Origin of the sequence: Vibrio sp. MACH09 (assembly GCF_033238805.1) — a bacterium.
Taxonomy (GTDB): domain Bacteria; phylum Pseudomonadota; class Gammaproteobacteria; order Enterobacterales; family Vibrionaceae; genus Vibrio.
The window spans coordinates 1,152,394-2,075,139 of the sequence record NZ_BSFZ01000001.1; the positions used below are offsets into that span (position 1 = coordinate 1,152,394).

Sequence of the window (922,746 nt, forward strand, 5' to 3'; positions counted from 1 at the left end):
ATGCCGTCGAGCTTGGAACCTAGCCACAGCCTAACGATGTGGGACTCAACGTCTAGTGAGTTAACATTGCAGATTATGACAGGTGTTGCGGCGATCTTTGTGCCCATCATTTTGTCTTATACTGCTTGGTCTTATTACAAAATGTATGGTCGTCTTGACGAGCAATACATTGAAGATAACAAAAATTCACTTTACTAAGGAGCTGAAAATATGTGGTATTTCGCATGGATTTTAGGTGTATTACTGGCATGTGCATTTGGTATTGTGAATGCGTTGTGGTTAGAACACAGTGAGATGATGGATAAAGACAGTGAGTAAGCTGATTGACCAAGTTGTCAAAGCGCATCAACCTATTGAGAATAGTGCGCTGTTGCGCGCACTAATCTTTGTATTGGCGATTGGCCATGCAGGGCTTGTTATGTGGGAGCCAACGCTCTACGCACAAGCAATTGGTGGTTTTAATGCAGTGATTGCGCCTTTGTTGATTTGGTCGGTTTGTACTGGTGTGATTGTTGGCATCGGTTTTGTGCCTAGGGCATGGTTTTGGAAACTGTTTTTTAGTCCTTACCTTTCCTTTGCAGTGCTCTGCTACCTTACTATCCGTTATGTATGGGTATAAATAACCTGAACAAAATGTGTTGTTAAACAATCAATAGACCCTAGTAGCAACTTTCTGTTGGGTTAAAAAAACAGCAAACAGAAGCAAAGTTTTTGGCTTTGCTTCTGTTTTTTATCATTTCTAGAAAAAAAACTTTCTCAGTAGCGTACTAATCCCCTTTGATAAGGTATAGTTATCCATTATTTTTATTTTCGCTTTGGTACGAATAGTGCAGGGAATAACAACATCCGATTTTCAATGGCCTGTAACGGTATATTATGAAGATACTGATGCTGGTGGTGTCGTTTATCATTCAAACTATTTGAAATTTTTTGAACGGGCAAGAACGGAACTGTTACGCTCAGTTGGTGTCTCTCAACAAGGACTACTTGAACAAGAAGTTGGATTTGTTGTTCGTCATATGGACATTGATTTTATACAGGGTGCTAAATTGGATGATCAGCTAACTGTGGTCACTAATATCTCCGAATTGAAGCGAGCATCGCTGGTTTTTTGTCAGCAAATTGTCAATCTTGAAGGACGCACGTTGTGCAAAGCCTCGGTTAAGGTAGCATGCGTCAATAGTCAAAAAATGAAACCTCAAGCCATTCCAAACTCAATAATTGCGGAGCTAATAGCAGAGTGAACGCTGAAATATCAATTCTAGACCTATTTTTGCAAGCCAGCATGTTGGTCAAATGTGTCATGCTTATTTTGCTAGGCATGTCAGTGGCATCTTGGGCCATGATTATTCAACGCAGCAAGGTGTTGTCTACAGCAATAAAAGAAGCAAATGAATTTGAAGATAAGTTCTGGTCTACACAAGACTTGTCTAAGCTTTATCAAAATGTAAAAGAGCGAAAAAATGACATTTCCGGTACGGAAGAGATTTTCTACTCCGGCTTTACTGAATTTGCTCGACTAAGAAGAACATCCGGCTCATCGGGTGACTCGGTTATGGATGGGACGGGTCGTGCTATGAGAGTGAGTGTCTCAAGAGAAGTCGACTCACTAGAAACCAATTTGCCTTTCCTTGCGACTGTAGGGTCCATAAGCCCATACATTGGTCTATTCGGTACAGTTTGGGGCATCATGCACGCCTTTATCGCCTTGGGCGAAGTGAAGCAGGCGACATTAGCCATGGTTGCACCGGGTATCGCTGAAGCGCTAGTTGCCACTGCGATGGGGCTATTCGCTGCGATCCCTGCGGTAATGGCATATAACAACCTGAGTAACCGAGTCAGTAAGTTGGAACATACTTACGCCACATTCTCTGAAGAGTTTCATAGTATCCTTCACCGTCAAGCGATGAGCGATAAGGACTAAGCATGGCGGGTTATCAACCAAAGAAACGAAAGTTAACCGCGGAAATTAATGTTGTTCCCTATATCGACGTTATGTTGGTACTACTCATTATCTTCATGGTTACCTCCCCATTTGTTACCCAAGGGGTAGATGTTGAGCTACCCGCTACAGCATCCGCGAAACCCGCGTCAGAATTGGCAGGTGATGATAATGCCAGCTTTATTATTGTTGAAATAGACCAAGACGGTAATCTTGGTTTGAGTGTCAACAATGAAGATGTTCAGCGAGGACTATCATTGCAAGAGCTTATTGTCAGAGTGAAAGCGGAACGCTCAATATCAGCGACGTCACCTGTTGCGGTCGGAGGCGATGCCGCCACACCATATTCAGAAATAGTATTGGTGCTAGATGAGCTTAATCAGGCTGGAATTGAAAAAGTTGGCTTGCTAACGGATATCAAGGAATAAGTTAAGCGGCAGATGAAAAATAATAAAAATTTCACATCGGCAATCGTTATTTCAGTGACACTGCACCTTCTGCTTGTTGCTGCTTTGCTGTGGGGAACCGACTTTAATATGTCGAAGCCTGAACCGACAGGAAGCTTGGTGCAAGCGGTAGTCATCGACCCTAATATGGTGAGACAGCAGGCAAATGAGATTCGCAAGAAAAGAGAATCAGCAGCCAAAGTTGAACAAGATCGTTTAGATAAGTTGCGGAAACAGGCAGAGCAGTTAGAGAAGAACAGAAAAGCGGAAGAAGCCAGAATTCGTAAATTACAAGAAGATAAGTCTAAAGCCGATAAAGCGGCAAGAGAAGCAGAAAAGCAGCGCAAGGCTGAACAAGAAAAATTACGTCAAGAAAAAGAGAAACTGCGTAAAGAGAAAGATCAACTCGCAAAAGCAGAAGCTGAGCGGAAGAAAAAAGAAGCCGCAGTTAAAAAAGCGGAACAAGAGCGTGTAGCCAAGCAGAAAGCGGTAGCGAAAGCTGAAAAAGAACGTGTTGAAAAAGAGAAAGCGGTTAAGCAAGCTCAGGAAAAAGCGCGCATCGAAAAAGAGAAAGCCGCCAAAGCTGAAGCCGATCGCATAGCGAAAGAGAAAGAACGCGCCATTGCGGAAGAAAAAGTACGCAAGGAGCAAGAGAAACTCAAGCAGCTAGAAAAAGAGCGTAAAGAGCAAGAAGCTGCGTTAGGGGATATCTTTGCCGGTCTTGAACAAGAAGCGTCGCAAAACTCTAGCGCGAAGCAAAAATTTGTCGCTTCTGAAGTGGACAGGTATGGGGCGATTTATGCTCAGCTCATTCAAAGTAAATTATTAACGGAAGAGTCATTTCGAGGCAAATCATGCCGAGTTAATTTGCGACTGCTTCCAACGGGTAGAGACGCCATTCTTAGTGATGTAAAAGTGCTGGGTGGTGATAATAACGTGTGTAAAGCAACGAAACGGGCCGTTGCTAACGTAACCAGTTTTCCGCTGCCAGAAGATAAAGATGTGGTGGCGAAATTGAGAGATATAAATCTAACTGTTGCACCAGAGTAACAGGGAAGAGGGAACAGTAGTGATAAAGAAAATAATTGCAGGATTACTAATTGTTGTTGCTGGCTATGCCAACGCAGCTTTAGAACTGGTGATCACTGAAGGGGTTAACTCAGCAAGGCCTATCGCCATTGTGCCATTTCAGTGGCAAGGCAATAAACCGTTACCACAAAATATTTCGTCGATCATATCTTCCGATTTGCAGCGTAGTGGTAAATTTAGCCCGGTGGCGGTGAACAAAATGCCGCAAACGCCTTACACAGATAGTGAAATCAAATTCTCTTCTTGGATCTCTCTTGGCGTGGATGCTCTGCTGACGGGCACCGTTAGCCAAAATGCAGACGGCAAGTACGTTATTGATTATCAACTAGTTGATGTGGTTCGTGGCCAATTAACCAATGGGCAGAGTAAAGGGCTGGATGAAAACGGCAATTTGGTTTTGTCTAAAGACCATATTTTATTCCACAAAAAATCAATCCCATTAACTGCAAAGCAGTTGCGTAAATACTCGCACAAGATATCGAACTTTGTTTATGAGCAACTGACCGGTGAGCGTGGCGCGTTTTTAACTCGTATTGCCTACGTGGTTGCAAATGATGATGACAAGTACAAGTTTCAGCTACGAGTTGCAGATTACGATGGTTATGACGAAAGGTTAGTACTTCGTTCTAAGCAACCGTTAATGTCTCCGGCATGGTCGCCAGACGGTCGTCAGTTGGCTTATGTTAGTTTCCAAAATGGCCAAGCAGAAATATTCATTATGGATATTTATACCGGCAAACGAGAAAAACTGACCTCATTTCCTCGCCACAACGGCGCACCGAGATTTTCACCTGATGGCAAATCCTTGGCCATTGTGCTGTCAAAGACAGGCAGCCTTCAGGTTTACACACTCGACTTAAAAACCCGCAAACTGAAACAAATAACGCGCGGTAGATCAAATAATACAGAACCATTTTGGTATCCAGATGGTCGATCTCTTATATTTACCTCTGATCGGGGTGGTAAACCTCAGATTTATCGAGTAAATTTACAGGACGGTTCAACGAATCGTTTAACTTGGCAAGGTAGCCAGAATTTGGGTGGTCAAATAACACCCGATGGTCGTTTCATGATAATGGTGAATCGCTCATCAACAGGGTTTAATTTGGCGAAACAAGATCTGGAGACTGGGGCCGTTCAAGTACTCACTAAAACATTACTGGACGAATCTCCAAGCATTGCCCCTAATGGTGGAATGGTCATATACAGTTCGATCTATAGAAAGAAAAACATACTTTCTCTAGTATCGATAGATGGTCGTTTTAAGGCTAGATTACCGGCAACAAATGGGCGTGTTAGAGCTCCCGCCTGGTCACCGTTTTTGTAGCAACTAAGTTTTGATAAATAAGGAAGAAATAAAATGCAACTTAACAAGGTTCTTAAAGGGCTACTAATTGCGCTACCAATCCTAGCAGTTACAGCTTGTAGCTCAAACAATGAAGCAACAGGTTCTTCATCTTCGAGCACAAATAAAGATGGCAGTACAGTAGTAACGCCAGTAGGGCAAGACTCTCAACTTTCTGAGAAAGAACTAAAAGAGCAAGCTCTTCGTGAAAACCAAACAGTATTCTTTGCATTTGATAATGCAACTGTTGCGGGCAACTACGAAGACATGCTAGCTGCACATGCTGCATTCCTAAGCAAAGACCCATCTATCAAAGTAACAGTAGAAGGTCATGCTGATGAGCGTGGTACTCCAGAGTACAACATCGTACTTGGCGAGCGTCGTGCAGAAGCTGTATCTAAGTACCTACAAGCACTAGGTGTTCAGGCTGACCAAATCGCTATTACTAGCTATGGCGAAGAGAAGCCACTAGTTCTTGGCCAGAGTGAAGAAGCTTATGCGAAAAACCGTCGTGCGGTTATCGTATACTAATCAAGATTGAGGATAGACCTCATGAGCAGTAACTTAAAGCGAACTGTTTCGCTTACGTTACTGGTAAGTGCGGCGAATATTGCATTCGCCGCACCTGCTCCAGTATCAGAATTAAGCAGTACTACTTCTACCTCCTCGGTAACCAATCAAGCGACTTCCCCTGAAACTGATGTAGAGCGTTTAGAGCGCTTACTTCGTAATCGCGCTACTGTGCAACTTCAATTGCAACAGCAAATAGACGATATGACGGCGGAACTTGATGAATTAAGAGGCACGGTAGAACGAAATAGCTATGACATGAAGCAGATGCTTGAACGTCAAAGAGAGCTATTTATCGAATTCGATAAACTTCGTAATGAAGTTAAAACGCCAACCACTGCGGCTCCAGTTGATGCTGCAAAAGTAGAAGAAGGCACAACGGGCACATTTACTTCAGATGTCGATGAAGAAACGGCGTATAAAAATGCGGTTGATTTGATTTTGAAGAAGAAAGATTATACGGGTGCGATCGAAGCCTTTACGGCTTTCCAAGCAAATTTCCCTAACTCTAACTTTACGCCCAACTCTCACTACTGGTTAGGCCAACTCTACTTTGCTAAAAAGATGGACAAAGAAGCAGCTAAGAGCTTTGCTCAAGTTGTGACGTATGAGAAGTCGACCAAACGCGCAGATTCTTTGGTTAAGCTTGGTGATCTTGCTAAACGAAACAACCAGCCTGATCAGGCTAAACAGTATTATCAGCAAGTGATTAAAGAGCACGCGAATAGCGCATCAGCAAAAGCGGCACAAGATAAACTAAAGTAGTGTATACACTTAAGCTCCTTAAGGTTGCTTGAGTATCGTGGTGTCATTGATCACCAATTAAAAATAGGGCCAGTAGCAGCAGTCGTTGCTCTGACCCTATCTCATACTTAAATCTAGTTAAGTTTTGTTTAAATTGGGTATACAATGCTCGGATTATAGGAAGTTGCATAGAGCAAGAGCAATGAGTCACATACTTGATTTGATTGAAACACCCGTATATCCCTTTCCTGCAAAACCGATCCCTCTTACAGATGAGCAAAAGAGTGCTCACGTTGAAAACATCTCTCGTTTACTCAAAGAGAAAGATGCGGTACTGATTGCCCACTATTACACTGATCCTGAAATACAGGCATTAGCTGAAAGTACAGGAGGCTTTGTTGGTGATTCTTTGGAGATGGCTAAATTTGGTAACCGTCACCCCGCCAGCACTCTGATTATTGCAGGTGTGCGTTTTATGGGAGAGTCGGCCAAAATTTTAACGCCTGAAAAAACCATTCTAATGCCGAACCTTGAAGCGGAATGCTCACTAGATTTGGGTTGCCCAGCGGACAAGTTTACCGAGTTTTGTGATGCTCACCCTGATCATACCGTAGTGGTGTACGCCAATACGTCTGCTGCAGTAAAAGCGAGAGCCGACTGGGTCGTCACCTCAAGTATCGCCTTAGAAATTGTTGACCATCTTGATGCAGAAGATAGCAAAATAATCTGGGGTCCCGATCGTCACCTAGGCTCCTATATTGCCAATAAAACCGGTGCAGAAATGCTGCTGTGGCAAGGGGAGTGTGTTGTTCATGATGAGTTTTCTGCGAAAGCATTGAAAGATATGAAGGCCCAGCATCCAGACGCGGCGATTCTTGTTCACCCTGAATCACCAGCCTCAGTTGTTGAGCTGGCAGATGCGGTGGGATCAACCAGCCAACTGATTAAATCGGCGAAAGAGTTACCGCACAAAAAGCTTATTGTTGCGACAGATAAAGGTATCTTCTTCAAGATGCAGCAGTTGGTTCCGGAGAAAGAGTTAATGGAAGCTCCTACTGCTGGCGCAGGAGCCACATGTAGAAGTTGTGCTCATTGTCCTTGGATGGCAATGAACGGATTAGCAGCAATAGAAAATGCCTTAACGGAAGGGGCAAGCGAACACGAAATTTTTGTCGATGAAGAGATAAGAGTGAAATCGCTCATTCCACTTAATAGAATGCTGGACTTTGCCGAACAGTTGCAATTGCAAGTAAAAGGTAACGCATAGCCGCGTCACTTTTTTCAATTAGACATTTAGCCGAATGAGAAAAAGGTTAAATGAAGTTAAATTAAAAAATGGCCACACTGATTCAGTGTGGCCATTTTATTTAACTGCGTTTTATTGTTCGTATTATGCTAAAACAAGTGAAAACTATTGCTGCTCTGCTAACGTAACTCCACGCTGAGTTAAACCACACAACATGGTTGGAATCGCGTTGTAAATCTCTTCAAACTGCTCCAATCCTTCCATACCGTGCTCTTTTAATGTCATTAATGATGTTTCAGGATCAAACAACATGCTTAATGAAAGAATCACACCGCCAAGTAAGGCATTATCTTCACTATTTTCTGGCATCAATGTTTCCCAGTCATCTCTCGCCAACTGCCAGCCTTGTAATGCCCCTTCAGTAAACTCTTTTGTTGCTGAAGAGACAATCTCTTCTTCATCGAGCGTGCACCCTTCTGGCCACTGCCAAGTGCCTTCAAGTAGGGCAGGGCGAGCTTTATTCCACATCGCAATAATGCAATCTGCGTAATCTTCTAATTGTGCCGGTTCTTGGAAAGGGGCGATCTCTTCACCTCCCCATAAAAACGGTAGCCATTCAGTCGGATCCAATACATTTGGCGCTGCTGCCATCGCAGTAACAAAACCATAGGTTTGTGCTTCGCTCAGTAATTTGTCTTGCAGTTCTGGTTGCTCAAGTAGTTGTTGTAAGGTCAAAGTGTTAATCCATGAGTGAATATTAATTCGATTCTAGCATAAGCATGAGCCACTCTTCATTCGGCGTAAGAGAAAAAACCATTCTTAGCACAAATTTTTGACGGTATATCTAACTGTAATCGATCAGTCAAAGTAGTGAATCTATCTGGTTCTCAATTCAAATATAGTGAAAAATTCAAAACAAATGTTGAAAAATGGAATTTAAAACTGCTATAAATCTGTTTTAATAGCGCATGTGACTGGGTAGTAATCACAAACCCAGTTAAATGTTTTGGCTATTTGCATATTATGCAGTTAAATATATCGGTGGTGAGTGAAGAATGAAAGCGCGCAGTCCTTTTAGCGTTAGAAATGTCGCAGCAGACATGTTTGCAATGGTGGTTTTCTGCTTTGTGACAGGAATGATTACTGAAGTGGTTATCTCAGGAATAAGTTTTGAAACCTCATTAGCATCACGCACACTCGCCATACCCGTTAATATTTTGATCGCGTTACCGTATGGGATATTTCGAGATAAGATAATGAAATTGGCGGCAAAACTATCGACAACTCGATTAATGAAAAATGGCGCAGACCTTTTTGCATTTGTTGCGTTTCAGTCTCCTGTTTATATCGCTATTTTGATGGTAGTTGGAGCGAGTGAGGAGCAGATTATTGCTGCAGTAACGAGTAGCATCGCTATGTTTAGCGTACTGGGTGTACTTTACGGTTACTTTCTTGATGTGTGTCGTCGCTGGTTTCGCGTACCGGGATATTATCAGCAAGTATAGCTGCTTGAGTATATTGTGGAATTAATTGGCATTGAAATAGACACAGGTGTACTATTTCTTAGTTAACTAAAAATTTCATAATGAAGGAACAGTAGTGAAAGCAGAACAGCGACACAATGAGATTGTACGTCTTGTTGAACTAAATGGAGAGGTTAATACCGACGAACTAGTTGAGTTGTTTAATGTTAGCCCTCAAACAATTCGTCGTGATCTAAATGAGTTGGCTGAAGAGAATAAACTTCGCCGTACCCATGGGGGGGCAACTAACTCATCCAGCTCCGAAAACTCAAGTTATAACAACCGAAAAGTGATGCACCCGAAGCAGAAAGAACAAATAGGTGCTACCTTAGCGAGACATATTCCAAATGGGTCAACGCTGTTTATTGATATTGGAACTACTCCCGAAGCCGTTGCTCGTGCATTAACGGTTAGCCATTGTGATTTAAGGGTGGTAACCAACAACATCAATGTCGCCACCATATTGATGGAGCGCAGTGATTTTAAAGTCATACTCGCCGGTGGAGAAGTTAGAAATATTGATGGTGGTGTAACGGGTGAAGCGACGCTAGATTTCGTTTCTCAGTTTAGACTAGACTTTGGTGTTTTAGGCATCAGTGGTATCGATTTTGATGGCTCGTTACTGGATTTTGATTACCATGAAGTAAGAGTGAAAAAGGCCATCATCGAGAATAGCCGCCAAACCATTCTTGGTGTCGATCATTCGAAATTTGGTCGTAATGCTATGGTAAAACTGGGTAACCTAAAGGAAATTAACTTAGTGATTACTGATCAAGCTCCGCCAGAGCCGTTGGCGTCCATTCTGGAAGAGAGTGATACCATCATTGAAATAGTGAACTTATAGCCTGAGTTCGCTCTGATTTAACGTAAAACGCGTTAATGGGAAACTGAATTAGAAGACTAAGCTCTGGCAATGATCAGGGCTTTTTTATGTCCTTTCGTAAACCGCTAGTCATATAATCAAGTGACCTCAAGGTGCTTGTTCAGCGAGAATGTATTGGCTGCTGATCAAGGCACTGATTTGAAGGCATAGTCATTCTACGGCAAGAATCAGTATAGCTGCCCCCAATAAATAGCCTCACTGTTTTTCGGCCCTGAAAAAGAAAAAGCTACTATAGCGAATATAGTAGCTTTTGATTATGTAGGGAGAAGTGAGATTATGCTGAAGCGTTTGCTTCTTCTAATCTTTCTTGCTCTTCTTTTTCTTTATGGAATTTTTTCTCACCGAAGTATGCGTAAGCAAGACATAGGATAGAGATACCACAAGACGCTGTTAGAAGGATGAAACCGCCGTCCCAACCAAAGTGGTCAACGGTGTAACCTAGCACGGCGTTAGCCGCAACCGCACCACCTAGGTAACCAAATAGACCAGTTAGACCCGCCGCAGTACCTGCTGCTTTTTTCGGTGCTAGCTCTAGAGCGTACAAACCGATAAGCATTACAGGACCATAGATTAAGAAACCGATAGCAACCAATGCCGCCATATCGATACCAGGGTTACCCGCAGGGTTAAACCAGTATACAAGTACCGCAATTGTTACTAGTACCATAAATAGGATACCAGCTGGAGCACGACGACCTTTAAACCATTTATCTGAAATCCAACCACACAGTAGTGTTCCTGGAATACCAGCCCACTCGTACAAGAAGTAAGCCCAAGAAGATTTATCTACACTGAAATCTTTTGCTTCAGAAAGATAAGTTGGAGCCCAATCCAGTACACCGTAGCGAATCATGTATACAAATGCGTTAGCAATAGCGATAGACCAAAGCAACTTATTGTTGAAGACATACTTAAAGAAAATTTCTTTCGCTGTCATCTCTATTTCGTTGGATTCACTGTAGTTATCAGGGTAGTCATTTTTGTACTCTTCGATTGCAGGAAGACCACAAGATTGAGGTGTATCACGTAAAGTGAACCAGATAAAAATAGCAACCAGAGTGGCAAAGAATGCAGGAACATAAAATGCCGTGTGCCAATCATCATTAAATAGCCATAGGCCCAAGATGAACATAGGACCAATTAAACCACCACCAATGTTATGTGCAACGTTCCAAACAGAAACTAAGCCACCACGCTCTTTACGTGACCACCAGTGCACCATGGTTCTACCACACGCAGGCCAGCCCATGCCTTGGAACCAACCATTCAGGAATAGCAAAACGAACATCGCGGTCACACTGCCAGTTGCCCAAGGCATAAAGCCAAAGCAGAACATTACAGCGGCGGACATTAATAGACCAAAGCTTAAGAAGTAACGAGGATTAGAGCGATCAGAAACACTACCCATTAAGAACTTAGATAAACCATAAGCAATAGATACAGCAGAAAGAGCTACACCTAATTGACCACGAGTAAATCCTTGCTCAATAAGAAACGGCATTGCGAGGCTAAAGTTTTTTCTTACAAGATAGTACCCAGCGTAACCGAAGAAGATTCCCATAAATAGCTGCCATCTGAGGCGCGTATAGCTAGAGTCAATTTGACCCTCAGGTAGGCGCTCAATATGAGCTTTAGGCTTAAATATACCAAACATTATGAATGACCTATATTAGAGTTATTGGATGTAAACGAACTGTATATGTTCGAACGAGCAAATTATGCCTTACTGAAAAATAAAATTTGCGAGCTAGATTCACTTTATTTATTTCACGGCTAAAAATATTAAATGACTAGTAAACATGTAACTTAATAGTATTAATGGCTAATTTTTGTATGTTAAAATTTATTAAATTCGTTACAGAAATATGACAATAATAAACGTTGCAATGTTCGTTCATCTTTTACTAGAATATAAACGAAAGCGAAAATGTTCGTTTAGAAGAGTAATTAACCATATTTGAGCGCGTTATGAATACACATACTCGATTTGAGACAGAAGTTGTTATTATTGGTGGAGGCGCGACGGGTACCGGAATTATGCGCGACTGTGCGTTAAGAGGTATCAACTGCATCTTATTAGAGCAGGGAGATATAGCCTCAGGTACCACCGGACGGAATCATGGGCTGCTTCACTCAGGGGCGCGATATGCCGTGACGGATCCTCACTCCGCAAAAGAGTGTATTCAGGAAAACCGTATTTTAAAAAACATTGCTCGTCATTGTGTTGAAGATACCAGTGGCCTCTTTATTACTCTTCCGGAAGACGACATTAGCTTTCAGCAGCAATTTATTACTGCTTGTAGTGCCGCAGGTATCGAGACACAACAGCTAACCACTAAAGAAGCTCTGAAGGTTGAGCCTAACGCAAATCCAGACATGTTAGGTGCAATAAAAGTACCTGACGGAACGCTTGACCCATTTCGCTTATGCGCATCAAACGTGTTAGATGCAAAAGAACACGGCGCTCGATTGTTCACACATACCACGGTGACGTCTCTTATTCGAGAAGGTGACACCATTGTTGGTGTTCGGTGTTTCAATCGACAGTCTCACCATGCGTATGAGATATATGCCAGAGAAGTGATCAATGCGGCAGGCATTTGGGGACAAAACATTTGTGAGTATGCCGATCTCAGTATCAAGATGTTCCCGGCCAAAGGGTCGTTGTTAATTTTAGATTATCGCATCAACAATTTAGTGATTAACCGCTGCAGAAAACCTTCTGATGCCGATATTCTCGTTCCCGGTGATACGATTTCTCTCATTGGTACCACCTCTGAGCAGATAGAGTATGACCAGATCAATAACCTAGAGATTAAACCAAGTGAGATTGATAGCCTGCTCGAAGAAGGCGCCAAACTCGCTCCGATCATGCAAAATACCCGAGTACTAAGAGCCTATGCAGGGGTTCGTCCATTGATCGCCGTCGATGGCGATGAATCGGGACGAAATATAAGCCGCGGCATTGTATTGCTCGACCACGCAGAAAAAGATGGCCTTAACGGTTTAACCACCATCACTGGTGGCAAACTGATGACTTATCGGTTAATGGCAGAGCAAGCTACCGACATTGTGGCGAATAAACTGGGTAACAATACGCCTTGTACAACCGCTTCTCGCCCGTTACCAGGGTCTAACGAACAGCAAAAGCCACCTAAGCGTAATGCCAGTATTGCCAAGCCAGTGTACGAGTCTGCGGTATATCGTCATGGTGAAAGAGCTCTTTCATTTTTGAAAGATGACAAAAAAAGCCAGTCGATCATCTGCGAGTGCGAGATGGTGACCGCAGGAGAAGTTGAGTACGCCGTTAAACAACTGGATGTGAAAAACATAGAAGATCTTCGTCGTCGTACTCGTTTGGGTATGGGGCCTTGCCAAGGTGAGCTCTGTACCTATAGAGCGGCGGGTCTGTTTAATGAATTCGGTGATATGAATGGCACCGAATGCAGCCAGTTACTGGTGGACTTTATGGAAGAGAGGTGGAAAGGAACCAAACCTGTTCTTTGGGGTGATGCATTGCGCGAAGCAGAGTTTAGCTACTGGATTTATGAAGGGCTGTTAGGTGCATCCAATACCACAGCGAGCAAAGCGCCTGTTGAAACAGGAGAGAAAAAATGAAATATGATGTGATTGTTATTGGTGGCGGTATGGCGGGATATACTTCTGCTATTCGCTGTTTAGAAAAAGGCTATAAAACTGCAATCATCAATAACGGTAGAAGTGCGCTGCATTTCTCATCAGGCTCTGTTGAACTGCTTTCGGTGACGCCTTCAGGCACGCCAGTTAGAGCCCCTTTTCAAGCGATCAGTCGATTTGCTAACGAATATCCTGAACATCCATTTGCCAAAGTGGGAGGAGAGTGTGTCTCTAACGCTATCAACTGGTTTACCGAAATGATGAGCGGTGCTGGACTGGCGTTAAAACAACGAGAAGATAACGAAAACCATCAACGCATCACCACACTAGGCACGCTAAAAAGTACCTTTTTGTCTCAGCCCTTTGTTGAACAGATTGGCTACAACGCCACTCAGCATCAGTTTGAAAGGGTTGTTATCCTATCCATAGAGGGTTTCCGTGATTTCCAAAGTAATGTGGTGGCAGATAACTTAACCGCCAACCCTCTATTTAAAAACACACCCATGGTTAGTGCGACTATTTCATTGGAAAATAAGCAAAACCAAACGCAGCATACCAATAACTATCGTTCTACCGATTTCGCTAAGTTGCTCAGCAATGATCAAGATTTCTTCAACTTTGCTAACCAAATTGGCAGTTGTGCGACGGCGAAAGATCTGGTGATCATCCCTGCAATTCTGGGAACTAATGATGGGTTAGAGACGTTGCAAAGGCTAAAGATATACACAGGATTAAACTTCCATGAAGTGCCCACCATGCCTCCGTCTCTGATGGGGATTCGCTTAGAAGAGACGTTAGAGAAACAGTTTATAAAATTGGGTGGCGTGTTGCTAAAAGGCGATTGCGTAACAGAAGGTGAGTTTTCGCAGACAGAGCACGGCTTGAAGCTGACATCAATTTGGACCAAGAATTTACGTGACTATGCATTAACGGCGGACGCCTTTGTGCTGGCCAGTGGTAGCTTCTTCAGTAATGGCTTGAAAGCGCGACATAATGAAATTATCGAGCCGGTATTTGGTTTGGATATTTGCGCGACGGGCTCACGTAACGATTGGCATGATGAACAATTTTTCTCGCCTAATTCTCACGCGTTTATCTCTTTTGGTGTTGAAACAAATGCTCATTTTCAACCTCGATTAAAGGGAAAAACCGTTGATAATCTATATTGCTGTGGTTCCATATTAGCCCACTACAATCCTGTCTCGGAAGGCTCTGGTGGTGGTGTCGCCATCTCCACAGCTTATTTTGTTTCAGACAAAATCACACAAAACGACAATAACAAAGTGATGCTGGAGATTGGCCAATGTTAGACGTAGCGAACGATACCAGTTTTGACCAGTGCATAAAATGCACAGTTTGCACCGTCTACTGTCCGGTAGCAAAAGCAAATCCTGACTTTCCGGGCCCCAAACAGTGTGGGCCAGATGGGGAGCGTTTAAGAATTAAAGACCCACAGTATTTTGAAGATGTTCTAAAGTACTGCACCAACTGCAAGCGCTGCGAAACAGCTTGTCCGTCTAATGTCAGAATTGGCGATATTATAGCGGTAGCCAGAGGTAAGTACGGTAAGTTAGAAGCAAACCCAAAAACAGTGCGTGACTTTGTTCTTAGCCATACAGACTTATTTGGTTCACTGGCGACACCCGTTGCTCCTCTGGTTAACGCAGCGACGAGCATGCCGATTGTTAAAAAAATCATGCATAAAACAGTGGGAGTTCATGACCATAAAGCACTGCCGAAATATTCCCATGGTACATTTCGTCGATGGTATAAAAAACACTGCCCTGATCAGTCGGGCTTTAAACGCTCAGTGAGTTTTTTTCATGGCTGTTATGTTAACTATAACCACCCACAATTAGGTAAAGATCTTATTCGGGTGCTCAATGGGATGAATATAGGTTTACACCTGTTAGAGAGTGAAAAATGTTGTGGTGTTCCGTTAATCGCAAATGGTTTTCATAAAAAAGCGCAGCAGAATGCCAAATTTAACGTCAAGCAATTGGAGCAGTCAGTAGAAACCTATCAGCGTGATATTGTTTCAACCTCATCGACTTGCGCATTTACGTTACAAAATGAGTACCCACACGTGCTTGGCGTCAATAATGAGCGTGTTGCTGATCGAATACAGTTTATCACTCGTTATCTGTTAAAAGAGTTTATGAACGGCAATACGCCGAAAATGAAACCAATTAATAAAAAAGTGGTTTATCACACACCGTGTCACTTAGAGAGAAGTGGCAATACCATGTTTACCATTGAATTACTTAAAGCGATTCCTGGCATACAACTGGTGGTATTAAATAGTGAGTGCTGTGGATCTGCGGGAACGTATGGATTTAAAGAAGAGAATTATGACGCATCCATGTCCATTGGTAGCGGCCTGTTCCGTCAAATTGCCTCTGAAAAAGCGGATTTAGCCATTACCGATTGCGAAACCTGTAAATGGCAAATTGAAGAGAATACAGATTTAGAGTGTATTCACCCTGTCTCTCTTCTGGCAGAAGCCATTGATATTGAATAATAAATATCGTTGGAAAACGTAAAAAACCCTCCCTTAAGATATCTTGCCGGTCCTATGACCGGCTTTTTTTGATTTGAAACTCTCTGGTTTAGATTATTTATCTGTGAATTGAAAACAGTTAAACAGAGGGCCATAAACCCACATCAAGCTCTATTAACATCCACTTGTGTCTATGGCGACATGTGCCGCCGATGTTTTGGTGGCTTGATAATAATAGACAAAACATTTGGTCTGTTCAGGACTTTTTACTGAGTTCGGATCGCCCACAAGAGCACCGGAGGCGATGGAGATAGTATTACGACTTTCACCGTCATAGGTGCGCCCTAACAGATGGGTTACCCAGTCATGTTCACTGTTTTTGTTTTGACTTCCGTATCCGGCAACGTCGCCTAAATGGTTAACGTCAACTATACCGGTAAAAGCTTCAGGATAGCCGTACACCATCTTTATGCTTTTTCCATCAAGTGTAATGGTAGACGTTGGCTGGCTGTCATTACCATCAACAACAGACTTTGAATGAGCAAGTTGCGCTGAGCTTTGAAAAGAGGCAAACAAACCACGAATTGCAGCGGTATTTGCTTCCGATGACATATTAAGAAAGCGAGGTGCAGCAGTAACCGCTAAAATTCCAAGAATAACGATCACAACGACAAGTTCAATCAGGGTAAAGCCACGCGGTTTCTTCATATTGATGTTATCTCTGACGATTATTTTGTATAGCAAACAAGATGCAATAAGAGGGGAGAGCTCTCATTACTTATTATTAACCCAATGGTTTTATAGGATAAATACTCTAAAACATATTCAACAATGATACCAGATAGCCATTTATTAATGTGATAGCTGTTTGATAATCAATAAGATAACGAATGTTTCTATAGCGATTACTCAGCCGTACTTAGAGAGCGAATCCAGCCATTTGAGTTGCATGAACGTTTCAGTCTTTTAAGTTCAGCTTTCGCGTTGTCGTAGGATAAAGGCGCAGAGATGACATAATATTTGTTGCCGAGAAAAACAAGGGAAGCGTTAGTCGTCTTGCAGGTTATTTTATCCATATTCGGGCGGTTGTTGCCGGCATAAAATTGGATAAGGTGTGTTCCTTGCAGTTTCTTCTCTGGCGCAGTTGGAGGAGGAGTAATCGCCGCTTTGTTGACAGGTTGGCTTGAGACAACTGGTGCGTTGACCGTTGCCGAGGAATGGCGAGATGTCGGCTCTGTTGAAGATGCTACTTTGCTTGTTTCTGCTTCCGTGGTGATATTGAGAGCAGAGTATATTTTGCGACAGTTAGCTTCATTGATGGTGTATGAGCGAGAAGAGTGACCATTGGTTATGGTGACATTTGCCGCCTTATTCATTGTGCAGTAATCAAGTAAGACAAGAGTAACAAAGTTATGAAATGAGCAGTCATTTCCAACGGTATAAATTACATCGTTGGCTTTTTTCTCAATGTTCGCCTTGCAGTTTTTAGTGCGAAAAGCTGCCTTAGCAGGGGGCTTTTTATCTACAGCAACATCACTGTTTTTCTCCATCGCTATTACGGCTGGAGAAAGGAGAAAACTAAAGTAAAACAGTGTAGTAGCTATAAAAATCTTCATTGGTTCATCAGTTAACGTTTTTTGTGAGTTTACTACGTTGTAGGGTGATTAAAAGTAAAATGGAACTATTTTTCGATATAACTCATGATCTACAGAGCCACTGATAATGCAGGGCTTTTATCGTGGCGCTTCAGTGATACGACTTCTTGTTTACCTTAATGCCCATTTACTAATTAACAATAGGTAATTAACAATAGGTCAATAACAACAGGCTCATCCTTGAGCCGGTTACTTGGGTCGGTTGTCGCAGCGCTATTCTTTGCTAAATACCCGTTGCTAAAAAACCATTACTAAACACCAGCCGCTAACTATCAGCCCCTAAATAGTGTTTTCAAGGAGACTTCGTTGGTTCGGCTCAGTCTTAGACTCAAGCCAAGGGCGATGGCACCGCACAGGTAATAGAGAGTCAAGTGAACAACCCCCGCATTGATAAAGCCACTAAAAGGGTGGCTCGAAAATACCGACATAGGTAACGAGGCGATGGCATCAAAAAACTGGCTAAAACCATAAAAGCCAACAAGGTAAATAGATAACCATTTAATGGCATAACTGGCGACAATCATCACCAATATAGGGGAACCAACCAATTGAGAAACCATTAACGCAATACAAGCTAGCGGAAGTATTGCCAGCGCAACCAATAGCATCCTGAACAGATAATCTAGCCAGTTTAAAACAATGTCGACAACCGAGCCGAGTTCAAACATGTGCGCGAGAGGAATGTCCATCATGGCGCTCATTGTCCATAGCATTATGTTGGCAGCCAATACCAATAACGAACAGATCAACGGAATAACAATTAAACCAAAGGCCAGTTTAACGCCATGAGTCATTTGGAATGAGACAGGCATGCTACGCCAAAACATAGCGCTGCCTTCTTGGCGTTCTTTACGTAATGTTTTGGGAATATAAAGGGCAGTAAGCAGCAGCGACAGAAGGCCGCTGGCAGAAGCAATAAGCAAACTGACATCCACAGACAGAGATTGGCTAATATCTCCGCTAAATTGCATTTGATAACTAACGTTCTCGCCGGACTGGAATGCGAAGCTGGCAAATACCAGTAACAAACAGGCAAATACAAAAGCGGGTACGCGAGTGACAAGCTTGTGCTCTATCAGCTCTTTTTCCAACATATATAAACTGGCGTGCATTATTCACCCTCTCTTTGCAGTGCAATAAACAGATCCGCAAGGCTCGCTTGCTGTATTTCCCCAAGCCCTTCAACTTGGTCACGATATTCAGCGGATAATAGCCACTTGGTTGTGCCAAGCCCCGCTTGACTAGAAAGAGGCTGAAATGCAGAAATAGCGGCATTGTGGCCATTGGCAGCATCCAGAATAAAGTAGTTTTGTTGAATGTTCTCCATGCTCTCTTGTAATACCGTTTTGCCCTGTTTCAAGATCAACACATCGGTAAGCAGGTGCTCGATCTCAGCAACTTCATGGCTGGTGATAATAAGAGCCCGCTCACCATCATGAAACCATTGCAGAAGATGGCGATAAAAAGTATCCCGATAGAGAAGATCAAGCCCTAGCGTAGGTTCATCAAGGATCAATACATTAGTATCGGTAGAGATGACCACCGCTAAATGAAGCTGAACCTTCATCCCTTTAGATAGGCTACCAATCTTACTGGACAGCTTAATATCGGTATTGGCTAAGGTCTGCTTCGCTTTCTCAATATCAAAACTTGGATGCACACCAGAGGTGTACTTCAGCAGCTGAGCCACACTCATCCACGAAGGTAGAACATTGACATCCGAGATATAAGCCAGCTGTTCCATCAATTGAGCATGATGTTTAATGGGGTGGAAACCATTAATATCAATGTCACCTTGGTAATGATGGGCACCAAGCAGGGCATTAATTAAGGTCGATTTCCCTGCACCATTGTGGCCAAGTAAGCCTAGGACTTGCCCTGCATGCAGCGTAAAGTTGGTACTGTGTAGCGCGTTCTTCTGAGCGTAGCTTTTTGAAACATTGTTAACACTAACGAGTGGTTTCATTGTTCACCTGATATCTGTTTTTCTAATTGCTGTATAAAATCGCCTAGTGACATATCGAGCTGTTTAAGGGTTGTAGCAATCATTGGAATTTGATGCTGTAAAAAATCGTTCTTTTGTTTCTGTTTTAAAGTGATGAGTGCCCCTTGAGCAACAAACATACCTTGACCGCGTCGTTTCTCTATCAAGCCTTCATCAACCAGTAGCTGGTAACCTTTCATCACCGTGAGGTGATTGATTTTTAAGTCAGCCGCGATGGTTCTTACTGAGGGTAGAGCCTGACCTTCTCGCCAAACCCCTTGCAAAATTTGATCGGTTATCTGCTCACTCAACTGACGAAAAATGGGCTGATTATTGTGCCAGTCCGTCATAGTGTCCTCTTAAATTGCGTGAATAGAATGTTTGGTGTTATATAATAGTATAACACTATACCAGTGGTGAAAATTTGCAACCGTTATTTTTGTCGGTAACAGAAATGATGAGAGGCGGGGAGAGAAAAAAGGCGGTTACCAATGTAAGGTAACCGCCATTTGGACTATTAATTATGCTTTGGTAACAACGACTAAGCCGAAGCTGGTAGCAAGAAGATACCGGTTGGGTTAATGGTTAAGTAAGCGTGATCGGAAATCTCTGGATCAAACTGTGACGAGTTAAGTTGCAACAACAACTCCTGCCCATGCCAGTTAACCGCCACTTCATACATCGAGCCCATATACACAATGCCTTTTACTTGGCACTGTTGGCACGCTTCGCCTTCTCCTGCTAACAGAATGGCTTCTGGACGAACGCCAATCTGGTAGTCACCTTCAGGGAAGCCTTCAACAACCGCAGAATCCGCTGGGATCGGGTACCCATTAATGGTCAGCGTTTCATTACGGTAGTCCCCTGTGAAGATGTTGGCATCACCCATGAAGTTCGCCATAAACATAGAAGCAGGGGAGCGATAAAGCTCATCTGGCGAGCCTTCTTGCATTATCTCACCATCTTTCATGACGATAACGGTATCAGATACCGCAAACGCCTCTGCCTGATCGTGAGTCACGTAAAGTGAGGTAATATTGAAGCGCTGTTGTAGATCACGAATGGTTTCGCGCATGCTACGACGCAGGTTGGCATCCAAGTTACTTAGTGGCTCATCAAACAGTAGCACTTTTGGCTTTAATACCAATGCACGTGCCAATGCCACACGTTGCTGTTGACCACCAGAAATCTGGTCAACAAAACGGTCACCCATGTTGCTTAAGTCCACCAGATCCAACGCTTCTTCAACGCGCTGTTTGATCTCGTTAGCAGGCAGCCTGATCATCTTGAGGCCATAAGCCACGTTTTCATATAACGACATATGAGGAAACAGAGCATAAGACTGGAATACCATACAAATATCACGATGTTGAATCGAGGTATTTGTCACGTCTTCACCATCAATAAATATCTGTCCGCTGGTGGGTTTTTCTAACCCGGCAACCAGACGTAACACCGTGGTTTTACCACAACCTGAAGGGCCTAATAGTGTCACCAAACTGCCTTTTTCGATCTCCAGATCAAGGTTGCCAATGACCGTATTGTCTCCAAAGCGCTTGCATACATTTTTTAGCACTACAAAACTGTTATCTTTCATTTTCTTTTTCTCCAATACTTATTCTTGGTTCTTGGCTTTTGAACGAGAAATTCGGGCTTCGCCGACAAAATAGTCGAAGGTTAAAATAATGGCTAACATGACGAAAATCAGCAGAGAGCCATACGCGATAGCAATACCATACTCACCATCTTCTACTCGGTTTAGAATGTATGAGGTTGCCACTCGTGTTTCAGGTGTGACCAAGAAAATAATGGCACTTACCGTCGTCATTGCGCGCACAAAGCTATAAATCAACGAGGATAAAATAGCAGGACGAAGCAGTGGAATAAGAATAAACATAATGGTCTTAAACGAGTTGGCGCGTAAGCTGAGCGACGCTTCGTCTAAGGATTTATCTAATTGACCTAGGCCAGCAACTCCGGCACGTATACCAACCGGAACGTTTCTCATCACCATAGAGATAACCACAATCGCAGCGGTACCCGTTAGGTAAATAGGCGCATCATTAAAGGCCAAGATATACGAAACACCCGCTACTGTACCCGGTACGGCAAAGCAGAGCATGGTGACAAATTCCACCACTTTTTTGCCGTGGAACTGCTGGCGAACAACGATATACGCAATCAGTAAACCAAAGGTGGCAGTGATTGGCGCCGCGATACCTGCGTAGGTCATGGTACTAATCAATGAAGGCCATGCACCTTCGCCAAAGCCCATACCAAATAGGTTGATGTAGTTGGCTAATGTTAGTGAATAATCCACACCCCAGTTAACAGTGAAGCTACCGTATACAATGCTGCCGTAAAGTAGAATGTTAAACGCCATCCAACCATATAGAGTTACGGAAACAAATGTACGTAAGCTGTTTGGTAACGGCTGCACATCACCGCGGTAAGATTTACCAGAAATGGTCACGTAAGAGCGTTTGCCTATCCACATATATTGGATAACAAAAATAGCCAAAGAGAACAGCAGCAATACGGCACCAAGGGTACTTGCTGACGCATAATCTAGCTGAGCACCTGCGATGTAAAAGTAGATCTGTGTGGCGAGAACATCAAAGCTACCACCGAGAACTAACGGGTTACTGAAGTCCGCAAGTGACTGAACAAAGATAATTAGGAAGGAGTTAGCCAGTGCCGGTTTAAGCAGAGGCATCACCACACCAAAGAAGGTTTGATAGCGGTTAGCACGCAAAGTATATGATGCTTCTTCTAACGATGGATGCAGTGATTTCATCGCACCATCCAAGATCATGAAGGACATAGGTGCAAATGCCAGTACCTGAGCCATCCAGATACCAGTAAAACCGTATAACCAGTTTGTCTGTTGTAGACCAAACCACTCCGCCATAAATTCAGTAATGTACCCTGAACGGCCGAGCATTAAGGTCACACCCAAACCAACCACAAAAGGAGGGGTAACTATCGGTAGAATTGAGAATATACGGGCGATAAAAGCCGACTTCTCTGCAATACGAGTTGAGTAGATAGCAAAAATAAGCCCAAAGAACGTTGCAGTCACCCCAACGGATGAACCCAATAGAATGGAGTTACCGATAATTTGGATAATTTGCGCTTGAGATAAAATCTCAATAAATTGCCAAGCGACAAAGTTGCCCATATCGTCCTGAAACATCGGGATAAAAATGGCGATACTTGGGTAAAGAATAAAGGCCGAAATTAAGCCAATAATGGTAACTAAAGAGCCGATGACAAACGAGTCACCGCCTAAGTACTCTAAACGAGCCAATGCAAGTGTTAGCACTATGCCGAGCGCGGCAAAAAGGAAAATAGTGGAGTAACCCAGACCATGTCCCGTTATCGCAGATGAGGCAATAATAAATAGGATACAAAACAGGGAATAGCCGATATCAAACTTATGTCGAGATTTATGGTACTTGTCCAAAGCGTACTTAGGACGAACAAGAAGAACCAGAGGTAGCCCAAACCAAAGCCACGCAATGTTGGTGCTGCTCCATGCCATTGCTTGCAAAAATTCATCAGACGTTGAGTCGAGTAACCCATAATCAAGTGAGAAAGTCGGTAACAGGATGAAAGCGGCGACAATCGACATTATCCAATAGAAGATATGGTCACGATGTGGCTTATCTTCAAGGCGTTTTTTCAAGTCTGACTCTGCTGCTAATTGAGACATGATATTCACCAATCAAAATTTAGTGTAAAGAAACCTAAGAGCTAACATAATTAGCCCTCAAAAAAAATTTAAGGTGGAGATTGAGCAGCGCCGAAGCGCCGCTCGATTCATACTCAGGCTAGTGTGATAAGAAGATTGGAGCCTTCATACATAGCCTGAATATTGAATGGCTTAGTTGCCCATTTTAACAACGTTTACCCACTTCTTGATGAGACGTTTACGAGTGTCTGATGCACCGTAAGTGCTCATATCGTAGTCGATAAGATCAAGTTTTTTAGGGTCTAGAGCATAAGGAGACTGCTCAGCATCAACGTTTGTTAAGATTTGGAAAGACTTACCTTTTTGCCAAGCAAGTTGTTGACCTTCTTTAGACAGTACCCAATCAATAAACAGTTTGGCATTCTCTTCGTTACGTGCGCCTTTAATCATACTCACGCCACCGATTTCATAACCAGTACCTTCACAAGGAGAGATAAGCTCTAAAGGAGCGCCTTGAGATTGCTCTAGAGAGTAATCATGCAAGAAGCCGATACCGATAGCGATTTCGCCACGAGCTGAGTTACGAGATGGAGTCACACCTGATTTAGTGTACTGAGAAATGTTTTTGTCTAGACGTTTAAAGTATTCAAACGCTTTTTCTTCACCCCAAAGTTGGATAAAGGTTGCTAGAGCGGTATAAGCGGTACCAGAACTTTGTGGATCCGCAATTTGAATTTCGTCTTTGTATTCTGGTTTCGTCAGATCTTCCCAGCAGCGAGGAATCGCCAAGCCTTTCTCTGCCAAACGTTCTGTGTTTACACCGTAACCTAAAATGCCCATATAAACCGCAGAAGAGTAGTTACCTTTACGTTTTGCAGGATCTTTAAACTCAGGAATAATGTTGTCTAGCTGTGCAGATTTATATGGAGTAAGAAGATCCATTTCGCCAGCTTGAGATTGAGGGTCTAAAGTACCGCCATACCATACATCAGCACGTGGGTTTTTGCGTTCCGCTTGGATTTTTGCCAGCGTACTACCAGAACCGTTACGTACGAAAGATGTTTTAACATCGTATTTTTCAGAGAATGCTTTTGTTTCTGCTTCACACATTGCGTTTGTTGCGCTGCAGTAAACAACCAAACGACCTTCAGCCATAACTTGTGGCGCTGCAAAAGCAGTAGAGCCTAAGATACATGCGGCGAGTAGATGGCGTTTAATATTACCTTTCATCTTTTGTTTCCTCTTTATTGGTATTAACTCAATAGTCGAAGTAAAACATTCATATATTGAGTCGGCGTCACTTCTTTGTGACCCATTTTTATAGTTAAGTCTTTTTACCAATATCTGGTTACTAACCAACATCCAGATAATGAAACGACTCAGTAGAGTATTCTCATCGGTGATGGCCAATTAAATGGCACACAGATGCTGTTGGGTAGAGTGCATAATAAGAAAACAGAACGGGAATAGAGTGAGACAGGTTTTTAGCCAACTAGGAAAAATTCCTAGTTTTCAGTACCTTTGGTTACGATTGGGAGAATGCTCACAAAAGTACTGTTAAATGAATCATTAAAGGCGACACAACATTGCGGAGTTGGTCACCTTTTTCAGTTAGTCTCCTTTTGCCATTGGGGAACAACTGTGTGAGAAGGCGTTAGCTTAAACGGGGTTCACTGTTTCGCTGCTGTGCTTTAAGAAAAGGAATCAGCAGCATACCAACGGCCGCTGCGGCGAGTGTTATCGCAGTAAAGAAGCCTTCCCACTGAAACTGTTCGATAATGATTGAGAGTGGGTAGCCAGCCAGCGCTGCGCCTAAATAGCCGAACAAGCCAACAAAGCCAGTTGCGGTGCCCGCCAGATCTTTATGCGAACATTCGGCCGCGGCCATGCCAATCATCATCTGTGGGCCAAATATAAAAAAGCCAATAGAGAACAGACAACCGGATAAGACAAAAATATTGTTTAAAGGCATAAGCCAAAGTGCCGCAACGGAAATAAAAATACCCAGTGCAAATATTAAGTTCATCGGTGCTCGGTTACCGTGGAAGAATTTATCCGATCCCCAGCCACCCAATAAAGAACCTAAGAATCCCCCCACCTCAAACATAGAGACCGCAGTGTTGGCCGTAAGCAAATTGACATTATGGCGCTCGACCAGATACAAACTGCCCCAATCGTTTACACCAATTCTTACCACATAAACCAATAAATAAGAGCTGCATAATAGCCAGATGTATTTATTGCCCAACACGTAGCGTTTTAAAATCTGTTTAAAGGGGAGGTCTTTTCCTTCGCTCTCTTGCTGTTTTTCCAGCGGATCATTTCGCCAGTCCCCAACAGTCGGTAAGCCAATGGTATTGGGCTTATCTTGCATGCGGAAGGTCAGAATTATCCCCACCACAATGGCGATACTGCCGGGAACAATAAAGCCAAAACGCCAGCCCCATGTAATGGCTATATAGCCAATTAAAATAGGCAGCAAAGCACCACTGACGTTAATACAGGTGTTCCATATGGACCACCAAAACCCCCGTTCCGAACGCGAGTACCAGCTAGTAAGCAGCTTTGCGCATGCGGGCCAGCCCCAGCTTTGGAAAAAAGCGTTCAGCATCCATAAGACAATCATCATCGAAAGGGAAGAGCTAAAACCGAATAGGACGTTGACGATTCCGGTTGCGATTAAACCAAACCCCATAAAAAATTTGGGGTTTGAGTTATCACTGATCATGCCGGAGATAAACTTGGAGGTACCGTAAGTCACATAATAAACGGTGGCAATAACGCCGATATCGGACGGTTCCCAACCGAGATCCGTCAGCATGACCGGCATGCTAAAGTTGAGGCTTTTACGCGTAAAATAAAACACCCCATAGCCGACATACATAGAAAGCATCAAATGCAGACGCCAATACTTATAAGTCGCGTCTATGCTCTCTTTATCGGTGATTTTTTCTGTTGGCTGCTTTTGAGAAATAAAACCAAGCATACTGCCTGTCCTCTATAAATACGCTCTATAAACTTGTCTGGGAATAGACCTAACAATCAATTTAACTTCAGCGTTACTCTTCGCTGTTGGACTTTTCGTTGTCGACTCTTTCGTTGTCAACTTTAGTAGGAAGCGTCACAACAATGCGTGTTCCCTTAGTGCCATCAATGGTGATATTGCCACCCAAGGCGGTTACTCGTTCTTCTAGCCCTTTTAAACCGGTGCCTTTTGTTCGCCAATGGTTAGGCAAGCCAATACCATTATCGCGATACTCCATACTAAAGATCGCACCGGGCAAAAGGGTAAGGTGAACTTCGTTGGCGTCAGAGTGTTTGGTGGCGTTGTTTAACAGCTCCTGCACGATTCGGTATAAAGTTACCGAAGTGACCTCGTCTAACAGCTCCGTGTTAAAACCAATATTGAGCTGAAAATCAACATGGCGTTCTGCAAACTTCATCTCATTTGCCAGTTGTTTTAAGGCACTTTCTAGCCCGAGTTCATCTAAAATATGGGGACGTAACTGGGTTAATAGCTGCCTTGTCGCGCTATGAATTTGAAAGGCAAGGTCGTTGATGGCATTAGCGATGTTCTTGGTTTGGTCTTCGTTGGCAATACGGTTGGCTAATGTTGCTTGGATTTGTATGGCGGTAATGTTTTGACCAATCTCATCATGCAGCTCGCGAGCGACGGACTTGCGAATGTCTTCTTCAACATGCACCAACTGTCGAGTGAGGTTTTGCTTGCTGTTTAGCTCATAAGCTAACTCGGTATTGACCCGTTTTAGTTTCTCTGACAGTAAGTGTTGGCGGCTGATGGCGATCCCCAAACCTAGACCAACAATCGCCTGTGTGATTAAGAACAGCTGCATCTCTTCGTAAGTGGTAAAAGATCCCATCACTTTTTTGGCTAAAGTAAGCAGTATGCTGTTCATCACCGCAGCCAACACTCCACCTTGCCAGCCGTAGCGATAAGCCATAAAAATATTAGGTAGCAACACCACAATCAGCAGCAATGACGCCATCTGCTGTTTAAAACTCAGCTCGGCGATTAAGCCAATACAGAAGAACAACATCATCCACAAAAATGCTGAGGGTCGAAGAGTCACTTCTTTATGGATAAGAGTTGGCGATAAAGGCACCCAGACTTTGCGGTTTAAGTAGTCGTGCAGCAGGTAAAAAAACGGAGCAAGGATAATACCGCCAGTAATGGTTGCCACTGTGCAGCTATAAATTATCGTGATCGAGAGAGCAAGCGGTTTACTCAATAAGAATATGGCGGCCGCCTGCAAAAGACCATTGAGAACCACAAAACCAAGCAGCGCCAATAGCTGCTGCCAATAGGTTTCTAGCTGTTTCCACCAAGATTGAAGAGGACGAATTAACGCATAAGAGATAAACGGAGCCAGTATCAACAAAAAGTCTATTGGATTAAACACCATAGAGTTAATGATACTGATGGCAATACAGACCTCACTCAGCAGCACCACCCACCAGTGGCGTATTGGCATAATCAGCAGCACCGCTAAGCGTAAACCAACCGGCAAAAATAGCCCTGCTACATGGATATCGGACACCAGATAGCCACTTATTCCCCATAAGCAGAACCAAGTGATAGCATAAATAACGAAGGTAAACAGGCTGACAAACACTCGATTGGCAACCATTTCCGTTTGGCTGTTCATTCTGGTAATAATTTGTTTTTAATGGCAAAGCGAATAAGATCAACATTGTTCGACAGTGCTAGTTTACTAAGCACGTTGGCACGATGAACATGAACCGTTTTATGGCTTAGCGACAGTTCAAAGGCCACTTCTTTTACATCTTTGCCCTGAATTAGATAATCGAAGATCTCTCTTTCTCTTTTCGTTAAGTCGTTCAGTACCGCTGGTGGCGTTCCGGCATTACTCAGATTAAATAGAGCGTCTGCGCAGAGGTAACGATCACCATTGGCGACAGTGCGGATGGCCGTAACTAACTCCCCCGGACCACATCGTTTAGATAAATAACCTAGTGCGCCCGCATCAATCGCTTTACTCACAAAGGAAGCGGAGTCGTAAATGCTTAATACAATGGCTTTTAACTCGGGTTTAATGTGTTTTAAACGGGCAAGTAAGGAGAGGCCGCTTTCGTCTGGCATAGAGATATCAATAACGGCGACATCTAAATTTGGCACAGAGGCTAGAGCGCTAAACGCTTCTTTAGCGGAGCTGTATTCACCTATTACCTCTATATCAGATTCCACACTTAACAACTGGGCAAAGCCAGAGCGAACCATAACGTGATCGTCAATTAGGGCAACAGATATCATTGGTTATTTCCTTGTTGATTACTACAGTCAACTACTACCCAGATACAATACAACTTCACTGATAAGAGGCAGAATAGTCCACCTATTTCATAGTGTTAGAAAGAGAGCCATTAACCGCGTTAGCAAAAGCGGATAGCATTGATGCAGTTGTAATATTGACAGTTAGGAGTTAGTTGAGGAGGCCAATAGTCGCAGAAGAAATAGCTTTTATCAAAAAAGCCGTTGTGAGGTGTGACAATTGTCGACATTCCTTTTGAGCCGTCAGCAAACGCCATTGACGCGTCAATTAACGGTAAAGAGGCACAAGAGCGAGCAAATAAGTTATTTTATAAGCAGTTGAACGCAAAAGTTGCGCTTTTACTACTTTTCTCCTTGACCAAGGCACTAAGAATCATTAAATTAGCGCCTCGTTGCTTACCCAAGCAGCATCAAAATACGGTGAGTTGTCCGAGTGGCTGAAGGAGCACGCCTGGAAAGCGTGTATACGGCAACGTATCGAGAGTTCGAATCTCTCACTCACCGCCACATTCTTGAAAAAAGACGTCTTAGGACGTCTTTTTTTGTGCCTGTAATATAGTTAAATCAATAGCTTATCATCTCATTTGGTCTCAGCCTGTCTCATAAAACCCTGATTGGGAGATATACACTAAATCGGTTTTAAATGTCATACACTTGGTCATATTGCCTTTAAGTCAAGGACTACAGCCCACGGCATGCGCTCTCTGGCAAGCACTCCGTTAAATGAGAAAGGATTTGATTCGACATTATTGAAGCTGCTTTAGCTCACCAGAAGCGCAACACTATTTGCTCAGCTTATAACCGTACAGAACATCTGGAACGTTGACGTAAAATGATAGAGTGGCAGAGTAACTATAGCGATGAGACTGTGGGGTGATTTTGTATCCCACCATTACATAGCAACAGGTAAATTAATAGCCATGTCGTTTTACATGGCTGTCTAATTTTTTGGGTGAGCTAAGCATTTTTACGTTGATCTTTTATGTAAATATGAACTGCTCCTGTGCCTGTATCTCTGCGATCAATCTCAAAAAGTTCAGTTGCTTCTATAAGTTGGCTTAACGTGTTAAAGCCATAGTTTTTAGAATTGAAGTCTGGGTATTGCCTTTTTATTAAACTACCGCAATGACCTAAGAATGACCACCCATCTTCATCTTGGTATTCGCTAACAGCACCACGCAGGATATTCAAAAGTTTAGTATCTTGGCGAAGTTTATTGCGCACGCTACGAGAGTCTAATAGCTTTGGCTTTTCAGAAGATATTGAAGCAGCTTCATCTTTAATTGCATATCGCTCCTTGAGTATTTCAGTGTACATAAAGTCATCACAAGCATTTCTGAAAGCGACTGGTGTTTTCTTTTCGCCAACACCAAAAACGTATATTTCTGACTCTTTAAGCCGAGATGCTAGCTTGGTGAAGTCGCTATCACTACTTATTAGCGCAAACGCATCAAATTTATCCGAATATAGTAAATCCATAGCATCAATTATCATCGCAGCATCTGATGAGTTTTTCCCCTGAGTATATGAGAACTGCTGTATAGGGTTAATTGCTAGTTCATTTAACGTTTGTTTCCAATTCTTTAAATGCTCTGAACTCCAGTCGCCGTAGGCTTTTTTTGCAAGAATATGTCCATATTTGGAAAGTTCTTTTAAAACAGAATCTAATACAGAGTACTGTGCATTTTCGGCATCGATTAATACCGCTATCTTTTTCTCGGAACTTATATCAATCAAAATTGATACCTCACAATACTATAGAGGGGGAAGGGTTTGTTTTTTCAACAAATTTAAAGCCAGCTAACATGGGCTCATATTGGAAAGTATTGCCATCTAATGTTGTATACCCATACCCATACAGTTCAGCAGCATAGATGCCACCACTTAAATCGCGAAAAAGTGTCGCATCAAATACTTGATAGTTTTCTAATAATAACCAGCAGTGAACCTTTTGAGTTTCGGGAGATATACCTTTATCTAGCTGTTTTTTTAGATCTTCTAAGTTGCATTTCATGTGAGCTTCAGCGTTGACAATAACATCACCAAATATAAGCTCAGAAGCATAGCCATAATTAGCTAACGCCTTCTTTAAATAGCTGTGAACGAAAATACATGCTCCAGCCATATGATCGTAATTCAGCATAGGTTGAACTGCGTCTACTATAGCGAAGATTTTATCAAAGTCTTGCTTGCTCAGATGTCTATATTTTAGAATGTCGGGTGACAGATCTAACGCATCGGATTGTTTATATGCTTTTTCTAGCTGTTCTGAATATTTTTTATGTTTTTCTTTTATTTCTTCGAACATGGATAATTTACCTATAACGTTGTTATTTTATCTAGAGTTGAAAGTAATTTGCTATTTTTAACATTTGATACGAACCCTTTATCGCTTCTTCTGTATCTTCAAAGCCTCTATGCCAACGAATCTTAATATTCTTATGGCAAGCCCAAGTCACTGCTTTTTTAAATTCCACCCATTTGTCGTTTTTTGCACATGACTCGGCATACTGGTTTACAAGCAAATAGGTGTCTCTGCCAATGCTATGTTTTGCCAAGTCAAAAGCGTTCTTATAATGGGTATATGCACTCTTGTGCTTTTTGTTCCTATAGCAATAAGTAGCGTACATCCATTCAACCAACCACTTTAAGCTTTGACTGTGACCAGCTTCGTGAATTTTACTTTGAAAGTTAGCAATTTCTTCGCGGCTTGCGTGTTTTCTTAGCTTGCACCCCTGAAAGTAGAGTTCCATATATTCTTTCTTATCATCATTAAGCGTTCTTTTGAGCGGCCTCAATGCAATTGCCAGAAAGAATGGTTCAAATTGTTGCCTAAGTTCCTTGAGTTCGGTCAGCGTAAAAGTCTCATTACCTTTTCTATTTAATATTTTTTGAAATGCTAAAGCACTTGTATGCCACACATCAGCATGCATACGCCAGTACAAATCAACTTCTGAGTGCCAGAATCGATAAACGTCTATTTTGTCAAATATTCCTTCGCATATCTGTCTGGCTGTTAACTCTCGTTTTATTTGCTGATGAAAAAGCCATAGTCTACGGTTTTGAGCTTTCATCTGAAATATGAGTTGCTTTGTAAAATCTATGCCGAAGGCATTATCTATACGTTTGAATATGTCAGTAGACATACGGGCTAAGAAGAGTATTACTCTGAAGCTCTGAATATCCCTTTCAGCAAATTCACGATGATACGTTGGTTCCGAACAAGACTTTAGTTCTGATAACGAGAAATCTAAATTTTCCTGAAGTTCTCCCCATTTTGGTAGTCTATCTCTGTTTAACCATCTCGAGGCATTTTCAGCATTTTGACTAGCTCGACCTGAAGCATTGTTGCTCGGATTATGGAAACGGGCTTGTGGAATGTCTGCTGAGTTATAAATCCACCGTAGCGCTGTTTCTATAGGCCAGATAACCTTACCTTCAGAAATTTTCGGTAACCACCAGTTTGGCGTAGGTGGTGTTGAAAGTTCGCTTGTAGCTAGGGAATGCATTAGAGTGTACTTCTGAATTGACTTGATAGCTAAGTCAGACAATTGGTATTCGATTAGCCACTTGACGGTATCTTTTTTGGAGAGGTAAGTCCCTTCGTCCTTCATTGTTTCCCTGAAGGAGTCATATAAATCCCTGAACATGTCCATTAAAGCTTGTGAAACTCTAATGTCTTGGGTAGCTTCTGTTAGTAACCCCATCAGATACAGTGCTAGTTCATCAACAGTTGCATCAAGATCGCCTTCTTCTTTCGCCAACCTTCTTAACTTTGTCTGAAGTGATTTTTTCTCCGATTCAGATTTTAAAATGTTCGATTGATGATTTTTTTGTGCAAGCAAACCAGTACTGTCAAATATTATCTTTGCGGCTTCTCCCAGAGTTGGAAAGGTGTAATTAGTCATCGTCTTCTTCTTTTGTTTCTTGTTCTCGCTGACAATCGTAACAAAGTTCGCCAGTGATACCCCATGTTTCATCTTCTTCAGTGAAGTACAGAGCGCAAAAGCACTCTGTACATTGAACTTGTTTATAGCTCAATTTGGTCTGCTCTTTTTCTATTTTTTTCCTTTCGCATTTCCTCTACCACCACCAGACTTTTTCCCAGTAGTTGATGGCCAATTTCCTCCAGGACCTGGGTGTGTGGAAGTCCCTCTGCCATTTGATTTTCCTGAGCTTTTAGTCATTTTGATCTCCTTACTTAAAGTCAACACGTTTGGTTAGTATCAAGCTATATGCATAGCTGACAACCACTTAACTGTAACGAGAGAAGGGAAAAAACTCATTGGGCTTTTTGGCGACAACTTTTTAAAATGGCTTACCCAGTATGAAATAGTTGAATAGAAAAAGTTTCTCTCCCATAAAATGTTATTTGTAAAATCTGTTTTTTCTAAAGTGTCAGGAGTCTCTCTTTCCATAGATATTTTTGACGTAAATAAAATTACAAGTATTAGGTATGATATCGTTATCAGAAACGGAGTTTCTATAGATGTTAATAAAGCTTCAATGAATGTAAATGATTTTGAAAACTGTATTGTGGAGATTCTGAATTTTGTTAGCACACTGTAATAAGAGATAAATGAATCAACTTAACTATTACGCGTCCAAACTTGTAAAGAAAGCTGTTTGAATAGAGCTTATTGTCCACTAGAGTAATATATTTCCTCGTTTAATTTCTCTCATGCAAGATCACACAATTGCATACCAATTAATCAAGTAGCCACGTTGTGTAGTTTTTGTCATTGTTCATTCCCCAATTTTCCCATATTCTCTCACATTCAGTTTTAATGAAATTAACCAATATGAGATAACACTCTGAATGGTAGACCAAATTTTAACCTTGAAAGAGGTGGCTGCTTACTTAAAGTTGGCCGAAAAAACAGCTTATAGATTAGCAAGTGAAGGAAAGCTTCCTGGTTTCAAAGTCGGCGGTTCTTGGCGCTTCAAACGTGAAGACCTTGAAGCGTGGATAGAAGAGAATAAGAGCAAGCAATGACATTAATAAATCTCAAAGACTTAGAAGCGCACCTTTGGCATGCAGCCCATATAATCACTGGCCCAATCGACGCTTCAGATTACAAAACCTACATCTTCCCAATCCTATTCTTTAAGCGTATCTGTGATGTTTACGATGAAGAATTCGAAGAGGCGATGGAGCAAGTGGGTGATGAAGAGCTCGCGAAAGGCGATATGTTTCACCGCATCCAAATACCAGCTAACTGTCATTGGAAAGATGTGTTTGCAGAAACCAAGGATATCGGCCAAGCCCTAAAAGATTCATTCCGTGGTATTGAGCTAGAAAACCCACAGTTACATGGCATTTTTGGTGACGCGAGCTGGACCAACAAAGAGCGCCTATCAGACGAACTGCTATCGACATTACTCAATCACTTCAACAAGGTTAACCTTGGCGTATCGAGTGTACGTAATGATGATATGGGCCGCGCTTACGAATACCTCATCAAGCGTTTTGCTGATAAAGCAAACAAGAAAGCAGGTGAGTTCTATACACCGCGTACCATTGTTCGTCTAATGGTCAATATTCTAGATCCACAAGCCAATGAGAGTGTATATGATCCGGCTTGTGGTACAGGCGGTATGCTGCTTGAAACCATCCACCATGTTAAAGAAAACGGTGGTGATCCACGTCTTCTTAAAATCAAAGGTCAAGAGAAGAACCTGACCACCGAAGCCATTGCCCGCATGAACTTGTTCCTACATGGACAAGAAGATTTTGAAATCGTTCGTGGTGATACACTTCGTGATCCTAAGTTCCTGAAAAATGACCAACTAGAAAACTTTGACTGCGTAATCGCAAACCCACCATTTAGTTTAAAAGAGTGGGGTTATGACTATTGGACAAGTGATCCATATGGCCGTGCAAGCTTTGGTTTAGCACCAAAAACCAACGGGGATTTTGCTTGGGTTCAGCATATGTTTGCTTCATTGAATGATAAAGGGCGCATGGCGGTAGTGCTGCCACATGGTGTGCTTTTCCGTGGTGGTGCCGAAGGTAAAATTAGAACCAAACTATTGAAAGAGAACCGCATCGTGGCGGTAATTGGCGTGGCTTCTAACCTGTTCTACGGTACAGGCATCCCTGCTTGTATTCTCGTATTGCGTAAAGCAAGACCAGAAGAGCATAAAGAACATGTGCTGATTGTGAATGCGCAAGAGATCTTCACCAAAGGTCGCGCGCAAAACACTTTGTCAGAGCTTCAAGCTGATGAGATTTACGACATCTATCAGAAGATGCGTACCAAAGGCCCTAAAGCAGACGACATTGAAGGCGTCGCACGTTGGGTACCACATAGCGAGATTGAAGAGAACGATTTCAACTTGAACATCGCTCGTTATGTACAAAAACCGCTAGAAGAAGAAACCATTACCGTAGAAGAAGCGTTGAAAGATTTCCAGCAAAAATTAGCAGCCTTAGAGGTCGCTGAACAAGAGTTAGAAGCCTCGTTAATCAAAGAGGGCTTTGAGCTATGAATAAAAACAAATTAGAAGACCTACTGTGGGGCGCAGCAGAGTTCCTGCGTGGCCAAATTGATGCGTCTGATTACAAGCAGTACGTATTTCCATTGCTGTTCTTTAAGCGTCTATCGGATGTATATCTAGAAGAGTATAACGAAGCACTCGAGCTGCACGAAGGTGATGCCGAATACGCTGCTATGTCGATGTATCACCGTTTCGATATTCCAGAGGAAGCAAGCTGGGAGAAAGTTCGCAACACGAGCAAAGACATTGGTGAAGCGATTCAAAATGCATTGCGTTTGATTGAGGCAAAGAATGAACGACTACATGGTGTATTTGGTGATGCCCAGTGGACCAACAAAGAGCGCTTGCCAGATCACTTGCTATCAGACCTTATTCAGCATTTCAGTAAAATCCCGTTAGGCATTAAGTCTGTTGCTCAAGATGACTTGGGTGAGGCTTACGAGTATCTGATTAAAAAATTTGCGGATGACTCAGGTCATACGGCTGCTGAGTTCTATACCAACCGTACCGTAGTCCATTTGATGACCCGTATTATGAAGCTCAAACCAGGTGAGAGTGCGTACGACCCAACTTGTGGCACGGGCGGAATGCTGCTTAATGCGGTGATGGATCTGCGTTCTCAAGGTGAAGAGTGGCGCGGTGTTCATTTGTACGGTCAAGAAGTAAACCTGCTAACCTCTGCAATTGCGCGTATGAACATGTTCTTGCATGACATTGAGGAGTTCGATGTTATGCGTGGTGATACCTTAGGCGACCCTAAGTTTATTGAGAATGATCAGCTTAAACAGTTTGATGTTATTTTCGCTAACCCACCGTATTCCATTAAAAAATGGAACCGTGAAAAGTTCGCTGCTGACCCGTATGGGCGCAATATGTACGGCGTACCACCACAAGGTTGTGCAGATTACGGTTTCTATACCCATATCATCAAGAGTTTAAAACCCGATACTGGCCGTGCGGCGATGCTTTGGCCTCATGGTGTGTTGTTCCGTGATTCAGAGCAAGCGATCCGTAAACAGGTGATTGAATCTGACATCATTGAAGCGGTGATAGGGCTAGGACCAAATCTTTTCTACAACTCGCCGATGGAATCCTGCGTCATAATACTTAGTACCAATAAATCTCCAAACATGAAGGATAAAGTACTATTTATTAATGCAAATCAGTATTACAACACAGAAAATGGTCAAACATATTTAAGTGAGAAAGATATTTTTAATATCATTAACTTATATCGTATTGAACATGATGAAGGTAGCGTTGCAAGGTGTGTCAATATAGAAGAGATAATAGGGAATGACTACAATATGTCAATTCCCTTATATATTAAATCATCCGCATCACAAAATAGGGCCTCGTCTATTTTTACCACCATAGAGAATTGGCATGGCACAAGAACAAAACTTCACAATATAAATAAAGAAATCTTTGAGTTTCTAATATGAGCATAGAGAAAAAGAAATACTCTTTGGGTGACCTGGCTTTTGAAGTAAAAAGAAAGCTCCCAGATTTTATGGATAGTCATATTCAATGGTGTATCCGAGGGGAAGACTTTGACAGTGAGTCTTTAAGGTTTTGTCGTAAAGGAGCGGTAGAAGATGCAGGGCCAACATTTTTTAGGCACTTCCTTCCTGGTGATTTTTTGTATATGACAAGAAACCCAAGACTTAAAAAAGGAGCTGTAGCTAATTTTGAAGGAGTTGCAGCAAATACGACATTGATACTAAATCAGAAAAAAGAGAGTGATTTATTTTCTGATGATCTTCTTCCCTATTTGATGCAATCAGAATTATTTCATGATTACGCGAAGTCTGTCGCTGTCGGTTCAACGAATTTGTTTACGAAATGGGTTGATTTAAAACGGTTTGAGTTTGAGCTTCCGCCTGTTGAGGAACAGAACCGTGTAATTGAAATGTTAAGTAAAGTTTTGACGGCTATACATAGCACGGAAGATCTTATCCATACTTACCCTGCTATTAAAGCTTCGTTGATTAACGAGGTAGTATCTAGATGTAACGGTGAATTTGTTTCTATAAACCATTTTGAGAATAACGATTTGAAGAATGGGTATTCACCAAAGGAAGATGCAAAGAATACTAACTATGGTAGCTTTTCAATATCTGCAGTAAGAAATGGTGTTTTAAATATAAAACCAGAGCACAGAAAAAGTGTGTTTGTACCTGTAGAGATTCAGGATAAGTACCAGATTAGGAAAGATGACGTATTTATTGTTAGAGGAAATGGTAATCCAAATATCGTTGGGGTTTGTGGTAGGGCGGTAAGTGATACTAGTGGCTATATCTACCCAGATATTTTAATTAAGGTTGAGGTGGATAAAAAAATATTCATCCCAGGCTTTTTTGTTGAGTTATGGAACTCAACAGTTGTAAGAAGGCAAATTAATGCAGTATCTCAAACCACGAATGGAACATATAAGGTCAATCAGAAGAGCTTGTTAGGAGTAAAGCTTCCCGCGATACCGTTGTCTATTCAGGAAGAGTATATCTGTAAAATTAGAATGATTGAGGAAGCAGAAGAAGTATTAGTTGAAAAACGTAAACATCTTAAGTTGATGTTTCAGAACTTAATAAACAATCTCATAGCGTAGTGGTAGATTATGTTTAACGAACAAACTGTAACAGAAAATGGAATTATTGACCGTTTAAAAGGCTTAAACGGAGTTCAGTGGCACTATTGCCATGGTGAGAGCTTGCCGAAGCAAACTCACGATATCTTCGTCGATACTTGGCTGAAAGATGCGCTTTGTTCGTTAAACCCTGATATTGGTAAAAATCCTGATTATGCAGATGAGGTCATCTACAAACTTCGTGGCTTGATGTTGGAAGCGAAACACACAGGTTTAGTCAAAGCCAATGAGAATTTTCATGAATGGTTAATGGCAGAAAAAAGCCTACCGTTTGGTGAGAACGGCGACCATATCACCGTTAAGCTAATTGACTTTGATACTCCCGAAAACAACCATTTTGTTGTGGCGAAGCAGGTTCACTTTATTGCCGCGACAGAGGTGTTTTTCGATATCGTTCTGTATGTGAACGGCATCCCGTTGGTGGTGGGGGAAGTCAAATCCGCCACTCGTCCAAGTGTGACTTGGCAAGATGGCGCTGCTGATTTTATGGGTGGTCAAAAGCACTATTGGAAAAATGTAGAGCCTTTCTTTGTACCAAACCTTTTGTGTTTTGCATCTGAAGGTCGCACCTTTGCCTATGGTGCAATTAATGCCCGAGTCAAAGACTGGGGACCTTGGCATAAAACTGACCAGCGAGATGAAATTCCAGCTAGCTTAGCTACGGTACTTGATAGCTGTGAAGGATTGTTGAATCCTGAAACCTTACTGCAAATGTTAGAGTCTTTTGCACTCTTTTCGACAGTCAAAACAGGTAAAGACACACCACCTAAACGCATTAAAATTCTGCCTCGTTATCCGCAATTTGAAGCCGCAAAGCAAATTGTAGAACGTGTAAAAAATGGCTATCCGAAAAAAGGACTTATCTGGCACTTCCAAGGTTCGGGTAAGTCTCTGCTTATGCTCTATGCCGCTCGCATGCTTCGTGCTGATAACAAGTTAAAAAATCCTACAGTACTGATTGTGGTAGACCGTCGAGATCTCGATAGTCAAATCAATGAAACCTTCGGTGGGGCCGATGTTAAGAACCTAATCAAAGTACAAAGCTGCAAAAAACTTGGCGAACATATAGAACAAGATAGTCGCGGCATTTTGATCACCACCGTCTTCAAGTTTAAAGATGTCGAAATTGAAGAGAGCAATGAAAACGGTCTGAACAGTCGTGACAATATTATCGTGCTGGTGGATGAGGCGCACCGAACTCAAGAGGGCTCCCTCGGCGATAAAATGCGCTGGGCGCTACCTCATGCTCACTTTTATGGCTTAACAGGTACGCCGATTTCTGGTATCGACCGTAACACCTTCAAACTCTTTGGTGCCGAAGAGGATGAAGGACGTTACATGAACCGCTACAGCTATAAGCAATCCATACGAGATAAAGCAACCAATGCAGTGAAGTTTGAGCCTCGTTTGGCTGAGCTTCGAGTGGATCGTGCAGCGATTGATGAAGCCTTTGAACAAATGGTCAAAGATAACGACCTAGACGATGACGAGAAAATGGCATTGTCTAAACGTGCTGGTCGTCTTGCGATTATGTTGAAGGCGCCAAAACGCATGGCGGCGGTAAGTGAAGATATTGCCAATCACTTTGTAAGCCATGTAAAGCCAAAGCAGATGAAAGGCATGGTTGTAGTCTATGACCGAGATGCCTGCGTTCAGATGTATTACTTACTCGGTAAGAAACTAGGCTTTGATGCGGTTGAAGTAGTCATGAATGTCGACCAAGCACCGATCAAAGATGAAGATGCAAGTAAGAAAGGTAAGGTCAATAAAGACTGGCGCAAATGGAAGCAAGATCTTGAGTTGCCTATCAAAGAAGAAGACTTTGAACGTTGGCAAGAGATTGATGGCAATGACCAAAAGCAGAAGAGTTTGATTGAGGATTACAAAGATCCAAAACAACCACTTCAACTGCTGATTGTGACCGCAAAACTGTTGACCGGATTCGATGCGCCTATCTGTTACTGCATGTATCTAGATAAGCCATTACGTGACCATACCTTGTTGCAGGCAATGTGTCGTACTAACCGTTTGTACGAGACAGATAACGTCAGTAAGCAAATGGGCCTGATTATTGATTATCTGGGTGTGTTTGAGAACTTGCGTACCGCACTTGCTTACGATCCTGAAGAGATAGACGGCGTAGTCGAAGGAATCGAAGCCTTTAAAGAGCTACTGCCAGCTCAACTCGATAAGTGTCTAAACTTCTTCCCGAACGTTGACAGAACCATCGACGGCTTTGAAGGTATTATGGCAGCGCAAGCTTGCTTACCGACTAACGAGAAGCGTGATGAGTTTGCTGCCTCTTTTGGTGTGCTGTCTAAGCTTTGGTCTGCAATTAACCCAGATGCTTTTCTTACTCCTTACAGAGCAGACTACAAGTGGCTGATACAAATCTATGAATCAGTCCGCCCTGTAGGGCAAACAGGCTCACTTGTGTGGGCAGCGTTAGGCCCAGAAACTATTAAGATGATCCACGAGCATACTGATATCAATCGCATTCGTGATGATATTGATGAATTGGTTATGGATGAGCATGCTATCTTCACGTTGACTGAGAAAGAACAAGAGAAGCGCGCAAGCCAGCTTGAAATTGATCTAATGGGTCGCCTGCGTGGTAGCGGCAATCCTAAGTTTATCGCTCTCGGTGAGCGTTTAGAAAAACTACGTCAGGATTATGAAGCAGGCGTAATCAAAGCAATAGACTGGTTAAAAGGGCTACTCGATACCGCAAAAGATACTGTACAAGCAGAGCGTGAGACAGGTGATTCACCAGTAACTCAAGAAGATAACAAACAAGCACTAACTAAACTGTTCCTGGAAACTCGCCCTGAAAGCACCCCTAAGCTAATTGGCGATGTGGTAGAGCAGATAGACAAGATTGTAAAAGCAAAACGCTTTAAAGGCTGGCAAAGCTCGAACAGTGGCCCTAGAGAGATTCAAAAGGCACTGCTACTGACGCTTGCTCAGTTTGGATTAGGAAAAGATAAAGAGCTGTTCGCTAAGGCGTATAGCTATATAGAGGAGCATTATTAATGAAAGATAACTTGAACACAGCTTCTGATATTACTGATCGCGAAGTTTTAGAGACTGATGAGGATAATGCTGAAGACTATACAAGCGATGATGGAGGCATATACCCTTACTCAGAGAATGTAGACTTGTCAAAAATAGAAATTAACCTTAGAGAAGAAAAAATTTCTGTTTATGAAATTATGCGCTGGACTAAAAAACAGAAATTTGTACTTGATCCAGATTTCCAAAGAAGCCCTAATGCTTGGAAACCAAACAAAAAATCTATGTTCATAGAATCATTGATTTTAAACTTGCCGCTGCCTCACTTTTATTTTAATCGAGATTCCAGTGGCAGGCATGTTGTCATTGATGGCCTTCAACGATTAACTGCAATATTGGATTTTTTTGATGATAAGTTTCAATTGGAAGGCCTTAAGGCCTTACCTTGGTTGAATGGCTTTAGTAAATCAGATTTAGAAAAAAGATATCCCGAAGTGCTCTCTAAAATAGAAGACAAGAATATCCCTTACTATTCAATTATGCCCTCAGTACCGATGGCAGTTACATATGACATTTTTAGGAGGATAAATACTGGGGGAACCAAGTTAGAACGCCAAGAAATTCGTAATTGTATATTTCTTGGAAAATCAACTAAGTTGTTGAATAGGCTTGCAGAAGATCAAGTTTTTATTGATGTAATTGATGGTGGGATTTCTTCAAAACGAATGAAAGATAGAGAAGCTATTTTAAGGTGTTTAGCATTCTCGAATAAAGAGAGGTTAAAGGAATATAAAGGTGATTTAGACGAGTACCTAGGCTCTACTATGAAATATATAAATAAACTTGATGATATAGAGGTGGAAATAATAGAAAGTCGATTCATTGAAGTCATGAGTGTGATCAAGAATATATTCGATACATCCGCGTTTAGAATAAAGGTGAACTACAATAGAGGCAGAATAAATTTAGCTGTCATGGAAAGCATATATGGTGTTTTTCATAATGCAGATTTAAATAGTCTATCAAAGAAAAAGATGAAAATATTATCATCATATGATGATTTGCTAGCTAACGAAGATTATCTTGACTCTGTAAGAACTTCAACAAACCAAGTCAAGAAACTCTTTACTCGTTTAGACTTGGCTAATAAATATATTGGAGAGCAAAATGTTAACTGAGATAAAAGTTAATAACTTCAAATGCTTCAAAGAAGATGTCGTATTTCCAGTTGGGAAATTAACTCTATTAACGGGAGTCAATGGTAAAGGTAAGTCAACAGTAGTACAGACCTTATTGTTAATTGCTCAGTCATTACATGAGTCGGGTGAGTACTCTACTCTTCACTTAAATTCTTTTCTTGCTGATTTAGGATCATTTGATGATATTCGCTCAACGGGAAGCTCTTCTAGTTCGACAATCAGTTTTCGTTTGCTATTTGAGAAAAACGATAAGTACCTTTATTGGGACACCAAATTTTCAAGAAGCTATTTAGACGAGAAAAGTGGCTCTGTTGAAAATGAAGGGATTTTAAATTTAGATTCTTCACATATAAGTGGTTCAGATATAGAAAACAGCGATATAGGCACATTAAATTTAAAAAAGTATTTGGAAAGAATAGATACTAATCCATTAAAAGAGTATGTATCTAATTTTGAAGAGCTATCCTTTATTTCTGCGGACCGAATGGGGCCCAAAACATTTCATGAGTCTAAGCTAAATAGTTTATTTTCTGTAGGAAAAAATGGAGAAAATACAGCATTAACCATATACAAATATAGAGAGTTGGAAGTAATTGAATCTTTAAGGTTAGACGTTGGTACTACCGTACTCTTAGCTGATCAAGTTTCCGCTTGGGTTAGTTATATATTTAATAGTGGAACAATAAATATAGAATCAATAAGTGAAACATTAAAAAAAATAGAAATTAGCCCTGATGGAAGTATACATAACTATAAACCGGAAAATGTTGGATATGGATTTAGTTACTGCTTGCCAATTATAGTAGCAGGTTTAACCTCAAAACCAGGGGATATTTTAATAGTCGAGAATCCTGAAGCTCACCTTCACCCGAGTGCACAAAATAGGATTACAAAGTTTCTCTGCAGGCTAGCTTCTGCAGGTATAACTACGATTGTCGAAACTCATAGCCCTAGTATTCTTAATGGTGTCAGGTTGAGTATAAAAGATAATATATTAAACTCGAGTGATACTTCAGTACTATTTTTTGGTGAAAATAGTGCTAGCGAAGACCAAGTAGAACGAATTATTATTGAAGATGGTGGAGTAGTAAATCACTGGCCTAAAGGTTTTTTTGACCAAGATGAAATAGATTTGGATAATTTGTATGGCTTATAAATTATCACTATATTTAGATGAACTTAGTATTAGCAAAATAGGTGGTAGTGATGAACTTATTGAATATATATTACTATTTATTCGTTCATTTAAAATTCTTAACACGTTAAATACTACTACAAATGTGCTAAGAAGTAGCCAGTATCAAGATAGTTATACATATTCAAAAATACCACTTCTACAAGCGTTAAGTGAATCAATCCCTAGTGATTTAAGGTTACGATTCAAAAAAATAATTTTCGATAAAAAAAATTCAATCTGGGATTCCAATAGAGTACATAGTTCAGAAGATTATTATGAGTTTTTTGAGGAATGTGTAACTGATGGATCGCTTGCTGAAGCTGGAGAGAGAAAGCTTAATGGCGAAAAGGGTGTGATGATATTTCTATATCCATTCGAAAATTTTGATAATGAAATAAAGGTCACGAAGGAAGAAACTACTGACATATATATTACAAGGCTAAGTCTTTATATAGACATGAACAATTGGTTGGAGAATGAATTTGACATTCGTGAATTCAATTATGATTGCGAGTCAAACATGCCGCCAACAGATCGTCAAACGTACTTAAGAGAGTCAACTAGATATATTAAAACTGAGAAAATTAACCAAGGACGTGTAGTATACCAATGCGCTTTAACAAGAAGGTATCACAGTGTAGATAACCTCCACTCTGGTTTAAAATCCCATGTGGAAGTATGGGATAAACATGGAGTGTACTTAGGAGAATCAGATTTGATAGGTGAACTTAACGTCGACCTTCCTAAGGACAAAAAAAGACGGAAAGACAATCCACCGTGGTTATAAGTAACGGTTTAAAATTGTGATGTGAATCTCAAAAATAACGTGTATGACAGAGTGTATATCCCCGAAAGTCGACTTGCTATAAATCGCTATTTTTCAATGGAATATAGTGTTTTGTCGACTCCCTCACTCACCGCCACATTCTTGAAAAAAGACGTCCTAGGACGTCTTTTTTTGTGCCTGATATTTAACCAACACCAATGGTTATGCTCAGTGAATTTTCACCATCTCCTCAAGAATCGTTTGAATCAGTTTTGGCTAATGCGTTATTAGTGATCGATCCATAATATAGATATTTCTTGAGGTTCACATATTGTGAACCAATATTGATTTGAGCATAGTGTTTACATGTTGTGAACAGCCATACTGAATATGACCGAATTACCAAGCAATACCGAGAGAAGACATTAAAGAGGTGAACTTATGTTAGATATCGCAGCATTAGACAAAGCCGCTAACCAACTAAACCAAGTCATGCCTTGGGTGAGTGGCATCTCTTCACCTGAGCAATACCAAGAGTTGATTGCCACAATGGAAGTTCTTATCGAAGACTACGATGCACATCAACCTGTAATTGACTTGATGTTTCCGGTGATAGAAAAGTATGAAGAAGAAGCGGAGCAGTTTCGCGAGTTTAACCAAGCGATTGATAAACTTGAGCCGGGTATTGCGATGTTAAGAGTGATCATCGATCAGCATCAATTAACGTTAAGTGACTTTAAAGAGGAGATTGGTGCAAAGTCTACGGTATTGATGATTTTAAGTGGCAAACGCTCTTTGACGATAAAACATATAAAAGCACTGTCCACGCGTTTTGGCGTGCCTGCATCGCTATTTATTGGCTAACATGTTTTTACAAAAACTGGCTAAGTTGAAAAGCACTGATTTATCAGTGCTTTTTGTTATTTATCTTTGGCTAAAGAGCAAAAAATAATACTACTCCAACACCTCGCCACTCTGTTGTTCATCAAGAGTAATCAGCTCATTTAAATAAACCATCACTGCGTTGAGTTCGTTTTGGTCGGCATCGGTTGAGGTGGCATGAAGGGAGATTAAATACTCACGCGCCAGTAATGGCATGTTGGCAATATCGGAAGTTTGGGGATTTGAGTTAGGCATAATGGCCTCCGTAGATGACTAATTATGTTCACCACAGAAAGGTCCTAAACAATCGGGTGGTGAACTGAACAGGGTTAGGACTACCGCCATCTACATACGGCCAGCATAAATGCTGCCCCGTCCAGCTCACCATTATTTTTTATAAACGCTTAGTTTTTGTGCATTTATTAAAATCAGGTATAACAAAGCTACGCAGTAATCAGAGTGGAACTCTGCTGCGTGTAGATAGTAATTCGGGGTCCTAAACCCGACACTGGATTTTGCCAGTGCCGGAGTAGAGTATAAAAAGAATGGCTGTGGTGCAATGACGTATTGGTCTTTGATTTGATTCAACATCTTTCAGCTGTGTCACACAATATTGATCTCGACCTCAAGATTTAAATGCTTCGTTTTAGAGCAACCCTCTCATCTATAAGAAACTAGTAACATCTCACTCTACAGCGCTTTAAATAAGCTCTGGGCGCTGCGGCTTACTGGTAGTTTTTCGTTACCAATCCAGACGTGCATTTGGCCGGTTAACCCTTTGTTGACTTTATCTACTGCTGAGACATTGATGACAGTAGAGCGGTGAATTTGCCAGAATTTATCGGGGTTCAACTGCTTACGCAGCTCTTTTAGCGACAGGCGGATGATAAACTCTTCTAGTTTGCCTGCGCTGCTGCGAAACACCGACACATACTTATCTTCCGATTTAAAATAGAGTACCTCTGAGACCGAGATAAGATGCACATCTTCTCCTCGGCATGCCTTTATCCAGCTAAGGTATTCCGGTGCATGTTGTGGCTGAAACTGTTGTAATTGAGTGAGCAACTGGTTGATGTCGCCATTACCGGTTTTTTCTTGCTCTGTAAGTTTCTGTTGCAGTTTTTGACACGTTTTTAGCAACCGATCTTCAGAGAGAGGCTTAAGCAAATAGTCGGCGGCATTCTGCTCGAAGGCTTTCACGGCATACTCATCATAGGCAGTGATAAAAACGATATACGGCATATTATCCAGTCTGTTGAGTTTGCTTGCCACTTGCATACCATCTAACTCTGGCATACGAATATCAAGAAACGCCACATCGGGCTGGTGGCTTTCTATCACCTCAAGGGCGCTTTTACCGTCGGAAACGGACGCGACAATCTCTAGCTCCGGCCACACCTCTGCGAGTAATTTATTCAGGTGGTGGCGTAGCAGTGGTTCATCATCAGCTATTACTGCTGTTGGCGTTAAGCTCATCTCTCTGTTCCTTTAACTGTTTTAGCCCTGCAATCGGCAGTAATAATTGCGCTTCTGTTCCGCCATTCGCGTGCTCTTTCAAGCTGAGGCTCGCTTCACCGTTGAACAGCATGTTTAGTCGGCTGCGGATATTGTCCAGCCCCATCCCGTGTCCGGTGGACGTGTTTGTGGCCGTTAGCCCGACACCAGTATCGGAAACAGTAATGATCATCATCTTGTCATCACACCTTAGTGACAAATTAAGCGTGCCGGGCTGAGCTTTAGGCTCGATACCATGGACAATGGCGTTTTCCACCAAAGGTTGAATAAGCAGTGGGGGGACAGACATTGACTTAATGGAATGATCACAGTTTATCGTATAGTTAAGGCGTTCACCCAGACGGATCTGCTGAATGCCAAGATAGGCGCTTATCATGGCCGTTTCTTGCTCTATGCTGGTCATGCTCTCACGGCCAGCTTTCAATGTGGCGCGCAGTAGGTCAGTCAATTGGCTTAGCATCTGCTGCGCTTTGCTAGAATCTGCCTCGATAAGTGCGCTGATATTGGCTAACGTGTTAAACAAAAAATGGGGTTCAATTTGGCTCTGTAACTGACCAAGCTTGGCCAGCAATAACGCTTTCTCCGCCTCCGATTCCTTGCGTTTTGATTTTTCCAGTTCCGCTTCCGCAAGTAATTTCTGTTCGTGAGCATAAAAATAGGTAAAGCAGCCAACGGTAAATAATAGGCCGAGAATAAACACAGAGATAAGGCTGGTTTTAGCTTGGTAGTCGGTGTAACTGGCAGAGAGTAACAGGTGAGCACTCACGGTACCAATACATATGGCTATTACCAATGAGAATAGGCTATTGATACGACTTGGTATGCTAGGAAACCATCTATGTAGCAAAAGTGAACTTAGTATTGAGCTGTAACCAAAACTTAAGCTAATAGCCACATTTAACAGGTAAGAGCCAGACCAGATAGTCCAAGTTACAACCGCAATTGCTAGGCAGATCAGAGTTGTGGTTACTATGCTACGCTTCCAAGTATTTCCGCTAGAACTCATTTGAGCCGTATCCATTAAAATCTTCCTTTTACATCAAATAAAATCATATGCTTGTTTGGTAGATTGGCATACACAGAGTCGCTTTCCCCGGTGAAAAAACGTGCGGCAAGTCCCAGTTCGATACTGGAATTTCCAGAGTTGTGCAGCTCATAGTTAAGCCACCATGTACCAATAACCCCAGAGTCCTGCGGTGAGTAGAGTAGATCCATGGTTGGTGTGACATCACTAATCCAGTCTGGCGCACTGTTTAGCGTAGACCATGCCGTGGTGTCCAGACTCCAGTGCAACATCAGATTGTGTGCCATTAAGTTGATGTGATTGAACCCGTTGGCGTAAGAGTAGCGTAGTGAATCAAATGCAGGTTGCTGAGCTAGGTTTTCCGTGCGTTGGTGTGCCAGTTGCCAGTCACTACGATGCCAAGAACGACTGTCATACCAGTATTCGCTAATCAGTTGATGGCCGGCGTTGCTCGTCCAAGTGAAGCCAGCCAGTGCTTGCCAAGCATTCCCGCGTTGATCCAAGCTAACAGGTTTGGTGTTTTCATTTGGTAATTGATACGCCAAATGGCGCTGCTGCCAAGTCAGGGAACCGTGCAGTTCCCAAGCGATGTCAGGTACCGTGATAAAGCTCGCTCCCAGCAGGCCATGGCGAACATCATCGTAATAAGCCAGAGCCTGATACTCACTGTTACCGCTTAACAAGTAACGTCGAACTCCAAAGCCTTGTTGTTCGCTTTGCTGTTCAATCTCATTTCCATCTTGACTGTTCCAGCTTGAGTCGCTGTAAAACAGAGTCCACTCTCCGTTCATATCAAAACGAGAAAGAGATAGAAGCCCAGTGCCTTCTTCAACTTGAATACCAACAGGGTTGCGCCGAAAAGGTTTAAGAATATCCAGTGGCCGGTAACCATAGCCTACCCCCCAATCCTGTCGGACTTTACCAAGCTGATATTCCATGTTTTCAGAGCCAATTTGAAACTCACCCTGATAAAACAGTTCACTAATAATAAAAGTGCTGTCGCGGCTGGTGGACTCACTGCTGTAGAGGTTGTCAGCTTTTACGGCAAATAGTCCTGTCCAGCTCTCCTTATTTATTTCAAGATCCAGCAAGGCATTGACCTGTTGAGCTGAGTCCGCTGGTGCTGTGTACAGACTGTCGCGAGGCTGCATTGATTGGCTGCTAAGTGTCCAATCCCAGCGATATTCTGCATCGCTTGCCAGACTGCTATTGATTTGAAAGCTTAGGGAGACAAGGAGCGTACCCAGCCACGCGACTCTTTTCATGCTTAAAGATCCCCGTTTTTATTGCGTGACAAATAGGCAGGGTTGTAGAACTTATCCTCTAAGCGCACTGGTTCGACAGCGAGGTACTTGATCTCGGTCTGTTTAGCGGGCTGGATCTTATCAATCAGCATCATGGAAACAACGGCTGTCTTGTTATCTCGTTCACCTTTGATGTACCAAGCTTCTTTAGCCAGTTTGCCAGAACGGAGGTAGAGATTGGCCTTTACAGGAAAGTTACTGCCTTGTTCTAGCCACAGTTCGATACGGTGGTAGCTGGCCCCTTTGGTGGCAGAGCTCAACTCCAGCATGTTGGTTTGGTAGTGATGTTTTCCGTTGCTCACTGATGCGGTCCGTAGCCATTTTCCTTGGTAGTCGTCGCTCCAGGTGAGGGTAGAGATATCCCCAACCGAGGCTTCTCCCAGCAATTTCTGCATTGGTGTAATGCGGATAGGGCGGCGGCTTTTTGGCATTAGCATCCAGTAATTGTCACCCAGCATCAGCATTTTCTGTCCGGCTTCTGCTTTTGATTTAAACACCACCAGTGACTCGCGATTTTCCCGCAAATAGACATGGTACTCACGGGTACTGTCTAATTCTCCGTCCTTATACAGTGAGACCTGAGAGGCCACCAAAGCTGCATCTTGTTGTAAGCGGTAGTTGTCAGCATCTTGCAACATAGCCGCGACGTCTTGCGTTTGAGCATGAGCTGACGCTGGCAGAATAAGAAGGTAAGTTGCTAATAGTTTTAGATAATTAAACATGAATGAGTGCCTCCGTGATCGGTTTACGTACCCCACGTTGAGCGGAGAAGAATGCGCTGCTTAGGCAGATAACCAGTACTCCCAAAAGAGCATAAAGTGACAGTTCTCCAGAGAAGTAAACATAGAGCGGGTAACCTTCGCTGCTGCCCGGAGGGGGTGGCATTTGAATATCAGCTAGGTTCAGTAATGTGCTGGCCACGGCAGTTAGGGTGATACCGATAACCGTACCGATTATTGCAATAAGGGCAGATTCTCGTAGAAAATCAGCAATGATTTCGCGAGGATAAGCGCCTAATGCTGAGAGAGTACCGATTTCACGGGTACGCTCAGTTACTGACATGGTCATGGTATTAAAGAGAGCCACAAACACCACCAGTGCCATTACTGCACCCATAATGCCGAAGATGCGGTCATACAGATTTTTTACTTTTTCGTAGAAAAAAGCCCGTTCCTGCCAAGGGGTGATCTCTATTGGTTGACTAAGCACTGTTTGACTAAGAACAGGTTGATTAAGAACGGGTTGATTTAGCGCTAAATTGTTCAAGCTGAGCGCCACTTTTTCCTGCATCTCCGCGGTCTGGTCGGTATCAAACAGAAACAGCGAAAGGGTGCTGACTTTATCCGAAACCAATAGCTCCTGAGCCATGCCAATATGAATATAGAGTTGACGTTTATCCAGCTCCGGAACACCAGTGGAGTAAATGCCCTGAACCTTAAAGTCGTAAGCGTTTAGTGCGCCTTCGCTTGTGGTGGCGAGCAGGGTAACCCAATCACCGATAGAAACGCTTAGGTTACGCGCTAGATCTCGTCCCAGCATGACCTGTGGTTCAGCTGGATCATAGCGGCGGCTCTGCATCGAAATTAGGCTGCGGCCACTCTCCATAGAGAGAAACGGCCCTTTCAATTCAAATTCGCGTTCATTCACGCCATTGCCAACAAAGATGGTTGATTTACTACCATTAGAAACCAAGCCGGTAAAATAGATTCGCGGTTGCACAGCACGCACTTTGTCATCGTTTAACAGCTGACGAGTAAGTAGAGCAGTATCAGACAGGCCGTTGCTTAGCGGCATCTCTTCTTCTTTCTCAAAGTAACCCGGAATGCTAAGGGTCAAATGACCAGAATCACGAGCAGCCATCTCTTTGAGAGAGTCATAAGTGTAGAGCCCAAAGCCGCCAGCACTCGTCAGAGCGAACACCGCAATGATGATAATAATGATGGACATGCTACTTCTGCGCTTATTGCGTTGCAGATTAAGCCACGCTAAGCGAAGTGAATCAGGCTGCAATTTTCCAGTAATAAGTATCATGCGGCCTCCCTGTCGGAATGATTTGAAATAGTACCATCCACCAGTTGTATGGTGCGGTCGCAACGTTCTGCCATACGTGGATCATGAGTGGCAACAATAAAGGTGGTGTTCATCTGCTGACCCAGCTCATGCATGATGTCAATAATGCGACGTGCGGTCTGACTATCTAAGGCCGCGGTTGGTTCGTCGGCAATGACTAGCTCCGGCTTATGGACCAAAGCACGGGCAATGGCGACACGCTGCTGCTGACCACCAGAGAGGTTATCTGGCCTGTGATGAATAAAATCACCAAGACCAACTCGCTCCAGCATTTCCGTTGCCATACCGTGTTGTTGCTCACGGCTATAACCGTTCAAAAGCAGCGGATAGGCGACGTTTTCTACCGCTGACATTACCGGTACCAGATTAAATCGTTGAAAAACAAAACCGAATTTGCAACGTCTCAGGCTGGCGGCTTTAAGTGAATCGGTCGGGTAAGGCGTGTCGCCGAGCAGCACTTCTCCTTGGTAATTCATATCCAGTAGGCCAAAAATATTTAGCAGAGTGCTTTTGCCCGAACCAGACGGGCCGCATAAGGCAACTAGTTCTCCTGCATTGATCTGACCGGACACCCCATCAAGCGCTTGCACATGCTGTTGACCCAACTGGTATTGTTTCTGAATTGAGTTAAAACTGATCATAGTATTGTTATTCCGTTATCTGGTTATCCGTTATCAGATAGAAGCTTACGCACTGCCAAGGTATCCGCATGATTTGAGCCAAGCTGTTCCATTTCATTAAACCAAAGCTCAGCTTGCTGACGCTCTCCAGTTTTCAGCGCAGCTTGAATGGCGTAGCGGTAAATCCAGCTTGTGGCTTCGAACGGTAAGAGTTGCAACTGGTTGTCAGCGAATAAATCGAGGTAGATCTCGTAACCTTTATCAAATTGATTAAACATATCTGGCAGTTCGGTAAACACCGTCGCCGCATTGGCTTGCGCCAACACTTGTCCGGGTAATCCCATTACTGTTTCTCGGTTGTTTTCGTTATCAGGATCGGCATCTATCAAAGCTAGCCCTTTATCAATCGAAGCAATACCTTGTTCGACATACTTCATTTTGTTCCAAGGTAAAAAGGCATCACGGCCTTGCAAGGTTTGTGTTGCACCAATGAAAATCATTGATAGCGGTGTCGAGCCTTTCTCTTCAACGTGAGTGGTAAGAGCTTGATAAGCTTTTTCTGTTTCGTCGTCATCACCCTGAGCGGCCTGATAATAAAGGGCGATAGTTTGATCATCTGGGTTTTGCGCCGCGAAAGCCGCAGGTGTCATAAGCAGAAAAAGAGCAAGCATTAGGTTTGTCGGTTTGCAGAACATGGTTGATTTACAGAACATAGTGGGTTCCTTTCATCTGATAGTATGTTGTAAGCATATTCAGATGCAGGCGAGCTTTCTTTTAAATGCGATAAACGGTCGGTATGAGGAGTGAATGGTAAAAATGGGGAGTGAGTGTCCAAAACGTATAACCGAATGACTCTTCTTAAGTTCAATGAAATTCACCAATAGGCAGTTGGTGAACTTACCCCCCGAATATAGTAAAGTACGCCACATATAACCGACAGACTTCACTTCTACATTGTTTGAAAGACATGTACCTCACTTAGCGAAACAGAAAGCGATGGAAAAACAAAATCAAGGCATACAATCAGTTGAGCAGGCTTTTGATATTATAGAATTTTTTGCCAATACCCATGAGCCAATCTCCTTGGGGGAAGCGGCGAAAAAAATGGATATAGCAAAAAGCAGGCTGCACAAGTATCTGGCGAGTTTGTTGCGGACAGGGGTGGTCGTTCAGGATTCTAACGGCAACTACCTGAATGGTTCACGTCTGTTGGAGCTGAGTTCAAAAATTGTCGGCCAGACAGATCTGGTCAAACTTTGTGAACCTATTTTGCACACCTTGCGTTTTGAAACACAGGAAGCCGTGGCATTAGCCGTCTGGTCTTCAAAAGGCCCGTTGTTTATTCGTTGCCTTGAAAGCCCCATACCGATGGCGATGCAGTTTAGAGTCGGGTTTTATGCTCCGGTCACCCAGAGTGCCGCTGGTAGGTGCTTTGCTAGCTATCTTCCGGAATCGGCTTATAGCCACCTAATGGAAGACGAGTTTGTTGAGTACGGTGGTTCAGCAGAGAGCTTCCGTGAGGAGTTAAATGAGGTCAGGGCACAAGGCTATGCCGAGCGGGTAACAATAAACGCCACCATTCCGGGCTCAAAAGCGGCGGCAGCGCCGGTTTTTGACAGTTTAGGTAATATTGTTGCCAGTCTGGTGGTGTTAGGTTTTGATAAATCAGATAAAATCCCTGATAAAGATAAAGCGTTATTAAAAAAGCTTGGTACTTCTCTTTCTGCTCAGTTAGGTTACTCCTCTCAGATATAAGAAATCGGCTAATATCGCGAGTTTAAAAAGCATTCTAAAGCGTTAGTTTTTTATTAATAAAGAGCTAACGCTTTTTTTATAACTATATTTAAAATTGTTCAACAGCTCACTTCCTCCATATCGACTATTTCTCCCCTTATTTATATTAAAAGTAACGGGGTAAGAGTGCGCGTTTCCTGTTTCCTGTCAAACCTATCTCTTTATCTGTTATTACGTTAATCAGAACATGTGATGCAATTGATAATTATTATTGATTACAAGCTGTTAAGTCTGATTTCTTCAATGGAACTGCTTCACAATAAATGCCTCAAAACCGAGTTTTTGCCTGCATTGCCACTTTTATCATCGTGAGCTAATCCACAATTCAAACAATTAGCCATGGAATATGTTAAATGTAATGAAAATTAAAAAATGAATTTAATCAGCGCGTTGCTTTTGTTTTGTTTCTTTGTTGTTAATGATTTGTGTTCATTTTCTGGCTTTGATTATATTTTCAATATGGCAGATCGTTCACTATATGTGTATCATGTTTCCATATTGGAAATGTGGATATAGCAACGAGAGCACAGAACCGAACACAGATTATGCGTTAAGACTCCATCTTTGATGGGGATTTATATGAAAGTGTTGGTGTATGGATAAGGTTGTTTAGTGTGGTTTACCTTTGATGATCTGCTCATCATAGGTGACATAAAAATAAAATCAGCACTTAGGTTATTAAGTTTAAATAAAAGGAATTTGTTCGCGTAAAGATATTTATGTGAAGGGGTTTCTGTATTTATTGAAAGCTTGTTGTGAATTGTTTTTCTGTTCGTCGATATGTTCATTAAACGTATTTAATAAGTAGTATAAAAGGTGATGAAGCAATGGAAGAAATTCTAGAAAGAGAAGTAAAACGGCGAAGTGTGTTAAAAGGGATCAGTATATTAAGCCTGATTCCTTTTGCACCTGAACTGGCAGCAATGCAGTTTAATAATCCGCCTTACAAATATAACTTTAAGTATTCAGATTTTACTAAAGCTAGCTCCAGCTGTGCCATGGAGTGTTTGCACTGCAACTTAACCGCCTACAGCTATAAAGGAAAAGTGATCAAAGTTGAGGCGCGGGAAGGCTTTAATGTGAAAGGCTGTTTCCGTGGTCTTAGCCGTGCTAAATGGGTACACCATAAAGAGCGTTTAACCCATCCTCTGTTGCGTGTGGGTGAAAAAGGTAAAGGTGAATTTAAGAAAATCAGCTGGGACGAAGCACTTGATCTGGTTGAATCAAATATTCGTCAGACCTTAAAAGAACAAGGCAACAAAGGCCTGATGTTTGTCGGTTTTACCGGCAATATGGACTCCATTAAAAACGGTATGGGTCGTGCTTTCTTTGATTACCTTGGCGGTTGTACCCGTCGTTCCGGTTCCATCTGCTGTGGCGCGGCATACGGTACGGTGCCTGATATTACCGGTTATCGCTTTACCGATACACGAGACACAATTGCAGACAGTAAATACCTTTTATGTTGGGGTAATAACCCGGCTGTAACCCTTCACGCTTACTGGAAAGAGTTTAACAAGGCGAAAGAACGCGGTGCCCGTATCGTGGTTATTGATCCCCGTTTTAATGAGACAGCAGCGAAAGCCGATGAATGGGTTCCGATCATTCCGGGAACCGATACTGCATTAGCAATGGGCATGATGAAGGTCATCTTTGATGAAGGTCTGACAGACGAGAAATACCTAAAAGCCCATACCGGTGCAGCATGGCTGGCGGATCAGTCAAAAGAGCTGGTTTTCGAAAACAGTGAAGATAAAGACAGCCATTTGGTTTATGACCTGAAGAGCCAGTCTTATGTTCGTCATGACACAGCAAATATTGAGCCTGCATTGTGGGATTCTCAGTTGCCATCAAACTCTCCGTATACAACGGTTCTGCAAATGGTAAGGGCAGAGTGTGACCCATGGACACTGGAAGCCACGGAAAAAGAGACTTCAGTACCGGCAGGCACTGTACACCGTCTGGCCCGTGATTTCGGCACGATTCACCCTGCAATGATTATCTTCAATATGTCTGGTGCCCAGCGTGTAGAGAACGGGGCTTATGCCGTTGCGACCCAGCATTACATTCCGCTAATTACCGGCAACATCGGTAAAAAAGGCGCCGGTATTCTGGATGCCGGTGGTGTAGGACAGATGCAGAAGTTTGGCCCGTTAATGCCGCCACCGCCAACGCCGAAACAGAAAATCGCCAAGGTTCCAATGGCTGAAATCGGCCGTGCGCTGCTGGAAGAAGATCCACATAAAATCGACTTCTTCTATAGCATGACCTTCTCCCCGCTAACCCAGCTTCCAAACACCAATAAGGTGAAAGAGGGCTTTAAGAACTGCCGCTTTGTGGTGGTCGCCGATAACCTGATGACGGACTCAGCGAAATGGGCGGATCTGGTGCTGCCGGTAACCACCATTTTTGAAGACGTGAGTTTAATGGCCGGGCCAAGAAGCCACTACGTTCAGCTGATGGAAAAAGCGGTAGAACCACCAGGTGAAGCGAAACCGGATTACTGGATTTTCGCCCGCCTTGCGGAGCGTTTCGGCTTTGGTGAAGCCTTTAACCAGCCCATCGAACACTACATAGAAAACAAACTAAGAGGCACAGGCATTACCATCGAGCAACTGAAGAAAGGGCCGGTGAAACCAGCACAGTTCCCATGGGTTCCGTTTGATGGCGGCAAATACTATACCTCTACAGGCAAAGCGAACTTCTATCTGCATAAAGCGAAGCGAAAAGGGTTTAACCCCATTGCTCACCATATGCCGATTAAGGAATCTCCGACCGGTTCGCCAGAGCTGGCTAAGAAATATCCGCTAATGGCCGTGCAGCGCAAACTTCAGCGTAGTGTTCATACCAGCCACAGCATCAATGAGTACGTAGATGAGCTGATGCGTAATGAACCATGGATGATGATCCATCCGGACGATGCAAAAGTCCGCGGCATCGAAGATGGACAGATGGTGATTACCTACAACGATCGCGGTGAACATCCTGCACGGGCTGAGGTGACAACCCATATCATGAAGGGCGTTATCAGTCTTGAAAATGGCTGGATGGAGAGGCACGGCGGCTCTTCAAGTAGCGTCACTAATGACATGCCGGAGCCTATTGGTCATGGCCAGTGTTGTAATAGTACTTTGGTCAATGTGCGCCCGATGAAGGAGGTATAAGTAAATGACTAAGCAATACGGATTTTTAGTAGATTTAGACGCATGTTATGGCTGTAAAACCTGCTCGATGGCATGTAAGACAGAGAATGCGACCCCTTATGGTGTTTCATGGCGAAATGTACGTGAGTTTAAAACGCAGAACCCTAACTCACTGGTCGACATTACCATGTCATGTAATCACTGTGACGACCCTAAATGTATGGAAGTGTGTCCGGCCAACACCTACAGCAAGCGTGCTGACGGTATCGTGGTTCAGGATCATGAAAAATGTGTCGGCTGCCAGATGTGTATCATGGCCTGCCCGTACGATGCTCCCAAATACGATGCGGCAAAAGGGAAAACCAGCAAATGTGATATGTGTGCAACCCGCCTTGATGTTGGCTTGCAGCCTCGTTGTGTGGAGTCTTGTCCTGCCGGTGTTATTAAGTTTGGCCCTATTGATGAGCTAAGGGCACAGTATGGTGACACCAACTGGGTAGAACTTGAAAAGCGTTTTGGTATGCCGGACCACACCATTACCAATCCAAATATCATACTTATGACCAAAAGCGTATAGGAGGAAATGATGGAACAATTTCAATTTTCACTGGTTTTCTTCACCGTACTTTCACAGTGGGGAATAGGTTGCATTGCGGCATTAACCTTCTACAGAATGTTTTTCTCACTGCATGCTAGTCAGCTAACGGCAATAAAGCCGGCTGTGTTGGGTATTTGGGGCATTATTTTGACCGGCTCTCTCTGTTCACTGGCGCACCTGGGAAGTCCTTTCGAAGCCTACTATGCATTGCGGGGGCTGGGCAGTTCATGGCTGAGTTTTGAAGTGGTGGCATTTGGTACCATCAATGGTGTTGTGGCGCTATGGGTGATGACTCATTTTGTTGAATCAAAAAGAAGCCTTCAGCAACCACTCGGTATTCTGGCCTCTGTGTTAGGTTTGTCTGGAGTCGTGATGTCCGGGCAAATCTACTTCAGTGTAGAGCATCAGCCAGAATGGAACACCGTACTCACCCATCTGTCATTTATTGGTACTGCGCTGTTACTGGGAATGGCTTCACTCACCACCTATATACGGCTATCTAATCAGTCTGTTCCTACCATGGTATGCAATGTTTATGCAGCGGCAATTGCTCTGGTATTGATAATCGTGGCGATGTGGAGCCAGATTGCAGGTCTGGAGACCAATGGTGAGCTTATCTGGTATCGCGTTGTCGCGAGCATTATCGGGGGCGTTATCCTAATGATGCTGATAACCCGTAATGAGAGTCGATACAACAAAATACTCTTTGCCTCTACTCTTATTATGGTTACGGGCGAGATTGCAGGTCGTATGTCTTTCTATAGTTCCGTTCTATCGAAGACACCTTGGTAACAACGGCAGTATAACAAGCGATGGAACAATAAGGTTCCATCGCTTTGTATGAAAACCTCTTACAAAGCAACGGAATAAGCAGCAGATATTATGAAACACTTCTATGTTAACGAGGACAAACTGTCGTGCGAGCTATCTGAAAGGTTAAAGAAAGTATATGGATTTGAATTCTCGTACGCTGTCTTTCCTAAAGATTTTGGAATATTTAACTCAACAAGAAATCGCGATGAAGTTAACCTCCTGAAATACCCAATATTTTCTACCAGTAGTAAGGGGGCTTGTGTCGCTTCTCGGTTGATTTATATGTATATGTCCGACAGCCGGAGAAGCACAAAGACTCCTAACCTAGTTAGTTGGTTAGAGAGCAATTTCTTAAATGCTTTGAAAACAGGAGAGCCTCACAACGAGTACAAAGAAGAGTTTTTGCTCAGCAACCAAGTAAGCTCTCTGTTTTCTGTGACGGTATCTGAACATGAAGATGATTTTGCTGGCTTCTTTTTTATGTACTCAAATGCCTTAAAACAACATGACATGGAAAGTAAAATCAAAAACTCCGGACTTAAGCTGCAATTGGATACGCTTCATTTTTATCTGACAAGGCGTTATCCAAGAGTAACTAACCCTAATTTTTATAATGGCTCCATGAAAGAACGCACCGCCGAGATACTGCACCTGACGGCTTCTGGTAAAAGCTGCAACGAAATCATGCAGATTATCCCGCTGTCGGCAAATGGTGTGAATTACCATTTAGATCGTGCGAAATCGCTACTGAATGCAAGAAATAAAGTGGAACTGATATACAACGCAAAACAGAGTTGCTTTATCTGACAAGTTAACCGTTTTACCTGTCTCTTAACGATCACGTCTATTTTCTATTGCCGGGGAATGTTTATTTATTGTCTTTTTTGGTAAGAGTTTACGCTCTTACCTTTTTTTCGTCTGCATAACTATGGTATCCAGATTAATGTTTACTGACGTCCGAAGATGTACACTCATTCTATTCTGTTGTGTTTAAAGCAAAGGGTAAGTTGAAACTATGTATCAAGAATACACGCTGTTTTTGTTATCAACTTTGCCTATCTTGGTGATTACTATCTTGCTAGTCGGCTTGCGTTGGCCGGCAAAAATAGTGATGCCTTTGGCGTTATTGTCCGTCATTATTCCATCCAGTCTCGTCTGGAAAGTTCCGCTAAATATTCTGCTGGCACAAATTATCGACGGTATTTTTACCGCCGGAGGCATTCTGTATATCGTATTTGGTGCGTTGATATTACTCAATACCTTAAAAGAAACCGGCGCACTGACTGTTATCAAAAGAATGTTTACCAATATTTCCACTGACCGAAGAGTTCAGGTCATTATTATTTTATGGTTATTTGGGGCATTTCTTGAGGGTTCAGCGGGGTTCGGCTCGACAGGAGCAATTATAGGGCCATTGCTGTTAGGATTGGGTTTTCCTGCCATGGCCGCAGCGGTATTGTGCATGATCTTTCAGAGTACTGCGGTTTCATTTGGTGCAGTGGGCACTCCTGTTCTGGTTGGATTATCTGTCGGGCTTGGAAGCGGAGAGCTTGAAGGTGTGGGCACCATAGGGCTTTCATGGGACGCGTATATTCATCAGTTAGGCTATTATGTGGCGGCAATTAACGGCGCCGTTGCGGTATTAATGCCGTTAATTTTGGTGTGCATGTTGACCCGCTTTTTCGGTGCGGAGCGATCTTTTTTACCCGGATTACGGGTATGGAAGTTTGCGATATTCGCTGGTGTCTGTTTTTCTGTGCCTTACTATCTGACGGCAAGATATCTCGGACCTGAGTTCCCTGACATTATAGGCTCTCTTGTTGGTTTAGTTCCTGTGGTCATTGCCGCCAAAAAAGGCTGGCTGTTACCTAATGACGCAGGGTGGGATTTTCCGGAAAAATCGCAATGGGCAGATAGCTGGAAAGGGGTGATAACCATTGAGGAAAAAGCGTTCACCTCAAATATGTCGACCTTCAAAGCGGTTCTTCCCTATTTGCTGATGGTCACCATCTTGTTTGCCAGCAGGATGGACGAACTTCCTGTCAAAGCATGGCTTTTGTCATTTACCGTTGAAACTGGTGAGCTATTCGGAAGCCAAATTTCCCCGTCACTGGAGCTTGGTTATTTACCCGGAACCATTTTTATTATTTCTGCTTTGTTTGCTGTGATGATTCACAGAGGTACAGTAGGCACCTTTAGCAATGCAATATCAAGTTCAGCACCGGTAGTGACGAGCGCATTTACGGCATTGATGTTTGCTGTTCCCATGGTGAAAATTTTTATCGGCAGTGGGATGGGGGATAGCGAGTTACTGGACATGCCAAGAATACTCGCACAGTTTTTTGCTGACCGTTTCAGTGATGTCTGGATCATCATGTCGGCAGGTATCGGGGCGATGGGCGCATTCATTGCCGGAAGTAATACACTCTGCAATATGATGTTCAGCTTATTTCAGTACAACGTAGCGGAAATGAGCGGTCTGGATACCACCTGGATTGTTGCTGTTCAGTCTGTCGGGGCAGCTGCTGGAAATATGATTTGTGTTCAGAATGTCGTTATGATCACCGCTGCGGTAGGTCTGAGTGGTTGTGAGGGTGACATCATCAGAAAAACAATACTTCCGGCAATCTACTATGTTCTTGGTGCTGCCGCAGTGGCCTATATCGCCTTGTACGGCATTGGTTTTCACTTCGGAACTTACTATTTACTCACGGTAGTTTTGAACGTGATAACGGGTATTTATAAATCTCGGCATCACCGTGATGAGTGCGGGTGATGCAAGCATCTAGCTAGCTGACCAAGCATCTTGAAGCTCGTTTACTCAGCTTTTACATCAAATCAGTGAAGAGAAGTTTTTACTCAAACAGACGGTAGATTTCTCTTTTTAGTTTGGGTACCTCTAACCAAAAAGAGACAAGCAACATACAATAAGTCAAAATCATGAATAAACACAAAGCTGCGACTCCGATAAACACTCCGTTAAATAAAGCGTCAAGTAGTTCACTAAACAGAAAGAATAGAACATATCCAATGAACAATGTTCCCATCAAATTGGGGCGATAGGTGACCTTAAGTTGATTTGTGGAGCTATTAGAGTCTGAACTGCAAATAGCCACGGGGCGAAATGCGCTGGAGAACCAAGATTTGTATTCTAATTTGAGTAGGCCATACCTATCGAGTCTTCCTTTAAGCTTCGAGTTATCGATTTTTGATTGAATATTTGAGTCGTCTAAATTGTAGGGTACTACTTCTTCAAGATAGGGCAGAAATTTCATATAAGTAGCCAATAAGATTGTTTTGTTTATGCTTTGATGAATTACATTAACAGGATTCTTATGTAATTCAATACATTACAGTGCATTGATAGTAGAGATATTTGTGAATGAGAATGTCGTTATTCGGCAGCGTATGAAGATGGTTTAAAAGCGAAACAATGAAGCTGCTTATTCTCGAATGTTATTACAAAGGAAGGTAGGTTGCATAAACAACCTACCTTGCATAATCAAACTACCTTGTTGTATTGCCATTAATAGTAATATCACTCAGCATTCACCATGCCCTTTAAAGGAAGAGAGTGGCGCATGACGTCAAACACGGTTTCTCTTAGCCAGATGTGAGAAGGGTCGTTTTCGTATTTTGGGTGCCATATTAGCCAGTACTTCTGTTTTGGTGCCTGCAACGGTAGCGGAAAATAGGTGACAGAAAAGTTACGTTGCATGCTAATGGCAATATGCTCTGGGATAACCAGCAGCATATCGGAACGGCTGAGTGCAGTGAGAGCGGCGGAAAAGAAAGGGACGGTAAACTGAATTTGGCGGCTCAAACCTTGCTCTGCTAAGGCGAGATCGATAAAACTGTCTTTATCGCCCCCTCCAATAACGGAGACATGACTGTAGTCGAGAAAGTTGTCTAATGTTAGTTTATCGGACGATGCCAACGGGTGGCCCGTACGCATCACACACACGGGGTGATCCTCTCCCGTCATTATCCCACACAAGCCGTCGGGCACTTCTGGTGCGGTTGTTGAGATTAACTGAATATCCAGCTCACCTAGCAAGTCGAACTTTTTTGGAGACCACGAGTGGTACACAATATTTAGCTTCGGCGCTTCTTGCTGCAAACTGTCTAGCAGATCAGGCATAAAGTATTGCGCCACGTGATCAGACGAGGCGATAGTGACTTTCCCTTGCCAAAGAGAGGGCTGAAACTGTTCGGGTTCAAAAAGGTGATCGCACTCAGTTAACACACTATTTAGCCGCTGTTTTAACAGCTCTGCTCTTGGGGTAGGGACAAGGTGGTTTTTTTCTCTTACCAGAAGAGGATCGTGAAATAGCTCACGCAGTTGAGTAAGCTGGCGACTCACCGCAGACTGGGTAATATGCAAACGCTCAGCTGCATGACTAACATGACACTCTTCAAGCAGTACTTGCAATGTACGTAGTAGGTTAAGGTTATTATTCTTCATAATGTAGACCAATAGTCATTTTACGTTTATAAGTTTTTGTAAACAAAAAATAATCCAGTGAAAAAATTATTTTCTAACAAAAAGAATGATAAAAATTAGAACACATAATTAATGTTACAAGATGGTTAATTATAATTTATTTTTTTATTATACTTAAATATTGTTCGTTTAAAAGAAACTCATATTTAAAATGACGTATCAGCGGTTATATTTCTTTATTAACTATATAGATCACATAATTCTAAATTTTTATTTTTTAAGAAAACGCTGTTTATTGTGACACATCTCAATAAACAAAATGGAATATGGATGGCGATTTTCCCTCAACATCGAGAAATATAAATAGGCTCGTTTTAAGCTGTTCAGAGTTACATATTGCATATTAAATGAGAATGAGAACAGTTGTTGATATTGTGTAACGCATTGTTATTAATGATTTTTGTTTGCCTGTGATACTTTGCTGATTTACCCATGCCAGCGAAATGAGAATAGTTACGCTACAGCCAATTCGCTATTACACGACCATCTGTTATCCAATAACTTTCCGCACTATTACCAAACGTCATAGTGGTAATGAAAATTTGTTATTTCAAACTTTAGCTTTCTCCTTGATAAGTTCTAATCACTCTCGGTCAGGTTATTTTAGGCCAGAATATTAGAAATATTTATTAGGATAAGTTATGAGAAAAATAGTTAATACAGAGCTAGCGCCAAAAGCAATTGGCCCTTATTCACAAGGTTCAGGATTCGAAAATTTAGTATTTACTTCAGGACAATTGCCATTAGATCCAAAAACAATGGCGTTTGTTGAAGGCGGTATTAAAGAGCAGGCGCTTCAGTCTTTGCTAAATCTGAAAGCGGTGCTTGAAGAAGCAGGAGCCTCTCTTGATTCGGTTCTGAAAACCAGCTGTTTTTTGTCTGATATGAATGACTTTGTTGCCTTTAATGAGGTGTACACCGAGATCTTTGGAACAGAAGCGGCGCCGGCGCGTTCATGTGTTGAGGTTGCCCGCCTACCTAAAGATGCTCTTGTTGAAATCGAAGCTATCGCTTTTGTGAAATAACCTGAACTGAGTCAAAAATGAATTTAAACGAAAATATAATACCTAACGTATTAAAAAGTGTTGAAAACAAATCTTATGCGCCGTCTATCAGCAAAGGTTTTGAAGCACTGGACTTGGAAAACGTTCGAAAATTCCATAGTCAACTACCGGGCTACAGCAAAACCCCCCTTCACTCGTTAGATGCACTCGCCGAACAATTAGGCGTTAAAAAAGTGCTATTGAAAGACGAAGATTACCGCTTTGATTTAAATGCTTTTAAAGTTTTGGGTGGTTCTTACGCCATTGCTCGTTTGCTTGGTAATAAATATGGCTTGTCTGCCAGCGAACTTAGCCTAGAAAACTTAAAAGCACAGATCACCGAGCCAATGACCTTCACCTCCGCTACGGATGGAAACCACGGTCGTGGTATTGCTTGGTCGGCTGAAAAACTTGGCCAGAACGCGGTGATTTACATGCCCGTTGGTACCGCAGAAGAGCGCGTCAGAAACATTCAAAAATTGGGTGCAGAAGTCATTGTTACCGACTGCAACTACGACGATACCGTCCGCATTGCGTATGAAACCTCTCAGAAAAATGGTTGGGAGTTTGTCCAAGACACCGCTTGGGAAGGCTACACCGACATCCCACTGTGGATTATGCAAGGTTACGCCACCATTGTAAGTGAAAGCATTGAGCAGCTAGAAGAGATGGGCGAAGTGCCTACCCATATTATTCTTCAGGCAGGGGTTGGCTCCATGGCTGGCGGTATTTTGGGCTCATTTGTTAACCACTACGGCATTGAGCGCTTAGTCAGCCTGATTGTCGAGCCAGAACAAGCGGATTGTATTTATCGCTCTGGCCTGACTGGCGAGATGGTTTTTGTTAATGACGATCTCGATACCATTATGGCAGGCCTTGCCTGCGGTGAGCCTTGTACTATCGGTTGGGACATCCTGAAAGATAACGCATCCGGCTTTTTGTCGTGCAACGACGCCTTAGCGGCCACCGGTATGCGCATACTGGCTAACCCGCTTGCCAATGACCCTAAAGTGGTTTCCGGTGAGTCTGGTGCCATCGGTGTGGGAGCGCTTCACGCACTGGCCACTCACCCAGATGCCAAAAAAGTGATGCAGCAATTTGCCTTTGATGAGAACTCCGTGGTGTACATCCTAAGCACGGAAGGCAATACCGATCCGGTGAACTATCAAAATATTATTTGGCAAGGTGCTTACCCTTCTAAATAGCCTAATCCAATCAAACGATGACGTTGCCTTTGAACGAAAGGCAATGTTGTCAATTTTAAAAAATCTAATAACACAAAAGGAAAAACCAATGGTTAAGATCTCATTGGAACTTGCAAAAGAGATGGCAGAATGGAGACACAAAATTCATGAACATCCTGAATTTATGTTTGACCTGCCAATCACTTCTGCTTTCGTCGCTGAAAAATTAAAAGAGTGGGACATTGAAGTACATGAAGGCATTGGAAAATCAGGTGTCGTCGGTGTACTTCGCAAAGGAGACTGGCAAGGTAAGAAAGCCATTGGCCTTCGCGCAGATATGGATTGTATCGACCTTCAAGAAACTGGTGAGGTTCCTTACAAGTCTTGCGTACCGGGTAAAATGCACGGTTGTGGACACGACGGTCATACCGCTTCTCTATTAGGTGCCGCTAAGTACTTAGCCACAGAAGGCAACTTTAATGGAACGGTACACTTCCTATTCCAGCCAGACGAAGAGCATGGTTTAGGCGCTTTGGCGATGATCAACGATGGCCTGTTTGACAAGTTCCCAACAGACGAAGTGTATGGTTATCATAACGTACCGGGCTTTGAAGCTGGCTCGATTCATATGTGCGCTGGTGGCGTAATGGCAAGTGAAAACCTGTTTACCATTAACCTTATAGGTGAAGGCGGTCACGCTTCTTCTCCTCATATGCTTGCCGACCCAGTGGTGGCACTTTCACAAGTGATTAGTGGCCTTCAATCTATCGTTTCTCGTACCATTAACCCAATGGAAACGGTTGTTTGTTCGGTTACCGAGATTCATACTGACGGCGCAAGAAACGTGGTACCAACTAAAATTACCATTAAAGGTGATTACCGCACATACACGACTAAGAACACGGATCTTGTAGAACAACGTATGAACGAGATTGTGAAAGGTGCTTGTGAAGCATACAACCTTAAAGGTGATGTACACGTTTCTAGAGAGTTTGTTGTTTCTTATAACTCAGAAGCAGAAACCATTGCAGCAGGTAAAGCCGCGATAGCGTTACTGGGTGAAGACAAAGTAAATACCAACGGCGAGAAGAAAAGCTTCTCTGAAGATTTTGGCTTCTTCGCAGAGAAAGTATCAGGCTGCTTTGTGTTCATAGGTAACGGTACAGAAGGCTCAAACGGTTATTTCTTACATAACCCTAATTACGATTACAACGATGACATCTTACCGGTTGCTGCTGGTTTCTTCTGTCAGGTTGTTGAACAACAACTTTCTTAATTGAGTGAGGATACTTTTATGATAATGGATGCTTTGTCATACCTTAACGGTATATTTTGGGGTTATCTGATCCTTACCCTTTTGGTTATCTCCGGTGTTTTCTACACAGTTAAGTGTGGATTCCCTCAAATTCGCTATTTCACCAGTTTATTTACCAACTTTAAAAAAGAGAAATCGGTTTCTGGTGGTATCTCTGGCTTTGCTGCTTTATGTGCTGCATTAGGTGGCCAAGTGGGTACGGGGTCTCTTGTGGGTGTTGCAGCAGCAATATTCTCTGGTGGCCCTGGTGCGGTGTTCTGGATGTGGATGACAGCCGTTTTGGGCATGGTTATCTCATTTGCGGAAGCCGTGTTGGGACAACTGTTCCGCAAAAGTAATGGCGACGGAACCTTCCGTGGTGGTCCGGCTTACTACATGACCTACGGCATGAACAACAAGTTCCTTGCTATGGTGTTCTCGGTGTGCATTATTTTCGGCATTGGTGTTGTTTACCTGATGGTTCAAGGTAACTCTATCGCTCAGGCTGCGGAAAGTGCTTTGGGTGTGGATCCGCTGCATACTGGCATCCTTACTGCGATTTTGGTTGGTGCTGTTATATTTGGTGGTGTTAAACGCCTTGCTGATGTGGCTTCTTACCTAGTTCCTTTTATGGCGGCTATTTACATCGGCTGTACTATGTATGTGCTTGCAACAAACTTTAGCCTAATTGATGACGTATTTACTTTGATCATGACGGAAGCGTTTAAGTTTGACTCAGCGGCAGGTGGTGTAGGTGGTTACACAATCGCAGTGGCGCTACGTTACGGTATTGCTCGTGGCTTGTTCTCTAACGATGCGGGTATTGGTACTGCACCAAGTATGCACGCAACCGCTTTAGTAAAACACCCTGTAAACCAAGGTTTTTCTGCCATGTTAGGTGTGTTCTTTACCACGATTGTTGTGTGTAGCTGTACGGCGTTTACTATCATCGTTACAGGTGCGGTCGACACAGGTGAAACAGGTATTAAGCTGACTCAGGAAGCGTTTAAGTTAGGTTATGGCGACAATGGTAAATACATTGTTCTTGTCTCGATTTCCCTGTTCTGTTTTACCACGCTGCTAGCGGATATTTACTACGGCGAAGTTAACCTTCAGTGGTTTAGCAAGAACAAGAACCTTATTACCGGTTATCGTGTGATTGCGCTGTGTCTGGTTGTGGTGAGTGGCATTGTATCAATGGACTCGCTATGGACGCTGGTTGACTTTGTACTGGCCATCATGGTGCTTGTGAACGTGGGTGCGCTTATGTACTTAAGCAAATACGTATTCTACGCCTTGAGAAACTACGATGAGCAAATTAAAGAAGGCATCGAAACGCCAGTGTGGGATTACACCATTGACGTAACAGAAGCAGATTTAAAACAACCGGCTAACCGAGTGACAGAAGTACGCTTAGAAAGCTAATAAAAAGGGTAAAGTAAGTTAATGACCTGAGAAATCCCTCGCGCAATGTGAGGGATTTTTTTATTGGTTGCTGCTGTTTGTGTAGTTTTTTAGCTCACAGTGAGCGACAGCCGTAAACCGACGGAGCCGAGTTAAACTACTCCAACACCTCATCACTTCTTTGCTCATCAAGAGTAATCAACTCATTTAAATACACCACCACGGCGTTGAGTTCGTGTTGGTTAACGTCGGTGAAACGAGCGTGTAGGGTTTAGGTATTTCCGTAGATAAATATAGCTAAGAAACATCCTGAAATAATTAATTCTTATAAGCGACTTTTATCGTTTGTTAGTAATTGGTAGCTTAACAAATAAATAACATATTATATTTAGGGTGAGCTCATTGATATTTGATACCAAAAAAACTCAGGCGTTTCTCGCAGTTATAGAATCGGGAAGTTTTGAAAGTGCGGCAAAAAAACTAAATCTGACTGCTTCGGCAATATCTCACCGAGTTAAGTCTTTAGAAACCTTGCTGGGAATGCCTCTTGTCATAAGGGAAAAACCATGTATAACGACCGAAGAAGGGAAGAAAGTATACCAACACTTGAGGAAACAATTGCTACTTGACGAAGAGTTTAATAGCCAATTCTTCCTAGGCAAGCAGACAAACCCGAGAATGAGGGTGGCAGTAAATAACGACAGCTTGAACACATGGTTTCTGCCTTCTGTTGTTGACTTCATCGAGAGTAAAAAAATCATTCTGGACATAGTTGCTGATGATCAAGACTTTACACTCGAAAAAGTAATGAGTGGGCACACAGTTGCTGCCATATCTTCAGAATCGATGCCAATAAAAGGATGCAAAGCAATTTTCTTGGGTTATATGAGATATCGGCTACTTTGCAGTAAAGCTTTTTTCGAGCGGTGGTTTGAGAAAGGGGTACACAGAAACTCGTTAACTAAGGCGCCTTTGCTCGTGTTCAATGAGAAAGACCAGTTACAACTGTCATTTATTGATGACAACTTTTCAGTAAGTCAGCAGGCTTGTAATTACCATTCACTTCCATCCACAGAATCCTTTTTTATCGCAATAAAGCAAGGAATTGGCTACGGTATGATCAGTGATTTACAGAGAGAAAATGAGTTAGAATGTAAGCTGATAGATATAGCTCCGGGTCGAACTCTAGATGTTCGACTTTACTGGCATTATTGGGATATCCCATCTTCTTTGTTGCAGTCACTTACTTCCGAACTTGTAGAGAATGCCAAGAGACACCTTAAATATTAATTAACGAACGGTGAAATCCATATTCGCTATACTGTAGGATAGAGACAAAGTAATTAGGCCGATTGTAATGTCAAATAGCCTAACTTGAATTTCCTTCTTTAACCACGCTGACACTTTATTCGCACATAGTCCCGTAAACATGAACCACGAATAGGAAGCTAATCCTGCGCCTATTACAAACGTCACCTTGTCTGCACCATTGTATTTAGAACCTATATTACCTAGCACCAGAAAAGTATCTAAATAAACATGCGGGTTTAAAAGAGAAAATAGCAATGTAGTTATGACCACTTTATTTACAGACGCAACAGGTTTCCCTTGAGACTGAGAGATACTTTTTAAAACATTATCCCAACCTCTAGGGTATTTACGTACTCCGTTAACTAATGCGCTCATACCATAAAATAGTAGAAATAAACTGCCGATCCATTGACTATACGAAAAAACAGCTGGTATAGCATTGGTTAATATATTCATAAAGAGAGTACCCAAAGTGATCAGTACTGTATCACTAGTTGCAGCAATACAAGCTGCTATTAAAGTGTACTTTTTATGGTATTGGAGCCCAAGTTTTATGATGTAAATATTCTGAGAACCAATAGCTATAATCAGACTCAACCCGAGAATATAGGATTGCAAAAATAAAGCTGAGTTCATAGTGTATTATTAATTGTATTTACAGCTATATTAATCAAGTGTTTCTCTTTATCTAATAGTCTGTTTTGATTTTTTATATTGTATGATTTAAGTGATTGCAGTTCATGTTCAATTTTTTTGATGTTTTCTAGTACAGGCTTTTCTCCTGTCGAACCCATGCTAATTTGCTTATTGATTACACTCATTGGGGACACAACATCAATAAGCTCATTTCTAGTTATGTTAATATCTAGTTTAGATAGAAATTTAATTACGGTCTCTGTGTCTTTTAGATTGGAATTTATATTTATTAAGTAACTCGTAAGGTTTCCTGTTATTTTATGTGACTCCCTGAAAGAAATATTATATTTCTTTACCAGATAATTTGCTAGTTCAGTAATGGTGGAAAAATTTTTCCAGCTAAGGTTTTCCGCTCGTTCAGAGCTATATTTCATATTGTTTATGTGGGATATTAATATTCCAGTTGTTGATATTGTAGTGTCGATCGCTTGCCATAACATAGGCTTGTCTTCTTGAAGATCACAGTTATATCCCATAGTTACACCCTTGGTCATCGTAAGTAGCTGTATTAAAGTCCCGTTAACGCGGCCACCTTTACTTTTAATTAACTCAGCTACAACAGCATTTTTTTTCTGTGGCATTATTGAACTACCTGTCGCAAAAGAGTCGCTTATATCTAATAGACCAAACTCAAAACTATTCCAAAGTACAATTTCTTCTGCTATGCGAGAGAAGTTGTTCATCAAGATAGAGAGGGCAGATACGGATTGAATAATGAAATCCCTTGAACTAGTAGCATCTAGAGAGTTTTCTTGAACTGAGTCAAAACCCAACAGATCAGCTGTAAGTTCCCTGTCAATTGGGAACGAGGTACCTGCAAGCGCACATGACCCCAAAGAGCTTCTGTTGGTAATTTTATAAGCGTGACTTAAGCGTTCTATATCTCTAATAAATATGCTTGCGTAGCATGTTAACCAAAAACCATATGTTATTGGTTGAGCTGGTTGCAAATGAGTGTATCCGACGGCAAGAGAGCTAGTTTCTTCTTTTGCTTGGGTTATTAGTGTTTCCACTAAAATAATTAAATTATTTTGTATTTCCAAGAGAGCATTACGCAAATACATTTTTGTATCGGTAACTACCTGATCGTTTCTTGAGCGAGCTGTGTGCATTTTTCCACCGATATCTATCCCTAATTTATCAATGATAATTTGTTCTAAACATAGGTGAACATCTTCATTTTCTTTATTTAATAATACGTTGTCGTCTAATGACTTATTATATATATTTACTAGTTCATTGAGTATGCTTATTGCAGAATGTTCATCTATAATATTTTCTCTCATTAGCATTATATTGTGCGCAATGCTGCATAATATGTCATATTTAATGATTCTCACATCTATGTCAGTTGTGTATGTGTAATCGAGTACACCACTATTAATATCTTTGGTAAATCTTCCACCCCATAATTTACTCGTCATTTTCTTACCTCGTCTTAATGTTTGATTTTGGTATTTCACTCTCTAAATAAAGTCTTTTTCCCCAAATTTCTCCATTTGGTTTTAGCTTGTTGCCTTCAAATATGTTTTGTATGACATCATGAAGTAAGGCTAAACAATAAATAGCAGTACGTTCTCTCAATGATTTTTCTGTGTCACTTTTCTTGATATTAAAAATGACAGTTTTGAGTATGAGTCCGTGGTCAATATGTTTATCCATTATATGGCATGTTGCTCCAAACTGAGCATCTCTATTATTTATAGCGTGGAAATATCCACCGATTCCTCTGTATTTAGGCGTGGAAGGGTGAAAGTTGATTGCTCCTTTTTTTGCAAGCTCAATTTCTTCTTTCGCTAAAACAAGATCAGATTTAAACGATATTATCCAATCCCCAGACCAGTCTTTCTTTATATCTGGTCTCTTATCTTCTTTAGACCATGTTAAAAATGAGACTTTATCAAAGTACAGTTTTACGAAGTTACACGCAATTTCTGACCAAATAGAATGCTCTCCAATAAATAATATTGAAGTTGTTTTATTTTTAATCACTATTCTGCCTGCTCCGTTGTATCTGGAATGTTTATATTAGTAATTCTGGAGTTACTTTCTTTTAATACTCATATTTTTCGCGCATAAGGTTAATATGTTTAATAACCCAGTAGCATCTTCGTGTGACAGATTACCCTCGTTTTCCATCGAGCTGTCAGCGTTATATAAACCAGAAGTGACTCCTTCTGTTGATATATAGATGAGATTTCCCTTGTACATTTCTATAACTATGTCACCAGTCACTAGGTTCGTAAGTTCAACAACGGCGTTGCGTGCCATAATAGAACCGAGATCAACCCAGTAACCTTGATATAATTGTGTTCCTAAATATGTGCTAAGTAGTCTGTATAGCTCAAGAGCTCTCTTATCTAAAATCTGCTGTAATAATTGATTATATGCATACGCTAAAGTAGTCATAGCTGGCGATTCATATACTCCTCTAGACTTAACGCCGATAAAACGATTTTCAATAAGATTTTCAGCTATTCCTATCCCATGTTCTCCAGCAACTATATTTAAAGTCTCAAATAAATCTTGGAGATCTAGATTTTTATTATTAAGCCTAATCGGAACACCTTTTAAGAAAGATAAACGAATCTTTTTGGGAAGTTCCTGTGCTTCTAGTGGCCATTTTCCCATACCAGATTTAACAACGGTCATTGGAGTTTCTAAGTTTTCTATTTCACCTCCTTCGTGAGTTAATCCCAGAAGATTGGCATCGGTAGAGTAAGGCTGATTAGCTGAAGCTTTAATAGGGATGGAATGTTGGGTACAGTACTTTATCATTTCCTTTCGACCTTTAAACTTCTCTAAAAATTTTGGGTCTCGCCACGGGACATAGAAGCTAAGGTCTGGGTTATACATAGCAGCAGTAATTTGAAACCTGAATTGATCATTACCACGGCCAGTAGCTCCATGGCTTAAGATATTTATCTTCTTTTTCTTTAGTATTGGTATAAAGCCTTTTATTATTACTTGTCGCGCAGCTGCAGTAAGGTTCCAGTAGTCACCTTCATATTTAGCACCACACTGGATAACTTCTAAACCTGTTTTTGCCATCTCACTCTTTAGATCAACACTAATAAACTCTTTCGCTCCAGAAGATAGCATTCGTTCTTTAATTTCGTCGAAGTTGTTTTCGTCAGGTTGTCCTAAATCAGCTGTTAAACAGATAACATTCACCCCTTGTTGAGACAACCAATGGGTAATAGTACAACTATCTAACCCTCCTGAAGCAGCAAAAGCGATCGTCTTTCCTTTTAAAGAGTCTATGTTCATCACTATCTTCCTTTTAGCATCAATGTGAGTAATAAAATTTTTGTGCTAACGGATAATATCGAAGTTTAATCTTCTCTGACGTATTCTGAATTTTTTTCAACTTGATTGAATGTTTTTATGGCTTAAATAATTAATCCGCTTTGAATCTAAGGCGATAGACTAGTAATTAGAAAGAGCTCGAATGAGCCCTTTTTTGACCTATAATAAAGCTATTCATTACTACAGAATTAAGAACACCATCTCGATCACTTTCAAAACTTCTTGCTTGAAGTTAATAGTCATAAATTAGCCTAGCAATCTATGTTATAGAGTTGACTAGGCTAAATTATGGTCTAATTAATTTATTCCACTCCCCTTTGCTCATCAAGGGTGATTAACTCATTTAAATACACCACCACGGCGTTGAGTTCGTGTTGGTTAACGTCGGTGAAACGAGCGTGTAGGGTAACTAAGTAGTCACGTGCCAGTAGCGGCATATTGGCAATATCGGTTTGGTTGGAATTTGAGTTAGGCATAATGGCCTCCGTAAGTATTTTATTTACACCACCGAGAGGTACCAATCAAAGGGTGGTGAACTGAACAAGGTTGGTACTACCGCTACTTACGAAACGGCCAGCGAAGCTGCCCCGCTCAGCCCACCATAGTTCGTCCAAACTGCTTGTTTTGTCAGCAATTCGTTGAAATTTAGGTAAGCCAAAGCTACGCATAAACAGAGAATTAACCTCTGATGCGTCGTAAGTAATGAACAAGGCGGGGTACCAAACCCGACACTGGATTTTGCCAGTGCAGGGGTAGGGTATAAAAAGAATCGTTTTGGCGCAATGATCTATTTGTCTTTGATTTTATTCAAATTAGGCAATTAAAAGCGATGGCCGCAGATATGCTTCACAATACTGGCTTTGCTGTAAATAGCTTGTAGAGCTTTAAAAATAAACCGTATATCATTCATATAGGTTCACATGCGGTTTAAGTTATGTCTTCAACTTGTTCTTTTTACGATAAAAATGCTCAAAAGCTGTCTCAGCAATATAACTCAGTGTCATTTGAGAGTGCTCATGCGTCATGGAAAACGCATTGGCCTAAACACTCAGACAAGGTGCTTGATGTTGGTGCGGGATCTGGAAGAGATGCTCTCTGGATGGCCGAACAAGGCGCAGACGTTATCGCATTAGAGCCATCACTTGAGATGATAGAACAAGGAAAAGCCCTAACAAAAGAGAACGTAACTTGGCTTAATGACGAGCTTCCTTCCCTAAATAAAGCACAAAACCTAGCAATGCGTTTTGATCTTATTTTAGTTAGTGCGGTGTGGATGCATATTGCGTCTAGTGAGCGAACTCATGCATTTAACCAGCTCTCTAACCTATTAGCGGATAGCGGAAAAATGGTTGTTACTTTACGTCACGGCGGTTTTGATGATGAGAGAACGGGTTACCCTGTCTCTGTAGAGGAACTGAGTGACTTGGCAAAAGCTAAAGGGATTATTGTTCAAGATGTCTCGGAATCTGATGACTCATTACAACGTAATCAAGTGCATTGGCAATCTGTTGTTTTACAAAAAGTTGCGGCTACAAGCGCAAAGGACTAAATGATGTCTCATCAGTTTTACTTGGATAAACTTCGTAACCTGAACATGAACAGTTCAGCGGGGAAAAAAAGCCCCCACAAAGTGTGCATGCTGCTGGCTGTGATGGATTTAATCCAAGCTGGGAATATTACGTCAAACAGAATTGAGTTTAACCAAACGCTAAAAGAGAGGTTTACCTTTCATTTTGACAGCTTCGCGCAAGGGAACGACAAAAATACCCCTGAGAATCCGTTTTTTCACTTAAGAAAGGATGGGTTTTGGTTCCTTGCTTACAATGACGGTTACGATGCCTCAACAACCAACAGGTACTCTGCCAAAGCAATATCGCACGCCTATTTGGACGATCAGCTGTTTGAAGATATGAAGAGCTATATCGTTTCTAATGAGATAAAAGATGCGCTTGTCTCCAACCTCTCTGACCTTGCGACTTTGTATTTCCAATGGTTGATGGATATTGGTAAGTCGGAAAAGACCGCAACAAATTATTTAGGTGCGATACGCGGCTCAATCTCAAACTGGTTAATGGATGCAGGAGTGATATTGGAACCATTAACGGAGGTTGGATCGTTCGGCCAATTTATTCAATTGGCGGAAAAAGCCAGAAATCTCGATATTTTCAAGCTACGTGATAAGAAAGGAAAAGGCATGTACAGTGCTGCGCTCAATCATTATCACAAATTTTTAGCGGACTTAGCTCAAATAGATGTGAACGCAGACATTAGGCAAGTAATGACTGACAATAAGCTCAACGAAACTGAAAAAGCCATTTTGGTTAATACCAGAATGGGGCAAGGTCATTTTAGAGCTAAGTTGGTTAACATGTGGGGTGGCTGTGCGGTAACGGGTTACCGAAATACTCAAATGCTATTGGCATCTCATATAAAGCCTTGGCGAAGCTCCAATAATAAAGAGCGCTTAGATGAATTTAACGGCTTGTTGTTGCTAGCCAACCTAGACAAAGCGTTTGACCTTGGTTTTATGTCTTTCGATGACCAAGGAAAAGTGTTGATATCCAGCCAATTAGAGCACCCTGAAGTTCTTGGACTACAAGAAAACATGACCTTTAACATCATGCGAGAGCATAAACCTTATCTTGGTTATCATAGGTGTGAGTTGTTTAAGGGGCCTTAAACTTATACTGAACAATTAGATATAAGAAAAACTCATTATTTGAACTCGGATCAACTAAGTTCATATCTCGTTATGTAAAATTCAGTTTCATATGTGTTTATATCTACAATTTTTTACGACTGTATACTTTAATGACGAATCGAATTATCAAATATAATTTTTTAGCTAGAATATTTAAAAAGCAGTTAGCTATTCATATAGATGAAGACGGTATTACTGTATGCAACGGCGACAGCGAGATACTGTATAAATGGGAAATAATAGATAGCTCTCCTCAAGCAATATGGCGTATAACTGGTGGTTGTTTATTGTTTAGGGTAAAGGATGTCGAATATTCATTTTCGATGTTGAGTTATTTATTCCCATATCAATACAAATGTACTTTTTTCCCATATTGGGCTAATAGCAACTCAAATAAGTTACTACCGTTTTTAGACAAGGTACGACAAGAATCCGAGACCAAGTTTCTAAGATCTTCTTCTGTACAATCCTTTCAACAGATTACAAATGAACAGGCAATAAGATGGAAGAACTGGAGGTTAGCTAAAGGGCTTAGTGAACAATCCCTGTATGTCGCTCAGTATCTTGAGGATATTTGCTCATGGAACCAGATGCGTATTGAACAAATGCGACAAAAGTATATCCAAAATGAGCTTATCAGATACGAGTTATTTTTCGATAGTGTAGAGTCTAATCCTTTAACCGAGAAACAGCGAATAGCATGCATTACTGATAATGACAACAATCTACTCTTAGCCGGAGCTGGTACTGGTAAAACAAGCGTAATGGTGGGTAGAACTGGGTATTTGATTAAAAGCGGTCAGGCTACAGCTAATGATATTCTCTTATTGGCCTACGGGCACATCGCTGCAAAGGAAATGGACGAACGAATTCGAGACAAGCTAGGTTTTGATGATGTTCGAGCCAGCACCTTCCATAGCTTAGGGATGAAGATTATTGCTCAAGTGGAAGGAACGAAACCTACGCTATCACCATTTGAAGATGACACTAAAGCGAAATCAAGTTGGATGAACAATACCTTAGAGCAGTTGATGCTTGATGATAGTTATCGCGAGTCGTTGCTAGAGTATTTCAGTTCCTATTATTACGTTGATAGAAATCCTTTTGATTTTAAGGTTGAGGGGGAGTACTTACAGTATCTCACGGACAATGACATTCGTTCGCTTAAGGGTGAGCAGGTAAAGAGTTATGGTGAGGTCGTTATTGCCAACTGGTTATTTAGAAAAGGAATTAACTATGAGTATGAGCCGAGTTATCGGATTGATGTAAGCACTGACGAATATAGACAGTATCATCCAGATTTTTATTTACCGGATTACGATATTTACATCGAATACTATGGTACTGATGAACATGGAAATACGCTGCCATGGATCGATAAGGATCGTTACAACGCATCGATGGAGTGGAAGCGTAAAACTCATGAGCAGTATCAAACTGGCTATGTTGAAGTGTTCTACTATCAGCATAAAGTCGGCCTTTTACTTAGCGCTCTTGAAAGCCAGTTATTGGAAAGAGGGGTGGAGTTTAACCCTAAGCCTCAGCAAGAGCTGCTTGATAATTTGAAGCAATTGGGCCAAGTAACAGAATTAGCCAAACTGTTTAGTGCATTGGTTGATATGTACAAAGCCGCTTGCCTCGATCAAGTAGCGATAGAAAGTATTATTAGTAGTTCAATCGATCCAAAACAGACTGAAAAGGCATTAGAGCTTTTATACCCCTTGTATCAGCGATACGAAGTGTTTCTTTATGAGAAACAATGGATAGACTTCAACGACATGATTGGGAAAGCATTGAAGTATATTCAGACCGGGCAGTTCGTGTCACCTTGGAAGTATATTTTGGTTGATGAGTTCCAAGATATTTCAGAGCCACGGGCAAGGCTTGTCAGAGCCTTAAGAGATTCTCTACCTGGAACGTCACTGTTTTGTGTTGGAGACGATTGGCAAGCTATCTACCGTTTTAGTGGCGCAGATGTAAAGCTAACTACGAGTTTTAGTGATTACTTTGGAGTGACTTCCGAAACCAAGCTAGATTTAACTTTTCGCTTTAACAGCGCGATTGGGAAAGTAGCAACTCAGTTTGTTACGAAGAATCCTGTCCAAATTAAAAAGGACATCCAGTCGTTGGTTAAGGTCAACAAACCTGCGATATCCATTCTACGGCAAGGAAGAAATGAGCAAGGACCCTTACCGTTAAATAAAGCTTTGGATGCGGTAGTAGCCTGCGTGAACAATTCAAGAAAACCAACGCAAAATAAAGTGTACCTTTTAGCAAGATTTTGGCATCAAATGCCGGACTATCACGAGCTTAAAGAAATTAATCGGCATTACCCATCTCTAGACATTGTCAGCCAATCTTTTCATGCATCTAAAGGTAAAGAAGCGGATTACGTGATCATTATGGGATTGACTACAGGTAAACACGGCTTTCCATCCCAGAAAATAACTCCACCGTTAGTGGATGCGCTTTTGCCTAAAGGGGATGACTATGAATTTGCCGAGGAAAGGCGGCTTTTTTATGTCGCCTTGACTAGAGCGAAGCATAGAGCTTACTTATTGGTAGATATGACTGATGTTAGTGACTTTGTCGTAGAGCTCATCAAACAAAAGTATTTTGTGGATACCGATGAATTTGATACCTCATTTGTACAGAAGCTATTTGAACAGATTTCTTGTAGTAGCTGTAAAACCGGAATCTTGAAAGAGCGTGTAAGTCGGTATGGCAAATTTCTATCTTGCTCTTTTTATCCACGTTGCAAACACAAAGAAACCCCTTGTGATCAATGTGGTAGTCCCATGAGTAGTACCAGCAAGCCAGGCTTTCAGGAATGCATTAATGAAGAGTGCGGAGATATAAGGCCATTGTGCAAGCGCTGTGGAAGTGAAATGAAGTTAAGAAACGGCAAGTATGGACAGTTTTGGAGTTGCACTACATATCGAAAAGACGCAGATAAAAATTGCGGATACACACAAAATGTTAATGCGTAATAGTAATTAGTAGCGAATAAGAAAGGAGTGGGATGTATATCACTCCACTCCTTTCTTTTTTATACCACACAATCGTATTTACGAGCTGGAATGGCGGGTACAGGTGAGAGATAGGGCGGCTAAAGGATTTTTTAGTTGATAGAGTTTTTCAACAGTTTAATGTTGAAAAGAAACAAGAGTTTAACGAGATGTGAATCTAGATCACCTTAGCTAATTCTTTTTTATGTAAACTAAAGTTGCATATCGCACTGTTACATACAATTTGGGTTGTGTTTCTAGTGGTAAATTACACCTGAAAACTTATCTTTTGGCTTGTTCTTTTTGGTAATCAATTATAAGTCTAATTTGATGAGAATGGTCTTGTTGTTTACGGGATTTAAAGATAGCGCTGCGACGATTAACTGAGACGATGACTCCAACACATCGTTGAAAGTAGGGATAAAACTAATAGGATATTAAATGGCTGTTTCAAAGAAAGTCCGGAAGGAAAAGCTATCAATCTACCTTGCTCGAGATAGTCGAAAACCGGATGCTGACCTAATCAAAATGGATAATGTTAAGAATCCTATCTCGTTAGATCTTCCAGAAGCAGAATCAGCAAATTTGTACATTAAAATTCAGCCCCCCAAGTCCGCTCCTCCTTGGACTAAGGTATTCACAAATAGCAATCAGGTTGATGCAACTGAGTTTGGTACTTCCTCAAATGTAGGCGCGGTTCTTATTGTAAAAATGTTGGGGTCGACGTTTGTTTTGTCATTTGGAACAGGATTTCACTTGATTAAACAAGAGGCTATCGAAAGAGACTTTGGATTGAAGGTCACACTAAATTCAGTTGACCCCGATAAACTCAGAAGCCTCGATAAAGCAAGCTATGATCACAACCCCCTAAACTCAAGGACTCAGAGTACACGAGATGTTGATATATTTAATCTTCATCTCGACTCAGATAGTGAGATGCTTTATGCAGTCACAGGAACTTCTTTGGTCAAAGTGTTTGGTAGTAACGTGACTGGGCGTGATGCCTTGACATTGGTTGTGGAGGTTGAATTAGCAGGTCTTCCCCAAATTTTAATTGAATCAATACAAAGATATAGGGCCAAATTACCCGAGAAGTTTAGTTGGGTTGAAAATATACACAGAGTGCGAGATCTTGATGAAGTAGAGCTTCTTGATATGGAGCTTGATTGCCATTTTGAACAAGGGAAATATGATGGCTTTTGGTTAGGTGAGCCGGAAGTTGTTGATTGGGAAGCGCAGGTTGGTTATTCCTTCGATATTTATCAAAGAACTCCTCGGCATACAGTTCTTTCTCTTCGTGATTATATTGATTACCTGGGAGGTTCGGTACCAACTGTTGAAGCGATGAAGCACAATGTTGTACATGTTAACAACAGCGAATATCAATCAGTCAAGAGTTGGCCAGTATATCGGTGTATATATGCAGAAATTAGTTATGGCTCTGATCAATATATTTTGAGGAATGGCGTCTGGTACAAGGTAAATCAAGACTTTGCTGCTAGCGTAGATGATTACCTTAAAAGCTTAGATATTCACCCCTACCAGTTTCCTCTTTATACTCATGATCGAGAAGAGGATTACAACCTTCATGTTGCCAATAGTGATAATAGCTTTTGTTTGATGGATAAAAAGAATATCAAAATCGGGGGCCCTTACGACAAATTGGAGCATTGCGATTTGATTCGAAATGGAAATGAGTTTATCCATGTCAAGCTGTACCGAAGTTCCAGTACTCTGAGTCACCTGTTTTCTCAGGGTTTTGTTGCTGCAGAAGCATTTATTAAAGACGAGTGGTACCGTGAAAGATTAAATCCTAAATTACCCCTATCGATAAAACTGCAGGTGCCAAAAGAGAGACCAGATCCCGGTAATTATCGTATCGTCTACGCTATAGCTACGACCAAAAGGATTCCTGAAGAGCTACCGTTTTTTTCAAAGGTCACACTGAAAAACGCACTTAAAACACTAATAGCGCTCAATTATCAAATATCGTTAGCTAAAATCGATGTAGATCCGTTGTTACTGGTGAAGAAAAAGTGCAAGCCAAAGACAAAGTAATTGTACAACGAATCAAATGCATAGGAATTATTATACGAGATAAAATTGATGGATAGGACTAGTTATACGGTAAAAGAGCTACTGCGATTACAAGCATCAATAACCAAAGAGTTGATGGATCGTAAGATAGTTAGAACACATAACAATCCGCTTGGAGATTATACTGAATGGATAGTTGCTAACGCTTTAAATTTGGTTCTTCAGCCCAATTCAAAGGCTGGGTATGACGGTGTAGATAAAGAGGGCGCTAGATTTCAGATAAAAGGAAGGCGTGTTACACCTACTAATCAGTCTCGTCAATTAAGCGCAATTCGAAACTATGATGAGAAAGATTTTGATTACTTAGTAGCTGTTATTTTTGATGAAAATTTTGATGTCATAGAGGCTTTATTAGTACCCCATGAAGTCATCGGAAAGTATGCGACCTTCAGAAAACATGTAAATGCTCATATTTTAGTTCTGAAAGGTCCCATACTGACTGATTCGAGAGTTAAGCACATAGCAGATATCATCCAAAGGATATAGTTTATATATTCGTCCCTACCTACCAATTGTTACTCATGGGGAAACTAACTAGATTTCATAGTCATACTTCCTATTCGCATTTACGACTGCACATCCGATTAAAGCGCCAGCTAGCATACACATTGAAGTGTTTTTTGATTTTGTTCCACAGGCAAATGCGAGTCCGAGAGCTGCACCAACTCCAGCTCCCTTTAGTTGTTCACTGGAAGGTTTGCCTGACTGTATTAGAGAAACAAGATGTTCGCAGTTGAAAGAAATCACTCCGTACTGCTTTGCTCGAAGGAGCATTTGTTCAGCTTTGTTGAGTAGCTTCAATTGCTCTATTGGATCGAGGTCATTTGAGACAACTTTTACAGTTTTTCCGTTTGAATATTCCTGAAGGCTACTGAGCTGTATGTTGCCGTCTGGACTGTTATGTAAAACTTGATCTTCTTGAACTAAAAGCCCGACGTGCTGGACAAAAAGCTTGCTACGGTAAAACGTGTCGCCGATGTTTATATTTTTGTTCATTAGTATTCCTATTTAGGTTAAAGTATGGTTATTAATAAAAAATACCACCAGATGTTATTTATTGCAACATTTTGCGTTAAACGTATTTGGTGTTAATTAATCTACTCTTATACACTTTTATGATCAAGTGTTTTTTTGCTATAGGTGGAAAAAATGCAAAAGAATCTAGTTTCTTATTCCTCAGTTCTTGGTGTTGTTGTCGCCAATAAACGAAAAGAAGTTGGCGTTGAACAAGGTGATATGGCTGAAAGAATGGGGCTATCTCAAGCTAGCTATAGTCGTTTAGAGTCAGGGAAATCTACTTTTTCAGTAGACCAAATGTTTCAGTGTGCCGAAGCCATGAATGTGAAGGTAGAAGAACTATTTCAGCTGGTAGTTAATATGGTAAAGAATTTAGACTCCGATGAAGAAGTTGTTGTACAGGCCCAGCCCAGGGGAAATGCTAGTAAGGCGAAAAGTGGTACAGGCAATGGAACGGCGTTCGTTGCCGGAGCCGCACTCACAGCGTTAATTATTGGATTAGCATCCAAGTCCAAATAAACGTAACGGATATCAATGTAACTGATTGTATATTCGGGTATATTGCCGAAACTAAAAGTCAAAATGGTTAGGGTTTGTAGTGCTTCCAAGTTATCAAGATTTAATGAAGCCAGTATTAGAGGCTACGAAGAGTGCAGAAGTTAAGCTTAGCAACGTCATAGACTTGCTAGCTGAGCAATTCAATCTGTCTGAAGACGAGAGAACGGAGCTTCTTCCTAGCGGACGACAAGCTGCATTCACCAACCGAGTTGGATGGGCCAAAACTTATTTAGCCAAAGCTGGGCTTTTGGATTCCACACGGCGTGGTCATTTCGTAATAACAGATTTGGGGAAAGAAGCTCTAAACAGTGGCGAAGAGATCAATAACCAATATCTTAAACGTTTTGATGACTTCAATGCGTTCACCAAGCAAAAGAACGGTGATTCAGACAAAGTCGAAGAGACAACTTTATCTGATAATGGTGCGACGCCAGATGAAGTGTTAAGAGCCGCATACAAACAAATCAATGATGCTTTAGCGTCAGATATTTTGTCTAGGACTCGTAAAGTATCTCCTGCTTTTTTTGAACAACTGCTTATCGATTTACTGCTTGCTATGGGGTATGGCGGCAGTGGCGAAAGTATGGCCTATACCTTGGGCGGAAGTGGAGATAACGGTGTCGATGGAGTCATTAACCAAGATCCATTAGGCGTTGATCAGGTTTATATTCAAGCAAAACGATACGCTGAGGGAAATAATATAGGTTCGGGTGATATCCGAGACTTCTTTGGTGCGCTTAATCTGAAGAAAGCACAAAAAGGAATCTTTATCACAACATCTGACTTTACATCAAATGCTACCCAAACCGCACGAGACCTTGGTATGCGTATTGTGCTGATAAACGGCAAAGAGTTAGCAAAACTAATGCTTCGCTACAATATTGGTAGTCGAGATGAAAGTGTATTGTATTTGAAAAGAATTGACGAAGAATTTTTTGAGGAATAAATAACAAAATGGTTGAGCAACATAAAAAAGAGCTAGAGAAAAAATTGTGGGACATTGCTAATTCACTACGTGGAAATATGAGTCCTGATGATTTTAGGGACTATATATTAGGTTTTATTTTCTACAAATATCTATCTGAAAAAATGGATAAATATGGAAGTAAACTATTAAGGCAATCCCCCGAAGTTGACACTGATAATTTTGATAAATTGGACGAAGAGTTAATCATCGATGATGACTTAGTTATTGATGATATAAAAGAAGAAGCAATTGCAGAGTTAGGTTATTTCTTAAAGCCTAGCGAGCTGTTTCATGTAATTGCGGAAAGAGGTAAGAATGGTGAGTTTATACTTGAGTCATTAGGCGAGGTACTCAACCATATTGAGCAAAGTACCATGGGGACGGCCAGTGAAGATGATTTTAATGGTTTGTTTGATGATATTGATTTTACATCTAACAAGCTGGGAAAAACTGAAAAGGCAAAAAATGAGCTAATTACGTCGGTGTTAGGGCATTTAGATGAGATTGACTTCTGCCTTGATGATACCGAGATTGATGTATTAGGTGATGCTTACGAATACCTGATTGGTCAGTTTGCCAGTGGCGCGGGTAAAAAAGCGGGTGAGTTCTATACACCTCCAATGGTTTCTAAGTTATTAGCCAAGCTAGTAACTAAAGGCAAAACACAACTGAAATCAGCTTATGATCCTACCTGTGGTTCGGGTTCGTTATTATTGCAAGTAGCAAAAGAGATCCATAGTAAAGGAGGCGAAGTTGCCAACTATTACGGGCAAGAGAAAAACCCAAGTACTTACAACCTTGCGCGTATGAACATGATTTTGCACGGGGTGCATTACCGTAGTTTTGATATTCAGCAGGACGATACGCTAGAAACACCGCACCATATTGAGAAACGCTTTGAAGCAGTAGTGGCTAACCCACCATTTTCAGCTAGCTGGAGTGCTAATGATGGTTTTAAATCCGATGAGCGTTTTGCCGATTACGGTAAGCTAGCACCTAAAAGTAAAGCCGATTTCGCTTTTGTGCAACATATGCTGCATCAGTTAGATGATAACGGCACCATGGCAGTGGTTTTACCGCATGGGGTCTTGTTTCGTGGGGCAGCCGAAGGGCATATACGTAAATACCTAATAGAGCAGAAGAATTGCTTAGATGCGGTGATCGGTTTGCCTGCGAATATTTTTTATGGCACCTCTATTCCTACCTGTATATTAGTGTTGAAAAAACAGCGCAAAGCCTCTGATAACATTTTGTTTATCGATGCCAGTGCCCATTGTGGTAAAGCCACCAATCAAAACTTCCTGCGTGAAGAAGATCTTGAGCGTATCTTAGAAGCGGTTGAAAAACGTGAGTTTGTAGATAAATTTTCTTATGTTGCTACACAGGAAGAAGTTAAAAAGAAAAATGACTTTAACCTTAACATGCCAAGGTATGTTGATACTTTTGAAGAGGAAGAGTTGATTGATTTAGAAAAAGTATCAAGTTTGTTTTCAGAGAATGTTAGCTCCATTCATGTTATTGATAAATCCATCAGTGACTTCTGTCTTGAACTAGGTATTACAGCCCCAATGGAGAGAGAATCATGAAGAGTATTGTCCCTTCAATTAGATTTCAAGAGTTCGATGGGGATTGGGATTATTCTAAATTGTCTGAGCGCATGACTATTTTTCGAGGAGCTAGTCCAAGACCAAAAGGCGATCCGCGTTTCTATGGTGGCAATATTCCGAGGTTGATGATCCAAGATGTTAGTCGAGATGGGAAGTATGCCTACCCTTGTATCGATTTTCTAACAGAGGAAGGAGCGAAGAAAAGCAGGCTATTGAAGGCCGGCAGTTTAGTTTTAAGTTGCTCTGGGACAAGAGTTGCTATACCAGGGATTTTAGGAATAGATGCCTGTATACACGATGGATGGCTTTCATTTAAAGATTATAAAGAAGTTAATACAGAATTCTTATATAACCAATTTGAAAGGCTACATGAAAAGATACAAGGTTCTGCTACTAAAGGTGGTGTTTTCAATAATTTAACGACAGAAATTATAAAGTCGATGAAGATGGGGTTCCCCGCTCCTGAAGAACAACAAAAAATCGCCAACTTCCTATCGAACGTTGATAAAAAAATCGTGCTATTAAAAGAAAAACATAGCTTGTTAGTGCAGTACAATAAAGGCGTGATGCAAAAGCTGTTTTCACAAGAAATTCGTTTTAAAGATGAAGATGGTAATAACTTTCCTGAGTGGGTTAAATATACATTAGGTGATTTATCAAACAAGATTAGCAATAAGAACAAAGATGAATCTGTTACCAATGTGCTAACAAACTCAGCTAAATCAGGCATTGTTAGCCAAACAGATTACTTCAAAAAAGATATAGCTAACCAAAGTAATTTAGGTGGATATTCAATTGTTGAAAAAAATGATTTTGTTTATAACCCTCGAATATCTGAACTTGCACCTGTTGGCCCAATAAAACGAAACCATGTAGGGCAAGGCGTAATGTCGCCTTTGTATACTGTATTTCGTTTTAAAGATGAAAGTGTACTTGATTATTTAGAGTTGTATTTTGAAACAACTCAGTGGCATAGGTACATGAATAGCATCGCTAATTTTGGTGCTCGCCATGACCGAATGAATATCACGATGGGTGACTTCTTCAATTTACCAATTCCAATCCCTTCTGAAAATGAAATGGTTAAAATTGTTGAATTTATTCAATCATTAAATAAAAAAGTAGAGCTTGTTTCTCAACAATTAGAACATACTCAAACCTTCAAAAAAGGTTTATTACAACAGATGTTTGTGTAAAACAGTTTAATAACCGATAGGAATTGATTTTGGCAATACAGGCAGAGCAGGTACTTGAAGATAACTTAGTTTCTCAACTTAAAACATTGGGTTATCAAGTTGCACAGATAACCGATGAAAAGTCACTGTTAGCGAATTTAAAAGCGCAGCTTGAAAAAGTAAATCGTTTAAAAGCGCCACTAACTGACAACGAGTTTAAGCAGGTGCTTAATGCGTTATCAAAAGGCTCTGTGTTTGAAAAGGCCAAAACCCTGCGTGACCGCCTACAAATCAATAAAGACAGTGCGGGTGATGGAAAAAATATTGCGCTGTATATCCAATTTTTAGCGGACAAATGGGACGACAATCAGTTTCAAGTCACCCAACAAGTGACCGTGGAAGGGCGTTATCAAAACCGTTACGACGTAACCATTTTGGTGAATGGTTTACCACTGGTGCAGATTGAACTGAAACGCAGAGGGTTAGAGCTTAAAGAAGCTTTTAATCAAATTAACCGTTATCAGCGTCACTCTTACTGGGCAAGTTACGGTTTGTTCCAATATGTGCAAACCTTTGTGATCAGCAATGGCGTGAATACCAAATATTACGCCAACAACAAAAACCAAAGCTTCAAACAAACCTTCTATTGGGCGGACGAAGAAAACCACCGTTATACCGAGCTGTCGAAGTTTGCAGATACCTTCTTACAACGCGAACAACTTGCTACCTTGATCCAAAAGTACATAGTGCTGAATGAAACTGATCGCATTTTAATGGTGATGCGTCCTTACCAAATTTATGCCACCGAAAACATTGTTGAACGTGTTATTGAGCGTAATGAGATTGCAGCCACAGGGCAACGAACAGAAAACTTTAATGGTTATATTTGGCACACCACTGGCTCAGGTAAAACGCTGACCTCTTTTAAAACCGCGCAAATACTCACGGGGCTTTCAGAGGTTCACAAAGTGGTGTTTGTGGTGGATAGAAAAGACTTAGATTATCAAACCAGTAAAGAATTTAACGGCTTTGCCAAAGGTTGTGTAGATAGCACGGATAATACTAACTTGCTGGTGAATCAGTTCGCCGATGCGCCTGTTGCCGCTAACAAGGTAAACGAACACCGCAATACCAAGCTGATTGTCACTACCATTCAAAAGCTCAATAACGCCATTAGCCATAAGCGTTATACCTCGCGTATGGACCGTTTAAAAGATAAGTCTATCGTGTTTATTTTTGATGAGTGTCACCGCAGCCAGTTTGGTGATACCCATAAACGTATTGTCAGCTTCTTTAATAATCATCAAATGTTTGGTTTCACTGGCACGCCTATCTTTGTTGATAACGCAACCAGCAAGGCATCGCGCAAAACCACCACTAAAGACCTGTTTGATGAGTGTTTGCATAAGTACACCATCGTTGATGCGATTAAAGATGAAAATGTGCTCAAGTTTGGTATTGAGTATGTCGGGCGTTATAAGAAAATTGGTGAAGATGGCAGTAGCAAAAATGAGATGGATATTGATGTTGAAGGCATTGATACCAAAGAGCTATTAGAGTCTGAAACACGATTAAACAAAATCATCGATTACATTATTGCCAACCATAACCGTAAAACACACAGCAAAACCTTCACGGGTATGTTCTGCGTGAGCAGTGTAGAAACGCTGATTAAATATTACGACTTATTTGAAAAGAAAAAACAAGCGGGTGAACATAACTTGCGTATCGCTACCATCTTCTCTTATGCGGCTAATGAGGAAGATCCTGACGCGAATGGCTTCCTAGATGAAGCGGGTGAAGAGTTTGAGCTTGATAAAGTAGCGGAGCCGAAAGCGGCTTATTCGTTGGGTAGTAAGGACTCAGCAGTACACAGCCATAGTCGAGACAAGCTAGAGCAGTTTATTGGCGACTATAACGCCATGTTTGAAACCAGTTACACCACCAAAGACAGTGAATCGTTTTATAACTATTACAACGATATCTCGAAAAAGGTACGTGAGCGTAAAGTAGATATTCTGCTTGTGGTGAATATGTTCCTAACAGGTTTTGACAGTAAACCGCTAAACACCCTGTATGTTGATAAGAACCTCAAACACCATGGATTAATTCAAGCATTTTCGCGCACCAACCGCATTCTAAGCGAGCAAAAGTCGCAGGGTAATATTATTAGCTTCCGTAATCTTAAAAAGGCAACAGACGATGCGTTGACGCTGTTTTCAAATAAGGATGCAAAAGAGACAGTGATCATGCCACCTTACGAAGACTTTGTTGGTTTGTTCAATGAAGCGCTCGATAAAATGAAAACCATCGCACACGATATTGAGAGTGTGGATGACCTGCGTGATGAAGAGCAAGAACTTGAGTTTGTAAAAGCGTTTCGTGAATTGATGCGCCTGAAAAACGTATTAAGCACCTTTGCGGATTTCGACTTTGATGATGTGGCGTTAGACGAGCAAAGTTTTGAAGATTACAAAAGCAAATACCTCGACCTATACGACAAGGTAAAAACTGATAACAGCAAAGAAAAGGTTTCCATCCTTGAAGAGGTCGATTTTGAGCTTGAGCTGATTCAACGCGATGAAATAAATGTACGTTACATTTTGCTGTTATTAGGGCAACTGAAAGGTGCAGATAACGACAAAGAGTACGAGTACCAATACAAAAAAATCATGCAGTTATTGGGGGGCAGCCCAGAGCTACGCTCTAAGAAAGAGCTGATAGAACAGTTTATTGAAGAGAATCTCAACAACCTTGATTCATCAACCGAGGTAATGGATGAATTCGACAGCTTCTGGGAGAAAGAGAAAGTAAAAGCGGTAGATGAGATATGTAGGGAAGAGTCGTTAGTATCAGATAGCTTTAAAGCACTAGTTAATAAGATGATTTATACCAATGAAGAACCATTGCGTGAAGATGTCATTGCCACCATGGAGTATCCCCCAAGTGTGTTAAAACGTAAAAAAATAATACCAAGGTTAACTGAAAAGGCGAAAGCTTTTGTTAGTACGTTTTATGGTGGGATGTAGAATATTACAAGGACTTTGAAGTGGCTTATCGTTTAATTTATCTAAAGATTGCTCGTTTTAAAAATATCATAGATCGAGATGTTAATTTTACACTCGATTATAATATCGTCGAGGATGAGACAAACAAAAAGCTGATTATAGAAGAAACTGACTTTTCTAAGACAGCTCAGCTAGGTAAGAACCCTTTATCCCACTTAGATGCTTTTACTGCTTTAGTTGGTGCCAACGGTTCGGGGAAATCCAATTTAATTGAGCTAATAAGTTATGTCTACACTACAGGCATGTTTCCTAAGGGCCTGACTAGAAAGGGAGATGATAGTTACGCTTTGATTGAACAAAATGTTGAAGGTGTTAAGAGCTTCTTTTGTGTAACGCCCAGCTTAGAGTATCACAATGAAAAACTATCTAGCTCTGAGAACGTGGCATTTTGTTCAGTGTTAACGGGCTACAATGAGTTTGGAAAAACGATCCTTTATCACCCACTTAATGACTTATCAGCTGGAACCTCATCTAATGTGGTTTTTAATAGTGAAAAAATAGCATCAAACCCTTTTAAAAAGTTAACTTCAGGAACGACAGATAGTAAGTTGGCCAAACGGTTCGCGATAAATGCCGATAGCCTGGCAAAATTCGATGTTTTTAAACATATATCTGAAAACAAACATTCTAAGTTAGTGTTGTTATTTAGTGATTTTAGAACTGCGATTGAAAATGACATATCGTTACAAGAACAATTTTCAGTTTTTAGTAAAAGGACTGCACAAGTAAAGCTCTACAATGCGTTTCTTGAACATATTAGGCTAGATAACCATTCCGAAAGTTCATTTGTATTGATTTACACCTTCCTTGTTACGTTTAGCGGAGTACAACACCATAAACGTTATACAGATGTTCCTTATTTAGTGGCTTTGATGGTAGCTTTTAGTATGTTCTCTGAGGAGGTTGATTTTATTCAGCCTTACCACCGCGACTTGATAAAGTATGTAAAAGGTCAGCAGTGGGAAGATTTCAGAGATGAAATATTTGCTCACGTAAATGACTTTAGAGAAAGATTAAGTCTATTTTCAATAGAATATAATGAGCTTAATGGTAGTCATTTATCGGTTTCTCTATCTGATGTCATGGAAGAGAGTGGGATTCTAGATCTAATTTGTTCCAACGATTGGTTTGATTTATCGAATCAGAAGAGGGGGTTTCAAGGTGCAGGAATTCCTTTAAAAATAGACGGACTAAGCTCTGGAGAGATTAGTGCAATCCATTACTTGAATGAGCTTTACGAAAAGATCAGGGAGTATGGTGCAACAGCTCTTGTCATCTTGGATGAGCCTGAGAATTCTTTTCATCCTGAGTGGCAACGACTACTGATTTCAATATTAGACGAGATGTATGAAGAACTAAATGTCAGCCCCCAAACAATTATTTCGTCCCATAGCCCTTTTATTCTTTCAGATACTTTATCTGGAAAAGTTGTATTTCTAGGTGAAAATAGAGGTTTGGAAAATTGCTTTGCAGCAAATATTCATGACCTTTTATCTAATGGTTTTTTCTTGACTCAAACGATTGGTAGTGCTGCTCAAAAGGAAGTATTAAAAGTTGTTAGCTTTATAAATAATCCAGAGGAAGAGTTTGCTGGTGCTACTAGCTTGTCGGAAAAGATTGAGATGGCTAGAGTTGTGATAAATCAAGTAGGGGATAAAGTTCTACAAAAAGAGTTGAAGCGTAAAATTACTAAACTGGAATTGTCTTTATCCCCTATAAGTAAAGAGCTTGCAGAGCTGCTGGCTTTTAGTGAATCAAACCCTAGTTTAAAGCATGAGATAAGGGAGTTAACACAGAAATATACAGTCGCTGGAACCACTAATGTTTAATCTTGATTTTAAGGATTACGATTTCCTTGAGGAAAAACACAACGAATGGTGTGGCTCTCATTCCGCGCTTCCCACACCAAATCCACATCTAGGGAATGTGTTTATTGATTGGCTGTATAGCATTCAATATGATATTTATACTCTAAAACCTGGTGATATGATTGAAGAGTTATCGAATCTCATTCGCATTATTCGGGGGAGTAATACACTTAATTCGATTTTATTTAATGCCTTGTTTGTAAACAACTTTTTGTTTTGGGAGCTGCAGAAGAAGCAGAATGTTTTTTGCTTTGTTTTTAGTTGGCCCCAAGAGGCTGGATTTCAGAGAATAAAGAGTTTACTCGTAAAACGTTCTTCAATAAGGGCTAATTCTGAGCTGGAAAGTGTTCTGCGGGCTGAAGGGTTATTAGATGAATTCACTAATGTTTTATCTAACACTGAAGGTAATAGCTTGTTTCAAAAGGCGAAGAAGTATTTTCACCATGATGGCAATATTAAAATACCTGTGGAAAGTTTTTTAGGAAACAACAACTTTTATGATTTTGTGCAGTTTTGTTCTAGTCATTTCAATTATAAAAAGTTTTCCAGCCAAAGAGAAGGATGGGGACCATATCCTTTAATCGATGAACTGAGAAATACAGTGTGCCCATACTGTAATCGCAGTTATACGCATTCAGTTTTTGAAGATGATATCTTTGGTGGCCGCCCTGAGTTAGACCACTTTTTGTCCAAATCTTTTTTTCCGTTTTTTGCTCTATCCGTATACAATTTGATTCCAGTTTGCCATTCTTGTAACCATGCAAAGCTAGATAAACACGTTATTAAAATAGCTGATGGTAAAGTTGAGTATACTCACCTTCACCCTAATGTAGCCGAAGATAATGTGCTGAATACTAGAATGTTTGAGACTGAACAAGAAGGGGATTTACTTACGTTTCTGATGCAAAACGATTTTTCGTTAAGAGGAAAGATACGTATCACTGGCAATTGCAAAGCAAGAACTAAGGTCAAAAATTCATTGGAACTTTATAAGCTTGCATTTAATGGGGTAGATGAGCGGTTGATTGGCTATTATTCCGATCATTATAAAGATATTGAGAGGACGCTTAATTTAGTTAAGCAATATCCTCAGTCGGCGATAGCGTCTATTGCTGAGCTAGTCAAAGAGGACTCAAAAACCCTACAACGGGTATTTGTTGAGAACCTTGTCTCTGACTCTCCATGGGAAGAGCCTCTTGGCAAATTGAAAAGTGATCTTCTAGATTCAATTGTTAGTAGTCTCGATTTCGAAGCCGAAGAGTCATGAAACTTTGTTTTTAGTGACATTTATCACAAAAAAGTGATTGTATGACAGAGCGTATATTCCCGAAAGTCGACTTCCTCACTCCCGCCACATTCTTAAGAAAAGACGTCCTAGGACGTCTTTTCTGTATCTACTTTTAAAAGCTAAGCTTAAACTCCTCAACACCCCTCTGCTCATCCAAAGTAATCAACTCATTCAAATACACCATCACGGCATTGAGTTCGTTTTGGTCGGCATCGGTTAACGTTGCGTGTAGGGTAACTAAGTAGTCGCGCGCTAATAGCGGCATGTTGGCAATATCGGTTTGGTTGGGATTTGAATTAGGCATAATGGCCTCCATAGGTTTTGAGCATTAACCACCACACAGAAGGTACCAATCAAAAGGTGGTGAACTGAACGAGGTTGGTACTACCGCAACCTATGAAACGGCCAGCAAAGCTGCCTCGCCCAGCTCACCATAATGTTGTTCAAACCGATTGTTTTTTCATCGATTCTCTGAATAACAGATATAGCAAGCCACGTATAATCAGAAGAGTTCTGATACGTCATAGGTTTCGTAGGGGTACCAATCCCGACACTGGATTTTGCCAGTGCTGGAGTAGAGTATAAAAAGAATGGCTGTGGTGCAATGGCGTATTTGTGTTTGATTTTGTTCAACATAACCCATATTGGAGTAAAGCCGCGGTTCTATGTTGTGTTCAATGATGGTAGGGCAAATTATATGGCGCAATAGAGGATATAAAAGAGCGTTACCGTACCTAAATGTTTACGCATGTTTATGTCACAATAAGTGAATGGCAGGGTTAGATTCTGCAAATAAGGAAACAAGAGTTGAAAGTAAAACAAATCAAAGCCGCTTTAATACCGATGGCCTTATTGTTAGAGGCCGACCCATCCGAGTCATGTATTCGCTCTTACCTTGCTGGCTCACTCTGTTTTGCCGCATATGATAATGATGAACTGCTGGGCGCTTGTGTCACCAATGTAAAACAAGCGGGCGTTACCGAGGTTTATAACATCGCCGTATTTCCGGAGCATCAAAACCGAGGTGTCGGCTCAGAACTGTTAAGCTTGGTGATTAAACATCTTACTGATTCTGGCGTTAAGGAAGTGGTGCTAGGAACCGGAACCTTCGGCTATCAGCTTGCGTTTTACCAAAGCCTTGGCTTTCGGGTAGAGGGAGTGATAAAAAACTTCTTTAAAGACCATTATGACGAGCCAATATTCGAGAACGGATTGCAACATATTGATATGCTAAGGTTATCGCTAAAGCTAAATGGCGATGAATCGCAATAACCCAATGCATAATGGCTAGTTTGTAGCAAAAATAGTGTTTTATATTAGGACAACAAGGACGATGACCAGTAAAGAAGCCAACATGAGACAAGTGACCATTCGACGATTGACAATAGCAGATTACGATCAGGTGATTGCGCTTTGGTCAACTACAGAAGCCATGCTGTTAAGAGATGCCGATTCTCGGCAAAGTATCGAGCGTTATCTCAACCATAATCCGGGCTTAAGTTTTGTTGTAGAGCGAGAAGGGCAAATAGTTGCAGCCATATTAGTTGGAACCGATGGCCGCAGAGGTTATGTCCAGCACTTAGCGGTTGCTCAATCGCAACGGGGGGGAGGCATAGGTAAACAACTAATTAGCAGTGCCATTAATGCGTTATCGGCAATTGGCATCTCTAAAACCCACCTATTTGTTGCTAACGACAATATTAACGCCAAGCAGTTTTATGAGTCTTTAGGCTGGTTCCCTCGGGACGAGGTTCGCATGTATTCGTTTAACGCGTCAGACAACCAAAATGTATGAATGGAATGACTGAGACAGACCAATACCAAAAGAAGATAATAGAATTGCTTTTACAAGACGCTTTAAGAAAACAGGCGCTAGATGCGGTGTTCTCTTTAGGTTTACCGCAATGTTACATCGCTGCGGGCTTTGTCAGAAACTTGGTTTGGGATTATTTACATCAAAAACAAAGCCCAACGATTCTAAATGATATTGATGTGATCTATTTTGATGCTTTAGAGGTGCAAGCGGGCAAATATGCTGAATATGAAGCACAGCTTAAAGCCATTATGCCGGAGCTTAACTGGCAAGTACGAAATCAGGCGACGATGCATAAACGAAATGGTGATAAACCATATGTAAGCACATTAGATGCCATGGGATATTGGCCAGAAAAAGAGACTGCGGTAGCCATCTGTAAGTGCAAAGAAGGTAAGTACGAGTGTATCTCGCCTTTTGGATTTGACTCCTTGTTTAATAGGCAAGTGACTCATAATCCGAGAAGAGATCAGGCGCTATTTTATCAGCGTGTCCGCTCTAAGAATTGGTTAACGACATGGCCTAAATTGGTGGTGGTTAGCTAGTCATGTTTATTAACCATGTTTATTTAGTTATGGAAAAGGCCAGCGAGAGAGTTGAATTAGGGGGACGGTTTTGTCGGAAATAATTACAAATAGGCTGATTTTAAAGCCAGTAACCACAGTAGATCTGGATATTTATACTGACCTGTTAACCAGTGTTGAAATCACCAAGTACCTCCCCGGTGGGCAACCGTTCAGTAAGGAGTACATAGCGAACTATCTGCCAAAGAAAACTGAACATTGGGATAAAGGTTACGGTACTTTTATCATCTGTTTAAGAGATAATTCGAACATAAAAATCGGTTATGCTGGAGTAGAAACCATAGTAGAGAACGGCCTTAATGATATCCGCTACGCGTTACTTCCGAAGTTTCAAAACAGAGGTTATGCACTGGAGGCCGCCCAATCAGCGCTAGCGTTTACCTTTGCGAATACTAAGCTGAGTGAAATATATGGTGTTGCAGTCGCAGAGAATTTTCCGTCGGTTAGAGTATTGGAAAAGCTTGGTATGACTTCGACTTCGGTAAGGCTCTATGATAACGATGATCTGATCACTATGTCTTTAAGTCGAGCTAAAAATTCAGGTTTAGCTAATAGTACAAAGGCTTTAGATTAGTCTTGAACTAAACCAAAAAGACGTCCCTAGACGTCTTTTGTGTACTTGCAATAGGTATAATTTATCTACCCAAATAGACAAACCAATATTATTTTATTGATTGGTGCAGCGTTGTTTTTACGCGATCCATTGCAATTATTGTTCTAAACCATTTCACATTTTTATTATTATAAAATAACCCTTTGCTAATCATTTCATATTCAACCATGCTAGAAACGCCAAGGACTAAAATAAAGTCTGCTTCCCCTGTTACGTAATAACACTGCTGTATTGCTGGCCCAGAAAAACTCTCTTTTAATTTCTCAATATCAGAGGTGTGCGACCTTTCAATATGAACTTCTACAATAATTGTAATTAATTGGCCAACTTTTTCTGGGTCTACCACGGCGGTATTTGCACAAATAACGCCATCGTCCTCCATTTTTTTAATTCTTCGTTGTACAGAAGCTGCAGATAAACAAACTTTATCCGCCAGTACTCTCAAAGGGGTTTTATTATCCTCTTGCAGTGTGATTAATATCTCTCTATCGAAATTATCTAACGAATTAGGTGTATTCATTGGGAAATTTTCTCATTTGCATGCTTTATATCGAGGCCCATTATTATGCCAAAAGGGATATTATTTCAAATGTAAACAAACAAAATAATTAAGGAAACAATAATGCATTGGAAAACCAAGCTAGCCCAACCTCAAACGTTGTCGACTCCGGGGTTTAAATCTTTAGTCACCCCAACGTATCGAGGTTCTACTGTATTATTTGATAAACAATCAAACGTTGTTGATGGTTGGGAACAAAAAGAGAATGGCTACAGCTACGGTTTATATGGAACACCCACCACACTAGAACTTACCGAGCGCATTGCTCAACTAGAAAACGCGCATCACACCTTTGCTGTACCGGGTGGGCAAGCGGCCATCGCATTAATTTACTTCGCCAACTGCCCAAGTGGTAGCCATGCATTAGTTCCGCACAGTGCTTATGGCCCAAACAAAGAAATGGCGCAAGGAATGCTGAAGAACTTAGGTATCGAAGTTGAAGCATACGACCCTATGCTAGGTGCCGATATTGCTCATTTAATTCGAGAAAATACGACGCTTATTTGGGTTGAGAGCCCGGGCTCAGTAACGATGGAAGTGCAAGATATTCCAGCCATTTGTGAGGCGGCACATCAAAAAAATGTCGTGGTCGCGTTAGACAATACTTACGCTGCGGGCGTTCATTTTGATGCATTTGCGCATAACGTAGATATCAGTATGCAAGCACTGACTAAATATGTGGGCGGGCATAGTGATTTACTGTTAGGCACGGTTTCTGTTAACTCTGAACAGCTTAAAAAGAAAGTGGGTTCTACATTTAAGCAGTTAGGTTTGGCTGTTTCCCCAGATGATTGCAGCTTGGCGTTAAGAGGTTTACAAACGCTTGCTGTGCGACTCGACCATCTTGAAAAATCTACCCTAGAAGTTGCCAATTGGTTGGCAAAACACCCAAGTGTAGAGCAAGTTCTGCACCCTGCGTTGCCTTCATGCCCAGGTCACGAGTTTTGGAAACGTGATTTTACCGGCTCCAGCAGTGTTTTCTCCTTTATTTTTAAAGACGAGTTTAATGCCACTCAAGTAGAAGAATTTATCGATACTTTAGAGCTATTCAAAATAGGTATGAGCTGGGGTGGGGTGACTAGCTTAGCACTCGTCTATCCAGCAATTGAAAGGCCAAATAAGGATTATGAAGGTCGCTTGGTGAGATTAAATATAGGTTTAGAAAGTACCGACGATTTAATTTCTGATTTACAACAAGCCATACATTCAATTAAAAAATAATAAATTAATTAAATACTCTACAAGTTGCACTTAATAAATCATTAGCTGGATATGTTTAAGTGCAACATAAATTAATCCAGTAATAAACATGAAAACATAATTAATAAATTAATCGAGCAATATTAGTTTGATTATTATCCGCTAATTTGCCCATATTGATTTTTAATTTTATAAAAATCAATTGTTTATTAATTAAGTACTCATCCATATAAAAAGTAAACAAAAGAGGTACACATGAAAAAGCCCAGCCGTGGTTTTACTGTACAAGAGTTTGAAAATAGAACATCTCGCGCGCAAAAAGTCATGCATGACATGCAGCTTGACGCAATGATATTTACCACAGAACCAAACGTGCGTTATTTTACTGGCTTCTTTTCCCAGTTTTGGCACAGCCCAACTCGCCCGTGGTTCGTTGTGGTCCCTGCAGAAGGCAAGCCTATTGCGGTTATTCCCGAAATAGGGGCGAAAGGCATGGCAGAGACATGGATAGACGATATTTTCACTTGGTCTTCCCCTAGACCTGAAGATGACGGCATCAGTCTATTGGCTAACACGCTAAATACGCTTCCTCGTAAACATGGACGAATTGGCGCGACTCTTGGCATTGAGTCTCACTTACGTATGCCGGTAAATAACTACCTGCAACTCACCACCATGGTAAGCAGTGAGTTTGTTGATGTCTCCCTTGCTGTGCATGAGTTACGCCAAATCAAATCCCAAGCAGAGATAGCGAAAACTCGCGAGATATGCCGCATTACAAACGAAGCGTTTGACAAGGTACCGAGCTATGCCCAACCCGGCATGACAGAGCGTGATATCTGTAAGCAGTTTAGTTTGGATCTGAGAATGGAAGGGGCCGATGAAACACCGTTTGTTATTTCGGGTTCTGGGCCAGATGGCTACTACGACATTTTGATGGGGCCAACAGACAGAGTGATCGAACCCGGTGACGTAATGCTGATTGATACTGGTGCAGTTTGGGATGGTTACTTCTCAGATTTCGACCGTAACTGGGCGTTTGGCTACGCCAGTGAAGAAATCAAATCGGCTTACCGTGCGACTTATGAAGCAACCAGTAAAGGGTTTGAAGCTGCTTGTCGTCCTGGCGCAACCACTACCGATATTTATAACGCGATGTGGAAGGTGCTAGAAGAAAACGGCGCACTAGGTAACGACATTGGCAGGGTGGGTCATGGTTTAGGGATGGAGTTAACAGAAAGACCGTCAAATACCTCTACCGATAACACTGTTCTTAAGCCGGGCATGATCATGACATTAGAGCCGGGTATGACGTATGCGCCAAATAAGATGATGTTGCACGAAGAGAACATTGTGATTACTGAAGACGGTGCAGAGTGGCTATCAAGACGAGCTGAACCTGAGCTGATCATTATTGATTAGAGCATGCATAAGTAAGCGAAATAAAAAGGGCGAAAATATGAACAATGAACAATTTTTGAACGTCACTCGGGAAGAAACATACCCAGTAAACGTTGATAACAAGGGGATCTACAATGTCTAACTCTGCAGATACGAACCACAGTGTTCTAGGTAAATGGACACTGTTGGCTATGGGGATCGGTATCACGGTTGGTGCTGGGTTGTTTTCACTTGTCGGTGCGGGCATCGGCTTAACGGGCCATGCATTGTGGTTAGCATTTGGCATCGCCATTGTATTTGGTATTTTTTATAACATTCCAATGCTATTTGCTAGTGGTGCGCTTGTGTTAGATGGCGGGCCTTACGCTCTCATCAGTAGAATACTGGGTAAAAAATATGCAGGGATGTATGTTGTAAGCTTCTTTCTCTATTTCCCTACCGTCGCTATATATGCATTAGCGTTAGGGTTTTACATCAACTCTTTGCTTCCAACGGTTACTCCTTCTGCTGGTGCCATCGCAGGCTTAACGGTGTTCTACATTATTAACTTGTTTGGCTTAGATACACTGTCTCGCTTCCAAAACATGATGACAACCTTGTTAATGGTGGGTATCGCAACCTTTATTTTGATTGGATTTGGTCAAGTCGATTTTGCTGTTCTTACACCACAAACCAATCCTGACTTTGCGTCTCAAGGCAGCATGGGCATCTTTAAAGCGGCTTGTTTGCTCTCTTTTGCTACCTACTGTCAGTACTACTTAATGTATTTCAGTAAATACGCTAAGCGTCCAAAGAAAGACATTCCGTTTGGCATGATCGGTACAACCATCGCGATCATCTTTATTTATCTTGGTGTCTCTGTGGTGGCGAGTGGCGTTCTTCCTATTGATGAAGTGGCTAACCAACCTTTGACACTGGTTGCCCGAGAAGTTCTTTCTTCTCCACTCTTTGTGTTCTTTATGGTTTGTGGTCCATTTATGGCGCTATCCACAACCATCAATAGTGTTTACGCCTCTTACGTACAACCTATTCAGGCGGCAACGCACGATGGATGGTTCCCTAAGAGTTTCGCTGTTGCCAACAGACGAGGCACACCATGGAAAATTCTAACCCTTTGCTGGTTAGCGTCTATGTTACCTATCCTTCTTGGTTGGGACATTAGCACCATTGCCAACACTTATATTCTTACGGATATCTGTATCGGTATTTTCATGATGGTTGCTATTGCAATGCTGCCTAAGAAGTTTCCAGATGCATGGGCAACGCGAGAGTTTGGGAAGCATGTTCCGCTATGGGGGTTCTATGTGATGGTGGGTCTTGCGGGTGTTGTTCAAGGCATCCTTATCTATAACTCAATCACATCAATTAAGTTGTACATCGTTATTGTCACGGCTGTGGCGTTTATTACCGGAATCATTTACGCCATTAAGAAGGACAAGGAGATTAATGTGACCAGTCAGAGTGATGACGTTCACCTTGAACCTGCGACAGAGTCGGCAGTAAACAACTAATTAATGGCTTAAGGCTAAATGCTTAACACTCATCTTTACTGGTTAGGTTTGTGCTGCTGTAGGTAAAGAGTTTCGCAATATCAGGTACGGCACCGATGTGGTGCCTGCCTATTGCTACCACAGACAGCATAGTTACTACAGATATAACAAAGGGTATTAATATGAATTTCGAACAATACAATGAATTTGAAGTTAAACTCCAATTTGAACCAGCCCCACGCCCAGATAAAGTGCATATCGGGTTAGTCCAACTCGCCAATGACCATACGCTCGAAACCGACTGGTCTCACTTACTTGGTGAGCAAGCCGCACTATTTAGCACTCGCATATTTAAAGAAAATGGTATGACACCTGAAGCGCTCGACAATGTGGCGGCGAGCATTGGCCAAGGCGCACTGTTAGTGGCGGACGGGTTGCCAATGGATGTTATGGCGTTTGCTTGTACTTCTGCCTCTATTGTTATCGGCGAAGAGAAAGTCTCTGGATTATTAACGGAAGGGCGCGGTGATATCCCTACCACCAATCCTTGGAGTGCCGCCAAAGCGTCTTTTAAACACCTTAATGCTAAAAAAGTGGCGGTTTTTGCGCCTTATCCAACAGAGGTGAACTTTGCTCTTGTTCAGCAGTTGGAAGATGAAGGCTTTGAAGTGGTTGCCATTACCTCTTTGGGCATCATGGATGACAATATTCTCCATAAAGCGCCATTAAGTAGCTTTGAGGAAGGCCTTGAGATTCTCACCAAAGATACCGGAGCAGAAGTTGTCTTTATGTCTTGCACTAGCCTTCGCGCCGTGGATCACATTCAGTACTTAGAAGATAAGTATGGTGTTCCTGTGGTGTCGAGTAACTCAGCACTATTTTGGCACTCTATGCAGTTGTGTGGAAAAACGGCCGTCTGTTCTGGCTATGGCAAATTACTGAGTGGCAAGTAGCCATTGTCTTTATTGATGAATATATACGGGTAAAAAGGGGGGTGGTTATTCTCTTTTTACCCGAATGAAAGGACGATATTTATGAACTTAGAAGAACAATTAATAGAATGGCGACACTATTTTCATCAACACCCAGAGTTTGGATTTGAAGAAACAGTAACCTCTGAATATGTAGCTAAAACCCTAGAAAGCTTTGGTATTGAAGTTCACCGAAATATTGGTAAAACGGGCTTGGTTGGCATTTTAAAAAAGGGCAACAGCACGAAATCTATCGGCTTGAGAGCTGACTTTGATGCCCTGAAAATACAGGAAGAGAACAAGGTAGATTATTGTTCTAAAACCGAGGGCATGATGCACGGCTGTGGCCATGACGGACACACGGCAATGTTATTAGGTGCGGCGGTTCAGTTAGCTAAAGAGATTGATTTTGATGGCACGGTGTACTTTATTTTTCAGCCCGCTGAAGAGCAAGGTACCGGGGCAAAAGCGATGATAGAAGATGGGCTATTCACTCGTTGGAACATTGACTCTGTCTATGCCATGCATAATTTACCGGGAGAAGAGGTCGGTCACTTCTTAATTAGCCCTAACTCGGTCATGGCAAGTGAGAATCACTTTAAGATTGAAGTGTTCGCAGGTGGCGGCCATGCCGCCATGCCGCATTTAGGCCAAGACCCAATCATTACCGCTTGTAACATTGGCGTGGCGCTGCAAACGATAATCACCAGAGAGTTAGATTCAATTCACCAACCGGCAGTGCTAACGGTTACTAATATTGAAACCAATGGCGGTGCCAATGTTATTCCTACGGTTGTGACTTTGTCGGGGGATACTCGCTGTTTTACTGACGAGACACAGGAAAAGATCAAACACTCAATGGAACGCGTCGTAGCAGGCCAATGCAGTTCTGCCGGTTTGCAATACAACTTTGAGTTTTCAAATTGTGTTTTATCTACGGTTAACAATGAAGAGAAGTCAAAGATTGCAGCGCGAGTAGCAGAAGGCATTGTCGGCAAAGATAAAGTCAATACCAACTGCAAACCTTATTGTATATCGGAAGACTTTTCGTTTATGCAAAGAGAAGTGCCGAGTTGCTATATGCTTGTTGGTAACGGAAAAACAGGTGACAAAGGCGGTGTCGCGCTACACCTTCCAAACTACGACTTTAATGATGAGCTATTAATGACTGGCGCTCAGTTTTGGGTAGAGCTGGTTAGAGATCAATTGGCTGGATAACGTTATAGCGTTCTGCCTTTTGTCATACATCATTTGTTAATTTGTATGTCAGGTGAATGAAAGTCACGGCTATATGCTTATATGGCCGATTTATCATGTACTGCACATTTATTATTATTGAGAAAACCATGAAAGAGATCATTAGTTCAAGTGATGCCCCAGAAGCGATCGGGCCATATTCTCACGCCACAGCTTTTGGTGGCTTAGTCTTTACATCAGGACAACTTCCTATCGATAAAAACATAGGCAAAGTCGTGAGTGGTGGCATTGTTGAGCAGAGCAAGCAATCGCTAAAAAACTTAAAATCTGTTTTAGAGGCGGGTGGCGCATCTACAAATAGCGTATTAAAAACAACCTGTTTTTTGGCCAATATTGAAGATTTTCAGTTGTTTAATGACGTTTATACCGAGATGTTCCCGGATAACTGCCCTGCAAGAAGCTGTTTTGCGGTAAAAGAACTGCCTTTAGGTGTGCTGATTGAAGTAGAAGCCATCGCTTATAAAGAATAAGCACAGCTTGTACTTTATGTTTCAAACTGTATCGAGTTCTATTGAATTCTATAGATAACAGAACCTGCGATGGTTAATAGCAAGCAGTGTGGCTATTTAGCTAGGCAGTGAAATCCTGCCTAGCTAAAATCGTTGTTTTATCTTTTCTACAAGGAATGAAACTCGGAAAACTTTTGAATAAACCAATTTATCTTAGGATCGTTGTGACGCGTTTTATGCCAATAAAGTGTCAACTTGTAGTTTGGCACTTTAAACGGAATGGGAGAAAAGGTTATTGGTAGTTGTTTTTCAACCTGATTCGCGTACTTTTCTGGTAACACTAGTAAGTAAGGTGTGTTTTGTATAAATGAAGGTGCGGCTAAGAGGCTTGCGGTTTTTACTGCAATTTGCCTTTTCTTTTTTAGTTTTGATAATGAAATGTCTACAATTCCTCTAGGTTCATTCCACGGCGTCACGAGTACATGCTTAAAAGAAAGAAACTGGTCCAGTGTGATTTCATCTTGCACGGGATGATTTCGGTTGCGTGTACACACGTATTTGTCCTCAAACCACGTTAAATGCGCGATGCTTTCAGAAGACTCTTTTTGATGTGAAAAACCACAAACTAAATCTAACTCACGCTCTTTCAATGAGTGCTCTGGTATTCGCTCATCTAACTGTACAAACTCTACATCTATTTCTGGGTATGTTTGGTTCAAACTTGAGACAAAAGGTTGCATGCACCAACACGTATAATCTGTCGCTGAGATTTTAAATTGATGATTCTCCGATGGCTCAAAAGGATGTGATGACTCCAATCCTTTATTGATCATAGTTAAGCCGGGTAATAGATGCTCAGCTAGTCTTATCGAGTAGTCAGTGGGTAACATTCGATTTCCCGCTCTGACAAAAAGCTCATCCCCCAGCCGTTCTCTAAGCCTTTGTAATGCATGGCTGCATGCTGACTGACAAAGATTTAATTCGATAGCCGTGGCAGTAACAGAACCTGTTTGATATAGGCTGGCAAACAACTTTAATAAATTTAGATCAATATTAGGTAATGGCAATTATGTTCTCCATTCATTTGGCAGTTGAATAAAATGCATTTCATTAATATGTGATTAAAGAATACACTTTCGTTGTTCACAGTCAATATTGATTAAATGAAGCTCGAATGAGCTAAAATGATCGTTAATTACTCTATTTTTTGGAGCGAGGGCAGTATGCATCATTTCTTTCCGGCCAAGGCAGAAGACATTGTTAGAATCCATGAAATAGAGGCTCTTTGCTTTCCCGAAGCTGAAGCGGCAAGTTTACAATCGTTTAAGCAACGTTTTGCTGCTTTTCCTGAGTGTTTTTTTGTATTTAAAGTAGATGGGAAAATAGTGGGTCATATTAACGGCTGTATTTACGATAAACCTGAATTACCTGATGAACTCTACTCTGATGCATCATTACATTGTCCTGAAGGAAAATACCAAACCATATTTGGATTGGCGGTAGATCCTAGTTATCAAAGGAGAGGATACGCTTCTCTATTAACTAGACACTTTATTGAAGTTAGCCAATCCAGAGGCCACTTAGGAATGGTATTAACGTGTAAACAATATTTGGTTGATTTTTATCAACAGCAAGGCTTTGAGTTTCAAGGTATATCCGCGTCTAATCATGGGGGGGTTAGTTGGAATGATATGTTACTAAGGTTTTAATGCTTTTTCTGTGTAATTAATTCTAGTTGTTAAATTATTTTCATTGCTTTATTGTTTTCTGTATTTGTAATTATTTTACAACTTTTTCTTATGGCTGGATTGTTATTTTTATATATTTTGTTGTGCTCTTGTCTACTCTTTATGGATTTGTTTAAATAACTACTCTTGGTTTTATTCTTCTATTTTGTCTCTTCTTTTATCAATGTAATTAAGTGAGTATAGCAGGGGTGAGTAAAGCGAATTCTTTGTGTTAAATCCTGATTGCCTTGTAACTCATTGTTATTTATTGATGTTTTCTTTCTCCTCTTGCCTGAATTTTGCTCGTTTATTTTCTTCATACGATATTTAACGCTCCTGTTATTGAGCTGTTTTTATCTGTTTAATATAAGTTTATTTCTGTGGTTTCCTTTAATTTCTATCTCTGTGTTACCTATTTGATATATATTTAGGTTTTCTTCGTTTTCGATGTGAGTTCGTTTTGTTTGTTCGGATTTAAAATTCATTTATTGAGACTTTGATCGTCGTTTTTTATTATTTGATGTTGTTTTTTATGGGTGAATTTTATTTATTATATTGAAGTTGATCGTGTTTTATTGATATTTGTGTTGATATTAATCAAGGTGAAAAATATAATTTTTCTTTAGTTGGTTTTTATAGAAAAATTTCCCCTGTTAGTGTGTTGTTATGGCAAAATAAATAATTTTTTTCTCTTTGTTTGAAGGTAGTCTAATTATGAATTAACAATTAACTTCAAGTTTGTATTTGTTTTTAACTTGTGTTGATGATTGTGATATTCGTTGAAATCCAAGTTATTAATATTTTAGTGACATTCCACTAAGTGTCTGTATCGCATGGAAATTATTAATAATAATTTTATCAAATATGATTTTACAAAAGATAAATAATGGCGAAAAAATGAAAAGTAATAAGATTGCAACAAGCGTAATTCATGGGGGCGACCAACATGATAAGGGAAACAATGCTATTTTCCCTCCTATCACTACGGCAAGTTCCTTTATTCAACCTAACTTACACGAAGGTGGTGACTTTTGTTATAGCCGCTGTGCAAATCCAACACGATATGCATATGAGTCTGCTCTGGCAGAACTAGAAGGCGGTGTGTTTGCGACGGCAACCGCTTCAGGAATGGCTGCCACTGCACTGGCGATGGAGTTATTACCGAAAGATTCTCATGTGATTGTGATGTGTGGTGTTTATGGTGGTACGTATCGACTATTTGAGAAACTACGCAAAAACAGTTCTGGAACGCAATTTGAGTATGTTGATCTAAATGATATAGAGCTCGTTAATAGTTGTATAAAAGAAAACACTAGAATGATATGGATTGAAACACCAACGAATCCTCTTTTGGAACTGGTTGATGTCGAATCTGTATGTAAGTTAGCTAAGGAGAGGAAAATTATAACTTGTGTTGATAATACTTTCTCAACCGCATGGAATCAGCGCCCTTTAGATCTGGGTGCAGATATGGTTATGTTATCGACTAGTAAATATATCGGTGGCCATTCAGATCTAATTGGTGGCGCCTTAATTACTAATAATGAAAAACTGGCTGAAATCATTGATTTTAATAAAACAACCGTTGGTGCAATTGCCTCTCCTTTTGATTGTTATTTAGCATTGCGAGGATTAAAAACATTAGATGTAAGAATGCATAGGCAATGTGAAAATGCACAAGTTGTTGCTGAGTACTTAGAGTCGCATCCGAAGGTTATTGATGTGCACTATCCCAAATTGCCCTCACACCCTCAATATGAGCTTTGTTTAAAGCAGATGCGAACTGGTGGTGCAGTGGTAACTGTTCGGCTGGATGGTGATCTTCAAGATCTTAAAAGCTTCATTGGAAAGCTTAACTATTTTGTATTAGCTGAATCATTGGGTGGCGTCGAAAGCATGATAAATCATTCTGCATCAATGTCTCATGGCTCAATGAAAAAAGAGGAACGTGAAGCGATGGGTGTGTATCAAACAACCTTAAGACTTTCTATTGGTCTTGAAGACTCAAATGATCTAATTGACGACTTAAAACAAGCATTAAAAGGATAATCTCATGACTGATTATGGCATTTGGACAATAATTACTCCATTGGTAACAATTGGCTTAGCTATCTATACAAGACAAGTAATCTTGTCACTTCTTGCTGGTATCTTTGTTGGCTTTACAGTCATGAATGGTTTTAATCCATTTACTGGAGTAGCGACAACACTGGACGGCATCATCGGAATCTTCGGATCCGCAGGTAATACGCGAACTATTCTATTCTGCTTTATGGTGGGAGGGTTGATTCGCCTCATTCAAGTGACTGGTGGTACAAAGGCTCTTGTGCGTTACCTGACGGAAAAAGCTAACATCATTAATAACAAAAAAGCGGTTCAGTTGTTAGCGATGTTCATTACCAGCATCATTTTTATTGAGTCTTCTATCTCAATAATGGCGGCAGGAACATCAACTAAAGAACTTGCTAAACGCTACGGCGTTTCCCGTGAAAAGATGGCTTATGTCATTCAAGGGTCTTGCGTATCGGTCTGTTCAAGCGTGATGATAAACGGCTGGGGCGCTGCAATGATGGGAGTTATTGGCGTACAAGTTAGTAAAGGCTTTGTCGATGGAGAACCGTTTGGAATTCTCGCTGGTTCCATGGTGTATAACTTCATGGCATGGCTCACACTGGCGTCTGTGCTCTTCTATATCTTTTCTGGTTTTAAATGGGGCTCGATGGGCGAGTCTGAAGAGCGTGCTGCTGCTGGTCAGGAATTACGTGAAGGTGCGTTCCCAATTACATCAGAAGAAGAAGTGGAAATAGTCGAAACCGCCAATGGCAAAGAGTCTATTCTAAATTTCATTATTCCTCTTGTTCCTACTATCTTTATGGTTCCACTAGGTCTGTTTATTACTGGCGATGGTGATATTGCTAATGGTTCCGGTTCTACTTCGGTTTTTTGGGGAGTAATGTTTGGTACGGCTTGTTCGCTACTTTACTTTGTGGGTAAAAAAATTCTTACTATTGAGTCATTCTTTAAACATTTGTTTAGTGGCTACGCAACAATGATCCCGTTGGGTGCAATTATGACACTAGCCTTCCTAATGGGTAATGTATCTGGTGACTTAAATACAGGTGCGTATATTGTAAGTTCTATTGATGGAGTGATTCCGTCCGGATTCTCCGCTGCATTCGTGTTTTTAATTGCAGTCGTTATGGCTATTTCTACGGGTACTTCTTGGGGAACATTCTCGATAATGATTCCAATCGGTATTCAGATTGGTGCTGCCGTTGGAATTGAGCCACAGCTGATGATTGGCGCGGCAATTTCTGGCGCTATTTTTGGAGACATGACTTCACCAATTAGTGATACCGGCATTGTGTCATCTATGGCGACTGGTAATGACCATATTGACCATATTCGAACTCAGTTCCCATATGCAATTGTTACTGGCGTTATTGCTGCGATGCTTTTCTCAATCGTTGGATTTTCAATGATATAAACGAACCAAGGTTGGGGGCACTTGCTCCCAACGTAAACTGACTTATATTCAACTGTTTGCTTATTTGCGACGATTAAACGTTACGTAATTCTTTGCAAATTTGCTCAGCAGATAAGATGGAAATCAATTTAAATGAACAGATTTGAGCAGATAAAAAGAACGATAATTACTCATGCACCAACGCCGTTAGAGTTTGTACCGAGATTATCGAACAAACTAGGCTGTAATTTATATATTAAACGTGATGACTGCACTGGGTTAGCGGGGGGAGGGAATAAAACTCGTAAGTTAGAGTATCTCATTGCAGATGCGCAGGATAAAGGAGCAGATACATTAGTGACGGTTGGCGGTTTTCAATCAAATCATGCTCGGCAAACGGCTGCTGCAGCCGCAAAATTTGGGTTTAATTGTGAGCTAATTTTGGAAGATGTCGATGGTACTCCAAAAACGGACTATTACAATAATGGTAATGTGTTACTCGATAATTTGCTTGGTGCAAAAGTACATTCATTAAACTCAGAACATAGCTGTGACAGCTATGCCGATTTTTTAATCAGCCAATTAATAGAGCAGGGCCATAGACCTTATTTTATCCCAATGGGGGGGTCTAATGTTCTTGGAAGTTTTGGTTATGTACGTTGCGCTAATGAAATACTACAACAAGTACGCACTGATGATATTCAGATAGATATGATCGTTTTAGCAACAGGAAGTGCGGGTACACAAGCAGGTTTACTCGCAGGTCTTATTGCCGCTAAGTCAGATATCCCCGTACTTGGCATTACCGTCAGTCGATCAGCCGTAGAACAGCAACAATTAGTAGAATCGTTACTAAGAGATACCTTGTCGAAACTTGAATTAGACCCCGAGTTAGCGAAAGGTAGAGTGGTTGCTAATGGAGATTATTATGGTGAAGGATACGGAATAACAACACCAGCTATGATTGATGCAGTACAAAGTTGTGCAAGACTAGAAGGGATATTGCTAGACCCTGTTTATACAGGAAAAGCCATGTCAGGTTTGATCGACCTGTGCGCCAAAGAAGAGCTCAAACCAAATAGTAATGTGTTGTTTTTGCATACTGGTGGCAGTCAAGGGCTTTTTGGATACCGGGAAGCTTTTTAGCATAAGGTTACTCCATCGCATTCAGAGGCGTTCATTAACTGCTGTGATCAATAGATGAATAGGTTTGAAAAGATCTAAGTAGAGAGCCTCAAGAAACAGGACTAATTAGAGTCATAAATTTATTGAGAGCAAAAACCATGGACTACTTTAAGTATTTAGATGACGGGCAAATGTGGGCAGAACAAGTTCCATTGGCCGATCTTGCATTACAGTACCAAACACCTCTTTACGTTTATTCTAGAGCAGCACTAGAACGCCAGTGGAATGCATTTAATAATTCAGTCGGTGATCATCCTCACTTAATTTGTTTTGCGGTTAAGGCAAATGGAAATATTGGAGTCTTGAATATACTGGCAAGGCTAGGTTCAGGGTTTGATATTGTTTCTGGTGGGGAGCTTGAACGCGTGCTTGCAGCAGGAGGTGATGCTAAAAAAGTCGTATTTTCTGGTGTGGGTAAAACCGAAGCGGAAATGACACGTGCTCTAGAAGTGAATATACGTTGTTTTAATATTGAGTCAGTGTCTGAGCTAGTACGCTTGAATAAGGTCGCTGAGCAACTTGGGAAAAAAGCGCCAATCGCACTAAGGGTTAATCCCGGTGTCGATGCTAAAACACATCCATATATCTCTACAGGTCTTCGTGAAAATAAATTTGGTATTGATTTTGATAGAGCTAGAGAAGTCTATAGGTATGCAAGTACATTGGAGAATATTAGCATTCAAGGTATTGACTACCATATAGGTTCTCAGATCACTGAATTAGCTCCATTTATTGATGCAACGGATAGGTTATTGGATCTCATCGACGAACTAATAACGGACGATATTAATATTAAACATCTCGATTTTGGTGGTGGTCTAGGAGTGACTTATAAAGATGAGCAGCCACCACTGCCTTTTGAATACATTTCTGCTTTAAGTGCTAGGATGGCTAACTACCCTGAAATAGAAATGATTTTTGAACCTGGACGAGCGATCGCTGCGAATGCAGGAATGATGGTAACGAAAGTCGAGTATCTAAAGCATGCTGACTATAAAAATTTTGTTATCGTAGATGCTGCAATGAATGATCTTATGCGTCCGGCGCTATATTCTGCCTGGCAGGATATAGTTGCTATTATTCCACGTAATGGTGAACCTCGCGTTTATGACATTGTTGGTCCAGTTTGTGAAACGGCGGATTTTTTAGGGAAAGAAAGGGATTTGATTGTTGAAGAAGGTGATTTATTGGCGGTACGTTCCGTTGGAGCATACTGCTTTTCAATGTCATCAAACTATAATGCTCGTGTTAGATCTGCCGAAGTTATGGTTGATGGAGATAAAGCTTATTTGGTTAGAAAGCGCGAAAACATAGCCGATCTTTGGGCTCTAGAAAGTAAGTTACCAGAGTAACAGTAGAAGCACTTAACCTATGTTGCTAGAAAGACGCCTGATGGCGTCTTTACGATATTACGCAATATCACCTAACTACCTACTTCTAGTTTGAACACACCTCAGCAGCATTTAATGTGATTGCGCAGCTGTTTGGTTGAGGGTTGTTCCAGTAGGGGTTATCGAACTCAGCGTTGCAACCGGCGTCTTCCATTAACGCCACTTCACCGTCGCATATCATCATGACGGCATTGTCACCTTGGAACTGGGAAATGATTCGATAATCAGTAATGTTGCCTTCTTTTGCTAACTCCACAAGTCGAGTTAACTGCTTGGGGTTTGACGAAGTGGCATTTTTGATGATCGCGTCATTGGTTAGGTTGGCGGTATTGCCAAACTTAAGTTCACCATCCACCGCTTGGCTAACATCCTTTAACACGGAAGCTAAATCGTACATGACTTCATCAGAGTATTTTGCCTGAGTCGCGCAGGAAGTTAGCGCCAGTATCAAGGCGATTTGTGTTATTAATCTCATAGGTTCTCCCAAGCGGTAAGATGTCCATCCTCACAGCGTCCAGTATCTAAATCCCAGTTTTTGAAAAACGGATTTGTTTGCTCTGCAAAAACAGCGTTTGCTGTCTGTTCCCAAAACAGTTGAATTGTTTCAACTGCTTTGTCAAAAATCTCATCGTAATGTTTATGACCAATTGGTGTTTCTAAACCTTCGATAAATGTGCTGTTTACATCTTCATGAAGCGGGTATGTGAGCCCCTGTTTAGACGCGACATGCCTTGCCCATGGGAATAAGCGATGAGATTCTTCGGCGTGGTCTACAACCAGTTGGAAGCCTTTGTGCCACACATTAATGTCGGGTTGGCACTGTTGTGCGTATTCGGGGTAGATACGAGAAAGGGCGGCACACCAGATGGTATTGATAACAGGGTCTATCAAACGGTCGTCATTGCTGTCGACGCAACTGCCAATATTCTCTTTTACTCGGTCAGCGAAGCCAATGTCGCCCAGCTGCATTCTTAAAGGCCAGATGTACGCATCTTGATTCATCTCGCAAATTCGATGCTGTTTGGCATTTTCTGCATAGGGGCCAACTTTCATTTCAACAACCGGATGAATGGTGATATCGGCTGCTACGTGTGCAACAAACCCGCAGAGCCACGCGAAGGCTTTATCGAACTGTTCGCTATCCACCGTTTTGACTTGCTGGATGAGGGCATTAATGAGTTTGCCGACGTTGTTGTAATGCATTTCGTCGGCCCATTTGTTTTGTGCCGAGTCCATGATCGCGAGGTAAGGGTAGTCGGGGCTTACACAACCAAGCTCTATGTACCGTTTGTTTTGAGCCAACGCTTTTTTGGCATTGTTAGGCATACTTAATCCCTGTAATGCAGTGTTGGCAGAGGCCACATTAACGGCGGTTATGTGGGCAAAAGCACCAGGCATAATTAACTCCATTTATCATTATGAGGTTGTAAAGCTTACTATGCATCAAGTTTGTTATTTGCGATTAAAATCTTATAACGCATATTTAATCTGTCCCGCTCAAGTCAGAGTGGTAAAAGACTCGGTTGTGAAGCGAACATTGATTGTAAGAAGAATTTTATGACTATTTGGCTTAAATAATTAGTATGCGGTTAGCTCCATGGAGTATGATCGCCAGCAGTTTTAATCGTAATGAGGTAATGATGAAGTTAGACGCAATTCTTTGGGATTATGATGGAACCTTAGTTAATTCTGTTCCCAAAAATATAGACATTACTAAAACAATTTTATCCATTGTTGCTCCTCGTTTAACGGGTGACAATTTACCTAAGTATTTACGTAGTGAAGAGTCCTACCATGAAGCCAATCACGGTGCGAAGAACTGGCAACAGCTTTATGTGGATTACTATGGCTTAACTCATGATGAGATGATTGTCGCTGGTGGCATGTGGGCAGAACATCAAGAAAAAAACACCACAGAGGTTCAATTGTTCGACGGAATTAAACATGTGGTAGAGAAGTATTCTCAGTTGCCCCATGGCATTTGCTCGCAAAACTCGCAGAATAATATTCGTCGCGTGCTCAACAGCAATGGCATCGAAGCACCGTTTAAGGCGATAGTTGGCTATGACGATGTCTCTAATGGAAATCAAAAACCTCACCCTTTTGGTGGCACAAAGTGTGTGGCGTCTATGTTGGGAGAGGCTAACGATAAATTGCTAATGTATATTGGCGATCACGAAGCTGACACTCAGTTCGCCCGCAACTTGCAGACGGCGCTTGGCGGAAATAATAAAGTAGTGTCTGTCGCGGCAGGTTACAGCCGTTCAGAGCCTTCAACTTGGACTGTCAAACCTGATCACATCGCCTACCAAGTCGATGATCTTTTGGAGATTATTGCAAAATATCTTTAGTGCTTAAGTGTCTTAACCGTGTAAGGCCGCTTGTTTAGCGATAGTTTCTAAGTTGGGAAGTGATAAGTCACTTCCCACGCTCAGATAAGTTCTTTTAACTGGTGAAGAGTAACAAGTGATGCAGTAAAAGGTACCGTTTTAAAGGTACAGATTACCTATCCAGTAATATATAGCCTTTAGAACGTATGGTTTTTAACTTGACTGGTTGCTTTGGGTCATCTCCGAGTTTTTTTCTTAGCTGGCTTATCAGGTTATCAACGCTTCGATCTATACCGTCATACTCGTATCCGCGGGTTTTTTTTACGATAGTGTTGCGTGATAGCACTGTGCCAGCATTTTCTGCCAGCAGTACCAACAAGTCATACTCTGCATCGGTTAAGCTGAGCAGCTCAGTGTTTAAAAATGCTTGGCGTAGGGCTAAATCAACGTGAATATCGCCAGCAGTTAATGAGTTTGATTTTTCAGGTAATAGGTTTGAAAGCCGCTCCTGCTTTCGCAAAAATGCTTTGAGCTTAGCTAGCAATATTCTCGGTTTCACTGGTTTGGTTAGGTAGTCGTCTGCACCAATCTCTAGCCCCACCACTTGATCGATCTCTTCATCCTTAGCCGTAAACATGATGATGATGCCATCAAATTTGAGCCTTAGATCTCGACAGATAGATATGCCATCTTTTCCGGGCAACATAACATCAAGTAATACAATATCTGGTTGCCATTCTAAAACCGCCTCTTCAGCATCTGAGCCTTTAGATACTATTTTGGCATTAAATTGCTCTATGGTTAGGTACTCTTTGATGGACTGCGCGAGTGGCGCATCATCTTCTACAATCATCACTTTGGAATTCATTTTTGCCTGCTCAGTTTATTGTGCCGATCTGCTTATGGAGTGTGGTAGGGTTATGCGAAAACTGGCTCCCCCTAACAGCGACCTTTTGACACTGACTTCGCCCTTGTGCCAATCAACAATCAGTTTGACTATTGATAAGCCTAACCCAGAACCACCTTTATCTCTCTCTTTATGGTCGTTGCTACGGTAAAAAGGGGTGAATATATCGTGCCGTTCAATGTAGTTAACACCAACACCATCATCTTCTACCGTAATACGATAATGATGGTTAAACTTTATGGCCGAAATAACCACTTGTTTATTACCATAGCAAATGGCGTTTTTTATTAGATTGTTGATTACTCTGTTCATATAAAAAACATCGATTTGAGCTTCGATAGGTGTGTTTATATTTACTAGAATTTGCATCTCTGGGTTAGCTTCTCGCCATGTCGATGCTTGGTCTTCTAACCATGTAGAAAGGTTGGTATTTGTTAACTTGAGTACAGGCGCTTCTCGGTCAAATCTGGCGTAGGTAAGCATTTCAGAGACGAGCTTATTTAACTCATCTACTGAGTTCTCGATCTGTCCTAATTGTCCTATCGCGTAATCGCTATGGATATGCCCTCTGAGTAACTCAATATTAAATTCAATACGCGCAATTGGAGTGCGTAGTTCATGTGACACTGTATTGGTTAACGTCTTGTGTGAAGAGATTAAGCCTTGAATTCTTTCTGCCATTTCGTTGTATGTTTGTGATAGATGATTGAGTTGGCTAAGGGGAATTAGCTTTGCTCGGGTATTAAATTTTCCTTGGCCAAAGGAGCTGGTGGCAGTTTTAAGCTCCTTCATCGAGAACCATGCTGGCAGTAGCCACAATAAAACTGGAACGAGAATAAACAAGCCAAAGCAGACGTAATAGATGGTTAATAAAAACATCATACGATCTAACACAGTATCGACAAAAGGCCCCATATAAATCACTCTGTCGGACTCTCCAACTTTTTGAACAGCAAGGTCTGCTGGGTAACCAATTCTTTCCGACTCTTCCGTTTTAATGATTACCAGTTCACCCTGATGAAGTCGTTTTATGTTCTGCTCAGAGAGTTCGGTGTCGTCAATATGTTTTAGAGCTATTGGGTGCGCGTAGCGTTGTTGGATAGTGAGAAAGTGTTCATCCCATTGGTTTATAGGCAAGGCGGTTAGCTCATTGTTGATCAAGTACAACGAACCCATAACGTATCGCTCCGCTTTACTCACTAAGTGTTTGGGTAGTTCTTCGAGTGAGATAAAAGCAATGAATTGGTTGTCATCGATGAGGTGATAACTTGATCTGTTGGGTAAATCGACAGCGGTTTCTCCTGCTAGCAAAGTGTCTAATTGCTCGTTTGTAAATGTATGATCGTCTAACGATTGAAGTTGCAAAGTAAAGCCGAACTCAGTGCGGATCTCTTCCAATTTAATCATACGTTGTTGAGGCGTCAGTGATTTAAGGCTTTCAGCTAATAAGGTTATTTGGCCGTCAGTTAGGTAATTTAACTCCCACGTTTCTGAGCTTTCGGTAAATCTTGATTGGAAAGTGGGGAAGATAACAATTTGAATCAAAGCCAGAGAGAGCATCAACAAGGCAGTTAAGATGATTAAAGCCAGTTTCATATACGAGATTTCCACTAAAGCTATAAGAATAAACAGAATGGCGTCTGTATATAGTAGCACTCAGTAGGTCGAACACCGTCTAGTTATGTAGGCTATTGTCAGGAATTGTCCGGCTGACCATAAATTTGTCCCGAACTGTGTGAGTTATTGATTGAGTTTATGCAAAGTTTTTAATCATTCGTCCAATTTTTTATTTTATATCATCAACGCCTTAGTTTAATCGCTGAGTGAACCTCTCATAGATACTTGTTTTATGGCCAGATCTCTTAGCTAGAGCTCTCGACAAACCCCGACAAAGCGACACAGTATTAAATTTAATCTTCCCTATGATAGTAGTGAAGCTGCGTAATGAAAGCGCGATTTACTGTTTAGTGTGGCATTTCAATTGTGATTGCAAGTGCCAAGGAGAAGTGTGTGAAGAGTCTTAAAACGAACGTGTTGTTGCCTTGTTTGGTGATTACGGGCGTGTTTTCTAACAACGTTCAAGCATCTGAGTTTTTTAATGGTCACTTTAGCGGCGAGGTTGGGGTCAACGCTGGAATAATGTCTGTGGAGTCTAATTTAAACGTTGAAAATGACCAAATTCTGGATGCTAATTCTATTGACCAAAAAGGTGATTCTGATGAACTAAACTTGTTATTTCCGCTTGGACGAGTGGAATACAATTTTGGTCGAGAACAGTTATTTGCTGGGGTTTCTCAGGATGATATCGCTTCGGGAAACTTTGTCATGGCCTTTGGTTATAAGAACGCGATCTTTAAAGACACAGTGCTGAGCTTGTCTTACATTCCTAAACTTTCTGCATCTGAAGTTTGGCAAGACCCTTATTTAACAGGAAGCAAAAGAAAAGTCACAGACAGTGAAAGTGAAGGGGTCAGAGTGCAGGTTATGCCTATGTCTGGTTTTGGTTTGTCTGTTGATTTTGGCTATAGCAACAATAAGGTCAAAAATGACGAAGCGGGCAGTCAGTTGGCCGTTGAAGATAGGAAATTGCTAAGACGATCTGGTAATAGCCGCTACTTCAATATCGGTTATCAGGGACAGTTGTCCGCTTCTGCTTTCATTTCACCTTCTGTTACCTATATCGAACACCATGCAGAAGGTGATGCGATGTCATTTGAATCCTATGGTGCAAGCCTAGGCTTAGTTCACCTGTACGATAATCACATATTTTCTTTCAATATTGATTACTCAGTCAGTGATTACAATGCACTTAACCCTCGGTTTGATAAGACGCAGGCCAATAACAGTTATAGCGCATTCATTGCCTATGAGTACGCTTCATTATTTAACATCGACTATTTGTCGTTTGTTTCATTCTCTGCCATTTCTCAAAGTGATTCGAATATCAACTTTTATGACCAGACAATAATTGCACTTTCGTTTGGCCTAAAGCTGAAATTCTAGTCAAACGCTACCATACACATAAAGATGGAAAGAATATGTCATGTTAAATAAATCAAATCTTGTTGGCCTTTGTTCCGTTTTGACTATTGCAGGCTGGATGATTTCTGGAAGCTTTTCGTCAGCCGAAAATGTGTCGCCAGAACAAAATACCATGTCGGCAGAGAGAGAGTTCTCTCTAGAGAATGCAAAAGCAAACAATTCGGGCATTTACACGGTTCGCGTTAAACAGTTTGAAGCGGAGATGGTGCAAAAGAGTATTACCTTAAATGGCAGAACTGAGCCTTATCTTAGTGTTACGGTTGCTTCAGAAATCGAAGGTAAGATTACTGCTGTCTATGCAAAGAGGGGGAGTGTGCTTAAAGCTGGAGATCTGATCGCTAAGATTGATGTAGATAGCTTACAAGATGATCTCGAATATGCACAGGCAGACTTAAAGCAAAAAGAAGCTGAGCAAGTTAGCGCCCAAAAGCTGGCAGTACGTGGCTTCCAAGGAAAGATTCAGCTTGAAAAGCTTCGCACTGAATATAAGCGTGTAAAAGCACAGGTTGCCAAATTAAAACGGTCCATTAATAAATCGACCATACGTTCACCTCAAGACGGAGTGATGAACGAGCGTTTTGTTGAAGTGGGAGACTATGTGTCGGTAGGACAAACTGTTGCAGGGGTAGAAAAAATGCAGCCGCTTATTGTTGCTGCTGAGGTAACAGAAAAAGAGGTCTACATGCTAATGAAAGAGCAACAAGCACTTGTCACTACCGTAAATAATGAAACTATTCGTGGCCATATTAGTTATCTATCTAGTGTATCTAACCGACCAACCAACACCTTTACTGTAGAGATAGAAATCCCCAATCATGATAATAAATTATTTGCTGGCACAAGCGCGAAAGTAGAGCTGCCAACCAGTGTTGAGCGGGCTATTAAAGTCTCTCCGTCAATTTTGGTATTGAGTAAAGAGGGAGGCTTAGGCGTAAAAACGGTAACTCACGGTAAAGTTGATTTTAAGCCCATCGACATTCTCAAAACCGAACATGACGGAGTATGGTTAAAGGGGTTAGAGCAACATGCGGATATTATTATCTTGGGACAGGGTTTTGTCTCTGTAGGAGAGTCTGTAAACATTGTCCGAGTAGAGAGTAATAACCATGAATAGTGTCATCAGTTTCTCTATTGAGAGAAGTCGAACTTTCATTCTACTTCTCATTATTTTGATTTTCGTTGGCGCCGCTAGCTACGCTTTAGCACCAAAAGAATCTGATCCTGATGTGCCACTTCCGTTCATTAGTATTTCAGTGTCTCACGATGGTATTTCACCAGAAGATGCCGAACGGTTGTTACTTCGTCCTATCGAGAAGAAACTCAATGATATTGAAGGCATTAAAGAGATGCTGAGTGATGCTTATGAAGGGGGAGCAAGCATATCGTTGGAGTTTGAGCCAAGCATCAAGAAAGAAGTGGCGCTGGCAAATGTGCGCCAACAAGTAGAGCTGGGAAAAAGTGAATTACCGCCTAGCACTGATGCTCCGATAGTCAAAGAGATTACGCTGGCGGCTTGGGCTCCCGCTCTTACAGTGGTGCTTTCTGGCTCAGTACCAGAAAGTACATTAATCACTTTGTCTAAATCTGTTCGAGATGATATTGAGACGTTTCCTGAGGTGTTAGCCGTTGATATCGGTGGCGAAAGGAAAGAGTCGGTAGAGGTGTTACTGGACCCTATGTTATTGGAAAGTTATCAACTGGATCACGCCTACATTCTCGGTCTTTTATCGCGCAATAACAGATTGATTGCAGCAGGGAATATGGACAACGGTAAAGGTCGACTCGCCATTAAAGTTCCATCTGTATTTGAGAACATATCCGACATTTTGTCCATGCCGATTAAAGTGTCTGGCGATAAAGTGGTTACGTTTGGTGACATTGGAACTATTCGTCGAGTATTGGAAGACCCAATAAGCATTGCTCGTCTTAACGGTGAATACGCCATTACTTTAGATGTTAAAAAACGAGCGGGTGAAAACACTATAGAAACGGTGAGTAAGGTTCGTCAGTTAATTGGCGACTTGTCGCAAAGTTGGCCAAACAGTATTGAAGTGAGTTACGTAGGTGACACCTCTGTTGACGTCAAAAACATGCTCTCTGATCTACAAAATAACGTAGCCAGTGCCGTCATTTTAGTTGTGTTAGTTATTGTTGTTATTTTAGGTTGGCGAAGTGCCGCTTTTGTTGGCGTGGCAATACCCGGTGCGTTTTTAACTGGCATTATCTTATTGGTCGCCTTCGGTATGACAATAAATATTGTGGTGCTATTTGGTCTAATTATGGCCGTGGGTATGCTCGTTGATGGGGCTATTGTGGTCACCGAATATGCCGTAAAAGAGATGGCTTCTGGTGAGGACAAAAAAGTTGCTTACCAAACTGCGGCGAGAAGGATGTCTTGGCCGATCATCGCCTCAACCGCTACCACGCTTGCAGCGTTTTTCCCACTACTGTTTTGGCCGGGAATTATGGGCGACTTTATGAAGTATTTGCCTCTAACTTTGATTTTTACTTTAGTTGCATCTTTATTTATGGCTCTTATTTTTGTACCTACTCTTGGCGCTGTCTTTGCGGGCAACTCCAAGGTTGTTGAGCAATGTCAAAAGGTTGAAGTCAATGCTCCGGTGCAACAGGTGTTACAAGCTCATCTAGATAAATCGTGTGCTGCTGAGACCGCTAATGACAGCTTTGAGGGCAACAATATAGTCTTGCGAGTGTATGGCCGAGCATTAACTGCAGTAGTGAGAAGCCCCTTGGCGACATTGATAGTTGCACTACTGTTTTCGGTGTCCGTTATTATGCTCTATTCAAATTATGGCAAGGGTGTGGTGTTTTTTCCAAAAATCGATACTGGCACGTTTAACCTCACCATTCGTTCACCTGCTGATCTATCTATCTACGAAAAAAGTGACTTAATGAGAGAAGTGGAAATGCGTCTTTTGGACATTGATAGTATCGAATCTTTGTACTCCAGAGTCAGCACCGACAATAAGGTTGGCATGATCAGAGGAAACTTAGTGCCGTGGCAAGAGAGAGAACATCTTGATGTGATTGTCGCAGAAGTCCGTCGCCGTTTAGATGGCATCTCTGGGATTAAAGTGGAAGTTCGCGGCAAAAGCAATGGTCCAAATAATGGTAAAGCATTAATGCTGGAAGTGAGTGCGACGAATCTAAATAAGCTGCAACCAGCGTTAAATCAGCTAAAGCGACAACTTAACTCGATGTCTGAGTTAGTTAATGTGACAGACGACGGTGAGCAGCCGAGTATTGAGTGGAAGATCCTTGTTGATAGAGAAAAAGCATCGTCATTTGGGGCAGATCCAACCATTGTTGGATCGAGTGTACAAATGTTGACGACGGGATTGGTTGTTGGCAGTTACCGACCTGACGACAGCGAAGAAGAGCTGGATATTAGGGTTAGATACCCTAAACAGTTTCGTCATCTCGATAACCTTGAAAATATCAGAGTGAATACTCCGCAAGGAATGGTACCCATCAGCAATTTTGCCGATGTTACTCCTGATAGACGCCAACCTTCGATTCATAAAGTGGATGGCGAACAAGTGCTAACTATTCAGGCAGATCTCGCTGAAGGTGTTCAGTTAGATTCGGTACTTTCTAAAATTAGTTCCGAACTAATAACGAGAGACAGTGACCCTGACGTACAGATCTCTTTTAAAGGTGAAAATGAAGATCAGCAAGAGTCACAAACCTTCTTAGTCAAAGCTTTTCTGGGGGCGTTATTTATGATGGGATTGATACTGGTGACCCAGTTTAACTCATTTTATCAGGCGTTTCTTATTCTAAGTGCCGTGTTGTTCTCGACAGTTGGTGTGTTCTTAGGATTGCTGGTGTCTCAGCAACCTTTTGGTATTGTGATGGGCGGCCTCGGTATCATCTCTTTGGCGGGTATTGTTGTGAACAACAATATTGTATTGATAGATACCTTTAACCAATTTGTGAAAGAGGGTAAGTCAGTACACGACGCGATTGTGACCACTGGCTTACAAAGGTTACGTCCGGTATTGATGACAACTGTCACCACGGTTTTGGGATTGTTACCTATGGTACTGGAGATGAATATTGACTTGTTCAATCGCAGTATTGAATTTGGTGCACCCATTGCCAAGTTTTGGGTGCAATTGGCTTCGACGGTTGCCGGAGGTTTAATCTTTGCGACAGTGCTAACTTTGTTGATCACCCCATCTTTATTGGCGTTGAGATATAACAAAAGAGGAGCGATTAATGGATAACGTTCTCATTAATAACTCACTCCCTAGCTTAGATATGGACGCAATTTGCCTTACCGAAATACCCCAAATTGGCAAAGTGCACGAGTTTATCAGCATGAAAAAAATGCCGATTCCATTGCCGGGAAAAGACGAAGTACTGGTTAAGCTCTCTGCATCTGCTATGCATATTGATGAAATTTATGCCGCACAAGGGTCGGCATTGGGTCGTTTTTACGGCCCAAAAGATATCTCTATTAACTCACCTTGTATCCTTGGTTCATCGGTGTCTGGAATCGTAGTGAAAACGGGTGACACAGTCACCAATATCGCTATTGGCGACGAGGTGGTTGCCATACCGTCAGAGCATGTAGAAAGAGGTTCTTGGGCTAATTATCGAGTGCTAGATAAAAGCATGGTGATACATAAACCAGAAGATTTAAACCATATTGAAGCTGCAGCTTCTACCATGGCGGCATGTGTTGCGTGGGGTGCAATAAAAGTTGCGAGAATCAAACCACGAGACGACTGTGTGGTAGTCGGAGCGTCGGGTGCCATTGGCAGCATGATGGTGCAGTTTCTAAAAAGTCTGGATTGTCACATCACAGCGGTATGTGGACCAACAAATGAAAGCTATGTTCGCAAGTTGGGGGCTCATGAAGTTGTCGATTATACCATCAATGATTTCGCCAGTTTGGCGAGGTACAATTCCGTTCATTATGATGCGGTATTTGATTGTATTGGTGGTAAAGAGATAGAGAAAAGCGCGTTTAAAGTACTCAAAAAAACGGGGGTATTTGCCACCCTTGTTGGTCCTAAGCAGTACATAGGCGAAGAGAAATTGAGTTGGCGTGAGCTGTGTTCGGTGTTGTGGCACATCGGTACACGCATGTTAACGACACGATTTGGAAAAGGGCCAGTCTATAAATTTGCTGCAACCTACCCTAAAGAGATCATAGACGAAGCTTTCCAAGTGCTGGTTGAGAAGGGTATTAAGATGCCCATCGACAGGATTATTCCTTTCCAGTTGGAGAGCGTATCTAATGCTATTCATCACTTAACCACTCACAGAGTCAAAGGGCGAATAGTGATCAGTTTTGATTGTGACGATAATCCATCATTTGTTGAGTCTAATATTAGCTCGTTCCATATAGGCGAAACATAATGCAATTTAACACCGTAAGAGAACGCAGACATGACGTTGACTGGTTAAGAGTGTCCGTTTTTATGTTGCTGATTTTTTATCATATCGGCCAATATTATGTTGCAGATTGGGAGTGGCACGTTAAGAGTGAACACCAGAGCAGTTTTCTCAAAAACCTAATGCTACTCAGTAACCAATGGCGCATGCCTTTGGTGTTTTTAGTCTCAGGTTTATCTTTAGCGCTGGTAGAAGCCAAGCTAAGCAGTTGGCAATTAGTAAAAACGCGTTTTATGCGGTTATATCTGCCTATTGTTATTGGCATGCTTATTATTGTGCCTCCACAGTTGTATTATGAACTTATCCAAAAAGAAGGGTTTAGCGGAACCTATGGTGACTTCTATTCTATCTATTTGAATATAAACACCATTCATTTTGTTGATTATCAAACTCCGATGGGGATATTGACGTGGAATCACTTGTGGTATTTGGCGTATTTATGGCATTACACCTTGCTCTATATTCTGATTAAACCATTGATTAAAGGCGTACCGTGGAATGAGCTACTTCGCCGAGTAAACCCCTGTATTTTGATTTTTGCTCCTTTGGTTTTATGCACTCTTTATGGCGTACTGCTTAAACCATACTATCCACAGACCAATCAACTTTTTGGTGATTGGTACAATCATGCCCTTTATTTGACGACATTTTTTATGGGTTATGTGTTGGCTAAATCACCTAACATTTGGGACAGCATAATTCGCCATCGAAGAATGTGGTTAGTTATGGCGTGTGTATCATTTGTGGTTTTTCTACTGCGTTTTCACGGTTATTTACCACAGTACGATACATCGATTTCTGAGTTTGATAGCACGATTAACACATGGATAAAAGAGACGGTGGTTTATATCAATATGTTTTGTTGGGTTTATGCCGCGATAGGTTATGCAGGTTTACTAAAATCAAAACAACATCCAGTATTGAGCTATATGAATGATGCCATATTACCTTGGTATATTGTCCATCAAACTATCATTATTGTGTTTGCAGCAAATATAGCGAATTACCATCTTGGCCCGGTTGTTGAGCCCATAGTGATGATAATCGCGACACTGTTAGGTTGTTTTCTGTTTTATGAGATTGTCAGGCGGTTCTATTTGTTTAGCGTGATGTTTGGTGTTAAGCGTTAACATTGGGAATGAAACTGAGATGATGCAATTAGGAAACCAGATAGAAACAAGCATTAAGGAGTACAGGCATGAGTCCATCAGACATAGGTAAAGCGTACGATCAAATCACACACATCTGGCAGGATAAAGGGTTTGATCAAACAAACGGTATACAACAACACAAGAAAGCCTTGACCTTTTTTAATGCAAATAAAACGAAAACAAGGCATGAGAAAACAAAAGCACTGGATATCGGTTGCGGTTGTACGGGACGTTTCATCGATTTACTGCAAAGCGAAAGTATAGAGATTACTGGCCTAGATGTATCATCCGAAATGTTAGCCATAGCTAAGCAACGCAACCCTGATGTGGCGTTTTTTCATGCGGATATTTGCGATTACCAACTCTCCGACAAGTACGACTTTATCACCGCATGGGACAGTATTTGGCATATTCCATTGCAGCAGCAGCGGTCAGTGATAACCAAAATAGTTGATAGCTTAAACAAAGGTGGTGTTTTCATTTTCTCTTTTGGTGGCGTAGAAGACGAAGATGAACACAGAGACGATACCATGGGCCCAACGGTGTATTATTCCACTTTGGGAATGAATGGTTTTCTAACTCTGTTTATGAATTTAGGGTGCAAGATAAAACATGTTGAGTTTGATCAACCACCAGAATTACATGCTTATATCATTGTTGAAAAGGTGTAGTGAGATCCTCCCTCAAAACAATAAGCCTCAAAGAAAATTAATCCCAATGTAAACAAATCAAAAACATAAGGAATTTATACATGAGTTGGATAGCGTTTTTATCTGATAAGCAACGAGAATTGATGACAAAAAATCTACTCAAAGCACATGTTAGTTATCTAAAAGAGATTACGAATACAGGTGAGCTAAAGCTATGTGGGCCACTGTTGGATGGTACCGCCATCATGATCTTCAATGTCGATACCGAACAACATGCCAGAAGTTTAGTGGCATCTGACCCATTTTCGAAAGCGAGTTATTATAAAACTGTTCGATTTGCAGAATTTATGGAAGCAAATATGGAGAATGAGTTTTTATTAACCGACGCGTTAACTCAAATGGATTCAAGTGAATATAAAGCGTCACTTCATACTGAATCTGCTAATTCTTAGCCATGGGGTTGCCAGTTATAAGTCGATACATAAATTAACTAGCAGTCGTACTTATTTAAGTGAGCTCTACTAATGAAAGAAAAGATGCCCTAGGGCTAATGCCAGTCAGTTAAGCTGATTGGCATTTTTCTTATTAACTGGATACTTCCTCGGTTTCGACTTTACCCGCCTTGGGTAAGACCTATCTTCTCGCCTGGGGGAAGCTTAAAATAACCCATCTGTTCTAATAATAGTTCATAGTGTTTAGGGATATTTCCCGGGCTCGTTAGGGGAAGTGTGGCAAAAAACTGAGTAATAGCCATCGAGCAACTGGTAAAGCTGAGTTGATTTGGCCATACACTATCAAGCTTTTTCGCTGCTGCGGTCATTCCTAGACGTATCAAGTTGTAACAAAGCAGTACCCCCCATAGTTCCTGCTCTATCATGTCTGGTCTCTTACTTCTCAGCGTATATTCACTGTTTAACAGTGACTGCTTCATTTCCCGATAACCTAGCTCAATCTCCCAGCGATAACGGTAAAGTTCAACTATCTCATCTCCGGGAAAGCGCATTTCATCTATCATAGAAGTGAGTATTCGATATTCTTTTCCGTTAATGATTTTACTTACAAGGCGTGCATCAACATACTCCGGTAACTCATTGAACTTTTTACGAGATTGCGGAGTTGTTTTAAGGCGAACACGGCAGTCATTCTTCCCTGCTCGATGCACGATTTCATAATTTAAATCTTTTCGTGCCGGAATGAGCCAGTGCCGTTCCACTCCGCTTTGATGCCAGCGATTGAGTAGTCCTAATGAGTAGTAACCTTTATCAAATATGGTTAATGAATGCTCTGGCGTAGCTTCAATAAGTTGCTCTGCCAGTACCATTTCATTGGTACGATAACCTGAGAACGCACTGTTGATAAGCTGATGACTGGTGAGTTCCATATGACAGACCATACGGATTTGAGGATAAGTATTCTCGCGATGTTGATTACTTTGAGTTTCGAACACCTTATGATTTTCTGCTGTATCAGCAGTTCGCCATACAACACCGTCAACAGCGAGAAGATTGAGCCCAGCCCACGTTTCGAATGAGTTCGTCTCGTATCCATGCTGAGAAACAGCTTTAAAAACTTCTTTTACAGCGTCAGAGCCTAAGCGCTGTCTTGCCTGAACTAAAGCGCTAGGAGCGACAAGTGGTTTTTTATCTGGCAACATAATATCCATCTGAGTAGCAATATCCCAGACCGATTTCTGTCGGTACAGAGCCATTCCAATAATTGACCACAGAACTGTTTCCAGTGGTAAGCGTCGCTTTCTAATAGTAGCTACTCCAGCCTTCTCAAAACCTTGTTGAATAAGCTCTGGAGATAATAACTCAGCATATTTTTCAAATGTACTGAAGGTATTACAAGACTTAAAAGCTGTTGCTAGTTCGCTCTCAAAACGCATAAAAAAATCCGATATCAATTAACCGATATCGGATTCTTACACACTGACAGGATCGTTCAATTGATCTTGTAATTAATGCCTTAACTGATCGGCATTAGCCCTAGGGCATCTTTTCTTTTGTCTTTTATGTTAGAAGTAACTTACCACGCTGACGTAAAACTTGTCTTTACCTAGCTTAGTATCAAAACCGTGTGCATAACCCATGGTTATTGGTAAGGTAAAGTTGTAGCCAAACTTGGCTTCCACTGTTATTGAAGCTCCCGCACTGGTTAACTGCTTTTTTGATTGTTTCTTGCTCCATGTAGCGCCAGAGTCAATGAAGAGAGAGCCAGAAATATCTCCAATGCCTATTGGGTTTAAGCCCCAGTTTCGTTCTACTCGGCCTAACCATGTGGTTACCGTTGCACGTTGAGTCATGTAACGGTTTCCAACTTGAGCAGATTCATCGTAGCCTCGTAACGCTTGTGTATCGCGGCCAAACAACGCGGTACTTTTACTAAGATCATTGCCACCTAACTTGAAGTGCTTAGCGTCGCTATCGGCATAACCTCCTGCCAAATGCAGTGTCGCGGTTGTTCTGCCAGGCAAATCCCATGTAGATGCCCATTGCCCTTGATATTTTTCACCACTGTAATCACTGTTAAGTAACTCATTTGTTTCTACCACAAAATCCAAATAGTGACCCCAACCAACACCGGGAGTGTTGACGTAGCTTTCACGGTTATCGAAGGTAAGCGCTAGGCCAGTCAGTGTTTGTTCTTTCTCAATATAGCGAGTTGTAGTCCCAAATTTTGGTGCTTTAACTTCGCTGTCTTTATCCCAAACTAATCCCGCATGTAAGCTCAAGTGATCTTCTAGTGCTGTAAAAATATGGTCTCGTTGTAGTCGCACTGTGTCGTCCTGCTCAATACGGTACGTCTCTTTACCTGCATTAGTAAATGTGGTGAACTCATGCTCGCGACTGGCTTGCAATAACCAGCGATTATCGTATTGATATGCGACATTGTAAGCCGCCAAGTCGTTTTTGAAGTCCCATGAACCACTTACTTGGTATTGGTGTCTTGCCAATGCATCAGAACCATTAGTCGTAATGCCTGTAAGGGTTTGCTGGTCATCCATCGTAATGATCGGTAACCAAGAACGTGGGCGTAGACTTGACCACGGGCTGTACTCTTTAGGTGTTGATTTAGCCGCAGGGCGTTCCACCGGATCAGGGTAGTTGAAGTTTGCTTGTGTTGATTTAATATCAAACTCCTTTAACGGTTTGGGTTCTTCAATGTTACGCAACGTATAGTTTTTCTGATCATACGATTGGTATACCAAACCCAGCTTGTCTTGCCACTTTGGCTCAAAGGCGCCACCCACTTCTTGAGTTAATTTTTTCACTTTGCCTGAGTTCAGCTCAAGAGAGTAAATGTTGTAAATACCGCCATAATCGGCGCTGTACATGACTCGATTATCAGACATAAATGTTGGTGAGTTTTCAGTCGCTTTGGAGTGTGTTAGCTGTGTCCAAAGTTTTGCGTTAGCTAGAGGTTTGATTTGCAATGAGGGCTTGGTTTGTGTGGTATTGATATCATCTAAGTTAAGACTTTCTAAATTCCAGCCTTGTTGCGGACGTTTTACGCTGGCAATAAGAGTCTTCCCGTCTGGAGAGACATCAAATGCGCCTAAAACTACATCAACATCCCCTTGCCATAGGCGTTCTGAGCTCTTTTGCATGCTAGTATCAACAAGCCACAACTCGCTTAAGCCATCTTGCTTTTTACTTGCAATAACATAGTGACCATTTTGGGACCAACTAACTTTTCTTAAGCGCTCTTGTTCGGTGAGCCTAGTCCAATTATTGTCTTTAAATAGATAAAGATCTGCGAGAACTCGACCGTTGGCATAAAGATTAAGTCGTGAAACCACTAAACCATTTTTCTCGTCATAATCCATGGCGATAATGTTTTTGGCGTGCTCTTGAGTTACCCAATTACTGTCGTGTTCTTGTTGAGGGGGAGATACCAGTTGCTTTATTGCGTTTCGATCTTCACCATTATTGACGTCAACAAGCAGACCTTGATTGCTTGTCGCGGTCACTTGCAAAAATGGTGTATTCAACAGGGCTTTACCACTGACTGCTTGATCGACCAGTTGTGTTAAATCACCGTCGAATTTGTCATTTAAATAGCTTTGAAAACCAGACCAGAGTTCATCAAAATCTTTGCCGTAGACTTTTTCTGCTGTGCTTTGTAGAACAAAGTAGGGCAGTACTTTTAAGCTGTACTCTTTTAAGAACAGTTGAAGTTTTTCTTCTCCATAGGTTTCGGCTAAGTACTGGGTAAAGTAAGCGCCGTACAAGTAGTTATAACCGTATGGCCATTTGCGTGAGGCTATGGCTGCTTCGTCTAGCTCTTTAAGATCTTTATTGGCCACTTCCATACGCATTTGCATGGCATAATTGCTGCCTTGTAAACGGCCATAACCACGTTCTTTATTGGTTTCTTGGTATACGGCTAGACCCTCAAGCATAAATGAAGGCGTTAAAGCGTGTGGAAACAGTAATGGGTTACGACCTAAGACATTTCTTAAACTTTTCACCAAGCCTTCACCCATTTCCATATGCATAATATGAGTGTATTCGTGGCGAATGAGCATGTGCATCCACTCGTCATTGGCTTCTAAGCTGTTTACATCTTCAGGTGGGCTCATGATCAAGCGAATTTGAGCAAATGGCAGTGGTGTTGCCCAGCCGTTTGAGTAATCGTAGTCGTCTACTAAGACAATTTCTGTTTTGTCAGATGGTGCGTAGCCGAAAAAGGGCTCAAGTTCTAGATGAACTTGCTCAGCGATATCTAATACACGATTGGCTTGCTCTTCATGACCTTGGCGAAAGTTAATGCTAAAGTGCTCTGTTTGTTGAGTGAGCCAAACATCGTCTTTTTGATCCCAAGCAACGGATTGAGAGTTAGCTGATATAGAGAATAATGTACTTAATATAAGTAAAGTATGGGTGATAAAAAATAGAGATAAGCGAACAAAACGATTGTTTGTTCTAATTCTATTTATTTGAGTGTGAATGACAGGCATCGGCGTATAAATGGTTATTTATGGTGTCTTTAATGTACGCTGTTTTATATTTTTGGCTATTAATCTTGTGTAACGAAATGTCGGCCTTTGTATTTGGTGAAAATATAAAACAATGACAAAGTTTTATATGTTAATAAAGCAATGTAAATAAGGCCGACCATTTTACTGTCGTTAATCAACAAATCAATTAACTCGTTTCTGGTTGCTGTGTTATAGGCATAGAGAACTGGAAGCTTGCCCCGCCGAGTTCACTGTGTCCTACCTCTACGCTTGCGTTGTGACAAAGCGCAATTTGTTTAACAATCGCAAGGCCTAAACCGTGTCCGGACTGCTTCTTGTTTCGAGATTCATTAGCACTATAAAAAGCATCAAACAGGAACGGCCAATGCTTTTCATCAACGCCTTCGCCATCATCGTTTACCGTTATCGATATAGAATCATTATCTTTGGATATTACTATTTGAATATGATTTTGTGCGTGTTTATAGGCATTTCTCACCAGATTATCTATGGCTCGTTTTAGCAACTTAATATCGGCTTCAATATATACAGTTTCAGTCGGTGGTGTAATGTCTAAATATGTCGATGTTTCTTTATTCCATCGTAAAACTTGCTTCTCTAACCATTGGTTTATATTAATCGATTGTACATTTAGTTCTGCATCTGGTCGTTCTACTCGGGCGTAATACAGCAGTTCTTCAACCATCTCTTCCATCTCTTCGCTATCTTCAATGATGCTGGCTACATAGCTTTGCTGTTCTGCCGAAAGTGTTGAGCTGTTGAGTATGTCCGCTTGCCATTGGATGCGAAAAATAGGGGTTCTGAGTTCATGAGCCACGGCGTTAGTCAGGGACCTATTACTGGTGATTAAACCAGACACTTTATCTGCCATGTAGTTGAAGCTTTGATTGAGCGTACCAACACGTTTATACCCTTTTACGGAGGCTCTGGCTGTAAAGTCACCACCGGCAAATAGGTAGGTGGTTTTTTCTAAAGCGCGCACTCGATAGCTAATAAGAGTAATGAAAGCAAAGCAGTACAAAGCAAAACCGGAAATGAAAGAGACGAATAATAGCCCCCCATCTAACATAATGCTCTTTCTTAGTGGATCTTCGTTATTCTCGTAAATACTAAAAATACTTGAACTGTCATTGATGTAGAACCAAATACCTCTAATGTCGTCGTCCTCAAAGAGCACTTTTCTGTCCGGCATTGAGAACGCTTCCTTCACGTACTTGGGTGCATCTACAAGCTCATAAACAGCCAATATATGTTTGGTTTTATCTGCGTAATTTTGTAGGTGTTCAACGGCAACCTCTATTCCTTGTGTATCAACAATAGTGTTTACCAAATCTTGTAGTGCTTCTGCTTTATGCTCTTCTAAAATATACTCATTATCGGGGGTTACTTTATTAATCATATAGTCCCAGCAACCAATCGCTAGAACAAAAAATATGATGACCCCGATAAAGGATTCTAAATATATTCGTCGCATTTCAACCCTTAGTTTGTTCAATACTTACCGTTACAACTACAACTACAACTACAAAAACTAGTCCCACGCTTCTGGGATAAACAAATATCCTTTACCTCGCACCGTGACAATTTTTTTCGGTGGTATGGCATCATCGCCAAGTTTTTTCCTTAGGTTGACGATTCTGTTGTCAATTGAACGGTCAATACCATTGTATTCAATGCCTCGCAGGGCTCTTGTTAATACATCTCGAGATAACACTTCTTCATTAGAAGAGGCGAGCAGCCATAAAAGGTCAAACTCGCTATCTGTTATCACTACTTCTTGGCCAATATACTCACAGCGCCGCCTTGATTTATTTAAGATCAAGCTACCAAACTGTAGAATACTAGCATCGCTGTTGCTCACCGAGGCTTCCGATCTACGTAGTAGCATACGGATTCGGGCAAGCAGTACTCTTGGTTTTATCGGCTTTGTCACAAAGTCGTCTGCACCTATTTCTAAAGCGGCAACATGGTCAAAGTCGTCATCGCTTGCTGTTAGCATGAGAATCTTACCTTGATACTGGTTTCTTATCTGTCTGCAAATTGTCAGGCCATCCTGACCTGGCAACATAAGATCGAGTAGCACGATATCCGGATTATTTTCCAAAATTACTTTAGAAGCAGCACTTCCATCACTCACCACAAAGGTATTGAAGTTCTCTTTATCAAAATAAGTTTTTAGCATGAGTTGCAGTTTTGGATCGTCTTCTACAATAATCATTTTTTGCTTTAACATATTGATTTCTCTTTGTTATTTTTGGTAAGCGAACGAGTTGTATGTACTTTAATGTCATGGTATAGATTATGAGAAATAAAGGTAATGATAAAAATAATAGACATTCATATGAATGCATTCGCAAAAAAGTCAGCCATTAATAAATAAATTAGCCAACGAAAATTCAGGTCATTTTTAACAAGTTTACCTACATAATGTGTCATTAAACAAGCATATCCGGACACTCCGTTACATACCAATACACACTAATACATTTAGTGAGGCTATTATTGATGGCTGATTATTTGTCAGATGGATTTCCATTATTAGAGGTAGCAAAATATGAAAAAAAGTTTGTTTACGAGTTTGTTTGTTTTAGCCAGCCTTGCTTCACCAGTGCAAGCTGCAAACTTATATAAGGATTGTGGTCTTGGCCAATGGATAGCGGGAGGTACTTGGAATGGTGGATTGGCTATTACCACCAATGTCACGTGGGATTTAGGAACCACGGCAACCACCTCACATGTATCTAGCCCGGGTAGCTGTTCTGGTCCCTCTTTTGCCGCAGCTAAATTTATCAATGAAAGTTATCCGTCGTTAGAGCAAGAGACAGTTCAAGGAAGTGGAGAGCATTTGGTTGCAGTAATGGATATTTTGGGTTGTGAGCAATCGGTGCAACCTGCTGTGTCAAAGGCTATTCGCAGTGATTTTGCAGAACAAGTATCAAAAGCGAACTACTCGACTCTTGGTAATAGTGCGAAAGCAGAAAGTTATTACAACATTGTGATTAAGCACTCTAGCACCCAGTGTAATATTTCTTAAGCCAGAGTAATAAAAGCAGTAATGAAGACGCCATTTAACCTTTTAAGTTTGTTTATTCGATATTTACCTGTTCGATATTTATCAGCTAGATTTGCTTTTATCATTACTGCTTTACTATTTTGCGCTGTTTCGATGCTGTTTGTTTCAGGTATCGCTTACGCCGAAACGGTAAGTCATCGCCAATATCCAGATTTAAGCTCAGATCCTCAGTGGTTGAAACTGCTGCATTACCGCGGCAATAAAAGTGCTATTGAATCGCAATCGTTTTTCCTTTCCCCCAATGGTAATCACTCTCCTCAAGAGGAGTACCAATCTACGCTATTGGCGTTTTCTCAGGCTCAATCTATATCTTCTTCGGAAGCCAAGTCGAATATTCAGTGTCAATATCCGGCTCGTTATTTATGGCTAACACAGAAGCTAGCGACAGATTTTGGTTTGTCTTTAGAATCGTGTGGCGATTTCAATCGCTGGAAAGAAGAGAATCCAGCAGACAGTATTAGCTTGATATATGTAACCGGATACCTTGGTAATCCCGCCTCGTTTTTTGGCCATTTACTGATGAAGTTCAATCAGAAAAATGACGCGAATAAAGAGGTGGAGTTATTAGATGTGGGGATCAATTTTGGTGCAGATGCGGATCCTGATGATAACCCACTAAAATATGTTACCTATGGTCTGTTTGGTGGTTACAACGCCAGTTTTAGCAATACTAACTATTACCGACACACAAATACTTACGCTGAAAACGAACAACGAGAATTGTGGGAATATGAGTTAGATTTAACCGAGTGGGAAGTGTCGCTTTTACAGGCGCACTTGTGGGAGTTAAGAGACGCGGTATTCGATTACTATTTTTTGACAGAAAACTGTTCAACCGCCATGGCCTATTTTATCGGTATTGTGTTGGATGAATCGCTGCTGATTGAATACCAACCTTGGGATATGCCAATAAACGTCTTTAACCGCCTAACTATGGTGCTGCACCATAATAAGCCACTTGTGAAAGCTATCCATCAACGTCAATCAAAATACACCCGTATCCACCAAAAGTACCTGTTATTGTCAGAGGAAGAGCAGCGCTGGACGCTGGCCATTAATGACGATATCTCTGCGTTAAAGCAGTTCGATGATTCAATGTTATCCATGGAGTCTAGATCCAAAGTGTTGGATATTTTAACTGAGTACTCAGAGCTGATTATTGTTACAGAGAGCGGTGAAGAAGAGGTGAGTGCCGCTAAAGAGAATAAGCGGTTGTTGCTGTTGGCACGGTTAAGCTATGAACACGAACCTGTAGAGTGGTCGTTTGAGGTTGCACAGCCGCCGCATAAAGCGCAAATGCCAATAAATATTGGTACTGGTGTTGGCTATAGCGATGAGCAAGGCAGCTATGTCAGTCTTAGAGGCTACGCGGCTTATTATGATTTTTTGGCACTCGATACCGCAAGGTTCAAAGACTCTTCTATTACTGTGCTGGATACTGAAATTCGCAAAAGTGACGATAATTTGTGGATTAACAAAATTGAACTGTTCAACGTTGCGGCATTAAATACTAATGATGTAGATCTGTTTCCCAACGACCGCGTTGCGTGGCAGGTAAAAGCAACGGTAGAGCAGAAAGATTTGTCCTGTACGCACTGTCTTAGGCCTAAATTGGGTGGTTTTGTCGGCTTCGCAAGTAAGTGGCAAAAGGATCTGTCCGTCTATTTTATGACTGGGGCGGAGTTAGATGCCGCCTATTTTGACGACTCTCAACTGCAAGTTCCTCTGGGTATGCTTTATACCAGCTCATTTGGTTGGAAAACACATTTACAAATTACACCCGTTTGGTCTCACGCTAGTAACCGTGTCGATCTAGACTACCAGTGGAGTAATAGAGTTAGTATTAATAACAACTCGGACATAAGAGTAAACCTCACTCATCAAATTACTACCGAGTTGGCGATGTATTACAATTACTATTTTTAAGTTTTGTTGTAAATCCATGCAATAACCGATTCAATTAAGAAGCTGGTTAGGCAAAAGAGTTCATTATTGTGTATTTGTACAATAATGAATTGCCAAATACTGTCTTTATCTGTTGCTACTTGTTGAGAGATAATCGCATTTGTCATATTGACTTATCTGGATCTCTCTATGCCGGTTTTACCTGCAACACTGTCTTTAATTCTAAATCGTACTTTGCCATTAACTATTGGCGTATTTGCCATTATGTTGGTGCAACTAGTTGATACTATTTTTATAGGGCAATTGGGTGTAGACCAATTGGCAGTGCAAGGGATTACTCTGCCTTTTTATACGGTCATTATCGGTTTTCAGGTCGGAATGGGCGTTGCTGCGACCTGTATTATCTCTCGTGCGATTGGCAACAAAAATCAACAAGAAGCTACCGTAACCGCATTTATTGCTGTGGTGTATGGCATCGCCCTAATCGCGGCAGTTTGTTTGTTGCTATGGTTTTTAAAATCGGTGGTATTTTCGCTATTTATTTCTAGTGAAATAAGCGCGGAACAACTCTCTAACCTACAAAGTACTTATCTTAGTTATTGGCCGATTTGGTTATGCAGCTCTACGTTGGGTGCGTTGCTTTACCTTATTTCTGCGGTCTATCGTGCCAATGATGACACCAAAACTCCCGGCATGATGCTTGTTGTGGCCAGTATGATAAACCTTGTTCTGGATCCTATATTTATATTTGTTATGGGTTGGGGTATTAATGGTGCCGCTTTGGCGACCAGTACCGCATTTTTTATCTGCATAGGGTATTTATTGTCTGAGGCCAGAAGTAAAAACTGGTTTAGTGTGGCGAGGTTCTCTGCAGGCCATCTAGGTTACATTTTTCAATTATTTAAAATGGCTGCGGTGACCACCGTTAATCAGATATTGCCTTCGGTAAGTGCTGTTTTGGGTATGTATTTAATCTCCAGTTTAGGTACCGACGCCATCGCGTTTTGGAGCTTGATGATGCGGATAGAAACCTTTATTTTGGTTCTCTCATTATCGCTAACCATGTCGATTCCACCTATTGTTGCTCGCTATTTAGGGGAAGGAAGTCTTGATCGTATTCCTGAACTGCTGAGTGTAACTGCTAAATTTTTACTGGGTTTTCATCTGGTTATCGCGATTATTATTGCGTCAAGCTCTCATCTGCTTGCACCCCTGCTTAGTGATGTCCCTGAGCTAAACAGCAAGATGGCGTTTGCGTTGTTGGTCATTCCATTTAGCTATGGCCCATTGGGGTTATGTATGGTTGTGGTCTCTGCTTTTAATGCGTTAGGTCTACCAAAAAGAGCGGCAACCATCTCTTTTGTTCGGTTGTTTATTTTTTACATTCCAGCCATCTGGCTAGGCACGCAAGGTGGCAACATAACGTATATAGTTATTGCCGCCATGGGCGCTAACCTTCTTGCAGGGGGAAATGCGTGGTGGATGCTAAGACGACACTTTCGTTTTACCATAGAGAAAGAGCATGTTGTAGGGATCTACCGGTCATCTTGATGACTTATTACGGCTATTAGGTGTTTTGTAATTGGTTGATAATAAAACGGACAGTCTGCTGTTTAATAGACAGCTGTCCGAGGGCGTTGTTACTGATTTAATAGGAAAGAAACGATGTTGTCTCTTCCTTCTTTTTGCGCTTTTTCTAAAGGTGTATTGCCGTCTAAACCTTCAATGGTCGCATCGCCCCCATTGGCAATTAATATTTTTAGAGCGGGCAAATTGTTTGCCCATACAGCATCATGTAAAGGGGTATAACCATTACTTGGGCCTACAGCGTTAACGTCGTATTCATTGTCGATCAGCAACTGCACAATACGCATGTTGTCTTGAAACATAGCCGCATGTAGAGCTGTGCCACCATAAGAGTCACGCTCATCGACATTAGGATTTGTTGCAAGTAGTTCGATAACTTTTTCTTCGTTACCGTGATAAGCCGCTAGGTGAATAGTGTCACTGCATAGTGCGCTAAAAGAGAAACCCAAAACAGAAATAAGCGCAGCTTGTGCAAAGTATTTTTTCATAATAATCCCTTTAATTCTTCATACATGACCTAAGCAAAACCTTCTTACCCCGCAATAAAAAATGGTGGTGTTGTAAGAGTAAAAGCATTGCCGTCGATAGAGTATTCGCGATCTTAAGACTGAGTATCAGCCAGTGTGTATTTCCAGACACAATTTAACTCCAAGTTCGTGGACTTTAAATAACCAAAAAGACACTATAGTTTTGTCTAAAAAGGCAATAATCATAGTGGGTTAGGTGTGAAGTCAGCAGATTGAAGCCAAGAATGCGTTGATTGGCACGAAGGGGGGAGTCGTCACGACATTAGTGGCTGAGTCAGGTGAGGAAAATATTAGAAAAATCTATTCGGCAACCAGCGCCTGCTTTAGCTTTTCGATTAACAGTTTCGTTCCTTTTGTGCTGGCTCGGTGGGGGTAAACCGCATAGACCGAGTTTTCTGGCGGCAGTTGTAAATCTGGCAGCAACTCCACTAAATCTCCGGACTTTAGGTGATCTTCTGCCATATAGTCGGCCACTAAACTATACGCATTTGCTGCCAAAGTAGCATTAAGAATAAGATCCGCGTCGTTGACAATAAAGTAGCCATTTAAGCTTCTCGTTACTAGCTCTTGTTGGTCATTAAAATATTGGATTTTATCGCGAAAATGATTTTTTCTCCGATAAAGTGAAGCGGGCAAGGGGAGTAACTCTTCTATAGAGCTGAATCCTCCATGTATATTTATGAATTCAGGGCTGGCGACCAGTTTAAGTTGTACATCTCTAAGCTTGGTGGCGATTAAGTTTGAGTCTTGAGGCTGCCACTGTCTAATTGCAACGTCATAGCCTTCTTTAATGATGTCACTTTTCCCATCGGTTACTTCCAGTTCAAAGACAACATCAGGGTACTGTTGCTGAATAGTGCGTATAGCTGGCTCAACAAATTTTCGACCAATGAAGGTTGGCGAAGTCACTCGAACCACCCCTTGAACTTTTTGTTGGTACTCATGAGGAATTTCGCTGACGTCATCTAATAGCGTCTTTATTTGACTCGCTTTGGCATAGATTTTCTCTCCAACTTCGGTAAGCGACATGGAGCGGGTTGAACGGTTGAGTAGTACTGCACCTAACTGGTTCTCTAGATTTTTTATTTGCTTTGTTACTCGTCCGGGATCGGTGTTGCGTAGTTTAGCTGCATTAACAAAGCTTCCTTGATCAACCACATCTAAAAAGACTAATAACTGTTTGCTGTCATTCATTGCTTATTCTGCCACTAGACAAGGGGGGCATCTAGCATAGCAAGAAAAGCCTCATAAACCATTATATTATTGCCGAAGATGACAAGAGTGTATTGGTTTTATGATGGTTTTTTTCATGATAACTATTATTTATTATCACCGAATTAACCAATCACGAGGTGTATTCGATGAGTAAGGTAGTAGTAATTTCTGGTCACCCAGATTTAGAGCAGTCTCATACCAATAAAGTCATTTTGCGGGAGTTAGAAAAGAGTATAGATGGTGTTGATATACGTCGACTGGACGATTTATATCCTGATTATCAAATAGATATTGAGAAAGAACAGGCGGCGCTGTTGAAAGCGGACGCGATTGTATTTCAGTTCCCTTATTATTGGTATTCAGTGCCTGCTTTGCTTAAAAAGTGGATTGATGATGTATTTGCGTTTAATTTTGCATTTGGTCCCGAGGGTGACAAGCTTAAAGGCAAGCAGTTTATTCTCTCCTTAACCATTGGTGGCCCAGAAGATTCCTATCGTCCTCTTGGTTATAACCACTTCACTGTTGAACAGACACTTCATCCACTAGAACAACTAGCCTATTTGTCGAACATGAACTATCAGAAGCCTGTTTACACTCATGGCATGGTTTATGTTCCGGGTGTCTATAATAAATTAGAAGATGTACAAGCAAAAGCTCAGGAGCATGCTTCGCGTTTGGTTAAGCAAATTGGTGCTTCGCTTCACTCTGCTGAAAGTCAAATCAATCAATTTGTGCGCAAATGGTTCCAGCAGTTCGATCTACTGCCAGAAGATGACTCGTTTTTTGTTAAGCAGTTAGAGGATGATGTTGTGTTAGACATGATTGAAGGCGAGTTCACTGGTCATGCGGGATTCCGTGATTGGTATGGCGATATCCGTAAGTTGTTTAAGCCAAACTGTGTTCATGACGTGCGGCAAGTGCAAATTAATGATAAAGACAACGGCAAATATGGTATCGATCTACGGATACAGCTAACGGCTGAGACTTTTACTGGTGAAGTTGTCGATATTTTGGTGAACGAAGAGTGGACGGTTAGTCTAGCCAGCAATAGTGATATTTCTATAAAGCAGTATCAAGTTAAATTAGTGAATTCCTAAGCCCTTCTTTTATCGTCTCTATTGTTATTTCGAGCAGATAAAGAGGCGAGAAAGGTAATTAATAAAGGTGTTACCGAGAGATGGGGTGGCACTTTGTTTTTAACAGCCCGAGAGGATAATTTGTTATTTTAATCTATTTAAAAATAACAAATTATACGGCAGGAGGCGTTAGCTTACGTTTTATATTTTTGGGGATTAGATCTGAGTCAGGATCATATAAAAAACAGCTTTTAAGAGAGCTTTTCAAACTCACATCTGAACCAATGTACTCTAATACAATGTCCCTTGTTAACGGTTTACGGCTACTGTTCGCTGCAACTCCAATGATGCTTCCTTCAAGCGTGCTTACTTTTTGTTTAAAACTTGGGTAGAGCACTATTTCGACTACTTCATTATTGGTCAGGCTTTCATAGTCGACCATAAATATTCGTTCATTTAAAAACAGAGCTAATCCTTTGTAATAGCAGTAACTGATCTGTCCACGCTCTTCTTTATCGGCAAGTCTTTCAAATCGTTCATAATAGACTGAATTTCCTACGCTTTTTATACACACTAAGCCTTTTAAAATATGCTCTGGTGAAGACATTGAATAGTAGTATTCGTAATAATAACCAAGGTACTTATTAAGATTAGATGCGCTTTTTTCATTTAGTGTTGTTAATGCAGATTCAACAAGGGAAAACTCATTGCTTGATGTTTTATTATCGAAACTATAATTAGTTTCAAATTCTTTTCGGGGGAGATTTAATTGCGATTCAGTGACATTAAAATAGTCACATATTCGTTTCAGGTTATAACCTCTAGGGTAGTTATCACCCCTTAAATAGCGATTAAACTGTTGACGATTTATTGATAAATCACGACATACGCTAGCGATCGAAGGGTGAAATGAACATAGAAACTTTAAATTGTGACCTAGCCCCATTTCAATTTTACTCGCAAAAAACCATAGAAAACGTAACGTTACATAAGCCCCTTCGTAAAGTGAAGCACTTTGTGATTACGGTTTATTTTATGTGCGTTACTTCGCGAAATTTCTCAAAATTTAATTATGTGATGAACTGTTTAGGACCTTACAACTGCAAGTCAAAATATAAGAGAAATAATATGAATACAAAAGATAAGTTGGAATTTTACGGGGGGCCATGGGTCTCATTTTTGCCAATTATGATATTTGTTGTTGTCGCAATTTACGTTGCTACTAGTATGGCATCTGCAACAATAGAAGGAATGTGGGTAGGTGCAATCATAGGTTTATTAGTTAGCTTTATTGTTGCTAAAGACAAAGCGATATTCGGTAAAACAGTTCTTAAAGGTATGAGAGCGGAAACTGCAATTGCTCCGGTAGCATGTTGGATTTTTGCTGGTATTTTTGCAACAGTTCTTAGAGACTCAGGATTAGTCGATGGGATTCTATGGGCTGCATATCATACTGGAACATCTGGCACGACTTTTATTATTATTACTTTTTTTGCTAGTGCATTATTCGCCACAGCGGCAGGAACTGGATTTGGCACCATCACAGCAGGTATGGGGATGCTATATCCTGCTGGCGTATTGTTAGGCGCCGATCCTCTAGTACTTGCTGGAGCCATTGTTGGCGGTGGTGCGTTTGGTGATAATTTAGCTCCTATCTCCGATACAACAATTTCAGCTGCAACATCTCAAAATACAGATATAGGTGGGGTTGTTAAACACCGAGTTCGATATATAGTCCCAGCAGCTATTATGACAGTAGTAACAATGTTGGTTCTTGCAACATCTAGTGATGCTGTTTCAACACCGGTTCCACAAGAACGTATTGCTGAAATGATGGACCCTCGTGGACTGTGGATGCTTATACCTGCTATCGCAACTATCTATACTGCAATTAAAAAAGGCGATATTGTGTTTGCCACCATTATCGGCATTTTACTGGGCTCGGTCGTTTCTGTGGTGACTGGGTTAAATACAGTTGATAACATCATTTCGGTAGAAAATGGCTTACTTCTTCGTGGTGTTTCTGGTTGGATGGCTGACTTATGTATCTTGGTTGTACTATTGTCTGCTGGTATTCAGATGATGTTAGATGGTGGTGGTAGTCAACGATTACTAGAGACATTTAAGAACATAAAATCTGCACGTGCGTATGAGTTTATTTCAGGAATGTTGGCTCTGATCTTATCAGCATTAATGAGTATTAATGCCCCAGCAATTTTAGCTGTGGGTTTATCGTTTGCTAAGCCAATGGGTGAGAAGTTTGGTGTTCATCCTCATCGACGTGCAAATGTTATTGGCAACCTAGCTTGTACACTTGTTTATTCTCTACCTTGGTCAGCTGCATTGTTGTTAGCCGCAAGTTTGTCACAACAAGCAGCAGCAAGTTTTGAAGGTGTTCCAGGTCTTTCTCCTTTGGAGCTTACACCTTACGTGTTATATGCATGGTTCTTACTATTGGTCATGATGTTCGCGATTATCACCGGTTGGGGATGCGAGTATACAGATAAAGTAACGGACTCTGATAAAGCAGAAGATGAAATAGTATTAGAACGATAATACTTATAATTAGTTTATTGCTCTTTTAATGAAGAGCAATATTAGATTCAAACTATTTTTAGTTGCCTACAGATGATTAAAGAGATTGAAGGCTGAGTAATGAAGAATAATATAAAAAAAGTACAATTGGTTCTCACTGGTGGAACGATCGACTCCTATTATGATACTGAAAAATGCACAACGACCCCCAACTCAAAAAGCGTTCTCGGGGCGTTTTTGGAAAAGTACGCACGAGTAGGAAGTTCAAAAATCGATATTACTGAAGTATGTATGAAAGACAGCCGTGATGTTACGACAGAAGACATAAATGATGTTTATCAAGCAATCATGCAAAGTGAGCTCTCAGGCCACGTTGTCACTCATGGCACATTTACAATGTTTTCTAGTGCGCGACATTTACAAACTTTGTTAGCAGAAGATCATGGCCAAGTTATCGTGTTTACTGGATCAATGCTTCCACTTGAAGGTTTTTCTCCCAACGATGCCGGTTTTAACCTAGGTTCAGCAATAATGGCAGCGCAGTATGTAGAACCGGGGGTATATATTGCATTTGATGGCCAACTCTATGCGCCTGAAGATATGGAAAACTTACATTAAATTATGCGGATCGAGCTCTATTCACTGTTTGTGTTCGATAGAGTTCAATCATTTATACTTATATGGAAAAAACCGCTTGGTTTCTATATTTAGTATTTGAAATTTACCATGCATATATTGTTATAAGAGTATGCAATATATGCATGATGATGCCAGCTAATTTATGTTTATGTTTATGATTACTGGGTATTTGTTATGTTCATTATAGAAAATAAATACTAATAACTATTTTTTGGTTAGTGACTATTTGTTTTTTATGTTTGAAATGTATTTTCTGTATCTTTGTATTGTTTTATTCAGGGCGAATCTAATTATTATACTTCCTGTTATTATCGGGTGGTTTATTTTTTCTGTCGAGTTAGATAAAGGTTTTTGCATTATTAACATAAATTGATCCTTATGGTCGATTTGTGAATTATTACTATCATGGGGTTTAGAATTATGAAAAATGTTCGTGTTGAAGAAGATCTTTTAGGCGAATTAGAAGTTCCTGCTGATGCTTATTATGGTATCCACTCTTTAAGAGCTAAAAATAACTTTAATATTTCGAATGTCACCGTTTCTGATGTGCCTGAATTTGTTCGTGGCATGGTTATGACAAAAAAAGCAGCGGCTTTAGCAAACAGAGATTTGGGTGTTCTCCCGGTAGATGTTTCAAATGCAATCATCAGAGCCTGTGATGATATTTTAATTGAAGGAAAAGGGATGGATAGCTTCATCTCTGACATTTACCAAGGTGGCGCTGGTACGTCAATTAATATGAATACCAATGAAGTGATTGCCAATATTGCTCTTGAGCATATGGGTAAAGAACTCGGTAGCTATGACACTATTAATCCCAATGATCATGTTAATAAAAGCCAGTCTACTAACTGTGCGTATCCGACAGGTTTTCGTATTGCATTGTACAGTTCGCTACAAAAACTATGCGAGAAAATAGCTCAGGTTGCCGATGCGTTTGAGCGCAAATCTTTTCAATACAAAGATGTATTAAAAATGGGTAGAACTCAACTTCAAGACGCAGTACCAATGACCGTTGGCAGTGAGTTTTTAGGTTTTGCGGTTTTATTACGGGAAGAGATTAAGAACATTAACTATAGCGCTGAGCTCTTACTGGAATTGAACCTTGGTGCAACTGCTATTGGTACAGGGCTGAATGCAGTTGAAGGCTACCAAGAAACCGCAGTTAGTTACTTAACAGTGATCAGTGGCTATTCGTGTAAACCAGCGGAGAACTTGATCGAAGCGACAAGTGATTGTGGTGCTTATGTAATGGTTCATAGTACGCTGAAACGTTTAGCAGTTAAGTTATCTAAGGTAAGTAATGATTTAAGGCTGTTGTCGTCTGGTCCTCGTACGGGTTTAAATGAAATCAACTTACCTGAGCTTCAAGCGGGTTCTTCAATAATGCCTGCTAAAGTGAACCCAGTTATTCCTGAAGTTGTAAACCAGGTCTGTTTTAAAGTATTTGGTAATGATACGACGGTTACGTTTGCTGCGGAAGCGGGCCAGTTACAGTTAAATGTGATGGAACCCGTTATTGCTCAAGCTATGTTTGAGTCGATTGAGCTGCTTGGTAACGCCTGTATTGCTCTTGATGAGAAATGTGTATCCGGTATCACTGTGAATAAAAAAGTATGTGAAGATTTTGTACACAATTCGATAGGTATTATCACTTACTTAAACCCATATATCGGCCACCATGAGGGCGACGTAATTGGTAAGATATGCGCAGAGACAGGCAAGAGTGTTAAAGAAGTGGTATTGGAAAGAGGCTTACTGAATAGAGAAGAGCTAGATAATATCTTATCTGTAGAGAATTTGATTTCTCCTAAATATACTGCTGAACGCTTTAAATAGAAGTAATGAAAAGAAAGTAATCTATACTAAATAAGCGATTAGATAAAGTAACTAATACAATTAAATAAGTAATGATGCGTGACAAGGAGTGTCGATTTCTTATTGATAGTATTTAACTTTTAATTGTTCTCTTTGTTAAGATTAGACTCTGTTAAATATCAATTACATTGCTTATCAATTAGATATTATATCAAGTGATAAATATGAATAACAAACAATTGCCGTACTACGTCTCGCAGGCAGGATCTTCCCTGCTTGAAACTCCAGTTCTAAATAAGGGTAGTGCTTTTACCTTACAAGAGAGGAAATCATTTAATTTAAATGGTTTACTTCCTGAAGCGATTGAAACCATAGAAGAGCAAGTCGAGAGAGCATACTTGCAGTATCAAGAGTTTGAAGGTGATATGACAAAACATATCTACCTAAGAACGATTCAAGATACCAATGAAACTCTGTTCTATTCGCTTATCCAAAATCATTTAAGCGAAATGATGCCGATTATATATACCCCAACTGTCGGGGCCGCTTGTGAGAATTTTTCAAGTATATATAGAAGAGCCAGAGGATTAATTGTTTCCTATCCTAATATCGATTGCATAGACGACATATTGAATAATGTAGCCAATAAAGATGTGAGAATTATTGTCGTTACTGATGGTGAGCGTATTTTGGGTTTAGGTGATCAGGGTATTGGCGGCATGGGGATCCCTATTGGCAAACTTTCTCTATACACGGCCTGTGGTGGGATTAATCCATCAAATACGCTTGCTGTAGTGCTCGATGTTGGTACAGACAACCCTAGGTTACTATCTGATCCTATGTATATGGGATGGAGACATCCTCGTATTCGTGGAGAAGAGTACGATATATTTGTTAGTCAGTTTATACAGGGGGTAAAAGGAAGCTGGCCTGATGCCTTGATTCAATTTGAAGATTTTGCACAAAGAAACGCAATGCCGCTATTACAAAAATATCAGAATGAAGTGTGCTGTTTTAACGATGATATTCAGGGTACAGCTGCGGTCACCGTTGGTACTTTGCTCGCTGCCTGTAGCGCCTCCGGTGAGATGCTACGTGATCAGACCATTACCTTTCTTGGTGCAGGATCCGCCGGCTGTGGTATTGCGGAGGCAATTATTGCCCAAATGGTGGCTGAAGGTTTGACGGACCAAGAAGCGAGACAAAGAGTCTTTATGGTTGACCGCTGGGGGTTGCTGACCAATGGCATGCCTAACTTAAGAGATTTTCAAGCAAAACTGGTTCAGCAAAAACAGGACTTGACGGGTTGGGACATCGAGAGCCCATCAATATCACTTTTAGATGTTGTCGTTAATGCAAAACCAACGGTATTGGTAGGAGTGTCTGGGCAACCCGGTCTATTTACCGAAGAGATCATAAAGAAGATGCACCAGAACTGTACTCGTCCAATTGTGTTTCCATTATCAAACCCGACAAGCCGTGTTGAAGCGACCCCAGAAGATATCCTCAACTGGACTAATGGTGAAGCTTTGGTAGCAACAGGTAGTCCATTTGAGCCAGTTAAAGTCGCAGACAAGGTTATTGACATTGCGCAGTGTAACAACAGCTATATATTTCCCGGTATTGGTTTAGGGGTATTGGCTGTAGGAGCTAAGCGTGTTACCAAGGAAATGTTGATGGAATCTAGTCGGGCTTTAGCAGACTGCTCTCCCTTGCTAAAAGATAAGAATGGAGCAGTGCTTCCCCCATTAGAGGAGATTACTCAAGTTTCAAAACATATTGCTTTCGCTGTAGCAAAAAAAGCGATGAAGCAAAAAGTCGCTCCAATGCGAACGGATGAAAGAGTTGCCGAAAAACTTGAAATGCAATTTTGGAAGCCTGTTTATAGAGAGTACAAGCGTTCTGCCTCATAAGAAAAATTATCTAAAGTAAATAATTAAAATATATGGATGTATGTATTTGTTCAATGATGCTCATTATTAATGAACAGGTAACAATACGGTATGCATGACTTAAAAATTCCTCCCTCAAGAAGTTTGTGGATTTTATGAAGTAACGTTATCTAAAGGTTTGGGAGTTAGTTGATAATTAATAATTGTCAGGACGACGAATTCAGCAGTAAATAATGTATTTACTGCTGAAAAGTGACGGATAAATAATAATTAAATTATTTCTGCTCTTTGCCACCAAGAATTAATAAAGTTGGTTTTTCATATAGCTTTGAAGCAATTGTTTGAACTTTGATGATGCCGTCTTCAACAAAGAAAGTATCAGTACCGTAAATCGCTTCTTTCTTTTCTGAAGGTGTAAAGTTCCAAGTAATGTAAATAGTGCGGTCATCAACAATGGCAGGGTCAATTGCGTTTGAACCATTGTCGAATCTGTGGAAGAGATATTCGAATACTTTACGAATTTCTTGTGGGCCTCTGAACATAACATTGTTTACGATCATAAGAGAGTTTTGGTCGTAGTGAACGGCGATTCCATCAAGGTCTCTTGCTACCCAAGCATCAATATGTTCTTGCCATACTTGCCCTGTTGGTGCTGTTTTTGCGGATGCAGAAAAAGCGGTCATACTGAATAGAAGTGCTGCTAACACTGCAAAATGTTTTCTAAATTTCATTGTAGGTTTCCTTTTTAGAGTTATTTTGTTGCTATCTCTTTAGCAGGTTCTATTAGATGTTTTTATCGAAAAGAAATAAACAAAAACAAGCGAAAAACGATATTTGTTTGATAATGTCAAACGAAAAAGTGTTCTATGGGTAATTAATATAATCGCTAAGGTTTATTAATAAAAAAATGGGCTGAAAAAATAAGGAGAGAATAATTGGAGTTAATGCTGATTATTGACGTTTTTATAATATGAACAGTTGATGAAAGGATAGAGGGTATGATTTATTCTCATATCTAGAAGTTTATCTTTAGCATGAAGAAATTATAGTTTGTTACATTCGTTAGACTGTTTTTTAAATATTGTGGCAAAGTGGGAGAGTCTTTCTGTGGTCAGCTCCTGAGTTGGACCGCTCATCCCGGCCGCAGCGACCAGTTTTCCATCTTTATAAAGTGGAATAGACATGCAACTCAAACCTTCTTGCGCTCCACCATGATCAATGGAGTACCCTTGCCCTACAATGGTATCCAATTTTTGCTCAATGGTGGTATCCAATTTTCCCGCTTTGCGCAGGCTTCGTCTTATGTCTTGTTCATCATCTAATGCAACAAATAACTTGCCAATGGCAGACGTGGTTAATCCTTCTCGTTTGCCTCGGGGGCTACGGATCGTTAGGGGGTTATTACCTTCAATCGCATCAATATAAATGTACTCTCGGGTGCCACATAAAACGGCCAAATACGCGGTTTGTCCTGTGGTCATTGCCATATAGCGGATGAGTGTGCTGTATTGAAGGCGCAAGTTATCATAGGTTTTCTCTAAAGAACGAGACAGCTCGCTAAGTCTTAGTCCAAGACGATATCCTTCAGGAGTATTACTGATATATCCCATTGCAGCCATGGTATTCAGCAATCCGTGCAGAGTCGTTTTGTTAATTGCCAGTTCTTCAGAAAGCTGTTGAAGGGGAACCGCACCACCACTGGCCGCCAGAGCTTCTAGGATAAGAAAGCTTCGTTCGACTGATTGTATTTTTTTGGTTTCGTTAATCATCTATCAACCTGATGGTTTGCAGTATTAAAAAGAGTTCTATTAATAATAATATGTCCTGCTATATAACGTTATTTTGACTATCTATTCCAGCATGTTTAGATGGATTTGATAGCTAGATCTAGTTGTTTGATATTGTCGAACTATAGGTTAGATGAGCTCTCAGTATTTTCATAATGAAATGATTGGTTTTTTATTATTTTTGTTTATTATTGAACGTAATTAAATATCAGTACTGAGGTGTACAATGCAATGTAAAGGGTTTTTGTTTGATTTAGATGGAACATTGGTTGATTCGAATGCTGCTGTTGATCGCTCATGGCAGAGTTGGTGTGAACGAAACAATATTGATTTTTTGCTTGCTGCAAAGGTATATCATGGCCGACCTGCGGGCGATACGATTAAGGAACTACTACAAGATGTTAGTGCAGAGAAAATTCAGCAAGAGATTTTATGGCTGCAAAATCAAGAAAGTACCGATGTAGAGGGAGTGGAAGCACTGCCGGGTGCGATCGCTTTTTTACAAAAAGCCAATGAGATGAGTATTCCATGGGCAATTGTTACCTCTGGGACATTACCTGTCGCTAGTGCACGAATCAAAGCTGCCGGTATACCAGCACCCTTGGTATTAATTACCCCTGAACGGGTGAAAAATGGTAAGCCAGATCCAGAACCTTTTATACGTGGGGCAAGTGAGTTGGGTCTAATGGCATCAGATTGCGTAGTATTTGAAGATGCGCCATCAGGTTTGAACGCTGGCAATGCATCGGGGGCAAAAACGGTAGCAGTATTAAGTCAGTTTGAACAAAACGAGTTACCAAGGGCAGATGGATATATTCGATCAATGGCGGAAATAACGGTAAATAAAACTAGTAATGGGGTGTTTGAGTTGAACGTCTAATTGTTCGATATGAGATAAGTAGAAAGAGGCTAGTGATGACCAGCCTCTTTTTAATGTTGTCGTTATTTACAACGGTATTGGAAACAGAGTGTTTTACTCAGCAGATGTTGCTACGCTTTTATTGTTTCTCTTTTTAACGATGTCGTATAACCAGATAATTGCGAAGATTGGCAGGATAACTAGAGGCACAACAGATACCGCTTGGAATGACTCAACTGATGCTACACGAGTCACTTCTTCCATCATTTCAGGTGATAAAGAAGCTAGTTTGTCTGCACCACCAGCTGCTTCTGCGCGGGCGGCATCAAAAATAGACCCCATTTGTGGAAGAACGAACTGAATTGAGAGACCGCCAGCGAAACCGAGTAAACCAAGTGCTAAAGCACCACCGTTAGGGAAACGCTCAGAGATGATTCCCTGCATTGTTGGCCACATGTAACATACACCGATGCCCCAAACCGTTGCAGCAAGGAATGCTGGAAGCGGAGAGTCAGCAAGGCTTAGCATGTAAAGACCACCCGCTGCAAAGACACAACTTATTGTCATCAGGCCAACAGAAGAGATGTGTTTGAATACTACGCCAGCGAAGTTACGCATAACAAACATTAGCGCACTTACGTAAACCAAAAGCAGAATCCCTTGCATACCAACAATGTTAGATAGTGCAACGTTTACCCATTGCCCCGGAGCAAGCTCTGATGCTGCTGTTAGGAACATACAGCCCCAGAATACCCAGAATAGAGGACGACGGATGAGTTCAAGCACCATATCTTTGTAGCTTACACCGTTAGCAACACGTTCCGTTACAGGGAACTCAGTCGCTAGTGTCCATTTGATCATCAACAGTGCCGGAAGGAAAAGTAGAGATAAGTTAAGCTGCCAAGGAAGACCCATGCCACTAAATAGAACACCAGCCAATCCACCTACAACGATACCGGCAGGCCACCATGAATGAAGAACGTTTAGTCTATGTGCTTTTTCTTCTGGGAAAAGCGCTGCAATCATTGGATTCGATGCAGCTTCTACTGCACCCCAACCGAGGCCGGTTAACAATAAACTACACCAAACGATATAAACAGACATATCAGAAACCGGCATTACCGCGGCAGCAAGTAGACCCGCAGTACTGGCAATATAACCAAAAGCAGAGCAAAGTAGCATGCGTTTCATGCCCATCCAGTCAACCATAGCACTACCGAACAGTAGTGTAAGAGCAAAGCCTGTGAAGGTTGCCCCTAATGCTTCACCAACCATTGAAGCCGAGCTTAGAATGTCGATCTTGTCGTAAATATCCGCTTGTAGATCCGGTGCGATGTTAGCTCGAACGGCGAAACCTAAACCTATCATAAAGATAGACAGGTTACCGATTCTAAACAGTAACTTTTTATCAAGTTCTTTAGTCATAATCCATTTCCTAATTAGTAGGGTAATTAATGTTTCTAAGGGTTGCTGTTATTCCCCTGTGTAAGCAGCAACGCCATTAAGTTGTAAAATTCTCAACATCATTGGTCGTTAAAAGTGTTAGCTAAAAGAGCGATATGTAGTTAAGAATTTTTGTTTCGAAAATAACATACACCTAGTTTTTGATTTGAAAAACTAAACTTTTGTGTGTTTGTGTTATCCGTCATGTTTTTTCAATGCAAAAATACTTTTTAGGGTTAAAGCGTGATCTAGAACACTTTATTGCCAGAACAATAAGGTTGTAGCGAGGGTGATGTGATGATTTTTCTGTTGTTCACTAAGCTCTTATGTGTATTTTCCTTTTCTTTTTATTATTAAATACAATTAGTTAAAATTAATTTTTTTGTTGTTATGACCGCGACTAGTGTGTCAGAAGCAATAGTAGCGAACAGGCTTTTATATCGAAATAAATATGAAACTGAATCGATAAAGATACCTTGCGGAACTGAGCGTTTAGCTTGTTTAATTCAGAAAAGAAGGATCGTTATCAAAAATATTTAAAAACTGTATTTTCGAAATGAAATTAAAAAGATACCATCATCACCAAGATAAAAACATAAGGTCATCGTCTTCAATCGTGTGATTTATTGAACGGATACCGGTAAGACGAAAGGCGATAACAAGCTCAGAAGAGGGAATAATGGCAGTTAACTTGATGCAATCAATGACACAGGATCCAGCCTATGATGGTGAACGGGCTAATGTGATCGAACTTAGCAATAGTAGTGGGATGAAAGTGACCTTTATGGATATAGGTGCGACTTGGCTCAGTTGTAGACTACCTATTAACGATAAAGAGCACGAGGTCATACTTGGTGTTTCTAACATGGCCGATTTTGAAAGTCACACGACGTACCTTGGTGCAACGGTCGGTCGTTTTGCCAATAGAATTGCTGGTGGCCGATTTACTATTGGTGAAGAGAGTTACCAAGTATTAATCAATCAGGGTGACAATGTGCTGCACGGTGGCCCTGAAGGATTCAACAAAAGACGCTGGAGTATCGACAAACTAAGTGATGCTAGTGTCTGTTTCTCGTTACTGTCGCCAGATAATGATCAAGGGTTTCCCGGTAATCTAGCAGTCACAGTGACGTATACACTAACGGAATCAAATGAACTTACCATTCGCTATACTGCAAAAACAGATAAAGCGACGCCGGTTAACTTAACAAATCACGCATATTTCAATTTAGAGGATGCAGAACAAGGGAGTGACTGTCGTAATCATAAGTTAGCTATTGCAGCGGATTTCTATTTACCGATAGATGCACAGGGAATACCTTTGGGCCGTTTCGTGTCCGTAGAAGAAACTAGCTTTGATTTTAGAAATCAGAAAGCCGTGTCTCGTGATTTCTTAAGCGATGAACAGCAACGAGCTGCGAAAGGTTATGATCACTGTTATATCTTTACACCTGTGAGAGACCTTAAAGAGCCGGTGGCAGTACTGACAAATAGTGATTGTTCGATCAAAATGAGCGTCTATACTGACAAACCTGCCATGCAGTTTTATACGGGTAATTGGAACGGAGGAACACCGAGACGTTTGGTGGGTGAGTACTGTGATTATTCCGCAATTGCTCTAGAAACGCAGTTGTTACCAGATGCTCCTAACCACCCTGAATGGCCAACTCCTTGTTCGATTCTACAACCTAGCGATTGCTATCAATATCAAACCTCGTATAAATTTGAGTTTTAGTTACTAACTAACAAACTGATAAAAAAAGCTGGCTAACCTTAGGAGGTTGTGCCAGCTTTTGTCGCCTTTAGTGGTCAATGCTTGGCTTGAGCTGTGACTAAATCATAATGAGACTGAAAAATACCCAGCTAGGCCATAATCACTTTATCGACTTCACCAGTCAGGTTTTCGTAATCAAATTTAGATATTTCACTATCAACAACAACGGTATCAATATCTTTTAAATCAGCAAACTTGGCGAAAGAATCTTTATTAAACTTTGTCGAATCCAGCAGCAATACTTTCTTGGTGGCAGAATTTATCATTTCAGCTTTTAGGTGTGCAGTTTCCGTGTGGAACGTGGTTAACCCGTTATCAAAGCTCAGTGATGAAGTGGCAAGAAACAGCTTATCGAACTTATATTTACTTAGTTCAGAGGTCGCTGTGCCGCCATAGCTGTAGTGAAACCCTTTACGGATTTTTCCACCTAATACGTTAACGTCAAATTCACTTTTGCTTTCAAGTAATTTTGCGATTTCGAAATCATTGGTGAAAATTCTCAGTCGTTTAATATCAGAGTTTGTCAGAATACGCGCCAGAGCAGCGGTACTGGTTCCGGTATCGATGAGTATGGAGTCTTCTTCTTCAATTAACTCAACCGCTTTAAATGCGACTTTGATCTTTTTGTCTTCGTTTTCCCTTTCATTAAGGAATTTTTCATGGGCTATATCAGACTTAAGGATCGCGCCACCATGGGTACGGATGACATCTCCCGCTTTTTCAAGCTCGGTTAAATCGGTACGGATCGTCGCAGTTGTAACATCAAAATACTGCGCTAACTCATTCACGCTGACACTTATTTTCTCTTTTATTAAGCCGAGGATTTGCTGTTTACGCTGTTCCCCGTACATCACCTTTTTAGACATGTTGTTCAGACCTCAATTAATTAACTCGTTCTACATCTATTTTTATTTGTTTTCATTATATGAGTGCAACTTGCAGATTACAACCAATTAAAAAATAAGGTTTTAAAACAAAATGAAAAGCATGAATACGAAAAATCAATGTATTTCAACGAGATCAGCAAGTGATACTCAAATGTTGGCTTTATAACGCCTTTTACTGCTCCTATTTCGTTGTCTATTTGCAAATTACAAACGAAAAATATGAAAAAGCATGATATTTATCACAAGCAAATAAAAATATAACTTTTCAAAACGAAAAAATGTGGTTATAGTATTTTCGAAATGAAGATAAAGGCTTGCTTTCGAAATTATATAAAAGCAAGGCTTGTTTAAACAAAAATCGGAGAGAACAATGAGCTTAACAGTTAAAGAGCTAGCAGCACTATTTGACCACACCAACCTTCACGCTTACGCAACGAAAGAAGATTTTCAGAAGTTATGTGATGAAGCAAGTGAATACGGCTTTGCATCCGTTGCTATCAACTCTTACCCAGTAGAAATGTGTCGCGAAATGTTACGTGGTTCCGGTGTTCTTACGGGTGCTGCAATTGGCTTCCCTCTGGGTCAAACGACAATTGAAGCGAAAACATTTGAAGCACAAGATGCAGTAGATAAAGGCGCTGAAGAATTTGATTACTTGCTAAACGTAGGCAAGGTTCGTGAGCATGATTGGGATTACATTAGGCGTGAGATGGAATCTCTGGTATCTGTTGCTCGCAAAGGTGGCATCGTATGTAAAGTGATTTATGAAACATGCTACTTGAGTGAAGAGGAGATTATCGAAGTATCAAAAATCGCTGCAGAGGTTAAGCCTGATTTTGTTAAGACTTCTACTGGTTTTGGTACTGACGGTGCAAAACCAGAGCACATTGCGATCATGAAGCAATACTCTGGTGTTGAAGTTAAAGCATCTGGCGGTGTACGTACACTTGCTGCTGCTCGTGCAATGGTAGAAGCGGGCGCGACACGTATTGGTAGTACTTCTGGTATCAAAATCGTTGAAGAACTAAAAGCTGAACTAGGCGAGTAATCTCGGCTTATAACGACTATTGAATTAACTGCCGATGTCGAAGCCTGTTTATTAACGGTTTGTTTATAACCTATTTGTTTCTAAAGAAATTATTTCTAAAGCAATAGTTTCTAATGAAGTTGTTAACAAAGTAATGGTTATAGACACCAAAATGGTCAATGGACATCGGTTCAACGCAATGAAGGTTGAATGAAAATGAAAGATAAAATTAATGTTTGTCTTATCGGTTGTGGTCGAGCTGGCATGATCCACGCCAGAAGTTACAACGGTAATGTAGCAGGTGCTCAGCTTATCGCGATCTGCGATCCGTTTGAAGAGAACTTGAAAACAGCACAAGCAGAGTTAAACGTTAAATATCAGTACACCGACTATAACGATGTTCTTCTCAATGATGAAGTTGATGCAATTGTTGTTGTAACGCCAACTCAATTTCATAAAGATATTGTTGTTGCTGCTGCTAATGCAGGTAAGCATGTTTTCTGTGAAAAACCGATGGCTGGTAGTGCAGAAGAGTGTGACGCAATGATTGAAGCGTGTAAGGCAAATAACGTTAAGCTTCAGCTTGGCTTTATGCGTCGCTTTGATGAGAGCTTTCAAAAAGGCAAAGAGATCATCGAGAACAAGCAAGTTGGTGAAGTCACAATGATTAAGTCATTGACTCACGGCCCAAGTGAGCCAAAAGCTTGGATGTTCGATATCTCAGACAGTGCTGGTCCTATTGGTGAGGTAAATAGCCACGATCTCGATACCTTACGCTGGTATGCCGGCTCAGAAGTGAAAATGATTCATGCTATTGGCCGCAATTTCCGCTCACCTGAAATCGCGTCTGATTATCCAGATTATTACGATACTTGCGCTGTGTTACTCGAGTTTGAAAACGGTGTATTAGGTATGGTAGATGGTGCTCAATATGTGCAGTACGGCTACGACGCGCGCGCCGAGATTTTAGGTACGCACGGTATTGCTAAAGTAGGTTGCCAAAAGAATAACAATGTGGAGTTAGTAACGAAAGAGAAGTTGTTACACACCGATTCAATGCCGTCTTGGACTAAGCTGTACAAAGACGCTTATATCGCTGAAGCGAAAGCGTTTGTTGAAGCAATTCAAAATGATACAGAAACGGAAGTGACTGGTTACGACGGTAAAATGGCATTAATTCTAGTTCAGGAAGGTTTGAAGTCTCTACTTGAAAAACGTCCTGTTTATATTGGAGAAGAGTAAGATGAGTACTATGAAAGCAGCCCGTCTTAAAGGTAAGTTAGATATTCAAGTAGAAGATGTAGCAGTTCCTGAAATTGCTGAAAATGAGATGCTATTGAAAGTAAAATCATCTTCTTTATGTGGCACCGATGTACGTATGTACATGAATGGTTACAAAGATGTCTCTTCTGAAAATCCATTGACCATTGGTCATGAGTTCGCTGGGATTATCGAGAAAGTTGGTTCACAGGTGAAGGGCTACCATGCTGGTCAAAAGGTCGCGATTGCTCCTAATATCGGTTGTGGAACGTGTGATCTTTGTGTAAGTGGTCAAACTCATCTTTGTGATGACTATGATGCATGGGGCGTAACAATGGATGGCGGTTTCGCTGAATATGTTCGTATACCTTCTTTTGCGATAGAGCAGGGTAATATTGCTCCTTTGGATGACGATATTTCATTTGCTGAAGCATCGTTAGTTGAGCCTCTTAGTTGTGTTTATAACGGTCAGAAGCGTATTAACATTCTTCCTGGTGATGACGTACTGGTTGTTGGTATGGGACCGATTGGTCTTATGCATGTCATGGTATGCAAACTTTTTGGTGCAGCAAAAGTGATTGTTGCTGATCTTAGTGAGGAGCGGTTAGCGAAAGCGAAAGAGCTGTTCCCTGATGTATACACAGTGACGGGCGATTTAACAGAAGGTATTAAAGCCATCACGGGTAAAGGCGTAGACGTCAGTATTATTGCTGCACCAGCCGCGATTGCTCAGTCGCAATCGACCGAGTACATGAATATGAATGGTAAGATTTTGTTCTTTGGTGGATTACCAAAAGATAAAGAGAATATTCTGTTAAATTCGAATACTATCCACTACAAGCAGTTGAGCATTCACGGTTGTACCAAGCAGAGTGTTTATGACTATCGACTTTGCAGCAAACTGGTTAATGACAAGCGTATTCCGCTTCATCTGATTGTTTCAGAAACATACTCGCTTAATGAGTTTGATAAGGCGCTTGATAATGCTGCGGCTGCGAGAGGCCTTAAACATGTGATCACTTTTGATTAAGCGATCGCAATAATAATCCTGCCAGCCTCCTCTTAAAATGGGGAGGTCGAAACAGAAATAATAATGAACACAGAACATCATGTATTACTACAAAGGAGGCAGTCTATGGAGCCGACACTACTTGCAGCGATTGATTTAGGGACAAGTTATATAAAAGTTGGTATCTACGACACGTCTGGACATTGTCTCGCGCTATCAACAAAAGAAATGAAAATCGACAACCCAAGTGCTGGAGTATTCCTGCAAAGTGGTGAGTATATTTTCGACTCTGTATTGACCTGTTTTAAAGGAGCATTAGCCAAAATTGATAAACCAGCGAACGTTAAATCTATTGCCTTTACAGGACAAATGGCTGGCGTTATGGGTGTGGATGAATCGCTAAACGACATCACGTCTTGGTCTTGCTCATTAGATACGCGTTATTATCCATACGCTAAAACTATGCTGAAAAAGCACAGCCGCTTGCTGGTAGAGATTTCAGGTACTAACTCGCCATTAATGGCACCAAAAATTGAGTGGTTCGAAAAAGAATTTCCTGATGATGCCGCCCGCGTTAAAAAATACATGATGATTAGCAGCTACATCATCGCTAAGCTGGCAAAAAGCCGTGTAGAAGACACCACTATTGATAGCTCATTTATTACATGGACTGGCCTTGCTGATATTGCTAACTGTTCATGGAGCAAAAGGTTGTGCGATCTTGTCGGTATTTCTATTGATAAACTTCCACGTATTACAAAATCAAACGAAAAAGTCGCTACATTGGCAACAGAGTATTCTGAAATGCTAGGTTTGGATCCTAACGTGACGTTAGTATCAGGCTCAGGAGATAAAGTTGCCGGAATCGTAGGCGCGAATGTTTCTGAGATCAATGACTTAGTGTTTGAAGCGTCATCATATGGTGCCGTTAGCTGCATGGTTGATAAGTATATCCCCAATTTAAAATCGATGAATTACGATGCACTGTTAAATGCCACGGACAATAATTATATTTTGCATAAATATATTCCAGGATCAGGCATCATTATTAAGTGGTTCAAAGATAATTTTTGTGAAGGTCGTACGTTTGAAGAGATCGATTTGGACGCAAAAGATCTTAAAGCCGGCTCTGATGCTCTAATGTGCATAGGTTTATTAAGTGGTAGTAATATGCCTTTTAACGAGGATATTAAAGGCATGTTCCTTGGTCATACTTTACTGCACAAACCTGCACACTTTTACCGATCTTTGCTGGAGTCTTATGCTTATGAGATTTCACTGACGGTAGACTCTATCCGTGAGCTTTATCCGCATATTAAAATGGATTCAATTAAGATGATTGGAGGAGGAGCGAATTCGTCTGTTTGGCCTCAGATCATTGCTGATGTATGTGGCCTCAAGGTTGATATTATGTCTCGACATGATGAAGCCCTTTGGGGAACTGCACTATTGGCTGGCAATGCGATAGGAGCAATAGATGATATTGCGGCCACCGCAAAAGCGCATATAGAAGTAAAGCGTAGCTATGAACCCATTGCGGATAATAAAGAAAAATATAAGAAGTACCGAAGCTTGTACTGCAAACTGTGTAGCGATATGAATGACTACTATGTTGAGCTGAACAATATTTAGGTAACATTTTACTTGTTGGTCAGCGCTGCAATAGCAAATGACCTTAATAAGTGATCTCCCTCACCTCCGATGAAAGTGGTTGTTACAGGCTTCTGCTTTCATCTTTTTTCTCTTTTCTTTTCTTTGTTTCTTTGTTTTATCGCAAAAACAGTCTCTGCTACCTTTCATAATGAAAATTTATTCTTTTGACTCTTTGTTCTGATTTTTTGTTTTGTTCTGTTATCACATTTCCGTTCGACATTATCGAATCCCTTGCGGCAAGAGAGGGTTTAACTGGTTCTTCTATGACTCTATTTGTTATTTTGGTGTGATAACTTTCGTTTTTATTATGAAAATAAATCCTTTTATCGAAAATAAACAATAAAAATATGAGCTAACACACAAATATTCGAAAATGATATTTTCATAATAAAAATTGAGGGTATAGTGTGCTCATGAAGTGATTTAACAGTCTGTTGGAAGAGCCGAGTTGTTAGCGGATAAAACGTTTCCTATGGCTGTTTTCGAAAAAAGAAGGCGGGAGCAATGAAATTAGATATTAGAGCAAAATTAGTACCTGTTACTTTCAGTGAAACTAATGACCGAGAAAAACTGGAATTTGACGAGCAGATGCTTCGTTTAAAAGAAATGTACGGAAAGGAAGCTGAGTTTCTTGACCCTATTGTAGTGGGTGAAGAGTTACCAAAAGAAGCCGATGCAATTGTGTTCCCTCAATTAATCTTTGCTGCTTTTCGCCATCAAGAAGAGCTAAGCAAATATGACCTGCCAATGGTGGTTTTAACCTCTAAGTTTGGCACTGTTGAAATGTGGGACTGGGAAATTGTTTCCTATCTGCGTGCTCGCGGTATGAATGTGTTTTCTCCATACAACGTAGAGCTGGGTAAAGTAGTTCTTCGTTCAATCGGAGTTAAAACTCACCTACAACAAGGTGCTAAGTTCCTAATGTTTCAGGATGACCCAGGCGAAGGTATGCAGCCGGGAATCTTTAAACGTTTTTACTGGTGGGAGCAAGAATGTACCCAACGCATGGAAGAAGCCACCGGTGTTCAGATAATTTATCGTAGCTGGAAAGCTGTTAATGAACGTGCAGCAGAAATCTCAGATGAAGAGGCAAAAGCCCTTTGGGATTCTTGGGATGTAGAAAATGAAGGTCTTAATCAACATCAACAACTTCTTCCTGCCAAATTGTACATTGCAATTAAAGAAGTTATCGATGAAGTGGGTGATATCGAAGGTATTGGAGCTAACTGTCTGAATGAATCGGCAAGTTGTGCAACAACACCGTGCCTTGTTTGGAACATGCTATTTGAGAAAGAAGACATAATAGGTTGTTGTGAAGGCGATACGCTGACCATGCTTAGTACTTACATCATGTACCGTTCCTTATACGAGCCAATCATGATGACGAACATCTACCCATTCCTTGTTGGTATGGCGGCCATCGCTCACGAGAAAATGGATGCATTCCCTGATGTACCTGAGCCAGACAACTGTGCGCTTGGCGTTCACTGTGGTTACGGTGGCCTTGCAAACCGTAGTTTCTGCTCTAAGTGGAAAATGGTGCCTAAGGTGTTGGGAATCGTTGATGATAATGCCTACATGATTGATTGTGAGCTGCCAACGGGTGAAGTGACTCTTGCGAAAATTCACCAAGATTTCAATGAAATAGCAATCATCCCCGCACAAATTGATGATTACCTTCAGTTCCCAGGAACCGATGCTCGTAACGCATCACTCATTCGCTACAACGATGGTGAAAAAGTGATGGATGAGCTGTCGAGCCACCATCAAATGATCATTACTGGCGATCAGAAAGTGAAGCTACAACAGATGGCTCGCGTATTTAACTGGAATGCCAAAGTTATCGACTAATAACAACTTATAACTGATGCCGGCCTAGTGTAGAGCGAGCTCCCTAGGCCGGCATCAGAACCATAATACTGAATAAGGATGAAACAAATGAAAAAATTTAGAGCTGCCGTTATTGGCACCGGTTTTATCGGACTTGGTCACGTAGAAGCATTACGCCGTTTAGGCAACGTTGAGGTGGTTGCAGTTTGCGACAGCTTTAATGCAAAAGAAAAAGCAGAATTGATGCATGTAGAGAAGTACTACTACGACTATAAAGAGATGTTCGAGAAGGAAGAGTTAGATGTGGTACACGTGTGTACTCCGAATAACACTCACTACCGAATTACTGTTGACGCAATGCACGCTGGCATTAACGTAATGTGTGAAAAACCACTGTGTCTTAACCCTGAAGAAGCGGAAGAGATGGTTAAGGTCAAGAACGAAACGGGTATGGTTGGTGGTATCAATTTCCACAACCGTTTTTACCCAATGCCAACTGAAATGCGTCAACTGGTTAAAGACGGCAAATTGGGTCGTATTTTTAATGTTCATGGTGGCTATGTTCAAGATTGGATGTCTAAGCAGACCGATTACTCTTGGCACGTAGAGCGTGAAAATACAGGTAACTCTCGTTGTGTCGCTGATATTGGTCTGCACTGGGCTGATCTTGCTGAAAACGTAACGGGTTCTCGTATTGTAGAAGTTATGGCTCAGTACGCAACAGTTTGGGAAGAGCGCTTACAACCAGAAGGTGAAGTAGAGACTTTCGCAGAAGCTTCTGACGACATAACTTACACAAAACGTCCTATCAACACTGAAGATCACGGTAACCTGATGATGCGTTTCGACAACGGTGCTATCGGTACAGCGGTTATCTCTCAGGTAATGCCTGGTCGTAAAAATAAGACAGACTTGATTGTATCTGGTACTGAACTTTCAGTTCACTGGGATACAGATTCTATCACTGAGCTTTGGGTTGGGCATCGTGATAAGCACAATGAGATTGCGACTAAGTCTGCAAACGTATCTCCAGAGAGTATGGCTGTTTCTACTTATCCGAATGGTCACGTTGAAGGTTTCCCAGATGCATTCAAACACAACTTCACTAAATTCTATGCTTCTCTAGAGAAAGATTTTGATGGTGAAGTAGAGTACGCAACTTTTGAAGATGGTCTGCACCTGATGAAGGTTCTGGAAGGCTTCTATCAGTCGAGCGTAGAAGGTAAGTGGATTAAGATCCCTGAGTAATTCTTAGCTAAATCGCATTGTTAAGGTATTAAAAGATAGTAAAGGCAGGGTGGCCAGAAGAGCCATCCACCTAATCAAAATCATAAGGTGAAATAAAATGAAAATCGGAATTGATAGTTACTGTTTCCATCGCTTTTTTGGAGAAGTTTATCCGGGGCAACAAGTGCCAGAAAAAAATCTGACGGTCTTTGAATTTATCGACTTTGCAGCAAGTGTTGGTTGTGACGGTGTGTCTCTTGAGTCTTGTTTCTTACCGGGTCGTGATGACGAAACCCTGGCTAGGATCAAAGCAAAACTTGATGAGCATGGCCTTGACCGTGTATACGCTTGGGGTCACCCAGACGGCTTAGAGCGAGGTCAAAACCCTGAAGCGTTTGCAGATATGAAAGAGCAGATTCGTTGTGCGGTTGCGATTGGCGCTGATGTAATGCGTGTATGTGGTTCATCTTTAATGTTCCGTCATGAAGATCATCAACCGCAAATTGAAGCGCTAATCGCTCAGTTCAGAGAAGCGGTGGTTATTGCTGAAGAAGCGGGAGTTAGGTTGGCGATTGAAAACCATATCGATTACACCGCAGATGAGATTCTGCAAATTTTAAATGGTGTTGATTCGACGTTCTTTGGTGTGAACTTTGATACAGGTAACTTCCTACGTTTATTGGATGATCCAATTGAAGGTATGCGCAAGCTGGCACCGTACGTAATGGCGACACATACAAAAGATCTGATGGTTGATACCAATGAGCCGCCTACATCATGGCATTTCTTTGCTGGAGTACCCGTTGGAATGGGCTTAGTGGATAACTTAGAGCTTGCTCGTATCCTTGATAAAGCCGATTTCCAAGGCTTTATGGCGGTTGAAATTGACTTCCCGCACACAGAGTGGACAGGCTTAGAAGAAGAAGCAGTTCGCATCAGTGTTAAGAAGCTTCGCGAAATTTCCAACCAAGTTATTGCTGAACGTAACGCAGCATAACTCAACTAAGGCGGCGCTATTAAGGCGCCGTTTGTTTTTTTATGAGTATAGAAACAATAAAAAATGAGCTGATTGAAGCTCACAATGTCCTTTCAGATTTTCTGCAAGACCAAACTAGCCTAATCAACATTGAACAGGCAGCCAATCTATTTGCTAACACTCTGTCTGAAAACGGCAAAATTCTCTCTTGTGGTAATGGTGGTTCTCACTGTGATGCTATGCATTTTGCAGAAGAGCTTACTGGTCGTTATAGAGAAAATCGTCCGGGATATGCGGCCATTGCCATCTCAGACTCCAGTCATCTTACTTGTGTGGGCAATGATTATGGCTATGACAGTGCGTTTTCAAGATATGTAGAAGCGGTTGGTTGTCGTGGTGATGCGCTATTGGGCATTTCTACTTCAGGCCACTCTGAAACCGTGATTCGTGCTTGTAAAGAAGCGAAATCTAAAGGAATGAAAGTTGTCGCGCTAACGGGCAAAGATGGTGGTGAGCTCAAGGATTATTGTGACGTTGAAATTCGAGTTCCTCATTTGGGTTATGCCGACAGAATCCAAGAAGTTCACATCAAGATTATTCATATCATGATTTTACTTATTGAAGCGAAGCTAAACGGCTAGCGCAAATGCAAACCGTGTATTTGCACGCTAGACGCTAGTTAGAAAGGGTTTACTCATTATCACTGGTTCCCAAGACAAGAGAGGTTGTATGTCTGTTAAAACTCGTATTTGGTTGGTTGTACTCTCCACTATTATCTCGATTTGTACCCTGAGTGCAGTGGCTCTTTATCAAAGCAACAATTTTATGATGTATCTGCTTGAGGATAAAATTCGTTCTTTGACCGAAGTGACCGTGGGGGTTGCGGATGCATTTAACCTGCGAGTGGAATCTGGTGAGTTAACTTTGGATCAAGCAAAGAACCAGTATCGGCAAGTTGTACATAATATGCGCTATGACGATGGGCAAGAGTTCTTTTTTGTGGTCGATTACGATGGCACCTTTATCGCCATGGGTGGTGCGCCTGAACTGGTTGGTGCCAACATCATTAACATGAAAGATCCTGGCACTGGCAAACCGATGACTCGGGATTTGATTGCGTTGGCAAGAAGTGGCGGTGGGTTTTATGACCATAACTGGCCAAAAGCAGGAGAGACAGACCCTGAGCCAAAAGTCGCTTATGTTATGGGTTATGAACCTTGGGGCCTCTATGTAGGAACAGGGCTTTACTTTGACAACATTAACGAATTATTTAAAGAATTCGCTTTCGAATTAGGCATGGTGGTATTGGCGCTGACAGCGCTACTGTCTAGCCTTTTATACTTTGTTGCTAAGGGGATTTTTAACCGAATAAACTGGATAGCCACCGCAATGACGGATGTTGCCAGTGGTGATGCTGATCTGCGAGCCCGTTTAGATGAAAACACTAAGGATGAGTTCTGTCAGGTTGCGAAGTCATTTAACCATTTTATTGCAGAGATACAGACCATTGTTCAATCAGTGCGAACATCATCTGAGCAGGTACAGAAGCATTCACAAGAAGTTGCAGACTTTGCAATGCAAACTGAAGCTACCGTTCAAGAACAACTTCGTGAAACAGAGCTAGCATCCACGGCGATTAATGAAATGTCGGCGACGATTCAAGAAGTGGCTCAAACCGCCAATACCACTTCTCAAAGCACCAGAGACTCGGCTGAGAAAGCTGAGAATGGAAGCGTAGTAGTGGATCGGTCAACTGGCTGTGTTCATCAGCTTGGTGAAGAGATGGGAGTGGCGCTAGAACGAATTACGGAACTGCGTGGTCGCAGCAATGATATTGGCAGTATTTTAGAAGTGATAAAAGGGATTGCTGAGCAGACTAATCTTCTTGCTCTTAATGCTGCAATTGAAGCTGCAAGAGCAGGAGAAATGGGACGTGGCTTTGCCGTTGTAGCTGATGAGGTGAGAAACCTGGCACGGCGTACCCAAGAATCTACAACAGAAATAGAAAATATCATTGGCTATTTGCAAACGGCTTCGGTGACGGCTCACGAGTCTATGCAAAAGAGTGAAGAAAAGATGGCAGAAACCGTTGAGCTCTCAACGCAGTCGGGCTCTGTATTGGCACAGATCCGAGAGACCACATTAGAAATAAATGACATGAATACCCAAGTTGCTACTGCCACTGACGAGCAGGCAGTTGTGGCAGAAGAGGTAAGCAAAAACGTAACGAATATATTATCAAAAAGCCAACTTGTCGCTTCAAATGTCCAGGGCATTAAAAGCCATAGCGAATCATTAAATGAGATGAGTATTGGGCTACGAAAGGAGCTAGAGAAGTTTACAGTATAGTTGGTATATAAAAGAGTATGGTCTTGAAAATGATAAATAACAGTTCAGAGTCTATTAAGTTGGATGCGCTATCGAGGTTGGTGGATCACGGAATGATCAAGCTGTACCTCGATATGGCCTATTCGATTAGGAAGTTAAACTTAGAGCAGAGAAATCGCTGTGTAATACGCTATTTAAAGTCTGCTATTAAAAAGAGCTGTTATAAGCCCGTTAAATCGAGTATTCGTGAGCTTATCCATTATGGCAAAAGACCAAGAGCCAACATGGAGGAGAAACTCAAAGAGGTAGACAAGGTAATCACACTAACACGAGCAACAGCGGATAGTGACTCTGACCTTTGTAGTTTTATGAGTATTCTTAATGAGATAGAGAAGTACTCTCCTGTAGTGGTGGAAGAGTTCTCTTCCGCACATTGTCTCGCTAACTCTACGTATTTACAAAAAGGCTTTTTGGTCGCTCAGTTTAGCGATGAGGGAAACTTGTTAAACAGGATCGCTGTTTATATTCCCAATATTTTTAAAAGTGAGGTTGAAAACATACTACGAACCCATCGCTGGCAATTGACCGAGAGCAAAACGGAGCAGAGTGAATCACATGATAAAGTGTATTTTTCGTTGCTGCTTGGTTGTTAGAAATGCAAAAACCTTTGTCATTATCGGTGGAGTCTTTTTTTGAACACAGTGACAGCAAGGTTGAATATGCTGACAAGAAAAACGGTGAAAGCTGCGATTACTATAGCGGTTTGTAGCGGATAGCTAGTTGATAGTTCGCTGTTTTGTGTTGCTACAACAAGAGCTGTGGAAACCAGTAGTAATTGCATAAGTAATAAAGGATGTTTAATCATAACTTCTCCAGTTCGCTAGAAATACAAGTCGCGCTGCATGCAACATGCAACGCGACTTGTTTGCTATTAACCAAAAATAACGGTGTAGAGGTAACCTGCGCTAATGGCCATACCAAGAATGACAACTAGGAAGGCGGCGATCATTTGATTTTTAAAGATAGACTTAAGCAAGATAACTTCAGTAAGACTCGCTCCAGCACTACCAATAATTAACGCCATTACCGACCCTAACGCCATCCCTTTTGACACCAATGCCGCACTAAGTGGAATCACTGCTTCTGCGCGAATGTATAGAGGAATGCCGATAACCGCTGCAATTGGCACTGCAAACCAGTTGCCGTTGCCCGCGTACTTAGCAACAAGATCCGTTGGCATGAAACCGTAAATTACGGAGCCAAGGGTAATACCTAACATTAAATAAGGCAGAACTTGTTTAAAGTCTTTCCACGTTGCACGCCAAATACGTAACCAACGATTATCAGTCACTGGCGCGATGGCAGCGGTACTGTCACAACAAGACGCTGATGCCATCGCAGGTGTTGGTTCGCTGTTACAGCAAGAGGTCGACGCCATAACTGGTTCTGGTTTAGAGCTACAGCTAGACGCAGTGGCCGGTTTTGCGGTTGAACCACAACTAGACGATGAATCTGATGTTGATGCGCCACAACCTGACGTGGCGTTCGCGACTTCGTACGCTTCAGGTTTTACGTATTTCTCGAAGCCGAGCTTTTCTAACGCATAGCCAGCAGATACCGAGACAATCATCGCCATAGCAAAATAAAATGCCGCGACTTTGATGCCGAAAGTGATGACAAACAAGCCAATAATAACGGGGTTAAGTAAAGGGCTTGAGAACAAAAAGACCATCATTGGACCAAAACCAGCTCTTGCTCTTAGCAAACCTTTAAGGAAAGGTATTGTTGAACATGAACAGAATGGTGTGATGGAGCCTAACAGTGCGGAGATTATATATCCTTTACCATTGCGTGAGCTAAGTATGGATTGAATTTTCTCCGGGGTAATAAACTCTTGCAGCACACCAACAAGGTAGCTGATTGCCAAGAATAGAATGATAAGTTCGGTTGCTAAAAACGCGAACATATCCAGCGTTTCTTTAGCCATTGTGATGAATTCGGGACTCATGTTGTTTTCCTATATCGATATTTCTAAATATGTGGAAATAATAGTCTCTGTAATTTTAAAGTCAATAATTATTTCTATAAAAGTCGAAATATAATTTTTTGTTTTGGCTAGATAGTTTGGTTTTTGAATCGAAAAGGCGTATTAGTGACTTTATAGCGGTTAGATCGATTACTTAAAATATGACTTTAACTTCTCTCTTAACCAGATGCTTGCGGGGCTTTTTTTATCACGGTTATGAACCATTAAACGATGATTAATCGCGGTGGTTGTGAACGGCATAGACAGTACTTGAATTTCCATCTTATCTGCAAACATATCGGCAATGCTTTTGGTCATAGTGCCTATGCAATCACTGGTTGAGACCATCGACATTTGTGAAACCAATGAGGTGCATTCAGCGGCTACGGCTCTCTCTTTTAGGTTTTCAGTTGTAAAGTAGTCCGCGAGATAGACCTGCTCTCGGCGGAGCTTCAGAGTGATGTGTTTTTCTTGATAAAACTGATCTTCAGATAGCGTTCTGCGAATCCTTGGGTGTCCTTTCCTAGCAATAATACACATCTCATCAATAAACAGATCTTCTGTAAAAAAAGAGTTGGAAGAGTAGTTAGAGAACTCAATGGCTAAATCGGCTCGGCGTTGATGGAGATCGTTGATCAATTGTTCTTCGTTCGAGCGGGTTGGGTGCAACTCGATAGTGACTTTTCCTAGCTCGTTATCGGCCTCAATCTTTGGTAATAGCATTAACATAATCGGCTCAGAGGTATACACCCTAAATCGATGTGGATAATCGGTATTAAACCCGTCTAGATTTTCTAACGCGTTGTTAATTTGCTCTAAAGCTGGTTCAACCTGACGGATCAGTTCTTGCGCGTGACGAGTTGGGGCGATGCCTCGGCCAGAGCGAATAAACAGCTGACTCCCCACTTGTTGCTGTAAGCGCTTTAACAATCCACTCACTCCAGGTTGGGTCATCTCCATCTCTTCTGCGGCAAGCGTGATCGATTGGTGACGATAAACCGTTGAGAATACTTTAAGAAGATTTAGATCTATTTTATCTATCATGCTTTAACTCATAACAAAATGTGATGTCTTAAATGTAGTTTCATTTATATATCATTATGTGTCAATTGGCTAAATTAGCGCTATACCAATTGAGATACAAAGAGGCTCAGCATGAAAACGAAATTTGCACCTTCACTACTTTCTTTAGCAGTTGTGATGTCATTTAGCGCAGCGGCGAACGATTACGCGTCAATCGACACTTATGAGGGAAAGCCAGCAACAGCACATACTGCAAAGGCAAATACGCAACTGTCTAAACAACTGCCTTGGCAAGATACCTCCGCATTTAACAGAACAAGCCATGGCTTGATTGCTGAGTTTGGTACTCATGAAGCGGGTGAGCTAAAAAATCGTTTCGAATATATGACCGAGATGTCAGTAGAAGACTTGCCTGCTACGGTTAACCCATCGATCTGGCGCCAAGGCATGCTTAACTACGCCGCTGGTGGTTTGTATCAAGTAACGGATGGGGTGTACCAAATTCGTGGGGCTGACATTTCTAACATGACAATCTATCGCACCGATAATGGCTATGTAATTCATGACCCGCTGTTATCCAAAGAGGCAGCACAAGCTTCGTGGGCGTTTGCCAAAGAGCATTTACCCGCTATCAATGGCGAGCACAAAATTACCGGCATGATTTACTCACACATGCATGCGGATCATTTTGGAGGATCTCGCGGTATTTTTGAGTCGGGAGACTTCGATGCAGAGGCTAAAATTTATGCACCAAAAGACTTTATAAAAGAACTGGCAGATGAGAATGTGATTGCCGGTGCTGCCATGGGACGTCGCGCTAATTACCAGTACGGCACTACGCTTGATAATAATACCAAGGGAATCGTTGATAATGCATTAGGTTTAGGTACCTCTCGCGGCAAGGTTACGTTGGTGGCACCAACAGATGAAATTCAACAGCGTGAAAAAGTGATCACCATTGATGGATTGGATTTCCATGCGATTAACATGCCTGGTGCTGAAGCGCCTGCCGAGATTGTCCTTTATGTACCTGAGTATCGTTCATTGAATACGGCGGAGTTGACCTACGATGGTATGCATAATATCTATACTTTCCGTGGAGCCAAAGTGCGTGACGCATTAGTTTGGACTAAGTACCTCACAGAATTAAAACTGCGCTTTGTTGACAGTGGCTTGGTCGACAATATTCATGCTGCTCATTCGGCTCCAGTTTGGAATGATGCAGAGACTGACGTGAATGAAATCTCGCAGTATATGACGCTACAACGTGATAATTACGGCTTTATCCATAATCAGGCAATGCGTTTAGCGAATCATGGTGTAACGATTAATGATGTAGGAAGAGAGATCGAGAAGATTATCCCTCAGTCTCAGCTAGATACATGGCACACCAACGGTTATCACGGCTCATACAGCCACAATGCCCGTGCGGTAGTTAATTTATACCTTGGATATCATGATATGAATCCGGTAAACACCAACCCACTACAAACCATTGATAAATCATGTGTATACGTCAATGCGGCCGGGGCAGATACGCTGTTTAATGCCGGCCAATCTCACTTTAAACAGGGAGAGTATCAGCAGGCCTCACAGCTATTTAATGATTTAGTGCAGTGTCAGCCAAGCAACATTGAATACCGCTTTGCTTTAGCCGACAGCTTTGAGCAGCAAGGCTACCAGTCAGAGACAATGGCATGGAGAAATAGCTACTTACAAGGTGCGGCGGAGCTCAGAACTGGTGAGATACAGCCGTCAATTAAACTGGCATCAGCGGACGTGATTGCCAACACACCAACGGGGATGTTTTTAGATTTTGTTGCGGTTAGTTTAAATGCGACTAAGGCAGAGCAAGCGGGTCTTAACTTTAGTTTTGCGGTTAACCACCCAGATGTTGAGGAGCTCTATTATGGTGAAGTGTCGAATGCCAATATGGCCAATATCCAAGTTGAACAGCTACCAAGCGTAGACTTTGAACTGATTATCAACAAAACAGACTTCACTAAAGTGGTACTGGGAGAGACGACACTGGAAGCGTTATTTGAGTCAGGGCAAGCAAGTGTAAAAGGTGAGAGTGAGTTACTTGGGCAACTGGCCGCCACATTGGATGAGTTTGATGGTTTATTTGAAATTTTACCGATGCCAAGCAAATAACATAATAAGTTTAACTGTTAATTTATAATTAACTAAACCGCTCTAGATATTCGCTAGAGCGGTTTTTTGTTTAGAACTAGGCCACTTTCTCCACACTCTGTTGTTCATCAACTTCAGTCCTATCTATTTGCGTTTATCTCGCCGAATTTCATCTTACCTGAACAGATACTTTGTAGAGCTGATGCTACTTTCTTAGTCCATTCACATGACCGTTTGACCGTTTGACCGTTCGGTCGCAAAAATGCATAAAAAATGACCAATTTTAACTGTAGAAAGATCATTATCACTAACGGTCATGTATGTTACTGATAATTTAAAGAACAGTTGTAGGAGGCATTTTATGAGAAAAACCAAAGTATTAGAGTTTATTAATGCATCTGAAAAGGTTTCGGTACGTGAACTTGCTGACAAGTTTGATGTTTCGGTGGAAACCATGCGCCGTGATTTGAGAAAACTGGATGAGCAGGGTGAAATAAGAAGAATACATGGCAGTGTCATGAACATCAAAGCGAGTAGTACCGATGTTGGCCGTCCTTTTTCTGAGCGCTCCAAAGATAACTTAAAAGTAAAAGAAAGCTTGGTTAAAAAAGCGCTAGCTCAAATTAAAGAACATATGGTTATTGGTTTAGACGCGAGTTCGTCAAGTTGGTGTTTGTCTCAGCAAATGCCAAACATTAACTGCACAGTAATTACAAACTCGCTAAAAAATATTTTGGCGTTGGAAAGAAAGAGCAATATTCGTGTTATCTGCTCTGGCGGGCGATATTCCGCCAAATATGGCAGCTTTTATGGATCGGTCGCAATTAATTCGCTGTCAAATATGTCCGCAGATGTCAGTTTTATCTCTTGTGTCGGTTTCGATGAAGAGTCAGGTGTGTGGGACTCTAATGAATATAACTATCAAATAAAACAGACGTTAATGGCTATTTCTAAAGAGGTGGTGTTGATTGCTGATAAATCAAAATATGGAAAAAAGAGTTTGTTCAAAGTATGTGGCATTAATTCGTTAACAAACGTGATTACTGACAGATAAAACATACGACCATTATCGATAGCCGCGCCTGCAGATAATTTTGTGGCTGAACATCATAAACACTAACTATTAATTTAATAAGGTATTATTTATGAGAGATATTGCTTATCGTCAAGTTCATCTTGACTTTCATACTAGCCAGCACATCCCCAATGTAGGCGCTGCATTTGATAAACAGCAGTTTGCTAATGTGTTTGTTGATGCGTGTGTCAATTCAGTTACGTGCTTTGCCCGCTGTCATCATGGTTATATGTATTATCCATCAAAGCGCAATTCTGAGCGTATTCATCCTACTTTAACTAATAAAAGCTTATTAGTAGATCAAATTCAGGCCTTGAGGGATAAGGGCATTCGAGTACCTATTTATACCACGGTTCAGTGGGACGAATATATCTCGATACATAATCCAGAATGGCACGTTATCGGTGAGCAAGGAGAAATGACAGAAGGGTTGTATGAGCCTACTTTTCGTCGTGCATTGTGTGTTAACACGCCATATCGAGCATGGCTAAAAGAGCATATTGTTGAGCTATTTGAAACTTTTCCAGTGACAGGGCTTTTTCTCGATATTGTAAAAGTGATTGATTGTTCGTGTCGTTGGTGTCGAGCTGATATGAAAGCGAAAGGATTAAATCCCAGCCAAAAAGATGACCGAATGGTATTTGCCGTTACGATGATGAAAGAGTTTAAACAGGATATGTCCGCTCATATTCGTAGCTTTAATCAAGATTGTGAGATTTTCTATAATCAAGGTCACATCGCTCCTGACATAAGAGAGTCGATTGAACACTACAGCCATCTTGAAGTTGAGTCTTTGCCAACCGGGGAGTGGGGATATGGCCATTTTCCTGCTGTTGTTCGTTATGCAAGAACCTTAGGTCATGATTTTATTGGTATGACGGGCAAGTTCCATACCTCTTGGGGAGACATGCACTCGTTTAAAAACCAAGCCGCGTTGGAGTTTGAAGTATTCCATATGCTGGCAATGAATGGTAAGTGTTCAATAGGTGATCAGCTACACCCTAATGGTCAGCCTTCAAAAGCAACCTATGATCTTATTGGTGAGGTATATCGACAAGTAAAAGACGTTGAGCCATGGTGTGTTGCAGCAAAAGCCAAAACAGATATTGGTGTACTTAATCCTGAAGAATTTACCTTGACCGTTGAGTTTTGGGATCAAGCTAAGGTACTTCATGGCGTGACACGTATATTGGTAGAAGGAGGCCATCAATTTGACATCATCGATAGTAAAGCTGACTTTGAACAGTACAAATTACTGATATTGCCTGATGAGGTGCCGGTAGATGAAACTTTAGATCGACAGCTTCGTCATTTCTGTGAACAAGGGGGCAAGGTTATAGCTACATATAAGTCGGGCTTAAAACCAGAGGAGCAAGCATTTAGTAGTGATTTATTTGGAGTATCTTACATTGGAGATGCGCCATTTAGCCCAGATTATCTGTTACCGAGCGATTCAATAGGCAAGCATCTTCAAAAAACTGAGCATGTTATGTATCAGAAAGGTCTAGAGGTGTCGATGCTACCCACTAGCGAAGTTCTATGTAATGTGATTACGCCCTATTTCAATCGTACATGGCAGCATTTTTGCTCTCATATGCATACGCCTTCCTCTGGTCAGGTAGGTTATCCTGGTGTAGTGAAAAGCGGCAATGTTATCTACTTTTGTCATCCTGTATTTAACCAATTTGTGCAAAACGCGCCCATTTGGGTGAAACACATGGTTTTGGATGCAATTGATAATTTATTGCCAGAACCATTACTACGCCACAACGGTCCTAGTAGCTTGATTGCTGCATTAAATACCCAACAGGACCAACATCGAGATGTATTGCATCTACTTCATTATATTCCTGAACGTAAATCGGATGATACTTTAATCATTGAAGATGTTATTCCGATTTATAACTTGGATATCTCTATTAAATATGATGCTGACATCAAATCAATAAATTTAGTCCCGCAAAATATTGAATTAGAATTTAGGAAAGAAAAAGATAGAGTTATTTTTTCAGTACGAAAATTGACAGGCCATCAAATGGTAGAAATTCAATATTAATTTCTTTTTCATAAAATTAAATTTACATGAAAGGTGATGGTATGAGTACTATTTCATTAAATACAAAGCTGTCCTATGGGATAGGAGCATTCGGTAAAGATATAACCTGTGGCGTTGTTTTATTATACGCTATGTTTTATTTTACGGATATATTGGGAGTGTCCCCCGCATTTGTTGGTACATTATTTTTGATTGCCCGAATATGGGATGCATTTAATGACCCACTGATGGGTATTTTAGTAGACAAAACTAAAAGTCGGTTTGGTCGTATAAAAATATGGCTTTTTACTGGCGCGTTGCTCAACACATTATTGATTATTGCTATGTTTAATGCTCAATGGCTAGAAGGAAGTATGTTATATGTTTATATCACAGTAACCTATATATTATGGGGTATGGCATTTACGGCTATTGAAATTCCTTTCTGGTGTATTTTGCCAAATGTTGCTAAGTCAGACGAAGAGAAGGCGAGTTTAGTTATTTGGCCGCGCAGTATGATTAGTGTCGCGTGGATGGTGATAGGTTCATTCTTTTTTGTGGTAGTCGATTATTTAGGTGATGGTGATCAAGGGCGTGGATTTAGCCTGACTGCTACATTGGCAGCGGTTCTTTTCTTTATTGCTATGATGGTTCTTTTAACTAATTTTAAAGAGAATCAAGAGGCAGAAGATAAACCTCAATACACCTTAAAAGATTTTTGGAATATGTTAAAAAGTAATGATCAGCTAATTATTATCTTTTTAGCCTTATTCTTCTTTTTTAATATTGTTGGAACCATTTTGTACTTTGCTGTTTACTATTTTACCTATGTAGTAGAGAGTCAAGAGTTATTTGGCACTTTTATGCTGGTAGCCGGTATCGCTGAAGTGATAACCCAGCTAACTATTCCTTTTGTGCTTAAGAAAATAAGTCGCGAAGCATTAACTAAGATTGCCTATTTATTGCCTATATTAGGTTGTGCAGTGTTGGCTTATTCAAGCTTTTACGCACTACATAATGTTGTATTAATTGCTATTGGTTCAATACTGGTTCGTGCTGGACATGGTTTTATGTTGGTTTTGATGATTATTATGCTTACTGACTGTATGGACTATGGAGAGCTTAAAACCGGTAAACGCGCTGAAGGAGTAATATTTGCAGCAATGCCAATGCAATTTAAACTGGGTAATGCGGCAACCGGATTTATTATGGGTATAGTGTTGACCGTTAGCGGTTATATCCCTAACGAAACTCAATCACCTGAGACAATAGCAAGTATGCGCTTTCTATTTTTAGCTTTCCCTGTTTTTGTCGCGGCTATTTCATATTACATCTATTCTCGCTTTTATAAATTAAAAGGAGATTATCTAGATGAAGTAAAACAAACCCTAGAGAAAAATAAAACTAACCAGAAAAAAATAGAACTTGAATCTGGAAACCACTCTAAAAATGCGACGGTTTAATTAGAACGTGTATTCAAATAGCCTCAAGATGCTCTGAGCCCTGCATCTTGAGGTCACGCGAATGGCGTCAATGGAAAAGAGGTAAGAAGCATGAAAAAGTTGTTAATTTTGTTATGGGCGTCTGTAGCGACTATTAGCATCAGCTATGCTGGAGTCATTGAACAGACTGGACCAATGCCCATTATTATTGACCATACTAGAGTTAAGGACAATGTCGTTTATTTAATGGCTTCTGCAGCCAGACGACCCAGTTCGACCTCGGTTAAAACCTTTAGCCAGCCTAAGCATGCATGGCTTCAGAGTATTGACTCATCAGAGCCCCTAGAGTGGCAGGTAAAAAGTGATGTTGATAATAGTTATTTCGTGACGACATTATTGAAGCCACTACGAGACAATCAATCTTTTGAGTTAGAAGTGATAGGCACTTCAAGTTCCTTAAAGTACACGATATCAAAGGCAGGTTGGCAGAGACACTCGTCAGGCATAATCACTATTCCTGCTGGTGTTAATACTCTGCGATTTACCCGTACATCAAATTCAGGTGATATTGATTTAAAGTCAATAGAGCTAATCGAAGTAGATAAAAAACAAGCTTATGACCAGCGAGTGGCTCAGTTTAAATCTGATACCAGCGAGTTTAGCCAATATAAATATGGTTTGATGTTTCAGTATGGGGCATGGGGATATCCACAAAACGGTCCAGAAAAATCACTAAATGCTCAGGCAGATGACTTTGATGTAGCTAGGTTTGTTAACATGGTGACTGAAACAGGCGCGCAATATGTTATTTGGTCTGCGACATGGTGGACTTATGAGATTAACGCTCCGATATCAGCTTTGGAGCAACTACTAGGTAACTCAGATCGCACTTCAATGCGTGATCTAATTGGTGATGTTGCCGATGCGCTAGATAGAGAGGGTATTGGTTTCTATCTTTATTATCATACGGGCCAAGACAGTCATTTGGGCTACAACTCAACGGATTGGTGGCAGCTTAATGAGTGGCCATCAGAGTTTATGTATAACGGAACAGGAGATAGGGCGACGTTTTTCGATTATTGGAAGACAGTCATCGGAGAGATGGGCGAACGCTATGGAGAGAGGCTCGATGGTTGGTTTTTTGATGATGGGCTAGTTTACTATCCTGCACCGTTCGAAGCATTGGGGGAGGCAGCCAAAAAGGGCAATCCTAATCGTTTAATTTCTTATAATCCTTGGATTATTGCTCATTATACGGATTTTGAAGATCTTTCCTTTGGTGAAGAGTGTAAAGCGGAGGGAGCACCGATTGGAGGAAGTGGAGTGTATACCACAACTGGTGATCTTGGTCTTCAAGGACATTGTATGCTGAGAATGGAAAATGATTGGGGTATTAGGTTCGCCAACCAAGCTATAGGTACTCCGAGATTTACCGTTGACTCTGCATATTCGACCGTTGTTGATCATTCACAGAGAAAAGTACCAACTTCATTTAATTTAATGATGTATGAAGATGGCACTGTTTCTCCAGATTCATTACGGGTATTAATGGGATTGAAAGCTCGGTTGTTTAATGAGCAAAGTGATGTTGTTTTAAACAATGACAACCAAAGCATTGGCTATACTGGCAACTGGCAAGAATCGAATGATCGTGGGGCAGGAGATTTCGGTGATGATGTACATTACACCGGAGAGAATGGAGCAAATTTTGAGTTTAAATTTGTTGGTAGCGATATCTCTATAATTGGGCCGAAAAGTCACTCTCAAGGGAAAATAGCAGTATCACTAGATGGCGTTTCTCAGGGGGTAGTTAATACATACCAATCCGGATATCATCCCCAAAAAGTAATTTTTGCTCTTAATGGGCTTGAACAAAAAGAGCATACAATAAAATTAACTAAGCTCGATGGTAATTGGATGCAACTGGATGCAATTAAATACACTAATCAACCTGTGCTTCTAAACAATGATAATAATGAATTCTTGTATGCCGGATCTTGGTTTACTTCCAGCAACAGAGGATTATCTGATTACTTGGATGACGTCGCTTATACTCGTGTAAATGGGGATTATTATGAGCTAACGTTTGAAGGTACAGGTATCGAAATTATATCTGAGGTCAACTCTGATCAAGGAAAAATGGACGTAACTTTGGATAATCAAGCCACTGTTAGAGTAGACACATATGCTACTAGCAGGGAGTCTGGCAAAGTTGTTTACTCGGTAAATGAGTTATCAAGAGGCATTCATACGATTCAAGTTAAAAAAGTGGATGGACAGTATATGTTGGTGGACGCATTGAAAATTTATAAATGATCTCATCAGAGCTAGACCCATACTGGGTTAATGATTTTGCCCTAGTTTAAGGAGAGGGTCACTTTAGCAACCTTCTCCTTATTTCAATCAACCGCAGCTAATCAAAGACTGAATTTTTGGTAAATCCTTTCTGTCATCCCCAATAATGATCAATCAGCAGGGCAACAAACAGCAACATTAAGTGATAAATAGAGAATTTAAATGTCTCCATGGCGGTTTTGTCGTTGCTTTGGTACTTCAGTTTCCAGGCGTGGTAAATAAACCCAGCGCTTAATACTACCGCAGAGCTTAAGTAGATCATGCCACTCATGCCAACTAAGGCGGGCAGCATACAGACAATGAACAGCAAAATGGTATAAAGCAAAATACTGGTTTTGGTGTACTCAACGCCATGGGTCACAGGCAGCATTGGAATGTCTGCTTTGGCGTAATCATCTTTACGGTGAATGGCTAAGGCCCAGAAATGGGGCGGCGTCCATGTAAAAATAATCATCACCAGTAACCATGCGTTACCGTGCAATTCTCCAGTTACCGCTGTCCATCCCAGTAGCGGTGGCATTGCCCCAGCAATTCCTGCAATTACAATGTTTTGTGGCGTGGAGCGTTTAAGGAACATGGTGTACACCACTGCATAGCCAAGCAGACTGGCAAACGTAAGCCAAGCGGTAAGGGCGTTTACTCCCCAAAACAGAGTAATAAAACCAACGGCTCCAATGGATGTAGCAAATAAAAATACGTCGGTAGAATTCACCGCACCGGATGGTAGTGGCCGTTTATGAGTACGTGCCATTATGGCATCAATCCTGCGATCAATCAGGTGGTTGAACGCGGCGGCAGAACCCGCCATAAGGGCTATGCCGATCATGCCTAAAAGACTTTGCTGCAACGGTAAACTGCCGGGGAGCGCTAAACACATGCCAACAAGAGCGGTAAGCAACATTAGCGCAACCACTTTGGGTTTGGTCAGCGCCAGATAGACTTTAAATTTAGATTGAGTTAACTCTGCTGAGCCTTCGGCCAATAAGGTTTTACTCATGGCTATCTCCTGTTTCTTTTCGGGCAAATAAGGTGTTGTGTAGTGGGGGCCTTACTGTTGGTGAATGTGCTAAATCGCTGGTGGATAGTGGCTTGGAGAACAATAGATAGTTAATACGCACCGTCGTGGCTAGCAGCAGTGCGCCGCAAACGTTATGTAGTACGGCAATGGTAAGAGGTAAAGTAAACACCACGTTACTAATCCCCAAACTGACTTGAATGATAAGTAGTACAAACAGCTGTTGTGCCGCTTGTTTGTGCGTATTCGATGTGGACTTTGTAAGTTGCCAACAGAGCAAGATCATCACAAGGCTAGTTATCAGTGCGCCTATCCTGTGGCTAACGTGGATGGTCATTCGTCCGGCATAATCGAGCACACCAAATTCGTAGTTGTCGAAACCCGGTTGATAAAGTGAAAATGCGGTTTTGAAATCAAGCTGGCTTGTCCAGTCTCCCTGACAAATGGGTAAGCTGGTACACATTAGCGCCGCGTAGTTAGAAGAGGTCCAGCCCCCTAAACATATCTGTAAAACCACAACAATGAGCGCTAGTACAGATAAAGACTTGAGTAAAGGTGTGGTGCTTGCATTTGATGGCGGTGATTGAATCGGCGGTTGAGGGAGTTGTTGCACCGCGCATTGACGTGTATGGAGTAACACTAACAAACTGAGCAGAGTAAACCCTCCTAAAAGGTGAGCGAGCACAATGACCGGCATTAACTTTAAAGTTACCGTCCACATACCAAGTAGTGCTTGGGCTATCACCAATATGGTTAACGCCAAGGGGAGTATGGTTCCCACCGCTTGTGCAGTATGATCTTGTCGATGAACGGCGGATTTTTTGAGGAACAGTAGGGTAATAGCAAAGACCACTAAGCCCAGTGAACCCGCAAAATAGCGATGTATCATCTCTGCCCATGCTTTACTGGCTTCTACCCCTTGGTTTGGGTATAACTCGTTGGCTTTTTGTAACTCTAACTCGCTTTCAGGAACAGTCAGTTGGCCATAGCATCCCGGCCAGTCTGGACAGCCTAAGCCTGCATCCGATAATCGAGTATATGCGCCTAATGCGATGACCGCGATGGTGAGTAAAATCGCGCCTCTGGTCAGTCTCAATCTAAACCGATCCAACGGGATTAAGTTTGTCTTTTGCTGTTCCTTAGCATTCATTCGTCGTTCTCCTAGCCAACCCGAGAAAGTTTAAGTAGCTTACGCAAGTCCGATAACAGTCCTTTATTTTGGGCGACTAACTCCGTTGCAGAATGTGTGGCTGGGTACTTCATTACTAGCTGGCCTAATGGATCGGTAATAAGGTACTCCATGGAAGAAACCTGCTGCAAAAAAGCGTCATTGATGACGATCGATGTAAAGCCATCCAAGGCAACACTTGTGTCGCTGTTGCTGGCGACAAATACCGTAGGTAGAACTCGTGGCTGGTATTTACCCAGCGCGGTATGGGACTGTTTGAGAAGGTGAAGTTGTTGTTGGCAGTGTTGTTGGCAATCAGAGGGAAGCACATAACCTAAATGCCAACTCGGATCCGCGTCATTAATAATGGCAGGAAGCTGTATATTTAGATCTGCATAGGTGAGCCTAGGTTCAATAAGCTGCCCTTTATTGGTGACGCCCGATTGATACCAATGCTGAGATAAAATGGTTTTTGCCATAATGGCGGGTAGGGCAAAGATAAAAAACAGACCAATAAGCATCCAGCGCCCCTTAGATTGACGCTGCTTTAGGGGGATGCTATCTGACGGCATGGCAGAATGATCACCTGCAAGGGGAGAGGGTTTCATAACGCGCTCCTTTGTTGTTGACGGCGTGTTTTAAACAGCAGAATAAGCATAAGCAGTAGCCAAACGCCTGCCATAGCAAACCACTGGAAGGCATAAGCAAAATGTTTGCTAGATGACATCGGTAACGGTTTCCAAGGTTGAGGAAGTGAACCAATAATAAATTGACCTGCATCTTGTGGTTGTGCGGCGGCTTTATCTGAGGTTTTCGATAGCGGATTAAATGGCTGTAATGCAAATGGATAAAAAACCTTATCCAGTGACTCACTTAGCTGATCAAAATTTAAGTTTTGAATACGTATTTGTGGATGACTCGTCGTCATTTCTTCCTGCATAAGGTCTGAACTAAGAGGATTAAGAGAACGTTGGTACAGACGCCCTTGCTGGACTCCTGAAGGTAACCGTTTTGATATCTCTGGTAATCGTGCACGATTGTTACCTGTTTGAACAAACCCCAACTCCACTAATAGCATGCTATTGTTGGGAGAGTGGTCAAATGCTTGATAAACCAAATATCCCGCTTTTCCTTCAAAGGTTTGGTTATCTAAGTAGATGAGTGGCAGCGAGGTGCTGCTCAGCGACGCGACGACATTAATGCCAACGACATTTTTATTCGCACGCAACAGCATTTGTTGCTTTAATTCCGTTAACGGAATAGCAGGAATCTGTTTTCTTGCAGATAAGTCGTGTTCTATTTTTAGTTTCTCTTCGCCTCGACCCAGTTGCCAAAGTCCAAGGTTGACCAATAGAGCAAATACAACCAAAGTTAACAGAGTGCCAAACACCCACGACGCTGACTTACTCAACGTTCGTAAAGGAGAGCTTATGACTCTGTTACTTAAAATCACTTTGGTGGTGATGCTGTTTTTCATCATTTTTAACCTTGCGCGTGCCCTTTTTCATATGGTGAAAGAGCCCTCTTCGTCGGAGAGGGGAGAAAGGCGTCCAATGAGCCACTTTTTAGGACGTCGATTGATGTTTTCGGCTTTAGTGGTTGTGTTGCTCATTATCGCCTTATCATCAGGGCTAATAGAGCCAAACTCACGCCCGTATTAGCGGTTATTATTAGCTAGTCAGTTACTTAACTTTCTCTTCCGTTTCCTTTTTTGCTCACTACAAAACATAAACAAAGACAAACAGGCAAAGCCATACCACATCTACAAAGTGCCAGTACCAACTGCCAGCTTGAAAAGCGAAATGGTTATCTGGTGTAAAGTGGTTGTAGGCGATTCGTGCCAATAATACTGAAAGAAAAATAGTCCCAAGCAGTACGTGCAAACCGTGAAACCCGGTTAACATGAAGAAGGTGTTACCGTAAATGCCTGACTGCAGGGTTAATCCCATCTCCTGATAAGCGTGAACGTACTCTTCAACTTGATAAAACAAGAACAACACAGCCAGAATAATAGTGATCTCTAACCAAAATACTAAGGCGGTTCGGTGGTTCTTCTCTAAGCTAATGTGTGCAAAATGCAGAGTAATAGAAGAAGTAAGCAAAATAATGGTGTTGGTTAACGGTAAGCCTTGCCATGGCATCGCCTCGGTTGTTACTCCTGAAGGGGTTAACGTGAGGGGCCATATTGCTTCAAAAGCGGGCCACAATACCTCATGAGTCATGGCGTTATTGTCTGCGCCGGCAAGCCATGGCACTGCTATCATTCGGGCGTAGAAAAGCGCACCGAAAAAGGCGGCAAAAAACATGATTTCAGAAAAAATAAACCAACTCATTCCCTGTTTAAATGACCGGTTTATCTGGTCTGAGTAAAGCCCAGCGAGAGACTCGCTAATGACATTTCGAAACCAGCCTGCCAGCATATACAATAAAACGATCACGCCAGTAGAGAGTATCCATTTGCCCACCACACTACTGGCGCCATTACTCCCCATGTTTTGCACTGTTACACCAGCACCGACAGCAATTAAAAATAACGCAATGGCACCTACAATAGGCCAGTTACTCTGGGCTGGTACATAATAACTGGGAAGGTTTGAATGCTCTGAATTTGCGCTCATTGCATGCTCCTTAAAGTAAGTTCGGTTTTCGTCATTGCGATATCATGGTTTGTTGACGGATCGGTTTCTCTCTTTGTCACGACTATGGAACCGTCCTGTGATGATGCTTGTTGGTCGCTGATATCAAATAGGGTATAGGAGAGTGTCAGAGTGTGGACGGAATCTGGAATCGTGGGTTCGATATAAAACATCAGTGCGAGTTCGGCACTTTCGCCGGCTTTTAGCGGTTGTTTGCTAAAACAGAAGCATTCCATTTTGTTAAAGTAACTGGCTGCCAAACCGGGGGAAACCGAGGGCACCGCTTGACCAACTAAATCTCTTTTTGAAAGGTTGGTGGCGTAATAGACCGTTTGAATAACTTGACCGGGGTGAACGGTTAGCACTCTGTTGGCGGGTTTTAGCTGCCAAGGCATATTGGCTGGAATATGCGCCATTAGCTCAACGTCGATGCGACGCGATTTATCAATTTGCATTCCCAATGGTTGGACTGCGGCTACCTCATTGGTTTTACCGTTAATACCTAGCACGTCACACATAACATCATAAAGGGGCACTAACGCGTAGCCAAATCCGAACATGGCTACCGTGGCCACGATGAGCTTAGCCGTCAGTTTTCGGTTTTTTTGCTCCCCTTGCGAGCGTTGACTGACTGGCTTCTGGTCGTCTGGTGGTGATTGATTGTTTGGCATAGTCATAGTCGCTACCTAATCCACTTTAGGTGGTTGTTCAAAGGTGTGATGAGGGGCAGGACTGGGGACGGTCCACTCTAGTCCTTCGGCTCTATCCCATGGTTTGGCGGGCGCTTTTTCGCCACCACGGATGCACTTAATTACTACCCACAAAAACAGCAGTTGAGAAATACCAAAAGCAAAGCCACCAATAGAGACCACCTGATTCACATCGGCAAACTGAATAGCATAGTCGGGGATTCGTCTTGGCATACCGGCAAGACCGAGAAAGTGCATTGGAAAAAACAAAATATTGACCGAGATAACCGAAGTCCAAAAGTGCCATAAGCTTAGGGTTTGGTTATACATGTTTCCTGTCCACTTAGGCAGCCAGTAATACGCTGCTGCCATAATGGAGAAAACCGCACCGGAGACGAGAACATAGTGGAAATGAGCCACCACAAAGTAGGTGTCGTGGTACTGAAAATCCGCCGGAACAATGGCCAGCATTAACCCAGAGAAACCACCAATGGTAAACAGCACAATAAAGGCGATGGCAAATAACATTGGAGTCTCAAAGGTGAGTGCACCTCGCCACATGGTCGCGACCCAGTTAAACACTTTTACTCCGGTAGGGACGGAAATAAGCATGGTGCAGTACATAAAGAACAACTCAGCAAACACCGGCATACCAGTGGTGAACATATGGTGCGCCCATACTAAAAATGACAGTAGTGCAATGCTTACAGTGGCGTACACCATGGAGTGATAACCGAACAGTTTTTTACCCGAGAAGGCGGGAATTATGGCCGACATAATGCCAAAAGAGGGTAAGATCATGATGTACACTTCAGGGTGACCAAAGAACCAGAATATATGCTGAAACATAACGGGGTCGCCCCCTCCGGCAGCATCAAAAAAACTGGTGCCAAAATATTTATCGGTTAACACCATGGTTACCGCACCCGCCAAAACAGGCATTACCGCGATAAGTAAAAATGCAGTGATGAGCCAAGTCCAAACGAACATGGGCATTTTCATCAATGTCATACCCGGTGCGCGCATATTAAATATGGTGACGATAACGTTAATCGCCCCCATGATGGAACTGATGCCCATTATGTGAACAGAGAAGACAAACAGAGCGGTACTGTCTGGTCCATAAGTAGTGGAGAGTGGTGCGTAAAACGTCCAACCAAAATTGGGCCCGCCCCCTTCAGTAAATAGAGAGGCCAGTAAAATAAGAAAGGCGAAAGGCAGTATCCAGAAACTTAGGTTGTTCATTCGCGGCAATGCCATATCTGGAGCACCAATCATCATGGGTATCATCCAGTTAGCAAGGCCGGTAAAGGCAGGCATTACGGCACCAAACACCATGATAAGACCATGAACGGTGGTCATCTGGTTAAAAAACTCCGGATCAACAAGTTGTAATCCCGGCTGAAACAGTTCGGCACGAATGATCATTGCCATTGCACCACCAATAAAGAACATGGCAAGACTGAAAAGCAAATACAGCGTACCGATATCTTTGTGGTTGGTGGAATAGACCCAGCGAGCCCAACCTGTTGGTACGTGATGGTCATGAGAGTCCACTGGCGAATCAGGTATTGTTCCATCAGGCATTGTTCCGCTCACGCTTGATTGAGACTCTACAGGTGACATCTTCTTATGACTCTCGGTTGAAGGTCTCATTGTTTGTCCTCCGAGCTGATTTCTGATTCTTTATCTGGCTCTGTTGCAGCATTTATAAAGTTGTTTATGTCTGAAGCCTGAATCACATCGCCAGTATCATTGCCCCAAGCGTTACGTTGGTAGGTGATGATCGCGGCGAGTTCTTGCTGAGTCATTTGGTTAATAAACGCCTGCATAGCGGTTCCCGGCCGACCATTAACAACGGTGTCGATATGGGTAGAGAGATCTCCCGTTGCGATTTTGCTTCCCTTAATGGCTGGGAAAACGCTAGGAATGCCTAATCCGGTGGTTTGATGACATACTGCGCAGCGTTCTAGGTAAGCTTGTTCTCCAATCGCCATTAATTGTTCCATTGGCATGCTGCTGGACAGGGCTAGTTCAGCTTTGGCTTTTTCTTCGGCCATTTGCTGTTTTTTGTCCACTAACCACTGCTGGTAGTTCTCTTCTGTCATGGCGTGAACCACAATCGGCATGAAGCCATGAGCGCGTCCACATAGTTCTGCGCATTGGCCTCGATAGATGCCGGGTTTATCGATTCTTGTCCATGCTTCGTTAATAAATCCGGGAATAGTGTCTTTTTTCACAGCAAAGTCGGGCACCCACCAAGAGTGGATAACATCATCAGAGGTCAGCAGAAATCGGATTTTTTTATTGATAGGCAGAACCAGAGGATTATTCACTTCTAGCAGGTAGTGTTCGCCTTTCTCTTCGTCCCCTTCAATCTGTTCTACGGCTGTGCTGAGTAAACTTAAAAACTCAATATCTTCGCCAAAATAGTGGTAATGCCATTTCCACTGTGACCCGGTCACTTTTATCGTAATGTCCGATTTACTGGTGTCTTCCATTGCGACCAAGGTTTTGGTCGCAGGGATTGCCATTGCGATAAGAATGATTACGGGGATTACCGTCCAGATGATTTCGACCTTAGTACTTTCATGAAAGTCGGCAGCAACGGCGCCTTTGGATTTTCGGTGATGAATGATGGAGTAGAACATAATGCCAAAGACAACCGCAGCAATGGCGCAACAGATATAAAAAATCAGCATATGGAGGTGATAAACCTCTTCACTGATCCGAGTGACGCCCTGCGTTAAATTGAACTCCGTTGCCGCATTCGCAACAGAGCTTAAATGTAAAAATAGAGCGCAGCTAACCAGTGTTCGTAGAATCGAAAAACGATGCACACGATCTCTCCCTGACATGTTGCAATATAAACCTAAGTGCTTTTTTACCTTTAAGTGCGTATTCCACTTTAAGTTCTACTACATCCTTAAGTACGACCACATAAAGCAAACTGAGTTACGTTGACCAAGTTGTCCTGATGTGTGACGTTGACGCAGTCACACATGGCAGTTAAATGTTATTTATTTGTTAACGAAAGGCTAGTATCAGATCATTGGATGTTCAAGATTTAATAGTTTTATTAACAAAAAAGTGCTTTGGTAGAATAAATTTTGTAAATAGAACTTTGGTATAACGTATTGTATTTTATGGTTTCTGTTTGGATCGGAAGCAGAGTGGTGATGCGTTTATAAAATAGACAGTTTGCAAATGCTATCTAACTGGTCAATAGTTAACAATATGTTAATGCGCGACGTGTAGCTGTGAGTTAAAGATAGTTGGCCGTGAGCCTGCGTATGACTAAATGTGATGCATCGCTTTATGATTGAGTAGTTTTAGGCTGGGCATCGAATTTCAACGCATCAACAACAGGTGCGATTAACGAGAATCGATCAAGGAGGATGTATGCCGCGTACACTGAACCCCTCGGACATGCATGCCAAAAAAAAAGAGGTGCCGAACAGCCAATATGCTCGCACCATTCCATGTAATCAACTAAGTGTCTCTGCTCCTTTTCACTGGTTAGCCTTAGGCTTACACGACTTTATACGAATGCCACTGATTAGCGCATTTTATGGCTTATGCTTTATGGGTGCTGCAATCAGTATTGTGTTGCTGATACAGTGGCAGGGTACGCATTTAGTGGTGATGCCTGCGTTAGTGGTTTATATGCTTATTGGGCCATTCCTTGCTCTCGGCTTATATGACGCAAGCTGGGAGAGAGAGCAGGGCAAAAGTGCCAGTTTATGGCATTCAATGAAAGCCATTGGCAGAAACTCGTCGTCACAATGGGCATTTGCGGTATTGCTCACCGTTGCCATGATATTTTGGATGCGTATCGCAGCGCTATTGCACGCACTTTACCCGTCTGTTCAGGGAGCGCCATTAGCTGAGTTTCTCCCTTTCTTAGTCATCGGATCAATAGTTGGTTTCGTTATCGCGGCGATCATCTTTTCTATTTCTGCTTTTTCTATCCCGCTAATGATGGAAAAAAATGTAGATATGATGAGTGCTGTGTTTACTAGTTTTAATGCGGTTAAGTCTAACATTCCGGCGATGATAGTCTGGGCTGCCACTATATGCGGCGGTATCTTGATTGGCTTTGCAACATTTGGTGTAGGGATGCTCTTTACCATGCCGATATTAGGTTATGGAACATGGCATGCATACCATGCAACGATTAAACGTGAGGATGATATTTAGCCGTATCTATTCATTAGCTTCTAAAGACAAACTAAGAAAGTGGAGATGCCAACGCACTCCACTTTTTTTGTGTTGGCAGAAATGTACACTCAAGCTCTTTAAGGTTACTTGGGTATAGTTAGGTTAAAAAAACGGTTCAGTTTTTCTGAAAGTTGTTGTGGATTCACTCCGGTTTGTGGAGTGATGAAAATGGTGTCATCACCAGAAACTACCCCCATAATACCCAGATTATAACGAACAGAATCGACTAATCGAGCGACCAGCTCTGCTGCAGAAGGCGTTGTTTTGATAATTATAAAGGCATGATTCCAGTCGATATCGTTAACCATTTGTTCGATATTCGTTTTGGTTGAGGGCATATCGAGTTCATGAGGTATTTGATAAAACAGATGATGGTCACTATCGAGTACCCGAACCGCACCTAACTTAGTCAAAATACGTGACATCATAGATTGATGAAGCTTGCCAAAACCCTGTTGCTCAAGCATAGAAATCAATTGAGCTTGTGAGTGGACAGTTTCGTTGAGAATTATCTCTTTTACTGTTTTAGCAATTTCATCAGATTGAGTATTTTTTGACATGAGTTGATAGCTTAATGAGTTGAGTTTCTCTAGTTTAACGCCGAGAAAAAGCGGTTTCAGTGGAATATGGCACAAAAATTTATAAAACTGGGTGTATATGCTGGTTTTCTGGTTAGTTTTTAGTGAATTTCTTTTAGAGCGCGATGGATTTAAAATATCTTCTCTGTCACCTTTCTCAAGGGCTAGAGCAGAATGATATTAATCCTAACCGGTAAAATATAATGTTTATGTAATTTTAACGGTGTTCAGTTTAAAGTTGTAAATATTTAAATTGTTACGTTAATGATCTTTTAATTAACTTGGATTTTCTTTCGTGTATATATTTATTTTTTAATTTTCATATTAATATCTATTGGAGGTAGATAACTATTCAAAACGGGTTGGATGGAAGTGACAAAAAGAAGTGATTTTTTGACGTTGTTATTGTTTTCAGGTAGTTAGATGTTATTTTTGGTGCTTTTCTATATGATTATATTTTTGTGAAGGTAATCAAATTATTATATTTTGTCAGGAGTATATTATCTTTCAGAAAGGGAAGGTTGATTTTTGTCGTTAATCTTTCCAGTGTTTAATATATTAAATTGATAACTTAAAAAGGTTAGGTAATAACTTAACTCTTACTTTTTCTGTGTTCTGAATTCTTTAAAAAATAACTGAAACATCCGATATTGCTCTGGTGCGGAAAGTGCTGGATCAACGAAATGGAGATTAAACAATGACAAGTATAGCTTTACCTCGTTTAAGATTTAAAACGTTTCCGAGTGCCTTTACCATTTTATTTATCATTACTTTATTGGCCGTCGCGTGTACTTGGATGATCCCCGCTGGGGCGTACTCAAAACTTATTTATAGTGCTGAGTCTGGCACCTTGTCGATCGCAACGCCTTCCGGCGCTGTTACGAGTATTGCAGCGAGTCAACAAGAGTTGGACAATCTAGGGGTAAATATTAAGATTGACCAGTTTACCAACGGTATTATTCGTAAACCTATTGCTGTTCCGGGAACCTATGAACGTGTCCCTTCGGTTCATAAGGGGCTTGGAGATATAACCAAGAGTATGGTTGAAGGCACCATAGAAGGAGCTGATGTTATCGTCTTCATACTGGTTCTTGGCGGTATGATTGGCGTGGTAAATGCTACCGGGGCATTTAATTCTGGATTGATCGCATTATCCAAAAAGAGTAAAGGCCGAGAGTTTGGCTTGGTCTTTTCGGTTTGCCTAGTTATGGCATTGGGAGGGACAACATGCGGGCTAGAAGAAGAGGCTGTTGCTTTTTACCCAATCTTGGTTCCTATCTTTCTGTCACTAGGCTACGACTCAATTGTCTGTGTTGGTGCTATTTTTATGGCTGGCTCAATGGGCACAACCTTTTCAACCATTAATCCATTTTCGGTTGTTATAGCGTCAAACGCTGCCGGTATTCCATTTACCGAAGGTATTGAGTTTCGAATTATTGGTTTGATTGTGGGCTTTGCCGTGTTGAGTGCTTATATGTATTGGTATTGCAAAAAGGTCAAGGCAGATCCTAGTTTCTCTTACACTTATGATGACCATGAAGAATTCGAAGCGCGTTATATGAGTGACGTGGATATGAGTCATGAAATTCCATTTACACTTCGACGTAAGATTATTTTGGCAATGTTTATATTGGCCTTTCCATTGATGATTTGGGGGGTATCCGTTGGTGGATGGTGGTTCCCTACGATGGCGGCTTCCTTTTTGGCAATCACTATTCTAATCATGTTTATTTCTGGCCTTTCAGAAAAAACATTGGTTGAATCTTTTACTAAGGGAGCGTCAGAACTGGTTGGAGTCTCTTTGATTATTGGGCTTGCTCGTGGTGTTAACTTAGTACTCGAACAAGGTATGATCTCTGACACTATTCTCTTCGCTGCGTCGGATTTTGTATCCGGAATGGAGGGGGGCGTATTTATTGTGGCACAAATGTTGGTATTTGCTCTGCTTGGTTTTATTGTTCCATCCTCATCAGGCCTTGCTGTGCTATCCATGCCTATTATGGCACCTCTAGCGGATACGGTTGGTATTCCTCGTGAGATTGTTGTATCTGCTTATAATTGGGGTCAGTATGCGATGTTATATTTGACACCAACAGGATTGGTATTGGCAACGTTGCAAATGCTAGGTATGTCTTACAATAAGTGGCTAAAATTTGTCTGGCCAATGGTGGTGTTTGTATTAGGTTTTGGCGCGATAATGTTGGTTATTCAGGTCGCAATGGCTTAAGTATTATTTTTCCACACAAGCTAAGGTTCTTTTGGCTTGTGTGGATTTCTCCTGTAAGCAGATTATTTTCAGCTAAGTTTATCAAGGTCATTAAACAGGCTAGGAGATAATGATTACTTACGATTAGTCACCGACTCTCGTGCGACGAGTTTTCCCATTATTAAAGGTATTTCAGATGCCGGTTTATCATTAATAACTTCATCTAATTGGTTTATAGCGGCTTCAACCAGTTTATCTGATGGATAGCTAATACACGTCAGTGCCGGGGTTAATTGGCTAGCCAGAGGTGAGTTCTCTAGTGACATAATAGAAACTTCTTGTGGAGTGGCTAGATTAAAATCTTTTAACAACTTCATGGCAATCGCCGCCTGACTATCACGCATAACAATAATAGCGGTAAATGGGTGATAGCTGTTTAACAGTGTGAGCATGGCTTGCTCTGCGTCACCATTGGCTTCAACAATCAATTGGCGGTTAATGGGAATGGCCATATTGTGCAGCGAGGTTTTGTAGCCATCTAACGTCTGACTTGAGGCACTTCCTTTGTCGTCCAATACAATGGCGATACTGCTGTGACCTTGACTAGACAAATAGCGGCAAGCACTTTCACAAGCAAAATGGTAGTCGTAGCCAATCGCTCTATGTTGTGAGTTGGCTTTGGTGTCTATGGCGATAACATTGTCATCCATCGCGTTACTATTGATGGAGTCTGGTAGTTCGCCACCTAACACTATAATTGCATCACAGTGACGCCCATTTAGCTCTTCTATCAGTCGTGCTCGTTCTTGAGTGCTGTCGGCAAAATGCACCAACATATGCTTACTTTTCTGTTTTAGCGCCTTTGCTAGTAACGGCAAGTAAGTAGAGACTTGGCCTGCGTCAGTAGAAGAGAGTATGACGCCGATATAATCAGTGCGCTTATTGGCTAAATTTTGAGCGGCAGCATTGGGGCGATAATTTAGCTCCTCTGCCGCTCTAATTACCGCGTCTCGGCTCTCTGTCTTTACCCCACGACTGCCACTCATGACACGAGAGACAGTCGCTTTGGATACATTGGCAAGGCGAGATACGTCTGTAATGGTTACCATCTAAGTACACCTGTATTGGAAAAATTGTTGATGTTATGGGAAAACGGTTCCCAATTTCTCTCCATTTTACAGCGCCATAAAATAACCACAAGCGTATTAATCGCTTATTGGCAACGTTTATGAAGCTCAATAAGTTCTGCAACTAACTCTTTGGCCAACATGGATGTCATTAAGTGATCTTGTGCATGAACCATGACTAATGTCATTTTGGCTTTGCCTTCTCCTTCATCTGCTTCAATGAGTTGAGTTTGCACAAGGTGTGCTTTGTTGGCGTATTCTTGAGCCTCTTTCATTAAGCTTTCTGCTTCACTAAATTGGTTTTTCTTAGCGTGACGCAGTGCTTCATAACACAAACTTCTTGATTGGCCTGCATTAATAATGATCCCCATTACTTGCTCTTCTAAGTCCATCATTCTCTCCCGTAAGTTGTTCAAAATTCCCCAAAGTAGGGAAGTTGAGTCAATTGACTCTAGTTAAAACCGTTGTCTCGTGACACCTGGGCATACCACTCGCCACTTTTTTTCATGCTACGTTGTTGAGTCTCCAAATCGAGGCGATAAAATCCGTATCGATTTTTGTAAGCATTGCTCCATGACCAGTTGTCGATAAAAGTCCATAGATGATAGCCAATGCAATTGGCGCCTTCTTCGATACCTTGATGAAGCCAGCTAAGGTGTCCGCGAATAAAGTCGATGCGATAGTCATCTTGAATTTGACCATTAACTAAAAACTTCTCTTCCCCTTCAACACCCATGCCGTTTTCAGAGATGTAACAAGGTAGGTTGCCGTAGTTGTCACGTAAGTTAGTTAATATGTCATAAACGCCTTTTTCGTAGATCTCCCAGCCGCGGTGTGGATTCATTTTTCTCCCCGGCATTTCGTAATAATCAAAAAAGTGTTCTGGCATAAACGGTGCATCAGGGTTAACGGCATTGTCTCTGGCTTTTACGCGTCTTGGCATGTAGTAGTTCACGCCAAGCAGATCGATTTTTCCTTCTGCAATGAGTTCACAATCTCCAGCCTGAATATCGGGTAGTTGGTCATGCTCTGTAAGTAGATCAACCAGCGCTTGTGGATAGCTTCCCTTTACCGCGGGATCAAGGAAACTACGGTTAAACAATAAGTCACAAATATTGGAAGCTTTTAAATCTGCTTTGTTATCAGAACGAGGATAAGAAGGAGTAAGGTTTAAAATAATACCTATCTGTCCATCAAGACCAAGTTTGCGGTAAGTTTTGACCGCTTTAGCGTGTGCAAGAATAGTGTGATAAGCCACAGTAGCGGCGCGTTTAAAGTCCACAACGTTAGGGTAGTGGAAATCATAAAGGTAGCCACCTTCAACGGGAACAATGGGCTCGTTAAAAGTGAACCAATGCTTGACTCGGTCACCAAACAGTTTGAAGCAGGTTTCAGCATAGTATTGGTATGCGTCTAATACTTCACGGTTTTCAAATCCACCGATCTCTTGCATGACCATCGGCATGTCAAAATGGAACAGGCAGATAAATGGCTCTATGTTGTGCTTGATTAACTCGTTTATGACGCCGTTGTAAAAGTCGACCGCTTCTTGGTTTACTTCTCCTGACCCTGTCGGAATTAATCGAGCCCATGAAATAGAGGTGCGAAAACTATTGTGGCCAATATCCTTCATAAGTTGGATATCGCTTTGATAGTTTTGGTAGAAGGTCGATGCCTCTGTTGCAGAGATGCCGTTGTGGAATCGATTTGGCTGAGCTTTAAACCAATGGTCCCAAATATTCTCACCTTTGCCATTTATAAAAGCCGCCCCTTCGGTTTGAGTAGCAGAGGCGGCACTTCCCCAGTAGAAATTGTTTGGAAATGTATATTTCATGGTTTTTCCTTATTAAAGAGCAGCCAAAGCTGCTCTGTATTACTGATCAGTAAGAGTTATTAGTGATGCGAGTTCGTCATAAACAAACTGGTTATCAATACCATAGCGACAGTTTAAGCGGTGATAGGCTGCGCTTGTGCGTTGGCTTCTTTCTCTTTAGCTGCATCTTGTTCTAGCAGCTGTTTTTCGTAAGCTTTTAAGAATGGTAGGTACATCATTGCTGCCATGACCATACAAAGTAAGCACATAATCACGGGGCTAAAGGCCCAGTTCGCAGCCCAAGAGGCACCGATTGGTCCCGGAGTTGTCCATGGTGTTAATGAAACGACGCGTTCAATAAGACCCCAGTCGGTAGCAAACCATGCCAGTGTGGCGTTGATCATTGGAACAAATATGAATGGTAGGAAGAACACTGGGTTCATGATGATTGGCGCACCAAATAAGATGGGTTCGTTAATGTTAAACAAGCCCGGTACGACCCCCATTTTACCAATGGTTCTCAGGTGTACAGCTTTGCTACGCATAAGCAAGAAAGCCAGCGGCAGTGTTGACCCCACGCCACCAATGAGTAGGTAATGATCCCAAAACCCTTGAACAAAAATATGAGGAATCGCTTCACCTGCGGTCATTGCTGCTTGGTTAACGGATAAGTTCGCCATCCAGAATGGGTTCATGATGCCAGTGACGATTAGCGCGCCATGGATACCGGCAAACCATAAAATTTGACAGACAAGTACCGCTAGAAGAACGGCGGGTAATGAATCAGACGCAGCCACTAATGGTTGAACTAATGACATGATCGCTTGAGGGATGATCATGCCTGTTTGTGTCTCGATGAATAGGTTAAGCGGGTGCAATGTTAAGATAATCGCCAATACCGGAATCAATATTTCAAATGAGCGAGCAACACCAGATGGTACTTCAGGAGGAAGTTTAATCGTGACGTTTTTACGTTTTAAAAATGCATAGACTTCTGTGGAGTAAATAGCAGTAATGATCGCGGTGAATATACCTTGACCTGAGAAGTACTGCATAGAGATTTGTCCACCTTCAAGTGGAGCGGCAACCAGCAAAAAAGACATCATAGAAAGTAGGCCAGTGGTTACCGGGTCAAGATTATGATGGCGCGCTAGGCTAGAGGCGATTCCCACCGAAATAAACAGCGTCATGATCCCCATACTGAGGTTAAATGGCAGCATGAGTTGTTCGCGATAGGTATTAGAAAAATCCAGCCACGCTCTGGCAAATCCCCAGGTGGTGTCTGCCGAGAAAGGAGGGAAAATAAACACCAACATAAACGACCCAACGATCATAAACGGCAGTGCGGCGATAAATCCGTCACGGATTGATGTGACATATTTTTGTTGGCCCAGTTTTCCGGCAATTGGGGTGACCTTTTGCTCGATAACGTCAACCATTCTATTGTATAAAGTACTCATAATTTTTTCCGTTACTTGTGTGAATGTAAATGCCTTAGCCGATAAGTTCTATAGCAAAATCAAGGACTTTATCCCCTCTCTGCATGCCGTAATCCATCATGTCTATCGGCTCTACTTTTATTCCGTGAGCGCTAGCCACCTGCTGCAAGTCTGGTTGCATATATTTGATTTGTGGGCCTAGCAATACCACTTGAAAGTTAGAAAACTGTTCGTTAAATTCTGATGCACCAAAGGCATTAATTTCCGCCGCAATACCTCTCTCGTCAGCCGAGGCCTGCATTTTTTTTACCAGCATGGATGTGGACATTCCTGCTGAGCAGCAAAGCATTATTTTTTTCATTTTGTCTCTCCTGTTTTGTCTTTCACGTTTTGTATCAACGGATGCAACTATGCCTCTTTGGAAATAAAATGGAAACCGGTTTCCATTTTATTTCCGTTTTATTGTGAAAATGATCATTAGATTGAACTGGAAGTGTCATAATTTTGTGATGTTGTTAACGGTTTGCCTTTGATATGGAAACAAACTGTGCTCAAGTCAGCACAATTGATAAACCGGTTTCTGTTTGCTCTGCAAATTGGCTATTCTTCAGGCAGATCAGGTTTTGGATATAGAGATGAACTATTCATTTATCAGGCTGCTTGCCAGTAATGTAGAGCAATATATGACTCCCCTTGCTAGGGTACTCTCTAGGAACTCGCATCTTGGTGCTCTGCGTGACGGCTTTCAACTGGCTATGCCTTTTATTTTTGTTGGTTGTATGTTTGTGCCGTTAATCTTTCCACCGATATCTGACCAGACCTCATTTCTCGCTGTCGCTTGGATTGACCTTTCGAACTATCTTCGTCCGGTGCTATTGCCTACCTACCAGCTGACACTCGGCGTTGTTGGTTTGATTGTTTCGTTTGGAATTGCGGCATCACTCGCTAAGCAGTACGCCTTACATGAAACCTTGGCAGGGTTAACGGGGTGCATGGCATTCTTAATGCTGGCGGGTTTTCATACTGGTGACGAACAAAGCATACGTTATTTAAGTAGCGCGGGATTATTTACTGCGATTCTATCCGCCTTTTATGCCATTGAAGTTATTCGATTATTTATGCGTAAGGGGTGGGTGATCTCTATGCCTGAAGATGTGCCAATGCTCACCATGCAGAGCTTTAAATTTATGCTGCCGATTATGGCGATAATGCTTAGTCTCTCTCTGTTTAATCATTATTTGGTACTGTCCACGGGCTATCTATTTCCTCAACTGATCGAGCAAGCATTTCAGCCTCTTGTGTTGGCGTCGGACAGCTTGGCCGCGGTGTTGATCTCGATATTGGTGTGTCAGTTATTGTGGTTTGTTGGTATTCATGGTGCTTTGATTGTCACGGGAATCATGAATCCGTTTTGGATATCTAATCTGTTAGTTAATCAGCAGACAATGGAGGCTGGACAACAGATGTTACCGCACATTTATCTGCCGGCATTCTGGGACTTCTTTATTCTTATTGGTGGTGTTGGTTCGACGCTTCCATTGGTTTATTTAGCCATCAGAAGTCGTTCAAATCATCTGAAATCGGTAGGGAAAATCAGTGTTATTCCTTCAATATTTAACATTAATGAACCGATTTTATTTGGCTTTCCTATCATTATGAACCCTCTGTTTATTATTCCTTTTATATTGGTGCCGATGATAAATGCCACCATTGCTTGGTATCTCACCTCTGCGGGGCTTTTGGATAGAGTTGTGATGATGATTCCATGGTCAGTACCGGCACCGATTGGTGCGGCATGGGCGTCTAACGGCAGCATGGTTAATGCCCTGATGGTGCTGCTGGCCATGGTAAACGCGTACTTTATCTATCGACCTTTTTTCCTCGCACATGAGAAAGCGATACTGGAGAATGAACTAAAACGCACCGCTGATCGTTCTGGTGCTACCCAGTAGACATGCCCGCTCATTTCTGTATTGCCATCCGTTTGGATTAGTCTGCAAATGTGGCTGTTAAGATAAGAGTACTATGGGCATAAATAGCATCACGAAAGCAAACAAGCCTATCCAGCGAAATAGGGGAGTGATATTTTCCATAAATTGTCCTCACGTTAATGTCAGTGAAATTGTCTATTTTGCTGCTCAATGGCGCTCATCTGCTCTCTCAGTTCATTCATACAGTTTTTGCAAGGGGGACGAACTTTGGCAAATTCAATAAGCTTTGGCAGAGTGATGTTAATTGCTCGAATCGCGATAAGTTCAACCTCTTCATCATGACAGTTGTGGGCCATATAAAGCATGGATTGATGAGGAATAAGCAAACACTTTTGCGCCAATAAATACTGACCACGGAGTTGATAGATTGTAGCAAGCTGGTGATATCCGCTTATCCAAGCTTTGATGGATTCGATACAGGTTGGATTTGCCATCAGTCTTTCCTCTAGGGAGAAGATACTGTCTCTGTAATGGCGTTCTTCACTGGAACTGTGTTGAGAGATAGATAGGTAAGCGTTGTCCATTGCTGGTTGGTGCGATGCCGTCATACGAATGGTTCTCTTTAGTCACAAATGATAATTATTATCGTTATCATTTGTGACTAAGTAAATACCCACATGACAATTTTGTAAATTTTTTGAGCACCTTCAAATATGCCACTCTTTTTTATTGCCTAAGATCGGTGTCTTTTTCAAGTTCGAGCAACTGGCGGATGCTCTGGGTGAGTAATAGGTGGTCTTGGTATTGCGGTAAACCAGAGACGGTAATGCTACCGATCACTCCGACACTACGAACTGAAAGCGGGAAGCTGCCACCAAATGGAGCGTAGTGCTTGCTATCTACAAAGGATGCTTCTTCTATACTTTTACCTTTATTTTTGTAGTAGAGCCCCATATACCAAGAGCTGTGTTGGTAGCGATGTACGACATTTTGCTTCCTTTTTATCCATGCTAGGTTATCAATAGTGCTGCCTTGCATAGCGTAACCAAATAGCTGTTGGCCGTTAACTGTTATGTCTATGGCGATTTTTGCATCCAGTTGTTCAGCATTGTTTTTAATTATGCTTCCGAGTTGCCAAGCGGTTTCGTTGTTAAATTGGCTAAACTGCAGCTGGTGCTCTTCATCTAGTAATTGATTCAATTCGGTATTCATTGGCTGCTCTCAAATTGATTTGCAGTTGATATGGCGATGAGGAAAAAAGGCAGTGTTACTTAATTACCACGCAAGTAAACACTGCCAAAGTCGGGGGTTAACTTAGTTCTAGTTCTTGCTTTAATAATGCTTCTACTTGTTCTGCATCAACCGCTGTCATTAACTGCTCTCTAAAATCCGCATGCATGATTTTTCTGGCGAGTTTTGAAAATATTTTCATGTGTTGATCACCCGCAGCGTGCTTATTTAGGGTGAGCATAATAATAAACTGAGCCTCTTCATCTCCCCATTGAATTGGATTGGCAAGTCGGCATACACTGATTGCAGACTGCTCAATATGTTCGCTCTTGGTGTGTGGAATAGCAAAACCAAACCCTAATCCGGTAGAAAACACATCTTCACGAGCCCATAGATCATCCGCGAGTTTATTGGGATATCGACAACGGCCTGTGAGGTAAAGGTTGTCTGCCAACGCTTTAATCACCTCTTCTTTGCTTCGTAAATCGCGATCTAACGAGATGCACTCTTTGGCAACCATCGGCGCTTCAGTTTGGTTCATGCGAAACTGGGCCAATAGGTGTTCTACTTCTTGAACGGTTCTACACTGCATGGCTTTGTTTAACAGTTGACGACACTCTCTGCTATCGAGCTTTGCAACATGTTCTTTTGTTGCAGCAATGCTAGGTGAGCTCATACTTATTTCGTCTAGGCCAAGTCCAATAAGCAGTGGTAAAACAGAGCCTTTGGCTCCTAACTCGCCACATAAGCCAATCCATTTACCATGGCGGTGAACTTCACGAACCACATGATCTAGGGTGCGCAAAAATGCTGGATTCAAGCTGTTATAATTATTCGCAACTTTGGCATTATCACGGTCAACGGCCATTAGATATTGAGTCAGATCATTAGAGCCAATTGAGAAGAAATCAATCTCTTCACAGCATTGGTCAATAATAAAGGCTACAGATGGTACTTCTAGCATAATACCTAACGGCACTTTTTCTGAGAATGGTATGTTCTCTCTTCGTAATTCTTGGCGAACTTCTGCTAACACATCTTTTACCCATAAAATCTCTTCAAGTGACGAAATCATGGGGATCATGATCTTGATACTTCCATGAGCAGAGGCACGCAAAATGGCTCTTAGTTGAGTTTTGAATAGCTCGATAAACTCAGGATAGATACGAACTGCTCGATAACCAAGAAACGGGTTGTTTTCTGCAGGAATGTTCAAATAGTCAACGGGTTTATCTCCACCGATATCTATGGTGCGAATGATAACGGACTTACCTTCAGCTGCATCACACGCTTGGCAGAAGATATTGTATAACTCATTCTCATCTGGGGCGCTGGTGCGGTCCATGTAGAGCATCTCGGTTCTAAAAAGTCCAATCGCTTCAGCACCATTAGCAAAGGCTTGTTTTGCTTCTACTGAATGAGCAATATTGGCGGCAACTTCAATGGCTTTATCATCTAGAGATTTCGCGGCCATATCGCGAAATGCCGCCTGTCGTTGCTGAACAATCTCTTTTACTTTGTGCTCTTGAGCGTAGTAACGTTCAACAGCAGTAGTGATGTCGTTCACCACTAAACCTAACTGTCCGTCTACTATTACCTGTGTATCTAATTGAGTACTCAATAAGCTAGCGTCTACGCCAACTATGGTTGGAATAGCGAAAGAACGCGCTAGGATAACAGTGTGTGAGGTGCTTCCCCCATGAGAGAGTATCAACCCTTTTAACAAGGATTTATCTAATTCAAGAAACTGGCTAGGTGTAAGGTCATCCGCCAAACATACCGTCGCTTCAGTTAATGTGTTTTGACCAGAAAACGTGTCAGTACCATAAATACTTTGTAGTAGTTGATAACTAACATCACGAATATCTAGCTCACGCTCACGCATATAACTGCTGGATGAGTTTTTCATACGTTCGCCAAAGTGCTTTGCTGTTGCCACAATAGCGTCAGAGCAACTGCGTCCTTCAATGAGGTTGTCATGTAGGGTCTGTTGATACTCTTGATCTCGGGCAATGGATAAGTGCGCTTTGAGTACTTCACTTTCAGTATGTTGTGCGGTCGAAAGCTGAATATTGAGTGATTTAATTACGGCTTCAATGCCGGAAGCTAAATTCTGTTTTTCTTGCTGCTCACTAAGAGCCGTAGGTAGATCGACCAGGTTATCAAAGTTAATGGCTCCCATTGCGGTGAGTCGACCCTGACCAAATCCATCACTTACCGCATGTCCGCGTATGTAGTTAGCATCTAGTTTAGAGAAGTTGCGTGGTAATGGGACCAGTTCACTGTTCTCTTGTTGGTTGGTTTGTAATGGTTCATCACAATGCAAAAATTCGTTGCCAATAAACTGCTTAAGTTGCTCTAGCGCGGCTTCTTCATCTTGACCATCAATAGTTAATAAGCATTCATCTCCAAGCAGAGTATCTGTACCAATAAGAGACAGGACGCTTTTTGCATTACCAACAAGCCCGGTTCTCTGATTTTGCCAATTGATCTCGGAATCAAACTGATTACATAGTGATTCAACGTGGCTTGCGGGTCTTGCATGAACGCCATTTGGCAGTTCACAAGAGAAAGAAAAAGATTTCATTGCGCGTTGTCCTTATACATCAAAACGGCGTGCTCGTGAATGTGTTCGAGCTAGGGTTAATTTGTTGTCGCTATGTCATTCACAATAGCCAAAGCCAGCGATTACTTCTATTGGATAAAAGTTCGAAAGACTGGATTTTTGTTATATTTGTTCTTCCCTGTGACACTCGTCAAATATCCTGCTTTTTTTGTGACGTTGATATTGTTTTGTTCATTGCTGCTTAATGTCTCGGAATAAGTAGGTGATTGAATTATAAGGGTTTAGTGTTATTTGTCTTGCTTGGATATGGTATGGGAAGTAAAAGTGTGCGAGAGATCAATATTTTCATTCTACCTTACAAAATTCCAGTAAAAAGCAGTTTTGTCCTCTAACTGAGTAGTAGATTTGCTCACTATAGTATAGACAAAGCTCAGCTGGCTTGGATTAAACATGAGCGTGAAACGCACTCTATAATTAAAACATTAGAACATTTATCTCAAAGGAGAGATCAATGAAAGATTTAATCTCGATTCTAAAAGGTACTCGACAGCACTTAATGACTGGTGTGTCGCACATGATTCCTTTTGTGGTTGCCGGTGGTATTTTGCTTGCTGCATCAGTGATGTTATACGGTGAAGGAGCGGTTCCTGAAGAAGGAACCTGGTTACATGATCTATTTTTTATTGGTGTTGCTGGATTCCAATTAATGGTGCCAATTTTGGCTGCATACATAGGTTACTCAATTGCCGACCGTTCAGCACTAGCACCATCAGCTATCGCTGCCTTTATTGGCGCTAACATGTATAACACCGGCTTCTTTGGTGCGATTTTCGCAGGTCTACTCGGTGGTATCGTTGTTTTCTATCTTAAGAAAATCAAAGTTCCGGCGTTTGCCCGTTCTATCATGCCCATTTTTGTCATTCCAATTGTTGGTACTTTGATCACCGCAGGTGCCATTGTTTGGGGTATTGGTGAGCCAATTGGTGCTGCAACAGCAGGCCTGACGGACTTTCTTAAAGGCATGCAAGACGAAAGTATCGTTGCTCTAGCCATAATTATGGGCTTGATGATTGCCTTTGATATGGGCGGCCCGGTAAACAAAGTGGCGTATGCATTTGTTATTCTCTGTGTTGGTGAAGGTATCTACAACGTTGCCGGTATCTCTTCAGTTGCCGTGGCTGTTCCGTCTGTTGGTATGGGACTTGCGACCTTCTTAAACAAAAAGCTGTATGACCCAAGTGAGCAAGAAGCAGGTCGAGCATCGATCTTGATGGGGACAATGGGTATTACTGAAGGTGCTATTCCATTTGCTGCTGGGGATCCTTTGCGAGTACTTCCATCCATTATGATTGGTACCGCTGCAGGTTCTGTTACCGCTGCCGTTCTAGGTGTAAAAAGTTATGCAGCATGGGGTGGCCTAATTGTGCTGCCAGTAGTCGAAGGGCGTTTTAGTTTTATTATTGCGTTACTTGTCGGCTCATTAGTTACTGCATTTATGGTTAACTTCTTGAAATCTCGCCGTAAAGTGGTTGATAAAGTAGAGCAGGGTGTAGATGACCTTGACCTAGATATCGACATTGGCTAATCCACAATATTTCTGAGAGTGGGCGGTTATTTTTTCCGGATTTAGCCTTCACTCTCTCCCCCAAAATTTAAATATTTACCTATTTTCGAGGATTTTATTATGACTAGTATCGTAGCCGTAACCGCGTGCCCGTCTGGTGTTGCTCATACTTATATGGCAGCAGAGGCAATTGAGTCAGCTGCTAAAGCGAAAGGTTGGCAGTGCCAAGTAGAGACACAAGGCTCAATTGGTGTGGAAAATGAATTGACCGCGGAGCTTATTGAAACTGCTGATGTGGTTATTTTAACCAAAGATATTGATATCAAGAATTCAGAGCGATTTTCTGGAAAAACCGTTGTAAAAATAGGTGTGAGTGATGCCGTTAAACGAGCGGCTGCAGTGATGGAAAAAATTGAAGCGCACCTTGCTAAAGCAACAGCCTAGCCTTAGTTAGCTTTGTGTAACAAAAGGGGAAATCCCCTTTTGTTAAGCGCTAGCGTACTTAAATGTTTATCAAAGTGACTTTGTCTGCAAATAGCGGAGTAGGTGATTTTGATATACAAAATAACGATAAAACAACTGCTTAACACGTTGCAAAAAAAGAGGCGACTGCTCAACAGTAAACCACCTCTACGCAAACAGATGTTAATTAAACATAGCTAACAAGAGATCGCTAGCTAATTGGCAGTTGATAAAGGAGCCCAAAATGAGTACCCCAAGAATAGAACAGCTAAAGAGCGCATTATTTCAATCTCAGCGCGAAATCTCTCTAGAACGTGCATTACTTTATACCGAAAGCCATAAGCAGACGGAAGGTGAGCCGACTCTCATTCGTCGTGCTAAAGCGACAGCACATGTATTAGACAGAGTGGAGATCGCCATTAGAGAAAATGAGCTGATTGCCGGTAACCGGACTGTTCAACCTCGTGCGGGTATTGTCTCTCCTGAAATGGATCCTTATTGGATAGAGAAAGAGCTGGAGACGTTTGAGTCTCGCCCACAGGATAAGTTTTTTATCTCTGAGGAAGATAAAGAGATTTATCGCAATGAACTGCTCAGTTATTGGTCTACAAGGTCAATGAAAGATTTTATCAACCAACAGATTCCAGCCAACGTGAAAGAGGCTGTTGCGGAAAAGATTTTCAGTGTTAATCAGACGGATAAAGGGCAAGGACATATCATTATTGATTTTGAATGCCTGCTAAAGAATGGGTTGGGTAAGCAGTTGGATGATATGCGCACGCTAAGCCATGCGTCGCCAGAAAACGAATTTTATCAAGCGGTTGTCATTCTACTTGATGCATCTATCAAACATATTGGCCGCTATGCGCAGCTTGCTAAGCAATTATCGGCAGTTGAAGTCGACCCACAGCGACGTCATGAGTTAGATGTCATTGCTGATATCTCAGAGAGAATGTCCACTGAAGCGCCAAAATCATTCTATGAAGCGAGTCAGTTGTTTTGGTATATGAATATTATTTTGCAATATGAATCGAATGCCAGCTCATTATCTCTGGGCCGGTTTGATCAGTATATGATGCCGTTTTATCAATACTCATTAGAGCACGGTGAATCTCCGGCCTTTATTCGTGAACTATTGGAAAGTCTTTGGATAAAAACCAATGATATTGTGTTATTGCGCTCTTCCAGCAGTGCTAAGTTCTTTGCTGGCTTTCCAACAGGTTACACTATTATTCTTGGTGGCCTAGATCATATTGGTCAGAGTGCCGTTAACCCACTGTCGAGCTTGTGCCTTGATGCCTACCAAAGTGTACAACTGCCGCAGCCAAACCTTGGCGTACGGGTTAATGAGTTTATAGATCGTAGTTTTTTAATTAAAACTGCAGAGACCATTCGATTAGGCACTGGCATTCCACAGATATTTAATGACGAGGTGGTGATTCCTGCCTTCTTAAATCGCGGAGTTTCATTAGAAGATGCCCGTGATTATGCAGTAGTGGGTTGTGTCGAACTCTCAATACCGGGTAAGACATATGGGCTTCACGATATTGCTATGTTCAACCTACTGAAAATACTAGAGCTGACCATGCAACGTCATGGTGATAACCCGAACGCCACTTTTGATTTTCTGCTGGAAGAGATTCGTTCAGATATCCGTTACTACGTGAAATTGATGGTAGAAGGATCCAATATTTGTGATGTTGGCCACCGTGATTGGGCGCCTGTTCCTTTGCTTTCATCATTCGTTAGCGATTGCGTTGCCAATGGTAAAGACATTACTTATGGAGGCAGCCGTTATAATTTTTCTGGGGTTCAAGGTATTGGAATTGCTAATTTATCGGATTCGTTGCATGCGTTAAAACGCTATGTGTTTGAAGATCAACGTTGCAGCTTTAAGCAGTTTGTTACCATATTAACCAGCAATTTTGATGTGCCTGATGGTGAGAAAGTTCGTGCTCGCCTAATGAACAAGTACGAAAAGTATGGCAACGATATTGATGAAGTGGATAGCCTTGGTTCTGAGCTACTACGAGTGTTTTGTAAAGAAGTGGAAACCTATCAAAACCCTCGTGGCGGCCAGTTTACTCCTGGATCTTATACGGTGTCGGCTCATGTCCCTCTTGGAGAAGTGGTTGGTGCTACGGCGGATGGTCGCTTAGCGGGTGAGCAGCTTGCGGATGGTGGATTGTCACCTATGCTGGGCAAAGATATGTTAGGTCCAACAGCGGTACTTAAATCGGTGAGTAAATTGGACAATTATCTGCTTTCTAATGGCAGCTTGCTTAACGTTAAGTTTACTCCTGCAACACTAGAGGGACAGCAAGGCATCAATAAGCTGGCGGACTTTATCCGAGCCTTTATGAAGTTAAAACTCCAACACGTACAGTTTAATGTGTTGAATGCTGAGACTTTGAAACTTGCTCAGAAATCTCCAGAAGATTATGCCGGCTTGGTTGTTAGGGTTGCAGGGTACAGTGCCTTTTTTGTTGAATTATCGAAAGAAATTCAAGATGACATTATTCGAAGAACCGCGCATGAACTGTAAATCATCGCCAATCCCAGAGAGTAATGTTGAAACTGGACGAGTGTTTAATATCCAGCGTTACTCTCTGCATGATGGTTCTGGCATACGCACGGTGGTCTTTTTTAAAGGCTGTCCGCTACGTTGTCCGTGGTGTTCTAACCCAGAGTCTCGCTCTCATCGAACAACTTACATTCGTCGGGAGGTGAAGTGTATTGATTGCGATGAATGTGCCATGGATACTGAAGAGTGCCCAACAGGCGCATGGGAGCAGGTTGGCACTGACATGACACTGGATGAAGTACTTAATCAGATAGCAAAAGATGACCTGTTTTTTGAAACCTCAAATGGTGGCGTTACGTTGTCGGGAGGTGAGGTGCTCAGCCAATCTCATTTTGCTATTGAGTTGCTGATTCGACTGAAGTCACTTGGCTATCGCACGGCGGTTGAAACGTCCGGCCATGGTAGTCGTCGTCAACTACTGAAGATTGCACAGCTATGCGATGAAGTGCTGTTTGATTTCAAAATAATGGACCCGATTAAAGCAAAAGAACATATTGGTTTAGATCTACAGAGAGTACTTGAGAGTTTTGCTCTATTGATGGAGAACCACTGTCGAGTTATTCCTCGATTGCCCCTGATTCCCGGTTATACCCTCGACATTATTAATGTAGATAAGGTTCTTGCATTTTTAAAACCGTTTCATCTTGAAGAGATCCATCTTCTGCCATTTCATCAATATGGAGCAAATAAATATCAAACGTTAGGACTGGAGTATCGTCTGCAAGATGTACCAGTACCAAGTGACACTGAAATCGAAGCTATTCGTCACCACATTCAGGCTAGCGGATACCGAGTAATTATTGGAGGTTAAATGTGAAAAAGAGAATACTTATTACTGGCGCAAATGGATTTTTTGGTACTCGATTTATAAACCGATTTTGCACTGAGTTTGATGTGCTGGGTTTGGATGTGGAACAACTCGATATTACGGATGAAACGCGTGTCGAGAGTGCTTTTGCTGAGTTCAAACCAGATTATGTTATTCATGCTGCAGCAATTGCTGTAACCGATTTTTGTAACCAACATCCGGATATTGCACATAAAGTCAATGTGCAAGGTGCCATAAACGTAGCCAAGGCCTGTAAAGCTCAAGGCAGCAAATTGGTGTTTATATCGACTGAGCAACTGTTTAATGGCAATCAAGAAGAGGGGCCATACAACGAGTTGGATACGCCACTACCTGACACTGTATATGGACAGAATAAGTTACAAGCAGAAGCTGAGCTAAAGAGCATTCTCGATGAGATGTGGATTTTACGTTTCACTTGGTTGTTTGGACTACCAGAACGAAATACCAGCATAAACCCTAATGTGGTATGGAACACGCTACAGGCATTCATTAATGGTAATGTGATGGCTGAACGTACCAATGAGTTTCGCGGTTTAACTTATGTCCATGAGTTGATCGAACAGTTCCCTCGCATCTTCACTATTCCTTATGGCACTTACCATACTGGTGCTGTTAATACCGCCAGTCGTTATGACATTGCTAAACATATTTTAACTGAGCTTGGTCAACAGGATCGGCTGGAGAGTTTATTGTCGGTAAATGACGCGCCGAAAACACGGGATGTACGATTGGACACTTCGAAGCTGGCAGAGCAGGGCATTGTGTTTACCGAAAGCAAACAAGCGATTAGCAAGTGTTTAAAAGAGTTTGGCTTTATTCGCTGAGAAGAGATGCTATTGCCTTTGATTATTCAGTTTAATCCAAGGTAATGACTACATTAAAATTTAGGAGTACTTAATGATTTACATGTTAGATACCGCAGATTTAGATGCAATCAAAAACGCGATTGATCTTTATCCGCTCGTTGGTGTGACTACTAACCCATCCATTATCGCCAAGGAAAATCGTCCGTTAAAAGAGATTCTAATGGATATTCGCGAAGTCATTGGCGAAGATCGTATGCTGCATGCGCAGGTCATGGGCAAACAAGCCGAAACCATGTTGGAAGAGGCTAAAGCTCTCCGTAGACTAGATCCAAAAATTATTGTCAAAGTCCCTGTCACTCCTCAGGGCATTAAAGCGATGAAATTGATTGATGCTGAAGGTATCCGGATTACAGCCACCGCAATTTTAACGCCTCAACAAGCATTAATGGCAGCAATGGCAGGAGCAGAGTTTTTAGCACCGTACGTTAACCGATTAGATAATATCTGTTCGGATGGCGCTATGGTTGCAGCTGAGATGGTCCAGTTAATCGAACAATATCAATTGGATGCTAAAGTGCTTGCCGCTTCTTTTAAGAACGTGCAGCAAGTTCATCAGGTGGCACTAGCAGGCGCTCATTCAGTAACGATTGCACCAGAGGTTTTTGAGCAACTATTGCTTCATCCACTGACTGACTCTGGCGTTGCTGGTTTTGTATCTGACTGGGAAAACGTCTATGGTATAGGTAGTAACGTATTGGACGTACTCTAATTAGCTTATATTAAATGGCATTGCTCCAATTATGCTGGTTATATACAGAATGTTAAATGTGAAAGAATGCACAAAAGCTGATTGAGAATATTATTAATAGAACCCGGTGGAGGTAGACTCCATCTGGTTTATTGCTAAGTATGAAATCTATATGGAAATTGTTGGAGTTACAGCGTGTATCAGTGGTGTTGCGCATACCTACATGGCAGCAGAATTGTTGGAGAAATCTAGCAAGAAAGCGGGCTATAAGATCAATGTTGAAACTCAAGGCGCATTGGGCAGTGAGAACCAGTTGACCGAACAACAAATTGAGAACGCATCTGTAGCGGTGATCATCTCTGATATTAATATTGAAGGGATTGAGCGCTTTAATCAGATGCGTATAGTGCGTTGTTCAATTGCCTATTATCTGCGAAACGCTGATGACGTGATGTTGGCTATAGAAAAAGTGCGTTTAGCGCCACCCAATTCTGAGATTGTGCTCTAGCTGTCATATTTCAGTATGAGAACTTATTCTGTATGAGAACTTAAATATTGAGCGCGATACTCAGATGGAGAGCGTTCAGTTTGGTTTCGAAAAATTCGGCAAAAATAGTTGCTGTCCTTAAATCCACAGCGGTGGGCTACCTCTTTTATTTTCATATCGTATTCAATTAATAGATATTTTGCTCGCTCTAATCGAATTTGATTCAGATACTCATTAAATTTGATTTTCCCTTCCTTTTGAAAGAGTTGTGAAAGGTAGTTTGCTGAAACATAGAAATGTTTTGCTACCGACTCTCGGCTTAATGGCTCATGATAATGCTGTTCTAAATAATCTCTTACCGCTTCAAACAGTGCATGGCTTTTTGATGGTGTTTCCAGAGGCTTCTCAATAAGATCGATGATATGGCTAAAAAGTGAGGTAATTAATAGCCGTTTGGTTTCTTGATGCTCGGTTTGTTTTGTTAACTCTTCAATCGCGTTAAGAATGAATGTGCCGACACGAGGCCCGCGACGCAGTACACTCTCTTTTACTGCTGAATCAAATTGTTCTCCATCCCAACTCAACAAACTCATACCAAAGCTCTGTTTTCCTGCCATCACCGTTAGTGTCTGCACCGGTTTGTCCCACTCTGGTTTGTTCCAACTTTCAGCAGGTAAAAATAGGACACCTCCCTGTTTAAGCGTGTATTTTGTATCGACTCCAAGATTGTTACCAACGTCCATGTTTAGCTCACCACTTAACACCATTTCAATGCGAGGGAAATGGACTTGATAAGCCAATGGAGGAGGAGATGGCAAGTTACCCGCGTAAAAAACATCACCTATATTATCGGCAGATTTTGCGTAGCGACGTAATGTGTCTAACAATTGTTTTTTATCCAGCACTTTTAAGATTCTCCCGTTGGTTGAAACTTGTATTTTGATAATGAAATAACATGCCTACTGCTTATATTACCTTGTTTAAGGCTAAACTTTTTTATTGAATGCTAGGATATGGGTTATGGTTCACAATTCCTATTTTAGATAACAAATATCCAGTAAATCGAACAATTTACCTGCATATTTTTTTCTTTTTGTTGAGTAGTTTGAAGTAATAAGGTGTCGGCCTTTTACAACTAAACAGACTAAAACAAGAAAGCTCAAAAGGAAGAATTATGAATAGCGACTCTGGAACATACCTCAATGCTCTTGGTGCCAATATGACGTTGACAGCAAAAATGATAGATGAACTTGATACTCATGGCTTTACAGTTATTCATGATGTTGTGGATAAAGAGTGGTTGGCTGAAATGCGTCGAACCTTTGATACCTTAGTTGAAAAAGAGGGCGATCAATTGGCGATAGAACACCACCAAGAAGAGACAGTGACCCGAATTGCCAATTTGATAAACAAAGGAACGGTATGGGAAAAAGTATGGGCTCATCCTTTGGTTTTGTCTGCCTGTAAACATTTGTTTAACGGTGAATTTAAGATATCAAGTCTCAATGCCCGTGAAGCGCATCATCAAGGTGGCCATCAGCCTTTACATGCTGACTGGAAAAAGCCGCGACCTGATTTTCCTCATGTTCATTTAGTTAATTCAATTTGGGCGATAGATGACTTAACGAAAGAGAACGGAGCACCACGTATCATTCCAGGTACACACCTTAGAGCAGAATTGCCAGAACAGTTGTTGACCGATTTAAATGGACCTCATCCAGATGAAGTGTATTTAGAATGTCCAGCAGGTAGCGTGATGATATTCAATGCTCATACATGGCATGGTGGTACAACCAACAAACTTGGTACTCGCCGTAGAGTGCTGCATGGCCTCTACATTGATAGAGAAGATGACGCACAGCAAGACCAGAAAAAGTGGCTAACGCAATCTACCGCTAGTCGTTTAACACCAGCACAAAAATGGCTGCTAGAGGTAGAGTGAAATCGCTTAACTTTGTGATGTTATAAGCGCTTTATTTTTACGATCTAGCCGCATCGGGTCAGGAGATGAGATATGGGGTTATGGTCTATTCATCTGTCCAGATATCTCGTAACTCAGGCCAACCCCAAGTGTTGATGGAGACGCTTTTTAAAACATCTTCAAAGCGCAAAGTTTGCTTATGGTGAAAGATTGGTATCAATTTGTGAGAAGTAATGAGAGCAGAAGCTACAGACTCTAGTTCTCGCATATAACTGGAAACGGGTTGCTGTTCTCTTAGGTAATATAATTTACTCGCTAGCCACTCTTTATCTTGATAAGACAAGCTTTGCTGTAAGAAAGGATTGGATAACATCCAGCAAAACGCAGATATAGGCCGATTGTCATCTAAGTTCATACTGGTAAGAATAATGTCCTCATTTAGTGATTGGTTTTGGGCTTTTTCATAAAAATCATTAAAAGAGTAGATATTTATAGTGCAATGAACGCCAGCGCTGTTGAGTAGAGTCATCATTGCTTCGGCACATTGTTTTAGGGCGTGGTGTTCAAATATGGCGATAGTTAAGCTATCTGGTAGTGGGTGGGCAACAGGAACTGAAGGTAACAGTGTTAACCAACCTGGAAGCAAGTTATAAGCCGCGACTGCCGCAATGTCGTCATCAGACTGAGTGAGCTGTTTTAGTAGACTTTCGCTACCAATAAGTTGGCTTAAGTATTTTCGCTGAAGCAGTGATAGTTCTGCCTGACTGTTGACCATAGCCAGTAAGCAACCATCTTCAATCCGACTTGTTTGTTCACTGCTGGCGATAAGTTGGCCATTCTCATCACTTGCCCCTTCGACCGAGAGGTAGTTAGAACACATCGATCCTGCCGGTGTCACTCTGGCGGTTTCTAATTTGGTGTCACCAAAGGTACTGTTTTCCTGTTTGGGTAGTTGCCAGATGGTCACGGTATCGGTTAGCGCACGAAAGCCATGGAAGTGATCATAGGCTTGCAGCGTCAGCTTTTGCTCACTGTGCTCCTGAACCTGAAATACTCCACTTCCTGTAACGGAGCGATTATTTGTGGTGATATTTGTTTCTGACAGCTGCTTAGGTGGCTGAATTGCATACTTTACATCGGAAAGTAATGCGGCAAATCCTTCATCGGGTTTGGTTAGTTTGAATTGAATACAGAGCGGATTAAGCTCACATATACTCTCTATATGAGATAACTCATTTTTATATAAAAGCATATGTTTTAGTTGTTTGAATAAATCAGTAATTACGCTGGCGGTGATGTCGCTGCCATCATGAAACTTAAGCTGAGGGCGAAGGTAAAACTTCCAGCTGAGTTCTGATTTGTTGTAGGTCCAGTTGTGAGCGAGCTCTGGTTTGATGTTTCCATTTTCATCGCACTGAACAAGGCAACTGTATACTTGACGAAGAAGAAAACGCTCACTGTTTCTTAGTGGGCAGTGAGGTAACAGTAAAGAGAACGCTCTGTCATAGGTAAGCTGTACATGCAGTCTTCCTTCTCTTCGTTGAGGGCCAGAGGTGTTTTTAAGAAGCTGGGCAAAGAGCTGTTGATCATTGTCTATCAGGTCGAGTGCTTTTTCATACTTCCCTTTAGATATCAGCTGCTGGGCAAGTTGGTTTTTTATATTGTTAACAGTGTAATTGAGATAGAGCTGTGAGCGTTGATTTCGCCCGGACTTTGGCTTCCATTCAATCCAACCTAATTGATTCAACTGGTTTAGCAGGGTCCGGCAGTGCCGATTACTGGTAAACATAATCTCTGCTACTTCAGGAAGAGTAATAAAGATCTCTTTATTGACGCCTAATTCAGCTAGGCGAGAAAAATAGAGAAGTTGTCTGTTGTCACTCAAAATAGGCACTCCTTTTTGATTCTAGTTCCTTGTTTAGTGCTTTGTTGGTCATTTTGGCAGAATTTCTTTAGGTTAGGTCAAAATACGGAACTAAACAACAAAATAATCTCTGTTTTAAATATCCTTATTTCTGTTGATAATCTGACTATCAGATGGAGGTACGCATGCTAACAGTAATTAGACGTTTATTTGTTGCGCTAGGTTCTCGCTCTCTTGCTCGGTATTATCAGTCTCGCCTTGAGAGAAGCAAAACGACGCTAGAGCGGTATACACAATCACTAATGTCATTGTATGAGATGGATGAGTCATCCAGTGAAGAGGAACAGAAATGAAAATTGAGCACGTAGCAATTTGGTGTCAAGACTTAGAGCGGATGAAACATTTTTATGAGAAGTATTTTGCTGCCGTCAGTAACAATAAATATGTTAATCAGAATAAGGGATTCTCTTCCTATTTTTTAACGTTGCCGGAAGGGGCTCGTCTGGAATTGATGAAAATGGATTCCGTAGAAGTACTTTCTGTTGAAGCGTATAAACAGTTTACTGGGCTGGCTCATATTGCTTTTTCTGTTGGTTCTGTAGAAAAAGTGGATGAGATGACCAATCGCTTTATTGCCGATGGTTTTGAGGTTATAGGCGAGCCACGTTGGACGGGAGATGGTTATTATGAAAGTGTGCTGCTGGATCCTGAAGGCAATCACTTAGAGATAGTGGCCTAGAGACAGTAGTTTAGAGACAGTGTCTTAGAAACAATGAGTTAGATGGCTATAAATCTTATATATGAACTAACCCTCGTTTACCCTGAATATGTAAGATTTAGTCGTGAGAAACGAATTAACAATGCCAGAATGGCTGTACATTCTGGTATTGAATCAGCGAGTAGTTCTTTAATGATGTAAAAATGGACTTCTGTAATGTATGTCATCTTGTTTGTTATGACAGAGGATTCGTTGTTAGAGGGACAAAGAGAAAGTAAAAAGGGCGACATTGCTATGCCACCCTGATAATTAAGGAAATAGCAGGTTAATCCATTGTTGGCATCACAAATGAACTGGCATGCTGTTCTAAACGAATACTTGCAGGCCAACGACTTGTTACCGTTTTCATCTTAGTGTAAAAACGAACACCATCGTTACCGTGAACATTTAGTGGACCAAAAACTGAACGTTTCCAGCCGCCAAAACTATGGAATGCCATAGGTACAGGAATTGGAACATTTACCCCCACCATACCAGCTAGAACGTCTTCACTAAATTGTCTGGCGGTTTCGCCGTCTCGTGTAAAGATGGCGGTACCATTGCCGTACTCATGTTTGTTTATTAGCTCTAAACCACTTTGGTAGTCAGGTACACGAACTACGGCTAGTACTGGGCCGAATATCTCTTCTTTGTAGATGGTCATTTCTGGAGAAACATTGTCAAACAGTGTTGGACCCACAAAGTACCCCTGTTCGTGGTCTTGCACTGTCAGTGTACGTCCATCAATGTGTAACGTTGCTCCTTGTTCGACACCTGAAGCGATATAAGAACATATTTTCTCTTTGTGTGGAGCTGAAATGACTGGTCCCATATCATTTTCTGGCCCATCGACAAGGCCGGGACCGACTTTCATTTTGCTAATATGTGCGCTTAATTTATCAATGAGTTGATCTGCGGTTTCATCCCCGACAGCAATAACGACTGATAGTGCCATACAGCGCTCACCAGCGGCGCCATACGCGGCTCCCATAATGGCATTTGCTGCCATGTCGAGATCTGCATCAGGCATTAAAATACAGTGGTTTTTTGCACCACCAAGCGCTTGACATCGTTTGCCATTAGCCGAAGCAGTTGCATATATATATTCCGCAATAGGAGTTGAACCAACAAAACTTACAGCTTGTACGCGTGGATCGGTTAATAGTTGATCGACTGATTCTTTATCACCATTAACAACATTAAACACGCCGTCAGGCAACCCTGCTTCCTTAAGCAAATTAGCGATCATGATTGCAAGTGATGGGTCTTTTTCTGAAGGCTTAAGTATAAAAGTGTTACCTGTTGCTAATGCAATTGGGAACATCCACATAGGAACCATTGCCGGAAAGTTAAATGGAGTGATACCAACACACACACCAAGTGGCTGCATTAATGAATGGCTATCAACACCTGTACCGACATTTGCGGAGTGTTCACCTTTTTGTAGATGAGGGATTCCGCAGGCAAACTCGACAACTTCAAGACCTCGGGTTAGTTCTCCTACCGCATCAGAAAAAACTTTACCATGCTCGTTAGATATCACTTTTGCTAACTGCTCCATATTCTCCTCAAGTAATGATTTGAATTTGAAAAGAATACGAGCACGTTTTAGTGGTGAGGTTTTCGACCAAGTAGAAAATGCTTTTTCTGCTACTACGACTGCTTCTGCTGTTTCTGCTGCGGAACTAAGTACCACTTTGCGGCTTTCTTGGCCTGTTGCAGGATTGTAAATCGATGCAAAACGCTGGCTGTGACTTTCACTAATATGACCGTTAATGAAATTTTGGACTATTTCCATTTTGTTCTCCAAGTTGACTTTTTTAGCTGCTCAGCAATTTAGGTTTCTGTTATACGCTTAAGATTGATGTTGTATCGTCCTAGCCTGCTAAGCATGAACACGTAATTGTTTTAATCATAATGAGCGAAACATATGTTTCTATAAATAAGATAAAATGAAACCAATAGTTTATATTTTTGATGTTAGCATAATTTATTATCGTAATCGCAACCTTTTTTTCGATTTATATTTACTTTTGGCGGTAAGTTGTCGTTTTTATGTAAAATGGATGTTTTGTTGGGTGTTGGTGGTAAAATTTAATTTCTACGTGAGAGAGGGAAGGTGGCGGAAGCCCTTTTAATCATACTTAAAGTGGTTTATTGATTGCGGCTTATTGGTTTTATCCGCTAGAACGAGGTTAATTAATCTCAATACGCATTAATTACAGAAGCGTATTTTATCTATTACTTAGCTTTTTAGGAGGCAGGAAGAGTTGATGCTGTTATTGCATTTTATGGAGCTGCGAGTGGAAAGTAATGAGAGTCAGAAAGTGTTGGTTTGAGGATGGCGTTTAATAAAGAGATATACCAAGGGTTCGATCAAGTCGTACCCTTGGTATTTTATATGTGGATTATATTAGTTACCAATTAATGCTGGGATGCCTGGTAGTTGTCCTACAACGGCTAGTGAGCCCACACAAATAACAAATGCGATTCCCGGAATCAGATACTTGTCTTTTGCTGATAGGGTTTTTGCACGTTCGTGGTCACCAATAAGGCCCATGTTGTCTAGCAGCATGGTCGCCGCCCAGCCAAATACTGGGTTAACAAATGCACAAGCAAAGATACAGATACCAGCACTTAGCGAGTCTTTGTGTTTATGGATCATCTGCATACCGGCTTCAAGTAACGGCAGGAAAACACCTACGATTAGCGCGATACGAAGAACCGGTTCCCACATGGCAAGATCCATTGGGTAACCAATTACAGCGGCTAGAATACACATAATACCAGTCAGCATTGCGCCACCCGGGATAGGGCGTTTAGCAATCGCAGCAGGGATCATATATGTGCCCCAAGATGATGCTAAGTTACCACCACCAAGTAGGGTACCTACACCTTGACGAATAGACGCAACTGTCATGGTGTCATCAACATCCATTAATACGCCTTTCGCTTCTTTAGGGTAGTTGAGCTCTTGGAATACACGGTGACCTAAGTAGTCTGGAGACCACATTGCCACTGCGAGAATGGCAAAAGGCGTTACTGCGATGAAGTGTTCAACGTTAGGCCAACCTAGTTGCCAACCTGTGTCTTCACCCCACCAGTAAAATGGGCTGAAGTGCGGTAGACCGGGTTCTGTTGTAAAGCTAAATTCCGCACCTAACGCAAAGGCAACAACACCCGCGATAAGTGAACATAATGGGATCGCTAACCAGCGTTTATTGACTTTTGCTAGATAAGCGTAAACCAAAACAGTAATACCAATGACGGCAAACGAGATATAGCCTTGGTCAGTGCTTGCTGCCCATGCTTCAGTCTTGTTAATTTGACCAATTAACCCAACCGCGCCTAGGTAAATAAGCAAGCCCCCTCGAACTCCGACCCCGGTGAGAGTCATCAGTTTGGAGCCCCCTTTGGTGTACGCAAGTATCAGACCAAACAGACACACCATCACCCCGAGAGCGAGTGGGTGTCCACCGGCTGAAGCAATCAGTGGTATCAATGGAATCATTGGACCATGCGTACCGGCAAGGTTGGAGTTAGGGTTCAAGATAGCAGAGAATAAGATAACAAAAAGTGCACCGGCAATAAGCAGTTCATAACGAACGTTTTCCGCTACAAATTCTGGTGATAGTCCGAACTGAGCAGCAAATACGGCAACCATTGCGGTTACCATTACTACTTTACCAATTGTTGCAGCAAGTGCAGGTACAAAATCTTCTATTTCAATACTGTAGTCACGTGAAGGAAGGTGGATACCCCAACGTTTGAAGTTCATGATCTTTAGATCATGATTTAGAAACTCCTCTCTACTTCCAAACTCTTGCGCTTTTCGGCGCATATCTCTGTAAAACTTCTTATTTTTGTTAGACATGTAGTCATTCCTATAAGGATTATCGAGATAGACCACACCAATCATGTTCCACTTGCGCGTGATATACTGATCTTCAACCAGTACTAGACGACATCCCAGACGCTACCATGCATCTCTATTACTATAATAAAGAGGGAATATAACGGTTAGTTTTTCTCGATGATGTAAATCAGGAAGAGATCTTCTTCCTGACAGAATTCGATTTACATAATAATTCGATGAGTCTATAAAACTCATTCGCAATGATTATTGATTTAGGTTAATTTTTCAAAAAAAGTTAGGGTGTAATGTGGGTGTTTTGAACAGACTTGTTATTCAGCGCACAAATTTGACTGATTTGTCAATAATCATCATTGATGAGAATAAGAATACATTATGAAAATAACTGAACATGCAACTCGTACCGAACAACTCTTTGGTGTTCGTGCAGAAGATATTCATAAATGGATTGATGGATTTTTTGATCAGAACGGCAATGATCACTCGCTTAGAGTAACGGGAAAGCTGGGCTATGACCCTTATGACCACCGTCGTTTTCGCCATTGTAAGGAAGCGTTAGGGGAAGCCATTAAGGAGTTTGGTGACAAATACACCAGCCAGCAGATCAAAGATGTATTTGAAACCCATGTACGAGATGACTACGACGGTTATCTTCCATCCCGAGCCGATTTTGAAAATGGCACGTTCACAGCCAAATACCACGACTCAACCCATGATGAGGCATTGAGTGAAGTACTCGATGCTAATGAACTGGCAGACTATTTTGATGGTTTGCAGCCGTCACAGCAAGAGAGTAAAAAATCTCTTACAAGTTTTAGTTTTCGCATTGTGCTGCCCACGGTAGCGGCCATCATACTTTTTATTACCAATATCATTTATGTCATTGTTCCTTTGGTGGAAGAGTCGATGTTGGGGCAAAAGCGGCAGATGCTTAAAGAGCTGACCTCAACCGCAGTGAGTATTGTTGATAGTTATGTCGCATTGGAACAAAGAGGAATATTGAGCTTAGAAGAAGCGCAGCGAAGAGCGATGACAGAAGTAAAAGCCATGCGTTACGGTGACGAAAATAAAGACTACTTCTTTATTACGGATATGTTTCCTAAAATGGTGATGCACCCATATAGGAATGATCTAACGGGACAGGATTTAACTCAATATACCGATAGCGAAAACACCACTGGCTTCCCTGTATTTGTTGAGATAACTAAAATGGTTCGAGCCAGCCAGCACGGATTTTTAGAGTATCGCTGGCAATGGAAAGATGACCCAACGATTACCGCGCCAAAAATCACCTATGTTGAAGGGGTAGAAGAGTGGCAGTGGATTATTGGAACAGGGGCGTATTTTGATGATGTTCAGCAAGGCATCGATCGGTTAGAAAGCACTCTATTTCGCGTCTTTTTTGTCATTACTCTTGGGTTGGTGGTGATCATGGGTTACGTGATTATTCAGTCAAAAGTGATCGAAAACCGCAAAAAGCGCGCCGAAATGGCATTGCATGAAGCAAAAGATAGGTATCGCGCTTTGGTAGACTCTTCTAACGAGGGGTATATTCTGGAAGCCGATGGTAAGATTATCTTTTCCAATAGCCGATTGCATCAACTGCTTGGTTATACCGATACGGAGCTAAAATCAAAGTCTATCTGGAAGAAGTTGTTCTCTTCTAGCCCTCAAAATACCGATGTGCTGCACCATCTTTTACAGCTGTTTAATCATGAAAGTGAACCGGGAGAATTTGAGGCGCAGCTGCAAACAAAAGGCGGTAAACAGATCGATATCATTTTAAGTACTTCTAAGATCTTTTTATCGGAAAAGCTGGGACACGTTATTTCATTTCGTCCCATTGTTCGTAAAGTTTACGGCGGCCGTTTTGGTGCTGCGGTTCGAACCTCTAATTACCAGATGATTAGCGCCAATATCGTGACTGAAATAGAGCAAGGTGTTAGCCATGGTCAAGTGGTAGAGTCTCTTAATCAGCTACCAGATCTTATCCGCGAAATGATAGAAACGGGAACTCGGCCAGATTATCTTCGCCGATTAATAGGCAGCACATATGATGCGGCAATATGTCGATTTATTGAGCTGACTATTGATGATATTGGCGAGCCTCCTGTACCTTTTTCGTTTATTTCATTTGGCAGCAATGCTCGCCATGATATGACGCTATTCTCGGACCAAGATAACGCAATTGTGTTTGAGACGCCTGACGATGCAGATCTTAAATCTATCCGCCGTTACTTTTTGCATTTGGCGGAGAAAGTGTGCGCCATGCTCAATCAAGCAGGCTATAGCTATTGTGAAGGCTTAATCATGGCGTCGAATCATCAGTGGTGTCTTAGTCAACAGGAGTGGCAAGATAACTTTTCTACATGGATAGAGCAGGCCTTACCGGACTCTATTTTAGAGCTAAATGTGTTTTTCGATATTCGCTCCACATACGGTGATGGAACCTTGGTCGATGGTATTCAATCTCATATACAGACAGTATTGCAGCAACAGCCAGAGTTTTTGGCGACCTACGCACAAAACTGCTTGTCTCATGAGGTGCCTTTAAATACCAGACAGGAGATTAAAACGGAGTCGTATGATGGTAGACAATCTCTTAATTTAAAAGAGTGCTTAAGGCCGATGGAGATATTTTGTCGTATCTACGCGCTTAAAAATGATATACGAGAAGCCAATACCATGGCGCGATTGAAGTTTTTGTTAGCCCAAGAGGAGATAGACGCAAAAACGTTTCGTGAGATGGTGTACATTTTTGACCATATCTGGCAGCTAAGATTTATTAATCAGATTATTGAGTATACGGATTTACGTAAGGTGAATGACGTTCTGGCTATTAATGATTTAACCTATCTAGAGCAGAAAAACTTAAAAAATGTCGTGAGTCGTATTTCTCTGTTCCACGAAAAAGTCACTGAGGACTTTTTATAATTGCAGCGAAAGAGTGAAGATAAATTAAGAAAATGGCCTGAGTTATTCAGGCCATTTTCTATTTTGCTTATCACAACTTGTTAAACCGGTGTTTTAGAGTGACACATATTATTTTTCAGAGAAAATATCCGCCACTTTTTCTCGTTTTAGCGAGCCCTTTAAGTTGCCTTCTTCATCGACAACTGGCAATGAGTAGTCAGAGGCGATACTGTCAGTAAGAACTTCTTCAATTGGTGACTCTGGAGAGATGGTTGGCACGTCTTCGTATAATTCGGCGTGTATCTCTTCGTGTCTAGTGTCATCAGCGGCGTCTGATAACGCCTCTTCTGTGAGGATCCCTTGGAAGCCATCTTCTGTAATATGGTAACCATAGTCGTGAGATGAACGTTTCATCTGTGCTAACGCTTCATCGATTTTCTCTACAGTAATACGCATAGTTGGCGGTTGCATAACGGTTTCTACTGTCAATGCACGCGCTCGGTTTACATCTTTAACAAAGGCTTCAACATAGTCATCCGCAGGGTTGAGAAGAATGGTTTCTGGTGTGCCTTGCTGCACTAATAAACCATCTTTTAGTATTGCGATTCTATCGCCTAGACGAAGCGCTTCATCAAGGTCGTGGGTGATAAAAATAATGGTTTTATGCAGTTTGTCTTGTAGTTCGATGAGCTGATCTTGCATTTCACTTCTAATCAGTGGATCTAACGCTGAAAATGCTTCATCCATCAGCAGTATTTCAGCATCGGTGCATAAGGCACGAGCTAAACCTACGCGTTGTTGCTGACCACCAGATAGTTGCGAAGGGTACTGATCTTCATATCCTTTTAACCCAACGGTCTCTAACCACTCTTGAGCTTTTTCTAATCGCTTAGATTTGTCTAACTTTTGAATTTCTAAACCATAGGCAACGTTATCAATGACTTTTCTGTGAGGGAGTAGGCCAAAGCGCTGAAACACCATGGACATTTTATGACGACGGAAATTCTGAAGCTCTTCATTATTAAGCTTCATTACGTCGGTTCCCTCGACAATAATTTGCCCTTCAGTCGGGTCGATAAGGCGGTTAAAGTGACGAATCAATGTGGACTTGCCCGAGCCAGATAGCCCCATAATAACGAAGATTTCGCCTTTATTAATCTGTAGATTTATCTCTTTTAAACCCACTGTATGTCCCGTTTGGGACAAAACATCATCTTTGCTTGCCCCAGACTTTACTTGAGACATAACACTTTTAGGGTTTGAACCAAATATCTTATATAGACCGGATACTTCGATGAGTGGCTTAGTCATGCTTTTGATCTCCTAAATGTGCTTGAGTTCGTTTGGCATAAGCTTGTGATGCACGGTCAAACAGAATGGCTAATGCGACAATGGCAAAGCCATTTAATAAGCCTAAAGTAAAGTATTGGTTAGTAATCGATTTTAAAACAGGTTGTCCCAGTCCTTTTACCCCTATCATGGACGCAATAACAACCATGGATAGTGCCATCATAATAGTCTGATTAATCCCAGCCATGATTGTTGGCATAGCAAGGGGTAACTGCACGCCCGTTAAACGTTGCCATGGGCTGGCACCAAATGCGGTTGCGGCTTCCATCACCTCTTTATCAACCAAGCGAATGCCTAAGTTGGTTAAACGGATAACAGGAGGTACGGCATAGATAACCACTGCAATGAGTCCCGGAACTTTACCTATGCCCAGCAGCATGACCACTGGGATCAGATAAACGAACGCTGGCATGGTTTGCATGATATCGAGTATCGGAGTGACGATGGATTGAATGCGATTTGAGCGAGCCATCATAATACCAATTGGCACACCTAAAGCGATGGAGACAAAGGTACAGACGGTAATGATACTAAGGGTGCGCATGGTGTCTTCCCACATCCCAAAGTAACCAATAAGTAAGAGTGAAATAACACAGGCAGCCGCGAGCTTAACTGAGCGGCTCGCTAAGTAGACTATGCCACTGGCGATAACTAGAACAACTAACCATGGAGTGCTTAGAAGAAGCTTTTCAAACCATACTAAAAATGAGAGGAGTGGATCGAAGAGTGATTCGATAGCATCGCCATATTCGCGAGAAAAGTCTTTGTAAGCACCGTCTAGAGTTTTGCGGATTAAACGCAGAGTCGAACGATCCATTTCGGGGAAGCTGCTAAACCAACTGGTGGTAGCCATCTATTTTTTCCTTAAATAATAAAAGAGTAACCAAGTCGTAAGGGGCTGTTGATCTTTCGAAAACAGATTTTTTTCAGATGAACCCTTCGGGCAGCGTTTGTTGGTACTTTCTACTGTGTTATCACCTGATTTGTGTAGATGACTACACTGCACAGGTGCTGCTTTGTATAAAGCCCCAACAAACCCTGTTACTCTTTTGAGTACAACATTAACAAATATAGATACGAATCTGACTGAATTACAGTTTAGAACTCACTTTTTCTACTGTTTCAGCCGGTAACCATGATTTCCAAATAGTTGGATAGTTTTCAAAGAAGTAGAACATGGCGTCTTCCGCACTTGCTTGCTCTTCTTCCATCCATGCGAGTAAGGTATTTAAGTCGCTGTTTGTTAAACTACGATTGTTTAAATATTCCACTAACATTGGGTTGTTTTTATTGAAGTCTGCCGCAACTACCGTTCTCACTGGTGCTTTAGGGAACATAGTCACTTTCGGGTTTTCACAGCCTTCCATAGTGGTACATGTTAGATACTCTTCAGTATCAATCCCTGAACCAAAATCTACCTTGGTCATTTTGTATTTACCAAGAATAGCGGTTGGTGCCCAGTAGTAACCAAACCAACCTTGCTCTCTTTCGTAAGCTTTAGCTATTGAGCCAGAAAGTCCTGCAGCTGAACCTGGGTCTACCAGTTCAAATCCTGCATCTTCCAGTTTTAGTGCTTTATATAGGTTCGCGGAAGAGATCTGACAACCCCAGCCGGCAGGGCAACCATAGATACCTGAAACGTCTGGGTTTTCAGGGTGCTTAAATAATTCTTTATGTTTAATTACCCCTTCAATGGTACTTAGCTCAGGATACTGTTTAACTAGGTATTCTGGTACCCAGAATCCCTCTTCACCACCATCGCTAAGAGAGTAACCAGCATAGGCCAGTCGACCTTCTGCAACGCCGGTTTCAATGGCTTCTTTTACTGCGTTAGTCCAGATTTCAGGTGCGATATCTGGCTGGCCTTTTTCAATCATAGAACTGGTTGTTGGCATGGTATCACCAGGTACCAACTCAGCGTCACAGCCGAAGCCGTTTTCAAGAATAAACTGATCAATATTGGCGAGGAGGCTTGCGGAGTTCCAGTTCATATCCGCGATAGTGACAGAACCACATTCGTTTGCTTGAACACCGACGCTAGCAAGCATAGTGAGAGCTGCGATTTTGTATTTCATAAATATCCCTTTTTATTAAATTTCCTAACTATCGAAGCTACCATACAGATAATTTGATTAGTGTTCAAATGATTAGGGGTAATTGAATGTCGTGATGCTGTATTTGATTGTTTTCCATTTTTGCAGGGAGCCTTAAACCTGAAAATACAAATATCAGTGCTAACCCGTTGATATATAGGGGTGAGTTTTAAACTGTTATGCGTAACAAGTGTTTAGATAACAAAGCAAAATTCATTTAAATATAAATTCATTTGACCTTTAATTATTAATGTACTAAATAAAATTCGAATGAAAAAACAGCCATTAAGGGGTAAGGCTTGGCTGCATTAATGAAACACTATTGTCATATTGCCCTACTAGACTGCGTAACAAGTCATCAATGTTTTAAAGAACTATCGTATGAGCCTTTTAAAAAAGTTTGAGTTATCAACTTCTGTTGTACAAACAATTGTGATTATATTCGCCACTATCTTGTTGCTGGTGACGTTGTTATCGGTGGTCAGTAAGCGAGGTGTTGATGATATTGGCCGAGAGTTTTCTTTGCTATCTGAGCACGCGTTACCGTCTGCACTGACTAATGCAAAACTAACAAAAAATGTATTACAGCAAATTAAAGTGCTTAACGAAGGTTTGCACGTAAGCAGCGCTGAAGGACTAAGCTCTACAGTTCAATCAGTTGAACAACTTTCGGATGAAGTTTTGCGATTGTTAATTGATCTGCAAAGCCTTAATGGTAATAGTATTGAGCCATCATCAATAGAAAATGATGAAGGTTTGCTGGTTGCGGTTAATGACTTAAAGAAACAATCATTAGCTATCCTTGATCAGCAAGAACAAATTGTTTTGCTCAAAGACAAAATTGACGAACTGAATTCTTCATTTCGTTATGGATTAAGTTCTATTGGACCTGAGATGACAAGGATAGCCTCATTTCTTGTACAACAAAATCCAGAAGCATCTGATGCCGCAAATCGTTTTTCAGCGCAAGCGAGTGAAATGGAAAGCGCGTTTTTAATGTTAATGATGCAAACTGAACAGAAGAAGGCAAAAGCACAATTTCGTGAAATGAAAAATCGCTTCGCAGGAATAAGATTAGCATACGAAGATTTTGCAGAGTGGCATCCAGAAATTGTCGATTTCTCTAGCTTATTGACACCTTATGAAATGGTAAAAGAAGGCTTTGCAGAACAGGGAATCTTGACACTTATTATGCATCGTCAGCAAATTAAGCAAAACAGTGTGAATGACTTACAAGCGATAACATTACTCGCAAACCAGACCATTAATCACTTGAACTTAATGTCTGACGCCAGTGTATCTATGTTGAATCAAAGCCGACTGGTGGTTAAAGAAACCATGGATAACGTGAGCTTATTGATCATTATTTGTGCTGCAGTATTGGCTGGTTTTGTTGTGGCTTCAGGGTTTTTATTACGACGCTGGATTAATAAAGGGCTAGTAAATTTATTAAATCAGATGGTGCGAGTGAGTAAGCATGATTTGTCACTCAGTACGGATATCGTTGGTCCTTATGAGATGAAGTTATTGGCGTCGCAGTTGAATCAAGTGATTACAACTACTCATGATTCGGTTGCGCTGGTTAGTGACAATTGCACAACTTTAAATAGCTCTGTGGAAGCTAGCCATCACGCTCTTGAACACAGCAATTCTAGCCTTGATATTCAAAATGATGCTTTAACGGCTATTTCAGCGACTTTAGAGCAACTTCAACAATCGATTACCGACATTAGTAAGACATCACATTTATGTTATCTGCAATCCCAATCAGCAAAAGAGTGCGTTAATAGAGGAAACGACGTCATTAATGATAACCGTTCCAAGTTATCTTCATTAGAAAGTTCTCTTGATCAAAATACGGCGTTAATGAGGGTATTGGATGACAATGTTGATAAAATAAGCCAGATGGTTGAGCTGATTAGTGGTATTGCTGATAGTACTAATTTACTGGCCCTTAATGCTGCTATAGAGGCTGCGCGTGCAGGCGAGCAAGGACGAGGTTTTGCTGTTGTTGCGGATGAAGTTCGCCAATTGGCTCGTAGCACCAGTGATCAAACGGAGAGCATTCGGACGATAATGTCTGATTTGGTGACTGCTGTGAAAACATCGTATAACACAGCAAAAAGTTGTAGAGCAGAAATGGAGCAGGTCAATCGCTCAAATGTCGATATTGATCAGGTGTTTAGCGATATAGACTCAGCAGTGAATCAAATTAAAGATCGATTTGAACATGTGTCGATAGCCACTGAGCAGCAAGAGAAAGCGACACAAGAAGTACATCAGAGCTTAGGACGAATTACGGAACAGAGTATAGAAACCAAATCGCACATTGAAGAAATGGTTCAGCAATCTGAGCAGGTAGCGAATATTGCGAGATATCAGCAAACCATGCTGAGCAAATATACTCTGTAAGAAAAACAGGGCTATCGGTTTCGTATTAAGCCAAACGTTTTTGATAGCTTGTATTTTACTGCTCGCCAATGAGTGGTGGGTCTTTTAGGAATCGAGTTGATTAAATAAACTAGGTCATCTTCATCAAGCTGTATCTCACCCGCATGAGCTAACCATAACGAATCTGGCTGGTAACTCATAACTCGGTCGATGGACTTACGGTAATTATTGGTATAAAACACAGGAAATGGCGGTATATAACGTCCTTTTACTCGTACCATCAGGTCGGCGACGTAGATACGGTTACTAGGGATATGTCGTACTGAGAGATCTCTATCCGTATGTCCTGGTGTCTCAATAATCTGCCACTCCTCAAATCCGGGGACGTTCTCTTCATTGGTTAGTCGGATATCGGGCTTTAACCAAGGCCAGTAATAGAGAAATGCTCGTGGTTTGTTTTGTCTTTTTGCTACCCACTTTGCTAGACAGAGGTCTGTTAGGTACATAAGCCAACCGTCCCAGCCGCTATACCAATGATGTAAATGTTTTGAAGAGACGATGTCACAACCCGTCCGTTTTCTTAATGTGTTGGCTGCGCCAGCATGATCTGGGTGCATGTGCGTGACGATTACAACCTTAAGATCAGTAATGGAGCGATTCAGCTCATCCACAATAAATGAACAAATTACCTCTGCGTCTTCGCGGCATCCCCCATCTAGCAGCAGTAGTTTGTCTGGGTACTCGATAAGATAAAGGGATTGTATGTAACCTTGGATATGATGAACGTTCATTCTACAGTTCTGTTTTATTGACATTGGCTGAGTATAGACACAAATCAACTGGATGGACCAGTTTGTTGATATTAATTCCTATTCAAATTATAAAAGTCACCGATCTTTCATCAACAAGCGTGGGTAAATCGAAAGCAAAAAGGCATGTAAACTTGATTAAGCAATGCTCTATTGGCCTAAAGTTATAGTGACAAATGCGGTCTTTACGGTACTCCGCCTTTGTATATCGGCGTGTGTACGATATATTATGTGCCTTAGTGCTTATTGGGTGAAAGCCTACCATCTTAGTAAACAAGGTCTAATTTGAACGTTATAGCTTTAGGTAAAAGAGTGACACTAATTAAAAATGTGACACGCCTTATCTGTCGTAGAATAGTATTAATCGGTTTATTGTTGGTCGGGGGACCGTACTCTTTTGTTGCAGAAGCTTCTCATCCATCAGAGCAAGACGTTGTCTATGTTCAGCTTCGTTGGCATCATCAATTTCAGTTTGCTGGCTATTACGCAGCATTGGAGAAAGGGTTTTATAAACAAGAAGGAATAGACGTTCAAATTCGCAATGGTGACCCTTTACATCAACCCGTTTCTGAGGTGCTGTCGGAGAGGGCGCAGTATGCGGTGGGAAATAGCGAAGTGCTCTATCAAAGGTTGCAAGGGGAGCCACTGATTGCGCTTGCCTCTATTTTTCAGCACTCTCCATCGGTACTGTTAACGCGAAAAAGCTCCGGAATACGTTCAGTTCATGATCTTATTGGTAAGAAGGTGATGCTGGCGAACAAGCTGGAAGATGCTGACTTCTTAACCATGCTACTTAATGAAGGGGTCGCGTTCTCTCAATTGAATGTTGTTCCTAGTAGTTATGACTTGAATGATCTTATTAATGGAAACGTAGATGCATTTAACTCATATATCACTAATGAACCTTATGTTTTAAAGCAGAAAAATATTGAATATAACGTTATTGACCCCGTCTCATATAGTGTGGACTTTTATAGTGATATCTTTTTTACATCTGAACAGGAAGTTGAACAACATCCAGAAAGAGTGAAAGCCATGTTAAGAGCGACCTTAAAAGGTTGGCTCTATGCAATGGAAAACACCGATGAGATTATCGATATATTAAAAGAGAAGTACCATGTAAAAAAATCTCGAGATCATTTACGTTATGAAGCTGAAGAGATGCGTAAATTGATTCTTCCTAATCTTATACAGATTGGCCATATGAATCCGAAGCGTTGGCAGCATATGGCGGATACCTTTATTAAGGCAGGTCTTATTGACTCGGATGAAAATTTAGAAGGGTTTGTTTATACCGATAATCCCATCCAATTGCCTCGTTGGATTGTTGTTACCCTCATCGCAGCATTAACGCTGTTACTACTCATTAGTTCAATTACATTCTATCTTCACCGTTTTAATCGCCAATTGGCATTAACTCAAAAAACATTACAAGAGAGTGAGCAACGATTCAAAGCAATTAGTGCGGCAACCTATGGTGGGATTGTTATACATGACAATGGTGTTGTACTTGAATGTAATGAAGGCCTATCGGTTATTACCGGATTTAGTTATCAAGAGTTGATTGGTATTAATGGCCTGACTCTTATTGCTCCAGAGGAAGTGAAACAGGTACTCCGCTATATTCATAGCGGCTTTGCCGATGCTTATGAGTCGATTGGAATACGAAAAGATGGAACGCGATACCCACTCTCTATTAAGGGAAAAAATATTACCTATAAAGGTAAAGAAGCGAGAGTTATTGAGATTAATGACATCACTGATCGAAAAAAGACCGAAGAGCAGTTAAGGCTAGCAGCTAGCGTGTTCACTCATGCCCGAGAAGGCATCATGATCACTAATAGTGCAGGGCAGATCGTTGAGGTTAATGAAACCTTTAGTCAGATTACCGGTTACAGCCGAGACGAGGTTATCGGTAAAAATCCACGGCTGTTAAGTTCGGGTAAGCATAATGCTCAGTTTTATAGAGAAATGTGGGGAGCGCTACTGGATGAACGACAGTGGACCGGTGAAATCTGGAACAGCAAGAAAAGTGGAGAGGTTTATGCAGTACTGGCAACAATAAGTGCGGTATCAGATGCCCATGACAATACAAAAAATTATGTCTCGCTATTCATTGATATCACACCGATGAAACAACATCAGCAGCAGCTTGAACATATTGCTCTTTACGATCCTTTAACCAGTTTACCTAACCGCGTTCTGCTAGCAGAACGACTAAGCTGCTCTATGGAGGATAGTCAGCAGCTTGGTTTGTCAGTGGCGGTGGCGTATCTTGATCTGGATGGATTTAAAAAGATTAATGATTGCTATGGTCACGATGTTGGGGACGAGTTACTGATCAAATTGTCTCAGAATATGGATCGTAGTTTGCGAGAAGGGGACACCCTAGCTCGAATAGGTGGCGATGAGTTTGTTGTTGTCATGGGTGAAATCGAGAAAGTAGCCGATTGTGAGCTGGTGTTACAACGGTTACTTCAAGCCGCGATGAGACCTATAAATATTGATGGGCACCGATTGCAAGTTTCAACCAGTATTGGCGTGACATTGTACCCTCAGGATGGAGTTGATGCGGATCTGTTGATGCGTCATGCTGACCAAGCCATGTATGTAGCGAAACAGACGGGCAAAAATCGTTATCATTTCTTTGATATCAATAAAGATAAGTCTAAGAAAACACAACGTAGAGTGATAAAAGAAGTTAAGCAAGCGCTAGAGAGTAATCAGTTTGAACTATATTTTCAGCCAAAAGTTAATATGAGAACTGGTGCGGTGGTCGGAGCGGAAGCCTTGATTCGATGGCATCACCCTGAGCGTGGCTTGGTATACCCAATGGCGTTTTTGCCTTCTATAGAAAACCATTCAATCAGTTTGCAGTTGGGTGAGTGGGTAATTGATAGTGCGTTAGCCCAGATGGCGGAGTGGCAAACAGAAGGGTTGGAGCTTCCTGTTAGTGTCAATATCGATGCATTTCAGTTACAACAAAAAGATTTTGTGGATAGATTAGCCGCTGCGTTGGCAGCTTGGCCAATGGTTAAGCCGGGTTTATTGCGATTAGAAATACTAGAGACCAATGAGCTGGGTGATCTAGAAGATGTATTAAAGACAATGAATGCCTGTATCGATATGGGAGTCAGTTTTGCCCTTGATGATTTTGGTACTGGATTTTCCTCATTAACCTATCTAAAACGTCTACCAGTTAAGGTGCTGAAAATTGATCAAAGTTTTGTTCGAGATATGCTTGAAGACCCTGATGACCGAGAAATTGTTAAGGGAGTTATCAGCTTGGCATCGGCCTTTAACCGTGATGTGACGGCAGAAGGGGTTGAGAGTATAGAACACGGTACTCAGTTGCTCTCTATGGGCTGCGAATATGCTCAAGGTTATGGTATTGCTCGACCAATGCCGGCCAAAAACATGGTTAATTGGGTAGATAATTGGCGGCCCGCTACGCAATGGTTGCAGCAACATGAGTCTTAATGAACACACGTGTGTAAGTAATAACAAGCTGATTTAGTTATATATTTCGTTACAGTTTATCAGTTCGCTAATTTCCAATGTTAGTTTATCTTCGTAAAAATATTTTTATCAATAGGGATACTATTTTTATGAACATGAAACTACTTGTTGCCTCCGTTTTATTTGTTAGCTCAACGTCAGCCTTTGCTGCTTATGATAAACCTGTTGACGACAGTGTGATTGCCGCTCAAAGAGCGGCCTTGGCAAAAAACACTGAAAACAAAGGATTTGGCCCTCAGTCACCTCGAGATATCGACAGTTTGAACGGGAATAACCAACGTCTATTTGGTGCGGCTCCTGCATTTAATCAAATGAATCTATGTAACATTCACTTACATAAGAATGCAGAGCATAAGGGCGGCGAATTTAATACCTATGCGGGAAATGGTGATGGCAAGGGCTACAATAGTGGCTATGTTTATAGCGGTAAACTTAGTAAAGCGGAGCTAACATCATACCAACACAATAAAGGAACCTTGCAGTCTGGTGATACCATTGAAGTGCATTATGTTCATTCATCGGCGAAAGTAGAACCCGGCGCGACATTGGGTGCCTGTCTATCAGACTCATTAGCTAACCCGCAGTTACGTGTTGAGACACAGGTGATGGTATTAGTGAATGATGGAAAAGCGCTCGATTTTGGTCAATTAACTGAATATGGTCAAAAAGGTGGTTTTTACCAAGCTTTAAATATTCCGAGCAATAGCGGAAAACCCGTTCAATATGCCGGTTCCACAACTGGCCCTAGCTACAATGAAAAAGGATCTCCTTTTCAAGTTACCTGGAGTGTTCGCTCCAAAGTCGTGAAAGTTAATATTGCCTCGGTGGTGGAGTGGCTAACGGAGAACGATTTTGATGAAGAGCATGCTCACGGGGTTAGAAACCTTGTTATCAATCCTGATTTGCTCTCATCTGGACAGTAGAGGTTGTTACTATTTGGCGCTTACTGTTATTGATTAAGCAGTAAGCGCCAATATAAATAATGCTATTTATGTTTGCCAAATCGACTATAAATACCGCAAGATTGCTATTAGCCAAATCAACCTGACCTTTAGCACCTCTAGGTTACTTGGCTATGATGTTTACTGAGTTTACTCCACGGGAATATCACATTTAAGCAAAAATTCAGCGGTGGCTTCATCAATAATAAGGCTTGAAACGTATCCGCCAAGAATTGCACCTAATGTCGCTTCAAAGTTACGTTCTCCTCCAGCAACAAAAATACGCTTGTCGATTTGTCTAAGCTGCGCAAGACTGATACCCAAAATGCGAAGGTCCACTTCCGCCACGACAGGATTACCGTACTTATCATAAAATCGACCACAGATAACCCCTACGGCGCCCAATTCTCGGTAGTGTTGCATCTGCTGTTTTGAGATAACACCAACCCGAATTAATGGGTTTTCATCAAATACATTGCCAACGACAAACAGTGCTTTATTGCATTTCGTTAGGGTTTCAAAATTAGAACGAATAATTGGTTCCGCTTGAAGCTCCATTGCTAAACGAGAGCTAGAAACCACAGCAGGAACATGCAAGTTGACGACTTTTCCTGACAGTTTATTGGCGATCTGGGAAGATGACTCAATGGTGGTAAAGTCAGGCTGACAAGGCATTGAGCCTAACATCTGCAAAACGGTCACGTTTTTGCAGTTGCGAGGTGTCATCATATTCCCCATCTGATGAATGGTTCTTCCCCACGCGACACCAAGAACGTCATTGTCTTCAATGGTTTGATTGAGATACATTCCGCCAGCATTGGCTAATCGCTTCCGCATGAGCTGGGAGTTATCCCTTTGAGCCGCATCTTGTCCATCAGCGACAATGATGACGCTATCTAATTGAAACTTTTCTTTTATCGTTAATGAATTTTGTATAGAGGAAAAGGCTTCCAAATCAAGATCAATCTGCACCAATCCTTTTTCTCGCGCAGATTGTAAATATTTCACCACTGTTACTCTAGAAACACCCATCAACTTGGCTACATCTGTCTGGCTTAAGCCTTCTTGATAGTATAACCAGGTCGCATGTAGCATGGGATCGCGGTTAAATGCGCTGATATTATTGAGCACAGAGCTTGGCATTCGCCTTACCTCTTTTCATTATTTAACTTCTGTATGTGGTCTCATTTTTTGCAATTATAGAAAATAACAGACACACATGAAACTAAAATGAGCGTAATATACTTTTGAATTATTGTAAATACAAAGGTAAACATTATGCTTAAGCACATACATACTCTTCTATCGGCAGATTTACTTTATACCCTTCAGTCTATGGGACACGGTGATACGTTGGCCATTGTAGATGCTAATTTTCCTGCTGAATCGACCAGTGAACACCGGCATATTTCTATGCCCGGAGTAGACGTAACTCAAATGTTGGAGGCGGTTATTTATCATATGCCGCTAGACGCTTTCACTTCACATCCTATCTCTATCATGGCACAAGACAACAGTGACCAACCTACTGATGCAGCAAAGGATTTTCTGCATACAATTAATCAATCTGATGAGTCAGAACATACTGAATCTTTAGTCGATAGGATGGATTTTTATAAGCAAGCTCGACAGTGCCAAGTGATCATATCAACCAGCGATTTAAGACCGTATGCCTGTTTAATATTGCAGAAAGGGGTAATATTTGACTGAGTTCATAAAAATCAATCATACAGCACCATAATAATTGTTCAGTTTTTAAACTGTTGGTCACATCACAGTTTTCTTTACATATGATCTATTAGGATTACTTTTGTTAATTCCATTCACGGATAAATGGAGTGGTCCATGTCAGAAGTAGCGAATACTATTGAGATAAGAGCCATAAAAAAGAAGTTTGCAAGCAATACGGTTTTGCATGATGTGAGCTTTAAAATTGAAGGCGGTAAAGTACTGGCATTACTTGGTGCTAACGGTGCGGGTAAATCGACACTCGTGAAAATATTAAGCGGTGTTTATCAAGCCGACGAGGGCAGTGTTTTTATCAATGGTGAGTCTATTGATATCTCTAGCCCTCAAAATGCGCGAGAAGCAGGGATTATTACTGTTCATCAGATTATTAATGATGGGGTAGTACAAGAGCTGACGATTGCTGAAAATCTGCTTTTAGATAAACTTTGTGACGGTCGGTTTGCCACCTTTATTTCAAAGAAAGAACTTCACCAACAAGCTAAGCCTTTGGCGGAAAAAATTGGTCTTGATCTGCCACTAGATACACCTGTTTCAGAGTTATCTCAGGCGGACAAGCAATTGGTGGCCATCGCCCGTGCTATTTCTGACACTCCTAAGTTACTTATTTTAGATGAACCCACTTCTAGCTTATCGGAAACGGAAGCAGTCAAACTATTTGAAGCCGTTAAAGCAATGCGTGAACAGGGTGTGGCGATTGTTTATATCTCCCATCGCATGTCGGATATCCGCCTGCTTTCGGACCAAATAGCCGCACTTCGAGAAGGTAAGATTGTTGGCTGGTTTGAACCCCCTTTAGACTATGATGCCGCGGTAGACTCCATGCTAGGCCATGCAGTTGGTGAGGTAAGACACTCATTTGTTGCGGGACAAAAACCGATGCTAGAGCTAGAGCAGGTTCAGCTAACGGAACACTCAACGCCCTTTGATCTATCGTTTAAAACCGGTGAGATCGTAGTCCTGACAGGATTACTCTCCTCGGGTTGTGCTTCTGTGGTGGAAGGCATCTTCGGTATGAATAAGTTTGTTCATGGTCAACTTAAGCTAGAAGAAAATAGCTGGCAACCAAAGAACCCGCACCACGCCATTGATAGTGGTATTTACATGGTGCAAGAAGACCGTGGTAACAACGCACTTATTCCCGACTTTTCCATTGAACAGAACGTCAGCTTGCCATTTTTAAAAAAGGTCTCCACTTTTGGCTTTATCCATAGAGACGCCGAAAAGAAACAGGTGGAGCAGGCCATTGAAACCACCAAAGTAAAATATACCGATCAGGCTGATCTTATTTTGACGCTATCGGGAGGCAATCAACAAAAAGCCATGGTTGCTCGATGGATGCTTAATGATTGCAACGTGTTGTTACTAAACGAACCTTTCCAAGGTGTAGACATATCATCCAGACGCCAGATTGGAGAATTACTCCGGGCGACAGCACAAAATAGAACCACCATTGCGGTCTGTACCGATGTTGAAGAAGCGTTAGAGATTGCAGACCGAATTATTGTGTTTAACCACGGCAATATGGTTGGAGAGCACTTAATTGACACGATACATATGCCAACGCTTATTAATCAAATAGCGGCCGCTCCTGAAAAATCGATACAGAAAACCATTTCAACAGAGGATGTTAACAATGAAAAATATGCGTGAGTTTGCCATTAAATACGGCTTATTAATTTTGTTAGCTCTGATGCTAACCATTTTCTCCCTGGCAGAACCCGCTTTTCTTAGCACCATTAATATGATGATCATTCTGCAGTCGGTTTCTATCGTTGCCATTCTTGCTTTAGGGGTAACGGCAACCTTGGCTGTTGACGGTTTTGACCTCTCAATTGGTTCCACGGCTGCGTTTTCAATGATGACGGCCAGTTATGTCATGGTGGTGTTTGATGGCGGCACAACAATGGCAATTATTGCGGCTATCACGGTTGGTGTGCTGGTGGGGTTAGTGAATGGCTTTATGACCGTACAGATGAAAGTGCCGGATCTTCTCACCACATTAGGCATGATGTTTCTGTTGTTGGGGTTACAGCTTATTCCGACTCAAGGTCGTTCAATTTCGACCGGTATGAGCTTGGGCAACGGTGAAACAGCGACAGGTACTTTTTCAGATAGCTTCCTTTTCCTAGGACGAGCTCGGGTTTTCGACATTATTCCGGTCCCCGTCATTATCATGCTGATTTTAGCGGTGATTACTTACCTGTTTTTAGAACGTACTCGTCATGGCCGGGTGATGTATGCCATTGGTTCAAATGAGCAGGCTGCGAAACTTGCGGGTGCTCGGGTTAAGTTTTACCGCTATGTCGCCTATGTGATGTCCGGTGTATACGCCTCAATTGGTGGAATACTTCTGGCTGCTCGTATCGGACGCGGAGACGTAAGTTCAGGAAACTCATTGCTAATGGATGGCGTTGCAGGGGCGTTGATCGGTTTTGCTGTACTGGGTGCAGCACGACCAAATGCTCAAGGATCTGCCATTGGAGCACTATTTGTGGGGGTGTTATTAAACGGTTTAACCATGATGAATACTCCCTATTACACGCAAGACTTTATAAAAGGCTTAGTTTTGGTAGCAGCGTTAATGTTTACCTTTGGCCTATCCAATAAACGTGCATAAAGATAAGGAAATTATAATGAAAACCCTACAAAAACTTGCTTTAGGTGCATCTATTATAGGTGCGCTAGCAGCAAATTCAGTCACTGCGGAAACCACTTCTCCATTTGAAGGTAAAGAGATGAAAATAGCGCATGTTCGCTATCTGTCTCAGGGGGACTTCCCAGAACTTTACCTTAAAGGAGTCAAACGTCAGGCTGAAGCACTGGGTCTAAAGTTAGATGTTTATGATGCAAGACAAGATGCAGCACTGCAACGTAACCAACTTGAACAAGCGATTATGAAAGGTTACGACGGTATTGTACTTCAACACGGCTTTACTGATTCCATTAAAGATCTGGCAGATATGGCCGTGCAAAACGGAATTAAAGTGGTGGCATTCGACGTAAATGCCGATAACCCTGCGATTCCTCAGATCAACCAAGATGACCACCTTATTGCTCGTCTCTCTTTAGAGCAGGCAGTGCAAGACAACGGCCAAGATTGGAAAGCCGCGTACGTGTATGTTCCCGGTATTCCGCCATTAGATAGACGTGACGAAGTGTTTACTGAATTTAAAGGCAAATATCCAAATATTACCGAAATTGCTCGTTTTGGAACCATGAACAATCCGATTCCTAATCAGGTAGCGGATCAGGCAGCGGCTGTATTTAGAGCGAACCCAGATATTACCGTGGCATTCTCCCCTTACGATGAGTTTGCTAAAGGGATCAAGATTGCAGTAGATGAAGCTGGGTTATCTAAACAAGTGAAAATCTATAGTGCCGATATCTCTAACTCTGATATTCAAGCCATGAGAGAGAAAAACAGTGCATGGGTCGCTACCGTGGCAACGAACCCTTCTATCATGGGAGAGGTGAGTGTTCGAGCGTTAGCAATGCTGATGAAAGGTGAGTCGGTCGACAAGCAAGTAACAGTACCACCCGTGCTTATTACTCAAGACATGTTGAATGAGCAAGACATTAAAAATATGGATGATCTTGTAAATAAAATCCCATCATTCTCCAAGTCAACCGTATTAGCACCTGCATGGATGCCAATGCCAACAAATTAAAACGAGTCACTTGAAAGTAGGACGAGAGCTCTCTCGTCCTTATATCAAATCATTTAGTTGTAAGGATGGTCGTTATGCCAAATATCGTGCCAGAAGGGTATGTACCTCAAACTTGTGAGTCTCTGCCTTTTTATTTAGAAAAAAAACTTCCTGACAGTATTTGTCTTGGTGGTTCCGCAAGCCAATGGACGGTAAAAGAAGTCGGTGATGGAAACCTCAATCTAGTGTTTATTGTTGAAGGGTTAGAGCGCACCATTATCGTTAAACAAGCATTACCTTATGTGAGAGCGGCAGGCGAGGGGTGGCAACTGTCATTAACAAGAGCCTACTTTGAATACAATGTTCTTGAAGTAGAAGCGCGGGTTGCTGGACATAAATTGGTGCCTCAAGTCTACTTTTACGATCCCACCATGGCGGTGTTTGCCATGGAGTTTTTAACTCCTTACGTCATTTTAAGAAAAGAGCTCATTGCAGGTAAGAGATTTGCAAGTTTATCTGAGGATGTCGGAATATTTTTGGCAAAAACACTGTTCCATACCTCAGATATAGGAATGAATGCTAAAGAGAAAAAAGCCTTAGTGTCGATGTTTGCGGTCAACCATGAGCTATGCAAAATCACCGAAGATCTTATTTTTACAGAGCCTTATTACCAAGCAGAACGTAATAACTGGACAACTCCTCAGCTTGATGAAGACATCAAACGTGTTTGGCAAGATGCTGAGATGATTCAGGTGGCAATGAAGTACAAATATAAGTTTATGACCGAGTCTCAAGCGTTATTACATGGTGATTTGCATTCCGGTTCCATCATGGTGACGGAAACAGAAACCAAAGTAATAGATCCAGAGTTTGGTTTTATGGGACCGATGGCATTTGATATCGGTAATTATATGGGGAATTTATGGTTCTCATATTTTGCCAGACCGGGTTGGGAGCCAGATGAGAAAGCGTGTGCTAATGACCAACAATGGTTGATTGAGCAGATGGAAACAACATGGAGTGTGTTCTCTTCTCACTTTATTCAGTTATGGAACGAGAAAGTCGAAGGAGACGCTTATCCTCTCGAAATATACCAAAACGGCTTGGGCTCACAAGCACTGGAATATGCTCAGCGAGATTTTATGGCGCAGCTATTAGAAGAGACATTAGTGAACGCTGGTTTAGAGATTAACCGCCGAATTATCGGCTTTGCTGGTGTGGCCGATTTTAAAGAGATAGAAGATCAAGATCTGCGAGCCAGTTGCGAACGTAAAGCTCTAAAACTGGCAAGAGAGCTTATTGTTAACGCGAAAGATTACAGCAGTTTTGCTTCAATTCAATCCTATGCGAAGCAGTGTTAAGAGGTCGTTATGAAAATAAAAGGTAAACATTATCGTACTGTCTGGGTGGCGGACGATGGTCGCACAGTGGAAATTCTCGATCAGACCAAATTGCCGTTTGATCTGGAAGTGATTCAATTAACGTCAATGGAACTTGCCGCGACAGCCATTAAAGATATGTGGGTTCGTGGTGCACCGCTTATTGGTGCTGTTGCCGCCTATGGTGTTGCGCTAGGTATGAAAGAAGATCCGAGTGATAAAAATCTGCACAATTGCTACGACGTCTTGGTGGAGACTCGTCCTACCGCCATCAACTTAAAATGGGCATTGGATAGAGTACGCAAACATCTGTTAGATGTGCCTCCCTATCAACGAGAAACCGCGGCTTATATTCTTGCCGCAGAGATAGCCGATGAAGATGTTCAGTTATGTGAACGAATTGGAGAAAACGGTCTAGAAATTATTAAAAAAATTGCCGCCACAAAGCCTGAGGGTTCGGTGGTGAATGTTCTCACTCACTGTAATGCCGGTTGGTTAGCGACGGTTGATTGGGGCACGGCTATTTCTCCTATTTATAAAGCCCATGAAGCGGGTATCAATATCCATGTGTGGGTAGATGAAACCCGACCAAGAAATCAAGGATTGCTAACGGCGTTTGAATTAGGTTCTCATGGCGTTCCTCATACTCTGATCGCCGATAATGCAGGCGGACATTTGATGCAACATGGTGAGGTGGATTTATGCATAGTCGGTACCGATCGTACCACCGCTAATGGTGATGTGTGCAATAAAATAGGGACCTACCTTAAAGCATTGGCTGCTAAGGATAACGGCGTACCATTTTATGTGGCTCTTCCTTCTCCAACCATAGATTTCACGGTATCAGACGGAGTAAAAGAGATCCCTATTGAACAGCGAGCCGGTGAAGAGCAATCTCATGTCTATGGCGTTGATGCCAATGGGCAGCGCAGTTGGGTAAACACCGCCCCAGAGGGAACTCAGTGTGGTAATTATGCATTTGATGTGACGCCGGCACGTTACGTGACGGGCTTAATTACTGAACGTGGGATATGCGAAGCCAGTGAACAGGCTCTCTCTGAACTGTTTGCGGATTTAAAGTGAGATTATAGAGCTGTATAGGGGCGTAAAGCCCCTTTAATTTAGGAGATGTTATGAATCGTGAATCTCTGTCTCAACAGGTGATTGATACCTGCTTAGAGATGAATGCGTTGGGGCTAAATCAAGGTACATCAGGCAATGTCAGTGTCCGCTATAAAGAGGGTATGCTGATCACGCCAAGTGGCATTCCGTACCAGAAGCTTACCCCAGATATGATCGTCTATGTTGATAACACTGGCCATTTTGATAGTGACAAGGTGCCGTCTAGTGAATGGCATTTTCATTTAAGTTGTTTTTTAGCTCGACCTGAACTCAATGCAGTGGTTCACAATCACGCTGTTAACTCAACCGTTGTCTCCATTTTAAATCAGCCTATCCCGGCGATTCATTACATGGTCGCGGTCACCGGACGGGATCATGTGCCCTGCATTCCTTATTCTACGTTCGGTACACAAGCTTTGGCAGATAGTGTGGCGTCAGGGATTAAAACAAGTAAGGCGATAATAATGCAGCATCATGGCATGTTAGCGATGGAAGTGAACCTAGAGAAAGCATTATGGCTGGCCAATGAAGTTGAAACGCTCGCGAAGATGTATTTAAAGGTGTTGTCTGTTCAATCGGAGGTCGCTACCTTGTCGAAAGAGGAGATGGCCATCGTGCTAGAGAAGTTTAAAAGTTATGGCTTGAAAAGTGAGTGAAATCCGTTTGCACCATAGAAATGAGACCGAGTTGTTTCAATGCCCAGAAGGCAAATTTGTGCTAAACAGATAAGATAGAACACACATAGCAGAGCAGTGTGTGTTCTATTAAACAATATACTCAAGCAGCTTGACGTTACTTGAGTATAGGGTGATTTATTGATATTAATTTTATTATTTTTCAATGACTAAAAGATGCTATTCAACAGCGTTACATTGTCACTCCAGATTTAAAAATAGCCAGTTCTCGAATCTCGTTGCACTCATTTTTCGTCTGTTTTCCACTCGCAATGTCAATAACCAACTCAATGAACTGTTGCAGCAACTCTTCCATAGGGATACCATCGATTAATTGTCCAGCGTTGAAATCTATCCAATGCTTTTTCTTGTTGGCCAGTTCAGTATTGGTGGCCAGTTTTACCGTCGGTACAAAACCACCATAAGGTGTCCCTCTACCTGTCGAGAATAGCACCATATGGCAGCCACTTGCGGCTAATGCTGAAGTCGCAACTGCATCATTACCCGGGGCACTGAGCAAGTTTAAACCCGATTGACTCAACCTATCAGCGTAATGGAGTACATCGACGACCTTGCTTGAACCTGCTTTTTGCGTACAACCGATAGACTTGTCTTCTAAGGTGGTAATGCCGCCCTTTTTATTGCCGGGGGATGGATTCTCATAAATAGGCTGATTGTGATCGATAAAGTACTGCTTAAAGTCGTTAACCATGGCAACGGCTTTATCGAATGTCTGCTGGTTTATACAGCGCTCAAATAAAATATGTTCAGCACCGAACATTTCGGGTACTTCAGTTAGTACCGATGTTCCCCCTTTCTCAATCAGGTAGTCAGAGAACAGACCAAGTAATGGGTTTGCCGTGATGCCGGACAAGCCGTCAGAGCCTCCGCACTCTAGGCCAACGTTTAGCTTGCTGATCGGTGTTGTCTGCCTCGTATCTTGTCTTACGGTTTGATAAATCTCATCGAGCAGCTTGTTTGCGGCCTCGATTTCATTGTCTTCTTGCTGAGCAACCATAAACTTAACTCGACGGTCGTCAACTTCGCCTACAAGTTCTTTAAAAGGAGCAATCTGGTTATTTTCACAGCCAAGTCCAATGACTAAAACGCCACCGGCATTTGGATGCTTTACCATATCTGCCAGTATGTTGCGGGTATTTTCATGATCATCACCCAATTGAGAGCAGCCGTAGTTGTGGGGGAATAGGTAGACGCCATCACATTCGAGTTTACTGAACTGAGCGGTAAACTGCTTGATCGCTTGTTTAGCGATGCCGTTTACACAGCCGACGGTGGGAATCACCCATATTTCGTTTCGTATACCTACTTGTCCATCTTCTCTTGGGTAGCCTAAAAATGACCGATCAGCCAAGCCAGTTTCATCTTGTTGAGGAAAGTTGGGTAGGTAACGATAGTCATCGGTTGTGGATAGATTAGTTTTGACATTATGAGTATGAACCAAAGCGCCACAAGGGATAAATTCCGTTGCGTAACCTATGGCGTTACCATATTTAATCACGTTTTGTTTTGCGGCAATCTCTTCAATCGCCATTTTATTGCCACGAGCAATATCTGCTGATGCAGTAATGGTTGTGCCATCAATGTCAAAGCAGTCTCCTTGATAGATGTCTTCAAGGGTAACGACAACATTATCAGTGACATTGATTTTAATTAGCTTTTTCATAGGGTATCTCTTAATAGTTACCCTGTCCGACAGTTGTTAATGCTATGACTAATTTGTATTTTAAGCAATAAAAAACATCTCTCTTCAAAAAAAACCGTAGAAACAGCGCCAATTAGGCGCTTTATTGAATAATAATTGACCTTAAAATGGCTTTTTACTGAATAAAATACCGATAAAATACAGTTAAGGATGATCACAAACACGTTTAAGACTCTTTTTTATAAAAAATGCATTTTAAGCTCATAAACTTCATTTCAGTCGATAACACCTGTCCGACATACAGAGAAAATTATCGTTAAGGATTAAGTAATGATACAAGCGTTAAAAAGAGTCGATTCGGAGCATCACTGTTATCCGGAAAAAATAATTCAGTTTGGTGAAGGAAACTTCCTCAGAGCATTTTTTGATTGGCAGGTTCAGTTATTGAATGAGCAGACTGACTTTAATGCCGGTATTACCGTAGTGAGACCAATAGATGCCGGTCATCCAACGTTAAACAAACAAGATGGTTTGTTTACCGCTTTGATTCGGGGCATTAATGGTGCGGGTGAAGCGGTATCAGAGCCGAAAGTGATCACCAGTGTTAATCGCGAATTAATGGCCTACGGTGAGTTTGAGCAGGTACTAAAAGTCGCTGAGAACCCGATGTTGGAATGGGTGGTGTCTAATACCACTGAAGCAGGCATTGAGTTTCGTGATAGCGACAGCGCCAGTGATTTCCCACCGGCAAGTTTCCCTGCCAAGTTAACTCTATTTCTATTACGTCGTTTTGAGACATTTCACGGTGACAAAGATAAAGGACTGATATTCCTACCTTGTGAGTTGATTGATTACAACGGCGAGATGTTGAAAGAGACTCTCAATCAATATGCTGATTTATGGCAACTTGGTGAGGAGTACAAACAGTGGTTAAACAACTGCAATACATTTTGTTCAACCTTGGTTGACCGTATTGTGACAGGGTATCCAAAAGATGAAGCCGCGCAGCTCGCTGAATCGTTAGGGTATCAGGATGACTTTATTGCGGCAGCTGAGTACTTTTACCTGTTTGTTATTCAAGGGCCTGACTGGCTTAAAGAGAAATTAAAACTGTCTCAATGCGCCCTTAATATCAAGGTAGTGGAAGATATTAAACCTTATAAGCAGCGCAAGGTCGGCATATTAAATGGGGCTCATACGGCTTTAGTTCCGGTTGCCTATTTAATGGGGCTGGATACCGTTGGCGAATCAATGAAAGACGCTGATGTGACCGAGTTTGTTCAATCCATGCTAGATGAAGAGGTAATACCCACGCTATCAATGGATAAAGACGAACTTGAGGCGTTTAAAGAGAGCGTTATTCAGCGTTTTGAAAACCCATACATCAAACACTACTTAATATCGATTGCCTTGAACTCTCTGACGAAATTTAAAACTCGTTTGTTGCCTCAACTCGTTCGTTATATCGAGCTGAATAACCAAGCACCGAACAAGTTAAGTTTTAGCCTTGCCGCACTATTTTGTTTCTATCTTGGTAAGCGAGGAGATGAAGCAATTCCACTTAACGATCAACCAGAATTACTGGATAAATTTACCGACTGGAAGCAAGAAAACAGTGATATCTCTCAATCTGTTTATCAGTTTCTGGCGATGAAAGAGCACTGGGGAATGGACTTAACCACATTGGCTAATCTTAATTCTCAAGTAAACCAACATGTTAGCAATATTCAGAGAATGGGCATGCGAGATGCGCTGAACTCTTTATAATTGCAACATAGAGATAAATATCTACCAAATAATAAAAGGGAAACCTATGACTACCTTACACACCAAAATTAAGAAGCTATCTGCTGTTGTCGGCCTATCTATTGGCGTTAGCTTTGCTGCTCAAGCTGCAACAGAAGTTATGATTGCATATGGAAACCAACCGGGAGAGCCAATTGATCAGGCGATGCACTACTGGGCGGATCAAGTTAAAGAGCGTTCAAATGGTGAGATTATCTTCCAACTGTTCCCATCTAGTCAGTTAGGCAGCGAAACAGAAGTACTGGAGCAAGCCAAGTTTGGTGCCAACATTATTGCCATCGCTTCTTACGGTTACCTAATGGACACTATCCCTGATTTTGGTGTTGTTAATGCGCCTTACATCACTCAATCTTTTGAGAAAAAATCCAAGCTAATGAAAACGGAGTGGTTCAAAGGCTTAACGGATCAGTTAGCTGACAAAGGGCTGCAAATGGTCGTGCCGGATGTTGTGTATGGTACACGTCACCTACTTTCAAATAAGAAAGTAGAAAAACCAAGTGATCTTAAGGGTGTGAAAGTTCGTGTTCAGCATTCTCGTTTAATGGTTGCAACAGTAAAAGCAATGGGTGGTGTACCAACGCCAATGTCACTTTCTGATGTCTACCCTGGATTGTCTCAAGGTGTTATTGACGGCGTAGAAAACCCAGCAGTAGTGCTTTATGGTGGTAAATTCCATGAAGTTGCTCAAAACTTAAGCATGACAGGGCATATTAAAATGCTATCGCCATTTGTTGCAGGCACCACATTCTGGAACAACCTATCTGCAGAAGAGCAGAAAATCATTACTGATAGCAGCCGTGATATGGTCAAATATGGCGCGAACCTGATTAATGAGTTAGAGCAAGACGCATTCGCTAAGTTAAAAGCGGAAGGTGTGCAGATGAACGAAGTTGACGCAGCTGCATTTGCAGAATCCGCTGGCGACGTGGTTCAAGAAGCCTTCCCTGAGTGGTCTCCTAACCTTTACAAAAACATCCAGAGCAAACTAGCAAATATGTAATCTGTTAAGGGGCTCTTTTTGAGCCCCTTAGTTGATTCAGTCGGAGAAAATAATGCATTCACAAACGTCTATAAAAGGCACTGAGAAATCTTTTTTAAAAACCTTTATTCAGTACGTAGATAAATTCAGTCGTTTGGACGAAATTGTCGCCTCAATACTGCTAGCAGTTATTGTTATATTGATGGGCTACGGAGTAGTTACTCGCTATGTTTTCAATGCACCAAGCTCTTGGGTGGAAGAGATCTGCATTGCGCTATTTATATGGATGACCTTTATGGGCGCAAGCGCTCTGATGCGCCATGATGAAGTCGTGAGAATTGACTACTTGATAAGAAAATTACCACAAGGTGCAGCACGGTTTATGGATGGTCTATTAAGGCCTATATTGGTAATGACTGCCATCGCTTTTATGATCTATTGGGGTTTTAAATTGCTGCCTCATTCACAGGTGAGATTTACACCTGCATTAAAAATTCCTTATATCTATATCTATTCTGCGGTGCCGGTGAGTGCTCTGTTTATGAGTTATCACCAGCTTCGTCAAATCTATTTTTTCTTTACCTCTAGCAACGAGGAAGTGTAATTATGTCTGTTCTTATTCCAATTTCTACGCTGCTGATCCTATTTACTATTGGTATACCCGTGGCGTTCTGTATTTTTCTGGCCACTTTAAGTTATTTTTTGATTAACGATCATCTACCCATGATGATATTGATACAGAGACTGGCTGGAGGTCTTGAGTCTGTGACCTTGCTGGCGATTCCATTTTTCGTCATGGCGGGTGTTTTTATGAATCACTCAGGGATCAGTAAGCGTCTGTTGCGCTTTAGTGAGGTACTAACGGGCCATATGAACGGTGGCTTGGCGCAAGTGAATGTGGTGTTAAGTACATTAATGGGTGGGCTTTCAGGATCCAATATCGCGGATGCCGCAATGGGATCAAAACTGTTGGTTCCTCAAATGGTTGCTCGTGGTTACAGTGCATCATTTTCATCAGCGGTAACGGCGGCTTCTGCGTTAATTACGCCAATTATCCCACCCGGCATTGCGTTGATTATCTACGGCTACGTAAATAACGTCTCCATCGGAAAACTGTTTTTGGCTGGTGTGGTACCGGGCGTGATGCTCTGCATGATGATGATGGCGTTGGTCTCCTACATTGCGAAGAAACGCAATTACGCCCCGATTCGTGAAAAACGAGCGTCTGCTAAAGAAGTGATTGTTTCTGCCAAAGATGCGTTTTTAGCGCTGTTATTGCCTGTCATTATTATTGGTGGGATACGTTTTGGTGTATTTACACCGACAGAAGCGGGTGCAGCGGCGGTACTTTATGCATTGGTATTAGGGGTGTTCTTTTACAAGGAGATGAACTCGCGACTTTTGTGGGATGCGACTAAAGAGTCGGTGATGTCGGCTGCAAACGTACTGCTTATTATTTGTGTCGCGGTGGGCTTTTCTAAGTTCCTGACTTGGGAGCGTGTTCCACAAAGTTTGGCTATGTGGCTAACGAATGCGGTGGAAAGTCCGTTCTCATTCTTACTGTTGGTGAATGTTTTCCTCCTTATTGTCGGCATGTTCTTGGAAGGCAATGCGGTAATGATTGTACTGGCGCCATTGCTTGCTCCTGTGGCCAAGTCGTACGGTATCGATCCTGTTCACTTTGGCATTGTGTTTATCTTTAACAGTGCAATAGGCACGGTAACACCACCGTTAGGTACAGTCATGTTTACCACCTGTTCCATTACCAAGGTCGCCATTGAAGACTTTGTAAAAGAGATACTGCCATTTTGGTTGCTGCTTATTGTCGCGCTGTTATTGATCACCTATGTACCGGTTATCTCTATTGGCCTACCAAATCTAGTATTCGGTTAATAAAGGCGGCTTTGTGAAAAAAATAGCAATCATTGGCGAATGCATGATAGAGCTGAACGGAGAGCCGTTTGGCGCTATGACGCAAACATTTGGCGGTGACACACTTAATGCTGCTGTCTACTTGCAACGAGCGGCTAAAGCTCCGTTAAATGTTCATTTTGTCTCTGCTATGGGTAGTGATGCCTTGAGCCAAGAGATGATAAAGCGATGGCAAGATGAAGGTATCTCAACGGAACTGGTGTTAACTGACAATAAACGCTCTCCCGGTCTTTACCTGATTCAGTTAGACGCTCAGGGTGAGCGAACGTTTCTGTATTGGCGAAATCAATCTGCGGCTAAGTATCTTTTTCAACATCCAGACTTTGAACAGGTTGCCCAATCGCTTAGAGAAATGGACATGGTGTTTTTAAGTGGCATCTCTTTAGCCATTCTCGAACCTCAAGACAGAGAAAAGCTGATCGTTCTGTTAGCTGAGTTGGCAGAGCAAGGGGTTGAGATTGCATTTGATAGCAACTATCGACCTGCACTTTGGCCTGATGACGAATGTAAAACCGTACGGCAAGTCTACTCTGCCATATTACCCCTCTGTTCATTAGCCTTGCTGACGTTTGATGATGAACAGCTCATCTGGTCCGATAGCCACTATGGTGACACATTGGCTCGCTTATATGCTGCGGGGACTAAGAAGACGGTGATAAAGCTCGGCAGTCGAGGGTGTGTATACAGTGAACTAGCCACAAATAGTGTTACCGAAGTGACCACCGAAGTGGTTGAACATGTTGTTGATACGACTTCTGCTGGCGATTCATTTAATGGCGGTTTCCTAGCGGCTTATCTTGAAGATGAGGAGATAACCGCTGCCTGCCAAAGAGGAAATGCGTTGGCTGGCGTGGTCATTCAGCATGCTGGGGCCATCGTGCCCAAAGCGATTACCGAGTCACTGTTTTAATATAAAGCTCCAATTTATCAAATAGTTAAAAAATAAAAGGAAAACCGATGAGTACCATTACTGAACAGCTTAAGGCCTATAAAGTTGTCCCTGTTATCGCGATAGAAAATGCCGAAGATATTGTGCCATTGGGCAAAGTTTTAGTGGAAAATGGTTTGCCCGTTGCCGAGATTACATTTCGCTCTGACGCTGCAATTGAGGCTATTAGATTATTACGAGCCGAATATCCGCAGATGTTAATTGGTGCTGGAACGGTATTAAATCGCGATCAGGTTATCGCCGCTAAAGAGGCCGGAGCGACGTTTGTGGTATCTCCGGGTTTTAATCCAAATACAGTAAAGGCGTGCCGTGAATTGGGAATTGATATTATTCCTGGCATTAATAACCCAAGTGGTGTGGAAGCGGCTTTAGAGATGGGATTGACAACCCTTAAGTTTTTTCCGGCGGAAGCGTCTGGTGGTATAAACATGATTAAGTCATTGTTAGCGCCGTACACTGATATTGAAATAATGCCAACTGGCGGCATTAACGCCAACAATATCAATGACTACTTAGCTATCCCGCGAGTGGTTGCTTGCGGTGGTTCTTGGATGGTGGATAAAGGAATGATCGCCCGAGGAGAGTGGCAAGAGATAGGACGACTAACAAAAGAGGCGGTGGCGTTAGTCAATCAATAAGCCTACTTAACGATCACCAAAGCCAGCATTACGCTGGCTCTGTTTTATCGGTAATCAGACTGTGTTCCATATTTCTTCTGGCGGTCTGCAAATGGTGACTTAAAGCACCAATCGCCCCTATGTCATCGCCAATAAGCATCTTGCTTAACACCGCCATATGCTCTTCAATGGCAACCATATTTCGTTTACGCAGATCACTATTGTCCCACTGGTAGTGATAGTGAAATATTACCGACATGATCTCGTAAAACTGTTCCATAAACGGGTTGTTTGCTGCAGATAAGATCAAATAGTGAAATGAACGGTCAAGATCAGAAAACGCTTGGTATTCATTGACGACTTCTTCTCGCAACTCTCGGTGAGATTGCAACAGAATTTTAGCTTCTTTCCAGCGCGCATCATCTTTTGGTAAGTTCATGAACTTATTCAGCGCATGACTTTCAAGCATCTCTCTCAATTCAATAAGGTTGGCCGCATAGCCGTGCTCGAAACGAACCATTCGCCATTTACCACGCGAGATGTTTTCAATCAGGTTAAATCGAGAGAACTTAATTAAGAATTCGCGGACCACACGAGTAGAGCAGTTGGATCGCTTGGACATTTCTAACTCAGTAAACTCGTTACCGGGCATGATATCTCGGTTTTTTACGCACTGATTAAAAAACAGTTCAAATTCTAACGTTTGTAGTTCATCTGTGGATGCAGGTTGCTCAAATGTGTCTGCTTCATCGGGTTGCCGATGCACCACACACTCTCCATCTGAGAGTTGCAATATACCTTTGTCGCACAAATCATTGACCACATGTCGTATGGTGGTTCTGCTTACCCCAAATAACTCCGCTAATGAGGATTGAGAAGGCAAAGGGGATTGAATGTGTCCCATGGATATTGCGTCTAACAATTGATTCGCTGTGCTTTCTCGTAGGTTTTTATTTCTGGCCATATTTCTCCTCCACAGGTATTAAATACCATTTAAAAACACAATAAAGAGTACTTGATCACGAATATGTGGTTAATTTTATAATTAAAAAACAGAGCGAATAAAATTAACTCAACTCCACAAGAAATAGAGATTAATGATGAAATCGTTAGTATGTGAAAAACCATTCGAGATGAAATATATCGAGAAAGAACTACCATCCGTTAAGGATGATGAGGTACTTGTTAAAGTGGCAGCGGTGGGAATATGCGGTACAGATATTCACGCCTTTACCGGTAACCAACCTTTCTTTAGTTATCCTCGTGTTTTAGGTCATGAACTGTGTGGCACCATTACCGAAATGGGTTCCGCTGCCGAAGGTGAGTTTGTGGTTGGGGACAAAGTGGCTCTTATCCCTTATGTGGCTTGCTTTAAATGTGCATCTTGTCAGAGCGGAAAAACCAACTGTTGTGAAAACATCTCTGTGATAGGGGTTCATCAGGACGGTGGTTTTTGTGAGTACCTTGCCGTTCCTAAAGGCAATGTACTTAAAGTCAACGGTGTGGATGACAACACCGCCGCTTTGATTGAACCATTTGCCATCAGTGCTCACTCGGTGTGTCGTGCTCAGATGGTGGAAAACGAACATGTGCTAGTCGTTGGCGCTGGACCTATTGGGTTAGGCGCAGCTGCCATCGCCGCGGCTGATGGTGCTAAAGTGATTGTTGCGGATACACAAGCGGAACGTCGAGCGCATGTTGAAAAAGAGCTGGGTTTATTGGCGATTGATCCTCTTGCTGAAGATTTTGAGTCACAACTGCTGCAACAGTTTGATGGTTCATTGGCGCAAACCATTATTGATGCAACGGGTAATCCACATGCAATGAACAACGCGGTTAATTTAATCAGACACGGAGGCAAAATTGTCTTTGTCGGTTTGTTTAAAGGTAATTTGGAGTTTAGTGATCCAGACTTTCATAAGAAAGAGACCACAATGATGGGCAGCCGTAATGCCACCAAAGAGGATTTTGTTAAAGTACAACGCTTGATGGCAGAAGGCAAACTAACCGCTAACATGATGTTAACTCATCATTTTGACTTTCATACCGTCGGGTTAGATTACCAGAATAGTGTGGTTAATAATCAGCAACTGCTGAAAGGGGTTATCTCTTTTTAAGCAGGTTTGTTATTCGAGCTTGTTGAGCTTTTCGGTCTGCTTTTGTAACAAAAAGCTGTCCAGGGCTCGGTGATGCATTCGTCATGGTCGTCGTTATGATGATTTATGACGGATGCATTTTTTTAACTCTTTTCCGCTGATATCAAGCTCTGTCTTTTATCTCACCAGAGAGAAAATAAGAATCTACTTACAGACGTCTAAGTCTTTACCCATCAAATCATTAGCTAGCGAACCATATAATTTCATTATTTAAATGTAGGGTTAGTTATGACGCTAAAAACGAAAATAATTGTTTTCTTCTCTGCTTTGCTGTTCGCGGCCAGTAGCATCATTTCAGCGGTAAGTTACTGGAATTTTTCTACTTATAGTAGCGATGTATTTATACAGTCGAGTCAGTTTGAAACCAAAATGATCTCAAGTTTACTTGATGAAGAAATAGAACAGATTTTTGATGTTCTTGAAACATACTCTATAGAGTTTGATGACAACAATGAGAATTTAATCGATGACATTGTTGAGGAGATTCAGGTAAGGAAACAAGCCAGTGACGTGTATGATTTATACATTGCTCTACTCGATGGTAGCGTTATTTTAGATAGTGGTATTGAAGAAGGATTCAATGCGTTAACCAGCAAGAGAGAGTGGTTTACCTCGATAGTACAAGACGGTAAGAAGTATGCCATTAGCGATATCTATTTAGATAACACCACCAATTCTCAAATGATTACGCTCAGTATTCCTGTTATCTATAAAGGAGAGATGAAAGCTGTCGCGGCGATTGATGTGATGATTGATGGCGTCAATCGGTTGGTAAACAGTGAAATGCGCGGCAATAGTCAGTATTACCTCATCTCTCAGAGTAACAATACCATCATAGCGAGTCATGATATGAGCCTCATTTCAAAAGATGTCTCAGAAGCGCTGCCCGGTATTGATACTATGTCGGATAGCAAATCACGGCTAGATAGTTATGATCTGGAGGGAGAAAAATTCACCGCGATAGCAAAAGAACTCACCAATATTGATTGGATGTTAGTGTTGTTTGATTATGAAAGTCAGATTAAACAAGAGAGTAACCACAACTTGTATTTTAGTTTGGTCATGCTGGTTGTTTTGGTCTGTTCGTCTGTGTTTGCCATCTTCTACTTCGTTGTTAATAACATCTATAAACCTATTGGAGGGGAGCCGAGCGAAATATCTCAGTTAATGCACAAGATGAGTCAAGGTCATTTAGTTTTGCCTCCTGCAACGGGGAAAGAGACTGGTATTTATCGCTCTATGCTCAAGTTTTCAACGGAGCTGAAAGGTATTGTTTCGAAAACGAGCGCGATTTCGGAAAGTGTCTCTTCTGCCTCTGTCGAGCTTTCTAGTGTTATGTCTGAATCTGCGGTTAATTCACGAACTGAGTTGCAACAGATAGAACAGATAACGACCGCAATTAGCGAGCTATCTAGCACTGCTAATGAGGTTAATAGCAGTGCAGGGAATGCTGAAAGTGCAGTAATGAAAGCGATAGGAAGCCTTAAAGAAGGCTCGCAGGCATTAGCAACATCAAACAGCATTTCAGAACAGATAAATACGTCCATTTTGGATTCCACTGGCATTGTGGCCGAGCTAAGGAGTTATGCGATAGAAATCGGTGGCATTATTGATGTGATTAAAACCATATCTGAGCAGACCAACTTATTGGCGTTGAATGCGGCGATAGAAGCCGCAAGAGCGGGAGAGCAAGGGCGTGGTTTTGCGGTGGTTGCAGATGAAGTTCGTTCTCTAGCGGGTAAAACTCAGCAATCAACCGGCAATATAGAAGCGATCATTTTAAAACTGCAAGAACAGTCTGAAAAAGCAGACGCTTCAATGATGAACAATGTTGAGTTGATTGAAAAGTCCACCGTCATTTCAGCGGATATGCAGCACTGTTTTAGCAATATTACCGAACATGTTACTGATATTTCCGATATGAATTCATTAGTGACTAGTGCGTCAAGTGAGCAGTCGGTAGTGACGGAAGAGGTGGCAAAGAGCATTATGCATACCTTTGATCTAGTAAACCAAAATGTCGCAGGCATTAATCAGAGCAGTGAAGCGAGTGAAGAGCTAGCCCGTCTGTCAGAAGAACAAACGACTATTTTGAGTCTATTTAAGGTGAGCTAAGCAGAGCGACGTTTTGAAAGATTTGCTGCCCGAACCACAAATAATGGGCCATGATATTCAATCTTATTGAGGTTAAAAATAAATGCTTTGAGTTCGCTAGAACCCAAAGCATTTATCGTACATTTCTCTAGCCGAACGAGGCAGGGCTGCCTTCCCTTATAAATCTGTTTTCGTTCAGGAGTTTTTCAATAAACGGGGTAACAAAGTTAATTCTAATTCGGTTATAGCACTGTACCTGACAAATTATAAAACAACACGCAGTGCAAAGCTAAACTTACTTCAAATAAAACCTGACAAAAATCACCTATTACTGCAATTCTAATGCAAAAAATCTCATTTAGTGCTTTTAATCTAATTAGTGATTAATAGCGATTTAATATCACATATATTAATGAATTTGCAGGGTAGACTTAACTGTAGATATGTAATTGATGTCATATTGTTAAAAGTATCAATAACTCTTAGTTTAGTCAGATATGGCGTGTGAATAAAATGGAATTTATAACAAGTAGAATTACGACAATCGCGGCGTTAGTGGGTTGTTTTGCTATGCCAGTGCAAGCTGAAGACTTGATGCAAGTTTATCATCAGGCCTTGGAAAATGATCCTGTTTATCGAGCAGGTATTTATCAGCACGATGCGTCTAAAGAGATTTATGACCAAGCAATGGCTGTATTGCTTCCTACCATTAAGTTTGATGCTAGTAGAACAGAAAATAAGCAGAAAATTGTTAGTTCAGACAACAAGGTCTATAACAAAGGTAGCACCAGATATCCCACCGATGAGCTCAATCTCTCTCTTACACAGTCTCTCTATAGCTATAGCAACTGGGCCTATTTTGCGCAATCAAAAGAAGAAGTTAAACGAGCGGCATATGAGCTAGAAGATGTGCGCCAACAGTTGATAATGCGTGTTGCAGAAGCGTATTTCACCGTACTGAAGAAACGAGATAACTATCTTGGTATTAATGCGGAAGTGACCGCATTGCAAAAACACTTTGAGCTAGTAGAGCTGAAAGTGTCCAATGGTTTGGCTCGTACAACCGATCTTTTAGATTCAGAAGCGCGTTATTTGCAAGCTCAAGCTCGTCAGATAGAAATTAGCAATAATTTGCAAGATTCATTACAAGGCATTCGGGAGATCACCGGAGCTCTGCCTGCGTCATTGCTAACCTTGGGTGAAGAGATGGTATTAGCTCGTCCCGATCCTTATCGCATTGAATCTTGGCTGGAAAACGCGCAACAAAATAATCCTAAGATTTTGCAGAAGCAGAGTGAGTACGCGGCAGCTCGCGAAGAGATTCGTCGTCAACAAGGTGGCCATTATCCAACGTTAGATCTGGTTTTATCACAAAACAAAAATGATACCGACGGTTCACTATTTGGTGGTGGCAGTGAAGTTGATACTCAAAGCGTCATGCTAAAAATGACAGTTCCTATTTATGCCGGTGGTGCCGTCTCATCAAAAGTGAGAGAAACCGAAGCGCTATACAATAAAACCAAAGATGACCTTGAACTCGTCTCTCGGGAAACCGCGAGGGAAACACGATCTGCCTACACTGGGGTGACCAGCACCATTAGCAAAGTGAATGCGTTGGAAAAATCGGTCGATGCCTATGAAATGGCGGTAGAAGTGAAACAGACCTCTTTTGAATCCGGTGTGGCAACAAGTGTCACGGTATTGGATGCAGTAAGAGATCTCTTTATTGCGCGTACTGAATACTCGGCTGCTCGCTACGATTACCTACTTAATAACTTACGACTAAAACGCGCGATTGGTACCTTAAATACGCGTGACATAGAACAGATAAACGCTGCTCTCAATGGCGCCGATGTGTCAACAGACGTTGATGTGATGTTGCAAAATGCTGAGCTAGCGAAATTGGCGCAACGATAGTCGACAAAGACCAATAATGTCGCCATTAAAGAGAGTATATCCATTAGTGATAGAGAAAGATTAGGAGAGCCCTGTGGCCACACAACTATTAATTTACGGACAAGTAGAAGCGGTAAACAAACAACGTCATGCAGACTGGTCGATTAAAGCGAAGAGTGATTATAGCTTCGCTAATTCAGTGAATTCTGTTCCTTTAATGGCGGTGGAGTTTCCCAATGCGTCTGAAGAGTATTCCATCGTATTCGCGGGTAATGGCGATGACATTTTGCCAGTTGCCATTATGGGTATTCGCGAAGATGAAAACTTGTATATTGATACCGCAGGCGGATGGAAAGCGGACTATATTCCAGCTTTTATTCGTCGTTATCCTTTTGTTTTTGCGACAACAGATGAAGGAAAAACGCTGACGCTCTGTTTGGATGAGCAGTATCAAGGCTGTAATCAAGAGGGACGTGGCGAGCGTTTATTTGATTCTGATGGTGAGCAAACTCAGTATCTATCAGGCGTGGTTGATTTTTTACAAGACTACCAGACGCACTATCAGCGTACACAAGCGTTTTGCCAGAAGCTTAATGAGCTCGACCTATTTGAAGAGATGGGTGCCAAATTTACCCTACCGTCTGGTGAAGAAAAAACCTTAACCGGCTTTAAAGTGGTGAGTCGTGAAAAGCTAAAAGCGGTAGAAGCAGAACAGCTTGCCTTACTGATGGCTAATGATGGTTTGGAGTTGATTTATCTGCATCTCCAATCCATGAGAAACCTAACTAAGGTTTTGCAAAAATTGCCACAACACAGAGCTGATGAATCCGTTTCAGAAGAACTCAGTGAAAGCGTTCATTAATTGATTGAACGTAATGGATGTATTGCACTCTAAGCGGTTACTAACCAAAGCCGAAAATGTTGTATGAAGGCGTGGATGTTTGGATGGTAACAAAAATTAAACTAGTGGCTCTTTGGATGATGTAGAGCCACACACGTTTAGGTTAATCCTATGGTTACTAAATTGCATCGACGCGGAAACAACACTCGCGGTAAATTATTTCATTCACGTCGTAGTGGAAGACTGCCTCAGTTACGTCAGTTGGTTAAAGGTATTTCTTCTGTATTAAGCAACAAAAATAGAGACGCAATTAAGGTGCCGATGGATAACTTCCGTCTAGAGCAGCTTGAGCCAAGGTTACTACTTTCAGCAGATCCTATTGCGACCTTTTCCAGTGATAATGACAATGCCCAGTTAACATTAGAGGTGGTCACCAATGAAGCGAATGAGCAGATCATTCAATTGGTGGACACCACGGGCTCTGATAGCAAGGTGATCGGCAGCAAAAAAATCAGTGATATTCCGTCCGACAGCATCATTCAAGTCAATGGTGGTAATGGTAATGATACTTTAACGGTTGACCAGTCGTTTCTAGATCTGGGTGACAGAGATTTTGTGCTGCAGTTTGATGGTGGTGAAGGTAACGACAGAGTTCAAACCGCCGGAAATGTTACGGCAAGCAAGTGGCAAATAGATGGTGAGCATTCTGGCGCCATGGGAAGCAATGGGTTAGTACGCTTTGAAAATATTGAGAAGATCAATGCGACAACGAGTGAAGATTCAGAGCACAGCATAACGACCATCAACCACCGTTTTAATTGGCATATAACAGGCAGTGGTAAAGGGACTCTGTCTCTATTGCAGGACAATTCGGATAGCCTTATTAAAACCCCTGCTTATAAAGGGATTGAATTTTCAGGCATTGACCATATCAATGGCAGCGGTAGCGATTATCTCGATTACTCTCAACATAATCAATCTGTTACCGTCAATCTAGAAGAGGGCAAGGCGACAGGCTTTGATGCTGTGTTTGGTATTAATACCGTCATAGGTTCCAGTAAAGCAGATACCCTTATTGGTGATGACAACAATAATACCTTTGTAGCCGGAGTGGGAGACAAAATAAAGGGTCAAGGCGGTGTAAATAACACGGTTTATAAATTAGATAAGACTGATGGTAAAGATATTAAATTGACCGCTGGAGCGAGCGAGAACCGTTATCTGTATCAGATTGGTCAGTTTGGTTCTGAGGGTGGTTTCACGAGCAACCACACCATCGATATAGAAAATATTCAGCTGCTCTTCACTTATGGTAATGAACAAGATAATAAACTCGATTTTTCTGCAGCTAAGATAGCGGTTCATCTCGATGGCCGTTCCGGTGAGGATACTCTACTGGGAGGCAGCGGTAATGATATTTTGACAGGGGGAGCAGGAAACGATCTCATAAATGGCAATGAAGGCGATGATGAGGTTGTTTCAATACGAACTGCAGACTTTGTCATGAAAGGCAATGCCGTTCTTATTGGGAGTTCTGAGCAGGATACTTTAGAGAATATTAACCGAGTATATTTAAAAGCATTGTCCGCTGAAGGTGATACGACGGGTAAACGTTTGGATGCATCTGAGGCCGGTGACGCCGAAAACTCTTATTCTATTACACTGGTAGGGACAGAGTTAAAAGACACCATCAAAGCGTCAAAATATGGTGATATGTTGATCGGTTTTGGCGGGAGTGATGAGGTAACCGGAGGTGTTGGACACGATATATTTTACGCTAATAACGTCGGTAAAGCAGAGGTAAAAGCGCTTTCGTCACCGGGGTATCAACTGACGCTAACAAAGTTGCAGCCATTATCCGAAGAAAGTTCCGTAATGCACCAAGTCAACCTACACCAATTTGATAGCAAGGATACCCTCTCTCTCTCTGGTAGCGCCTACAACGATGTCATTGATATTTCGGCGTTCTCTGGTCACGGTATTATCCATACCCATGCCGGCAATGACAGCATTACAGGGGCACAAGCAGGTAATGTCATCTCTTCAGGAGAGGGGAACGACACCATTGTTATAAACAGTGCCCGTCAAGATAAAATTGATGCAGGAACCGGCACCGATAAGCTGGTTGTGGACCTTTCTACCGAGGGAGATGGCACGCAAAAAGTCGTATTGACTGGCGATACACTTTCCATAACAGAGGCAGAGTCTACCATTGATGGTGTTGAATTGGCCTCTCTCATTGGTGGTGATGGTGATGATCATCTCGATGCGAGCGCATTTCATGGCGTGACCCGTGAAACAAAACTCGTTGATGTGAAAGGTTGGCAACAAGTCGCGACTAAAACGCTTCATATTCAGCTTGATGATAGCGAGCAAAGCAAAATAGATATTGACGTTAGTGAAGTGGCAACGCTAGCGGATCTTATACAGCTTATCAATGAGTCAGACTCGCGTACGGATGGTAAGTTAACCGCGACCTTTGATCAGAACAAAGGTGGATTAACCTTAACTGGATTGTCTGCGATTGACGCTGAGGCGGGCTCCGAACAGCTATTAACGATTCTTGGCTTGTCAGAGGTGGTCTCTTCTTCAACACTAAACGGAATTGGCCTTAGCTTGTTAGCATCGGCCCAGAGAGTGTCATTTACGGGGAATGGCGGCAAAGACTCTTACTATGGTTCCAGCGGTAATGATCGATTTAACCTTGCTGCGGGTGATCAAACAGTTACCGGTAATAGCGGCAATGACACGATCGTAGCCGCGACAAATGATAGTCATACTTCGCTGATCATCACTGACGATAGCGTAAGCTGGAAAGACAGCGATGGGGCTCTTGTTACCACTCAGCTAATTGGTTCTGAAGCTCAGAAATTTAGTGCACTGTTAAAAGCAAATGACAATGCCATTCTACTTGATGGTAGCGCCAGCTCGATGCAGCAAGTGTTAGATGCTGGTGATAGCAACGCCACATTAAAAGGCGGAAGTGGCGCGGTTGAGTTTCGTGTAGATATTAGCAATAGAACCGATATAGATAAGCAGAAAGTGTCAGCATTACTTAATAATGATGCTGAGAATAGAGTGGTTGCTTATGGGGGGGACTCTGAGCTAAGCAAGTCTGATTTCTCATGGGTGACTATCAATGAAAGTGCGGATTTCACTCTAGTTAAAGAGAATGCCAATGGCATTAACCTGAATACCGATGTGACATTTAAAGGCATCTCCGTTGAACTAAAAGCGACAAACGGCAGTGATATCGTTATAAAAAGTAACATCGACACAGGAAACGAGGCGGGTGGTGCGGGTAACATTCGTTTAATTGCACAAAATATTACCATTTCTGATGGTGTTTCCTTGTTGGCAGTTGGCAGTACAGAACAAAACGGTGGTGATATCTCTCTTTTGGCCACTCACTCAGAGAACAGTCTGGTGGGTGGAGGCTTCTATAACATAGATAAGCTAACAGCGAGTATTACTATTAATAGCGATGTCGCTATTAACGGCAAAAATATTACCTTGCTGGCAAAAGCGGTATCCAATCCTTACTCCAATTTGAGCCATAACCAGAGCAGTTTGAGCAAGCCTCCTGCCAAATTTGCTGATGATGTTGAAAGTGATGAGATTAAAAATGCATTAGATAGTTTGAGCCTGTTTGCAGGGTATTCCCACTCTGACGTTTCTGCCACCATATCAGTGGCAGAAAGTGCCGAGATCAAAGGCAGTCAAGTGACTATTGATGCGTCGACTATTGCCAAAGTTGATGCTAAGCCTCTCTCGGCAGGGGTTAGCGTCGCTCTGGGTAAACTAGATGCTTCTGCAACAGTCAATATGAACGGCAACATCATTGCTAGTGGCGATGTCTCTATCACAACTAGAACCGACAATTATCTCAATGTGGTAGCTAAACCAATAATAGCCACCGGGTTTTCTGAAAGTGTTGCTATTGGTGTTATCGACTCAAAAAGTTCAGCGACGGTATCCAGCTCAGCCAATATCGTGGCGGGCGGTGATCTGACCGTGCAAAGTCGTAACTTTGATTTTAGTTACGTGGCTGCCATTAGCGATGGCGGAAATGAAGGCAAACAAGCAGCCAGTGCCGCGGTTAAACTCACCAACAACGAAACAGTAGCGACCCTTGCGGGGACGGTATTGGTGGCCGGAGACGCAAAAGTTAATGCTGAACATATTCAAGGCAAAGTGAATGGTCATTGGGGAACAAAAGCCAAAGCTGAAATTGACCGTGTTCCAAGCAAAATTGATAAAATTAAAGATGGTCTAAAAGAGAAAGCGGCGAAAAAGGCACCGAAAAGCATGGCTTCTAAGTTGATGCCTGGTAATCGTCTTGCTCCTACCAAATTGACTGCCGGTCTGGCATTTGTTTATGCAAACGAAAGCAACACTGTAAACTCTTACATTGGTCAAGTTGGCCAGAGTAGTGATATCCAAGTTGCTGGTGATCTCTCTCAATCGGCCACAGTAAATGCTCGATTAATTACATCCACGTCATCATCGGCGAGTACTCCTTCTCAATATCAGCAAGTTGCTGGTTCGGCAGGAACGGGCAGTTCATTTAAGCAAGTGCCATTTGGCGGCGCAGTCTCTGTATCTATAGGTGAGTTGAGCAATAGTGCAGAGGCACACATTCAAGGAAACACCCAGCTAGATGTGCTGAAGAGCTTGTCTGTTCAATCAGTAGCAAAAAATCAAACCGGCATTGCAGGAAAAAATAGCGATGATATCGCTCTGCTTAATAATAAACCGAGCGTGGTAAACAAAGACGATATTGGCTCGAACTATGCCGTGAAAAAGGGAGATTTGTTGCAGTTTGTTGATGGCAAAGGGTATGTCTGGCAGCAGAGTACAGATGATAAAAAACCGGCCATTTCTAAGCTTGATGCGATATATAAATTTATTGGTGATGATAGTAACGTTGTTTTAGCAACAGAAGACTTTAGTGATGCCAGCCGATGGCTATTGTTAGGTGATAAAGTTACCTACCTTCCTAATCATTTACTTAACGGTAATAACGACTTCTATCTTGCGGATAACAGTGTTAAAGCCGTTGCCGCTGGAGCTAAAGTGTCGTTGGCTCTAAATTTTGCTCAGCTCGAGAGTAAACAAATTTCTGACTCGCGAGTAAAAGGAAATGTGAAAATAAATCAGCGCTCACAGCTAAGTAATAGCTTTGTTGACGAAGATGGGGCGGCAACAACGCAAGCGGCGAGCAGTGCCAGTAAACTGTTAGAAGCAGTTCCTAACAGCAGTAGTCGTAGTGTTCATTTAACATCGTTCTCACTTAATCAATCGGTCGATACCATTGGCAATACCTCATCAACAAAAACTAAATTATTTGATTCGATGTTGGGATCATCAAGCAGTGAGAACGGAGTAGGGGCGAGTCGTTTTTCTAATAAAGTCGTTACTGTTAGTCAATCAGTCATTGAAAGTGGCGCTAAAGTGGATGCCGATACATTAACGGTTAATGCAGAGAGTAAAGCACTGGTTGTTAACTACGGAAATTCCCACGGTTCAGGACGAGGTTTACTGGGCGTTGCGGGTTTAAGCATGCGTAACACCATTGATAGTACATCTCGTGCTCAGATAGAATCAGGTGTTACTGCCAATATTGGTTCGGATCCTTTGTTATCGTCAGATTCTGCTCAACAGTTACGAGTAGAGGCCAGTAATACGGTTGATGTGTTTGCACTAGGCTTAGGTAAAAGCAAAGCAAATACCCTTGGGTTGGGCACGGCTCATGTTATTAATGATGTAAGTAAAACAACTGACGCCGTAGTGGGTAGTGACGGTGCCAATGTCGGCAATATCACAGTACATGGTGATAGCCATATAGAGGCCGTCAGTGATGGAAGCATTATTGCTACTGCTATGAGCGGCGCGAAAATTGGTCGTAGTGTCGCACCGACACAAACCTCGTCAGGTCAGAGTGAAAGTCGTTTAGGTATTGGAATATCTGGTACTTATATTGCCAATAAACTAACCAGTAATGTCTCTTCATCGCTACGGAATGTCGCCAGTTTTACCAGTGATGATTTAAGTTTGAACGCTAAAGAGCAGAGCAATGTTATCGCTTTCCCTCTCGCTTACTCCAAAGCATCCTCACAGAACTTTTCATTAGCGGCTGCTGGTGTCGGGTTACTAAATACGGTGGATATTACTGTAATCGCCAGCATGGAGAATATAAACAGTGCCAATCTAAACGCGGTTACTGTAAACGCCACGAATGATAGCCAAGTTATCGCTGTCTCAACTGCGGCTGCCTATGCTAAAACCACCAACACTTCCAATGGTTCTAAAGCAAGTGCTGCAATTGCCGGCAATATCTCCCTGAATAAGGTAACCAGCACCATTAATGCTCATGTTAGTGACGTGAACTCTTTAGTCGTTCGTGAGCAGAACGGTCAAGGGTATGGTGTGGACATTGTCGCACTGGATCAATCTAAAGTGTACGCGGGTGCGTTAGGGGTAGCGTATGCGGGCAATGTGGCGGTTGATTTAACCACAGCAGAAAACAGCATTACCAGCGATATTAATGCTCATATTAGTCATAGTGACATAACGTTAGCTCAAGGTAAGGTTAGGGTCGAAGCTGATAACAGCAGCAGTATTCTAGCTGTAGCATTAGGAGCAAGCCTTACTAAGGGGTCATCTCTTGGCTTGTCTGTTGGTGCTGCTCTTAGTTTGAATACCGTTCGTAGTACGACTCGGGCAAAGGTGAACAGAGATAGTGTTATCCGTTTAGCGTCAGCAGATCAAGCGGGGTCAAAAATTAATATTACCGCTAAAAATGATGCAGAGATACAGAGCTATGTCACGGCCGCTTCAGTTAGTGCCCAGCTTGCGGAAGCAAATGATCAAACCTTCAAAATTTCATTGTCTGGTGCGGGTGCTGAAGCAAAAAATAACATATTCAGTGATACTGAAGCATCAGTGGTTGGTTCTACCATTAAAGAGCAGTTGAGCAGTGAAGAAGCGTTAGCAGAGCACATTGGAATTACCATTGAAGCAGAAGACAGCAGCGCGATTTCTTCAGTTGTCTTGGCAGGAAGCGCTGGGTTAGCAAAAACTCAAAACGGAGTGGCTGCATCCTTAGCGTTAGGGGTGAGTTTAGCTGAAAATAATATTGGCGATAGTGATAAGCCTTCGTTAGTGAGAGCTTATGCTAAAGATAGCCATTTCAACACCTCTGGTAGTTTAAATATTTCTGCGAAAAGTACCACCTCCATTGATGCGACAGTCGTTGCGGCGAGTGTCGCTGTAGTAGCAGGTAAAGCAGCGGTTGGTTTGTCGGGTGTGGGAGCTAAGAGCGACAACTCAGTTTATACCAATGTACAGAGTTATGTTGAAGGGGGAGAGATAACTAGCAGAGAGCTCTCGGTAGCAAGTACGAGTAAAGCGAGTATCGATGCGACGGTGGCCACAGCAGTTCTCGTTGCGGCTGTGGGTAAAGATGTAAGTGCTTCTCTGAACATTGCCGCATCAATCGCGAAAAACAGTATTCACAATGACACAATAGCTTATATAGCAGGCGATAGTGCTAGCTCTAAGCTCAAAATAGACAGTGGTGATATCACCGTCAGTTCTGTCGCGGACAACAACATTAATGCTGTTTCTGCCGCCGCATCTCTTGCTGTGGCGGTGAGTTCTAAGTTAAGCGTTGCATTAAGCGGGGCAGGTGCGGTAGCTGAGAACATAATTACGGGTGATACGAAAGCCTATATAACTAATAGCGACATATCCAGTACTACCATAAAGCCTCAAGGAAAAGATAGTGAAGGTAATGACTTACCTGACCTTGTGTTGTTAAACAGTCGAGATATTACTGTTAGTGCTAGCAATATCTCAGATATTGACGCCAGTGTTATAGCGGCATCAGCGTCTGTTGCTGTTGGGGCTAAAGCCGGGATTGGTGTATCAATAGGGGTTGGTAAGGCAAACAACTATATCGGTAATGATGACGACCGTCTTCAGGTATACAGCTACATAGAGAACAGTAATATTAACGTCAAAGGGGATGTGGATGTCGTTGCTACATCTAATCTCACTGTGGATGCAGATGTAACTGTTGCGAGTATGGCAGTCACTGGATCCGGTGGGGGTGGTTTAGCTCTGTCTGCGTCAGGTATTGGAGTCTCTAATGAGGTTTACTCTCTAACAACAAGTTATATCAAGAACAGTAATGAACTTAAGGCAAATAATGTATCGGTTGGGTCTAGTAATACATCTAACATAAAAGTAACAGCCATAGCCGCGTCAGTGGCGGCTAGTTTTGCACCTAAAGGCGCGGCTGTCTCTATCGGAATATCTAAGGTCTCAAACCTAGCGGATATGCGGGTGAGAAGTTATATAGATAGCGCTAAGATAACGAGCAATAATAAGTTTGATCTAGTTTCAGATGCAAAAGCGAACCTAGAAGCAAAAGGCTATGCAGTGTCGATTGCTGGTGGAATAGGCTTCTCCGGAGCGGGTGTCATTGTTAATAGTGATATTAAAGGGTACAGCCGAGCTGACGTTATTAACAGCACATTGAAAGTAGGCAATACAGGCAACATCAAAGCACTATCAGATATGTCTCAGAGCGTACATGGTTATGGTCTCTCCGTTGGGTTTATCGCAGCAGGCATTGTTTTATCTGAAGTAGAGACGAAGCTAGATACCTTGGTTACCTTCGAAAACTCTGATTACTCAGGTAACAACCTTTCAATTAGTGCTTATAGCAATGAAGATCATGATCTTGTCGCTATAGCAGGCAGTGGTGGACTCGTTGCAGGTGCAGGCGTTTCTGCCAGTGTGACGAGTAGCAGTAACACCCAAGTTGATATTACAAAAGGCAGTCGCATTACACTTGAACGCCACGTTAACAATGATGTAGAGGCCGATGGTGCAGAGAAAAACAGCGCAGCCAAATCAGGTCAATTGTCGATAAAAGCTGAGCACGTGACTGCTTTTGATGCAGATGTAAAAGCAGCATCAGGTGGGGTTTTATCTGGCTCTGGAGCTATCGCTGACAACGAAATTTCCGCTAACGTTCATGTCAATTTAGGGGACGATAGCACTAAGGCGGCATCAGATAGCGGAAAGAATGTCGCCATTAAAGCAGAGAATATTACGGTTGATGCGATCAATCGTGTTCGAAAAGATGATGATGGACGCATTTATGCGGTAGCAGCGGGAATATATTCTGCAGCTGGGGCAGACAGTCGCACAGAACTGAATTTAGATACCAAAGTACGCGTTGGCAAATATAACGATATCTATGCCATTAGTGGTGATGATAATAATGGTATTGCACTCAATGCACTCAATGATGTTGTCGTGAAAGACGAAGTAGTGATGAATGCGGTGGGAGCGGCAGCTGGAACCTTTGCTAAAGTAAAAATTAAAGACTCAGCGTTAAATGCAACCGTTGAAATTGCTGAAGGAGCAAGGATTTTCTCATCTGGAGATGTGCAAATTTCTGCACGAGGAAAAGGCGAGTTTGTTGCCAGTGTTGAATCCGATTCAGCTGGTGCGGTATCGGTAACTAAAACCAGTGCAATAGCCGATATTACCCCGACCAATACGGTAGTCGTCGATGAAAAAGCAAAAATCGCAGCCTATGGTGATCTAAATATTTCCGCGGGAACCGATACTTTATTTAATCGCGATCAGTATAAAGTACATGCCAGCGTAGACAGTTTTGCCGCCAGTGTTATTCCCGTTGACATTGTTAAATCGGACGCAAGACTGGTTCAGAGTAATACCATAACTGTGGGTACGGGGGCACATTTACAAACCGCTAAACGGATGAATCTGCATGCAGAGCGATTTGGTTTTGCTGATATGGCATCGCAAACAAAAACCGTCAATTGGGCTTCTAAATTAGGAGGAACCGCAGATCTTGGTGGTGACTTGCACAGTAGTGCTGAAGGCAAGGTTATCAATGCAGGTAAATTGGAAACCGGTATACAGCGACATTTATCGATAGAGTTTAATCAGTTAGATGATAATGGCTTGGTTGATGATGCTCATGTAGTACGAAATGAAAATACCGTATTGGATGGCTTTGGTCTTCAAGATAACGAAATACTCAAAGGTATCACTTATAGCAGTACGGTTGCCGCTCTTAATTCTAGTTTGTTGCATGCATTGGAAGACGCTGAGCGTCAGTTAATTTTGTTTAGAGGTTCAGTTGCAGGAGGTGAGAGTGAAAAACTGGTGGCCTTTTATGAAAAAGAGGTTAAACGACTTCAACAGCAACTAAAAGAGAGAGGCTTGCTGGAAGAGGTTAAACCAAATGTGTTTATTCGTAATGAAGTGCGCACTCCGGTTATTGTGGTTAATGATATTCATGCAGAAGCGGGCCGGGTAGATGTTCGGGCAGATGACTTTGAACAGAAAGTATCAAGTGAGATAGTTGTTCCTGGCGACGCATCAATTAAGATCACCAATCATACCATTGCAGCGTTAGTGGTTAACAATATCACCATACCCCAAGAGAATGGAGGCAGTTACTTAAATGGTGAGGTACTACAAGATGGTGGTACAACCGATCCATCAATCGTTATCACCAATGATGTGGATATTGATCTTGCCAAAAAAGCGCTGGCGGAGAGATTTGCTGATCAATTGCTGGTTAATGACCCTGATGACAATGAGACCTCGTTTCAGCAGAGCTTGGTGGTTCCATCGATTACAGTTGCAGGCAATATTGAGAACCGAACAGGCTCTTTGACACTACGTAGCTTAAAAGGCGTTGATGGACCTAAAGGAACGGGTGATATCACCATCAACGGCAAGATTGACACCAAAGAGAACGAAATTTATACCGGAGGTTCGGCAACCATTGGCTTACCTCCGGGGTCAACTTTCTCGACTTCTGGCGAAGAGTACAATAAATGGAACAGCGTTATTGGTAACTATGGCTTGGACAGAGCTAGCCCAGAAGCGATTGATGATATGATTAACCGTAATGCTAAGAAAGCCAGCATCTACGCGGATAGTATTTCTATTACCGCAGAATTTATCAATATTAACGGAAAAATTCAGAGTGGAACTGAAAGCTTTGAATTAACCATTGATGACAGTATTGAAACTCAAGTTAATAATATAAAACGGTCTGGCGCCTCTGGTTTGGTGCGTTTAAATATCGAAAACAAAGACTTTTCTGTTTATTACGATGTGGGAAATGATCAGATTGTCGTAGGAGATATGCGTGTCTCCGGTGGCTATATTCGCTTAGAAGGCAATATCATGAATACCAACAAAAACTCACAAATTGAGTTGCTTGGTGGGTATGCCGGTATTGAGGTGATAAATAATACTCAGCTAGACGTTAAGATTATGGGTCTAGACGCGTCTCAACGTGGTGAAGGCACGTTAATTATCAAAGATAAGTCTAAGAGTCGAGACGGTGAGATACTCGAGACAATTTATACCAAAAGCAAAGATGGTCTAAACACCATTCAGAGGTACGGTGAAGAGATTGTTTCCTCTGCATCCGGAGATGATGTTGATTTAACTTACACACCTAAACAGGGCTGGCGCTATAAGTGGTCAATGGCAGAAGAAGAATACACGCGTAATAGAACGGTGGAGTCTAAATCGTCTTGGGCGGGTATAGACGCTTTGTCTGCGGATCCTGATGATATCGATTTTGATCCAGAGGATGAAAAAACACTAAGCCCAGCGCAATTGACAGGAAAAGGCGCTTACTTTGAGTTAATCGACCCTAAAAATGATAATGATGCCCCTTATCAGTACTTTTACGAGAAAGTAAAGCTATCGGATCAAACTTTTGTTACCGACAAATGGAAAAAAAGTACTTGGTGGGGCAAAAAAACCTACTATACCGAGTTCACTCGAGAGAGAAAGTACCGCAATGTTGCCACCCATTCCATTAAAGCTGATTATGGCATCGCCATTAATTTCACTGGAGCAGAGCAAGGCTCTGTAACAGTGAAGTCTAATCGTGGTGGCGATGTGATTGTTCAAGGCAATATTAGTAATGAGCACGGCACAACCATTATTGAAGCCGCAGGCTCTGGCATTTACAGCAGTGAAACCGCCAGTGTTGGTGGCAAAATTATTGACCTGACAGCCGATGAAATTGGCTATGCACCTGCTATCAATATCGATAAAAGTATTAATGCTGCGAGAACCGCACTACGCACCAACTTAACCAATGATTCATCAGCAAGTTTGTCCGCAAGAACCTATGGCGGACGCATTAATATTGTCGAAAATGATGGTCCTTTGATGGCTGGTAATATCACTTCTGCTTCCGATTATGAGCGCGATAGTTTAGATAGCGGAGGAAAAATATTCCTTTCTGCAATAGGTGGTATTGAGGCGGCAACGAGCGGTAGCGTAGTACGTGGTGGGGTTATTGACCTCAACACCGAAGCCCATGTTGGCCGCGATACTCTTGCACTAAATATAGATGGAGGCTCGCTCAATAAAGACGCTCTCTCTATCAAAGCGAATAGCAATATATATGTCAGTGAAACGGATGGTGACTTACGTGTTAACTCTATTCAATCAAGTGCCGGTAGTGTCCACATCAATGTTGCACATGGTTCACTTATTGACGCGAACACCAATGTGGTTAGAGATGAACGCAGTTATAGCGAGTTGAGTACCGGACTATGGAAAAACCTCGGACTTATTGATGGTAGCGATGCCGCTGAAATTAAACGCCAACAGATTTTAGATGCAGCAAAAAATGCTAAACAGAGTCAGTACCACCAATATTGGCAGATAATAAACAGTCAGTTTGGTGGCGAATACAGTGCTGGCCAAAAAGCGGTGATCAGCGATAGTGAAAAAAGCTATTTTACTGAGCAATTTACTCAACAAGGTATTGCCGACGGAAAAAGTGGCGCAGAACTTGAGGCATTTGTTACTGACGGTATTGAAACACTGAACAACAAACGAGATGCAGAGTTTCAGCAGTTGCATGATCGGTATGCTGGTACAGGGGCGTATGACGCTGATTACACCGCAGAACTGTCAGAGTCAGAAATCGCTAAATTAACCGGACATATAGTTAAATGGAGTGAAAATGATCTGCTTAACCTAATCAGTGGCAGTCTGCTAAAACCGGTTACCAATACCCAAGCGACCATTGAAGGTGCGAATATTACCGCAGGTAAAGGCGTTCACATTCAAGCGAAAACCGATGTTGGCTCTGCTAATGGTAGTGTCGAAATAGTATTAGGTAATAATTACTCAGAGCAGCAGCGAGTCCAATTGGCTGCGGCAGAACGCAACGATGTTTACTTCCTATTTTCTCAACGAGTAACCAATATTACTGTTGATGTCGTTGACTCGGTGGCAGGGGATCAAATCGTTCGTCAGTCAGGAAGTTGGCGAGAAGATGGTTTTGTCGCAGGTATGCAAATTCGTATTGCGGGAGATAGTGCTAATAGCAATAACGAAGGAACATTCTATGAAATCGCGTCGATATCCAGTGATGGAACTAGGTTAATTTTAACGTCTACAGATCTAACCTCCGAATCTTCAGTAGATTTAGATATTGCCGCAATTAGTAATAGCCCAACATTAACCACGATTGTGAGTAATGATGTTAATGGGTGGGATAATTCAACCTATCAACTCAATGACTATATTGAGACCGAAGGCAACTTCTACCAAATCCAACGTATTTCTGGTCAAGTAATGGATCTCAAGCAAGTTGATGGTGAACAAGCGGCAGGTGCTGTGATTGTCTCGGCTTCTAAATATCATGAAATTGAAGTAGAGAAAGTGCTGATCGACCAGCGTGAAGATATCGATATTTTAGCGGTATCAGATGTAAATGTTTCTGCGAGCCGTAATCTGTATCTTGGCTCTGAAAAGGCGTTGATTATTGCTCATGTCTCTGCCGACAATGTACGAATTAAGAGTAAAGAGTCGTTAATCGATGCAGCCAGTTCTAACGCAGCGGTAACCGCAACATCCAGTTTAGTCTTGGAGGCAGGTTATGGTGCAATTGGTAGTGAGGCACAACGATTCACTATTGATTTAGGGACCGATGGCCTTCTAACGGCAAGAGCAAAAAACAGCATCGTATTAACAGAAGTAAACTCAACGATTAATGTTGGCACCTTGTACTCTGCCAATGGCAAAGTAGATTTGCTGGCGAGCAATGGCTCCATTGTGGATGCTCTTAACCACGATTATGAAAATATCCGTGCCAAAGATATTGAACTCACCGCCCTGCATGGCGCGATTGGTGAGACCGGCGATAGGTTGGATATCCACCTCACTGGAGGAAATATCACCGCCAATAGCCGTGATGATATTAGGCTAAATGAAACAGATATCAGTATGAATATTGATCATATTGAGTCGCTATCTGGTGACGTAGATCTTCACGCACAATATTCCATTATAGATGCCATCGATGATCAAGTTGGTGAGCAAGCCGATATTGTGGGGGCAAGCATCTCTCTTACTGCTCGTACTGGTAGTGTCGGGGCGTTTGGTGAAGATATAGAGATCGACAGCGGTTCAAAAGCCGGTGACAACTTGACTATCGATAGCGAGCTTAGTAGCTATGTGATAGAAACTATGGGTGATTTATACCTAAATAGCATCAAGTCCGGTTTGACTGCAACGGCCTTCATTGCTGTACCGACAGGGCGCATTCTCAATGACAATAAATCGGGGCAAAACTTAGAGTCAGGCAAAGCGTATCTGTTCGCGGCAAGTGATATCGGCGAGTTTGGTCGGGCGATAACCACTCGAGTGGGACATCTGCAAGGGAAGTCCACGTCAGGTAATGCTTATATCGTTAATGACCGTTCATTAAATATCGGTGGTGTCTTGGAGAGTATTCCTGATGGCATTACTGCTGGTGGCAGTGTCTCCATTGTGACGAAAAATAGCTTAACGGTTTCTAAAAATATTGTTGCGGGTAGCGAAGTAAACTTAACCACGATTGATAGAGATAGTGAAAGCGACAATGAATCCATCACCATTAAAGATGGTTTTGTGGTGAAATCTAGATTGAGTGAAATCAATATCAACGCCGGTGATGACGTCATTGTTGAGCAAAATGGTCAACTTTCTGCCAAAACAGATATTAATATTCATGTAGATAAAGGGTTAAACAACAGCGTGGATGACTCGGGCGGTCATGTGGATCTAGCCGGGCACCTTTACGCGGGTGAACGTATTAACATTCATGGTAATACGCAAGACGACAGCGTTGATATTCATGTTCAAAATATTGGTGGTGACGTTTATGTGAATAGCTATCAGGGTGAAGATAGAATCACCATTTCTCAGCTACACAGTCGCAGTGGAAAAATGGTGCTGGATGGTGGAGCAGACACCGACCGTTACACCATAAACCGAACTGGCAATGATGCTGACTATGTTATTGATGTCGTTGATAGTGGCTTAGAGAACCAAGGCGCAGATACCTTAACGATTAATGGTACTGAGCTTAATGATACCTTCTTGTTACGTGCCAACTTTGTTGCTGCTTTACATGGTGATAGCACTGCCGGATACAGTAGCAACGTAGAGCGTATTAACTACAACCGAAATATTAATGCCCGCTTAACGGTTAATGGGTTGCAGGGGGATGATGCTTTCTATAGCGATGACAATAGCAGCATCACGACACTGGATGGGGGTAACGGTAATGATAGTTTCCAAATTGGACAACTATTTGGCTCGGATCGTAAACACCATCTCGGCGTGGTTGCCCAAGGGGATGATATTGAAACCACCGAAACAACTCTTGGCTTCCTCAGTAAAGGTAACAGCTTGCCAATGGTGGTGTACGGTGGTGACGGAGAAGATCAGATAACGGTTTACTCGAACAAGGCCATTACCAAACTATATGGTGAGGATGGGGACGATAACTTTGTTGTGCGTGCTTTCCTTCAAAAAGGCTCCAATAACACCACCAACAGTGTCGATGTCGAGTTATTTGGTGGCGATGGTGCCGATAATATTGAATACAGTATTAATGCTCCGCTGAAAATTGATGGTGGTGCAGGAGTGGATACCGTTGTGGTACTGGGTACTGAAGCGGATGATAACTTTATTATTACCGAAAATGGCATATTTGGTGCCGGACTTAATGTCGGTTATCAAGGAGTAGAAATTGCCGAAGTGGATGGATTAGAAGGGGATGATACCTTCTATGTACTTAGCACCAATGAAGATGTAACGACCACCATCATAGGTGGATTAGGTTCTGATAACTTCCATGTGGCTGGCGATGTAACCAAACCTGTTGTTTCATACTCCGTAGAAGGGCGCAGCAGCTTTATTAATCACAGTGTATTTAGTGATGATCCTGCTTATAACGGTATCTTTGTTAATGGCTTACCTCTTAATGTCGCCAATAAAGATACCGGTGCCGTTACCATCGACACTGAAGGGGATATGACGGTTAGTGAGAACGGCCTAGAAAGCAGTTATAAAGTGTCGTTAGATGTGCCGAAACCAGACGTTGCAACTGTCGCTTATATCACTGTGTCGGCGGCAAGAGTCTCTTCCAGCGATCGAAACAGAGGCAATAGCAGCAATCCAACGGGTGGGGTATTGATCTCTACTGATGGGGTAAATTTCTATGAGTCGCTGGTATTGACTTATGACTCTGAAACTAACTGGGGTGATGACTTTACTATTCATGTAAAAGCGATAGACGATGGTGTTGCGGAAGGTGTTCGTCAGTACGTAGTGAGTCATAGCATCCGCAGTACTAACCCTGAGTTTGATAACTTGAACATCAATAATGTTGAGTTGACCACTTATGACAATGATCAGGCTGGCGTGATTGTTGTGCAAAAAGGTCCTGCTTCCATTGCCGAAGGAAGCAAAGGAACCGAAGTTAATGTGACGCTAACTAAGCAACCCGATGTGGGAGAGGTTGTTACCGTTAAAGTGAGTGAAATTGTTACAGGGGATAATAAAAATCAGCTCTCTTTTGTTGATCAAACTTTGACCTTTACTCATAGCAACTGGAACTTAACTCAAACGGTATTAGCTAATGCCATTGATGATAGTGATACTGAAAACAGTTATCGCGCTACTGTCCAGTTTGAAACCAGTAGCAATATCGCCGATTCAGGGTTCTCCAGTTTGAATACAGCAGAATCTGAGATCAATATTATCGTTGAAGATAATGATAAAGGCGCAGTATTGGTGACTGCTAGCCACGGCTCAACGGTTGTGAATAGTGAGAAGAGTGATAGCTATAGCTTGGTGTTAAGTCGAGCGCCTAAGGCTCCTGTTACAGTGAATCTGTTAAATGATGGTCAGACGCTATTTAGCTGTGATGATAAACGTTTTAATGCTGAAGATAACAGCGTCACCTTTACCGCAGAAAACTGGAATGAAGCGATTACGATTACGTTAAACGTTAATCCAGACTACGATGCGCAATCAACCAGTCAACCGGTTCAGAAACCACCGCTACAACCTCATTTGCTTACTCAAATTCGGGGTAAACTTAACATCCATGGTGGCGTGCCTGAAGGTAAAGAACGTACGTTGACTCAATCGGTAATGCTTCCTTCTGAGAGCGATACGGAACTGCCGATTGTGGATATTCAGATCGATGAGAATAATCAAACCGATACGTTAACCCTGTTTAATGACGGCAGTGTTGAGTCCTCAACGGGTGAGCTTACCGCATCAACCATTACTGGTTTAGGAATGGGGGCTGGCGTTGAGTATCACAATGTGGAAGTTGTTGAGACCCTACTAGGTAGCGGAGAAGACAAGTTTACTGTTTCTGGTACGGCGAAAGGTGCCATTACTCTGGTTCATGGTGGCGGTGGTGTTGATAAACTGACCGTTACCGGCAGTGACAGTGACGGAGCTTTGATTTTATTGGGTGATACGGTACAGGACGGCAGCAGTTACAACGCGACATCGGACCAAAAAACCGACCGTGCCCGAGAATATGATAATGCTGCAGGTGACCATATCGATGCCTCTGGTGCCGGAGGGTCAGTTGTTATTTATGGTGGTAAAGGCGATGACATCATCATAGGTAGTCAATATGGTGATCATATTGCAGGTGGTTCAGGTAATGACACTATAACGGGATTAGCGGGCGATGATCATATATACGGGGATGCAGGATTTAATGTTGATATCTCGACGCGTTTAGACCGTTCAAGCCAAGTGCTTACCGTGGTAAATAGTGGTAGTGATAGCGATAACCCAGAAACGGCGGATACATTAGTAACGGGCCAAGATATTATTTATGGTAATCAAGGCAACGATATTATTATTGGTGATAAAGGGGTAATCAGTTTGACCCCACAAACCAACCGCATTAAAACGACTGGCGACGTTATCAATATTCGCACGGTAGAAATCGACCAAGGAAGTAACGATCAAATTTATGGCAATGAAGGTGATGACTTCATTATTGCCGGTAATGGCAATGACCGAATTGAAGGCAATCAAGGTTCGGACTCTATTATCGCAGATAATGGCTCCATCGACGTGCTGCAAGGCGTTCGTATCTCATTAACGAGCACCGATGTCACTGAAGCGACCGGAGGCAATGACACCATATACCTTGGTACTGGCGATGATCAACTTATCGCTGGTGTTGGCAGTGATACCATTATCAACACTTCTGGTGAGAGTGTAATTCTTGGTGATAACGGTCGTATTGTTAGTAACGCTAGTGGCCGATATGTCTTGGCTAGAACAGGGCAAACCAACTTGGGTGGTAGAGATGTCGTTACTGGTGGTAGCGGACAAGATATTATCTTCGGCGGCGTTGGCAGTGATTATCTGGATGGTCGTGCAGGAAATGATGTTATCGGTGGCGACGGCTCTCAAATCACTCGAAATGATGACACCATCATCTTTGAAGCTGTAGACCTCTTTACTGGAGGGGATGACACCTTGCTAGGTGGAGATGGTTTCGACCGTATGCAAGGGCAGTTCGGTGGTGATCTCTTCTTTGCCAACTTTAATGAGGATGTTCTACTGGGAGACTACGGCCGATTTACCTTTAATGCTCGATCGGATAATGAACAAGCAACGTCGGTCATCTCTTTGGCACAAGGCGGTTTAGACCTGATTCGCCAAACACAGCTAAATCTCTTTACTGGTTATGCTAAGCAGATCTTTGCTGAATCCAATCTGGGTCAGGCTGCTCGAAGTCGTGTGGCAGTAACCACAGTGTTTACTAGTCAGGCGCAAAATGCCTTTGATCAGTTAGATGGCACTTTCCAAAGCTTAGGTTCCGGCGCAAGTGAGGGGGCAGATTTCGTAATTCCTACCGCACCGACTGCTGCTGGTGTCGTCAGTGAGGTTCCTTCGGCTGAAGGTAAAGATAATGTTCAAGTCATTACCGCGGATGACGTCGAGTTGTCGACGGATGCGGCGGCTGAACGGGAGGTTGAACCACAACAGAGTGAACCACAACAGAGCGAGCCTCAGCAGGACGACGTTGAATGTCAAAGCAGTGCCGAAGGTGAACTTTGTGGTGAAGAGGCTGAAAACAAGCCACAAATGACACCAAATAGCGAATCTACCGAAGATGACCATCACCAACAGAATGAAAACCGTGATGCTGATAATGAACAACAGAGTCAACAATCGGGTATCAATCTTAATGTTGCCTTAGCCAGTGTTGGTGGCTGGGTAATGATGACGAATAATCCGCAAGGACAGCAGAAAAAGAGCAAAGAGAAAGAAAAAGTGGCTTAAGCTAATGATAAGTAGGGTTAAGTCTTAATTCTTACTTTGATTACGAACGGAATAGGATAATAAGGTATATGGAATTATGAAAGAGCAGCTCGGTACAACTGAGTCTCAGTTGGCATTTTCCGAACTGACGAGTGAAGCTAAAGATAAGGTAATTGATCACTATTATCAGCAGTGGCTTGAAAAGCACCGCTCTTTTATACCCGGTCTATTATCGGCACAAGTACAGGTCATGCTGGATGACGCCATCGTAGTTACCGCCTCATTAAATGAGGGGGATGATAGCTATGCAGCGTTAGTAAACTTGTCACAACAAGAGTTGCAGAGTGAGCAGCCACAGGTTGCGCAATTAGCCTACAATAAGCAATTTGCACTGCTCTATCCATTACGTGATGAGCAAGGGCAGTTTTTTGCTTTGGTGTCGATGGCGATAGAGGTGGACGATCAGCAAGGGTTACAACAAGCATTATCTCTTGTTCAGTGGAGTGTTGCCGGTTTAGAGGTCATTGAGTACCAACAGCGCCTGCAGAAGATTGATGATGGCCAACAAGATTTGAGTGATCGAGTGGATATTTTGGCTCGGGTATTGGCTGAACCCTCTTATCCGAATGCGGTTATTCGTCTGGTTACTGAGTTGGCTGTGCTGTTTAATTGTGATCGAGTCAGTTTGGGAGAGTATAAGAACAAAGCTTGCCATCTAAAACATCTTTCCCATAGCACTCAGTTTGGCAAAAAAATGAACCTCACTCGTGCAATCGAAAAGACCATGGATGAGTGCCTTGATCAGGGTAAGGTGATGACTTTTCCTGTTAACGATCAATCCGATAGTCAGGCTGCTGGCGCAGACATATTGCTCGCTCATCAGCTGTTGTCAGAAAGTCAGGGAGACAGCTATGTTCTCTCTATTCCCATCTATCTTGCTGGTAGCACTTATGGCGCCATGGTGCTTGAAGCTAACCCCCAAGCCCCCTTAACCCAGCAGCAGATCAATGCATGTCAGGGTATTGTTCACTTAGTTATGCCCGCATTGGAAGATAAAAGAATCAGTGAACGTCCACTGTGGAAAGTGGCGAGTGATTCATTGGCAAAACAGCTGTCTCGCCTTTTAGGTGCTGGATATCTGGGGCGCAAGCTGTTGTTTATTTCCGTGGTCGCGGCGGTCGGATTTTTATCTTCTGCAACAGGAGAGTATCGATTATCCACTGATGCTATGGTAGAGAGTGCTATTCAACGAGCCATTGTTTCTCCTTATGACGGCTACATTCAGTCGGCTAGTGCTCGCGCTGGTGACACCGTTGAACAAGGTCAGATTCTTGTGACCATGGATGATCGAGACCTGCGATTAGAGCGATTAAAGTGGTTAACAGAACAAGCCAAATTGAATCGACAGTATCAAGAGGCACTAGCGCTGCGCGACCGCGCTAAAATCAACATTATTAACGCCCAAGCGGAGCAAGTTAAGGCGCAGATTAACCTGGTTTCCAGCCAACTTGAACGTGGGCAACTTGTGGCGCCATTTGACGGCTTTGTCATAGATGGAGATTTAAGCCAGCGTTTAGGCAGTGCAGTAAGTAAAGGGGATGGTTTGTTGATGGTGGCTCCACAAGATAATTACCGTCTTAAAATGTTGGTGAGAGAGAGCCGTATTGCGGATATTGAACTCGGCCAACAGGGGAACCTATTACTTTCGGCACTACCGGAGCAGAATTACTCATTTTCCATTAGTAAGTTGACGCCTTTAACCATATCGAAAGATGGTCAGAGCTACTTTATTGTTGAAGGAGAGTTTACTGACGACACATTGAACATTGAACCGGGAATGGAAGGGATTGGTAAAATTTATATAGATAACCGAGCTCTTGCCAGTATCTGGTTTAGAGAGGCGACGGAGTGGATGCGCCTAAAAGTATGGTCTTGGTGGGGATAAAAGCTTAAATGTCAGCCTCCTTGTTCAGCTCGTCGTGGTACAAAGTGTCGGATTTGAAAGTGCGCTTAAGAAAACATGCCACTATTCATCGCCATGTGTACCGAGAGACGGTGTGGTACGTTCTTCAAGATCATGTCACAGGGCAGTTTCAACGATTTACTCCCCAAGCATATCAGTTAATCGGATTAATGGATGGGCACAAAACTCTTCAGCAGATTTGGGACATCGCGTGCCATCAGCTTGCGGACGAACTGCCAACCCAAGATGAAGTCATCGCTTTGGTAGGACAGCTAAATAGCGCCAATTTAGTACAAACGGATGCCTTGCCAAATATCGAGGAGCTGCAGAGAAGACAAACCAAGCAGAAACGCAACAAATTGATACAGCAGCTAAAATCTCCTCTTAGTATAAAAATCCCCTTGATAGATCCTGACGCCTTTTTAACCGCTACCATGCCATTTGTTCGCTGGATTTACTCGTGGTTTGGTGGCGCTTTGTGGTTAGTCACCGTGTTGTTTGCACTTGTGTTAGCCACGCTGAATTGGCCATCATTGACTGAAAATGTCAGTGATCGTCTGCTGGCGGTGGATAATCTGTTATTGATGATGTTTGTCTATCCGCCAGTTAAGTTAGCCCATGAACTCGGACATGGTTACGCGGTAAAACGATGGGGTGGTGAAGTCCATGAAATGGGTGTCATGCTGCTGTTATTTATGCCTGTGCCCTATGTGGATGCGTCGTCTGCGTCAGCCTTTAGACATAAGTATCAACGCATGCTAGTTGGTGCTGTTGGCGTTTTAGGCGAACTTTTGATGGCGGCATTAGCCATGATTGTATGGGCATCGGTAGAGCCGGGAATGGTTCGAGCCATTGCGCTCAATGTGATGGTGATTGGCGGTTTCTCAACCTTACTTTTTAATGGCAATCCATTATTGAGGTTTGATGCTTATTATGTTTTGTCTGATTATCTAGAGATCCCCAACCTTGGTAATAGAGGCAACGCGCAGGTGGCTTACTTGCTGAAACGATATTGCTTTGCCATGACTGGCTTGAAATCATCCGCGCAAACCGTATCAGAATCTATCTGGTTAGTGAGCTACGCGGTGGTGGCTTATATTTATCGTCTATTTGTGATGATGGCGATATCTATGTTTATTGCCTTACAGTATTTTTTTGTAGGAGTGCTCTTGGCTACGTGGTCAGTGTGGTCCGGTCTATTTTTACCTGTAATAAAAGTGGTGTCGAAACCTATGACAGATCCGCAGTTGAGGCGTAAGCGTAGCCGAATATATAGCTCGTTGGCATTGCTATTGGTGTCCTGTTTTGTATTGGTATGTCTCGTCCCTTTCCCTTATAAAACCTATTCTCAGGGTGTGCTTTATGTTCCTTCTCAAGCTTATGTAAAGGCAAGTGTGTCCGGATTTGTTACCTCAATTTTGCAAGAGACGGGCAGCCAAGTCGTTAACAAACAACCTCTGGTTGAGATGCAAGATGCCGACATACAGGCAAAAGTAGATGTACTGCGGGCGCAGTTAAACGAGGCTAAGGTTCGTTACCAAGCCAGTGTTGGTGACCGCAGTAGTTCGGACATTTTGTTGCAAGAGATACATTTTATCGAGCAAGATTTGCATCGTTCTACTCAAGAATTAGCGGCATTAACTGTCGAGAGTAAAGCGCAAGGAGAGTGGGTAATTGCCAATCGAGTTGGCTTGGAAGGGCGCTATTTATCTCGTGGCGAAATGATAGGTTATGTGATTGATTACCAGAAATTACCTTTGATGGTGATGATCGCTGAAGATGATATAGATAGGGTCAACCACCAAACATTAGGGATTGAACTGAGATTTGCATCTGATCCTAATCAAGTCTATCTGGCGCAAAAACATAACGATATTTCGGTTTCAACCCAGCAGCTACCTAGCGAAGTGTTAAGTACCAAGGGCGGAGGTGACATTATACTGGACCCTAACGGAGAGCATGGACTGCAAAGTTATCAACGTTACTTTCGTATTGAGCTGGATATAGAGAGTATTCCCAAACAGCGATTCGATGAACGAGTTTATGTTCTGTTTGAGCATCCGCCAGAGCCGTTAATTTGGCGCTGGTATCGAAATGTTCGACGCGTATTTTTAAGAAACTTCGATGTATAAACGTCCGCAAAGAAGGCCAGCGACCACGCTTGACCGCCCACAAAATAATATAGAGCGACAGCTTCTGATGATTCGTTGGTGGCGAGCTATTACCGCTTATGTTAGCCGCCCGGTTCGAGCGTCCAGTTGGTTTTATAGGCCTCTATTATGGCGTATTAAGCGGCGTGGAAAATCATTGCTTAACATCAGTGAACAACAACTGGACGAAGAGATTGTGCTGCTTGGTAAAAAGCTGCGTCAGCAGGGTTTAACCACCTCGCTGGTTGTAGAAAGCTTTGCGATAATAAGAGAAGTTGCAGGAAGAGAGCTATCAATGTGGCACTTCGATAGCCAAATACTGGGTGGGTTAGCGATACTGCATGGCAATATTGGCCAGATGCAGACAGGAGAAGGAAAAACCCTTACGGCTACTTTACCCGTTGCGGCGGCTTCGTTAGCGGGAGTTCCCACTCATTTAGTGACGGTTAACGACTATTTGACCGCTCGGGATGCCGAGTTAATGAAACCGGTATATCAAAGACTAAAATTGAGCGTAGGAGTAATTGTGCAAGGTCTATCTCTACCTCAGCGTCAACAAGAGTATGCCAAAGACATTGTCTATTGCACCAACAATGAATTGGCGTTTGACTATTTAAAAGATGCCATCGTTTTGGATGGGAAAAATCATGCGTTACACCTTTATGGTCTGCAATTACAAGGAGAAGAGCGTATACAGCCGCTTTCTAAGCTGATGCTACGAGGCCTACATTTTGCGGTGGTGGACGAGGCAGATGGCGTGTTACTGGATGAAGCTAATACTCCGTTGATCATTTCAGGTAATGAAGTTCCTCAACAGGCTCAACAACAGGTTTATAAAGAGGCCATGTCTCTGGCGAGCTATATGCAGGAAGGAAAGCACTACCAAATTCTTCGGCAACAGCGGCAAATTGAACTTACGCCTCAAGGAGAAGAGCAAGCGTTAACCATCACAAAAGAGCTGGGACCATTATGGCAAGGCCGGGTAAGGCGATTGGAGTTATTAAGGCAGGCATTAACGGCACAGCACCTATTTCTGCGCGATAAACAGTACTTAGTTGATGATAACAAAGTGGTGATCATTGATGAGCATACGGGTCGTTTGATGCCGGATAGAACATGGCAGCAAGGACTTCATCAACTGATTGAGATTAAAGAAGGGTGCCAACTTAGCGCTCCGAGAGAAACTTTGGCCAGTATTAGTTTTCAAAACTTCTTCCGTCATTATCATCATCTTTCTGGAATGACAGGAACAGCGGAAGAAGTAAAAGCTGAGATGTGGAATGTTTATGCTTTGCCCGTCGTGACGATTCCGACCCATAAGCGCAGTAAGAGGGTATTGCTGCAAAAAGTGGTGACTCGCAGCGACAGTGAAAAATGGCAAGTCGTGACAGAGCGAATTTTGGCAATGCTTAAGCTCAATCGTCCTGTTCTGGTAGGAACACAATCCTTAGCTGCATCGGAACAGCTAAGCTCAATTTTACATGACTCTGCAATTGAACATCAGGTGTTGAATGCCCGGCAAGACAAAATGGAAGCAGACATTGTAGCGAAAGCAGGAGAGGCCGCAAGAGTCACGATTGCTACGAGTATGGCGGGTAGAGGAACCGATATTAAGTTAACCAAACAGGTAGAATTCCTCGGCGGTCTGCATGTCATTATTACTGGATTGCATGACTCATCGCGAATAGATAGACAGTTGCAAGGGCGTTGTGCTCGTCAGGGAGATGCCGGTAGCTATGAGTATATTCTGTCACTGCAAGACAGTATCCTCAGTGATCGATGGTCAAAGATATTGAGTAAAATCATGTTTATCCCTCTTTATCAACCAATTAAAAGCAGGTTACTATTACTCTGTATTCGTTATTGTCAGCGCCGAATTGAGAATGATCATCAGAGAGTTCGCAAAGAGCTATTGAAACGAGATGACAAACAGAACGAACTTCTCTCCTTCACCAATCAAAGGACATAGATTAAATGAAATGGATGTTTACAGTGAGACGGCCCGTCGCGATTAAACAAGTATTGTCTTTTCGGGGATGTAACTTAACAGCTCTGTTCGCCGTTTTGTTTAGTCATATTACCTACGCGGATAGTGTCACTGCCGATACCATGGATATTAACCTTATCAATGATGCACAGCTAAGTTGCCTGTTGGCACCTAGTCGAGAGGTGGAGTTAAGCAGTGCGGTACAAGGTGTGGTGAAATCATTACCTGTTGAGCTTGGAGACCGAGTAAAAAAAGGGCAAGTAGTGATGACCTTAGACTCAACCGTTGAGCAAGCAGCTTTAAATACGGTGAAGGCGAGACTTGAATTTGCTTCTCGGAAAGTAGAGCGAAACGCAGATTTATTTAAAAAGAACCTTATCTCTGACAATGAACAAGATGAAATGTTGACAGAACAGCGCTTAGCGGCCTTTCAACTAACAGAAGTCAGAGTAAGATTGCAGCAGCGCAAAACCATGAGTCCGCTGGACGGGGTTGTGATAGAGAAATTAAAAGAGCCGGGAGAGTTTGTGGATGAGACTCCCTTTTTGCGAATCGTAAGTTTAAACCCAATGCATGCAGAAGTGGTATTGCCTGCCGAGTATTATGGAGAGATTAACCGAGGTAGAGACGTTACCCTAATAACATCTGGAGATAATGCGAGGTTTAAGGGTAAGATAAAAACCGTGGATCCTGTGATAGATGCTGCCAGCAACACCTTTGCTATCATTGTGCAGTTAGACAATAAAAAAGGCCAACTCACGGCTGGCCTTAGGTGTCGAGTAGAGCTCTCTCCGGCGGAATAATCGCAATCCGGTCAAGCATTAGCATCACTAACAGGTAACCCGATCAATGGTTACCACATAAAATGTGTTGCGCAGATTTTATTTCCTGAAGGATCGCGTAGATAGGCTAAATAGAGTTTTCTTTTACCGCTATCTCTTACACCCGGAGGCTCTTCGCATATTGTTCCACCATTTTCTAGTCCTACTTTATGCCAAGTATCAACGAGTTCTTGGCTGCTGGCTTTAAAGCCGATAGTCATACCATTACCTGCCGTTGCTGCTTCACCGTTGAGCGGTGCTGTGATGGAGAAAACACCATGATCACTGAGATAGAAGTAGCGACCTTTATGATCGATGACCCCTTCGGAATACCCCAGAACTTGCAAAATGGCATCATAAAACTTTTTTGATTGCTCGATGTCATTAGCACCTAGCATTACGTGACTGAACATAACTCATCCTTTGTTATAGATTCTTAATAAACAAGTACCTATGGCCTGTTCTCGAAAGATCAACAGACCCTAGAAGCGACTTGAATTCCGTATGTGAAATGCGAACTGCTCTAATGCTTATATGTTGGTAATCAACGCATAAAGAATCGCATAAGTAGTTTTTGCATCCAGCCGCCGTAAGGAGGGTGAATGAATTTACCGCTGTTGAAATTCCCTCTTGTCAGTACAGTTTTTGCGTGACTAAAGGTCAAAAATCCTTCTTTTCCGTGGTAATGCCCCATTCCAGAAGGGCCAATACCGCCAAATGGGGCATCATCTGCCGCCACATGAAATACAGTCTCATTGATACAGACCCCACCTGAATGGGTGTTATTTAATACCTCTTGTTGAACGGCTTCATCAAAGCTCATTAAATATAACGCGAGAGGTCTAGGTCGATCATTGATATGTTGTATCGCTTGCTGGATATCTTTATAACCAATAACGGGAAGCAGCGGGCCAAATATCTCTTGTTGCCGGATTAGCATATCGTCATTGGTGTTTGTGACCAACTGTGTCGGAATCTTGCGTTGCTGATCATTGATTTCATGACCATTAGCGCTGATGACCTCGGCTCCTTTTTCTCGGGCATCATCCAGTAGCTGTTTGATTCGGTCAAACTGACGTTGATTAATAATGCTGCCGTAATCGTCGTTATTGTCAACATCGCCATACATGCGATTAAATTTAGCGCTGTAGGCTTGAATAAATGCCTGCTCTTTGCCTTCTGGCACTAATACATAGTCTGGGGCAACGCAGATCTGCCCTGCATTGAGGCATTTCCCGTAAATCATTCGTTCCACGGCCGTCGTTAGGTCCATATCATCGGCAATAATAACCGGAGATTTACCACCAAGCTCTAAGGTGACAGGCGTCAGGTTGTCCGCCGCGCTCTTCATTACATGTCGTCCAACGGTCGTTGAGCCGGTAAAGAGTAGGTGATCAAACGGCAGTGAGGAGAACTGGGCTGCGATCTCAGCTTCGCCTTCAATACATGCCACATGATCGGGTTCAAATATATCCTTGAGCATCGCCACAATGACGGCATTAGTTTGAGGGGTAAACTCAGATAACTTAATCATTGCTCGGTTACCTGCGGCAAGCGCGGTGATCAAAGGTCCAATAGAGAGCATCACCGGAAAATTCCAGGGCGCAATAATACCGACAACCCCAACGGGTTGATAATGAACCGTCACTTTAGCAGGAGCGAGCAGCAGCCCTGCATGGCGACGACTTGGTTTCATCCATTTCTTTAGCTGTTTGATGGTGTAATTGATGTTATTTATACACGGCAAAATATCGGATATTAAACTGTCATCCACAGAGCGATGACGGTAGTCCTGATTAAGTGCTGTAACCAATTTTTCTTTATTGGCGAGTAGAGCCGACTTTAGCTTGGTAAGTTGTTCAACCCTAACGTGGTAACTTGGATTAGCCTGAGATAGAAAACGTGCTCGTTGTTTGGCAAGTATCTGTTCCATCGATGATTCAAGCTCAATGTTGTTATTTATGTGAGGAGTATTGTCCATATTAACCACGCTAACGGTGCAATTAGTATCATTACTCAAGAGTAATTGTTTCATTACAGCGATTCAATCAATTAAGGCTGGAAGATCGTCGTCTGGCTATTTTTCACAGTAGATAGACTCAAGTGATCTCAAGCTGCTTGTTCAGCGAGAATGTATTGGCTGCTGATTAAGGCACTGATTTGAAGGCATCGTCATTCTACGGCAAGAATTATACAGTCCTTTAAAATGGATTCATTAGATTACGTGAGTATAACTAGAGCTATTATACTTTGGTCACAACGGTATATAGCTCCTACTACCGATGATAAGAGTTGCTATGCTATTTAGGCAGGTTCACTAGTTAGGAGTTGGTGGTGGTATTATCTACAAATCGTAAAGTAACATTGGCGGCTATTTGGGTTACTGCTGCTGTGGTGGCATTTTATTTTTGGGGCTTAGCGGCGGCGGCACTCATTACTATTGTCGTAAGTCTTATCATTGTCGTTTTGTATACTGAAAAGCAGAGTAATAGTGAGATTAAACCTGAAGAGAATAGAGACAACAAACATATAGCCTCATTGATTGCTGATGAGATGAACAGTAGTGCTGTGAGCTCGGCAGAAGTCTCTTTTGCTACGGATCATCTGAAAGAGAGAGTAGGGAATCAGCTGCAATCTGTTGAACATATTAGTGACACCACAAAAGAGATTGCAGATACAGTAACACTGACCTCTTCCTCCGCTTTGCAAACATTGACCGCATCAAAAGATATGCATGAGACAAGCCGGCTAGGTTTGGCTGAACTGCACTCAGCAGTACAGAATATGCAGCAGATAACCACTTACACAACAGCTTCGGTAGAGCAAATAAGCAGCCTTGATGCTCAAGTCACTCGTATTCAAAGTGTGACAAAGGTGATAGAAGATATCGCCTCTCAAACAAATTTATTGGCACTGAATGCTGCTATAGAAGCGGCGAGAGCAGGAGAGTCGGGACGAGGGTTCGCTGTTGTTGCCGATGAGGTGCGAGTATTGGCAAAGCGAACAGCGCAGAGTACCGATGAGGTTACTCAAATTGTCAGTCAGATTTTAGCCGAAACCCATGAGGTAACCGACACAATTCAGACCCTTTCTAATCGAGTTGATCAAGGTGCTAGCAGTGTTGAAAGTGTTGAGAAACGCTTGGGCGTTATCGCTAGTCAAGCTCAGCAAGTTGAACAGCAGGTGTCATCCATCTCTAGCGGCGCATCAGAAAATGAAAAAGGTTTATTAGCCATATCCGGATCGATTATCAATATTCAACAGACGTTGGCGGAAACCGATCATGAGTTGCAGCATCTGCAATCTCAGTCTCGACATTTAATGGAAATGGCGGAGCATAGCAATGCAGTACTGGTCGAACATTATGAGCAAAGTACTCATAGCGAGATCTATAAAATGGCCAGTAATTTAGCATTATCTATCTCTAAGCAGTTTGAAGATGGTATCTCGGCAGGTCAAATAACGGAGAATGAACTGTTTGACCGTCATCATCGTGCAACGAGTACGCCCGGCTCAGGTACTCCAACGAAATATCATACTAAGTACGACAGCTATTGCGACAAAGTACTGCCCGCGATGCAAGAACCGGTTGTTGAGCAACGTAATGAGATTATCTATGCGATTGCGACGGACGATAAAGGGTACGTTCCTACCCATAACAACCAGTTCTGCCAGCCCCTAACAGGGGATGCTGACGTCGATATACTTCAAAATCGGACGAAGCGAATATTTGATGACCGAGTTGGCTTGCGTTGCGGCAAACATACTAAAACCATGTTATTGCAAACTTATAAGCGAGATACTGGGGAGGTGGTACATGACCTTTCGGTGCCAATTTATGTCAATGGACGACATTGGGGCGGCGTAAGAATAGGTTATCACCCTATTCAGGGTGATAACGCATAAAGAGCCGATTAATTAGTTAAAATGCTTACCTAAGTACTCATCAAAAGTAAGCTTTTTATCTTTATTATCATCAAGGTACTGAAAAGACTCATCAACATATTTGTTGGCTTCTGAGTAGTATCCTTGCCAATATTCCATATCTGCTTTGCACTCTACGGGAATATTTTTATCTTGATAACTATCTTCAAGACGTTTTATATAACCGCTTGCTTGATCTTTATATTCTTTCATAGACAGCATATTGTTTTTATCGCTATCGGCTTGTTTAAAAGAGCTCTTCCAGTAGTCGTTGTATACCGTTTCCCCTTTTTTATTAAACTCATCTCTGTTTAGTTTCTTATCTTTATTTTCGTCCATTAATTCAAAGGTTTTTATCAGTTCTGGTTCAACCATTTGCAGAGACTTAGTGGTACAAACAGAAGAAAGTCCAGCAGACCAGCTGTCACCTTCTGAGTCTAAGCCACCATTTTTAAACTCTTGTAGCGAGAGTTGGTTGTCTTTATTACTGTCGAACTCGGTAAACATACTGTCTGTTTGAGCAGACGCAAATACATTGCAGCTGGTAACGGTAGCAATGGTTAATAGATAGGTCTTTAGTTGTCTGTTCATCATTTATCCTGCTTATAGATTGTCTGTTTCTGGCAAGGATTATGAGTGCGGCATGGTTAATTTTACGTTAACTGGTTTGTTTATTTTTTTGAGAGAGAAATGGTGGGTTAAAAATATAACCAAGTAACTTTGTAATTTCTGAGAATGGTGAAAAATATTAATTAATATGATCCATTATAAAAATCTTAACGTATTGCTAGCTGACATTAGGACACTAGGATATAGAGGAACAATTATGTTAAACAAATATATGAAAGCATTTATGTTATTGATTGCTAGCTTCGCTATTGTGGCTTGTTCGAACAACAATCAACACGGTGAGATGAAAAAAGATATCGTAGATATTGCGGTGGAAAATGGCTCATTTACCACGCTAGTCGCGGCGGTTCAGGCCGCTGGGTTGGTCGATACTTTAAAAGGCGATGGGCCGTTTACCGTATTTGCTCCAACGGATGAAGCGTTTGCTAAGTTGCCTTCTGGCACGGTAGAGTCATTATTAAAACCAGAAAACAGAGACCAGCTTGTGGCCATTCTTACCTATCATGTTGTGCCGGGAAAAGTGATGGCATCGGATGTGGTTAAACTCTCTAAAGCAACCACAGCTCAAGGACAGGACGTCAGCATAATGGTTAACAACGGAAGTGTGATGGTAAACCAAGCAAAAGTTTTAGCCACTGATGTAGAAGCGAGTAACGGTGTCATCCATGTCATTGATAGCGTCATTTTGCCAAAATAGAACGACGGTTAAGTCAATTAAGCCAGAGCAAAACAACAATAATCGATAGAGCGCAGTGTGTTTAAGCTGCGCTTTTATTTTATCTGATGAGACAGTTTGCGAATGAGCGATAAGGAGTGGCGATGATAGTAAAAGAGAAGGGGGAGCTGCAGAACCTAGTGGATAAAACAGACCAGACAGTGGCTACGGTTATACCTTCACCTGTTATCCTTTTTCCACAAGGACGGTTACGCTTAACCCTTTACCAACCTGAATACTTGACCTTACTGGCAGATTGTCTGAAGAATGACCAGCCGTTCATTCTCTCTTTTCAAAGTGATGCTCATACGATTAAACTGGGTATATCGGTGAGTCTGGTGAACTTTGATTTGGATAGTAATCAATATCTTACTATTGATGTTCAGGGTGAATATTTGGTTTCACTCTCTAAAATAGAGAAAAACGAGAATGGACTAATGTATGCAGAAGCGCAAGCGTTACCACATTGGACTACTATTAATAGCGATAACCGTGGTAATGGCCATCTTGATAATTCGCTGCCGATACTGGTAAAGAGTTTGCAGAAGCTGTTTGAAAAAAAGATAGAGGTGTCAGCGCTCTATTCACAAAAGCAGTTTCAGAGTATTGAGTGGGTATGCGCAAGGCTTTTAGAACTAACACCAATGCCGTTTCAAGCCAAACGACATTTTCTGGCCGACGATAGTTTTGACGCCGCCATTGAGTGCCTAACCATTATTTTTAATGAAAACTAAAAATAAGTGATCCATTATTACTGTTAACGCGTATTGCCGTAAAACATCCACTAACTGGTGAGCGGTATGCGGCAGAATGTAAGTTCTCAACAGATCCAAAAGGAGCAGATTATCAGCGTTGATTCTCTGGTGCCAATAGAGCTTTCTCACTGGCTAAATCGAGTGGCGGAGCAGAGATGCAAGCAGGCATTTACCCACCTGTTTCAGTTTTTCTCGCCCAAAATTCAGCGTTTTGGCATGCAAAAGTTTAATAACGAAATGCAGGCTAAAGAGTTGGTTCAAGAGACCATGACTTCTATTTGGAAGAAAGCGCATATGTACAGTGACGATAAAGGTGCAGCGACCACTTGGGTCTACACTATAATGCGCAATGCCGCATTTGATATGTTGCGAAAGATGCAACATCGTAATGAGCTCTCGTTGGCTGACGATATCTGGCCTGTGGACTCCATTGTAGAGTCGACGCAGCAAGAGAGTGATGTGTTTAAAGACCATCTAATGTCTAACAAACTTCTTGCGCATGTTGATAGCTTGCCAGATGCTCAGCAAGCGGTGATTAAAGGGGTCTATTTTCAGGAGTTATCTCAAGAGCAGTTAGCGCAACAGCTTGATGTCCCGATAGGAACAGTGAAATCGAGATTGAGGTTGGCATTGGCTAAGCTAAAACAGCATATGGGAGGACAGCACAATGATTAAATATCACCCCACAACAGAAGTATTGCAACGTTTTGCCGCGGGGGAACTGCCCGCATCTGTCTCTATTATAGTTGCTAGCCATGTTGAGACATGCGCCGATTGCCGCGAACAGGTAGAGGCCATTACCGCTGAGATGGCACAACAACTTTTTTCCCAAGAGAGTGCTGCCGAACAAACAAGCTTGGTCGATGTACCCTACAACACAATTTCCAGCCAAGAACATCTGGCGGATCAAATAGCTATAGAAGACCCTATAGCTGATAGTGATGCGTTGGCAATGATCAATAGTATTATTAGTGAGCAGGAGGATAGCACCTCTATTGAACTGCAGTCACAAGATAAATTACCAGAGAGACAGGAAATAGATGTAGCAGGTAAGCGATTAGTCTTGCCTCAGGCGATGCGTTCAATTGCGTTAAAAGAGTGGCAGACGTTGGGTAAGCTATCTCGATCTCGACTGGCACTGGAAGATGACAATTTAAGAATGAGTCTGCTATCTATTGAATCGGGTGGCGGGATCCCTAGCCATAGCCATAACGGTTTTGAAATTACCCTGTTATTGCAAGGTAGCTTTGATGATGAAATGGGGCACTATGCCGCGGGCGATTTTATCTGGCTGGATGGAGAGCATAACCATACACCTGTCACGCAAGAAGGGTGCGTTTGTTTAACGGTATCGAGCGACAGCCTGCACTTTACTAAAGGACTTTCTCAGTTAATTAACCCAATGGGGAAATTTATCTATTAACTGGCAGAGCGTAGAAGGAGAGCATCATGGAAAGGAAACTCACGATAGGCATTAGTGCTTGTGTATCAGGACAAAAGGTTCGCTATGACAGCGGTCATAAACGTTCAGCATTTTGCATGGAACAGCTAGGGGAATTTGCTGATTTTCGTCCTGTTTGCCCAGAGGTTGCTGTGGGACTACCTATTCCTAGGCCCACCATTAGACAGATAAAAACAGATAACATCATTACGGTGTCACGCCCTGACGGCAGTGGTGATGTTACCGACGCCCTTAAAGCTTATGGCAAGCAGATTTCCAGCAATAGCAGCGACTTAGCGGGCTTTATCTTTTGTGCTAAAAGTCCGACTTGTGGCATGGAACGGGTGAAAGTGTACCACCATCACGGCAAAGGATCAGAGTCTAACGGTGTTGGCATCTTTGCCCAGCAAATTATGCAAGGAAACCCCGCACTGCCAGTAGAGGAAAATGGTCGGTTAAATGATCCGGTAATCAGAGAGAACTTCATCACTCGCGTGTTTACTTATCAGAAGTGGTTAGATCTGGTGAATGGTGGACTGACAAAACATAAAGTCCTTCAATTTCACAGTGCTCATAAATATCTGTTGATGAGTCACCATGTTGAAAGTTATCGAACGATTGGGCGTTTTCTCGCTCATTCAGACTTACCACTGCAAGAACTGGCGGAACAGTATATCGAGCAGTTAATGTTGGCGCTAAAACACAAAGCCACTCGAGCCACTCACACTAATACCTTGCAGCATATTCAAGGCTATTTTAAGAAGCAGTTAAATAAAGAGCGCACCAAAGAGTTAACCGATGAGATTGCAGCTTATCGGCACGGGCACACCCCGCTATTGGTGCCGTTAACCTTGATAAAACACTACTTACGTGAATACCCTAATGAATACTTAACTCTTCAGGCTTATCTTTCGCCACATCCAACAGAGTTAAAACTGAGGTATGGATATTGAGTGGCGGTATTTTATGGGTTCGCAATGATGTTCGGCTGCATGATAACCCCGCGTTAGCGGAGTCCCTGAAGCAGGGTGTAACGAAAGCGGTCTTTATTTCTACCCCCCAACAGTGGCATAAGCATAATAGCGCTGGGATTAAAATTGACCTGTTAAAGCGGCATCTAATCCAGCTATATCAAGAACTTGAATTGCTTGGTATTGAGCTGGTTCATTTGCAAGCCGAAGACTATGACCAGCAGGTCGGCGTTTTGGTTGACTATTGTCGGCAACAACAGACCAAGTTGGTATTTGCTAATCGTGAGTTAGAGTTGTACGAAACGAAGCGAGACCAAGCTGTTAGCGAGCAGGGCATCCATTTGCAGCTGTTTGACTGCCAAATGATGGTCTCTGCTGACAGAGTGTTAACGCAGCAAAATAGTCCATTTAAGGTGTTTAGCGCTTATAAGAAAGCGTGGCTAAAACAGGTGCAGTTAACGGGAATAGAGTGCGTTTCCCCTCCTAATATGAGTACCACTCCCAACACTTGCCATGACAAAAGCCTGTTGCAACAGTTTAATGTTGATTATCCGCTAAGTGACTCATCGAAGTGGCCTTTGAGCTCTGTGGTAATGGCGCGTGTTTTGCCCCATTTTTTTGCTGAGAAATTGCCGCAATACGCAGTAGATCGAGATTATCCGGCCATTAAAGGAACCTCTGGCTGTTCTCCTTATCTGGCGATTGGTGCCATGAGTGTCCGTTGGTTGGCAAAAGAGTTGATCGAGCGCGATCCGGATGTTCTCTATGACCAAACACATGAGGCATTTTCCTGGTTAAACGAACTCATTTGGCGTGACTTCTATAAGTACTTACTTGTCCATTTTCCGAGGTTAATTCGCGGAGAATGCTTTGTGACTAAATATCAATCTCTACCGTGGTTAAATCAGCCATCAGAGTTTGAGGCGTGGTGTACAGGTCGAACGGGCTACCCAATAGTTGATGCCGCAATGAGGCAACTGATCAGTACAGGATGGATGCACAACCGACTACGAATGATCGTAGCGAGCTTTTTAACCAAGCATCTATTAATTGATTGGCGCTGGGGAGAGCGCTTTTTTATGTCGCACCTTATTGACGGTGATTACAGCGCCAACAACGGCGGCTGGCAGTGGGCAGCGAGCACGGGGTGCGATGCTCAACCCTATTTTCGAATGTTTAATCCCATCTTGCAGAGCAAAAAATTTGATCCAAATGGCGAGTTCATACGTAGTTATTTACCAGAGCTAGAGGAAGTGCCTGATAAGTACATTCACTTTCCTCATCAGTATTTGCAGAGCGAACAGGTTTTACTGCAGCAGCAAGTGATAGAAGAGAAGCAAAGCTCTGACCGTTATTGGCCCGCGATTGTTGATCATAACTTTGCTCGCAATAGAGCGTTGGCATTTTTTAAGCAGCTTTAGGGATAGCAGTATGGAAAAAGCACTATGGATAGACAAATTTTGCACCGTTTACAGTGAGCTTGGCACTGATAATCTGGATTCGTTGTCTGCTATTTATCACTCCGAGGTGGAGTTTATTGACCCTATGCATAGAGTCTCGGGAAGAGAGTCGTTGTTAGCGTACTTTAAGCAGAGCTACCTTAATGTAATCTCTTGCCAGTTTATTATTACTGATGTGATTGCCGGCAATGATCAAGCGGCGGTGTACTGGACTATGACATTTAGCCACAACAAGCTTAACCGCCAGCAGCCTATCTCAATTGAAGGTCACTCGCGCCTAGAAGAGAAAGATGGTTTGGTGATTTATCACCGGGATTATTTCGATGTGGGGGCGATGGTTTATCAACATGTTCCAGTCGTCGGCACGCTGGTCAAGTTAATCAATAATCGGGTAGGTCAATGATGAGAGTAATGATTACTGGCTGTACATCAGGAATTGGAGAGAAACTGGCGATAGCTTATGACCGTCAAGGTGCTGATGTTATCGCGTGTGGGCGAAACAGGGCAAAGCTGTCAGCTTTGGCTGAGCAAGGGGAGCGTATTACGCCACTCTGTTTTGACTTAACCGAGGTTGATCATTACCCGTCTATTGATCAAGAGATCGACCTGCTTATTTTAAATGCCGGAGACTGTGAATATATTGACTCTCCTTTAGGCTTTGATGCCAAGCTATTTGAACGAGTGATCAACATTAACCTTATCTCCATTGGTTACTGTTTGCAGGCTTGGTTAAATAACCTTAAACAAGGGGGAAGGTTGGTATTAATCAGCTCCAGCGCGGCCATTATTCCATTGCCAAGAGCGGAAGCTTATGGGGCATCGAAAGCGGCTTTAAGTTATTTAGCCAACACCTTATCCATAACCTTAAAACCCCATAATATTGGCGTTACCTTAGTTCAACCGGGCTTTGTAGACACGCCACTTACCGAAAGAAACACCTTTGCTATGCCGATGCTAATGGATAGTCACCAAGCGGCAAACAAAATCATGGCTGGAATAGAAAAGGGAAAAACTGAGATCAATTTCCCACTGCTGTTTGTATTTATCATGAAGCTGTTTCGTTTTTTACCTGCCAAGGTTTGGCAGCACGTTGCGACAAGGATGGCCTAAAAATGAAGAAAATTGCAATCATTGGAAGTGGTATATCTGGGCTGACTTGCGCCTACTTATTGAGCAAAAAACACCATGTAACTGTGTTTGAAAAAAATGACTATGTCGGTGGACATACGGCAACGGTTGATATTGTTCACAACCATAAAGAATACGCCATTGACACCGGTTTTATTGTGTTTAATGACCGAACTTACCCCAATTTCAACCGTTTGTTGCAACAGCTAGGAATAGAACGACAAGCCACAGAGATGAGCTTTAGTGTACACAATCGTGATAGTGGCTTTGAATATAATGGTCATGGCATAAATGCTCTGTTTGCTCAGAGAAGTAACTTGTTTAGTGTGCAATTTTGGCGCTTTATTGTTGAGATCATTCGATTTAACAAACTGTGCAAGCGGCTATACCAACAAGACAGTATTGATGAACAGCAAAAACTGGGACAGTTTTTAAATCAACATGGCTTTTCGGACTTTTTTAGTCAGCACTATATTTTGCCAATGGGAGCGGCGATATGGTCGACAAGTTTAAAAGAGATGGAAACGTTTGAGCTTAAGTTCTTTATTCAGTTTTTTTATAACCATGGATTACTCAATAGTACTGACCGACCTCAATGGTACGTGGTTCCCGGAGGTTCAAGAAGTTATGTCAATAAAATCCTTTCTCATCTTAAGCAACCTGTTCAGCTAAAGAGTGACATTCGTGCGGTAAAACGAACGGAACAAGGGGTGGTAATTGAGATGCAAGAGGGGGAAACGCAGCATTTTGATGAAGTGATTTTTTCTTGTCATTCTGATCAAGCGCTTGCCTTGCTGGCAGACCCAACTGACGAGGAGCAACAAATATTATCGGCGATTCCATTTAGTCGGAATGAGGTGGTATTGCATACGGATATCAATTTATTGCCGAAACGAAAACTGGCTTGGGCAAGCTGGAATTATATGTTGCACCAAGAGAACACGCGTCCCGCTTGCGTCACCTACAATATGAATATTCTTCAAGGGCTCAACGACAGCACTACTTTTTGTGTCACGTTAAATCAGAGTAGTGATATTGAACCAGATAAGGTGATTCGCCGTTTTGTTTATCACCACCCTGTACTTAACAGCCAGAGTGTTGCGGCACAAAAGCAGCGTGAGCAGATCTGTGGCAAAAACCAGACGCATTTTGTTGGCGCTTATTGGTACAACGGTTTTCATGAAGACGGTGTACGTAGCGCATTAGATGTAACTCAAAGGTTTGGAGTATCGTTATGAGCCAACCAGATGCAAGCAATGCAGATGTTACGGAAAGTGACTATAGCGGCATCTACATAGGTGATGTTCGTCATCGTCGCTTTGGCGCCGTTGAGCATAGCTTTAGTTATCCTATTTATATGATGGCGCTCGATCTTGATGAAGTACCAGTGGTGACTAGGCGTAGTGGTCTATTTGGAACCCATTGGTTTAACCCAATACGATTTTGTGAAAAAGATTATTTAAAAAGTGATCCTGGTGAACTGAAACAACGTATTGCCTTAAAAGTACAGTCGTTAGGAGAAGAGTGGCAGAGCTCAAATAGAGTCATCATGCTGGCACAGTGCCGATGCTTTGGTCTCTATTTTAGTCCGGTTAATTTTTACTTCTGCTACGACCAAAATGGTGATTATCAATGCATGCTGGCGGAAGTGAGCAACACGCCATGGAACGAGAGACACTACTACCTTGTCCGCGCTGAGAAAGGCGAAAAGGTGAAAAAGAACTTCCATGTGTCACCGTTTATGCAGATGGATATGACCTATCACTGGCGCATAACATCGCCCAGTGACAAAACCATTATACATATTGAGAACCATAAAAATAACAAGGTGTTTGATGCCACGTTAGCGCTTAAAAAACGAGTCATTAATAGACGGAACTTAGCCAAAACACTGACGTCTCTGCCTTTTATGGCATTGATATTGTTGTGGGGATTTACTGGCAGGCGATGAAGCTGTATTTGAAAAAAGTGCCATTTGTTCCTTACAAAAAAGGCTCCAACAGTGCAGGGAATGGTTAGCTAAGTAACAGACTAGTTTAGAAAACATTAATAAGGATATTGAGGTGTTTATGGGTCACATTGCCAAACGAAATCACGCTATTTCTTCTCAGGACATGTCTGCACAGAAACTCGCTGAGCATGAATTATCTGCACAGGATCTAGCGGCAATCGATATGCCTTCCGCCAATCTCTTCTCTGCAAATGTTGTCCCTTTAAATGCAAAGACGCAGGGTGACGATAATCACGCTTATCAAATGATTAGCAGCAAAAACAGCGCTTATCGCCAAATGATCTTTAGCGTCCTTAAGCAGTTAAAAGACGCCAAATTAGAGGTGATTGAAGGAGATAACCGCACTTTGTTTGGCGACCGGTTGGCGGCCTCATCAAGTGATGAACACTCTTGCTCAACGTTGATGGCAACCATCGTGGTACACGATGATAGCTTCTACAAAGATATTGTTTCTGGGGGAAGCATTGGTGCTGCTGAAGCCTATATTGATGGTAAGTGGTCATCCCCTCAGTTAACTCAGGTTATTCAGATTATGGCGCGTAATCAGTCTCAACTTGATGCACTAGACAGTAAAACTCGTTGGATAAATAAACTCAGTAACTTTTTACTGCAACGACGAAATAGCAACTCCAAGCAAGGATCTAAGCGCAATATATTAGCCCACTACGACATTGGTAATGAACTGTATCAAGGCTTCTTAGATCCTGCGATGCAATACTCCTCGGCCATTTATGCCAATGGCGCGTCAACACTTGAACAGGCCCAGCAACAGAAAATGGCCATTATTTGTCAAAGGTTGCAGTTGAATGAGACCGATCATGTGATTGAAATTGGTACAGGCTGGGGTGGGTTGGCTATTTATATGGCTCAAACCATCGGTTGCAAAGTGACCACGACCACGATTTCTGATAAGCAGCATGACTACACCCAGCAACGGATTAAGCAACTGGGCCTTGAAGATCATATAACGCTGCTGAAACAAGATTATCGTGAGCTAACAGGACAATATGACAAGTTGGTATCAATAGAGATGATTGAGGCCGTGGGTCATGATTACCTTAATAGCTTTTTTACCACCTGCTCAACACTATTAAAGCCAACCGGTAAGATGCTGATCCAGTCCATCACTATTGCAGATGCTCGATACGAGAAGTACCGCAAAAGTACCGATTTTATCCAAAAGTATATTTTTCCCGGCGGATGCTTGCCTTCGATTGCGGTTATTAGCCAGCAGATGGCAGAGAATACCGATATGGTGATAGAGCAGGTTGATGATATTGGTTTGCACTATGCTCGGACGCTACATGACTGGGATCAGCGTTTTATTAAGCATTGGCCGCAGCTAGAACAGCAGCAGAGTGATTCAACCAAGCCGCAATATGATCCTTCGCAGCGCGAATATAACCAAAGCTTTAAACGCTTGTGGCACTTCTATTTTTGTTACTGCGAAGGGGCATTTATAGAAAGAGTGATCAGCACTCATCACATAGTGGCGAGAAAACCTCGATTTGTGGGAGAAGAGCATGAAACGGTTTTGGATTATTAACCTAGTACTGTTTCAAGCAAGCTGGTTCAGTGCGGCATTTTTAACGGTCAATGCCAACATAATACTGGCCGCTTTGCTTGGCGTTCATTTCTTATTGTCGCCCTCGGCTAAAAAAGACTTGGCGGTATTACCACTGGCATTAATTGGTATAGCGGTGGATGTTATCCATTTTAATATTGGCAGCTTCTCTAGCCAGTTAGGTGGCTTTCCTCTCTGGTTGGCACTGCTCTGGTCACTGTTTGTGATCAGTTTCAACCACAGTTTGAGCTGGTTTGTGAACAAGCCTATCTGGTTGCTCATGGCGTTTGGTGCCGTGGGTGGAACAAGTAGCTACTGGGCGGGTATGCAGGCAGGCGCTTTGCAGTCCGGCTTGCAGGATGCCACGCTCATTGCCTCACTTGCTCTTTCTTGGGGACTGCTATTTCCGTTATTGATTGTGAGTTACCGAACGTTCTCAACGTTTTTATCATCAAGAGGCGTTTTGAATACCGAGTACTGCAAAATGAATCATTCCAAAAACAACCACTCTTAATCGAATCACTCTGTGGTAGACAGAGGGAAAACAAACCACGAGGTGAGTTATGAACTGGCAATTTGTATCAATGCGACAAATATCGGCAGAGCCTGTTTTGATAAAGCTCGTTTTGGCAAAGCTTATTCTGGCAAAAGTGTGGCTAATCGTGCTGTTTTTTAGCCATAACCTGTCTGCCTCTTCGGTGGCTTTGCTGGACAAGCAGGGCGAAGGTGAGATGAACTATCTTTTTTGGACGCTGTATAAAGCGGAGTACTTTATCGAGCCGCAACACGCGGTTAATGAACAGACATCCGCACTTCGTATTACCTATTACAAATCAATATCTAAGCAGGCTCTTATTGAAGCAACAGAAGATCAATGGCGAGAGCTTGGCTATAAACCGATGGATATTTTGTTGTGGCTGGAGCCGTTAAAACAAATCTGGCCAGATGTCAGCAAGGGAGATCAGCTTACTTTTGTTCAGCTAGCCAATGGTGCAGGGGAGTTTTACTTTGCTGACCAAGCCATTGGACGTATAGATGACAATGGATTTTCTTCCGCTTTTCTTTCGATTTGGTTGTCTGAGAACACCTCAGAGCCAGAGCTAAGAAGGCAACTATTAGGAGAGCTGCAATGATGAATACCATGAAACAGATAGTCATGACATTGGTGCTGATTACCCTAGTCGGTTGTGGCTCTGCCAGTTTGCAAGAACATAGCCAAATCAAACCCGAGTTAAAGTTGGAACAGTTTTTTGATGGCGAGTTGGTCGCATATGGCATGGTGTTAGACCGCTCAGGCAATTTGCTAAGACGGTTCGACGTGAAGTTGGTCGGTAGCTGGCAGGGCAATAAAGGCGAGTTAAAAGAGTGGTTTGTCTTTGATGATGGTGAAACTTCAACCCGAACGTGGTACTTAGAAAAAACCGCAGAAAATAACTACATTGGTACCGCTAGCGATGTTATTGGCACCGCAAAAGGAGAGACTAGTGGCTCTGCACTTTATTGGCGTTACCAGATGGAGATAGAGGTAGACTCGACCACTTATCAAGTCACCCTTGATGACTGGATGTTCCTGATGGATGAACATCGATTGTTCAATAAAACCGAGATGAGCAAATTCGGCTTTAAAGTGGGGGAGCTTATTTTGTACATCGAGAAACGACACGCTTCCAATGAACACTTGTTTGCCAGTAAATGAGTCTTGGCAACAGTGAGTTATTCACACTGACAGATACTGTGATGCTCACACAACGTTTGCCACACCTGCTCCCCAGCAGGGTGTAACTTTGCTCGTGATCGATAGGCGTAAAGCTCGGTGATTGTGGATGCTTGTTGTTGCTGCAAAATGACAAGCTGTTTGGTTCGTAACTCTTCGGTTATGGCGTAATCAGGCAGCCAGCCAATACCTTCTCCTCGTAAAACTAACGCTTTAACCAAGTCCGTCATTGCGGAAGAGAAAATTGGCCTTAAAGCGTACTGATTGCTTATTTCTCGGGTCAATCGCCCCATATAGCTGCTAGTTGAGTGCATAATCCAAGGAGATAGCTGATTTTTCGATAGCTGGTATTTAGCGGTTCCTTCTTCATTTAGTGCGGAAACACAATAGATTTTAGATTCCCCAATTTTATGAGCGAGATAGGGTTGAGAGTGGAGCTGGTCAATTTTATAGCTAAGTACGATATCACAAGCACTCTGTTGCAAAGTATTTACCGCATCATCAATGTCGATTGCACGTACATCAAGGATGACTTCTTTCTCTTCTGCAAATAGGTTAAATCGAAACTGCGGCAAAATATCCGTTGCAATGGAGTGTCCGGCCACGAGGCTAACCTTTTGATTTCCTAATACTGATAGATCATTTAACCGCTCTAACTCATATTCTAACTGGATCATTAAACTGCGGGCGCTACTTCTAAATTCGCTGCCACTTTGTGTTAGGGCTATTGGGGTTTTATCTCTATCAAACAGTTGGCAGCCTACCGCACCTTCTAATGCTTGAATACGACGACTAAAAGTGGACTGAGTAACGTTTCTCTTTTGTGCGGCTTTAGAGAAGTTTCCGATCTCGGCAAGGGTAAGGAAGTCCTGCAACCATTTGGTCTCAATATTTAACATATAGGCGGCTCTAGTTAGATAAGGCTATGCAATTTATGCATCGTTATGCCAGTTATTTCATTTCTTGGCAACCGATTTTTTTGTTAGATTCTTGACTAACAAAGGAGTCGGTATGAATAAGAAGTTAGGTGTATTAGGGGGCATGGGCCCGATGGCAACAGTGGATTTTGTTAGACGAGTGGTTGAGAAAAGCCCAGCAAGCTCTGACCAAGAACATATGGCTATGATAATTTCGAATAATCCAGTTACACCTGACCGGACCGACTGCATCCTGAATAATGGCGAAGATCCGCTTAATACTATGCTCAATAACCTGATGAGTTTAAAAGAATCTGGCGCAACAAAGGTGGTGATTCCCTGCAATACTGCTCACTACTGGTTAGATAAGCTGGACAATAGCAATGTCTCATTTATCAGCATTATTGAGACGGTACTCAACGAAGCCAGAAGAAGAGAGATGACTCGAATTGGCGTTATGGCAACGGATGCCACTATTAAAACCGGCATATATGCCGATGCTATTGCGGCAAACGCAATGGAAGCAATGATTCCAACAGATAGCGAACAAAAGCGAGTGATGGAAGGAATATACGCGGTTAAAGCGGGAAATATAGCGAAAGGAAAAATGCTGATGGAACCGGTATTTGATCGGTTAATCGCACGGGGAGCACAAGGCGTTATCTTGGGTTGTACTGAAATTCCATTGGCATTTGATGATATGGAAGAGTACAAAAAAGCCATCTCGCTAGATTCTTTAGATCTACTTGCTGATCAATGTGTTAAATATTATTACCATGATAAGTAGCTTGAACTGATTAGATAACATTTAGTTGTATAAAGGGTGAGAACTGCGGTTTTTGCCCTTTTTTATTCTGATCGTAAATAGGCAGTAGTTACAATTTACAGTCTCCTTTTGATTATCAGGCCGAGAATGCGGGAAAAAGGGCGTCGCCAAGTACAATCTGCGGCCATTATCAATTGGCGTATTCATATTCCTTCTACCGTTGCGGATGGATTTCAGTTTAATAATATTGAAAAATCTAAGTATGGTTACATTGAAGAGTTAACAGGAAAGAAAATATTTACTCGTGAACAGGATATTGCCGCATTCAATTTAAGAGATGAAGAAACAGCTGGCCTTTTAAAAGTGGATATCGATCAGGCGATGATTGAGTTGCGCGAAATTGTCTGTTTTGATGATGGCTCGCCATTTGAATACACGATCGCCGTTATCAATAGTGATTTGTTCAATATTCATCAGATTATCAGGCGAGAGTAGTCAGTTCTAATCGGCATTACGTTAGATCATTTTTGACCAAAGGTTTGTTATAGCAATGGAGCTGCTAACAGACTTCTGCCCCTTTTCGGGTTAGAACAAGAGTTCTATGGTTTAGCTGACGAAATTTTTTGGCTTAGCTTTTCTAATGTGTAAGGAGCGAGCGATACATGCCCTGCTGCACTCGGTACATAGCCTTGCTGATAGAGATACTTATAAGACTCTTCCGTACACATTACCTTGCTCTTCTAAATCCCACCCTGTGAGGATTTTTCTCAAAACTCTATAACTAACCCTAAATATATGCTTTACATCATCTTTTTCCGATTTTCATTAAGTTATAGTCATTTAATAAGCATGTAATTTAGTATGGGTAATCTTGTGTACATCGAAAAACTAACTATCAAGAACTTTAAGAAAATCGAATCAGGTGAATACGAGTTTAATGAGAAAGTGAATATACTCGTTGGAGACAACGATTCAGGTAAAACTACAATACTGGAAGCTTTAGAGCTTGTTTCAAGCTCTAACTACAGAGGTAAATCTATAAATTCCTCACTATCTCCACAGTTATTCAATAGTAAGGCGGTTAGAACATACCTTGATGGGGACCTATCCAAAGGCTCTCTGCCTGAAATTCTTATCGAAGCATACTTATTTGACTGCCCTGAATACAGAGGTAAGAACAATTCACAAAATAAAGAGCATGAAGGCTTATTTATCAAAATCTGCTTCGATGATGATTTAACCCCCACATATGAAGAGTTTTGCAAAAACGCTAAAGTCGACAGCATCCCAACAGAGTTCTATAAAGTCGAGTGGTTTAGTTTTGCTTGGGAGCCAATTAAGTTTTTGAGCAGAAAAGTAAAGGGCCTATTTATCGACCCCACTAGACTTCATCCCACTTATGGTAAGACTCAATATTTATCCAACATCATTAACTCGTCCCTAAACAAAGAGCAGCAAGCTTTACTTCATCTAAACTATCGTCAATTGAAAAACTCCTTTGAAGAGCAGCAGCAAATTCAAGAGCTCAACAATGACCTTGACTCTGAGAATCAGGTCACCGAGCAAAACCTCTCGATAATAGCTGACACTAACTCGGGAACTGTCGAAGCTGGGCTCCAGCTAGCGGTAGACGAAATATCGTTTAACCATATAGGTAAAGGGGAGCAAAATAAAATACAGGTTAAGCTAGCTCTCTTAAACAAAGGTGGCAATGTCAACTTTGTTACTGTAGAGGAACCAGAGAATCACCTCTCTCATACAAACCTAAGCAGGTTGGTAAAATTCATTTCAGACAATACCAATAACCAAATATTTATTACCACCCACAGCTCTTATGTTCTTAACAAGCTTAGCCTTAACCATTTATGCTTGATTTCTGATGACTATCTTAGGCTAAAAGAAATTGATTCTGGTACAGCCAAAACCCTTCAAAGATTACCGGGATATGACACATTGAGAATTGTTCTCTCCAAAAAAGTCATTCTAGTTGAAGGGCCTTCTGATGAGTTGATTCTGAAGAAGAAATACTTACAAGATAACAAAAGGTTACCAGAAGAAGATGGCATTGATATCATCGTCGTGAGAGGTATAGGTTTCAAGCACTACCTTCAAATAGCCAAACTCATCGGAACCAAGGTAAACGTGGTAAAAGATAATGATGGTTCATACCAAACCAACATTGTTGATTATGCAAATAACTTCAAGTTCAAAAACATTGAGTTCTTCTCTGAACCAAACGACGAACTAAAATCACTAGAGCCTTCACTAATCGCTGCTAATGGAAAAGATGAAAAAACTTTAGATGAATTCGCAGAAATAGCCTTATCAAAAATCGCCTACAACGAATACAAAGAGATTAAAAGTTTGGACGAGAAGATTAAATACTTCAAGGCTGTCTACGTAGGTGAAAAAGGAGACAAGAACTACGGTTCTAAAAAAGTAGATTCTGCTGTACGCATATTCGATAGCGCAGACGTCATTCAGTATCCAAACTACCTGTTGGAGGCATTGAAGTTTGACTAAGAAACTCTTTATTGCCTGCGCTGGGGCAGGCAAGACAACTCGAATAGTTAAGGAATCAATAGAACTGACTGATGAAGGCAAGAAGGTTTTGGTTATTACTTACACACGTAGTAACCAAAATGAGCTTTACAAGAAATTTGATGAGCTTGGCGGGCAGCGAAGGGACTTGTTCATAGTCAAGGGCTGGTATTCCTTCATATTAGAAGATGTAGTGAGGCCATATCAGAGATGTATTTTCACCACTCGCATTGATGGCATCAACCTCAATAGCAGTAACCCCCACAAGAGAGGGCGAATGAATATTCCGGGCAGGAAAGAAAAGTTAGGAGCGAAATACAATGAAAAGCATTTTCTGACCAGCCAAAATCGTGCCCATACAGAGTTTCTCTCAAAGCTAGGATGCAGGATTGTAAAAGAAGACAACATTGCTATTTCTGAGCGAATCAGCTCGATATATAGCCGTGTTTATCTCGATGAAACTCAAGACTTTGCTGGCTGGGATTTTGACTTAATCAAGCTAATTGCAAAATCTAAAGAGCTTGAGATTCATGCTGTCGGGGACTTTAGACAAACTATATACCACACTTCCTCAAAGCCCAAAGCGCCATCTGATAGCCAACAAAAACTAGAGGCTTACAGGAAAATGGGGTTTGTTTCTAGCGCCCTCAACGAGTGTTGGCGCTCAATACAGCCAATATGTGAATTTGCAGATACAGTTCACAAGGGAGAAGGGTATTCCGAAACAGTATCTAAAGTAGAAGTCCCTGACATAGGCATACATACAGGTATACATTTCGTTTCCAAAAAAGATGTCTCAAAGTATGTCAAACAACATACTCCCCTGATACTCAGGCACTCTGCTAACTCAGGTAAAGAGTTAGATATATATGAAAACTTGATGACCTTTGGTGACTCCAAAGGCCAAACGGTTGACCATGTGCTAATTCATCCGACAGACCGCTTTACAAAGTTTCTGAAAGGACAAAATGGCGCTTTTGCCGATAAGCAAACTAGTCAAAATAAACTGTATGTCGCTATTACTAGAGCCAGGTTCAGCGTCGCTTTCATAGTCAACGACAAGCATTTTGACGATGTTCTCTGGCAACCAGCTAACTAAGATATCTATATACACTAGATAAGCTGATCGGTTCTTAGTCCAGACGTTAATGCTATCAATAGGATTTCAGAGCTACGGGACATGCATATAAAGTTAAATAAAATGTGGAGAGATACCGAGTCTGGGAAAATAATCATGATTGATGATTTCGAAGAACGCGCTTAGCGTCAAGAAGGAAATACGAACATATGTGGCAATTTTGTGGTGATATTGAATATACGTGTGAAAATTGTGGCGACAGTGATCTTATACCGATAAGCGATTTCAACAATGATTGTATCGGTGGCTCTGAAAGAGGCATGGGCGAAGAATGCATATACGAGTTGTCGTATGAATTTGATTGCTGTGAGTGTGTAGTGGTCAAGTAATACTGGCCACTACACTAACACGAAAATGTCCAAAAATGAGTTAAAACTAAAATAAGTAGAAAAATTAATAAGGGAAATGAATCTAGTTTTACTTCAACCGTACAGCTCATTTAGCGCCAAGAACGTCTTATTTTAGTCCCAAAACGAGCTGTACAAATTGATAGTTTAAGCTTTATCTCTACCTCGATGCGGTTGCGCTAGCTCTTCTTTTTTGTAGCTAGAAAGCAGCGTTAAGAGAAATAGGGCGATCTCGGTATTGGTGGCGTGATCCTCTGTTGAGTTATCTGCCACGGCACAAAGAATAAAGTCTTCTACTTGTTGATAAAAATCTGGATGGGTTTGATGGGTCATAGAGATCTCCATATGTAATTCATTAATTACCACAAATTTAGATATGCCAAAGTCACATATAAAAATTGTTATGTATTGTATGTTTTACAAACGGTGTCCTAATCCCGACACTGGATTTTTCCAGTGCTTCGTTAGGGTATAAAAATGCAGAGTAGCGTGCAATAACAGTTTGGTTTGTTTCTTGATTGGCGAGTTAAGGGAATGCAAAGCAGGTCCTTTTTGATGAATCTAGTTTTAAAATTATGTTTATAAAATATCGAGTTGAGACTGTTTGGTATTAAACATCGTAGGCAATACAATGTATGAGTTTTTAGTCGGTCTAGCCGTTTCAAGTAATGATATTTATTCTGACTATAGGGCTGCTACGAAACCTATCTTAACTTCATATGATGGTGGCTTTCTTGCCTATTGTAATAAGTAGTTAGCCACATAACTGGGAGTTATAAATTGCTCAAGTTTCGCACTATTTAGGAATGGTGTTATACTCTGCTCATAACATTGATTTGAGGTTAGAAATGTGGACGAGATTGATGTTTTATTAAGTATGCATGGTGAGCAAGTTCATCGTGATGACGGTTATTGGTGGAAAATAGAGGCATGGACTGTACCACCAACAAAAGAGCGTCCTCATGGCATTCGCTATAATCTTACTCTACATAATAAGTTCAATAAGCGAGTCTTTGGGCACGATAATGCTCATGCCGTCAAGCCACCGAAAAGTAAAAAATTTAGTGGTAACCGTTACGAGTACGATCATTTGCATAAGTCAGCTATTGATCAAGGCACACCTTATGAGTTTTCTGATTGTTATACATTACTTCAGGACTTCTTTGAGGGTGTAGATGAAACTATTGCTGCAATAGAGGGTAAATAATATGAAAGCAAGAATCGGAATTATGTCTGAAAAGCTCATTCGTATGAGGCTATTGGCAATAGCGCAAGGTAAATATAAACCTCAAGAAAGTGAGCCTAAGGTTTGGTATACATCATTCAATGCTATTTCACAGATTCTTCGTCCAGAGAATATTGAGTTACTACGTTTGATGGATTCGGAACGACCTGATAGCTTGACTCAACTGGCAGAACTTACAGGTCGTGCGAAGTCCAATCTTTCAAATACCTTGAAGACACTAAGTGAAAAAGGTTTTGTACGTTTAGAACAAGGTAAGGGTAAGTCGGTAAAACCTGTTGCTCTATTTACTGACTTTGAGATTGTTACAGATTCTGAACTTGAGCATTATTTATTGCAAATATCAATTGGACAATCGGCAGCCTGATTTATACAAACGATTAAGACAGGTCAGCAAAGCTTGGCAATTATATTTTGTATCGGTTTGAGTGTTTACAGCCAATGGTTTTTGTCAGATGGCAGCATCGTTCACGCCTTAATAGGACATTAGCCGTCACGTCGAAAACATCAGTGACGGCATAACAATCAGTTTAATTGTCTACAAACATGTGGTTGGCTTTGGTTACACCTCTGTCATAAGTGCAAAAAGTGTCGGTAGCAGCGTCGGTTTTACTGTGAATCTTAATGTTGGTTATTACTTCTACAGCACCCGCATCGTAACACGCTTGTTGTGCGTCTTTTACGATTTCAAGCAATTGGTTTAACTCACCTTTTAATGTGGTTTCCATTGCACTCACTTGGAATGGAACACCAGATGCTTTAACAACTTGAATCGCCTTATCGACGACTTCAAAATTGTTCCCTTCTTTAACTCTTGGGATAACTTGGAAAGCGAGCATTACTTCATCTAATCGAGGTTTTTGAGCTGACATTAATCGTGTCTCATTGGCTGTTGTTGGTATCGAATAGCGTATAGTAACATCAATTAAAAGCATCGAGGATTGCTCTTGAGAGTATCGGCTAGTAAAAAATTTAATGGAGATTGGCAACGCACTGCAATTTTGCTTTGAATCAGCTTTAGTGATGGCAGCACAATAGGTTAGACTCAGTGGCCGCGTTGCTTATGTATTAACGCGGCATTGGGTGATTGGCATTATATTTCAGTTTGAGGCGGTAAAATGAGTAAGGTTATTGATAAGCTGGCGTGGATTTTGGTTCAAGATGGCAAGTTGTTGGCTGTTCGATCTAAGGGGAAAGATCTTTTCTATCTTCCCGGTGGTAAACGTGAACTCGGTGAAAGTGACAGTGAAGCACTAATACGTGAAATCAGAGAAGAGTTGTCTGTTGAACTGTCTGCAGATAGCATCGAATACATGGAGACTTTCGTTGCTCAAGCTGATGGCAAATCAGAAGGTGTATCTGTCAAACTAACTTGTTATTTTGCCAAGTTCTCAGGAGAGTTAGCGGCTGATGCCGAAATTGAAGAGCTCAGGTTTATTGATTCTAATGATGAAGGTGTCTGTTCTGTTGCGGCATTGGTAGCATTACGTTGGTTAGTGTCGAAGTCGCTGCTAGACGATAAAAACGGCTAACAAGGCATTGTCGGTGAGTTAGGTTGAGATTGGATCTTTTAACTTAAGGCTAGGTTTTGGTATTTAAGCGGCAATAGTTTAGGCTAGATGACCGCGTTGAAAACGACTTACCGCAGCATCTGTTTATGGAGGAGTTGATAGTCTATGGGAAGCTTTTTTGAGAGTGAGTTTATGCTCTCTAACTCTTTACACTTTGTGTTGCTTACCAGTGCTTTGGTGTTAGCATTTCATTTGCCTATTTGGTGTGGATTTAACCTCTGTAAACGTAGATGGAAATACATAGATTATCTTTGGCCTTTGTTAGCTGGTATTGGTATGTTGGGTGCCGTGTCTGAAATTCGCTCCGTTGTAGCCGGAAACTGGGCGGCAACTGAACAAACCCGCGCAGTGACTACTCTTGAATCTATTCATGACTTCTCTGTTCGACAGATCAGAGGTGATATGTGCTCGGGAATCACATCAGTTAGTGGAGAAGACATATATTCAGACCCTTGTGGTTGGTATCTATCCATAGCCAAGCAGATAAAGTCGTTAGATTTTAGTTCATTGCCCCAAGTGAGTCGTCGAAGCTTCCCAACCGATGGTCTTAGTCTGGAATGGATTGAAGATGATGTAGTTTGGGTCAAGGGTATGCTTGAGCAGTACAATCAGCAAAAAAATCAGTATAACAAAACGATTTCAGCGCAAGTAAAGCATCCTATGGAGCAAGTCTTTTGGTATATCAGCCCATACTTGGTCTGTTTTGCCGTAGCGTTACGTTTGGCTAAGGTGACCGGTGAACTCAAACTTGAGAAACAAACATAACTAAGCGTTTACGATAGAAATGTCCTGAGTGGCATTTTAATTATGAGTAGTATGAACCATCTAGCGAGTCGTCAGTATGAAGTTTGCCTGACTCACACTTAGCTGCGGCGATATATCAATAGGAGTTTTTGTGACACCATTTTTCTTATCTCAGATTTTAGTTGCAGTGGCTATTGGGTTTGATTTGATGTCATTCCAATTCAAAGATAGAAAAAAAATTGTAACTTGCCTATTTTTTGCGGGTAGTTTGATTTCCAGCCATTTCATTTTGCTTGAACAATGGACGGCGGCAAGTCTTATGATCATTGCTACAGTCAGGTATTTGGTGAGCATATTCTCTACTTCTCAAAAGTTAAAATATGCCTTTTGTACTGCTTCCGTTATTTCTGCCGTTGTTACTTATTCTGGATTAGTAAGTGTTATTAGTTGCTTCGCATCGGTTTTTCAGACGGTTGCTGCATTTAATAAAGATGACCGTCGTTTAAGAGAGTTAATGATAATCGGTACTGCTCTGTGGTTAATACACAACTATATGGTTGGCTCTCCAACAGCGGTTGTGATGGAGGTGCTTTTTATTACCAGTAATTTGGTCGGTTATTATCGTTATTACTATATACGCAAGCACCTTGATGTCACTTGAGTATAAGAACACAGCCATAGTGTAAATACAGTTAGGTGATTAAGGCTGGTGATAACGCGCCGTAACGCAACTAAGCCTACTCATGTACTTCCAAACGAGCAAAACCACGAATTCTTTCCTGATTATTTTTGCGTATCAGTCTTTATCACTATGTTTGAGAATATTAAACTACATCCCAAGCTTCTTTAGCTTTCGGTAGATGGTATTCCTGCTTACTCCCAATATTTTAGAGGTGCGGCTTATGTTGCCTTGGTTTGCTTGGTAAGTCGCAAGTAACTTGTCTTCAATTGTGGTTTGCAAATTTGTCTCTGCAGTCGTGTTATTGGGTGTGGTGGCGGTTATCTCACGGGCGATGTTATCGGGTATATGTTTAAGGCAGAGAACCGTTTCGTCACTGGCTAAAAGTGATGCCACTTTAATAACATTATCCAATTGGCGAATATTCCCCGGCCATGGATATTGCGTTAATAGCTCGACAAGATCAGGGCTAAGCGTTTGTTCTGTTAATGCGTGTTTCTGGTGTAGTTTGTTGATTAGCGCCACTTTGTCCTTTCGGTTCCTTAACGATGGGATTTCAATTAACAAACCATTAAGTCGGTAGTAGAGATCTTGCCGAAATAAACCAAGTTCTACTTGCTGCTCTAGGTTTTTGTGCGTCGCCGCGATGACCTGAATATCCACATCAATCTTCTTGTTTGAACCAACAGGAACCACCTCCTTGTCTTGTAATACGTGCAGTAATCGGCACTGAGCATCTAAGGGCATGTCGGCGATTTCATCTAAAAAGAGTATGCCTTTGTCTGCCTGACGCACCTTGCCTTGATAGCCTTTACTGTTAGCACCTGTAAACGCGCCGGGAGCGTAACCAAACAGTTCAGATTCAACCAAGTCCTTTGGTAAAGCACCGCAGTTAACCACCACTAACGGTCCTTGTTTGCGGTTGCTCTGTTTATGCAGTGCTTTAACAAATTCGCCTTTGCCGACACCCGTTTCACCTAAAATGAGGAGATTAATCTGTTTATTTATGACCTTGCTTGCTTGTTGCCAGCCGTGCTCAACTCTCTCATCACCGTAGTGGAGAGAACAAGCTTGAGAGTAGGTGGTGGAACTCTGTTTCTTCTGTTCTGAAAGAGGGTGAATTTTAAACACAAAGCTTTGCTGTTCTTGTTGCAGGAGGTGTTCAATCGGCCTGCCTATCATCTGTTCATGTTCAAGCAGTTGTGAGGCGACTTTATTGTGCGCGATGATCTGCCCTTGCTGGTCAGCAATAACAATACCTTGCCAGCCGCTATTTAGAATGGAGTTATCCATGGCAAGATCAACCCGCAATGTGCCTTGTGGCAACTGACATAACAGCTCACTCTCAATGTTTTGTACCATATTTTGAATAAGGTGCTGGGTATTGGCATGGTGAACTTGCTGTTCACTGGTGATATCTAATATCGCTAACATATTGTTATTGTGGTCGAAGATAGGGCTAGCGGTACAGCTGATAAAGCGGTGTTGATGAATAAAGTGTTGGTCACCAATAATGGAGATCGGTTTTTCCTCTACGATAGCGGTGCCAATGGCGTTGGTGCCTTTTAAGTTCTCTCTCCAGCAAACGCCACTTTCCAATGCTATGGTGGTGAGCTTACTTTGAAACTGTTTTTGTCCCCATGATCCAATAATCACGCCATCGGTATCGGTTAAAATGAGCCGACTATTGGTTCTGGCGAACAGCTGATTGAAGAAAGGAAGTGCCAGCTTTTCAACTGCACTAATCAACGTCGCTAACATCGCTCTGCGTTCGTTGAGCTGTGATTTTTTGACTCTCGCTTCCTGAGGTAAACGCCGTTCGTGTAAACCTGCATCACTGCTTCTCATCCATGAGCAATTAAGCCAATCAGTTGTTTCATTTGTAGGGAGCTGCATAACTGTTCCATTTTGTAACAATAAGGGTGTGTCAATTGGTGACACTTGAACACGGCTTGACTGATAACGATCCTTGCCTAGTTAAATTCATACGGCTTGTTAATGAAATGTAATCATAGTGTTACATGTTGTTGTGATCAAGTTTTGTAAAGTTGGCCTGTGACTTGCGTTAGGTGAGGTCATACTCCGGATGTGGAGTGTGTCTAACTCAGCTAAAACAAGGGAATATTTTATGATCTATGCTCAACCAGGAACGGAAGGTTCAGTCGTTAGCTTCAACTCGACTTACAATAATTTTATTGGTGGTGAATGGGTAGCACCGGTAAAAGGAGAATATTTTGATAACCTTTCGCCAGTTAATGGCAAAGCATTTTGTAAAGTGGCTCGCTCTACGGAAGAAGATATCAATTTAGCGCTTGATGCCGCTCATGCAGCGAGAGCATCATGGGGATCTACCAGCGTTGCAGAGCGCTCAAATATCTTATTGAAAATAGCCGATAGAGTAGAGCAGCATTTAGAAGAGCTCGCAGTGGCTGAAACTTGGGAAAACGGTAAGCCAGTTAGAGAAACCCTAGCGGCGGATCTGCCATTGGTGGTGGATCACTTCCGCTACTTTGCTGGATGCATTCGTGCTCAAGAAGGTTCTGCGGCTGAGCTAGATGTTAACACCGCGAGTTACCATTTTCCTGAACCTGTTGGGGTTGTAGGGCAGATTATTCCGTGGAACTTCCCTATGCTTATGGCAGCTTGGAAACTTGCTCCAGCACTTGCTGCGGGGTGTTGTGTGGTGCTGAAACCTGCAGAACAGACGCCGACTTCTATTCTCGTTTTGATTGAAAAAATCGCCGATATATTACCAGCGGGTGTGGTGAACGTGGTTAATGGCTTTGGCCATGAAGCGGGACAAGCGTTGGCAACCAGTGAGCGAGTCGCAAAGCTTGCCTTTACTGGTTCTACGGAAATTGGTCACCATATATTGAAGTGTGCGGCAGAAAGCTTGATTCCGTCTACCGTTGAGCTAGGGGGTAAATCCCCGAATATCTATTTTGCCGATGTGTTTGATCATGAAGATGATTATTTGGATAAATGTGTCGAAGGGATGTTACTAGCGTTCTTTAACCAAGGGGAAGTGTGTACTTGTCCATCGCGTGTTCTTGTGCAGGAGTCCATTTACGATAAGTTTATCGCGAAGGTGGTAGAGCGTGCTAAAACCATCGTACAGGGAGATCCTCTGGATGTATCCACGCAGGTTGGTGCACAAGCGTCTCAAGAGCAATTTGATAAGATTCTTAGCTACTTAGAGATAGGTCGCCAAGAAGGTGCAGAAGTGTTAGTCGGTGGAGAGCCTGCGGTGCAGGAGGGTGACCTTGATTCTGGTTACTATATCCAGCCAACCATGTTAAAAGGTGATAACTCAATGCGCGTGTTCCAAGAAGAGATTTTTGGACCCGTGATTGCAATCACGACCTTTAAAGATGAGCAAGAAGCGTTAGCCATCGCAAATGATACGGAATATGGTTTAGGTGCGGGTGTATGGACACGAGATCAAAACCTAGCTTATCGAATGGGGCGCAATATAGAAGCGGGAAGAATATGGATTAACTGTTACCACGCTTATCCTGCTCATGCCGCGTTTGGTGGCTACAAGAAATCAGGTATTGGTCGCGAGACGCACAAGATGATGCTAGATCATTACCAAAACACCAAAAACTTACTGGTTAGCTATGATGTTAATCCGCTAGGATTCTTTTAGCTGAGAGACACTCTAGGCAAACTTTTGCGAGAGTAATGTTTTGCAAGAGTAATGGAAAAGGCAGCATTAGCTGCCTTTTATTCTTTTAAATAGTATTAAGTTTTATTAAAAAATATGAATAAGGTGTGTGAAAATTACCATTGATATTTCTATATGCTGATATTTATTTAATTAGTCTATTATTACTCAGGTGAGATATCTCACAATAATAATTGTTAATATAAAAATATAGTGTGTCGCTATTGAGCTGCCGAGGTGATTTATTATATCTTTGTTGTTAATCGCCGCGCTCTATTTTTCTTTTTTAAAGGAATGACGGCCTGTTCTTATTAATTACTAGGTAATATATTTGTCAATATGGAAAATATCGTACCCTTTCCCAATGAAGATTTTGTTTTAGATAGTATCGCGGATTTTTGCGAGATCTCTCGAAGCAACATTCAAGTACACTACATGTTTAAGTATCATGTTTTAAGCCTAAATGGTCATGCTTTTGCAATGGTTATCGATGGCCGACTAGCGCTTAAATACGGTAATAGTAAACAGCTTAAAGAGCGACTGTTGCAAGAGAATGGTCAGGTAGTTTGTGACTATTCAACAGTGACCAAAACCATGTCCTATTTATCGATTCATGAAGATTGTTCATTACCAATCTCTAACAGTTGTTTAGAGTTACTAAAGCGAGTGATGTACTACTGGTATAATTTAGGTGAATCACCTCGTGTGGCCTCTATAGAAAACATGACCAATATTACTAAAAGCTTGGCGCTATCTTTACATAATATTGGTATTAAAAGCGTTGATGAATTAAAGCATTTAGGTTCTGCTAATGCTTATCATAAATTAAAAACAGTTTATCCTGATATTCCAAATAGTTACTATAGTCGTATAGAAGGTGCATTAACTAATAAACACTACATGTTTGTTGAAGAGTTTTATATAGACTCTTTACCTTGTTAATGATTGCCATTTATCTGAATATATAAATTAAAATGGGCGCTCGCCCATTTTTTGCTAGTAAAGACGTCCTTTTAGTCCCGTTTGCTGCAATATTCGCGCAGAGATCTCTTCTACCGATAGTGAAGAGGTATTGATATAGGGGATCGCTTCACGACGGAACAGTTGCTCAACGCTGTGTAGCTCTTCGGCACACTGCTTTTCACTGGCGTAGACGCTGTTGGCTAAACGTTCATTTCTAATCTCAGCCAATCTCTCTTTATTGATGGTTAAACCAAACAGTTTATGCCGATAGACTTGAAAAATATCTGCTAACGCTAAAGAGGGTATATCGTCACTAATAAATGGGTAGTTGATAACCCGCAATCCAAAATGAAGTGCCATATATAAACTGGTTGGTGTTTTGCCACTTCTAGAGACACCCAGCAAAATAATGTCCGCTTGCTCAATTCCTTTCAAAGATACGCCGTCATCATGGCTTAACGTGTACTCAATGGCAGAAATTCGGTCATAGTAGGCTTTCTCATCTTTTCCTACGCTACGCGAACGCTGAAGCTTAGGTTTGGCTTCTAGCTGAAGATCTTGCTGAATAGGCTTAGTCAACATGCTCAAAATATCATAAATGTGAGCATCCGCCGTCATGATAATTGCTTTCACTTCTGGAATCACGGTAGAAAGAAACACCACGGGAGAAGTGCCGGTCTTTTCTTTCGCCTGTTTAATATGTTGCAACGCCTGATACGCCATTTCGCTGTTTTCCACAAAGGGAATCGTTTGCTCGTGAATTTTAAATGAAAATTGGCCTAATACAGCGTTTCCTAATGTTTCACATGTGATGGCTGTTCCATCAGAAATATAAAACACGTCACGTCTTTCGATAGTTTTTTGCATATTTTGTTGAATCTTTCAAAAATATTTTATATTTGTATAAGGATAATACTGATAACTCTATCAAGCAATCGGATTAATGGTCACACTTCTCAATATTGGAATAAGAGAAACGTCTCATTTTCGTTGCTTACCCCCTACATCATTTGCTGTTAAGCATAGGAGAAAAACGTGGAAAAGAACGTACTTTGGTTCAACACTCTATCAATGAAGGATGTTGATAAGGTTGGCGGAAAAAATGCGTCACTTGGTGAAATGGTATCTAGTTTGGCAAAGGCCGGAGTGTCTGTCCCAAATGGATTTGCAACAACATCGTATGCGTTTAATCAGTTCTTAGATTTTGAAGGATTGGATGAACGAATTCATAGCATTTTAGATACGCTGGATGTGGATGACGTCGCCGCGCTAAGGCAGGCGGGAGAAACCATCAGAGAGTGGATTCTACAAGCTCCTTTTCCACCTGCGTTAGAGCAGGATATACGCGACTGCTACACGCAGTTGTTGGATGGTGACCAATCGATTTCTGTTGCTGTTCGTTCATCTGCTACCGCGGAAGATTTACCGGACGCCTCTTTTGCCGGTCAGCAAGAAACATTTTTAAATGTTTCAGGCATAGAATCCGTCATTGAAGCGACCAAACACGTTTTTGCTTCACTGTTTAACGATAGGGCAATCTCATATCGCGTTCACCAAGGTTTTGATCATCGCGGTGTTGCGCTCTCTGCAGGGATCCAGCGAATGGTGCGGTCGGACAGAGGAGCATCAGGAGTTATGTTTACTCTTGATACTGAATCTGGTTTTGATCAAGTGGTGTTTATCACCTCATCATGGGGTCTTGGAGAGATGGTGGTTCAGGGGGCGGTCAATCCTGATGAGTTTTATGTACATAAGCCGATGCTTAAAATGGGTAACGACGCCATTTTGAGAAAAACACTCGGTTCGAAGCGAAGTAAGATGATTTATGGCGATAGCAGCGCACTAGGGAAGCAAGTCGCCATTTGTGACACCGACGCTAATGAACAAACTCAATTCTCACTTGATGACCAAGACGTTCTTTCTCTTGCCAAGCAAGCGCTGATTATTGAGCAACATTACGGTTGTGCCATGGATATTGAGTGGGCTAAAGATGGTGTCAGTAACGAGCTGTTTATTGTTCAGGCTCGTCCAGAGACTGTGTGCTCGCAAAATAGTGCCGATGTAATTGAACGTTTCCAACTGAAAGACAAAGCCGAAGTGCTTGTTGAAGGGCGAGCGATAGGCCAGAGAGTTGGAGTTGGCCCAGTAAGGTTAGTGAGTGACCTGAGCGAGATGGAACTGGTGCAAAAAGGGGACGTATTGGTGACAGACATGACGGATCCTGATTGGGAACCGGTCATGAAAAAAGCGTCCGCTATTGTGACAAACCGAGGAGGAAGAACTTGTCATGCGGCGATAATCGCTCGTGAACTTGGCATTCCAGCTATTGTAGGTTGTCATGACGCAACGGAGCAGTTACAAGATCAACAACGGGTGACGGTTTCATGCGCGGAAGGTGAAACAGGCCATGTTTATCAAGGGGAGTTGCAGTTTGATATTCGTCGCTCAGAAGTTGGGAAACTGCCGCAACTGCCCGCCAAGATGATGATGAACGTGGGTAATCCTGACAGAGCATTTGATTTTGCTTGTATTCCGAATGAAGGGGTGGGGTTAGCTCGCTTAGAGTTCATTATCAATAAAATGATAGGTATTCACCCTAAAGCCTTGCTTAACTACCAACAACAGCCTAGTGAAATCAAACAGAAAATTGACCAGATGATTGCCGGCTATGCGGATCCGGTTGAGTTTTATATTGCTAAGCTGACCGAAGGTATCGCTACCATTGCAGGAGCGTTCTGGCCTAAGCGCGTGATAGTGAGAATGTCGGATTTTAAATCTAACGAGTACAGTAACTTGATTGGCGGTAAGCAGTACGAACCGCATGAAGAGAACCCAATGCTCGGTTTTAGGGGCGCATCTCGTTATGTTTCTCCTGAGTTTGAGGACTGTTTTGAACTGGAAACCGCCGCGATTAAGCGAGTTCGTAATGACATGGGATTGAATAATGTCGAGATCATGATCCCATTTGTTCGAACGCCATCAGAAGCTTCATCAGTGATTGATTTGCTGGCTAAATATGGCTTAAAACGCGCTGATAACGGACTGAAGGTCATTATGATGTGTGAGCTACCTTCCAACGCGGTACTGGCGGATGAGTTTCTAAAGTACTTTGATGGTTTTTCTATCGGCTCTAACGACATGACTCAGTTAACTCTTGGTTTGGATAGAGATTCTGGCGACGTCGCCCATCTTTTCGACGAACGTAACTTGGCAGTGAAAGCGATGCTCAAGCTGGCCATCGACGCTGCTAACCGAGCAGGGAAGTATGTTGGCATATGTGGGCAAGGTCCTTCAGACCACCAAGATTTCGCTCAATGGTTGATCAGTGAAGGTATTAACTCCTTATCTCTAAACCCCGATACGGTATTGGATACTTGGGTGGCGCTTGGAGAAGAAGTGTAACGGTCAGAATAAGCCTTAGTCAGTATTAATTAAGCGCCAATGTAAGTTGGCGCTTATGTTTAAGTATACTCAATGTACTTATGACATGAGTTTATTGATATTTTGTTGCAAGTCATCAAGCCAGTCATATCGCTTCTTATACATCGACCGTTTAGTTCTTTTTACTAACTGAAGATCTTTTCGAGTTTCTTCAATAGGCAATTCCATAAAATTTGAATTAAATGCTTTGCCACCTAACTCTTTCCAGTGTTTTTCAAAATCTGCCAGTACTTGTTCGCCTTTGTTGCGTTTTTTATAACGTTTGTTAAACCAAATGTGCTGATTGTTTTTAATGGCAACAACAGTTTTTACGTCCCAGCTTTTAGCAATATAAAGCCCAGTTCTAACAATGAGATCCTTTGGTCTAAGCCCGTATACAGTCTTAGTTAGCTGTTTGATTTTTTGCTTGTTTTCACTGCTACTTTTAGGGCCTTGAAGAGCACCAATCTTCATAGTTCGCTGACCATTGATAGAGCCGATAATAAAATGCAGCATATAGATTTTCTCACCGTCAGGAGCAAGTAATCGTAAAGACATTTCACCCTCTTGTTTACACCAGCCATCACTAACTAATACGACTGAGTAATAGGCATCTTCCACGCATATTTTCATAATATTTAAAGGTGGAGTTTTTGGATTGTAGATATGATCAATTATAGGCTTTGATAAATAGCTCTCTACAAATTGATAGTGGTTTACAATTCGTCGAACATTTGATTTAACCGAGCCTTTTGATACCAAATAAGGATAAAAGGCTTTGACAATAAATGGCTGGTGTTTTTCTGAAACTTGATGAGCTTGTTTTGCGAGCTCTAATGTCTCTGGGGATATCTGCTCTAAGTAATTTTTCATTGCACCATAGTAAAAAAGGAAACGAATTATATATTTCAGCTGGTATTCGATGTCTTTAAATGGTTTTTTGTTTTTCACCGGTGATAGGTTTAGGTGGGATGATAATTCTGCAATATTCGTAACTAATTTAGAGCGGCTCATTATTGTTTTTTATTCAGTTTAGATATGTTTGGTTATGCTATTTTGCCAATTGAAAGGTGAATATGAGGTAAATGCCTTTTGATGTGCTTGCATTGCTAGATAACGAAATCTTAACGATTTGGGGTGTAAGTTGTGCTTCGATATAGAACGAGATTTGGAGACGACCATGAAAATTGCACTGATTAAAGCAAGCCAGCAGAGTGATTTTAAAGAGTATAAAAAGTATGTGGGTGCGCCGCCACAGAGTATCTTTTCTGCCGCTGCTGTGTTGGAAGGTATTGCCGATATCGTAATGTACGATGAGACATCAGCAAAGAAATGCCCTGACAAGCTGTCTGTTGATCTTGCGGTTATTTTTATGTCCACTCCTGATGCGATAAGAGCATATTCTCTTGCGGACAATCTGATGTCGAACGGAGTAAAAGTTATTTTGGCTGGGCTGCACACAACGTTTATGCCACAAGAAGCCTTGTTGCACGCTCACGCTATTATTAAAGGCGAATCTGATGCTTTATGGCCGCAGATTTTATTGGATGTCTCTGCCAATAAAATGCAACCTATTTATCAGTCGTCGTCACCTTACGATCTCGCTCAGCTTAACCCTTACCCAACGCGATACCTATCTGCCGGAGTGTATAAGAATATCTGGTCGGTTATGGTTTCTCGCGGCTGTCGTTTTAAATGTAACTACTGCACCATTCCGCGTTTTTTTGATAGTCAGACTTATCGACCTATCGGACAAGTGGTGGATGAGATTAAGCGTAGTGGTGCACAATATATTGAGCTCAAAGCGGATAATTTATCGTCAGATAGAGAATACTGCTTGGAGTTATTTGAGGCGATGACACCTTTAAATATTCAATGGGTGGCGGAAACTAACCTACGCTTTGCTGACGATGAAGAGTTGTTGGTTGCCGCCAGCAAAAGCGGTCTGAGTTATCTATTAGTGGGATTAGAAACCCCTTCTAAAGGGGCACTTAAAGAAGCGGCGAAAGGCTTTAATAATATCCATAAATCGAAAGAGTATATCGACAAGCTTCATCAACACAACATAGTGGTAGACTCCTGCATGTTGTTTGGTTTTGATGAGCACGAGACGGATATTTTCGATCAAACATGGGACTATATTCACGATGTGGATCTGGATGTTTGTCATCCGGTAATCATGATTCCATTTCCAGGAACACCTCTGTATCAAGATCTTGAACAACAAGGGCGAATTTTGACACGAGACTGGTCTCTGTATGACGGTGTTCATGCTGTTTATCAGCCAAGTAAGATGAGTGTTGAAGAGCTGGAGAGTGGAACGCAGAAGTTCTCTGAACGCTATTATTCTACCTCATCCACGTTGGCAAGAAAGTGGCGACACATAAAGCGTTTTGGTACATCAATGGCCTACATGCTGCCTTAATTCTTTGCTGATTAATAAAAAATTCATCTAGTTATGCGCTTTCATGGTGAACTCGTTGAATATCGAACTATACTAAAAAGGAGCATACAGCAAGGAATGTGATAAGTATGGACAATAGGTTAAGGGTTAGATGTTGTAAAACAGTATATGGCTTTTTAACTTTATGGTTACTGCTTTCACCTGCGGTTTTATTTGCTAAAAGTATGCAAAATATATTGGTTTTGCACTCTTACGATGCATCCTATGGCTGGACGGTAGATTCACAGCATGGCATAGAAGACGCAATTAAAACCGCATCACAACCGATTAAGCTCTCGGTAGAGTATTTGGATACTAAGCGCATTAGCAACCCTGAATATTATAAATACATGAGGGAGTACATTAAGTACAAATACAATAGCTACGAGTTTGATGGTGTAATACTCACAGACGACAATGCCTTGACCTTTTTTAATAGTCTGAAGCTAGATAATTTAAAAGGCTTACCTACGGTTGCTGTGGGTATCAACAATATAGAAGCCAGCCTTTACTCATCAACCAGTAAAGGAACGGTTATCTATGAAAATGATTATATTGTCGAAAATATTCGCTTAATAAAACGACTACGACCCAACCTCAAAACACTCTATTTTCTCTCTGACTATAGTGTTACCTCAAAAATCACTCGTGAAAAAATATTGACTGAACTGGCTAAACATACGGATATCTCTTTGGCTGAAATCCGCAGTGAAAGCTTAGCTCAAGCAGGAAATACGTTATCGAAAATCTCCCCGGATGATGCAGTATTGCTGACGCACTTCAATACCGAATTAGATACGGGTACCTACTATGGATACGAGGAAGTGGCGAGACGGCTTTCTGCAAAAAGTGCGGCACCAATCTTTGTTTTCTGGGAGTTTTATATTCAGGGAGATGTGCTGGGTGGTTATGTAAATCGTTCTTATAAAATGGGGGTACAGGCGGTGGAGTTGTTAGGGGCGAAACTGCCCGAGTCTATTAATGTCACCATGTCGGTAGAAAAAGAACATGCAGCCGTTTTTAACTTCTCTTCAATTGATCGTTACCAAATTCCTATGTCGTTGCTGCCTGAAGAGGCTTATGTAATTGGCAAGCCTAAGTCTTATGTAGAAAAAATATACGGATACTTTCGTTCTTGCTGGTGGTGCTGGTCTTATTGATGATCGTCATCTTGATCTTGTCTATTTCATTAAAGAGAAAACGTAAAATCAACAGGCATAAACAGCAGCTAATCGAAATTCAGGAACAGAATCTGGCAGAACAGAAGAACTTCATTCATCTATTGAGTGATGCGATAGAGGCGCATTCAGGGGGCATTGGTCATCACATTAATAGTGTGGCAGAAATGACGGGGCTACTAGCGCGATATGCTGGTTTAACAAAGCATGAACAGCGTGTGATCGAGAAGCTTAGTCCTATGCACGATATTGGAAAAATCGGTGTACCGCGGGAGATTTTGATGAAAGCGGGGGCACTCACGGATAATGAAAGACTGATTGTTGAAACACATACCGTCATTGGGCATCAATTGCTCTCCAATAGTGAAGGGGAGTTGATGGGGTTAGCGGCTATGATCGCTTTGGATCATCACGAGTACTGGAATGGTAAAGGGTATCCAAATAATAAAGTTGGCAGTAGCATTCATATTTTTGCTCGAATTACGGCGATAGTGGATGTGTTTGATGCGTTACTCAGCCCGCGTTGCTATCGAGAACCATGGAGCATAACCGATGTAATGGACTATTTTGAGGAGCAGAGTGGTGAGCAATTTGATCCTCAACTCACCCGACTGTTACTGGATAATATCGATGAGTTTTTATTGTTAAGAGATCTATAAGTTCAAGTTATCTCTGCATCACTGAGTTTCAATTTACGGCGTTAAACCCCAGCTCTTTAGCTTAGCGGCTTTAGAGCTTTTTATTATCTTTTGACCGCTAGCACAGACACTTGCATCAAGATTATTCAAACTAAACGCAGGTCAACAGACCATTGAGACTTCACTAATTTAGAGAGATAAGTAATGAGAATAGGTATTGATCTGGGCGGGACGAAAATAGAAGTTATTGCACTATCGGATTCCGGTGAAGAGCTGTTTCGTAAAAGAGTGAGTACGCCAAAAGGATCGTATCCAGAGACTCTCAACGCTATAAAAGGTTTGGTAGAAGATGCAGAATCGGCAACGGGTCAAACGGGTACGGTTGGCATCGGAATTCCGGGAACCATCTCGCCATACTCTAAAAAAGTAAAAAATGCTAACTCAGTATGGTTAAACGGCCAGCCATTAGATGTTGATTTGTCTGCTCTGCTTGATAGAGAAGTGAGAGTAGCGAATGATGCCAACTGCATGGCCGTATCTGAAGCAACTGATGGTGCAGGGAAAGGCTACGGTGTTGTGTTAGCGTTAATTTTAGGCACTGGCGCGGGTGCCGGCATTGTTATTAATGGCATCCCGCATCGTGGTGGTAATGGCATTGGTGGGGAGTGGGGACATAACCCTATGCCGTGGCAGGATGATGAAGAACAAGCATTTTCTCGTTCAACCCCTTGTTATTGCGGTAAGAGTGGCTGTGTTGAGCAGTTTGTCTCTGGAACGGGCTTGTGTGCAGATTATCAGCGCCGAACAGGTCAGTTGATTACTGGTAAAGAGATTTCAGATCTTGCAGAACAAGGAGATGCAACGGCGTTGCTCTCATTAGAAGCATTTGAACGACGTTTAGCAAAATCCATTGCTGGCGTTATTAACCTACTTGATCCAGATGTGGTTGTTTTGGCGGGTGGTGCATGCAATATTTCACGTTTATATCAGAATGTGCCTAAGTTGCTTGAAGAGCATACGTTTGGTGGTGAATGTCATACACCAATAAAACCTGCTGTCCATGGTGACTCTAGTGGTGTGCGCGGCGCAGCTTGGCTATGGCCTGCTAAATAGCCTGTAATATCTTAGGGTGAGAATTGGCCCTAAGATATTACAGCAATAGAGTGAGTGATAAATCTGCTCACTTAAGTGGAGCGATGATCACGCCATCACTTTAAGGTCATCGGCAATAATAAGCGTCGCTTCGGTGACGCTTTGTACTTCTTCAACGCTTGTGTCTTCTGCTATCTCAATTAAGGTCATGCCGTTTGCGGTAATCTCGATCACTGCTAACTCTGTGACGATCAAGTTGACTTGCCCCTGCGCGGTGAGAGGCAGTGTACAGTGATTAAGTAGCTTTGGTTTTCCTTTCACTGTGTGTTCCATTGCCACAATAACCTTTTTAGCGCCAACCACTAAGTCCATGGCTCCGCCCATACCCGGAACCATTTTTCCCGGTATGATCCAGTTTGCCAAGTTGCCATGTTGGTCCACTTGTAAGGCGCCTAGTACGGTAGCATCAACATGACCGCCGCGAATAATGGCGAATGACTCAGAGCTGTTGAAGTAAGCGGCACCCTCAATAGCCGTAATTGCTTGGCCGCCAGCGTTAACGAGATCGGGATCAGAGTCAGCTTCAGTGGCCATTCCTTTTATGCCAAGTAAGCCATTCTCCGATTGAAATAATACAGTAACGTCATTGTCGATTTGATCAGCCACCATTGTTGGTAATCCGATGCCCAAATTAACCACATAGCCATCTTTGAGTTCTTTAGCCACTCTTTTGGCGATCCGCTCTCTCGGCTCAATAGTTTTGTTAGTGTTCATTTTTATCGCTCCTCTGAGTGGCGGCTTTGAAGAATGAAATCAACAAAGATAGAAGGCGTGTGTACAGACTCTGGCTGTATTTGGCCGATATCTACTATTGTTTCAGCTTCGGCGATAACAGTGTCGGCTGCGGTTGCCATCAGTGGATTAAAGTTCTGGGTGGTTTTTTTATAAAAAACATTACCAGATGTATCGACAATGGAGCCTCTGATTAATGCAACATCGGCGTGTAGTGGCTTTTCCAATATGTAAGGCTTTCCATCGACTTCAATAATTTCTTTCCCTTCTGCGACGATAGTTCCAAGGCCTGTTGGTGTTAATACACCACCTAGACCTGCTCCAGCGGCTCGAATTCGTTCAGCTAATGTCCCTTGTGGAACAAGTTCAACGTCAAGTTCTCCGCTGTTCATCTGCTGTCCGGTTAACGGGTTTAAGCCGATATGAGAGGCGTAGAGTTTTTTAATTCTTTTATCAGAAATTAACCGACCGGAACCAGACTCAGGCATACCTGTATCGGTACTGATTAAGGTTAATTCACGAATATCACTGTCAAGAATGGCATCGATCAATGTTTCCGGCGCACCGTTGGCCATAAAGCCACCAATCATTACTGTCATTCCGCTTTTAAGGTGTGACGTAACGATGTCAGTATCGGTTATTTTTTTCATCGTTTATCCCAGTTAATTCATGTCGCTATTTTGTACAGTGTATGAGCAAAACTCATATTTAGCATAGGGACACATTCAGGAACAGGCTTTGCATATTTGCAATGTGGACTTGCATCGCTTGTTTGGTAAGCTTTTTATTCAGATTACATTTAATTAACTGATTATTTTGCAAACAGAAATTAGAAAGAATATTCTTGCCTGTATGAACCAGAGGAATAGGTGGGACCATGCTTAAAGGAAGTGAGCTCCCTTCAATCAAGGCGTTGAGAACCTTTATTGCAGTGGCAAATCATATGAGCTTTTCGAAAGCGGCTAATGAGCTATCCGTAACGCAAGGGGCGGTTAGCAAACAAATTGCGGCTCTTGAGCAGCAGTTAGGGCAGCCTTTATTTGAAAGACACATTAACGGAATTGTCCTTTCTAATGCGGGTAAGCGCTATTTGCCAAAAATTTCTCAAGCTTTGGAGATTATTCAGTACTCAACATCCAGCTTGTTACAAACTGAGCAAGTGGAAGAAGTGTTAACCGTGAATGTAACCCCTTCATTTGCGAGTCTTTGGTTGATCCCTGCTATCGAAAGTTTTAATCAGAAACACCCCAATATTCAAGTCAGGGTGAAAACAGGGGATGGCATGGTAAAGAGTATTAACAGTGATAGTGACCTATATATTCGTTGTTTACCTCTCTCTAAACACTATGAAAATGCCTCGCTATTACAGAAAGAGACCTTGTTGCTTATAAGTGCAAATAGCCAAATGAACATCGATCCTGAGGGAGGGAAAACGCCTCTTGATGATATGGTGTTTATTCCTCAGATTACCAGACCACAACTGTGGGAACAGTTTAAAACAGAACAGCAATTACCAAAACTGAATCGCTTTTATGGCGTGGGTTTTGAGCATTTCTATATGTCTTTAGAAGCGGTAAATAACCACGGTGGAGTCGCTCTGCTACCGGATTTTATGGTGGCTAAATCGCTCACAAGTGGCCATCTTATTAATCCATTAAATCTGTCTATTGAGAGTGGGTATGGTTATTACCTAATCGTACCCAACTACCGGCTGGCATCGCGAAAAATATACGAATTTAATCAATGGCTTAATGAGACGCTTATTCCAGCAGCAAAAGCTGCAAAAGGTGATGTATGTTAGATAAAATGGCATTTTTTGTTTATGTGGTTAGGCTCAACTCAATTTCTGCTGCTTCTAAGCAGTTTGATATTTCGGTTTCTGCTGGTAGCCGTTGGCTCAAAGAGCTAGAGCAGCAGATGGGAACACCTCTTTATCGTCGAAATAATCGCTTGCTCACTCCAACGCCAGCGGGGATTAAACTGTTTGAAGAGTACGCGCCTATTGTTGACCGTTCCGAGGTGATTGTTCGTGAAGTACAAGGATTTCAGTCAAGCCAGAAAGGGCATATAGATATTAGCTGTACGCCCGTTTATGCCAATCATTTTTTAATGCCGATTGTGAGTGAGTATCTGCGTGAGCATCCCGGTATTACATTTAACTTAAATATCACTCCATGGGCACTTGATGATGCCACCAACGTTGATTTTGCTGTGAGTGCGATTGCCAATTATCAAGGGTATCGGGAGCGCGACGTGTTGCTTGTACGTCGTGAATTGATTGCTTGTCCGTTTGTTGTGGTTACCTCCAAGGCGTATCTGCAATTACGAGGGGCACCGATGGAGCCAAGCGAACTAAAGGAGCATCTCTGTTTATTTGCTACCAGTTTAACAGGGAGTAATGACTGGGTGTTTACTAAGGAAAATGAATCGCAAATTGTCAAAATTCCCAAATCAATTGAAGTAAACGACAGTGATTTATTGTTACAAGGTGTGTGTAATGGCGCTGGTATTGGTTATCTACCCGACTTTCTTGTCAGAGAGAAAGTTGAAAATGGTGAGCTTGAACAGCTGTTAACGGAGTACCAGACCAGTAGTTGGAGTTTGAATTTATATTATCAACCTCAAGGCAAAGCCTCTTCGGTGGCGGAGCATTTTAAAAATTATTGGTTAAAAAAACAAACCAGCCACTAGGGCTGGTCTAATTATTTTTATAAACAAATACCGTTTGGTTACTTGAGTATAATTACATTAATCCTGCTTCTTTGTAGTACTTAACTGCGCCAGGATGAAGGGGTGCAGAAAGACCATCTTTGATCATCTCTTCTTTCTTCAAGTGAGCAAAAGCAGGGTGCAGTTTTCTAAAGGTATCGAAGTTTTCAAATACTGCTTTAACGATTTGATACACGACATCATCTGGTACTTGAGTAGAAGAAACAAAGGTTGCCCCTACACCAAATGTAGCAGTGTCATCTGGGTTACCATTGTACATGCCACCAGGTACTGTTGCGGTACGGTAAAAGCTCTTATCGTCCACAAGTTTCTTCACTGTGCTGCTGTCAACCGCAACAATCTTACTGTCACATGAAGTGGTTGCTTCTTTGATAGCACCACTTGGGTGACCTACAACGTACACCATTGCATCGATTTTGTTATCACACAAGGCTTTAGACTGCTCAGAAGCTTTTAACTCAGAGACCAGTTTAAAGTCTTTCTCAGTCCAGCCATAGCGCTCCATAAGTACTTCCATGGTGCCGCGTTGGCCTGAACCTGGGTTACCAATGTTGACGCGTTTGCCTTTTAAGTCGTCAAAAGTATTGATGCCTGAGTCGGCGCGAGCAACAACGGTAAACGGTTCTGGGTGGATTGAGAATACAGCACGTAGATCACCAAAAGCGCCTTTATCAGCAAATTTGCTTGTGCCGTTATAGGCGTGATATTGCCAGTCTGATTGTGCGATACCCAGATCTAACTCTCCTGCACGAATGGTATTGATGTTGTAAATTGAACCACCAGTACTTTCAACAGAGCAGCGAATGCCATGCTCTTTTTTCGATTTGTTTACTAAGCGGCAGATTGCGCCACCTGTTGGGTAATACACGCCCGTTACGCCACCAGTACCAATGGTAACAAAACGATCTTGTGCGCTGGCGTACAGTGACGTACCCAACAGAGCGGTTGCTGCGGTGGCGGTTAATAGGGATTTTAAACGTGACATAATAATTCCTTTTACTAAAAATGAACGTGTCCACGATGAATTCTGAATTGCGGATATCATCTATTTGATTAATTCCGCTTTAAAGCTGCTAGCGCTGTGCTGCTCGATATTAAGTAAGGTCATTATTTGCAGTAATTTGCTCACCTGTTCAGCATTGCTTGCTGCTTCTAATCCATGGCAATTCATATGGTTATTTTCAAAGCCTATTCTTACGTCGGCTCCCATTAGCATAGCACTGATTAGGCATTTCTGTTCCATTCGACCAAAGGCGCATACCGCCCAGCGATTTTTTAGTGTATCAAGCGGATGGTTAGCAAAAGGGATGAGATCCATTGGGTTTGCTTGCATTTCTTTGTGATATCGACCTAGAACCAATAGGATATGATGACGGTGATTTGGCAGAATACCAGATTCAATAAGTGAGAAGTAACGCAAGAGATCGTGTTCAGAATAGAGGATATATTGCGGAATAATCGACTTATCTGTTAGCCAATGAAAGAATTTTTCGGCGGTTTGTAGATAAGAATCATCAGGAATGAGTTCACAAAGCGCAAAAGACGCCGCTTCTGGTTGAGTATGAGTAATTAATTCCATCTGTTGTTCTGGCGTATATAAGCCGATAGCTTCAGTGGTGAGTTGAACAATAATCTCGTCTGCTAACTCAGATTTTATCGCGTCAAGTAGCCTTTGGTTGGTATCAATATCTAATGAATGATGCCCATTGCCATCTCTTGCATGCAAGTGCACCATTGCCGCTCCCGCTTGTTGACAAGCAATGACTTCATCTACAATTTCATTAACTGAAATTGGCAGTCGAGGGTGATGTTCTTTGGTTTTTTTCGCACCGTTAGGAGCAACAATAATAGCAATTTTATCTTGGTGATTTGTCATTGTTAAACGTCCCATGTTTTTGCCGACTCAGTGATTGCATGATGGAGCTTGTCTACCAGCTCGGTTATCTGTTCATCAGTAATAATAAAGGGTGGCGCAAGTAACACATGATGCCCCTGTTTTCCATCAATCGTTCCGGCCATTGGGTAGCAAAGTAGGCCAAACGACATGGCCATTTCTTTGATCTGTTTGTGGGCAAGGGTTTTACTCGAGAGTGGAGCTTTGCTGCGTTTATCTTTAACCAGTTCTATTGCCAAAAAGAGTCCTTTTCCTCTTATGTCTCCTATATAAGGTAGCGCGGACAGACGAGCGTTTAATTGCTGTTTAAGACGCTCACCCTGCTTAGTTACAATTGATAGTAAATCATCTTTGATAATGGTTTGTACGGTAGCTAAAGCGGCGCAACACGCGAGAGGATGAGCCATAAATGTATGACCATGTTGAAAAAAACCACTTCCTTGAGCGATGGCGTTATAGATTGTTTTACTCGCTAAAACGGCGCCAATGGGTTGGTATCCGCCGCCCAATCCTTTGGCAACGGTGACGATGTCCGGCACCACTTGTTCCTGTTCAAACGCAAAGAATGTCCCAGTTCTTCCTACACCGCACATCACTTCATCAAGAATGAGCAGCACATTATATTGGTCACAGATTTGCCGGATTCGTTTAAAATAACCCTCTGTTGCCGGCAAGGCTCCTGATGTCGCTCCGACGACAGGCTCTGCGACAAATGCCATCACATTTTCCGCTCCAAGTTCTAAGATCTTTTGTTCAAGCTCATTCGCCACTCGAAGAGAGTATTGTTGTTCTGATTCATTGTCATCTTGATCACGGTAGGCGTAACATGGCGCGATGTGATGCCCGTCAGTTAATAACGGCTTGAATGGCTCTCTTCGCCAAGCATTTCCCCCAACTGATAATGCACCCAGAGTGTTACCGTGATAGCTCTGCCTGCGTGCTATTACCTGTTTTTTTTGCGGTTGTCCTGTCTCCACAAAGTACTGTCTTGCCATTTTTAATGCGGATTCTACTGCCTCAGAACCACCGCTAACAAAATAGACATGATTTAACGAGGAGGGCGCTAATGAGCAAAGTAACTCCGCCAATTTTTCACTGGGTGTGTTGGTAAAAAAACCGGTATGAGCGTAAGGAATATCGTTCAATTGGTTGATGATTGCCTGCTTAATATGCGGGTGGCTATGCCCCAAGTTTGATACGGCTGCGCCTCCGCATCCATCTAAATACTGTTTTCCTTCCTTATCATATAGATAAGCGCCTATTCCTTTTGATATTACCGGCAAGCTTGCATGACAATGCCGATGAAAAACGTGTGTCATTGGGACCATTCCTGTATTGAGCTGAACAAAATTTATACTGTGCTAGAAAAGCGACAGTGGCAATGGAAATGAATTCTGAGGGTATGAGTATTGGTAATAGGGGGAGGAGGCTTGGCTACAATCGTGTAAATAATAATCAAGTGCTTAAAATCTAACCGTACAGGTGGTCGTAAGTGTTTTTTAAGATAGTGATAAAGCTATCAATTTCAAAAAATGGTTATTCTGTAATGTCTCTCAATCCGGAATTTACTGAGAAAGTTAGATATACTTCATTAATCTGAATGTTGTATCGAGTTGTTATTGATGGTTCATATTAATGATAGAAAGTTGCTAAGGTTTATACAGGTTATGCCTGTTGTTATTATTGCCGTGGCGACATTTCTTATTATCGTTGTTATGTTTCGTGATAACCGCCTTGAAGCTAATGAGAACTTAGCGACCCTCCGACAAGACTACCTTTTACAGCAAAAAATACGCATTCAACAAGAAGTTGATAGCGTTTATCGACAAATTTCCTATGAAAAAAAACAGACCGAAGACGCTCTCAAGCTCGATCTTAAAGCGCGAATTTATGAAGCGCATCGGATAGCGACGGCTATCTATGAGAAGAATAAAGAGAAATCAGAGCAAGAGATTACTAAACGGATCACTACAGCATTAAGAGCATTGCACTTTAATGAAGGGAGAGGGTATTACTTCATCTATAAGATGGATGGAACAAATGTAATGCTGCCACCTTTGCCTCATATGGAAGGAACGTCTCGCTGGGATATGCAAGATAGCCGAGGTGCTTATATAACACGAGATGTTATTAATATTGCTAAAAATAAGGGAGAAGGCTACCACAGTTGGTGGTTCTTCAAGCCGGGTAATCAGCAGCGAGATCATGAAAAAGTCGGCTTTATTAAGTATTTTTCACCAATGAAATGGATGATAGGAACCGGTGAATATGTCGATAGCTTTGAGAAAAATATACAGGACAAACTATTAGCTAGGATTTCTGAAATTCGATACGGCAGCAATGGTTATGTTTTTGTTTTAGATGAAAATGGCGTAATAAAGGCTCATCAGGATAAATCGATAATTAATACTAATAGGATGAACTTAAGAGATAAAGAAGGTAACGAGTATATAAAGAACATCATTAACAAGGCCAAGTCTGGCGGTGGATTTATTCGTTATCATAGTTTGTTTAAACCTATGAGCATTGATGATAGTGAAAAGGTAAGTTATGTCCGCTGGTTTGGTGACTGGAACTGGACTATAGGTACAGGCTTCTATATTAAAGACTCAGAAATTTATCTGGCAATTAAAGAGAAAACCATAAAACAGCAAAACAGTGATGAATTACTTAAATTGTTGATATACAGTGCCATATTGGCATTTGTAATGACATTGGTTGCCGCATTATTAAGTCGAAAGGTCGCATCGCGCTTTCAGAGCTTTCAATCTAAGATAAGCCAAGATTTTAGCGAATTAGAAAATGCTAAGAATACGATGCAACGCCTCGCCTTGTATGACTCTCTTACCGACCTACCTAACCGATTACAGTTCACACAGTTACTGCGTCAAGCGATTACAGAGTCAGATAAGACCGGTAATTTACTGGCTGTAATATTGGTTGGTTTAGACGACTTTAAGAAAATTAATGATCTGTACGGACACTTTGTTGGTGACAAATTACTGACCATCTTGTCGAGAGAGTTTGAGGCTATATTGGATCCAGGTGATAGCGTTTGTCGCTTTGGAGGCGATGAATTCATCTTTTGTATTCAGAATTTGCACTCTAAAGATGAAGTTGAAAGGAAAATTGCGGTTATTCAAGGCGTATTTTCTGAGGCACAACTGATAAATAATGTGCAGATAAAGTCGAGCTGTTCTGTTGGTGTTTCTTGCTATCCGGAAGATTCATTTAGCGCAGAGGAAGCGATGAGTAATGCCGATATCTCTTTGTACCGTGCTAAAAGCGATAAAAAGGGGACTGTCATCTTTTTTAATTCCGCCATTGCTAAGCAGTTGGAATATGACTTTAAGTTAGAGAGTGAATTAAAAGGTGCATTAGGTCGAAACGAAATTAGTTTGGTTTATCAACCGCAGATATGTACCTCATCGGGTAAAATGATTGGGGTAGAGGCTCTTTGTCGTTGGAATAATCAAGCTTTGGGTTTTGTTTCTCCGGTGGAGTTTATTGATGTTGCGGAGCGTATTGATCTTATTCACTCTATTGGCCAGTTTGTGGTAGAGAAGGCGTGCAGTGATATTGTCGCTGCGTATCCGAATGGAGAAGATGCGGTTAAGCTTTCGGTTAACATATCTCCCAAGCAACTGAAATTGAAACATTTTGCTGATGATTTTCACAATACAATATTGCGCTCAGGTATCGATATTAGTCGGGTAACCATCGAGATTACCGAAAATGTACTGCTGGAGGATCAAGCTTCAGTTACCCCTATCTTACATGAGCTAAGGGAGTTAGGCTTTAGCATTTCCCTTGATGACTTTGGTACAGGTTTCTCGTCATTAAGTTATTTAAATAATTTACCGATTAATGAGATTAAGATTGATCGCTCATTTATAGATAAGATTTTGATTAGTGATCAAAGTGATACTTTGGTTAAGGCCATTTTGGCTATTGGACAGTCTTGTGGAATGAAGGTTGTTGCCGAAGGTGTTGAAACCATTGAACAGTATCATAAATTGCTAGACTACCAATGTGACCTTGTCCAAGGTTACTATTTTGATAAACCTCTTGAATTAGGCCTGTTAGAAGAGCGAACGGAACAGCACTGGAAAAACAAGTGCTCAAGCTCTAAATAACGATAAAGATCAAAAATTTATAACCTCGTTATTGGTTGCTCCTATACTTGCGAGTAAACCGCTTATCTTGAACTATACTTATAGCCAAGTAACCTTTAGCTGTTAGTTTTAATGCGGCAGCTAGAGGTCATTAGGTAGAATTATACCAATGAGTCGTTACTGCGTATGAGGGATTATGGCAGCGGTTAAGGACAATAAGTTATTTCAGTTAATTCGATATGGGCCAGTTATTTTTTTTGGGGTCTTCGCCCTCGCGATTAATTTTATTGTAATTAAAGAAAATTCGGATAGAGCGGAACACAGTATTGATACATTGCGTTCTGAAGTCGTTCGTCGTCAAAAAGAAATTATCAAACAACATGTTGATCAAATAACTAATGAAATTGGTTATCATCAATCTCGAGCGGAAAATGTGCTTAAGACCCAAGCAAAAAATCGAGTAGAAGAAGCTTACCAAATCGCAATTAATCTACACCAAACTAATCTAGATAAATCCAAACAGCAGATAAGCAAAATTATTTCTGAAGCCTTGCGGCCAATACGCTTTTTTGATGGCCGTGGTTATTTCTTTGTATTTAATATGGACGGAACCAATGTGATGCATGGTTTACGTCCTCATGTGGAAGGAAAAAACCTTATTGACTCTGAAGATGTGCGAGGAACGAAAATTCTCAAAGAGCATATTAACTTAGTGAGTCAAAGTGGCGAGGCGTATTATCGATGGTGGTATCCAAAACCGAATTATCCGGAAACTATGGAGTTTGAAAAGATAGGTTTTGCTAAATTGTTTGAACCCTATAATTGGCTAATTGGTACTGGAGAGTATTTAGCCGATGTTGAACATGATATTCAGAAGCAGGTGTTAGACTGGATAAATAATTATAGCTTCGACAATCGTGGTTACATATTTGTTGTTGATAATAACGGCGTTATTTTGTCGCATCGAGAACCTTCTTATGTCGGTATTAATTTAAAGGATTTTAAAGACCCCGCAGGTTTGCAGATGCGGGGAATGATATTGAACAGCGATGCTGATGGTGGTTTTGTTCGATATGATATTCCTACTGTGCCAGAGAGCGATAAAAAAGAAGAAAAGATAAGCTATATCCAAAAAGTGGAGAAATGGGGCTGGTATATAGGTACTGGTTTTTATCTTAAAGATTTTGAAGTCTACTTCTCGAAACAGCGTGGCTTATTAGAAGAAAAAAATAGAGCTGAACTAACAAAAATCACCATATTAAGTGTGCTACTTACGGGTATATTAATGGCCTTGTCCATGTTGCTTAGTAATAATTTGGCGAGACGTTTTGAGCGCTTTCAATCTAGAATTGATGATGATTTTTGTGAACTGGAAGTGACCCGAGATCGAATGCAACATATGGCGCTACACGATGCATTAACTGGCTTACCGAATCGACTGCTACTGCTGGATAACATCAATCAAGGTATTGATATTAGTAGAAAAAATGGCAGTTATTTAGCGGTTATTTTTGTTGATTTAGATGATTTTAAGAAAGTAAATGATCTTTATGGACATTCATCGGGTGATAAATTGTTAGAAATTATTAGCCGTAAGTTTGAAACCTTGCTTGGTGACAATGATACGGTTTCTCGTTTTGGTGGTGATGAGTTTATATTTTGTTTTCCTATGTTGGATGATATTTCTCAGGCGGAGAAACGAGTCAGTAAAATTAAGGATGTATTTCGAGATCAGTTTGTTATTAATGGCAAAATATTATCCAGTAATTGTAGTGTCGGCATAAGTATGTACCCGAATGACAGTGACGATGCTGAGTCATTGATCCGTAAAGCGGATATCGTGTTATATCGAGCAAAATCGATTCGCAAAGGCGACGTGATGTTCTACGACAACAAAATCAATCAACAAGTGCAGCTTGATTTCTTGCTTGAAGAAGAGCTAAGGCGTGCGTTGAGAAAAGGTGAGTTGTCTGTTCTCTATCAACCTCAGATTAACGTTAAGAAGCAAAAATTGGTCTCTGTCGAGGCATTAGCCCGATGGAATAATGACCGTATGGGTTGTGTATCACCAAGTAAATTTATTGCTATCGCAGAAGATATGGGGCTGATTAATGAAATTGGCTTATTTGTATTTAGAACCGCGTGTGAAGATATTTTGAGCTATTCACCGAACTCCAGTCACGCGATTAAAGTCTCTATTAATATTTCCCCTAAACAGTTAATGAGAGAAACGTTCGCCGAAGAGTTGCTAACCATTACCAATGATGTCGGGATTGATGTAGAGAGAATTAACCTTGAGATCACTGAAAATGTATTAATTAATGATATGGACAAAGTGGCTCCGGTATTGAATATGCTGAGAAATCTTGGTTTTGGTATTTCATTGGATGATTTCGGAACGGGTTATTCGTCATTAAGTTACTTAAATAGTTTACCCATTACTGAAATTAAAATAGATCGCTGTTTTGTGGATAAATTATTGGTTAGTGAGCAGAGTAATACCTTGGTGAAAGCCATTATTGCTATTGGGGAGTCGTGCGGCATGCAAGTTGTCGCGGAAGGGGTGGAAACAAAAAAACAGTATCAGCAATTGATGTCCTACGGCTGTAACCTTGTCCAAGGTTATTATTTTGACCGCCCGCTGCCTATAGATAAGTTAATGTCACGAACTGAAGGGCAGGAGAGTGCGTGATATAGAACTGAACAGCGAGTTTATACGGCTGTCCAGTTCTGATGCTGCTTATCGAGTGCGTTGTCGATTACCCTTCTGATTGCCTTTCCCTTTGCCTCTTTCCGATGGGTTCTTAGCGGATTTACTGTTGGGCTTTTTATTTCCATCAGTACGAATATCAGGTTGCCCTTTGCTGTGTTTGGTGGCAAAACGGTTGGCACCATGCCTGCCGGACTTTCTGCGTTGGGCAGGCGTTTTACTCTCTTTATCTTCAGCAGGTATTAAGCAGCCCCGTTTATCGCCTATTAAATGCGCTTTGCCCATGTCTGTTAGGGCTTCTCGCAGTAATGGCCAGTTCTTCGGATCATGGTAACGTAGCAGTGCTTTATGCAATCTTCTTTGTCTTTCCCCTTTAGCAACGGGAACATCTTCTCGTTTCTTGTACTTCACTCTTTTTAAAGGATTGGTTTCTGAGTAATACATCGCGGTTGCATTACACATAGGCGACGGATAGAAGTTTTGTACTTGGTCACACTCAAAATTGTTGGCTTTTAACCACAAGGCAAGGTTAAGCATATCTTCATTTTCTGCTCCCGGATGAGCAGAAATAAAGTAGGGGATGAGATACTGCTTTTTCCCTGCTTCTGCACTGTACTTCTGGAACATATCTTTGAAAGTGTCATAGCTGCCCATACCCGGTTTCATCATCTTATCCAGAGGTGATTTTTCCGTGTGTTCTGGGGCAATTTTCAGGTAACCCCCTACGTGGTGAGTAACTAACTCTTTAACGTATTCGGGTGACTGAATGGCGAGATCGTATCGGACGCCCGATGCAATCATTATTTTTTTGATGCCTTTTACTTTTCGTGCAGAACGATAAAGGTCGATTAACTGCTGGTGATCGGTATCCAGTTTGTTACATATTCTCGGGAATACACAAGATGGGTGTCGGCAGTTTTTTTCTGCTTTAGGATCAGAGCAACCGAGGCGATACATGTTTGCCGTTGGGCCACCAAGATCGGAAATTGTGCCTGTAAAACCGGGTACTTTGTCGCGAATTTCTTCTAACTCGGTCAGAATAGACTCTTTTGAACGGTTCTGGATTATACGCCCTTCATGTTCAGTGATAGAACAAAATGAACAGCCACCAAAACATCCACGCATGATATTGACTGACGTTTTGATCATGTCGTAGGCAGGGATTTTAGCTTTGCCATACATAGGGTGAGGCACGCGAGCAAAAGGCAAACCAAACACGTAATCCATCTCTTCGGTTGTCAATGGAATAGGCGGTTGGTTAACCCACAACTCTCGATTACCGTGTTTTTGGATTAATGCCCGACCAGAGTATGGGTTAGTCTCTAAATGCATTACGCGGCTGGCATGTGCGTACAATATCCGGTCATTGTTGAGTTTTTCATAAGGTGGCAGACGGACTGCTGTGGTTTTTGCATCGTGTCGTGACGGGCGAACAGTAATTGCAGTCGCTTGTTGCTCTTTTTCTTCTACCTTGTCATCGCAGTTGCTCTCAACCTGATATGGGTTAATCGGTACAAATGCTTTACCCGGTTTTTCGATTCTTGATGAATCAATGATCTTAAACTGCTCCGGCGCTTGCGCAAGGTTAACCGCAGTGCCTCGAATATCCGTTAATGCTGAGATAGGCTCGCCTGCTGCAAGACGGTGCGCGACATCGATAAGTGCGCGTTCAGCGTTTCCAAATAGTAAAATATCGGCTTTTGCATCAAACAGGACAGAACGACGTACTTTGTCAGACCAATAATCATAATGAGCAATTCGTCGTAAACTTGCTTCGATACCACCAAGAACGATAGGAGCTTCTTTAAATGCTTCGCGACAACGTTGTGAATAGACGAGCACGGCTCTGTCTGGGCGTTTGCCCCCTTCGTTGTTTGGTGTGTAAGCGTCATCATGTCTCAGTTTTCTATCTGCTGTATAGCGATTGATCATCGAGTCCATGTTGCCAGCAGTGATGCCAAAAAACAGATTGGGTTTACCTAGCTTAGTAAATGCCTCTTTGTTGCTCCAATCAGGTTGGGCAATGATTCCTACCCGAAAACCTTGAGCTTCCAATAGTCGGCCAATAATCGCCATACCAAAGCTTGGATGATCAACATAGGCATCCCCTGTCACAATTATAATGTCACAGCTATCCCAACCGAGTTGTTTCATTTCTTTCCTACTGGTAGGAAGAAAGGGTGCTGTGCCGAAGCACTCAGCCCAAAATGGCTTGTAATCGAATATGGGAGTAACTTCTTTGTGCAGTATTGCCTTGTGCATTTTTTGACCTCAAATCTAGCAGGCGGGCATCATACCAAATCTTGCTTGGTCGTCTAGCATTTTCCTGCGGTTGCTAGAGTCTAAATTTGCTCTCCGCCTGTAATCGACCACATAGAAGTGGAGATATGCTATCATCGCCGCTGATTTTTTTTAGTTAGCTAATTCTATGACCTATTCAGCACTTATTCTTCTTGCACCAATGTTATTGGGCGCTCAAATAATTATTACCTTAGTTCTTCAGAAAGGGGAAATTTGTCCTGGTCAAAGGGGTAGGGTTCATAAGCTACTACCGGCATTAGGCGTTCTTTGGCTGGCAATTACGTCGGTGGAGCTGCTGGCATTTTTGGTGGCAGGTGCAATATTCTATTTTTACTCAAAGGTAAAAGTGGGTAAAACCAAAGACAAAGGTCCTCTTTGGATGCTCTATTTTGCCAACGGATTAGCTATCGCCTTTGTCGTGAGTCAGCTCTCTCAATTTGATTCTATTGCTGCTTATTGCGGCTGGATTCTCTATGTCTTTTTATTGGGAGCAGTCTTTGCCAACCTGACGTTAACAATCGCTAGAAGTCGATTAGACGCATTTCACCGTTTATTGCCTTTTGTTGGTCTAACGAGTGGTATCGCATTCGCTGCCACACTGTTTGTTCAACTGCTCTCTATTCAAGAAAGTATATTAACCACGTTGCTCTGGCCTCTATCTATCGGCTTACTGCTGCTTATCTCTGGTCTGTTGATCTGGAGTGTTCATCTATTTGCCAGCACTATCGCGGTTACCAAAGCACGGTTAGTTGTTGCTCTGGTTATGCTCTACGCGGCATGTCTAAGTTTTTATCCAATCATGCAACTCTAAATCCGGCATCTGAGTTTACTCTGGGATATCTGGTTTCCAAACTAAGCAGTTAGGTCTACGCTTAATAAAGGATGCGCAGCAAGAGTAAACTCAATGGATTTAAGTAATATTAAACGTTTTGATAGTAGTATTTTGTTAGGTATTGTTAATGAGAAACTGCGTTTAGAGTGTGACAGTTTTGATGAGTTGATTCGTCGATACGAGATGGATGTAGATAGCTTAGTGGATAAACTTGATACGCTGGGTTATCAGTATGACCCGTTAACTAATCAATTTAAGTCACTTTAGTACGGCGAGATTTTGGCAAAGTAACGGTGCCAGAACAGAAAAACGCTACAAAAGTAAAATGGGCTAAACGCCCATTTTAGAATAACCAGAATGATGATTATATCTGGTTTATGTCAGCCATTTACGCTTACTGTTTCCAGTCGGCCAGTTCAAACACCAGAGTGTTGCTCTTGCCTTTTAGTATTAGCTGTTTGTCAGTTAAAGCAATGTCACTCCAGTCCGATATAGACTCGGCGAATAGGCGTTCGGTATTCATCGCATTTCCAACGCACATTTTCATGGTCATTCCCATTTTCTCGATACGAAATTGGTTGTCTTTTAGTTCGCTTTGACCAAAGAAGTTATTGCAGCCAGCATTACCATTTGCCATCAAACCTTCACCGATCTCTAAATTCGGTGCATGCATATTATTTGCGGCTACAAATGGTTCATCATTTACTTTCACTAACGTCCAATTGTGATGCTGAAGATCTTCTGCTGTGATACTACTCTGTTCTGTACTACTTTTAGAACATGCCGCGAGCAGAAGAGGTAAGGTGAGGATTGCTAAAATCTTTTTCATAACTATTCCAATCTGTAAGAAATATAGAGAGTACTTATTTAGTCTAACCCTATGTCAGCAAAAAGTAAGGCTTAGGTTACTATTTGTTTACAAATAGTGAGCAATTGTTGTTTACAAATAGTAAGCAATTGCACTCAAACAACCTTAAAATTACTTTGATATATAATTAAACAAGATAACCAGCAAATTGAGCTTGTATGGAACAATTAGAATTTTTTACTGTTGTTAGCCCTTGCATCGGAGTCTGTACTAGCGATGAGAAAGGGTATTGCAAAGGGTGCATGAGAAAGAGAGAGGAGCGGTTTAATTGGCTCTCTTATACGCCAGCCCAGCAGCTGCATGTTATTAAGCTGTGCCGTCAACGGTATTTGCGTAAAAATAAAAAGATTAAAAAACAGGCTGTGATGGATTCCGAATTGGAGAATATTCAGCAAGGATTGTTTGATCTTGATAACGAATAAAAAGGACTAAGCGACAGTAGCCGTTTAGTCCTTTGTTGTTTACGTAATATTCTTGCTTACGTAATATTGCTGTTTACGTAATATTGCTGTTTACGTAATATTGCTGTTTACGTAATATTGCTGCTTACGTAATATTGCTGTTTACGTAATATTGCTGCTTACGTAATTTTGCTGTTTACGTAATTTTGTTAAAGCGTATTAAACCGCAGGAACCTGCTGAGTAATACAGTGAATGTTACCACCGCCTAACAGTATCTCTCGTGCATTAACACCGGTTACTTTGTAGCCAGGATACAGTTCATTGAGTAGTGCTTCTACGTCTGCATCCAGTTTTTCGTCGAGTAATGGGTAAACAATATGATCATTAGTGATCAAATAGTTAGCATAAGAACCCGCTAGGCGTTCGCCTGGTGTTCTTTCCATTCCTTCAGAAACGTCAACGCCACTTGCTTCGTCGTCAGAGATAAACAGTGGTCCCGGCATTGGTAGTTTATGTACTTTAATTTGTCGACCTTTTGCATCGGTTTGACTCAACAAGCTATCTAATGCCGCTCTAGAGATGGCGTACTGAGGGTCGTTCTCATCTTCACACCAAGTCAGGACGACTTCACCCGGACGAACAATATGGATCAAGTTATCAACGTGTCCATTGGTTTCATCATTGAACAGCCCGTTTGGTATCCAGACGACCTTATCTACAGACAGATAATCACAAAGAACTTGCTCGATTTCTGCTTTGCTTAATTCTGGGTTACGGCTTGGGTGTAACAGGCACTCTTCAGTTGTGTATAAAGTGCCTTCGCCATCAACGTGAATTGAACCGCCTTCTAATACGATAGGAGCGCGGTAGCTGTTATCTTCATGTATTTCACATATTTTTTGTGCTACAGCATCATCTTTATCCCATGGGAAGTACAAGCCATCAACTAGGCCTCCCCAAGCGTTAAAGTGCCAATCTACGCCTCGGCGTTCACCTTTATCATTAATAACGTATGAAGGGCCGATATCACGCATCCATGAATCATCTGTGCTCATCTCTACCAATTTAATGTGTTCAGGGAGTAACGTCCGCGCATTCTCAAACTGCTGAGCGCTCACTGCCATAATCACTGGTGTTGTCATGGCTATCGCTTTTGCAACTTCAACAAATGTTGTTTGAGCTGGCTTACCGCCATAACGCCAGTTATCTGTTCTTTCTGGCCAAGCCATCCAAATTGCTGCTTGGGGCTCATGTTCACCCGGCATTCTAAATCCGTCTTGTCTTGGTGTTGAATTAATTCTTTTGCTCATTTTCAGGCCTCCTACATTAATGGCTATGAGTTAAATTGTCAGATTCTTCAGGTGCAGCGTTGTTCTTTTTATTGACTGCCAGTTTTAGTAAATACTCGCCAATTAAGATGGTGGCGATAACACCGATTAGTACGGGTGCACTGTATACCCAGTCAACACTCATAGTGATTAAGTCAGGGAAGATAAATAATACTACAGCTTGAGCAATGACAATAAAGCAAATAATACTAAGTGCCCATTGAACACCCATTCCACCTGGTACTCGGAAAGGTCTTTCTGTATCCGCATCTGCAATGCGAAGTTTTAGATATGACGGGAACATAAATAGGTATGGCAGTAAGAATACGCAGCTTGAGAATGCGAATACTGACCAGAATAGCTCATCACTGTCTTGAGCAAACAGGGCATACGCTAAGATTACGATAGTAGAGATAATACCTGTGATATTGTTGGCACCTACAGGTGTGTCGTGTTTCTCAGACATTTTGCCTACGATTTCAGGAAGTTCACCTTCGCTGGCCGCTTCAGCTGCTGCACGGCTTGCACCCATAGTCCAAGTCACCATGTTACCGATGAAAGTGAGCAGAGCCATAACACCGATCGCATTCACCATGAATTGACCAAATGCGCTGTCACCAAATAACTTGTGCAGTGTATCGATAATACCGGCAACGAGACCGATATCTTCTACTGGAAGTGCTAATAGGATACCAACAGTACCAAATACGTATAGGAACGCAGTTATACCAGCCGCCAAGAAGATAGACTTAGGCATGTCACGCACATCTTTCATCTCTTTGGTCATGGTTGCAACCAACTCAAAACCCATTAAGTTAAAGACCAATGCTGGAAGGAAAGCAGCACCTGTATCCAGGCTTGGCATCATTGCTTGAATAGTGAATTCGTTTGCAACACCGTTTTTGGCTGCGTAGATAAAGCCACCAAAACCCAATACAGAGATAACAGTGATTTTTAGAATGGCACCAATATTGGTGACCCAAACGCCAACGTCGACAGAAACGTTACATATCCAGATTGTTAACCAAGTGAGTACAACGCAGATAGCAATTTGTGCCATAAGAGAAAGATCAGGGAAGAAAAGTTCTGCAAACATACCTGCAAACATTATGTATACCGCTGGCATCCATAAGCCGACGTTAATCCAATAGAACCAAGTTGTTCTTACTGCCCATTTGTAGCCAAATGCTTTTTTTACCCAGTCATAGATACCACCATCTCCCGGATAAGTCGTTCCTAGTTCAGAAGTGATTAAACCGTAAGGGATAACAAATATAACCAGTGTGACTAACCACCAGCCGATAGAGCTAACCCCAATTGAGGCTGATGCTGTTAATGTATCAACAACAATAACAGCACATAAGCTAAATAGGGCTAGACTACCTACACCCATTTTTCCGCTTGAACTTTGCGTTTCCATATTATTCTCCGTGTTTATTCACACGAGTAAATTATTTACTTAGTGAAATTTAAATTACAATTCGACCTTATAAATATTAATTACTTTGAATCGGTTCTTATGTTATTAGAATCACTTATCGGTGTTCATATATTAATTGTAGGGAAAGACGTGACGCCACCCATAAATAAGCTTGGTTGAATTGTCTCAGTTGAGAAAATTGATTCTGATCAAGTTTTCTTTAAAGTGGCTAGACAACACTTCCAAGATTGGAAAGATCTTTCTATAACAATAAATATGCAATATATTTGGATACCCAGTAAATTGAGAGTTGGCGAATTTATGCAGTTTAGAGTTCTGCATTTTTTGGGCATTTAAAGAGATACTTAATGGCTATAGTTGGTAGATAGCAGTAGGATACGGGGTATTGAGATTAGCTATATCACTGGGTAAGTAATAACAGAAATGCAGGATTGGTCGCTGTTTAAGCTGAAACGTAATAAATTTGTATGAACTGGTAAGCTAAAATACTGGTAAGAATAAGGTAGAAAAATGAAAAAAGAGTCTACAGAACAAAGGCTTGAAAGAATACACAAAGCGGCTATTCAACTAGCTTCACAAAGAAATGTTAACTCAATCTCTATCTATGATGTTGCTAAAGAAGCGGCGATCGCCGCTTCAACGGTTTACCATCATTACCCAAATATAGAGTCATTGATTTGTGAACTGATGAATGATGTTTTTGATGATTTTCTCAGTGTTTTAGATACCGCGGTAGAGTCTGATAAAGTGACACATTGGAGTGATATCAACCGTATGATTGAGCAGAGTTTTGTTGACTATTATATGTCTACTCCGTTGGCTCAGCACACGTTATTAGGCCAGCACACCTACGCGACAGTACGTCATGCCGATGCACAAAATGATCAGCTGTTAGGTCAACGTGTAGAAGCGATTTATCGTCAATTTTACACCTTGCCAGAACTGCCTAAAGATGTGAATATTTTTGCAATCGCTTTACAGGTTGCAGATAAAGTTTACTCGATGAATTATCGTGAAAATGGAGAGATTGCTCCAGAGATGGCAAGAGAAGCGATTGTTTTAACTGAGGCTTATTTAGGGGTTTATTTACCCAAGCATCTACCAAAAATTAATTAATTTGTCTCTGTTATATATAAGGCGCTGTATTATTCAGCGCCTTTTTTTATCGCTATTAAAATCAAATATCGAAAAAATAGAGTAGCGATAAAATTAGTTTGTGAACTCTGTCATGTAAATTTTCAGACTCGTCCCAAATACGCCGATTAGTGATTCTAGTTTTAGAAATGAGATTTGTATTTATGGATACTAAATCCATCGAGATTGGTTGTTGAATTTAATTGACCAGCCAAAGATTAAAACATAGTCAGCATACATTTAAGTGCTAACGACAACACGAATAACGTATACAAGGAACCACAAATATGAAACTGCCATCTTCAAGTGCAACTGATCTAAACAAAGCTAATCTGGAACATATGGTTTCAATGAAAGACTTCTCTGTAAAAGAGATGGACGACATGATGGAGCTGATGACTTATCTTAAAGAAGCAAGAAAAGACAATGCTGTTCCTCAGTTATTTAAAGGCAAGTCTGTCGGTATGATTTTTGAAGCGGGTTCTACTCGTACTCGCGTATCATTTGAAGTTGCTGCAACACTACTGGGCGGCCATGCCCTGTTTTTATCTCCTAAAGATATCCATTTAGGTGGCAAAGAGTCCATTGATGATACTTCTCGCGTATTGTCTCGTATGTGTGATGTGATTATGGCGCGTACCAACAGCCCTGAAACTCTTGATGGCTTGCTAGAAATGTCGACTGTTCCTGTCATTAACGGTCTAGATACCCGATTCCACCCAACTCAGATGCTTGCTGACCTATACACAATCAAAGAGCACATCACTGACGGCCGTACGTTGTCAGATTTAACTTTGGCATTTATGGGTGACGCTACCGATGTTTGTCGTTCTCTTATGCTAACTTGTGCTAAATATGGCATGGGCTTTAAGCAAATTGGTCCTAAGAAGTATCAAATGGAGCAAGAGTGGATCGATATGGCACAATCTTTCTGTGAAGAGTCTGGTGGTCATATTGAAATTACCGATGATGTAGAAAGAATTAGTGACTGTGATGTGGTGTATGGTGACAGCTTCTACTGGGTAACACAAATGGATGAAAAAGAAGAGCGTCTAGCTGCCTTTATGCCAGATTATGTTATTAGTGAAGAGTTGATGGCAAAAGCAAAACCAGGAGCAATGTTACTTCACTGTCTACCTGCAAATGATAAAGAAGAAGTGACGCGTGGAGCATTGGAGAGTGAATATTCCGTTGCGTTCGATGAAGCCGAAAACCGCTTAACTGCGCAAATGGCTATTTTGGTTTACTTTACTCATAAGTCAATTAAAGAGCCAACAGAAGAAAAACTTGCTATGCATAAAGAAAAAATTGAAGGGTTTCTTGCTAAATTGTAAAAATAATCATGCTATAAAGTAGCTAAATTATAATCGCTCCACATAGGCCTGACTGAAAAGTCAGGCCTTTTTTTATTTCTTAAATACTGGTCAATGACATTTAATAATTTAATAGATATTTATATGCCGTGGCATTGTACGTAAGTTTTTTTCAAAATGTGCACCTGTCATTGTTATTTCTAATAAATTAATTTTTTATGAGTGCTTAGCTATGAGAAAGAAAGTGGTATGCGTTGTTGATGATCATGGATTTGTTAACGATTTAGTTAAAACTTGTTTTAGTAGCTTATTTGGTGAAGAGTTTGAATTTAGATATTTTTCAAGTGGTAATCAATTTTCTGAATATTTGGATTTGGATGAAGAAGAACTAGACATCGTATTTCTAGACATGAAGATGGATGATGGCGATGGTGTTAGTGTTCTCAATAAGCTCTCTTCTCTTCATAAGAATGAAGTGCCGCTGTTTATTTTGACAGCATTAGAGGAGAGCTTAGTGAATTATATTGTTGAGTCCCTTTCTGATTCCAAGCTTAATATTGTGCAAGTGGTTTCCAAAAACTCACCGGGAAGCTTATATAAGGAAATAGAGAGATATAAAAAACAGATAATCCATGGTTTTAAGAGTGAATGCGAGTCGTTTGATGGTCCCAAAATACCTCGCTTAATGAGCACTGATTTATCAGATTTTGCACATTATATAGATGAGTGCCTTGTCCCCTTCATTCAGCCCAAAGTGAATATAAAGAATGATTGCGTAAGTGGTTTTGAACTGCTCGCGAGAATAATCGACCCTGAGCACGGTGTTGTCCTTCCTTTTACATTTTTGCCAGAAATAAACAGTATAGAAAAGCAGTACATTTTCAATATTAAGGTGATTGAACGATTTATGTTAGTGATTGAAGAGCTCTTAACGGAGGGCTACCGCTTTAATTACTCCATAAACATCGATCCAATGGCGATCTCTTATCCTAGTTTTATCGAAGATTTAGACAAAATTATAGAAAACAAACCGATGTTGAGTCGTTGGGTTACTTTTGAGCTAACGGAGACATCGGAGTTAATCGGATCAGATTGCAACCTTAAGCTGGCACAACTGAAAATGAAAGGCTTTAAAATCTCAATTGATGACTTTGGAAAAGGCTTTTCTAACTTAAATAGAATCAAATCTCTACCTTATGACGAAGTAAAAATTGATCGAAAACTAATATGCGCTATAGAACACTCTGTTTCAGATAAGCAGTTGGTTTTTACGGTAATCAATTACCTGGTTGATATAGGTAAAAGTGTTGTAGCAGAAGGTGTCGAGCATATATCGACGTTAAATACTTTAAAAACGACGCGGTGTACTGAAGTGCAAGGCTTTTATTATTCTTGTCCTAAACCTTATTTCGACATCGATAGTATCTTGTACAACTTATTTATAACAAGAATAAATGAACTTTTAAAATATATTGATGTGTCTGAACTTTCATCAATGTATAAAGAGCTATTTGATAACACGGTTTCTGATATTGAGGCGTTGTCATCAATAGAAGTTCCTCAACAAAGAAGAGATATCATTCATAAAATAAAAGGGAGTATGGCTACCGGAGGGTTTAATGAGTGTCTTCATTATTTAAATAAATTTCGAGACTGTAATGCTGAGCAACTCAATAGTCACTGTAGACAATTAAAAGAGATGTTGTTTTGTTATAAGAAAATACTGATTAAGTTTAATCTGATATTTTTATAAAAATTCAGAGTTAGTATCAATCGTTGAGAGGATTTGTTGCAATAGTAACTAGGTTGAATGATATGAAAATATTTAAATTTTTTGAGGCTTTAAAGCTCGCACGAAAAGTTCTAGGATTAACTCAAGCACAAGTGGCCGATATTATCTCTAAACCTCGAACGGGTAGTGTTTGTGATACAAGTACTATTAGTCGCTGGGAGGGTGGTGGTGTTGTTCCTCCCCACAAAAAGCAGATAGAAATATTTACTGAATTGAATCTTGATTTTGAATACCTCAAAGGAAGTCGTTTTTTCAATATAGATGGCGAAGCTTTGGAGCGATATTTTAAACAGAGTTTATTTGAAAATTGCCATTGGGATTTTGCTTGTGATGAAGGGGATGACTATTTTATTTCAAATGACACCACGGTAAAGACGTCAGTTAAATCAGATAGACAGAAACTAGAATACTCGATTTATTATGAAGATTCTGGAAACTTGCTAGGTAAACTTGATTACGACCTAAAAGAGAGAGAAGAGCTGTTTAGCCAATCCATATTGACCATTAACAGTATCTACTGCACGAGAAAAAGTATTTTATTAGATATGGTGGCTTTCTTGATCGCCAATTTAACATCGAGAGAAGTGGAAAATATCGTCTATTTCTCCTCAAACAAGTTGTCTCCAATATGCAGATTGTTGAAGAGCATTGGTTTCCAACCCCATAAACACGGCACCGAAGGGTACTGTTTTATGCTTGATTATCACACAATGCTGTACAACCAATCTCTATTTTACTTGTCACTAGTGGATAAAGACAGATTTCAGTAATGGATTACTTCTCGTTCATATACTGACACAGTTGATCATAGGGCAGCGGTTTAGAGAAGTAGTAGCCTTGGAACTGGAAGCAGTCATTATCTATCAGTAACTGTTTCTGAGCTGAGGTTTCTACTCCTTCCGCAATTATGGTCATGCCTAAACGCTGACCAATAGAAATAACATTGGTAATCATGGCCAGCGAGCGAGAATCTTCGTCAATCTTATCAACAAAACTCTTATCGATTTTAAGTTCATCAATAACAAGCTCATTTAACATACTCAATGAAGAGTATCCGGTACCAAAATCATCTAGTGATATCTGTATGCCTTGCTTCTGTAAATAAGCACAAATAGGTTTAATTTTATTGAGATCCTCGATGAATAGGTTTTCTGTGATCTCTAAAGTGATGGTTTCGGGACTGAGTCCAAACGCTTTTATACTGGCGAGTATCCTTTCTGCGAACAGCTCTTCCGTAAATTGACGTACGGAAATATTGATTGAAAGCTTAAGTGGCTTATCAAGGGTTCGGTTTAATTTGGATAGGTCTGTTAAAGATTTGTCGATAATGAGTTGTCCTAGTTTACTCATTAATCCGGTCGATTCTGCAATGGCGATAAACTTCTCAGGGCTGACAAAGCCAAGTGTTTCATCTATCCAACGAACGAGTGCCTCAACGCCATAAATCTCACCGTTTTTGTCAACCTGTGGCTGATAGACCATAAATGGCGTTTCTTGCTCTATGGCGACTCTCAGTTTTTGTTCAAGTTGGACATGTTGATAATGCTCTTCTTGCATCTGACTGGAGAAGAAACAGGTAGAGTTACGTTTCTTTTTCGCACTATGAAGTGCTATGTCAGCAGCACTAAGTAAATCATTTAGTTTTACGCCATTCTCTGGATAGCGAGAGACACCGATGCAACTGCCTAAGAGAATACTGCTATTTTTGACTATGTAAGGTTCGGCTAAACTGGTTGAGATAAGTTTGGTGGTATATTGCAATTGTGCATGTTCGCATGAATAGGTTAAAAAGATAAATTCGTCGCTGGATTCTCGAATTAGTAAGCCATCTGAAGCTAAAATTTGGCTCAATCTTTGTGTTGCTTGGATTAATACTTTGTCTCCAAATTCATGACCATAACTATCATTTACGCTTTTAAAATTGTCTATATCGATATACATCAAGGCGAAAGGTGGGTTATTGCCGGACTCTGAGTTAATCCATTCATTGATACAAGAGCGTAAATACTGCCGATTGGGTAGATTGGTTAAAGAGTCATGTTGAGCTTGATAAACCAACTTACTGTTAGTTTTAATTTCACTGTTGGCAATTGAACGGATAAGAATAAATAGAATAAACATTGAGCTAACAAAGAAGCCCAAGATAACCATAAATCTGGATATAAAAATTTGATTGATATACTGCTGTTTAATGTTTGATACAAAAAACAGTTCAGAATATGGATCGTATTTCACGACTAAGTGTTGGTTTTTATCACCAATAATGTAATTAATAGATTGGATAGATGGCAATTCATTGCTGATTGCTTCAGAGAAGGTAGAGTTAAGTAACGGGAGCAAGTCTTGGTTACTTTTCTGTGAGTAATTTATATCAGAATCAGAAGAGTACTGATTATAGCCATCTTTACGAATAATCTGGATATTGTGATAACTATTTAGCTCATCTCCTACACCAAATAGAGGTGAATTATCAATTCGGATACCAGCCGTCATGACTGCAATAGGTTGAGTTCGGTCTTTACCAGCATAGATTGAACGACGTATTGGCATTGCATAAGTTTTTGTTTTTAAAGCATTGACTAAATAAGTTGGGCCAATGGATATTTTGTCGATACTACGAGCTATTTGAAATGATGGCTTGGTTTGTGGAAGCTCCATAAGGTTTGGCAGCTTATTAAGAGCAAAGTTCGAGCTGGCAACTAAAGGTGTGCCATCATAGGCCACAAGACCAAGTCCTAATAGAGCTGGGTAGTTCACCATGATCTCATCTAATGTCTTATCGTGAACTGGATGAGTAAGAGTTGGGTACTCTGCTACCATTTGTAACCCTAAAATATGCAGCAGAGCATCTTGTGTTCGAAAGAAAGCGTGAACGGAATTAGAAAACAGAGTAATGCTGCTTTTTTGCTCATTGTGAAAGCGTTCTACCGTATTATCGTGCAAATAAACAGTAACAAAGCCAAAAGCCAATAATGAAATGATAAATATGAGTGCAAAAATAGCCCAGATTTTCTGTTTTAACTTAGCCATAAATTTATTATATGTTTTTATTCTTAATCATAATATATAGCAAGTTCTAAGAATGTACCAACTCGAACTGACAAAAATGTCATGTAAAACAGTGAAATAGTATTTATGGAGTATAAAACGTCTTTATTTTCTTTGCTAACTAATGACCAAGTAAGAATTAGGGCATACTGATATATATTAACCTCAGCTCGGGATAATTTAAGCCGCTCAGTACTGCTCTTATAGCGTCTGACTTCGTTAAAATCAACGTGATAGAATAACTATCACTTATAATTTTGCCTTGTCATTCATCTAAAATAGCAGCACTGCGCCTAGTTAAAGCTTAACTTATTATTAAATATGGAATTTTGACTTTCTTATCCCGAGTTGAGGTTATATTAGAAAATTAAAACCTAATTAATTGGAAACAGATAATCTGTTAGATGGTTGCTTCTTTTCTAGTATGGTGCTTGCCACAATGCTGCCAAGACATACTGCAAGTAAAGCTAGTGTCGTCACAACATCCAACCTTTCAGAGAAAACGGCAAAGGCAAGCAACGCAGCTACGATTGGTGTGCTTGCTGCAAACGCCGCACAACGCTCTGCTCCTAGCTGTTTTATCGCATACAGATATGTGAACGATGCCAGTAATCCAGCTCCAATCCCTTGCAGTAATATATGTCCAATTACCTCTTGCCATGGCCAGTGCACAATGTTGCTGCTTATTAACGAACTGTTTAATTGTTGACTGGCGATAGCAGCAAACAAACATAATGTTGATATACAAGCGACCAAACCCGCACAAACCAAAGGGGGTAAGCCTGCTACTCGTGCACTGATGGTAAACAGCGCCCACATAAAACTGGCACCAAGAAACATGAGCTGACCGGTGAACAAGCTATTGTTAGACGTTGCTAAGCTATTGAACAAAAACAGAACAATGCCAAAGCCTATTAGTATCAATCCAACTCGTCTATGTAATCCTGAAGGTTGTTTATAACAGGTAATGGCGATACCAGTAACAAATAGCGGTAAGGTTCCAGGAATTAAGGCGCTTGCATGAGCAACTGGTGCATACTGCATAGCATGACTGGCTACTAATAAGTAGGGGAGGCCACTGCCAATAAAAATACCGATTAAGTATTTTATCGGTACCTTTTTAATTTGATGACGAGCATTAATAACAACTGGTAGTAATAATATTGTTGGCAGTAAGAAGCGCGCTAAAGCAATATCGGCAGAAGTGAGATCCGAGTTTGCCCCACCTTTGAGTGAGATAAAGAAGCCTGACCACAAAATTATGGTAACAAAAATAGCCAAATGACCAAGAATCATAAATGTTAACTTTTTGTTATTAAATAATAAGAGTATTATGCATCGTCTTAGATGGTGGAAATAGGCTAATTATGGTTGTTTTTGCCTAGATATTGGTGGAAATGATAATAAACTAACTTATTAAAGATGAATAAAGCCAATTTTTCATAAGGAAGTGATTTGATGGGTATAAGCATGGATAAATTTGATCAACATTTATTAGAACTATTGCAGCAAGATGGACGGTTAAGCACGGTGGAGCTAGCGGAGCGTGTTGGTCTATCTGCTTCTCCGTGTGCTCGTAGATTGAAAAAGCTGGAACAGCAGGGCGTTATTGAAGGGTACAGTGCGTTATTAAATCGTCAAAAAATAGGTATCGCAATGACGGTTTTTGTTGAGGTGAGTTTAAGTAATCACCAAGCACAAAGCATTGATAAGTTTGAGGCTGAAATAGTAGAAATGAAACAAGTGGTCAGTTGCCATGTTGTGTCTGGAGCGTATGACTATTTATTAGAAGTGGTGAGTCAAGATTTGAACGATTACGAGCTTTTTATTCGCCAACTACAGTGTGTGGACAATGTTAAGGATATTCATACTCATATGGCGATGCGTCAAGTTAAAGGGCGAGCGTCTTTGCCGATACTAAACTGAAGCGTTTTGTGCGCTAGTGTGTCTTTTGTCACTTATATTTAGGTGAAACTGATAGAGGTTTCAAAGTTTAGCGACTTCTAATGCAAACAGAGCGTCTCTCTTACTATAATGAACAAGTGGTATTTAGTTAGTGAATGTATATGGCTCAATTATCCAATATAACCTCTTTTCTGGAGTTCTTAGGTGATGCAGTAATTGTCGTCAACCACTCCTCTGATATCGTCTATGTGAACTCTGCTTGTGCAGAGCTATTTCATTACTCTGAATCTGAGCTTAGTTCGATGAAATTGGATGCGCTAATGCCAGACGTTTATGCCAATACTCACCGTCTAGAAGTGAGCAACTTCATCGAGGCGCGTAAGCCAGCGAAGGTCATGAATAAGCGAAATGCTTTACCTTGTATTGATGCTAATGGTCAGGTCTTTCAGGCAAAAGTCTCCATTGCTTTTGTTGAAATGGACAGTCAGGTTTATGGTTTCGCTATTGTCCAAGATTACTCACAAATCCAACGAGAAATTAATGAGCTACAGAGTGAAGCAAATACAGATCCAATCACAGGGCTAGCAAATCGAAGGCACCTTCATCAATTACTTGAAAATGAGCATTTCTCTAGCAGCCTATCGAGTTCGTTTGGTGTCGCCTATTTTGATCTTGATAAGTTTAAGTCAGTTAACGATCTGTATGGGCATCATGTTGGTGATGTCTTGCTTGCTAAGTTAGGTGAACGTTTGACTAACATGTTACGTGCTGATGATTATGTGTTTAGAGTTGGAGGGGATGAGTTTCTTGTGATATTTCGTATGGCGAACAAGAGTGACTATCAGTATGAGCTAGAATCCATGAGTAACAAAATCCATCGGCTAGTTTCACACCCTATTTATCCAGACAATGGTGATGTGAGTATAACTATTAAGGCAAGCATCGGTATGGGCATTTACCCCCAAGATCATGGTGACTTGTCGACATTAATAACATTGGCTGATGAAGCTATGTATATCTCTAAGTCATTAGGCGTTGATTTTTCAATGGTTGAACAGCTGGCTGAAGGTTGATTAAAGATAGTTTGAATATTTTAGCGTGATCCGCGCTATGTTTGTCTTAAGGAGTCTGAATAGATGTATTCTTATGTTGCAAGACAGCCCATTTTAAACCGACAACTCGATGTGATCGGTTATGAGTTACTGTATAGAGATGGAGAGAAAAACGCGTTTCCAAACATTGACTTATCAATTGCAACCAAAGAGCTGCTTGTCGAGCAGTGCTTAGTTCAGCAAGGTCGAGTTATTGGAGACAAGAAAGGTTTTATCAATTTTGGTTATGACACAATCATCGCGAAAGTGCCATTGGACTTTCCAGTAAAGCAGTATGTGATTGAAGTGTTAGAAACGTGCCGACCAACGGAAGAGTTGTATTCATCATTAACAGAATTAAAGAAGCAAGGTTATTCTATCGCGTTAGATGATTTTGTTGTTTCTGATGAATGGAAACGCTTTTTGCCTCTAGTGGATATCTTAAAATTTGATCTACAAGCGACCTCTTGGCAACAAATTAGCAATTATATGGACGAAACCTCGGGATTAACATTGGAGTATTTGGCGGAGAAAGTTGAGTCATACCAAGAGTATAGCTTTGCAAAGAAACAGGGTTTTCATTACTTCCAAGGCTATTTCTTTAGCAGACCTGAAATCATTAAAAATCGTACTGTCGATTCGTCATTGATGACGAGTATCCAACTGTGCCGGGCGGTAGCGGACAACAGCATTGATTTTAATAATGTAGAAAAAATTATCTCTAGCAATGCGGCGCTGTCATTTAAATTGCTTAACTTTGTTAATGCTTGTGCGGCAATTACTGCACCTATCCACTCTTTTCATCAAGCATTGGTGTATCTAGGGGAAGATAACTTACGTAAATTTGTCTCTTATGTAGCTCTTGCTGAAATGGGGGATAACAAGCCTGATATTCTCTCTATCACTTCTTTGCACCGAGCCAAGTTTATTGAAAGTATGCTCAGTCGAATGGGGCAAGAGAAATTAAAAAGCATCGGTTATCTTTGTGGAATGTTGTCGCTCATTGATGCTGTACTGGACATAGAGATAGAAGACATTTTACAACCGCTAAATATTGAAATAGCGATTAAAGAAGCGTTACTTGAGCATCAAGGTACGCTAGGAGCGTTGCTTAAACTTGTTGAAGCCATTGAAGCGTCGAATTGGCAACAAATAAGTGAGATAGAGAAACAATTAGATGTCGCAAAAGAGACAACCATAAGCTGTGAACTTGATGCCGCATTTTGGGTAGGAGAATTAAGGGGTTAGTTTGGTTTTTTATCCGACTACGATGAACCTACCTGCATTATATAAATACAGTAAACTTGTGTTCTGAATCGGATAAATCTTCCTAAGTGATTAATTACTTTACAATTATGTGTTCCAAGAAGGAGCTATGAATATGTGTAACCTGTTATAAGTTAAAGGTTAATATCTATCAATAAAAAATTATGCGATGCCAGTTATAGTTCATATTGAGCTAAATGAGTATTTGAATCCACAAACCAATATAGTGAGAGTTATCATGGAATGGTATAGCAAATTAGGTTTGAGAAGCGCTTCTATTATTGCCATCGTGTTACTTATGTTTGGCTGTACGACTAGCGAAGATTATCGGCGAGCTGAACAGGCGCGATATGATGCAATGTCTGCTGAAGAACAGTTGAATTACAAGGCTGAAAAGGCTTTTCGATACTGGGATTTTGATGGGTATGTAAGTTATTTAGAAAAGGGGGCTGATGTCATTTGCTCAGGTTTTCTTAACCATCCAACTCAGGTTGAAATGATAAAATCATGGTGTCCAATCACCGAAGGTGAGGAGGCCACTCAAGCTTTGTTAGACGATGCACTTTTCTCTCTCTCACATCTTGGTACAAATGTGTGGAGAAATCGGGGGGAGACTTATGAGATGTATCTTCATAGAGATTCTGATTTAACCGCCGCATTGTTAGCTGCTGGCGCGAATCCCAATAAGCGAATTGAAATGGAGAGGAAGACCAATGGTAGTTGCTCTTATTTAAAGTACCGCGCAACGGCAATGCAATGTGCCAGCTATACACTAGCAGATGTGCATCCAGTGAAATACAAGCGCTTTAAAATGCTTCTACTTGCAGGTGGTAATCCGGCTCTTAAGACTAATTTAAAGAATGAAAGTGGTCAGTTTAACTCAGTAGACATACTGCGAACTCGTGTTGAGGAGTTGGATGTAAATTATAATTCTCGTGATGAAGAGTTGATTGCAAATGCATTTAATTTATTTGACCAAGTTGGCGCATCTCCGAGTAGATCTAACTCGAGCAATAGTAGCTGGTTAGATTTTATCTTTAAAGCAGGTGTGACGGCAACGGTTGGTGTTATCGCTATGGATAGCGGGGCGAGTTCTTCTGACACATCAAGAGTATTGAGTGCAACGCTAGAGGATGTTTGGGGTTCCGGTGAAGGAAATGCACTATCTTCTCTATATCAAAAGCAGCTTAGTCATCAATTATCAGTTCAAGATCCCGCTCTCGCGCAATTAATCTATGCTCAAGAAGATATGAATAGCGCAATCGCACGTAAATCTGAACAAGTGATGGATTTTCCTAAAGTTTCAGGTGAGCCAGACGATTGTACAAAACCTGAGTTTTGCGAGTTAGTAGATAAAAGTTTGTCTGACTACGATTTCACATTTAAGCGAGTAAATAACATTGAGGGTAGTTATTCATTTAATGACGGTTGCTATCTGGCATCGGATAAAGGTCCACTAGCGACGGGTTGCCAAACTGAGGGTATGAAACGGTATCCTAAGAGAACAACGGGAATCCCAGTAGAAAAAACGGGTTATCAGATAAGTTCTTGTAAGAAAACTGAAGGTGCGGATGGAAAACGGACATTTCAACGGACAGTAACGACGTACTGTAAGATCGTACCAACTAAATCGGGTAGTTCTGGGCAAGTCGTATCGCAATGATTGCGGGCGGACTCAGTGCGCTTCTTTGTTATAGTGACCAAATAAAAATGCCGCCACGGTAATAAATTAACGCCTATAAACGGCGAAACCCCAGATGTTGGTAGCATCTGGGGTTTCTAATTTTTAGATTTCTCGGATGGTAAGGCCGATTATCTTCTAAGCAAAAAGTATGGAATTATCGTTGTTAATTCTTGGTAGAGAATTAAACGCGGATAAAGTCCATGTGCTCAACTTTTGGCTTAAATGCGTGACGTTGAACATCTTGTGGCTTAACCTTAACTTCTGCGCCGTCGATCACTAGAGTGATTGCTTCGTAGAATTCTGGCTTATCCATTTGGTTGATCACATCGCTGTGTTTCAACGCGATAGATACTGGTGCTGCTTCACCACCATAAACGATTGCTGGGAATTGGCCAGCGTGACGTAGGCGGCGGCTCGCACCCTTACCTAGTTCAGTACGTACTACTGCTTCAAATTTCATAGTATTTACTCTCAAATTAGTAAAATAGTTAAATATGACTGCCGACATAGCGACCTTGCTGGCAGTGCTCAACGCTTAAGGTAATTGGTTGTTACCGCTAAGCGAGCGCGGATACTATCATTCTACGTTGTTAAGAGCAATAGAATCACCAATAATCTAGATAAAAAACACGCAGCTAGGCTTGTTGTTACTCGCTTTGCGACTATATTGCTCAAGCCTGAAATCGAGCCCTCGCCTTGTAATTATTGTTTAGCAATTGAGCATTTCAACGCTCGGCTGTATTTGGACATAAAAAGACCCCCAATAATTGGTGTCCAACTATTGGGGGGCAGTTCAGTTTTAGCCACTGGCTTTTTTATCTCAGGTTACTTGCTATGACTGGCTATAGTGACCAAATTCATACTTTATCTGACTATCTTTTAGTTCACCTTTAAAAATGCGGTGGGCATTTGCTCTTAGGTAGGTGAATCCCGTTTTAAATACGCCATCTTGATCAAGTCTTCTTGAATCAAAACGGAACGTCATGGGTAGAAAACGAAAACGCCAGGTTTTGCTTGCACGCTTTACATAGTCGCAGTCTTCACATAAATAAATGGACTCATCAAAGCCACCAATTGCTTTATGAATTCGTTTTGACGAGAAAATACATGCACCTACAGCGGTAGGGAAAACGTATTGAGTCGCAAAGAAGCCTAAATTAAACAGTCCGTAGCCAAGTTTATGCAACAATGGCAGACCTTCTGCGTTCATATAAACACCCGCTACCTCTAATCCTGTTTTTTCTAAGTTCTGATCGGCTTTTTCCAAAAAGCTCTCAGATAGACGCACATCAGCATCCAAAAATAGCAGTCGTTGATGTTTAGCAATTAATGCACCTTGATTGCGACCTAAACTGGCGCCTCGCTTGGTCATTTTATGAATAGTCAGCTTGGGTAAACGCTCTTGATACGATTTTGCAATTTCAATAGTGTTATCTTCACTATTTGAATCAACCAGAACCACCTCAAAATGTTGATTTGTTTGTTGGGTTATGTCCTCTAACAAACGACCAATGTTCTTTTCTTCATTCAATGTAATAATAACGATACTAATAGGCTTAATCATGGCAACATCCTTTCAACTTGTAGTGTAGGGATAGATTAAACGGAAAGGACTTAACCAAGCCTGATAGGATTGTTAATCTTCAGTTCATCTACAGTTGCCGTACTGAGTCGCATATAGAAAACTATGCTGCTCTCCTCAAACCTTTTTCCGATTGAATAAAATCTATATTAGAGAGATCCACAGACCCTAGTGTCTTACTCTAAGTTAAGATGAGATCGATGTGATATAAATTGAGTTTGATAGCTAACAAGGCAGAGTTAATATCACTTTTAGGCCACCCAAAGAGGCGTGGTCAAGCTGTATAGAGCCTTGATAGCTCTCAACAATGTCTTGCACAATATTTAAACCAAGGCCACTTCCTGTTACTTTCTCATCCAATCGCGCACCTCGCTGTAAGGCTTGTTTGAACTGTTGTTCGCTAATGCCACAGCCATCATCTTCGATAATCAGTTGTAATCGATGTTCAGAATAGCTTTCGCTATAGATACGAATTGTCGATTTGGCCCATTTGTAGCTATTCTCTAGCAGGTTTCCAAGCATTTCATCCAAGTCATTTGTATCAACATTCACCACTATATCGTCATCAATTTCATTGATCAGCAGTATTTCTCTATGGGCGTAGACTTTATCAAAAGCGATATTGATGGCTTCGATTCTTTCTGCAGGAGACGATTTAACCGAAAGAATAGAACTAGAACCCGCGAGACGAGCTCGGCTGAGGTGATAATCGATGTAATGCTGAATATTATTAACGGGCACAAGCAGAGGTTGTTGCTCTTCTTCTGGGTAATGCTTTATCTGGTTTTTGAGTACAGTGAGAGGGGTTTTAAGGGCGTGAGCCATATTGCCTGTATGGTTTCGTGCTCTTTTTAATAACTCTTGATAATGAAAAAGAAGGTCATTCAAGCTGCTGGCCAATGGCTCGATCTCTTTAGGGTAGTTACCGTCAATTCGGTTAACTTCCCCAAGTTTTAGTTTGATCAGTGCTTGTTGTAATTTCGTCAGAGGCTGTAGCGACCATGTGAGCTGAAAAGCAACCAGAACCAGTACGCCAACAAATAGCAAACCGAGGATAAACCACAGCACTCCAGTTAGTAAAACAACGCTCTCTTCTATTTCGTCGTTATCTAAAGCAACCTTGATTTTCACTTTACCTAAACCATCGATTTTGTACTTATCAGAAACTTGGATAATTTCGTGATATTTATCCTCAAATTTATCGGTTAGGTCTTTATCTCCTAAAGAGGGAGATTTAAAGGTGTTGTCGTCGGTTTCTATCTGCCAAAATCGGCTCTGTTTGTTCTCATACAGTTTGGAGTTAGAGATAATAAAGTGATCGGTAGTTGGTAATTTGTTCTGTTTTAACAGTTTGTATAACTCATCTTGAGTAAATTCGAGTTCACTTTTTGCATTTTGCTCAAGTTGATAATTAATTAGCAAAGGAATAACGATGCCTGCGATAGATACCATCAAGCTTAACCATAATCCTGTTACTAATATAAGTCGATTTCGTATACTAAAATGAGCAAACAGATTGCTGAGATACTGTTTACAGGCGTTCAATTTACTCTGCATTTAATTGGTATCCTAAACCCCGTACCGTTTTAATTCGTTCTGAACCCAGTTTCTTACGTAAACGGCCGATAAAAACCTCAATGGTATTTGAATCTCGATCAAAATCTTGTTTGTAAATGTGTTCTACTAACTCGGTTCGTGATATGACTTTGTCTTTATTGCGGATAAAGTACGAAAGGACCTTGTATTCTAATGCGGTAAGAATAAGAACGGTTCCGTTCAATGATATTTTGGAGCTAACGGTATCAAGAGAGAGAAGACCTGCTCGAATGACGGGAGAAGCGGTTCCTGATTGACGTCGAATTTGTACTTGCAGTCGAGCAATTAGTTCCGGCATTTCAAATGGTTTTATTAAATAATCATCTGCCCCTTCATTGAGACCCTCAATACGTTGAGTTAGTGTGTCTCTGGCACTTAATATAACGATAGGAACCGTTATCCCTTCGTCTCTTATGCCTTTTAAAACCGCAATGCCGTTAAGCTTAGGAAGGCCGAGATCCAACACAATGGCGTCCCAGGATTCTGAGGTAGCACGATAGAGAGCATCAATACCATCCATTGCATTTTCTGTGGTCCAACCCTCTTGTTCAAGAGAGTGACCCAGTTGCTTGGCTAAAGTAATGTCATCTTCAACAATTAGAACTTTCATTTAATTCACATTATTCGTGGTTACACATTTGATTACAATACTACAGAAAACATGAACAAAAGCTGAATGTGGAGGCATAATTTGCTTTGTTGCTCACTGAGATGCGAATTATTGTGACAGCTCATCGGCGAAAACAATATCCCTGAGCTTCCAAAATCGTCCGGATTTTCGTGCTATCACAAATTGTGGCAATCTAAATCGGTGCTGATTTTGCACCACTTTGCTTGGTGAACTGTCATGGAAAGGACGGTGGTGATCCGCTAGGAATGGTCGTACAAACTGAGCAAAAAAGGCTTTTTTCTGCGCTTTGGTGGTGAGAGACCAAAATTGATGCACCTGAACGTGATCATCTCCAATATAGCTGACTTTGAGTTGATTATTCCCAGAAGGGCCTTTGTGAGTCGAGAGTTGCATGTCTCGACATTCAAAAACAAGGGCATCCTTGAGGTTAAGTGCTTCACGCAGTTTTTTATCAGCATCGACAAGGGTGGCATCGCATTCGTGGCATATACGAGCGGCGATATCATTATCTGCACCACAATCGGGACAATACTTGGCTCTAAAGCGATAACCACAATGCGTTCGTTCGCCGTTCTCTTCTTCGAAGTACCCCTGACAGCGACGGCCATAATGTTCAATGAGAAAACCGTTGTTGTCTAACTTACCCCAAAAGTTGTTATTGAAACCACAAGCGGGGCAGGGAATGGTGACAATGTCACTATCGCTGTCTGGTTTAGGGTTGCCAACTTCAGGTTGATAAAGGTCATAGCTATTACCCGCGTAATCTAACACTAAGCACTCTGTTTTTCCTTCTGACAGTCGTAAGCCTCTTCCGACGATTTGTTGGTAAAGGCTAATGGATTCTGTTGGCCTTAAAATGGCGATTAAATCCACATGAGGTGCATCAAATCCGGTGGTTAGAACAGAGACGTTAACGAGATATTTGAGCTGCCGATTCTTAAATCTCTCAATGATGTCTGAACGTTCAGGGCTAGGTGTATCGCCAATGACCAGTGCAGAGTGCGGTTGCGGCAGTAGGGAGAGGATCTCCTGAGCATGACGGACAGTCGCTGCGAAAATCATGATGCCTTGTCGATTTTCTCCATGGGAGATAATCTGCTGCACAATTTGTGGTGTGGCTCGTTTGGAGTTCTCAATCACTAAATCTAAGTCAGACTCTTTATAGCGTCCGGTATTGGCGGGCACAAGCTGAGAGAAATCGTAACTAAGTACCGGGGCATCAATCAGCTTGGCGGGGGTTAAAAACCCTTCATCCAGTAGATAACGAATAGGGAGCTCGAATATGCAATCTCGGAAAAAACGGGCTTCTTCACTGCGAACTTGGCCTCGCGTGTGGTACTGATATATCCAGCCCATTCCTAATCGATATGGCGTCGCGGTTAATCCCAAGATCTTAATTTCTGGGTTCTGTTCAGTTAAATGACTTATGACTCGTTGATAACTGCTTTTTTTATCATCAGGAACACGATGGCATTCATCAATGACTAGCAAAGAAAACTGTTGAGAGAAATGCTCTAGATTACGAACGACCGATTGGACAGAAGCAAACACCACTTGTTGATCGGTCTCTTTTCTACCAAGTCCCGCTGAAAATATCGCGCCTTTTAAACCATACCCTTGGTATTTCTCGTGGTTCTGCTCTACCAATTCTTTGACGTGGGCGAGCACCAAAACTTTGCCTTTAGCCAGACGAGCAAGTTCAGCGATCACTAAGCTTTTACCTGCACCCGTTGGTAAGACGATAACGGCAGGGGTAGATTGCTTACGAAAATAGTGAATAACCGCTTTTACCGAGTCGGCTTGATAAGGACGAAGTGTGTACATAGGCATTAAAAGTGTGAAATAGCTCAACTATTTTTAATAAGACGCTTATAATAAACCACTTAACTGAAAAGAGGTATTCATGCGGTTAGATAAATTTTTGTGTGACGCATTAGGCGCTACGCGCAAAGAAGCGACAAAAATCATTAAAAGTGGTGACATCACGGTCAACGAAAAAGTACAGAAGAGCGGTGCTTTTAAAGTGACAGAAGAGAGTTGTGTGGAGTGGCAAGGTAGAGAGATTAACAGGCACGGGCCGCGATACATTATGCTGTATAAACCACAAGGTTATGTCTGCTCTCATGAAGATGGCTTTAATCATACTGCCTTTGTATTGCTTGATGAAGTGAATATGGACAAACTGCACTTCGCGGGCCGCCTAGATGTAGATACCACGGGCTTAGTGTTGATCACAGACGATGGTAAATGGTCACATAAGATCACATCGCCAAAGCACAAGTGCGAGAAACGATATCGGGTATGGCTTGTGGACGCCGTTGAAGATGACTATGTGCAGCAGTTCCAAGCAGGTATTGAGCTAAGAAATGAGCGTGAAGCGACGTTGCCCGCTCAACTTGAGATTATCGATTCACACCAAGTGTTATTAACCATTACCGAAGGCAAGTATCATCAAGTTAAGCGAATGTTTGCGGCGTTAGGTAATAAGGTTGAAGCACTGCATCGAGAACAAATCGGTAGTATTGAATTGGATCATGAGTTAGAACCTGGAGAGTATCGCTATTTGTCTGAAGATGAAGTTAATTCGATTTGGCGCTGATTCTTTTATGACAAGTGAGTGAAAACATATTAACATATTAAGTAAACCTTATACTTTATATATTTCCAATACCGACTATTCAGGGGGCATATGACTCAGAGTCAATCCACACAGCTTAGCTTGCTAATGTTTATTATTTTAGGCGCTATTGGTGCGTTAACACCACTGGCCATAGACATGTATTTACCGGCAATGCCAAGTATTGCTAAAGAGTTGGGCGTTGAAGCAGGGGCTGTGCAGATCACCCTTACCACATATACTGCCGGTTTTGCCATTGGGCAGCTACTGCATGGACCGCTTTCTGATAGCTATGGTCGTCGGCCAATATTGCTGGCTGGTATATTTTTGTTTGCGATTGGTTCAATCTTATGTGCGGTATCCAGCGATATTGAATCGCTGAAGTATATCCGCGCCGCCCAAGGTTTTTCTGGTGCTGCCGCTGCGGTGATTATTCAAGCTGTCGTTAGAGACATGTTTGATAAAGAAGACTTTGCCAGAACCATGTCTTTTATCACTTTGGTGATGATGGTTGCGCCTCTTATTGCGCCTATGCTGGGAGGACATTTAGCAGAGTGGTTTGGTTGGCGTTCTATCTTTTGGGTGCTCACTTTTGTGTCTGGTGTGGTCATTGCTGCAGTTATGTGGAAGATCCCAGAAACACTTGCCGTAGAGAAGCGACAGCCGCTACGGTTTAAGACTACGATGCAAAACTATATGCGGCTATGTACCAATCCCGTCGCTATGGGATTAATCTTTTCTGGAGCATTCTCTTTTGCGGGGATGTTTGCCTTCTTAACCGCAGGGTCATTTGTCTATATCGATATATATGGAGTTAACCCTTCAGACTTTGGTTACCTTTTTGGGTTAAATATTATCTGCTTAACGTTAATGACCAGCCTTAATGGCCGTATCGTTAAGAAAATGGGGTCGAAATGGATGTTAGCCTTTGGCATTAGTATTCAGCTTATAGCTGGCATCGCCCTGTTTTTTGGTTGGTTGGCAGATATTGGTTTATGGGGCATTGTGCCATTTGTTATGCTGTACATTGGAACTATGTCAACGATTGGTAGTAACTCTATGGCACTGCTGCTTACTAACTATCCTAGTATGGCGGGTACGGCGTCATCTTTGGCAGGAACACTTCGTTTCGGTACAGGATCTATTATTGGTGTTGTGGTTGCGATGCTGCCAAGTGGAAATAGTGCCTGGCCGATGATTTTGGTTATGACTCTGTGTGCGGTTTGTTCCGCGGCTATGTATTGGTTTTTAGGAAAAAAAGCGTAATGACATCTTATTATATTGAAATACAAAATCTGGTTAATACTGCGTTAAAAGATGTTGGTGAACAGCATAGCAAAGGCAAATTGATAAATGCGCCTATTAGTAATACTCATTATATGGTTCGTTGGGTCAGTAAAATGCTCAAAGCACAAACTTTTGACCGTTGTGTGCTTGATGACTTAAAACGTTGGCAAAAGGCAGGACGTAGTAAAGGGACTCAATCTGAGTTGATATTTACTTTTGAAAATATATCGAAATTTTACGCTAAACATATGCCTGTTGATGTCGAGCCGAAACCAATTTTGGATTCGCAAATTGATGCCTTTTTAGAACAGATGTATCAGCTGGGTTGGAGTTACTGCACAGAGGATCCCGTCACCGATAAGTTTCAGGTATTTACCGATGGAGATAACTCTCTCGTCTTGTGTGCCAATCAGTGTGATGACTGTTTTGAAGGAGGCTCTGAATTAGTGAAACCCATGAGTTTCTACGTGAGAGGAAATCATGCAGAGTTTATTGAACAAGCGACTAATGCGGGTTTTCTACTGCATAAGCGAACCAAGTATAAATCGAAAGTAAAATATCATGGTGAGTACCTTGTTTTCCCTAGCAATATGGGCAACCAGTTAGCGGAAATTCCATTGAGTTTTAGTCAATCGAATCGAATGTAACGGAAACAATGTTATTTAAGCATAGTTAACCGTAACAACATTAAATAGCCTTTATTTCATAACATTATACTCAAGTGACCTCAAGGTGCTTGTTCAGCGAGAATTTATTGGCTGCTAATCAAGGCACTGATTTGAACGCATAGTCATTCTACGGCAAGAATCAGTATATAAGTATGTGCAATAAAGGCTATTTGATGAAACTAAGACATTTTACGTTTTAATTTAATGTAAAATGCTGTCGTAGTGCCACTGTTTTTCCGAGTTTAATAGTGTTTGATTTAAATACTATTAGCGAGTGAGTTTATGGGCACATTAGACGATGATAGCAAGACTAAGCTACCTAGTTTTGATGAACTGGTGAATCTAGCAAGGGAAAATCCCGACAGGTTTGATCAGTTAAAACAGTCCCTATGCGATGACCTTATCGCTTCTTCCCATATTGATAATCAACCACGACTTCGCGCCCAACAGAGTCATATCGATCGCCTAATTAGTAAGGGAAAAAATGCAAACCACGTCAATGTTTTACTCTATAAAGAGTTGATGAAACAACTGGGTCGCTTCAAACAGAGTTTGCTTAGTAACAGTGAGACAACCAAGGATAATGTGCTCTCTTTTACCGCGAAAAATAAAACGGATTAAATAGAAACAACGTTATTTTGATCTAGTTATAATCTAGTGTTCTCAAGATGTTGCTCTGAATCCTACATCTTGAGGTCACTTGAGTATAGCATGCTGCTTTTTTTATCAATGGCTTTTACCATGCCTTGAAAAATAAATAGGTGTGCAGGCATCATAGCAAACCAATATAGCAAACCTCTAAACCCTTTCGGGTGCCACCATGCTCGCACATCAAGCTCTCTATAATCACCATGATCGGTGATACTGCACTCCAGCCTACCTAATCCTGGGGCTTTCATGCCAAACAGCAAAGAGACAAAGCGATTCTTCTCGCAACGAATCACTTTCCATGAGTCGATATGGTCTCCAACTTTTAGTTCAGGACCCGCAGGACTTCTTCGCTTAGGAGCGCCGCCGCCGACAAATAGATCCAGCCATTCTCGAGTACGCCACAAACTATTCGCGAAAAAGTACCCCTCTTGCTTACTGCCTATTTTCTCGACAATTTTCCATAGATCTTCAGAACTTTGTTGTGTACGCAATGTTGAACCTGCGTTTTTTGCGTAATAGCCATACCCTGCCTGCCAGCGTTTTAAGGCTGCTGGATCAAATCCCCAAATATTATTGCGGATACATTCACCTTCTGCTTCTACTGCTGCTAATACAGCATCTCGATAACGAACCAGTAGTTGGGGATATTTTTTGCGAATCTCTTGAGAATCTGCAATGTAGTCATGCTCTAATCCTGCCAATAGTGCTCGACCAATATTTGAAGGGACAGAGGTGACCAATCCTAACCAATAAGAGGCCATTTTGGGGGTTAACAGTGAAGTGGACCATAATCGAAGTGGTCGTTTGATGGCTTCACAAATGACCGCAAACTGCTCTCGGTAAGTGAGGACATCAGGACCGCCGACTTCATAGTAAAGGTGACCGTCTGGTGACTCATCTAGCTGTGCTAATAAATAGAAATTTAAATTTTCTAATGCAATAGGGTTGGCTTTGGAATCAACCCACTTGGGGGCAATTAATATGGGCAGGTTATAGGTGAAATCTTTCATAATTTCAAAAGCAGCAGAGCCCGGGCCAATAATAACTCCGGCTCTGAGCTCTGTAACAGGAACCTCTGCTTGGCGAATGATTTCGCCGGTCTTTTTTCGTGCTAACAAATGGTCTGAGTTACCAGTTTGAGGTTGTATAGCACTTAAATAGACTACATGCTTGACTGTACTTTGGATAAGCGCGTCTTTGAAGTTAATGGCAAGAGATAATTCATAATCTAAAAAGTCATGACCGTGAGCCATTCCGTGTACTAGAAAAAATACCAAATCATGGTTTTTAACCACTTCTACGGTCTCATTTTTATCGACGAGATCTAAATAACGGATTTGTAGATTTTGATGAGCTTCGACTCGGGCGGTAAGGTAATCAATATTTCGTGAAGCTGCCGTAACCTGATGGCCGAGTTGAAGTAAAAGAGGTACTAACTGAGAACCAACATAACCAGAAGCACCTAATACTAATATCCGCTTTTTATCCATATTGATAACAAATCCTTTTTATGGTGATTGATGCGTATTGAGAGTAGAATAGCCACTCACTCCGTTGCCACTTTTTGTAAACTTTAACTCATAAAGTTTATATCACGATTTTATCTGCATTGAGGTTTTAATGAACAACACCTTATCACTAGTTCTTAAGTATACAAAAGGTGATTTTTTACGTCGTCTGTTCGCCATTGCCATGCCTATTGCATTGCAGAATATCATGTTTTCCAGCCGTGGTTTGGTGGATGTCTTGATGCTGGGACAGTTAGGAGAAGCTGATATTGCCGCTGTTGGTGTGGCCAGCCGTGCGATGTTCGTGACCACTATTATGCTGGTTGGGGTTAATACCGGAGGCGCGCTGCTCACTGCACAATATTGGGGAGCAGGCAATAAAGAAGGGGTTAGAGAGAGTACCGCGTTAACTTGGATTATTGCTAACGGTTTTGCGTTATTAACCGTGACACTATTTATGCTCTTCCCTAGTCAAGTTATGGGGCTTGCTACAGACTCTGCTGAAGTTAATAGATTGGGTAGCGAATACATAGTGATCACGTCGCTAAGTATGTTTGCGGTTGCTTGTGTGAGTAGTATGGCTGTTGGTTTAAGAGCGATGCACAAACCTGGAGTAAGTACTTTTTTCAGTGGTATTGGCATACTTTCTAACGTCTTTTTGAACTGGGTATTGATATTTGGTCACCTTGGTATGCCAGCAATGGGGATCAAAGGGGCTGCCATCGCAACAGTGTTAAGTGGTGCTATAGAGATACTCTGCTTATATTCTTATCTCTACTCCAAAAACCATCTACTGGCATTTAGAATGTCAGATCTGCTGGCGGCATTACGAGGAAATAATGTTTCAAGATTCTTGCGTTTGTCATTGCCTACCACTTGTAACTTCTTTATGTGGGCGGCAGGTATGTTTGCCTATCATGCCATTATGGGGCAGACAGGGGTGCAGGGACTGGCGGCATTATCAGTTATGACTCCGGTAGACTCGATCGCGCTGAGTTTACTTATCGGTACCTCTACCGCTGCTGCTGTATTAACAGGTAATCAGATCGGTGCTAAAAACTATCAAGCCGTCTATTACCAGTCTGTTGGCTTGTTATTTATTAGTATCGCAATTGGCATATGTGTTGGTGTGGTGCTCTATTTTGTTCAGGTTCCTATTCTTGACTCGTTCAGCGCGTTAACGGAAGAGACTCGTCAACTAGCCGATAAGTTTATATTGGTGTTGTGTGGCGCGATGGTGATTCGTTCTATCCCGCTGACATTGGTCGTCGGGGTTCTGAGAGCCGGAGGTGATGTTAAATTTTGTCTTTACCAAGATATGATTACTCAGTGGTTCATCGGCATTCCAATTGCGGCTTTTTCTGCTATTTATTTAGGTCTTAGCCCGGAGTGGGTTTACGCTATGTTCCTGTTGGAAGAAGTCGTGAAATGTTTTACCGCCACCAAGCGCCTAAAAAGTCGCAAATGGATCAGAAATTTAATCGAACAGTAGCCAGTTGCTAAATGACGGTTTGGCTAGACAACTAAAATTGAAATGGTTGTAAAAATCACTAGTTAAAATAAACAGTTAGAGGTAATTAGCTAAGCCGTCTATTTCTTTCGTTTTGCAAAATAAATTGGTTAAAAAGAGAGCTATGTCAGCTCTCTTTCTGTTTGGCATTTAAATAGTGTGATCTGTTATTCAAAATACTTTCAGATTGTAAGGTTTTAGTGTAGATTCACTATCCCAATTTAGAATTGTAGAGAGTGCGTTAATGCTGAAACTGGAGAACCTGAGTAAAGGCTATGTAGATGGAGGTGAATTCCATCCTGTACTTCAGGGCGCAGAGTTAGTATTAAAGCAAGGTGATCAGTTAGCGTTAATGGGGGAGAGCGGTTCAGGAAAGAGTACGCTACTCAACTTGATATCGGGATTGGATATGGCAGATTCAGGAGAGATAATATTTCCTGATTTTGTAATGACCAATAGCCCAGAGGTTAAAAAAACCGCATATCGTCGCAATAATATTGGTCATGTTTTTCAACAATACAATCTACTTCCCACTTTGAATATTGCCGATAACATTCGGTTTTGTCGCCAGCTTAAAGGCTTACCTGAAGATAAAGGTTTATGGCGGCAGATTGTCTCTTCACTTGATTTAATGGCACTGCTCGGGCGTTACCCTGAAGAGGTTTCCGGAGGGCAGCAGCAACGTGCTGCAATCGCGAGAGCTCTTTATATGGAACCTAAACTACTGTTGGCCGATGAGCCTACAGGGAGTTTAGATGAACGTAATGCTGAAGCGGTTATGCGCTTATTAACGTCCTTAGCAAAGCAACTTAACTGTACACTTTTGTTAGTGACACACAGTGAAAAAGTCGCACAACACATGAACGGTTGTATAAAGCTACAAGGGGGACAGTTGCATGTTATCGCCCGTAGTTAAATCGCTACTGGGGCATTACCGTCGACACCCTCTTCAACTATTGTTAGTACTGTTTGGATTGACTCTTGGTGTATCAATATTTGTTGGTGTTACCGCGATAAATCATCATGCAAAACAGAGTTATTCCAGTGGTGAAAAGCTGTTCGCTACGCCACTACCTTATCGAATTACACCGAAATACAATGCCAATCGAATCCCTCAAGGGTTTTACATTCAGCTTCGTCGTGAAGGATTTAATCAATGTATGCCCATTGATTCGATGCAGCTGGAAAGCAGTCGCGGTGAAGATCTCTCTATTATCGGCATCGACCCTGTTGCTATGCTGGAGCTCAGTTCAGCCGCAGGGATTAAGCACCCCTCCTATTTTCAATTAATGCAAGAAACGCCTCCTGTTATGTTAAGCAGCGAGTTGGCCACTTACTTAGGGAAAGAGGTTGGTGACTACATTGATCTCAATGATGGCAGCAAGCTTGGCCCTATTATATTAGATAGCGAAGGTGGCTTAAATGGCACATTAATAGTGGCTGATATTGCATTAATCCGACAATTAAAGAGAGAGGGCGGTTTTTCATCTATTGCTTGTGCTCCAATGCCGGAGAAAAAGTTAGCCAAATTAAAGCATTTGATCCCAAATGGAATGGCGCTAGCGAAAACCTCCAAAGCCGAACTTGAATCTTTAACTCAAGCATTTCATATGAATCTCTCTGCGATGGGAATGCTGGCATTTGTCGTTGGCTTATTCATTTTTTACCAAGCGATTTCATTGTCCTTTATTCAGCGACAGCCCATGGTGGGTATACTCCGCCAGACTGGGGTGTCGGGCTGGCAGTTGTCCAAAGCGCTTATGCTAGAGCTGTTTTTACTCATCTTGTCTGGTTGGATTTACGGTAATGTTTTTGGCTTAATGTTGGCGAATAAGTTGATGCCTTCAGTCTCAACCACGCTCTCTGATCTATACAATGCAAATGTGGGACTAACCATAGAGTGGGATTGGTTATCCGTGTTTCAAAGCTTGTTAATGGCTGTGCTTGGAACCGTTCTCGCCTGTAGCTGGCCGTTAGTACGATTAATACGCTCTCAGCCTATTCGTTTATCCGCTAGGCTCTCTTTAGTTCGTTTTGCTGGTAGAGAGTTTTCATGGCAGGCATTGGTCGCGTGTCTATTCTGTATTATTGCATTTGCCTTGTATCAGATATCAGACTCAGCGGAGACAGGCTTTATCATAGTGGCGCTACTGCTTATCAGTGTTGCTCTGTTTATGCCTTTTGTTATCTTCGAACTGTTCAGCGTACTCTCATTCTCGCTAAAATGGGTAAAAGTGCGCTGGTTCTTTGCCGATGCTGCCGCAAGTATGAGTTATCGTGGCGTCGCGGTAATGGCCTTTATGCTGGCGATGTCTGCCAATGTTGCAGTTGAAACCCTTGTTGGCAGTTTTAGAGAAACAACCGATAGCTGGCTAAATCAAAAATTGGCGGCTGACGTTTATATTTATCCTACGACTAACTCGGTAGGTCGTATGGGATCTTGGCTGATAAAGCAGCCTGAAGTTGAAGATGTGTGGTGGCGTTGGGAGAAAGAGATCTCGACAGATAGCGGCATTATTGAAGTGGTAAGTACTGGGGATAGCCAATCAGAACGAAATGCGGTAACGGTTAAGCTTGCAATACCTAATTCATGGTATTACTTAAATACTTCTCGTGGCTTAATGGTGAGTGAGTCCATGGCGGTAAAAGATGGTTTACGGCCGGGAGACTATATTGCTTTAGATAGTTCTGCTGCAAGCTGGCAAGTCGTCGGGGTTTACTACGATTATGGCAACCCGTATCGTCAAGTTCTGATGTCGCATAATAATTGGTTAAAACACTATACCGGCCAAGGCAATGTGGGGTTGGGCGTCGTACTGAAACCCGATGCCGACGAATCGTTATTACTTGATCGTCTGCAGATTACACAGCGAATGTCGACAGAACGGATATACAACAATAAAGATATTCACAGTCAGGCTATGCGTGTGTTTGATCGAACATTTGTCATTGCAGATACCTTAGGTAATTTGACATTAATTATTGCTGTGTTTGGGATCTTCTTCGCCACGATTGCGGGGGAAATCTCCAAGCAGAGAAATATCGCTTTGCTACGATGCTTCGGCATGTCAGGAAAAGAACTGGTGTTGTTGAGCTGTTTGCAGCTGTTCGTTTTTGGTGTGATATCTGCAATTGTTGCTATGCCTCTAGGGGTCGGATTGGCACAGATACTGGTGGAAGTAGTATTGAAAGAGTCTTTTGGCTGGACTATGCACTTGTATGTTATTCCATGGGAGTATTTTAATACCTTTATGTGGGCAATGCTGGCTCTTGTCATTGCTGGAGCAATACCGGTCATTGGTATGGTGAAACGGACGCCAATGAAATCGCTACGGGATGCTTTGTAGTATGAAAAGAAAGATCGTATTTCGTTCAGCAATAGTTGCAGTACTTCTGGTAAGTATCGCTGCCGTCGTTTCCTATTTTCAACAACAAAAACCCGTTAAAGTTATTGATGAACTGACTAATGTATACGGTATAAATCCTACGGCTACATTTGAGCCTGTCTTGCCTAATCATCCCGTTGAGCTTCCTAGAGATTTTGCTTTTCATCCAGAATTTCAGAATGAAAAATGGCAGTATTTTGCAACGCTGACGGATAAACAGGGTAACCCTGCCAGTATTCAGTGGACAGTTATCCGAGTATCACGCGATGAGTCGCTTTTAGGCGGCTGGAAAAACTCACAACTATTTGTTGCTCAGGTTGTGGTGAGCTATCAACATCGAGTATGGAAACAACAACGACTTGCTAGAGGTGGTGTCGGTCAGGCGGGGCTAAGAACTCGACCTTTTCGATTGTGGATAGATAACTGGTCATGGAACTCACTCGGGATTGCTCCTCTTCCCGGTATACTAAAGGTCGCCACTGATGATTTTTCTTTCTCCTTAAAATCATTGGCTACCTCGCCATTTTTGTTGGCAATGGAGAATGGTTACCAGCAGGAGCAGAGTTTATTACCCATCGCTTCTTACCAATTTTTTATGCCGCGTATACGTGTTGCAGGTAAGTTACAGATCAACGGTAAGCCGTTTGATGTGGCTGGCAACGCGTCTCTAACCAAAGAGTGGCATAGTGATCCAGCCATTGAGAAGCTACAAGCTCAAACACAGATTGATGTACAACTTGATGATGGGCGTTACTTAAAGATAAAGCACAATAAACTACCGTCACTCCCTGTTTACAGTTATGGAACTATTGTCGATAAAGAGGGTAGAAAATTAGCCCTCAACCACAATGAGATAAAGATGAAACCGACCGTCTATACGAGGTTGGCGAATGGAAAACTTCTCCCGTTAGAGTGGCAGATTAGCATAGCGAAAGAGCGCCTCTCTGTGACCATTAAGGCTTTGAACAATGAAATGTGGCATGATTTCATTCAACCCTATTGGCAGGGGCCTATAACGGTATCCGGCAGCTCATCGGGTAAAGGTTCGTTAAAGCTTTCTGGCTACTAGTTCATTGTTATACTCAACTGACCTCAAGGTGCTTGTTCAGCGAGAATGTATTGGCTGCTGATCAAGGCACTGATTTGAAGGCATAGTCATTCTACGGCAAGAATCTATATTGGTTTTATTACAAACCGATGCTGATACCCCTTAACACTTCTTTTATGGCATACACTCGACAAATAGCCGAGTAACTTCTCGTCGTCAGAGAATGACTCTGCCTCCCGCTAAATCCTTTTATTTGAAATGACTTGGCTACTTCACTCTTGTTTACAAATAATCTTCTCCTCTTCGCCAAAAATCATCTAAGATTTCAACAGGGTATTTCTATAAATTAAATTTATGCACTAAAATGCTTATATTCTATATGAATATGTTTTCCACAGTGGTTGAGTCTGCTTTTTCTGCTCTGTGAATGAGCTGCTAGATTGGAATGTTCGGATAAACCGAAGTTATACTTCTAAACAATCGATTATTCCTGTCTTTGTATGAGTTATACACTGCGCGTTATTGGTTTTTACGAAATATATGCAAAAAATTATAATAATGAGGTAGGGATTATGAATGACGTCATTCGTGATTTTTTTAAGATGGAATCCGCTGGTGGTATTTTATTAGTTATCACCGCAGCGATAGCGATGATCATTGCGAACTCAGCCGCAGGCGAAGCTTACTATGCAGTGTTACATTCGTACTTTCTTGGGATGTCAATTTCACACTGGATAAACGACGGCCTAATGGCGGTGTTCTTCTTATTAATCGGTTTAGAAGTAAAAAGAGAGTTATTGGAAGGGGCGTTGAAATCAAGAGAAACGGCCATTTTCCCCGCGATTGCAGCGGTAGGTGGCATGTTGGCTCCTGCGCTGATTTACGTGATGTTTAATATCAATGATAGTCAGGCTATCCAAGGTTGGGCTATTCCCGCCGCGACTGATATTGCTTTTGCTCTTGGTATTATGGCACTGCTTGGTTCTCGTGTTCCTGTTAGTTTAAAGGTCTTCCTATTGGCCTTAGCCATCATTGATGATTTGGGTGTTGTGGTGATTATTGCTCTGTTTTACAGCAGTGATCTTTCTACATTAGCACTGACGGTTGGTTTCATTATGACGGGAGTTCTGTTTATGATGAATGCCAAACATGTCACTAAATTGACTTGGTATTTATTAGCAGGATTTATTCTTTGGTTTGCAGTACTTAAGTCCGGTGTCCATGCAACGTTAGCAGGTGTTGTACTAGGCTTTGCGATTCCTTTAGAAGGAAATGACAAAGAAGATTCGCCCCTTAAGCATCTAGAGCACGCGTTACACCCTTATGTCGCTTTTGCTATTTTGCCTATCTTTGCCTTTGCAAATGCGGGGATATCATTAGAAGGGGTCTCTCTATCTGGACTAACGTCAATGTTACCTCTAGGGATTGCATTGGGGCTACTGATTGGCAAACCTTTAGGTATTTTCAGCTTTAGCTGGCTAGCGGTTAAATCTGGTGTTGCTAAGTTACCAGAAGGTATTAACTTTAAACATATATTTGCGGTATCTGTGTTGTGTGGTATTGGATTTACTATGTCGATATTTATCTCTTCACTGGCATTCATTGGTGTGAGCGCTGAGTTTGATACCTATGCAAGACTGGGCATTTTGATGGGCTCAACGAGTGCAGCCGTTATCGGATATGTTCTGTTAAGAATGACATTACCAAAATAATAGATGAAAAAAAGCCCAATCCAAAAAGGGATTGGGCTATACAAACATAGGAGTTTTAATAAATAAGAAAAAAGCAGTATGTTGAGTAAAACAGTTAAAAATCAAGTACTACCACTCGGTAACCTTCTCAATGCTCTGTTCACTACAGATATTCTGACCCGCCTTCACTGAAACAGTTCAATTTAATTTCTCTTTTATTTCAAAATTTTTATTTTCTATTAAGCATCATAAATGTGATGTTGCGTACTTGTTAATATCTTGTTGAGGATGTATATTTCAAACAGTTGTTTGATACGGTTGATTGAAATGGCGCAAAAAAATAAAACAAAAGACAAAATTCTTGATGTCGCTGAGGGGCTATTTGCGGAGCAGGGCTTTAATGATACTTCTCTTAGAGCGATTACTAGCAAAGCGAATGTGAATCTAGCGTCGGTTAATTACCATTTTGGAGACAAGAAAACCTTAGTACGTGCAGTGCTTGATCGGTATTTAGAGGCTTTTATGCCAGCGGTAGGGGACGCGTTAGTGGAGCTGAACCAGCGAGATAATTATCATATGGAAGAGGTTTTTGAAACATTAAAAGAGCCACTTCTCCGACTAGATAACGTGAGACCTAATGGTGCGAGTCGATTTATGTTACTGGTTGGCAGAGGTTATACCGATGTACAAGGGCATTTGCGTTGGTTTATTACCACTCGATACATTGAAGTGTTAACTCAATTTAGTAACTCTATTATAAAAGCAGGACCAGATTTAACGCCTGAAACTCTATTTTGGCGTTTGCATTTCACCTTAGGAACATGTGTTTTCACTATGGCTTCTAGCCAAGCATTAGCTGAAATCGCATTTAATGATTATGGTCAAGCGGTTGATTCTACTGTTGTCATCAACCAGTTGATTCCATTTTTAGCGGCGGGTGTTGCTGCTGATTGATTTGGTTTGATTTCTAACCATGTTTAATCGAAAACAATTTTAACTTAATAACTTAAAGCAATAATAAATATCTAATAGAACAAAAGGATCTGAACTATGTGCTCTCTACGTAGAAAGTGGGTCAGCGACCCAGCATTTAAGATGTTTAAAAAAGTATTACCACCGCTATCTGACACTGAAAAAGAGGCAATGGAAGCGGGTAGTGTATGGTGGGATGGAGAGCTATTCTCTGGTTCGCCTGATTGGCAAAAGCTGCATCATTATCCTAAGCCGACATTAACGGCTGAAGAGCAGTCATTTATTGATAATGAAGTAGAAACATTGCTTGAAATGATCGATGACCACAAAATCGTCAAAGAAGATCGTGATTTACCAAAAGAAGTATGGGATTACATTCTTAAAGAACGCTTCTTCTCGCTAATTATTTCTAAAGAGTATGGTGGTAGAGAGTTTTCTTCTCATGCCAACTCAACCATTGTGTCAAAAATTGCAACGCGCAGTAACAGTGTGGCTGTCAGTGTCATGGTTCCAAACTCATTGGGACCAGGTGAGCTAATTACTCACTATGGTACACAGCAACAGAAAGATTACTGGTTGCCTCGCTTAGCAGATGGTACCGATATTCCTTGTTTTGCATTAACGGGCCCTGAAGCGGGTTCAGATGCCGGTGGCATTCCTGATATGGGTGTTGTTTGTAAAGGAATGCATGAAGGCAAAGAAGTCCTTGGTATGCGCATTAGCTGGAATAAGCGTTATATTACTCTAGCGCCTGTTGCAACGGTTCTTGGATTAGCATTTAAACTGCAAGATCCTGATGGACTGTTGGGCGACAAGCTCGACCTTGGTATTACGTGTGCACTTATCCCTTCTGATCACTCAGGCGTAGAGATTGGTGAGCGTCATGACCCACTAGGGCTTGCCTTTATGAACGGACCGACTCGTGGTGAAGATGTCTTTATCCCTATGGAGTGGATCATTGGCGGACAAGACTACGTAGGTAAAGGCTGGCGTATGCTAGTAGAGTGTCTTTCTGCTGGCCGTGGTATCTCATTACCAGCAATGGGGGCAGCGGTTGGGCACTTAACGACTCGTACAACAGGTGCATACGCTTATGTACGTAAACAGTTTGGTTTACCTATTGGTAAGTTTGAAGGTGTAGCAGAAGCTCTAGGGCGAATCGGTGGGCTTTCTTACTTACTGGAAGCGACACGTACACTGACGACCACTTCTCTAGACTTGAAAGAGAAACCAGGGATAGTGACCGCCATTGCCAAGTATCATATGACTGAAATGGCTCGAACGGTGCTTGATGACTCCATGGATATTCATGCAGGTCGTGGTATTCAGCAAGGTCCAATGAACTACTTAGCTAACTTCTATATCGGTGCGCCTGTGGCAATCACGGTAGAAGGTGCCAATATTCTAACGCGAAATCTGATGATATTCGGACAAGGGGCAACTCGTTGTCACCCTTATGTGTTGAAAGAGATGGAAGCGGCGGCCAATCCTGATGTTGAGCAAGGTGCAAAAGAGTTTGATGAACTGCTGTTTAAGCATATTAAACATGGTGCTAAAAATACCTTTGGTTCTCTGTTTGCTGGCTTAACAGGATCTAAATTTATCAAAGCGCATATGAGTGGACCAACTAAGGTTTATTATAAAGATCTGACTCGAGTGAGTCGTGCTTTGGCATTGAGTTCTGATGTTGCCATGGCAACATTAGGTGGCGACTTAAAACGTAAAGAGATGATTTCAGCTCGTTTAGGTGATGCATTGAGCTTCTTATATATGGCATCGGCCGTGTTGAAAAAGTATGAAGATGATGGGCGTCAACAGAGTGATCTAGATTATGTTCATTACGGCGTACAGCACTGTCTATATAGTGCCGCTAAATCGTTGCAAGAAGCGTATGACAACTTCCCGAGTAAAGTTGCCGGTTCTCTATTAAGTGGCTTAGTTTTCCCTCTGGGTAACCGCTTCAAGAAACCATCGGACAATGTGACGGTTCGTATTGCGGAAAGCGTAATGACGCCGGGAGCTCATCGCGACCGTTTAACTCACTTATGCTATATAGGTAAAGATCCTGATGATTCCATTGGTCTAATGGAAACTGCCTTTATCAAAATGTATGAAATCCGTGGTTTAGAGCGTAAGCTAATTCAAGCGGCTAAAGAGGGTAAAGTGGCAAGAAAAGGCCCACTAAAAGAGAGATTGAAGCAAGCATTTGACGCTGGTGTCTTCACTGAGCAAGAAGTGAAACAGATCTTGGAAGCAGAAGCGATTCGCAGTAAAGCGGTACAGGTGGATCACTTTAGTCATGACTTTTCAGAGACGTTAACGCACAGTCAATCAGCACCAAAATTGAACAGTGTTGCCTAGATAACTCGTAGCGTAATAGCAAAAAGCACCTCAAATGAGGTGCTTTTTTACCTTAACAACTCCAACCACTTCAAAATTAACAGCAAATTAAAAGAAAGTAGATGCGATTTGTTGGCTAAACTTTTATCCTAACGGCAATCATAAGGTGATGCTAACAAGCAAACCTCACTTATAAAGGACAGTTGAACATGATCATTAAACCTCGAATTCGTGGATTTATTTGTACTACTACTCACCCTGTAGGTTGTGAAGTTAATGTAAAAGAACAGATTGAATACACAAAAGCACAAGGGCAAATAAAAAATGCGCCTAAGAGAGTGCTTGTTGTTGGTTCTTCAAGTGGCTATGGTCTCTCTTCTCGTATCGCCGCTGCATTTGGTGGTGGCGCGTCAACCATTGGTGTGTTCTTTGAAAAAGCAGGCACAGAGAAAAGAACGGGTACAGCTGGTTTTTACAATGCTGCTGCATTTGATAAGTTGGCGAAAGAAGAAGGCTTATATTCGAAAAGTTTAAATGGTGATGCTTTTTCTAATGAAGCGAAGCAAAAGACGATTGATTTAATTAAGCAAGATCTTGGTCAAATCGACATGATTGTTTACTCGCTGGCGTCCCCAGTTCGTAAAATGCCTGAAACGGGAGAAGTGATCCGTTCAGCTCTAAAACCAATAGGCGAAACCTATACCTCAACCGCGGTTGATACCAATAAAGATGTCATTATTGAAGCGAGCGTTGAGCCAGCAACAGAACAAGAGATTCAAGATACTGTTACGGTAATGGGTGGAGAAGATTGGGAGCTGTGGGTCAATGCGCTTTCAGATGCGGGCGTATTAGCAGAAGGCTGTAAAACGGTAGCGTATAGCTATATTGGTACAGAGCTCACTTGGCCGATCTACTGGGATGGTGCATTAGGTAAAGCAAAAATGGACCTAGACCGTGCGGCGAGTGTATTGAATGATAAACTGTCTGCCACTGGTGGTAGCGCTAATGTTGCAGTATTGAAGTCGGTTGTTACTCAAGCAAGCTCTGCGATTCCTGTTATGCCACTATACATTGCTATGGTCTTTAAGAAGATGCGTGAAGAGAATGTGCATGAAGGCTGTATGGAGCAGATTTATCGCATGTTTAGCCAACGTCTATATAAAGAAGATGGTTCACAAGCTGAAGTTGATGACTGCAACCGCTTGCGATTGGATGATTGGGAATTACGTGACGATATTCAACAGCATTGCCGTGAGTTGTGGCCACAAATTACCACAGAGAACATAAAAGACTTAACGGATTATGTTGAGTACAAAGAAGAGTTTCTAAAACTATTTGGCTTTGGTGTTGAAGGGGTCGATTACGATGCCGATGTCAATCCTGCGGTTGAATTTGACGTGATTGATATTTAAACGAACGCTATGGTTAAGTAAGTCGTTATTGACTGTGTAAAGTTACGACTTACGTATATCAAACGAGTTCGCTGGAAATCGTATTACAAAAAGCCCGCAAATTTTGCGGGCTTAGTTTTATCTGAATTTTGATACTTTTAGTAAAGGTCTAAATTCTCTTTAGCGTACGCTTCAAATTCTGTGCAGCCGCCAATATGATCTTGGTCGACAAATATTTGAGGTACTGTTTCAACGGGTTTACCAACGGTTTTTTCAAGATCAGCTTTGCTGATGCCTTCTGCATGAATATCAACATAGCGATAGTTGAAATCATCGCGTTTCTCTTTTAATGATTCGGCAATATCTTTTGCTCTAACGCAGTATGGGCAACCAGGGCGTCCAAAAATAACAACAAACATTCACTTTCTCCTAAACTTTTTATAAGACGATTCTTTTTACAATAATCATCTTAATAATTATATGGCTGAACTAACTATGCCTTAAGCTACCAAGAAAATAAAGCTTGAATAACCTCTGGATCCAATAGGCAAAACCTATTTAGCTCAAATTGACAGTAATAGAGTGATAATAGACGATATTTTCACTCGGCAGAGCCAATTTAGGAGGCTTTAAATGGCAGGTAAAGATACCGTGTAAGCTAAAACAAGGAGTTTTAATGATGGCCAACATCAACAGTGTGAACGCTAACAAGTTTCTGCAAATTAATTGCAGAGAGTCAATGTGATTTGTACTAAATCAATAACTTATTGAGTAAACAAGCGCAACCTAATTAACAGTAGCTATTATAGGAGTGTGTATGTTTCAGTTTATGACATCAACAAGGATAGTATTTGGTGAAGGGGTGTTGTCTTCATCGTTATCGGTACTAAATCAATATGGTTACAGTGTATTGTTAGTCTCCGGGCGAAATACTCAGCGAGCTAAACCTGTGCTTAATTATTTAAAACAGCAAAAAATGCGCTATCAACATGTCTCTATCAGTGGTGAACCAAACATCACAATGGTTGAAGAAACCGCGGTGATCGGTCGGCGTTTCAAACCTGATATGGTGGTCTCCATTGGTGGTGGTAGCGCCATAGATATGGGAAAAGCATTAGCCGCTATCATTCCCAATCAGGGTGATGTCTATGATTATGTTGAAGTCGTTGGACGTAGCGTACCACTTAAAACAAAACCCCTTCCATTTATTGCCATTCCAACCACCGCAAGTACCGGTTCTGAGGTGACCAATAAAAGCGTGTTGCGCTCAGGGCAGGATAAAGTAAAGGTAAGCTTACGATCGGCCGATATCTTGCCTGATGTCGCTATTGTTGACCCTAGCTTAACGGTCGGAGCCTCAAGTGACATTGCTTATCGAGGCGCAATGGAAACTTTTACCCATTTGATGGAAGCTTATGTGTGCGGTGATCCAAACCCATTAACTGATATGATTTGTGAAGAGGGAATACGAAAGCTATCGGGTGCACTAACGCTATTAACTAGTGACGATGCTGAGTTTCCTTATTCTGACTTAGCGTTTTCTTCAATGCTTGGTGGAATGGCCATCTCTAATGCTAAGTTGGGTGCCGCACATGGGCTTGCTTCTTCTTTAGGTGGAAAAATTACTGTCCCACACAGTGTGATTACTGCTCGTTTAGCGCCATATGTGATGCAAGAAAATATATCAGTGGCAAGAGAAGGGGGCAGAGACGATATCCTGCAACGTTATCGCACGATTGCTAGACTGGTGACGAATAACCAACATGCCAATGAACAGGATGCGGTTGATTGGATCAAAACAACGCTAGAGTGCTTGAAGTTACCCAGCTTAACGGATTTTGGTATTTGCATGACATCATTTAGAACCGTCGCGTTAGACGCTATGCAATCTGCATCGATCAAAGGTAACCCCATTCCTTTAACTGAAGAGCGTTTGATCTTTATTCTTGAGCAAGTATGTACCTGTGAAGAACATGAAGAGGGAAATCAGCAAGAGAAGAGCAACGCGAGTATAGAGATTAATGAGCTAGGCTATACACAAAATGAAACTGAGCCTTTTTGAGTAAAAAAAACGGAGCCTCTAGCTCCGTTTTTTATCATAAATAGCTTAAAAGCTGGTAATTTTGTCGTACCTAGAATCTTTTAACGCGTCTTTAACCCGTTTAAGATTATCGCGGAAACCTGAACCACGTCGTAGGGTAAAGCCTGTTGCTAGGACATCAATAACGGTCATCTGCACAACACGACTTGCCATCGGCATGTATACATCAGTATCTTCTGGTACGTCTAATGTAATCGATAGAGAGGCGGCTTTATCAAGTGGAGAGTCTTTTGCCGTTATCGCAATAACTGTGGCTCCATTTTCTCGACCTAAATTAGCCACTTCTACCATACTTTTTGTTCGGCCAGTATGAGAGATAAGAACGATGACATCATTGTCTGTACAGTTGATACAGCTCATTCGTTGCATCACAATGTCTTCAAAACAGGCAATGGGAATATTAAAACGAATAAACTTATTTTGTGCATCTTTTGCTACAGCCGAAGATGCACCCAAACCAAAAAATGAAATGCGTTTAGCTTGAGTTAAAAGATCGACAGCGCGATTGACTTGCATTGAATCAAGGCTATTTTTAGCCACATCAAGACAAGCCATCGTTGACTCAAATATTTTGTGCGTATACGCATCTGGACCATCATCTTCTTCTACGTTTCGATTAACGTAAGGTGTTCCGTTTGCCAGACTTTGCGCTAAATGAAGCTTAAAGTCCGGAAAACCTTTAGTGTCAAGACGACGACAAAAGCGGTTTACGGTTGGCTCACTAACATCAGCCATCTTGGCTAATGTTGCAATGCTTGAATGAATGGCCGTTTGAGGGGATGCCATTATAACTTCAGCAACTTTACGTTCTGATTTGCTAAAGTTTTCCAAGCTTTTTTGAATTTTCTCTAATGTATTCATAATTATTACTAATAAGTAAGTATATAAAACGGGCGTTCGAACTACTGCAAAATGCCATTTAGTATGGTCTTGTATATATTACGCAATAATAGAACCTACAACTTTGGATTCAGTATAAACCCATCTTTGGATAGGAAAGAAACAAAAGCAGAGTAAAATGGCAATTTAATGGCGATAACATGACAAAGTTCAAACTAAATTTCAGTTTCGAAACTTAATGTAGGATTGAACTGACGCAATTTTGCGCCAATTCAATAATAAATGACTTCTAAATTACAAAAATAAGAAAGAAAATTTCAGTTTTGAAAGCAATGTTAATGAGATCTATTATTAATATGCTGAGTCTGCTGCTCAATTTTCTCTAATAGATAACGATTGCTTAACGCTATCTCTCGCTGCTCGATTAATACCGACTGTAAGATCTCTTTGCTAGTAAGCGGGTTGGCCAAAACCACACGAAAAACAATCGTGTCGTGTTTATTCCACTTAGTCGGATTTAACCGAGTTCGGGAGACAAATGAGCGTCCCGTTTCCCTTTGCGTTTTCTGAACATACTTGGTTAAATCGTTTAGCAGTTGTAGTAATGGTTGTCGCTCTTGTTTGCTCGCGTTTTCTAGTGCTATTTGTGTCGCTTCGGGAACATAACGATAAGTCAGCAAACATAACTCAGGTTCCGAAACCAGCTCGAAGTCGTTCTGTTGTTTAATCAGCGTCGAGAAGTATTTCGCTTTCTCAATACTTTGATCAATAAGTAGCTCGTAACCTGGGCGGCTAATAATATGTAGGCTGGAGTACACCAACATCGCCATACCGGAGCGCGATCCTTCTAATGTATGGCTACCTAAATCTTTTGAACCTTTACGAAGAATATATTCTGCGTGATGTTCTACCGCTCTCATATCGTCGGGGTTTTTAAATAACACCATACCAGCACCCATAGGTATGTATAGCTGCTTGTGAGCATCTATGGTCACCGAGTCCGCAAGTTCGATACCATCAAGAAGGTGACGGTAGTGGTTGGACATTAATGTTGCTCCTCCCCACGCGGCATCTACATGAAAATGGCAGCCTTCACGCTGGCTAATTTCAGCCATCTCTTTTAATGGGTCGACACTGCCAGTTTCGGTTGTTCCTGCGACTCCGACAATTGCGAACGGCTTAATTTTCTGAGACTTTAACTGTGCGATTTTGCTCTCTAAATCTTTTGTGCATACGCGGTTGTTGCCGTCTGTTTTTACCGGAATAAGAGAGTCTTGACCAATGCCCAAAACATTAGCCGCTTTTTTCAGCGAGTAATGACCTCTTTCTGATACAAGTACGGCAAGACCTTCGTATTGATAATGTTTCATGGCCTTGAACAATCCTTCAGCTTGTACGCCTTTGAACTGTTTATCCGCTTTCAAAGCATTATTTCTAGCAACCCACAACGCAGTTATGTTAGCGATGGTTCCACCAGAACAAAACGCGCCTAAAGAGTGGTTGGCACTGTGCATCCATTTAGCATAAAACGACGGTTCTTTACTGTATATCAGCCGGTGTAACATGCCGAGGACTTGACGCTCTAAAGGTGTAAAGGCTTTAGACGTTTCAATCTTTACCAAATTTTGATTGAGAGCAATCATTATTTTGGATAGAGGCATTAAGAAATAGGGCAGTGCTGAAGTCATGTGCCCGATAAAACTAGGGGCAGAAGTATGCACTGAGTGCGATACCAAGGTATCAAGTAGGTGTTGAGTATGATCTGAAACAAATTCAGGCTGTTCTGGTATAACAGCATTTGAAAAGTCTTTTTCTATTTCAAAAAGTGGCTTCTCTTCTGCAACAATATGTTCTCTCAAGAACTCGTTTAAGTTTTGAGATAACTCTACTTCAATTTTAGATAAAGCAGATCCCGGAGCTTCAGGGATAGTGAATATACGCAGTAAGCTTTCAAAGCTTACATCAGCTGTTTTGTTTTCCATAACTAAAAAACTTTTGTTATTTAGGTCTGTAAACCCTAGGGTCTGTTGACCTTTCGCGACTATTTTTGCAGCAGTTTGTTGGTGCTTAATACAAGGCAGCGCCTGTGAAGTGTGGCCATCTACACAAATCAGGTGACTAAGGTCTACAAACTTTGAATGCATCATTTTTGAGGGGAACAATCTAAACGAAAACGGGACCGATGTCCCGTTTTAATTGTGTAATCTGATTTTACCACCAACGATTAAGCTCACTTTTATTGACAGCTGATTTTCTCTACTTCAGAAATAGATTGGTTATATTTGGCCAATGCACTGTCTATTTTTTTAGGGTGGCTTAACAAATCAGCAAAGGCGGAGCGCAGCTCATAATTTTTAGCATGAGGTGTAGATTGGCGATCTGAGAAGGTTTTCTCGGCTATTTTGCCTAGGGTATCGCTACGAGTTGCTAGCTGTTTGATCTCTTTTTGCTCTAACTTTAACCAAGCTTCAATAGGCTTTTCTGTGGCGATTTTACTGGTGTCTTCTTTTAAATAATAGTGTACTGCTGCTCGATTGAGTTCGAAATGGTTCTCCCGGCCTTGGTAAAACCAGTCTCCAACTTCTTTAAGCTCTGGGTATTGTTCCGCGGTTAAATTAGTCAGGTCTTTATACCAAGCAAGAGAGGCATCAATATAAGCATCGTATTTTTGGGATTGACACTGCATGTCAGCAGCGAGTGTTGCTGAGCTGGCACTGCACAGTAACAGCGTGAGGGCTAAACGCTTCATTTATCTTCCTTTTATATCTTTATAATGTTTATTCTAATTGTCGGTAAATGCTAACAAGTTATTAACGGTTTTGCTGAGAGCTATGTAACAGAGTTTTATTCTCAAATAACCTCGAAATGGAATAGCACTCTTCCGTTATCTTTCTTGAACTGAGCCTGTTGATACAGCTCTGAATCCAGCATGCTGAGGTCATCTGGCTGTATATGACTGATTAATGAGTTAACCGCTAATAGAAACGAAAAACAGCATAAATACAGGAACTAACAAGCTGAGAATAAATCCGCTAACAATAGCTATTGGTACACAGCGGACGCCGCCGGTTGTCTGAATGACGGGTAAGGTAAAGTCCATAGCCGTTGCACCTGCGTAGCCTATTGCGCTGCACGGTTTTCGTGTAATCAGCATAGGAATGAGTACCAGAGCGACTAATTCTCTAAGTAGCTCTATCATAAATGAAGCCCCACCAAATACCGGCCCAAACGCATCCCCCATTAAAATGCCTGCTAACGAATACCAGCCAAAGCCAGACGCCATAGCCAAGCCTTTGGTTATAGGGATATCGAGTACCAGTGCCGCGACAATGCCTCCGAACCAAGAAGATATTATAATCACCATAGCGATTAACATACCGTGCTTGTTGAGTAGGATCTGTTTTAGGGTCAAACCACTATTGCGTAATTGGATGCCGATTAGGAACAATAAGAAGAATAAAATCCACTCGCTGGCTGATTCTACCCAACTGAGATCCAGTGGAAAGATAAGGCCTATTGCTAACCCGAGACCCACAACAATAATGAGTTTAACGGATTCCATTGCCATTGCTGAAAGGGGAAGTTTCTGTTTTGTTTGTTCTGTTTGCAGTGGAAAAAAGCGATCTATTAGTGGCAAGGTCGTCAGGTTACATAAACCAATAATGACAAAAAATGTCGCAGTATAAGTGAGTATGGTTTGTAAATTGGTGCCGAGATTATCTAGTGCCGCTAGACTTAATCCCATCAAAGAGAGAATAACGTAGACTAAATACGAGGTGTATTTATTTATAGATTCTAAAATTGATTTATTTGAAATAGAAAACAGATACCCCACTACGAGTGGGGCAAATATAAAGATCATCCCTGAAAACATGTTTAAAGCCTATTGTTCTCGCATCTGTGAGGTAGTTTATAGTCCAGTTGCGGTTATTACGTCATTAATCCGTGACTTAAAGTCATTCTCATTTAAATTACTTAGCTGATACATCGCTTCAGCGCCAGCTAGATTCATCTCCACATGATGGCTATCTATCTTATCATCATCACGCCTAAACATAAGTAGATGATGAGCCATTCTTGCGATATCTAGATAGGTGATGTCATCGCGATCATCGGTCATTTCGATATTCTTAGCAACCTCTATAAAGTCATTGTCGAACTGCCAGTGCTTCAGCACTAATTCACTGGTGGTTGGACATCGAGAAGCAAATATCTGCAGCGCGAGGTCATTGTCGAGGTAATTTCCTCTGTCCAGATAAATGTGGAACTCGTTTACTAAACAGTACAAGCCAATATCTGCTAGCAGTCCAACCAGCAATGCTTTTTCAAGCTCTAAATAGTCGTATTGGTTGTCTGAGTGTTGCAGTATCTCTTGAGTAACCAGTACCATTGTTGCTGCGAACTCTCTTGAGCTTGAGGCGCTCTTCTTAAGCACAGCACTACAATCTTTATCTAAATTCGCGGTGTGTTTTAGTTGCTCTATCGCTTGTGCCGTAACAATATCACGTACTCGCATTATGCCTAGGCGAGATACGGCGTTTTGAATATCAGTACAGGTAATATTACGACGGTTAAAAATGACAGAGTTTGCTACACGGATAACGACTGCCGCAAGACTTGGGTCGTCTATCAGACACTCGGCAATATCTGGTACACCGGTTTCTTCTCGTGTGCAGAGTTGCTGGATTTTGATGACTACATCGGGAATCGGGGGAAGGGTTATTCGGCCCGTAGATATAGATTGTTCAACCAGTTGTGCAAACTCAGACTCAAGGCTTTCTACAAGTTGCTGCTTATTATCAGATAGCCAAAAAAATGATAAGTGATTCATATATATTGTCCTAAATTCTTGAACGCCATAGTACATCTACTTTGCGGATCCTAGCAATTAAAATCATTATAATTAGCCTTCTGATGGAAATTTTTTATCTTATTGATTTGTAACAAAATATTATTCATGAATTCTGTAACTTTATGATATTTATATATTTATTTTTACATGTGATAAAAATATTTGTTAATCAAGCGGATTGATCCTCAAGACACCTTTTAAATTCATTCATGATAAGTATTATCTGCTTATTGCCGAAGAGCAATTTTTAAATGGCAAGATAGCCATATATCTAAAAAAATAGCGTTTAATTTTTAAATCACTTTGTCATTACCACGCGAACGATAAATATCGGTCGCTGTTTTTATGTGTCTTGCTAAGGGTTTAATAATGAGAGACCAAAGATTTTTTGACTATATGACTCGGTTTGGAAACAACAAGAATCGCTCAATGTTTGGAGGCCGAGGACTGTTTTTAGATGGTGCAATGTATGCGCTTATCGCTAAAGGGCGGTTGTTTTTGAGAGGGGGAGGTGATCTCGACTCAAAATTGGAAGCTCTGAACTGTCAGCGTTATTGCCAAATTAAGAAACAGAAAGTAACGACAGTAAATTACTTTGATATTACTTATCTGCTTGATTCTGACTATGAAGAGTTAGACCTATTGGTTCGAGAATCAATTCAATGCGCTTTAAACTTTAAATCCTGCCCCAAGTCACTTGATAGTTTGCGGCTTAGAGACCTACCTAATATGCAATTAAATCTCGAGCGAATGGCCATTCGTTCGGGCATTTCTGATGTTAAAACCTTTATGTCATTAGGTGCGGTTAAATCTTTTATGCTGGTAAAAAAAGAGTACGGTGATGATGTGGATGTCAAATTGCTGTGGAAATTTGCGGGCGCCTTAGAGGGCATTCACTGGACACTGGTTCGTGATAATAAGAGAAATACTCTGTTGTCTGACTGCCATAATGATTAAGTGCACTGTAAATACTCAACTAACTTAAAGATGCCCATTCTTGCGTGAGATAACCTTGAAAGAGGAAGGCCATTTCTTCGATTATCTTTCTTGAACGGAACCTGTTGATGAAACTCTGAATCCAATCCATGGAAGTCACTTGAGTATATCCGCATATTGTTAGATTAACCGTAAATTACCACTTATAAACAGTACCGTAACTCCCTCTCACTTGTTAGGGGCGTTATTGTGCTGTTTTGTGCTTAGAGAGTGCTTGTTAATACGATGGCTTTCACTTAACTGTTTAATTAAAATCATATTTTTACCTCACCAGTATTATCCAATAAATGCTTTTATTGTACGCATTGAGTAATTTATCTATTATTTATAGAGAATGCTGTCCGTTAACTTAAAGTTGTTAACAAAATGATCTATACTGCATTTATAGAATGGAAATAAATGTGGCTAAAATTCATAGTGTTAGGATTTTTCCCATGTCCACACTAGGGTTTGAAGTAGCAAGTAAAACAATATTTGATGGATAGCAAATATACTCAAGTGACCTCAAGGTGCTTGTTCAGCGAGAATTTAATGGCTGCTGATCAAGGCACTGATTTGAAGGCATAGTCATTCTACGGCAAGAATCAGTAACACAGAGCAGGGGCCAATAAAACTCGCCCTTTGGGAGCACATCAACACGCCCATTTCTGCGTCAGATAATCTTGAAAGGGAATGCCATTCCTTCAATTATCTTTCTTGAACTGAACTTGTTGATGTTGCTCTGAATCCAGCATCTTGAGGTCACTTGAGTATAAGATTGGTCACAAACGGAATTGGAGAATTGATTGAGTGCTTGACTACTTTTTACGCAGAGCTGCGTTAGTCATTCCTACATTTATTGGCATCACCATACTGATTTTTGCTATCACTCGGCTGGTACCGGGTGGGCCAGTGGAGAGGATGCTGTCGAGTATGCAGTTTAGCGGCAGTGAGACGGCTGTTGCAATAAGTGATGTCGGTGCCAGTAGTGCTTTATCACAGGATCAAATTGATAAGCTAAATCAGTTCTATGGTTTGGATAAACCAGTCGTCGAGGCATATTGGCAGTGGCTAACCAAACTGCTTGCTTTGGATTTTGGTGAGTCAACTCGTTATTATGAACCAGTAACCGATATGATAGCTGAACGTCTGCCTGTCTCTCTGTTCTATGGTGGAATGACCTTTTTCATCGCTTACTTTATATCCATACCACTTGGTTACTATAAAGCCATTAAGCATGGCTCCTTTTTTGATTCAGCATCCTCCATCGCCATTTTTATTGGTTATGCTCTACCGGGTTATGTTGTGGGTGTATTACTGATCACTTGGTTCTCATATCATCTTGAATGGTTTCCTATGGGAGGATTCACAGGAGATGATTTCGATGACTTATCTTCTCTCTCTGAACAAATTAAAGATATTCTCTGGCATGCCGTTTTGCCGCTAATTTGTTATTTGATTGGTGATTTTGCCACTCTCACCATGACCATGAAAAATAACTTGATGGAAAACTTATCAGCTGATTACATCCGCACGGCTATCGCTAAAGGCTTGCCTTTTCGCAAGGCGGTTCGTAAGCATGCTTTACGAAATAGCTTGATTCCTATCGCAAGCCACTTTGGCAATTCACTGCTGTTTTTTATGACAGGCTCATTTTTAATCGAGGTTATTTTCGATATAGATGGTATTGGCCTGTTAGGTTACGAGTCTATTATTGAGAGGGATTATCCGGTGGTAATGGGTATTGTTGCCATTAACGCCTTGATGTTGTTAATAGGAAACATAGTTTCCGATATCTGTGTTGCCCTTGTGGACCCACGTGTGAAGTTTGGGGGCGCATGATGATAGAACTTGATCCTGTTACCTATAAGAAAATACGTCGATTTAAGCAGATTAAACGAGGGTATTGGTCGTTTATCATCTTATCTTGCATGCTGATTTTGTCTATTTTTGCTGAGCTGCTGATAAATAGCAAAGCCTTGGTTGTTCGTTATCAGGGGGAATACAGTTTTCCCATTGTGAGTAACGTAAAGCTCGGCAGCGATTTTGGTCTTGGTTACAGTGCCGAAGTGAATTACCGGCAGTTAAAGGCTCATTTTCAAAAACAAGATAAAGGTGACTTTGTCCTGCTGCCGATTGTGCCATGGAATCCTTACGAACAAGATTTTTCCGGTGACTACCCTCCAGTAAGCCCAAATTTTGAGTCTAAACACTACTTGGGTACAGACGTCATCGGGAGAGATGTGCTAGCCAGACTGGTTTATGGTTTTCGCATCGCAATGGGGTTTGCATTAATTACCATGCTTATCTCTTATTCCATCGGCACTGCGGTTGGGTGTGCAATGGGTTTTTGGGGAGGGAAGTTTGATCTTATTGTACAAAGATTGATAGAAATTTGGTCTATGGTGCCATTTTTGTATGTGATTATGATATTGGTGTCGATCATTCAACCTACATTTACTCTGTTTGTTTTAATCAATGTACTGTTTGGCTGGATGGGTATGACTTGGTACATGCGAACCATGACCTATAAAGAATCAGCTAGAGAGTATGTGTTGGCCGCTAGGGCTATTGGTGCGACCACATCACGAATACTTTTTAAGCATATATTGCCAAATACCATGGTAATGATTGTTACTTTAGCGCCTTTTACTATTGCCGGTAATATCACAGCATTAACCGCATTAGATTACTTAGGCCTTGGATTGATGCCTCCAACACCAAGCTGGGGGGAGTTGTTGCAACAAGGCAAGTCGAACTTAGATTCTCCATGGATAGTCATATCTGTGGTTGTCGCAATTGTATCAGTATTGGTGATGGTAACCTTTATTGGAGAAGCAGTAAGAGCGGCATTTGATCCGAAAAAATTTACTCGTTATAACTGACGCAAGGATGACGAAATGAAAACAGTTTTTAAACTTATGAGTGTAATTCTGTCTGGTGTTTCAACCATGGCAATGTCAGCGTCTGAACTGCCAGCCAACCTGAAATGGCAAACCAATTTGGATGACCCTGTTTTTGCCTCTGAACAAGCCATATATGGCGGGACCTTTAGAACTTATATTTCAAGCTTTCCACAAACGTTTAGAACCGTAGGCCCGGATGCTAATGGTTCTTTTCGTTCTTGGTTGTTAGACGCACACCCATCGTTGGTAACTAAGCATCCTGATACAGGTAACTGGATCCCTTCAATTGCTACGGATTGGGCATTCTCTGATGACAACAAAACGGTGTATTACAAAATAAACCCCAAGGCTAAATGGTCAGATGGTAAGCCTGTTACAGCAGATGATTTTACGTTTGTACTAACGTTAATGCGTTCTAAAGATATCGTGGCTCCTTGGTATAATACCTTTTATGAGAAGGTTATTACTGATGTTATTAAGTATGACGCCCATACGATATCTGTAACCTTGTCAGAGCCTAAAGATAAGAAAGATCTACTCAACTGGACATCATTAGGCCCAAAACCGAGACATTTTTATCAACCAAGTACTGATAACAATGGCGATGGTATTGATGATAACTTTGTTCGAAAGTACAACTTCAAAATGGAGCCAACTACATGGGCTTATAAAATGGATAAAGTTAAGAAAGGGCGCTCTATTACCTTTAAACATGTCGGTCAAGATTGGTGGGGATACAGTAACCCTTACTATAAAAATCGTTACAACGTAGAAAAAATTCGAATACAAGTGATTCGAGACAATGACATTGCTCGTAAGCATTTTGAAAAAGGCGATCTTGACGCTTTTGGCTTAATTCTTCCCTCGCTATGGCATGAGAAGTCGAATAGTAAACCTTATCAACGAGGTTATATCCATAAGTTCTGGGGCTTTAACCAAGTTCCACAAGGAGCGGGAGGGCTATGGATCAACACAGCAAAAGCCAATTTAAGTAACCTGCAAGTGCGAAAAGGTCTCGCATATGCCAGTGATTTCGATGGCATGATTAAAAATATTCTTCGAAATGATTATGTAAGGAAACCTAACGGGTTAGGGGTTGGCCAAGATGAATTTACCAATACGGAGGTAAAAGCTGCACCATTTGACCCAGAAAAAGCGGCTGAATATTTTAGCCAAGCTGGTTTTAACAACATTGGTCCCGATGGAATAAGAACAAACGATAAAGGCGAGAGATTGTCATTCGCGATTACCTATTCAGCTCGCCATCATACGCCTAGGATGGCCTACCTGAAAGAACAGGCAAAAAAAGCGGGTCTTGAATATACTTTAAATCTGATTGACGGCTCTTCAGCGTTTAAATATGTGAATGAAAAGAAACATGACATTTCGTTTCATGACATGGCTGGAGGCGATGTACCGCAGTACTGGGAGTATTTGCATTCAACAAATGCCAATAAACCACAAACCAATAATTTTACTAATTACAGCTCAGCCAAAATGGACAAGTTGGTCACTGAATATCGTGGTGAATTTAGCCGTGAAAAACGACAAGTTCTTTCTCGTGAGATTCAAAAAATCGTGGCAGATGAGTTTGTGATTGTTCCCGGCTATATGGTTCCTTATACCCGAGAAGCGTATTGGCGCTGGATGCAATTTCCTAAGCAGCCAATGACCAAAAAGAGTGAGGCGCTATTTAGTACGGGTACACCTTCGGACTTAGGCAGTTATTGGATTGATCCTGCAATAAAGAAAGAGACATTAGACGCGATTAAAAAAGGTGAAAGCTTTCAACCGGTCACAACCATTAATGATAAGTACCAGTTTTAATGAGTATTGCAGTGAACAGTGAAGAAGTAATCTTAAGCGTACGCAACTTACATACTGAGTTTGTAACAGATGATGATGTGGTTCGAGTGCTTCATGGTGTCAATTTCGATGTTAAAGCGGGAGAGACGTTAGGGCTTGTTGGTGAGTCAGGGTGTGGCAAAAGCGTTACCTCCATGTCGATATTAGGTTTGTTGCCTAAGCCTTATGGGAATGTCGTTGAGGGAGAGATTCTATATCGAAATGTGGATCTACTCGCTATTCCTCACAATGAGATGCATAAAGTCCGCGGCAATAAGATTTCAGTGATTTTTCAAGACCCGATGACGGCACTAAATCCCGTTCACACTATCGCTAAGCAGCTAGAGGAGGTGTTAATTCTTCATCGACCTGAACTGAATAAAAAAGATAGACAAAGTTATGCGTTAGATATGCTCAACAAGGTAAGAATTCCTCAAGCGGAGAAACGCCTGCGAGAGTATCCGCACAACCTCTCAGGGGGAATGAGACAGAGGGTGATGATAGCGATGGCATTAGCGTGTAAGCCCGATATTCTAATTTGCGATGAACCTACGACTGCGCTGGATGTGACTGTGCAAGCGTCAATTTTGGATCTGATGGTGGATTTGCAACGTGAAACAGGGATGGCGATGATTTTCATCACTCATGATCTCGGTGTAGTGGCGGAAATGTGCGACAGCGTTGCGGTGATGTACCAAGGGAAGATTGTTGAGCAAGGAGATGTTTTTGAGTTATTTGACCATCCGAAGCACCCTTATACACAACATCTATTACAGCTTATGCCAAGTATAGACACGCCCCTTAAAAGCAGGGCTGCAGTGACAACATATAAAGCGGATGGCGATAAGTAACAGTCTCTCGCTGGAATTTCAAACCCGTGTCAGTTAGTAACAGATAATAGGCCAACAGACGACAATGACAGAGATATTACGGATAGAAAATCTTACTCAATACTTTCGTTCCGGAGGTGGAGTATTCCGAAAAGGCTATACGGTAAAAGCAGTTGATGGTGTGTCTCTGTATGTATCAGAAGGAGAGACATTGGGTCTGGTTGGGGAGTCTGGTTGTGGCAAAAGTACCCTAGGTAGAACGATTTTAAAACTCTACCAGCCTACTAGCGGTGACATTTACTTTAAAGGCACCAATATTACTCAACTGTCAGATAAAGAGATGCGCCCGCTAAGGAAAGAGTTGCAGATAATTTTTCAAGATCCTTTAGAGTCTCTAAATCAGCGCCATTCAATAGGGATGATAATTGAGGAGCCTTTTATCATTCATAACATTGGTACTAAGCAAGAGAGGCGTCGCTGGGTTGAGGAACTGCTTGAGAAGGTAGGCTTAGCCAAAGAGAGTATAAATCGTTATCCGCATGAATTTTCTGGTGGTCAGAGACAAAGAGTGGGAATTGCTCGAGCGATAGCACTTAAACCTAAACTACTAATATGTGATGAATCAGTGTCAGCGCTAGACGTTTCAGTTCAGGCACAAATAATTGATCTGTTATTAAAACTGCAGAAAGAGATGAATTTAGCGATGATCTTTATTTCACATGACCTATCTGTCATTCGTCAAATTTCTGACAGAGTAGCAGTAATGTTAAATGGGAAGATAATTGAAGAAGGTAGTGTTAGCGACATTTTTGAAGCAGCAAAAGAAGAGTACAGTAAAACTTTGTTAGCGGCTATTCCAGCGAGCCACCCAAAGAATAGACGCAGAAAATAAAAAAACCGAAGCTATTATGCTTCGGTATTTTTAAATCAAACAGGTTTAGAATTTAAAACGTGTAGTGAACATTAACTGGTCACCATAGAAATCGTTAAATTTGCCTTCTAAGCCCATTGAGAATAATTCTGTTGAATGAAAACGTGCGAAAACTGTAGTCACAAAGTCATCATCGTTGTCGATTTCAACGTAACCAAGGCGGCCACCAACTTCTAACTGAGGCCCTAACCACTGACGTACACCAATGTTTAATTCTAGGCCGATGTCATTGCTATGATTTTTATCATCAACCATACGCATTAGCATTTCGCCTGTAAGGTCTGCCCAATTGTTGATAGGTGCGTGAAATCCAAAACCTGCACCCATGTTGTAATCATTTTTGAATTTAGAGTCTGCACGGATAATGGCATGAGCGTTAGGGTGGATTGACTTGCTATAAGCGCCACCGAATGTGACAGGATCAGCACCAATACGTGCTTCAGCGTAGTCGTAGTTGAAATTGCTCATGCTGATACGCTCAGGATCCTGTGCTGCAAACACTGAGCTAGAAGCAAGCACAAGACCTGCAACAAGAAGAATTTTACGCATAATAAAAGTAAACCTATGTCCTATATTAATCAATGGTGATAGTAAGCCAATTACTACTGTTATCCAACACAGTATATTAACCATTCACAGGCGTTAGTCACCAAAAATTTGTCGCTAATGCGCTGTTAAGCTAAATCTTAAGCAATATAAATGCCAAAAACAAATGATTCAGAATGTAATTATTCACCAAATTGATTTCTTTTGGCAGCAATGGCATTAAATATCTTTTCTGTATCAAGTATTCGTCCCCATGGCATAAGATCCGTTTCATTATCAATCATATATTGAGTAAGTTGTTGAGTTAACGTATTGACCAACTCTTCGCCTTTCCAAGGCTTAGCAATATAAAAATCCAGACTTGCGCTATTGACTGCTTGTACGGTCGCTTCAAGATCGGCTTGTCCGGTTAATAACAATTTTTTCGCACTGCGGGTTTCATCTTGGTTATTTAGCTCAATAAGGAAACTGATCCCAGTTTGCTCCGGCATAATATGATCGCAGAGAATCAGTGCAAGTTTGGTGTTCTCTTCCGCGTACTCTTCTATCACTTCTCTCGCTTCAGATACCGATTCCGCTCCCTCAATAATAAAGTTATCTTCAAAATGAGATAGGTCTTGTACAACGCTGTCTAATACTTCTCGTTCGTCATCTACACAGAGAATAAGATATTTTTTCATCGTATTTCCTTATTGGTGTTTACCACTGCATTAGCGGGTTGAAATGGTAGCCATACAATCATTTTTGTATATTCATTTTGGCTGGATTCGACTTCTATCCAACCACTGTGCTGGGCTAATATTTGTTGGCAGACCGATAGGCCAATACCAAGTCCAAAATTGCCCTCTTTTTTAGTGGTGTAGTTAAGTTCAAAAATCTTGTCTTGTTGCTCTTGAGGGATACCTTCACCATTATCCTCAAAGGTGATCTTTGCATAGTGAGTGTTGTCTTTAATCGCTTGCTCGGTGCTGACGGTAAGTACACCATGCTCGGGAAATGCATCAATGGCATTGGATACAAGGTTGGTCCACACTTGCTGCAATGCGTTTGTTAAGCAGAGTATTTCAGGTAGAGATTGATACTCTTTTATCACCGTATGCCGTTTCAACTTGTTCTCGAAAATGACTAAGGTATCTTCAATGCCTTCATGAAGATCAATGACGTGCATGATCTCATCATCTTGGCGAGCATATCCTTTCAGGCTTTTTACCATATCTGCAATTCTTTTGGCACATACTTGAATAGAGCGTAGAGTTGATCCGGTTACATGATATTTTTCTAGTCCGGTAATGGTGCCAGCCAGATCTTTGGTCTCTTTCGCTAACTGAATGACTTCGTCGAGATCATGGTGCAAGTTAAGTTGAACCACTTTTTTAGCCAGTTGTTTATCGCCAATGGAAGGCAGAATGGATTTCGTCTGCTGACGAATCTCTGATGTAGACATAGGACGAGAGAGAAGAGACTCGTTGAGAATACTTGCACCAAGTTCTTGATGAGACGCAGGGAGAGGCGAGTGTATTAGTTCATCAATTTTTGATGTTAATGTATCAGCTCCTCTCAAAATCGCGGCAACGGGATTATTTAATTCATGTGCCACGCCAGCAACGAGCTGACCCAGTATCGCCATTTTTTCTCGTTCAATGAGTTGCTGATGTGCGGTTTCTAGCGACTCATAAGTTTGCTGTAGTTCAAGTTTGGTATTAATGCTGCGTTGCAATCGTCTATTAAAGTGACGTAATAATAAATTAGTAAACAGAGGTAACAGTTCACTGTCTGAGTGCATGACTTGAGCAAACACGTCTTTATTCAGTTTGATGACTTTGGTTTTGGTTAGCGTTATCGCGGTAGAGAAGGAGAGTTCACCTGTAACAAATGACATTCCTCCAACGATATTGCCTTTCGCATGCCGAACAACTTCACGCTGTATTTGTAGCTCATCGGCTTTATAAAGCGCGACTTCACCTTCCACGATAAACCACAAAAATTGGTTGGGTTCGCCTTCTACTGTTAATAGATGGTCTGGCGAGTAAGTTCGGCACGCTTTTGTTTCATCTTTCTCAGAGAAAAACTCCAGTAGTGAACCGATAAATTGATCAGCTAAGTAAGTGTCACTAAGTTCATGAAAGTTGTGAATGAACCCCGTTCGAAAAGAGTCGAGCTTATTCTCAATATGAGCGCTTAGAATACGAGATTGATCAAGGACGCCGCTGTAATGTAACCAGTTTTCATCTTTGATGCCGAGGATAAACGTTGTGAGTTCTTTTTTGGCGGTATCGAGTAGGGCGTTACGTTTAAGCGGTTTGGTCAAGCAGTGATCGAGGCGTCCTTCATTGACTGCCGCGAGAATGCTATCAATGTCCTCGCCATCACTGAGCAATACTTTACGAGAGTCTTTACTGTGCTCGGTTTTGTCTAAATGGATTAAAAAATCGGCACCGTTAAATGATTGGCTACTAGCCGCAATGGCCATTGCCACTTTTTGCTGCTGTTCTTTGGCATACTCCAAGGTCTGCATTGCTTCCTCTGGAGAGTCAACACAGTAAATATCAAACAAATTTGATAGTGGCGATAGCTCTTTTCTCAATAACTCAGCGGATATTGGATCATCATCTAAATATAATACTAGGTAAGGATTCACAACTACCTCATTTAGGTTTTATTGCTCAATGTAACAACTTTCGATCGTGCGAGTTGAGAGGTGAGTAAAGTTCTTTCACTTATCTGTTGGAAAAGCCTGATATAACTCAAGGTTTTAACTTAAATTCAACTAGGCTAAACTAGGTTTAATTCCTTAGCGATTATAAAGAGAAGTCATGAAAGAGTTGAAAAAAATAGCAGCAATTGGCGGAGCAGTTGTTCTGGTGGCATGTTGGCCGCTTGCTGTCGGACAAATAGCGCAAAATGTGTTAACGGATGGTGCTAACCAACTGAATAATGGTGACTATTCTGTTGAGATAATCAGTTATGATAGGGGGTATTTGTCTGCTCAAGCGGTAACCAGATACTCCGTTAATGATCCACAACTTAAAGAACAGTTGAGCTTGGATGGCCTTCCTACTGAGTTTGAAGTTGAACATGATATAAAGCATGGCTTGTTGCGCATAGCGGCAGAATCTCGATTAGTTGATGTTCCAGACGTTCCTCTCACCCTGACTACAACAACTCAGCTAAATGGAAATACAGAGTTTTCTCTGCTGTTGGATAAGGTAAATTACAGCTTGGATGATGATCAGGGTGCTATCTATATCGGCAAGTCGACGATAGAAGGAAATGCCACTGTTCTTGGTCAGCTTGATTTTAACTACGACTTTCCTTCTATCCAGCTCGCTTTTAGTAATAATGAGCACGTCTCGTTCTCGAATATGACAGGCAGCGTGAGCGGCAAGAAAGTGAATCAGTTTTGGCATGGTGAACAGTCACTGAATATTGAAACCATCTCTATGATGACCGGGCAAGGTGAGACTTTAGCCAGTGCAAAGGATATTCGCTATAAGTTTTCATCAAATACTAATGAGGGTGGAGACAGAATTGAAACTAACCATCTGTTAAGTACCGGCGAAATCACCTCTAGCGATGGCCAGTTGCAGCAGTTACAGGTGGATTTCTCACTTGGTGGCTTAGATTTAAACTCTTTTGAATCCTTGGTTTCAACTTATCAAAATAATCCGGTTATAACTGAGCAAGTGCTCGCAGAGTCTGCGCCACAAATTGATGCCTTATTTGAAAAAGGTTTTTATCTGGCCATGAATAAGATGCAGTTTAATTTGGTTGACGGTCAGTTTGATTCTCAGTGGCGATTAGAGATACCTGAGGGCATGCAAAGTATTACTCAAGACATCAATCAATTGATACCTCAGTTAACGGGCAACTTAGATACCTATATTTCTAATGGCTTAGCTGACGCATACCCATTTGTGCATCAGGGAATTGATGAGTTGCTGGTTATGGAATATATGTTTAAAGCGGATGATGGCTATAGAATGGATGCAGAAATTGCCAATGGAAACTTGCAGTTTGCTAGCGGTGAAAAAATTCCACTTATTGCTCTATTGATGTCCGGAATGGCGAATTAAGTATAGATTTTTTTCTCATTGTTAAAAAAGGGCTCTTTTGAGCCCTTTTTTGTGCTTTTTTATCATGGGAAAACATGTTATTACTTGAGAATATAGAAAAGTAATATCCATTCAATTTAATAACCGCAGGAGCAATGACCGTCATGGGAACGATTTACAATTTCAGTGCAGGACCCGCCGCCTTACCTAAAGCAGTAATGGAAAAGGCGCAGTCTGAATTAGTTAACTGGAATGAGTTAGGCACATCGGTGATGGAGATTAGCCATCGTAGTAAAGAGTTTATTCAAGTGGCTGAGACTGCGGAGCAAGATTTACGAGATCTTCTGGACATTCCTAGTAACTATAAAGTGCTGTTTTGTCAGGGCGGAGCGAGAGCTCAGTTTGCTGCTGTTCCTATGAACCTACTTGGTGATAATGATACTGCAACGTATATTGATGGCGGCTACTGGGCAGAAAGTGCGGTAAAAGAAGCGAGAAAATATTGTCAACCTGATGTGGTGGATGTGAAGAGTGAAAAAGAGGGTAAAGTAGCTATAAAACCGGCGTCTGATTGGACGATAGCTGAAAATGCTGCTTATGTTCATTTTTGCCCTAATGAAACCATTGATGGCATAGAAATAAATGAATTACCCATCACGGATAAACCGATTGTCGCGGATATGTCATCAACTATTTTGTCTCGTAAAATCGACGTCAGCAAATATGGGGTGATTTACGCTGGTGCGCAAAAGAACATTGGTCCTGCTGGCATCTGTATCGCGATAGTGAGAGATGATTTATTAGAGTTGGCAAGAAAAGAGTTGCCAAGCATTCTTAGCTATAAAGTGTTGGCAGAAAAGGATTCAATGTTTAATACGCCGCCAACTTACGCGTGGTACTTGTCTGGCTTGGTGTTTAAATGGTTAAAAGAGCAGGGTGGCGTTGCTGCGATAGAAGAAGTTAACCGAGCAAAAGCCGCGTTACTTTATGACTATATCGATCAATCTGATTTCTACAGCAATAACGTGCATGAGCAAAATCGCTCTTTGATGAATGTTCCTTTTCAGTTAGCCAAACCTGAGCTAGATGGCGAGTTTTTGTCCTTGGCTGACAAAGCTGGACTTAAAGCGCTGAAAGGACACCGTGCGGTGGGAGGAATGCGAGCCTCTATTTATAATGCTATGCCTATTGAAGGGGTAAAAGCGCTAGTAGCGTTTATGCAGCAGTTTGAGAAAGAGAATGCATAAGTCAAACTCGTATCGCATTTAGTATAGTAAAAGCCACTCTATAGAGTGGCTTTTTTAGTTGGTCAGCTTTAATCCGTTATCGCTACAAAGTTTGATGAAGTTGGAAGTAACGACCTTGTTCGTTCATCAACGTTTGGTGACGTCCTTGCTCAATAATTTGGCCATTTTCTATTAAACAAATATTGTCCATCTGCTCTAAATTGACCAAGCGATGAGTGATAAATATTACCGTTTTATTGGCAAAGAATTTGTCAAATAACGACAGTATTTGTTGCTCGGTTTTCTTATCTAATCCTTCGGTTGGTTCATCCAGCAATACGATAGGGGCGTTATGCAAAATAGCACGAGCAATGCCTATTCGACGCCTCTCACCACCAGATAGCTGTCGTCCTCCATCACCTAACCAAGTATCTAACCCTTTCTCTTCTGTAAGTGATGAGAGCTCTACTTGCTGTAGTATGTCGGAGATGGTCTCATCGCTAGCGTTAGGGCTGGCCATTATTAAGTTATCTCTTAGCGAGCCATTAAGAATATCTACTCGTTGACTAACTACTGAGATAGAGTTTCGCAAAGTCGCTTCACTAATCTGCGTCAATGGTGTACCCGCAATGGATATGTTGCCTTTCTCTACATCCCAGTAACGACAGAGTAATTGCAGTAAGGTCGATTTCCCTGAGCCGGTTTGGCCAAGAATAGCCACATGGCTCTGATGTTCTACGTTAAGAGTTAAGCCGTTAATTGCGTTATTTTCTGCATCAGGATAGCGGAAAAATATGTCGTTAAGCTGTATATCAAAGTTTGTTGAGGTCAATTCGCCAGATAATGGGAACTCAACATCTGGTGTTGCAGTAATGATTTCGTTTAGTCGACGAGCGGAGGTTAGTGTTTGACCTAAATACTGAAATGCTCCCGCGATTGGCATCAATAGTTCAAAGCTCGCCATGGTGGCAAATGCGAACATGGCGATCATAGGGTCAGGTGGGTTTCCACCAACACCATCTGCTGCTAACCAAAGAATGGCGATAAGTGCGAGCCCATTGGAAAGCATCAGCAAGCCACTTGCAATTCCGGTTAAGTTAGCGTTAACGGATTGATTTTTTAGAAGTTTAGATTGAGATTCTAAAATGGCATCGTGATAACGTTCTTCGGCACCAAACAGTACCAACTCACTGTGACCCTGTAACCAATCGAGTGAGGTTACTCTTAGTGAAGCTTTGTTATGGGTAAGCTGATGACCGTTCTTTTTCCCTAATTGATAAAACAGTACTGGCCATATGAGTAGAAGCGAAAACAGAATGACACCCAAAACCAGCGCTAAGTCTGCATCAAACCATCCTAAGAAAAAGGTTAGGGAAATACTCGCGAATAGACCAACAACAATAGGGCTGATAAGGCGTAAATAGACGTGATCCATTGCATCGACATCGGCAACAAGTCGGTTTAGCAAATCACCATCGCGTAAATTGGCAACGGTCCCTGGAACAAGAGGGGTTAACTTCTTAAAGAAGAAAATCCGTAATTCAGTTAACAATTTAAACGTCGCGTCATGGCTAACGACTCTTTCTCCCCAGCGTCCGGCTGTCCGTGCTATCGCTAATCCACGAACGCCACCTCCCGGCAACATGTAGTTAAACGTTTGTCTTGCTATCGTTAGCCCGGCGATGCCTGCCGCGGAGATAAACCAACCTGAAAGGGTGAGTAGCCCAATAGATGCGCATAAGGTTAAGAATGCGAGGATCATACCTAGCGATAAACCAAACCAATGCTTTTTGTATAGTTTAAGAAAAGGAATTAACTCACGCATCAAGATCTCCTTTTTCTTCATTTAACTGTGCTGAACGGCTATGTAACATGGTTGAGAATAGCCCTTCGCTGCTACTTAATTGCATATAGTCGCCTGATTCTACCAATTTCCCTGATTCCATAACTAAGATCATATCAACATTTTGCAGCTGAGTGAGCTGATGGGTAATCATTAAGGATGTGCGGTTTTCTGTTTTGTTTTTGATGCCAGTCATAACCAGTTTCTCGCTACGAGCATCCAAACTTGCCGTTGGTTCGTCCAGTAGCCAGAAGTTACCTTTTTGAAGCATGGCTCTTGCTAATGCAAGACGTTGAGCCTGCCCGACTGATAAACCTCCAGAACGGTCACTTATTTGATAATCAAGACCATGCTGATGGACGAACTCCATCGCAAAAGAGTCATCTAAAGCATGGTTAATATCGTTGTTGCTCACGTCAACATTTCCAAGAGTAATGTTCTCTTTTATCGAGCCATGCAGCAGCAGCGGGTTTTGTCCTACCCAGCTAACTTGCTCTCGCCACTGCTTGAGATCACACTGGTTAAGCTCAACCCCATTGACCTGTAAACTGCCTTCATAGGGCAAAAAGCCCAGAATGGCGTTGATCAAGCTGGTTTTTCCTGCCCCGCTTGGGCCAACTAATGCGGTGGTTTTGTTAGCGGCTAGATGGAATGATACTGGACCTAATAGCTGTTTACCTTGTGGGCTTTTAACCACTAGCTCTTTGGCTGTGATGGTTAGGTTTTCAACATCGGTGATAGATTGTGAGCCTTGGCTTAATACCGTAACGTCAGTATCGAGAAATTCTACGATACTCTCTGCTGCGCCAACTGCTTGAGCCTTAGCGTGATAAAAAGTGCCTAAGTCACGAAGCGGCTGATAAAATTCAGGAGCGAGAATAAGTATAAATAAACCGGTAAATAGAGTAATGCCACTGCCATAGTAACCAAAGTCTAATTCGCCAATAAAACTAAAGCCAAAATAAACCGCAGTGATGGCAATGGAGATTGAGGTGAAAAACTCTAATACGGCAGATGAGAGAAAGGCGACTTTTAGTACATCCATTGTTCTGCTACGGAAAACTTCAGACGCACCGCGAAGGGTCTCTGTTTCTGCTTCAGTGCGATTAAATAACCTAATCGTTGTCATGGACTGCAGACGATCATAGAAATGGCCGGATAATCGTTGCAGCGCTTTAAAATTCTTTCTATTTGCGTCAGAGGCTTTTTTTCCTACTAGTGCCATGAAAAAAGGTACCAATGGGGCAGTGATGAGAAAGATCAAACCTGCGGCCCAGTTGGTCGGGAAAACCACAATCAGTATGATTAGTGGTACTAACACCGATAAGGACATTTGGGGAAGGTAGCGGGCAAAAAAGTCTTGCATATCTTCAACTTGCTCTAATAGCAAAGTTGCCCAAGTTCCTGCTGGCTTTCCTTTTATATAAGCGGGTCCAACCTCTCTTAACCTGTCTAAAATAAGTTGGCGAATATATATTCGTATCTGCTCTCCGGCTTTAAATCCTGCGACTTCACGTCCCCAAGTACACGCTGCTCGTCCAATCACAGATACACCTAAGCCGATAAAGTAATTAACTAGCTGATATTTATCGGTTTGTTCAATAATAAGCTGATGAAGAATGGAAGCCAGTAATCCGGCTTGAGCTAGCAAAAATAGACTGGATAAAACACCAAGAGAAATACTGATAACCAGCCAGCGTTTAGCCAGTTTTCCTTGTTGTTTCAACCAATTGTTTAAGTTTCGTTGTTTAGTTTTGTCCATTATTTTATGGCTTTCTTTAATAATAGTTATTAGGAAGTTCACCTAGTAGCCGGCTATCCAAAATCTGTTCGACAACACGATGGGTAAGGCGAATCAAGCTTCTGCTCAATACTTGCTGTAATACAATCGATGGTTTATCGCTTACATGACCGACCAAGTATACAAAAAGAAATCCAGCGGTAATACCGCCGGATTGTCGTGCCTTGATCAGGCACCAATAAAAGTCTGATTAAACCTTCACGGTGATCTTGATTACTGAGCATTGTCTAATGAATCTAGGTAACGCTCAGCATCTAGCGCCGCCATACAGCCTGTACCTGCGGAAGTGATAGCCTGACGATAGTTATGATCCATAACGTCTCCAGCGGCAAATACCCCTTCAATACTGGTTTGTGTCGCATTGCCATTTAACCCTGACTGAACAACAATGTAGTCGTTGTTCATTTCTAGCTGCTGGTTAAAGATCGCGGTGTTTGGTTGATGGCCAATGGCTATAAATACGCCCATTACATCAAGTACTTCTTTAGCATCTGTTAATGTGTCTTGAAGACGAACTGCCGTGACGCCCATTTCATCTCCGAGCACTTCATCCAGCGTGCGGTGAGTATGCAAAACGATGTTACCACTACTGACTTTGTCCATTAGGCGCTTCATTAAGATTTTTTCAGCTCTAAAGCCTTCACGTCTATGAATCAGGTGTACCTCAGCAGCAATATTAGATAAATAAAGAGCTTCTTCCACCGCTGTATTGCCTCCACCGACAACAGCTACTTTTTGATTTCGATAAAAGAATCCATCACATGTTGCACAGGCGGACACTCCACGACCTTTAAAATTCTCTTCTGAAGGTAAGCCCAAATATTTTGCAGAGGCTCCGGTTGAGATTATCAGAGCATCGCAACTGTACTCTCTGCTGTCTCCTTTCAAGCGAAAAGGACGAGAGGAGAGATCAACGTCAGTTATTTGATCGAACACCATTTCAGTTTCAAATTTTTCGGCATGCTCTTTCATGCGGTCCATCAGTGCCGGGCCAGTTAGACCTTCTGCATCTCCAGGCCAGTTTTCTACTTCGGTTGTTGTCGTTAACTGTCCTCCCTGTTGCATACCAGTGATGAGGACTGGATTAAGGTTGGCACGTGCTGCATAAACCGCTGCGGTATATCCGGCTGGTCCTGAACCAAGGATTAATAGTTTGCAGTGTTTTACTTCACTCATTGAGCTGACTCCGAATAATTTTAATTTTTTACGATTGTAAGGAAAATATCTCTGAGGATAAAGGTAAAACAGAGTTCAGATTGGATAATTGATTTTTATACTAGATGGTGAGGCATCAATATAGGCTATAAATCTAAAGGAATTGATAGCAATAATGCAGCTTGATTACGCTGCAATATTGCTAAATGACTCGGTTGCGCGAGGTTTATTGTTAATCAGTTTTACGCTGACTACCAGAAAAAATGAGCAATGATGGACAAGGTAAGAATACAGACTAAATTAAGCACTATCCCTACACGCATCATCTCTTTTTGTTCGATATGACCAGAGGCAAATACCAGTGCATTCGGAGGAGTTGCTACGGGCAGCATAAATGCACATGAAGCTGATATCGCGATGATTACCGACAATATAATAGGAGAGACTCCTAACACCTCAGCAATGCTGGCAAATATAGGGATCAATAGTGCTGCACTGGCGGTATTACTTGCAAACTCAGTAAGAAAAACAACAAAAGCGATAATGGCAAGAAGGGTGATGAACATGTTCATTTGGTTCAGCAGTTGGCTTAACTCTTGCGCGAGAAAAACACTTGTCCCTGTCGCTTTGAGAACGTTACTTAAACAGATACCGCCACCAAATAACAGCAATACCCCCCAATCGACGGTTTTTTCTATATCTTTCCACTCTACAACACGAGTCGCTCCAAGCATCAGTATTGCACCGATAGCCACCAAGGTATCAAACTTAGCATATCCTCCGAGCAGGGCATTGATGGGCTTGCTAAACACCCAAAATGACACGGTAATTAGAAAAATGATTAAGGTAAGTTTGCGTTTATTCGTCCACTCAAGTGGGGTGTGGTGAATATCAAAAGTGTGTTTTAGGTTTGGCTTGGTCATTATGTAGATCACAATGACAGCAATCGGCAGCAAGGTTAATGAAACAGGTAGGCCCATTGCTACCCATTCGGTAAAGCTCAGTCCTAGTTCAGCTGCGGCAATGGCGTTTGGCGGGCTACCGACTAAGGTTGCGATTCCTCCGATCGAAGCGCAATAAGCGATACCAAGTAGGACGAACACATATGTACTTGCGTGCTTTTTCTCATCAATGTTGCTCATGACGCCCAATACTAAAGGCAGCATCATGGCGATTGTTGCGGTGTTGGATATCCACATTGAGAGCATCGCACTCACGGTAAATAGCATCATCACAGCGGTGAACATTTTTCCTTTGGCGGCAATGAGTACTTGATCCGCAATGGCTTTATCTATTTGCTGTTTATGAAGCGCAGCCGCTAATGAAAATCCGCCAAGAAAAATAAAGATAATAGAGTTGGAAAAATGACTTAATGCTGAGGAGGTATCGAAGATATTAAAAATAACAGCCAGCATAGGAACCAGAAGGGCGGTGATACTGACATGAAGCGCTTCGGTTAACCACAAAATGGCGATAAATATGAGTATGCTTAAGCCTTTTACGACGCTCTCATCATAAGGAAGAGTGAAGAGCAATGTGATAAAGAGTGCACTATCGGCAATGAGAATGAGTGCATTTCTATTAAACATTGATAATGGGGAATGAGAAGATGAAGTCAACATAGCACACTCCTGATAGTTGAACGTCGAATGTCTAAGGCCTGTTGAGCTATTGAGTAGATCATCTATTCAATTTGAATGTCGTCAGATATCAAGCAGTAACAAACAGTGCAAAATAGCGGTGATCCGTTAACAGGTCCTAATAAGTAAAAGTTATTGGTGTAAATGTTACTGATTCAACAGACGGTTCAATAATTCTAAATCGTGGCTTCCATGCCTGTTCCATCAATGACAATTAGAGTAAATATCCAAATATTAGTATAGAAGACGGTTTGAAAATCAGGCGGAAAGCAGGTTGATTTATAAACAAAATGGAATGAAAAATTGATCTAGATAAATAAATAGCGTGAATACTACGAGGTTTGGCCATTGAGATTAATAGGCTCTTTGGGACCAAGAAATTTAGGTTGAGTAGCAAATATATAGATATCAAGCAGGGCTTTCACACGAGCGAAAACCTCTCTAATTCGAACCTTAATACCCGAATGCTGTTGTGGACCGGGTACTGCCAGACAGACTGCGTGAATGTTGAAGTGCTGAGCAATAAATAGCGCACGCTCGCAATGAAATTTTTGAGTAATGATAATAAACTCATCGGCATCAAAAATCTCTTTAGAACGAACAATAGAATCAAGTGTTCTAAAGCCTGCATAGTCAAGAAAAATAGCTTGTTCAGGAACACCGGCTTTAAGCAGATCTCTTTTCATCGTCCATGGTTCATTGTATGAACGGTGCGCATTATCACCACTTAACAAAAAAGCTTCCACTTTCTTTTCATTGTAGAGAGAGATGGCGGCATTAATTCTGTTAGCGTAATAATCATTCAATACTTTGCCTAAGTATTTACTGGTGCCCAGAACTAATGCTACATCATAGTTTGGAAGATTTTCAGCTTGAACAAAGATTTTATCCTCAGAACCCCAACTGATTAAACGATCAGCAAATAACAAGCTGCACAAGGTCATGATAACCAGTGTACAGAAAGCTATTTTAATTCGTTTATTGACAGTAAAGTTCAAATTCTTTCCTCAAACATAGCAGCTCTAAACATGACGATTTTTTGTGCCCAAATGCCGATAAGTGAAAATGCAATCAGTATCGTTAAAATGAGTATTTCTGAATCCAATGAACGCAACCAGCTAGCGAGATAAGGGGACGCTTTTACAATGAGCAAGCCATAACCAAATGCGTTAAGCAAGATAAAAGCGACTGTTCTCAGAATAAATGGTTGTCTAATCATCAACTTTCTAACCAGTCGATTTATATCGTTACCTAACATTACCAAGAAACAAGCGATAAAAGCGATGGATATTTCTGGTATATATTGTGCGATATAGCCGCCTAATGGGGCAATAAATTCAAGCATGGATATCTCTTGGCATATGAACTTGCTGAGTGGGTTATAAAAAGAGGTTGTTTATATGGTAGAACCGTTATTCACACAAGCATATTGACGCAGATTCAGTATAATATCTCACTTCCGATTTAATATTGTGCGGTTTATCTCATTTATGTCTTTCCTTCCTATTGATTCGATAAAAGAGCAGTTTAATCAACTGATTAAGCATCATCATATTGTCGTTGAGGCCGAAACGGGGTCAGGGAAGTCCACTCGGTTACCTCTCTGGGCGAGTCAGTTTGGCCGCGTATTGGTTGTTGAACCAAGACGTATTGCTTGTACTTCTCTAGCCAGTTACATCGCCCAACAAGAGGGGAGCAGGTTGGGTGAGTCTATTGGATATGCTATTAAGTTAGATGGTCAGTATAGTGATGACACGCAAGTGTTGTTCGTTACCCCAGGCGTTGCACTACGTTGGTTTTCCGAAAATAGATTGAGTGATTTTGATATAGTCCTGATCGATGAGTATCACGAGCGGCGTTGGGACATGGATCTTTTAGTAGCAATGTTGAAAGAGAACGCTAGCCATCGGCTTGTGATAACGTCTGCCACCATAGAAGGTGAAAAACTAGCAAAGTATGTAAAAGCAAAGCGACTGGTAGCATCAGGTAGATTACATCATGTCGCGGTGAGCTATAGGGCGGCGGATAGCCATTATCTGCCTGACGGGAGAGGGCTAGATAAAAGAGTCGTGGATGTCGTACGTACAGAGCTCGCCACATGTGACGGTGATATCTTGGTTTTTTTGCCCGGCCGTAAAGAGATTAGTATGTGTGCCCAGATGCTCGTCGCCATTGATGGCGTAGATGTCGTGCAATTGCATGCATCTGTATCGGACCGAGAGCGAGAGAGAGCATTAACCCCCTCTGTTCAGCAAAAAATCGTATTGGCCACCAATGTGGCAGAAACTTCATTAACGATCGCCAATATATCATTAGTGATTGACTCCGGTTTGGAGCGAAGAACCAGCCAAAGAAATGGTCGTACGGTGCTAAGTTTAACGGCGATATCTAAAGCGAGTGCGAACCAGAGGGCTGGACGAGCGGGTCGGGTTATGGATGGTCAGTGTATTCGAATGTATGGTCAGCACGCCGCACTTGCAGCAGTGACTCCTCCAGAGTTACTGAGAGGAGAGTTAACCGAAGCGATGTTAGCGAGTGCTTGTTGTGGCTTTCATCTTGATCAGTTGGCCTTTTTGGAATTATTGCCAGAAAAATCAATCCAACAAGCAAAGAAAACATTAACTGTTATGCGAGCGATTGATCGTGAAGGAGTAGCCACAGAGCATGGTGAAATACTCTATCCTTTAGCAATTGACGTACTTTATGCCGACCTATTGACTAGAATGCCAACCAGAGCTCTGCAAGAAGCAATGATCGATCTTGCTGCAGGCTTATCTGTTGCTGGATATCTATACAAATTACCAACGAGTGAAGAGAAATTAAAACATTTGGCAGACTGGTTGCCTGCCAGTTGTGATGTCGAGTTGATCATTCGACTCGTTCGAGGAGAGCAATGTCAGGCGTTAGACGTTGACCACCAAGCGCTATTTGAAGCACAAGCGATGGCACGACAAATACGGAAACTGTTTCATCTACCTGAATTAGAAGTCGCTTCTCGTTTTGATAGAAAATCCTTTTTACCGCAGTGGTGGATACTCACCCTGAGCTGCTCTATGTCCGTCGAGAAAAACGTAGGCAAATGCTGGCCAATGGTTATGTAGAAATATCGCCAGCTCGTAATAGTCTATTTAATGACGAAGCAGAGGCTGCAATCGTCTTTGATCAACACTCAACTCCGGGACGAGGAGTAAAACAGACGTTAAACCTCGGTACGATAATGTTTCCCTGTTCGTTGTCGTATCTGTCGGAGCTTTCTATTGGCGATTGGGTTCAAGGGGAAACAGTTGTAGAAGATGGCGTGTTGTATTCTCAGCTAGCTTTAACTTATGCCGGGAGAATAATTTGCCGCAAGCTGGTTGTTCCAGAAGGTAACTTAGTGCTGAAGCCTATTATAGAAGCCGTTGTTGCTGAAACTTTTCTTAGTGGCTTTGCTCGGCAACGAAGCGAAGAGATCACTCATTGGCGACTTTATGTTGAGCTGGGTTTAGATGCATCCTGTCAACAGCACAATGATCTGAGTTTTGAACAGTGGTTTACTAAACAATTAGTGGATCTGGGCATTTCTGACGCTGACGAGCTAGAGCTGTTTCAAGCAGAGGATTTTCTGTTTGAAGGAATCCCTTATTGGCAGTATGAAGAGTTTGCTTCTACCTATCCGTTGCTATTAAATCTAGGTGACCTGCAACTGACGGTTGAATATCATGCGGCTCAAAAACGGGTCTATGTTATCTATAAAAATGGATTACGAAGAGGCGATCCAAAAAGGTGGGAACTACCAAGGTGGCAAGGGTGGCGAATTCAGTATAAAAAAGGTAGCCGTATTGTTGATGTACGTTAATTGATCACCGAAGTTACTGTTTTTTAATAACCTTTTTAATTACTTCGGTAGTTGAAATATTAAAAACGTTATACATTACTTCGTTAGGCTGTAGGTTGTTTGTTAACAGCTTGGTTTTTATATGCTTTTTGTCTTAATTAACCGATGACAAAAGATTGTTGTTTTATATCGTATTGATGTATGTAAAAAGGTGCGTAATAGTAGCCTTACGCGTTTGTTGTTTACCACTATCCTGTGGAGGAGATAATGGAAAAAAATGAAGCTGTATCTGTGGTTTTTGATTACACGTCATTTTTAGGTGCGTCTAGTAAGAAAAAACTAACATTTATAGAGATACTTTCGTCAATTGCGCCAGTATTTACCACGGTATGGAAGGACAGTGTCAAGGATTTAACTGCGCCCGAAGACAGGTTATGGCAACAAGCAAGCAAATCTTTGTCTACTCGAAGCAGTGATGAAAGAAACTTGATTCGCTTAGTAAGGCTCGCAAAACTAGAAGGCATTGGTGAACTGACTTTGATGATGCCTTATGAACTGGATAGAAACCAAATTGAACTAATAGCTGAAAAAACCAATACAACCATACAGCATACGGCTCAAGATCAGTTTACTATCAACTTGTAGTTCACTGTTAACTCATTGTTTACTAATGACTTATAGTTGATTAATGATATGATCTACCTTCTGATTTCTTCTTTTAAAATTAACCTTTTTAAATCAGAACAGCGGTTTTCTTTCGAAACAATGACAGCCGCTAGTCAGTGACTTATACAAGTCAGATATTGATTATTTGCGATTGTATGAGCCGTTCAATAAGTTAACGAAAATGATGTTACTATGGTTCAAATAAGCGGGCTTAACTTGTGAGTTATCATTAAGAAAAGCTCGCTTTTTTATCGATTTATCCTAGCCTTATAAGGTATCGTTTTTGTATTGTTTAGGTATTCAATAGAACAGAGTGATCAAAGAACTAACTAGAGAAAGTAAATTGGCAAAATTTAAATATTCTCATTGCGCATTGGTGTCCCTACTTGTCAGCGGCTCAATATACGCAGAAAGTCATCAATTAACAGTGAAACAAGAACATATTATTAAGCGTTTGCTTAGTGATGAGTTTTTACACTCCACCTTATCGGAATCTCAGCAAAAAGAAGAGCTTAAGTGGTTTATGGATGCGGCTAAACCTTTTCAAGGGATGACCATCCGTGTGGTATCTGAGAATATTGCAACGCATAGGTATGAATCTAATGTATTGGCGAAGGCATTTACTGAATTAACGGGTATTCATGTGGTTCATGAAATCACCGAAGAAGATGATTTGGTGAAGAAGCTTCAAGTTCAGTTGGATACCGGAATTAGCTTATATGACGCGTACGTTAATGATGCTGACTTTTTAGGTACTCATTACCGTAGTCAAAAAGTGGTCGCTATTTCTGAGATGATAAATGATAAATGGCGCGATATTACGTTACCTACGCTGGCTTTGGATGATTTCATAGGCATCGATTTTGTCACTGGCCCAGATGACATTCTCTATCAGTTGCCTACCCAACAATTCGCTAACTTGTATTGGTATCGGCATGATTGGTTTTCTCGTCCCGATTTACAGAAACAGTTTAAACAGCTGTACGGTTACGCTCTAGGTGTCCCACAAAACTGGGCGGCTTATCAAGACATTGCCGAGTTCTTTACCGAGAAAGTTCAATACATTGATGATAGAAGGGTGTGGGGCCATATGGATTATGGTCATTTTGATCCCTCATTGGGCTGGCGGATATCTGATTCATGGTTGAGCCTTGCCGGAGCAAACCAAACAGATTCATCGGTTGGCGATTGGGGCATTCGTTTGAACGATTGTCACCCGGCGGGCGCTAGTGTTTCAAGAGGGGGCGCTCTTGATAGTCCTGCGGCAATATACGCGGTAAACAAATACGTTCAATGGTTAACGCAGTACGCTCCACCAGAAGCCATTGAACAGGACTTTGTCTCCTCTAGTGAATACTTGGCTAAAGGAAATATTGCTCAACAGATCTTCTGGTATACAGCATTTTTGCCGGATCTTTCTGCTGCTGACTCTTCGGTAATGAATGAGAAAGGGGAACCAGTGTGGCGTGTCGCACCTTCACCGAGAGGAAAGTACTGGAAAGAAGGAATGAAATCGGGATATCAGGATATTGGTGGCTGGACATTTTTGTGGCTTACGCCAGATAAAAGAAGCGCAGCAGCATGGCTGTACGCACAGTTTACAGTATCTAAAACCGTATCCATGCAGAAGTTTTTGAATGGTTTTACTCCCATACGTCAGTCCGACATTCAATCCTCTTATTTACAGGCAAGATCGAAAGAGTGGGGGGGATTATTGGAATTCTACCAAAGTGACGCTCGAAACTATTGGACACCTACCGGTTTTAGCGTGCCCGATTATGCTGAACTTGCAAGTGTCTGGTGGCAGCATATTGGCCCAGCAGTTAAAGGTGATGTCACGGTCGAAGATAGTATGCGTATGCTTGCGGATGAGATGGACTCACGACTTAAAAAAATAGGAAATAGAGCGGATATGCGCTGTGAACCTCGACTAAATGATAAGTCTGATGCGGAGGTTTGGCTCAATAAGGAAGGTGCGCCATGGAAAGAGCTCATCAACGAAAGTACACCTAAAACGTTATCATTTGAAGAGTCATACCAACAATGGAAAAAATAGTATATTTGCCGATACTACTTTTATTACTTCTTTCGTCCAAATTGTTGGCTGAGGATACACTGACGTTATTTACCTACCACAATCCTCCGTTAGTGTCGGTAGAAGATAAGAAGGTTGTTGGCGGCAATTCTTGGCATGTGGTTGAGCAGTTACTTAATAAAACCTCAACCCCTTACAAGGTGGCAATTAAACCTGCAATGAGAGGGATGTACTCAGTAGCGGAAAATCGGAATACCTGTGTATTTCCTATCGATAGAACCCAAGACAGAGAATCTAAGTATAGCTGGGTTGGCCCAATTGCCATTGTCCAATATGCATTATACAGTGCGGCTAATCGAAGCATTCCACTGACAACCTTAAATGATGCTAAGCGCTATAACATAGCAACCTATCTTGGCAGCAGCATAGGTCAATACTTAAGGCGTAAAGGTTTTCATGTTCGTTTGACTGGAGAGATGAAACAAGGGTTGTTGATGCTGCAACATCGCCGTGTCGATTTTTGGGTTGTTGATGTCAATGCTGCAAATAAATTATCACAAGAGATGAATATAGAGTTGGGTGAACCTGAGTTGGTTTTTTTCACCAGTGTTAACTATATGGCTTGCCATCCGGAGATGGCAGGCCAACAGTTAGATAAGTTTGATCAAGCGTTAAATGAAATGTATATCAGTGGTGAGATTCAGCACTTGCTGGAACTGAATCTCTAAATTTATCTAAATGAACAACATTCTCCGTGTTGCGAAAAGCGTGGTTCTATTTTAGTAACTGCTTAAGTGACCCGTTTTCGCTTTTGATATCCATAATCGCCAGAAACGCACCGCAAGACCATACAATACATGCCATAGTAAATAACAATCCACCGTCGTTCCCTATGATTTCACCAGCGCTATTAAACTCGGGCATAACAACACCTAACGGAGTGAATAGATGGAAGAATATAGCACCGGACATGATGCCTACACTCATCACTGCGCCAACACCATGAAAACGAGTAAAGAGTAGTATTGCCGCGATTAGCTCTGCAAAACCAATTAGGTAACCACCGATGTTGCCAAACCAGGTAAAACCAGACCACTCTCCCAATGTGCCAAAAATAAATTCAGTTTCATATGACCCGGTAAATTTAAAAAATAGTGACTGGATAAAAACAAAAGCAATAAATGCTGATGGAATAAATTTTAGTAGTTTAGACTTCATGAGACTTCCTGTTGGGTCATAGTAAATTGTGTATATCTATTCGACCTAGTATTTAGTAAAAATATTTCAGGGAGATGTAAATATTTGATAACAGGATTAGTGGGTGATGGTGGGAATGACGTAAAACAGGGACTTAATTGTCCCTGCTACGTTAGTAAATTGACTCGATCTGCGATTAGGGCTTATTTTACGATAAGGTCATATTCCTTATCTAAGATATCGATGATCTCCTGTTTAGGGTTGGAACTTAGTGGCACTTTCTTCCCCGTGATTTTCTCAGCAATATTTAGATAGGTTGTGGAAATTTGCATAATCGCTTCTTGCGGGAGCAGATTGTTATTGGCTAATGCTTCTCTTTCAACCATTCGGTCTTTGTTGAGTAAAATATCAGAGTCAGGAAAGTAATTTAGCAAGAATTGACGGAAACCTTCTTTAGAGTTTTCGATAATATTGCCGTTTTGGTACTCTTGCTTATCCCAGATTCTAGATGAATCTGGTGTACCCACTTCATCCATGTATATGAGTTTGGACGAGCCTGAACGATCAGTGACATAACCAAACTCAAATTTGGTATCAACAAATAGCTGGCCTACTTCATCAAGGGCATCGTGGATAACATTAAAGCCTTGCTTTAGTAGTTGCTCGTACTGAGGAATATCATCCGCAGAATTGAAATTAAAAGAGGCGTAGTTATCAATAATGTTTTGTTGGGTGATATTGACGTCGTCTGCTTCAGGAACACCGGGTATCCCCTTTAGTATCCCTTTTGTGGATGGCGTAATGAGCAGGTTTGGTAGCTTACTGTCTTTTTCTAGACCTTCGGGTAATTTTATACCGCAGAACTCTCTTTCGCCTTTTTGGTATGCACGCCACATTGAGCCAGTGATGTAGTTTCGGCAAATAGCTTCAATCATAACGGGTTTGGCTTTTTGAACTATCCAAACAAAAGGGTGAGGAATATCTAGAATATGACTGTCTGCTAAACCTTGCTGCTTAAATAGTGAAAACCAGTGATTCGAAATGGCATTGAGTGCAGCACCTTTACCGGGAACGCCTTTAAGTCCATTTTCTCCAGACCATATACAGTCGAACGCAGAAATTCGATCACTGATGACCATAATCGCCAATGGTGCGTCTGGTGAAACGTCATACCCTTTAAGTTTAATTAGTCTCTGACTATCTTGTTTAGTTAACCAATAAACAGAACGAACTTTTCCACTATGCACTGCTTGGTCAGTACGGATAGGAAAATCATCGTTAACAGCAAGGACTTGATCTGCAAGACTCATTCGACATTCCTTAGTTTGTCTAATAATTAATATAGTGCCATCTTAATAGCTAGCATCGGCATCGAAAGAGAATAATACCAGAACTTTTTAAAGCTTCCAGATAAAAAGCAAACGTTTGCTTAATGTTGCGGAATTATAATAGTGAAAAGCCATTAATGCAGGAACATTAATGGCTATGAACTTGATATGTTAAGTTTTAGTTAGTGTAACTGAGCTGTTGATAATGAAGAGGCGGTAGGTTGAGATAAGAAAAAAACTTCGCAACTATAATTGCTGGCAATCCGTTGAATTCGGTTTTTGGCGTCCTGTTGAAGATCACTACTTGCAACAATAGCGCTGGCTGTTCTCGCTTGAATGGCTTTAACGACAATTTGTTCTTCGCTGAACTGTATTGAGGGCTTCATATGGATGACTTTATCGCAACTAACATTATGTCTTGTTAGTTCATGTTGAGTAGGACGAGGACAGTTAGCGGTAAATAAAACCCATTGTTTTTTATTTGATAGCTTAGCTAAGTTTTGGTACACGCTATTTTCTGCAACAGGGAAACTGATTGCGCTAGATGAAATAGGGCTTAATACTGAGTAGGCTTTTTTATTTGCGTTTATTTGAAGCATCATACTGTTCCTATGTACATACTGTATAAAACAACAGTACTTGTAATTTGATCGGAGTGCAACTGTTTTTTTGCCTGTTTAGTAAACAGAGTGTGGAAAAAACAAGCGAGATCGCTTTGCAAAGCCCAGAAATTAAGAAGAAAGCGTTGTTTGCGAGAATTTGTGAGCTTTAGCTAAAGATGCAATTTTGCGCAGCATAGTCATGCTGGGTTAACCGTTAGCAATCAAAAGTTGCGGAAAGTAAGACGTGAACGTATTAACGAATCTAAGTCAGTGTTAGATAACGTTGAGAGAAAATGGCTATTGACTTCGATGATTTTGAACTAAAGAGTTTAATGCTGTTCTCTTTTGCATTTTGATATTTATTGGCGATAACGAAATTCAATCAGATTGTCTAGGCGACTTAAGCTACAACTATTTTTGCATGCTATCGTAGCGGCTTCCATTGAGTGTGAGTTCATCTTTATTGAATAGACGGACGTCTAATGTTGCGATGTCATGGCAACTAGCACACGAGAAATGGTATTTTCCGTCTATATAGTCATGACGGGCTAATAGACTCATTTTACTACACCAATCACATATACCTTGTTTTTTGAACACAACGACTCTCCTTTAGCAGAAATTTCAGAACCTAATATTCGGATAACATAGACGATTATGCCGATTTTCTGATCCCAAACGGGGGATCATTAAGGTAATTCGACCAAGGATTATACATATAAATAGAGAAAATGTTAATTGTTTGTTATCGCGGGTTAGGCTTTGCTGCTTTTAACATGAGAAATCACTATTTTAATCGCGGAATTTAGTCTCTTCATCTCTTCATCGCTGCCATGTGTATCTGGATGGTAGATGCGGCTTAACATTTTGTAACGTAGTTTGATCTGTTTTTCATCAGGAATGCGATTAGGGACATAACCGAGAACGGCACAAGCCGTTACCAGTTTATTGTCATTGGATACGGTTTTTTCTACTTGCTGATTTCGTTTAAGTTGAAGATGGGCTTTGTTCAGGTGCAGTTGAAGTGATCTGATTTTTTTACTTTGCTGTGCAATGGTTTTCTCCAACTTTGATAAATTGCTCTGTTTGTGGCTTCTCATTTTTCGTCGTAGTGCGACAGCAAAAACAACGACAAGTAATATGGATGAAATAATAATGATTTCTGGTTCAACTAAGCGACTTTTCTCAGGTTTTACCGTTGTGCTGCTTTTATTAGAGTCGGTGGTTATGTCTTGATCAATATGTTGATCCAGTAGGGCGATAGATGAGACCTGTTTTGCACGTTGCTGGTTGAAAAGTGCTTCTAATACACGAGAATAGCCATCTTCAGCATCACTGTTTCCCGCATCTATGGCCAGTTGGTACCAGTTTTCAGATACGTTGAGTGGATTTATCGGTTGTTTTTGTTGTTCATACAACTGACCAAGAGATTGCAGCGCTTTGCTATCACCTTGCAGCGCGGCTTTTAGATACCAATAGTGTGCTTGCTTAAACTTATTTTCTGACTGATATTGCTGTGCAACCGCTATTTGTGCTTCGAGTTGATTGTCTTCTGCTTGTTCAATCAGTTCTTTGCTAGGCTGGGCGAGTACAGTAGAGCTAACAAGAAAGAAAAGCCAAACATAGTGAATAAATGCTGTACTGCTTCTCATACTAATGCCGCTCTCCCTGTTAATTTTCAACTGTTCTCTATCATTTAAGCATCTTATGAGCTTTTGCACCATCGACAGGCTTATTTACTGATAGCTTACGCCCTTTTTTAAGCCCGACTTCATAATCGGCGGTGATATTTTTCATTGCTTCTTTTAGTTGCTGTTTAAATGTTTCGCGGTCTATATTTTTGAACTCTCGGTCAATATAGTTGTTTATTTTGTTATTGGAGTCATCATCTGGTGCTATTACTGGTAGCTTTTCTAATGCGCCTTCTACCCAACCTGAAACAAAAGAGTTAACGCGTCTTGTGACTTCTGTATTGCTGGTTCCTGAACCGGCAAAACTATTGCGAAACTGACCGGTTTGTTCGTTCATCTCGCGGTAGATAATATCGAAAGCAAATGCACCAAAAATCGCTCTGTCTGCTTCCCCGATAAATTCAACACGTTTTAATCCTTTGTGATTTAGTAATACGGCTTCAACACCAAATTTTGTATTGATGCCTCTAATTACTCGTAGAATCGTCGAACTAATACTTGCAGGTAGTAGATGGGTAGATTGTGTTTTGCCCATTTTAATAAATTCAATATCGTCTTTATCAAGGCCATACTTAAGCATAAGGCGGTGCGCCATTTTAATTGCTTGAGCAGCTTCGTTAACGTTTGCTGAATTTCCGAGTTCAAGACACTTAGCGATCTTTTTTAGGGCTTTCTTTTTATCCATTGAAATTATTAAAAACAACCAGTTTGAAAAGGCCAGTCGGCCATTTTACCGATTTTTTGTGGGGAATTAAAGTTATCCCCGTAGATAACAGGCAATAAAAAACCGCCTATAAAGCGGTTTTTTGATAAGAGCGAGATAAGGTTTAGATACCTAATTCATCTAACAGGTCATTAGAGATGTCGTTTGCTGCGGTATCATTCTGGCTGTTCTTTGGTTTTTTATTCTGCTCAGCTTCTAGTATTGCGTCAGGTGATTCATCTTCTTCAATATCAAACTCTTCAAGCTGAATAAACTCGGTTTTATCCATCGCCAGTTCAAGGTAGAAAATGTTGTTATTTTCTGTAGTAAAGGTGACGCGTCTCGCCTGTGGACGATCGAGGTTAGTATCAATGGAAATTAATACTTGTTTGTTAATCGCCAGCATCTTAGGTTGGTTTTGAGTGATGTTGGTTTTAAGATCTTTACGAATCTTACTGGTAAAGTCACCAACCAACTGGTTCATTAACTCACCAAGTACATCACCAACTTCATCAGAGGTATGCAAAATGGCCAACTCTTCTTCTGGCATTCCCATATTTCTCATATAGTTTGTGTAAACTTCTAATGCCGCTTGAGAGGTAAAGTTAATTACCACTAAACCTGAGAAACCGCCGTCAAAAAGAACAAAACAGCCAAAGTCGGGTTTTAAACAGGTTTTATTGATTTTTTGCACCATTGCTGAGTATCCAACATTAGAGTTGGTAGCAGAGCTGAGTACGCCAGAAACTGATTGGCACAGTTTTAAAAGGATATCTTCTGTTGTTACTACTTTATTTTTTTTCATTTTGATCCGTTCTGTAGTATCGACACTACTTTGCAATTTTCAATATTGAATAAAAAGATTAGCAGTCTCAGTGGTTTTGTTAATATTTCAAATGTTGTAAAGTGACCGCAATCATAAAAAACACATATACCCGTACTGCAGGAATCAGTGATGTCGGGGCAGGAAGCGATATGTTACCAAGATTACAAAATGAAATTAATGTAGATCCAGTTGTCGTAACGTTTTTATCTAGGCTAAAACAGCGTGGATTTAGCGGCGATATCGAAACCCAATATGCGAGCCGTCTTGCTGTTGCAACTGACAATAGTGTGTATCAACAGCTTCCTCAGGCGGTAGTTCATCCTAAATCAACTGAAGACATTATGCTAATCGGATTTATCTCAAAAGATGCCGATTTTGAAAGGATCACATTTTCTCCTCGTGGGGGAGGGACTGGAACAAATGGTCAGTCACTGACTCAAGGCATTGTTGTTGACCTTTCTCGGCATATGAATCAGGTTCTTGAAATCAATCAAGAGCAAGGATGGGTTCGTGTTCAAACAGGGATAGTTAAAGACCAACTTAATGACGCTGTTCGGCCTTACGGTTATTTCTTCTCCCCGGAGCTCTCCACCAGTAATAGGGCGACTCTTGGAGGCATGATCAATACCGATGCATCAGGGCAAGGTTCTTTAGTTTATGGTAAGACGTCCGATCATGTTTTATCGCTTCAAGCGGTATTTGCAGACGGTTCGGTTTATGAAACTGATGGGTCAAAGGGCTCTGCCGATGAAGGGGAGTATGCGTTTAATGCGCTTTCAGTTTCTGAACATGTGTGTCGTTCAAAACGAAACGAGATCGTTGATAAATTCCCTAAACTTAATCGCTTTCTAACCGGTTACGATTTGAAAAATGCTCTTAATGAACAGGATGAATTTGATTTTACGCGAATTCTCTGTGGTTCAGAGGGGTCGCTAGCCTTTATCACTGAAGCAAAACTGAACTTAACCGCCATTCCTAAATCTCGCGTGTTGGTCAATGTTAAATACGACAGTTTTGATTCCGCTCTGCGAACGGCGCCATTATTAGTGCAAGCAAATGCTCTATCCGTTGAGACTGTGGATTCCAAAGTTCTCGATCTGGCTAAGCAAGATATCGTTTGGAATACGGTTAGTCATCTTTTGCAAGATGTGCCAAACAAAGAGATGTTGGGCATTAATATTGTAGAGTTTGCTGGGCTGGATGAGTTAAAGATACAGCAAGACGTCGATAAGCTAACCGCGGCTCTCGATACGATGATTGAGCAAGAAGTTAATGGCGTGATTGGTTATCAAGTCTGCAATGATTTGGCCAGCATAGGGCGTATCTACAATATGCGTAAGAAAGCGGTTGGTTTATTAGGCGCGACAAAAGGTAAAGCCAAGCCGATAGCATTTGTTGAAGATACTTGTGTACCACCAGAAAACCTTGCTGATTTTATTGTAGAGTTTCGTCAACTACTGGATAAAAAATCGCTACATTACGGTATGTTTGGTCATGTCGATACTGGCGTTCTTCATGTTCGGCCAGCGCTGGATCTTTGTGACCCTCAGCAAGAACAACTCATGTTGGAGATTTCAGAACAAGTTGTCCAACTGGTTGCTAAGTATGGCGGTTTGATGTGGGGTGAACATGGCAAAGGATTCCGATCTGAATATGGACCTGAATTTTTTGGTGATGAGTTGTTCCATGAATTGCGTCGAGTTAAATCTGCTTTTGACCCGCACAATAAAATGAACCCCGGTAAAATCTGTACGCCCTTGGATAGCGCAGCAGAACTGGTCAAAGTCTCTGGAGTAAAACGTGCTGACTATGATCGCCAAATTGACGTTAAAGTGAGAGACAGTTTCCAGCAGGCGATGGAATGCAATGGCAACGGCTTATGTTTTAATTATGACGTCAATTCACCAATGTGCCCTTCAATGAAGGTGATGGCAGATCGACGTCACTCACCTAAAGGTCGGGCAGGTTTGGTCAGAGAGTGGTTACGTCAGCTCACTGAACAGGGTATCGATGTCCTTGATATGGAGAAAAAGACGTTACAGCATAATCCAACCATCAAGATGATGATTGATAGAGTGAGAAATAGTGTTAATAAGCGTCACGAATACGATTTTTCGCATGAAGTTTATGAGGCTATGAATGGTTGCTTAGCCTGTAAAGCTTGTGGAACTCAATGTCCGATTAAGGTAGATGTCCCGAGTTTCAGAGCGCGTTTTTTAAATCTTTATTATTCACGTTACCAACGACCTGCAAAAGATTACTTGGTGGCGAACATCGAAACTATGCTGCCAGTGATGGCGAAAGTACCAAAAGTGATCAATATGGCTCTTTCGCAAAAGTGGATGCAAAGTTTAACGGCTTCAACAATAGGTTATGTGGATGCTCCACTATTATCATCACCAACGCTACATCAATATCTGGTCAATCAACCTGATATCAAATTTGATATGCAGAAGTTGGCGGCACTGTCTAAAGAGCAAAAACTGCAGTATGTGCTTATCGTGCAAGACCCATTTACCTCATATTATGAGGCAGAAGTAGTAGCAGACTTTGTTGCTCTATTAAAGAAAGTCGGTAAACAACCAGTGCTTGTTCCTTTCAAGCCCAACGGTAAAGCTCAGCATATAAAAGGGTTTTTAAAGCAATTTACTGAAACGGCAACCAGTACCGCCTCTTTCCTTAATATGCTTGCTGATCTTGATATCGACATGGTTGGGGTAGATCCTGCCTTAGTGCTCTGTTATCGAGATGAGTATGCCGATATATTGGCGGAAAATAGGGGCGACTTCACCGTGCTTAATGTTCACGAGTATCTGTTTGCCGAACTTGAATCGTTGCAAGTGGGTGAAGCTTCTCAGCAGCCTCCTTGGTATCTATTTGCTCACTGTACCGAGAAAACTCGAATGCCAAATGCAGAAAAAGAGTGGCAAACGATATTCAAGTACTTTGGCGGTGTTCTTGAAACTGTCTCTGTCGGTTGTTGTGGTATGGCGGGAACATTTGGACATGAATCCGATAAATTATCAGTATCTAAAGATATTTATGATTTAAGCTGGAAGCCTAACTTTGCCAAATTAGCCAAAGACCGCTGTTTAGTCTCGGGCTACTCTTGTCGAAGCCAAGTAAAAAGGTTTGAAGAGGAGAAGGTTAGTCATCCGCTTCAGGCTCTACTTCAATTAGTATAAAGGAGTATCCATGCAGCCACTTGAACTTAAGGTACCACCAGTACTGGTTTTTATTCTTGCTGGTGGTTTGAGTTATTTGCTTGCGATGATTGATCTTTTTTCAATAGGGTTTCCACTGACATGGCTGGTTTTTGCAGCCTGTTTTGTTGCCAGTGGTTATTTTGGTTTAAGCGGTATAGCCGAATTTAAAAAGGCTAAAACTACAGTACATCCCGTTGACGTGCACAAAACATCAACCGTAGTTGAAAGTGGCGTGTACAAAAGAACTCGTAACCCGATGTATTTAGGTCTGCTTCTACTTTTGATTGGTTATGGCTATTGGCAGCAAAATTTATTGTGTTTGTTGGTGCCAGTACTTTTTGTTCTTTACATGAATCGCTTTCAAATTGAACCAGAGGAAAGGCACTTACAGCTTAAGTTTGGCCAAGAGTACGGTGAATATAAAGCTCGAGTTCGACGTTGGATATAATAAAAAGGTCTGCAATTAATGTTGCAGACCTTTTTAATGTTCAATTCAGATTTGAGGATAACTTTGCTTGGCTAGGCAGCGATATCAAGCTTTTGCAAAAAAGCCTCTTTACACTCAAAGAAACGGGCAACTAAAGCGTCGACATCTTCTTGCACATAAGGTCGTAAACCACTGGCAACCATACGCTTAACGCCTTTACCAACTATGATGCCATCTTCTTTAAAATCAAAGTTGAGTGTAACAACACCACGTTTACCCTCTACATCAAACGTAGCACCAGAGTAAACCACTTCTGGGTGACTGATATCTAAACGGTCAAATTCAATTTCCATGCTTTCATATATGACCAATGGTCGCTGACAATTTATCATCATCTGCTGCTCTTCCATTAGAGGAACCATTATGTGTGGGAAATTCATACCAGAAAACTGCACATAGTTTTTTACTACATGTTCAATAAAATCTGGGTCGTGATTGACTTCGCCATGATGGCTCATATGAAGATACTCTTTGCCTTTTTCATCCAGCAGTGAGCTCTCTGTGTCTCCCTTATCTTCGATATGTAGAGCAACCCCGTCGCTTACCATGCCAGAGAAGTCGAATCGCATCTTTTGACTAATGCCTTCTTTTTTCAGTAATACAGCAAAAAGAAGGTCACCAGGAACACAAAAACGCTTATTGTCTTCATCGTGAATAGGGTTAAAGTCGCCAGCTACTTTTTTAGCGAAGTGACTTGCTTGCTGACGAGTAAATTGAAACTGCTCGTTGTTTACTGAGAAATAAGGTGATAGAAACATAATATTCTTTTCATAGCCAAAAACAGGCCAATTATATACAAATTTGTGTATTGAATGGTCTATCCAGTGGCGGGGATTTATAAGATAGTGCGACTTTAACAGATTAATGCTGATAACAAATAGTGTTATTCGCGACGGCTAGTGTGACACTATTTGGCGCTAAAGAGAATATCTCTGCAAATTAACGGATGAGATTTGTTATGATGGCAAAACATATAAAAGAATAATAGAGGACCGCTATGTCTACTTCTTACTTAACAGAAATGACGTTTTTTGAACGATTTGTTGCTGATATTTTGTCTGGTAAAAAGGTAATCACCATTCGTGACGAGAGCGAGAACAACTTTTTAGTTGGAAGTACGGTGGAAGTCAGTACTTTTGAAGAGAATAGGTGGTTTTGTCGTTTGAAGATAAATAGTGTCGAACCCATTCAGTTTGAACAACTTACCGATTATCACGCCACACAAGAGAACATGACATTAACGGAACTTAAACAGGTTATTTCAGACATTTATCCTGGAATTACCAAACTTTGGGTTATCTCTTATCAACGAGTCGATTAAGGGATGAGAAATAAAAGTAGATAAACTGAAAGCTTCTCTTTGCAATTCAGCCTTTAACGGGTAAAATTCCGCTCTTGATGAATTTCCGGTATGCGTATTACTGAGTGAGATTCATTAAGAAAATAACTTAAACTTTTGAACTCGCATGTGTTGCTTGGTACGCAACACCACTGTAAGGATATATCATGCCTGTAATTACTCTTCCTGACGGTAGTCAACGTCAATTTGATAACCCTGTGTCAACTCTTGATGTCGCTGCATCTATCGGCCCTGGTCTTGCTAAAGCCACCATTGCTGGTCGTGTAGACGGCAAACGTGTTGATGCTTGTGACTTAATCGAAAGCGATGCAAGTCTAGAAATCATCACCACAAAAGATGATGATGGCCTAGAAATCGCACGTCACTCTTGTGCGCATTTATTGGGTCACGCAATTAAACAGCTTTTTCCTGATGCCAAAATGGCTATTGGTCCAACCATAGACAGTGGCTTCTATTACGATATCGATCTTGAGCATTCTTTAACGCAAGAAGATCTCGATGCGCTAGAGAAGCGTATGAAAGAGCTGGCAAAAACCAAATATCAGGTTATTAAAAAGACGGTAAGCTGGCAGGAAGCGCGCGACGTATTTGAAGCGCGTGGCGAAACATACAAAATGGAAATTCTGGATGAGAACGTTGCAAAAGACGATCGTCCGGGTTTATATCACCACGAAGAATACATTGATATGTGTCGTGGCCCGCATGTTCCTCATATGGGTTTCTGTCAACATTTCACTCTGTTGAATGTTGCCGGCGCTTATTGGCGTGGTAATAGCGACAATAAAATGCTGCAACGTATCTACGGAACAGCTTTTCACGATAAGAAAGCACTTAAAGCTCACTTAACACGTTTGGAAGAAGCTGCGAAGCGCGACCACCGTAAAATTGGTAAGCACCTAGATCTTTTCCATATGCAGCAAGAAGCGCCGGGAATGGTGTTCTGGCATCACAATGGTTGGTCTATCTTCCGTGATCTAGAAGTGTTTATTCGTGCAAAATTGGACGAATACGGCTATCAAGAAGTTAAAGGCCCATTAATGATGGACCGCGTATTGTGGGAACGTTCAGGACACTGGGATAAATACGCTGATGCTATGTTTACCACCAGTTCTGAGAACCGCGAATATGCCATCAAGCCGATGAACTGTCCTGGTCATGTACAAATCTTTAATCAAGGTTTGAAATCATACCGTGATCTACCATTACGTATGGCGGAATTTGGTTCTTGTCATCGTAATGAGCCGTCTGGTGCTCTACACGGGTTAATGCGTGTACGTGGATTCACCCAAGACGATGCACACGTATTTTGTACTGAAGAGCAGATTCAAGACGAAGTAACTGAATGCATCAAGATGGTTTACGATGTCTACAAGACATTTGGTTTTGAAGAGATAGAAGTAAAACTATCTACAAGACCAGAAAAACGTGTTGGTAGTGATGAGATTTGGGATCGCTCAGAAGAAGCACTGAAAGAATCGTTAGAAAATCTTGATATTAAATACGACATTCAAGAAGGTGAAGGGGCATTTTATGGCCCTAAAATTGAATTTACCCTTCATGACTGTTTAGATCGTGCATGGCAATGTGGTACAGTGCAGCTGGATTTCAACTTGCCGGGTCGTTTGGGCGCAACTTACGTTGGTGAAAACAACGAAAGATTGATTCCTGTAATGATTCACCGTGCAATTTTAGGTTCTTTAGAGCGTTTTATCGGAATATTAATTGAAGAGTACGCTGGTTTCTTCCCGACTTGGTTGGCACCAGAGCAAGCTATAATTATGAATATTACCGACAAACAAGCTGATTACGTTAAAGAAGTTGCAAATAAATTGCAAAAATCTGGATTTAGAGTCAAACCGGACTTGAGAAATGAGAAGATAGGCTTTAAAATCCGCGAACACACTTTAAAACGTGTACCGTACTTGTTGGTATGTGGTGACCAAGAAATGGAAGCCGGTGAAATCGCAGTACGTACTCGTAAGGGCAAGGACCTAGGTAAATTTAAGGTAGAGGACTTTATAAGTCACCTTAATGCTGAGGTTTCAAGCCGTAAGCTCAATCTGGAGGAATAAACTATTAAAGGCGGAAGACGTGGCCAACAACCGGCCAAACAAAACCAGCACCGTTTAAACGGTGAAATTCGTGGCGTTCGTGAAGTTCGTTTAACTGGCGCAGATGGTGAACCAGTTGGTGTAGTACCAATTGCTGAAGCATTAGATGCAGCCGTAGAAGCTGGTATGGATCTTGTAGAGATCAGCCCTAACGCCGAGCCACCAGTTTGTCGTGTGATGGACTATGGCAAGTTCCTCTTTGAGAAGAGCAAAGCTGCTAAAGAGCAGAAGAAGAAGCAAAAGCAGGTTCAGATTAAGGAAGTTAAATTCCGTCCTGGAACTGATATTGGAGACTATCAGGTAAAACTACGCAACCTGACCCGTTTCCTAGAAGACGGCAACAAAGTGAAGGTAACAATTCGCTTCCGTGGTCGCGAAATGGCACACCAAGAGATCGGTGTCGATGTTCTTAATCGTTTGAAAGTGGATACAGAAGAATTAGCTGTTGTTGAATCTTTCCCAACGAGAATAGAAGGTCGTCAAATGATCATGGTGCTAGCCCCTAAGAAGAAGTAATTATCGGCCTGCAAGTAATTAAGCCCTGTAGTCTCGTACTACGGGGTTTTATTCGCCCTAATTACTATGTTTATTAACAACTAACAATGCGGAGTTCTTCATCATGCCTAAGATGAAAACCAATCGAGGTGCTGCTAAGCGTTTTAAGAAAACAGCTGGTGGTATAAAGTTTAAGCACGCTACAAAACGTCACATCCTGACTAAGCGTACTACTAAGAACAAGCGTCAACTACGTCCTAACGCAATCCTTCCTAAATGTGAAGTGGCTGCTGTTATTCGTATGTTGCCATACGCTTAATTCTTTTTAGTTTATTTAATAGTTTAGGAGAGACATAATGCCTCGCGTAAAACGTGGTGTACAAGCTCGTGCATCTCATAAGAAAGTTCTAAAGCAAGCTAAAGGTTACTACGGTGCACGTTCACGTGTATATCGTGTAGCTTTCCAAGCAGTTACTAAAGCTGGTCAATATGCATACCGTGACCGTCGCAATAAAAAGCGTCAGTTCCGTCAACTATGGATCGCTCGTATTAACGCTGCTTCTCGTCAAAATGGTCTATCTTACAGCCGTTTCATTAACGGTCTTAAGAAAGCATCTATCGAGATCGATCGTAAGATCCTTGCTGATATCGCTGTATTCGACAAAGCTGCTTTTGCAGTTCTAGTAGAAAAAGCGAAAGCTGCTCTTTAATTAGATGCAGTTATACAGACTTTTAAAAAAGAGACCTTAGGGTCTCTTTTTTTTGTATATAGAAAACCCCCAGCTAGGCTGGGGGTTCCGTTAAGCTTACAGCTATAAGTCAGTTATAAAACCCCTTTCAATTTGTTAAAAACACCTTGTGGTCTGGCAACTACAAGAGTTAAACAAAAATTGAAAGGGGGTCCCAATGGGGGACGAAAAGAGCTTAGCGCACACGCGCTGGAATTGTAAGTATCATGTAGTCTTCGCACCGAAGTATAGAAGACGAGTGTTCTATGGAGAAAAGCGAAGGGTTATAGGAGAGATATTAAGAAAGCTATGTGAATGGAAAAATGTGAACATTATTGAAGCAGAGTGTTGTGCAGATCATATCCATATGCTTTTAGAAATACCGCCCAAAATGAGTGTTTCATCGTTTATGGGATACTTAAAAGGAAAAAGCAGTTTGATGCTATATGAGCGGTTTGGAAACATGAAGTTCCAGTACAGAAACCGAGAATTTTGGTGTCGAGGGTACTATGTAGATACAGCTGGTAAAAACACCCGCAAGATACAAGATTACATAAAGCATCAACTAGAGCAGGATAAAATGGGAGAGCAATTGTCGATCCCGTATTCAGGTAGCCCGTTTACGGGTCGCAAGTAACAGTAATATGCAAATGTCAGATCATTATGCGCCTGTTAGGGCGCTGCCAGTAGGAGAGCCTTATAGGCGCATATGAAAAACCTCCGGCTATGCCGGAGGATGTTTTTTTTGTGTAAAAATTAACTTTTTGCTTATGATTAGTCTGATTGGTATATATTTGTGATTGGAACAAACGTCATGTTGAGTAGTGATAATAAGGATGCAAAACGATGACATACGACGAGTTTAATCAATATTGCCAGTCTTTATCGGCGACGAGTTACGTAATGCAGTGGAATGATTCTCATGTTTGGAAAGTTGGTGGGAAAGTATTTGCCATAGGTGGATTAGGCCCAGATCAACAGCCAGCATTTATTTTTAAAACGTCAGATCTCAATTATCAATTTCTAGCGGATCAATCGGGCTATAAGCCTGCACCTTATTTTGCTTCGAGAGGAATGAAGTGGATCCAACATTATGAAAGTAGCGAAGAGACAGATGAAGAGCTGATATATTATCTAAATGAATCATATCGGTTGGTATCGTTAGGGCTGACAAAAAAGTTGCAGAAAGAGCTGGGATTAAACCAGCCGTCGCAGAATGATTAAGTTAGATTGGCAACGTTGGGCGAATGATGAGACGAGTCATTTGCAATTATTTATCTCAATAGCAGAGTAATATGGTCAATCAAGAGCAAGAAATGGCGCAGTCGCCTTGTATTCGGCACTGCTGCTTAGATCAAAATGACAGATGTGTTGGCTGTTTTCGAACGCTCGACGAAATTACTGCTTGGCGTTCATTTAGCCAGCAACAAAAATTAGCGGTATTGCATGAATGTGATAAGCGAAAGAAACTAGCTGATGCAGGGTTTTAAGTGTTGTTGAGTGCTGGTAGTTAGAATACCAACACTCAATTCACCGATCATTAGCTGAAGGTTAAACGATATTATTTATCATCTCTACTAACTCATTTTCAGTTGTCGGCATCTTTGCCAGCTCAATGGATGGAGAAGCTCCACCTTTTAACATATAAACTGTGGTTGTACAGTGGTCGTGGTGAAACCATTTTCCATTAATACATACATCTGTATAACACTTTGGGTCTTGTTTTAGTTCCATACGACACTCCTTTGCTTTTACCGTTGTGTAACTAGCTGTTAACATATTACGTATTGTTGTAACGACAATATGATCTAGATCAATTCATGTTACAAATTACCTATAAAGGACTAGTGGTTTTTGTCTTTTTGGTGACTTGAGTAGGCACTGATTTGAAAGCATGGTTTTAAAAGGTTAGTAACGTAGAGTAGGGTATAACAATGGATATCGTGCTCTGGATAACTTTAGGAGGATATATTAAATGAAAATGTTATGGTTAAAATTATTGGTAACCGTGCTGCTATTTGCGGCTCTTTTTGCTGCGGTATATTACAAGGTAGCAAGTGGCACAATGTAACGTCAGTAATTGCCTCTACTGACGTTATTGTCCTCAGTGTTAGCGGTTAGCTAATTTTACTCGAATCTTACTTTTTGCCACCTCGGTTAAGTTAAGAGCTGAGATGGCCGCAGTAGCTTCATCTTTCTCTGGCATCTCAACAAAAGCAAATCCTTTTGATTGTCCGGTTTCTTGATCAAGCACTAAAGTGCACTCTTTAACAGAACCGTGAGCGGAGAATAATAGACGAATTTCGTGTTCAGTTGTTGCGCGAGAAAGGTTGCGAACTAAAAGTTTCATATAAAACCATAAGATATTGGGATTCGGGCTAGATTGTCTCAATATATCGGCAGTAAACCAAGCAGAGAATGCAATTAGGTAATATTCTTAACAGTTTCAGAATATGAACTAGGATACATGTCTATTTTCTATGACTAAACTAAAGTGTTATCAGTACGTTGTATTATATACTTAAATGCATAGTAGAGTCATTTCATAGGTAACCTGCATGAAGTCATTTCAATGGGATAAGAGCTTTGAAACAGGAATAGATGAGGTTGATGAACAACATCTCTATCTAGTTGAGTTGCTTAATAAATATGGTGAACTTACCAATGAAAATGACTTTTCGTTGGAGGATGCAAAGCAAGTGTTGGTTGAGTTGTCAGCGTATACATCTTATCACTTTTACCAAGAAGAGATGTTAATGAAGAGAGCTGGAATTTCGCAGCAGCACTTTCAAGAGCATCACGCTACTCACCAGAAATTCATTAGAGACTTAAATGAGTTTGCTGAGGCTGTGTCGGATAACCGAGACAATTTATCTCAATCCTTATGGGATTTCTTAGCACAGTGGTTGGTTTATCATATTTTAGGCAGTGACCAAAATATGGCACGACAGATTGCAGCAATTGAGCAAGGTGTTGATTCTGACTATGCTTATGAAATGGGGGAGCGAGAACATGACGAAGCAGTTGGCCCACTGTTGAAATCACTAAAAGCTATGTTTGAACAAGTGTCAGAACGAAACAAACAGCTCGTCCTGCTTAATCAATCATTAGAAGAGAAGGTGAGGCAGCGCACTGAACAACTTTCTCTCGCAAACGAGAAGCTACAACGACAATCTTTTACCGATGTACTAACCCAATTACCCAATCGACGATTTGCTATGCAAGAGCTGTCTCAGCAGTGGGATTTTGCTCAGGAGAACGATAGCGATTTGGTCTGCATGATTATTGATGCTGATAAATTTAAGCAAGTTAATGATAATTGTGGCCATGATGCGGGAGACTCGGTACTGATTAAACTGGCTAAAGAATTGCAGTCGGGCTTTAGGCAAGTTGATACGGTATGTCGGCTTGGTGGTGATGAGTTTATTGTGGTTTGCCCTAACATAGATCTTAATAACGGCATGAAACTAGCACAGAAAGTGCATCGCCAGATTCAGTTAATTAGAATGGAGTACGATCAGTATTGTTGGCATGGCAGTATTAGTGTTGGGGTGAGTTGTAGAACGGCACAAATGAAAGATCTCAGTGAGCTTATTAAGCTTGCTGATGAGTCTGTATATAAGGCAAAAGATTGTGGTAAAAACTGCGTTCGTTCTGTTCAACTCGCTTAACGGCAAAGACGACACTAAAAACCAAAGGGCCCATGATTGTGGCCCTTTTTTCATTTTCGCTTCTCTACCATTTAACTCATCATCTGGTTATCCAGCACGAGTTATCTAGTTTTGAAATGCAGGAAATTGGCCGATGTTTTTCTGAAGCTTAAGCTATGGAGATCGACTTATAGCAAGGCAAAACCTTTCTAAAGTAGCGTTTTACCCAGAGCTTGTTTAAAAATTGTGGTTTTTTTAAGCAATAACACGCTTAACTACATATTCAGATTGGCAATATCGTTTGGTTTGATTACTATGTACAGCTATTCAAATACTATGTACTAGGCGTGTTGACCTTTCAAAATGAAAGCGCCATTTTGAAAGAGCAAAACGCCTTAATTATGGACACTACCCTTGGGTAGATGAGGAAAAGATGCAACATCTACAAGAAATTATATCTAACGCACAGCTTGCGATTGAGTCTGCTGATTCGTTAGTCGCACTAGACGAAGTGCGAGTTCAATTTCTAGGCAAGAAAGGCGAGCTAACCGCTCAACTTCAAAGCTTAGGTAAACTTCCACCGGAAGAACGTCGTACTGCTGGTCAAGAGATCAACAAAGCGAAAGGTGTCGTTCAACAGGCAATCGCTGCGAGAAAAGAGGCATTGCAACGCGCAGAGCTTGAAGCAAAACTTGCTGCGGAAACGATTGATGTCACTCTGCCAGGTCGTCGTATTGAGAACGGTGGTTTACACCCTGTTACTCGAACCATCGAGCGTATCGAAAGTTTCTTTGGTGAACTAGGATTTACTGTAGAGTCTGGCCCTGAAATTGAAGATGATTTTCATAACTTTGATGCTTTAAATATTGCCGATGACCATCCAGCACGTACTGATCACGATACCTTTTTCTTTAATCCTAAGTTAATGCTTCGTACTCATACTTCTGGTGTTCAAATCAGAACGATGGAAGAGCGTCAGCCACCTTTGCGTTTTATTGCTCCAGGTCGTGTATATCGTAACGATTATGACCAAACGCATACACCAATGTTCCATCAGGTTGAAGGAATGTTAGTGGATGAAAATGTGAATTTTGCCCAGTTGAAGGGTATTCTTAATGACTTCCTTTGTAACTTTTTTGAAGAAGATCTAGAAGTCCGTTTCCGTCCTTCCTACTTCCCATTTACTGAACCATCAGCGGAAGTTGATGTTAAAGGTAAAAATGGCAAATGGTTAGAAGTACTAGGCTGCGGCATGGTACATCCAAATGTATTGCGCTCTGTTGGCATTGATCCTGAAAAATATTCAGGCTTTGCGTTTGGTATGGGTGTAGAGCGCCTAACAATGCTTCGCTACGGCGTTAACGATCTTCGTGCGTTCTTTGAGAACGATCTTCGTTTCCTTAAACAGTTCAAGTAATTCGAGGTAGTCGAACAATGAAATTCAATGAATCATGGCTACGTGAGTGGGTTAATCCTGCGATTACTACAGACGAGCTAACACACCAAATCACAATGGCTGGCCTAGAGGTCGATGACGTATTACCCGTAGCTGGAACGTTTAGCGGCGTAAAAGTCGGTCAAGTGGTGGAGTGTGGTCAACACCCAGATGCAGATAAACTACGAGTGACCAAAGTCGATGTTGGTGAAGAAGAGCTTCTTGACATCGTTTGTGGTGCTCCTAATTGTCGTCAAGGTATTAAAGTTGCCGTTGCTACTGTTGGAGCGGTTTTGCCGGGTGATTTTAAAATCAAGAAAGCTAAATTACGTGGTCAACCATCTCACGGCATGTTGTGTTCTTTTACTGAACTAGGTATTGATGTTGAGTCTGACGGTATCCTTGAGCTGCCAGTCGGCGCCGAGATAGGTACTGACTTCCGCGAGTTCTTAGATCTTAACGATGTAACGATTGATGTCGATTTAACCGCTAACCGTGCTGACTGTTTTAGTCTTCGAGGTTTAGCTCGTGAAGTTGGTGTTCTTAATCGTGAAGAAGTGAAAACGCCAGCTTTTGATGCGGTTTCTTCTTCTATTGATGACACGGTTGCGGTTGAAGTGAAAGCTGCCGATGCCTGCCCTCGTTACTTAGGACGTGTGGTGAAAAACGTGAATGTAGCGGCTGAGACTCCTATTTGGATGCAAGAGAAGCTGCGTCGTTGTGGTATTCGCTCTATTGATCCTGTTGTTGATATCACTAACTACGTTCTGCTTGAACAAGGCCAACCAATGCATGCTTTTGATCTTGATAAGATTGATGGCGGAATTGTGGTACGTCTGGCTGAGCAAGGAGAGAAACTCACCTTGCTAGATGGTAATGAAGCTGAGTTAAACAGCGATACATTGATCATCTGTGACCATAAAAAACCTTTAGCCATTGGTGGTGTATTTGGTGGTGAAGGTTCTGGTGTAACAAGTGCTACCCAAAATGTACTACTGGAGTGTGCGTTCTTTGCGCCTGATGCTATTCGTGGACGTGCTCGCAGCTATGGCTTGCACACAGACGCCTCTATGCGTTTCGAGCGTGGTGTCGATTACTCTCGTCAAACCGAGTGTATGGAGCGTGCGACTCAATTATTGGTTGAGATTTGTGGAGGTGAAGCGGGACCTATTGCTGGTTTCGAATCTCAAGATGACTTGCCAAAACCGAACACAGTTTCACTACGTCGTAGCAAGTTAGATGCACTTCTTGGTCATGAAATTAGCTCTGAAGATGTTGTAGAAATTCTAACTCGTCTTGGTTGCCAAGTATCTGAAACAGAACAAGGCTGGAGTGCGGTATCTCCTGCATGGCGTTTTGATATTGCTATCGAGCAAGATTTAATTGAAGAAGTAGGTCGTATCTATGGATACGATAACATTCCAAACCAAGCACCTGTTGCTGCGTTGAGCATGAACCTACATAAAGAGGTTAATCAACCGCTAAAACGTGTTCGTGATTTGCTTGTAGATCGTGGTTATCACGAAGCGATCACGTATAGCTTTGTAGAACCAGAGCAGCAAAAATTACTTGTGCCGGAAATAGAGCCTTTGATTTTGCCGTTCCCAATCTCTGCCGATATGTCGGCGATGCGTCTAGGTCTTATGCAAGGATTGTTAAATACCGTTGTGCATAACCAAAAGCGCCAACAACCACGTGTTCGTTTGTTTGAATCAGGTTTACGCTTTATTCCTGATGAGCAAGCTGAAAACGGTATGCGACAAGAGCAAATACTTGCAGGGGTTATTGCTGGAACTCAAAGCGAAGAGCATTGGGACATTGCAACTAAGACTGTTGACTTCTTTGACCTGAAAGGGGATTTAGAAGCAGTATTAGAACTCACGGCGAATGAAAACAGTTACTCTTTCAAGACAACAAAACACCCAGCATTACATCCTGGTCAGTCTGCGGCTATTGTCGTTGATGCAGGTCTGGAAACGGAAAGAGAAGTAGGTGTTATTGGTACTGTTCACCCAGAACTAGAGCGTGCATTTGGCCTAAATGGTCGAACTATCATATTCGAAGTTGAATGGGATGCCATTAACCAACGTGTTCTTCCTGAAGCTGAAGCGGTATCTAAATTCCCTGCTAACCGTCGCGATATTGCGTTGGTTGTGGATGATAGCGTGCACTCTGGTGATGTTGTTGCGGCATGTTTGTCAGCCGGTGGTGCATTATTAACGGATGCTAAACTATTTGATGTGTATGTCGGTAAAGGCGTAGAAGAGGGCAAGAAGAGTTTAGCTATTGCTCTTACACTACAGTCGGTAGAACGCACTTTAGAAGAAGCCGATATCGCAGGTTCGGTTGATGCCATTGTTGCATCTGTTGCGGATAAGTTTTCAGCAGCACTACGAGACTAGTCTGATATGAGGTACTCAGTTACCTCATGTTTGTCAGATAATAGAGAGTAAAAAGGGTTCTTTCGAACCCTTTTTTATTACTGTTTATTTACTTAAACATTTCAGAAGTTACCAGAATTACGCCTGTATCGCTTACAGTGTATTTCTTCTTATCCTCTTCAAGGTTTTCGCCGATCACTGTTCCATCCGGAATGTAACAATCTTCTCCAACAATAACTTTGGTTAAGCGACAGTTTCTACCTATATCTGAGTTAGGTAACAAAATACAATCTTTTAATGATGAGTAGCTGTGTACTCGCACATTAGCGGAGACCATACAGTGTTCTAGCTTGGCACCTGAAATAATCGTACCTGCTGACAATACTGAATCTACAGCATATCCGCGGCGGCCATCATCGTTAAAGACAAACTTGGCACCAGGACGTTGATATTGGTTAGTGATTACCGGCCAGCTATGAGAATAAAGATCTAACTCAGGGTCAGGAGAGAGTAGATCCATTGTCGCAGCAAAGTATTCATCCAAGTTACCCACATCGCGCCAGTACGCAGTTTTTCCAGGGTGGCCATCTTCGGTAAAGACGTAACCATAGACATTATGTCTTCCCAGAAGTCCAGGAATGATATTGTGGCCAAAGTCATGATTGTATTCAGGATCTTTTAAAGCATTAACCAGTTCTTCTTCAAGTAGGTCAGTATTGAAGATATAGATACCCATAGAGACGAGCGCTTGAGTAGGGTCGTTAGGGTCTGACATTGGGTTTTCAGGTTTTTCTACAAAGGTTTTAATTTCACCAGTTTCGTTGATGCCCATAACACCAAAAGAAGATGCTTCTTCGATCGGTTTATGAATACACGCTACTGTTACCGCTGCATTGTTCTCAACATGAAAGTTCAACATACGGGAGTAGTCCATTTTATAAATATGGTCTCCCCCAAGAACAAGAACTCGGGTAGAGCCCTGTTTTTTGATTAGATCTAAGTTTTGGTACACTGCATCAGCAGTACCTCTGTACCAGCTATCGCCTGTGCGTTGTTGTGCTGGAACGATATTAACGCCTTCTCCCATTGCTGGAGACAAAATTTGCCAACCCGCTTGTAGGTGGTCGATAAGGTCCTGAGCCATATATTGCGTTAAAACGCCTACTTTTCTGATGCCCGAGTTAATACAATTTGAAAGTGTAAAATCGATTATTCGAAACTTTCCGCCGAATGATACGGCAGGCTTCGCATTGTTACTTGTCAATTCTTTTAGACGTGTTCCTTTGCCTCCTGCCAAAATTAGTGCACTTGTCTCTCTAACAAGTTTGTTGGTATCAGCATGCGAATAGTTGTTACTTGACATAAATTTAAAGCCCTATAAATCGTGTGGAATATTGGTTGTAGTAGTAACTATTAGAAGCTAGCGAATAGTGGCTACTACAGTATATAAACTACTATGAATAGGTAGGTGCAATTGTCGTGTTAGTCACTGATTGAGTAAGAATTTGGTAAACTTTATGTTGTTTATGATGTTCATCACTAAATCGATTTACTATTCTGCACCTAGCTAAGATCACGGTATCTGTTTTACGAGAAAGAGCCAGACTCTGATCAACATTATTTTCTTAAGGCTATTGATGTAACGACATCGTTACTCTGCGAAAAAGTAGCAATAGGGTAAAAGTTAATTATTGTTTTCATATACTCGGTGACCTCAAAGTGCCGGATTCAGAGTGGCATCAACAGGTTCAGTTCAAGAAAGATAATCGAAGGAATGGTATCCCTTTGCAAGGTTATCTGACGTAGAAATGGACATCTTGATGAGCCCCCAAAGAGCGAGTATTTTTAGAGGTATTTACCTGCATAATATTGCATTGTAGATAATTCATATATTTGAATAAACTAAAATACTCCAATAACTTAACATAAAATCATATGCAAGATCATGAATTGATTGAAAAAAATTAATATCTCACTCATATTTACGATAATGGATTTTTATGTCCCAATTTTCCTATTTATAGATAAATATGCTGATTTTACTGATAATCCTGTAAGTAAAACCTTATAATTATTTGCATCAATTAGAAGGTTTAGGAGGATAAGTAAGAAAAATAACAACTTTTGAAATAAAAAAATTGGCGAAAATCATAAGGTTGGCATACACTTCACTTGATATTGCCAATAATCGTTATTGGTTATTAATTTTACGTTTTGGCGTTGCAATTTTGCAGCAATGTTTAACACAGCTTTGAGGGAAGTTTGTATGGCGCTCACAAAGGCCGATTTGGCTGAGAACCTGTTTGAAAAACTTGGATATAGTAAACGGGATGCCAAGGAAACGGTTGAAGTTTTTTTCGAAGAGATTCGCAAGGCTCTCGAAAGTGGCGAACAGGTCAAACTATCGGGATTTGGTAATTTTGATCTAAGAGAAAAAAGCGAAAGACCAGGTCGAAATCCAAAAACTGGTGAAGACATTCCAATTACTGCGCGACGTGTTGTTACTTTTCGCCCTGGGCAGAAATTGAAAGCCAGAGTCGAGAACATAAAAATCGACAAGTAGCCGTTTAAAAAGACCACCATTTGTGGTCTTTTTACTTTTAGGCTAATTGGTTTTGCGGTTTAACTGTTAGGCGGCCACTAGGTGCGTGGTAATGTAGGGCTGCCAAGCTTGTTGATATAGCTCTACAGATTGTCTACGCAGTTGTGCTATTTGGGTGGATTCAAACTGGTTAATGTCACGCTTTTCTGCTTGAGCAGTACGCTCTATCTTCTGAATAACCTCATATAAATCATGCTCTGGTCCACTTTTTACTTTTTCAATTTCAGATAAATGAAGCTGAACTTCCGCAATAATTTTTGATTCAGGTAACTCAACAAGAATATTTAAATCCCGGTATCCAGATGCCGCTGGCGATTTAAAGCGGTTCTTTACCGCCACCACTTTTGTTTGCTTGTTTATATTTTCATAAGCAGTAACTAAACCTGCAACGTCATCTGCAATAATAGTGGCACGTGCCAAATCGGTTATTTTATTTACTTCTCCTGATAGATCGGTGTTGATTTTTTCTTTAGCTCGCTGCTCGGATTTGATACCAGCAAAGACGGCCTGACTTTGAGATAGAAGTGAAGTACTCATACAGATCGTTTCTAGCTCTTGCTGTGCGATAGCTGCGTGGCTATATAGAGCATCAAACTCGTTGTATGGTTGGATAGCATGAGTTTTGAAAGACTCAATTTTATATAAACCGCTCAGGCTATGTTTGAATAGCGTTGGATTTATTTGATCTTGTGTTTGTTTTTGCTGGGATGGGCTTTGAGATACTGGATTATTAGCCGCTAGCGCCGGAGTACGGCTAAGCACTAACATAGTCAGAATAGTTCGTAAAATTACGCTCATTAAAACTCCTTTAGAGTAGATATTTCCTCAGTAAAACGGAGTGTTAAAGGAACTGAGAGGTTATCAATCTAAGCGTTTTATCGCGTACAAAGTAGATATTAGGGCATATATAAAAAATCCAAGAGTCAATTTGCATAAATTTACAATTGGTTTGACATTTGTCACAAAGAAAAATCCTTTATATCACTTGCATTGTGGTCTCTCTTAGGAGAAATTTACATTGTATTGATAATTATTATTAGTTGAGATTTATGGAAGATAGAGAGTTCTGGCACAACAAATGGGCAAGTAATCAAATTGGTTTTCATTTAGAAGATGTTAATCCTCTGCTTATCCAGTTCTGGAGTGAGCTGAAAGCAGAGATAAGTGACAAAGTGCTGTTACCTTTGTGCGGTAAAACAGAAGATCTTGTTTGGCTAGCAACAAAGCATAATAAGGTCATTGGGATTGAGTTGAGTGATATTGCTGTTCGTTCTTTTTTCGCCGAACATTTTTATACGCCAACAGTGACCCAACTGAATGCTGATCAGCAACTTTATCAATTTGATGAACTGTCGGTTTATGTTGGTGACTTTTTTAATATGCCAATAGAACCTGTTGATATTGTTTATGATAGAGCGTCATTAGTGGCTTTACCTAAAGAGATGAGAGAAGAGTACGCTGAGCGAATCAAAAGTATGTTGAGTTCTAATGGGCGAATATTACTTGTTACCCTTGAGTATGTGCAGGAAGAGCTTAGTGGCCCACCTTTTAATGTCTCCACTGAAGAGGTTAAACGTCTGTTTGATGGTTATACCATCACAGAACTAAATCGAGATATTGCCGATGCTTCGCACCCTAAGATAGCCAAAAAAGGCTTGAGTCGTTTTGCAGAAGTTGTATGGCTAATTGAGTCACCAGAACGATAATCGTCAGCGAAAAACTTCTTTAATGCTGTTTAAACGCGATTTATCCAGCGCCACTTATTATTCCGTTGGAGATAAGTGGCGCTCTGCATTTAATACTTGATGGTGACAAGAGAAGCAGATTCGACCGCTAATTTAATTGCATCATCAACGGATGCTGCTTTTGCAAGCGCTACACCCAGTCTTCGCCCGCCATCAATGTTGGGTTTAGCAAATAACCTTATCTGTGTCTCAGGTTGGTAGAGAGCCTTGTCTAAATTGCCAAATTGAATATTTTCAGATTGACCATTGCCCAGTATGACTGCCGACGATGACGGACCATAATGAACAATGTTTCCGACCGGTAATCCTAAGAAGGCTCTGACATGGAGTGCAAACTCTGAAAGTTGCTGAGAAATTAACGTGACTAACCCTGTGTCGTGAGGGCGAGGGGAGACCTCGCTGAAAATGACGTGATCACCTTTAATAAACAGTTCTACTCCAAAAAGCCCATATCCCCCTAACGCATTCACGGTTTTTTCAGCAATCTCTTTGGCGCGTTCTAATGCAAGTGGCGACATTAATTGTGGCTGCCATGATTCGCGATAGTCACCATCTTCTTGTCGGTGTCCTATTGGTTGGCAAAAGTGGACTCCGTCTACTGCACGGACCGTCAGTAAAGTGATTTCGTAGTCAAACTCTATAAACCCTTCAACAATAACTTTACCGGCTCCCGCTCTGCCACCTTGTTGTGCGTGTTGCCAAGCAGTCTCTATCTCTTCAGTACTTCTAATCACGCTCTGTCCTTTACCTGAAGAGCTCATAACAGGTTTAACAACACAAGGTATTGAAACTTGTTCAATGGCTTGAACAAAATCGTTATAGCTGTCGGCAAATTGATAAGGTGAAGTAGGGATGGAAAGAGATTCCGCCGCGAGTCTTCGAATGCCTTCCCTATTCATTGTTAAACGAGTGGCATTGGCATTTGGGACGACTTTCAGTCCCTGTTTTTCTAACTTAACCAAGGTGTCAGTCGCAATTGCTTCTATCTCTGGAACAATATAGTGAGGTGATTCAATGGCGATAATTTCAGTTAAGCGTTGTTCATCTAACATATCAAAAACATAGCTTTTATGCGCGACTTGCATTGCTGGTGCATTCGCATAACGGTCACAGGCAATAACCTCTAATCCTAACCGTTGACACTCTATAGCGACCTCTTTTCCTAGTTCACCAGAGCCGAGGAGTAAAACGCGAGTGGCACTATTACATGTTGCTGATCCAAACATTGTAAACCCTTATATAAAAGACATTCTTCGCGCATGATACGGAAATTAGCCATAAACGCAAACGTTTGCTTTTCGGGTTAAGAAAAAGGCTTTGAGGAGATCAAAGCCTTGGAGTCTCTTATATTAAAGTGCAATATAGCTGACAGGTATGTCAGGATTAATCACATCCAATGTAGATTGTGTGCATGCTAGATGGCTGATCTTTCCTGAAGATAACTCTGCTAATGCAGCACTTCTAATTTTATCGAAAGATTTACCTGCAACCATGATCTGTACTAATGCGACTTGTAGCGGGGGAAGACTAGGGTTGAATGCCGCATTTTCTGCATAAGCACCAGCATAGATACTTCCGTCGTCCAGTTCTAACGCTACACCGCTAAAGTTATTGGTGTACGGAGAATGACTCATGTTCAAGGCATCAATTGCTTTGGCTAATAGTGGTTCACAGCCTTCGGTTGAGTACTCTTGCTGGTTATCTCCCATCAAACGAGCGTCAATATCAAGATCTTTCGGACCAAACGATTCTGGTAAGTATTGTTGTAAAGACATTGAATCTCTTTGCGGTAGTTGCACATTCATCTCACCGGCCGTAGTCAGTTCGTTCATAAACTGGCGACAATGACCACAAGGACTGTAGTTAACGGTAATGTCTTTAACACCTTTCTCGCCTTTCATCCAAGCATGGCTAATACCCGCTTGCTCAGCATGTACGGTTTGACCTAGTTGCGCTCCGGTTAGCTCCATATTCGCGCCGAAGTATAGTCGTCCTGATAATCCACGAACGATGGAACCTACATAAAACTCTGATATTGGAGCGTATGAAAACGCAGCGGCTATTGGCAGCAGTGCAACACGTAATTCATTATCTTCTAAACCAGACAGTTTAAGTAACTCGTTAAATTGTTGCTCAGAAATGGTGGCGTCAAAATCATCCGCGTTAATTATTGTTGATAAATATGATGCGATATTAGCTGGAATATCTTTCAACGCGCTTTCTATTCTTGAGTTCATGGCAAATCCTTAGTTAAGCATTAATTTTATTTTAGAGAGATAACAATCTAAAACTGTGCTTAATGTCACGTATTTTGATGCAATGATAATTCAATTTGCATAAATTGAGTGAGGTCACATTAGCAAAGGTTTGCGCAATTGGCGCTCAACATGTAACTGACGAGTTAAAATGCTGGCTCAACAAAATTTGTCTGCAATAAGATGAAGATTAGGAAACATTCAGTGGGAAAGCCATACAACCAATGCAAAAACAGCAGGAGCTAAAATAGAAGTAATCACGCCACATAAAACCAACGCTAATGAACTAAAGGCGGCATCACGGGGATCTTTTTCAAAGCAGGTGGCTGTACCCAGCGCGTGAGAAACGGTTCCCATCGTTAATCCTTTTGCAATTGGGTGAGTAATACCAATAAGGTTATAGATTGGGTAAGCTAATATGGCACCAAAAACCCCTACCAATAACACCATAATAGCGGCAATAGCGGGTTCTCCTCCTAACTGGCTAGAGACTTCCATGGCGATAGGTGTTGTGACGGATTTTCCTAATATACTGGCAATAAGCGTAATATCGGTACCTAGGGCGACGGCAATAAGTGATGCGGTTAGCATAGACAGTGCGCTTCCTACACCACAAGTAAGAAAAATAATACGCCAGTTTGCTTTAATTTCAGGTAGTTGCTCGTAAAGAGGGTAAGCTAATGCAACGACTGCTGGTTGTAACAGATAAGTCAGCCATTTATTGCCAGCATAATACTCTTGGTACGGGACGTTTAGCGCTACGAGTAACGGAATAATAATGACTATGCTTATAAGTAGTGGGTTAGCGAGTGGGTGATTCAACTTTTGACTAATAAAGCGCGCAACTAAAAACGTAATAAGAGTAACAAATAGCCAGATCATTTTTTCCCTACCAGTATTCTCTCCAGCACATAACTAAGGAACAGTACCATAATAAAAGATGCGCCAATTGTGCTTGCTAGAATTTGCACTGAGTTCTCGATCAGCAAATCAAAATGCTCCATGAGGCCAACACTTATTGGTATAAAAAGTACGATCATATAACGTATAAAAACATGAGCCGTTGGCTTGACCCACTCTGCCGGAATCAGGCCGCTTGCCATAGCAAAAAACAGTAGCAGCATACCGATAATACTTCCCGGAATACTAATACTTAGAAACTGTTGAATTAACGTTCCTAACGCTAAGGAAGCGAGAATGATCACTAATGAAATTGTGTATTTGAGTATTTTTATAGCCATGATCAGGAAACGAGTTTCTCCACATATCGGTAGATCGATTTTAATATCGCCATTTTTTCTTGTTCATTTTCATGTTCATGAGCAAGATTTTCTAGGTTGAGCATATAGTCAGGTAACCTAGACTCAAAATAATCACGGCAATGCGTAGCCCACTGACGTTGTTCTGAATCACTGAGTGTATGCGGATAGTTTCTCGCTCGATATCTAAATAAAAGAGGTTGAATTCGAGGATCAGCATAAGTCAGTTGCAACGCTGGCAAATTCTCCGCAGGTGTTTCTAGGATGATATCCATAGCGGCACGGTCGGCTGGAGTGAAAAAGCCACTATAGAGTTGGCTGTCAACATCGTCACTACCTTTAAAGTCACTATCCATAGCGTATAAGCTAACAAGCTTTTCTCTAATTTCTGGATGCTGTCTAAGTCGTGTTAGGTTTTTAAGACACTGTTCTCTATCTATGCCGATCTTCTCTGCATTTTCCGCTGTTAATGTTTTTGCTGGCGCTAAAATTGGGCACTTGTTTATGTGCACCAGTTTGACCGGAACGGCAAGTTGTCCGTCATCCAACTGATCTCGCTTAGTATAAAGCCGGTCTTTAAGTTGCTCTGCACTTAGTTCGAACAGTGGCGAAGGGTCCATCGCAAGGTTGACCATTATCGCTGCATTTTTATTGCTGGGATGCCAAGCCAGAGGAACCATCCATGTAGTATTTGAACAAGAAAGACCTAACATACCGGAAACGTGTACTAGAGGCGTCATGTTAACAATATCAATAAGGGCATTGAGTTTGTTCTTGTGCCTCATACTGTATAGGTAATCAAAAAGCTTAGGTTGGGCCGCCTTTAATTTCTTAGCCAACTCAATCGTAGCAATAACATCGGCCATCGCATCATGAGCGTTTTCATGTTCTATGCCGTTGGCTTTTGATAGGTGCTCTAACTTAAAGCTGGGCAATCCCTCTTCGTTTGTTGGCCAGTTGATACCTTCAGGTCTAAGTGCGTAACAGGTACGCATGACATCAAGAAGATCCCAGCGAGAGTTGCCATTTTTCCAACTCCAAGCATACGGATCATGAAAGTTTCTGTATAAGGTATAACGGCTTACTTCATCATCAAAGCGAATATTGTTATAGCCAAGATTTGTTGTATTGGGTACAGAAAGTTCATCGTGTATTCGTTTGATGAATTCTGGCTCGGGCAAACCATTCATTATGGTTTTTTGAGGCGTAATTCCGGTGATTAATGCCGCTTCTGGTGAAGGAAGATAGTCACTGGGCGGTAAGCAATAGATAACCAGTGGTTCACCGATGATGTTGAAATCTTTGTCGGTACGAACGCCTGCAAATTGTGATGGTCTATCTGTGGCAGGGTTTACTCCCCAGGTTTCATAATCAAACCAAAAGAATGTTTCTTGTTGCCCATTTAGCATGTGAATACCAGAGTTAAATTCGAGGGATTAGTCACATTAGACCACTGCAGAGCTTGCATATCAATCAACGTGTTACTGTATGTTTTAAATTCGCTCAATAAGAGCGAGTTAATGAGTGTTACTACGATATTTATCGAGAAGTTGGTGCATTTCTTGGCTATTCATTGTGACATAGTTATCTTTAGCGGAGTGTTGTGGCTTAAATGTGCCATACAGCATTGCAGTCGCAACATCGCTGGCATCTATTGGAATCATATTCGCTAGTGGGCCGATTAATAGAGGGCGTAATAGAGCAAGTATTTTAGCTGTCACCAGTTCATCTTTTCGGGCGGGAATTCGATGACCTGCCAGTGGACCCGGACGAACAAAAACAACCCGCTCGAACCCCATGTTTAAAATGGATTTTTCCATTTTACCTTTGCAGCGTAAATAGTGAGACAGAGAATTGATTTTGGCACCATAGCTGGAGACGACTGCGATGCGTTTTACACCAATCATTTTCATGGTTTGAGCGACCTGACATACCAAATCGACATCGATGCTTTCCAGCGCTTTGTTGCTGCCTGCCTGTTTTTTGGTTGTTCCTAAACAGATAAAGCCAAAATCGGCAGTATGTTGCTGATCCCATTGGGTAATACGCAGTTGACTGTCCTGTATTTGATAAAGCTTGTCATGTTCTAAGGGGAGTGGGTTACGAACCAGAGCATAGAGTGAGTGAACGGCTGTAAGGTCGACTAATTGAGTTATGAGTTCATTACCAACGAGACCGCTGGCACCGGCAATAACAACCTTTGCTCCATCTCCAAATAGATCCATGTTATCTCCTTAATGACATGACAACTCGCTAACTAATCATATGCATTACTATGAGTTAGTCAAATGAAGATGAAATAACTGACTAATTTTTATAGCCATTTTATCTAGCGCTGAGTAAACTCTATGGCAAATATAAGAATTACTTAGCGATAAATAGCTTTGGTTTGGAGCCACAATCGCGCTATAGAGTGAGAGTCGTTATGTTAGATCGTCAATATGTTTCCGCTATCGAAGAAAGAATTAATCAGAAAACTAAGCCCCTTGGCGCGTTAGGTCAACTGGAAGAGGTTGCTTCTCAACTGGCGCTGATTCAGAGTCAAGATAAAAGTGACGCTGTCACTAAAGTTGAGTTGACGAATCCGACGATGTTGATTTTTGCGGGAGACCATGGCATCGCTGACGCGGGTGTGAGCATAGCGCCTAGCGCGGTCACTCAGCAGATGGTGCTTAACTTTCTCAATGGTGGCGCGGCAATTAACTGCTTCTGTTCAGTTAACAATATCGAGTTAAAGGTGGTGGATGCAGGTATTTTGCTTCCAGTCGAAAGTAGTGCAGATAACTTTGTTTGTCAGCGCTTAGGCAACAGAACGAATAATTTTGCTGAACAAGCCGCAATGACAGAATCTACGGTTCAAGAAGGTATAGAACTGGGCAAAAAACTTGCGATAGACTGTATCGAAAATGGCAGCAATCTTTTAATGTTTGGTGAGATGGGAATAGGAAATACCAGCTCTGCGGCCGCGATCTTAAGCGCTCTTTCTGGAGAGCCTGCAAAAAACTGTGTTGGTTATGGAACGGGAATTACTGCAGAGCAGTATGAAAAGAAATTGCAGTTAGTATCTAATGGTGTAGCGCGCTGTACTGGCTTAACGCCAACTCAAGTACTGGCAGAAGTAGGTGGATTTGAGATTGTACAGATAGTCGGCGCTATTTTGGCCTCGGCAGAGCGAAAAACAGCGATGCTAATTGATGGGTTTATTGTTTCAAGTGCTGCTTATGTCGCGACTATGATCAATCCAGCGTGTCGAGAGTATATGATTTTTGCTCACAAATCTGATGAGTCTGGTCACAGGTTATTACTTGAAAAGATGAATGCTACGCCTTTACTGGATCTAGGGCTTCGCTTAGGGGAAGGAACTGGAGCTGCATTAGCGTTACCTTTAATAAAAGCGTCGGCAGAGTTTTATAACTCTATGGCCAGTTTTGCGAGCGCAGGTGTGACAGTGTAGTTTAAAAATTAGGCAATCTATTGGATTTATTAATATGTTGCTTAATTTAGTTTCATTTGGAATGCATAATTGAGATGTGGCATACATACTTTGTATAGAGATCTGACTAACATTATCGTTTCAGTAAAATTGAACCAAACCGACATAACAGTGGAGTTCGTCACCCATGGTAAAACCTTTGTTTCGTCACTCTTTTTTATACGACACTTTGGATCTAGAAAATGAAATGCCAGCCAGGCAGTTAGAGTTGGTCAGTGGAGCAAGTGTAAAAGTTGTTAAAAGGGGAGTTATTGAAGTTATCCCTTACTCGCTATCAAATGAGACCAAATCTATTGTGATATCAGCTGGTATCCACGGTGATGAAACTGCACCAATGGAGATGGTTGATCATATCGTAACCAGTGTTTTAGACGGAAGTTTTAAAATTACTGAGCGTTGTCTTTTTATCTTAGGTCATCCACTCGCTACTAACCAACATGTCCGGTTTCTAGATGAAAACCTGAATAGACTGTTTGATGATAAGCAGCACAGTAAATCGGTTGAGAATGATATCGCCGATGAGCTGAAAAGTGTTGTTCGTGAGTTCTTTAAAAACAGCGATGAAGCGCAACGTTGGCACCTAGATTTACACTGTGCTATCAGACGATCCAAACATTATACATTCGCTGTTAGTCCAAAGGTGACAAACCAGAAAACTCGTCGTAAAGATTTAATAGAGTTTATGCAAAAAGCGAAGGTAGAAGCTATTTTGCTTTCAAATTCTCCAGCCAGCACGTTTAGCTGGTTTAGCGCAGAAAACTTTGCAGCTCAAGCGCTAACTCTTGAGCTGGGTAAAGTTGCTCCGTTAGGTGAAAATGATCTTACGGTGATTGAAGACTTTAACCAAGCACTCAAAGGTTTACTTTCTAATTCATTACAGTTTCTGGCTTCATCACAACTAACGCCTTATCGTGTGACACAAACAATCAAGCGATTGCATGAAGATTTTGATTTTAACTTTAACGACGACGTCGAAAACTTTACCCAGTTTGAGCATGGTCAAGTATTAGGTCATGACGGTGATAAATTGCTGTTTGCTAAAGTTGATCATGAAGCGGTGGTGTTCCCGAACAAAAATGTTGCGGTAGGTCAGAGAGCTGCGCTGATGGTGTCACCAGTAGAAACTCGTTATGAAGATGATCAGTTAGTTTATGATTGATCGACAATTTAAAATCAAGTAGAAAGCTTGGTTATAGAGAAAAAGGTCAGGCACGGTTAACGTACCTGACCTTTTTGTTATTCCTCATAAGCCTAGGAACTGTGATTCTATGCGGGAAGAATACTCTTCTACCTGTTGGGGCGAGTTAAATTTATACCAACGGTAATAAATTGGCCGGCCGGTAATAGATTGACTTTAATACCTTTCCTGCTCTTACGGTTTTACCGTCTGAAACAAAATCTTCAGCGCATTTAGCGATAACGTAATCACCTTTTTCTACTGCCATTAACTTAACATTTTGTGCGGCGTAATGATCTGCAGTTTCTTGGTACTCTTGATAATTTCGGCACACTTTACTCATATTGCTGGCGTGTATTTCATCCCAGCAAGGGACAAAATCGATAGCTAAGTTCTCCGCTGCATTGAGTAGGATGTCGATCATGTAGCTAATTGCTAGGTTGTCATCCACACATTTGTGTCCAAGATGTACAAGTCTTCCCATAAGAACATAAACACTATCGACAATGGCGTCGGCTTGCTCGTGTTTACTGTCGGCTTGCGCCAGCTCTGTTAACTCTTCAATAATCAAAGAGGTATGTAAGGTGTCCAAGGTGTCACTCATGGAGGCCAGATCTTCTACTGGTAAATCAAAAGTGGTACGAAACTCATGAATATCTGCGTAGATGTGATCGTAAAGGGGTTGGGTTAGTTTAGTCAGCTTCATTATTTTTCCGGTACTCTCTGTAGTACCTTCCATTATATACCCAACTCATTTGAATATGCTTCTTCTTGTCAATCTTGTTTTGTTGATCTGCTGAGTAAAATTGACTATTTAGCAGGGAGTTAACGGGCTGTAGTATTAATTAACCCTCTCGACTTATGAAAATTGTCTATTATTAAATAGACCATGGTGATCTCAAAGAGCTTGTTAAACGGGAATATATCTGCATTTGAGCAAGCTACTGATTTGACGCCCTTATTCATTGAGGAGCGAACATCATTGGATCTCGTGAGTCTAGTTATATGAAATAAATGAGTAGATGAGTTAAATAATGACCGAGTGTAGTCCAACTGAGCAAATTATTCGTCGTCTTTATCAAGTAACGAGCGACTATCAAAAAGGATTCGATATTCAAATCCTGCAACTTATTATGTTGGGATTGGAAGAATATAAGCTAGATATTGGTATTTTTTCTAAAATTGTTGATAAGCAGTATCAGATTGTACATTGCATCGTACCGGAAGAGATAGAAATGAGCAGTGGTGACAGTTTTGACTATGAGACAACTTACTGCGAGCTAACCTGCCGTTCTCATAAACCGATTGCGGTAGAGAATGCCGGAACTAGTGAGGAGTTTGCTAATCATCCTGCCTATAAAGAGTTTAAACTTGAGTCATACATTGGTGTGCCTATCTACCTTAATGATGACCTTTATGGAACACTCAACTTCTCTAGTGCAGAGGTGAGAAAGAAAAAGTTTACTGCGATTGAAATCGATCTGATTTATTTGATGGGTTCCTGGATTGAATCAGAGTTGCTCCGACATAAGCAACAAACGGAATTGGTTTTGCTGAATGAAAAGTTGGAGTATCAAGCCAATTATGATGCGTTAACAAATATACCTAATCGTCGCTCACTGTTTGAAATATTGTATAAGCAGATGGATAACCTAGCGTATAACGCTGGAGAGGGGTCCATTGTAGTGATTGATATTGATCATTTTAAAATGGTCAATGACAACTTTGGCCACCAAATGGGTGACAAGGTGTTAATAAAAGTCGCTCTCTGCTTAAAAAACTGCCTTGCCGATAAGGGCTTTATTGCTCGGTTTGGTGGTGAAGAGTTTGTGGTGTGGCTGGTGGATATGGATATTCACTCTCGGCGTACCGTCATTAATGGCCTGATGTCTGCCATTGATGAAATCACTATTGAAGGCAAGCGGTTAACTCTGTCTGCCGGTGTTTGTCATTTCTGTTGTGAAACGTGCTCCAATGTAGAGAGCAAACGTATGATTGATACGTTACTTTCATTGGCAGACCAAGCTCTGTATGAGGCGAAAGCCTCTGGGAGAAATAGAGAAGTTAGTTATCAGCATGTTTTCAGTGATGCCAACGTGATAAACGAGTCTGTCAGCAATGGGTAACTAGATTGGCAAGAGTGTAAGTGTCCAATTAGCTGTGGTAGCGGCTACTTTTGCTGATAGATCCGGTCGAAGTTTTTTGTATTCCAACCAATCATAATTTGATCACCAATTTTCAACACAGGTAGTGACCGAGCGCCTATGGCATCAAGTTCTTTTCTTCCTCGCTGCATTTTTGCGTTGGTTAATCGATACTTAATTTTATTAGCATCCAAATAACGTTGAGCATCTTTACAGTGTGGACATTTATCTTTTACGTACAGTACGACTCGTTTCATAATAGCGTGCTCTTTTATACATCAACTCTAGAATCAAGCCAAATTGAAACATACAATGTCTGTTTTAAGCAAATATTGTGAGATAAATAGAGCAAATATGTCGTCGTTACTTTCTACCATTCAAGGTTACCCTGACTCTATAGTGAATCAGGTTGAGTCGTTAATAAAATCGGAACGTTTTGTTGATTGGTTTGATTCTCGCTACCCAGAACGGCACCAGATCAAAAGTGAGAAAGCACTGTTTAATTACGCAACAACTATTAAAAATCAGTATCTTAAGAAGAGTGTTAGTGTACATAAAGTGGTTTATGATGGAAAAATTCATGTTATTAACAATGCGCTAGGACTGCATACCTTTGTTTCTCGAAATCATGGCGGGAAATTGAAGGCCAAAAATGAAATACGGATTGCAAAAGCTTTCAAAGATGCGCCAGAACCACTACTGAGAATGTTGATTGTGCATGAGTTGGCGCATTTAAAAGAAAAAGAGCATAACAAAGGGTTTTATTCACTCTGCTGTCATATGGAAGCAGATTATCACCAGCTTGAGTTTGATGCTCGGCTCTACATGATTTACTTACAGTTGAAAGAGAGAAAATCAGTTTAGTACGTTTATTGAGCCAGTGTTGCATCACCGAGCTCATACTTCGTGATAATGACATGCTACCTTGAACTATAGTGGGACCTATGCAGATAGAAATATATATGCCATGTGAACCGCAATCGGTGTGCGATGTTATTAACATTACTTTTGTACTTATTGCTGTTATTGCCGCGCTGCTTTTTATTCGGGTACTTATACACGAATATAAAAATATTCAGGGTGTTAAGAAAACCAAGCGGCCATCTAAATCTTCTAAGCGAAAACAGGCTAAAAAGAAGTAGATGGCGATATTGCATAGTCGTTTCGCGTATAAAGAAGCAACGAATGACTGCAAGATATACGTGAGGAGTTAATAGAACCTTAACGTTAGAACCAGCAGGTTAATAAGTAATTCTCGCCATTTTTTGCGGTAAAATCTTTATCGTCTGATTTAGCTCTCGGTTGTCCATTCTGGTCGCTTTTCAGTAGGCTAATCCAGTGTCTCATCGTTTCTGATGGCTGCTCCGAGCTACCGTGATTAAAGGTGGCGCAAGTTTCCAGTTGTATGTCTGATATTTCTACGGCTTTGCAGTTACCCTGGTTGCTTCCCTGCTTGAAACTGACTTCAATATGGCTGCCATCTTTGCCTCTTAGCAATATGGAGTCTGGGTAATCTCTGTGACCGGTATAGGCAACAAACTGGCCTGCCTTAGCGAGGCCACAGTGTTTGCCTTTGGCAAAAAAGGCCATTAAGTGGCGACCATTTAAAATGTAGCTTGTTACATTTGAGTGAGAATCCGAATCTAGAGGGAACAAGGTATCAAGAAGTTGCTTCGCTTTGACTTGTTTTTCTTTAGCTTGTTGATCTTTTAATGACTCCACGGCGAAGACCGCTTCAGCAATAAAAGAACCGCGTTGATTGTGACTATTTGTGCTGATGTTTGCTGGCATATTCATGGTGTCGCCCTCTTGATTTAATCCATTAAATGTTTGAACAAGCACTGCATGAAATCTCATATTTAATAACTGGTCAGATTTGTTTGCTTGCTTAGTTTGTAGAGTAACCAATTTTTTACTACAATTTCACAACAAAAATTTTACAATGTGAATTTTACAATATGAGACAAACTCAGAGCTTAGTAAGAAAGTCGCACTTTTTAGGTACAAAAATCAGAAACCTTAGAAAGCGTAACCATCTAACCATGGAGGATTTGTCTGCGCGTTGTGTTCGCATTGACCCTGAAAACTCTCCATCTGTTTCTTATCTTTCTATGATCGAAAGAGGAAAGCGTGTTCCTAGCGCGGATATGCTTGACGTTATTGCTAAGGTGTTTCAAAAGAGCGCTACATGGTTTTTAGACGATGAGCCTGAATCACAAGACATTACACCAAATAAAGGCAGAAAAGGGGGGATTAGTGGTATTCCTTTAGAGCCAAGTTTTCTGTTTTCTAACGAGATGCTACAAATCGCGATTCCTGAGCTGTTATCTCAAACGGGAGTTAATGGCAGACAGTTTGCTCAGCTTCTTATTCGCGCCTATCAAGAACACCATCAAAACCATTTTCCTGATCTAGAACGGGCTGCAGAAGAGATTGGTTTAAAACGTCTGGCTCTTACTGCTGAAGACATGCTCGACTTAGCGAAAGCACAAGGATTGAATGTCTATTGGGTTGATTCGACACCGACAGAGGTGATGGACGAATTGGGTATGGTTAGCCGTCAGCTGGTCACCTCCTACTTTGAACCGCCGGGAAACATTTATCTCAACAACCTTCTAAAACAGTATCCGACACGTCTAAAGTATGACTTAGCCGTTTATATCGGGCACTGCGTTCTACATAACAAAGAAGGATTGAAAAGTGTTCTCACTATTGGAAATCACTCTTGGCGTGCAGATGATAGTGTTTCTCAGGGATCGCCGATTAACCCACAAGATATACTGCATGCATGGCGTGATTTTGAATCGAGCTTTTTTGCCGGAGCTTTGTTGTGTCCTAAAGTACCGTTTAGGCAACTGCTCGATAGACACGGTTACGAAGTGGATGTTCATAAGAGTATAGGGGTTTCCCCATCGGTTGCGATGAGGAGAATGACAGTGGTTTCTCCTTACCCTCACTGGCACTATTTTGATGCCTATGCACCAGGAAAACTTAAAGCGGTTTATCGAGGAAATGGCATACCGCTTCCTTGGGGGAACATGCGACTGGTAGATGACCCGTGCCAACATTGGTCAGTATTTAGAATGTTGTCAGAATCAAGAGACGGTACCTGTGCTCAACTTTCGATATTAGATGTCAATGATGAACCTCGTCTTTACTGTTGTGAATCGGTCAACGTAGTCGACCCAGCTCAAAACAGTCGTGTGTTATGTGCCGGTTTGGATCTTAATCCAGCAATAGAAGCTCAAGGTGGAGATGCTATTTCAATTGCTTCGGAATTGAAGGAGTTGTGTGTGGAAGGGGGAGGAGAAGTTATGATTCCTCGTCATATTAAGAAAGATCTTTCTACTGTTTCACGTATTTTAAATATCAACTGGGTTGAAAGAGGGATTGAATCGCCAGCTCGACTAATATGTTCTCGTGGAGCTGTTTGCCCACGTAAACCAAGCTGTTATGCGAATAATTGCAAAGGATAATTTGACAAGAATTATCGTAATTGACTGTTTGTCTGCCTGAGGTGAGGATATACTAGCGCCAAATTTTATCTGGTAAACAGACATGGCTAAACGTTCTTCAATAATAGAAATGACGTCTTACGGTATTTACTCTACGTGGGACTCAAAATCAAAGCAGCTACCGAAGATACAAGAGTTTACGGTACGTGTTCCTGCTGAAGTTGATATTGAGTTTGGTTTTATTATCAACATTAAGAAAGCAAAAGGGCAAAAAATTCAATACTGTATTTATCATCCCAGTATTACGACAGAAGATGGCGACGTCCTTGAACCATTTGATGGGGAAGAGCATATCAATAGTAATGACTGGGATTTCTATTTAGGGGATACAATTTGGCTGCCAGTTGAAAATAAAATTGGCCCTTGGCGAATGACCGTTGAGTTGAATGGAAAAGTGGTTGCAGAAAAAACCTTTGAGCTCTTTGCACGTGATGAAGGTGAGTTCTGGAAACGTAGAGGGTTTTAACTTAGTTCATTAAATGAGCTAAAAAATAAAACAAACGATTATTTACCATATATATGTCAGTTTAGATCATATTCTACTGGAAATCTTGATGTCACTAAGGAGCCCTGTTGATATCATGGATATCTAAACAGATAAAATAATAAAATCTCCAAATTTATTTCAATCAAGGTTATGCATGTCTGAGCTAAATATAGACTCCACATATGGTGTAATTGTTATTCAAGACATGAATGCAGTGCACGTTGATTACAACTATGCCAGAATTTTTGGTTACCGCTCTCCTGAAGAACTTCTTACTCAAATCGACACATTTTTAGATCTGATTGATCCTTCGCTTCATAGCATTGCGAAACAAAACTATCGAGACATTGTCCATGGAAACAAAGTTCCTCACGGACATACCTTTACCAACATTGATAAGAACGGTAGAGAGTTTACCGTTTTTGCTATTGATCATTTGATTGAGTGGAAGGGGAAACCAGCGCTGCAGGTGACGGTTATGGACCTATCTTTAGTTGAAGAAGCTAATAGACGACTAAGAGAGAATGATCTGAAATATAAGCGTTTAGTGACGCAATCGGGTCAAGGAATTTTGGTCCATCGCAATTTTAAACCGTTGATGCTCAATGATGCATGGGTAAAAATGATGCGAGCAGAGTCAAAAGAATTTGTTTTACGACAAGACTCGGTTTTGAATATTGTTGAGCCTTGCAATCAAGAGATTGCGGTAGAGAGAAATCGGGCAAAAATGCAAGGCTTGATCGTTGAAAATGAAAGTAATATTTTCGCCAATATCTGTTATGACGGAACGAAACGTTATTTTAATGTTTATGATAATTTGATCGAATGGGATGGGGAACTGGCGATTCAAGTAGTGTTAGAAGACGTCACTGACAAAGTCGAAATGGAAAAAGAGCTGGCCTATAGAGCAAGTCACGACCAGTTAACCAACCTGTTAAATCGATTTTCTGTTTTTGAATGGCTCAAAGAGAACCAAACTAGCGCCAATAACATGTGTTGTATGTTGATTGATATTGATGATTTTAAGGTTATCAACGATAAGCATGGGCATTTAGTCGGTGACAACGTTATTGGCACTTTCGCTTCTATTCTAAAATCTATTACTGATGATGTAGGCATTGCAGGTCGATGGGGAGGAGAAGAGTTCATCGTCTTTATTCCAAACAGTACTATAGATCACACTCATCAACTCGCTAACTCTATTTGTCATTCATTCCATAAAATAAAATTTACCGCTGAGCAGAATTATTTTAATGCCACCGTAAGCATTGGCTTGAGTTTTAGCGATAACGTGAAACATATCAGCATAGACCAATTAATACGCCAAGCAGACGATTGCCTTTACCAAGCAAAATCATCAGGCAAAAACTGTGTTCGTTTTTAGCAAATAATATTTTGGCAAATAGTAAATAATTCGGGTACGTCTAGACGTCTAGATTTATTAATTGTCTTGGTTAGGCTATAATTCTACAGAATGAATCAAAGCAACGAATAATCAATAAGTTATTGCTATTTATTGCTTCAAAGAAAAATTAAGGAATTGTATGAATCTTACTGCTAAAACGGTTGTCGTTATCGCTATTGGTGCGGCACTCTATGGTATTGGTGGATTACCTATGTTTGGTATCCCAGTGTTTGCCAATACGACCCTAAAACCTGCTATGGCGGTCCTTGCCCTATTCTCAGTACTTTTTGGGCCTATAGTCGGGTTTCTGGTTGGATTTATAGGTCACTGGGTGACTGACCTGTTTGCGGGTTGGGGTGTGTGGTTTACCTGGGTTCTAGGCTCTGGTGTTGTTGGTTTGGTTATTGGTTTGTTTCCTAAGCTCACAAAAGGTCGTCTTGGCGAAGGGGTGTTTAACTCGAAAGATTACGTTCTTTTTGTTGTTTTAGCTCTGGTTGGTAATGTGGTTGGCTATGGCTGTTCTGCTTTCCTAGATACCGTTTTATACGCAGAACCTTTTACCAAAGTCTTTACTCAGTTAACAATTATTGCAGCAGGTAACACGGTCTTAATTGCTATTGTGGGTTACTTTATTCTTAAATCTGTTGCAAAAAGAAATCAGCAGAGCAGTAACTTAAGCGAAGAATAAATAGAATGACAATCACGTTTACTGATTTTTCGTTTCAGTATCACTCCTTAGACAAACCTACATTAAAAAACATCAATTTAACAATCGAGGCCGGTGAAAAGGTCTTGATTGTTGGAGCGAGTGGTAGTGGAAAGTCTACATTAGGACAATGCTTAAATGGTTTAATTCCTCATGCTATCAAGGGTGAGATCTCTGGAAAGCTACTGATAAATGACAGAGATACTTCTTCGTTTGCTCTTCATCACTACACCGAACAAGTTGGTACTGTACTGCAAGACACGGATAGTCAATTTGTTGGCTTAAGTATTGGTGAAGATATTGCATTTGCATTGGAGAACCAGCTGACCCCAACTATTGAGATGTACCCACTGGTAAAGTCGACAGCTGACCTTGTCGGGTTAAGCACTATGCTTGCTCGTTCTCCACAAGAGCTGTCTGGTGGACAAAAGCAACGGGTCTCTCTTGCCGGGATTTTGGTCGATGACGTTGATATTTTGTTGTTCGATGAGCCTCTTGCTGCGTTAGACCCAAAAACCAGTAAGAAAACCATAGATATTATTGATCAATTACACCAACAACATAATAAAACCGTCATCATTATCGAGCACAGATTAGAAGATGTACTTTATCGCCATGTTGATCGGGTTATTCTTATGGATAATGGAGAAATTGTCGCCGATACAACACCAGACAATTTGCTCGCTTCGCCTCTATTAAGTCAGTATGGAATCAGAGAGCCTTTATATCTTTCTGCCTTGAAGGCGGCAGGTTGTGTTGTCTCTGCTGAACATAATCCATCACGATTATCTACAATGACTTTGGATGGTTACAAGGAAGATGTCCAAGCTTGGTTCCAGTGTTTGGAGAGAAAGAATCCGAAAAATATCAGTGCTCCACTAATGTCCATTCGCCAGTTAAGTTATTCTTATGATGGTGAAAAAAATGCTTTAGACAAGGTTAGCTTTGATATAAACAAAGGTGAATTCCTCTCTATTTTGGGAAAAAATGGTTCAGGGAAATCCACTATTACCAAGTTAATCATGGGGGTCTTACAACCTGATGAGGGGGTGATTGAGCTTCAAGGTGATAATTTGGCAGATCTATCTATTTTTGAGCGCAGTAAAAAGGTTGGCGTTGTTATGCAGAACCCAAATCATATGATTTCCCATCATATGATTTTCGATGAGATTGCATTTGGACTGAGAAATCGAGGCGTAGACGAAAATGTGATTTCAGAGAAAGTGCTCTCTGTTTTAGAACTGTGTGGTTTAAAAAAATACCGAAATTGGCCTATAGAAGCGTTGAGTTATGGTCAAAAAAAACGTGTAACAATAGCCTCTATTCTTGTTATGGAACCGGAGTTATTGATTCTTGATGAACCTACAGCAGGTCAAGACTATCGCAATTATACCTCCATGCTCTCTTTTATTGGTAAGTTGAATAAAACATTAGGCATAACTGTTGTGATTATTTCTCATGATATGCACTTAGTTCTTGAATATACAACGCGTTCGATTGTTTTGTCGGACAGCAAATTGATTCAAGATGCCCCAATGACAGAAGTGTTTAGTGAACCTGCTTTATTGGATAAAGCGAATTTGGCGACAACCAGTCTATATCAGTTGGCGAAAGCATTTGAAATTGATGACACTGATGGATTCATGCAACACTTTATTTCAAACGAAGGGTTGGTCGCATGAAGTCTTCAAAAATAGCGTTTGGAATAAGTTACATCGATACGGGTTCACCGTTACATTCTTTAAATGGTATTACCAAGTTCGTGTTATTTTTGGCTTGGGTAACCGTCGTGCTCACCACATTTGATATTAGATTTATTACGACATTGATATGTCTAGGTTTGTATTTACTACGAATGACGGCTGTGCCTTTTAGAGTGTATAAACCTTTACTTATTGCAACTGGTTCAGTGCTAGTACTTAATGCTCTATTTATGTTTTTGCTTGCTCCTCAACAAGGTGTGGAGTTGATTGGAAGTGAAACCCTACTATTAACTTTGCCCGGGCAATACTCGATTACAGTAGAAACACTCTTTTATCTTTCTACCGTAACGCTAAAATATTTTAGTATGTTTCCTATTGCGTTAGTGTTTGTTTTTACTACCCATCCTACTGAATTTGCAGCAAGTTTGAATCGCTTAGGTATACCTTACAAAATAGCATACGCAGTTAGTTTGACATTGAGGTATTTGCCGGAAATAAAATCAGATTTTGTCAATATAATGCATGCTCAACAGGCAAGAGGTGTTGAGATCTCTAAAGAAACACCGTTATTTACACGAATGAAAAATGTCTCTAAGATTCTTGGCCCTTTAATTTTCTCTAGCTTAGAGAGGGCTGATGAGATCTCAAACGCGATGACTCTTAGAGGATTTGGCCGCCATAGTTCTAGAACTTGGTATAGTGCTAAACCTATCAGCAAGAAGGATCTTGTTTGCCTTAGTGTAATAGCTGTGGTGGTGGTCGCTGCGATTGCTAAAAGAGTGCTGGAGTCGCAATTATTCTGGTATCCATTTTGAAAAACGTAATGGAGCCATCGTCCGTTAAATAGAGATTAAACTTTAATGATCTCAAGGATTAGGATTCAGAGCAGCATCAACAGGTTCAGTTCAAGGAAGATAATCGAAGGAATTCCCTTTTAAGGTTATCTGACGCAGAAATGGGCATGTTGATGAGATCCAGCGCTGTGTTACTGATTCTTGCCGTATCATGACGATGCTATTACCTTCAAATCAGTGCTTAGATCATAAGCCAATAAATTCTCGCTGGATAAACACCTTGAGGTGACTTGAGTATGTGTTTGTGTAGAAATAGCGGGTAGGGCACTGGCTGTTCACTCCACATCTTTTTATGACTCATAACCTTTATTGGTCAACTTGAAAAATAGATTTTAATCAGTCAGATGATGGAAGAGGGGATAGAGCAACTGGTTAGTGAGTGCAGCTACAATATGAATGATAATGACGATGTTTGAAATGCAAAAAGGCCTGCTTAAAAGCAGGCCTTTTCTAAATTTGGTGCTCGCTACTGGACTCGAACCAGTGACACCTTGCATGTCATGCAAGTACTCTAACCAACTGAGCTAAGCGAGCATTTCGTCCTTTTCGATATAAATTTTAAACTAACCTTTGCTGTTGCTATTGTCAGTTCAGTATCGATTTGGAACGAGGTAGATATTATCGATTCACCGTATTCGGTGCAAGTATTTTTCTATGTTTTTGAACTGTTTGACGTAATAATCGTCATTTTGGCGAAAAAGCACTCACTGATGTTTGAGCTCAGTCTCTTGATTACGCAAATAATCTCTTTTTTCCATTAAAACTATTTGGAGTTTGCCGCATCAACGCCATTAAGAGTTTTACCTTAATTACAGCTTATTCTCATAATTGCGCTCATTTAATTGCCTTGAGGTAAAAGATGAGCAGAGTAATAAAACTATCTATGATTGCTATCACTGTCCAGATCGCTTTTGGAGTCATACCTACAGATGCATCAACAAATTTTGAAGCTAAGCTAGCGCAAGCTAATGAATATCAGAATCATCAACATATTGAAGGGTATTGGTTTAGTGAAAAACTTGATGGAATAAGAGCAGTTTGGACCGGAAGTCAGTTGTTGACGCGTAAGGGGAATAAAATTATTGCGCCAGCTTGGTTTACAAATATGCTGCCGAATTATGTTTTAGAGGGTGAACTCTGGGCTGGAAGAGGAGAGTTTCAATTAGTACAAACTACCGTGTTAAAAAGCATTCCAGTGGATGCGGGTTGGAAGCACATTCGTTTCATGTTATTTGATACACCGAACTCTTCTTTGTCTTATCGGCAACGATATGCGTGGTTACAGAAACTGGTGATTGATCTTGCTGTTGCGCATATAGACGTCGTGGAACAGCGTCCCGTGAAGTCAAAGGAGCAAGTTGAAAATGAACTGCTTCAGCTAACGTCAAATCATGCTGAAGGCATCATATTACGTGATCCTAAAGCGAGTTATGCTAAAGGGCGCTCCAACACTTTATTGAAGTTGAAAAAACATCAAGATGCGGAAGCGGTCGTTATCGGTTATAAAGCTGGCAAAGGCAAGTATCTGGGGCAGACAGGAGCATTATTAGTACAAAATGGTGATGGGGTACAGTTTTATATTGGTGCGGGCTTAACGGACAAGCAACGCAAACAACCTCCTGTAGTAGGTGAGATAATTACTTATCAGTTCAATGGTTTTACTCACACGGGTATACCTAGATTTGCGCGATTACTTAGAGTTAAGCAATAGCCAAAGTATGGTGATTTTTAATTAACTTAAGGTGGCAGATAGATTAATGAGTGCCGAACTCAAAGGTTCTGCACTCATTACTGTATAATTATCGGTAGGCGAGCTATTGATAAGCGTTATTTCTGCTCAATAGCCTCAGCTTTTTTCTGCTCTATGCTGACGGGTTTATCTTTATTGTCTGATAGGGCGATAACTTCGTCAGTTGTTACTGTTTCAGATGTCCCTAAGAATATGCCACCTTTTTCGATGGTAAATTCAGAGCAAGTGATATTTCCTTTCAGGTTGCCATTGTTGAGGATATCAATATTCGTTGCGAATATATCTCCTTCAAAATTGCCATTAATCTTAGCGTTATTGGCATATATGGTACCTTTAACATATCCAGTCGGGCTAATTGTTACATCATATTCGGTTCGTATTGTCCCTAAAATAATACCATCTACTTGGATATTACTTGCAAGAGTCAGTTCTCCACCGATACGAGCTCCTTCGGCGATGATAGTTGGAGCGCCATGCTTACTTGTTGTTCCACGCTTTTTATCAAAAAGTCCCATTGTATTCCCTTCTGATTTTCAAATAAGGATTCAAAGTTATCTATATTCCAATCCACAAAGTTGGATGGGTTCATTGAACGACCTACAAATCTGATTTCGTAGTGTAAGTGAGGCCCTGATGTTAATCCGCTGTTTCCAGAATAACCAATCAGATCTCCTTTTTTTACAAACTGTCCGGATTTAACTTTGAACGACTTCATATGTGAGTATGATGAAGTAATTCCAAATGAGTGCGAGATTCTTATAAAATTTCCTGAACCCTTGTCACTTTTTCTTGTTACTTCAATAACGCCATCTGCGGGAGAATATATTGCTGTACCTGTATTTACAGCAAAATCTAACCCTCGATGCATTGTTCTTTTCTTAGTCACAGGGTGTGTTCTCATTCCATATTTAGAGGAGCGCCTTCCTATCTTTACTGGTGCTCCATTAGGAATTTTTTGTAAAAGAGCTAATCTTACCGCGGTATTAATGGCGGCGAGATCTAATCTTGAGTCCATGTCTAGTTCGAGTTTTTCGCCACCTAAATACTCTTCAATCTCTTCAAGTCGGGATGACACAGATAATAATTGGTCTTCTTTGCTAGAAATATCGCTCTCTAACTGCTGTTTAAGATCCTGATACTGTTCTAATTGAGTAGTGAGGTCTGAAGATTGATTTTCAAGCAGAGCTTGCTGCTGCTTCGATACTTGAACCTCATCGACAAGTTTTAGAACCGTAGTTGTTACTACAAATACAGTAACAACAAGTATGAGCATCAATAGTTTGATACGTGTAACGCTTCTGCGGCTGAGTTTAAAGTGGCTGGTTCCTTTTACTCCAGAAACGGTAACAGCTAAACTATTGGGCATGGATATAGACTCTTAAAACAAAACTAGTGTGGGATTTTAGAACGATTCACGCCGCTCGGCTATCCTTGTTGACACTGTAATTAACTTTTTACAGAAAAATCACACAAAGAATGTTTAGTTTTGTGAATAGCTCATGATTTTCGATAATATTCTATTTACAAATATATGTCATTGTTTTTATTGAATAAACCTATAGCTAACGGCTTCCTGTTAAGCTAAGTAAAGGTTTTTTATAAAAATGTGAGTAATATGTAAGAATTTACTTATCGTGAAGCAAACTCCAGTTGGGTTTGGTCATCTTGTCTATGCATCCACCTTAAACGGAATCCAAGCATTACTGCTGCACTGCTTAATCCAACGATAAAACCAACCCAAAAACCATATACACCAATTCGGCTGATAATCCAATCAGTTAAACCTAACGCATAGCCAGTAGGCAAACCTAGAATCCAGTAGGCTATAAATGTACAGAGAAATATTGCCTTCATATCTTTGTAACCGCGCAGTGCTCCGCCTGCGATTACTTGAAATGCGTCTGTAATTTGGTAAATCGCGGCAATAAGTAATAGCTGAACTGAAATTGCGATAACTTCCGGGTTTGATGTATAAAGTTGTGTGATGGGTTCTCTAAATAAGATGGTTGCGATGCCAGTAGTTATTGCAGAGACAATACCGACAATAATAGCAACATGTGACGCAATTTTTGCTCCTTCAATATTCTCTTCACCTAGCTTTTGACCCACTCGAATACTCACCGCTACACCGATGCTCATTGGTAGCATAAACACCATGGATGAGAAATTAATGGCAACCTGATGAGCGGCAACAGTGATGGAGCCTAAAGGCGCTACAAGTAAAGCGACGACTGCAAAAAGGGTTATTTCGAAAAATAGTGCCAAGGCAACGGGGAGGCCTAATTTAAGTAGTCTTATTTGAGACTGGTTACTAGGCCAAAAAAAGCGAGAGAAGATTGCTACTTGCTTAAGCCGAGAAGAGATCAATATATAAATCAGCATTGATACAAACATTAACCAATAAACAATGGCTGTTGCGACACCACAGCCGATAGCACCTAGTGCCGGTGCGCCTAGTTTTCCGTATACAAACATCCAGTTTAATGGCACGTTCGCGACAAGACCTATAAATCCGATGATCATGGCTGGCTTTGTTACCGCCATTCCGTCAGTGAAACTTCTTAGGGTTTGATAGAGCAAAAACGCAGGAACCGACCACATAATGGCGTCCATGTAGCCTGTTGTTTTTCTGCTCAACTCGGGTTCTATTTCCATCCAACCGAGAATGATCTGTGTCTGAAATAGTATCGCTAGAATTGGCAGTGTTAAAAATAGTGATAACCAGAATCCCTGAGATATTTCATAAGGGACTTTTTCTGTTTTTCCGGCTCCATTTAATTGGGCAACAACAGGTACTAACGCCATTAGTAATCCGGCACCAAATAAGATCACTGGGTTCCAAATACTTGCGGCTACCGCCACAGCAGCCATATCTGTGGCACTAACACCTCCAGCCATGATGGTGTCAACAAAGCCCATTCCCGTTTGTGCGACAGAAGCGATTAGAACAGGTGTTGCTAGTTGGATAAGCTGTTTTGCCTCTTTTTGGTAACGATGCACAAACATCTCCTAAAAAATGTGAATAATATCTTGGGTGCATAATAAAGAAATGTCACTATTAGCACCATTAAAATATGAGGATTTTTCAATGTTTACAGGAATCGTTCAAGGAACAGCAAAAGTAGTAAAAATTGTTAAAAAGCAAGATTTTCGTACACACATTATAGAGTTGCCGAAAGAGGCGATTGCTGACTTAAAAGCCGGTGCATCCATTGCTCATAATGGTTGTTGTTTAACCGTAACCGCTATTGATAATTGCTTGGTGTCGTTTGACCTTATGCAGGAGACGCTTAAGGTGACGAACCTTGGGTTACTCAATGAAAATGACAAGGTCAATTATGAAAGAGCGGCACGTTTTGGTGATGAAATTGGCGGGCATAGTATGTCTGGGCATATTTCACTTATGTCTACGATTGAACGAAAAGTGATGACAGATAACAACTGTACTCTTTGGTTTTCCTTACCTAAAGATGTTATTAAATATGTGGTGAAGAAGGGATACATTGGTATTGACGGCTGTTCATTGACTATTGGGGATGTCACCGATAGTGCTTTTTGTGTTCACTTGATCCCTGAAACACTCAATAGAACGCTGTTTGGACAAAGAGCGGTTGGTGACAGTGTGAATATTGAGTTTGACCCTCAAACTCAAGTTATCGTGGATACTGTAGAACGAGTGCTTGCGGCGACTCAATAATAGTTTTCGTCATCGGCATCGACTAAAAGCAGTACGCTATTATGAATGTTATCAACTCGCATATCTAAGTGTATCGCTCGACAACAAGCAGGGCAGTCGTCATAAAAGTCTTGGCTGCCTCTCGAAGAATCTAACGTAATTTCGATAGAGTGACCACAGTGTGGGCAAAGATACTGTTGTTGAGAAAATGCTTTCATTTGTGACGCCCTATTGCTAAATAGTGATATCGCATTCTATTTACAAGCCATTTGCATCTGAACAAGTGGCTGGCTTACTGTTTTGCTAAAAAATTTCTGAAAAATATTGATCAGCTTCGTCAAGGTAATGGCCACCAAACAAATTACAGTGGTTTAATATATGGTAAAGATTGTAGAGTTTTTTCCGGTTTTGATAGCCCTTATCCAGAGTGATTACGCTTTCGTATCCTTTATAAAACTCTGGCTGAAATCCATCAAATAACTCTGTCATGGCTATATCGCACTCTTTATCTCCCCAATAGCTGGCCGGGTCATAGCACAAAGGGCCAAAAGCTGTATTGCCTGCATTACCATGCCATAGATCACCGTGAAGCAGAGACGGGGAGGGGTGATGGTGGAGTAATTGTTGGTTAATGTTTTCAACGATATCTTCTATGGCTCCAAAACTAATGCCTTTCTCTTCTAGAAGTTTTAACTGCCAGCCAATCCGCTGTTCAGAAAAAAATCGAGACCATTTCTTCCGCCACCGATTGGGTTGTAAAGTGGCACCTAAAAAATTATCTTGGTCAAAGCCATACTCTTGCTGTTCGCCAAACAGATGCAAATTGGCTAAATCGACACCCAGTTGAAAGCTTGATTTGTCGTTGCAAAGAGGTTTGGTTGCAATGTAATTGAGAATAAGGAAGGAGTTGCTTTTGCAGTTATCAACTAAAACAACTTCAGGAACATAGAGCGTATTTGTGGCGCGTAGCTTCTTAAGATTATCCGCCTCTGCTTCAAATTTGTTGAGAAACTCTTTGTTGTTGATTTTGACGAAATATCGCTCTTCTCCATCACTTATCATATAGCATTCGCTAATATCGCCACCTTCAATCCGAGAACGATCAAGTATCTGGAAGTCAAACATCAACTCTTCAGATAGTCGCTTAGATATGGCTTGCCACATATACGATTTCCTCACTACATGATTTGATATATTTAGATTTTAGAACAAACTAATGTGTATGGATAAAAATGATCAGAAAAATAACTACTTACTTGAATAAATTGTTTGAAAGTTCGCCTTATGTCACAACTGCGAGTATAGTTAAATTATGACTAAATTTCGTAGCAGTTCTTATTATTAACTAATTCAGTGTTGAATAAGTGGCAACATCTATTTCAATGGATTAGTATAAGTTTAGTTGTTTCGGTGATAATTGTATCAAACGATTTTTTGGAGTTACATAGTGGTAGTAGATACTGATGGGTATTTGTCTCTAATAGAGCATTTGACGTTTAATCTAAACGTATTCACCGCTGAAGGTGGTGATACAGGGATTGAAACTGTTGAAGATGTTGTAACTGACATGATTGCCTCAAATATCATGACTATTTTTAACCAAAATCCAGAATTACATTCCAGTATTCGTTTCAAATTATTGAAAGAGGCGGATCTGGTTTTGGAAGATCTTGGTGAAGTACTTGCTGGCGTTTGGGTAAAAAAAGCCACCAACGAACAAATCATCTTTTTGGATGAGTATATCGCTTTAGTTAAAAACTTATTTGATAGTGCTGTAGCAACTTACGACTAACGTATTCTACGAGCTTGCCAAAATACAGATGCCCAATATGGGTTATTTAGCCGAGATATAATCACGCCTTTTGATGTAGAAGCGTGCATAAATTGCTGGTAACCCAGATATATTCCTACATGTTTATCTTTTTTTGATGTTTTAAAAAATAGTAGATCACCACTTTTGGCGTCTGAAAGGGCTATTTTTTTACCTAATAACAATTGTTTTTCTGTCGTTCTTGGTAGCTGTATTTGCTGTGAAGAATAAAAAACCGACTGCACAAAAGCAGAGCAATCAACGCCATTTAGTCCATTGCCCCCATATTTATAGGGTGTTCCTTGCCACTTCTCAAATTCTATTTTGAAAGAACGATTTTCTTCTCTGTTCAGTGCTGACTGAGCTGATTTCCCTTGTTGCTCATTAGATACCGCAGACTTTTGATTGATTACAGAGCATCCAGTTAAGCTGTAAAATAAAATTATGATTGAAAAATAGTGCCTTGGTGTCATTACGAGTTTGCTTATTTAAATAAAGTTAATATAAATGAGCCAATATCTAAGCTAGTGTGACTTAGTTGGCCTGTACTTGAGCCAATTTTTAATATAGTAGATTGATAGTCACTTAATTAAATATCAGTTTAGAGAATACCTAAAACCTAGTTAACAGACGTTTGTCTGTTGACAAAATTATTACAACCGCTGGCCTGAAAGTAATGATAGGTTAGTTTTAGTATAATAAAAAGCCCAGTATAAACTGGGCTTCAAAGATATATTTACGGAGAGCTATTTTTTTCGCTTCGAAAATATCGTCCACTCATCAAGTATATGATCGTTGTAACCCACAACGGTTGCGGTTACTCTTCGATTCATTGCATGAGATTGTTCGCTCTCTCCACTGTCCTCTAGAGATGTGTCCCCATAACCGACAATAGTCACCCGAGAAGAGTCAACACCTTCATCCACGATGTGTTGTTTTACTTGTTCGGCGCGTTGTTTTGACAACGCCATGTTGTGGGCGGCATCACCTGTTTTGCTGGCATATCCTTGTAACTCGACCGACGTTTGTGGGTATCTTTGTAAAAAGTCGACCATCTTAGTGATTTCATTGGTAAACACTGGGTTGATTTCAGCAGAGTCATTTGCAAACAAGATTTTTAGCTGTAATTGGCTGCTTGTTTTAATATGAGAACCACACCCATCATTGTCTACATGAGCCCCACGTATTGTATCTGTACATTTATCACGTGCGTTGATTACGCCGTCTCGATCATCATCTAGCAAATCTGCTACTTGATCGGGCTCAGGCACGGCGATGTAGGGGAACTCTTCGCTCTTCGCCAGTGAAGAACCACTAAATGAAATCGCCAATATTGATAGTAATAAGCTACTGTTTTTCATCATTAATACCTTAATAATCTACTGCTTGTTTCCATTCAGATGGAACATCGACTAACAGTGAATCAAGCATGATTCCACATGAGTTTAATACGCGATATTTTGCATATTGTTCTTCGTAGCTGACAGTTAAATAAGATTTTCTCGCTTCGAAAAGTTCATTTTCCGAGTTAAGCAAATCTAGCAATGTACGTTTACCGATACGATATTGTTTTTCGTATGCATTAACTGTTTCTGAGGCAGAGTCTACTTGATCCGCGAGAAATTCTTTTTGTTGTAGAGTGAGATCAAGTGCACTCCAAGCCAGTCTTAGACTTTCAGTCAGCGCGCGATATGAATTGTCTCGAAGATCTTTTGCTTTGTTCAATTGATAAGCCATACGATCTTGAGTGGCGGCATCAGAACCACCATTAAAAAGGTTGTACCTCATTCGCAACATGGCTGACATTTCGTCACGTTCACCCGCTATACCAGCAGCATCGTCATACCATGTTTGAGCCGCCTCGATGGTGAATGTTGGAAGATTTGTTCCTTTTGATTGCTTGTATTGATAGTTTGCAGCATCAATGTCTGCGGCAGCAACTTTTAACACCGGATGGTTTTCTTCTGCTGTTGCGGTGGCTTCTTCGAGTGAAAGAGGAATGGTATTTTGATCAACTTTCGGGAAGGTAAGTCCTTGAGGAGCTTGGCCTACAATTTTAGTAAACTGGATATGAGTATCAAATAGGTTGTTTTGTGCAGCCAATAAATTACTTTGTGCGTTAGCAAGACGAGTTTCAACTTGTGATAGATCGGCGGTAGAACCAATTCCAGACTCAGCTCTTCGTTTAATATCACGATAAATGCGTTTGTGAGTCGCCAAATTGCTTTCTGATAATCTTAATGTTTCTGTTGCTTTGAGCGCATCCAAATATACTCTCGAAACATTAAGTGCTTTGTTTTGAGCATCAGAGATTAATTGCAACCTCATTGACTCAGCTTCGGCGGCCGTTCTATCAATATCGTTGAGTGTTGATGAACCATCCCATAACAACTGAGTTAATTTTAGTGTCGCATCTTTTCGGGTATGTTCTGACGTAGCACCAGTTGCCGGGTTGGTTTTTTCATAACCAACACCTGCATCTAGATCCAGAGAAGGCATGTAATTACCAAAAGCGACGTTATTAAGTTCTATAAAACTCATGTATTCGTTATAAGCGCTTTTAATCTCAGGGTTAGATGAAATTGTCGAAGCGATAGCTTGCTCAAGTGTCTGACTTTGCGCGGTAAAACTTAGTGCAACTAGACACGCTAATGTACCTAATCGAGTCCTTTTCAAAATAATTCTCCTCAGTTCAGATTGGCGTATTTTAAGCACGAAATGGTGTCTCATTTGTGAGAAAAAAATCAATATATTGGCCATTGTGACTAACTTCTTGAACTAATACAAATTTTATATGCATAGATATAGTGTTTTTACTCGTTAATGTTATAAGAAATGTAAATGCCTATAGATTGTTGTTGATAAGGTGTTTGGAGCTAAATTCTTTTTTAACAGTAGGTTAGCTGAAACTATTATTGATATGTATGTCAGTATAAATGTTAATGCACTGTTAAATATGCATAAAGAATGCGTAACGACGGTTGTTACATTAGCAAAAGCAAAAATGTGGCCTTGGTTCCACAACAATGGTATTTTATTCACTATATAAATACCAATCTAAAAATTGTCTTAATAAAGAGCTGTTATAAATATCAACCTAAACAGTTTGAGAAGGGATTAGCAAATGAATGCACTTATTGGCGCTATCGCAGCAAGCAGTAATTTAGTCGTTATCGATGTAAACGGTAATATCAGAACGATAAGCGATTACTCAGAATTGTTACCTGGTGAAGTTGTTTTAACCAAGGGTGATGATCCGATGACTACTGAGGCTGTTGTGGATGCCGCTATTGTTGATGCTGAAGGAAATGTGCTGCCGTTAGATACAGATGATGAGATAGCTCAGATCATTGGTCAGTTAGAGGCAGGGCAGGATCCAACTCAACTTGGTGAAGAATTTGCGACCGCTGCCGGCGAGACTCAGGGTTCCGCTGTTGTTCGCGCGCCAATAATCGAACGTGTCGGTGCTGAAAGTTTGGCCGTTACATCATTCAATACAACAGGTTTAGAAGGCCAAGGCCTCACTGAGATTCAGGCTGATACTCTATTAACGACGCTACAACAGTTTATCAATAGTACCCCTTCTGTGTCGTTAACAGGCATTTTGACAGATATCGACGAGAACACCGATACATCGGTAAGAATTAAAATTGCAGACATTACCATTACGGATGATGAGCAAGGCATCAATGATCTTAGCTTGTCTGGTACTGACGCGGATAAATTTGAAATCATTGGCTCTGAATTATATTTGAGAGCGGGTGTGATATTAGATCATGAATCATTTGCTAATTACGATGTAAATGTTGTCGTTACTGACCCTACTTTAGTTGGTGTTACTCCTGAATCCACGTCAGCGACGTTGCTGGTCAATGATGTAAATGAAAACCCAGAGTTCTTAACTAATGGCGAGGTGGACCCATCTTTGTCTAATGAAGATAGTTATGACTTTGGTACGATCCAAGAAAATAAAGCTGGTGCTTCAAAAGGCGACATTGTGGGTACCGTTAATGCAGGAGATGTGGACGACGGAGACACGCGTAAATACAGCTTTGAAGATGGTGCATTAACCAATGGTATTTTTGACATCGATGAAACGACAGGTGTAATAACCTTAAATGCAGATGTTGATGATGCGCATATTGGCGAAGTCTCACTGGATGTGTTCGTTACAGATGCCGGAGGCCTACAAGATAAGGCAACGGTTAAGGTAAATTTAGAAAATACTAATGAAGCCCCAGAGTTTAAGTCAGACGTTGATGGTCAAAATGATGGTCCAGACGTTATTAATGCAGATAGCTATGACTTTGGCACAATTAAAGAAGGTAGTGCTGGCGCCGCTAAAGGAAGTTTAGTTGGTACTGTTGTTGCGGGTGACGTAGATGCTGGTGACACTAGGACGTACAGTTTTAAAGATGGCGCATTGACCAATGGCATCTTTGACATTAATGCAACGACAGGTGCAATAACGTTAAATGCGGATGTTGATGATGCGCATATTGACGAAGTCTCACTGGAGGTGTTCGTTACAGATGCCGGAGGCTTACAAGATAAGGCTACGTTTGAAGTTAAGTTAACCAATTTAAATGAAGCCCCAGAGTTTAAGTCAGACGTTGATGGTCAAAATGATGGTCCAGACGTTATTAATGCAGATAGCTATGACTTTGGCACAATTAAAGAAGGTAGTACTGGCGCCGCTAAAGGCAGTTTAGTTGGTACTGTTATTGCGGGTGACGTAGATGCGGGTGACACTAGGACGTACAGTTTTAAAGATGGTGCATTGACCAATGGCATCTTTGACATTAATGCAACGACAGGTGCAATAACGTTAAATGCGGATGTTGATGATGCGCATATTGGCGAAGTCTCACTGGATGTGTTCGTTACGGATGCCGGAGGCCTACAAGATAAGGCAACGGTTAAGGTAAATTTAGAAAATACTAATGAAGCCCCAGAGTTTAAGTCAGACGTTGATGGTCAAAATGATGGTCCAGACGTTATTAATGCAGATAGCTATGACTTTGGCACAATTAAAGAAGGTAGTACTGGCGCCGCTAAAGGCAGTTTAGTTGGTACTGTTATTGCGGGTGACGTAGATGCTGGTGACACTAGGACGTACAGTTTTAAAGATGGCGCATTGACCAATGGCATCTTTGACATTAATGCAACGACAGGTGCAATAACGTTAAATGCGGATGTTGATGATGCGCATATTGACGAGGTCTCACTGGAGGTGTTCGTTACAGATGCCGGAGGCTTACAAGATAAGGCTACGTTTGAAGTTAAGTTAACTAATTTAAATGAAGCACCAGAGTTTAAGTCAGACGTTGATGGTCAAAATGATGGTCCAGACGTTATTAATGCAGATAGCTATGACTTTGGCACAATTAAAGAAGGTAGTGCTGGCGCCGCTAAAGGCAGTTTAGTTGGTACTGTTGTTGCGGGTGATGTAGATGCTGGTGACACTAGGACGTACAGTTTTAAAGATGGCGCATTGACCAATGGCATCTTTGACATTAATGCAACGACAGGTGCAATAACGTTAAATGCGGATGTTGATGATGCGCATATTGACGAGGTCTCACTGGAGGTGTTCGTTACAGATGCCGGAGGCTTACAAGATAAGGCTACGTTTGAAGTTAAGTTAACCAATTTAAATGAAGCACCAGAGTTTAAGTCAGACGTTGATGGTCAAAATGATGGTCCAGACGTTATTAATGAAGATAGCTATGACTTTGGTACAATTAAAGAAGGGAGTGCTGGCGCCGCTAAAGGCAGTTTAGTTGGTACTGTTATTGCGGGTGACGTAGATGCTGGTGACACTAGGACGTACAGTTTTAAAGATGGCGCATTGACCAATGGCATCTTTGACATTAATGCAACGACAGGTGCAATAACGTTAAATGCGGATGTTGATGATGCGCATATTGACGAGGTCTCACTGGAGGTGTTCGTTACAGATGCCGGAGGCTTACAAGATAAGGCTACGTTTGAAGTTAAGTTAACCAATTTAAATGAAGCACCAGAGTTTAAGTCAGACGTTGATGGTCAAAATGATGGTCCAGACGTTATTAATGAAGATAGCTATGACTTTGGCACAATTAAAGAAGGGAGTGCTGGCGCCGCTAAAGGAAGTTTAGTTGGTACTGTTGTTGCGGGTGACGTAGATGCTGGTGACACTAGGACGTACAGTTTTAAAGATGGCGCATTGACCAATGGCATCTTTGACATCAATGCAACGACAGGTGCAATAACGTTAAATGCGGATGTTGATGATGCGCATATTGACGAGGTCTCACTTGAGGTGTTCGTTACAGATGCCGGAGGTTTACAAGATAAAGCAACGGTTAAGGTAAATTTAGAGAATACTAATGAAGCACCTACAACTGAAAATGAGACTATTTCGGTTAATGAAAATAAAGGCGAAAATAATAACGGTGACGTAGAGAAAAGTGTATTTACATTTTCAGAAAGTAATTTTAGTTTTCAAGATGAAGATACTGGTGACACACTCACTTCAGTAATAGTTGACCCATTAGCGGCCGGTGCTAAAGGTACACTGTATCTTGATGGTGCCGAAGTAACAGCGACAACCACCATTCCAAAAGGTGATATCGGTAAACTAACATTTGAACCTGATGAACATGAAAGTGGCGATAGTTATGCCTCTATTTCGTTCAAAGTTACAGATAAAGAAGGCTTGGCTAGTGAAGCTAAAACCATCACTGTGAATGTAACACCTGTGGCTGATAATGTAGAACTTAGTTTAGATAAGGCCCCATACTTAAAAGAATCTATCGATTTTAATAGTGTCGAGTTACACGGTGGCCGCTGGACTCCAAACGGCAGTGCTCAAGGTTATAACACAGGTGATTCTGTATTATGGGGATCAAATAGCTCGAATAACCGTTTTGAAGCAGGTGAAGCGAGTGTTTATGGTCTAAAAGAAACGGAAGGCCATACGCTAGCTGATCATCAGACGGTTGTTGAACTTGAAGGCGGGCCAAATGATAAAACCTTCACTGCAGAAATCCTAACAGGTGGAGATGGCTATAGGCCAGGTCATGTTTATGAAGTTAACTTTGATATCGCGGCTCGTCGTGTTTCTACAGATACGGACTCTGACGCTGTTGTTAAATTAGTCAATTATAATGATGATGGCTCCATCAAAAGTGAACAATTAATATATGTATTCGATCCTCTGAACAGTGAACGTGGCGAATTTAATTCAGTGACGGCCAAGTTTGAAATCCCTCAAGACGGAGAAGGCACTTATAAACTGGTATTTGAATCTGCCGATCTAAAAGGCAATGATACTTATGGCGCAATAATAGATAATGTTGAAATTACCTCATTAGTTAACACTGGTTATGAAGGTTCTTGGATCAATATTAATCCAATAAATGCCTCTCTGATAGACACCGATGGTTCAGAAAAGCTTCATTTAGAGCTTCATGGTTTACCTGACGATAGTAGAGTGAGAATTGGAGATAAGTATTTTGATGTTGAAAATGGAGTTGTTAAGTTAGAGGCATCTCTGGATCAGAATCAAAACTTGGATCTTGATTTTAGTGAAATTGAAATATTCGTTAAAGACGGCACTGCAAATAACGACCCTTATCAAATCACTGTGAAAGCTTATGCGGAAGAACAAGCATTAACAGGGAGCAATGCAAATGGCGCCGTTTCTGAGGCTAGTTTTAATCTAGTGGTTCTTGACGGCAACACGCCACCTGTTTTCGAGCAAGCTGAGTTTAGCTTTGATTACAAAGAAAATCGAAGCTCAGCAGAAGAAATGGTATTGGGTACGGTTCAAGCGAAAGATACAGATGATGGTTCGGATGTCACTTACACCATTACAGGTGGTAATACTAATAAGTGGTTTGAAATTGACTCTAAAACTGGGGTAATTTCACTTACAGAAGCGGGTAAAAATTCTGAAGCTAATGATTTTGAAGACAACAAAGGTCTTGATCAACATAAGTTAATTATTACTGCAGATGATGGTAAAGGTGGTTTAGCACAAACAACGGTCATCTTAAACGAAACCAACGTCAATGAAGCCCCGACCTCCACTAATGATCAATTTACTATAGACGAAGATACTTCTCATCTATTGAGTGTGAATGACTTCGGCACCTTCGCTGATGTGGATGAAAACCATACAGAGATGTTAGCGGTTCAAATAACCGATTTGCCAGATCCTACGAAAGGAACACTAGAATACAAAGTAAGCGGTGATGGTGATACCGCGGTATGGCAATCCGTAACCGTTGATCAAACCTTTACAAAAGCAGACCTTGATGCGGGTAAACTGAGATACACACCAGCAAGTGATGCAAATGGCAATGCGTACGACACTATTGGTTACAAAGTGGGTGATGGCGAAACATTCAGCGCAGACCCTTACCAATTAACGGTAAATGTTACGCCAGTCAATGATAACCCTGAAGGGGAAGATTTCTCTGTTCAAGTGAACTCTTTAGATCCTGTATCCATTGTTTTTGAATCTAATGATCAAGCGAGTGACCACATCTCAGATATTGAAGACGATCAAGATGGCTCGGTTTCACCAAAAATTGTGATAACTGAGTTACCTGAAAATGGCGTGATTCACTATGACGGAAAAGCACTGAGTGCGGCTGATCTTGTTAAAGATGGTAAGGCGGTTCAATTTGATTCAGACAAGATCACTTATACCGCAAATGATGACACTGCTGGCTTCACGCTAGGCTCAAAAGGGGACAGTGACACTGAAGGTGCACCTTCTACTAGCAACTTTATTAATTGGGGCGTCAGCTCTGAAGGTGTTGATACTAATAGTGTTGAAATCGCCTCTTCAAAACGTATTGTTTATTTAGAGAACGGCAACAAGGTTACAATTGAATCCTCTGAAGGAAACCTTGCTCAATATAATGCTCATGAAGATCATGTCGGACATGGTATTGCTAATGATGATGGCAATGGCATTGAAAAAGGCGAGTTAATTACAGTTGATTTACAAGAGAATCCCGTTCGCTCCGTGAATATTGGTCTGGATGGATTGGGAGGATTGTTTGAGGCTCAAGATGCACCAAATAACTCCGCATTGGTTACGGTTTACTATACAAATGGTCAGTCGGAAGTCATTGAAGTAAATAAATCGGTAAATGATGGTAATAGTAGCCTGACTCAAACAGTAACGATTCCAGAGAGCAGTAACGGACTGATTGAGAAACTAGAATTTAGCACGAAAACGGAAGGCAACTGGGAGCTTAAATATATAGAAGTGAACCCAGTAGAAGACAGCTTTAAATACCAAGTGGTGGATTCTGGCAATCTATTAAGTGAAGAGCACCAAATTACCGTGACGAACTCGGCGATTGTAGAAGAGTCGGAAAACAATTCGCCGGTGTTTTATAATGAGAATAATGAAGAAGTTCAAAGCTACACCTTAGAGTACAGTGAGAATCAGGAAATTGACGATCCTGCTTTTGCGCTTGTTTCTGCAAAAGATTCTGATGGCGATGATGTCACTTATAGCATCGTTTCTGGGAATGATAATGATTGGTTTGTAATCGATGAGGTATCAGGCAAGATAACATTTACTGACGCCGGATTAGCATCTGCTGCCAATAATTTTGAAGATGCTGGTGACCTTGATACTCATCAGTTAATGATTAAAGCAGATGATGGTAAAGGTGGTATTCGTCAGATCTCTGTTGAACTAAAAGAAACCAACGTCAATGAAGCCCCTGAGTCTACTAATGACCAAGTTACAATTGATGAAGATACATCTCTATTGCTTAGCGTGAATGACTTCGGCACCTTCGCTGATGTGGATGAAAACCATACAGAGATGTTAGCGGTTCAAATAACTGATTTGCCAGATCCTACGAAAGGAGCACTAGAATACAAAGTAAGCGGTGATGGTGATACCGCGGTATGGCAATCCGTAACCGTTGATCAAACCTTTACGAAAGCAGATCTCACTTCTGGTAATCTAAGGTACACACCTGCTAAAGACGCTAACGGAGATGTTCACGATACCATTGGTTTTAAAGTGGGTGATGGAGAAACATTTAGCGAGTCATCTTATAACTTAAATGTAACCGTGGATCCTGTAAATGATGCACCAATAGCTAGGCCGGATACATATTCAGTTTTAGAAGACACACCAACCAAGTTGGATGTTCTTAATAATGACACAGACATTGACAGTCCTAAGTCTGCTCTAACCATTGTAAACGTTCATGTCCCACAAGATCAGGGTGTAGCAACTGTTGTCGATGGCAAAATAAACTTCACTCCTGCTAAGAATTTCCATGGCGAAGCCATCATTACTTATCAAGTGAGTGATGGTGATAAGTTAAGTAACAGAACGACGGTAACGGTTGACGTGACTCCGGTTAACGATGCGCCGATATTGGATCTTGATAGCACCGAGTTAGAAGTCACCTTTGAAGGAAGTTGGGCTGGTTTTAACAGCGCTATTGGTATTTACACCATCGGGGCAGATGGAAAACCAACCGACCCAATGATCATTTCAGATGGGGTTAAAGGGCAGCAAATAGGCGATGTGTTGGCTGAGTTAAATCTGGCCGAAGATGAGGTGCATTTCTTTATCGTTGCTAATGGTAATAGCCAATTAGCGGGGGTAGATGATAGCCGATTGACATTTGTTGACTCAGGAAACTATCCAACGCTGGCGATTGATGGTAATGCAGTTAATAAACCTGTCTATTTCGATGATAAAGCTCTAAATAGTGATAAAAAAGATCACTTTATTGAACTGATTGATGAGAGCGGTACATCAACTAAGATTGGTATTGAAGATCTAAGAGGTTTAGGTGATAGAGACTTCCAAGATGTTGTGATACGTGTTGGTGAGAAAGAGCCGAGTTACGATTACGAAACGACTTATACCGAAAACCGAGATGGTGTATCAATCGTAGCGCCAGATGTTTCGATACGAGATGTTGATGACACCAATTTAGAGTCGGCAACCATAACGTTAACCAACGGCAAAGTGGGTGATAGCTTATTTATCTTAGGCGCATTACCTGCTGGAATTACTTTGGCGACGGGAAGCGATGCACTGGCACTAAATGCAGATGGTACCTTCAGTATTACCCTTGAAGGCACAGCATCACTGGATGACTATGAAGCGGCACTGAAACAAATTCAATTCACGTCAAACAGTGATAACCCAGATACAACAGACAGAGCCATCGCCATCACAGTTAATGATGGGGAAGCAACCAGTAATCTAGCAACATCGACAGTCAAAGTCATAGAAGTTAACGATAATCCGACTACATCGAATGTCACACTTGACGCGATCGCTGAAGACAGTAAAGGTCGATTAATTACCAGCGAAGAATTACTTTCAAAAGCGGGTGATCTCGAAGGTGATAACCTTAAAGTGACTGGGTTAGAGGTGGCTTCTGCTAAGGGCACCTTAAATCCAGGAAGTGAACCTGGTACTTGGGTATACATTCCAGCACAAGATGATGATAGTGAAGTTACCTTCACCTATACCATTACTGATGATGGTACGACAGCTGGTAGCTTGGACGCAAAATCTGTTCAAGGTACAGCAAGCTTAGACATCACGCCTATCAATGATGCGCCGATAGCGAACGCGGATACCTACACAACTCCGGAAGATACTCTCGCTTCGATTGATGTTCTTAATAATGACACAGACATTGACAGTCCTAAGTCTGCTCTAACCATTGTAAACGTTCATGTCCCACAAGATCAGGGTGTAGCAACTGTTGTCGATGGCAAAATAAACTTCACTCCTGCTAAGAATTTCCATGGCGAAGCCATCATTACTTATCAAGTGAGTGATGGTGACAAGTTAAGTAACAGAACGACGGTAACGGTTGACGTGACTCCGGTTAACGATGCACCGATATTGGATCTCGATAGCACCGAGTTAGAAGTCACCTTTGAAGGAAGTTGGGCTGGTTTTAATAGCGCTATTGGTATTTACACCATAGGGGCAGATGGAAAACCAACCGACCCAATGATCATCTCAGATGGAGTTAAAGGGCAGCAAATTGGCGATGTGCTGGCTGAGTTAAATCTGGCCGAAGATGAGGTACATTTCTTTATCGTTGCTAATGGTAATAGCCAATTAGCGGGGGTAGATGATAGCCGATTGACTTTTGTCGACTCAGGAAACTATCCAACACTGGCGATTGATGGTAATGCAGTTAATAAACCTGTCTATTTCGATGATAAAGCTCTAAATAGTGATAAAAAAGATCACTTTATTGAACTGATTGATGAGAGCGGTACATCAACTAAGATTGGTATTGAAGATCTAAGAGGTTTAGGTGATAGAGACTTCCAAGATGTTGTGATCCGTGTTGGTGAGAAAGAGCCGAGTTACGATTACGAAACGACTTATACCGAAAACCGAGATGGAGTATCAATCGTAGCGTCAGATGTTTCGATACGAGATGTTGATGACACCAATTTAGAGTCGGCAACCATAACGTTAACCAACGGCAAAGTGGGTGATAGCTTATTTATCTTAGGCACATTACCTGCCGGAATTACTTTGGCGACGGGAAGCGATGCACTGGCACTAAATGCAGATGGTACCTTCAGTATTACCCTTGAAGGCACAGCATCACTGGATGACTATGAAGCGGCACTGAAACAAATTCAATTCACGTCAAACAGTGATAACCCAGATACAACAGACAGAGCCATCGCCATCACAGTTAATGATGGGGAAGCAACCAGTAATCTAGCAACATCGACAATCAAAGTCATAGAAGTTAACGATAATCCGACTACATCGAATGTCACACTTGACGCGATCGCTGAAGACAGTAAAGGTCGATTAATTACCAGCGAAGAATTGCTTTCAAAAGCGGGTGATCTCGAAGGTGATAACCTTAAAGTGACTGGGTTAGAGGTGACTTCTGCTAAGGGCACCTTAAATCCAGGAAGTGAGCCTGGTACTTGGGTATACATTCCAGCACAAGATGATGATAGTGAAGTTACCTTCACCTATACCATTACTGATGATGGTACGACAGCTGGTAGCTTGGACGCAAAATCTGTTCAAGGTACAGCAAGCTTAGACATCACGCCTATCAATGATGCGCCGATAGCGAACGCGGATACCTATACAACTCCGGAAGATACTCTCGCTTCGATTGATGTTCTTCATAATGACACAGACATTGACAGTCCTAAGTCTGCTCTAACCATTGTAAACGTTCATGTCCCACAAGATCAGGGTGTAGCAACTGTTGTCGATGGAAAAATAAACTTCACTCCTGCTAAGAATTTCCATGGCGAAGCCATCATTACTTATCAAGTGAGTGATGGTGACAAGTTAAGTAACAGAACGACGGTAACGGTTGACGTGACTCCGGTTAACGATGCACCGATATTGGATCTCGATAGCACCGAGTTAGAAGTCACCTTTGAAGGAAGTTGGGCTGGTTTTAACAGCGCTATTGGTATTTACACCATCGGTGCAGATGGAAAACCAACCGACCCAATGATCATCTCAGATGGAGTTAAAGGGCAGCAAATTGGCGATGTGCTGGCTGAGTTAAATCTGGCCGAAGATGAGGTACATTTCTTTATCGTTGCTAATGGTAATAGCCAATTAGCGGGGGTAGATGATAGCCGATTGACTTTTGTTGACTCAGGAAACTATCCAACGCTGGCGATTGATGGTAATGCGGTTAATAAACCTGTCTATTTCGATGATAAAGCTCTAAATAGTGATAAAAAAGATCACTTTATTGAACTGATTGATGAGAGCGGTACATCAACTAAGATTGGTATTGAAGATCTAAGAGGTTTAGGTGATAGAGACTTCCAAGATGTTGTGATCCGTGTTGGTGAGAAAGAGCCGAGTTACGATTACGAAACGACTTATACCGAAAACCGAGATGGAGTATCAATCGTAGCGTCAGATGTTTCGATACGAGATGTTGATGACACCAATTTAGAGTCGGCAACCATAACGTTAACCAACGGCAAAGTGGGTGATAGCTTATTTATCTTAGGCGCATTACCTGCCGGAATTACCTTGGCGACGGGAAGCGATGCACTGGCACTAAATGCAGATGGTACCTTCAGTATTACCCTTGAAGGCACAGCAACACTGGATGACTATGAAGCGGCACTGAAGCAAATTCAATTCACGTCAAACAGTGATAACCCAGATACAACAGACAGAGCAATCGCCATCACAGTTAATGATGGGGAAGCAACCAGTAATCTCGCCACCTCTATCGTTAAGGTTTTACAAGTTAACGATAAACCGACGGCTGAAAACTTCACCGTTAATATAGGTGACGATGGTCAAGGGACGTTTGTTCTTGATGGTGCCGGTGACTTAGACCATGTTCAAGATATAGAAGATGATCAGAGTGATATCAACGAACCTACAGCAACCATTGATTCATTGCCTGAATTTGGTCAATTGTTTATTGGAAACTCAAATACACCAATAACAGCAGGGCATCAGGTCTCTGATCTCGAAGCAACGCAAATTCGTTATGAGTTAGATACTGACAAAGCCAGTAATATCAATGAAATATTGAGCTTCCATATCGACAATAAAGCGGAAGGAAACACCATTCTAAATCACTTAAATAGCAATGGTGGTAGTTTGGTTGGATATGATGAAGATGGGGATGGAGTTGCTAATGGCAAGGTAGTGATTAAAGCGTTTAGTGATGCTGAAAACGCTGCTTTAACTAACTCAGGACCGAGTTCAGACTTTGGATTAGGAGTAAATAGCAGTAATAGTGGCTCCAGCGAAGTAGACGTAAAAGGTCGTGAGTTCATTTCTATTGATTACTCTGCATCAGGTGCCGTTGTGAATAGTGCTGAACTAACATTTAGCAGCCTTGGTAACCATTATGATGAATCATTGAATGATCCTAAAGCCAGCAATGACCCTGATGCGCAACTTGTGATAACCGCAGTGCTAGTGGACGAGCAAGGAAACACATCAGAGAAAACGGTAATTTATCGTGATGGACTAACACCAGGGACGACAACGGAAAATGGCATCGAAGTCGTTATAGATCCGAATCTGTATAATGGTACAAGAGATTACACTGTCACGTTTGATGCTCCAGCGGGCTATGCGGTTCAAGAGTTTAAAGTATCTACATCGAGTTCATCAAATTCAGATACAAACTCGAATATGATTCTTCAAGGAGTTGAAGTAACCGATGCGACCGTTCGTGAACAAATTACTTATACACCAATCGATTCTGAGCCGTTAAGTGGTGATAGTAAAGTTATTACCATTATTGCTGATCCAGACTTCTTGCCTGAAGCGAAAGATGATAGCCACAATGATCCATCTCAGTTTAATGCTGGGCTGAAAGGGAGCTACTACGCTTATCATCAAGGTGCAGATGGTGGCAATACTGAAAACTTAGACGTGGTTAAAGCGTTTATTGCTAGTCATCAAGCTGATGCCAATTTTGTGTCTACTGAAGTCTCGTATGGTTTAGATTCACATCAAAATGTTATGAATGGTAACTTAGGGGCTGATGGTAATTTACAGAAGTTCTTAGGTTCAGACGCGACAAGCTTAACGAATCCTGTGACTGGGAACAGTGTTGATCCTGAGAACAGTTCTGATGCCATTATCAAGTTAAATGGTGCAGTGTCATTAGATGCAGGCACTTATAGAATCAAGGTCCTATCTGACGATGGGTATGCTATTAAGATTGATGGTGTTGTTGTAGCCGACAGGTTTAATAAGCAATCTCCGCGTACAGATACATTCGAGTTCACGGTTGATAGCGATGGTAAGCATGATATCGAGATTGTTTATTGGGATCAGGGTGGAGCCTATGTACTGGATGTTGGTTTAGATAAACAGCAACAAGATGGTTCGTGGGATGATTCATACAACAAACTGGGTTCGACTGAGTTCCCTGTTTCTCAATCTGCTTTGGTGACAAATGAAGACACGCCAATCACTATCTCTGCTGAAACATTAATAGACAACGATGTTAATCACGCGGTTGGTGACCTAACAATTCAGTCGGTTGATAATGCAGTTGGTGGAAGCTTATCTCCTGTGCTAATAGATGGCAAAGTGGCTAATGTGGTATTCACTCCGACCGCTGATTTTGCTGGAAATGCGAGCTTTGACTACACCGTAGTTGATAGCAACGGTAACACATCTACTGCGACGGTATCTATGTATGTTAATCCAGTGGCCGATGCACCTACGTTAGATGTTCAACTGTCGCAATTGCAAGTAGACGAGCAAAGCGGTGAAAGAAGTTTCACTCTTAATGTTAAGTCAGAAGAAACAGATAGTGATGACAGTGAGAATTTAACCGTTAACTTAACGGGAATACCTCAAGGTGTTCAAGTAATTGTTGCTGGGGCTGAAGTGGCACCTATCAACAATAGTTATAACATCCCAGCAGAGGCTGATGTTACTTTAAAAGTTACTGATAGTTATCAGGGTGACTATGACTTTAAATTAACTGTGACCTCGACTGCGACAGATGCGCATGGTGATAGTAGTGACAGCGTTTCGGTTACTGATTCTGTTGATGTCAGCTTTAAAGATTACACATCCACAACTTCTGCTTCTGGAGACCAGACAACAACGGGTAATCAAGATCATGAGTTGATTGTTGGCGATGTGACGAGTACTGATATTAAGGCTGGAACAAATTACAATATCGCATTTGTACTGGATGAGTCGGGTAGCATGGGAGATAACTATGGTATCGCGAGAGATCAAGTAACAGAAGTGTTTAAAGAGATTGTTCAAGCAGCGAATACAGAAGGCGCTGGAAAGGTTAATGTTCTCTTTACTGACTTTGATGGTGATAGCCGATTTGATCATCTGTATTACTCTATAGACTTATCTTCACCAGAGTATAAAAACAATCCAGATAAAGCTATCGCAGACTGGATGGCTGAATTGAGTACGACTAATACAGTAGGTGGTGGTGGCACAAATTACAATGTTGGTTTCAGCCACGCGAAAGAGTGGTATAAAAAAGATCTGACTGATGATGTAAGAGAAAATGCTAGAAACCTGACTTACTTTATATCTGATGGTATTCCAGGAAATGGTAATGGACTTGGATCATATAATGCCCTTATTAATCTTGGTGTTGAAGTTGAAGCTATAGGTCTGATAGATGGTAATGGTGAAACGGTTCTAAATGCGGACGTGTTAGCTAAATATGATACAGATGGAACTGTAAGTACGGGGATTGATGCGAGTGAACTAGCTGCAGAGATTTCTAGCTCTCAGGTTCTTTATGCACAGGGCAAAGATACTATCGATGGTGGTGATGGAAACGACATCTTGTTCGGTGATGGCTTTAATTATGATGGTGAGCAAGGTACAGCTGCTATCGCTAATTATGTTGCAGATCAACCCAATCAGTCTGCATCACCAAGCAATAAAGAGATACAAGACTATATCCGTGAGCATGTGGCCGAGTTTGATCAATCAAATAGTGGTGATAAAGGTGACATCTTAAGTGGTGGTGCTGGAAACGATGTGATTTATGGTCAGGGTGGCAATGACATATTAGACGGTGGTTTAGGTAATGATATTTTGGTTGGTGGTGATGATGCCGATACGTTTATCTGGACAAGTAGTTCTGTAGAAAATGGTCGAGATATTATTGATGACTTTAGTATCTCAGAAGGAGATAAAATTGATTTATCTGAACTAGTTCAAGCGAATGACGATGTGACTAGTGTCGATAATCTTCTAGCGAGTATTTCTAAGTCGGGTAATGATTTAGAGATTAAGTTAGATCACGAGCATGGACATGACCAAACCATTGTTATTCGAGGTGGTGTGTCAGAGTTTGGTTTGGATGGCTCTAACTTATCTGATGGCGCATTGGCTGCCAGTATCACTAGTTCTATAATGGATGATTTATTTAAAGGTCAAAGTTAAACTTGAAGTAAATATGCAAAAGGGCTCATTTGAGCCCTTTTTTGTACCTCGTAAGAGACGATTCTAGCTATTACTGAACTAAACTTATATTACGAATAGCGTAGTTAGAATACCTTGCAGGCAAAGCCTTTAAGGTAAAAGCCCTCTGGATATGCCGTGTCAATTGGATGATCCGCTGCTTGTTCAAAACGCTCTACAAACTTTACGCTGCGGCCAGAATCTAACGCTGCATCAGAAATGATTTTTTGGAATAAATTTTGTTCCATTAAACCAGAGCAAGAGTAAGTTAAAAGCGTGCCACCAGGTTTCAGAATTTGCATCGCGAGCATGTTAATGTCTTTGTATCCACGACAAGCACCATTTAACTGTGCCTTTGACTCTGCAAATTTAGGCGGATCCATGATAACAACATCAAATTTGGTTCCTTGATCTCGGTATTCGCGCAACAGTTTAAAGACATCAGCATTTAAAAATACCGCACGTTTTTTGGACAGATCAAAATCGTTTAGTTGAGCGTTATGTTTCGCCATATCTAGAGCTGGTTGAGAAACATCAGCATTGATAACACGCTTAGCGCCTCCCTTGAGGGCGTAAAGTCCAAAGCCACCTGTGTATGAGAAACAGTTAAGAACTTCTTTATCTGATACATACTTCATCGACTGCAGACGACTATCTCTCTGGTCCAGATAAAAACCTGTTTTATGTCCGTTTTTGATGTCGACGCTAATTTTGATACCATTTTCTTCAATGATGACTTCTGATGGTGGCTCAATACCATGTAGAACGCCTATGGTCTGTTCTAAGCCTTCTTTTTTACGCATAGATACGTCAGAGCGTTCATACACATTACAGTCGGGGTAGCAGTATACGAGAGCTTCAACCAAACATTGTTTGTTGTATTCAGCCCCAGCGGTGAGCAACTGGCAGACTAAGAAGTTTTGATACCTGTCTATGGTAATTCCTGGTAAGCCATCTGACTCAGCTGCAATCAATCTGTATCCACTTAAACCGTCACGAGCAATTACCTCATCTCTTAGCTTCTGTGCTTGCTGAATTCGTTTGATAAAAAACTGGCGGTCGATAGCCTGTTTATTGAAAGACCAAACTCTAGCTCTAATTTGAGAAGCAGGGGAGAACGCCGCTTTTGCTAACCATTCACCTTGATGGGAATATACATCAACAGTTTCACCTAACGTCGGTTCTCCATCTATTCTTTTAATACCTCTTGAAAATATCCAAGGGTGTTTGCGCCTAAGTGATTTGTCTCGGCCTTTTTCAAGATAAATAGCTACCGTCATGATGAAATCCGTAATAATTGAAGGAGCGGTATTGTGGGGAATTAACGTTCGAAAAGCAATAATGATTGTTTTAAATCTTGGTGTTTATATACTCAATATGATCATACAGAAGACAAATTATTCTGCTCAAGTGTTTAAGGAGGATTAATGTGAATAACATAAGTATGCGTTTTGTTGTATCAGGAATGGTTCAAGGCGTCGGGTTTAGATACCACACATGTTATGAAGGTCTTAAACGAAACCTTACTGGTTACGCAAAGAACTTAGACAATGGAGATGTAGAAGTTATTGCCACTGGCAATGAGAAGGAGTTGGAATCCTTGCACCAATGGCTAGCTAAAGGGCCAAAAAGTTCTCGGGTGGATGGTGTCGTCAAATATGCTCACAACACCCAAGTGTTTAAAGGATTTGAAATAAAGTATTAGCTGATGCGAGTTATACAGGAATGATTTATCAGGATAAAATAGCGAAAGCAGGGCTGGTAAATCAGGGTGGATATTACTAGCCCAAAGGATAAGTACTCGCTATAGACACTTTGCCGGTTTTGGTAAGCCCGCTAATTTGGTTGCTTGCTTGGCGGGTCCTTTCCGAAATAAGGTAAATAGATATTTGCTACTTCCCTTTTCTTCACCGTACTCTTTTGCCATCGCTTTTACCAACATTCTAATCGCTGGCGATGTGTTGAATTCTTGATAAAAGTTACGCACGAAGTGGATCACTTCTTTATGCGAATCCGTTACTTCTATTCCCTCTGTCTCGGCCAGTAGAGGGATCATTCCTTCGTCCCAATCATCGACATTAAGTAAATAGCCTTCAGGGTCTGTTGCTATTTGTTTGCCCTTGTACTCGAACATATAAATATCCACTGATTTTTTTCAAGAGAATATCGTGTTTTCAGCCAATAAAAAAGCCCGGTATTAAACCGGGCTTTAAAATAGCAGTAATCATTTAGTCGTCGTTCATTACACCTAAGATGCTTAGAAGACTAATGAAGATGTTATAAATAGATACATACAATGTAATCGTTGCAGAGATGTAGTTTGTTTCTCCGCCGCGAATGATGCCTTGAGTTGTTAACAAAATAGCACCAGTAGAGAACAGAATAAACATTCCGCTCAATGCCAGAGACAGTACCGGCATTTGCAAGAAGATATTTGCAATCACACCAACGACCAGTACAACGAAACCAGCAAGCATCATTCCATTAAGAAATGAAAGGTCACGTTTAGTTGTTAACGCGTATGCCGACGCAGACATAAATGCTAATGCTGTACCGCCTAACGCTGTTAAAATAACATCACCCATACCTGCACCGATGTACATGTTAAGGATAGGGCCGATGGTATAACCTAAGAAACCAGTAAATAGGAAAGTGAATACCAGTCCCATACCGTTATTACGGTTTTTCTCTGTCAAAAACAGTAAGCCATAAAAACCAACCAACATAATGATTAGGCCTGGGCGTGGTAGATTAAGTGCCATGGAAAATGCTGCAACAACGGCTGACCATAGTAGCGTCATTGATAGCAAGAAATAAGTGTTGCGTAATACTTTGTTTGTTTGAATCACGCTTTGTTGTGTAGACGAGCGAGAAACCATTGGACTGTTCATAATCTTCCTCAAAATGTAACTGACTAATTACTTAGTGTATATATTGGACTGAAAGTTGCATTTTTCAAGTCCTATTTATATAGGAGAATAAGTATTATCCTATATATTGAAAAGGTTAGTTGTTATTGTAGTTGTAACAAAATATTTCGTAACCCCAAAATATCATGATATTTTTGAAAACATGAGATTTTTGAAAAAGGCAGCTAAGCTGCCTCATCTCTATTGTGATGCACTTTAATCAATGACTCAAGATTTGACTCAAGAAGTTTTGAGTTCGATCCGATTGTGGATTTTCAAAGAAGTCTACAGGGTTGTTTTCTTCAATGATCTCTCCTGCGTCCATAAAAATAACCCTATCTGCCACCTCTTTGGCGAAGCCCATTTCATGCGTGACACATAGCATGGTCATGCCTTCCTCCGCGAGCTCAACCATAACGTCAAGCACTTCTCTCACCATTTCTGGGTCAAGTGCTGAGGTAGGCTCATCAAATAGCATGATCTGAGGGTTCATACATAGTGAGCGAGCAATAGCAACACGCTGTTGTTGACCACCTGAAAGCTGGCCGGGGAATTTTTCGGCCTGATCTGGAATTTTAACGCGTTCTAGATATTTCATAGCAATTTTTTCCGCTTCTTCCTTAGGCATTTTCTTTACCCAGATAGGTGCAAGCGTACAGTTTTCTAAAACGGTCAGATGAGGAAACAAATTAAAGTGCTGGAAACACATCCCAACCTCTTTCCTTACTGCTTCAATATTCTTAAGATCTTCCGTCAGTTCGTTATCTGCTACGACAATCTTTCCTTTTTGATGCTCTTCTAAACGGTTAATACAACGAATCATAGTTGATTTACCGGAACCAGAAGGGCCACAAATAACGATTTTTTCGCCTTTCTTAACTTTCAAATTAATGTTTTTAAGCACGTGGAACTCACCGTACCACTTATTCATATCTTCTAACCGAATTACGTAATCTTGTTGCTGCGTCATAATACGTCCTTGAATTCTTAACTATCGTTTGTGACCGGTGTGGAGTTTGTTTTCTAGCCAAATCGAGTATCTCGACATACCAAAACAGAACACCCAGAACACTAACGCGACAAATACATAACTTTCTATGGCAAAACCTAACCACTCAGGGTCGGTGTTCGCCGCTTGACCTATACCTAATACGTCAAACATACCAATTATTAATACCAAACTGGTGTCTTTGAACAAACCAATAAAGGTATTTACAATCGATGGAATGGTAATTTTCAATGCTTGAGGAAGAATGATTAAGCCCATTTTCTTCCAGTAGCTTAAGCCCAACGCATCGGCTGCTTCATACTGTCCTTTTGGAATAGCTTGCAAGCCACCGCGAATAACTTCTGCCATATAAGCAGCACTGAACATGACAACGCCAATTAACGCTCTAACTAATTTATCCGTTTCAGAACCTTCAGATAAGAACAGAGGCAACATAACCGATGCCATAAATAGAACGGTAATCAGAGGTACGCCACGCCATACTTCAATGTAGGTGGTACACATACTTCGAATGATTGGCATTTCAGAGCGTCTTCCTAGCGCTAATGCGACGCCAATTGGAAGGGAAACAACGATACCAACAATAGCGATAATTAAGGTTACTAGAAGGCCTCCCCATTTGTGAGTCTCGACGACTTCTAGACCAAATATGCCACCGTATAAAAGAGCGGTAATGATAAAGGGATAAACATTAACAAAAAACAGCCAGATCCAAGTCCGCTTAGGCGTTTTTTCGTACATAAGTGCTGCGACAAATAGTGCTAATGTTGCGTAAAACAGGCGAGGGCGCCACAGTTCAGCTTCAGGATAGAAGCCATACATAAACTGATCCCATCGAACGCTAATAAATACCCAACATGCCCCGTCACGGCTACAAGCATCTCGAGTTGTACCAATCCAATCAGCGTTAACAAATGCCCAGCCAACAATAGACCAAATCATGCTGATGGCTAGGTAACCAAGTATCAGGGTAACGATGCTATTGATTGGACCGTTAAATAAATTTTTCCTAAGCCAACTCACTAAACCTACGGTATTCGAAGGGGGTGGGAGGTCAGGTTGAAATTGATGCACTTTCATCGTTATCTCTCCACTAAGGCTACTTTTCGGTTATATATATTCATCAGCGCAGAGGTAACGAGGCTGAGAGTAAGATATACCGCCATGGTCATTGCGATGATTTCAATCGCTTGACCTGTCTGGTTTAGGGTCGTTCCTGCAAATACGGAAACTAAATCTGGATAACCAATCGCCATTGCTAATGATGAGTTTTTAGTTAAGTTTAAGTATTGGCTGGTTAGTGGTGGAATAATGATGCGCAATGCTTGTGGTATGACAATGAGCTTAAGTGTTCTATTTCGAGGCAAACCTAAAGACATTGCGGCTTCTGTTTGTCCATGGTTCACGGCATTGATACCGGAACGAACTATTTCCGCGATGAAGGAGGCCGTGTATATACTTAATGCCAAAAGTAACGCTGCTAGTTCGGGTAAAATACTGATACCACCACGGAAGTTAAATCCTTTTAGTACTGGAAGTTCAGCAGAGATTGGTGAACCAGCCATGAAATAAACCACGGTTGGAAAGAGAATGCATAAAAGTAGTACAACACGCCCAATTGGAAGTTGCTGTCCGGTTAGCTTTTGTCGGTTTTTTGCCCAAATATTAATAAATATTGTCGCAACAACGCCAATTAAAAATGTTGCTATAACAAAACCACTTCCTTGTTCAAACACAGGCGCCGGAAAGTAAAGACCTCGTACATTGAGGAAAATGGCCTCACCTAGGCTCATACTATCTCTGGCGGAAGGGAGGGCTTGCAATACAGCAAAATACCAAAAGAATATCTGTAGTAATAATGGAATATTTCGGAAAATTTCAATATATACAGCGGCTAGACGACTTACCAACCAGTTAGAAGATAATCTCGCTATACCAACGGTAAAACCAACGACCGTGGCGAGAATAATACCTAAGAAAGATACTAAAGCGGTGTTGAGAAGGCCAATGATGAATGTTCGACCATAAGAGAATGTTTCATCATATTCTACCAGCGTTAAACCTATGCCAAACCCGGCTTCTTGACTCAAGAAATCAAAGCCTGTCGCAATACCTCGAGCTTCAAGGTTACTTAATGCATTATTTACAATGGTATAAAAAAAGTAACTTAGAGCCAGTATTGCAATAAGTTGAAAGACGACAGATCGAAACGTTGGGTTATACAGGAGGTTGGTGTTTTTGGGTACCAAAGATGTTGAATCTGGTACATTTGTATTAGTGGGTTTCATACAGCTTTAACCTCAAAAATTCATTGAATAAAGGGCGGTTTTCACCGCCCATCACTACTATCCAATTAACGAATTGGTGGAGCGTACATGAAGCCACCATTGTTCCATAAGGCATTAACGCCTCGAGAAATCTTAAGTGGAGATCCTTCACCTACAGTTGCATCAAATAGCTCACCGTAGTTACCTACTTGTTTAATTACCTGATAACCCCAGTCATCACTGATACCAAGAGCTTTACCTTTTGGTCCGTCAACGCCTAAGATACGTTTGATGTTAGGATCTTTCGACTTCAACATTTCATCCGCATTTTGTGATGAAATACCGTACTCTTCAGCATTAATCATGGCTGAAAGTGTCCACTTAGCAATGTTGAACCACTGATCATCGCCTTGACGAACAACTGGGCCTAGCGGCTCTTTTGAGATGATCTCTGGTAGAACTACTGCTGAGCTTGGATCTTTCAAGTTAAGGCGAAGTGCATATAGACCAGACTGATCGGTAGTTAGCACGTCACAACGTCCTGAATCAAACCCTTTCGATGTTTGAGCCGCTGTATCGAATACAACAGGCTTATAAGACATATTATTGTTGCGGAAGTAGTCTGCTAAGTTAAGTTCAGTTGTCGTTCCTGACTGCACACATACTGATGCGCCATCAAGTTCTTTAGCACTCTTAAGACCAAGTCCTTTATTTACCATGAAGCCTTGACCGTCATAATAAGTTACCCCAACAAAGTTTAATCCTAGTGCGGTATCACGATGAAGAGTCCAAGTTGTATTTCGAGAAAGAATATCAATTTCACCAGATTGAAGAGCGGTAAAGCGTTCTTTTGCGGTAAGAGGGACATACTTAACTTTCGTTTTGTCGCCAAGTACTGCAGCCGCGAGAGCCTGACAGTAGGCAACGTCAATGCCTTCCCACTCACCTTTAGAGTTAGGGTTAGAGAAGCCAGGTAGGCCTGTACTCACGCCACACGTCAAATAGTCTTTAGATTCGACTTTAGACAGCGTACCTTCAGATGATGACGCGACTGCAGCAGGAGCAGCAGTGCTAGCGCTAGATTGGCTTTTCATTTCTTCGATTTGTTTTTCAAGAGCGCTAATACGATCCTTATCAGCTTGACTACTGGTTTCTCCACATCCCGCTAATGCAAGCAGTACTGCAGACGAAATTAAACCGATTTTAATCTTAGATTGCATATAATATCCCTATCTTATGTTTGAGCTAACTTACTCTTACGGACAAAGCACCCATTTAGTATGTTGTTAGGTGCATTAAGTTAATTGCGTTAGTATTGTCTAATTTGTTGAGCGCGAATCTTAACTGACATTAGAATGACGAAATGTAGCATATTTGTAAATAGTGCAATGGTGTCACTCATAGTGCATCTCGTTGTTTAATCTGAATATTGAGCTATTTGTAGATATATATGCTGCTTTATTGCGATAAATTAACGGGGATATCTGCAATGAAACGGAAATTTAATAGTTAATAGTTTCAAATGTAAACATTGTGTTAATTTTATGCCCGATTTTGGTGCGAAACCTTCTAGTTATGATGGAGTATTAAGAGCAAGATGCAGTATTTTCCACTTTTTTATGATTTAAATGGTAAGAATGTCTTGGTTGTTGGCGGTGGTGATGTGGCCACACGTAAAGTGGATATGCTAGTGAGGGCGGGGGCTAGAGTGACGATTGTTTCACCTCAGTTAACATCTTCTCTGCATGAACTTGTTGATTCAGGCGTTTGTCAGTGGCTAAGTCAACCTTACTCATCTGATCTGATGACGGGTTTTGTTCAAGCTTGGGCTGCGACTGATGACTCAGAACTGAATCACCAAGTGCATAAAAATGCCAAAAGTAGTGGGGTAATGGTTAATGTCGTGGATGACAAACCTTATTGTGATTTTATTACTCCATCTGTGGTGAATAGAGGGAGAATTCAAGTCGCAATTTCTAGTGGAGGCGCCTCTCCTGTACTGGTACGAAATATAAGAAAAAAGATTGAGATGCTGCTAGAGCAGAATATCTCTCTATACGCAGAATATGCTGCAAGAAAACGACAAGAGATTCAGGACGAATTTGCGACGGTTGCTGAACGGAGAGCATTTTGGGAACGATTTTTTGACGATAAATCAATAAGTTTAGTGAGCACAGAGCAAGAGCTTGATGAGATATATTATCGAGTGTTACAAGGCAAAATAAAAGAGACAGTGTCACATAATTGGATAGAGTTTGGTGAAGATGTTGAACTGATTTCTATCAAGACTTTACGAATAATGCAGCTTGCAGACATTGTCTATTATCCAACGTCGTGTCCATTTGACTTTGTTGACCTGTGTAGGCGAGATGCGGATAGAGTCGAGTATCAGGATTTGCAACAGCTTTCCGAGTTGTTGACGAAAAAAGGCTCTGAGGAAATGCGACAAATATGCATATTTATCCCAAAAGGTGAGTTGGATGTTGATGATCTTAAAGGTATTAACCGTTTAAATAATAACCTGTTTAAGGTTGTAGGTTAGGGAAGCGAGGCTTCCCTAGATGTGCACTTATCAACGATTTATTAGTCTCTAAAGTTGTCAAACTGGAACGGTTGGCCGAGTTCAGTTTCTTTAATTAGTGCGATTGCTGTTTGTAAGTCGTCACGTTTTTTGCCAGTGACTCGTACTTTATCACCTTGTATTGAAGCTTGAACTTTTAGTTTGGCGTCTTTTAGTGCCTTAACCAATTTCTTAGCAACCGGTGTTTCGATTCCCTGCTTGAACTGAACGTCTTGATACCAGTTTTTGCCAGATTGATCTTTGTCTTTAGATTCCATTGCTGAGGCATCAACACCTCGCTTAGCGAGATTCGCACGCAAGATATCCAGCATTTGTCTTAGCTGAAAGTCATCTTGTGCCGCGAGCTTTACCGTTTCGTCTTTCAACTCAAAACTGGCTTCAACGTTACGAAAATCAAAACGAGTAGATAGCTCACGGTTTGAATTATCGACAGCATTTTTAGTTCAACTAAATCGATTTCCGAAATAACATCAAAAGATGGCATAGTTTTACTCCTATTTATTTACGCTTTTTATCGCATCTGCCAGCTCATCGAGCATAGACACAGTATCTTGCCAGCTTAGGCAAGGATCGGTTATGGATTTTCCATAGGTTAATGAAGAGAGGTCATCCATTGGTTGATTTCCTTCTTCTATAAAGCTTTCAGCCATAATGCCAGCGATATTCTGGCTACCAGAACGAATTTGCTGACAGATATCTTTGGCGACATCCAATTGTTTACGATGCTGTTTTTCGCAATTAGCGTGACTAAAGTCGACCACTAGCCTCTCTGGCAAATTAAATTCTGCCAATCTATCGCATGCGGAACGAATGGATGATTGATCGAAATTAGGGCCCGTGTCACCGCCTCTAAGAATAACATGTCCCCATGGATTACCGCTGGTGCGATATACGGTCATACGGCCATTTTTATCTGGAGAGTAGAAATAGTGGCTAGCATGAGAAGCACGGATAGCATCTATGGCTGTTTTTACATTACCATTGGTACCGTTCTTAAATCCTACAGGACAAGAAAGAGCCGATGCCATTTCTCGGTGTATTTGAGACTCAGTCGTTCTTGCTCCAATCGCGCCCCATGTGATCAAGTCGGCAATATATTGTCCGGTGATCATATCTAAAAATTCAGTCGCTGTTGCGAGACCAAGTTTATTGATATCTAGTAACAATTTACGGGCTCTATTTAAGCCGGTTTCTAAGGCATAGGAGCCATCTAGATTTGGGTCGGTAATGAGTCCCTTCCAACCAACAACAGTACGCGGTTTTTCAAAATAACTACGCATAACAATAAATAGTTCGTCAGAGTAGTTGTCTTGGATATCTGCTAATCGACGAGCGTAATCTAAAGCAGCATCAGTGTCGTGTATTGAGCAAGGACCAACGATCACTAACAAGCGATTGTCGTGGCCGTTTAATATTTTGTCTATTTGCTTACGAGAATATTCGATTCTTTCTGCAACATCATCGGTAATCGGGTGTTGAGCAACTAGTTCTGCTGGAGTGGGCATCGGCCCGAGTGGCTGAGTTCTCAGCTCATCAGTTTTTAATGGCATTTGTGCAACTGTATTTCTTATGGCGAAGGGCTAAAGATAACGGAAATAGAATCAGTAATAAACTATGTTTTCGAATCATTTAAAAAAAAATCTTCTTTAAGGTGTAAATATATTCATGAGACCGATAGACAAGGGATTTGGAGCGGTCGTTCTATTAAGTTTCAAGCGATAAGTGACAGGAGTGAGTGCTGTTGATGTATCTAAATAATGCATTTACACACCTTTTTGGGCGAATGGTCGTTTTCTTGAGTAATTAGTCTAATGTTTGCAGCATTTTGTTAACATTGTGTTGACAATTAAAACTTTCATCGCTTTACTGGTCCAATCAGTTATTAACTTGGTGTTTATATGCTCTCTAACTTAACGAAAATGAACTTATATCTAAATCTATTTGCCTTTACTAAAGTCCCGTTAATTTGGTTGTGTCGACCAAAAATCATTGCGATAGATGAAGAGAAAGTGGTGGTTAAAATTCCATTGCGAAGAAGAACAAAGAATCACCTCAATAGCATGTATTTCGGCGTATTGGCTGTGGGCGCAGATGTTGCCGGTGGTTTTCTCGCCATGAGCAAAGCAAAAGAGAATAATAAGAAAGTTTCTTTGGCTTTTAAAGAGGTTCAAGGGCGTTTTCTTAAACGACCTGAGGCGGATGTTGTATTCACCTGCAGTGAGGGGAAATCAATAGATACTCTTTTAGAGGAGAGTTTTCGTACTGGGGAGCGTGTTAACCGCTCTGTTAAGATTATTGCGACATGTCCATCTATTAATGGTGACGAGCCAATGGCCGAGTTTGACCTGACACTCTCAATTAAAGTTATAAACTAGAGTGTTGACCATACGAGTAATGGTTTGCTGACTCGTGATAACGAATGGAAGAGAATAGGGCGTGATTGGCGCTAAGCCAAAACAGAGCTCTTCGGTGCTCGCTTCTTATTATGGATTGGGTATAATCCTCCCCTCTAATAAAGTGACGAGTATAGATAGATGATTAAAGTTGGCCAGGTAAACACCTTAGAGGTCGTTAAAGTAGAAGATTTCGGTCTGTTTTTAGACGCTGGTGATTATGGCAGTGTTATGTTACCAAAACGTTTTGTTTCACAAGAAGTAACGATTGGGCAATCTTTAAATGTCTTTTTATATTTTGATTCAGACAGCCAGTTAACGGCAACAACCGAACAACCCATCGCTCAGGTTGGTGAGTGGGGAATGATGGAAGTTGTTGGTGTCAATAACACGGGTGCCTTTGTAGACTGGGGAATTGGTAAGAAAGATCTTCTTATTCCATATAGTGAGCAACGATCTCGATTAAATGTAGGACAAAACATTTTAGTCTATGTATATAGTGATCGTGCTTCAGGTCGTATTGTAGGCACTACCAAGTTTAATAAGATACTGGACAAAACGCCTGCTATATATAGTCACAATCAGCGTGTTGAATTACTTATTGCAGAAAGAAGTGAACTCGGTTTTAAAGCGATCGTTGAAGGTATGCACTGGGGAATGATTTTCTCTTCAGATGTATTTGGTAAACTCTATATCGGCAAGAAACTTAACGGTTATATAAAAAATATCCGTGACGATGGAAAGATCGATCTTTCATTACAGAAGGTCGGAGTGAGTAAGATGGATGATTTAAGTGAAAAAATAATTGATCTACTCAATAAGAAAGAAGGATTTTTGCCACTGAATGATAAATCTTCACCTGAGGCGATATTTGCTCTATTTAGAACCAGTAAAGGAACATTTAAAAAGAGTATTGGTGGGCTATATAAAGCTGGCAAGATTACGATAGAGAAAGATGGCATTTATCTCGCGAAATAATATCTGTTTTTTACCAAATTAAGGCTCTCAATAGGGCCTTAATTATTTGTATTATGTTTTGAATAGGCTGGTTAAAAAATTAGCGATTTTGCTTCTGTTCAAAAAAGAGCCCAGCATTTTCAATGGCTGGGCTTAGGGGAAAGGTTCTAAACTGAGTATTTGAAGAATAGAACCTACGCTTAATTGAGTAACGCTAAACTTCCAAGTAAATTGCTATTTAATTACTATTAGTTTAGTACAGCTTTGGCGCTTTACCAGTATATACTTGGAACAGTACTCTAATTACTTAAAACAGATTCCCGTCGCGCACCAGTTCTCTGGGTAGACCATTTTTTACTCGGTTTCCTACCCACTTGCCTAACCCTATTATGTCTTGACCAAGTTTAACGATCACTTCGCCTTTGCCGCTAATATTCTCGGGGCGAATATCTCTTCCCATGTACCACTCTCTGGCGTTATCGGTAGAGACCTCAATCGCACTATGTTCTTCCCCTGTTGCCAGTGCCATTACCATTTCATGCTGCCATTTGTAGCCTTTCTTGTGAGTTTCCGCCAGCTTTATACCCATACGTGAAAAACGGATCTCGCCAATAAAATTGTCTAGCTGAGCCGGAAATAACCATACTTCTTTATCTCTAATCCACAGATGTCCATCAGTTGGCAAAGATATGTCTAAGTCATCTTTGAGCGATTGAATAATATCTTGTTGCTCTTTTACTGATGCTTTTGAAAATGGAAATTTTCCAAGTCTCTTGTTCACCTCTGGGGCTTCAGTACTGGCAAGTTTAACAATGCTGGCGATGAAGAAACCTTCGCTATCGAAACATTGAGGATAAACGTGCAAGAATCCTTCTTCAGTTAATGCGTCTTGGCAACCGTCGAATAAACCAGACAGAGACTCAAATTGTACCTGATCGGGAAATCGTTGCTTAAGGTGATGACAAACTTGCTGGTTCTCTTCTTCACTCAGTGTGCAAGTAGAGTAAATTAATCTGCCGCCGGGTTTGAGGGCGTGAAAGGCGCTTTCAATGAGACCTTTCTGCGTACGTGCGATGTCTAGCACAGATTCATGACTCCAGTTTTTCATGGCATCAGCGTCTTTGCGAACCGCGCCTTCGCCGGAACAGGGTGCATCTAATAATATGGCGTCAAACTGTTCAGGTAACCAACCACCAAATACCCGGCCATCAAAGTGTGTTATAGCGATATTTCGAACGCCGCAACGTTGGATGTTGGAGTGCAAAATTTTAACTCTGCTAGCGGAAAACTCGTTTGCAACCAGCAGACCTTCATTGTTCATTGTCGCGGCAATTTGTGTGGTTTTGGATCCGGGTGCTGCGGCAACATCTAGTACGGTGTTCAACGGACGTTGATTTAGATAAAACAGTGCTGTCGCAGGCATCATTGAGCTTGCTTCCTGGATATAATACAGTCCTGCCATATGTTCAGCTGTGTTACCTAATGGTGTTTCTGACGACTGGTCATAATCGATCCAAAAGCCAGTGTCACACCAAGGTACAGGCGTAAGTTTCCAGCCTTTTTTCTTTGCTCTATCAATAAATTGCTTAACAGAGATTTTAAGCGTGTTGACTCTAATGCTCTTTCTTAATGGCTGTTTACAAGAAGCGATAAACTCATCCATATCTAAGTGAGCTGGGAGTTGTTGCTCAATATGAGAGAGAAATTCGTCAGGAAGTTGTATGTTTGCGTGCACTGCAGTTACTCAGCAGATTAAATAGTGCTGGCTATTCTATCTTTATCACCAAGTTAGCTCAATTGAATTAACAGAGTAAACCTTAAGCCCCTTAGTCAGTAACACGTACTAACTAAGGGGAAGGAGATTAGGGTTGGAGCGTTATTGAGGCTTTGGAATAGCGGTACGCCACTGAGTCCACTGCTCGAGAGGTTGTTCATGGAGGAGAAAAGAGTGCTCTTTAGCCGCAGGAGGCGCTAAGTTGCTCTTTTCTGGAGTAGCAAAGGCAATGCCGCCGCGAAGTAGGCTATCGAAAGTGCCTGCTCTAATTTGAGCGCCTGAAAGGCCAATGGTCACATCAACACCGGACACGTTCCAGAAAACAGTATCTTCCCTTACTAAATACGCATACTCATTATCGATCTCTATAGTGGATATTACCCGGTCAGCAAATGTTCCAAGTTCGACTTTAGTTACTCGGCCAACTTCTATATCTCTATACAATACAGGAGTATCAATATTTATAGAGTCGCGATGCTGGCTTTGTAGGGTAAACTGAACACTGTTGGTCTTTTTAGCTTGAGAATGGAGAACAAATTGGCTGCTATTTTTGCCTTCTCCTGGAGAAACCTGAATATAACTGGCAATTAAAGAGTCTAAATTCTTGATGCCATTAAGACCAACTTCTGGTGCTGCGACCCAAAAGTAACTGGTTTTTCGAGTTATGTTATCTGTGTATTCAGGTTTAATACGAGCAATGATCTGTGTTGATTTTTGCGCGAAGTTAGCTTTTGTCGAGATCACTTCCCCGACAATGACGCCTTGATATTTTATTGCCGTGCCTTTTTGAATACCGGTTGATTCTGTCGTGACCAGACTGATGGTCGCACCATATTTGCGTGCTTGTTCGATGCTATCGTACAACCGCCATGATTTACCGTGTTTGTTTTCTACGCCCGCAATAGAGTCAAAGGCGATACCGCCTTGTAATAAGGATTTCAGTGGTGCAGTTCTTATATTAACGCCGGTTAAGCTTGCATTTACCTCGATACCTGAATGGTTCCAAAATACCGTCTCATCAGTAATTAAGTTGCGGTAGCGGTTTTCGATTTGAACATTGATGTTTACTCCCTGAGTCGTCAATGTATAACCAGATATCTTGCCTACTTGTAAATTCCTATATAACAGAGGGCTTCCTTTACTTACTGGCGGTAATGTGTCGGCCATTAAGGTGAGTGTTTTTGAACCCGTTTGATTATAAATAGCGATTTCAGCGAGAGGGCGGTTAGCATATAACTGGTAACTATTTTTAGGCTTATCTGTACCGTCGCTAATAAAGCTGATAGAACCAGTGAGAAGTTGTTTTGCCGGTGGAATCGAGACGCTAACGCCAGATTCAGTGAGCTCGGCATTCGCACTGCCGTTTACATAAAAGCGGTTTCTCGATTTTAGTAAATAGCGATAGTCGCTATCGATTAATGCCGAGATTGATACCTTTTCATCGATAAGCTCTACATGAGAGATATAACCTACCTCTATCCCTTTATATAAAATATCTGTACCGGATGAGAGCCCATAGGATTGGTCAGAGACTAACGTTATGGCAATAGAGTGTGCGTTTCTCTTTAGTAGTTCATCTTTTCTAATCGCAATAAATTGTCGCGATTTCTCACCTTCGCCCGGGATAACAGAAAGAAAGTTACCGGTGACCAGATTAGAGAGGTTATTGATCTCGGTAATAGAAACTTTTGCTTCCTCAAGCATAAATTGTGAACCCGTATTTAACATATCGGAAAACGACGGTTGAATGGCCGCAGAGGCGATAATGTTGTTTCTACCTTCGCTAAAAGATAAGTCGGTTATTTGGCCTATTTCTAATCCACGATACATTATCGGTGCGCCGCTATGACGAATCTTATTGTCATCAGGCAGTTCAATCTTGATTGGAATACCTCGGCCAGCAGTTTTTAAGTCTCGGTATAACTTAAACTCTCTATTTTGTTCGATCGACGCGCCGCCATCGGGTGAGTCTACGGCGATAGCACCTGTTATAAGGGCGCTTAAACTTTCAAACTGGACATCAACCCCATTAAAGCCAATTTGCGCCCCAGCACCACTGACATTCCAAAAACGACTTTCGTCGGTAATAATGTGGGCATACTCGTTTTTGATAAACGCTTTAATAAGCACAGAGTCGCCATTATCATCCAATTTATAACTGTAGACTTCTCCGATAGGGATTTTACGGTAAACAATTTGAGAGCCGATAGAGAGAGAGCCTAAATCACGAGATTTTAAAGTGATGTTTAACCCTTGCGAGGCTTGTAAATCTGCCGGTCTTCCTTCAAGTGCGGTATACGTTTTAGGAATGTCGTCACCGTCATGAATCTCAGAGGCTGGCTGAATAGAAATATAGTTACCTGAAACGAGCGCATCCAGACCGGATATTCCCGAAATACTCGCGGTAGGTTTTACTAACCAAAAACGAGTGTCTGCGCCGAGGAGTTTGGTTGCTTCCGGATAAATGTCAGCATCTACATATATACTTTCTAAGTCTGGGGATAAGGAGATATCCCTTACCATTCCCACTTCTAAACCTTGATAGCGAATCGTCGTTCTTCCAGCAATCAGCCCTTGAGCATCAGAGAAATAAATTTGCACACGTTGGCCAGCTTCATTGATTGCATTCAGTACCAACCATCCTGCGAGTACTAATGTAATGATAGGCAGTATCCATAGTGGCGACACTCCGTAATCTTTTTTAACATTCGGTTTGTATATTTGAGACTCAGAATCACTCATTTAAACACTCTTATAATTATTCAGGGGTAGACCAAGGTATTTATGCCAATAAGCTAATTATGTACGAAGACAATGCGCCATTTGAATTACTGTGAAGTGGCTGACTTATCTTTATTTTTTTGATCCCAAATTAGCCGCGGATCAAAATTTTCTGTCGCTAACATGGTTAATACTACAACGACACCAAATGCAACGGCACCAAATCCAGGGGTGAAGTTTAGTATTTGACCTCTATCCACTAGGGTCATCATAATTGATATTACAAATAGATCCATTACCGACCATTTACCAATCCATTTCACTACAAAATATATGACCATCCTCTGTTTTTTAAAACTTTTTTGGCCAAGTTGGATAGAAAGAAGTATGTAACTCATACCAATAATTTTAGCGACTGGAACGATGATACTGGCCACAAAAATGATCAGTGCGATACCATACATGTCTTTAGTAATTAGACCGGCGACGCCGGAAAAAATGGTATCTTCGATTCTCTTGCCGTTAGTAAATAAAATGGAAATCGGAATAATGTTTGCTGGAATAATAAATGCCGCAGCAGCCACCAATAGCGCCCATGTTTTTTGTACGGAATGAGGTTTACGCTTAGTTAACTTGCTACGACAGCGGAGGCATTTATTCGAGATAGGTTGAGATAAGTTGCATTGGTCGCACTGTTCTTTTATTTCGGTGAGCTGGTAACTCTCTTCTGACTGCCACGCTTCCCAATAACGCCTGACACTGATTCGAGTAACCAGCATCAACATAAATAGCTGAAGTAAAATAATACCTAATAACCCGGGGCCGACAAAAATATCTGAGTAATCTCGTAGTTTAAAGCAAGAGATAGCCAAACTAACTAAGAATACATCCAACATCATCCACTGTTTGAGTTTTTGCATCACCATCAATGAGTAGCGAAATGGTTTAAACCAACGTCTACTCAATGATAGATGGTTGATGATGACAGCAATACATACTGATAGCGGTGCGATTGAGCTGCAAAATAGGATGAGAATGCCTAAACCGACAAAACCTTCCTGCATTAAGGTAAATGTACCAGAGGGTAGTGTGGCTGGAATCATCACGCCAACCAAACGAATACTGATAAAAGGAAAAAAATGAGAAGGGATAAATAAAAGTAAGCAAGTTAGTGCCAGAGCGAGGTTGCCGATTATTGGTTGCAGCCCCCCTTTATACAACTTGGTTCCGCACCGCGGGCAGTAAGCACTTTTTCCAGCTTCAATAGCTTCAGTTGATATTGTTAGCTCACACCCTTTACATAGTCGAGCATGCGTTGGGTGATCACTGTTGTCTGCTTGTTGAGTCGTAGAGGTCATAATAAATTAGACGATAGTCCATTTGTCTAGTTAAGCCAATTAAATAATCTGCGTACGCAAAATTATTTTAGATGATATTTTTCAAGTATTCTGATGTGAAAATTGTTTGTACGCTTACTTAATGGCCATTTGTTGGTTTCGCTTGCTTTACGAGAATGTCACTGAGTGACATCAATTCGTCGTTAGCTTTACGCTTTAGCAGAGTAGTAAAGGTACTTCAATTTTATATGATAAATCAACTGCTCCTATTTAATAACTAACTGTTATTTGAGGTTAGATACGTTTGTGGGTATCGTGATTGCGGTCGTCTTTAAGCTATTGACCAATAATCGGTTGTAAGCACATTATGACTCATTACATTTTCTATGCTTTAATAATCTATTCAATGGACTGAATCGTGATCAGTTCCAATGAGTAGAATTTAACACTTTCAGTTAAGGTAGTTGTACCTAAAGAGTTTAAAGTGGCATCACCATTATGGCATCTAATACAGAAATGGCGTTATGAATAGACTTAAACTCCGGACTAATTAACTGAACCATATAAATACACTGTTAAGACATCAATATATTATGCAAATAGAGCACTACCAAACATTAACCAAACAAGCTGTCGCGTTACTCGAATCTGAATCTGATCTAATCGCTAATCTGTCAAATTTATCAGCGTTACTGAACATGTCGCTTGATGAAATCAATTGGGTTGGTTTTTATCTTGTTAAAAGTGACGAACTGGTTTTAGGCCCATTTCAAGGTTTACCTGCCTGTGTAAGAATTCCAATGGGTAAGGGCGTGTGTGGTACAGCCGCGGCAACAAATAGCGTACAACGTATAGCGGATGTGCATTCATTTGCGGGACATATTGCCTGTGATGCGCAAAGTAACTCAGAAATTGTTATCCCATTTTCTATTAACGGAAAGCTAGTTGGTGTACTGGATATTGACAGTCCAACCATCGCTAGATTTGACGAAAATGACCAGCAAGGATTGGTTTATCTTATGAAAGAAGTCGAAAAGCTGCTTAATTCGCACGCTAACGATGAATAAAATGAGTGAACATAGTGGTTTTTCATAAGCATCTCACTATAATAGCCCAAATATTTGTAAGAACGATCCGCGGATAAACCGCAAAAACCAGGAACCGACATGGAAAACACTGAAAAGTTAAAAAACAGCAAAGAAGTGATTGCGTATATTGCTGAATGTTTCCCGAACTGCTTTACTCTAGAAGGTGAAGCTAAGCCACTAAAAATTGGCATCTTTCAAGATCTTGCCGAAAGACTGGCTGAAGACGAAAAAGTAAGCAAAACTCAGCTTCGTGCTGCATTGCGACAATATACTTCATCATGGCGATACCTTCATGGTGTTAAAGCCGGCGCTGTACGTGTTGACCTAGACGGAAATGCATGTGGTGAGTTAGAAGAAGAACATGTCGAGCATGCCAAAACAGCACTTGCTGAAAGTAAGGCGAAAGTACAAGCTCGTAGAAAAGAACAAGCAAACAAAGCTCGTGAAGAAGCAAAAGCTAAAGCGAAAAAGCCTCAACAACGCCGTGCTAAGCCGACTAAACAAGCTAAACAAAATACTAAGCCTGCAGCACCTGAAACTCGTTTACTTACATCAGATGAATTAATTGTTGGATCTGACGTGAACGTGAACATGGGCAAAGGAAATATGGCTGCAACGATAGTTGAAATTAATAAGGATGATGTGCGTGTTCGCCTAACCAATGGTCTTCAAATGGTGGTTAAAGCGGAACACCTGCGCGCATAAAGGAGATAATCCTACGCATGAATTGCCGTTTAAAACTTACACTTATAGCCGCTAATATTGTTTTAGCGGCTTCTGCTCAGGCTTTAGAAAGTAAAATATCTAAAGACGAAATCCCTAATCTTAGCGCTGAAGCGCAACATACCACAGCAAGTAAAAGAGTTACTTCTCGTTTTACCACAACGCACTATAAGCGTTTTAGCCTCAATGATGACTTTTCTAAAGCGATGTTTGATCGTTATTTAGAATTGTTAGATTTCAATCGAAATATTTTCACTCAAAACGATATTGATTCATTTGCAGCTTGGTCAACAGAGTTAGACGACCAATTAAAGCAAGGAAATAATCAAATTGCGTTTGATGTCTATAATCTTGCTCTTGATAAACGCTATGACCGTTATGTTTATGCTTTGTCATTACTTGATAAAGAGATCACATTCGACAGCGATGAAAGAATTGAGCTAGATCGCTCTGAGGCGGCATGGCCAAAAGACGAAAACGAGCTAAATGAGTTGTGGCGTAAGAGGGTAAAATACGACGCGTTAAGTTTAAAGCTGACAGACAAAGAGTGGCCAGAGATTAAGGAGATGCTTGAGAAGCGATATAATAACGCTATCAAAAGGATGACCCAATCTCATAGTGAAGACGCATTTCAACTCTATATGAATGCCTTTGCTCGGCAGATCGACCCTCATACCAGTTATCTATCTCCAAGAAACGCAGAGCAGTTTCAGTCAGAGATGAATTTATCGCTAGAAGGCATTGGTGCTGTACTACAGCAGACAGATGATTATACCGTAATTCGTTCCTTAGTTGCTGGTGGCCCGGCGTCTAAGAGTAAAGAGTTAAGTGAAGGTGATCGAATTGTCGGTGTCGGTCAACAAGACGAAGATATTGTTGATGTTATCGGCTGGCGACTGGATGACGTGGTGCAATTAATAAAAGGTCCTAAGGGAACCGAAGTTAAATTGCAGATATTGCCAGAAGGTAAAAGCGCAAAAAGTCACACTGTAACAATTGTCCGAGATAAAGTGAGACTTGAAGATAGGGCGGTTAAATCCAGTATCATTGAAAAAGACGGTAAGAAAATAGGTGTGCTTGAAGTGCCTAGCTTCTACGTTGGATTATCAAAAGATACTGACAAGCTCATTCAAGAATTAAAGGCGCAATCTATCGACGGTATTATTGTTGATTTACGAAATAATGGTGGTGGGGCGTTAACGGAAGCAACGGCTCTTTCCGGTCTGTTTATTTCAAAAGGGCCGGTTGTTCAAGTTCGTGATAGCTACGGACGAGTAAACGTAAATAGTGATACGGATGGTTTGATCAGCTATCAAGGTCCTATGACTGTGCTGATAAATCGATACAGCGCGTCAGCTTCTGAGATATTTGCGGCAGCAATGCAAGACTATGGTCGGGCAATTATTTTGGGAGAACAATCTTTTGGTAAAGGAACAGTTCAGCAGCATCGTTCACTTAACCATATCTACGATTTGTTTGATAAAGAGCTGGGTTACGTCCAATACACAATTCAAAAGTTTTATCGCATTAATGGCGGTAGTACGCAGAATAAAGGTGTAGTACCTGATATCTCTTATCCTACTCCAGTTGATCCTGAAGAAACGGGCGAAAGCGTTGAAGATAATGCGCTACCGTGGGATAGCATTGATCGTGCTAACTATGGTGTTCTAAAGCAGCGCGATGAACAAATAGCGTTTCTAACGGCTAAACATCAGGCTCGTATTGCTACCGATATGGAGTTTGCGTTTATTGATCAAGATATTGAGAAATATAAAGCAGAGAAAGATGATAATAGCCTGTCGTTAAATGAGCAGGTTCGTCGTAATAAGAGTGATGAGCGTGATGATCAGCGTTTAGAGCGTGTTAATAAGCGTCAAAAAATGGCGGAAAAAGAACCGTTTAAAACGCTAGAGGATATTCCTAAAGACTATGAATCTCCTGATGCTTATTTAGATGAGTCAGTAGCCATTACTCTTGATATGATTAATGCTAAAGATTAATAGCCAATAATTCTGACAAAAAGTAAAAAGCGAGCATAATGCTCGCTTTTTTTATCTGTTAATTTTATTGTGATTTATGTCAATAATTTCGCGTTATGGGCTAACTGAACCTACTCTTATAAAAAGTGGAGAGGGTTTGAGTTATGAGATGGCTTATTATATTTCTTGCTTGTACATCGTTTTATCTATCCAGTTCCGAACTTAGTGAGAAAAGAACTGATCTTACTCAGTTCGATTATCCATTCTTGTTGGGCGATTGGTATTTAGTTAATCCATTTCCTGATGAAGCGGGTAACGACTTTGTTGTCATCCGTTTGCATATAGCTTCAAACTACTCGTTTGCCATAGAGATTCAAAAATATGATGATACCTATGAGTATTGGGCTGGCGAGTATATTGTGGATCGAGATACATTAGTATTAGGCGCGGATATCGACAACCAACAAATCTATAACTACACCGTTAGCCACAATCAATTGATGCTCAATGGCATCTATTTTTCCAAAGGCTATCATTCTGAATTAGTCGGAAACTGGACCAGCGAAGCGATACAAGGAGACGATATTCTGGCTAGTAAAGTGAGTAAGTTAAACTTAACCTTGCAGCCTGATTTCATGTTTCTATTTATGGCGGAATCTCATGATGGCAATATGGCCGCATACCAAGGCGTTTATTATTTTGAGGGGGATAGTTTAGTGCTGATGTATGAGAAAGGTGAACAGAATTCTCGATATAGCATTGATGAAGGCCAATTGACTTTACAAAGTAATGACTTTGATATGCTCGCTGTCATGAATCGGTCGGAGTGATTTATACTGTTGAATATATTTATTTCTGAGTAATGAGCTTGCTATTAAATGGTTATGTGGTCAGATGTTTTTAAATATGGTTATTTTGCAAAATAACTGCTTTTGTGGGGTTGTAATTCGGCTTTGGCAACCAAAGATATAGAGACAGACGAAATTTACTTGCTTTGCCAAGCACATAAGGAACTATCATGTCTCAAGCTACCGAGAGTCAGGCACCCGAAGCCAAATACCGTAAAGATTACCAATCTCCTGATCATACTATTTCTCATGTTGATCTTGATTTTGATCTGGATGACAACGCGACGACCGTGACGGCTACTTCAAAAGTACAACAGTTGAAAGAGAGCTCGACTCTGGTTTTGAACGGAGAGCATATTGTTCTTAAATCCATTTATGTAGATGGTGTTGAGTGGGATGATTTCGCAACCCACAAAGGTGAGTTGCGAATACATAACCTTCCAAAGCAGTTTGAATTAACCATAGTTAATGAGATAAACCCAAGTGAAAATAGTGCGCTTGAAGGTTTATACAAATCAGATAGTGCATTTTGTACTCAGTGCGAAGCTGAGGGATTTCGAAGAATTACTTACTACCTAGACAGACCAGATGTGCTGGCCGTTTTTACTGTAAAAGTTACTGCTGATAAAGAACAGTATCCTTACTTACTGAGTAACGGTAATAAAATTGAGCAGGGCGAACTAGCCAATGGAAAACATTGGGTAAAATGGCATGACCCTCATCCAAAACCGGCTTATCTTTTTGCGCTTGTTGCTGGTGACTTTGATGTCTTGAATGACAAGTATATAACTCGATCTGGACGCGAAGTTGCGCTGCAAATTTTTGTTGATAAAGGCAATTTAGACAGAGCTAATCACGCTATGCTGTCATTGATTAATTCGATGAAATGGGATGAGCAGAGATTTGGTCTAGAGTATGACCTCGATATTTACATGATCGTTGCGGTTGATTTTTTCAACATGGGGGCGATGGAGAACAAAGGGCTAAACGTCTTTAACTCCAAGTTTGTTTTAGCAAATGAGAAGACTGCCACGGATACCGATTATCTTGGTATTGAAGCGGTTATCGGTCATGAGTATTTCCACAACTGGACCGGAAATCGGGTTACCTGCCGAGATTGGTTTCAGCTTAGTTTAAAAGAGGGTTTGACCGTATTTAGAGATCAGGAGTTTTCATCTGATTTAGGATCTAGAGCGGTAAACCGAATTAATAATGTAAGAATCATTCGCGGCCCGCAATTTGCGGAGGACGCGAGTCCTATGTCTCACCCAATACGCCCAGACAAAGTTATTGAAATGAATAACTTCTATACATTGACTGTATATGAAAAGGGCAGTGAAGTAATTCGAATGATGCATACTCTACTGGGAGAAGAGAAGTTCCAACAAGGAATGCAACTCTATTTTGAACGTCATGACGGCACGGCAGCAACGTGTGATGACTTTGTTGCGGCAATGCAAGATGCTTCTAATGTTGACCTGTCACAGTTTAAGCTATGGTATAGCCAGTCAGGAACCCCAACCGTTAAAGTGACCAGTCATTATGATGAAAATCTCGCTCAATTTACCTTAACACTTGAACAGTCCACTGCTGCAACGCCAGAACAGCAAGAGAAACAAGCGTTACATATTCCTTTTGATATAGAACTATACGGGAAGAATGGCAGTGTGATTCCGTTACAGTGTGACGGAGAAACTGTCGATAATGTTGTTAATTTTAAACAAGATAAGCAAACATTTGTTTTTGATGGTGTTAAAGAGCAACCAGTGATCTCTTTGCTGCGTGAGTTTTCTGCACCGGTTAAAATAGAGTATGACTATTCTGATCAGCAACTTATGTTTTTAATGGTTCATGCTAGAAATGATTTTGCGCGTTGGGATGCCAGCCAAATGTTATTGGCAAAATATATTCGCAGCAATGTGGCTAACCTTCTGGCTGGTAAAGCGTTTGATATTTCCAATGATGTCATTGATGCATTTCGTGGTGTGCTTCTCAATGAAGCATTAGAGCCTGCATTTATTTCCGAAGTACTTTCTCTTCCAAGTCATAATGAAGTGTCAGGTTGGTTCAAGCCAGTAGACGTTGATGCAATTGCGAAGGTCATTAAATCTCTAAAAGTGGCTCTTGCTACTGGATTAGAAGATGAACTAAGTGCTGTTTACTCTACACTCGTTCAAAAAGAGTACGATATTAGCCATGAATCTATTGGTAAACGAGCGTTACGAAACTGTTGTTTGAGTTACTTAGCTTATCTGCCTGAAGGTAATAACAGAGTAGAACAACAGTACGCATCGTCAACCAATATGACAGATACCATAGCGGCATTATCTGCCGCGAATCAGGCAGAGCTAATGTGCCGCGAAAGTTTGATGGCAGACTTTAGTAATACATGGAGCCATGACGGTCTGGTCATGGATAAATGGTTCGCACTGCAAGGAACAAACCCAGCTAATAATGCGTTAGACACGGTTAGAAAAACCATGAATCACGCTACGTTTAGTTTGAAAAATCCAAATAGAATTAGAAGTTTAATCGGATCATTTTTATCGGCAAACCCAGTCAATTTCCATGGAAAAGATGGTAAGGGTTATGATTTTGCAGAAGAAATTCTGACATTGTTGAATGATAAAAATCCACAAGTTGCCTCTCGACTAATTGATCCTTTGTTGAAATATAGAAACTATGATGATCAAAGAGCAGAGCTTATGCGTGAAAAATTGGAGTCTTTGTCTAAACTGGATAACTTAGCAAAAGATCTATTTGAAAAAGTGACTAAAGCGCTAGAGTCTTAGTAGACGGCGATTTATTAATTGGCTGCGACTCATGTTTGGTCGCAGCCTTTACTAAATTAACTTATCTAATATGAAACAATATACATTTCGATTAAACATCTCTTATCAACATTTTTTACAGCATTATAATGGTGTTGCCAGTCATGTTGTTGTCTATTCTGACCAAGGTTTAAAGCTGCAGATACCAGCATCTCGATTGCGTCCATTTATTAGTCAATTGGGCTTAAAAGGAAGGTTTAGGTTAACAACTGACCAGACAAACAAATTTGTAAAGTTAGAATCACTATAGTTCTCTTTTTTTTCAGTCAGTTAAACCGTAAGACCTATCACAAAAATAGACATTTCATCTTATTATCCCTCTAAAGCTGTTAACTAAAATACAATATTGCTTTTACAATGTAGATACACACTAACAAAGATTGGTGTCGGTATTTTCCCCTGAATCGACTAAATTTGGAGCGTTAACATGACCGCACGAGAGCCAGTAGTACCGGTTCTACTTGAAAAAGTTTACCAATTAATTCAAGACAAAGTTGAACTTACACAGAGACCTTTGGTTACGCAGCTTGCACAATACATGTTCAATAACATTGCACAAGACGATTTGATTCATAGAAATGAGTCGGATCTATATGGAGCAATAGTTAGTTTATGGCAACATGTTTTAGAAACAAAACAGCAACAAATTTCCGTTCAGGTGTTTAACCCAACGCTTAGTCGACATGGTTGGCAGTCAACCCATACCATCGTAGAGATTGTTGTTCCAGACAGTCCATTTCTCGTTGACTCAACAAAAATGGCTCTGGATAGATTAGATCTTAATTGCCACTTTATTTTGCATGGTCCTACTCAAGTAGAACGCGATGAACAAAACGAGAAAATTGTTGGCCTCAATACCGGACAGGGCAAATACCAGTCACTCTTTCATATCGAAGTTGACCGTTTAAATGAAAAATCAGAAATGGTTGGGCTTAAACAAGAGCTTATCGATGTGTTAACAGATACCGGACTGGTGGTTTCTGACTGGAAACCGATGGCGGAAAAACTTCAACAAGTGACGAAACAGGTAGAGAAAAGCGTCGACTTTATTCCGCTACCACCTGAACGCTTAGGGGAGAGTTTGCAGTTTCTTCGTTGGCTCGGAGACCATAATTTTACCTTTATGGGATATAAAGAGTATGACTTGGTGGAAGTAGACGGAGAGAAACAGTTAACGCCAACCAAAGAAAAAGGGCTGGGACTATTTGCCGTAGATCGTCGTGTTAGAACGGTGAAGCTTTCCGAGTTCGCAGAGTCAGCACAAGCTGAAGCCACCAAACCTTATTTGTTGATTTTAACAAAAGGTCACGCTGCTTCACGAATTCACCGACCAGCGTATACCGATTACATCGGTATTAAGAAATTTGATAAAAATGGAAAGGTGATTGGTGAGCATAGATTTACTGGACTGTATACCTCGGTTGTCTATAACCAGAGCGTGTTTAGTATTCCGTTAGTAGGACAAAAAGTTGAACGCATACTGGCAGCTAGTGGTTACCAGATCGGTTCGTACTCTTATAAAGCACTGCACAATATTTTAGAAAACTTCCCTCGCGATGAACTTCTACAAGCTAAAGAAGAAGAATTACTTGAAGTAGGAACCGGTGTCGTTCAAATGCAAGAGCGTGATCTTGTGAGACTGTTTGTCCGGAAAGACCCGTTCGGCCGTTTTTTCAGCTGTATGGTTTATGTTACTAAAGAGCGATACAACACTGAGTTAAGAAGACAAACCCAGCGATTACTCAAACAATACTGTCTGTCTGATAGGGACGTGGAATTCACCACTTTCTTCTCTGAGAGTTCATTAGCGAGAACACACTATATTGTTCGCGTTGACAATAACAACATTAATATAGACGTAAAAGCGATAGAGCATAATTTAATGGAAGCATCTTCTACTTGGGACGACAGACTAAAAAGTGCCATTATTGCCAACCTTGGTGAGAGTAAAGGGGTACCGATTTCAAAGAGTTTTAAACGGGCATTTCCTAATTCATACAAATCGGATGTAATGCCAGGTACCGCGGTTGCCGATATTGAGCGATTAGAAGCGTTAAGTGATGATAATAAATTAGGAATGCTGTTATATCGTCCGCAAGAAGAGGCGTCCAACTCAAAAGTAATACATTTAAAACTCTATCATCGTGATGAGCCTATTCATCTATCTGACGTGATGCCTATGTTAGAAAACTTAGGTTTGCGAGTTGTTGGAGAATCACCGTATGAGATTCGAAAAGCCAACGGCACCGTTTATTGGATCTTAGACTTCTCCATGTTGATCCGAAGTGATACTCGAATAGATCTAAGAGAAGCGCGAGATCGTTTTCAACAAGCATTTGCGGCTATTTGGGATGGTGAATTAGAGAGCGACGGCTTTAACCGACTCATATTAGGAGCAGGATTAACCGGCCGTGAAGTGACGATATTAAGAAGTTATGCTCGTTACATGCGCCAAGTTGGTTTCCCATTTAGTCAAAACTATATCGAGGATACATTAACCTCTCATGCAGAGCTTGCCCAAGGTTTGGTTGCGCTGTTTACTAAACGTTTTGATCCGAAATTTAAAGGAAGCAAGAAAGGACAAGCCGATCTCATTGCCAAGTTAACCGATCAGTTGGATCATGTTGAGAGCTTGGATGATGATCGTATCATTCGACGTTATATTGATATGATTTCGGCAACATTAAGAACCAACTATTATCAAACTGATCAGTTCAACCGCTGCAAAACTTGGCTTTCTTTAAAGCTTAAACCTAGTGATATTCCAGAGATACCGGCGCCAGTACCCGCATTTGAGATTTTTGTTTATGCCCCGGATATTGAAGGTGTGCATCTACGTGGCGGAAAGGTTGCCAGAGGTGGTTTGCGTTGGTCTGATAGACAAGAAGATTTTAGAACAGAAATTCTTGGTTTAGTGAAAGCACAACAGGTAAAAAATACTGTTATTGTTCCAGTTGGCGCGAAAGGTGGTTTTGTCTGTAAGAAACAGCATCTTTTATCTGGCAGAGATGAAATTTTTGCTGAAGGACAACGTTGCTATAAAAAGTTCATTCGAGCACTACTTGATGTATCTGACAATATTGTCGATGGTCAGGTATCTCCGCCAATAAATGTTGTTCGTCATGATGAAGATGATGCGTATTTAGTTGTTGCCGCAGATAAAGGTACAGCGACATTTTCTGACCTAGCTAACTCAGTATCTGAAGAGTATAACTTTTGGTTAGGGGATGCATTTGCCTCCGGTGGATCAAATGGCTATGACCACAAAGCAATGGGAATTACGGCGAAAGGGGGCTGGGAATCCGTTAAGCGTCACTTTAGAGAAATGAATATTGATTGCCAGACAACCGATTTTACCGTGATTGGTATTGGTGACATGGCGGGAGATGTATTTGGTAACGGTATGCTGCTATCTAAGCATATACGTTTACAAGCCGCGTTTAACCACATGCATATCTTTATTGATCCTAATCCAGATTCGGCAAAAAGCTGGAAAGAGCGTGATAGATTGTTTGCGCTGCCACGATCCAGTTGGGAAGATTATGATGCGAAATTGATCTCTAAAGGTGGTGGTATTTTTTCTCGACGATCCAAGTCAATCAAATTAACACCTGAGATCCAAAAATTATTGGGCACACGAAAATCATCGCTAGCACCAAATGATCTCATTAAGATGATCTTGCAGATGAATGTCGATTTACTTTGGAATGGCGGTATAGGCACTTATGTTAAAGCCTCAACAGAGACAAGTGTTGATGTTGGTGACCGAGCCAATGACGGTCTGAGAATTGATGGCAAAGATGTCAATGCCAAAGTGATCGGCGAAGGGGGCAATTTAGGTTTAACTCAGATGGGGCGTATAGAGTACGCGCTTAAAGGTGGACGAGTTAATACTGATTTTGTTGATAATGTTGGTGGTGTCGATTGTTCTGATAATGAAGTCAATATTAAGATCTTCCTAAATGGCTTAGTAGCAAATGGCGATCTCACTATAAAGCAGCGCAATGAAATCTTGGTTAAGATGGAAGATGAAGTTGGTGAAATTGTTTTGGATGACGCCTATTGCCAAGCTGAATCCATTTCCGTTAGTGAATCACTTGGTGTGTCAGTCGTTAAGGAACAGATTCGATTTATTCATCATCTTGAGAAGGCTGGCCATTTAGATAGGGCACTTGAGTATATTCCTGACGATGAAACATTGCTTGAGAGAGAAAAAAGAGGCTTGGCGTTTACTCGTCCAGAATTATCTGTTCTCGTTGCTTACGGAAAAATGGTTCTTAAAGAAGAGTTGGTGTGTGACGAAATTGCTTCGGACAGTTTCCATAAGCAACTTTTGGTTAAGTACTTCCCAGAGGAGTTACGCCGTAACTATATTAAGCATGCTGATAATCATCCACTGAAATCAGAAATTGTTGCAACTGCACTTGCCAATCAAATGGTAAATGAAATGGGCTGCAACTTTGTTACCCGCTTGCAAGAAGAGACGGGGGCGACGGTTGCAAGTATCGCAAACGCCTATGCTGCGGCAAGAGAAATTTATAATTTCGAAGATACTTTAAAAGAGATTCGTAAATTAGATAATAAAGCTAATACGACAGCGCAGTATGAATTAATATTTTATGTGCGAAGAACATTGCGTCGTTTATCGCGTTGGTTGATCCGAAATCGTGTGGGTAATCCTTCGGTTAATGATCTCATTGAGCAGTATAAAGGTGATGTATTAGCGGTAACTAAAGGATTGGATCGATTCTTAGTGCCTGAAGAAGTAAAAGAGCATAATGATCTGGCACACTCTTGGGTAGAAAAGGGAGTCGATAAGACATTAGCAAACCATGTTGCTCGTCTTTCTAGCTTAAATTCAGCAATGGATATTTCTGCAGTTGCTAAAGAGAGCGGCAAATCCATAGAAGGTGCAGCAAAATTGTACTTCACTCTTGGTGATAGAATTTCTCTTCACTGGTTCCTAAAACAGATTAATGGTCAAGGTGTAGACAATAATTGGCAAGCGTTAGCAAGAGCTGCTTTTAGAGAAGATCTCGATTGGCAACAGAGACAGTTAACTGCGCAAGTTCTTAATTGTGGCTGTAATCCTGAGCAGTTCGAACCAATCAAAGCGCTTGATGAATGGATGGAGAGTAATCAAAATTCACTGCAAAGATGGGACAATATTCTTAACGAATTTAAAGTCGGTACGGTACATGAATTTGCAAAATTTTCTGTGGCACTTCGAGAACTGATGTTATTAAATTTGAATTGTTCAACAAATAAGTAAATAATACAGCCCCGTTTATACGGGGCTTTTTTCTATCGGAGGCATAAATGCTTTACCGTCTAGCCAGGACTGGCTTTTTTCAACTTGATGCCGAAAAGGCACATGATCTTGCAATTCAAAATTTTAAACGTGTTCAAGGTACACCTCTCGATCTATTTTACCGTCAGCATTTGCCTCAACGGCAAGTCACTTGTATGGGATTAACATTCAAAAATCCCGTTGGACTTGCTGCCGGTCTTGATAAAAATGGTGAGTGTATTGATGCGTTTGGTGCGATGGGCTTTGGTTTTATTGAAGTTGGTACCGTCACACCGCGGCCACAATCGGGTAACGACAAACCTAGACTATTTCGATTAAAAGAAGCAGAAGGCTTGATTAATCGGATGGGCTTTAATAATGATGGTGTCGATAAGCTTGTCGAAAATATCAAGGGCGCAAATTATGATGGTGTTCTTGGCATCAATATTGGCAAAAATAAAGATACGCCTATTGAAAGCGGCAGTGAAGATTACTTAATCTGCATGGATAAGGTTTATCAATATGCTGGTTATATCGCTGTTAACATCTCTTCACCTAATACACCTGGATTACGTTCACTTCAATATGGTGAGACTTTAGATCAATTATTGTCGGATCTGAAGACTAAGCAGCTTGAGCTTGAAAAAATCCACAATAAGTATGTGCCTCTTGCGTTAAAAATTGCGCCTGATTTAAGTGATGATGAAATCATTCAAATTTGTACCTCGTTAAAGAAACATCAGTTTGATGGGGTCATCGCAACAAATACTACATTGGATAGAAGTGTTGTGAGCGGATTAAAGCATGCAGAAGAAACGGGTGGGCTAAGTGGTCGCCCGGTACAAAAACGTAGTACTGAAGTGGTTCAAAAACTTTATCAACAATTAGCGGATGACATTCCTATTATTGGTGTAGGTGGTGTTGATAGTTATGTATCAGCAAAAGAAAAACTACTTGCTGGTGCCAAGCTTGTACAAGTTTACTCTGGGTTTATTTATCATGGCCCAGCTTTGGTAAAAGATATCGTTAAAAATTTATAGTTAAACCTGCTTTGTTAATGAAAAGAGGAATTAATTTTCCTCTTTTTTTTTTCTCATCCGTTTGTAAAATTATCGAACAGTTGGTGCAGGGTAGTTATACAGCTTAGCTACTTTTAAATATTATAATTAAGAGACGGAACGATGTTAAAACCAAATGATACATGGACGTGGTTCTTCGATGAACGCGAAAGCGCTCTTATGTTGGATCTTGGCGATAATATGATGTTTAAAGTTAACTTAGCAAAAAAGTTACTGGTAGATTGTGCTTATACCAGAAGTGATTTTACCGTTGATGACGCCTCTTCCTTCCAAACCTTTAAAGACCAAGCTGCATTGCTTGATCTCTCTGTTCCTAGACAAGCAGAGTTGATACTTAACTGTGTCGCCAATAAAAGATTTCACAAACCTGTGCAGCCAAAAAGTTGGTTTTTTGAACCAAGCGGCACAGATTATGTTCCAAATGAAGGTGATATCGTACATCTACATAATAGATATGGAGAAGGCTACTTCATTGTTATCGATGTATGTGAAACAGCTAGTCTGTGTGCCTATATAGAACAAGGTGAGTTTGTTCTTGATGGACGCAAAGCGCTATCATTTGGTCAACCGATAAAAGTGATGCACGACCGCATGTTGTGTGCAAATCAGAATTTTGCTGACATGCCGATTGCGTTAGTTGGCTAAAATCTATATTCGTTCCTTTGTTATTTTTATATCGACCTATTTGGTCGATTTTTTTTGCCTATAAAAGGCCAATTTTCTCCAATATCTATCTCCCCATTTCCATTTAAACTCCTCATAAATCCATTAATAAAAGACATATTCATCTCTATAGGGTGAGTTGCTAGTTATTACAAATGAGACATTGTGGGCAAATGACAGAAAAATTCTCATAAACTCTATCAATAGAATTACCGATTTTTATCTATTCAATCGTCAAAACTTCCTGTTTTAAGCCGTTTTGTAATTAATTTACACTGTTAATTCCGCTCTGGTCTATACCAAAATTAAAGTGAATAAGTAGTCACTTACTTGGCGGGTCATTAAACTCGTCCAGAATGAAAAGAGAGTAAATGCTTACTTCATTTTTTACGTAAAATTAGATTTTTCGTTAACAGAAAAGGATATAGAGGGAAAATTGTTCAATTAGAACGTTCAGTACGATTAATTACGCTTTATTTTCTGAATATTGGAGATTCTCAGGTATAATCAAGCTCATTTTTTTGCCGACAAAGAACGATATGAATCAATATTTAGCGATTACTTCGAATGGATTAGAAAATCTGCTCGTAGATGAACTTATTAAATTGGGTATTAATGACCCAAAACCAGTGCAAGCAGGTGTGCGTTTTAAAGCAAGCCCAGAACAAATTTATCGTTGCTGCATTTGGAGTCGAATTGCTTCAAGGTTTGTACGAGTACTATCAGAATTTAACTGCCAAGATGATATGGACCTCTATTTGTCGGCTTCTGCTATTAATTGGCCAGCACAATTTAAAGCCAATAAAAGTCTCGTTGTAGACTTTAACGGTACAAACAGAGAAATACGCAATAGCCAGTATGGTGCGATGAAGGTGAAAGACGCCATAGTCGATAGTTTCAATAAGAAAAATCTTCAGAGACCGACGATCAGTAAAGATCAACCTGATCTTCGAGTTCATGTTCGCTTGCACCGAGATAAAGCAATACTTGGTATTGATATGGTAGGCAGCGGCTTGCATCAGCGAGGTTATAGAACTGAGGCTGGACGTGCGCCTCTACGTGAAACATTAGCAGCGGCCATCGTTATGCGCTCTGGCTGGAAGCCAAACATTCCTCTATTGGACCCTATGTGTGGTTCTGGAACGTTAATCATCGAAGCTGCTCTAATTGCGTGCAATGTTGCGCCAGGTGTTAAACGTGCTCGTTGGGGCTTTGAAGCACTAGAAGATTTCGATGCGGAATTGTGGGCTGAAGTGAAAGCAGAAGCGAATGTGCAAGGTCGAAAGGGTGTCAAAAATAATGACACTAGATTTTTCGCTTTCGATAATGACCCACGAGTATTAAAAACCGCTAAAGATAACGCTAGACGCGCAGGAGTGGAGCAGTTTATCCAGTTTGAACTTGGTGATGCTGCTCAGTTGGTTAAGCCACAAGGTTTTGATCAAGGCACTATTGTTTGTAATCCACCGTATGGTGAAAGGCTGGGGACAGAGCCGGGCCTAATTGCGTTATATACTGCTTTTGGTGCTCAAATAAAACAGCAGTTTCCAGGATGCTCGGCTTCTATTTTCTCTAGTTCTGATGAGCTATTGAGTTGTTTACGTATGAGGGCAGATAAACAGTTCAAATTGCACAACGGTGCGTTACAGTGTCACCAGAAAAATTATTCGGTTTCTGAACGAAGAACAGATCAATCAAGTAGTGACAACGAGCAACAGCTTGCGGTTATTGCTCCTGACTTCTCAAATCGACTTAAGAAAAATCGTGCAAAACTGGCTAAATGGGCAAGAAAACAACAACTTGATTGCTACAGGGTCTACGATGCAGATTTGCCTGAATATAATGTTGCAATTGACGTCTATTTAGATCAAATAGTGATTCAAGAGTATGCCGCGCCTAAAGACATTCCTGAAGAGAAAGCGAAACGACGCCTAACGGATGTTATTAGAGCGACGATTCAAGTTATGGGTGTCGATGCCAATAATGTGGTATTAAAAACCCGTGAGAAGAAGAAAGGCTCGTCTCAGTATCAGAAGTTAAACCAAGGCTCGAGTAATTTTGCTGTAGAAGAATACGGCGTAAAGCTGTTGGTTAATCTGCATGATTACTTAGACACGGGCTTATTTTTAGACCATAAAATTACACGTCGAAAACTATCAGAGATGGCGAAAGGGAAAGACTTCCTTAATTTGTTCGCCTATACCGGCTCTGCTACGGTTCATGCAGCTTGTGGTGGCGCTAAATCAACCACAACAGTCGATATGTCAAAAACTTATCTAGATTGGGCGAAAGAGAATCTTAAGCTAAACGGTCAAGTAGGTAAGCAGCATAAATTTGAACAAGCAGATTGCCTTCAGTGGATATCGTCTTCGGATGAGCAGTACGATGTTATCTTTATTGATCCTCCTACGTTTTCAAATTCTAAACGCATGGAGGCAACATTTGATGTGCAGCGTGACCATGTCGAATTAATGAAGAGTTTAAAACAACGACTACGTGCAGACGGGACCATCGTATTTTCAAATAATAAACGTCATTTCAAAATGGATTTAGAAGGGCTGAAAGCACTTGGCTTATCTGCAAATAATATCTCTTCGCAGACTCTTCCTTTGGACTTCCAAAGAAACAAGCAAATACATAACTGTTGGTTGATTACATATGCCAGCGAATAATATTATTTTATATAGTACCGAAGGGTGTCATTTATGTGAGTCTGCAAACGCTCTGCTAATTCAGTGTGGTATTAAAGCAGATGTTACCGATATTGCGTTTGATGATAATCTGTTTGCTCGTTACGGGGTAACAATACCTGTAGTGAGATTTAACGACTCCGAACTATTTTGGCCTTTCGAATTAGAACAACTTCAACAGTGGTTAGAGAATAATGGCATTACTTACCATACATAATGGTCAATTGGCTTTTGGCGATCATCCTTTGCTGGATAAGTCTGACTTTGCACTACAGACGAATGAACGGGTCTGTTTAGTCGGGCGCAATGGCGCCGGTAAATCTACCTTAATGAAAGTGCTTGCCGGAGAAGTCATTATGGATGACGGCAAGATGCAAGTGACTCAAGACGTTGTTGTTTCACGTTTAGAACAAGATCCACCAAGAAACCAGTCTGGGACGGTATTGGATTATGTGGCTAGCGGGTTAGAAGAGACAGGAAAGCAGCTGAAGATCTATCAAGATCAACTGGATCTTGTTACCAATGACCCTAGTGAAAGTAACATTAATAAATTGGCCAAGATTCAAGAGCAGCTTGAGCACTCCGGAGCTTGGCGATTTGAAGATAGAATTAAAAACGTTCTTACCGCCCTCAGTTTGGACGGTCAGGTCGAACTGACCTCATTATCAGGGGGATGGCAGCGAAAAGCGGCATTAGCAAAAGCTCTTGTTTGTGATCCTGATGTGCTGCTACTCGACGAGCCAACCAACCATTTAGACGTTACAACCATTGAATGGCTAGAGACATTTTTAAAGGATTTTCGTGGTTCTATTATCTTTATTTCTCACGATAGGGCATTTATTAAGTCGATGGCGACACGCATTGTGGATCTTGATCGAGGAAAGCTGAGTTCATTTCCTGGTGACTATGATAATTACTTGATTGAAAAAGAAGAAGCGCTTCGTGTTGAAGAGATGCAGAATGCCGAGTTTGATAAAAAACTGGCTCAAGAAGAAGTTTGGATTAGGCAAGGTATTAAGGCTAGACGTACCCGAAATGAAGGTCGTGTAAGGGCTCTAAAGCAGTTAAGGCGAGAGAGACAAGAGCGGATAGAGGTTCAAGGCAAAGCTAACTTGCAGATCGATACGTCGGCGCGTTCAGGTAAAATCGTTTTTGAAGCAGACAAAATCGGCTTTGAGTATGACGGTAAACCAATTGTCACAGATTTTAGTTTTAATATAATGCGCGGTGACCGAATAGCGTTGATTGGGCCAAATGGCTGTGGGAAGAGCACCGTACTTAAGTTGTTACTGGATCAGCTACAACCTCAAACGGGTAAATTGCGGTGCGGTACAAAGTTAGAAGTTGCTTATTTTGACCAATACCGAGAAAAGCTGGATCCAGAGAAGTCCGTAATCGATAACTTAGCTGATGGTAAGCAAGAAGTAATGGTTGGCGGCCGCCAAAGGCATGCATTAAGCTATTTGCAAGATTTTTTGTTTCCACCAAAGAGAGCTAGAACACCGGTGAAAGCGTTATCCGGTGGTGAAAAAAATAGGCTGTTGCTGGCTCGAATCTTCCTTAAAGCAAACAATTTGCTGGTCTTAGATGAACCAACGAATGATTTAGATATCGAAACTTTGGAACTTTTAGAAGATTTGCTTGCCAATTATGAGGGAACTTTACTTCTTGTTAGTCACGATCGTCAATTTGTAGACAATACTGTGACCACAAGTTGGATTTTCGAAGGTAATGGCATTATAGAAGAGTTCGTTGGTGGCTATCACGATGCACAGCAACAACGAAAGCAAGCTATTGCTGCTAGAACAGATCAATCGCAAGAGAAAACGAAAAAAGCAGCAAAGGCAGCTCAAAGTAACAAACCTGATGGAAATCGAAGTAAGCCTAAAAAACTCTCTTATAAATTACAGAGAGAGTTAGAGTCATTGCCAAAGTTGTTGGAAGAGTTAGAAGAGCAGATAGATTTATTACAACAACAGGTAAATCAGCCAGACTTCTTTTCAAAGTCTGTCGATGTAACACAACCAGTTTTAGACAAGCTTTCAGCTAAAGAACAGCAATTAGAAGCCTCTTTTGAACGATGGGAAGAGCTGGAAGCGATGCAACAGGAATATAATAGTTAACATGCGTAATGATATTTTTAAATTATCCACATTAGCCGCTCTCGTTTTAGCATCAACCAGTGCAAATGCTGCGATATATCGGGTTGTTGAAGTAGATTCTTATGAAAACTTGATACCAGATAGTGTGAGAATTAATAATCCTCAGTATCAGGGGACTTATGGTAGTGCAATAGCTGAAGACACAGCTGTTATCGCACCTAATACTTGTTTTACTGCTGGCCAAGATTGTACAGATGGGAGCAATAGTGTTCTTGCTGGAGAAGCGATTAAAGGTCCTAAGGGATACAACTATAGACAAGAAGCACCATTTGGTATTGATAATGGTTTTGTCTATGACACGTTAGCAGAGTTAGAAACCTATTGTAATAATGAGTTTAAATTTGCGACTTGTAGTAACTGGGCAACGAGAACTTGGTCAGGGATAACAGATAAGAGTGTTGGCGGTCTTGAAAGAGAGTTAAATGCATGGGGAAGTGGATATCCCTCCAATGCTTCTGCGTTTGTTGAAACAGGTTTACCATTAGTTATAACTCCTGCTGAATCGAGTGTGTATCCAGTTGGTGATCGTACCGCCGATAGCGTAAATACAGTTATTAATTCGATGGATGTTGCCAATCCTGTTGGTAACAGTAGTAGTGGTATATATAACAAATCAAGCAATGAAAGAATTTACAGAAATAGAGGATTCTATGGTGATAAAATTCAGTTATTGCCAAGGCAAGTTGCGGAAGGTGCGACCAATATTGTAGCGAAAATGGGTCGAACCACTGCTTACGATTCTTTTGTTTATGATAATGGTGGTGGAGATCAGACATATATTGTTGGTTCTGCTGCTGTTGCTCCTTATGATACGAGTGAGCGAACTGCGAAAAACACATGTATAGCGCACGCTACTCCTTATAAGCTCAGTGAGTGTCAAGATTTTGCTTTTGCAATGAAGCCTTATATATGGCAAGTGAACCCTGCGGTTGGAATAGCTACTTATGTAAAAGGGAAGCCAGTTTCTCCATGGACTGGTATAGGAGATGCTGCTGGTGCTGATACTCAAGCAAATTCAAACAGCAACAAATTGTCTGGTATGGGGAGTGTTAAAGGGGCAGTAAAAGCTGATGGTGGCATTTACGATGGTTTGCCAGTTTTGGTTGGATATAATACCGAAAATGTAAGTGGCTACCCAAAAATGCAGGCTGCTGTTTTTATTCCTAAAATACCATTTGACATAACTAGAGACAATGAATGGGAAACTAAGTTTGTTACTAATGCTACCTATAACGTAGGTGGTTCAGCTGTACACAGTAACTCTATAGCTAAAGATATTAATGATGATCTTATCGTTATTGGTGAAGCTAAACGACTAGGATCTGTTCCAGAAAATGGTTCAGCTAATAATCGTTTATTTGTTGCTGATGCGAGCACTGGTGCGCCAGTAGCGAACTTTTTAACTGGTGGTATATTCTTTAGTGGCGCCGGTGGTGAAGCGAATGCCATTAACAACGACAGCATCATTGTTGGTCAAATTGATGCAGAGACTAGCCGTGAAGTTGATGGGAAAAAACGACGCCGCAGAGGGTTTGTTTATCCGTACTCTTCGGCCCCTGTAGCGATTAAGTCAATTTTTAACGATAAAGCGTGGTGGATCGATGATCTAACCAATGGTGGCGTATATAGCTCTAATAACAATAAGTATCGTATTATCAACGCATCAGACATAAATGAAGCAGGGGTAATTGCGGCGACTGCTATAAAATGTACAACTTCATTAACCAGCGATGTAGCCGTTGAATATGAATCGACAGCGCACAATGCTTATTGCGGGGCAGATGCTTCAGGTATTGAGAAAATTGTGTCTGTTAAACTAGTTCCACTTATTACTGCTGAACATTCTATCGAGCCTCGAAGTACAGCTAAACCTAAGGTCACCAGAAAGGGAGCCGGTTTCGGTTTGCTGACTTTGACCGCTTTAGCGCTAATAAGTTTCAGAAGAAGAAAATAATTTTTACTTCTATAAGGCACAGGTTCAAGTTTTTGAGCCTGTGCTTTTTTTGTGCTTGAGAAATAACGCTGATTCACTCATTCTTATTGGTGGAGTAACACTCACTCCGAGTAATAGTAGTAAGTTAGTAAAATCTCAAGGTACGAGGAACTGCACTATGAAAAGACAGAAACGTGATCGCCTAGAACGAGCACAGTCTCAAGGCTATAAAGCGGGTCTAAATGGAAGATCGATGGACGATTGTCCATATCAACAAACAGATGCTAGGTCTTTTTGGCTAGGTGGATGGCGTGATGCTAGAGATGACAAACAAACGGGTCTCTATAAATAATAAATAAGTCATTATTATAACCCCTTTTTAGGGGTTATATAAGTCAATCTAATGCACTATAACTAAATATCTAGATAAGAAAAAAACAGCAAATCGCTGCTTTTCTCTTAGACTTAAAAACTAGAAGTGTCTTGGAACAAACCTACTTTTAAATCTTTCGCGACATAAATTTCTTTACCGTCAACAAGTACACGACCATCAGCCAAACCCATAACAAGCCTGCGATTCACAACACGCTTCATGTTTATTTGATAGGTTACTTTTTTAGCTGTAGGTAAAATCTGACCCGTGAATTTGACTTCGCCAACACCCAACGCACGTCCTTTACCTTTGCCTCCAACCCAACCAAGGAAGAAGCCCACGAGTTGCCACATAGCGTCAAGTCCAAGACAACCGGGCATTACTGGATCACCAGGGAAGTGGCAGTCGAAAAACCATAGGTCAGGAGAGATATCTAACTCAGCTTCAATATAGCCTTTGCCAAACTCTCCACCATCTTCGGTCATTAATGTCACTCTATCCATCATCAGCATATTAGGTGCTGGTAACTGAGGATAGCCAGGGCCAAATAGTTCCCCGCGGCTAGAAGCTAAAAGATCGTCACGGTTATATGAACTGCGCTTGTTTTGCATATTGTCTACTCCAATAATTCGTACCAGCATCTTAGTGAACACGTGTACGCTAATCAAGTCCGATCAGTTAGTTAGTAGCTTGTTTTTTAGTCGTTGAAACAAACTTGGTCGAATTTCTCCTCGATTAAACAGATCTATTCGCTGAGAAATTCTGTCGAGAATGGTATCTTCGTGTTCGCCTCTGAATACTTTATTAGTTACCAGTGCTATCGCTTCGTCTACATTTTCTACTGACCAGATATGAAACTGGCTATTTTTAATACTTTCTACAACGTCTTTGTGAAGCGATAGATGTTTTAGATTTGATTTAGGTAAGATAACACCTTGTTGTCCGGTGAAGCCTTGGTGCTCACAAACACGGTAAAAACCTTCTATTTTCTCATTAAGTCCACCCACGGCTTGAACTCTTCCGAACTGATCAATAGCACCAGTTACCGCAATTTGCTGGTTTATTGGGCACTCAGATAACGCACTAACTAAACTGCACAGCTCGGCTAATGACGCACTATCACCATCGACTTCGCAGTATGACTGCTCAAAAACGACCGACGCAGCAAAGGGGAGTGGCTCATCAAGATCCAATGCCGAGCTTAACAGCGCTTGCATTATCATCATACCTTTGGCGTGCAGGTTGCCACCTAGCTCGGCTTTGCGTTCAACGTCCGAAACATCACCATCACCGAAGTGGATGACACAGGAGATCCTAGCAGGCTCTCCGTATGAGACTGGATGACCCGGAACATCGACTACGGTTAATCCATTGACCTGACCAACTTGTTCTCCATCTGTTTCGATTATTACTTGTCCTTCCAAAATATCGTCTAACGCTCGCTTAGGAAGATAAGACTCTCGATAGTATTTTTTTTCTAACGCTTGGTCGATGTCACTAGCAGTAATACTTTTACCATCGCTTTCTAATGTGGCTTCTGAGAGTAAAGAGTTGTGCCATTGCAGACACAAAGGGACAGCGTGTTGGTCTTCTGTTTCTCTTGTTCCGGCTAGCAATAGTCGTTCAACACCACAACTTGATAGATCAGGTAAGGAGAATTGTCTGATTAAACCCTTAACATAAGCGAGATAGGGAGAAATCAGTTCATCATTAATTTTCGTTTCAAGTTCTATTTCGCTAAAAATACAGAATCCAGAGTGAATGTCTGAGTCAAAGTAATCTAGCTCGCTCATCTGCTCTCTATCGCCAATAACAATCAGTTTTACATCAAACTTTTCGCTAGGGGGATTTACTGCTAAATGTTTTTGATCTGCACTTACTGGAGAGACCACTTCACCAAGTAGTGCTGATTTTAATATCATCCAACTCGATGGATTTGCCATTATGAGGTTTGCAGATACAACCAGGTAGCCACCATTGGCCTTAGACAGTAAGCCTTGAGAAGTACTATCTACATTGCCATTTTTCGCCTTATACTCACCTAAGATCGACTTGATCTCTAATGTTTCAGCTTTTACTACCACTCTATCATCTGGAACTAAATGAGCCTGACGAATAGCATCAATGACCGCATTTCGGTAAATCGCATTATCTGGGGAATTAATAAGCAGTACTTTCGTCCAGTTTTTTAACTGTTCAAACTGGATAAGAGCCGCTTTCAGTCTTGGTTGTAGATCCAAAAAGGATAGGGGAGTAATAGAGTCATAATTAGCTATAACGCTACTATATTGATCTATATTTGGTACGACTGAGCGCCAATCTTCTTGATTCATGGTGTCTAGCTGTTAGAAAAAGGACGTTGATTATATATAAATTAATGTAGGGCGTGTACTGATATAGACAAACTATTTAGACGTATTTATCTAAACAGGGAATAAAGTTATTCTAGTTAACAGATTTTTATATTAGCAATAAAAAATAATTGTACGCACCTAGATGATGGGTTACGCTGTCACCATGTTGAGCTATGGAAAATAGTATGAAATACCAACAACTTGAAAACTTAGAGTGTGGCTGGAAATGGCAATACTTAATTAAAAAATGGAAAGACGGTGAACAGATCACCAAGTATATTGATAGCAGTGATATCGAACTGGCTGTCGCGCAATTAGTCGAAATTGAGTATGAACCAGTTAAAGTTATTGATTGGATTGAACATAATATGGCTCCCGAGCTTGAAAACAAGCTTAAACAAGCCATTAGAGCCAAAAGAAAAAGGCATTTTAACGCTGAACAAGTTCATACAAAAAAGAAATCTATCGATCTAGATTATCGAGTATGGGAAAAGTTATCTAATCAGGCCAATGAGTTAGGATGTACACTTTCTGATGCTATCGAGTATTTATTAAGTGAAGCATCTCGTACAGAAAAGGCAGCAAAAAGAGTCAGCAGCTTAAAACAAGATTTAAGTAAGTTACTTGGCGAGTAACCAAAAGGAGAAGCTTTATGATGTATGTAATTATTGCGGGTGCTCTAGTTGTATTTTGGCTGGTTGCAGTAGATAGGCCTATCTTAAAAATGGATTTTAAGGATGGTGAGTTAATTAAGCATAAAGGTAATCTACCACATGGCTTTGGCCATAACTGTCGTGAAATAGCACATAAAACGCCATTTTCAGGAACTGTAAAGGTCTACATGACGCGTTCAGGAGCAAAAATAAAGTTTTCTAAGTCAGTTCCTCATAAAACGCAGCAAAGAATCCGAAACGTGTTTCCTCATCAAGGTTTTTCAAGTAAAGGCAATAAGAAAGCTCATTAGGATTACAGAACCATTAACAAACAAAGCCCACAGTTGTGGGTTTTTTAGTGTCTAGATTTAGTGGAGCGTACGAATCTAGATTGGTATTTTAGTTCAGATATCGTTAAATTGTTCTCCTACCTACAAGTTCGCATTAGGGTTGTGAATTATGTTGAGTGGTTTGTCGTCAGTACCATAGCGTTAGCACTGACGACCTAGAAGCGGCTAAGGGTGGGCTAAGAACTTACTCATTGTCGTAGCTTGCTACGTACATGTTAGTGATTAGAATCGCTTTGCAATGATAGCCCGTACACATAATTTGCCTAATGCGAACTTATTTTTTGACCCCAGATTTTTCAATTTCCAATATTTCGTCTTGGATCTTTTCAAGTTCGCCAGTACATGTATTTAATATATATTTTTGTTTATTAATGACTTTCAATTGATAGCATTGTTTTTCTTCATGTAATTTACCATCCCACTTTGTAGCAAGCATGAGTAGAGGGATAAATAGAAACATTGCTACAAGTGGCAAACTTTCGCCAATAGCAGCGAGACCTTTGCTATCAGATATTTTCTCTACTGATTTTGCAATTATTTCTGCTTTATTTTCATTTTCCATATCTATATTCCTAGCATTAATGACGACAAGCAACGACGACGAGACTGAGGAGGAGAAGCGCGGAGGAAGAGAGAAGCGCATACAAAAGCCAGCCAGAAGGTGGCTTGCATGGGATTCTCGTCTCAGATTTCGATTAGAACCCCCGTCTAGTAATACGGGGGTTTATTCCACGTAACAATCAGGCCTGTGAGGTTTATTTCCTAAAATATTTCTCTCCAATGCCACTTTATAAGATCATTTAGTCTCTTTTTTTATGGATCATGTCACTTTTTGCTTCGCTTAAGTATTTGTCGAATAGAAAGTTAGCAACATCAGTCCATTTAACTGATTCTTTAGTTTCATAGCTTACGTCAATAGCAACTCTTTCTAGTTTCATTTTTGTAGCTTCACTAACTCTGAGTGATGTGTACTTCTTAGTCATTTTTTGACTCTCTTGGTGTGATTTACCTATGTATTTTAGTATGCATGTATTCCTTTCTTTTGAATATACTTGCATACATGCATATAAAATTGTATGTTGGCATTCATATAACATTGTATGCATTTATGCAGGAATGCCATGATTAGAGTTTTTTACGACATGATGCCTGATTACACCGTCTCGGTTTTCCTTGATGGTAGTTGGGATTTCTTCAAGTCGATGCCTAATTTGGTTTCTTACTGCGATTCTGAATACCTTGAATATCAGCTTGTTTCGATAGATGAGATGTCTTATCTGGAACGAGTTGAAGCGGGGCTTCTTGATGCAATTGAATGAAGCTCAACAAATCCAAGCGAATTTAACAGGGCAGGGTAACACTAACGAAACGGGTGTTACGCTTGATTGGCTTGCATTTACTTTCAAGATTAAAGACCTACGTCACTGTGAACGCGCTGGTTTCATTGGCTTCACAAGTAAAAATCAACCTCACTTCCCCCAAGCTCCTGTTGTTCATCGTCAGTTGATGCGTGATGGTCAATCTTATGAAGATTTTAGAGCTTATACTGATTTTGTTATGCGCCAGTATTTTGAAGAGTGCTTGCGTGTTTTTGTTAACAAGGTGCTTGGACTGTCAATGTCTGCGCCACTCGATAAGCAATTCCAATTCTATGAAAACTCTTTCAACTTGCTTTCTCCATGTGGAGAATCTTACTGTGGCCGTGTCGGTATTGGTGGCAATAACGATACTATTCATATATCGATAAATGGCACTGGCTGCAAACACCTTCTATCTGTCCGCTCTTTATTCTCTCTCTACCATTGGTTACATAACGTGTTGCACGTTGTGACCCTTACACGTGCTGACTTAGCGTTTGATGATTTCCATGGTCTTTTTGATTGCAATTATGCTTTGAAAGCAGCTTATGAGGGGGCATTTAAACCATCTGTCAGGGGTAAAAATCCCAAAATTAAAGAAGATTACGAGTATGAATTACTCTCCAACGGTGCAAAGAAATACGTAAAAGAGCAGGTCAGTGTAGGCTCTCGCCAATCGGCTATCTATTGGCGCATCTATAACAAAGCACTAGAGCAAAACCTAACGGATACCACTATTCAATGGTATCGCTCAGAGGTTGAGTTAAAAGGGTGGTCAGTAGAAGTTTTACGCAATATAGAAGGGGCATTTGCTGCTATCAATGCCTATGCTGCCTCAATTGAAGCTTCTGAGCCATTTGACACAAAACCAAAGCCACACAAACGAGCCGCTTTGGAAGTCCTTTCTTCTACTCATTGGCTTCGTCGTCAGTGGGGTCGAGTCATATCTGACCTTACGCAGCTCTATAACGGAGATGCAAACAAGGTGATTGAAACCATAGCAAGGGGAGACCCTAAGCTAGGTTATCCAAATACATACAACCATCTGGTTGATGAAATTTTAAGTAGCTATTAGGAAATATTATGAAAAAAGGCTTATTCGTATTAGGCATTACGTTTATGGATGGTGAAAGAGGGAAATCCGCCATTTTAAACATTAGCCGTCCGTTAAAAGATATCGATACCGGAACATTTAAACGTCAAGTATTGGGCGAGTCTGGAGAGATTAACCTTAAATATGATCATCCTTTGTTTGTTGATTATGACTATGCTTGCAAGCTTCGTGATTCTGGGGCGTTAGTTCCTCGTCGTGAGTATGAAGTTGATACTGCTTTGGATTATGACGACCCGCTTGCAGGCTCTAAAGTTGTTGAACTTATCCCTGTTGATGAGGAGATAAAAACACACTTTAAAGCATCCATGAAACAATAATAAAAAGGATCATTTATGGATAACGTCAGTGCATCACCAGAACGACAAGCTAGCGAATGTTCTTTCTCTGATTTGTTAGTCAAACAGCCAATATCAAATGAAGATGAAGCGCAATCTAGGTATCGTTACTGGACAGAAGAAGATAATAACGTATTAAAATCAATGTGTCAGAAAGGCGCGACATTAGAAGAAATAGGGGCGTTTTTTAATAGGAAACCAAACACTATTGGCGCGAGGATTAAGCGACTAGGCCTTAAACGCTGCAAAGCATTAACCATTAATCAAGAGCAATTTTTAAAGAAAAACTATTGGTTATTGGGTACTGAAGGTTGCGCAAAAAAGCTTAAACGTAGTCGTAGTGACATTACTTATTATGCAAGGCTTTTGAAGCTTAAAATTCCAACCAGAGACCAATATGACCCACCAATTCATAGGAGGCTTTTACCTTATGATATGGCAAAACGCATCTGTATTTTAGAGCGTAAATCACCAACATCTAAAGGCAGAATTGATGATTCAGTAGTCATTCTTTATAGCACTAAAGATGCTGGGCAACACATGGCTGCGTTTCATTTAGATGAATTGTGTTTAGCTCTAGATAGGCATTTTGGGCGTCGTGATGGTGTGACAGCTGGAGCATTAACTCATGGGTGGAAACGATGAAAAATGAACCTAATTTAACGGATTTAAAAGTACGCTCAAATATTCCTAAAGATGCAAAGTTCTTAGGTTGGCTTATCCATAATCCATTACAAGACGATTTTTTATGGAAGTACCAAGAGAACGAATTTATGTTAAATAAGCAGTGGTCAATTTATCCAGATATGGCCATGAAGTTTGCTAAGTACAAAAAGGCGCTAAAACTCTTAAAAGATTTGCAGTTACAAGATAGAGCCATTCTGGTTGCTGCATTTGACTGTGCACCAGGTATTCAAATTGCGGCTTAGTGGGCATCGCCCCGAGCAAAGCGAGTCACCGAGATATAAGGGCGCTTGATACAGTTTGGCATTTCGTCAAGCAGTGAGCGCCCGAAACCATCTTTTGCACATCCTCACCATTTATAAAAACCTTTCTTCCTGCTAGGCCATAGCGAAACCTCAAGCAAACACGACAACAAGAATCTGTAGTGGATAACGCACCAGAGCACCAGATTTTAATGTGCGTCACTGGTGACTCACTGGTGACATTTCTAAATAGCTCATAATCAAAGTGCGCATTAGGGTTGTGAATTATGTTGAGTGGTTTGTTGTCAGTACCATTGCGCCAGCACTGACGACCTAGAAGCGGCTAAGGGTGGGCTAAGAACTTACTCATTGTCGTAGCTTGCTACGTACATGTTAGTGATTAGAATCGCTTTGCAATGATAGCCCGTACACATAATTTGCCTAATGCGCACTTAGTTAATTATTAAGCATTGATTATTCAACAGTACCCCAATATATCGTAATTGACATTTAACTTTCGTATGCTTTTGAGAAGATATTATGTCTGATTTACTAAACATCAATTCATAGCAAATGTGTTCTCATGTATTACATCATTGCAGTCAATGCCATAGAGATCAATAGATTATACTTTAGCTGACTTTAGTTGGTCTGACTTTTCGCAGCAAAGAGCAAAAAACTTTGCTATCAGACTATGGTTTCTTATGATTGCAATCATGTATACAAGCTAAGACGTTTATTTTAATCATATTTCAAGAGCCTATGTCCTTTTTTAGTATTACATGACGACAAGCAACGACGACGAGACTGAGGAGGAGGCATGAGGAGGAAGAGAGAAGCGCATACAAAAGCCAGCCACAGGGCGGCGTGTATGAGATTCTCGTCTCAGATTTCGATTAGAACCCCCGTCTAGTAATACGGGGGTTTATTCCACGTAACAATCAGCCTTTGAGGTCTTTTCATATTTATATTTCTCTCATTGCCATTTATAAGTACTCAAATCTACTCTTTTTTTCATCTGTCAACTTTATTGCTTCAGCTTAGTATTTAGTCGAATGAAATTAGAAATCAGTTCTTTAACGATTCTTTTTTCTTCATAGTTAGTTCAAATGATCTCTCTTTTAAACTTTCAGCTTCCACTGGTTTGATCTGTACTTTCATTAGTCTTTTTTCATCTTACCTCGTTTTAAGTTGACTGTTTACTATTTAGTTTTATATGCAGATTCTTAATGTATGCAAGATACTCTATACATGATACATTGCATGTTACATAATACAGTATAAGTATTTGTAAAATGTATACAGATAGCCCTATGATTAGAGTTTTTTACGACATGATGCCTGATTACACCGTCTCGGTTTTCCTTGATGGTAGTTGGGATTTCTTCAAGTCGATGCCTAATCTGGTTTCTTACTGCGATTCTGAATACCTTGAATATCAGCTTGTTTCGATAGATGAGATGTCTTATCTGGAACGAGTTGAAGCGGGGCTTCTTGATGCAATTGAATGAAGCTCAACAAATCCAAGCGAATTTAACAGGGCAGGGTAACACTAACGAAACGGGTGTTACGCTTGATTGGCTTGCGTTTACCTTCAAGATTAAAGACCTACGTCACTGTGAACGCGCTGGCTTCATTGGCTTCACAAGTAAAAATCAACCTCACTTTCCCCAAGCTCCCGTTATTCATCGTCAATTGATGCGTGATGGTCAATCTTATGAAGATTTTAGAGCTTATACTGATTTTGTTATGCGCCAGTATTTTGAAGAGTGCTTGCGTGTTTTTGTTAACAAGGTGCTTGGACTGTCAATGTCTGCGCCACTCGATAAGCAATTCCAATTCTATGAAAACTCTTTCAACTTGCTTTCTCCATGTGGAGAATCTTACTGTGGCCGTGTCGGTATTGGTGGCAATAACGATACTATTCATATATCGATAAATGGCACTGGCTGCAAACACCTTCTATCTGTCCGCTCTTTATTTCTCTCTACCATTGGTTACATAACGTGTTGCACGTTGTGACCCTTACACGTGCTGACTTAGCGTTTGATGATTTCCATGGTCTTTTTGACTGTAATTATGCTTTGAAAGCAGCTTATGAGGGGGCATTTAAACCATCTGTCAGGGGTAAAAATCCCAAAATTAAAGAAGATTACGAGTATGAATTACTCTCCAACGGTGCAAAGAAATACGTAAAAGAGCAGGTCAGTGTAGGCTCTCGCCAATCGGCTATCTATTGGCGCATCTATAACAAAGCACTAGAGCAAAACCTAACGGATACCACTATTCAATGGTATCGCTCAGAGGTTGAGTTAAAAGGGTGGTCAGTAGAAGTTTTACGCAATATAGAAGGGGCATTTGCTGCTATCAATGCCTATGCTGCCTCAATTGAAGCTTCTGAGCCATTTGACACCAAGCCAAAGCCACACAAACGAGCCGCTTTGGAAGTCCTTTCTTCTACTCATTGGCTTCGTCGTCAGTGGGGTCGAGTCATATCTGACCTTACGCAGCTCTATAACGGAGATGCAAACAAGGTGATTGAAACCATAGCAAGGGGAGACCCTAAGCTAGGTTATCCAAATACATACAACCATCTGGTTGATGAAATTTTAAGTAGCTATTAGGAAATATTATGAAAAAAGGCTTATTCGTATTAGGCATTACGTTTATGGATGGTGAAAGAGGGAAATCCGCCATTTTAAACATTAGCCGTCCGTTAAAAGATATCGATACCGGAACATTTAAACGTCAAGTATTGGGCGAGTCTGGAGAGATTAACCTTAAATATGATCATCCTTTGTTTGTTGATTATGACTATGCTTGCAAGCTTCGTGATTCTGGGGCGTTAGTTCCTCGTCGTGAGTATGAAGTTGATACTGCTTTGGATTATGACGACCCGCTTGCAGGCTCTAAAGTTGTTGAACTTATCCCTGTTGATGAGGAGATAAAAACACACTTTAAAGCATCCATGAAACAATAATAAAAAGGATCATTTATGGATAACGTCAGTGCATCACCAGAACGACAAGCTAGCGAATGTTCTTTCTCTGATTTGTTAGTCAAACAGCCAATATCAAATGAAGATGAAGCGCAATCTAGGTATCGTTACTGGACAGAAGAAGATAATAACGTATTAAAATCAATGTGTCAGAAAGGCGCGACATTAGAAGAAATAGGGGCGTTTTTTAATAGGAAACCAAACACTATTGGCGCGAGGATTAAGCGACTAGGGCCTTAAACGCTGCAAAGCATTAACCATTAATCAAGAGCAATTTTTAAAGAAAAACTATTGGTTATTGGGTACTGAAGGTTGCGCAAAAAAGCTTAAACGTAGTCGTAGTGACATTACTTATTATGCAAGGCTTTTGAAGCTTAAAATTCCAACCAGAGACCAATATGACCCACCAATTCATAGGAGGCTTTTACCTTATGATATGGCAAAACGCATCTGTATTTTAGAGCGTAAATCACCAACATCTAAAGGCAGAATTGATGATTCAGTAGTCATTCTTTATAGCACTAAAGATGCTGGGCAACACTATGGCTGCGTTTCATTTAGATGAATTGTGTTTAGCTCTAGATAGGCATTTTGGGCGTCGTGATGGTGTGACAGCTGGAGCATTAACTCATGGGTGGAAACGATGAAAAATGAACCTAATTTAACGGAGTTTAAAAGTACGCTCAAATATTCCTAAAGATGCAAAGTTCTTAGGTTGGCTTATCCATAATCCATTACAAGACGATTTTTTATGGAAGTACCAAGAGAACGAATTTATGTTAAATAAGCAGTGGTCAATTTATCCAGATATGGCCATGAAGTTTGCTAAGTACAAAAAGGCGCTAAAACTCTTAAAAGATTTGCAGTTACAAGATAGAGCCATTCTGGTTGCTGCATTTGACTGTGCACCAGGTATTCAAATTGCGGCTTAGTGGGCATCGCCCCGAGCAAAGCGAGTCACCGAGATATAAGGGCGCTTGATACAGTTTGGCATTTCGTCAAGCAGTGAGCGCCCGAAACCATCTTTTGCACATCCTCACCATTTATAAAAACCTTTCTTCCTGCTAGGCCATAGCGAAACCTCAAGCAAACACGACAACAAGAATCTGTAGTGGATAACGCACCAGAGCACCAGATTTTAATGTGCGTCACTGGTGACATTTCTAACTAGCTCATAATCAAAGTGCGCATTAGGGTTGTGAATTATGTTGAGTGGTTTGTTGTCAGTACCATTGCGCCAGCACTGACGACCTAGAAGCGGCTAAGGGTGGGCTAAGAACTTACTCATTGTCGTAGCTTGCTACGTACATGTTAGTGATTAGAATCGCTTTGCAATGAGAGCCCGTACACATAATTCGCCTAATGCGCACTTAGTTAATATATTAAGCATTGAAATACTCAACAAAGACCATATATCCTAATTGCATATAACTTTGTATGCTTTTAGAGAAGATATTATGGCCAGATATTACGTAAACAAAAATTCACAAGCAAATGGTGATCATGAAGTACATAAGCAAGGTTGCAGTCATATGCCACTAGAGCACAATAGATTATATTTAGGTGACTTTGTTGGTTGTACTCCCGCAGTAAAAGAAGCAAAAAAACTTATCCTAAGGCTAATGGTTGCTTTTATTGCTCAATCACTTGTCATACAAGCTAAGACGTTTATTTTAATGATAATTTCAAGGAGCCTAGTGCTCCTTTTTTGTTTCTGACGACAAGCAACGACGACGAGACTGAGGAGGAGAAGCGCGGAGGAAGAGAGAAGCGCATACAAAAGCCAGCCACAGGGCGGCGTGTATGAGATTCTCGTCTCAGATTTCGATTAGAACCCCCGTCTAGTAATACGGGGGTTTATTCCACGTAACAATCAGCTTTCGAGGCTCTTTAGCTATTCTATTTCTCTCCATTGCCAATTGATAAGTAACTCAAGACTACTTTTTTTTTGCCATCTGAAAATCTTCATCTTCAAATTTTGTTATCACAAATTAATCAGAAGTCAGCATTTCGTTTCTTTCATCTTTCTCGTTTCATTATACAGTTTCACAGTTTTCTTTCAACTTTCCGCTCCATTCTGCTTTGATGTGTTTCGTTGTCAATAGATTACACTCTTCATAAACTCTTTTCTCATAACTGTATAAACTTAGAATCTATATAATTTACTGAGCCCTATTTAGATCTACAGAATATCTATGTTTGACATCATAAAATAAATACTTAGTTTATTATAAGGTTTGAATTTTGATTAGAGTTTTTTACGACATGATGCCTGATTACACCGTCTCGGTTTTCCTTGATGGTAGTTGGGATTTCTTCAAGTCGATGCCTAATCTGGTTTCTTACTGCGATTCTGAATACCTTGAATATCAGCTTGTTTCGATAGATGAGATGTCTTATCTGGAACGAGTTGAAGCGGGGCTTCTTGATGCAATTGAATGAAGCTCAACAAATCCAAGCGAATTTAACAGGGCAGGGTAATACTAACGAAACAGGTGTTACGCTTGATTGGCTTGCGTTTACCTTCAAGATTAAAGACCTACGCCACTGTGAACGCGCTGGCTTCATTGGCTTTACAAGTAAAAATCAACCTCACTTTCCCCAAGCTCCAGTTGTTGATCGCCAATTGATGCGTGATGGTCAATCTTATGAAGATTTTAGAGCTTATACTGATTTTGTTATGCGCCAGTATTTTGAAGAGTGCTTGCGTGTTTTTGTTAACAAGGTGCTTGGACTGTCAATGTCTGCGCCACTCGATAAGCAATTCCAATTCTATGAAAACTCTTTCAACTTGCTTTCTCCATGTGGAGAATCTTACTGTGGCCGTGTCGGTATTGGTGGCAATAACGATACTATTCATATATCGATAAATGGCACTGGCTGCAAACACCTTCTATCTGTCCGCTCTTTATTCTCTCTCTACCATTGGTTACATAACGTGTTGCACGTTGTGACCCTTACACGTGCTGACTTAGCGTTTGATGATTTCCATGGTCTTTTTGATTGCAATTATGCTTTGAAAGCAGCTTATGAGGGGGCATTTAAACCATCTGTCAGGGGTAAAAATCCCAAAATTAAAGAAGATTACGAGTATGAATTACTCTCCAACGGTGCAAAGAAATACGTAAAAGAGCAGGTCAGTGTAGGCTCTCGCCAATCGGCTATCTATTGGCGCATCTATAACAAAGCACTAGAGCAAAACCTAACGGATACCACTATTCAATGGTATCGCTCAGAGGTTGAGTTAAAAGGGTGGTCAGTTGAAGTTTTACGCAATATAGAAGGAGCATTTGCTGCTATCAATGCCTATGCTGCCTCAATTGAAGCCTCAGATCCATTTGACACCAAACCAAAGCCACACAAACGAGCCGCTTTGGAAGTCCTTTCTTCTACTCATTGGCTTCGTCGCCAGTGGGGTCGAGTCATATCTGACCTTACGCAGCTCTATAACGGAGATGCAAACAAGGTGATTGAAACCATAGCAAGGGGAGACCCTAAGCTAGGTTATCCAAATACATACAACCATCTGGTTGATGAAATTTTAAGTAGCTATTAGGAAATATTATGAAAAAAGGCTTATTCGTATTAGGCATTACGTTTATGGATGGTGAAAGAGGGAAATCCGCCATTTTAAACATTAGCCGTCCGTTAAAAGATATCGATACCGGAACATTTAAACGTCAAGTATTGGGCGAGTCTGGAGAGATTAACCTTAAATATGATCATCCTTTGTTTGTTGATTATGACTATGCTTGCAAGCTTCGTGATTCTGGGGCGTTAGTTCCTCGTCGTGAGTATGAAGTTGATACCGCTTTGGATTATGACGACCCGCTTGCAGGCTCTAAAGTTGTTGAACTTATCCCTATTGATGAGGAGATAAAAACGCATTTTAAAGCATCCATGAAACAATAATAAAAAGGATCATTTATGGATAACGTCAGTGCATCACCAGAGCCGCAAGTTAGCGAATGTTCTTTCGCTGACTTGTTAGCCACACGTCCATTATCAAGTGAAGATAAGGCGCAATCTAGGCCTTATCGTTACTGGACAGAAGAAGATAATAATTTATTAAAATCCATGTATCAGCAAGGCGCGACATTAGAGGAAATAGGGGAGTTTTTTGATAGAAAGCCAAACACTATTGGTGAAAGAATCAAGCGACTAGGGCTTAAACGCTGCAAAGCATTAACCATTAATCAAGAGCAGTTTTTAAAGAAAAACTATTGGTTATTAGGTGCTGAGGGCTGCGCTAAAAGGCTTAAACGTAGTCGGAGTGCAATCACATATTATGCAAAGCTTTTAAAGCTAAAAATACCCGCTCGTGACCAATATAACCCACCTATATATAGGAAGTTATTACCTTACGATATGGCGAAACGTATCTCTATTTTAGAACGTAAGTCACCGACATCTAAGGATAAAATTGAAGATTCTGTTGTTATTTTGTATGACCGATATCGACAATCTAAACCTATGGCCGCATTTCACTTAGATGAACTGTGTTTAGCTTTAGATAGGCATTTTGGGCGTCGTGATGGTGTGACAGCATCCGCTTTAACACATGGTTATAAGGCAAAATGATATGGGGAATTCAGATAGAACTCGACGGTTTAAACGCAGAGATTGTTGTCCTCAATGTGGTCCTATAGATTTTCTTTGTACCGAATACATATCGAATAATCAGATTTTTCTGTATGAAGAGCAATGTCCAAGGTGCCATGACTTTTGGCAAATTGGTTTAGATGATACTCTCAATAACTGTCAAAAATTACTAGATAAGGACTTGATATGAAAGTCTATTATGATGTTCATTCCGAAGATATGATTTCTACTTTTACGCCTAATGAGGGTTGGTATACGTTTAAATCTTTATCCGATATGCAAGATACGTTATCCCGTCAATACGGTGATGATTTAGAACTTATCGTACTGACTCCAGAGCTTCACAAGAGCATGTTAGAGGCTGGCGATTTTGACGGATATTCATAACCACATATGTTTTACTCATTGGGCATCGCCCCGAGCAAAGCGAGTCACCGAGATATAAGGGCGCTTGATACAGTTTGGCATTTCGTCAAGCAGTGAGCGCCCGAAACTATCTTTTGCACATCCTCACCATTTATAAAAACCTTCCTTCCTGCTAGGCCATAGCGAAACCTCAAGTAAACACGACAACAAGAATCTGTAGTGGATAACGCTCCAGGTCATTAGATTTTAACGTGCGTCACTGGTGACATTTCTAACTAGCTCATAATCAAAGTGCGCATTAGGGTTGTGAATTATGTTGAGTGGTTTGTTGTCAGTACCATTGCGCCAGCACTGACGACCTAGAAGCGGCTAAGGGTGGGCTAAGAACTTACTCATTGTCGTAGCTTGCTACGTACATGTTAGTGATTAGAATCGCTTTGCAATGAGAGCCCGTACACATAATTCGCCTAATGCGCACTTAGTTAATATATTAAGCATTGAAATACTCAACAAAGACCATATATCCTAATTGCATATAACTTTGTATGCTTTTAGAGAAGATATTATGGCCAGATATTACGTAAACAAAAATTCACAAGCAAATGGTGATCATGAAGTACATAAGCAAGGTTGCAGTCATATGCCACTAGAGCACAATAGATTATATTTAGGTGACTTTGTTGGTTGTACTCCCGCAGTAAAAGAAGCCAAAAAAACTTATCCTAAGGCTAATGGTTGCTTTTATTGCTCAATCACTTGTCATACAAGCTAAGACGTTTATTTTAATGATAATTTCAAGGAGCCTAGTGCTCCTTTTTTGTTTCTGACGACAAGCAACGACGACGAGACTGAGGAGGAGAAGCGCGGAGGAAGAGAGAAGCGCATACAAAAGCCAGCCACAGGGCGGCGTGTATGAGATTCTCGTCTCAGATTTCGATTAGAACCCCCGTCTAGTAATACGGGGGTTTATTCCACGTAACAATCAGCTTTCGAGGCTCTTTAGCTATTCTATTTCTCTCCATTGCCAATTGATAAGTAACTCAAGACTACTTCTTTTTTTTGACCATCTGAAAATCTTCATCTTCAAATTTTGTTAGTCCCAAATTAATCAGATAGTCCAGCATTTCTGTTTCTTTAATGTTTGTTCTAGTTTCAATAACAGCTTTGACAGTTTTCTCTTCAACTTTTCGCCATGTGCTGTCTTTGATGTGTTTCGTTGTCATCAGATTACCTCGTTATAACTTTCTCAAACATTATAAACTTAGAATCTAATAATTGTTGACATTTAGAATCTAAGAAATTATGTTTGAATCATAAAATAAATACTTAGATTCTAAGGTTTGAGTTTTGATTAGAGTTTTTTACGACATGATGCCTGATTACACCGTCTCGGTTTTCCTTGATGGTAGTTGGGATTTCTTCAAGTCGATGCCTAATCTGGTTTCTCACTGCGATTCTGAATACCTTGAATATCAGCTTGTTTCGATAGATGAGATGTCTTATCTGGAACGAGTTGAAGCGGGGCTTCTTGATGCAATTGAATGAAGCTCAACAAATCCAAGCGAATTTAACAGGGCAGGGTAACACTAACGAAACGGGTGTTACGCTTGATTGGCTTGCGTTTACCTTCAAGATTAAAGACCTACGTCACTGTGAACGCGCTGGTTTCATTGGCTTTACAAGTAAAAATCAACCTCACTTTCCCCAAGCTCCCGTCATTCATCGTCAATTGATGCGTGATGGTCAATCTTATGAAGATTTTAGAGCTTATACTGATTTTGTTATGCGCCAGTATTTTGAAGAGTGCTTGCGTGTGTTTGTTAACAAGGTGCTAGGACTGTCAATGTCTGCGCCACTCGATAAGCAATTCCAATTCTATGAAAACTCTTTCAACTTGCTTTCTCCATGTGGAGAATCTTACTGTGGCCGTGTCGGTATTGGTGGCAATAACGATACTATTCATATATCGATAAATGGCACTGGCTGCAAACACCTTCTATCTGTCCGCTCTTTATTCTCTCTCTACCATTGGTTACATAACGTGTTGCACGTTGTGACCCTTACACGTGCTGACTTAGCGTTTGATGATTTCCATGGTCTTTTTGATTGCAATTATGCTTTGAAAGCAGCTTATGAGGGGGCATTTAAACCATCTGTCAGGGGTAAAAATCCCAAAATTAAAGAAGATTACGAGTATGAATTACTCTCCAACGGTGCAAAGAAATACGTAAAAGAGCAGGTCAGTGTAGGCTCTCGCCAATCGGCTATCTATTGGCGCATCTATAACAAAGCACTAGAGCAAAACCTAACGGATACCACTATTCAATGGTATCGCTCAGAGGTTGAGTTAAAAGGGTGGTCAGTAGAAGTTTTACGCAATATAGAAGGGGCATTTGCTGCTATCAATGCCTATGCTGCCTCAATTGAAGCTTCTGAGCCATTTGACACAAAACCAAAGCCACACAAACGAGCCGCTTTGGAAGTCCTTTCTTCTACTCATTGGCTTCGTCGTCAGTGGGGTCGAGTCATATCTGACCTTACGCAGCTCTATAACGGAGATGCAAACAAGGTGATTGAAACCATAGCAAGGGGAGACCCTAAGCTAGGTTATCCAAATACATACAACCATCTGGTTGATGAAATTTTAAGTAGCTATTAGGAAATATTATGAAAAAAGGCTTATTCGTATTAGGCATTACGTTTATGGATGGTGAAAGAGGGAAATCCGCCATTTTAAACATTAGCCGTCCGTTAAAAGATATCGATACCGGAACATTTAAACGTCAAGTATTGGGCGAGTCTGGAGAGATTAACCTTAAATATGATCATCCTTTGTTTGTTGATTATGACTATGCTTGCAAGCTTCGTGATTCTGGGGCGTTAGTTCCTCGTCGTGAGTATGAAGTTGATACCGCTTTGGATTATGACGACCCGCTTGCAGGCTCTAAAGTTGTTGAACTTATCCCTATTGATGAGGAGATAAAAACGCATTTTAAAGCATCCATGAAACAATAATAAAAAGGATCATTTATGGATAACGTCAGTGCATCACCAGAGCCGCAAGTTAGCGAATGTTCTTTCGCTGACTTGTTAGCCACACGTCCATTATCAAGTGAAGATAAGGCGCAATCTAGGCCTTATCGTTACTGGACAGAAGAAGATAATAATTTATTAAAATCCATGTATCAGCAAGGCGCGACATTAGAGGAAATAGGGGAGTTTTTTGATAGAAAGCCAAACACTATTGGTGAAAGAATCAAGCGACTAGGGCTTAAACGCTGCAAAGCATTAACCATTAATCAAGAGCAGTTTTTAAAGAAAAACTATTGGTTATTAGGTGCTGAGGGCTGCGCTAAAAGGCTTAAACGTAGTCAAAGTGCAATCACATATTATGCAAAGCTTTTAAAGCTAAAAATACCCGCCCGTGACCAATATAACCCACCTATATATAGGAAGTTATTACCTTACGATATGGCGAAACGTATCTCTATTTTAGAACGTAAGTCACCGACATCTAAGGATAAAATTGAAGATTCTGTTGTTATTTTGTATGACCGATATCGACAATCTAAACCTATGGCCGCATTTCACTTAGATGAACTGTGTTTAGCTTTAGATAGGCATTTTGGGCGTCGTGATGGTGTGACAGCATCCGCTTTAACACATGGTTATAAGGCAAAATGATATGGGGAATTCAGATAGAACTCGACGGTTTAAACGCAGAGATTGTTGTCCTCAATGTGGTCCTATAGATTTTCTTTGTACCGAATACATATCGAATAATCAGATTTTTCTGTATGAAGAGCAATGTCCAAGGTGCCATGACTTTTGGCAAATTGGTTTAGATGATACTCTCAATAACTGTCAAAAATTACTAGATAAGGACTTGATATGAAAGTCTATTATGATGTTCATTCCGAAGATATGATTTCTACTTTTACGCCTAATGAGGGTTGGTATACGTTTAAATCTTTATCCGATATGCAAGATACGTTATCCCGTCAGTACGGTGATGCTTTAGAACTTATCGTACTGACTCCAGAGCTTCACAAGAGCATGTTAGAGGCTGGCGATTTTGACGAATATTCATAATCATTGGGCATCGCCCCGAGCAAAGCGAGTCACCGAGATATAAGGGCGCTTGATACAGTTTGGCATTTCGTCAAGCAGTGAGCGCCCGAAACTATCTTTTGCACATCCTCACCATTTATAAAAACCTTCCTTCCTGCTAGGCCATAGCGAAACCTCAAGCAAACACCACAACAAGAATCTGTAGTGGATAACGCACCAGAGCACCAGATTTTAACGTGCGTCACTGGTGACATTTCTAACTAGCTCATAATCAAAGTGCGCATTAGGTATATTATGTTAAATAAGGTTTGTGACGGGATGTGATCGCCTCGCCCCTCTATCAGTCTTGAATCAACCCTTTGATTTTGCGTTGTAAATAACATTACCTCTGATTTGAGTTTTTAGCCTGCTCTTGCAGATCTACTGCTCAAAATCATCAAATTTAATGGGGCTTATTTTTTCTTCTGAGTTTTGTGAATCTTCGCGCTTTTTTACCAGCAGCACTGAGTTTCTTTCTCATGGCTGCAGCAAACTTCTTGTTTGTTTTCCATTTGCGTTTGGTCGCGTTCCCGCCTTTTCGCTCTGCTTGTTTTGCGGACCTGCCTATTTAACTTTTAAGTCGTTTGATTAAAAGCGCACTGACGATAACCACAAAAACTACTGTTGCCATGCTGCGATCGAGTTTTAGTTCCAAGGGCTGGAATGCCGATACGGAGTAAAACATGGCTGTATATTGATATAAATTAATACCAACTATGCTTGCTACCCTGTCTTTTTGATAACATTTTTCTACTTTGCATTCTATACGCTAATTGCGTACACTTGTCCTATGAAAAGTGTATTTCTTGAATCAACCATATTTGAAAAGTACCGAAATGAGTACCTTAGTGATGAGGAGTTTCGGCTGTTTCAAGTGGAACTTATGTCCAACCCTAAACAGGGTGATGTGATTCAAGGTACAGGTGGTTTGCATAAGATTCGAGTCGCAAGTAAAGGTAAGGGAAAACGCGGTGGATCTCGTGTTATCTATTACTTCCTTGATGAGAATAGACGTTTCTATTTACTTACTATATACGGTAAAAATGAAATGTCGGATCTAACGACAGACCAAAAGAAGCAGTTAAAAGGTTTTATGGAGGCGTGGCGTTATGAGCAATCGTGACTTATTTTCAGAATTAAGCTCAGCTCTTGTAGAAGCAAAAGAGCACTCAGAGGGAAAACTTACTCTGAAAACCCACCAAGTTAGTGAAACAAGCGATCTTGATATTTCACCTGATGAAATCGTTAATATCCGAGAGCAGTTCAATATGTCTCGCGGTGTATTTGCTCGTTTACTTCATACATCATCAAGAACGTTAGAAAACTGGGAACAAGGGCGTAGCGCACCTAATGGACAAGCTGTAACGCTTTTAAAACTAGTACAACGTCACCCTGAAACTCTAACCCACATTGCTGAGCTATAATTCAGAAAGTCCACTAGCGTGGACTTTAACCAAACATCACTCGACAGCGTTGATAATAAGCCTTCATTCGTTATCTCTATAAGTTAATCACTACACGAGTTATTTTTTTCTGCGTTTTGGCGGCTCTGGAAGTTCATCTTCTGTGATATAACCGTCCCCGTTTTTGTCAATGCGGCTGAAATCATTTTTCAGTGGTCCTTGCACTTCAGACTTTGATAATTTGCCGTCGCCATTTCTATCCATATTGATCATAGGATTACCACGCTGGCTTTGCGATTTTAGGCGTTCCGAGTCACCAAACGCTTTGACCTCAGGCTTCATTCCGCCCTGCGCTTTCATATCCATGCCCGCTTCTGTTCCATCCAGTACATACTGTTTGCTATCACGTTCATTTTGACTTGGGTTTTCGATAAATTGAGTATTGCTATCCGTCACGCAACGCACATAGTTTTTATAACGAACAGCATCACCTTGCGGACCATGGCCTTGTGGATAATCTTGCCCTGCATAGGTTTTAGGGTCACTTCGCTGCGCTCCCGCCCCATGAACATCTACCCATTGGTTATTCATGTAACCAAGTGAACGGCCAAAAGCGATATACGACGCATTCTTGCTGTTTTTGAGGTTTTGATGAGTGGTGCTACTCCAATAGTTGGGATAATCGATTTTTTCGCCTTCATTGATTATGCTCGTCACCGAAAAACTCGAATCTATGGCTGCACTATTGCTGGTATCCGGTGATTTAGTGTAATCAACGATGGACTGCAGTTCTTTTGCATTCGGTAAACGCCAGTCATTGCTGCCCGCTAACTCTAAGTTTTCACAATATTCCAGAGCAGAAAACCACTCCATACCGTGTTCACTATCACCTTGCTGCCATGTTAATCCTGTTGCTTTATCACTAATGGTTTTATTACCATTATCAACAAATTGGTTAATGCCATAATCTGTGTTGCCCCGAACAGTTAATAGGTAAAACGTCTTATCACCACCACGAGGAGAGGTAGCGCCATACCCTTTAATTCGGCCATCAATAAAATTAACCCCAAAAATGGTCTCATCTCCATTCATGGTGGTTGAAACATATTTGGTGCTGCTTAAATATTGGGAATCAATCAGTCGCTCACCGGCATCTAAATCTCCTGACTCAAACGCAAACATAGAGTGATCGATGAAAGGTCGGATAGTGTACGTCCCTGCTCCATTAATGCCACTAGGATCTTCACCATCAAACATCATCAATGAATAGAGTTCTTTGATCGTAGGAACACGCCAATCGCTATGGCCACCAAGTTCTAGGGACGCAGCATACAGTTGTCCTTCATTATAACTCACCTTATCAGCAGCAGTTATTTTGCCATCACCGTTAATATCCGTCGTTTGTGCCCATAGTAGCCCAGTGTTGTTGTCGAGCACTGTTCCGTCATTATTTAAGGTGTAGCTTGGGGAATAGCCTTGATATTGAGCATCTTGACCTGCTCCCTGTTTACCCGCCATAGCGCATTGATTTAGGACATTTGAGGTGTCTGAGCACTGTGTCTGATTTGTATCAACTATGGTGTAACGGTAAGGGGATTCTGTCGCAGAAACCCCACTGCCCCACATTAAAGCCATAACTGATGCAAGTACTGAAAAGCGGGGTAATATATGTTGGGTGTTTGAATTTATAGTATGGCTCATAGTTTTCCTCGTTATAGGATATCTTTTGTTCTGTTAACTATGAGCTGAAAATGTGTAGCTAATATGGAGAAAATAAGGAGGTGCAATTAGGATAACTGAATCTTTGTATGCCAAATCGCTTTTACTTTATCTCAAACCGTTTTTACTCTATTTCAAACCGATAACCGACACCGTAAACCGATTTAATCCAGTCGTATTGCTCATTCACACTAAGGATTTTTTTGCGAAGGTTTTTAATATGGCTATCTATTGTTCGGTCGGTGACAACTCGGCCATCGTTATAGATCTGATCCATTAGCTGATCACGGCTAAACACCTGTCCAGCATGATTATAAAAATACCCCAGCAATTGAAATTCAGCAGGAGTGAGTGGCAAAGGACTCTCATCAATCCAAGCCTGCATTTTCAGGTCATCTACTTTTATCGGATGAGCAGTACATTCTTGGTTAAAGGGGAGCTGTTCTGCGTTTTGAAAACGACGTAGTACGTTTTTTACTCTCGCAACTAACTCTCTTGGACTGTATGGCTTACAGACATAATCATCCGCTCCAAGCTCTAACCCTAATAAACGATCAATTTCATCAACTTTAGCGGTTGCCATTATTACTGGCACATTACTGAACGTTCTTAGTTCACGATAAATATCGAGTCCATCTCGATTCGGTAACATCAAGTCGAGCAAAATGAGTGCTGGGGAGTTTTCCTTGACCCAATCGATAACTTTCGCACCATCATCAATAATGAAAGTTTGGTATCCATTGTGAGTCAAGTAATCAGACACTAGCTGAGACAATGACGGTTCATCTTCAACAATCAGTATCATTGCTTTCCTTATATGCATTTAATTTTGGTATGTTTATCATTACGTTAAAGGTAATTGTATTGTAACTTTAAGGCCACCTAACTGAGACTTCTCAACTTGCGCTGTTCCAGCATGTGCTTGGATAATTCCTTGGCAAATCGAAAGCCCCAAACCAGAGCCACCAAACTCTCGGCTACGGGACTGATCTACACGATATAATCGTTCAAACAGCTTCGGCAGTGCTTCATTAGGCACACCAGGCGCACTATCTTCAACAACAATCAAAACGCTATTGTCGTATTGGGAAGTGTGGATATGCACTTCTCCCCCCTCGTCCGTATAACGATAGCTGTTTTCTAATAGATTGTTCAGAACTTGGGTCAATTTTTGTTTATCTCCCTGAATAAAAGCGTCACAAGGGTGTAAATCACAGCTCAGGTCAAGGTTCTTACTTTCAAAGCGGTTAATGTGACTGGCAAGGGCGTTCTCAACGACATCTTTAATACTGACCTTCTGAAGGTTTATCTGTAACTGAATTTCCGCCTTGCTTGCTGAACGCAAATCCTCAACTAACTGAATAAGAGTGAGAACCTGTTGATGAAGGGATTCTATGTAAGTTGGCTCTGGTTTTCTAATACCATCTTGCAGTGCTTCTAACTCCCCTCGCAATACTGCTAAAGGGGTACGAAGTTCATGTGAAATGTCAGAGAGCCAACGTTCACGAAGTTCTTCTTGGTTTTTTAGTGATTTAACCAGTAGGTTGAATGCGCTTATTACATCAGCTATCTCATCGTTATTTCGATGCTCAATCTGATAATCTAAGTTACCGTCTCGGACAGCATTTGCGCCTTGGTGTAATGCCCGCAAAGGTGTTAATAAATATCGAACACAAACAACGGCGAACAGCAGACTTAATATAATGGTGGCAAAACTGATGGTGATAATATGTTTAGTTTGCGAATGAAGAAAACTCTCTGCCAATGAATTGGTAAGAGATTCACTCTGAACAACGGTTACATAACCTATAACCTGTCCATTTTTAGTAATATCCAGCGTGACACTGTTCATGCCATCGATAGAATTGAGATTATCAAGTGGCCCGAGTAGTACGTTTCCATCAGCATCCAATAAGTTAAGTCGTACACTCAATGGTGCCATTATGGATTGTTTTGGTAGTAAAGCTCCTGTAGGGCGCCGCTTATCTCTCGGAGGAGGAACTTCGCCAAGTTGTTGTAGTAATCCTGCCCAAATATGGGGGGCTACTTCTAGTCGATGCCAACCGTATGTTTCAGAATAATAATCACTTACCCGAGCAGCCAACGTTTTCGCTTTGGTTAGCTCTTCTTGGTTAAGATATTGCTGAAACCCCTCTTTAAAACTCGAGTTAACCAGTACCGCCATGGTAGCAATAACCAGTGTGCTACTGAGTAACAAAGCTACAAATAACTTTTGAAACAGTGAGATACGCATAGAGGCCTTTTAATTGTTATCTACTTCTTCATTTTACACCTATAAATGTATAGGGATACGGACTTAACATTATTTCGTTACCACAATCTATGTTGCTACGATAATCCACGTGGTCAAAATCATAGCGGCTACGACATAACGATGATAATTGAGACGTCTTGTTTCCCGCTAAAAAAGAGTGGATATTTTTAACGGGTTATCTTTCTTATAGAACTATGGAAATTTAAATAGCGCGACTGACTTTAAATTGTCCCATTAACGAACGTAAATCTTCGGCTAAATTAGCCAAGTGTTCACTCGATTGAGCAGTAAGAGTTGAACCACCAAGTACCTCTAGCCCGGATTGGCTGATACTCACGATACTTTGGTTTATTTCTTCTGCTGTCGCAGCTTGTTGCTCACAAGCGGTAGCAATTTCCATGTTCATACAGTTAACATCATCCACTGATTTATCAATAATATTTAGAGAGCCGCTCGCCTTTTTGGCATTATCAGCACTGCTATCGACCATATGCCTACTTTGATCTATCGCTTGCACAGCTTGTGTCGCTTTGTCCTGAAGATCAGCGATTAAACGATGAATATCGGAAGTTGTCGCTTGAGTCCGCTGAGAAAGATTTCTTACCTCTTCCGCCACAACTGAAAATCCTCGTCCTGCTTCGCCAGCTCTAGCAGCCTCAATTGCAGCATTAAGGGCAAGCAAATTTGTTTGGTCTGCGATTTCACTGATGCTTTTCACAAACCCACTAATAGCATTGCTTTCGTTACTAACAGATTGAACTTTATTTGAAGAGAACTGAATTTGGGAAACCAGCGTATTTATCTCATTTGAATTTGACGAAACAACGTCGCTGCCTAACGAAACTTCACGCTTAGCTAATCCTGCCGTAGTTGATGCTTGTATAGTGCTGTCGGCAACCTGTTGAACGGTTGTTGTCATCTCCATCATAGCGGAAGCGACACCATCGGTATTAATTTGTTGAGACTGAATGGCTTGATTCGTTTGTTCAGTAGCCGCCGCAATATCTTGTGCGACGCTGGTTATCTGTTCACTTGAGAACAGTACTTTACTAATGGTAGCGTCTAATTTTCTGGCCATAACGTTGATGTTCTCTAACAGGACACCAATTTCGTCTTTACTATTACTTTGGATCGAAACATTGAAATCACCGTTGGCGACTTGCTTCGCGGCGTCTACAGCAACATGTAAAGAACGTACGATTCTTCGAGTGAAGAGGCCCCCGAGTAAAACTCCGATGATAATACTAACCATGCTAACGATGACCATACCTTTTACCGCTGCGATTTCATGCGCTTCTGTTTGCAGCAAAGCGTTTTTGGTTAGACTTTCAATGCTCACCAGAAAGTTTTCAAGGTGCGTATTAAACAGTTGTTGATTATGTTCGATCGTTTTGAGTTGTTCTTCCGCCGCTTCCACGTTACCTAGGTCAATATTAACTAATAAGCTTTCAGAAATAGAGTGATAACTACTGTGTTCATTCTTTAATTGCTCTAACCCACTTTCCAATGCTTGGATTTCATTTAACAACTCGACTGTATTGGCGTTTTCTCTCGCATGTTTAAGTATGCTTGCCACTTCTTCCAGTTCTTGTTCAATTTCCGTACTTAGTTGAGTGAACTGTTTATGATAGGTCGTCTTATCCTCTGAACTTCCTTTCAAACCAGCAACTCTCATTGATTTTTCAAGTATTATTGCACCCTCTAACTGCTTGGTTGTCATGGTTGTAGTTAGCTCAGTCAACGGAATATCATCTTCAACAATACCGTGAAGCTCAGTCTTAATTTTCTGCATTTGATAATAAGCAAAAAACGCCACAACGAGCGTAAGCGATAACATTATAGAAACGATTACCGTCATTTTGGTTTTAATACTCTGATTGTTGAAATAACTCATCATTATCGATATTTCCAGCATATTGAGGACGTTTTATCGTCTTGGTTATAGATAGATTCAGCATGTGAATATTTATAACAGCAAATTATGGAGAAATTATGGAGTGGAGAATATTTGATAGGATATTTTAGAAAGCGGCTTGGCTTGAAAAGGTGAGAAAAGAGCCTTCATATAAAGGCTCTTCTACATGACACTCACTTAAACTTTAAAATATTTTAAATGATTGCTGAGATCAGATGAAGTTTGTACCAATATCTGACTTTGTTCTGCTAAGTTTGTTGCCGCACAACTCATCTCGTTAGCGGAGGTGTTGATGATGGTTACATTTTCATTGATTTCGTTAGATACAACACCTTGCTCTTCAGCAGATGAGGCAATTTGAGTCACCATATCATTAGCTTGATTCAGTTGTTCTACCATGCGGGCTAACTCTTCGCGTGTTTCTTCTGAACTGGATACACAGTTTTGAACTTTTTCACGGCTTAATAGCACCGCTTTCGACGCATCTAGAGCGCTTTTAGTCAGTGTATCTATAGAGTTTTGGATCTGTTCAGTGGACTCGTTAGTACTCGAAGCCAAATTTCTTACTTCATCGGCGACCACTGCAAACCCTCTACCTTGCTCCCCTGCTCTAGCCGCTTCAATTGCCGCATTCAATGCGAGTAAGTTAGTCTGTTCAGATATATTTTGGATGACATTAACCACTTCGGAAATACTCATCACCCCTGTTTTAAGCTGCTCGACCAGCTCTGATGTTAAAGCCATCTGTTGATCGGCACTTTCTATATTCTCCACCGTTTTCTCCATATCTTCACTGCTACTTTTGGCTTGTGTAGCAACAGAATCGGTGGTATTAGAGGCTTGTTCGGCGTTTCTAGAGACTTCTATTGTTGCCGCCGTCATCTGATTCATAGCGGTAGATAATAAGTCTAACTGAGAATATTGGGATTGAATGCTAACCGCACTTTGCTCACTCGATGACGCAATATTACTGACAAGGTCAGTGGATTGGTTGGCGGAATCATTAGCAAGATTAAACGCGGTTTGAAGCTTTTCCAACATGGTGTTCATATCTCTGCAGATATCACCAATTTCATCTTTTCTTGAAGTTTTAAGCCTAATGGTTAAGTCACCGTCAGAAATTTGATGCACCTTGCCAAGTAATTTCTCTATTGGCATCACGATATTGCGGCCTAACAGAAAGCTAAAAAAGGCCAGCACGATTAAAGCCACGCCAATAGCAAAACTGGCGATAATCAAATCAGAAATAAACGTTTGATTAATATCGCTGACTAACAAACCGGTACCAATGATCCAGTTCCATTCTGGCATTAAAGATACGAACGAAATTTTATCAAGAATTTGCTGATCAGGCGCTTTCCAAGAGTAGGCGAGAAAGCCCTGCCCTTGCGTTTTACCAATGGTTGCCATTTCTCGCCAGTGGTATTTTCCAGAGCCATCTTGAAAACCAGAGGCATCTTTTCCTGTCAGCTCAGTTTTGATTGGATGCATAACAACAACATTATTTGGGCTGGTAATCCAAAAATAGTTGTTCCCTTCATAACGTAACGATTTTATAGCAGAAATTGCCTGTTTCTTTGCTTCTTCTTCTCCTAACACATTGGATTGCTTGTAGTAGTGTTCAGCTAGACTCATTGCCGATTCTACTTGAGCTTGTAACTTGGTCTTGCGCTCTTCAAGCGAACTTTTTTTCTGTTCTAGTAGTTGAAACAAGCTAACGGAAATGATGATAGCAACGGACACCAAAACCAGAACATGCAGTTTTTTTCGAATAGATAGATTCCCTAGCCAATCCATAAATTTTTCTCCAACGACGTATAACTAAAATTTTATTTTTATTTGAGTATTTAGCGTAGCGTATATGTAGGAATTTTGTAATCAACTGGTGAATAGATTGAATTAGATCAAGTTTATCCAAGTATCGGGTTATGAAAATGTTAATTTCGTCTATTTATCAATATGTTCCTATGTTCGTTATCCCGTTCAAATTTGATGGTTATGGGGGTTGAAAGCGCTATGATTTTCAAATAATCGTTACCACGTTCTGTTTTAGCATTCCCGTCTTCCACCGATACTGTGACGTCTTTATCTAGAGTAACCAAATAAGTAAACGCATTGCCAGATTGATTAAGCAGCTCTAACAGATAGTTTCTGTTTCCCATAGCAAAATGACAGTCTTCAGGCAAATAACATTTTGTATTTATTTGTGAATAACTTATCGTTCTCCAGGTAAAGGCACTTATCAATATCACTAACATAACCAAGAGTTGTATTAGTCTTGCTTTGGTTAATTTTTCTGCAGCCATTTATCTGTCTCCTGCAACAAACTTCAAAGTTTTAGAATTAAATCTTCCCAGTTATCAAAAATGTAGGTTAATTCGTTGTCATTAAAATGTTAAATCCATTATTATGTCCGATGAAAATACCATTCCAAACAGTACATTGATAGGATTTTCCCATTAAAGGGCCGGTTTTGTTAGTCTGAGGAATGTATTACGACGTAAAGTCGAAAATTAGAAATAAAGTCGTCATTAAGAAAATTGGAAGCATAAAAAATGAGCCAAGTACAACAGCTTGAGCACAACTATAACTATACTGTCGTCCGTCAATTCACCTTAGTTACTATTCTATGGGGTATTGTTGGTATGGCCGTTGGGGTATTGATTGCTGCTCAGTTAGTTTGGCCACAGCTTAACTTTGATACGCCGTGGTTAACCTATAGTCGATTACGCCCGCTACATACCAACGCAGTTATTTTTGCGTTTGGAACAAGCGCCCTTTTTGCAACATCTTATTATGTAGTTCAACGTACATGCCAAACAAGATTGTTTGGTGGAGCCTTAGTACCCTTCACATTTTGGGGATGGCAAGCAATTATATTGTCTGCTGCTATTTCTCTTCCTTTAGGGTATACAACAAGTAAAGAATACGCAGAGTTAGAGTGGCCAATTGATATTGCTATTGCAGTTGTTTGGGTTGCTTACGCTGTGGTGTTTTTTGGAACCTTAGTAAAACGTAAAACCTCCCATATATATGTGGCAAACTGGTTCTTCGGTGCATTTATACTTACCGTTGCCGTGCTTCATATTATGAATAGTCTTGCGATTCCTGTTTCTATGGGTAAATCGTACTCTGTCTATGCTGGAGCCGTTGATGCAATGGTTCAATGGTGGTACGGACACAATGCCGTAGGATTCCTGTTAACAGCTGGGTTCTTAGGTATGATGTACTACTTTGTACCAAAACAGGCTGAACGTCCGGTATATTCTTACCGATTATCTATTGTTCACTTTTGGGCATTGATTGCACTGTATATTTGGGCTGGTCCTCACCACCTACATTACACTGCTCTACCTGATTGGACTCAGTCTCTTGGCATGGTTATGTCGCTTGTGTTATTTGCACCTTCTTGGGGGGGCATGATTAACGGTATCATGACGCTATCAGGCGCGTGGCATAAACTTCGTTACGACCCTATTCTACGTTTCTTAATTGTTTCTCTATCTTTCTATGGTATGTCTACCTTCGAAGGCCCGATGATGTCAATTAAGACAGTTAACGCCCTTTCTCACTACACTGACTGGACTATCGGTCACGTTCACTCTGGTGCGTTAGGTTGGGTTGCTATGGTGTCAATCGGTTCGGTTTATCACCTAATTCCTAAACTGTTTAACCAAGAAAGAATGTACTCAGTTAGCTTGATCAATGTTCACTTCTGGTTAGCAACTATTGGTACCGTTCTGTATATCGTCGCTATGTGGATTTCTGGTGTAATGCAAGGTTTGATGTGGAGAGCAGTTAACGCTGACGGCACATTAACATACAGCTTTGTTGAGTCAGTACAAGCGTCATACCCGTTCTACACTGTTCGTTTTATTGGTGGCTTTATCTTCCTTTCAGGTATGTTCCTGATGGCTTATAACGCTTACAAAACGATTTCTGCACCTAACGATAGCCTAAAAGCTATCGAGCAACCGGCATAGGAGGTTGATGAATGAGTTCTAATTCAAATAATCGCCACGAACTGGTTGAACGTAATGTTGGTTTGTTGGCAATTCTAATCGTCTGTGTAATCAGCCTTGGTGCGTTAGTTGAGATCGTTCCACTAATGTTCCAGAAACAAACAAACGAACCAGTAGATAATCTTCGTCCTTACACTGCTCTGCAAATGGAAGGTCGAGATATTTATATTCGTGAAGGCTGTAATGTTTGTCACAGCCAAATGATACGTCCATTCCGTGCCGAAACTGAACGTTATGGTCACTACTCTGTTGCTGGTGAAAGTGTATGGGAACACCCATTCTTATGGGGTTCTAAGCGAACTGGTCCTGATTTGGCTCGTGTTGGCGGTCGTTATTCTGATGATTGGCATAGAGCACACCTTTTAGACCCTCGAGCTTTGGTTCCTGAGTCCAATATGCCTGCTTTTCCTTGGTTAGCTGAAAATGTTCTTGATGGTGAACTCATCGAGAAAAAGCTAACGGTATTCCGCGATCAATTTGGTGTTCCATATACCGATGAACAGATTGCAAATGCAGAAGGTGAAGTTAAAGGTAAAACAGAGATGGAAGCATTGATTGCTTACCTTCAATCTCTCGGTCATGCAATGAAATAAGGAGGATAGAAATGAATATTGCTACGTTTCATTCCATCTTAACTGTTGCGGTTTTTGTAAGCTTCTTAGGCGTGTTTTGGTGGGCATTTAGTAAGAGCCGAAAATCACGCTTTGAAGAAGACGCAAATCTAGTTTTTGCTGATGAGCAAGACTCTTCGACCAAGACAGATAAAGGAGTAAGTAACTAATGACGTCTTTTTGGAGTATATGGATAATTGTAATCACATTCGCGACACTTATCGGATGTGCAGTGATGCTTGCTTGGTGCTTAAAAGATAAAATGGGCGTCGAGGAAGGCGAAGATATGGGACACGAATACGATGGTATTCGTGAACTCAATAACCCACTACCTAAATGGTGGAGTTATCTGTTTATCAGTACCTTCGTTTTTGCCGCGATTTATCTAGCCCTTTTCCCAGGTTTAGGTAATTTTAAAGGCTTCTTAGGCTGGACTAGTTCAGACCAAACGGTTATGAATATTGACGAGTCACGTAAGTCGATTGAAAACTCGCAGCAAAACAAACTGCTAGATGAGTATGCGAAAGAGTTGGACGATGCAAACACCTATTTTGGTGAAGCATTTAACCGCTTAGCCTACAAAGACGGCGGCAACGAGCTACGCTCAATCCCTGAAATTGCAGCGGATCCTGAAGCGCTGAAAGTTGGGCAACGCCTATTCTTGCAAAACTGTTCACAATGTCATGGTTCTGATGCAAGGGGTCAAATTGGCTTCCCTAACCTAGCGGACAACGCATGGTTATATGGCGGTGAACCTCAAGCTATCGTAAATACCATCATGCATGGCCGTATTGGTGCTATGCCAGCTTGGAATGATGTTTTAGGCGAAGATGGTGTAAAAGAGGTTGTTACTTATACCCTTAGCCTTTCTGGACGTAGTGTAAACGCCAGAGAAGCTGCGGCAGGTAAAACTCGCTTTGTGGTATGTACAGCTTGTCACGGTACAGATGGTAAAGGTAACCCCGCTGTTGGTGCACCGGATCTAACCGATAATATTTGGTTATTTGGTGATACAAGAGCAGATGTTACGGCTACAGTCGCAAATGGTCGTCAAGGTGTTATGCCAGCATGGAAAGACATCCTAGGTGAAGAAAAAGTTCAGCTAGTATCCTCCTATGTATGGAGCCTAAGTAACTCCGAGCAATAACTCAAACCTAGATCTAGCCCCAGTTCCTGGGGCTTTTCTTATTCTAAAATTACCCAATCTAAACTAGTCGAGATCTTTTATGATTAAGCCTTGGTATAAGCAGTTTTGGCCGTGGTTTCTTATTTTTCTGCCGTTAAGTGTTGTGGTAGCAAGTTTCACTACCCTATTTATCTTCTCAAATAACTCCGTCTCTTTAGTCGCTGAAGATTACTACAAGAAAGGAAAAGCGATTAATATCGACCTTTCAAAGATAGAAGCGGCAAATGCCTTGGGTGTCTCTGCAGCGGTTAGGTCGAGAAACAATGTCATCACGGTGATTTTTGATAAGGGCCAGTTAGATGTTTATCCTGCCCTAACTATCACCTTTAGCCACCGAACGTTAGCAGATAAAGACTTTATTCAAACAGTAAGTTCTGACGCTCAAGGACGTTACAGCATAACGTTGTCAGATGATATGGCCGGCCCTTGGTTTGTAAAGGTAGAACCTTTTACTAAACAATGGCTTATTCAAGGAAAGGTTACTTTCCCGTCTGTGGAACCTACCATTTTAGTTAATTAAACGCTGGACTCGTTAATGATCAAAACGTGTTATCACTGTGGTGAAGATGTACCAGAAAACACGAACTTTACCGTGGAAATTTTCAAGAAGCAGCGGGACATGTGTTGTCCCGGTTGCCAAGCTGTCGCACAAACTATCGTCGATAGTGGGCTGGTTAGTTACTATCAATATAGAACAGAAACGGCCGAAAAAGCTGAGTTAGTTCCTGAGCAGCTAATGTCACTGTTGAATTACGATGATGATGATGTGCAATCAGAGTTCGTCCGCAAAAGTGAATCAAGTTCAGAAGTTACTCTTTCCCTTGAAGGTGTAACGTGCGCCGCTTGTGCGTGGTTGATTGAAAAACAGATCAACGGCCAATCTGGTGTGAACCAAATCCGAGTAAACACCACAACAAACAGAGCCATTCTTAATTGGGATAGCCGTAAAACTAAGTTAAGCGATCTGCTATCAACCATACACAAGCTCGGATACAAAGCTGCCCCATTCGAAGCAGATGCCCATGAAGCGACCTATCATGAATCCATGAAACAGTATCTGTATCGATTGGGGATCGCGGGCATTGCCACCATGCAGGTGATGATGTTAGCTGTAGCGTTATACTTTGAAATATTTGGAGATCTTGACGCTGAGTTTAAACAATATCTACGTATTGTGAGTCTGATTTTCGCGACACCAGTATTGGTTTATTCTGCCCTTCCTTTCTATATCAACGCTTGGAGAAGCTTAAAAGGCAAAACCTTGGGTATGGACGTCCCTGTGTCCATTGCTCTGATTTTTGCATATGTGGCTAGTGTTGTCGCCACGGTACAAGAAAAAGGCGAAGTATTTTTTGAATCTGTTTCAATGTTTACTTTCTTCTTGTTACTTGGCCGTTTCCTAGAGATGAGAGCACGACGTAAAGCGGCGGCAGCGAGTGCCAACCTTCTAAAACTCATCCCTACAATGGCGACAAAGTTAGATGGAAGCCAAATACCCGTTCGTAATTTGAAACCCGGTGACAGAGTAAGAGTGCTTCCCGGTGAACACATTCCTGCGGATGGCGTGATTATTGCTGGTCGAATCCACGTTGACGAGTCAATGCTCACGGGAGAGTCTATCCCTGTAGTTAAAGCGGTTAATGAAATGGTTTATGCAGGAAGCATCAATACTGACGAATCCTTTGATCTCGAGGTTACCTCTAGTAAAGCGGAGTCCATGTTAGCAAATATAGTCCGGCTGCAAGACGAAGCTCAAATGACCAAACCTAAGATTGCACAGTTGGCCGATGTGGTTGCTCGTTATTTCGTAGCCGTGATACTGATTACAGCGTCTGCCACATGGCTTTATTGGCAGCAACATCAACCAGACGATGCATTTTGGATAATGCTCTCTGTTTTGGTTGCAACTTGCCCTTGCGCTCTATCTTTAGCAACACCGACAGCTATTACTTGCTCAACCTCTAAAATGGGAGATCTTGGCTTACTACTAAGAAAATCGCATGTGTTTGAGACGCTGTGTAAAGTTAATCACCTTATTATCGATAAAACTGGAACCCTAACTCAGGGAGCCATTAAGTTGGATGCTGTAGAAACTCACTCAGATTTGACGGATGAGATCTGTCTAGCGATTGCGGCTTCGTTAGAATGTCATGCCAATCACCCCATTGCTAAAGCGTTTGAAGGAAAAGGGTCCAGCGATGTTGTCGTAACAGATGTACGAAACGTTATTGGTTCAGGAATAGAGGGACAATGGCAAGGGCAACCTTGTAAAATTGGTAACGCCTTGTTTGTATGTGGTACGAGCGCTCTTTCCGGCAACAACGCTATTTATTTATCGGTCGCAGGGGAGCACGTTGCGACCTTTGGTTACTCCGATCCTATTCGAAGTGAAAGTAAAGTATTTATCCAATCACTAACGGATATGGGAATGAAGATAACCCTGCTTACTGGTGACAACCAATCGAATGCGTTAAAGGTTGCAGAAGCTGTTGGAATTAACTACGTTGTGTCTAATGCCTCGCCTAAAGATAAACTCGCTTTTCTTAAGTCGTTAGACGACTCTCATATAACCCTGATGGTAGGTGACGGCATTAATGATGCTCCTACTCTATCTGGTGCTCACTTATCTGTGGCTATGGGAGGCGGTACTGACGTAGCTAAAGCATCTGCAGACATGGTTCTGCTTGGTGACAAGTTAAATAAAATAACCAAGGCGCGCGAGTTGGCCATTAAAACACGCAATATCATTAGACAAAATTTGGCATGGGCATTAGGCTACAACCTATTGATTTTACCACTCGCAGTCGCGGGATATGTTGCTCCCTATATCGCGGTTGTTGGCATGTCAGCAAGCTCAATTATTGTTGTTACCAACTCATTAAGGTTACTCAAAAAAGATGGCTAGTCTTTATATATTAATTCCAATCGCTATATTGCTGGTTTGTGTCGCCGTGGCAATTTTTTTGTGGGCGGTAAAAAGCGAGCAGTTCGAAGATCTGGAACGTCAAGGGCACAGTATCCTGTTTGATGAAGATGAGCCAGAGATAAAGAACAAAGATGAACATTGATTTAATTGGTGCTCTATTTGTCGGCTTTTTGGGCTCAGCTCACTGCGTAGGCATGTGTGGTGGAATAGCGTCAGCAATGAGCATAAACATTACCGCCAAGTCTGACCGTTTGTTGACTATCCTCTGTTACAACTTTGGTCGGCTATCCAGTTACACTCTGGCCGGATTTGTCGTCGGTGGCGCAATTTCCAGCGCTTCCAGCTTGGTAACCGATTATTCGGTATTGAATTGGTTACGTTTTTTATCCGCTTTTGTGATGATTGTTCTCGCCTTGCATATCGGAAAGTGGTGGCAAGGTATTATTTATATAGAAAAGCTCGGACAATGGTTATGGCGTTTTATTAATCCCATCGCAACAAAACTGCTTCCGCTCTCTTCTCCTTTTCAAGCCCTTCCTCTCGGCTTTTTATGGGGATGGTTACCTTGTGGCCTTGTATATTCTGCTCTTACATGGGCAGCGGTTTCTGGAAGTGGCATAAATGGCAGCTTAACTATGCTGGCATTTGGTATTGGAACACTCCCCTCAATGCTGCTAGTTGGTATTAGTGCCGAATATGTAAACAGAGTCAAAACATCGACCGTTTTTAGGCAGATAGGCGCTATGCTTCTTCTTGCTTATGGTGGTTATATTGCCCTGTCAACATTTTCTCTTTTGAGTTAACAATTTATAACTTTTTGAATTATTAGCTAGTTATTTCACTACCTTTTAGTTAAGAGCAGTGTTAAAATATTGATGTATATCAAATAGTGACTCGGAAGTTATGATTTCAGAAAAACAAGCGACTAAACGAATCCAATCCGGTGGATGTGCTATCCACTGTCAGGATTGCAGCATTTCACAACTATGTATTCCATTTACATTGAGTGAATCTGAGCTTGATCAATTAGATCAAATAATCGAACGAAAAAAACCGATTCAAAAAGGACAAGAGTTGTTTAAAGCGGGTGACGAATTAAAGTCACTATATGCAATTCGTTCAGGAACAATCAAAAGCTATACCATTACTGAGCAAGGTGACGAGCAAATTACTGCATTTCATTTAGCCGGTGATTTGGTTGGTTTTGATGCGATCAATGGCAACGCCCACCCCTCTTTTGCTCAAGCACTAGAAACGTCAATGGTTTGTGAAATTCCTTATGAAATTCTAGATGACTTATCGGGTAAAATGCCGAAACTTCGCCAACAAATTATGCGATTAATGAGTAGCGAAATTAAAGGCGACCAAGACATGATTCTTCTTTTATCAAAGAAGAATGCGGAAGAACGATTAGCTGCTTTTTTATATAATCTTTCCACTCGTTTTTCCCAGCGTGGTTTCAGTCCAAGAGAATTTCGATTAACCATGACTCGTGGTGATATCGGCAATTACTTGGGGCTTACCGTTGAAACCATAAGTCGGCTATTAGGCCGTTTCCAAAAATCTGAGATTCTAAGTGTGAAAGGTAAATACATTACCATTCTTGACCACGAAGAGCTGAAAATCTTAGCTGGAATATCTCAAGAAGAATAACTGCAAAGTGGCTCAGAAATGAGCCACTTCATATTTCTACCCTCCGAAAATTTCTTTTGCTAAAAAATTCGTTCTAAATAAGCTACATTTACTATATGTAGTTGATAACTCTTCGCTTCTACTCCATAAATAAGGAGCTTTTATGAGTATTTATAATAAAATTTTAGTCGTTGCAGATGTGAATAATGAGTCACAGCCTGCGCTGGCAAGGGCTATGCAGTTAGCTCGCAAAAGCGTATCAAAAAGCCATATAACGTTATTTCTCTCTATCTATGATTTTTCTTATGAAATGACATCAATGCTTTCTCTTGATGAGCGCGATGCTATGCGTAAAGGCGTTATTCAGCAAAGAGAATCATGGATGAAAGAAGTGGCAGCACCTTACATCGACGATAGTGTAGAGTTTTCGGTTAAAGTGGTTTGGCACAATAGGCCTTATGAGGCGATCGTTGCTGAAGTCTTTGCTGGTAACCATGAGATCTTAATTAAGGCAACACGAAAGCATGATGTTTTAGAGTCGGTCATCTTTACACCAACAGATTGGCATCTGCTTCGTAAAAGTCCCTGCCCTGTACTTTTGGTTAAAAACCATGAGTGGCCAGAAAACGGAAACGTGGTAGCGTCGGTTCATGTCGGTTCAGAAAACCCAACCCATCTGGAACTTAATAACTGTATCGTTGAGCAAGCTAAAAATCTCTGCTCACGGCTGGATGCGACGCCTTACTTAGTAAACTGCTATCCGGTGACACCGGCAAACATTACTATCGAGTTGCCGGAATTTGATCCTACAACCTATTCCGATGCCGTCAGAGGCCATCACCTAAAAGAGATGAAGGCGCTAAGGCAAAAACACTGCATTGATGAAGAGCAGACCAGAGTAGAGCAAGGACTCCCTGAAGATATTATCCCCGCGGTTGCAAATGAGCTATCTGCCGGTCTGGTTATCCTTGGAACAACCGGACGAACAGGCATGTCTGCTGTTTTTATTGGTAACACCGCAGAGCATGTTATTGATAAAATCAATTGTGATGTTTTGGCGCTTAAGCCTGCTGGTTTTATCAGCCCTCTTGACCCAAATCAATCCGCTTAATAAAGCAACGTAATAAATAACCATAAAAGCCCTCATTGAGGGCTTTTACTACTAGCATCCTGCTAAATTATCCGTATCATACTCAGTCTATTTTTCTTAGGTTAACAGACAGCAAATTTATGACTGAGCAATCTCTCCAGCGTACTAAAGCGCAGCAATATAATTTCAATAAATTACAAAAGCGTCTTCGTCGCAATACTGGTCAAGCAATTGCTGACTACAACATGATAGAAGATGGTGACCGTATTATGGTCTGTCTATCTGGTGGTAAAGATAGTTTTACTATGCTTGAAATCCTCTTAAGCCTTAAGAAAAGTGCCCCAGTATCATTTGAACTTATCGCAGTTAATTTAGATCAAAAACAGCCCGGATTTCCAGAGCATATTCTTCCTGAGTACCTAGAAAGTCTAGGTGTTGAGTACAAGATAGTTGAAGAAGACACTTACTCAATCGTACAGGACAAAATTCCAGAAGGAAAAACAACTTGTTCGCTTTGCTCTCGTTTGCGTCGTGGCATCTTATACCGTACCGCAACAGAACTGAAAGCAACAAAAATAGCCTTAGGCCACCATAGAGACGATATTATCGAAACCATGTTCCTTAACATGTTCCATGGTGGAAAAATGAAAGGAATGCCCCCTAAGCTGGTTTCTGATGATGGTAAACATGTTGTCATTAGGCCGTTAGCTTATTGTCGTGAAAAAGACATTATCAAGTACGCAGAGAAGCGTGAATACCCTATCATTCCATGTAATTTATGTGGTTCGCAACCTAACCTTCAACGCCAGCATATTAAACAGATGTTGAATGGTTGGGATAAGCAGTATCCTGGTCGTATTGAGACTATTTTCACAGCAATGCAAAACGTTGTTCCTAGCCACTTAGCGGATCACCAGTTATTTGACTTCAAATCTATTAACCGAGACTCTGGTGTCATAAATGGTGGTGATATTGGCTTTGATAGAGAAGAGCTGCCTACGTCAGCACCAACGGAAGATGTCATGGAGTTCGACCCAGCACTGCAACTGGATGTGACGAATCTATAATTCTTTAAGTTAATTTAAGTTCGGACATGAAAAAGGCTGCGATTGCAGCCTTTTTCTTCTTTAATTTGTAAACTTATTTATTTCTTAGCAGAGGGTAACCAAGGAAGAACGCGAGTGGTTTCTTCAGGAATAGTAATCGTATTGCCCTTTCCGATATCTGCTAACAGAATTCTTGCTTTACCATCTTCTATTGCTACTGACTTACCATTAGAGAAAAGAATGTTGCCTTGTGTCTCTGGGGTGAACTCCAGGGTTAAACCTTCAACCTCAGGAGTAAACCAACTGGCAAACATGCCTCCAAGGTCTTCTAACATGCTTTGCATTTGCGGCAGTATGGTTTCGATTTCCTGGTAACTGACACTTCCGTTCATTGGTTGCTTAGTCATTACAACCAACGAGAAATCACAACGTTGATCCATCGGTGTACGAACAAACACCAAAGGATTAGCGCTCTTCAAGTTGCTATCCACTGGCAGAAGTACTTCTTTGGTTGGTGCTATGGTCAGTTCTTCATAATGTTTCTCTTTTTCCATCCACGCCTTTTCAATGCTACAAAGTTCTTTGCTGTCAGCGTTGATAAAAAAGAAACCGACTTTGACCTCTTCATGCCCTTCCTTTACATTGTTTTTTAACTGCGAATATAACTTTGAATAGGTAAACATGTATTCTTGAGCAGAGACATGACTTGTCGTTATCGATAGTCCGATAAAAAGCAGAGATATTATTATTTTCATATGTTATTAACTGGCTTTCCAAAATTTCTGATTTACTCGAATCATACTTTGAAGATCATCAATATATGCTTGACCTCGTTCAGAGTACTTTAAGAGTCCGTTAGTGAGCTGTGTAGCAGCGCTATCTGTTAAAATACTATCTCCGCTTGCCACAATATTCGCTCTTATCTGACGTAGTTGAGCGTACGCCTTATTGCGATTCACATTCATAAAATAGCCATGAACAGATTCAGACATAGAATCAAATTTAGCCACTTCATGACTTGCTCCTTCAATACGTTGCAAAGGAACTAAGCCGCAACCTTTGTTATAACACCATTGGCCAAAATAGTTATTTGCTTCACGCGCAAAACGTGAGGTCCCCCAAGCCGACTCATTAGCCGCTTGAGTTAATACCAATGCTTCTGGGATCAGGTTTATTTTCATCAGCATAGTGGCAAACCACTGTGAAGTGAGTCCACTGTCAGGGACCTTGCTGGCATACTTCTCACCAAGCTGCTGAGCAAAACTGATATCTGCTGACGTCATGTCATCCGAGTGAAACGCCGTCTCAATAACTTTCAGCTGAGATCGCTCTTTGCTAATACGTAGGTTCTCAGCTTCGACTGCAGGACGGAGATAATCAAAAAAGGCTTGTTTCTTTTTGTTGGCATCAGTAATGGCCGCAAAATCAGGTTTATCCTGACTAACATAACGGCTTCCCTCGCCGACACGGCTATCTACCGTGTCATCTGCCGCTCCTTCGTCTTTAACAAACGGGGCAAGCAACATGGCTACAAGCGCAATTGCGGCTAATAATTTAAAAAGATTATGCATTAAATATTTGCGAACCTTTATCCGATTTATCTTTCTCTACTGGCTCATCAGTGGAGTCATTATTGTCGTCTGAATCATTGTCATCATGACTATCGTCATCATCGTCATTTGAGTCATCGTTGTCTGAGTGATTATTGAAACGGTCAGCTGTGTTATCAACGTCAGGAGCGATGATCTTCAAAGTAATACCAAACATATTACGATAGATAATCCCTTTCATATGGAAAAACAGCGGCAGTACCACAACCAATAAAAATCCGTACGAAATAGCAGCAACAAACAACAGCACCATCATAATTGTGTATAAACCAATGATAGGAAACAATTTTTTGTTAACGGCACGGAAAGAGATCCACAATGACTGAATTGGCGATATTTTTTTCTCGCAGATGAGCAGTATTGAATTACTGAATGCCACAGATAAATACATAGAAAGTAATGGTATAAGCATACCACCTATCCCTTGTAGCACTAGGCTAAACAGAGTGGCGATGATGACTGGAACCGTGAACTGAAGACCCTTCAAGATATGTTGTGGCTTGCTCATTAATCCAGCACTGTGGCTCATGGCCATGAGAGAGACGCCCGCATAAATCGGAGCCGAAATGACTTCATAGCTAAAATTAGCCACAAATATCGCTTCAAAAATGCCTTGCTCTATTAATTCTGGGTTATCGAACATTTGCAGTATCAAAGCGGGATCACCTATCTGCAACTTCAGTGCAAGATAAAAGATAACAAGTTGAACCGCTAGCAACGCAATGATGGCTGGAGAAAAAGAAAGAAAATGCCGGATAGTATGTTTCCACGCCTCTCCGAGCACAGAAAACATATTTAATTCATAATTTCCAGACAGTGCTTTATCAATCGAACCGCCTATAACAAAATCTTTCTCTATATTCTTATTCATATCGTATTCCGAGCAGGGAATTAGCCCTCAACTCTAAATTAAAAAATTACGCCACAGTATACCCATCTACCCTAAAGATACCAGTGCCGAGCATTGCTATGGGCTGCTATTTACTATTAACTTCTCATTACAATAGCCAAGCAATTATCAATGAGGCTATTCTCACTTGATTTAACGCCATTTTAGTTAAAATAAAGTCAATAAATCCAATCAAAGTACTTTAATTTCAGCAGATCTACGACTATTATTCGCTTCGTTTATAAATCACTCAGTATATGAGTTAGCCGGGAGGTTGGCATAAGTTGAATCAGGTAGCTTCGAAAGAGAATCCAGTAGTTAAATTGAGCGGGATTTCAAAGAGTTTCGACGGTAAAGAAATCATTAGTAATCTAAATTTAGATGTGAATCATGGTGAGTTTCTAACGATTCTTGGTCCATCAGGTTGTGGTAAAACAACCGTATTAAGAATGATTGCAGGTTTTGAGCAAGTAGACAGCGGTACAATACTACTTGGAAGTGACAATGTCACTGATGTCCCATCAGAGAAAAGGCCCGTCAATACAGTATTTCAGAGCTATGCCCTATTCCCCCACATGACGGTTTTTGACAACGTTGCATTTGGGCTGCGAATGCAAAAAGTCGCCAATGAAGAGATCGAGCCAAGAGTAATGGAGTGCCTACGAATGGTTAGGCTTGATGAGATGGCGCAACGAAAGCCTCACCAGTTATCCGGTGGACAACAGCAGCGTATTGCTATTGCACGAGCTGTTGTTAATAAGCCCAAAGTTCTATTACTTGATGAATCATTGTCAGCTCTAGATTATAAATTACGTAAGCAGATGCAGATCGAACTTAAGCAACTGCAACGCAAACTCGGCATCACTTTTGTCTTTGTTACCCACGATCAAGAAGAAGCTCTCTCCATGTCTGATCGTATTATCGTCATGCGAGACGGCGTAATTGAACAGGATGGCACGCCCAAAGAGATATATGAAGAGCCGAAAAACCTTTTTGTTGCACGCTTTATAGGCGAGATAAATGTCTTTAACGCGACTCCGATAAAGCGACTTGATGATAAGCGCATTGTTGCGTCCATCGAGGGAATCGAGTCAACCATTTATTATAAGGAAGCATTTACCGGTAGTGAGAGCCTGCAAGTTTTACTGCGCCCAGAAGATTTACGCCTTGAAGAGATTAAAGAGAACGTATCAAAAGGGATTGTAGGCCATGTGATAGATCGAACCTATAAGGGAATGACACTAGACTCTATCGTTGAGCTGGAATCTGGCAATAAGGTGATGGTCAGTGAGTTCTTTAATGAAGATGATCCCGATGTTGATCACTCTCTTGGTCAAAAAGTGACAGTAACTTGGGTTGAAAGCTGGGAAGTGGTACTGAAAGATGGCGAGTAAGTTTGATCTGCAGAAGCTAATTATCGCCTTGATTGTAGGTTGGTTATCGGTATTTGTACTGATCCCTAATCTCATGATCATCGTTACCAGTTTTCTGACACGTGATGAAACCAACTTAATTGAACTCACGTTTAGTATTGATAACTATGCACGCTTGCTGGATCCCCTTTATGGCAAAGTGCTGATGCACTCCTTTTATATGGCTATCGTGGCAACGCTATTTTGCTTAGTCATCGGCTACCCCTTTGCCTACATCGTCGCTAATATGCCGACCAAGTGGCGCCCAATTATGCTATTTCTGGTCATAGTTCCTTTTTGGACCAACTCGTTAATTAGAACTTACGGCTTAAAAATAGTACTTGGCACTCAAGGTATTTTAAATAAATCACTGTTAGCTTTAGAGCTCATCGATAAACCGATTCGACTTATGTATAGCGAGTCAGCGGTGATGATCGGTTTAGTCTATATTTTGTTACCTTTTATGATACTACCGCTCTACTCAGCGATAGAGAAGCTCGATCATACCTATATTGAAGCTGCCAAGGATCTCGGAGCTAACAAGTTTCAAACCTTTGTTCGTGTGGTGTTGCCGTTAACAATGCCGGGCATTATTGGTGGTTGTTTATTAGTACTGCTTCCGGCATTAGGTATGTTTTATGTGTCTGACCTACTTGGCGGTGCAAAAAATCTATTAGTCGGAAACGTAATTAAAAGTCAGGTGCTTAATGCCAGAGATTGGCCATTTGGTGCTGCCACCAGTATTGCTTTAACCGCGGCGATGGCTTTGATGCTTTATGCTTATTATCGAGCCGGGAAGTTGCTAAATAAAAAAGTGGAGCTTGAATCATGAGACGATTAATCAACTCTAGCTTTTTATTTGTTGTTTACGCTTTCTTATATATGCCCATCATAGTACTGATTGCAAACTCATTTAACGCCAATAAATTTGGCATGAAATGGGGTGGATATACAACTAAGTGGTATCAAGCTTTAATCAACAACGACAGCCTAATGCAAGCTGCGTGGCACTCGTTAAGTATTGCGGTTTTTTCCGCAACCGCTGCGACCATTATTGGGAGTTTGACCGCCGTCGCGCTATTTAGATACTCGTTTAAAGGCAAAGGCCTCGTAAACGGTTTGCTTTTCATCGTCATGATGTCACCAGATATCGTGATGGCGATATCCCTACTCGCCCTATTTCTGGTGGTTGGCTTACAACTGGGTTTTATAACCTTGTTGGCCTCTCATATTACATTTTGTCTTCCTTTTGTGGTGGTAACGGTTTTTAGCCGATTAAATGGCTTTGATGTCAAAATGCTTGAAGCGGCAAAAGATCTCGGCGCAAGCGAATGGGTGATACTAAAGAAAATCATTTTGCCATTGGCTAAACCTGCGGTCGCGGCTGGATGGCTGCTAAGTTTTACCTTGTCACTAGACGATGTCATTATTAGTTCGTTTGTTACAGGCCCTGGCTATGAAATATTACCGCTTAAAATATACTCTATGGTTAAAGTCGGCATTTCTCCAGAGGTTAATGCATTAGCAACGATAATGCTGGTAGTCTCGCTATTGCTGGTCGTTATTTCCCAATTTCTGGCAAGAGAAAAAATTAAATAGTGAACTGAATAGAGCGTTATGCAACTGATCCTTAAAGGGGTTAAGTGTGTACAAACCTCATTTTCTTATTTAGAATCGCGCATTCAAACATGTGCTTTGTGCTTGCCACACTAACTGTCGTGGCATTCATTAACAAACTCTATGGAAATACAATGAAAAACTGGTCTAAAATTGTTTCTACTGCGTTATGTGCAGCCACCCTTTCAGCTCCAACTTTAGCTGCGGATGATGAACTCTACTTTTATAACTGGTCCGAGTATATTCCAAGCTCAGTGCTTGAAGATTTTACAAAGGAAACGGGCATCAAAGTTATCTATTCGACTTACGAGTCAAATGAAACTATGTATGCAAAATTAAAAACGCAGGGTAAAGGATATGACCTTGTAGTACCTTCTACTTACTTCGTGTCTAAAATGCGTAAAGAAGGAATGTTGCAACAAATCGATAAGCAACAACTGTCTCACTTCGCTGATCTAGATCCTAACTACCTGAACAAGTCATTTGACCCAGATAACAGCTACTCAATTCCTTATATTTGGGGCGCGACGGGTATTGGCGTCAATTCAGATATGCTAGACACTTCTGATATTAAAAGTTGGGACGATTTCTGGGATCCTAAATGGGAAGGTCAATTAATGATGATGGATGACTCACGTGAGTTCTTCCATATTGCATTAACTCGTTTAGGTTACTCTACCAATACGACTAATCCCGACGAAATCAAAGCTGCCTATGAAGAGTTGAAAAAGCTGATGCCAAACGTATTAGTATTTAACTCTGATTACCCTGCTAACCCGTATCTTGCAGGTGAAACATCGTTAGGTATGCTATGGAATGGTTCCGCATACACTGCTCGTCAGGAAGGCGCAAACATCGACATTATCTGGCCAGAAAAAGGCGCGATTTTTTGGATGGACAGCTTAGCTATTCCTACCGGAGCAGAAAATGTAGAAGCCGCTCATAAAATGATTAACTTCTTATTACGCCCAGAAAATGCGGCTAAAGTTGCATTAGAAATTGGTTACCCTACACCGGTAAAAAGCGCTTACCCATTACTGCCGAAAGAGTTTGCTGAGGATGAGAGCATCTTCCCTCCTCAACACATTATGGACAGCGGTTTTTGGCAAGACGAAGTGGGTGAAGCAAGTGTATTGTATGAACAGTACTTCCAAAAACTCAAAGTAGAGCAGTAAAAGTTGAGCAGTAAATAGCATTCAAACAAAAAGAGCGGCTTTCTAGCCGCTCTTTTTAGTTTTGATACCCAAATATATAGTCAATGGCGCTGGATCTCGTTTAAGCCTGCTTTGCCTCAACGTGGCTTAGTAACTCTTCAACCAATTGAGGAACAATCACGCTCGCTTTGCCATAACGTTTTTCTTCAAACTCCGTATCGACAGCACTTGGCTCTAAATTGATTTCGATGGTATGAGCACCATGCATACGGGCATCATGAACAAAACCGGCTGCGGGATAAACAACCCCAGATGTTCCAATGGAAATAAACAGGTCTGCTTCTTCTAGCGCAGCGTATATTTCCCCCATACGTAGTGGCATTTCGCCAAACCACACAATATGAGGTCGCATTTGAGAAGGAATTTGGCAACAGTGGCAAAGTTCACCTGTAACTATATCTTCTTTATGTTCAACAACCTGAGAAGACTCAGAGCAACGAGCTTTAAGAAGTTCACCATGCATATGGATAATACGATTGGTTCCACCTCTTTCATGTAAATTGTCAATATTTTGAGTAATTACCGTCACTTGACCATCAAGGTCTGCTTCGAGTTTGCCGAGTGCCAAATGTGCCGCGTTAGGTTGAATATCATCAGATTGGAGTTTACGACGACGCTGGTTGTAGAAGTCCTGAACGAGATCAGGGTTTGCGTGAAACCCTTCAGGAGTAGCAACATCTTCAATTTTATGATTTTCCCAAAGTCCATCTTGAGCTCTAAATGTTTTGATGCCTGATTCTGCAGAAATACCGGCGCCGGTTAAAATAACAATGTTGCGATATGGAAACGACATAATAAATCCTTTTACTGACACTTATTCGACTAACTATCTAATGTTATAGACTAAGTTTAGCACTTAGCCTATAACACTAATAGTTTTAAGGTTTTAGACTATAGTCGAAATGAGCCAAAGGTCTGTACCAATCTAAGCAATGATAGCGAACTGCCACAAGCTACTAGAAATATTACTCTTCGTTTATAGAACTGATTTTGTGTATTGAAAGATCGGCACCATTAAATTCATCTTCATGAGACAACCGAAGACCGGTAAGCTTGTCTAGTAGACCATACACAATCCAAGCGCCAATAACCGCGACAGCAATACCCAGCAAGGTACCGATGATCTGAACAGGTAGACTCACGCCACCTAGCCCACCAAGAGCGCTTTGACCGAAAATACCCGCAGCGATGCCACCCCAAGCTCCACAAACCCCATGTAGAGGCCACACGCCCAACACATCATCAATCTTGGTTTTGTTTTGCAAATAGGTAAATAGCCAGACAAACAGTGCTCCTGCAACTCCGCCAGTAACCAAAGCCCCCAGAGGATGCATCACATCAGATCCAGCACAAACGGCAACCAAGCCTGCTAACGGCCCATTATGGATAAAACCGGGATCGTTTTTGCCCGCAACCAATGACGCAATTATACCGCCAACCATCGCCATTAATGAGTTCATCGCCACTAAACCGCTAATGCCGTTAAGCGTCTGGGCTGACATGACATTAAAGCCAAACCAACCGACGCTAAGGATCCACGCACCAAGGGCTAAAAAAGGAATATTAGAAGGGGCAAAGTTAGTATGTTTTCCGGCTCGAATACGCCCTTTTCGCATGCCAAGAAACAGAACCGCAACCAAGGCAATCCAACCACCAACACCATGTACAACCACAGAGCCTGCGAAATCGTGAAAACCAGCTCCAAAGGTGTTTTCTAACCATTGTTGTACGCCGTAGTTACCGTTCCATATCATGCCTTCAAAAAGCGGGTACACGACTCCAACTGTAAAAAAGGTGGCCAACAATACCGGATAAAATCGTGCCCTCTCAGCAATACCACCGGATACAATCGCAGGGATGGCCGCCGCGAAAGTAAGTAAAAAGAAAAACTTAACTAACTCGTAACCATTGCCGGCCGATAAGGTTTCCGCGCTATAAAAGAAATGAGCATCATAAGCCACCCAATAGCCGATAAAGAAATAAGCGATGGCAGAGATGCCAAAGTCCGCTAAAATTTTTACCAGCGCATTCACTTGGTTTTTCTTTCTAACGGTTCCAACTTCGAGAAACGCAAAACCCGCATGCATTAAAAACACCATTATCGCTCCCAGTAAGAGAAACATAGTGTCAGAACTTTGGGTGAGCGTTTGTACTGCACCTTGTACTTGAACCATAGAATTACTCATTTGTCATTCGACTCCATCTTCTTCCGCACCTTCTAGGTGCATTATTGCTAAACCATCATCCCAGACGGTTTAAATCTTCGCGTTAACGCTAATAGAGCAAAAGTTGTTCCAGATCGAATTTTATTAACTGCACTACTGTAGCTATGGATTATGGTTTTGTTTTATAAGTAAATAATGACTAATTGCACCATAATGAGTGAATGAGCTATTTAACCGATTAGCAAAACAACGCCCTAATTTGGGGACGCTGCACTAATATAGAGCATCAATTCTGACTGGGGCTTAATCCGTCATTTTGGCAAATAAAACTCGTAAAAATAGAGGTTGTAAGAATCGTGAACGAATAACAGAAAGTTTATTGCTCGCTGTTTGGCTATCTGACTTTAAATAGTGGTAAAATGCCGACAAGCGAACAACAGATAATAATTAATATAAATATGCTTAGAAATAACATTAACTGGGTAATTTTAGCCGGTGGAAAAGCGAGCCGTATGGGTGGCGGAGACAAAGGTCTAATCAAGCTCAATGGTACTCCGCTGGTCGAGATCGTTTATAACGCTTTATTACCACAAGTATCCCAGCTATACATCAATGCAAACCGTAATATCGAACAATACCAATCCTACGCTCTCGTCATTAAAGATAATATGCAGGACTTTCAAGGGCCGTTAGCAGGCGTACACTCTTGTCTTACTGAAATTGATCAAGAGTGGATTGGTTTTACTCCCTGCGATAGCCCTAATATTCCGTCTGATTTAGTGGAAAGATTAGCGGCAGCTATCGACAACGAAGTAGAGATAATCGTGGCGCACGATGGTCAATATCCACAGCCTGTATTTAGTTTGTGGAATAAGAGAGCGCTGCCGGCATTAAGCGCTTTCTTAGAAAATGGCGATCGCAAAATTAAATTACTGCTTAACCAGTGTAAAACGACGTTTGTCGATTTTTCTGATATACCAGAGACCTTCATAAACCTAAATACACCAGATGAACTGAAAAAATTTGGAGAAACACATGAGTGAACTCCCTAACCTTCCCTTACTCGGCTTTGCCGCTTTTAGTGGTACGGGTAAAACAACATTATTAGAAGCTCTACTGCCTGTTATTAAAAAACAGGGAATACGTGTGGCTGTTCTTAAGCATGCTCACCACGATTTTGATTTAGATACACCAGGAAAAGACAGTTACAGATTGAGAAAAGCGGGCGCTGATCAAATGTTGGTGGCGTCGGGGCAACGACATGTTCTTTTTACCGAAACGCCACAACAAGAAGAAAGCTTTGAGTATCTATTGAACATGTTTGATCATTCAAAACTTGATCTTATTTTGGTAGAAGGCTGTAAGAGTTTATCATTTGATAAAATTGAACTGCACCGTGAAGCTGTTGGAAAACCTTGGTTATATCAAGATGACAGCAATATCATCGCCATTGCAGCAGACACTAAAGTAGACTCGAAACTTCCACAAATGGACATCAATGACATCAACACTATTGCTCAATTTGTTGTTGAATATGTAGCAAATTTTAATAAAGGTTAACATAACAATGGCTCGTACCATCTTATACGTATATAAAAAACAAGATAAAACCTTGCAGTTTTCTTATGAAAACTACCGCACGATTCATGAAGCAGTAGCAGATGCTGAAGGGATAGACATTTCTGAGTTCTTAAAAATGGAACAGCAAGTTCAGGCCGTATCGGATACGAAAGCGGCAAGGGATTATCGAGATAATTACTTTAAGAAACTTGGTTTTGGAAAGATCACACTTGCTAAAAAAGAGAACCGAGGCGTCGGTGATAAGTAGAAATAAGAGAGGGTTGCGCATGCGACCCTCTTTGCTTTTAAGCTATGATGACTACTTAATATTTAAGAATGCCGCACCACGAACACCACCTGAATCGCCATGTTTAGCCTTGACAATTTTAGGTACTTTCGCAACAGACATTAGGTATTTAGGAATACGTTTTGGCATCTCTTGATAAATGAGATCGTAGTTAGATAAACCACCACCTAATACAACCACGTGAGGGTCAAAGCCAGTAAACAAGTTGGCAAAACAGATGGCCAGCAACTCCATAAAGCGATCAACATGCTCTACCGCGTTTTTATCACCTTCCTCATGAGCCTTGATGATATCAATCGCTTTTTTCTTCTCTTGGTAGTAGTGCTGATAAAGTTGCTCAAAGCCGCGTCCGGATAAGTAGTTATCTAAACAGCCTTTTTTATCACAACCGCAATCGAACAGTGGTGCACTTTTTGCTAAATCATTGTCGCCAAGGTGGAACCAAGCATCAATAGGTAAGCGCATATGCCCCACTTCACCCGCAACGTTATTTCTTCCAGAGAAGATCTTGCCTTCAAAAACAAATCCACCACCGAATCCGGTACCTAAAATTAACCCTACAACAGACTTCTCTTTTTGTAGTTCTTCATCCCAAGCTTCTGAAAGTGCAAAACAGTTGGCGTCATTCTCAATTTTTACTGAGCGACCGATGGCTTTTTCTAGGTCAGCACGTAATGGCATTCCTTTGGCTGCAGGTACATTTACCGTTAATACAGTGCCATCATCGGCGTCTTCCATACCCGGAAGGCCTATGCCGATAGTTCCTTCTGTAGCAAATTCCTTGTCGTATTTTTTAACCAAACCTGACAGCGTATCAACAAGTTTGTGATAATCATCTACGGGTGTCGGTACTCGCTCAGTAGCGATGCGTTCAAGTTTTTCATTAAACGCACCAAACTCAATTTTAGTACCGCCAACATCAAATCCGTAATACATTGTTCTCTCCTAAAAAAAGTCCCAAAATGAGGACAAAAATAAAACTCTAGCATTATCCATATAGTCAGGCCTACAATCCGTGATGTAGAGCAGGTTTGTTTTTAGTTAGACTTATACACGTTTAGAATTCAATCAGTTTTCGTCCCTGTCCACTCATCACGCTGACACTAAAAAAGCTTATCATGCTCAGATCTATAACTTTGTAATACTGGCCTAGTGTAATCACGTTTCAATCTCGTTTTACTGATTAAATAGCTTTCTCTGAATACTGTGAACCACTGTTGCAGAACGTCTGCTGCATGATGTTCCCCTGCACTACTTAATGCCAAAGTGGCCACTTCGGCTGTTGATAACTGATTGTCCTTTTCAGCTTTTCTCATTAGGTACTGAGAAACAGATTCAGGCTGAAATGACAATACCGGCAATGCGTGTAAATAAGGTGATTTTCGAAAAATTTTACGCGCTTCACGCCAACTACTATCTATAAATATAAGTAGTGTCGTTTTATCTTGCTGCTCACTATGCGCTTGCTGACACTGATGAATCACACGCTGTTTATCTTCAACATACTCTTCAGGAAAAACAACCATGGGTGAGTATTCAGTATTCGCCAGCATCTCTAATAGCTTTCGATCGGGCTCCGTTCTGTTCCACTGAAATACCGAGGTGTTTTTTACAACATCTGCAATTAATCGACCTGTGTTACTTGGCTTTAATACTTCAGAATCAGACATTAACAAAATCACTGCGACTTTGCTGTCTATGTTTGGCTGAAATTCACAAATGCAATATTGCTTATCGACCCTGCAATAAACACAACGATCCACTTTGGATCCTCTTGCATTAAATGGTTTTGTTGCGTTATTTAAACGCTGCTCAATGAGCTTATTTACCGCATGTATGCGCATAAGATTATAATATGCTGGCTAATTACTGGAAATATAGACTGATTGTACTTACAGTAGAGTGAATATCAAAGAGTAACGGAACAGTTGTATGCAAGATCCTTCCATTATCCGTCTGTTTTTTTTCATTGTAGGTTTTAGTCTGTTTGCCGTATGGGAGACCAAATTCCCTCGCAAACAGTTAACCCAAAATCGCGCTGTTCGTTGGCTCAACAATTTAGGTTTGATTGGTGTTAATAGTATCTGCACGGCACTATTAATGCCCATTGTTGCTTATCAGGCTGCGTTATTGGTAGAGCAGCATGGTATCGGTTTGTTTAACATGATTTCGCTGCCTTACCCATTGGTGGTGTTCGCATCGGTGGTTCTACTTGATCTCGCCATTTACACTCAACATGTTGTTTTTCACTACTTTCCGATTTTGTGGAAATTACATCGCGTTCATCATGCGGATCAGGATATTGACGTCACCACCGCAGCCCGTTTTCACCCCATAGAAATTATTCTGTCACTCTGGATAAAAATAGCCTGTATTACCTTGTTAGGAGCACCGGCGATTGCCGTATTAATATTTGAGGTGTTGTTAAACGTAAGTGCAATGTTCAACCATAGTAATGGACGTATGCCACTGGCGCTTGATAAACAGCTGCGAAAACTATTTGTCACTCCGGACATGCACCGTGTGCACCACTCAATTAAAATAAAAGAGACCAATTCTAACTTCGGTTTTTTTCTCTCTATTTGGGACAGAATGTTCTCAACTTATATCCCTCAGCCAGAACTGGGGCATGATAAGTGTGTGATTGGTATTGATGCATTTAGAGAGCCTAAGGAGCAGCATTTAAATAAAATGCTAACTCAGCCGTTTAGGTAATAAAAAAACGTGCAAGCCAAAGAAATAGAAGGAAATTTGGTTTTTACCCTGAGTTGATTGCTATTTATGACTGTAAATAACAAATTACTACTAATATACGCTAAAAGTGGTAACCTTAAGCAAAATTTGATCACAAGGCTAAACTTATGACTACTCTTACATCCGATGTTGAAGCGAACCTAGAGATTTTTATCTCTAACACCAAAGAAACCCAGCTAGTTTGGGGGTTGAAAAATAAAGAAGAAGATTGGTTGGCGTGTGACTCATCAGAGTTCGAAAACAGCGAAGTAATGCCATTTTGGTCAAGTAAAGCCGATGCTGAAATTCACAACGTAGAAGAGTGGCAAGAGTTTGATGTGTGTGAAATTCCTCTTGACGTATTTGTGGAAGACTGGTTGATCACGCTTTCTGAAGATGGTGTTTTGGTTGGTATCAACTGGAATGAGCAGCTAGAAGGTAAAGAGTTAGAGCCTAGCGACCTAGCCAAACTTTATTTATAATCCGTATCTAAAAATGCAGCGTATAACGCTGCATTTTTTATTCTCGCTATCAATGAAAACGAGTTACTTCTCTGAAGCTAAATACTCTTCTAGTCCTTTCTGCCTCAAAATACACGCAGGACAATCACCACAGCCATCGCCTATTAGGCCGTTATAACATGTTAAGGTCTGCTCCCTTACCAACTGTAATGCATTATATTGATCAGCTAATGCCCAGGTTTGTGCTTTGTTCAACCACATCAACGGTGTCTCAATAACTAACTTTTTATCCATTCCTAATACTAAAGAGTGGTTAATAGACTGTATAAACTCATTACGGCAATCAGGGTAGCCTGAAAAGTCAGTTTCACACACACCGGTAATTATCGTATCTGCCCCTACCTGATAGGCATAAATTCCCGCTAAGGTTAAAAACAGAATATTACGACCCGGAACAAATGAGTTAGGAACCCCCTGCTCGTTCAACTCATGTGAAACCGCAATGTCATCGCGAGTTAAGGAACTAATAGCCAGTTCATTGAGTAACCCTACATCCATTATTTTATGAGCACTAATACCCAGCTGTTTTGCTAACTTAGTGGCGACCTCAATCTCTTGTTTGTGTCTCTGGCCATAGTCAAATGTTATTGCGTGGACCTCATCAAACTCACTAATTGCTTTAACCAAACACGTGGTTGAATCTTGTCCACCACTAAATACCACAACCGCTTTTTTCATTTTTACCTGCTTAATACTTTGCTTAATACCGTCTCAATGAACGAAAAATTAAGACGGTTTAATATTGTTTGCGACAGTAATCCACTATTAATTGATGGTCAACAACAAGTTTTGCTGGTTATCCCTTAAGAAAATGAATATTCTCAGTTTTCAGGTATTTGCTTAACGTCAGCAGGAAAATAACAATGTACAAATTGATCGCTCTTGATATGGATGGAACCTTACTGAACAGCGATAAAGTGCTATCAGAAAGAAATAGACAAGCGATAGCAGAAGCACAAGCTCAAGGCGTGACGGTTGTTCTTGCATCGGGACGGCCGCTACAAGGGATGAAGTCCATCGCAGATTCACTAAACATGACATCTGACAACGACTATATCGTCTGTTACAACGGTTCATTGGTTTATCGGGCGTCAGATAATGAAGTTGTTCGTCAAAACATAATGACGGGCAAAGAAGCTAAACGAATTTCTCAACTGGCCAATCAACTCAATGTTCATCACCACGCTTTTAGCGTAACAAAAGGGCTTATTACACCAAAGCTCAACCCTTTTACGGGTCATGAAGCCACGGTTAACGGTTTAACAATTAATCAGTTTGATTTTTCTCAATTAGATGATAATGAAGCCATTATCAAAACCATGTTCGCCGATTCAAAAGAGACATTAGATCAGGTCGTTAATCAAATTCCCGCGGCTTTTTCTGAAGAGTTTACCCTAGTACGAAGTGCCACCATTTTTTATGAGTTTCTGCATAAAAAAAGCAACAAAGGTCTTGCGGTGGAAAGCATTGCTAAACAACTCAATATCCCATCAGAACAAGTTATCTGCATGGGTGATGCTGAGAATGATCACCATATGATCAAATATGCGGGTTTGGGGGTCGCAATGGGGAATGCCACTGAAGAGACAAAAGCCATTGCTGATTTCATCACTGACAGCAATAACGACTCGGGTGTTGCCAAAGTCATTGAAGAGTTTGTCTTAAAATAATTAGGCCCTGTGCCAAGGGCCCTTGGTTGTTATGAACGAGTTGGTTTTCTTGTTTTATAAAATAGTACCGCCAAAATCACCATTATTGACGGTACGAAAGCGATATTAACTAACAAACTGTATTTCCCGCTGTAGGAAACCTGCTCTTCTAACCAATCAAAAGCTGCTGAGTGAAGCAACACAACGACAATTAATCCCGTCAAAATATTCATTGACACCGACACTTCAAACTCTTTTTTTACTCGTGATACAAATAGTGCCACCGACAAGCATAATACACTGATACTATTTACATAACTTGAGTAAGACAAATAACTCAGCAGTCCGGCTATCACCGCAATAACTAACCAAAAAGTGGCGTTAAAAAGCCAATCGCCATATCTTTGTGCCACATTTCTATCTAAGCGAATAAAGTTCCACGCCAATACGCCTCCTAGCGTCACTCCTGCCAATAGAGCCATAACATATTGACTGCCTAAATAAACTCCCGAAAGACTATAACTTGCGACAACCGCTATCATCATTAGCGTGACATTGTTTGCACTCTCAAACATCAGTTTATACTGCCGAGTGACGATAATTCCCGTAGCCGTCATCACCACAGACACGATATTTGGCATCGAAAATCCATACATAGCACCCAGCTTAATTGACGGCAAATACTCATAAGGGCGAGGCAAAGCGATACCAAGTTGTAATATAAACGCGATAATTCCTGAACTGGCTATTAACAAGACAACTTTCAAAGCGAAACGAACGCCAAACAGTAACGTTATCAACGCCATAGATAGCGTAAGTGTCAAACGATTAAAAGAGGACTCAATAAACTGGGCACTTTGATTAATCGCGCCTTGCCAAACCGTCGGTAGTGTCTTTACAGCTCTTTGCATAGACGCAATAAACTCAACCTCGATTTGCTGCCAATAAGAAGCAAAGTTCAGCATATCGTCAACATAATCGACAGGTTGATCTTTCGCCGAGACAAACGCTTTTTTAATGGTAGGCCATTGTGATGGATAGCGGTAATCACGACTCATGACATTGTTCGGTGATACCAGTATTACCTGCTTTGTCTCGATACCATAATGTGGAGCTATCCATGAAGGAACTGTGCGACGAGATAAAGAGTCTCGGTATGTTGATACAAGCAGGCTTGAATCAAGCTGACAATCAAATATATAGGCAGAGTCTGTCTGTTCTAATCGGTTGCCTACGGTAACGATAATACCGGTTTCTTCCCACGTTTCTCTTTGTGCCGCTATTGATGGTGATTCACCGCGATTAATCGTTCCCCCCGGAAGAGAGAGCTTTCCGGTAATGACCTCTTCTACCAACAGTAATTGCTCATCCACTTTAAGTAGACAAAGAGCACCTCGTATATGACTAGCGTCATTAGCAAACAGTGAAAACGAGGCTAAGACTGAATACAGCAAAATTGCAGTATGAATAGCTAGAATTAAAGATCTTTGCATAGCCAATGAATATGATGGCTAAAGCCATTTTTCTTATAAAAAGTTATTGCAGCTTGATTGAAATGCCACACTTCGACAAATACCCTTTTCACACCAAAATCATCAAACATATTTTGAAGTTTATCCATTAGTAAGGTCGCTACAGACATGTGACGATACTTAGCTAAAACGTATAGTTCATCAACACTTCCCATAGTAACAGGCTTGCTAATCGGTGAGATTAACTCGCAAAATTGCCCGGTAATGAAACCCACAATATTATCGCCATCGATTGCCACATAAACCAGACATTCGGGGTTATCGAGATAACGAGCGATGCTTTTTTCTTGTTCGATCTCTTCTGCTGTTTTTATATGCTCTGGCTGCTCATCATGATGAAACTGATGAAGCTGATACATTAGTGTGTTTAACACCTCTAGGTCAGATAAATTGGCAGCTCTAATTTGAATGCTCGACAAAACTTATGTCCATGTTGACTGATGCTTACAGTATAGGTTGCTTGATGATATCTGTTAATGAAAAGTAATAAAACCAAGTTATTACTAACTTGGTTTTATTTGATATAAATCGAGATAAATCACTTGTAACGATAAAACATACTTTTATCTCTCGTTACTGGTTCAACACCCTCTCTATTTCATTGAGGCTGGTTGGGTCATCAATTGTTGATGGAACCGTATAAGCTTCACCATCGGCAATTTGGCGGATAATGCGGCGAAGTATTTTGCCTGAACGGGTTTTAGGTAACCTATCCACCACCAGCGCATGTTTAAAGCAGGCAACGGCACCAATTTCTGTTCTCACTTTGCCAACTAACTCCCCTTCTAGCGCCAACTCATCAATTTTGACGCCGTCTTTAAGCACCACGAGTCCCAGAGGCAATTGCCCTTTCAGTTCGTCATGAATACCTACAACCGCACATTCCGCTACTGCTGGATGTGCCCCGACTATTTCTTCCATCTCACCTGTGGACAATCGGTGGCCTGCTACGTTGATGACGTCATCGATTCGTCCCATGATAAATAGGTAACCTTCTTCATCAAAGTAACCACCATCACCAGAAACGTAATAGCCCGGGAACTGGCTTAAATAGCCGCTTTCAAAACGGTCATGGTTACGCCACACTGTCGGTAATGTACCGGGAGGCAGAGGTCGTTTTAGCGCAACAAAACCTTGCTGATTCGGTGCGACCACATCACCAATCTCATTTAGTACTTCGACCTGATAACCGGGTATTGGCTTGGTAGACGACCCAGCTTTTACGTCCATCATTTCTATGCCCGTTGGGTTACCGGCAATCGCCCAGCCAGTTTCCGTTTGCCACCAGTGATCAATAACCGGTTTTGCCGTTTTTTCTAATACCCATTCCAGTGTCGGGGGATCTAACCTCTCTCCGGCCATAAAAATGGTTTTCAGCGCTGATAAATCATATTTTTCGATAAGTTCAGCGTTTGGATCTTCCTTTTTAATCGCTCTAAAGGCGGTTGGAGCCGAAAACAGTGCCGTAACATTGTATTCAGAACAGACCCGCCAAAATGCAGCAGGATCGGGTGTTCTTACTGGTTTACCTTCAAATAGAATCGACGTACAGCCATGAATTAACGGAGCGTAAACAATGTACGAGTGACCAACTACCCAACCGACATCTGATGCAGCCCAAAAAACATCATCCTGATCGATATTGTAAATGGTTTTCATGCTGTACTTCATGGCTACTGCGTGACCACCATTATCACGAACCACTCCTTTCGGTTTGCCGGTAGTACCGGAGGTATAAAGAATATAAAGTGGATCCGTTGACTTAACCGGTACACAGTCATGTGGTTCTGCCGTTTCTACCTGCTCTTGCCAATCAAGATCCCGCTCATGAGTCAGTTCAGCTGGTTGCTGTTTTCGTTGCAGCAAAATAACTTTTTCAGGTTTCCACCGACTGTCCATAATCGCTTTATCGACCAACGGCTTATATGGAATCACTTTGTTTATTTCTATACCACAAGACGCGGTCATAATAACCTTGGGTTCCGCATCTTCAATACGTACTGCCAACTCATTTGGCGCAAAACCGCCAAATACAACTGAGTGGATAGCACCCAGTCGAGCACAAGCCAGCATCGCCATTGCAGCTTCTGGGATCATCGGCATGTAAATCACAACCCGATCACCTTTTTCTACCCCTTGTGCAGCAAGCATTCCGGCAACTTTTGCGACTTGATCACGAAGTTGTAAATAGGTGTATTGACGTTTGGTCAGAGTAACTGGCGAGTCATAGATAAGCGCAACCTTATCACCTCTTCCCTGTTCAACATGATAATCAAGCGCTAGCCAAGCGGTATTTAACTCACCATCAGCAAACCAGCGTTCAATACCGTGCTCATCTTGCTCTAATATTGTTGTCGGCGGCGTGAACCAAGACAACTGATCCGCTTGTTTTTGCCAAAACTGTTGTGGTTGTTCTTTTGCAAATAGATATTCTTTTTCGTAGGCAGACATTACGCTCCCTCCAGTATGATGATTATTCCATTGTTCCAAGTGGTACTCTTACCCACCCTTCCATTAACACTCGAGCACTACGGCTCATTACCGCTTTTTCAACTGACCAGCCTTTTGAGCTGTTTGTCGCTCTGGCGCCAACTTTTAATGTTCCCGAAGGGTGACCAAACACCACCGATTCTTTTGATCCTCCGCCGGATGCCAAATTGACTAACGTTCCCGGTACACATGCTGCGGAAGCAATTGCTACCGCAGCTGTTCCCATCATGGCGTGATGTAATTTCCCCATTGAAACGGCACGAACTAATAAGTCAATTTCTTCCGCGGCAACAACTGTATTACTCGAAGAGGTATACTGTTTCGCCTTAGCAACAAAGGCGATTTTAGGAGTATGTTGGCGGGTTGCGGCCTCTTCTAACCTGTCGATAAGTCCCATTTTGAGCGCACCATAAGCGCGGATTTTTTCCAACTTTTCTAATGCAGCAACATCGTTGTTTATGTCATCTTGTAACTCAGTTCCTGTATAGCCAAGAGACTCTGCTTGTAGAAATATGGTCGGAATACCAGCGTTTATCAATGTGGCTTGTAAGGTTCCAATCTCCGGAACCGTCAGCTCATCAATAAGATTATCGGTGGGAAACATTGATCCTTCACCATCGGCCGGGTCAAGAAAATCGACCTGAATCTCTTGTGCGGCAAATGTCACGCCATCGAGTTCAAAGTCACCCGTTTCTTGTACATAACCGTTTTTCATCTCGACATGGATTAAAATGGTTTTGCGGATATTCACTTGCCACACTCTTACTGTGACTATGCCATTCTCCACCATGCGCTCTGGCGCTATCAGCCCACTGTGAATAGCAAATGGCCCTACGGCAGCGGATAAGTTGCCGCAGTTTCCGCTCCAATCAACAAAAGGTTTATCAATTGAAACTTGACCAAACAGATAGTCCACATCGTGATGTTCCGATTCGCTTTTAGAGACGATTACCGTTTTACTGGTACTGGATGTTGCTCCCCCCATACCATCGATCTGTTTACCGTAAGGATCAGGGCTACCAATCACGCGAAGCAACAATTTGTCCCGAGCCTCACCCGCGATTTGGGCTGGCTCAGGTAAGTCATCAAGGCTAAAGAAAACCCCTTTACTGGTTCCTCCACGCATATACGTTGCCGGAACTTTAATTTGAGACTGTTTAGTGTGACTTGATTCACTCATCTGATTACCTCCGCTCCACTAAGCCAAAAAGTCTTGAGCAAAGCGTTGTAATACGCCGCCAGCATTATAAACATCGACTTCCTCAGCGGTATCCAGTCGACAAGTGACCGCAATTGACAATGTATCGCCATTGGAACGAGTAACGATTAAGGTTAGATCCGCTCTAGGGGTGATATCACCAATAACATCGTATAGCTCTGTGCCATCAAGGCTAAAGCTTTCGCGTGTTTGACCAGATTTAAACTCAAGTGGTAACACCCCCATACCTACGAGATTGGTACGGTGAATCCGTTCAAACCCTTCTGCAACGATGGTTTCAACACCAGCTAAGCGAACCCCTTTCGCAGCCCAGTCTCTTGATGAGCCTTGACCGTAGTCAGCACCAGCAATAATGATCAGCGGCTGCTTGCGATTCATGTAGGTTTCTATCGCTTCCCACATGCGCATAACCTTGCCTTCAGGTTCCACTCGAGCATAAGAGCCTTGTACCGTTTTGCCAGCTTCAATCACCATCTCATTAAACAATTTTGGATTAGCAAACGTTGCACGCTGAGCAGTAAGATGATCTCCCCTGTGTGTCGCATAGGAGTTAAAATCTTCTTCCGGTACTCCCATCTTGGTTAGATACTCACCAGCTGCACTGCTCGCCAGTATCGCGTTTGAAGGAGATAAGTGATCCGTAGTGATGTTATCTGGTAATATCGCCAAAGGACGCATACCAGACAGAGTACGCTCTCCTGCAAGTGCACCTTCCCAATAGGGAGGTCGGCGAATATAGGTACTTTTTTCACGCCAGTCATATAATGGTGAGCTTGCGCTATCATCATCATTTAGAGAGAACATCTTAATGTAAACTTGATTAAACTGCTCTGGCTTAACGCTCTTCTCAACAACTGCATCAATCTCTTCATCGGATGGCCACAAGTCATCCAAGTAGATCGGTTTACCGTTTTGGTCGGTTCCTAACGAATCTCTTTCTATATCAAATTTCATCGTACCGGCAATCGCATAAGCAACAACCAGTGGCGGTGATGCTAAGAACGCCTGTTTTGCATATGGATGTATACGACCATCAAAATTACGATTTCCTGATAACACCGCTGTGGTATAAAGATCACGTTCGACAATCTCTTGTTGGATAACAGGATCCAGTGCGCCACTCATGCCGTTACAGGTAGTACAAGCATAGGCGACAATACCAAAACCAAGCTGTTCCAGTTCAGATAACAGCCCTGCTTCTTCTAAATACAATTTAGCCACTTTAGAGCCAGGCGCGAATGAGCTCTTAACCCACGGTTTTCGTATCAACCCAAGTTCGTTGGCTTTTTTTGCAAGCAATCCTGCAGCAACAACGTTTCTTGGATTACTGGTATTGGTGCATGAGGTTATGGCCGCAATAATGACCGCGCCGTCTGGGAGTTGCCCATCTTTTTGTTGCCACTCTCCCGCGATTCCTTGCTCGACTAACTGATTAGTCGGAAGGCGACGATGTGGATTAGAAGGACCCGCCATATTACGAGTCACTTTAGAGAGGTCAAATTGCAACTCTCGCTCATATACAGCTGACTCTAAGTCGTCAGCCCACAAGCCTGTTTCTTTAGCGTATTGCTCAACAAGCTTAATCTGCTGCTCATCACGACCCGTTAGTTTAAGGTAGTTAATAGTTTGCTGGTCTATATAGAACATGCCAGCAGACGCACCGTATTCTGGCGTCATATTAGAGATAGTCGCTCGGTCGCCAATGGTTAAGTCGGTAACGCCTTCGCCAAAAAACTCTAAATAGGCAGAGACCACTCTCTGCTCACGCAAAAACTCGGTTATTGCCAGCACGATATCAGTGGCGGTGATACCCGGTTGTCGCTTGCCGGTCAGTCGAACTCCGACAATATCTGGCAATCTCATCATGGAAGGACGACCCAGCATCACCGTTTCGGCTTCTAAGCCACCGACGCCAATTGCAATGACCCCTAAAGCATCGACATGGGGCGTATGACTATCAGTACCAACACAGGTGTCAGGAAAAGCCACTCCCTCTTTAACTTGAATAACAGGTGACATTTTCTCTAGGTTGATCTGGTGCATAATACCGTTACCCGCAGGGATAACGTTGATGTTTTTAAATGCGGTTTTACACCATTCAATAAAGTGAAATCTATCTTCATTTCGACGATCTTCTATCTGACGATTTTTTTCAAAAGCATCAGCTTCAAATCCCGCATGCTCAACCGCTAATGAGTGGTCCACGATCAGTTGCGTTTCTACCACTGGGTTGACCTTAGCAGGATCACCACCTTGTTCAGCAATGGCATCACGCAAGCCCGCCAAATCTACCAGTGCGGTCTGCCCCAAAATATCGTGACAAACGACTCGCGCTGGATACCAGGGAAAATCCATATCCTGTTTACGATCGATTATCTGTTTAAGAGCGTCGGTTAATGACGCCTGGTCGCAGCGTCGCACCAAGTTTTCTGCTAGCACACGGGCCGTATAAGGCAACTTGCTATACGCGCCTTTTTCTATCTGTTCTACAGCTTCACGAGTATCAAAATACTCAATGCTCGTCCCTGTTAACACCTTGCGATATTGTTTATTCATAATCTCTATCCATGATTTATTTTTTGGCGGAGACGCTAAAGTCTTAGCAGAACTCCGCCTTACCATCATGACTCAGCGAGTTATTTACGCTGGTCGATAGGTAACCAATCTTGTGCATCAGGGCCTTCATAATCCGCACTAGGTCGAATAATTCGGTTATTCGCTCTCTGCTCATATACATGAGCGGCCCAACCCGTTAATCGACTCATCACAAATATTGGTGTAAACAGTTTTGTCGGAATATCGAGAAAGTGATACGCCGATGCATGGAAGAAATCTGCATTACAGAATAGTCCTTTCTCACGTTTCATGACCGACTCAACACGTTCTGACACCGCATAAAGATGGGTATCCCCAACCGCTGCTGAAAGATCTTTTGACCATTTTTTGATCAGTGCATTTCGTGGATCCGACTCGCGGTAAATCGCGTGGCCAAACCCCATGATTTTCTCTTTCTCATCCAGCATGCGCAGAATTTCTTTCTCAGCTTCCTCTGGTGTTTGCCAGTTTTCAATCATCGCCATTGCCGCTTCATTTGCACCACCGTGCAGTGGTCCACGAAGAGTCCCTATAGCCGCTGTTATACAAGAGTGGATATCAGACAGGGTTGAGGCACATACCCGAGCAGCAAATGTAGAGGCGTTAAACTCATGCTCTGCGTATAAAATCAATGAACAGTGCATCACTTGCTTATGAAGTTCGCTCGGTTTTGTATCGGTTAATAGTTTTAAGAAGTAACCACCAATGCTGTCTTCAGTTTTGTCTTCTGTATCGACACGTACGCCATCATGGCTGTATCGGTACCAATAACAGATAATCGCTGGGAATGTTGCTAACATACGCTCTGTCGCGTCTTGCTGTTGAGAGAAATCCATCTCTTGTTCTAAGTTGCCTAATACCGAGCAACCTGTCCTCATAACATCCATTGGATGGGCATCTTTTGGTATCAGTTCTAGCGCGTCTTTTAGCGCTTGAGGTAAGCCTCGTAACTCGACAAGCTTAGTTTTATAATTATCCAACTCAGTCTGATTAGGTAGGTGACCCTGTAACAGCAAAAAGGCCACTTCTTCGAATTCAGCGTTGTTTGCTAGATCAGTGATATCATACCCTCGGTATGTCAACCCTGTTCCTGATTGCCCTACGGTACACAGTGATGTTGTTCCAGCGCTTTGCCCTCGAAGACCTGCGCCGCTTAATTTCTTGTCCGACATGACGAACTCCTTTCCTTTTTCCGGTGCATCCTACTCACTACGGCACCAGCAGTTTCACGTTAAAAAATGGTTATTTGTAAACAAATTATTATTGTGAAAACAGGCTATCCAGCTTGTCTTCATAGTGGTGATAATTTAGATGGGCGTACAACTCTTTTCGGGTTTGCATTTGATCTACAACTCCCTGTTGATTACCCACGTCTAATAAATGTTGATACACGTTTTCCGCCGCTTTGTTCATTGCTCTAAACGCGCTTAGCGGATAAAGCACCATATCCACACCATGCTCTGCCAACTCTTCACCACCATAAAGTGGTGTTTGGCCAAATTCTGTAATGTTCGCCAAAATAGGTACATGCTTTCCGGTAGCAGAAGCGAGCGCCGTTGAGAACGTTTTGTACTGATCAAGTTGAGTCATTGCTTCTGGAAAAATCATATCTGCTCCAGCTTCAACACAGGCGATAGCACGCTCAATAGCGGCATCGATTCCCTCAACGGCCAGCGCGTCTGTTCTTGCCATAATGACGAACTCTGGGTTGATACGTGCATCCACCGCAGCTTTCACTCTATCCACCATCTCTTCTTTACTGACAATGGCTTTATTAGGACGATGACCACAGCGTTTTTGGGCAACTTGATCTTCCATATGTATTGCGCCCGCTCCCGCTTTTTCCATCGCTTTGATGGTGCGAGCAATATTAAACGCGCCACCGAAACCCGTATCGATGTCCACCATGAGTGGCAAATCACAAGCGTTAGTGATGCGTTCCACATCCACCAATACGTCATTTAATGTGGTTATTCCCAAATCGGGTAAACCGTAGGAAGCGTTAGCTATGCCTCCTCCAGACAAGTAAATGGCTTGATGACCAACATTTTTAGCCATCATGGCGCAGTATGGATTAACTGTACCGACGATTTGTAGCGGGTTATTTTGTTGTACCGCGAGGCGAAATTTTGCGCCTTGACTTAGACTCATGCGAGGTTCTCCTTACCTGACTTCATCTGTTGTGCAATTAAAATTCGACTTCCTGAGATATGTCTACGCATCAGTATTTCTGCTAACTCTTCATCTCGGTTTTCAATTGCTTGTAGTATAAATTTGTGTTCTTCCAGAGCCTGCTCGGGTCTTGAATGAGACCGAGGAGACTGGTAGCGATACATGCGTAATAAGTGGTAAAGCTCATCGCACAGTAACGAGATCAGTTTTTTGTTTCGGCTTGCTTTAATGATTCGGTAGTGAAAGTCGAAATCCCCTTGTTGTTGAAAATAGGATTTACCTTCTACCTGATCGATATGTTGGGAATGTGTCGACAATAGTTGCTTGAGAGAGTCCAGTTCACTATCGGTAATATTGCGTGCTGCTAATCGCGCCGCCATACCTTCTAGTGACTCTCTTACTGCGTATAATTCTGAAAGGTGATCGGAGGAAAATGTGATAACCCGTGCACCAACATGGGGAATTCGCTCGATAAGCCCTAGCCCTTCTAGACGCATAATCGCTTCACGAAGCGGGCCTCTACTGACGCCAAGTTGCTTTGATAATTCAGGTTCCGAAATCTTCTGCCCTGATGACAAATTACCCTCTACGATTGCTTCAATTAAATACTCGGTTAGATTGTTGGATTTGGTCCCTTCTTTATCAGAAGAAATAGCCGAAGAGACACGCTTTTTTTCTGTAATCTGACTCATTCTTAAACCGTTTAATGTTAACAATATGTAATCAATAGGTTCAAAATAGACCATTTTTATTACATTAGACAAGTGGATTGTCGACAATTTAGACTAATGTCTAACGATTGAGTGTTGAGATTATTGATTGAGCGTAGCCAAGAGAGATATGCAGTGAGAAACATATTATTTCGCATTATTCAGACAAACGAGGCGTTGTGAGTACTTTCGCTAGAGTATATACTCTATTTTTTTACAGTATAGCGTCTATAAAATGGCTAGGTTGATCAAAATAAAACAAAGTATAAAAGCTGCTTTAATCACTAGTTTAATCACCCACTCTTATTCTATTTCAGCAGGTGAAATTAGTTTTGAACATGCTTGGCAGCTGTTACAGGACAAAAACAACGCCATTGCCGCTCAAAAAGCGAATGTCCAACGATATAAACAATTAGAACGCTCTAAAGATGCGCTTAATTACCCTACGCTCTCATTAAGTGCCAATTACACTCACCTAGATAAAGATGTTACCGTTTCTGGTGATCAACTACTGGAAAGTATCGATTCCAAGAGTAAAGCGGCTATTGCAGCCAATCCTGCTCTTGCCGGTCTTTTGGGAAGTTTAGGCAGCGTCAATCCAACATCAACGATTGCGCATCAAGATTTTTTCAGCTCTTCTATCCGTGCTATATGGCCGATATTTACCGGGGGACGAATTACGTCTGCCCAAGCTATCGCATCAGGACAAACCGACCAAGCCATTGCCCAACTTGAAATGGAAACTCAGGCTCAATATGAAGATTTGAGCAAATACTATTTTAGTGTGGTGTTAGCTCGCGATGTGCTCTTAACCCGAGAATCGGTAGAAAAAGGATTAACCAAACATAGAGACTTTGCCATCAAGCTTGAAAAGCAGGGTCAAATAGCCAAAGTAGAACGTCTGCAAGCGGAAGCTTCTTTAGCCAAGGCCAAAGTGGATCGGAAAAAAGCGCAAAAAGATGTTGAGATTGCAGTGTCAGCGCTAACACAGATACTGAATCAATCCGATAAAGTGTATCCAAATACCAAGTTATTTATTAATCATACGCTTCCTCCTTTAAGCGCTTTTACCCAACAAACATTAGATACCTACCCCGGCCTAGCCATCTTGGATGCCAAAAACAAACAAGCGTCAAACCTCATTAAAGCAGAGCAAGGTCGTTACTATCCGGAGGTCTATCTGTATGGAAACTATTCGCTCTATGAAGATGATAGCTTAGCAAATCAAATGACCCCTGACTGGCTGGTGGGTGTAGGGGTTAAATTACCTCTTATTGACAACTCTGGCCGATCCGAAAATATACAAGCCGCACAAAGTGCCGTTTTGCAGGTCAATCATCTACGCCAACAAGCAACACAAGATCTCTCTGTATTAGTTGAAAAAACCTATTTTGAAGCTGAACAAGCTATCGAAGAAGTTGAAGGGTTAAATGCGAGTATTCAATTGGCTAAAGAGAATCTAAAACTTAGAAACAAAGCATTTACCCAAGGTTTATCTACATCACTGGAAGTTGTTGATGCCGAACTCTACTTAGCCGGAGTAAAAACACAGCAGCAGTTAGCCAGTTTTAATTATCTAATTGCGCTAAATAAACTACTGGCATTAGCAAGCGATATAAATGCCTTTAAACAGTATCAAAATAACGCTTACCAACCGATCAATTCTGAGGATGCATCATGAAATTAGTAAAACCCCTTCTAGTCAGTTCGGTTGCTATCGGCATTGCTGCATGGGTAGGCTTTAGCTTTTACCAAGCATATCAACCAAAGCCCGTTCGCCTACAAGGACAAATTGAGGCTCAGCAGTACAGTATCTCTTCTAAAGTGGCAGGACGCATTGATCAAGTCATGGTGAAAAAAGGAGACATGGTTAAAAAAGGTGATCCTATCTTTACCATTTACAGCCCAGAGATAGACGCCAAGTTAGAGCAAGCAAAAGCGGGTCAACAAGCTGCCGGTGCACTGGCGTTGGAAGCGCAAAATGGTGCCCGTACACAACAGATCAGCGCGGCAAAAGATCAATGGAATAAAGCTCGGGCTGCATCGCAGCTGTTGGAGAAAACCTTTAATCGAGTCGATAACCTGTATAAAGACGGCGTAGTTGCCGAGCAAAAACGCGATGAAGCACTCACCCAGTGGCAAGCCGCCAAATACACACAAAGTGCCGCTTATCAAATGTATCAAATGGCCAAAGAAGGAGCACGAGATGAAACAAAGCGTGCTGCTGAAGAGAAAGCGCGCATGGCCGCAGGTGCCGTCGCAGAAGTTGAAGCTTACGCGCTCGATACAAAAATAATGAGTTGGTTTAATGGCGAAATCTCTCAAGTACTGTTAAATAGCGGTGAACTAGCGCCACAAGGTTTTCCGGTGGTTACTGTTATTGACATGCAAGATGCTTGGGCAGTATTTAACGTCCGTGAAGATCGCCTTAAGAATTTTACCAAAGGCGCCACCATTTCGGCATACATGCCTGCTTTAGATAAGCATATCGATTTTACTGTCACGCACGTATCCGTAATGGGTGATTTTGCCACTTGGCGTTCCACGGATGCCTCTCAAGGGTTTGATCTTCGGACGTTTGAGGTAGAGGCGAAGCCCGTCAACATAGAAGACAATAAACTACTTCGTGTTGGCATGAGCGTTTCCGTTGAACTTTAGATACCGAGAATCTGGTTTGCGACTGTGTCTAAGCCAATGCTGTGGAGTCGATAATGTATAGCGATGAAAAAGTCTCTCAATGGCATGTTGTCATCAGTGATAAATGGTTGCTCTCATGTTTAACTTGGGTACCTATTCTATTGGCGCTATCCATATGGTGGATATTTTCCCAAGCTATCGCCAGAGACCTTCCGATAGGCGTTGTAGATTTAGAACGCAGTACGCTTTCACGTCAGTTAATCAGAGAATTGGACGCAACATCGACGCTGAGTGTCATTGATACCAGCATCGATGTTGCACAAGCCAAAAGAAAACTGATCAATAATGAGTTATACGCCTACGTTATAATCCCTTCTCATTTTGATCGAGATATTGTGTTAGGGAATCCACCTCAGATTACCGCCTTTTACAATAGTCAGTACATTTTAGTGGGCAAACTGATCAATTCAGCGGTGTTGCAAGCGCATGGTACATTTAATGCAAAAATCGGCGCTGCAAAACAACTCTCTAAAGGCAACAAAACCTTTGCTAGTGCCTTAGGTGGAACCGTACCCGTACAGACTCAAATCACCGCACTGTTTAATCGCAATGCCAACTATGCTCAGTTTCTTGTTACCGCTATCGTGCCTGCGCTGTGGCAAATATTCATTGTTGTCACAACAATATTGGCATTAACCGCTAATCACCGTATATACGGTTTAAAAAAAATGGTCGGTCATTCGGCTATTAAATCGTTAGCGGTTTTTATTGGCTTTTATCTCCCCTTTTATCTACTGCTAGGTTTTGGCTTTTTAACATGGTTTTACTTTGGTTTAGACTTTCCATATCAGGGTAGCCTGCTCACGCTTATCTATTCACAGCTTCTCACGATATTTGCCTGTATAAGTATGGCCGCGCTGTTTTTCTTTTTGACACTAGATCCAGCCAGAGCCATGAGTTTCGCAGGCGCATTTACCGCACCAAGTTTTGCTTTTATGGGGGTAACCTTTCCCGTTACTGATATGAACCCAATCGCGACTTGGTGGCGAAGTTTATTGCCAATCAGCCACTACATTGAAGCGCAAATCAGCCAGTTTAGTTACAATGTAACACCATGGCAAACCATTAGTTCCATTACGCCGACCATGAGTTTGTATCTTATTCCACTGCTCTTGTGCCTTGTATTAATCAACAAACACTTAACCAAATTAGAGGCTAACCAATGAGGCTAGATCGGTTGCTAGTTAAGGAACTGAAAGCGATTTTAACTAATCCGGTTATTATTTTAACCATGTTCGCTGGCGTAGTATTTTACTCGTTTCTCTACCCTCTTCCTTATGTAAATCAGACGCCGACTGAACAGATGGTGTCTGTTGTTAATCTCGATAAAAGTTTGACCAGTTATCAACTCGAGCGAATGGTAGATGCCACACCGCAGGTTAAGCTTGTAGATCGCAGCCATACCATACAAGAGGCAAAAGAGAAGTTTTTAGACGGTAAAGTGAAAGGAATTCTGCTCATTCCCCGCCACTTTTATCGCGACTTATTGATGGGTAAAAGTCCTACATTGGCGTTTGCCGGCGATGCCGCATACTTCTTAGTTTATGGCACCGTGGTTGAAGGACTGGCCAAAGCAAGTGGCACTCTAGCTGCAAAAGCCAAAGTGTCACGATTGCTGATGGACGGTGTCCCTTTGATCGCAGCTGAACATCAATACGCCGCCACGACGATAAACTTAAAGCCGACATTTAATCCAGATATAGGATACGTCAACTACGTCGTTCCTGCGGTATTTGTGTTAATCCTTCAACAGACGTTAGCAATGAGCATCGGCTTGCTTGGTGGTAGCCAAAAGTTTGGTAGCGGCTACTGGAATGCCGTCCCCACTTTGCGCTTACTGCTTGTCCGTAGCTCGATATTTGTTGTCATCTATTACTTCTTGTCCATGTATTACTTTGGATTTAGCTTTGACTACTACCAAATTAGTCGATTGGCACCGCCACTAACCTTGTTGGCGATACTTGCTCCCTTCCTCTACACCTCAGCCTTCATTGGCCATATTCTCGGTTTGCTATTGCCCCGTCGAGAGTTGGTTACCGTGGTGATTTTGATCAGTTCTATGCCGCTAATTTTCTCGACAGGATTTATCTGGCCGTTAGAGAGTGTTCCTCAAGGAATGGTATGGCTGTCGAAAGCGATACCATCAACACCAGCAATTCAAAGCTTTTTAAAAGTAAATCAGATGGGGGGGGATTTTTCCTTGATACTTCCACAATGGTCTTTGCTATGGGGACAATTTGTTATATGGGGGCTTCTTGCTCTAGTGGTCGATAGAAAGTATCGCTATAAAGTCATCAAGCAAGCCAGCTAGACTTGCTTGACGATGTGAAAATTAAAGGCCTAACTGATCAGCAATTTGCTCAATTTCTCGTAGATCAAGTTTGTGCACTTCAATCATTTGGTCCATCTGGCTAATGTTGGAGTTTACTTCGTCGTGCAAATCGCAAGATTTTGACGATGCATCCCAAGACTTACCCTCTAAAAAGAGATCGCACTCTTTTTTATAACGCTCTAGTTTAGGCGCTAGCGACTCTCTTTCTGTTTGTAGACGAGTGAGTTGCTGCTTGATATTTAACTCCCGCTGAAACAGCTCTCTAGAGCGCTCAAGCATGGTTGACTGCATATCTGTTTGTCGAGTCAATGAGGCAATCTCTTTACTATTGGCGTCAAGCTTGGTTTTTTGCTGCTCCACTAGCTGCTCTAACTCGATGTTTATTTTTTCTAGTTCAGTGATTAACGTCTTCGACTGCTGTTGCTGCTGTTGGAACTCTTCATTCTTAATAGTCAGAGCGTTAGATACTCTTTGCTCGACTTCCTCTTCAAGATTGGCCTGCTTCTCTTCTACTACGGTAATTTTCTCTACCACAATATCTTTTTGCTGTTGTTCGAAAGTAGCAATTTTTGACTCTAAAACTTGGTAAGCAGACTGCCACTTACTCTTAGTCGCAATAGAACCAATAAGGCCTCCCATTGCTAAACCTAAAATGGCCGCAATAACAATATAGAGAATGGTGTGTTTATCCCTCTCTTCTATAACGACGATATCGTCGTCTTGCTCAACAGCGTCATCTTCTATATTCACTTAATCTGTGCTCCTTTACTAATGCAACAGCTCGCTGACCACCAAAATAATCGTATATGCGGCAAAACCACATATAAAAGCAAGAGTTACGCTCTGTTGTACATTTTTATTAGTCCCATAACGTATTAAAAATACGGATAAGGCGATAAAAGCAGCAATAGCGATCATTCTGGTCATATATTCTCCTCAGTATGGTGTAGTTATAGCATTTAATTATCATTTTTACGTTAGATTCTCGCGAGTTATTTGCTTATTTGTCTATATATTGGCCACTTGAGCCAAACACTACTGACATCACACTTTTTTTTATATAACATGCGCAATACAGAATATTGGTAAATGAATTAGCGACCAATATTTGTTCCGATGAAGACTATAGGAGAGAGGTTTTTGTACTGCTTTATTGTTAAATAAAGGTTACAAAAGCTCGCCGAAGAAGTAAATCTTTCAGGTGTCCGGTTCTGGTGAAATTCCAGGCTATGCCATCACTATCTTGTGCAACTATTCATAAGATATAGGTTGGTAAGGACGAGGACTGTAGTTGGAGGAACCTCTGGAGAGAACCGTTAAATCGGTCGCCGAAGGAGCAAGCTTGTCTTAAGACAGGTCAAACTCTCAGGCAAAAGGACAGAGGAGTGGAAAGTTACAACTTATTTAAGCTCAAATTTAGATATTATCTGGTGATCTTGTCACCGGCCTTTCCCTCTTCTCCTTAAATTTTATGTTTTATTAAGGGGAACCCATGAATAATTTTCAAAATATACTTCAAACAATCGATGGATTTGTTTGGGGACCACCACTACTTATCTTGCTTGTTGGAACCGGTGTTTATTTTACCTTCCGCCTCGGGCTATTGCAGTTTAGACACTTACCAACCGCACTTGGATTAGTTTTTTCACGCAGCAACAAAAACAGCGGAGAAGGCGACGTTTCCAGTTTTGCAGCACTTTGTACTGCCCTTTCTGCTACGATTGGTACCGGTAATATTGTCGGTGTTGCAACAGCAATTAAGCTGGGTGGTCCGGGCGCACTGTTCTGGATGTGGCTAGCGGCCTTATTTGGTATGGCAACAAAGTATGCAGAATGCTTATTAGCTGTTAAATACCGTAAATTGGATGATAAAGGCCAAATGGTTGGTGGCCCGATGTATTACCTGCAATATGGTGTTGGTTCAAAACTGTTGGCAAAGCTGTTCGCTATCTTTGCACTCGGTGTAGCTTGTTTTGGTATCGGCACGTTTCCACAAGTCAATGCCATTTTAGATGCATCACAACTGTCATTTGGCGTATCACGTGACATGTCGGCCATTGTTCTTACCGCTCTTGTCGCATTTGTTACCGTTGGTGGTATCAAATCTATTGCACGAGTCGCCGGAAAAGTTGTTCCTGCCATGGCGGTGTTTTATGTACTCGCTTGTTTAATGGTACTTGTCTCAAATGCCGATCAGCTACTGGCGGCTATCGAGCTTGTTATCGTTTCAGCATTTACCAGCAGTGCCGCAACAGGTGGCTTCTTAGGTGCTAGCATTATGCTGGCGATTCAATCTGGCATCGCTCGTGGCGTGTTTTCTAACGAATCAGGATTAGGTAGTGCACCAATGGCGGCTGCGGCTGCAAAAACAGACTCCTGCGTTCGTCAAGGATTGATATCCATGACCGGAACCTTTTTCGACACCATCATCATCTGTACCATGACAGGTTTAGCATTGATCATGACAGGCGCATGGCAAAGTGACTATGCCGGAGCAGAAATGACCACGCACGCTTTCGCTGTCGGATTAGATTCCGGTACTTTTGGCCCATTAATGGTATCGATAGGTTTGATCTTCTTCGCTTTCACCACCATTTTAGGTTGGAACTACTATGGCGAGCGTTGCGTTGTTTTTCTCATGGGTACGAAAGCCGTGCTGCCTTACAAAGTTATCTTTTTGCTACTTGTTGCATCGGGTGCTTTCTTAAAACTGGATATGATTTGGCTTATAGCCGATATCGTTAATGGTTTGATGGCCGTACCAAACTTGATCGGTTTAATTGCCTTGAGAGGGGTTGTTATCGAAGAGACCAAAAAGTACTTTGCTATAGACAGTGAAGACGAAATGGACTTTGCACCACAACAATAGTTAGTCATAAAAAATGCCCGAATTATCGGGCATTTTTTTATCTGTTAATGGTTCTATCTATTAATGGGTTGCTGATAAAAAAACGGGAGGTTCTTCTAAAATCAGTTTAATACCCAAAGCGATCAATACCGTACCTGTCACCCCTTCCATCCAACTCATAATAGCGCTGTTCTTTACCAATTTTTTTGCTGAGCTTACCGTGCCTGCAAGTGCACATTGCCATGCCATTGATAAAACAAAATGTATTGCTGCCATTGTTAAAGATTGAATAAACGGCGAGTAATTTGGATCGATAAACTGGGGTAAGAAAGCCAAGTAAAATACCGCTGTTTTAGGATTAAGTACGTTGGACAAAAAACCTTCTCTTAATGAACGCTTTGCATTAAAGGTTTGATGCGCTGCGTCATCAATTTTTAATCCATTATTTCCTTTAAACGTTGTTCGAAGGCCATTGAGTCCAAGCCAAATAAGATAGGCGGCCCCTATCCACTTCATCACCTGAAATGCTTGTGCCGATTGCAGTAAAATGGCTGAAACCCCCACCGCTGATAGAGTGGCATGAACGAATAGTCCAGAGCAGATACCCAAACTGGTGATATAGCCATCTTTCGCTCCCGCACGACTGGTATTGCGAATAACGACCGCAGTATCAAGACCGGGAGTCAATGTGAGTATTGTGATGGCGAGAATGAATGCTTCAAAATTGATAATGTGCACAAACGGTTTCCTTGCGAGTTGCTGTCCTATTTAGGCGATATGAATAGGTTAAATCAATATCGCTTATTGGGTTATATCAATAATCCATCGATAAACCAAGCCTCAGATGACATTGGCGATAGTCGATGTCGGTGTTACCATTCTATTTTTGGCTATGGAATATAATAATGAGCGCATTTAAAAAGCTAACGGAACATTCAAAAAAAATCTCTCGCTTTAACCACCTCGCTGCAATTTGCGGTTGGGATCAAGCTGCTGTCATGCCTTCCGGCGGTAATCAAGCTCGTTCAGAGGCAATGGCCGAACTCTCTGTTCACATCCACAAATTGCTGACTGAGCCTCAATTAGCGGAGTGGTTTGACCGTGCCGAGAGTGAGCCGTTATCGACTCAAGATGCCTCGTCCCTAAGAGAACTAAAGAGACAATGGCTACAGGCTAACGTACTGCCTGAAGAGCTAGTGCAAGCCAAGTCATTGGCGGGTTCTAAATGTGAGCACGCTTGGAGAACACAACGAGGCAACAACGACTGGAAAGGCTTTGAGAAGAACTGGGCTGAAGTGGTTAAGCTTTCGCAACAAGAGGCACAGATTCGCGCTGATGCTACCGGCTTAACACCTTATGATGCCATGCTGGACATCTACGAGCCGGGAACGAGCTCAGAATCATTAGATACGCTATTTAATAACGTCAAAGGCTGGTTACCTCAATTGATAGATGAGGTCATTGAAAAACAATCTAAGCAGAGTTTTATTCAGCCTCAAGGATCATTCTCAACCAAGCAGCAAAAAGCACTTGGTCTTAATGTAATGAAACTTCTGCAATTTGATTTTGAACACGGCCGACTGGACGAGAGTGTTCATCCATTTTGTGGCGGCGTTCCTCAAGATGTCCGTATTACGACCCGTTATGATGAAGCTGAATTTGTTCAATCTTTAATGGGTATTGTTCACGAGACGGGTCATGCTCGTTATGAACAAGGGCTTCCAACCACATTAGCCGGTTTGCCGTCCGGTGAAGCACGTTCAATGGGCATTCACGAATCACAATCTCTATTTTTTGAAATGCAAGTGGGTCGAAGCGATGCCTTTATCCGCCATTTATCGACTATGGCTGAACAGCATTTTCAGGGACATGAACCGAGTCTGTTTAGCGAACAGAATTTTCAAAAGCTGTATACCCGAGTAAAAAAAGACTTTATTCGTGTTGATGCCGATGAACTTACCTACCCTGCGCATGTCATCTTACGCTACGAGATAGAAAAAGATCTGATTAACGGTGATATCAAACATACCGATGTTCCTGAACTATGGAACCTAAAAATGCAGCAGTACTTAGGTTTATCTACTGAAGGAAACTTTACTAATGGTTGCATGCAAGACATCCACTGGACCGATGGGGCCTTTGGTTATTTCCCTTCTTACACTTTAGGCGCTATGTATGCAGCGCAGTTTATGGCATCGATGAGGAAAACGGTTGATGTGGATGCAGCGATTACATCAAAAGATCTTTCACCGATCTTCAATTGGTTATCAGAGAATATCTGGAGTAAAGGCAGTTTGCTGACCACGGATGAGCTAGTTAAGGCAGCAACTGGTGAGACATTGAATGCTGAGCATTTTCAGGCGCATTTGAGAAGCCGTTACTTGTAGTCATGTAAATAATTAAGGCTGAACTTAGATTTGATTCAGCCTTCTTAACTCATTTCCAAAACATGCAATGGCTTACTTTATAAAACATAATGTCTTTGTTGATCTTCACAAATTACATTGCTATCTATCTAACCTCAAATCTGAACAGAAGTTTAGCAGCAATTTGATCGCTTATGAGCTATTGAACAAGCATGGAAGGAAATAAAGCGAGAGTAACAATAGATCTCACTGGGCAAAACGAAAAAAACGCCGATTGATTTACATCATCGGCGTTTAATATGCGTTAACTTGCCTACTTCTTAGTGGTTGCGGCTCGATTTTTCACGATTTTACGTAATCGAGCGCTTCTCTCAGCAGAACCTTGGTTGGCATCGGAAGGGTTGTTGGTACGAGTTTTGCGATTTTTAAACGCTGGTTTGCTGTGCATTTTCTGCAATAGTGCATCACGGTTTTTTGGCTCATATCCTGCTTGCTCTACACGTCGAATCGTATGACCAATTAACGACTCTACTTGTTGCAACGTCAGTTCTTCTTCACGGCTAACAAAAGACACAGCGTGTCCTTTTTTGCCAGCTCGGCCTGTTCGGCCAATACGGTGAACATAATCTTCTGCCAAAAATGGCATATCGAAATTCACTACGTGCGGAAGATCTTTAATATCTAGCCCACGAGCAGCCACATCGGTTGCTATCATTACCCGCACCTTGCCGGTTTTAAACTCGTCAAGCGCTCTACGACGGGCACTTTGTGCTTTGTCACCGTGACATAGTACCGCTTTAATACCGTCCAGTTTGAGTTCTTTCAATAACGTGTTGGCCGTTTCTTTGTAGTTCACAAAGACCAATACCTGTTGCCAGTTCTTACGACCAATAAGTTCAGATAACATTTCATACTTTCTTTCTTGGTCTACTGGGTAAACAACATGCGCGATAGCGTCTGCCGTTACGTTTTCTTGAGCTACGGATACTCTTTTCGGTTGATTCAACATTTCAGCCGCTAGTTTGTTCATTTGCGGAGAGAACGTCGCCGAGAACAGCATAGTCTGTGGCTTTGTTGAAACACCAGACATAATAGTTTCAATTGATGAAATAAAGCCCATATCTAACATACGGTCGGCTTCATCGAAAACCAAGAACTCAAGGTTCTGTAGGGAAACACTTTTCTCATCCAGATGCTCAATTAAGCGACCAGGTGTTGCTACTAAAATGTCGACACCGTTCTTTAGCTTTTGAACCTGTGATGACATTTTCACGCCACCATAAATGGCAGCCACACTCAATGATGTGTACTTGATATAATCTTCTATGCTTTGCGCAATCTGTGCCGCCAATTCACGAGTTGGAGCTAGAATAAGAGCACGTGTTTGAAAATGGTTATTATCTTTGCTCTTGTCTAGTATCTGCTGAATAATTGGCAGAGCGAAAGCGGCTGTTTTACCTGTCCCTGTCTGAGCATTCGCTAAGATATCGTAGCCTTTACGAGCGAGTGGAATCGCTTTCTGCTGAACAGGAGTAAGTTTTTCGTAGCCGCACTCGGACAGTGCTTTCACAATTTCTGGAGAAAAATTCTGAGATGAAAATGACATTGTTGTGTTCCTAAAATTAAACGGCTACGACCACGTAAAGCATAACCAAAAATACGGTGGCAGATTGTAGAACAAACTGTATCGAAACGGCAGTCATTTTACCAATTAGTCGCAATAAGCTCGAAAATACCACAATTTAGTGGCAACAAGTCATTTAGAAGCCATGCTTTTCAAGGTAAAAATACGGTCTAACCACTGCCAACGACTAACAGTGTAGTGGATTAGCATGATGTAATCACCGTTCGCTATTACTTCAATAGACACCGATTCGAACGAATTAACCTTTCCTGACACACATAGCTATACTGTTTGTTACAGCGCAAGCTGGCTTGACCTAGAAAAGCCAGTGAGCAAATTAGCGATCAATTAAATTGGAGAAGGTATGAATAGTTATATTTCTATATTTGAAATTCCAGCATTAGATATTTCAAGAGCAATCAAATTCTACCAAGCAATTCTGGACATCGATATAGAGGAAATGGAAATGCCGAACATGGCAATGGGAATATTCCCTTATGAAAATCAGTCGGTTACCGGAGTTATTTTAAAGGAAGAAGGTTTCCTGCCTTCGTCAAATGGCGTGACTATATATCTAAACGGCGGAGATGACCTTCAAGTCGTTCTTGATGAAGTGGTGAAAAATCGCGGTGAAGTCATTATCCCTAAAACAGCTCATGCTGATGAAAGTGGTTTTTTCGCCATTTTCCTTGATTCAGAAGGAAACAGAATGGGATTACATTCAACAAATTGATTCAGCATCTTGATGGATAACATTTTCCAGCTCAGGTGAGGTTGGCTGACTCGCCGCTTACGTTTAAAGCAGGATCTACTTGAGTTAAACAAACTAAATCTCATTAACAAGGGTTCAACTTATTAAGTTCAAGTATCTTTTTAACAACTCTTTACTATAGTTTAGCTAACTATTTCTTACATATTAGGCTGAAATTTGAAGCGTTTGTCACTACTGATTTTTTTGTTCTCCATGTACTTGTACGACTCAGAATTAAGCTTTGCCTCTGACTCTTCTATGACATTGACTCTAGCGGCAGTTGAATGGAAGCCAATGAACAGCCCGGAACTTGAAAATGATGGCTATATGTCAGAAATAGTCCGCTCTGCCCTCTCTCAAATGGGTTATACCTTGGATATTAAATGGGCACCATGGAATAGAGTATTGGAGATGAGCAAACTAGGTGGCTACGACGGAATATTGGTCGCTTCTCATAAAAAGGAAAGGGAAAACTACTTTGAATACTCACATAAAATTGGCAGTGAACGATTTATATTCTGGCAACGTAGCGAAGACGACTATTCTTACGATAGTTTAAATAGCTTTAACGGTATGAAAGTAGGTGTGCTACTCGGATCTAATTTCACTCAAGATCTCAAAAATCATGGCAACATCATTGTCGATGAAGTTAGTAATATTCGACAGAACATATTGAAACTCTCCCACGGTAGGATAGACGCATTTTTAGGCTCTTATGATAATGTAAACTATATTTTAAATAGCGAATTGAGTGAGCATAGAGGCCAATTAAAACCCATCACACCAGATTACCGTACCTATGATTTATATATGCTGATTTCGAAAAAGCACCCGAATCATAAATCTATAGTGAAGGGGTTTAACCATTCATTAAAGAAAATGATCATGGACGGACGTTATGAGTCGATACTTGTAGAACATGGTATTTTGAATGTCAAAATCAAATAACGCCGTCGACTGCTACCTTGCTTAAACACTATATATTCAATTCAGTTTATGGCTTCGATGTATAAGAGTGTCGATGTAAATTCGATGATTCTAGAGGGAGTTCCCTCCCCTTTATCTTGATTATCCAAAAATATCTGAAATAACGGCAATATGCTGACAACGGATAAATAGATTGTAACTGAAACAGGTAAAACGTTAATGCAAACCATTTTTAGACGCACTTAAGCAGTTTGACTCCTGAAGTATTAATGACAATATGGTTATTTATAGAGCTCTTTTAAAATAGGCTATACTTGTTCTATTGTTGTTAAGCCTTTATTTGATATGGATTTTATGCAATCTGACTCATTCATACACCAATCATTGGTAAGAGCGATCCAAATAATATCGATTATTTGGATTTGCTTAGCAAACAATGTCGCAATGGCTAATCAGCCAATAACGTTAGGTATCTTGGCATATTTGCCAGAAGAGCAAATGCTAGAACGCTACCAACCATTGGCTGACTATTTAACCGAAGCATTGCAGAATAGAGAAGTACAACTATTGCCCTTGTCTTACACTAATAATCAAGTGGAGGCGGCCATTGACAATAATAAACTTGACCTATTATTAACTAATCCAAGTCATTACATTAAACTTCGTACCACACATGAGTTAAGCGGTGCAATGCTTACTCAAGTCGTCCTGCGCTCCAATGAACTTGTCAGCTCTTTTGGTGGTGTAATAATAACTCATGCCAATAATTCACAGATTAACGCCTTAAGCGATTTGACAGATAAACATATAGCCGCCGCCGATATCCGGTCCCTAGGGGGCTATCAAGCTCAAGCTTACGAAATTATTAAACAAGGCATTCAGCTAAAAGGCCCCTTCTCTTTCTTAAAAAAACACGATGCTGTCATCACCGCTGTTTTAAATGGAGACACAGATGTTGGTTTCATCCGTAGTGGTGTCATCGAGAGCATGGTACAAAAAGGCATATTAGACACAACACAAATCAAGGTTCTGAATCAAAAACAGGATCCGGCTTTTCCCTTTGTCCACTCAACGACTCTGTACCCTGAATGGCCGTTACTTGCATTACCTAGGTTATCAGATAGTGATATTCGACGTGTAGCCTCAGCTTTGCTTGCTTTAAACATACATCACCCAGCAGCAAGCGCGGCAGAAATTGGCGGATTCAACCCTCCCGCTGATTACCAAGAAGTAGATAACTTAGCACGAACACTTAGGGTTCCTCCCTATGACGAGGCTCCCGAATTTACCTTCAATGACATATGGGATAAGCACTTTCAATTGTTGGTTGCAATAGCGGTATCACTAGTGGTTATCGTGCTTCTAGTCTCCCTGCTATTACACCGAAACAAGCAGTTACGCCATAGCGCAGAGAAATTGCGCCGAGCTGCGAGTGTTTTCTCAAACACAGGTGAAGGTATTTTCATTACAGATGCAAATGGCCTTATTTTGGATGTGAATGGCGCGTTTGAAGAAATTACTGGTTACGCTCGTTCAGAAGTTGTCGGCAGAAGCTCAAATATACTCAAATCAAACTTACAAAGTCACGCGTTTTATCGAAGTATGTGGGAGACTCTAACGCGAACAGATGATTGGCAAGGGGAACTTTGGAACAAGCATAAGAATGGTGAAAACTACGCAATTCAGTTAACTATTGGTGTCATTAGAACTAATAATGGTCAAGTGAAAAGCTACGTAGCACTGTTTTCTGACATTACACAAAAACTGTTTTTCTCTGCCATTGAACGTATTCGAACCAATGCCATGCAATCAGCGCTAGAGGGGGTTTCTTTAAATAAAACCCTTGATACCATCCTTAAAGATATTGAATCTTTAAGTACTGAAGCAAAGTGTTCCATATTACTGCTTGATCAATCAGGCAAGCATCTTCATAGCTGTTCTGCACCATCATTACCAGAACCTTATAATCAAGCGATAGATGGGATCGCGATTGGTGACGGTATCGGCTCATGTGGAACCGCGGCTTATCGAAAGGAACGGGTAATTGTTGAAGATACCCAACAACATCCGTACTGGGCAGCATTTAAAGAACTCGCGGCTCAGTATGAGCTTGGTAGCTGCTGGTCTGAACCAATATTTGGTAAAAAAGGACGATTGTTAGGCACGTTTGCGATTTACCACAAAACTCCCCGAGTTCCGCTTGATAAAGATCTCCGCTTGATTACCCGTACCGTTGATTTTATCAGTCTTCTTATCGAAGAAAAGCGCGCTGAATCTGAGCTTAAACGTTTAGCAGCCGTTGATGAGTTGACCTCTTTGCCCAACCGACGTCAACTTCTCGCTACCATCGATTCAGAAATTGCCCGAGCAAAACGTTATAGCACCCCGTTGTCGTTTTGTATGATTGACGTAGATTATTTTAAAAAAGTAAATGATCAACATGGGCATGATGCAGGTGATCAGGTTCTAAAAGCACTCTCTTTAACCATGAATGAGTTTATTCGTACTACCGATATGGTCGGTCGGTTAGGCGGTGAAGAATTTGGCATCATACTGCCGAACACCACTCAAGAAGATGCTTTGATTATGGCTGACAGGCTACGACTTGCGATCGAAAAGTTAACGGTATCTTATGGCGAAAAGTCTCTCAATGTAACAATCTCCATAGGAGTAAGCAGTTTTACTCAGCACTCAGAAATAGCACTCAGTAATGAGTTGCTCTCATTAGCCGATCGTTGTTTGTATTATGCCAAACGCAAAGGCCGAAATAGAATCAGCGATACTCCAATAGAACTTGATGCTAACATCCATCAATAATGGTTTATCCAATTTTTATACAGTGTCCACCACTTTTAAAATAGATCATTCCCCTCACCTATTTATTCTTCCAAATAATGCGTTTTATTGAACAGTACTTGCACTAATAGCATTTTTAATAGCCATTAATCTACTTCATGATATTGGTGGGCGCTGAGTGTAATGACCAGCGTAATAATTACAATAAACAATCCGGACCTCTCCAATGAAGAAGTTTAAATTTCAAATTATATGTTCATTAAGTATCATCCTTGTTTCGGTTGTCTCCACCATTATATTTCTAAACCATCAATCCTTTAGTGCTGAAAGTATTCAATTAAACAGAGCGCTTCTTCGTCAAAAAAATCATTCGTTTAAAGCGGTACTCGAAGAAAGAATAAGCGGCTATCGCGAAGCGCTCTCCTCTATCTCTGTTTCAGCCAATGATGTTCAGAATCAGCAGTTATCTGATGAACTTATTAAGCAATTACAGCCTCTGCATCGATCGCACAAGCAGATTAGCCAAGGCATTCGCGTAATTAATAATGATGGTGATGTATTTAACCAAGACGGCAAACTGCTCGGCTACAACGTAAAAAAACTGAACCGTTCTTACTACAAAGCCATTTTTATAGATGGCGACGACTTTTTTGTCTCCGAGCCGATCACGTCTGCCTTAACAGGCAAAGAAATAATTATTATTGTTCAAAAAGTAAGTAATTCAGTAGCAATAGGAACATCTGCATTTCTTGAATCAGTGATTGCCCAGCCGAATCAGCCAAAAAACCTATTTTTGTATACTAGCAATGGATCAATATTGATCTCCCCTTATGCTGAGCTGAAGGGAAAAAACATTTCTGATGTTCGTCAGCAATATAAAAGTTTCAGTAAAACGACACCCGAACTCAATTACAGTGCTGAACGTAATAATGAACAAATTTATTTCACTGCATTCTGGGACACCATAGATATTAATGGTTGGAACCTGGTTACGTTTGAACGTGACAAAATAATTGAAAGTGCGGTCTCAAAACAATTAATTTATTCTATGTGGGTGATGCTTTTGTGCCTCGGATTAACCGGCATTATCGCAATGTACGTTATTCATCGTTTAGTGTTAAAACCCATCGGAGGCGCGCCAAAAGAGATAGAGGCCTTGATGGGAGACATGGCAAAAGGAGAGTTATCTTTAGCTCATGTTCAGCGTGGCCATCAGTCCAACACCAGCAGTGGCATCTACGCTTCCGTGGTTAATCTTTCTGATCAGTTTTCCAAACTGATCATCAGCTCCCATAAAATATCTGAGAACATTGCTGCTTCCTCACATCAATTGAGTACCACAATGCAAAGTTCATTAGATAACGCAAAGCAGGAGCTAAATCAGGTTGAACAGATATCGACAGCCATAACTGAACTTTCATCTACGTCTCTGGAAGTAAGTGATAATGCCGCTATTGCCGAACAAAAAAACCGACAAGCACAACATGAAGTGATGGAAGGCATTGCAACGCTTCAACAAAACATACTTTTATCAAACGAAATCAACCAGTCGGTGAATGACACTGCCACACTTATTGAAGAGCTGCGCGAGTTTTCGATGGAGATTGGCTCTGTTACCGAAGTCGTCGACTCTATCTCTGAACAGACTAATTTATTGGCCTTAAATGCGGCGATTGAAGCGGCTCGTGCGGGAGAGCACGGCCGAGGATTCGCCGTTGTTGCCGATGAAGTCAGAGCACTTGCTTCAAAGACCCAGCAATCTACCGCAAACATACAATCTATTATCGACAAGCTTCAAAAACACGCAGATAAGGCAAACAGTAATATGTGTCAGAATCTATCGTTAATCTCAGATTCAGTTGATCTTGCCGGTACTATAGAATCTACTTTTAAAAATATATCGGATTCAGTTGAATCGATTTCAGAAATGAACACACTGGTCGCCACGGCATCTCAGCAACAGCATAGTGTCACAGAAGAGATATCAAGCAACGTAAATCGCACTTACGACTTAGTACAGGAAAATGTTGAGTCAGTAATCCAGATTCAGCAAGCTTCGACAGAACTATCAAAAATGTCAGAGACACAAAAATCCGAACTGTCGTTCTTTAAAGTCTGATTACTGGTACTCGCTTGAAGCAGATTTTACTCTAGCCAGTGTTGTCACTTGTGATACTCTGACTTTAACACCGAGAAAATCAACGAAAAATGGCGTTTGACGTTGTCAAAAAGCGCAGTCAAACGCCTCATCCGCTGTTAACACCCAGTACCCCTCACGCGTATTTTCAAGCAGGCCTACTTCAATTAACGCTTTAATCTCTTTACTGACAATATTTCTCGACATGTATAACAGAGACGCAAGATTAACTAGATTAATAACCGCGGTATTGCTGTCGCTTATCCCTGCCAACACAGCTAATGCGCTATATACTTTTTTCTTGTTTGATTTCATGGCTCTAAGCTGAAACAACGCATGGAAAGCTCGCTGTTTTTTAGCTAACGATGTATTGAGGAAGTGAGAAAACTCAATGCACTCATTTAACAGTTCATGACAAATTGAGAAAGGTATCTGTAACACCGTTGAGTGTTCAGTCGCCTTAATATCCGTTAAAGACTGCTCTCCTAACAATAATTGAACTTCATTCAACGCTGTTCCTGGAGTGATTATACTGAAAATACTACTTGCCCTTTCATTGCAGGATGAGCTCAGACCAAACCGCCCATCTAATGGCAGAGTCAACCTATCAACCGTCTGATCTTTAAATACAATAAAAGCCCCTTTAGCAAGTCGTTTTACCCTTCCCGCACAGAGCAGCCTCTCCGCTAAGTGATGGCTAATACCGTATTTGCTTACTAATATTTGTAAATGATTCATAAATCTACCGGTACTCGTATAACGCTGCCTACCTTAGCAATGAGATTTGCCGTGCTAAACTTTGCCATGATCAATGGTATGAACAAATTGACACGACTGATCACCTTCCGTTAGCAGGGCGATAATATGGACGTTGTATTTCTCGTTAATGGCTTCTCCTGTTCCCTGCTCCATTGCTGCCACAATATGCCGACAAAAATCACTCCTACACTGATTATTATTGGTGAATTTCATTAGGTCATCACATACCATGCACTCCGTTTCAACTCGTACCGCATTTCCGTCAGAGTCTTTTCGCCAATAACCTTCAACACCCAAGATAGGATCCTCATAATCATGATAGGATCCAACGGATTTGGCATCTGACTTATCGATATTCATCTTTTCAATTAAATAGGCAGCACGATAATTGCCATACTCTTTAAAGGCCGGTATCCAAAATGACCTCCACGCTTCTAACCCTTGTTTGTGATAAATGTGTACTAAATAACGAACTAACAAAGAGTTCCCTTTTCTAAGACACCCTTTTACAAAACCATTTCTTTCCGCCATTCTCATCATAGAGTGCAGATAGATAGCAAAAAATTTTTTCATATGCTCACCAAAGTTAGCCCCACATACACTATGCGAGGCTATTATTTTGATTAATACTCACCGGTAAGAACGATTGGAAGTTCTATTTCACCTTCCAGCACTAACGCATGTGTTAGCATCCAGTTGCGAGTATTTGATGCGGTTGCAGTTTGAGCCATCGCTCTCAATGAGTCTGCCTTAACTTGTTTTGCAGCTTCATTCCCCGTTCGTATTGCATAAGTTGAGAGTTGAGCAGCCCACTGGTGATCGTTGTCCAGTTGTGCCTGTTTAGCGAGCTCGATAACCTTGCCTGTCCCACCCATTGCTTCAACCATTTTTTCTGCCTCAACATTTCTTGGTAGAGGGTGTAGGTCGATTGAATCATTACCAAACCAATGCATTATATGGTTGTAGTAACGGCGGACATGATAGGACCATTCGCCATAGTTTTCTTCAACCCAAGGTGAGTCAGCAATCGACTCAGGAAGCTTCACATTATATTGAAGCTCATCTGGCGACATTCCTGCGCCAATGGCTTTTTCAGTTTCAGAGACGAGTGTGCGAGTGGCAATAAGTTGATGTTCCAACTGCTCTTTAAACACATCGCCTGTTACGGGTTTGCCGTGCACTTTTAAGCTATGTTCAATCTCTTTTGATAACAACCACTCAATCGCGGATTCCATATGACCAATATCGCGCCAGCGATCACCACGCAACGTTGAGTAATTAAATAACCCGTGAGCCCAAAATGTGTTATCTACGCTCACCTTTTTTTCTGGAATATAGATGCTAATGCCATCCATCGTATCCGTATGTGCCATGTGAGTGACAAACTCCATACCGTCAATCACAATGGAGGTTTCTTCGTCACCCACCAACATTGTTGGTGGCGTATAGGTTTGCATTTCTTCTGGAGTAAAATCGACGTTAACTAACCCAGTAACAGAGGGAGAATCTGCCCCTTTTTCTGGTAAGAATGATCCAAGCTGAATTCCGCCCCGGATTTGTCGGACTTGTGCTAACGGTGACTCAGTAGAAAGCGCTGCACCTAACTCAGCTTTGTGGTTTTCGTGAGCAATAACTACCGTATCCTCTGACACATTCCAGTTACCAGCTCCCACAATATAGTGCCAGTGCGTATAAATGAGACCAACAACGGGTTGGTTAGCAATGTGCTCTGGAAGCATCGACATGGCTTTTTCGGCATACTCACGGCTTAAACCGCCATCAAACACCACAATTCCATTCTCCGTTTCCACCACGTTGACGTTGTCCATACCCATACCCGTCAAAGACCATACTCCCGGCATTACTTGGTATGCACCATCGGTATATTGAGAATCTTTATTGTTTAAGCTCTCTTCTACAATCGCTCCGGTAGGGCTTATTACACTTTTATCGCCTATCGATAGAGATGTGTTCGCCATTACTGACGTTGAAAGTACGGCTGAAATCATTACGGCCAGCTTAGATATTTTAGACATAGTTTTAATTCCTGTTTTCTTTTCGATGGCAGCAGGATATCAACATGCGCTTTGGCAGAAATTGCACCGTGCAATTTTGCAATGATTAATAATGACTATGATTACGGCACTTAAATCATATAAGGTAATAACGGAGAGAAAATGTTTCGAAAGTATATTGTCTTATGGCTAACGACGGCCATTTCTTTTACTGCTATTTTTACAGCCACTGCCTGCCCATTGCATTTCGGATATAACGATAGCGAACAGGGCATGATACCTGGCGCGCAAACCATGAAATCTGCCACCATTTTTTACACCAAACACGGTGATATTAAAGAACCCGCCTCTCTTCTACCAGCAGCTACTTTTCAAAGAGCTTCTTGGTGGTTAACCCTCTTGGCCAAAGAGCTACAGAGTACAAGTTTTAACTCGGCCTACATACTATTAATCGATATACCGCTATGGTCTCAAATAGACCTGAACCGCTCTAATGGAATATCAATAGATGTGCCTCAACCAGAAACTCCAGACAATACGATATTGATGACGCAAGCAAGCCTAAATGCCATTATAAGCAATCAAATAACCATCGCAGACGCCATAGATATGGGGTTAATAAGCTTTCATAATTTAGATACACACATTATGGATGAGGTGAGAAAGTTACCTCGCCATTAACTTTACGCTTCCGTAGGTGTTAACGATTAAGCCTTCGTCTTCAAGGCTATTTAGAACTCTGTGAACTTTATGCTTACTCACCGCTAGATAAGAGGCGAGTTTTTCCGCTGTAATGGTAACTTGATCGCCTTCATCTTTTAGTCGTTCAAGCCTAAGCAAGACTCGCTCTTTAAGAGGAAGAAGTAATGCAGAAGACAACAAGTTTTCGGCAATACGATATAGAGAAGCTGCACACAAACCAGCGATCAGTGTCGCTTCTCTCTTAAGTTCAACGTCAGATCTCAATTTAGAATATGGTAGGTACAAAACGGTGCAATCCGTCGTCGCGACGACTGCCGCAGGAGACAATCTTCCATCTATAAACGCGACAGCGTTAATTAAACTTTGCGCTGTGAACCTTTCAGGTATTAACAAATCACCGTCAGCAGATACGATTTGTATTTCCGCTTCTCCAGATAATAGGTAGCCCATCCTATCAAGTTCATCGTTCTGAAAAACGATTTGTTCTCCCGCTTGGTATAGTTTTTTAAGCGGTGTGACCATAAAAGCTTTATACAAATTAGGGTAAGCATTTTCATTTAGCAAAGTGCTAAATGCTTGATATAACTCGTGCTCTATTCTCATCACTAAATCTCTATTCAAGACGAAAAGTTAGCGACTATCATACGCTATACGATTATTTACCCAAGTAATTTATAGCGTTCTGTTTCTATGTAAATTATAGCTGATAGTTTACCTCTATACGGTGTTCTCCATCGTTATAATTATTGTATTCAGTCCAGTTCGCAAAATATCTAACATTTAGTCGTGGATTAATTTGATAGGAAATTGCGAACTCATGCGCAAGAACCTGAGATTTACCATTAATTCCATGCTCTTTATACGTGTCCGATCCAGAAAGAGTGGACATCCACATCGGATTGTAATTTAACCAAAGTTTTTCCGTTAACTCTAGTTTTCCATACGCACCTAACACGGTAAACGTACCCGGCACAGAATAACCACTTATTACCTCGCCATTATCAGCCACGACATTATTGCCAATGGCTGCTCCGGCTCCGGCCAGCGGGTAAAGTTGTAATGGACCAATGCTTGGTAGTGCCTGAATAAAGCTGTAGGATATTGTTCCCGCTTCATCCTGAAAATGGTAGTTAAGGTCAACTTGAGAGCCTCTACCGTTGGTTAAATCAGCACCAAAGCGTCTAAAACGCAAGGAATCAATACTGTTACTTTTGTTATCGTCCCAACCAACGCTATCGCCCATGAGTCCCTTCAGCTCGATGACATTCATCCCCATAGTATGGTCATGGCCAGTATCAAATGTTTGTCCCAGCTTTATGTTGAGTCCGTTACTCGTATGACCAATACCAGCCTGAGTATAGACCGCAAGAGGATCTGACATATCTTGTACTGTCTCTGTCTCACTTGCCATTAAAGTAAAAGAAAAGCTTGATAGCACCAAGGTATTAAGTAACTTCACTAATATCACTCCTAATCAATTTTATTGTTTGGAGTTGAAATTATCACTTGTGCTAAATCGCCGTTGCACTGTTAGTGCATATTCGTAACGAGTTGGATTAATCGGGCAAAAAATGGTCTTATCCTGCTAGCGTAAACTAAGCGGGTAAACACATAGATAATTTGCTGATAGCTAGGTAAACTATCCAGCTATTATCTTAGCCTAGACCACGTAACTGAATGACCAATGCAACCACTCCAGCCAACTTTGACCAGCTTGGCCTTATTTCGCCTTTATTAGCTCGATTAACTGAACTAGATTATCAGCAGCCTACCCCGATTCAGGCTCAAGCGATTCCTGAAGTACTATCCAATCGAGACATTATTGCGGGTGCGAATACAGGCTCTGGTAAAACGGCTTCGTTTGCGCTACCTATGCTGCAGAAAATACACTTAGACGGGCCAATAAGCAGCAAAGACGCTAAAGGTAATTATGTTACTAATCTAATACTGGCGCCGACTCGCGAACTCGCAAAACAGATATCAGACAGTATCAAGTCCTATGCCGTGTACTTTAACGGCGCAATTAAAACTATCGCGGTTTTTGGTGGCGTGTCAGCCAATACTCAAATGCTTGCTCTACGCGGTGGAGCAGATATTGTGGTTGCAACACCCGGACGATTACTCGATCTCATCTCGAGTAACGCATTGAAACTAAATAGAGTTAATACCTTAGTTCTAGATGAAGCTGACAGAATGCTAAGCCTCGGTTTTACTGAAGAGCTATCACAAATAACAGCGCTATTACCGAGTAAAAAGCAAACTCTACTATTTTCCGCTACATTTCCTGAACAAGTTGATCTTTTAGCGAAAGCACTTCTTCAAGATCCAGTAGAAATACATCTACAAAGTGCCGACGCCAGTACTCTGGTTCAACGCGTCTTCACGGTAAACAAAGGTGAAAAGACTGCGGTCGTTGCTCACTTAATTAAACAGAACCAGTGGAAACAGTCGCTGATTTTCGTCAATGCTAAAAATCGTTGTGAAAACTTAGCAGATAAGCTGTGCAAAAGAGGAATCAACGCAGATGTCTTTCATGGCGATCTAAGCCAAGGGGCTCGAACCCAGATACTTGACGCATTTAAAGCGGGTAGGCTTGAAGTATTAATTGCTACAGATATTGCTGCTCGTGGTATCGATATAGAAAAACTGCCGGTGGTGTTTAATTTTGACTTACCGAGAAGTCCTGCGGATTACATGCACCGTATTGGTCGAAGTGGTCGAGCAGGAGAAATAGGTCTCGCTCTTTCACTTATCGACTATCAAGACTATCACCATTTCAGTATCATTGAGAAAAAGAACAAGATTCGCCTTGAGCGAGAGCAAGTAAGTGGTTTTGAAGTAGACAACGAAGTCAATGACGCCCTAGCCGCTCTTGAAAAGCCTAAAGCTAAGCCGGCGGGAAGCGGAAAGAAAAAACGCAAAAACCGACGCTAAAAACTCGCAAATACATAGACAGAACAAGTGAAACAAATTGAGATATTACAGCACAATTTAATCGCAGCGCTATGAAAGCATAAACGTTGAATTGCTGCTTTAACAGGAGAACTTATAATGACTCAAACAACAAAAACCATGGAAGTACCTGTTGCTATCGCTGATAGGGTTCAGGCATTAATTGATGCACATGAAGCCAAAGAAAAATTTAATGCAGAGCGAAAAGTTGTAGTCAACGATTTATTGGCGATGGATGGTCTCAGCTGTGAAATGGCGGTTTATAGCCTATCTCAGGATGAGTTACTCGATACATTAAGATTTGTTTATGAACTTTCTGGCACCAACAGTAAGTTTGTTAAAAATATCCTTAATCAGTCGCGAGAAAATCCTAAAAAACTGCTTACTGACTCGCAGCGTTCATCAGCCAAGAGCTTGTTATTCAATTTACTGAACGATCCTTCATTGATCTCTGCGATGAACGAGATCAAATAGAAACCATTTAGCAAATTTGGGAGAGGCAACTCTCCTTTTTTGTTTTAAAGGCAAAATAGTGCTAATAACCCACTGTTAAAACGCCGTTTTTACTCACCACTGCTTCGCCTAGCACTTTATAACCGACAAATTCACCACTCTTTTTAATCACCTTTGATCTCTTACTATGTGATCCGTCAACTATCTGCAATGAATGACATCAGATAGTATTATTGATAAGGGAAATGGATTCTTATCGATCACACGGATTAGCAAACATAGAGTACTACTATGATAACGTTCTATCGTAACTTCTTGTTGCTTTGGTCACTGCTGCTTAGTTTTTCGTCTAACGCTGCAGACGAAAGTTTGTATCTTGTCTATGACGAGAAAGTCATCGCGATACCTCTCGCTTCACTGCGCCTTCAATCAACTACTGAGCTCGAAATTTTCTCGCCGTTTCGCAATAAAGAAATCACTGTTCATGGTGTGTTTTTAGAATCGCTAATAAAACAGTACCTATTAATCAATCCTCAAAGTATTAAGTTGGTTGCCGTTGATAATTATTCCGTGACGATGAACAATTGGCAAGAAAGACACTGGTTACTTGTTACAAAAGAGGATGGCAAACCTATTACACTTCGTCAGCACGGCCCAATCCGGCTTATTGAGGTCGAATATGGAGACAGAGATCCGGCCAACTTAAGAAACTTTAACGATTGGATATGGATGATTAAACGTATAGAAGTAATTAAATAATGGCTAATTTGTCTAAATCAAGTTGGTTTTGGGTTAGTTTGGCAAGCCTATGTCTGCTCATTAGCATTGCTTTTGTGGAATTGCTTTTTTTTTACCCTAAGGCTCAACGTTACTTTGAAAACAGTGGCAATATTACCGCGCAACCCTTGACGGCTCGCTCTCGTGAGTATTTGCACAACAGCTTAGAACTCATTACCGCCTCCCCACTTAGCTCTGAGGTTATTGAAGAAGTGGGTAAAAACCTTGATCTCGCTTATGGGCACCTTAACGTTAACTTATACCTATCTCAGTATCCTTGTGCGTCCACTTCGTTAGGCAGAATAGACAACTTAAGTTTACAACTTGTATCAACCTTTCCTCCGACATCTCAAAAATATACTCAAGAGCTGCTTAAGATACTCAAATGTGTTGAGCATATTGAAATAAAGCAGGACATGAAAAAGTCTTCAATCGCTCTCAGTATGCTTGAGAATTTAAATTATCAGAGACAACTTCTAGCATGGGGCGCGCTCTTCGCACTTATCGCTGGATTGGTTTCTGTTTTGTTGCATTTAAATCAATCGAAAGTCATTAATCAAAATAAGAAAGAAAAAAATAAGTGGCTTAATAACGCTTTAAGGGATGCGCTAACCGGCGCATTAAATCGGCGCGCGTTTGATGAAGATTTGCCTCAATATCTGCTAGGGTTTAACCATCAATCTGAGGTGTTTTCGGTATTAATGTGTGATATTGACTATTTTAAGCAGTACAACGACTCATTGGGGCATGTTCAAGGTGACAAAGCATTACAGGTCATCTGCCACACGCTTTCCTCAACCTTAAATAGTAAAGACAAACTCTATCGTTATGGGGGTGAAGAGATAGTTATTCTCTTAAGCCAGACTGATCATCACTTCGCTTTAAAAACCGCGCAACAATTACTTATTCAGATACAAAATTTACAACTGCCTCACCCTACCAGTTCTTTTGGTTGCGTCACTATCAGCATCGGCTGCGCCACTATTGATGAGCCAATATGTAACGGAGAAAACATAGTCGAAGTCGCGGACCAGAGACTGTATCAAGCTAAGCAAGGTGGCCGTAATCAGATAGTCGCCTAATTAATTGCTGCCCGAAGCGGTATTTATTGAAAACCATTAACCCTTGCTTGAACACGAGCACATACACCTCAACATATTATTTATCACTTCACTAAGATCATCTATTTGCACAGGCTTAGTTAACACAGAGCTAATACCCGCCTCGTTAAAACGTTGAAGATCTGCCTTCATCGCATCAGCGGTTAGAGCCAATATCGGTATGGTTCTTGAAATATTGGCACGGACAAACTCAGTTAACTGGATACCATTAAGGTTCGGCATTTTTATATCTGTCACAATCAAGTCATAATGTCTCTGCTTAAGCAGATGATTTTTAGCTATTAAGCCATCTTCTACGCTAAATACTACACAACCCAGATTTTCAAGCTGGGCGGTAATAATTTTTCGGTTAAATAAGTTATCTTCTACGACTAAAACCTTACACTGCTTATCACACACTTGCCGTATCCTAATATTACTCAATGAATCTTTGTCGCGAATTGCATAGCGCGATTTTAAGTAAATACTAATCTTTGTTCCTACATCGACTTTGGACTTAATCTCAACAAAACCCTTGAGTAAAACTAGGTATTCTTTTGCGACGCTTGCCCCTAATCCAGAAGAATTATCGCTATGTTCTACAAATTGTTTATAAGGCAATGCAAAACGTTTTAGGTTTTCTTCTGACATCCCTAAACCATTATCCTTAATTTTTATTTTAATCAGGCAACGAGCGTTACTAATAATTTTGACGGAAAAGCTCACATCGATTGTTGAGTTTTTCTTGTTACTATCTGAGTACTTTATTGCGTTACTTAAGTAATTAAGCAGTATTTGTCGTAACTTTGTTTTGTCTAAATATATTTCACAATTGGAATTTCCGGTAAACGTCACTGTAAGGTGACTATCATTAATGAGTGGACTAATAATTTGCTTAACTTGACGGAAAAGATCATCTAGAGAAAAATATTCATGGTTTACTTCCATTACACCAGACTCAATCTTAGATAAATCTAGAACATTATCGATATGATTCTTAAGCGAGACAGAGGAGTAGTTTAAGGTTTCGAGGTGTTGTAGCATCTGATTTGAATCGTTTATCTGGCGTTCTTGATTAAATTTCATTATTCCGATAGTTCCAATAATCCCATTTAAAGGAGTACGGATTTCGTGACTCATCCTAGCCAGAAAACGACTTTTCTCAATATTCTTAGACTCTTCCAGTTTTCTAATTTTATTTGATTTTTTGTAGGAATTTAAAAGTATATAGTTGAAAAATAGAATACCAATAAAAAATATTATCAGCCCAAATAGGAACATCCTGGTTGAACTGTTGTACTCATTGAGATATTGATACTGACGATTACTATTGCCAGTAATAATATCATTCAATTTCAGATAGCCTTCTTCAATTCTCCTTTTTACCTGTATATAGTTAATATTAGTTTCAGAATATTCTACAAATGCATATTTATAATTGGATAATTTTTTACCAATAACTAATAATTGATCGTGTAATTTTTTGTCTTTAACTTGACTTGCAAAAATCAAAACACTCCCTTTAATATTTACGAATGAAAAATTAAACCGAGCGATAATTTCTTCTTTCCTTTTTACACTGTCTGTTAATTGAAACTCACGATCTAATTGGTACAAATAAAATATATCCACCATTAGGTCTATTACTGTATTTATTACCTCATGAGAATCAGAGTCAACGTCCAACTCAATAAATCTTAGTATTTCATTATAACCAACTCTTGCATGTTCAAGTGTCACTTCACTTAATTTTCGATTCTTCTCTTTATAAAATGCTAAAGACTCTAAATCATGAATGAACCTTTGATTAAACTCTTGATATACGGTTCTATTTTCATCGTACAACATGTCATCATCTAGATTTATCAGTTCGTTAGCTCTATTTAAAGACTTAACAAACGCCGATGTCGTTTCGCTATTTTCAGATAACACTAACTGTCTAGAGTCAAATACAATTTTGTTTAAAGTCTTTGCTACTGAGAATGAGTGTAATTGCTCCTGAATAGACGCTTTTTGAATGGTGTATATGTTATATAAATATAATGAGAGTAAAACAGAAGAAATTGTAATGAATAAGATGAAAACAACGTAAATATCATCCTTATTTTTTGTGATTTTTTTTCTTATATAGTTAATCAACTGACAATCCAACTTAAGTGATATTTGTCGAGAAGATACCACTTGAGCAAAATTACGTGATTGACATACTTTAAAATATTATTTTTTTATATGTTATTTTATCCATGCAATTTTTTAAAATAGGCCAGTTGAAAGAAAAACAGATGGTTTAAATTTTTCTCAGTACCACTCCTAGCCTTCCTTTATCGCGTCCACCATCAGGCTCATTCACTAGCTTAGTTTGAACAACTCGTAGCCCTATCTCTTCGCACACGTCTAACAGTTGTTTTATCGTAAACGAATCATAAAAAAACTCATTATTGAACATCGACCCCGTAAAAGGAGGTATATCATATTTAGAACCACCGCTAGAGAGGATCAGTGCCCCTTTATATTTGAGGGATTGATACGCTTTGTTGAGCAAAATGGCGTGCTCTTGCCTAGGCAGGTGGAACATTGAGTCCCAAATGACAATGCCGTCAAACTGTTGATTCGGTTGATATTTTTCTAAGTCACTCTGTTGCCAACTATGTTGAGGAAACTTAGATTTAGCGATACTCAATAACTTTTCAGAGCGGTCTATCCCTAAGATATTATGTCCATGGGAAGAAATAAGATCAGCAACAGGGGTACCGTGGCCACAACCCAGATCTAATACATGAGAATTGTCTGGCAAGTAACTCAGAAACAGCTCAAATAGCTCAACATCATTACTCGGAAGCTCTGTTCTTATACTGCACCACTGATCTGCAATGAGATCATACTCAGCTTTAGTTTGCATCCATGCTCCTTAGGCTAGTGATTCGATGTCCATGGCATTTAGTCAATGTCATAGGCCACTAGATTAGCTCTAAACTACTTTCTACATAGCATACTCATCTTGACCGTTCATCTCCTTGAACTTAGCGATATCGAGTAAAACTAAGTTATAAAATACCACCAATGTCACAACTCAGACAAGGCTCAAATAGAAAACACCGCTAAAAAGCGGTGTTTTTTTATAGGGTTAGCTAGAAAACGTTCTTTTAAAAGAAATGGAACGTTGCGGTTAAGCTAAAGTTTGAAATATCTTTATCATCCGTTTTATAGACATTGTAGCCAGCGCCCAATGAGACTGGTCCAAAGATAAAGTACTCTGCTCCAAAGCCGTACATCATATCTACACCATCATCTTTTTTGCCGCCAGACATATCCCATTTATGAACACCAGCTCTTCCGTACAGGTGCAAAGGGCCTAAATCTAGGCTTGGACGAATGGCTGCGAATACTGAGTCGGCCTTAACATCACTAGTCAAACCATCAATATCAAACTCACCATGATCAGCATAACCTGCTTCAATGCCTAAAATAGGCAACAAACCCGTTCCTACGTGAAAACTTGCCGCAGTGGATTTCTCACCATCGTATTCAGATTGACCCACCATCGCGCCACCATATAAAAGTGCGTCTGCTGATACAGAACCTGCAAAGCCTGCTAACGCAAGTGCTATTATAGTCTTCTTCATACTTTACCTTCTTTTTTGTCATTATCATCAATGGCATTTTCTTGCCACTAATCGATATCAAAATTCATTTTTATTACTTAATGCTTAAACTATGCAAAAATCTTGCCTAACAAGCATCAATAGCGTTTTTAACTCGCTTATCGGAAACCGGATATGGTGTGCCAAGTTGCTGAGCGAAAAAGCTGACTCTTAACTCTTCTATCATCCAACGAATCTCTTTTACCGGCTCAGGTGTAACCATTCCTTTTGGAATCTTATTGAGTAACTCTTTGTAGTCTCCATAAACTGACTCTATTTTCAACATATGCAGCCTATCACGGTTTGGATCAATAGGTAATTTCTCCATCCTTCTTTCGATCGCTTTCATATATCGTAAAATATCCGGCAGTTTTCGCCAGCCCGATTCAGTAGCAAAGCCTTTAAAAATAAGCCCCTCTATCTGAGATTTAATATCTGATAACGCAAAAGCCATAGTGAAATCGACCTTACCTTTCAGTTTCTTATTAATGCTAAAGGCAGTGGTAAGTATCGCTTCTACCTGAGTGGCAATATCGACGACTGTATCCCCTAGCTCAGCTCGTACATGCTCTTTTAACTGTTCAAACTGCTCCGGCGTCCAAACCAGTCCGCCTTTCTCTTCTATTAGCTTATCGATTCCACAGGCAATACAATCATCTATCAGATCCAGCACTTTACCATAAGGGTTAAAATACAAACCAAGTTTAGATTTGTTTGGCAAATTACTGTGTAAGTACTTAATTGGTGACGGAACATTTAATAATATCAGCCTACGTTGCCCAGCTAACATGGCGGATTGCTGCTCTTGAGCGGTTTCAAAAAGCTTTATCTCTACACTGTCTTTACCATCAACCAAAGCAGGGAAAGCTTTAACCTCAAAGCCTCCTCTCTTTTGTTGATAAACCTTAGGAAGCTCGCCAAAACTCCAAGTATGCAATCCTTGCTGCTCAATATCATCATCAGCAACCTGTGACAGCGTTTGTTGAACCTTATCTTTTAAGCTCTCTTTAAGCTGATGGAGATCTTTATGCTCTTTAAGCTTACCACCGTGATGATCAACGGCTCTGAATGTGATTTTTAAATGTTCAGGAATTTGTTGTTGGTTCCAATCTTCACGCAAAACATCGACACCACTCATCCGCTTTAATTGCTTCTCTAAAGCGTCTAACAACGGCATTTCCATGGCGGTTACGCTAGACAAAAATGCGTCAGCGTAATTGGGTGCAGGGACAAAGTTACGGCGTAGCGTTTTAGGTAGGGATTTTATCATCGAAACCAACAATTCATGACGCAACCCCGGAATTTGCCAATCAAAACCGGCAGGTTCTATCTGGTTAAGAATAGGCAATGGAATATGTACCGTGACACCATCGTTATCATCACCAGGTTCAAATTGATAACTCAGTTTTAACTTAAAACTGTTTTGATGCCAAAAATTTGGATAATCCAACTCAGTTACGTGGCTGGCATCCCCTCTAAATAGCATCTCTTTTTCAAAATCTAGCAGCTCAGGAGTCTTTGCTCTTGCCTTTTTCCACCACGAATCAAAATGTCGACCAGACACAACCTCAGTGCCGACTCGCTGATCATAAAAATCAAACAGCTCATCGTCATCCACCAGAATGTCTCTTCGTCGAGATTTATGCTCAAGCTCTTCCACTTCTAGCAGCAATTTGCGGTTATTTTTAAAGAAGCGGTGACGCGTTTCCCACTCACCTTCAACAAGTGCAGAGCGGATAAAAATTTCTCGGCAGACATTAGCGTCAATATTTGAGTAATTAACCAGTCTCTTAGGAACAATTGGCACGCCATAGAGCATCACTTTTTCATACGCCATAACCGCGGCTTGTTTCTTCGACCAATGCGGTTCGCTATAGCTGCGTTTGATCAAGTGCTTCGCTAGCGGCTCTATCCACTCAGGTTGGATCTTGGCAACGATTCTGCCCCATAGTTTGGAGGTTTCCACTAACTCTGCTGAAATAATCCACTTAGGCTGTTTCTTAAATAGACCCGATGCAGGGAAAATATGGAAACGCGCATTTCTCGCGCCCTGATAATCTTGCTTCTCTTGATCTTTAATACCAATGTGAGAAAGCAATCCAACCAACAACGCGCTATGAACCGCTTGATAGCCGGCTGGGGTATCATTTAACTTGGTATCCATTTCTCGCATAGCTTGATGAAGCTGGAAATAGACATCCTGCCACTCTCGTATCCGCAAGTAATTAAGAAAGTCCTTTTTACATTGCTTTCTAAACTGGTTACCACTGAGCGCTTTTTGTTGTTGTTGAATGTAATCCCATAGGTTCACAAAGGTGATGAAATCCGACTCTTTATCGAAGAATCGACGATGTTTATCATCAGATGACTGCTGTTTATCTGATGGCCTTTCTCTAGGATCTTGAATAGACAAGGCCGAAGCGATAATCATCACCTCTTTTAAACAACCAAGCTGTGGCGCTTCTATCACCATTCGAGCAAGCCTAGGGTCAATAGGTAACCGGGACAACTTACGTCCCAGCGAGGTTAACTTTTTACTGCTTCCCTGTTTTGTTACGCTAAACGCTCCAAGCTCTTCTAACAGCCGAACACCATCTTGAATATTTCGCTTGTCGGGTGCTTCTACAAACGGGAATGCTTCAATATCTCCCAAACCGATGGCGGTCATTTGCAAGATGACCGATGCTAAGTTGGTTCTTAAGATTTCGGGATCAGTAAACTCAGGCCGTGAGTCGAAATCCTCTTCCGAATAGAGACGAATACAGATACCTTCCGCAACACGGCCACAGCGACCTTTTCGCTGATTAGCACTGGCTTGAGAGATCGCCTCAATGGGTAAGCGCTGAACTTTAGTACGGTAGCTATAGCGGCTAATTCTAGCGGTTCCAGGGTCGATGACGTAGCGAATACCGGGAACCGTAAGGGATGTCTCGGCAACGTTGGTAGAAAGGACAATTCGTCGCCCCGCATGAGGTTGGAAGACTCGGTTTTGTTCACCGGAAGACAATCTCGCATATAAAGGGACGATTTCTGTATCACGAAGATTTCGCCTGGTTAGTGCATCAGCAGTATCGCGGATCTCTCGTTCACCATTCATAAAAATAAGAATGTCACCAAGTCCTTCGTCGCACAGCTCATCAACAGCTTCAAATATCCCTTCTAACTGATCTCTGTCATCGGCATCATCCCCTTTTAGAGGACGATAACGGGTCTCCACTGGAAAGGTTCGTCCCGATACTTCTATTATCGGAGCATCAAAAAAGTGCTGAGAAAAACGTTCAGGGTCGATTGTTGCAGAAGTAATAATGACTTTTAAATCTGGGCGTCGAGGAAGCAGTTCTTTTAGGTAGCCCATAATAAAGTCAATATTTAGACTACGTTCGTGGGCTTCATCAATAATAATGGTGTCGTATTGATTCAAATAACGGTCGTGTTGAATCTCGGCCAACAATATCCCGTCGGTCATCAGCTTTATTTGAGTGTTATCCGATATCTGATCGTTAAAACGTACTTTATACCCTACATAGTCACCTAGGTTACTCTCCATCTCTTCCGCTATACGATTAGCGACAGAACGGGCAGCAAGACGACGAGGCTGAGTATGGCCAATTAAACCAAACTTTCCTCTGCCGAGTTCCGCGCAGATCTTAGGAAGCTGAGTGGTTTTACCTGAACCTGTCTCACCCGCAACAATCACAACTTGGTTTTCTGCAATGGCCTTGGCAATATCATCGCGCTTTTGACTAACAGGAAGCTGCTCTGGGTAGTCAATATGAACATTGTACTGAGTTCTCTGCTCAACAATCATCATAGACTTAGCGATATCCAGCGCTATTTCGTCGAACACTGCATTTCTTGACTCAGCATTTTTGATCTTGTTTGCGCCAGAAATGCGCTTCTGCAATCTAAAACGATCTTTGATCAAACAATCATTTACAGCAGCCCTTAACTGTTTGGCACTGTTCGATTGGGAATGAGTAGACTTGGGGCTATTTTTTGACGCATTTTGCGATGAAGCGTCTGGCTGTGACGAGGTCAAAGCTTTACCTATTTTGTTCTTAAAATTGGCGCGATTGTATCACAGCAGGTATTAACTAAACTATCCCGATTGCATTTGTGTTTAGGTTTTCAGAGCATTTGCCGTTACAATATCAATAGCTTATTAATTATTGCAGACAATTTATGAAAACCTCTGAACTCATGGCGTTTCTTTTAACATTGGAAAATGACAAAGAAATAGTAACAGGTGAAAGCTGGTTGCCAGAGCAGCTCATTGACGCCTCGTTAGATGGCGAGTTTGTTAATCTCCAATTTGATAATGCCCCAGAAGAAGATGCCGGCGAATTTGAAGCTCGCGGCTTTGTAGAACACGAGGTCAATTTATTAAGAGACAAAATCGTTCAATTGTTATTTGACCAGTCTCTTTCTGCTAAAACCAAATCTGACCTGTTTCTGAAACTTGTCCTTCTTGCTCATGAGAAAAGCAGTTCAGAAGTGGTTGAGATCTTGGAAGAAAACAAACACCTAGATCAAGCATCATAAAATAACGCCGCTTTGAACAATGGCACTCATTCCACTCGTTAGACACAGCGCTAGCGCCCCCCACCGTATCCACTCTTTTGACACAAACTGAACACAATACAACGCGCTGCGATAGCCTAACCAAGCGGCAGGAAGAAGCGGTAGGCTGATAAGGAGATGCTTGAGAGTAAAATACCCGACAAAGTACTGAACGATTAATGACATCATAGAACTAAAGAGAAAAAACGCCGACAAGTTGCCTCTAAACTCGTTGGCATTTTGGTGCTGCAATAATATCGCCATTGGCGGCCCACCAATACTTGAGGTGGTCCCCATAAAACCAGACATAAAGCCCGCCAGCGCCATTCTATTTCGCGTTGGTTCAATTCGAAATGGCAGCACACTAATTAAAAGAGAAAGCAGCACTGCAATACCAAGCCATAAGGATAATGTGGCAGACGACACAATAGTTAATATCCCACCACCAATGATCGAACCGGGAACGCGACCAATTAACGCACTTTTTAGACCGCCGATCTCTATATTACTTCTGTTCTTTAAGGTATTAAGCAGTGAAATAACCAATGCGACGATGATTATTGGTGCTGGTACATAATCAACAGAAAGCTGAAACAGTATAGGGGCAGCAACAATAGCCAAACCAAACCCGATCGCGGTTTGCACAAATGAGCCGAAAAAAATGGCCGCCATAGCAAGAAGTGTTGTGGTACTGATATCAAACATAATGCAACACGTTAAATATAAAACGTTATTTTAACGACTTTTGTTCGATAAAGGTAAATTATTGTAATTAATTACTTGGTTTTTATTAATCGCGCTACAATCTATTGAAAGACCAACAACTATATACTCAAGTAATTACAAGCAGCAAGATTCAGAGCGGAATCAACAGGTTCAGTTCAAGAAGGATAATCGAAGGAATGGCATCCCCTTTCAAGGTTACTGAGTATAAACAACTTACTAAGAGTTTAATTATGTTTTCTTCCATTACCTCGCTCTTTAAGCAGCTACTAGAAGGTGAAGACCTTTCAAAAAACGCAAACTACTCCCCTGACATCGCCATAGCAGCGCTGTTGTGTGAGGTCGCGTTAGCAGATCAGCAAGTGGATAGCAGTGAACGAGAAGCAAAAATATCCTTGTTAATGAACCTTATTGACGTTGATCAGAATCGCGCCGAAGAGTTAATCAACAATGCAGAAAAGCAAGCCTCTGACTCTATCTCACTATATGAATTTACCAATCAACTGCGTCAATTGGAGCAACAAAAACGCTATCAACTGGTGCAAGCTATGTGGGAAATTGCCAACGCTGATGGAGTAATAGATCCACTAGAAGATGCTGTAATAAGACAAGTGGCAGAACTTCTCTATGTCGATCACAGTGATTTTATACGTGCGAAGCTAAGTGTCATTGATAAATAAAGATTTTGACGAGAATGAACAGCCTAAGGTGAGTCTCGAAGGCTGTTCGTTAGAATAATCTTTTAGGTCATTAATTTGGTAACAAAGATCTGTCGATTATCTCATGTTCAAAGAAGAACCAAGGCTAATTTGGCTAAGTTGTACGCATCAACATAGCCTGAATGTTGCCTACCTTCCCACTCAATACCCATCTGCTCCTGAGCCGCCCTATGACCAATACGTTTATCTTTTAGTCGCTGCTTTACCCGATACAAAGTCGCTAGATTGATATACTCATTAAAAGGCATCGCGATATTTTTAGCTTCGCATTCTGCTTTTAAGATCGCGTCATCATGTCCCCATGCTGCATATATTTTGTTAGGGCCACCAAAATTTTTGATCATCGATTTGATTACAGATTGCAGTTCTCGACCCTGTTTTTGAACGGTTTTCGGGCTGATTCCCGTCAACTCGGTACAGAAAGGAGAAACTTTATCCGACTGAGGCTTAACATAGTATTGAGCCCGCTTAACGATCTCATTGTTTAGCAAGTCAATCTCAGCCAACCCGACTTCAATAATCTCACCAGTGGTTCCTACACCATCAACGTTCCAACAACACATTTCCAGATCGAAACAAACGATGCGGTTGTAATTCATATTATGCCTTTTGGGGAAAACGAAAACTCGACGCGGGATTTTAGCTCATCTCGTCATTTGCGCCCAGTATTGATACACGGTTACGGCCAAATTTTTTGCTTTTGTACAGTTCTAAATCTACTTTTTGCGCAAATGGCTCCATCTCTTCGCCTTTATACACTGCTCCACCCAAGCTTATTGAGACATGAATATCTCCTTCAACTTTAAGAGGATTGTCACACACACTGGTTCGAAGAAGATCGGCGAAAGTGAACAGTTCACTCACCGTTGATACACTGGTGATCACGTTAAACTCATCCCCTCCAACCCGGAAAAGTTTATCCTGTTCACTAAGAGATACGGATACTTGATTTGCAATATGGGCTAATGCCGCGTCTCCAATAGGGTGTCCATAAAGATCATTGATTGTCTTAAAATTATCAACATCAAATGTGATTAAAGAGAAAGGAAGTTTTGCCTCAATCAACTGTTTATACACTTCGTTAAAAGCCCTGCGATTAAGCGCATTGGTATTTGGATCGTGAGTAACTAAGTAGTTGAGCTCTTTCGTTCTTTTCTCTAACTCTACCTCTAGAATTTCATTTTGCTGGCTAGTTTTATAAACAATTCGTGAAACAAGAATGGAAATGACAATACCGGATAACGCGATAAAAAATAACGATATTCTGTCACTATGCGAAACTTGCCGACTAAATTGGAACTCCAGAGACCATGTTCTATTAGGAAACCGGATAGAACTTGATAGTTGGTAGGAGTGTTTGTTTCCCCACTTACCACTTTGATACAAAACCGGATCATCATCAGAGCTGTAGCCCATGTCTTTGATTCTAACCGCAACTGCATTGCTGTTCATGGAGTTACCAATCAATGAGTCAAAGTAGACACTCGCTCTAACGACACCAATGACCACGCCTTTCAATACATCACTTTCACCATAAAAGGCTGGAGAATAGACTAAAAACCCGTCGGATGGTTCAACATTGTGGAGATCGTCTTGTAACAGGGTGACTTTATCAGAAATGTTTGCTGCTCTATCACTGATGATGGAGTTCTTGACACGAGTAAAGCGTTCTTTGACGGAGTAAAAGCCAAGGACTCGTAAATTCTCTTTGGTTGGTGGGTAAACATCTGTCGCTACGTATATTGGAGAAATAGATTTATCTACTACGCCTTTAAAGACGATGTCATTTTCTGTTGCAGTAAAGAGTTTAACAAAAGGTCGAGCTTGTTGTATTTCCGCCAGATGTGCATCCAGATTTTCCAACTCCACTTTTTCCATCCACTGAACAGCGATTAAACTGGCGGACCCTTTCATCATCTCTTTACTAAAATCAGCAAAGTGATACCACTCTTGTTTATCGGTAGCGTGGAAAAAGTTAGCAACAGAACTTATTGAGTCAATATCACTGTAAACCTGACTTTGTAGCAGACGAGTCCATCTCTCAACCGCTACTTCATCTAGCTTAATGGAGTTGCCTCGTTGAATTTGCCAGATTGTCGCCACTCCAATGAAAGTGATGACCATAAAAATCGCAAATACTACTGTAGGACGTAAACCTAAATCTGCTTTGCTCAACATCCAACCTATTTAGTGATTATAAAACCAAGTTATATACAGTTTAAGACGGATTCTCACCCTTCTCCAATTGTTATTGAGTTCTCTATTAAAAACCCACTTCAATCGAGCAATTAACCAGCAAACTTAATTTTCTGGTTGCTTAACTGTATATGAAAAGAAAACCGCCTAGAGTGAACTAAGCGGTTTACACGAAATGCTGTTAGATACTTTTGCAGCGTATCTAACTAAAAATTATTGTCTAACACCAAGTTTTACTTTTCCATCGCTTGAAAACCATAGGGCTTCATTGCGTCTGCGACCAATTAAAATAGGGCCATCATCAAAGAATAAAAAGTTTTTCCAATGGCGCTTGAAGGTACGCCACTTCGTTTCGATAACGTTATACTTTTCATAACAGAAGTAGACGGTAACATCGTCTTGCCAGTCAATGTGATTGAGCACCCCTTCCGGTAATGCGCTATCGTCGCTATCCCATGCGTCGATCCAGCGAACTTCATCGCTCCAGTTACTTTTCTTCGACGGCCAATCTTGGCTGCTTAATCTATCCGCATCAGGACTTTGCTGGCTTATGTTATCTTGCCACAACTGAGCAGATCGAACTTGACTCATCGGTTTGATATTTTGTAGTTCACTCTCTTCTACCGGCAATGACTGATGGGTAAAGATCCATTTTCGGTTGTATTCATTAATATCAATGTATGACATTTTCACTCTCGTACTGTTATGGTTTCAACCAACCGTTGGCAACGGATTCATCAATAATTTCTAGTGCTTTTTGCCATAACACCTCAGAGCCTTTTTCAATTCTCTGATTAATATTGATAACTTGTTGCCTTGCTATACCGTGCTCAACCCAGCTTTGGCCTTGGCTATTATGATTCATCAAGATCGGTATAATTCGGTCAATTGCTTTAGCAAATTTTGCATCATCGCTCTCTGCTTTCTCAAATTCTCGCCAGATGCTAAAAAGTTCTTCACCTTGGTCATCTGGTAGCATGGCAAATAAACGCTCAGCTGCTTGCAGCTCTTTCTGCTCTTGTTTTTCTGACTCGATTTGGTCGTAAACAAATGTATCACCCGCATCAATTTCAACAATATCATGCAGTAAAAGCATTTTTACCACTCTAGAAATGTCCACAGGTGCGTTGGCATGCTCTTGCAGGAGAATGGCCATCAAAGCAACGTGCCAACTATGCTCTGCGCTATTTTCCAATCGATGGCCATCGCATTTCACCCGAGTGCGTCTCAATACGGATTTGAGTTGGTCCAACTCCATAATTAAGGCCATCTGTTTTATCAATCTTTGATTAGTCATTATTCTCTCGCCAATTAGGGTTAATTAACGCAGTAAGTTTATGATCTTGCCATTTACCGTCAATCAGTAGGTACTCTTTGGCATAGCCTACGGAGTGAAAACCGTTAGCCATCAGTACTGACTCACTTCTATTATTGTGTGGCATATAGCTGGCAGATATGCGGTGCATATTTTGTTCACTAAACATCCATTCACATGCAAGTTTAAGCGCCTTACGCATCGTTCCGCGCCCTTGAGCTTCCTTGTCTAACGAGTAGCCAACATTGCAGGAGTGAAGAGGAAAACGAACTACATTACTGAATGAAACGGTGCCGAGCATTTTTCCGCTAGGCAGGTCGATAATCAGACAGTAGAAACCTAAGTTCAAAGCATGAAGTTCGGTTAACTTAATCAGCTTTTTCTTCCAGCCTTGTTCAGTAAAAAAGGCTTCTTCCCTCACTGGTTCCCACGGTTTTAGATACTCACGGTTGCGAGTAAAATAGTCGCTAATTAACTTACTGTCTTCTTTTTTTGCTAAACGAACCTGAACATCACCATTTTGCAAATTCATACTATGGAATTTAAAATCACGCCACATTACTTTTTCCTAATACCATAATCACGAAGTTTATTGGCAATAGAGGTGTGGGAAACACTTAATCGTTTAGCCAGTTTTCTACTCGATGGGAATGATTGGTAAAGTCTGTCTAAAACTTTTGTTTCATAATCTTTCATGATCTCGTCAAGAGAACCTTCTAGGCTGACACCAACGTGATTCACAACCGCCGAATCTACTTTAGGCAACTGAAAATCATCAATAGTCAATTCCCCATCTGTCATTCGAGTCACCGCTCTAAGCACTGTGTTGTCGAGCTCTCTGATGTTTCCCGGCCATTGATAAGAGGATAACTCATCTAGCGTTTTAGCGGATAGCAACGGTTTCTCAATTCCTAATTCTTGACAATATCGTTTTAAAAACAGGTCAACCAAGCTCGCCACATCGTTGCTACGTTCACGCAGTGAAGGAATCGATAAGGTCAACACATTGAGTCGATAATAAAGATCTTCCCGAAACTCACCCTTTTCAGTCAATTCTGCAAGGTTCTGTTTTGTCGCGGCAATTACCCGCACATCCACATGAACTTCGTGCTCTTCCCCTACTCGACGGTAAGTGCCATCTTGTAGAAATCTGAGTAGTTTTATCTGTAGATGCGAACTCATTTCGCCAATTTCATCTAGAAATACGGTTCCACCATCTGCCTGTTCAAAAATACCTTTATGGCCAGTACCTTGGTTAAACGCCCCGGGCGCATGACCAAACAGTTCTGTTTCCGCCACATCATCGGGCATAGACGCGCAGCTCAGCACTAAAAACGGGGCAGTAGAACGTTGAGAACGGTTATGACACGCACGAGCAAGCATCTCTTTCCCTGTGCCAGTTTCCCCTTCGATTAACAGCGGTTGATCAAGCATAGCCAGCTTTTTCGCTTGGCTAATAAGCGCTTTATGTCGATTAGAAAGCCCGACAAAATGCTCAAATCCAATGGCATTGCTTTCTGGTAAAAAGGTGACCTTAGCGTGATGTTGCGAGTTGGATTTTAAAGTAATTACCGCACTTGCTAATAAAGGCTCTTCACTATTCTCACCTTCAATATAGACAGGAACAACTTCCAACAGGTAATCAAGACCATTAACAACCACACTCTCTCTTTTCCGATTCACATCTTCTTCTAGCCAATGAGAAAAATTGAAACCTGAAATGTACGATTGGAATTGTTGGCCTATTAGTTCATCAGAGGATTTATCCAGCAACTCACCGGCGGCATGGTTAGCCATGTCGATATTACCTTTGAGATTGACGGACAGTACTGGTTCAGGAAGATGAGAAAGCAACGAAACCAACTCGGTATTATGCCTTTCACTTGGCATAAATTGAATTTTTCGCACATCCGTTACACCAGAGATACGCCTAATTTGTGCCATTAGCTCACTGAATACCTCAAAATCTATTTCAGGGCAGTTGAGGTAAATAATACCAATGACATCAATTTCTATGCCTCGTAAATCGATATTCATCGATGCGAGCGTATCAAGTAACTCACGAGTCAGGCCTAGTCGATCTTCACATAAAACTTCAAGACGCAAGACAAAATCCTTAAGGGTGTCAGGAAAAGTTGACACCAGTTTGAATTAAGGACTTTCTCTCGTCAAGTGAGGGTTGTAAAAGCTGAAATTAATAAGCAAATTTCGCTGTTTTTTGCTCAAATAGTCATCATTTTGTTACAACTTACTTTTAAGCTCTAGTAATAACGCTTTTCGGATTTCTGATAACTTAACTTGATTGTCGCGGTTCCAAGGCATAGGTCTTAACAATGACATGGCTTTCAATCCAAGTCTCGCGGTTAAGATACCAACCCCAAACCCTTGCGCAACTCGTGCAGATACCTTGCCCGCCAGATCCATTGACAATAGATCGACGCCCGCTTCGGTGGCAAGTTCAGAGGCACCCGCAGCGGCCATATTAACAAGAACCAGTTTAAACAGTTGCAACCGAGACCAGTAGCCGAGTTCAATACCATAGATGTCCGCTAATTTGTCTATCAGTTTAAAGTTACGCCACGCCACCAATAACATGTCTGCAATAGCCAACGGGCTAATTGCCACTAATGCGGCGGCTTCTGTAGAGAACTTAGCCACCAGAGCTTTGGCTTGCTTATCTTGTTGGCTAACAACCATTGCGTCATACATCTCAAGAATCTCGGCGTCACTGTGAGAACTCGTTACTGAATTTCTCCAGCGATCCAGATGAGGACTTTCCGCTATAGTCCCTGACTCTTTGGCTAACTTTTCACAAAAATCAGTCCCTTTACCAACGCTATCGCTGTTTAATAGCGCTTCACTCTCTTGATGAACGGTAAAGTGACGTCGTAACTTACGTAAGCGCCATAACTCTTTTGCCAGAGCTGAAATCCCCACGCCGGCAATCGATACAATAAAGGCAGACCAACCAATTGAGAGCCAATCTGCGCTTTGATAAGCGGTAACAACATTATTGATGGCTTGCCAGCCAACAAGGCCCGAAAATGAGGTTAGTACCCCTGTGGCAAACCATTTTCTATTTTTACTGGGACGAATAACTTGCTCTAAGTTCTGTTCGTGCTCCCCTTCTTCATCAACCTGTTCCATCTCGACTGGCACAAACTTAGCTGTCGGTTCGAACGCTTGTTGTAGCGTTAAATCATCATCAGTAACTTGCTTAGCCTCTTGCTCACTATTTAACGGCTGCTGGAAAACTTGCTTAGACTTTAGCTCACTCATTTTAGTTTATCTCCAATCAAGTACTGCAATGCCTTATCAACTCGTATATGAGGCAAGGGGGTATCGATTTCTGTCTGATTTGGTCTGAAGTTATTAAAATCGAAATGACCATTTTTCCAGAATTCTTCGCCGGGAAGTTTTTTAGGAACGTCGCCGGGATAAAGCGTCATGGGTTGATCATCGCAAGTCGTGCCTTGTATGGCAGGAATACTGTTCTCACCGTCGGACACAAAACCGTTGGTTGTCGCCTGAATGGACGCAATGCTAATGCACTCCATATCGATGTTCTCAAATGCGGCATGTTGCCATGATGGATACACCATTTGCTGAAGAAGTGACACCAGATTCGCATGCTGGTCCGGGGTTATATGATCCGCTTTAGTGGCAGCAAACAACAACTTGTCGATTCTTGGTGAAAATAACCGTTTCAACATTGATGAGCGGCCATAACGAAAGCTCTTCATTAGCTGTTCAAGAGCGGACTTCATATCAGTAAAAGATTCGTAACCACTGTTAAGTGGCTGTAAGCAATCCACCAGCACGATTTGACGATCAAACGTTGAAAAGTAATCTTTATAAAAACGTTTAACGACTTTTTGCTGATACTCTTTATAGCGAGATTTAAGCATATGATAACTGGAATGTTTATCTGCTTTGTCTAGTTCATCTTCTCTACCCAATAACTGATAAGGGAAGAACTGCAACACAGGGGCGCCTTTTAAATCTCCCGGTAACACAAATCGCCCGGGCTGCACCCAGTGTAAACCCGCCTGTTTACAACTAAACAGATAATCGGTATAGCATTGTGCGACCTGCTCTAGCTGTTTCTCATTAGCTTCAGCAAATGGGTCTATGGCGTCGATCTGTTGTAACCATGCTTTGGCGAGATCGCGTCTAGTACCCGTCAAACCATCAAATTGTGTCTGACACCACTGCTCATAAGTTAAATCCAATAGTGGCAAATCAAGCAGCCACTCTCCCGGATAATCGATAATATCGAGATAGAGGGTCGCCGTCTGGCTAAAAATACGCTTGCTGCTCTTTGTCGGCTTATAACGCAAGGCGAGACGAATTTCGCTGACATCTTTGGTTGGTACTGGCCAATGAGGTGGCTCGGAATGAAGCGCCGTTAATGCATCATCATAGCTAAAACGGGGCACCAATAAATTTTGTTGCGGAACGCGTTTCGCTCCAATCAATTTCCCTTCCCGGGACGCGTTAAGCAGCGGTAGTTTCTCTGACCCAGCAGAGTGCAGCAACTGATTAACGAGTGATGTGATAAATGCAGTCTTACCCGCTCTTGATAAACCAGTCACAGCGAGTTTGAGATGACTGTCCATTCCGCGATGGAGAAGATCATTCATTTCTTGGCGGATGTTTTTCATTAATATTTCCTCTTACTTCGCAACAGAGTAAGACAATTGCATTATTAATTCCACGCTGTTTAACTTCCTTTACAAACAAAAACGTCCAACCATTAGGTTGAACGCGAGTCCCCAAGAAATCTCAGGATTATACTCAAGTGACCTCAAGGTGCCTGAGAATATAAGTTAATCATCTTCAATTAATTTATAAATGACAAATAGAGCCAATTCTAATAGTAGCGTCGTCACGACAGCAATCACGACCCACTGCTGATTAAAGATAGCGATACCATTTAACACCAAGTCACGCGCGACATAGAAGCCAACTACTATGGCAATAATAACTTGAAGAATCTGTACAAACCTAGCCATAACGTCTCCTTAGGGTTTATATCAAGCTTAATAAGTGATTTTTAAAAGTGATCTCTTTGAGTAACCGTCTGATAGAAAATAATGCGTATAAACAGCAGGTAAGGCTAACTGATTTGCCCTACCTGCTGATTAAGTTAATTACTTTTCTGCTTCTGCAATTTTTACTTTCCAAGTATCTGGGCCAATCTGGTGAGCATTCGCTCCGGTAGAGTCTACCGCAACCGTCACTGGCATATCTTCCACTTCAAACTCATAAATGGCTTCCATACCCAGCTCTTCAAAAGCGACAACACGTGCTTTTTTAATCGCCTTAGCCACTAAGTAAGCAGCACCACCAACCGCCATCAGGTAAACCGCTTTATGATTTTTGATTGACTCAATAGCCGCCGGTCCGCGTTCTGCTTTACCAATCATTCCGGTAAGACCCGTTTGAGAAAGCATCATGTCAGTAAACTTGTCCATTCGGGTGGACGTTGTTGGACCCGCAGGACCCACGACTTCATCACCTACCGCATCTACAGGGCCAACATAATAGATAAACTTACCATTAAAATCGACACCTTCAGGTAGCCCTTCACCACTCTCTAATAACCCCTGAATTTTCTTATGTGCAGCATCACGACCAGTCAGTATTTTGCCACTTAGTAATACTGTTTCACCGGTTTTCCACTCTTGAACGTCTTCTTTTGTCACTTCATCAAGGTTAACACGACGAGTATTCTCATCGGCTTCCCATGTTACTTCTGGCCAATCTTCCAGTTTAGGAGGGGTCAATTCTGCTGGACCCGTGCCATCTAGGGTAAAGTGTACGTGACGAGTCGCTGCACAGTTCGGGATCATGCAGACAGGTTTGGACGCCGCGTGTGTTGGTGCCGTCATAATTTTCACGTCAACAACCGTGGTTAACCCGCCTAAACCTTGCGCACCAATACCTAGCTTATTGACTCGATTAAAGATGTCTAATCGAAGCTCTTCTTCAGCATTTTCAGGGCCTTTATCAATAAGATCTTGAATATCAATGTGTCCCATTAGCGACTCTTTCGCTAATACGGCTGCTTTTTCAGCGGTTCCGCCAATACCTATTCCAAGCATTCCCGGTGGACACCAACCTGCCCCCATTGACGGTAATGTCTTCTCTACCCACTCAGCGACATCGTCGGAAGGGTTTAGCATAACCATTTTAGTTTTGTTTTCAGAACCGCCACCCTTAGCCGCAATCTGAATCTCTACTTTATCGCCGGGAACCATATCAATGTGGACAACCGCTGGTGTGTTATCTTTAGTATTAATACGTTTACCCGCAGGATCACTCAATACGGATGCACGTAATGGGTTATCTGGGTTTGTATAAGCTTGACGAACCCCTTCATCAACCATCTGTTGTACGGTTAAATCGCTTTCCCATTGAACATTCATACCGATCTTAACAAAGCAGGTAACAATACCCGTATCCTGACAGATGGGTCTGTGCCCTTCTGCGGACATGCGAGAGTTGATCAAAATTTGCGCAATGGCGTCTTTTGCGGCTTGACTCTGCTCTAAGTCATGCGCTTTTTCCAATGCTTTAACAAAATCTAATGGATGATAATAAGAGATGTACTGAAGTGCATCAGCAACACTGCTGATGAGGTCCTGCTTACGGATGACTGTCATTGCTTGCCTCTTTAATTGTTATGGTTTCAATGAGATACTTATCAACAATAGTTATTGTATATATACTCAACTGAACATTTAGATCTTAAAATTTTGAATTTATGATACTCTCGCTTCCAACAACACGCTATGTGGTGATTCAAGCCTTTGTCACAAATTAAGCAAATGATTAACAATAAAACTCACAAGTTCGACACTCACAAGATTGAGTATCAGCCAGATCTTGCTGTAACACTGTTTCGCCCTATCGCCGATCATCCATGGTCAATGCTATTGCGTTCGCCTTCAACCACTCATCCGGATAGTCGATTTGATATCTTGGTAGCAAACCCAATTGCCACATTAGTAAGCAGAAAGCATCAAACTTACTTTCATAAGGGTGATTCAGTTACCGTCTCGCAAGCAGACCCTTTTGAATTACTGCAGCATCATCTCGATAATTTATTACCTAGATATACCAGCAATGATGATTTGCCTTTTGTTGGTGGTGCGTTAGGGTATTTTAGCTACGACTTAGGCCGTCGAGTAGAACAACTACCCGAGTTAGCAGAGAATGACATTGATATCCCAGAAATGGCGGTAGGCTTTTATCGTTGGGCAGTCATCGTTGATCACCACAAAAAACAGGCACATGTTGTTGGTCAAGATGTGCAGAACGCCTACCAATATCTATTAAGCCGTAAAGAAACCGATACTCACACTGAGACAGAGTTAAGACAGACGGAACCATCGGCTCCTTTCTCTTTAACCAGTCAATGGCAATCCAATATGAGTGCCGCCGACTACCGTGGTAAGTTTAATAAAATTCAAGACTACCTGCTTTCTGGGGACTGCTATCAGATCAATTTAGCGCAGCGATTTAAGGCTAACTATTCAGGTTCAGAGTTTGACGCTTATTTAACGCTAGAGAATCAAAACAGAGCACCTTTTTCTGCATTTTTAAAGTTAGACGAGAGTGCCATTATTAGTATCTCCCCAGAGCGATTTATTCAGTTATCAGCACAGTCCATACAGACCAAGCCTATCAAGGGCACTTTGCCTCGTTCTCAATGCCAACAGCAAGACATCATTAATGCAGAGAAGCTGGCTCGTTCTGAGAAAGATCAAGCAGAAAACTTAATGATCGTTGACCTGCTACGCAACGATATTGGCCGAGTCGCCTTACCCGGTAGCGTTAGTGTGCCAAAACTGTTTGACGTAGAAAGCTTTCCTGCGGTACACCATTTAGTTAGCACCATTACCGCTAAACTGGATAAGCAATATCAACCCACCGATCTATTGCGAGCCTGTTTTCCCGGAGGCTCAATAACCGGAGCACCTAAAGTGCGGGCAATGGAGATTATTGAAGAGTTAGAGCCTCATAGGCGTACGGTTTATTGCGGAAGCATTGGATATATTAGCCAGTGCGGCACGATGGATACCAGTATTACGATTCGCACCTTGGTTGCGCATAACAATACCTTGTACGCATGGGCTGGTGGAGGCATCGTCGCGGACAGTCAATGTGATGCCGAATATCAAGAGACGCTGGATAAACTGAGTCGTATTTTGCCAGTATTAGAGAAGGCAGAACATGAATAAGCAGCAGTTACTTACCCAGTTTTCTTTACGTCTACCTGAACAGTATCACCACGAAGCCGTGAACAGAGCCTCCTCTGCCAATCCCAAGCAGGTTCGTAAAGCGTCGGTACTCATTGGTTGCGTAGAGAGAGATGACCAACTATTTGTGATTTTAACCAGACGAGCAAAGCACCTTAAACATCACCCCGGACAGATTAGTTTCCCGGGCGGCAAGTATGAAGAGTCAGACAGCTCTTTAATACACACCGCATTAAGGGAGACTGAAGAAGAGATCGGAATTCATGCTGATCAAATATCTGTTGTTGGACTATTACCAGAACTGATGACGGTCAGTCATTTTATGGTGACCCCAGTGATCGCCCTTATTTCCAGTGATTATCAAATCCAGATGGATAGAAATGAAGTTGACGACGTATTCGAAGTTCCCGCTAGCCATCTATTTGATATCAAACAACTCTATACACAAGTATTCAAAATTAACCAACAACGACATAGAGTTTTTGCGGTTCCTTATAATGAGCACTTTATTTGGGGAGTTACCGCACAAATCATTCAAGCTCTTCAACGTCAACTGCGTGAGTAAACAGTGTTCTTTTTGCCGAATTTATTTATACTGCTAATGGCATAAAGTAGACGCATCTTTCAGCTTTTTAGTCTGGGCGCTATTTTATTCTAAGCACTATTTTATTCTGAGCACGATCGATCTTAAACCATCGTGTATAGGGCTCATCTACTCAAGCTATTTAATTGAGATTGGTATTAATAATATCGATTACGGACTTAATCTAATGATTACTATTCGAAAAGCTAAATTCAAAGACTACGCCTCTCTTATGGAGATGGAAGTGACAGATGAGCAGAAACCGTACGTTACTAACTTTAATACGCTTTATGAACATAGAACCCCTGAACAAGAGTTTTATGTAATCAATGAAGGCAAAGAGTTACTCGGTTTCTTTATGCTGGATAAGTCCTATTCTCGTCAGTACACTTTTGCTCAACAAAAAGAGCTGGGCTTACGTAATTTTCTCATTGCCAAACAGCATCAAGGCAAAGGGTACGCCAAGCAAGCACTTAATCGCCTATTTCTTTATCTTTATGGCGCCTATGCGGACTTTAATTGCATAGGACTGACGGTAAATAAGAAAAACACTCTGGCCTATAAGCTCTATTTAGACGTCGGTTTTTCAGATACAGAAACGATTTATCACGGTGGTGAAGCTGGTGCTCAGCACGTACTAAGAAAAGATATCAACTAATTTTGTGTATTTGACTATTTTTTCAGCTAAACATTATCAATTATTTAACATAAACGGGTTTTTATTAAATAAAATCTAGATTCTTGTCAAATATATCAACTCAAACAAGAATAAGGCTTGAAGCGAACAAATTCACATGTAATATGTTCGGTGCATTAGGCAATTCCTACAATCCTATTGTTCACTTTTTCACATTGATTAATGCAATCAGGATTTATTTATACTTCTACGGAGAATATTAAACACATGACTTACGCGCCTGTAACAGACGTACTTAGCGGTAAGCTAGCACTAGACAGTGAAGTTACTGTCAAAGGCTGGATCCGTTCACGTCGTGATTCCAAAGCTGGAATCTCTTTCCTTGCCATATACGACGGCTCTTGTTTCGACCCTATTCAGGCCGTGGTCCCTAATGAACTTAATAATTACAATTCTGAGGTACTAAAGCTGACCACAGGTTGTTCTGTAGAAGTAACGGGTAAAGTTGTTGAGTCACCGGCTAAAGGCCAAGACTTTGAACTCGCAGCGACTGACGTTAAAGTTGTCGGTTGGGTCGAAGACGCAGATACTTACCCAATGGCTAAAACTCGTCACTCTATCGAGTACTTGCGCGAAGTTGCACACTTACGCCCTCGCACCAATGTTATTGGTGCAGTTGCGCGTGTACGTAACAGCCTGTCACAAGCAATACACCGCTTCTATCATGAGCAAGGTTACTTCTGGATGTCAGCGCCATTAATCACGGCTTCTGATGCAGAAGGTGCTGGTGAAATGTTCCGCGTATCAACGCTGGATCTTGCAAACCTTCCTCACAAAGAAGATGGCAGCGTCGACTTTAATGAAGACTTTTTTGGCAAAGAGACATTCTTAACGGTTTCTGGTCAGTTAAATGCCGAAACTTACGCTTGTGCATTAAGCAAAGTCTATACATTTGGCCCAACTTTCCGTGCAGAAAACTCAAACACAAGTCGTCACTTGGCTGAGTTCTGGATGGTTGAACCTGAAGTTGCCTTTGCTGATCTAGATGATGTTGCTGGTCTTGCCGAAGACATGCTTAAGTATGTTTTCGACGCTGTACTAAAAGAGCGTCGTGATGACTTAGAGTTCTTTGCTCAACGCATAGACAAAACGGTTATTGAGCGTTTAGAGAACTTTGTTTCTTCTGACTTTGCACAAGTGGATTACACAGATGCAATCGACATCCTAATTAAGTCTGGTCGCGAATTCGAATTCCCTGTTGAATGGGGTATCGATATGTCTTCTGAGCATGAGCGTTACCTTGCAGAAGAGCACTTTAAAGCACCTGTAGTTGTTAAAAACTACCCGAAAGACATTAAAGCTTTCTACATGCGCCTGAACGATGACGGTAAGACAGTAGCGGCTATGGATGTATTAGCACCGGGTATCGGTGAAATCATCGGTGGTTCTCAACGTGAAGAACGTTTAGAAGTTCTTGATGAGCGTATGGTAGCAATGGGCATCGATCCTGAGCACATGGATTGGTATCGCGATCTACGTCGTTACGGTACAGTTCCACATGCAGGTTTTGGATTGGGCTTTGAGCGTCTAGTTTCTTACGTAACAGGTATGGGTAACATCCGAGACGTTATTCCGTTCCCTCGTTCTCCAAGAAGCGCAAACTTCTAATACCACTGTTGGTATTTGACACAAATTGCAAAAGCCGCTTTATTTAAAGCGGCTTTTTAATTTTTTCACTCATTAGCCACATAACCTTTTCTAACACTATTTATTGACCTCTGAAATATTTTACTCGATCATTAGGTCTACTGTACTGTTCTAAAATTTTTAGGTGGATTGTATCAATGTATAAGCCTTATTTTGATAAAGGTAAAACGTTCTTTTTCTACATCATTGCAGCTATTGTTTATGGAACATATGGCAGCCGTGTATGTCCCTTTCTTGATACCTTAACCACAAAAGAAATCTTGCTACATGTCTCTATAGTATTTGTACTGCTTTTTTCGACCCGATCCGCATTGGCCTCTGCTGGCATCATTACCTATAAAGGCAGTATCACAAAATTAGACACAGGCTTGTTTTTCCTGTTCTCGCTCCCTTTTGCCCTTTTTTACAACATCAGTTATGACTTCGGTTTCGACAGCAACTTTAAAGTGCTGTTCGGTATGACTCTGTTTGGTTTTTTCACTGGCGTCATCTTAGAGCTGTTGGACAAGCAACGCTATCTCGCGAGCGGAGATTTTCAAGTCAGCCTTAACGGTGAGCGCCGTTCAATCATCAAACAGATGATTGGCCTGTTTTCTATGCTGATAGTTGCCTTAACAGCCTCTATGATCATGATAGAAATTAAAGATTTATATTGGTTGGAACATAATCCCGAGAAGTTAGCTGACGGCTCAGGAAAGATCAGTGTGATAAAAGAGTTTATTTTTGTCGCCGTGGTTTTATTCAGTTATGCATTTTATATCATTAATCTGTGGACCAAGATTTTAAAACAGATGCTGCTGTCGCAAGAATCTGCCCTATCCGCTGTTGGTGCAGGCTCGCAAGATGTACGCGTTCCTGTCTATGATCATGATGAGTTAGGTACAGTCGCCTCATTAACCAATAGCATGCTGGATAATTTGGAAGTCAGCCACAAAGAAGTTCAAACCACTCGCGATGTTGCGATTGTTAGCCTAGCCGCATTAGCAGAGTCACGTGATAACGAAACGGGTGCACATATTCTTAGAACACAAGAGTATGTAAAAGCCTTAGCAGAGCACCTATCTAACAATGAAAAGTACACCGATTTACTCGATAAAAATTATATAGAGCTGCTGTATAAATCAGCGCCTCTTCACGATGTCGGCAAAGTAGGCATTCCAGATAGAGTATTGCTAAAACCGGGTAAGTTGACTGATGAAGAGTTTGAGACCATGAAGCAACATCCGCAAATTGGTGCAGACGCTTTATCTATAGCGGAGCAGCAACTGGGGTCAACCTCTTTCCTAAATGTGGCCAAAGAGATCTCTTTAACTCACCATGAAAAGTGGGACGGTTCAGGTTACCCAAATCAACTTTCCGGCACTGATATTCCTATTTCTGGCAGATTGATGGCTCTAGCTGATGTTTATGACGCATTAATATCGAAGCGAGTCTATAAGCCGGCATTTACTCATCAAGAAGCGAAAGAGATTATTTTGCAGGGTTCAGGCAAACACTTCGACCCCGATATCGTGGAAGCCTTTATCGCCATTGAAGATGATTTCGTCGAGATAGCAAGTAGACTTAAAGATAAAGAATAGCAAAACGGGCCTCGGCCCGTTTTTAACTTTTACTACTTTTCTGACAGAAAAAGCGCTTATTTCATCTCTTTAACCCTCAAAATAACTGACTTAAATCATTAATTACCACCAAATTGAAATAAATTTAATTTTTATCAATTATTGATGTTGTTTCTAATGGTTCATAAAGGTATAAATAAACCGTTACTACCACATTTAACAGGGATGAAGATTATGTTTGAAAAAGTTGCTGCTGCTCCAGCGGATCCTATACTTGGCTTGACTGAACTATTTAAGAAAGATAGCCGTAAAGAGAAAGTCAATCTTGGTGTAGGCATATACAAAGATGAACAGGGAACGACCCCTGTGTTAGCTACCGTTAAGAAAGCAGAAGCTGCACTTCTTGAAACAGAAAAAACCAAATCTTACCTCACCATTGAAGGAACCGCAGAATACGGCCTAGCAGTGCAAAAGCTACTGTTTGGTGATGACTCCACTATCGTATCCGAACATAAAGCGAAGACGGCTCAAGCTCCAGGCGGCACGGGTGCTTTGCGTGTAGCTGGTGAGTTTATTAAACGCCAACTTGGCGCACCTAAAATCTGGATCAGCAACCCAACATGGGCAAACCACAATGGTGTGTTTACTGCTGCTGGTTTAGAGACCGTTCAGTATGGCTATTATAATGCTGAGACTAAGTCTAAAGACTTCGAACTGATGGTTGAAGACCTAGGCAAAGCAGACGAAGGTGATATCGTTCTTCTACATGGTTGTTGTCACAACCCTACCGGTATTGACCCAACGGCTGACGAGTGGGAAGTATTGGCAAAACTTTGTGCCGACAAAAAGCTTTTACCTCTTTTCGATTTTGCTTATCAAGGCTTCGCTAAAGGCGTTGAAGAAGATGCCCACGGCCTTCGTACTTTCGCCAAGTACAACAGTGAAATTTTAGTAGCAAGTTCATTCTCTAAAAACTTTGGCTTATATAACGAGCGCGTAGGCGCCTTTACGCTGGTTGCTGAATCAGAGCAAACTGCTGCCACCGCTTTCTCTCAAGTCAAAGCGATCATTCGTTCAATTTATTCAAACCCGCCTGCACACGGCTCAGCAGTTGTGACACATATTTTAAACAACCCTGCACTGAGAGCAGAGTGGGAACAAGAAGTGGCTGAAATGCGCGACCGTATTCAAGAGATGCGTTCGCTATTTGTTGAGACGCTAAAAGAACAAGGTGTCACCGCTGACTTTAGCTTTATTGAACGTCAAAATGGCATGTTTAGCTTCTCAGGCTTAACGAAAGCACAAGTAGAACAGCTTAAAGAAGAATTTGGCATCTATATTGTTGGTTCAGGTCGCATAAGTGTTGCTGGTATGACGAAAGCCAATATGATTCCTTTATGTAAAGGTATTGCCGCTGTACTATAATGGCAGATAACGGATATAAGGTCAGACTCTCTTATTGAGGTCTGGCTTTTTTTTTGCGACAGAGGAAACTATGAACGCTGAGTTACTCGAAATTAAAAACTTTATTTCACAGCACCCTCCTTTTAATGAACTGCCTGACGAAACGTTAGAATATATCGCTCAAAGCATTGAAATTTCTTACTTTCGTAACGAAACACCTATTATTCATATGGGGGATCATATTCATGATCTTTATATGCTTAGAAGTGGTGTTGTTGAGGTATATCGACGTAAAGGAGAGCTGTACAACCGACTCAGCGAAGGGGCTTTATTTGGCCAAATGGGGCTATTAACCAATAATAAAGTACGTTTTCCCGCCAAAGCCATAGACGATACCCTACTCTACTGTATTCCAGAGAAAGTTTTCCTTGAACTGTATGAAGGACATGAACACTTTGCTGACTTTGTCGAAGTCGAAGACAGTGTTCGTCTACGCCAAACCATATCCAATACCAATGATGCAAATGACTTAACAACATCAAAAGTAAGTACCTTACTTACTCGAGAACCCATCAGCATATCTAAAGAGTTGTCCATTCAAAGCGCTGCAAAAAAAATGGCCGAAGAAGCGGTATCTTCTCTACTGATTTATGATCCCAACAGCGATCCCGATGATGAAGAGAACTCATCCATTATCGGTATCATTACCGATAGGGACTTGTGTACACGCGTCTTAGCTGAAGGGTTAAATCCCTCCGATGAAGTCGCCAGTGTCATGACCGTTGATGTCATTTCGTTAGACCACAATGCCTATGTTTATGAGGCGATGCTAACGATGCTTAGGTATAACGTGCACCACTTACCTGTTCTAAAAAACCGCAAAGCATTAGGTATTTTAGAGTCTACCGATATCGTGCGGTATGAATCGCAAAACTCGTTATTACTGGTTAGCACCATATTTTTACAAAGCTCGATTCAAGAACTACAAGCCATATCTGAACAGGTAAAAGATAGCTTTGTTCGGCTGGTTAATGAAGATGCCAACTCTCATATGGTTGGCAGTGCCATGTCGGTAATTGGTCGAAGCTTTAAGCAGCGCATTATCGAACTTGCTGAGCAAGAGCTAGGGCCACCACCTATCCCTTACTGTTTCTTGGCGCTGGGTTCAATGGCTCGCGATGAGCAGCTCATCGTAACAGACCAAGACAATGCGATCATACTTGATGACGCATACGTTGCTGAAAAACATGGTGAATACTTTGAAAAACTGGCCAAATTTGTTTGCGATGGACTAGACATGTGCGGTTACAACTATTGTACTGGCGACATTATGGCGTCGAACCCTATGTGGCGAATGACACGCAGGGAATGGGAAAGCTGCTTTGCAGATTGGATTGATAACCCTAACCCCAAGGCGCTACTAAACAGTTCCATCTTCTTCGACCTTACCGGTATTTATGGGCGATTAAAGTGGGCAGAACAACTAAACAGCTTTATTTTGCGAAGAGCAAAAAAGAACAACCGTTTTCTTGCCTGCTTGGCACGCAATGCCCTGAACCGCACGCCACCTCTTGGCTTCTTCCAGAGTTTTGTTATGGAGAAAGATGGCCAACATAAAAACTCCATTAATTTAAAGCGTCGAGGAACGGCACCACTGGCAGATCTCATTCGTGTTCACGGTTTGGCGGTTGGCTCTCGAGCGCAAAACTCGTTTGAACGCTTAGACGATATTATAGACGCTGGCATCTTACCAAAAGGACGCGCGCAAGATTTAAGAGATGCGATGGAGTTTATCAGTATGGTTCGTATCCGACATCAGGCGATAGATATTGAAAATGCCATTGCCCCTGATAACAACATTGAGCCTGACAACATTTCAGATTTTGATCGTCGTAACCTAAAAGATGCTTTTCAGATTTTAAGTAATGCACAAAACTTCTTGAAATATCGTTATCAAGCAAGCAATAAATTTAGCTGAGGTTAGCCAGTGAGTCTTCCATATCGCGCCCCTGAAAAGATGAATTTTAATTGGTTATCACATTATGAAACCATGGCGAGTAAGTGCCGAGACGAGCGTTTACAGAACTTCTATCAGAGGGGTGTCCCCGCAGAAGATACACCACTGTCTCAAATTGAATTTGTCTCTTTAGATTTTGAAACAACGGGCCTTGATCCTAATCGCGATGACATTATTAGCATAGGTTTAGTGCCCTTCACACTTAACCGGGTGTTTCTCAATCAAGCCAAGCATTGGTACGTTAATCCCAATACTTCTCTTAATGAAGACTCGGTTGTTATCCATGGTATTACTCATAACGATATCGTCAATGCCCCTGACATTGTAAAAATACTGGAGCAAGTGTTAGAAGCACTGGCAGGTAAGATTGTTGTGGTGCATTTTCGCAAGATCGAACGCGAATTTTTCTATACCGCTCTTAACGAACGAATCGGTGAAGGTATCCTATTTCCAGTAATTGATACAATGCAGTTAGAAACCGCGATTCAAAGAAAGAAAAATCGAGGTTTTATGAACTGGCTTAAAGGCACTAAACCGCAATCGGTTAGGCTAGGAGCAAGTCGAACTCGTTACGGGTTACCAAGCTACACCCCTCATCACGCGTTGACAGACTCCATTGCCACCGCAGAGTTGTTACAGGCACAGATAGCTCATTATTTTTCAACAGAGACAGCGATTAGTAAGTTGTGGAAATGACATTCACTTAGCGCAATACCTAGCACTGGAGCCAATGATTTCTCGTTAAAAAGTTAGTTAGCTATTCCCAAGGCTCCACTGTAATGTCAGGCCAGCGCTTACAATAGCCACTGACCATTTGGTCGTAGCTTTCGCGTGTCATTGCAATGGGGTTTGGCTTTACCCTTTTATTAAATGCATCAGATAACCCATAAGGCGAGTAAATACGCATTGTACCGTTTGAACCTAGCCTAAACCCGATTGCAAATGCAGACAACCAAGAATCAATGCCCTGCTCTACTTTTATATAAGCTGGTATAGTTTGACCAAATCTATAGAGATACCATTCATGAACACGTGCTTGATTTACCACATCAATGGGGACTTCATGCTTTACGATACTGTTAATTCGGCTGCTGTAGCTTTCTTCATTAGATGTACTAGCGGTATCGAAGTAAACAATATCGAAGTCCTTAATGCTATTGAGTGGTCTTTCACCTGATAATGAGTTCCAAATCAGTTGTGTAATTGCGCCACCAGCAATGAAATAGTCAGGCAAGCCAACTTTAATGCATGCTTGAGCAGTTTCCATTAGCTCAGGTGTATTTCTGATTAACTTTTCTAGTTGATCTTCTAACATGTTCCCCTGCCAACTTACTTTAAGGGTTGTGAATTACTCTTAAATGATTTTTTTATACGAGTTTTTCCGTCAGTTCCCTCGTCATGAAGTAACTGTGTGGATCAACTTCATAGTCAGCGAACGGTTCACAATATGTAAACCCAAACTTCTCATAAAGGCTCCTCGCTGGCTGGAAAAATTCTTGAGTGCCTGTTTCTAAACTAACTTTCTGACAACCATGATCGATGGCTGCATTCAAAGCGTGAGTTAGAAGTTTTGTTGCGACACCAGACTTGCGAGAGGCACTAGATGTTCTCATTGATTTCAATTCAATATGAACGGGGCTTAGTTGCTTCATGGCGAGACAACCTTGTAATTCTCCACCAAGCCAGCCGCTGAAAAATATGATTTCTGGTGATTTCAGTGCATTAACGTCTAGAGCATGAACACTTTCTGGAGGCGAAGTGGCATACATATCTGCTAGGTGCTCTTCAAGGAGCTTAATGACCTCACCACCCGATAAGTCGTCTATTTTGATTTCCATATTCCGAACTTTCCTTATTCGTATAACTCCGCATTAAATGGTGAGCGTTAGCGAGTCCAACCCACGTATTTTGTGGGTGATTTTTAATTGCCTTATTATACATTGTTACTAAATTTCTCAATGAGCTGTTTCGCTACAACTAAATCATCTTCTTTTTTTTGAAAAGATTCATATAAGAAACTATAGATCTCCTTAAATTCTTCTCTAACGAAAATATCGGCGATTCCACGAATAAACAACTCCAATTGTTAGCAGTTATTAAAGCTTTCTGTTATGGCTCAGATACACCATACTTGCTAGCCCAAGATTTAATACGCGACTTCGCCAAAGGCTTTTCCTTGAGCGCAAGTTCAAAGTAAAATCTTGATTCGGAGGTGTCTCCTAAGTACAGCGAAATTACAGCTGCAAGTAATGAGTTTTGACTTTCACTAGCCGACGTCTTCACATTGACCAAATCGGACATTTTGTCTAACCATGGTAAACAATACTGACGCACCTTATTTGCTACATCCGCACCGACTATACTCAACTCTGAATGAGAATCGACTTCCCACCAAATATCTCTTTGTTCGCTAGTGAGAAAACCAATACGTTCATGCAATGTGCAGTTATATTCTTTCGGTAACCCCGTTATACTCGGGGCTTCTGCCAGTTTTGCAATCTCTGGATAATAGACACCAATGTTAAGAGTAAACCGTCCTGATTGACCACTATTCCATTGACTGGCTTGTACATTTATGACTTCAATCCGATTGTCGTACTCTTTATAGAAATTACGCCCTTTCTTTTTAAATCCTAATTTATTTAAGAAAGGTACAAGTTCAATTTTTAATACAGTATCAATTACTTTTGATATTTCGCTCATTCAGAAGATTTCCCTTGAGTCATAACGTCGCCAACGCTGCCCCAACCTAAATCATAGTGCTATAAACACTTAAGCTGGAGTAAAACCATAAATACCAAGCGTTGCGAACCTCTCTAGATGCTTGTTATGTTCTCTGACTCATGAATATGCCTGAGCCCTTCTTTGCGCAGGTAATAGGCTAATACGAAAGAAATAGCCAACAAACTCAAAAATATCACATAAGTAGCAAAACTCATCGAACCTATGAACTCAAGAAAGCTCAATGAAATTTTGTCCTTTTCTACAGTAACTTTTGCTATAAAGCTTAAAGGTACGATTGTGAGTAGAAGTATCAGCCCTTTATAAATTGATACCCCAGTATCAACTAATGTTTTTCCAAATACCTCTCGTGCTTTAGGGTTGTAATCATCAGCTTTCAAACGCGCCTCCTAGTTTCAATTACCAAGAACATAACCATTCTTATACGATAAAATCTCCAAATAACACATTTCTAAATCGTCACATATTAATCTGATTTAATATAACCTATCACAAGAATATATATTAAACATTGAGATAGTCATTTATTGATTTGAAGGTGGTCGAAAAAAGAGACCGTCGTTTTAGAAACTGGGCATTAACCTTGTTTTGTCTAAGCCCGAAGGTTAAAACATTCGTTTAATGAGTTGAAAAGTTTACATATTTGCATTACTTATGACCATCGAATCCTGCTAATTTTTTGAGTAGCAGTAAACCAATCACCCTTAATGAATCGAAAAAGAACAGACATAATTGGATACAATTTAAACTTTGCTTTGCCTCGATAAAATATTGATAAAACGATTATTTATAGCCAACTAAATATAGCCTTTGCTACGAACCCCCTCAAATCATTTACTCTATAAAGGCTTAATAAAATGAACAACAAACTAAAAGTATTTATTACTCTACTCACTCTTTTTTCCATTTCAGCATGTACGTCAAGTAACTCTTACATTAAACCTATCAATGGTCAGACATTGCAGGGAAACGAGAAAATTTCGTTTAAAGGTACAAGCTTTTACTTAGTTAACGGTGGCGATGGAAAAATGCAAACTTATACCTCTTTAGGCGCATCAGATGAGCCTGCTGAAGGCAGTGGTGAAGCGGCCCTTATCATTGCCAACGAGGCTCTTTCCGGTTTTACTGATCGCATGATAGTGGAGAATCAAGAATTAACAGAGGCGCAAGCATTAGAAAATGCCGTAATCAACAAAAGTGATTATCTGATTTACTCACGTGTAGAGAAATGGACCGATCCTATTGGCATTAATTGCCAGAAATATTATGCGGATGAAGCTTCTGTATTGTTATCTTTATACTCGGTAAGCAACAAAAAACTCATCAACACTTCTCGTCTGGCCGATAAAAGTTGCCCCGCTAAGTTGAACGGTGTTCCTCTATCAACAGGTTCACCAGAAGGACAATATAGAGACCTGATTTTACAATGGATACAGACTAATTTTAATAAGTAGCCCCTTCCATCACATCACCTGTAATTCATAAACAACAAAGTTTGTAGCAGTGCCCGTTCGAGGTACGCTGCAAACTTGGTCAACTTTTCTTTTTTGATACGAAAACACTCAACCTATCGCAAACCATCAGTCAGTTATTGACATAGAAACTCAATAAAACATATGCTTAGCCCACACTGGCAAAATCCAGTGTCAGGATTGGAACCCTGTATTATAACCACCGGCATGTAAATGCCAGCTTTTTGCTGGATTTTTTATGTGCGGCTTTGGCACACCTATATAAAGTAAAATTGGCTATTTTTAAGGCTATAGACTGAATTATGGTGAGCTGGACAGGGCAGCCTTCGGGTTGGCCGTCACGGTGGTGCGGTAGTTCCAACCTTGTTCAGTTCACCACCCTAAGATTGGAACCTTTTGTGGTGATAAGACTAAATTTACAACCACCGGAGATCACCATGACCCATCAAAACGAACCTGATTTCTACCTTCAAGTTGAAGACTTTATCCTAAACGCAAACAGCGATAACAGCGCAATTGATAACGAAATACGTGTTTTTCTGCTGACGTTGCTAAACCAGTTTAAACATCAAGATAAAGAATAACCGATAGAAGAAAGGCATCATTTGAGGTGCCTTTGCTGATCAAAGTTATCTTTTCTTGTGGTGTCAATCCGCTCTTGTTCTCTTGTTCTCTTGTTCTCTTGTTCTCTTGTTCTCTTGTTAGCTGATGCTTGTTAATTAGCTCGTTTTCGTCAAATAACGACTACGCTAACTTATCGAGATAAACGTCAATTTACTCCCCTGATAAACAAAAAAAGACCGAATGTTTACACACTCGGCCTTGATTAAATTAAGTATTTAATTACTTATTCTCAGTTCGTAAACCCAGCAATAAGCTGACACACATCGCCAATAAGATAAAGGTAAATGGTAGTGCCGTCGAGATTGAACCTGCTTGAAGTGCTTGTATTGCTTCAGTTCCACCGATCCAGAGTAATACGGCTGCAACAGCACCTTCTAGGAACGCCCAGAAGATTCGTTGCGTAACCGGGGCATCAACTTTACCACCAGAGGTGATACTATCAATAACCAGAGAACCGGAATCCGATGAAGTAATAAAGAATACCAGAACCAACACAATCGCAATTACAGATAAAGCGGTACCGAAAGGAATGGCTTCAAACATTTCGAACATCGCCAGTGGTACTTCCGTTAATCCATTTTGCCCTAGTGTTCCAACACCATTAATAACTTGATCAATCGCTAGTCCGCCAAATACAGACATCCAAATTAGTGTCACTACTGTAGGAACAATCAGTACCGCAGTAATGAACTCTCTAATTGTACGACCTCTTGATACGCGAGCGATGAACATGCCAACGAATGGGGACCATGAAATCCACCATGCCCAATAGAATACAGTCCAACCTTGGAACCAAGCCGTATCGTCACGACCAACTGGGTTACTTAATGGGATAATGTTTTCTACATAAGCCATAAATGTCGTCGGTATAGAACCAAACGTGACCGCGAAGCCAATCAAGGCAACCAACAATAGCAGCAAGAAAGCAACCAGCATGTTGATATTACTGATGACTTTAACACCGCCGTCGATGCCTCTCATCACAGACACTATTGCAAGTAGAGTCACGATGGCAATCACCACAATTTGCAGCCCTAGACCGCCTTCTGTTCCAAATACATGGTTGATGCCGCTAGCTGCTTGCTGTGCTCCTAGCCCTAATGACGTCGCAAGACCAAATAGAGTGGCCAGTACCGCTAGAATATCAACGATATGTCCTGCCCAACCCCATGCTCTATCCCCAAGAAGTGGGTAGAATATGGAGCGCATAGAGAGCGGTAACCCTTTGTTATAGGTAAAGAATGCTAACGATAGCGCGACAACACCGTAGATTGCCCAAGGGTGTAGACCCCAGTGGAACATAGTCGCACCTAACGCCAGTTTTGCCGCTTCTGGTGAGTTTGCTTCAACATTAAGTGGTGTTTCGTACCACCCTGTAAAGTAAGCAATAGGTTCTGCAACACTCCAGAACATTAAGCCAATGCCCATCCCGGCAGCGAATAGCATCGCAATCCAGGATAAGAACGAGTAATCGGCTTCGGCTTCTTCGCCGCCCAAACGGATTTTACCGTAAGGTGATATGATCAAACCTAAACAGAAAATAACAAAAATATTTGCTGACCATATAAAGAAACTATCAAATGAGCCAATTATCTGCCATTTAACGCCATCTAATACCGATTTTGCGGTTTCTGCATCACTAATTAAAGATGCCACAATAAACAGAACAATTAAGCCGGCACTAATACCAAATACAGGGTTGTGTACATCAAAACCCCACTTCTGAACGTTGTCTTGTCCTATTGTATAGTCCGTACTATCAATACTGTATTTATCAATTCCCTTAGTCAAAAATCCACCTTAACTTTCCGTTGTATTAATCTCAGCCCAAAAGGTAATTTTCTTTCAATTTAAGCAACGGTAAACCCAAATCTCACAACCATTTTGGCAAAGCCAGTTAAAATTATAGCAGTTATGAAAGTTCATTTCAGTTTTAAAGGTATTACTGTGACAATCGCGCAGCCAACACTAACAAAATTAGTACAAAACACTCAGATACCAATCTAATTTAGCATGCCTTTTTCTAGCGCATACTTTGCCAGCTCTGCGGTTGTATGAATATCAAGTTTATGTTTAATGTTTTGTCTATGGGTTTCTACCGTTCGATAGCTAATGTTTAATAATGAGGCGATCTTTTTGCTGCTGTGACCCTGTGACACCAATTTGAGCACAGACTCTTCCCGACGGCTTAGTGGGTTTACCTTCTTCGCGGATGGCGTTACCTGCTCGGTAAAGAGCGTTTGTGTAGTACTTTCACAAAAATAGGTGGAGCCTAAGTTCACTGTTTTGATCGCCTGAACCATTTTCTCGGCTGAAATCTCTTTGAGCATGTATCCCACCGCGCCAGATTGCATCACATTCATGATGTACTCTCGGTTGTCATGCATGGTTAGCATCAGCACTTTGACATGAGGAAACTCTTCTTTTATCAGCTCTGTCGCCTCTATACCATTCATTATCGGCATGCTTATATCCATAAGAACGACGTCGGGTTGGTGCTGTTTGACACTGTCAATGGCGGCTAAACCATTGCTAGCCGTGCCTACAACGTCTATTTCGCTTTCAGATTCTAGCCTTGCAATAAATCCTTCCAGTACAACTTGATGATCATCCACTATGATGACCTTTATCGGTTTTTCCATACCATTAATCCATCCAAATTCAGTAGAACAGTGATTTCAGTGCCAATGCCAATCTCGCTGGATAATTCAAAATCCCCGCCAATAAACTCTACTCTTTCTCTCATATTCCGCAAACCAATTCCCTTCTGCCTTGACGCTTCCAAATCATCAAACCCCTCTCCATCATCTCGAATCATCAATTGCAGCATATTCCCCATTTGCTGAAGAATGACCGTAATGGTTGAAGCATTGGCGTGTTTTTCAATATTGGTTAACGATTCCTGAGTCACTCGATACAAGGTTGTCGCAACTTCAGACTTTAGCTTGCCATCTTTGGTATCAAATAGAATATCGACTTCAACATGTTCACTATGGGAGCGAAAATCGTTGATTAACGTACTTAACGCAGCTTCTAAGCCAATATCGTCCAGCGCACTAGGGCGAAGGTTATGGGAAATCCGCCGTACCTCATTTATCGCAATCACCAGCGAATGTTGTGATTTATCAAGATGAGTGCCTAACTCTTTTGAAGCGGGAAGAAGATTAATTTTGGTTGCCAATAACTCTAAATGGCACTTACTTGAAACCAGTAACTGATTAATGCCATCGTGTAACTCACGTGCCAGATGCTTCTTTTCATCCTCTTGAAACATCACGGTTTTATGGGCTAAGTCTTTTAAATTTTTATCGGCAAGTCTATGTTCATGAAGGTTAATAACCAAGGTAAGAACAATGATCACGGCTACAGTAAACGCCAATATCGTGATAACAGAGAAGAAGGTGGTCTCAATATTCTGATTAACCGAGTCCTTCATTATTGCAACATCTTGATGTATATCTTCGATGTAGAGCCCGGTTCCAATCATCCATTGCCACTTATCTAGCCACTCTACATATCCCAGTTTTTGTACCGTTTCATTGGTGGACGGTTTTTGCCATAAATAGCTATGAAACCCACCGCCATTTTGGGCTTGGTCAAGCAGCGCTTCTATTAAATAATTACCATTTTTATCTTGTAAACCAATCAGATTCTGCCCCACCAGTTCTGGCAAAATCGGGTGAACAATATTAGTGCCTTGTTTGTCGTAAACAAAAAAGTAGCCATCTGATCCAAAACGCATCTCATTGATGATAGCTTTTACTTGTTGCTTAGCATCGTCATCATCAATTTGAGCATTTTCGTATATCGGCTTTATGGCGCTAAAGGCGAGATCAACGCTATCTTTTAGCGCCGACTCTCTTGATTTAATTAAATTTTGGCGAAAGATCTCTACTTCTTTAGCACCAAGAGATTTTGTTTGATATATAGCAATCCAGCTGATACTGGCAGATACCATGATTAATGGTATGAGTGTGAGCAAAATTAGCTTTGCTTTGAGAGGCATTCCTTTTCCTCATAAAAAAACCGCGCCTATTATTAGGAACGGTTTTTATAATAGCAAGGTTAGCGACTCATCTAAAAGATTGCACGACAACTCCCTAAGCCAGATCACATTCCATAAAATTCAGGAAATAGTAGTAGTGAGATAAGCACTAACACTTGAATGGCGATAAATGGCATCACTCCCCTATAGATATCCATGGTAGTAATCCCTTTTGGTGCAACTCCTTTTAGATAGAAGAGACTAAAGCCAAATGGTGGGGTTAAGAACGATGTCTGTAAGTTCATCGCCACTAATATAGCAAACCATACCATATCAATGCCTAACAGCTCTGCGACTGGCGCAATGATCGGTACGATAATAAAGCATATCTCTACGAAATCGATGAAGAAACCGAGCAGTAAAATAACCAACATAACAATGATCAGGAAGCCCCATTTTTCACCGGGGATTTCCAGCATCCACTCTTCGACTAAAATGTCACCACCTGTGTAAGTGAATGCCATAGAGAATGCGGTTGCTCCTAACAAAATAGCGAACACCATCGCCGTCACTTTCACAGTCTCTTTAGAGGCATGATAGAGCATAGACCAACTAAACTGACGGTATAGAATGGCAAGAACAATGGCACCCGCACCGCCTAACGCAGCGGACTCGGTTGGCGTTGCGACACCAGCAAATATGGAACCCAGAACGACTATGATCAGTGCCAAAGGAGGAATAACGGCTTTAAGCGCTTTGATGACCTCTTCACGGCGAGAAATAGAGTCGTCTCGATCTAACGCTTGTGCGGCTTGAGGGTTTAACTTGGCGTATATCAAAATGTAAAGTATATAGGCACCAACTAGCACAAACCCCGGCCATAATGCAGCCTGAAATAAGTCCCCTACCGGTACACCAAGCACATCCCCTAGCAAGATAAGAACAATAGAAGGAGGAATGATCTGTCCCAAGGTACCAGACGCACATATGGTTCCGCACGCTAAGCCTTTATCGTAATTGTATTTCAGCATTACCGGTAACGAGATAAGTCCCATCGCAACTACTGATGCACCAACCACACCGGTAGATGCCGCAAGTAATGCGCCAACCAATACCGTTGAGATCGCGATACCACCTCGCACTCCGCCGAACAGTTTCCCCATAGACTCCAGCAATTGCTCAGCTAATTTGGTTTTTTGTAATACTAACCCCATGAAGACGAACAGTGGCACTGCCATCAGTACCGTGTTTTCCATGATGGATTGAATTCGGTACGGCATAAAGGCAAACATTTCTATCCCTTCAGCCCAAACACCAAATATGAGTGCGATACCACCAAAGGTAAAGGCAACGGGGAAGCCTATAAGTAGTGCAACCAAGGCGACAAAGAACATGACGATACCTATCATAACTCACCTCCTTTGTTGCTCGCTCCGCCATGAACAATATGGGGATATAAAATAGTGTTAATTGAATTCAGTAGCAGACCAATACCACTGATGGCCATAAAGATAAATGACGTTGGAATCATGGCTTTAATTACCCAGCGATAAGCTAAACCTCCGGGATCACCAGACGTTTCACCCAGTGCATAGCTCTCTTTAGCAAAATCTATCCCAAACCAGGCAACCAAAAGACAAAACGGTAGAAGAAAAATAAGGGTTCCTAATAGATCGATAATTGCCTTAGCTCGTAATGATAAGCGCTCATAAAACACATCGACTCTAACGTGACCTGCAGAACGAATGGCAAAAGGAACGCCAAGTAGGAATACGGAGGAAAATAGGTGCCACTCCATCTCTTGGAAAGCAATAGATACGTCATTAAACACGTATCTCATTACCACATCATAGACAACATTAACCAACAGCAACAAAAACAGGATGCTCGAAAGCCAGCCTAAAACATCACCAATGCGGTTAACTAACTGTTCCATTTTAATGAGGGTTCTCATTTAAAACTCCATGGAAGACGATTACTTAATAATAATTAATTCTTGGGCGATAAAAGCTAAGCGGTTATCCGCTTAGCTTTTTTACGTCAAGGTTATTTAGCCTGACTATTTAGGTATGCTCTATGAGAGATATCTGTCCACGAACGAACTTGTTGTAGATAATCCGCTTGAGACTTTTGAATCTCTTTTGTTAGAGGATCTTTAGCAGCATGCTCTTTAAGTAGCTTGTCGTTCGCCGCTTTCATCGCTTGCATTACTTTTGGTGGGAAATCTTTTACCTGTACATTTGGATATTCAGTTTTGATAGATGACCAGTTTTTACCGCTTTCATGCGTTGCTTGAGTATACATATCGTAAGCCGCAGTACGCATAGCTACACGTAAGATTTCGCGTAGGTCTTCAGGTAAGCGCTTCCAAGTACGTTGGTTAACTAAGAACTGAAGCTCTGATCCTGGCTCATGCCAACCTGTGTAGTAGTATGGTGCAATTTTGTGGAAACCCATACGTAAATCCAAAGATGGACCTACCCACTCCAATGCATCGATAGTGCGTCGCTCTAGCGCCGTATATAGTTCTCCCGGTGCAATGTTGGTTGGCTTAGCGCCCAGCTCAGCCAATACTTCGCCGGCAAAGCCCGGTATACGCATCTTCAGGCCTTTAAGGTCGTCAACCGTATTGATCTCTTTTTGAAACCAACCACCCATCTGAATATCGGTATTACCACCCGGGAATGAAAGTAGGTTGTGAGGAGAGTAAACCTTTTCCATTAGCTCCATACCGCCGCCATGATAAAACCACGCATATTGCTCTGCTGGGGTCATACCAAATGGCATTGAGGTGAAATAAAGGGTGTTTGGAACTTTACCTTTCCAGTAATAAGAGCCTGAGTGACCCATATCATATTGACCCGATTTCACCATATCAAACACACCAAGTGGTGCTTTATGTTTGTTGGCTGAATCAATCCTGATAACTAAACGACCATTTGACATTTTTTCTGCCATTGCCGCCATATTCTTTGTCGCGTCACCAAAAACCGGGAAATTTGGTCCCCATGTTTCTGCCAATTTAAGGCGATAAACTTTATCGGCCGCACTCGCTGACGTGGCAAGTACAGCGGAACAAGCAGCCGCCATTATCATACTTCCAGCAATGGCACGCTTTATTGATTTTTTAACTAGGCTCATACCCATAATCCTTTATCTACTAGAGTCAATGTGACAATTTTCATCGCTACAATGAACCAGTTTTAAATCTGTTTATATGGGAATGAACACGCACTCAAGTTACATCCAGAACATCAGGTAAGACCTTTGTATTACGTATAACTACTTAAGAAAAAATAGAGGGCAGAATTTATCTTATTGAATAATAGAAATTAATGGGATTAAGACAAATGATCAAACGTAATTAGTACTTAGGTAGTACTACATCAGCAACTTTATAATTAGGTTAATTTTATGTGATACAGAACAGGATTTCAGTCGCTCAAAAACGCAAAAAGCCCCTGCAATAGGGGCTTTGTTACCTTTTAAGATATCTTGTCGTTATACGATCTTATAGATAACTTTGTTTCCTGCTAGCTGCTCTTTTGCTACTAGGTTTTCGTCCAACAGTTTTTTCAATGCTCCTGTTGCCCAAGATGATGCTTTGCCATCTTCTTGACCCGCTTCTAGACCAATGCCTTTTGAGTTAATACCTTCAGGCTTACTGCTTACGATATCCAAAACTTGTTGTTGTTTTGGTGTTAGAGAAACGGTCACTGCGCTCGCAGTTGATTTTGCTACTTCTTTTACCGGAGATTCTTTTACAGCTTTTACTGCTTTAACAGCGGGTTTCGTCGTTGCTGTAGCTTTAATACGCTTTTGCAGTTTCATCTGCACGTTACGTTTATGCGCAAGTCTCATTGAGTTGTTTCCTAAATTACTGCCCAATATGGCAAAAAATCAAAACGCGATTTATAACAAATTTTTCGTTGAATTAATAGCAGCTGTTGTTGAACTGCTCACATATCCAACAATTTTGTCGAAAAATCGCTAACTCCATACAATTTAACAGTTTTAGTAAGTATTAATATAGCGGCATTTCATCGGCCACAAATGGGTTTGTTCGTCTCTCTTTTCCAAAAGTAGACGTGGGACCGTGCCCTGGTACAAAGGTCACATCATTTCCTAACACCCAAAGTTTTTCTTTAATTGATTTAATTAAGGTATCGAAACTGCCTTGAGGAAAGTCTGTTCTACCAATACCACCAGAAAACAGTACGTCACCTACGAAGGCCAGTTTTGCCGTGTCGCTATAAAATATCACATGGCCGGGTGTGTGGCCGGGAGTATGGTAGACATTTAATACTTGGTTACCGAATGAGATAGTATCTCCTTCATCTAACCATTGGTTTGGTTCAAATGCTAACGTTAGCGGAAAACCGAACATTTGGCTCTGGCCTTCTAATCCTTGTAGCCAAAAATTGTCAGCTTTGTGTGGACCTATAACCTGACATGATAACTCTTCTGCTAATGGCGTAGTGCCACCCACATGATCCAAGTGTCCATGAGTTAAAGCAAGGGAAACCACTTCAACACCAAGCTCTTTAATTAGTGCTGCCAATTGTTTTTCATCACCACCGGGATCGATAACAATGCCTTTCATTGTCTCATCACACCAGACAATAGAACAATTTTGCGAGAAAGAAGTTACAGGAACAATTTGATATTGGAGACTCATAGTTTTACTCAATACTTAACAATCGCAAAACTATGACACCAGAAAAACAAGAATACAAGTTTTTACCATGATCGAACTTTGCCGGTATCTATATGGACAAAATTACTTTTAGGATAATAACCGACACCACCTTGTTTAAGGCTCATTGCCGCTTTTCTTACCTCACTAAGCTTTACCCCTTCCAAACTAAAATCCAGCGCTTTACCTTGCATATGCAAGCTCTTTTTCGCTACCCCACTGCCAGATTTGCTTCGAAGTAGATGGTTCGTTTCAGGAGAACGGTAACCAGAAATAATATGCACTTTGGCGTCAGTTTGTAACAGAGACTGAATGGCGTTTATCTGAACGAGTAGTCGCCTATCAATAGGAAAAACTTGGTTCTGCCTAAAATCACGACAGATATGATCAATCTTATTTAGTTCAGACTGAACAAAATTAACACCATCAAAATAGTGGCTGACTAACTCTTCACCTGTATGCACATTCGTCATTAATATCTTCTGTTCTCGACTAGCAGAACTCGCGAGTGCGCTATGCGGATAGAATGTCGCTAACGAGATTCCGGCTACGACCGTTTTAATGACATCACGACGTGTCATGGATACTAATGGCATAAATTTAACTTTGTTTGAACACTAAAAGGCCACAAGCTAACGGATATAGATTATTAGGTCAAATAGGAATTTATTGAGGCATTTTATCTAGTCGCCTTCAACCTTTGATGCCATTTTGAATCGGAAGGAAACTCATTTTTTGGTCAGTAGATAGCTTTCTTCACTATTATCATAAGCATAGGAATCGTAACCATAGTTGTCATAACCATAGATATCATTTCGGTACTGTATTAATCCATCTTCCAGCCAAGCGGTTTGATAGGTAAACAGCACCGGAATTTTCTTTTTCAGAGGAATTTTAACGTTAACTTTATCTTTTAGATCACTGCGTTTTGGTGCCTCTATCTGTTGAGTTTGCAAGAGCAGTGCTGCAAACTTGTCTGCATGCTGTACTCGCACACAGCCTGAACTAAATGCTCTAGACTGCTTATCAAAAAGATACTTTGATGGTGTGTCATGTAGGTAAATAGCTCTTGGATTAGGCGTATTAAATTTGTAGTAACCTAAAGCATTACGATTACCTGGTGCTTGAATAAACTTGTATGTAAAGTCCTCTGCGCGAATCTCATCCCAGTCTATAGAGTTGGCGGGGATCTCGGTATCTGCCCCCCAATACTCCACGATTTTAAAATTGTGTTTACCAATGTAATTGGGATCTCTTTTTATCGCTGGAATAATATCTTCTTTGGCAATCTTGCTGGGAACATTCCATGTTGGATTGAAAATTAAGGTATCCATTTTCACCTGTAACAAAGGTGTTTTTCGCTGTTTTCTACCGACAACCACCTTAGTAGAAAACGCTTCTTTGCCCTGCAACCAGTAATCGAGTTTAAAAGCAGGCAAATTGACCACGATGCTATTTTGCTTGTCCACTTTATATAAACGACCTCTTTCTATGTTTAAAGCGAGAACTTGCAGTCGTTTACCTACTGGATAATTGAGCCAATACAGAGTATCGGCCCCAATAACGCCGTCATCTTTTAAGCCATGCATTCGTTGAAATTTTTTAACCAAAAAGTACAAGTTATTGTCGTAGTATCGATTAGTGGCATCCACGTTAGTCACATCTAATCCGACTAAGCGAATACGCCCTATTACATCCTGCTTACTTGGCATGTAGTCGCCACGCTTTAATACGGTGCCTGAGCGCATGACTACAAGGTTGGATGGTTTCTCAGCCTGCAAACCACCCAGTAACTCTGCTAGCTGATGTACATTTCCGCTGGCGCTTAATGTGTCCAGATAGGCCACTAAAGAATCGTTTTTGATCTGCTCCGCCATGATGGATATATCCAGTGGCAAGGAAAATATCTCTTTCTCAGAAATCGTGCCACCGAAAAACCATTTGAGTCCCTGTTTTTCAGCTGCGAGGGTATATTTTTGGTAACTAATAAATGTATCTGTTGCGAGTAAATCATATTCAAACAGCTTGGACTCATTACGTAATTGAAGCAGTACTTGATATCGATTTGAAAAATAGGGACTAAGTTGAGAGTAATGCATTAAGGCCAATAGCGTTTCTAAAGACTCTACCGCCTCTTTTTGATACCAAACCAACTGAAATTGATTCTGTTCATACAAACGTTCAAGATCATTAGAATGCTGTATATATGATGCTACTGGTGAGCCAGAACTTAGCCAGTTAAGCTTGTAGAAAGACTCCAAAGCCAATGACTGAAAGGAAGCTGTAACTAGAACAATAAGCAATAAAAATCGCAAATACTTCACCTTACTTAAACGGAAACAGTTGAGGCAACTAATCAGACAAATAGATAGTCGCTGTAACTAAGTATGGCAAAAGATCTCACTAAAACTTATTAATTTAACGGGGTAACGGGTTAAAGTGAGACCTGAAAGCGGTAAAGGAGATAATCGACTCGCTATTCGGATTCAATATTTAGCTTATGATGACCGTGAGAAACTTTCGCTTTTAAATAGCTTTCGTTGCCACTCTTCAAATGAGCAGCCGTATTCACGACCTCATCAATTTCGATGCCATACTGCTGAATTTCGTTGATTTTTTTCGGATTATTCGTAATCAGCCTAATGTTATTGACGTTTAGAGCCTTTAACATTTGAGCCGCTTCTTCGAAATCTCTTAGATCATCGCCAAAGCCTAAATGATTATTGGCCTCGTAGGTATTCATCCCTTGGCTTTGTAATCGATAAGCATCGATCTTGTTATACAGACCTATCCCCCGCCCTTCCTGTCTTAAGTACAAGATAATGCCACCTTCGGTTCCCATCTTATTGATGGTCTCTTCCAGCTGTTCACCGCAGTCACAACGGGACGAATGAAACACATCTCCAGTTAGACATTCTGAATGCATTCTTACTAAAGGTTTAACTTGCTCGGTATCTGCGGATTTAAAGACAACAGCGACATGTTCCTTATCGCTATTTAATCCTCGGAACGATAATATCTCAGCGTCAATATTACTTTTAGAACCGACTTTTAGGGCAACTCTGGCGCGAACTTCAGCCATATTTCTTCTCACTTAATCTAACTTACCGCTATCCATTAGGGTAAGCCTAGTTATCAGTCACAGTATAAGCAATATGGGGACTTAATCATTATTTTCAACCAATAACTTTCATCTATTGGAGATAATTGAATACTATACTCAAGTGACCTCAAGGTGCTTGTTCAGCGAGAATTTATTGGCTGCTGATCAAGGCACTGATTTGAAGGCATAGTTATTCTACGGCAAGAATCAGTAACACAGAGCAGGAGCCAATAAAACTCGCCCTTTGGGAGCACATCAACACGCCCATTTCTGCGTCAGATAATCTTGAAAGGGAATGCCATTCCTTCAATTATCTTTCTTGAACTGAACTTGTTGATGTTGCTCTGAATCCTGCATCTTGAGGTCACTTGAGTATATTCTCGATTGAGAACCAAGGGTAAAAAAACTATTTTTTCACCGCTCGGATGGCTAGTACGCCCCCGATAAGCAAGAGCAGTAGAGGCAAAAACCATAGTAGATAGGTACGATTATTGACACTTGGCTGATACAGTACAAAATCACCAAAACGACGAGTCATATAGTCGACAATTTCTTGATTCGACTTTCCTTCTTTAATCATCTGATAAACATGAAGACGTAAGTCTTTGGCAACAGGAGAGTTAGACTCAACCAAATTCTGATTTTGACATTGAGGACATCGAAGGGACTTTGCCAACTCAATGGCATTTTGTCTTTGTGCGTCGTTATCAAATTCAAATAGTTCGACTTTAATAGCGACGTCTTTATTGTCATCGTAGAAAACCGTTTGGTTATTATTCTGTGCAGACCACGCCAATGAAGCCGTAACAGTTAGCATAGCGATAAAGATAGCTCTTAATAAACGATACATATTACCTCTCAAAATACGCAGCAATACTGTTATCCCAAACAGCTTGATCGATGACACCACTAATCCTATGAACTATCTTGCCATTAGAGTCGATAACAAATGTTTCTGGTGTTCCTATCACACCTAGATCCAGTGCTAATTTACCCTCTGGATCAAAAATCACGTTTTTATAAGGGTTGCCATCTAACACCAGTACTTTGCGAGCATCTTTTTTATTATCGCGATAGTTAAGCCCATAAATAGCAACACCTTGGCGATTTAGCTGTAAAAGAAAAGAGTGCTCCAGTTTACAAATACCGCACCACGATGCCCAAACATTAAGCAGTTTGTAACCATCACTGATTAACTCTTTTTCGGTAACCGGATTATCGCTACTCAATGACTGTAAGTTAAATGCAGGTATTGGCTCATTTAGCATCGCGGTATTGTTGCTCGATGAGTCATCATTTAGTGCATAGGTTAATACCGCAAAAATGGCCAACGATAATGAGGCAAATAAAATCAGTTTAATTATGCGCATTTACTTTCTCTACATTGTCTATATATCTAAACCGAGATACAAAAGCGGCAATTCCGCCTAGAATCATCACCATACCACCAAACCAGATCCACTGAACATACGCTTTGTACTGAATCCTCACCGCGAATGAACCATCATACAGTTTCTCTCCCAGAGTAATGTATAAATCCCCATGCCAATAGCTCTTAATCCCCGGCTCTGTCATGTTCATTACTCTGACTTGATAGTGTCGTCTCTCAGGGATAACTTGATCACCACTACTGGTTGTTAGCACGACTTTCTCAGAGGTGTAATTTGGCCCAACAAACAGTTCTTGCTGTTCAAAGGTAATAGCAAATCGACCAAGTTCTGTTTTCGTTCCAACCGTCATGCGGTCACTATTTTCAATAGAGTGGTACGCGTTCATACTCGCCCCTATTGATGCCATAACAATGCCTAAGTGAGCAAGCCACATAGGCAATAACTTAAGTCGAACTCGTGTTGACGGAGAGGTAGCGAACTGATAAATCATGGATAACATGACATTACTCGCCAAAATCCATGTCGCCAATACCATCATCTCTAGCTGCTGATATTGCAGGCGATACATAATGAAACCAATAAAACACGCCAGCAAAAACTGCACAACCAACACTCGTGGCTTATTGTTTTTACTGCTTAATACAATCGGGGCAGCACTCATTAATAGCAAAGCAATGAATGTCAACGGAGCAAATAAAGAATTGAAATATGGTGCTCCAACGGAGATTTTTCCAAGATTTAATATCTGGAATACCATTGGGTAAAAAGTACCCAGCAGTACCGTTATCATCGCAATGGTAAACAAACCATTGACCAGTAAGAACAGAAACGGCTGTGTGGTAAAGCTTTTAATAGGCTTTGACTGAATGTCGTTTGCTCGATAAATCTGCGAGCCAAATCCGGCTAAAATCAAGCCGAGGAGAATAAGTATTAAGACAACCCCTCGGGTTGGATCCACAGCAAAGGCATGCACTGAGGTCAAAATACCAGAACGAACAACAAAGGTACCTAATAAGCTAAGAGAAAAAGTAATGAACGACAGGCCGAGTGTCCAGCCAATCAATCGTCGGCTATTACTGCTCACGACAAGACTGTGAACTAAAGCTGTCGCCGTTAACCAAGGAAGCAAAGAAGCATTCTCAACAGGATCCCAGAACCACCATCCGCCCCAGCCCAACTCGTAATAAGCCCACCATGCACCTAAAAGAATTCCGGCGGTTAAAAACACCCATGCAAACAAGGTATATTTACGGCTCACTTCAAACCAGTAGGTTGGAATCTCTTTCTGCCACAATGCCGCCAGAGCTAAAGCAAAACTTGAGGCAAATCCAATATAGCCCATGTATAGCAAAGGTGGATGGAAGATCAGTGCGATATCTTGCAGCATCGGATTGAGGTCTCGCCCTTCATCCGGAAGAACCGCATTTAACTCAAAAGGATTGGAAGCAAACAAGGTAAATACAGCAAAAATGGCCACTAAAGAGGCGCTAATGATCAGTACTTTAGTGAGATAACTTTGCGCTACTTTTGTATTTAGTAACGCAATAGCAGAGTTCCAGAATGCAAGAGTGATAACCCAAAACAGCAATGACCCTTCATGTCCTCCCCACACCGCAGCAATCTTAAAAAAGTTGGGTAATGCGCTATTGGAATGCGCAGAAACATATTGAATCGCAAAATCATCAAAGTAGAAAGCAAAAGCTAAAGTGATGATGGAAATGAGAGAAAACAGTAGACTGGCATGCACGAGAGCAAGTTGCAGTGGATAGCACTCTTTTCGTCCTGAATACAGACCAAATGCTGCAATGAGGATAGAAAAGATGGAGGCTATAGCGACTAATAGAAGAGAGAACTGACCAATTTCTGAATACATATTTTATATTAAGAAGGCTTTACCCTAACAGGGTAAAGCCTTTTCATTCCTAAACGACTGTCATTTGACCAGCATATAGAATAAAGGTACGAAGCATCAATACCCCAGCTAAACTAAGTGTGGTAACAAGCAGGATAAACACAGATTTGTGACGCACCTCTTTTGGACAAAATGCGTTTAGCGCTAATGGAACAAGCATACCAAACAGTATCACGCCCCACCAAAACCATGACGCCCAGAAACCACTACCAATAGCATTCCACGCCGCCACTTCGCCTCGTCCACCTGCAAATATAAGCCCAGTAAAGAAGGTAACCATGACAAACAGTTCAAACATCACAACTGGACGCTCAAAACTATGCACCCACTTAACACTTGCGCTATGAGGTGATTCTTTAAATCCAAGAATACCAAACAACATACACGCAGCCGCACCAGAGGATAAACTAGAGAATAAGAACAGTATTGGTAATACAGGGTTATTCAGCATTGGATAGGTTTTAAGCGCTGACAGTAAGAATCCAGTATAGGCCGCCAATACAATGGCAAGAAAGCCAAGGAATAACTCTAACGCATTCTCTACCTTAGCGATTTTATCAATAAGATCACCGACAAATGAAAGCTGCTTAGGAACATATTTCATAATGGTATCTTTGAAAATAATCGCAATCCATGCAAACAGCACAGCCATATAGATGTTAAATAACATCACCCCCATGGACATAACGGAACTGGTATTGTAGTAAATCATGATTTTCCAAAACATCAGAGGTTTTGTTAAGTGGAAAACCAATATCGTCAAACCAGAAATAATGCCAAATGGCGCTAACCATGCTGTGGCTTTTAAAATGCCGTTTTTAGCCGGGTCACCTTCAATAACTTTTCTCTTCAAGTATATTGAAATCATTACCGAGCCTGCGGACATACCCGCCAAAAACAGATAAATAGCTATAATCCAGTCCCATACAAGGGAATCGAAATTAAACGCAGCTTCCATTTCTAAATCTCCCCTTTCTCATGTGGAACTTTGTATAGCTTAGGTTTTGTCCCTAGCTGTACCTTGTCTCGATATACTATCTTGTCTTTCAATACAGCATTAATTTGCGACTCTGGATCATTAAGGTCACCAAATGTTAGCGCTTTGGTAGGACACGACTCGACACACGCAGGCAGTTTGCCTTGTGCTAAATTAGTATCACGACAGAAGTTACATTTATCTGCAGATTTAGTTTCAGGATTAAAGAAACGAACTTGATATGGACACGCGGCTAAGCAATAACCACAACCGACGCACTTGTCGTTATGAACATCGATGATTCCAGTTTCTTCATCTTTATAAGCCGCACCTGTTGGGCAAACCATTACACATGGCGCGTTTTCACAGTGCTGACAAGAAACACGATTAAAGCTGTAATCAACGTTAGGATACTCGCCTTTCGGTTCACTACGTTCAATCTTAAGTCTTGCTACGCCTTCTGGAACATTGTTTACTTCGCGACAGGCATCTTCACAAGCAGTACAACCGATACAAGCATTTTCGTCATAAACCATGCCGTATCGCTTTTTGCCATCTTCCATACTATAAGCAAGAGACTTACCGCTTAATGCTGACGTACCAGCAACACCGGTGGTAAATATAACGGCACCCGCCCCGGTTAAAAAATTTCGTCTTGAACAGCTCATTACTGATCCTCCTGCTTGTCTTTAAGCTGGTTAAAATCAGCGTGACAATCAACGCACATACCAATGATGTCTTTATGACTTTCAAACTCTAGTACGTTCACACCAGTATCGTTCTTCTTCTTAATTCTCGCCTTGGTCTTCATGCGTTTGCTTTTCTTCGTTGCAATATGAACATCATGACAATTTGAACAGGTTAAATTAAGCGCATGAACATCGTGAGTCCAGCTTGCTTGCTGTAAAGAGGTCGCGTCATGACACTCCACACACTCTTTATTCGCTTTGAAAACATCCTCTTGACTAAGCAGAGTTTTGTTTGTTCCAGCTTGAGATTGCGCAGAAGCGTATTTGGTTACTTTTTTTGAATTCTTACGGTGCGTAGAACCGATCTTATTGTGGCAGTTTGCACATGTGACAGGTTTACCCAGTACTTCGGTTGCTGCATCGCCGTGAGTCTGATGTTGCGTAACACGTGAAGAGGTATGACACTGAAGACATTTAGCATCAGGGTCTCGTTTCTTACGGGTTGTTTTTTTGACTTTTGAAACTGTTTTCGTAGCAGTTTCAGCTTTTGAGGTGGCCGCCCCATCCGCAGCGACTGCGTAATTAACGGAAAAACCATAAAGACATAATATAAGAAGAGACTTCAACATTATGGCTATGGTCAATCTACTATTGCCCATGTTTACCTATCCTAATTCCGAAAGTTAAATAAAATAAACTTTCGAACAAATATAAAAGTTTATGAAGTTAAATATAACCCCAAATGATAATAACTCTTATTTAGAAACAGCCACAACGCTATTGCAAGTATTATAATTAGTTCTTCAATTAATGCTTAACTAACGTTCGAAAAGAGTGAGCTATTTCACCTTATTTTATTTAAGGTAATATTCTAACCTTTTGAATATGAAGCCTTAATCTTACAGCCAACTACTACTAAAGTAGTAGTTGAAAATAATGAATATATTAACTACACATCCGCATTAGATAATTAACGATTAACCCTTTAGGGGTATATAAATTAATTTGTGCTTTGGATCACCTCGATAAATTGATCTGAAACAATTTATATTTTTTGTTTAATAAAACTTATTATTTTTCAGCTAGAATATAACGGTATCTCCAAAGTCTTATTTTGGATACCAGTCCACAACGCTAGGTATAAAAAAAGTAAACGGAGTAAATAATGAAAAAACAACAAACATGGAGGCAACACCATGAGTAAGCACTGGATAACAAGTTCTATAACAGCCATCGCTGCTAGCTTAATTTTTAGTGCAGCTAGTGTTGGTGCTGCTGAAGGCAAGATCGGTGATCCACGTAATGAGCAGTTCGAAGCTTCACATGCAGATCAATATCAATCTTGGAAAGCAACTTCTGAAAGCAGTGAAATTGAAGACGCACTAGCCGGTGATCCTAATATGGTCATCATGTGGGCTGGATACGGCTTTGCAAAAGACTACAACAAGGCTCGCGGTCACTTTTATGCGATCGATGACTTACGCAATACACTAAGAACAGGCGCACCTAAAGACGAAAAAACAGGTCCTATGCCAATGGCATGTTGGAGCTGTAAAAGCCCTGACGTTGCGCGTTTAATTGAAAACGAAGGTGAAGACGGTTATTTCGCGGGTAAATGGGCTCGTCTAGGTCATGAAGTCGTTAACTCTATTGGCTGTTCAGACTGTCACAACACAAAAAGCGAAGCGTTTAAAAACGGTGAGCCTGAGCTAATGATCACTCGTCCATACGTGGAACGTGCATTTGAAGCTATCGGTATGCCTTTTGCTGAGCAAGATGATACTGAAAAACAAGCCACTGTTTGTGCTCAGTGCCACGTTGAGTACTACTTCACAGGTCCTAACAAGAGCGTTAAGTTCCCTTGGGATCAAGGTACTAACGTAGGTGACATGGAAGCATATTATGATGCTCTAAACTTCAAAGACTGGACTCACAAAGTGTCTAAAGCGCCTATGCTTAAAGCACAGCACCCAGGCTTCGAAACATGGAAACTTGGTATCCATGGTAAGAACGGCGTAGTTTGTGCTGACTGTCACATGCCTAAAGTTGAAAAAGACGACGGCACTGTATACACAGACCACAAAGTAGGTAACCCACTAGATAGCTTCGACAACACTTGTGCGCAATGTCATACACAAGAGAAAGAGTACTTCGAAGATGTTGTTTCAACTCGTAAAGCTCAAGTTACTAACATGAAGCTAACGGCTGAAAAACAAATCGTAGCCGCTCACTTCGAAGCTGGTGCAGCTTGGAAAGCTGGTGCAACTGAAGAAGAGATGAAACCTATCCTAATGGATATTCGTCACGCACAATGGCGCTGGGACTATGCTATCGCATCTCACGGTGTACATATGCATGCTCCAGAAGTTGCTCTAGAAATTCTAGGTACTGCAGTAGACAAAGCAGCTGACGCTCGTACTAAGCTTGTTCGTCTTCTAGCGAAGAAAGGCATTACTGATCCAATTCAAATCCCTGATATCTCAACTAAAGCAGCCGCTCAAAAAGCGATTGGTATGGATATGGATAAGATGAACGCTGAGAAACAAGAGTTCCTTAAAACTCTTGCTCCTGAGTGGGATAAGAAAGCTGACGCTCGCGAAGCTCAATACAAGTACTAAACTAAGTAGATAAGGTAACGGGCCTACCCCGTTACCTCTATTTTAAAAAGCTAGCATATTGCTGGCTTTTTTATTGTCTATTATTTATCTCAGCTAACAGACATAAGGCCAAACCATAAATCATATCTGCGCTTATTGCTGTCTTATGCAAATCAACCTCTATTGAGAGTCGCTCCGTGCGCACCAGTAACATCATCATTCACTACAAAAGAGTTAACTACCCCAGTAACGCCCACTCTCAACCTTATCCAACGCCAAAGTAGAACTATTGATGCCAGACCAAAGGACACTCTTTATTGGTACTTGATTAACAACGGATAAGATAGTGCCGCATTGAAAGTCGTTACTTATTAGAAGTCGATAGATATCACTACCGTGTTTTACAACAGCTGTTAGTTTGCGGCGAGAACCAATAGAAGATTAGCGAGGTGCTTTACTCACCGCCATCATAAGCGATGAGTAATAAGATATGGGATAAGTATTGTTAGAAAAGCACAGTGTACAAATATGACTTTAACGTTAGTTCATCATTTCACGAGTTTTATTGATCGAGTTTATCAAAGTAACTCTGTCTATATTAGGACGATCGGAATCAAGCACTTGCTGCCAGATATCAATCGCTTTTTGATATTCAAAACTTAAGAAATAATCATTAGCTATTAACATCAAAGCGGTGTCATTAAGCGGGTCTCTCGATAACGCCTCATCAATTAGGCGCTGTACCCCATCAGTAATCCTTTGCGAATTAATGTAATAGTCTGCCGTGGCTTTGGCAGCAAAAACGGTAGATGATGGCTCATCAGTAAGGCGCAGCACATAACTGAAGCAGGTAGAAGCCGATTCAAATCTCCCATCCGCAAAATAGCCTTGTCCTAACTGAAACCAGAGATCGGCATTGTTTCTATCTTGTTTTAACTTCTCTTCAATCTCTAGCAATATTGCATCAATGGTTTTTCCTTGCGCTTTTTTAGATGCAGAAAGAACAACCTCTGGCTTACTTGGTTCAATAACAAGATACCAAATAGAGAATGCCGTTAATGATAGGCATAGTGACACCAGCAGCGGAACCTTAAAAACGGCCGCAGAATATTGACTAAAATTATGCTTATAAAAATAAAGAGAGCAAATAACAATTACTGCTAGTGCAGAGAGAATAATAGGATACATTTTGTCATATCAAACTTGCCAATTCGAGATGTCTAATTTTAACATTTAAAGCAAAAAAAAACCGGGCTAATTGCCCGGCTTACATCAAGATATTAACTAAAGTTACGCTTCAGTATCACTAGAATCATCTGAACCATTATCTTGTTCTACTGAATTTTCTTCTAAGTTAGAAGCCTCTTCAGTTTCAAGTAGTTCACCTTCTTCTATTTCAGCTTCATCAATTTCATCAATGCGCTGTAGAGCAACCACGTTCTCATCTTCTGACGTTCGAATTAATGTAACGCCTTGAGTATTACGACCTACCTGACTTACTTCAGCAACACGAGTACGTACTAATGTTCCTGCGTCTGTGATCATCATGAACTCATCGCCGTCTTCAACTTGAACTGCGCCAACTACTGGGCCGTTTCTCTCTGAAACTTTAATAGAAACAACACCTTGAGTTGCACGACCTTTGGTTGGATATTCTTCTAATACCGTACGTTTACCATAACCATTTTCAGTCACAGTCAGTACATCACCTTCGTTTGAAGGAACGATTAGAGAAACAACCTGATCGCCATCAGCAAGTTTCATACCTCTAACACCAGATGCTGTACGTCCCATTGCACGTACTAGTTCTTCTTTAAAGCGAACAACTTTACCGGTTTTAGAGAACAGCATAATGTCACTTTCACCATCAGTGATATCAACACCAATAAGCGAATCGTCATCGCGTAGATTAACGGCAATAAGACCGTTTGAACGAACTTTAGCAAACTGGTCAAGAGAGGTCTTCTTAACCGTTCCATCACCTGTCGCCATAAAGATATACTTATCTTTAGAGTACTCAGAGACAGGGAGAATCGCCGTAATACGTTCACCTTCTTCCAATGGAAGAATATTTACAATTGGCTTACCACGAGCAGTACGTGTTGCTTGAGGTAACTGGAACACCTTCAAGCTATATGTCTTACCACGAGTTGAGAAGCAGAGAATATTATCATGAGTATTTGCGACAAGCAGACGCTCAATATAATCTTCATCTTTCATCTTAGTGGCGCTCTTACCTTTACCACCACGACGTTGTGCTTCATAGTCATTAAGAAGTTGGTACTTCACATAACCTTCATGTGACAGCGTAACCACAACATCTTCTTGCGCGATAAGCTCTTCCATATCCATATCATGGACAGCGGCCGTTATTTCTGTGCGACGTTCGTCACCAAAGCCATCACGTACTGCGACAAGCTCTTCACAAATAACTTCCATCAAACGTTCTGTGCTAGCAAGAATATGCATTAATTCAGCAATAACATCGAGAAGCTCTTTGTATTCATCAAGAATTTTCTCGTGCTCAAGACCCGTCAGTTTTTGTAGACGCAAGTCTAAAATAGCTTGGGCTTGTTGCTCAGTTAAGAAATACTGACCATCACGAATACCAAACTCTTCTGCTAACCAATCTGGACGAGCGGCATCTGTACCTGCTCTCTCAAGCATTGCTGCAACATTGCCAAGGTCCCAACCACGCGAAACTAAGCCAGCTTTCGCCTCTGCTGGTGTTGGAGCACGACGAATCATTTCAATGATTTCGTCAATATTCGCTAGAGCCAGAGCTAAGCCTTCAAGAATGTGTGCGCGATCTCGAGCTTTACGTAGCTCATAGATAGTACGACGAGTAACCACTTCACGACGGTGATCAACAAAACACTTCAGCATCTCTTTGATGTTGAATAGTTTAGGTTGACCATTATCTAGAGCAACCATATTGATGCCGAATGTCGTTTGAAGCTGAGTTAGTGAGTAAAGGTTATTAAGAACAACCTCTCCTACTGCGTCACGCTTACACTCGATAACAATACGCATACCATCTTTATCAGATTCATCACGAAGAGCACTAATGCCTTCCACTTTCTTATCTTTTACCAGCTCAGCAATTTTCTCAATTAAGCGAGCTTTGTTAACTTGATAAGGAATCTCAGTAACAATAATGGTTTCACGACCATTTGCAGCGGTTTCAATATCCGCTTTAGAACGCATGTAAACTTTTCCGCGTCCTGTTTTATAGGCGTCTACTATCCCTTTACGACCACTGATCATTGCGGCAGTAGGAAAATCAGGACCAGGAATATGTTCCATGATTTCATCAATAGTAATGTCTTCATTGTCGATAAATGCAAGACAGCCATCAATAACTTCTGTCAGGTTATGTGGTGGTATGTTTGTTGCCATACCTACCGCGATACCAGACGAGCCATTTACCAATAAGTTCGGTACTTTAGTTGGTAAAACAGCTGGAATTTGTTCTGTACCATCATAGTTTGGTACATAGTCCACCGTTTCTTTATCAAGATCTGCCAACAGTTCGTGGGCAATCTTCGACATACGAACTTCGGTATAACGCATTGCCGCAGCAGAGTCACCGTCAATAGAACCAAAGTTACCTTGGCCATCTACTAACATGTAACGCAGTGAGAATGGCTGAGCCATACGTACTATTGTGTCGTATACGGCACTATCACCATGTGGGTGATACTTACCAATTACGTCCCCGACAACACGGGCAGACTTTTTATATGATTTGTTCCAATCATTACCAAGAACATTCATCGCAAATAAAACACGACGGTGTACTGGTTTAAGGCCATCACGCACATCAGGAAGAGCACGACCTACGATAACTGACATCGCGTAGTCTAAATATGAACCTCTCAGCTCATCCTCAATATTGACGGGTGTGATCTCTTTAGCTAGATCGCTCATAGAGCCATTATTCCTCTATAGTTTGATCGTATATTCGATACGTACAAGGAGGGAAAATATAACACAGTTTGTTGTGGTACGGCATCCCTTTCATTCACCTTTTATAATGTTGTGACATTGGTTTAGAATCTGATGTACAAAAAAGCATCAACTTGGAGTTATACATTTGATTAGAGGCTAGTTTTTAACCATTCCAACACGGTTATCTCCAACAATACACCGAATAAGCGCAATTTAAATTTGTCGTCAACAGCCTCTAATTGCTCTTTTCAACTCTAACTAGGGTCTTTTGACCTTTCCCGTATGTTTTTGCGGCTTTATGCCGGTGTTTTATACAAGGCCGCGTCTGTGCCGTGTCGTCATTGACACAAAACGCGCTCCATTTTGCCATCCTGCTATTTGAGCGAGTCCTAATGACAATTTTGAGCTCACACAACAATATGGTTATAATCCGACGATTCGCAGTCAGCTAGTTAGATAATATGCAACAATCAATAAATGTAGATCCCGATGAAATAAAGAAATTTGAAGATATGGCATCTCGTTGGTGGGATTTGGAAGGTGAATTTAAACCTTTACATCAAATCAACCCACTCCGACTTAACTATGTTTTAACCGGCTGTAACGGACTCTTTGGCAAAAAGGTTCTCGATGTAGGTTGCGGTGGCGGCATTCTCGCAGAGAGTATGGCAAAAGAAGGTGCCGAGGTAACAGGGTTAGACATGGGGAAAGAGCCGTTAGAAGTCGCTAGGCTGCATGCATTAGAAACCGGGACATCATTACAATACATTCAAAGTACCATTGAAGACCATGCTAACGAGCACCCGGCCAGTTACGACGTTGTTACTTGTATGGAAATGTTAGAGCATGTTCCTGACCCACTGTCTGTCATAAAGTCGTGTGAAAAATTGGTTAAACCTGGCGGTCATGTCTTCTTTTCAACCTTGAATAGAAACATTAAGTCTTATCTGTTTGCTATTGTGGGCGCGGAACAGTTACTCAAAATCGTCCCTAAAGGTACTCATCATCACGATAAGTTCATTAAGCCTTCTGAACTACTTAAAATGGTTGATCAAACCGCCCTTTTCGAAAAGAGCATCACTGGACTTCACTACAACCCGCTCACTGATAACTACCGATTAGGTAGCAATGTTGAAGTGAACTATATTGTGCACACACAGCTCGCACAATAATGTAATTAATAGCCGGATCTTTCTATTGGTTTTGAGTAAGATCACACTGATGAAGTTTCGGCTAAAATCAAGAAAAATATTTTTTATTTTATTTTTATTTTTGTTTTGATCGAATTGACATTTTTCCTCGCTAATTCTCGCCTATTTCCATCAGTTAGCAGCTACTAACTGTTTTTCAATTTGTCCATATCCTTAGCTAATCTCCTTAATGTTAGTGTATTGAAAAATGATCAGAGTAAGACTATCTTGTACTCGCTCAAACAAATAATCCCTATATATAGTGTTTTAGTGATTTCACTGTTGGGGAGCAGATCACATGAGTCCTTATTGATTTTTGACAATAACTACAAAAAATGGACGTTAGTCAGTATTTTTAGGAAATTAAACCATAATGAATCAACAACTCACCGTTTCTAAGCGTAATGGACGTAAAGAAAATATAGATTTAGAAAAGATCCATCGCGTTATTACCTGGGCAGCTGAAGGGCTAGAAAACGTCTCAGTATCTCAAGTAGAAATTAAGTCGCATATCCAATTTTATGACGGTATTACCACCTCAGACATTCACGAAACTATTATCAAATCAGCGGCTGACCTTATCTCAGAAGAGACGCCAGATTATCAATATCTCGCCGCTAGATTAGCCGTTTTCCATCTGCGTAAGAAAGCTTACGGACAATACGAGCCACCTACTCTTTATGATCACGTTTCTAAACTTGTAGAGTCCGGAAAATACGATAAGCATTTACTAGAAGATTATAGCTATGATGAATTTGTAAAATTGAATGACATCATAGACCACAAGCGAGATTTGGATTTTTCTTACGCAGCGGTTAAGCAGCTTGAAGGTAAGTATTTTGTTCAAAACCGTGTCACCAAAGAGATTTACGAGAGTGCTCAGTTCTTATATATCTTGGTTGCCGCTTGTCTGTTTGCAAAATATCCGAAGAAGAACCGTTTAGATTACATAAAACGCTTCTATGACGCGGTTTCTACTTTCAAGATCTCGCTTCCTACACCAATTATGTCTGGTGTTCGTACGCCAACTCGCCAGTTTAGCTCATGTGTGCTTATTGAGTGTGATGACAGCTTGAACTCTATCAATGCAACGGCAAGCTCAATTGTACGTTATGTTTCTCAGCGCGCAGGTATTGGTATTAATGCCGGTCGTATTCGTGCATTAGGATCTGAGATTCGCGGTGGAGAAGCATTTCATACTGGATGTATCCCATTTTACAAATACTTCCAAACGGCAGTGAAATGTTGTTCACAAGGTGGAGTACGCGGTGGCGCAGCCACTGTGTTCTACCCAATGTGGCATGGTGAAGTTCAATCGCTAATGGTGCTAAAAAATAATCGTGGTGTTGAAGAAAACCGTGTTCGTCATATGGATTACGGTGTACAGCTGAATAAGACGATGTACTCTCGTCTAATTAAGGGTGGAGACATCAGTTTATTCTCTCCATCAGATGTTCCCGGTTTGTACGATGCATTTTTCCAAGATCAGCAAGAGTTTGAGCGCCTTTATACTCAGTACGAAGCAGACTCATCCATCAAGCGTGAAACCGTTAAGGCTGTTGACCTGTTCTCTCTTCTCATGCAAGAGCGCGCATCTACTGGTCGTATTTACATTCAAAACGTCGATCATTGCAACACTCATAGCCCGTTTGATCCGGCTGTCGCGCCTATTCGTCAATCGAATCTTTGTCTTGAGATTGCCTTACCGACTAAGCCATTAAACAATGTAGAAGATGATGAAGGTGAAATCGCTTTATGTACGCTTTCAGCCTTCAACCTTGGCGCCATTGATTCACTGGATGATTTTGAAGAGCTTTCTGAGCTTGTTGTTCGCGCTTTAGACGCATTGCTCGATTATCAAGACTACCCTCTTCCAGCTGCGTATAAGTCAACAATGAACCGCCGGACCTTAGGTGTGGGCGTGATTAACTACGCTTATTACTTAGCCAAAAATGGTGTGAAATATTCTGATGGCAGCGCTAATGGCCTAACACACAAAACATTTGAAGCTATTCAATACTACCTGCTGAAAGCATCAGTTGCGTTAGCGAAAGAGCAAGGTGCCTGTCCTCTCTTTAATGAGACCAGATACGCGCAAGGCGAACTGCCAATTGATACTTACAAGAAAGATGTGGATTTAATTTGCGACGAACCCCTGCACTACGATTGGGAAACATTAAGAGAAGAGATTAAAACGCACGGGTTAAGAAACTCAACCCTAACCGCATTAATGCCTTCAGAAACCTCGTCTCAAATTTCTAATGCAACGAATGGTATTGAACCACCGCGTGGCTTTGTTTCCGTTAAGGCGTCCAAAGATGGAATCCTAAAGCAGGTCGTTCCTGAGTACTTATCGCTGAAAGATCAATACGAGTTGTTATGGGATATCCCTTCAAATGATGGCTATCTTCATTTGGTTGGAATCATGCAAAAGTTTGTAGACCAAGCAATCTCATCTAACACCAATTACGATCCAACTGATTATGAGAGCGGCAAAGTGCCAATGAAGCAGTTACTAAAAGACCTGCTTACTGCCTATAAATTTGGCGTTAAAACTCTCTATTATCACAACACCCGTGATGGTGCGAGTGACGGCCAAAATGGCGATGTTGCTCAGGCGCAAGATGATGATTGTGCCGGTGGTGGTTGCAAGATTTAACCGATAAAATTGATAACATATCTGGCTTAAACCGGATAATAAAAAAGTATAATTTTCCCTTGAGCAATCAAGGGAAATCTCAAAAGGAATTCGTATCAAATGGCTTACAGTACGTTTACACAAACTAAAAATGATCAACTTAAAGAACCCATGTTCTTTGGCCAGCCGGTTAATGTCGCTCGTTATGACCAGCAGAAATTTGAAATTTTCGAAAAACTCATCGAGAAACAGCTAAGCTTCTTTTGGCGTCCAGAAGAAGTTGACGTATCTAGTGACAGAATCGACTACAACAATCTTCCTGAGCATGAAAAGCACATTTTTATCAGCAACTTAAAGTATCAAACTTTGCTGGACTCCATTCAAGGTCGTAGTCCGAATGTGGCATTGCTACCCTTAGTTTCACTGCCAGAAGTAGAAACATGGATAGAAACTTGGTCATTCTCTGAAACAATTCACTCACGTTCATATACTCATATCATTCGTAATATCGTCAATGAGCCAAGTGTCATTTTTGATGATATTGTCGAAAACGAACAGATTCTAAAACGAGCTAAAGATATTGCTCACTATTACGATGAGCTAATCGCTTTAACCGCCGATTATCACCGCTACGGTGTCGGTCAGCATCAAATCAACGGAGAAACCGTAACCGTTGATCTCAATGTTCTTAAGAAGAAACTATACCTCTGCTTAATGTCGGTTAATGCACTTGAAGCCATCCGCTTCTATGTAAGTTTTGCTTGTTCTTTCGCCTTTGCCGAGCGTGAGCTGATGGAAGGAAACGCGAAAATAATCAAGCTAATTGCTCGTGATGAAGCGCTGCATCTTACTGGCACTCAATACATGCTTAACTTACTACGCAATGGCCAAGACGACTTTAGCTTTATGCAAATCGCCGAAGAGTGTAAACAGGACTGTTTTGACCTATTTAAAGAAGCGGCAGAGCAAGAGAAAGAGTGGGCAGAATACCTATTTAAAGACGGTTCTATGATAGGTCTGAATAAAGACATTCTTTCGCAATATGTTGAGTATATTACCAATACTCGAATGCAAGCTGTTGGTCTCGCTCCTGCTTACCCAGACGCCACATCTAACCCAATACCATGGATTAACGCTTGGTTATCCTCTGATAATGTTCAGGTAGCCCCTCAAGAAGCAGAAATCAGCTCCTATCTGGTCGGTCAGATAGACAATGAAGTTGACGCTGATGATTTTGAAGACTTCGAACTATAGAAGCCCCTTCAATTACACAACTTGATTTAGCGCTAGCCCTCTATTTTTTATGGCTAGCGTGTTATTCACTCAAACACGTGTCCCTATGTATAAAATAAACATTACAGGTTTGTCCCCGATTCTAGCGTCTTCAAATAAAACACTATTGGAGAATATGGAGTCAGCAAATTTACAACCAGAATACCACTGCCGAGATGGTCATTGTGGTGCGTGTAAATGCACTTTGGTGTCGGGGGAAATTGAAGAGATTGGCTTTAAAATGGCCTATACCTCTGAGGGAGAAATATTACCCTGCATAAGCAGGGCAAAAACTGATCTATTGTTAGAAAAGGTAAATTATCAAATTAAAGCAAAATCAGCTTGATTGGATGAACGATCACTGAAGCAGAACTGGTTAATCCCTTGACACATTTCAATCGCCACTCCATTTTTCAGCACTTTCTCCGCATTGGTTTGTGAAATAGATTTATCACCTATACAGCGGCCACCATCATCAAATAGAGATACTCGATACCCTTGAGTAGACGATGATCCAAGATCAAATGGAAGATCAACCCATAAAGAAATAACATCCATTGACGTAGATTTATTCGTTTCACCGAGAAGAATTCGCTCTCCGGAAACCTCATACCACACTTCAATTTTAGATTGACAAAGCATACTCAAACCTCCTGCCTTCCTTGGGTGAGTTCGTGTTTACTAAACGAACAATATTCAGTTTAAAAGTTTTTGCAGTAATAGCTAGGAGAAAGTTCAATCCAAATTGTTACAATATCATTAACCTGTTATTTAACAACAACATAAGCTTTAGATTAATCCGTTATAAGCTAAGCGGATTAATCTCATTTATTTGTTATATTCAGTAAGTTTAAGGAGTTACAAGCGAGAATTAATCACTTAAAATTGCGCCCGGAATAAACAACTCTTTTTCACGAATAATCGAACTATATTGACCAAAAATCGGCTTATTTTCTTGCATTCTTCTGAGCATATCCAGAGTCAAATAAGCAATAAGCTCTCTTTGATCTTGCCGATCATATTTTCGCTTCAAAGAGATCACTTGTCCCCACTCTCCTGCATCGGAAGAAAGCGCCACAGCGACTTGATTTTCGATCAATTTACCGACGGACAAACCAATATCCGCATCGGTTTTTTCTTTGATAGCGGCTGCGAGTGCTAATGCAGAAGCTAGCGGATCATTATCTGCAATATCTATATGATTGGCATTATTGAGCACCCAACCTTGAACCAAATTGTTGTCGGTTTTCTCATTACCAGTAAACAAACTCGTTAAATGGCCACCAGTAGCAACCTCAGATATAGACACTTTGCTTCCACTGTCTGTTATCAGCCCCCCGATGTTACTCAACATCTCTTCATCTATGCTGACAACATTATCACCCAAGTGAGCATAAATAATCTTTAACAGCGACAGTCGTTTTTGCTGTTCATTTTGAGGACCAAACAGCTTTACTTCAATAAACGGAATATAAGATCGGTAACCCAACTCGAACCCATCAGGCAAAGTAAGATTATCCAGCAAATCAGAAATACCAGACTCAGATAAACCCATGGTATACATTCTGCTGACTTCAGAAGGCGCAATTTGAGAATAACTCGCCACTAAAGTCGGCAATATCTGCTGTTCTACCATTATCTTAAATTCACGCGGAACACCTGGAGTAAAGAAAAACCACGTGTCGTTGAACTTAACGCTAAAGCCACATGCAGTGCCAACTGGGTTGTCTATTAGTTCCGCGCTTTCAGGTAGCATGGCTTGTTTTAAATTACTCTCTGGCATCTTGCGGCTACTTTGTTTGAACATAGATTCCATTTGCGCCACCCAGCTATCAAACAGAACCAATGGTTCTCCAGCAGCATCAGCTATGGCTTGTGCTGTAATGTCATCAGACGTTGGCCCTAGCCCACCATTTACAATCACGATATCGTGATTAAAACTCAAGTTTAATAGTTCATTTGTCAGAGCGGAGAGTTGATCGCCAACCGTTGAACGCTTAGAAATAGACAAGCCGTTTTGATAAAACAGGCGCGACAACCAAGCAGCATTTGAGTCAAGAATATCACCATGTAATACCTCTTCCCCAGTACTTAACATTGCAATTTTAAGCATATTGAATAACAACTCTTTTATATGAAAAACACCTTGATAAAACTACGCTAAAAACCACACCCTTGTCGAACCCTAAAAGCAACTTTTTCTGATTCGTAATCATATTTAAGATTGAGACCCAGTCTTAATTAGCAACCAGCAAAGCGTAACCTGATACATAAAATTATCGGAAATGTTTGATATGAGTCCATTTTTGCACTGGAATTAACAAGATATACCACGCAATTCTGTTTTTTAAGCCTACACTAAGAATAAATAACACTCGATTTCATAGACTTAGCGTGTCGTTATCATTACGTTAGCCCATGGAGGGTTCTAATATGAACAAAGTATTTATAGTAAGTTTTGTTGGCCAAGCCTCCCCTGCAACCATTAGAAAACTGGCCGAAATTACTCATGAAAATGGAGGAAAATGGTTAATCAGTAAAGTTAATTTTATTGAAGATCAGGTAGCGGCTGTTATCAAAGTAGATCTACCAGAAAAGAACGAAGACACCGTTAAAGCCGTCTTTAAAGAAAATTCCAACCTGTTGGTTCAGTTTACTGATAGTGATTCCATCGAACATAACAAGGACGAAATATACCAAGTCAGATTAGACGCTACAGATCGGGCTGGTATCGTTAATGAGATAACGCAGGTATTAGATACCCAAGGCATCAACATTCTTGATATGGATTGCCAACGGGTATTTATCGCCGGTGGCGGTGGTGTGAGTTCTAGTCTATTTACCGCCAACATGGCAATCCGTTTACCGGAACCTGTTAGTATCGATGATGTGACAAAAGAACTAGAGTCATTAAGTAACGATACTCGTGTCATTTTGTCCTAATTTCTCCTTTCTCAGTAGCCCAAAAAGCCCGATTTGGGCTTTTTGCGCAAAAACGGTCAACTTTAACCGCTGAATTTCTTATGCTCGTCCCTTTCAGCTTTACAGTATTTCGTGTTGTCCATCACAGAAATAAAACTCCCATGTAAACAATCTGTTATTAACGTCATTTAAGTTTCAAGTTTTACTTATCCCTTGCCGATTAGTGATGAGCTTCATATTAAATAAGTGTGGAAAGCTATATCATCGCTTTTCATTATTCAACAAAAATGGACAAATGTTGACGCACCATGAAAAATATCTCTTTTAAAGCTAAGGTTTTAGCACTCGTTGTTGCCATAATATCAGTTTCTGTACTCACCTCTTACTTAAGTGTTAACTACTATATAAGCAGCTATATTTCTCAAACTGATACTGAGAACATTCGTTCGCAGTTGGACTTAGTCAAAAACAAACTGGTCAGTGATATCGACCACAATGTAAAACTGGCTCAAAGTTCTAACTTTAGTATTATGGAAATCCGCAAAACATTAGATGCCGCGGGCTATGCTGATATCGTTAAAATTTCATACGATCTGGTATTCAATAAAGACGGTGGCATTGATGATGATGCGTTAAGCAGCAAATACCTTGAACAGTTAAAACAAGCGAACGGAAAAATCGTAATCAGCGACATCTTTTTTAAAGATGAGTTGCCGATGATCAGCATTGTTGTTCCAAGAGACGGTGCAGGTGGCGATATTTTCTTCGTGGATCTCAGTAGCGTTCAGCAGACTCTTCAAGATTCGGCTGTTGACGGAAGTTTTGTAGAGCTCTCCGATGCCAATGGAAACATACTGTTTAGTAATAAACAAGCCGGTGACTTGATCCCCGTTCCGAGTAGCTTCGACGTTGGTGGCAAACAGTGGAACTTAAACGGCTACATCGATAAGCAACATATTCAAGATAATACAGATAGCCTAAATGGCGCTATCACTATTGCACTTCTTATTGCTGCAGTGATCATTATTCCTTTAAGTGTCGTGTTAATTAATATCGCCTTTAAACCTATTGTTTCATTACGTGAGGTTATTACCGATTTAGCTAATGGTAGCGGCGATCTTACGCACAGGCTCGAAGTCGAGTCCAAAGATGATTTAGGCAAGATTGCAGATGGCATCAATAAGTTTATTGAGAACTTACAAAAAATGATGCTTGATGTCTCTTCATCCAGCCAAAACATTAGCAGCGAAATCTCATTGCTGGAAGATCAGGCCGACTCAAATCAAAAACTTTTGGCTGCTCATAGTTCGGAAATGGAAATGGCGGTCACTTCAATTAATGAAATGAGCTCTACTGCCGATTCAGTAGCAGAAAGTGCCGCTACAGCCGCGAAGCAGACACAAGCAACAAATACTGAAGCAGAACAGTCTAAGATCGTGGTTCAGCAAGCGGTAAACAACGTAACCGCCTTGGTTGATGAAGTTGAGCATACTGCCCAAACCATCTTAAATATGAACAAAGATACTGAGCAAATTGCGGAAGTACTCAACGTCATAGGCGAAATCGCTGAGCAGACAAACTTGCTCGCACTGAATGCCGCAATCGAAGCTGCTCGGGCTGGTGAACAAGGTCGTGGCTTCGCGGTCGTGGCAGATGAAGTAAGAGCACTTGCAGGTCGAACTCGTCAAAGCACATCAGAAATCGGTGAAATGCTAGCTAAATTAAGAACCGGTTCTGAAGCGGTGGTTAATAGCATGGAGTCCACTAAAACAAGTTGTGAGCAGACAGCAGAGACAACGTCTCATGTTATGAACTCGCTAGACTTAATGACGGACTCCGTTATAGAAATCAATGATCTTGCGGCGCAGATTGCCACCTCAGCAGAAGAGCAGAGCTCAGTAACGGAAGAGATCAACCGCAATATGACCGCCATTCAAGATATGATTCAAACCTTGAATGCCAATGGTAGCGATACTGCAAACAGTACTCATCAGCTAACAGGCACAAATGCACAGTTGGTAGGTATCGTGGATAAGTTTAAACTGCAGTAATGAGCTTTATTGCACCATTTAATGATGTAACGACGCTGTCAGGTCAAGGAGAGTACAGAGGGAACTGTCCTCTTTAGCCAAGTTATCCGGAATAAAGTCGTCTGGAATAAGGTTGCCTGGCATCGAAATGAACATAAAGAAATGACATCGTAATGATGTAAAGCCAAAAAAAGGCCTGCGTAAGCAGGCCAAAGGCTCGAAAAAACACACTAGTATTAAAACAGTTCTAAGCCATTCTCTTTTGCTACCGCATCAAACGTATCGTTTAAAAACTTAACGTTGCTATAGCCATTTTTTGTTAGCATTGTATAAGCTAAAGAAGCTCTTGCCCCAGCGGCACAATGCAGCACGACAAGCTGGTCTTTTGGCACTTTAGCTAGGTTTTTATCTAAAATATTCAAAGGAATATTAATCGAGTTCTTCAATTTACCATGAGCAACTTCGTCAGGATTTCGGACATCAATAATGGTGCCTTTGCCATTTTTAGCGACATCGACAAACTCACTGATTTCGACTGCTCCTTTGACCGGTTTTTTAACGTAATTCAGTACAGTTGAAATATTGCTAGAGTCTATCGGCAACTTAGCCGATTGCCACTCATTAAACCCACCCGCTAGAATGGCAACATTACTAAACTTCCAGAAAGTTAAAATCTCAAATGCTTCAATCGCTTCGTCAGCATTTTCGGTATCAGCAATAATCGCAATCGGCGCTTTTTTGTCTCTCAAGTCAAAAATCGTGCGTTTGTTTGTCGCCAGTTTTTCTCCATTCCATTTCTCATGCATTGCAGCAAGTTTAGATGCAGGATAGTGTACCGCTCCTTTAACCGTTGTTGATGGGTTTTCACGCACGTCTAAGATAATGTGGTGGATATCAAGATTGTTTTTTAGCCAACCATTGTTTACATGGGCTGGATAAACATCCCCTTTCCAAGCAGGGAAACCTTCAACATAAGCTTTAACATTCGTGTAGCCATTCGCTTTAGCAATTTTCAGAGCATTAGGGCTCAACGGACAAGTGACCCCACCACAGTAAAATACCACTAGCGTATCTTTGTCTGTCGGTAACCAATTTAAGTTTTTCGCTAATTTATCTGAAGGCGTCGCTTTAGAGGTTGGAATATGACCAATATCATACTTGCCTTTAGGGCGGGCATCACCAATGAATACTGTCTCACCTTCATCTAACATATCGGCTAATGTATCTGTGTCTATCACTTCCTCAGGAGGAAGTTTAACTAGGATACGTTTTATTTTAGTTGCTACGCCCTCGCTATTTAAGGTTGCTTTAAACTTGGTGTTTACGGTTAGATCTTTAAATGATTCCGCGGCAACTAATTCTGTTTCATCAGTGTATTTCACCACTTTAACCGCTTTGGTTTTAGGATTAAGGTACTGAATTACTTTTGATGAATGAATAATTGACTGGATCTTTCCTGTTACCTCTTCCGCAGAAACGGAAAGGGGTAAAGCAAAAAGTAATAAGGTCACAATCGCTGGTACTTTGAACATATCGTCCTCCAAAAACTTTACCGGCTCCTTACTGCTGATTTCGGCAAAGCTATAAATGTGCGTCACAGTTGTATTTAATTAACTCGCCTTTAATCACATGCTGCCAATTCACCGCTATCAGCGGCGTATTTCATGGCAAAATCTCTAACATCAGGGGCAATTTCTTGAAACTTTTCACTGGATAGAAATTCAGCTGAGTCAGGATGTTTTTTGCTGTATGTTTTAATGAATTTTTTGGCATCTTTTTTAAAGTATCGCTTCCACTCTACTTTTAAGTGCTGCGAAGCAAAGTCTTGGCCGTTATAGCCAAACAAAGGTCTTAAATAGTCCAAGTAATCTTGTTGACCTTTTGCTGCATCAGCATAAGACGCGCAAGAAAAAATCGTTATCATCAAGCCTAAAATTAGTTTTTTCATTATGGTTACCTCTTATTCAAAATAATAAAACTTATTCGTCATTCACTGTTTCCTTCCCCGTTACCATCGCTTTCAAATGACTCGATAGCTTGGCACCCAGAGTGATCAGGTATAGATGTATTATTAAAAAAGCGATGATGCAGTAAGCACAAAAAGTATGGATAATGGCCACCACTTCAATGCTCTCCATCACACCTGCCGCCCGTAATTCAGGAAAGAAGAAAAATAGTAATCCCGTTATCACCTGCAGCGGAACCAAGCCAAATAAAAGTCCCAAATAGGCAATACGTTGTAGCGGATTAAATTTGCTCTGCGGTGTCATATGATGAGGGTGTTTATCGCCAACAAAGACACCATATAAGTAGTAGCGAATCACTCCGTCTATGCCTTTCGTTTCAGGCACAAACTGTTTCCATTCTCCGGTAGTAAATACCCAAGTAAAAATCAACACCACCAGCGCTGCCCATATAAATCCAGACCACTGATGAAGCTCGACACTGCTGCCAAAACCAAACAGTACAATCAAACCATGCAGTTCAAGCCCAGTTGCGATGAGTAACAGTACCAACACCGCTTGAGCCCAATGCCAGAAGCGTTCAAAACGTTTAAAGATAATCATTGTCTTATTCATCTTATAATTCCTTTGTCTCTACTTCTTCATGGTTGCTGATCGACGGCGTATGGACACTATTCTGCTTATCGCATGAATAACCACCAGTAAGAGCCCGCCCCATATCGCGATGGCACCAAACCACTCTACAAACCTGTTGCTGTCTCTTCCTACTAGGTAGAAGTCATTTAAGCCATTTAACCGACTGTCTCTACTGTGACACTCAACACAAGGCACCGATTGCTCACTTGGCGCAACCATATGCTTGATAGGCCAGTATCCATTGGTTTCTATGAAATCGTAGTTGCCACTAAATTCAACATGATTCAGTTTGGCTCCCGCAGCCAATGCTTTGTCCCAATCAAATTCGGTCCAAAATGCCCCTGTGCCTTTTCGACCATATAGCTTAATAGGTAGAATATGATTAAGTTCTGTATCAAACGGCTGCTTGCCTTTGTGGATTTTAAATGGCCATATGCGGGCATCTGGATCATTGTAATCGCCGCTAGGAGGGTTGATATCGATCGGTGCCTGACTAGGATCAATCGTATCAAGCAAGGTCATCTGTTTAAGTTCGCCTTTGTACCAACGATATTCTGGTACAACATTTTTACCCCATTCAAATGTGCCTTTCTTGCTCATGTACGCATGATTCACCACTCCATCGAACTCTTCATCGATACTATATGGCTTACCATCTTTAAGTTGGCCTGCTGTAGACCAATCCCAGGACAACTTAGTGAGATAAGGGCCGCGTGCCATTTCAGGAATATGGCAAGATGCGCAGGCTACTTTCGCAGTATGAGCATCTATATCACGATCGTTATGGGGCGTTGCGCTATGACAAGATTCACAAGAGACATTGTTGCCATCCCGTTCGCTTCTTCCTTTATTCATATCATGATCAATAAAGGCTTTTCTGTCGTTATAACGACCCGATATTTTGTGATCGCTGGTGGTGTGGCAGTCCTGACAAGAGAAGTTTAGTTTCTCCGGGCTCATATGTACGTCTAAAGCAAATTCAGGCTCTATCAGAGAGAGATCCGTATCACCATGTTTAACACCGTTACCACCACCTCCAACAGCATGACATGCTAGGCAGTTTTCTCTGTCTGGCGTACCGACATGTTGAGCGACATATGCGAGGTCCACTGCTTTCTTCAGCTTACCGCCAACCATAGTGTCTTCGTAATAAGGGTGACCCGATGAAGCAGCCGATTTTTTATAAGTACCCGTTGTGTCATGGCAGACTAAACAGTCAACATTTTCTTCCGCTTCTAAGTCGAAATCTTCATTTCTCCACCCATAACCGGTATGGCATTGAGTACAACTTTCGTTTCCCTTCGCAGAGACACAGTAATTGTTAAAGCCATTTTCAGCTTTACCAACCATCACGCCATCCACTTTTTTCGCCCAGTTCCAGTGAAAAGTTTTATGCATCTGTTTAGACGCTTCCGTATGACACTCCAGACAAGCTTCGGTTACATCGGGAGCGTAATCAAACTCTTGATCTAGAACCTCAAACGTAGAGTGATCTGCGGTACTGGCTATGGAAGAAATGGGTTTACTTGATACTGGTGTACTCTCTGCGCTAGAAGCAGATAACCACGAGCTATAAAATAATGTGATAACAATTATCGAGGCAAATAGTCTTTTCATTTTCTGTCTCACCTTCTCTGGAGTGACTTAGTGACTTAAACAGATAAAATAAGCTCAATCTAATTCATCAATCACTTAATTACCTATTACTAATATACACTCAATAACCATTGTTTGTATAAGGAATAAGCATTGTTAAATGCAAAGCTTCAACGCTGATCACAATTATTTTTTAAGCGAGCGAAAACCGGTTTTTGACATACATCAAGAAACCAAAATTAATTCAATAAAAACAAAAAGATAAATATTTTCAGTCGGCAGAAATTGTTAATGGAGATTTAACAGTTTTTTGATAGAAATGGGGATATTTACAGAGGAATAAATGAGTGAACAGCTAGTCATACAAATACAATGAGAGCTCAATTTCATATAAAGGAAAATCTTTCACTCCTGCTAAAAAAGCTATTTAATCTCCACTCAGGGTATGGAGATATAAATAGCTTTTCTGTTTAAATGGCCTTTCTCTTTAAATGGCTTTTCTCTTTAAAGGGTATTACGCATTTATTTCGCATTACCGTTTTAAACCGGTAACTCGACTACTTAATATCAGTTTGTACCTGATTTCGTCCTTGCTGCTTCGCTTGATACAACAAACTGTCTGCACGATTAAGTGACTCTTGCAGTGATTCACTTCTCTTCCAGCGTGTAAGACCAATACTAACGGTAAATTGAATTTGATGTTGTTCAGCCAAAACCGTCATTTTTTCAACCAATTCGACAATACGCTGAACAACCTTAACCGCCTCTTTTGGCTGAATATGGCTTAAAACTAGACCAAATTCTTCTCCTCCAAGACGCCCTAATATATCCTTGTCACGCAAATGAGATTGTACATACTCAGTAAATTGTCGCAGTACTATGTCACCAGCGGTATGACCAAAAGTGTCATTTAACCCTTTAAAATTATCAAGATCGAGCATTGCAACTGACAGCGAAGTATTCGCTTCAACTATGCGAAGATTATTGGCATTTCGTTTAAAGGCACGCCTGTTCTGCGCTCCGGTTAAAGGATCGGTAAAAGCTTGATGCTTTAATCGTTTCTCTTTCTCTTTTCTATCGGATATATCACTGATTGTGACAAACAGCCCAACACCAAAATCCAACTCGATTTTAGTGACGGACAAGGTCGCCCAGAAGGGCTTACCATGGTATGTCTTCATTTCACATTCAAAATCGGTCACTCCGCCATCAATATCAAGCTGAGAAAACAGACGTTTTCTATCGTCTTGGTCAACATAAAACTGACTAGCATTCACCTGTTTTGATTGCGCTTCACTGAGCTCTAAACACTCAAGTAAATGTTCATTTCCTTGGACTAAGCGTCCTTCAACCGTGGTAATACCAAAGGGAACAGGCAAGGTTTGAAGAATAATTTCTAAATGTTTGTTCTTCTGATTCAGCTCAGAGGTGCGCTGCTCGACCGCTTCTTCCAGTTCTTCATTCTGCTTTGACAGTTGTTTAAAATACTGTGAATTTTGATAACTAATCGCAAACTGGCCGGCCAATAGTTCCATGATTTGCACACGTTGAGCAGTAAACAGATTTACCGTTTCTGTATGCTCTAAATATAAAACACCAATTAAGTTGCTGTGGACAAACAGAGGTAAAGAGAGCACGGACCGAACCCCTTTATCAACAACATAGCGATCACGGACATGTTGATGATCGTTTTGCGCATCTTTTATCACCAGTATCTTACGACTGTTTAAGGTATAAAACAGAATCGATTCAGGCACGGCTGATTCCGGCGCAACCGTTTTGTCAATCTTTCCATGATGGCATGATGCTTTTTGCTGCCAAGCCCCCTCCTCTATCTGATAAAAGCAGACATGTTGCGCACCTGTCATGGAGGCTGTCTTAATCAATATCCGATTAATTAAGTCTAACAATAACAAGGGCTGTGAAATATCTTGGCAAGCCGATATCACCGATTGCCAGTCGAGGTACTGAACGGAACTGGTGGCGGGCTTGTAATCTCCGGTGATAAATACTCTATCTATTTCAATACTTTTAGAATAGGCACCCCATTTGTTATAGAGCAGTTTGGCTTGCTCTAAATAGGCATTCCCTATAGCCTCTTGCTCAATTTTTTTTCTGAATAGCCCTGCTCTTTCGTTCGCAATCGCTTGATATAGTGCAAAGCCAGCATTTGCCGATGCGGATATCGATTTCTCATAGGCGTTAAACGCATTTAACTCGTCACCATGCGTCGCATAGAACTCCGCACTAATTAGGTAATAACCTGCAGAGAAGTTATCTGGATTGAGCTGATACCATTGTTTGTATTTTTGCCAAGCCTGCTGCAACCAGCTTTCATAATGAGGCGTGACAGCACTAGGGTTAGATTGTTTCAGCGCCAGAATACTCAGGATATTAAATTGAGTATAAACCGCTTCATGGAAAATCCCTTCATCAAGATCATCTGGCCCTAACTCCTCCGCTAAGGTAACCGCAAGTGTTTGTTGATAATTAGCAAATAGGTAACCCTGCAGCAGACGTCCCAGCAACCTATCGTACTTACCACACATATAATTGGTTTGTTGGTAGAAACTGATCGCTTTGTCTTCAAATCCGCTTTCATGACTTAGGTTTTTGGTGTTGTCTAGTTTCCCTTCTAAAATCTGTAAGAAGTTCCGCTGTAGCGTACTTAAAAAAACTTGAGCGGGCTGTTTGATTTCTTTACAGATATCAATCACTTTTTCTACTCGAGTCACCATCATATCTAGAGAAGGAGCACAAATAAGATCAGCGTAAAAGCCAAATATATAGGCGTGCACACCCCAGTAATAATCGCCTTGCTCAAAGCATTGCTGAAACGCTGTCTCCCTTAATTCTCCACTCTTTTGTAATGGTAGTTGCCAAGGCATAATGAAGTTACTTCTCATCATGGATAAACGCCCTTCAACCATGGGGTTTTTAGGGTATTGCTTACTGATTTCTTGCGAACAGCGGGTCGCTTCGAAAGCGGTATCGTAGTCTTTCAAAACCTTAGTACACAACAAACCGTACATGGTGTAGATATAACTAGAGTAGGCAGAATTACCGTGCTGCTGCGTCAGTTCTAATAACTTCAAAATTGTCATAGGAAAGAGCAGTGAACCCGAGTTATAACAGCAAGGTTGCATTGCCATTAAGATATCAAGCGTCAGTAGAACACTTTTATCTTCGACACTGTGCTTTTTAAGTAGGGCATCAAATGGGGTTGTTGCCAAACTGTTTATCGCTCCCGATATAGCCTGTTGCAGTGCATCCGCATCGTCACTAATTGAGCAATTTATATTATCAAGAGCTTTAATTCCCTGCTCTATCGCCCTTGTCAGTTCGCCGTAACGTGTATATTGCGTAATCAATATAACTTGCAGTTGAACATCCTCTTCATCACTTAGCGCGACGCTTTCTAATTCAACCCGGTACTTTTCTGCCTCTTTATATCGACCAGACAGATAAAGGCACTCTAACTTCTCAATGGCTGCGCTGTTCCCTATCTCGCCGGCGCTCTTGCTGTCTAAAGCCAGCATTTTAAACAACTGATTAAAGAAGTTAACGGAAGTAGAGTAAGCATTGGATGCTTTGGAGCGCCTTGCCGCGAGTAGATTTAAATAAATTAATTGCTGTTTCTGCTCGCTATCTAACAGTTCATGAACATAATTTAAGTGAGAAACCACTTCAAAGCAGTGCTCATCTTTATCGCTACTACTCGCCAGCATTCGATCAAGCATCAAGTTGCCCACTTGATAATGAATGGCTTTTTTATCGCTGTCATTCAATTGCGAATAGGCCGCTTGCTGGACACGGTCGTGAAGAAAGCGTACCGCATTAATCGTTTCAGAGCCGGAGGCGATTTTGGTTCTCAAAGATGTCATAAGCCCAGCGTTCAAAGCGGGTTGAAGCAGAGCAATCGTCTCTTGTACCGATTTTCCCTCCGTCAGTTCAATTACAATGTCTAACGCCACTGACGAACCTACGCATGCGGCCTTTTCAATAATTTCCTTGGTTGCATTTGGTAACCGCTTTAACTTTTCAGTCATCAGATCAACAACATTATCGGTAATATTCTGAAGCTTAATCTGCTCAGTAGACCAACGCCATTTCTGAGCTTGATAGTCAAAACTCAGCAGATCTTGTTGATACAGTTCTTGTATAAACTGGCGAAAGAAAAACGGATTCCCTCTGGTTTTTTGATAGATCAGGGCAGACAATCGCGTCACATCCGATACTGGCCGCTGTAAAGTATCCGCACAGATCTCAGTAACAATGCTATTGGCTAAAGGAGAAAGGGTTATTTTTTGCAGTTCAATATCAGCCTGTTCTATACCGAGAAGCATTTGACTAAATGGATGGCGTTCATCCACTTCATTATCACGATAGGCACCTAAAATGAGGCAATGGCGACTCTTTACATCGGTAATCAACAGCCGTATTAACTGAATACTTGCGGTATCAGCCCACTGTAAGTCATCAATAAAAAACACTAAAGGCCGATAAGCGCTGCAAATCACATGAATAAAATCTAAGAATACTCGATTGAATCGATTCTGCTGCTCCTCTGATCCTAACTGAGATAATTCAGGTTGAGGCCCAAGCAACAATGCCAATTCAGGTACGATATCGATGACCACCTGACCATTGGGATACAAGGCTGTATTTATTTTGTCCCGCCAATCATTGACACTGGCCTCTGGCATAGAGAGCAACTGCTTAACCAGTTGAGTTAACGCCTGCTGGATAGCTCGATAAGGCATGTCCCTCTGATATTGATCAAACTTACCCGTTAGATATAAACCATCTGAATCTATAATTGGGCTCTTAATCGCATTCACTAAAGCCGATTTTCCAATGCCTGAATAGCCGGCAACAAGTATGGCTTCAGATCGCCCATTTGTGACACGGTCAAACGCACTGAGTAATATCTCTATTTCCGCTTCTCTTCCATAGAGCCTATCGGGAAGTATTAACCTATCTGATAATGAGCGACTGTTCTCCTTTTCATCTAGTCTTTGTAACGGCATTTCAATCGTCGCTACAATGTCCTTTAGCACCCCTGCGGCACTTTGGTAGCGCTGACTCGGCTCCTTGTTAATCAAGCCATTAACAAGTTGAATAATATTGTCTTTATGCTCACTGTCATCTAGCCCTATCAGCCGATGCTCAAAATGCAATTTTTTACTAATGTGCGCGTAACCTATCTCCTCTTCGTTGAGTAGTTCGTTATAAGGAAGCTGTTCCGTAAACAGCCAAACTAACACACAGCCAAGAGAATAAAGGTCAACACGATTATCTATAGGTCGATCTAAAAGGTAATTTTGCTCAGGTGCCAAAAATCGGGCATCGGCATTATAGGGATAGAATGCACTAATGCCGGTAGACCCTTTGGGACAGATCCGTCCTGAACTAAAGTCCACCATAACTGCTGACGTGAAGTCGTCACTTAATAAAAATACCGAAGGTCTAATTGAGAAATGAAATACATTATTGGCATGAACATCAGCAAGAGCTGAAATGAGTGACTTTGCAATGGTTATCTTCTGCTGAATCGATAACTTAGCCAAATTGATCTGAGATAACTGCCTAGGGTGTGACAGCAGTAAATGCAGCGACGCATCAGCGTCTTGCTGGCTAGATAGCTTAGGAGCGCCCTTTCCTGCCAGCTGATTTAAACATAAGATTTCGTTTCTTTTTGCTAACGATATCTGAAAAGTTTCTGTCTGTTTCGACCAAGAACGACACCATAACTCATCGCTATTCGCGCATGGTTCAAAAAGCAGGAAATTTTCTCGATAAAAACTTACTTTAGAAACATGGTTTACTACTTCTTCCGTCACAATAATCAACCCTTATAGGTACAGCTCTAAATCCTACATCTTGAAACTATTTGAGCATATACATTTAAGCTTAACATAAGATTTATTAATGACATGGCTAATCCGAATTTTTATAGCAATTAATGACTCACTTATCAGTAATAGCCTTAAAGGGGATAAAACTGGCGCCTTTTCACTGTTACTTTTCCTATTGTAAATGACCTTTTTACACCAAATTTCAATCGATTAAGATAAACTTGACCTATCTCACGAACAAGCATTCGGTTAATAGGCACACTAGCCTAGCCTAAGGTAAAACACATTTAATCTGGCATCATTAGAATTGAAGTGTTTTTTAATAGGGAACCAAGTGAGAAGCTTGGGCTGTACCCGCAACTGTAAATGGCGAGTGCCTAGCGACAATGTCCACTGTTAATCCGGGAAGGACAGTTAGAGCACAGCGACCCATAAGCCAGGAGACCTGCCTTTCGGTAAATATAGAACTCTGTTCTACCCAAAAAACATGCGAGCGGGTTACTCGACTATATCCATTAAATTAGAAGTCATCTCTTTTAATTAATCTGTTTCCCTAAGCCTGTTTTTGATTTAGCAATTACCTTTCCTTAGTAGTAAAGGTAGCAATGTGTTAATTCGGAGACAAAACATGAATCTTGTAATAGTTAAAAAACGGCTAATGGCGCTGTTATCAGTATCTGCCCTATGCCTTCTATCCAGCCCCACAATTGCATCGGACTCTATGAATAAAGCTAATGACGAAAAATCAGCGATCGTGATCGCAGCATTTGGTACCACTTACAACACCGCTGTAGACTCTTTAATCGCCATACAAAATACCATTCAACAAGCTTATCCAAACACCCCTGTTCGCTTTGCATTTACGTCGAATATCATTCGTAAAAAGTGGCATCGCAGACAAAATGACACTCAATATAAAGAAGATCACCCTGAAGTGCCCGACTCTTTCTACCATGTGAAAAATGTATTGGGCACCATGGCGGATTTTCAGAATGAAGGGTATAAAAATATCGTTGTGCAAACGACTCTGTTAACACATGGAGAAGAGTACACGGATCTAGTGGCTTACGTTGATGCTCTCGCCTCCATTCAGACCATCAAAGAGAAGTTTAAACCATTCCAAAAAATCGCTCTTGGTCGACCATTAATGGGGACTTGGGGTAAGCAATATGAGTACTCTAAAGACCTAGATAAACTGGCGGAAGCGTTAGCTGATGATGTTGAGCTAGCAAAACGTAATAAAGCCGCTTTAGTTTATATGGGACATGGTAATGACTACCTTTCTACTGGCTTATACTACGAACTTGAAGACAAACTAAACCAGATGTATCCAGAGGTAAAATCTTACGTCGGACTGGTTGAGGGTCACCCAAATTTTGATGCCCTATCAAGCAAAATCAAGCAAGACGGCAGCAAAAAAGTGATGATAAAACCACTAATGGTGGTGGCTGGAGACCATGCTAGCAACGACATGGCTGGAGATGAAGATGACTCTTGGAAAGTAATGTTAACCAAACAAGGCATCGATGTAACTCCTGTTTTAGTTGGCTTAGGAAGCAGCGAGAAGATACAGCAGATCTATTTGCAGCACCTTAAAGATGCGGCTAACGACGCTGGCATCACATTAAAATAGTGTAATTCAAGGCTGGCAAATACCAGCCTTTCTCATCTCGTGACAAGAACAAGGGCACTATGAAAGAAACAGATAGCTGCGAAAAACTGATTGAAGTGGTTAATTTATCTAAAGTATTTGATAAATCTACCGCGGTAAACAAGGTAAACTTCTCGCTTCAGCGAGGGGAAATATGTGCTTTTCTTGGGCCGAATGGCGCAGGTAAAACCACCATCATTAAAATGCTCTCTGGTCTGCTGGAACCCAGTACTGGCACGATTCTTTATCAAGGTGAGAAATACCACCCTAAAAGACTTAACCTGAAAAAATTGATTGGTGTCGTTCCTCAACACAACAACATTGACAGAGAGCTCACCCTAAAAGAAAACCTTCGTGTTCACGGTTACCTGTACCATTTAAAAGGAAAAGAGCTAGAGCAACGGATAGAAGAGAGCTTACAGTTCGCAGAATTAACTGAGCATGCTAACAAGCTGTCTGGAAAGCTGTCTGGCGGTATGAAAAGGAAGCTGGTTATTGCTCGCGCCTTAATGCACAAGCCTAAAATACTCTTTTTGGATGAACCAACGGTTGGCCTAGATCCTCATAGTCGCAGGAAAATGTGGCATTTTCTGAGCAAGATTAATCAACAGCAGCAGTGCACCATCTTTTTAACCACTCACTATATTGAAGAAGCTGAACGACTTGCTAAACGCGTTATTTTTATTGAACAAGGCAAACTTATCACAACAGGAACCCCACACTCTTTAAAACAACAGCTAGGTAATGTCGTGGTTGATATTGAAACCGATGGTCTACAGCAAGAGTTTTTCGTTAACCGAGAAGAGGCTTTGCAAAGGGTAAAACAGATAGATGATGCAGCAGTAAGCATTAGAGAAACGACATTGGAAGATGTCTTCCTAACATTAACGGGAAAAAGGTTAACAAAAGATGCTTAATGGCGTTATTGGCATTTATTATCGCGAATGTACCGTTTTACGTAAAAAAATCATACGAATTGTCATGGCTGGAGCCGTGCCGCCATTTCTATATCTGATGGCCTTTGGTTACGGAGTTGGTAAAGATACCACCGTAGACGGCGTTAGCTATCTCACCTTCTTGTTGCCTGGTCTACTGGCTATGTCCAGCATGAATCAAAGCTATAACATTGCTACAGAGATCAATATCAGCCGCTTTTATCTAAAGATTTTTGAAGAGTACATGCTGGCGCCCAACCAGAGATGGCAGATTATTATCGGTGAAGTGTTGTACGGTATTACTAAAGGGTTAATTCCGGTCGGCATTATCGCTATTTATAGTTTATTTTGTGGTGTCAGCTTACATTTTTCCGTTCAATTTTTAGTCGCGATTACTCTGCACCTGACCGCATTTTCGCTTATCGGCTTCATCGTTGCTCTCAAAATGAAGAATCATCGTGATCAAGCGACAATGAATGCCTTCATAATCACCCCGATGATGTTTTTGTCCGGCACCTTTTTTCCTGTCGATCAAATGCCAAGCGTGATTCAATTATTAGCATCATTGTCACCACTCACCTATAGCGCTGAGCTGATACGAGCAGCGTTATTGGACAATGGTAACTTTGCTTTAAGTGCACTAGCTATCCTAGCGTCACTCAACGGAGTACTCATGTTACTGGCCAACCACATAGTGCAAAGAGTAGAAGTATGAAGCTATTATTGATTGGCGTTTTTGTTGTTCTAGCCGGTTTATCAATGCTGATTGGTCCTAACAATATCAATCCACTTAATATGACGCCGTTAGAGCAAAATATACTGTTAGAATTGAGAGTACCAAGAGTCCTATTTGCCGCCATCATTGGTGCCATGCTTGGCCTCAGTGGTAGCATCTATCAGTTGACACTTAAGAACCCATTGGCAGACAGCTTTACTACCGGTGCTGCCTCTTCTTCAGCACTTGGTGCGGTGCTTGCCATATCCATTGGCGTGCCGGTTCACTTTGTTTCTGTATTTGCTTTCATCACGGGTATAAGCGGATTGATGATTGTTTATCGTATGTCTTTAACCAATGGCAGCATAAACCCAATCACCATGATTCTCGCCGGAGTGGTCATGAATGTTGTCGCCTCGGCGGTCATTAGTTTTTCTAAGTATTATTTTGAAGACTCTTTAAATTCCATCGTCTATTGGTTGATGGGAGGGATTTTTATCGTCAGCTGGGATAAGTTGGCGTTGTGCCTCTCTATCTTTGCACTTGTCTATTTTTTCTTACAACAGAGTGCGATGAAGCTGAACATTTTAGCACTGGATGATCAGTCCGCTCAGAGTCTGGGCATCAATGTTCATCGCCTTCGTTCGGTAGTATTTGTACTCTCCACTCTGCTGGTATCTGTGGCGGTAAGTTTCTCCGGTATCATCGGCTTTGTTGGTTTAATTGTGCCTCATGTTTCCAGAAGCTTGTTCGGTAGCGATATGAAGCTAAACATATTCTATTCCAGCCTATTTGGCAGTTTTCTATTAATGATGTCCGATACTCTCTCCAGAGTAATTATCCCTGGCGGTGCTGAACTTCCGGTCGGAATTATTACTGCTTTGATAGGCGGGTTATTTTTCTTCTACTTATTAAAAACACGCCGGGAGAGTTTCTGGAATGGTTAACATTAAAATCGATCATCTCTCCTTCTCAAGAAAAGATTTTTCCCTGCAGTTGGATAACCTCACTATCTCTTCAGGTGAGAAAGTGGCTTTAATGGGTGAAAATGGTTGTGGTAAAAGTACCCTGATTAATTTGATGTCAGGGTTAATAGAAACATCGTCAAAAAGTGTTTTTTACAACCATGATCCGCTAGCGCAGCTATCACACCTTGATAGAGCTAAGCTGTTTTCTATCCTGCCACAGTTTTCGGATATCTCGTTTCCATTTAGTGTGTTTGAAGTGGTGCAGCTAGGCCGCTTTGCCCATATGCAGGGAAGAACATTTAATCACGATGATGCAGAAAAAACGGAGCAGTTACTTAAGCTACTGGATATCTACCACTATAGAAATAAGAGCTATGCAGAGCTTTCCGGAGGAGAAAAACGGCGTGTTATGCTTGCTCGAGTATTGAATCAACAGGCTCCAATTATCTATTTAGATGAGCCAAACTCAAGTTTGGACATTCGTCATACACTGGAGATATTTCATCACCTTTCTCAACTACCACAGACCATCATTACGTCAGTGCATGACATAAACCTAGCTCATCGATATTTCGATCGCTTTTTGTTCTTTAAACAAGGAAAGTTGCTGCACGATGTCAATCGTTGCGATGTGACCAGCTCTCTATTATCCGAGGTATATAATGTATCGGTTTCTACTAATACTAGTAGCTTTAGTTTTCAACCCTAGCGCGTATGCGTATCAAAGAATTGTGTTACTTGCCCCTGCGGCTGGTGATATTTTTAACAAGCTTGGTGCTCAAGATAGCATTGTAGGGGTCACCAGAAACAATTTTGATTTTCCTAATGCTCTAAAAATAGGTTCGCACATTAAGCCCAATGTTGAACTGATAAAAGGGCTCGACCCTGATCTTATCATCATTAGTTCCAATCGCTTTTTTTCACAACAGATGGCGAGTGTCATTGATGCAGACACCCTCACTTATAATCCCGAGACGCTTGAAGAGATTTTATCGGAGATAAACAGATACGGTGCAATTCTTGAGAAACAGACGCAAGCCGATGAGTTGGTCGCTCAGCTAACGCAACTTTTAATGGAACTTAAGCCGATAGCGGTCCCGCCAAAAGTTGTTTATGAGGTAACGGAAAACCCGTACATCATTGCGGGTAAACAGAGCATTATCAAAAGCATAATTGAACATGCCGGAGGAAAGCTCTTTGCGCCATCGAACCGCAAAATAGCCAAATTCAACATCGAAAGTGTATTAATGGAAAATCCTGATTTTTATATTTACCAACAAGGGCCGATGAATAAAGTCCCTACTCCACCAGCCGATAGAAAGAACTTCTCTCTTATTGACAGTCAATTTATAAAAGTGGATCAGCTCAGTTTTTCAAGAGCAACCACGGACTCTTTCTATCACGCCATGGAGCTCAATAAACGATTTATAGCTCATAACAAGTTATCTGATTAATCTTAACCAAGCTTAATCAGATAAAGACTCTGTTTCTCAGGTTCGCTAACCTCGGTTAATAGTGATATCCGATACAAAACCGTGTTCTGCACTAACCAGCGCCTGCTTAAGCATCTTGGCTGCATCGTCAGGGGAAATAAAACTTGAAGTGTCCATTTGCTTGCCGCTGGTTTTCCAGAACTCTGTCGCCATGCCTCCTGGGTAGACAGCAATCAGCTTTATCGGCTTACCTTTCAACTCGAGTCGTAAAGACTCCAACAGTGCTCTTACCGCCCATTTCACCGCACAATAAGTTGATTCTCCAGCTTTAGCCACTTGCGCCGCTGTGGACATAACCACCACCACATTAACTGGCAAATCTTGATACCGTTTTACAATTTCCTGCAACAGATAGATGCTAGAGGTAAGGTTATTACTAATTAGCGACTCAATGTCGGCCGGTTGCTGTGTTTGCAAAGAACCAAAAGAACCACTACCCGCACAATGAACTATTGTATTCGGTGTCTCTTCTAATGAATCAAACAGTTCGGTTACCTGTTGTGAACAACTTAAGTCACACGCTATCCCGGTTGCTTGGTTAGTTAGTTTAGCAACAACATCCGCTAACTTTTGTTGATCTCGACCAGACAAAACTAGCTGTTCTCCATCTTGATCATACTGTTTCGCCAATGCACAGCCTAAACCGCTGCTTGCTCCTGTAATTAATATCATACGTTTATATACTAATAGTGAACCGTAGCTAGATGTTACTGATAACGGTGGGATAAGGCGAGTAAGAATTACCAAACTGGTTGAAGGAGGCGGTAAAGCCTATCAATTGTCAGGTTTTACATAGATCAATAACTCTTTGACAGATAAAGGTTTAGCATACAAATAGCCTTGAAATAGATCACAGCCTGATTCAGCTAACATCTGTTTTTGACTCTCTGTTTCAACACCTTCTGCTAACACTTTCATTCGGTAGTTTTTACCAATACTAATAATATTGTGAATCATGGTATGAGATTTATTATTCACATCAATATCATCAACAAAAGATTTGTCAATTTTAAGCTCTTTAATGGGTAAGTTTCTCAATATACTCAATGATGAGTAACCGGTACCAAAATCATCCAGAGAGATCAAAACCCCTTTGGAAATTAATTCATCACAGACCGGCTTAACAGTGCCAATATCTTCTATAAAAAGATTCTCTGTTATTTCTACCGTAACTTGATCAGGTGAAAAACCATATTTATCTAATGCGCCAAATAGAAGGCTGGAAAACTCTTTTTGCAAAAACTGTTTTACGGAAATATTAATTGAAAGTCGAAAGATCTCTTCCGTTTGCTGCTGAATCATTGCCATCTCTTTGACTGACATTTCGATGATAAGATCACCAAGAGAGCTCATCAGTCCTGACTGTTCTGCAATGGATATAAATTTGTCTGGCGGTACATAACCAACGTCTTTATCCACCCATCTTGCTAAAGCCTCAACACCATACAGAGAGCCATCACCGGTCACCTGGGGTTGATAGGCCATATAAAGCTCTCTGTTTTTAATGGCTTGTCGCAATTTTTGTTCTAAGTGCAGTGATGCAAGGTGCTCGGCCTGCAACTTCGGTGAGTAACAATAGATGGTGTTTTTATTCTTTTTCGCCTGAAGCATAGCGATATCTAAAGATCGTAGCAGTTCATCAAATCGCGTACCATGCATTGGATAATTTGCGGTACTAATACTGACCGTTAATAAAAAGCTTATATCGCCAATGGAATAAGGTTGTGACAAAGAGGTCTGTATGTTTTGACATAACTTGCGTAAGGCGGCCTCTTCAAGTTCATCAGATAGAACTATAAATTCGTCACCAATGCCTCGAATAAGCGTGTTTGGTTTAGTCGAAAACTGTTTTAATCTCAGCGCGACATCCATAATTACTTTGTCTCCAAAGTCATGGCCATAGCTGTCATTGACATTTTTGAAGCGGTCGATATTAACAAATATCATACTGCATGGTGAGATTCGGTTATCTTCAAATAAGTAGGTTAAGTAGCCATGATTCGGCAAATCCGTCAAAAAATCATGGCGGGTCTGATATAACAACTGGCTAAGTTTATCTTCTTCACTTCTGGCAATAGAACGAACCAAAAAGTAAAACATCAGAGCAAAAATAATTGAAACAAGAAAAGAGGTGAAAAACCGAGTATGAAATTGCGCTTCAATATAGTCAGAGTTCGTACTTGAAACCACCCAAAAGTTAAAATATGGGTCATATTCCAGAGTAATATGTTTCGCGATACCCGCAAATTTGTACCGAGTAAAATAGGGGCTTTTTGCCGACTTCAACGTTTGTAGATCAATATTATTGTACTCCAAAACTGACTCAATCAAGCCAGTCAGCAACGAGGGTTGCAGAGGTGTTTGATAGTTTTTATTTCCAGCCAGATTGCCTGAGTAGAACTGAAAATACCCATCGTCTCGAATGATATCCAGTTCGTTATAATTTTCTGTGACATGCTGTTTATCATTAAACAGAACAGACTCACTCACCTTAATGCCGGCGGTCATCACCGCAGCCACACTTCCTGAATCCGTATATATCGCTTTACGTACGGCAATGGCAAGTGAGTTATCATTAAGCGCTTTTAATTGGTAAGTTCTTCCTGCAATCATTTTCTGTGACTGTATGACCTGCAAAAAGCTTTTACGACTGACTTCTTGTTGCAACAGATTCGGTAACTTAGCGATATTCAGATTTGATGATGTCACGACCAAATCGCCATCAATATTAGCTAAGCCAAGACCTGCAAAGAATGGGTGGGTTTTACGTACCCTATCAAGGGTCGCGGAATGAATGGCAGAGGAAGGTAACGCGTTATCTATAGCTAATTGGTTTCCTAAAACCTGCAACAGTGACTCTTGGCTTTTTAAAAATGCTTCTACCGAATCAGAGAAAAGGTGAACCTGAGTGTATTGAAACTGCTTGAAGCGATCTTCATTACTTTTCCAGAGAAAGTAACCATAATAGGAGAACAGGATAATGCTAATCGTAATGATTATCCAAAACAACATCCAAATGTTCTTCTTTAGCGTGGCCATACTTGTCTCCGCTGCTCATTTATTATACTAACCGAAAATAACAATTGAAGTTCTTGGTTAGATCTCATTAATTCATTCAACCTAAGTCAATAACATCCGTATAATTAGTACTAGCAACCATTTATGATGACTAACGAATGTTTAATGACTGACGTACAAGAGAAACAACAGAGTTCAACACCTGTCAGCATCAATTAGAATGGTATGACTTATTTTATTATAGAGAGCTATTTCATGACGCGACTGCTACTTTTGCTAACTGCTATCACTTTTTCACTGCCTACTATTGCTCAACCAGCGTCAACTCACAATACAGAGCCATTGTTGCAGTTTGAAATGAAGGTAGAAACAGATGGAATTGAAAATGCATTGCTGGAAATCAATTCTTCAATAAAGCAAATGACGACATCGCTAGACGAGGTAGCAAAAAATCAAAACCTCACTAGCGAACAATCAGAGCTGATAAATCGGGCAATTAATAATATTGACCATTTCACTGTTCAAACGACGGAATTGATAGATACCCTACCAACTAGCTTAGAAAAAACTCAGCAACGATTTAGCAACGCGACTCAGCTGTTTTATAGTGATCTTAAATTCAATATTATTGTGATATTAGTTGTGGTTCTTGTCTGTATTGCTCTTCTATTGGTGGTCTTATATTGGTTTATTATCAGGCCAATGCAATCTGCTATCGTTACCGCAACCACAAACGTTGCCAACATGGCCACAACCATACAACTGACGGCCCAGTCGTTGGAAAAGAGTAATCAAACACATATAAAAATATTGCAGCATCTTGAGCAAGATCAAGAGCAAAAAAAGGAAACTGGAAAATTGTGACTTACTCGTTAACTATCACTTGCCTTTCGACTTTAATGAATTGTTTTTTAACGATAATTGTACTATAAATAGAAGTATCAGCTATTTGATTATACGATAAGCTTGAAAGGGGACCCAATCCTTCAATTATCTTTCTTAAACTGAACCTGTTGATGAAGCTCTGAATCCTACATCTTGAGGTCATTTGAGTATATTATATAAGTTAGTTTATTTTAATAATGATTATGCAACGCTATTGGCTAAACCATTCACCTGACTAAGCGGGAAAGACTATGAACATTATCAGGTATGTGATTTACGGGCTAACTGCGGTTATTACCGTTATTTTGATTGTGCTAATTATTCAACCAGAACAATCTACCGTGTTGCGCATAGAAGGATCCGACACCCCAACAGAATTGGTTGAAGAAGTCATCGAAGAAGAGGCAGCTCCTACTGCCTCAAGCAGCGGTAGTTTTATGGCGTGGAAACCTTTCCCTGTCGATGGGCTTATTCAAGCGCTTATCGACAAAACTGACATCATGTCACTTCCGCCTTTTATCCAATCCCTGCCCTTGGAGCCTGCCGAAATAGACAGAAACGGCAACCAAATCAGAGATGATTTGGAAGTATTTATTGGTTACAAATATCCAAACAATCCCAAAAACCGAGCCACCCTAACTCAGCTTGTCTCCATATGGGATAGAATTGCAAAAGATGGCGGCAGAACAAAAATGTCTCGCCAAATGGCTCTCTATCTTGAAGAGAGAATGGCCATCGACTGTTGGTATAAAAATGGTTTTGATGAAGAAGACTTTGCTATTTTAAAATCTCTTGTACTTAATAATAAGCATAGAAAAGAAGGTTATTCAGAAGCAATGGAAGTACGTAACTCCATCCCTGCCGATGAGCTGGATGACATCATCATTCCAGAAGACTCTTGCGATCAGATGCTGATAGAGAATCAGATGTATCTACAAGACTGGCAACCCAGCAAAGAGTAACCGATAACGTATAGGCAGTGATTATTATCGATAGAGTGCCTGTACTTTTAGCCAGGGACTCTCAGATAGCATCTCACAGCTCAGTAAGTCATCAATCCGCAATCTGCCACCCTTCTGGTAACATCTCACCCCAACTATCAGACTTGTGGCACTCAGAACAGCTGAATCGAGATCGTCTATGTACTCTATGACAGTTTGAACAATCCGTTTGGCGGCGATGATTTCTGTGTGGATTGATTCTTCCTTCGTCTTCAAAATATCCAGTACGCTCAATTAGACCGTCGTAGTCATCATGGCACTGTAAGCAGAGATCATTGCTAAACTCTCTTCGATAAAAAGGTGATTGATACTCTCCCGATTGATACACCCTCTTTTCGTGAGCAATCGTCTCTTCACTTCGTTGGTGGCAATCTGTACAGGTTAATTGCCAGTTTTCCTGATGGCGGTACGCTAACAATTTGCTGTTGTGCTTGGCTCCCTCAATATAGGAATCCAAAATATGACACTCCCCTCCGCAGCTGCTTACTTCCTCACTAGATAGATGTTCACTAGATGAATGTTCATTAGCTAGAGCTCTACTAGAAAAAAACAGAGCGATAACCAATAGAGTTGTTATCGCAACGAGATCAATGTTGGCAAATTTGCGATTTGTAAACATAACGTTTGCCTATCACCCTTAAAATATTCAGCTGTCTAATACACTCATAATATACATAGATTAAATCTTCATATTTAAATATATAATGACTTTCTTTTTCAAATAGTTATACCGTTTAGTAGGTTCAGCTATTCTCTCCATCGATCACTCCTATCTCAGCTAGTAAATCAGTCCGAACAATAAATCAGCTTAAGTGGTAACGTTTCCATAACTAGATAAATGCACTATACTGTTTAGCATTCGATCAATTTCTAATTAATGATTTTCAATTTAACCATTTGAAAAATGACGGGAGCTTTACCATGTCTAATACTTTAAATAATCTGGATACGGCCTTTTTGCAACGCCTTGCTGCTGCTCTGGGAGAGACACAAAACATCAACAGTATTGATGCTTGCTTAACTCGTCTACGCATATCGGTAGAAAACACAAACAAAGTCGATCAAGAGCAACTTAAACAACTGGGGGCTCAAGGCGTGGTCGTGTTAGCCGATTGCGTACAGGTAATATTTGGCAAAGAATCAGATGCTATTAAATCGCGTTTACAGCACTGGATAACTAACCCGTCCACCACGATTCTCGCTGAAAAAGTATTAAGAGCCTACGGCGGGAAAGAGAATATTGCTGAACTAGATGCCTGCTTAACACGATTACGAGTCAAGATAAATGATCTCTCTCGCGTTGATCAAGAGCAACTAAAAGAGCTAGGCGCAAAGGGCGTCGTTGTCATCGGAACCTCGGTGCAGAGTATCTTTGGTCCATCATCCAACACGCTTAAAACACAAATAGAGACCATTATTAATTAGAGCACCAGATTCAAAGAGATAGTGGGAGAAGTTAAACTCAATACGATGAACAGTGACAACCGATATTGACCCACCATTAATTAATGACCAAATACAAAAATGGCTCTGTATATCAGAGCCATTTTCGTTTACATCAATATATTAAAGCGGACTTTCTCGGTCTAGCTGACCGCATATATGTACAACCGTCAATGAGAGCGCAGATTTAATAATTTGTCTCTGCCTTTGTAGCTGAAGTTGATAAAATTCTGCGTCGAGATCATCAGAAGGCGGAATAACCGATTGTACAATTCCCATATGATCGGCAGAGCGCAACTTCTTCATTGGCTGCAAAATATAGGGGTCAAAAAAATCATACTCATTCGCACTATGAGTGAGTGCGTTTTTTAGGCTAATAATATCTTCAATATCGTGATAGATCTCGTCTGGCAACACCCCTAAGCCAAACAACAATTTTAACCTAACAGATAGATCGCCGAGTGGGCCAGAGTTATCTAAAAGAGGGCCGACAACAGACTGCACAGCAAAATCATCTTTACGAAACACTCGTTGAATAAGAGTGTCGATAGATTGATTAAAAATCTCACCAGTAGCGATAAAAAAACCTCTAACCGTAGTGGAAGAATTTAATTTTTCGATGATATCAGTTTCACTAATTGTGTCAGTCATAAATGTACATCTATTTACTCAAGAAGATTTCGTCTCTTCCTGAGACACTTTCCTAACTCCATTTAGCAGTAAATGGTTTTCACTGCGCATTACGCTAAACTATCTTATTTTAATAAAAAAATCATGCTTAACGTTCTGAACATGCCGATTCAAACCAGAGTTACATCATCGTGCATGTCACAAAATCTGCGTCAATGTACGCGTTTTAAAATACGCTGTCAAAACAACTATATCAACATCATTAAACGTACGTACAAGAAGAAAGGGTTTAAGATAAAGTTAATCACCAGAAGAATATAAATGTTATATCTTCTGGTGAGTTATTTATTAACTTATTTGTTGGAAAATGACTTCAATCTGCAATGTTTCACGGCTGTTTTTCGCTAAACCCGTGTACTTTTCTATAGTGGCAACAACACCCTCATTTTGCATAGAGTCTTGTAACTCGATAGCTTGCGGATCATCATCGTTTTTATAGAGCAATGCGGCGGCAACACCTTTAAGTAAGGCCTTATTCTCGCTTCCATATTCAATTGTGCCTAAAAGAGGCTTAATGAGACGATCACTTGCAGATAATTTTCTTAATGGCTGGCGGCCTACTCTATCGACCTCGTCTACCAAGTATGGATTGGCAAAGCGACCAAGAATTTTTTCGATGTACGCTTCGTGCTTATCACGCTCAAAACCGTAGCGACTTATAAGAACTTCGCCACTCTCTTGCATGGCACTTTTAACATCCGATCTAACATCGCCATCTTCAATGGCTTCACGAATGGTTTTGTGTCCTTTAATTGCGCCTAGATACGCCGTTATGCAGTGACCTGTATTTAGAGTGAATAACTTGCGTTCCACAAACGCCATTAAGTTATCTGTGCACTCCATGCCCGCTATAATAGGGATGGGACCTTTAAATTGCGTTTGGTCAACAATCCATTCGCTAAACGTTTCAACAGTAACCGATAGCGGATCTGTCTCTCCTTCTTCCGCAGGAGGTACAATGCGGTCTACGGCTGAATCTACAAAGCCAACCAACTCTTCTACCTTAGCGACCAGTTCATCAGGTAATAGAGAGAACACCGATGCTTTTAGCTGGCTTGTGCCTCTCACCATGTTTTCACAAGCAATGATATTTAAAGGCGTTGTATTGCCCATCGCAAGTCTGCTTTCAATACCCTGAGCCAAAGTTTTCGCAATAACATTAAGTACTGTAGGTCCAACTGCCGTGGTGATTAAATCCACTTCTGTTATTAACTCAACCACTTTAGGGCTTAATGAATTAACTGCGGAAACGCCAGTAACTAATTCTGTTACGCAATCCGCGCCAACAACTTTTACTGGGTACTCTTTTCGTTCAGCCAAGCCATTGACCACAGTTTCATTTACATCCGCAAATGTTACTTCTATTCCAGCATCTGCTAGTAACTTACCTATAAAACCGCGGCCAATGTTGCCGGCACCAAAATGCAATGCTTTCATAATATATATTCCAAGAAAAATGAGGATTTAAATAAAGGCCGTATTGATTGCCCGGCCTTTAATTACATTTATTAACACTGAATCAAATACTGACTACGCATTAAGTATTCGAAGTACATCTTCAGGGTTGGTCGTTGTTTTCAGAGACTCAATCGCCTCTTCATCGTCAAGGGCATTCGTTATTGCAGTAATAACTTGAATATGCTCATCTCCTTGAGCGGCAATACCAATAACCATTTTTGCAATATCGTCTTCATCTTCACCCCATTGAATACCTTCAGGAAATTGACAAAATACGATTCCAGTGTTTACCACGTATTGCTTGGTTTCTATTGTTCCATGAGGAACAGCGATAGATTCGCCTAAGTAAGTTGATACCAGCTTTTCACGAGCAAGCATCCCTTCAATATATTGTTCTTTCACGTTACCCAGCTTAACAAGTTGCTCCCCTGCAAACTTAATAACGTCCTCTTTAGACTCTGCTTTCATGCCTAAAAATATGTTCTCTTTAGAAAGCTTTAACGTACCTACACTATCAGAACTATTTACTGTAGATACTTCAGGCTTTACCGCGTCACCTTGTTGAGCTTCAACCAGTTTAGCCACAAGATTGTCGTATAAATCGTTATCTAAGAAATTAGACAGTGAAATATGTTGTGCGTCTGCCGCATGATTCTTTGCTCTATCAGTAAGGTCTTTATGCGTTACAACAATATCGACGTCTGATGGCAGATTGTTGATAGCTAGGTTAGTAACATCAATATCTAGACCGGCAGCCTCAATTTTTTTACGCAGTAGGCTCGCACCCATCGCACTTGACCCCATGCCAGCATCACACGCTACGATAATTTTCTTAACGCTACCTGCTCCTGCTACTGACGCACTTGCAGTCGCTACACCTTTAGAACTTGCTTTCATATCGTTCATTTGGTTGCTTGCGGCTTCTAACGCACCATCTTCATCGGACTGTTTTTGCGTTTTTAGCAAGAACGAAGCAACAAAGAAAGATACCGCTGCTGAAGCAATAACCGAGGCGATTACACCGACAAATGAAGATTTTGGTGTCATCAGTAACACAGCAAATATTGAACCTGGAGATGCAGGTGATACTAAGCCAGCGTCAAAAATAGTTAATGTAAATACGCCTGTCATACCACCAGCAATTACCGCTAGAATTAGACGAGGGTTCATCAACACATAAGGGAAGTAGATTTCATGAATACCACCTAAGAAGTGGATAATCGCAGCACCCGGTGCAGATTGCTTAGCACTTCCCTTACCAACAAACATGTAAGCAAGTAGTAGACCTAAACCTGGGCCTGGATTAGCTTCAATTAAGAAGAATATCGACTTACCTAATTCTTCAGACTGTTGAATACCAAGAGGAGAGAAAATACCGTGGTTGATAGCATTGTTTAAGAAAAGGATTTTCGCAGGCTCTACGAACAGTGAAGTAAGAGGAAGCAAGCCTGATTCAACAAGAACATTTACACCAGCCGCAAGACCATTCGATAAGACTTTAACTGCAGGACCAACAACGAGATACGCTAGAATTGCGCAGAGCATACCGATGATGCCGGCAGAAAAGTTGTTAACCAACATTTCAAATCCACTTTTTACCTTACCGTGGACAGCTTCATCAAATTTCTTGATAGCTAGGCCACCTAATGGACCAACAATCATCGCTCCCATAAACATTGGAATGTCAGTACCAACAATAACACCCATTGTGGTCACTGCACCTACAACCGCGCCTCGGTCACCCGCGACCATTTTACCACCGGTATAACCGATCAAAACAGGTAGTAGATACGTGATCATTGGGCCAACCATGCTAGCCAATGTTTCGTTTGGCCACCAACCGGTAGGAATAAATAAAGCGGTAATGAAACCCCATGCGATAAACGCACCGATGTTTGGCATTACCATATTTGAAAGAAAACGGCCAAAATTTTGTACCTTGACCTTAGCTTCTGGTGATAACATAACAGTACCCCGTTCAAGTGTTATTCGTAATTTGTGTGTGCCCGGTTTCTGATAAAAACCGTTGACTGCTTAAGACACTTTCAAATTAGCACAGCATTATACGAATATCCTCTGAACGGGTTTTTAGTGATTTACATCACACAATAAATATGGTCGGCCATTTTTTAATGTGACACAGATCTTATATTGACAATGTAATTTAACTACATTTTAATTAAATCGATTTTGTCAATAATTTTACATGGCCTCACGTCACAATTATCAAACAGCATAATAAAAATATTTAGTGACACTCATCACATAATAATCAATTTAAAAAATCAACAGATGCTGTTTTGTTAACCAAGTCACACTCAATGTCGTGATAAATGGTTTGCAAGTTAATTAACAGCTGAATGTTAAATTTTATGTAATTTTGTGACATAACGCGATCAAGGGTTAATTGAAGAGGGTCATTTAGCTAGGGAGGAAACTATAATTAATCCCTTAGTTATGATAAAACACTTTTCCTTTTGGTCTATCTAGAAAAATAACCGATTAAACACCAGCGTAATGAACTTAACTTGAAATATTACATTTTGAATGGAGTTTATACTGTGCACAAAGAGCTCTGACACGGAAATGGTTGCGTAGATACGCAAAATGAAAACGAGTTTGATTAGATAGAAAATATAGACATTCCATTTTCACAACGAAGATAAAAACTATGCAGTTAAAAGAAGCAAACGATATTATCGAATTAACAGATACTGATACCTTATCCCACGCTTTGGAAAAGTTTAATTCCCAAGGCGTTATTTCAAATGAACTCTTGCCTTTTTTAAGCGTAATATTTGAAACCGCACCAGAAAAACTCTCTAACAAATTAAAGCAGACCGGTTTTAAAGGAAATATTTGCATTGCCAAGAGCAGAGATGCTCATGAGGAAGTAAACTATATCGTGTTTGATTCAGAGCGCCATAACCTCGAAACGGCAACCCTTTGGCTTAAACAACAACTTTAGTAACTGGTTATGTTTCCTGTGGCCTACCGTTATTTTCCCTAGTTTTTTTCAGCTTACTGCTATTTCAGACCATTTAAGGAATACTATTTATCGGCACCAGTTTTCAGTAAAAGTGAAGAGATAATAAACGTCACTAATGCCGAAGATGAGACCGCAATAAACACACCTAAGATTGAAGCTTTTGGCGCCATGATCATTACGGAGAAAATAGATCCCGGAGATGCAGGTCCGACTATGCCTGCATTAAATGTCGTTAAAACAAAGACTCCTGTCATACCACCGGCAATCAACGCGATGATCAATCTAGGGTTCATAAATACATAAGGGAAATACACTTCATGTATGCCGCCAAAAAAGTGGATAACCGCTGCACCACCGCCAATACGTCGTGCGCCATTTTTGCCAAAAACAAAATAAGAGAGTAACAGGCCCAGTCCGGGACCCGGGTTGGCTTCGATTAAAAAATATATCGATTGCCCTTGTTCAATAGACTGCTGAATACCTAACGGAGAAAAAATACCGTGGTTAACCGCATTATTCAAAAACATGACTTTAGCGGGTTCAACCAAGATGGAAGTCAATGGCAAAAGGCCACTATCAACTAAGTAGTTAACCCCTCCCATGATCAAAATAGTTAGCCCCTGAATAAAAGGACCAATTAACATAAATGCGGTTATGGTACATATCGCGCCAACAATACCTGTGGAAAGGTTATTGACCAACATTTCAAAACCGCTCTTTATTTTTCCTTGTATAAGTATGTCAAAACGCTTTATAGCCAGCGCTCCTAACGGGCCAACAATCATCGCCCCTAGAAACATTGGGACATCAGAGCCAACAATCGCTCCCATAGTGGTAGCGGCACCGACAATCCCACCGCGTTCGCCCCACACCAACTTACCTCCTGAGTAGCCAACAAGCATCGGCAGAAGGTAAATGATCATCGGTCTTACTAACTGAGCAATGTTTTCATTTGGTGCCCACCCCGTCGGAATAAAGAGTGCAGCAATAAATCCCCAAATAATAAATGCACCAATATTTGGCAGAACCATGTTAGAAAGAAACTTTCCATACTGTTGAGTTTTTAGCTTTATGGTTCTAATGTTCATACTCGTCCCTGAATAAACTCTATATTAATAGATACTTGCTATAAGCTTAGCTTATTTACCATAAGCATCAATCATTTACCATAAGCATGAGTTGTTTCTAATAGCATGGAACAACTCCTAACAAATCAAATAGTGTAAAAATGACCTTACTCTATTTTGGTAATGCTACCCAACTCCAGTACTGGTGCGACATCAATATCTTCAGCATTCATCATAGTCGAGATTCTTTGAACGGATGACAAGAGCAATGTCTGTTCCCATTCATCTAGAGTCTGAAATTTCTTCACGAAAGTATCTTGTAGAGGCAAAGGTGCGGAAGCAAGACGTTGGTTTCCAAGATCCGTAATATGGGCATGTACTTTGCGTTTATCTTGTGTACTTCTTACACGCTGCACATAACCATTTCTTTCCAATCTATCTAATATCGCCGTCGCCGTTGCTTGACTCATATTAGTATGAACGGAAAGTTGTTTAATGGTGACTTCACCAAGTTCTTTTATTGAACGCATCAATATAAGCTGAGGTCCGGTTAACCCTGATTCTTTACTTAGCTTCTTGGAATGGATATCAATCGCTCTGATTATTTGTCGAATAGAAACTAATACTTCTTCATGCTTTTCCAATGACAGTTACCGTGTATTAAATGGATATGGAATGATAAGTGAAAAATACCGTATATTGGCCCTGTTGAAAAGCGCTGCTTCACGTATATGTGTTCTCTCTCTCCCGGCCATTCCTGAGTATACGAAATATTCGCTGTCTAACTGATATAACCTGTCATTTAATCACTTTTGTTACCTGAAATTGTGCAAATAATAGACGTATTTTCTGGATAGCAATAGAAGGCGCAATTGTTCGTCGCATTTCACATCACTAACAAGCCCTGTTAAGCCAATTTGGCTTGTTTATCCTCAATATAAGTAAGTTAAATAACATGCAATAATCAGATGTTTTTGAAGTTAGCCAATCGCTAACATGCCCTTATATTAAACAATGAAGGCATAAACAGATGACACCATCTCCTATTAACAACGCTATGAACGCTAAAGTATGGGCAATGCTCATACTACTGTCAGTATTATGGGGCGGTTCTTTCTTCTTTGTTGGCGTTGCGGTCAATGAACTTCCTACTCTAACCATTGTTGCCCTTCGAGTTGTTATTGCGGCAATTACTCTATGGATGATTGTGTTGATCATTGGCTTACCTATTCCCAGAAGTTTAAAACTGTGGTGTATGTTTTTGGCTATGGGTTTGTTAAATAATGTTATTCCTTTCCTATTGATTGTATGGGGACAGGCTCAAATAGCGTCTGGACTCGCATCTATTCTTAATGCTGCTACACCGATATTTACGGTAATTGTTGCGGCAATATTTCTTACAGACGAACGGCCAACACAGCTAAAAGTAATTGGCGTCACGATAGGTTTTCTAGGTGTCGTGATGATGATAGGCCTCCCCGCATTAGATACAGGTGAAAATCTGTTGGCTCAATTAGCAGTTGTCACAGCAACACTCTCCTATGCATTTGCGGGTGTTTATGGACGGAAATTTAAGAGTCAAAATATCAATCCAATCGTTATTGCGGCGGGACAAGTAACCGCTTCTTCGTTGGTATTATTGCCAATAGCATTAACAGTAGATGGTGTTACTACATTAAACCAAGCGAGCAGTTCTACATGGATATCCATGATTGGACTAGCCGTTATGTCAACGGCCATCGCGTATGCGCTCTATTTCAAAATACTTGAGTTAGCCGGAGCAACTAATGTTCTATTAGTTACCCTTTTGGTTCCAGTCTCTGCAATATTGCTGGGATCGCTATTTCTCGACGAATCACTACAGCTTATTCATTTCATTGGTATGGCAATGATAGCATTAGGGCTATCTTTTATTGATGGTCGATTGTGGCTTCGCTTAAGATCTGTAATAGCATAGTTACAAGATTAACCTAGTAACTAAATAGAGTTAGCTACTAAGAGCACCCAGTAAGAAATCATAATGTCACCTCTTAGATTAACAGGTGACAATACAAACAAACCTCATAAACTTCTTACCAATAATACCCTACTTCTCTTAATCCTATGTGATACTAAACTCGTCAGTTACTTGAAATTGTAAACTAACCTAAGCTTCCTAAAACAGAAAATTGATACTTATAAAATACAAAGCATAGACATGATCAAGTTCTCAAAGGGAACGTAAACCTTTTATTAAGTTCAACGAACTTCCTACTAAACCGCAAAATGGTGAGAAAATATTACGCGCCATAAATGTTGTCTTTAAACAAGTATTATGTAGCCAATACATTGGTATGTAGACTGGTTTTTACTCTATCCATAACGACCATTGTTCTAAACCATGTCACATTCGGGTTATTAAAAAGTCGCGTACTGATAGTGTCATATTCAGCCATATTAGGGACAGTCAAAATCAAGATGAAATCTGCCTCACCCGTCACATAATAACACTGTTGAACTTCGGGGCCAGAAAAGCACTTTTTAACGTCCTCCAAGTCTGGGGCATGAGATTTTATCGTATAAACCTCAGCAATAATGGTAATCTGCCCAACTTTTTCAGGATTTATAGTAGAAGTATTCGCCTCAATTATTCCTGACTCTTTAAGTCGTTTTATTCGACGCTGAATAGATGCTGTAGAGAGGTGAATATGCTCAGAGAGGACACGCAAAGGTGTTGTATTATCCTTTTGCAAGAAGCTTAAAATTTCACGATCAAAATTGTCAAGATTAGTCGTCATTAGATAAAATTTCTCATATTAACTGGCAAATTAGGGCGCTATTATCACATGCCACGAGATAACATTACAACCACGATGAATTAATGACCAATTGAGAGATCTTTTATGCATTGCTTTAACACACTAATAAAAGCAGAAAAACACAATGCATCAAGGTTTGATTGTTTAACTTCTTCAGTCTACCTAGAAAATATCGATTCACTAAGCAAACAAGTTAATATTGCAGATAGCACGAAATCACCTGAACAAAAACAGACGCACAATTTATACAATACTGCGACAGTTATAGAAGTATCAGGAAATAAAGCACAACTCCATAAGTCGAGCTGTACAAAAATCAATTCAAATCTGAGCACGCAAGCTGATCAAAGTCTTTTACAGGTAAACGCAGTCACTATTTGGGTAAAAGATGACGCGATTAAATGTTGGAATTATTCAGAACAACGCAGAAGTCGAGGTCGCAGTTTTCAATTCACTGATTCAGCTATAATAACGGCTTTAACTATTAAGAAAATTCTCGGTCTTACCCTAAGAGAACTCGAAGGATTCCTCAATACAGTGTTTAAACTTATGGATATACCACTTATATCACCATCTTATAGCTGTATAAGTAAACGTACGAGAACGGCAGAGGTTCCTTATAATGTGATAAACCAAGGGTTAGTAGATCATGTAGTTATTGACTCTGCTGGGCTTAGAGTGTTTAGCAAAGACGAATGGAGTCGGTATCAAAACGGTAAACAAAGCCGATGCGTCTGGAAGAAAATTCACCTGACCAGCATTGCCGGTTCTCATGAAATAATTGCTGATATAAACAGTTAACCAATAACAATAACTCTCGAGACCAATTGATTACAATATTCATATAAAAACATTTTTAATAAACATCCTATAATTTCCAAATAACTCACACTAATGAGAGTGAACATTAATACATATTAATGATCACTCTCTAATTATAATTTTATTATTTACAAGAATTTAGTAAAAAATTACCTATAGTTTTAATCGTCGCATTTTTCAAAAAGTAATAAGAGGCGTTAATTATATCAAATTCGTATCGCTAAACACGCATATATCTTAGATGCTTTAACAATATCAGATATAGAACATCGCTCATCTTTCATATGCGCCAAATTCATATCTCCAGGACCGACACCAATTGTTGGTACTATGTTTTTACCATTAGTAGCATAACCATTTGTACTAAACTCCCACTTAAATATTTCTTTGGGAACATCCGTAACATCAGAAATGGCCAATTTGGCTGCTAAAACCAACTCATGACTAGAATCTGTTTCCCAGGCTGGTAAAAATGTTCTCAGTACCACTTCTTTCCCAGTAGCTGCTTTTCCTACAGCATTATAAATCTCCCAAGTCGCCTCTGATCCATCAATTATTTTATCCATTTCTTCTGCTACCATTTCCTCTGTTTCGCCGAGTGCAAGACGGCGGTCCAAAAATATGCTAGTCAAATCAGGAACGGCATTAAGTGAAGCTGTTCTAGATTCAATATGTGATAAAACAACAGATCCCTTTTCTCCTTCTAATTTATCAAACTCTTTCTGTTGATTTTCAACATTTTGAATTATTTTTGCCATTTTATATATAGAATTGACGCCATTATTTGGTGCTGAACCATGACAGGATACACCTGTTGTTGTTATTTTATACATCGCACGACCACGATGTCCGACAGCTAAATTTAGATCACTTGGCTCACCGATAATACAGTAATCTGCTTTAATATTATTTTCTTCGATTGCCTGAGAAAGTAGTTCACCATCATAGTCTTCCTCCATAACAGAAGCAGAAATTAACACTGTTTTCCCTTCAAGCAGTCCTAGTTCTTTAAGTGCATGACCAGCATATACCATTGAACAAACAGATGATTTTGTATCAACCGAACCTCGTCCCCAAAGAAATCCATCAACGATTTTTCCACTGAAAGGAGGGTGTGTCCAATCATTAGCGTCTTTGGCTGGCACCACATCAATATGAGCATCGTATAGATAAGTGACATCCCCATTCCCAACTCGGCCTAATACACTACCGTGGGAGTCAATCGTTACCTCATCATATCCTAATTTTTCCATTTCTTCGGCGACTCGCTTAGTAGCCTCAGCCTCATGACCAGTAAGACTTTCTATTTGTATTAATTCACTAGTAAATTTAATTAAATCATCTTGGATTCCATCTAGGTATTTAGAGATTTCTTGTTGCATATTAACTCCTGACTAAATTGCTATTAAGTACCGTAATGTACAAAGAGTACACTTGATCAGAACAAATATTATCAACTAAATATCAAAATACACAGATCATCATCACACGAATGAGTGTTATTTTATTTGTTTCCTAAACACATGTACTTTATAAATAAAAAAACAAACTCCTAATTTCAAAAATTTAATTACTTTTTCAAGATTCATAGAAACTCACCAACACTATTATCACCAAAATAGTACTTGTTTCCTAAATAATTCTTCTCAGATTCAGCATAAAACCAACAAAAACAAACCATAACATATTGTTTTTACATAAATTTCATCTGGAAAACTCAAGATCCCTGTCAATAATTTGTGCTTTTAATTTATATTGTAATAATTAATTTATATGACATCATTATTGACAGCTACTAGGATGGAAATCGAAAGTTAAAACATTTGTCTATATCTAAGTTATTACTTTGTAAACTTAAATTAATAGCATCTTCTTTTCATCTCATTTAGCTCTAACGTACAGAACACTTAATGGATATATGGCTATCCTAAATAGAACCCAAACAAATAGAGGTTAAATTGAAAGAAATAATTAAAACAGAATTGGCGCCCCAAGCTATAGGGCCTTACTCTCAAGCAACTAAATTTGACAATCTAGTATTTACATCAGGACAACTTCCTTTTGATCCAAATACTATGGAATTTGTATCTGGAGGTATTGAGAGTCAGGCTCTCCAATCTCTTTTAAATTTAAAAGCTGTTTTGGAATCGTCTGGTGCTTCATTAGATACCGTATTAAAAACATGTTGTTTTTTATCTGACATCAATGACTTTGTCGCATTTAACGAAGTATATACAGAATTATTTGGTGCAGATAACGCACCTGCACGTTCTTGTGTAGAGGTTGCTCGATTACCTAAAGATGCGCTTGTTGAAGTTGAAGCTGTTGCTTTTGTTAAATAAATATCGACCATCGAGAAAATGATGAAATTATCAGAAACAAAAATAGAACACGTTCTAAAAAGTACCAAAAACGAATTTGCATCTCCTTGCATTAGCTCAGGATTTGAATCGAATGATCTTGAGCTTGCTAGAAGCTTTCATAGCCAACTACCAGGTTATCAACGAACTCCACTTCATTCGTTAGATGATCTAGCTGAAAAATTGGGCATAGGAAAAATTCTTCTAAAAGACGAAGATTATCGATTTGATCTTAATGCTTTTAAAGTGCTTGGTGGTTCATTTGCTATTGCTCGTTTATTAGGCCAAAAATATGGGCTATCACCTCAAAATCTGACTATAGACAACTTAAAAAAACATATTACTCAACCAATGACATTTACTTCAGCTACAGACGGTAATCATGGACGTGGAATTGCTTGGGCTGCGGAAAAGTTAGGGCAAAATGCTGTTATCTATATGCCTGTAGGTACAGCTGAAGAACGCATTAGAAACATTCAATGCTTAGGTGCAGAGGTTATCGTTACCGATTGCAATTACGATGATACTGTGCGAATTGCTTACGAAACATCACAAAGAAATGGCTGGGAATTCATTCAAGATACTGCTTGGGAAGGATATACCGATATCCCTCTTTGGATCATGCAAGGTTACGCAACAATTGTAAGTGAAAGTATTGAGCAATGTGAAGAAATGGATATCACACCTACCCACATTATTTTGCAAGCTGGCGTAGGTTCAATGGCTGGAGGCGTGTTAGGCGCTTTTGGCAACTATTATGGCGCCGAGAACTTAACCACTATTATCGTTGAACCTGAACAAGCAGATTGTATTTATCGCTCAGGTCTTAAAGGCGAAATAACTTATGTAAGTGATGAGCTTAACACCATAATGGCCGGTCTTGCGTGCGGTGAACCATGCACCATTGGTTGGGAGATCATTCGAAATAATGCTTCAGGCTTTATGTCTTGTGATGATTCATTAGCTGCTACTGGTATGCGTATTCTCGCTAACCCAATAGGAGGAGATCCGAAAGTCATCTCTGGTGAATCTGGAGCAATTGGCCTAGGTGTACTTTACACACTGGCTACTAATCCCGAAGCAAAAGATATTTTAAATCAATTTGGTTTTGATGAAAACTCTGTTGTATTCATTCTAAGTACAGAAGGCAACACAGATCCTCTTAATTATCAAAAAGTTGTTTGGGAAGGCTCTCATCCAACTAAATAGATTTAACGTGAAACAAATTATAAAAAAGGTTTAACTATGAATACTGATTCAATTATAGATAATGAGCCAACTAAGAATGAAACAAAAGAGTTTCAAATACCACATACATTCATTCTGCTGTTAATTGTTGGCGCAATAGTCGCTGTATTAACACATTTTATCCCAGCGGGTGAATTCGTTCGTATTGCTGCTCCTGGCGGCCGAATGATGGTAGACCCTTCTTCGTACCAGATTATTGAAAGTACACCAGTCGGGTTCATGCAGTTTATGGTTTCCATTCCAAAAGGGTTTGTAGAAGCTGGCTGGATTGTTGCCTTAACATTTTGCGTTGGTGGTGGTTTTGCGGTACTACGAAAAACAGGTGTAATAGAAGTTAGTGTAAATAGAGTAGCTGCTCGTTTCTCTGAGCGCGGAATTATTATTGTTCCGATTCTTATGTTTACATTTTCAATGATCGATACCTTTATTGGTATGCCGGAACTATGTATGGTCTACGTTCCTATCATTTTACCTCTAATGCTTGCTTTAGGTTATGACTCAATTACTGCATGTGCGATAGCTCTAGCAGGTTCAGCCGCAGGATTTACTGCAGCATTAACGAATCCGTTTACCGTAGCAATTGCACAAAAAATCGCCGGTTTACCTCTCTACTCCGGTGCTATGTTCAGAGCTGGATTTTTGGTAGCTCTTGTCACTATTGGTGCAGTTTATGTTGCCCGATATGCCAAGAAAATTAAGAATAATCCCGAAGCAAGTGATATGTACGAAGAAGATCTTAAGAACAAAGAAATTCTTCTAAGTGGTAATACCTTCCAAACTACTATGACTAAACGTCAAAGCTACGCTGGAATTGCCGGTATCATGTTGTTCTTCGTTTTGATTGGTGGTGTCTTTACTCAAGGGTGGGACATGCCAGAAATTGGAGCTATGTTTATCTTAATTGGCGTAGTATCTGGTGTTATCAGTGGGCTATCAGGTAATGATATTTGTGAAGGGTTTGTTGAGGGTTGCCGTGATGTTCTTGTAGGTGCTCTCATTATTGGTGTGGCTCGCTCTATCACTGTAATTATGGCAGATGCGCAAATTATCGATACCATAGTAAATACTTTAGGTAACATGCTAGGTGGTTTACCTGAACAAATTACAGCACTAGGTATGTTAGCGGTTCAATCGTTTATGAACTTCTTGATCCCATCAGGAAGCGCTAAAACACTAATTACAATGCCTATTATGGCACCATTAGCTGACATTATAGGTATTACCCGTCAAACGGCAATCTTAGCACTACAGATTGGTGATGGGCTATCGAATATACTATGGCCTACTTCAGGTTACTTCATGGCTACGTTGGCTGTTGCTAAAGTACCATGGATTAAGTGGACCAAGTTCTATTTACCACTGTTCCTTATCTGGACCACAGTAGGTGCAGGAGCTCTAATTCTTGCCTACATGATTAACTGGCAATAGTAATCTCGTTGTATATTCTCAAATAGTAAAGTTATAGGTTCTAGATACTCTAGGGCCTATTTTTTGTGTTTAGAGTTATATTTTTCATCTCTATATCTATCTAAAAATCCATTACAAAACAATTGGTTACCATTCCATCCATTTATGCACTAAAATCACTCTAACTTGTATCAACTGTACTTAAATTAGATATGACAATTATCAAGACCTACAAATTTCACTAACAGTGTAATTGCTAATCATGAAGTGATATTAACTAAGAGATGAACCCTCGCTATTCTTTCCACCAGAGCTACCTATTCACCATCGAAGAAGCCAAATGATATACATAAAAACATGGTATAAGAAACACCCGCCATCTTAATGTTCGAGCTTTATTTACTGATTATTACTCGAAGCCAAAATCTTGATCATAGAGAGATTCAGCCTCACAGCTTTCATCCGAATATTTATTATTATCAATATAGTAAACGCACAATAACCGATTCGTTTCATTGTTCACAACTTTATGCTTGATTACGTGTCGCAAAAGAAACCGGAGATAGACAAGAAAAGAAAAGCTAGAGACCAACCCAAACTTTTCATGAGACGTAAAAAAGCCCGACCATTTCTGATCGGGCTTTTTACTTTCTACATAAAGAAATTTGGAGCGACACACGAGGTTCGAACTCGTGACCTCAACCTTGGCAAGGTTGCGCTCTACCAACTGAGCTAGTGTCGCATGCTACATTCAGCGAACGTAGACTTAATAGATGGTGCCCCGGGCCGGACTTGAACCGGCACAGCGCGAACGCCGAGGGATTTTAAATCCCTTGTGTCTACCAATTCCACCACCAGGGCACGCAATTCTTTATTGCGATGCTGTTAACTGAAAAGTTATGACACCATCTTGATACCGAATAATCATCAATATCACAAAATGTGGAGGCGCGTCCCGGAGTCGAACCGAGGTCCACGGATTTGCAATCCGCTGCATAGCCACTCTGCCAACGCGCCATTGTTTTCAAAGGCTTGCCCTTGAGAACGAGAGGTACTTTAACGGATTGAGATATTGAGTCAACAAAAAATTTCGTTATTTTGATCAAGTGGTTACTCAACAAGCGAAATGATGTTTTTTTTGCCATTATTGCCAGAAATCAAGCAGTACAACCCTTTCACCGCTCCTACTTAACGGATAAAAGGCCATAGAAACGAAGTCACTATGCTTTCCGGTATCAATCCTAAATCAAAAACAATAACCTTGACAGACACATCCAGCTATCAGATATTATTGACCTTCACATAAGGTAGCAATGAATAGCATGAAAGCAGTACGCTCATTTTGGACAACGTGTTTAACGCTGTTAGCATTATCGCTAACCAGTGTCGTGCACTCTGCTCCGCTATTATTGCCTGTCGATCAAACTGAGCCAGCTCACGTAATCGATGAGTCAACTCACCTTTCTTCCCATTGTGAAGACAAACAAGAACATAGCGTGGAGCGTAACAACACAGCAAATAACTGCTGTAGCAGCAGTTGTTACATTAGCGTGCCATTCTCACCATTTTCTCACCTAGAATTACTCCCTGCACACAGTTTGGCTTTAATTCTGAGTGATCCTCCTGCACCTCTATCCAGTTTCACACGTGCCCTCTACAAGCCTCCAATTGCTTGATTTTATTAATTTTAAAAACTAAACATTATATTAATAGCATCAACAACTATATGGCTAAGTACCACTTTAAGCATAAGTGTACCTAGACCATAGGAGAACAAATAATGAAAGCTCTATTGACTGTATTTACCGCCCTAGTAATGAGTTTCTCGCTACAAGCAGCCACATTTACCGAAGGCGATTACTACACGACCCTAGATAATGAACGCTCAGCCAGCCCCACCGTTACTGAGTATTTCTCATTTTACTGCCCACACTGTTATAAATTTGAGGGAGTGATTACTGAGCTGAAGAAAAATATTCCAGACACGGCCAAGTTCCAGAAAGTTCATGTCGCCTTTATGGGAAATAATATGGCAGTACCTATGGCAAAAGCCTATGCCACTATGGTGGTGCTGAAAAACGAAGAAACCATGGTTCCGGTCATGTTCAAGCAGATTCACGACTTCCAGAAAGCACCAAGGGATGAGGCAGAGTTACGCCAGATCTTTTTAGACAACGGGGTAACCGCTAAAAAATTCGACGCCGCTTATAATGGTTTTGCGGTAGATTCCATGCAGAAGCGTTTTGACCAGCAGTTTAACTCAAGTACGTTAACGGGTGTTCCTGGTATCGTGGTTAATAACAAATATGTGGTTAAAGCGGATAAAATTAAGAACTATCAAGAATATTTTGATCTGGTTAACTTTCTACTAAAGAAATAACCTCTATAAGTTAGCAAAAATTAAAATCCCCCTCTAATCGCAAGGTTAGAGGGGGATTTTTCTATCCATCCGTAGGTGGAAAATCTATCTCTTTTCCACTAGCAGTAATAATTCTTACACTGTTTGGCTTACCGTTATCATCAAGTTTTAGCTCTCCAATGGCGCTAATATTGACTAAACGGTGTCTTCCTGCAATATCAGGATCTCTCTTTTTAATCTTCATCCGTTTTCGTTTAGTAAACCAGTTCAGTGGTGATTGACTGGCGTATAACATCCTATCCATAAAGTCGCAAAAACGTAGTAGACCATTAGGAAACTCGTTTTTAATCCCACTAGAGGTAATTTGATAAATATTTAAGCTATTACGATGAAACCTAAGCTTTATGTCATAGGCAAAAGAGTAATGAACGTCGCCAGAAAGAATTATAAAGTTGGTTGGCGTTTTGGTGTGGGTAAAAATACTCAATAAGGTATTCGCTGATCCGGGATGAGCCATCCAGTTTTCCGCATCAATTAATAACGGCTCACCTAACCAAGTCATCATACGTTGCAGTGTCTCTATAAATTTCACACCAAACATTGGGGCCGGTGAAACAATAATTACGGATGGCTCATTTAACATGGATTGTTGCAATTCACTTAACGCTTCCCAATCCATCAAGCCTGAAGGTTTGTTCATCTTAGACTCAGAGCGCCACCGACGAGTTCGAGTATCTAATACCAAGACCTTCGGCGTTGTTTCTATAGTGTAATGCCACTGTTCAAACTTTAGTAAGCGGTCAATAAATCGATCTTGCTCTTCACTCCCCCACTCATTGCTGTACTGGCGAAACTCATCAATAAATGCACCATCAAACCGTTCAGGATCATTGCCCCACCCTTGGCACAGCCAGTAACTGATTAATCCATTACCTATAATCCGTTTGGATAATGGATTTTCATACGCTGCTTTTTCCCAACCTACGGTAAGGTTCCAGTCATCGGTAATATCATGATCATCAAAAATCATATAGGTGGGTAGATGCGCCATTAACCTTTGAACTTTTGCTAAACCAGCAACAAAGGCGCCAATAGACTGCTTCTCTTCATGCCACACTTTTTGCCAATGCTCTGTCAGCTTAACTCCGTTAACAACAAAATCTTCATCCTCTATTCGATCATCAACAAACGACCAAAGTGTAGGCGACCATACCAAAAGGTACATGGCAATAAACTCAGCAAATGTAAATAGGTGGTTTTCGCACTCTCTTGAGCTAAATATCGCCTTTTCAGAACTCGGTAGCAGTCGCTCCATAAATCCATTAGAGAGCCAATCACGTCCGGTTTTAACACTAGGGAGTAATTTATCTCGCCCGTATAGAGTCTCAACATGCTGATAGAGTTGTTGAGCGTGTTTGACACTCCCTTGTGGAAAAGTCTCATCAGGTAAACCAAGTAACGGAATAACTTGGTGAATTGCGTCCAACATCGGACCCGCAACATGATCCGCATAGATTTGATCACCACTCATCATAAGTAATGCGGGGCGATCAAGCGGTTGCTGCTTCGCTATTTTATTGTCAGCGGCAACCAGACTGTCTTGACTAGAGTGATGAGGATTTCTACACGACCCATGTAAAACATGGTCTGCTCTGCTGTTAATGACAAAGGTGATGCGCTGTTCTTGTGAGTAGAGCAACGAAGGACTCAGCGAAGTGATATCTCCTTGCTGAGTGGTTATTTGATACTGTAGCGGCTGATCGGTCGGAAACTCTCCTCTCAGTTGCAGCAAAATAATCCAAGCAGAGTGACCAAGCTGTATCTGTTCGCTCTCCGTTATGGTTTTTTCAAAAAAAGGACTCTTTTGATCAGGAAAATAGAGAGAAACTGAGCCCTGCAAAGGTTGCGAAGTCGCCAACCAAAAAGTTAACTGTGAGGCTGTAGATTTTCTTATTATCGGGCCAGATAAAAGCAAAGGTATCTTATCGTCCATTTGGTCATTCAATGTGTGCATGCTTTCTATTCACCTCCACCAGTCACTACTTCTATTCTGCCAGCTCACCTTTAGATCTAGGACTTTATCTTAAGGCTATTTAGCTAAATAAAACAATAATAACAATGTTGTAACAGGAAAAAGAGGCACAATTGAGTGATGATAAACAGATCCGAATATGTTTGTCGGTTAAAAAAGCGACATTTACCTATTTAAGGCTAACTATTTTGCGGTATAAGAAAAGATGAAGAGTGAATAAAAAGAGGTAGAAAAGAGAGGAATGAGAAGTGGAAAAAGCGTGAGAAGAAAACTTCTCACGCTCAAAAATCTTATTGGTTTTTGCAGTAAACGCGTGCGTCACGTGGTGTGTAGATACCAAATGTTACTGCACTTAGTAGACCGTTAACAAAAGTTTGTTGAACTTCTACTTTAGCTACATTTTCCATGCCGCCACAAACTTCAGCTGCATCGATCACTTTTTTCTGGCCAATACCATACACAAAAAAGCTTTGTGATTGCTCAAGAGTTTTGTCTTCTGCTGGAGCAGACATTGTAAAAGTTTGCTGAGCACAACCAGTAGCCAATACAGACAGTGCTGCAATTAAAACTAATTTTTTCATTCTAGCCTCGTAAAATTGTATTTCATGGTCCTGAGCGAAAAGTTCATTCACTAAATGATAATGAGCGACTCATTCATCCCATCCATTAAACAAGTTTGACACGAATTCAAACGCATATCCATAACGTTTTATTATGTAATCTGTGATGCATATTACTAATTATCAATTTGATTTATAATAATTAAGCTAAATTTTGACAACTGCTAAGTGGCCTCGGCATTCATACAACAACATGAGGTATCAATATCTGTTATATCTGTTCCGGCTTTTGTCGCAAGTTAGCGGCCAGTTTTTCAGTCACCGCGACAAATAGCTCGAGCTCCTCCTCAGATAAACCTTGCACCATTCTCTCGATCAGCTGCCCATCCACTTGTTTCATCTGTTTTAATAAATCCACTGCATTTGGCTCTAGTACTAATATTTGGCTTCTTTTGTCGCTTGGATTAGGTATACGTGCAATCAAACCATTGTTCTGCAAATCTTTAACCAACCTCGCAATCTGGGCTTTATCTCGCTGAATAACCTGTCCCAACGTTTGAGCCGTACAAGGCCCTATTTTATCCAGTAAACGCAGTACCTTCACATGCATCATAGCAACCGGAAGTTGCTGTTCTATCAAGGCATCTTTCATCTCCGTTTTCACGCTAAAAAAGAGCTTAAACAGAGAATCCAATAAATTTTGAGATTTCATTTCCATCAACTTAGTTGACATTATCAACTTTAATATCTAACATAGTTGCTATTATCAACTACATCCAGAGTTGATGCAATTATGTAAGGGCAAATAGATGAAATTTAAACGACGAATGGCTCAAGTATGTGATGTTATCGACCTTTCAAAACACATGCGCCGAATAGTAGTTACAGGTGACGATCTAGCGGATATTCCTAGCGGGCTAGAAAGTGCTCATGTAAAAGTTATTTTTCCTACCTCTGGAGAATCAAAACCGAAATTGAGTTTCGATCTCGGTCTTAAAAAGAGAATGCGCTCTTATACCATTAGGTATTTTGACGCCAAGACTCGCCAATTAACGATGGATTTTGCCGTAAATGACCATGTTGGTTTAGCTACCCAATGGGCATCGCAAGCTAAAGTGGGCGACTTTATCGGTATAGCGGGACCCGGAGAGATCAAACATACCGATTTTTTCGCGGACTGGCATCTAATTGTCGCAGACTTAACTGCGCTACCTGCGGCAGCCGCTACCATAGAAAAGTTACCAAAAGAGGCCACTGGTCACGCCTTCATTCAGGTGCCTTCGTCGCAAGATATACAAGATATACTCTGCCCTGAGCATCTTAATATTCATTGGGTCATTAACGGTGATCTGCAAAATAATGCACTGCTCAATAAAGTCACCGAGATGACATGGCAGAACGGCGTACCCGCCATTTTTATCGCTGCGGGATCAAAGCATATGAAGGCCATACGACAATTTGTGTTAACCAAACCCAATACCGCAAAAGAGAAGATTTATGCATCCGGCTATTGGAAAAGTTAACAGCTCAGGTTTGATGATGGGCTACAGAGCTAAGATGCTGGCTAAGCTAAATGGATGTTAGCGAATCCGACAGCCATCAAACACTCTCAAGCCAATGATTTTGAATAAAAAAAGGAGGCACCACGCCTCCTAAAAGTAGTACACTACCACAAAACACGCTACATTCTCATTCCACCATCGACTTCGATCACCCGACCAGTAACAAAATCATTCTCAAGAGCAAATTTCACTGTAGAAGCGATCTCTTCTGCATAACCTAATCGTCCAACAGGGATCATTTTCACCAGCCGCTGCATTGCTTCCGGTTTTATCTGATCCGTCATCGCGGTTTTTATTACGCCTGGCGCAATGGCGACAGAACGGATATTGTATCGACCTAACTCTTTCGCCCACACCTTAGCCATGGTTGCCACGGCAGCTTTTGACGCGGAATAATTGGTTTGACCCACATTTCCTGCACGAGCAACGCTGGATATGTTGATTATGACACCCTCACTGTCCGTCTCCATCATCACTTTCGCCGCTTCTCTGGCACATAAAAATGTCCCCGTAACATTCACATCCATCACCGACTGAAACTGCTGCAAAGACATGGTATGAATTTGACCATCTCTCGCTTTAATAAACATCCCATCGCGCATCATTCCAGCATTGTTGACTACACCATTTAGCTGCGAAAAGTCTTGAGCAATGGCTAGAAAGCTCTGACAAACTTGCTCTTCATTGGTTACGTCCGTTACGTAGTAGTTCACTTTTACGCCTAGCTGTTCACACTGCTGTTTTGTCTCGGATAACGAGGCTTCATTAACATCCAGAAGCGCCAAGTTCACCCCACTCTCGGCCAGAGAAAGCGCCATGGTTTTTCCTAACCCTTGGCCCGCTCCGGTAATGGCAATAACACTGTTAGCAAGATCCATATCATCACCTACCCTTAAGCTTTATTTTGATAGAACTCAAATAGACTGGAAAAATCTTTCTGACCATTGCCTTGAGCACTATGTAACGTAAAGAGATTTCGCGCTAAGTTACCCATTGGGGTGGCAACTTGACTCTGTACAGCCGCTTCCATCGCAAGCCCCAGATCTTTCGCCATTAGTTGGCTCATAAATCCACCTTGGTAACCATTACTGGAAGGCACATTTTCCATTACTCCAGGGCAAGGGTTATACAGCTCTAGCGCCCAGTTTTTTCCTGAACTTTGCAACATAATGTTTGATAGCACTTTGGCATCCAGTCCGTTTTCTATGCCTAAATTTAATGCTTCGCAAGTCCCGCTCATCAATACACCTAACATCATGTTGTTACAGATTTTAGCAACCTGCCCTGCGCCTGCGTCTCCAGCATGGAAAACATTTTTTCCCATATGATCCAGTATCTGCTTTGCTTGCTCAAAACAGCGCTGCGAACCGCCAACAATAAAGGTTAGTGTCCCAGCCGATGCGCCAGACACACCACCAGACACAGGAGCATCAACAAAGTCAAAACCTTGTTGTTCCGCTTTCGAGGCAACATCTCTTGCGGTGGCAGGATCGATGGTTGAAGAGTCAATAAGCAGAGTACCCGATGACACATTGGCCAAAACGCCGTCTGGACTAAAATAAACCGTTTGCACATGCTGACTAGCAGGCAACATGGTAATCACAACATCAGCATTGTCGACCGCATGTTGAATAGAGTCGGCCCCTTTTGCGCCAAGAGATATCGCTTTCTCTAGTGCCAAAGGATTAAGGTCATAAACGGTAACGTTGAACTGCGCGTTTATTAAGTTTTCTGCCATCGGGCCACCCATATTTCCAAGCCCGATAAAAGTAATATTTTTCATGTTAATCATCTCCATTATGATAGGTTGTATTCCATTAACTCTTCACTAAGAAGCTGCTGCGTAGTGCAGATTGGTGAGAAAAAACGCGCTAATAGTTGAGGCGAAACGCTAGACACGTCGTTATGAAGCCACTTAGGATCATGACTTTTATCAATGACCAAGCTACGTACACCTTCTCTAAAATCCCCTTCCATTCCACAGCGCAGTGTCAAACCGTGTTCTAGCCTAAAACACTCATCGAGCGGTAAGTTTTGATACTGGGTGAGCTGTTGATAGCTAATTTGCATAGATAGTGGGCTGCCGTACTCTAACGCGCTTTGCGCACTACGGAACCACTTGTTATCAATATCAGCAGCACTAATATTGGCGATGATTGAAGAGAGATCTTCCGCCTCACATAACTGGCGAATTTGCTCTGCAAAAGCCATCATTTTTTCCCCTTGAGGATTAGGGCAATCAAGTTTAGCCAGTAATTGCCCTATCTTGGCATTCTTATCGCTCTCTTTATGCCAATGTACACAGGCTAACTGCTCAATGAACATCGCTTTGTCATTTGCATCTACCACCCAATGACATAAGCCAACGGCTTTCATATCTTCAGCACTAATTTGTGCGGAAGTAAGAGAGAGAAATAGCGCATAAGGCTTTTCAATACGGTTAAGAAAATAGGTCGCTCCCACATCGGGATATAATCCAATTTTCACTTCTGGCATCGCAAATCGAGTGTTATTCGCAGCCACTCTCTGGCTCGCTCCCATAAACAGCCCAACGCCGCCCCCCATTAAATAACCATGTCCCCATGCGATAACTGGCTTTGAATAGGTATGGATCAAATAGTCACAGCGATATTCCAGTGAAAAAAAGCTATCCATCGCCTCCGTCGCGGTTGCAGGATCCTGCTCTCTGTTCTCCAGCAAACGATAGATGGCCTGTATATCTCCTCCGGCACAGAAGGCTTTGTCACCCCTTGCGTGCAACAGAACAGCGACGATACTGTCGTCCGCCTGCCACTGTAAAAGTTGCTGATATAGTTGCTCTATCATGGTGTAAGTCAGAGCGTTTAGCGCATTGGGATTGTCTAATTCAGCCACGCCGATTTGTGAACCATCAGTACACTCGATAACCGATAAATTAACTCTAGCCTGCATCATATTCCCTTACTTTGAGTGCCAGTTGGGTTTACGTTTCTGTAGAAAAGCAGCCACACCTTCCGTCTGGTTGTCGCTGTTGATTAGCTTCATAAACAGTTCACGTTCCAGTACGAGACCGGAGAGTTGGCTATTACCACGACCATGCTGTATTAGCGACTTACAAGCCCTAACCGAATCCGGTGACTGTCCCGACACTTTACTGGCCAATGTCATTGCGGATTGAAACGCCTCTCCAGTCGCCACCACTTCTTCAACCAATCCTATTTGCTTTGCTTGATCTGCCGTGACCCTTTCGCTGCACAAAATCATTCGTTTTGCCCAACCTTCTCCCACTAACGAGGTTAAGTTTTGCGTGCCTCCGGCACAAGGCAATAACCCGACCGATGCTTCGGGTAATCCCATCTGCACCTGCTGTTCAGCAATACGGATATCACAGGCCAGCGCCACCTCTAAACCTCCCCCCATGGCATAACCATTAATGGCAGCAATGGAGACCCCTTTAAAGGCGGATAATGCTTCAAAGGCCTGACCAAACGCATTAGCCATGTCCAACGCTTCCCCTCTGTCGCCGCTAGAGAAGGTGTTCAAATCTGCGCCAGCGGAAAAGAACTTTTCTCCCTCACCGGTAAGCACAAGCGCATAAATATCACTGTCGTTATTGAGCTTAATGATCAACTGCTGTAACTGGCGTAACGACTCTAATGTCCACGTATTGGCCGGCGGGTTATCCATAACCAGCTGCGCAATATGTCCTTGTTTTTCTAACTTAATTTGTGCTGTCATGATAATGTTTTCCTTAATCAATCATTACAAGGTCAGGCTAAAGCAGCTCGACACCTTCACTCAGTAATCGTCGCGATATGATCAGACGCATTATTTCGTTTGTCCCTTCAAGAATTTGATGAACGCGGACATCTCGAAAATGACGCTCCACTGGGTACTCTTTGATGTAGCCGTAACCACCGTGTATTTGTATTGCCTGATCGCAAATTTGGAAACCGACGTCGGTAGCAAATCGCTTCGCCATTGCACAATAAGCGCTTTTTTCAGGGTGTTGATTGTCCAGCTTGCTAGCAGCTAAGCGCACCATCTGTCTTGCCGCCACTAACTCTGTGGCCATATCCGCTAACTTAAACTGCAACGCCTGAAAATGAGACAATGTTCGGCCAAATTGCTTCCGTTCAGTCATGTACTGCTTAGCTTCATTTAATGCTTGTTGAGCGGTTCCGATTGAACAGGTAGCAATATTAATTCGGCCGCCATCAAGCCCTAACATAGCGAACTTAAATCCTTCACCTTCCTCGCCAAGCAGGTATTTAGCGGGAATGCGCACATCTTCGAAATTGATCATACGAGTAGGTTGAGCATTCCAACCCATTTTTGACTCTTTCTTACCGTAACTAATGCCATCACTGTCTGCCGGCACCACAAAAGCAGAAACCCCCGTTGCGCCTTCTCCCCCAGTGCGAGCCATAACAACAAGAACATCGGTATCACCGGCACCTGAAATAAACACCTTGGCACCATTTAACCGATAGTGCTCCCCTTCCAACACAGCGCTTGTTGTTAATGATGCGGCGTCTGAGCCGGCATTCGGTTCCGTTAAGCAGTATGACGCTAACGTCTCACCGCTAACCAGTTGAGGACAGAACTGTTCAGCCACTTCCGGCTTAGCAAAGCTGGCAATCATCCAAGTGGCCATATTATGAATCGTCATAAACGCTGTTGTCGCGGTACACCCCATCGACAGCTGCTCAAATATAATGGCCGCATCAAGACGCGACAGACCGAGTCCACCATGTTCTGGTGGTGTATAGATACTGAGAAATCCAAGCTCACCCGCTTGCTTTAACACCTCTTTGGGAAAGATAGCTTTCTCATCCCACTCAGCCGCGTAAGGCAGCAGCGCCAGATCAGAAAACTGTTTCGCCGCATCAGCAAAAGCTTGCTGATCTTCATTCAATTCAAAATCCATTTTGCATCCCAACCATTTCAATCATTGTTACTAGGCAAAAGTCACCCTATCACTGGGCGTCTCTTTTGCCTCGCCTATCACTATCACATGCTTACCTGTGGTTAACTTAATGCTACTTGAGCTGAATAGTCATATTGGGGCCAGAAGGAATATCATCTTCAAACCAACGAGCGGTAACGGTCTTAGTTTCAGTAAAGAATCTCACTGCCTGTTTGCCGTATGCATGAAGATCACCATGGAAGCTTCCTTTCCAACCCGTAAAAGAGAAGAAAGGCAGAGGAACAGGAATTGGTACATTAATGCCCACATTGCCCACTTCAATATGGTGTTGGTATTTTCTCGCCGCTGCACCACTAGCTGTAAAGATAGAGGTACCGTTACCGAATGGGCTGCTATTAATCAGCTCGATAGCCTCTTCTAAAGAGTCCACTTCCATAGTGAGTAGCACTGGGCCAAAAATCTCTTGTTTATAGATAGACATCTCTGTAGTGACATTACTAAACAGAGTAGGTCCAACCCAGTTGCCTTCTGGATAACCTTTCACTTGGCAATCAGAGCCATCAAGTAGACAGTCCGCGCCAGACTCTTTACCTTCATTAATCAGTTTAACCACCCGCTGTTTTGCTAACGGACTGATCAAAGGACCATAGCCGGCTTGTTCATCGTCCCATGCCCCCGGGTGAATCTTAGCTAACTCCTCTTTTAGTTCGCCGATCCACTCTTTACTGTCGCCAACAAAAACCGCAACCGAAATCGCCATACAGCGTTGACCCGCTGCACCTACGGAAGCACCAACCAAGTTATTGATGACTTGCTGCTTGTTAGCATCAGGCATAACAACCATATGGTTCTTTGCCCCAGTGAAGGATTGAACACGCTTGAGATTATCAGTGCCCGTTTTATAGATATACTTACCAACCGGTGCTGAACCAACAAAGGATACGGCACGAATTACCGGATCACTTAATAGACGGTCCACTTGCGATTTTTGCCCATGGACAACTTGCAACACTCCCTTTGGAGCGCCTGCTTGCTCAAATAGCGCCGCCAGTTTCATCGCGGTTAGCGGTACTTGTTCGGAAGGCTTAAGCACATAGGTATTGCCACACGCAACCGCCATCGGAAACATCCATAATGGGATCATGGCCGGAAAGTTAAACGGCGTGATGCCTGCGCACACACCAAGAGGCTGAGTGTAAGAGTAGCCATCAATATTGGTGGCGACATTTTCCACCGTCTCACCCATCATCGCGCTAGAGATGTTTGCCGCCTGTTCAACCACTTCTATGCCTCGCCACACATCCCCTTTCGCATCGGCAAATGTTTTACCCGTTTCGCTAGAAAGCAGAGTCGCAATCTCATCATGTTGTTCTTTTAGCAAATGTTGATAACGAAGCATTAACCGTGCACGTTCAGGAGCAGAAACCTCTTTCCATTTTTTAAACGTTTCTGCCGCATGGGTAATTGCTGCGTTCATTTCTAGCTCTGTTGCACATGGAACCTGTGCAATCACCTCATTTGTCGCTGGATTGGTGACATCTAACCATTCGCTAGAATCTGAATCGGCAAACTCTCCACCAATATATTGTTTAACTCTCTGTGTCATGATGACTTCCTTGTGTGCAGTTAATAATCAAGATATATAAATCATTTATGTTGTCGCCATTAAGCAATCTCTATTGCTATTGCAGTTGCTTCACCACCACCAATACAGAGTGAAGCAACTCCTCGTTTTCCACCGGTTTGTCTTAGTGCATGAATAAGCGTAACCAGAATACGATTGCCGCTGGCACCGATAGGATGACCCAGTGCGCATGCACCACCACGAGGGTTAACTTTGTTCTCATCTAAATCCAACGCTTTAATGGCGTGTTGAGTAACCACCGCAAACGCTTCATTGATTTCCCATAGATCCACATCCGACTTTTTCCAACCGGTCTTTTGCAGCAACTGCTCAATGGCATAGACAGGAGCAATAGTAAATTCTTCTGGTTTTCTCGCATGAGTTGCGTGTGCAACGACCTTTGCTAGAGGCGTTAATTTTTCCTCTGTCGCAAACTCACTATCCAGTAATAGCAGAACCGAAGCACCATCAGATATCGAGCTTGAGTTTGCTGCCGTCACGCCACCATCTTTGGCAAAAGCCGCTCGCAACGTGGGGATTTTATTGACGTCGAGTTTATTCGGCTGCTCATCATCTGAGACTATCTGTTCATCGCGTCTTGACTTAACCGTCACTGGGACGATTTCATCAGCAAATAATTTATCGCCAATTGCATTTTGCGCTCTTGTGACTGACTGTTGCGCCCATTTATCCATGCTTTCACGGCTAAATTCATAACGTTGTGCCGTCTGTTCGGCGTAGACACCCATCAACTCTCCTTGATAAGCGTCCTGTAAACCGTCGTAAAACATATGGTCAAAGACCTGTTGATGACCAAGACGATAACCGTCTCTCGCTTTATTGAGCAGATAAGGCGATGCGGACATATTTTCCATACCACCCGCCACCACAGCTTTTGCGCTACCCGACTTAATAAGGTCACACGCCAACATCACGGTTTTCATTCCAGAGCCACATACCTTATTGAGAGTTGTCGCGCCAACAGACTGAGGTAAGCCCGCACCAAGTGCCGCTTGTCTTGCTGGTGCCTGTCCTACTGCGGCAGTCAACACACACCCCATAAGTACTTCGTCTACTTTGTTTTTGTCGAGTTGGCTTGCTTCTAGCGCTGCTTCTATCGCTTTTGCTCCTAAAGCGGTTGCCTCTGTAGTTGCTAACGCCCCTTGGAAAGCGCCTATTGGCGTACGTTTAGCGGCAACAACCCAAATTTCATTACTCATTTTATTAACCTTTCGTTGACGTTTGCGTAATAAATATACTAACATTTACGTAAACGTCAAGTTAAAGACTATTTGTTGTTATGTTAATTACTGCGTTTTTTACGAAACATATGTGAATTCAAGGATAAACAAGCATTACAATTCATTTACTTTAACGTTAACGAGTTATATATTCGTATGTAAGTTATACGAAAGTCGAAAGGTTAAGTAATGAATACATACAAAATCAGCGAACTTGCTAAAGAGTTTGACATTACAACCCGAAGTATCCGCTTTTATGAGGATTTGGGGCTGATTGCGCCTAAGCGCAAAGGGAACACCCGTATCTACGATGGTCGAGATCGAATTAGGCTAAAACTGATTCTAAGAGGTAAACGCTTAGGTTTCTCTCTCGCAGATATAAAAGAGCTATTTGAGCTCTACGATACTGATCAAAGTACAAGTCAATTGCGCTACATGATTCAGTTAATTGAAGATAAAAAAGCCACATTGCAGCAGCAGAGCGATGACATCAAGGCGGTAATGATGGAACTCAACGCGGCGAAGTCGCGATGTGAAAATACACTGAAAAATCTGGACGACGATATCGCCACCTGACAACTTTAACAAGATGTAGGTGGTTCCATATATAAGGACATAAAATGAAATCTACCTACTCTTCGTTAAACTTCGGTTATGACGAAACTATTGAAATGCTCCGTGAGCAGATAAACCATTTTGCTGCAACGGAGATCGCTCCCCTTGCTCAGTCTATCGATCAATCCAATGAGTTCCCCAACCATCTATGGAAAAAATTTGGCGATATGGGCCTATTAGGCGTCACCATTGACGAAGAGTTTGGTGGGGCAGAAATGGGCTACCTCGCCCACGTCGTTGCCATGGAAGAGATCAGTCGAGCTTCTGCCTCTGTCGGTCTTAGTTACGGTGCCCACTCTAACCTCTGTGTAAATCAGATCTCTCGCAATGGCACACAACAACAAAAAGAGAAATACCTACCAAAACTGATCTCCGGTGAGCATATCGGCGCTCTTGCTATGAGCGAACCTGGCGCGGGCTCTGATGTGGTATCCATGCAACTCAAAGCGCAACGCAAAGGTGATATTTTCTTGCTCAACGGCAACAAAATGTGGATTACCAACGGTCCAGATGCCTCAACCTATGTGGTTTACGCCAAAACCGAACCAGAGCTGAATGCCAAAGGGATCACCGCCTTTATCGTTGAACGAAACTTCGCTGGATTTTCTCAAGCACAAAAGCTGGATAAATTGGGTATGCGTGGTTCCAACACCTGTGAATTGGTTTTTCAAGACTGCGAAGTTCCTGCTGAGAACATCCTCGGCGAAGAAAACGGCGGCGTCAAAGTGTTGATGAGTGGCCTCGATTATGAACGCGCCGTTCTCGCTGGCGGCCCGCTTGGTATTATGCAGGCGTGTATGGATATCGTTGTACCCTATATTCACGACAGAAAACAGTTCGGTCAATCCATTGGCCAGTTTCAGTTGGTTCAGGGAAAAGTCGCCGATATGTATACTCAAATGAACGCTGCAAAAGCGTATGTATATGCCGTTGCTGCCGCTTGCGACAGAGGAGAAACCACCCGTAAAGATGCGGCTGGTGCCATTCTGTACAGTGCGGAACTCGCCACCAAACTTGCCCTCGATGCCATTCAACTTTTAGGTGGCAATGGCTACATCAACGAGTTCGATACTGGCCGACTGTTACGGGACGCCAAGCTATACGAAATCGGAGCCGGTACATCTGAAATCCGCAGAATGCTAATTGGCCGCGAACTATTTAACGAAAGCGCCTAATTCTCGTAATCCATTTATCTCTGGGGTCTATTGACCCTAATGACCAATTTACATTAATGGCCTTATTTCATTGATTTTTAGCTAAATATTCGAGCTAACAATGGATAGAGCATAAATTTGAATATCGTCGTCGCTAGCTGTGAACTCAGTGTCAGCGACGTCAAATGGAGACGACTTATTATGGCTCTGCTAACAAGCAACATAAACACTCAATCTGAGCAGTACCACAACAACTACCGCTCTATGGCGTCATTGGTTGATCAACTGTTTACCATTACTCATAAAATTGAAGACGGTGGTGGTGAAGCAGCCCGACAGCATCAACAGAAAAAGGGCAAGTTGCCCGTTCGCGAACGCATACTCGCTTTACTAGATCCCGGCTCTTCTTTTTTGGAAGTCGGTCAATTTGCCGGCTGGGATGTCTACCCTGACTACGTCCCTTGCGCTGGTGTTGTCGCCGGTATCGGTATCGTCGATGGCATTGAATGCATGATTGTGGCCAATGACGTCACAGTAAAAGGGGGCAGCTACTACCCTCTTACGGTAAAAAAACACCTCAGAGCACAAGAAATTGCGGAAAACTGCCGCTTACCTTGTATATATCTGGTGGACTCTGGTGGGGCAAACCTCCCAAGACAAGATGAAGTATTTCCTGATAAAGACCACTTTGGTCGCATTTTTTACAATCAAGCTCGTATGTCCGCCAAAGGCATCGCACAAATAGCGGTGGTTATGGGGCTCTGTACGGCCGGTGGCGCATACGTTCCAGCCATGTGCGATGTATCGATAATCGTAAAAGATCAAGGAAGCATCTTTCTCGCTGGCCCACCATTAGTTAAGGCTGCTACGGGAGAGGAAGTTTCCGCAGAAGATCTCGGTGGTGCTGATGTGCATTGTCGCGTATCGGGTGTCGCCGACTATTACGCACAAAGCGATCATCATGCGTTAGAACTTGCTCGACAAGCGTTATCGCAAATCAATCACGTTAAACCCTCACAACTGAAAACCAAGCCGGTGCTCCCTCCCCGATTTAACGCTGAAGAGCTATATGGCGTAGTGGGTACAGACTTGAAGAAACCTTATGACGTTAAAGAGGTCATCGCTCGGATAGTGGATGATTCTCAATTTGACGAGTTCAAAGCGCTGTTTGGCGACACTCTGGTGTGTGGCTTCGCTCATATTCACGGTTTTCCGATCGGCATTGTTGCCAACAACGGCATTCTGTTTTCAGAGTCAGCCCAAAAAGGCGCCCATTTTATTGAGCTATGTGCGCAACGAAAAATCCCTCTGCTGTTTTTGCAAAACATTACCGGCTTTATGGTGGGTAAGAAATACGAGTCGGAAGGAATCGCCAAGCATGGTGCCAAGATGGTTACCGCGGTCGCTTGTGCCAATGTACCCAAATTTACCATTGTGATTGGCGGTTCATACGGTGCCGGAAATTACGGTATGTGCGGTCGAGCCTACGATCCAACGATGATGTGGATGTGGCCAAATGCCAGAATCTCAGTAATGGGAGGCGATCAAGCGGCTGGAGTGATGGCTCAAGTGACCCGAGACATTAAGAACCGTAAAGGTGAGTCATGGAGTGAAGAACAAGAGCAGGAATTTAAACAACCCATCATCGATCAATATCAGACACAAAGTCACGCATATTACGCCAGCGCAAGACTTTGGGACGACGGTATTATCGACCCGGCCCAAACACGGGATGTGTTAGGTATTGCCATTTCCGCAGCGCTAAATGCTCCAATTGAAGAGAGCAGATTTGGCATATTCAGAATGTAATTTCATCATTCACAACGATAAAACGGGATAAACACAGGAAGTGATATGACAGAACTACTCGTTGAAAAAGATAGTCATGGCGTGGCGTGGCTCAGCTTTAATCGACCAGAAAAGCACAACGCCTTTAACGACCAAATAATAGCTTCAATGCTACAAATCCTCGAAGATTTGCAACAAGACGATAGCTTAACTGCGCTGGTATTGATGGCAAATGGGGACCATTTCTCTGCCGGAGCCGACCTGAACTGGATGCGCTCAATGGCGGAGAAGAACCAACTAGAGAATCAGCAAGACGCTCATCAACTGGCCCTGCTACTGCACAAACTAGACACATTTAAGCACCCTACTCTCGCCTTGGTGCAAGGCGCAGCATATGGCGGTGCACTGGGTCTCATTTGCTGCTGCGATATTGCGATTGGAACAGCCAAAAGCCGTTTCTGTCTGAGTGAGGTTAAGCTCGGCTTAATTCCTGCCACAATCAGCCCATACGTTATTCGAACCATTGGCCAGAGGCAGAGTCGACGCTATTTCATTAGCGCAGAAACCATTGATGCAGAAACGGCCCTATCAATGGAAATCTTACATATGATTTCGGCGCATCCAAAACAGGATGCAGAAAAACTTTTACAGCAGATGAAAAATAATGGCCCTATCGCGATGCAAAAAGCAAAAGAGCTCTGCTCAAGAGGCCATCATCAACCCATCAATGACGCCCTTATTGACTACACCAGCCAAGCCATTGCTGAAACCCGAGTTTCAGCAGAAGGCCAAGAAGGACTCAATGCCTTTTTTGAAAAACGCACTGCCAATTGGAGGAAGCATGATTAAACGTGTATTAATCGCTAACAGGGGCGAGATTGCCTGCCGCATTATTGATACTGCTCAGCGGATGGCAATTGAAACCATCGCGGTATACTCTGATGCCGATCGCAATAGTTTGCACTGTAAACGTGCTGATTTTGCCGAATATATTGGCCCTTCCCCTGCATCCGAATCCTACCTTGTTGTCGACGCAATTATCGCAGCGGCGAAAAAATGGCAAGCAGACGCAGTTCATCCCGGATACGGTTTTTTGTCTGAAAATCCTCAGCTCGCCAAAGCGTGCAAGGAGAACGACATCATTTTTGTTGGCCCATCTATTGATGCCATTGAAAAAATGGGCTCAAAATCTCAAGCGAAATCCATCATGGCCAATGCCAAGGTGCCCTTGGTTCCGGGTTATCACGGAACAGATAACCGTATTGAAAGCTTGATCGCTGAAGCGGATAAGATCGGCTATCCGGTCATGCTTAAAGCCACCCTTGGTGGTGGCGGCAAAGGCATGCGCGTGGTGAGCAGCAAGCAGGAGATGCCCAACGCCATTGAGTCCGCCCAGCGTGAAGCGCTGTCGAGTTTTGGCAACAGCGAAATGCTGATTGAAAAATGCATTATCAAGCCCAGACACGTTGAAGTGCAGATATTCTCTGACCGCCATGGTCACTGTCTCTATCTTTCAGACCGTGACTGCTCCATTCAACGACGACATCAAAAAGTGATTGAAGAAGCGCCAGCACCCGGACTCTCTGATTCACTGCGCCGTCAAATGGGTGAAGCCGCGGTACTCGCGGCAAAAGCGATCGATTATGTTGGCGCCGGAACCGTCGAGTTTTTGCTGGATGACAGCGGCCATTTTTACTTTATGGAGATGAATACTCGCTTACAAGTGGAACACCCTGTCACCGAAATGATAACAGGCATCGACCTAGTCGAATGGCAGTTCAGAGGGGCAAGTGGTGAGCCGTTGACCCTGTCACAATCGCAGGTTAAACACCGTGGGCACGCCATCGAAGTTCGCATATACGCGGAAGACACCGACAATAACTTTATGCCATCGACAGGGAGAATTAACACTCTTTATCAGCCTAAGCCGTCGAACTACGTACGACTGGACAGTGGGATCGTTCAAGGTGATGGGGTTAGTGAATTTTATGACCCTATGCTGAGTAAGCTGATTGTTTGGGGGGAAGATCGCAACATCGCCATTAGTAAACTTAAAAAAGCGCTGTGTGACTATTCTATTCAAGGTGTCACTACCAATATTGGCTATATGCACACGCTAATATCGCTAAATGCCTTTTCTCAGGCAGAACTCGATACCGACTTTCTTGTCACTCATCAAGCCGATATTCAGCAGTTGCACAGCATAGATTTATCCCTCTGGTTAGTCCTCGCGGCCTCTGCTCGTTGGCAAAGCATCACAACAACGAAGCAGACGTTGCTTGCTGAACCCAGCAGACAAGGTTTTCAGCTCTCTCCTAGTCGTATTTGGCGATTTAATTTTACCTATCAGCAAACAAACCATGAAGTGCTGATACGTGCTGAGCACAACCAGCTTCAACCTGAACTATCGGTGCAGGTTGGCGATCAACATTACTCACTGTCCATTATAAACAGCGATGATGGCTTGACCATCGATGTGGATGGCACTCGCCACAAGATTCAAGCAGAGTTACAGCAACAGAGCAGCTGCATATTTTACCGTGGTCAGCAGCGGGAGTTTAGTCATATAGCGAGCTTTGAACCTGAGTGTGATAGCGAAGATCAATTTCACCCAACCGCACCTTTAAATGGCTTAGTGTCAGCAATACTGGTTAACAAAAATGATACGGTGAAAACAGGGGATCCCTTGCTGGTTATTGAAGCGATGAAGATGGAGTACACCATATCCGCACTGCAACCTGCCACGGTGGATGACATCCTATTCCAAATTGGCGACCAAGTTCATCATGGTGCCATTTTGCTCAACTTGTCGCCATGCCAACAGACGCTAACCAGCGATGCGGAGGCTTAATCATGTTACCTTCTCACGTAAATATCGTTGAAGTCGGCCCCCGAGATGGCTTGCAAAATGAAGTTTCCGTTCCTTTACAGGCCAAGGTTCGCTTGATTGATCAATTGAGTCAGAGCGGATTGAAACATATTGAGTCAGGCTCCTTTGTTTCACCAAAGTGGGTGCCACAGATGGCAGATTCAGAGCAGGTGTTTGCCGCCATTAGCAAAAGTGATGACGTAGTTTATAGCGCTTTAACCCCCAATACTGCTGGGTTCGAGCGAGCGCTGGCCTGTGGTGTAAAGCAGGTCGCCATCTTCGCTTCTGCTTCTGAGTCATTCAGTAAAAAGAACATCAACTGCAGCATCAGCGAGAGCATCAAGCGCTTTGAACCGATTATTGCCCTAGCGCATCAACATCAAATATCGGTTCGTGGCTACCTCTCTTGCACCATGGTCTGTCCGTATGAAGGCGCTATCTCACCACAAATAGTTAGCGATATTTCTCGGGATCTGTTTGATATGGGTTGCTACCAAATCTCCCTAGGAGACACAGTAGGAAAAGCGACACCTAACCTTGTTGCGACAGTGATAGAGCGTCTGTTAGCACAACTTCCTCAAGATGCCTTAGCGGTTCACTTTCACGATACATGGGGGCAAGCACTAGCGAATATTTATCAAGCATTGACCATGGGGATAAACACCATTGATAGTGCGGTCGCGGGGCTTGGCGGCTGCCCTTATGCCAATGGTGCCAGTGGAAATGTCGCAACAGAGGAGGTGCTCTACCTTTGTCACAACCTAGGGTTAACTACCGGTGTTGACCTTCATCAGGTGAATAAAGCGGGGTGGGATATCTGCCAAGCATTGGGTAAACAACCGGTATCCAAAGTTGCTTTAGCGTTAGGGGCACCTGAAAGCAGCGTATAAAACCGCTGCTAGCGCTTCTGCCAAACCATCCAATACTCTTTGTCGGCAAACACCTCTACGCTGTTTGCCACTTTTTTCTGTTCCAGCAGTTCAAACTTCTCTGCCATTTTCTGCTGCAGTTCACCGCTTCTGAGACAAAAAGGAGGATAGCGTGACTGATACTCGTCGCACATGACAAAGAATCCAATGACCAAACCACCAGCATCAAGCAGCTCATCCAACATAGCAAAATACTCAGACCAATGCTCTCTTGGTAAGGCAGCTAAGAAGGCGCGTTCATAAACAATCTCGTAGGCACTTTCTGGACGATATTGGAACACATCGCCACAACAGACTAAGTTCCCTCTCTGTTTGAGCTGTTGCTTTGCCCGTGAGACAGCTTGGTCACTGTAATCCATCGCTTTAACGTGATGCCCGGCTTCAGTGAAGCTGTTCACTTCGTAGGCGGCACCACAGCCGGGAATAAACACTTTTTTTGCTTGTAACGGACTATTGGATAAGAAACGAATTAACTGCTCCGGCGAGCCTTTTTGATCCCAGGGCATATTCTCATTTTGAAACAGCTTGTCCCAGAAACTAACATCTATTTTCGCACTGCCATTTTTCATTTTTTGCTGTCTCCATTGATTAACTCACCCTTAATTGAAAAGCCTTTAATAGCAAAGCTAGATAACCGTGATTAACCGCTGTGAAGCCAAGTTTAGCTAGCTTACCGTCATTGTTGGCCGGTTATAAAAAGGGATATCGACCTAAAATCGATACCCCTTAAAAACCCGATCAACCGTTGCTAAAACCAGTTAAGTCACAAGTTGTCGCTTATCGTCTATCAAAGGCAACTCATTTGGCATACCAGCAGGCATAAATAGCACCTCGCCTTTCAGTTTAGTTACCGACTGAAGTGTCGACTGGATATCGTTCACGCTGCTATCACCTTGCTGGCAGAAAAAAGTGATGCTGTCTTTATGTCCTTGTCGTTCAATCTTCAGTGATCCTTTCACATTATGACGTCGGCATATTTCCTCTACTTGATGAGGATAAACAAATAGCCCTTTCACTTTAACCGCGGAATCCGCTCTGCCTAGCCAGCCCTTTAAACGAATATTCGTTCTACTCGACTCTTTGGGGATCGGCATTTTGGCGGACAAATCCCCCGTCGCGAACCGAATTAAAGGAAACTTGCTATTGAGAGTGGTCACCACCACTTCTCCAACGTCTCCTTCAGGGACTGGATAACCCTCCGGATCAACCACTTCGACGATAATGTCTTCTGCCACTATCAGCCCTTGTTCCCCTTCTGCCTGATAGGCGATTAATCCGAGCTCCGCGGTCGCATAAGCCTGATACACGTTAATGCCATTGAGTTGGAACTCCTGCTGCATCTCTGCTGTTACTGGCTCTCCAGACACCATGGCTTTATTAATACTACAGGGCTGACTGTCTGCTTGTTTATATCTGGATAACAGTTCAATCAGATAGGAAGGAGTGCCGCTGTAGCCTGTCGGTCTCAGCTGTTTTATCGCTTCTATTTGTGCATCCGTGTTGCCCACACCTGCCGGAAACACGGCACAACCACACGCTCTTGCACCGCTGTCCATAATGAATCCACCGGGAGAGAAATGATAAGAGAGAGTATTGTGTACTAACTCCCCGGCACGAAAACCCGCCGCATAAAACGCTTGTCCCATTCGCCAGTAATCCTGCTCTGCTGTTTGCGGTTCATATAGTGGCCCGGGAGATTGAAACACCCGCACCATATCTCCGGCATCGATACAGTTTATTCCGCCAAAAGGGGCGATTTTTTTCTGTTGCTCAGGTAATGAGGACTTACGAGTGATAGGAAAACGGCAAAGATTCGCTCGGTTTGCGGCGAGTTGCTCATCAATTCCAGCAAATAATTTGGCATAGTGACCACTGTTGAGTTTGGCATTGGCGATCTTTTCCGGTAAGTCGGCGAAAAGTGCAGCCTCACGATCTTCAGCAGACAAAAAGCTTTTGCTATCTAGAGTTTCACTCATTTTATTTCCTTATATCCAGCGCTTACGTCGCTTATACGATTTCAGATTTTTAAAACTCTTGCGTTCACCTTCGCCACCACCAAGGTAGAACTCTTTCACATCTTCGTTGTTTAACAGCGCATGCTTAGTACCATCCAGTACAATTTTTCCCGACTCCATGATGTAACCATAATCGGCCGCCTGTAGAGCAAAGTTGGCGTTCTGTTCCACTAAAAGCATGGTAATGCCATGTTCTTGATTAATTTTTTCAATAATGGCAAATACCTCTTTTACCAATAATGGCGATAAGCCCATAGAGGGTTCATCAAGCAGTATCATTTTCGGTCGAGCCATTAACGCCCTACCGATCGCCAACATCTGTTGTTCGCCTCCGGAAAGATAACCTGCCAGTCCGGTACGCTCTTTCAATCGAGGGAAATAGCCAAATACCATTTCGATATCTTGCTCGACTTCGTTGTCATTGCGGGTATATGCGCCTAAGCGTAAATTCTCAATAACCGTCATATCTTCAACTATTCGACGGCCTTCCATTACCTGAAATATGCCAGATCGAACAATCTCTTCTGGGCTCTTATTGTCAATTCGTTCACCCATAAAGGTAATTTCACCGCGAGTCACTTCGCCATCTTCGGTTTTTAATAACCCCGAAATAGCTTTCAGTGTGGTGGATTTACCCGCGCCATTGGCGCCAAGTAAAGTGACAATTTGTCCTTTAGGTATCTCTAAACTCACGCCTCGCAACACTAAAATGACATCGTCGTAAACCACTTCGATATTGTTTACCGAAAGCATTATCTCTGCAGGTTCTATGTTCCTTGCTAGTTCGCTCATCAAGCCACTCCTTGTGTGAGCGAGGGTTTCCCCTCGCTCTGCATTTCTAATTAGTAACCAAGCCAGTCGTCACGACGAGACAACGTCACTTCTGCCACTTTATCAACCGCGACATTGCCGTCATTATTGTTGCCCATAAAGACGTTAACTGTTGTCGTTCCACGGTGATCATCTGGCTGCCAGTTAGCAGGAATACAGACTCCGTCTAACCCTTTTGGTACCCAGTTTTCACGAGCATACATACCTTTTTTGATGTTCTCGCCGGTAATACCGCCGTTGGCTTTGGCCCATTCCATTGCTTCTTTCATATAGAAAGCTGAACAGACGCCACGAATATAGTGGTGGGTTCTGAACTGATTAGGTTCAGATGCAGAATGTTGTGATATTTCTTGTACCAACTTCATTCCTTTGCTGTTGTCTCCCCAAAATGACGTCATACCAGGAAAAACATAATCTTTTAAGCCATCACCCGCCGCTTCGATAACCGGCTTGTCTCCACCCCAGATGTTGGCCATGTACTGAAACTTGGTACCAACAGTATTACAGGATTTCACTAGAGAAATAACAGAACCGCCTAGGTTTGCGATATAACCATAGTTGGTTCCCGACTCTTTAAGAGACAAACACTGCGCCTTAAAATCGCCCGGTTTCAACGACACAACCACAGGTGGCATCACTTCAAAACCTAACTCTGTCGCGTACTCTGCACAGGCAGCTTTTGGTGCGTTAGGGAACGGGTGGTTATCACCGATGTGAGTAAACTTAGGTTTGCCCGACTCCCCTTTTTTATCCCAATCACTTTTCGCCCACTTAACCAGCGCTCGACACGCATCAGAGTATGATGCGCCATAGAAGAAGTTGTACGGTGCAGGCTTAGCGGTCTTAGGGTTTTTGCCCGTTGGGTCCGTCAAGTGACCAGAATAAGAGGCAGAAAATACCGGCACCTTATCTTTGGTAACAAATGAGATAAGTGCTTCTGTATCCGCGGTGCCCCAACCTTGCATGGCAACCATATCTTTACGAGCAACCCAACGTTTATAGTTGGAGATCGCTACCGGCACTTTATAAGCCATATCTACCGTTTCAAACTCAAGCTCAGTTCCATCAATGCCGCCATGCTTATTAATCCAAAACAGAGCATCTCGCACCCCTGAACCATAAGGCTTACTTACATAAGCTGTCGGTCCAGAGAAATCCACTAAATGTCCAACAAACACAGAGTCTTTTGCTTGCGTTGGTGCAGTCAATAGCGCAGCTGACAACATCAATGGTGCCGCTAAATATCCTTTATTCATGTCAATAATGTCCTTGTTAATGAGGTGGCTCTCACACTTAACGGTGAGAGACCTAGGTAGCGATTAATATGAGAACGGATAGTGTTTCCAATATGCTCGAATCTGTTGCCAGCGGTGCGCTAGCCCTTGAGGTTCGAATATAAGGAACAGCATTATCACCAGTCCGACAGCCATCTCTTTGAGGTAAGAAAGACCATCAATGAATGCCATAGAATTTCCAAACATTGATAATCCTGAAACGCCAAGTTCTAATACTTCTGGAAGCAGTACGATAAATACTGTTCCCATTAGGGTTCCTTTCACCGAGCTCAGCCCGCCAATAATGATCATGGCTAGAAACTGAATCGACATCATGATGGTGAACCCTTCTGCGGATACAAACCCCAAATAGTGACCGTAGAGCGCCCCGCCAATTCCGGCGTAGAAGGCGCAAATGCCAAATGAAAGCAAACGGTACTTTGAGAGGTTAATACCCATAATTTCAGCAGATAAATAGTGATCACGAACCGAAACAAACGCTCGTCCGTCACGTGAACGTATTAAGTTTGATGCCCACATGTACATAAAAATCAGAGCAAACAGTGCGATATAGTAAAAGCTTTCGTCAGTTGAGAACTCATAGCCAAACAGACTGATTGGATTGGCACTGGCGCCATAAGAGCCACCACTAAACCAATCTGCCCGGGCAAAAAAGTCTTCTAAAATAAACTGAGCCGCCAGTGTTGCAATGGCCAGATACAAGCCTTTAATTCTTGCAGCAGGCAAACCAAATAACATCCCGACTATCATGGTCAAGTAACCAGCCAAAGGTATCGCCAAAAACACCGGAATGTTGAACTGGTTGTTAAGCCACGCAGAGGCAAAGGCACCAAAGCCAAAGAAGGCGCCATGACCTAGCGAGATCTGTCCTGTGAAACCCACCAGAATATTCAACCCTAGTGCGGCGATACCCAAATATGAAATCTGAATAAACAGATTCAGCAGGTAGATATCCATAACCAGCGGTGCTGCTGCCATTAACACCACGCTTGCGTAGGCAATATTACGGATGGTTTTTGTTTCAAAAATCGGCGTATCGTCTTTATACGTTGTGCGGAAGTCCCCACAAGGCCGCATGCTTAGTTGAGCCATCGGTCTATCTCCTTAAATTCGTTCAATATCTTTGGTGCCAAACAGGCCGTATGGCTTGAATGCGAGGATAATTAGCAGTACATAGAAAGGGGCGATGTTGTATAAGTTACCAACATGCAGATACTGGCTATCGAAAAACTCCGCTAAGTTTTCCAGCACCCCAATAGTAATGCCTCCTACAATGGCTCCGATGACCGAATCTAACCCGCCCAAGATAACCGCCGGGAAGACTTTGATACCTATGATTGAAAGGGCATCTGAGACACCATTAACAATGCCGATAACAATACCTGCGGTGGCAGAGACTAATGCTGAGATTGCCCAACTCACTGCGAACACTTTTTTAATGGAAATACCAAGACTCTGGGCGACTTGCTGGTTAAATGCGGTTGCTCGCATCGCCAAACCCATCTTGCTGAATTTGAAGAACCAGTAAAACGCCACCATGATGATTACCGAGAAGATCAAGCTAAGAATGTAGGCAAACTCTACATTCAAGCCACCAATATTCACTACTTCCGTTTCAAAGACTCTTGGATAGGAAACCGCTGACACTCCGAATATCCACTTCATCAAAGCCTGAAAGAACATGGACAAACCTATGGTGACCATAATGACCGAAATGATTGGCTCACCAATTAAAGGTCTAAGTACGATGGTTTGCACGGCAATGCCAAACACCGTCATGAATGCTAGGGTTAGCAAGAAGCCAAGAACGAAAGGCAGTTGGAGATGAACCAGAGCGGCCCAGCAGACCCAAGCACCGATCAACAGGAACTCACCTTGTGAAAAGTTAACCACCTGAGTTGATTTGTAAATCAGTACAAAGCACATGGCCACAACGCCATACAGCATGCCAACAATGACGCCATTAATGACCAGTTGCAATAATAAATCCGTATTCACTATGCGATCCTCCGTTGTTCGCTTTGCGCTTGTTTTTCGCCTTGCGCCTGTTGTTCGCTCTGAGCTAGTGGCTGCTCATTTTCAATAAGCGTTTCCACCACCAATGACGTTTTAATGCGCGTTTTGGTGCCATCTTGATAGGTAATAACCGTATCCACATCCACATGTGAATTATCGCTGTAGAGTGTTTCGATAATATCGCTATATTTCTCAGCAACCACGCTACGACGAACTTTACGTGTTCTTGTCAGTTCACCATCATCTGCATCAAGCTCTTTATAAAGCAGGATAAATTTGCTGATTTTCTGTGCATCTGGAAGTGATTCGTTCACTTTCAGCACTTCCTCTCTAACCGCTTGATACACTTCTGGCTGAGCAGATAAATTGGTGTAGTTGGTAAAGGCAATGTTTTTTTGCTCCGCCCACTTAGCAACAATGGAGTAACGAATACAGATAATCGCCGACAACCAAGGTCTACCTTTGCCGACCACAACCGCTTCAGCAATAAAAGGAGAGAACTTCAGTTTATTCTCAATAAACTGAGGTGAATAACGAGCGCCTAAGCTGGTTTCTGACATATCTTTTAGACGGTCAATCACCACGAGATGGCCTGACTCTTTGAAATATCCGGCATCACCGGTGTGCATCCAGCCTTCGCGCACATCTTCATGGAACGCCTTCATGTTATTTAGGTAACCAGTAAACATGCCGGTGCTCTTGGCAATAATCTCCCCTACACCATTATTGTCAGGGTTAATTACTTTCACTTCTGAGTTATCAAAAGGCACGCCTACTGAGTCATAATCAACATCGTCTGCATGGTGAACGGTATATGCGCCACACATTTCCGTTTGTCCGTAAAGCTGCTTAAGGGGCACACCAATTGCTTGCAGGTAACGGAAAGTATCCGGTCCCATGGCAGCACCACCGGTAGCGGCTGAGGTTAAGTTCGAAAAGCCTAAACGGTCTCGAAGGGCTCTAAGAAGTATCCACTCGGCTAATTTAGATCGTTGACCTTGATCGAGCGCTTTATTCGCTAGCTTCATGCCCAGTTTGTACATTTTCTGTTTAAATGGCGTCGAGTCCATCATCCGAGCAGATACGTCTGCGACGATGTTCTCCCAAACTCTTGGCGCTAACAGGACAAAACTTGGGCCAATTTCTCGCAGGTCAGACATCATCGTCTCTTGCTCTTCAACAAAGTTAACGATTTGACGAGCGACCAGTGCCTGCCCGACTACATACACCTGCTCCATAATCCATGGCAGAGGTAAAACCGAGACGTAATCCCCTCCTGGTGTTCGTGGATCAGCACGTAGGTAAGCACCACAATGTTCTAAAAATTGTCCGCTTCTTAACTGAGCCAATTTAGGTTTAGAGGTGGTTCCGGAAGTGGTACATAAAATAGAGAGATCGTCACCTTGAGTCGCCTCAACCAAATCTGGGTAGTGAGACGGAGACTGCTTATCTAACCTTTGACCTATCTTGTACAGTTTCTCAACATCAATCAGCCTTGGGTCATCGTATTTGCGCATCCCTCTAGGGTCGCAATATACAATAAACTCTACACTCGGAATTTCATCTGCTAACTCAATCAGCTTATCGCACTGCTCTTCATCTTCCGCAATAACCACTTTCACTTTGGCGTAGTTAATCAGATAAGCCACTTCATCGTGCATAGAGTCTTGATAGATACCAAGTGAATATCCTTTAATGGCATGAGCCGCTAACTCTCCCCATACCCATTCAGGACGGTTATCACCGAGCAAACCAATGACATCTTTTTCTACTATGCCGAGATCTAATAGAGCTAACGATAACCACTTCACTCTATTGTTATAATCGAGCCAACTATACTCTCGCCAAATACCAAACTCTTTTTCGCGCATCGCGATCTGTTCTGGCCATTTTTGAGCGTTGTATTGCAGTACTTTAGGGAACGTATCTAGGGTCGTTACATCTGCCCAATCGTTTTGTTGCTTTAGCATCAGGCACTCTCCTCCAACATTGGTAGCTCTTCGCCTAGATAGGCTCGCTTCACATGTGGGTTTTCCATCACTTGTTCCGGTTCACCCATCGCAATATGTTTACCAAAATCCAGTACCAGAACACGATTTGAAATGTCCATAACAACCCCCATATCATGCTCAATCATTATGATTGTGATACCTAACTCTTCATTGAGGTCCATGATGTAACGCGCCATGTCCTCTTTCTCTTCCAAGTTCATACCCGCCATTGGTTCGTCTAACAACAGCAGTTTGGGCTTTAATGCGATTGCGCGAGCCAGCTCGACTCGCTTACGTAAGCCATAAGATAAGGTGCCGGCGGTCGCTTTACGGATGTGTTGTATTTCTAAGAAGTCGATCACCTCTTCAACATACTTGCGATGCGCCATCTCTTCTCTCTGTGCACCAGAAAACCAATACAACGGTCCGGTAACAAAGTTGTTTTTAAGCATGTGGTGTCGGCCAACCATAATGTTGTCCAGTACTGACATATGCGCAAACAGAGCTAGGTTTTGAAACGTTCTTCCAAAACCCAGTTCTGCTCTTTGGCTTGGCGTTCGCTTGGTCACTTCTTGGCCGGAAAAAACAACCGATCCTTTATTCGGCGTATATCGGCCAGAAATACAGTTAAGCATGGAAGTTTTGCCCGCTCCATTTGGGCCGATGATTGAAAAAATTTCTTTTTCATTCACGTGAAAACTCACATCTGTTAAAGCCTTGACCCCACCAAAAGCCAATGAAATATCGTTTATCTGCAATAGAGGCGTTTCCGATACCATCGCTGATCTCCCTTTAATTATTTTCTGTGCAATCCATTAAGCACATTCTGAAAACTCATTTACGCTTGATACTGGCCACAGCTCGAACACCTTTGCATCAAATTGTTAAATTCAGTTTACGTAAACGTAAAGCTTGATTCAGAATAGTCTCTCATTGATTAAGTTTCAATCGTATTACTAGTTAAAAAATTTGAAGTCACGCAAAGTTTAAGTAAATAAAATGTTAACAAAACAACTTAAACTGTAGGTGACCAGTTACATATTTGGGTAGTTAGGTCCTCCACCACCTTCAGGTGGCACCCAACGAATATTTTGACTTGGATCTTTTATGTCGCACGTTTTGCAGTGGATACAGTTCGCAGCATTAATTTGCAACTCAGCCTCATCACCTTGGTTAATAATTTCGTATACACCAGCAGGACAGTAGCGCTGTGCAGGCTCGGCGTATTGAATTAAGTTCTGACTAATCGGTATCCGGCTGTCTTTCAAGATTAGGTGACAGGGCTGATGCTCTTCATGGAAGGTATTGGATAGATAGACCGACGATAAACGGTCAAAGCTCAACTTACCATCGGGCTTGTGATAATTGACTTGTTTACTGCTGTCAGCGAAAGCCAGAGTCGTATGATCCGCTTTATCGCAACGGATATTCCATTTAGCCTTTCCCTGCAATAAGTTCTGCTCTATCAGTGTTAATCCGCCCCCCATTACGCTACCAAATTTATGGATCGACGAAGAGAAGTTTCTCGCTTTATACAGCTCTTCATACAACCAAGATGAGTTAAATTTGCTTTTATAATCAGGCACATCCACTTGATTATTTAGCGCTTCAAACACCGCTTCCGCCGCAATCATTCCTGACTTCATTGCGGTGTGTGTCCCTTTAATTTTTGCAGGGTTTAACGTCCCCGCATCACAACCAATGAGTACTCCACCGCTAAATTGTTGGTTGGGTAGAGAGTGAAGTCCCCCCTTGGCGATGGCTCTTGCTCCGTAACTGATGCGTGTTCCATTTTGCAAATATTTTGCCAGCATAGGATGAAGTTTCATTCGTTGAAACTCTTCAAACGGACTGAGGAAAGGGTTGGAATAATTAAGGTCAACTATCAACCCAACCGCCACTTGGTTGCCATCTAAGTGATATAAATAGCTGCCTCCGTTTGCTTCTCCTTTTAATGGCCATCCTAAACCGTGTAACGCCAACCCTTGCTGGTGCTGCTCCGGCGGTATTTCCCACAACTCTTTGAAACCAATGGCGTAATGCTGTGGTGTCGCTGACGTAGCTAACGAGAACCTATCCAGCAGACTTTTTCCTATGTGTCCTCTTGCGCCTTCTGAAAACAGCGTATATTTGGCTCTCAACTCGATCCCCGGTTGAAAGGTCGGCTTGGGTTGACCTTGCTTATCCAACCCCATGTCGCCAGTAAGCACACCACAGACTCTATTGTTATCATCGATAATCGCTTCGGATGCACTGAACCCTGGATACACTTCAACCCCCAAGGACTCTGCCTGCTCCGCTAACCAACGACATAAATTTCCCAAACTAATGATATAGTTACCTTCATTATGTAACGTTTTTGGCACCGCCCACTTTGGTAAAAAATGGCCGTTATTCTCATTGGTAAAGAAGCAGGTTTGGTCTTGTGTTACTTTGCAGCTAATTGGCGCACCATCTTGTTGCCAGTTCGGGAACAGCTCATCCAGACTGCGAGGTTCAAATACCGCCCCCGAGAGAATATGGGCGCCGATTTCTGACCCCTTCTCCACTACGCAGACCGATATCTCCTGATTGTTTTCATCTGCTAACTGCTTAATGCGACAAGCAGACGACAGACCTGCTGGTCCCCCCCCTACAATCAACACATCAAATTCCATGCAATCCCTTTCCATGGCCTCGCTTCCTTTTACATGTTACCCAAATGTTAAATAAACATTATAATGCAGTTGACGTAAACGTAAAGGTAAATTAACATCATTTTATCTTGTTATTATTTGTTTGTTTGCAACAACGTTGTATCTGGTGACAAAAAACTTACGTTATATGTGTTCGCAGAGAAGGAACTGATTGTGAAAATACTGGTACCAATCAAACGGGTAATCGACCCCTATATAAAAGTTCGAGTAAAAGCTGATGGTAGTGATGTAGAAACCAACAATGTGAAGATGACCATTAACCCATTTTGTGAGATAGCGGTTGAAGAAGCGGTTCGACTTAAAGAAGCAGGCATTGCCCAAGAGGTTATTGTTGTAACGGCAGGAGGCGTTCAGAGCCAAGAGCAGTTACGTACTGCCCTAGCATTGGGCGCTGATAGAGCCATTCATATTAATACTGACGATAAGTTAGAACCTCTCACCGTCGCCAAACTCCTTAGTGCGGTCGCGGAGCGAGAGCAGCCTCAGCTGATCATTACCGGAAAACAGTCCATTGATAGCGATAACAATCAAGTGGCACAAATGTTAGCGTCACTTCTCGATTGGCCACAAGGCACCTTTGCTTCCAATGTCGAGATCGCAGATCAACAGATGGAAGTGACCAGAGAGGTTGATGGTGGTTTGATGACCGTCACCATGCCACTGCCCGCGGTAGTAAGTACCGATTTGCGTCTTAACGAACCTCGCTTTGCTTCCTTGCCCAATATAATGAAAGCGAAGCGCAAGCCTTTAGTCACAATGGAACCGGATGAATTAGAAGTTGCAATCTCATTCCGTCATACCATTGAAAATGTCGCGCCACCAGCGCAACGACAAGCAGGTATAAAAGTGGACTCCGTAACAGAGCTGCTCGATAAACTAAAAAACGAGGCGAAGGTGATTGCATGAACAACTTAATTTTGGCAGAGCATGATAATCACACTCTACATGCTGACACATTGAAAGTGGTCAACGCAGCAAAACAGACCAGTGACAATAATACATTATTGGTGATTGGTTATCAGTGTGAAGCGGTCGCGCAGCAAGCAAGTCAGGTAGACCATATTAACAAAGTTATCTGTATTGATAATGAATGTTTTCAACATCATTTCGCCGAAACTATCGCGCCGGTTATCGCCGACATGGCAACAGATTACCAAGGTATTTGGTGTAATGCTTCAGCAAAAGGAAAGGATATAGCACCGCGAGTAGCCGCCAAGTGTGACGTTGGGCAACTATCTGAAATTATACAAGTAATTGATCAAAACACCTTTGTTCGCCCCATCTACGCGGGTAACGCATTAGCGAGGGTATCCACCTCAGATCAACTTCGTGTGATTACTGTTCGCTCATCCGCGTTTGATGCTGTTGAATGTCAAAGCCAAGTCGACATTACTCATCTGGAGGCTGATATTTCTGCCGCTAACGTTAATTTTGTTTCCATTAGCCAAACCAAGTCGGAGCGACCTGAGTTATCAGCCGCAGAAATCGTCATTTCAGGAGGTCGGGGTGTCGGCAGTAAAGAGAGTTTCACCTTGGTAGAGCAAGTTGCCGACAAACTTGGTGCAGCCGTTGGCGCCTCGCGTGCGGCGGTAGACGCCGGATTTGTACCCAATGACCTGCAAGTAGGTCAGACAGGAAAAATTGTTGCGCCTAAACTTTATATTGCCGTTGGGATCTCCGGAGCAATACAACATTTAGCGGGTATGAAGGAGTCAAAAGTCATCGTCGCAATTAATAAAGATCCTGAAGCGCCAATTTTTGACGTTGCGGACTACGGCTTAGTGGGTGATCTATTTGAGGTATTACCGGAGTTAGTCGATAAGATCTAGCTGCAATACATAACACACCGTCATTGTTAACGATAAAAAGAGCCCGCTTGTCTGGCTCTTTTTAGTTTTCACACCGCACAACTTAATAGTGACTAATCAATGGGTTAGTTATCATTATTATATGTAACGCCTTGTTTATATCCACGGTTAATTGTGACTTATAACAAGAATCAATCACTCAATTTGGTTAAAAATTAGTCTATAGACGTCAATCACATTTTCCTACCCATAAAGTAGTAGCATTGAGTATCCGTGAACAATAAATATACAAGCGGTGAAATATGTCATTAAAAAAATATGTCGTAATGTCAGTGGCAATTCTGGGTATATTAACTGGATGGCTAACCTTAGGAGGTGCAGCAAGCCTCTTTCACTACACATCAAGTACAGAGTTTTGTCTCTCCTGCCATACCATGGCAATTCCATATGAAGAGTACCAAGGTTCGGTGCACTACTCTAACGCCAAGGGGATTCGGGCGGAGTGCGCAGATTGCCATATTCCATCCGACCCCATCGACTACCTTGTCACTAAAATTCGCGCATCCAAAGATATTTATCACCAGTACGTTACTGGAAAAATCGACACCGAAGAGAAGTATGAAGAGCATCGGGTGGCGATGGCGGAACTGGTTTGGCAGCAATTTAGAGAAAATGATTCCGCTACTTGCCGCTCATGCCATACCTATGACGCGATGGATAACTACGAACAAACAAAAGAAGCGGTAAAAATGCACCAATACGGCGTGGACAACGAACAGACATGTATCGATTGCCACAAAGGTGTCGCGCACTTTGCCCCAGAGCCAGAAATGGATAGCGAAGCCTTTGAACTTTTAATCTCAGCAACAGAGAGCACGCCTAAAGATGCAGAAACGGTCTACCCGATACAGTCCATTTCCATGGGAGAGCTGGGCACCATTAATCCCACAACAGAACTGAAGGTTTTAAGTACTGACGGCAATAAAAGAGTCGTCAACATTCAGGCCTACCAAATGAAAGGGGCAGAACAAGTTCTCTATTTGGCAAGAGGACAACGTGCCATTGTTGCAACGTTAACCGAGCAAGGTATCGCGGCGCTAAAAACAGATAATTATGTTGCCGATGAGTACGGAAATGAGTGGCGAAGCGCAGAGCTAACCGCAGAGATCGACGCCCCAGTACTCGACAGCCAGCAACCCATATGGCAATACGCACAAGAACTTGACAACGTCTACTGCTCAACCTGCCACGCGATCATCCCAGCAAACCACTTTACCGTGAATGCATGGGCGCCTGTTGCAAAAGGAATGGGAGAAAGAACCGATATTACCGATGAGGATTTACAACTATTAACGAACTATTTTCAGCACCACGCTAAAGATGCAAGTGATCACTAAACATAAGGATGTAGAAATGAACAAGATTAGCCGAAGAAGTTTCCTAAAAGGAACCAGTATGGCAGGCGGAGTACTTGCCATCACATCTATTACACCAATGAATGCGCTAGCGGCCAATAAACGTGGCAATGGTATATTAACCGCTGGACGAATGGGACCGATACTGTGTACCACTAAGGATGGCAAGCTGCTATCAACCACAAACGCTTTAGCTCAGACCGTTCCCAATAGCTTACAAACCACCGGACCAGACCAAGTTTATACCAAAGCTCGTATTAAATATCCCATGGTACGTAAAGGCTTTTTGCAGAGCCCAAGTAAACCTGAAGGCGTTCGTGGTGATGATGAGTTTGTTCGCATTTCATGGGACGAGGCATACAAGCTGATACATGAACAGCATATGCGGATACGTGAAGAAAACAGTCCTGATTCAGTATTTGCCGGTTCTTATGGTTGGCGATCAAGTGGTGTTCTGCATAAAGCTCAGACTCTTTTGCAACGCTATATGAGTATGGCCGGCGGCTATTCAGGCCATTTAGGCGATTACTCCACTGGCGCAGCTCAAGTTATTCTTCCTCATGTCATGGGATCCATCGAAGTTTATGAACAGCAAACAACCCACCCTGTCGTGCTTGAACACTCAGACGTGGTTGTATTATGGGGTGCGAACCCGCTCAACACCTTAAAAATTGCATGGAGCTCGACCGACTGCAGTGGATTAGAGTTTTTCCATCAGCTTAAAAAGTCAGGTAAAACGGTTATTGCTATTGATCCAATGCGTTCAGAGACGATTGAGTTTCTTGGTGACTCAGTCGAATGGATTGCGCCTCGTCCGCTCACGGATGTCGCAATGATGATGGGCATTGCTCATTCTCTCATTAAAAAAGGTAAACACGACAAAGCGTTCTTAAATAAATACACCACTGGATACGACAAGTTTGAAGCTTACTTGCTCGGAAAAAGTGATGGTGTTGAAAAAACACCCGCTTGGGCAGAAGAGATTACTGGCGTTTCTGCTAAACAGATGGAAACGTTGGCAGATATGTTTAGCGCCAATCGCACTATGTTAATGGCTGGCTGGGGTATTCAACGTCAGCAATATGGAGAACAGCGTCACTGGATGCTCGCAACATTAGCGGCAATGCTAGGTCAAATAGGGCTTCCCGGCGGTGGCTTTGGTTTCTCTTACCACTACTCCAATGGCGGCAACCCAACACGCGATGCCGGCGTACTTCCTGCAATTTCTGCGGCCATTGGCGGCGGATCTTCTGCTGGCAATGATTGGGCGATATCGGGAGCCAAAAATAGTTTCCCTGTTGCACGTATTGTCGAAGCACTAGAAAACCCGGGCAAAAAATACATGCACAATGGCCATGAGCTTACCTTCCCTGATATTAAAATGATCTGGTGGGCAGGGGGTGGCAACTTTACGCACCACCAAGACACCAACCGTTTGATCAGGGCGTGGCAAAAACCAGAGATGGTTGTTATTTCAGAAATATACTGGACTGCTGCCGCTAAACATGCCGATATTGTTTTGCCTATCACCACATCATTTGAACGAAATGATATGACCATGACCGGCGATTACAGTAACCAACACTTAGTACCAATGAAAAAAGTGGTTGAGCCTGAGGGTGAAGCGAGAAACGACTTTGATGTGTTCGCCGATATGGCTGAACTGATTAAAGCGGGCGGTCGCGAAGTTTATACCGAAGGTAAAGATGAAATGGCGTGGTTGAAAGGTTTTTATGATGCCGCACAAAAAGCCGGTAAATCCGCTCGTATTCGTATGCCGAAGTTTGGCAAGTTCTGGGATGAAAACCAGTTTATTGAGATGAAATACAATAAGAAAGCCGCGCAATTCGTTCGTCATGGCGATTTTCGTAAAGACCCTGTTCTAAACCCTCTAGGCACACCTAGCGGAAAAATCGAGATCTTCTCTAAAACTTTAGAGGGGTACGGATTAGAAGATTGCCCTGCCCACCCTACTTGGTTAGAGCCTACAGAGTTTTATAACAATGCGAATAAAGATGAGCTTCAATTAATGACCGCTCACGCAGCTCATCGCCTGCATAGCCAGTTCAACTATGCAAAGCTTCGTGACGACTATGCGATTGCAAACCGTGAACCTATCACCATTAACAGTGAAGATGCTAAGTCTCGGGGAATTAAAACGGGTGATCTTGTTCGTGCCTACAATGACAGAGGACAAGTACTCGTTGGAGCACTGGTCACCGATGGCATTAAAAAAGGCGCGGTCTGTATCCATGAAGGGGGCTGGCCTGACTTAGATAAGGAAACAGGTTTATGTAAAAATGGAGGGGCAAATGTTTTAACCGTAGATATCCCTTCTTCTCGATTGGCAAATGGCTGCGCTGCAAACTCTGCACTGGTGAAAATCGAGAAATACACTGGCCCTGCGCTTGAGCTTACTGCATTTACGCCACCTAAGAATGGTTAATCTAAAATCCGATTAGCTCGACTAAAAAACAAGCCAGCAATGCTGGCTTGTTTATTTAAAGTACCTTCCACCTAGTAACAACTAAAACCTATTTATTGCATTTCTGAATTACAAAATGCCAGTTGTTTCGGGTCCATTTTTCTATAGGACAACTTACCTTCTAGTTCGTCTTTGGACATTTGTGTGTCAGTGGATTTGCTAATTTAGGACGTAGCGGATTAGTTCACGTATGGAAAAACGCCGTATTAAGATGTGATGCACGCTTTGTTATACTTGAGCGAAACGAAACTGCCAAGCTTGAGGAATCACTCTTAAATGCTCTGTTATGCGTATTTACGCACTTACTGTTTGTTCAATAAAATACTTCCCAACTTTGTAGATTCTTTGTGCTTTATTATCATTAGTTAGCAAACCATCAAAATACGTTGCGTAACCAGCAATTTGCATATCGAGCACATCGTTAAGAAGCTTTTTGGATTTCATATCTGGTAAGCCACCTGATAAATATAGCTCTTGCATTAAGAAGTAGTGACATACACCGCCTCTGAATAAGTATGAGTTATAAAATTCCTCGGAGTTTCTCTTATTCGAAAAATCAACAACACTTGCAAATAACTGTAATATCATTTTCTCTATATTTTTCAAGATCAAAGATATCGTAGCATCATCATAAGGGTGTCCACGCCTTAAAGCCTTCTTTTCCGCTTTACTCAATTTTGAGAAATACTCCAGTATTTGCTGATTCATTTTTTCAATATTGCTTTGAATTGTTGCTAGACCTTGAACTGATTCTTGTTTCATTAACCTATTTTGATTGTTAAACCATTCATCTCTTTTAGTTGGGTTATCAATCATTTTACAAAGCACTCGGAAGCGCTTGGTATCATTACGGTCGATCAATCGTTTCTGAAGTCCTTTTGAACTAAGTGACAGCTTCATTATCTTAGGACTTCTTTTCAAGACGTGAACTTGCTTCGGGTAACGAGCAAGAATTTTAAAAGATTTGAGCATGTCACTTCTAAGTGCCTCCATAGAAACTTGTTCACAAAGCACAACTTCGTTATTTGGGTTAGATAAAACTTTTATTAATTCATCCGACTGCAAATAATTTGAATCCACGATATAACGCATTTCTAATCTTTAACCTCTCTAAATCAATTGTTTTCGTTCTTCTGAGCCGCGTATACACATAGTGCCGCCGAAGGCGGTCGCTTGAATGGGCTTGTTATGCGCTTGGATATAGTAAAGACAGAAGGAAGAGTCAACTTTGACACAATTAGATAGTGCTGTCACAAATGCTTCTCAAGTAACCTATCTTTCCTTCTTACTATTTTTCTTAGACCTAAACTTTGTTTTATTCGAAGTATGACTATTTATGTCATTGTCAATAATCTGTTGTAGTGGTGTAAGATCATTCTCATTTATCAATTTCTCAATCACCTTTATGCAGAGTACCTCAAGGTGCTCAACTAGTCGTCCAACGATAACTTTATTACCATCCACAACGATTTTATCTGAGAAATCGACTTTAAGGTCACCACTATGGTTTGCCTTTGTACGCTGTTCATATAGTCCTTCTACTATTTCACTAATGACTTTAGAATCAACAACTTCAAGATGGCAAGCCATACGCCGTGCAATTTTGTCTTTCTTGCTACCTCTTTCCGTGTCTTTAATATATATAAGCTCAAGCGTTGTAAAAATATTTTTTAGGGCGTGTCGAAAATCGCCACTTCGTGCACGGAGTTTTTGTGAAACAGCATAATCACATATTTCTTTGACGTCATCTTTCAAAGTGACCCGCGACAAATCATAGGCTTTCTCGATATCTTCTTTTCTGATTTCACAATCCACATCACCATTCAGGCCGCGACTCCCCCCGCTAAATGGTACGAAACCAGCTTCAATGCCGATCTTTACCCAAGAGAATTGAGAGCGAAGGTTGGTATTGGCAACAAGAGAGAGCGACTTTAGAAAGTCAGTTACTGAAAACCCTTCTCCAGTAGCTGTTACTTTATTGTCTAAGTTCTCGGTATGCGCGTAAAAATGAAATTTGATGTTTCTGCTTATCGTGAGTATTGATCTTCGGATATAAGAATCAAAGCCATAGGAGTTATTGATATCGCTCTCCTGATCTCTACTGGTTAATTTCCAAATATCATTTGAGCTACGAAATTTCTCTAAAATTCTGACACCAGCACAAACCTCTCCTGCAGGTAAATCACCCGAATTTAAAACGTAGACCTCAGTTGCTGGTATCTCCAGAGAAGCCATAGACCTTTCAAATGCCAACGCTGCATCACTCTCCCCCCATAGAAGGGTATTGTGAAGAAGACCTGCCACCAGATCATCAAGTTTGCAGGGGCTAGATCTTCTATACGCGTGACTTGAGAACTCCACCCAAAAATCACCTTCATCCCCAATCACACCTAAAAGTCTAGGGTGTTGGGATAAAAATGACTTTAACTTCGCAGCGGCCTTTATATCAGTCAACGTTGGTTTGATTTGGACATACTCAGGGAATGGTATGGTGGTGATATACGGATAATCGCTCGGATTATAATATTGATCTCTTTTAGTTGGATGAGGAACTGTGATGTAGTGCTTCAGTTGATTAAGAATCCGAACTAATTTATTTGCTCTTTTTTGGTCATCTGCATCTAACACAACCGAGTCATTCATTGGCATCTCAGGTTCTCGTTTGGAAGCCTCTGACTTTGAAGATATTGCGTGATATTTTAGTTTTATTGAATCAGGGATTTCTTGTTGATTATCTAGAAAAATAACCTTTCTTGAATGAGGCAGGCATTCAAGAAAGCCATTTAGGTGATAGTTTTCTCGAATTATAGTTTCTTGCTCTGGGATCAGTTGATATTTTAGAACCTCTTTAAGCTTGGACATACAACACTGAATGTCTGTACGAGTTGCCTCATCAGTAGCAAGATTAAATACTGTGTTTTCATCGCAAAATATATAACAATTCGAATGCAGAGATTGTTCTGTAACTGTAATGACACAAGAATCCCATCCGTGCTCAGCAGCATTTTCAAGAGCAGCGTATGCTAGCCTAGCGGGTGAGTGACGAACTATTTTTAGATTGTAAATCTCGCCTTTATTGGATATGTCCCCTTTTGAATTATAGAGGTAAATTGCTAATTCCATTGCTCATCTCGCTTATAAATACATTATTTATCAGTAACATTAATATCGCTCAATTCCCAACTATAAAAATAGTCTGACAGACTCTCATGATTGTTAGTCAAACGGTGTATAACACTGTATTAAGCAAAGTGATCTTCTCCATCAATACTGGACACTCTATTGAGTAATTTAGCTTATCACACGCAAAATCAGATAACTTGTAGTACGTCGAGTTCCTAACAATACTGCGCAATGCTTTTGTCGCGCTGTGAAGCAATGGGGCAAAAACGAGTCAGCCTTGGCTCTAAGAATCCAAGCTGAGCGACAACATGCTAGACATACCATGAATTAGATTCAGTATGAATCAACCTCATATTTAACACTGCACAGTTACCTTAAAAGCCGTGCAGACCTTTTTCTACTACAAGCGATTTAAAAACAACTTGTACTACTTACATAACAAATCAGCCCGGTTATTGTTAACCGGGCTGATTTATTTTCAATGTAAGAGCGAAAGATTATCCTTCATCAATTAACCATCGCTCAAGCAATTGTGCGGTGGCTATACGTTTGCAACAACTTAGGCTGTGACAGCTCAATCTCTTCCAGTGCATCATCGAGTTTGTCGTTTAGCGAGGAAAGCAGGTAGTAGAGTTGATCGCCGGTAAGATTTTCTAAACAGCCTTCGGCTTCGCTAGCCAGTGCTGCGATTCCGCCGCACATCTGACGGGCTTCAACAATCAAAGTATAGGGATCTTTTTCTGAATAGATTTGTACGGACATAGTGATGTCTCCTTGGGAAAACAAATTGACTGCTACCACTCCGAGAATGCTACGCCCATGGTGATAGCCCGAACAGCGTTAGCATTACCAGTCCCAAGTCCTGGTGCGACCGAAATCGCCGCTGTCCGAGCCACCATAGAATACATTTTTTCTAGATGTGCAGGAACATCGCCCACAAAAAAGACGCGAGCGCGTCTTATAGGCCCTTGTTATATGTACTGGATGCTAAACCAAATAACAGATTTTGCTGTTATCCGTTCAAGTTAACTTTGCCGTTTTAAGGAGTCAATTAAATGCGAAGATGAAAGTGTTACTGGGTATTAATGATGAAGCCAAACCAATTTGAGGGTAATAAAAAGTATGCCGACATTTCTGTCAGCACTTTTCGGTAAACGATAAATCTAGGCTCTAAAGTGATCGCATATTTACTTTCTAATCACGATCACCTTTGATGAACAACACTCGCAGTATGGCTACCGTAATCTAAATTTTTCAACAACCTGAGTGAGATGCGAATTTATAAGTTCAATATTCTTCGTTTGCTGCGCCGTTTCCTGACCATTCGCATTTAGCTGATTTACCATATCGTTTATGGATGTCATATTTCGGCTTACTTCTTGAGTCACATTGTTTTGTTCTTCTGCTGCCGCCGCAATCTGTAAACTTAGATCATTTATCTCTGTAATATGCTCGGAAAGGCTATTTATACGTTGACCTACCTGCTCTGTACTCTCAGCGGTATTATTGCAGGTAATTTTAGTTGCGCTCATGGAGTCGGCAACGATATTGCTGCCATTCACTAAACTATCCAGTGCTTTATCTATCTCACTGGTACTGACCTGTGTACGACTCGCTAGCGTCCTCACTTCATCGGCAACAACGGCAAAACCACGACCCTGCTCTCCCGCTCTTGCCGCTTCAATAGCAGCATTCAGAGCCAGTAAATTAGTCTGCTCAGCGATATCACCAATAACATTAAGAATGGATCCAATACCTTTGGTTTGATCACTCATGTCCGATATATTACTTGCGGTTTCATCAACCTCCGTCATTAAAGATGAGACCTTAGCCAGAGCATCATTAACAACGTCCAATGACTCTCCCCCCATTTTTTTAGCTTCTGAAGTAAATTGCGCCGTTTCTGAAGCGTGGTGGGCAACGGTCTCTGCTGTTGAGTTCATCTCTTCAATAGCCGTTACTATCTGTTCTGTCTCGATTACGTGCTTTGAGAGTATCTCTCCATTGCTCTGAGTCTGAGCCGTCAGTGCAATGACATCCTGCTGAAGCTTGATCGTGGAAGACTCAATTTCAAGCATCATTGCCTGAAGGTTTTCAATAAAGGCATTTACCCCTTGTGCTATCTGGCCTATATCATCATCTGAGTTAACTTCAAGACGCTGGGTTAAATCGCCATCTCCTCGGGAAAGACTATCAATCATTAATTTTAGGGCAACAATAGGACGGTAGAAATAGTTGATAGCCAAAAGTGCCAGTACAATACTGATTACTAGGTACAATATCGTAGATATAATCGCTTCGTATTTTGCTTCTTCAATTGCAGAAAAAACAATGTTCTTATCTAACGCAATAAGTAAATACCAGCTCTTCTCCCCCAACTCAATACGTTTAGAGAACATCACTTTCTCTACACCTTTAAGGTCGTATTCTAAAAGCGTTGAATTATTGTTAACCACTGATTCGGCAACACCTCTAAGCTCAGGAAGATCATTTAGCTTGTCGCCCACCTTTACCGCATTTGATGTACTGGCTAAAGCCGTTGTATCCTCAGAAATAATGATGCTTAAGGCTCCAGGAATGGTTATATCCTCAACCGTTTTATTTAGTACATCTAAAGACACATCCGCAAGAACAACACCTGAACCAAAATACTTAGCAATGCTTACCATATAAACGCCAGAGCTAATATCATGATAAGCATCCGTATATATTAGTTTCCCTGAGCTTTTAGCATCACGATACCAAGGCCTCACTCTGGCATCATAATCAGACGGATTTTTGTTATCTATCCAGCCATCAAATGAAGCCGATGCAAAAGAATCACTTGTTTCGAAAGCAACCATCATATTGATTACATCGGTAGCAACTCCTGCTACACGCATTCGCTCTGCATGACCGTCGTTATAATTGAAGCTTTTATAGTCATTGGCCAAGTTATTAACCGCTATCTCTTTGCTTTTTATATACTGGTTGACCTTCTTTGCTTCTACCTCAACAAACTTCTGCGTTGACTCATATATTAAGGTTTGTAGCGCGTTGCTCTCTCGGTTAAACGATAAATAATTTGTCGTTCCAACTGAAACAGCAACAAGAAAAGAAATAGAGAGCAATAACGCTTTTTTGAAACTTATTTTTATCATTGAGACACCAAGTAAACCATTGTTTTAACGGGCATATTGCTTTTATTTAACTACCATAACTTGGTGAATGGAAACAATAAAAAGTCATTACAGGTATGACAATTACTCATACTTATACTTTGGATAACAACTAGATTTATTTCCTACATTTCTTCAACGATAGAAATGAAGCTTGATGGAGCAAATGTAAATGGGCAGGACGCTCATTTTCAAGCGAACAGAGATGTCTTGAACGATTTGCGTAATCGAGTTCATTTCTACCGCATCACCCATAATCACCTTTTGAAAAACGTAGAAAGGCGTGACCTCAACCTTGGCAAGGTTGCGCTCTATCAACTGGATGAGTTCTAGATATGATTCCTACACTTTCTCAACGAGAGAAATGAAGCTTGATGGAGCAAATGTAAATGGGCAGGACGCCCATTTTCAAGCGAACAGGGATGTCTTGAGCGGTTTGCGTAATCGAGTTCATTTCTACCGCATCACCCATAATCAGCTTTTGAAAAAGGTAAAAAGGCGTGACCTCAACCTTGGCAAGGTTACACTCTATCAACTGGATGAGTTCTAGATATGATTCCTACACTTTCTCAACGAGAGAAATGAAGCTTGATGGAGCAAATGTAAATGGGCAGGACGCCCATTTTCAAGCGAACAGGGATGTCTTGAGCGGTTTGCGTAATCGAGTTCATTTTTACCGCATCACCCATAATCACCATTTGAAAAAGGTAAAAAAGCCCGACCATTTCTGATCGGGCTTTTTACTTTCTACTTAAAGAAATTTGGAGCGACACACGAGGTTCCCTTCTCTTGAACATAAGGCGTGACCTCAACCTTGGCAAGGCTGCGCTCTACCAACTGAACGAGTCTCACTAAAATTCACTAGATGCAAAAAAGCCCGACCATTTCTGATCGGGCTTTCTACTTTCTACTTAAAGAAATTTGGAGCGACACACGAGGTTCCCTTCTCTTGAACATAAGGCGTGACCTCAACCTTGGCAAGGTTGCGCTCTATCAACTGAACGAGTCTCACTAAAATTCACTAGATGTAAAAAAGCCCGACCATTTCTGGTCGGGCTTCATTAATTTGGAGCGACACACGAGGTTCGAACTCGTGACCTCAACCTTGGCAAGGTTGCGCTCTACCAACTGAGCTAGTGTCGCATGCTACATTCAGCGAACGTAGACTTAATAGATGGTGCCCCGGGCCGGACTTGAACCGGCACAGCGCGAACGCCGAGGGATTTTAAATCCCTTGTGTCTACCAATTCCACCACCAGGGCACGCAATTCTTTATTGCGATGCTGTTAACTGAAAAGTTATGACACCATCTTAATACTGAATTAAATTCAATATTCAAAATTTGTTTTCCGGTCAACAATGTTATCGCTGTCGGAACAGGGCTGTACTTTACTGGATTCAGAAAATGAGTCAACCCTATTTTTTGACCTTTTGATTCGTATGACTATTTTTTAGTCTAAACGGTGGCAAAAACGCCCTTTTAACTACATTGAAAGGGTCAATTTACCCGGAGAACGTGCGACAACCTCTTTAATAGCCCCACCATCCATTTGAACATTAGCAAACCAGAAAGGCGCATGCTTATCTACAAACGCATTACTCTGCTTCATCAGGTCATAAATCGAAAATGCTTTTGCCTGACCAAGAGCGACACCATGCAAACTTCTCTCCAAAATAGGCACTTCTTCGATATCTTCTAAAAGCGCATTTTTTAGATGAACTGCTCGCGGGCCCCACTCAATATAGTCAACAACTTTACGAGAAATCGTCTTATCGAGTTTAAACAGTACGTTGGGTAACACAGACAGAGTCGGACTCACTTCAGAACATAAGTCATACTCGTCGGTCTGCTTATCCGCAATATACCGTCTCATCACTAACGTTAATGCCTCTTCAAACACCTGACTAAATAGGTTACATATTGCAAAATAAGAACAGGCTCTAACCATGCCAATAAGTACGCCTTCATCAGGCTCTTTGTAATTAGCATCGTCTAAACGCATTCTGGTTACATTCGCCATCACCACCGCATGTTGCCACAACTTCGGTGCGATAAGACGAGTATTTTTATCCGACCATTTCAGTAACGGCTTAGCCATTAGAACCGGAAACAGCTTTTTACAATTATCGATACCAATAAATCCGATGGCGACTTTAGGATCGTCTGTGTTTTTAGGGTACTTACCTAATAGGTTACAAAAACTGTCGTTACTTACCAGATCAAGCACATTACTTGTTAAAGAAGGACTTTCAGTGGCCAAGGAACCTAGCCGAGAGAAACTCAATGATGCAGAGTAAGCAAATGAGGAGAAATGTCCGTAATCAGGAAAATCTTGAAACAACTGCTCAGGCTTCATCTCTTGCAGTTTCTCTAGCATCAACCTTTCAGTGGTGACTGAAACATTCTTCACCACCATATCTAACATCATCTGCTGTTCTTCAATCTTCTCAATACGCTCAACCACTTTCTGTCTTTCACAGTCCAATAGGTCACGCTGAATCTCTGTTACTCGGTGTTTTTCTTCATTTGAGGTAGGGTCACTATATTGCCCTTGCTGGCTCAATAAGCTGTCGACATTTGACTGTTCAACAACGTACTTCATGTTCACCAACCACTGGGAATAACGTTTAGTCGTCTGTAAAGATATTTTCTGAGCAGCAAGCTGCGCTTTACTATCATAGCGTTTATTCGTAAATAACTGTTTTGTAGAGTCAGATAGGTTCAATCGTTTTTACCGCTTTCTTGCTGATAACCATAATTATAAACAATTACAGCACAATATCTCCGAGGTACATAGTATCCATGGTAGAAACTGACTATAAATTGTCAAACATCGCTGTTTGCTTAAGTAACGAATGCAAACATTTCAAAAGTTGAAATTTGGTAGGATTATACAGAAATTCGTTAGCGAAATAGAATAATCTACTATTTTTTATAGTAACCCATTGGTTTCATATCAATTTCTTCTCTGCAACAACTTTTTTATTATTCTGTAACTACTGAATTTTCATAAAGTTACCATGTTTTTTACATTAAAATGACTTGAACTAGCAGTAAAAATACACTAAACATTAACCTTTGAATGTATGTTTATATTTTGTACTTATAGGAAGATAAGATGTTAAAGAAGCGTTTTTTTAAGACCAAAGATGAAGTTGAAGTAACTTTTGAATGGCCTCAAGGGGAAGAGTCTAGCGTTGCAGTTGCCGGTGATTTTAATGGCTGGGAAGCGGCTCCTCTCAAGCTGAATAAGAAGAACAAAGCTTATTCACTAAGAGTGAGATTAGCAAAAGACTCAAGTTTTCAATTTCGCTACCTTATTGATAATGAAACTTGGGAAAATGACCCTGCGGCAGATGACTACGTAAGAAACAGCTTCGGCTCAGATAACAGCTTAATCTCTACCGCAGCAGAATAAGCGTCACGCAGATACAAACAGAGAGAGCCTAATCGCTCTCTCTGTTTTATTGATCATTAAATATGGAGTTTTGACTTTCTTATCCCGAGTTGAGGTTAGTTAGTCAGCTTGGTCTCTTTAAGACTCGACATCAATCGTCTGTGTTACCACTTGCTGCTCACTCGCTTGTTCATTAACAACTTGAGCTGGCTGTTTGTACTTATTACCTAACGAAAATAACACCACGGTGAGTAGAGCACAGACAAATGCCGCCCAATGATAGCTATTGAATGTCTCCTTAAACAGCCACAGGCCAACAATCAAAGAGGTGGTTAGTATTGAGAGTACCGCATATAAAACGTAGCTTGTGGTTCCATAGCGGGAGTAAAGTAGATAAAAGCCTAAGTAAGTTAGAAACAGCCCCACCCCGCCAATAGTTACCCACTGCCAGTTCTCTCGCAACACTTCTCCATATCGACTACTGCCAATAAATGGAGAGATAACAACCGCAAGAATGACGCAAATCACCGACGTTAAGACCATAAACGACAATGGCCCATCTTCAACAACGACCTTTTTTTGGCCGGCAGCAAACATCGCGTTACCCACCGCCGCGATAAGAGCAAAAAACAGTGCACCAAACAGACTGGTCATAATACCTACTTTTCTATCTTGTCATGGAAAGAGAAAACAGCCACTCATTTCTGATACGGCTATCCACTTTGAAGTGACGCACTAGGTTATCTTCTTTAGAACATTAGGCGAGAACTCACCTCAATAAGGTGATTCCCTGCTAACTGAGCGAATGTCACTTCTTTGGAAATGTAAAAAGCCCCGACATTTCTGTCGGGGCTTCAAAATTTGGAGCGACACACGAGGTTCGAACTCGTGACCTCAACCTTGGCAAGGTTGCGCTCTACCAACTGAGCTAGTGTCGCAATATATTTTCATAAGAAAATATGGAGGCGCGTCCCGGAGTCGAACCGAGGTCCACGGATTTGCAATCCGCTGCATAGCCACTCTGCCAACGCGCCTTCTTGAGTGTGGAAGCTTGTTCCTGACTACGGGGAGGCATTTTACGGATTCACTCTACTGAGTCAACTCAAATTTTCTATTTTTGATTTGTTTGATTATTTAAACGTCAAAATAGGTCAAAACAATCTATTGAGCCATCACACTTACTTGATAGATCGCGGTTTATTACTGATGCTCTTCGTTTAGCAGATCATCTTTTGCTGCGGCTAAGTACTGCATCATAGACCAGTAGGTTAAGAATGTTGCAACGTATAGCGCGCCATAACCAAGCCAAACCATCCAATCATCGTAACGCCATACCAATACCCATAAAGCGAACATCTGCGAAACCGTTTTTACTTTACCAATCCATGATACGGCAACACTTGAACGTTTACCTATTTCAGCCATCCACTCTCTAAGAGCTGAGATAATAATTTCTCGTGCAATCATGGTAATGGCAGGGATGGTTATCCAGATGCTGGCGTAATGCTCGGTAATCAAGATTAGCGCAGTCGCCACCATCACTTTGTCTGCAACGGGATCTAAAAACGCACCAAATCTTGATGTTTGCCCTAGCTTTCTCGCTAGCATACCGTCTAGATAATCCGTCACTCCTGCTACCCAAAATATCATAGCGGCAACAAAAGGGGCCCATGTGTAAGGAAGATAGAATATGACAACAAAAACTGGGATCAATACCAGCCGAAGAAGTGTAAGAATATTGGGTATGGTAAAACGCATTTTATTAGGCTCTTATAAATGGCCTGCTAATGGTGCGGGAAAAACGTTACTCTTTCAATGCCTGATGTATTTTTTCTGCTAAAGAATAGCTAATTCCTGGAATTTTGCTGATATCTTCGACACTTGCTCGCTTAAGCTCTTGCAAACCGCCCATATATTTAAGCAAAGATTGACGCCTTTTAGCACCAACACCTTCAATTCCTTCTAACGGGCTCGTTCTTCGAGTTTTCGCTCTTTTCGCTCTATGTCCGGCAATAGCATGATTATGGCTTTCATCTCTTATATGCTGAATAAGATGTAATGCGGGAGCATCCGTAGGCAAATTAAACTCATCACCTTCTATTGTGATTAAGGTTTCAAGTCCTGCTTTTCTTGTCACCCCCTTAGCAATGCCGATGAGTCTTGGGCGTTTTGGCCAATCATCCCAGTGAGAAGAGATGATCTCTTTCGCTCGATTCAATTGACCTTTACCACCATCGATAAAAATAATGTCCGGGATTTTTTCTACATCGAGCTGCTTGCTATAACGACGCTCTAGCACTTGACCCATTGCAGCGTAATCATCACCTCCGGTAATACCGGTGATATTGTAACGCCGATACTCTTGCTTCACCGGACCTTCCTGATTAAACACAACGCAAGACGCTATTGTGCTCTCTCCCATTGTATGGCTGATATCAAAGCACTCCATACGTCGGATAGAGGTAATGCCCAGTTCATCTTGCAGTGCCGTAACACGTTGATGAATGGTCATTTTATGATTAATTTTGCTGGTAATGGCGGTTAATGCATTGGTGTTAGACAGTTTAAGGTAACGGCCTTTGGTCGACGTCGGGCTAAGGTGTACCATCACTTTCCGTCCGGCAAGCTCGGTTAACACGTCCGTTAACGGCGCAATATCATCAACCAGCTCTTTATTGACGATCAACCGGTTAGGTATGGTTCTCGTTTCGCTGTGGTTGAGATAATACTGACTTAAAAAGGCGTAAAATACCTCTTCTCGTTCGGTGTTATTTGGAATTTTAGGGAAATGACTCCGGCTGCCCAAAATCTTACCCTGACGAATCATTAAAATATGTATACAAGCGATGCCGTTCTCTTGTGCGAAACCAAGTACATCCATATCTTCCATGGTATCTTCAGAGACAAATTGCTGTTCCTGCACACGTCGAATCGCTTGAATTTGGTCGCGAAGTTTCGCTGCTTCTTCAAAGCGCAATTCTTGGCTCGCTTGTTCCATTTTGTTGACTAACTGAGTCATCACCATCTGATCTTTGCCCTTTAAGAACAGGGTCACCAGATCAATGAGCTCAGCATACTCATCATCAGAAATTAGTTTAGAGACACAAGGAGCGGCACAGCGACCAATTTGATACATAAGGCAAGGACGAGAGCGGTTACTGTAAACCGTATCTTCACACTGTCGCACCGGCAGGATTTTCTGCACAAGATGGAGTGTTTCTCTTACTGCACCAGAATCGGGGTAAGGTCCAAAATATTCGCCTTTTCTCTTTTTCGCACCACGATGCATAGAAAGCCGTGGATGACGATGATGACTTAAGAAAATATAAGGATAGGATTTGTCGTCGCGTAACAGTACGTTGTATTTGGGCAAATACTGTTTAATGTAGTTATGTTCGAGAATCAATGCTTCTGTCTCGGTATGGGTGACCGTGACATCAATTCTGTCTATATGGCTAACCAGCGCCCTAGTCTTCTCGCTGTCTACTTTGCTACGAAAATAGCTGGAGAGACGCTTCTTAAGATCTTTGGCTTTACCGACATAAATAATATCAGCATCGGCGTTATACATTCTGTATACGCCGGGCTGATTGGTAACCGATTTAAGAAAGGTTTCTGAATCGAAATTGGAGGGCACTAAAGAGTCTCTGTATCTAACATTCCATGTCTAATCGCTAAGTGAGTAAGTTCAACATCGCCATTGATATCCAGCTTACTAAATAGACGATAGCGATAGCTATTGACGGTTTTAGGGCTTAAGTTTAGCTGTTCAGAAATATCTGTCACACGTTGGCCTTTAGTAATCATCATCATGATTTGAAGCTCACGTTCTGACAAATCTTTAAACGGATTTTCTGATGCAGATGAGAATTGGCTTAATGCCATCTGCTGAGCAATTTCAGGGGAAATATAACGTTGCCCACTATGCACAACACGGATAGCGTTCACCATCTCGTCAGGGCCGGCTCCTTTGGTTAAATAACCAGACGCGCCAGCCTGCATCACTTTAGTTGGAAACGGGTTTTCCGTATGAACCGTTAACACAATGATTTTAATATCAGGATTAAAGCGTAAAATCTTTTTAGTCGCTTCCAAACCGCCAATTCCTGGCATATTCATATCCATTAGGATAACGTCAGCATGGTTGCTGCGACACCATTTTACAGACTCTTCACCGCTGTCAGCTTCCCCTGCCACGTTCATTCCACGGACGTCTTCAATAATACGTCTTATCCCTGTGCGAACCAGCTCGTGATCATCTACAAGGAAAACATTAATCAAACTTGTATCTCCACACAACTCACATTGGTTCTGCACTCACCACAAGCGGTGAAGTGCAACAAACTCAACTATCTTAACTCATTTTGCGCAACTTTGCGTAGCAACAATATGCTTTATTCCACAAAGTTTAGCAAAAACTTATTTAGTGTAACTATCAAGCTTCTAATTTCTCGAGCTTTTTTAATTGTCGATGGTTAGCATCGCTGTATAACAGTACCTGTTCATCTTTCTATTTTCCATCATTAATTGTTACTATCGACACATAATCATCAATCAGCATAAAAATATTGAATATTAACAACGGATTTATCCTCACTCGTCAGGTGCGAGACGTACAGGGCCAAACAGTAATAGAGCTGTGGCTAAGTACCGCAGAAGGGCCAACAAAGCTGACCATTTTGTCTGAGCAACCCGTTGTGTTTATTAACAGTGATGATGCCGTTTTCATTGAAACCCTACTACAACGCCATCCCTTATCCATAACGCTTTCCCCTCTTGAGCTGAAAACCTTTCAAGGTCACAACGTAACGGGGTGTTATGCGCCTACCAATTTTGTTATTAATCAGTTTAATCAGTTACTAAAAGATAACGAGATCATCAGTTTCGAAAACGACGTTAAACTTGCAGATCGCTTTCTTATGGAGCGTTTTATTCAAGGGAGCGTTGAGTTTGCTGGCAATAGGGAAGATAAGCGTGATCATCTGCGTTTTCATGATGCAAAGTGTCGCAAAGGGAATTATCACCCGACTCTTTCTTATGTCTCTCTAGATTTAGAGTGCTCTGAAAAAGGCATTTTATACTCTATTGGTTTAGCGTCACCACTTAACGAAGTGGTCATAATGATTGGTGAGCCCGAACAAGCGGATACGGCGATTTTGTGGGTCAAAGATGAAAAAGCCCTTTTGCTGGCGATGGTCGAGTGGTTTAAAAGGTATGACCCTGATTTAATAGTCGGTTGGAATGTTATCGACTTTGACTTTCGCCTATTAGATAAGCGTGCGCAATGGCACAATATTAAACTCAATATGGGCCGGGATAACAGTGCCATCTATTTCCGCCAGTCTAATCAGTCCCAGCAAGGTTTTATTACCATTCCCGGACGCGTTGTCCTTGATGGTATCGATACTTTGAAAACCGCCACTTACCAATTCTCTTCATGGTCTTTAGAGTCGGTATCTCAGCAACTATTAGGAGAAGGGAAAGCGATCCATAACGTCCATGATCGTATGGATGAAATAAATCGAATGTACCGCGACGATAAGCCCTTGCTGGCAAAATATAACTTACAAGATTGTCGATTGGTCAACCGCATATTTGAAAAAACACACCTGATAGAGTTTGTTATTCAACGAAGTAAATTAACCGGTTTAGAACTTGATAGAATGGGAGGCTCAGTTGCCGCGTTTACCAATTTGTATCTGCCAAGATTGCACAGAGCCGGTTATGTTGCACCCAATTTAACCACCGAAGAGTGGCTAGCGAGTCCCGGTGGTTTTGTGATGGACTCTATTCCCAACCTCTACGACTCCGTTTTAGTGCTGGACTTTAAGAGCCTTTACCCATCCATAATCCGCACTTTCTTAATTGACCCTATGGGGCTTATTGAAGGATTGAAACTCGACGAGGGTAAAGAGCCAAATCAAGCAGTCAGCGGATTTATTGGTGGACAGTTTCACCGAACAAAACATTTCCTACCGCAAATGATAGAACAGTTGTGGGCAGCCCGAGAAAGCGCGAAAGCATCCAATGAACACGCCTTCTCCCAAGCCATTAAGATCATCATGAACTCATTTTATGGGGTATTAGGCTCAGCAGGATGTCGATTTTACGATGCTCGCCTCGCCTCCTCTATCACCATGCGCGGTCATGAGATCATGAAACAGACTAAAATATTAATTGAAGAGAAAGGTTACCAAGTCATTTATGGTGATACCGACTCTACTTTTGTCGCGTTAAACGGCCCTTATAACCAGCAACAAGCGGATAACGTGGGTGCTGAGCTTGTTTGCTACATAAATCAGTGGTGGACCGAACATATTGAATCTCAATTTGGTCTAACTTCTTGTTTAGAACTTGAATATGAAACCCATTATAAAAAGTTTCTTATGCCAACCATTCGAGGCGCAGAGGTTGGTTCAAAGAAACGTTATGCCGGACTTGTAGAACGAAATGGAGAGCAACAGATTATTTTCAAAGGTCTGGAAAGTGCTCGAACAGACTGGACAAAACTAGCGCAACAGTTCCAACTTAAGCTTTACCAGATGGTTTTTAACAATGAGGATCCTTGCGACTACATCCGACAGTACGTAGAAGCAACCTTGTTGGGTGAGCATGATCATTTATTGGTTTATCAAAAGCGACTAAGAAGAAAGTTGAGTGACTATCAAAAGAACATCCCACCGCAAGTGCGTGCAGCAAGGTTAGCAGATGAACACAATGCGAGACTCGGCCGAGCACTGCAGTACCAAAATAGAGGCCGTATAGAGTATCTTATTACGGTTAACGGCCCTGAACCCTCTGAGTACCGCCAAAGCGCCATCGATTATCAGCACTATATCGATAAGCAATTAAAGCCCGTTGCTGATGCTATCTTGCCGTTTGTCGGTTTCGATTTTGACGGGTTAAACGCCCCTCAGCTTGATCTATTTTAACCAATTCTAAACTCGGTTTTTTTATAAGCTTTGACTAGCCAATCGCCAAAATCATCAATTAACCCAACCACAGAACGTTTTGGGACGTAGCGGCCAGAGAGCAGTATTTCTAAACGTTTTATCTGCTGCTCTTTCTCCGGGTGATAGCGAAGAAAATGTTGACCGCACTCTATCGGGTCATCAAACCAATGCTTATCTTTATGCATGATTAACGAGTAGCTGGCTCGCAATAATTTTTTGGCTAAAACGGCTTGATGCCTAATCTGTTCAGACTGAGACTTAGCTAGCGCGATTTTACGTCGATAGTGTTTAACCCACTCATCGACGTCCATATTCCAATATTTTGCTATCTCCCAACTCGGCTCAAACTCTCCATACCGACTTGAGAGATCATCACCATATATGCACACCGAACAGTGCTTAAGCATAAAGCCCCAAGTGAATATGCTTTCCAACTGCAATATTTCATGAGCTTTAACAAACTGAAATGACAGCTCAGTGATAAATGGATACGCTTTTTTGAAACGCCATTTAATGGTATTCACTAGTGTTGTGGTTCTGTCATCCAAATTACCATTTGTCACCACGATGATATCGACGTTTGAGCGTCCTTCAATGGCGGTTTTTCTCGCTACACTTCCATAAAGATACAGGCTATGTAGATTGGGGCCAAAACCACCACTAAGGGAATGAATAAGCTCTTTTACTACTGGCTGATAGGCATACTGAAATGGTTTATCAGGATCAATTAAGGGTAATGTTCTTGTCACGGCGATGTTCTAAAACCTTGGGTTGATCAAAATGAAGTGATTAACGCAATTATGCGCGAATCGGTTTGGATTTCAACAAAGACGTTGTATTCTACTCTTTTGCCCCAATTTAATCGCTATGACCAAGTAACAAAATGATGCTTGCTCGGCGAGTTGAGTAAATTGAATAAATACAATAAATTTAGAATATTTTAAGAATAAATAGATTAACAAAGGATAAATCCCATGCCTAAGGCAAGTGAACTAAAAAAAGGTTTTGTTATTGAATCTAACGGCAAAATGTTGCTTATTAAAGATATCGAGATTACCACCCCAGGTGGTCGTGGCGGCGCAAAAATATATAAACTTCGCTGCGCTGATCTAGCAAACGGCTCAAGAATAGATGAGCGTTTTAAATCCGATGAAGTTGTTGATACTGTTGAGATGACCAAGCGCTCATCCACATTTTCCTACACTGACGGTGACGAATATGTGTTTATGGATACTGAGAACTTTGACCAGTACAGCTTTAACAAAGAAGATATTCAAGACGAACTGCTATTTATTACCGAAGATATTCAAGGTTTATTCGTTATCTTGGTAGATGGCAAAGCGGCCTCTATAGAATTACCAGCCTCCGTTGAGTTGGTGATTGAAGACACTGACCCATCCATTAAAGGTGCGTCTGCATCCGCCCGTACTAAGCCAGCTCGTTTTGCTACGGGTTTGTCTGTACAAGTTCCTGAATACATCGCCTCTGGTGACAAAATTAAAATCAACACCGCTGAGCGTAAATACATCAGCCGTGCAGACTAATAAGGAGTCATAATGTCGGATCAAGAAAATTCATTAGAGCTAATGTCGTACGATGATGTTATTGAAACGGCTTACGATATTTTTTTGGAGATGGCTCCAGACAATTTGGAAGCCGCTGATGTCATCATCTTCACTGCGCAGTTTGAAGATAGAGGCGCTGCCGAATTAGTAGAAACCGCAGACGACTGGATAGAACATGTGGGTTTCGACATTGATAAAGAAGTGTACGCTGAAGTGCGTATCGGTCTGGTCAATGAAGAATCTGATGTACTGGATGAAGTGTTCGCCCGCTTGCTTATTAGTCGCGACGCAGAGCACAAGTTTTGCCATGTGCTTTGGAAAAGAGACTAAGACAGAGCCACAACTCTGTATCGCGTTACTCAAGTATCACGTAACTCATCTACCAAGTAACATAAAGGGGCTAGCTAGCCCCTTTATTTATATCTGTTGTCTCAACCAAGTCACTACTTACGAGAGCGACGACGCTGTTGGTTGCTGCGTCCTTTTGGAGTACTCACTCGCTCTTCATGGCGCTTAACTGCGCGGCGAATCTTCTGGCTACGAGAGCGCTCACGTTTACGTGAGGTATTATTAACATCGATTAAACTGGTTTTCTCTGCTGGAAGTTCAACTAACTCTCTTAGGTAGTTTACTTCTTTCAGCTCCAGCTCCATCCATCCACCACGAGGCAGTGTCTTTTCTAAGAAGATATCACCATAACGAACACGCTTTAGACGACTTACTGTGGTGTCTTGAGATTCCCACAATCGACGTACTTCGCGGTTTCTACCTTCATTAATCACCACATAAAATGTGTGATTCATTCCTTCGCCACCAGCATGAACAATATCTTCAAATCGTGCCATGCCGTCTTCTAACTTAACGCCTTTAACGAGGTTACGAACGTTTTGTTCGGTAACATCACCAAATACACGTACAAGATATTCACGTTCAACTTGTCGGCTTGGGTGCATCAGTCGATTTGCCAATTCACCATCCGTCGTAAATAACAAAAGACCAGAAGTATTAGCATCTAGACGACCAACTGAAATCCAACGTGAACCACGAATTTTAGGTAAGCGGTCAAAAACAGTGCGACGACCTTCAGGATCATGACGAGTACACAGCTCACCTTCAGGTTTGTAGTAAGCTAATACACGACAAACAGCAGCTTCGGTTGTTTTTAAATTAACGGTATGCCCATCAATACGTACTACAGCGTTGTCATCTTCCAGACGCTCGCCTAGCTTAGCTACAATGCCATTAACACTAATACGGCCCGCTTTAATTAAAGCTTCTAGTTCACGTCGTGAACCATGCCCGGCAGTTGCGAGTACTTTCTGTAATTTTTCGCTCATCTATAACCCTTTTCTGTCGTCTTCACAGACGTCAATAATTTCAATTAACTAAACACTAATTTAAATACGCTAAATTTTTAGCAGCTGGGAATTATACATCAATTGGAATATTTTATTGCAGTATTTTGACAAAAAAATAGCAGCCAAATCTGACTGCTACATAACGCGATTACGGAATCGATTACTCAAACGGAGTAGGATCCCCGGCACCACGTCTAGCGACGACTGCTTCGTCTTCGCTAAAGTCAATAACCGTCGTTGGTTGCTCACCTAAATAACCACCGTTCATGATTAAATCCACTGCGTGTTCCAATTTGTCACGAATATCTTCAGGATCAGATTCCGTATCATTGCTTCCCGGTAGAATTAACGATGTCGACATTAAAGGCTCACCTAATGCTTCCAGTAAATCCAAAGCGATTTTATTATCTGGAACACGAATACCGATGGTTTTTCGCTTAGCATTCATTAATCGACGAGGTACCTCTTTGGTCCCTTTAAAAATAAAGGTATAAGGCCCAGGGGTATTATTTTTTAATAATCGAAACGCGGTATTATCTATCCGTGCGTAGATTGAAAGCTCAGATAAATCTCGGCATAGCAGAGTAAAGTTATGCTTATCATCTATTTTACGAATGCGACATATTCTTTCTAATGCTTGTTTATTTTCCAACTGACACCCTAGCGCATAGCCAGAGTCGGTTGGATAAACCACCACACCGCCATTTCTAATAATTGCGACAGCTTGGTTAATTAATCTAGCTTGTGGATTGTCAGGGTGTAAATAAAAAAACTGACTCATTGTTACTCCTTACCACCGATAATCTCGGTATTTTCTACTGGGGTTATGCCCCAATCTTTCCATACAGGCTCTACACCAGAAGGCAGCCAGAGGTTTCGACCAAGCTCCGTCCAAGGGGAAGGATAATGAAAGTCAGAACCTTGTGAGGCTAATATACTGTATTGTATAGCATAATCCGCCAAGTTTCGCCTCTCTTGTTGCGACTGTTGAGGTAACGACACTTCCATCGCGTCTCCTCCGGCTTCTACAAAAGAGGAAATCAGACGTTTAATCCATTTTGCCGTCAGCTTATAACGGCCGGGATGCGCGAGAACAGCTTGTCCTCCGGCATCATGAATAGCGGAGACCGCTTCTTCAATCGAACACCAACTTGGCGGCACATAACCTGGGTTATTTCGGGTTAAGAACTTTTTAAATACCTGCTGCATCGTTTTGGCGTGGCCATTTTCCACCAGCCACTTAGCAAAATGCGCACGGGTTATCGGTGCTCCATCTGCAATGATAGATACTTCATCATACACTGGTGCGTTCACGGCTTTAGACAAGCGTTCAGCCATTAACTTGGCTCTATCCACGCGTCTCTGCTGTTGCTGCTCAATCAAGGTGGTCATCGCGACATTGTTGTTATCGATATTAAGCCCAACAATATGGATATCTTTGTTTTGCCATAACGTCGATATTTCTATCCCGCTAATCAGCTGTATAGGTAAGTTCTGCTGCGCAATATAACGTTGAGCAGCGAGTGAACCTATTACCGTATCATGGTCGGTAATAGCCAGCACATCGATAGAAAACTCTAACGCTCTATCAACGATGGCTTCCGGTGTTAAGCGACCATCTGAAGCTGTTGTATGACAATGAAGATCTATTTTCATTTAAACCTTGACTTTACTTGCAAGTACTAGTTTACTAGTACGAAATATCAAACAGGAATCGAAACGCCCATGTTACTAGAAACCACTCAAATGCCTAGCACTAATGTTACAAGCCAAACGCTTGTTGCATCATGGTGGCGTATTTGGATAGAGTTTAGTGGGCGATGCTATTAGGTTAAATATCTAGAATAGTTTATAAAGCCCGCTAATTGAGCGGGCTTTTTTGATCCACTCCCCTTTTAGAACAAAGAAATAGATATCGATAAAATGACTGAGTTAAGGACGTCTTATGAATAAGGCAATAAAAATAGAACAGAAGGGACAGTTAGATGTTTTAACGCTGACGGTTCCCTATTGCGCGGATCCAACAGAACTGTTTCAAGTACTTTGCGCAGATAAAACCAACAGTCTTTTATTAGAATCTGCAGATATCGATTCAAAGCAAAACCTAAAAAGTATGTTGTTGATCGATACAGCGGTGCGAATTGAATGTCGTGGCAATAACGTGGTTTTAACGGCACTAACAGAAAATGGCTCCCACGCGATTCAACGTATCGCTTCCCATATTACTGATGAAGTGCAATCGACATACTCTGACAACAGTTTAGAGCTGAAATTCGTCACTCCCGATACAGAATTAGATGAAGATGGTCGCATGAAGGAAGCGTCTTCTTTCGATGCACTGCGTATTGTTCAACATAGCTTTGACATTGAAGGTAAAGATAACTTCTCACTATTTATGGGGGGGCTGTTTGCTTTCGATCTGGTTGCTAATTTTGAGCCTATCGGAGCTGCAACACAAATTAACAACTGCCCCGATTATGTCTTTTATCTTGCTGAAACATTAATGACCATTGATCACCAGCAGCAATCATGTACCGTCCAAGGCAGCGTATTTGATGGGACTCAACAGACCAAGCAGCGATTATCTCAACGTCTAAACGACATCTCCACGCTAAGCCACAAACCGGCGCCGTTAAAAAAGGCACAGAAGTTAAAAGAGTGTGCCGTTACTACAAATATCTCTGATGACGAATTTTGTAACACCGTCACCGATTTAAAAAAGTTTGTGGTACAAGGGGATGTGTTCCAAGTTGTTCCGTCTCGACAATTTACCTTACCTTGCCCTTCTCCACTGGCCTCATATAAACAGTTGAAGCAGAGTAACCCTAGCCCATATATGTTTTATATGCATGATGCGCTGTTTACTCTATTTGGCGCATCTCCAGAAAGTGCGCTCAAATATGAAAAACAGTCTAACCAAGTTGAAATCTATCCCATCGCAGGAACTCGATTAAGGGGCAAAAATGCCGATGGTTCAATCAATCTAGATTTAGACGGACGCATTGAGCTGGAACTGCGCAGTGATAAAAAAGAGAACGCCGAGCATATGATGCTAGTTGATCTCGCCAGAAATGATGTGGCGAGAATCTCCGCGCCGGGAACCCGTTATGTTGCGGATTTACTGAAGGTTGACCGTTACAGTCACGTCATGCATTTGGTATCCCGAGTTGTTGGCCAACTGCATGGTGATCTCGATGCGTTACACGCTTATCAGGCCTGCATGAATATGGGCACGTTGACCGGTGCACCGAAAATTCGAGCCATGCAGTTAATTCGTCAAGTAGAAAAATCTCGACGAGGCAGTTATGGTGGCGCTGTTGGTTACTTAACAGGTCAAGGGGATCTCGATACCTGTATTGTTATTCGTTCTGCGTATGTCGAAAATGGCATAGCGCAAGTTCAAGCTGGAGCGGGTGTGGTTTACGACTCGGATCCACAAGCTGAAGCTGATGAAACCCGCAACAAAGCACAGGCAGTTATCTCAGCCATTCAACATGCTCACTTGGAGAATCTATAATGGCGAATGTTATTTTCATCGACAACTTTGATTCGTTTACTTATAACTTAGTCGACCAGTTTCGCGCTCTTGGTTATCCGGTAACCATCTATCGAAATCATATCTCTGCCGCCGTCATTGCAGCTGAGATAGACAAGTTAGACAATCCTGTCGTCGTGCTTTCTCCCGGTCCCGGAGAACCCAAAAACGCTGGTTGCATGCCAGAGTTAATTCAGCGTTTAAGAGGCCATGTTCCTATGATTGGAATATGTTTAGGTCATCAAGCAATCGTCGAAGCCTATGGCGGTACAGTGGCCGGAGCCGGAGAGATTGTCCATGGCAAAGTATCTATGATGGCGTATACCCCCCACGTGATATACCAAGATTTACCCGCCAACATCGCTATCGCCAGATACCACTCATTAACTGCGACCTCAGTTCCTGAGACGCTGACCATCACCGCAGAAGTTGATGGACTGGTTATGTCGGTGCTAAACGAACAAGATAAAGTGTGTGGATTTCAGTTTCATCCAGAATCCATTATGACTACCTATGGTGCTAAGCTGTTAAAAAACACCATTGAGTGGGCGTTATCCAATCATCAATAAATTAAAATAGACCCAACAGAATAAATAGGAAGTCAGATGCAAGATATTATTAATAAATTATATGATCAAACCTCCCTTAGCCAACAAGAGAGTCACGCGCTTTTTGACTGTATCATCCGAGGCGAAATGGATCCTTTACAGTTAGCATCGCTGCTTACCGCGCTGAAGATAAAAGGCGAAACACCTGACGAAATCGCAGGAGCCGCAGAAGCGTTGCTCGCTAACGCCAATCCATTCCCGCGCCCCGATTACGAGTTCGCCGATATCGTTGGTACCGGAGGCGATGGGTCAAACACTTTTAATATCTCTACCACTGCGGCTTTTGTCGCGGCGGCATGTGGTGTCAAAGTCGCCAAGCATGGCAACCGGGGAGTATCGAGCAAATCCGGCTCTTCCGATTTATTGGACTCTTTTGGTATCAACTTAGCCATGTCTGCTGACGATACGCGCAAAGCCGTTGATGACTTGGGTGTTGCCTTCTTATTCGCTCCTGAATATCACGGTGGCGTACGACACGCTATGCCCGTCCGTCAGGCGATGAAGACACGTACCATCTTTAATATTTTAGGTCCGTTAATTAATCCGGCACGCCCCCCCATTGAACTGATGGGCGTGTATGATCAATCATTGGTTAAACCTATTGCTGAAACGATAGCCAAAATGGGACTTAAACGAGCGGCGGTTGTTCATGGCAGTGGCTTGGATGAAGTCGCCATCCATGGGGATACCGTTGTGGCAGAGATCATTGATGGTGAAATAACAGAGTACACTTTGTCTCCTGCGGATTTTGGTGTTGAACGCTACTCTTTAGACGACATAAAAGGTGGAACACCTGAAGAGAATCGCACCATTATCAGCAATATATTGACCGGAAAAGGTAGCGAGGCTCAAACCGCCGCCGTTGCCGTTAATGTTGCGCTACTATTGAAACTATTCGGCAATGAAGATCTAAAAGCAAATACTCAACAGGCGATTTCTGTAATGAAATCAGGTAAAGCATTCGAGCTAGTTCAACAACTGGCCCAGCGAGGATAACCGCAGATGTCGACTACATTTACTCAACAAAATCGTGAGATGGCGCAAGTACTGTTCAAAATTGTCGAAGATAAAAAACAGTGGGTTGAGCAGCGTAAAGCTACCCAGCCATTGGCAAGTTTTATCGACACTCTAGAGCCATCAGATCGAGACTTTTATCATGCTCTTTCGGGCGACAAGGCGGCATTTATCCTTGAATGCAAGAAAGCATCCCCATCAAAGGGCTTAATAAGAGAAGAGTTCGATCTGGATTACATTGCGTCCGTTTATAAAAACTATGCTAGCGCCATTTCTGTTCTTACCGATGAGAAGTACTTTCAAGGTAGTTTCGATTTTATAAATCAAATCAAAAACAACGTTGAGCAACCGGTTCTGTGTAAAGACTTCATGATTGACCCTTATCAAGTCTATTTGGCTCGCTACTATGGTGCCAATGCCATTTTACTGATGTTGTCTGTGCTTGATGACGCTCAGTACCTGAAACTCTCTGAGCTAGCTCACTCTCTCAACTTAGGCATTTTGACCGAAGCGAGTAATCAAGAAGAAGTGGAGCGAGCCATTGCGCTAAAAGCGAAAGTCATCGGAATTAACAACCGCAATCTACGAGATCTCTCTATCGACCTAACTCGTACTCGCGAACTTGCCCCACAAATCCCCGCAGAGACCGTTGTTATTTCTGAATCAGGAATTTACAGCAATCAGCAAGTACGTGACTTACGACAATATGTCGACGGTTACTTAATTGGCAGCTCATTAATGTCAGAAGAGAACTTAGAGCTAGCAGTAAGAAGCGTACTGGTTGGAGATAATAAAGTGTGTGGCCTAACCCACCCTGATGACGCTGCGGCCGTTTATCAAGCCGGTGCGGTGTACGGCGGCCTGATATTTGCCAATGGTTCTAAGCGACAGGTGGATATAGAACAAGCTCGCCTTACTATGAGCGGTGCACCACTTAAATACGTTGGGGTATTTCAAAATCAAAGTCTGGATGATGTTATCTCTACAGCGAATCAACTTGGCTTATCCGCGGTTCAGTTACATGGCAAAGAGTCTCAAGACTTTGTTGACCAACTGAGAGCTCAATTAAACAAACATTGTGAAATTTGGAAAGCGTACGGCGTCACTGACACCCTGCCTGAACTGTTAAGCAGTAACGTGAATAAGCATCTTCTCGACAGCAAAGTCGGCACGCAAACGGGTGGTACCGGACAAACATTTGATTGGCAATTGGTTAGCCAAACAAAAAACATCATGCTTGCTGGCGGTTTATCACCAGAAAATGTGAAACAAGCCGCTTCACTAGGCTGCCTCGGTCTGGATCTTAACTCAGGTGTAGAAAGCGCTCCCGGAAAGAAAGATGCTCAATTACTGCAACGCGCATTTGAACAAATTAAAAACTATTAAGGATATTGTATGGCTAAGTTAGACGCCTATTTTGGTGAGTATGGTGGTCAGTTTGTACCTCAAATACTGGTTCCTGCACTGGAGCAACTTGAACAAGAATTTATTGATGCTCAACAAGATCCTCAATTTCAGAGTGAGTTTATGACGCTACTGCAAGAATATGCAGGCAGACCTACCGCGTTGACATTGTGTCGAAATATCACCAAAGGTACCAAAACAAAACTGTACCTAAAACGAGAAGATCTACTGCATGGCGGTGCACATAAGACCAACCAAGTATTGGGGCAGGCATTGCTAGCAAAGCGAATGGGAAAAAAAGAGATCATTGCCGAAACGGGGGCCGGTCAACATGGTGTTGCAACCGCACTAGCCTGCGCACTGTTAGATCTAAAATGTCGTGTATATATGGGAGCGAAAGATGTAGAGCGCCAAAGCCCTAATGTGTTCCGTATGAAATTGATGGGTGCAGAAGTGATCCCCGTTCACTCAGGTTCTGCCACACTAAAAGATGCCTGTAATGAAGCACTACGAGATTGGTCTGCCACCTATCAAGATGCTCACTATTTACTTGGAACAGCCGCTGGCCCACACCCTTTCCCAACCATAGTGAGAGAGTTCCAGAAAATGATCGGCGAAGAGACCAAGAATCAAATACTGGCTCGTGAAGGACGTCTACCTGATGCTGTCATTGCCTGTGTTGGCGGCGGTTCTAACGCCATAGGCATGTTTGCAGATTTTATTGAAGAAGAGAGCGTCGAGTTAATTGGCATTGAGCCGGCAGGTAAAGGCATTGATACTGACCAGCACGGCGCCCCACTAAAGCATGGTAAAACAGGCATATTCTTTGGTATGAAAGCACCACTGATGCAAGATGAACACGGACAAGTAGAAGAGTCTTACTCTGTTTCTGCTGGCTTGGATTTCCCATCTGTTGGGCCACAACATGCTCATTTAAATGCCACGGGTCGAGCCAAATATCACTCAGCTACCGATGATGAAGCATTAAATGCGTTTCAACAGTTAGCCAAAACAGAGGGAATTATCCCGGCATTGGAATCAGCACATGCCCTCGCCTATGCCGTTAAACAGGCTTACGCAGAACCAGATAAAGAGCAGCTTTTAGTGGTAAACCTGTCTGGCCGAGGTGACAAAGATATATTTACTGTTCATGACATACTACAACAAAAAGGAGAGCTGTAATGGATCGCTATCAATCACTTTTTCAACGGTTAAAAAACCAAAATGAAGGTGCCTTTGTTCCTTTTGTCACGGTAGGCGATCCAAATAAAGAGCTCTCTCTACAAATTATGGACACCTTGGTAGAAGCCGGTGCGGATGCCTTAGAGCTGGGGATCCCATTCTCTGACCCGTTAGCAGACGGTCCGACCATACAAGGCGCAAATATCCGAGCTCTGGACTCAAACGTCACGCCGAGCATATGTTTTGAGTTGATTTCTCAAATTCGTCAGCGCTACCCTCAATTACCGATAGGCTTACTTATGTATGCCAATTTAGTATACGCGAACGGCATTGATAATTTTTATCGCCGATGCGCCGAAATAGGGATAGATTCGGTGTTGATTGCCGATGTACCAACAAATGAAAGCGCGGACTTCATTCAAGCGGCGAAGAAGCATGGCGTTCATGCTATTTTTATCGCTCCTCCAACAGCCAGTGATCAGACCTTAAAATCGGTTGCAGAGCTAGGCGGTGGCTACACCTACCTACTTTCAAGAGCAGGGGTTACCGGTGCAGAAACCAAGGCCAATATGCCCGTCGCTCACCTAATGGATAGATTAAATCAGTTTTCAGCACCACCCGCCCTGCTTGGTTTTGGCATTTCTCAACCTGAACAAGTCGTGGAAGCGCTAGATGCAGGTGCTGCGGGTGCTATCTCAGGTTCCGCTGTCGTTAAGATCATCGAATCAAATCTGGATGACGCTCAAACCATGCTCAATGAGCTCGCTACTTTTGTTGGCAACATGAAAGCAGCAACAATACGTTAGTTACTTAGGCATTTTAATCAAGTAATAAACCCTTAATCGCCATGCACGCTCTCTGCAAATTCAGAGAGCGTGTTGTCATTCATCTCGACTGTTTATTTAGTGCAAACTTCACGGTAAAACCCCTTCCACAGGTTAATTTATTAAAGTGTCGCCGCGATCTCATTCTGGTAAATGACAGCTTACTCATTACTTAACCTACGTCATTAAAATAACAATTGATCATCGGAATTATTTGTAAATCCAATTCGAACTGTGTAAAAGGTTTTACGGAATTATTGTCTGGCTTTTAACGCCGAATCGATACTAATCCCCAAGATTGTTCACTTTCCACGTACGGAGGTTGTTGTAGTGGCCGAAAAGAAAAACTTATTAACTAATATTGGTGTGCAAGTTGTTATTGCCATGATTCTAGGTACCTTAATTGGTGCTGTTATGGGTCAATCTGCTGCCATGTTTGCACCTTTAGGTGCGATTTTTATTAACCTGATTAAAATGCTCGTTATCCCTTTAGTCGCGGTTGCCCTAATTTCAGGTGCAGCGGGTCTAGGTGATAGCCATTCTGCTGGTAAAGTTGGTGTTACAACGCTAGGATTTTTCGCTTTAACGTCAGCGCTTGCTGTTGCTTTAGCACTATTCATGGGTGAAGTGTTCCAACCAGGTACTGGTATCGATGTATCGTCGGTTGAAGGTATGTTCTCTGCTGAATATGCATCTAAAGGTGAATTGCCAACATTTTGGGCAACGGTTGTAGGTATGATCCCTACTAACGTTTTCCAATCATTGAATGAAGCAAACATTCTGCAAATTCTCGTTTTCTGCTTGTTCTTTGGTATCGCCATTTCCAAATTGGAAAAAGAGCGCCGCGCTCCGTTAATGAATGGGGTAAATTCCATTGTTGACGCTATGGTTTGGATGATCAATAAAGTAATGATCATTGCACCTATTGGCGTATTTGGCCTAATGGCTGAAGCGGTAGGTACATTTGGCTTCGGTGCATTGATGGTGGTATTTAAGCTATTCATCGTATACATCGCCGCTATCTTAATTTTTGGCTTTATTGTATACCCAGCCCTAATTCACTTGTTCACTAAGACATCGGCTCGTAAGTTCCTAACGGTAATGAAAAAGCCTCAAGCGGTTGCGCTATCAACGGCTTCTTCTATGGCGACACTTCCTGTCACTATGGATGCAGTTGAAAACGAACTGGGTGTACGTAACTCTACTGCGTCATTTGTGCTGCCATTAGGTGCAACAATCAACATGAGTGGTAACGCAATTTACTACGGTTTGGTTGCGATTTTCTTTGCACAGCTGTTCCACATTGACCTAAGCATGGGTGCTTACATTGCCATCATCATTACGGCAACATTAGGTGCGGTTGGACAAGCAGGTGTTCCTGGTCCTTCATTCTTGGTAGTAGCGGTACTTCTTGCTGCAGGTATCCCAATTGAAGGCTTACCACTTCTGTTCGCATTGGATCGTATTTTTGACATGATTCGTACTGCATTGAACATCACTGGTGATGCTGCATGTGCCGTTATTGTTGACTCTATCATCGAAAAAGATTTAGAGCTGCAAAAACAACAAGCATAAGTAGTCACAACCACTAAATGGATGGCCGCAATTTGCGGCCATTTTTTATATCTAATTTCTACAAACTGTTTAGCATTGCCGCTAAATTCGTTAGACTGTGTACAATTTTCTATCCTATAGTAATGAAAAATGAAACAACTCATTGATTTTATTCCATTAATCATATTTTTTGCACTTTATAAAATGTACGACATTTATACCGCTACAGGTGCATTAATTGTCGCTACCGCCATTCAAATCGCTCTAACCTACTTCATTTATAAGAAAGTAGAGAAAATGCAGTTGGTGACATTTGTTATCGTTACCGTCTTTGGTGGAATGACCATCTTCTTCCACGATGATAACTTTATTAAATGGAAAGTTACCATTGTCTATGCGCTATTCTCACTTGGCCTGTTTGTTACTCAACTTATGGGTAAGCCCGTCATTAAAGGAATGTTAGGTAAAGAGATTACCTTGCCAGATTCTGTATGGGCTAAAATCAACTGGGCTTGGGTTGGGTTCTTTATTTTATGTTCATTACTCAATATTTATGTCGCTTTCAATTTGCCTCTGGATGTTTGGGTCAACTTTAAAGTCTTTGGCTTGTTGGCGGCAACCTTTGGTTTTACCTTGCTTACGGGTATCTATATCTACAAGCACCTACCTAAAGAAGAATCTAAATAAAATGCTGTACTCTCAACCTCCCGGTTGAGAGTTTTCTATTGGAATGTCTTATGAACAATGATGTTAGCTCCGCACCTCGCGGGCAAATGTTGCTGCGTACTCTTGCGATGCCAGCAGATACCAATGCCAATGGTGATATTTTTGGTGGTTGGATTATGTCTCAACTCGATTTAGCCGGTGCGATTCTGGCAAAAGAGATCTCTTCAGGACGTGTGGTAACCGTTTCTGTCTCCAGTATCACCTTCAAACAACCTGTTCGCGTCGGTGATGTGGTGTGCTGTTATGGCGAATGTATTAAAATTGGACGCACATCAATGTCGGTGAATTTACAAGTCTGGGTAAAACCTGTAAATGTAAATGGTATCGGTGATCGTTATCAAGTATGTGAAGCAACGTTTAATTATGTGGCGATAGACAGTAATGGTCGACCTCGTCCAGTAAAAAGTGTGTAAACTTACACTTCTAATACACGGCTACAATGCACAACGATAAATCTTGTATTATGTAGCCTATCAAACAAGTAAAAGGATGGATTCATGTGGTATGTCATTTTTTCTCAAGATGTTGAAGATTCTCTACAAAAACGCATGAGCGTAAGAGACAAACATTTGGCTCGTTTACAGCTATTACAAGATGAAGGACGTCTTCTGACAGCAGGACCAATGCCTGCCATTGATTCTGAAAACCCTGCAGAAGCGGGCTTCACTGGCTCAACAGTTATTGCTGAGTTTCCTTCTTTAGAAGACGCCAAGCAGTGGGCTGATGCCGATCCTTATATCGACGCTGGTGTCTATGAAAACGTCATTGTGAAACCATTTAAAAAAGTATTCTAGAATGACCTCATTAACTCGATACACTCTCTTATCACTCATTGCCGCATTTCTTTTCGGTTGCAGCGGCAATACCGATAAACAACGCCAAATTGAAGCGATCGCTCAGCATCGAGCAACAACGCTATCCAATAGCTTACCTATTGAGCACGGCCCCTTAACCATTATGCAAGCGAAAGCCGTTGGAAACAGTGTTCAGCTTATGATGATATATAATGGTGAAACGGCATCATCTGCTCAGCAGTTGCTTGAAGGAAGCATTCGTTACTATTGCAATAACTCTGAAGTGAAAGCAAATCTTGTACACGGCGTAATCTACAATATTAAGTTACGCAGTCCGCGAGGAAAATTACTGGCTGAAAGAGTGATAACTGAGAACAGTTGCGCTAAAAAAGCAGAGTAATCACACACCAATTAATAGGAGCACTATCCGTGCTCCTTCAATTATTGCTACCTTTTATATATCCATATAAATATTTTCATTCATAATGAATAGAAAACGTATGATGTCCGGTCTACTGGGTAACATTGACGTTTTGTCATTAAAATGCAACTTTGAAAGGAAGCTTATGAAGAAAATAGCACTACTCGCCACTGCAATTGTTGGTTTATCCTCTACCGTCGCCTATGCGTCCGATTGGCAACAAATAACAGACAAAGCTGAAGGCCAAACTGTCTATTTTCATGCGTGGGGCGGAAGCCAAGAGATCAACGCTTATTTGAAATGGACGGGTAATCAACTTAAGCAAAAATATGACATTAATTTTAAGCATGTCAAAGTCACGGACATTGCAAAAACCACCTCACAACTGATTGCAGAGAAAACCGCTGGTAAGTTAGAGAATGGCAGCGTTGACATGGTATGGATTAACGGTGAAAACTTTAAATCCATGAAGAATAATGAGCTTTTATACGGCCCTTTTGTAGAAAAGCTACCTAGCTGGAAGTACGTTGATAAATCTCTACCTGTCGATAGCGATTTTTCAGAGCCAACTGATGGTCTCGAAGCACCATGGGGAGTTGGACAACTGGTCTTTATCCATGACAGTAAAACACTCAGCAATCCACCAGCATCATTTTCTGAGCTTCTTAGTTACAGCAAAGCGTTCCCGAATCGCATTAGTTACCCTAAGCCACCAGAGTTTCACGGAACCAGTTTTCTTAAAGCACTGCTAATTGAGCTTACCAGTAGTGACCCCTCTCTTTATAAGCCCGTTAACCAACAAGATTTTGATATCATAACCAAACCGTTGTGGGACTATTTAGATCAACTGCACCAGTCGGCATGGCGTGAAGGTAAACAGTTTCCGGCTAGCTCATCTGAAATGGTTCAACTATTAGATGATAGACAGCTTGATTTAAGTATTACTTTTAATCCTAACGCTGTCTTCTCAGCACAAAACAGTGGCAAATTGGCACCGTCAACCAAGACTTATGCCATGGATGCGGGTGCTTTATCGAATATCCATTTCTTAGCCATTCCTTTTAATGCCAACGCGAAAGAAGCGGCGATGGTCTCAATCAACTTTTTATTGAGCCCTGAAGCGCAGTCCCGTAAAGGCGACCTTTCAATATGGGGTGACCCTTCTGTGTTAGAGAACCAATACTTGCAAGGAACGGCAAAAGAGACTCGTTTGTTTAAGTCGCTACCAGAGCCTCACCCTAGCTGGCAAGTCGCGTTAGAAAAAGCGTGGCTAGAAAGATACGGTAATTAGTTGTCATTACTATGCTAAGAGCGGCTTATCTACTTCTCATTGTCGTGTGCATCTTGCCTATCGTTCCCGGAGCGATAGGCGTTGTGCTCTCTTCACTAGGTTATCTGCCGCCAATTGGTTTAACCACCGTCTCATTTGATGGTTTTGCTGCGGTATTCAGTTGGAGTGCGGTGTGGAAATCGATTTCACTCACCTTGAGCAGTACAATACTAAGCAGTGTTATAAGCTGCTTTCTGGCATTTTCGATTATTCAAGGTGCTTGGCATAGTAAGTTTTGGCGCATCATAGAGAAGTCCCTTGCACCACTGCTCGCCATGCCGCATGTTGCCTTTGCCATCGGTTTTGCATTTCTGTTCTCGCCAACCGGTCTGTTTTCTCGCCTATTTGATACACTGTTTGAATTAGATTCTATCTCGTTCTTAGTGAAAGACTCGTTTGGTATTGGTTTATCTTTAGCACTTGCGTTAAAAGAAGTGCCCTTTTTGCTGTTAATGAGCATCCCAATACTAAAGCAACTGAAAATCGATCAGTTAGCAAAAGTCACCACCAGTTTAGGCTATGCGCCTGCACAGTTTTGGTGGAAATGCATCTTTCCACAATGGCTGGTTAAAATCCGTTTTCCACTTATTGCCATTATTGCCTATAGCGCTTCAGTGGTAGATCTAAGTTTGATTCTGGGCCCAACTAATCCGCCGACATTTGCCGTTCTAGTGTGGCAGTGGTTCTCGGAACCAGATTTATCACTGTTCCCAAGAGCGGGGGCAGGTGCTGTGATTTTGTTCTGCCTCTGCTGCCTTTTAATTGCTTTATTAAGGTTCATTGAGTGGTTCGTTATCCAGCATAAAAGAGAGTGGCAGTACTCTGGGCGTAGCGGAAAAATGCTGTCAGGAAAAAACAGTTTCTCGCTACTTTTGTTGATCAATATTTTAATCGTTCCAATCACTCTGCTTTGGTCTTTTGCCGGACGGTGGCGCTTTCCTGATATTGTTCCAAGTCAGTTCACCACAAGGTTCTGGACAACCGAGTGGGCGTCAATATGGCCAACCATCAGCGACAGCTTTTTATTGGCATTTGTCTCTGCAACCTTAGCGCTATTTTTTGCTCTGATTGCTCAGGAGTACCAAAAGAAGCATCATGTGCACATTCCTAAGCTTTTAATTGCGATTCCGATACTGGTTCCTCAACTCTCTCTACTGTTCGGTATCCAAGTTGCCACCTTATACGTAGATAGCAATAACTATCTGCTTTGGGTTATCTGGTCGCATATATTCTTTGCTTTTCCCTATGTTTTCTTAGCGCTAGACGGCCCTTGGCAGAGCTATGATGATGGCTACAGCAAGACGGCATTAAGTTTAGGCAAGTCTCCTTTTTATGTCTGGCTAAAAATCAAAGCCACCATTCTATTTCCTGCCATTATGTTTGCTTGGGCAACAGGGGCAAGTGTTAGCTTAGCGCAATATTTGCCGACATTAATGTTAGGTGCTGGACGCATATCAACCATTACAACTGAGGCCGTCGCACTGTCGAGCGGTTTTGATCGACGAGTGACCTCTATTTATGCTTTATGGCAAGCATTGTTGCCGTTACTCTTTTTTAGCATCGCTTTTTTGCTAAGCAGAGTACAAAACTTATCTTTCTCAAACCATAATAGGAAACCAATAACCAGTGGCTCTTATTCTAAAAAACCTCGTCATCTATAATCGAGAAAAAAATGCCCTATTTGATCCCATTAGCTTTCAGGTTAATCCGGGAGAGACATTAACCTTAATGGGGCCAAGTGGTTGTGGTAAATCGACTCTGTTAAGTGCCATAGCCGGTCACTTAAATGATGAGTTTTGTTATCAAGGTTCTCTATCCCTGAATGAACAAACACTCGACGACAAACCAGCACATAGTCGAGATGTGGGTATCTTGTTTCAAGACGACCTGCTGTTCCCTCACCTATCTGTTTGGGAAAACCTTGCTTTTGCCCTACCCAACTCGGTGAAAAAAGAGCAGCGTAAACAGCAAGCGCTGCAAGCTCTGCAAACGATTCATTTACATAAACTGGCCGACGCTAAGCCAGATCAGCTATCTGGTGGGCAGCGTGCCAGGGTTAGCTTATTACGAATGTTACTGGCAAAGCCTAAAGCCATTCTTCTGGATGAACCTTTTAGTAAACTCGATAAAGAGTTAAGAGAGCAATTTCGAGACTGGGTGTTTGAGCAGATAACACAAGCACAAGTTCCAGCGCTGTTGGTTACGCATGATAGTTCAGATGTTCCGCAATCAAGTCGCTGTCTCGTTTGGCCTTGGAGGGATGAAAATGCTGGATAGATTTGCCATTCAAGTGATTCGCTCACCTCTGGCAATGTGTGCCAAGGTGATTGATCGTGCTGGTATTTCCGCTAATCAAATTACTCTGGCGGGATTTGTCATCGGCTGCTTGGCACTGCCTGCCTTGTACTTCCATTACTACTCAATCGCTCTGCTGTTTATCATTTTAAATCGGATCTTTGATGGTTTAGATGGTGCAATCGCACGTATTCAAGGAATTACCGATTCTGGTGGCTTTCTAGATATCAGTTTGGATTTTCTCTTTTACTCACTGATCCCATTTGGCTTTGTGTTGGCAGATCCAGAAATGAATGCCGTAGCGGGAAGCTTTCTCATTTTTGCATTTATCGGCACCGGCTCTAGCTTTCTGGCATTTGCGGTTATGGCAGGCAAACGGGAAATAGATAATCCCGTCTACAAGAATAAGTCTCTGTACTATATGAGTGGGCTAACAGAGGGCACGGAAACCATCAGCTGCTTTATCCTGTTTTGTCTTTTTCCTGCTTATTTCTCCGTCATCGCGTACGTATTTGGCTTAATGTGTTGGTTTACCACTATCAACCGAATCTGGGCTGGTTTTACAACCTTAAAAGATATTGAGCAGAGAGATGAACAACAAAGTCACGGTATGAATTAGAGACAGAGACAGAATGATGACGTAAATAGGTGGTTTACGCCATCAAATAGATGTTTATAGAAGATGCGGCTATTTACGCGCAACGTTTTCTGCGATTTTTACAATAACGTCAACCGCTTGCTTCATGCCATTAATGGTAATAAATTCATGGATACCATGAAAATTATAACCTCCGGTAAAGATATTAGGGCAAGGTAATCCCATAAAGGAGAGTCTTGCTCCATCGGTTCCACCTCGAATAGGCACGATATCAGGCTCGACTCCACACTCTAACATCGACTGTTTGGCAAACTCGATGATATGTGGATGTGGTTCCACCATCTCTTTCATATTGAAGTAGCTATCATTAATCTCTACGCTAACACTTCCCTTATCTAGCGTGGCGTTCAACTCATCAACTTTGCGGCTGATAAACTGTTTACGCTGCTCAAGACCATCTCGTTCAAAATCACGAATGATGTATTGTAGCTCTGTTTTGGCAATGCCCGATTTAATAGAGGTTAAATGATAAAACCCTTGGTAACCATCTGTGCATTCCGGTGTTTCTTCACTAGGCATAGACAATTGGAAACGTGCAGCAATATTCATTGAATTAACCAAGGTGTCTTTTGCCGTACCGGGATGAACACTCACGCCGTGACAGATAACATTGGCGCTGCTGGCGTTAAAGTTTTCATACTCTAGTTCACCAATGGAGCCACCATCAATAGTATAAGCCCACTCAGCGGCAAATTTTTCCACATCAAACAGGTCTGCACCTCGACCAATCTCTTCGTCTGGTGTAAAGCCGATGCAGATGTCGCCATGGCGAATTTCTGGATGAACCATTAAGTACTCAACCGCCGTTAAAATCTCGGCAATACCGGCCTTATTGTCTGCCCCTAATAAGGTCGTTCCATCTGTGGTAATCAGGTCGTGGCCATGTAAGTCATTCAACTGAGGATATTGAGTTGGCGACAGTTTCTCACCACTATTACCCAAAGCAATCTCCCCACCTTGATAGTTGTTAATGATCTGAGGGCGAACATTTTTCCCTGACTCATCAGGTGCGGTATCCATGTGAGCAATAAAGCCAATGGCAGGAACCTGATCACCACAATTAGATGGCAGCTTCGCCATAAGATAGCCATTGTCATCCAAACTGACGGATGTTAACCCTAATGACTCCATTTCTAATTTTAATTGTTCTGCAAGTTCCAACTGCCCTTCACTACTCGGGCATTGACGATTATCACTGTTCGATTTTGTATCTACCGCAACATAACGTAAAAAACGCTCTACTAAATTTTCCATTATTTCCTCTTATTTTATTTACTTTAACGTGATTAAACGTCAAAGGTGTCTCATTCAGCGACAGACGCGCACCCTAGCCAGCAAAATTGATCATCTTAATCAGTGCTTCGATACGTCCATCTTTATTAACCCGGCATGGATAGTTGAGGACTGATTTCGCCCTCTCGTCACCCATTGAGATTATTTAAATACCAATACTTTTAAGCTGGCGTTTTCATCAACATCAGCAAATTCAGCGGGGTTTTCTAATCGATACTGGTAGCTCAGTTGCGGTGCTTCTAACTGCATTGAGTCAATCAAAAAGTCAGGGGTCACACTAGGCGAGTTAACACAGGCTAATACTTCGCCATTTTCAGTCATTAGTTCAGGCAAACGTCTTAATATTTTTTTGTAGTCTTTGGTTAAAGCAAAACTGCCTTTTTGAAATGATGGCGGGTCAATAACGATTATGTCATAAGGGCCACTCTTGCGGATTTTCCCCCAAGATTTAAATATATCGTGAGCCATAAAACGGACTTTATTCAAGTCATGATGATTTAGACGGTGGTTCTCACGGCCTTTATTCAATGACGCTTTTGCCATATCCACATTCACCACTTGATCTGCACCACCTTCAATAGCCGCTACAGAAAAACCGCAGGTATAAGCGAACAAGTTCAACACGTTCTTGTTATGACTTCTTTCTTGCAACCATTCCCGCCCTAATCGCATATCTAAGAACAGACCAAGATTCTGATTTCTTCCTAAATCCAACTGATATTTAAGGCCGTTTTCTATTCCAATAGGGTGGCTTTCGACGTCACCAAAAACAACTTGCGACGGCGCACCATTCTCATAACGGTGTTGGAGCAAAATTGACTTGCCAAGTTTCTCTTGCCATAACGCGGTTTTGGCTAATGCTTCTAGCGACTGAAGCAAGGTTTGCAGAAACAGCTCATCGACAGGTTTAAATAGTGCAACCACTAAGTGGCCTTGAAGCCAATCACACGTTAACTGCTCCAATCCCGGCCATTGCTGACCTCGGCCATGAAACAGACGACGCAGCTCATTTGGCGTGTGTTCTAGTTGTTCAATAATATGATTATAAAAAGTTGATATTTGTTGATGATTCATAGGGTTTACTTGATTTTTGGCCAATCTAATTGCCATGGTTTATCCCACTGACTTATGCACTTTTGTGCTTCCGAAGAGAGCCATTTTTCGCCATCAGTAGGGTGTGAGATAAAACTGTAATCCATGCCATCTAAACGAAAACGCATAGCATAGGCATGCAAATAGCCTCTATCAGTCTTAGATTTGGTATTGTAAATAGGATCACCAAGAATAGGCGAACCAATCGAGTTTAATGCCACTCGAATTTGATGTGTTTTCCCGGTATAAGGTTTACAAATGAACCAACGTTCACCTTGTTGCCCTGCTTGAGAGAAAAACTGAGTAATGGCCGGGTTTACATTACTTTTGAGTAGCTTCCATGATGCTCGTCGAGAGCGTTCCATGTCACCAATAATGCTGCCCTGTTTCTTTTTAGGCTTGCTCTCACCAATAGCGAGATAATATTTTTCTATCTTTCTAGTGGCAAACAGTTCAGATAACTGTTTTGCTGCGTGAGAATGTTTCGCTAATAGCAGTAAGCCCGATGTCATTTTGTCTAGACGATGAACCAGATATAGTTTGTCGCACTTAATCGCCCTTGCGACCTCACACAACAACATAGTGTCTCCATCATCTTTATGGACGCTAATCCCTTGATGTTTATTGATCACTATAAAGTCATCGTACTGATAAAGAATATCAAACATAGTAGCCACTCCTTTATGGAGGCTGAGTATATACCTCTTTCTATGCATTGCGCGATATTTTCTTCTCTCGTTACATGAAAACAGCGAATAAGATGAAATAATAGACAACGAAAAAGCGGGAGCCATTACTGGCTCCCGCTTATTAATACACTCTTTATGTAATAAAGGTTTTAGCTCACGACAACTATAGTTTCTTAGAGAAGAGACCCGTCAACGCGATGATACCAATACCTAGCAACATGATTTCCCCTTTACCACTGTCAAAGCCACTCTTAATACCAGAGAAAGCAACGATAGCGATAGCAAATGGAATCACATATTTTACTAAGTTGTACCATAAGCCAAATAGTGGGAATGATACTTTACCGTCATTGGTGATCTCTTTTTCAAGTTCTTCACGAGTCAGTCTCCAGCCAGCGAAGATACAAACCAGCATACCACCCACAGCAAGGAAGATTTTGTCTGTCAACAAGTCAAAGATATCAAATGCACCGGTACCAAACAGCTGAGGTCCAACGCCACCCAACGACAGAGAAGCGAAGACACACAGAACAGCCATTACAGAACTTGCTGTTAGAACTGCCGTTGTACGTTTCATGCCTTTCTCATCAATTAGGTATGAAACCACAACTTCTAGTAGAGAAACAGACGATGTTAATGCCGCAACACTTAAACCAATGAAGAATAGCAACGCAAGCAGTACGCCAATGATGCCACCCATTTCAGCAAACAATTGAGGTACAACAACGAATACAAGACCCGGACCAGCCGCTGGTTCCATATTGAAAGCGAACATCGCAGGGAACATCGCCAAACCAGCTAAAATAGCAACACCGGTGTCCATAGCGGTTACCATCGCAGTAGTCTGAACTAGGTTTTCCTTCTTCTTAAGGTAACTACCATAAGTCATCATACAACCCATACCAAGGCTTAATGAGAAGAATGCTTGTCCTAGCGCCGCTAATACAACGTCACTATTTACTTTAGAGAAGTCAGGTTTGAATAGGAACTCTAAACCAGCCGTCGCACCTGGCAGGCTTAAGCCTTTCACTGCAACTAAAATTAAGATGACGAAAAGTAGAGGCATCAAAATCTTACCGGCTTTCTCAATACCGCCTGAGATACCTTTTACTACCACGACAATGTTAAGTAGCAGGTAGAAGCCCATCCACATTAGTGGTTGAACAGGATCAGAGATGAATCCGCCAAATGAGTCGCCAATAGCGGCTGGAGTACTGAGCAATCCAGTTGCTATCTTATAGATGTAAGCAACGGCCCATCCACCAACAACAGGATAGAAACCCATTATCAAAAGACCAGCAAATACACCCATCACACCGACAAACGTCCAACGGCGATCGGTTGTCTTAATTGCACCAACCGCTGATACACCTGATTTACGGCCAATAGCGAATTCGGTCAGCATGACACTAAAACCGATAAAGATAACGAATAACAGGTAAATAGCGACAAATGCACCACCGCCACTCTCTCCTGCTGTGTACGGGAATTTCCAGATATTACCCAGACCAACAGCTGAACCTGCTGCGGCCATAACGAAGCCTAATTTTGATCCCCAGGTATCACGGGGTTTTGTGGTTGTATTACTTGTTGCCACGGTTACTCCAAATATTCTGTTGTGTTTGCATATTTTTATTAGGCGTCTATAAAAAGGAATAAGTGTAAACTATACTGTACACCATTCTAAAAAATGATTAGCGCCCTATCAGTAGCAAGTAAAACAGTTTGCGAGTAAAATTGAAAGCCCAATGAGTGTATTTTTCGTTAAATTATCTAATTATTAATGTTAAATGCTCTAAATTTGAACAATATCAAATTTCTCTCCTATCTTTGGCTATATTCAGCCAATAATTAACTGATCGCATATCTACCTCGTGAATATTCGACTCAATTGGCAATTTTTCATCAATTTCTCCCATCTACCGATTCACAAACAGTCAACAAATCATTAAATTTAACATTTTTATAAACGATTTTTACAAACAAACCGATCAATATAACCCGTTGTTAAAATTTGTCATATCATCCATGCAACGGCATGGGTATACTAAGATTTGTTGAAAAACATGCGCGTAAAATCAACAGACCCTAGCCTTGCTATAACCACAACAGAGAGCATATGGAACAGTTTTATCAACTATTGGCACTGATTGGTGTTGGCTTGTACTGGATATTGGTTGCCGGTGTTACTCTACGAGTCGTATTGCGAAGAAGAGCAGTCAGTGTTTCATTAGCATGGCTGATGATCATCTATATCATTCCTGTTTTAGGTGTATTTTGTTACTTCCTATTTGGTGAGCTCAATCTAGGCCGTAAACGCGCCCAACGTGCTCATGAAATGTTTAGTCACTACGAAGATTGGTTCAATCAACTGCACGACTGTCAAGCTCATCTACCGGACTTAATGAGTCCTCAAATAACCAAGATTGATGAGCTCTGCACCAATAGAATGGGGATTCCTGCTCTCTGTGGTAATAACCTGTCTCTACGAAGTTCTCCTAGTAACATCTTACGTTCAATTATCGAAGATATTGAATCCGCCCAATCGCACATTCGCATGGTGTTTTATATTTGGAACCATGGCGGCCTCGTTGATGCGGTAGGTTCGGCACTCATTCGTGCCGCCAAACGAGGTGTTGATGTAAAAATCTTACTCGATTCTGCTGGGAGTCATCGTTTCTTCCGCAGTCATTGGGTCGACATGATGACCAAATCAGGCATCAAAATAGAGCAAGCATTAGCAGTAAGCCCATGGCGGGTCTTTTTACGACGACTAGATTTACGTCAACACCGAAAAATCATTGTTATTGACGAGCAAGTTGCTTATACCGGCTCTATGAACATGGTTGATCCGGCCTTCTTTAAACAAAATGCTGGGGTTGGAGAGTGGATAGATGTCATGGTTCGTATCACAGGGCCAACAGTCAATGTCTTATCGGCAATCCACGCTTGGGATTGGGAAGTAGAAACTGGAGAGCGCATTTTACCGCAACTTCCCCACTGTGTAATACCTCAGACAGAGAACCCTCTCCCTGTTCAAGTTGTGCCTTCCGGTCCCGGAATGCCGGATAACTTAATTCAACAAGTATTAACCCTCACTATTAATCAAGCACAAGAATCGGTGCGGATAACAACACCCTACTTTGTTCCCAGCGAAGAACTTCTTGAAGAGCTAAAAATGACCGCTCAACGAGGGGTGAAAGTCGATATTATTCTGCCTAAGAAAAATGACTCTGTTATGGTTCAGTGGGCTTCTCGAGCATTCTATGAAGAACTTTTGCAGTGCGGTGTAAGAATATATGAGTTTGAAGGCGGTTTACTGCACACAAAATCAGTGGTGGTGGATGGAATATACTGCTTGGTAGGCACAGTAAACCTTGATATGAGAAGCCTTTGGCTGAATTTTGAGCTGACCCTAGCAATAGATAACGTAACGTTTACAAAGCAGATGTCAGAACTGCAGCAGAGTTATGCGGATTTATCGGTCCCTGTTAGCCTTGAAGAATGGCGGCAGCGAAAAATGTACTATCGCTTTTTAGAAAGGATATTTTTCTTGTTTAGTCCGCTGCTATAACACTTGCCATCTTTGTTACAACATGGTTTAAATAGTGTTATACCGCTTACAGAATAGGAAAGTTCGATGACCGAACATAAGCAAACAAAAATGGTCACCGCTGGTCGCAGCAAAAAATGGACTAATGGCGTAGTAAACCCTTCCGTACAACGCGCTTCCACGGTTGTTTTTGATACCGTTGCAGAAAAGCAGCACGCCACTAAAAACCGAGCAAAGCAAACCCTCTTTTATGGTAGACGTGGCACCAGCACTCATTTTGCCTTGCAAGATGCCATGGTAGAAATTGAAGGTGGTGTTGGCTGTGCGCTATACCCTTGTGGTGCAGCCGCTATCACCAATGCCATACTGGCATTTGTTAAAACCGGTGATCACATCTTGATGGTGGATACCTGCTACGAGCCAACTCGCGATTTTTGCCAACAAGTGCTAAAGAGAATGGGCATTGAAACCACCTATTATGATCCTCTAATCGGCGAAGGCATTGCTGAACTGATTCAACCTAATACACGGGTTCTATTTCTTGAGTCTCCGGGCTCTATCACGATGGAAGTGCAAGATATCCCGACGTTGAGTCATATCGCCCATCAGCACGATCTCGTGGTAATGCTCGATAATACCTGGGCTGCTGGTGTTAATTTCTCACCGTTTGAATTTGGCGTAGATATTTCCATTCAAGCAGGTACAAAATATATTGTCGGCCATTCAGATGTAATGCTGGGAACGGCGGTTGCCAATCAACGCTGTTGGGATAACTTAAGAGAACAGAGCTACCTGATGGGACAATGCATCTCTCCTGATGATGCTTATCTTGGCTTACGAGGTCTTCGTACTCTTGATGTACGATTAAAACAGCATCAACAGAATAGTATCACCGTTGCACAATGGCTCGCAGAGCGACCAGAGGTCGACCATGTAAGGCATCCCGCGATGAGCAGTTGTCCCGGACACGAGTTTTTCTTGCGTGATTTTACTGGCAGCAATGGACTATTTTCATTTGTGTTAAATACCAGCAACAGCAAAGCGACAACCGCTCTGCTTGATGGAATGAAACACTTTAGTATGGGTTACTCTTGGGGGGGATTTGAAAGCTTGATTTTGGCCAACGAACCGAGCTCATTTAATGCACTTAGAACCGTGGCTCATCCAAAGTTCACTGGTACCCTCATTCGTTTGCATATCGGTCTTGAAAATGTAGATGATTTAATTTTAGATCTTGAACAGGGTTTAGCTCGATACGCACAAGTACTGTCAGAGCAGTAACGATACTACATTCTACGGCATGAATCCGTAGCACAGAGCAGGAGTCAATAAAGCCCACCCTTTGGCACCGTCCTGCACCATCAGGTCACTTAAATAAAAAACGTCGGCATTTCTGCTGACGTTTTTACATTCAAATCAATCACTTTTTAATGATCCAATACGACATGCTGTAGTACTTCTAATCTCAACTCGTCGGATATATCCAGATAATGGTCAAATTCAATGCCTAACACAACACCATCCAACTGTTTCCGGAAGTTGACGACTGAACATTTAGGGTGAACGTTTTGTAGATGCTCTATTTCGGGATCAACAGCAATCTCTGTCCCTATCTCTACCTCTAACGGCTCTTTGATGAGCAATGCACATCCAGAGATAGAAATATCTAGCAGTTCAGCACGGTAGTTTTTCTTGCCAATTTTTGCCGATGCACCAATATGCACCTTAAAACGTCGGTTTTCTCGAATGGGCTTACTTTCAACTGCTACCGGATAGTTAACAAACATCAACCAAGTACCAAATAACTTTATACCCGCTATTCGAGACTTAAATGCAATAACATGCCCTTCTTCGGTATCTGCCATACCACGAACAACAACAGATACATTATTCACTTTGCGAACAACTAACTCTTCCATTGAGCGGTTATTCAATTCAAAAATTAAGAAGTTATTCTCTTTTAAGCCAACAAACTGGCAACCAACCGTATATTGATCTTTTGGACCAAAACTTATAACTGCAGAAAGCCGCATACCAAACTGAAGGTACTTCTTAAGGTCATGCAATGTTGGTTCAGCCACGCTCATTCAATACAACCTAGTTTAAGGTTTCTAACCGTCTCTATTCATTTACTAGATTATTCTGCTTTCAAATCAGAACCTTGATCTACAGCCAATACAATCTAGGTGGACAAGCACTTAAAGATTACTTGAGTATAAGTATATTAGAATATCCAATATATAATTGAGGTCAATATATATTAACTATAGATATAAACGTTGTATTTATCCTTAACACTGTCGACGCTATTTACTCATTTTACTTGGACAGTCAATTAAATGGTCATCGACCATTCCTACCGCCTGCATAAACGCATAACAGATGGTTTCCCCGACAAATTTGAAGCCTCTTTTTTTCAAAAATAGACTCATTTGCTTAGATTGTTCCGTTGATGTCGGCACCTCTTCCATTGAGTTCCAGTGATTTACCATCGGCTCTGATCCAACAAACTGCCAGAGTGCCTTGGAAAGCGAACCATACTCTCGTTGCAGCTCAATCGCCGCTCTCGCGTTTGAGAAAACCGACGCGATTTTGCCTTTATGTTTAACCACATCAAAGTTGGCGATGATGTGTGCGACATTGGACTCATCTAATTTCGCAAGCTCTTCGATATTATAGTGCTGAAATGCCTCCCTATAACCCTCTCGCTTCTTCAGTATGGTTATCCAGCTCAGTCCTGCCTGAGCTCCTTCTAACGTAATAAACTCAAACAAGACTCTATCGTCATATACGGGTACTCCCCACTCCGCATCATGATATTCTTTTTCCAATACATGGTTCATCGCCCATGCACATCTTCTATCTGTCATTGTTCTTCTCCAAAAAGACGACCTCCAAATAAAGAGAGGTCGTCGTATATCTATCATTTTGTCAGCGAATTGGCTCAGCTAGGGTCAATAAGTTTAACCTTATGGAAAATCTTATACAGCACTGGAACCACGATTAACGTCAGAATAGTCGCAAACCCTAAACCGAACATGATGGTGACGGCCATAGGTTTAAAGAATGTATCAGGCAATAGTGGCACCATACCTAAGATAGTGGTAATGGCTGCCATGCAGACTGGCCTAACACGACTCAGCGCGGCATCAATTACGGCATCATATGGAGCTTTACCCGATTTCATCTCAATTTCAATCTGGTCCAGTAGCACAATGCCATTTTTGAGTAACATGCCTGACAAACTTAAGAAACCAAGTAACGCCATAAAGCCAAATGGTGTATCCAATAACAATAAACCAGACGCCACTCCAATAACGGCAAGGGGCACAGTAAACCAGACGATTAAAGGTTCCTTCACCGAGTTAAACAGGAATACCGTAACCAAGAACATAAACAGATAACCCAGCGGCATAGTGCTAAATAGTGATTCCTGTGCGTCACTGGATGATTCGTATTCTCCACCCCACTCTAGCGAATAACCAGCTGGCATCTCTATCGCATCTATTTGACTCATTAATCGTTTCTGAAGTGTCGCCGCGGTTTCCTCTCCTAAAATATCCGGATCCGCCATTATCGTTAACATACGTTTGCGGTTTTTTCTTATGATCAATGGGTCTTCCCAGCGAATGTCATACCCTAGCGTCACTTGTTGTAGCGGGATATATTCTCCAATGGCGGCACTCCATATCTTCATACTCTCGATGTTATTAATGTTCTCTCTTTCATTTTCAGGCAGCCTCGCCACAATTGGCATCAGCGTCGTACCGTCTCGATATACACCAATAGATTTACCTGAGAACGACATACTCAAGAAATCATCAATATCAGATTTGGTAACGCCATATCGACGAGCCTGACTTTCATTAAATATAGGTTCAATGACTTTGGTTCTTTCACGCCAGTCATGGCGGACATTGGTTGCCATTGGATCCGCATACATAATATCCATCACTTGTCTGGCGATGCCTCGTAAAATAGTAGGGTCGGAACCAACAATTCTCGCCTCTATTTTCGCCCCTCCGCCGGGACCCAGTTCGATTTTTTTCAACTTGTAATTCACTTCTGGATAATGATTTTCGATATGAGTTCTGAACCTTCTCATCAAATCATCCAGTACATCAGCAGACGTTACCCTTGTTGCGATTTCACCATAGGCAGAGTAACTTTTTTCTGGTGCATAAGTGAGCATAAACCGCTGCAAACCTTTCCCGGCAGTTGTCGTGATATGCTCAACACCTTGCTGTTCAGAAAGCCACGACTGCAACTGTTTCAGCTTATCGTTTGTCGCTCTAATATCGGTACCTTCTGGCAACCAGATATCCGTCATAAATAGCGGTGTTGTAGAGGAAGGGAAAAAGGATTGTTTTACCTGGGTAAAGCCATAAAGGCTTGCCGCAAGCATAACCACAAGCGTCGCCACCGTTATCCATGCCCGGTGCATGCAAAACTCTAAGAAACGTCGATAGACCACAAATATAATGCCATTATATGGGTCATGTTCTTCCGTGTCGTTATCCCCTGATTGTGGTTTAGTTTCTTTAAAAAATAGATTGGCAAAGAAAGGGGTCAGTGAGATTGCTGTAAACCAGCTCAACATGAGTGAGATAAGCAGAACCGTGAAAAGCGTACCGCAATATTCACCGGTGGCATCGTCTGATAAACCAATAGGAGCAAAAGCGGTCACCGCAATTACCGTTGCGCCTAAAAGCGGCCATTTGGTTTGGGTGACAATGTCCGTCGCGGCTTGTATTCTGGTTCTTCCTTTTTGACAGCCTATCAGTATCCCTTCCACAACCACAATAGCATTGTCCACCAACATCCCTAATGCAATAACAAGTGCGCCGAGTGATATTCGTTGAAGCTCGATTCCCATATACTGCATGAAAATAAAGGTTCCCAAAACGGTGAGTAATAGAATCAATCCTATTAAAACACCAGAACGAACCCCCATAAAAAAGAGCAGCACCACAATAACAATCGCTACTGCTTGCCCTAAGCTAACAACAAAGCCACTAACCGATTTATCCACCTCGTTTGGTTGGCTATACACTTCCGAGATTTCAATGCCAATTGGCTGCTGGAACTTAAGCTCCGCTAATCGACGATTAAAGCGTTTGCCTACTTCAACAACATTGACACCTGAACTAAATGAAACCCCGAGATTGAGCGCTAATCGCCCGTTATAGTTGATAATGTTGCTAGGAACTTCGACATAGCCTCGTTTAACTGTCGCCACATCTTTCAGGAAAATAAGCCCTTGAGCGCCCCCTTCCGTCAAAATAAGATCACCTAGCTGCTCGACATCTTCGAACTCACCTGTCGGATGGATACGAATATATTCATCACCAATCCTCAACGCTCCTGCATCAGAAACGACATTTTGCGTGGATAGCAGGTTAAAGATGGTGTTTGGAGCGATGCCTAAAGAACTCAGCCTTTTCATCGAAACTTCCAGAAAAACTTGTTCTTGCTGTTGGCCTGACACATTGACCTTACCAACCCCGTCAATCAACTCTAACTCTCGGCGCAAGTAGTCAACGTAGTCTAACAACTCTTTGTAGGAGTATCCTTCCCCAGATACTGCCAGCAAAATACCAAATACATCACCAAAATCATCAACCACTAAAGGAGCATTGACCCCCGGTGGCAGTTGTGCAGTGAGATCATTCACTTTCCGTCGTAATTCATCCCATATTTGTGGTAAATCGTCAGGGCCATAATTGTTTTTCATTGTGACGGTTATTTGAGATAAACCACGACTGGAAATTGAATTCACTTCGTCCACATACACCAGTTGCTGAATCTCTTTCTCAATGGGGTAAGTCACCTCTTCTTCAACTTGAACCGGTGTAGCTCCCGGGTAGTTGGTGACTACCAAGGCATCTTTTATGGTAAAAGCGGGATCTTCCAAACGCCCAAGTTCAAAGAATGCCGACGCGCCACCAATTAAGAAAATAAGAGAGAGCATCCAACTAATGACGCTATTTTTGATAAAATAAGCGGCTATCCCCTTAGTATCGTCTGTTGAGTGGTCTGCTGATTGGTCCATTTTATCACTCATCGCCTTCACTCCCTGTTGACAGTTCGTTTACTAACTCCACTTTCATTCCATCTCTTAGCCTCGAGACACCAGCAACAACGATACTGTCACCTTGAGTTAACCCGCTAACTACCTGAACTTTTTTGTAATTGACTTTTCTTGTGACCACCTTAGTTTTACTAACACTATTATCTTTACCAACAACCCAAACGTATTTATTCAATCGATCTAGGTCTTCACCGTCAGGGGTAAATACCGCTTCTATTGGGATAGAAATTAACTGAGATGCCGAGTTTAAATCACCAATGCCGCCTTGTATTGGGGCAACATCCACCGCCATACCGTCTAGAACGATGTCATTTTCAGGCATTGGCATGGTTAGAGTGACGGTATACGTTGCACTCTCTGCATCTTGCTCTGTGGTATATTCTTTTAGCGACGCTCGGTAAGTATTACCATTGTTGAGGCGCACATCCGCTTGAACTTGTTGATAGTCATAATCGCTTGGCGAGCCCGCAAATAACTTGTCTGGCACCTGAATAACAATATCAACTTGTTTAGGGTTGTGAATATTGACCACCTGCTGACCAATATTAATATTCTCAAACTGTTCAACATTCACTCGAGAAATCAAGCCGTCATAGGGTGCATTTAAAGTGGTAAATGAGAGCTGTAAACTGGCAAGGTCCAGTTCAGATTTTGCTATCATGCGTTGAGCGGCTAACTCATCAAATTGCGATTGTGCAAGCAAACCTTTTTTAACTAACTGTTCAGAACGCTTATATTGACTGTTTGCGACTGAATAGGAGGCTCTGGCATTATCAACCGCTAACTGATAATCCGTTGGATCAATCTCCGCAATCAACTGTCCTTTAGTGACTCTGTCACCATCGCGAACCATCAGCTTGCTGACTTCGCCCGAGACCCTAAAACTTAACCTAGCTCTATCAGCTGCATTTGCAATCGCGGGAAAAAACATTCGATCGTCGACACCTGTCGTTGATCCTACTTTAACCACTTTCACTTTAGCAATGGCGGGTACTTTTTCAGGCCCGTTGTCTTTACACCCCGCGACAATGCCCAATAAAGAGAGGATACAAACTATCGTTTTAACTCGCATATTATAACCCTCTCTCTTTTATCCACTCACGAACCTTCATTCCGGCTTCAATCTCTGCAACACCGGAAACAATGATTAAATCACCATCGTTTAATCCAGAAAGAACTTCGCCTTTGTCCCCTAGCGACACTAATGTCTGTTCCGTGATCCCTTCTTCGTTTACCTGCCATACATACAGTTTGCCGTCTTGTTGAAAAAGTGCGGATTCAGGGATAGGGGTAACTCCCCCTTTGGGAATTAATATCTTTATTTGTCCTGACATTCCCGGCAATACGCCAACATCTTCAGGACGCTTCATAATCATTGTGGCTTTATAACTGCCTGTTTTAGGATCGGCTTCGGTATCCAACTCTTGAAGCTGCACAGAAAATGACTCTTGAGGGAATGAATCGAAAGTCATGGTGGCTTTTCTGTTCATCGCGTACTCAAAACGAGATAGCAAATAGTCTGGCACTTGAAAAACAACTTTAAGTAACTGAGTAGTTTGAATATTCATTACTGGTTGATTGGCATTGATGAATTCAAACTCCTCAACATTCACTATTGAGACGCTTCCATCATAAGGGGCGATTAACTGGGTATAACCAAGATTGGCACTTGCTTGGTCAAACGAAGCACTGGCCGATTTATAATTGGCCTGAGCTTTATCAAAATCTTGCTCAGATACCACTTGATCCTTTCGAAGCTTACTCATTCGCTTAAACTGAACGTTAGCCAGCTCGAAGTTTGCTTCTGCCTGTTTTTTTAGCAGAGAGTATTTGTCCGGATTAAGTGCCGCAAGGACATCCCCTTGTTTGACATTTTGCCCAGCACGCACCTTTAAAGACGTTAACTGCCCTGGCACTCTAAATGCCAAAACAGCTTTATCCCCTGCTTCAGCAACAGCAGGAAATGTGCGTAATAAATCACGATTACCGACAGTAACCGTTAATAATTTGGCGGGACGAGATTCTGGTTCAGGTACAGGAGGGGCTTTATCTTTACAGCCAATAAGAAAAGTGACTGATATTATCAGATAAGTTAATGACTTGTGCATACCACATCATCCATGTTGATTAGCGTTTTAATTAACATAGATGAATATGCAAAGAGATGCCAGTGTTCGACCCTTTAACTTACTGATATATAAGCTGGATCATAAAAACAACTGGCATCCAATTATTTTGTCAATATGAGCTTACAAGTTGTTAAACTCTCTATTAACTTTAAACCGGTCTGACGTGACATATGCTTCAACTGTTCGTATCTGCTTTTCCACGGTATTTAGATCATGTTCAACGTTTAACAACAATTTCTCTGGCGTCTGTCCTGACTGCCAAGGCTTGTTTTTAATTGTATGATCTTGCTTAGATTTTATGGTTTCCTGATAATCATACGGCTGTTTTTCTAACATCAAGGTGAACGCCACATAAGCCAAGATAACCAGAAAACTTCCACCTAACAAAGCAGCAGATACCACCAGTATCCTAACCAACCAGATCTCCGCACCAAAATAGTTAGCGATACCGGCGCACACACCTGTTAACTTACCATTGACGGGATCTCGATACAGCTGCCTATTATTAGTCATAATGTTGTCTCCAACTTGGTGACTCAGAGTCGAGTATTTTTTCTAACGTTACAACTCTTGTCTGTAACTGCTCTGCTTTATTCGATAAAGATTGCAGCTTCTCATAATCTTCAGTTGTTAGACCATGCTCAGACTTCTTCTTACTTCGATAATGAAGAAATAACCAAAGCGGTGCTACAAAAATCAAAAATACAATGATTGGCCCAGTAATTATTGCCGCTGTCATAGTTACACCTTATTATTTTTCGTTATTCATCTCTTGCTTCATTCTTTCTAGTTCTTGCTCGATACCATCTTGCGCTTGCAAATTTGCGAACTCTTCATCAAGAGATTTAGCTTTGCCTGACAATTCATAGCTATCTGCTTCCGCTTCGAGTTGATCTATTTTTCTTTCATACTGTTCAAACTTAGACAGAGCTTCTGCCGTTCTGCTGGTATGAAGGTGTTTCTGCACATCTCTTCGGCTACCGGCGGTTTCACGACGAATAACTAAAGCCTGCTGCTTAGCACGAGTTTCATTTATTTTCGCTTCTAACTTACCAATTTCACTTGTTAGTTTGTTGATGGTTTCTTCGACCAACGTTTGCTCAGTATGCAAGCCTTTAATGACATCTTGCAACTTCTGCTTCTCTATCAAAGCCGAACGGGCAAGATCTTCTCTCTGTTTTGTTAATGCCAGGCTAGCTTTTTGCTGCCAATCATTAATTTGTGAATCTATGCTGTCGACTCTACGCGCCAACTCTTTTTTGTCCGCTATCGCTTTGGCTGAGTTGGTTCTTACTTCAACCAATGTATCTTCCATCTCTTGAAGTATAAGGCGTATCATCTTCTCTGGATCTTCTGCTTTATCCAGCAAAGCGCTAATGTTTGAGTTTACGATGTCGGCAAAACGCGAAAATATACCCATGATGAAGCTCCTGTTTCTGTCTTTCATTACAATAATTTTTGTGCTGATGCGTTTTACATTCCAATAATTGTGCCAACTATTAATTCCATTATATATCAACAAGATAAGTTAAACTCGTTAATATCACCATTCCATGCTACGATGAATATAACCAACTTTTGGTTAATTTAACCAAGCTTATGAGGCAGACGGATGGAACAACAAACCCTAATTGGCGAATCACCGAGTTTTTTATCTGTGCTCGACAAAGTATCTCGCCTTGCGCCGATAGAACGTTCCGTCCTAATCATTGGTGAAAGAGGAACAGGCAAAGAGCTTATCGCGCAACGGCTGCATTACTTGTCTCGGCGTTGGGATAACCCCTTAGTCACTTTAAACTGCTCCAGCTTAAACGACAGCCTTATTGACTCTGAACTCTTTGGCCACGAAGCAGGTTCATTTACCGGTGCAAAAAACCGACATCTGGGACGGTTTGAACGAGCGGAAGGAGGAACTCTATTTTTGGATGAACTTGCTACCGCACCTCTTTCCGTACAAGAAAAGTTATTGAGAGTCATCGAATATGGCCAATATGAACGTGTCGGAGGCAGTAAAACACTCAACGCCAATGTTCGGCTCATCTGTGCAACCAATGCCAATCTTCCTCTATTAGCTGAGCAAAACAAGTTTCGGGCGGATCTGCTCGATAGGCTGGCATTTGATGTGGTTCATCTCCCCCCGTTAAGGGAGAGAGAAGAAGACATTATGATTCTTGCTCAGCACTACGCCATCAAAATGTGTCGGGAACTCGAGCTACCTCTATTTGTTGGCTTTAGCCAATATGCACAGCAACAACTATCGGCCTATACTTGGCCGGGAAATATCCGTGAACTTAAAAATGTAGTCGAACGAGCCGTTTATCAGCATGGCAAATCGGAGTACCCTATTGAAGAGTTGATCATCGATCCTTTTGTACAGCAGTGGGACCGGACGACCGTTGTTCAAGAAGAGAGTAATGAACCGGTGGCCGATGATATGAATTTTGACTTTCCTATTGATTACAAACAGTGGCAAGAGTCTTTAGATATAAAATTACTCAATAAAACGTTAGCTGAAGCAAGACATAACAAACGTATCGCAGCAGAGTTGCTAGGACTCAGCTATCATCAGTTAAGAGGTATGCTGAGGAAATACAATTTGTCTTAAGTGACATATCAGCGATCAGGTTGACTGCACAGCTGATGCTTGCCTTAGAATCATTTTAGCGGCTTGTTCTGCAACTAAGCAATTCTCGCTGAGCAAGCAGCTTAAGGTCACTTGAGTAGATATAAAAGCGATAACTTTAGCTCTATCAGCTATATATCCTTGGTCTGACTAAGTAAAAAGTGGTAAATTAGCCAGTTCATTAGGCGAAAGCCTATCTTTTGAAATACGAACAGTTTCTTCTATGAAAGCATTTATACAGTTTACTTTAAGCATCTGCGGCTTAAGCTTATTATCCGGTTGTGGAGAGGTTCCAGAACAAGATAAAATTCGAGAGCAAGGTTTTGTGTTTTGTGGCCAAGAGGGAGCCCCCAGTTCATTTAATCCTCAATTAGTGGATAGCGGTATCACCTCTGAGACGTTAAGCCCGCAAATCTTCGACTCGCTGCTTACCCTAGATCCTGATAGCCACAAGCCAATGCCTAGTGTTGCAACCAGTTGGTCCAGCAATGATGATGGAACAGAGTATACTTTTAAGCTAAGAGATAATGTCTCTTTTCAAACTACGGATTGGTTTACCCCCAGTCGTAAACTCAATGCTTCCGATATCGTATTCAGTTTTAATCGCATCATCGACAAACAGCACCCGTTTCACGAGGTGGGTAATAGCGGCTACCCTTGGTTTACAGGTATAGACTTCACAGGACTGGTGAAAAAGGTTGAAGCTATTGATGATCACCAAGTGAAGTTTGTCCTCAATCATGCAGACAATACGTTTCTATCTAACATTGCGACTACCTACTCCGTTATTCATTCCAAAGAGTATGCCGATCAATTACTTGAATCCAAGAAGAAAAACAATATCGACTATAAGCCTGTAGGTACTGGTCCATTCTATCTGGATGAGTATCGTTCTGGAGATCTGGTACGCTTAAAAAGGCACAACGACTATTGGCGAGGCAAGCCAACGATTGGCCAAATTGTTTTTGATATTTCTTCTCGGGGTACTGGCCCTTTAGCGAAACTGTTAAGAAATGAGTGTGATGTACTAAACTCACCCATTTCTAGCCATATTCCTATTATCAAACAGCACCAAGAACTTAAGCTGGATATTAAGTCATCAATGAATGTCGCATTCATTGCTATCAATACTAAGCATAAAGCGTTGCAAGATGTTCGAGTAAGAAAAGCACTCAACTTAGCCGTCAACAGAAAGAATATTCTCGATTCGGTCTATTACGGAACAGGCGAGCAAGCGTATTCAATACTTCCTCCTAATTCATGGGCCTATCAAAAAGACACCGTTCATGTACGTTATGACCGAAATTATGCCATCGCATTGTTAAGAGAAGCGGGATACCTAGACGATTTACAGCTAACGATGTTAGTGCCTTTAGAGCCGACGGCCTATAACCCTAGCCCAAGAAAAACAGCAGAGTTAATACAAGCGGCATTTTTCGATATTGGGGTCACCCTTACCCTTTATACTGGCGACCAGTTCGAGCGCTCAGAATTAGGTAAGCAGAGTAATTTCGACTTACTCTTAACAGGCTGGAGTGCCAGTACTGGTGACCCTGACAATTTCCTTCGTCCGCTACTGTCATGTAACGCTGAGCAATCAGGGCTAAATGCGTCAATGTGGTGTAACTCAGATTTTGATTTCTTGCTCGATCTTGCTAAAGAAACTAACCAAATTCGCTACCGGATCAATCTCTATAAACAGGCGCAAAACATAATGAATGAAGAGGTGCCTGTCATTCCATTAGCCCATGGCGCACAATTTCAAGCCTACCATAAGTCGCTGCAAGGATTTGATATTAGCCCATTTAGCTCTCAAAGCTTTCATAAAGTAGAAAGGACGAAATAATGTTTAATTATACCGTTCGCCGATTCAACCTATTTGTTATTACGCTATTAATTCTTACTATGATTGGTTACAGCATTTTGCTGCTAGACCGTTCATCTGTATGGCATGACAGTAATTTTTGGGATGGCTGGTTCCAGTACATTAAACATCTTGTTCGATTAGATTTTGGTGTCAATAATCAAGGCTTCCCTATTATTGATGAACTTCTAGTTGTGTTCCCTGCAACGTTAGAACTCTGTCTATTTGCTTTTGTTCTTGCTCTATTTGTTGGTATTCCATTGGGAACACTCGCAGGGATGAGACAGGGAAAAAGCATTGATACATTAATCTCTTTTATTTCCATGACAGGTTACTCAGCACCACTGTTTTGGGTCGCTCTATTAATGATCATGTTCTTCTCTTTGCACCTGCAAGTGTTGCCAGTTTCTGGTCGATATAACCTACTATACGAAATTGACCACGTTACTGGCTTTGCCATTATCGACGCCTTTATGTCAGAAAGAATGTATCGTGCAGAAGCGTTACAGAGTGTACTATCGCATCTCATTTTGCCCTGTTTAGTTCTCGCTCTGGCTCCAACTACACAAATTGTCAGATTAATGCGAGCCTCTGTCGCGGAAGTCATGAGTCAAAATTATATTCGCGCCGCACGGATCAAAGGTTTATCTAAGTATGAGATTGTTACTCAACACGTCATACGAAATGCATTACCGCCAATTATTCCTAAGTTTGGTTTTCAGCTTTCCAGCATGCTGACATTTGCCATAATCACAGAATCTATTTTCAACTGGCCCGGTATAGGTCGCTGGTTACTTAATGCGTTAGCAAATCAAGATTACGCGTCTATTCAAGCGGGAGTTATTGTGGTGGCAACTTTTGTATTGTCAGCCAACATCTTGTCCGATCTTATTGGTACCATGGTAAATCCACTGGTAAGGAAAGAGTGGTATGTTAACAAGTAGTATTTATCAGGAAGAGCACATACCGACACAGTTTGAACGCTTTGCTAAAAGCTTTAAGCAGAACAGTTTAGCCATGTTTGGCTTATGGTGTCTGTTGTTGATCATTATCATCACTCTTGCGTCACCATGGATAACGCCCCATGACCCGCAACTACAGACCGGCGATCTATTAGTACCACCATCATGGAACCATCAAGGTAGCGTCGAGTATTTTCTCGGCACAGATGATCTAGGTCGAGACATTCTGTCACGCATCATCACAGGCTCGCAGCTAACCTTTGGCGCATCGATTGTCATTGCCGTAATATCCGCGGCAGTTGGCTGTACTATCGGTATTCTGGCCGGCATGACCAGAGGATTACTCTCCAGTACATTGAATCACCTATTTGATACAGTAATGTCCATACCTTCATTACTGCTCGCTATCATATTTGTTGCCTTTCTTGGTATTGGCGAATTTAATATTTTATTAGCGATATGTTTGGCTCTCATACCTCGCTTTATTCGATCTCTTTATACCGCTGTTCATGGCGAGCTAGAAAAAGATTACATCATGGCAGCAAGGCTAGATGGAGCGAACAACTTTTACCTTCTTACTAACTCTATTTTTCCTAATATACTCTCGGTGATTGCAGCAGAATTTACCATGGCGATTAGCATAGCAATATTAGATGTAACCGCCTTAGGCTTCCTCGGACTAGGCGCTCAAGCACCAAGTACAGAATGGGGCGCGATATTAGGAGATTCAGTGGAACTGATTTATCTGGCTCCATGGACGGTGACACTTCCCGGAATGGCAATTCTATTTACCGTCGTTGTCGTAAACCTTGTGGGTGAAGGCGTACGACAAGCACTTAATGCGGGGATAGAATAATGCCGCTATTAGACTTTAGACATTTGACCATAGAAATTGAAACCCCTCATGGTCTGGTAAAAGCCGTGGATAGAATGAGCTTAACCATTCAGGAAGGTGATATCCGTGGTTTGGTTGGCGAATCAGGTTCAGGTAAAAGTTTAGTGGCTAAGGCCATTGTTGGGATATGTAAGGAAAATTGGCGCGTAACCGCAGACCGTATGCGGCTTGGAAATGTGGATCTGCTACAGTTGACGCCCAAAGAGCGGCGACGTGTTATCGCAAGAGACGTGGCGATGATTTTTCAGGAACCCTCTACCTGTCTTGACCCTTCAGAAGCGGTAGGCCATCAACTGGCGGAATCTATTCCATCCAAGTCCTTTAATGGCCGTTGGTGGCAACGAATCAAATGGCGTCGCAAACAAGCTATCGCACTTTTACACAAGGTGGGCATTAAAGACCATCAGCGCATAATGAGCAGTTACCCTTATGAGTTAACCGATGGTGAATGCCAGAAAGTCATGATTGCCATGGCCATTGCGGCAAAACCGCGTATCTTGATTGCGGATGAACCAACCAATGATTTGGACCCCATTACACAATCTCAGATATTACGATTATTGAGTCGGATGAATCAGGTAAATAATACAACAATACTGTTGATTGGCCATGATTTGACTACCATCACTCAGTGGGCAAACCGTATAACGGTCATGTATTGTGGCCAATCGGTAGAGTCGGCTGCCACTGAGCAGATTTTGAGTTCACCTAAACATCCATATACCGTTGCACTGCTTAAGGCAATGCCTGACTTTAGTGAGGATATTCCACACAAACAGAGGCTACAATCTCTACCCGGCTCTATTCCACCGTTGCAGCACCTTCCAATAGGTTGCCGACTTGGGCCCCGCTGTCCGTACGCTCAGCGCCAGTGTGTTGAAATCCCCTATTCGAAAAAAATTAAGAATCATAAGTTTTCTTGTCATTTTCCATTGAACACGGAGAAAAAATCATGAGTGCCTTGCTTGAAGTCGACCAACTCTCTAAGCGATTTACTACTCGTTCAGGTTTATTTGGCAAGAAAATTCAGCAAGCGGTTATGCCTGTCAGCTTCTCGCTTGAAGCGGGAGAGACCATAGGATTTATCGGACAAAATGGTTCGGGTAAATCAACGCTAGCGAAAATGTTAGCTGGGGTGGTTGAACCGTCAGCAGGCGAGATACGTGTTAATGGTGAGAGATTGGAGCACAAAGACTACTCAACCCGTTGTAAGTTGATTAGGATGATTTTTCAAGATCCAAACACCTCACTAAACCCTAGAATTCAGATTGGTAGAATACTAGAAGGGCCATTGAAACGTAATACTGAAATGTCTCCTGAAGCGAGAATGAAAAGAGTTAAAGACACCTTAGCTCGCGTAGGCTTACTACCAGAACACGCCTACTTCTATCCGCAGATGCTTGCGGCAGGACAGAAACAGAGAATCTGCTTAGCAAGAGCACTGATATTGCAACCATCCATCATTATTGCAGATGAGGCACTTAACGGCCTAGATATGGCCATGCGTTCTCAGATCATTAATTTGTTTCTTGAGTTGCAAGAAGAGATGGGCGTGTCGTTTATTTATGCTTCGCAACATATCGGTATTATTAAACATATAACCGACAAAGTTATGGTTATGCATGAAGGTGAAGTTGTGGAGTATGGTTCTACCAAGAGTGTTTTGAGTTGCCCGCAACATACCGTTACACAACGATTAGTAGAGAGCCATTTTCATAAAGCACCTAACTATAAAAAATGCTCTTAGCAACCGGAGTTATCACATTAATCGTGCAGTCAAAATAAGTTGGCTGCATTAGCTTCTGATCACTCTAATCGGTTAATCACTACGTTCTCAGCCAAATAGATAAGTTCTATATAGTCACTATATATGTTCTCTAGCGTGCCATCACGCCACATGGACTCTAACTTCTCGTTAACTTGAGTAATAATCTGCTGTTTATCTTGTAAATCTGATGCTTTGGAAAAGAGTAGATAGGCAGGATTAGCTTCTTGAATAGGGATATCAAGCACCGATATCTTAGAGGATAAGCCTTGTTCATTCGCCTCAAAAAGGCCAACAATTTTATCATTGATATAGGCATCTGCTCGGCCAGCCAATAACACCTTAAACCCCGTGCTTGCAGACTTCACCTCAATCACTTTTATAAGGCCCAGTTCTTTGGCGTGGTCAAAATCATCAGAAACACTATGACCTCGCGTTATCGCCACGGTTTTACCAAAGAGATCGGATAGCTGACGGAAAGTAAATGTTTTACTCCTATCCGTAAAAACCACATACTGACCGATACGCATAGGCAGAGCTGAATAGTATGCAAACTCTTCTCTTTCGATGGTTTTAAATGCCGCGAACAGCCCATCTACACGACCCGTTTGCACCTCATTTAGTGCCCTCTTCCAAGGTAAACATTCAATCTGATACTCTCTTCCGACTCGTAAGAAAAGCTCTTCGATTATGTCGGAGTATAGCCCTCTTGCGACTGTGCCTTCACACCAGATAAAAGGTTTAAAATCCAATGTTGCGAATTTTACCGGCTGCTGGGCATTTGCTACTAAAGAGATGAACAGCAACAGTATAGCGCTAACTCGAATGCCATAGTTTTTGATAATTATATCCTTATAAAAATCATCATCAATTATATTCAAGTAACCTCGATATGCTTGTTCTACGAGAATTTATTGGCTTCTGATCAAGGCACTGATTTGAAAACATAGTCATTCTACGGCAAGAAACAGCAACACCGAGCAAGGACCAATTAAACTCGCCCTTTGAGAGCTGAATCCTGCACCTTGAGGTCACTTGATTATAATATTCAGATTAGACGACATTGAAAAATATGCAATACCGCCTAACGAGACTGAATCAAAGCTACTATTTATGATTTCTTCTTCAATTCAAATTCGAACTCATCAGGATACAGTACCACACCCTCTTCGTTTAAATTTGGAAACACCACCACGGCTAACTCATCATCTTCCAAACCCATTGTCCAGCGGCTCTGCCACTTGGCTAATGAGATAGACTCAGCAACACACTCTTTCCAATCCCCTGTTGCCCACTGCTCGGCAAACTGACGATTTGGCCAAACAGGAACCGCATCTTCATCATCGGTGTTGAGCATAACGCAGCCATGTTCATCTTTTAATATCCAAACCTGTCGATTTGAGGTTATCTCTTTGATGCAATAGCGAAAACGAGCCTCACTATCCATTTTATTAATGTCATCGATTTTTTCTTGCGTTAGCTCTGTGGTCATCACTGCCTCTCATAAAAAAGGCGAAGGAGCTAAATAACCTTCGCCTAATACATCAATACGTTGTTCTAGCTATACCAGCTCAGCTTGCAGCCAAGGCCAGCCTTGTTTCTTACGGCTTAGAGTATCCGCCATCATCAACATGCCTTGCTGTTCATGTTTCACTAGTTTCTCAGCCCACTCACCTTTATACAATAAACGTGTTGTCGCTGAAGTAATGTCAGTTAGCATCACCGCAGCAAAAGCTAATCCTTCTTCGTCACAACGACGCTGAAGATCCGCTTCCAGAGCTTCAATCATACCGTCCACTTGTTCAAGCGTCGCCAGCTCTACTTGACCAACAACCACTTGACGCTCATTAAACGGATACGCTTTAAGGTCTTTTTCAACCAGCTGTGCCGCGGTTAATCCTTCAATATTTGTTTTTGCGATCAGTAGGTTTTTAATAAATGCGTCAAGATCAGTGACACCCGCATAACCCGCTAACTCCGCCACTGCATCCTTATCTTTATCGGTGCAAGTTGGAGAAGCAAAACCAACCGTATCGGAAAGAATCGCAGACATCATTAACGTCGCAAGCGGACGAGTAATTTCCACTTCTTCCATCTTAAATAAGTTAAATAGAATTGTGCAGGTACAGCCTACAGGCCAAATCCATGCTTCCAAAGGATTCACTGTCATCACATCACCAAGGCGGTGGTGGTCAACAATACCTAGAATTTCTGCTTCATTCACATCATCCGGTGCTTGAGCAAGGTCAGAGTAATCCACTAACCAGATTTTCTCGCCAGCAACACCCGTGCACATTTCCGGCGCTTCCACACCAGCTTGTTCAACAATATATTGCGTTTCTCTATTTAACGGGCCTTGGCGAACTGCTTTTGCTTCCAGACCACGAGCTTTCAATAATTCAGTAGCAACAAGAGCGCTACAGATACTATCACTATCAGGGTTCTTATGACCGACAACTTGAATCATGTTTTTTCCTATACATGTCTAATTATAGTTCTACTAGCAATAACCATCGCTGTATCACATTTTATATCAATATGGGTGAATGATAGTGCTTAGAACACCATGATACAACCCTGTTTCTATTGGGTGTTACTTTACCTGATTTATTTATTTTGTCATCGCGTCAGAACAGTTTTTAATTAATATACTCAAATGACCTCAAGGTGCTTGTTCAGCGAGAATTTATTGGCTGCTGATCAAGGCACTGATTTGAGGGGGCATAGTCATTCTACGGCAAGAATCAGTAACACAGAGCAGGAGCCAATAAAACTCGCCCTTTGGGAGCACATCAACACGCCCATTTCTGCGTCAGATAATCTTGAAAGGGAATGCCATTCCTTCAATTATCTTTCTTGAACTGAACTTGTTGATGTTGCTCTGAATCCTGCATCTTGAGGTCACTTGAGTATACTTTAGTGAGACGAGCGCTTCGTTAACCATCAAACGCTTTCTCAAGGCAGATGCTTTTGATTAAACAACAATCTTTGTTTTATCAAGAACAGAGTGGATAGGCTGACCGTTATACTCAAACATACTTGAGTATATTGCTAAAGCATAAACGACAAAAAAAATGCCAGTCACAAGACTGGCATTTTTGCTTTAACAGTTATCTGTTAACTCTTATTTAGTCACCATAATTGGACCGCCAAATGCCGTCACTGGTGGTACTTCACCTTTGAACTTCTCAAAGTCAACCAGACAAGTGTTCGCTGATGTCGCTTGAGCAAGCTCAGAAGATGGAATATCTTGAGTCAATGTGTTTGGATCGCCATAAGTATCAATCGCACCAATCTTCTCATTTAGAGGACCGTACCAAGCACCTTCTTCAATACGTACCACACCTTGAGCATAGCTATCAGTTACAACTGCACCTGCTAGTAATTGTCCACGGTCATTGAATACACGAACTAGGTCACCGTCTTTAATACCTTTAGACTTAGCATCTACAGGGTTGATGTAGATTGGCTCACGACCTTGTACTGCATAAGTTGCACGCATCTCTTCAGACTCACACATTTGCGAGTGAAGACGCTTATCTGGGTGACAAGATTGCAACCAGAATGGGTGTTTCTTAGAACCCGGACCGCCGTGTGAACGCTCAGATTTTTCGAACCACATTGGGTGCTCTTGACAGTGATCATAGCCATAGCCTTTGATCTTACGGCTTGAAATTTCAATGAAGCCAGATGGTGTACCAAGTGCATTCGTTTCTGGATCATCACGGAATGCCGCATGGCGAACCCAAGGTTGACCTTTACCAGCGTCAAAGTAGCCTTCACTCCAGAACTGGTCAAACTTAGGCAGTTTAAATTTACCTTTGTTCGCTTTAACGCAGTTGTCGTATAAGCTGCGAACCCATTCCATCTCGTTCATACCGCGAGTGTATTCTGCATCACGACCGAAACGCTTAGTTAGGTCTGTCATAATGTCGAAGTCACTACGAGATTCAAACATAGGCTCAATAAGTTTGTTCATCGCGATAACACCGCGGTTAGAGTATGAGCCATAACCATCGATATCATTACGTTCAAACTGTGTACATGCAGGAAGTACGATATCAGAGAAACGACAGCTAGCTGTCCATGCAAACTCGATAGTCACTACCGTTTGTAGAGTTTGGAATGCTTTCTTCATGCGGTTGCGATCTTGGTGATGATGCCAAGGGTTACAACCAGAAATTACCATCATTTTATAGCCAGGAAGATTAACTTTGTTACCGTTGTAGTTAATTTCTTTTCCTGGTTCTACTAGACAGTCAACCCAACGAGCAACAGGGATAGTTGAGCTGTGGCCGTTAAAGTCTTTGTTGTCCCACTTAGGTGTTGTACCTTTATCAGGGTTGCTTGGGAAACCACCAGGCATAGCAAAGCCAGTTGATGGAACACCAATTGAACTGTAGTGGTGACCATAAGATACACCGCCACCTGGAAGACCAATTTGACCAATCATCGCCGCAAGTACAGCACCCATCCAGTATGGTTGCTCACCATGTTCTTGACGTTGAATACACCAACCAAATAGAAGCTGTGTACGGCCTTTAACTAGAGTACGAGCAAGTTTGCGAATATCTTCCGCACTCATACCTGTAATTTCAGCAGCCCACTCAGGTGTTTTTTCTACTTTGTCTTTTGTCTCGCCGTTAACATAAGCGATGAACTCTTCAAAGCCTAGACAGTATGTGTCAACGAAATCTTCATCATAAAGTTCTTCTTTATACAATGTATGAGCAAGTGCCAGCATTAGAGCAACGTCTGTTTGCGGGTTAACATACATATGTTCGTTGTTTAGATAACGCTGTGTTTTGTTCTTAACTGGGTCGATAGAGATAACATTAATCTCACCTTTCGCCACTTTATCTTTAAGTTGCTCTAGATACTCATAAGATTCGTGAGTTTCACATGCCCAACCAACCTGAAGGTTTTTCACTGGATCGTTTGCCCACATAACAATGTTGTCACTGTTTGCTAAGATCTCAGTCCAAGAAGTTCCTTGCGCGTATACTTCTGTTGAACCTAATACGTATGGTAGTACTGTTTGACCAGCACCTGTTGAGTAGTCACCCACTTTCTTAATGTAGTTACCATGCATTGCAACAGCGCGACGCATATGGTTACCAGCTGAGTGGAACTGACCCGTTGTACGCCATCCTGTTTGACCAGCATGAAGCGCCCATGGACCGTAATCTTTTTGTACACGCTCTAGTTCGTTATAGAAGAAGTCTAGTGCTTCGTCCCAAGTTACACGAACAAAACGGTTGTTACCGCGTGTATCCGCAGCGTACTTATGTTTTTTCAGCCAGTCTAGACGCACCATTGGGTAACGTACACGTGATGGGCTGTAGATAATCCCTTTGATACCGTTTAGCATTTCAGTTGGATACTTATCCAGTTCTAAAGGTTTAATTTCTTCAACCTTATTGTTCACTACGCGAGCACGGAACGCGCCCCAGTGTGAACCAGATGTTTTCCACTCGCCTGCATCTGCTGCATTGGCAGTTGCTGACATAAGTAAGCTTGGACCAATTACCGATGCAGCACTTGTTGCCGCCGCACCTTTAAGAAAGCTTCTTCTTGTAATAGTCATAGGGTACTACTCCTTTAACTTAATGATGACCTTCAGAAAAATCTGAAGAATGTTTTTGTAAATATTTTAAAATGAGTGTTTCACTGTCTTTATCAAAGTTTACAAACGCTAGCATTCCGTTAAACATGCTAGGCCATGTATTAGTGTCAAAGTGACCTTCTTCTGGCTGTGTATGACAAGTCGAACAGTTTGATTGATATGCTTCTTTTGATTCATCCCAAATTAGGTCAAAAGAGTTGAGCATATCGGCTTTTTTCAGCCACAGTTTGGCGGTAACACGCTGCCAAGGAAGACCCGTTAGTTCATCCACTTTCTTCTCAAACTTCTCGACAACGGCTTTGTTCTTAGCGGTCTTTTTCTCTAATGTCGCAGTAGGGATATTCATACCAAAGTCTTCTTGAATAACTCGAGCAAACCCACGTGCTTTACGCCAGCCAGCAATTTCGATTTGAACGATATCACCTTCGTTAGCAATCACTTTTACCGCTGAAGCTGGTGCTAGAGTACCTGCTGGCTTCTCCATCTTTTCATCTTCAAACAGTGGCAAGTATTTGGTGCTGACAATGGTTTCACCAACTGAGTAATCGGTATTTTTGGCTTCTTCCGCTAATTTCTGCGTCATTGCGCCGGCACTATTCATACCTTCCGGCAGTTGGTGAGCGATGCCTTTATGACAATCAACACAACTTTGGTCTTTTTCTGCAGCAGGAATCATCGCGGTTTGCGCCGCTTTGGACATGGTATCGAAGTCCATGGAGCTATAGTTGTGGCAGTTTTTACACTCTAGTGAACCGTTAGCACTGAAACGGTCCCATTCGTGTTGTGCTAGCTCTAGACGACGCTCTTCAAATTTTCCAGCTTCATCGTAGTTGCCAAAAATTTGTGCATAGACCTCTTTCGACGCTTGCATCTTACGAGCAATTTTGTCTGTCCAGTTATGAGGAACATGACAGTCAGGACAAGTGGCACGTACTCCAGAGTTGTTCTTCCAGTGCACAGTCTCTTGCAGCTCTTTATAAACATTGGCTTCCATGGTGTGGCAGCTAATGCAAAATTCTTCGGTGTTAGTCGCTTCTAAAGCAGTGTTAAAACCACCCCAGAAAATTACACCCGCAATAAAGCCGCCTAAAGTAAGTACACCTAAACTTATGTGCACTGCCGGCTTTGTCATCGTGGTCCAGATACTTTTGATAATGGATGTCATGATCGCTTCTCTAAAAAATTAAAATCAAAATAGGTACAAAATTAACCATGAGTCCCAGGAGGGCCCATAAATAAAATTTGCATTATCCAAATCAGAAATCCGTATCCTCCAACAAAAGCAACGCTTAAGATTGGAAAAAGAACAACAGTAATTAGCAAGAACGATTTCCATTCCAAAGAACGTTCTTCCTGCCCACTACTTTTATTAACATTACTCATACATTTACCTGTTATGTAATTAGTTCATTCCGGTTAAACATGAAAAACACTGAATTACTTTACCTTTCTTTACAGAAATTCTAGACCACATAATTTGTGTGGTTCAATATAAGAACCTTGCTTTAGAGCCCTTATTTACTGGTTTTTTGATATGGAACGGAGATGTGTTTTAATAAGATTTAATGTGAAAAAACATGAACAGATGTGTAAAATTAATAATGTTATCAATATGTATTAATTGTTATTAACACGTATATCTTTGCACTATATTGGTACGATTATTCATCGCGAAAAGTTTTTAATTTGTCTCAAAAACAGTCAATATTTACGTTAATAAAATGTAAAATGCGAGCTAAGCCTCATATATATGGAATATCGATTCTCTGGCTTCAAATGGCGTTTATGAACTCAAGACATTGATGCCGTTTTAAATGCTGCCTGTTCGGGGCATTTAGGGTTAAGATAAATAACAACCACTTAGAAACATGAGATGACCTATGCAGTCTGCTATTGATATAACTTGGCTTCAGCTGGCTTTATTCTCAATCACACTCGTGATCCCGCTAGCAATAAGTCGTTACTATCAGCTACAAATGAATCGAGAGATATTGATTGCAACGGTGCGAATGGCCGTTCAACTTACTTTGGTGGGTCTCTACTTACAGTTTGTTTTCGAGCTAAATAGCGTAGCACTGAACATTACTTGGCTGGTGATTATGGTCTTGATAGGTGGAAGTGCCATTATCGACAAGGCCAATTTGCCGAAAAAACGGTTGATGATTCCGGTGGTATCCGGACTTTTCATCGGTCTTCTCCCCGTTATCTTACTACTCTGCTTTTATGTTATTGAACCAAGTCCTTGGTACAGTGCGCAGTATTTAATCCCCATATCGGGAATGTTGTTAGGCAACAGCCTTAGCGGAAACATTGTTGCTCTACAAAACTTATACGATGCATTTGAACAGAGAAAAGACGAATACCATGCGGCTTTATCACTGGGAGCGTCCGTTAAGTATGCATCAGTACCTTTTGTCCGTACTGCCATGCAAAAAGCCCTTGCGCCCATACTAGCGTCAATGACAACCACAGGGTTAGTCACGCTGCCTGGCATGATGACCGGTCAAATTCTTGGAGGAGCAAGCCCCTTGCTCGCGATCAAATACCAGTTGGTCATTATGATCGCCATCTTCGTTATGATGAGTATTTCTCTTACTGTCTCTTTGCAATTGAGCATAAAACAGACAATCACAAAAGAGGGCAAAGTACTGATAAAATTTATTAAAAAATAGCTTGCACTTTCTCTATCCCGAGAAAATCAAGCTTAGCAGAGTTTATCCACAGATAATGTGGATAAACTGTTTTAAAACTGACCATTTTAGTCAAAGGTAACAATTCTGGTGATTGTTGCTTGTTTCACTTGATAGAGCGCTTTATGGTTTTAGTTAGAAAATAACTACTTTGAGAACACAGCATGAAATATAGCCAAGAAAACATCGCAGAACTTAACCTTCTTCTTCAATTTGATATCAGTAGTTCTGCAACAGGTATTAAAGTTCATCAAGAAGCAGCAGCCGAAATGAAAAGTGCTGTGGCAAGTCTATATAGCAAAGGACTATGTACCATGCCCGACGGCGGTTATCTTACTGACGAAGGAATAGAAATGGCAGAACTGGCAGATAAACTGCTACGCGTAATTTCAGCTTAATATGTCAGGTGCTATAGCCATTGTTGGTGGAGGCTGGCTCGGTCAGCCTTTAGCCTTATCTATACAGCAGCAAGGAGTACATCCGGTATACGTCACTCGCACAAGCGAGCAAGGTGTTAAAGAGCTACAACATGCGGGCTTAAATGGCCTCTTGCTCAAACTGCCATTCACCAATCAAGATCAAACCTCTCAATTTGTTCAATCGCTAATAGAAAAAAATGTTTCCACCATTATTGGCAGTTTCCCGCCGGGGTTTCGTAAAGGACAAGGTCAACAGTACTTGTTACAGTGGCAAGCTCTTATTGAAGTGGCAAAACAAGCCAATATAGATAATGTGATTATGGTCAGTTCAACAACAGTTTATCCACAGGTGTCAGGCACAGTCAAAGAGGAAGATGCCACTCTTCAACTGGCAGCCAATAACGCACTATTCTCCGATAATGCTCGTACCATGTTGGCAGCAGAACAAGCCTTAATAGAGTCGACATTGGGATATATGATTGTTCGCTGCTCGGGGTTATTCGGACCAAATCGACATCCGGGAAGGTTTGTCAGTAAACTAAAATCGATCAGCAGTGCAGCACCTGCCAATATGCTACATTTACACGACGCCATTGGTGTTATTCAGTTCGTACTCTCTCGTGTAACCCATCAGATCATCAATGCCTCTTCTCCTGCATTAGTCTATAAATCCGAATTTTATCAAACAGCACTCCAGCAGTATGATGCCACTCTTAATATGCCGGAAATAACAACGACAGCAGACAAGCAAATATCTTCACAGAAGCTACAGCAATCTGGCTATCATTTTGTTTACTCTAACGCTATCGATGGCCTTCAGCACTGCTAAGGTGTCATCATTTAATAAGTACCAACTTCATCCGAGATACTCTCTTCATTACGGTCTGTTGGCCTTTCGAAACTATTTTTGCAACAGGTGCTTTATACTGCGTGATAAGTCGTTTACATAGAGTAACTATGCGGCTCTTCTCATGCCTTGCTCAAACCGCTTTCAGATGGAACAAAATCTGTTCTCGAAAATTCAACAGACTCTTGTAAATATCACCTCAACCTGCACCTCTTGTTGTGAATTTTGGTAACAGAACCTCCAGCCCTGCTTGGCACAAATGCGTTTGACCAACTCAAGTCCTAAACCAAAACCACTAGAGTGGTCACCCTGATAAGAACTGTGGTTGGACACGGTAACCGTCTCATCCGAAACGAATATACTGATCTCACCCTGCTCTGCATACTGAAAAGCATTACGGATTAGATTGCTCATCACGATTTCTATTAAAGCGGGATTAACGAGGCAACTCCCCTCACCTTTAATGGAAACACTTAATTGCTTGTGCTGCTTTAAATAATCAAGTCGTGTTATTAACTCCTCGCTCATTTGTCGCAATGAGACCGACTCAACCTCCAACTCTTCTTTTGATTCTCGTGCTAACCACAAAATCGTTCGACTGAGAGTCGTCATATTTTCAACCGCATGCTTTGCTCTATTTAAAGGCCGGGATTCGCCAATTTGTTCATCGAGCGTATCCAAACTGGCCTGCATTATAGCGAGTGGCGTTCTTAACTCGTGGCTGGCATTACGTAGAAATTGGGTTTCTCTCTGATTATAAGCGCTAATCCTCTCAACAGCTGACTCCAGTTGCTCCGCCAAGTCATTCAGCTCCTCATAATCATAAACAGACTTTGGCTGCTGCTGCTCCGTGCCCAGTTTTTCCGCCCACAGTTTTAGATGAACAAACGGCTTTCCTAAACTTCTCATCCACCAGGCAACCAACGCAAAAAGAAGCAGCATAAATACCGCGATGGCTATCAAGCTTTGCATAACGATTATTTTAATGTACTTCTCAAAGTAGCGTTCAGAGTACTCACTAGAGTACTCTCCTAACCAATAGATTATCTCTCCAGACTCGAGTGGAAGCTTCATCAACTCAAGGTAGATAAGCTCGCCATTTAGTTCAGCTTCCTTACTCTCGGGTTTATTCAAAATAAGAGTATCGGGGGATTGATATTCTGTTTTTACATACTCAGGCAACTTCTCCCAGTGACGATAAACGTTAGAGTTAGACAGCAAAGACACCTCTACATCAGTAAGTTCATTTTGCTGTTCTAACTGACGAGATAAGCTGATCGCTTCAATTTGAATATCGACATCTGCAGCCGTATCAATACCGAAAATGTACTGGACCGTAATAATGCCAACCATGAAGACAACCAATATTGAACCAAACATGATCAACTTTCGTGACAAGCTTTTCTGTAAAGATACCGCTTTTCTTTTCATTGCTGTTCCTTCAACTGAATACCGGAGTTGATGCGCGTATGCAGCAGTGGGGTTTGATAGGGCTTATCCAGCACTTTTCTTAATCGACTCAACTGAACTTTAAGGTTGCTAGAGTCGGGATCACCTTCCGGCCAAATCAACGCTTCCAACTCTTTTCTTGGCACCACTCTTGGGCTCTCTTTCGCCAGATAGAGCAATAATTGCCAGCCAACAGGCGTCACCTTAATTAAATCCCCTGCTCGGCGTACCTCTTGAGAAGGAATATCGAGTACTAAGTCAGCGATAGTGATCGTCTGTTGATTTCTTGCACGACTTCGCTTTAACAACGCCTCAATTCGTGCCCACACCACTGGCATTGGACACGGCTTTACAACAAAATCATCTACCCCACTGCGAAACCCTGCAAGCTCATCTTCCATGGTATCGTAAGCTGTCATCATTAGTACCGGCGTTTGGATATACGCTTCTCGCAACAGAGAACAGACTTCATAACCGTCCATCTTTGGCATATTCACATCAAGAATAATCACATCAGCACTCTCTTGTTTTGCCAGCGCCAAACCACTTGAACCGTTATAGGCGAAGTCACACTCCACTCCTTTTAGTTCAAAGTAATCCGCTAATGCCGCAGAAAACTCACTATCGTCATCAATGATCAATACTTGCATCGTTTAGCCCCAGTTCTTGTTTGCGCTCTTTAGTCGCGAGCTTATCTTGCACATCCACCACTATCGCCAGCAATACCGGAATCAGTATCAAGGTAATACCGGTTCCAAATAGTTCACCATAGGCTAAAGAAACAGCCGCAGGAATAAGATATTGCGCTTGTTCCGAAGTCTCTGACATCAACGGATATAAGCCTGCAAATGTCGTTACGGTTGTTAAAAATATCGCCCTTAATCGAGTGAGTCCAGTTTCAACCAATAACTTGTGCAGTGACGCTTTACTTCGCCCCACCCTGCGCTGTCGATTAAAGCTACTGATTAATACTAGGCTATCATTTACGATAACTCCGGCTAACGCCATCATACCGAGAAATGACAACATACTTAATGGGATCCCCAAAGCTGCATGCCCAAGAACGGCACCGACAAAACCAAACGGAATCACCGACATGATAACAATAGGTTGAACATAACTCTTCAGTGGCACTGCCAGCAGTGCGTAAATAGCGATCAATGAAATGATCAATGCTTTCTTGATATTTTCTTTCGATTTTTTGCTCTCTTCCAGCTCACCCGCTTGTTTAATCACTAAGTCAGGCCAACGCAGATGCATTTCTTTAAACGCCGAATGCGAGAGGTCGTCATATAAATATTCTGCAGACGTTACCCCTTTATCAACCTGAATGGTGATATTGGAATATTGGTTACCATTTTTACGAATAATTTCGCTGCGCTTATATTCAAAGTTCACATCGGCAATCGCGTTAAGAGGAAAAGCCTGCCCTTTATGGTTTCGTATCTGTACCAAGTTTAGATCCAGTAAAGAGTCACGAAACTTCTTAGGAAAACGAATTTCCACACGAACTTCTTCATTTCCTCGTTGCATTCTCTGCACCTCTAAACCACCAAACTTATTGCTAAGTTGATCGGATAGATTCCGCTGGGTTAACCCCAACTGCTTTGCGTGTTCTTTAAGAGTGAAGCTAAGTTGAGGCACGGTACTTTTTAAGTTGTCTCGTACACCTAGCACACCATATTGTTGTTTAATTTGCTCAATCAGATATGTTTTCGCTCTCTGTAACACGTCACTATCACTATGAATAAGCACGAGTTGCATGTTAGGCGTGGTGCTCCCTTCCGAGGTTCCGAAATTCACATTCCACGCGGCAGGAATGTCTCCCACTAGAGTCCGCCAACGATTAACCACCGCTTTTGGCCCTAACGTTCTCGTCTCTTGCGGCAGCAACTCCGCTTCCACCGAAATGGTTTCATCACTGACGATTATCAATAGTTTTTCTATTAATGACTGACCAGCTTCGTTGTTTATCGTTTCAGCGGCACTGCGAATCAGCTCGGCATTTTTCTCCACCAGCTCAAGAGGAGTATTGGCATGATGGGCGATATTAATAGAGACAAAATCTCCGGGAACCTCAGGGAAGAACACCGTTCTTACCACATTCTTTTGTACTAAGGTAAAGCTGCCAATTAATACGGCAATGAAAAGCACAATAACAGAGTATCTATGCTTAATTGACCAAGAAAGTACCGGAGCATAAATCCGTTTTCCAAACGCCTCTAGCGTGTTATTAGCGACACGCTGAACTCTGTTCTGCTCACCCACCCGGGTATGCGCTAAATGAGCCGGTAAGATCAGTTTGGATTCAACTAATGACATAAATAGAGCGGCGATCACCACCCATGCAAAACCTGAAAACAGTTTGCCCCACTCACTGCTTATTTGAGTCATTGGCATAAAGGCGGCAATAGTGGTTGCGATACCAAATATCGTTGGTATGGCAACAATTTTCACGCCTTGTTCGGTGGATTGAATCGCGGTAAGGCCGCTCTTCTTCGCCTTCATTCTGTTTGAATAAACGCTCTCTCCCACTACGACAGCATCATCAACCAAGATGCCCAACACCAATATAAAACCAAAGGTGGTGATTTCATTGAAGGTATAGTTGAGGAATCTTTCTCCCATAAATACAAATGTTCCAGCAATGGCAACAGGCAAGCCAGCAGCCACCCAAAGAGCCAATTTGGTATCAAGAAACAGTGCCAAGAGCAGGCTAACTAGTAATACCCCTTGCAGCGCATTGCTTTTTAACAAATCCAACCGCTGATCAATATAGCGACTAGTATCTGCCCATACGGTGACTTTAATATCATCAGGTAGCTGGGGCTGAATCTTTGCTAGCACCGCACTAACTTCTTCACTTATCTCTTTAACATCACTCTTATCTCCAGCCATGACTTCTATGCCCAAAGCTGGTTTGCCATTAAAACGAACTTTAACTTCATGTTCGGCATAGTTATCTACGGATTTTAGAACATCTTTTATTCGAACGGCGTAACCATTCTCGGTGGTTTTAATAATGACATCTTCATAATCTTTGGCGTAGTAACCTTGTTGATCGGCACTTAGAGTTAGGTTGCCGGATTGTAATTTTAACAAGCCACTTTTGCCGGTAATGGAGAAGCGATTTACCGCTTCAGATAGATCCGCAAGAGTGAGTGCGTAAGCTTTGAGAGCAAAAGGGTCAACTTCTAGTGTGACTCGGCTATGCTCTTCTCCCCAACTTTTCACCTTGCTGATACTCGGCTGAGAGAGAAGGCGTTTTTTCACCTGTTTTAATACTCGTTGTCGAGTATTAATATCTTCGCCACCATAAACTTGAACGATCAAAGCAGAGAACTTAAAGGCTTCCTGCTCTATCACCGCTTTCTCTGCTGCGGAAGGCCAGTTTTCAATCGCATCCAATTTTTGACGAATAGCGACGGTCAGTTTGTCTAGTGGGTAGTTGTCGGTTCTCACGACTTGAACATAACTATTTGAACGACTTGAAGAGGAAAAAATGTCTTTTACCCCATTGATGCCTTCCAGTGCCCTTTCTATCTTTGACGTTAAACCTTGATCAACCTGCTCCGCTGTTCTGCCAGAGAAATAGGTAGAGATACTGATGCTATTTGCTGGAAGCTTAGGAAATGCCTCCGACCTTAATCCTGTTAACGTCAAATAGCCGGATACCAGTATCATCACCATTAGCAAATTGGCAGCCACTGGGTTTCTCAAGAACCAACTCATCATTGTGCAGCTCCTTCGATAGCATCTACTCTTGCGCCTACTTTCAAGCCATCATGACTGTATTTCACGACTCTTAGTGACGAGTTCTTAGTTGAGGTGACATAGATGCTACTGTCGTTCGCGCTCAGTATTTGTGGCTTCCAATTGCCGAGTCTGTTTTGCTCATCAACGTACCAAACCAGACCCGATGGACTCATCGCTGTTTTAGGTATTTGTACCGCGTCAGATCGTCGCTTTCCTTGTAGAGTGACTTCAACAAACATCCCAGGTAAACCGTCGCTAAGCTCTAAGTAGATAAACCGCTGTCGGCTAAGAGGATCAATAAAGCCCGCTTTTCGGATACCTGTTACTTTTATGCTCTGTTGCTGTTGAGTGTTAGCCGATACAGCCTTAACTTGAATGTCATCAATAGTTAAACGCTCCGGCAGAACTTGCCACTGCTTCTCAGTCAGTGCCACCGCCACTTCACGGACACCAGCGTTAAATAACGTTAATAACGCTTGTCCGTTTTGAATCGCTTCGCCGGGATCAATACTACGCTTTGCAACGATAGCGTCATAAGGGGCATACACTTTGGTAAATGATAGTTGCAGTTTTTTGTTCGCTAGGTTTGCCTGCGCCGCTGCGACATCCGCTTTCGCCTGCGCAACCTGTGGTTCTTTAAACACGATGGAAGAGGTTGGTTTTCCCTTGTTGCCTGCTAATTTCCAGCCCCGTTTTGCTGCCGCCATTTTACTCTCTGCGATAGCTAGCGCGGCCTGTGCTTGTAGCAAACGTGCCTTCGCTTCTTCGACGCTCAATTGATAGCGAGAAGGCTCAAATGAAGCAAGAAGCTGCCCTTTTTTAACCTTGTTTCCTTGCTCCAGACGAGAGTCAATAAAGTCAACTCGGCCTTGAACTTGAGCAACAATATCAGTTTGCCATTTCGCTTTCACTTCGGAATAAAGGGTCATTTTTTTTCTTGCGGTAACTAATGAGGCCTCCACCACTTCAGTTGTGGGCAGAACCCGAGCTTTACTCTCTCCTTCCTGCCACTCCACTGGAGAGGTAAACCAGAGATAACTCGCCGACAACACCAACGAGGCGACGATAAAAACAATCACTTTTTGCTTCATTTATAGACCTTAACCGTTCCTACTAGATTGGCGAAAAGTCTATATCAATGGGAGTAAACATCACGTTAACGAGGGGCTTTGGCTATGGTAGAGAAGAGAGCTACAGCAGAGAAAACGCGGCAACCAAGACAAATAAAGAGTGGCAGAGAAAAACGCCAGTGCGATTGCACCGGCGTTGTATTTACAGTCTATTCAGACAAAACTCTCTGAGCTAGCCGCAAAAATAAGTTAAGCAGCGTGGTTGTCATGCTCGACGGTTTGTCCAAATCCCCTCAAACCAACAACATGAACATGTTCATGGTCTTTAAAGATTTTACGAACCAGTTTATAGGTGGTTCCTTTCTCAGGGCTAATATTTTCTGGAGCCGCAATCAATAACTGCATATCAAGACGATCACACAACTCAAACAGGGTAGAAATAGATTTACTATCTAGTCGTGCTGCTTCATCCAGAAACAGCAGACGACACGGAATAATATCTTTACTTCTTAAACGACGAGACTCTTCTTCCCAGCTTTGAGTGACCATCAGCAAAATGGATTGTCCGGTCCCTATCGCTTCACCAGTGGAGAGAGCACCTGACTCAGCTTGTAACCAACCATCGGTACCACGATTAACTTCAACGCTTAACTCTAGGTAGTTACGATAATCTAATAGCTCCTCACCCAAAAGTTGTGGCGAACGCTGTCCCATATCGATATGAGGGTTCACCCGCTTAAACATTTTCGCCATTGCTTCAGAGAACGTAAGACGGTGGCTCTCAAACAGATCTTTATGCTGTTGTTGTTGCTGCTCTAAGCTGGTTAACAATATCTGGTGGCTTTCACGAATATTGACATTCAGACGAACCCCTTTCACTTGACCAAAGTTAATATTAGATAAGCCTTGGTTTAGCATTCTTATTCGATTCTGCTCTCTGACAATGGTCTTCTTAATAATATTGGCAACGGATTCAGAACTGATGGAGAGACGGCTCTCTCGCTGAGATAACTCTTCAGCCAAACGTGCTAACTCTATCTCCATCTCCTCAATCGCTTCTACCGGATCATCAGTATGGATAATGTCCTGTCGAATACGCTCTTTTAGATGTTGATATACCGCAATGTAGAACATCACTTTGCGTTCAGGGTAAGCACTGTCCTCTGACAGCCTCAATGCATCTCTTAAAGATTCATTGTCCGCAACCGCGAGTCGTAAGGCACCAAGAGATTTATCAGACATGGATCTTAACTCTCCTGCTGACTTATACGCGAGTTCACGACGGTAAAGCCGCCTTTGAACATCATTCTCTTTAGCAAGATGAAGCACGTTGCACCAACCCGACTTAGCGACAACAACCAATGAACGTAACTCAACATATGCTTTCTCTGTCTTGTTACGCTTTTTCATTAAACTTTTAATGGTAAACTCTATCGCGGTAGCATCTTTACCCAGTTGGGCGATTTCCTGTCTTGACGCTTGTAGCTGTTCAGTTAGTAGCTGTTTATTTTCACTGGCTCTCTGCTCCGTACCATGCTCAACAGCAACACCAAACTCGTTAAACTCGTTTAAAAACTCGCTGACGGTTTCTGACTTAGCTTGATAGGCACTCTTTAATGAGACAAACACTTGGTTATACTGACTGGCTTGATGACGAATAGACTTGGCCGATTCTCGGTATTTACTTCTCAGTAGTTCTGCTTCTGCCAGTTTTTTGGTGAGCTGTTCGCTTAATTCACTGCTGGTCTCTAACATATTGGCTGAGTCAGAGTAGCTAAAATGGCTGCTACGTTTACACACATCTTCGATAGCAAAAATCTGTGCTTTAACCTGTTTTAACTCATCTTCTAGTTGTTGATAGTTGGAATCCAAGCCATCCAACTGACCTGGGTCAACTTCAAGTGAAGCTATAAGCGGCTTAAGATCTAAAATCGACCTTTTATGCTGAGTGATAAAACCTCTGCTTTGCTGCAAACTGGCTAACTTCTCTTCATTTTCAGAATAGCTAATCGACAACGCTTGATTAGCCAGCATGGCATATATTGGCTGAACAGCGGCCAAAAGATGTAACGCTTGCTTGTCTAACGACATCTGTGAAACAAGCTGTTTCTCTTGCTGTTCAATTTCAGCTAACTGTCGAGTAAATTGCTTCTTGTCATTGCTACGGTCGTTACGCGCTTTGTCTGGATCTTGCTCAAAAGCGATTTGAATATGATTTTCTACAAACTGGCTAAAGCCAAGATACAAACGCGAAAGCTTTTGCGCATCAAACGCCACACTTGCATGCTGTTCTACAATTTCCGCTCGGTCGTCACGTAGCTGTTGTACGCGTTGCTCTCGCGCAGCACGACCAAAAAGAGACATTTCAGGAATGCGTGAGTAACGCATTTGCCTATCACTAAACTGAACACATACCGCCCCTTGCAGCTCTTCTACCGCAAAAGAGGTATCATCAAATGCATCAGGCTCTCCTTGAATAATATAAATATCTTCAGGGCAATCGGTGACAGACAGCAACTTGCTTTTGATATCCGTTAAATCCGGTACCACAATCGCGTGGCGCGCAGGCCCGTACATAGCACTAAAATAGGGCGCGTCTTCTACAGCAATATCATCATAAATTTCCGATAATAGTACCCCACCAATCGTCTCTGCAATCTCTTTGAGTCTGGCGTCATCTGAGTTCCCCGGCAACGCCAGCTTTTCAACTTCTGCATCGATCCTGTCTCGTTGAGCTGCCAACTGATCCTTTCGTTGGACTTGTGTCGTTTCCTGTTCCATCAGCTTTTGCATCTGTTGTAATACGACATGGCTGGAGGTTAATGCTAGTCCGCTCTGCTCTTCTAGTTTTAACCTAGCACTGTTCGCCTCTATCCACCGAGGTGCGATAGAAACCAAACGATCAATCTCTTCATCAATCTGGTTAATGTTTCGAGTTAACTCGGCCTTATTGTCTCTAAGGCGCTGATGGGTCTGTTGCGCTTTCTCTATTGAATTTTGATGTTGACTATTTTGTTGTTCAACCACATCACTGTTTGTTAACTCAATCTCCGTGAGAGAGTGATATTTTTCACACAGCCGTTTGGCGTTGGCTTGCTTTTCAATGTCACTTTTTAGTTGTTGTTGAATCGCTCTCCAGCCAGACTCATTCTCCAACTCAGCTTCCATTTTGTTAAGCTTGCTTAACCACTCTTTTGCAATATCAGCGGCATTATCACGGCTGGCGTCACCTTGGATTGAGCAAAGCAACTCATAGCCTTTTTCAAATTTTTCCGATTGGGCAGAGGCAACATCAAGCTTATGTTTTACTTCAAGTAACAGCGCCGTTTTGCTCTGTTCTAGCTGTTTGTAATGGGCTAAATGAGTTTTCGCATTTGCGGCCTCTAGCTGTGACTCTTCTGTTAATTGAATAGCCTTGGTTAATGCTTCCATCGCTTGTTGATATTGAAGAGCACGTGTCTGCTGAACATCTAACGCTTGCTGGTAATCCGCAAGTTGCGACTGCAAACTATCCACATCGTTTTCCGCCAGCAGCATCTTCTCTTCAATCTGTTCAACTTGCTCATTGACCTCTTCTACAACTAACGCTTGTTCTTGTACCTTCTCACTTAACTGTTCTAAATCCTGTTGATACTTATCGATTTTCTCTTTTTGTCGAATGGCATTTTGTACGAGTTGTAAAAACTCAGATGCTGATTGCTGCTCTTGCTCTAAAGTGGACTCTTTCTCGACCCATTTCTCTAACGACAGCTCTATCTGATTAAAGTTGTTGTTCTGTTCAATGATCTGCTTTTTGGTCGAAAATAGCTCACCGCGTAGCGACAGTATCTGGTCAATATTGTTTTTCCTGTCATTGGCATTACGCATATAATCAGAAGCAACATAGTTGGTAGATTCGGTAATTAAATGCTTAAACAGATCACGATCTGCTTGGGTAGTTTTGATGGCTTCTAATGTTAAGCGATTCTCACGAAGTGCCGACTCCATGTCTTGAAATGCTTTTTTAACGCCACCGTTTTGAGGCAATAAATAGTCGCGCAGAGATCGAGTGATCGCACTTGAAATGCCCCCATACAGAGACGCTTCAATAAGACGATAAAACTTAGAGCGATCGCCACTGTTGCGAAGTTTCTTAGGTAAAACACCCATATCAAACATCTGCGAGTGATACTCAGCAACCGAATTAAAGGCTTTGAAGCTCACCTGTTCCAAGGTGCTGATATGCTGCTTTATCTCAGGTAACGCTTTCACTCTTGCTTGTGATCCTGACAGCGACTCTATCAGAATGTCCGTTGGCCGAATGTCTTTATCCAGCCCTTGAATAACAAATGGTTTTATATCGACTTTCTTATCTCTTCCTGCGACCTGCTGCAACTTAACACCAAACAAAATACGTTGCTGGCGCGAGTTAACAATGTCTAACACAGAAAAACAGACACCTGGCTGCAACTTACCAAACAGACCTTTGTCTTTTGATGCTTGCGAGCTCCCAGCTTCAGTAGTATTTCTAAAGTGCAGTAAACTTTGATCTGGAATTAAAGCGGTAATAAATGCCGCCATAGTGGTGGATTTTCCAGCACCATTGCCTCCAGATAAGGTTGTCACTAAGTTATCAATATCAAATGTTCTAGCAAAAAAACCATTCCAGTTAATCATGGTTAACGATTGATATTTACCTCTTTCAATCATGCTAGCGCCTCATCTGTATCACTTGGTTGTTCAGGTTGTTTTTCAACTTTTTTTTCAACAACGGCTTCGCCATCTTTGATTAGTCTTATTTGTGCTTGTTGCAGATCATCCCCTAAACGTGCATCTGCGCCAAAGCGGAATACGGCTTCACTGATAATAAATTTTCCTTCTTCACCCATTGAGTGAACCATGCCAATTTTCTTTAATCGTCTTAATGACGTTCTCACCTTTTCAAACAGTTTTTCTCTGTCCAAGTCAGAGCCTGTCGCTCTGTTGGTCACTAGCTTTATAAGTTTTTTCTCGTCGCTTAATGACAACAACTCTTCATAGAGATCGTGATGGCTAAAAATGCCTTCATTGGCAAGGCGTTCTGGGCTTAAATAGAGATAACACAACACTTTACCCACCAACATGTCGAGTTCCGTTAATACACTTCGTCCTATTAATGAAGCGTTACGAGGCCTTAAATAGAAGAAGCCTTCTGGCGCTTTAACCAGTTCCGTATTGTAACGCTGGTAAAATCCAACCAGTTCCGATTCAAAATCGGTCAATAGTGAGTGATTATCTAAATCATCACTAGAAATATGCCTTCCTGCTCTTAACGCACTATCAAGCGTCGGAAAAAGAGGGTTAGAAATTACTTTTGCCAGTTTCACTGACATGTATTCATCAAAATCTGTCGATGACATTCGCTTGTACCTTTGCTCCAAAATTGTTGATATCTGTCCAGTTAGGCTGAATCGCTTGGTAATCTGATTCGGAGTAACCCAACTTCACCGCTTGATCAATAATAATTCTGGCTAAATCAAAATGATGAGTATGAGGATGTTGAAGCAAGTACTCTTTAAGCACTTTGGCTAAATCTATATCCTCTTTATGTTGCTTGAAGCGCTGTAACATTTCCGCAATTCGTAATGACAGATCATCATGCACCTGTTGAACGTCTTCAAATTCCACCTCTTGCGGCACAAATCCGGTGACTTCATCATTACGTAGCACCATATCTTCATCACGTAGATCATGCAGTTTTTCTGCGCTGGCGTAGGTCAATAACCACGGCTCTTGCAAGTAGGCTTTTATTGATTGCCTCAACCGCTGACTAAAGGCTCGATTCTGGTCCATATCAATAGCAGTACGAATAAATTTGTGTACATGGCGGTCATAACCAATCCAGAGATCAATCGCTTGTTGTCCCCAGCGTATGATTCGGTCTAACTTCATCTGCAATGAGAAAAGGGCTTGTTCAATAAACTCAAGATCATGTCTTAAATAGATCGTATCTTGGACATCAAGCAGTTGGCTTTGTAACTGATCACTGGCAGCTTGAAGCGTGTTTTGCAGCTCAACCAAATTATCAGACGTTGCGGTTAACAGTACTTCACACTGGCTAATCGCTTCTCGCCAATTTTGATTTAACAGTTGAGCAATTTGCGCTTTTATCTCTTGCTGCTGTTCATCCATTACACGTTGATTTAAATCTATCTGGTCAAAAATTTCTCCAACGGAATACCTTAGTACTCCATAAACATTTTTTCTCCAATACTCCGCGTCTTCACCATCTTTTGCGGCATCAAGTACTTTGGCCATCTCATTGGCAACCATCGAAAGTTGAATTGAAAGCTTTAATTGGGAGAATTCTCGATGTCTTACATAATAGTCGGTGATGCTTACTCCTAAAGGAGAAAGCCTGTAAATACTCGCGGCGGAATTGATTTCACTGGTAAAACGACTGATCAATCTCTGGCTAACTAACTCATTAATGGCGTTATTTGCTCTAAATGAAATTAACTCAGAGTCCTGCTTATACTTTTGGGTGACAATGTTGAACGCGTCATGCAGCTCACCTTCACCCAGTTCTTCATCAAATTTTGTGCTCCCTAATAGCGAAATAGCGATTAAAAACGCTAAACGTTCACTAGAGAGATTCAATGAGAAATCATGTTGCTTTACCCAATCCACCACTTCATCAATGGGTTGATCGGTAATAGCAAATTCTTTATTGCTCACTGTTGTTCCTATCTAACTGTCTTTTTTCTTCGCCCACACGTGAATGTATCGACCAAGGGAGAGGTATGGTTCTTGTCTACAAAGCCTTTTTTCAAGCTCCAATACATCTTCAAATTGAAAATCGCCCATGTATTCCATATTGCCAATATAGTCATGAAATGAACGAATTCCTGATTTACCACATATTTCAAATCCGGCGTCTTCAATCCATTGATAAACCTGTTCCGGAAGCAGTCCTTTTTGTGGTTGTAACTTAAATCGTTTTCTATGCGGCATCCCTTGTAAAATATGAGGAATGTTGCCACAGATAACATTTTTGAAAACTAAGCCATGATGGTTATAAAACATAATCGACGCTACGCCATTAGGTTTTATCTGATTAAGTACAGTCTCCAATGCATGTTTTGGTTCAGCTAACCACTCCATCACCGCGTGAAATAGAACCATATCAGCTTTGTCGCTCAACTGAGTCGGCAACTCTTGAACCGGAGAGTGGTTAAAACGGTACTGCGCAGACAGTTGGTTTTTCTCTATCTCTTGCTTTGCTAACGTCAACATCTCTGAGGAGATGTCACACAAAGTGACTCGGTGACCAAGTAGCGCCAGTTTTTGCGACATCTGCGCTAAACCTCCCCCTGCATCAAGTATGTGGAGAGGGGTTTTGCTCTGGTCAAATTGTTGTATCGCATCCATTAAATCCTGCCAAACTATAGTCTGGCGAATGTCGCCTTTTTCTGATCCATAGATGTTCTTGGCAAATTTATCTGCGATGTCATCGAAGTTACGGTCTTCTATCACGCTGTCTGAGTTATCATTTTTCAATTTTGTTGCCTATTCTGGCATAGGAATGACAGGAATAAAGGGTTATGCTGAGTTTTTACAACTAAGTGATGGTTTTTCGGACTATTTAAGTATGTTTGAGCTGAAAAAAATATTATCGTCTCTATCAATGCCCCTGCCTGCGTTATTAATTGTTGGTTTTTTAGGCTTAGCATTGATTATGTTCACGCAGAGACACCGATTCGGTGTTCTGTTTGTATTCCTTTCTTTAACAGGGATCTTCCTCGTTTCATTTCAACCCCTTTCTACACGCCTATTGATGCCAATGGAACGAGAATACACAGCCTTTTTACCTACAGATCGAAGCATCGATTATGTGATGGTACTGGGCAGTGGTCATGTTGTTGATGACCAGATTCCTCCAACGTCGGAACTAAGTAGGACAGCATTAATGCGTTTAACAGAAGGTATACGCATTATTAGAATGTTTCCCGGCGCCAAATTGATTCTATCGGGCTACGCTGGTGGCGCAGAGTTTAGTCATGCAAAAATGATGGCAAAGGTCGCGCTAGCACTTGGGGTCGCTAAACCAGATATCATCTTGCTAGAAACCGCAAAAGATACTTGGGAAGAAGCGAGACAAGCCGCAGCCTTCATCAAACAGAGGGAGTTGGTCTTAGTCACATCGGCTAGCCACATGAAGCGTGCTCTAATGGAGTTTGAATCTGCTGGATTAGAACCCATCCCGGCACCAACCAACTACCTAGCTCAATCTAAAATAAATCAGCCTTGGGTTAAGTTCACCCCACAAGCTCGATATTTAGAACAGACAGAACGATACTGGCACGAAAAGCTTGGTGTCTGGTGGAGCCATATTCGAGACTCTATTATGGATTCGCCAACGGTTACAGCACCGGAAGCAACGGTCACTCAACCAGAGTAGGTGTCTTAAACAAGGGCATTAAGGTCTGTTGAGCAGCAAAAGATAGGCAGTTTTTTTAGCGGATAAGCTGTAGGAGTTTTACTTGAGTCACACAATTTATCTCGCTATTGCTCTTTTTTTTTCTATTTAGTGGCTGGTAAAAATTTAATTTCTGTTCTACTTCTCAATTTCAAACAAAAAAACCGAGGTTAATACCTCGGTTTTTATTAATAATTATATTAATTTATTAATGTTTACTATCAATCTCCTGCAAACATATAACCTTCACCATGTACGGTAACAAATATTTGCGGGTTTTTAGGGTCATATTCCATTTTGGCTCTAAGACGTCTTATCAATACATCTATGGTTCTATCATTTGGCGCATCGACACGATGGCTAATCATATTTAAAATACGATCACGACTGAGCACTTTGTTTGAATTAGAAGAGAGAGCAACTAACAACTCATACTCTGCCTTAGTCAACTTAACTGGGATACCATCTTTGCTTAGAGCTCGACGTTGAATATCAAATACCCACTCACCGAAATGAACTAAAAACTCTGAGTTCTCCTCTTTTTCCGCTTCCGAAGGAGGGTTACGAACAAGAGAAATACGCCATAACAGATTCTTAACTCGTACCAGCAACTCCCGTAACTCAAAGGGTTTCGTGACATAATCGTCAGCGCCCATCTCCAAGCCAACAATTTTATCTATGCTATCGGTGCGTCCTGTAACAAGAATAATTCCGATGTCTGATTGAGTGCGAAGCTCTCTCGTCAACATCAAACCATCTTCTCCAGGAAGGTTTATATCAAGCATGACCAAGTCAATACGGTGTTCCTGTAGAACCGCTCTCATGCTATCACCGTTTTCAGCTTCACTTACTTGGTAACCTTCATTTTGGAAATACCCGACTAATTTACTTCGGGTAACTACATCATCTTCAACTACTAATACGTGACTGCTCATAACCATGACTTTTATTATTCCTTCGTTAAGATGCATTCTATTTATATTTATTAACAATTCTAGCTTAGATTAAAAAATTGATGCTGTTTTTTGATTTTTGTTGACAGAGAGCAAGTATTTGACCTTGCGTTAATTATTTACTATTTTTTATCATATTTTTTCATAATTTAAGTTAGTTCTATTCATATTTTTTGCATACAATTATACCAAGGTTATTTATTTAGGAATTAAGAGATGGAAGAGACAAAGGCGTTTAACGAAAAGAGAGCAGAAATCTATTGGTGGCTTTCCAGCATCTTCGCCAAAGAACTAACAGAACAAGATCTTCAAGCTTACCACTCGGCTGAAATTCGTTCGTTCTTAACCGGTTTAGGAGAGAATGACGTTCTTAAACCGTCAATCGACAAATTGGTAGATGCGTTAAACCGACTTCAAGATCGCCCAGATGTTGAACTAGAACTAGCCGCTGATTTTTGTGGGCTATTTTTAACAACAGATAAAACGGGAGCTCTACCCTACGCTTCAATCTATATTGGAGAACAAAAGCTTCTTAATGATAAACCGGCACAAGAGATGCAGCAGCTAATGCTTGATCATGGCGTTGATGTAAAAAAAGGCTTAAATGAACCTGCCGATCATATCGCGATTGAACTGGATTTCTTAGGTAATATGATTATCCGTAGTAATGAACTAGAAAAACTGGAACATATCGATAAAGCACTACTAGAACAGAAAGAGTTTATAGAAAAATATCTTTTAAGCTGGTTCCCACAATTTAGTAAAAAATGTGTTGAGTTTGATGAGTTTGGTTTTTATGCCAGCGTCTCAGAACTACTAGTCAGTTTCTGTCAACTCGATTGCGCCTACCTATCTGGTGAATGATCCATAAGCAAATGTGATCAAAAACCAATAAATTAAGGTGAATACTTTGTTATTGGCAAGAAAAAAAGCTAAAATATCGACGCAAACGATTAGAACTAATGTAAATGTAAACCGCTATTGACTAGCGGTTTTTTGTGTTTCCAGCGCAAATATTGATGATTTTAATAGTTGTCTGCACATTTATTAAAGCATCAGAGTAATAGGAAAGCTTATGGCCACCATTAAAGACGTAGCACGCATAGCAGGTGTATCCACCACCACAGTATCCCATGTAATTAATAAAACGCGATTTGTTGCCGAAACAACTCAGCAGAAAGTAATGGATGCAGTAAAAGAACTTAACTACGCCCCAAGTGCAGTAGCAAGAAGTTTAAAATGTAATACCACCCGAACTATTGGCATGCTCGTTACGCAATCAACAAACCCATTTTTGGGTGAGATTGTCGATGGTGTTGAAAGCTATTGTTACCGCCAAGGTTATACCTTAATTCTTTGTAACACGGGTGGCATTTATGAGAAGCAGAGAGACTATATACGCATGCTGGCTGAGAAGCGCGTCGATGGCATGTTTATTCTCTGTTCGGATTTCACAGATGAATTACAAGAGATGTTGGATGCTCATGGCACGATCCCAAAAGTCGTCATGGATTGGGGTCATGGCGAGTCAAAATCTAACGAAGTGTCCGATAAAATTATCGACAACTCAGAAGAAGGCGGATACATCGCGACCAAATATCTTATTGAGAACGGTCACACCAATATCGCTTGTTTAAGTGGGCACTTTGATAAGAAACTCTGCATTGAACGCTCTCAAGGCTATCGCCGTGCACTAGAAGAGAATGGTATTCCATTTGACCAGAGCAAGATTCTTGAAGGCAACTTTGAGTGTGATACTGCCGTTGAGGCCGCAGACAAAATCTTAGCTATGGACGACAAACCAACCGCCGTATTCTGCTTTAACGATACTATGGCACTAGGTTTGATGAGCCGATTACAACGTGAAGGGATGAGAATTCCAGAAGATATCTCAGTCATTGGATACGACAATATCGATCTGGCGGCCTATTTCTCTCCACCTTTAACGACTATCCACCAGCCTAAACGTCGCGTAGGTAAAACAGCTTTCGAAATTTTGTTAGCTCGCATTAAAAACAAAGAACATGAAAAACGTGTATTCGAAATGCAGCCTGAATTAGTCGTACGTGACAGCGTTAAAAGCATTAAATAACAAAAATTAGGCACTGTAGATAAGTAATTCCACCAGTGCCGAGTTTACGCACCACAAATTCAAGTGCTATTTACACAGCAACGAATAGGTAATTGAGCAAAAACCAAAATGAGAGTAAGATCACATTAAGAAAGCCAGTAAGTGATCTTTGTTCAAATTTTGACTATATTTAACATGTCACGATCAGGGCAAACCATTTGAAAAGATGGGACGCAAAGCCTCCGGCCTTAACATTTTTGAAAGGTAGCGGGGTTGCCGAAGACGAATTGGCGACGATAAAATGGATTATTTACTTGTTTTTGACAAGAACATCCTTTGCCGTTGTTAATTTCTCGGTACTGAATTGGTTGATGCAACTTTCTAACCCGAGACTAAGCAGATGGATAAACCAGTACTTAAAAACTCACTACAACTATTTGAACAATTTGGTAAAGTCAAATCACGTTCAATGTTTGGTGGGTTTGGTATTTTTGTAGACGAGATAATGTTTGCTCTCGTTGTACAAGACTCCCTTCATATACGAGCAAATGACATCACCACCGATCAATTTAAAACAGCTGGCTATAAGCCATATGTTTATAAAAAGCGTGGTTTTCCTGTCGTTACTAAATATTTTGCCTTGCCTAATGAAATGTGGGACGACACTGAGCAGATAATCACTATCGCGTCGTTTGCATTAGAGCATGCAAGAAATGAAAAATCCTCTCACGCAGAGGAAAAACCGACAAGACTTAAAGATCTACCTAACCTACGCTTAGGTACAGAACGTATGCTTAAGAAAGCAGGCATTACATCAGTCGTCGATCTTAGAACCGTCGGTGCGGTAGGAGCCTATAAAGCCATTCAATCAAGCCACCCCGACACCGTTAATTTAGAACTTTTGTGGGCTTTAGAAGGCGCTTTAAACGGCACTCACTGGTCTGTTATTTCGCAAGAGAGACGTGCGGAGTTAATGCAGGCGCTGAGTTAACAATAGACAGTTGTAACTTAGGCTAAATAGTGAAATACCGCTGACTCGTTCAGCGGTATTTTTATATACTCAAGTAACCTTTTGCTTATAGTGTTGAAAGTTTTTTGCTGTCACTCCTGTCTTAATAGCTAGTGAACATAATTTGGATAAACAGAATGAATAAAAAACTCATCATTGGCGTACTACTTGTTGCCCTCATTGCTATTTTAGCCACACAATTTGGCCAGTACTTAACACTCGAAAATGCCAAAGAGCAGCAAGCGTTACTTGCGGATTACATTGAGAACAACTTTATACTCGCCTCCGCAATTTACTTTTTTGCCTATATATTTATTACCGCATTTTCCATTCCTGGGGCGGCAGTAGTGACTCTTCTTGGAGCGGCTCTGTTTGGCTTTGTAACCAGCTTAGTTTTAGTCTCTTTTGCCAGTAGTATTGGTGCTACCTTGGCCTTTTTAAGTAGCCGCTATTTATTGCGCGACTGGGTACAAGGAAAATTTGGCAATAAACTAAAGACCATTAATCAGGGAGTGGAGAAAGACGGCCCCTTCTATCTCTTCTCACTACGCCTGATACCCGTGTTTCCGTTTTTCTTGATTAACTTACTTATGGGATTAACACCGATATCAACGGCTCGATACTATTTAGTAAGCCAGCTAGGAATGCTTCCGGGAACAATTGTTTTCCTCAATGCTGGTACACAGTTAGCAAATATAGACAGTTTGTCTGGAATTGTTTCACCAAGTGTTCTGGCTTCCTTTGTTCTTCTTGGCTTGTTCCCCGTGATTGCCAAGTGGATTATGAAGAAGCTTCGTCCTAGCAAACCCGCTGCAGAATAGCACGATGAAAATATATACTGCCGGCAACCCCACCGAGGCGCATATTGTATGTGAGCTGTTAAAGCAGCAGCGCATAGCCGCAGAAGTTCGTGGCGATGGCGTGTTTAGCTTAAAAGGTGAATTGCCGTTAACGGACGATAGCGATCCTTATATCTGGTTAATGGACCTATCGAAATCAGAATTAGCGAGCCAAGTTATTGAAGAATTCCGCTCAGCACCAATTACGTCCGCTGAGTGGCAGTGTAAAGAGTGTAACGAACGAAACGAAGGGCAGTTTGCTCTATGTTGGTCTTGCGGCACGTCAGCGCCTGAATAGGCGCTGATATTGAGATAACGTCTGTTATGTTTGATACTAGGCGGAGTGAATTTGCTGTTGGATAAAGTTTATCGACTTCTCATTAAATTCTTCCGCTTTCTCCACATTACAAACATGACCACAGTTGGAGATTTCATGCAGAGAACTGTAACGGTGTAAAGCCACCATCTCTTTAACAGGTTGGATAAACATATAGTCTCTATCCCCCATTAAGTACAGCGTGGGAATCGCTAACTCTCTATCCTTAAAGTACCTCATCATAGGATTCACTTCCGCAGCCATTATAAACCAACGTTTAAACTCTTTTTGACACAACTTTTTGGCTTCACGAATAAACAGATGGCGAGACTCTTTTTGATTCTTTTGTGGCATAACTATGTAGGCAAATAAGCTGTACAACCACATATAGGGCACAATATGTTTCGCCGAGTTACCTAACCGTACAAGCACTTGAGAACGCACATCCAATCGCGTGATAGCACCACCCAATACCATGGTGAGTACTCGATTTCCTGCTAACTCAGCAAGGTTACGTACGATAATCGTCCCTAGAGACATGCCAACAAAATGGGCAGATTGAATTTTTAGATGATCGAGAACTTGGAGTATATCAACAGTCACATCTTTAAACGTGTAATGATGAACCATTAAATTCTTAATAAGATTATTGGATTTACCATGCCCTCTTAAATCTATAAGCAATAGATTAAAATGAGCTTTGTAGGCTTTGATCTGCTTAAACCAGATAGAAGAACTGCCACCAGCACCATGAACAAACACAACCCAATCTTTGCTGGTAGGATGGTGAAAAGTTTTATGAAATAGTAACGCTTCTGACATATCTTCCAAGTGTTATCGGCTATTAATGGTAATTAGCTTATCACAGCTATAGCGGCCTATTCCATACTCATATTGACGAAACGCCATACGATATATGCTCAGTTGACTACAGCTTTCAATTAAGTAAATAAGGGCACAAAGTCCCTTATTTACTTCAGCAGACATTATATTATCTATTTAATGCGGCTTGATACATTTCTAAGTAACTTACTGCAGAGCGTTCCCAACTAAAATCTTGTCTCATCGCTCTAATCTGCACTTCACGCATGGTGTCGATATCCTGCAAGAAGAAAATCAACGCTCTTTGCATCGTAATGAGCAGGTCTTTCGCGTCTGGATAGTGAAAACCAAAACCCGTCGCACTGAGTGGGTTACGATCATAATCAAGCACCGTATCTTTCAAGCCACCCACTTCGCGAACAATCGGTAATGTCCCATAAGCCATGCTATAAATCTGATTTAAACCGCACGCTTCAAATTCTGACGGCATCAAAAAGAAATCTGCGCCAGCTTCAACAAGGTGAGCCAAGCGATTACTGTACGCTTGTACAAAAGCAAACTTATCAGGATAATCAGCGGCTATTTCTGCAAGCTCGTTAGCGATATCCGGATCACCGGTACCGACAATAACCACTTGCACATCATTACTTAAAAAAGATCGCAAGATAGGCAGGATATAGTCAAAACCTTTCTGGTGAGTAAGCCGGCAAACCATACCAAACATTGGCTTATCACATTTAACCAGATCCGTTTCTTGTTGCAGAAGATGTTTTGCCGATAACTTACCCGCTAACATGGAATTTTCTTCACTGGAGTATCTTAAAGGAAGAAACTCATCATGTTCCGGATTCCACTCACTATAGTCGCAACCATTCAATATACCGCAAAGGTCATCCGCACGACGATTAAAGTCATCAACCAAGCCATGAGAGCCCAACGGAGTCAGTAGCTCCTGAGCATAGTTAGGGCTGACAGCGTTGATCTTATCTGCATAAGCCAAACCGGCTCTTAGCATACCAACGTGAGAATGGCTGTAGCGCAGATGTTCCATACCAGCCAATCTAAGCTCTGGAATGATACTCAACTCATCATAGGAATATATGCCTTGGAAAATGGCATTGTGAACCGTGAGCACGCTACGTACATGATCAAAACGTTTATCATAGCGATAACGCGTTTTCAGTAAGAACGGCACTAACCCTGTATGCCAATCATTGGCATGTACAACATCCGGTTGTATGCCAAGCTTAGCAAGGCAATCCAATGAAGCAGAAGAGAAGAAAGAGAAGCGCTCACCATTATCAGCATAAGCAACATTGTTTTCGGCATAAAGCTCTGGGCGATCAAAATACTGAGGACAGTCAATGGCGTATACCGCCACACCATCTAACTCAAGTTTCTTAATTTTATAGGGAATATGAGGCCAAAAATCCAACTCTGTAGAAAGCAGTGTCTCTGCTTCCGAAATCCCCGGTAATCCGCTATAACCAGGGATAACAATTGAAACTTGATGACCTAAATTTTGTAGCGCTTTAGGAAGGGCTTTCGCCACATCCGCTAAACCACCACTCTTTACTAAACCTTGTGCTTCAGATACCACAAACCAAATTTTCATTTGTTCCATTCTAGAACCCAACTTTTGTTCCTTTAGCTATTACAACAATCCCTTCTGGAGATACGCTAAATCTCTGCGCATCCAAAACTGGATCTTCTCCTATAACCGTTCCAGGGGCAATTTCTACATGCTTATCAATGATAGTTTTACGAATTCGACACTCCGAACCTATTTTTACATCACCAAGCAATATAGATTCACTAATGTCTGTTCCTGCAGCAAGATTACTTCTGTAGCCCAAAACCGATTTATAGACACTTGATCCCTGTATGTAGCTTCCTCCTGCAATTAAGCTATCCGTCACTTTTGTTTCATGGTTATCCATATCAACAAACGTTGCAGGCGGCAATGGAGGAAAATACGTATGTAATGGCCATTTACGGTTATATAGTGAAAACTGAGGATCTGTATCAAGCAAATCCATATGTGCTGACCAATAAGAGTCTATCGTACCGACATCTCGCCAATATGTCGCTTCTTTTTCACCTGTGATGTGATTCGTTGAGAAGTCATAAACATAGACATCCCCTTCTTTAAACATCTTCGGGATAATATCTTTACCAAAGTCGTGGCTTGATGATGTATTTGCAGCATCTTCTCTCAGTTCTTTACACAAAGGATCGCAATCAAAAATGTAATTTCCCATTGATACTAATGCTAGATCTGGATGACCCGGTATTGACTTAGGGTTAGCGGGCTTCTCTTCAAAGCCGATCATTTGGCCATTATCATCCACTTCAATCACGCCAAACTGAGACGCTTCAGAAAGAGGCATTCGCAGTGCAGAAACCGTAAGCTTGGCAGATACTCTGCGATGAAAGTCGAGCATCTGGCGTATGTCCATCTTATAAATATGGTCAGAGCCGAAAATACAGACTTGCTCCGGTTCGGCTAACTCAATAAAGCTGATGTTCTGATAAATGGCATCCGCTGTTCCTTCATACCAGCGTTTTCCGTCTCGCATTTGCGCAGGGACCGTATCAATAAAACGGTCGGTAATACCGGATAAATTCCAGCCCTTTTTCATATGCAGATACAGCGACTGTGATTTAAATTGCGTGAGTACGTATATCCTCATTAAATCGGCATTTACAAAATTATTAAGTACAAAATCGATTAACCTGTAGCTACCTCCAAAAGGCACCGCAGGTTTCGTTCTACTGCTTGTTAACGGCATCAACCGTGAGCCTTCACCGCCCGCCAATATCATACTTAGCACACCTGCCATTCTGCTCTCCCATATAAATCACTAATTAGTGGAATGATCTCTTCTCTTTCCTCTCCACACACTTTCATCTAGTTAGAACAAACATAACAACACTTCTACCATTAAGAAGAGTTGTTTGCTGGACGAAAAAGTAGAATGAGTGAGATCAATCTTAGACATATTTTTTAGTTCAATTATGAGAATAGTGCTAAAGAAGAAATTACACAAAATTCAAACAGTAAAAAAAGGTGGCACAATGGCCACCTTCTCTATCAACGTTTACTGCGTTGCCAATAAACTACTTTTTCTTTTTGCGTTTATCGGTTATTTCCCACTTGCCATCGATATACAGAGCGGTCCAGCCTGAAGGCTTTCCATCGATTTCAGAGCGAACATAATTCTCTTTAGATTTACGGCTAAAGCGAACCACCGTTGGACGACCATCTGGGTCTTCCGTTGGCGCAGAGGTTAGATAAGCGTACTTTTCAGAGATGCGTTCTTTATATTGCACCAACTCACTGACTAACGGAGCACGGGTTTCTCGTGATTTAGGGAAGTTGCTTGCTGCCATAAACAGACCTGACGCCCCATCTCGCAATACAAAGTAGGCATCCGAGTTTTGACATGGAAGCTCAGGGAAATGTACCGGATCTTCTTTTGGAGGAGCCACTTCACCGTTTCTCAAGATCTTACGTGTGTTCTTACATGTTTCGCTTGTGCAGTCCATGTACTTACCAAAACGGCCATTTTTAAGCACCATATCAGTTCCACACTTGTCACACTCAACCACCGGACCATCATAGCCTTTTAGCTGAAACTCACCATGCTCAACAACGTAACCGTCACAGTTAGGGTTGTTACCACAAACATGCAATTTCCGCTTATCATCGATAAGATAAGCATCCATAGCCGTTTCACACTTAGGACAACGTTTTTTGGCTCTTAAAGCCGCAGTCTCAACGTCTTCTTCTAGAACATTGATAATGCCATCTTCATCACCTAAGTTAACCGTCGTCTTACAACGCTCTTTTGGTGGCAAGGCATAGCCTGAACAGCCTAAGAAGACGCCTGTAGACGCGGTACGAATACCCATTTCTCGGCTACAAGTTGGACACTCAATATCCGTTAAAACGATATTGTTTGGTCTCATGCCACCTTCGTCAACGTCTAGCTCAGCTTTACCTAAGTGATTTGAGAAATCACTAAAGAAGTCATCAAGCACCGTTAACCAACCCGCTTTACCATCTGCAATCTGGTCAAGTTTCTCTTCCATTCTTGCAGTAAAGTCGTAGTTCATTAAGTCGTCAAAGCTGTCATCTAGGCGATCGGTAACAATCTCACCCATTTTCTCAGCATAGAAACGGCGCTGATCAACTTTAACGTAGCCTCTATCTTGAATGGTAGAAATAATAGAAGCGTAGGTAGATGGTCGGCCAATGCCTTTTTTCTCTAACTCTTTAACCAAAGCTGCTTCGGTAAAACGCGCTGGCGGCTTGGTAAAGTGCTGCTTCGGATCCAGCTCCACTAGATTTAAGCTATCACCAATCTGAACCGCAGGTAATATTTGGTCTTCGTTTTTACCCATAGGGCGCTGAACTTTCGTCCAACCATCAAACTTAAGAATACGTCCCTTCGCTTTTAAGGTGTACTCATCAGCTTTTACGCTCACAGTTGTTGAATCGTATTTTGCCGCCGTCATTTGACAAGCAACAAATTGATTCCAGATTAAAGCATAGAGTTTATGCGCATCCGCTTCCATTCCTTGCAGATCATCCGCTTTGACTTCAACGCTAGAAGGTCGAATCGCTTCGTGCGCTTCTTGAGCACCTGCTTTGCTGCCATAAACTTTGGCATTTTCAGGAAGGTAGTTATTACCGAAATTATCCGCAATGTAGCTGCGAACAGCCTCAACCGCTTCTCCGCTTAGGTTAGTAGAGTCGGTACGCATATAGGTGATGTAACCCGCTTCATACAGACGCTGAGCAAGCATCATGGTTTTCTTAACACCATAGCCCAGTCGTGTACTTGCCGCTTGCTGCAAAGTAGATGTGATATACGGCGCCGATGGCTTACTTTGGGTCGGCCTATCTTCCCGCTTACACACTTCGTAGCTGGCGTTTTGCAATACGGTAACGGCTGCTTTTGCTTCCGCTTCGTTTACTGGCTTAAAGCTAACACCTGCTTTTTGCGCCACCATAAGGCGAAAATCGGTGTTATCGGCTGTTTTCGTATCTGCGTGAATGTCCCAAAACTCTTCAGGAATAAAAGCATTAATCTCTCTTTCACGTTCCACCAGCAGTTTAACGGCAACAGATTGTACTCGGCCTGCAGAAAGTCCACGAGCGACTTTTTTCCACAGTAACGGAGAAACCATAAAGCCAACAACACGGTCCATAAAACGACGTGCTTGCTGTGCATTCACGCCATCCATGTTTAATTCACCGGGCGCTTGGAATGCTTGCTGAATAGCATTTTTTGTAATTTCGTTAAACACAACTCGCTTGTATCGCTGTTCATCGCCGCCGATGATCTCACGAAGGTGCCATGCGATAGCTTCTCCTTCGCGGTCCAAATCGGTTGCGAGATATACGTTATCAGCGTCTTTGGCGAGTTTTTGCAATTCTGCTACGACTTTTTCTTTGCCGGGAAGAATTTGATAGTTAGCATCCCAATTATGATAAGGATTGATCCCCATCTTTTTAATCAGGGCTTTTTGCTCTTTCTCTTTCTTGATACGAGCTTTTTCTTCAGGACTCATACCCTTTGTCGAAATTGCCGCCGCCTTCTGACCATTACTCTGGCCTGCCGTTGGTAGATCTCTAACGTGACCTACACTGGACTTAACAATAAAGTCTTTACCAAGATATTTGTTGATGGTTTTTGCCTTGGCTGGTGACTCCACTATAACAAGTGACTTACCCATAATTGATTCTGACGTCCTCAATCATTGCGATGGCTGTATATTCGATATGCGGTTTAACAATAAAAATAACCGCGCTAATTTAGTCGTTCTTTTTTTACTATTGAGCGAGAGAGCAAGAAGATCAACCAATTTTTTTTATTTTGCTGCTATCTGGTCGACAAATAACCAGTTACGAAAATGGAAATAATCGACAATGGCTCAATCGCGCACATAGTAATCAGCTGATATTGCTTTACCTAACTAGAAATATAATTCTATGCCGTAGTTCACATTTTTTCTTCTGTATGACAATGAATTACACCGAAATTTAACAATTACCCACAATGGAAACTTTGTCTCCAAAGCAAGCAAAGGTGTAAACTAAACTAATAGCTTAGAACAGGAAACCATAATGAGTGAAAAAAAATCCATCAGTTCTTTTGAATTACTGTTAATTGCCAACCAACTAATACAAGACCATGACAACTATATTGAAGGAATGCGGGCAGAGTCTGTCGAGGAAAAAGAGGGAGTGTTGGTATTTAAAGGGAACTACTTTCTAGATGACAACGGATTACCAACTCCAGCAACAACGGAGGTATTCAATATGTTTAAATACCTCGCTCATCAACTGTCACATCAATTTGCAATTACAGATCAATAATCCCCCCTGCGAACAATCGCAGGAGGGTCATATCTATTACTGACTTAACTGCTCTAACTTATTGAAGTAGTCAGGAAATGTTTTAGAAGTACAGCCGGGATCATTAATGGTAACGGCTGTATCACTTAATGCGACTAACGAGAAACACATCGCCATTCGGTGATCATCATAAGTATCAATTGCCGCATGTTTTAATGATGCGACAGGCGTAATAACAATATAGTCTTCACCCTCTTCCACGATAGCACCTAACTTTCTAAGTTCGGTGGCCATAGCAGCCAGTCGATCTGTCTCTTTTACCCGCCAGTTATAAACATTGCGAATGGCTGTCGTACCTTCAGCGAACAGTGCTGTCGTGGCGATAGTCATTGCAGCATCAGGAATATGGTTAAAATCCATATCTACCGCTTTCAGTTGACCACAGCGAGAGATTACATAGTCATCACCCCAATGAATTTCTGCACCCATTTTCTCTAGAGCATCAGCAAACTGGATGTCGCCTTGAATGCTGTTTTTTCCTATACCGGTAACTTTAATCTCTCCGCCTTTGATTGCAGCGGCGGCTAAAAAGTAAGAGGCAGATGAAGCATCACCTTCTACCAAAAACTGTCCAGGAGACACATAATGTTGGCCAGAAGGGATTACGAATTCCGCGTAATTGTTATTGATCACCTCAACACCAAACTGCTTCATTATGTGCAGCGTAATATCGATATAAGGTTTAGAAACTAACTCCCCTTCAATCTCAATGGTGATCTCGCCATCCGCTAAGGGGGCTGACATAAGAAATGCCGTCAGAAACTGGCTAGAAATCGAGCCATCAATCGTCACTTTGCCCGACTGTAATCCAGTACCAGTGATCTTCAATGGTGGATAATTGTCATTTTCTAAATATTCGACATCAGCCCCTGACGCTCTCAAAGCATCCACCAGATGGCCAATTGGTCGTTCCTTCATTCTTGGCTCACCAGTAAGAACAAACTCCCCTTTGCCGATGCATAGCGCAGCAGCAAGCGGTCTCATCGCCGTTCCTGCGTTACCAAGGAACAGTTCCACCGCGTGTTCAGAGTTAAATGGGCGACCAAGCCCTTGAACTTCACAGACGGTCTTATCGTCAGACAGTTGATACTCAACACCAAGCTGGCTTAATGCTGTCAACATATGTCGAATGTCGTCGCTGTCTAGTAAATTGGTTAGTGTGGTTTTTCCAGTGGCAAGAGCGGCCAAAAGCAAAGCTCGGTTTGATACACTTTTTGAACCGGGTAGATTAACTTCACCATTAACCCGGTGAATAGGTTGTAACGTAAGGCTTTCCATTGAGGTTTTTCGTCCTTAACGATTTCGCTAAAGGGTGCGAAACAATAATTCTTCGTTGCAACAGACTATCTAAAAATTTTTGTGATCGCTAGCAAAAAACATCAATCATTCACTTATGCAAATGAAAACGCTAAAATCAGGATTTACATCTAAAGTGACGGGATTTTCCGCCATGACTATCTATTTGCCTGAGCTTGATCACTACTCTCTCTCCTTCCCTTCGCCAAGGGAAGCACTTCGAGAACCAAATGGCCTACTCGCCATGGGAGGAGACTTACGTCCTGAACGCCTGGTTAAAGCCTATCAACACGGTATATTTCCATGGTATTCCACCGATGAACCCATATTATGGTGGAGCCCTTCTCCACGAGCAATCTTTGTTGCGAACGAGTTTTCTGCGGCAAAAAGTTTGCGAAAGTTCTATCGAAAATCCAATTATAAAGTCAGTATCAATCTTGCTAGCGAGGAGGTCATTCGCCAGTGTGCAGCAATGCGCAGTGAAGAGGAAACTTGGCTAGACGATAAAATGCAGCAGGCATACAGCCAGCTGGCTAAACAGGGAATATGCCATTCGGTAGAAGTATGGCAAGAGAACAAACTAATCGGTGGTTTATACGGTGTTCTGGTCGGTTCGATGTTTTGTGGTGAGTCTATGTTCAGCAGGCAAACCAATGCTTCAAAGATTGCCTTGTGGGCATTCACAAAGCATTTCGTTGCGCATGGTGGTGAGTTTATTGATTGTCAGGTATTGAATCCCCATACTGCCTCCTTAGGAGCAAAGGAGATAACTCGAGATGAATATTTGGCAAAACTCGCCTATTGTAAAAAGAGTAAAACCAACCAACACTGTTTCACTCCTCAATGGTTGACCACATTTAATAATGGAGATAACTGAGTGCCATCAGACAAGCGTCAAATCAAAATAGGCCTGTCCAAAAATTCCACTTGTAACTATATTAGCAGCCGATCAGAACGCGTCGCGGTTGCGTTAGACGATGCTATGCATACAACATCCGGTTACGAACTGCTGCTTGCTAACGGTTTTCGTCGTAGCGGACAGACGATTTATGCGCCACACTGTGAGATGTGTAATGCTTGTCAATCTATCCGAGTCTCTATCCTCGACTTTAAGCCGTCAAAAAGTCAAAAGCGAATCCTTGCGAAAGCAAAAGAACAAGCTCTTCACTGGCAAGTAAAAACCGAAATGGATAGCGAATGGTTTGAGCTGTACAGCCGTTATATTACTGCCAGACACGCAGATGGAACCATGTTTCCTCCACAAGAAGAGGTGTTTTCTGAATTTTCTCGCTGTGAATGGCTAAAAATAGATTACCTTCATATCTACCAACAAGATAAACTTGTTGCCATCGCCATAACGGATAATTTGACCCATTCGGGTAGTGCTTTTTATACTTTTTTCGACCCAGAGTTCCCTTTATCTCTAGGCACATTGGCGATTCTTTACCAGTTAGAACACTGTGTTGAACAGCAAAAACAGTGGCTCTATTTGGGCTACCAGATTGACGAATGCTCAGCGATGAATTATAAAGTGCGCTTTCAACGCCATCAAAGGCTAGTAAATCATCGATGGCAAGGGTAGAATACCGCCCAACTTTATATTTCTAAATTTTTCGGCACTGTATGCCGAGAATTATTGCCTTATTTCTAAAGAGGATTAAATGGCTAAAGAAGACGTAATTGAAATGCAAGGAACTGTCCTTGATACTCTGCCAAATACAATGTTTCGTGTTGAGCTAGAAAATGGTCACGTTGTGACGGCTCATATCTCAGGTAAAATGCGTAAAAACTACATTCGTATTCTGACTGGTGACAAAGTTACTGTAGAGATGACTCCATACGACCTATCTAAAGGACGTATCGTTTTCCGTGCTCGTTAATACTCTCAGAGTAACCCATTAAAAAAACGGAGCTAATTGCTCCGTTTTTTATTTGCCTATCTAGGGCGTGTTGATCTTTCAATATCGCCCTAGTATATCGCGACACTAACCTTAGTGAACCGCTTCTTCTTGTTCATTCAGATAATGAAACTGTAGCTCTTCATTCTCAAGCTCAACTTTAACCGTACCACCATTGACCAAAGAACCAAATAGCAGTTCATTAGCAAGCGGTTTCTTCAAGCTCTCCTGAATCACTCTACCCATAGGTCTTGCCCCCATCGATTTGTCATATCCTTTATTTGACAACCAATGGCGAGCATCTTCAGACACTTCTAGAGAAACGCCTCTCAAGTCCAACTGTGCTTGCAGCTCAACGATAAACTTATCCACCACCTGATGAATCACATTCTCATGCAAGCTGTTAAACCAGATAATGTTATCTAACCGGTTTCTAAATTCAGGAGTGAAGACCTTTTTAATCTCAGCCATCGCATCATGGCTATGGTCTTGTTGGATAAGACCAATGGATTTCTTCACGGTTTCGGCCACACCAGCATTGGTGGTCATAACCAAAATCACATTACGAAAATCCGCTTTTCGGCCATTATTGTCCGTTAGCGTGCCGTTATCCATCACCTGAAGAAGCAAGTTAAAGATATCTGGATGGGCTTTTTCAATCTCATCCAATAGCACCACAGCGTGAGGATGTTTAATCACCGCATCCGTTAGCAAGCCGCCTTGATCATAACCGACATACCCCGGAGGCGCGCCGATTAAACGGCTCACTGAATGACGTTCACCATACTCAGACATATCAAAACGCAATAGTTCGATTCCAAGCATTTTCGCTAACTGCAAGGTAACTTCCGTTTTGCCAACCCCTGTTGGTCCGGCAAATAAGAAAGAACCGACTGGACGATTATCTGCCCCTAAGCCAGCACGAGTCAGTTTAATGGCCTCACTTAGCGCTTCTATGGCGTTGTCCTGCCCAAACACCATCATCTTCATCTTATCGCTCAAGGACTGGAGTATGTCTTTATCCGAGGAGGAGACGGACTTTTCAGGAATTCGAGCCATTTTAGCCACCATAGACTCAATATCCGCTACACCAACGGTTTTCTTCCGTCTGCTTGCTGGAGCCAATCGACTGCGAGCACCGGCTTCATCAATAACATCAATCGCTTTGTCTGGCAGATGACGCTCATTGATATACTTAGCCGATAACTCTACCGCCGCCCGTAATGCCTTATTGGTATAACGAACTTCATGGTGCGCTTCATATTTAGGCTTAAGCCCCATCAATATTTTTGTTGTGTCATCTAACGATGGTTCTATCACATCAATTTTTTGGAAACGTCTGGAAAGCGCGCGCTCTTTTTCAAAAATATTGCTGTATTCTTGATAGGTTGTTGAACCAATACAGCGTAATTTACCGCTGCTCAAAAGCGGCTTAATTAGATTCGCAGCATCTACCTGTCCACCAGACGCAGCGCCTGCACCAATAATGGTATGGATTTCATCAATAAATAAAATAGCGTCTTGTTCTTTTTCCAACTGCTTTAAGATGGCTTTAAATCTTTTCTCAAAGTCACCACGATATTTCGTTCCAGCCAGTAGCGAACCAATATCTAATGAATAAATGATGCTGTCTTGGATAATCTCAGGCACTTGCCCTTCAACGATTCGCCACGCCAGACCTTCGGCAATCGCGGTTTTACCCACTCCGGCCTCACCAACCAGCAATGGATTGTTTTTTCTTCGGCGACACAACACTTGGATAGTGCGTTCTAACTCTTTGTCCCGACCAATTAATGGGTCAATATGACCTTTCTTCGCCGCTTCATTTAAGTTAGAAGCGAACGCTTCTAATCGTTCTTCGGCTGGTGTTTCATCTGGTGTGGATTCACTGCCAAAGATGTCCGAAGAGGCGCTGTCATCACTGCCTGAAGATTTGCTGATGCCATGAGAAATATAATTGACGATATCAAGGCGACTGACATCATGTTTCTTCAATAGATAGGCAGCATGCGACTCTTGTTCACTAAAAATGGCGACCAATACATTGGCACCGGATACCTCATTACGACCTGACGATTGCACATGAAAAACCGCACGCTGCAATACGCGTTGAAAACTCAATGTAGGCTGAGTTTCTCTGCTTTCGTCGTTTTCAGGAATAAGGGGAGTGGTTTGATCAATAAATGCGTCGAGTTCAGTTTTTAACACATCAATATCAGCTTGGCAGGCCTTAAGTGTTTCTCTTGCTGCTTCGTTCTCTAATAAGGCAAGTAGTAAATGTTCTACCGTCATAAACTCATGACGTTTATCTCGAGCACGGGCAAACGCACCGTTCAAACTCGTTTCTAGTTCTTTATTTAGCATAAGGACCTCCCTCAAAGAGCAGCCTATGTTGTAATGGTTAATACATTTGTTACGCCCTTTCCATCGTACATAACAGCGGATGCTCGTTTTCCTTAGAGTACATAGTGACTTGCATCACTTTTGTCTCAGCAATTTCAGCAGAATATGTTCCGCAAATTGCTTTCCCTTCATAATGCACTTTTAGCATTATTTGTGTTGCCTTCTCCAAATCCATGGAAAAGAATCTGTCGAGTATCTCAATAACAAAGTCCATTGGCGTATAATCGTCATTGTTTAAAATAACGTTGTACATCGATGGTGGCTTTACCTTTGTCTGTTCTTTCTCCAGTAAATCTGAGTCTGGAGTTACCCATTCATATTGTTTGCTCATTCTGACTACAATTGTTCGAAAAGCTGAAAAATAACTTTTCTTTAACTTAGAGACTAATTCACCAATTGTATCCCTGCAAATAAAACTTTGCCATCTTTTCGCTTTAAGGTGCTAACTGCTCAAAAGCTAATCAAACTCACAAGATGCCGTTTTATATATGTGCAACTTTGCACAACAGATCACAAAGTTAGAAATATGTTAACAAAATACGCCTTATGTTGCATTTAATGTAACAAAAAATCTCACTTAGCTATTGACTGTCTCGATTCATTGGCTAAATTGTGTGCTGTAGTGAATAAAATTTGGCAGCGTCTGAATTATCTTTCACACAACTCTGGGAATCGACGTCATTCTCAGACAACAACTTCAGTTACAAAATGCAATGAGGGATGTATAGCATGGCTACCGGTACAGTTAAGTGGTTCAACAACGCCAAAGGATTTGGATTTATTTGCCCAGAAGGTGAAGATGGTGACATCTTTGCTCATTACTCGACAATTAAAATGGACGGTTACCGTACATTAAAAGCGGGTCAGCAAGTATCTTACGAAGTTGAACAAGGACCTAAAGGCTACCACGCAAGTGCAGTAGTTCCTATCGAAGGGCAAATGGCAAAATAATAACGCTGCCAATAAAGCAGTATGTTCAAGTAGGTTTTCATCCATAGATTAAAACCATCTATTGAACAATATCTATAGACGAAAAGAGCCTGCATATAGCAGGCTCTTATTTTATGTCCGCGATACTCAGATCGCGGAAGGTCACTAACCGATAATATCGTTTAACAACTTGCTTGGTCGCATTAACTTAGCCACTAGAACATCGTCAAGGGCATAGTAACCGCCTAGCTCACCTTTCACACCTTGAGCTTGATTCAACTCTTCTACAATCGCAGCTTCATTTTCAGATAACTTCGCAGCGATAGGCGCAAATTCAGCGGCTAATTCTGCATCATCCGATTGTGCTGATAAAGCTTGAGCCCAGTAGCTCGCAAGATAGTAGTGACTGCCTCGGTTATCTAACTCGCCCACTTTTCGAGAAGGTGACTTATTAGAATCCAAGAACTGACCAGTTGCCGCATCTAACGTGTCCGCCAATACCTTAGCTTTGTTATTACCGCTAACAACGCTTAAGTGCTCAAGTGACGCCGCCAAGGCTAGGAACTCACCCAATGAGTCCCAACGAAGATGGTTCTCTTTTTCTACCTGTTGAACGTGTTTAGGTGCAGAGCCACCGGCACCTGTCTCAAACAGACCACCCCCATTCATTAGTGGCACAATTGAAAGCATTTTCGCAGATGTACCTAACTCTAAAATCGGGAAAAGATCCGTTAGATAGTCACGTAGAACATTGCCTGTTACTGAAATCGTATCCAGACCTTCTTTGATGCGAGCAAGTGAGAACAGCGTTGCTTCAATCGGCGATAGAATCTTAATCTCTAACCCATCAGTATTATGCTGAGGTAGATAAGCATTCACTTTTTTAATCAGCTCGGCATCATGAGCACGATTCTCATCAAGCCAGAATACCGCCGGCGCACCTGATGCACGAGCACGAGTAACAGCCAGTTTCACCCAGTCTTGGATTGGTGCATCTTTAACTTGGCACATACGGAAAATATCACCTTCTTCAACGTCTTGTTGTAGAAGAACCTCTCCTGATGCATTGGTCACTTTAATAACACCCGCATCTTTCAAAATGAAGGTTTTATCGTGCGAGCCATACTCTTCCGCTTTTTGAGCCATCAAACCTACGTTGGGTACACTGCCCATTGTAGTAGGGTCAAATGCACCATTTATCTTACAGAATTCAATTACTGCTTGATAAACACCGGCATAACAGCGATCTGGAATCAAAGCTTTGGTGTCTTTCTGTTTGCCATCTGGTCCCCACATTTGACCTGATGCACGAATCATTGCAGGCATTGAAGCATCAACAATCACATCACTAGGAACATGTAGGTTAGTAATACCACGGTCAGAATCTACCATTGCTAAAGGCGGTTGAGTGTCATATACCTTCAGTAATGCTGCTTCTATCTCTTCTTTCTGATCTGCAGGTAGAGATTGAATCTTCGCATAGACATCACCAATACCGTTATTAACATCCACGCCCAACTGCTCAAAAAGATCACCGTATTTAGCGAAGACGTCTTTGTAGTAGACTTTAACTGCATGACCAAATATAACTGGGTCAGACACTTTCATCATGGTGGCTTTTAAGTGTAGAGAAAGCAGAATATCTTGCTTTTTCGCTTCTTCTATCTCTTTCTCAAAAAAGGCAACCAAGGCTTTCTTGTTAAGTACAGAAGCATCGATAATTTCACCGTCTTGCAGTGCTAACTTATCTTTTAGTACTTGCGTAGAGCCATCGGCTTTATGCAGTGTAATCGTTGCGTCTGTTTGGCCACCAATAGTGACCGATTTTTCACTACCAAAGAAATCCTTGTCAGACATACTCGCGACATGAGAGAGCGAATCTGTAGCCCAAGCCCCCATAGAATGTGGATTTTTCTTCGCATAGTTTTTAACTGATGTAGGCGCTCTGCGATCAGAGTTACCTTCACGTAATACAGGGTTAACTGCACTACCTTTGATTTTGTCATAGGTTGATTTGACTGCTTTTTGCTCATCAGTTACCGCTTCTTCAGGGTAATCTGGCAAGGCGTATCCTTTCGCTTGTAGTTCTTTAATCGCAGTGTTTAATTGTGGAATAGAAGCAGAAATATTAGGAAGTTTGATAATATTTGCTTCTGCAGTTTTCGCTAACTGACCTAACTCAGCCAGAGCATCACTTATTTTTTGTTCATCATTTAGATACTCAGGAAAGTTCGCAATAATACGACCGGCAAGCGAAATGTCACGAGTATCAACATCAATACCAGACGATGCAGTAAAGGCTCTTATAATGGGCAACAATGAGTAGGTCGCCAAAGCTGGAGCTTCATCTGTAATGGTATAAATGATTGTTGGTTTTTCTGTAGGCATGAAATTTCCCTATAAAAATTAACAGGCTATATTGGATGAGAAAACAGCCTGGTTGATTTGACATAAACAATAATCTAAAACATCCTCACACATGTTTATGCTTGACTGCTCGTTATATTGATTAGCAATACGGTATTACTAGTCTCTCCTTGAGCAATATTTTTCACGTATAATTAAACAAACTCAGACAGTTAGTTTATCATTACGTACTTCGTTCCGGTTTGTAGGCGCGAAAATAATAGCTTAAAACGTCAAATTTTCAAACTTTAACAAACAGTTTATTTACATAATTGTAAGGTAGTTAACATGTCATCTCGCTTGCAGGGCACTCATGCGCGCAAATCTTCCTCAACAAAACCGGCACATTTAAAACGCAAAACAAGCAGCAGCAAACAGAGAGAAAAGAAGCGCCACACCAAAAAAACCATCACTGCCAGTGAACGAAAAGTCATCGTATTTAACAAACCTTATGACACGCTAAGCCAATTTACCGATGGTGATGGACGTACTACCCTTGCAGATTATATCCCGATTAAGGAAGTCTATGCGGCAGGAAGATTAGACCGAGACAGTGAAGGGTTAATGGTGCTTACTAATGATGGTGTATTTCAAGCAAAACTCACCCAGCCCGATGCTAAGTCGGCAAAAACCTATTGGGTTCAGGTTGAAGGTGCGCCAACGGAGTCCGATCTGGATAAACTGCGTAAAGGCGTCGAACTGAAGGATGGATTGACCTTGCCTGCGAAAGTCGAAGTAATGTCTGAACCAGATGTCTGGCCTCGTAATCCGCCCGTCCGTTTTCGTGCTGCGATTCCAACCACATGGATTGCAATCACGATTACTGAAGGAAGAAATCGCCAAGTAAGACGTATGACCGCCAATATCGGTTTCCCTACCCTACGGCTTATCCGTTACTCGATTGGTGAATTCTCGTTAGGCTCTCTTCAACCCGGTGAATGGCAACTGATTACAAGTGAGTAATCAGCCGCTACTGGGGTTATGCCGCATTCTCTGTTAGTTATTCGCCTTCCATGAATCCAAGGTCTGGCAATTGGCTAAGGTGGTTTGCATAGCGTTTTTGGTTAAACTCAACACCATTTTTCATTACATCAAACACTTCCACAGAAAGTGCACATGCCATTAACGCCAGAGCATCTTCTCTTGGCGTTCCTGTCATCATTAAACGCATCAATGTTTCTTTAACCTGCTTTGGTTCACCGTCTTGCAGCTGATTTTCTATCGTCTCAATCAGCACAGCTTCATCAATAATGTCGTTTGACTCACTCATGTCATTAGTTCCTATTCAATTTGCATCGCACTATGACATTAATGTTGATCCGATGTAAGCGTAAATTAAACAATACGCTTACTCTGGCTACTTCGACGCAAACAAAAACTGTGAACTGCATCGCGGAACTGTATCCTTGAAAATCTTTCTGGTAGAATCAGCGCCCGTGTACTATTAGTGGTAAATACAAATGTCTGATAACAGCCAAAAGAAAGTCATTGTCGGTATGTCCGGCGGTGTTGATTCATCGGTATCTGCTTACCTTCTTCAACAGCAAGGCTATCAAGTTGAAGGTCTTTTTATGAAGAACTGGGAAGAAGATGATGGTGAAGAATATTGTACGGCAGCAGAAGATCTCGCTGACGCACAAGCTGTTTGTGACAAACTTGGTATTTATCTGCACACCATCAATTTTGCAGCGGAGTACTGGGATAATGTATTCGAGTACTTCTTAGAAGAGTACAAAGCGGGACGAACCCCTAACCCAGATATTCTTTGCAACAAAGAGATCAAATTTAAAGCCTTTTTAGAATTCGCTGATGAAGTGCTCGATGCCGACTATATCGCTATGGGTCACTATGTTCGTCGCAGTTTTCCTACTGACGGTCAACCTCCTCAAATGTTGAGAGGCCTCGACTCTAACAAAGATCAAAGCTACTTCTTATATACGTTGAGTCATCAACAAATTAGTCGCAGCCTATTTCCTGTCGGAGAGTTACAAAAACCAGAAGTAAGACGTATTGCTGAAGAGCAAGGACTGATTACCGCAAAGAAAAAAGACTCTACCGGAATCTGTTTTATTGGTGAGAGAAAATTTACTGAGTTTTTATCTCGTTATTTACCTGCGCAACCGGGCAAAATTGAAACACCACAAGGCGACGTTATCGGCGAACACCAAGGATTGATGTATCATACTCTTGGCCAGCGTAAAGGGCTGCACATTGGCGGTCAAAAAGGTGGTGGCGGTAATGAAGAACCTTGGTATGTGGCAGAAAAAGATCTGGAGCGCAACGTTTTAATCGCAGTACAAGGCGCCGACCATCCGTTATTGAAATCTCAAGGTCTTATTGCTTCGCAGTTGCATTGGGTCGATCGTAACATTGTGTCTCAACCTTTGGCATGCACAGTAAAAACTCGTTATCGTCAAACCGATATTCCATGTACAATCATTGCCATTGATGACGACAACATTAAAGTCATTTTTGATCAGCCTCAGGTTGCAGTAACGCCGGGCCAGTCAGCAGTATTTTATAAAGATGATGTTTGCCTAGGTGGCGGTATCATCGAAAGCAAAATCTAATTTAATTATTCAATAGGAGCTTTACGTGGCTAATTCACTTTATGATCGTACTATCGCTTTTGCAGGAATGTGCCAAGCGGTTGCTTTAGTTCAGCAGGTAGCAAAAGACGGTTATTGTGATACTGACGCGTTTAAAACTTCCGTTAGCGCCATATTAAATATCAATCCTAGCAGCACGTTAGATGTTTACGGAAACGAGTCCAACCTCAAAGTTGGGCTTGAATGTATGGTAAAAGGCATAGACAGCACCCCATCAGGCAGTGAAATCACTCGCTACATTATTAGCCTGATGGCTCTGGAACGAAAACTAAATGAGAAGAAAGAGTCAATGGCTCAATTGGGTGATCGTATTCAGATGGCAGAACGCCAAACGGAACATTTTGACTTGTTCGATGAGCAGATGATAAGCAATATCGCCAGCATCTATTTAGATGTTATTAGCCCAGTGGGTCCTCGCATCCAAGTAACAGGCACCCCATCTGTTTTGCAACAAACCTCCAATCAACACAAGGTTCGAGCCCTGCTGTTATCCGGAATTCGAAGCACTGTGCTTTGGCGTCAAGTTGGCGGCAAACGTCGTCATATGGTGTTTGGCAGAAAGAAAATGGTTGAACAAGCCCAAATTTTACTCGCAAGACTTTAAACTCAACAATCCCCATTTATTTAATTCAGGAGAATCAACATGGAACTGTCAGCATTGACTGCTGTTTCACCGGTAGACGGTCGTTACGGAAGTAAAACGATTGCGTTACGCTCATTCTTTAGTGAGTATGGTTTACTAAAGTATCGCACTATCGTTGAAATCCGTTGGTTACAGAAGCTTTCAGCAACGGATGCAATAAAGGAAGTTCCTGCTTTTAGTGATAAGGCAAATCAATACTTAAACGATATTGCCGATCAGTTTAATGAAGCGGATGCGCAACGAATCAAAGATATCGAACGCACCACTAACCACGATGTAAAAGCCGTGGAGTATTTTCTTAAAGAAAAAGTGGCAGATATACCCGAACTGCACGCAGTAAATGAATTCATTCATTTTGCTTGTACTTCTGAAGACATCAACAATACTTCTCACGCGCTGATGTTAAAAGAAGCACGGGATAGCGTTATTCTTCCGCAGATTAGAGAAGTGATCGATGCCATACGTCAGTTAGCTGAGGAGTACCGCGATATTCCTTTGCTATCTCGTACACACGGACAACCTGCATCTCCATCTACCATGGGTAAAGAGATGGCCAATGTTGCCTACCGTATGGAACGCCAATACAAGCAGATCGCTAATGTAGAAATCTTAGCGAAAATCAACGGTGCTGTTGGTAACTATAATGCTCACTTATCGGCTTACCCTGAACTAGACTGGCATGCTTTTAGTGAAGAGTTTATTACCGATTCATTGGGTGTTAACTGGAATCCGTACACCACTCAAATAGAACCGCACGATTACATTGCAGAACTATTTGACGCCATTGCTCGTTTTAACACCATCCTGATTGATTTTGATCGTGATGTTTGGGGTTACATCGCGTTAGGTCACTTTAAGCAAAAAACCATCGCAGGTGAAATTGGCTCTTCTACCATGCCTCACAAAGTCAATCCTATCGACTTTGAAAACTCAGAAGGTAACCTAGGTTTAGCCAATGCCGTATTTGCTCACTTAGCGCAAAAACTGCCCGTATCTCGCTGGCAGCGAGACCTAACTGACTCTACTGTACTGCGCAACTTGGGCGTCGGTTGTGGCTACGCGATTATCGCTTATACTTCGACTCTTAAAGGCATTAGTAAGTTAGAAGTAAACCGTGAAGCATTATTGGCAGAACTGGACAAGAACTGGGAAGTACTGGCAGAACCCGTACAGACCGTTATGCGTCGTTACGGCATTGAAAAGCCATATGAGAAGCTAAAAGAGCTGACTCGTGGCAAGCGTGTTGATGGTGATGCTATGCGTCAGTTTATCGATGGTCTGGAGCTTCCTGAGGCAGAAAAGGAACGTCTAAAACAGATGACGCCAGCAAATTACATCGGACAAGCGATTGAGTTAACGGACAAACTGTAATTGTTCTTTAGCCAGCTAAAGTAAACTTAGCGCTACAACTTGATTAACTGTGAGGTCGCAATATGTTTGCGACCTTTTTTTTGGTTACTATTCGTATGCTCAAGTGACCTCAAGATGCGCTCTTAAAGAGTGAGTTATTTTGACTCCTGCTCTCTGTTACTGATTCTTGCCGTAAAATGACTTGAGTACGTCATATGAGGCTGTAATGAATATTGAATATATAAAAGACAATCAGGTAGATGAGCTGCTCGACAAAAAAATTCGTCGTCTACTCAGTCGCTGTTTTACCAATAGCGATGAAGCCATTTTCAAACAGCAACGGTATTATCGAGAAGTCCCCACCCACCGCTACCTAATTGTAAACAACCACTCAGAACTGATTGCTCATATCGCGGTACACGATAAACAAGTGTTGATTGATAACAATCCTGTTCCAATTGCCGGAATTGCGGAAGTGTGTGTTGATCCTAGTTATCGTCAGAGAGGTTGCGTCAGAAAACTGCTCAATCATGTACATCAGGATATCGAATCCCGGGGTATGTCCTATTCTATACTGTTCGGCGAAACATTCGTTTATCAGTCAAGTGGCTACCGCGAAGTCAGTAACTTATATGTCAAAGAGGCCACCTCAGTTAATGAACTCTGGCAGCCTGAACCAGCAATGATAAAAGAGATCACTCGTCCATGGCCGGATACCTTTCCAGTCAAGCTTGAAGGTTCAACCTTTTAACAAAAAACGCTCGTAAATAACGAGCGTTTTAATCATGTTCAATGACAGCAAAGCTAAAACTACACTTTAAACTGATCCACCAATGCCTTCTGCTGCGATGAAAGCTGAGCAATATCCCGACCCACATTCTCTGAAGACCCAGCCTGTTCCAGAATTTGTGCACTCAGCTCTCGGATATTCGCCACACTCTGATTCACTTCCCCTGAAACCGCTTTCTGTTCTTCAGCGGCACGGACAATTTCACTGTTCATATCGTTAATTTCCGCAATGGCATCAAATACCGAAGCCAGCTGAGCCACTGCCTGAGCAACCTGAGTAGAAGCGCCTTCAGCCAGTTCGTTACCGTTTTGAATAGAATTAACCACCTCAGTCGTACCGTGTTGTACTTTCTCGATAACTTGACGAATTTCACCCACTGAACCTTGTGTTCTGCTCGCCAAACTTCGCACTTCATCGGCAACAACCGCAAAACCTCTACCTTGCTCGCCTGCTCTAGCCGCTTCAATCGCAGCATTCAGGGCCAGCAAATTGGTCTGTTCAGATATCCCCTCAATAACCGTCAGAATCTCTGTTATCGCGGCGTTATTTTTAGCCAGTTCTTCAACGATAGGAACCGCTTCATTCATTGTCTCGACCAACTTATGCATTTCTGTCGCTGACAACTCGATAACGTTTTGTCCCTGCAATGCTGCGTCATTTGCCTTACCGGCAGCTCCGACCGCCATATCAGCGTTTTGATAAACCAAACCTGCTGTCTGTGTCATTTCTTCAGAAGCGGTGGCGACCAAGTCAACCTCTTTAAACTGGGCTTCACTGCTGGTTCTGGTAACAGAAGCCGCTTGCTCTGCCTGAACGGTGGTATCGGCAATACGATCAGTGCTGGTCACAACTTGGCTGATGGTGGTTTGCAGTTTTTGCAAGAACTGATTGAAAACCTCTGCCAACTGACCTATTTCATCTTTACTTTTCACTTCAAGTCTTTGGGTCAAATCACCTTCACCAGAAGCGATATCATCCAATCGGTTCACCACATCCCGGATTGGCCTGACTAAGGCTTTGGAAGCGATAGCAATCACCAATAGTCCGACAGAAACAAAACCAAGGCCGAATAATATACCGGAGAAAATACTGCTCTCGGTACGCTCGGTAATCACGGCATCTAACAAACTGGCATCTGCGACCACATCAGCTCTTGGTATTTCAAGCAAGACTCCCCAGCTCTGATTTACAATAGCTGCAGGAGCAAAAACAACTAACCATTGGTTATCATCACTCCATTTTGTTTGAATATCACTCTGCTGCAAAAATCCATTTAACTGAGCGTCTGTCAGAGAGTCTGTGGAGAAATGGCTCCCAATAGCTGCCTCAGCATCATCACTAGCCACAAGGGCGCCTCGTGAAGTAAGGATAGAAACCTTACCTTTTGCATCAAATAAAGACTCATCCGTTTTAAGAGCCATCTGCTTAAGAACATCTAGCTTAATCACAATACCGATGAATCCAATCACTTCCCCTTCCTTCAGAAGAGGTAACGAAATGGATGTGGTTAATAACTGGCTATCGCCATAGTCACTGAATGCGGGCGTAGAAATACAACTGGATTTGCTTACCAACGGACAGCTAAACCTTTCTTGATTCACCGAGTCTTTCAGCATATCTTCACTGACGGTATTGGCAAGGGCACGGCTTCCGTCAAGGGACATAGCCCAGTGGGAGGCATAGCGCCCTATTTCGTTTGATCCCACATAGTCGGCGCCATGATAATTAGCATCTTCGCCATCAAGAGCATCAGGAAGGAATACCAGGTAGGCACTTTGAATGCTTTCAAAACTCTCTACTGATAGCCTCAACATATCTTCCAGAGATGTTCTCAAATCTTCACTAGCGGTAAAATTATCTTCAGCATTCTGCTGAAGAAATAGCGTTGTCTGACCTAGCATTTCAGCTCTATTATAAGCCTGCTGTAAGTAACTGATCGCCTCTGTCGCATTAAGTTGCGACTGAGCTTTTAACAGCTGTTCTGATTTTGAAACAACTGAATCGGTACTATGGTCTACAATTGTGCTGCGATTTTGATAACCGTTATAGACAGAAATGCCTATCAGTGAAAATGAAGTAAGAACTAAACATAGCCCGGAAAGAAGTGTGATCTTCCATTGAACTGAAAGAGAAAACATACCATATCCTTATCGTTTTTATGCTGGTCAACCTTAACCCTGCAGTAAGTGCTGTTGTTCGTTCATGTATAGGTTTTGTTCAACCTAAAAGCTACAAAAATATACGTGAAGGAGAAACAGACCCTACTATTCTAATGCTATCGGCTGGCTTATCAACATATTTAGCCAATAAGTTAATCCCATATACAATAATATAATTTTGAGCTCACCAGACAACTAATTGCGCTGTATACACTTCGCTTCATCACACTAAAATTAATCTGTCCATGCTGCCTGAATGCAGCATTTCACTGCTGATTAGTGCTAATATGTATCTATTCTAAAAACAAAACCGAGAACTAGAATGAAAGTAATCTCCTTCAATATTAATGGCCTGCGCGCCCGTCTCCATCAACTTCAAGCCATTATTGATAAGCACCAACCTGATGTGATTGGCCTGCAAGAAATAAAAGTCCATAACGACGCATTCCCAATAGAAGACGTTGAAGCCATGGGGTATAAAGTCTACTTCCATGGACAAAAAGCTCACTACGGCGTTGCTATGCTATGTAAACAAGAACCTATCGAGGTTCTTTATGGTTTTCCTACCGATAGTGAAGAGCATCAAAAGAGAATGATTATTGCCACCTTTGCCGATAAGGATGGCCATAAAACAACCGTACTCAATGGCTATTTCCCTCAAGGGGACAATATAGAGCATGAGACTAAGTACCCTTATAAGCGTCAGTTTTATAAGGATTTAATGACCTATTTAAACGGCTATCATACTAACGAAGACAACGTAATTGTCATGGGCGATATTAATATAAGCCCTATTGATGCTGATATTGGTATTGGTGAAGTCAATCGAAAACGTTGGTTAAAAACAGGTAAATGCTCCTTCCAGCCTGAAGAGAGAGAGTGGCTTAAAACGTTACTCGATTGGGGGCTTGAGGATACCTTCAGAAATCAATACCCTGATGTGGGTGACCAATTCTCATGGTTTGACTACCGCTCTAAAGGGTTTGTCGATAATCGTGGCCTTAGAATTGATGTTGTACTCGCAACGCCTGCGCTAGCCTCTCGCTGTATCGATACAGGTATTGACTATGAGCTACGAGGGATAGAAAAGCCTTCTGACCATGCTCCTATTTGGTCAACCTTTGAATAATAAGGCCTCACCGCTTGTCCTGAGTTTGGGATACGTTCACTGACAGCTAAAAACAAAAAAACCGGACTCGTCCGGTTTTTTTATCTCTATCGCGTTTATGACAACGGTCGTAAATAAGCCAAAAATCGTTTTTCTGCCTTCTTAAAACACCAAAGCATGATAAACGTTAAGCACATATAAAACAGACCAGCGGTAATATAAGACTCAAAAGGCGCATAATAACGCGAGTTCACTAACCTAGCCGCCCCTGTCAAATCAATGATAGTGACAATACCCGCAACGGCAGAACCATGAACCATAAATATCGCTTCATTACTGTACGCTGGTAACGCACGACGTAAAGCACTTGGTAAGATAATTCTACGATAAGTTTGCCAATAACTCATACCGTAAGCTTTAGCCGCTTCCACTTCCCCTTTTGGTAAACCATTTATCGCTCCGCGAATAATCTCGGCGGTGTACGCAGAAGTATTAAGAATAAAGGCAATCAGTGCACAAAACCAAGCGTTCTCCCATAGCGTTCCCTTCACTGCTATAAATTGGTCCATACCATAATAGATTAAGTACAGTTGCACTAAGAGAGGGGTTCCACGGAAAAAATAGATGTAAGCCCAAGCCGGTAGAAATACAAAATAGTTATCGGCATTTCGTGCTATTGCCAACGGAATAGCGATCACTAAACCTATAATCAACGCTACGGCAACTAACCACACCGTTGTCCAAAGGCCACTAAGGTAGATAGGAAAGCTCTCAACAATAATAGAAAAATCCATAATTACCTCGTATGAATACTAAATTTATGTTCTAAAAACTTAAGGAAGCCTGTGGAGACACTAGTAAAGAACAGAAAAATCAAAGAGATGGTCATATAAAATGTAAATGGCATTTTTGTCGAACCGGCAGCAAGGGACCCTACTCGAACCATATCTTCAAGACCGATGATCGATACCAATGCCGTCGTCTTAAGTAAAACCAGCCAGTTGTTACCAAAACCGGGCAGCGCATGACGAATCATTTGCGGCAATAGAATTCGACGAAAAGCCATTGGCCCACTCATTCCATACGCTTTTGCCGCTTCTAGCTCACCGCTGTCTACCGCCATAATAGCGCCACGGAAAGTTTCCGCCATATAAGCACCAAAGATAAAACCGATGGTTAATACGCCAGCAACAAAAGGACTAATATCAACGTAATCAGGAAGGTACTCCGTCCACTCATGAGCAGGATTGGAAGATGTCATCCACTCGTTAATCCACTCGTTAACGGCATAGAGGCTATTGTTTAGCAGTATTTGACCACCAAAGAAAATAAGCATCATTAACACTAAGTCAGGAATTCCACGAATAATGGTGGTATAGAGTGTGGCAATAGCCCTAGCCCAACGGTAGGGAGCCATTTTTGCTAACGCACCTAACATACCTAGCGTCATCGCCAACAGAAGAGAAAGAAGCGCGACTTCAATCGTTAATATAGCTCCGGAAAAAATTGAAGCTCCATATCCTTTAAGATCAAACATTTATATATCCATATTCAGCAGAACAGCATAGCTGAGAAAATGCCCATTCAACATACTACTTGCAGCTAACTCATTAACAACCCGATGAGAGTGTGAGAGTGATTTGACCAAGTGGCCTGTTGAATGTTCACGTCAGTAAAGGATGAGGTGGCATTAACTGCCACCTCAAAAGCAATTAATTAATCGCCATAAACATCGTACTTGAAGTACTTGTCTTGGATCTCTTTGTACTGACCACTTGCACGGACTGCTAGGATAGCCTCATCTAATTTCTTAGTTAGGTCTTTATCTTGCTTACGAACGGCAATACCAAAGCCATCGCCAAACCATTTAGGGTCAGTCAATGATGGGCCAACAAACTCATAAGCGTCACCACCTGCTTGATTGATAACACCTTCTTCTAGAGCAGATGCATCACCAAGTACCGCCACAATACGGCCATTAGCAAGATCAAGGTATGCTTCATCGAAAGAGCCATAACGAACAATTTCTACTGCATCACCATAGTTATCTGTCAGATAGCGATCATGAGTCGTCGCACGCTGAACACCAATTTTCTTGCCCGTTAAGCCCGCTTGAGTAAACTCAAGACCAGAACCTTTCTTAGCAATAAACTTGTTAGGGATAAGAGCGTATTTTCCAGTAAAATCTACTTTCTGCTTACGTTCTTCAGTAATCGACATCGCCGCGATAATTGCATCATATTTACGAGCTAGTAGAGAAGGAATAATACCATCCCAATCTTGAGCAACGATTTTACACTTCACTTCCATTTCAGCACATAACGCATTTGCCATGTCCACATCAAAGCCACTCAAAGAGCCATCTGCTTCTGTTTTACTAAATGGAGGATAAGCACCTTCAATACCAAAGCGTACTACTTTCCAGTCCTTTGCTTGGGCAACGCCTGTTACAGCTGTTGCAGCAATCGTTGCTGCCAATAACCACTTTTTCATTTCCCTACTCCTGTGATTGAGATTAACCTGTCTAAATTTTCCGGTTTCTTTATAGAAATCCGTATTGTTATATCTTGCTTTCGTTAACGGCAACGTCCACAAGTTGTGTGTTGCAACTAATCAAACTATGTTTTAAAACACTATTTTGTTCGTATTCAGTCGCTATTAATAAATCGAAGAGATAAATTGCTGTAATCTTTCCGATTCTGGTTCAGTAAATAATTTGCTTGGATGTCCCTGCTCTTCAACCAACCCTTGATGAAGAAACATAACGTGATTCGATACATCGCGAGCAAATGCCATTTCATGCGTCACCACAAGCATGGTTCTGCCTTCTTCAGCTAAATCACGCATAACACCCAGTACTTCACCCACAAGTTCGGGGTCAAGTGCAGAAGTGGGTTCATCAAACAGCATAACTTCCGGATCGACGGCTAGTGCTCTTGCTATCGCAGCCCTTTGTTGCTGCCCACCCGATAGATGACCTGGGAAGTAATCTCGGCGCTCATACAAGCCAACTTTCTGTAATAGTAGCTCTGCATTTTCAATCGCTTGTGCTTTAGGTACCCCAAGTACATGCACCGGTGCTTCAATAACGTTTTCCAATACAGTGAGGTGGGACCAGAGATTAAAACCTTGGAATACCATGGCGAGACGAGAACGAATACGCTGAACCTGCTTCTCATTAGCAGGTACGGATTCACCCTGACGGTTATTTTTCATTTGAATAAGTTCGCCATTAACCCATATCTCACCAGCAGTAGGCGTCTCTAAAAGGTTAATACAGCGTAAAAAGGTACTTTTGCCAGAACCGGATGAGCCAATAATGGAGACGACTTCTCCCTTATGTGCTTTGAGAGATATCCCTTTCAGTACTTCATTCTGGCCAAACGTTTTATGTAAATCGTTAATTTCTAGCGCTTCTACAGCATTCATGCGCTACTACTCCCTGTTATTATGTGAAGTACTCCGACCTCGATTATGCAGTACAAACTAGCATACCCCTCTTAAAAAGCAACATATTATTAACTATTTGAGCCAAGTTCCACAAGCAATAGTACTGCATTTATATTCACATACAGACTATAAAACCACTTATTCGAGAATAAATCACCACTATGGCTGAAATTATATTTCGTAACTTAATTAACATATTTGTTACATAACTCTACTTTATAATAAATCCAAACTATTTATCACTACAGAATAGATCGATATTAGATAAGGTCATTATTGAGCATAGTGTCAAAATATACACGCAATTGGCTGCTAGGAAGTGACGATTTCTAGTCATCATTGTAGATGGTGTCATCAGAACATAGAGCCTTAACTCATGTCTTCAACTATTTTGTCGCAACATTTTTAACAATGGTTTGTTAACGAGCGACTACGGATGAAATGTGCCGATCATATAAAAGAAGAAAAGAAACGACTTACACGGCTAGATTATTGAAATAAAGCGAACAAAGTTGATTTAATCGATTTTTAACTATAGAAATTGCGTAGTTTTATTTCACTATTTTTCATAAAGTGATCAAGATCAATCACCCAAAAGAGGGAGCTTGGTAGACTTCCCCTTCAAATATTTAGACAAAATTTACAATAAATTTTAAGTCTTTAAAAATGCAGTCAAATTTTTGCCTGTATTTTGGGATGTAGCGATAAGACGATTTACTGACTAAATGACTTGTCCTGCAACTAATAACAATAATTTTGTATTACCTAACTATATAATGAGGACTCTATGTCAGACGTAGTCAACAAAGATCACTCAGAAATAGACGAGAAGAGCTACTCAGAGCTACATCGTCCCGCTTCTGAGTTCTCTAGCCGCTCTGAATATCTAGACCACGAACTTCAAATTATGAAGCCACGCCGTTTTGCTCTTAACCTGCCAGGGCGTGATTTCCGTTTTGAAATTGAAGACTTCGTACCTGCTATCGCTGGTACCATTGGCATCATCGCGATGTACTCTGCCGTAATGATGGCATGGGCTGCAGGCTTGACAGAAAAGTGGGACCACGTAAACCTAGACGTAGCATGGGCAATCGAAGTCGCTCGTGTAGAGATGCTTATTCCTGCGCTTCTGTTCTGTGTTCTGGCATCTGGTTTTATAAACCCACGAGCCAACTTGGCGGGCAACCACGGTCCAATGATACCGATGATTTTCGTTATCGCTATGGCAGGTGCTCACCCTCTTGCGCTGGCGATTCTAATCGGTGTATTCGGTCTTATTCTTAGTGCTGTTAAAGGTGGTTCCAGACTGGTTAACTTAACCAGTGAAGGGGTCGCAGGCGGTTTGCTGGTATTCCTTGGTTTCACAGGTTCAATGAGTCAGATTAACTCATTAATCGGCTGGGCTAATGGTCTTAGCAGTGAAGCTGAAGGTGTCATGGCTGGTGATATGGGCTATGTCGCTCTGATCGTACTTGGCATTACTGTTGTCACTTACGCGGTTCTCGCTAAGCTAGGCAAGCGCTGGTTGGCTATCCCTCTATGTGCAGTAACGGGCTTTGTGGTCGCTATGGCATCTGGTGCTGGTTTCGACCTTGTGTTCACCACAGAACCTGGACTACCTAACCTAAACCCAGTTTACTGGTGGGGCTCAACTGAGACAGGCTGGCAACTAGGTCTGCCAAACATGCAACATTTTATCGCATCTCTACCTTTTGCCATTCTGGCTGTAGCTATGTGGTCACCTGACTTCCTTGGCCATCGTATTTTCCAAGAACTTAACTACCCGAAACGCACTGAAAAAGTATTAATGGACGTTGATGACACTATGACTATGTGTTCTATCCGTCAGATGGTTGGTACTGCTGTCGGTGGTGGTAACATCACGTCAAGCTGGGGTACTTATATGATTCCGGCTGCGATTGCGAAACGTCCGATTCCTGGCGGCGCAATTCTGCTAGGTACTTTGGTTATTCTTATCGCCATTATCGGTTACCCGATGGATGCAGCGGTATGGCCTCCAGTAATGCGTGTTGCTCTGCTGGTTGGTGTTGCACTTCCGCTTCTTGAAGCTGGTATGCAGATGATTAAAGACGCGAAAGACTCTCAGTCTGCTGGTATCTGTGTCTTCGCGGCAATGGTAACTAACCCTGTTCTTGCATGGGCACTTAGTATGCTACTAGACAACAACGGTCTGATTGGTGACAAAGAACGTCCTAAGAAACTAAGCAAACTAGACCGTATCATCATTCCTAGTGTTGTACTGGTTATCTGTCTGGCAGCTATGCTAGCAGTAGGTATGCTAGAAAGTAAGTTCGGTATTCCGGCTCTACTTTAATTGATTAAAAAATGGGCAGTGATCACACTGCCCATTTTTTTATATATTTTTTTTAATTTTTACAATATAATTTGAATCACAGTTTTGAACTGGTAATTTTGGTTACAATATCTATGGTTAAATAGTTATGAATTTGGTCATAAATATTGTTATTAATTAAAGAGTGTACTGCGTGTTTCGGCACTAGCTTATAAAGCGAAAACAGTACGTAATTTTTCTACTAAAAAGGTAGGTATATCATGGCAGAGCAATTTGCTAAAGCTTGGGAAGGTTTTGCAGCTGGTGAGTGGCAAAACGAAGTTAACGTACGTGACTTTATTCAAAAGAACTATGCACCATATGAAGGTGACGAGTCTTTCCTAGTTTCTGAGGGTACTGAAGCAACTAACGCGCTTTGGGCTAAGGTAATGGAAGGTATCAAACAGGAAAACAGTACTCACGCTCCTGTGGATTTCGATACTTCACTTATCTCTACCATCACTGCACACGATGCTGGCTATATCAATAAAGATCTAGAAACAATCGTTGGTTTACAAACAGATGCTCCGCTAAAACGCGCTATCATCCCTAACGGTGGTATCCGTATGGTTGAAGGTTCAGCGAAAGCATATGATCGTGAACTTGATCCGATGGTTAGCAAAATTTATTCAGAGTACCGTAAAACACACAATGCTGGTGTTTTCGATATCTATACTCCAGACATCCTAGCATGTCGTAAGTCTGGTGTTCTTACTGGTCTTCCTGATGCTTATGGCCGTGGCCGTATCATTGGTGACTACCGTCGTGTTGCTCTTTATGGCATCGACTTCCTAATGAAAGATAAGTACGCTCAGTTTACTTCTCTTCAAGAGCGTTTCGAAAACGGCGAAGATCTAGAAGCGACAATGCAACTTCGTGAAGAAATTGCTGAGCAACACCGTGCACTAGGTCAAATCAAAACTATGGCAGCTAAGTATGGCTGTGATATTTCTGAGCCAGCAAAAACGGCACAAGAAGCGATTCAGTGGACTTACTTTGGCTACCTAGCGGCAGTTAAGTCTCAGAATGGTGCAGCTATGTCTCTAGGTCGTACGTCGACTTTCCTTGATATCTTTATCGAGCGTGACATTGCAGCAGGTACAATCACTGAAGCTCAAGCTCAAGAAATGATTGACCACTTCGTAATGAAGCTACGTATGGTTCGTTTCCTACGTACTCCTGAATACGATGAGTTGTTCTCTGGTGACCCAATCTGGGCAACAGAATCAATGGGTGGTATGGGTCTAGACGGACGTACACTGGTTACACGTTCTAACTTCCGTTTCCTAAACAGCCTATACACTATGGGTCCAAGCCCAGAGCCGAACATTACTGTTCTTTGGTCTGAGCAACTACCTGACGGCTTTAAGCGTTTCTGTGCGAAAGTATCTATCGATACGTCTTCTATCCAGTATGAAAATGACGATCTAATGCGTCCTGACATGGAATCTGATGACTACGCTATCGCTTGTTGTGTATCTCCAATGGTTGTTGGTAAGCAAATGCAGTTCTTTGGTGCACGTGCTAACCTTGCTAAAACTATGCTTTACACTATCAACGGCGGTGTTGATGAGAAATCTAAAGCTCAAGTTGGTCCTAAGATGGAGAAAATCACTTCTGATGTTCTTTCTTATGACGAACTATGGGACAAGATGGACCACTTCATGGATTGGCTTGCGAAGCAATACGTGACTGCACTAAACAGCATCCACTTCATGCATGACAAGTACAGCTACGAAGCATCACTTATGGCTCTACATGACCGTGACGTGTTCCGTACAATGGCATGTGGTATCGCTGGTCTTTCTGTTGCTGCTGACTCACTGTCTGCAATTAAATATGCAACGGTTAAGCCTGTTCGTGATGAAGATGGTCTAGCGATCGATTTCGAAATCGAAGGCGACTACCCTAAATTTGGTAACAACGACCCACGTGTTGATGATATCGCATGTGAGCTTGTATCTGTATTTATGGGCAAAATCCGTAAACTTAAGACATACCGCAACGCTGTACCAACGCAATCTATCCTAACTATCACTTCAAACGTGGTATATGGTAAGAAGACTGGTAACACGCCTGACGGTCGTCGTGCTGGCGCTCCATTTGCTCCAGGTGCAAACCCAATGCACGGTCGTGATGAGAAAGGCGCTGTTGCCTCTCTAACGTCTGTAGGTAAACTGCCGTTTGCTGATGCGAAAGATGGTATCTCTTATACTTTCTCTATCGTACCAAATGCTCTGGGTAAAGATGACACAGCGCAAAAAGCGAACCTTGCTGGCTTGATGGATGGTTACTTCCACCATGAAACAGGCATTGAAGGTGGCCAACACTTGAATGTTAACGTTCTTAACCGCGATACTCTAGAAGACGCAGTTAAGCACCCTGAGAAATACCCTCAGCTAACAATCCGTGTATCTGGTTACGCTGTACGCTTTAACTCGCTAACTGCTGAGCAACAAGCTGACGTAATTGCACGTACATTTACTGAATCTCTATAATTTAGTCCTGATTCAGTAAAATAAAAAACCTCGCTATATGGCGAGGTTTTTTTTGTAGTGAACAGAGGGAAGTTACTCTGTTTATGTCGCCATATTTGTAATAAAATAACGAAGGTTATTTACTCTGAGAACTTCAAATGTCGCAAACAGGTCGTATCCATTCTTTTGAGTCATGCGGGACCGTCGATGGCCCTGGAATTCGTTTTATCGTCTTTTTACAAGGCTGTTTAATGCGTTGTATGTATTGCCACAACCGAGATACATGGGACACGCACGACGGCAAAGAAGTCACCGTTGATGAGATAATCAATGAAGCCAAATCGTATAAACATTTTATGCGTGCATCCGGAGGCGGTGTAACCTGCTCTGGGGGTGAAGCGATGTTACAACCAGAATTTGTGCGAGACTTCTTCCGTGCAGCACAAGCTGAGGGTATGCACACCTGTTTGGATACCAATGGTTACATTCGCAAACATACCGAAGTGGTAGATGAAGTGTTGGCCGCCTCTGACTTAGTTATGCTCGATCTGAAGCATATGAAGGATGAAATTCATCACGACTTTATTGGTGTATCCAATAAAAGAACGCTAGATTTTGCTCGCTATCTACACAAAATTGGCCAGAAAACCTGGATTCGCTACGTTATTGTTCCCGGCTATACCGACGATGAAGAGTCGGCGCATATGCTAGGTGAATTTATCAAAGATATGGACAATATCGAAAAAGTTGAGTTACTCCCCTATCACCGACTAGGTGCACATAAATGGGAAGCATTAGGCTATGATTATCCATTAGAAGGGGTTAATCCCCCAAGTAAAGAAACCATGGATAAAATGGTTGAAATACTTAGCCAGTATAACGATAACGTTAAATACTAATTAAGAATTGCCGACTTGTGTCGGCTTTTTTATGCATAAATAGGAGCACAAGGATGAGTGCTTTTCACGTTCTGCCGGGTATCATTGTTATCTTCGCGTTGACCCTATCATTTAAAGATTTTTGGCAACAGCTATTACCTAAGCTGCTCTCTGACAAAGCTTTTCAGCATTTTCTGTTTTTTGTCATGCTAGCGATATTCTTTCTCTGGTCTGCTCAAGCTAGCACAAAAGAATACCTCTCGATTCATCTTCTTGGGTTAACAACCCTAACCTTGCTGCTCGGTTGGCGAAGTGCCTTTGTCATCACCATCATCCCAGTGACGGGTTTGTGTCTCACCTTACAGTTACCCTTTAATCAATTTTTTATCTATTTACTGCTCTCTTCTCTCATTCCTATTCTCATCAGTCATGCCATTTTCTGGTTAAGTTTCCGCTTTCTACCTAAAAATATATTCGTCTATATATTTGTTGCCGGTTTCTTTGCTGGCGGCATCACTAGCAGCATACATTTCCTTGTTAATAGCCTATTTTATTTATGGCAAGGCAGCTACGACTGGAAAACGATTAATGATAATTATCTGCTTTTCTTACCTCTTCTTATCTTTCCAGAAGGATTACTCAACGGTATGGCGGCAGCAATCATGTCTGTTTTTAAACCTGAATGGCTTAGAACATTTTCTGACAAACATTACCTCTACCCAACCAAGAAATAACAAATAACATTGTATGCTCAAACATTAAGCAACTTAAGGTGATAATCGGTTGCTGAGTCGATAAATACTGGTAATCTAGTGGGCAGATTATTACAAAAATTTAAAAATCGAGGCCCCATTATGGAAATGACTAATGCTCAGCGTTTAATCCTTTCAAATCAATACTACTTAATGTCTCAGCTTAACCCAGAAAACAGCAATAAATACAAAAGATTACAAACTATTGTTGAGCGTGGCTATGCGCTACAAATGCGCGAGTTGGATAAAGAGTTTGGTAAGATTTCAGAAGATGAATGTCGTGAAGTTATCAATATCATGGAGATGTACCATGCCATGCAAGAGTCCTACAAGATGTTAAAAAGCGAAGACCAATCTTCTGTTGATCAGCGCCGTTTGGATTTCTTAGGCTTTGATATTGCGAGTGAGCACCAGTTGGTAAACTATGTGCGCTTTTTGGTTGATTCTGAAGGACTATATCCTCAATTTGATAAAGCAGACCATCACTTTAATGCCCAGATGCCAATGCTAGAGAAGTACCGTAGAATGTTAACAACATGGCGCAACTGCCCTCGTCAATATCATCTCTCTTCAACTGAATTCGTACAGATATTTAATGCGTAATACAAAATCTGCATAAGATTATTTGACGAATTTTCAGCAAAAAAAGAGGTCATTCCATGACCTCTTTTTTAATGGTTATCAGATACTGTTACTCATCCAATTCCGCTTCTGCTTTGAAGATAGCTTCAAACTCTTCTTCTGCAGTATGTTTAGACACTTCTTTATGTTTGAACATGAAGTAGTAAATCATACCTGCTGCATATAAACCAACAGCCCAGAATGCCGCTGTTGCGTCATACACGAAGCACGATGTAAGCGCTAATACAGACAAGATTACCGTGATCCATGGAGTGATGATACCACCAGGAGTTTTATACGGACGCTCTAGATCTGGCTCATGCTTACGTAGCAAAATGTGGCTATACGCTTGCAGTGCATAAGAGATAGTTGCACCAAATACCGCAATCATAATCATACGGTCACCTTCGCCAGTTAGCGATGCAAGGAAACCAACGATACCCGGTACAATCAGTGCCCATGCAGGAACTTTACGCTTACCAGTTAATGATAAGAAGGCAGGTAAGTAACCCGCTCTTGAAAGTGCAAATACCAGACGGCTATAACCGTAAATAATTGAGAAGAACGATGCAATCAAACCCGTCAAACCAACAACGTTTACGAAGTTAGCCAGCATTGAGTCTTGACCGTGAACAGCACGCAACGCATCAACAAGTGGTGCAGCATATTCGCCTGTTGCACTTGCGCCCGCAGCACCCGGAACCAATAGCATAACCATTGCCGCAGAGATCAATAGGAAGATCATTGCAGCGATAATACCTTTTGGCATATCTTTAGCTGGGTCTTTTGCTTCTTCAGCTGCTAGAGGTACACCCTCTACCGCTAAGAATAACCACATACCAAATGGCAATGCAGCCCAGACACCACCCCACCCTTGTGGTAGGAAAGTCGTAGAACCGGCAACGGCTGGGTTAGCTGGAATATCAAAAAGGTTAGCCACTTCAAAATATGGTATTAAGCCAAACGCTGTTGCGATAATCGCCACAACTGCCAACGCCGTGATTACCAACATAATACGCAACGCTTCACCCGCACCAATCAAATGAATGCCGATAAAAATTGCATAGAATACTGCGTACACTACCGGACCGTTCCAGCCCACTAATGCTTCTAGGTATCCACCGATAAAGATTACAATTGCCGCAGGTGCAATAGCGTATTCCAGTAATACCGCCAAACCTGTCGCATAACCACCAACAGGCCCCATTACCTTACGTGCAAAACTGTAACCACCACCAGCAGTTGGAATTGCCGCTGACATCTCAGCCAAAGATAATACTAAAGTTAGATACATTAAACCCATCAATATCGATGCGATTAACATACCACCCCAACCAGCAGTTGCGATACCGAAGTTCCACCCTGCATAGTCACCAGATATAACGTAAGAAACCCCTAACGTAGCAAGCAAGAACCAGCCAGCAACTCCTTTTTTGAGCTGGCGATCGTGCATAAACTCCGAGGAACCAAAATCATTTGCTTTATTTTCAGACATAAGCCACCCGTATGATTCTTTTGTAACTCAATGACCTAACATAGGTCGCTGAGTGAATTAACGTATCAATCCTGTTGTAGGGCATGGATTAATACATCCCTTTATTTTTTTAACATACTGCTTGTTCTAATTTACTTTAAAGTGATACTTGTTTTCGTTAATTAAGCCGTTACTCCTTATTTCTAAACTTTGTCAGCCAATATTTCTTGACGTGGTTGGGCAATAACTACCTTATCCACTAACAATCCTTTATGTTTAATACGTTCTGCGCCTGCTTCTACCGCTGCAGTCACAGAGGCAACATCGCCAGTAAGTGTGACGTAACCTTTACCACCAATGGCCATCGCCATATGTACTTCTAATAATTCAACATTCGCCGCTTTAACCGCAGCATCTGCCGCTTCAACAATTGAGGCAACGGAGAAGGTTTCAATGATGCCAAGGGCGTCAGTGCGCTCTACTAACCTTGTGCCTGAGATAGCGGGGAAAACATCTTCATGAACGTTAGAAATAATTAAATCATCCACCACTTCCGTTCCACCGGCGATCATTCCCGCTTCTACCGAAGCATTAACCGCTGCCACATCACCACAAATCATCACCATAAATTTGCCGGGACAAATACTACGATTAAAAATGATCTCTACTTGTGCAGCCTTTAGCATCGCATCCGCGACAAAATAGCCTCGCGCGATAGAATTCAGTTCAATACATCCAATTGCGTTAATCATATTTATACTCATCTAATTCTTAATCACGACATGCTGATCGGTTACCGTCTCTACAGTTCCGGCAATACTTGCATGAATATTGACACTTAGCGCATCAGTCGGTGCTTCACCAATGACCTGTCCAACGGTCACTTTGTCTCCAACAGCAACACACGCCTGCGCGGGTGCGCCAATATGCTGTCTTAGCGGAATGGTCACTTTGTTAAACACATGCTCTTGCTCGAGGTTTTTTGCTTCCGTTTTATTGTACTGCAGCAAACCTAAGCGTTGCATTAGGCGTTTCGTTGGTACGCCACGGTAGTCCCTCATAGGGTGCACGTCGATGGTCTGATCTTGAAGCTGCTGAGGAGTCATTAAGCTGCCTGACTCACGCAAATCACGCTTGGTGGTGACGCACATATTTCGAGGATCTAAACCTTCTGGACAGGACCACATGGAGCATAAGTTACATTCACTACAAGCTTGTGCTGATAGTGCGTAAGTCTCACTATTTGGTCCTGACGTTTGCAACGCTCTCATCACTAAATGAGGTTTAATCGGATAGCCAAGCATATGTCGAGGACACATAGAGGTGCATAAACTGCACTGGTCACACGCGGCTTTACCTATTCGACGATACTCTTTTTCTGGTCGTGTCTTTTTAATGGCTAACGATGAGGAACTAGGGATGACAATAAAGCCACTTGATAAGCGAGTAATCGGTTGTTGCAACGACTCTACAACACCACCCATCATTGGTCCGCCATCAATAATCACATAGTCATCACAAGTGGTGCCACCGGCAACTTCTAATGCATCTTCAACAGAGATTCCAACTGGCAGCCATGCCGTATAAGGCTTGGCAACTTCACCATGAACCGTCACCATTGTATGCGTGACGGGCTGCCCTGTTGCGGCGCGAAAAATATTGATATACGACTCGGAGTTTTGCACCAGCACGCCAATATCTTTCGGAAGTCCGCCAGACGGCACTCGCAATCCAGTCGCTTCATAAATCAGTTCGACCTCATCGCCAGCTGGATAAACATCTCGCATTTGCAGCACGCTAAATTGCTCTGGCTTCTCTAGACGCTGAATGGCTTGCTCAACAATCTCTATCGTGTCTTGATGTTTATCTTTAATACCTATGATGGCTTTTGTTGCACCAGTTTGTTTCATCGCCAATAACATGCCACCAAGCATTTCATCAGCCCAGATCTGCATAACAACCTGATCTTTATTAAGTAATGGCTCACATTCCGCACCATTAGCTAATACCATATCAACCTGACAATCCAGTTTTACATAGGTAGGAAATCCAGCCCCACCGGCACCAACGACGCCGGCGTCTCTGACTTTATCTAAAAGTGAACTCATATATCAGCCTTAATGAGATATTGGGTTATTTGCAATGTTAATCACCGCTTCAGCAAACGCTTCGCACGCTGCTCGGCAAGCCGCTTGTGATCCCACAAGATGCGCTCCAGCGAAGTTGGTTTCTGATGGAGGTTCAAATAAGTTTTTCAACTCAACATCCGCTGCTTTCAGTGCCGCATCAATAGCGAACATGGCTTCTAGCGGTGGTGCGATTAAATACGCAAGCGCTTCGCCTTGTTCAACTCCCGCCTCAGCAGAGAGATAACTGCCGGTAGAAGAAACTAAATGTGCGAAATAAGCGATGTCGCCTTCTTCATTTGCCATCTGGAATGCGGCTTCGTTCTCAATCACTTCCTGACAACGATCCAACCCAGCGATAACATCCGCAGGGCATTCTCCAGCGATAATGCCAATCACTTCACCGGAAGTGGGCCCGGATGAATGGGCTGCACCAGCGTAAAATGAACGCGCATAAACAACCTCAACATTGGCTGCCTTAGTCGCCTCATCCAGCGCACAATAGGTCACGTCATCACAATCACTGGTAATTAAGCCAATGCTGACGTGATTAGGCTTCAAGTTGAGTGACTTCGCATAATCAGGATCAACCGATGCAATCACTCTTGTTGCCAGTACCGCAGCCGGGATTTTTTCTTGAATAGCCATTATTCACCTCTATCTTTTTAAATTGATGCCACTGGCTTTCTGCGCAAGCATCGTTTTAATTAAATCGACTATTACCGCAGCCGCTTCTACTGGTGGAGTACCACCACTATGGATATTTGAAATCACTGTTCGATCCGATTCCACCGTATCTTGATTTGGTTTGTAGACGGCATAGCAGCTCAGTGACTCTGATTGGCCTAGCCCCGGTCTTTCACCAATAAGCAAAATATTAACTTCTGCATCAAGTAACTCACCGATCTCATCTTGCGCTTTTACTCGGCCATAACGTAAGAAAAACGGCGCATTAGTTCTTAATCCCGCGTTTTTAATACCATTCATTAGCGGTGGTAAAATCTCATCTAGGTTGCTGGTAATAGCATCCATACTCAAACCATCAGAAAGGACCACCTGAACTTGAGGAGATTTATCGAAATTCTTGGCAATAACATCTCGTGCATCTGGGCAAAGTTTTCGTCCTAGATCAGGACGGGTGAGATACTCATCCTTATCTTGAGCCTGACTTTTTACTTCTAAAAGATTGTGTTCTTTTAACCACTCTTCACTGATGTTTTTGATAACGGTATCTTTAGAGCGAGAATGATCGGCCCAAAAACGCATCAGAGCCGTTGTTCTCGGTCTTGGTCCCGCGCAGCCATTACCTACCCGTGCCGCGGTTTGAGTGATAAGGTCTTCAATTATTTTTGGTTCTTGAGCATTAACCACGCCATTCCAGTTTTTAAACTCATCATCACCTAAATCCGGTAGCGAACCATCACTATTTACTGGTGTTGATGACTCATCCGTTACCACTCTTTTAACCGTTGAAGCGGAGACTTCTGTTTCTCCTAGCTGTTTTAAAACGGCTGAGACAATATCTTGTATATTTTGATCGTTCATTGTTTACTCCGCTTATCGATTAAAGAAAATTGAAGGGTCACCTGCTTTCGCAGTAAGAATGCCGTTTTCAAGCAGCCCCATCTTCTCCATCCATTTTTCAAATTCTGGAGCCGGTCTTAGACCCAATAACTGACGTACCGTTGCGGTATCATGGAAAGCATTAGTCTGGTAGTTGAGCATAATGTCATCACCCATTGGCATACCAATTACAAAGTTAATGCCTGACGCAGCAAGTAAGGTCACCAAGTTCTCATTTGAGTTCTGATCGGTATCCGCATGGTTTGTGTAACAAGCGTCACAACCCATTGGCAGGCCGGATAATTTGCCCATAAAGTGGTCTTCTAGGCCAGCACGGATAATTTGCTGATGATTGTACAGATACTCTGGACCGATAAATCCAACCACGGTATTAACTAAATGCGGCTTGTAACGTCGAGCAAGAGCATAACAGCGAGCTTCCATCGTCATCTGATCAGCACCATAGTGGGCATCGGCAGACAGCGCAGAACCTTGTCCAGTTTCAAAATACATCATGTTGTCACCCGCTAAGTGGCAGTACTGCTTACCCACTTCATAAGCTTCATCCAACATTTCTACAGTGACACCAAATTCGGATAGCCCTTTTTCTGAGCCCGAAATACTTTGGAAAAGAAGACCACCCGGAGCCCCTTTGCGTACCGCTTCCATCTGAGTTGTGATATGAGCAAGAACACAAGGCTGAGTAGGAATATCAAACTTGGTAATAACATCCTGAATGGCATTCAGCATTTGAGTGGTATTCTCAACGCTGTCAGTCACAGGGTTGATACCAATTACCGCGTCACCACAGCCATAGGTTAACCCTTCAAATGTTTGCGCTAAAATTGAGCTAACGTTATCACGAGTATCATTCGGCTGTAGACGACAACTAAAGTGCCCCGGAATACCTACGGTACAGTTTGCTTTTGTCACGACAGGTAGCTTCTTAGCACCGAACATTAAGTCAGCATTTGAGCAAAGCTTAGCGGTTGCCGCGATCATCTCTGCGGTAAGCCCTTTACGCAGACGTTGAACTTCTTCTAGGCTCGGCTTATTGGAAAGCACATATTCCCGTAGCTCGCTAACGGTCCAGTTCTGAATTTTTTCATAAACGGCTCTATTCAGACTGTCTTGGTTAATTTGAGTAATTAAATCAACCTCATAAGGAACCGCAGGATTCTCTCGCAAATTCTTTAGGGTTAATTCTGACAATACATGTTTCGCCGCTACCCGCTCTTGTGAGCTTGACGCTGCGACACCAGCCAGAACATCTCCAGAACGAAGATCGGACGCTTTCGCCATCACTTCTTTCACATCTGAGAATTGATATGTCTGACCAAACAGACGAGTTTTCAAAATCATTAGCCACTCCTTTATGACGGAAACGCGAGAGATTTAACCGTTAAGGGTACAATTTCGCCCCCAAAATAACTTTTACCTATATCGATGTAGTCTCCCTCTCGGGTGATCACCTCATCAATAACCGCAAGCGGTTGTGGTGAAAGCAGCGGTTGCAACTCCATTCCGAGTGCTTTGCCTATATCATTATGAGAAATTATTAGTGCTGAATCGTTATGATTGCCATGCAGACGATAGAACTGCTCAAGCCCTTTTACAGCTTGGAGCACTGCTCGATACTTAGTAGGCATCTTGCTATCTAGTGCAATGGCATATTGATCAGTAGCAAGGGCAATATCCATACGCTCTGCGCATATACATATCTCTTTGCTAATATCAAAATCTGGGTTGTTCCAGTCAATATTGGGATGAATTACTGGAATATTTTTAATGGGTAAACTGTCTAGTTTTAGCCATATTGTAGAGCCGGATAGAGAAAGTGAATGCGCTCCTGCTCCAATAACTGTCGCTCTTACCGTCTGTTTTGGCTGAGCGATTGACAAGGTTGAAAACTGTTGATGTCTAAGTAGTGAACGAGCAAGCAAAGGCCCCATATCACCAAATTTCAAATCATCGACAGGTTTAATTTTCTCTTCAAAAAGACAGTTACCGACACCACCGCTGATATAAATTGTGTCGATATCATCGATCACTTTTAATTCTGCTGTCTGCAGCAGTTTCGCGGTGATTTTGCTGTTATTACCTTGGATGAGCCCAAGTAGAATGTCGGCCATTTTCTGGCTAACACGTTTTATGTGATCAAAAGTAAGTGCATTCGGGCTTATATGTTCACCAAATACTTCTTTAACCAACAGAGCACCTGCTTCAGATAGGTAAATAACATTGCCTTTACTGTCTAACTGAATTAAACGGCCACCAATATTGATACATGCGGTATCCACCACCTTGCCACAATCAAAAACTACGTAATTTGCTGTGCCACCACCAATATCGATATTCATAACTCGGCTATGAGATGATTCCGAGAGCTGCTGGGCACCACTGCCTCTGCCCGCAATAATCGATTCCAAATGTGGTCCGGCGGTTGCAACAACAAAGTCCCCTAACTCTTGAGACAATTGCAGTAGTGAGGAACGCGCATTTTGGGCTTTTGCAGTTTCACCCGTAATAATGATGGCGCCCGTTTCTATATCGTCGACGGCGATACCGGCGGATACAACCTGCTGATTGATAAACTCTTGGATCTTGTTGTTATCAATCACTCCCTCAAAATTAATTGGGGTAAAGACTACCGGACTTTGAAAAATCACTTCCCGGTCAATAAATTCATAAACTGGCACCTGAGACGCAGGCGCCCTATTGACTAAAGTTAATCGTGAAAATATGACTTGGGTAGTTGTGGTCCCAACATCGATACCTACACTGGTGATTAACTTGGTATTCATGAGTGAAACTCTCCAGAAATAGTCCCATTCACCACATCTTGTAACAGAGAGATAATCTGTTTAGCTGTCACTGTTCTAGGATTTCCACCTAAACAGATATCCTCTAACGCGTCATCGGCAACTTGCAACATTGCTTCAAGATGAATATCGGTATGCGCCAGCGATGTAGGCAATCCTAGGTCTTGAACCAATTGGCTCACCGCATGAATGGCGGCCCAGCAGCACTCTCTTTGAGTCATGTTTTCTCGTGCTACGCCAAAGGCAACCGCTAATTCGGCATACTCAGCTTCACTCACCAAGGCATTAAATGCCATCACATAAGGCAACAGTATGGCGTTAGCTGTACCGTGAGGTATATGGAACTGAGAGCCTATTTGATGAGAGATCGCGTGCGTTAACCCTAAGCCTGCATTACTAAATGCCAGCCCAGCTTTGTATGCAGCCACTGCCATGTCATATCTATCATCAAGGTTATCACCACATCCAACAGCTCGACGCAATGAGCTCGCTACCGCTTCAACCGCATGGTATGCGTAGGCTTTGGATAATGGATTAGAATTTTTTGCTACATAAGCTTCGATAGCATGAGTTAAGGTATCAATACCCGTTGCCGCAGTGACTTCTGCAGGAACACCAATCATCAAAGCGGGGTCAATAATGGCCAGATCAGGTACTAACGCGGGGCCTTTTATCGGCAATTTGACGCCAGATGCGACATCTTTCACCACGGTGATATCCGTCACCTCAGAGCCCGTTCCGGCCGTTGTAGGGATGGCACCAAGACCGACTCGGCGTGAGGCTAATCCACCCACTTTAAAATCCGTTAGATTTCCACTGTAGTCCACCATTACCGCGACGGCTTTCGCAACATCTAAGGCTGAACCACCACCAATTCCCAATACAAAATCAGCTTCTTCAGTCTTAAATTTACTAATACATTGCCCAATAACATCAGAGTCTGGTTCGCCAGTAACATCATTAAAGATGGCATACTCTATTCCTGCGAACTGGATAGACTGCTCGCAACCATCAAGCAGCCCAAGTTGGTGGACGAGTTTATCCACAACGATGAATACCTTTTTCACACCCAGTTCAATGAGTACGTCCCCTATCTGGTTGACGCTATAACCACCGGTTAAAGTGATCGCTGGTGAACGGAAGAAAAAGCCTTTATAAAGTTTTGACTGTTGTATGGTATTGGCAACAACAGTGGCTAATTCTTGGTGTGAAATCGACATAATGAGTTACTCCGTTACTCTATGTTCGGTACGCTGTAAACCGAAGCTAGCAATAGCAAAAGGCGTGAGATATAACGCATGCTTAAAAGTGACAATCTCGGTGGCTGGAAAAGTGTCACTAAAAATCTTTTCAACGCCATTGACCAAGGTTCCACCACCTGTCAGATACATATGCTTCGGTGTTTCCTCTTTTAAATGGCTCATCACAATGTCAGCCATCTTTTCAATTACCGGTTTGACAATAATGGCGATGTCGTTGTCTTGATAACTGGTTCGCTTTAATCGCTCAGCTTCTTGGTCATCCACTTTTAAACGTCCAGCAATAACCAAAGAAACATGTCTACCGCCACTAGGGTCATCTAAGGAGTAGATCTGCTTTCCATCTTTTATCAATGCCGTTCCTGTCGTACCGCCACCGATATCGACCACCGCACCATTATCGATACCCAGTAAATCCGCCACACTTGACGGTTCATCGATGACTTCCGCAACTTCGATCGCCGCCGACTCAACCACATTGATGGAGATTCTAGGGTCGGTTCCCGGAGGATAAGAGGTAATCGCGCTCTCAACGGTAACACCGAGCTTCTCTTCAACTCGCTTAATCTGAGAGCGGACGATCTGGCACGCTCCCATGTAATCCACCACAATTCCGTCTTTTACAACGTTAGCCCAATCTAAAAAGGCAGCGATAGGTTCTCCTTGCTGATTGAGTACCACGGTTTGAATATCCGCAGTACCCAAATCAACACCGACAATCCATTGCTCAGGTGGAGTGACTGGCGTGTCATCATTGACAATATCGTCAATGATGGCCAATCGCTGTTTAACTATTTCTAACTGACTCATCAATTACACAATCCTAAATGAGTCAACAGCGGTACAGCGTCGTTTCCGAGTAAAGGTTAACGAGTTAGTTACGCCTTCACCGGTTGGAGTAGAAATGGTCATTGTGGTCCACCCTTCTCCTCCCGCACCAATCGCAGCAATACAAGGGCCATTTTTAGCCAGTAAGCTACTATCAATTTCGTATGCCATCCGCGTTAACACATCGATGTTTCTTGAATGGATTGCGGCGGTGTGGTGATTATCAGACTCTAACTCTACTGCCCAATCAATAGCTTGATCGGCGTCTTTTGCCTTAATTAACGGCAAAATTGGCATCATCTGCTCAGTGGTCGCAAACACATGATCTTTAGCCGCATGGAATACTAATAATCTGGTTGATTCTGGAACGGTTAGGCCGATAGTTGCAGCAAGTTTAGCGGCGTCTCTGCCTACCCATTGAGGGTTAGCACTTGGAGAATCACCCGGATAACCTTTCAACACTTGTTTAGCGATATCTTCCGCTTGCTGAGCATTCAGCTCATAGGCGCCATTACGGGTCATTGCTTGCATTAAATTGTCGGCAATTGACTCGACCGCAATGATCTCTTTTTCACATGCACAAACGATGTTGTTGTCAAATGAAGCCCCTTCAACAATCGAAATAGCAGCTCGCTCAATGTCGGCGGTTTCATCAACCACAACAGGAGGGTTGCCCGGACCAGCAGCAATTAGACGTTTGTCAGTAATATCTTTTGCAGCATCAACCACAGCATCGCCACCCGTCACAACTAACAGCTTAATGCCAGGGTAAGTAAATAGGCTTCGTGCATTATCAAGTGACGGCACTTTCACAGTCGTACAGATATTTGATGGCCCACCTACGCTCTCTGAGGCTTTATTGACTAACTGAATAGCGTATTGAGAGACTTTTTTGGCTGCTGGATGAGGTGCAAATACAACCGCATTACCCGCTGCAATCATACTGATGGCATTATTTATTACAGTACAAGAAGGGTTGGTACTTGGCGTTACAGAGGCTATAACCCCCCATGGCGCATTTTCGATAAGACTTAAACCACTATCTCCAGATACTGCTTGAGGTGTTAGTATTTCTGTGCCCGGTGTTCTTGATGCAACCAGCAGATGCTTACGAATTTTATCTTCAACTCGACCAAAACCCGTCTCTTCTACCGCCATTTCAGACAGCTCTTTGGCGTGCTTTTTAGCCATTCGACGAATCTCGGTGACGATCTTGTCTCTAACAGCCAAACTACGAATCTGCTTCTGAGCATGTTTAGCCGCGGAAACGGCGTCATCTAAAGAGTCAAACACACCGTGCTCGCTTGCTGACGCTGACGGTTGCTTATCACTTTTCAGCTGAACAACAACACGGCGAACAATATCCTCTATTTCGCTCTGATCCATTCTTATTACCCCTAATCGTGTTACTTACTGACCTTTGTGATATTGAATGCTTTGGTCGGATGTAATTTCATCAATAATTCCAACCACACAAAGATCAACGGGTGAATGCTCACCACTTGTCCCATAGGCCATTCGAGCCGAACTACCTGCAACTACGAGAACCCACTCACCTTCACCTGCGCCAAGTTGATCCATCGCGACATGCACTTCACTAGTCGACTTACCCTTTTTATCGACAAACTCCACTAAGCAGAGCTTATCCATTCTCATGTCTGGGCTACGTATGGTGGCGACCACCTGCCCAACAACTTTTGCTACACGCATGCCTCCCTCCTATTTTGATACGCCTTCCCAGTTAGGAGGCGACGCGCTGTTTATGGTGATCGCTTATTTCTTAACGGATATTGGGAAGATTTTCTCAAGATCCTGATGAGGTCGAGGGATCACATGGACCGCAATCAACTCACCTAGTTTTTGCGCAACAACCGCACCTGCATCTGTAGCGGCTTTACATGAGGCAACATCACCACGAACTAACGCAGTTACATAGCCAGTACCAATTTGCTCATAGCCAACCAACTCTACCCGAGCGGCCTTAACCATGGCGTCAGATGCTTCAATTAAGGACGTAAGCCCTTTTGTTTCTATAATGCCTAGTGCATCCATTAGCATTTCCTCAGAAATTAAATCGTTATACTGACGTTATTTTTTCGCCGCTGGAGCAGGTGCTTGAGAGATTGGGAAAATCGCTTCAAGATCACCATGTGGACGAGGAATAACATGAACCGCAACCACTTCGCCTAAACGTTGAGCAGCTGCCGCACCCGCATCCGTTGCTGCTTTACAAGCCGCCACATCGCCACGAACCATAGCGGTAACAAGACCAGAACCAATTTGCTTATAGCCAACCAGTTCCACACGAGCTGCTTTAACCATTGCATCAGATGCTTCGATTAATGCAGTAAGACCTTTTGTTTCGATAATGCCTAGAGCTTCCATTTGAATTCTCCTAAGGTTGTTCAAATAAGTTACATACAAGAAGTAAGGACTGAGATATCTACGATATCGTCAGAGCTACAGCCTCGAGACAGATCATGCATAGGTTTAGCTAACCCTTGCAGCATCGGTCCCAAAGCAATATATCCGCCTAAGCGCTGAGCGACTTTATAAGCAATGTTGCCAGCACTTAGAGATGGAAATATAAATACATTTGCCTGACCACCCAGCGGGCTATCAGGCATTTTTTGCGCAGCGACTCGTGGTTCTATCGCTGCATCGAACTGAACTTCGCCGTCAATGATGAGATCTGGACAGCGCTGTCTCACTAATTCTGTTGCATCGGATACTTTACTAACGGCGGGATGAGATGCACTGCCTTTGGTGGAAAACGACAGCATCGCGACCCGAGGTTCAATCCCCGTTAATTTTTCAAAGTTATTTGCCGTATCAATGGCAATATCAGCCAACTGTTCTGTCGTTGGTAGCGGAATCACCCCTGCATCAGCAAACGCGTGTGTACGTGTACCATCAGGAGAGAGCATAAGGAAAAAACTAGACACGGTTTTACTGTTAGGCGCCACACCAATACCTCGAATCGCACTACGAATAACATCGCCAGTGGTCGCGAGGTTTCCCGCAATGCAGAGGTCAGCATATCCTTGATCAACCATCAAGGCAGAAAACTGCAATGGATTAGCAACTTGCTTACGAGCTTCTTCTACCGTTATTGGTTTGCGCTGTTTAGCGACAAAAATGTTGACCATTTCATCAAAACAGCCTGCGGTTTCAGGTGCCAAGGTTGTTAAACACGGCATGGCAATACCAGCTTTATAGGATCTATCCCGCAGCATAAATGGATTGCCTAGAAGAATAGGTTCTGCCAGCCCACTAAGTTTCAGTTCATTAGCCGCATGTAATAGCCTGACATCATCGGTATCAGGAAATACGATTTTCTTGGGTGCTTGACGGCATTTTTCTCGACATTGTTCTAATATTTGCATACTAGTTTACTAACCTCTCAAGCACATTTTGCTGACCATTCTGACACTGCCAAACCAATATCATTACCACATAGATCGCACTTGATAATCGATTTAAGCCAGCAACAATGTCTTCACGTTCCAAACGCATGCTAATGTCAATAAATAGACGACTCGCTTCCAACTCAAGCTCACGGGTTGTCGCTCTTAAGGTATTTAATTTAGCGACTTTTAAACCAAATTTAGCATCCGGCAACATATGGTCATAACCTAAATATTTCAAAGGGTTATGAGACCACTGATGAATAGTTTCAGAATCGATGTCACCAAACGAAGGGAGAGGTAGTGGTTGTTCCATCACTTCCGCTTGTAATATCTGGCCGAAGTAAGAACGAATATCCGACATGGCATGCACAATGAATGGCGGTTGATCTTCAAGTAAGCACTGAACTTCCACACATTGACAGATCACGCTGTCAATTTTGCCTCTTAGAGCAATTCTTGGATGGTTCTTAGGCACTAAGACTTCATCGTTAAGATGAGTCATAAAAGAAGGTTTTTTCTCAACATCACTACCACATGCCCAACAACCATTACTTGGGCGTTGATTGTTGGTTTTTAACGGATGCACCTTATTGGTCGCACTGCCGTCTTTATCGGCTACAAACACTTCACCCTGCTCATTAATGTATCGAATGGCTATTTTTCTTTCCGACAACAGAGCTTGGGCTGAAGGTGTTAAACGGCAACCTTCTGGAAGCTGAACTTCACTACCGAAAGCCAAACCATATTTATCACGTAAATAGTCTTCAGTGATGAAAGTACTCACTATGGCACCTATTGATCCGACCAATCTGCAGGGTATGCAACATAGACAAAACGAACATGAGTTGGTGTACCAAACTCAATATCGCTACCTTTTGGTATAAAAATAACGTCTCCCGGTTTACCAATAGTGGTACCGGACGCGGTTTTAATATGCAGTTCACCTTCTAAGATAACGTCAACTTCATCGTAATTAAGCGTCCACGGGAAGAAAGCTTTCTCCCAACCCATGTAACCAACACCTAACGTGCTGTTTTGCTCAGGACCGATTACATCGGTTAGGCCGATGTTCTTACCGGGAGCACCATCAAATGTTTCAAGCTCAACGCTATTGCCGCGGACTAACACGATACCATCATCGTTAATCTGTCTTGGACAAGTCGGAGCTTTATGATCGAAATCCGCCAGTGCTTTCTGAATAAGTGAATCAATCAGTGAGCTATCAACACTCTTGCCAATTCGTGAACGGATCTCATCTTTGATTTGATTTAATGCGGGATTATTTACCATCTCACTTGATGAATTTAATTTTTCAACCGTGGTAGAAGGTTCTTTTTTCTCAGCCTTATCGATAACATCATCAACAATAAAAGAAACCCCTAACACCTTTGCAACATCGTAGGCTTCCGGAGTAATAATAGTACCGCATGGTTTGGCCACAATTTGGGTTGTTCCCTGAGCTTTATATTCACGTACATCCGTTGCTGTAATTAACTTTTTCATTAATTTCACCCTACTTTCCTTTGTAACTAAGGTAAGTTGTTATTTATTGAAGCTGCACAAAAATGTTCGCAACTTATTAATAGAATTATCATCGTGTATAGAGGTATAAAAATATGGACCTTGAATACCATTTGTTTCCAACAGTTTTTCTGCGTGTTCAATATTGGCATCATCAATATCAACTTTACTAATAACACCAATTAATTTTTTATTTGGATAAACGCGTAATAAACCTGAAGGGGCAGAAAAATGTTGCGCATTGGCAGGTTGCAAATAAACAATCGTATTAACGGTAGAAATGGTAGAGAGAAGCGGCCCGTTCCAAGCTCGGTTATCAACATATTCACCCGGAGTGTCGATAACACTTCCAGGATAGTATATTGGAGCTTGCGTTTTTCGTTGATTACCTTCGGGATTAACTAAGCGAGTGATTAATGCAGACTTTCCTGCGTCAACTTCTCCTATTACAGCAAAGCTTGCTGGAAGTATTTCTGGTATTTCAGCACTCATGTTCTAGTGGCCTGACATGCTGTATAACCAAGGTCTTTATCTAGTGTTCTCAGTACCTCATCTAGCGCCACACTTACTGAGCCTACAGACCCGGTAATGACTAATGACCCTGAAAACCTATCAAGAAAGCCAATTCCTACGTCAGCAGACTTTGTTGCTACATCACCTGCTATGATAGCGGTTTCACCGGGAGTGAGGGTGAGAATACCAATCGCTTCTTTGTGAGCTACACCGATTCGTTCACACAACTCCTCTGTTGGATTTGCTACCATATGCGCAAGCGTGATCTGCTTACCGGGAACGTATTCCTGTACAACTCTATCAATTGGTTCGCCAAACTCATGGCTCATGCCATTACCCACTATTTATGATTATTTTTTATTACCATAACGCCTAAATTTACATCAAATTGTGATAACAATCGCAAAAGATAATTCACATATTCATCGATAAATCAATATATTGAATCTCATCACAAATAGCTGTTATTAATATTATTACCGATTTTTATTAATTTTCTTTATCAGTGAAGTAGCGCAAGTTTTAATTAATTTTAGATCCAAAATAATTAAAACCTGTCAGGATTCTATTGAGAGGAATTAATGATAAGAACTTATACGTCGAGGGTGTAAATCTATTGTGTTTTGTTTTAATGCAAACTGGCACTTGGCTATATAGAATGACAATAAATAGTCTAGAATAATAAACAGAAAGAATATAGTAATAGCAATAGATGGAAACGATACCACCAATTAAATAACTTGTTCTCTATTGCAAGGGAATATCGCAATAAAAAACAAGTTATATTTTAGAATAGCATTAATCTATAAGAAGACTATCGAGCAGTGGTATCAGGCGGTGAATTTCAGGCTTGGTTAACGTTTCCGACGCACCAACTTCAAAAGCTTTGGCCCTGTTCTCTTTCGTCATTGTAGAAGAGAATATAATAACAGGGACAGCATTGGGATCAGACGTTACACGTTTACACAGGTGTAAGCCATCCATCTTCGGCATTTCAACATCCGAAACGATAACACTCACTTTTTGCTGACTGGTATTGAACACGTCAAGTGCTTGTTCTCCGTCAGGTACAGCAATAACTTGATAACCTGCCCCAACAATAACAGACTGTAACTGCTCTAAGATAAATCGAGAATCGTCTGCCAGAAGAATCGTATGAGCAGAGCGCAGACGCTTACGGTTATTAGATAAATCAATATTATTATCTAGAGTAAGGTCATAGCGTCCCATATTGATATCTGAGTTCATATCAGCAATGACTTTCTCAAAATCCAAAATGAACACTAGGTGATCTTCAATATTTACCGAGGCAACAATACAGGTGTCTTCTCCAGCCAGTGAAATATCCGTTGCTGGCTCTAAATCTGACCAAGAGACTCGGTGAATTCGATTTATTGAGTCAATCAAAAACGCGTTTGTCACGCCATTAAAGTCGGTAACAATTGCGAACTGGTCTTTAGATGGCACTATATCTGAGAGCTTAAGCCACTTGGCCAAGTGTATTAGAGGAGTCACTTTCCCTCTAGACTTAAAAACCCCTATAACATGCTCATCACCCTTAGGGTAATCCGTCAGTTCAGGAAAACGAATAACTTCGCGAACTTTCGCAACATTAATGCCGTAGTGGTTTATTTTTTTGCTTCCATCAGGAAGGACTTTCACCAGTTGGAACTCAGCAATCTCCAGCTCATTGGTACCTGACTCAAGTAAAACGTTGCTTGTCATGGCTCTCTTCTCATTTAAATTTACAGTTAAATTAATACAACATTACGCCTACCGTTGAATACCAGACGTAATACTTTATCTGTATAAGAACAGTATAATATACCTAAGTGGCCTTAATAAGCTAGGTTCAACAAGAGCGACTTTGACATCAGGCAGGTAAAAACTCGCCCGCCAACACAACAATGAGTTAACCTTAATTGCTTCTTCTGCTGAATATGAATAGACAACGTAAAACAAGCATTTGACTGACACGCTAAGGTATCAGCACTCCGTTTTGCATTGGTATCGAAGATGAGATAGCGACTACGTTGGAGAGTAAAAATAGAGAATATAGCGACAGTTGAATAAGAAAAAGGCGACAATGTCGCCTTTGCAAGGGTCTGTTGACCTTTTCGTCATCCGTTAGAACATATAGACAACGCCAACATTAGCGGTTATCGACACTGTGCCATCAAGGATAGGGCTATCTTCTAAGTCCCCTTCAATATTGGTATAACGCACACCAGCATTCACCATAAAATTGTCCATCAGCATTAAGTAACCACTCAAGCCGGCAAAGTAATGACCATCCCAGCTCGGATCAAATGCGGCAATTTCACCACCTGTTCTCGCTGACTCTTCTTTACTGACCCCGTATAAATGCGCATTTAACTTTTCATCATTATATGAGTAGCCAATAGATGGTGTGATACCCCAAGTAGGCGTACGGTATGGTAATCGCCAAGCGGCTTCTGCATACAAACCGTTGTGCTTGTTACCAATATCCGTTCCAACACCGGTTTCAAACAGCCCGATTGGTGATAGGTATTGGTAGCTTATTCCCCCCATCACGGTCGATTCACGTTTATCAAGTTTCTTCATTGCTGCAATGCTAGAGTCGCTTGGTTTAAACGAACGCGGGTCATACACTAATCGCATAACCAGATTATGTGTCGAGCCTGCCGGGTTAATTCGATAACCGGCGCTAAACCCTCTCATAAAAAAGTGTTCACCTTCATAACCCACAATTGGAATGACCACTCGGCTTGACGGAGTCCCTTTATAAACCTCTGGTGAGTATGCCGCCCCAACACCTATTGACCAGGGTGAAGGTGCAGAAAGCGCTGACGTAGATAAAATAACAGGCAAGATCGCTAAAATTTTTTTATTCATCATTTACTTGTATTAAGAATTAACATGTTATGTCCGCAATCATATCGAACACTGTTTTATTCAGCAACAAATTATTTCTCTAACTGCCATCTAGATTGTCAATAATTCGATTGCCAATTAATTCAAAAACAAAATATATGCACAAAAATCCATTGAATATGCATATTATTCACCAGTTATTTTGTTAAAAAAGAAGAAATAAATACATAATTGTTAAGCAAAATCTGGAAAACCTGTCTAGTCTTAAAAAGTGAAGGAATAGTAATTTTCTCGGTAGTCAGTTTGACGGTTTAGAGGGGTTTCAACATGAGTATTTTTGACCACTATCAGGCACGCTATGAAGCAGCCAAGGATGAAGAGCTATCATTACAGGATTTTTTGACGCTATGCCAAAAAGATAAAAGTGCATACGCCAATGCAGCAGAACGCTTACTACTAGCCATTGGTGAACCTGAAGTTGTTGATACAGCTCATGATCCTCGACTTAGTCGTATTTTTTCCAACCGCGTAATATCTCGATATAAAACATTTCAAGATTTTTACGGGATGGAAGAAGCTATTGAACAGATAGTATCTTATCTAAAACACGCCGCCCAAGGGCTTGAAGAGCGTAAACAAATTCTCTATTTATTAGGCCCTGTAGGTGGTGGTAAATCATCAATTGCAGAAAAGCTTAAAAGCCTGATGGAAAAAATGCCCATTTACGTTCTGTCAGCTAATGGAGAACGCAGCCCAGTTAACGATCATCCATTCTGTCTGTTTGATGTTGCAGAAGATGCCAACCTATTGAAGAAAGAGTATGGCATTGAAGCTCGTTACCTTCGTTCAATCATGTCTCCATGGGCAGCGAAGCGTCTACACGAATTTGGTGGTGACGTTACCAAATTCAAAGTGGTCAAAGTACGACCATCCATTCTTGACCAACTTGCGGTAGCTAAAACTGAACCGGGAGACGAAAATAACCAAGATATCTCTTCCTTAGTCGGTAAAGTAGATATTCGTCAGCTAGAGCACTTCTCTCAAGATGACCCTGACGCCTACAGCTACTCTGGTGCACTATGTAAAGCAAACCAAGGTTTAATGGAATTTGTGGAGATGTTCAAAGCTCCTATCAAAGTACTTCACCCTCTTTTGACCGCGACTCAAGAAGGGAACTTTAATGGTACTGAAGGGCTATCTGCACTGCCTTTTGATGGCATGATTTTAGCTCACTCCAACGAATCTGAGTGGCAGTCATTCCGCAACAATAAGAACAACGAAGCATTTCTTGACCGGGTATATATTGTGAAAGTGCCTTACTGCCTACGCGTTTCTGAAGAAGTGAAGATTTACCAGAAACTGTTGGAGCACAGTGAACTATCCAAAGCACCTTGCTCACCAAGCACATTAGATATGCTTGCTCAGTTTAGTATTTTGTCCCGTATCAAAGACCCTGAAAACTCATCGCTGTTCTCTAAAATGAGAGTGTACGATGGAGAGACCTTGAAAGACACGGATCCTAAAGCGAAAAGCTATCAAGAATACCGCGATTTCGCTGGTGTGGATGAAGGCATGTCAGGTCTATCTACCCGTTTCGCATTTAAGATTCTGTCTCGGGTATTTAACTTTGACCAAACCGAAGTTGCCGCAAACCCTGTTCATCTGTTTTACGTGATTGAACAACAAGTTGAACGTGAACAGTTCCCACAAGATGTTGCAGAAAAATATCTAGAGTTCCTAAAAGGCTATCTTGTTCCTAAATACATCGAATTTATAGGTAAAGAAATTCAAACTGCTTATTTAGAGTCCTACTCTGAATATGGTCAAAACATATTTGACCGCTATGTCACATACGCAGATTTCTGGATTCAAGATCAAGAGTATCGAGACCCAGAAACAGGACAACTATTTGACCGTTCTGCACTTAACAGTGAACTCGAGAAAATTGAAAAACCAGCGGGAATCAGTAATCCAAAAGACTTCCGTAATGAAATTGTTAACTTTGTACTGCGTGCTCGGGCAAGCAACAAAGGGCGTAATCCATTATGGACCAGTTATGAGAAACTGCGCACGGTCATTGAGAAGAAAATGTTCTCCAATACCGAGGAGTTACTACCGGTTATTTCATTCAACGCCAAAACGTCAACAGACGACCAGAAAAAACACGATGATTTTGTCGCTCGTATGATGGAAAAAGGCTACACCAAGAAACAAGTTAGATTGCTGTCAGAGTGGTACTTGCGAGTACGCAAGTCCTCTTAATGCTTGACGCTTATTGTGTGAGCAATGTATTCGCTACCGATCAATTTCCCCATGGCAGCGAATACAACTCTGTGGCGTATACAAGGAGTTACTCATGGCGCAATTTATAGACAGAAGATTGAATGGTAAGAACAAAAGCACTGTAAATCGACAGCGCTTTATGCGACGCCATAAAGATCAGATCAAGGAGTCGGTAGCTGATGCGGTAAACCGTCGTTCCATCACCGATACTGAAACAGGCGAAGACATCTCTATTCCGCATAGAGACATAAAAGAGCCCACCTTTCACCAAGGTCAAGGAGGGGTTAGGGAGCGAGTGCATCCAGGAAACGACCAATTTATTAAAGGCGATAAAATGGAGCGCCCTAAAGGAGGCGGTGAAGGGTCAGGTTCTGGTGAAGGTGAAGCGAGCCAAGACGGAGAAGGTGAAGACGAATTCGTTTTTCAAATATCCAAAGATGAGTATTTAGACATCCTGTTTGAAGACTTGGAGCTACCTAATCTTGAGAAGAACCAGATAAACAAAATTACCGAATGGAAAACGACCCGAGCAGGTTACCAAACCGCAGGTAACCCCTCCAATATCGCTATCGTTCGTTCATTGCAGCAGTCATTGGCAAGACGTACCGCAATGACAGCAGGTAAACGAAGACTGCTTCATGAGTTAGAAGAAGAACTCGCCAGCATTGCCCTGCGTGAGCCAGCAGTACCACTAGAAGAGAAGCGAATTAAAGAGGAGATAGAAGCACTTAAACATAAAATTGCACGCGTTCCGTTTCTGGACAGTTTTGATCTGCGCTTTAAAAATTATGAAAGACGACCTGTTCCTTCTAGCCAAGCGGTCATGTTCTGTTTGATGGATGTATCAGGTTCGATGGATCAGGCCACTAAAGATATCGCCAAACGATTCTATGTACTTTTATATATGTTTCTCACTCGTACCTATGAAAACGTTGAAGTGGTATTTATCCGGCACCATACTCAAGCGAAAGAGGTGGATGAACATGAGTTCTTCTATTCGCAAGAAACCGGCGGCACCATCGTGTCTAGTGCATTGAAATTGATGCATGAGATAGTAGAAGATCGCTATCCCGCAGGTGAGTGGAATATTTACGCCGCCCAAGCGTCTGATGGCGATAACTGGGCAGATGATTCACCTAAATGTCGAACCCTTCTGGCAGACCAGTTGCTACCAACATGCCAGTATTATTCTTATATTGAGATTACTCGGCGATCACATCAATCGCTATGGCACGAGTATGAGAAAATACAGCAGAGTGTCGACAACTTTGCAATGAAGAACATTCGTTCAGTGGATGATATTTTCCCTGTATTCAGGGAGCTGTTCAAAAAAGAGACAGCTTAGGGAGGAGCGACATGGCGAAAAAGAAAAACAACAAAACATTATCTGACGGGCCCGACTGGACATTTAGCCTATTAGAGGATTACCACGTAGAAATAAAACGTGTGGCCAAACATTATAGGCTGGATACCTACCCTAATCAGATAGAGGTGATCACCTCTGAACAGATGATGGATGCGTACTCCAGCGTCGGGATGCCCATTAACTATCACCACTGGTCATTTGGTAAAAAATTCATTCAGACTGAACAGAATTATAAACATGGGCAGATGGGGCTTGCCTACGAAATCGTCATTAACTCTGATCCCTGTATCGCTTACTTAATGGAAGAGAATAGCGTTACAATGCAAGCGTTAGTCATGGCTCACGCTTGTTATGGGCACAACTCATTCTTTAAAGGTAATTACCTATTCCAAACGTGGACAGATGCCAGTTCCATTATTGATTACTTACTCTTTGCTCGAAACTACATAAGCGATTGCGAAGAAAAGCATGGCATAGAACAGGTAGAAAACATCCTCGATTCTTGTCACGCTCTAATGAATTTTGGTGTCGATCGTTATAAACGCCCAGAAAAAATATCCATCGCAGAGGAGAAAATACGACAGGAAGAGCGTGAGGAGTACTTACAATCTCAAGTCAATGATCTATGGAGAACGGTACCTAAATCTCAGGAGAAATCGGAACAGGAACAGATACGATTTCCCACCGAGCCACAGGAAAACTTGCTCTACTTTATAGAAAAGCACGCACCACTACTGGAACCGTGGCAACGTGAAATTGTTCGTGTAGTACGTAAAGTCAGCCAATATTTTTACCCACAAAAACAGACTCAAGTAATGAACGAAGGCTGGGCTACCTTCTGGCACTACACCATACTCAATCATCTCTATGATGAAGACGTCGTGAGTGACAAGTTTATTTTAGAGTTTCTACACAGTCATACCAATGTTGTGGCGCAGCCCGCCTACAACAGCCCTTACTACGGTGGCATCAATCCTTATGCGCTTGGCTTTGCTATGTTTCAAGATATACGTAGGATTTGTGAAGAACCAACAGATGAGGATAAAGAGTGGTTTCCCGACCTTGCAGGAAGCGATTGGTTAGATGCCGTGCATTTCGCTATGCATAATTTTAAAGATGAAAGTTTTATTAGTCAGTATCTATCACCGAAAGTAATACGTGATTTCAAGCTGTTCTCAGTTCTCGATGATGACCGTAAAAACTTTATTGAAGTCAGCCATATTCATGATGATCCCGGCTATCGACTTATCAGAGAAAAACTGGCGGCTCAATACAACCTAAGTAACCTAGAACCTAACATTCAAGTGTGGAATGTTGATGTACGTGGCGACCGTTCATTGATACTTCAATATGTCCCGCATGACAGAATCCCACTCTCCGATGGACACGAAGAGGTCATGAAGCACTTGTACCGTTTATGGGGCTTTGATGTGGTCCTAGAAGAGCTAACAGAGACCGGACGGCGAAATATTTTAAGCGCCTGTCCCGCTAGAGGTGAATCTGCGTAAGATAAAAGTCACCACGCATAGACCGACAAAAAGAAAGGGCTAACATAGGTTAGCCCTTTCTTTCTATAACTTGGCGACAATCTCTCTTACCGCCTCAAGATCTTCAGGAGTATCGACTCCTGCCGCAGGAGACTCTAGAGCCACATCAACATGGATTTTTTCACCATGCCAAAGCACTCTCAACTGCTCTAAGCATTCGATTTTCTCTAAAGCGGTTGGTTGCCAATTAATGTAGGTATTTATAAAACCAGCGCGATAAGCATAGATTCCGATATGCCTTAATAGTGGTTGCGCGACTTTTTTGTTTTCAGTAGCAAAATTATCTCTGTCCCAAGGGATAGAAGCACGACTGAAGTACAACGCATAGCCCTCTTTGTCTGTCACCACTTTAACGGCATTTGGATTAAACACCTCAGATTGATGTTCAATTTCAACCGCAAGGGTAGACATTGGCGCATCACTACTGGCTAAGTTATCTGCGACTTGCTTAATAATAGCGGGAGGTATAAGCGGCTCGTCACCTTGAACATTAACGATAATGTGCTGACGATCAATCTGCATTTTTTCTATCACTTCAGCCAATCGCTCTGTTCCAGATTCATGAGCAGAAGAGGTCATACAAACCGTCGCACCAAACAACAGGGCGGCCTGCTCTACGCGTTTATCATCAGTGGCAATAATTACCTGTTGAGCTCCCGACTTTACCGACTGTTCATAAACCCATTGGATCATCGGTTTTCCACCAATATCCGCTAACGGCTTACCCGGTAAACGAGACGATTGATATCGTGCAGGAATGACCACTGTAAATGACATTATCGAGCCTCATTCATGTTGATTGAACGCGCTTCAAACTCAAGCAGCACTGGAATCCCCTCTTTAATAGGGTAAGCCAGTCGATCCAATTTACAGATCAGTTCTTGATTCTCAGCATCAAAGGTTAATTTGCCTTTGCAGACAGGACAGGCAACAATCTCAAGTAGACGGTGATCCATACTCTTTCCTAACATCTAATATTTTTTTAATGATTTGCTGTTGGTCTGCGTCAGTAAAACAAGCGGAAACCGGTAGATACCACCAATTTCGCTTTGCAAAACCAACACACTTAACAGCATCTTTTTCTGTCATGATGACATGTTTTCCAATTCTTTCTAAAGCTTCGATTTCAGCAAGCTCAACATCTTTGTGATCAGGAAATCCCTGTGATTTTATCAGCTCGGCGCCCATCGAGTTTAAGGTATTAAAGAAACGAGGAGGATGACCAATTGCTGCAAATGCCACTAACTTCTCTAACTCAGTTACTGAGATCTTTTCTCCTGTCACCAAATTAACCGCTAAACCCGGTTGCAAAGACATTGGCATTTCGCCCTTCTCTGCTGTGCCGCCATTGGTAATAACAAAATCAACGCTGGCTAACCGTTCTGTACCTTCTCGAAGTGGCCCTAAAGGAATGTAAGCTTGATTACCAAACCGTCTCGCACCATCAACCACAATCAACTCTATGTCTCTATCCAGTGCATAATGTTGCAAGCCATCATCAGTAATAATAATGTCAACACCTTGCGCTACTAACGCTTTCACTGCATTCGCTCTCTTTGGGTCAACCGCTACTGGTGCTTTGGTTCTTTCAAAAATAAGCTTTGGTTCATCGCCGCACGCTTTGGTCGAGGTTGACGCGTCAACAACCAACGGATACTGGTCGGCTTTGGCTCCATAACCTCTAGAAACAACACCCGGCTTTAGCCCCTGCTTTTGCAACTGCTCGACTAACCATATCACGACGGGTGTTTTTCCATTCCCCCCGGCGGTAATGTTACCCACCACCACCACAGGAACATCAGCGCGAAAAGCGTGATCGCTATTAAGCAAAAACTGCTTACGTCGATAGAGACTAATGCGTTTAAAAATCTGACTTAATGGCCATAATAGAGGCCACAATAGCCAAGATAGAAAATGATTCTCAAACCATATCTTTTCTACCATAGTGTCTATTCACCAAACTGAATTCGGTAAAGCTGAGCATAGGCACCATCATTTTCAATCAACTCTTTATGTGCACCACGTTCTATCACTTCACCGTCGTCAATAACCAATATTTCATCCGCCTGTTCAATCGTTGAGAGACGGTGAGCAATAACCAGCGCCGTTTTATCTTTTTGCAACTCGGCTAAAGCAGATTGAATCGCTTTTTCTGATTCAGTATCCAACGCCGATGTCGCTTCGTCTAAAATCAATACCGATGCATCTCTTAATAGTGCTCTAGCAATAGCGATTCTCTGTCTTTGTCCACCAGAAAGGCTAGCGCCATTCTCGCCAATAATGGTATCAAAACCATCTTCCATTTCATTAATAAATTCAGTGGCATGCGCCAACTCAGCCGCCTTTACTATCTGCTCTCGGCTGTATTTTTCCGTTGCTGCATATGAAATATTATTGGCGATAGTGTCATTAAACAGATGTACGTTTTGCGAAACTAACGCGAAGTGGCTACGTAAATTTGTCAATTCAAACTCTCGGATGTTCTTACCATCAAGGCTAATGGTTCCCGAATCCACATCATAAAAACGGGTAAATAGGTTGGCGATAGTACTCTTACCTGAACCGGATCGCCCTACCAGAGCGACGGTTTTTCCAACAGGAATATCGAAAGATACTTTTTTCAACGCCGGTTTTTCACTGCCGTAATAGGTAAATGTCACATCCTCAACACTCACTAACCCTTCAGCTTTGTCTGTTTTATATGTTCCTGTATCTTTTTCTGTTTCAAGATCCATCAGCGCAAATAGCGTCTGGCTTGCGGCCATTCCTCGTTGGAAATCTGAGGTTACATTGGTCAATGCTTTTAACGGACGCATTAAACCAAACATAGCAGAGAACACCACACCAAAGGTTCCGGGAGTGAGGGTATTTTTAATTTCATCGATACTGGCAAGGTAGAGCACAACAACCAATGCAATAGAAGCGATCAGTTGAATAATTGGGTTCGCCATCGCTTGAGCAGCAACCAGCTTCATCGATTGCTGACGCATCTTATTACTCACGGTATCAAATCGCGAACGCTCAACATCTTGACCACCATAACTCAGCACCACTTTATGGCCTTTAAGCATCTGCTCTGATGAAGTCGTTACCACTCCCATTGCCGTCTGGATGCTTTTAGAAATTTTTCTAAATCGTTTTGATACGACACCAATAGCAATAGCCACCACTGGGGCGATAATTAACAGCACCAATGATAACTGCCAGCTATTCCAAAACATCAATACCAGCAAACCTGCGATACTTGCCCCTTCACGAACAATGCTCACCAATGCCCGGCTCGTGGCGGCAGAAACTTGTTCAGAATCATAAGTAATACGAGACAGTAATGCCCCTGTAGATTCTTTATCAAAAAAGCTGACAGGCATATGCATAAAGTGGTCGAACAGTGCTCTTCTCATTCGCATGACCACATTGCCCGAGACCCATGAAAGACAGTAGGTAGAGACAAAACCACTCGCCCCTCTCACCATCATGGCGACAAATATAATAATAGGGAGAATCTTTAGAAAATCGCTTTCAACGTCACCAAAACCTTCATCAAGTAAAGGTTTCAGCAGAGAGATCATGTAGGTATCAGAAACAGCATTAACAATTAATGCGATAACCGCAGCAATAAGACCTGATTTATAGTCTCGGATGTAGGTCCACAAACGTTTAAACGTCGCTAGCGTGGTCTCATCTTGTAGTTCGGACATAGAAGTGCATTGATTTTTGGGACAATAATCTGTCTATTCTACTCCCTTCCGAAGCATCTGCCTATACCAAGCCAGTGATTGTGATGCTCGCATTTCCGATAAAACCCAACCTGTGCTATCAAAATCAATATTTATTTGTCCGGACTGGCCGGTATCAAACCATTTTGTTCCGTTTTGGCTATAGCGCGCTTTAACTTCGTTACTTGGCAAATGCCATTGATTATTCTTTGCCACAGAAGCAATAGCAACAGATGGCGATACCGCGTTAATAAAAGCCATGGAAGAGGAACTGTTACTGCCGTGATGGGGAACCAAAAGGACATCTGCTTGCAACTGTTCAGGTTGACGAACCAACAGCCACTCACTGATGGTGGTGATATCCCCCGTTAATAAAACAGAAGAGATCCCGTCACTAATTTTAATCACGCAAGAGTGAGGATTATAGGCTCTGATTACCTGTTTAGGCGGCCATAACACGGCAAACTGTAACTGCTGCCACTGCCAGGTTACACCTTGAATGCAAGGCTGATATTCAGCCATCAACTGACTGGCATATTTATGTTGCGGTTTTAGTTGCTGCTCTACAATAGATTTGCCAGCCGCATGATCTGAATCCAGATGACTTAATATCAGAGTATCAATCTCTGTATAGCCTCGCTTCATAAGAACCGGAATAATCACTGATTGAGCAATACTGCCCTGCCCCCACCGATTACCCGTATCATATAAAGCAACTTTATCGCCACTGGTGATCATCACTGCCAGCCCATGTCCTACATCAAGGATGCTCACTTGCCAAGGCTGAACGGCTGAGTGATCAACGCTATTTTTGCCACTCAACATAACCAGACTCACGCTAGATAAAACTAATAGCTTATGCAGCTTCTCTCCTAGCAATCCGCGAACAATAAATAACAAAGCGATAAACAGTAAAATCACCCCAACACCACTGGGAAGTGTCAGCCAGCTCGATGTTGCATATTGGAGACTAAACATCACAGGCGTTAATAAGTCGTCTAGTAAATTCCAGAAAACGGAGGATGTTTCAGGACAAATCATGGTTAGAAAAAGGCAGAGAAACAACAATGGAATCAATACGAAAGTAAACCAAGGAATGCACCAAAGGTTATACAAGGGTGCCATTAAGCTAATACCATCAAAAAACAGAATGGTAAAAGGCAACATTGCCAGAGAGAGGATCAACTGAATCCTCAACCACTTATTGAATCCGTACTGTTGATTGACATATGGCAGTCTTAAAATCAGATAAATAACAAATACCGCAGAGAAAGACATCCAAAAACTCATAGACAATAGCGACATTGGGTCAAAAATAAGCAGAAGATTCAAGGTCAACAGAAAGATAAACCATTGGCTATAGTGCAGACGTTGCAAGTGGAAAAATGCCAATATAGAGCACATAAGTAGCGCTCTAACCGTCGGCAAACTAAACCCCGCTAACCACGAGTAGCTTAACGCCAACACCATTGCGCAACCTAATGGTAACCAATAACCCTGAGGACATACCCAGCGAATGGCGACACCTAACTTCCACCCAAAAACGAAAGCCATACCAATATGCAATCCCGAAATAGCCACTAGATGAATTAACCCGCTATTTTTAAGCTGTAACCATTGGGAATCGCTTATCTGAGAACGGTCACCAAAACTTAGTGCGGTTAAAATCGCTCGCTGAGATAACAACTGGGACTGCTGCTGCATTCGTTGATGTAATACGAGACGATATGAGTTCGATGGCTTTAACAAATGGTTTTCAGCTGACGCCTGCAGCGCACCTTTTGCTTGCCAGTTTTGGCTTAGGAAGTATTTTTCTTGATCAAAACCTGCCTCATTTAACCTTCCGTTTACCTCTGTTAGTTTAACCTTGAGTTTCCAGTGTTCACCAAGTCGAAGTGGCGTACTCTGCGGGTAAACGATTTGTATACGAGGTCTAAATAACAGCGGAAATTGCTTTCCGTTTATGGCATATATTTTAATTAAACTTTTATATCCGTAAGTTATTTGATCAAAAAAGCTTTCAACACGAGCATTTATGATAATATCTTCCCCTTCTTGGAAGAGATTTTCGATTTTTTTCTGAAAAAGATAATTATTGAATAAGATCACCCCAAGTGCGAGTAACAGTGGATAGCAGCATCTCAGGGAAGGAATGCGTATACTGCCAAAGAGAATAAGCGTGATAACCAGCCACCATCGCCAGTCAGGAGGAATTCCAACATATAAAGCGATGAACGCGGTAACAGTAAATATAACGAGATTGCAGTAGTTAAAATAGAGAGTCATTTTTCCCAATGCCAAAGAAGTTAATACAGCGTTTCATGCCAGATCATGAAGTCATCAAGCGTCAAAAGGCACTTAGAATATTTGGTAATTTGCTTTATAACCCAAATCTATGGTGTCTAAATCGTCGCTCAGCTTCCGGAGCTTTCGCTCTTGGTCTGTTTATGGCTTTTGTTCCCCTACCAAGTCAGATGATCATGTCTGCTGGGATGGCAATCGCGCTGGGTGTGAATCTTCCTCTTGCTGTTGCACTTGTTTGGGTCAGTAACCCCATCACCATGCCTATCATGTTCTACTTTTGTTATAAGGTAGGAGCCGTCATACTTCGCACCCCTTCTCAACATTTTCATTTCGAAGTATCTTGGGACTTTATTGTCAATCAAATGAGTACTATTGGGCCTCCATTCTTACTGGGCTGCTTAGTTTGCGGCGTCGTCTGCGCTTCGATTGGCTATTTTGGTATTCGAGGTTTATGGCGTTATTCAGTCGTCAGAAGCTGGCAGCAACGTAAATCAAGATAGCGTTTTTGTAACGGCTGTTTGGAAGTGAATGTCTGAATTTCAGCTTGCATTGCAGCAAGATGCTGCAATGACAAAGCTAGTATCGCGGTTATAAGATCTCTCTCGGAAAACGATTAATACAAACATTCTCCGCGAAAACTGAGGTTATTTTGCACTCAATACTGATGCAGGATTCATCTGACTGGCTTTTTTGGCAGGATACCAAGTCGCTAACAAGCTAAGAATAATCGCTGTAGAAGAGACGATAACGGCATCAGATAGATTCACCTGGGAGGGTAAAAAGTCAACAAAATAGATATCTCCCGACAAAAACTGGTGTCCAATCGCTCGTTCCAGAAGCGATATTAATGTCGTCAGGTTGGCAGCCAACGCGACACCTATTACTGTTCCCACAATACTCCCCAAGACACCAGAAAGAACCCCAAGCCAGATAAATACGCGCTTTATCAAACCATCGCTGGCACCCATAGTCCGTAAAATAGCGATTTCTGCCGCACGATCTTTTACCGCCATCATAAGCGTAGAGACAATGTTGAAACAGGCGACCCCTATCACCAGAACCATCACTAAATACATGATTGTTCTAACTAACTGTATGTCTCGATACAAAAAGCCGTATTTCTGCTTCCAACTCTTTAAATAGACATACACAGATAAGTTACTGCCGATTTGCCTAACGATAAGCGGCGCATTAAAAACATCATCCGTTTTGACAGACACCCCTGTTACTTTGTTATCTAGACGACTATATTGCTGGGCATCTTGTAACGGAATAAGGGCCAATGAGTGATCAATTTGTCCTCCTAGACTCAACAAACCACTCACTTTTACTCGTTGTCGCTTTGGAGCTTGAACCTTAGTCACTGAACTGCCGGCAACAGGAATCAATAAAGTCACGTAATCCCCTACCTTTAAGCCTAAGTTATCTGCGATACCTTTCCCCAAGATGATCTGTTGTTGCCTTGCTTTAAAGTTTCGCCACACATCTTCGTCAATATAGCGATTAAGGTTTGAAACCGACATCTCCCTTTGTGGGTCAATTCCCCTAACTTCAAGCGCTTTGATCTTTTGTCCCTTTTCCGCTAGCGCGGTAAAGCGAACATAAGGTGCTGCAGCAACCACATTGCTGTGCTGTTCGGCAGTGGAAGCTAGCTGTTGCCAGTTCTCTATACCACCTTTAACACCTTCAAACTCACCATGAGGAATCACAGATAACACTCGGTTTTGTAACTCTCGTTCAAAACCGTTCATCGCAGATAAGCCAATAATGATCACCGCTACACCAACAGTGATACCAATGGTGGAAGAAATTGAGATAAATGAAACTAATTTATTTCTCTGTTTTGCGCCACTAAAGCGACGTCCGATAAGAAAAGAGAGCGATGAAAACACCTTAATCCTCCTTATCGTCGGTTAAGCCAAGTTCATCTGTTGATACAGGCGGATTTTTCGCAACAAGTAGGCCATCTTGCATATGCAACTGACGATCCATTTTCCCCGCTAATTCACCATCGTGAGTCACGACTAAGAAAGCGGTACCAAACTCTTCGTTCAATGCTCTCATCAAATCATAAATGGCTAATGCTGTTTTATGGTCTAAATTACCTGTTGGTTCATCTGCAAGGACTAGATCAGGGTTATTTACCACCGCCCTTGCAATCGCCACTCGTTGACGTTCGCCACCAGAAAGCTCTGAAGGTCTATGTGACAAGCGATGAGATAAACCAACTCTATCAAGCATCTCTGTCGCTTTTTTCTTAGCAAGGCTCGCATTCTCTCCCCCGATAAGTAGAGGCATAGCGACATTTTCTACCGCTGAAAAATCAGCAAGCAAGTGATGGAACTGATACACAAAGCCTAAATGCTTATTGCGGATCTTTGCTTGTTTATTGGCAGATAAGGCATGCAACTGCTGCCCTAAAAACGACACATCCCCTTCTGTTGCATGGTCTAGTGCCCCAAGAATATGTAGCAAGGTACTTTTACCTGAACCCGACGTGCCAATAATCGCAACCAGCTCCCCTTTATCAATGGAGAAGCTAACCCCTTTAAGCACTTCCGTATCCATTGAACCTTCACGATAGGTTTTACATATTGAACGGCATTGTAAAAAATCACTCATATCTTAAAGCCTCAGCAGGATGCACCGACGATGCGCGGTAAGAAGGAAACAGGGTGGCAAATAAGCTGAGCAATATCGCCAATAAAATAACAAACAAAATTTGAACAGGGTCAATGACGACAGGAAGTTCTCCTCCCATGGCAAATAGCGCAACTCCCATTGACTGTAATAAGCCATTGAGGTTCGATGCCAACAATACGCCAAGCACACCACCAACCAAGGCCCCAATGATGCCGCTACTGGCACCTTGAATCATAAAAATAGCCAATACCTGACTCTGCTTCAATCCTTGGGTCTTCAGAATCGCCACTTCAGACTGCTTTTCCATCACCACCATAATCAGTGCTGAAATAATATTAAACGCCGCCACGGCAACAATCAGCCCTAGCATCAATCCCATCATATTCTTTTCCATGCGAACTGCTTGAAATAGCTCACCACGCTGTTCACGCCAGTCACTCCAGTGCCACCCCTCAGGCAGAGTATGTTCTGCAAGGGTCGATACCACAAATGGGTCATCAAAATAGAGCCGCCACCCCGATACGGTTTTACTGTTAAATTTCATTAATCGACCAATATCTTGGATATGACCAATAATCAATTGGGCATCAACATCTGATCCGGTATTAAAAATGCCTGCAACGGTGAAATTTCTCTGACTAGGTATACGACCTAACGGCGTATATTGACTCGCGCTGGTGACCATCAACCTAACTTTATCCCCCATGGAGACTTTTAAACTTCGAGCTAAAGTATGGCCGAGAAAAATCCGATACTCTCCTGCTTGCAAATCAGAAATCGAACCACCAATAAGACGATCCGCGATAACATCATCATCTAGAGGTTGAATACCTAACAATATTCCCGCAGACAATTGCGCAGGGCTTTGTATTACCGCCTCACTCCTAACCACAGGAGCAACTTTGGTCACGTAGGGTAGCTCCGCCAAGAAGGCAGGAGGAGATGAGGTCAATTCGGTTTTTTGTTCAGCTTGGTGAACTACGGCCTGAGGTAACACACCTAAAATTCGCCCTTTTAGCTGAGCTTCAAAACCATTCATGACCGATAGAACTGTGACTAAAGAAAGAACACCGATGGTGATTCCCGCTGTCGACATTAAAGAAACAAAACGACTAAATCTATCACCAGAGCGTCCTCGTAAGTAACGCAATCCAATATAAGCCGAAACAGGATGATACATAAACAAAAAAACCAAATAGAAATCAGCCTTTAATGTAACGGTTAATAGGACTTGTTTGTAGGTTTATTTGGTAGAATTGACAAGAAATATAAGAATTTATGCCATTGAAAAGTGACTTTTCTTGCTATGTGCGTTTAGTTAGCGATAATCAGTAGTTCTATAAGGCAGAATTATTACCCCCAGCTTACTTGATGATGCGGCTAAACAGCAAACAAGCAAGACCTCAACACATGAACAGCGTAAAGAGGTTTGCCAATACTAGCGAGCACTGCTACCACTTAAAGTAGCTAAAGGGGATATTGTTATTGCTCACACCGTTGAGCAACGAGGAAGCAAGGTATGGATCAACAAGAATTTTTCACAGTACACCATAAACTGACGGTCAATGTTGAACTGCTAAATGCAGAATTTACCTTGCCTAGTGAAACTATTTTCACCTCTGAAATTCCAGCGCCATTCATCGTCGCAAGCGAATTTAGCCAAGTGGATAGTCTGGCAGAAAGTGCCATCAACGAATTAAAGAACAGTGACTTTAAACACTTAATACAGCTCATAGAGCATCAAAACAGTAAATTAAACTTGCTGCTTACTTTTATGATATCTCAACAAGATGACGATAGCATTCGCAGCATTACGACACGATTCGGCGCCAGCCAGTTTACTTATATTGCTCCGCACGAAGTCGAGGTAGATCAACTTGCTCGCGTTAAACTATTTTTAGACCATCCTGCGGCTGCCATCTATTGCTATGCAAAAGTGATTGACTGTCAGCAGAGTGAGTTAGGTTACGAAGCCACATTAAGTTACTGCATGCTGAGAGATATTGATCAAGATTTGCTGATTAAAGCCGCTCTTTATCAACAGCAGAAACTATTACGCCAACGATCAAAAGAACGCGAAAACCAATAAATCACATGTCAATAAATACACAACTATTCTCGTTACTCTCCCCTAGTAAAGCGGGAGATAAAAAACACGTCGGTAATCTACTGGGCTCCTCTCTACCGCTAGCAATTGCAGAGCTAGCGGGTCAACATAGCGGTCATACTCTGCTGGTGGTCCCAGATCCTCAGTTAGCGCTGAAATTACTCAGTGAAGTCGCGCAATTCTCAGCTGACGACGTGTCGTTATTCCCTGATTGGGAAACACTGCCTTATGATAATTTTTCACCTCATCAGGACATTATTTCTGATCGTATTGCCAAGTTGTACCAACTACCGACACAACGCTCTGGCATCACCATCGTGCCTGTCAGCACCTTACTACAAAGACAGTCGCCAAGAGATTTCTTGATGCAGCACACCCTTATGGTGAAAGCAGGCGACCTTTACTCTCTGGACAAACTACGCATACAGTTAGAAAAGTCCGGCTATCGACATGTAGATCAAGTGTTTGGGCCGGGTGAATACGCCAGTCGTGGCTCTATTATTGACCTCTTCCCTATGGGGAGCGACAGCCCATTTCGCATCGACTTTTTTGATGATGAAATCGACACCATACGAACATTTGATCCAGAAAGTCAGCGAACCATAGATAGCATTGATGAAATTCGCCTACTTCCAGCGCATGAGTTTCCGACCTCAAAAGAGGCTATTGACGAATTCCGTAACCGCTGGCGTCAACAATTTGAGGCACGCCGTGAACCAGAATCTGTCTATATGCAGGTGACTAAAGGGACATGGCCAGCAGGAATAGAGTACTGGCAGCCCCTATTTTTTGATTCAACTGAAACGCTATTTGACTACTTACCGGATAATAGCCAACTGCTATCCGTTGGTGCGATTGAAGAGGCGGTTGATCTGTTTCTTACCGACGTAGATTACCGTTTTGATCAACGTCGGGTAGATCCATTAAGGCCTCTGCTAGAGCCAGAAAAGCTCTGGCTGAAAAAAGACGAACTGTTTGGCTTATTTAAAGACTTGCCGCAAGTTCAACTAGACATCCAACCCGCAAAGACAAAAGCGGGGCGAACAAATCCAAATATCGAGCCACTGCCCGAGCTCCATGTTCAACACAAGCATAAAGAGCCTTTAGCATCACTGCGTAAATTGCTTGAAAGTTATAAGGGTAAGGTTGTTTTCTCTGTAGAGTCTGAGGGTCGGCGTGAAGCACTGCTAGAGCTTCTGCAAGCGATTAAGCTTAAACCCGTACAATGCGACGATTTAGGCCAAGCGATTTCAAGTTCACATCAGCACACAATGATTTTAGGTGCCGCTGAACACGGCTTCATTCACTCCTCTCCCGATTTTGCCATTATATGTGAAAGCGATCTTCTCGGTGATCGCGTTATACAGCGACGCAGAAAAGATAAGAAAGCGGTGAATAGCGACACGGTAATTCGGCACCTTGCGGAGTTAAAAACCGGACAACCTGTGGTACACCTTGATCATGGTATTGGCCGTTATATTGGCCTGCAAACCCTAGAGGCGGGCGGACTAACCACCGAATACGTTACTCTTGAATATCAAGATGGAGCCAAACTTTATGTTCCCGTTGCATCATTAAACCTAATTAGCCGCTATTCAGGTGGCGCAGAAGATAACGCCCCCATTCATAAGTTGGGTGGTGAATCATGGACAAAAGCTCGCCGAAAAGCAGCCGAAAAAGTCCGAGATGTTGCTGCTGAATTATTAGATGTGTATGCCAAACGAGAGCTAAAACCGGGCTATAAATTTGCCCTAGATAGAGGACAATACGCCACATTTAAAGCCAGCTTTCCTTTTGAAGAAACCGACGATCAATCTACCGCAATCAATGCGGTAATGTCCGATATGTGCCAAGCAAAAGCGATGGACAGGCTAGTATGTGGCGATGTTGGTTTTGGTAAAACAGAAGTAGCCATGCGCGCTGCATTTGTCTCCACAGATAATGACAAACAGGTTGCGGTCTTAGTACCGACTACCCTGCTTGCACAGCAGCACTTTGAGAACTTTCGTGACCGATTTGCCAACTTACCAATCCGTGTAGAGGTATTGTCTCGCTTTAAATCCGCAAAAGAGCAGAAGCAGATATTACAAGACACTGCTGACGGCAAAGTGGATATCTTAATTGGTACTCATAAGTTGCTGCAAAATGACATTAAATTTAAAGATTTAGGTCTATTAATTGTGGATGAGGAACATAGGTTTGGCGTTCGTCAGAAGGAAAAAGTCAAAGCCATGCGCGCCGACGTAGATATTTTGACCCTTACCGCAACCCCTATCCCCAGAACCCTTAATATGGCGATGAGCGGTATGCGTGATTTATCCATTATCGCTACCCCACCGGCCCGACGATTAGCAATAAAAACCTTTGTCCGTCAAAACGATGATGCGGTTGTCCGCGAAGCGGTTCTAAGGGAGATCATGCGCGGTGGACAAGTCTACTTCTTGCACAACCAAGTAGAAAATATTGATAAGGTGGCCGCTGATCTAGAAAAGCTTATACCAGAAGCGCGTGTCACCACGGCTCATGGGCAGATGAGAGAACGTGAGTTAGAAAGGGTGATGAATGACTTTTATCATCAACGATATAACTTGTTGGTCTGTACCACCATTATTGAAACCGGTATTGATGTTCCTACTGCCAATACCATCATTATGAATCGAGCTGATAACTTAGGCTTGGCGCAGCTACACCAGCTTAGGGGACGCGTTGGCCGTTCACACCACCAAGCCTACGCCTATTTACTTACCCCTCATCCAAAGGCCATGACCAAAGATGCGATTAAACGTCTTGATGCCATTGCATCATTGGAAGATTTGGGCGCCGGATTTACCTTAGCAACCCACGATTTAGAAATTCGCGGTGCAGGTGAACTGCTGGGTGACGAACAGAGCGGACAAATTCAGTCCATCGGTTTTACTCTTTACATGGAGATGTTGGAACAAGCTGTTGAAGCACTAAAAGAGGGGAAAGAGCCTTCACTTGATGAACTGTTAAAAGAGCAGACAGAAGTGGAGTTGAGATTGCCTTCGCTGCTACCAGATGACTATATTCCTGATGTAAATACCCGTCTATCTATGTACAAACGTATTGCCAGTGTGAAAGACATCAATGAGTTGGCGGAAATGAAAGTGGAACTGATCGACCGATTTGGTCCCCTGCCCGACGCCACAAAAAACCTGCTGTCTGTTAACGAAGTAAAACAGCAAGCTAGGCAGATAGATATTAAGAAAATAGAAGCACACGATAAAGGAGGCTACATCGAGTTTTACCCGGATGCAGGCATTAATCCTATGTTCTTGGTTAAAATGCTGCAGAACCATCCAAATAGATACTCGATGGAAGGGCCGACCAAATTAAAGATATCGGCGTCATTGACCGATAGAAGGGAACGAATTGGTTTTATTTCCGATTTAATTAGCCAGTTTCAACAAAATAGAATGCCAAAATCGGCTTAATAAGTATACTGGCACTCTTATTGTGAGCATATAATCATTATTGCGCTGAACGGACAAACACTCAGCGCCTTTTGTGGAGTTGAAATGAAAAAACTGATCTTATTGCTACTCGTCATCATCGCTGCTCCTAGCTATGCAGCTGAGCGACAATTTGATATTGAGATGATTATATTCAAGCGAGCGGTGAATCCTGAGCAAAGCAATGAAACATGGCCGAACAGTTTATCTGAAATAGATATCACAACAGCGGGCACGTTACAAAACTCCGCTTACCTAAATAGTAAAAAAGCGACACTTTTGCCATCAAACGAGTATCAGCTAAATGAGCAGTTTGAGAAGCTAACAAAACACGCTGGCTTTGAGGTGCTGTTTTATAAGGCATGGCGACAAGGTGATCAGGGTAAATCTGCCGCACCTAAATTTAGAGTAAGAGCAGGAAAAGACTACTCAAACGACTTCAATCCAAACGGCAGCCAAAAAATCCAATTTGTAGATTTAACAGACGCAAATGGTAATGCATTAACAGAACAGACCATTGACAACCCTCTCTATGAATTAGATGGTGTTATTCAAGTTTATGTTCAGCACTACCTATTCTTAGAAGCACAACTCGATCTCAAAGCACCAGGGGTCAGAGATGTGATTATCGAGGATAAAGAGATAGAGCTGTCTGAATCGGAATCAAATGACACGGTACAAATTGGCAACCTAGAAGAGATCTCGCCAACCATTCAGGTTGAAGAGTTTTTAAAGAGCTATCGCCTTGATCAAAAACGTCGAATGAGAAGCAGTGAAACCCACTATATTGATCACCCTTTAATGGGAATCATCATTCAAGTTAGACGTGTCGCTGCGGAATAACCGCCGTGACACCTGAGTTTGAGATATTTACCTCGCGGTTGCACTTGCGAATTTTGCGCAATAGCGACTCGCATCAATTTGCTGAAAAAGTATCATCATCGGCGTCTTTGCATACTTGGTTAGACTGGTGCCACCACCATTTTGACAGCAAAGAGGCCCATGAATTTATTGTTGCCAACCGCCTAAACTGGATAAAAAACAGCAGTTATGGCTTTGGTATTTTTGAGCGAAATAGCGACCGATTTTTAGGAATGGTTGCGTTAACAGAAATCTTTATCACATCCAATATGGCCAGTTTAGGCTACTGGGTTGCCGACCAACACCAACATTGTGGTTATGCCAAAGAAGCGGTTGATGCCATTGTTGAAATGGCCTTTGATCAAATAGGCCTTACCCGGCTAGAAATTGTGTGCGATCGACACAATCTGCCCAGCCACAATGTGGCTAGGTGTTGTGGAGCGGTAGAAGAAGGAGTAGCCCGAAATCGATTTATATTTTCGGGCCAACCAAAAGATGGTTTAGTCTTTTCTATTATCCCTGAATAACCTCAAGCCGTCGTTTCAGCATTAAAACATCCCATCAACCTTTTTCATCTATTAATGCAGCTTTAGATTGGGTCTCAGTACCTTATTAATTCGTCCCACCAACATCATTAATGACGTCTTAATAAGGCCATGAAGCGCCATTTGATGCATGCGATAGAGAGAAATATACACCACCCGAGCAATCCGTCCTTCGACCATCATCGAGCCCTTGGTTAAGTTGCCCATTAAGCTGCCAACGGTGGAGAATCGACTTAGCGACACCAGTGAACCATGATCTTTATACAGATACGGCTTAAGCTCGCGGTCATTCATCTTGGCGATGATATTTTTGTATGCCTGACTGGCCATTTGATGTGCAGCTTGTGCTCGTGGAGGAACAAATGAGCCGTCAGCTTGGGTACATTGTGCCAAATCACCAATCACAAAGATGTCGTCATCACGGGTGGTTTGCAGAGTATCTTTCACAACCAATTGATTAATTCGGTTTGTTTCCAGTCCAGCAATGTCTTTAATAAAGTCTGGGGCTTTAATACCTGCTGCCCATACCATGATACTGGCAGGAATAAACTCTTCCTGTTTGGTGGTCAATCCATTTTCATCAGCTTTAGTTACCATGGTTGCAGTACGAACCTTCACCCCCAGTTTTGTTAGTTCGTGGTGAGCGGCTGAAGATATTCGACTTGGCAGTGCTGGCAATATACGCTCCCCTGCTTCAACCAGACTCACATTTAGCTTACTCGAGTCCAGATCACCGAAACCATAAGTACGCAGCTCTTTTATTGCGTTATGAAGCTCAGCAGAAAGCTCGACTCCAGTGGCACCGGCACCAACAATCGCAATATCGACAGTGCCTTGTCCTGACTTGGCATGCAGCTTTAAAAACTCATTGTTCATCTGTGTTCTAAAACGGTGCGCCTGCTCTGGACTGTCTAAAAATATACAGTGTTCTCTTACCCCTGGAGTATTAAAGTCATTGGATGTCGATCCCAGAGCCATGACTAATATGTCATACTCCAACTCCCTCTTTGGCAGCAATAAAGCGTTCTGTTCGTCGCGAATCTCACCCAGAGTAATGCTCTTTTTCTCTTTGTCGATCTGTTCCAAGCTACCTAATTTGAAATTAAATCCGTGATTCTTAGCATGAGCACGATAACTCAACGCGTCCACACCTTCATCCAGCGACCCCGTAGCCACTTCATGCAATAAAGGTTTCCATAAGTGGCTGGCATTTTTGTCCACTAAGCTGACTTTTACACTGCTCTTTTTTGCAAATGTATCGCCAAGTTTTGTGGCTAACTCCAGTCCACCAGCGCCACCGCCAACAATAACAATATGAGTCATATAACACTCCAATTAAAGATAAATCTCGATACGTTCGATCCAAGATCAAACGGTATAAATCTGTTCCTGACTTTTCTGGGTGAGTACTTTTTCCTCACTCTTATTTATTCAACTAAAATTGATATAAATCAAATAAAGTTGAATTTTCATTATAGCCAGCAAATTGTATACCGCAACCATTTATTGAGTTAGATCACAAAACCACTTATTTTGGTGCCTATTAAAACGGACAGTCACTAATAAGATATCGAATCGGGGAGTGACCATTTATTGGGTGGGAAATGACGGTAGAGATGACAGTGTACCGATCAAAAAAAACCAGACTATATAGTCTGGTTTCAATTCTTAATCTGCCATATTTCAGCAACAAACCATCGGCGAACTAGTTGTTCTTAAATGCTTTAATCGTTTGTAGATGCTGAGATATCTTTTTAAACTTATGGGTTTGAGTTTCATCCCATATGACTTGGTAATACTCTTGCAGCTCTTGCAGTGCTTTTTTGTTATCTAAATCTTCATCTTGAGTAGATAGGATAACCAAGCATTGCTCTCTGTTTTTGTCTCGATATTGCGCGACACACTTGGTGGCAATATCTTCATACTCTTCTGGCCTATCAATCTTACCTTGCATATTAGTTTCTGGATGCAAATTAGGGTTAAATATAACTTGCTTAATACCACATAGAAAACCAATTCTCTCTGACCAATACCCGCCTAAACCAACACCACAAATAATTGGATGCGGATCATCTGATGCCTCAATTGCTTTGTGCACTTCTTTAAGTAAATGTTGCATATCATGCTTAGGGTGTAAGGTACTGTAATTTATAAATCTTACATCTTGATCGATAAACTGAAGTTGTAATACTTTCTCGTGATTGCCAGGGCTTGTTGAATCAAATCCGTGTAAATATATAATCATTGTACTTCTCCCCATTCCTAGCTTAAATCTACCACGATTAATAAGAATGTGAACTGCTATCACACATTTTTTAATAATTGTCCTAGGGTCTGTTAACCGTTCGAGACGATTTTTGCAGCAGTTTGCTGTTGCTTTATACTCGGCATCAGCTGCGAGGTGTCGTCATCTAGCCAAATCAGGTACGAGCACTTTCACACTACCGACCAATAACTCGTTCGCTAAGCACTGACAACAAACGTTCAGCATCCAGCAAATAACACTCATCTTGCCAAAGCTGATAAGCGAGTAAGTACCATAGCAGCGCCATTGTTTGATTACGCGGTTGCCAGTGATTAACCCCTGTTAACCAATGATCAATCTCTTCAATTCCACGTAACTTGCAATAACTCGCAACCGCATGCGGCATGTTCAGTCCAGCAATATCTATCGTCATGGCTAAATCCATTCTTGGATCAGCCACTCCAGCATACTCCCAATCAATCACTTTTATGCCTTGATTGGTCATCACCATATTATATTGCCCTAAATCGAGATGACACAAACTTGGCTCTACCGAAGGAATGGTAGGTAATGCTCTGTATCTCGTATACAGTTGTTCCAACTGCGGCGTTTTGTAGTGACTCTCTAACTGCAACCAGTAACCATCCAGTTTTGCCGTATAACAAAATAATGGTACAGGTTTATTGGTAATATTGACGGAATGAATTTTACACAGCGTAGCGATTATTTCAGTTTCACCCATAGGGAACTGGTTAACATCTCCTTCCAACCACTCCACTAGCAAGCCTTTATCACTCAAATAGATGGGGTCAGGAGCAAAGTCATGCCCTTTTAATGATTCCAGCAGTTTCTGCTCGCGAACACGAGAAATAGCAAAACGGTGAGATATGGAAGAGACAGGTCGCCAAACATAACTGTTGTTATCGCTAGAAACTATTTTCCAGCAACGGTTAGTCAAACCTCCTGCCAATGTTTCTGCGATTAATGGTGGGGCATCAAAGAAGTCATTCAGTGACAATAGCGTTTCATCAAGCGATATCGCTTCATTCCATGACATTTTAGCCACTGAATTCCCTCTATTTTTAGGGTCTGTTGACCCTAGTTTCTAATCGCGCTGTTACAGGCCTAGTAAACTTTTTTCTTGCTGTTTTCGAATCTCAGTTTCATCTGCCCATTCAATTAAGCCACTTTCTAGATCCATCAGACGCATTGTCATTTTATAGTAAACGTCTTTCTTACTGCCTGTCTGCTTAACAATGCTTGCTAGGTTGCCATACAGCATATATTGCGCGCCAACCATTTTACCAAACTGAATAGCACTGCTCTGATTCACTAGTTCATCATTGTTTTGGAAGTTAAGCTGTTTACGTACCGACTCAACACGGTCCATATCTACAAAACGGAACTTGCCTGAGTTAAGCATCTTAGTACTAATGGTATCTGTTACTGACTCAGTATCGATATGTTCACTGGTTTTGTTTTTAATACGTTCAACAAAAACGATAGGACGATTATCTCGTGTAATCGCCGCAACAGAGCCAGACATCAGCATGCTATCTGTCATTTCTGCGGCAATCTTTTGTAAATCAGTCGAGCCAAAATCAATAGTGGTGGTTTCCGCTTCTTGCGCATCTCCGTAACTTACCTTAGTTGAACAGCCACCTAAAATCATAGCTAAGCCTAAAAGAGCAATAACACCTTTTTTCATTTTGATTCCTTATTTATCTGCTTGGCGAATTTGAACGCGGAATTGTTTGCCATTTGGGTTAATTGAGACCTCCGATATTGAAATAGTTTCGAAGCCTCGGATAATTTGTTGTTTCCATGCACTCTGTTTCGAGTTCACTTCTAAACCTTGATTGTCATACCAGTAAAACCGATATTGAACATGTAAATCTGCTTTGTACTGGCTTGTGAGCGTAACAATACCTCGGGCGTGATTTTCGACATCAACCGTCGCAATATTATCAATCGCAACACGCCCACCGAGTACGCTATCTCCAAACATAACGTTTTGAGAATCGCCATCGACTCTTAATCCAGCGGTATTTTTAGCACAACCTATTAATGCCACCGTAAACAAAAAAATCAGCGTAATTTTTTTCATTGAAGATTCCCCAGCTGTTTATGCCAAATGGTTGAACTGTTTCCTTGCCTAGATAACCAGACAAGTGTGGTTTGATTGGGTTCCGTAGTAATCGGATAAATATTATCAGCATAACTGAGTGTATGCTTGCCAGCGGCAACCACCGAACTGCTGCTATATACATTGGCAGGTAAGGTTTGCCAGCCCCGAGTGTCCGGCTGCTCAGTTAATACATTCCATACATTTATCAATAGATTACCAACATCATCCTTGTTTGACGTCTCACGACGAAGCTGCTCTTTCGCGATCACTCTTAGCGCTTGCCTAATTAATATAGTTGGCAGGCGTTCAGATAAATCTTGTTGTGCCATTACATTTACATTAACCAATTTGGAATGAGTAAATGCCTTACTATCCAATTTAAGCGTAGCAAATCGTGGCGAAACAGCGTTAGGGTAATACGGCAACGATAGAGTGTAGTATGCCCAGTCACCATTGGAGTATACCGGTAGAGACTGTTTCCAACCCTGTTTAGCGGACACAACGCCTTGTTCATCAATCACTATAATTCTAGACTGACCATCCGCAAGTCGCTGACGATTTCCATACTCTTTTGTCAGTAAAGCTAGATCACTTCTCATTCCGAGAGACTTCGCAACACGAATAGTGCCGTCTATTACTTCTCGATTCTCTGGCATCACCGCTAAAGCCCGACGGTAATCTACATAAGCGTTATTTAACTCACCTGCGGTTTCATAAAGTAACGCGGATAAATACAATAAATAGCCATTTTGAACTGCTTGTAGTGAGCTTCCTGCATCTGGATAGTTGGCTAAAATGGACCCCAGATTGGGACTTAAGCCACTCTGCTTCATTTCGTTTTCAGCCGCTTCTAGCTCACTTTGACGTTCTGCTTTTGCTCTTTCTTGTACTTGGTTTGCTTTTCTTACTTCAACCAACGCGCCTTCAAGAGAATTCTCTTTCAGATAGTTTAAGCCAAGATAGAGATGCATAAAGCCAAGCTCATAGTCAGCAGGATGGTACGTTTTTAAATTATCATTAATGGCTAATGAGCCGAGATCTTTTGCACTCTCACTAATGGAGATGGTGGCCTGCTCTTGCTGTTTTCTTACCGCCCATTCACTGCTTTCAAGATAGCTTTTGCTCTCCGAATAAGACTGGTTTAAGAAGGTTACCCTGCCCTTTTCCATATTATCCAGGATATCGCCACCCACCAAGTCAGGCAGTAGATCCTCGGCCTGCTGATAATCACCTAATTCAACCGCTCTATATACAGCGCTGTTTTGCATACTGTAATGGCTAAATAGATTGCCAGCAGAAATTGATGAACATGCGGTAATGACTGCAGCCGAAGATGCAACAAAAGCGAAGCGAACAACTTGCTTTATGCCTTTATTTTTCAACATAGTTCTTTCTTTAATCTTTGTTGAAATTTAACCAAGCAGCAGTGGGCCTAATGGTCGGCCACCAAGCAAGTGCATATGAATGTGGTAAACTTCTTGTCCACCATGACTGTTACAGTTCATGATTAAACGGTAGCCATCTTCATCAATGCCCTCTTCCTTGGCCAATTTTTTCGCCACAGTAAACATACGTCCCATGGTTAGCTCATCTTGTTCCTCAATATCATTGATGGTAGGAATAAGCTTATTGGGTACGATTAAAATGTGGCTAGGAGCTCGTGGGGTGACATCTCGAAATGCGGTGACCAAATCATCTTGATAAACGATATCAGACTTGATCTCTTTACGAATGATTTTACTAAAGATGGTTTCTTCGGCCATTTTATGCTCCTTACAGCGAAATTATATCCGGCTAAGTATGCGTGAAGGGTCTAAAAATCACAATTAAAAACAGTGTTCAATCACTGAAAAATTCATGTAGCACATGATTTTGTCATTAGTTTTGAGGTAGCTATCTCAGTATGCGCGCCGAAATGAAGCTAAGATGTAAACATTTATTAATGGGCTCAAAGCCCATATTTAAAACAGCTCATTGGCTGTTTTATGCTTTTTATAAGCGAGGAGAGAGAATGAAAGGTTCGGTAATCAAGCGTATGTACGCTGGATTTTTAGTTATTGTCATTATGTTTATAGTAACCATTACTATCATGCTTGGTGGAATCAATGATATCCATTCAAAATTCAGTACGGTAACTCAGCAATCACTGCCACTCGTCTCTCTCTCCAATCAAACTAGCGTGCAGTTATTATCCGCAGATAAAGCCTTTAAAGACTTCCTGACTACACAAGACGCCGCACGGATGGAGCAAAGTAGAAGTAGTTTCTCTGCGGCTCAAAAAGAGTACCAACAAATATCAACTCAGCTTGAAACGGCCAGTAAAGCCTACCCACAATTAAGTGATGACATTGAAAAACTGGCTCAACTTGAGCAACAATATTTTTCTGAAGCACAAGAGGCGATGAACAATTATCAAAAAATGTTCTCGAATCAAGAGCAAGTACAACAGTCTGTCCGCCGTTTTCAGAAGCTCACCTCTGAGCTAAACCTCGGTATGAAAGAGTATGTAGCGGGTCAAAAAAGTATCTCTGTTAAACTGGTCGCAAAAAGCTACTTTATAAAACTAAAAGATGCTGAAATTGCCACATCTGACGCATTGGCAAGTAGTGATACCGCATTCGTAAAACAAGCGGTAGAGAAGAACACCAAAGCGGTCTCTCATCTTAACTACGCATTTAATAGCTTACTAACTCAAGTGCCGGCGATTCGAGGAAAGTTCGATGACTCAGTCGCGCAATTTACTCAAGATATTGGCAAGCCCGGCGGCGTACTTGATCAGCATTTTGCTTACCTAACGGCCAAAAATGATCTCTACACCAACATTCAAAACCTAGCGACAAAAATTGATAACGGCATGGTATTACTCAATGAGTTCAACAATGTTGCTACCGGAGAATTGGAGCAGTCATTAGAACAAGCCGAAACCATTTATAACAACGGCATGCTAGAAGCGATTATTCTTGGCGTGGTTGTGATTATTTTGGCATCAGGTATCGGCTATCACATTGCCCACAGTGTTCGATCTCCTTTAGCCCGTATCTTCGAGACACTGGAAGCCCTAGCTGGCGGAGATATGACGAAAAGGATTGATAACAAGTATAATAACGAATTCGGCCTTGTCAGCGACC

The 922,746-nt window shown here is 41.7% G+C and carries 780 protein-coding genes, 10 tRNA genes, 12 pseudogenes and 3 riboswitches (2 of these 805 cut by a window edge); of the genes and pseudogenes, 428 read left to right on the forward strand and 374 right to left on the reverse strand.

Annotated elements, in window-relative coordinates; all coding sequences use genetic code 11:
- The 11 genes from cydB to nadA all read left to right on the forward strand — a co-directional run.
- On the forward strand, nt 1–198 hold the end of the coding sequence (cydB, locus tag CHJ_RS05220) for a cytochrome d ubiquinol oxidase subunit II (protein ID WP_317917052.1). Its footprint begins 939 nt before the window's first position; 198 of the gene's 1,137 nt are visible here — the last part of the coding sequence; its start codon lies off the left edge, out of view; the stop codon is at nt 196–198.
- Between the two features lie 12 nt (nt 199–210).
- Nucleotides 211–318, forward strand: a complete 108-nt coding sequence (gene cydX / locus CHJ_RS05225; RefSeq protein ID WP_171753023.1) for a cytochrome bd-I oxidase subunit CydX — start codon at nt 211–213, stop codon at nt 316–318.
- Nucleotides 311–619: a cyd operon protein YbgE gene (ybgE, locus tag CHJ_RS05230; RefSeq protein WP_171753022.1), complete on the forward strand. Its 309-nt coding sequence runs from the start codon at nt 311–313 to the stop codon at nt 617–619. Before cydX ends, ybgE begins: the two co-directional genes overlap by 8 nt.
- 208 nt (nt 620–827) lie before the next feature.
- Entirely contained in the window at nt 828–1,244 is a 417-nt protein-coding gene (gene ybgC, locus CHJ_RS05235) for a tol-pal system-associated acyl-CoA thioesterase (RefSeq protein WP_411861537.1), read from the forward strand.
- Complete coding sequence (tolQ, locus tag CHJ_RS05240; protein ID WP_171753021.1) at nt 1,241–1,924, forward strand: protein TolQ; 684 nt, start codon at nt 1,241–1,243, stop codon at nt 1,922–1,924. The genes ybgC and tolQ overlap by 4 nt, the downstream gene beginning before the upstream one ends.
- 2 nt (nt 1,925–1,926) lie before the next feature.
- A complete protein-coding gene (tolR, locus tag CHJ_RS05245; RefSeq protein ID WP_171753020.1) occupies nt 1,927–2,370 on the forward strand; it encodes a protein TolR in 444 nt (147 codons plus the stop codon).
- 12 nt (nt 2,371–2,382) lie between these two features.
- Entirely contained in the window at nt 2,383–3,438 is a 1,056-nt protein-coding gene (gene tolA, locus CHJ_RS05250; protein WP_171753019.1) for a cell envelope integrity protein TolA, read from the forward strand.
- 19 nt (nt 3,439–3,457) lie between these two features.
- Nucleotides 3,458–4,804 carry a Tol-Pal system beta propeller repeat protein TolB gene (tolB, locus tag CHJ_RS05255; RefSeq protein WP_171753018.1) on the forward strand — a complete coding sequence of 449 codons (1,347 nt, stop codon included), beginning with the start codon at nt 3,458–3,460 and terminating at the stop codon, nt 4,802–4,804.
- A gap of 33 nt (nt 4,805–4,837) precedes the next feature.
- Nucleotides 4,838–5,353, forward strand: a complete 516-nt coding sequence (pal, locus tag CHJ_RS05260; RefSeq protein WP_171753017.1) for a peptidoglycan-associated lipoprotein Pal — start codon at nt 4,838–4,840, stop codon at nt 5,351–5,353.
- A 21-nt stretch (nt 5,354–5,374) separates the two neighbouring features.
- Nucleotides 5,375–6,157: a tol-pal system protein YbgF gene (ybgF, locus tag CHJ_RS05265; RefSeq protein ID WP_317917053.1), complete on the forward strand. Its 783-nt coding sequence runs from the start codon at nt 5,375–5,377 to the stop codon at nt 6,155–6,157.
- A gap of 181 nt (nt 6,158–6,338) precedes the next feature.
- Complete coding sequence (gene nadA, locus CHJ_RS05270; RefSeq protein WP_171753015.1) at nt 6,339–7,403, forward strand: quinolinate synthase NadA; 1,065 nt, start codon at nt 6,339–6,341, stop codon at nt 7,401–7,403.
- 144 nt (nt 7,404–7,547) lie between these two features.
- Here nadA and CHJ_RS05275 read toward each other — a convergent pair whose 3' ends face one another.
- Nucleotides 7,548–8,117, reverse strand: coding sequence for a UPF0149 family protein (locus CHJ_RS05275; protein WP_171753014.1), 570 nt, complete (start codon nt 8,115–8,117; stop codon nt 7,548–7,550).
- Between the two features lie 320 nt (nt 8,118–8,437).
- Here CHJ_RS05275 and alaE point away from each other — a divergent pair, with 320 nt between their 5' ends.
- Entirely contained in the window at nt 8,438–8,887 is a 450-nt protein-coding gene (gene alaE, locus CHJ_RS05280; RefSeq protein ID WP_171753013.1) for an L-alanine exporter AlaE, read from the forward strand.
- Nucleotides 8,888–8,981: 94 nt separating this feature from the next.
- The gene (locus CHJ_RS05285; protein ID WP_171753012.1) at nt 8,982–9,749 is read left to right on the forward strand and encodes a DeoR/GlpR family transcriptional regulator; all 768 of its coding nucleotides are present in this window, start codon (nt 8,982–8,984) and stop codon (nt 9,747–9,749) included.
- 313 nt (nt 9,750–10,062) lie between these two features.
- On the opposite strand, the gene glpT is transcribed toward CHJ_RS05285, so the two are convergent.
- Entirely contained in the window at nt 10,063–11,442 is a 1,380-nt protein-coding gene (gene glpT / locus CHJ_RS05290; RefSeq protein WP_171753011.1) for a glycerol-3-phosphate transporter, read from the reverse strand.
- A 314-nt stretch (nt 11,443–11,756) separates the two neighbouring features.
- Here glpT and glpA point away from each other — a divergent pair, with 314 nt between their 5' ends.
- The 3 genes from glpA to glpC are packed head-to-tail and all read left to right on the forward strand — an operon-like array spanning nt 11,757 to nt 15,945.
- A complete protein-coding gene (glpA, locus tag CHJ_RS05295) occupies nt 11,757–13,406 on the forward strand; it encodes an anaerobic glycerol-3-phosphate dehydrogenase subunit A (protein WP_317917054.1) in 1,650 nt (549 codons plus the stop codon).
- Nucleotides 13,403–14,734, forward strand: a complete 1,332-nt coding sequence (glpB, locus tag CHJ_RS05300) for a glycerol-3-phosphate dehydrogenase subunit GlpB (protein WP_317917055.1) — start codon at nt 13,403–13,405, stop codon at nt 14,732–14,734. The genes glpA and glpB overlap by 4 nt, the downstream gene beginning before the upstream one ends.
- Nucleotides 14,728–15,945, forward strand: coding sequence for an anaerobic glycerol-3-phosphate dehydrogenase subunit GlpC (gene glpC / locus CHJ_RS05305; RefSeq protein ID WP_317917056.1), 1,218 nt, complete (start codon nt 14,728–14,730; stop codon nt 15,943–15,945). Before glpB ends, glpC begins: the two co-directional genes overlap by 7 nt.
- 153 nt (nt 15,946–16,098) lie before the next feature.
- Here glpC and CHJ_RS05310 read toward each other — a convergent pair whose 3' ends face one another.
- The 11 genes from CHJ_RS05310 to CHJ_RS05360 all read right to left on the reverse strand — a co-directional run bounded on the left by CHJ_RS05310 (nt 16,099) and on the right by CHJ_RS05360 (nt 28,550).
- Nucleotides 16,099–16,632 carry a type II secretion system protein gene (locus tag CHJ_RS05310; RefSeq protein ID WP_317917057.1) on the reverse strand — a complete coding sequence of 178 codons (534 nt, stop codon included), beginning with the start codon at nt 16,630–16,632 and terminating at the stop codon, nt 16,099–16,101.
- A 197-nt stretch (nt 16,633–16,829) separates the two neighbouring features.
- Nucleotides 16,830–17,540 carry a hypothetical protein gene (locus CHJ_RS05315; RefSeq protein ID WP_317917058.1) on the reverse strand — a complete coding sequence of 237 codons (711 nt, stop codon included), beginning with the start codon at nt 17,538–17,540 and terminating at the stop codon, nt 16,830–16,832.
- Between the two features lie 311 nt (nt 17,541–17,851).
- Nucleotides 17,852–18,691, reverse strand: coding sequence for a hypothetical protein (locus CHJ_RS05320; protein ID WP_171753005.1), 840 nt, complete (start codon nt 18,689–18,691; stop codon nt 17,852–17,854).
- Nucleotides 18,691–19,545 (reverse strand): ABC transporter ATP-binding protein, encoded by an 855-nt coding sequence (locus CHJ_RS05325; protein ID WP_317917059.1) that lies wholly within the window; start codon nt 19,543–19,545, stop codon nt 18,691–18,693. The genes CHJ_RS05320 and CHJ_RS05325 overlap by 1 nt, the downstream gene beginning before the upstream one ends.
- On the reverse strand, nt 19,542–19,913 hold the full coding sequence (locus CHJ_RS05330; RefSeq protein WP_317917060.1) for a GntR family transcriptional regulator: 372 nt from the start codon (nt 19,911–19,913) through the stop codon (nt 19,542–19,544). Before CHJ_RS05330 ends, CHJ_RS05325 begins: the two co-directional genes overlap by 4 nt.
- 191 nt (nt 19,914–20,104) lie before the next feature.
- Complete coding sequence (gene fbpC, locus CHJ_RS05335; RefSeq protein WP_171753002.1) at nt 20,105–21,160, reverse strand: ferric ABC transporter ATP-binding protein; 1,056 nt, start codon at nt 21,158–21,160, stop codon at nt 20,105–20,107.
- Nucleotides 21,161–21,178: 18 nt separating this feature from the next.
- Nucleotides 21,179–23,278: an ABC transporter permease gene (locus CHJ_RS05340; protein ID WP_171753001.1), complete on the reverse strand. Its 2,100-nt coding sequence runs from the start codon at nt 23,276–23,278 to the stop codon at nt 21,179–21,181.
- A 171-nt stretch (nt 23,279–23,449) separates the two neighbouring features.
- Complete coding sequence (locus CHJ_RS05345; protein ID WP_171753000.1) at nt 23,450–24,487, reverse strand: ABC transporter substrate-binding protein; 1,038 nt, start codon at nt 24,485–24,487, stop codon at nt 23,450–23,452.
- A 424-nt stretch (nt 24,488–24,911) separates the two neighbouring features.
- Nucleotides 24,912–26,243, reverse strand: a complete 1,332-nt coding sequence (gene uhpC, locus CHJ_RS05350; RefSeq protein ID WP_171752999.1) for an MFS transporter family glucose-6-phosphate receptor UhpC — start codon at nt 26,241–26,243, stop codon at nt 24,912–24,914.
- A 73-nt stretch (nt 26,244–26,316) separates the two neighbouring features.
- Nucleotides 26,317–27,924: a signal transduction histidine-protein kinase/phosphatase UhpB gene (uhpB, locus tag CHJ_RS05355; protein WP_171752998.1), complete on the reverse strand. Its 1,608-nt coding sequence runs from the start codon at nt 27,922–27,924 to the stop codon at nt 26,317–26,319.
- Complete coding sequence (locus CHJ_RS05360; protein WP_171752997.1) at nt 27,921–28,550, reverse strand: response regulator; 630 nt, start codon at nt 28,548–28,550, stop codon at nt 27,921–27,923. The genes uhpB and CHJ_RS05360 overlap by 4 nt, the downstream gene beginning before the upstream one ends.
- A 231-nt stretch (nt 28,551–28,781) precedes the next feature.
- On the opposite strand from CHJ_RS05360, the gene CHJ_RS05365 reads away from it, so the two are divergent.
- The 3 genes and pseudogenes from CHJ_RS05365 to CHJ_RS24095 all read left to right on the forward strand — a co-directional run.
- The gene (locus CHJ_RS05365) at nt 28,782–29,009 is read left to right on the forward strand and encodes a hypothetical protein (protein ID WP_317917061.1); all 228 of its coding nucleotides are present in this window, start codon (nt 28,782–28,784) and stop codon (nt 29,007–29,009) included.
- Nucleotides 28,988–29,075: transfer RNA gene (locus tag CHJ_RS05370), tRNA-Ser, on the forward strand. Before CHJ_RS05365 ends, CHJ_RS05370 begins: the two co-directional genes overlap by 22 nt.
- Before the next feature lie 146 nt (nt 29,076–29,221).
- Nucleotides 29,222–29,391 (forward strand): annotated as a pseudogene (locus CHJ_RS24095) (tyrosine-type recombinase/integrase); the annotation flags it as partial.
- 134 nt (nt 29,392–29,525) lie between these two features.
- Here the strand turns inward: CHJ_RS24095 and CHJ_RS05375 are convergent.
- From CHJ_RS05375 to CHJ_RS05395, 5 genes are read right to left on the reverse strand one after another with little or no spacing between them, the layout of a single operon-like run.
- Nucleotides 29,526–30,305: an NYN domain-containing protein gene (locus CHJ_RS05375; RefSeq protein WP_317917062.1), complete on the reverse strand. Its 780-nt coding sequence runs from the start codon at nt 30,303–30,305 to the stop codon at nt 29,526–29,528.
- A gap of 10 nt (nt 30,306–30,315) precedes the next feature.
- The gene (locus tag CHJ_RS05380; protein WP_317917063.1) at nt 30,316–30,876 is read right to left on the reverse strand and encodes a hypothetical protein; all 561 of its coding nucleotides are present in this window, start codon (nt 30,874–30,876) and stop codon (nt 30,316–30,318) included.
- Nucleotides 30,877–30,907: 31 nt separating this feature from the next.
- A complete protein-coding gene (locus CHJ_RS05385) occupies nt 30,908–32,476 on the reverse strand; it encodes a hypothetical protein (protein WP_317917064.1) in 1,569 nt (522 codons plus the stop codon).
- A complete protein-coding gene (locus CHJ_RS05390; protein ID WP_317917065.1) occupies nt 32,469–32,609 on the reverse strand; it encodes a hypothetical protein in 141 nt (46 codons plus the stop codon). The genes CHJ_RS05385 and CHJ_RS05390 overlap by 8 nt, the downstream gene beginning before the upstream one ends.
- 17 nt (nt 32,610–32,626) lie before the next feature.
- On the reverse strand, nt 32,627–32,755 hold the full coding sequence (locus CHJ_RS05395; protein WP_317917066.1) for a hypothetical protein: 129 nt from the start codon (nt 32,753–32,755) through the stop codon (nt 32,627–32,629).
- A 632-nt stretch (nt 32,756–33,387) separates the two neighbouring features.
- Between CHJ_RS05395 and mads1 the strand changes: the two genes are divergently transcribed.
- From mads1 to CHJ_RS05440, 9 genes are all read left to right on the forward strand, one after another.
- Nucleotides 33,388–33,564, forward strand: coding sequence for a methylation-associated defense system helix-turn-helix domain-containing protein MAD1 (gene mads1, locus CHJ_RS05400; RefSeq protein ID WP_009842282.1), 177 nt, complete (start codon nt 33,388–33,390; stop codon nt 33,562–33,564).
- Nucleotides 33,561–35,060, forward strand: coding sequence for a class I SAM-dependent DNA methyltransferase (locus CHJ_RS05405; protein WP_317917067.1), 1,500 nt, complete (start codon nt 33,561–33,563; stop codon nt 35,058–35,060). Before mads1 ends, CHJ_RS05405 begins: the two co-directional genes overlap by 4 nt.
- Nucleotides 35,057–36,514, forward strand: coding sequence for a class I SAM-dependent DNA methyltransferase (locus tag CHJ_RS05410; protein ID WP_317917068.1), 1,458 nt, complete (start codon nt 35,057–35,059; stop codon nt 36,512–36,514). The genes CHJ_RS05405 and CHJ_RS05410 overlap by 4 nt, the downstream gene beginning before the upstream one ends.
- Nucleotides 36,511–37,677: a restriction endonuclease subunit S gene (locus CHJ_RS05415; RefSeq protein ID WP_317917069.1), complete on the forward strand. Its 1,167-nt coding sequence runs from the start codon at nt 36,511–36,513 to the stop codon at nt 37,675–37,677. Before CHJ_RS05410 ends, CHJ_RS05415 begins: the two co-directional genes overlap by 4 nt.
- A gap of 9 nt (nt 37,678–37,686) precedes the next feature.
- Entirely contained in the window at nt 37,687–40,749 is a 3,063-nt protein-coding gene (locus CHJ_RS05420) for a type I restriction endonuclease subunit R (protein WP_317917070.1), read from the forward strand.
- Nucleotides 40,749–41,906 (forward strand): DUF262 domain-containing protein, encoded by a 1,158-nt coding sequence (locus CHJ_RS05425; protein WP_317917071.1) that lies wholly within the window; start codon nt 40,749–40,751, stop codon nt 41,904–41,906. The genes CHJ_RS05420 and CHJ_RS05425 overlap by 1 nt, the downstream gene beginning before the upstream one ends.
- A complete protein-coding gene (locus CHJ_RS05430; protein WP_317917072.1) occupies nt 41,896–43,083 on the forward strand; it encodes an AAA family ATPase in 1,188 nt (395 codons plus the stop codon). Before CHJ_RS05425 ends, CHJ_RS05430 begins: the two co-directional genes overlap by 11 nt.
- Nucleotides 43,073–43,891: a hypothetical protein gene (locus CHJ_RS05435; protein ID WP_317917073.1), complete on the forward strand. Its 819-nt coding sequence runs from the start codon at nt 43,073–43,075 to the stop codon at nt 43,889–43,891. Before CHJ_RS05430 ends, CHJ_RS05435 begins: the two co-directional genes overlap by 11 nt.
- Before the next feature lie 420 nt (nt 43,892–44,311).
- Complete coding sequence (locus CHJ_RS05440) at nt 44,312–44,734, forward strand: type II toxin-antitoxin system HigA family antitoxin (RefSeq protein WP_317917074.1); 423 nt, start codon at nt 44,312–44,314, stop codon at nt 44,732–44,734.
- Nucleotides 44,735–44,824: 90 nt separating this feature from the next.
- Here CHJ_RS05440 and CHJ_RS05445 read toward each other — a convergent pair whose 3' ends face one another.
- From CHJ_RS05445 to CHJ_RS05480, 9 genes and pseudogenes are all read right to left on the reverse strand, one after another.
- Entirely contained in the window at nt 44,825–45,007 is a 183-nt protein-coding gene (locus tag CHJ_RS05445; protein ID WP_171752982.1) for a hypothetical protein, read from the reverse strand.
- Nucleotides 45,008–45,442: 435 nt separating this feature from the next.
- Complete coding sequence (locus CHJ_RS05450; RefSeq protein WP_317917075.1) at nt 45,443–46,228, reverse strand: LytR/AlgR family response regulator transcription factor; 786 nt, start codon at nt 46,226–46,228, stop codon at nt 45,443–45,445.
- The gene (locus CHJ_RS05455; RefSeq protein ID WP_317917076.1) at nt 46,197–47,288 is read right to left on the reverse strand and encodes a sensor histidine kinase; all 1,092 of its coding nucleotides are present in this window, start codon (nt 47,286–47,288) and stop codon (nt 46,197–46,199) included. Before CHJ_RS05455 ends, CHJ_RS05450 begins: the two co-directional genes overlap by 32 nt.
- Nucleotides 47,288–48,556 (reverse strand): hypothetical protein, encoded by a 1,269-nt coding sequence (locus tag CHJ_RS05460; RefSeq protein ID WP_317917077.1) that lies wholly within the window; start codon nt 48,554–48,556, stop codon nt 47,288–47,290. The genes CHJ_RS05455 and CHJ_RS05460 overlap by 1 nt, the downstream gene beginning before the upstream one ends.
- 2 nt (nt 48,557–48,558) lie before the next feature.
- Nucleotides 48,559–49,317, reverse strand: a complete 759-nt coding sequence (locus CHJ_RS05465; protein ID WP_317917078.1) for an outer membrane lipoprotein-sorting protein — start codon at nt 49,315–49,317, stop codon at nt 48,559–48,561.
- Nucleotides 49,310–49,792: pseudogene (locus tag CHJ_RS24100) on the reverse strand (ABC transporter permease); the annotation flags it as partial. The gene CHJ_RS05465 and the pseudogene CHJ_RS24100, both read right to left, overlap by 8 nt.
- A 104-nt stretch (nt 49,793–49,896) precedes the next feature.
- Nucleotides 49,897–50,626: pseudogene (locus tag CHJ_RS24105) on the reverse strand (ABC transporter permease); the annotation flags it as partial.
- Nucleotides 50,623–51,306 (reverse strand): ABC transporter ATP-binding protein, encoded by a 684-nt coding sequence (locus tag CHJ_RS05475; RefSeq protein WP_317917080.1) that lies wholly within the window; start codon nt 51,304–51,306, stop codon nt 50,623–50,625. The gene CHJ_RS05475 and the pseudogene CHJ_RS24105, both read right to left, overlap by 4 nt.
- A 23-nt stretch (nt 51,307–51,329) precedes the next feature.
- Nucleotides 51,330–51,998 carry a hypothetical protein gene (locus tag CHJ_RS05480; RefSeq protein WP_317917081.1) on the reverse strand — a complete coding sequence of 223 codons (669 nt, stop codon included), beginning with the start codon at nt 51,996–51,998 and terminating at the stop codon, nt 51,330–51,332.
- Between the two features lie 283 nt (nt 51,999–52,281).
- On the opposite strand from CHJ_RS05480, the gene CHJ_RS05485 reads away from it, so the two are divergent.
- From CHJ_RS05485 to CHJ_RS05510, 6 genes are all read left to right on the forward strand, one after another.
- Nucleotides 52,282–53,040 (forward strand): IclR family transcriptional regulator, encoded by a 759-nt coding sequence (locus CHJ_RS05485; RefSeq protein WP_317917082.1) that lies wholly within the window; start codon nt 52,282–52,284, stop codon nt 53,038–53,040.
- 866 nt (nt 53,041–53,906) lie between these two features.
- Nucleotides 53,907–56,243 (forward strand): molybdopterin-dependent oxidoreductase, encoded by a 2,337-nt coding sequence (locus CHJ_RS05490; RefSeq protein WP_317917083.1) that lies wholly within the window; start codon nt 53,907–53,909, stop codon nt 56,241–56,243.
- 4 nt (nt 56,244–56,247) lie between these two features.
- Nucleotides 56,248–56,799 carry a 4Fe-4S dicluster domain-containing protein gene (locus CHJ_RS05495; protein ID WP_171752974.1) on the forward strand — a complete coding sequence of 184 codons (552 nt, stop codon included), beginning with the start codon at nt 56,248–56,250 and terminating at the stop codon, nt 56,797–56,799.
- A gap of 6 nt (nt 56,800–56,805) precedes the next feature.
- Nucleotides 56,806–57,612, forward strand: a complete 807-nt coding sequence (locus tag CHJ_RS05500; protein WP_317917084.1) for a dimethyl sulfoxide reductase anchor subunit family protein — start codon at nt 56,806–56,808, stop codon at nt 57,610–57,612.
- Between the two features lie 90 nt (nt 57,613–57,702).
- Entirely contained in the window at nt 57,703–58,440 is a 738-nt protein-coding gene (locus tag CHJ_RS05505) for a helix-turn-helix transcriptional regulator (RefSeq protein ID WP_317917085.1), read from the forward strand.
- A gap of 208 nt (nt 58,441–58,648) precedes the next feature.
- Nucleotides 58,649–60,409, forward strand: coding sequence for an L-lactate permease (locus CHJ_RS05510; RefSeq protein WP_317917086.1), 1,761 nt, complete (start codon nt 58,649–58,651; stop codon nt 60,407–60,409).
- A 762-nt stretch (nt 60,410–61,171) separates the two neighbouring features.
- Here the strand turns inward: CHJ_RS05510 and CHJ_RS05515 are convergent.
- Nucleotides 61,172–62,101, reverse strand: coding sequence for a LysR family transcriptional regulator (locus tag CHJ_RS05515; RefSeq protein ID WP_411861558.1), 930 nt, complete (start codon nt 62,099–62,101; stop codon nt 61,172–61,174).
- A gap of 677 nt (nt 62,102–62,778) precedes the next feature.
- On the opposite strand from CHJ_RS05515, the gene CHJ_RS05520 reads away from it, so the two are divergent.
- The 5 genes from CHJ_RS05520 (at nt 62,779) to CHJ_RS05540 (ending at nt 68,352) form a co-directional block, all read left to right on the forward strand.
- Nucleotides 62,779–63,162, forward strand: coding sequence for a RidA family protein (locus tag CHJ_RS05520; RefSeq protein WP_171752966.1), 384 nt, complete (start codon nt 62,779–62,781; stop codon nt 63,160–63,162).
- Between the two features lie 17 nt (nt 63,163–63,179).
- The gene (gene dpaL / locus CHJ_RS05525) at nt 63,180–64,385 is read left to right on the forward strand and encodes a diaminopropionate ammonia-lyase (protein ID WP_317917087.1); all 1,206 of its coding nucleotides are present in this window, start codon (nt 63,180–63,182) and stop codon (nt 64,383–64,385) included.
- 88 nt (nt 64,386–64,473) lie between these two features.
- Nucleotides 64,474–65,640, forward strand: coding sequence for a M20 aminoacylase family protein (locus tag CHJ_RS05530; protein ID WP_171752964.1), 1,167 nt, complete (start codon nt 64,474–64,476; stop codon nt 65,638–65,640).
- A gap of 18 nt (nt 65,641–65,658) precedes the next feature.
- Nucleotides 65,659–67,083 carry an alanine/glycine:cation symporter family protein gene (locus CHJ_RS05535; protein WP_216613377.1) on the forward strand — a complete coding sequence of 475 codons (1,425 nt, stop codon included), beginning with the start codon at nt 65,659–65,661 and terminating at the stop codon, nt 67,081–67,083.
- Nucleotides 67,084–67,464: 381 nt separating this feature from the next.
- The gene (locus CHJ_RS05540; RefSeq protein ID WP_317917088.1) at nt 67,465–68,352 is read left to right on the forward strand and encodes a LysR family transcriptional regulator ArgP; all 888 of its coding nucleotides are present in this window, start codon (nt 67,465–67,467) and stop codon (nt 68,350–68,352) included.
- Here CHJ_RS05540 and CHJ_RS05545 read toward each other — a convergent pair whose 3' ends face one another.
- From CHJ_RS05545 to CHJ_RS05565, 5 genes are all read right to left on the reverse strand, one after another.
- Nucleotides 68,353–69,009, reverse strand: coding sequence for a LysE/ArgO family amino acid transporter (locus CHJ_RS05545; RefSeq protein ID WP_317917089.1), 657 nt, complete (start codon nt 69,007–69,009; stop codon nt 68,353–68,355).
- Complete coding sequence (gene argH, locus CHJ_RS05550) at nt 69,006–70,493, reverse strand: argininosuccinate lyase (RefSeq protein WP_317917090.1); 1,488 nt, start codon at nt 70,491–70,493, stop codon at nt 69,006–69,008. Before argH ends, CHJ_RS05545 begins: the two co-directional genes overlap by 4 nt.
- A gap of 4 nt (nt 70,494–70,497) precedes the next feature.
- On the reverse strand, nt 70,498–71,061 hold the full coding sequence (locus tag CHJ_RS05555) for a formyltransferase family protein (protein ID WP_317917091.1): 564 nt from the start codon (nt 71,059–71,061) through the stop codon (nt 70,498–70,500).
- 51 nt (nt 71,062–71,112) lie between these two features.
- Nucleotides 71,113–72,339 (reverse strand): argininosuccinate synthase, encoded by a 1,227-nt coding sequence (gene argG, locus CHJ_RS05560; RefSeq protein WP_317917092.1) that lies wholly within the window; start codon nt 72,337–72,339, stop codon nt 71,113–71,115.
- 341 nt (nt 72,340–72,680) lie between these two features.
- Nucleotides 72,681–72,854, reverse strand: coding sequence for a hypothetical protein (locus tag CHJ_RS05565; RefSeq protein WP_171752961.1), 174 nt, complete (start codon nt 72,852–72,854; stop codon nt 72,681–72,683).
- Between the two features lie 458 nt (nt 72,855–73,312).
- Between CHJ_RS05565 and CHJ_RS05570 the strand changes: the two are divergent.
- From CHJ_RS05570 to CHJ_RS05590, 5 genes and pseudogenes are all read left to right on the forward strand, one after another.
- Nucleotides 73,313–73,894 (forward strand): annotated as a pseudogene (locus CHJ_RS05570) (class I SAM-dependent methyltransferase); the annotation flags it as partial.
- A 36-nt stretch (nt 73,895–73,930) separates the two neighbouring features.
- The gene (locus tag CHJ_RS05575; protein ID WP_317918081.1) at nt 73,931–75,058 is read left to right on the forward strand and encodes an HNH endonuclease; all 1,128 of its coding nucleotides are present in this window, start codon (nt 73,931–73,933) and stop codon (nt 75,056–75,058) included.
- A gap of 131 nt (nt 75,059–75,189) precedes the next feature.
- The gene (locus tag CHJ_RS05580; RefSeq protein ID WP_317917093.1) at nt 75,190–78,069 is read left to right on the forward strand and encodes a UvrD-helicase domain-containing protein; all 2,880 of its coding nucleotides are present in this window, start codon (nt 75,190–75,192) and stop codon (nt 78,067–78,069) included.
- 459 nt (nt 78,070–78,528) lie between these two features.
- On the forward strand, nt 78,529–80,145 hold the full coding sequence (locus CHJ_RS05585) for a TIGR04141 family sporadically distributed protein (protein ID WP_317917094.1): 1,617 nt from the start codon (nt 78,529–78,531) through the stop codon (nt 80,143–80,145).
- A gap of 48 nt (nt 80,146–80,193) precedes the next feature.
- Nucleotides 80,194–80,670: a DUF6998 domain-containing protein gene (locus CHJ_RS05590; protein WP_102311121.1), complete on the forward strand. Its 477-nt coding sequence runs from the start codon at nt 80,194–80,196 to the stop codon at nt 80,668–80,670.
- Nucleotides 80,671–80,718: 48 nt separating this feature from the next.
- Here CHJ_RS05590 and CHJ_RS05595 read toward each other — a convergent pair whose 3' ends face one another.
- Nucleotides 80,719–81,180, reverse strand: a complete 462-nt coding sequence (locus CHJ_RS05595; protein ID WP_317917095.1) for a lecithin retinol acyltransferase family protein — start codon at nt 81,178–81,180, stop codon at nt 80,719–80,721.
- A 153-nt stretch (nt 81,181–81,333) separates the two neighbouring features.
- Here CHJ_RS05595 and CHJ_RS05600 point away from each other — a divergent pair, with 153 nt between their 5' ends.
- From CHJ_RS05600 to CHJ_RS05630, 7 genes are all read left to right on the forward strand, one after another.
- The gene (locus CHJ_RS05600; RefSeq protein WP_102310976.1) at nt 81,334–81,720 is read left to right on the forward strand and encodes a helix-turn-helix transcriptional regulator; all 387 of its coding nucleotides are present in this window, start codon (nt 81,334–81,336) and stop codon (nt 81,718–81,720) included.
- 79 nt (nt 81,721–81,799) lie between these two features.
- Nucleotides 81,800–82,705 carry a restriction endonuclease gene (locus CHJ_RS05605; protein ID WP_317917096.1) on the forward strand — a complete coding sequence of 302 codons (906 nt, stop codon included), beginning with the start codon at nt 81,800–81,802 and terminating at the stop codon, nt 82,703–82,705.
- 8 nt (nt 82,706–82,713) lie between these two features.
- Nucleotides 82,714–84,312 carry a type I restriction-modification system subunit M gene (locus tag CHJ_RS05610; RefSeq protein ID WP_317917097.1) on the forward strand — a complete coding sequence of 533 codons (1,599 nt, stop codon included), beginning with the start codon at nt 82,714–82,716 and terminating at the stop codon, nt 84,310–84,312.
- Nucleotides 84,309–85,529, forward strand: a complete 1,221-nt coding sequence (locus CHJ_RS05615; protein ID WP_317917098.1) for a restriction endonuclease subunit S — start codon at nt 84,309–84,311, stop codon at nt 85,527–85,529. Before CHJ_RS05610 ends, CHJ_RS05615 begins: the two co-directional genes overlap by 4 nt.
- Nucleotides 85,530–85,558: 29 nt before the next feature.
- Entirely contained in the window at nt 85,559–88,537 is a 2,979-nt protein-coding gene (locus tag CHJ_RS05620; protein ID WP_317917099.1) for a type I restriction endonuclease subunit R, read from the forward strand.
- A gap of 20 nt (nt 88,538–88,557) precedes the next feature.
- Nucleotides 88,558–90,405 carry an AAA family ATPase gene (locus CHJ_RS05625; RefSeq protein ID WP_317917100.1) on the forward strand — a complete coding sequence of 616 codons (1,848 nt, stop codon included), beginning with the start codon at nt 88,558–88,560 and terminating at the stop codon, nt 90,403–90,405.
- Nucleotides 90,398–91,711, forward strand: coding sequence for an HNH endonuclease (locus CHJ_RS05630; RefSeq protein ID WP_317917101.1), 1,314 nt, complete (start codon nt 90,398–90,400; stop codon nt 91,709–91,711). Before CHJ_RS05625 ends, CHJ_RS05630 begins: the two co-directional genes overlap by 8 nt.
- Before the next feature lie 133 nt (nt 91,712–91,844).
- Here the strand turns inward: CHJ_RS05630 and CHJ_RS05635 are convergent, their stop codons facing one another.
- Complete coding sequence (locus tag CHJ_RS05635; RefSeq protein ID WP_317917102.1) at nt 91,845–92,036, reverse strand: hypothetical protein; 192 nt, start codon at nt 92,034–92,036, stop codon at nt 91,845–91,847.
- A 503-nt stretch (nt 92,037–92,539) separates the two neighbouring features.
- On the opposite strand from CHJ_RS05635, the gene CHJ_RS05640 reads away from it, so the two are divergent.
- From CHJ_RS05640 to CHJ_RS05655, 4 genes are all read left to right on the forward strand, one after another.
- Nucleotides 92,540–93,004, forward strand: coding sequence for a GNAT family N-acetyltransferase (locus CHJ_RS05640; protein ID WP_317917103.1), 465 nt, complete (start codon nt 92,540–92,542; stop codon nt 93,002–93,004).
- 61 nt (nt 93,005–93,065) lie between these two features.
- The gene (locus CHJ_RS05645; RefSeq protein WP_317917104.1) at nt 93,066–93,527 is read left to right on the forward strand and encodes a GNAT family N-acetyltransferase; all 462 of its coding nucleotides are present in this window, start codon (nt 93,066–93,068) and stop codon (nt 93,525–93,527) included.
- Nucleotides 93,528–93,532: 5 nt separating this feature from the next.
- On the forward strand, nt 93,533–94,090 hold the full coding sequence (locus CHJ_RS05650; RefSeq protein ID WP_317917105.1) for a nucleotidyltransferase family protein: 558 nt from the start codon (nt 93,533–93,535) through the stop codon (nt 94,088–94,090).
- A 70-nt stretch (nt 94,091–94,160) separates the two neighbouring features.
- Nucleotides 94,161–94,703: a GNAT family N-acetyltransferase gene (locus CHJ_RS05655; RefSeq protein ID WP_317917106.1), complete on the forward strand. Its 543-nt coding sequence runs from the start codon at nt 94,161–94,163 to the stop codon at nt 94,701–94,703.
- An 88-nt stretch (nt 94,704–94,791) separates the two neighbouring features.
- Here CHJ_RS05655 and CHJ_RS05660 read toward each other — a convergent pair whose 3' ends face one another.
- A complete protein-coding gene (locus CHJ_RS05660) occupies nt 94,792–95,262 on the reverse strand; it encodes an Lrp/AsnC family transcriptional regulator (RefSeq protein ID WP_171751907.1) in 471 nt (156 codons plus the stop codon).
- Between the two features lie 102 nt (nt 95,263–95,364).
- On the opposite strand from CHJ_RS05660, the gene CHJ_RS05665 reads away from it, so the two are divergent.
- From CHJ_RS05665 to CHJ_RS05690, 6 genes are all read left to right on the forward strand, one after another.
- Nucleotides 95,365–96,522, forward strand: a complete 1,158-nt coding sequence (locus CHJ_RS05665) for a cystathionine beta-lyase (RefSeq protein WP_317917107.1) — start codon at nt 95,365–95,367, stop codon at nt 96,520–96,522.
- Nucleotides 96,523–96,756: 234 nt separating this feature from the next.
- Nucleotides 96,757–97,923: a M24 family metallopeptidase gene (locus CHJ_RS05670; RefSeq protein WP_171751905.1), complete on the forward strand. Its 1,167-nt coding sequence runs from the start codon at nt 96,757–96,759 to the stop codon at nt 97,921–97,923.
- A 113-nt stretch (nt 97,924–98,036) separates the two neighbouring features.
- Nucleotides 98,037–99,413 (forward strand): APC family permease, encoded by a 1,377-nt coding sequence (locus CHJ_RS05675; RefSeq protein WP_171751904.1) that lies wholly within the window; start codon nt 98,037–98,039, stop codon nt 99,411–99,413.
- Nucleotides 99,414–99,574: 161 nt separating this feature from the next.
- Nucleotides 99,575–100,345 (forward strand): aspartate/glutamate racemase family protein, encoded by a 771-nt coding sequence (locus tag CHJ_RS05680; protein ID WP_171751903.1) that lies wholly within the window; start codon nt 99,575–99,577, stop codon nt 100,343–100,345.
- An 81-nt stretch (nt 100,346–100,426) separates the two neighbouring features.
- On the forward strand, nt 100,427–101,581 hold the full coding sequence (locus CHJ_RS05685) for a M20 aminoacylase family protein (protein WP_317917108.1): 1,155 nt from the start codon (nt 100,427–100,429) through the stop codon (nt 101,579–101,581).
- A gap of 128 nt (nt 101,582–101,709) precedes the next feature.
- Entirely contained in the window at nt 101,710–102,090 is a 381-nt protein-coding gene (locus CHJ_RS05690) for a RidA family protein (protein WP_317917109.1), read from the forward strand.
- 146 nt (nt 102,091–102,236) lie between these two features.
- Here the strand turns inward: CHJ_RS05690 and CHJ_RS05695 are convergent, their stop codons facing one another.
- Nucleotides 102,237–103,136, reverse strand: coding sequence for a LysR family transcriptional regulator (locus CHJ_RS05695; RefSeq protein ID WP_317917110.1), 900 nt, complete (start codon nt 103,134–103,136; stop codon nt 102,237–102,239).
- A gap of 117 nt (nt 103,137–103,253) precedes the next feature.
- Here CHJ_RS05695 and CHJ_RS05700 point away from each other — a divergent pair, with 117 nt between their 5' ends.
- The 5 genes from CHJ_RS05700 to lysA all read left to right on the forward strand — a co-directional run bounded on the left by CHJ_RS05700 (nt 103,254) and on the right by lysA (nt 109,799).
- Complete coding sequence (locus CHJ_RS05700) at nt 103,254–103,778, forward strand: GNAT family N-acetyltransferase (RefSeq protein ID WP_317917111.1); 525 nt, start codon at nt 103,254–103,256, stop codon at nt 103,776–103,778.
- A gap of 915 nt (nt 103,779–104,693) precedes the next feature.
- Nucleotides 104,694–105,845 (forward strand): trans-sulfuration enzyme family protein, encoded by a 1,152-nt coding sequence (locus CHJ_RS05705; RefSeq protein WP_317917112.1) that lies wholly within the window; start codon nt 104,694–104,696, stop codon nt 105,843–105,845.
- Between the two features lie 4 nt (nt 105,846–105,849).
- Entirely contained in the window at nt 105,850–107,283 is a 1,434-nt protein-coding gene (locus CHJ_RS05710; RefSeq protein WP_317917113.1) for a Na+/H+ antiporter NhaC family protein, read from the forward strand.
- Nucleotides 107,284–107,415: 132 nt separating this feature from the next.
- A complete protein-coding gene (locus CHJ_RS05715) occupies nt 107,416–108,408 on the forward strand; it encodes a D-cysteine desulfhydrase (RefSeq protein ID WP_317917114.1) in 993 nt (330 codons plus the stop codon).
- A 137-nt stretch (nt 108,409–108,545) separates the two neighbouring features.
- Nucleotides 108,546–109,799: a diaminopimelate decarboxylase gene (gene lysA, locus CHJ_RS05720; protein WP_317917115.1), complete on the forward strand. Its 1,254-nt coding sequence runs from the start codon at nt 108,546–108,548 to the stop codon at nt 109,797–109,799.
- A gap of 85 nt (nt 109,800–109,884) precedes the next feature.
- Here the strand turns inward: lysA and CHJ_RS05725 are convergent, their stop codons facing one another.
- A complete protein-coding gene (locus CHJ_RS05725) occupies nt 109,885–110,313 on the reverse strand; it encodes a hypothetical protein (protein WP_317917116.1) in 429 nt (142 codons plus the stop codon).
- Nucleotides 110,310–111,236, reverse strand: coding sequence for a zinc dependent phospholipase C family protein (locus CHJ_RS05730; protein WP_317917117.1), 927 nt, complete (start codon nt 111,234–111,236; stop codon nt 110,310–110,312). The genes CHJ_RS05725 and CHJ_RS05730 overlap by 4 nt, the downstream gene beginning before the upstream one ends.
- A gap of 242 nt (nt 111,237–111,478) precedes the next feature.
- On the opposite strand from CHJ_RS05730, the gene CHJ_RS05735 reads away from it, so the two are divergent.
- Entirely contained in the window at nt 111,479–112,189 is a 711-nt protein-coding gene (locus CHJ_RS05735; protein WP_317918082.1) for an HAD family hydrolase, read from the forward strand.
- A gap of 151 nt (nt 112,190–112,340) precedes the next feature.
- Here CHJ_RS05735 and CHJ_RS05740 read toward each other — a convergent pair whose 3' ends face one another.
- Nucleotides 112,341–113,036, reverse strand: a complete 696-nt coding sequence (locus tag CHJ_RS05740) for a response regulator transcription factor (protein ID WP_317917118.1) — start codon at nt 113,034–113,036, stop codon at nt 112,341–112,343.
- A gap of 15 nt (nt 113,037–113,051) precedes the next feature.
- Nucleotides 113,052–114,671 carry an ATP-binding protein gene (locus CHJ_RS05745; RefSeq protein ID WP_317917119.1) on the reverse strand — a complete coding sequence of 540 codons (1,620 nt, stop codon included), beginning with the start codon at nt 114,669–114,671 and terminating at the stop codon, nt 113,052–113,054.
- 414 nt (nt 114,672–115,085) lie between these two features.
- On the opposite strand from CHJ_RS05745, the gene CHJ_RS05750 reads away from it, so the two are divergent.
- From CHJ_RS05750 to CHJ_RS05780, 7 genes are all read left to right on the forward strand, one after another.
- Nucleotides 115,086–116,078, forward strand: a complete 993-nt coding sequence (locus CHJ_RS05750) for a DUF2860 family protein (RefSeq protein ID WP_317917120.1) — start codon at nt 115,086–115,088, stop codon at nt 116,076–116,078.
- Nucleotides 116,079–116,118: 40 nt separating this feature from the next.
- On the forward strand, nt 116,119–117,231 hold the full coding sequence (locus tag CHJ_RS05755; protein WP_317917121.1) for an efflux RND transporter periplasmic adaptor subunit: 1,113 nt from the start codon (nt 116,119–116,121) through the stop codon (nt 117,229–117,231).
- Nucleotides 117,224–120,367, forward strand: a complete 3,144-nt coding sequence (locus CHJ_RS05760) for an efflux RND transporter permease subunit (RefSeq protein ID WP_317917122.1) — start codon at nt 117,224–117,226, stop codon at nt 120,365–120,367. The genes CHJ_RS05755 and CHJ_RS05760 overlap by 8 nt, the downstream gene beginning before the upstream one ends.
- Nucleotides 120,360–121,508 carry an NAD(P)-dependent alcohol dehydrogenase gene (locus CHJ_RS05765; protein WP_317917123.1) on the forward strand — a complete coding sequence of 383 codons (1,149 nt, stop codon included), beginning with the start codon at nt 120,360–120,362 and terminating at the stop codon, nt 121,506–121,508. Before CHJ_RS05760 ends, CHJ_RS05765 begins: the two co-directional genes overlap by 8 nt.
- Complete coding sequence (locus CHJ_RS05770) at nt 121,508–122,674, forward strand: acyltransferase family protein (protein WP_317917124.1); 1,167 nt, start codon at nt 121,508–121,510, stop codon at nt 122,672–122,674. Before CHJ_RS05765 ends, CHJ_RS05770 begins: the two co-directional genes overlap by 1 nt.
- Nucleotides 122,675–122,742: 68 nt before the next feature.
- Nucleotides 122,743–123,366, forward strand: a complete 624-nt coding sequence (locus CHJ_RS05775) for a class I SAM-dependent DNA methyltransferase (RefSeq protein WP_317917125.1) — start codon at nt 122,743–122,745, stop codon at nt 123,364–123,366.
- Nucleotides 123,367–123,446: 80 nt separating this feature from the next.
- Nucleotides 123,447–123,797, forward strand: coding sequence for a YciI family protein (locus CHJ_RS05780; RefSeq protein WP_317917126.1), 351 nt, complete (start codon nt 123,447–123,449; stop codon nt 123,795–123,797).
- A gap of 105 nt (nt 123,798–123,902) precedes the next feature.
- On the opposite strand, the pseudogene CHJ_RS05785 reads toward CHJ_RS05780, so the two are convergent.
- The 4 genes and pseudogenes from CHJ_RS05785 to CHJ_RS05800 form a co-directional block, all read right to left on the reverse strand.
- A pseudogene (locus tag CHJ_RS05785) lies at nt 123,903–125,233 on the reverse strand (IS4 family transposase).
- Between the two features lie 129 nt (nt 125,234–125,362).
- Entirely contained in the window at nt 125,363–128,308 is a 2,946-nt protein-coding gene (locus CHJ_RS05790) for a hypothetical protein (RefSeq protein ID WP_317917127.1), read from the reverse strand.
- A 187-nt stretch (nt 128,309–128,495) separates the two neighbouring features.
- Nucleotides 128,496–129,803 (reverse strand): ATP-binding protein, encoded by a 1,308-nt coding sequence (locus CHJ_RS05795; protein ID WP_317917128.1) that lies wholly within the window; start codon nt 129,801–129,803, stop codon nt 128,496–128,498.
- Between the two features lie 57 nt (nt 129,804–129,860).
- On the reverse strand, nt 129,861–130,562 hold the full coding sequence (locus tag CHJ_RS05800; protein WP_317917129.1) for a response regulator: 702 nt from the start codon (nt 130,560–130,562) through the stop codon (nt 129,861–129,863).
- A 321-nt stretch (nt 130,563–130,883) separates the two neighbouring features.
- Between CHJ_RS05800 and CHJ_RS05805 the strand changes: the two genes are divergently transcribed.
- Nucleotides 130,884–131,363, forward strand: coding sequence for a DUF3015 family protein (locus CHJ_RS05805; RefSeq protein WP_317917130.1), 480 nt, complete (start codon nt 130,884–130,886; stop codon nt 131,361–131,363).
- Nucleotides 131,364–131,384: 21 nt separating this feature from the next.
- On the forward strand, nt 131,385–133,328 hold the full coding sequence (locus tag CHJ_RS05810) for a DUF4105 domain-containing protein (protein ID WP_317917131.1): 1,944 nt from the start codon (nt 131,385–131,387) through the stop codon (nt 133,326–133,328).
- On the opposite strand, the gene CHJ_RS05815 is transcribed toward CHJ_RS05810, so the two are convergent.
- Complete coding sequence (locus CHJ_RS05815; protein WP_317917132.1) at nt 133,325–133,474, reverse strand: hypothetical protein; 150 nt, start codon at nt 133,472–133,474, stop codon at nt 133,325–133,327. The two genes, CHJ_RS05810 and CHJ_RS05815, sit on opposite strands and share 4 nt — an antisense overlap.
- Nucleotides 133,475–133,496: 22 nt before the next feature.
- On the opposite strand from CHJ_RS05815, the gene CHJ_RS05820 reads away from it, so the two are divergent.
- On the forward strand, nt 133,497–134,858 hold the full coding sequence (locus tag CHJ_RS05820) for an MATE family efflux transporter (RefSeq protein WP_317917133.1): 1,362 nt from the start codon (nt 133,497–133,499) through the stop codon (nt 134,856–134,858).
- An 89-nt stretch (nt 134,859–134,947) separates the two neighbouring features.
- On the opposite strand, the gene CHJ_RS05825 is transcribed toward CHJ_RS05820, so the two are convergent.
- Complete coding sequence (locus CHJ_RS05825; protein WP_317917134.1) at nt 134,948–135,382, reverse strand: ankyrin repeat domain-containing protein; 435 nt, start codon at nt 135,380–135,382, stop codon at nt 134,948–134,950.
- Nucleotides 135,383–135,721: 339 nt separating this feature from the next.
- Nucleotides 135,722–136,615 carry a LysR family transcriptional regulator gene (locus tag CHJ_RS05830; protein ID WP_317917135.1) on the reverse strand — a complete coding sequence of 298 codons (894 nt, stop codon included), beginning with the start codon at nt 136,613–136,615 and terminating at the stop codon, nt 135,722–135,724.
- Nucleotides 136,616–136,782: 167 nt separating this feature from the next.
- Between CHJ_RS05830 and CHJ_RS05835 the strand changes: the two genes are divergently transcribed.
- The gene (locus CHJ_RS05835) at nt 136,783–137,733 is read left to right on the forward strand and encodes an NAD(P)H-dependent oxidoreductase (RefSeq protein ID WP_317917136.1); all 951 of its coding nucleotides are present in this window, start codon (nt 136,783–136,785) and stop codon (nt 137,731–137,733) included.
- Nucleotides 137,734–137,884: 151 nt separating this feature from the next.
- Here the strand turns inward: CHJ_RS05835 and CHJ_RS05840 are convergent, their stop codons facing one another.
- Entirely contained in the window at nt 137,885–138,658 is a 774-nt protein-coding gene (locus CHJ_RS05840) for a helix-turn-helix domain-containing protein (protein ID WP_317917137.1), read from the reverse strand.
- A gap of 182 nt (nt 138,659–138,840) precedes the next feature.
- Here CHJ_RS05840 and CHJ_RS05845 point away from each other — a divergent pair, with 182 nt between their 5' ends.
- The 4 genes from CHJ_RS05845 (at nt 138,841) to CHJ_RS05860 (ending at nt 144,617) form a co-directional block, all read left to right on the forward strand.
- Nucleotides 138,841–140,268: a Na+/H+ antiporter NhaC family protein gene (locus CHJ_RS05845; RefSeq protein ID WP_317917138.1), complete on the forward strand. Its 1,428-nt coding sequence runs from the start codon at nt 138,841–138,843 to the stop codon at nt 140,266–140,268.
- Between the two features lie 99 nt (nt 140,269–140,367).
- Nucleotides 140,368–140,865 carry an asparaginase domain-containing protein gene (locus tag CHJ_RS05850; RefSeq protein WP_317917139.1) on the forward strand — a complete coding sequence of 166 codons (498 nt, stop codon included), beginning with the start codon at nt 140,368–140,370 and terminating at the stop codon, nt 140,863–140,865.
- 441 nt (nt 140,866–141,306) lie between these two features.
- Entirely contained in the window at nt 141,307–142,725 is a 1,419-nt protein-coding gene (aspA, locus tag CHJ_RS05855) for an aspartate ammonia-lyase (protein WP_317917140.1), read from the forward strand.
- Between the two features lie 203 nt (nt 142,726–142,928).
- Entirely contained in the window at nt 142,929–144,617 is a 1,689-nt protein-coding gene (locus CHJ_RS05860; RefSeq protein ID WP_317917141.1) for an NAD-dependent malic enzyme, read from the forward strand.
- 254 nt (nt 144,618–144,871) lie between these two features.
- Here the strand turns inward: CHJ_RS05860 and CHJ_RS05865 are convergent, their stop codons facing one another.
- Together CHJ_RS05865 and CHJ_RS05870 are read right to left on the reverse strand one after the other, a co-directional pair.
- Entirely contained in the window at nt 144,872–145,327 is a 456-nt protein-coding gene (locus CHJ_RS05865) for a nuclear transport factor 2 family protein (protein ID WP_317917142.1), read from the reverse strand.
- A 312-nt stretch (nt 145,328–145,639) separates the two neighbouring features.
- Nucleotides 145,640–146,365, reverse strand: a complete 726-nt coding sequence (locus tag CHJ_RS05870) for an IclR family transcriptional regulator (protein ID WP_317917143.1) — start codon at nt 146,363–146,365, stop codon at nt 145,640–145,642.
- A gap of 244 nt (nt 146,366–146,609) precedes the next feature.
- Between CHJ_RS05870 and CHJ_RS05875 the strand changes: the two genes are divergently transcribed.
- Nucleotides 146,610–147,263, forward strand: a complete 654-nt coding sequence (locus CHJ_RS05875) for an HAD-IA family hydrolase (RefSeq protein ID WP_317917144.1) — start codon at nt 146,610–146,612, stop codon at nt 147,261–147,263.
- 93 nt (nt 147,264–147,356) lie between these two features.
- Here CHJ_RS05875 and CHJ_RS05880 read toward each other — a convergent pair whose 3' ends face one another.
- Entirely contained in the window at nt 147,357–148,667 is a 1,311-nt protein-coding gene (locus CHJ_RS05880) for an MFS transporter (RefSeq protein ID WP_317917145.1), read from the reverse strand.
- A gap of 697 nt (nt 148,668–149,364) precedes the next feature.
- Here CHJ_RS05880 and galM point away from each other — a divergent pair.
- Entirely contained in the window at nt 149,365–150,420 is a 1,056-nt protein-coding gene (gene galM / locus CHJ_RS05885; RefSeq protein ID WP_317917146.1) for a galactose-1-epimerase, read from the forward strand.
- A 128-nt stretch (nt 150,421–150,548) separates the two neighbouring features.
- Here galM and CHJ_RS05890 read toward each other — a convergent pair whose 3' ends face one another.
- Nucleotides 150,549–151,325: a DeoR/GlpR family DNA-binding transcription regulator gene (locus tag CHJ_RS05890; protein ID WP_317917147.1), complete on the reverse strand. Its 777-nt coding sequence runs from the start codon at nt 151,323–151,325 to the stop codon at nt 150,549–150,551.
- A gap of 391 nt (nt 151,326–151,716) precedes the next feature.
- Here CHJ_RS05890 and deoC point away from each other — a divergent pair, with 391 nt between their 5' ends.
- The 10 genes from deoC to CHJ_RS05940 all read left to right on the forward strand — a co-directional run bounded on the left by deoC (nt 151,717) and on the right by CHJ_RS05940 (nt 163,309).
- Complete coding sequence (gene deoC, locus CHJ_RS05895) at nt 151,717–152,394, forward strand: deoxyribose-phosphate aldolase (protein ID WP_317917148.1); 678 nt, start codon at nt 151,717–151,719, stop codon at nt 152,392–152,394.
- A gap of 195 nt (nt 152,395–152,589) precedes the next feature.
- On the forward strand, nt 152,590–153,615 hold the full coding sequence (locus CHJ_RS05900; protein ID WP_317917149.1) for a Gfo/Idh/MocA family oxidoreductase: 1,026 nt from the start codon (nt 152,590–152,592) through the stop codon (nt 153,613–153,615).
- Between the two features lies 1 nt (nt 153,616).
- Nucleotides 153,617–154,663: an alcohol dehydrogenase catalytic domain-containing protein gene (locus tag CHJ_RS05905; protein WP_317917150.1), complete on the forward strand. Its 1,047-nt coding sequence runs from the start codon at nt 153,617–153,619 to the stop codon at nt 154,661–154,663.
- A gap of 105 nt (nt 154,664–154,768) precedes the next feature.
- Nucleotides 154,769–156,274 (forward strand): xylulokinase, encoded by a 1,506-nt coding sequence (locus CHJ_RS05910; protein ID WP_317917151.1) that lies wholly within the window; start codon nt 154,769–154,771, stop codon nt 156,272–156,274.
- Between the two features lie 525 nt (nt 156,275–156,799).
- On the forward strand, nt 156,800–158,146 hold the full coding sequence (locus CHJ_RS05915; protein WP_317917152.1) for a hypothetical protein: 1,347 nt from the start codon (nt 156,800–156,802) through the stop codon (nt 158,144–158,146).
- 87 nt (nt 158,147–158,233) lie between these two features.
- The gene (locus tag CHJ_RS05920) at nt 158,234–159,373 is read left to right on the forward strand and encodes a Gfo/Idh/MocA family protein (protein ID WP_317917153.1); all 1,140 of its coding nucleotides are present in this window, start codon (nt 158,234–158,236) and stop codon (nt 159,371–159,373) included.
- Between the two features lie 97 nt (nt 159,374–159,470).
- A complete protein-coding gene (locus CHJ_RS05925; protein WP_317917154.1) occupies nt 159,471–160,349 on the forward strand; it encodes a sugar phosphate isomerase/epimerase family protein in 879 nt (292 codons plus the stop codon).
- A 41-nt stretch (nt 160,350–160,390) separates the two neighbouring features.
- A complete protein-coding gene (gene lpcA / locus CHJ_RS05930) occupies nt 160,391–160,969 on the forward strand; it encodes a D-sedoheptulose 7-phosphate isomerase (protein ID WP_317917155.1) in 579 nt (192 codons plus the stop codon).
- An 88-nt stretch (nt 160,970–161,057) separates the two neighbouring features.
- The gene (locus CHJ_RS05935) at nt 161,058–162,677 is read left to right on the forward strand and encodes a methyl-accepting chemotaxis protein (protein WP_317917156.1); all 1,620 of its coding nucleotides are present in this window, start codon (nt 161,058–161,060) and stop codon (nt 162,675–162,677) included.
- 29 nt (nt 162,678–162,706) lie between these two features.
- The gene (locus CHJ_RS05940; protein WP_317917157.1) at nt 162,707–163,309 is read left to right on the forward strand and encodes a DUF2913 family protein; all 603 of its coding nucleotides are present in this window, start codon (nt 162,707–162,709) and stop codon (nt 163,307–163,309) included.
- 278 nt (nt 163,310–163,587) lie between these two features.
- On the opposite strand, the gene CHJ_RS05945 is transcribed toward CHJ_RS05940, so the two are convergent.
- Nucleotides 163,588–164,664, reverse strand: a complete 1,077-nt coding sequence (locus CHJ_RS05945) for a permease (protein ID WP_317917158.1) — start codon at nt 164,662–164,664, stop codon at nt 163,588–163,590.
- Between the two features lie 168 nt (nt 164,665–164,832).
- The gene (locus CHJ_RS05950) at nt 164,833–165,726 is read right to left on the reverse strand and encodes a LysR family transcriptional regulator (RefSeq protein WP_317917159.1); all 894 of its coding nucleotides are present in this window, start codon (nt 165,724–165,726) and stop codon (nt 164,833–164,835) included.
- A 111-nt stretch (nt 165,727–165,837) separates the two neighbouring features.
- Here CHJ_RS05950 and CHJ_RS05955 point away from each other — a divergent pair, with 111 nt between their 5' ends.
- From CHJ_RS05955 to CHJ_RS05975, 5 genes are all read left to right on the forward strand, one after another.
- A complete protein-coding gene (locus CHJ_RS05955) occupies nt 165,838–167,859 on the forward strand; it encodes an alkyl/aryl-sulfatase (protein WP_317917160.1) in 2,022 nt (673 codons plus the stop codon).
- Nucleotides 167,860–168,199: 340 nt separating this feature from the next.
- The gene (locus CHJ_RS05960) at nt 168,200–168,892 is read left to right on the forward strand and encodes a DeoR/GlpR family DNA-binding transcription regulator (RefSeq protein ID WP_317917161.1); all 693 of its coding nucleotides are present in this window, start codon (nt 168,200–168,202) and stop codon (nt 168,890–168,892) included.
- 91 nt (nt 168,893–168,983) lie between these two features.
- The gene (locus CHJ_RS05965) at nt 168,984–170,969 is read left to right on the forward strand and encodes an alpha-amylase family protein (protein ID WP_317917162.1); all 1,986 of its coding nucleotides are present in this window, start codon (nt 168,984–168,986) and stop codon (nt 170,967–170,969) included.
- A gap of 26 nt (nt 170,970–170,995) precedes the next feature.
- Nucleotides 170,996–172,411: a melibiose:sodium transporter MelB gene (melB, locus tag CHJ_RS05970; RefSeq protein ID WP_317917163.1), complete on the forward strand. Its 1,416-nt coding sequence runs from the start codon at nt 170,996–170,998 to the stop codon at nt 172,409–172,411.
- Between the two features lie 90 nt (nt 172,412–172,501).
- On the forward strand, nt 172,502–174,706 hold the full coding sequence (locus tag CHJ_RS05975) for an alpha-L-fucosidase (protein ID WP_317917164.1): 2,205 nt from the start codon (nt 172,502–172,504) through the stop codon (nt 174,704–174,706).
- Nucleotides 174,707–174,839: 133 nt separating this feature from the next.
- Here CHJ_RS05975 and cyoE read toward each other — a convergent pair whose 3' ends face one another.
- Genes cyoE through CHJ_RS05995 form a run of 4 tightly spaced genes read right to left on the reverse strand, consistent with a single transcriptional unit; the run spans nt 174,840 to nt 178,408 of the window.
- Nucleotides 174,840–175,742: a heme o synthase gene (gene cyoE, locus CHJ_RS05980; RefSeq protein WP_171751880.1), complete on the reverse strand. Its 903-nt coding sequence runs from the start codon at nt 175,740–175,742 to the stop codon at nt 174,840–174,842.
- Nucleotides 175,735–176,910: a COX15/CtaA family protein gene (locus CHJ_RS05985; protein ID WP_317917165.1), complete on the reverse strand. Its 1,176-nt coding sequence runs from the start codon at nt 176,908–176,910 to the stop codon at nt 175,735–175,737. Before CHJ_RS05985 ends, cyoE begins: the two co-directional genes overlap by 8 nt.
- Nucleotides 176,911–176,921: 11 nt before the next feature.
- Entirely contained in the window at nt 176,922–177,500 is a 579-nt protein-coding gene (locus tag CHJ_RS05990) for a hypothetical protein (RefSeq protein WP_317918083.1), read from the reverse strand.
- 32 nt (nt 177,501–177,532) lie between these two features.
- Nucleotides 177,533–178,408, reverse strand: a complete 876-nt coding sequence (locus CHJ_RS05995) for an SURF1 family protein (RefSeq protein ID WP_317917166.1) — start codon at nt 178,406–178,408, stop codon at nt 177,533–177,535.
- Here CHJ_RS05995 and CHJ_RS06000 point away from each other — a divergent pair.
- Complete coding sequence (locus CHJ_RS06000; RefSeq protein ID WP_171751877.1) at nt 178,359–178,589, forward strand: DUF2909 domain-containing protein; 231 nt, start codon at nt 178,359–178,361, stop codon at nt 178,587–178,589. The genes CHJ_RS05995 and CHJ_RS06000 overlap by 50 nt on opposite strands.
- Before the next feature lie 57 nt (nt 178,590–178,646).
- Here CHJ_RS06000 and CHJ_RS06005 read toward each other — a convergent pair whose 3' ends face one another.
- From CHJ_RS06005 to coxB, 4 genes are read right to left on the reverse strand one after another with little or no spacing between them, the layout of a single operon-like run.
- Nucleotides 178,647–179,546, reverse strand: coding sequence for a cytochrome c oxidase subunit 3 (locus CHJ_RS06005; protein WP_171751876.1), 900 nt, complete (start codon nt 179,544–179,546; stop codon nt 178,647–178,649).
- Nucleotides 179,543–180,235 (reverse strand): cytochrome c oxidase assembly protein, encoded by a 693-nt coding sequence (locus tag CHJ_RS06010; RefSeq protein ID WP_171751919.1) that lies wholly within the window; start codon nt 180,233–180,235, stop codon nt 179,543–179,545. Before CHJ_RS06010 ends, CHJ_RS06005 begins: the two co-directional genes overlap by 4 nt.
- 15 nt (nt 180,236–180,250) lie before the next feature.
- Entirely contained in the window at nt 180,251–181,909 is a 1,659-nt protein-coding gene (gene ctaD, locus CHJ_RS06015) for a cytochrome c oxidase subunit I (protein WP_171751875.1), read from the reverse strand.
- Nucleotides 181,906–183,066 carry a cytochrome c oxidase subunit II gene (coxB, locus tag CHJ_RS06020; protein ID WP_317918084.1) on the reverse strand — a complete coding sequence of 387 codons (1,161 nt, stop codon included), beginning with the start codon at nt 183,064–183,066 and terminating at the stop codon, nt 181,906–181,908. The genes ctaD and coxB overlap by 4 nt, the downstream gene beginning before the upstream one ends.
- Nucleotides 183,067–183,655: 589 nt before the next feature.
- Between coxB and CHJ_RS06025 the strand changes: the two genes are divergently transcribed.
- Nucleotides 183,656–184,453, forward strand: coding sequence for a DUF2189 domain-containing protein (locus CHJ_RS06025; protein ID WP_171751873.1), 798 nt, complete (start codon nt 183,656–183,658; stop codon nt 184,451–184,453).
- 104 nt (nt 184,454–184,557) lie between these two features.
- Here CHJ_RS06025 and CHJ_RS06030 read toward each other — a convergent pair whose 3' ends face one another.
- Nucleotides 184,558–185,034 carry an arginine repressor gene (locus tag CHJ_RS06030; RefSeq protein WP_171751872.1) on the reverse strand — a complete coding sequence of 159 codons (477 nt, stop codon included), beginning with the start codon at nt 185,032–185,034 and terminating at the stop codon, nt 184,558–184,560.
- A 715-nt stretch (nt 185,035–185,749) separates the two neighbouring features.
- On the opposite strand from CHJ_RS06030, the gene CHJ_RS06035 reads away from it, so the two are divergent.
- A complete protein-coding gene (locus CHJ_RS06035; RefSeq protein WP_317917167.1) occupies nt 185,750–187,279 on the forward strand; it encodes a YfcC family protein in 1,530 nt (509 codons plus the stop codon).
- 113 nt (nt 187,280–187,392) lie between these two features.
- Here the strand turns inward: CHJ_RS06035 and CHJ_RS06040 are convergent, their stop codons facing one another.
- The 5 genes from CHJ_RS06040 to CHJ_RS06060 all read right to left on the reverse strand — a co-directional run bounded on the left by CHJ_RS06040 (nt 187,393) and on the right by CHJ_RS06060 (nt 191,998).
- Complete coding sequence (locus tag CHJ_RS06040) at nt 187,393–188,367, reverse strand: LacI family DNA-binding transcriptional regulator (RefSeq protein ID WP_171751858.1); 975 nt, start codon at nt 188,365–188,367, stop codon at nt 187,393–187,395.
- A gap of 104 nt (nt 188,368–188,471) precedes the next feature.
- Nucleotides 188,472–188,777, reverse strand: a complete 306-nt coding sequence (gene chbA, locus CHJ_RS06045) for a PTS N,N'-diacetylchitobiose transporter subunit IIA (RefSeq protein ID WP_171751917.1) — start codon at nt 188,775–188,777, stop codon at nt 188,472–188,474.
- Between the two features lie 59 nt (nt 188,778–188,836).
- Complete coding sequence (locus CHJ_RS06050; RefSeq protein WP_317917168.1) at nt 188,837–190,219, reverse strand: glycoside hydrolase family 1 protein; 1,383 nt, start codon at nt 190,217–190,219, stop codon at nt 188,837–188,839.
- A gap of 113 nt (nt 190,220–190,332) precedes the next feature.
- Nucleotides 190,333–191,658 (reverse strand): PTS sugar transporter subunit IIC, encoded by a 1,326-nt coding sequence (locus CHJ_RS06055; protein ID WP_171751856.1) that lies wholly within the window; start codon nt 191,656–191,658, stop codon nt 190,333–190,335.
- A 34-nt stretch (nt 191,659–191,692) separates the two neighbouring features.
- A complete protein-coding gene (locus tag CHJ_RS06060) occupies nt 191,693–191,998 on the reverse strand; it encodes a PTS sugar transporter subunit IIB (RefSeq protein WP_171751855.1) in 306 nt (101 codons plus the stop codon).
- Between the two features lie 274 nt (nt 191,999–192,272).
- Between CHJ_RS06060 and CHJ_RS06065 the strand changes: the two genes are divergently transcribed.
- The gene (locus CHJ_RS06065) at nt 192,273–193,589 is read left to right on the forward strand and encodes a PTS sugar transporter subunit IIC (RefSeq protein WP_317917169.1); all 1,317 of its coding nucleotides are present in this window, start codon (nt 192,273–192,275) and stop codon (nt 193,587–193,589) included.
- Nucleotides 193,590–193,750: 161 nt separating this feature from the next.
- Here the strand turns inward: CHJ_RS06065 and CHJ_RS06070 are convergent, their stop codons facing one another.
- The 3 genes from CHJ_RS06070 to ptsP form a co-directional block, all read right to left on the reverse strand.
- On the reverse strand, nt 193,751–194,176 hold the full coding sequence (locus CHJ_RS06070; RefSeq protein WP_317917170.1) for a hypothetical protein: 426 nt from the start codon (nt 194,174–194,176) through the stop codon (nt 193,751–193,753).
- Nucleotides 194,177–194,294: 118 nt separating this feature from the next.
- A complete protein-coding gene (locus CHJ_RS06075) occupies nt 194,295–194,780 on the reverse strand; it encodes a heme-degrading domain-containing protein (RefSeq protein WP_317917171.1) in 486 nt (161 codons plus the stop codon).
- 97 nt (nt 194,781–194,877) lie between these two features.
- Nucleotides 194,878–197,385, reverse strand: a complete 2,508-nt coding sequence (ptsP, locus tag CHJ_RS06080) for a phosphoenolpyruvate--protein phosphotransferase (protein ID WP_317917172.1) — start codon at nt 197,383–197,385, stop codon at nt 194,878–194,880.
- Between the two features lie 490 nt (nt 197,386–197,875).
- On the opposite strand from ptsP, the gene CHJ_RS06085 reads away from it, so the two are divergent.
- The 7 genes from CHJ_RS06085 to CHJ_RS06115 all read left to right on the forward strand — a co-directional run bounded on the left by CHJ_RS06085 (nt 197,876) and on the right by CHJ_RS06115 (nt 204,886).
- Nucleotides 197,876–198,949 (forward strand): PTS fructose transporter subunit EIIC, encoded by a 1,074-nt coding sequence (locus CHJ_RS06085; RefSeq protein ID WP_171751850.1) that lies wholly within the window; start codon nt 197,876–197,878, stop codon nt 198,947–198,949.
- 99 nt (nt 198,950–199,048) lie between these two features.
- Nucleotides 199,049–199,372: a PTS fructose-like transporter subunit IIB gene (locus CHJ_RS06090; protein WP_317917173.1), complete on the forward strand. Its 324-nt coding sequence runs from the start codon at nt 199,049–199,051 to the stop codon at nt 199,370–199,372.
- 262 nt (nt 199,373–199,634) lie between these two features.
- A complete protein-coding gene (locus CHJ_RS06095; protein ID WP_317917174.1) occupies nt 199,635–201,935 on the forward strand; it encodes a formate C-acetyltransferase in 2,301 nt (766 codons plus the stop codon).
- Nucleotides 201,925–202,785: a [formate-C-acetyltransferase]-activating enzyme gene (locus CHJ_RS06100; protein ID WP_253822024.1), complete on the forward strand. Its 861-nt coding sequence runs from the start codon at nt 201,925–201,927 to the stop codon at nt 202,783–202,785. Before CHJ_RS06095 ends, CHJ_RS06100 begins: the two co-directional genes overlap by 11 nt.
- 2 nt (nt 202,786–202,787) lie before the next feature.
- Nucleotides 202,788–203,648: an SDR family oxidoreductase gene (locus CHJ_RS06105; protein ID WP_171751846.1), complete on the forward strand. Its 861-nt coding sequence runs from the start codon at nt 202,788–202,790 to the stop codon at nt 203,646–203,648.
- A 73-nt stretch (nt 203,649–203,721) separates the two neighbouring features.
- Nucleotides 203,722–204,399, forward strand: coding sequence for a fructose-6-phosphate aldolase (locus tag CHJ_RS06110; RefSeq protein ID WP_171751845.1), 678 nt, complete (start codon nt 203,722–203,724; stop codon nt 204,397–204,399).
- A gap of 151 nt (nt 204,400–204,550) precedes the next feature.
- Nucleotides 204,551–204,886: a PTS fructose transporter subunit IIB gene (locus tag CHJ_RS06115; protein WP_317917175.1), complete on the forward strand. Its 336-nt coding sequence runs from the start codon at nt 204,551–204,553 to the stop codon at nt 204,884–204,886.
- A gap of 23 nt (nt 204,887–204,909) precedes the next feature.
- On the opposite strand, the gene CHJ_RS06120 is transcribed toward CHJ_RS06115, so the two are convergent.
- Entirely contained in the window at nt 204,910–205,770 is an 861-nt protein-coding gene (locus tag CHJ_RS06120) for a helix-turn-helix transcriptional regulator (protein ID WP_171751843.1), read from the reverse strand.
- Between the two features lie 269 nt (nt 205,771–206,039).
- Between CHJ_RS06120 and CHJ_RS06125 the strand changes: the two genes are divergently transcribed.
- Nucleotides 206,040–206,807, forward strand: coding sequence for a phytanoyl-CoA dioxygenase family protein (locus CHJ_RS06125; RefSeq protein WP_317917176.1), 768 nt, complete (start codon nt 206,040–206,042; stop codon nt 206,805–206,807).
- Between the two features lie 85 nt (nt 206,808–206,892).
- On the opposite strand, the gene CHJ_RS06130 is transcribed toward CHJ_RS06125, so the two are convergent.
- On the reverse strand, nt 206,893–208,680 hold the full coding sequence (locus tag CHJ_RS06130) for an SgrR family transcriptional regulator (RefSeq protein ID WP_317917177.1): 1,788 nt from the start codon (nt 208,678–208,680) through the stop codon (nt 206,893–206,895).
- 155 nt (nt 208,681–208,835) lie between these two features.
- Between CHJ_RS06130 and CHJ_RS06135 the strand changes: the two genes are divergently transcribed.
- Both CHJ_RS06135 and CHJ_RS06140 read left to right on the forward strand, forming a co-directional pair.
- The gene (locus tag CHJ_RS06135; protein ID WP_317917178.1) at nt 208,836–209,003 is read left to right on the forward strand and encodes a hypothetical protein; all 168 of its coding nucleotides are present in this window, start codon (nt 208,836–208,838) and stop codon (nt 209,001–209,003) included.
- Complete coding sequence (locus CHJ_RS06140) at nt 209,000–209,389, forward strand: VOC family protein (protein WP_171751840.1); 390 nt, start codon at nt 209,000–209,002, stop codon at nt 209,387–209,389. Before CHJ_RS06135 ends, CHJ_RS06140 begins: the two co-directional genes overlap by 4 nt.
- Nucleotides 209,390–209,693: 304 nt before the next feature.
- Here CHJ_RS06140 and CHJ_RS06145 read toward each other — a convergent pair whose 3' ends face one another.
- Entirely contained in the window at nt 209,694–211,205 is a 1,512-nt protein-coding gene (locus tag CHJ_RS06145) for a CoA-acylating methylmalonate-semialdehyde dehydrogenase (protein ID WP_171751839.1), read from the reverse strand.
- 615 nt (nt 211,206–211,820) lie between these two features.
- A complete protein-coding gene (locus CHJ_RS06150) occupies nt 211,821–213,281 on the reverse strand; it encodes a DUF3360 family protein (protein WP_171751838.1) in 1,461 nt (486 codons plus the stop codon).
- A gap of 375 nt (nt 213,282–213,656) precedes the next feature.
- On the opposite strand from CHJ_RS06150, the gene CHJ_RS06155 reads away from it, so the two are divergent.
- Complete coding sequence (locus CHJ_RS06155; protein ID WP_171751837.1) at nt 213,657–216,215, forward strand: DUF294 nucleotidyltransferase-like domain-containing protein; 2,559 nt, start codon at nt 213,657–213,659, stop codon at nt 216,213–216,215.
- A gap of 108 nt (nt 216,216–216,323) precedes the next feature.
- Here CHJ_RS06155 and CHJ_RS06160 read toward each other — a convergent pair whose 3' ends face one another.
- From CHJ_RS06160 to CHJ_RS06170, 3 genes are all read right to left on the reverse strand, one after another.
- Nucleotides 216,324–217,505: a glycine betaine/L-proline ABC transporter ATP-binding protein gene (locus CHJ_RS06160; protein ID WP_171751836.1), complete on the reverse strand. Its 1,182-nt coding sequence runs from the start codon at nt 217,503–217,505 to the stop codon at nt 216,324–216,326.
- The gene (locus tag CHJ_RS06165) at nt 217,498–218,397 is read right to left on the reverse strand and encodes an ABC transporter permease (RefSeq protein WP_171751835.1); all 900 of its coding nucleotides are present in this window, start codon (nt 218,395–218,397) and stop codon (nt 217,498–217,500) included. The genes CHJ_RS06160 and CHJ_RS06165 overlap by 8 nt, the downstream gene beginning before the upstream one ends.
- Before the next feature lie 238 nt (nt 218,398–218,635).
- On the reverse strand, nt 218,636–219,619 hold the full coding sequence (locus CHJ_RS06170; RefSeq protein WP_171751834.1) for an ABC transporter substrate-binding protein: 984 nt from the start codon (nt 219,617–219,619) through the stop codon (nt 218,636–218,638).
- 399 nt (nt 219,620–220,018) lie between these two features.
- On the opposite strand from CHJ_RS06170, the gene CHJ_RS06175 reads away from it, so the two are divergent.
- Nucleotides 220,019–222,049, forward strand: a complete 2,031-nt coding sequence (locus tag CHJ_RS06175; protein ID WP_317917179.1) for a methyl-accepting chemotaxis protein — start codon at nt 220,019–220,021, stop codon at nt 222,047–222,049.
- An 11-nt stretch (nt 222,050–222,060) separates the two neighbouring features.
- Here the strand turns inward: CHJ_RS06175 and CHJ_RS06180 are convergent, their stop codons facing one another.
- Nucleotides 222,061–222,819, reverse strand: a complete 759-nt coding sequence (locus CHJ_RS06180; protein ID WP_171751832.1) for an MBL fold metallo-hydrolase — start codon at nt 222,817–222,819, stop codon at nt 222,061–222,063.
- Between the two features lie 330 nt (nt 222,820–223,149).
- Here CHJ_RS06180 and CHJ_RS06185 point away from each other — a divergent pair, with 330 nt between their 5' ends.
- Together CHJ_RS06185 and CHJ_RS06190 are read left to right on the forward strand one after the other, a co-directional pair.
- Nucleotides 223,150–226,317 carry an EAL domain-containing protein gene (locus CHJ_RS06185; RefSeq protein ID WP_317917180.1) on the forward strand — a complete coding sequence of 1,056 codons (3,168 nt, stop codon included), beginning with the start codon at nt 223,150–223,152 and terminating at the stop codon, nt 226,315–226,317.
- A gap of 128 nt (nt 226,318–226,445) precedes the next feature.
- Entirely contained in the window at nt 226,446–227,279 is an 834-nt protein-coding gene (locus tag CHJ_RS06190; protein WP_317917181.1) for a delta-class carbonic anhydrase, read from the forward strand.
- A gap of 168 nt (nt 227,280–227,447) precedes the next feature.
- On the opposite strand, the gene CHJ_RS06195 is transcribed toward CHJ_RS06190, so the two are convergent.
- A complete protein-coding gene (locus tag CHJ_RS06195) occupies nt 227,448–228,440 on the reverse strand; it encodes a sugar-binding transcriptional regulator (protein ID WP_171751829.1) in 993 nt (330 codons plus the stop codon).
- A gap of 135 nt (nt 228,441–228,575) precedes the next feature.
- Here CHJ_RS06195 and CHJ_RS06200 point away from each other — a divergent pair, with 135 nt between their 5' ends.
- The 7 genes from CHJ_RS06200 (at nt 228,576) to CHJ_RS06230 (ending at nt 235,850) form a co-directional block, all read left to right on the forward strand.
- A complete protein-coding gene (locus tag CHJ_RS06200; RefSeq protein WP_317917182.1) occupies nt 228,576–229,007 on the forward strand; it encodes an RbsD/FucU family protein in 432 nt (143 codons plus the stop codon).
- A 135-nt stretch (nt 229,008–229,142) separates the two neighbouring features.
- Nucleotides 229,143–230,696: a sugar ABC transporter ATP-binding protein gene (locus tag CHJ_RS06205; protein ID WP_171751827.1), complete on the forward strand. Its 1,554-nt coding sequence runs from the start codon at nt 229,143–229,145 to the stop codon at nt 230,694–230,696.
- The gene (locus CHJ_RS06210) at nt 230,680–231,663 is read left to right on the forward strand and encodes an ABC transporter permease (RefSeq protein ID WP_216613324.1); all 984 of its coding nucleotides are present in this window, start codon (nt 230,680–230,682) and stop codon (nt 231,661–231,663) included. The genes CHJ_RS06205 and CHJ_RS06210 overlap by 17 nt, the downstream gene beginning before the upstream one ends.
- Nucleotides 231,664–231,679: 16 nt before the next feature.
- Entirely contained in the window at nt 231,680–232,714 is a 1,035-nt protein-coding gene (locus CHJ_RS06215; RefSeq protein ID WP_171751825.1) for a substrate-binding domain-containing protein, read from the forward strand.
- Between the two features lie 74 nt (nt 232,715–232,788).
- On the forward strand, nt 232,789–234,054 hold the full coding sequence (mtnK, locus tag CHJ_RS06220; RefSeq protein ID WP_317917183.1) for an S-methyl-5-thioribose kinase: 1,266 nt from the start codon (nt 232,789–232,791) through the stop codon (nt 234,052–234,054).
- Nucleotides 234,055–234,063: 9 nt separating this feature from the next.
- Nucleotides 234,064–235,155, forward strand: coding sequence for an S-methyl-5-thioribose-1-phosphate isomerase (mtnA, locus tag CHJ_RS06225; protein WP_317917184.1), 1,092 nt, complete (start codon nt 234,064–234,066; stop codon nt 235,153–235,155).
- A gap of 50 nt (nt 235,156–235,205) precedes the next feature.
- On the forward strand, nt 235,206–235,850 hold the full coding sequence (locus CHJ_RS06230; RefSeq protein ID WP_171751822.1) for an L-fuculose-phosphate aldolase: 645 nt from the start codon (nt 235,206–235,208) through the stop codon (nt 235,848–235,850).
- Between the two features lie 211 nt (nt 235,851–236,061).
- On the opposite strand, the gene CHJ_RS06235 is transcribed toward CHJ_RS06230, so the two are convergent.
- Nucleotides 236,062–237,552, reverse strand: a complete 1,491-nt coding sequence (locus tag CHJ_RS06235; protein WP_317917185.1) for a UxaA family hydrolase — start codon at nt 237,550–237,552, stop codon at nt 236,062–236,064.
- A 309-nt stretch (nt 237,553–237,861) separates the two neighbouring features.
- Here CHJ_RS06235 and CHJ_RS06240 point away from each other — a divergent pair, with 309 nt between their 5' ends.
- The 6 genes from CHJ_RS06240 to CHJ_RS06265 are packed head-to-tail and all read left to right on the forward strand — an operon-like array spanning nt 237,862 to nt 243,835.
- The gene (locus CHJ_RS06240) at nt 237,862–239,298 is read left to right on the forward strand and encodes a tagaturonate reductase (RefSeq protein ID WP_317917186.1); all 1,437 of its coding nucleotides are present in this window, start codon (nt 237,862–237,864) and stop codon (nt 239,296–239,298) included.
- 46 nt (nt 239,299–239,344) lie between these two features.
- Entirely contained in the window at nt 239,345–240,337 is a 993-nt protein-coding gene (locus tag CHJ_RS06245; protein ID WP_171751819.1) for a C4-dicarboxylate TRAP transporter substrate-binding protein, read from the forward strand.
- Between the two features lie 52 nt (nt 240,338–240,389).
- Nucleotides 240,390–240,920 carry a TRAP transporter small permease gene (locus tag CHJ_RS06250; protein WP_171751818.1) on the forward strand — a complete coding sequence of 177 codons (531 nt, stop codon included), beginning with the start codon at nt 240,390–240,392 and terminating at the stop codon, nt 240,918–240,920.
- Between the two features lie 2 nt (nt 240,921–240,922).
- Nucleotides 240,923–242,209, forward strand: coding sequence for a TRAP transporter large permease (locus CHJ_RS06255; RefSeq protein WP_171751817.1), 1,287 nt, complete (start codon nt 240,923–240,925; stop codon nt 242,207–242,209).
- Between the two features lie 13 nt (nt 242,210–242,222).
- Nucleotides 242,223–243,158 carry a sugar kinase gene (locus CHJ_RS06260; protein WP_317917187.1) on the forward strand — a complete coding sequence of 312 codons (936 nt, stop codon included), beginning with the start codon at nt 242,223–242,225 and terminating at the stop codon, nt 243,156–243,158.
- Nucleotides 243,159–243,205: 47 nt separating this feature from the next.
- On the forward strand, nt 243,206–243,835 hold the full coding sequence (locus CHJ_RS06265) for a bifunctional 4-hydroxy-2-oxoglutarate aldolase/2-dehydro-3-deoxy-phosphogluconate aldolase (protein WP_317917188.1): 630 nt from the start codon (nt 243,206–243,208) through the stop codon (nt 243,833–243,835).
- 28 nt (nt 243,836–243,863) lie between these two features.
- Here the strand turns inward: CHJ_RS06265 and CHJ_RS06270 are convergent, their stop codons facing one another.
- Nucleotides 243,864–244,778 (reverse strand): GntR family transcriptional regulator, encoded by a 915-nt coding sequence (locus tag CHJ_RS06270; protein WP_171751814.1) that lies wholly within the window; start codon nt 244,776–244,778, stop codon nt 243,864–243,866.
- Nucleotides 244,779–244,911: 133 nt separating this feature from the next.
- Here CHJ_RS06270 and CHJ_RS06275 point away from each other — a divergent pair, with 133 nt between their 5' ends.
- The 9 genes from CHJ_RS06275 (at nt 244,912) to CHJ_RS06315 (ending at nt 277,381) form a co-directional block, all read left to right on the forward strand.
- Nucleotides 244,912–245,931 (forward strand): zinc-binding alcohol dehydrogenase family protein, encoded by a 1,020-nt coding sequence (locus tag CHJ_RS06275; protein ID WP_317917189.1) that lies wholly within the window; start codon nt 244,912–244,914, stop codon nt 245,929–245,931.
- Nucleotides 245,932–246,198: 267 nt separating this feature from the next.
- Complete coding sequence (locus CHJ_RS06280) at nt 246,199–248,085, forward strand: methyl-accepting chemotaxis protein (RefSeq protein WP_317917190.1); 1,887 nt, start codon at nt 246,199–246,201, stop codon at nt 248,083–248,085.
- Nucleotides 248,086–248,577: 492 nt separating this feature from the next.
- Nucleotides 248,578–249,981, forward strand: coding sequence for a TolC family outer membrane protein (locus CHJ_RS06285; protein ID WP_317917191.1), 1,404 nt, complete (start codon nt 248,578–248,580; stop codon nt 249,979–249,981).
- A 73-nt stretch (nt 249,982–250,054) separates the two neighbouring features.
- The gene (locus CHJ_RS06290) at nt 250,055–250,822 is read left to right on the forward strand and encodes a SapC family protein (protein ID WP_317917192.1); all 768 of its coding nucleotides are present in this window, start codon (nt 250,055–250,057) and stop codon (nt 250,820–250,822) included.
- Between the two features lie 150 nt (nt 250,823–250,972).
- Nucleotides 250,973–270,499, forward strand: coding sequence for an LEPR-XLL domain-containing protein (locus CHJ_RS06295; protein ID WP_317917193.1), 19,527 nt, complete (start codon nt 250,973–250,975; stop codon nt 270,497–270,499).
- A gap of 76 nt (nt 270,500–270,575) precedes the next feature.
- On the forward strand, nt 270,576–272,423 hold the full coding sequence (locus CHJ_RS06300; RefSeq protein ID WP_317917194.1) for an HlyD family efflux transporter periplasmic adaptor subunit: 1,848 nt from the start codon (nt 270,576–270,578) through the stop codon (nt 272,421–272,423).
- Between the two features lie 59 nt (nt 272,424–272,482).
- The gene (locus CHJ_RS06305; RefSeq protein WP_317917195.1) at nt 272,483–274,573 is read left to right on the forward strand and encodes a peptidase M50; all 2,091 of its coding nucleotides are present in this window, start codon (nt 272,483–272,485) and stop codon (nt 274,571–274,573) included.
- Nucleotides 274,566–276,560 (forward strand): preprotein translocase subunit SecA, encoded by a 1,995-nt coding sequence (locus CHJ_RS06310; protein WP_317917196.1) that lies wholly within the window; start codon nt 274,566–274,568, stop codon nt 276,558–276,560. The genes CHJ_RS06305 and CHJ_RS06310 overlap by 8 nt, the downstream gene beginning before the upstream one ends.
- A 5-nt stretch (nt 276,561–276,565) precedes the next feature.
- A complete protein-coding gene (locus CHJ_RS06315) occupies nt 276,566–277,381 on the forward strand; it encodes an efflux RND transporter periplasmic adaptor subunit (protein ID WP_317917197.1) in 816 nt (271 codons plus the stop codon).
- Nucleotides 277,382–277,431: 50 nt separating this feature from the next.
- Here the strand turns inward: CHJ_RS06315 and CHJ_RS06320 are convergent, their stop codons facing one another.
- Both CHJ_RS06320 and CHJ_RS06325 read right to left on the reverse strand, forming a co-directional pair.
- On the reverse strand, nt 277,432–277,812 hold the full coding sequence (locus tag CHJ_RS06320; RefSeq protein WP_171751806.1) for a VOC family protein: 381 nt from the start codon (nt 277,810–277,812) through the stop codon (nt 277,432–277,434).
- Nucleotides 277,813–277,943: 131 nt separating this feature from the next.
- Nucleotides 277,944–279,380, reverse strand: a complete 1,437-nt coding sequence (locus CHJ_RS06325) for a coniferyl aldehyde dehydrogenase (RefSeq protein WP_411861559.1) — start codon at nt 279,378–279,380, stop codon at nt 277,944–277,946.
- Between the two features lie 353 nt (nt 279,381–279,733).
- Between CHJ_RS06325 and CHJ_RS06330 the strand changes: the two genes are divergently transcribed.
- Complete coding sequence (locus tag CHJ_RS06330; protein ID WP_317917198.1) at nt 279,734–281,305, forward strand: methyl-accepting chemotaxis protein; 1,572 nt, start codon at nt 279,734–279,736, stop codon at nt 281,303–281,305.
- A gap of 12 nt (nt 281,306–281,317) precedes the next feature.
- On the opposite strand, the gene CHJ_RS06335 is transcribed toward CHJ_RS06330, so the two are convergent.
- Complete coding sequence (locus CHJ_RS06335) at nt 281,318–281,917, reverse strand: EF-hand domain-containing protein (RefSeq protein ID WP_317917199.1); 600 nt, start codon at nt 281,915–281,917, stop codon at nt 281,318–281,320.
- A gap of 232 nt (nt 281,918–282,149) precedes the next feature.
- On the opposite strand from CHJ_RS06335, the gene CHJ_RS06340 reads away from it, so the two are divergent.
- From CHJ_RS06340 to CHJ_RS06405, 14 genes and pseudogenes are all read left to right on the forward strand, one after another.
- The gene (locus tag CHJ_RS06340) at nt 282,150–282,650 is read left to right on the forward strand and encodes a fasciclin domain-containing protein (RefSeq protein WP_317917200.1); all 501 of its coding nucleotides are present in this window, start codon (nt 282,150–282,152) and stop codon (nt 282,648–282,650) included.
- Between the two features lie 122 nt (nt 282,651–282,772).
- A complete protein-coding gene (locus CHJ_RS06345; protein WP_317917201.1) occupies nt 282,773–283,402 on the forward strand; it encodes an LON peptidase substrate-binding domain-containing protein in 630 nt (209 codons plus the stop codon).
- A 66-nt stretch (nt 283,403–283,468) separates the two neighbouring features.
- On the forward strand, nt 283,469–284,098 hold the full coding sequence (locus CHJ_RS06350) for a sigma-70 family RNA polymerase sigma factor (protein ID WP_317917202.1): 630 nt from the start codon (nt 283,469–283,471) through the stop codon (nt 284,096–284,098).
- On the forward strand, nt 284,091–284,846 hold the full coding sequence (locus CHJ_RS06355) for a ChrR family anti-sigma-E factor (protein WP_317917203.1): 756 nt from the start codon (nt 284,091–284,093) through the stop codon (nt 284,844–284,846). The genes CHJ_RS06350 and CHJ_RS06355 overlap by 8 nt, the downstream gene beginning before the upstream one ends.
- Nucleotides 284,847–284,872: 26 nt before the next feature.
- Entirely contained in the window at nt 284,873–285,817 is a 945-nt protein-coding gene (locus CHJ_RS06360) for a YbgA family protein (protein WP_171751799.1), read from the forward strand.
- Nucleotides 285,814–287,256: a cryptochrome/photolyase family protein gene (locus CHJ_RS06365; RefSeq protein ID WP_317917204.1), complete on the forward strand. Its 1,443-nt coding sequence runs from the start codon at nt 285,814–285,816 to the stop codon at nt 287,254–287,256. The genes CHJ_RS06360 and CHJ_RS06365 overlap by 4 nt, the downstream gene beginning before the upstream one ends.
- A gap of 10 nt (nt 287,257–287,266) precedes the next feature.
- Nucleotides 287,267–287,698, forward strand: coding sequence for a nuclear transport factor 2 family protein (locus CHJ_RS06370; RefSeq protein ID WP_317917205.1), 432 nt, complete (start codon nt 287,267–287,269; stop codon nt 287,696–287,698).
- Nucleotides 287,698–288,405 carry an SDR family NAD(P)-dependent oxidoreductase gene (locus CHJ_RS06375; protein ID WP_317918086.1) on the forward strand — a complete coding sequence of 236 codons (708 nt, stop codon included), beginning with the start codon at nt 287,698–287,700 and terminating at the stop codon, nt 288,403–288,405. Before CHJ_RS06370 ends, CHJ_RS06375 begins: the two co-directional genes overlap by 1 nt.
- A gap of 2 nt (nt 288,406–288,407) precedes the next feature.
- Nucleotides 288,408–289,661: an NAD(P)/FAD-dependent oxidoreductase gene (locus CHJ_RS06380; protein WP_317917206.1), complete on the forward strand. Its 1,254-nt coding sequence runs from the start codon at nt 288,408–288,410 to the stop codon at nt 289,659–289,661.
- Nucleotides 289,658–290,442, forward strand: a pseudogene (locus CHJ_RS06385) (DUF1365 domain-containing protein). The gene CHJ_RS06380 and the pseudogene CHJ_RS06385 overlap by 4 nt, the downstream one beginning before the upstream one ends.
- A gap of 236 nt (nt 290,443–290,678) precedes the next feature.
- Nucleotides 290,679–291,980, forward strand: a complete 1,302-nt coding sequence (locus CHJ_RS06390) for a cyclopropane-fatty-acyl-phospholipid synthase family protein (RefSeq protein ID WP_317918087.1) — start codon at nt 290,679–290,681, stop codon at nt 291,978–291,980.
- Nucleotides 291,958–292,512: a DUF2878 domain-containing protein gene (locus CHJ_RS06395; RefSeq protein ID WP_317917207.1), complete on the forward strand. Its 555-nt coding sequence runs from the start codon at nt 291,958–291,960 to the stop codon at nt 292,510–292,512. The genes CHJ_RS06390 and CHJ_RS06395 overlap by 23 nt, the downstream gene beginning before the upstream one ends.
- A 49-nt stretch (nt 292,513–292,561) precedes the next feature.
- Complete coding sequence (locus CHJ_RS06400; RefSeq protein WP_317917208.1) at nt 292,562–293,131, forward strand: chalcone isomerase family protein; 570 nt, start codon at nt 292,562–292,564, stop codon at nt 293,129–293,131.
- Nucleotides 293,128–293,694, forward strand: a complete 567-nt coding sequence (locus CHJ_RS06405) for a DUF3833 domain-containing protein (protein WP_411861538.1) — start codon at nt 293,128–293,130, stop codon at nt 293,692–293,694. Before CHJ_RS06400 ends, CHJ_RS06405 begins: the two co-directional genes overlap by 4 nt.
- Before the next feature lie 17 nt (nt 293,695–293,711).
- Here the strand turns inward: CHJ_RS06405 and CHJ_RS06410 are convergent, their stop codons facing one another.
- Nucleotides 293,712–294,611, reverse strand: coding sequence for a LysR family transcriptional regulator (locus CHJ_RS06410; RefSeq protein WP_171751794.1), 900 nt, complete (start codon nt 294,609–294,611; stop codon nt 293,712–293,714).
- Nucleotides 294,612–294,723: 112 nt separating this feature from the next.
- Here CHJ_RS06410 and CHJ_RS06415 point away from each other — a divergent pair, with 112 nt between their 5' ends.
- Both CHJ_RS06415 and CHJ_RS06420 read left to right on the forward strand, forming a co-directional pair.
- On the forward strand, nt 294,724–295,416 hold the full coding sequence (locus tag CHJ_RS06415; protein WP_171751793.1) for an aspartate/glutamate racemase family protein: 693 nt from the start codon (nt 294,724–294,726) through the stop codon (nt 295,414–295,416).
- A 126-nt stretch (nt 295,417–295,542) separates the two neighbouring features.
- Complete coding sequence (locus tag CHJ_RS06420) at nt 295,543–295,890, forward strand: UTRA domain-containing protein (RefSeq protein ID WP_317917209.1); 348 nt, start codon at nt 295,543–295,545, stop codon at nt 295,888–295,890.
- A gap of 104 nt (nt 295,891–295,994) precedes the next feature.
- Here CHJ_RS06420 and CHJ_RS06425 read toward each other — a convergent pair whose 3' ends face one another.
- The gene (locus CHJ_RS06425) at nt 295,995–296,123 is read right to left on the reverse strand and encodes a hypothetical protein (RefSeq protein WP_317917210.1); all 129 of its coding nucleotides are present in this window, start codon (nt 296,121–296,123) and stop codon (nt 295,995–295,997) included.
- A 133-nt stretch (nt 296,124–296,256) separates the two neighbouring features.
- Between CHJ_RS06425 and CHJ_RS06430 the strand changes: the two genes are divergently transcribed.
- Nucleotides 296,257–297,918 carry an ATP-dependent nuclease gene (locus CHJ_RS06430; RefSeq protein ID WP_317917211.1) on the forward strand — a complete coding sequence of 554 codons (1,662 nt, stop codon included), beginning with the start codon at nt 296,257–296,259 and terminating at the stop codon, nt 297,916–297,918.
- Nucleotides 297,911–299,035, forward strand: coding sequence for an AAA family ATPase (locus tag CHJ_RS06435; protein WP_317917212.1), 1,125 nt, complete (start codon nt 297,911–297,913; stop codon nt 299,033–299,035). The genes CHJ_RS06430 and CHJ_RS06435 overlap by 8 nt, the downstream gene beginning before the upstream one ends.
- Before the next feature lie 533 nt (nt 299,036–299,568).
- Here CHJ_RS06435 and CHJ_RS06440 read toward each other — a convergent pair.
- Nucleotides 299,569–299,754 (reverse strand): hypothetical protein, encoded by a 186-nt coding sequence (locus tag CHJ_RS06440; RefSeq protein WP_317917213.1) that lies wholly within the window; start codon nt 299,752–299,754, stop codon nt 299,569–299,571.
- 517 nt (nt 299,755–300,271) lie between these two features.
- Here CHJ_RS06440 and CHJ_RS06445 point away from each other — a divergent pair.
- Entirely contained in the window at nt 300,272–300,628 is a 357-nt protein-coding gene (locus tag CHJ_RS06445) for a DUF6516 family protein (RefSeq protein WP_317917214.1), read from the forward strand.
- 1 nt (nt 300,629) lies between these two features.
- The gene (locus tag CHJ_RS06450; protein ID WP_317917215.1) at nt 300,630–301,031 is read left to right on the forward strand and encodes a helix-turn-helix domain-containing protein; all 402 of its coding nucleotides are present in this window, start codon (nt 300,630–300,632) and stop codon (nt 301,029–301,031) included.
- Nucleotides 301,032–301,194: 163 nt separating this feature from the next.
- Here CHJ_RS06450 and CHJ_RS06455 read toward each other — a convergent pair whose 3' ends face one another.
- Nucleotides 301,195–301,503, reverse strand: coding sequence for an MTH1187 family thiamine-binding protein (locus CHJ_RS06455; protein WP_216613436.1), 309 nt, complete (start codon nt 301,501–301,503; stop codon nt 301,195–301,197).
- 279 nt (nt 301,504–301,782) lie between these two features.
- Here CHJ_RS06455 and CHJ_RS06460 point away from each other — a divergent pair, with 279 nt between their 5' ends.
- The 3 genes from CHJ_RS06460 (at nt 301,783) to CHJ_RS06470 (ending at nt 303,640) form a co-directional block, all read left to right on the forward strand.
- Nucleotides 301,783–302,196 (forward strand): NUDIX hydrolase, encoded by a 414-nt coding sequence (locus CHJ_RS06460; protein WP_317917216.1) that lies wholly within the window; start codon nt 301,783–301,785, stop codon nt 302,194–302,196.
- 144 nt (nt 302,197–302,340) lie between these two features.
- Nucleotides 302,341–303,000: a hypothetical protein gene (locus CHJ_RS06465; RefSeq protein ID WP_317917217.1), complete on the forward strand. Its 660-nt coding sequence runs from the start codon at nt 302,341–302,343 to the stop codon at nt 302,998–303,000.
- A 130-nt stretch (nt 303,001–303,130) separates the two neighbouring features.
- Entirely contained in the window at nt 303,131–303,640 is a 510-nt protein-coding gene (locus tag CHJ_RS06470; RefSeq protein WP_317917218.1) for a YgjV family protein, read from the forward strand.
- A 168-nt stretch (nt 303,641–303,808) separates the two neighbouring features.
- Here CHJ_RS06470 and CHJ_RS06475 read toward each other — a convergent pair whose 3' ends face one another.
- Nucleotides 303,809–305,554, reverse strand: a complete 1,746-nt coding sequence (locus CHJ_RS06475) for a sigma-54-dependent Fis family transcriptional regulator (RefSeq protein ID WP_317917219.1) — start codon at nt 305,552–305,554, stop codon at nt 303,809–303,811.
- Nucleotides 305,555–305,786: 232 nt separating this feature from the next.
- Here CHJ_RS06475 and CHJ_RS06480 point away from each other — a divergent pair, with 232 nt between their 5' ends.
- Together CHJ_RS06480 and CHJ_RS06485 are read left to right on the forward strand one after the other, a co-directional pair.
- Nucleotides 305,787–307,307 carry an aldehyde dehydrogenase family protein gene (locus CHJ_RS06480; protein WP_171753966.1) on the forward strand — a complete coding sequence of 507 codons (1,521 nt, stop codon included), beginning with the start codon at nt 305,787–305,789 and terminating at the stop codon, nt 307,305–307,307.
- Between the two features lie 357 nt (nt 307,308–307,664).
- Nucleotides 307,665–308,267, forward strand: coding sequence for a TfoX/Sxy family DNA transformation protein (locus CHJ_RS06485; RefSeq protein ID WP_317917220.1), 603 nt, complete (start codon nt 307,665–307,667; stop codon nt 308,265–308,267).
- Between the two features lie 54 nt (nt 308,268–308,321).
- Here the strand turns inward: CHJ_RS06485 and CHJ_RS06490 are convergent, their stop codons facing one another.
- Nucleotides 308,322–309,155 carry a pyruvate, water dikinase regulatory protein gene (locus CHJ_RS06490; RefSeq protein ID WP_171753968.1) on the reverse strand — a complete coding sequence of 278 codons (834 nt, stop codon included), beginning with the start codon at nt 309,153–309,155 and terminating at the stop codon, nt 308,322–308,324.
- A gap of 168 nt (nt 309,156–309,323) precedes the next feature.
- On the opposite strand from CHJ_RS06490, the gene ppsA reads away from it, so the two are divergent.
- Nucleotides 309,324–311,690 carry a phosphoenolpyruvate synthase gene (gene ppsA, locus CHJ_RS06495; RefSeq protein WP_317917221.1) on the forward strand — a complete coding sequence of 789 codons (2,367 nt, stop codon included), beginning with the start codon at nt 309,324–309,326 and terminating at the stop codon, nt 311,688–311,690.
- Nucleotides 311,691–311,768: 78 nt separating this feature from the next.
- On the opposite strand, the gene CHJ_RS06500 is transcribed toward ppsA, so the two are convergent.
- Nucleotides 311,769–312,659 (reverse strand): DUF535 family protein, encoded by an 891-nt coding sequence (locus CHJ_RS06500; RefSeq protein ID WP_317917222.1) that lies wholly within the window; start codon nt 312,657–312,659, stop codon nt 311,769–311,771.
- A 229-nt stretch (nt 312,660–312,888) separates the two neighbouring features.
- Between CHJ_RS06500 and CHJ_RS06505 the strand changes: the two genes are divergently transcribed.
- The 4 genes from CHJ_RS06505 to mak all read left to right on the forward strand — a co-directional run bounded on the left by CHJ_RS06505 (nt 312,889) and on the right by mak (nt 317,080).
- Nucleotides 312,889–314,133, forward strand: a complete 1,245-nt coding sequence (locus CHJ_RS06505; protein WP_317917223.1) for a B12-binding domain-containing radical SAM protein — start codon at nt 312,889–312,891, stop codon at nt 314,131–314,133.
- A 203-nt stretch (nt 314,134–314,336) separates the two neighbouring features.
- Nucleotides 314,337–315,311, forward strand: a complete 975-nt coding sequence (locus tag CHJ_RS06510) for an ABC transporter substrate-binding protein (RefSeq protein WP_317917224.1) — start codon at nt 314,337–314,339, stop codon at nt 315,309–315,311.
- Nucleotides 315,311–315,988 (forward strand): HD-GYP domain-containing protein, encoded by a 678-nt coding sequence (locus CHJ_RS06515; RefSeq protein WP_317917225.1) that lies wholly within the window; start codon nt 315,311–315,313, stop codon nt 315,986–315,988. The genes CHJ_RS06510 and CHJ_RS06515 overlap by 1 nt, the downstream gene beginning before the upstream one ends.
- A 183-nt stretch (nt 315,989–316,171) precedes the next feature.
- On the forward strand, nt 316,172–317,080 hold the full coding sequence (mak, locus tag CHJ_RS06520; protein WP_317917226.1) for a fructokinase: 909 nt from the start codon (nt 316,172–316,174) through the stop codon (nt 317,078–317,080).
- Nucleotides 317,081–317,167: 87 nt separating this feature from the next.
- Here mak and CHJ_RS06525 read toward each other — a convergent pair whose 3' ends face one another.
- Nucleotides 317,168–317,833, reverse strand: coding sequence for a 3-oxoacid CoA-transferase subunit B (locus CHJ_RS06525; RefSeq protein ID WP_171753973.1), 666 nt, complete (start codon nt 317,831–317,833; stop codon nt 317,168–317,170).
- 2 nt (nt 317,834–317,835) lie between these two features.
- A complete protein-coding gene (locus tag CHJ_RS06530; RefSeq protein ID WP_317917227.1) occupies nt 317,836–318,501 on the reverse strand; it encodes a CoA transferase subunit A in 666 nt (221 codons plus the stop codon).
- 227 nt (nt 318,502–318,728) lie between these two features.
- Here CHJ_RS06530 and CHJ_RS06535 point away from each other — a divergent pair, with 227 nt between their 5' ends.
- Both CHJ_RS06535 and CHJ_RS06540 read left to right on the forward strand, forming a co-directional pair.
- Nucleotides 318,729–319,652, forward strand: coding sequence for a LysR family transcriptional regulator (locus CHJ_RS06535; RefSeq protein ID WP_317917228.1), 924 nt, complete (start codon nt 318,729–318,731; stop codon nt 319,650–319,652).
- Nucleotides 319,646–320,542 carry a LysR family transcriptional regulator gene (locus CHJ_RS06540; RefSeq protein ID WP_171753976.1) on the forward strand — a complete coding sequence of 299 codons (897 nt, stop codon included), beginning with the start codon at nt 319,646–319,648 and terminating at the stop codon, nt 320,540–320,542. The genes CHJ_RS06535 and CHJ_RS06540 overlap by 7 nt, the downstream gene beginning before the upstream one ends.
- A 52-nt stretch (nt 320,543–320,594) precedes the next feature.
- On the opposite strand, the gene CHJ_RS06545 is transcribed toward CHJ_RS06540, so the two are convergent.
- Genes CHJ_RS06545 through CHJ_RS06555 form a run of 3 tightly spaced genes read right to left on the reverse strand, consistent with a single transcriptional unit; the run spans nt 320,595 to nt 323,794 of the window.
- On the reverse strand, nt 320,595–321,566 hold the full coding sequence (locus CHJ_RS06545; protein WP_171753977.1) for a TAXI family TRAP transporter solute-binding subunit: 972 nt from the start codon (nt 321,564–321,566) through the stop codon (nt 320,595–320,597).
- A 60-nt stretch (nt 321,567–321,626) separates the two neighbouring features.
- Entirely contained in the window at nt 321,627–322,457 is an 831-nt protein-coding gene (locus tag CHJ_RS06550; protein ID WP_317917229.1) for a 3-keto-5-aminohexanoate cleavage protein, read from the reverse strand.
- A 2-nt stretch (nt 322,458–322,459) separates the two neighbouring features.
- On the reverse strand, nt 322,460–323,794 hold the full coding sequence (locus CHJ_RS06555; protein WP_317917230.1) for an aspartate aminotransferase family protein: 1,335 nt from the start codon (nt 323,792–323,794) through the stop codon (nt 322,460–322,462).
- Nucleotides 323,795–324,142: 348 nt separating this feature from the next.
- Between CHJ_RS06555 and CHJ_RS06560 the strand changes: the two genes are divergently transcribed.
- On the forward strand, nt 324,143–326,611 hold the full coding sequence (locus CHJ_RS06560) for a cache domain-containing protein (RefSeq protein ID WP_317917231.1): 2,469 nt from the start codon (nt 324,143–324,145) through the stop codon (nt 326,609–326,611).
- A 175-nt stretch (nt 326,612–326,786) separates the two neighbouring features.
- Nucleotides 326,787–329,282, forward strand: coding sequence for a cache domain-containing protein (locus CHJ_RS06565; protein WP_317917232.1), 2,496 nt, complete (start codon nt 326,787–326,789; stop codon nt 329,280–329,282).
- A 72-nt stretch (nt 329,283–329,354) separates the two neighbouring features.
- Here the strand turns inward: CHJ_RS06565 and CHJ_RS06570 are convergent.
- Nucleotides 329,355–331,562 (reverse strand): annotated as a pseudogene (locus CHJ_RS06570) (YgiQ family radical SAM protein); the annotation flags it as partial.
- A 166-nt stretch (nt 331,563–331,728) separates the two neighbouring features.
- Here CHJ_RS06570 and CHJ_RS06575 point away from each other — a divergent pair.
- Together CHJ_RS06575 and CHJ_RS06580 are read left to right on the forward strand one after the other, a co-directional pair.
- Nucleotides 331,729–332,412: a hypothetical protein gene (locus CHJ_RS06575; protein ID WP_317917233.1), complete on the forward strand. Its 684-nt coding sequence runs from the start codon at nt 331,729–331,731 to the stop codon at nt 332,410–332,412.
- Between the two features lie 93 nt (nt 332,413–332,505).
- A complete protein-coding gene (locus tag CHJ_RS06580; protein WP_171753983.1) occupies nt 332,506–332,700 on the forward strand; it encodes a DUF4250 domain-containing protein in 195 nt (64 codons plus the stop codon).
- A gap of 127 nt (nt 332,701–332,827) precedes the next feature.
- Here CHJ_RS06580 and CHJ_RS06585 read toward each other — a convergent pair whose 3' ends face one another.
- Nucleotides 332,828–333,274: an META domain-containing protein gene (locus CHJ_RS06585; RefSeq protein WP_171754033.1), complete on the reverse strand. Its 447-nt coding sequence runs from the start codon at nt 333,272–333,274 to the stop codon at nt 332,828–332,830.
- A 185-nt stretch (nt 333,275–333,459) separates the two neighbouring features.
- On the opposite strand from CHJ_RS06585, the gene CHJ_RS06590 reads away from it, so the two are divergent.
- Nucleotides 333,460–333,723, forward strand: a complete 264-nt coding sequence (locus tag CHJ_RS06590; protein WP_317917234.1) for a DUF1289 domain-containing protein — start codon at nt 333,460–333,462, stop codon at nt 333,721–333,723.
- A gap of 198 nt (nt 333,724–333,921) precedes the next feature.
- Here CHJ_RS06590 and aguA read toward each other — a convergent pair whose 3' ends face one another.
- Together aguA and CHJ_RS06600 are read right to left on the reverse strand one after the other, a co-directional pair.
- On the reverse strand, nt 333,922–335,013 hold the full coding sequence (aguA, locus tag CHJ_RS06595; protein WP_317917235.1) for an agmatine deiminase: 1,092 nt from the start codon (nt 335,011–335,013) through the stop codon (nt 333,922–333,924).
- Nucleotides 335,014–335,029: 16 nt separating this feature from the next.
- Nucleotides 335,030–336,451 carry an APC family permease gene (locus tag CHJ_RS06600; RefSeq protein ID WP_171753986.1) on the reverse strand — a complete coding sequence of 474 codons (1,422 nt, stop codon included), beginning with the start codon at nt 336,449–336,451 and terminating at the stop codon, nt 335,030–335,032.
- Nucleotides 336,452–336,982: 531 nt separating this feature from the next.
- Here CHJ_RS06600 and CHJ_RS06605 point away from each other — a divergent pair.
- The 4 genes from CHJ_RS06605 (at nt 336,983) to CHJ_RS06620 (ending at nt 341,481) form a co-directional block, all read left to right on the forward strand.
- Entirely contained in the window at nt 336,983–337,588 is a 606-nt protein-coding gene (locus tag CHJ_RS06605; RefSeq protein ID WP_171753987.1) for a TetR/AcrR family transcriptional regulator, read from the forward strand.
- Between the two features lie 305 nt (nt 337,589–337,893).
- Nucleotides 337,894–338,940 carry an ornithine carbamoyltransferase gene (argF, locus tag CHJ_RS06610; protein ID WP_171753988.1) on the forward strand — a complete coding sequence of 349 codons (1,047 nt, stop codon included), beginning with the start codon at nt 337,894–337,896 and terminating at the stop codon, nt 338,938–338,940.
- Between the two features lie 211 nt (nt 338,941–339,151).
- Nucleotides 339,152–340,672: an EAL domain-containing response regulator gene (locus CHJ_RS06615; protein WP_317917236.1), complete on the forward strand. Its 1,521-nt coding sequence runs from the start codon at nt 339,152–339,154 to the stop codon at nt 340,670–340,672.
- 62 nt (nt 340,673–340,734) lie between these two features.
- Nucleotides 340,735–341,481, forward strand: a complete 747-nt coding sequence (locus CHJ_RS06620; RefSeq protein WP_317917237.1) for a helix-turn-helix domain-containing protein — start codon at nt 340,735–340,737, stop codon at nt 341,479–341,481.
- Between the two features lie 4 nt (nt 341,482–341,485).
- Here CHJ_RS06620 and CHJ_RS06625 read toward each other — a convergent pair whose 3' ends face one another.
- On the reverse strand, nt 341,486–343,741 hold the full coding sequence (locus tag CHJ_RS06625; RefSeq protein WP_317917238.1) for a putative bifunctional diguanylate cyclase/phosphodiesterase: 2,256 nt from the start codon (nt 343,739–343,741) through the stop codon (nt 341,486–341,488).
- A 396-nt stretch (nt 343,742–344,137) separates the two neighbouring features.
- The gene (locus CHJ_RS06630) at nt 344,138–345,055 is read right to left on the reverse strand and encodes a DMT family transporter (protein WP_317917239.1); all 918 of its coding nucleotides are present in this window, start codon (nt 345,053–345,055) and stop codon (nt 344,138–344,140) included.
- Between the two features lie 174 nt (nt 345,056–345,229).
- Here CHJ_RS06630 and CHJ_RS06635 point away from each other — a divergent pair, with 174 nt between their 5' ends.
- The 4 genes from CHJ_RS06635 to CHJ_RS06650 all read left to right on the forward strand — a co-directional run bounded on the left by CHJ_RS06635 (nt 345,230) and on the right by CHJ_RS06650 (nt 349,684).
- Complete coding sequence (locus CHJ_RS06635) at nt 345,230–345,685, forward strand: Lrp/AsnC family transcriptional regulator (protein ID WP_317917240.1); 456 nt, start codon at nt 345,230–345,232, stop codon at nt 345,683–345,685.
- A 140-nt stretch (nt 345,686–345,825) separates the two neighbouring features.
- The gene (locus tag CHJ_RS06640) at nt 345,826–346,737 is read left to right on the forward strand and encodes a sensor domain-containing diguanylate cyclase (RefSeq protein ID WP_317917241.1); all 912 of its coding nucleotides are present in this window, start codon (nt 345,826–345,828) and stop codon (nt 346,735–346,737) included.
- A gap of 63 nt (nt 346,738–346,800) precedes the next feature.
- Nucleotides 346,801–348,003: an EAL and HDOD domain-containing protein gene (locus tag CHJ_RS06645; protein ID WP_317917242.1), complete on the forward strand. Its 1,203-nt coding sequence runs from the start codon at nt 346,801–346,803 to the stop codon at nt 348,001–348,003.
- A 256-nt stretch (nt 348,004–348,259) separates the two neighbouring features.
- Nucleotides 348,260–349,684 carry a hypothetical protein gene (locus CHJ_RS06650; protein WP_317917243.1) on the forward strand — a complete coding sequence of 475 codons (1,425 nt, stop codon included), beginning with the start codon at nt 348,260–348,262 and terminating at the stop codon, nt 349,682–349,684.
- 202 nt (nt 349,685–349,886) lie between these two features.
- Here CHJ_RS06650 and rplY read toward each other — a convergent pair whose 3' ends face one another.
- The 5 genes from rplY to CHJ_RS06675 all read right to left on the reverse strand — a co-directional run bounded on the left by rplY (nt 349,887) and on the right by CHJ_RS06675 (nt 355,338).
- A complete protein-coding gene (gene rplY / locus CHJ_RS06655; protein WP_171753998.1) occupies nt 349,887–350,165 on the reverse strand; it encodes a 50S ribosomal protein L25 in 279 nt (92 codons plus the stop codon).
- Between the two features lie 372 nt (nt 350,166–350,537).
- A complete protein-coding gene (locus CHJ_RS06660) occupies nt 350,538–351,266 on the reverse strand; it encodes a glycosyltransferase family 2 protein (RefSeq protein ID WP_317918089.1) in 729 nt (242 codons plus the stop codon).
- 246 nt (nt 351,267–351,512) lie between these two features.
- On the reverse strand, nt 351,513–352,844 hold the full coding sequence (locus CHJ_RS06665; RefSeq protein WP_317917244.1) for a sensor histidine kinase: 1,332 nt from the start codon (nt 352,842–352,844) through the stop codon (nt 351,513–351,515).
- Nucleotides 352,834–353,493, reverse strand: a complete 660-nt coding sequence (locus tag CHJ_RS06670; RefSeq protein WP_171754001.1) for a response regulator transcription factor — start codon at nt 353,491–353,493, stop codon at nt 352,834–352,836. Before CHJ_RS06670 ends, CHJ_RS06665 begins: the two co-directional genes overlap by 11 nt.
- Before the next feature lie 108 nt (nt 353,494–353,601).
- Entirely contained in the window at nt 353,602–355,338 is a 1,737-nt protein-coding gene (locus CHJ_RS06675) for a DEAD/DEAH box helicase (protein WP_317918090.1), read from the reverse strand.
- A gap of 79 nt (nt 355,339–355,417) precedes the next feature.
- Between CHJ_RS06675 and rsuA the strand changes: the two genes are divergently transcribed.
- The 4 genes from rsuA (at nt 355,418) to CHJ_RS06695 (ending at nt 358,707) form a co-directional block, all read left to right on the forward strand.
- Nucleotides 355,418–356,113, forward strand: coding sequence for a 16S rRNA pseudouridine(516) synthase RsuA (gene rsuA / locus CHJ_RS06680; RefSeq protein WP_171754003.1), 696 nt, complete (start codon nt 355,418–355,420; stop codon nt 356,111–356,113).
- Nucleotides 356,114–356,203: 90 nt separating this feature from the next.
- Nucleotides 356,204–357,397 (forward strand): Bcr/CflA family multidrug efflux MFS transporter, encoded by a 1,194-nt coding sequence (locus CHJ_RS06685; protein WP_171754004.1) that lies wholly within the window; start codon nt 356,204–356,206, stop codon nt 357,395–357,397.
- Nucleotides 357,397–358,065, forward strand: a complete 669-nt coding sequence (locus tag CHJ_RS06690; protein WP_317917245.1) for a DUF2913 family protein — start codon at nt 357,397–357,399, stop codon at nt 358,063–358,065. Before CHJ_RS06685 ends, CHJ_RS06690 begins: the two co-directional genes overlap by 1 nt.
- 303 nt (nt 358,066–358,368) lie before the next feature.
- Entirely contained in the window at nt 358,369–358,707 is a 339-nt protein-coding gene (locus CHJ_RS06695; protein ID WP_317917246.1) for a DUF3135 domain-containing protein, read from the forward strand.
- Nucleotides 358,708–358,769: 62 nt separating this feature from the next.
- Here the strand turns inward: CHJ_RS06695 and CHJ_RS06700 are convergent, their stop codons facing one another.
- Nucleotides 358,770–360,227 (reverse strand): DUF2867 domain-containing protein, encoded by a 1,458-nt coding sequence (locus tag CHJ_RS06700; protein WP_317917247.1) that lies wholly within the window; start codon nt 360,225–360,227, stop codon nt 358,770–358,772.
- A gap of 130 nt (nt 360,228–360,357) precedes the next feature.
- Here CHJ_RS06700 and CHJ_RS06705 point away from each other — a divergent pair, with 130 nt between their 5' ends.
- The 8 genes from CHJ_RS06705 (at nt 360,358) to fabV (ending at nt 372,604) form a co-directional block, all read left to right on the forward strand.
- On the forward strand, nt 360,358–361,737 hold the full coding sequence (locus tag CHJ_RS06705; RefSeq protein WP_317917248.1) for an MATE family efflux transporter: 1,380 nt from the start codon (nt 360,358–360,360) through the stop codon (nt 361,735–361,737).
- Between the two features lie 262 nt (nt 361,738–361,999).
- Complete coding sequence (locus CHJ_RS06710) at nt 362,000–362,671, forward strand: ABC transporter ATP-binding protein (protein ID WP_317917249.1); 672 nt, start codon at nt 362,000–362,002, stop codon at nt 362,669–362,671.
- Complete coding sequence (locus CHJ_RS06715; RefSeq protein WP_317917250.1) at nt 362,652–365,102, forward strand: ABC transporter permease; 2,451 nt, start codon at nt 362,652–362,654, stop codon at nt 365,100–365,102. The genes CHJ_RS06710 and CHJ_RS06715 overlap by 20 nt, the downstream gene beginning before the upstream one ends.
- Nucleotide 365,103: 1 nt before the next feature.
- Complete coding sequence (locus CHJ_RS06720) at nt 365,104–366,210, forward strand: lipocalin-like domain-containing protein (RefSeq protein ID WP_317917251.1); 1,107 nt, start codon at nt 365,104–365,106, stop codon at nt 366,208–366,210.
- 551 nt (nt 366,211–366,761) lie between these two features.
- Complete coding sequence (nhaA, locus tag CHJ_RS06725; RefSeq protein WP_317917252.1) at nt 366,762–367,901, forward strand: Na+/H+ antiporter NhaA; 1,140 nt, start codon at nt 366,762–366,764, stop codon at nt 367,899–367,901.
- Nucleotides 367,902–368,207: 306 nt separating this feature from the next.
- Nucleotides 368,208–368,834, forward strand: coding sequence for a TetR/AcrR family transcriptional regulator (locus CHJ_RS06730; RefSeq protein WP_317917253.1), 627 nt, complete (start codon nt 368,208–368,210; stop codon nt 368,832–368,834).
- Nucleotides 368,835–368,930: 96 nt separating this feature from the next.
- Nucleotides 368,931–371,213, forward strand: a complete 2,283-nt coding sequence (locus CHJ_RS06735) for an acyl-CoA dehydrogenase (protein WP_317917254.1) — start codon at nt 368,931–368,933, stop codon at nt 371,211–371,213.
- A gap of 188 nt (nt 371,214–371,401) precedes the next feature.
- Nucleotides 371,402–372,604 (forward strand): enoyl-ACP reductase FabV, encoded by a 1,203-nt coding sequence (fabV, locus tag CHJ_RS06740; protein ID WP_171754021.1) that lies wholly within the window; start codon nt 371,402–371,404, stop codon nt 372,602–372,604.
- Nucleotides 372,605–372,741: 137 nt separating this feature from the next.
- Here fabV and CHJ_RS06745 read toward each other — a convergent pair whose 3' ends face one another.
- Nucleotides 372,742–373,002, reverse strand: coding sequence for a GrxA family glutaredoxin (locus CHJ_RS06745; RefSeq protein WP_171754022.1), 261 nt, complete (start codon nt 373,000–373,002; stop codon nt 372,742–372,744).
- A gap of 398 nt (nt 373,003–373,400) precedes the next feature.
- Between CHJ_RS06745 and CHJ_RS06750 the strand changes: the two genes are divergently transcribed.
- Nucleotides 373,401–374,645, forward strand: coding sequence for an iron-containing alcohol dehydrogenase (locus tag CHJ_RS06750; protein WP_317917255.1), 1,245 nt, complete (start codon nt 373,401–373,403; stop codon nt 374,643–374,645).
- Nucleotides 374,646–374,690: 45 nt separating this feature from the next.
- On the opposite strand, the gene CHJ_RS06755 is transcribed toward CHJ_RS06750, so the two are convergent.
- From CHJ_RS06755 to CHJ_RS06775, 5 genes are all read right to left on the reverse strand, one after another.
- A complete protein-coding gene (locus CHJ_RS06755) occupies nt 374,691–375,545 on the reverse strand; it encodes a MurR/RpiR family transcriptional regulator (protein WP_171754026.1) in 855 nt (284 codons plus the stop codon).
- 314 nt (nt 375,546–375,859) lie between these two features.
- Entirely contained in the window at nt 375,860–377,506 is a 1,647-nt protein-coding gene (gene panP / locus CHJ_RS06760) for a pyridoxal-dependent aspartate 1-decarboxylase PanP (RefSeq protein WP_317917256.1), read from the reverse strand.
- Nucleotides 377,507–377,760: 254 nt separating this feature from the next.
- Nucleotides 377,761–378,273, reverse strand: a complete 513-nt coding sequence (locus tag CHJ_RS06765; RefSeq protein ID WP_317917257.1) for a hypothetical protein — start codon at nt 378,271–378,273, stop codon at nt 377,761–377,763.
- A gap of 219 nt (nt 378,274–378,492) precedes the next feature.
- Complete coding sequence (locus CHJ_RS06770) at nt 378,493–379,398, reverse strand: lysine exporter LysO family protein (RefSeq protein ID WP_317917258.1); 906 nt, start codon at nt 379,396–379,398, stop codon at nt 378,493–378,495.
- A 36-nt stretch (nt 379,399–379,434) separates the two neighbouring features.
- Entirely contained in the window at nt 379,435–380,355 is a 921-nt protein-coding gene (locus CHJ_RS06775) for an HDOD domain-containing protein (RefSeq protein ID WP_317917259.1), read from the reverse strand.
- Nucleotides 380,356–380,745: 390 nt separating this feature from the next.
- Between CHJ_RS06775 and CHJ_RS06780 the strand changes: the two genes are divergently transcribed.
- The 6 genes from CHJ_RS06780 (at nt 380,746) to CHJ_RS06805 (ending at nt 387,824) form a co-directional block, all read left to right on the forward strand.
- A complete protein-coding gene (locus tag CHJ_RS06780; protein WP_317917260.1) occupies nt 380,746–381,333 on the forward strand; it encodes a TfoX/Sxy family DNA transformation protein in 588 nt (195 codons plus the stop codon).
- Between the two features lie 828 nt (nt 381,334–382,161).
- Entirely contained in the window at nt 382,162–383,193 is a 1,032-nt protein-coding gene (locus tag CHJ_RS06785; protein ID WP_317917261.1) for an ABC transporter permease subunit, read from the forward strand.
- Nucleotides 383,190–384,236: an ABC transporter permease gene (locus tag CHJ_RS06790; RefSeq protein ID WP_411861539.1), complete on the forward strand. Its 1,047-nt coding sequence runs from the start codon at nt 383,190–383,192 to the stop codon at nt 384,234–384,236. Before CHJ_RS06785 ends, CHJ_RS06790 begins: the two co-directional genes overlap by 4 nt.
- Nucleotides 384,237–384,251: 15 nt before the next feature.
- Nucleotides 384,252–386,084 (forward strand): extracellular solute-binding protein, encoded by a 1,833-nt coding sequence (locus CHJ_RS06795; RefSeq protein WP_317917262.1) that lies wholly within the window; start codon nt 384,252–384,254, stop codon nt 386,082–386,084.
- Nucleotides 386,084–386,953 (forward strand): ABC transporter ATP-binding protein, encoded by an 870-nt coding sequence (locus CHJ_RS06800; protein ID WP_317917263.1) that lies wholly within the window; start codon nt 386,084–386,086, stop codon nt 386,951–386,953. The genes CHJ_RS06795 and CHJ_RS06800 overlap by 1 nt, the downstream gene beginning before the upstream one ends.
- Before the next feature lie 64 nt (nt 386,954–387,017).
- Nucleotides 387,018–387,824, forward strand: coding sequence for an ABC transporter ATP-binding protein (locus CHJ_RS06805; RefSeq protein WP_171754642.1), 807 nt, complete (start codon nt 387,018–387,020; stop codon nt 387,822–387,824).
- Nucleotides 387,825–387,869: 45 nt separating this feature from the next.
- Here the strand turns inward: CHJ_RS06805 and CHJ_RS06810 are convergent, their stop codons facing one another.
- From CHJ_RS06810 to CHJ_RS06820, 3 genes are all read right to left on the reverse strand, one after another.
- Nucleotides 387,870–388,412 carry a hypothetical protein gene (locus tag CHJ_RS06810; RefSeq protein WP_171754641.1) on the reverse strand — a complete coding sequence of 181 codons (543 nt, stop codon included), beginning with the start codon at nt 388,410–388,412 and terminating at the stop codon, nt 387,870–387,872.
- Nucleotides 388,413–388,591: 179 nt separating this feature from the next.
- The gene (locus CHJ_RS06815; RefSeq protein WP_317917264.1) at nt 388,592–389,089 is read right to left on the reverse strand and encodes a response regulator; all 498 of its coding nucleotides are present in this window, start codon (nt 389,087–389,089) and stop codon (nt 388,592–388,594) included.
- Nucleotides 389,086–391,047, reverse strand: a complete 1,962-nt coding sequence (locus CHJ_RS06820; protein WP_171754639.1) for an ATP-binding protein — start codon at nt 391,045–391,047, stop codon at nt 389,086–389,088. The genes CHJ_RS06815 and CHJ_RS06820 overlap by 4 nt, the downstream gene beginning before the upstream one ends.
- Before the next feature lie 175 nt (nt 391,048–391,222).
- On the opposite strand from CHJ_RS06820, the gene CHJ_RS06825 reads away from it, so the two are divergent.
- Nucleotides 391,223–392,482, forward strand: coding sequence for a DUF945 family protein (locus CHJ_RS06825; protein WP_317917265.1), 1,260 nt, complete (start codon nt 391,223–391,225; stop codon nt 392,480–392,482).
- Between the two features lie 143 nt (nt 392,483–392,625).
- On the forward strand, nt 392,626–393,708 hold the full coding sequence (serC, locus tag CHJ_RS06830; RefSeq protein ID WP_411861540.1) for a 3-phosphoserine/phosphohydroxythreonine transaminase: 1,083 nt from the start codon (nt 392,626–392,628) through the stop codon (nt 393,706–393,708).
- 82 nt (nt 393,709–393,790) lie between these two features.
- Here the strand turns inward: serC and cydC are convergent, their stop codons facing one another.
- From cydC to CHJ_RS06860, 6 genes are all read right to left on the reverse strand, one after another.
- Nucleotides 393,791–395,512, reverse strand: a complete 1,722-nt coding sequence (gene cydC, locus CHJ_RS06835; protein ID WP_317917267.1) for a heme ABC transporter ATP-binding protein/permease CydC — start codon at nt 395,510–395,512, stop codon at nt 393,791–393,793.
- A complete protein-coding gene (gene cydD, locus CHJ_RS06840) occupies nt 395,505–397,292 on the reverse strand; it encodes a heme ABC transporter permease/ATP-binding protein CydD (protein ID WP_317917268.1) in 1,788 nt (595 codons plus the stop codon). Before cydD ends, cydC begins: the two co-directional genes overlap by 8 nt.
- Before the next feature lie 252 nt (nt 397,293–397,544).
- Nucleotides 397,545–398,507 carry a thioredoxin-disulfide reductase gene (trxB, locus tag CHJ_RS06845; RefSeq protein WP_317917269.1) on the reverse strand — a complete coding sequence of 321 codons (963 nt, stop codon included), beginning with the start codon at nt 398,505–398,507 and terminating at the stop codon, nt 397,545–397,547.
- A 230-nt stretch (nt 398,508–398,737) separates the two neighbouring features.
- The gene (locus CHJ_RS06850; protein WP_171754633.1) at nt 398,738–400,108 is read right to left on the reverse strand and encodes an SLC13 family permease; all 1,371 of its coding nucleotides are present in this window, start codon (nt 400,106–400,108) and stop codon (nt 398,738–398,740) included.
- A 350-nt stretch (nt 400,109–400,458) separates the two neighbouring features.
- The gene (locus CHJ_RS06855) at nt 400,459–401,070 is read right to left on the reverse strand and encodes a vancomycin high temperature exclusion protein (protein ID WP_171754649.1); all 612 of its coding nucleotides are present in this window, start codon (nt 401,068–401,070) and stop codon (nt 400,459–400,461) included.
- Nucleotides 401,071–401,120: 50 nt separating this feature from the next.
- Nucleotides 401,121–401,471 (reverse strand): DUF3392 domain-containing protein, encoded by a 351-nt coding sequence (locus CHJ_RS06860; RefSeq protein ID WP_317917270.1) that lies wholly within the window; start codon nt 401,469–401,471, stop codon nt 401,121–401,123.
- Between the two features lie 145 nt (nt 401,472–401,616).
- Here CHJ_RS06860 and CHJ_RS06865 point away from each other — a divergent pair.
- The 4 genes and pseudogenes from CHJ_RS06865 (at nt 401,617) to CHJ_RS06880 (ending at nt 407,372) form a co-directional block, all read left to right on the forward strand.
- Nucleotides 401,617–403,964 (forward strand): annotated as a pseudogene (locus CHJ_RS06865) (helicase-related protein).
- Between the two features lie 246 nt (nt 403,965–404,210).
- Nucleotides 404,211–404,588: a transporter gene (locus CHJ_RS06870; RefSeq protein ID WP_171754630.1), complete on the forward strand. Its 378-nt coding sequence runs from the start codon at nt 404,211–404,213 to the stop codon at nt 404,586–404,588.
- A 364-nt stretch (nt 404,589–404,952) separates the two neighbouring features.
- Nucleotides 404,953–406,665, forward strand: a complete 1,713-nt coding sequence (locus CHJ_RS06875; RefSeq protein WP_317917271.1) for an ABC transporter substrate-binding protein — start codon at nt 404,953–404,955, stop codon at nt 406,663–406,665.
- Nucleotides 406,653–407,372: a substrate-binding periplasmic protein gene (locus tag CHJ_RS06880; protein WP_317917272.1), complete on the forward strand. Its 720-nt coding sequence runs from the start codon at nt 406,653–406,655 to the stop codon at nt 407,370–407,372. Before CHJ_RS06875 ends, CHJ_RS06880 begins: the two co-directional genes overlap by 13 nt.
- 46 nt (nt 407,373–407,418) lie before the next feature.
- Here the strand turns inward: CHJ_RS06880 and CHJ_RS06885 are convergent, their stop codons facing one another.
- The 7 genes from CHJ_RS06885 to CHJ_RS06915 form a co-directional block, all read right to left on the reverse strand.
- A complete protein-coding gene (locus CHJ_RS06885; protein ID WP_317917273.1) occupies nt 407,419–407,862 on the reverse strand; it encodes a hypothetical protein in 444 nt (147 codons plus the stop codon).
- Between the two features lie 182 nt (nt 407,863–408,044).
- Nucleotides 408,045–409,151 carry a phosphoribosylaminoimidazolesuccinocarboxamide synthase gene (locus tag CHJ_RS06890; RefSeq protein WP_317917274.1) on the reverse strand — a complete coding sequence of 369 codons (1,107 nt, stop codon included), beginning with the start codon at nt 409,149–409,151 and terminating at the stop codon, nt 408,045–408,047.
- Nucleotides 409,152–409,351: 200 nt separating this feature from the next.
- Nucleotides 409,352–409,771 carry a hypothetical protein gene (locus CHJ_RS06895; protein WP_171754625.1) on the reverse strand — a complete coding sequence of 140 codons (420 nt, stop codon included), beginning with the start codon at nt 409,769–409,771 and terminating at the stop codon, nt 409,352–409,354.
- Nucleotides 409,772–410,182: 411 nt separating this feature from the next.
- Complete coding sequence (locus CHJ_RS06900) at nt 410,183–410,332, reverse strand: hypothetical protein (protein WP_216613471.1); 150 nt, start codon at nt 410,330–410,332, stop codon at nt 410,183–410,185.
- Nucleotides 410,333–410,526: 194 nt separating this feature from the next.
- Nucleotides 410,527–411,423, reverse strand: a complete 897-nt coding sequence (locus CHJ_RS06905; protein ID WP_317917275.1) for a molecular chaperone DnaJ — start codon at nt 411,421–411,423, stop codon at nt 410,527–410,529.
- A gap of 40 nt (nt 411,424–411,463) precedes the next feature.
- A complete protein-coding gene (locus CHJ_RS06910) occupies nt 411,464–412,147 on the reverse strand; it encodes a DUF2786 domain-containing protein (protein WP_171754622.1) in 684 nt (227 codons plus the stop codon).
- 142 nt (nt 412,148–412,289) lie between these two features.
- The gene (locus CHJ_RS06915) at nt 412,290–412,970 is read right to left on the reverse strand and encodes a DUF3334 family protein (protein WP_171754621.1); all 681 of its coding nucleotides are present in this window, start codon (nt 412,968–412,970) and stop codon (nt 412,290–412,292) included.
- 170 nt (nt 412,971–413,140) lie between these two features.
- Here CHJ_RS06915 and CHJ_RS06920 point away from each other — a divergent pair, with 170 nt between their 5' ends.
- Nucleotides 413,141–416,176 carry an FAD-binding and (Fe-S)-binding domain-containing protein gene (locus CHJ_RS06920; protein WP_317918092.1) on the forward strand — a complete coding sequence of 1,012 codons (3,036 nt, stop codon included), beginning with the start codon at nt 413,141–413,143 and terminating at the stop codon, nt 416,174–416,176.
- A 10-nt stretch (nt 416,177–416,186) separates the two neighbouring features.
- On the forward strand, nt 416,187–416,645 hold the full coding sequence (locus CHJ_RS06925) for a methyltransferase family protein (protein ID WP_317917276.1): 459 nt from the start codon (nt 416,187–416,189) through the stop codon (nt 416,643–416,645).
- 71 nt (nt 416,646–416,716) lie between these two features.
- On the opposite strand, the gene CHJ_RS06930 is transcribed toward CHJ_RS06925, so the two are convergent.
- Complete coding sequence (locus tag CHJ_RS06930; RefSeq protein ID WP_171754619.1) at nt 416,717–417,442, reverse strand: DUF3581 domain-containing protein; 726 nt, start codon at nt 417,440–417,442, stop codon at nt 416,717–416,719.
- A gap of 239 nt (nt 417,443–417,681) precedes the next feature.
- Here CHJ_RS06930 and yqfB point away from each other — a divergent pair, with 239 nt between their 5' ends.
- From yqfB to CHJ_RS06970, 8 genes are all read left to right on the forward strand, one after another.
- Entirely contained in the window at nt 417,682–418,005 is a 324-nt protein-coding gene (yqfB, locus tag CHJ_RS06935; protein ID WP_171754618.1) for a N(4)-acetylcytidine aminohydrolase, read from the forward strand.
- 185 nt (nt 418,006–418,190) lie between these two features.
- Nucleotides 418,191–420,116: a threonine--tRNA ligase gene (gene thrS / locus CHJ_RS06940; RefSeq protein WP_317917277.1), complete on the forward strand. Its 1,926-nt coding sequence runs from the start codon at nt 418,191–418,193 to the stop codon at nt 420,114–420,116.
- Between the two features lie 3 nt (nt 420,117–420,119).
- Nucleotides 420,120–420,671 (forward strand): translation initiation factor IF-3, encoded by a 552-nt coding sequence (gene infC, locus CHJ_RS06945; RefSeq protein ID WP_171754647.1) that lies wholly within the window; start codon nt 420,120–420,122, stop codon nt 420,669–420,671.
- Between the two features lie 103 nt (nt 420,672–420,774).
- A complete protein-coding gene (gene rpmI, locus CHJ_RS06950) occupies nt 420,775–420,969 on the forward strand; it encodes a 50S ribosomal protein L35 (RefSeq protein ID WP_171754616.1) in 195 nt (64 codons plus the stop codon).
- 37 nt (nt 420,970–421,006) lie between these two features.
- Entirely contained in the window at nt 421,007–421,360 is a 354-nt protein-coding gene (gene rplT, locus CHJ_RS06955; protein ID WP_171754615.1) for a 50S ribosomal protein L20, read from the forward strand.
- A 196-nt stretch (nt 421,361–421,556) separates the two neighbouring features.
- Nucleotides 421,557–422,015 carry an IS200/IS605 family transposase gene (tnpA, locus tag CHJ_RS06960; protein ID WP_317917278.1) on the forward strand — a complete coding sequence of 153 codons (459 nt, stop codon included), beginning with the start codon at nt 421,557–421,559 and terminating at the stop codon, nt 422,013–422,015.
- Nucleotides 422,016–422,224: 209 nt separating this feature from the next.
- Nucleotides 422,225–422,602, forward strand: a complete 378-nt coding sequence (locus CHJ_RS06965; protein ID WP_171754614.1) for an MmcQ/YjbR family DNA-binding protein — start codon at nt 422,225–422,227, stop codon at nt 422,600–422,602.
- A 71-nt stretch (nt 422,603–422,673) separates the two neighbouring features.
- Nucleotides 422,674–422,868: a DUF1289 domain-containing protein gene (locus tag CHJ_RS06970; RefSeq protein ID WP_317917279.1), complete on the forward strand. Its 195-nt coding sequence runs from the start codon at nt 422,674–422,676 to the stop codon at nt 422,866–422,868.
- A 61-nt stretch (nt 422,869–422,929) separates the two neighbouring features.
- Here the strand turns inward: CHJ_RS06970 and CHJ_RS06975 are convergent, their stop codons facing one another.
- Both CHJ_RS06975 and CHJ_RS06980 read right to left on the reverse strand, forming a co-directional pair.
- Nucleotides 422,930–423,112, reverse strand: coding sequence for a hypothetical protein (locus tag CHJ_RS06975; protein WP_171754612.1), 183 nt, complete (start codon nt 423,110–423,112; stop codon nt 422,930–422,932).
- Between the two features lie 376 nt (nt 423,113–423,488).
- Complete coding sequence (locus CHJ_RS06980) at nt 423,489–423,728, reverse strand: RNA recognition motif domain-containing protein (protein ID WP_171754611.1); 240 nt, start codon at nt 423,726–423,728, stop codon at nt 423,489–423,491.
- 208 nt (nt 423,729–423,936) lie between these two features.
- On the opposite strand from CHJ_RS06980, the gene CHJ_RS06985 reads away from it, so the two are divergent.
- From CHJ_RS06985 to pheT, 3 genes are all read left to right on the forward strand, one after another.
- Entirely contained in the window at nt 423,937–425,049 is a 1,113-nt protein-coding gene (locus tag CHJ_RS06985; RefSeq protein ID WP_171754610.1) for a GGDEF domain-containing protein, read from the forward strand.
- Between the two features lie 412 nt (nt 425,050–425,461).
- Complete coding sequence (gene pheS / locus CHJ_RS06990; protein ID WP_317917280.1) at nt 425,462–426,445, forward strand: phenylalanine--tRNA ligase subunit alpha; 984 nt, start codon at nt 425,462–425,464, stop codon at nt 426,443–426,445.
- 17 nt (nt 426,446–426,462) lie between these two features.
- Entirely contained in the window at nt 426,463–428,865 is a 2,403-nt protein-coding gene (gene pheT / locus CHJ_RS06995; protein ID WP_171754608.1) for a phenylalanine--tRNA ligase subunit beta, read from the forward strand.
- 88 nt (nt 428,866–428,953) lie between these two features.
- On the opposite strand, the gene glgC (CHJ_RS07000) is transcribed toward pheT, so the two are convergent.
- Nucleotides 428,954–430,207 (reverse strand): glucose-1-phosphate adenylyltransferase, encoded by a 1,254-nt coding sequence (gene glgC / locus CHJ_RS07000; RefSeq protein ID WP_171755081.1) that lies wholly within the window; start codon nt 430,205–430,207, stop codon nt 428,954–428,956.
- Between the two features lie 903 nt (nt 430,208–431,110).
- On the opposite strand from glgC (CHJ_RS07000), the gene ihfA reads away from it, so the two are divergent.
- Entirely contained in the window at nt 431,111–431,407 is a 297-nt protein-coding gene (gene ihfA / locus CHJ_RS07005) for an integration host factor subunit alpha (RefSeq protein WP_171755080.1), read from the forward strand.
- Between the two features lie 66 nt (nt 431,408–431,473).
- Here ihfA and CHJ_RS07010 read toward each other — a convergent pair whose 3' ends face one another.
- A complete protein-coding gene (locus CHJ_RS07010) occupies nt 431,474–432,244 on the reverse strand; it encodes a phosphoribosylglycinamide formyltransferase (protein ID WP_317917281.1) in 771 nt (256 codons plus the stop codon).
- Between the two features lie 251 nt (nt 432,245–432,495).
- On the opposite strand from CHJ_RS07010, the gene CHJ_RS07015 reads away from it, so the two are divergent.
- Nucleotides 432,496–433,152: a thiopurine S-methyltransferase gene (locus CHJ_RS07015; protein WP_317917282.1), complete on the forward strand. Its 657-nt coding sequence runs from the start codon at nt 432,496–432,498 to the stop codon at nt 433,150–433,152.
- Between the two features lie 89 nt (nt 433,153–433,241).
- Here the strand turns inward: CHJ_RS07015 and purT are convergent, their stop codons facing one another.
- From purT to CHJ_RS07045, 6 genes are all read right to left on the reverse strand, one after another.
- Nucleotides 433,242–434,417 carry a formate-dependent phosphoribosylglycinamide formyltransferase gene (gene purT, locus CHJ_RS07020; protein ID WP_317917283.1) on the reverse strand — a complete coding sequence of 392 codons (1,176 nt, stop codon included), beginning with the start codon at nt 434,415–434,417 and terminating at the stop codon, nt 433,242–433,244.
- A gap of 123 nt (nt 434,418–434,540) precedes the next feature.
- A complete protein-coding gene (cdd, locus tag CHJ_RS07025; RefSeq protein WP_317917284.1) occupies nt 434,541–435,428 on the reverse strand; it encodes a cytidine deaminase in 888 nt (295 codons plus the stop codon).
- Between the two features lie 219 nt (nt 435,429–435,647).
- A complete protein-coding gene (locus CHJ_RS07030; protein ID WP_317918093.1) occupies nt 435,648–436,325 on the reverse strand; it encodes a CidB/LrgB family autolysis modulator in 678 nt (225 codons plus the stop codon).
- A complete protein-coding gene (locus tag CHJ_RS07035) occupies nt 436,325–436,687 on the reverse strand; it encodes a CidA/LrgA family protein (RefSeq protein WP_171755075.1) in 363 nt (120 codons plus the stop codon). Before CHJ_RS07035 ends, CHJ_RS07030 begins: the two co-directional genes overlap by 1 nt.
- Nucleotides 436,688–436,689: 2 nt before the next feature.
- Nucleotides 436,690–438,114 carry an exodeoxyribonuclease I gene (gene sbcB / locus CHJ_RS07040; protein ID WP_317917285.1) on the reverse strand — a complete coding sequence of 475 codons (1,425 nt, stop codon included), beginning with the start codon at nt 438,112–438,114 and terminating at the stop codon, nt 436,690–436,692.
- Nucleotides 438,115–438,222: 108 nt separating this feature from the next.
- Nucleotides 438,223–438,930, reverse strand: a complete 708-nt coding sequence (locus CHJ_RS07045) for an NAD(P)H-binding protein (protein ID WP_171755073.1) — start codon at nt 438,928–438,930, stop codon at nt 438,223–438,225.
- Nucleotides 438,931–439,130: 200 nt separating this feature from the next.
- Between CHJ_RS07045 and cobT the strand changes: the two genes are divergently transcribed.
- Together cobT and CHJ_RS07055 are read left to right on the forward strand one after the other, a co-directional pair.
- Nucleotides 439,131–440,159, forward strand: coding sequence for a nicotinate-nucleotide--dimethylbenzimidazole phosphoribosyltransferase (cobT, locus tag CHJ_RS07050; protein ID WP_317917286.1), 1,029 nt, complete (start codon nt 439,131–439,133; stop codon nt 440,157–440,159).
- 166 nt (nt 440,160–440,325) lie between these two features.
- A complete protein-coding gene (locus CHJ_RS07055; protein WP_317917287.1) occupies nt 440,326–441,357 on the forward strand; it encodes a succinylglutamate desuccinylase in 1,032 nt (343 codons plus the stop codon).
- A 151-nt stretch (nt 441,358–441,508) separates the two neighbouring features.
- Here the strand turns inward: CHJ_RS07055 and CHJ_RS07060 are convergent, their stop codons facing one another.
- Complete coding sequence (locus CHJ_RS07060; RefSeq protein ID WP_171755082.1) at nt 441,509–442,081, reverse strand: nucleoside triphosphate pyrophosphohydrolase family protein; 573 nt, start codon at nt 442,079–442,081, stop codon at nt 441,509–441,511.
- Between the two features lie 328 nt (nt 442,082–442,409).
- On the opposite strand from CHJ_RS07060, the gene CHJ_RS07065 reads away from it, so the two are divergent.
- Entirely contained in the window at nt 442,410–443,501 is a 1,092-nt protein-coding gene (locus CHJ_RS07065) for a sensor domain-containing diguanylate cyclase (RefSeq protein WP_317917288.1), read from the forward strand.
- A 44-nt stretch (nt 443,502–443,545) separates the two neighbouring features.
- On the opposite strand, the gene CHJ_RS07070 is transcribed toward CHJ_RS07065, so the two are convergent.
- A complete protein-coding gene (locus CHJ_RS07070) occupies nt 443,546–443,776 on the reverse strand; it encodes a glutaredoxin family protein (RefSeq protein ID WP_171755069.1) in 231 nt (76 codons plus the stop codon).
- Nucleotides 443,777–443,873: 97 nt separating this feature from the next.
- Between CHJ_RS07070 and CHJ_RS07075 the strand changes: the two genes are divergently transcribed.
- Both CHJ_RS07075 and CHJ_RS07080 read left to right on the forward strand, forming a co-directional pair.
- The gene (locus CHJ_RS07075; protein WP_171755068.1) at nt 443,874–444,383 is read left to right on the forward strand and encodes a YgjP-like metallopeptidase domain-containing protein; all 510 of its coding nucleotides are present in this window, start codon (nt 443,874–443,876) and stop codon (nt 444,381–444,383) included.
- Between the two features lie 80 nt (nt 444,384–444,463).
- The gene (locus tag CHJ_RS07080; protein WP_317917289.1) at nt 444,464–444,661 is read left to right on the forward strand and encodes a hypothetical protein; all 198 of its coding nucleotides are present in this window, start codon (nt 444,464–444,466) and stop codon (nt 444,659–444,661) included.
- An 85-nt stretch (nt 444,662–444,746) separates the two neighbouring features.
- Here the strand turns inward: CHJ_RS07080 and CHJ_RS07085 are convergent, their stop codons facing one another.
- Nucleotides 444,747–445,316, reverse strand: coding sequence for a hypothetical protein (locus tag CHJ_RS07085; RefSeq protein ID WP_317918094.1), 570 nt, complete (start codon nt 445,314–445,316; stop codon nt 444,747–444,749).
- Nucleotides 445,317–445,477: 161 nt separating this feature from the next.
- On the opposite strand from CHJ_RS07085, the gene CHJ_RS07090 reads away from it, so the two are divergent.
- The 6 genes from CHJ_RS07090 (at nt 445,478) to CHJ_RS07115 (ending at nt 452,150) form a co-directional block, all read left to right on the forward strand.
- A complete protein-coding gene (locus CHJ_RS07090) occupies nt 445,478–446,995 on the forward strand; it encodes a DUF3612 domain-containing protein (RefSeq protein WP_171755065.1) in 1,518 nt (505 codons plus the stop codon).
- An 82-nt stretch (nt 446,996–447,077) separates the two neighbouring features.
- Nucleotides 447,078–447,500 (forward strand): DUF3859 domain-containing protein, encoded by a 423-nt coding sequence (locus tag CHJ_RS07095; protein ID WP_171755064.1) that lies wholly within the window; start codon nt 447,078–447,080, stop codon nt 447,498–447,500.
- A 175-nt stretch (nt 447,501–447,675) separates the two neighbouring features.
- Nucleotides 447,676–448,905, forward strand: a complete 1,230-nt coding sequence (locus CHJ_RS07100) for a sensor domain-containing diguanylate cyclase (protein ID WP_317917290.1) — start codon at nt 447,676–447,678, stop codon at nt 448,903–448,905.
- Nucleotides 448,906–449,065: 160 nt separating this feature from the next.
- Nucleotides 449,066–449,614 carry an ECF-type riboflavin transporter substrate-binding protein gene (locus CHJ_RS07105; protein ID WP_317917291.1) on the forward strand — a complete coding sequence of 183 codons (549 nt, stop codon included), beginning with the start codon at nt 449,066–449,068 and terminating at the stop codon, nt 449,612–449,614.
- A 5-nt stretch (nt 449,615–449,619) separates the two neighbouring features.
- A complete protein-coding gene (locus CHJ_RS07110) occupies nt 449,620–451,314 on the forward strand; it encodes an ABC transporter ATP-binding protein (RefSeq protein WP_317917292.1) in 1,695 nt (564 codons plus the stop codon).
- Entirely contained in the window at nt 451,311–452,150 is an 840-nt protein-coding gene (locus tag CHJ_RS07115; protein WP_317917293.1) for an energy-coupling factor transporter transmembrane component T family protein, read from the forward strand. The genes CHJ_RS07110 and CHJ_RS07115 overlap by 4 nt, the downstream gene beginning before the upstream one ends.
- A gap of 496 nt (nt 452,151–452,646) precedes the next feature.
- On the opposite strand, the gene CHJ_RS07120 is transcribed toward CHJ_RS07115, so the two are convergent.
- Nucleotides 452,647–452,723, reverse strand: a tRNA-Val gene (locus tag CHJ_RS07120).
- A gap of 325 nt (nt 452,724–453,048) precedes the next feature.
- Here CHJ_RS07120 and CHJ_RS07125 point away from each other — a divergent pair.
- On the forward strand, nt 453,049–453,900 hold the full coding sequence (locus CHJ_RS07125) for a DNA ligase (protein WP_317917294.1): 852 nt from the start codon (nt 453,049–453,051) through the stop codon (nt 453,898–453,900).
- Between the two features lie 116 nt (nt 453,901–454,016).
- Here CHJ_RS07125 and CHJ_RS07130 read toward each other — a convergent pair whose 3' ends face one another.
- The 3 genes from CHJ_RS07130 to CHJ_RS07140 all read right to left on the reverse strand — a co-directional run bounded on the left by CHJ_RS07130 (nt 454,017) and on the right by CHJ_RS07140 (nt 456,939).
- Entirely contained in the window at nt 454,017–454,454 is a 438-nt protein-coding gene (locus CHJ_RS07130; RefSeq protein ID WP_171755273.1) for a polymer-forming cytoskeletal protein, read from the reverse strand.
- Nucleotides 454,364–455,305 (reverse strand): M23 family metallopeptidase, encoded by a 942-nt coding sequence (locus tag CHJ_RS07135; protein ID WP_171755272.1) that lies wholly within the window; start codon nt 455,303–455,305, stop codon nt 454,364–454,366. The genes CHJ_RS07130 and CHJ_RS07135 overlap by 91 nt, the downstream gene beginning before the upstream one ends.
- A 263-nt stretch (nt 455,306–455,568) precedes the next feature.
- Nucleotides 455,569–456,939, reverse strand: coding sequence for an MATE family efflux transporter (locus CHJ_RS07140; RefSeq protein WP_317917295.1), 1,371 nt, complete (start codon nt 456,937–456,939; stop codon nt 455,569–455,571).
- An 88-nt stretch (nt 456,940–457,027) separates the two neighbouring features.
- On the opposite strand from CHJ_RS07140, the gene CHJ_RS07145 reads away from it, so the two are divergent.
- Nucleotides 457,028–457,636: a riboflavin synthase subunit alpha gene (locus CHJ_RS07145; RefSeq protein ID WP_317917296.1), complete on the forward strand. Its 609-nt coding sequence runs from the start codon at nt 457,028–457,030 to the stop codon at nt 457,634–457,636.
- Here CHJ_RS07145 and CHJ_RS07150 read toward each other — a convergent pair.
- Entirely contained in the window at nt 457,630–457,833 is a 204-nt protein-coding gene (locus CHJ_RS07150; protein ID WP_317917297.1) for a CPXCG motif-containing cysteine-rich protein, read from the reverse strand. The genes CHJ_RS07145 and CHJ_RS07150 overlap by 7 nt on opposite strands.
- Nucleotides 457,834–457,918: 85 nt before the next feature.
- Nucleotides 457,919–458,779, reverse strand: coding sequence for a fructosamine kinase family protein (locus CHJ_RS07155; RefSeq protein WP_171755268.1), 861 nt, complete (start codon nt 458,777–458,779; stop codon nt 457,919–457,921).
- Between the two features lie 283 nt (nt 458,780–459,062).
- On the opposite strand from CHJ_RS07155, the gene CHJ_RS07160 reads away from it, so the two are divergent.
- Nucleotides 459,063–459,407 (forward strand): DUF3802 family protein, encoded by a 345-nt coding sequence (locus tag CHJ_RS07160; RefSeq protein WP_171755267.1) that lies wholly within the window; start codon nt 459,063–459,065, stop codon nt 459,405–459,407.
- Here the strand turns inward: CHJ_RS07160 and CHJ_RS07165 are convergent.
- From CHJ_RS07165 to CHJ_RS07175, 3 genes are all read right to left on the reverse strand, one after another.
- The gene (locus CHJ_RS07165; protein WP_317917298.1) at nt 459,404–459,898 is read right to left on the reverse strand and encodes a C40 family peptidase; all 495 of its coding nucleotides are present in this window, start codon (nt 459,896–459,898) and stop codon (nt 459,404–459,406) included. The two genes, CHJ_RS07160 and CHJ_RS07165, sit on opposite strands and share 4 nt — an antisense overlap.
- A 273-nt stretch (nt 459,899–460,171) precedes the next feature.
- Nucleotides 460,172–460,789 carry an OmpA family protein gene (locus CHJ_RS07170; RefSeq protein WP_317917299.1) on the reverse strand — a complete coding sequence of 206 codons (618 nt, stop codon included), beginning with the start codon at nt 460,787–460,789 and terminating at the stop codon, nt 460,172–460,174.
- 7 nt (nt 460,790–460,796) lie between these two features.
- Nucleotides 460,797–462,101 carry a TolC family outer membrane protein gene (locus tag CHJ_RS07175; RefSeq protein ID WP_317917300.1) on the reverse strand — a complete coding sequence of 435 codons (1,305 nt, stop codon included), beginning with the start codon at nt 462,099–462,101 and terminating at the stop codon, nt 460,797–460,799.
- A gap of 448 nt (nt 462,102–462,549) precedes the next feature.
- Between CHJ_RS07175 and CHJ_RS07180 the strand changes: the two genes are divergently transcribed.
- A complete protein-coding gene (locus CHJ_RS07180; protein WP_317917301.1) occupies nt 462,550–477,357 on the forward strand; it encodes a tandem-95 repeat protein in 14,808 nt (4,935 codons plus the stop codon).
- A 104-nt stretch (nt 477,358–477,461) separates the two neighbouring features.
- Here the strand turns inward: CHJ_RS07180 and CHJ_RS07185 are convergent, their stop codons facing one another.
- On the reverse strand, nt 477,462–478,655 hold the full coding sequence (locus tag CHJ_RS07185; protein WP_317917302.1) for a class I SAM-dependent methyltransferase: 1,194 nt from the start codon (nt 478,653–478,655) through the stop codon (nt 477,462–477,464).
- A gap of 164 nt (nt 478,656–478,819) precedes the next feature.
- On the opposite strand from CHJ_RS07185, the gene yccX reads away from it, so the two are divergent.
- Nucleotides 478,820–479,080 (forward strand): acylphosphatase, encoded by a 261-nt coding sequence (gene yccX, locus CHJ_RS07190; RefSeq protein ID WP_216613513.1) that lies wholly within the window; start codon nt 478,820–478,822, stop codon nt 479,078–479,080.
- 99 nt (nt 479,081–479,179) lie between these two features.
- Here the strand turns inward: yccX and CHJ_RS07195 are convergent, their stop codons facing one another.
- The 6 genes from CHJ_RS07195 to CHJ_RS07220 form a co-directional block, all read right to left on the reverse strand.
- Nucleotides 479,180–479,509 (reverse strand): TusE/DsrC/DsvC family sulfur relay protein, encoded by a 330-nt coding sequence (locus CHJ_RS07195; protein WP_171751923.1) that lies wholly within the window; start codon nt 479,507–479,509, stop codon nt 479,180–479,182.
- Nucleotides 479,510–479,603: 94 nt separating this feature from the next.
- A complete protein-coding gene (locus CHJ_RS07200; protein ID WP_171751924.1) occupies nt 479,604–480,266 on the reverse strand; it encodes a Bax inhibitor-1 family protein in 663 nt (220 codons plus the stop codon).
- Nucleotides 480,267–480,504: 238 nt separating this feature from the next.
- Complete coding sequence (locus CHJ_RS07205) at nt 480,505–481,254, reverse strand: amino acid ABC transporter ATP-binding protein (RefSeq protein WP_171751925.1); 750 nt, start codon at nt 481,252–481,254, stop codon at nt 480,505–480,507.
- A 21-nt stretch (nt 481,255–481,275) separates the two neighbouring features.
- Complete coding sequence (locus tag CHJ_RS07210; RefSeq protein WP_171751926.1) at nt 481,276–482,373, reverse strand: amino acid ABC transporter permease; 1,098 nt, start codon at nt 482,371–482,373, stop codon at nt 481,276–481,278.
- A gap of 2 nt (nt 482,374–482,375) precedes the next feature.
- The gene (locus CHJ_RS07215; RefSeq protein WP_317917303.1) at nt 482,376–483,581 is read right to left on the reverse strand and encodes an amino acid ABC transporter permease; all 1,206 of its coding nucleotides are present in this window, start codon (nt 483,579–483,581) and stop codon (nt 482,376–482,378) included.
- Between the two features lie 65 nt (nt 483,582–483,646).
- Nucleotides 483,647–484,654, reverse strand: coding sequence for an amino acid ABC transporter substrate-binding protein (locus CHJ_RS07220; protein ID WP_171752059.1), 1,008 nt, complete (start codon nt 484,652–484,654; stop codon nt 483,647–483,649).
- A gap of 503 nt (nt 484,655–485,157) precedes the next feature.
- On the opposite strand from CHJ_RS07220, the gene CHJ_RS07225 reads away from it, so the two are divergent.
- Nucleotides 485,158–486,102 carry a bifunctional precorrin-2 dehydrogenase/sirohydrochlorin ferrochelatase gene (locus CHJ_RS07225; protein ID WP_317917304.1) on the forward strand — a complete coding sequence of 315 codons (945 nt, stop codon included), beginning with the start codon at nt 485,158–485,160 and terminating at the stop codon, nt 486,100–486,102.
- A gap of 41 nt (nt 486,103–486,143) precedes the next feature.
- Here the strand turns inward: CHJ_RS07225 and CHJ_RS07230 are convergent.
- Together CHJ_RS07230 and CHJ_RS07235 are read right to left on the reverse strand one after the other, a co-directional pair.
- Nucleotides 486,144–486,625: pseudogene (locus tag CHJ_RS07230) on the reverse strand (YajQ family cyclic di-GMP-binding protein).
- A 10-nt stretch (nt 486,626–486,635) separates the two neighbouring features.
- The gene (locus CHJ_RS07235) at nt 486,636–487,691 is read right to left on the reverse strand and encodes a 3-deoxy-7-phosphoheptulonate synthase (RefSeq protein ID WP_171751930.1); all 1,056 of its coding nucleotides are present in this window, start codon (nt 487,689–487,691) and stop codon (nt 486,636–486,638) included.
- A 348-nt stretch (nt 487,692–488,039) separates the two neighbouring features.
- Between CHJ_RS07235 and CHJ_RS07240 the strand changes: the two genes are divergently transcribed.
- A complete protein-coding gene (locus CHJ_RS07240; RefSeq protein ID WP_171751931.1) occupies nt 488,040–488,516 on the forward strand; it encodes a PaaI family thioesterase in 477 nt (158 codons plus the stop codon).
- 159 nt (nt 488,517–488,675) lie between these two features.
- Complete coding sequence (locus CHJ_RS07245) at nt 488,676–489,512, forward strand: S1 RNA-binding domain-containing protein (RefSeq protein WP_317917305.1); 837 nt, start codon at nt 488,676–488,678, stop codon at nt 489,510–489,512.
- A gap of 286 nt (nt 489,513–489,798) precedes the next feature.
- Here CHJ_RS07245 and rsmF read toward each other — a convergent pair whose 3' ends face one another.
- The 3 genes from rsmF to CHJ_RS07260 form a co-directional block, all read right to left on the reverse strand.
- A complete protein-coding gene (rsmF, locus tag CHJ_RS07250; RefSeq protein WP_317917306.1) occupies nt 489,799–491,226 on the reverse strand; it encodes a 16S rRNA (cytosine(1407)-C(5))-methyltransferase RsmF in 1,428 nt (475 codons plus the stop codon).
- A 141-nt stretch (nt 491,227–491,367) separates the two neighbouring features.
- Nucleotides 491,368–494,007 carry a PqiB family protein gene (locus CHJ_RS07255; RefSeq protein ID WP_317917307.1) on the reverse strand — a complete coding sequence of 880 codons (2,640 nt, stop codon included), beginning with the start codon at nt 494,005–494,007 and terminating at the stop codon, nt 491,368–491,370.
- A gap of 86 nt (nt 494,008–494,093) precedes the next feature.
- The gene (locus CHJ_RS07260; RefSeq protein WP_317917308.1) at nt 494,094–495,344 is read right to left on the reverse strand and encodes a paraquat-inducible protein A; all 1,251 of its coding nucleotides are present in this window, start codon (nt 495,342–495,344) and stop codon (nt 494,094–494,096) included.
- A gap of 572 nt (nt 495,345–495,916) precedes the next feature.
- On the opposite strand from CHJ_RS07260, the gene CHJ_RS07265 reads away from it, so the two are divergent.
- From CHJ_RS07265 to rmf, 14 genes are all read left to right on the forward strand, one after another.
- Nucleotides 495,917–496,390 carry a GAF domain-containing protein gene (locus CHJ_RS07265; RefSeq protein ID WP_171751937.1) on the forward strand — a complete coding sequence of 158 codons (474 nt, stop codon included), beginning with the start codon at nt 495,917–495,919 and terminating at the stop codon, nt 496,388–496,390.
- A 99-nt stretch (nt 496,391–496,489) separates the two neighbouring features.
- Nucleotides 496,490–497,116, forward strand: coding sequence for an RNA chaperone ProQ (gene proQ, locus CHJ_RS07270; RefSeq protein WP_171751938.1), 627 nt, complete (start codon nt 496,490–496,492; stop codon nt 497,114–497,116).
- A 17-nt stretch (nt 497,117–497,133) separates the two neighbouring features.
- Nucleotides 497,134–499,134, forward strand: coding sequence for a carboxy terminal-processing peptidase (gene prc / locus CHJ_RS07275; protein ID WP_171751939.1), 2,001 nt, complete (start codon nt 497,134–497,136; stop codon nt 499,132–499,134).
- A 143-nt stretch (nt 499,135–499,277) separates the two neighbouring features.
- Entirely contained in the window at nt 499,278–499,943 is a 666-nt protein-coding gene (locus tag CHJ_RS07280) for a hypothetical protein (RefSeq protein ID WP_317917309.1), read from the forward strand.
- Nucleotides 499,944–500,131: 188 nt separating this feature from the next.
- The gene (gene pepN, locus CHJ_RS07285; protein WP_317917310.1) at nt 500,132–502,753 is read left to right on the forward strand and encodes an aminopeptidase N; all 2,622 of its coding nucleotides are present in this window, start codon (nt 500,132–500,134) and stop codon (nt 502,751–502,753) included.
- A 70-nt stretch (nt 502,754–502,823) separates the two neighbouring features.
- The gene (locus tag CHJ_RS07290; RefSeq protein ID WP_171751942.1) at nt 502,824–503,042 is read left to right on the forward strand and encodes a DUF2835 domain-containing protein; all 219 of its coding nucleotides are present in this window, start codon (nt 502,824–502,826) and stop codon (nt 503,040–503,042) included.
- 177 nt (nt 503,043–503,219) lie between these two features.
- A complete protein-coding gene (locus CHJ_RS07295; protein WP_317917311.1) occupies nt 503,220–508,064 on the forward strand; it encodes an NAD-glutamate dehydrogenase in 4,845 nt (1,614 codons plus the stop codon).
- A gap of 47 nt (nt 508,065–508,111) precedes the next feature.
- On the forward strand, nt 508,112–509,122 hold the full coding sequence (gene pyrD, locus CHJ_RS07300) for a quinone-dependent dihydroorotate dehydrogenase (RefSeq protein ID WP_317917312.1): 1,011 nt from the start codon (nt 508,112–508,114) through the stop codon (nt 509,120–509,122).
- Between the two features lie 141 nt (nt 509,123–509,263).
- Entirely contained in the window at nt 509,264–509,806 is a 543-nt protein-coding gene (locus CHJ_RS07305) for a cell division protein ZapC (protein WP_317917313.1), read from the forward strand.
- Between the two features lie 557 nt (nt 509,807–510,363).
- The gene (gene rlmKL / locus CHJ_RS07310; protein ID WP_317917314.1) at nt 510,364–512,496 is read left to right on the forward strand and encodes a bifunctional 23S rRNA (guanine(2069)-N(7))-methyltransferase RlmK/23S rRNA (guanine(2445)-N(2))-methyltransferase RlmL; all 2,133 of its coding nucleotides are present in this window, start codon (nt 510,364–510,366) and stop codon (nt 512,494–512,496) included.
- Nucleotides 512,483–512,731 carry a glutaredoxin family protein gene (locus CHJ_RS07315; RefSeq protein ID WP_317917315.1) on the forward strand — a complete coding sequence of 83 codons (249 nt, stop codon included), beginning with the start codon at nt 512,483–512,485 and terminating at the stop codon, nt 512,729–512,731. Before rlmKL ends, CHJ_RS07315 begins: the two co-directional genes overlap by 14 nt.
- On the forward strand, nt 512,709–514,637 hold the full coding sequence (locus CHJ_RS07320) for an ABC transporter ATP-binding protein (protein ID WP_317917316.1): 1,929 nt from the start codon (nt 512,709–512,711) through the stop codon (nt 514,635–514,637). The genes CHJ_RS07315 and CHJ_RS07320 overlap by 23 nt, the downstream gene beginning before the upstream one ends.
- A gap of 1 nt (nt 514,638) precedes the next feature.
- Nucleotides 514,639–516,630: a DUF3466 family protein gene (locus CHJ_RS07325; RefSeq protein WP_317917317.1), complete on the forward strand. Its 1,992-nt coding sequence runs from the start codon at nt 514,639–514,641 to the stop codon at nt 516,628–516,630.
- 157 nt (nt 516,631–516,787) lie between these two features.
- A complete protein-coding gene (gene rmf, locus CHJ_RS07330; protein ID WP_171751950.1) occupies nt 516,788–516,961 on the forward strand; it encodes a ribosome modulation factor in 174 nt (57 codons plus the stop codon).
- 113 nt (nt 516,962–517,074) lie between these two features.
- Here the strand turns inward: rmf and fabA are convergent, their stop codons facing one another.
- Entirely contained in the window at nt 517,075–517,593 is a 519-nt protein-coding gene (fabA, locus tag CHJ_RS07335; protein WP_171751951.1) for a bifunctional 3-hydroxydecanoyl-ACP dehydratase/trans-2-decenoyl-ACP isomerase, read from the reverse strand.
- Between the two features lie 63 nt (nt 517,594–517,656).
- A complete protein-coding gene (locus CHJ_RS07340; RefSeq protein ID WP_317917318.1) occupies nt 517,657–519,315 on the reverse strand; it encodes a Lon protease family protein in 1,659 nt (552 codons plus the stop codon).
- A gap of 206 nt (nt 519,316–519,521) precedes the next feature.
- Here CHJ_RS07340 and matP point away from each other — a divergent pair, with 206 nt between their 5' ends.
- Nucleotides 519,522–519,971 carry a macrodomain Ter protein MatP gene (matP, locus tag CHJ_RS07345; RefSeq protein ID WP_171751953.1) on the forward strand — a complete coding sequence of 150 codons (450 nt, stop codon included), beginning with the start codon at nt 519,522–519,524 and terminating at the stop codon, nt 519,969–519,971.
- A gap of 17 nt (nt 519,972–519,988) precedes the next feature.
- Nucleotides 519,989–520,300 carry a DUF3634 family protein gene (locus CHJ_RS07350; RefSeq protein ID WP_171751954.1) on the forward strand — a complete coding sequence of 104 codons (312 nt, stop codon included), beginning with the start codon at nt 519,989–519,991 and terminating at the stop codon, nt 520,298–520,300.
- 313 nt (nt 520,301–520,613) lie between these two features.
- Here the strand turns inward: CHJ_RS07350 and CHJ_RS07355 are convergent, their stop codons facing one another.
- Nucleotides 520,614–520,901 (reverse strand): hypothetical protein, encoded by a 288-nt coding sequence (locus CHJ_RS07355; RefSeq protein ID WP_317917319.1) that lies wholly within the window; start codon nt 520,899–520,901, stop codon nt 520,614–520,616.
- A 238-nt stretch (nt 520,902–521,139) separates the two neighbouring features.
- Nucleotides 521,140–521,277, reverse strand: a complete 138-nt coding sequence (locus CHJ_RS07360) for a hypothetical protein (protein WP_317917320.1) — start codon at nt 521,275–521,277, stop codon at nt 521,140–521,142.
- Between the two features lie 183 nt (nt 521,278–521,460).
- Here CHJ_RS07360 and CHJ_RS07365 point away from each other — a divergent pair, with 183 nt between their 5' ends.
- From CHJ_RS07365 to CHJ_RS07440, 16 genes are all read left to right on the forward strand, one after another.
- Nucleotides 521,461–521,658 (forward strand): hypothetical protein, encoded by a 198-nt coding sequence (locus CHJ_RS07365; RefSeq protein WP_317917321.1) that lies wholly within the window; start codon nt 521,461–521,463, stop codon nt 521,656–521,658.
- A complete protein-coding gene (locus CHJ_RS07370; RefSeq protein WP_317917322.1) occupies nt 521,645–522,772 on the forward strand; it encodes a replication initiation factor domain-containing protein in 1,128 nt (375 codons plus the stop codon). Before CHJ_RS07365 ends, CHJ_RS07370 begins: the two co-directional genes overlap by 14 nt.
- A gap of 8 nt (nt 522,773–522,780) precedes the next feature.
- Nucleotides 522,781–523,128: a DUF1293 family protein gene (locus tag CHJ_RS07375; RefSeq protein ID WP_317917323.1), complete on the forward strand. Its 348-nt coding sequence runs from the start codon at nt 522,781–522,783 to the stop codon at nt 523,126–523,128.
- A 15-nt stretch (nt 523,129–523,143) separates the two neighbouring features.
- A complete protein-coding gene (locus CHJ_RS07380; RefSeq protein ID WP_317917324.1) occupies nt 523,144–523,791 on the forward strand; it encodes a gcrA cell cycle regulator family protein in 648 nt (215 codons plus the stop codon).
- A complete protein-coding gene (locus tag CHJ_RS07385; protein WP_317917325.1) occupies nt 523,788–524,075 on the forward strand; it encodes a hypothetical protein in 288 nt (95 codons plus the stop codon). The genes CHJ_RS07380 and CHJ_RS07385 overlap by 4 nt, the downstream gene beginning before the upstream one ends.
- Nucleotides 524,076–525,385: 1,310 nt before the next feature.
- On the forward strand, nt 525,386–525,583 hold the full coding sequence (locus CHJ_RS07390) for a hypothetical protein (protein ID WP_317917321.1): 198 nt from the start codon (nt 525,386–525,388) through the stop codon (nt 525,581–525,583).
- Entirely contained in the window at nt 525,570–526,094 is a 525-nt protein-coding gene (locus CHJ_RS07395) for a hypothetical protein (RefSeq protein ID WP_317917326.1), read from the forward strand. The genes CHJ_RS07390 and CHJ_RS07395 overlap by 14 nt, the downstream gene beginning before the upstream one ends.
- The gene (locus CHJ_RS07400) at nt 526,091–526,696 is read left to right on the forward strand and encodes a replication initiation factor domain-containing protein (protein WP_317917327.1); all 606 of its coding nucleotides are present in this window, start codon (nt 526,091–526,093) and stop codon (nt 526,694–526,696) included. The genes CHJ_RS07395 and CHJ_RS07400 overlap by 4 nt, the downstream gene beginning before the upstream one ends.
- A gap of 8 nt (nt 526,697–526,704) precedes the next feature.
- On the forward strand, nt 526,705–527,052 hold the full coding sequence (locus CHJ_RS07405) for a DUF1293 family protein (protein ID WP_317917323.1): 348 nt from the start codon (nt 526,705–526,707) through the stop codon (nt 527,050–527,052).
- A 15-nt stretch (nt 527,053–527,067) separates the two neighbouring features.
- A complete protein-coding gene (locus CHJ_RS07410; RefSeq protein ID WP_317917328.1) occupies nt 527,068–527,310 on the forward strand; it encodes a helix-turn-helix domain-containing protein in 243 nt (80 codons plus the stop codon).
- Nucleotides 527,311–527,846: 536 nt separating this feature from the next.
- Nucleotides 527,847–528,002 (forward strand): hypothetical protein, encoded by a 156-nt coding sequence (locus CHJ_RS07415; protein ID WP_317917329.1) that lies wholly within the window; start codon nt 527,847–527,849, stop codon nt 528,000–528,002.
- 1,312 nt (nt 528,003–529,314) lie between these two features.
- Nucleotides 529,315–529,512: a hypothetical protein gene (locus CHJ_RS07420; RefSeq protein WP_317917321.1), complete on the forward strand. Its 198-nt coding sequence runs from the start codon at nt 529,315–529,317 to the stop codon at nt 529,510–529,512.
- The gene (locus CHJ_RS07425; protein ID WP_317917330.1) at nt 529,499–530,626 is read left to right on the forward strand and encodes a replication initiation factor domain-containing protein; all 1,128 of its coding nucleotides are present in this window, start codon (nt 529,499–529,501) and stop codon (nt 530,624–530,626) included. Before CHJ_RS07420 ends, CHJ_RS07425 begins: the two co-directional genes overlap by 14 nt.
- 8 nt (nt 530,627–530,634) lie before the next feature.
- Nucleotides 530,635–530,982, forward strand: coding sequence for a DUF1293 family protein (locus tag CHJ_RS07430; protein ID WP_317917331.1), 348 nt, complete (start codon nt 530,635–530,637; stop codon nt 530,980–530,982).
- Between the two features lie 15 nt (nt 530,983–530,997).
- Nucleotides 530,998–531,651, forward strand: a complete 654-nt coding sequence (locus CHJ_RS07435; RefSeq protein ID WP_317917332.1) for a gcrA cell cycle regulator family protein — start codon at nt 530,998–531,000, stop codon at nt 531,649–531,651.
- A 207-nt stretch (nt 531,652–531,858) separates the two neighbouring features.
- Entirely contained in the window at nt 531,859–532,059 is a 201-nt protein-coding gene (locus tag CHJ_RS07440; RefSeq protein WP_317917333.1) for a hypothetical protein, read from the forward strand.
- Between the two features lie 1,025 nt (nt 532,060–533,084).
- On the opposite strand, the gene CHJ_RS07445 is transcribed toward CHJ_RS07440, so the two are convergent.
- Entirely contained in the window at nt 533,085–533,261 is a 177-nt protein-coding gene (locus CHJ_RS07445; protein WP_317917334.1) for a hypothetical protein, read from the reverse strand.
- Between the two features lie 124 nt (nt 533,262–533,385).
- On the opposite strand from CHJ_RS07445, the gene CHJ_RS07450 reads away from it, so the two are divergent.
- The 7 genes from CHJ_RS07450 to CHJ_RS07480 all read left to right on the forward strand — a co-directional run bounded on the left by CHJ_RS07450 (nt 533,386) and on the right by CHJ_RS07480 (nt 537,572).
- Nucleotides 533,386–533,583 carry a hypothetical protein gene (locus CHJ_RS07450; protein WP_317917335.1) on the forward strand — a complete coding sequence of 66 codons (198 nt, stop codon included), beginning with the start codon at nt 533,386–533,388 and terminating at the stop codon, nt 533,581–533,583.
- The gene (locus CHJ_RS07455) at nt 533,570–534,697 is read left to right on the forward strand and encodes a replication initiation factor domain-containing protein (RefSeq protein ID WP_317917336.1); all 1,128 of its coding nucleotides are present in this window, start codon (nt 533,570–533,572) and stop codon (nt 534,695–534,697) included. Before CHJ_RS07450 ends, CHJ_RS07455 begins: the two co-directional genes overlap by 14 nt.
- An 8-nt stretch (nt 534,698–534,705) precedes the next feature.
- Complete coding sequence (locus CHJ_RS07460; RefSeq protein WP_317917331.1) at nt 534,706–535,053, forward strand: DUF1293 family protein; 348 nt, start codon at nt 534,706–534,708, stop codon at nt 535,051–535,053.
- 15 nt (nt 535,054–535,068) lie between these two features.
- The gene (locus CHJ_RS07465; protein ID WP_317917337.1) at nt 535,069–535,722 is read left to right on the forward strand and encodes a gcrA cell cycle regulator family protein; all 654 of its coding nucleotides are present in this window, start codon (nt 535,069–535,071) and stop codon (nt 535,720–535,722) included.
- 207 nt (nt 535,723–535,929) lie between these two features.
- A complete protein-coding gene (locus CHJ_RS07470) occupies nt 535,930–536,130 on the forward strand; it encodes a hypothetical protein (RefSeq protein ID WP_317917338.1) in 201 nt (66 codons plus the stop codon).
- An 808-nt stretch (nt 536,131–536,938) separates the two neighbouring features.
- Complete coding sequence (locus CHJ_RS07475; protein WP_317917339.1) at nt 536,939–537,271, forward strand: type II toxin-antitoxin system RelE/ParE family toxin; 333 nt, start codon at nt 536,939–536,941, stop codon at nt 537,269–537,271.
- The gene (locus CHJ_RS07480) at nt 537,258–537,572 is read left to right on the forward strand and encodes a helix-turn-helix domain-containing protein (protein WP_317917340.1); all 315 of its coding nucleotides are present in this window, start codon (nt 537,258–537,260) and stop codon (nt 537,570–537,572) included. Before CHJ_RS07475 ends, CHJ_RS07480 begins: the two co-directional genes overlap by 14 nt.
- 99 nt (nt 537,573–537,671) lie before the next feature.
- On the opposite strand, the gene CHJ_RS07485 is transcribed toward CHJ_RS07480, so the two are convergent.
- The 6 genes from CHJ_RS07485 to CHJ_RS07510 form a co-directional block, all read right to left on the reverse strand.
- Complete coding sequence (locus CHJ_RS07485; protein ID WP_317917341.1) at nt 537,672–539,252, reverse strand: DUF1566 domain-containing protein; 1,581 nt, start codon at nt 539,250–539,252, stop codon at nt 537,672–537,674.
- A 142-nt stretch (nt 539,253–539,394) separates the two neighbouring features.
- Nucleotides 539,395–540,075 (reverse strand): response regulator, encoded by a 681-nt coding sequence (locus tag CHJ_RS07490; RefSeq protein ID WP_317917342.1) that lies wholly within the window; start codon nt 540,073–540,075, stop codon nt 539,395–539,397.
- A 39-nt stretch (nt 540,076–540,114) separates the two neighbouring features.
- Nucleotides 540,115–541,524: an ATP-binding protein gene (locus CHJ_RS07495; protein ID WP_317917343.1), complete on the reverse strand. Its 1,410-nt coding sequence runs from the start codon at nt 541,522–541,524 to the stop codon at nt 540,115–540,117.
- Between the two features lie 223 nt (nt 541,525–541,747).
- Nucleotides 541,748–543,442, reverse strand: a complete 1,695-nt coding sequence (locus tag CHJ_RS07500) for a methyl-accepting chemotaxis protein (protein WP_317917344.1) — start codon at nt 543,440–543,442, stop codon at nt 541,748–541,750.
- Between the two features lie 195 nt (nt 543,443–543,637).
- Nucleotides 543,638–545,257, reverse strand: a complete 1,620-nt coding sequence (locus CHJ_RS07505) for a methyl-accepting chemotaxis protein (protein ID WP_317917345.1) — start codon at nt 545,255–545,257, stop codon at nt 543,638–543,640.
- A gap of 140 nt (nt 545,258–545,397) precedes the next feature.
- Entirely contained in the window at nt 545,398–545,766 is a 369-nt protein-coding gene (locus tag CHJ_RS07510; protein WP_317917346.1) for a hypothetical protein, read from the reverse strand.
- A 249-nt stretch (nt 545,767–546,015) separates the two neighbouring features.
- On the opposite strand from CHJ_RS07510, the gene ccoN reads away from it, so the two are divergent.
- From ccoN to ttcA, 11 genes are all read left to right on the forward strand, one after another.
- On the forward strand, nt 546,016–547,443 hold the full coding sequence (gene ccoN / locus CHJ_RS07515; RefSeq protein ID WP_171751962.1) for a cytochrome-c oxidase, cbb3-type subunit I: 1,428 nt from the start codon (nt 546,016–546,018) through the stop codon (nt 547,441–547,443).
- Between the two features lie 11 nt (nt 547,444–547,454).
- Nucleotides 547,455–548,075: a cytochrome-c oxidase, cbb3-type subunit II gene (ccoO, locus tag CHJ_RS07520; protein WP_171751963.1), complete on the forward strand. Its 621-nt coding sequence runs from the start codon at nt 547,455–547,457 to the stop codon at nt 548,073–548,075.
- Between the two features lie 11 nt (nt 548,076–548,086).
- Nucleotides 548,087–548,263 (forward strand): cbb3-type cytochrome oxidase subunit 3, encoded by a 177-nt coding sequence (locus tag CHJ_RS07525; protein WP_171751964.1) that lies wholly within the window; start codon nt 548,087–548,089, stop codon nt 548,261–548,263.
- Nucleotides 548,263–549,240: a cytochrome-c oxidase, cbb3-type subunit III gene (ccoP, locus tag CHJ_RS07530; RefSeq protein WP_317917347.1), complete on the forward strand. Its 978-nt coding sequence runs from the start codon at nt 548,263–548,265 to the stop codon at nt 549,238–549,240. The genes CHJ_RS07525 and ccoP overlap by 1 nt, the downstream gene beginning before the upstream one ends.
- Before the next feature lie 79 nt (nt 549,241–549,319).
- Nucleotides 549,320–549,799 (forward strand): FixH family protein, encoded by a 480-nt coding sequence (locus CHJ_RS07535; RefSeq protein ID WP_317917348.1) that lies wholly within the window; start codon nt 549,320–549,322, stop codon nt 549,797–549,799.
- A 15-nt stretch (nt 549,800–549,814) separates the two neighbouring features.
- Nucleotides 549,815–552,184 (forward strand): heavy metal translocating P-type ATPase, encoded by a 2,370-nt coding sequence (locus tag CHJ_RS07540; protein WP_317917349.1) that lies wholly within the window; start codon nt 549,815–549,817, stop codon nt 552,182–552,184.
- Nucleotides 552,177–552,347, forward strand: a complete 171-nt coding sequence (gene ccoS / locus CHJ_RS07545) for a cbb3-type cytochrome oxidase assembly protein CcoS (protein WP_171751968.1) — start codon at nt 552,177–552,179, stop codon at nt 552,345–552,347. The genes CHJ_RS07540 and ccoS overlap by 8 nt, the downstream gene beginning before the upstream one ends.
- The gene (locus tag CHJ_RS07550) at nt 552,337–553,008 is read left to right on the forward strand and encodes a sulfite exporter TauE/SafE family protein (RefSeq protein ID WP_171751969.1); all 672 of its coding nucleotides are present in this window, start codon (nt 552,337–552,339) and stop codon (nt 553,006–553,008) included. Before ccoS ends, CHJ_RS07550 begins: the two co-directional genes overlap by 11 nt.
- A 100-nt stretch (nt 553,009–553,108) precedes the next feature.
- On the forward strand, nt 553,109–553,858 hold the full coding sequence (locus CHJ_RS07555) for an FNR family transcription factor (protein WP_171751970.1): 750 nt from the start codon (nt 553,109–553,111) through the stop codon (nt 553,856–553,858).
- 142 nt (nt 553,859–554,000) lie between these two features.
- A complete protein-coding gene (gene uspE, locus CHJ_RS07560) occupies nt 554,001–554,948 on the forward strand; it encodes a universal stress protein UspE (protein ID WP_317917350.1) in 948 nt (315 codons plus the stop codon).
- Between the two features lie 119 nt (nt 554,949–555,067).
- Entirely contained in the window at nt 555,068–555,994 is a 927-nt protein-coding gene (gene ttcA / locus CHJ_RS07565; protein ID WP_317917351.1) for a tRNA 2-thiocytidine(32) synthetase TtcA, read from the forward strand.
- Between the two features lie 77 nt (nt 555,995–556,071).
- Here ttcA and CHJ_RS07570 read toward each other — a convergent pair whose 3' ends face one another.
- The 3 genes from CHJ_RS07570 to CHJ_RS07580 are packed head-to-tail and all read right to left on the reverse strand — an operon-like array spanning nt 556,072 to nt 558,454.
- Complete coding sequence (locus tag CHJ_RS07570; RefSeq protein WP_171751973.1) at nt 556,072–556,728, reverse strand: DUF2987 domain-containing protein; 657 nt, start codon at nt 556,726–556,728, stop codon at nt 556,072–556,074.
- A gap of 6 nt (nt 556,729–556,734) precedes the next feature.
- Nucleotides 556,735–557,544 carry a glucosaminidase domain-containing protein gene (locus tag CHJ_RS07575; RefSeq protein WP_317917352.1) on the reverse strand — a complete coding sequence of 270 codons (810 nt, stop codon included), beginning with the start codon at nt 557,542–557,544 and terminating at the stop codon, nt 556,735–556,737.
- A complete protein-coding gene (locus CHJ_RS07580; protein ID WP_317917353.1) occupies nt 557,537–558,454 on the reverse strand; it encodes a hypothetical protein in 918 nt (305 codons plus the stop codon). The genes CHJ_RS07575 and CHJ_RS07580 overlap by 8 nt, the downstream gene beginning before the upstream one ends.
- A gap of 302 nt (nt 558,455–558,756) precedes the next feature.
- Between CHJ_RS07580 and potA the strand changes: the two genes are divergently transcribed.
- The 4 genes from potA to CHJ_RS07600 all read left to right on the forward strand — a co-directional run bounded on the left by potA (nt 558,757) and on the right by CHJ_RS07600 (nt 562,676).
- Nucleotides 558,757–559,866, forward strand: coding sequence for a spermidine/putrescine ABC transporter ATP-binding protein PotA (gene potA / locus CHJ_RS07585; protein WP_317917354.1), 1,110 nt, complete (start codon nt 558,757–558,759; stop codon nt 559,864–559,866).
- Complete coding sequence (gene potB, locus CHJ_RS07590) at nt 559,856–560,716, forward strand: spermidine/putrescine ABC transporter permease PotB (protein ID WP_171751977.1); 861 nt, start codon at nt 559,856–559,858, stop codon at nt 560,714–560,716. Before potA ends, potB begins: the two co-directional genes overlap by 11 nt.
- Complete coding sequence (gene potC / locus CHJ_RS07595; protein ID WP_317917355.1) at nt 560,713–561,483, forward strand: spermidine/putrescine ABC transporter permease PotC; 771 nt, start codon at nt 560,713–560,715, stop codon at nt 561,481–561,483. The genes potB and potC overlap by 4 nt, the downstream gene beginning before the upstream one ends.
- 152 nt (nt 561,484–561,635) lie before the next feature.
- Nucleotides 561,636–562,676, forward strand: coding sequence for an extracellular solute-binding protein (locus tag CHJ_RS07600; RefSeq protein WP_171751979.1), 1,041 nt, complete (start codon nt 561,636–561,638; stop codon nt 562,674–562,676).
- Between the two features lie 100 nt (nt 562,677–562,776).
- On the opposite strand, the gene cobB is transcribed toward CHJ_RS07600, so the two are convergent.
- Together cobB and CHJ_RS07610 are read right to left on the reverse strand one after the other, a co-directional pair.
- Complete coding sequence (cobB, locus tag CHJ_RS07605) at nt 562,777–563,508, reverse strand: Sir2 family NAD+-dependent deacetylase (RefSeq protein ID WP_171751980.1); 732 nt, start codon at nt 563,506–563,508, stop codon at nt 562,777–562,779.
- A gap of 172 nt (nt 563,509–563,680) precedes the next feature.
- Nucleotides 563,681–564,901, reverse strand: a complete 1,221-nt coding sequence (locus tag CHJ_RS07610; protein WP_317917356.1) for an ammonium transporter — start codon at nt 564,899–564,901, stop codon at nt 563,681–563,683.
- A 437-nt stretch (nt 564,902–565,338) separates the two neighbouring features.
- Between CHJ_RS07610 and mobA the strand changes: the two genes are divergently transcribed.
- From mobA to CHJ_RS07625, 3 genes and pseudogenes are all read left to right on the forward strand, one after another.
- The gene (gene mobA / locus CHJ_RS07615; RefSeq protein ID WP_317918095.1) at nt 565,339–565,923 is read left to right on the forward strand and encodes a molybdenum cofactor guanylyltransferase MobA; all 585 of its coding nucleotides are present in this window, start codon (nt 565,339–565,341) and stop codon (nt 565,921–565,923) included.
- Nucleotides 565,916–566,434: pseudogene (gene mobB, locus CHJ_RS07620) on the forward strand (molybdopterin-guanine dinucleotide biosynthesis protein B); the annotation flags it as partial. The gene mobA and the pseudogene mobB, both read left to right, overlap by 8 nt.
- 13 nt (nt 566,435–566,447) lie before the next feature.
- Entirely contained in the window at nt 566,448–566,708 is a 261-nt protein-coding gene (locus CHJ_RS07625) for a DUF2960 family protein (RefSeq protein WP_171751983.1), read from the forward strand.
- Nucleotides 566,709–566,759: 51 nt separating this feature from the next.
- Here the strand turns inward: CHJ_RS07625 and nagK are convergent, their stop codons facing one another.
- Nucleotides 566,760–567,683, reverse strand: a complete 924-nt coding sequence (gene nagK, locus CHJ_RS07630) for an N-acetylglucosamine kinase (protein ID WP_171751984.1) — start codon at nt 567,681–567,683, stop codon at nt 566,760–566,762.
- 167 nt (nt 567,684–567,850) lie between these two features.
- Complete coding sequence (locus CHJ_RS07635; protein WP_317917357.1) at nt 567,851–568,591, reverse strand: tRNA-uridine aminocarboxypropyltransferase; 741 nt, start codon at nt 568,589–568,591, stop codon at nt 567,851–567,853.
- 88 nt (nt 568,592–568,679) lie between these two features.
- Between CHJ_RS07635 and CHJ_RS07640 the strand changes: the two genes are divergently transcribed.
- Both CHJ_RS07640 and CHJ_RS07645 read left to right on the forward strand, forming a co-directional pair.
- Nucleotides 568,680–569,462 carry a sterol desaturase family protein gene (locus tag CHJ_RS07640; protein ID WP_317917358.1) on the forward strand — a complete coding sequence of 261 codons (783 nt, stop codon included), beginning with the start codon at nt 568,680–568,682 and terminating at the stop codon, nt 569,460–569,462.
- Nucleotides 569,463–569,608: 146 nt separating this feature from the next.
- Complete coding sequence (locus CHJ_RS07645) at nt 569,609–569,962, forward strand: DUF2750 domain-containing protein (protein WP_171751987.1); 354 nt, start codon at nt 569,609–569,611, stop codon at nt 569,960–569,962.
- 63 nt (nt 569,963–570,025) lie between these two features.
- Here the strand turns inward: CHJ_RS07645 and queC are convergent, their stop codons facing one another.
- Entirely contained in the window at nt 570,026–570,706 is a 681-nt protein-coding gene (gene queC, locus CHJ_RS07650) for a 7-cyano-7-deazaguanine synthase QueC (protein ID WP_317918096.1), read from the reverse strand.
- A 158-nt stretch (nt 570,707–570,864) separates the two neighbouring features.
- Here queC and CHJ_RS07655 point away from each other — a divergent pair, with 158 nt between their 5' ends.
- A complete protein-coding gene (locus CHJ_RS07655; RefSeq protein WP_171751989.1) occupies nt 570,865–571,671 on the forward strand; it encodes a Cof-type HAD-IIB family hydrolase in 807 nt (268 codons plus the stop codon).
- 29 nt (nt 571,672–571,700) lie between these two features.
- On the opposite strand, the gene CHJ_RS07660 is transcribed toward CHJ_RS07655, so the two are convergent.
- From CHJ_RS07660 to CHJ_RS07695, 8 genes are all read right to left on the reverse strand, one after another.
- Nucleotides 571,701–573,143, reverse strand: coding sequence for an NUDIX domain-containing protein (locus tag CHJ_RS07660; protein ID WP_317917359.1), 1,443 nt, complete (start codon nt 573,141–573,143; stop codon nt 571,701–571,703).
- Complete coding sequence (locus tag CHJ_RS07665; RefSeq protein ID WP_317917360.1) at nt 573,128–573,601, reverse strand: GNAT family N-acetyltransferase; 474 nt, start codon at nt 573,599–573,601, stop codon at nt 573,128–573,130. The genes CHJ_RS07660 and CHJ_RS07665 overlap by 16 nt, the downstream gene beginning before the upstream one ends.
- Nucleotides 573,602–573,755: 154 nt before the next feature.
- Nucleotides 573,756–575,633 (reverse strand): propionyl-CoA synthetase, encoded by a 1,878-nt coding sequence (locus CHJ_RS07670; protein WP_317917361.1) that lies wholly within the window; start codon nt 575,631–575,633, stop codon nt 573,756–573,758.
- Nucleotides 575,634–575,655: 22 nt separating this feature from the next.
- On the reverse strand, nt 575,656–576,852 hold the full coding sequence (gene prpF / locus CHJ_RS07675; protein ID WP_171751995.1) for a 2-methylaconitate cis-trans isomerase PrpF: 1,197 nt from the start codon (nt 576,850–576,852) through the stop codon (nt 575,656–575,658).
- An 18-nt stretch (nt 576,853–576,870) separates the two neighbouring features.
- Complete coding sequence (gene acnD / locus CHJ_RS07680) at nt 576,871–579,447, reverse strand: Fe/S-dependent 2-methylisocitrate dehydratase AcnD (RefSeq protein WP_171751996.1); 2,577 nt, start codon at nt 579,445–579,447, stop codon at nt 576,871–576,873.
- A gap of 80 nt (nt 579,448–579,527) precedes the next feature.
- Nucleotides 579,528–580,658 (reverse strand): 2-methylcitrate synthase, encoded by a 1,131-nt coding sequence (gene prpC / locus CHJ_RS07685; RefSeq protein ID WP_171751997.1) that lies wholly within the window; start codon nt 580,656–580,658, stop codon nt 579,528–579,530.
- An 88-nt stretch (nt 580,659–580,746) separates the two neighbouring features.
- Nucleotides 580,747–581,637, reverse strand: coding sequence for a methylisocitrate lyase (gene prpB, locus CHJ_RS07690; protein ID WP_171751998.1), 891 nt, complete (start codon nt 581,635–581,637; stop codon nt 580,747–580,749).
- Complete coding sequence (locus CHJ_RS07695; RefSeq protein WP_317917362.1) at nt 581,634–582,350, reverse strand: GntR family transcriptional regulator; 717 nt, start codon at nt 582,348–582,350, stop codon at nt 581,634–581,636. Before CHJ_RS07695 ends, prpB begins: the two co-directional genes overlap by 4 nt.
- A 253-nt stretch (nt 582,351–582,603) precedes the next feature.
- Between CHJ_RS07695 and CHJ_RS07700 the strand changes: the two genes are divergently transcribed.
- Genes CHJ_RS07700 through CHJ_RS07715 form a run of 4 tightly spaced genes read left to right on the forward strand, consistent with a single transcriptional unit; the run spans nt 582,604 to nt 587,376 of the window.
- Nucleotides 582,604–584,049 carry a TolC family protein gene (locus CHJ_RS07700; RefSeq protein ID WP_317917363.1) on the forward strand — a complete coding sequence of 482 codons (1,446 nt, stop codon included), beginning with the start codon at nt 582,604–582,606 and terminating at the stop codon, nt 584,047–584,049.
- On the forward strand, nt 584,046–585,026 hold the full coding sequence (locus CHJ_RS07705) for an HlyD family secretion protein (protein WP_171752001.1): 981 nt from the start codon (nt 584,046–584,048) through the stop codon (nt 585,024–585,026). Before CHJ_RS07700 ends, CHJ_RS07705 begins: the two co-directional genes overlap by 4 nt.
- 53 nt (nt 585,027–585,079) lie before the next feature.
- The gene (locus CHJ_RS07710) at nt 585,080–586,231 is read left to right on the forward strand and encodes an ABC transporter permease (RefSeq protein ID WP_317917364.1); all 1,152 of its coding nucleotides are present in this window, start codon (nt 585,080–585,082) and stop codon (nt 586,229–586,231) included.
- Nucleotides 586,228–587,376 carry an ABC transporter permease gene (locus CHJ_RS07715; RefSeq protein ID WP_317917365.1) on the forward strand — a complete coding sequence of 383 codons (1,149 nt, stop codon included), beginning with the start codon at nt 586,228–586,230 and terminating at the stop codon, nt 587,374–587,376. Before CHJ_RS07710 ends, CHJ_RS07715 begins: the two co-directional genes overlap by 4 nt.
- A gap of 21 nt (nt 587,377–587,397) precedes the next feature.
- On the opposite strand, the gene CHJ_RS07720 is transcribed toward CHJ_RS07715, so the two are convergent.
- On the reverse strand, nt 587,398–588,147 hold the full coding sequence (locus tag CHJ_RS07720; RefSeq protein ID WP_253822037.1) for a chromosome partitioning protein ParA: 750 nt from the start codon (nt 588,145–588,147) through the stop codon (nt 587,398–587,400).
- Nucleotides 588,148–588,165: 18 nt separating this feature from the next.
- Nucleotides 588,166–588,324, reverse strand: a complete 159-nt coding sequence (locus CHJ_RS07725; RefSeq protein WP_171752004.1) for a hypothetical protein — start codon at nt 588,322–588,324, stop codon at nt 588,166–588,168.
- 366 nt (nt 588,325–588,690) lie between these two features.
- Nucleotides 588,691–588,788: riboswitch (glycine riboswitch) on the forward strand.
- Between the two features lie 101 nt (nt 588,789–588,889).
- On the opposite strand from CHJ_RS07725, the gene CHJ_RS07730 reads away from it, so the two are divergent.
- Nucleotides 588,890–590,266: an alanine/glycine:cation symporter family protein gene (locus tag CHJ_RS07730; RefSeq protein WP_317917366.1), complete on the forward strand. Its 1,377-nt coding sequence runs from the start codon at nt 588,890–588,892 to the stop codon at nt 590,264–590,266.
- A gap of 60 nt (nt 590,267–590,326) precedes the next feature.
- Here the strand turns inward: CHJ_RS07730 and CHJ_RS07735 are convergent, their stop codons facing one another.
- Nucleotides 590,327–590,983 (reverse strand): LysE family translocator, encoded by a 657-nt coding sequence (locus CHJ_RS07735; RefSeq protein ID WP_317917367.1) that lies wholly within the window; start codon nt 590,981–590,983, stop codon nt 590,327–590,329.
- Between the two features lie 167 nt (nt 590,984–591,150).
- Between CHJ_RS07735 and CHJ_RS07740 the strand changes: the two genes are divergently transcribed.
- On the forward strand, nt 591,151–592,632 hold the full coding sequence (locus tag CHJ_RS07740) for a carboxypeptidase M32 (RefSeq protein WP_317917368.1): 1,482 nt from the start codon (nt 591,151–591,153) through the stop codon (nt 592,630–592,632).
- A 292-nt stretch (nt 592,633–592,924) separates the two neighbouring features.
- Here CHJ_RS07740 and CHJ_RS07745 read toward each other — a convergent pair whose 3' ends face one another.
- A complete protein-coding gene (locus tag CHJ_RS07745; protein WP_317917369.1) occupies nt 592,925–594,217 on the reverse strand; it encodes a DEAD/DEAH box helicase in 1,293 nt (430 codons plus the stop codon).
- A 382-nt stretch (nt 594,218–594,599) separates the two neighbouring features.
- On the opposite strand from CHJ_RS07745, the gene CHJ_RS07750 reads away from it, so the two are divergent.
- The 4 genes from CHJ_RS07750 to CHJ_RS07765 all read left to right on the forward strand — a co-directional run bounded on the left by CHJ_RS07750 (nt 594,600) and on the right by CHJ_RS07765 (nt 600,828).
- A complete protein-coding gene (locus CHJ_RS07750; RefSeq protein WP_317917370.1) occupies nt 594,600–594,968 on the forward strand; it encodes a VOC family protein in 369 nt (122 codons plus the stop codon).
- Nucleotides 594,969–595,244: 276 nt separating this feature from the next.
- Nucleotides 595,245–595,934 carry a substrate-binding periplasmic protein gene (locus CHJ_RS07755; protein WP_317917371.1) on the forward strand — a complete coding sequence of 230 codons (690 nt, stop codon included), beginning with the start codon at nt 595,245–595,247 and terminating at the stop codon, nt 595,932–595,934.
- A 423-nt stretch (nt 595,935–596,357) separates the two neighbouring features.
- Nucleotides 596,358–598,730 carry a diguanylate cyclase gene (locus CHJ_RS07760; RefSeq protein WP_317917372.1) on the forward strand — a complete coding sequence of 791 codons (2,373 nt, stop codon included), beginning with the start codon at nt 596,358–596,360 and terminating at the stop codon, nt 598,728–598,730.
- A gap of 205 nt (nt 598,731–598,935) precedes the next feature.
- Complete coding sequence (locus tag CHJ_RS07765) at nt 598,936–600,828, forward strand: methyl-accepting chemotaxis protein (protein WP_317917373.1); 1,893 nt, start codon at nt 598,936–598,938, stop codon at nt 600,826–600,828.
- Between the two features lie 105 nt (nt 600,829–600,933).
- On the opposite strand, the gene CHJ_RS07770 is transcribed toward CHJ_RS07765, so the two are convergent.
- Genes CHJ_RS07770 through CHJ_RS07780 form a run of 3 tightly spaced genes read right to left on the reverse strand, consistent with a single transcriptional unit; the run spans nt 600,934 to nt 603,641 of the window.
- Nucleotides 600,934–601,584, reverse strand: coding sequence for a Crp/Fnr family transcriptional regulator (locus tag CHJ_RS07770; protein WP_317917374.1), 651 nt, complete (start codon nt 601,582–601,584; stop codon nt 600,934–600,936).
- Nucleotides 601,585–601,638: 54 nt separating this feature from the next.
- On the reverse strand, nt 601,639–602,178 hold the full coding sequence (locus CHJ_RS07775) for a hypothetical protein (protein ID WP_317917375.1): 540 nt from the start codon (nt 602,176–602,178) through the stop codon (nt 601,639–601,641).
- Nucleotides 602,179–602,228: 50 nt separating this feature from the next.
- Nucleotides 602,229–603,641, reverse strand: coding sequence for an alkyl sulfatase dimerization domain-containing protein (locus tag CHJ_RS07780; protein ID WP_317917376.1), 1,413 nt, complete (start codon nt 603,639–603,641; stop codon nt 602,229–602,231).
- A gap of 141 nt (nt 603,642–603,782) precedes the next feature.
- On the opposite strand from CHJ_RS07780, the gene CHJ_RS07785 reads away from it, so the two are divergent.
- Nucleotides 603,783–604,301, forward strand: a complete 519-nt coding sequence (locus CHJ_RS07785) for a hypothetical protein (RefSeq protein ID WP_317917377.1) — start codon at nt 603,783–603,785, stop codon at nt 604,299–604,301.
- Here the strand turns inward: CHJ_RS07785 and CHJ_RS07790 are convergent.
- Together CHJ_RS07790 and CHJ_RS07795 are read right to left on the reverse strand one after the other, a co-directional pair.
- Nucleotides 604,287–604,925, reverse strand: a complete 639-nt coding sequence (locus CHJ_RS07790) for a Crp/Fnr family transcriptional regulator (RefSeq protein ID WP_317917378.1) — start codon at nt 604,923–604,925, stop codon at nt 604,287–604,289. The genes CHJ_RS07785 and CHJ_RS07790 overlap by 15 nt on opposite strands.
- Nucleotides 604,926–605,019: 94 nt before the next feature.
- Complete coding sequence (locus CHJ_RS07795) at nt 605,020–605,733, reverse strand: hypothetical protein (protein WP_317918097.1); 714 nt, start codon at nt 605,731–605,733, stop codon at nt 605,020–605,022.
- A gap of 266 nt (nt 605,734–605,999) precedes the next feature.
- Between CHJ_RS07795 and CHJ_RS07800 the strand changes: the two genes are divergently transcribed.
- The 4 genes from CHJ_RS07800 to CHJ_RS07815 all read left to right on the forward strand — a co-directional run bounded on the left by CHJ_RS07800 (nt 606,000) and on the right by CHJ_RS07815 (nt 609,586).
- Nucleotides 606,000–607,256 carry a DEAD/DEAH box helicase gene (locus CHJ_RS07800; protein WP_317917379.1) on the forward strand — a complete coding sequence of 419 codons (1,257 nt, stop codon included), beginning with the start codon at nt 606,000–606,002 and terminating at the stop codon, nt 607,254–607,256.
- 117 nt (nt 607,257–607,373) lie between these two features.
- Entirely contained in the window at nt 607,374–607,748 is a 375-nt protein-coding gene (locus CHJ_RS07805; RefSeq protein ID WP_171752016.1) for a hypothetical protein, read from the forward strand.
- Nucleotides 607,749–608,018: 270 nt separating this feature from the next.
- Nucleotides 608,019–608,486, forward strand: a complete 468-nt coding sequence (locus CHJ_RS07810) for a hypothetical protein (RefSeq protein ID WP_216613329.1) — start codon at nt 608,019–608,021, stop codon at nt 608,484–608,486.
- Nucleotides 608,486–609,586, forward strand: coding sequence for a GGDEF domain-containing protein (locus CHJ_RS07815; RefSeq protein ID WP_171752017.1), 1,101 nt, complete (start codon nt 608,486–608,488; stop codon nt 609,584–609,586). The genes CHJ_RS07810 and CHJ_RS07815 overlap by 1 nt, the downstream gene beginning before the upstream one ends.
- Before the next feature lie 36 nt (nt 609,587–609,622).
- Here the strand turns inward: CHJ_RS07815 and CHJ_RS07820 are convergent, their stop codons facing one another.
- The 4 genes from CHJ_RS07820 to hrpA all read right to left on the reverse strand — a co-directional run bounded on the left by CHJ_RS07820 (nt 609,623) and on the right by hrpA (nt 617,284).
- Nucleotides 609,623–611,743: a response regulator gene (locus tag CHJ_RS07820; protein WP_317917380.1), complete on the reverse strand. Its 2,121-nt coding sequence runs from the start codon at nt 611,741–611,743 to the stop codon at nt 609,623–609,625.
- Nucleotides 611,744–611,891: 148 nt separating this feature from the next.
- Nucleotides 611,892–612,503: a class I SAM-dependent methyltransferase gene (locus tag CHJ_RS07825; protein WP_317917381.1), complete on the reverse strand. Its 612-nt coding sequence runs from the start codon at nt 612,501–612,503 to the stop codon at nt 611,892–611,894.
- A gap of 244 nt (nt 612,504–612,747) precedes the next feature.
- Nucleotides 612,748–613,227: an outer membrane beta-barrel protein gene (locus CHJ_RS07830; protein WP_171752020.1), complete on the reverse strand. Its 480-nt coding sequence runs from the start codon at nt 613,225–613,227 to the stop codon at nt 612,748–612,750.
- 106 nt (nt 613,228–613,333) lie between these two features.
- Nucleotides 613,334–617,284, reverse strand: coding sequence for an ATP-dependent RNA helicase HrpA (gene hrpA, locus CHJ_RS07835; protein ID WP_317917382.1), 3,951 nt, complete (start codon nt 617,282–617,284; stop codon nt 613,334–613,336).
- 143 nt (nt 617,285–617,427) lie between these two features.
- On the opposite strand from hrpA, the gene CHJ_RS07840 reads away from it, so the two are divergent.
- Nucleotides 617,428–617,787, forward strand: a complete 360-nt coding sequence (locus CHJ_RS07840) for a hypothetical protein (protein WP_317917383.1) — start codon at nt 617,428–617,430, stop codon at nt 617,785–617,787.
- Here CHJ_RS07840 and CHJ_RS07845 read toward each other — a convergent pair.
- Nucleotides 617,782–618,510, reverse strand: a complete 729-nt coding sequence (locus tag CHJ_RS07845; RefSeq protein ID WP_317917384.1) for a sulfite exporter TauE/SafE family protein — start codon at nt 618,508–618,510, stop codon at nt 617,782–617,784. The genes CHJ_RS07840 and CHJ_RS07845 overlap by 6 nt on opposite strands.
- A gap of 251 nt (nt 618,511–618,761) precedes the next feature.
- Here CHJ_RS07845 and CHJ_RS07850 point away from each other — a divergent pair, with 251 nt between their 5' ends.
- Nucleotides 618,762–619,208: a TerB family tellurite resistance protein gene (locus CHJ_RS07850; protein ID WP_171752024.1), complete on the forward strand. Its 447-nt coding sequence runs from the start codon at nt 618,762–618,764 to the stop codon at nt 619,206–619,208.
- A gap of 107 nt (nt 619,209–619,315) precedes the next feature.
- Here CHJ_RS07850 and CHJ_RS07855 read toward each other — a convergent pair whose 3' ends face one another.
- From CHJ_RS07855 to CHJ_RS07900, 10 genes are all read right to left on the reverse strand, one after another.
- The gene (locus CHJ_RS07855; protein ID WP_171752025.1) at nt 619,316–619,846 is read right to left on the reverse strand and encodes a 3'-5' exonuclease; all 531 of its coding nucleotides are present in this window, start codon (nt 619,844–619,846) and stop codon (nt 619,316–619,318) included.
- 40 nt (nt 619,847–619,886) lie between these two features.
- Nucleotides 619,887–621,425 carry a sensor domain-containing diguanylate cyclase gene (locus tag CHJ_RS07860; RefSeq protein WP_317917385.1) on the reverse strand — a complete coding sequence of 513 codons (1,539 nt, stop codon included), beginning with the start codon at nt 621,423–621,425 and terminating at the stop codon, nt 619,887–619,889.
- A 231-nt stretch (nt 621,426–621,656) separates the two neighbouring features.
- Complete coding sequence (locus tag CHJ_RS07865; protein ID WP_317917386.1) at nt 621,657–622,130, reverse strand: DUF2947 domain-containing protein; 474 nt, start codon at nt 622,128–622,130, stop codon at nt 621,657–621,659.
- 16 nt (nt 622,131–622,146) lie between these two features.
- Nucleotides 622,147–622,740, reverse strand: coding sequence for an HD domain-containing protein (locus tag CHJ_RS07870; protein WP_317917387.1), 594 nt, complete (start codon nt 622,738–622,740; stop codon nt 622,147–622,149).
- Entirely contained in the window at nt 622,733–623,317 is a 585-nt protein-coding gene (gene rimJ / locus CHJ_RS07875) for a ribosomal protein S5-alanine N-acetyltransferase (protein ID WP_317917388.1), read from the reverse strand. Before rimJ ends, CHJ_RS07870 begins: the two co-directional genes overlap by 8 nt.
- Entirely contained in the window at nt 623,317–624,864 is a 1,548-nt protein-coding gene (gene tyrR, locus CHJ_RS07880; RefSeq protein ID WP_317917389.1) for a transcriptional regulator TyrR, read from the reverse strand. The genes rimJ and tyrR overlap by 1 nt, the downstream gene beginning before the upstream one ends.
- A 135-nt stretch (nt 624,865–624,999) precedes the next feature.
- Entirely contained in the window at nt 625,000–626,037 is a 1,038-nt protein-coding gene (locus CHJ_RS07885) for a YcjF family protein (RefSeq protein ID WP_317917390.1), read from the reverse strand.
- Complete coding sequence (locus tag CHJ_RS07890; RefSeq protein ID WP_317917391.1) at nt 626,034–627,422, reverse strand: YcjX family protein; 1,389 nt, start codon at nt 627,420–627,422, stop codon at nt 626,034–626,036. The genes CHJ_RS07885 and CHJ_RS07890 overlap by 4 nt, the downstream gene beginning before the upstream one ends.
- 165 nt (nt 627,423–627,587) lie before the next feature.
- Nucleotides 627,588–627,773, reverse strand: a complete 186-nt coding sequence (locus CHJ_RS07895) for a hypothetical protein (RefSeq protein WP_171752033.1) — start codon at nt 627,771–627,773, stop codon at nt 627,588–627,590.
- Nucleotides 627,774–627,911: 138 nt separating this feature from the next.
- Nucleotides 627,912–629,426, reverse strand: coding sequence for a fumarate hydratase (locus CHJ_RS07900; protein WP_171752034.1), 1,515 nt, complete (start codon nt 629,424–629,426; stop codon nt 627,912–627,914).
- Between the two features lie 165 nt (nt 629,427–629,591).
- On the opposite strand from CHJ_RS07900, the gene pabB reads away from it, so the two are divergent.
- The 8 genes from pabB (at nt 629,592) to CHJ_RS07940 (ending at nt 639,628) form a co-directional block, all read left to right on the forward strand.
- Entirely contained in the window at nt 629,592–631,007 is a 1,416-nt protein-coding gene (gene pabB, locus CHJ_RS07905; RefSeq protein WP_317917392.1) for an aminodeoxychorismate synthase component 1, read from the forward strand.
- Nucleotides 631,000–631,590 (forward strand): CoA pyrophosphatase, encoded by a 591-nt coding sequence (locus tag CHJ_RS07910; RefSeq protein ID WP_317917393.1) that lies wholly within the window; start codon nt 631,000–631,002, stop codon nt 631,588–631,590. The genes pabB and CHJ_RS07910 overlap by 8 nt, the downstream gene beginning before the upstream one ends.
- Nucleotides 631,591–631,795: 205 nt before the next feature.
- Entirely contained in the window at nt 631,796–632,266 is a 471-nt protein-coding gene (locus CHJ_RS07915; RefSeq protein ID WP_171752037.1) for a GNAT family N-acetyltransferase, read from the forward strand.
- A gap of 246 nt (nt 632,267–632,512) precedes the next feature.
- Nucleotides 632,513–633,913: an asparagine--tRNA ligase gene (gene asnS, locus CHJ_RS07920; RefSeq protein ID WP_171752038.1), complete on the forward strand. Its 1,401-nt coding sequence runs from the start codon at nt 632,513–632,515 to the stop codon at nt 633,911–633,913.
- A gap of 176 nt (nt 633,914–634,089) precedes the next feature.
- On the forward strand, nt 634,090–635,532 hold the full coding sequence (locus CHJ_RS07925) for an HD-GYP domain-containing protein (RefSeq protein ID WP_317917394.1): 1,443 nt from the start codon (nt 634,090–634,092) through the stop codon (nt 635,530–635,532).
- 213 nt (nt 635,533–635,745) lie between these two features.
- Entirely contained in the window at nt 635,746–636,936 is a 1,191-nt protein-coding gene (locus CHJ_RS07930) for an amino acid aminotransferase (RefSeq protein WP_317917395.1), read from the forward strand.
- A 70-nt stretch (nt 636,937–637,006) separates the two neighbouring features.
- Nucleotides 637,007–638,893 (forward strand): DUF294 nucleotidyltransferase-like domain-containing protein, encoded by a 1,887-nt coding sequence (locus CHJ_RS07935; protein WP_171752041.1) that lies wholly within the window; start codon nt 637,007–637,009, stop codon nt 638,891–638,893.
- Nucleotides 638,894–638,932: 39 nt separating this feature from the next.
- Nucleotides 638,933–639,628 carry a 3'-5' exonuclease gene (locus tag CHJ_RS07940; RefSeq protein WP_171752065.1) on the forward strand — a complete coding sequence of 232 codons (696 nt, stop codon included), beginning with the start codon at nt 638,933–638,935 and terminating at the stop codon, nt 639,626–639,628.
- A 61-nt stretch (nt 639,629–639,689) separates the two neighbouring features.
- Here CHJ_RS07940 and CHJ_RS07945 read toward each other — a convergent pair whose 3' ends face one another.
- From CHJ_RS07945 to CHJ_RS07960, 4 genes are all read right to left on the reverse strand, one after another.
- On the reverse strand, nt 639,690–640,247 hold the full coding sequence (locus CHJ_RS07945; protein WP_317917396.1) for a nucleotidyltransferase family protein: 558 nt from the start codon (nt 640,245–640,247) through the stop codon (nt 639,690–639,692).
- A 52-nt stretch (nt 640,248–640,299) separates the two neighbouring features.
- The gene (locus CHJ_RS07950; RefSeq protein WP_317917397.1) at nt 640,300–640,770 is read right to left on the reverse strand and encodes a GNAT family N-acetyltransferase; all 471 of its coding nucleotides are present in this window, start codon (nt 640,768–640,770) and stop codon (nt 640,300–640,302) included.
- A gap of 271 nt (nt 640,771–641,041) precedes the next feature.
- Nucleotides 641,042–641,635, reverse strand: a complete 594-nt coding sequence (locus tag CHJ_RS07955) for a DUF4304 domain-containing protein (protein WP_317917398.1) — start codon at nt 641,633–641,635, stop codon at nt 641,042–641,044.
- Nucleotides 641,636–641,748: 113 nt separating this feature from the next.
- Nucleotides 641,749–642,054 (reverse strand): hypothetical protein, encoded by a 306-nt coding sequence (locus CHJ_RS07960; RefSeq protein WP_317917399.1) that lies wholly within the window; start codon nt 642,052–642,054, stop codon nt 641,749–641,751.
- A gap of 477 nt (nt 642,055–642,531) precedes the next feature.
- On the opposite strand from CHJ_RS07960, the gene CHJ_RS07965 reads away from it, so the two are divergent.
- Together CHJ_RS07965 and CHJ_RS07970 are read left to right on the forward strand one after the other, a co-directional pair.
- Nucleotides 642,532–643,128 carry a DUF4823 domain-containing protein gene (locus CHJ_RS07965; protein WP_171752046.1) on the forward strand — a complete coding sequence of 199 codons (597 nt, stop codon included), beginning with the start codon at nt 642,532–642,534 and terminating at the stop codon, nt 643,126–643,128.
- A 455-nt stretch (nt 643,129–643,583) separates the two neighbouring features.
- Nucleotides 643,584–643,730, forward strand: coding sequence for a hypothetical protein (locus CHJ_RS07970; protein WP_171752047.1), 147 nt, complete (start codon nt 643,584–643,586; stop codon nt 643,728–643,730).
- A gap of 259 nt (nt 643,731–643,989) precedes the next feature.
- Here CHJ_RS07970 and CHJ_RS07975 read toward each other — a convergent pair whose 3' ends face one another.
- The 17 genes from CHJ_RS07975 to CHJ_RS08055 form a co-directional block, all read right to left on the reverse strand.
- Nucleotides 643,990–645,561, reverse strand: coding sequence for a BCCT family transporter (locus tag CHJ_RS07975; protein WP_171752048.1), 1,572 nt, complete (start codon nt 645,559–645,561; stop codon nt 643,990–643,992).
- Between the two features lie 212 nt (nt 645,562–645,773).
- Nucleotides 645,774–646,412, reverse strand: coding sequence for a response regulator transcription factor (locus CHJ_RS07980; protein ID WP_171752049.1), 639 nt, complete (start codon nt 646,410–646,412; stop codon nt 645,774–645,776).
- A complete protein-coding gene (locus CHJ_RS07985) occupies nt 646,397–647,776 on the reverse strand; it encodes a cache domain-containing protein (RefSeq protein ID WP_171752050.1) in 1,380 nt (459 codons plus the stop codon). The genes CHJ_RS07980 and CHJ_RS07985 overlap by 16 nt, the downstream gene beginning before the upstream one ends.
- Before the next feature lie 104 nt (nt 647,777–647,880).
- Nucleotides 647,881–649,164, reverse strand: coding sequence for a TRAP transporter large permease subunit (locus CHJ_RS07990; RefSeq protein ID WP_171752051.1), 1,284 nt, complete (start codon nt 649,162–649,164; stop codon nt 647,881–647,883).
- Nucleotides 649,161–649,709: a TRAP transporter small permease subunit gene (locus CHJ_RS07995; protein ID WP_171752052.1), complete on the reverse strand. Its 549-nt coding sequence runs from the start codon at nt 649,707–649,709 to the stop codon at nt 649,161–649,163. The genes CHJ_RS07990 and CHJ_RS07995 overlap by 4 nt, the downstream gene beginning before the upstream one ends.
- A gap of 92 nt (nt 649,710–649,801) precedes the next feature.
- Nucleotides 649,802–650,896 carry a TRAP transporter substrate-binding protein gene (locus CHJ_RS08000; protein WP_171752053.1) on the reverse strand — a complete coding sequence of 365 codons (1,095 nt, stop codon included), beginning with the start codon at nt 650,894–650,896 and terminating at the stop codon, nt 649,802–649,804.
- Between the two features lie 360 nt (nt 650,897–651,256).
- Nucleotides 651,257–651,616 carry a MarR family transcriptional regulator gene (locus CHJ_RS08005; protein WP_171752054.1) on the reverse strand — a complete coding sequence of 120 codons (360 nt, stop codon included), beginning with the start codon at nt 651,614–651,616 and terminating at the stop codon, nt 651,257–651,259.
- Between the two features lie 163 nt (nt 651,617–651,779).
- Nucleotides 651,780–652,433 carry an MBL fold metallo-hydrolase gene (locus CHJ_RS08010; protein ID WP_171752055.1) on the reverse strand — a complete coding sequence of 218 codons (654 nt, stop codon included), beginning with the start codon at nt 652,431–652,433 and terminating at the stop codon, nt 651,780–651,782.
- A gap of 62 nt (nt 652,434–652,495) precedes the next feature.
- A complete protein-coding gene (locus CHJ_RS08015; protein WP_317917400.1) occupies nt 652,496–653,047 on the reverse strand; it encodes a DUF882 domain-containing protein in 552 nt (183 codons plus the stop codon).
- A 132-nt stretch (nt 653,048–653,179) separates the two neighbouring features.
- Nucleotides 653,180–654,766, reverse strand: a complete 1,587-nt coding sequence (locus CHJ_RS08020; protein ID WP_317917401.1) for a murein L,D-transpeptidase — start codon at nt 654,764–654,766, stop codon at nt 653,180–653,182.
- A gap of 161 nt (nt 654,767–654,927) precedes the next feature.
- The gene (locus CHJ_RS08025; RefSeq protein ID WP_171752058.1) at nt 654,928–655,533 is read right to left on the reverse strand and encodes a GTP cyclohydrolase II; all 606 of its coding nucleotides are present in this window, start codon (nt 655,531–655,533) and stop codon (nt 654,928–654,930) included.
- A 427-nt stretch (nt 655,534–655,960) separates the two neighbouring features.
- Nucleotides 655,961–656,404 (reverse strand): heme lyase NrfEFG subunit NrfF, encoded by a 444-nt coding sequence (gene nrfF / locus CHJ_RS08030; RefSeq protein ID WP_317917402.1) that lies wholly within the window; start codon nt 656,402–656,404, stop codon nt 655,961–655,963.
- Between the two features lies 1 nt (nt 656,405).
- A complete protein-coding gene (locus CHJ_RS08035; RefSeq protein ID WP_317917403.1) occupies nt 656,406–656,924 on the reverse strand; it encodes a DsbE family thiol:disulfide interchange protein in 519 nt (172 codons plus the stop codon).
- The gene (locus CHJ_RS08040; protein ID WP_317917404.1) at nt 656,911–658,818 is read right to left on the reverse strand and encodes a heme lyase CcmF/NrfE family subunit; all 1,908 of its coding nucleotides are present in this window, start codon (nt 658,816–658,818) and stop codon (nt 656,911–656,913) included. Before CHJ_RS08040 ends, CHJ_RS08035 begins: the two co-directional genes overlap by 14 nt.
- Nucleotides 658,819–658,867: 49 nt before the next feature.
- Entirely contained in the window at nt 658,868–659,815 is a 948-nt protein-coding gene (gene nrfD, locus CHJ_RS08045) for a cytochrome c nitrite reductase subunit NrfD (protein WP_317917405.1), read from the reverse strand.
- Between the two features lie 2 nt (nt 659,816–659,817).
- On the reverse strand, nt 659,818–660,501 hold the full coding sequence (gene nrfC, locus CHJ_RS08050; protein ID WP_171754476.1) for a cytochrome c nitrite reductase Fe-S protein: 684 nt from the start codon (nt 660,499–660,501) through the stop codon (nt 659,818–659,820).
- On the reverse strand, nt 660,501–661,181 hold the full coding sequence (locus CHJ_RS08055) for a cytochrome c3 family protein (protein ID WP_171754475.1): 681 nt from the start codon (nt 661,179–661,181) through the stop codon (nt 660,501–660,503). Before CHJ_RS08055 ends, nrfC begins: the two co-directional genes overlap by 1 nt.
- A gap of 537 nt (nt 661,182–661,718) precedes the next feature.
- Between CHJ_RS08055 and nrfA the strand changes: the two genes are divergently transcribed.
- A complete protein-coding gene (gene nrfA / locus CHJ_RS08060; protein ID WP_171754474.1) occupies nt 661,719–663,140 on the forward strand; it encodes an ammonia-forming nitrite reductase cytochrome c552 subunit in 1,422 nt (473 codons plus the stop codon).
- A 519-nt stretch (nt 663,141–663,659) separates the two neighbouring features.
- On the opposite strand, the gene CHJ_RS08065 is transcribed toward nrfA, so the two are convergent.
- Together CHJ_RS08065 and gyrA are read right to left on the reverse strand one after the other, a co-directional pair.
- Nucleotides 663,660–664,307, reverse strand: a complete 648-nt coding sequence (locus tag CHJ_RS08065; RefSeq protein WP_317917406.1) for a hypothetical protein — start codon at nt 664,305–664,307, stop codon at nt 663,660–663,662.
- A gap of 102 nt (nt 664,308–664,409) precedes the next feature.
- Nucleotides 664,410–667,049 (reverse strand): DNA topoisomerase (ATP-hydrolyzing) subunit A, encoded by a 2,640-nt coding sequence (gyrA, locus tag CHJ_RS08070; RefSeq protein ID WP_171754473.1) that lies wholly within the window; start codon nt 667,047–667,049, stop codon nt 664,410–664,412.
- A gap of 482 nt (nt 667,050–667,531) precedes the next feature.
- Between gyrA and ubiG the strand changes: the two genes are divergently transcribed.
- The 4 genes from ubiG to CHJ_RS08090 all read left to right on the forward strand — a co-directional run bounded on the left by ubiG (nt 667,532) and on the right by CHJ_RS08090 (nt 672,516).
- Nucleotides 667,532–668,242, forward strand: coding sequence for a bifunctional 2-polyprenyl-6-hydroxyphenol methylase/3-demethylubiquinol 3-O-methyltransferase UbiG (gene ubiG / locus CHJ_RS08075; RefSeq protein WP_171754472.1), 711 nt, complete (start codon nt 667,532–667,534; stop codon nt 668,240–668,242).
- A gap of 391 nt (nt 668,243–668,633) precedes the next feature.
- Nucleotides 668,634–670,919 carry a class 1a ribonucleoside-diphosphate reductase subunit alpha gene (gene nrdA, locus CHJ_RS08080; RefSeq protein WP_171754471.1) on the forward strand — a complete coding sequence of 762 codons (2,286 nt, stop codon included), beginning with the start codon at nt 668,634–668,636 and terminating at the stop codon, nt 670,917–670,919.
- Nucleotides 670,920–671,018: 99 nt separating this feature from the next.
- Nucleotides 671,019–672,152: a class Ia ribonucleoside-diphosphate reductase subunit beta gene (gene nrdB / locus CHJ_RS08085; protein WP_171754470.1), complete on the forward strand. Its 1,134-nt coding sequence runs from the start codon at nt 671,019–671,021 to the stop codon at nt 672,150–672,152.
- Between the two features lie 85 nt (nt 672,153–672,237).
- Nucleotides 672,238–672,516 (forward strand): 2Fe-2S iron-sulfur cluster-binding protein, encoded by a 279-nt coding sequence (locus tag CHJ_RS08090; RefSeq protein ID WP_171754469.1) that lies wholly within the window; start codon nt 672,238–672,240, stop codon nt 672,514–672,516.
- Here CHJ_RS08090 and CHJ_RS08095 read toward each other — a convergent pair.
- Nucleotides 672,492–672,812 carry a hypothetical protein gene (locus tag CHJ_RS08095; RefSeq protein ID WP_253822126.1) on the reverse strand — a complete coding sequence of 107 codons (321 nt, stop codon included), beginning with the start codon at nt 672,810–672,812 and terminating at the stop codon, nt 672,492–672,494. The two genes, CHJ_RS08090 and CHJ_RS08095, sit on opposite strands and share 25 nt — an antisense overlap.
- Nucleotides 672,813–673,041: 229 nt before the next feature.
- Nucleotides 673,042–674,283, reverse strand: a complete 1,242-nt coding sequence (locus CHJ_RS08100; protein ID WP_171754468.1) for a CinA family nicotinamide mononucleotide deamidase-related protein — start codon at nt 674,281–674,283, stop codon at nt 673,042–673,044.
- A gap of 320 nt (nt 674,284–674,603) precedes the next feature.
- On the opposite strand from CHJ_RS08100, the gene CHJ_RS08105 reads away from it, so the two are divergent.
- Nucleotides 674,604–675,113: a glycine cleavage system protein R gene (locus tag CHJ_RS08105; RefSeq protein ID WP_171754467.1), complete on the forward strand. Its 510-nt coding sequence runs from the start codon at nt 674,604–674,606 to the stop codon at nt 675,111–675,113.
- A 287-nt stretch (nt 675,114–675,400) separates the two neighbouring features.
- Nucleotides 675,401–677,143: a methyl-accepting chemotaxis protein gene (locus tag CHJ_RS08110; RefSeq protein ID WP_317917407.1), complete on the forward strand. Its 1,743-nt coding sequence runs from the start codon at nt 675,401–675,403 to the stop codon at nt 677,141–677,143.
- 215 nt (nt 677,144–677,358) lie between these two features.
- On the opposite strand, the gene CHJ_RS08115 is transcribed toward CHJ_RS08110, so the two are convergent.
- The 5 genes from CHJ_RS08115 to CHJ_RS08135 all read right to left on the reverse strand — a co-directional run bounded on the left by CHJ_RS08115 (nt 677,359) and on the right by CHJ_RS08135 (nt 687,161).
- The gene (locus tag CHJ_RS08115) at nt 677,359–678,654 is read right to left on the reverse strand and encodes a rhodanese-like domain-containing protein (protein WP_317917408.1); all 1,296 of its coding nucleotides are present in this window, start codon (nt 678,652–678,654) and stop codon (nt 677,359–677,361) included.
- Between the two features lie 89 nt (nt 678,655–678,743).
- Nucleotides 678,744–679,070 (reverse strand): hypothetical protein, encoded by a 327-nt coding sequence (locus CHJ_RS08120; RefSeq protein ID WP_171754464.1) that lies wholly within the window; start codon nt 679,068–679,070, stop codon nt 678,744–678,746.
- A 31-nt stretch (nt 679,071–679,101) separates the two neighbouring features.
- Nucleotides 679,102–679,701 carry a cytochrome b/b6 domain-containing protein gene (locus tag CHJ_RS08125; RefSeq protein WP_171754463.1) on the reverse strand — a complete coding sequence of 200 codons (600 nt, stop codon included), beginning with the start codon at nt 679,699–679,701 and terminating at the stop codon, nt 679,102–679,104.
- Between the two features lie 18 nt (nt 679,702–679,719).
- The gene (locus CHJ_RS08130) at nt 679,720–681,339 is read right to left on the reverse strand and encodes a tetrathionate reductase family octaheme c-type cytochrome (RefSeq protein WP_317917409.1); all 1,620 of its coding nucleotides are present in this window, start codon (nt 681,337–681,339) and stop codon (nt 679,720–679,722) included.
- Nucleotides 681,340–681,875: 536 nt separating this feature from the next.
- Nucleotides 681,876–687,161, reverse strand: a complete 5,286-nt coding sequence (locus CHJ_RS08135) for a diguanylate cyclase (RefSeq protein ID WP_317917410.1) — start codon at nt 687,159–687,161, stop codon at nt 681,876–681,878.
- A gap of 291 nt (nt 687,162–687,452) precedes the next feature.
- A riboswitch (cobalamin riboswitch) is annotated at nt 687,453–687,644 on the forward strand.
- A gap of 160 nt (nt 687,645–687,804) precedes the next feature.
- Here CHJ_RS08135 and CHJ_RS08140 point away from each other — a divergent pair.
- Genes CHJ_RS08140 through CHJ_RS08165 form a run of 6 tightly spaced genes read left to right on the forward strand, consistent with a single transcriptional unit; the run spans nt 687,805 to nt 692,899 of the window.
- Entirely contained in the window at nt 687,805–688,809 is a 1,005-nt protein-coding gene (locus CHJ_RS08140) for a sirohydrochlorin cobaltochelatase (RefSeq protein ID WP_317917411.1), read from the forward strand.
- Between the two features lie 59 nt (nt 688,810–688,868).
- Nucleotides 688,869–689,744: an ABC transporter ATP-binding protein gene (locus tag CHJ_RS08145; RefSeq protein WP_317917412.1), complete on the forward strand. Its 876-nt coding sequence runs from the start codon at nt 688,869–688,871 to the stop codon at nt 689,742–689,744.
- Entirely contained in the window at nt 689,737–690,477 is a 741-nt protein-coding gene (locus CHJ_RS08150; RefSeq protein ID WP_171754459.1) for an ABC transporter permease, read from the forward strand. Before CHJ_RS08145 ends, CHJ_RS08150 begins: the two co-directional genes overlap by 8 nt.
- Nucleotides 690,474–691,424 carry a FecCD family ABC transporter permease gene (locus CHJ_RS08155; RefSeq protein ID WP_317917413.1) on the forward strand — a complete coding sequence of 317 codons (951 nt, stop codon included), beginning with the start codon at nt 690,474–690,476 and terminating at the stop codon, nt 691,422–691,424. Before CHJ_RS08150 ends, CHJ_RS08155 begins: the two co-directional genes overlap by 4 nt.
- On the forward strand, nt 691,417–692,154 hold the full coding sequence (locus CHJ_RS08160; RefSeq protein WP_317917414.1) for an ABC transporter ATP-binding protein: 738 nt from the start codon (nt 691,417–691,419) through the stop codon (nt 692,152–692,154). Before CHJ_RS08155 ends, CHJ_RS08160 begins: the two co-directional genes overlap by 8 nt.
- Nucleotides 692,108–692,899 (forward strand): ABC transporter substrate-binding protein, encoded by a 792-nt coding sequence (locus CHJ_RS08165; protein ID WP_317917415.1) that lies wholly within the window; start codon nt 692,108–692,110, stop codon nt 692,897–692,899. Before CHJ_RS08160 ends, CHJ_RS08165 begins: the two co-directional genes overlap by 47 nt.
- Before the next feature lie 45 nt (nt 692,900–692,944).
- On the opposite strand, the gene CHJ_RS08170 is transcribed toward CHJ_RS08165, so the two are convergent.
- Together CHJ_RS08170 and CHJ_RS08175 are read right to left on the reverse strand one after the other, a co-directional pair.
- Nucleotides 692,945–693,610 carry an SDR family NAD(P)-dependent oxidoreductase gene (locus tag CHJ_RS08170; protein ID WP_171754455.1) on the reverse strand — a complete coding sequence of 222 codons (666 nt, stop codon included), beginning with the start codon at nt 693,608–693,610 and terminating at the stop codon, nt 692,945–692,947.
- A gap of 102 nt (nt 693,611–693,712) precedes the next feature.
- Nucleotides 693,713–695,977: an EAL domain-containing protein gene (locus CHJ_RS08175; RefSeq protein WP_317917416.1), complete on the reverse strand. Its 2,265-nt coding sequence runs from the start codon at nt 695,975–695,977 to the stop codon at nt 693,713–693,715.
- A 234-nt stretch (nt 695,978–696,211) separates the two neighbouring features.
- Here CHJ_RS08175 and CHJ_RS08180 point away from each other — a divergent pair, with 234 nt between their 5' ends.
- Together CHJ_RS08180 and CHJ_RS08185 are read left to right on the forward strand one after the other, a co-directional pair.
- Nucleotides 696,212–696,820 (forward strand): hypothetical protein, encoded by a 609-nt coding sequence (locus CHJ_RS08180; RefSeq protein ID WP_171754453.1) that lies wholly within the window; start codon nt 696,212–696,214, stop codon nt 696,818–696,820.
- 272 nt (nt 696,821–697,092) lie between these two features.
- A complete protein-coding gene (locus CHJ_RS08185; RefSeq protein WP_317917417.1) occupies nt 697,093–697,803 on the forward strand; it encodes a hypothetical protein in 711 nt (236 codons plus the stop codon).
- A gap of 91 nt (nt 697,804–697,894) precedes the next feature.
- Here CHJ_RS08185 and CHJ_RS08190 read toward each other — a convergent pair whose 3' ends face one another.
- Entirely contained in the window at nt 697,895–698,461 is a 567-nt protein-coding gene (locus CHJ_RS08190) for a cytochrome c3 family protein (protein ID WP_317917418.1), read from the reverse strand.
- Nucleotides 698,462–698,763: 302 nt separating this feature from the next.
- Here CHJ_RS08190 and CHJ_RS08195 point away from each other — a divergent pair, with 302 nt between their 5' ends.
- Nucleotides 698,764–699,267, forward strand: coding sequence for a glucose PTS transporter subunit EIIB (locus tag CHJ_RS08195; protein WP_317917419.1), 504 nt, complete (start codon nt 698,764–698,766; stop codon nt 699,265–699,267).
- 141 nt (nt 699,268–699,408) lie between these two features.
- On the opposite strand, the gene CHJ_RS08200 is transcribed toward CHJ_RS08195, so the two are convergent.
- The 3 genes from CHJ_RS08200 to CHJ_RS08210 form a co-directional block, all read right to left on the reverse strand.
- Complete coding sequence (locus tag CHJ_RS08200; protein WP_171754449.1) at nt 699,409–699,936, reverse strand: MltR family transcriptional regulator; 528 nt, start codon at nt 699,934–699,936, stop codon at nt 699,409–699,411.
- Between the two features lie 327 nt (nt 699,937–700,263).
- Nucleotides 700,264–701,412 carry a mannitol-1-phosphate 5-dehydrogenase gene (locus CHJ_RS08205; protein WP_317917420.1) on the reverse strand — a complete coding sequence of 383 codons (1,149 nt, stop codon included), beginning with the start codon at nt 701,410–701,412 and terminating at the stop codon, nt 700,264–700,266.
- Nucleotides 701,413–701,505: 93 nt separating this feature from the next.
- Nucleotides 701,506–703,398 carry a PTS mannitol transporter subunit IICBA gene (locus tag CHJ_RS08210; RefSeq protein ID WP_317917421.1) on the reverse strand — a complete coding sequence of 631 codons (1,893 nt, stop codon included), beginning with the start codon at nt 703,396–703,398 and terminating at the stop codon, nt 701,506–701,508.
- 706 nt (nt 703,399–704,104) lie between these two features.
- On the opposite strand from CHJ_RS08210, the gene CHJ_RS08215 reads away from it, so the two are divergent.
- Entirely contained in the window at nt 704,105–704,401 is a 297-nt protein-coding gene (locus CHJ_RS08215; protein WP_317917422.1) for a hypothetical protein, read from the forward strand.
- 98 nt (nt 704,402–704,499) lie between these two features.
- On the opposite strand, the pseudogene mtlA reads toward CHJ_RS08215, so the two are convergent.
- Nucleotides 704,500–705,510 (reverse strand): annotated as a pseudogene (mtlA, locus tag CHJ_RS08220) (mannitol-specific PTS transporter subunit IIC); the annotation flags it as partial.
- Nucleotides 705,511–705,656: 146 nt separating this feature from the next.
- Entirely contained in the window at nt 705,657–706,133 is a 477-nt protein-coding gene (locus CHJ_RS08225; RefSeq protein WP_171754444.1) for a MarR family winged helix-turn-helix transcriptional regulator, read from the reverse strand.
- A gap of 386 nt (nt 706,134–706,519) precedes the next feature.
- Here CHJ_RS08225 and CHJ_RS08230 point away from each other — a divergent pair, with 386 nt between their 5' ends.
- On the forward strand, nt 706,520–707,446 hold the full coding sequence (locus CHJ_RS08230) for a DMT family transporter (protein WP_317917423.1): 927 nt from the start codon (nt 706,520–706,522) through the stop codon (nt 707,444–707,446).
- Nucleotides 707,447–707,801: 355 nt separating this feature from the next.
- On the opposite strand, the gene CHJ_RS08235 is transcribed toward CHJ_RS08230, so the two are convergent.
- Nucleotides 707,802–708,266: an Lrp/AsnC family transcriptional regulator gene (locus CHJ_RS08235; protein WP_317917424.1), complete on the reverse strand. Its 465-nt coding sequence runs from the start codon at nt 708,264–708,266 to the stop codon at nt 707,802–707,804.
- Between the two features lie 105 nt (nt 708,267–708,371).
- On the opposite strand from CHJ_RS08235, the pseudogene CHJ_RS08240 reads away from it, so the two are divergent.
- Nucleotides 708,372–708,962 (forward strand): annotated as a pseudogene (locus tag CHJ_RS08240) (transposase); the annotation flags it as partial.
- A gap of 353 nt (nt 708,963–709,315) precedes the next feature.
- On the opposite strand, the gene CHJ_RS08245 reads toward CHJ_RS08240, so the two are convergent.
- Nucleotides 709,316–710,491 (reverse strand): YgeY family selenium metabolism-linked hydrolase, encoded by a 1,176-nt coding sequence (locus CHJ_RS08245; protein ID WP_317917426.1) that lies wholly within the window; start codon nt 710,489–710,491, stop codon nt 709,316–709,318.
- A gap of 576 nt (nt 710,492–711,067) precedes the next feature.
- Between CHJ_RS08245 and CHJ_RS08250 the strand changes: the two genes are divergently transcribed.
- From CHJ_RS08250 to CHJ_RS08260, 3 genes are read left to right on the forward strand one after another with little or no spacing between them, the layout of a single operon-like run.
- On the forward strand, nt 711,068–711,451 hold the full coding sequence (locus tag CHJ_RS08250; protein ID WP_317917427.1) for a RidA family protein: 384 nt from the start codon (nt 711,068–711,070) through the stop codon (nt 711,449–711,451).
- A gap of 18 nt (nt 711,452–711,469) precedes the next feature.
- Nucleotides 711,470–712,678, forward strand: a complete 1,209-nt coding sequence (dpaL, locus tag CHJ_RS08255; RefSeq protein WP_317917428.1) for a diaminopropionate ammonia-lyase — start codon at nt 711,470–711,472, stop codon at nt 712,676–712,678.
- A gap of 36 nt (nt 712,679–712,714) precedes the next feature.
- Entirely contained in the window at nt 712,715–714,145 is a 1,431-nt protein-coding gene (locus CHJ_RS08260) for a YfcC family protein (protein ID WP_317917429.1), read from the forward strand.
- 645 nt (nt 714,146–714,790) lie between these two features.
- Here the strand turns inward: CHJ_RS08260 and CHJ_RS08265 are convergent.
- From CHJ_RS08265 to CHJ_RS08275, 3 genes are all read right to left on the reverse strand, one after another.
- Nucleotides 714,791–714,866, reverse strand: a tRNA-Gly gene (locus CHJ_RS08265).
- A 32-nt stretch (nt 714,867–714,898) separates the two neighbouring features.
- Nucleotides 714,899–714,985, reverse strand: a tRNA-Leu gene (locus tag CHJ_RS08270).
- An 82-nt stretch (nt 714,986–715,067) separates the two neighbouring features.
- Nucleotides 715,068–715,141, reverse strand: a tRNA-Cys gene (locus CHJ_RS08275).
- A 305-nt stretch (nt 715,142–715,446) separates the two neighbouring features.
- On the opposite strand from CHJ_RS08275, the gene CHJ_RS08280 reads away from it, so the two are divergent.
- Complete coding sequence (locus CHJ_RS08280; protein ID WP_317917430.1) at nt 715,447–715,800, forward strand: hypothetical protein; 354 nt, start codon at nt 715,447–715,449, stop codon at nt 715,798–715,800.
- A gap of 104 nt (nt 715,801–715,904) precedes the next feature.
- Nucleotides 715,905–716,504 carry a thiol:disulfide interchange protein DsbA/DsbL gene (locus tag CHJ_RS08285; protein WP_317917431.1) on the forward strand — a complete coding sequence of 200 codons (600 nt, stop codon included), beginning with the start codon at nt 715,905–715,907 and terminating at the stop codon, nt 716,502–716,504.
- A 61-nt stretch (nt 716,505–716,565) separates the two neighbouring features.
- On the opposite strand, the gene CHJ_RS08290 is transcribed toward CHJ_RS08285, so the two are convergent.
- From CHJ_RS08290 to CHJ_RS08300, 3 genes are all read right to left on the reverse strand, one after another.
- Complete coding sequence (locus CHJ_RS08290) at nt 716,566–718,497, reverse strand: alkaline phosphatase D family protein (RefSeq protein ID WP_317917432.1); 1,932 nt, start codon at nt 718,495–718,497, stop codon at nt 716,566–716,568.
- A gap of 308 nt (nt 718,498–718,805) precedes the next feature.
- Entirely contained in the window at nt 718,806–719,096 is a 291-nt protein-coding gene (locus CHJ_RS08295; RefSeq protein ID WP_171754733.1) for a Bor family protein, read from the reverse strand.
- Nucleotides 719,097–719,346: 250 nt separating this feature from the next.
- Complete coding sequence (locus tag CHJ_RS08300; protein WP_317917433.1) at nt 719,347–719,787, reverse strand: MarR family winged helix-turn-helix transcriptional regulator; 441 nt, start codon at nt 719,785–719,787, stop codon at nt 719,347–719,349.
- A 97-nt stretch (nt 719,788–719,884) separates the two neighbouring features.
- Between CHJ_RS08300 and CHJ_RS08305 the strand changes: the two genes are divergently transcribed.
- Nucleotides 719,885–720,598, forward strand: a complete 714-nt coding sequence (locus tag CHJ_RS08305; protein ID WP_317917434.1) for a siderophore-interacting protein — start codon at nt 719,885–719,887, stop codon at nt 720,596–720,598.
- Between the two features lie 158 nt (nt 720,599–720,756).
- Here CHJ_RS08305 and CHJ_RS08310 read toward each other — a convergent pair whose 3' ends face one another.
- The 7 genes from CHJ_RS08310 to CHJ_RS08340 all read right to left on the reverse strand — a co-directional run bounded on the left by CHJ_RS08310 (nt 720,757) and on the right by CHJ_RS08340 (nt 728,390).
- Entirely contained in the window at nt 720,757–721,515 is a 759-nt protein-coding gene (locus CHJ_RS08310; RefSeq protein ID WP_317917435.1) for an SDR family oxidoreductase, read from the reverse strand.
- A 14-nt stretch (nt 721,516–721,529) separates the two neighbouring features.
- Nucleotides 721,530–722,420, reverse strand: a complete 891-nt coding sequence (gene mmsB, locus CHJ_RS08315) for a 3-hydroxyisobutyrate dehydrogenase (RefSeq protein ID WP_317917436.1) — start codon at nt 722,418–722,420, stop codon at nt 721,530–721,532.
- 14 nt (nt 722,421–722,434) lie between these two features.
- Nucleotides 722,435–723,568 (reverse strand): enoyl-CoA hydratase/isomerase family protein, encoded by a 1,134-nt coding sequence (locus tag CHJ_RS08320; protein WP_171754766.1) that lies wholly within the window; start codon nt 723,566–723,568, stop codon nt 722,435–722,437.
- A 9-nt stretch (nt 723,569–723,577) separates the two neighbouring features.
- Nucleotides 723,578–724,354 carry an enoyl-CoA hydratase gene (locus CHJ_RS08325; RefSeq protein ID WP_317917437.1) on the reverse strand — a complete coding sequence of 259 codons (777 nt, stop codon included), beginning with the start codon at nt 724,352–724,354 and terminating at the stop codon, nt 723,578–723,580.
- A gap of 37 nt (nt 724,355–724,391) precedes the next feature.
- The gene (locus CHJ_RS08330; protein WP_171754739.1) at nt 724,392–725,546 is read right to left on the reverse strand and encodes an acyl-CoA dehydrogenase family protein; all 1,155 of its coding nucleotides are present in this window, start codon (nt 725,544–725,546) and stop codon (nt 724,392–724,394) included.
- Between the two features lie 112 nt (nt 725,547–725,658).
- Nucleotides 725,659–727,152, reverse strand: coding sequence for a CoA-acylating methylmalonate-semialdehyde dehydrogenase (locus CHJ_RS08335; RefSeq protein WP_171754740.1), 1,494 nt, complete (start codon nt 727,150–727,152; stop codon nt 725,659–725,661).
- A 59-nt stretch (nt 727,153–727,211) separates the two neighbouring features.
- Complete coding sequence (locus tag CHJ_RS08340; RefSeq protein ID WP_317917438.1) at nt 727,212–728,390, reverse strand: thiolase family protein; 1,179 nt, start codon at nt 728,388–728,390, stop codon at nt 727,212–727,214.
- A 210-nt stretch (nt 728,391–728,600) separates the two neighbouring features.
- On the opposite strand from CHJ_RS08340, the gene CHJ_RS08345 reads away from it, so the two are divergent.
- From CHJ_RS08345 to CHJ_RS08370, 6 genes are all read left to right on the forward strand, one after another.
- On the forward strand, nt 728,601–728,987 hold the full coding sequence (locus tag CHJ_RS08345) for a MerR family transcriptional regulator (RefSeq protein WP_171754742.1): 387 nt from the start codon (nt 728,601–728,603) through the stop codon (nt 728,985–728,987).
- Nucleotides 728,988–729,031: 44 nt separating this feature from the next.
- Nucleotides 729,032–730,201 carry an isovaleryl-CoA dehydrogenase gene (locus CHJ_RS08350; RefSeq protein ID WP_171754743.1) on the forward strand — a complete coding sequence of 390 codons (1,170 nt, stop codon included), beginning with the start codon at nt 729,032–729,034 and terminating at the stop codon, nt 730,199–730,201.
- Between the two features lie 180 nt (nt 730,202–730,381).
- Entirely contained in the window at nt 730,382–731,989 is a 1,608-nt protein-coding gene (locus CHJ_RS08355) for a carboxyl transferase domain-containing protein (RefSeq protein WP_317917439.1), read from the forward strand.
- Between the two features lie 45 nt (nt 731,990–732,034).
- Nucleotides 732,035–732,817 (forward strand): enoyl-CoA hydratase-related protein, encoded by a 783-nt coding sequence (locus CHJ_RS08360; RefSeq protein WP_317917440.1) that lies wholly within the window; start codon nt 732,035–732,037, stop codon nt 732,815–732,817.
- Nucleotides 732,810–734,819, forward strand: a complete 2,010-nt coding sequence (locus CHJ_RS08365) for an acetyl/propionyl/methylcrotonyl-CoA carboxylase subunit alpha (RefSeq protein WP_317917441.1) — start codon at nt 732,810–732,812, stop codon at nt 734,817–734,819. The genes CHJ_RS08360 and CHJ_RS08365 overlap by 8 nt, the downstream gene beginning before the upstream one ends.
- Before the next feature lie 2 nt (nt 734,820–734,821).
- Nucleotides 734,822–735,727, forward strand: a complete 906-nt coding sequence (locus CHJ_RS08370) for a hydroxymethylglutaryl-CoA lyase (protein WP_317917442.1) — start codon at nt 734,822–734,824, stop codon at nt 735,725–735,727.
- Nucleotides 735,728–735,735: 8 nt separating this feature from the next.
- On the opposite strand, the gene CHJ_RS08375 is transcribed toward CHJ_RS08370, so the two are convergent.
- The 9 genes from CHJ_RS08375 to CHJ_RS08415 all read right to left on the reverse strand — a co-directional run bounded on the left by CHJ_RS08375 (nt 735,736) and on the right by CHJ_RS08415 (nt 746,586).
- Complete coding sequence (locus tag CHJ_RS08375) at nt 735,736–736,335, reverse strand: methyltransferase domain-containing protein (RefSeq protein ID WP_317917443.1); 600 nt, start codon at nt 736,333–736,335, stop codon at nt 735,736–735,738.
- A 189-nt stretch (nt 736,336–736,524) separates the two neighbouring features.
- Nucleotides 736,525–737,742, reverse strand: a complete 1,218-nt coding sequence (locus CHJ_RS08380; RefSeq protein WP_317917444.1) for a phenylacetate--CoA ligase family protein — start codon at nt 737,740–737,742, stop codon at nt 736,525–736,527.
- A gap of 9 nt (nt 737,743–737,751) precedes the next feature.
- The gene (locus CHJ_RS08385; RefSeq protein WP_171754750.1) at nt 737,752–738,573 is read right to left on the reverse strand and encodes an ABC transporter ATP-binding protein; all 822 of its coding nucleotides are present in this window, start codon (nt 738,571–738,573) and stop codon (nt 737,752–737,754) included.
- A gap of 50 nt (nt 738,574–738,623) precedes the next feature.
- Nucleotides 738,624–739,868 (reverse strand): ABC transporter substrate-binding protein, encoded by a 1,245-nt coding sequence (locus CHJ_RS08390; protein WP_171754751.1) that lies wholly within the window; start codon nt 739,866–739,868, stop codon nt 738,624–738,626.
- Between the two features lie 63 nt (nt 739,869–739,931).
- On the reverse strand, nt 739,932–740,999 hold the full coding sequence (locus CHJ_RS08395) for a branched-chain amino acid ABC transporter permease (protein WP_171754752.1): 1,068 nt from the start codon (nt 740,997–740,999) through the stop codon (nt 739,932–739,934).
- A 12-nt stretch (nt 741,000–741,011) separates the two neighbouring features.
- Nucleotides 741,012–741,905 carry a branched-chain amino acid ABC transporter permease gene (locus CHJ_RS08400; protein ID WP_171754753.1) on the reverse strand — a complete coding sequence of 298 codons (894 nt, stop codon included), beginning with the start codon at nt 741,903–741,905 and terminating at the stop codon, nt 741,012–741,014.
- On the reverse strand, nt 741,905–743,893 hold the full coding sequence (locus CHJ_RS08405) for a long-chain fatty acid--CoA ligase (RefSeq protein WP_317917445.1): 1,989 nt from the start codon (nt 743,891–743,893) through the stop codon (nt 741,905–741,907). The genes CHJ_RS08400 and CHJ_RS08405 overlap by 1 nt, the downstream gene beginning before the upstream one ends.
- Nucleotides 743,893–744,693, reverse strand: coding sequence for an ABC transporter ATP-binding protein (locus CHJ_RS08410; RefSeq protein WP_171754755.1), 801 nt, complete (start codon nt 744,691–744,693; stop codon nt 743,893–743,895). Before CHJ_RS08410 ends, CHJ_RS08405 begins: the two co-directional genes overlap by 1 nt.
- A 255-nt stretch (nt 744,694–744,948) precedes the next feature.
- A complete protein-coding gene (locus tag CHJ_RS08415) occupies nt 744,949–746,586 on the reverse strand; it encodes an electron transfer flavoprotein-ubiquinone oxidoreductase (protein WP_317917446.1) in 1,638 nt (545 codons plus the stop codon).
- Nucleotides 746,587–746,763: 177 nt separating this feature from the next.
- Here CHJ_RS08415 and CHJ_RS08420 point away from each other — a divergent pair, with 177 nt between their 5' ends.
- The 4 genes from CHJ_RS08420 (at nt 746,764) to CHJ_RS08435 (ending at nt 752,279) form a co-directional block, all read left to right on the forward strand.
- A complete protein-coding gene (locus CHJ_RS08420) occupies nt 746,764–747,516 on the forward strand; it encodes an electron transfer flavoprotein subunit beta/FixA family protein (protein WP_171754757.1) in 753 nt (250 codons plus the stop codon).
- A complete protein-coding gene (locus tag CHJ_RS08425) occupies nt 747,513–748,439 on the forward strand; it encodes an electron transfer flavoprotein subunit alpha/FixB family protein (protein WP_317917447.1) in 927 nt (308 codons plus the stop codon). Before CHJ_RS08420 ends, CHJ_RS08425 begins: the two co-directional genes overlap by 4 nt.
- Nucleotides 748,440–748,720: 281 nt before the next feature.
- Nucleotides 748,721–749,815, forward strand: a complete 1,095-nt coding sequence (locus CHJ_RS08430; RefSeq protein WP_317917448.1) for a NapC/NirT family cytochrome c — start codon at nt 748,721–748,723, stop codon at nt 749,813–749,815.
- 16 nt (nt 749,816–749,831) lie between these two features.
- On the forward strand, nt 749,832–752,279 hold the full coding sequence (locus CHJ_RS08435) for a trimethylamine-N-oxide reductase 2 (protein ID WP_317917449.1): 2,448 nt from the start codon (nt 749,832–749,834) through the stop codon (nt 752,277–752,279).
- Nucleotides 752,280–752,612: 333 nt separating this feature from the next.
- Here the strand turns inward: CHJ_RS08435 and CHJ_RS08440 are convergent, their stop codons facing one another.
- The 4 genes from CHJ_RS08440 to CHJ_RS08455 all read right to left on the reverse strand — a co-directional run bounded on the left by CHJ_RS08440 (nt 752,613) and on the right by CHJ_RS08455 (nt 758,581).
- Nucleotides 752,613–753,410, reverse strand: coding sequence for a hypothetical protein (locus CHJ_RS08440; RefSeq protein ID WP_317917450.1), 798 nt, complete (start codon nt 753,408–753,410; stop codon nt 752,613–752,615).
- Between the two features lie 180 nt (nt 753,411–753,590).
- Nucleotides 753,591–755,441 carry a hypothetical protein gene (locus CHJ_RS08445; RefSeq protein WP_317917451.1) on the reverse strand — a complete coding sequence of 617 codons (1,851 nt, stop codon included), beginning with the start codon at nt 755,439–755,441 and terminating at the stop codon, nt 753,591–753,593.
- 522 nt (nt 755,442–755,963) lie between these two features.
- Complete coding sequence (locus CHJ_RS08450) at nt 755,964–756,203, reverse strand: hypothetical protein (protein ID WP_317917452.1); 240 nt, start codon at nt 756,201–756,203, stop codon at nt 755,964–755,966.
- Between the two features lie 473 nt (nt 756,204–756,676).
- A complete protein-coding gene (locus CHJ_RS08455) occupies nt 756,677–758,581 on the reverse strand; it encodes a methyl-accepting chemotaxis protein (protein WP_317917453.1) in 1,905 nt (634 codons plus the stop codon).
- Nucleotides 758,582–758,963: 382 nt separating this feature from the next.
- On the opposite strand from CHJ_RS08455, the gene CHJ_RS08460 reads away from it, so the two are divergent.
- Entirely contained in the window at nt 758,964–759,149 is a 186-nt protein-coding gene (locus CHJ_RS08460; protein WP_317917454.1) for a hypothetical protein, read from the forward strand.
- A 372-nt stretch (nt 759,150–759,521) separates the two neighbouring features.
- On the opposite strand, the gene CHJ_RS08465 is transcribed toward CHJ_RS08460, so the two are convergent.
- The 4 genes from CHJ_RS08465 to CHJ_RS08480 all read right to left on the reverse strand — a co-directional run bounded on the left by CHJ_RS08465 (nt 759,522) and on the right by CHJ_RS08480 (nt 761,325).
- A tRNA-Gly gene (locus CHJ_RS08465) sits at nt 759,522–759,611 on the reverse strand.
- A gap of 55 nt (nt 759,612–759,666) precedes the next feature.
- Nucleotides 759,667–759,742 (reverse strand) — tRNA-Gly (locus CHJ_RS08470).
- Nucleotides 759,743–759,774: 32 nt separating this feature from the next.
- A tRNA-Leu gene (locus CHJ_RS08475) sits at nt 759,775–759,861 on the reverse strand.
- 222 nt (nt 759,862–760,083) lie between these two features.
- Nucleotides 760,084–761,325, reverse strand: coding sequence for an HDOD domain-containing protein (locus CHJ_RS08480; RefSeq protein ID WP_317917455.1), 1,242 nt, complete (start codon nt 761,323–761,325; stop codon nt 760,084–760,086).
- Between the two features lie 393 nt (nt 761,326–761,718).
- On the opposite strand from CHJ_RS08480, the gene CHJ_RS08485 reads away from it, so the two are divergent.
- Nucleotides 761,719–762,018: an isoamylase early set domain-containing protein gene (locus CHJ_RS08485; RefSeq protein ID WP_171754336.1), complete on the forward strand. Its 300-nt coding sequence runs from the start codon at nt 761,719–761,721 to the stop codon at nt 762,016–762,018.
- 117 nt (nt 762,019–762,135) lie between these two features.
- Here the strand turns inward: CHJ_RS08485 and CHJ_RS08490 are convergent, their stop codons facing one another.
- The 6 genes from CHJ_RS08490 to uvrY form a co-directional block, all read right to left on the reverse strand.
- A complete protein-coding gene (locus tag CHJ_RS08490; protein ID WP_317917456.1) occupies nt 762,136–762,651 on the reverse strand; it encodes an EamA family transporter in 516 nt (171 codons plus the stop codon).
- A 208-nt stretch (nt 762,652–762,859) separates the two neighbouring features.
- A tRNA-Gly gene (locus CHJ_RS08495) sits at nt 762,860–762,935 on the reverse strand.
- A gap of 22 nt (nt 762,936–762,957) precedes the next feature.
- A tRNA-Cys gene (locus CHJ_RS08500) sits at nt 762,958–763,031 on the reverse strand.
- Between the two features lie 166 nt (nt 763,032–763,197).
- The gene (gene pgsA / locus CHJ_RS08505) at nt 763,198–763,755 is read right to left on the reverse strand and encodes a CDP-diacylglycerol--glycerol-3-phosphate 3-phosphatidyltransferase (protein WP_171754338.1); all 558 of its coding nucleotides are present in this window, start codon (nt 763,753–763,755) and stop codon (nt 763,198–763,200) included.
- A 46-nt stretch (nt 763,756–763,801) separates the two neighbouring features.
- Entirely contained in the window at nt 763,802–765,634 is a 1,833-nt protein-coding gene (gene uvrC / locus CHJ_RS08510) for an excinuclease ABC subunit UvrC (RefSeq protein ID WP_171754339.1), read from the reverse strand.
- Nucleotides 765,634–766,278, reverse strand: coding sequence for a UvrY/SirA/GacA family response regulator transcription factor (gene uvrY / locus CHJ_RS08515; RefSeq protein WP_171754340.1), 645 nt, complete (start codon nt 766,276–766,278; stop codon nt 765,634–765,636). The genes uvrC and uvrY overlap by 1 nt, the downstream gene beginning before the upstream one ends.
- A 287-nt stretch (nt 766,279–766,565) precedes the next feature.
- On the opposite strand from uvrY, the gene CHJ_RS08520 reads away from it, so the two are divergent.
- Nucleotides 766,566–768,929 carry a DNA polymerase II gene (locus CHJ_RS08520; protein ID WP_317917457.1) on the forward strand — a complete coding sequence of 788 codons (2,364 nt, stop codon included), beginning with the start codon at nt 766,566–766,568 and terminating at the stop codon, nt 768,927–768,929.
- Here CHJ_RS08520 and CHJ_RS08525 read toward each other — a convergent pair.
- Nucleotides 768,926–769,699, reverse strand: coding sequence for a nucleotidyltransferase domain-containing protein (locus CHJ_RS08525; RefSeq protein WP_317917458.1), 774 nt, complete (start codon nt 769,697–769,699; stop codon nt 768,926–768,928). The two genes, CHJ_RS08520 and CHJ_RS08525, sit on opposite strands and share 4 nt — an antisense overlap.
- A 225-nt stretch (nt 769,700–769,924) precedes the next feature.
- Between CHJ_RS08525 and yeiP the strand changes: the two genes are divergently transcribed.
- Together yeiP and CHJ_RS08535 are read left to right on the forward strand one after the other, a co-directional pair.
- On the forward strand, nt 769,925–770,494 hold the full coding sequence (gene yeiP, locus CHJ_RS08530; protein ID WP_171754343.1) for an elongation factor P-like protein YeiP: 570 nt from the start codon (nt 769,925–769,927) through the stop codon (nt 770,492–770,494).
- A gap of 12 nt (nt 770,495–770,506) precedes the next feature.
- Nucleotides 770,507–770,845 (forward strand): HI1450 family dsDNA-mimic protein, encoded by a 339-nt coding sequence (locus CHJ_RS08535; RefSeq protein ID WP_171754344.1) that lies wholly within the window; start codon nt 770,507–770,509, stop codon nt 770,843–770,845.
- Nucleotides 770,846–770,958: 113 nt separating this feature from the next.
- On the opposite strand, the gene rluB is transcribed toward CHJ_RS08535, so the two are convergent.
- The 3 genes from rluB to rnm all read right to left on the reverse strand — a co-directional run bounded on the left by rluB (nt 770,959) and on the right by rnm (nt 773,529).
- Nucleotides 770,959–771,852 carry a 23S rRNA pseudouridine(2605) synthase RluB gene (gene rluB, locus CHJ_RS08540; protein ID WP_171754345.1) on the reverse strand — a complete coding sequence of 298 codons (894 nt, stop codon included), beginning with the start codon at nt 771,850–771,852 and terminating at the stop codon, nt 770,959–770,961.
- 181 nt (nt 771,853–772,033) lie between these two features.
- Nucleotides 772,034–772,654 (reverse strand): L-threonylcarbamoyladenylate synthase, encoded by a 621-nt coding sequence (locus CHJ_RS08545; protein WP_171754346.1) that lies wholly within the window; start codon nt 772,652–772,654, stop codon nt 772,034–772,036.
- 2 nt (nt 772,655–772,656) lie between these two features.
- Nucleotides 772,657–773,529 (reverse strand): RNase RNM, encoded by an 873-nt coding sequence (gene rnm, locus CHJ_RS08550; protein WP_171754347.1) that lies wholly within the window; start codon nt 773,527–773,529, stop codon nt 772,657–772,659.
- A 289-nt stretch (nt 773,530–773,818) separates the two neighbouring features.
- Here rnm and CHJ_RS08555 point away from each other — a divergent pair, with 289 nt between their 5' ends.
- The 15 genes from CHJ_RS08555 (at nt 773,819) to CHJ_RS08625 (ending at nt 788,179) form a co-directional block, all read left to right on the forward strand.
- A complete protein-coding gene (locus tag CHJ_RS08555) occupies nt 773,819–775,390 on the forward strand; it encodes an anthranilate synthase component 1 (protein ID WP_317917459.1) in 1,572 nt (523 codons plus the stop codon).
- On the forward strand, nt 775,390–775,977 hold the full coding sequence (locus CHJ_RS08560) for an aminodeoxychorismate/anthranilate synthase component II (RefSeq protein ID WP_317917460.1): 588 nt from the start codon (nt 775,390–775,392) through the stop codon (nt 775,975–775,977). The genes CHJ_RS08555 and CHJ_RS08560 overlap by 1 nt, the downstream gene beginning before the upstream one ends.
- Before the next feature lie 36 nt (nt 775,978–776,013).
- A complete protein-coding gene (gene trpD, locus CHJ_RS08565; protein WP_171754350.1) occupies nt 776,014–777,012 on the forward strand; it encodes an anthranilate phosphoribosyltransferase in 999 nt (332 codons plus the stop codon).
- A 6-nt stretch (nt 777,013–777,018) separates the two neighbouring features.
- Nucleotides 777,019–778,416 (forward strand): bifunctional indole-3-glycerol-phosphate synthase TrpC/phosphoribosylanthranilate isomerase TrpF, encoded by a 1,398-nt coding sequence (gene trpCF / locus CHJ_RS08570; RefSeq protein WP_216613451.1) that lies wholly within the window; start codon nt 777,019–777,021, stop codon nt 778,414–778,416.
- Between the two features lie 9 nt (nt 778,417–778,425).
- Nucleotides 778,426–779,616 carry a tryptophan synthase subunit beta gene (trpB, locus tag CHJ_RS08575; RefSeq protein WP_171754351.1) on the forward strand — a complete coding sequence of 397 codons (1,191 nt, stop codon included), beginning with the start codon at nt 778,426–778,428 and terminating at the stop codon, nt 779,614–779,616.
- A complete protein-coding gene (gene trpA, locus CHJ_RS08580; protein ID WP_317917461.1) occupies nt 779,616–780,422 on the forward strand; it encodes a tryptophan synthase subunit alpha in 807 nt (268 codons plus the stop codon). Before trpB ends, trpA begins: the two co-directional genes overlap by 1 nt.
- A 315-nt stretch (nt 780,423–780,737) precedes the next feature.
- Nucleotides 780,738–782,015: a dicarboxylate/amino acid:cation symporter gene (locus CHJ_RS08585; RefSeq protein ID WP_411861560.1), complete on the forward strand. Its 1,278-nt coding sequence runs from the start codon at nt 780,738–780,740 to the stop codon at nt 782,013–782,015.
- Between the two features lie 129 nt (nt 782,016–782,144).
- Nucleotides 782,145–782,681 carry a septation protein A gene (locus tag CHJ_RS08590; protein ID WP_171754353.1) on the forward strand — a complete coding sequence of 179 codons (537 nt, stop codon included), beginning with the start codon at nt 782,145–782,147 and terminating at the stop codon, nt 782,679–782,681.
- 50 nt (nt 782,682–782,731) lie between these two features.
- Entirely contained in the window at nt 782,732–783,133 is a 402-nt protein-coding gene (gene yciA, locus CHJ_RS08595; RefSeq protein ID WP_171754354.1) for an acyl-CoA thioester hydrolase YciA, read from the forward strand.
- Nucleotides 783,134–783,217: 84 nt separating this feature from the next.
- A complete protein-coding gene (locus CHJ_RS08600; RefSeq protein ID WP_171754355.1) occupies nt 783,218–783,514 on the forward strand; it encodes a YciI family protein in 297 nt (98 codons plus the stop codon).
- Between the two features lies 1 nt (nt 783,515).
- Complete coding sequence (locus CHJ_RS08605; protein ID WP_317917462.1) at nt 783,516–783,914, forward strand: GspS/AspS pilotin family protein; 399 nt, start codon at nt 783,516–783,518, stop codon at nt 783,912–783,914.
- A gap of 166 nt (nt 783,915–784,080) precedes the next feature.
- Nucleotides 784,081–785,226, forward strand: coding sequence for an ABC transporter substrate-binding protein (locus CHJ_RS08610; RefSeq protein WP_171754357.1), 1,146 nt, complete (start codon nt 784,081–784,083; stop codon nt 785,224–785,226).
- Nucleotides 785,227–785,237: 11 nt separating this feature from the next.
- Nucleotides 785,238–786,926 (forward strand): ABC transporter permease, encoded by a 1,689-nt coding sequence (locus tag CHJ_RS08615; RefSeq protein WP_317917463.1) that lies wholly within the window; start codon nt 785,238–785,240, stop codon nt 786,924–786,926.
- Nucleotides 786,892–787,542, forward strand: a complete 651-nt coding sequence (locus tag CHJ_RS08620; protein ID WP_171754359.1) for an ATP-binding cassette domain-containing protein — start codon at nt 786,892–786,894, stop codon at nt 787,540–787,542. The genes CHJ_RS08615 and CHJ_RS08620 overlap by 35 nt, the downstream gene beginning before the upstream one ends.
- A complete protein-coding gene (locus tag CHJ_RS08625; protein ID WP_317917464.1) occupies nt 787,532–788,179 on the forward strand; it encodes a CDP-alcohol phosphatidyltransferase family protein in 648 nt (215 codons plus the stop codon). Before CHJ_RS08620 ends, CHJ_RS08625 begins: the two co-directional genes overlap by 11 nt.
- A 69-nt stretch (nt 788,180–788,248) precedes the next feature.
- Here the strand turns inward: CHJ_RS08625 and pepT are convergent, their stop codons facing one another.
- The 4 genes from pepT to CHJ_RS08645 form a co-directional block, all read right to left on the reverse strand.
- Nucleotides 788,249–789,472 (reverse strand): peptidase T, encoded by a 1,224-nt coding sequence (gene pepT / locus CHJ_RS08630; RefSeq protein WP_317917465.1) that lies wholly within the window; start codon nt 789,470–789,472, stop codon nt 788,249–788,251.
- A gap of 180 nt (nt 789,473–789,652) precedes the next feature.
- Nucleotides 789,653–790,585 (reverse strand): class I SAM-dependent methyltransferase, encoded by a 933-nt coding sequence (locus CHJ_RS08635; RefSeq protein WP_317918098.1) that lies wholly within the window; start codon nt 790,583–790,585, stop codon nt 789,653–789,655.
- A gap of 5 nt (nt 790,586–790,590) precedes the next feature.
- A complete protein-coding gene (locus tag CHJ_RS08640) occupies nt 790,591–791,271 on the reverse strand; it encodes a TIGR01621 family pseudouridine synthase (protein WP_317917466.1) in 681 nt (226 codons plus the stop codon).
- A gap of 184 nt (nt 791,272–791,455) precedes the next feature.
- A complete protein-coding gene (locus CHJ_RS08645; protein ID WP_171754363.1) occupies nt 791,456–792,889 on the reverse strand; it encodes a sodium-dependent transporter in 1,434 nt (477 codons plus the stop codon).
- Between the two features lie 522 nt (nt 792,890–793,411).
- Here CHJ_RS08645 and cls point away from each other — a divergent pair.
- Both cls and CHJ_RS08655 read left to right on the forward strand, forming a co-directional pair.
- A complete protein-coding gene (cls, locus tag CHJ_RS08650) occupies nt 793,412–794,866 on the forward strand; it encodes a cardiolipin synthase (RefSeq protein WP_317917467.1) in 1,455 nt (484 codons plus the stop codon).
- 66 nt (nt 794,867–794,932) lie between these two features.
- Nucleotides 794,933–796,126, forward strand: a complete 1,194-nt coding sequence (locus CHJ_RS08655; protein WP_171754365.1) for a cystathionine beta-lyase — start codon at nt 794,933–794,935, stop codon at nt 796,124–796,126.
- A 146-nt stretch (nt 796,127–796,272) separates the two neighbouring features.
- Here the strand turns inward: CHJ_RS08655 and CHJ_RS08660 are convergent, their stop codons facing one another.
- The 8 genes from CHJ_RS08660 to pspA all read right to left on the reverse strand — a co-directional run bounded on the left by CHJ_RS08660 (nt 796,273) and on the right by pspA (nt 804,485).
- Nucleotides 796,273–796,932, reverse strand: a complete 660-nt coding sequence (locus CHJ_RS08660; protein ID WP_317917468.1) for a PilZ domain-containing protein — start codon at nt 796,930–796,932, stop codon at nt 796,273–796,275.
- 219 nt (nt 796,933–797,151) lie between these two features.
- A complete protein-coding gene (locus CHJ_RS08665; protein ID WP_317917469.1) occupies nt 797,152–797,715 on the reverse strand; it encodes a DNA-3-methyladenine glycosylase I in 564 nt (187 codons plus the stop codon).
- 74 nt (nt 797,716–797,789) lie between these two features.
- Nucleotides 797,790–800,909 (reverse strand): efflux RND transporter permease subunit, encoded by a 3,120-nt coding sequence (locus tag CHJ_RS08670; RefSeq protein WP_301338371.1) that lies wholly within the window; start codon nt 800,907–800,909, stop codon nt 797,790–797,792.
- On the reverse strand, nt 800,902–802,008 hold the full coding sequence (locus CHJ_RS08675; protein ID WP_317917470.1) for an efflux RND transporter periplasmic adaptor subunit: 1,107 nt from the start codon (nt 802,006–802,008) through the stop codon (nt 800,902–800,904). The genes CHJ_RS08670 and CHJ_RS08675 overlap by 8 nt, the downstream gene beginning before the upstream one ends.
- Nucleotide 802,009: 1 nt before the next feature.
- Nucleotides 802,010–803,044: an efflux RND transporter periplasmic adaptor subunit gene (locus CHJ_RS08680; protein WP_317917471.1), complete on the reverse strand. Its 1,035-nt coding sequence runs from the start codon at nt 803,042–803,044 to the stop codon at nt 802,010–802,012.
- Nucleotides 803,045–803,185: 141 nt separating this feature from the next.
- Nucleotides 803,186–803,578 carry an envelope stress response membrane protein PspC gene (gene pspC / locus CHJ_RS08685; protein WP_171754370.1) on the reverse strand — a complete coding sequence of 131 codons (393 nt, stop codon included), beginning with the start codon at nt 803,576–803,578 and terminating at the stop codon, nt 803,186–803,188.
- Nucleotides 803,571–803,804, reverse strand: coding sequence for an envelope stress response membrane protein PspB (gene pspB / locus CHJ_RS08690; protein ID WP_171754371.1), 234 nt, complete (start codon nt 803,802–803,804; stop codon nt 803,571–803,573). The genes pspC and pspB overlap by 8 nt, the downstream gene beginning before the upstream one ends.
- 12 nt (nt 803,805–803,816) lie before the next feature.
- The gene (gene pspA / locus CHJ_RS08695; protein ID WP_317917472.1) at nt 803,817–804,485 is read right to left on the reverse strand and encodes a phage shock protein PspA; all 669 of its coding nucleotides are present in this window, start codon (nt 804,483–804,485) and stop codon (nt 803,817–803,819) included.
- 192 nt (nt 804,486–804,677) lie between these two features.
- Here pspA and pspF point away from each other — a divergent pair, with 192 nt between their 5' ends.
- The 6 genes from pspF (at nt 804,678) to CHJ_RS08725 (ending at nt 811,156) form a co-directional block, all read left to right on the forward strand.
- The gene (gene pspF, locus CHJ_RS08700; protein ID WP_317917473.1) at nt 804,678–805,670 is read left to right on the forward strand and encodes a phage shock protein operon transcriptional activator; all 993 of its coding nucleotides are present in this window, start codon (nt 804,678–804,680) and stop codon (nt 805,668–805,670) included.
- A 241-nt stretch (nt 805,671–805,911) separates the two neighbouring features.
- A complete protein-coding gene (gene sapA / locus CHJ_RS08705) occupies nt 805,912–807,534 on the forward strand; it encodes an ABC transporter substrate-binding protein SapA (RefSeq protein WP_171754374.1) in 1,623 nt (540 codons plus the stop codon).
- A complete protein-coding gene (locus CHJ_RS08710; RefSeq protein ID WP_171754375.1) occupies nt 807,534–808,496 on the forward strand; it encodes an ABC transporter permease in 963 nt (320 codons plus the stop codon). The genes sapA and CHJ_RS08710 overlap by 1 nt, the downstream gene beginning before the upstream one ends.
- On the forward strand, nt 808,483–809,370 hold the full coding sequence (locus CHJ_RS08715; RefSeq protein WP_171754376.1) for an ABC transporter permease subunit: 888 nt from the start codon (nt 808,483–808,485) through the stop codon (nt 809,368–809,370). The genes CHJ_RS08710 and CHJ_RS08715 overlap by 14 nt, the downstream gene beginning before the upstream one ends.
- Complete coding sequence (locus tag CHJ_RS08720) at nt 809,370–810,365, forward strand: oligopeptide/dipeptide ABC transporter ATP-binding protein (protein WP_171754377.1); 996 nt, start codon at nt 809,370–809,372, stop codon at nt 810,363–810,365. Before CHJ_RS08715 ends, CHJ_RS08720 begins: the two co-directional genes overlap by 1 nt.
- Nucleotides 810,362–811,156 (forward strand): ATP-binding cassette domain-containing protein, encoded by a 795-nt coding sequence (locus CHJ_RS08725; RefSeq protein ID WP_317917474.1) that lies wholly within the window; start codon nt 810,362–810,364, stop codon nt 811,154–811,156. Before CHJ_RS08720 ends, CHJ_RS08725 begins: the two co-directional genes overlap by 4 nt.
- Before the next feature lie 59 nt (nt 811,157–811,215).
- Here CHJ_RS08725 and CHJ_RS08730 read toward each other — a convergent pair whose 3' ends face one another.
- The 6 genes from CHJ_RS08730 to torE all read right to left on the reverse strand — a co-directional run bounded on the left by CHJ_RS08730 (nt 811,216) and on the right by torE (nt 818,183).
- Nucleotides 811,216–812,055 (reverse strand): substrate-binding periplasmic protein, encoded by an 840-nt coding sequence (locus tag CHJ_RS08730; protein ID WP_317917475.1) that lies wholly within the window; start codon nt 812,053–812,055, stop codon nt 811,216–811,218.
- Nucleotides 812,056–812,285: 230 nt separating this feature from the next.
- Nucleotides 812,286–812,666, reverse strand: coding sequence for a DUF2750 domain-containing protein (locus CHJ_RS08735; RefSeq protein ID WP_171754380.1), 381 nt, complete (start codon nt 812,664–812,666; stop codon nt 812,286–812,288).
- A 69-nt stretch (nt 812,667–812,735) separates the two neighbouring features.
- Entirely contained in the window at nt 812,736–813,641 is a 906-nt protein-coding gene (locus tag CHJ_RS08740) for a manganese-dependent inorganic pyrophosphatase (RefSeq protein WP_171754381.1), read from the reverse strand.
- Nucleotides 813,642–814,298: 657 nt separating this feature from the next.
- Complete coding sequence (gene torA / locus CHJ_RS08745; protein ID WP_317917476.1) at nt 814,299–816,761, reverse strand: trimethylamine-N-oxide reductase TorA; 2,463 nt, start codon at nt 816,759–816,761, stop codon at nt 814,299–814,301.
- 19 nt (nt 816,762–816,780) lie between these two features.
- Entirely contained in the window at nt 816,781–817,965 is a 1,185-nt protein-coding gene (torC, locus tag CHJ_RS08750) for a pentaheme c-type cytochrome TorC (protein WP_171754569.1), read from the reverse strand.
- 41 nt (nt 817,966–818,006) lie between these two features.
- Nucleotides 818,007–818,183 (reverse strand): trimethylamine N-oxide reductase system protein TorE, encoded by a 177-nt coding sequence (gene torE, locus CHJ_RS08755; protein ID WP_171754570.1) that lies wholly within the window; start codon nt 818,181–818,183, stop codon nt 818,007–818,009.
- A 497-nt stretch (nt 818,184–818,680) separates the two neighbouring features.
- On the opposite strand from torE, the gene CHJ_RS08760 reads away from it, so the two are divergent.
- The 3 genes from CHJ_RS08760 to CHJ_RS08770 all read left to right on the forward strand — a co-directional run bounded on the left by CHJ_RS08760 (nt 818,681) and on the right by CHJ_RS08770 (nt 820,738).
- Complete coding sequence (locus CHJ_RS08760) at nt 818,681–819,472, forward strand: ABC transporter permease (RefSeq protein ID WP_171754571.1); 792 nt, start codon at nt 818,681–818,683, stop codon at nt 819,470–819,472.
- A 182-nt stretch (nt 819,473–819,654) separates the two neighbouring features.
- Entirely contained in the window at nt 819,655–819,888 is a 234-nt protein-coding gene (locus CHJ_RS08765) for a TIGR02647 family protein (protein ID WP_171754572.1), read from the forward strand.
- A gap of 1 nt (nt 819,889) precedes the next feature.
- Nucleotides 819,890–820,738: an NAD-dependent epimerase/dehydratase family protein gene (locus CHJ_RS08770; RefSeq protein WP_317917477.1), complete on the forward strand. Its 849-nt coding sequence runs from the start codon at nt 819,890–819,892 to the stop codon at nt 820,736–820,738.
- A 192-nt stretch (nt 820,739–820,930) separates the two neighbouring features.
- Here CHJ_RS08770 and CHJ_RS08775 read toward each other — a convergent pair whose 3' ends face one another.
- The 8 genes from CHJ_RS08775 to cmoM all read right to left on the reverse strand — a co-directional run bounded on the left by CHJ_RS08775 (nt 820,931) and on the right by cmoM (nt 834,525).
- Nucleotides 820,931–822,187, reverse strand: coding sequence for a sensor histidine kinase (locus CHJ_RS08775; protein ID WP_317917478.1), 1,257 nt, complete (start codon nt 822,185–822,187; stop codon nt 820,931–820,933).
- Nucleotides 822,184–822,855: a response regulator transcription factor gene (locus CHJ_RS08780; protein WP_171754575.1), complete on the reverse strand. Its 672-nt coding sequence runs from the start codon at nt 822,853–822,855 to the stop codon at nt 822,184–822,186. Before CHJ_RS08780 ends, CHJ_RS08775 begins: the two co-directional genes overlap by 4 nt.
- A complete protein-coding gene (locus tag CHJ_RS08785; protein ID WP_171754576.1) occupies nt 822,836–825,940 on the reverse strand; it encodes an efflux RND transporter permease subunit in 3,105 nt (1,034 codons plus the stop codon). The genes CHJ_RS08780 and CHJ_RS08785 overlap by 20 nt, the downstream gene beginning before the upstream one ends.
- A complete protein-coding gene (locus CHJ_RS08790) occupies nt 825,937–827,052 on the reverse strand; it encodes an efflux RND transporter periplasmic adaptor subunit (RefSeq protein WP_317917479.1) in 1,116 nt (371 codons plus the stop codon). Before CHJ_RS08790 ends, CHJ_RS08785 begins: the two co-directional genes overlap by 4 nt.
- Before the next feature lie 228 nt (nt 827,053–827,280).
- On the reverse strand, nt 827,281–831,720 hold the full coding sequence (gene mukB, locus CHJ_RS08795) for a chromosome partition protein MukB (protein ID WP_317917480.1): 4,440 nt from the start codon (nt 831,718–831,720) through the stop codon (nt 827,281–827,283).
- Nucleotides 831,717–832,409, reverse strand: a complete 693-nt coding sequence (mukE, locus tag CHJ_RS08800) for a chromosome partition protein MukE (RefSeq protein WP_317917481.1) — start codon at nt 832,407–832,409, stop codon at nt 831,717–831,719. The genes mukB and mukE overlap by 4 nt, the downstream gene beginning before the upstream one ends.
- Nucleotides 832,390–833,727, reverse strand: coding sequence for a chromosome partition protein MukF (mukF, locus tag CHJ_RS08805; protein ID WP_171754580.1), 1,338 nt, complete (start codon nt 833,725–833,727; stop codon nt 832,390–832,392). The genes mukE and mukF overlap by 20 nt, the downstream gene beginning before the upstream one ends.
- 12 nt (nt 833,728–833,739) lie before the next feature.
- On the reverse strand, nt 833,740–834,525 hold the full coding sequence (gene cmoM, locus CHJ_RS08810; RefSeq protein WP_317918099.1) for a tRNA uridine 5-oxyacetic acid(34) methyltransferase CmoM: 786 nt from the start codon (nt 834,523–834,525) through the stop codon (nt 833,740–833,742).
- A 49-nt stretch (nt 834,526–834,574) separates the two neighbouring features.
- Between cmoM and elyC the strand changes: the two genes are divergently transcribed.
- Nucleotides 834,575–835,450: an envelope biogenesis factor ElyC gene (elyC, locus tag CHJ_RS08815; protein WP_411861541.1), complete on the forward strand. Its 876-nt coding sequence runs from the start codon at nt 834,575–834,577 to the stop codon at nt 835,448–835,450.
- Between the two features lie 239 nt (nt 835,451–835,689).
- Here elyC and torR read toward each other — a convergent pair whose 3' ends face one another.
- Nucleotides 835,690–836,403 (reverse strand): two-component system response regulator TorR, encoded by a 714-nt coding sequence (gene torR / locus CHJ_RS08820; protein WP_317917482.1) that lies wholly within the window; start codon nt 836,401–836,403, stop codon nt 835,690–835,692.
- 234 nt (nt 836,404–836,637) lie between these two features.
- Between torR and torD the strand changes: the two genes are divergently transcribed.
- The 5 genes from torD (at nt 836,638) to CHJ_RS08845 (ending at nt 840,638) form a co-directional block, all read left to right on the forward strand.
- Nucleotides 836,638–837,285, forward strand: a complete 648-nt coding sequence (torD, locus tag CHJ_RS08825; protein WP_317917483.1) for a molecular chaperone TorD — start codon at nt 836,638–836,640, stop codon at nt 837,283–837,285.
- Between the two features lie 211 nt (nt 837,286–837,496).
- Nucleotides 837,497–838,513, forward strand: coding sequence for a substrate-binding domain-containing protein (locus tag CHJ_RS08830; protein WP_171754583.1), 1,017 nt, complete (start codon nt 837,497–837,499; stop codon nt 838,511–838,513).
- Between the two features lie 177 nt (nt 838,514–838,690).
- A riboswitch (cyclic di-GMP riboswitch) is annotated at nt 838,691–838,773 on the forward strand.
- A 119-nt stretch (nt 838,774–838,892) separates the two neighbouring features.
- A complete protein-coding gene (locus CHJ_RS08835; RefSeq protein ID WP_317917484.1) occupies nt 838,893–839,483 on the forward strand; it encodes a TfoX/Sxy family DNA transformation protein in 591 nt (196 codons plus the stop codon).
- 155 nt (nt 839,484–839,638) lie between these two features.
- Nucleotides 839,639–840,322, forward strand: a complete 684-nt coding sequence (locus CHJ_RS08840; protein WP_171754585.1) for a TVP38/TMEM64 family protein — start codon at nt 839,639–839,641, stop codon at nt 840,320–840,322.
- A gap of 4 nt (nt 840,323–840,326) precedes the next feature.
- The gene (locus CHJ_RS08845) at nt 840,327–840,638 is read left to right on the forward strand and encodes a DUF2007 domain-containing protein (protein WP_171754586.1); all 312 of its coding nucleotides are present in this window, start codon (nt 840,327–840,329) and stop codon (nt 840,636–840,638) included.
- Nucleotides 840,639–840,674: 36 nt separating this feature from the next.
- Here the strand turns inward: CHJ_RS08845 and CHJ_RS08850 are convergent, their stop codons facing one another.
- From CHJ_RS08850 to topA, 4 genes are all read right to left on the reverse strand, one after another.
- Complete coding sequence (locus CHJ_RS08850; RefSeq protein ID WP_171754587.1) at nt 840,675–841,478, reverse strand: alpha/beta fold hydrolase; 804 nt, start codon at nt 841,476–841,478, stop codon at nt 840,675–840,677.
- 169 nt (nt 841,479–841,647) lie between these two features.
- A complete protein-coding gene (gene glgA / locus CHJ_RS08855) occupies nt 841,648–843,102 on the reverse strand; it encodes a glycogen synthase GlgA (protein WP_171754589.1) in 1,455 nt (484 codons plus the stop codon).
- Between the two features lies 1 nt (nt 843,103).
- Nucleotides 843,104–844,321: a glucose-1-phosphate adenylyltransferase gene (glgC, locus tag CHJ_RS08860; protein ID WP_171754590.1), complete on the reverse strand. Its 1,218-nt coding sequence runs from the start codon at nt 844,319–844,321 to the stop codon at nt 843,104–843,106.
- 277 nt (nt 844,322–844,598) lie between these two features.
- On the reverse strand, nt 844,599–847,223 hold the full coding sequence (gene topA, locus CHJ_RS08865; protein WP_171754591.1) for a type I DNA topoisomerase: 2,625 nt from the start codon (nt 847,221–847,223) through the stop codon (nt 844,599–844,601).
- Nucleotides 847,224–847,614: 391 nt separating this feature from the next.
- Between topA and CHJ_RS08870 the strand changes: the two genes are divergently transcribed.
- Entirely contained in the window at nt 847,615–847,866 is a 252-nt protein-coding gene (locus CHJ_RS08870; protein WP_317917485.1) for a YciN family protein, read from the forward strand.
- Between the two features lie 36 nt (nt 847,867–847,902).
- Here the strand turns inward: CHJ_RS08870 and aroA are convergent, their stop codons facing one another.
- Nucleotides 847,903–849,183, reverse strand: a complete 1,281-nt coding sequence (gene aroA, locus CHJ_RS08875) for a 3-phosphoshikimate 1-carboxyvinyltransferase (RefSeq protein WP_171754593.1) — start codon at nt 849,181–849,183, stop codon at nt 847,903–847,905.
- Between the two features lie 172 nt (nt 849,184–849,355).
- Between aroA and aat the strand changes: the two genes are divergently transcribed.
- From aat to infA, 3 genes are all read left to right on the forward strand, one after another.
- Complete coding sequence (aat, locus tag CHJ_RS08880) at nt 849,356–850,078, forward strand: leucyl/phenylalanyl-tRNA--protein transferase (protein ID WP_317917486.1); 723 nt, start codon at nt 849,356–849,358, stop codon at nt 850,076–850,078.
- Entirely contained in the window at nt 850,079–850,783 is a 705-nt protein-coding gene (locus CHJ_RS08885; RefSeq protein ID WP_171754594.1) for an arginyltransferase, read from the forward strand.
- A gap of 79 nt (nt 850,784–850,862) precedes the next feature.
- Nucleotides 850,863–851,081 carry a translation initiation factor IF-1 gene (infA, locus tag CHJ_RS08890; RefSeq protein WP_001040192.1) on the forward strand — a complete coding sequence of 73 codons (219 nt, stop codon included), beginning with the start codon at nt 850,863–850,865 and terminating at the stop codon, nt 851,079–851,081.
- Nucleotides 851,082–851,192: 111 nt separating this feature from the next.
- On the opposite strand, the gene clpA is transcribed toward infA, so the two are convergent.
- A complete protein-coding gene (gene clpA, locus CHJ_RS08895) occupies nt 851,193–853,463 on the reverse strand; it encodes an ATP-dependent Clp protease ATP-binding subunit ClpA (protein ID WP_171754595.1) in 2,271 nt (756 codons plus the stop codon).
- 49 nt (nt 853,464–853,512) lie between these two features.
- On the reverse strand, nt 853,513–853,833 hold the full coding sequence (gene clpS / locus CHJ_RS08900; protein ID WP_317917487.1) for an ATP-dependent Clp protease adapter ClpS: 321 nt from the start codon (nt 853,831–853,833) through the stop codon (nt 853,513–853,515).
- Between the two features lie 398 nt (nt 853,834–854,231).
- On the opposite strand from clpS, the gene cspD reads away from it, so the two are divergent.
- Nucleotides 854,232–854,453: a cold shock domain-containing protein CspD gene (gene cspD / locus CHJ_RS08905; RefSeq protein ID WP_171754597.1), complete on the forward strand. Its 222-nt coding sequence runs from the start codon at nt 854,232–854,234 to the stop codon at nt 854,451–854,453.
- A gap of 144 nt (nt 854,454–854,597) precedes the next feature.
- On the opposite strand, the gene CHJ_RS08910 is transcribed toward cspD, so the two are convergent.
- Nucleotides 854,598–856,820, reverse strand: coding sequence for an NADP-dependent isocitrate dehydrogenase (locus CHJ_RS08910; RefSeq protein ID WP_317917488.1), 2,223 nt, complete (start codon nt 856,818–856,820; stop codon nt 854,598–854,600).
- 306 nt (nt 856,821–857,126) lie between these two features.
- Between CHJ_RS08910 and CHJ_RS08915 the strand changes: the two genes are divergently transcribed.
- Nucleotides 857,127–857,801 carry a pseudouridine synthase gene (locus tag CHJ_RS08915; RefSeq protein ID WP_317917489.1) on the forward strand — a complete coding sequence of 225 codons (675 nt, stop codon included), beginning with the start codon at nt 857,127–857,129 and terminating at the stop codon, nt 857,799–857,801.
- Nucleotides 857,802–857,838: 37 nt separating this feature from the next.
- On the opposite strand, the gene CHJ_RS08920 is transcribed toward CHJ_RS08915, so the two are convergent.
- Entirely contained in the window at nt 857,839–858,108 is a 270-nt protein-coding gene (locus CHJ_RS08920; RefSeq protein ID WP_171754600.1) for a hypothetical protein, read from the reverse strand.
- Between the two features lie 190 nt (nt 858,109–858,298).
- Here CHJ_RS08920 and mnmA point away from each other — a divergent pair, with 190 nt between their 5' ends.
- From mnmA to CHJ_RS08940, 4 genes are all read left to right on the forward strand, one after another.
- A complete protein-coding gene (gene mnmA, locus CHJ_RS08925; protein WP_317917490.1) occupies nt 858,299–859,408 on the forward strand; it encodes a tRNA 2-thiouridine(34) synthase MnmA in 1,110 nt (369 codons plus the stop codon).
- A gap of 25 nt (nt 859,409–859,433) precedes the next feature.
- A complete protein-coding gene (gene hflD, locus CHJ_RS08930; protein WP_171754602.1) occupies nt 859,434–860,051 on the forward strand; it encodes a high frequency lysogenization protein HflD in 618 nt (205 codons plus the stop codon).
- Between the two features lie 39 nt (nt 860,052–860,090).
- Nucleotides 860,091–861,461 carry an adenylosuccinate lyase gene (purB, locus tag CHJ_RS08935; RefSeq protein ID WP_317917491.1) on the forward strand — a complete coding sequence of 457 codons (1,371 nt, stop codon included), beginning with the start codon at nt 860,091–860,093 and terminating at the stop codon, nt 861,459–861,461.
- A 205-nt stretch (nt 861,462–861,666) separates the two neighbouring features.
- Complete coding sequence (locus tag CHJ_RS08940; RefSeq protein WP_171754604.1) at nt 861,667–862,191, forward strand: GNAT family N-acetyltransferase; 525 nt, start codon at nt 861,667–861,669, stop codon at nt 862,189–862,191.
- 59 nt (nt 862,192–862,250) lie between these two features.
- Here CHJ_RS08940 and CHJ_RS08945 read toward each other — a convergent pair whose 3' ends face one another.
- Nucleotides 862,251–864,368 (reverse strand): methyl-accepting chemotaxis protein, encoded by a 2,118-nt coding sequence (locus CHJ_RS08945; RefSeq protein WP_171755303.1) that lies wholly within the window; start codon nt 864,366–864,368, stop codon nt 862,251–862,253.
- A gap of 343 nt (nt 864,369–864,711) precedes the next feature.
- Here CHJ_RS08945 and xthA point away from each other — a divergent pair, with 343 nt between their 5' ends.
- A complete protein-coding gene (gene xthA / locus CHJ_RS08950; protein WP_317917492.1) occupies nt 864,712–865,518 on the forward strand; it encodes an exodeoxyribonuclease III in 807 nt (268 codons plus the stop codon).
- 95 nt (nt 865,519–865,613) lie between these two features.
- On the opposite strand, the gene CHJ_RS08955 is transcribed toward xthA, so the two are convergent.
- The 4 genes from CHJ_RS08955 to CHJ_RS08970 all read right to left on the reverse strand — a co-directional run bounded on the left by CHJ_RS08955 (nt 865,614) and on the right by CHJ_RS08970 (nt 868,926).
- Entirely contained in the window at nt 865,614–866,291 is a 678-nt protein-coding gene (locus CHJ_RS08955) for an ABC transporter permease (protein ID WP_171755301.1), read from the reverse strand.
- A gap of 2 nt (nt 866,292–866,293) precedes the next feature.
- Nucleotides 866,294–867,034: an ABC transporter permease gene (locus CHJ_RS08960; RefSeq protein WP_171755300.1), complete on the reverse strand. Its 741-nt coding sequence runs from the start codon at nt 867,032–867,034 to the stop codon at nt 866,294–866,296.
- 179 nt (nt 867,035–867,213) lie between these two features.
- Nucleotides 867,214–867,990: an ABC transporter substrate-binding protein gene (locus CHJ_RS08965; RefSeq protein ID WP_317917493.1), complete on the reverse strand. Its 777-nt coding sequence runs from the start codon at nt 867,988–867,990 to the stop codon at nt 867,214–867,216.
- A 165-nt stretch (nt 867,991–868,155) separates the two neighbouring features.
- Nucleotides 868,156–868,926 (reverse strand): ABC transporter ATP-binding protein, encoded by a 771-nt coding sequence (locus tag CHJ_RS08970; RefSeq protein WP_171755298.1) that lies wholly within the window; start codon nt 868,924–868,926, stop codon nt 868,156–868,158.
- Between the two features lie 808 nt (nt 868,927–869,734).
- Between CHJ_RS08970 and CHJ_RS08975 the strand changes: the two genes are divergently transcribed.
- The 5 genes from CHJ_RS08975 to CHJ_RS08995 all read left to right on the forward strand — a co-directional run bounded on the left by CHJ_RS08975 (nt 869,735) and on the right by CHJ_RS08995 (nt 876,010).
- Nucleotides 869,735–871,282, forward strand: coding sequence for a DUF3360 family protein (locus CHJ_RS08975; RefSeq protein ID WP_317917494.1), 1,548 nt, complete (start codon nt 869,735–869,737; stop codon nt 871,280–871,282).
- A 239-nt stretch (nt 871,283–871,521) separates the two neighbouring features.
- A complete protein-coding gene (pflB, locus tag CHJ_RS08980; RefSeq protein WP_171754165.1) occupies nt 871,522–873,798 on the forward strand; it encodes a formate C-acetyltransferase in 2,277 nt (758 codons plus the stop codon).
- A gap of 137 nt (nt 873,799–873,935) precedes the next feature.
- Complete coding sequence (gene pflA, locus CHJ_RS08985; protein WP_317917495.1) at nt 873,936–874,676, forward strand: pyruvate formate lyase 1-activating protein; 741 nt, start codon at nt 873,936–873,938, stop codon at nt 874,674–874,676.
- Between the two features lie 53 nt (nt 874,677–874,729).
- Nucleotides 874,730–875,389 carry an energy-coupling factor ABC transporter permease gene (locus CHJ_RS08990; RefSeq protein ID WP_317917496.1) on the forward strand — a complete coding sequence of 220 codons (660 nt, stop codon included), beginning with the start codon at nt 874,730–874,732 and terminating at the stop codon, nt 875,387–875,389.
- A 120-nt stretch (nt 875,390–875,509) separates the two neighbouring features.
- Nucleotides 875,510–876,010 (forward strand): YfbU family protein, encoded by a 501-nt coding sequence (locus CHJ_RS08995; protein ID WP_317917497.1) that lies wholly within the window; start codon nt 875,510–875,512, stop codon nt 876,008–876,010.
- 88 nt (nt 876,011–876,098) lie between these two features.
- Here the strand turns inward: CHJ_RS08995 and eat are convergent, their stop codons facing one another.
- The 20 genes from eat to CHJ_RS09095 form a co-directional block, all read right to left on the reverse strand.
- On the reverse strand, nt 876,099–877,523 hold the full coding sequence (gene eat, locus CHJ_RS09000) for an ethanolamine permease (protein WP_171754161.1): 1,425 nt from the start codon (nt 877,521–877,523) through the stop codon (nt 876,099–876,101).
- A gap of 182 nt (nt 877,524–877,705) precedes the next feature.
- The gene (locus CHJ_RS09005) at nt 877,706–878,254 is read right to left on the reverse strand and encodes a BMC domain-containing protein (protein ID WP_171754160.1); all 549 of its coding nucleotides are present in this window, start codon (nt 878,252–878,254) and stop codon (nt 877,706–877,708) included.
- A 12-nt stretch (nt 878,255–878,266) separates the two neighbouring features.
- A complete protein-coding gene (locus CHJ_RS09010; protein WP_317917498.1) occupies nt 878,267–879,610 on the reverse strand; it encodes a 4Fe-4S dicluster domain-containing protein in 1,344 nt (447 codons plus the stop codon).
- 9 nt (nt 879,611–879,619) lie between these two features.
- On the reverse strand, nt 879,620–880,276 hold the full coding sequence (gene eutL / locus CHJ_RS09015; RefSeq protein WP_171754158.1) for an ethanolamine utilization microcompartment protein EutL: 657 nt from the start codon (nt 880,274–880,276) through the stop codon (nt 879,620–879,622).
- A gap of 9 nt (nt 880,277–880,285) precedes the next feature.
- Nucleotides 880,286–881,173, reverse strand: coding sequence for an ethanolamine ammonia-lyase subunit EutC (eutC, locus tag CHJ_RS09020; RefSeq protein ID WP_171754157.1), 888 nt, complete (start codon nt 881,171–881,173; stop codon nt 880,286–880,288).
- Between the two features lie 12 nt (nt 881,174–881,185).
- The gene (locus CHJ_RS09025; protein ID WP_317917499.1) at nt 881,186–882,553 is read right to left on the reverse strand and encodes an ethanolamine ammonia-lyase subunit EutB; all 1,368 of its coding nucleotides are present in this window, start codon (nt 882,551–882,553) and stop codon (nt 881,186–881,188) included.
- A gap of 11 nt (nt 882,554–882,564) precedes the next feature.
- The gene (locus CHJ_RS09030; protein WP_317917500.1) at nt 882,565–883,995 is read right to left on the reverse strand and encodes an ethanolamine ammonia-lyase reactivating factor EutA; all 1,431 of its coding nucleotides are present in this window, start codon (nt 883,993–883,995) and stop codon (nt 882,565–882,567) included.
- Nucleotides 883,992–885,233 carry an iron-containing alcohol dehydrogenase gene (locus tag CHJ_RS09035; RefSeq protein WP_171754154.1) on the reverse strand — a complete coding sequence of 414 codons (1,242 nt, stop codon included), beginning with the start codon at nt 885,231–885,233 and terminating at the stop codon, nt 883,992–883,994. Before CHJ_RS09035 ends, CHJ_RS09030 begins: the two co-directional genes overlap by 4 nt.
- A 6-nt stretch (nt 885,234–885,239) precedes the next feature.
- On the reverse strand, nt 885,240–886,082 hold the full coding sequence (gene eutJ, locus CHJ_RS09040; RefSeq protein WP_171754153.1) for an ethanolamine utilization protein EutJ: 843 nt from the start codon (nt 886,080–886,082) through the stop codon (nt 885,240–885,242).
- Nucleotides 886,083–886,085: 3 nt separating this feature from the next.
- A complete protein-coding gene (locus CHJ_RS09045) occupies nt 886,086–887,486 on the reverse strand; it encodes an aldehyde dehydrogenase family protein (RefSeq protein ID WP_171754152.1) in 1,401 nt (466 codons plus the stop codon).
- Nucleotides 887,487–887,510: 24 nt separating this feature from the next.
- A complete protein-coding gene (locus CHJ_RS09050; protein ID WP_171754151.1) occupies nt 887,511–887,810 on the reverse strand; it encodes a EutN/CcmL family microcompartment protein in 300 nt (99 codons plus the stop codon).
- Between the two features lie 63 nt (nt 887,811–887,873).
- Nucleotides 887,874–888,152 (reverse strand): ethanolamine utilization microcompartment protein EutM, encoded by a 279-nt coding sequence (gene eutM / locus CHJ_RS09055; RefSeq protein WP_253822117.1) that lies wholly within the window; start codon nt 888,150–888,152, stop codon nt 887,874–887,876.
- A 36-nt stretch (nt 888,153–888,188) separates the two neighbouring features.
- Nucleotides 888,189–888,491, reverse strand: coding sequence for an ethanolamine utilization microcompartment protein EutM (gene eutM / locus CHJ_RS09060; protein ID WP_317918100.1), 303 nt, complete (start codon nt 888,489–888,491; stop codon nt 888,189–888,191).
- A gap of 23 nt (nt 888,492–888,514) precedes the next feature.
- Entirely contained in the window at nt 888,515–889,486 is a 972-nt protein-coding gene (gene pta, locus CHJ_RS09065) for a phosphate acetyltransferase (protein WP_171754148.1), read from the reverse strand.
- 1 nt (nt 889,487) lies between these two features.
- A complete protein-coding gene (eutT, locus tag CHJ_RS09070) occupies nt 889,488–890,294 on the reverse strand; it encodes an ethanolamine utilization cob(I)yrinic acid a,c-diamide adenosyltransferase EutT (RefSeq protein WP_171754147.1) in 807 nt (268 codons plus the stop codon).
- A gap of 8 nt (nt 890,295–890,302) precedes the next feature.
- Entirely contained in the window at nt 890,303–891,013 is a 711-nt protein-coding gene (gene eutQ / locus CHJ_RS09075; protein ID WP_171754146.1) for an ethanolamine utilization acetate kinase EutQ, read from the reverse strand.
- Nucleotides 891,014–891,052: 39 nt separating this feature from the next.
- Nucleotides 891,053–891,523, reverse strand: a complete 471-nt coding sequence (locus CHJ_RS09080) for a EutP/PduV family microcompartment system protein (RefSeq protein ID WP_317917501.1) — start codon at nt 891,521–891,523, stop codon at nt 891,053–891,055.
- Nucleotides 891,520–891,873: an ethanolamine utilization microcompartment protein EutS gene (gene eutS / locus CHJ_RS09085; protein WP_171754144.1), complete on the reverse strand. Its 354-nt coding sequence runs from the start codon at nt 891,871–891,873 to the stop codon at nt 891,520–891,522. The genes CHJ_RS09080 and eutS overlap by 4 nt, the downstream gene beginning before the upstream one ends.
- A 469-nt stretch (nt 891,874–892,342) precedes the next feature.
- A complete protein-coding gene (locus CHJ_RS09090; RefSeq protein ID WP_171754143.1) occupies nt 892,343–893,269 on the reverse strand; it encodes a chemotaxis protein CheV in 927 nt (308 codons plus the stop codon).
- Between the two features lie 402 nt (nt 893,270–893,671).
- Complete coding sequence (locus CHJ_RS09095; RefSeq protein ID WP_411861561.1) at nt 893,672–894,421, reverse strand: MipA/OmpV family protein; 750 nt, start codon at nt 894,419–894,421, stop codon at nt 893,672–893,674.
- Nucleotides 894,422–894,727: 306 nt separating this feature from the next.
- Between CHJ_RS09095 and CHJ_RS09100 the strand changes: the two genes are divergently transcribed.
- From CHJ_RS09100 to CHJ_RS09110, 3 genes are all read left to right on the forward strand, one after another.
- Nucleotides 894,728–896,662, forward strand: a complete 1,935-nt coding sequence (locus CHJ_RS09100) for a PrkA family serine protein kinase (protein ID WP_171754141.1) — start codon at nt 894,728–894,730, stop codon at nt 896,660–896,662.
- Between the two features lie 94 nt (nt 896,663–896,756).
- Nucleotides 896,757–898,028, forward strand: coding sequence for a YeaH/YhbH family protein (locus CHJ_RS09105; RefSeq protein WP_171754140.1), 1,272 nt, complete (start codon nt 896,757–896,759; stop codon nt 898,026–898,028).
- 11 nt (nt 898,029–898,039) lie between these two features.
- On the forward strand, nt 898,040–899,557 hold the full coding sequence (locus CHJ_RS09110; protein ID WP_317917502.1) for a SpoVR family protein: 1,518 nt from the start codon (nt 898,040–898,042) through the stop codon (nt 899,555–899,557).
- A 63-nt stretch (nt 899,558–899,620) separates the two neighbouring features.
- On the opposite strand, the gene kdsB is transcribed toward CHJ_RS09110, so the two are convergent.
- From kdsB to CHJ_RS09135, 5 genes are read right to left on the reverse strand one after another with little or no spacing between them, the layout of a single operon-like run.
- Nucleotides 899,621–900,373, reverse strand: a complete 753-nt coding sequence (kdsB, locus tag CHJ_RS09115) for a 3-deoxy-manno-octulosonate cytidylyltransferase (RefSeq protein WP_171754138.1) — start codon at nt 900,371–900,373, stop codon at nt 899,621–899,623.
- Nucleotides 900,373–900,552 carry a Trm112 family protein gene (locus CHJ_RS09120; protein ID WP_171754137.1) on the reverse strand — a complete coding sequence of 60 codons (180 nt, stop codon included), beginning with the start codon at nt 900,550–900,552 and terminating at the stop codon, nt 900,373–900,375. Before CHJ_RS09120 ends, kdsB begins: the two co-directional genes overlap by 1 nt.
- Nucleotides 900,533–901,540, reverse strand: a complete 1,008-nt coding sequence (lpxK, locus tag CHJ_RS09125) for a tetraacyldisaccharide 4'-kinase (protein WP_317917503.1) — start codon at nt 901,538–901,540, stop codon at nt 900,533–900,535. Before lpxK ends, CHJ_RS09120 begins: the two co-directional genes overlap by 20 nt.
- Nucleotides 901,541–901,545: 5 nt before the next feature.
- Entirely contained in the window at nt 901,546–903,294 is a 1,749-nt protein-coding gene (msbA, locus tag CHJ_RS09130; RefSeq protein WP_317917504.1) for a lipid A ABC transporter ATP-binding protein/permease MsbA, read from the reverse strand.
- Nucleotides 903,295–903,327: 33 nt separating this feature from the next.
- Nucleotides 903,328–905,598, reverse strand: a complete 2,271-nt coding sequence (locus CHJ_RS09135) for a DNA internalization-related competence protein ComEC/Rec2 (RefSeq protein WP_317917505.1) — start codon at nt 905,596–905,598, stop codon at nt 903,328–903,330.
- Between the two features lie 8 nt (nt 905,599–905,606).
- Between CHJ_RS09135 and CHJ_RS09140 the strand changes: the two genes are divergently transcribed.
- A complete protein-coding gene (locus CHJ_RS09140) occupies nt 905,607–906,116 on the forward strand; it encodes a DUF2062 domain-containing protein (RefSeq protein WP_171754133.1) in 510 nt (169 codons plus the stop codon).
- 144 nt (nt 906,117–906,260) lie between these two features.
- Here CHJ_RS09140 and lolE read toward each other — a convergent pair whose 3' ends face one another.
- From lolE to lolC, 3 genes are read right to left on the reverse strand one after another with little or no spacing between them, the layout of a single operon-like run.
- Nucleotides 906,261–907,508: a lipoprotein-releasing ABC transporter permease subunit LolE gene (gene lolE, locus CHJ_RS09145; RefSeq protein WP_317917506.1), complete on the reverse strand. Its 1,248-nt coding sequence runs from the start codon at nt 907,506–907,508 to the stop codon at nt 906,261–906,263.
- 1 nt (nt 907,509) lies between these two features.
- Nucleotides 907,510–908,238, reverse strand: a complete 729-nt coding sequence (lolD, locus tag CHJ_RS09150) for a lipoprotein-releasing ABC transporter ATP-binding protein LolD (RefSeq protein ID WP_171754131.1) — start codon at nt 908,236–908,238, stop codon at nt 907,510–907,512.
- On the reverse strand, nt 908,231–909,439 hold the full coding sequence (lolC, locus tag CHJ_RS09155; protein WP_317917507.1) for a lipoprotein-releasing ABC transporter permease subunit LolC: 1,209 nt from the start codon (nt 909,437–909,439) through the stop codon (nt 908,231–908,233). The genes lolD and lolC overlap by 8 nt, the downstream gene beginning before the upstream one ends.
- A 339-nt stretch (nt 909,440–909,778) precedes the next feature.
- Between lolC and CHJ_RS09160 the strand changes: the two genes are divergently transcribed.
- The 4 genes from CHJ_RS09160 to CHJ_RS09175 all read left to right on the forward strand — a co-directional run bounded on the left by CHJ_RS09160 (nt 909,779) and on the right by CHJ_RS09175 (nt 915,227).
- The gene (locus CHJ_RS09160) at nt 909,779–910,348 is read left to right on the forward strand and encodes a PilZ domain-containing protein (RefSeq protein ID WP_317917508.1); all 570 of its coding nucleotides are present in this window, start codon (nt 909,779–909,781) and stop codon (nt 910,346–910,348) included.
- 5 nt (nt 910,349–910,353) lie between these two features.
- The gene (gene mfd / locus CHJ_RS09165; RefSeq protein WP_317917509.1) at nt 910,354–913,821 is read left to right on the forward strand and encodes a transcription-repair coupling factor; all 3,468 of its coding nucleotides are present in this window, start codon (nt 910,354–910,356) and stop codon (nt 913,819–913,821) included.
- Nucleotides 913,822–913,905: 84 nt separating this feature from the next.
- Nucleotides 913,906–914,682, forward strand: a complete 777-nt coding sequence (locus CHJ_RS09170) for a peptidoglycan binding protein CsiV (protein ID WP_317917510.1) — start codon at nt 913,906–913,908, stop codon at nt 914,680–914,682.
- 5 nt (nt 914,683–914,687) lie between these two features.
- A complete protein-coding gene (locus CHJ_RS09175) occupies nt 914,688–915,227 on the forward strand; it encodes a GNAT family N-acetyltransferase (RefSeq protein WP_171754126.1) in 540 nt (179 codons plus the stop codon).
- A 51-nt stretch (nt 915,228–915,278) separates the two neighbouring features.
- Here the strand turns inward: CHJ_RS09175 and CHJ_RS09180 are convergent, their stop codons facing one another.
- The 7 genes from CHJ_RS09180 to hinT form a co-directional block, all read right to left on the reverse strand.
- Nucleotides 915,279–916,568, reverse strand: coding sequence for an NAD(P)/FAD-dependent oxidoreductase (locus CHJ_RS09180; RefSeq protein WP_317917511.1), 1,290 nt, complete (start codon nt 916,566–916,568; stop codon nt 915,279–915,281).
- A 382-nt stretch (nt 916,569–916,950) separates the two neighbouring features.
- Complete coding sequence (gene ycfP, locus CHJ_RS09185) at nt 916,951–917,490, reverse strand: alpha/beta hydrolase YcfP (RefSeq protein ID WP_171754124.1); 540 nt, start codon at nt 917,488–917,490, stop codon at nt 916,951–916,953.
- A gap of 196 nt (nt 917,491–917,686) precedes the next feature.
- Nucleotides 917,687–918,547 (reverse strand): phosphotransferase, encoded by an 861-nt coding sequence (locus CHJ_RS09190; RefSeq protein ID WP_317918101.1) that lies wholly within the window; start codon nt 918,545–918,547, stop codon nt 917,687–917,689.
- Nucleotides 918,548–918,607: 60 nt separating this feature from the next.
- Nucleotides 918,608–919,198: a penicillin-binding protein activator LpoB gene (lpoB, locus tag CHJ_RS09195; protein WP_171754122.1), complete on the reverse strand. Its 591-nt coding sequence runs from the start codon at nt 919,196–919,198 to the stop codon at nt 918,608–918,610.
- A 9-nt stretch (nt 919,199–919,207) separates the two neighbouring features.
- Nucleotides 919,208–919,597: a YcfL family protein gene (locus tag CHJ_RS09200; RefSeq protein ID WP_171754121.1), complete on the reverse strand. Its 390-nt coding sequence runs from the start codon at nt 919,595–919,597 to the stop codon at nt 919,208–919,210.
- Nucleotides 919,594–921,003: a COG3014 family protein gene (locus CHJ_RS09205; RefSeq protein ID WP_317917512.1), complete on the reverse strand. Its 1,410-nt coding sequence runs from the start codon at nt 921,001–921,003 to the stop codon at nt 919,594–919,596. The genes CHJ_RS09200 and CHJ_RS09205 overlap by 4 nt, the downstream gene beginning before the upstream one ends.
- 27 nt (nt 921,004–921,030) lie before the next feature.
- Nucleotides 921,031–921,381: a purine nucleoside phosphoramidase gene (gene hinT / locus CHJ_RS09210; RefSeq protein WP_171754119.1), complete on the reverse strand. Its 351-nt coding sequence runs from the start codon at nt 921,379–921,381 to the stop codon at nt 921,031–921,033.
- A gap of 248 nt (nt 921,382–921,629) precedes the next feature.
- Between hinT and CHJ_RS09215 the strand changes: the two genes are divergently transcribed.
- Nucleotides 921,630–922,746 carry the 5' portion of a methyl-accepting chemotaxis protein gene (locus tag CHJ_RS09215; protein WP_171754118.1) on the forward strand. The gene runs 875 nt beyond the window's last position, so the window shows 1,117 of its 1,992 coding nt (coding positions 1–1,117); the start codon lies at nt 921,630–921,632; the stop codon falls past the right edge of the window.

Bases quoted from the DNA above. Each gene is read 5' to 3' on its own strand.
- CHJ_RS07990 (WP_171752051.1), bottom strand. From the start codon at position 649,164: ATGATAGGTATCGTCATGTTCTTTGTCGCCTTGGTTGCACTACTTATA.
- CHJ_RS08790 (WP_317917479.1), bottom strand. From the start codon at position 827,052: ATGAAGCAAAAAGTGATTGTTTTTATCGTCGCCTCGTTGGTGTTGTCG.
- CHJ_RS06270 (WP_171751814.1), bottom strand. From the start codon at position 244,778: ATGGCCAGAAATAAAAACCTACGAGAAAGCACAGCGAATCAATTGTTA.
- CHJ_RS07100 (WP_317917290.1), top strand. From the start codon at position 447,676: ATGTCTGAGCTAAATATAGACTCCACATATGGTGTAATTGTTATTCAA.
- CHJ_RS06975 (WP_171754612.1), bottom strand. From the start codon at position 423,112: ATGGAACTAAAACAAGACCCAAAGTGTTATACAGATGTATGTATTAAT.
- CHJ_RS07150 (WP_317917297.1), bottom strand. From the start codon at position 457,833: ATGAAAGCATTTTCTCAACAACAGTATCTTTGCCCACACTGTGGTCAC.
- CHJ_RS07760 (WP_317917372.1), top strand. From the start codon at position 596,358: ATGGCTAATCAGCCAATAACGTTAGGTATCTTGGCATATTTGCCAGAA.
- cobB (WP_171751980.1), bottom strand. From the start codon at position 563,508: ATGTCGTTTCCATATCGCAACATTGTTATTTTAACCGGCGCCGGTATT.
- CHJ_RS08760 (WP_171754571.1), top strand. From the start codon at position 818,681: ATGCAGTCTGCTATTGATATAACTTGGCTTCAGCTGGCTTTATTCTCA.
- CHJ_RS06295 (WP_317917193.1), top strand. From the start codon at position 250,973: ATGGTTACTAAATTGCATCGACGCGGAAACAACACTCGCGGTAAATTA.
- CHJ_RS06115 (WP_317917175.1), top strand. From the start codon at position 204,551: ATGGAAATTGTTGGAGTTACAGCGTGTATCAGTGGTGTTGCGCATACC.
- CHJ_RS08385 (WP_171754750.1), bottom strand. From the start codon at position 738,573: ATGAGCGAACTAGCAAGGAACATAGAACCTGCAGAGATAATGCTTTCG.
- CHJ_RS06700 (WP_317917247.1), bottom strand. From the start codon at position 360,227: ATGGATAAAAAGCGGATATTAGTATTAGGTGCTTCTGGTTATGTTGGT.
- CHJ_RS09205 (WP_317917512.1), bottom strand. From the start codon at position 921,003: ATGTTGAAAAATAAAGGCATAAAGCAAGTTGTTCGCTTCGCTTTTGTT.
- clpS (WP_317917487.1), bottom strand. From the start codon at position 853,833: ATGAGCAAACAATATGAATGGGTAACTCCAGACTCAGATTTACTGGAG.
- CHJ_RS09035 (WP_171754154.1), bottom strand. From the start codon at position 885,233: ATGTCGATTTCACACCAAGAATTAGCCACTGTTGTTGCCAATACCATA.
- CHJ_RS07710 (WP_317917364.1), top strand. From the start codon at position 585,080: ATGTATAGCGATGAAAAAGTCTCTCAATGGCATGTTGTCATCAGTGAT.
- CHJ_RS06620 (WP_317917237.1), top strand. From the start codon at position 340,735: ATGAAAATATTTAAATTTTTTGAGGCTTTAAAGCTCGCACGAAAAGTT.
- CHJ_RS08490 (WP_317917456.1), bottom strand. From the start codon at position 762,651: ATGACCAGTCTGTTTGGTGCACTGTTTTTTGCTCTTATCGCGGCGGTG.
- CHJ_RS07575 (WP_317917352.1), bottom strand. From the start codon at position 557,544: ATGCATAATCTTTTTAAATTATTAGCCGCAATTGCGCTTGTAGCCATG.
- ccoN (WP_171751962.1), top strand. From the start codon at position 546,016: ATGAGCCAAGTACAACAGCTTGAGCACAACTATAACTATACTGTCGTC.
- CHJ_RS05920 (WP_317917153.1), top strand. From the start codon at position 158,234: ATGAAAAAATTTAGAGCTGCCGTTATTGGCACCGGTTTTATCGGACTT.
- ptsP (WP_317917172.1), bottom strand. From the start codon at position 197,385: ATGAAATCTTTTTCTTTCTCTTGTGAACTGCCAAATGGCGTTCATGCA.
- CHJ_RS05535 (WP_216613377.1), top strand. From the start codon at position 65,659: ATGATAATGGATGCTTTGTCATACCTTAACGGTATATTTTGGGGTTAT.
- CHJ_RS07555 (WP_171751970.1), top strand. From the start codon at position 553,109: ATGATTTCAGAAAAACAAGCGACTAAACGAATCCAATCCGGTGGATGT.
- CHJ_RS09105 (WP_171754140.1), top strand. From the start codon at position 896,757: ATGGCGCAATTTATAGACAGAAGATTGAATGGTAAGAACAAAAGCACT.
- CHJ_RS06370 (WP_317917205.1), top strand. From the start codon at position 287,267: ATGGAAAAAGCACTATGGATAGACAAATTTTGCACCGTTTACAGTGAG.
- CHJ_RS09180 (WP_317917511.1), bottom strand. From the start codon at position 916,568: ATGACTCATATTGTTATTGTTGGCGGTGGCGCTGGTGGACTGGAGTTA.
- CHJ_RS08965 (WP_317917493.1), bottom strand. From the start codon at position 867,990: ATGAAAAAGTGGTTATTGGCAGCAACGATTGCTGCAACAGCTGTAACA.
- CHJ_RS06650 (WP_317917243.1), top strand. From the start codon at position 348,260: ATGGAATGGTATAGCAAATTAGGTTTGAGAAGCGCTTCTATTATTGCC.
- mobA (WP_317918095.1), top strand. From the start codon at position 565,339: ATGCTTAGAAATAACATTAACTGGGTAATTTTAGCCGGTGGAAAAGCG.
- CHJ_RS08175 (WP_317917416.1), bottom strand. From the start codon at position 695,977: ATGGCCACGCTAAAGAAGAACATTTGGATGTTGTTTTGGATAATCATT.
- CHJ_RS08830 (WP_171754583.1), top strand. From the start codon at position 837,497: ATGGCCACCATTAAAGACGTAGCACGCATAGCAGGTGTATCCACCACC.
- CHJ_RS06750 (WP_317917255.1), top strand. From the start codon at position 373,401: ATGTTTCAGTTTATGACATCAACAAGGATAGTATTTGGTGAAGGGGTG.
- CHJ_RS07600 (WP_171751979.1), top strand. From the start codon at position 561,636: ATGAAAAACTGGTCTAAAATTGTTTCTACTGCGTTATGTGCAGCCACC.
- pheS (WP_317917280.1), top strand. From the start codon at position 425,462: ATGCAACATCTACAAGAAATTATATCTAACGCACAGCTTGCGATTGAG.
- CHJ_RS08245 (WP_317917426.1), bottom strand. From the start codon at position 710,491: ATGCAACAAGAAATCTCTAAATACCTAGATGGAATCCAAGATGATTTA.
- CHJ_RS06880 (WP_317917272.1), top strand. From the start codon at position 406,653: ATGGAAAAAATAGTATATTTGCCGATACTACTTTTATTACTTCTTTCG.
- CHJ_RS05830 (WP_317917135.1), bottom strand. From the start codon at position 136,615: ATGAATGACAGCAAACAGTTATTAGTCTTTTTAGATGTGGTTGATCAA.
- CHJ_RS06030 (WP_171751872.1), bottom strand. From the start codon at position 185,034: ATGTCAAAAAATACTCAATCTGATGAAATTGCTAAAACAGTAAAAGAG.
- CHJ_RS07775 (WP_317917375.1), bottom strand. From the start codon at position 602,178: ATGAAAAAATTTTTTGCTATCTATCTGCACTCTATGATGAGAATGGCG.
- rpmI (WP_171754616.1), top strand. From the start codon at position 420,775: ATGCCTAAGATGAAAACCAATCGAGGTGCTGCTAAGCGTTTTAAGAAA.
- CHJ_RS07255 (WP_317917307.1), bottom strand. From the start codon at position 494,007: ATGAGTGATTCTGAGTCTCAAATATACAAACCGAATGTTAAAAAAGAT.
- CHJ_RS08440 (WP_317917450.1), bottom strand. From the start codon at position 753,410: ATGCGTTATATCGTGGATTCAAATTATTTGCAGTCGGATGAATTAATA.
- CHJ_RS05790 (WP_317917127.1), bottom strand. From the start codon at position 128,308: ATGCCTGTCATTCACACTCAAATAAATAGAATTAGAACAAACAATCGT.
- CHJ_RS07825 (WP_317917381.1), bottom strand. From the start codon at position 612,503: ATGCAAACTAAAGCTGAGTATGATCTCATTGCAGATCAGTGGTGCAGT.
- fabV (WP_171754021.1), top strand. From the start codon at position 371,402: ATGATCATTAAACCTCGAATTCGTGGATTTATTTGTACTACTACTCAC.
- CHJ_RS07610 (WP_317917356.1), bottom strand. From the start codon at position 564,901: ATGAGTAATTCTATGGTTCAAGTACAAGGTGCAGTACAAACGCTCACC.
- pal (WP_171753017.1), top strand. From the start codon at position 4,838: ATGCAACTTAACAAGGTTCTTAAAGGGCTACTAATTGCGCTACCAATC.
- CHJ_RS06930 (WP_171754619.1), bottom strand. From the start codon at position 417,442: ATGTTTCTATCACCTTATTTCTCAGTAAACAACGAGCAGTTTCAATTT.
- CHJ_RS06545 (WP_171753977.1), bottom strand. From the start codon at position 321,566: ATGTCACGTTTAAAATCCCTATTAACCGCCACCGCAGCAACCGCTCTG.
- CHJ_RS07965 (WP_171752046.1), top strand. From the start codon at position 642,532: ATGAACAACAAACTAAAAGTATTTATTACTCTACTCACTCTTTTTTCC.
- CHJ_RS07115 (WP_317917293.1), top strand. From the start codon at position 451,311: ATGAAGTCTTCAAAAATAGCGTTTGGAATAAGTTACATCGATACGGGT.
- CHJ_RS07670 (WP_317917361.1), bottom strand. From the start codon at position 575,633: ATGTCTGCCTACGAAAAAGAATATCTATTTGCAAAAGAACAACCACAA.
- CHJ_RS05845 (WP_317917138.1), top strand. From the start codon at position 138,841: ATGAATACAAAAGATAAGTTGGAATTTTACGGGGGGCCATGGGTCTCA.
- CHJ_RS09005 (WP_171754160.1), bottom strand. From the start codon at position 878,254: ATGATTAACGCAATTGGATGTATTGAACTGAATTCTATCGCGCGAGGC.
- CHJ_RS07930 (WP_317917395.1), top strand. From the start codon at position 635,746: ATGTTTGAAAAAGTTGCTGCTGCTCCAGCGGATCCTATACTTGGCTTG.
- CHJ_RS07080 (WP_317917289.1), top strand. From the start codon at position 444,464: ATGCAGATAGAAATATATATGCCATGTGAACCGCAATCGGTGTGCGAT.
- CHJ_RS08040 (WP_317917404.1), bottom strand. From the start codon at position 658,818: ATGTATTCAGAAATTGGTCAGTTCTCTCTTCTATTAGTCGCTATAGCC.
- CHJ_RS06415 (WP_171751793.1), top strand. From the start codon at position 294,724: ATGAATAAGAAGTTAGGTGTATTAGGGGGCATGGGCCCGATGGCAACA.
- CHJ_RS07155 (WP_171755268.1), bottom strand. From the start codon at position 458,779: ATGTGGCAAGCCATATCTAAGCGACTATCTGAAGAGTTGATGTTTGAC.
- CHJ_RS08375 (WP_317917443.1), bottom strand. From the start codon at position 736,335: ATGAAAAATGGCAGTGCGAAAATAGATGTTAGTTTCTGGGACAAGCTG.
- CHJ_RS06215 (WP_171751825.1), top strand. From the start codon at position 231,680: ATGAAAACCCTACAAAAACTTGCTTTAGGTGCATCTATTATAGGTGCG.
- CHJ_RS08180 (WP_171754453.1), top strand. From the start codon at position 696,212: ATGACGCGACTGCTACTTTTGCTAACTGCTATCACTTTTTCACTGCCT.
- CHJ_RS05680 (WP_171751903.1), top strand. From the start codon at position 99,575: ATGAATTTCGAACAATACAATGAATTTGAAGTTAAACTCCAATTTGAA.
- CHJ_RS07370 (WP_317917322.1), top strand. From the start codon at position 521,645: ATGCAATTGAATGAAGCTCAACAAATCCAAGCGAATTTAACAGGGCAG.
- pgsA (WP_171754338.1), bottom strand. From the start codon at position 763,755: ATGCGTTTTACCATACCCAATATTCTTACACTTCTTCGGCTGGTATTG.
- CHJ_RS05865 (WP_317917142.1), bottom strand. From the start codon at position 145,327: ATGAAATTTAGAAAACATTTTGCAGTGTTAGCAGCACTTCTATTCAGT.
- CHJ_RS08355 (WP_317917439.1), top strand. From the start codon at position 730,382: ATGGCTCTGCTAACAAGCAACATAAACACTCAATCTGAGCAGTACCAC.
- mtnK (WP_317917183.1), top strand. From the start codon at position 232,789: ATGCCAAATATCGTGCCAGAAGGGTATGTACCTCAAACTTGTGAGTCT.
- CHJ_RS07170 (WP_317917299.1), bottom strand. From the start codon at position 460,789: ATGATGAAAAACAGTAGCTTATTACTATCAATATTGGCGATTTCATTT.
- CHJ_RS06375 (WP_317918086.1), top strand. From the start codon at position 287,698: ATGAGAGTAATGATTACTGGCTGTACATCAGGAATTGGAGAGAAACTG.
- CHJ_RS05940 (WP_317917157.1), top strand. From the start codon at position 162,707: ATGATAAATAACAGTTCAGAGTCTATTAAGTTGGATGCGCTATCGAGG.
- CHJ_RS06980 (WP_171754611.1), bottom strand. From the start codon at position 423,728: ATGAAACTTTTAGTTCGCAACCTTTCTCGCGCAACAACTGAACACGAA.
- CHJ_RS06900 (WP_216613471.1), bottom strand. From the start codon at position 410,332: ATGAGTCTATTAGCCCGTCATGACTATATAGACGGAAAATACCATTTC.
- CHJ_RS07495 (WP_317917343.1), bottom strand. From the start codon at position 541,524: ATGCGTATCTCACTGTTTCAAAAGTTATTTGTAGCTTTGTTACTCAGT.
- rplY (WP_171753998.1), bottom strand. From the start codon at position 350,165: ATGAAATTTGAAGCAGTAGTACGTACTGAACTAGGTAAGGGTGCGAGC.
- CHJ_RS05610 (WP_317917097.1), top strand. From the start codon at position 82,714: ATGGTTGAGCAACATAAAAAAGAGCTAGAGAAAAAATTGTGGGACATT.
- CHJ_RS06050 (WP_317917168.1), bottom strand. From the start codon at position 190,219: ATGAAATATACATTTCCAAACAATTTCTACTGGGGAAGTGCCGCCTCT.
- CHJ_RS08910 (WP_317917488.1), bottom strand. From the start codon at position 856,820: ATGCCTACAGAAAAACCAACAATCATTTATACCATTACAGATGAAGCT.
- CHJ_RS07890 (WP_317917391.1), bottom strand. From the start codon at position 627,422: ATGAAAAACATCCGCCAAGAAATGAATGATCTTCTCCATCGCGGAATG.
- CHJ_RS08235 (WP_317917424.1), bottom strand. From the start codon at position 708,266: ATGACGACTAATCTTGACAATTTTGATCGTGAAATTTTAAGCTTCTTG.
- CHJ_RS07465 (WP_317917337.1), top strand. From the start codon at position 535,069: ATGGATAACGTCAGTGCATCACCAGAGCCGCAAGTTAGCGAATGTTCT.
- CHJ_RS08785 (WP_171754576.1), bottom strand. From the start codon at position 825,940: ATGATGAGTTGGTTCTTGAGAAACCCAGTGGCTGCCAATTTGCTAATG.
- CHJ_RS06715 (WP_317917250.1), top strand. From the start codon at position 362,652: ATGTTATCGCCCGTAGTTAAATCGCTACTGGGGCATTACCGTCGACAC.
- CHJ_RS06720 (WP_317917251.1), top strand. From the start codon at position 365,104: ATGAAAAGAAAGATCGTATTTCGTTCAGCAATAGTTGCAGTACTTCTG.
- aspA (WP_317917140.1), top strand. From the start codon at position 141,307: ATGAAAAATGTTCGTGTTGAAGAAGATCTTTTAGGCGAATTAGAAGTT.
- CHJ_RS06070 (WP_317917170.1), bottom strand. From the start codon at position 194,176: ATGACGGCATCGCACCAACCAGCAATGGACAACGCTTACCTATCTATC.
- CHJ_RS06525 (WP_171753973.1), bottom strand. From the start codon at position 317,833: ATGAACACTAACAAAACTATTGAGCCGAGAGAGCGGATCGCCAAAAGA.
- CHJ_RS06455 (WP_216613436.1), bottom strand. From the start codon at position 301,503: ATGCTCGCTTTCCAAGTTATCCCAAGAGTTAAAGAAGGGAACAATTTT.
- CHJ_RS05405 (WP_317917067.1), top strand. From the start codon at position 33,561: ATGACATTAATAAATCTCAAAGACTTAGAAGCGCACCTTTGGCATGCA.
- CHJ_RS05380 (WP_317917063.1), bottom strand. From the start codon at position 30,876: ATGTTCGAAGAAATAAAAGAAAAACATAAAAAATATTCAGAACAGCTA.
- CHJ_RS08125 (WP_171754463.1), bottom strand. From the start codon at position 679,701: ATGAATAAGACAATGATTATCTTTAAACGTTTTGAACGCTTCTGGCAT.
- CHJ_RS06615 (WP_317917236.1), top strand. From the start codon at position 339,152: ATGAGAAAGAAAGTGGTATGCGTTGTTGATGATCATGGATTTGTTAAC.
- CHJ_RS05805 (WP_317917130.1), top strand. From the start codon at position 130,884: ATGAAAAAAAGTTTGTTTACGAGTTTGTTTGTTTTAGCCAGCCTTGCT.
- CHJ_RS06355 (WP_317917203.1), top strand. From the start codon at position 284,091: ATGATTAAATATCACCCCACAACAGAAGTATTGCAACGTTTTGCCGCG.
- CHJ_RS07780 (WP_317917376.1), bottom strand. From the start codon at position 603,641: ATGTCTAAAATATCTAAGCTGGCCGTAATGATTTCAGCCGTACTTTCA.
- CHJ_RS06675 (WP_317918090.1), bottom strand. From the start codon at position 355,338: ATGTACACACTTCGTCCTTATCAAGCCGACTCGGTAAAAGCGGTTATT.
- CHJ_RS05730 (WP_317917117.1), bottom strand. From the start codon at position 111,236: ATGCCTGGTGCTTTTGCCCACATAACCGCCGTTAATGTGGCCTCTGCC.
- CHJ_RS07135 (WP_171755272.1), bottom strand. From the start codon at position 455,305: ATGCCCAATAGTTTAGCTGTTACCGTTTCTGGAGTAAAAGGAACCAGC.
- serC (WP_411861540.1), top strand. From the start codon at position 392,626: ATGGGAACGATTTACAATTTCAGTGCAGGACCCGCCGCCTTACCTAAA.
- pepN (WP_317917310.1), top strand. From the start codon at position 500,132: ATGTCTCAAGCTACCGAGAGTCAGGCACCCGAAGCCAAATACCGTAAA.
- CHJ_RS08775 (WP_317917478.1), bottom strand. From the start codon at position 822,187: ATGAAAAGAAAAGCGGTATCTTTACAGAAAAGCTTGTCACGAAAGTTG.
- hinT (WP_171754119.1), bottom strand. From the start codon at position 921,381: ATGGCCGAAGAAACCATCTTTAGTAAAATCATTCGTAAAGAGATCAAG.
- argG (WP_317917092.1), bottom strand. From the start codon at position 72,339: ATGAACATAGACTCTTTAAAAGGAAAGACGATCGCTTTTGCTGCTTCA.
- lpcA (WP_317917155.1), top strand. From the start codon at position 160,391: ATGAGTATAGAAACAATAAAAAATGAGCTGATTGAAGCTCACAATGTC.
- prc (WP_171751939.1), top strand. From the start codon at position 497,134: ATGAATTGCCGTTTAAAACTTACACTTATAGCCGCTAATATTGTTTTA.
- CHJ_RS05800 (WP_317917129.1), bottom strand. From the start codon at position 130,562: ATGTTAAAGCAAAAAATGATTATTGTAGAAGACGATCCAAAACTGCAA.
- CHJ_RS05340 (WP_171753001.1), bottom strand. From the start codon at position 23,278: ATGTCTCAATTAGCAGCAGAGTCAGACTTGAAAAAACGCCTTGAAGAT.
- CHJ_RS08330 (WP_171754739.1), bottom strand. From the start codon at position 725,546: ATGGATTTTGAATTGAATGAAGATCAGCAAGCTTTTGCTGATGCGGCG.
- CHJ_RS06800 (WP_317917263.1), top strand. From the start codon at position 386,084: ATGAGTATTGCAGTGAACAGTGAAGAAGTAATCTTAAGCGTACGCAAC.
- CHJ_RS07940 (WP_171752065.1), top strand. From the start codon at position 638,933: ATGAATTTTAATTGGTTATCACATTATGAAACCATGGCGAGTAAGTGC.
- CHJ_RS06440 (WP_317917213.1), bottom strand. From the start codon at position 299,754: ATGACCCATCAAACCCATCCAGATTTTTATCAACAAGTAGAAGACTTT.
- CHJ_RS08345 (WP_171754742.1), top strand. From the start codon at position 728,601: ATGAATACATACAAAATCAGCGAACTTGCTAAAGAGTTTGACATTACA.
- tolR (WP_171753020.1), top strand. From the start codon at position 1,927: ATGGCGGGTTATCAACCAAAGAAACGAAAGTTAACCGCGGAAATTAAT.
- cspD (WP_171754597.1), top strand. From the start codon at position 854,232: ATGGCTACCGGTACAGTTAAGTGGTTCAACAACGCCAAAGGATTTGGA.
- CHJ_RS08975 (WP_317917494.1), top strand. From the start codon at position 869,735: ATGTCAGACGTAGTCAACAAAGATCACTCAGAAATAGACGAGAAGAGC.
- CHJ_RS07260 (WP_317917308.1), bottom strand. From the start codon at position 495,344: ATGACCTCTACGACTCAACAAGCAGACAACAGTGATCACCCAACGCAT.
- CHJ_RS06665 (WP_317917244.1), bottom strand. From the start codon at position 352,844: ATGCAGAGTAAATTGAACGCCTGTAAACAGTATCTCAGCAATCTGTTT.
- pepT (WP_317917465.1), bottom strand. From the start codon at position 789,472: ATGGAAAATTTAGTAGAGCGTTTTTTACGTTATGTTGCGGTAGATACA.
- CHJ_RS08035 (WP_317917403.1), bottom strand. From the start codon at position 656,924: ATGCGCATAATTAAACTGATTTTATTTGCCTCATTATCGTTGGCCATT.
- CHJ_RS05850 (WP_317917139.1), top strand. From the start codon at position 140,368: ATGAAGAATAATATAAAAAAAGTACAATTGGTTCTCACTGGTGGAACG.
- CHJ_RS08215 (WP_317917422.1), top strand. From the start codon at position 704,105: ATGCAGTTAAAAGAAGCAAACGATATTATCGAATTAACAGATACTGAT.
- CHJ_RS07505 (WP_317917345.1), bottom strand. From the start codon at position 545,257: ATGGATTGGCTAGGGAATCTATCTATTCGAAAAAAACTGCATGTTCTG.
- thrS (WP_317917277.1), top strand. From the start codon at position 418,191: ATGCCTGTAATTACTCTTCCTGACGGTAGTCAACGTCAATTTGATAAC.
- CHJ_RS07440 (WP_317917333.1), top strand. From the start codon at position 531,859: ATGAAAGTCTATTATGATGTTCATTCCGAAGATATGATTTCTACTTTT.
- CHJ_RS08350 (WP_171754743.1), top strand. From the start codon at position 729,032: ATGAAATCTACCTACTCTTCGTTAAACTTCGGTTATGACGAAACTATT.
- CHJ_RS05650 (WP_317917105.1), top strand. From the start codon at position 93,533: ATGACTGAGACAGACCAATACCAAAAGAAGATAATAGAATTGCTTTTA.
- CHJ_RS07010 (WP_317917281.1), bottom strand. From the start codon at position 432,244: ATGAGCGTAATTTTACGAACTATTCTGACTATGTTAGTGCTTAGCCGT.
- CHJ_RS06475 (WP_317917219.1), bottom strand. From the start codon at position 305,554: ATGCAGCTCCCTACAAATGAAACAACTGATTGGCTTAATTGCTCATGG.
- nhaA (WP_317917252.1), top strand. From the start codon at position 366,762: ATGAATGACGTCATTCGTGATTTTTTTAAGATGGAATCCGCTGGTGGT.
- CHJ_RS08095 (WP_253822126.1), bottom strand. From the start codon at position 672,812: ATGCTTTGTCAATCTAAAATTGAAGTGTGGTATGAGGTTTCCGGAGAG.
- CHJ_RS05770 (WP_317917124.1), top strand. From the start codon at position 121,508: ATGCAATTTAACACCGTAAGAGAACGCAGACATGACGTTGACTGGTTA.
- CHJ_RS07195 (WP_171751923.1), bottom strand. From the start codon at position 479,509: ATGTTCGAGTACAAGGGCAAACAAATAGCAACAGACCCTGAAGGCTAT.
- CHJ_RS07320 (WP_317917316.1), top strand. From the start codon at position 512,709: ATGGCATTACTTACCATACATAATGGTCAATTGGCTTTTGGCGATCAT.
- CHJ_RS05675 (WP_171751904.1), top strand. From the start codon at position 98,037: ATGTCTAACTCTGCAGATACGAACCACAGTGTTCTAGGTAAATGGACA.
- CHJ_RS06805 (WP_171754642.1), top strand. From the start codon at position 387,018: ATGACAGAGATATTACGGATAGAAAATCTTACTCAATACTTTCGTTCC.
- CHJ_RS08160 (WP_317917414.1), top strand. From the start codon at position 691,417: ATGGTTAACATTAAAATCGATCATCTCTCCTTCTCAAGAAAAGATTTT.
- CHJ_RS08305 (WP_317917434.1), top strand. From the start codon at position 719,885: ATGAAATTTAAACGACGAATGGCTCAAGTATGTGATGTTATCGACCTT.
- fabA (WP_171751951.1), bottom strand. From the start codon at position 517,593: ATGCAAAACAAGCGCAGTTCATATAACCGTGACGATCTTTTAGCTTCT.
- CHJ_RS09200 (WP_171754121.1), bottom strand. From the start codon at position 919,597: ATGAAAAAAATTACGCTGATTTTTTTGTTTACGGTGGCATTAATAGGT.
- nagK (WP_171751984.1), bottom strand. From the start codon at position 567,683: ATGTATTACGGATTTGATGTTGGCGGTACTAAAATTGAGTTTGGTGCG.
- CHJ_RS05495 (WP_171752974.1), top strand. From the start codon at position 56,248: ATGACTAAGCAATACGGATTTTTAGTAGATTTAGACGCATGTTATGGC.
- CHJ_RS06300 (WP_317917194.1), top strand. From the start codon at position 270,576: ATGAAAGAGCAGCTCGGTACAACTGAGTCTCAGTTGGCATTTTCCGAA.
- CHJ_RS07500 (WP_317917344.1), bottom strand. From the start codon at position 543,442: ATGATGAGTTATTTCAACAATCAGAGTATTAAAACCAAAATGACGGTA.
- pspF (WP_317917473.1), top strand. From the start codon at position 804,678: ATGGAACAACAAACCCTAATTGGCGAATCACCGAGTTTTTTATCTGTG.
- CHJ_RS05995 (WP_317917166.1), bottom strand. From the start codon at position 178,408: ATGATGAAAAACAGCATCACCACCAAAGTGATTTTAAGTAACAGAGTC.
- CHJ_RS06795 (WP_317917262.1), top strand. From the start codon at position 384,252: ATGAAAACAGTTTTTAAACTTATGAGTGTAATTCTGTCTGGTGTTTCA.
- CHJ_RS06395 (WP_317917207.1), top strand. From the start codon at position 291,958: ATGAAACGGTTTTGGATTATTAACCTAGTACTGTTTCAAGCAAGCTGG.
- CHJ_RS08610 (WP_171754357.1), top strand. From the start codon at position 784,081: ATGAAGAAAATAGCACTACTCGCCACTGCAATTGTTGGTTTATCCTCT.
- CHJ_RS06560 (WP_317917231.1), top strand. From the start codon at position 324,143: ATGCCTGTTGTTATTATTGCCGTGGCGACATTTCTTATTATCGTTGTT.
- CHJ_RS07800 (WP_317917379.1), top strand. From the start codon at position 606,000: ATGACCAATGCAACCACTCCAGCCAACTTTGACCAGCTTGGCCTTATT.
- mmsB (WP_317917436.1), bottom strand. From the start codon at position 722,420: ATGAAAAATATTACTTTTATCGGGCTTGGAAATATGGGTGGCCCGATG.
- CHJ_RS06310 (WP_317917196.1), top strand. From the start codon at position 274,566: ATGTATAAACGTCCGCAAAGAAGGCCAGCGACCACGCTTGACCGCCCA.
- nrdB (WP_171754470.1), top strand. From the start codon at position 671,019: ATGGCTTACAGTACGTTTACACAAACTAAAAATGATCAACTTAAAGAA.
- CHJ_RS08770 (WP_317917477.1), top strand. From the start codon at position 819,890: ATGTCAGGTGCTATAGCCATTGTTGGTGGAGGCTGGCTCGGTCAGCCT.
- CHJ_RS08545 (WP_171754346.1), bottom strand. From the start codon at position 772,654: ATGAGTCAGTTTTTTTATTTACACCCTGACAATCCACAAGCTAGATTA.
- CHJ_RS09045 (WP_171754152.1), bottom strand. From the start codon at position 887,486: ATGGATCAGAGCGAAATAGAGGATATTGTTCGCCGTGTTGTTGTTCAG.
- cobT (WP_317917286.1), top strand. From the start codon at position 439,131: ATGTTAGATCGTCAATATGTTTCCGCTATCGAAGAAAGAATTAATCAG.
- CHJ_RS05485 (WP_317917082.1), top strand. From the start codon at position 52,282: ATGGAAAAACAAAATCAAGGCATACAATCAGTTGAGCAGGCTTTTGAT.
- CHJ_RS07900 (WP_171752034.1), bottom strand. From the start codon at position 629,426: ATGACAGTCATCCGTAAGCAGGACCTCATCAGCAGTGTTGCTGATGCA.
- CHJ_RS06195 (WP_171751829.1), bottom strand. From the start codon at position 228,440: ATGCCAAGCTCTGTGCTCAATAATATCAGCGCATTTAACCGCGATCCC.
- CHJ_RS05835 (WP_317917136.1), top strand. From the start codon at position 136,783: ATGAGTAAGGTAGTAGTAATTTCTGGTCACCCAGATTTAGAGCAGTCT.
- eutM (WP_253822117.1), bottom strand. From the start codon at position 888,152: ATGGATGCACTAGGCATTATAGAAACAAAAGGGCTTACGTCCTTAATT.
- rimJ (WP_317917388.1), bottom strand. From the start codon at position 623,317: ATGTGGCGTGATTTTAAATTCCATAGTATGAATTTGCAAAATGGTGAT.
- CHJ_RS06480 (WP_171753966.1), top strand. From the start codon at position 305,787: ATGATCTATGCTCAACCAGGAACGGAAGGTTCAGTCGTTAGCTTCAAC.
- nrdA (WP_171754471.1), top strand. From the start codon at position 668,634: ATGAATCAACAACTCACCGTTTCTAAGCGTAATGGACGTAAAGAAAAT.
- CHJ_RS06965 (WP_171754614.1), top strand. From the start codon at position 422,225: ATGACATACGACGAGTTTAATCAATATTGCCAGTCTTTATCGGCGACG.
- CHJ_RS06100 (WP_253822024.1), top strand. From the start codon at position 201,925: ATGAACTGTAAATCATCGCCAATCCCAGAGAGTAATGTTGAAACTGGA.
- cydD (WP_317917268.1), bottom strand. From the start codon at position 397,292: ATGGACAAAACTAAACAACGAAACTTAAACAATTGGTTGAAACAACAA.
- CHJ_RS06000 (WP_171751877.1), top strand. From the start codon at position 178,359: ATGACTCTGTTACTTAAAATCACTTTGGTGGTGATGCTGTTTTTCATC.
- CHJ_RS06200 (WP_317917182.1), top strand. From the start codon at position 228,576: ATGCTTAAGCACATACATACTCTTCTATCGGCAGATTTACTTTATACC.
- CHJ_RS08395 (WP_171754752.1), bottom strand. From the start codon at position 740,999: ATGGCTCAACTAAGCATGCGGCCTTGTGGGGACTTCCGCACAACGTAT.
- CHJ_RS07015 (WP_317917282.1), top strand. From the start codon at position 432,496: ATGGAAGATAGAGAGTTCTGGCACAACAAATGGGCAAGTAATCAAATT.
- mukE (WP_317917481.1), bottom strand. From the start codon at position 832,409: ATGTCATCGACAGATTTTGATGAATACATGTCAGTGAAACTGGCAAAA.
- glgC (WP_171755081.1), bottom strand. From the start codon at position 430,207: ATGTCAAGTAACAACTATTCGCATGCTGATACCAACAAACTTGTTAGA.
- glgC (WP_171754590.1), bottom strand. From the start codon at position 844,321: ATGGCAGGTGTGCTAAGTATGATATTGGCGGGCGGTGAAGGCTCACGG.
- CHJ_RS06550 (WP_317917229.1), bottom strand. From the start codon at position 322,457: ATGACAAATCACCAAGATAAAATTGCTATTATTGTTGCTCCTAACGGT.
- CHJ_RS06490 (WP_171753968.1), bottom strand. From the start codon at position 309,155: ATGCAAAAAACTATCGAAAGACGTGACGTGTTTTATATTTCTGATGGA.
- CHJ_RS07290 (WP_171751942.1), top strand. From the start codon at position 502,824: ATGAAACAATATACATTTCGATTAAACATCTCTTATCAACATTTTTTA.
- CHJ_RS07350 (WP_171751954.1), top strand. From the start codon at position 519,989: ATGATGTATGTAATTATTGCGGGTGCTCTAGTTGTATTTTGGCTGGTT.
- CHJ_RS05465 (WP_317917078.1), bottom strand. From the start codon at position 49,317: ATGTTTAATTATCTAAAACTATTAGCAACTTACCTTCTTATTCTGCCA.
- CHJ_RS07070 (WP_171755069.1), bottom strand. From the start codon at position 443,776: ATGAAACGAGTCGTACTGTACGTAAAAGATAAATGTCCACACTGTAAA.
- CHJ_RS08335 (WP_171754740.1), bottom strand. From the start codon at position 727,152: ATGACACAGAGAGTTAAACAATATATTGGTGGAGAGTTTGCCGATTCA.
- CHJ_RS07715 (WP_317917365.1), top strand. From the start codon at position 586,228: ATGAGGCTAGATCGGTTGCTAGTTAAGGAACTGAAAGCGATTTTAACT.
- CHJ_RS06265 (WP_317917188.1), top strand. From the start codon at position 243,206: ATGAGTACCATTACTGAACAGCTTAAGGCCTATAAAGTTGTCCCTGTT.
- CHJ_RS08140 (WP_317917411.1), top strand. From the start codon at position 687,805: ATGAATCTTGTAATAGTTAAAAAACGGCTAATGGCGCTGTTATCAGTA.
- CHJ_RS06765 (WP_317917257.1), bottom strand. From the start codon at position 378,273: ATGAAGCGTTTAGCCCTCACGCTGTTACTGTGCAGTGCCAGCTCAGCA.
- CHJ_RS06060 (WP_171751855.1), bottom strand. From the start codon at position 191,998: ATGAAAAAAATAATGCTTTGCTGCTCAGCAGGAATGTCCACATCCATG.
- CHJ_RS05635 (WP_317917102.1), bottom strand. From the start codon at position 92,036: ATGCCTAATTCAAATCCCAACCAAACCGATATTGCCAACATGCCGCTA.
- rplT (WP_171754615.1), top strand. From the start codon at position 421,007: ATGCCTCGCGTAAAACGTGGTGTACAAGCTCGTGCATCTCATAAGAAA.
- CHJ_RS06165 (WP_171751835.1), bottom strand. From the start codon at position 218,397: ATGGCTACCACCAGTTGGTTTAGCAGCTTCCCCGAAATGGATCGTTCG.
- msbA (WP_317917504.1), bottom strand. From the start codon at position 903,294: ATGTCCGAACTACAAGATGAGACCACGCTAGCGACGTTTAAACGTTTG.
- rnm (WP_171754347.1), bottom strand. From the start codon at position 773,529: ATGAAAATAGATCTTCATTGTCATACAACAGCTTCAGATGGTCGCTTA.
- deoC (WP_317917148.1), top strand. From the start codon at position 151,717: ATGAGCTTAACAGTTAAAGAGCTAGCAGCACTATTTGACCACACCAAC.
- eutJ (WP_171754153.1), bottom strand. From the start codon at position 886,082: ATGAGTCAGTTAGAAATAGTTAAACAGCGATTGGCCATCATTGACGAT.
- CHJ_RS07385 (WP_317917325.1), top strand. From the start codon at position 523,788: ATGAAAAATGAACCTAATTTAACGGATTTAAAAGTACGCTCAAATATT.
- CHJ_RS07470 (WP_317917338.1), top strand. From the start codon at position 535,930: ATGAAAGTCTATTATGATGTTCATTCCGAAGATATGATTTCTACTTTT.
- CHJ_RS08605 (WP_317917462.1), top strand. From the start codon at position 783,516: ATGACCTCATTAACTCGATACACTCTCTTATCACTCATTGCCGCATTT.
- CHJ_RS07305 (WP_317917313.1), top strand. From the start codon at position 509,264: ATGTTAAAACCAAATGATACATGGACGTGGTTCTTCGATGAACGCGAA.
- CHJ_RS08940 (WP_171754604.1), top strand. From the start codon at position 861,667: ATGAATATTGAATATATAAAAGACAATCAGGTAGATGAGCTGCTCGAC.
- mtnA (WP_317917184.1), top strand. From the start codon at position 234,064: ATGAAAATAAAAGGTAAACATTATCGTACTGTCTGGGTGGCGGACGAT.
- CHJ_RS08410 (WP_171754755.1), bottom strand. From the start codon at position 744,693: ATGGTATCGGAAACGCCTCTATTGCAGATAAACGATATTTCATTGGCT.
- CHJ_RS06230 (WP_171751822.1), top strand. From the start codon at position 235,206: ATGAATCGTGAATCTCTGTCTCAACAGGTGATTGATACCTGCTTAGAG.
- pflA (WP_317917495.1), top strand. From the start codon at position 873,936: ATGTCGCAAACAGGTCGTATCCATTCTTTTGAGTCATGCGGGACCGTC.
- CHJ_RS05950 (WP_317917159.1), bottom strand. From the start codon at position 165,726: ATGATAGATAAAATAGATCTAAATCTTCTTAAAGTATTCTCAACGGTT.
- CHJ_RS07725 (WP_171752004.1), bottom strand. From the start codon at position 588,324: ATGACCAGAATGATCGCTATTGCTGCTTTTATCGCCTTATCCGTATTT.
- CHJ_RS06885 (WP_317917273.1), bottom strand. From the start codon at position 407,862: ATGAAGTCTAAACTACTAAAATTTATTCCATCAGCATTTATTGCTTTT.
- melB (WP_317917163.1), top strand. From the start codon at position 170,996: ATGAAAGGTGATGGTATGAGTACTATTTCATTAAATACAAAGCTGTCC.
- CHJ_RS06465 (WP_317917217.1), top strand. From the start codon at position 302,341: ATGGGAAGCTTTTTTGAGAGTGAGTTTATGCTCTCTAACTCTTTACAC.
- pflB (WP_171754165.1), top strand. From the start codon at position 871,522: ATGGCAGAGCAATTTGCTAAAGCTTGGGAAGGTTTTGCAGCTGGTGAG.
- fbpC (WP_171753002.1), bottom strand. From the start codon at position 21,160: ATGAAAGATAACAGTTTTGTAGTGCTAAAAAATGTATGCAAGCGCTTT.
- prpB (WP_171751998.1), bottom strand. From the start codon at position 581,637: ATGAGTCTAAGTCAAGGCGCAAAATTTCGCCTCGCGGTACAACAAAAT.
- yccX (WP_216613513.1), top strand. From the start codon at position 478,820: ATGCGTTTTGTTGTATCAGGAATGGTTCAAGGCGTCGGGTTTAGATAC.
- CHJ_RS05530 (WP_171752964.1), top strand. From the start codon at position 64,474: ATGGTTAAGATCTCATTGGAACTTGCAAAAGAGATGGCAGAATGGAGA.
- potC (WP_317917355.1), top strand. From the start codon at position 560,713: ATGAGACGATTAATCAACTCTAGCTTTTTATTTGTTGTTTACGCTTTC.
- rluB (WP_171754345.1), bottom strand. From the start codon at position 771,852: ATGAGCGAAAAATTACAGAAAGTACTCGCAACTGCCGGGCATGGTTCA.
- CHJ_RS06010 (WP_171751919.1), bottom strand. From the start codon at position 180,235: ATGCCAAACAATCAATCACCACCAGACGACCAGAAGCCAGTCAGTCAA.
- CHJ_RS09095 (WP_411861561.1), bottom strand. From the start codon at position 894,421: ATGAATAAAAAAATTTTAGCGATCTTGCCTGTTATTTTATCTACGTCA.
- CHJ_RS07365 (WP_317917321.1), top strand. From the start codon at position 521,461: ATGATTAGAGTTTTTTACGACATGATGCCTGATTACACCGTCTCGGTT.
- CHJ_RS08995 (WP_317917497.1), top strand. From the start codon at position 875,510: ATGGAAATGACTAATGCTCAGCGTTTAATCCTTTCAAATCAATACTAC.
- CHJ_RS08435 (WP_317917449.1), top strand. From the start codon at position 749,832: ATGAACAAGATTAGCCGAAGAAGTTTCCTAAAAGGAACCAGTATGGCA.
- CHJ_RS06240 (WP_317917186.1), top strand. From the start codon at position 237,862: ATGATACAAGCGTTAAAAAGAGTCGATTCGGAGCATCACTGTTATCCG.
- CHJ_RS06135 (WP_317917178.1), top strand. From the start codon at position 208,836: ATGCTAACAGTAATTAGACGTTTATTTGTTGCGCTAGGTTCTCGCTCT.
- CHJ_RS05420 (WP_317917070.1), top strand. From the start codon at position 37,687: ATGTTTAACGAACAAACTGTAACAGAAAATGGAATTATTGACCGTTTA.
- CHJ_RS08205 (WP_317917420.1), bottom strand. From the start codon at position 701,412: ATGAAAGCATTGCATTTTGGTGCCGGCAACATTGGCCGCGGTTTTATA.
- CHJ_RS06180 (WP_171751832.1), bottom strand. From the start codon at position 222,819: ATGAACGTTCATCATATCCAAGGTTACATACAATCCCTTTATCTTATC.
- CHJ_RS08710 (WP_171754375.1), top strand. From the start codon at position 807,534: ATGTTTAATTATACCGTTCGCCGATTCAACCTATTTGTTATTACGCTA.
- CHJ_RS08635 (WP_317918098.1), bottom strand. From the start codon at position 790,585: ATGAATCATCAACAAATATCAACTTTTTATAATCATATTATTGAACAA.
- lpoB (WP_171754122.1), bottom strand. From the start codon at position 919,198: ATGAAAAAAGGTGTTATTGCTCTTTTAGGCTTAGCTATGATTTTAGGT.
- ybgF (WP_317917053.1), top strand. From the start codon at position 5,375: ATGAGCAGTAACTTAAAGCGAACTGTTTCGCTTACGTTACTGGTAAGT.
- nrfA (WP_171754474.1), top strand. From the start codon at position 661,719: ATGAGTAAGCACTGGATAACAAGTTCTATAACAGCCATCGCTGCTAGC.
- CHJ_RS08340 (WP_317917438.1), bottom strand. From the start codon at position 728,390: ATGAGTAATGAAATTTGGGTTGTTGCCGCTAAACGTACGCCAATAGGC.
- CHJ_RS07280 (WP_317917309.1), top strand. From the start codon at position 499,278: ATGAGATGGCTTATTATATTTCTTGCTTGTACATCGTTTTATCTATCC.
- CHJ_RS06235 (WP_317917185.1), bottom strand. From the start codon at position 237,552: ATGAAAAAGCTAATTAAAATCAATGTCACTGATAATGTTGTCGTTACC.
- CHJ_RS05575 (WP_317918081.1), top strand. From the start codon at position 73,931: ATGTCTCATCAGTTTTACTTGGATAAACTTCGTAACCTGAACATGAAC.
- CHJ_RS07885 (WP_317917390.1), bottom strand. From the start codon at position 626,037: ATGAGTGAGCTAAAGTCTAAGCAAGTTTTCCAGCAGCCGTTAAATAGT.
- yeiP (WP_171754343.1), top strand. From the start codon at position 769,925: ATGCCTAAGGCAAGTGAACTAAAAAAAGGTTTTGTTATTGAATCTAAC.
- CHJ_RS06430 (WP_317917211.1), top strand. From the start codon at position 296,257: ATGGGTAATCTTGTGTACATCGAAAAACTAACTATCAAGAACTTTAAG.
- CHJ_RS08415 (WP_317917446.1), bottom strand. From the start codon at position 746,586: ATGGAAAGGGATTGCATGGAATTTGATGTGTTGATTGTAGGGGGGGGA.
- CHJ_RS06780 (WP_317917260.1), top strand. From the start codon at position 380,746: ATGAGAGACCAAAGATTTTTTGACTATATGACTCGGTTTGGAAACAAC.
- pyrD (WP_317917312.1), top strand. From the start codon at position 508,112: ATGCTTTACCGTCTAGCCAGGACTGGCTTTTTTCAACTTGATGCCGAA.
- CHJ_RS08600 (WP_171754355.1), top strand. From the start codon at position 783,218: ATGTGGTATGTCATTTTTTCTCAAGATGTTGAAGATTCTCTACAAAAA.
- CHJ_RS07090 (WP_171755065.1), top strand. From the start codon at position 445,478: ATGAGACAAACTCAGAGCTTAGTAAGAAAGTCGCACTTTTTAGGTACA.
- CHJ_RS05960 (WP_317917161.1), top strand. From the start codon at position 168,200: ATGAGAAAAACCAAAGTATTAGAGTTTATTAATGCATCTGAAAAGGTT.
- elyC (WP_411861541.1), top strand. From the start codon at position 834,575: ATGACAGGAATAAAGGGTTATGCTGAGTTTTTACAACTAAGTGATGGT.
- CHJ_RS06695 (WP_317917246.1), top strand. From the start codon at position 358,369: ATGGGCACATTAGACGATGATAGCAAGACTAAGCTACCTAGTTTTGAT.
- CHJ_RS07895 (WP_171752033.1), bottom strand. From the start codon at position 627,773: ATGGCTAGGTTTGTACAGATTCTTCAAGTTATTATTGCCATAGTAGTT.
- CHJ_RS05990 (WP_317918083.1), bottom strand. From the start codon at position 177,500: ATGCCGTCAGATAGCATCCCCCTAAAGCAGCGTCAATCTAAGGGGCGC.
- CHJ_RS05580 (WP_317917093.1), top strand. From the start codon at position 75,190: ATGACGAATCGAATTATCAAATATAATTTTTTAGCTAGAATATTTAAA.
- CHJ_RS06735 (WP_317917254.1), top strand. From the start codon at position 368,931: ATGTGCTCTCTACGTAGAAAGTGGGTCAGCGACCCAGCATTTAAGATG.
- CHJ_RS07485 (WP_317917341.1), bottom strand. From the start codon at position 539,252: ATGAGCCATACTATAAATTCAAACACCCAACATATATTACCCCGCTTT.
- CHJ_RS05520 (WP_171752966.1), top strand. From the start codon at position 62,779: ATGAGAAAAATAGTTAATACAGAGCTAGCGCCAAAAGCAATTGGCCCT.
- pspA (WP_317917472.1), bottom strand. From the start codon at position 804,485: ATGGGTATATTTTCGCGTTTTGCCGACATCGTAAACTCAAACATTAGC.
- CHJ_RS07045 (WP_171755073.1), bottom strand. From the start codon at position 438,930: ATGGATCTATTTGGAGATGGAGCAAAGGTTGTTATTGCCGGTGCCAGC.
- CHJ_RS07730 (WP_317917366.1), top strand. From the start codon at position 588,890: ATGAATAATTTTCAAAATATACTTCAAACAATCGATGGATTTGTTTGG.
- CHJ_RS05910 (WP_317917151.1), top strand. From the start codon at position 154,769: ATGGAGCCGACACTACTTGCAGCGATTGATTTAGGGACAAGTTATATA.
- CHJ_RS07475 (WP_317917339.1), top strand. From the start codon at position 536,939: ATGAAAAGTGTATTTCTTGAATCAACCATATTTGAAAAGTACCGAAAT.
- CHJ_RS05395 (WP_317917066.1), bottom strand. From the start codon at position 32,755: ATGACTAAAAGCTCAGGAAAATCAAATGGCAGAGGGACTTCCACACAC.
- CHJ_RS07415 (WP_317917329.1), top strand. From the start codon at position 527,847: ATGTTAAATAAGCAGTGGTCAATTTATCCAGATATGGCCATGAAGTTT.
- CHJ_RS07570 (WP_171751973.1), bottom strand. From the start codon at position 556,728: ATGAAAATAATAATATCTCTGCTTTTTATCGGACTATCGATAACGACA.
- CHJ_RS07695 (WP_317917362.1), bottom strand. From the start codon at position 582,350: ATGAGTCAGATTACAGAAAAAAAGCGTGTCTCTTCGGCTATTTCTTCT.
- ubiG (WP_171754472.1), top strand. From the start codon at position 667,532: ATGCAACAATCAATAAATGTAGATCCCGATGAAATAAAGAAATTTGAA.
- CHJ_RS05630 (WP_317917101.1), top strand. From the start codon at position 90,398: ATGTTTAATCTTGATTTTAAGGATTACGATTTCCTTGAGGAAAAACAC.
- aguA (WP_317917235.1), bottom strand. From the start codon at position 335,013: ATGAGCAAAAGAATTAATTCAACACCAAGACAAGACGGATTTAGAATG.
- eat (WP_171754161.1), bottom strand. From the start codon at position 877,523: ATGTCTGAAAATAAAGCAAATGATTTTGGTTCCTCGGAGTTTATGCAC.
- CHJ_RS08655 (WP_171754365.1), top strand. From the start codon at position 794,933: ATGACCGAACATAAGCAAACAAAAATGGTCACCGCTGGTCGCAGCAAA.
- topA (WP_171754591.1), bottom strand. From the start codon at position 847,223: ATGGGTAAGTCACTTGTTATAGTGGAGTCACCAGCCAAGGCAAAAACC.
- eutC (WP_171754157.1), bottom strand. From the start codon at position 881,173: ATGAACGATCAAAATATACAAGATATTGTCTCAGCCGTTTTAAAACAG.
- CHJ_RS07235 (WP_171751930.1), bottom strand. From the start codon at position 487,691: ATGCCATTAAAAACTGATGAGCTGAGAACTCAGCCACTCGGGCCGATG.
- CHJ_RS07130 (WP_171755273.1), bottom strand. From the start codon at position 454,454: ATGGGACTTTTTGATAAAAAGCGTGGAACAACAAGTAAGCATGGCGCT.
- CHJ_RS08960 (WP_171755300.1), bottom strand. From the start codon at position 867,034: ATGTTTGATCTTAAAGGATATGGAGCTTCAATTTTTTCCGGAGCTATA.
- CHJ_RS06040 (WP_171751858.1), bottom strand. From the start codon at position 188,367: ATGGTAACCATTACAGACGTATCTCGCCTTGCCAATGTATCCAAAGCG.
- tnpA (WP_317917278.1), top strand. From the start codon at position 421,557: ATGGGGGACGAAAAGAGCTTAGCGCACACGCGCTGGAATTGTAAGTAT.
- CHJ_RS06580 (WP_171753983.1), top strand. From the start codon at position 332,506: ATGGATTTAAGTAATATTAAACGTTTTGATAGTAGTATTTTGTTAGGT.
- CHJ_RS06315 (WP_317917197.1), top strand. From the start codon at position 276,566: ATGAAATGGATGTTTACAGTGAGACGGCCCGTCGCGATTAAACAAGTA.
- CHJ_RS06140 (WP_171751840.1), top strand. From the start codon at position 209,000: ATGAAAATTGAGCACGTAGCAATTTGGTGTCAAGACTTAGAGCGGATG.
- CHJ_RS07865 (WP_317917386.1), bottom strand. From the start codon at position 622,130: ATGTCATACATTGATATTAATGAATACAACCGAAAATGGATCTTTACC.
- CHJ_RS09010 (WP_317917498.1), bottom strand. From the start codon at position 879,610: ATGAGTTCACTTTTAGATAAAGTCAGAGACGCCGGCGTCGTTGGTGCC.
- CHJ_RS06110 (WP_171751845.1), top strand. From the start codon at position 203,722: ATGATTTACATGTTAGATACCGCAGATTTAGATGCAATCAAAAACGCG.
- CHJ_RS05490 (WP_317917083.1), top strand. From the start codon at position 53,907: ATGGAAGAAATTCTAGAAAGAGAAGTAAAACGGCGAAGTGTGTTAAAA.
- CHJ_RS08615 (WP_317917463.1), top strand. From the start codon at position 785,238: ATGCTAAGAGCGGCTTATCTACTTCTCATTGTCGTGTGCATCTTGCCT.
- CHJ_RS08845 (WP_171754586.1), top strand. From the start codon at position 840,327: ATGAAAATATATACTGCCGGCAACCCCACCGAGGCGCATATTGTATGT.
- CHJ_RS06335 (WP_317917199.1), bottom strand. From the start codon at position 281,917: ATGATGAACAGACAACTAAAGACCTATCTATTAACCATTGCTACCGTT.
- CHJ_RS07995 (WP_171752052.1), bottom strand. From the start codon at position 649,709: ATGAGAACCCTCATTAAAATGGAACAGTTAGTTAACCGCATTGGTGAT.
- CHJ_RS06850 (WP_171754633.1), bottom strand. From the start codon at position 400,108: ATGTTGACTTCATCTTCTCATTCCCCATTATCAATGTTTAATAGAAAT.
- CHJ_RS06360 (WP_171751799.1), top strand. From the start codon at position 284,873: ATGGAAAGGAAACTCACGATAGGCATTAGTGCTTGTGTATCAGGACAA.
- CHJ_RS08455 (WP_317917453.1), bottom strand. From the start codon at position 758,581: ATGATAAAAATAAGTTTCAAAAAAGCGTTATTGCTCTCTATTTCTTTT.
- CHJ_RS05590 (WP_102311121.1), top strand. From the start codon at position 80,194: ATGGATAGGACTAGTTATACGGTAAAAGAGCTACTGCGATTACAAGCA.
- CHJ_RS05710 (WP_317917113.1), top strand. From the start codon at position 105,850: ATGACTGATTATGGCATTTGGACAATAATTACTCCATTGGTAACAATT.
- eutS (WP_171754144.1), bottom strand. From the start codon at position 891,873: ATGAGCCATGAGTTTGGCGAACCAATTGATAGAGTTGTACAGGAATAC.
- CHJ_RS08945 (WP_171755303.1), bottom strand. From the start codon at position 864,368: ATGTTTTCTCTTTCAGTTCAATGGAAGATCACACTTCTTTCCGGGCTA.
- CHJ_RS05330 (WP_317917060.1), bottom strand. From the start codon at position 19,913: ATGACGGACTGGCACAATAATCAGCCCATTTTTCGTCAGTTGAGTGAG.
- CHJ_RS06460 (WP_317917216.1), top strand. From the start codon at position 301,783: ATGAGTAAGGTTATTGATAAGCTGGCGTGGATTTTGGTTCAAGATGGC.
- CHJ_RS08370 (WP_317917442.1), top strand. From the start codon at position 734,822: ATGTTACCTTCTCACGTAAATATCGTTGAAGTCGGCCCCCGAGATGGC.
- CHJ_RS06530 (WP_317917227.1), bottom strand. From the start codon at position 318,501: ATGAAAAAAATAACCGATACTGACATCGTTACGTCACACCTTAAAAGC.
- clpA (WP_171754595.1), bottom strand. From the start codon at position 853,463: ATGCTAAATAAAGAACTAGAAACGAGTTTGAACGGTGCGTTTGCCCGT.
- lolD (WP_171754131.1), bottom strand. From the start codon at position 908,238: ATGAGTGATTTTTTACAATGCCGTTCAATATGTAAAACCTATCGTGAA.
- CHJ_RS06075 (WP_317917171.1), bottom strand. From the start codon at position 194,780: ATGAATACCGAATTGAATCAATTACTAGATGAAGAGCACCAGCTGCAG.
- CHJ_RS06155 (WP_171751837.1), top strand. From the start codon at position 213,657: ATGAAAATAACTGAACATGCAACTCGTACCGAACAACTCTTTGGTGTT.
- dpaL (WP_317917087.1), top strand. From the start codon at position 63,180: ATGAATTTAAACGAAAATATAATACCTAACGTATTAAAAAGTGTTGAA.
- CHJ_RS07635 (WP_317917357.1), bottom strand. From the start codon at position 568,591: ATGCGCATACATGCGGTAAATAAGCTCATTGAGCAGCGTTTAAATAAC.
- CHJ_RS06380 (WP_317917206.1), top strand. From the start codon at position 288,408: ATGAAGAAAATTGCAATCATTGGAAGTGGTATATCTGGGCTGACTTGC.
- CHJ_RS06190 (WP_317917181.1), top strand. From the start codon at position 226,446: ATGAACATGAAACTACTTGTTGCCTCCGTTTTATTTGTTAGCTCAACG.
- CHJ_RS06870 (WP_171754630.1), top strand. From the start codon at position 404,211: ATGGAAAAAAATGAAGCTGTATCTGTGGTTTTTGATTACACGTCATTT.
- CHJ_RS05965 (WP_317917162.1), top strand. From the start codon at position 168,984: ATGAGAGATATTGCTTATCGTCAAGTTCATCTTGACTTTCATACTAGC.
- CHJ_RS08155 (WP_317917413.1), top strand. From the start codon at position 690,474: ATGAAGCTATTATTGATTGGCGTTTTTGTTGTTCTAGCCGGTTTATCA.
- matP (WP_171751953.1), top strand. From the start codon at position 519,522: ATGAAATACCAACAACTTGAAAACTTAGAGTGTGGCTGGAAATGGCAA.
- CHJ_RS06325 (WP_411861559.1), bottom strand. From the start codon at position 279,380: ATGGACAATACTCCTCACATAAATAACAACATTGAGCTTGAATCATCG.
- CHJ_RS07105 (WP_317917291.1), top strand. From the start codon at position 449,066: ATGAATCTTACTGCTAAAACGGTTGTCGTTATCGCTATTGGTGCGGCA.
- CHJ_RS08390 (WP_171754751.1), bottom strand. From the start codon at position 739,868: ATGAATAAAGGATATTTAGCGGCACCATTGATGTTGTCAGCTGCGCTA.
- CHJ_RS07185 (WP_317917302.1), bottom strand. From the start codon at position 478,655: ATGACGGTAGCTATTTATCTTGAAAAAGGCCGAGACAAATCACTTAGG.
- CHJ_RS07490 (WP_317917342.1), bottom strand. From the start codon at position 540,075: ATGATACTGATTGTTGAAGATGAACCGTCATTGTCTCAGCTAGTGTCT.
- purT (WP_317917283.1), bottom strand. From the start codon at position 434,417: ATGTTTGGATCAGCAACATGTAATAGTGCCACTCGCGTTTTACTCCTC.
- CHJ_RS05450 (WP_317917075.1), bottom strand. From the start codon at position 46,228: ATGAGCTTAACGCCAACAGCAGTAATAGCTGATGATGAACCACTGCTA.
- CHJ_RS09120 (WP_171754137.1), bottom strand. From the start codon at position 900,552: ATGGATCACCGTCTACTTGAGATTGTTGCCTGTCCTGTCTGCAAAGGC.
- CHJ_RS06815 (WP_317917264.1), bottom strand. From the start codon at position 389,089: ATGAAAAAATATCTTATTCTCTGTGTAGATGACGAACGAGAAGTATTA.
- CHJ_RS05320 (WP_171753005.1), bottom strand. From the start codon at position 18,691: ATGCACGCCAGTTTATATATGTTGGAAAAAGAGCTGATAGAGCACAAG.
- CHJ_RS08640 (WP_317917466.1), bottom strand. From the start codon at position 791,271: ATGTTTGATATTCTTTATCAGTACGATGACTTTATAGTGATCAATAAA.
- CHJ_RS08735 (WP_171754380.1), bottom strand. From the start codon at position 812,666: ATGACCACAGAGCTAACGCAAGAAAAAATCGATGACATTAATAAAATG.
- CHJ_RS05315 (WP_317917058.1), bottom strand. From the start codon at position 17,540: ATGAAGATTTTTATAGCTACTACACTGTTTTACTTTAGTTTTCTCCTT.
- CHJ_RS05565 (WP_171752961.1), bottom strand. From the start codon at position 72,854: ATGCCTAACTCAAATTCCAACCAAACCGATATTGCCAATATGCCGCTA.
- CHJ_RS08130 (WP_317917409.1), bottom strand. From the start codon at position 681,339: ATGAAAAGACTATTTGCCTCGATAATTGTTATCACATTATTTTATAGC.
- CHJ_RS06915 (WP_171754621.1), bottom strand. From the start codon at position 412,970: ATGAAAAAAAATAAAGTAGTAACAACAGAAGATATCCTTTTAAAACTG.
- CHJ_RS05870 (WP_317917143.1), bottom strand. From the start codon at position 146,365: ATGATTAACGAAACCAAAAAAATACAATCAGTCGAACGAAGCTTTCTT.
- prpF (WP_171751995.1), bottom strand. From the start codon at position 576,852: ATGAGTGAATCAAGTCACACTAAACAGTCTCAAATTAAAGTTCCGGCA.
- CHJ_RS06630 (WP_317917239.1), bottom strand. From the start codon at position 345,055: ATGATTCTTGGTCATTTGGCTATTTTTGTTACCATAATTTTGTGGTCA.
- CHJ_RS06095 (WP_317917174.1), top strand. From the start codon at position 199,635: ATGAGTACCCCAAGAATAGAACAGCTAAAGAGCGCATTATTTCAATCT.
- CHJ_RS06345 (WP_317917201.1), top strand. From the start codon at position 282,773: ATGATAGTAAAAGAGAAGGGGGAGCTGCAGAACCTAGTGGATAAAACA.
- cyoE (WP_171751880.1), bottom strand. From the start codon at position 175,742: ATGAGTAAAACCTTATTGGCCGAAGGCTCAGCAGAGTTAACTCAATCT.
- CHJ_RS05945 (WP_317917158.1), bottom strand. From the start codon at position 164,664: ATGAGTCCCGAATTCATCACAATGGCTAAAGAAACGCTGGATATGTTC.
- CHJ_RS06710 (WP_317917249.1), top strand. From the start codon at position 362,000: ATGCTGAAACTGGAGAACCTGAGTAAAGGCTATGTAGATGGAGGTGAA.
- CHJ_RS08230 (WP_317917423.1), top strand. From the start codon at position 706,520: ATGACACCATCTCCTATTAACAACGCTATGAACGCTAAAGTATGGGCA.
- CHJ_RS07740 (WP_317917368.1), top strand. From the start codon at position 591,151: ATGAGCGCATTTAAAAAGCTAACGGAACATTCAAAAAAAATCTCTCGC.
- CHJ_RS05670 (WP_171751905.1), top strand. From the start codon at position 96,757: ATGAAAAAGCCCAGCCGTGGTTTTACTGTACAAGAGTTTGAAAATAGA.
- CHJ_RS05425 (WP_317917071.1), top strand. From the start codon at position 40,749: ATGAAAGATAACTTGAACACAGCTTCTGATATTACTGATCGCGAAGTT.
- glpB (WP_317917055.1), top strand. From the start codon at position 13,403: ATGAAATATGATGTGATTGTTATTGGTGGCGGTATGGCGGGATATACT.
- trpB (WP_171754351.1), top strand. From the start codon at position 778,426: ATGGCTAAGTTAGACGCCTATTTTGGTGAGTATGGTGGTCAGTTTGTA.
- CHJ_RS08590 (WP_171754353.1), top strand. From the start codon at position 782,145: ATGAAACAACTCATTGATTTTATTCCATTAATCATATTTTTTGCACTT.
- CHJ_RS08360 (WP_317917440.1), top strand. From the start codon at position 732,035: ATGACAGAACTACTCGTTGAAAAAGATAGTCATGGCGTGGCGTGGCTC.
- CHJ_RS08920 (WP_171754600.1), bottom strand. From the start codon at position 858,108: ATGAGTGAGTCAAACGACATTATTGATGAAGCTGTGCTGATTGAGACG.
- CHJ_RS08165 (WP_317917415.1), top strand. From the start codon at position 692,108: ATGTATCGGTTTCTACTAATACTAGTAGCTTTAGTTTTCAACCCTAGC.
- dpaL (WP_317917428.1), top strand. From the start codon at position 711,470: ATGATGAAATTATCAGAAACAAAAATAGAACACGTTCTAAAAAGTACC.
- aat (WP_317917486.1), top strand. From the start codon at position 849,356: ATGACTATCTATTTGCCTGAGCTTGATCACTACTCTCTCTCCTTCCCT.
- CHJ_RS06920 (WP_317918092.1), top strand. From the start codon at position 413,141: ATGTTACCAAGATTACAAAATGAAATTAATGTAGATCCAGTTGTCGTA.
- CHJ_RS08015 (WP_317917400.1), bottom strand. From the start codon at position 653,047: ATGCCATTAGTATCCATGACACGTCGTGATGTCATTAAAACGGTCGTA.
- CHJ_RS08485 (WP_171754336.1), top strand. From the start codon at position 761,719: ATGTTAAAGAAGCGTTTTTTTAAGACCAAAGATGAAGTTGAAGTAACT.
- CHJ_RS05440 (WP_317917074.1), top strand. From the start codon at position 44,312: ATGTTAGATATCGCAGCATTAGACAAAGCCGCTAACCAACTAAACCAA.
- ycfP (WP_171754124.1), bottom strand. From the start codon at position 917,490: ATGATTATATATTTACACGGATTTGATTCAACAAGCCCTGGCAATCAC.
- CHJ_RS08110 (WP_317917407.1), top strand. From the start codon at position 675,401: ATGAAAAATATCTCTTTTAAAGCTAAGGTTTTAGCACTCGTTGTTGCC.
- CHJ_RS05820 (WP_317917133.1), top strand. From the start codon at position 133,497: ATGCCGGTTTTACCTGCAACACTGTCTTTAATTCTAAATCGTACTTTG.
- CHJ_RS08425 (WP_317917447.1), top strand. From the start codon at position 747,513: ATGAACAACTTAATTTTGGCAGAGCATGATAATCACACTCTACATGCT.
- CHJ_RS06890 (WP_317917274.1), bottom strand. From the start codon at position 409,151: ATGAGTCTTGCAGATCAAGTCCTTGCTGTTAACGATGATTTTCCTATC.
- CHJ_RS08065 (WP_317917406.1), bottom strand. From the start codon at position 664,307: ATGTATCCTATTATTCTCTCTGCACTAGCAGTAATTGTTATTTGCTCT.
- CHJ_RS06640 (WP_317917241.1), top strand. From the start codon at position 345,826: ATGGCTCAATTATCCAATATAACCTCTTTTCTGGAGTTCTTAGGTGAT.
- CHJ_RS08055 (WP_171754475.1), bottom strand. From the start codon at position 661,181: ATGGGCAATAGTAGATTGACCATAGCCATAATGTTGAAGTCTCTTCTT.
- CHJ_RS05665 (WP_317917107.1), top strand. From the start codon at position 95,365: ATGCATTGGAAAACCAAGCTAGCCCAACCTCAAACGTTGTCGACTCCG.
- mfd (WP_317917509.1), top strand. From the start codon at position 910,354: ATGTCAATAAATACACAACTATTCTCGTTACTCTCCCCTAGTAAAGCG.
- CHJ_RS08915 (WP_317917489.1), top strand. From the start codon at position 857,127: ATGTCATCTCGCTTGCAGGGCACTCATGCGCGCAAATCTTCCTCAACA.
- CHJ_RS09080 (WP_317917501.1), bottom strand. From the start codon at position 891,523: ATGAGTGCTGAAATACCAGAAATACTTCCAGCAAGCTTTGCTGTAATA.
- CHJ_RS07660 (WP_317917359.1), bottom strand. From the start codon at position 573,143: ATGCAAAGATCTTTAATTCTAGCTATTCATACTGCAATTTTGCTGTAT.
- CHJ_RS07035 (WP_171755075.1), bottom strand. From the start codon at position 436,687: ATGGCTATAAAAATACTCAAATACACAATTTCATTAGTGATCATTCTC.
- CHJ_RS07265 (WP_171751937.1), top strand. From the start codon at position 495,917: ATGCAAATAGAGCACTACCAAACATTAACCAAACAAGCTGTCGCGTTA.
- CHJ_RS07215 (WP_317917303.1), bottom strand. From the start codon at position 483,581: ATGAAACCCACTAATACAAATGTACCAGATTCAACATCTTTGGTACCC.
- CHJ_RS08005 (WP_171752054.1), bottom strand. From the start codon at position 651,616: ATGAGACTTGCGCATAAACGTAACGTGCAGATGAAACTGCAAAAGCGT.
- CHJ_RS08185 (WP_317917417.1), top strand. From the start codon at position 697,093: ATGAACATTATCAGGTATGTGATTTACGGGCTAACTGCGGTTATTACC.
- xthA (WP_317917492.1), top strand. From the start codon at position 864,712: ATGAAAGTAATCTCCTTCAATATTAATGGCCTGCGCGCCCGTCTCCAT.
- argH (WP_317917090.1), bottom strand. From the start codon at position 70,493: ATGACGAGTAAATTATGGGGTGGAAGATTTACCAAAGATATTAATAGT.
- CHJ_RS08675 (WP_317917470.1), bottom strand. From the start codon at position 802,008: ATGCGAGTTAAAACGATAGTTTGTATCCTCTCTTTATTGGGCATTGTC.
- CHJ_RS07165 (WP_317917298.1), bottom strand. From the start codon at position 459,898: ATGACACCAAGGCACTATTTTTCAATCATAATTTTATTTTACAGCTTA.
- CHJ_RS07840 (WP_317917383.1), top strand. From the start codon at position 617,428: ATGAAAACCTCTGAACTCATGGCGTTTCTTTTAACATTGGAAAATGAC.
- chbA (WP_171751917.1), bottom strand. From the start codon at position 188,777: ATGGACTTAGAAGAGCAAGTAATGGGGATCATTATTAATGCAGGCCAA.
- torR (WP_317917482.1), bottom strand. From the start codon at position 836,403: ATGAGCAGTCACGTATTAGTAGTTGAAGATGATGTAGTTACCCGAAGT.
- CHJ_RS07095 (WP_171755064.1), top strand. From the start codon at position 447,078: ATGGCTAAACGTTCTTCAATAATAGAAATGACGTCTTACGGTATTTAC.
- CHJ_RS08090 (WP_171754469.1), top strand. From the start codon at position 672,238: ATGTATAAAATAAACATTACAGGTTTGTCCCCGATTCTAGCGTCTTCA.
- CHJ_RS07355 (WP_317917319.1), bottom strand. From the start codon at position 520,901: ATGGAAAATGAAAATAAAGCAGAAATAATTGCAAAATCAGTAGAGAAA.
- CHJ_RS05660 (WP_171751907.1), bottom strand. From the start codon at position 95,262: ATGAATACACCTAATTCGTTAGATAATTTCGATAGAGAGATATTAATC.
- CHJ_RS06425 (WP_317917210.1), bottom strand. From the start codon at position 296,123: ATGTGTACGGAAGAGTCTTATAAGTATCTCTATCAGCAAGGCTATGTA.
- mnmA (WP_317917490.1), top strand. From the start codon at position 858,299: ATGTCTGATAACAGCCAAAAGAAAGTCATTGTCGGTATGTCCGGCGGT.
- CHJ_RS08000 (WP_171752053.1), bottom strand. From the start codon at position 650,896: ATGAGCCTAGTTAAAAAATCAATAAAGCGTGCCATTGCTGGAAGTATG.
- CHJ_RS08680 (WP_317917471.1), bottom strand. From the start codon at position 803,044: ATGCACAAGTCATTAACTTATCTGATAATATCAGTCACTTTTCTTATT.
- torA (WP_317917476.1), bottom strand. From the start codon at position 816,761: ATGACTATTACAAGAAGAAGCTTTCTTAAAGGTGCGGCGGCAACAAGT.
- potB (WP_171751977.1), top strand. From the start codon at position 559,856: ATGGCGAGTAAGTTTGATCTGCAGAAGCTAATTATCGCCTTGATTGTA.
- CHJ_RS06420 (WP_317917209.1), top strand. From the start codon at position 295,543: ATGCGGGAAAAAGGGCGTCGCCAAGTACAATCTGCGGCCATTATCAAT.
- cydX (WP_171753023.1), top strand. From the start codon at position 211: ATGTGGTATTTCGCATGGATTTTAGGTGTATTACTGGCATGTGCATTT.
- argF (WP_171753988.1), top strand. From the start codon at position 337,894: ATGAAACTGCCATCTTCAAGTGCAACTGATCTAAACAAAGCTAATCTG.
- CHJ_RS06515 (WP_317917225.1), top strand. From the start codon at position 315,311: ATGATCGTCATCTTGATCTTGTCTATTTCATTAAAGAGAAAACGTAAA.
- CHJ_RS06685 (WP_171754004.1), top strand. From the start codon at position 356,204: ATGACTCAGAGTCAATCCACACAGCTTAGCTTGCTAATGTTTATTATT.
- CHJ_RS06670 (WP_171754001.1), bottom strand. From the start codon at position 353,493: ATGAAAGTTCTAATTGTTGAAGATGACATTACTTTAGCCAAGCAACTG.
- CHJ_RS05735 (WP_317918082.1), top strand. From the start codon at position 111,479: ATGAAGTTAGACGCAATTCTTTGGGATTATGATGGAACCTTAGTTAAT.
- CHJ_RS05925 (WP_317917154.1), top strand. From the start codon at position 159,471: ATGAAAATCGGAATTGATAGTTACTGTTTCCATCGCTTTTTTGGAGAA.
- CHJ_RS07540 (WP_317917349.1), top strand. From the start codon at position 549,815: ATGATCAAAACGTGTTATCACTGTGGTGAAGATGTACCAGAAAACACG.
- CHJ_RS06340 (WP_317917200.1), top strand. From the start codon at position 282,150: ATGTTAAACAAATATATGAAAGCATTTATGTTATTGATTGCTAGCTTC.
- CHJ_RS05775 (WP_317917125.1), top strand. From the start codon at position 122,743: ATGAGTCCATCAGACATAGGTAAAGCGTACGATCAAATCACACACATC.
- CHJ_RS06280 (WP_317917190.1), top strand. From the start codon at position 246,199: ATGACGCTAAAAACGAAAATAATTGTTTTCTTCTCTGCTTTGCTGTTC.
- CHJ_RS05510 (WP_317917086.1), top strand. From the start codon at position 58,649: ATGTATCAAGAATACACGCTGTTTTTGTTATCAACTTTGCCTATCTTG.
- CHJ_RS09110 (WP_317917502.1), top strand. From the start codon at position 898,040: ATGGCGAAAAAGAAAAACAACAAAACATTATCTGACGGGCCCGACTGG.
- CHJ_RS05415 (WP_317917069.1), top strand. From the start codon at position 36,511: ATGAGCATAGAGAAAAAGAAATACTCTTTGGGTGACCTGGCTTTTGAA.
- CHJ_RS05410 (WP_317917068.1), top strand. From the start codon at position 35,057: ATGAATAAAAACAAATTAGAAGACCTACTGTGGGGCGCAGCAGAGTTC.
- CHJ_RS05645 (WP_317917104.1), top strand. From the start codon at position 93,066: ATGACCAGTAAAGAAGCCAACATGAGACAAGTGACCATTCGACGATTG.
- CHJ_RS07205 (WP_171751925.1), bottom strand. From the start codon at position 481,254: ATGACGCAGCAACAAGATTACGTAATTCGGTTAGAAGATATGAATAAG.
- CHJ_RS08195 (WP_317917419.1), top strand. From the start codon at position 698,764: ATGTCTAATACTTTAAATAATCTGGATACGGCCTTTTTGCAACGCCTT.
- CHJ_RS07200 (WP_171751924.1), bottom strand. From the start codon at position 480,266: ATGAACAGTCCAATGGTTTCTCGCTCGTCTACACAACAAAGCGTGATT.
- CHJ_RS07085 (WP_317918094.1), bottom strand. From the start codon at position 445,316: ATGAATATGCCAGCAAACATCAGCACAAATAGTCACAATCAACGCGGT.
- CHJ_RS06555 (WP_317917230.1), bottom strand. From the start codon at position 323,794: ATGACACACGTTTTTCATCGGCATTGTCATGCAAGCTTGCCGGTAATA.
- CHJ_RS05615 (WP_317917098.1), top strand. From the start codon at position 84,309: ATGAAGAGTATTGTCCCTTCAATTAGATTTCAAGAGTTCGATGGGGAT.
- nadA (WP_171753015.1), top strand. From the start codon at position 6,339: ATGAGTCACATACTTGATTTGATTGAAACACCCGTATATCCCTTTCCT.
- pspC (WP_171754370.1), bottom strand. From the start codon at position 803,578: ATGACTAATAATAGGCAGCTGTATCGAGATCCCGTCAATGGTAAGTTA.
- CHJ_RS09100 (WP_171754141.1), top strand. From the start codon at position 894,728: ATGAGTATTTTTGACCACTATCAGGCACGCTATGAAGCAGCCAAGGAT.
- CHJ_RS06400 (WP_317917208.1), top strand. From the start codon at position 292,562: ATGAACTGGCAATTTGTATCAATGCGACAAATATCGGCAGAGCCTGTT.
- CHJ_RS07525 (WP_171751964.1), top strand. From the start codon at position 548,087: ATGAATATTGCTACGTTTCATTCCATCTTAACTGTTGCGGTTTTTGTA.
- rmf (WP_171751950.1), top strand. From the start codon at position 516,788: ATGAAAAGACAGAAACGTGATCGCCTAGAACGAGCACAGTCTCAAGGC.
- CHJ_RS07460 (WP_317917331.1), top strand. From the start codon at position 534,706: ATGAAAAAAGGCTTATTCGTATTAGGCATTACGTTTATGGATGGTGAA.
- CHJ_RS07765 (WP_317917373.1), top strand. From the start codon at position 598,936: ATGAAGAAGTTTAAATTTCAAATTATATGTTCATTAAGTATCATCCTT.
- CHJ_RS08190 (WP_317917418.1), bottom strand. From the start codon at position 698,461: ATGTTTACAAATCGCAAATTTGCCAACATTGATCTCGTTGCGATAACA.
- CHJ_RS06055 (WP_171751856.1), bottom strand. From the start codon at position 191,658: ATGAGTACTTTATACAATAGAATGGTTGACGTTATCGAGCAAAAGGTC.
- CHJ_RS05755 (WP_317917121.1), top strand. From the start codon at position 116,119: ATGTTAAATAAATCAAATCTTGTTGGCCTTTGTTCCGTTTTGACTATT.
- CHJ_RS07640 (WP_317917358.1), top strand. From the start codon at position 568,680: ATGCAAGATCCTTCCATTATCCGTCTGTTTTTTTTCATTGTAGGTTTT.
- CHJ_RS08670 (WP_301338371.1), bottom strand. From the start codon at position 800,909: ATGAGTGATAAAATGGACCAATCAGCAGACCACTCAACAGACGATACT.
- CHJ_RS07220 (WP_171752059.1), bottom strand. From the start codon at position 484,654: ATGAAAAGCCAATCTAGCGCTAGCACTGCTGCTCCTGCTGCAGTCGCG.
- CHJ_RS08325 (WP_317917437.1), bottom strand. From the start codon at position 724,354: ATGACAGCACAAATTAAGTTAGAAAAACAAGGACATATTGCGCAGCTG.
- CHJ_RS07125 (WP_317917294.1), top strand. From the start codon at position 453,049: ATGAGCAGAGTAATAAAACTATCTATGATTGCTATCACTGTCCAGATC.
- CHJ_RS08840 (WP_171754585.1), top strand. From the start codon at position 839,639: ATGAATAAAAAACTCATCATTGGCGTACTACTTGTTGCCCTCATTGCT.
- CHJ_RS06245 (WP_171751819.1), top strand. From the start codon at position 239,345: ATGACTACCTTACACACCAAAATTAAGAAGCTATCTGCTGTTGTCGGC.
- CHJ_RS06250 (WP_171751818.1), top strand. From the start codon at position 240,390: ATGCATTCACAAACGTCTATAAAAGGCACTGAGAAATCTTTTTTAAAA.
- CHJ_RS05955 (WP_317917160.1), top strand. From the start codon at position 165,838: ATGAAAACGAAATTTGCACCTTCACTACTTTCTTTAGCAGTTGTGATG.
- CHJ_RS05880 (WP_317917145.1), bottom strand. From the start codon at position 148,667: ATGACTAAAGAACTTGATAAAAAGTTACTGTTTAGAATCGGTAACCTG.
- CHJ_RS06090 (WP_317917173.1), top strand. From the start codon at position 199,049: ATGACTAGTATCGTAGCCGTAACCGCGTGCCCGTCTGGTGTTGCTCAT.
- CHJ_RS05760 (WP_317917122.1), top strand. From the start codon at position 117,224: ATGAATAGTGTCATCAGTTTCTCTATTGAGAGAAGTCGAACTTTCATT.
- CHJ_RS06170 (WP_171751834.1), bottom strand. From the start codon at position 219,619: ATGAAATACAAAATCGCAGCTCTCACTATGCTTGCTAGCGTCGGTGTT.
- CHJ_RS07925 (WP_317917394.1), top strand. From the start codon at position 634,090: ATGTATAAGCCTTATTTTGATAAAGGTAAAACGTTCTTTTTCTACATC.
- CHJ_RS05715 (WP_317917114.1), top strand. From the start codon at position 107,416: ATGAACAGATTTGAGCAGATAAAAAGAACGATAATTACTCATGCACCA.
- trpCF (WP_216613451.1), top strand. From the start codon at position 777,019: ATGTCGACTACATTTACTCAACAAAATCGTGAGATGGCGCAAGTACTG.
- CHJ_RS07795 (WP_317918097.1), bottom strand. From the start codon at position 605,733: ATGGCAAGTGAGACAGAGACAGTACAAGATATGTCAGATCCTCTTGCG.
- CHJ_RS05975 (WP_317917164.1), top strand. From the start codon at position 172,502: ATGAAAAAGTTGTTAATTTTGTTATGGGCGTCTGTAGCGACTATTAGC.
- CHJ_RS06320 (WP_171751806.1), bottom strand. From the start codon at position 277,812: ATGTTCAGTCACGTAATGCTAGGTGCTAATGACATCGAGCAATCAAAA.
- CHJ_RS07360 (WP_317917320.1), bottom strand. From the start codon at position 521,277: ATGAAACTAGAAAGAGTTGCTATTGACGTAAGCTATGAAACTAAAGAA.
- CHJ_RS08450 (WP_317917452.1), bottom strand. From the start codon at position 756,203: ATGTCCGTACAAATCTATTCAGAAAAAGATCCCTATACTTTGATTGTT.
- CHJ_RS07955 (WP_317917398.1), bottom strand. From the start codon at position 641,635: ATGAGCGAAATATCAAAAGTAATTGATACTGTATTAAAAATTGAACTT.
- CHJ_RS07425 (WP_317917330.1), top strand. From the start codon at position 529,499: ATGCAATTGAATGAAGCTCAACAAATCCAAGCGAATTTAACAGGGCAG.
- CHJ_RS06690 (WP_317917245.1), top strand. From the start codon at position 357,397: ATGACATCTTATTATATTGAAATACAAAATCTGGTTAATACTGCGTTA.
- CHJ_RS06755 (WP_171754026.1), bottom strand. From the start codon at position 375,545: ATGAATACATTAGAGAAAATTCAAAAAAGCTTGGAAAACTTTAGCAAA.
- CHJ_RS08460 (WP_317917454.1), top strand. From the start codon at position 758,964: ATGAAGCTTGATGGAGCAAATGTAAATGGGCAGGACGCCCATTTTCAA.
- CHJ_RS06855 (WP_171754649.1), bottom strand. From the start codon at position 401,070: ATGACCTTGTGCAGCTTGTTATTTGCTGATCGTTTAATCAGTTGGGGT.
- yciA (WP_171754354.1), top strand. From the start codon at position 782,732: ATGAACAATGATGTTAGCTCCGCACCTCGCGGGCAAATGTTGCTGCGT.
- tolA (WP_171753019.1), top strand. From the start codon at position 2,383: ATGAAAAATAATAAAAATTTCACATCGGCAATCGTTATTTCAGTGACA.
- CHJ_RS08430 (WP_317917448.1), top strand. From the start codon at position 748,721: ATGTCATTAAAAAAATATGTCGTAATGTCAGTGGCAATTCTGGGTATA.
- CHJ_RS08625 (WP_317917464.1), top strand. From the start codon at position 787,532: ATGCTGGATAGATTTGCCATTCAAGTGATTCGCTCACCTCTGGCAATG.
- CHJ_RS07295 (WP_317917311.1), top strand. From the start codon at position 503,220: ATGACCGCACGAGAGCCAGTAGTACCGGTTCTACTTGAAAAAGTTTAC.
- pta (WP_171754148.1), bottom strand. From the start codon at position 889,486: ATGCAAATATTAGAACAATGTCGAGAAAAATGCCGTCAAGCACCCAAG.
- uhpB (WP_171752998.1), bottom strand. From the start codon at position 27,924: ATGAACAGCCAAACGGAAATGGTTGCCAATCGAGTGTTTGTCAGCCTG.
- CHJ_RS06575 (WP_317917233.1), top strand. From the start codon at position 331,729: ATGACCTATTCAGCACTTATTCTTCTTGCACCAATGTTATTGGGCGCT.
- CHJ_RS06505 (WP_317917223.1), top strand. From the start codon at position 312,889: ATGAAAATTGCACTGATTAAAGCAAGCCAGCAGAGTGATTTTAAAGAG.
- CHJ_RS08555 (WP_317917459.1), top strand. From the start codon at position 773,819: ATGAATAAGGCAATAAAAATAGAACAGAAGGGACAGTTAGATGTTTTA.
- CHJ_RS06770 (WP_317917258.1), bottom strand. From the start codon at position 379,398: ATGTTTTCAGGGATGATCTTTATATTTGCCCCACTCGTAGTGGGGTAT.
- CHJ_RS06350 (WP_317917202.1), top strand. From the start codon at position 283,469: ATGCGGCAGAATGTAAGTTCTCAACAGATCCAAAAGGAGCAGATTATC.
- CHJ_RS07480 (WP_317917340.1), top strand. From the start codon at position 537,258: ATGAGCAATCGTGACTTATTTTCAGAATTAAGCTCAGCTCTTGTAGAA.
- CHJ_RS08010 (WP_171752055.1), bottom strand. From the start codon at position 652,433: ATGAGTCTCCAATATCAAATTGTTCCTGTAACTTCTTTCTCGCAAAAT.
- CHJ_RS05585 (WP_317917094.1), top strand. From the start codon at position 78,529: ATGGCTGTTTCAAAGAAAGTCCGGAAGGAAAAGCTATCAATCTACCTT.
- CHJ_RS09140 (WP_171754133.1), top strand. From the start codon at position 905,607: ATGCCAAAGAAGTTAATACAGCGTTTCATGCCAGATCATGAAGTCATC.
- CHJ_RS09090 (WP_171754143.1), bottom strand. From the start codon at position 893,269: ATGACAAGCAACGTTTTACTTGAGTCAGGTACCAATGAGCTGGAGATT.
- CHJ_RS07980 (WP_171752049.1), bottom strand. From the start codon at position 646,412: ATGGAAAAACCGATAAAGGTCATCATAGTGGATGATCATCAAGTTGTA.
- CHJ_RS07075 (WP_171755068.1), top strand. From the start codon at position 443,874: ATGTCGTCGTTACTTTCTACCATTCAAGGTTACCCTGACTCTATAGTG.
- CHJ_RS07315 (WP_317917315.1), top strand. From the start codon at position 512,483: ATGCCAGCGAATAATATTATTTTATATAGTACCGAAGGGTGTCATTTA.
- CHJ_RS07785 (WP_317917377.1), top strand. From the start codon at position 603,783: ATGTTTCGAAAGTATATTGTCTTATGGCTAACGACGGCCATTTCTTTT.
- CHJ_RS05860 (WP_317917141.1), top strand. From the start codon at position 142,929: ATGAATAACAAACAATTGCCGTACTACGTCTCGCAGGCAGGATCTTCC.
- torD (WP_317917483.1), top strand. From the start codon at position 836,638: ATGGAAGAGACAAAGGCGTTTAACGAAAAGAGAGCAGAAATCTATTGG.
- CHJ_RS07985 (WP_171752050.1), bottom strand. From the start codon at position 647,776: ATGCCTCTCAAAGCAAAGCTAATTTTGCTCACACTCATACCATTAATC.
- CHJ_RS08970 (WP_171755298.1), bottom strand. From the start codon at position 868,926: ATGAATGCTGTAGAAGCGCTAGAAATTAACGATTTACATAAAACGTTT.
- CHJ_RS06810 (WP_171754641.1), bottom strand. From the start codon at position 388,412: ATGCGTAAAATTCTTCTTGTTGCAGGTCTTGTGCTTGCTTCTAGCTCA.
- ttcA (WP_317917351.1), top strand. From the start codon at position 555,068: ATGACTGAGCAATCTCTCCAGCGTACTAAAGCGCAGCAATATAATTTC.
- CHJ_RS06895 (WP_171754625.1), bottom strand. From the start codon at position 409,771: ATGATGCTTCAAATAAACGCAAATAAAAAAGCCTACTCAGTATTAAGC.
- CHJ_RS06025 (WP_171751873.1), top strand. From the start codon at position 183,656: ATGCCGCGTACACTGAACCCCTCGGACATGCATGCCAAAAAAAAAGAG.
- CHJ_RS05700 (WP_317917111.1), top strand. From the start codon at position 103,254: ATGATCGTTAATTACTCTATTTTTTGGAGCGAGGGCAGTATGCATCAT.
- uspE (WP_317917350.1), top strand. From the start codon at position 554,001: ATGAGTATTTATAATAAAATTTTAGTCGTTGCAGATGTGAATAATGAG.
- CHJ_RS08990 (WP_317917496.1), top strand. From the start codon at position 874,730: ATGAGTGCTTTTCACGTTCTGCCGGGTATCATTGTTATCTTCGCGTTG.
- CHJ_RS06035 (WP_317917167.1), top strand. From the start codon at position 185,750: ATGACAAGTATAGCTTTACCTCGTTTAAGATTTAAAACGTTTCCGAGT.
- mads1 (WP_009842282.1), top strand. From the start codon at position 33,388: ATGGTAGACCAAATTTTAACCTTGAAAGAGGTGGCTGCTTACTTAAAG.
- CHJ_RS06605 (WP_171753987.1), top strand. From the start codon at position 336,983: ATGAAAAAAGAGTCTACAGAACAAAGGCTTGAAAGAATACACAAAGCG.
- eutL (WP_171754158.1), bottom strand. From the start codon at position 880,276: ATGGCTATTCAAGAAAAAATCCCGGCTGCGGTACTGGCAACAAGAGTG.
- CHJ_RS05690 (WP_317917109.1), top strand. From the start codon at position 101,710: ATGAAAGAGATCATTAGTTCAAGTGATGCCCCAGAAGCGATCGGGCCA.
- CHJ_RS07845 (WP_317917384.1), bottom strand. From the start codon at position 618,510: ATGTTTGATATCAGTACCACAACACTTCTTGCTATGGCGGCCATTTTT.
- CHJ_RS05505 (WP_317917085.1), top strand. From the start codon at position 57,703: ATGAAACACTTCTATGTTAACGAGGACAAACTGTCGTGCGAGCTATCT.
- CHJ_RS08170 (WP_171754455.1), bottom strand. From the start codon at position 693,610: ATGATATTAATTACAGGAGCAAGCAGCGGTTTAGGCTGTGCATTGGCG.
- CHJ_RS08535 (WP_171754344.1), top strand. From the start codon at position 770,507: ATGTCGGATCAAGAAAATTCATTAGAGCTAATGTCGTACGATGATGTT.
- CHJ_RS05345 (WP_171753000.1), bottom strand. From the start codon at position 24,487: ATGAAAGGTAATATTAAACGCCATCTACTCGCCGCATGTATCTTAGGC.
- CHJ_RS07145 (WP_317917296.1), top strand. From the start codon at position 457,028: ATGTTTACAGGAATCGTTCAAGGAACAGCAAAAGTAGTAAAAATTGTT.
- CHJ_RS07445 (WP_317917334.1), bottom strand. From the start codon at position 533,261: ATGACAACGAAACACATCAAAGACAGCACATGGCGAAAAGTTGAAGAG.
- CHJ_RS05810 (WP_317917131.1), top strand. From the start codon at position 131,385: ATGAAGACGCCATTTAACCTTTTAAGTTTGTTTATTCGATATTTACCT.
- kdsB (WP_171754138.1), bottom strand. From the start codon at position 900,373: ATGTCATTTACAGTGGTCATTCCTGCACGATATCAATCGTCTCGTTTA.
- CHJ_RS06925 (WP_317917276.1), top strand. From the start codon at position 416,187: ATGCAGCCACTTGAACTTAAGGTACCACCAGTACTGGTTTTTATTCTT.
- CHJ_RS09160 (WP_317917508.1), top strand. From the start codon at position 909,779: ATGGATCAACAAGAATTTTTCACAGTACACCATAAACTGACGGTCAAT.
- CHJ_RS08720 (WP_171754377.1), top strand. From the start codon at position 809,370: ATGCCGCTATTAGACTTTAGACATTTGACCATAGAAATTGAAACCCCT.
- asnS (WP_171752038.1), top strand. From the start codon at position 632,513: ATGACTTACGCGCCTGTAACAGACGTACTTAGCGGTAAGCTAGCACTA.
- CHJ_RS09170 (WP_317917510.1), top strand. From the start codon at position 913,906: ATGAAAAAACTGATCTTATTGCTACTCGTCATCATCGCTGCTCCTAGC.
- CHJ_RS07455 (WP_317917336.1), top strand. From the start codon at position 533,570: ATGCAATTGAATGAAGCTCAACAAATCCAAGCGAATTTAACAGGGCAG.
- CHJ_RS07550 (WP_171751969.1), top strand. From the start codon at position 552,337: ATGAACATTGATTTAATTGGTGCTCTATTTGTCGGCTTTTTGGGCTCA.
- rlmKL (WP_317917314.1), top strand. From the start codon at position 510,364: ATGAATCAATATTTAGCGATTACTTCGAATGGATTAGAAAATCTGCTC.
- CHJ_RS07935 (WP_171752041.1), top strand. From the start codon at position 637,007: ATGAACGCTGAGTTACTCGAAATTAAAAACTTTATTTCACAGCACCCT.
- CHJ_RS08320 (WP_171754766.1), bottom strand. From the start codon at position 723,568: ATGCAGGCTAGAGTTAATTTATCGGTTATCGAGTGTACTGATGGTTCA.
- CHJ_RS05685 (WP_317917108.1), top strand. From the start codon at position 100,427: ATGAACTTAGAAGAACAATTAATAGAATGGCGACACTATTTTCATCAA.
- CHJ_RS06535 (WP_317917228.1), top strand. From the start codon at position 318,729: ATGCTTAAAGGAAGTGAGCTCCCTTCAATCAAGGCGTTGAGAACCTTT.
- cls (WP_317917467.1), top strand. From the start codon at position 793,412: ATGGAACAGTTTTATCAACTATTGGCACTGATTGGTGTTGGCTTGTAC.
- CHJ_RS08870 (WP_317917485.1), top strand. From the start codon at position 847,615: ATGAGTGAAAAAAAATCCATCAGTTCTTTTGAATTACTGTTAATTGCC.
- CHJ_RS08145 (WP_317917412.1), top strand. From the start codon at position 688,869: ATGAAAGAAACAGATAGCTGCGAAAAACTGATTGAAGTGGTTAATTTA.
- CHJ_RS06065 (WP_317917169.1), top strand. From the start codon at position 192,273: ATGAACTATTCATTTATCAGGCTGCTTGCCAGTAATGTAGAGCAATAT.
- CHJ_RS08200 (WP_171754449.1), bottom strand. From the start codon at position 699,936: ATGACTGACACAATTAGTGAAACTGATATCATCGAAAAATTAAATTCT.
- CHJ_RS06085 (WP_171751850.1), top strand. From the start codon at position 197,876: ATGAAAGATTTAATCTCGATTCTAAAAGGTACTCGACAGCACTTAATG.
- alaE (WP_171753013.1), top strand. From the start codon at position 8,438: ATGAAAGCGCGCAGTCCTTTTAGCGTTAGAAATGTCGCAGCAGACATG.
- CHJ_RS07810 (WP_216613329.1), top strand. From the start codon at position 608,019: ATGATAACGTTCTATCGTAACTTCTTGTTGCTTTGGTCACTGCTGCTT.
- CHJ_RS07110 (WP_317917292.1), top strand. From the start codon at position 449,620: ATGACAATCACGTTTACTGATTTTTCGTTTCAGTATCACTCCTTAGAC.
- CHJ_RS06860 (WP_317917270.1), bottom strand. From the start codon at position 401,471: ATGCTTGAATTTATTGCCCCATTAGGCGGCTATATCGCACAATATATA.
- CHJ_RS05595 (WP_317917095.1), bottom strand. From the start codon at position 81,180: ATGAACAAAAATATAAACATCGGCGACACGTTTTACCGTAGCAAGCTT.
- rsuA (WP_171754003.1), top strand. From the start codon at position 355,418: ATGCGGTTAGATAAATTTTTGTGTGACGCATTAGGCGCTACGCGCAAA.
- CHJ_RS09135 (WP_317917505.1), bottom strand. From the start codon at position 905,598: ATGACTCTCTATTTTAACTACTGCAATCTCGTTATATTTACTGTTACC.
- CHJ_RS06970 (WP_317917279.1), top strand. From the start codon at position 422,674: ATGGTCAATCAAGAGCAAGAAATGGCGCAGTCGCCTTGTATTCGGCAC.
- glpT (WP_171753011.1), bottom strand. From the start codon at position 11,442: ATGTTTGGTATATTTAAGCCTAAAGCTCATATTGAGCGCCTACCTGAG.
- CHJ_RS06645 (WP_317917242.1), top strand. From the start codon at position 346,801: ATGTATTCTTATGTTGCAAGACAGCCCATTTTAAACCGACAACTCGAT.
- yqfB (WP_171754618.1), top strand. From the start codon at position 417,682: ATGTCTACTTCTTACTTAACAGAAATGACGTTTTTTGAACGATTTGTT.
- glpC (WP_317917056.1), top strand. From the start codon at position 14,728: ATGTTAGACGTAGCGAACGATACCAGTTTTGACCAGTGCATAAAATGC.
- CHJ_RS08150 (WP_171754459.1), top strand. From the start codon at position 689,737: ATGCTTAATGGCGTTATTGGCATTTATTATCGCGAATGTACCGTTTTA.
- CHJ_RS05310 (WP_317917057.1), bottom strand. From the start codon at position 16,632: ATGAAGAAACCGCGTGGCTTTACCCTGATTGAACTTGTCGTTGTGATC.
- CHJ_RS07700 (WP_317917363.1), top strand. From the start codon at position 582,604: ATGGCTAGGTTGATCAAAATAAAACAAAGTATAAAAGCTGCTTTAATC.
- CHJ_RS06905 (WP_317917275.1), bottom strand. From the start codon at position 411,423: ATGAGAAGCAGTACAGCATTTATTCACTATGTTTGGCTTTTCTTTCTT.
- CHJ_RS06745 (WP_171754022.1), bottom strand. From the start codon at position 373,002: ATGTTTGTTGTTATTTTTGGACGCCCTGGTTGCCCATACTGCGTTAGA.
- CHJ_RS08365 (WP_317917441.1), top strand. From the start codon at position 732,810: ATGATTAAACGTGTATTAATCGCTAACAGGGGCGAGATTGCCTGCCGC.
- CHJ_RS06590 (WP_317917234.1), top strand. From the start codon at position 333,460: ATGGAACAATTAGAATTTTTTACTGTTGTTAGCCCTTGCATCGGAGTC.
- CHJ_RS08260 (WP_317917429.1), top strand. From the start codon at position 712,715: ATGAATACTGATTCAATTATAGATAATGAGCCAACTAAGAATGAAACA.
- CHJ_RS07435 (WP_317917332.1), top strand. From the start codon at position 530,998: ATGGATAACGTCAGTGCATCACCAGAGCCGCAAGTTAGCGAATGTTCT.
- CHJ_RS07245 (WP_317917305.1), top strand. From the start codon at position 488,676: ATGATTAAAGTTGGCCAGGTAAACACCTTAGAGGTCGTTAAAGTAGAA.
- CHJ_RS07870 (WP_317917387.1), bottom strand. From the start codon at position 622,740: ATGACTAATCAAAGATTGATAAAACAGATGGCCTTAATTATGGAGTTG.
- ccoO (WP_171751963.1), top strand. From the start codon at position 547,455: ATGAGTTCTAATTCAAATAATCGCCACGAACTGGTTGAACGTAATGTT.
- CHJ_RS06205 (WP_171751827.1), top strand. From the start codon at position 229,143: ATGTCAGAAGTAGCGAATACTATTGAGATAAGAGCCATAAAAAAGAAG.
- CHJ_RS08210 (WP_317917421.1), bottom strand. From the start codon at position 703,398: ATGTTATCACCAGAAGCTAAGGTCAAGGTACAAAATTTTGGCCGTTTT.
- CHJ_RS05740 (WP_317917118.1), bottom strand. From the start codon at position 113,036: ATGAATTCCAAAGTGATGATTGTAGAAGATGATGCGCCACTCGCGCAG.
- lysA (WP_317917115.1), top strand. From the start codon at position 108,546: ATGGACTACTTTAAGTATTTAGATGACGGGCAAATGTGGGCAGAACAA.
- CHJ_RS07225 (WP_317917304.1), top strand. From the start codon at position 485,158: ATGCAGTATTTTCCACTTTTTTATGATTTAAATGGTAAGAATGTCTTG.
- CHJ_RS06705 (WP_317917248.1), top strand. From the start codon at position 360,358: ATGAACAACACCTTATCACTAGTTCTTAAGTATACAAAAGGTGATTTT.
- CHJ_RS08560 (WP_317917460.1), top strand. From the start codon at position 775,390: ATGGCGAATGTTATTTTCATCGACAACTTTGATTCGTTTACTTATAAC.
- CHJ_RS08105 (WP_171754467.1), top strand. From the start codon at position 674,604: ATGAACAAAGTATTTATAGTAAGTTTTGTTGGCCAAGCCTCCCCTGCA.
- mukB (WP_317917480.1), bottom strand. From the start codon at position 831,720: ATGATTGAAAGAGGTAAATATCAATCGTTAACCATGATTAACTGGAAT.
- glpA (WP_317917054.1), top strand. From the start codon at position 11,757: ATGAATACACATACTCGATTTGAGACAGAAGTTGTTATTATTGGTGGA.
- proQ (WP_171751938.1), top strand. From the start codon at position 496,490: ATGGAAAACACTGAAAAGTTAAAAAACAGCAAAGAAGTGATTGCGTAT.
- ihfA (WP_171755080.1), top strand. From the start codon at position 431,111: ATGGCGCTCACAAAGGCCGATTTGGCTGAGAACCTGTTTGAAAAACTT.
- CHJ_RS07410 (WP_317917328.1), top strand. From the start codon at position 527,068: ATGGATAACGTCAGTGCATCACCAGAACGACAAGCTAGCGAATGTTCT.
- torC (WP_171754569.1), bottom strand. From the start codon at position 817,965: ATGACATCCATTATCAAAAGTATCTGGACCACGATGACAAAGCCGGCA.
- ccoP (WP_317917347.1), top strand. From the start codon at position 548,263: ATGACGTCTTTTTGGAGTATATGGATAATTGTAATCACATTCGCGACA.
- CHJ_RS07950 (WP_317917397.1), bottom strand. From the start codon at position 640,770: ATGGAAATCAAAATAGACGACTTATCGGGTGGTGAGGTCATTAAGCTC.
- CHJ_RS08310 (WP_317917435.1), bottom strand. From the start codon at position 721,515: ATGGATCTTGCTAACAGTGTTATTGCCATTACCGGAGCGGGCCAAGGG.
- CHJ_RS08665 (WP_317917469.1), bottom strand. From the start codon at position 797,715: ATGACAGATAGAAGATGTGCATGGGCGATGAACCATGTATTGGAAAAA.
- CHJ_RS07395 (WP_317917326.1), top strand. From the start codon at position 525,570: ATGCAATTGAATGAAGCTCAACAAATCCAAGCGAATTTAACAGGGCAG.
- CHJ_RS05745 (WP_317917119.1), bottom strand. From the start codon at position 114,671: ATGAAACTGGCTTTAATCATCTTAACTGCCTTGTTGATGCTCTCTCTG.
- cdd (WP_317917284.1), bottom strand. From the start codon at position 435,428: ATGAACTCAAGAATAGAAAGCGCGTTGAAAGATATTCCAGCTAATATC.
- CHJ_RS08780 (WP_171754575.1), bottom strand. From the start codon at position 822,855: ATGCAAGTATTGATCATTGATGACGATAGTGAGTTTTCTGCGGCATTA.
- CHJ_RS07745 (WP_317917369.1), bottom strand. From the start codon at position 594,217: ATGTCATTTTCATCTCAGAATTTTTCTCCAGAAATTGTGAAAGCACTG.
- CHJ_RS08715 (WP_171754376.1), top strand. From the start codon at position 808,483: ATGTTAACAAGTAGTATTTATCAGGAAGAGCACATACCGACACAGTTT.
- CHJ_RS05780 (WP_317917126.1), top strand. From the start codon at position 123,447: ATGAGTTGGATAGCGTTTTTATCTGATAAGCAACGAGAATTGATGACA.
- CHJ_RS05545 (WP_317917089.1), bottom strand. From the start codon at position 69,009: ATGAACTCAGCTTTATTTTTGCAATCCTATATTCTCGGGTTGAGTCTG.
- CHJ_RS05765 (WP_317917123.1), top strand. From the start codon at position 120,360: ATGGATAACGTTCTCATTAATAACTCACTCCCTAGCTTAGATATGGAC.
- CHJ_RS05815 (WP_317917132.1), bottom strand. From the start codon at position 133,474: ATGACAAATGCGATTATCTCTCAACAAGTAGCAACAGATAAAGACAGT.
- CHJ_RS09190 (WP_317918101.1), bottom strand. From the start codon at position 918,547: ATGTCATGGAATGAAGCGATATCGCTTGATGAAACGCTATTGTCACTG.
- CHJ_RS06600 (WP_171753986.1), bottom strand. From the start codon at position 336,451: ATGGAAACGCAAAGTTCAAGCGGAAAAATGGGTGTAGGTAGTCTAGCC.
- CHJ_RS07390 (WP_317917321.1), top strand. From the start codon at position 525,386: ATGATTAGAGTTTTTTACGACATGATGCCTGATTACACCGTCTCGGTT.
- CHJ_RS08100 (WP_171754468.1), bottom strand. From the start codon at position 674,283: ATGCTTAAAATTGCAATGTTAAGTACTGGGGAAGAGGTATTACATGGT.
- sbcB (WP_317917285.1), bottom strand. From the start codon at position 438,114: ATGCTAAATGGGCAACAAGAAACATTCTTTTGGTTTGATTATGAAACC.
- CHJ_RS07430 (WP_317917331.1), top strand. From the start codon at position 530,635: ATGAAAAAAGGCTTATTCGTATTAGGCATTACGTTTATGGATGGTGAA.
- CHJ_RS05705 (WP_317917112.1), top strand. From the start codon at position 104,694: ATGAAAAGTAATAAGATTGCAACAAGCGTAATTCATGGGGGCGACCAA.
- acnD (WP_171751996.1), bottom strand. From the start codon at position 579,447: ATGAATAAACAATATCGCAAGGTGTTAACAGGGACGAGCATTGAGTAT.
- CHJ_RS05360 (WP_171752997.1), bottom strand. From the start codon at position 28,550: ATGATATCTGTTGCCCTAATTGACGATCACGTTATGGTTCGCTCTGGC.
- infA (WP_001040192.1), top strand. From the start codon at position 850,863: ATGGCTAAAGAAGACGTAATTGAAATGCAAGGAACTGTCCTTGATACT.
- CHJ_RS08295 (WP_171754733.1), bottom strand. From the start codon at position 719,096: ATGAAAAAATTAGTTTTAATTGCAGCACTGTCTGTATTGGCTACTGGT.
- CHJ_RS07240 (WP_171751931.1), top strand. From the start codon at position 488,040: ATGCTCTCTAACTTAACGAAAATGAACTTATATCTAAATCTATTTGCC.
- lpxK (WP_317917503.1), bottom strand. From the start codon at position 901,540: ATGGTAGAAAAGATATGGTTTGAGAATCATTTTCTATCTTGGCTATTG.
- CHJ_RS07625 (WP_171751983.1), top strand. From the start codon at position 566,448: ATGGCTCGTACCATCTTATACGTATATAAAAAACAAGATAAAACCTTG.
- CHJ_RS07380 (WP_317917324.1), top strand. From the start codon at position 523,144: ATGGATAACGTCAGTGCATCACCAGAACGACAAGCTAGCGAATGTTCT.
- CHJ_RS05445 (WP_171752982.1), bottom strand. From the start codon at position 45,007: ATGCCTAACTCAAATCCCCAAACTTCCGATATTGCCAACATGCCATTA.
- nrfC (WP_171754476.1), bottom strand. From the start codon at position 660,501: ATGAGCTGTTCAAGACGAAATTTTTTAACCGGGGCGGGTGCCGTTATA.
- CHJ_RS08280 (WP_317917430.1), top strand. From the start codon at position 715,447: ATGAAAGCAGTACGCTCATTTTGGACAACGTGTTTAACGCTGTTAGCA.
- CHJ_RS08290 (WP_317917432.1), bottom strand. From the start codon at position 718,497: ATGCACACATTGAATGACCAAATGGACGATAAGATACCTTTGCTTTTA.
- CHJ_RS07750 (WP_317917370.1), top strand. From the start codon at position 594,600: ATGAATAGTTATATTTCTATATTTGAAATTCCAGCATTAGATATTTCA.
- CHJ_RS06175 (WP_317917179.1), top strand. From the start codon at position 220,019: ATGAGCCTTTTAAAAAAGTTTGAGTTATCAACTTCTGTTGTACAAACA.
- CHJ_RS07645 (WP_171751987.1), top strand. From the start codon at position 569,609: ATGACTACTCTTACATCCGATGTTGAAGCGAACCTAGAGATTTTTATC.
- CHJ_RS07325 (WP_317917317.1), top strand. From the start codon at position 514,639: ATGCGTAATGATATTTTTAAATTATCCACATTAGCCGCTCTCGTTTTA.
- CHJ_RS05475 (WP_317917080.1), bottom strand. From the start codon at position 51,306: ATGATCAGTTTTAACTCAATTCAGAAACAATACCAGTTGGGTCAACAG.
- CHJ_RS05385 (WP_317917064.1), bottom strand. From the start codon at position 32,476: ATGACTAATTACACCTTTCCAACTCTGGGAGAAGCCGCAAAGATAATA.
- panP (WP_317917256.1), bottom strand. From the start codon at position 377,506: ATGGAAAACAAAACAGCTGATGTAAGCTTTGAAAGCTTACTGCGTATA.
- CHJ_RS08405 (WP_317917445.1), bottom strand. From the start codon at position 743,893: ATGCTAAAGCAACAAAACGATTGGGCAGATGTAACGACCCTAGATACG.
- CHJ_RS07850 (WP_171752024.1), top strand. From the start codon at position 618,762: ATGTTTTCTTCCATTACCTCGCTCTTTAAGCAGCTACTAGAAGGTGAA.
- CHJ_RS05480 (WP_317917081.1), bottom strand. From the start codon at position 51,998: ATGTTCTGTAAATCAACCATGTTCTGCAAACCGACAAACCTAATGCTT.
- CHJ_RS07705 (WP_171752001.1), top strand. From the start codon at position 584,046: ATGAAATTAGTAAAACCCCTTCTAGTCAGTTCGGTTGCTATCGGCATT.
- CHJ_RS07945 (WP_317917396.1), bottom strand. From the start codon at position 640,247: ATGTTAGAAGATCAACTAGAAAAGTTAATCAGAAATACACCTGAGCTA.
- CHJ_RS05435 (WP_317917073.1), top strand. From the start codon at position 43,073: ATGGCTTATAAATTATCACTATATTTAGATGAACTTAGTATTAGCAAA.
- CHJ_RS08380 (WP_317917444.1), bottom strand. From the start codon at position 737,742: ATGAGTGAAACTCTAGATAGCAAAAGCTTTTTGTCTGCTGAAGATCGT.
- CHJ_RS05725 (WP_317917116.1), bottom strand. From the start codon at position 110,313: ATGAGATTAATAACACAAATCGCCTTGATACTGGCGCTAACTTCCTGC.
- pabB (WP_317917392.1), top strand. From the start codon at position 629,592: ATGATTAACAATAAAACTCACAAGTTCGACACTCACAAGATTGAGTAT.
- CHJ_RS05500 (WP_317917084.1), top strand. From the start codon at position 56,806: ATGATGGAACAATTTCAATTTTCACTGGTTTTCTTCACCGTACTTTCA.
- purB (WP_317917491.1), top strand. From the start codon at position 860,091: ATGGAACTGTCAGCATTGACTGCTGTTTCACCGGTAGACGGTCGTTAC.
- CHJ_RS07915 (WP_171752037.1), top strand. From the start codon at position 631,796: ATGATTACTATTCGAAAAGCTAAATTCAAAGACTACGCCTCTCTTATG.
- CHJ_RS08740 (WP_171754381.1), bottom strand. From the start codon at position 813,641: ATGATTCAAGTTGTCGGTCATAAGAACCCTGATAGTGATAGTATCTGT.
- CHJ_RS06125 (WP_317917176.1), top strand. From the start codon at position 206,040: ATGAATAGCGACTCTGGAACATACCTCAATGCTCTTGGTGCCAATATG.
- CHJ_RS06540 (WP_171753976.1), top strand. From the start codon at position 319,646: ATGTTAGATAAAATGGCATTTTTTGTTTATGTGGTTAGGCTCAACTCA.
- CHJ_RS05795 (WP_317917128.1), bottom strand. From the start codon at position 129,803: ATGCGACGAATATATTTAGAATCCTTTATCGGGGTCATCATATTTTTT.
- CHJ_RS08660 (WP_317917468.1), bottom strand. From the start codon at position 796,932: ATGAGCGTGGCTGAACCAACATTGCATGACCTTAAGAAGTACCTTCAG.
- CHJ_RS06145 (WP_171751839.1), bottom strand. From the start codon at position 211,205: ATGGAAATAGTCCAAAATTTCATTAACGGTCATATTAGTGAAAGTCAC.
- ccoS (WP_171751968.1), top strand. From the start codon at position 552,177: ATGGCTAGTCTTTATATATTAATTCCAATCGCTATATTGCTGGTTTGT.
- CHJ_RS09050 (WP_171754151.1), bottom strand. From the start codon at position 887,810: ATGCGTGTAGCAAAAGTTGTTGGGCAGGTGGTCGCCACCATACGTAGC.
- CHJ_RS06150 (WP_171751838.1), bottom strand. From the start codon at position 213,281: ATGTCTAACAAAAATAAGAAGTTTTACAGAGATATGCGCCGAAAAGCG.
- trpD (WP_171754350.1), top strand. From the start codon at position 776,014: ATGCAAGATATTATTAATAAATTATATGATCAAACCTCCCTTAGCCAA.
- CHJ_RS06450 (WP_317917215.1), top strand. From the start codon at position 300,630: ATGAAAGCAAGAATCGGAATTATGTCTGAAAAGCTCATTCGTATGAGG.
- CHJ_RS06285 (WP_317917191.1), top strand. From the start codon at position 248,578: ATGGAATTTATAACAAGTAGAATTACGACAATCGCGGCGTTAGTGGGT.
- CHJ_RS05905 (WP_317917150.1), top strand. From the start codon at position 153,617: ATGAGTACTATGAAAGCAGCCCGTCTTAAAGGTAAGTTAGATATTCAA.
- cydC (WP_317917267.1), bottom strand. From the start codon at position 395,512: ATGCGTGAGTTAATTCCTTTTCTTAAACTATACAAAAAGCATTGGTTT.
- CHJ_RS05430 (WP_317917072.1), top strand. From the start codon at position 41,896: ATGTTAACTGAGATAAAAGTTAATAACTTCAAATGCTTCAAAGAAGAT.
- CHJ_RS06775 (WP_317917259.1), bottom strand. From the start codon at position 380,355: ATGAATCACTTATCATTTTTTTGGCTATCTGATAATAAGCAGCAACTT.
- pspB (WP_171754371.1), bottom strand. From the start codon at position 803,804: ATGACAGCGGCAATAATTACTGGGCCAATCATTGTATTTTTGATTTTT.
- CHJ_RS05985 (WP_317917165.1), bottom strand. From the start codon at position 176,910: ATGAATGCTAAGGAACAGCAAAAGACAAACTTAATCCCGTTGGATCGG.
- CHJ_RS06485 (WP_317917220.1), top strand. From the start codon at position 307,665: ATGGAAAATATCGTACCCTTTCCCAATGAAGATTTTGTTTTAGATAGT.
- CHJ_RS07860 (WP_317917385.1), bottom strand. From the start codon at position 621,425: ATGTTGAGCAAAGCAGATTTAGGTTTACGTCCTACAGTAGTATTTGCG.
- aroA (WP_171754593.1), bottom strand. From the start codon at position 849,183: ATGGAAAGCCTTACGTTACAACCTATTCACCGGGTTAATGGTGAAGTT.
- CHJ_RS06730 (WP_317917253.1), top strand. From the start codon at position 368,208: ATGGCGCAAAAAAATAAAACAAAAGACAAAATTCTTGATGTCGCTGAG.
- CHJ_RS06210 (WP_216613324.1), top strand. From the start codon at position 230,680: ATGAAAAATATGCGTGAGTTTGCCATTAAATACGGCTTATTAATTTTG.
- CHJ_RS06625 (WP_317917238.1), bottom strand. From the start codon at position 343,741: ATGGCTAAGTTAAAACAGAAAATCTGGGCTATTTTTGCACTCATATTT.
- uhpC (WP_171752999.1), bottom strand. From the start codon at position 26,243: ATGCTTGGTTTTATTTCTCAAAAGCAGCCAACAGAAAAAATCACCGAT.
- CHJ_RS08850 (WP_171754587.1), bottom strand. From the start codon at position 841,478: ATGTCAGAAGCGTTACTATTTCATAAAACTTTTCACCATCCTACCAGC.
- CHJ_RS05840 (WP_317917137.1), bottom strand. From the start codon at position 138,658: ATGGGGCTAGGTCACAATTTAAAGTTTCTATGTTCATTTCACCCTTCG.
- prpC (WP_171751997.1), bottom strand. From the start codon at position 580,658: ATGTCGGACAAGAAATTAAGCGGCGCAGGTCTTCGAGGGCAAAGCGCT.
- CHJ_RS05825 (WP_317917134.1), bottom strand. From the start codon at position 135,382: ATGAAAAAATACTTTGCACAAGCTGCGCTTATTTCTGTTTTGGGTTTC.
- gyrA (WP_171754473.1), bottom strand. From the start codon at position 667,049: ATGAGCGATCTAGCTAAAGAGATCACACCCGTCAATATTGAGGATGAG.
- CHJ_RS07805 (WP_171752016.1), top strand. From the start codon at position 607,374: ATGACTCAAACAACAAAAACCATGGAAGTACCTGTTGCTATCGCTGAT.
- CHJ_RS07510 (WP_317917346.1), bottom strand. From the start codon at position 545,766: ATGGCTGCAGAAAAATTAACCAAAGCAAGACTAATACAACTCTTGGTT.
- CHJ_RS06410 (WP_171751794.1), bottom strand. From the start codon at position 294,611: ATGTTAAATATTGAGACCAAATGGTTGCAGGACTTCCTTACCCTTGCC.
- CHJ_RS07180 (WP_317917301.1), top strand. From the start codon at position 462,550: ATGAATGCACTTATTGGCGCTATCGCAGCAAGCAGTAATTTAGTCGTT.
- CHJ_RS07405 (WP_317917323.1), top strand. From the start codon at position 526,705: ATGAAAAAAGGCTTATTCGTATTAGGCATTACGTTTATGGATGGTGAA.
- CHJ_RS06275 (WP_317917189.1), top strand. From the start codon at position 244,912: ATGATGAAATCGTTAGTATGTGAAAAACCATTCGAGATGAAATATATC.
- CHJ_RS08725 (WP_317917474.1), top strand. From the start codon at position 810,362: ATGAGTGCCTTGCTTGAAGTCGACCAACTCTCTAAGCGATTTACTACT.
- CHJ_RS06825 (WP_317917265.1), top strand. From the start codon at position 391,223: ATGAAAGAGTTGAAAAAAATAGCAGCAATTGGCGGAGCAGTTGTTCTG.
- torE (WP_171754570.1), bottom strand. From the start codon at position 818,183: ATGAGTAATGTTAATAAAAGTAGTGGGCAGGAAGAACGTTCTTTGGAA.
- CHJ_RS06635 (WP_317917240.1), top strand. From the start codon at position 345,230: ATGGATAAATTTGATCAACATTTATTAGAACTATTGCAGCAAGATGGA.
- sapA (WP_171754374.1), top strand. From the start codon at position 805,912: ATGAAAGCATTTATACAGTTTACTTTAAGCATCTGCGGCTTAAGCTTA.
- CHJ_RS08955 (WP_171755301.1), bottom strand. From the start codon at position 866,291: ATGGATTTTTCTATTATTGTTGAGAGCTTTCCTATCTACCTTAGTGGC.
- CHJ_RS06910 (WP_171754622.1), bottom strand. From the start codon at position 412,147: ATGGATAAAAAGAAAGCCCTAAAAAAGATCGCTAAGTGTCTTGAACTC.
- CHJ_RS07815 (WP_171752017.1), top strand. From the start codon at position 608,486: ATGGCTAATTTGTCTAAATCAAGTTGGTTTTGGGTTAGTTTGGCAAGC.
- CHJ_RS06005 (WP_171751876.1), bottom strand. From the start codon at position 179,546: ATGAGCGCAAATTCAGAGCATTCAAACCTTCCCAGTTATTATGTACCA.
- mak (WP_317917226.1), top strand. From the start codon at position 316,172: ATGAGAATAGGTATTGATCTGGGCGGGACGAAAATAGAAGTTATTGCA.
- glgA (WP_171754589.1), bottom strand. From the start codon at position 843,102: ATGGAACAAATGAAAATTTGGTTTGTGGTATCTGAAGCACAAGGTTTA.
- nrfD (WP_317917405.1), bottom strand. From the start codon at position 659,815: ATGGAAGCTGCGTTTAATTTCGATTCCCTTGTATGGGACTGGATTATA.
- CHJ_RS07535 (WP_317917348.1), top strand. From the start codon at position 549,320: ATGATTAAGCCTTGGTATAAGCAGTTTTGGCCGTGGTTTCTTATTTTT.
- ctaD (WP_171751875.1), bottom strand. From the start codon at position 181,909: ATGAGACCTTCAACCGAGAGTCATAAGAAGATGTCACCTGTAGAGTCT.
- CHJ_RS07830 (WP_171752020.1), bottom strand. From the start codon at position 613,227: ATGAAGAAGACTATAATAGCACTTGCGTTAGCAGGCTTTGCAGGTTCT.
- CHJ_RS05890 (WP_317917147.1), bottom strand. From the start codon at position 151,325: ATGTCTAAAAAGGTGATGTACGGGGAACAGCGTAAACAGCAAATCCTC.
- CHJ_RS08300 (WP_317917433.1), bottom strand. From the start codon at position 719,787: ATGAAATCTCAAAATTTATTGGATTCTCTGTTTAAGCTCTTTTTTAGC.
- CHJ_RS07755 (WP_317917371.1), top strand. From the start codon at position 595,245: ATGACATTGACTCTAGCGGCAGTTGAATGGAAGCCAATGAACAGCCCG.
- trxB (WP_317917269.1), bottom strand. From the start codon at position 398,507: ATGAGTGAAGTAAAACACTGCAAACTATTAATCCTTGGTTCAGGACCA.
- CHJ_RS05875 (WP_317917144.1), top strand. From the start codon at position 146,610: ATGCAATGTAAAGGGTTTTTGTTTGATTTAGATGGAACATTGGTTGAT.
- CHJ_RS08835 (WP_317917484.1), top strand. From the start codon at position 838,893: ATGGATAAACCAGTACTTAAAAACTCACTACAACTATTTGAACAATTT.
- CHJ_RS06405 (WP_411861538.1), top strand. From the start codon at position 293,128: ATGATGAATACCATGAAACAGATAGTCATGACATTGGTGCTGATTACC.
- CHJ_RS07910 (WP_317917393.1), top strand. From the start codon at position 631,000: ATGAATAAGCAGCAGTTACTTACCCAGTTTTCTTTACGTCTACCTGAA.
- CHJ_RS09025 (WP_317917499.1), bottom strand. From the start codon at position 882,553: ATGATTTTGAAAACTCGTCTGTTTGGTCAGACATATCAATTCTCAGAT.
- CHJ_RS07060 (WP_171755082.1), bottom strand. From the start codon at position 442,081: ATGAAGCTGACTAAACTAACCCAACCCCTTTACGATCACATCTACGCA.
- CHJ_RS07770 (WP_317917374.1), bottom strand. From the start codon at position 601,584: ATGAATCATTTACAAATATTAGTAAGCAAATACGGTATTAGCCATCAC.
- CHJ_RS07065 (WP_317917288.1), top strand. From the start codon at position 442,410: ATGACCGAGTGTAGTCCAACTGAGCAAATTATTCGTCGTCTTTATCAA.
- CHJ_RS06255 (WP_171751817.1), top strand. From the start codon at position 240,923: ATGTCTGTTCTTATTCCAATTTCTACGCTGCTGATCCTATTTACTATT.
- CHJ_RS08285 (WP_317917431.1), top strand. From the start codon at position 715,905: ATGAAAGCTCTATTGACTGTATTTACCGCCCTAGTAATGAGTTTCTCG.
- CHJ_RS07580 (WP_317917353.1), bottom strand. From the start codon at position 558,454: ATGAATAAGAATATAGAGAAAGATTTTGTTATAGGCGGTTCGATTGAT.
- CHJ_RS05600 (WP_102310976.1), top strand. From the start codon at position 81,334: ATGCAAAAGAATCTAGTTTCTTATTCCTCAGTTCTTGGTGTTGTTGTC.
- CHJ_RS05935 (WP_317917156.1), top strand. From the start codon at position 161,058: ATGTCTGTTAAAACTCGTATTTGGTTGGTTGTACTCTCCACTATTATC.
- CHJ_RS06510 (WP_317917224.1), top strand. From the start codon at position 314,337: ATGCAAAATATATTGGTTTTGCACTCTTACGATGCATCCTATGGCTGG.
- CHJ_RS05900 (WP_317917149.1), top strand. From the start codon at position 152,590: ATGAAAGATAAAATTAATGTTTGTCTTATCGGTTGTGGTCGAGCTGGC.
- eutQ (WP_171754146.1), bottom strand. From the start codon at position 891,013: ATGAAAAAGTTAATTACAGCAACGGATGTACGTGAATATAAAGCTCAG.
- CHJ_RS08025 (WP_171752058.1), bottom strand. From the start codon at position 655,533: ATGGCTGAAGTTCGCGCCAGAGTTGCCCTAAAAGTCGGTTCTAAAAGT.
- CHJ_RS08445 (WP_317917451.1), bottom strand. From the start codon at position 755,441: ATGGAATTAGCAATTTACCTCTATAATTCAAAAGGGGACATATCCAAT.
- CHJ_RS08120 (WP_171754464.1), bottom strand. From the start codon at position 679,070: ATGAAAAAACTAATTTTAGGCTTGATGATAACGATTTTTTCTTGCGCG.
- CHJ_RS05460 (WP_317917077.1), bottom strand. From the start codon at position 48,556: ATGAAAAGAGTCGCGTGGCTGGGTACGCTCCTTGTCTCCCTAAGCTTT.
- CHJ_RS07655 (WP_171751989.1), top strand. From the start codon at position 570,865: ATGTACAAATTGATCGCTCTTGATATGGATGGAACCTTACTGAACAGC.
- CHJ_RS05455 (WP_317917076.1), bottom strand. From the start codon at position 47,288: ATGGATACGGCTCAAATGAGTTCTAGCGGAAATACTTGGAAGCGTAGC.
- CHJ_RS07055 (WP_317917287.1), top strand. From the start codon at position 440,326: ATGGTAAAACCTTTGTTTCGTCACTCTTTTTTATACGACACTTTGGAT.
- CHJ_RS06565 (WP_317917232.1), top strand. From the start codon at position 326,787: ATGGCAGCGGTTAAGGACAATAAGTTATTTCAGTTAATTCGATATGGG.
- CHJ_RS08765 (WP_171754572.1), top strand. From the start codon at position 819,655: ATGAAATATAGCCAAGAAAACATCGCAGAACTTAACCTTCTTCTTCAA.
- CHJ_RS09030 (WP_317917500.1), bottom strand. From the start codon at position 883,995: ATGAATACCAAGTTAATCACCAGTGTAGGTATCGATGTTGGGACCACA.
- pheT (WP_171754608.1), top strand. From the start codon at position 426,463: ATGAAATTCAATGAATCATGGCTACGTGAGTGGGTTAATCCTGCGATT.
- CHJ_RS07970 (WP_171752047.1), top strand. From the start codon at position 643,584: ATGACCCATCAAAACGAACCTGATTTCTACCTTCAAGTTGAAGACTTT.
- CHJ_RS05915 (WP_317917152.1), top strand. From the start codon at position 156,800: ATGAAATTAGATATTAGAGCAAAATTAGTACCTGTTACTTTCAGTGAA.
- CHJ_RS07375 (WP_317917323.1), top strand. From the start codon at position 522,781: ATGAAAAAAGGCTTATTCGTATTAGGCATTACGTTTATGGATGGTGAA.
- trpA (WP_317917461.1), top strand. From the start codon at position 779,616: ATGGATCGCTATCAATCACTTTTTCAACGGTTAAAAAACCAAAATGAA.
- CHJ_RS05325 (WP_317917059.1), bottom strand. From the start codon at position 19,545: ATGAAACCACTCGTTAGTGTTAACAATGTTTCAAAAAGCTACGCTCAG.
- CHJ_RS07210 (WP_171751926.1), bottom strand. From the start codon at position 482,373: ATGAAAGTGCATCAATTTCAACCTGACCTCCCACCCCCTTCGAATACC.
- lolC (WP_317917507.1), bottom strand. From the start codon at position 909,439: ATGTATCATCCTGTTTCGGCTTATATTGGATTGCGTTACTTACGAGGA.
- CHJ_RS07340 (WP_317917318.1), bottom strand. From the start codon at position 519,315: ATGAATCAAGAAGATTGGCGCTCAGTCGTACCAAATATAGATCAATAT.
- CHJ_RS07790 (WP_317917378.1), bottom strand. From the start codon at position 604,925: ATGAGAATAGAGCACGAGTTATATCAAGCATTTAGCACTTTGCTAAAT.
- galM (WP_317917146.1), top strand. From the start codon at position 149,365: ATGGCAGTTAACTTGATGCAATCAATGACACAGGATCCAGCCTATGAT.
- CHJ_RS07855 (WP_171752025.1), bottom strand. From the start codon at position 619,846: ATGAATTACAACCGCATCGTTTGTTTCGATCTGGAAATGTGTTGTTGG.
- CHJ_RS06390 (WP_317918087.1), top strand. From the start codon at position 290,679: ATGATTAGCAGCAAAAACAGCGCTTATCGCCAAATGATCTTTAGCGTC.
- CHJ_RS08115 (WP_317917408.1), bottom strand. From the start codon at position 678,654: ATGTTCAAAGTACCAGCGATTGTGACCTTATTACTTTTTGCTTTACCC.
- CHJ_RS06790 (WP_411861539.1), top strand. From the start codon at position 383,190: ATGATGATAGAACTTGATCCTGTTACCTATAAGAAAATACGTCGATTT.
- CHJ_RS06160 (WP_171751836.1), bottom strand. From the start codon at position 217,505: ATGACTAAGCCACTCATCGAAGTATCCGGTCTATATAAGATATTTGGT.
- nrfF (WP_317917402.1), bottom strand. From the start codon at position 656,404: ATGTATCGTTTATTAAGAGCTATCTTTATCGCTATGCTAACTGTTACG.
- CHJ_RS06985 (WP_171754610.1), top strand. From the start codon at position 423,937: ATGAAGTCATTTCAATGGGATAAGAGCTTTGAAACAGGAATAGATGAG.